Raw genomic sequence first — 806803 nt, forward strand, 5'->3', positions numbered from 1 at the left:
TGGCAGACTTGAAAACGCATTGGACCGGTTTTGCAGGATCGTGGCCTCCACTTTGGAAGACTACGGTCATCAGGTCGAACGTCAAACGGTGCTGGATGACTCACTGGCCCGCGTGGTGACCAGCCAGTACATGATCAAAATGACGCTGGCACCCTGGGGCAATGGTCGTGCTCATATCCACCGCAGCGCGACCTTGGATCAGGTGGCCGGGTTGAAACCCCGCCCCCGCCCGTCAGCGGCCAAAGAAGAAAACCGCATCGAATTCGTAATCACCCCTGTGGCACCGGGCGAAGAAGACCGCGAAGTTACAGAACTGATGCTGGTCGTCATGCTGTACCGGATGGTCGATGCATTGCCCGTCAAACAGATCGAATGGCTTGATCCCGCAACTGTTCTGAGCGTCGAACAGTTCCTCAGCGCCTTCACCAACATTTCGCCGCGCCGCGTGCGCAGCCGGCAAGAGATCATGGAGCCGGAAAGCCGGCGCTTTGCCTCGGTCGACGACACCGAACCTGGTCTGGCCATGCAATGCGAAGCAATCCTTGGCCGTTCGCCTTATGCGGGGCAGGAAGGCATCATTGAGCTGACCGATCAAGAGGCGCTTGCCCTTGCCTACCGCAAAGATCCACGCCCCGATGAACTGGCCGATGGTGAAGACCGGCCAAGCGATGTGCGCCGACTGGCAACCTGGGGCATGACCGGCATGATCGCCTTCCTGTCCGCGCCTGTCGCGGCCTCGGTCGTGGCCGTCAATCTGGCCCGTGGCGAAGACTTTCGGCTCAACACACAGGTTCTGTCCCTGACAGGATGCCTTGCCACGCTGCAAGGAACAGGAATGCTGGAAAGCGCGGTCGCCTACCTGCCGCTCTGATCCAAAGATTTATTGAGTGCACCCGGGCTGAAAAGCCAGGGCGTTAACAGCCCGGCCGTTGTTGGCCGGGTCGTCCCGTTTCAGACTTGCACCAAATCCGCGCGTGCCAGAACATAGGTGTGAATTGAAAACACCACCGCCCCCGTGTTGGGCAAACGCAGAACGGATTGCCGTTCGCTTCTCATGAAATCTGCTTTCGGCGCATCCGGAACGTCTCTGACGTCAGACGCACGGCGTGGCTGGAACAATTCGGCATCTGCATACCACAAAGCATTGAACCGCCACAGCGGACGACCGGCTTGAACCCCGTCGAATAACCTCTGCACCCGCGCCGCGATATTCGCGTCATAACTGTCGACAGGGTCATGGATCCCGATCAGGGGCCGCATGAATTTCTCGCTCAGTGTCCAGCTGGCCGGAAAACACAAAACGGCAGCCGTCAGCACATGTTCATCGCCGCGTTTCTGCAAAATGCAGAAATCTTCCTGGACCAGCCGGCCCAAAGTCCCCATCGGATCCGCACGATCAAGTCTCACCTCACCACCATCCGGGCGACGAACCGTGTTGCCAGAGTCGGGGTATGTGTGCGACATGACCAGATCCAGCAACTCCTCGGCGGCCTCTCGCGCGGTTTCGTCCGTGGCCAGAACCGCATCTCGGTGATCGCGCAACAGCGCGTCACGCCGCGCCATCTGCGCCCCGAAAGCGTCATCCCGGATCAGCCAATCTGACATCTCAAGCGGCTGGATGCCCGGCAAGGGTCGCGGAGAGAGCGGGTCATAAGGGATCGAGCGCTGCAAAATGTCAGTCATGCCTGCGCCTTACCAAAACCGGCTGGCCCTGTCGGCAAAAAAACGACATCACATCAGGTCGTTTCCGGAACGGCAACCTCAGAAATGCCCGGACAAACTGATCGCGTTAACTGACGGGAGGCTGACATGAACAACCATTTCCGGGACACCCGAAAAATCGACCCGACGCGCGGGGCGACATTGGGCGACGGAACCCCGAATGACAGCAACCGGATCGAAATCGGCCCGACCCGGTTGGCGTTTGGGGAATGGGCCGCCGCCGGACTGGAACTGCCCAACCTTCAGGCCATGCGAGAATACCGCTGGCAGCGACTGACTCAGCACATCATCGACCGCGACTTTGCCGGTTTGCTCATGTTCGACCCGCTCAACATCCGCTACGCGACCGATTCCACCAACATGCAGTTGTGGAACACCCACAATCCGTTTCGTGCAGTCCTGCTGTGCGCTGACGGCCATATGGTGATCTGGGATTACAAGAACGCTCCGTTCCTCAGTTCTTTCAACCCGCTGGTACGCGAGGTCCGAACCGGCGCCGATCTGTTCTATTTCGACCGGGGCGACAAGGTCGACATCGCAGCAGATGCGTTTTCGAACGAGGTCCGTGAATTGCTGGCCGAACATGCAGGCGGAAACACCCGGCTTGCCGTCGACAAGATCATGCTGCACGGCCTGCGCGCGCTGGAAGCGCAGGGCTTTGAGATCATGGAAGGCGAAGAAGTCACCGAAAAATCCCGGTCCGTCAAAGGCCCCGATGAAATCCTCGCGATGCGCTGCGCCTCGCATGCCTGCGAAGCGGCGATGTATGAAATGGAACATTTTGCCCGCAAAAACGTTCCCCTTGGCAACACCTCCGAGGATGATATCTGGGCGGTCCTGCACGCCGAAAACATCCGGCGCGGCGGTGAATGGATCGAAACGCGCCTGCTGTCTTCGGGCCAGCGCACCAACCCGTGGTTTCAGGAATGTGGGCCTCGAATCGTGCAAAACAACGAAATCGTTGCCTTTGACACTGATCTGGTCGGCTCTTACGGCATCTGCGTCGACATCTCGCGCACATGGTGGGTCGGCGATGAAAAACCGCGCGACGACATGGTCTATGCCATGCGCCACGCGCACGAACACATCATGACCAATATGGAGATGCTGCGCCCCGGCGTAACGATCCCCGAACTTACCGCCAATGCCCACAGACTGGATGACAAGTTTCAGGCCCAGAAATACGGCTGCCTGATGCATGGCGTCGGCCTGTGCGATGAATGGCCCCTTGTCACCTACCCTGACAAGGCCGTGCCGGGCGCCTTCGACTATGCGCTGGAACCCGGTATGGTCCTGTGCGTCGAGGCCGCAGTGGGCGAAGTCGGCGGTGACTTTTCGATCAAGCTTGAGGATCAGGTGCTGATCACCGAAGACGGCTATGAAAACCTGTCCAAATACCCGTTCGACCCGGCCCTTATGGGGACGGCATAAGCGAAACCGTCGCCAGCACGCCAAAATGGTCTGACCCCAGTCGTGGGCGACGCTGAGACGTGCCGCCGCCGGGTGCCAAAACGTGATCGATCAACAATGGCACACGCCTGATGATCAGGGTCGAACCATCGCTGACCGCAATCAGCGTTTTGCTCGCGCGTTGAACGCGGCCCACTGCACTGCTCCACGGCACCATGTTGAAGTCGCCCCCCAAAACTATGGGAGCGTCCAGCCCCTCAAGAATTGGCAAAAGACTCTCCAATTGATCACGCTGGCGATACGGCCACGGCCAATGCAAGTGAAGCGACACCAGCCACAACGGACCCTCCGGACCAACCACCTTGATCGCAGCCATACCGCGCCCCTGGCTGCAAATCGGATCAACATTGGCGGGCGGCAAGGACGTCAGAACCGCCGCCCCGCTTTTTTGTGAAAACGCACAATGAACCTGTGTCGGATAGCTGTCCTTCAACGCGTCCAAAATGGGCTCATTTGCAGTCGACACTTCCTGAAGTGTGACGATCTCGGCCCTGGCCACACGGATGTCTTCCGCCACGGTTTCTATTTGGGGATTCCGATACCACAGGTTCTTTTGATACACAGTGGTCTGGTGATCGGGAAATCTGAGCCCCGGCATGGCAAGGATCAAACCAATCCCCGAAAGTGCACTCAAGGGCACCGCCACCCCAGTCAGCCTCCACATCCAGCGCATCGGTACGATAGCAAACAAGATCAGCGTCACGACGGCCAAAGGCAGCCGAAACACGGCCAAAGAATCCCCAAGCGGATGCACCCGCCCCAGAAAACTGGCCACAAGAACGAGTAACGCAATCGCCGCCAGAACCTGCCCTGCTCTCACCATTCCGTGACCCTCCTGACACACAGCTATGATGGGCGCGGAACCCACCTTACCTTCCCAAAAGCGGACAGCCACAAGGAGCCTGCCATGCCGACAAAACGCCTGACCTTTCCCGGCCATGATGGCCAGATGCTGGCCGCACGACTGGATCTGCCCAGCGGTCCGCATCTTGCCACAGCCCTCTTCGCGCATTGCTTTACCTGTTCAAAGGACATTTTTGCAGCAAGGCGCATATCCGCGCGCTTGGCCGCAATGGGTGTCGCTGTTTTACGCTTTGACTTCACCGGTCTTGGGCATTCCGAGGGCGAATTTGCCAACACGACCTTTACTTCCAATGTCGGCGATCTGACCGCTGCAGCCCGGTATCTGGATGGCGAAGGCATGGCCCCGTCGCTTTTGATCGGGCATTCTCTGGGCGGGGCCGCCGTTTTGAAAGCGCGGGCCGATATCGCGTCGGTCCGCGCCGTCGTCACCCTGAATGCCCCCTTCGACCCCGGCCACGTGACCCACAATTTCGGCGCGGCGCTTGAAACCATTGCCGACACCGGCGAATCCGAGGTGTGCCTTGGCGGACGCCCCTTCCGCATCCGCAAATCCTTTGTCGATGACGTGTCCGCCGAAAACCTTGCCCCCGCTATCGCAAATCTTCATGCCGCCCTACTGGTCATGCACGCCCCCCGGGACGAAACCGTCAGCATCGACAACGCCTCGCAGATTTTCGTCGCCGCCAAACACCCCAAGAGCTTTGTCACGCTGGACGATGCCGATCACCTGATTTCGCGTGCAGAAGACGCCGAATACGCCGCCGATGTCATTGCGGCCTGGGTTGGGCGCTATGTCGATCTGCGCGCCCCGGCCCCTCCACCAGGTGCCCCCGAAGGCATCGTGCGCGTGACCGAGGCAGACGCCAACGGCTTCCTGCAAGACATTCAGGCGGGTCCCCATCATCACGCAATCGCGGACGAACCTGAATCCTATGGCGGCACAGATCGCGGCATGTCGCCCTATGGCTTTGTCGCCTCGGGCCTTGGCGCCTGCACGTCGATGACCATGCGCATGTATGCCCGGCGCAAGGGCTGGCCGGTCACGGGCATCCAGGTGGATGTGAGCCACAATAAGGTTCACGCGCAGGATGCAGGACCCGGCGGACAGGGCAAAATCGACCTCTTCACCCGCAAGATCCGGCTTGAGGGCAACCTGAGCGACGAACAGCGTCAGAAGCTATTGGAAATCGCCGATAAATGCCCCGTTCACCGCACATTGGAACACGGCGCAAAGGTCGAAACCGAGCTGGTATGACTGTCGCGCGCCCACGCCGATCGATGGCACAGGCGCGTGACATCAGACCTTAGCGTGGCCGCGGGCGATGGATCGGAGGCCGGGCAACCGGCGGACGCGCAATCGGATGTTCCGGGCGCGGCGGACGGTTGGTTGGCGGTGGAGGTGGGCGATACCCGGGGCGATCATGCCAATAGTAATCGTTCCACATCATCGAGTCATAATACACCGACCCGCCGGTCGACACTGCTGTCGGATCACAGGCGGAAACGGTCAGGGTCCCTCCGGCAAGGGCGGTGGCGAGGATAAATTTGCGCATGTTCATCATCATCCTACCCCCTATTCCGCTGCTCTGAACGATGCAAAAATGCTGTTCACATCCGCCACCAGATCCGGGTTCACCCCGTTCTCCAACACGGTAACACTGACCGCCATCCGCCCGTTCGGCAGATCAATCATGACAGCGGAAAACGACACCCCGCGACCGTTGCGCCGCCCCGTGCCCGACACTGATCGCGCCGACCGCCCGCCAATTGTCAGCGATTTGCTGCCAGACGCCGTGGCGTCCTGCACCAGATGCGGACCTATTTCGCGCAAGTAGTCTTCGGCCTCGGCAAAGTTGGACACGCCCAAGGGCGATACAAAGCCCATCCACACATGCGGCTCTGACGATGGCTCCAGCCCGATCACCCGAACGACCTCGCGCGATGCGTCATCTCCCGGTGCTGTCAGGTCGCGTGGGCCTCCGGCCCGTACGGTCCAGAAATCCGGCGCGCTCAGATGAAACAACGCCCGACTGCCTTCGGTATAGGTCACTGGCATGTCGGCATAGGCCACCCCGGTCGAGGCGCCCAGTGTCAGGGCCGCCGCAAAAAGCGCTGCCCCGGATCGAATAGGCATCTGCATGATTGCCCCTCCTGGAATTATCGTTGCCCCAACACTGCCGGGGGATCAGAGGCATGTAAAGCCAAGCAATCTGATAGCAACTGTCATTGCCTTTGCCCGCCCCCCGCACAGGCCGACCAGGCACAAAAAAACCCGGGGCACGAAGGCCCCGGGTTGATCTCATCTTAGTCTGAAATGGGTCAGTCGCGGGCGTTGCCCACCATTTTCCACAGCGCAGGCAACAACACAGCGGCCAGCGCCAGCTTGATCGCGTCACCCAGCAGGAACGGCGTCAGACCCCATTGCAGGATCGGCTTGTCCCAACCGTAAAGCGTGCCCAACCACAAAAGACCCGGCACATAGATCAGCGCATTGCCGATCACCAGCGCCAGCGCCATCTTGATCGGAGAGCGATCCCAACCGCGTGCAGCCAAAGCGCCCAGCGCGACCGTGGCCAGCACATAACCAACAAGGTAGCCGCCTGTGCCACCCATCATGTACTCCAGACCGAATTTTTCAGCTGACGACCCGGCGAACACATCAAAGCCCAGCGCACCGACCAGCATATAGCCAAAGATCGTTGCCAGCCCCAGACGCGTGCCATAAGCGGCCCCGATCGACAGCACGGCAAACGTGCCCATGGTGATCGGCACCGGCCACATCGGCACTTTGATCTTGGCCGCGATCGCCAGTGCGACAACGCCCAACAGCACCAAAGCAACCTGTTTTACGCGTAGTGCAGCACCCTGTTGCGGGCCCAGCACCTCTGCCAGAACGGGGGTCGTAACGGCTTGAGTCATGTTTTCTTCCTTTGGTTCGCCTGTTTCTCGATTGCCCGAATATCTGCCGCATATGCTGCAATGCCGCAAGCAAGTTTTGCGATTGCAGCATCCCTCCAAACAGGACCCGGCATTTTAACGGGTGAACGTCGTCACCATCAGGTAATCTTTGCGCGGTCCGGACACCCGCCAGCGGGCGTCCCACCGGGGCCACTGCGAAAAATCATACCGGCCTTCATACAGGTCGGGCGCACAGTGATGCGTATCCGCGCTAAACGGATCCTCCAGCCGGATGGCATGAAACGGCGTTCCGTCAGCAAACAGAACCTGCACCTGCTGCCCTACCCCGTGCCACAGGTACCGGCGTGTTCCGGTGATCGCGGTCTGGCCGGGCACATCCAGAACCAGTTCTTCGTCATAGATCAACCGGTCCGCCCCATCCGGCGTAAAACGCGCTGACCCAGCACCTGAAATGACCTGCCCGGCCGCCCGATCGCGGATCTGGCGTTGCACCTGCCATGTGCCCGAAAACGCATCCATCCTGTCAGGTCCTGTGACCATGTCGCTATCCTGCAGCTTAAAAAGCCGGTGGATGCGCCGGGCGTATCCCCATGTCAAGCCAGCCAGCCGCTTGAACCCGCGCGCGGAACCGGCAAGGGTGGCGACAAACAACGCAAAAGGCGACCCCATGCAGATCTCGGCAAACGGCATAAATCTGGAGGTTGAAACCCACGGCCCCGAAGACGGGATCCCGCTGATCCTGATCCGCGGTCTTGGAACGCAACTGGTCCACTGGCCCCAAGAGTTCATCGACGGGCTCGCCAATGCCGGGTTTCGTGTCGTCACCTTCGACAACCGCGATGTCGGCCTGTCCCAGCGCTGCCCCGCTCCCGGCGTCACCGGCATGGCCGAGGACATCATCGCTCAGGTGCAGAACGAACAAACCCCCAAAGCCGCCTATGCACTGGCCGATATGGCGTGCGATGTCACCGGCCTTATGGATGCGCTGAACATCCCGCGCGCCCATGTCTTCGGCATCTCGATGGGCGGCGCCATCACGCAGGTGCTCACCATCGATCACGCCGACCGGCTGCTGTCGGCTACCATCGTGATGACCGCTGCCGCTCTGGCCGACCCCTCCATCCTGACCCGCGTGCTGTCCTACCCAATGGACAAAGCCACCTATATCGAGGCATCACTTGCCGGCGACGCCGACTGGGGCAGCCCCGGCTACCCGGCATCCAAAGCCTTCCTGCGCGATCAGGCCGCCCGCGCCTGGGACCGTGGATATGATGCGACGGGCATCAACCGCCAACTGCTCGCGACCATGACGGCCCCGCCCCGCCGCGACGCATTGACCACAGTCGACCTGCCCTGCCTGGTCATCCACGGCATCGACGACACACTGATCCCGGTTGCCGCCGGGCGCGACATCGCCCAGCAAATCCCAAACTGCGAAATGCAACTGATCGAAGGCATGGGCCACGTCATCACGCCAGCCCTTGCCCCGGTGATCGTCGACCTGGTCACCGATTTCACCACCCGCCGGGGCAAGGCCTGATCCGGCTTCTTTCTTGTTTCCAATACCCCGGGGGGTGAATTGGCCACAGGCCAAGAGGGGGCAGCGCCCCCTGCCCGACCTTGCCGCCAGCCTGTCCCCGGTTTAAGAGACGCGCCAAACGTCCCCGGTAAAAAAGGTGCTGCCCGCATGATCCCCCGCTACGCCCGTCCCGACATGGTCGCCATCTGGTCCCCCGAAACCAAGTTCCGCATCTGGTACGAGATCGAGGCCCATGCCTGTGACGCGCAAGCCGCTCTCGGCGTGATCCCACAGGAAAACGCCGATGCGGTCTGGAAAGCCAAGGACGTCGACTTCGACGTTGCCCGCATTGATGAGATCGAAGCCGTCACCAAACACGACGTCATCGCCTTCCTGACCCACCTCGCCGAACATGTCGGCAGCGACGAGGCTCGCTTTGTGCATCAGGGCATGACCAGCTCGGACGTTCTGGATACCTGCCTGAACGTGCAACTGGTGCGCGCTGCGGATATCCTGCTGGCCGATATGGATAACCTGCTTGCGGCCCTGAAGAAACGCGCAATGGAACACAAGATGACCGTTCGGGTCGGCCGCAGCCACGGCATCCACGCCGAACCCACCACAATGGGTCTGACCTTTGCCCGTTTCTATGCCGAAATGGACCGCAACAAGGCCCGCCTGCAAGCGGCGCGCGAAGAGATCGCCACCGGCGCCATCTCCGGCGCAGTCGGCACCTTCGCCAATATCGACCCCAAAGTCGAAGAGCATGTGTGCGAAAAACTCGGCCTCACACCCGAACCGATCAGCACGCAAGTTATCCCGCGCGACCGTCACGCGATGTTCTTTGCCGTGCTCGGCGTTATTGCCTCGTCCATCGAAAACGTCGCCATCGAAATCCGCCACATGCAGCGCACCGAAGTTCTGGAAGGCGCTGAATTCTTCTCGATGGGTCAAAAGGGCTCATCCGCCATGCCGCACAAGAAAAACCCCGTCTTGACGGAAAACCTGACCGGTCTGGCCCGCCTTGTACGCATGACCGTGATCCCGGCGATGGAAAACGTGGCACTCTGGCACGAACGCGACATCTCGCACAGCTCGGTTGAACGCGGCATCGGTCCGGATGCAACCGTGACGCTGGACTTTGCCCTGAATCGCCTGACCGGCGTGGTCGACAAGATGCTGATCTTCCCGCAGAACATGCTGGACAACATGAACAAATACCCCGGTCTTGTGATGTCGCAGCGGGTTCTTCTGGCCTTGACCCAAGCTGGCGTCAGCCGTGAAGACGCTTATTCCATGGTCCAGCGCAACGCCCTGAAAGTCTGGGAAGACCGCGTTGATTTCCGCGAACTGCTTCTGGCCGATGAGGAAGTCGTCGCCGCCCTTGGCGAAGACCAGATCAACGCAAATTTCGACATGGACTACCACACCAAACACGTCGACACGATTTTCGCCCGCGTTTTTGGGGAATAATCGCCGAAGTCCGACAAGGGCTTGAACCTGTTGCAAAAAAATGTTGTCCTGAAATGAATGTCATTTCAGGGCTTTTCCATGCGACGCGCTAAATCCATTTTTCTCCACCTCATTTTGACCATTTCGGCCACCAGCGTTTGCGCCTCGGACCCGGAATATGGCACAGGGTCAAAAACGCTTCTCAAACCTGGCGCAGAAATTCCAGATAAGGTGATGCGAAACTTTTCTGGCCGGAAAACCGGTCGGTATTACTTTGGCGCACTGGCCATTAATCCAGCTACGCCGACAGATTTTTTTGCAACTGAAGGATTAAACTCCACACAAGCGGCAGCAGCCATCGCGAAAATCGGTTGTGAACTGAATTCGGGACATACCCAAACCTGTGAAGTCGTTGCCGTATCTGTCCCCCAGGACGCATCGGCAACGTTTACACAATCCATGTCGCTTTCCGCCGTCGAACCGATTTGTTAAGGGTTTTGGCAGGACCTGAGAAAGCCGAACAGACGTGGTCGCATCATTTTCAAAGGATGTGCCGCAGTTTTTATCAAGCCAGAAGGCGACTCGACGACGAAAACGGCTTCGAATCCAGGCCATCGGCTGTATGTCGCCCGAAACGATTTGTATTCGACTGTGATAACGTACGGGGCGAATGCGGCACATGTAAAAGAAATTGCGCTAAAGGGATGTACTGAATTGCATTCCTCTTTATTGAAGCGGTTGAACAGTGGCGCAATGGCTTGGAAAGATCCGGGAAAACGGGTTAGAAACCGGCGAGAACTTGAAGTGGAACAACGTGCCATTCTAACATATGTCGCAGCAAATCCCGCACGCGGAAAATGCCGGATCGTTTCGTCCGAAATCCTGCCGTAAAACAAATTCCACCATCACCTGTCTGCAGAATCGCTCCGAGGTAAACCTATGGGGTTTTCAGTCGGCAGCGCATGTAACGCCGTGATCATCTTGCAAGACCCGCCCGTCCGGCAGGCGTTTCTGACACCCCGTGGCCTTCGACCATTCCCCCGCTCAGTTTGGCTTCATGCCCGGAGCAGACCGATATCTTGGCGCAGCCTATCGACCGACGGTCATAGCTTCGTAAATCACGGCTTCTATCATGGAAGCCGTCAGTTCACGCGGGTTGGTGCCCGCGGCGCTGTCTTGCAATGCCTTTTCCGCGATCCGCGCGGCGCAGTCAGACGGCACACCAATATCGCCAAGTGTACGCGGGATACCGATCTGATCCAGAATTTCGCAAACCTGTCCATAAAAGCCGTCAAAAGACGTGTCGGACACCCCCATCGCCTGTGCCATCGGGGCGATCTTGTCCTTAATATCCGGTGCGTTGAACCTCAGAACCGACGGCAGCAGGACCGCATTGGTCAGCCCATGTTGCGTATCAAACTCGGCCCCGATCATGTGCGAGATCGCGTGCACCAGCCCAAGCCCCTTCAGGAACGCCACCCCGGCAAGGCAAGATCCTGTCAGCATCGCACCGCGCGCCTCAAGATCAGCGGGGGCTTCGACCGCAACCGGCAACCACCGTGTCACAAGTCGCAGCCCTTCCAGCGCAGCCCCATCACAAAACGGGTGAATGGACGGCACGCAATAGGCCTCAATCGCGTGCACCATGGCATCTGCTCCGGTCCATGCCGTCAGAGTCTTGGGCAATCCAACCGTGACCTCAGGATCCAGGATGGCAAAAGACGGCTTCAGCTCGGCGTGCCAGATGCACCATTTCATCTTGCGCGCCGTATCGGTGATCATCGCGGTGCTTTCGGTCTCAGCCCCGGTCCCTGCTGTCGTCGGGATGCAGATCAGCGGCGGGAATGCCGCCTGCCCGGTCATGTCAGGCGCTGCCCGTTCGTACTCGAAGTCCCAAAGGTCGATCTCATTGGTGGCCGTCAGGGCGATGGCCTTGCCGCCATCCATACCGCTGCCCCCGCCCATTGCGATGACCCCGTCGCAGCCCCCGGACCGGAACAGGGCGCGACCGGCGGCGATTTCGTCGTCACGCGGGTTTGGCGAAATCTCGGAATAAATCGCAGCCCGCAGCCCGGCCTGATCAAGACGCCGTTTCAGATCCGCCACAAACGGCAACCCTGCACTGCCCCGGTCAGTGACGATCAAAGGTCGGGCCATTCCGGCTTCCACGCAGAATTGGGCGATATCTTTCAGGCGACCGGGACCGTAGATGATCGGAACCGGAAAGCTCCATTCCATGTGATCAAGATAGGTCATGCGAAAAGCTCTCCGACGTCTGTTGCACCGCCAGACATAGCGCGCGGTGTTGCAACGGGAAAGCCACCAGCCCCGCATACCCATGCCCGGTGGCGGCAGGGTTTCGCCACCCTAGCCGGTTTTGTTTGGCGAATTCACACGATCGCGCTAAACTTTGATGACCTAGCGGCAAGACAGGAGGCTTCTCATGACGCTCAAGACCCTCGTTGCAGCCATGGCTCTGACCCTTATCCCCGTGGTCAGTTTCGCCATGTGCTCAGACCGCCAGCATCAGGCGCAATCCTGCGCCACCGGCACCGTCTGGGATGCGGACAAAGCGACCTGCATACCGCAGGCCAGCAGCTGACACCGCTCACCGGGACGTGAAGAAAGGCGATCCGATTTCGGGTCGTCTTTTCCAGTTTTGCGCTAGAGTCTCTATCAACCAAGATCACCACAGTATTCAGATAAAGGTATCCTTCATGCGTTTGCTTCTTGCCCTTCTCGTCGCAGCCCCCGGTCTGGCCTTTGCGGCCGGCGATGAAGACTCGACTCCACCAAAACCAACAGACACAACCAAAACCTGCCTGTTCGGGCGGGTCTGGGATGCCGAGAAGCAGAAATGCGTGAAGCCCGAAAAATCGTCGATGGACACGGACGGCCTGTATGATGCAGCCCGCGAACTGGCCTATGCCGGGCGCTATGAGGACGCACAGGGCGTCTTGCGGGTGATGCCCGACCAGAACGATGATCGCGTGCTGACCTATTGGGGGTTCACCCACCGCAAGCTTGGCAACCTGACGCTGGCCAACGCATTTTATGAACAGGCGATCAAGACCAACCCCGACAACATTCTGGCACGGTCTTATATGGGTCAGGGATATGTCGAAGAGGGTCGCACGGACATGGCCGTGGCCCAGTGGCGCGAAATCGTGGCGCGCGGCGGCACCGGCACATGGGCCGAAGAATCTCTGCGCAAGGCGATCAAGTCGGGCATGACATTCAGTTACTAGGTTTCAGTCTTTCTTTACGGCTGCCGGTCTAGGGTCCTTTGACGCCCCCTTTGGGCCCGAAAAGGACGGATCGAGCAGCCGAATGAAGGATGACGGAACACTGGCGCGACTGCCGCTGAGCGCTGACGCGGAACGCGGCACGCCGCCGATTGGCGACGTCCGCGTGCCCCGCGACCTTGAAGGCAGCGCCAAGGCGGCCATCATGGTGCGCCTGCTGCTGAACGAAGGCGCCGATATCCCGCTTGAAATGCTGCCGGATGACCTGCAAGCCCTATTGACTCAGCAGATGGGCAGCATGGGCCTTGTTGACCGGGTCACGCTTGACGCCGTGGTGCTCGAATTTGCCGAGGCGCTGGGGTCGGTCGGGCTGTCGTTTACCGGCGGGCTGGCCGGGGCGCTCAGCACGCTGGACGGCAAGATCAGCCCTCAGACCGCCGCCCGATTGCGCAAAGAAGCCGGCGTGCGCCAGGCAGGTGACCCCTGGATCCGGTTGCGGGCGCTGCCCCCGGACGAACTGGCAGAATTTGCACAGGCCGAAAGTATCGAGGTTGCCGCCGTGCTGCTGTCAAAGCTGGACACGGGAAAAGCCGCCGCATTGCTGGGCCTGCTGCCGGGTCCTTTGGCGCGCAAGATTGCTTATGCGGTCAGCCAGACAGGCGCCGTCACCCCCGAAGCTGTCGACCGGATTGGCCTGTCCCTCGCCGGGCAGCTTGACCAGCGCCCGATCCCGGCCTTTACGGCGGCCCCCAGCGAACGTGTTGGTGCCATCCTGAACCAGTCGTCTGCCGATACCCGCGACGATGTTCTGACTGCCTTGGATGAAGAAGATCAGGTTTTTGCCACATCCGTGCGCAAATCGATCTTCATCTTCTCCCATATCGCCGACCGGGTGGCGAAACAGGACGTGCCGAAAATCCTGCGTGAAGCCGATCCGGGCGACGTGGTCACAGCACTGGCCTTTGCCACCGACGGCGTCAACGCAGCCACCGCACAGTTCATCCTCGAAAACCTGTCATCCCGAATGGCCGACAACCTGCGCGAAGAAATTGGCGAGCGTGGCAAAGTCAGAAAGCGCGACGGCGAAGCCGCGATGTCCGCCATCGTGGCCGCAATTCGGGCTCTGGAACTGGCCGGAGATCTGACGCTGATCGTTCCCGAAGACCCCGAGGAAGACTGACCGACGGCGCTGTCGCCAATGGACACCCCCCGCAAACGCCCCTATCACCCGGGCATGACTCAGGCCATAATCCATTCGCACACCTCAATTTTGCAGGTCCCCAGATGAGCGCAGCAGCAGTGCTGGCACAGCGCAACCGGGCCATCGGGATGATGATTTCGGCGATCTTCTTCTTCACGCTGATGGATGTCAGCGTCAAAGCCCTCGCGCCTCAGACCGGCGTTCTGCCAGCCCTTTGGGCGCGCTATGCGGGCCAGATGCTGGTGGTCTTTGTGCTGGTCCTGCCGCGCCTGCGCAGCGTCACCCACACGAAATACCCGCGCTTGCAGATCCTTCGTTCAATCCTGCTGATGTGCGCGACCGGCTTTTTCTTCACCGGCCTCTCGCGCATCCCGCTCAGCGACGCCGCCGCATTGATGAGCGTAAACCCCGTCCTGATCACCCTTGGCGCGGCCCTGTTATTGGGCGAGCCCCTTGGCCCGCGCCGCATCGCCGGGATCGTCGTGGCGATGATCGGCGCGCTGATCGTCCTGCGCCCCGGCGCAGATGTGTTTTCGCCCTCCGCTTTGCTGCCTTTGGCCGCCGCCATCTGCTATTCCGGCTATGCGCTTCTGACCCGCAAGGTCGGCCCGGATGAAGATCCGTGGACGTCGCTGTTTTATACCGGGCTGGTCGGAACCGTATTGCTCAGCGCGATCGTGCCCTTTTACTGGCACCCCCCGACCGCGTTCGGCTGGCTTTTGATCGCCTGCATCGCCGTGTTTGGCACCATCGGGCAGATGTTCCTGATCCGCGCCTTCAGTTCCGGCGAAGCCGCGATGCTGGCTCCTTATGCCTATTGCGGCCTGATTTTCGCCGCGATCTGGGGCGCGACATTGTTCGGCGAAATTCCTGACGTCTGGACAATCTGCGGTGCCCTTGTGATCGCCAGTGCGGGCATCTATGTCTGGCATCGCGAAACCTATGGCCGCAGTTGAATCCACTTCATGCCCGTTGATCCTTCTACGTTATCCACCTTTGACCGTGTCGGGTACTTCCTGTCGAACGCGATCCTTCGGGGCGTGATCGGCGGCGCCTGCCTGCTGCCGTATCGCTGGCGTGTTCCGATGATCGGACGGCTGATCAGCACGCTGTCCCCTCTGATCGGCTGGAGCAAACGAATTAGCGACAACTTGCGGCTGGCCCGGCCAGATCTGTCCGAGGCTGAAATCAAAGCGCTTTGCCGGTCAGTGCCGGATAACGCCGGGCGGACCGTGATCGAGATCTATTCCGGTCAGGACTTTATCGACCGCGGCGTTCAGGCCCCAATCCGGGGCGACGGTCTAAAAGCCCTGGAAGAAGCCCGCGATGCCGGACGTCCGGTGATCCTGATCACCGCGCATTTCGGCAATTACGACGCCGCGCGAGCCAAGCTGTTCTCGCTCGGATTCGAGTTGGGCGGGCTCTACCGGCGCATGGCCAACCCGTATTTCAACGACCATTACGTGAGCAAGATTAAGCAACTGGGCGAACCCTTGTTCGAACAGGGGCGTCGCGGCATGACGCAGATGGTCCGCTACCTCCGGCGCGGCGGTATCATTGCGATCGTGGCTGACCTGCATGTTCATGGCGGCGAAGAACTGACGTTTTTCGGCCAGCCCGCCGTGACGTCGGTGTTGAACGCGGAACTGGCGCTGAAATACAACGCGGTGATCATCCCGATCTATGCAATCCGTCAACCTAACGGGCTGGATTTCGAAGTCGTGATGAACGCCCCAATCCCACACAGCGACCCGATCACCATGACCCAGGCGCTGAATGATGATCTTGAGGCCTTGGTGCGCGACCACATGGACCAATGGTTTTGGATTCACCGCCGCTGGAAGCCATGGTTTCACAAAGGCTTACAGCCCAAAGCTGAAGTCACTCAGGATTAATCCGCAACCGCCGCGCCAAGGATCGGACCATAATCAGCGCGCTGCACAAGAATCGCCGCCGGGCGGTCTCCGTCCAGGGCCACGGTGATTTCGGTCGCATCCTCAGGATCCCACTGACCCAGTACCGACCAGCCATCGACCACGTTGGCATAGCCCAGAACCCGCCCGGCGTTTTCGCCGCGTTTGACTTTGACCTCATGGTACGGGGTAAAGCGGACCAGATGAATATCAAACGTGCCGGTCAACGGCCCGCCAGCAGAGGCCACCCGGACCGTCAGATCGCCGCCCTCGCGCTCCAGATCGACGGTCAGGCTAGGTGCTTTTTTCGAATGCGCCGAAATCAGATCGGCCAGCTCCATGCCGTGGGCACCAACCACGTCCTCTTGCCCCATCACGATCATCTGCGGTGTATACACCATCTTGCGGCCCCCGACCCGGGCAAAACCCTTTTGGCGCACGGCATGGGACGGATCGGCAAACTTGTCCTTCCAGCCCAGATAATCCCAGTAATCAACATGCAGGGCCAGAGGCAGAACGTCGTCGCGCTGGGTCAGTTTTTTCAGCAAGGCGTCTGCCGGCGGGCAGGATGAGCACCCCTGCGAGGTGTAAAGTTCAACAACCACGGGCGAGGTCTGGGCCGCAACAGGTGCAGCGGCTAACGCGCATAGCATGGCAAAAAGCGCAAAAAATCGTTTCATGATGCGTAGGAGTCCTTTCCCGAGTGAAAGTGGTCTATCCTTTGCGCACTGCAATAACCAATCAAGCTTTGTTGAAACGCCGGTGATCAGAAGCTTGGCAGTAAATTGTGTGCAATGGTATACAAAATCGCCGCACCCCCGGTTTCCCCTATTGAAAGCAAGTCCCGCATGGGGCATCTAGCAGCCAGCGAATTCCCGATTTCCATGACTCTTTGAGGGAGGCCAGATATGCCCATCACAGTCGGACAGGACACCGCCAAGACACGCAAAACGCTTAGCGTGAATGGTCAGTCAATTTCCTATTACTCGATCCCCGCCGCCACCGAGGCCGGCTTGGGGGATTTCTCGAACCTGCCAGCCGCGCTGAAGGTGGTTCTTGAAAACATGCTGCGGTTCGAAGACGGCAAGACCGTCACAACCGACGACATCAAGGCCTTCGCCGAATGGGGCGTCAAGGGCGGTCAGAACCCGCGCGAGATCGCGTATCGCCCGGCCCGCGTGCTGATGCAGGACTTTACCGGCGTTCCCGCCGTTGTTGACCTTGCCGCCATGCGTGACGGGATTGTCGGCCTGAAAGGCTCGGCTTCCAAGATCAACCCGCTGGTCCCAGTTGACCTCGTCATCGACCACTCGGTCATGATCGACGAATTCGGCAACCCGCGTGCGTTCCAGATGAACGTCGACCGCGAATACGAACGCAACATGGAGCGTTATACCTTCCTCAAGTGGGGCCAGACCGCGTTTGACAACTTCCGCGTTGTGCCCCCCGGAACCGGTATCTGCCACCAGGTGAACCTGGAATACCTGTCGCAAACCGTCTGGACCGACACCGACCAGAACGGTGACATGGTCGCCTATCCCGACACGCTGGTCGGCACCGACAGCCACACCACCATGGTCAACGGCGCCGCCGTTCTGGGCTGGGGCGTCGGCGGCATCGAAGCCGAAGCCGCCATGCTGGGTCAGCCGATCTCGATGCTGATCCCCGAAGTCATCGGCTTCAAGCTGACCGGCGAAATGGTGGAAGGCACCACCGGAACCGACCTCGTGCTGAAAGTCGTTGAAATGCTGCGCGAAAAAGGCGTGGTCAGCAAATTTGTCGAATTCTACGGCGAAGGTCTCGATCATCTGCCCCTGGCAGACCGTGCCACCATCGCCAACATGGCCCCCGAATACGGCGCCACCTGCGGCTTCTTCCCGATCGATGCCGAAACCCTCCGTTACCTGGAAAACACCGGGCGCGACGAAGACCGGATTGCCCTGGTCGAAGCCTATGCCAAGGAAAACGGTTTCTGGCGCGACGCGGATTACGCACCGATCTATACCGACACGCTCGAACTCGACATGGGCACCATCGTTCCGGCGATCTCGGGCCCCAAGCGCCCGCAGGACTATGTCGCGCTGACCGAAGGCCAGAACGCCTTCCGCAAAGAGATGGAAGAAACCTTCAAGCGCCCGATGGGCAAAGAAGTCCCCGTCAAAGGCGAAGACTATACCATGGAGTCGGGCAAGGTCGTGATCGCCTCGATCACATCGTGCACCAACACCTCGAACCCCTATGTGATGATCGGTGCCGGCCTTGTGGCCCGCAAAGCCGCAGCATTGGGTCTGGACCGCAAGCCTTGGGTCAAAACCTCGCTGGCACCGGGTTCGCAGGTTGTGTCGGCCTATCTTGAAGCGGCGGATCTGCAAAAAGATCTCGACGCGATGGGCTTCAACCTTGTTGGTTATGGCTGCACCACCTGTATCGGCAACTCGGGTCCGATCCAGCCAGAAATCAGCGAAGCCATTGCCGAAGGCGATCTGGTTGCAACCTCGGTCCTGTCGGGCAACCGCAACTTCGAAGGCCGGATTTCGCCGGACGTGCGCGCCAACTATCTGGCCTCACCGCCGCTGGTCGTCGCCTATGCCATTGCCGGCACGCTCGACATCAATCTGGCAAGTGATCCGCTGGGTCAGGACAAGGACGGCAATGACGTCTACCTGAAAGACATCTGGCCGACCTCCAAGGAAGTCGCCGACTTGGTGCAGGAAACCGTCACCCGTGAAGCGTTCCTGTCAAAGTACGCGGACGTGTTCAAAGGCGACGAAAAGTGGCAGGGCGTCGAGGTTCCTCAGCAGGAAACCTATAACTGGCCCGCCACCTCGACCTACATCCAGAACCCGCCCTACTTCCAGAACATGGGCACCGAGCCGGGCACAATTTCGAATGTCGAAGGCGCCAAGGTTCTGCTGATGCTGGGTGACATGATCACCACCGACCACATCTCACCGGCCGGATCGTTCGCCTCGACCTCGCCCGCAGGGGAATACCTGCTCGAACGTCAGGTCTCTCCGCGCGAATTCAACTCCTACGGATCGCGCCGCGGCAACCACGAGATCATGATGCGCGGCACCTTCGCCAACATCCGCATCAAGAACGAGATGCTGGATGGCGTTGAAGGTGGCTATACCAAAGGCCCCGATGGCAAACAGACCAGCGTCTTTGACGCCGCGATGGCCTATCAGGAAGCGGGCACGCCGCTGGTCGTCTTTGGTGGCGAACAATACGGCGCGGGCTCGTCGCGTGACTGGGCGGCCAAGGGCACAGCCCTGCTGGGCGTCAAGGCCGTCATCGCCGAAAGCTTTGAGCGGATCCACCGGTCGAACCTGGTTGGCATGGGCGTCATCCCGTTCGAATTCACCGGTGGAGACACGCGCAAATCGCTGGGTCTGACCGGAGACGAAACCGTGTCGATCAGCGGTTTGGACAGCATCCAGCCGCTGCAGGAAGTGCCCTGCACGATCACCATGGGTGACGGCACCGTGAAAGAGATCACGCTGAAATGCCGGATCGATACCGCGATCGAGATCGAATACATCGAACACGGCGGCGTTCTGCATTACGTGCTACGCAACCTCGCAAAGTCGTAAATCACGGCACCGTTCAATCTGCAGAAGGCCCCGCCACTGGCGGGGCTTTTTGGTGCCACGCACAGAAAAAACCGCGCGCTGACGTCTTCGGAACCAACCTGAAAACAGACGACGGTTTTCGCCACGAAGCGTTGATTTGCAACTATTGCGAGTCGACGCATCCCAGAAAAGGTTAAAAAACCGTCAAGTTTCCCCAACGTCATCCACAAAATCACTCAAGATTTACGTTCAATCCTTTTGAAAAAGCGCGAACAGCGACTATTTCTCCTGAAGTTAAATTAATTTTGTCGACCCGGTTAGCTGCAGTCCTCGCTGACGGGTCACGGTGCTGTTAGGGGAGTTTTTCAGTGGCAACTTTTAGTTACATGTCGTCGATCGATTACGGTCAAAGCGGCAACAGCGACAACTACAAAGACGATACATCCGCGGCGAACGTGACCGGTTCCCTGACTGACGCCGACGGTGGCGCAACGTTTGACGTTGGCGATACATTCAACGAAATCGCAGGTACATTCTTCGGCAGCTACACTGACGGGGGCGGTAATGTTTACATGATCGTCCAAACCAGCCCAGAACCCGGCGGCGAATGGACAATCTACAGCCCGGTTGATGCTGCAACGACAACCTCAAACCTGCCGAACACGATCAATTCGGTGAACGACGTGAACACAGCTGGCTTGGCCTGTTTCCTGACCGGCGTGATGATCGCGACACCTGTCGGCGAGGTCGCTGTCGAAGATCTCAAGATTGGTGATGCTCTGCTGACCGCGTCCGGCGATGTTTCAAAGGTCCTGTGGATTGGCCGCAATACGGTTGCCACTCGCTTTGGCCCTGCCGAACGCCTGATGCCGGTCCGCTTCGCCGCCGGGTCGCTGGGTGATAGCCTGCCCCATACCGATCTCACCGTCACCGCCGACCACGCCATGCTGATCGACGGCGTGTTGTGCAACGCTGGCGCATTGGTCAACGACGTCACGATCACCCGCGTGCCCCCGTCTGACATGGGCGAGACGTTTACCGTCTACCACGTTGAGACCGAAGCGCACGAAATCATCCTCGCCAATGGCGCCCCGGCAGAAACCTTTATCGACAATGTCTCCCGCCGCGTGTTCGACAACTACGCTGAATACGACGCGCTCTATGGCGACACGCCCGAGATGGCCGAACTGCCCTACCCGCGCGCCATGAGCGCACGTCAGGTGCCAGCGCGACTGCGGGCAAAGCTGGCTGCGCAAAAAGCCGCCTGATCCAAGGCCACGACCGGCACCGTATGCCCGTTTTTGCAGCCCTAAACCGAAGGTGACGGTGCCAGACTGACACAAGCCTGGCACCGTTTCTTTTTGGACGACAAAATCATTGACCCAAACACGACAATCGTTAACGTTTCATTAATATCTTCTACAGGTTTTTTTGGAGACGAACGACATGGCAATTTACACAGCCAACATTGTGACTTACAGCCCCGGCGGGGCGCAGCTTTCAAATGCTGACGGTGCCGACTTCAACTCAAACAACAACACAGACGGAACCTGGGACACGGGCGACAGTCTGACCAATGTCGGACCCAATTCGACATTCCTCTTTCAAGGCACCGTTACCGATGGCGGCGTTGAATACCTTCAGTTTACCGATGGCACCGTCGTCAAGTTGTTGACGACTGATATCCCATCCGCGTCCTTCCCTGCCACTTACCAGGACGGGGACTTGGGGCCGGTCGACCCAGCCTCGGCTCCGACGTGCTTCCTGCCCGGTACGGAAATCGCCACCCCTGATGGGGTCGCATTGGTCGAAGATCTGAAAATCGGCGACCCTGTTCTGAATATGGACGGCGACGTTGTTCCTGTGAAATGGATCGGTCGTCAAACGGTGTCCACACGTTTCGGCGCCGCTGAACGCCTGATGCCCGTGCGCTTTGCCGCCGGGTCGCTGGGCAATGGCCTGCCACATTCCGATCTCACAGTCACCGCAGACCACGCGATGCTGATCGACGGCGTGTTGTGCAACGCCAGCGCATTGGTCAACGACGCCACGATCACACGGGTGCCCCTGTCTGAAATGGGCGACCGTTATACCGTCTACCACATCGAGACCCAGGCCCACGACATCGTCCTCGCCAATGGTGCGGCGGCCGAGACCTTTATCGACAACGTTTCCCGCCGGGTCTTCGACAATTACGCCGAATACGACGCACTCTATGGCGACACGCCCGAAATGACTGAACTGCCCTACCCCCGCGCCATGAGCGCGCGTCAGGTACCAGCACGACTGCGGGCAAAACTGGCGTCGCAAAAAGCGGCCTGATCCAAGACCCGCACAGACGAACAAAACGGCCCCGGTTGATCGACCGGGGCCTTTTTTTGTCGCCCCCCCGCCGACAGGCGCGCGGACCCGGATCTCCGCCAGCGAAACACCCGTCCCACATAACCGTCGATGTCCTCAGAACCGCCCACAGACCGAGAACATTGTTTTTGGTGCCACACTTCTTTGCACGTTGAAACAAGTGCTTGCCATGCAAAGGATTACACGCAAATATGCGAGAAACAGCATCTGCACGCGCTTAAGCAGACATGCGAATAACAAGTGAAAGCGGGCAGGCCAGTGTCTGAGAGCAAGCTGATTGACGGTGAAAACCCCGGCCCAGAACGCCTGCGACAGATGGGCGAGCTGACCTATCTTTTCTTTCGCTCTGGGCGGCACGACACCGTCCCGCTGAACAGGATGCGCCGCATCATTCAACCCCCCGTCGACCTGGACCAGGTGGTCATCTTTCGGGAAAAGGATACGCCGCGCTGCGCGATCACATGGGCGTTTTTCTCGGACGAGGCAGAACAAAAGTTCCTTGCCGGGCAAGCCATTGAACCCTCCGATTGGCGCTCGGGCCAGCGGATGTGGGTCATCGACATGGTATCGACCTTTCACAATCCGGCCGGATCAAAGGCCGCGCGCTGGTTTCTGAAAAACATCCCAAGTCATATCAAGGATCTGTGCTGGATCCGCGAAGGCACCACCGCCGCAAGCCGGCGGATCGTTGTGCTGAAAAGAAAAAACGCCCGCTGGGGCGTTGTTGAAACAAGACCACTCGAAGGAAAGTAAGATCTATGGGCAGCGGAATTACACTCTACAACGTGACCGGCGCGGACTCGACCTCAAGTAACGACACTTTGAATGCGGATGCCGGAGGATCTTTCACCTATAACGTCGACGTATCTGCGGGTGAAACCGTTACCCTCACCGGCAACTGGGACGACTTGTCATTCGGCCCAAGCTGGGATGGAGAATTTGGCTCCGACGGAAGCTATTCTGCCTCTGGAGCCCCGACTTGGGGGACCTTCTCGCTTGATCCCGCATCCGGCGCGATGAGCTTCTCTTTCACAGCAGCAGACCTTGCAGCAAATGGCGGAAACCAGACCCTGGACTTCACGGTCAGCGGGACCGACTCGAATGGGGACATTGACACCGACACCGTCAACATCGTGATCACCTGCTTTGCCAAAGGAACGCCGATTGCGGCGCCGCACGGCCCGGTCGCTGTTGAAAAGTTGCAGATCGGAGACCTGATCCTGACAGCCGCCGGTGACAGCCGCCTGGTGAAATGGGTCGGCCGCCAGACAGTCGCGACCCGCTTCGCCCCTGCCGAACGCCTGATGCCCGTGCGCTTTGCCGCCGGGTCTCTGGGCGCGGGCCTGCCCCACGCCGACCTCACCGTCACCGCCGACCACGCAATGCTGATCGATGGCGTCCTGTGCAACGCGTCTGCGCTGGTCAACGGCACCACGATCACCCGCGTCCCGCTGACCGAGATGGGCGACACATTCACCGTCTACCATATCGAGACCGAGGCCCACGAAATCATTCTCGCCAATGGTGCGCCCACCGAAACCTTCATCGACAACGTCTCGCGCCGGGTGTTCGACAACTTCGCCGAATACGACGCACTCTATGGCGACACGCCCGAGATGACCGAACTGCCCTACCCCCGCGCGATGAGCGCACGGCAGGTGCCCGGTCGTCTTCGTCGCATGATACAGGCGGCCTAAGCTCCAACGGGGCAGATCTCGGCAAACACGCAATCGGTTTGTGACGTTTACGCGGTCCCGGTCATCCGACCGGGCCCAGGCCAGCGCTTGCCGATCACATCAGAATTAACAATTCGTTAACTTTTTCGCTGACGGGCTGCCTCCTTATCTATAGGGTGCTGCAAGGCAATCACTGGTTGCTCATGTGTGTTTTTCGGAGACGGACTTATGGCAATTGGCGCAGGCGGCTTGGTTTTTGTTGGCTTCAATGCGGATGGCAACGACGGGTTTTCCCTGCTCGCCACCGAAGACATCGCGGCCGGTGAAGTCATCTACTTCACCGACAAGGAATACAGCAACGGCACCAGCAGCTTTAACACCGGCGAAGGCACCCTGACCTGGACCACGGGCGATGCGATCTCGGCCGGCACCGTCATCACATTTGACGATCTGGCAGTCACACAAACAGTCACGGCATCCGGCGTGGCCGATACAGGTACATTGGTCGAATCCGGGTCGTTTTCGATCGCGGCAGCGGACGAGGCGATCTACGCCTATCAGGGGACCGACGCCGCGACCCCGACCCAGTTCCTGTCCATGATACAGAACGAAACAGACGGGGGTGCCGGAGAGATTCCCACCGGCATGACCGCAAGCAACGGTTTGGTGTCGATTGACTTAGATGAAGACGTGATGATTTACACGGGCACCACCAGTTTTCCAGACGCCTCCACAGCCCTGACTGCCATCGGCAATTCCGCAAACTGGTCGACGCAGGACGGCAGTGGCGATCAAAGTTCTGATCTGACCTCGCCTGATTTTCCCGACGACGTTCCGACCTCATTCGCCCTGTGCTTCGCCAAGGGCACGCTTATTGCAACGCCCCGTGGGACAGCGGCGGTCGAAACACTGGCATCAGGCGATCCGATCCTCACCCAGGACGGCACCCAGGTGACGGTGAAATGGGTTGGCCGCCAGACAGTCGCGACCCGCTTCGCCCCTGCCGAACGCCTGATGCCCGTGCGCTTTGCCGCCGGGTCTCTGGGCGCGGGCCTGCCCCACGCCGACCTCACCGTCACCGCCGACCACGCTATGCTGATCGATGGCGTCCTGTGCAACGCGTCTGCGCTGGTCAACGGCACCACGATCACCCGCGTCCCGCTGGACGAGATGGGCGACACATTCACCGTCTACCATATCGAGACCGAGGCCCACGAAATCATCCTCGCCAACGGTGCGCCCACCGAAACCTTCATCGACAACGTCTCGCGCCGGGTGTTCGACAACTTCGCCGAATACGAAGCGCTCTATGGCGACACCCCCGAAATGACCGAACTGCCCTACCCCCGCGCGATGAGCGCACGGCAGGTGCCACAGCAAGTGCGAAGCGTTTTGAACGCCGATTGTGCGGCCTGATCCCGCACACGCCCCGCAACTCAAGTATAGTTTGGAGCCCCGGGCACAAATGAAGCAAGCCGGTGACGTGCTGCAAAATCCCACCAAGGGAGTGTGAATTCGCCATCTGAAAATCAGGGCGCGGATTTCCGATCAGATCGCAGCGTGGGCCAGCCTCGCCCGCGCTGCGATTTTGTTCTGAAACCACAGTTAACAAATTCAAGATAATTGTTGAAAACTAATATTCCTAGATTTAGAATCGCAGTCAGACCAACATCAATTGGTAATCCTTGGGGGCGGAAGACGAGCGGTTTGAGGGGGTTATCCATCCGGCAGATCTGAAATCAGCGCTTTTTGCCTTGGCAATTGGCACCTCTGCCGGTGTGCCTGACCGTCAGGGACGCAATTTTGCAAAAGATTACCCGGTCTGTGACCGGCAATTAATTGGTAACGGCGGGGCTGGATCAGACCAGCCTTAAGGCAGTCCGAAGTGGGAGACTAACATATGCCAACAGTTTCAACTTTGGGTTTCACAATATTGTTCTCGTTCGACTATTCCGTACAGGATGGTTCCGGCGGGCCAGCCAACTTTGGGGATCCCGGGTCAGTCATCGTTTGGACAAGCGCTAACCCAGATGATAGTTATTCCAGTACTTTTACCGAAGATGGCGATGGAAACCTGGAGGTTTCGACCGCAGGCGACAATTTCGATACTACAGCGACTTACACCGGGTACGCCGTCAACATAGGCGGCAACAACTATCCGGTTTTCAAAAGCGCCGGTAGCGAGCTTTTCATCCCCAGCCCGGCCGCCGGCCAGCCGGGGCAGTTCATACCCAGCACCGATTTTCCGTCCACGGGCACCAGCAACCCCTATACCGGGCAGATCAACAGTTTTCAGTTTTGCTTTCTTTCCGATACGGCGATCACGACCCGTTCCGGTGAGGTTGCGGTGCAGGATCTATCAATCGGCGACCTGATCTGCACCGCAGAGGGTCAAACCGTCCCCGTCAAATGGATCGGGCGCCAGACGGTGATGACCCACTTCGCCCCCGCCGAACGCCTGATGCCGGTGCGGTTCAAGGCCGGATCCCTAGGTGATGGCCTGCCGCATTCCGATCTGACCGTCACCGCCGACCACGCGATGCTGATCGATGGCGTCCTGTGTAACGCGTCTGCGCTGGTCAACGGCACCACGATCACCCGCGTGCCGCTGGACGAGATGGGCGACACATTCACCGTCTACCATATCGAGACCGAGGCCCACGAAATCATCCTCGCCAACGGTGCGCCTGCCGAAACCTTCATCGACAACGTCTCGCGCCGGGTGTTCGACAACTTCGCCGAATACGAAGCGCTCTATGGCGACACGCCCGAGATGACCGAACTGCCCTACCCCCGCGCGATGAGCGCGCGGCAGGTGCCGTCCCATCTGCGCAGCAAGCTGAGCCTCAACAGGGTCGCCTGACCGCCGAATGTCTTATGTGATCGATCCTCAGATCGCACAAGACAGCGCAAATCGACCCAGCCAACATGCAAAAGCCCGGGGCCAGAGTCCCGGGCTTTTTCTGTCACGGCCCAATGGCATCCGCTGGTACGATCCAGCCGGAGGTAAATGCAGCATCGTGCAAACAATGATCCGGTTCGCGATATCCTGCGTATCGAACCTGTAACAGATCGAGAACTGCAAAGCGTGAACCGGGGGCCGATCTTGCCCCGCGCCGGACATTCGAAAGGGAACATTATGGCTTTCAAACAATCACTTGCTGGCCTTTCCGCATTGGCATTCACAGCGCTGCCTGTATCGGCGGGGCACGAATCCCGATCAAGCGCGCTGCCGATCAAAGACGGGCTGTTCGAAGTCTTCGCCGAATACACTGACAATTCGATCTATTGGTGTGGTGCCGCAACCTATGCCATGGGCCAGCTTGACGCGACGACGACACAGCGTGTTTTTGTCTGGCAAACACTGTCGCCCGGCGTCGGCAAACCCGGCAAGAAGTCCGTCAAATTCGCCTTGAGCCCGCCCCCCGGAACAACACCTGGCAACAGCTACACCCCGAACGTAGACACCGTTGGACAATCGCTTTCGGTGTCGCAGGCAAAGCAGGCTTGCAACGAACTGACCGCCAGCGGATAGGCCGACATTTCTACGCGCCACACGTACCCAAGACCCGACCCCACACAGTATTCAGCCTATTTCTTGTGCGCCCCATCGCAAGTTGCCCACAAGATCACCGTTTGACAAACGACAAGCCCAACACTTAGATTTTTTGCAAGCTTTCAGACCCCTTTGTTTCGGGGGCCGCATTTGAAGGCGATTATTGCGGATTGACTGGCCATTTTTTCGGCAAACATCACTTTGAAGGAACAGAATTTGACCCTGGCTTTTGACCTCCCCAACATCGACCTTGATCCGGCAGACATTCTGAACGGCGGCAACCCAAACACCTATGTCTACCGCGTCGGTGACGCCGCAGTTTTGGCAGGCGGCGCCTATATCGGCGCGTTCAACGACGATGGTGAGGTCTTTACAGCCCGCAAATACGCGGATGACAGTGGACTTGGGTTGGGCAAGCTCGACACCTATCACGTGCACGACAACGGCGACGGCACGATGAATGTCTATTATCAGATCCGCGACGCCGACCCGCTCCCAACGCTGATCACCAACTGGGTCGTGACACTGGACGCCCAAACCGGGGAAGAGATCGCCCCCGCCAGCCAGATCACCACCGGGGCTTTTTCGCGCAACGATCAATCCATGATGGAAAAGGGCTTTGATCTGCCCAACGGGAACATTGCGCTTATTCAGGCCCATGCCACGTTCACCTCGGCGGTGCTGGTCATCGCGGACGCAGATGGCAATGTGATTGGCGAAAGCGCATCGGTGCTGGGGGCCAACGTTTTCGGGATCTACGGCATGTACGATCTGGCCGTTGTCGGCGACAATCTCGTGGTCACATGGCTTGACACCGATGCCGGGGCCGCGCGCGAAACCTTTGCGCAGGTCTTTGACATGACCGGCAACGCGATTGGCGGCCCCATCACGGTCAGTCAGGGCGTGTCGTCGGGCTTTGGCGTCCCGGCAGGTGTTCAGATCGAAACCCTGTCGGATGGCCGCTATGTCATCGTCTGGGTCGAAGCCATTGCAACCGGGTCGGACACCGATGGCACATCCACATGGTTCAGGATCTACAATCCTGACGGCTCGGTGTCGGTTGATGCCACGCTGGTCAACTCCAACACCGACGGCAATCAGGACACCCCGTTGCTGATCGCCACCGAAAGCGGCTTTATCGTCGGCTTCACCGCGTTCGAATTCAGCCCCACGTTCCGCCACGAAGGCCGGCTGGTGGAATACAACAATGACGGGGTCGTGCTGGACACGATGTCGACAGGGGCCTACCTGCCAAGCGCCAAGAACCTTGTGCGCACTGACAACAACACCGCCCTGCTGCTGACCTATGAGGTGCAGGAACTGATCCTGCCCGGCGATGACACGCCCCTGCCCGGCCAGCCCTCGGTGATCGACGGCACCCGGGCCGCCGAAGTTCTGAACGGTACCGACGGCGATGACATCATCACGGCACTTGGCGGGGCCGACACGATCAACGGCAATGACGGCAATGACACCATCGCCGGAGATCATGGCAACGACACGATCAATGGCGGCATTGGCGCGGATACGATTACGGGTGGCGCGGGTCTCGACACGATCAGCGGCGGGGCCGATGACGACACGATCAACGGCGGGGCCGGATCGGACGAAATCAACGGCAACAGCGGCCATGACATACTGGAAGGCGGCGGTGGCAACGACACCATGTCGGGCGGCACAGGCAACGACAACATGAGCGGCGGCTTCGGATCGGATGTGATGTCCGGCGATGGCGGTGACGACATCATGTTCGGCTGGGCCGGACACGACACGCTGAACGGTGGCAACGGCAACGACACCCTGAACGGCAACCGGGGCGGTGACACGCTCAGCGGTGACGCAGGCGATGACTCACTCAGTGGCGGCTCAGGCAACGACGACTTGTCGGGGGGCATCGGTGACGACATTCTGAACGGCGGCACCGGGCGCGACACCCTGCGCGGCGGCGATGACAACGATCTGGTCAAGGGCAATGACGGCAACGACTGGCTGGATGGCGAAGCGGGCAACGATATCCTGAACGGCGGCCTTGGTCTGGATGACTTCGTTTTCGCCGACGGCGCTGACCGCATTGTCGATTTCGAAGATAACGTCGACACGATCCATCTGGACAGCGCCCTGTGGGGCGGTGCAGCGCTCAGCATCAGCGATGTGCTGGATTATGCCACCGTCATCGACGGCGATACCGTGTTCGACTTCGGAAACGGCAATACCCTGACCATCGACAACCTGTCCGACAAGACCCTGCTGTCAAACGATCTGATGATCTTCTGACCAGCTAAGCGCCCGTCGCAACGCCGGGCGTTACTTGCGTGCTTCCTCGATGGCGGGCATCAGCCGATCCGCGATCACGCGCTGCGTGATCGGCCCGGCAAACCGCATCAGGATGGTGCCCTCGCCATCGATCACATAGGTCTCGGGCACGCCATACACGCCCCAGTCCAGCGCCATACGGCCCTTTTCATCGCGCCCCTGCGCGACATAAGGATCGCCCAGCTCGTTCAGAAAGGCATTGGCCTTGTTCAGATCGTCCTTGTAATTGATGCCATAGATGGGGATGCCGCCCTTGGCCAAGGCCTCAAGGTTTGGGTGCTCAACCCGGCAGGGCGCGCACCAGCTGGCCCAGTAGTTGACAAGTTTCACATTGCCATCGCGCAGGGTTTCATCCGAAAAACCGGCTTTGCCCGGGAACTCGGTCAACACCACCGGCGGGGCGGGCTGACCTTCGCGCGCCGATGGCAATGATTCAGGGTCGTCACGAAACATGCCAACAGCCGCCAGCATGACGAAAGCCCCGAACACCAGCGGCGGGATGACCATGAGGGGTGAGATCTTAGCCATTCTTGGACATCCGCTGTTCAACTTGTTTCATCTCTGCCCGCACCTTGCGACCGCGCCGCAAGGTCAAAACCACCAGAACCACGACCAGTACGATGGACGCCACATAAGCTGACAGCACCGTATCAGCGTATTTCCCAAGATCCGGCATCATGCCCCCACCCTTTCACGCGCCAACAGCGCCTTGATCCGTCGGGCGCGAATTTCGGTACCGGTCCGGTAAAACACCAGTGCGAAGAACAGCAACACAAACCCAGCGATACAGACCAGAAGCGGCTGGTAAAACACATCAGCGACGTTCTCTTCCTTGTCCAGACTAAGCGACGCCCCCTGATGCAGCCCCTGATTCCAGAAATTCACCGCATAACGGCTGAGCAGCGCAAAGACTGACCCGACCAGACATAGAACCGAGGTCAGATCCGCCGCCGTATCCGGGTTATCAATCGCTTCCCACAGCGCCACATAGCCAAGGTAGAACAGAAACAGGATCAGGAACGAGGTCAGGCGCGGATCCCACGCCCACCATGTGCCCCACATCGGTTGCCCCCAGATCGCCCCGGTGACCAGCGCGATCAGCGTGAACACGATGCCAACCGGAGCGGCGGCCCGTGCGGCCAAAGCGCTGACATGGTGGCGCCGGATCAGCCAGATCAGCGATGTCACCAGCATCATGAACCATGTGTTGATCGCCATCAGCGCCGCTGGCACATGGATATAGATGATCTTGACGGTCGATCCCTGACGATAATCGTCGGGTGTAAAGAAGAAGCCCCAGATCAGGCCCACAGCCAGACAGGCCAGTGCCGAGATCCAGAAAAACGGCAGCACACGTTCCGTCGTGCGCAGGAACTTAACCGGATTGGCGTATTCCCAAAAGGCATTCATATTCATCTGTTGCGCGGTCCCCAACGTCTGTCGTTACGCTCCCAGATGGCAGGCCCGGGGGCGGCTGGCATTGATCTGCCTTAAATGCACTCGGATTTCCAGCCCCGCGCGATCAAATCCTTGCGCAGGCCCCTATCGCAGGTTGACCCGCAACACGGCCGCGCTGGCAAACGGCAGCAACGCGATCACCGCCGCCGTGATCCCGCCCAGCATTAGCAGCGGAGTCATCGTTTCCATCCCGACAGCGCCCCGGCGCGCAACCTCGGCCCCAAAGATCAGTGTCGGCACATACAGCGGCAGCACCAGAAGCGACAGCAACAGCCCGCCGCGTTTCAGACCCACAGTCAGCGCGGCCCCAAAGGTACCAATCACGCTTAACGCAGGCGTGCCAACCGCAAGTGAAACGACCAGCCAGAAAAACCCCGGGATCGGCAGGTTCAGCAGAACCCCCAGCACAGGGGCCGCCAGCACCAGCGGCAACCCCGTGGTGATCCAATGCGCCAGCGCCTTGATGGTGACCAACGATTCCAGCGGCAATGGCGCGGTCGCCAGAAGGTCAAGCGACCCGTCCTCCCAATCCAGCGCCAGCAGGCGGTCCAGCGACAGCAGACAGGCCAGCAAGGCACCCAGCCACAACACACCGGGTGCAATGATTGAAAGCAGCGAAGATTCCGGACCCACGCTGAATGGCACCATCACGGTCACGATCAGGAAAAACGCCAACCCAAGGCCAAAGCCACCACCGGCCCGAAACGCCAGTCGCAGGTCTCTCATCAACAGCGCGATCACAGGAAATCCTCGTCAAAGCTGTCGACCGCCGAGGCCGTGGCCTTGAACGGGCCAACGTCCAGCACGGTCCCATCCAACCCCAGATCGATATGCGTCGCGATGATCGCACTGCCGCCCTGCCCCAAATGGGCACGAATGGCCGCGGCGAACATCGCCACGGCATTCACGTCCAGTGACACGGTGGGTTCGTCCAGAACCCAGATCGGGCGCCCGGTGACCAGAAGCCGCGACAGGCCCAGACGCCGCTTCTGCCCGGCACTCAGATTGCCGGCGTGACGGTCGGCCAGATCGGTCAACTCATACGTGTCCAGCGCCGGCTGGATGGTGTCGGTACCAAAGACGCTGGCCCAGAATTGCAGGTTTTCGGTGACTGTCAGCGTCGGCTTGATCCCGTCGGAATGCGCCGCATAGGCAATCTGATCTTCCGCCCCATCGATATCGCCGGACAGTTCAGGTTGCAGCCCCGCTAACGTGCGCAACAGCGTGGTCTTGCCGATCCCGTTCGGCCCACGCAGGATCAGCGCCTGCCCCGGCGCAACCGAGAACGACAGGTTCTGCAAGACAGGCACGCCGCCGCGTGAGATGGTAAGATTGGTGACGGTCAGGGTCATGGGTTTCGCTTATCCCATTGGCGACCCGCGCAAAAGGCGAGATTTGCCGCATGCGTGGTGCGGGTGGCCCGTGGCGGAGCGAGGGGCCAGCCCCTCGCGCTCCCCGGGATATTTGGAGCAAGAGGAAGCAGGGTCAGGTCACACGGGGATCAGGGCCGCGCCGATCCGGCGACCTTCAGAGAGCAGGACGTTGTAGGTGCGGCAGGCGGCGGGCGAGTTCATCACCTCGACACCCAGGCCCGCGGCCTCAAGCTGGGTTCTGAGCGTGGCAGGGATATGAGCGATCTCGGCCCCGGTGCCGATGAACAGCACATCGATTTTGCCTGCCAGGTCGAGCAGCAGCGCGGCGTCGTCATAGCCCGGCCAGAGCATGACCGACGTCGACGTGACCAGCAAGGCACCCTGATGCACCGTGCCTGCGATACGAAAGAAGCCGGGACCGTAGCCATCTATCGGCACCGCATCCGTATATGTCACTTCGTTCAGACGCATGTCCGTTCCTTTCTTCAGCCGCCCCAGACCGGCAATCCGGCGATGCCCGATGCCGCGATCAGCGCATAGGCGATCCAGCGGAAGATCCGTTCTCGTTCCGGATCAAATAACGCGGTGCCGGTCAGGTTGCCAGTCATATAGGGCACGATCAGCATTGCCCCAATCACCACGGTGTCCCATCTGAGCTGCGAACTGAGCGCCAGCAGTCCCAGCATCATCCAGTCATAGGCGAACAGGAAAGACGTCATGTTGGCGCGGATCACCTGTGCGGGATGCGGGCTGGCCATGTAGATGAAGATCACCGGAGGTCCGGGTATCCCCGCAACCCCGCCCAGAAACCCCGCAGCCGCGCCGGTACCGAACACCATCGGTGGGCGCAACTGACCGCTGTAACGCCAGCCCATCGCCAGACCGGTCAGCATGGTCAGCGACACCGCAGCAACGATGATCCGGAACAGGCCCGGGTCCAGCACCAACAGTGCAGCCAAACCAAGCGGCAAAGCCAGCGCCGTGCCCAGCACCAGCCGGGCCAGATCGCCCCTGTGCACATGCGGGATCACCTTTGGCATCATCGGCAGCGGCCCGATCAGCTCCATCACGATCATCGACGCGATGGCATCCACCGGATCCAGCACGCGGGCGGCCAATGGCAGGTAGACCATCGCAGCCCCGAACCCCACAAAACCGCGAACGGCGCCGGCCAGAAAGGCGGCGCCGCTCAGAATGGCGAAGTCTGTCGTGAACGGATCCATCCCCGTCAGACCGTATCAAACGGGGCAGACCCGGGATCAGGCATCCACGTTGGCAAACTGGTTCCCGGCGGTCTTGTCGGGTTTGGTCCAGTCCCGCGTGACGCCCAGATACAGCAGGATCGACGACGCCACGAAGACCGACGAATAAGTCCCCACGATCACGCCCCAGATCATCGCGAACACAAACCCCCGGATCACATCGCCGCCCAGCACGAACAGCGAAATCAACGCCAGCAAGGTGGTGACCGAGGTCATCACCGTCCGGCTGAGGGTTTCGTTGATGCTGAGGTTCATCACCTCGATCAGCGGGCGTTTCTTGTACTTGCGCAGGTTTTCACGGACCCGGTCAAAGACCACCACCGTATCGTTCAGCGAATAGCCGACAATGGTCAGCAACGCCGCAATAATGGCCAGATCGAACTTGATCTGAAGCTCTGAAAAGATGCCAATCGTCAGGATTACGTCGTGGACCAGCGCGACAACTGCGGCCAATGCGAACTGCCATTCAAACCGCAACCAGATATAGATCAGGACGGCGCCGATGGCCAAAGCAACCGCGATTACAGCTGTCTGGATCAACTCGCCCGAGACCTTGGGGCCCACGGATTCGACAGACACGAATTCGATATCCGGCACAGCGCCTTGCAAGGCCTGTTCAACGGCCAGCGTCATCTCGGAGGTGACGGCCTCATCGCCTTCCTGCGCCTGAATGCGGATCATCGCGACGTTTTCATCTTCGGCAAAGGTCGGGTCGAACACTTCGGTGATGGTGATATCGCCCAGCTCAAGCGGCGCAATCGCATCGCGATACACGCCAACATCGACCATTTCGGCGCTTTGCGTCCGGATCGTCGTGCCGCCGCGAAAGTCGATGCCATAGTTCAGGCCCTGCACCATGAACGATGCAAATCCGACGACCATCAGCAGGGCCGAAAGGCCCAGCCACAGCTTCCAGCGTTTGAAGAAATCGAACGAGGTTTCCTGGGGAACTAGTCTCAGCCGCATCTCATACCTCGATCGTTTTCGGACGGCGCCGTTCGAACCACATGACGATCATCAGGCGCGTGACGAAGATCGCAGTAAAGACAGAGGTCATGATGCCCAGACCCAGCGTGATCGCAAAGCCCCGCACCGGCCCCGAGCCCATGGCGAACAGGATCACGGCAGTGATGAAGGTGGTGATGTTCGCGTCCAGAATGGCGCTCAGCGCCTTTTCATAGCCCAGCTCAATGGCGCGACTGGGTCCGCGTGCGGTCTTCAGCTCTTCGCGGATACGTTCAAACACCAGCACGTTGGCGTCCACCGCCATACCCACCGTCAGTACGATCCCGGCAATACCCGGCAGGGTCAGCGTGCCGCCGATCATGCTGAGCAGGCCAAAGATCAGCGCGACGTTCAGGATCAGCGCAATGTTGGCAAAGATGCCGAACAATCCATAGCTCAGCGCCATGAAGACCAGCACCGCCGCGAAGGCGACCATGGTCGCGACCTTACCCGCGTCGATGCTGTCCTGCCCCAGTTCCGGGCCGATTGTGCGTTCCTCAAGGAAGGTCAGGCCGGCAGGCAAAGCGCCTGCGCGCAGCAGAACCGCCAGTTGAGTGCTTTCCTCGACACTGAAGCGGCCCGTGATGATACCCGACCCGCCCGGAATATGTGACTGGATCACCGGGGCGCTGATCACCTCGTCATCCAGCACGATGGCAAACGGGCTGCCCACGTTGTCACGCGTATAGTCCCCGAACTTGCGCGCGCCGGATGTGTTGAACCGGAAATTGACCGCAGGCCGCCCGTTTTGATCAAACGCGGGCTGCGCATCGACAAGTTCCTCACCGGTCACGACCGGCGCGGCTTCGATGATGTAATACTGTCCGGGCTCGTCAATCGACGGGACCAGCTTGTTGCCAATCCCGGCCGAGGCGTTCTGATCGCTCGTCCGGTTCACCACAGGGTTGAACGTCAGCTGGGCCGTGGTGCCGATGATGCTTTTCAATTCGGCCGCGCTGCCGATGCCCGGCACCTGAATCAGGATGCGGTCGATGCCCTGTTTCTGGATCGTCGGTTCGCGGGTGCCCACCTCATCAATCCGGCGGCGTACGATTTCCAGCGACTGGCGCACCGTGCGCTCATCCGATGCCAGCTTTTCGGCCTCGGACAAGGTCACCACGATGTCACTGCCATCCGCAGCAACGATGATGTCGTTCTGACCGGCTGCGGTCAGGCTGGTGACCGGTCGGGCCAGTCCCCGCACGACTTCCAAAGCCCGCGCCATGCCTTCGGGCTGGCTAATACGCACGCGAATCTCATCCGGTTCGGATGGTTGCAGGCGGATCGTCCCGATGGTGGCGCGTTCCGGACGCAGTGTGTCGCGAATCTCGGGCCACATGGCCTCCATCCGGTTGGCATAGACATCTTCGACCTGAACTTCGGCCAGCAGATGTGCCCCGCCGCGCAGATCAAGGCCAAGGTTCACCAGGGATGATGGCATCCAGCTGGGCCATTGCGCGGCCAGCGCCTGATTTTCAGGCGTGTCCGCGCCGATCTCGATGGCGGCGATCGCGTCGTTGCTTTGCTCGACGCGCGTATAGAACGCATTCGGCAGGGCCAGTATCAAACCGGCCACGCAGACGAGCCAGATCAGGACCCGTTTCCAGGAATCAATTTGCAGCATTGCCCTGCCTTTTGAGTAAGTTACAGAGCTTTATTGATTTGCCGGCTCGGTCTTGTTCATGACCTGAGTGATGGTCGCCTTGACCACACGCACCTTAACGCCCTCGGCAATCTCGACTTCGATTTCGCCGTCTTCCTTAACCTTGGTCACCTTGCCGATCAGACCACCCTGGGTCACGACCTGATCACCGCGACGCAGCGCTTCGACCATCGCCTGATGCTCTTTCACTTTCTTCTGCTGCGGGCGGATCAGCAGGAAATACATGATCGCGAAGATCAGGATAAGAGGAAGAAACTGGGCGATTGCACCACTATCCATGGAAGTGTCCTTTTCGTGTCTGTCGGCGGGCGATCCCCGCTGAAATTTGGCCGGAACCTAAGCGCTGCTTGGGGGGTTTGCAAGGCGCGTACCCCGCGCGGCAGGGCGTCTGTTCAAAAAGATCCGCCTTCCCGGCCAAACGGCACCAGATCACCGCACGCCAATCGGCAGGTGCTGCCGGAACGCTTCGGTTTCAGCCGGGTCCGCCTCCTGCCCCGTAAATCCCTTGATATACCCGTCCAGCCGCGCAAATCGCACGTCCATCGGCTCGCGCACATCCAGCGCGTGATACCCCAGTTGCATGTAATACAGGATCCGCGCCCGCACATCGGCGTCAGCCTCATCATACCCGTGGCGTACAAACATGGCCGTGACGGCCTCTAACCGCTTGCGATCAGCCGTATCGATCCGCTGACGCACCGACCCATCCCGCCGCGACCATTCCCGCACGGCAAAATCCAGACCGCGATCAAACAGGCTTGTGTCCAGAAAACACAGAAAGAAGTTCAGCACGCCGCCGGTAATCGTCTCCGTTGGTTTCACACACAACCGTTCTATCGTCGCTGTATTGCGATCTTCCCAGTCGTCCAGAAGCACCTCAAGCAAATGCTTGCGGCTCTTGAAATACCAATAAAAACTTGACCGCGACACGCCCAGCCGGTCGCCGATGGCCAAAACCTTGACCTCGGCAACGCCATCGCTGACCAGAATATCGCGAGCGACGTTCAGCCAGTCATCCCGCGTGACTTTGACATGGCCGACCAAAGGTTCCTTGTCCGGATCATCCCGGTGCAACACCGGGCGCGTGCGTTTGGCCATGTCAGCTCTCCGGTGCGGCACCGCCCCGTGCGGTGCCCTTTTCGATATAGCTGTTCAACGCCTCCAGCCGCGCCCCGTCAATATCGGGCCGTGCATCCGCCGCCAGAATGTCCTTCCAGATCTGCGTCGCACGCGCACTCGCTGTCAGACCGCCTTTTTCGGTCCAACTGCCAAAGTTCGACCAATCCGCGACCAGTGGTTCATAGAATTCGGTCTGATACCGCTCCATCGTATGGCCTGCGCCAAAGAAATGTCCGCCCGGCATAACCTCGGCCAGCGCATCCAACCCGATCTCGGCATCCTCGGCCGAGGTTGCAGCGCACATTTCCGCAACCATTTGAAGCACTTCCATGTCGGTGATCATCTTCTCGTATGACACGGTCAACCCGCCCTCAAGCCACCCGGCGGCGTGAATGACAACCGTTGCGCCCGCCATCAGACAGCCCCACAGCGCAAACTGCGTCTCATTTGCCGCCTGTACATCGTTGATATTAGACGCAGATCCCGATGCACAGCGCCACGGCAACCCGATAAGGCGCGCAAGCTGTCCGGCGGCCAGCGACGCCTTGAAATGTTCAGGCGTGCCAAATGCGGGCGCGCCCGATTTCATATCCACGTTCGACGTGAACGTCCCATAACACACGGGCGCACCCGGATTTACCAATTGTGTCAATGTGATGGCAGCCAAAGCTTCGGCGTGGGACAGGGTCATCGCCCCGGCCACGGTGATCGGTGCCATCGCGCCCATCAGGGTAAACGGAGTCACAATCGACACTTGCCCGGCCTTGGCAAAATCGATCAGCCCCTGCGCCATCGGAATGTCCAGCGTGCGCGGGCTGTTGGTGTTGATGATGGTATAGCAATGCGAATTCGCCGCAAAAGCATCGTCTGACAAGCCACGGAAATCACGCAACATTTCGAAGCTCTCGATCACCTGTGGCGTCCCGCGCGAATATACGAACGGCAGCTTGTCCGACAGGGTCAGTTGTGCGTCCATGGTAAAGTAATGGCGCAGGTTCGGGGGCACATCCTGCGGCTCGACCACGGGTGGCACCATGTGCAGCACGTCAAACGCTTGTGTCAGTTGCACAAACTCACGGTAGTCGCGCGCTGAACCGGGCCGGCGCCCACGCTCAAGATCTGTGGCATGTGGCGCACCTGCGCCGGGTTGAAACACCAGCGATCCCGGCTCCAGCACGATATCGCGATGCCGCGCCCCGGCCAGACAGGGGATCGATTTCGGAGCGGTCGCCAGCGCCGCTTCGACCATCTCGCGCCCGATATGCACCATCTCGGTCGCATCATCGACAATCGCCCCGCCCTGACGAAACACCTTGCGCGCCTCGGGCAGCAGCACCTTGACGCCCAGATCCTCCAGCACGCTCAGCGCAGCCTCGTGAATCGCCGCGATCCGATCGTCGGAAAACACGGGCATCTGCGGAAACGGATTGCGCAGATTGCGGTAATCCACCACACGCTTGGGCTCGGTGTCGGCAATACGTCCGCGCCGCCCTCCGCTGCGCCCGCTCCTCATCGTCGCATCGCTTTGCCGTCCGGGTCATAGGGCGACGGCGCGACAACCCTGGCCGGCCGTTCGATCCCCACAACATGCACCGACAGATCAGTGCCCTCAGCCGTCAGATCCGTGTTCACCATGGCCAGCGCATAAGATTTACCCAAGCTATGCCCGTACCCGCCCGAGGTGACAAACCCGACGCGTTCGCCGCCTTTCCAGACCGGCTCATACCCGCTCGCATCCGCATCCAGACTGTCGACTTCCAGCGTCACGATCTTTTGCGCCGGTCCGTTGCCATCGCGTTCTTTCAACGCCTCGGCCCATCCGACAAAATCGCCCTTGTCCCAGTCGATCCAGCGATCCATGCCGGTCATCCCCGGTGTATAAAGCTGCGTGAACTCCGCCGACCAGATACCATAACTTTTTTCCAGCCGCAGGCTGAGCAGCGCGTTAAAGCCAACCTCGCGCAGACCGAATTCAGCCCCCGCATCCAGTAACATCCGCCGCAGCGCCGCGTGATCGCCCATCCGGCAGTTGATCTCGAATCCCAACTCGCCCGTCACCGACATCCGCGCCACGCGCGCCCGGATCAGGCCAATATCGAACCGTCCACAGCCCATGAACGGCAACGCGCCCACCGGATCCGCGCTCAGCTTTTCGATCACCTTGCGGCTGTTGGGACCAGACAGCGAAAACCCGGCAACCTCTTCGCCCAGATCGCGCACCGTCACGCCCTCGTCCAGATGGTCGGCAAACCACCGCATGTGCCAGGACCGCAGATAATACGACCCCATGATCCACCAGGTGCCATCGCCCCAGTTGAACAGCGTCAGATCGCCCTTCAACCGCCCGGTTTCGCCCAGCGCCACAGCCAGCCTTGCCCGCCCCGGTTTGGGCAGCTTGGTGGCAAAGATCCGGTTCAGCCATGCCTCGGCCCCCGGCCCCGACACCTCATACCGTGAGAACCCGGTGATATCGAGCAGGCCCACGGTGTCCCGCACCGCCCGGCATTCCTCGGCGACAATCGGGAAGGCGTTCGACCGCTTGAGAGTCGGCGTTTCGACAAAATCCTCGGACGGCGCGAAATATAACGGCACCTCAAGATCCCAGCTTGTCCCCCACCGGCACCCGGCCGCCGTCATCGCGTCATGCGCTGGCGCCATTTTCAATGGCCGCCCCGCCGGAAGCTGTTCGTTCGGATAGGTCATCACAAACCGGCGCGAATAGAACTGCCCCGTCGTCTGTCGAATGTATTCGCGGTTTTCGGCAAACGACCCATAGCGCGCCACATCCATCGAATAGACATCCGCCTCGGGCTCACCATGGACCATCCATTCCGCCAACGATTTCCCCACGCCCCCGCCCTGCAGGAACCCGGCCATCACCGCGCAGGCCGACCAATAGCCCCGTTTGCCCGGCACCGGCCCGACCAGAGGGTTGCCATCGGGCGAGAACGTGAACGCCCCGTTGACCCAGGTCTTGACCCCGACGTTTTCCAGCGTCGGATACCGCTCATAGGCACAAACCAACTCCTGTTCGATCCGGTCGGTTTGTTCCTGAAACAGCTCCATCCCGTAATCCCACGGGGCGCCGTCCATGGCCCAATGTTCGTGATCGACCTCGTAAATCCCGACCAATAGTCCCTTCTGATCCTGCCGGGTATAGGTGAACCCTTCCAGATCGACGGTCATCGGCACCTCGAAATCAAGCTGCTCCAACGCGGGCACGGACTCGGTGACAAAGTAATGATGCTTCAGCGGCGATACCGGCAGTTCGATCCCCGCCATGCGGCCCAACTGCTTGGCCCACAGCCCCCCGGCATTCACCACATGCTCACAGGTGATCGTGCCTTTGTCGGTGATCACCTTCCAGCCATCCGCCGTCTGCTCCAAAGCTTCAACCTTGGTATGCTCGAAATACGACGCACCGCGTTTGCGCGCGGCCCCCGCATAGGCATGTACCGTACCTGTGGTGTCCAGATACCCCTCACGATCCGCCCACATGCCGCCCAAAATACCCTCGGTCGACATCAGCGGGTTCAACCGCCCCGCCTCTTGCGGGGTCACCAGCCGACAATCGTCAATGCCAATGGACTGAAACACCCGATACGCCGATTGCAGCCACTCCCAACGATCCGGAGTCCCCGCCAGCGTCAGCCCACCTGTCATGTGCAACCCGATATCCTGCCCGCTTTCGGCCTGAATTTCGCTCAGCAAGTCGATGGTATAGGCCTGCAACACCGCCATGTTGGGATCCGCGTTCAACGCGTGAAATCCCCCCGCCGCATGCCAGCTTGATCCCGCCGTCAGAACCGAGCGTTCCAGTAGACACACATCCGTCCAGCCCAGCTTGGCCAGGTGATACAGAACGGACGTACCAACCACGCCCCCACCGATGACGACAACCCGATAGTGTGAGTTCATTGCGGCCTCCCGAAACAGCATTCCCGGGCGACGTTAGGTGAGTCGTCAATTTCAGTCTAGACAATTGTGTCCAATACTTTCCGACACAACGTTTCCTCCAGACAGCAGACACTCAGATCAGATGGTTTCAACAGTCAGACCTGATCGTCCTGACACATGGCACGCGTCACCAGTCCGCTTTTCCGGGCCAACCGGTCCGCCTTGGCCAAATGCCGGGCTGACAGATCCGCGTCGCCAGACCGCGCGTACAATCGCGCCAGGGTCGCGTGAATGCGCGGCAAGAAATACACATCCCCCGTCGCGTCGGCCCGGGCAATCGCGATCTCGGCCGCGGCGACTCCAGCGGCAATCGCCCCGGCCGCCAGCAGGATCTCGGCCCTGACCCCGTACCAGTTCGCCAGTTGAACCCCAGCGTCCGTGGCCTCGAACACCGCAATGCCCTCATCCGCCGCCGCAATTCCTGCCTCAACCTGCCCCCTCTGGCCCAACGCCCAGCCCTGCATCACCAACCCGGTGCCCAACCAGAACGGGAAATCATGTTTGCGGCTGATTTCAACGGCCTTTTCGCCATACTCCAGACAGCCGGACACGTCCCGCTCGAAAAAGAAATACTCTGCACACAGCGCGTAATGGATCGCAGCCGCATAGGCGTTTTCATTTGCCAGGGCCAAGGTTTCGGACAGTTTCCAAAAGCCCCGCGCCTTGTCAGATCGTCCCAGCATCGCCGCAACCCAAGCCGCATAAGATGCACAGGCCACAGCCGAGTTCTGCGCCGGATAGGTCGAGGGGGCCGCGTTCCCTATCGCTGCCAGCCCGGCCTCCAGATATTGCAGAGATTCCTCAAGACGCCCCTTGTGCATCAGGACCTCGCCCATGCTCGAATTGGCCTGCAAGGTCAGCGCCGCGTCATCAACCTGCGCGGCCATCACCAACAGCTCCCGCGCATGATCCAGCGCATCATCCAGCTGCCCCGCAACCCAGGTGTGAATCCACAACCCCACCAAGGCCCGAACCTGCGATTTGAACGACCCGCCCGTCTGGCTCAGCTTCCTAGCCCGCCGGTACGTCGCCCCAACCTCTGCGGCCCCAAACCCGCTTAACACCGTCAACGCCGGGGCAAGCGCCAGTTGCAGCTTCAACTCGCGCGCCTCGGTCCAGATCGCATCGCCCTCCAAAAGCGCCAGCCCGTCGCGGGCAAATGCCACCGCTTCTTCCATGGCCGACCGGTGCAGCGCGGCATTGCTGGCATGGGTCCACAGGGTCACCGCCGTCTCGGTCTCTCCGGCCTCCTGAAAATGCCAGGCCAGCGTTTCGGGGCGTGGTGCGGAGGCGGTCTCCAGATACTGCGCGATCTTCAGATGCATCTGCCGCCGGTCCGCTGGCGCGATCATACGATACGCCGTGTCATGGATCAGCATATGCCGATAGGTGATGCCGCCCCCGTCAACCAGCACGAACCCCATTTGCACCAGACGGTCCAGATCTGCGTTCAGCGCATCGACGTCCAACCCCAGCAGATCCGCCAGCATGTTTGCTGACACCCCCGGCCCAGCCACCGCAATCACGAACAGGATCTGGCGCGACCGGTCATCCAACGCCCCGACCCGCACGGCAATGACCGCCTGCACCGTATCCGGCAGCTCTGTCCCCGGATCGGCACCCCCCTGCGCCGCCAAAGCCAGCTCTTCCAGAAAAAACGGATTGCCCGAGGCCCGACCAACCAGAGTGTCCGCCACCTGATCACTCAGATCCGACATCTCGCGCAGCAACGACAGGCTGTCGCCATGTCCCAGCGGCGACAGCGGCAAAACGGTCTCGGACAACGCCCGCCCTTCAACCGGGCGCGTTGTCAGCAGCAAGAACACCGGATGCCGGTCAATCTGGCGGATCAGGGCATCCAGATAGGCATGCGACGTGCTGTCGATCCAGTGAACGTCTTCAAACACGATCACCAGCGGTCCATCAGAACACGCCGCGAACACCAACCGGTCGATCACCTCGAACCGGCGGTGCTGGCGCTCATGGTCCGACAGATGGTCCAGCGCCGTTCCCGACTGCACCGCATCATCAAACAATTCGCTCAACAAGGCGGTGTCGATATCGTCCTTCGCGATCTGCAAGGCCCGCTCCGGATCAAGCGACAGACACAGGTCACGCACCGGGGCCAGCGTGGTGTTCGTGGTTCTGGGCAGGCATTGCAGCTTTCTCAGGCCAACACCGCGTTGCGCGGTCACCGCCAGAAACTCGGCCGTCAGACGCGATTTGCCGATCCCCGCAGGGCCCGACAACACAACCGCCTGCCCCTCGCCCCCTGTCAGCCGGTCCAGCCCACTGGTCAGAAACGCCATCTCGGCCTCGCGCCCGACAAATCGGGTTTGCCGTTTCAGCGGTCGCGCAGGTATCCCGGCGCGGCTTTGCGGAGCCGTCACAACCCGGTGCCCAAGCGGCGCGGGTACGGTGTCAACCTCATCCCCCAACTGCGCGCGCACCTCATCCGTGATCACAATGCTGCCGGGCGGGGCCTGACGCGACAGATCCGACGCCGCATGCTCGATCCCGCTTGGCAACACCCAGTCGGTCTCGGCCTCAGGATGCAGCACCGGGATCAACCCGGCGGCAATCCCGATCGAAACCGACGTTCCAGCCGCACGCAAATCATCCGCCTCGGGCGCAATCAGGATATCATCGCCACAACTCACTGCGCGCCGGGCGACATCCTCGAACAACAGATCGCGCCCGAACACCGCCGAGAACCCATCGATCATCATATGCATCAGCTGCCCGTGATCGGCCTCGATCCGGTCCCGCGCCATGGCCAGAAACGCATCCTTCGCCCCTGTCTGACCCTGATCCCCCTCAAACCGCACGAACAGCTTGGCAACCAGCCGCTGCTCTTGCAGAGGTTTCGCCTCAGCGTCCGATGGCCCCGGATCCTCCGCGCCGTCATGTTCAATCACCCCGACAAAGCGAAACCCAAGCCCGTGATGGGTTTTCACCAGAACATCCCCCTCCGCCCCATCGCGCAGCGCCTTGCGCACAAGGCTCATGGTGGTCTGCAACGCCGCTTCCGACACGTTGGGCGGCCAGAACGCGTCCAGCAATTCGGCCTTGGTCACCAACCGATCACGGCGTTCCACCAGAAAGATCAGAACATCAAAGGCCTTGGGTGAGACCGCAACAACCCTGCCCCGGTTGCGCAATTCGCGCATCTCCGGGTCCAGCTCAAATGCGTCGAACGAATAAACCATAGCCTGTCAACAATCCCGGCGCGTGCAAAACGCCCCACAAACCGGGTCGCCATCAGGGGATCACGCCGGGGCCGAGCATGGCAACTAAGCCTTTCGTTGACAAGCCAGCGCGCGCGGTGCGCCTGCATCACAATTTCGCGCGATTCAGATATCGGCCCGCAAAAGCGGGATACGGCAAGGCGGGACTGACTGGGAGAAGTGGCGCGGTTGACGGGGCTCGAACCCGCGACCCCCGGCGTGACAGGCCGGTACTCTAACCAGCTGAGCTACAACCGCGCGTGATGGGTTGATTAGGCAATGATCGCCCCCCCGTCAAGCGGGATCTCAGGGGTTGCTAAGGGAAAATTTGCAGGTCAACCTGCAGGTGTAAAACATGAGGGTCCCCGATGAGCGCCGAAGACGATTATGCAGAAGCCCAACGGCGCATTGCAGCGGCGAAAGACAGCGGCGCGACGGAACTGGACCTCAACGGGTTGGACGATCTGGAGCAGTTCCCGCCCGAGATTGCAGATCTGACGGGTTTGCAGATTTTACTGGCGTGGGGCACAAAAATCTCTGACCTCTCGCCCCTGCAAGGCCTCACCGCATTGCAGGGCCTTGACCTCAACAACACGCAGGTCTCGGACATCAGCCCCCTGCAAGGCCTCACTGCATTGCAGGTCCTTTCCCTCAGCAACACGCAGGTCTCGGACATCAGCCCCCTGCAAGGCCTCACCGCATTGCAGAGCCTTAACCTCAGCTTCACGCAGATCTCGGACATCAGCCCCCTGCAAGGCCTCACCGCAGTGCAGAGCCTTGGCCTCATCAACACGCAGATCTCGGACATCAGCCCCCTGCGAGGCCTCACCGCAGTGCAGACCCTTGGCCTCAACAGCACGCAGGTCTCGGACATCAGCCCCCTGCAAGGCCTCACTGCATTGCAGATCCTTTCCCTCAGCAGCACGCAGGTCTCGGACATCAGCCCCCTGCAAGGCCTCACCGCATTGCAGACCCTTGACTTCACCAGCACGCAGGTCTCGGACATCAGCCCCCTGCAAGGCCTAACCGCATTGCAGGACCTTTACCTCAGCAGAACGCAGATCGTCGATCTTCGTCCGCTTCGAGATCTGTCATTCGACATCCAGACCAAGCTCGGAGTTTCCGGCTTGCAGATCAAACGCTCAGTTTCTGGCTTGTCGTTCCAAGACACACCCGCCACCCGCGCAGACCCCGAACTGGCCCGTTTGTCGGAAATCAAAGAAGATAACAACCGCACACAACAAACCCTCGCCTATCTGCGCAGCCTCCCCGCCCCGCCTGCGCCATTGCCTTGGCAGGTACCCGATGTGGCGTTGGAAGATCGCTTGCCCGATCCACCTGCACCCGACGCGGTGCCGCGTATTCGCTGGACCGGGGATCAGATCGATGTCGACCACACCTTATTGTCCGAACAGGATATCACCGACCCGATCAAGCGGCGCATGTTCGACCGATTGCAAAAAACGCTTGAAGACCTCAAGCGCATCGGCAATCGCCACCCCGAGGTGGCTGGCCCCGCGCGCAGGCTGGGCGATGCCTGTGCAAACGGGTTTGAATCCGCAGACCTGCTTGATATTCATATCGAGGTCGCGACACTCACCGACATCGTGGCGTCCAACGATGCCCGCTCAGACGCTGAGCGGATCGACGAAGAAGACCTCGACATCATCCGCAAAACCACCCGGCTTGGCCCGCCTTTGACGCTTGGCAACCCGGATGTCGACCTGTTCGAACAACGCAACGCGGACTATGCCAATTTGCGGCGCCCCGAAACGGTGCCACATGCAGAACGTCTGGTGGCCGAAGCCTTGGACAAAGACGCGCCGATGACACCCCGTGCGCACGAACTCATTCAACGCGCAGCCAATGCCGATGACGAAAGTCGGCTCGCGAGCTACCGCAGCTCGCTGGTCAAAAACAACCTTCTGCGCGGGGTCGGTTTCGTCGCTGCTACTATGACAGCGGGATATCTTGGGCAGTTCGGCGTCGAAGGCGCAACTTGGTCGCTGGAGTTTTTTGTCGCGCACAAGGACGCAATCATAACCGTGGCGGCGAGCTGGGGAGATCAGGGGTATGTCTGGGCCGCCGACATGATTCAACGCTCGCAAGAGATCCTGAGGATCATCAAAAACCAACCGCCAAAAACATAGCGCCGCTTCCCAATCAAATTTCCGACCCGGCGGCACGCCGGGCAGCCCCCGACCGCCCCCGTCGAACCAATGGTTCGCCTGCGGCAAAACGGCGGGGGCTTCACCCCCACCCGCGGTCGGGGTCCGCCCTTCTCGAATTGAGGGAACCGTGCGCCGCAAATTGACAGGGCCACCGGGCGGGAACCCGGGGCGGAGAAACGATGTACAAAACGGATAAACCGCTTCAAACACCATGTACAAAACGGAAGAAAGTGGCGCGGTTGACGGGGCTCGAACCCGCGACCCCCGGCGTGACAGGCCGGTACTCTAACCAGCTGAGCTACAACCGCGCATCAACGCTCAGACCCTGAGCGTTGCGATGTGTTAGGCCCGCACCCGCGCAACGTCAAGCGGACTTTTCCCGGACCGGTCTGAAAAGTTCAGGCACCCCTCAATTCGCTACCCGATCCCGGACATCTGCAGGACTGGGCGACCCGAACCCAGGTAAACCCTGCAGGTCCGGGTCAATACTCGGCCCTTGACGCAACATCAGCAACGCCAGATAACACACGACAAAGCCTTATGTTTTCCGATCCGCGCCGGACCTCAGCCCCCGAGCAGACCTGGCAATGTCAGCGAGATCGCCGGGATAAACGTGATCATCATCAGCGCCACCAGGATCGCCAGATAGAACGGCCAGATTGTACGCATGGCTTTCTCCATCGGCAGTTGCCCGACGGCACATCCCACGAACAGACAAGACCCAACAGGCGGCGTACACAGACCCAAGCCCAGATTGACCAGCAGGATCATCCCGAACTGCAGCGGATCAATGCCTAAGCTATTGGCAACAGGCAAGAAAATCGGCGTGCAGATCAGGATCAGCGCGGCCATATCCATGATCATCCCCAACAGCAACAAGACCGCGTTGATCATCAGCAGGATCAGAATGGGGTTGTCCGTCAAACCCGTCAGCAGATCGACAGTCTTGCTGGGAACGCGATAGAACGTCAGCATATAGGCAAACGCGCCCGCACAAGCGATGAGGATCATCACCATCGATGTGGTGCGAACCGATTGTACAACGGCCGTCCGAAAATTCGTCCAAGTGATTGACCGATATACCAAAAGCGTCACGACAAAAGCGTAAAGCGCTCCAAATGCGCCGGATTCAGTGACGGTAAAGACGCCTGACAGAACGCCGCCAACAATGATGATGGCCGTCATGAGGCCCGGAATGGCTCCGGCAAAACTGATCGCAAGTGCGGTCCAGCCGGGAAAGGTCTCAGCCTTATACCCGCGTTTCACCGCGACAATATAGGCCGCCAGCGCAAGACAGGAGCACATCAGAATACCGGGCACGACACCTGCAAGGAAAAGCTTGGAAATCGACACAGCCCCGCCCGTCGCGAGCGCGAAAATGATCATGTTGTGACTAGGCGGAATGATGATCCCCGCAATGGACGATGTCACCGTCACGTTCACCGCATAATCGGCGTCATAACCCTTTTCTTTCATGACCGGGACAAGGATCGATCCCAAAGCCGAAATATCAGCAATGGCCGAGCCCGAAATGCCACCGAACAGCATAGAGGAGAATACGTTGACGATCCCCAGTCCGCCCCGCACGGCGCCAACGGCAGATTGCGCGAAGCGCACCAACCGCATTGCGATTCCACCTTGGAACATCAATTCGCCAGCGAAGATAAAGAACGGGATTGCCATCAGCGAAAATACGTTGATTCCCGAGACAATACGTTGAAACCCTATCAAAAGCGGCAGGCCTTCGTACCAAAAGGCAGCAAGCGAGGCGATCCCAAGCGCAAAGGCAACCGGTGTTCCGATCACCACACAAAGGGCGAAAACCCCCAGAAGAAGTGCAAGTCCCATCGTTACCCCTTATTCAATACTGTCTTGACGTTTGTCCCATCCAAGGAACAAACGAATGAGGTGGCCGGCAGAAAACAGAAAGATCAGTGCCCCGGATATCGTCATTGGCAGCGACCGCAGCCCTTCTGACCATTGGATCAACGGGATCAAAGTCTTCCATTTGAATATTGTCAGTTCAGCTCCGTACCAGAACATCATGCTGCCAAAGACGATCATAAGAACATCGGTCAGCACGACAAATCCGATCCGGACACGGTCCGGGACGATGTTACGAAACAATACCACGGATAGATGCGTGTTTTGGTGAATGCCGGCCGCGGCCCCAAAGAACGCAATGACCATTACGAGCAACAGAGAAACTTGTTCGACCCATGTGGGGGTGTCGTTCAAGACGTACCGGCCAAATACCAGCCACGCGAAGATGACCGTCATGACAACCAAGGCCACACCGGCCACCAGGAAGCAGATCCGCGAAATCAGATCAAGCACGGCGTCCATGCGGCGAATGAATGCTGGCGCTTCAGGCGTATCGCTCATAAGGGTTCCTCCAATGATAACAACGCCCGACATCCTTGTGCGGAGCCGGGCGCTCTTATTGTTTAGTTCAGGCTAGAAATCACTCGGTCGACTGAGCCAGTTCAACCAAGGCACGCATGTCCGGGTTGGCGGCAAGGTAATCGTCGTAGACCGACGCCATGGCGTTCTGGAACGGCGCCTTGTCAGCGATTTCGTTCACGGCGACGCCTGCAGCTTCAACATCTTTACGAGCTTGTTCAGACTGAACGGCCCACAGTTCACGCTGGTACAGAGCGGCCTCTTCGGCAGCGGCCCGTACTTCGGCCTGCAGTTCGGGCGACAACGCTTCGAACTTAGACGTGTTTACACAGATGCATTCCGGGATGATCAGGTGCTCGCTAAGTGAATAGTTGGTGGTCACTTCGTAATGGCCAACATTCTTGAACGACGGGAAATTGTTTTCCGCACCGTCAACAACACCGGTCTTCAGAGCCTGCTGAACTTCAGAGAAGGCCATCGGCGAAGGGTTTCCGCCCATGGCCGAGATCATCGCTGTGTACAGATCGTTGTTCATGACGCGGATCTTCAGACCTTCGACGTCCGCCGGGGTGTTGATCGGCTTCTGGCTATAGAAAGACCGTGCGCCTGCATCGACCCATGCCAGTGGCATAACGCCTGCATCAGCCATACCCTTTGCCATGATCGCGCCGGCTTCACCATCGAGCACCCGGAACATGTGGGGCACGCTTTTGAAGATGAATGGCAGCGAAACCAAATTGGCTTCTTTCACCATCGGACCAATTGGGCCCAGGTTGAAGTTGCCGACTTCAATGGCACCCAGGCGAACCTGCTCTAGCGCATCAGGCTGCGAGCCCAGAACGCCACCGTGGAACACTTCCACAGTGATTTCGCCATCGGTCTTGCTATCGACCAGCTCTGCAAAGCGATCCATCGCTGCAGTATTTGGGTGACCGTCATGGTGGATGTTCCACGCACGCCAGTTATCCGCTGTGGCCGCGCCTGCCAGCAGTGCCAGCGCCGCTGCTGCGCCAAGCAGCTTTCCTGTGAGTTTCATGTTCATGTTATCCTCCCTTGGTTGATGAACTATGGCCCCCCCCGAAGCGTCGGGGGAAACCACTTATGAAAACAGTACGCCCCCGTTGATGTCGACATTCGTACCGGTCATGAACGCCGCCTCGTCCGAGGCGAGATAGGCAACGAGGTTTGCGACATCTTCGGACGACCCTTCGCGCTTCAGCGGTGTTGCATTGGCAACGTTGCTGCGCACTTCGGGCTTGGTGAAGATGTTGTGAAAATCGGTGTCGATCATACCGGGGCAGATCGAATTCACGCGGATTTTCGGGCCAAGTTCTTTGGCAAGGCCGCGGGTCATCGTCATGACGGCGCCTTTGGACGCGGCATAAGCCACGGCACCCGGTCCGCCGCCATCACGCCCGGCCTGGCTTGCCAGACCGACAATCGATCCGCCATCGGCCATGTGCGGCAAAGTCGCACGAACAGCCAGCAGGAAAGACGTGGCATTCAGGTCCATGACCTTGTGCCAATGTTCCAGATCCAGCTCGGGCACCGGCTTGCGGGCGACCAAACCACCGGTGACGTGCACCAGAACGTCGATCTTGCCGCTGAACGCCTTGACGGTTGCATCGACCAATGCAGCGACGTCGGCTTCGGATGTCATGTCACCCTGCATGGCCAGCGCCTGGCCGCCCGCAGCAACGATTTCCTTCACCGCAGAGTCGGCGCCATCAGCCGAACTGTGATAGTTGATGGCAACCGAGGCCCCGGCCGCCGCCAGGCGCAGGGCGCTTGCCCGACCGATGTCACGCCCGCCACCGGTCACGATCGCGACCTTGCCAGCGAGCGTTTGGGCGACTTCCGGATTACTGTTGCGTTCGTTCATGTCGTGACCTTTGCAGTTTGTTTGGATGTTTTGGTGCGGCTAATCGGTTCAGCCGTATACGTCGGTCAGCTTGCTAGCTGATCTGGGCCGTGTATCTGTTTCTATCTTCGCGAGTCGCAGACCATACCGCGTCTCTCCCTCCCCCAAGCGAACACTGTGCCGATCCCTCGCATACCCAGCAGTTACCTGCCCTCTCGGGGCTGCCTTGGATCAACTTTTCTCATTAGGCGACTAGTATCCCAGATTTGTCAAGCTATGATCAAAGACTGCATCACATTTTGCCAGTCGACAATTTGGTGGCGCATTCGTGATTGTTTATAACAATGGCCATGCACACGAGAGGTCGTTGCGCTCGGCTCAATCGCAGAGTAAATGGCCAGAAAGGAACAGGTGCTGAATGCAGGAAAAAGCTGACGTATTTGAGCGACGTACGACTGCAGATGTGGTGTTTGACCAACTGTATGACGATATCGTTTCCTTGAAAATGTTGCCGGGCGCAAAACTGTCCGAGGCCGATATCGCCCGGCGATTTGGCGTCTCGCGGCAACCGGTCCGCGATGCGTTCAACCGTCTTGGCAACCTTGATCTGCTTTTGATTCGCCCACAAAGAGCAACCGAGATTCGCGGGTTTTCGATGGAGCGCGTTCAACATGCGCGATTCGTTCGTTTGGCGGTCGAGGTGGAAGTTGTGCGCCGGGCCTGCTCGGTCTGGGACGATGCAAGGGCCGATATACTGGACCGCAACCTGACAGAGCAGCAGAATGTGATTGATGCGGGCCAACCGGAAAAGTTTCACGGGCTGGACTATCAATTCCACAAGCTTATCAGCGAGTTGGGCGGCTATCCTCTGGCGTTTGAGACGATCCAGGAATGCAAGCAGAAGATTGACCGCCTGTGCGTGCTCAGCCTTGGGCGGGCCAGCGAAGCTGCGTTGCTTCTGGAAGATCACCGCGCTTTGGCCCACGCTTTGAAAGCCGGGAACACGGACGATGCAACAGCCATCATCCGACAACACCTGGGCCGGTTGGACGACACGATTACCGAAATCCACCAGAAGCATTCAGACTATTTCGAATAGCGCCGGATCGGATCGCCACAAAAGCCGATTCAGGCGCCCCATTTCGCCAGATAGGTTTCGACGATCTCGTCCAGCCGCGCTTTGCCAAAGTGCGGGTCGTGCCCGCCATGTACGACCTTGACCGGCAAATCGCGCACGCGGCGTAAGGTGGCGGCATAGTCAGTGACGCTGGTCGCCTGATCATCACAGATCAACGGACCATCATAGATCGCATCCGCGCCAAACAGTGTGCCGCTGTCATGATCAAACAGACCAACCTGCCCCGGAGAATGCCCGGGCAAGTGCAGCACTTCAGCCTGCCAATCCCCCAGATCGATCACGTCTCCGTCTTCCACCATGCCGGTTGGCGGCGCACCACGCAGGACATAGCTGTCGACGTCATACCCTGCCCAAGGCAGCGCATCGATCAGCAGCGGCCACAGGTCTTCGTACCCCGCCTTTCTGAACAGCGTTCGAAACGCTTCGGATATTCCGTCCGTACGCAGCGAATAGGACGTTGGGTTGGCGTGTTCCTGCGCTTCGATTGGATGAACCAGCCGCTGATCAAATTCGTGGACTGCCCCGATGTGATCCACGTGTGTATGCGTCGACAAGCAAATCAACGGACGTTCTGTGTCGGGGCGCAACGCATCAACATAGGGTCGCAACGGGGCAACCCCCATGCCGCTGTCAATCAAAAGGTCGGCATCGCGCCCAAGGACAAGATGCATATTGGCCGAGAAAATCGGATGAACCCGCGGTTCGGTGATCACCCAAAGTCGGGATCCGATTTGTCTGGACCGGTACCAGTCGGTATCGACTTTCAGGTTTTGGGTCGTTTTGAGTGCTGCCTTTGTAGCAGAGTTACGTTCACTTGTGTCACTAAAACCCTGAAAATGCTTATTCTTCGTCGCCCTTGTAATACCCGATCTGATCGCCTTCGGTGGTACATCCCAATCCGTTGAGCAGTCGATTTGAATAGTTGAAATAGGCGCAGACCTGATTGACCTCAAGGATTTCGCCGTCGTCGCATCCGGCGATCTTGAGCGCTTCGAAATCGGATTTGACCATTCTTCCCACGCTTGTCGTCAGCTTGCCCGCATAGCGCAGCAGCGCGAGCTCTTTGCCCTCGAATTCGTCTTCGGGTCTGTGGGCTTTCAGCGCTGTAAATATGCGGTCGCTGCGCGGCTGATCCCGCAGCAAGTTGCGCACGTTCATGAAATGATGGGTCAGGGAATAGGTGCAGTCGTTCAGAATAGACGTATAGCTGGCCACAACTTCGAGAAACCAGAATGGCAGCTGGTTGTCTTTGGAATGCAGCGCGGCCCTGTACAATGTCACGTGGCCATTCATCGTTTCGGGGCGCAGCGAATGGACTCGCATGACGGTATCAACCGTCCCGTGCGGTGTGCGGGATTTGTCCAACAGCTCTTTCAGTCTTGGACCGGCTTCGGCATCGTTGATCATCTTGATCCAGGCGGTCATGTCAGGCGTCCCTTTCCGGCGAGGTGTTTGTTTCGCCCGCGATTGTTCTTGCAACCCGATTACGAAACCGCATTGCACCTGCATCAAGGCCAAGGTTCAGATAACCGCCTTTGCGTTTGTCCATGCCAATTTGCACCTGTTCCAGCACGTCCTTGTCCTCTTGAAAGGCCATTTTGGCGCCTGCGAACATCTGGTCTGACAAGGCGGTGTCGGTGGCATGCATGTTGCGGTGCTGGAACCAGAAATACATCGACGACGTCGCATCAATTGGCGTGATGAAGTTATACGAGATGTTGACGAACGCGTTGGGCGACTGCGGCTTGCCGGACCCGCCTTCGCCCGCAGGCGTATACACCGACATGTTGATCGCCGTGGCCGGCAGCCTGCATTCATAATGCTGTTTACGATCACAGGTCGGGCCAAACGGCAGCATGTTTTCGTAATACGGCGGCGGCGGTTCAGCCAAGATCCAGCGCGAAACGATCACGCCGCCGTCGATCTCTTCGATGTCGAGCGGGCGATTGTCTGTGCCAGCCCCGGCAAAAGACGTCAGGTGAACCCAGGCGACATGGCTGGGATCCAGCAAGTTGTCGATGATATAAAGATAGTGACAGGTCATCGACACGGCCCCCTTGGGCGTCTTGCCCCATTCGGCATTATCGAAATTGGGAATGTCTATGATCTGCGCTGGATCCGCTTTGTCCTGATCCCCCATCCAAACCCACAAAAACCCCCACCGGTCGCTTGTCGGGTAAGATCGCACAGCGGCACGGCGCGGCGGGTTATCGAGTTGAGTTGGGGCAATCACGCATTCCCCGGTACAGTCGAACGTCAGACCGTGATAGCCGCAGACCACATGATCGCCCTCGATCGACCCGCGTGACAACGGCAACTTTCGATGTGGGCATGAGTCTTCAAGAACCACCGCCCTTCCCTTGGTATCACGATAGATCACGACCTCGTCTTCCAGCATCGTAAGGGCTGTCAGGGTGCGGCCAAAATCTTCGCTGCGGCCGGCAACATACCAACAGTTGCGGATATACCCGTCGGTCCCGGCCAGATCCGGGCGCATCACGTGGCCCCTTGTGTGAAGACGTCATAGGCCTTCAATGCCTTCGCGCTGAATGCATAAGACGGGCCGCCGCCCATGTAGGTTGCCATTGCCAGGGCTTCGCACATCTCGTCCCGCGTGGCCCCCAGCCGCACCAGAGACCGGACGTGAAAGCCGATGCAACTGTCGCAGCGGGTCGAGACGGCAATACCCAGGGCGATGAACTCTTTGTTTTTTTCGCTCAGTGCGCCGTCCGCCTTTGCCGCCTGCCCCATCTGGCCAAACCCTTTGACGGTCTGCGGCACCTCTTTCGAAAAGGTCGCCAGGTCGGCCTCGGTTTCGGCCATGAAGTTTTTCCAGTCCATCTTGGTCTCCTTATAGGCGCTCGTCAGATCCCATGCGGCGTTCCAGCCAGCGCACACCGGCACTGATCACCAGCACAAGGATCAGGTATTCGACGATGAGAAGTGAATAGATTTCCAGCGGTCTGTATTCGGTCACGACAAGTTCGTTGGCCCGGCGCGTCAGTTCCTGCATGCCGATCACGGAGGCAAAGGCACTCATCTTCACGATATAGATAAACTGGTTGGCCAATGGCGGTAGAATGCGGCGGATCGCTTGCGGCAGGATCACATAGCGCATGGTTTGCGCATAGTTCAGGCCAATGGTTTGTGCAGCTTCCTTCTGCCCCTTCGCGATGGACTGAATACCCGACCGATAGATTTCGGCGGTGAAGGCGCTGTCAGACACCGCCAGCGTGATGATTGCGCCCCAGAACGGATCAATCGGGATGTTCAGGCCCATGGATTTGAAGATGATCGGCAGCCCGTAGAACACCCAGAACAGCATCGGCAGCAACGGGATCGAGCGTATGAATTCGACATACACCCGGTTCACAATGCGCCATCCGCGTTTCGACGACTGGCCGGGCAAGGCCACGATCAACCCCAGAACGATGGAAATCGCCGCCGCGATAATCGAAATCAGGATGGTGTCGCCCATGCCCGAGATCAGGAACTTGATGTTGACCCAGCCGCTCTTGGTGGTGGGGTCAATGACATACCACCCCCAGGTTCCGGACGAACACCCGCCAAGCCCTAGCAGCAGCAGACACAAAAGACCGATAGATTTCATTTTCTGTCCCTAATGCTGCAGGATTTGACCAAGGAAGGTCCGGCACCGCTCGGACTTGGGCTGACTGAAGAACATGTCGGGCGCGGCGTGTTCGACGATTTCGCCTTCATCCATGAAGACAATCTTGTCAGCCACTTTGCGCGCGAAGCCCATTTCATGGGTCACAACCACCATCGTCATCCCGTCCAGCGCCAGTTCAACCATCACGTCCAGCACTTCCGAGATCATTTCGGGATCCAGCGCCGAGGTTGGTTCGTCGAACAACATCACCTTGGGTTCCATACACAGCGAACGCGCGATGGCGACCCGCTGTTGCTGCCCCCCCGAAAGCTGCCCGGGCATCTTGTCGGCTTGATCGGGAATGCGTACGCGCGCCAGGTAGTGGCGGGCTTTTTCCACGGCATCTGCCCGGCTTTGCCCCCGCGCTTTCATCGGACCCAAAATCAGGTTCTCTAACACGCTGAGGTGCGGAAAAAGATTGAACTGCTGGAACACCATACCGATCTCGCCCTGAATAGAGGCGATGGACTTGGGGTCATTTGTCAGTTCCCGCCCGTCCAGCCGGATCGTGCCCTTCTGGTGTTCTTCCAGCCGATTGATGCAGCGCACCACAGTCGATTTTCCTGAACCTGACGGCCCGCAGATCACGACCTTTTCACCGGTATCCACGGTCAGGTTGATGTTCTTGAGAACGTGAAATGAACCGAACCACTTGTTCACATCGACGAGTTCAATAGCTGTCTTGGACATCGTCTCACCGTCATTTTCACTATGGGTGGATATTTTTCCTGTTAGTTTATTTGAAATCCAGTCCCGTTCAAGCCACTATAACTCACAAGACAAAAAACCGGACATACCCAACAGGAGCGAAACATGAACAAGTTTTTCAACGCGGCGGCTGCCGCTGTTGTCGGGATTGCACTGGCTGGCGCTGCGCAGGCGCAGTCAGCCCTGAACGAGATCCTGAGCGACGGCGTTCTGAAGGTCGGAACCACCGGAGACTGGAACCCGATGAGCGTGCGCGACCCGGCGACCAACAGTTACAAAGGGTTCGACATCGACATCATGACCGAGCTTGCCAAGGATCTGGGCGTCGAGGTCGAATTCGTCCCCACCGATTGGAAGACCCTCGTGAATGGCGTGGTTGCAGGCCAGTACCATATCACCGGCTCTGCCTCAATCTCGCCGGCGCGGATGAAAGCCGCCGGTTTCTCCGAAAGCTATATCTCGGTCGAGATCTATCCGTTCACGGCCAAGGAAAACGCCGGCAAATTTGCCGATCATGACGCGATCAATCAACCTGGCGTGAAGGTGGCCACAACACTGGGTACCACATTCGAAAAGCTGGTTCGCGACTGGTATCCCAATGCCGACATCAAAGTCGTTGAGGCCCCGGCACGCGGCTATCAGGAAGTACTGGCCGGACGGGCAGACGTGTTTATCACCTCGAACATCGAAGGATCCACGCTGGAAGAAAAGTTCGGGGTCGCCCGTGTTGAAGGGGCCGAGGCCCGGTCGCCTTCGCCCATCGCGATGCTGTTGCCGCAGACTGACCAAGTCTGGATCAACTACGTGAACAACTGGGTCAAAGTTAAGCAAGCCAAAGGGTTCTTTGACGCCAACAAGGCCAAATGGGGCCTTTGATTTTCAAGACGAGCGGCAGGTTGCAAAGCTATCTGCCGCTCACCCCCCATCGGTTTCATTGTGGCAGGCCACAGAAATGAACGTGACCGTATCCGTCAGCAGATTGACCGCTCCATGTGGCGTGCTTGAATCATAGGACAGGCTGTCACCGGGCCCCAGATCAAACGTAGTATCTCCACACCGATACACCATCTGTCCAGCGACCACATGAATGAACTCGACCCCCTGATGTTGATACATCGGTCTTTTGGGCAACGGCTGTTCCAACGTCACAAGGTGGCTTTCCAACCCGAGATGGCTGGCTTTGGCACGGCCTATCATCTTGTAAACATGTCCAAACCCGTCGCCCAGCCGCTTGACGGTGATACCTTCGCCATCGGGAACGAAAGACACATCTGTACGACCAATTGTTTGCGCAAAAAAGCTGACAAGGGGCACCCCAATTCCGGCGGCCAAGGCCTCTAACGTTGCAAGGGATGCAGACACCTGTCCCCGCTCGATCTTGGAAATCATCGCGGCAGACACACCGGCCTTTTCGGACAGTTCTGCAAGGGTCAGATCCAGCAAACTGCGGTGCATCTTGACCGCAAGCCCAACGACAACATCCAGCGGCGGTGTCCCCTGATCTGGTTTTTTGACGCGTTCCATGAAACTAACTTAGTCACTTGCACCGGGTTGTGGAAGCAAGGCGGGTTAAAGGATGGATCAACGTGTTGCTAAGCTTGATGACATGGCGCGAAGTTGAGGCGCAGCTGTCGCGCGGCGTCTGCGCGCTGTTGCCAGTTGGTTCGATCGAGCAGCACGGCCCAATGGGATTGATCGGAACCGACGCGATCTGTGCCGCCGCCATTGCGGAAGCGGCGGCTGACAAGATCGGCGCCATTGTTGCACCCACGGTGTCTTACACGCCCGCGCCTTTCAACACGGCCTTTCCGGGAACCGTTTCGATCACGTCAAAGCTGATGACTGAGCTTGTGGAACAGATCTGCCGCGGGCTTTTGGATCAGGGTTTTCTTGGCGTGTTCATCGTGAACGGACACGGGGCCAACCTTGAGCCGATCAGACAGGCAGCAACCGCATTGCCCAACCGTGCGATACGCGTGCAAAGCTGGTGGAGCCCGGCAGCTGTCAGCCAAATGCGGCACGACCTCTACGGAGATTGGGAAGGCATGCACGCAACGCCGTCCGAAGTCGCAATCACGCAGGCCTTGCACGGAGCGCGCACTGCCGGGGACGCCGCGAAACCGCCCCAGAAACTGAGCCTGGATTTCATCCGGGCGCATAGCGGCGACAAACATGGCCCCCCCGACCAGCATCGCGCCGCGTTTCCCGATGGCCGGGTCGGATCGCATTCAGCTTTGGCCACACCGGAAGACGGAGCACGATTGTTAGAGGCAGCAGCGCAATCCATCGCGGATGAGTTCACGGCCTTTGAGGCAGAACGCCGGCGCGACCAAACCTAACGGGTGTCCGCCAGCCCGATGTTACGGTCGGGGTTTTCAAACACCTCAGCCGCGCAACGATACCTGTCCAGTATACCCGGCCCTTCCTCAAGCCGATCCGCCCGAAACCGCCCGTGATCCCACAGGCGGACACCGTCGATTTCAATGGTAGGGTCAAAGACATTCCACGAAATCTCACCGGGCGCATAAGCTCCACAGGTATGAAAATGCAGCACACGCGGATTGCCAAATGCCGCACCGCCCCATTGAAGATAATCCTGCTGCAATGCCCAGGGAAACCCGCACCCAGGGTGAATACCCGCATGCCAGGAGTGCACAAAATTCCTGTCAATTTCAAAAAGCGACGAGACCCGGTCGTAGTGCGCGTTTGCCTTTGCGGTGTCATGCGGGGCTCCTTCAAACCCGCTCAATCTACCGTTTTCAAAGATCGCAAAAACCTGGCCGTCAAATTCAACCGTGTACTTGTCATAGTAACGAGACCCGGTTCCTGTCAGAAAACCTCCCAATGCGACTTTCCCTGAAAACTCCGCCGCTGGTACGGGTGAGAAGACCGACATCGGAAACCGCCTTAATGTGGTGTCCACTGCAGACGCACCCTTCAGGTCGGATTTGCCTTCAAAAGCTGTCCCTGCCGGGCAGGTCACAGTAATCTGATCTGATCTGGCAATACATCGGTCAACTGCTGTTTTCAGCGCAACAAAAGCATCATAATGCGCGCTGGCGAAGGTCGACTGCAAAAGATGGGCGTTCAGGGTGTAACTGTTGATGATTGTGGTCCCCTGCGGCATTTCCGAAAACCTAAGCTGATCGCCCAGTCGCGCCAGAAAAACAACGATGTCGGCATCAATGATCCGCTTTGAAAGCTGTTGTGACATCGCCGGGCGATGTGGGTCAAACCCAACATCCAGCCGACTGACAGTCAGCCCCATCTTCGCCGCTTCGGCGGACACCAGATCGACAACCTTTTGATCGTAATAGCCATGGCTTTCAGGCTCAAAAGCCACCAGAAGATGCTGACCGGGTTGCGCCTTGCCGCAGTTTTGCAGCATATTTCGCACCCCGTCGCTCTGTATCGAATCTGTCATCTGAACTCACGCTATCGCAGACGCAGCTTTGCTTGAAATGATCCCATTGGATACAGTTTTTCGCTCAGCTTGGGCGAGGCTCAGGCTCCAGACTTCCTCGTGGGGTCGTTCCCGTGACCTGCCCCCCGATGCTCCCTCATTCATAAGGAGAGTTTGCGGGTCTGTGCACTGCTCCCCAACCTTGGACCGCCGGAAGCTGGGTTTTTCCGGCTCTTTCACGATGACGGGCTGGTGGCGCCATCGGGATAATGCATTGCAATCGGGACGTTGTATCAGATCGCGCTGTGGGGTCTGTCCTCGTTGTAGTGGCTACGCCAATCCTCAAGCTTTTCACGGGCATCCGCAAGGCTCATGAACCAGTGTGTGTTCAGGCATTCCGCCCTTAGCTTGCTGTTGAAAGCCTCGATGAAGCCTTTGTCGGTGGGCTTTCCCGGCCGTGAGAAGTCCAGTGTGACGTCATTGGCATAGGCCCAGAGATCAAGGTCGCGTGAGATAAATTCGCTGCCGTTATCGACTCGTATCGTCCTAGGATAGCCGATCTTCCCACAAACCCGTTCGAGCGTCTGCACGACATCCTCGCCACGATAGGAGAAACGTGGATCGGCCGCCGGACAGAGCCGGGAATGCGTGTCGACCACGGTCAGGATGCGGAGCTTCTTGCCAAGAGCGAGCTGGTCGTGGACGAAGTCCATCGCCCAGACATCGTTCGGTCCGACGGCTTCCTGACGATCCTCCCGCAGCTTTGCCTTTACCCGGCGCTTCGGGTGTTTATTCCTGAGTTGCAGGCCCAACTCGTTGTAAATCCTGCGGGTCTTCTTCATGTTGATCACCCATCCCTCCCGTCGCAGCAGAACGTGAACACGTCGATAGCCATAGCGCACACGCGTCTCTGCGATCTCCTTGATCCGTCTCTCGACGGCAGCCTGGTCCGTCCGCCGGGACTTGTAGTGGTAGGTGGACGTGTCTAAGCAGATGGCCCCACAGGCCTTCCGGATCGACACGCCCCAGTCGACGCACATCCCGGTCACTATTTCGCGCAAACGGCCAGGCTTCAGAGCTTTCGGCGAATGACGTCTTGAAGCATCTCACGGTCAAGCGTCAGGTCGGCCACGATCTTCTTCAGTCGCGTGTTCTCGTCCTCAAGCGCCTTCAGCCGGCGCATCTCGTCCGGCAGCAGCCCGCCATACTTTTTCTTCCAGTTGAAATACGTCGCCTGACTGATCCCCGCTTTGCGACAGATCTCCGCGACTGGCGTGCCTTGATCGCCTTGCTTCAGAATGAAGGCCTTCTGTGCCTCCGTGAACTTCGATGCTTTCATGCGATTCCGCTCCTCTCCCAGCCAGGAAAACTTAGCGGAAAACTCCAGCTTCAAACGATCCAGTTTTCAGGGGGCAGAGCACTTATGATACGGTCAAGTTTTTGGGAATATGGTGGGAACAAAAATCAGATGCATCACTAAAGCTATGATTTTGTAACCTATTTATTTATATTTGGTGCGGTCGAGAAGACTCGAACTTCCACGGGTGTTACCCCACAGCGACCTCAACGCTGCGCGTCTACCAATTCCGCCACGACCGCACGTGATCAGGTAGGTGTGGGGCGTATAGACGAGCGTTTCGTCGTTGTGAAGAGGCAATTGTCGGGATTTCCGGTTTCACGACGATCGAAAAACCAAAGGACCGGCACAGTGTGCCGGTCCTTCGTCTTGCAACAGATTTGCCCGTCCTCAGTCGAGGCTGAATGTCGGCAAGGCCGAGACCGCGCTGGGGGCCGGAATTGCCGCTTGCGGCGTACCGGTCAGACCCTGAGCAGCCGCTTTGATCAGGGACACACGTTCGGGCTGACCGGGGGCAAAGACGGGCTCAGCCCCTGTCTCCAATGCGCTGACAGCCATGGCGTACCAATCTTGTGCGCGCTCAGACGACTGTGCGACACCGAAACCCTGCGACAGATGATGGCCAATGAGTTCTGCATACGGCGTCTCGCCGATCCCGACCAGCACCAGGGCCGAGCCCAGCGCGACGTTCATCTTGTCCCGACGATAGCCCGAGAACAGGCAGATCTTGCCGGTCGTCGCCAATTGCTCCAGCGACATGTTCGAATTCAACGCAAATTTCTGGACGTTACCGCGCACGGACTGGCTGTCGGAACTGGTCAGGCTGCCCACGAACGGCTCCAACACGGGGCCAAACCCGTCGCACTGGGCATCGATCTGATCCTGTGAGGCGCCTTGTACCTTGGCGATCATGTTCTCCCCTGCCCCGATCGCATACGTGCGGGTCAGGCAGAATTGTTCGCCCAGTGCCAGTTCAGGGTCGGTCATGCTGGCCAAAGTGACATAGCCGCCATTGGTGTTGGTCAGCAGGCTGACCTTGCTGCACCGGCTTGCAAGCGAGGCCTGAGGAGCTTCGTCACCGGCCATGCTGAACACCGGCAGGCCTGCCGCAGGCTGTTCGGCAGCGGCCATGGTGGTCGGCGGATTGGCTTGCTGAGGTTGCACCGGAACCGGTTGGGCCGGAACCTGTGCCGCTGCCAGCTGAGTTTGTGGCGTTTCGTTCAAACGACAAACACTTTGATGGCATGAAAAGCTGGCCGTGGTCACGCCACGCGCCTGAAAGTCGCTGCGCTGATATCCTTGCGGCGTCGAGGTAAAGACCATCACTGAACAATGCGAGGCCCCGCACCAGAACGAACTGCCCGTCACAGATGTGTCCAGCACATAGTCGTTCTTGCCGTCGCCATTCATGTCCGCCAGCAACAGAAAGCCCGAGCGCTGCAGTAACTGTTCGGCACTGGGTTCGGAACTGTCGGCGATTTCGTCAATGGCCTGGCTGACCTCGGTCGGCAGGCCGCCATAATTGCTGGACGCCGTGCGGATACCGGCGGCTTCGTCGCGCCAGGTCAGCAACAGGCCGCGAACTCCACCCGGCCCTTGCATCGCCTTGATTACCTCGGGTCCACCGATCTGCGCCCGGTTCATAGAGGCAACCAGAAAGTCGCGTTCGTACTGGGTCAGCGTTCCTGTGGCCGGATAGCCCATGAACAGCTGATACTGCGAGGCCGCCGTTCGGGTGCGCCCGCCGATCACCCCATCGGGCGAACCTGCCGGAAAGCTGAAATAGTTCAGCGCGGTCTGCATCTCACGGTTTTGTTGCCGCTGCGCTGAGTACGTCGAAGAATAGCTTTTCTTCGAACTGTAGGTTTTCTTCTTGCTCTTGTTTGCGCCATGAACGATGGCGCCGCCAATAATGCCTCCGACAATCGCCGCTCCAAGGTTGTCCGCCCGTGCGGGTGCCCAGGCACCATTCGCAATCAGGACGGCGACGAATACCGTTTTAACTGACTTTGTAAACATTCTATCTGATCCCTATTAAGGTCCCGTAATGGAATCAGATTAACCGAATCTGCGTCAGGAAGTGAGTGAAAAAGTTCACATTCCCCGTGCATACATTGGTCAAAGGCTAGAAAATGGTGGAATGGATCATTTCGGATGGGCTGACAGGCTATGAAGATGCTGTGTCGTTCATGGAAGATCGCGCTGCGGCCATTGCGACCGGGGATGCCGATGAATGCATCTGGCTGGTCGAACACCCGCCGCTTTACACCGCCGGCACCAGCGCCAAGCCAACCGACCTTACAGATCCGGACCGGTTCCCGGTGTATGAGTCAAAGCGCGGCGGACAATATACCTATCATGGACCCGGTCAGCGGGTTGTGTATGTAATGCTGGACCTGAACCGACGCGGACGCGATGTGCGCCGGTTTGTCGAGATGCTGGAAAACTGGGTGATTGCCACGTTGGCCGAATTCAATCTGACCGGACACATCCGCGAAGGCCGCGTCGGTGTCTGGATCGAACGGGATGACAAGCCAATGACAGTCACCGGCAAGAAAGCCGAAGACAAAATTGCCGCCATCGGAATTCGGTTGCGCAAATGGGTCAGTTTCCACGGGATATCGATTAATGTGGAACCGGATCTCAGCCATTTTACCGGTATCGTACCCTGTGGTATCACCGAGTTTGGCGTGACCAGCCTTGTCGATCTCGGGCTTCCGGTAACCATGGAGGATCTGGATGTTGCCTTGCGCAAGACCTTTGAAACGCTGTTGGGTGACGTTTAACTCCGGTTACTGTTCGCCCGATAGATCGTCTATGGCAGCAAAGACAAGGTCCGGGCGTTCATAGAACAGCAACTGGCCGACACCCTCGGTTATCCTCAGGTCCACGCCCTTTCGCCCCTTCAGCCCCGCTTGCATGCGTTCAAACCGGTTCACATGGTCACCCGCGCCGTGCAGATATATCACCGGAGCGGCCTCGCCTGTGATCAATGGCCCCCAATCGCGCACTGTCCAATAGCTGTCCGAGGCGAACCCGACTGCCCCTTGCTTGACGGACATGCGATACCCCGACTGTAACCACGGGCCAAGTTCCAGGTGTCGGATTGTTGCCCTATCCATCGTATCGTCCGGGAACTGCGCATCAATAAAAGCGTCGATGTCTTCGCTGTCGATCATCGCGATTCCTGCGCGCAACACAGCTGGCAATAAGGCTGGCGTGAACCGTGCTGTATACGCCATGATCCGGACCCGTTTGGTCATCGAGGATATGTCAGACAGCCTGACAATGGGCACACCACTCGAGATCGCGACGGCCCCGGTTACCCTGTCCCGCAACCGATGCGCCAGAACATGCGCATAAATACCGCCTGCCAAATGCCCAACGATGATTGGACGATCAAGGTTTTCACGATCGATCAGCTCTGCGATTTGATCGGTCACCACATCCATGATGGTTTCGGGGCGCAGGACCGGATCGGATTGCCCAAACCCGGGTCGCATGGGCGCCAAAACCTCATACCCTCGTGCAACCAGCTGCGGCGACAGGTATTCAAGCACCGCGACTGCATCCAGCATCCCGTGCAAGAAAATGATAGGCGGACGGCCCGTTGCACGCCCGGCCCGAAACAACTGCACCCTGCGGCCATCCCGCGCGGCAAAGCTTTCGTCACGCAATGCGGTTTTACCGGCGCGATCACCGGTCCGGGCCTCTTCGTTGATCAAGAAGGCCACCAGACGGATCAGTTCCACCTGCCCCGGCGCCCCGGATTTGGACAGGATCGACTTAGATTGATTGCGAACAGTATGTTCGGATTTCCCCATCTCACCGGCAATTTCACGTAGGCTTTTACCCGTCATGAGATGGCGCACGATTTCGACCTCTGCAGGGGAAAGGCCAAAGGACTTTACCAGCATGTCGCCCGCCTGCGGGGACCACTGGAAGTCCAGCGGTTCGATCAGAAGCGCGTGTTCATCGCGATCCGCACCAGGTGCAGTGACAGCCCGAACGACAAGGTGCCGGGGGCTTCGACCCGTCGTGAGAACCGCAGGCGCCCGGGACGGCAGAGTTGCGGATTGAAGGTCGCGGATCAGGTCTGACAAGACCTGTTGCGAATGAGCCGTCAGGTTTGAGCGGATCTCATCCGCGTCTGTCAAATCTGCCAGCCATCCGCTGCAGGCCGGACTGCGTGCCGTCACTGTTCCGTCGGGACCAACGGCCAGCAATGGGGTTTGGGCCGCAGAAACCTGTTTGCGGATGCCGGGGATTGGGATCTTTCGTCCGACCTGTTCCAAAATCTGATAGGCACGGGCAAAATGCGCCTGCAATTCGGCGTCCCGGCCCGGGCTGTCGACATCCATGGCGTCTTCGAGGTGCATCAACCGATCGCCGTCCTGGTCAAACGGCGCATGAATCGAGCTTTCGATATGGTCCGCCCAGATGTCCAGAAACGAATCGAACAAGCTTGGGTTGATTACCGTCTCATAGACTGCCGCGATAACCCTTTCCCGCGTAGCGTCAAGCGAACGGGTGTTTGATGCTTCACCGTCTATATTGCGGCCCTCCGGCTATATACTGACTGCCTGGAACCGGACACAAACTTTGCGAAATTAACCTTTTGCGGCAAACTTAGCCCAAATGGGTCATGCGCCCCAGAAGCGACATCAGCCATATATCTCTTGCCGTTACGCAATTTCGTAATGGTATACAGTGGTTTCCCTCCCCAAAGGGCATGCCGCTTCCGTGAGTGGATTGACAGCCTTCTGTCGCCCCGGGAAATCCGGGGCGACAATTTCTTAATCTAAAAGGCTTTTGGGCGGTTACCAGCCCTCACGACCGAAACCCCCTATCCCTCTGCCAGTGCGGCGCAGATTTTTTCGGCGTTGGCCGCGATGACATCCGCGTCTTCCATTTTGCCCGGTGGACGCAGCTTGATACCGTCGTGACGCGGCAGGATATGGAAATGCAGGTGGAACACTTCCTGTCCGCCAACGGCTTCGTTGAACTGCTGGATCGTGACTCCTCCAGCATCAAAGGCGGCCATCGCGGCTTGCGATATCTTTTGCGTGGTTTTCATGCACGCCAGAAGCTGCTCGGGCGAGGCATCCAGCACATTGCGGCAAGGCGTTTTGGGGATAACCAGACAATGCCCATCGGCGCGCGGCATGATATCCATGAACACAAGCGTATCGTCGTCTTCATAAACTTGAGTCGACGGAATTTCGCCGCGCAGGATCTTGGCGAAGATGTTGTCGGGGTCGTAAGTCATATCGGGCATCCGTTCTTTCAGACTGTTGCCCGAGTTGTGGGCCAGCCGTCAGAAAGGGTCAAGCAACACCGGGTTCAATGCGGACGCGGAAATGCCGGGTTTTGACCGTTTTGTACTATCAAATTCGATGCAATGTTCCGTTTTGTACAAAACGCGATCCCGCAAAGGCCCCCTCTGACGACTTCGGATCGCCGAGGGTGAGGCCGCAAGCGAAAACAACAAAGAAGCGCCCGGATCAGTTGGCGATGCTCCAGAACATTTTGCGGTCTTCGATCTTGCGAGACGTCCGGACGACGTATCCAATAAGGTCTCGCTGGGCCTACCAGGCGGCTTCATAAATATTGAGTGCGTCAGCTTCGGTAAGCTCACGTGGATTGTTCACGAGCAGACGGGTTTGGTTCATCGCATCGCTTGCCAATCTGGGCAGGACGTCCCGGGGGATATCCATTTCGCGCAGGGTTTGTTGCAGGCCGCATCGTTTCGACAATGCTGCCATTGACTCGCAGAATGCCATGGCGCGCTCTTGTTCGTTTTCAATCCTCCCGAGTTCGGGGAACGCAAATGGTGCCATCCGAGCGTAGGGCTCTGGCGCGACTTCGGCGTTGAACCGCAACACATACGGCAGCACCAGTGCATTCGACAGGCCATGCGGCACATGGAAATGGCCGCCAAGTGGGTAAGCCAGGGCGTGCACCGCCGCGACAGGAGAATTTGCAAAGGCTTGCCCCGCCATCATGGACCCCAGCAACATGTCGGACCGCGCAGACAAATCCGCGCCGGTATGTACGGCGGTTTCAAGCGCGGCGCCCATCAACCTAAGCGCCTCGGTCGCGAGGTTTCGCGAAATTGGATTGTTGTTGGGGCTTGCGGAGGCGAAGGCCTCGATCGCGTGCACCATGGCGTCGATCCCGGTCGCCGCCGTGATATGGGGCGGCAGGCCAAGCGTCAATTCCGGGTCAAGCAGCGCGATGTCCGGCAAGATCACGGGGGAAACAACACCCATTTTTTCGCTTTCGCCGGTTGTGACAATCGAAATCGGAGTGACCTCGGACCCGGTGCCGGATGTCGTCGGAACCAGGATCAATGGCAGGCGCGGCGCTTTTGCGTTGCCGACGCCATAGGCATCCTTGAGGGTTTGATTGCCAGTGGCCAGCAGAGCCGCAAGTTTCGCAACATCAAGCGACGATCCCCCGCCAAGCCCGACAACGCCCTGTGCCCCGCTGTCAACGGCGGCATCTGCGCAAAACGTGACAACATTTTCTGGCGGGTCGGCTTTGACGTCCTGATACAAAGTGACCACGACCCCGGCGCTGTTTAACGCGGCCAGGGCGCGGTCGACGATGCCGGTTGCCATCATGCCGGGGTCTGTGACCAGCAGCACGCGCGTGCCAATTTCATTTTTGACGATGTCGCCAAGCTGATCCAGAAGCCCGGGGCCAAAACGAATGCTTGGTGAAGTGTTGAAATTAAATGGCGTCACAGTGGAATTCCTTGAAGATCATGACTCGAAGGCCCGGGTGGTCATTGTGAGGGGCGCGGTAGTCGTCAGCGCAGAACGAAGCAGTCAGATGCGGTCGGCTTCTTGAAGTCTTGGGTCTCAAATCAAAATTTGGGTCGGCACATTCTCTGGGGTGACTTCCATCGAAGATCTGGCTGCAAGCGTCATCTTGTAAGAAAGAATGCGGACAAGAAACCCCAAAACAAGCCCGTACTCATTAAGAATGCATGGTCATTGTGCAGGGGCCCGGGCCTTTGCCCGTTTCGCCGAACGCCTGATTTGACAGACCGAACAAGAGCCGACGGATAAGAAGACCCCTGCAAGTCTGGCCGATCACGCGGCGGTTAAGGGCTTGGCACGGGTTTTCACAGCGTCGATCACCAAGATCCGCACAGGACGAAGGTGCCGATTGAGCAGGCAAACGACGGCGCGGTTCAAGGAGGCGCGTCAATTTATCTTGATCCATATCAAATTCGACCATTGAAGCACCCCGCTCAGCATTCTAAAACTTGCATGAATTCGCGCGCGCTTCAGGCTTTTTGCGTGCGCCCCACGCAACAGGAGGCACCCAATGGCAGACGCAGCCATTCACGGGCACGAGCATGAAGACGAGCGCGGTTTCTTTACCCGTTGGTTCATGTCTACGAACCACAAGGATATCGGCATCCTTTATCTGGTCGTTTCGGCGATCGTAGGTCTGATTTCCGTTACTTTTACCGTATTTATGCGCTTGGAGCTAATGGATCCCGGCGTTCAGTACATGTGCCTCGAAGGCTTCCGCATGTTTGGCGGCGGTGGGGCTGAATGTACCCCCAACGGGCACCTTTGGAACGTTCTAATCACCTATCACGGCGTTCTGATGATGTTCTTCGTGGTGATTCCCGCGCTGTTCGGCGGATTCGGCAACTATTTCATGCCGCTGCAGATCGGCGCGCCGGATATGGCGTTCCCGCGGCTGAACAACCTGTCGTTCTGGCTGTATGTGGCCGGGACATCGCTGGGTGTGGCTTCGATGCTGAGCCCCGGTGGTAACGACCAGCTTGGATCGGGCGTCGGATGGGTTCTGTACCCGCCTCTGTCCACCACCGAGGGCGGCATGTCGATGGATCTGGCGATCTTCGCGGTGCACGTTTCGGGTGCCTCGTCGATCCTGGGTGCGATCAACATGATCACCACCTTCCTGAACATGCGTGCCCCCGGCATGACCCTGTTCAAGGTGCCGCTGTTCTCGTGGTCGATCTTTGTCACAGCCTGGCTGATCTTGCTGTCGCTGCCGGTTCTGGCGGGCGCCATCACCATGCTGCTGATGGATCGCAACTTTGGCTTTACGTTCTTTGATCCTGCCGGTGGCGGCGATCCGGTCCTGTACCAACACATCCTGTGGTTCTTTGGTCACCCCGAAGTGTACATCGTGATCCTGCCGGGCTTTGGTATCATCAGCCACGTGATCGCCACGTTCTCGCGCAAGCCGGTGTTCGGCTATCTGCCGATGGTCTGGGCGATCATTGCGATTGGCGCACTGGGCTTTGTCGTGTGGGCGCACCACATGTACACCGTCGGCATGTCGCTGAACCAACAGGCGTACTTCATGTTGGCAACGATGGTCATCGCGGTGCCGACAGGCGTCAAGATCTTCAGCTGGATTGCCACGATGTGGAGCGGTTCGCTTGAGTTCAAGGCACCTATGATGTTCGCACTGGGCTTCCTGGTTCTGTTCACCGTGGGTGGCGTGACCGGCATCGTTCTGTCGCAGACCGCCGTGGACCGGGCCTATCACGACACTTACTATGTCGTTGCGCACTTCCACTATGTGATGAGCCTGGGTGCCGTGTTCGCGATTTTCGCTGGCATCTACTTCTACTTCGGCAAGATGACGGGTCGCCAGTACAACGAGTTCTGGGCACACGTGCACTTCTGGACGTTCTTTATCGGCGCAAACCTGACCTTCTTCCCTCAGCACTTCCTGGGTCGTCAGGGCATGCCGCGTCGTTACATCGACTATCCGGAAGCCTTCGCATACTGGAACAAGGTTTCGTCCTATGGCGCCTTGCTGTCGTTTGCCTCGTTCCTGCTGTTCTTCGGTATCATGTTCCACGCCTTGCTGCGCGGCGCGAAAATCACCGAGAACAACTATTGGAACGAATACGCGGACACGCTGGAATGGACCCTGCCTTCGCCGCCGCCTGAGCACACGTTCGAGCAGCTGCCGAAGCAGGAAGACTGGGACAAGGGCCACGCACACTAAGCGGCCCCTGCAGATCGAAGAAAGGCCCCGCCATTGTGCGGGGCCTTTTTTTGGATGGCCTGCGTCACCTGCCCCGACAAGACGTCATTGTTTGATCAGCTGTGGTCCGGTCTGATCCTGCACAGGCAGGTTTTTGCCCGCCTGTGGTTTTTTCGCCCCGGTGACCTTTTTCTCAACTGGCCTCGGTACAGCGACGTGCTAAATACATGCGCGATATGCCATATGACTGGATCAAACCCGACACCCCTTCGGACACACGTGAGTTGCATGTGTGGCCGCACCAATCCCTTCCTCCCAAGGGTTTGGCCGTGGTCGTGATGAGTGTGTATTTGCTGATCACGATCCCGCTGTTCGGGCTTTTGGGATCTGTCGCATTCTGGGGCATCCTGCCTTTCGCCATGCTGGCGGTGGCCGGCATCTGGTATGCCCTGAATCGCAGCTATCATGATAGGCGGATCATGGAAGTGCTGACGCTGACCCATGACACGGCGCATCTTGTGCGTCGCAACCCGAATGGGGAAACCCAGGAATGGGACTGCAATCGGTACTGGGCCACGCCCGAGATGCACAAGAAAGGCGGCCCCGTTCCTTACTACGTTACGCTTAGAGGGGGTGGCCGCGAAGTCGAGATCGGCGCCTTCCTTTCCGAGGATGAGCGGATCGAACTATATGACGATCTGATCCGCGAGATACGCCCAAACGAGCCACGCGGTCCGACCACAGTTCCACGTTAGCCCGTCTTAACGGTTTCTGACGCTAATTCGCATCGGTATGGAATTTTGCGAGATTGCGGCACCAAAGTGCAGCAAAAGCAGTTGGTTTGCTTCGGAGCTAAAGAATCTGAGCACCGTTTCCAGGATCTTGACCGGTTCAATCTCTGCTATGGTCCTTGTGGCTTGCAGCCCGACAACTTCCCCACTTAACCGAACAAACGAACAAAATGCCCTTGCAATGGCCGCGCTGTCCTCCATGGGCACCGTTTGCGGGGTAAATGGCGCAGACGCGTTTCAAAACCGCTTCATCATATACGTGCAGGATGAAAAAGGCGTCACGGATGAGGGTGTGACCAGAATCAATGAAATTTTCGACAGAGCCAGTGTGTTTATGAAAGACGAGCTTTCCGACCCTGCCAAGAAAGCTGAGATATGCGAGAGCGATCGTGAAAAAATTTTTTAAAAGTCATTCAGGACGGCATCAATGGACAGTTCCTGACCTAGTTTGCCACTCTGAGTCATTGAACCAGACGTTTGGCAGTTCTTAGTCGCGCCAAAACCTCCTCGATCTTTCTAAAAGCGAGCGTTTCCACGCTAGAACACCCTAGACCGACGCCAGAAAAGCCTCCAACCCAACCTCTTGAATTCGCCGGGTATGGTCTTTTAGCAGCCAGCACCGCTGTTGGCACATAGCCGGGTCTTAACCATCAGACCGACTTATAGTGACTTGGCGCGGGAAATGTGCTGATGTTTGGAACAGCTTTCCAGAAGGATAATCAATGTTCCCCTCGTTCAGGGTGATCGCAGTCACCGCATCAACTGTCCTTGCCATTCCATGCTTTGCTGACCCCTCATTGGAGTGCAGCACCCAAGCCTCGAGCCAGGTTGAAATCGGCAATTGCATGACCAAAGCTGACGAAGGCACGCAAGCCGCATTGGCGCTGGCCTTGTCCTTTGCCAGGCAATCCGCTGAAAGCCTTGATGAAGTCACTGGCCGCCCTGAAGCCGCAAAAGCGCTGGACACGGCCCAGGACGCTTGGGCCGCGTATCGGGACGCACATTGTGAGTTTGTTGGCAAAACGTTTGGAGGAGGGTCAGGTACCGGCATCGCCATACTGGGGTGCAGGATCAGCCTGACCCGGGCGCGAACGGACGTTTTGATGCAATTGGCCAACTGATTTTGACCGGCAGATTCCACCGATCGCATGCGTTGACACTCAAAGGCGGGTGGTTGGCTATGGCGCGGTGTGCGTGCACAGCCGATCTTTGACCATCGGGCCGACTTTCCCGAAATCCATCTGGCCGTTGTACTGGCCTTTCAGCGCCGCCATGACCTTGCCCATGTCCCGAATCGATGACGCACCCGTGTCCGTCACCGCTTTGACGATGGCATTGTCGATTTCGCCTTCGTTCAGCTGCTTGGGCAGAAACTCTTCAATCACCTGAATCTCCTGAAGCTCGCGTTCGGCCAGATCCAGCCGCCCGCCCTCTTCATAGGCGCGGGCACTTTCCTGCCTTTGCTTGGTCATTTTCGAAAGGATCGCAAGGACTTCGGCGTCGTTCACACCAACATCCAGACCCTCGCCGCGGGCGGCGATATCCTTGTCTTTGATAGCGGCATTGATCAGGCGCAACGTCGAGAGACGAGTCGCTGCCTTTTCCTTCATTGCCTGTTTTAGAGCCGTGTTGACTCGTGTTCTCATATCCATCCGTTCATCCATCCCCATGGAAGCTCAGGTTCCCGACCTTATCGAAAGCGAAACCTTGGCACAAGCATTGCATTTCCATCTAAGTTATTGATAAATAACAATGTCCCAAAAAACACGCAGACTTGACCCCACGCACGCTTGCCCTTACCTATCCGACAATTTGTCCCACAGGAGAGTCGCGTCATGGCCCATAATGCCCCGTCCAAGCCCACAGCCTGCCTGGCGCTGGCAGATGGTACCGTGTTCTATGGCACTGGGTTCGGCGCCACCGGACAGACCGTTGCCGAGCTGTGTTTCAACACCGCGATGACCGGATATCAGGAGATCATGACGGATCCCTCGTATGCCGGGCAGATCGTCACGTTCACCTTCCCACATATCGGCAATGTCGGCGTCAACGCGGAGGATGATGAAACCGCCGATCCGGTGGCTGCGGGCATGGTCGTCAAGTGGGATCCGACAACACCCAGCAACTGGCGCAGCACAGAAACGCTGAAAGCCTGGCTGGAAAGCCGGGGCCGGATCGCCATTGGCGGCATCGACACACGTCGGCTGACCCGCGCAATCCGTCAGCAAGGTGCACCGCATGTGGCGCTGGCCCATGACCCCGAGGGGAACTTCGACATTGCGAAACTGGTGGCGGCAGCGCGCGGTTTTGCTGGCCTTGAAGGTATGGACCTGGCCAAAGACGTCACCTGTGCCCAGTCTTATCGCTGGGACGAGATGCGGTGGGCCTGGCCGGATGGCTACCCACGTCAGACAGCCCCCCAGCATAAGGTCGTTGCAATTGACTATGGCGCAAAGCGCAACATCCTGCGTTGCCTTGCCTCGGCAGGGTGCGACGTGACGGTTCTGCCGGCCTCAGCAACGGCGGAAGATGTGCTGGCGCATGATCCCGATGGTGTCTTTTTGTCGAACGGTCCCGGCGACCCTGCGGCCACCGGCGCATATGCGGTTCCCATGATCAAACAGATCCTGGATGACACCGACCTGCCGGTTTTTGGTATTTGTCTTGGACATCAAATGCTGGCGCTCGCCTTGGGTGCAAAAACCGTAAAAATGAATCACGGCCATCACGGTGCCAACCATCCGGTCAAGGATGTCGATACTGGCAAAGTCGAGATCACGTCGATGAACCATGGCTTTGCAGTTGATGCCCAGACCTTGCCCAATGGCGTTGTTGAAACGCATCGGTCGCTGTTTGACGGATCGAATTGCGGTATCCGCATGTCTGACCGCCCGGTCTGGTCGGTTCAGCACCACCCCGAAGCCAGCCCGGGCCCGCAAGACAGTTTTTATCTGTTTGAGCGGTTTGCTGATGCAATGGCGCACCGCAAAGCCCCTGCCTGAGTGCAATTCGTTTTACAGTTAACCGCCAGTTAACTGTAAAGGCTCAACTCTTTCGGGGCGTAACGGCCCCGGATACCCGAGATGAGCGATCAGAACCTTCGGCTGATTTCCCCTGACCTGGCGATTCAGCCCGCCTTGCCGCGACGGCCGTTGGGCCGTGTTCTGGTTGATAACGGAGAGATTTCGCAGGATCAGCTGATCAAGGCGCTTAAGCTGCAGAAACGTCAGCAGGCGTTGTTGGGAGAGATCCTGTGCGCGCAAGGCTGGAGCAACAGCAACGCCATTGATGTTGCCCTGGCCGAACAGCACGGATTGCAGAAAATCTCGCTTGCTGCTGACGCCCCGCAACCGGGCCTGATCGATCTGAAGCCGGTCAGTTTCTGGATCCAGCATGGCGTGCTTCCATGGGCGCGCATCAGTTCCGTTTTGATGATCGCGACGTCGCGGCCTGACCAATTCGACGCGGTCAAGGCTGCATTGGCAGGCAGCGCCGATGTGATCGTGCCGGTGCTGGCCGATGACACAGACATCGCGCGATGCACGGCCCGCCTGTTTCGCGATACTCTGGCGCAAGGCGCCAATACGCGGGTTCCGGAACGTTTCAGTTGCCGGACATGGACGCTGGAAAACCGCCTGCCGCTGGCCTTGGTTGCCTGCCTTGGGATCTTGCTGGCCATCCTCGCGCCGCTGTCCAGTCTAACGATTGCAACGGCTGCGGCCGTGTTGACGATGCTTTTGTTCACCGGACTCAAACTGGCCGGTTTGCTAGGGCATATGCTGGACAGTGTGTATCTGAATGCCCACGGATCGCCAAAGGTTGCCCAGACCGAGGTCAGGCTTCCGAAAGTCTCGATGCTGGTGCCGCTGTATCACGAACGCGAAATTGCCGGGGCGCTGGTCAACCGCCTGACCCGCCTGACCTATCCCAAAGAGCTGCTTGAGGTTCTGTTGGTGCTTGAGGAACATGACGACATCACCCGGCAGACGCTGTCAAAAACCGACCTGCCCCACTGGATGCGCGTCATCGAAGTTCCGGCGCATGGCGGGCTGACCACCAAACCAAGGGCGATGAATTATGCGCTGGATTTCTGCAAAGGCGAGATTGTCGGGGTCTGGGACGCCGAGGACGCCCCGGTGCCGGATCAGATCGAACGGGTGGTCCACCGGTTTGCGCAAGCCGGTGACACCGTTGCCTGCCTTCAGGGGATCCTGGATTTCTATAACCCGCGCACCAACTGGCGGGCGCGGTGTTTCACCATCGAGTATTCCAGCTGGTTTCGCATTGTGCTGCCCGGCATTGCCCGCCTGGGCCTTGTGGTTCCCCTTGGTGGCACGACGCTGTTTTTCAGACGCCGCACCCTGGTCAAACTGGGGGGATGGGACGCTCACAATGTCACCGAAGATGCCGATCTGGGGGTGCGTCTGTGCCGGGCCGGGTACCGGACCGAGCTGATCGACACGGTGACCTATGAAGAAGCCAACTGCCGCGCCTGGCCCTGGGTCAAACAGCGGTCACGGTGGTTGAAGGGGTTCATGGTGACCTATCTGGTGCACATGCGAAATCCGCTGCAATTGCTGCGCGATCTTGGGCCGTGGCGGTTTTTTGGCTTTCAGGCGTTCTTTTTGGGCACTCTGGGCCAGTTCCTGCTGGCCCCGTTGCTTTGGACGATGTGGCTGATGGCGTTCGGCGTGTGGCATCCGGTTCAGAGCGCGGTGCCCACAGGCCTGTTGTCGATTTCGGTCGGGCTGTTCGTGACTGTTGAAATTCTGTCGAACGCGATCGGAATGGCGGCCGTTTCGACCGCGCAACGTCGGTTCCTGATCCCATGGGTGCCAACGATGATGTTCTATCTGCCACTTGGGGTGCTGGCCGGGTACAAGGCATTGTATGAGCTGGTGTTTATCCCGTTCTACTGGGACAAGACCCAGCACGGGCAAGCTGAAGAAGACCCCTCCGTATCGTGATCAGTCGCGTGCGTCTGCATCCTGTTTCAGGCGCGTCATGAACGCGATTGAGATGTGGTCGCGCAACGCCTTGTCAGCTGCATCTTCATCACGCGCCGAGATGGCTGAAACGATCCCTGCATGTTCTTCCTGCGCAATCTCGCCCCGGCCCTGTGCGGCCAGAGAGGTTGTCGCCATCAAGGCCATTGTCCGGTGCACCAGATCCAGTTGCTGTACCAGATATCGGTTATGAGAGGCCAGATGGATCTGTTTGTGAAACCGGCGATTGGCCCGGCTAAGCGCCACCGGGTCACCGACCAGTGCGTTATCGTCGCGCACCATGCCGCGCAAAACTTCGACTTCTTCTTCGGTCGCGTGGCGCGCAGCAAGCCGGGCGGCAAGCCCTTCCAGTTCGCGCCGCACCACGTAGAGTTCGGCCATCTGGTTGTGATCCAACGTCGCCACAATCAGCGACCGGCCATCGCGCTCAAGTAAAGATTGCGTTTCAAGCCTTTGTAAAGCCTCACGAATTGGCGTGCGTGACATACCAAGTCGCTCGGCCAGTTCGCTTTCGACCAAACGATCGCCGGGCTTGTACACACCCACATCGATCGCTTCGAGGATCTGGGTATATGCGTCTTTGGACGGGGCTCTGGTCTGGCTCATTTTGTCTCAGCTTCTCTGGGTGTTCGGACATGTCTACAGTCGCGTGCCGTTTTCAATCAACCCTGCCATTGCCTTAAGACCCGGCGCGGCCTAATTGCAGGGTATGGTAAAAGATGCATTCGACCACGTGACTCACTGGGTGTTTGACCTCGACAATACCCTATACCCGCCCCGGGCGCGGCTGTTCGATCAGATCGAAGTGCGCATGACGCAATATGTCATGGACGCGCTTGGCGTGGGGCAGGATGAGGCTGACCGGCTGAGGAAACTCTATTGGGCGCAGTATGGAACGACGCTGGCCGGGCTGATGCGCGAACATGACGTTGATCCGGCACCATACCTGACCGATGTGCATGACATTTCGCTGGATCATCTTGAAAAGGACAGCGGTCTGGCCGCGCGGATTTCGGAACTGCCGGGCCAGCGGATCGTTTATACCAACGGCACCGCGCCCTATGCCGAACGGGTGCTGGAGGCCCGTGGGCTGTCCGGGCTGTTTGATGCGATTTACGGCGTGGAACATGCCAGATTTTTGCCCAAACCCGAACGTGGCGCGTTTGAAATCGTTTTTGAACGAGCCAGCGTGGACCCCGACCAGGCGGCAATGTTCGAAGACGATCCGCGCAATCTGCAGGTGCCCCATGACATGGGGATGAAGACCGTCCACGTTGCCCCCGAGCCGCATGAGGCCGACCACATTCACCATCACACCGACGATCTTTCTGCTTTCCTGCACCTGTTGACCTGAGCCGGGTCGGGATTGCGACAATTCCGAACCTATCATTCACACATTCAAATTTATAAATCTGATTCGAGCAACCCTTAACGGAGTTCAGACATGAGCCTGACCGAAAACGCCGAAGCCACCGCCACACCTGAAGACGACCACCACGAGGAAATCATCACCCTGCGCGGGTTGAAAATGATCTACGCCGCATTGGCACTGGTCGTTGTTCTTTGGGGGCTGGCAATTTACATCTGGGGCGTCCCGGGGCTTTACATCCCGGCGCTGTGCCTGGTCCCGGTCATTTATGGCCTGTTGATTTACATCGCCAAGGGCTGATCTGCGGCTGTCTGCCTCTTGGAACTGCCGGCACCCGGGTCTAGGTTGCCCGGCAGGAGGCAGACGCCATGACCACCCCTTGTTCCACTGATATCCTGATTTCGGGCGGCGGTATCGCCGGATTGACTGCAGCAGTCGCTTTCGCGACCGCCGGGTTTGACGTGATTTGTGTCGATCCGACTGCGCCAATCACCGAACGTGACGTTGACGGATCTGACCTGCGCACCACGGCTTTTTTACAGCCCGCTCAGGAGCTTCTGGAGCGCTGCGGATTGTGGAACAGGCTTGAGGCTTACGCCGCGCCGCTGCAAACCATGCGCATTGTGGATGCTGGTGGGGATTTGCCCGAACCGCGGATCGTTCGGGATTTCAACGCCGCCGACATCTCGGACAAACCGTTTGGCTGGAACCTGCCGAACTGGTTGTTGCGACGCGAAATGGTGGCGCGGCTGGCCGAGATGCCCAATGTCGATTTTCGCCCCGGCATCGGAACGCGATCTTTGTTCACACGCGACACCGGGGCCAAGGTCGGGCTAAGCGACGGCACGACCGTGCGGGCGCAGCTGGTCGTGGCTGCAGACGGGCGCAGTTCGCCGATGCGCGAAGCCGCCGGGATTGATGTTCACACGATGCGCTATGGCCAGAAGGCGTTGGCCTTTGCCGTAACCCACGCGATTGCCCACGACAATGTGTCGACCGAGATCCACCGCAGCGGCGGCCCCTTTACACTGGTGCCCCTGCCCGACCACGACGGCCAGCCGTCATCGGCGGTCGTCTGGATGGAACGTGGTCCGCGCGTGACCGAGTTGCTGGCGCTTGCCCCCGAGGATTTTGAGGCCGAAATGACAGAGCGGTCTTGCGGGTTGTTCGGGCCGCTGAAACTGGCATCGCGGCGAACCAGCTGGCCGATCATCAGCCAATCGGCGGACCATCTGGCGGGTCAGCGGATCGCATTGATTGCCGAAGCCGCCCATGTGGTGCCGCCAATCGGCGCGCAGGGGCTGAACATGTCGCTATCGGATTTGCGGTGTCTTCTGGATCTGGCCGAAGCGCGGCCCGAGGGCCTGGGCGATGCGCAGATGCTGGACAGCTATCACAAGGCGCGCATCCGGGATGTGAAACTGCGGGTGCAGGGCATCGATCTGCTGAATCGCGCATCAATGGTGCACGCGCGCCCGTTGCGGGATGCGCGGGCGATGGGGTTGAATGCGTTGTATTCACTGGCACCAGTGCGGCGCACCCTGATGCAAATGGGTCTGGGTGTGCGCTGACGTCCGGGACAGGACCAGATCAGGACCGGGGGGCCAGCCCCCCGGTCCCCCCGGGATATTTCGGGCAAGAGGAAAAGCTTAGAGAACCTGATCGGCCACCGATTTCAGGCGCGCAATCGTTGCATCGACATCATAAAGTTTGTCGAGGCCGAAGAGCCCCAGCCGAAAGGTGCTGAACCCGTCGGGTTCGTCGCATTGGAGCGGCACGCCTGCCGCGATCTGGGTCCCCAGTGCTGCGAATTTGCGCCCATTCTGGATGTCGGGATCATCCGTATAGCTGACCACCACCCCCGGCGCACCGAAGCCGTCTGCTGCGACGGAAACGATGCCTTTGTCGTTCAGCATGGCGCGTACACCGTTGCCGAGCGCCCATTGCGCGTCACGCAGTTTGTCAAATCCGTAGTCCCGGGTCTCAACCATGGTATCGCGGAAGGCCCGCAAGGCGTCTGTCGGCATCGTCGCATGATAAGCATGGCCACCGGCCTCATAGGCCTTCATGATGTCGCGCCATTTCTTGAGATCAAGGGCAAAGCTGTCGGAGGTCGTGTCTGCCAGCCGCTTCTCAGCCGCGTCTGACAGTATCACCAGCCCGGCTGAGGGTGACGCGCTCCAGCCCTTTTGCGGGGCCGAGATCAGGACATCGACACCGGTGGCTTTCATATCGACCCAGGCGCAGCCCGAGGCGATGCAGTCAAGCACCATCAGCGCCCCGACCCCATGCGCGGCGTCGGCCAGTGCCGTGACATAGTCATCGGGCAGGATCACCCCGGCCGAGGTTTCCACATGCGGGGCAAACACCACGCCGGGTTTTTGATCGCGGATCGCCGCCACGACCTCGTCAATCGGGGCGGGTGCGAACGGCGCTGGTTGGGAGTTGCCGGTCTGGCGGGCTTTCATCACTGTGGCCGAGGACGAGATACCGCCAGTTTCGACGATCTGGCTCCACCGGTAAGAGAACCAGCCATTGCGCACCACCAGCACGTCCTGGCCGCGGGCAAACTGACGCGCGACAGCCTCCATCGCAAAGGTGCCGCCGCCCGGCACCAGGGCGACGGCATCGGCGTTATAGACCGTGCGCAGCATGTCCGAGATATCGCGCATGACCTGCTGAAATGTGGCCGACATGTGATTTAGGGAGCGGTCGGTGAACACGACCGAGAATTCTTCCAATCCGTCAGGATCGATATCGTTGCGCAGGGCACACATGGCCGGCTCCTCTGTTTGAATGCGGTGTGCAATCTCTAACCTGCGGTCGAAGCCGAGGCAATCAAGAGGCACAGATCGGGCAACAGGCTTAGATCGGGCCGGGGCGGCGTTCTTCGCTGAGCAGGACATTGGATTCCATATCCCCCGCGCCGGGCAGGGTCATCAGCCGCCGTCTGAGAACGCGCTCAAAGTCGGCGAGGTCGCGAGCGACCACACGCAAGCGGAAATCATAAAGACCCAGCACGTGTTCGACGGTCTGTACTTCGGGGATGGCGCTGACGGCGCGTTCGAAGTCTTCTAGGCTGATGCGCCCTTTGCGGGCCAGTTTGACGCCCAGAAATACGGTCACGCCAAAACCCAGCGCCTCGGCATTCAGGCGCAGTTTGCGGCCCCGGATCACCCCGGCATTCTGCAATCGCCGAATTCGGCGCCAGGTGGCGGGTTGTGACAAGCCCAGATCGCGCCCCAATGCCCCGGCGCTTTGCGTGGCGTCCTGTGTCAGTGCGCGCAGCAGTGCGCGGTCTGTGTCATCGAGATCGATCATAGCGGCAGCCCTGTGTCTTCTTTGATCCGCGCGATATGCATCAGCGCTTCGATGTCGGCGATATGCGGCAGGGTCAGGATCCGATCCCGGTAAAGCCGCTGGTAGTGGCCCATGTCGCGGGCGATGACAGACAGGCGGACATCGACACGCCCCAGAAAGGTCTGAATTTCGACGACCTCGGGCACGTCACGCGCGGCGGCAATGAATTCGTCAAAAGCGCGGGGCTGTGTCTTGTCGAGCGTGAACCGCAAGGACACCTCGACTGCGTATCCAAGCACGGCCCAGTCAATCACCGCCTCTTGCCCTTCGATCACGCCAGACGATTCCATGCGGGCAATGCGGCGCGCACAGGTGGCAGAGCTGGTATCACACAGATCGGCCAGTTCCGCCGTCGTGAGCGTCGGATCTGCCTGAAGGTGCCTCAGGATGCGTCTGTCAGTTTCATCAAGCATGATTTCATCAGTTACTGCAAATATCCTGAATGCAAAACCCATAGATTGGCGTTTTTTATCGCTGGACACTCTGCACTTTGCATCCGAAACCACATAAACCACGTGCCAGACATATCTGGTAGGAGACACACCATGCGCGTTTATTATGATCGCGATTGCGACATCAACCTGATCAAGGACATGAAAGTGGCCATTCTGGGCTATGGCTCGCAAGGTCATGCCCATGCGCTGAACCTGCGCGACTCGGGCGCCAAGAATCTTGTCGTCGCCCTGCGCGAAGGATCAGCCTCGGCCAAGAAAGCCGAAGCTGAAGGCCTGCAGGTCATGGGCATTGCCGAAGCGGCGGCCTGGTGTGACCTGATCATGTTCACCATGCCCGACGAATTGCAGGCCGAGACCTATAAGAAATACGTGCATGACAACATCCGTGACGGCGCTGCAATTGCGTTTGCCCACGGTCTGAACGTGCATTTCGGCCTGATCGAAGCCAAGCCAGGCGTTGACGTGATCATGATGGCGCCCAAAGGCCCGGGTCACACCGTGCGTGGCGAATACACCAAAGGCGGCGGCGTGCCCTGCCTGGTGGCCGTTGACAATGATGCGACCGGCAAGGCGCTGGAAATCGGCCTGTCCTATTGCTCGGCCATCGGTGGCGGGCGTTCGGGCATTATTGAGACCAACTTCCGTGAAGAATGCGAAACCGACCTGTTCGGCGAACAGGCGGTTCTGTGTGGCGGTCTGGTCGAACTGATCCGGATGGGTTTCGAGACCCTGGTCGAAGCCGGTTACGCGCCGGAAATGGCTTATTTCGAATGCCTGCACGAAGTGAAGCTGATCGTCGACCTGATCTATGAAGGCGGCATCGCCAACATGAACTATTCGATTTCGAACACGGCTGAGTATGGCGAGTATGTGTCTGGTCCGCGCATCCTGCCATACGACGAAACCAAAGCCCGGATGAAAGCTGTTCTGAACGACATTCAATCCGGCAAATTCGTGCGCGATTTCATGCTGGAAAACGCTGTTGGTCAGCCTTCGTTCAAGGCGACTCGCCGTATCAACGACGAACACCAGATCGAAGCCACGGGCGAAACTCTGCGCGGCATGATGCCGTGGATTTCGGCTGGCAAGATGGTCGACAAAGCAAAGAACTGATCGCGCGGGTCTGACCCTTCGATCTGTATCGAAACGATTGCGATTGACCCCGGCCCTGCGCCGGGGTCTTTTGCGTTTTTGGAGGCCCCATGAACCAGACACCCGAGATAACGGCGAAAAGCTGGCTGATGGTTTGTGCCCTTGGGCTGATCTGGGGCGGCACGTTCATGGTGCAAAAACTGGCGCTTGGGCATTGGCCACCGTTCTGGGTTGCTGCCGGGCGGATCACCTTTGCGGCGTTGCTGACCACGGTTTTGTGGCAGGCGCGCGGTGGGCGGATGTTCACCGATGGTGACAAGGCCTGGCCGTTGCTGACGGTGGTATCGGTTCTGAGCGTCGCCATGCCGTTCATGTTTCTTGCGTGGGGGCAGCAATTTGTGACGTCCGGATTTACCGGGGTCAGCATGGCCGCTGTTGCGCTGTTTGTTTTGCCGCTGGCGCATTTCATGGTGCCCGGTGAACGGATGACACTTCGGCGCAGCCTTGGATTCCTGATCGGGTTCGCGGGCGTTCTGGTCCTGATCGGGCCCGGCGCTTTTGCGAGTTCAGGCAGCGCGATGGAACCTTATGGCAAGATGGCCTGTTTTGGGGCTGCGGCGTGTTATGCCGTATCCTCGATCATCATGCGTCGGTTGCCACCGCTTGATCCGGTTGGTCTGGCGGCCGCCACGTTGCTGATCGGCATGATGGTGGTTGTGCCTATGGCCTTGATCAATCACGGACTTCCGCCGGTTCCCAGTGTGGAAGGGGCGTTGCTGGTGATACTGCTGGGACTGGTGCCAACTGCCGGAGCCAACCTGTTGCGGGTTCTGGTGATCCGCAGTGCGGGCCCGGTGTTCATGAGCCTGACGAATTACCAGGTGCCGTTGTGGTCTGTTGCACTAGGCGTCATATTTCTGGGCGAACCGTTGTCATATTCGCTGCTTTGGGCAACCCTGTTGATCCTAGGCGGTGTCGGGCTTAGTCAATACGGCGCTTTGAAAAGGTTGTTTACCCGCTGACGGCGTCGGTCACGGCGTCGACAATCGAATCCACAGCTTTCTCAAGCAAAACAGCATCTTCGCATTCAGCCATGACACGGATCAACGGCTCGGTCCCTGATTTGCGGATCAACAATCGCCCCTGCCCGTTCAGCTGTGTTTCGGCGTCCGAGATCGCCGCCTGGACGGCCGGAATGTCCAGCGGCGTTTGTCCTTCGCCAAAGCGCACGTTCTTCAGCAGTTGCGGCACCGGGTCAAACTGTCGGGCCAAGACACTGGCGGGGTCGCCCGAGCGGACCATCTCGGCCAGGAAATGCAGCCCCGCCATCAACCCGTCGCCCGTGGTGGCGTAATCGGTCATAACGATATGGCCAGACTGCTCTCCGCCGAGGTTAAAGCCACCTTCGCGCATCCGCTCGACCACATAGCGATCGCCGACCGAGGTGCGTTCAAGCCGCAAACCGCGATCTTCCAGAAACCGTTCCAGCCCAAGATTGGACATTACGGTCGCGACCAGCGCGTTGCCGCTTAACAGACCGTCTTCTGCCCAACGTGCCGCCAGCAGCGCCATCAGCTGATCGCCGTCCGCCACCTGCCCGGCTTCGTCGATGATGATGACGCGGTCTGCGTCGCCATCCAGGCACACACCCACATCTGCGCCATGAGCCAAAACGGTTTCTGCCGCAACTTGCGGCTGGGTGGATCCACATCCCCGGTTAATGTTCTTGCCGTCCGGACTGACGCCGACCGGGATGACGTCGGCCCCGAGTTCCCACAGGATTTCCGGCGCGGTCCGGTGGGCCGCTCCGTTGGCGCAGTCGATGACCACCTTCAGCCCGTCCAGACGCAGATCGCGCGGCAGGGACGATTTCACACGTTCGCCATAGCGGAACCGCGCATCGTCGACCCGTTTGGCCCGCCCGATGTTGATGGCTTGGGCCGGTTGAACGCCGGCTTCGATCAGGGCCTCGATTTCCATTTCGGCCTGATCGGACAGCTTGAAACCGTCGGGACCAAAGAACTTGATGCCATTGTCTTCAGCCGGATTGTGGCTGGCTGAAATCATCACACCCAGATCCGCGCGCATCGACCGGGTCATCAGGCCCACAGCGGGTGTTGGAACCGGCCCCAGAAGCAGCACGTTCATTCCGGTCGACGTCAGACCGGCCGTCAGCGCGCTTTCGAACATGTACCCGGACAGGCGGGTGTCCTTGCCGATCACGACCCGGTGCACGCCTTTGGCATCGCGGCGAAAGTATCGCCCGACGGCCGCGCCAATGCGCAGCGCCATTTCCGCAGTCATCGGGTGCGTGTTTGCAGTACCCCGTACCCCATCGGTTCCGAACAGCTTGCGCATCTTGACCCTCGTTCTTGGCCCGGTCAGGGGCGTACGGCCTGCCACAGACGCAGTGCTTGCGCCGTTTCAGCCACATCATGTACCCGAAGGATTTGCACGCCTTGGGCCAGCCCCGCAAGCCCGACAGCGATGGAACCGGGCGCACGCGCATCGGCGCGCGGCTGTTCGCCGATCTTGCCGATAAAGCCTTTTCGCGACGCGCCCAGCAAAATCGCACAACCGAGCCCGTGAAACAGTGACAATCCCTGCAAAAGCGCAAGGTTGTGATCAAGGTTCTTGCCAAAACCGATGCCCGGATCCGTCACGATCCGTGAACGGGGGATACCAGCGTGCTCAAGCGCGATAATCTGGCGTTCCAGAAAATCGTACACATCCAGCAGGACGTTGTCGTAAACCGGGTCCTGTTGCATGGTCGCGGGATCACCCTGAGCGTGCATCACGCAGACCGGAACGTCCTGATCCGCGCACACACCGGCCAGATCCGAATCAAAGGTAAATCCGGACACGTCGTTCACCAGATCGGCCCCCACCGCCAGCGCGGCTTGTGCGACCGACGCCTTGCGGGTGTCGATCGAGATCGCAATGTCAGAGGTTTCGCGCAGGGCCGCGATGATCGGGGCGGTACGCGATATTTCTATGTCTTCCGGGATGAAATCAGCGCCGGGGCGCGTTGATTCCCCTCCGATGTCGATGATGGTCGCGCCGTGATCGACCATCTTCAGGGCGACAGACTGAGCGGTGTCCGGTGCATTGTGTTGGCCGCCGTCGGAGAAGCTGTCAGGCGTCACGTTCAGGATCCCCATGATCTGCGGTGTGTGCATGTCCAGCCCTGCGACCGGCTCTCGAGCATCACAAATCCGGGCCAGCACAGCGTCGGGGATGGCCGAAACCGGGACGATTTCAGGCGCTGATGTCCGGGTCAGACGTTCGGCATGGGTGAACCACAAGGCCGATCCCGCAATTGGAACAGCCCCGGCGGGTCTGGCCCTGCCGGTCTGGACCAAGGGCCGGAAGTACCCTGTCACAGCACGGCCTGCCCGGTTGGGGCAGATCGCAGCGGGACGTCAGCGTTTTCCGGCAGGTCGGCACCGATCACCAGCATGTCTTTTGCAGCAAAGGTCGCCGCGAACCATGCGGCCAGTGCGACGGCGTCCGAGGGGTGCGCCGACGGTCCATCGACCGCGTCCAGCACGATCTTGGAAGGCGCCCAGACGCAGATCTGACCGTTCTTGATGGCCCAGTCGAGTTCGGTTCGGGTACTGACCACGACACAGCGATGATCACGGGCGGCCAATAGCCAGGCGTTTTGTTCAATGGCCAGCAGATCAATCCGTCGCTGGGTCATCACATGTCCGGTCTGGACTGCGGGCTGGTCCGGTGCCCCCACACATAAGATCAACGGGCGGTCCGCTGCTTCAAGCTGATCAATCCAGCCGGTCAGGTGCGGCGCGGCGATCGCGTCATTGGACAGGTAGACAAGCCGGGGATGTGGACGTTCGTTTGCGTCGATATCCTGATGCGCGGCATCGCGTCCGCGTACAATTTCGACACCCAATGCCCCGGGGCCGCGATCAAGCTTTTCGATCCGAACGAAGGCCCGCACGGCCTGCGGTTCCATCAGGATGCGTTCGGCCACACGTTCCGCCAAAGTTTCCAGCAGGTTCAGACGCTCGGCCGACAATTCGTATGCAATCGCTTCGGTCACCCGATCATAGCTGAGGATACGGTCGACATCGTCGTCAATCGGCCCTTTCAGGGGCGTGACTTCGACGACAACATTAAAACAGATCCGTTGGGTGGTGCCCCGTTCGGCTTGAAATGCGCCGATTTCGACTTCGACAACGTGGTCGCGCAGCGAAATGCGGTCCAAAGGATGCGTCGGCGCGGTCGCGGCTGCCCGCTCGGAGGGGTGGGCAAATGCCAGTCGGATTTCAGAACTCATAGGCTCGGCCTTCGAAATGCGGTCAGAGCGCCCATTTTAGGGCGCGGAGCCGCGTCTAACAGCCTCAAAGACGTCACGCCAGTCACCGAATGCGGCGGGCGCCGAGCTTTGCTAGTCGTTGCTGGCCGTGCGATAGTTGTGACGATAAAACAGGTGGACGCCGATACTGGCTGTCTTGGTATAGACGCGTGCCCAGCTCGGCTTTACGGCCCGGGTATGATAATGGGTGGCCCCATCGGTCAGATCTCCGGCGGCCCCGTCAATAATTGCACGCGCCACTTTGGACACCCGTTCGTAGGCGCGCTTTTCGGACACAACTTCTTTGTGGCCATCGCATGTATAGGTGAACTGGCACTGGTATTTCTTGCCTGTTCCCTGATTGATAACGCCGCACAGCGTGTCGGGGAATCGCGCGCTTTCGACCCGGTTCATGATGACCTCGGCCACGGCGAACTGGCCCTTGACGGTTTCACCGCGCGCTTCGAAATACAGCGCCTCGGACAGACATTTCCAGTTGGTGTCGCCTGCCGGCTTTGGTTGTGCGTCCAGCCAGTCATAGGAAAAGCTCATCGGCACGGTCGGCGTCTTGAGCTTGCCCTTGGGCTGGGACGCGCTGAGCAGCGCCTTGAGCTGTTGCCCCGGCATCCGGTTCAGTGTCGACTGTTCACGCTTGAACAGGTTCTGCAAACCAGAATCCGCCGCAGCATTTTGCGAAACAAAAAGGGCCGCAAATACAGCGGCAGCAACCATAAAGCTCTTCATCTTTTTACCCTAGAAGCAAGGATCTACGCGAGACTCTCCCCAGAGGACGCAAAGCGCTCTTTAGAGCAAACAATCTGAAAGGTCCAGTTATCGGAAAATTGCAAGCGGTTTCTTGAGCATCGGGATGGCGGCACCTGCTTTGCGGCGTGCAACACGGTCACAAGATATGGGCTCAAACCGGTTTTCAGGCCCCGATCTTGTGTGCGATCGCCAATTGGGCTGCGGCAAGACGCGCCACCGGTACGCGGAAGGGTGAGCACGACACATAGTCAAATCCCGCATCGCGACAGAAGGCGATTGATTCGGGGTTTCCGCCATGCTCGCCACAGATCGACAAGGTGATATCCGGGTTGCTCTGGCGGCCCCGTTCGGCCCCCAGTTTCAGCAACTCGCCGACGCCTTCCGTATCCAGCACGTGGAACGGATCTTCGGGAAAGACCCCTTGGCGGACATAATCCGACATGAAACGCCCCGCATCGTCGCGCGACATACCATAGGTCATCTGTGTCAGGTCGTTGGTCCCAAAGCTGAGGAACGCCGCGTATTGCGCAATATCCGCAGCCCGCAAAGCTGCCCTTGGGGTTTCGACCATCACGCCCAGACGATAGTCGAATTCCGATCCGCGTTCGCTTCCTACGGCGGCGGCGACAGCGTCGATCCGCGCCTTGATCAACTCAACCTCGCGCTTTGCGCTGACCAGGGGGATCATGATTTCAGGCACCACCGGCTCTCCGGATTGGCTGGCATCCAGTGTCGCTTCGAAAATCGCGCGGGTCTGCATGTCATAGATCTCGGGCACGGTCACACCCAGACGCACGCCCCTGAGGCCCAGCATCGGGTTGTATTCGGCCATCTCATCGACGCGGCGCGTGACATCTGACACCGGGATGTCCAGCGCTTCGGCCAATTCACGTTGTCCGGTGCGGGTTGCGGGCAAAAACTCGTGCAAGGGTGGATCAAACAGGCGGATACAGACCGGTTGCCCTTCCATGATCCGAAACAGTTGCGTGAAATCTTCGCGCTGCATCGGGAGCAGACGCGCCAGCACCGCAGCCCGGCCCGAACTGGTCTCGGCAAAGATCATCTCGCGCATCACGGTCAGGCGGCCCGGATCAAAGAACATATGTTCGGTTCGGCACAAGCCGATCCCCTGAGCGTTGAAATTTCGGGCGGTCTGGGCGTCCGCAGGCGTGTCGGCATTGGCCCGGATACTGATATCGCGGGACTGATCTGCCCAGGCCATAAGCTCTTGGAAGGCATCGTCCTGCGCGGCTTCCAGCATCTCTGGCTCACCAACCAGCACCTGTCCGGAGCTTCCGTCGATGGTAATCACGTCACCTTCCCTGAACACCCGTCCATCGGGCGCCGTCAGCATCCGGGACCGTGTCTGGAACCGGATCGAGGACGCGCCAACGATACACGGCAAGCCCAATCCGCGCCCGATCACAGCCGCATGACTGGTGATACCGCCCTTTTCGGTCAGTACACCGACAGCGGCATGCATGCCCCGGACATCTTCGGGTGAGGTTTCGCGCCGGACCAGAATGCACGGCTCGCGGCGGGCTGCACTGGCCTGCGCTTCGGCGGCCGTGAAGACAATCCTTCCGGTCGCCGCCCCCGGGCTGGCCGCAATGCCGTGCGCGATCACATCGCGTTGCGCATGGGGCGCCACCTGCCGGTGCAACAATTCGCTGACCGAATGGGGATCGACACGCATCACGGCTTCTTCGGTCGGGATGATACCATCCTGCGCCAGTCGCACCGCGATGCGCACGGACGCCCGCGACCCGCGCGGCACGCGCACCCCATCCAGGATATGGACCTCGCCATTGTGGACCACAAACTCGACCTGCATTTCCTCGCGCAGTCGTTCGCGCATGATCGCGGCGTATTCCTTGAGCTTGGCAAAAGCCTCGGGCGCCGCCTCTTCCAGCGACGGGCCGCGCGGGTCTTTTTCCAGGTACAAGGCCTCGACCCCGACGCCCAATGCGTCGCGCCCCTGACTCTGGCTCAGATACCGCCCGGTGATCTGGGGCTGGCCGGTTTCAGGATTGATCAGTTGCAAGACACCCGACCCGCATTCGCCATGTCCCAACCCCGGCACCATCTCTTGCACCACAAGACCCAGGCCGGCATCCGCAGGCGCCCCTTTGGCCTGACGCAACAACCGGGCCGAGGTCCCTTCCCACGCCCGCGCCATTGACCTCAGAACACCCGCCAGTTGCTCACCCGGATCCTGAGGGAATGCTTCGTCGGTTTCGTCCTGATAGGCGCGCAGAACCGTTTCAAGCCCCTCGGCGCCCTGATCCGACAACAGATCGAACGCGTCCGGATCCAACCTGGCCACATGAATCGCATATGACTGGACAAACCGCAAATACAGCGCGGCCGCCGCTTTGCGGCCCATCGTCTGGCTCATCTCTTCATAGCGGGTGTCATTCATCCCGATATTCAGCACCGCACCGGGCCCGCCCCAGTCGGGATCTTCTGACGACGGTCGCACACATAACGTCGTGCCGGCTTCAAACTGGCCGACGATCGCCGCGACATCGGGCAATGTGCCTTCGGCGATGCGATGCACCGCATCAAAAGACAACGCCACGGTTTCCGGGACGGGAAGGTCCAGCCGGACCAGGCGTTGCAGGCATTTTGCCCGTCCGCCATGGGTGGCCGTGGCCACCGGGGCCGTTGGGGTGATCAGCGTCGTATTCGGGTTATTCTGCACTGCGGCACCCCTTTGATTGCGCCAGCAGCATAAACCTCTAAGGGCACGACGCAAGGGCCGCGTCAGCTGCGCCCCTGCTTCTTTCTTGTTTGAAATACCCCGGGGGACCGCCCCTCGGGCGGTGGGGGCAGCGCCCCCTGCCCCGGTTCAGCCCGAAATCTGGTTCAGATCGGCCACCTGCCCGCAAACAGCCCGGATCTGGCTCAGCAGATTCAAACGGTTGCGACGCACGGTTTCATTGTCAGTATTGACCTGAACTTCGTCAAAGAACGCATCCACCGGGGCGCGCAATGCAGCCATGGCGGCCATGGCGGCAGGAAAATCCTCATCCGCAAGAGCCGGGGCAATCGCGGCTTGCGCTGCATCCAGCGCCGCAAACAGCGCACGCTCGCTGTCGGTTTCCGCAAATTTCACATCCGCGCCATAGGAGTATTCGACACCATCCTTGTCCTCGGCCTGGGTCAGGATGTTGTTGGCGCGCTTGAAGCCCTGCAACAGGTTCTCGCCGTCTTCGGTGCCCAGCACCTCTTGCAACGCCTGCGCGCGTTTGACCAACAGGGTCAGATCATCATTTCCGGGCATTGCGATGCAGGCGTCGATGATATCGTGGCGCACGCCCTGATCACGCAGGAACACCTTGAGACGGTCATGAATGAATGCCAGCAAATCTTCTGACGCATCAGGCACTTTGGCTTCCAGATTAAGGAACGCCGCAACCGGCGAGTCGCCCATCTTGTTTTTCACGGCGCGAAATGCCGCACCAAAGACTCCGTGATCGGCGATTTCTTCCAGCAGATCATCAACGTGCCCATCCGGCAAATCGCCATCAATCATACCCTCGATTCGGACCAGTTGCCCATCAATGTAGCGGTCCAGCCGCAAGCGCAGGTTGTTGGTCAGGATCAGGCGGATCACGCCCAAAGCCGCGCGGCGCAAGGCAAAGGGGTCTTTCGATCCGGTCGGTTTTTCATCAATCGCCCAGAACCCGGTCAGCGTATCCAGCTTGTCCGCCAGGGCGACCGCGACCGACAGAGGTGCCACCGGCACATCATCAGACGGACCGAGCGGTGAATAGTGGTCTTCGGCAACAGCTGCCACAGCGGCATCCTGACCGGAGGCTTCGATATAGTACCGCCCCATCAGACCCTGCAGTTCGGGAAACTCATAGACCATCTCCGAGCTCAGATCGGCTTTGGCCAACCCGGCGGCCAGCCCGGCCTGATCGGCGTCGGCCCCCGCGGTCGGAGCAAGATCGCGCGCCAGTGCCGCGATACGGCGGATCCGGTCGCCTTGTGTCCCCAGCTTGTTGTGGAATGTCACGTTCTCCAGCGCCGCAGTCCAGATCGCGATATCGGATTTGGCGATGCGCAAGTCGTTCTCCCAGAAGAACTTTGCGTCCGACAGCCGCGCCGACAGCACCTTTTGGTTGCCGGCCAGAATCGTCGCCCCATTGTCTGCAGTCTCGCGATTGGCGACGGTGACAAAGCGTTCGATCCGACCCGTGCGCGGGTTGCGGACCGAGAAGAACTTTTGATGTTCTTTCATTGAGGTTTGCAGGACTTCCGGCGGCAGTTCGAGGAACTCGGCGCCAATTTCGCCCATCAGTACAACAGGCCATTCGACCAGCCCGGCAACCTCGGCCAGCAGCCCCTTGTCCTCGACGATTTCAAGGCCCGCCGCAAATGCCATGTTCGTGGCGTCCGCCCATATGTGGTCAGCGCGTTCTTGCGCTGACAGAACAACCCGGGCTTTTTTCAGCTTGGCTTCGTAATCCTCAAACCCGGTGACAGCGAACCGTCCCGGCGCCATAAAGCGATGGCCCTCGGTCGTGTCACCGGCCTTGATCCCGTCCACGTCCAACGCCACGACATTGGCGCCAGCCTCGTCACTGAGAAGGCACAGGATAGATTGCAACGGGCGGACCCAGCGGAGTGGTCCTGCCCCCCAGCGCATCGCTTTCGGCCAGGGGAAATTGCGGACTGTCGTTTCAAGCACCTCGGCCACGATGTCGGCTGCGGGTCGTCCGGGTTTCACCACGGTTGCGAAATAAACCGCCCCTTTTGGCGTCTCGCGTTCTTCCAGATCGTCGCGGGATACGCCGGCACCGCGCAAAAACCCGTCGATCGCCTTGTCGGGAGCACCGACCTTGGGGCCTTTGCGCTCTTCCTTCAGGGTTGGCGATTCGACCAGCAGGTCATGGACAACCAGCGTCAGACGGCGCGGCGTCGAAAAGGCTTCGGCACCGCCATAGGTCAACCCGGCCTCGACCAGACCATCAGTCATCTTCTTTTTCAGATCCTCGGCGGCACGCGTCTGCATGCGGGCGGGAATTTCCTCAGAGAAGAGCTCAATCAGCAGGTCGGGCATTCGAAGTCCTCAGAAGTTCACGATCATCTGAATGATGACCGCATTGGCAATGTCGACAAAGAAGGCGGATACAAGGGGGAGCACGACAAAGGCAATAGGCGACGGGCCATAGCGTTTGGTGACTGCCGTCATATTGGCGATGGCTGTGGGGGTCGCCCCAAGGGCAAACCCGCCGAATCCGGCCGCCAGAACCGCCGCCCGATATCCGCGCCCCATCACAGGGAACAGCACATAGATCACGAACAGGATGGTGAATACGGTCTGCGCCGTAAGGATCGCAACGATGGACAGGCCCAGATCGGCAATGGTCCAAAGCTGCAGGCTCATCAATGACATGGCCAGAAACGCGCCCAGCGCAAATTCGGAAATCATCGCCAGCGATGGGGTGCGTGTCACCGGCGGTGCGTTCGGCGCGATCCAGGCGCGCAGGTTGGCGATAACGATGCCCATGATCAGGCACGGCACGAACAAGGGCAGCTTCAACCCGGCGGCTTCGATGGCCTCATTCGCCACATAGCCCAGCACGATTGCGACGTTGAGGTGCATCAGCACCCGCATCACCGTGATATGGTCGATATTTGTGGCTTCCAGCCCATCCTGGTCGGACAGACCGACAGTGTTCCCCTCGCTTGGATGGTCAGGGGTCAGCCGGTTCTTTTCGACCAGCCGTTTGGCGATCGGACCGCCGATCAGGGCCGCAAGCACCAGACCCAGCGTCGCCACGGCAACGCCCAGTTCTGTGGTGCCTGTCATGGCGGTGGCGGTGGCAACCTCGGGGGCCCAGGCAATGGCCGTCCCGTGCCCGCCGATCAATGACGCCGATCCGAACAACACCCCGGCCTTGGCCGGATATCCAAACAATACCGCCCCGAAAACCCCTATCCCGTTCTGGACGATGATCGTGATCAATGTCAGAATAATTAGCAAAAACAGCGGTTTACCACCAGAAATTAAATCAGACAGCCGGGCATTCAACCCGATCCCGGCAAAGAAGATCACAAGGAAGAAATCCCGTGATTCCATGTCGAAGTTCAGTTCCATCCCGAACAACAGATAAAGAAGCAGGAGAATCAGAGCGGCAAGCAGGCCGCCCGTGACCGGTTCAGGGATATTGAACCTGCGCAGAACGTCGACACGCTGGTTAATCTGCGCTCCGGCCAGAAAGACAGCAAAGCCCAATGTGACGGAAATGAAGTCTGGCACAACAAAGGAAACGGGCATTCTGTTTAGATCCTGAAGACAAGTTTTCTATCTGTTTCAAGGCCGTGCCGGGCACTCTTCACCAACGACGGTCCCGTCATATTCCTTGTGGCCACATTCGTTCAGTTCGTGCCAGACCCAGCCGCGTCCATCGGCCCCGATCCCGACCACGCGGTCAACGCCGTAAAAGATGTTCTTTTCGCCCAGATACACCGTCAGCGCACCAGATTCGATGGCTTCCCCGATCGCTTCTGCATCAAAACACTCGAACCAACCCGGCGCGACCCGCGGTTCACCGGCTGGCTGTACGACGTATTTGGCTTTCAGTTCATCCGGGGTGAGCGAGGTTTCGAAACAGGCCCTATATCGGATCGGAGAACTGTCGGCATCAATGGCTTCGAACGCCGTGTACAGAATGGGTTCAGAGACCTGACTGTCCTGGCGCACCAACAGAACGTCCTGACCGGGAACGGATGTCACGTTGTAATAATACCCATAGACTTGCAGGTAATACATCCACCCGGCGGCCACCGCAGCGCAGACCACGATGACGATGGCAATGATCTTGCCGCTCATACGATACTCTCCCGGGCGGATTGCGCCCTTTCGTTTTGGCCTGGAACAGGACACAGTGGTCGCGATCTCCCAAGAAGAAGATAAGGATCATTCCATTGGATACGCATTTTGCGGTCACGTTTTTCGGCGCGCTGTTCGCGATTATGAACCCAATCACCAACTTGCCGGTCTTTTTGACGGTGACGGATGGGGCCACGCCCGCGCAACAGCGCCAGGTTGCGCTGAAAACCGCGCTTTATTGTACGATTATGGGCGCGCTGTTCGCGTTCGCCGGCCAGCAGGCTTTGAACTTTTTCGGCATCAGCGTCGACGATTTCCGATTGGCGGGCGGGCTGGTCGTTCTGCTGATCGGTCTGAACATGCTGCACGGCGAGAAAAGCAGTTCGCACCACGGGACTGACGAAGAAAAGGAAAGCTATCCCGCCGTCGATACTGTGGCGTTCTATCCTTTGACCTTTCCGATCCTGGTGGGTCCGGGCACGATCACCACGCTGATCCTGTTCGCTCACAAGATCAAGACACCGACGGATATGGCTGCCTACATTGGCGTTTTTGCAGGTATCATCGCGCTTTTGGTCCTGGTTTTCTGGAACGCGCCCACGTTGAGCAAGCACCTGACAAGCAGCATGCGCGTGATCATGAGCCGGCTGATGGGCATGATCCTGGCCGCCATCGCCATGGCAATGATCACCGATGGGTTGAAATCCTTGCTGCCTGGCCTCGCCTGACATCGTTGGCCTCCTGATCGGTATCTAGGTTGCGAAACCGCCTGCCTCGGTCTGTACGAACGCATCTGCGCATTGCTTGGACAATGCGCGGACGCGACCGATATAGGCCTGGCGTTCGGTCACCGAAATCACACCGCGCGCGTCAAGCAGGTTGAAGATGTGGCTGGCCTTGATGCACTGGTCATACGCCGGGTGCACCATGACAATGCGCTTGCCGGTTTTCGGATCCTCATAGGGATGTGACAGGATATCCGCGCATTCGGCCTCGGCCTCTTCAAAATGGCGCAGCAACACGTCCGTGTTGGCAATGTCGAAATTCCAGCGGCTGTATTCGGCCTCGGTCTGGGCAAAGACGTCGCCATAGCTGAGCGGGATCGGTGCTTGTGGATCATTGTAGGGCATGTCCATGACATGATCGACGCCAAGGACGTACATCGCCAGACGCTCAAGCCCATAGGTCAGTTCGCCTGACACCGGATGGCAGTCATGGCCGCCAACTTGCTGGAAATAGGTGAATTGGCTGACTTCCATACCATCGCACCAGACCTCCCACCCCAGTCCCCAGGCGCCCAACGTCGGGCTTTCCCAATCGTCTTCGACAAAGCGGATGTCGTGCAGCGTCATGTCGATCCCAATCGCGGCAAGCGATCCGAGATAGAGTTCCTGCAAATCGGGCGGGCTGGGTTTGATCAGGACCTGATACTGATAATAGTGCTGCAACCGGTTGGGGTTTTCGCCATAGCGCCCGTCGGTCGGGCGGCGCGAAGGTTGCACATAGGCAGCAGCCCAGGGTTTCGAGCCCAGCGACCGCAGCGTGGTGGCGGGGTGAAATGTCCCGGCGCCAACCTCCATATCATAGGGCTGCAGCACGGCGCAGCCCTTTGCGGCCCAATAGGTTTGAAGCCGCAAAATGATCTCCTGAAAGGACCGCGGAGCGCTGATCTGGTCGGTCATGGTCTGATCCCCTTTGCCCGCCGCCAAAGGCGACGCGAATGCGCGCCTTTCCTATGCCCCCCGCTGGTCAGGGTCAACGGCGCATCACAGGGAAGCGAGCCTATGAATTGCCCATAGCCAATGCCCCGCTATGTCGACTATGTAGAACAGTGAAATTGGATCTGAGGCCCGAGTATTGGAATGAAAAGACTGTTTGCAGCGGTATTGCTTATCTTCACCGTCTTTGCCCCCGCCGTTTCGGCCCAGCAGGCACCTCCCGATGTGGCCTGGGTGCAGATCGAAGCCCACCCCAGCCTGACCGTGGCGCAGAACCGCGCCCGCGACTATGCCGCGCAACTGGCCGATGTGAACGGGTTCTCTCTGGGTGGGAGCTGGTACGGCATCGTTCTGGGGCCCTATACACCGGATGATGCGCGCCGGGTCTTGCAGGTCTATCGGGCCGAACGGCAGATCCCCCGAGACAGTTTTCTGGTTCAGACCCGGCAATTGGGCCAGCAGTTCTGGCCAGTCGGCGCGGATATCCTGAACCGCGGCGCGGTGACGGCCCCGGTGCCTCAGCCCGAACCCGAGACGCAAGTTGAGGCACCGACGCCCGAACCTGCTGACGAAACACCATCGCAAGCCCGTCGCGGCGAGCAATTGTTGACCCGGGACGAACGCAAGGACCTTCAGATCGCGCTGCAAGCCGCCGGGTTCTATAACTCGACCATCGATGGCGCCTTTGGGCGGGGCACGCGCCGTTCGATGGCGGAATGGCAGATCAATAACCAGTTTGAGCCGACGGGCATTCTGACCACGCTTCAAAGGCAGACGTTGATGGATCAGTACAATGCCCCGCTGATCAGCGTCGGTATGCGCCGAAAGAATGACCTGAAAGCCGGGATTGGCATGGAAATGCCCGCCGACGTCGTGCGGTTTTCTCGATATGAGCCCCCGTTTGCCCACTATGATGCGGCCACAGATCTGGGCGCGCGGGTTCTTTTGATCAGCCAACCCGGTGATCAGCGCACATTGTTCGGCCTGTATGACATCATGCAAACGCTGAAGATCGTCCCCCTTGATGGGCCGCGCGAGCGGAGCAAGGATCGCTTTACGCTTGAGGGGCGTGGCAATGGCATTGTGTCCTATACCGAAGCACGCCTGACAAAGGGCGAAATCAAGGGGTTCACATTGGTCTGGCCTCAGGGCGATGAAGCCCGCCGGACCCGTGTGCTGGCCGCGATGAAGGCCAGCTTTGACCGGCTTGATGGCGTTCTTGATCCGGCCGAAGGCGGCGACCAGCCACAAAACATCGATCTGGTTTCGGGCCTGCAGGTGCGCAAACCGAAATTTTCGCGGTCGGGATTTTTTGTGGATAAACAAGGGACAGTCGTGACAGCAGTGTCGACCGTTTCGGGGTGTACCCGGATCACGCTGGACCACGAGTATGACGCCACTCTGGTTGCATCTGATCCCACATCGGGCCTTGCGATCCTGAAACCGAAACAGGCGCTGGCCCCGATTTCGGTGGCGGGCATGCGGATCGGAAAACCCGTGCTTCAGGCCAAGGTCGCCGTGGCAGGCTATTCCTATGGCGGTGTCTTGGGGGCAGCGACACTGACGTTCGGCACGGTGGCCGATGTCAAAGGCCTGCAAGGTGAGACCAACATATCGCGACTGGATCTGACCCCCTTGCCCGGTGATGCGGGTGGCCCGGTCATGGACGAACAGGGCGGCGTGCTTGGTATGCTGGCCCCTTCCCCGGAAAACGGGCAACGGCTGCCCGACGACGTCAGCTTTCTGACCGATGCGGATACGATCCGCGATGCGCTGAGGGCCGAGGGAGTGGAGATTCAGACCAGCTTTGCTGCCCGCACGCTTGCCCCGGATGATCTGAGCCGACTGGCCACCGGCATGACCGTTCTGGTCAGTTGCTGGGACTGAAGATCACCTGACGGGTCGCGCTTTCCGGGCGCGGCCTATTCCCCTTGCGGGCAAAATCGTTAGATTGGCGCGGCTGTCTTACCCGTTTCAGGAATCGCGATGCCCCGCTTCGAATACAAAGTTGTCCCTGCCCCGTCCAAAGGCCAGAAGGCCAAAGGCGTGAAGTCACAGGAGGGCCGCTTTGCGCGGGCCATCGAAACCACACTGAACGATCTGGCCGCAGACGGATGGGAATATGTCCGTGCGGAACTGCTGCCAAGCGATGAACGCAGTGGCCTGACCGGGTCAACCGTGAACTGGCGCAACGTGCTGGTGTTCCGCCGTCAGGTCGAAACCGACATTGATGTGCTTCAGCCCAGACCGGTTCTTGCCCCTGCGCCTTTCGATGAGCCGCCCACCTTCACAGCCGATCCGCCCTTGGAAGCTGTCGAGGATTCTCCACGCCTGTCACTGGTCACGGAGGAGCCAGAAGAAGAGTACGACGATTGGGAAGATGAGTCAGAACTGGAGTACGACCCGCCCGAAGACGAGCCGCGACGCTGAGCAACCAGCGATTATTCGCCGATGTCCAGCGACAGCGCGTGAATCTTCGCCACAAGCTCGGGGCCAAGCGCCGTATGCACGGCGCGGTGGCGCTGGATCCGGCTTTGCCCCTGAAAGGCCGAAGACCGGATCAGGACATTGAAATGGCTCTCTCCGCCCTCTTGATACCCGCCATGGCCGCGGTGGCTTTCGCTGTCGTCAACGACCTCAAGCCTTGTTGGCGAAAAAGCGGTCTCAAGTCGGCTTTGAATTTCGTCAGTTACGCGCATGTTGTCCAATTACGGCAAAAAAAATGCCGTCCCCCTCTTCTATCTGGCGACCCATAGACTAAACTCTGTCGTCCGAGTCGAGCAGGCGTTAGCAGAAAGGTCTGGGTAATGGCTAAATCAGATCCCTTCGGGTTTGACATGTCGGTGTCATCCGCAAAGAAAAAGAACCCTCGTGGGCGGCGCAGCATGTCTGGTGCGTCCGAGACATCTGTTCGGTTGTGCGATCACGAAGGATGTCAGGAACCGGGGAAATTCCGCGCGCCCAAAGCGCCCGACGTTCTGGATGATTTTTTCTGGTTCTGTCAGCAGCATGTGCGCGAGTACAATCAGACCTGGAATTTCTTCGACGGCACCACCGAGGCCGAGTTGAATGCCCAGCAAAGCAAAGACAAGGTCTGGGAACGCGAAACCAAGCCGATGGGCGATCCCGAGGCCCGCGCCTGGGCCCGTCTTGGCATCGAGGACCCGCATCAGGTTCTGGGCGGGAACGCCACACAGAACCCGGGCCGGGGTGTCACCACCGGACGCCGCCTGCCCCCGACCGAGCGCCGCGCTGTCGAGATTTTGGAAGCCAAGGATCATTGGTCAAAAGCCGACGTGCGCAAGTCGTACAAAAAGCTGATCAAGGTTCTGCACCCCGACATGAACGGCGGCGACCGCAGTCAGGAAGAACAGCTGCAAGAAGTCATGTGGGCCTGGGATCAGCTGAAAGACAGCCGCAACTTCAAATAGCCACCCCGGGTTTTTACCTGGGCTGGTCTGGTAAATCGACTCTAGGCGACGTCACGGGTCGATTTGGCGGTGTGCGTTGCCAGCATATCGGTCAATCCAAGAGCATCCAGATCCTGCGCGCCCGGGTTCAGGCCGGCCGGAAACACCACATCGGGCCCATCCGCCCGCGACAGCGTCAGCGTCTCTACCGTCAAGGCCTTGAGCTCTGCGGATTTATCCAGTCTTCCGTTCCACCCTCCGAGGAAATCATGGGGATTCCTTTCAAAATCCGGAGGGACGAAAACTGCGCTTAGGCTGGCAAACCCGTCGATATCACCCTTCTCTGTCTGATAATCCTCTGGAAAGGTTGTGTCATTCGTCGCCATACCCTGAACCTTGATCCCGTCGTGCCATGCCATTTTGTAAAACACCGGGCGCGGCTTGCCTTTTATCTTCGGATAATCGGCGTGAAAAAGGCCAATCGCGGTGTTTGCGTCCAGCCAGTGCTGCGTCGCGCCCTTCTTGGCATAGCTCGTCCGGGACAGGACCGAATTGAACGCGGAGCACAGGTTTTCCCGCGGCCTTGGTTTTTCGATTTTGTCCGGGGACTTGAGAAATTTGAATACTTTGCCGCCCTGATTTTGCTGTCCGAGCAACCCGGGTTTGTGATCGTTCAGGATGGTGTTTGATACAAACAGCATGTCCCGCGATGCGACGCCGTCCAGAGAAAAGGCGGCGTGAACGTTATAAAACCTGTTGTTGAAAACCCGCCAGTTCTGCGCTGCGGCTTCCGGTTCGATGGCATTGTCGCGCACAAAGGCAAAGCTGTTGTTGTAAATCGCGACATCGCAATTGCGCGACACCGACAGCCCGTTTTTTCCCCGTTTGAAACGGCCGTCACGCACATCCATCCGGATCACGTTGAACGCATGCGCCACGGCGCAGTTTCGAATTGTGACGCCCCCGTTGATGTCAAATGACCCGAACATCGCGCCGTTGAAAAAACTGGCGTCAAAATGGCCTCGCTGCGCCTTGACCTCGGGCCAGCTTACACGGCCCGACCACATGTCGTGGTCTGCATCCTGAACCCAGGTCAACGCATCCAGTGTAATCCGTTCGGTCGGGAGGTCAGTATGTTGTCGCGCATAGATAAAATACCGCCCTCCGACCGCATGACAATTCCGGATCATCACGTCAGTGCAGGACCGCATATAGATCGCCGTGGGCCAGGGATCTTCAAAGAACAAACCTTCCAGAACGATATGATTCGCCCGGATCAGCTTGAGCACCGCATGATCGCCGTCCAAGGGCTCCATACCGCTATGACGCCCGTGATCACGTGTGGTTCCGCCGCACAGCACCGACTGGCCCGAAGAAGCCCCCCGCAGCACAATAGGAGCCTTCGCCGTTCCGCTGACCGACAAGGTCGCCGGGATTGGAAAGCGGCCCGGCAGCAATTCTACGACATCACCGGGTCGGGCCTTGTTGATGGCCGTCTGCAAATCAAACGCCCATTCCGGGTTCTCAGAGGTTTGCCGACGAAAGACCTGAGTGCTGGGTGCGGCCAGAATATGTGCCATATCGAACGTCTCCAAAGTTAATTGCGGCTGACCCAGGTCGTGTAATCCTGATCCGCCCAATTTAAATGACGTAACGTTAAATGACGTCAACCCGCGTCACAAGTTTCAATTCAGTCCGGTTTAAACCTCTGCATCAGAAAACCACTTTGTGACGCAACAGCCTTGCGCGCTGCCCCTTGCCCTTCCCAGCGTAATGTTGCACCACGTGCGGGGTTCGGACCCCGACATGGGGCTAGGAAAAAGGACAGACGGCATGGTTGACGGCGCGATTGATGTAAACGCAAAACCCACCGAAGAGATTTCGGTTCGCGACGTGTTCGGAATCGACACCGACATGACGGTGAAAGGTTTTGCCGAAACCAGCGAGCGCGTGCCGGCGCTTGACCCGACCTATAAGTTCGATCCTGACACAACCCGCGCGATCCTTGCCGGGTTTTCCCATAACCGCCGCGTGATGATCCAAGGCTATCACGGCACAGGAAAATCCACGCACATCGAACAGGTCGCCGCACGGCTGAACTGGCCGACAGTGCGGGTTAACCTGGATAGCCATATCAGCCGGATCGATCTGATCGGCAAAGACGCGATCAAGTTGCGCGATGGCAAGCAGGTCACCGAATTTCACGAAGGTATTCTGCCCTGGGCGTTGCGCAATCCGACAGCGATTGTGTTTGACGAATACGACGCGGGCCGTGCCGATGTGATGTTCGTTATTCAGCGTGTGCTGGAGCATGACGGCAAGCTGACCTTGCTGGATCAGAACGAAATTATCACGCCGCACCCCTATTTCCGCCTGTTCGCAACCGCGAACACCGTCGGCCTGGGCGACACCACTGGTCTTTATCACGGTGTACAACAGATCAACCAGGCCCAGATGGACCGCTGGTCGCTGGTCGCGACGCTGAACTATCTGAGCCATGATGCGGAAACCATGATCGTTCTGTCGAAAGCACCGCATTACAACACCGAAAAGGGTCGCAAGACCGTTGCCCAGATGGTGACCGTCGCCGACCTGACCCGGACCGCCTTCATGAACGGTGATCTGTCGACCGTGATGAGCCCGCGGACCGTGATCAACTGGGCCCAGAACGCCGAGATCTTCCGCGATGTTGGATACGCCTTCCGCCTGTCGTTCCTGAACAAATGTGACGAGCTTGAGCGTCAGACCGTGGCCGAGTTCTATCAGCGCTGTTTTGATGAAGAACTGCCGGAAAGCGCAGCAAGCGCCAGCTTGGGCTAACCTTCCTGCGGGTTGTCCCGATTTGGCAGCCCAAAGGGGAGAAGACCATGCATATTGGCCTGATCGGCGGCATCGGCGTTGCCGCCACCATCGTGTACTACAAACGACTTACCGCCCGGATCGAAGAGCTGGGCGGTAAGGCCGATCTGACCATCGTCCATGCCGATGTTCATGAGCTGATCCGCAATAACCTGGCCGATGATCGCGAGGCGCAGGCGCAAGTCTATGCTGCGCTGATCGACAGGTTGAAGGCCGCGGGTGCCGATTGCGCAGCGATTACCTCTCTGGGCGGGCATTTCTGTTTCAATGAAACCGTGCCGCTGTCTTCCCTGCCCCTGATCTCGGCTGTGACTCCGCTGGACGATTTCTTTGCTGCCGAAGGCTTGGGAAAAGTCGGCCTGCTGGGCACCCGCGTTGTCATGCAAACGCGTCTGTACGGTCAGCTTGAACGCACCGAAGGCGTCGCACTGGATGACGAGATCGACGCGATTGGGCAAAGCTATCAGGATATGGCTGTTGCCGGTGTGTGCTCCCCCGACCAACGGGCGCTGTTTCTGGATGCAGGACGCCGCATGGTGGATGATCTTGGGGCCGATGCCGTGGTTCTGGCCGGTACCGATCTGAACCTTGCCTTTGACGGGCAAGATCCGGGATATCGCGTCGTTGATGCCTTGGATGTGCATGTGGACCTTCTGGCCAAGATTGCCACAGGGCGGTCGCCGGTTTGAAAACAGGCGCCTTGTCAGACGGATAAACCCGGCCATCCGATGCCAGCGACTTGAAAAAAACATTGGCGCTTAAGAATTATTCGCTAATGTCTACTTCATGGGCAGTTTGAAAACTATTTCTCTGGGCCTTGTCCTGATTTGCGGCCTGAACGGGCCGTCGCAGGCGGTCGACAGCGCCGACCCCACGACTCGCCTGCAGTTCTTTGCCAGTTGTGCCGGAAGGTTGTCGGCCTTGATGGAGCATCAATGGATGTTCGATGGCACGGCATCCGAGCACACGAAATCGCGGCGGGCCAATGTTCTGGAGATATTGCAGGCGATGATGCCGCCCGATGCCGGGCGATCGGTTCTGAACTGGCGGATCGACGCCAAAATGGCCCACGCCAGCCTGCTGACCCGCGCAACATTCAACGACAATGCGGCAGACGCGCAGCGCGCGGCGCAGGTTGCGACCCGCATGGTGGCTCAGTGTGACTCGGTTTTGCTGGGCTGATCGGACTGTCGCTGCCCAGATCGTTTCAATTTTCATGGTTTCTTAATCAGATCAGATGAACCTGCCTGACGAGGCATATGTTTTTCTGCATCAGAGCTGCGTTAACTTAAAGAGGATTCCAAGTCTGCAGGACAATCTGTGCCCCAAACGCTGATGGCGGGTGATACGGAAAACGGCTCGTCCCGTATCACTGTGCCGCGGCACTTGATCGCTGGTATCAAAAGCAACCAAGCGAGGCTCAAAACCGTCGCGTCAGCACGTCTGTTTCGCTTGCCTCTGCCCCTTGGAGCGTGATTTAACACGGCCCATGAACAAGCCCAACGATAACCCAGCCGATCCCTTCAAGAAGGCCCTCGCAGAGGCCACCAAAGTGATGGCTGACGACCCGGAACTTTCGGTCACCTACACGGTCGATCCCTCTGGGGTTTCTGGCGATGCAATGCGCCTGCCGCAAGTGTCGCGCCGGATGACCCGCGAAGAAGTTCTGCTGGCTCGTGGCACAGCCGACGCACTTGCGTTGCAGCGCAAGTATCACGACGACGGCATCCATGCGCGGTATGCGCCGCCCGGCGATCTGGCGCGGGACCTGTATGAAGCGATGGAAACAGCCCGGTGCGAGGCGATGGGCGCGCGCGACATGCCCGGCACGGCCAGCAATATCGACGTCAAAATCGCCAACGAAGCGATCCGGCGCGGGTATGACTCGTGCAAAGACACCGCCGATGCGCCGCTGCCCGTTGCGGCTGGCTATCTGATCCGCCATTTGGCCACCGGGCGCGATCTGCCCAAAGGGGCCTCCAACGTCATGGAACTGTGGCGCGGGTTCATCGAAGAACAGGCCGGCGGCACGCTGGAATCGCTGGACGACACGCTGTCCAACCAAACCGAGTTCGCCAAATTTGCCCGTCAGGTGATTTCAGATCTGGGGTATGGCGATCAACTGGGCGACGACCCCGATGCCCAGGACGAAGACCAGGACGATCAGGCCGAAGAAGACGCGGAAGAGCAGCAGGATCCCGATTCGACCGGACAGGATGATCAGGACGACAGCCAGGCCGAAGCCGACCCCGAGCAAAGCCAGGAAGATCAGCAGGATCAGTCCGAAGCCCAGGTCAGCATGGACGAACTTGCCGACGAAGAAATGTCGGAAGAAACCGAAATGCCGGATGGTGAGGCGCCGCTGGAACCGCCCTCGCCGCCCCCCGCTTCGGAAGCCGATCCCGACTATAAGGTGTATCTGAGCGATCACGACGAAGAAGTCGCCGCTGAGGATCTTGCCGAACCCGCCGAGCTGGAACGGTTGCGGGCCTACCTTGATCAGCAACTTGAGCCGCTGAAAGGCGCCGTGTCGCGACTGGCGAACAAATTGCAGCGCCGCCTGCAGGCGCAACAGAACCGCAGCTGGGAATTTGATCTGGAAGAAGGCACGCTTGATGCCGGACGTCTGGCCCGTGTTGTGGCGAACCCGACGACGCCGCTCAGCTTCAAGATCGAGAAAGACACCGAATTCCGCGACACCGTGGTGACCCTGCTTCTGGACAATTCCGGATCGATGCGCGGTCGCCCGATTTCCATCGCAGCGATCTGTGCCGACGTTCTGGCCCGGACGCTGGAACGCTGCAACGTGAAGGTCGAAATCCTTGGCTTTACCACCCGCGCCTGGAAGGGCGGTCAGGCCCGCGAGGCATGGCTGAACGAAGGTCGTCCGCAACAACCCGGGCGTCTGAACGACCTGCGCCACATCATCTATAAATCCGCCGATTCTCCGATGCGCCGGACCCGTCAGAACCTGGGCCTGATGATGAAGGAAGGGCTTCTGAAAGAGAACATCGATGGCGAAGCTCTGGAATGGGCACACCGTCGGATGGCGGGACGCCCCGAGGCCCGCAAGATCCTGATGGTGATCTCGGATGGGGCTCCGGTGGATGATTCCACGTTGTCAGTGAACCCGGCCAATTATCTGGAAAAGCACCTGCGCGATGTGATCGCCATGGTCGAGCGCCGCAAACAGGTTGAACTGTTGGCGATCGGCATCGGACATGACGTGACCCGGTATTATGACCGGGCCGTGACGATCACTGACGTTGAGCAGTTGGCGGGTGCGATCACTGAACAGCTGGCCGCCCTGTTCGACAGCGATCCCCGCGCCCGGGCCCGGGTGATGGGAATCCGCAGGGCCAGCTGACCGGCTGTGGGATCAGTCCTGTGGCGTGTGAAATCGCGCGCTATAGCAGTCGGAGAACAATCCCGTGACGTCCCTGACCTTGGCCCGATCCGGATCGTCAGGGTCCAGAATAATCTCCCAATATGTCAGGCCTATGAAGTGGCCTGACTTGTTGAACCCGTCGGTGGTCGCGCAGAAACGGTAAAGCTTCCCGCTGGTCTCGGGGCGCGAGATCTGCAGATTGACAGCCGATTTCGGGTTCCCGAACTTGTCTACCAGCGCGTCAACGGCCAGCGTTTCCGGTTTCGGTGGTTCATCGTCCGCCAGAACGACGGCGGGGACCGCCGCCAATACTGCCAGAACGGCCAGGCTAACACGCTTTATCTTTGTCACTGCTGTCCCCAAAATCGCTTTCATGTGTCGAAATAAATACAACGTTACACGTCGCTTCCGAGAATGCGAAGGGGCCACGCGCCTTTGCCAGCCGAGCGATGTATTCTCTTATTTCAGATAACATGTGACAGGCGCGAAATCTTGTCTTGAACCCAGCGCTCGAAGCGCTTCTTCTGTACTCCGTCGCAACACGCAGGAAAGACCGGACCATGTATCAATCCTTCGCGGTCACCGCACAGCCTGAACAAGGCCCCCCTCGTCTTTCCGCGCTTCGGGAGGAAATGACCCGTGAGGGTCTTGACGGATTTTTGATCCCTCGCGCGGACGCGCATCAAGGCGAATATGTTTCGCGCCACGATGAACGATTGTCCTGGCTGACAGGGTTTACCGGATCGGCCGGGTTCTGCGCCGCCTTGCAGAACATTGCTGGCGTGTTCATCGACGGTCGGTACCGCACGCAGGTCAAAGAACAGGTCGCCGAGGATTTCACACCGGTGCCCTGGCCGGATGTGAACCTTGCCGATTGGCTGAAAGACAACCTGAAGGCTGGAAAAGTCGGTTTTGACCCCTGGCTTCACACGGTTGCCGAAATCGACAAAGCATCCTTGGCGCTTGAGGGCACGGGGATATCCCTTGCGCGATGCGACAATCTTGTCGACCGGATCTGGGAAGACCAGCCCGCCCCACCGATGAACAAGGTCGTGGCACACCCCCTTGAGTTTGCAGGGGAAAGTGCCGGGTCAAAGATTGCGCGGCTTGCAACAGACTTGCAGGAGTCCGGGCAAACGGCCGCCATCATCACCTTGCCCGATTCAATCATGTGGTTGCTGAACATTCGCGGCACCGACATTGCGCATATCCCGGTGGCGCATGGATTTGCGATTTTGCATGCTGATGCCCGGGTCGATTTGTTCATGGCGGCAGAAAAACTGAAAGGGCTGGAAGACCATTTTGGCCCTGAAGTCGCGCTCAAAGACCCGGCGTCGTTTTTGAACCGGCTTTCCGATCTCGATGGTCCGGTCCGGATCAACAATGCGACCGTCCCGCAGAAAGTGGCCGATGTTCTGGCGGACAAGGCCGTTGACGGCGATGAACCCTGCGCGCTGCCCAAGGCCTGCAAAAACACCGCTGAAATCGAAGGCGCGGTGCAGGCGCATCTGCGCGACGGCGCGGCCATGGTCGATCTGTTGGCATGGCTGGACAATCAGACGCCCGGCTCCCTGACCGAGATTGATGTGGTCAAAAAACTGGAAACCTGCCGCCGCAAGGACAACGCGCTTCGCGACATCAGCTTTGAAACGATCTCGGGAACCGGTCCGCACGGCGCCATCATGCATTATCGCGTGACGGAAGAGACCAACGCAACGCTGGAAGACGGGCAGATCCTGGTTCTGGACAGCGGCGGACAATACCTGGATGGAACCACTGACATCACGCGGACCATCGGGATCGGCGATGTTGACGCCGAGAAGAAAGCCGCGTTCACGCGGGTCTTGCAGGGCATGATTGCCATGTCGCGCCTGCTTTGGCCGGTTGGCCTGGCGGGGCGTGACATTGAAGCGATCGGGCGCATGCCGTTGTGGCTGGCAGGGCAGGACTTTAATCATGGCCTCGGGCACGGGGTCGGCACCTATCTGAGCGTCCATGAAGGCCCACAACGTCTGAGCCGGGTCAGCGCCGTCCCCCTTGCTCCGGGTATGATCCTGTCGAATGAGCCCGGATATTATCGCGAAGGCGCGTTCGGCATCCGCATCGAAAACCTGATCGTTGTACAAGAGGCTCAGCCCCTGCCAACAAGCGATCCTGAACGGGCGTTTCTAAGCTGGCGGACGCTGACCTATGTCCCGATTGACCGCAATCTGATCCTGCCCGATATGCTGACGGCTGATGAGCGCGCCTGGCTGAACGCCTATCATGCGGACGTCGCGAAAAAGATCCGCCCCCGGGTGGGCAAGGCGGCTCAGGTGTGGTTGGATGCCGCGACAGCGCCGCTGTGACATCAGATTGTTACATCGGACGAACAAATACGGTCAGAACGTACACTGGGAAGGGTTGAAAATGGCAGATCATATCAGGATCCGCAAAGCACCGGGTGTCTGGTCGGTCCGCTCTGGCGGCGCTATTCTGGGCGAAACAAGCAACGCTCTGGAATTGACCGAAGGCGACCATGCGCCGGTGATCTATTTTCCGCGTGCGGATATCGCGATGGCGTTTCTGGATCGGGACGACAAGGTCACACATTGCCCACACAAGGGCGACGCCGTTTACTTTTCCATCGTGAACAAGTCTTCGACCGTCAAAAACGCGGTCTGGAGCTATGAAACACCCATGGATGACGTGAGCGCGATCAAGGATCACCTTGCGTTCTATGAGCGTGACGGAGTGACGGTCGAACAACTGTAAGACCAACATCCGGCGGTTAGGAGTGTTCTTCGGCCGCCGTTGCTGCAAGCGCGCGATTGTACGCTTTCAGCGCATCCACATGATAGAGCGCGCCCAACAGTTCGGGCGGATCTTCGGATTCGTTCTGCGCGACAACCGGCAGATATGCAATCTCGGCCCGATCAAAAATCAGCATGGCCGATTCCAGAGTGGCTGAAGCATCGATATGCAGCCCCTGCCCGATCAGCACGGCGCATTCGTCTTCGCTGGGGCCGCGCGGATCTCCCTTGGCCCGCATGACCGACCCGGCCTGTAGCATCGCCAGAAGATAAGCCTGCGGTCCGGCGGCCAGATGAATGTCGCGCCGCTCAAGCTGGGTCAAAAAGAACGACCGGTCGACAAGGCGTGACGCGATGGCTGTCGACAGGCTGACCGAAACCATAACCGCCAACCCGATCTGCCAGTCTCCGGTTAGTTCGAAAACGATCAGCGTCGTCGAGATTGGTGCGCCCAGCACAGCTGCTGCAACAGCGCCCATGCCCGCGAATGCATAAAGCGTGTGTGTGCCCGACACATTCGGCAACAGCCCCGTGGCAATGTACCCAAAGGCCAGCCCACTTAGTGCGCCAAGCATCAGTGCGGGTGAAAACACACCGCCGCCCATGCGTCCACCCATGGTGATCGCAACGGCCAGGGCCTTGATGATCGCAAAGACGATGACCTGCGACAGGATCAGATCGCCGCTGAGCGCACGGATCGTAGTCTCGTATCCGACGCCGATGATATGCGGGAACCAGATCGCAATGACGCCCAGCATCGCGCCTGACACAGCCGGGCGCAGCCAGCGCGGAAAGCCGACTTTTTCCTGCACGGCGGTTCCGATGTCTTCGGCCAGAAAGATCGATTTCATCAACACAACGGCGATCAACCCGCAGATCACGCCGAGCAACAAGAACGCAGGCAGTTCCACATAGAATTTCAGCGACCCCGGTGTGGTCAGCAAGAATTCAGTGACATTGCCATATTCCAACCGGCTGATCACCGTCCCCGCCACCGACGCAATAACGATCGGCGCGAAAGCGTGAACCGCAAAATGGCGTAGCACGACCTCAAGCGCGAACAGGGCTCCGGCAATGGGGGCGTTAAAGCTGACCGAAACTGCCGCTGCCACGGCACATCCCAGAAGATCACGCCCGGTAATCCCATCGGCATGGATGCGCTTGCAGACCCAGGTCGACACAACGCCCGCCATATGGACAACGGGGCCTTCCCGACCCGTGGAGCCGCCGGTGCTGAGCGTGATCAGCGACGCAAAGAGCGAAGCGATCCCTTCTTTGGTTTCGACGCGACCGTCATTCATCGCTGCGCCTTCTATCACGTCAGCGACCGATCGAACCCGGCCATCGTTGGTGAAATTGTGCAAAATCAACCCGACGATCAAACCGCCGCAGATCGGAATGATCAAAACCCAGTACCACGGCAAGCCTTGCGCAAAAGAATGCAAATACTGCACGTCTTCGGCACCATACACCCAGCTTTGCAACGCATTGATGCCCTTGCGAAAGAACAGCGCGCCAAACCCGGCGACGATACCAATTGCCAGGGCAATGAACCAGAACTGGATCTGGCTGGGACCCTGATGACGCAGAACGCGCCAACCGTCTTTTAGCGCGGTCAGGGCCTGCGTGACTTGCGAAATCAGAATGGAACGGTTTGGCTTGCCCATTGGCGGCTTTCGAAGGGGTCTTAACCCTGTGTAGGGCACTGAGCGCGTTCAGAAAAGCTTAGGTTTGCAGATTGAAGCGATTGTTTTCACAACCGCAAACGGGTCACTTGTCCAAAAGCGCGCCAGCTGCCGCGCGGGCTTCTTCGGTGATCGTGTCTCCGGCCAGCATCCGGGCAATTTCATCGACCCGTTCGGGCCCCTCCAGGGGCACCACAGTCGATAGGGTCACGTCGTCAGTAACCGATTTCTGAACCCGCCAGTGATACGCCCCACAGGCCGCCACTTGAGGCGAATGGGTGACGACCAGCACCTGCCCACCATCGGCCAATGCGGCCAAGCGGCGGCCCACGGCATCGGCCGTTGCACCGCCGACGCCGCGGTCGATCTCGTCAAAAATAATCGTCAGACCGCTGTCATCGCCGGTCAGGCACACCTTGAGCGCCAGCAGGAACCTGCTGAGTTCGCCGCCCGATGCGATCTTGTTCAAAGGGCCAGCAGGCGCACCCGGGTTCGTGGCGACGGTAAAGGCCACCGCATCGCGTCCGACCGCGCTTGGCTCAGCTTCGGTCACCATGGTTTCGAATACCGCACGCTCCATCTTGAGCGGGGCAAGTTCGCCCATGACAGCCTGATCCAGTCGCCCCGCCGCGTTGCGTCGCGCGGCACTGAGAACACTTGCAGCCTTGTCATAAGCGGCGTCAGCGGCGCTCAACTCATTACGGAGTCTATCCAGATCCGCGTCGCCCGCTTCGAGCGCGTTCAGTTTGGCGCGCAACGTGTCAGCATGTCCGGCCAGATCATCGGCCTGAACGCCATGCTTACGGGCCAGGGCGCGGATGGCGAACAACCGTTCTTCCGCGTTTTCAAGCTCGTTCGGATTGAAATCCAGCGTATTCAGGCACCGTTCGACCCCATCCTGAGCCTCGCCCAGTTCAACCATGGCCCGGGTTAACGCGGCAACAGGCGCGTCCAGTGCGTCACCTGCGTCGACGGTCACCCCTTCAAGCCAACGCATGGCGTCGCCCATGGCGCCCTCGGCCCCGTCCCCGCCCAGCAGCGTAAAGGCGCGCGCGACATCATCGCGGATTCGTTCGGCCCCTTGCATCGTTCTGCGGCGCACGTCCAGATCCGCATCCTCGCCCGGTTGCGGGTCAAGCTGATCCAGTTCGGCCACGGAATGACGCAGAAATTCTTCTTCGGCGCGGACCGCGTCCAACTGAGATTCGGACGTTTGAACGGCTTTGCGTGCAGCTGACATCGCGCGCCAGGCTGACCGGACGTCTTTGCCATCCAGCCCGGCAAATTCGTCCAGCATCGCCCGGTGCCCGCGCGGGTTCAGCAGACCGCGGTCATCATGTTGCCCGTGAAGCTCCACCAGCGTGTCGGACAAGGCCCGAAGAACCTCTCCGGAACAGCGACGGTCATTGACCCACGCAGTTTTGCGCCCTTCCGCCGTATTAACGCGCCGCAGAATCAGCTCATCCCCGGATGGCAAACCGGCGTCTTCCAACACCTGATGGGCCGGGTGATCGTCAGACAGGTCGAATTCGGCGATCACCTCGCCCTGTTTCGCCCCCTGACGCACCAACTCCGCACGGCCACGCCAGCCCAGAACAAAGCCCAGCGACTCAAGCAGGATGGATTTTCCGGCGCCGGTTTCCCCGGTCAAAACGTTCAATCCCGGCTGGAAGGCAAGTTCCAGCCGGTCAATGATCAACATGTCCCGGATATCAAGTGTACGTAGCATCCGACCTATCCGCCTGACGAACCGTCACCCGATCACAGCCATTGGCCCTTGATCGATTGGCGGTAAATCTGGCTGAGCCAGTTGTTGCCTTTGTCTTTGAGCTTCAAACCCTGAGACGTCAGCAGTTTATAGCTTTCATCGTACCATTCGGTGGATTGATAGTTGTACCCAAGAATCGCACCTGCGGTTTGCGCTTCGTCCACCAAACCAAGCGACAGATACGCTTCGACCAGACGGTGCAGCGCCTCGGGCGTGTGGGTCGTGGTCTGGAAATCCTCGACCACGACGCGGAATCGGTTGATCGCGGCGGTATAGTGCTGTCGGCGCAGGTAATACCGTCCGATTTCCATTTCCTTGGCAGCCAGATGATCAAAGGCCAGATCAAATTTCAGAATCGCAGACGTCGCGTATTCGCTGTCGGGATAGACCTCGATGACGGTGCGCAGCGATTGCAGGGCCTGAAACGTCAAACCCTGATCGCGGCCGACTTCGTCAATCTGGTCATAATAACTCAGCGCCAGAAGATACTGAGCGTAAGCGGCATCTTCATCCGTAGGATAGAAGTCGATGTAGCGTTGGGCAGCGGCGCGACTATCTTCATAGTCCTTGCCAGAGTGGAAGGAATACGCCTGCATGATCAGCGACCGTTTGGCCCAGGACGAATAGGGATACAGACGTTCGATTTCAGCGAAGTAATATGCCGCGTCTTCGGCCCGACCGTTGGCCAGCTCATATTCGCCGCGTTGGAAAATATGCTCGGGCGTATACCCCTCAAGGCTTGCGGTTCGGTCTGTTAGATTTCCGTTACACGCAGAAAGCGTTGCTGCAACTAGGCACGTTGCGATAATTTTCGCGACTGATCTTCTGCCGATCATGCTTGCCAACCCTCACCGTCGATAAAAGGCGTTCGCCCCCATTTGGAGCACGGTCTAGCACATTAATCTGGGGGGCAAAACGTCTTAAAAGCACGAACGACGTCGCAACTGGTCCACCCAGACAAAGACCGCTCAGGCGACCTTCGGAATTTCCGACCAGACCAGCCCCTGACCCGGCAGATGCGCAGTAGTTTCCGCATCGCACAAGATCGGGCGCACGGCCCCTGGTGTTTCAAACAAGGCGCGCAACAAGGCGTTGGTCATCGAATGACCGGCCTTGTCACCGATATAATGTCCCAACAGCGGACCACCGGCCAGGGCCAGATCCCCCAACGCGTCCAGCATCTTGTGACGGACCGCTTCATCCTGATGGCGGAAGCCGCCGGGTGTCAGGATTTCTTCACCGTCAACCACAACTGCGTTGTCCAGCGTGCCGCCAAGCGCCAAACCGGCTTCATGCATGGCTTCTACATCGGCGCGGCGGCAGAACGTCCGGCTATCACACAATTCCCGGGCGAAAGCCCCGTTGCGCATATCCAGCGTTTTTGTTTGCGATCCGATCGCCTTGTCTTCGAAATCGATGTGGAATTCGATTGTCAGCCGGTCAGATGGCAACAGGGTCGCTTTGGCACCGTTGGCTTCGACCGTCACGGGCTTCAGAACTTGATACGCCAGAACTGGGGCGTCCTGCTGGCGCACGCCGCGTGACATGATTCCACGCACGAATGGTGCCGCTGAACCGTCGAGAATAGGAACTTCGGGACCGTCGATTTCCACCAGCGCATTGTGTATGCCGCACCCGGCCAGTGCCGCCATGACATGCTCGACTGTGGACACCGATACACCAGAACCATTCACCAGGCGGGTACACAGTGCGGTTTGCTCGGCCGCGTCGTACATTGCCGGTATCATCGCATCGCCAAGCTCTATGTCGACGCGCTTGAACCAGATGCCATGGCCAGCAACTGCCGGACGCAAGACCAGTTTCGCAGGCTTGCCACTGTGCAAACCCACTCCTGTGAAGGTCACCGATGTCCTGAGCGTATTCTGCAAGGTAGGCCTCTAGCGATTGTTTCCGACCACCACGGGCCGTGTTGCATTTGAGGTAAAGGCAGACAGTCACAGTCTCAACTCAATCTTTGTAACTGTTTGAAACATCCCTGTAACAAAGCGGCAAAAGACCGCTAACAACCTTATAAGTCACTGTTCACAAACAGAAAGGCCGCCCTTCGGCGGCCTTTCGTTAAGCAATATTGTGAGCGTTTAGTTCGCTTGCCGGCGCAAGAAAGCCGGGATTTCGATGCGTTCCTGATCCGGATCCGCAGGTTGATGCGCCTGCGGGGCCGGCTCAGCCTGCTGAACCTGAGGCTGCTGACGCACGGGAGCGGCGGCAGGCGTATCAGGTGCGTGGCCGGTCATGCGGTCGATCAGACGGTTGAAACCGAAACGCCCTTTTTCACCAGCTGCCTGAGCGGCAGCAGGGTGTTCCTGCGCGGCTAGTGAGCGGGTGCCCGGCGCCGACGGAGCCTTTTGCGCTGCGGCCTGCAGACGGGTCAGTGTTTCAGGTGATGGCGTACCGGGAGCCGGGGCCCTAGGGGCAACAAATGTCTCAGCGGAGTCTTCCATCGTGTTCATCTGCGGTTCGAACACGGGAACTTCAGGACGATAGGCCGGCGGCGGCAGACCGTCGTCATCGACGACTTCATTCTGCGGTTCGCTGTCAAAGATGTCTTCGGCCATATCGTGCGCCGCGACTTCTTCGACGTCCATCTGTTCGAACAAGCTGGGCTCTTCAGCGGCATAGGCCACTTCCTGCGCGGCCGGAACATCTAGCGGCAGAGGATCAGCGGCGGCAACCGGCAGCGGCGTTTCTTCCTGAGAGACGCGCTGTTTCAACGGCTGACCCATCGGGCGGCGCGGCACTGGAATTTCCGTATGCACGTCTGTGGCATCGATGCCGGTGGCAACAACGCTGACGCGCATCATGCCCTGCATGTCTGTATCCAGAGTCGACCCAACGATGATGTTTGCTTCCGGGTCCACTTCTTCGCGGATCCGGTTTGCAGCTTCGTCCAGTTCGAAAAGGGTCAGGTCATGCGCACCGGTGATGTTAATCAGAACACCCTTGGCACCCTTCAGGCTGATTTCGTCCAGCAGCGGGTTGGCAATCGCCTTCTCAGCGGCCTGGATGGCGCGATCTTCGCCCTCGGCCTCTCCCGTGCCCATCATGGCTTTGCCCATCTCGTCCATCACGGCCCGTACGTCCGCGAAGTCGAGGTTGATAAGGCCCGGACGTACCATAAGGTCTGTCACACCTTTGACACCCTGATACAAAACATCGTCTGCCATCGAGAACGCTTCGGTAAACGTGGTCTTTTCGTTGGCAAGGCGGAACAGGTTCTGGTTGGGGATGATGATCAGTGTATCGACCACCTTCTGCAGCGCTTCAACGCCGTCCTCGGCCTGCTGCATGCGCTTGCCGCCTTCGAACTGAAACGGCTTGGTCACGACACCAACAGTCAGAACACCCAGTTCGCGCGCGGCCTGAGCGATGATCGGGGCGGCACCTGTTCCGGTCCCGCCGCCCATGCCAGCCGTGATGAAGCACATGTGCGCCCCTGCCAGATGGTCAACGATCTGTTCGATGCTTTCTTCGGCGGCTGCCGCGCCGACAGAGGCGCGGGCGCCAGCGCCCAGACCTTCGGTAACTTTCACACCCAGTTGAACGCGGTGTTCAGAATGGCTTTGCTGCAGTGCCTGAGCATCGGTATTGGCGACAACGAAATCAACGCCGTCAAGCCGCTTTTCGATCATGTTGTTGACCGCGTTGCCACCGGCCCCGCCCACGCCAAAAACTGTGATCCGCGGCTTCAATTCCTCCTGCCCGGGCATTGAAAGGTTCAATGTCATGTTCTGTCCGCCTGTGTTGTGAGCCCGCTGATACGGGACGTTTTTTACCTATCCACAGACAATCCTACCGTTCGAAACCGCGAACGTCACGCCAAAAACGCATGTTTTACACAAAATATGGCGAATTTCCTTAGGAAATCCGCGGTATTTCGCCGAAGCGGATAGATATAGCGGAAACTCAAACACTAGACACAACACATCAACTGCCCGCGCGCCAAGGCGACGGGAGATTTTGCGACTGAACCTATTGGGGCCTGCCCGACCCTCGTACGCCCGTTTTTCGAGCTTTTTCAACGCATAGCATGTCCGAGAAACCAAGTCACTACACGCGATGCACGCGCTATGCCCGAAGCAACGGGAAATCAACGGGTGTTGCACATGGGTCCTGCCGAGAGTTTCTGCAGACCTCGAAAAAACCGCGACCCAAAGGCCGCGGCTTCGATTGCTATTCAGATAATGCCCTGAATGTCAGACAAAGATCGTATCGACCGAATTATACTCATCAGCTGTAACGCCAGCCAGGGCAATGCTGCCACCATCCTCGATATCAATAACCACCCGATCCGGGCGATAGCTGACCTCATACGCCGCGCCATTCAGGTCGATCATATCGAGACCGATTTCAAAGTCCTGAATAACGTCGGTTCCATTGTTCAACGTGTCCAGAACAAAGACATCTGCGTATCCGTCGCCCCCCAGATCGCTGCCACCGCCACGCAGCCTGTCGCTGCCTTCCCCCAGCATCAACGTATCCGCATGCCAGCCGCCGATCAGAACGTCATTTGCTTCGCCACCGTCAATGCTATCTTCGCCAAAGCCGCCGTTGACGTAATCACGGCCCTCTTCGCCGAACAATTCATCGTTGCCGTCATTGCCATAGATCTCGTCTTGTCCGCTGCGGCCCAGAATATAGTCATCACCGCGCAACCCGCGCATGATGTTCGGACCGATGCATCCTTCGAGATAATCAAGACCCGCCCGATCAACGATCAGCACCGGGCATTCGACGTCGATCGTCACTGTGGCGGTGTCAGCCAGTTCGCCATCCCAGATTTCATAGGTGAATGTGTCTGTACCGACGAACCCGTACACCGGCACATAGTCGAACGTGCCATCCGGGTTCATCGTCACCGCACCAACAGTGGCGCTGTCATCGTACCCGGTGATGGACAAAACATCATCGACATCCGCATCGACATCATTTGCCAAAACATCGAGAGAGAACAAAGACCGGGAATAGACGACGCCGTAGTCGTCGTCGCGCGCATCCGGGCGGTCATTTTCATCGGTGTCTGCGACGGCTTCACCTGTGATATTGAAACCGACAAAGAAAATGTTGTCATCATTTGACGGGTTTTCAGTTTCGACAAAGATGCTGGTCGCCCCATTTGATAGAAACGGGTTGGCATCCACGCCATTGCCCTGCGCCAGATCATACAATTCGTCATCTGTAAAAGAATCTGCCGGCAATGCAAAAGGATCAACCGGGTTTTCCGGATCATCGCCAATTCCACCAGCCGTGATAAGGCCACCATTGGCGCCATATCCATCGTCAAACCCGCCAGCCGAACTGGTCAGAAGGCGACCATCGACTGATACCGTCGAATACTGGCTAACGCCCTGGTATCCAAAGCCGATGCCAAGCGACATCAACGCCTGGAAGCCTTCAACCGTCGTGTCGATTGCTTCGGGGAATGCGACGCTGAAATCATCGCCATCAGAATCCGAGAACCCGTCAGCCAGTACAATGGATTGCTCGGCTTCGTTATCGTTGCTGTAAACAACAACCAACTGGTATCCGTCCACCTCTGTCGCATTGGTGCTTATGTTGAATTCATACGGATCAACCCCACCTGCCCCAATGGCGGCCTGCACCTGTGCCGTGACATCTGTACGAAATGCGTCCAGATCGCCGTTCGAACCAAGATGGGTGAATTCAGCAGCGCCAATCGCCTCGCCATCGAAGAACACGCCGGCAGCCGTCGTGTTATAGCTGTAGCGGGATTGATACAGAAACGCGGCTTCAACCGTCGACCCTGCCGGAACAATCGCCTCGACAACGCCCCCGCCCGTTGCAGATCCGCCAACGGCATCAATCGACCAGTTGCCATTCCCAAAGTAAGAATAATTCACAGAAAGAGACATAATAGAACCTCGAATATGTTTTCAGCCAGTTGGCTGGTACAAAAAACAAAACACAGCAAGAAATCCCGCCCGAGCGGGCGATGAGTATTTCAGTCCTGGGATTTTTGCTGAGTACGGCGCGCTAAACGCTCAGGGTCTCAGAAATATAACTTCAAAAAAATTGAACATCAAAAAAATGACCGACACCCCGACCATGGTTAACGATGGATTAAAAGCTAGAATCTGAGATTCGATTCGTCAATTGCTGCGAACCCGGAATTCGGGTCTGCGACAACGCTTCCAACGACATGTCTGACGCGGGGCTTCTACCAGTTATCCCGGAACCACTTTACCGCGCGCTTCAAAGACCGCGCCGGATACCGATCAACTGGGATCTCGAAATCCCACCATTCGTCTTGTGGATGCGCGGCAAACAGGCTGAGCCCGACAGCTCCGGCAAAGCCCGGTCCGGTTGCCGACTGCGGCAAGCCATGAACCCGCAAAGGGCGGCCCAGGCGAACCTGATGACCAAGGATACGACTGGCCAGCCCGTCCAAACCCATGATCTGGCTTGATCCGCCCGTCAAAACGATCTGCTGACTCGGCAGGTGGTCAAACCCGGCCGCATCCAGACGCACACGAACTTCTTCAAGGATTTCTTCGACCCGGGGGCGCATGATGCCGATCAGCTCGGCCCGACTAACGGTGCGCCGATCATGTTCCCAATCGCCGGTTTCACCGCCGATATCAATCATGTCGCGATCATCGACACCGGTCGCGTGGACCCCGCCACAGAACGTCTTGATCCGCTCGGCATTGGCCATCGGCACGCCCAGCCCCATCGAAATGTCGCTGGTGATGTGGTCGCCGCCCATGCGCACGCAATCGGCATAGATCATATGTTTCTTCATGAAGATCGAAATCGACGTCGTGCCGCCCCCCATGTCGATACAGGCCGCGCCCAGTTCCTGTTCGTCTTCAACCAACGCCGAGATGCCCGAGACATAGGCCGATGATGCAATGCCAGCCAGTTCCAGATCGCACCGCTTGACGCAGTGCACAAGGTTCTGGATCGCCGCCGCATCCACAGTCATCATGTGCATGTCCGTCGACAGGGATTGGCCCAACTGACCACGTGGATCATTCAGACCCGATCGATTATCGAGCGAGAAATTCACCGGCTGGGCATGCAACACTTCGCGCCCTGCCCCGTATTCCGGCACATCACAGGCGGCCAGTACCCGGGCGATCTCGCTTTCGGTAACCACCTGACCTTCCAGTTCGACCTGCGCGTCCAGCCCATAGGACCGCGGATTGGCACCCGAGAAACAGGCGATCACGTGATCTACCCTGATATCAGCCATCTTTTGCGCGGCCTGCAAGGCGGTGCGCAAGGCGCGCTCGGTCTCTTGCATGGCCGTGACTTCGCCAAAGGTGATGCCCCGCGACCGGGTGGTTGCAGCACCGACAACCCGAAACCCGGTCTGCCCCGCCATAGAGCCAATCGAGTTATCCTCGCTCAGTTTGCCCGACCCGTCGAACCTGAGAACAAGGCACGCGATCTTGGAACTGCCAACATCCAGGATCGCCACGACCCCCCGCTGCATGGCCTGCTGTCGCATCTGCCGCATGGCCCGCTGTGACTGATAGAGGTCCGTCATCATCTACTGCCCGCTTCCGTTTATTTTTCTTATTTTCCACCAGTCTTCGACTGCGTTTTCGGTCATCCGGATTGTCGGACGTGCCTCGATGCGCAAATCGATAACAGCAACATCCCGCTCCAGCAGATCCTGTACTTCGTTCAACACCAGCACCCGCTCAAGCGCGCGAACCGGATCATCCGTCGGCAGCAGAATGCGCTGGTCGCGATCCAGAACCACATCCCAACGGCGATCGCCGATGCGCACCAGCCCCCGCAGACGTTCACCCAATGGGCGTGCAGCGGCCAGCAGGGCCAGCGCCTCGTCCACATGAAGGTTGGCGCCTTCACCCGCGATCAACGGCAAATCGGCACGTGCCGCCCGGGACGGCAAGCTGTCGACATGCGCCCCTGTCTCGTCCAGAATTTCCACACCGTCCCAGGTGCGCCAGACCACAACCGGCATCCGCTCGGTCACATCCACCTGCAGGATACCACCCGGACGGATCCGCACATTTGCAGATTTGACCGGATCAAGCCCGACGATGACATCACGCAGCCGTTCCAGATCCAGATCAAATGAACTGATCGGGAAATCGACTTCGATCACTTCGCGGATGTCTTCGGCCAGATTGCTGCCCGCCCCGTCGATGGCCATGATGTTGACCATAAACTCAGGGCGTTCCTGAATGCTGGACCGTGTTTCGGTCACGAACATACGCAACGCATCGCGCCGTTGTTCGCTTGCCAGAAAGGCGCTGGTCGCCATAGTCACGACGACAAAGGGAATGCCGATACGCAACGCCAGTCGGAACCCCGGTGTCAGCAGCCAACGCTGCGTCCGATACTTCCAGCGTGACGGCGCAGGATCCCGCGGCAGTTGCGGCGTCAGCGGCGGAGGGGTCACCGATTGCACGACGCGTCCTCCACCATCCAGGCGCACATCTGACCAAAGGTCACGCCTGCGGCTCCGGCCTGTTCCGGGACCAGCGATGTCGGCGTCATTCCGGGTTGCGTGTTGGTTTCCAGCAGGATCAGCCCGTCGGCACCGCGCGCTTCGTCCCAACGAAAATCGGTGCGGCTGACACCCTGACATCCCAGGGCCTGATGCGCCCGCAGCGCATAGTCGAGGCATAGGTCAAAAATGTCCTGCGGTATCTCGGCAGGGATCACATGGCGCGATCCTCCGGGTTTGTATTTTGCGTCATAATCGTACCAGCCATCCGTCAGAATGTCGGTCACGGTCAGCGCCCGGTCGCCCATCACTGTCGTGGTCATCTCGCGCCCGGGCGCGAACTGTTCAACCATGACGAATTCCGGCATGTCATCGGAAAGATTTGGTGTCCCGTTGGCGGCCTCATTGACCAGATAGACCCCAACGCTGGACCCTTCGTTGTTGGGCTTGACGACATAGGGCGGCGCCATCACATGGCCCGCCATCACGTCGGTCTTGCTACAGATGATACTTTCGACAACCGGCAAGCCCGCCGCTTTGAACGTCGCCTTGCTGCGCTGTTTGTCCATTGCCAGGGCCGAGGCCAGCACGCCGGAATGCGTGTACGGCAAGCCCAGCCATTCCAGCAAACCCTGCACACAGCCGTCTTCACCCCACCGCCCGTGGAGCGCGTTGAACACAACATCTGGAGAAATGCTTTTCAACTGTTCACAGAGGTCCGGCCCAGCATCCAACTCGACCACCTCAAATCCTTCGCCCCTCAGTGCGGCAGCGCATTCGCGCCCTGTACTCAGTGAAACCTCTCGTTCAGCCGAGGGGCCACCCAACAATACCACCACTTTTGGGGTCTTTCCGCTCGACTGACCCACGACACTTGCCTCAATGTCCCCGGGCTATTCAAGTAGCCCGTTGTTTTCGTTCGTACTCCTCTAAGTTACGCCCCGCTTATTTTGCCTGAGTGCAGGGTCGTTCAGGAGTTTTCACCGCCTTCCGGTTCACCGATGCGCATAATTTCCCAGTCTAGCGAAACACCACTTGTTTCGTAAACCTTTTTTCGCACGTCTTCGCCCAGTCCTTCCAAATCCGATGCCGATGCGCCACCGGTATTGATCAGGAAATTGGCATGCTTCTCGCTCATCTGCGCGCCGCCGCGCCGCGCGCCCTTCATCCCGGCGTCCTGAATTAGCTTCCAGGCCTTCAGGTCATGCACATCATCCGCCCGCCCGGTTGACGAAAACCCCGCCGGATTGCGAAAGGTCGATCCGGCACTTCGGTCCTTGGTGGGTTGGGTTTCATCGCGTTTCTTCAACTGAGCTTCCATGCGGGCATGCAAGTCATCCGGATCCCCTTTCGGCCCCCGCATCTTCACCTCGACCAACACAGTTCCCGCGTCCAGATCGCTCTGACGATACCGAAAGTTCAACTCATCAGGGCCCAGCGTCACTAAGGCTCCGGACCGCGTTACTGCGCGCGCCGAGACAAGAACATCCGCCGTGTAACTGCCGTAGCAGCCCGCATTCATACGCACGGCACCGCCAATGCTGCCCGGGATTGTACGTAGAAACGTGAGATCAATCCCGGCATCCGCCGCCCGCCTGGCCACATGCGCATCCAGTGCGGCGGCCCCGGCAATCACTGTGTCGCCCTCGATTGTGATTTCGTTGAACCCACGGCCCAACCGGATCACCACGGCCCGAAGCCCGCCGTCCCGAACAATCAGGTTTGATCCCACGCCCATCGGAAACACCGGAATGTCGGCACTCAATTCCTTCAGGAAAGCGGCCAGATCCTCGATATCCGTCGGCTGCACAAAAGCATCAGCAGGCCCGCCAACCCGCAACCAAGTCAGTTCTGACAACAGCTTTCCCCGGCTCACGCGCCCGCGCAGATCAGGCAATTCGATCCTTTTCAAATCCACGCGCCCTTCCCTTTCTTCTCTTTCAAAATACTCCGGGGGACGTCGGCCCCGCCGACGGGGGGCAGCGCCCCCTTCCCGACCCGACGATCAGCTTTCTCCGCGCCCAATTCCGCGCACCCAGCGCGACAGATAGACCACGGGCCAGCGCAGCACACTCATGCCCGCCAACAACACCAGAAGCCCGATCCACGGACCGTTTTCATACGTCACGAACCCTAAAAGCGGTATCCCGACGGCGATCAAGGCATAGGCGCGTCTCCAATGGTTGTCCTTGGACGGCGTCATCGCCAGAAGGTTGGCCACAACAGCCCAAAGGCACGCAAGTGTCAGCGATAGTGTCATCTGCCCGACTCCTCAATTCCACGCCATTTCCGCCAGAAATATGCCAGCGGTTTGCGAAACATCGACACGAACGCTGCAGCCGCAGCCACTGAAACGATCCAGCCAAAATCGATCCCCAACCAGACGATCAACACTGGCGCGGCTGCCAACAGGACAGTGCCCGGCAGATACTGCCGCGGCATTGGCAACATTGCGACACCGGTGGCGGCCAGAACCCAACATGCGGCGAATATGACAGACGTGCTCATAACTGCCCCTGTATTGCGACGGCCAAAGCGCCGGCGGCCAGAAGAAAACCAACCACTGGCACGGCCATCGGCACCTTGAATGGCGCCTCGGGAGCGCGTCTTTTCTGAACAATCAGCGCAAGGTTCACCAGAACAAAAACCCCAAGCAAGATTGATGATGTCAACTCGGCCAAGATCGCGAACGGGATAAACAGGGCCGCCAGAATGACCACCGCCCCAATCAGCAACGTCGCCAGAACCGGCGTGCCGAACCGGGGGCTGGCATGGCGGAACACGACCAGAGCCGGCGTGCGTTTTCCCAAACCGAACAACACCCGACTGGCCATGACGATTTGCGCCAGAACGCCGTTCAATGCGGCAAACACCGCGATACCGGACAAGAAATCCGCCGATCCGCCCCGCGACGTCGACCAGACCAGCGCCAGCGGGCTTGAGCTTTGGGACAAAGCCTCCAGCGGTACGGCGCGTACCGTAGCCAGCGTGACAAGGGCATAGATGAATGATGTCACCACCAGCGAAATCAGAATGGCCCGGGGCAGCGTGTATTCCGGGCGCTCAACTTCTTCGGCCATATTGACGATGTCTTCGAACCCGATAAAGGCAAAGAAGGCCAGTACTGCGGCCAGTCCGACACCCGACCAGACCATCGGCTGCGGCGCGACCCAATCCGCGGATGGGGTCGCTGACATGCCGGCCCAGATCACCAGCCCCAGACCGGCCAGTTCGATGGCGGTAAAGACAGCGGCCACAGCAAGGCTTTCCAAAGCGCCAAACACTGCAATCGCCGTCAGCACACCACCCAGCCCGAGTATGGCGAGCACCGGATTGATGTCGATGGCCGAGGTCAGGTATCCGACACCGCCACGCAACACCGCTCCTGCCGAGATTGTGCCAGCGGCAACCACCGCCAACCCGACAAGAAGTGCCAGGGCCTGATTGTTCAGCCCGACACCAACATAGGCCGCTTCACCAGCGGCCTCCGGCAGACGGGTGGAAAATTCTGAATAGCTTAAAGCCGTCGGGGCTGCGATCAGCCCGGCCAGAACAAACGACAAAGGCGCCCAGATACCAGCTTGCGCCGCAACCGCGCCGACCAGCACATAGATGCCAGCCCCGACCATGACGCCAACGCCATAGGCCGTCAAAAGGCCCAGTCCGATCCGGCGCTTCAGAGGTTCAGCCATGCTTCACCTCTTCCGCCCTGTCCCTCGGCACAGCAAAACCCACCAGATCAGCTGGCCGGGTTTTGATGTCATTGAGGGGGTAAGCCGTCATTCAATCCTCACTTAGACAGGCGGTCTGGCAGACCGTTGGCCCAGGCGCTGATCGTTCCGGCGCCAAGGCAGACAACCATGTCGCCCGGCCCGGCCTGTTCGCGCACCAGACGCTCCAGATCATCCTCGCTAACAATGGCGCGCGCATGACGATGACCATGGCGGATCAGCCCGGCAACCAGATCGTCGCGGCCCGCACCTTCGATCGGGTCTTCGCCTGCGGCATAGACTTCGGCAATGGCGACCACATCGGCGTCATTGAAACAGCTGCAAAAATCTTCGAACAGGCTGGACAGACGCGAATACCGATGCGGCTGGTGCACGGCAATCACGCGACCTTCGGTCGCCTGACGCGCGGCTTTCAGAACGGCGGCGATTTCGACCGGATGATGCCCGTAGTCGTCGATGATCGTCACGCCGTTGACTTCGCCAACTTTGGTAAAGCGACGGTTCACACCTGCAAAGGCGGCCAGCGCCTCGCGGATCTCGGCGCCTTTCATGCCCAGATGCCGGGCAACGGCGACAGCACTCAGCGCGTTCGACACGTTATGGTCGCCCGGCATCGGCAGCGAACAGCCCTCGATGACCATGTCTTCGGCCTGGAGGTGGATATCAAAATGCGCCACGCCTGCCTTGTAGGTCAGGTTCACCGCCCGCACATCGGCCTGGGCATTGAATCCATAGGTCACCACCCGGCGATCCGAGATGCGGCCAACCAGTGCCTGCACTTCGGGGTGGTCGGTGCAGCATACGGCCAGTCCGTAGAACGGGATGTTCGACACAAATTCATGGAACCCATCCCGCAGCGTATCGAAATCGCCCCAGTGCTCCATATGTTCGGGGTCGATATTGGTAACGATGGCAATGGTCGCGGGCAGCCGGTTAAAGGTGCCGTCGGATTCATCTGCCTCGACCACCATCCATTCGCCCAGACCCACCCGCGCGTTGGATCCATATGCGTGGATTATCCCGCCATTGATCACGGTCGGGTCAAAGTGACCGGCATCCAGCAGCGTGGCGACCATTGTGGTGGTCGTCGTTTTGCCATGTGTGCCCGCAACGGCGATGTTCGATTTCAGCCGCATCAGTTCGGCCAGCATTTCAGCCCGGCGCACGACGGGAAGCCCACGCAGACGCGCCTCGTCCAGTTCCGGGTTGCCCGGTTTGATCGCGGACGAGATCACGACGACTTCGGCGTCGACCAGATTTTCGGCCTTTTGACCTTCGAATATCCGCGCGCCCAACCCGGCCAGACGGTCGGTGATTTTCGACCGTTTCAGATCCGATCCCTGCACGACATACCCATGGTTCAACAGCACTTCGGCAATTCCTGACATGCCAATGCCGCCGATGCCGACAAAATGAATGGCGCCGACGTCGCCGGGCAGTTTGGTGACAGGGGTCATTGGTTTTCCTTCGCGGCCAACTCTTCAACAAGGGCGACCAGACGTTCGGTTGCGTCCGGCGCGCCGACAGATAACGCTGCGATAGCCATTTGCAGCGCAGCGTCGGGATTACTCAGAATTGCGGTGATTTGTTCGGTCAAAGCAGGCACGTCAAGCGCGCTTTCAGGGATCAGCACAGCCGCGCCGGCATCGACAAGACCGCGCGCGTTGGCACTCTGATGATCACCAGCAGCTGCGGCATAGGGGATCAGGATCGACGGACGGCCAATCACACTGAGATCGGCAATCGACGACGCCCCTGCCCGACTGATGACCAGCTGAGCCTCGGACATCCGCTTGGGAACGTCGTGAAAGAACGGCTCAACCTCGGCTGATATTCCGTTCTCGGCATAGTATTTCGCGACCCGTTCGCCATCTTCGTCACGCGCCTGATGGCTGACGCGGATGTTGCGCAGCATGTCCATCGGCAAACCCGCCAACGCAGGCGGAACGACATCGGACAGGATCCGCGCGCCCTGACTGCCGCCCATAACCAGAACCGACATCGGATAGTCGCCGGGCGGGATGTAGCCAGCACCTGCGCGTTCCAACACAGCCGCACGCACCGGGTTGCCAACATGCAGCCCATCGGCGCCTTCGGGCAATTCGGTCGGCCAGACCCCGCAGGCCACATGGGCCACGCGAGTTGCAAATTTTTGATTCACCCGACCCAGAATGCCGTTCTGTTCGTGGATCATGCGTGGCAGCTTCAGCAACGTTGCGGCGGCCAGCGCAGGGATAGACGGATAGCCGCCAAATCCGACGACCACTGCCGGGCGGTCACGCCGCATCTGAACCATGGCGCTCAGCACACCGGCGGCAATCTTCGGCCCGACAGCTGCCTTGGCCAGCAAACCACCCCGGGCAAATGTTGCGCTGGGGACTTCGACAATTTCAGTCGTATGCGGAAACCCGCCGGTATAGCGTGCCCCGCGTGCGTCGGTTGACAGTTTCACCCGCCAGCCACGGTTCAGCATCGCTTCGGCCAGCGCCTGTGCCGGGAACATATGGCCACCGGTGCCTCCGGCGGCGATCATCAGAAGAGGTTGAGTCATACAGAGCCTATGGACATAGAATTGCGCGGATCATTCAAGGGGTCGACGCGGCCATACCGCGCCGACGGACAACAGTCCACTATCCTCGCCCACCTAACAGGTCTGCAATCTCGCCCTGGGGCCGTGTCCGGGTAAAGGCCAGCAGCATCCCCACGGCAATGCCACCGGCGATCAGGGACGATCCGCCATAGCTGACAAACGGCAGGGTCATGCCCTTGGCAGGCAGCAACCGGACAGCAACGCCCATGTTGATCATGGCCTGCACGCCGAACATGCAGGCAAGCCCGGTGCCCGCCAGCCGGATAAACGGATCGCGTTCACGCATCAGACGCAACAACGAGCGTACAACGATCGAAGTGTACAAAAGAATGACGATCAGGACCAGGATAAGCCCGTATTCCTCGGCCGCAACCGCGATGATAAAGTCGGTATGCGCATCCGGAAGCGACCATTTTACCTGGCCTTCACCGACACCGACACCGAACAGGCCACCTTCCTGGATGGCGTTGGTGGCATAACCCATCTGCGTGGTCGGATCGACATCCGGGTTCAGAAACCCGTCAATGCGGCGCGCAAAATGCTCTGAGCTGGAATAGGCAATCGTCCCACCCAGCACGACCAGGCCAGCCATGCCCAAAAGCAGAACCATCGGTGCACCGGCCACGAAATACATCACACCCCAGCCGAACAGGACCAGACAGGCCTGCCCGAAATCGGGCTGCATCACCAGCATGCCGACGATCAGCGTACACAGGATAAAGGACCATGTGGTGCCGGGCGGGCCGTGGATCTGCTGGCTTGCCGCCATCATCCAGGCCGCGACGACCACGAAGCCGGGCTTCAGGAACTCTGAGGGCTGCACACTGGCAAACCCCAGGCTGTACCAACGCACGGCGCCCTTGCCGAAATCGGTGCCCAAAAAAGGAAGCAAAGCCATCGCGATGAAGGCAAAAATGAAGCCCAGAACTGCCAAACGACGCACCAGTGTCGGCGACATCATTGACGTCAGCAGCATCGCAAGAATAGCCGCCCCGCCAAAAATCGCCTGCCGTTCAACATAGTGGAACGGTGCAAATCCGTTCCGGGATGCCAGCGGAGGAGAGGCCGCAAGACCCAAAAGTAATCCGATAGCGAACAGGATCAGGACGCAGGTCATCGACCATTTGTCCAGGGTTCGCCACCATTTCGGTAAAATAGGTTCGCCGGCCCGCTTTGGGACCGCGCCATACACCATCTCTGTCATGGTTTGCCGCCGTTACTGCCTCAGGTTCGCCCCGTTTTCGGGGTCTATTCGCCAACTCTACCCTGAAAACTGCGTTCAGACCAGCCTCTTCCTCTTGCCATTTGCGTCAATCCGGGCCACCCGGCGGTTATGCAATACGACACGATCATTCTTGGCGCTGGAGCAGCTGGCATGATGTGCGCGGCCCATACGGGCGGGCGCACGCTGGTGATCGACCATGCCAAGGCCCCGGGAGAGAAGATCCGGATCTCGGGCGGGGGGCGATGCAACTTTACCAATTTGTATGCCGAACCGGCAAACTACCTGTCCCAAAACCCGCATTTCTGCAAATCTGCCATGGCGCGGTACACGCAATGGGATTTCATTGATCTGATCGGTCGCCATGGCATCGCCTGGCATGAAAAAACACTCGGGCAGCTGTTTTGCGACGGCTCGGCACGCCAGATTGTGTCCATGCTGATCGAGGAGCTGCAAAAAGCCGGCGCCGATCTGTGGCTGAATACATCACTCAGCGGATTGCGACATGCCGATGGCCAGTTTCATCTGGAGTTGGACCGCGAGGGGCAACGGGTGTCGTTGGCCTGCGCCAATCTGGTTCTGGCGTCAGGTGGAAAGTCCATTCCCAAGATGGGGGCAACCGGGCTGGCCTATGATATCGCGCGCCAATTCGGACTGCGGCTGACCGAGACCCGGCCCGCACTGGTACCTTTCACGTTTTCTGACGAACGGTTCAAACCGATGGCAGGTGTGTCCCTGCCCGCGCGGTTGTCAAACGACCGGGCCAGTTTCGATGAAGCGTTGCTGTTCACGCATCGCGGTCTTTCCGGTCCGGCTGTGTTGCAGATGTCATCTTACTGGCGCGAAGGTGAGGAGATCCGGGTGAACCTGGTTCCGGACATTTCCCTGTTCGAACTATTGCGCGACCAGAGACAAACATCGGGCGCAAAAGCGCTGACCACCGAACTGGCCCGCCATCTGCCAAGCCGCCTGGTCGACCATCTGGCACCTGAGCTGGGGATCACCGGCAACCTGGCCGATCAATCCGACACGGCATTGCGTCAGATCACGGACCGCCTTTCGGACTGGTCGCTGACCCCCTCGGGGACAGAAGGCTATCGCACCGCCGAAGTCACACTGGGCGGGATCGACACGGACGGGTTGTCGTCAAAAACCATGGAGGCTGCGTCTTTCCCCGGGCTTTTTGCGATCGGCGAAGCCGTGGATGTGACGGGGTGGCTGGGCGGGTACAATTTCCAATGGGCCTGGGCCTCGGGGCATGCAGCGGGACAGGCGATTGCACAGCGGGTCTGACCCCGCTTGAAATCTGTCTAAGCCTGGGACGGGCGTGGCCGGGGGCGCTGCCCCCTTTTGGCCTGTCAGGCCAATTCACCCCCGGGGTATTGGAGACAAGAAAGAAGCGATTTGATCCAAAGGAGCCGTTGCAGATCAGTTTTCCAAACAGGCACGAACCTGCGCGGCAAAATCCTCTCCGCGTTTTTCGAAACTGTCATATTGGTCAAAGCTGGCGGCGGCCGGGGCCAGAAGAACGGTATCACCCGGTTCGGCGTCTTCCAAGGCGCGCGCGACAGCGTTGGCCATCGACGTGCAAACCTCGGAATCGACATCCAGTTGCATTGCGAAATTGGCCGCTTCTCGTCCGATCACATAGGCTTTGGCGACGGCCCCGGTCTGTCCCGAAAGCGCCTGCAAGCCGCCTTCTTTTTCCAATCCTCCGCAGATCCAGCGGATCCGCTTGAAGGCAGACAGCGCTTTGAGCGCGCTGTCGACATTGGTTGCCTTGCTGTCGTTGACAACCACAACGCCGTTCGTCTCGGCGATGACCTGACTGCGATGCGGCAGGCCGGGGTAAGAGTGCATCGCGGCTTCGATCACCTTTGGTGCCAGACCCAGCGCGCGGCAGGCGGCGTAGGCCGCGCAGGCGTTCTGATGGTTATGCGCCCCCGGCAGGCTTTTGATCGCGCGCAGGTCAATCGACGCTGCCTGGCGGCCTTTGCGGTATTCCGACAGGAACCCCTTGCGCGCAAACACCTGCCAGCCAGGACCGGTCAGTTTGCGGGTGACCGAGACCCGGATAACCCGGTCATCTTCGGGGGCTTCGGCCAACTGTCCGGCCAGAAACTGACCCTCATCTTCGTCGACGCCGATGATGGCCCGATCTGGTCCGCCTTCGGCAAACAACCTGCGTTTGGCGGCGAAATACCCACCAAACCCTGCATGTCGATCCAGATGATCGGGTGACAGATTGGTAAACACCGCCACATCCGGGGTCAGCGCGCGCGCCAGATCGGTCTGATAGCTGGACAGTTCCAGTACAACAACGTCGCCATTCACCGCCGGATCAAGATCAAGCACACCCCGCCCGATATTACCGGCCAATTGCGCCGGACGCCCGGCCTCGGTCAGGATATGATGAATGAGGGCCGAGGTCGTCGACTTTCCGTTCGACCCGGTCACGGCAATCACACGCGGCAGCGTATCAAACTTGTCCCAGGCAGAGGTCGCAAAGGATCGGAAGAACAGCCCGATATCATTGTCAACCGGCACCCCCGCTTCCAAGGCCGCCGACACGACCGGATTTGGTGTCGGATAAAGATGCGGGATCCCGGGCGAAACGATCAGCGATGCGATCCCGTCAAATGCGCCGGGCAGTTTCAGGTCGCGACAGATGAAGCCCTCGGCCTCGGCTTTTGCCCGCGCGGCTGCGTTGTCATCCCAGCAAATCGCATCAGCCCCGCCTGCGCGCAACGCCCTTGCCGCAGCAAGCCCGGAGCGCCCCAGCCCCAGCACAGCCACGTGACACTCCTGAAAACCGCGAACTGGTATCATTCTGCTTATCCATCCCACTTGCAACAGGCGTCACCCTGTACCGTGGCCGCCGCCAAATGCAAGGGACGCCCGCGTGATCAGTCTCCTGACACGGCCCGGGTTTTCAGCTCACCACTGATCTCGACGACCCGGTGCGGGTAAGGGATTTCGATGCTGTTTTCCTTCAGGGCGTTCCAGATCAGGAACAGCATCTGAGAAGTATACTTGTAGCGTCCGTCATCGATCCCGTTCACCCAGAATTCGACCGCGAAATCCACACCACTGTCGCCGAACCCGCGCAGTTCGCAATCGGGTGGATAAGGCGCGGTCAAAACGTCTGGATGGGCGGCCACCGCCGCTTCGACGATTGCCGGGACCGTGTTGATATCGGTGTCATAGCTGACCGAAAAAGGGGCTTCATACCGGTTGGCGCTGCCGCTGTCGGAATAATTCACCACCCGCGTGGTGATAAAATCCTCGTTTGGAACGACAATCCAGCGCCCGTCAAAGGTCTCAAGAATGGCAGCCCGCGCCGTCATCTTCACAATTGTGCCGGCCTCGCCTCCGTCAAGTTCGACATAGTCGCCAACGGTCGCCTGCCCCTCGATCAACAGGATCACACCAGAGATGAAGTTGGACGCGATCTTTTGCAAGCCAAACCCCAGGCCGACGCCGATCGCACCACCCAACACCGCCAGAGTGCTCAGATTGATGCCCATGATGTTCATCAGCAACAAGAACGCGGCGCCAAAGATCATGAACTCGACCGCCTTGGTCGACAATTCGCGCAAGGATGGCCGCAACTCTTCCTGTTTCTGGATAAAATCAGCCGTTTGCCGGTTGGACCAGGACCCAAGCCAGAACAGGATCGACCCGGCGATGAGGCCGCGAATGATTGCCATGGCCGAGAATTCGATATTGCCAAGGCCGATCCGCAATTCGGTCAACTGAACCTGAACGACATCGAGCAATCCCAAAGCGTAAAGCGCCATAACCGGGATCAGAACGTATTTGCCAAGCAGCTTCAGGAACGAATCCTGAATAATCTCGTTCACAAGGATCCGAGCGGCGATGAACAAGAACACCCGCTTGCCAAAAGCGATGACAGCGCCAGATCCGAACATCGACAGAGTAACCTGCTCGCCGATCGCTGTGAACGCATAGGCCAACACCGGCAACAACAATGGCACGAAAGTCAAAACAAACCGCAGAACCGGGGAGAAGATCGAGGATGAGTCCGGCGCGGGTGTCAGCAAAGCCTCAATTTTCGGGCGCGCTTTTCGGCTGACCAGCACGGCGGCCACATAAGCTACGATCAGCAACCCGAACTGGGACCATGCTGCCGGGCTCAGCAACCAGGCCGAGGCAACCTGCCACCCGATCATGCCATATTCAACGACCTGCTGCCCGATATCCGGCAAGTCAGTGGCCCAGTCCGGCAAGGGCGGCGTGTCGGCAATCATCTCTGCAACTGTCGGTTCCTGTTGTTCCGGTTCCATGCGTACTCCGCCAAACTGTTCTTGCACTCAAGCCTGTTGCTTAGACAGGACCGGGCACAGGGATCAAGCGGCAATCGTGCCGCCCAAACGTATCACTATGCAAACAGCGCGTCCTGGAACCGAATATGAAGAGATGCCAGACGAGACAGGCACATCCGCGCGCGGCCTTGCCGCGCGCCTGGCCCAACAGGTGGCAGACGGGTGACAGCCCGCCGAACCTGGCGGGAGCCTTTGTGAACGACATTGTAGAAAATCTAGCGCGTGGGATGCTCAGACCGACCTGGTTCGTCGCTTCCGCATCCACCAGAACACTGCGGCCACGCCCAAGAAGATCCCGAAACAGGCCAGAAGGTGCCAATGCAGCCGCAAGTGTCCAAACATGGCCGTCACCGCCGATCCTGCCGCATACCCCAATCCAACGACAAGGTGCGCCCAGATCAAGACCCCGACAAGGTCCAAAGCCGCAAATCGCGCCCATCGGATGCCCGTGGTTCCCATGGTCAGGGCGCCCACGGTTTTCAAACCGTACAGGAACCGGAATCCGACAACCGCGAACGTCATGTTTCGATCCAGCAAACGATAGAACCGCTGAGCGGTTTCGCGGCCAAGGTTGCGCTGCACGAACGCGTTCTCTTTTGCTCGGCGTCCGATCAGGAAAATCGCATTGTCGACAAACGCGGCACCAAGCGAGATCGCCAGTGCGGCAGCCTCGAAAGAATAGACTTTCTTGTGCGCCAGCACGCCGCCCAGAAACGCAACGGCTTCGCCTTCCAGGGCAGCGCCCAGTGTCAGGCCCGGAAGGCCCAGTGTCTGGATCAGACTCTCCAGTGACACTGGACGGTCCTCCTCATCTGACCTTCAGGGTCGCAAGACCAATCATCGCCAGGATCAGTGAAATGATCCAGAAGCGGATCACAATGGTGGGCTCTGCCCAGCCCTTCTTCTCATAGTGGTGATGGATCGGGGCCATCAGAAACACCCGCTTTCCGGTGCGTTTGAAATACAGAACCTGAATGATAACTGACAACGCTTCGACAACAAACAGGCCGCCAACAATCGCAAGCACCAGCTCGTGCTTGGTCGCAACAGCGATGGCACCCAAAGCGCCGCCAAGCGCCAGTGACCCGGTATCGCCCATAAAGACCGCTGCGGGCGGGGCGTTGTACCACAAGAACCCCAATCCGCCGCCGAACAAAGCCGCCGTAAAGATCAAGATCTCGCCGGTGCCTGGTACATAGTGAACGTCGAGATATTCGGTAAAGTCGACCCGACCAACCGCATAGGCGATAACCCCAAGGGTCGATGCCGCGATCATCACAGGCATGATTGCCAGCCCGTCCAATCCGTCCGTCAGGTTCACGGCGTTGGCTGCACCGACGATCACACAGACTGAAAACGGGACGTAAAAGACGCCAAGATTGACCAATGTGTCCTTGAAGATCGGCATTGCCAGCTGGTTCTGCAGCGCCTCGGGATGATAGGCCGCCGCCCAGACGGCTGCAATCACGGCGATCAAGATGCCCAGGCCCAACCGCAGCTTACCCGGCACACCTTTAGTGTTCTGTTTCGACACTTTTGCATAATCGTCCAGAAAACCGATCAACGCAAAAGACAACGTCACAAACAACACCAGCCATACAAACGGATTATCAAGGCGTGCCCACAACAAGGTCGCCGTCACCAATGCCCCAACGATCAGCAATCCACCCATCGTCGGCGTGCCCGCTTTGGAAAAATGCCCTTCGGGGCCGTCATCGCGGATCGGCTGGCCCTTGCCCTGCTTTTTGCGCAACACGTTGATCAACGGGCGACCGAATATGAACCCGAACAAAAGCGCGGTCAGAAACGCTCCGCCTGCGCGGAAGGTAATATACCGGAAAAGGTTAAAGAAATCCCCGCCATCGGACAAGGCAGTCAACCAATAGAGCATTTCAGTGGCTCCTACTCATCATCTTGTGGCGGTCACGTCGGGCCGACTTGGCCCATTTTGCGGATGGCGTCAACGATCAAGGCCAATTTCATGCTCAGTGAGCCCTTTGCCAGCACAACATCGCCGACGCTCAACAGATCCGGAATCTGAGCCGCCAGTTCGGCACTGCTGTCTGCCCACACCCCACGTTTTTCATCCGGCAAACTCAGGTGAAGCGCCTGCATCAGCGGTCCGATGCAGTGCACCACATCGATATGTTCAAGCGCGGGAAGCCGCGCGATACCCGCATGTAAAGCTTCAGCTTGTGGGCCCAACTCTTTCATATCGCCCAAAAAAGCGATCCTGCGACCAGCAGGCGCCGCAGTCACGGACAGAACATCCAAAGCCGACGCCATGGAGGCCGGATTGGCATTATAGGAATCGTCCAGAAGGGTGATGTCTCCGCCCGGTACCACAATCGTTTCGAGCGCCCCCCGACCCTGATACGGCGTCCAGTTCGCAAGGCTATCCACAGCCTTCGGTCGATCCGCGCCAAGTGCAGTGACCGCAGCCAAAGCGCCAAGCCCGTTCATCGCGAAATGTCGTCCTGCGCTTTGGATGCAATAATTCAGGGCATCGGTGCCACTCGTTGCTTCAACCTGAATTGATCCTGCTTCAACTGAGATCTTCAATAGTTTGTAATCGTTTGATTTTTGCCCGAACCCTATGACAGATCCGCTTAGCGGTTCGGCGATGTCCGCCATCAGCTTGAACTCATCCAGATCGGCGTTCAGAATGGCGGTTCCGCCGGGTTCCAGCCCCTCGCAGATCGAAACTTTTTCGCGCGCGATTCCTTCGACGTTCTCGAAAGCCTCAAGATGGGCTGGCGCGACGATGGTAACCAAAGCAACATGCGGACGCGCCATGCGGGCCAGCGGAGCGATCTCTCCCGGGTGGTTCATACCGATCTCGATCACTGCATACTCAGTGTCACGCGGCATGCGCGCCAGGGTCAACGGCACCCCCCAATGGTTGTTGTAACTGGCTATGCTGGCATGGGTCCGGCCCTGATCACCCAGCATCCGTGCCAGCATTTCCTTGGTCGAGGTCTTTCCGACACTGCCGGTCACGGCAACGACACGGGCATCGGTGCGGGCCCGCGCGGCGCGCCCCAAAGCCTCCAAACCGGCTTGGACACCGTCGACGATCAACAACGGCGCATCCTGAGGCACACCTTTGGGCACGTGGCTGACCAACGCCGCGCCCGCGCCCTTGTCCAAAGCTTGTGCAACAAACTCATGGCCATCGCGGGCAGCCGTCAACGCAACAAACAGATCACCCGCCTGCAATGTCCGCGTATCGATGGAAACACCGGTTACGTTCCAATCTCCGCGCGCCTCACCGCCCGTGGCGGCAGCGGCTTCGGCTGCTGTCCAAAGTGTCATGCCAACCTCCCGTCAAGGGCGGCGACAGCAACGCTGGCTTGTTCGGTATCGTCAAACGGTAGAACATCGTCGCCGACGATCTGTCCGGTCTCATGTCCCTTGCCCGCGATCAGCAATGCATCCCCGGGGCCAAGCGCATCGACGCCGCGCAGGATCGCCTCGGCCCGGTCACCGACCTCCATCGCCTCGGGGGCGCCTTGCAGAACCGCAGCGCGGATCGCAGCCGGGTCTTCGCTGCGGGGGTTGTCATCGGTCACGATGACGATATCTGCGTTTTCCACTGCGGCCTGCCCCATCAACGGACGTTTCCCGGCGTCGCGATCCCCCCCGGCGCCGACAATGGCGATCAACCGCCCCATGACGTGCGGGCGCAGCGCCTTGCAGGCGGTCGCAACCGCATCCGGCGTATGGGCATAGTCCACAAAAACCGTGGCACCGTTGGCCCGCGTTGCAGCCAACTGCATCCGGCCCCGCACCGTGGTCAGGTTCGGCAGAGTTCGAAACACGTCCTCGGGGTTTTCGCCGCTGGCAATCGCCAGGCCGCAGGCCAATAGTACGTTTTCGGCCTGAAACCCCCCAATCAGGTCAAGCCGTGTCTGATAGGCCTGTCCCTCAAAGGAGAACCGCAAATCCTGCCCCGTCGCGTCAAAGCGTTGGGTCAACATGTTCAGATCACCCACCCCATGGCCGACCGTCAGAACCGTTTGCCCCCGCGCCGCAGCAATCGCGCGCATCTCGGCCCCACGTGGATCATCGATATTGATGACAGCCGTGCCGTCCTCGGGCAGGACGCGGCGAAACAGACCGGCTTTCGCGGAAAAGTAGGCCTCGAAACTATCGTGGTAGTCCAGATGATCTTGCGTGAAATTGGTAAACGCTGCCGCCTTCAGAACCACACCATCCAGCCGCCGTTGTTCAAGCCCGTGGCTGGACGCTTCCATCGCGGCGTGTGTAATCCCTGCGGCGGCAGCCGCCGCGAGTGTTCGGTGCAGTGTGATCGGCTCGGGCGTCGTGTGTTTCAGCGGGGCTGACCACGCACCTTCGACACCGGTTGTGCCGAGGTTGATCGCGCGATGCCCTAATTCCATCCAGATCTGCCGGGTAAAGGTCGAAACCGAGGTTTTGCCATTCGTCCCTGTCACCGCGACCATGACCGGCGGCTGTGCCCCGAACCAAAGCGCGGCGGTATAGGCCAGGGCCTGTCGCGGATCTTCCGCAATGACGACCGCTACATCAGATGCGGCAAGTTCCTGCGCCGCGATTTCTGCGCCCTCGGCATCTGTCAGAATCGCGGCTGCGCCCATGCGCAAGGCAAACTGAATGAACTCACCACCATGAACCCGCGTCCCCGGCATCGCGGCAAACAAAAATCCGTCTTTCACGTCGCGGCTGTCAACAGCAATACCGGTAATTTCAGGGTCTCGTCCGCTTAGTGCGGTCAGGGCCAGTTCGCTGAGTGCCCGTGCCTGTTCGCCCATGTGCCGCCGCCTTTTGGTGGTTCAGTTATTGACCAGCGTTATACCAGCGACCTGCCCGGGTTCAACGTCTGGACGCAGCCCCAACAGAGGCGCAACACGTCCGATCATTTCGGCAGCAACCGGAACAGCGGTCCAGCCAGCGGTGCGGCGTTCTTCGCGATAGGCCATCACCGATGGCTCATCCAATGTGACGATCAGGACATATTTGGGATCATGCGATGGAAAGATCGACGCGAAGGTGGCGATCACCTTGTCATCGTAATAGCCGCCGCGCGGTTTCGGTTTGTCGGCGGTGCCTGTTTTGCCCCCCACCGCATACCCCGGCACTTCGCCAAAGCTGGCGGTCCCGGTCTTGACCACCTTGCGCAGCATATGGCGCGCTGCATCCGCAGCTTGGCGCGACATCACCCGCGGGCCATATTGGGGTCCGGATTTTTTCAGGATAGTCGGGCTGACATAGTTTCCGCCATTGGCAATCGCCGCGTACCCGGCGGCCAAATGCATTGCCGTTGTCGAGATGCCGTGACCATATGAAATCGTCACGCTGCTCAGATCGGTCCAGCGTTCGGGCACCAGCGGCTGGCCACCAGATGCTTCGACGATCTCGACCGGGGTCGGGTCATACATACCCAACGATCCAAGAAACGCCTTCTGCCGTTTGGTTCCGATTTGCAGCGCCAGTCGTCCTGTACCCCGGTTCGAGCTTTTGACGATGATGTCGGAAACACTCAGCTTGCCATAGTTCTTATTTTGGAATTCACCGATCCTGTGGCCGCCGATCTTCATCGGCCCGGCCGTGTCGATAATCGTATCACGGTTCACCAGACCCAGATCCACAGCTTGCGCAGCCGCGAAAATCTTGAAAGTCGACCCCAGTTCGTAAACGCCCTGCACCGCCCGGTTGAACAGTGGGCTGACCGAAGGATCATCGCCTTCGGTTGGCGGACGCGGACGGTCATTGGGATCAAAATCCGGCAGGCTGACCATCGAGATGACTTCGCCGGTGTGCACATCCAGCAAGATCGATGTCGCGCCTTTGGCGTTCATCAGCTTCATGCCGCCCAAAAGCACACGTTCAGACGCGGCCTGAATGCTCAGATCCAGCGACAGCTCAAGCGGTTTGTTGCCATTTGCGGGATCGCGCAGGTAGTCGTCGAACTTCTTTTCGACACCTGCCACGCCGATCACTTCGGCAGATCGCACGCCTTCCTTGCCGAACCCTGCGCCGCCCAGAACATGGGCTGCGACCGGACCGTTCGGGTACAGCCGCATTTCGCGCGGGCCGAACAACAGGCCCGGATCGCCGATGTCATGCACGGCTTGCTTCTGTTCGGGACTGATCCGGCGTTTGACCCAGATGAATTTGCGCTTGCCGGTGAAATCCTTCAGCAATTCGGCCTCTTCCAGATCGGGGAAAATGGCGGCCAGGCCTTTTGCGGCGGCCTCGGCATCGACCATTTGAGGCGGCTGGGCATAAAGAGAGTGCGTTTCGAAGTTCGTGGCCAGAATCCGGCCATGGCGGTCGACGATATCAGCGCGTTGCGCCGCAATGGCTGCGCCATTGATCGTGGCAACGGGTTCGGCGGGTTCGGTGGTGGCCAAATGACCCATCCGGGCCCCAACCACCGTAAACGCACCAAAAAAGAAGACACCCAGAACCAACAGACGGCCCTCGGCACGGTTGCGCGCCTTGCCCTCCATCTCGACATGGCGTTTGCGGATGTTTTCGCGTTCGATCGCGTCCGGGTTTTCACCCTTGTCACGTGCCGGAAGAATACGGGCCAGAGGGCGCAGAGGGGTGCGGATCATGGGTTGCTCTCTTCTGACATGGTCGAGACATCCACAGGGTTTGTGATCGGTAGCAACTGTTCGTCGGGATAGCTGACTTCATCAATGCGACCGAACTGATCCGGGCGCAGCGGCAACAGACCCAAACGGTCGAAATTGATCTCGGACAGTTCCATCAAACGGTCGGGCCGGTTCAGATAGGCCCATTCAGCGCGCAGAACACTCAACCGAACCTGCGCCGCACCAATTTGACGATGCAGGTCTTTGGAGTCTTTCAGAACCTGTTGCGTGACATAGTTTTCCCGGTAGGCCCAGAACGCCATTCCAAAAACCGCAAGCGCAGTCAGAACATATACTATACTTCTCAACGCGTTACCTCCTTGAGTTGCGGCATGCCCAGGCTGCGGGCATCGACCTGCCCGGCAGGTGCATCGGTGCGCGCGGCCACCCTCAGGCGGGCGGATCGCGACCGGGGATTTTGCGCCAACTCATCGTCATCGGCACCCACGGCCTTGCGGGTGATCAAAGTGAACTGCGGCGGCTCTGCTTCGATCTCAGGCGCGTATCGGTTGGCGCGGCCAGTTTTGCCGGCGCGCGACTGCAAGAACCGTTTGACCATGCGATCCTCGATGGAATGAAAGGTCACAACGGCCAGCTTGCCGCCCGGTTTCAATGCGCGCTCGGCAGCCATCAGTCCCTGAAACAACTCTTCGTACTCGGCATTCACGGCAATACGCAGCGCCTGAAAGCTGCGGGTGGCCGGATGCGATTGCCCCGGCTTGGGGCGCGGCAGGCAGGATTCCACGACTCGGGCCAGTTGCAGTGTGGTTTCGATCGGTGCTTCGGCCCGCGTCCGAACAATCGCCTTGGCAATCCGGCGGCTGGCGCGTTCTTCGCCAAATGTGTACAGAATGTCTGCCAGAGCTGCTTCGGGCGCATTGTTCACGATGTCTGCCGCCGACAGCCCGGTTTGAGACATCCGCATGTCCAACGGTCCGTCCCGCATGAAAGAAAACCCGCGTTCGGCCCGGTCAAGCTGCATCGAGGACACGCCAAGATCCAGAACAACACCGTCCAGATCCTGCGCGTATTCGTCCATTTTCGAGAAAACGCCCAGTTGCATCACCAGCCGATCCCCATAGGCGGCCGCCCAGCCCTGTGCCATTTCAAAGGCCAGCGGGTCGCGATCAACGGCGATAACCTGATCGGCGCCCGCCTCAAGCAACCCCTTGGTATAGCCCCCTGCCCCAAAGGTGCCGTCCAACCAGACACCCGACACCGGGGCCACGGCCGCAAGCAACGGGCGCAACAATACGGGAATGTGCGAAGCGGGCGTGGAAGGCGCGTCGGCGTCACTCATGACCTTACCCGGCGCTATCATCATGAAGCCAACTCAACGGATCGAATTCGCCCTCGTCGTCATCATCCATGAAGGAGGCATCAATGTCAGCTTCTTTGGCGTCATAGACGTCTTTGTTCCAGATCTGGAAATACTCGCCCATACCCAACATCTGAATCAGGCCACCATCCTCACCCAGACCCAACTGGGCGCGGCGATCCTTGGGCATGACGATGCGACCATCCTTGTCGATCTCCATTTCCTGACTTTTCGACAGAAAGAAATGACTGATCGCCTTCTTTCTTTTCAGACCACGGGGCATTGCTTCGACCTGCGCCACGATCTCATCCATCGCCTTGGGCGTATAAGCCTCAAGATGATCTTTCAGATGTGATCCATAGACCAAATACATGCGGGTGGTTCGACCTGCGGGACGACTGGGATCATTTTCCTCAAGGACGCGGCGAAATTCGACCGGGATCGACATGCGACCCTTGCCGTCAATCTTCTGGCAAAATTCGCCCAGGAAGCTGGGTGATGCCACCGTCATGTCCTTTCCCGTCCCCACCAAGACCTGCCTTATAAAGGGAAAACGGCGGGTTGATCTGCTGCCACTGATCAACCCGCCGCCCTCGTCCCGCTGAGCGGGGGTGTCCAGTTGCGCGCGCCACCTGGGGGGATGTCTGCTTGCCCGCGCACCGGATCTCGTTTGTCTGATGAATTCGAGTTGCCTGTATGAAACCTGCTACTTTTCTTATCTTAGTTCGGGGTCTTTTTGCGCCCCTGTACTCGTCTTCATCCGATGAACAATGAATGCCATGGAATCTGATGGTACACAACAAAAAAATCATCGCTCAGCCTTACAGCAAGGTCAGATCCTGACTGAAATAGGAGCGAGAAATCTGAATTTTTCACAATGGAACACAACATATAGATTTTTTGTAGATCGCATACAGCCCATATGGACCACCCCACCAGAATCCAGAAAGTACCACAAGATTCAAAAAAAATTCCACCTACCCTGCAATCACCCCCTATATTCATGATTTGTTCTCATTTATCAAGAGAAAACCACCGAGATTCCATGAGACTCCAAGACGGTTCCACGAGATTCCAGAATGCGTCGGGCCATCCACGTCGCACCCGACACTCTCCCCGCCCAGTCATGACAGAAGAGCGTTATCAGGCGACCGATACACAGCGCACCACGCGGTAAGCTGGCGAGTCGCGGACAAGAAACACCAAGAGATCAAAGAGAAACGCTGCGTCTGGAATGCATATTTTACGAACTGTGGCATCATCGCCATGCCGATACTTCCATTCTGGGGGCACATTGCTGGCTTTGACCCCACCGAATTATGCCAAGTATCAAATTAAACAGGAAAAATCCGACCCGCTCGAATTTTGTGCAATCAATCTATGCACTTGCTGCATAGCAGCATTGACCGACGCACCCATTGTGCACTCGCAGCATTTCACTATTTTGATTGGCAAGCGAGGCCAAACAAACGGCCGCACACGAAGTAACAGGATACAGGCACATGGCTGCATCGACACATATCACTGCGCACCACGGTTCGGTCTTTGACCGCCTTCAGGCGGCGATTGACGGCTACAAGGTGTCTTTCGCGCGGTACCGGACCTTCCGGAACACGCTCAATGAAATGAGCTTGCTCAGCAATCGCGAACTGGCCGATCTGGGCCTGCATCGCTCTGAGCTACGCCGCGTCGCGCACCAGGCGGCATACGAGGCCAACTGACGGTCGTGGTAACGAAACAAAGGAATCAGGTCCTCTTCTCCTCCTCCCTTGAGGATCTGTTCTAAGCGGCGGCATCTTCCTCCTCCCTGATGTCGCCGCCCATAATACCGGTCTAAAGCCGGGCACGAACGCATCGGACTCCTCCTCCCTTTGTCCGGTGCTTACATGAGGCCGGTGACACCTTTCCTCCTCCCTGGTGTCACCGGTTTCAATTAACCGGCTTTTGGTCGGACACGAGATACACGGCGCGCGCTTCCTCCTCCCTGCGTTGCGTTTGTGGTAAGGCCAGCAGCACCTCTCCTCCTCCCTGGTGCTGCTGGCTTTCAGAAACACCCGGCACATGCCGGACCAGATTGCGCCGGGCGATTCTCCTCCTCCCTTCTCCTGGTGCGACACAAGAACGGCGGCACCCATCCTCCTCCCGGGTGCCGTCGTTTTTTTTTGTGTCTTGGGGATTGCATGATCTGACCTCACGCACCGACAAGCCCCCGCCCCTAGCAGCAAGACAGGACTTCGCCGCGGTGCTGATCGCGCGAGGTTACTTTGGATTTGTGGACGGGGTGGCCTTGGGATCAGCCAAGCGCACGGCCGAAACCGGTCGAAAGTCGCGCAGCTAAGAAAGCTGGCAACATACGACGCGTCACACCTTATCTGGTGAACGCTATACAACGGTATTTTTTTAAGAAAATCTGTCTGGAGCGGGCGGCGGGAATCGAACCCGCGTCATTAGCTTGGAAGGCTAAGGTCTTACCACTACACAACGCCCGCTCAACAGATTTATGTCCTATTTCATCGACCTTTTGACGTCAATACCGCCGCAGACAGTAAAGGCAAGAAAACCGAATTTCATCTTGTTGCTGCTCGCCCAACGATAGATGACGGGCGCTGAAACGCGGATGAAGCTTTGCCAAGTCCGTCAGTTGATTTCCGGTTCCGGCACTGGCGCACCAAAATCTGTGCGCAGAAAGTCAAAGTCGCACCCCTTGTCAGCCTGTTCGACATGTTGGGAATACATCCTGCCATATCCGCGCTCATAACGCGGCTCTGGTTCGCTCCAGGCGGTTTGACGCTCGGCCAGCTCGGCGTCGGACAGCCGCACATTCAGTCGACGATCCGGGATGTCGATTTCGATGATATCGCCGGTTTTGATCAGCGCGAGCGGACCACCGACGAAGGCCTCGGGCGCGACATGCAAGACGCACGCACCGTATGATGTGCCTGACATGCGCGCATCGTTCAGCCGGACCATATCCCGGTACCCTTGTTTCAACAGCGCCTTGGGCATCGGAATCATACCCCATTCAGGCATACCGGGGCCGCCCTTTGGTCCGGCATTGCGCAGAACCAAGACGTGGTCCGGGGTCATCGGGTAATCTTCGTCGTTGATGATCTCTTTCATCTCGGCATAGCTGTCAGCGACAATGGCCGGGCCCGCGTGTGTTTGGAATTTCGGGTCCATCGCAGCCGGTTTTATAACCGCCCCGTCCGGCGCAAGGTTGCCGCGCAGAACAGCAAGCGAACCCTCGTGATAGACCGGGTTCGACAGTGGGCGGATCACATCGTCGTTGAAATTCTGGGCGCTCTTGATGCCGTTTCCAAGGGGCAAACCGGTGACAGTGGTTGCGCTCAGGTCCAGCTTGTCGCCAAGCTCTTTCATCAAAGCAGGCAAGCCGCCGGCGTAATAGAAGTCTTCCATGAGATATTCGGTCCCGGACGGGCGGATGTTGGCAATCACGGGTGTTGTGCGTCCGATGGCGTCAAGATCTTCCAGCGTCAGAGGAACCCCCGCACGGCGCGCCATCGCGATCAGATGGATGACCGCGTTTGTTGAACAGCCTGTTGCCATGGCCACCGTCGCAGCGTTGCGGGTGCTTTGTGGTGTGATGATCCTGTCCGGGGTCAGATCCTCCCACACCATATCCACAATCCGCCGACCACATGCCGCTGCCATCCGTTTATGCGCTGCATCAGGGGCCGGAATCGAGGACGCTCCGGGAAGGGTCAGCCCAAAACCTTCGGCAATCGACATCATGGTACTGGCCGTGCCCATCGTCATGCAGGTGCCGTATGACCGCGCAATCCCGCCCTGCACGCCTTCCCATTGCTCTTTGCTGGCGTTTCCTGCGCGTCGTTCGTCCCAGTATTTCCAGACGTCGGTTCCAGACCCCAGTTTTTCGCCCGCGTAGTTGCCGCGCAACATGGCGCCGGCTGGCATGAAAATAAACGGCAGCCCCATGCTGACGGCCCCCATCACCAGAGCAGGAGTCGACTTGTCACACCCGCCCATCAGCACGACACCGTCTATTGGATGCGAGCGCAACGTTTCTTCGACCTCAAGCGCACCCATGTTGCGATAGAGCATTGAGGTTGGCTTCAGGAACTGCTCGGAAAAGGAATGCACCGGCATTTCGACAGGCATACCGCCCGATTGATAGACACCCTTTTTAACAAACTCGGCCCGATCTCTGAGATGATGGTGACACGGCGATAGATCGGACCATGTGTTGATGATCGCGATGACGGGCTTGCCCTCCCAGTCGGCACCATCCAGACCCATTTGCATGGCCCGGCTGCGATGCCCCATCGAACGCAGATCGTCCGGCGCAAACCAGCGGGCCGAACGGAGATCTTGGGGAGCTTTCGTCATTCGGAGTTCTCCTTGGAAAAAACATTTCCTGCACTGCCGCGTTCTTGGGAGTAGCGGTTTCAGCCTAAAGCAGGTTGCTCCGAATGGCGGCAAAAGGAAACAACTTTGGCATCAATTGTCACGAAGGGGATCTGTCGATGGTTTTCCGGTCAGCCGTCATGCGAGCTGATGGCATACTGCGACTTAGCCAACCACTCGGGGGACACTTCGACGCCCCAACCGGGGGCATCGGTCACTGTCGCATGTCCGTCGACGATCGCAAATGGATCGGTCACAAACAGCTTATCCTGCCATGGATAATAGTCGAGCCCCTCGATGGAAAACTCCAGGTATTTTCCTGCGTTGGGGATCGCGCGAAGCAGATGCATCGTAAACAAAGTGACCATCGATAGATTGGCGCAGTGCGGGGTGACCGGAATGCCCGCAGCTTGCGCCATCTTTGCCACGCGCAAGGTACGTGACATCCCGCCAAGGTAGCACACATCGGGCTGAATGATGTCCACAACCCGGCGATCAATCATGTCGCGCCAGCTGACCATCATGCAATCTTGTTCGCCCCCGGTGACATCAATGTCCAAGGCATCGGTCACCTGTTTGGTCTGGTCGAATTCCCAATAGGGACATGGCTCTTCAAAATGCGAAATCCCGTTGTCCTGTAAGATACGCCCAACTTCGATAGCGCGATCAGGTGAATAGCAGGAATTGGCATCGACAAGCAAAGCAACGTCGTCTCCCATCGCTTTGCGCATCGTCGGAATAATCTCTTCCGTTCGACCGGGCCATTCGTCGACGTCATGGCCAACTTCCGCGCCGATACGGAATTTGAACGCATCAAACCCCTTTTCATCCCGCAGGCGCACCAGCCGATCCGCTTCATCGTCTGGGGTTATGTCGCGCTTCATCGATGACCCATAGGCGCGAAATGTGCCGGGTGTTCCGCCGATCAGCGCACAAACCGGCTTGCCCTCGCGCTTGCCACCCATATCCCAAAGCGCGGTATCAACCCCTCCCATCGCGCGGCGCAGGTAAGACCCGGGAAACTTGTGTTCCCGGTCGCGGACCAGATCCAGAATTGCATCGATATCGCCTACGTCCTTGCCCAGCGCATAAGGCGCGACCTGGCGATGTATCACCTGCGCCGTTATGTCAGCATAATAGGGTGCCACCTGCCCCCACCCCTGCGCACCGTCTTCGGCTGTCACCCGGGTAAAACACACGAACTCGTCCGAAAATGTCTCGATAGATTTGATTTTCATATCTGTCTCCGGAGCCAAACTGAGGATCTGCGTGGGCATTGACGATACTGAAAATTGGACCATAAATAAGGTCCATTATGATGATTGTAGTGGTCCAATATATTCAAAGGACGCGATGAAAAAAACTGCGGGTGCCCTGTTGTCTTCGATCCGGATCGAACGCGGGTCAGACAAAAAAATCAGTGTTCAGCTTTATATGGCGATCCGCGAGATCATCCTGTCAGACGGTCTTGGGGCGGGCGACAGGTTGCCGGCCAGCAGAACCCTCGCCCGTGAAATCGGCGTGTCCCGCACAACTGTCATAGACGCAATCGACAGATTGATTGCCGAAGGCATGCTGGTGTCCAAGGTTGGTGCAGGAACCTTTGTCAGCGAAATTCTTGAGCATCAGAGGCCAGCAATTGTGCAGACCGCACAAACCGAAGCTGAGCGCGCAAAACCCCGATTATCGCACACCATAACGCACGCGTCCGAGTCATACGCCCAGCGCAGTTGGTTGCCGCACGAAACGCGGGCGTTTGTGACCGCCCTGCCCGCTTTGGATGCGTTTCCCAAAACGCACTGGGCGCGAATTTCGGCCCGGCATCTGCGTGGCGATACGGATGAGATCATGGGATATGGCGAGCCCCAAGGATACCACCGTCTGCGTCATGCCATTGCGGGCCACTTGAACGCCGTGCGCGGTATCAAATGTCGCCCCGAGCAAATCTTTGTCACGGGCGGCGCGCAGCAGGCCTTTTCGCTGATCGGCCGTGTTCTGCTGAACGCCGGTGACCGGGTTTGGTATGAAAACCCCGGTGCGGCCGGGGCAAGAAACGCGTTTGTCGCCTGCGGAGCCGTTCTGACCCCCGTACCAGTTGATCAGGACGGCATGAACATCGCGTGCGGATTGCGGCAAGCACCGCATTTTCGGCTGGCGTTTGTGACGCCGTCTCACCAACAGCCATTGGGTCACGTGATGTCCCTGACCCGGCGGCTTGAGTTGCTGGAAGCTGCAAATCAGGCGCAGGCCATCATTGTCGAAGATGATTATGACGGTGAATTTCACTTTGACGGGCGACCGCAGCCGCCGCTCAAAAGCATAGATACGCAGGATCGGGTCATCTATGTCGGGACGTTTTCGAAAACGCTGTTCCCATCTTTACGTCTGGGGTTCATGCTGGTTCCTGATAGTCTGGTCGGTGTCTTTGACAATGTGTTTGCGTCATGGATCAGCAGCCCGCCGACGTCGACCCAGGCCATTGTGGCGGACTTTATGGAAGAGGGCCAGTTTGCGACCCACATCCGGATGATGCGCCGCCTGTACCATGCCCGCTACAAGGTCTTGATGGAGGCCGGGGAAATGCTGCCCGACACCATCCGCCTGCAGGAAACAAACAGCGGCTTTCACACAACCGCCTATCTCGACTCAACAATTGACGAAACCGAAATTGCCGCCCAAGCTGACGCGCAGGGGGTGACTGTCGCCCCCTTGGGAAGGTATTGCCTAAGCCCGATTGCTCAAAAGGGGATCGTGCTTGGCTTTGGCAGCGCCAGCCCGGAAGACATCTGGGCAGGCATGACTGTTCTCAGCAACCTGCCTGCACTGGATAGAGGGTAGCCATCGGAAATTGGTCTGACAACAATTCGGTAATGGATATGCGATCCAGTCCAATGTCTTTCTACTGTTACAGGAAAAAGCATAATGAATCGGCGCAAACGCGCTGCAACACGGGAGAAATTCATGACACGAAATTTCAAGATTACCGGCCTTGTCGCCGCGATGATGCTGACGACAGCATCCTTCGCGCAGGCAGAAACGCTGCGCTTGTTGACCTGGGGATCCTACGCTCCGGAAGAACTGGTTCAGAAGTTCGAAGCGATGTACCCCGACATCAATGTCGAGGTGACGTTTTCCAACAACGAAGAAATGATTGCAAAGCTGCGCGCCACAGGTGGCGCCGGGTTTGATCTGGCTCAGCCCAGCCACGACCGCATTCACGCGGCCCAGCTGGAGTATGACATCTACAAGCCCATGGACCTGTCGATGATCGACACGTCTGTCATGGAAAGCTCGCACCTTGAGGGCGTGAAGGCGAACACCACCATTGATGGTGAAGTTTATGCCGTGCCGCACCAGTGGGGCACGTCGGGCCTGATGGCGAACAAGACGATGGCGCCCGACTTCAAAGGCTGGGGCGATCTTTGCGATCCGCAATATGCCGGAAAGACATCGATGCGCCTGAAGCGTACGATCCTTCTGGGCACTGCGTTCTCGATGGGCCATGACCCGTTTGCGGCTTATGCTGATCTGGACGAATACCAGTCGATACTTGATGAGGTGGCGGAAAAGCTGATCGCCTGTAAGGCCAACATCAAAGCCTATTGGAAGGGCGGCGATGATCTGTCAGCGATGATGCTGTCTGGCGAAATCGTTGCGTCTGAAACATGGGATTCGACCGCGTACAAATTGTATGGTCAGAACAAAGACATCGTGTTCGTGCCGCCAGAAACCGGCGCATTGGCATGGATCGATACGTTTGCCCTGCCGCGCAAGGGCAAAGCGGACGATGCAGCATATAAGTGGATCAACTTTGTGCTTCAGCCAGAAAATGTCACCATCATGTCCGGCAGCACCGGCGCGATTGCAGCTGTCAAGGGCGGGCTTGAACTGCTGCCCGAAGACAAGCGCAACGCTGTGACTGCGGCCTTTACTGCCGAGGATATCGCCAACCTCAAGTTCTTTGCCAACATCCCTCCGGGTGTGGAAGACATGGAAGGCAAGACGCTGGAGCGCATCAAAGCGGCGACCGGCGGCTAACCACCAATCTCAGGGGCGGCGCATTCGTCAGTGCGCCGCCCTTTTCCTGTCCTGACGGCTCCTTTTGGAATTGCGAATGACCAGCACCGACACACCTGATCTGGAATGCACAAATCTTTGCAAGGAATTCGGCAAGGTCCGTGCCGTTGACAACGTGTCATTCGAAATTCCCAAGGGATCTTTCTTTTCCATCCTCGGCCCGTCCGGGTGCGGCAAGACCACGCTGATGCGGATGATTGCAGGGTTTGAAGACCCGACATCGGGCAACATTGATATCAAGGGCAAATCGGTTCTGAACACGCCCCCCAACAAGCGCAACGTGAAGATGGTGTTTCAGCATCTCGCGCTTTTTCCGATGATGAACGTCTATGAAAACATCGCATACGGGCTGCGTTGCATCGGAATGGATAAGGCGCAGATCGACCAAAAGGTCCGGGACGTGCTGGACCGGATTGCGTTGCCAGACGTTGGCAACCGTGAGATTCATCAGTTGTCGGGCGGGCAAAAGCAGAGGATCGCGATTGCGCGGTGCATGGTCCTAGACCCCGATGTGCTTTTGCTGGACGAACCGTTGGGCGCGCTTGACCTGAAACTTCGCGAAGCCATGAAGATTGAGTTGAAGCTGCTTCAGCATCAGTTCAACACGACCTTCATCTACATCACCCATGATCAGTCCGAAGCGCTGGTGATGTCAGATCATGTGGCGATCATGAACGAAGGTCGTTTTGAACAGATCGGCAAACCAGAAGAGCTTTACCATGCGCCAAGGACCGCATTCGTCGCCGGGTTCGTCGGAGATTCAAACCGGTGGAGCGGCAAGGTCACCGGGTTGCAGGACGGGGTGGCAAAGGTAACGACAGATGCCGGGCTGACGATGCTGTGCCAAAAGCAAGACGGACGCGATGTGCGCGAAGGTCAAAGTGTAACTATCTATGTCCGGCCCGAGTTTATCACGGCGAGCCGATCCAAGGGTCAGGATACGCAGACCAGTGATCTGAACGCGATCCATGGCAAGGTTGACTCGGTCCTGTTTAACGGGGCCAACAGCCGCGTTCTGGTGCGCGGCCCTTCCGGAGAACTGATCGAGGCAGATGTTGTTGTCACCGGGTCGACAGATGATCTTCATGCCGGTGATGAGGTGAGGCTGAACTGGTCTGACCAGCAAACCATGTGTTTTGCCACATGACGGGTGGTGACGATGCAATCTGACATCCGGCGGCTGTCCTTGATCCTGCTGTTTGCGCCTTTCGCGCTATGGATCTTTTTGCTGATCGTCCTGCCTCACATCGGTATGATCGCTTTGTCCCTGAGAGAGAAAGTCGCGCCGCGTGTCTATGAGTTCGGCTTTGGTAACTATATCGATTTCATTCAGGAGCCGATCTATTGGAACACGCTGTTGCGCACCGGATCAATGTCCATTCTGGTGACGTTCCTTGCGCTGCTGATCGGGTTTCCGATTGCCTATTACATCGCCAAGATTGCCGGGCAGCGGTCCAAGGGCGCATTGTTCCTGCTGTGCCTTATCCCATTGTGGGTCAGTGACCTGATCCGCGCCTTTGGCTGGATCCTTTTGTTGCGGGAAACCGGCGTGGCGTCGACCTTTCTGCAATGGACAGGCGCCATCGATCAGCCGATCGAATTTCTATATAACGACATCACCGTGGTTGTTGGTCTGGTCTATACGGTCATCCTGTTCATGATTGTCCCGCTGGTGTCGACACTGGATGGCATGGACGATGCGATGGTCGAGGCAGGGTATAATCTGGGGGGCAGCGGATTCACCGTTCTGCGTCGCATCATCATCCCTTACGCTATGCCAGGTATCGTTTCGGGCTGCATCGTTGTCTTCATGCTGACAGCTGGCAGTTACCTGACGCCGATCCTGCTGGGCGGGAAGAACTCAAGCTGGTTCACAGAACAGATCTATGACCAGTTCATCACCCGCTTTAACTGGGAATCCGGGGCGGCGTTTGGTTTCCTGCTTCTCGCGTTCACATCCCTGGTTGTCTGGTTGGGGTTGCGGCTGACCGGTCAGACCTTGGCCAACACAGTGGCCAAAAGCTAGAAAGGGGGCGTCATGGCAAAATCAGCATCGAACAAAGCCTTCCTTCTTGGATACCGCTTGTACATCGTTGCCTTTTTCATCTTTCTGGCTGCCCCGCTTGTCGCGGCTGCCACCTTTGCGTTCAACGACAGCCTGTTTCCATCCCTTCCATGGCAGGGCTTCACGCTTGACTGGTTCTTCAATGACACCGAACCGAAACTGGGGATGTTCCATGATCGTCGTCTGTTGCGCGGCCTCTATTACTCGGCAATCATCGGGGTGATGGTCTCGGGACTGTCGGTCTTTGTCGGCACCACGAACGCTTTCCTGTTCGTGCGCGGGAATTTCCCGGCCAAGAACTTCTTTTATATCATTATGATCCTGCCTCTGGTCATCCCCGGCGTGATCCTTGGTATTTCCATTCTGGTGATGGCCAGCAACATTGCCAATGGGGTTGAAGACCGGTTCGATTATGAGCTTGAGTTCCTGCGACCCGGCATCTTGTTGGTCGTTTTGGGGCAGTTCTCATTTGTCACAACGATCACATCACTGGTGATCACCGCGCGGCTGAAAAAGTTCGACTATACGATGGAGGAAGCCGCGCTGAACCTTGGGGCCAGCCGAGCGCAGGTTCTACGGACTGTGACGTTGCCGTTTCTCAGGCCAGCGATGATTGCAGCGGGCATCGTAGCGTTTCTGGTCTCGTTCGAGAATTTCAATACGACGCTGTTTCTTGTCGGGTCCGAGTCACCTTTGACGATCACGATGTATGACCGGATGGCCAAGGTCGGCTCGACCCCGGTGCTGAATGCCGTGTCGTTCTTCCTGATCGTCGGGTCCGGCTTGCTTGCCCTGATTAGCGTTATTGTTCAGCGCAACGCTCCGGCAGACTGACCGGGGCGACATGACCCAGTATGATTTCATCATAGTTGGCGCAGGATCCGCGGGATGCGTGCTGGCAAACCGGTTAAGTGCGTCGGGAAAGTTCAAAGTGCTTTTGCTGGAAGCTGGCGGAAGCGATCTGAATTTCTGGATCTGGATGCCCATCGGCTATGGCAAGACGTTCTACAAACCCAGCGTCAACTGGATGTACGAAACCGAGCCCAATCCCGAACTGAACAACCGTGTTTCATACTGGCCGCGCGGCAAAGTCATGGGGGGATCCAGTTCGATCAACGCCATGGTGTATGTGCGGGGGCAACCGCAGGATTTCGACCAATGGCGTGACATGGGAAATCCGGGGTGGGGATGGTCTGAAGTGCTTCCCTACTTCAAGAAATCCGAATGCAATGATCGGGGCGCTGATGATTTTCGCGGCGGAAGCGGCCCGGTTCACGTCGCCACGCTGGACAAGTTTCTGCATCCGCTGTGCCAGACCTTCATCACCGCTGGCGAGCAGGTTCAGATCCCCCATAACCCTGACTTCAACGCAGGGTCGCAGGAAGGGATTGGCACCTATCAGAACACGGCCAAAGACGGCCTGCGCATGTCGACCGCGCGGGCCTATATTGGGCCAGCGTCTCGGCGCAAAAACCTGCGTGTCGAAAAGAACGCGCTGGCGACACGCATCCTGTTTGAAGATGGGCGCGCCGTGGGCGTCGCATATCGCCAGCGCGGCCAGGACAAACAGGCCTTTGCGTCCTGCGAAGTGATCGTGTCGTCCGGTGCGATCAATTCACCGCACCTGTTGCAGCTTTCCGGTATCGGCCCGGCAGCCCTATTGAAATCCAAAGGGATCGACGTCGTTTGCGACAGTCCCGGTGTCGGACAAAACCTGCAAGATCATCTGGGCCTTGATTTTCTGTATCGATCCCGAGTGCCCACGTTGAACGACCAATTGCATTCCTGGCGCGGGAAACTGTGGCAAGGGCTGCGCTATGTGCTGACGCGCGGCGGGCCATTATCTTTGGGCGTCAATCAGGGGGGCGGGTTTGTGCGATCCCGCCCCGGACTGTCCCGCCCCAACATGCAGCTTTTCTTTTCTCCGGTCAGTTACACCAAGGCGCCGCCCGGCAAACGCCCCCTGATGAATCCCGATCCGTTTTCAGGTTTCCTGCTTGGGATGCAGCCGATGCACCCGACAAGCCGCGGGCACCTGGCAATAAAGTCGGCAGACCCGTCGGTGCCACCAGAGATTCATCCCAACTACCTGTCGACCGATCTGGATAAACAGGAGATGATAGAAGGCTCAAAACTGCTTCGCAAACTGGCGGCTGCGCCCGCATTCGCAGATGTAATCGAAAGCGAAATTTCGCCCGGTATCGACGTGCAATCGGATGAAGCTTTTCTGGAGGATATCAGGCAACGTGTCGGCACAGTGTTTCACCCCATCGGCACATGCCACATGGGACCAGATGCCAGATCAGCCGTCGTAGATGCCGAGCTGCGTGTTCATGGGGTTGGCGGTTTGCGGGTTGTCGATGCTTCGGTCTTTCCAACGCTGACGTCCGGAAACACAAATGCGCCGGCAATCATGGTTGGCGAAAAAGGGGCTGACATGATCTTGTCCAGCTACGCGACGGGGACCTGATGGATATGTTCACAACGGACTTCAAGGAAACCCCATACTGGTGGGACCATGCCCCGCCCGAGCCAAAAGCCGATACCACGCTGCCAAAGCAGGTAGATGTCGCGATTGTCGGATCAGGCTATACTGGCCTGCACGCCGCCATTCAGACTGCAAAAGCAGGGCGTTCCACGCTTGTCATCGAAGCTGAAGCCGCCGGGTACGGTGCCAGCACACGCAACGGCGGTCAGGTGTCCACCTCGATCAAAGCGTCCCTGCCTCAGTTGACCAAAAAGTACGGCCCCCAGTTGGCGGCCGAAATACTGGGCGAAGGTCAGGCCTCGTTGACGTTCATCAAGCAGTTCATAGACGACGAAAAAGTTGACTGCGATTTTCAGGTTGTCGGGCGTTTTCACGGTGCGCATACACCAAAGCAGTATCAGCAGCTGGCCAATGGCCTTGGCGTCAATCGCGATGTCTTCTCGGATGACGCGTTTATCGTTCCTCGGTCAGATCAGCCCACGGAACTGGGAACAGAAGCGTACCATGGCGGTGTCGTCTTTCCGCATCACGCCAGCCTGCACCCTGCAAAATACCACAGAGGCTTGCTTGGAATCGCGCGCAACAACGGCGCGCAAATCGTAACCCATTGTCGCGTTCTGGATCTGGACCGTGATATCAGCGGGTTTCGCCTGAAAACCCAAATGGGCGAGGTGCGCGCCAAGCGCGTAATCCTTGCGACCAACGGCTATACCGGCCCGCTCAGCCCTTGGCAGCAACGCCGCATCATCCCGATTGGATCCTACATCATAGCGACCGAAGAACTGCCAAAAAGCGTGATGGACCGTCTGATGCCAACAGACCGCATTTTGTCTGACACCCGCAAGCTGGTGTATTATTATCGACCTTCGCCTGATCGCAAACGCATCCTGTTTGGCGGGCGGGTCTCATTGCAGGAAACTGACCCGTCGCGAACCGGCCCCAAACTGCATGCTGAGCTGGCGCGGCTGTTTCCCGAACTCGCTCAGACCAAGATCAGTCACAGCTGGTCGGGGTTTGTCGGATATACGTTCGATACGCTCATGCATGCCGGTAACGACGACGGTCTGTATTATGCGATGGGATATTGCGGGTCTGGCGTAGGGATGGCGAGCTATCTGGGAATGCGCATAGGCCAACAGGCAGCGGACAATCCGGCGGGTCTGACGGCGTTCAACAAGATCCCGTTTCCGACCCGGCCCCTTTATTTCGGAAATCCTTGGTTCCTGGCCCCATCTGTTCTTGCGTACCGCATCAGAGACCGGTTGGGAGTTTAGCGCGTTTTTGGAGCGTGCTGGGCGGACCATCTGACCAGCCCAAAGGAGTATACCTTGTTCGATAGCAACGCATGTGTGATCAATGCGAAAGACGCATCAGCCGAGGTAGCATGACCAACACACTGCATTCTCTCGACGACGTTGCGCAGGCCGTTCTGGCATCGCCCCGCACGGGACATCGACGTGTCGTGGCCTTGGCCGGGGCACCAGCCAGCGGCAAATCGACCCTTGCCAAAACGCTGGCCGGGATGTTGTGCGCAAAAGGATGCGCAACCCAGATCGTACCGATGGACGGTTTTCATCTGGACAACCAGATCTTAAGCGACCGGGGACTCCTGAACCGCAAAGGCGCGCCGGAGACATTTGATGCATTGGGGCTGGTTCACCTTGTATCGCGGCTTCAATCAAAGGCCGAGGTTTTTTATCCCACGTTCGACCGTGCCCGCGACATCGCATTGGCCGCTGCCGGCGTTGTCGATGCCAAATGTGATACGGTCATCGTCGAGGGAAACTATCTTCTCTATGATGCGCCGGTGTGGCGTGACTTGATGGGCCACTGGGATCTGTCGGTTTATCTGGACGTTCCCGAAGATACCTTGCGAGAACGACTGATCGCCCGTTGGCTGACACATGGGCTGTCACGGGATCAGGCCGAATTGCGTGCCGCTGAAAACGACCTGCCTAATGCCCGGTCCATATCTCAGCGCCGATTGCCGGCTGACATTATCCTTCGATCCGAAAGAACACTCTCTGATCGCTGAAGTCCCGACGCTTTTTCACAAACCGACAATCGACGCCACGAACCCCGATCAGTCTGAATACAACGCCTTCATCACCAGCCCCATAAACTCGGACACGGCGTCTTTTTCTATCCATCGAACAACCGCCACAAGATCAAGTGCGGGATCGACCCAGATCAGATTGGTTCCGACGCCCAGCCCAAAGAAACTGGTCGCGGATGCACCGGGAAACATTGCGGCGTCAGTGTTCAGCCACCACAGATACCCATACTGATTGTTCATGCCACAAGGGTTCCGGCAGGCTTTAACCCAGTCTTCGGACAGGATGCGGTTTCCGTTCCAGGTGCCATTGTTCATCATCAACTGCCCAACGCGCGCGTGATCCAGCGTGTTGATCCACAAACCGCCGCCCCAATGCGCACCACCCGACACCGATTGCATCCGCTTGCCGTCAACATCGATCCACGAGTTATCATAGCCATGCCATTCCCAAGTGTCTGATGCGCCGATGGGGTCCATGATGCGGTGTTTCAAAACCTCGGGCAGCGGTTGCTTGAACACCCGCAAAAGCGCCAGCGCCAACCGGTTCACCCGCACATCGTTGTATTCCCAATGGGAGCCCGGCGGACGCATGGTCCGCTGGACGCCTTTTTCGGCGCCGTTTCCATCGCCGATGACATTGCGGTTGTGATCAATCCAGTCCGGTTTGTCCCACAACGTCCCTTCCCATTCACTGGTCAATTGCAAAAGCTGGGCCCAGGTGATGTCTCGGTTCTGCTCGGACTCAAACCCGCCATCATCCACCAGAAGGCGGACTGGGTCATTGATGTCGGGGATCAGACCGTCGTCGACAGCGATCCCGGCGCATAACGCCAGATAGCTTTTGGATATGCTGAACGTCATATCGACCCGGTCGACATCGCCCCACGTTGTCACAATACGCCCGCCGCGCAGAATAACACCATTGGGTCCCTCACGGCTTTTGACAGGGCCAATCGTCTGGCCAATCGGCCAGGGTTCTTCGAAATGCCCTTCCCTTAACGCCGCGCCAATGTCGCGATCCATTTTTGACTCGTTCGCTATTGCGAATTGAACCGCTCGCTCCAAGCTGAGTTGATCAAACCCAGCGTCTTCAGGCGAGGACACGGGCCAGCCGGCCTTGCCAATCTCGTTTGTCATATCGCGGTCCTTTTGTTGCCCCATCGACGGAGGTTGCATGAAGCGCTGCACAGTCTTCAGACTAACGTCGTTTCGCCATGTCTTCGCAAACAATCTGCATGGCGGTGCCGGGCGCGTCCAGACTTGTCCGGACCAGACCCGTGACTTCGCAGCACATCAAAACTGACCTCACCACGGAAACCTTTGACGTTACGACAGAGACTTTGATGATCGTTGCGTTTGGGGCAAGACCCCCTACCCTGTCTAAATGCATTGCCGAGGCACGGCCCCTGGAAATGCGTGACCACCGTTTGCACCGGCTTACAAAGCAATGCGAACGGATTTGCACAAACCGGCAGAGGTGAACCATGAGCGACCTTCCAGAGACAATGACGGCAATCCTTCAGACCGGAGACGGGTATTCTGGCCGGTTCGACGGGCCGGAAATCACCGACGCAGCGGACTATCTGAAAACTGCAGAGATCCCGGTTCCGACGCCCGGCAAAGGTCAGGTTTTGATCCGCCTTCGGGCCGCGTCTGTGAACCCGTCGGATTTGCACTTTATCAAGGGCGAATACGGACAACCGCGGATCAAGGACACGCCCGCCGGGTTTGAAGGCTGCGGTGATGTGGTGGCGACCGGCCCCGGTGCCGAATGGCTGCAGGGCAATCGGGTGTCTTTCGTTGCCGGAGGGGTTGGGAGCTCGGGTGCGTGGGCCGACTATGCCCAGACAGATGCCAGCATGTGTATCCCGCTGCGTCCCGACGTCAGCGACGAAGACGGATCCGCGCAGATCGTCAACCCGCTGACGGCGATGGCGATGATCGACATCGCTGACAAGGCCGGGGAGGCTGTGGTCATTTCGGCAGCGACCAGCCAGCTGGGCAAACTGATGATCTCGCTTGCGCATGACAAGGGCCTTAAATCCATCGCTCTTGTGCGCCGCGCTGATGCTGTTGAGCCTCTGAAAGCCTTGGGCGCAGATGAGGTTCTGGTGACCACCGACGACGATGTCGTCGCGCAGTTCGCAGCTGCTTCCAAGGCATTGAAACCGATAGCCTTTCTGGATGCGGTATCGGATCAGCTAAGCGAACAACTTTTTGTGGCAATGCCGAACCGTGCACGTTGGATAAGCTATGGCAAGTTGGTGCCCGAGCTGCCGAAGCTGACGCAGATGGGACAGTTGATCTTTATGGGCAAGCAGATCGAAGGCTTCTGGCTAACCCGTTGGATGATGACCACTCCGCGTGAAGATCAGGCCGCCGTCATAGGTGAGGTGCAGGCCCGGTTTGCCGATGGCCGTTGGAAAACCGATGTCGCCGCGCGTCTGACGCTGGATCAGGTCGTGTCTGGCCTGGCCGACGCATTGAAGAAACCAGATGGCAAAGTCATCATCACGCCATGATCAAGACAGGGACAAAGGGGGGAAACGCATGACACATCAAACTCATTTTCGAACGTGCAATATCTGCGAGGCCATGTGTGGCCTGATTATAACGCATGACGAAACGCAGGTGATTTCGATCAAGCCGAACCCCGATGACCCACTGTCGCGCGGCCATATCTGTCCTAAGGCCGTCGCTCTGCAAGACTTCCGCAGCGACCCTGACCGCGTCACCAAACCCCTGTTGAAAGTCGATGGCGTTTTTACCGAAATCAGCTGGGACGAAGCCTTTGATATTGCCGCGTCCCGCCTGCGGGCAGTGCAAGAGGCACATGGGCGTGACGCGGTCGGCGTTTATCTGGGGAATCCGAACGCGCACAAGTTTGGCAACCTGCTGAACCTGCCTGCCCTGATGAAAGCCCTGGGCAGTTCGAACCGCTATTCTTCGGCCACAGCAGATCAGATTCCGCATCACGTCGCGTCGATCCACATGTTGGGGCATCCGATGCTTATGCCGATTCCGGACGTGGATCGTACAGATTTCATGCTCATCCTGGGCGGCAACCCACTTGTCTCAAACGGGTCGATGATGACAGCCCCCGGATTTGGTCGGCGCATGGACGAGATAAAAGCACGAGGTGGCAAGGTCGTGGTAATTGATCCGCGCCGCACCGAGACCGCTGAAAAGGCAAGCGCGCATTACTTCATTCAGCCCGAAGCAGACGCCGTATTGCTTCTGGCTATGATCCGCGAAGTTTTCGCCGCCGGGCTTGACCGGTTGGGACCGCTCGAAGGGCATGTAGAGGGTGTCGATACGCTCCGCGACGCTGTCCAGCCCTTTACACTGGACATGGCAGCCGCGACCACCGGGATCGACGCCAACGATATTCGCAGGCTGGCACATGATTTCGCCAGTTCACCGTCAGCGGTTTGCTATGCTCGCATGGGCGCTTCGACACAAAGCTTTGGTGGATTGTGTCAATGGGCCAGCTATGCCCTGAACCTTATCACCGGCAATTTCGATTCCGAAGGCGGGGCAATGTTTACCACCCCTGCGTTCGACTATGTTGGCATGACATCGCGCAAAGGCCGTGCGCGCACGTACCCTGAACGACGATCGCGGGTGTCCGGGCAGCCGCTTTACAACGGCGAATTCCCGGTCAGTGTGATGGCCGAAGAAATGGAAACCCCCGGGGACGGCCAGATCAAGGCGCTTTTGACCGTGGCTGGAAACCCGGTTCTGACCGCCCCGAACGGGCGTCGGATCGAAGCCGCGCTTGACGATCTGGATTTCATGATCAGCGTCGACATCCACATCAACGATACCACCCGCCACGCCGACATGATCCTGCCGGGAACGGTGGCCCTGGAAGAGGCGGTCTATGACATGGTGTTCCACAGCTTTGCCGTGCGCAACACCGCGACCTATGCCCGCCCGGTGTTCGACCCGCCCGAAGGTGTGATGCAGGAATGGGAACTGATTGCGCGCCTGACTGCCCGCCTTACGGGGGCGAACCAGATCGGGCCTTCTCCAGAACAGGTTCTGAACGCCATGCTGCCCGCAGGCTATCACCCGGATGTCACCGTCGAGGCGATGCTGGATGCAGGTACGGCGTTTGATTTGGGGCCGTTGGTGCCTAATCTGACAGAGCGGCTGGAAACGCATGATGGGCAAATTCAACTGGCTCCGCAGGTCTTTCTGGACGATCTGCCCCGTCTGATGACCCATGCCGACTCCCGCGACGCCCAGTATCCGTTTGCGATGATCGGGCGGCGACAGGTGCGCAGCCACAACAGCTGGACCCAGAACAGCCAACGGCTGGTCAAAGGACGCAACCGGTGCACGGTCGAGATCAACTTTGAAGATGCCAAGAAGCTGGGTATTTCTGACGGAGACGACGTGCAGATATCATCACATGTTGGGGTCGTCACCCTGCCAGCTGAAATCACATCAGCGATGGCACAGGGGGTGGTTTCAATCCCGCAAGGGTGGGGTCAAAGTGGCAAGACCATGCAAGTGGCTGCCGCTGGCAGGACCGTTTCGATCAACGATCTGACAGATGACAAACGGATTGACCCGGTTTCAGGCAACGCCGCTTTCAACGGGGTCCCCGTTCAAATCGAGCTGGCTTCCTGAAGCTCAGAGCAGCAGACAGAAAACGGGCCCGTTGAAAACACCATCCCGCAGCGGTCCCGCCTTTGTCTGTCAATACAGTGCGTTCAACACGTCAATGTATTGGTCTGCTCTTTCACGAGCAGTTTTGAAGGCCGCGTCTCTTAGGGCTTCGCTGTCTGTATCGTCCTTCGAAGACGCGATCACCTGAGATACGGAGTCCAGAAATGCCGTCGGCGTTTTGCACAAAACGACCTCATCCGGGTCGATCCCTGGCACGTCTGACGCGATAACCGGAAGGCCGTGCGCCCGGTACATCTGAATCTTGATCGGGTTCATGAATGACGACACGTCGTCCCGAACATGCGGCATCAATCCGGCGCGCGCATTCAACAGAAGTTCCGTCACCTGATGCTCAAGCAGAGGGCCCCAATACACAACGTTCTCACGCTCGGTCAGATCAGACAATTTCGACCCGACCCGCGTTGCAGTTCCCGCCAGATGCAAGGTCACGTCAGGATCCAGATCTGCAACCTCGGCCAACACTTTCCAGTCTATCCGATCATTCATGTTGCCTGAATAGACCAGATGACATCCCGGTGCTTTGGATGATCCGTTAAAATCGATTTGGTCGTTGCTGTACCAGTTCGGGATGATTGTCGAAAAAGGTTCTTCACAATGGGCGGGCGACAGGAAGCTTCCAGCTTTCAGAAACGCCAGAGTCTCGGGCGAATTCAGGACGATCCCTTTGGCCATCTTGAGCAACGCGTGATACTGCCCGCCCATCTTTAACCGTGACTTGCCGCTGGCCCAGGAAAACTGGTTGTCGACCACATCGACAACACAGCGATAGGCGGACAGGATTCCATAGATCTTTTCCAGACTGGGAACGATGGGGAAAAGTACAATCTTGGTGTTTTCGGGCAAGAACGCTTCGGACACCAGATAAGATGAGAATTCGCCCTTGATCACATGGCTGTTGGCAAAGCCCAGACCGTGGTGTTCGACGCCGAACCTGTCGATATAGGTTCGTGCCAGCTTCTGCTCGATCAGCGGTAAAATGATCTTGGCTTCATGCGAAAACCCTTGCGCGTTTTTTGCCATCGCAGCTTGATCATGGGCGTTATGCAATTCCAAAATCACGACACGGTGACCCGGATACCGGCTTTTGTACGACCGCGCCACCTGATCAATTCGGCGGCCATACAAACCAGAGTCGCTCTGTTTCCAGATCAACAACAGTGTCGGTTTGGCTTCCTTCGGCTTTGCCGGGGATTTTGCTTTTAACGCCCGCATCTCAAACGGAGGGGGCGACGCCACCTTTTCGGCTTTCTCGAAAACGTCATAAACACCTTCCAGCGTAAAGTCTCTGGGCAGAGACACCGAATCCTTGGTCTCGATGGCCGTCAACAGGGCCTCCGAAAACTTGTCAGCGGTGAAAAGGATCGCACCGGGGTAATTCCAAAGGTCAGCGACACTCGCGCTCATCGGTATTAGCGCCGGACGCCCGATAGCCAGCGCGTCCCCGATCTTTGACGAGATCTGATATCGGGTAATGTCACTGTCTTCTTCCAGCCCCGACGGAAACCCGGTGAGAATGACGTCAAATTCTTCCAGGTATTTCTGTAAATCATGCCCTGCGATGTTCTGCTTCACGATCACGCCAAGATCAGCCAGTTCATCAGCAAGAGAAACCGGCTGGAACATGCCATAGACGTGAAACTCGATCTCGCGTTTCAGATGCCATCCCGTGATCTTGATCGCACGCGCGGCTTCAACCATGCCTTTGTGCGGCCGGACTGTCCCGATGAACCCGATCTTTATGGTATCGGATTTGGTCTCCTTTGGGGCTGGGGTGCGCGCGGCGACCCGGGCGTGTCGGGCCAACCCGGCATCCAATTCATCTGCCAGCGACACACTTGCCGCTGTGTGTGCCGTGATTTTGGATTGCAGATACCGCGCCAATGAAACCGAGCTCTTGCCATATACCTTGTCGCCCCCAGACGAATTGGCAAAAAACACTTCGTTGTCATCATGATCCAGCACAAGCCGGGTGTCGGAATTGATCAGGTTGGCGGTCAGTTCAAAGGTCGGCTGGCGTGGCTTACACATCCAGACTGTCGGAAAGGACAAGTCCAAACGCGCCATCATGTCATAAGCTTCGTGGCGTCGACCCCATGGAATCATCAATCGTTTGAGATCGGCACCTTCCAATGGAGGCCAGATCTTGCCACCGAATTCATCGAACAGAAAGCTGACCAGAACAGCCGGGCGCTGCGTCTTGATGACTTGGTAAAGAACGTGAGCGCGCCCCAGCGGGTTATGCGCCCCATCCCAACACGTAACTGCAACACAGTCGGGCTGTTGCGAAATTTCCTTCGCCTCAAGTATCTGCAAGAGCAAATCATCATACCCGCAGCCCTGTGGCGCGATCTTCCTCAGAACAAAGCTGATTTTCTTTCCGTCAAATATGAAAAGCTCAATCACGTCGCCTTGTGTTACGCCCTGAGCCGAAAAGGCAAAGCCCATGTTCCCTGGCAAGCCAAGTGCATGATTGACGTCCGTGCGCGCCCGCTGCCACTCAATAAGCTCAGCGGGGCGTCCATTGACGAACAGAACCGGAAGGATATCTGCCTCAACACATGCGACCCAGCCGGAAATTTCTTTTGAAGAGACAGTGTCGATATTGCCCATGACGTAACTTGGGTCGGCAAAGGGCGTGTCAATGTGGTTCATATCCCGCATCTCCCCAAATGCTCGTGCTTCTTAGTATTGATGAACGTGCAAAGCAGATGAATTTTGCCAATCACACGTTGTTGTTGTGTTCCGATTGACGTCACAAGCTCGTTTTCTCTTTACAGTTCGATCGCCGCACCGAAGACGGTGCAGGCAAATCACAGCCATTCTGAGCGATAACAATGCCAGCCAGTTTTCTGTCGCCCAGCACTTCCGACATCACCCGCTGAAAAGATCCGTCATCAAGGCTACTGCCAAACACGAAGCGGCCCGTCGCGTCCTGTACGCAGACCGACCTCACATTCTCAAGTTCGGCGATTCGTCCGGCTTGTGCTGAGTCAACTTGATCCTGACCGCCAAAGATTTGGATGCGCGACGTGGTCGAATTTGCAATCAGATCGCCGAGATCACAAGTACTGCGGCTGAGCGTCCTGTTCGCCTTTCGAAACAGCAGGTACCGAGGCGAATACTTTGCCTCAAACGTATCGCCTACGGCAATTGCAGCCTCACGGCGATGCACCAATCCTTGTGTCTCCCGCTGGTGCACGGCAGATTCAAGCACACCAACGCTGTTGCCAGCGACAATATCGCTCTGTGGGGCGGCCTCCTGAGGCATCCAAAAAATTCACTTCATATATGGGCTAGTCGGGTTGTGACTACTGAGTAGACCTTAAGAAGTATCACCCATTAGTTGTGCCTTCAACTTATTTCATGAAGCCGTACAGTGTTCAGGGACAGGCCCTGCGAGTTACACACTTAGCTCTGCCAGAGGTTCAGTGCGACAGGAATTTCTTGCAAGGGGTGTTGCAACTTCGTGGTCTTTTTTGGCCATTTCCATCCGTTCCTGACCAACCCCACCCTCAAACGCCAACGTATCCGAATACTTAGGCGCATCCTGACAATACATTTGGAAAAAACAATGTATTCCATTTACTTGCGCCGTTTCACGTAAACTGTGAGTTTGGGCACGCAGAACATGGTTTTCACCTAAGATCACTGATACCTGCAGAAAAGATCGGCTCGTGACGAGGTATATCTAACTCGGAATAAGTTCGGATGCCCAAACGCAAACGATATTTGCAACTCCGATTATTTATACAAAGCCCCATCGTTTTTTTATACTGTTTTTCTGATCAAGTTAAACAAGCTCCAGACTCTTAAAATATCAACCTATGGGAGAGATCATAACCCACTCAGCTATCGTGATTTTCAGGTAAGCGCCGTTGAAAATGCTCACGGATTAAACGACCGGAACCTTGCTCATAAACCGGTTGCATTATCGCTTCCGCCAGGCCCCGAGATTAATTCGATCTTTATCGGATGCTTTCTGGCCGATGCTTATGCTGAACCGATTCAGACGCCGCTCCCGCCGTTTCACAAGAAACGGCTCGCACGGCGTCCAGTTTAGGCGTCAAAAAGGGGGGCGTGGCAGACTGTTTCACTACACGGCAGGGTTATGCGAAGCATGATCCCGAGCGGGGGGACGAAGGGCAGTATGCACACGAAGCTGCATACCGTCTGTGACGGTCAGGGCCGACCGCTCAGCCTTCTTATCACCGCTGGACACCCCTCTCTCGGCGATGCGCGCACCGCCTGCCCCAAGGTTTTCCTATCCGCAATCGCCCTGGCTGCAATCGTCATCTATTGGCTATGCGTCGTGAGCCAAAAGCTCAGAGACCGGTATCGATCATCCCGGTTGTGGCGTCATAAATCCACCCCCGGTCGCGGACCATGCGAAGGGGGTGTCCGCGAAGCCGCTGATACGATCGCGCGAGTTCTTTTAGCGCATACACAGCCTTGTCTTGCCCATCCGTGGTCGTGCCGCCGTGGATTTGGTGAAAGGTGGCTTCGCCCGCAATGCGGATCTGTTGCGTTCCGGGTAACTCCAGCGCACGGAAAAACATGTCAGGGTTTGCTGCCCCACCGCCGGTCTCGGTGAAAGCAGGATCGAACCCGCCAAGGGCACGCCAGTCGCCGGTTCGCAAAAACAGCGCATTTGACTCAAGCATCGGCCCGGCAACATCTTTCATTTCTGGCGATGCAATCGAAAAGAAATCTGTGGCAGGCGACGGCCAGCCTGCCTTTGTCAGAAGATCGTCTTCGACTTGAGCGCAATACCCGTCATGCACGCTGACGGCCTGACGGTTCGGGCCAAGCTGCCAGTTTGGCACTGCAATGACAGGATGCTCATGCAAACGCGAGGCGTTGTGCACCGCGCGCAGCAACCCGCCAGACGCCATGCGTGCCCCGTCGATCCAAGCCCCTGTCACCCGCCCTCGGGCCATCGACAATGCCTGGTTCATGGCAGCGACCGGAGACACAGATGGCTCTGAAACGGTCAAAATGCGCGGAACGGGATCCATCCGTGGGGCCTGTGGCACCTGATCCGACCCGTTGTCGACGACAATAATCTCATAATCAAGGTCGCCGATCCCTTGCTGAAATGCACGCGACAAAGACCAAAGCGTGCGCGGCACTTCTCGCGACATTTGCCAGCAAACCAGCGCAATGCTAAGGTCTGGTCGTGTCACGCTGTGGTTTCCACGCCGTGCTTTTCTGCAAATTGCGCGGCAAAACAAGCCATACTGGGGTCTTTATACGATTTGATCGGGTCGATGGCCTTCAGGCACTCTTCATCCCTTAAGCCCGCCATGACGACCGCTTCGTCACTGTCCAGCCCCAGGACATCAAAAGTCGCCTCTGCGTCAATCGTTGACGGTTTGTTATCCGGCACGGAAGCAATGTACTGAACCATCCAATCCTTGGCGCGATTTTCCATTCTTTGTACTCCTGCGACGTCGTCAGACACTTGTATACTTTGCGACCCAAGTTTCAATCTGTTGCGAAGGTTCCTGAATGGATAGCCCTGGCAGGGCGACTTAGGATGCTGCTGGCTGTCACGGATGGCCGATGTTAAGCCACGCTGCTTTTCCTGCCTGTTTTCCGGAAAGAACTGCGGGGGTCTGTTCGGGCACATCCGGGATCCCTGAGACCCGACATGGACTGGCAACTGGACGCTTCACACCCCCATTGAGTTACCTTTGGTCTTTGAACCGCTGTGACGGGTTTGATTGCAGGTTCCGGCATCCCAGCCACCATTTTATCCGCTTGATAAAAAGGCACCTACGGGCGACACACGTCTATACAGCCCGACGAATTCAGAAGGATCTGCCCCAATGAGCAAGCAACGCATTCTTGTGTTTGGTTTCTCCAACGTTGCCACGACCGCTGGTTTCTCGGTCCCTCTGATCGAACGGATGCAGACCTCGCACCCCGATGTCGAAATGGTACGCGTCGGGTTGGGAGCCTTGTTGCCGCATGTGGTCCCGCCCTATTTACGCGTGGCCAATGAGTTGCTTGGCCCGTTCACCGATGTGCTTCTTGAGATCACAAGCTCGGCTTACTCGCATTCTCGCATTGTCACTGAGGCGTCGGGAACAGAGTTGCTTTTGGATTGCATTCACGCTGTTGCCGAGATGGGCGCCCGCCCGTCCTTCATGCTGCACTACCGTAACCGGCAGGGCGCCGAACTGCTGGATTTCGAAGGGCTGACCCGAAAACTATGCGCCGAATACAACATTCCTCTTCTGGATCTGGCGGGCGCGATGGTTGCAGAAAAGGGCGTCGAATATATGAACGGGCTTCTCCGAGATGTCGCTCATACCGGCGAAGAAGGGTCGGCCCTGTTTGCCGAGCGGGGGCAAACCTTCCTGACCCAGATGTTGGAACAGGATCCTAAGCCAGACCTTGATCGCGTGCCGCTTCCCCAATGGCGACGCGAATGCATGGACTTCTCCGGCCTGATGGACCACATGCCCAAGGCCCAACTCGAATGTTCCAGCCTGAAACTACCCTATGCAGTGTTCTCAGAAAACAGCCGGGCGACCATCGATCTGGGCCAGAGCCATCGCGTCATGGCGCTACCGTTTCTGTTTCATCCAGGTGGCGGTCATGCGGACCTGAGCGTAGACGGCTCCGATCCGCTTCGGCTGACTTCAATCGACCCCGTTAGCTATTTCACCCGAATTGGCGCATTCGGATTTGATTTTTACAGAGGCCGTGAATTCAGAACGCTTGAAATTGGCCCCGTTTCAGATGCGCCCGATGTCAAACTGTTGCGGCGGGAAAAAACCAAACCGACTCTGAATTACATTGGTGCACCGATCATCATGCGCCCCACGGAGTAACCTCCGCGAGGCGCAGAAGTGTTATTTTTGCGGGTGCAACACCCAGGACTGTCGGCTGTCTTCAATTTCGAACCCGTGTTCCAGCGCGAACTCTTTGATGTTGCGCTGCATGACCATTTCACCGGTTTCATCCGGCCACAGCCAATCGTCACCACACAATACCGCGTCCGGGAACAAGCTGAGCGCCGTGTCCAGATCGTCTCGGTGCTTGAACGCATCGATATAGATCATTTCAAGCGGCACGTTCCGATCACTCAGGTATTTCAGGGCCTCGGGCGAATAGCGCCGCACCGGGATAAAGCGCTCTTTGTACAGCCGCAGATTGTTCATTGCGACGCTGAAATTGCCATACTTCCGGATCAGGTCCGCAATCCGCGTAACCTCGTCATCGGGAAGGTGCACGACGTGGCGCATCATATTGGCATCATTGGCCATCTGTTCGACGTAGTTGGCCCAGCTGTTTTCCCATGGGTCAACACCAATCAGGGTCAGGTCCGGCTTGCATTGCAACCAATGCAAAGCTGAGCCGCCCAGAAAACAGCCGACTTCAACCATCAGAGTGATGTCATTGTCATGAATGGCCTTAAAGATGATCTCGCGCCCACCATCGCCATTACAATCCAACGCCAGGTGAAAAGGAGCATGATCACCGTAAGGGAAATTGGGCCAAGGGTTATCGCGGCGCAGGTTGTCCAGACCGCTGATCAGCGACGGTTTGGTGCTTTCCTCTTCACTCTCGACAAGCGTCGTACGGGTCTGGTTTTCGCCCTGCTTTGCGACGGCCGCAGGCGCCGTAGCTTGCGCCGTCGACGTGCGTTGAACAGACGTTTCACGTTTCAGTTTTGCAGCCACTTCGACCGCAGGCGGCGTGCCGCCCTTGCGATAATGGAAAATGCTGTGGGACGAGATCCCACGCCACGCATCGGTCGGGATCACGGCGCTGCGCAACTCGTCACGGCTGAAAATCTCGGCCATTTCGACCAGATGTTTGTGATCGCCCCAAACATCGCGCAGCATTTCGGTCAGGCTTTCGGTTCCGAAAATACGCATGTGGTCTTCTTGCCCGAAACGCGTCTTGCGCTCGGCTTCGGTCAGATCGGGCGACAGATCTTCGGCGGTTGTCGTACCGCGGAACGGGACCGACAGGAAATGCAGACCACCCGGCGCCAGGATTCGATCCATTTCGCGCAAAACGGCCGATACATCACATGGCACGTGTTCCAAAACGTGCGAGTGCAGGATCAGATCATAGCTTTCGTCCGCAATATCCGCCAGATCCGTGCACAGATCCAGTTTGCGCACCGTCACGATCTTGCTTGCGTACCGCTCCGGGTCAAAATCCGTTGCATGATATTTGTCGCCGGACAATTCCTTGAACCGCCGCACCAGCCCCATTTCCGGGGCCAGATGCAGCACGCGAGCGCCTTCCTTGAAGCCACCCAGCTTTTCCAACAACATCCACATCATGCGGTTACGTTCGACGGCCCGACACGAACTGCAGCGGGCATTCACACGGCCGTTGAAATCTTCGAATTGATCGCTGCCACAGATCGGGCATTTAAGGTCGGGCAAAGCTGGCGGCGTATACGCCTGACGAACAGCTGCCGGTTCAGACGCAATACGGCGTTTGACGGGCGATCCGGTGATCTTGCGCATCACGAAAGTTGCATTGGTGTGACATGGCGGAACGGCACTGCTGCGCCGAATGATGGACAGCTTGCCGCCCAACCCTTCAATCATGTCAGTAACATTGGCACCATAGTCCGTGTAGACAAGACATTTCGATCCATCGCCCGAATTGTGATACCGCGCCGGTTTGATGTGCACTTCTTCACCGTTTTCCATCGCTACCCGGGCCGTGGATCGATCTGGAAAGGGAAAGTCGTTCGGGATTGAGAACAGGTGAATGCCACCGGGCTTCAGCACCCGAAGGGTTTCCTCAAACGCTGTGCGAATATCAAACAGATGCTCCATGACATCGCTGCTGATGATCAGATCAAAGCTGTCGTCCTCAAAGGTCAGCGCCGTCAGATCTTCGTTTTGCACGCCTTCCGGAGTCATTTCGCCCAGATCCATATCCGGCCAGAAATAAGATTGCGTATATTGCGGCAAACCTTTCAGATGCCGCACGAACGGCCCGCGCAGGGCTGGTTCGAAAATCGACACCTGATTCAGATAGCCGCCATTCGCCAGTTCCCTTAGCGATGTGGCTTGTCCCCGTCCAAATTCATCGATGATAATGCTGGCCTGATCCCGCCAGCGCAACGTGAACCGGCAACTCGGACACGCATAACTTTCCCGCAACGAACGCTCGTCTCCGCGCTCAAACGTTCCAGTATGTCCACAGATCGAGCATGTGGCTTCAATGATTGGACTGCTCACGGGATGCGCTTCCTATTTCAAATGCGACGATGCAATCAATGTTTGCCTGCCCGGTACACGATAGCTGCTCAGGGCAAAGCCACAACTGCTTGAACAGACCTAACCCAAGGCAGGATTGTAGCCAAGACAAGGATCTAAAAAGGTCGGCAATTTCTGTCGTTGGGACATTGTGATCGCCAGATGTCAGGACGCAACGATGTGGTTGTGGCGAATATGCAGATAGGAACGCCGACCCGTATCGGGTTCCGTTAAACGCAAAGGAGAGAGTGGTGGGTGATGAGAGGCTCGAACTCCCGACATCTTCGGTGTAAACGAAGCGCTCTACCAACTGAGCTAATCACCCGATCTGCGTCGATCTAAACAAGGTTGCGCGGACGTGCAAGAGGGTGTTGGCAGATTTTCTACACCTCAGACATTCCGGCGTTGCGGAACGGTGCCATCCGGGCCAATGCGTTCATATTCTCCACTCGACAGGCGATACAGAATCCCCTGCCCGCCCTCCAGCGCCGCAAAAGCAGACAATGGCAGATCCAGTGCCACACATCGCATCATGCGGCTGGTGATCCCATGGGTCACGATCACGGCCGGTCCGGACAGATCCGTCAAAAAACTGCGAACCCGCGACGCCAGATCCTTCAGGCTTTCGCCGCCCGGCGCCTGCCCGTACCAGGACATAGCAGACGGATCTTCGAACAGATGTGGGGCGGCTTCGTGGATTTCGCTGCGCATCCGCCCGGTCCAGTTCCCCATCTCGATCTCACGCAGACGCGCGTCGGTGACGATTTGCGTGTCATGCCCCTGCGCCGCAATTCGAGCCGTTTCAACCGCGCGGCCCTGCGGTGACGTAAACCAACCGTGCGAAGACGCGCCCTGCCCGGCAATCAGTGCATTCTGCGCCCGTGCCTGCGACCGCCCGGTTTCGGTCAAAGGGCTGTCCAACGCGCCTTGCATCCGGCCCAGACGGTTCCATTCAGTTTCGCCATGTCTGAGGATCAGCAGTTCTGGCAGGTCTATCATCTTGCGTTGCCTTATTGAAAATCCGTCAGGGGGGATTCTTGGAAAAGCAAGCCATACGACCTGCACGATACCCTTCCGACCTTGACCGAATATGTGCGTTAAGCCTGCTTTGTCCACTCTCATCGTGGCTATCTGCGTTAGGAGTTGGCGCCCGTTGACTGTGTCGCCTACCCGTTGCATTGGACGGCTGATTTGGCGCTGATAATACGGATTCAGAGTTTGTTCAGAGAATCAGCCCATCCTTAGCGCAAAGGATGGAGACGCCTTATGACAACCAAAACGGATTTGCTGCAGCGCTGGTATGATGAGGTCTGGGTACACGGCAACCTGGACGCAATCGACAAATTCTTTGTCCCCGACCTGGTCGCCACCGGGATCGTGCCCGAGATGCAGATGGGCCGCGATGACTTTCAGGATCTTGTGGTCGCATTTCGCGCCCACGTGGGCGAAATTGATGTCCGGCTCCCCAAAACCGTGGAACATGATGATTGGCTGGCCGCCTTTCTGCATGTGCATACCACCCGCGCCGACAATGGGGCCCCGATCGAAGTGACGGGGCAGGTCATGGCCCGGTTCGAAGGCGACCAGATCGTCGAAGCGTATAATCAGTTCGATTTCGTTTCCCTGTTTGAACAACTGGGCCAACTGCCCGAAGATACAATTCCGATCTGCATGACGGGTCAGCAGCTCGAATGGGCCTGACCCGGGGAGGTCTCACCGCTTGACCCCGCTCTTTGGCATGAGGTAAAAGCTGGTATGGGGTTCAAAAGCGAACGCCCCGTCAGGCTCAGGCCCAAGTTCGCGTTCTTTGTCGATACTTGTCGAAGGATGCACCATGGCCTCTCTAAATACCATTTCTCCGCCAAAACTGATGCGCCTGATCGGAACCGATCAAGCGCCCGTTCTAATCGATGTCCGAACCAGTTCTGACTCTGCGGAAAACCCTTTTCTGATTCCGACCGCGTTCCATTGTCCGCATGATCAGATTGCCGCGTTGGCTCCAGATCTTTCCGTTCAGACCGTGGTCATCATCTGTCATAAGGGACTGAAACTGAGCCACGGTTCTGCCGCTCTGTTGCGCGCCCGGGGCGTGTCCGCCATCTCCCTCGAAGGTGGCATGGTCAACTGGATTGACGCAGGCCTCCCCACAATTCCGGTTGCGGCGATTGCCGACGGCTGGACAGGCACACCGACCCGCTGGGTTACCCGCCACCGGCCAAAGATCGACAGGATCGCCTGCCCCTGGCTGATCCGGCGCTTTATCGATCCGAAGGCCGATTTTCTGTTTGTCCCCCCTTCCGAAGTTGCTGCAGTGGCCGATCGATTTGACGCCATTCCGTTCGACACGCCGGACGCCCCCTGGACGCATGACAAAGAGCTCTGCACATTCGATGCGATGCTGAAAGGGTTCGGGCTGAACACTCCTCCTTTGGATAAGATGGCGGCCGTCATTCGCGCAGCCGACACTGGCGACCTTGACGGCACGCCAGAAGCCGCCGGACTGCTGGCACTGTCTGTCGGATTGTCACGTGTCCACAAAGATGACCTGACACAGATGGAGGCCGGCTTCGTCCTCTATGACGCTCTCTATCGTTGGGCCCGGGATGGCGCAGGCGAAACCCACAGCTGGCCGGAGCATCACACCAAATGACCCCGACCTATTCTGAACTGTTCCGCGTCTTCGGGCGCATCGGGCTTTTGTCCTTTGGCGGGCCCGCCGCCCAGATCGCACTGATGCACCGGGAACTTGTGGAAGAACGCGACTGGCTAAACGAAGACGGGTTTCTGCGCGCATTATCACTGTGCATGCTTTTGCCGGGCCCCGAGGCCATGCAACTTGCGACCTATGCAGGGTGGCGGTTGCGCGGAACAGCCGGCGGACTGTTGGCCGGGGCGCTGTTCGTGGTGCCCGGCGCCTTGATCATTGCCCTTTTGGTTTGGCTCTACGCGATCTTTGGCGACCTGCCACTGGTGCAGGGCGCGTTTCTGGGCATCAAGGCGGCGGTGATCGTCATCGTTCTGCAAGCTTTGAAGAAAGTGTCGTCCAAAGCGCTCACCTCGCCATCAGCGTGGGTTCTGGCGGGGCTGGCCTTCTTGGCGATCTTCGCGCTGAACCTTCCTTTCCCATTGATCATTGCCGCAGCAGCATTGTGGGGTTGGCTCTCCGCGACAGAGACGGATGTCAAAGACGTTCCTCCGCCGCACAATGCGAGGCCCCTGCGCACGATCTTGGTCTGGGGAACGCTCTGGCTGGTGCCACTTGTGATGCTCAGCCTGACTGGGCAAACCCTGCTGGCTGATATCGGATGGTTCTTTGCAAAACTCGCAGTTGTAACCTTTGGCGGAGCCTATGCCGTGCTCGCCTACATGACGCAGACCGTCGTGGGCGATTATCAGTGGATGACGACGTCCCAGATGATTGATGCGCTAGGGTTGGCCGAAACCACGCCCGGGCCCCTGATTCTTGTGACCCAATTCGTCGCTATGCTGACCGGGTATCTGCAAAGCGGCCCCGGCATGGCAATCGCTGCGGGAATCGTTGCGCTTTGGGCCACGTTCACGCCCTGTTTTCTGTGGATATTTCTGGCCGGACCGTACCTTGAGCAAATCTCGTCCCGGCCGCGCCTGTCTGCAGCCCTCTCGGCCATCACGGCAGCTGTTGTCGGCGTCATCCTGAATTTGTCAGTCTGGTTCGCCCTGCATGTCTGGTTTTCGTCAGTTCGCGTCGTTGGCAGTGGTCCAGTCGCGATCCCGCTCCCGGATCTGTCGACGCTGGATGTGCGCGCCGCCATCCTGACACTTCTTGCTGCGGTGCTAATGTTGGGGCTGAAACAGGGAATGTCGATGACGCTTGCTGTCGGAGCAGGCGTTTCGACGATATGGACCCTGATATCCACATGAAAGCCGCGCGCACGCTCTTTTGTTTCCGGTCGAATCCCTTATGCTGACGGAAATAAATTGGGGATAAGCGATGTCAGAAGATATCGATTATGGAAGACTGATGCATCAGGCCATGCGTGGCCTGATCAAAACGGTTCTCACGGACGTTGCTGAACGCGGCCTGCCCGGGGCGCATCATTTCTTCATTACGTTCGATACGTTACATCCGGATGTACAGATCGCCGAATGGCTGTCTGAACGCTATCCTGGCGAAATGACGGTTGTGATGCAGCACTGGTTCGACAATCTTGATGTCGGCGATGACGGGTTTTCAATCACCCTGAATTTCGGCGACCAGCCCGAACCGATCTACATCCCATATGACGCGATCAAGACCTTCGTCGATCCGTCAGTTGAATTCGGCCTGCGATTCGAAGCTGCTGAAGACGACGAGGATGAGATTGAGCCCGAGGATCTGTTGGAGCCCGGCGATATCGAAGTCGAAGACGACGGCGAGCACAAAGGCGACGTCGTCTCGCTTGACAGTTTCCGCAAGTAACGGCGCTTATTGCTGTTTCAGAAACGTGTTCACGGAACGCTGCAGCGATCCGTTGCGCAGATTCGTGAACTTCAGCGTCAGCCCGCCCTCGGCCAGTGTTCGATCGAACTGCTGCAATTCGTAACCGCCAACGTCATCCACGAACAGCGAATAAACCGTCAGCGTATCGCCTTCGATTCGCCCCCACACAAAGGGTTCGCCCTTCATCGGGTCCAGTTGTACGGCATGGCCAAACACGTTGCGCTTCATTGCGGCGGCATAGATACCATCGCGGTCTGACGGGACAAATGAAATCGAATAGGATTTCTCTTTGATGCGCCCGTCCGGTTTGTGGGTGGCGGATGTCCAGTCAACGGTGAACCCTTCTTTGGTTTCGCTGATCGACACACTCATGTCGCGCTTTGAAGCATCGCCATCTGCCGATATGACCTCGGCGGATCCGACATAGTCGCCGACAAAGCGGGACACATCCGCCCACGCCGGTACAGACAGAACGGCGAACGCGCACAGCGCGGCACAAAGGAGCATCAGCTTTTGGGATATTGGAACGGCGCGTATCATCTGACTTTTCCTCGCTTTTCAGTTGGGTAAACCCAGCCCGCCGGATCATCTTACAAGCTCGCTGCCGCAGGGCAACGCCCACGGTAAACAAGATCGCGAAAACTTGCTTGCCATATCGGCGCTATATCTTTGCGCGTGGCGCGATTATGCTGCGCGCAACTGGCCAATTGCGCCTTGGGATCAGGGCCGCTAAACGGCATACGAAAGTATACGATACGGAGTTGACCCATGTCCGAGACCCGCACCGAAACCGACAGCTTCGGCCCTCTCGAAGTTCCTTCCGACAAGTACTGGGGCGCTCAGACCCAGCGTTCGATCATGAATTTCCCGATTGGCTGGGAAAAGCAGCCGATCGCCATCGTGCGTGCGCTTGGTGTGATCAAAAAAGCCTGCGCTATCGAAAACAAGGCCACCGGCAAGATGGACGCCCGGATCGCCGACGCCGTCATCCAGGCCGCTGGCGAGGTGATCGACGGCAAGTTCGACGACAATTTTCCGCTGGTCGTCTGGCAGACCGGATCGGGCACCCAGTCAAACATGAACTCGAACGAGGTCATCGCAAACCGCGCGATCGAGATCCTTGGCGGCGTAATCGGGTCCAAGGATCCGGTGCACCCCAACGATCACTGCAACATGGGCCAGTCCTCAAACGACACCTTCCCGACCGCCATGCACATCGCCACAGCGATGAGCGTGCGCGATGTGTTGTTGCCGGGTCTGACCAAACTGGCCGAAGGGCTTGAACAGAAGTCGGAAGAATTCAAAGATATCATCAAGATCGGCCGCACCCATACACAGGATGCGACGCCGCTGACTTTAGGTCAGGAATTCTCGGGCTATGCCCACATGATCCGTCAGGGCATCGCGCGCATTCAGGCGACCCTGCCGGGCATCTATGAGCTGGCGCAGGGCGGCACCGCCGTTGGCACCGGCCTGAACACGCAGAACGGTTGGGGCGAAGCCGTCGCGGCCCATATGGCTGACATCACCGGCCTGCCCTTTGTGACCGCGCCGAACAAGTTTGAAGCGCTTTCCGCCCATGATGCGATGGTCTTCACGTCGGGCGCTCTGACGACGGTTGCCGGGTCGATGTACAAGATCGCCAGCGACATTCGCCTGCTTGGATCTGGCCCACGTTCTGGCTTGGGTGAGCTTATTCTGCCCGAGAATGAACCCGGTTCGTCCATCATGCCGGGCAAGGTCAATCCAACTCAGGCCGAAGCAATGACCCAGGTCGCCGCCCATGTCATGGGCAACGACGCGGCCATCAAATTCGCAGGCTCGCAGGGGCATTTCGAACTGAACGTCTATAACCCAATGATGTCCTACAACCTGCTACAATCGATCCAGCTGCTGGGCGATGTCGCCGACAGCTTTACCGAACGTATGTTGCTGGGCATCGAAGCGAACGAGCCGCGCATCGAAAAGCTGATGCAGGAATCGCTAATGCTGGTCACCGCGCTGGCGCCGACCATCGGTTACGACAACGCCACCAAAGTCGCCAAAACCGCGCATAAGAACGGTACGACGTTGAAGGAAGAAGCGGTTGCTTTGGGCTTTGTTGACGAAGCCACCTTTGACGCAGTTGTTCGTCCTGAACAGATGATCGGGCCAAAAGACTGATGGCAGAACCGGTCAACCTGAACCGGTTCCGGAAACAACAAGCGCGGGCTGAGAAAAAGGCCCGCGCTGACGAAAATGCCGTAAAATTCGGACGAACGAAGGCCGAAAAAGACCTAAACCGCGCGCGCGCGGACAAGGCAGACCGGGACCATGACGGGCACAAGAACGAGCCATGAGCCGCCCGCGCAAACGATCTCTGACCCTGCACGGGCATCGCACATCAGTGTCATTGGAAGACGAATTCTGGGACGCTTTCCGCGAGATCGCAGCGCAGGACGGCCAAGCCATCAACGCATTGGCTGCAACAATTGACGAAGCGCGGGGAACCGAGATGGGGCTTGCGTCCGCCATTCGCCTATTCGTGCTGCGGCGCTTGCAGAAGCGTTAAGTACGCTTCCTCAATTTGACCCAGATGCCCGACTTGGCCCGCACGGTCAGGTGAGCGACCGGAACAGGCTCGCGCCCGTCAATTGGCTCAACACGGTAATTGCGTAACAGCATCGACAACAACAAAGGCCCCTCGACCATGGCAAACCCTGCCCCGGTGCAGACACGGGGGCCGGATGAGAACGGGATGTACGCCTCGCGCTGGCAAGTCCGGCCGTTTTCCGTTTGCCACCGATCCGGTTTGAACGCATCCGGGTCATCCCATAGCCGCTCGTGCCGGTGCAAATGCCAGGGGCTGAGCACCATTTGCGCGCCTTTCGGCACATCCCGGTCGCGGAACTTTTCGGGACAGGCAGCTTCGCGCACCATCATCGGGACAGGCGGATACAGCCGCAACGCTTCGCGAAACACATCGCGGCTAAGGCGCAGCTTTGACATGACGCTGAACGCCATCCCCGCATCCAACGCCACCGCCTCTTCAGCCACCCGCTCCTGCCAGTCAGGATAAATCGCCATCAGGTATAGGGTCCAGGCCAGTGCAGATGCACTGGTTTCGTGCCCGGCCAGAAAGAAGATCGCCACCTGATCGACCATTTCTTCGGTATCGAACAAATCGCCGGTCAGCGGATCCGGCGTTGTCATTATCTTGGTCGCAAGATCATCGGGGGCCGTTCCTGACTTGATCGCGGCCATCCGCTCGGCTGTCAGTTGCCCGATCAGGCTGCGGATTTCAGCGGCGTTTTCCTTTGTTCCCTTTGGGTAGAACCGCGGCATCCAGCGCGGCAACGGGATGAATGCGGCAAGGTTCAGGATCGGCTGCGCCCGTTGATAGGCCCGAAAACGCGAAAAGACGCGCGAGGCAACCTCGTGATCGATAGGGATCGAAAACAGCGTTCGAAAGATCACGTCAGCCGCAGCGTGGCTGGTGTGTTCTTCTATTTCAAGCGGTTTGTCAGTCATCGTTTGAAGTCGCGCGACCGCCGCTTCCGACGCCTGCCACATCGCGGGAAATGTATCTCTCAATCGCCCGCCCTCGAAGGCGGGGTCAATAATGCGGCGTTGGCGTTTCCAGGTTTCTCCGTTGGTCAGAAAGACCGAGTTGCCCAGAAGAGGTCTAAGTCCTTCACTGATCCGGCTTGATTTGGGGAAATCGTCCGGGCGGTCTTTCAAAACCGTCTGCACAAGGTTGGGTTGGTTCAGAAGAAACGACCGGAAAAACGGAGTCCTGAATTCGGCCATCCATGCCCGGTACAGCCGCGCTGGCTGTGCTGACAACAAATCCTGACGAAACAGTTTTAGGTATCGGCGCAATGAAACCTTGTCGGGCCGCGACGGCGGCTTTGGTGGAATCATGGCACCACCGACGTGTATTTTGACACCGGATCTTCCAGTCGCGATTTCGAGGGCTGACGATCCCGATATCGCGCTTTCAACGTGACCGGCCCGGCGGTGATCTGGAAGTAGTCGTAATCACCGGGCTGATCGAACGCGCAAAGATATTGGAAATGCAGCCGAAAAAACCGCCAGCGCAACTCGGCCCAACGGGCCGGTGACAAGGTTTGGGTGAAAGCTGCAGAAACCACCAGAGGCCACCGCTTGTCCTTGGGCGCAACACCCGAAACACCGACCGGATCACACAATGCAAACGCGCATCCATCGCCCGGAGCAGAAACGTCGACCCACGCCAGATCCTCGCGCGCAGACAGATACCGCAAGTCTGCCCTTAAGCGCTGCGCATCCGGCAGGAATGAAACCATCGGCACCACCTGCCCCAGCGACAAAAACCCAAGTGCGGGGCCACCAGTTGGGACACGTCCGGACCGGATCAGGTCGGCCAGAACCGACACCCCCAGATGGGCACCCGACGAATGCCCGACCACAAGCACTTCATCGACATCCGTTGCCAAGCTTTCGGAAATTTGATCTGAAAACTCGGCCAAACGCGCTTCCAATTCGGGCGGATTCGCGCCACGCGATTGTGCCGAATAGGCGTAGTCGTGCATCAGGTAATATGCGAAAAACTTGCCGTCCTTGCCACGAAACCAACGCAACAAGGCCAGTGCGGCTCCCACGCCCAGCCCCCAGCCGACGAGCCAGATTCCGGTCGATACCGCGCCAGTGAACTGGCCCGCCGCCGCAGTTCCGGCAAGGCCAACGCCCCACCCGATCAAAACCGCCAACCCCAGTTGCAGCATCAACATCCCCACGGGGTAAAGCGCGGCAATCACTGGCCCCTTGCGCAGCCGCATTAATCGCCAGAGTGTGCCGGTCGCGATGTAGGTCCACGCGGTGCGTGCGAGTTGCAGATAGGTCGCCGGGATGGTGTTCGACATGCTGTCCCGAACGATGTCGGACCAGACAAGAACTTCGATATCGGCGTCAACACTGGCTCCGTCGCACACCCCATGCACGTGCCAGCCATAGGGGCCTTTGGTAGTCTTTGGAGTCAGGTTGATGTCATAGCCCGAGATGCGCGCCTGATCAGCCCCTTCTTTGCGATACAATTCGCGATACCGCCGAGGATGAATAGGATCATAACCGGGGATATAGAACACCCGGCGTTTCCGCACGATTTGAGATGAGTGGCCTGACTGCTCTTCGACCATTTTGCCCTCTTGCCTTGCTTCCAGCATAGCCGGTCATTCGGGCGAGAGTAAGACCGTCACCCCAAGACCGCGAGACCGGGGAATGTTTCCAGCAACCACCACGAGAAGGTCGAAAACAGGCCTGTCACCAGCGCAACACCCACCAGCAAAAGCAGTGCTCCCATCACCTTTTCGATCAGCCCCATATGGCGTTTCAGCCGGTTCATCAGTCCCATCGACCGGTTCAGGAACATCGCGGCCAACAGGAAAGGAATTCCCAGCCCGGCGGCATACACACCCAACAACGCGGTTCCGCGCGCCACCGATGCCTCGGATGCGGCCAAAGACAAGATCGCCCCCAGTTGCGGGCCGATGCAAGGCGTCCAGCCAAAGGCGAAGGCCAACCCAAGAACATAAGCACCGAAAGCCGATCCGCCGCCGCTTTCAGCGTCCATCCGGGCCTCGCGATCCAACAGCGGGATACGAAAGACATTCAGGAAGTGCAGACCGAAGATGATCACGACACCACCAGAAATCTTGGCGAAAAGTTCTTGATTTTGCAGGAAGAACGCACCGAACGCAGATGCGGTGAACCCAAGGAACAAAAACACCGTCGACAAGCCAAGGACAAAGAACAACGCAGTGATCGTTGCCTTTCTGCGTGCGGCGGCTTCTCCTTGCATTTCGCCGATAGAAACGCCGCTCATATAGGCCAGATAGGGTGGCACGATGGGCAGAACGCAGGGCGACAGAAAGCTGACGATACCGGCTGCCAGCGCCACGAACATGGCGGGCAATAGACCCGCGTCGATGATGTCTATTCCGAACATGTCTTGGACATAAGCCATCGACCACACAAGGTCACGGGGCTATGCGGTCACATCCTTGTGGATCGGATGAAACATCGTTGCTCATTCTATCTGCAACACGCGAAGCAGATGCAAAAAGGCCCGGAACCTGGTCCGGGCCTTTTTATCATTTCGTTCGGGTCAACCGCCCAGAGACCACCATCCGCGCCGCTTGGGCTTTGGTGGTTCGGACGGAGCTACAGGCTCGGTCACGGTCACTGCGATTTCGGCTACGGGCTCTGCAGCGGTCGCGACAAGCTCTGGCTCGGCTGCAGGTTCCGGCGCGGCTTCAGCTTCTGCCGGTTGCGGCTCGGCTTCTACCGGCTCGACCTCGACCGCTTCCTGCGTCACCGGAGCCACTGGTTCAACCGGAGTCACATCTGACTGTGCTTCGGTCGGCTCGGCGGCAGCCTCAGCTGTGGCAACTTCTTCAATGGCCAGTTCAGCAGGCTCTTCAACCGGAACATCAGCGACTTCCACAGCGATTTCTGCGGGCTCTGCAGGTGGCTCAATCACCGAAGTGTCACTTGCGTCAGACACAACTTCCACCGCGTCGGTCACCGCATCTGCGGCTTCCGCATCAGTCGAAGCATCGCCATCGGTCGTCGCAGACCCAGCGGCTTCGCCGTCACCGTTTTGTGGGCTTGTGCTCGACTTGGGCTTGCGCCGCCGCCGCCGCCGCTTCCGCTTGGGCTTGGCTTCTTCGGTCGATGCAGCTTCAGCCTCTTCGGCTTCTTCGACAACGACCTGTTCTTCTTCCTCGGCGTCCACCTGCTCCATGATCGAGGTGTCGACCGACACGACCGGCGTTGTTACCTCAGGAACGGCACGGGTGGCCGTTTTGAACTTTTCAATGGTGAAGTCCGGACTGACCAGATGCACATCACCTTCGATCCGTACCGACAGACCATAGCGGCTTTCGATGTTGGCGATATGCTCGCGCTTTTGGTTCATCAGGAAGTTGGCGATGGAAACCGGGCAGCGCACCAGAACTTCGCGCGACCGGCCACGTACACCCTCTTCTTCGATCTGGCGCAGGATCGACAGCGCCATGTTATCATCCGACCGGATCAGACCTGTGCCATGGCAGGACGGGCACGGTTGGGTCGTCGCCTCGATCATGCCGGGGCGCAGACGCTGGCGGCTCATCTCCATCAGACCAAAGCCCGAGATGCGACCCACCTGGATCCGCGCCCGGTCGGTCTTGAGCTTGTCTTTCATGCGCTTTTCGACAGCAGCGTTGTTCTTACGCTCGTCCATGTCGATGAAATCGATCACAATCAGACCGGCCAGATCCCGCAGACGCAACTGGCGCGCCACTTCTTCTGCGGCCTCCAGGTTGGTCTTGGTCGCGGTGTCTTCGATCGAGCCTTCTTTGGTGGCACGGCCAGAGTTGACGTCAATCGCCACCAGCGCTTCGGTCACGCCGATCACGATATAGCCGCCGGATTTCAACTGAACCGTCGGGTTGAACATCGCCCCCAGATAGCTTTCGACCTGATAGCGCGCGAAGAGCGGCATCTGCTCTTCGTACTTCTTCACGTTTTTGGCGTGGGACGGCATGATCATCTTCATGAAGTCCTTGGCGATGCGATATCCGCGTTCGCCTTCGACCAGAACTTCGTCAATCTCGCGGCTATACAGATCGCGGATCGACCGTTTTATCAGGTCGCCTTCTTCATAGATCTTGGCCGGCGCAATCGATTTCAGCGTCAGTTCGCGGATTTGTTCCCACAGGCGCTTGAGGTAATCATAGTCGCGCTTGACCTCGGTCTTGGTGCGCTTGGCCCCTGCGGTTCTGATGATCAGACCGGCGCCTTGCGGCACTTCGATCTCGCCTGCGATTTCCTTCAGTTTCTTGCGGTCTGCTGCGTTGGTGATCTTGCGGGAAATACCACCGCCACGAGCAGTGTTCGGCATCAACACGCAATACCGTCCTGCCAGCGACAGATATGTGGTCAGCGCCGCGCCCTTGTTGCCACGCTCTTCCTTGACGACCTGCACAAGCAGGATCTGGCGGACTTTGATAACTTCCTGAATCTTGTAACGGCGCGGGCGCGGTTTGCGCGGCGGCCGGATATCTTCCTGATCGTCATCATCAGCGACAGATTCGATGCTTGAATCCTTTGACGCGGCATCGCTGCGCTTGGCCTGATCGTCACCCACATCTTCGTCGCCGGAATCGTCATCGGTTTCTTCTGCATCGGCATCCGCATCGGTTTCGCCGTTGTCCGCCTTAGCGGCCACTGCGTCGTCTTCACTGGCGTCATCTGCCGGGATCGCGTCCGCAGAGTCGTCTGCTGGTTCCTCGACGACGTCGTCGCCAGCAGCCTCAACGGCTTCGGTAACCGCGTCTTCGGCACCTTCGGCAACGTCAGTTTCGACAACCGGGGCGTCAGCTTCGATTGGTTCCTCGACAGGCGTGTCCTTGACGGTCTCCATCGGCGAAGACCCTTCGGGCACCTCCGCTTGCACGATGTCCTCGGGCTCGGACAGATCAATGGTTTCCATGCCTGAGATTTCGGTGATGACCTCTTTGGTCTCAACCGCATCTTTAGACTTTACATCAGCAGCCTGGGTCGACGACTTCGACGATCTGGACCGCGATTTGGACGATTTGGACCGTGATTTGGACGGTTTGCGGTCTTCGTCATCGTCACGCGCGCGCATCGCGTCAGCATAAGCGCGCTCTTCTTCCATCAGCGCCTCGCGGTCGGCGACAGGAATTTGGTAATAGTCCGGATGAATTTCCGAGAAGGCCAGGAAACCATGCCGGTTCCCACCATAGTCCACGAACGCCGCTTGCAGCGATGGTTCGACCCGCGTTACCTTTGCGAGATAGATGTTTCCGGCAAGCTGCCGTTTGTTTTCGGACTCAAAATCGAATTCCTCGACCTTGTTTCCGTCAACCACCACAACGCGGGTCTCTTCCGCGTGGGTGGCATCGATGAGCATTTTCTTTCCCATGAATCCTTGGTGCACAACCGCAATAACGCGCGACCAGGCGGACGCGCGCGTTTGGGGTGGTGTCTTGTCAGGGCGATATCTGACGTCGCGCGGCAGACCGCAGCCGAAAGGCCGCTTGTCTGTATGCTTTGATTATGCGCGCGCGCCATCGCGGTTCTTCTCCGACGCTGCGACCATTGCCGTACAGCGCCCGTTCAATGAGCCCGTAGCATTCAACTTGGAATGGCGGACCGTTCTTACAGACCCCCTTGCGAGGGCCTAATCAGCCTGTCCGGATTCGGGCCGGTCGATCCGTAACCTTTGTCTGGACAGCGAAACTTATGCGGATTGTACCAAAAGGCAGCTTAACCCGTCGTTACTACATAAATGGAGTTTAATGCGGATTACAATGCCAATTTGTGCGCGTGCGCGCACAGGGTGACCCTGCTGATGGGTCAGTGCGCGTAGGAAAACACAAAGCGCGCACCTTCTTTCCCCATGATTTCAAGCTTGCCGCGGTGTCCCTTCAGCCTCAACAGATGGCAAAACCGGCTCATCAAGCAAGGCATCAATAAACAGCGAAACAAATTGCCCCCGCGCATGGGTACCTGACTTTGCATAGATTCGACCAAGCTGAGCCCGAACTGTTCCCGCTGCTGTGCCACGCAGGTCCGCAATCTCGGGACTGTCAAAGCCCTTTAACGTCAGCAACGCCACCTCGCCTTCGGCAGGCGTAAGTTCCCACAAGGCGAAACGAGCGTTCAGAAGTTCGCCAAATGCACCCGAGGCCATTTGCAGGGCTGCTTCGGCCCGTCGCATGATTTGGATCGATCGCCACATCTCATACCCGCCCAATGCGACCCCAAGGATCAACGCCAGCGTGGCCGCCAGCTCAAACGCGGTGTGTCTGTCCAGCCCGACGGCCAGAAAATCCAATGTCACATCACCGAGGAAAAACCCGGCGCACACGGCTTGCAATGTGATGAACAAGGCAAGGATACCAAGACGCAAGACGCCGCGCCCTCTCAGGCGATGCGACGAACTGGCTCGTGTTTTGGCCGTGGGCTGCTCCACTCTGCGCCCGTCCCCCCATATACACATCTGCTTATCGCAATATTTAGACAGAAATGCCAATTGAGTCGCATCCGCAGCCCTGAACCAAGCGCAAAGAGGCCACCGATGCCGACCTTCACTGGTACGATCACCCCTGACATCCTGATAGGAACTGCTGGCGACGATCTGTTGCTGCCCTACGGGGTTGGGCTGGGAGATCCCGCCGACGTGATGTCGGGCCTTGACGGCAGCGACGTCTATGACCTGAGCGAGCCAATCGGCGAAGACCCTGTGCATCTTTATATCATCGACGACAATGGCACCGACGGTGCCATCGACAGAATCGAGAACGCAGGTGAGCTGATTCACTCGGCGTCACTTGGCTATCTGGGATTCACGACGGCTGTTCGCCATGGCGATGACCTGCGCATCATCACGCCCTATAAACCCTATCGTTTCCGCGACCCGTCCCAACCGTCTTATGACATCACGATCATCGATCATTTCGCCGATGAAGCCGTTGAATGGCTGGACGCTGGCGGCACCCTTTATCGCCTGCGGGATGGGCTGATCGGGACCAGGGACGCCGATCTTCTGGCCGGAACTGACGGTGACGACATTTTGATCGCTTTGGGCGGCGATGACTATGTCACGGCCAATGGCGGCGATGACAAAGTCAAGGCCGGGGCCGGCAACGACTATGCATTTGGTGGCGACGGCAATGATCAGGTGGACGGCCAGGCCGGTGACGATAGGGTTTATGGCGGTCTTGGAAACGATGATCTACGCGGCGGTATCGGTCAGGATTTCCTCTACGGCGAAGCCGGTAACGACACCCTGAGGGGTCAGGCCGGAAACGACTACATGTATGGTTATGACGGTCACGACCGCCTGTTTGGCGGCGCAGGTCAGGATCTGATGTCCGGTGGCGATGGCAATGACCGAATGTTCGGCGGCTTGGGCGGTGATACCTATCGCTATGGCTATGACATCGTAAATCTGGGAACCGATGCGCCTGCAGGGCACGACCGGATCTTCGACAATGGCGAACCCGCTACCTATTCGGAATTCGACCGGATCGAATTGTTCGGGTATTATGGCCCATCCGACGGCACCACGCCTGATGCCTACGCAAGGCTTAGCTTTGCCAAGGTCGGGCAGGACATGGTGCTGATGACCGACGCCGGGGCTGGGTCGATCACGGTGCAGAACCAGTTCGGCGCCGACAAGTTTTTTGTCGAAGAGCTGCATTTCAACGCCGGTTACTGGACCCCGCTGCAATTCAAGATCGTGGACGGGGCCAAAGACGACATTGGCGATGACCGAACGTACAGCAGTTGGGAAGGCGGCGAATGGAACGAGGTTCTGTTTGGAACCGATGGCGACGATCAGGTGTTCGGCAACTCTGGCACCAATTTCATCTGGCTGGGCGCAGGCGCCGATACGCTGATCTATAAAGAGGCCGATCCCGAGTCAGGATATGGCACAGGCGGTGGTGCCTGTAATGACATCGTTGAGGACTTCGATATCACCGAAGACGTCATGGACTTTTCTGAGCTCAACGGGGTGGACATGTCCGGGCTGATCATCGGCGAAAACGCCCGTGGCAACGCAACGGTTGCGTGGGATTCAGGGACCTGGGAAGTCTCGGATATCTATATCGAACTGCGGGGGGTCAGCGTGGCTGACCTCACGGCTGATCATTTCATATTCGGCTAACCAAAGCCGAACACGCGGGCGCGTCTTGCTGTCCCCCAACAGCTACCCCAATGCCCAATGCGCGTCCGCACGCACCGTTTGACTGTGCTCAAACGGGCAAGGCGGCCTCCGGTTCCAGGGGCCGCCTTGAACTTTCAGTGAAGGTAATCAGCGCGTTGCAGCCCGTACTTGGCCATTTTCTCGTTCAGAGTCCGGCGCGGCAGGCACAACTCATCCATCACACTTGCGATCGAGCCCTTATGACGGCGCATGGTGTTGTCGATCAACATCCGCTCAAACGCTTCGACGTATTCCTTCAGCGGCTTGCCTTCCGTAGTCATCACCGGCTGCATGTCTTCGTGATCCGACATCAATAGCGAGGCGATGGTCCCTGCCCCGCGCCGTGCCTGCAGCACGGCCCGTTCAGCGATATTGATCAGCTGGCGCACGTTACCCGGCCATGGTGCCTGCAACAATTGCGCAGCCTCCTGTGCCGACACTTTGGGCGCGTCACAGCCGTATTCTTCGGCGAACTGATCGCTGAACCGGGTGAACAGCGTCAAAATATCCTCGCCGCGTTGACGCAGAGGCGGCACCGTGATGCGCAACGCCGCCAACCGATAGAACAAATCGGGGCGCAACACGTCTTCACACGTCTTGCCCACTTCCTGCAGGTTCGAAATTGCGATGACCCGGGTTTCGGCAGGTGTTCCCTGCTCATTGATCACGGCCAGAAGTTTGGCCTGCAAGGTTTCACTGAGTGCATCAATGTCTTCCAGGATCAGCGTCCCGCCACGCGCTTCTTCAATGGCAGGCAATTGCGCATCTTCGGGCATCATCGGGCCAAACAGACGTTTTGACAGCGCGTCTTCTTCCAGCGCGGTACAACTGATCAGGACAAATTTCTTTCCCGCCCGGCTGCCGACCGCGTGCAAGGCATGGGCCACCAAAGTCTTGCCAGTGCCCGTTTCCCCATCGATCAACACGTGACCGTCGGCCTGCCCCAGATCAAGGATGTCTTCTTTCAGACGCTCCATCACAGGGCTGGACCCGATCAGCTTTTTCATCAGCTGAGTGCCATCGCTCAGCTCGCGGCGCAAAGCTCGGTTGTCCAGAGTCAGCCGTCGCGCGTTTGATGCACGCCTTGCCAGTTCGGACATCCGGTCAGGATTGAACGGCTTTTCCAGAAAGTCGAACGCGCCGACCCGCATTGCCTCGACGGCCATCGGCACATCGCCATGACCTGTGATCATGATCACCGGCAAGGCGCTGTCGCTGCCCATCAGCTTTTTCAGAAACTGCATGCCATCCATGCCGGGCATCTTGATATCCGAGATCACGATACCCGGATAATCCGGCCCCAGAACTTTCAGCGCATCTTCCGCACTTGGAAACGTTTCGGTGTCATACCCGGACAGGGCCAGCCACTGGCTTATGGATTGACGCATATCCTGTTCGTCATCGACGATTGCGATTTTCATGGCCTGCGCCATTAACACACCTCACTTATTCAGCGGCTTCAAGGCCGTCTTCCAGAATGGGCAGCTGCATTTCAAACACTGCCCCACCTTTCTGCCCGTTACGGGCGGTCAATCGCCCGCCCAGATCGGCCACGATACCGGACGAAATTGCCAGCCCCAGGCCGACACCATCCCCCGGTTGCTTGGTCGTATAAAACGGCTCGAACAAACTGTCGAAGTCTTCAATTCCGTTCCCATTGTCACGCACAGCCAAGGTTGCGGTTTCGCCAACCGCAAGAATAACCTCGATCTCAGGGTCGCTTACAGACTTGGTGGCGTCCAGCGCATTGCGCAAGAGGTTGATCATAACCTGCTCAATTCGCATGCGGTCGCCCATGACGTACACCGGTTGATCCGGCAGGATCTTGGCGATGCGCACATGGCGTTGGCGCAGCTGCGGTTCCATCATCGACAGACTGGATGCCAATGCATCACCGACATTGACCGGCGAAAACACATCGCTGCCCTTGCGTGCATAAGATTTCAGCTGCCGGGTAATGGCGCCCATACGTTCGATCAGATCATCGATCCGGCCAAAAGCCGACAAGGCCTCTTCCGGGCGATCACGCCGCAACAACAACCGCGCACCCGCCAGATAGGTTTTCATCGCGGCCAGAGGCTGGTTCAATTCATGGCTGACAGCGGCTGACATTTCGCCCAACGCGGCCAGTTTGGAGCTTTGCTCCAGCGTCTGTTCGGCCACCGCCAGATTTTCCTGCACCCGCTCGCGTTCCGCAATCTCACGCTGCAGACGGCTGTTAAGTTCGCGCAGTTCCGCCGACTCCCGTTGAAACAGCGCCATCCGCACGGCGGTCTTTCGGCTCAGGAAATAGAACGCCAGGGCCAGCAAAATCGCAAAACCCATGATCTCTAACGCCAGCACGGCGTTCACTTTTTCGCGGATCGAGGCATAGGTCGTATATGACGTCATCCGCCAGCCCCGGAACGGGATCCGGGTTTCCATCCGCATCACGGCTTCGCCTTGCAGATACGCATCGGCTGGCAATGTCGACCAGTCAGCGGTGGCGCGGATGGCCTTCTGGATCGCCCCCAGCGGCGTTTCGCGCTGCAATGCCTCTGCCTCGCTCAACCCTCGCCACCGGGTTTCGGTCGCCAGGATGATTGTCCCTGTCGTATCCGTGACCATCAGTGCATCGGATACTCCGGCCCAGGCCCGCTCAAATTTCTGCAGATCGACCTCGACCACGATCACACCCAGCACTTCGGACTGATCCGCCATTCGACGGGAATAGGTGAACCGATAGCCACTGGCTTCACGTGGAATAACCGAAAAAATTGTGGAGTTCGAACGGATTGCATCGACAAATGAAGGTTCGCTGCGATGGGCCTCGCCCAATCGGTTGCGGTCGGTGGCCGCCACGACTCGCCCGTCATGATCCAACAGCATAAGCGACGCTGCACCGATTTCTTCCACAAATGAAATCAGGCGCTGTGTCGACATGCTGAAATCGTTGGACTGCAGTGCCGAAATCAGCGTCGGATCGCGGGCCAGCAACTGAGGCACAATCGCATTGCGACGCAATTCGCTGACCAGATTGCCGCCATACAACGCCAAACGCAGCTCGGCACGGTTGCGCGTGCTTTCGGTGAACCGGTTGGTCAGCATCCTGTTGGTGACCCAGACCGTGGCCGCCGCAACCACGATCAATAAGACCAACGCCATGCGCGTGCGCCAGCCAATCGGGCCGGACCGGGGCTGCCGGGGTGCCGCAACAAGGGGATTAGGCTGAGCGTTCATCCCGACAAGTTACGCCCCCCGCCGTCCGGGCTCAAGTCAGGCAGGCGTCAACACGCCTGCCAATGCGCGGAAGAGCGCCGTCCCGTCGGTGCCACCATGGCCAAGATCCGCTGCCCTCTCGGGGTGCGGCATCATCCCCAGCACCCTACGGTTTTCCGACAGGATGCCCGCAATGTCGCCGACCGAACCGTTGGGATTGTCCTCATACGTGAACGCCACGCGGTCTTCGCCTTGCAGCATGGCCACCGTTTCGGCATCGGCGAAATAGTTGCCATCGTGGTGCGCAATCGGGATGCCGATTACATCCCCGGCGTTGTAGCCTTCAGTAAACGCACTGTTCGACGTCTCAACCTTCAACGGCACGGTTTTACAGATGTACTTCAACCCGGCATTGCGCAACAATGCTCCCGGCAGGATGCCTGTTTCCGTCAGCACCTGAAACCCGTTGCAAACGCCGATAGCATATCCGCCGCGCTTGGTGTGATCGACCACAGATTGACAAATTGGCGACTGCGCCGCGATTGCCCCGCATCTAAGATAGTCTCCAAAGGAAAACCCACCCGGCACACCAACGATATCGATATTCTCGGGCAGGCCTGTATCCTTATGCCAGACCATTGACACATCAAACCCCGCCTGTTCAAAGGCAACCGCCAGGTCGCGGTCGCAATTGGATCCCGGGAAAACAACAACAGCTGCACGCATGGTTCTTTGGCTCCTTCAGCTCAGGAAATCGGTAATGACGGCCACACCCGGAGGCGCGGGGCGATCAAAGGCCTGCAATTCGGCGCTCGCGCCGGACAACCCGATTGTGCGGGTCACCAGCGGGGTCAGATCCAGGTTTTGTGAGGTCAACAGGTTCAACAGCGACGGGTATCGCCAGGATGGCATCCCGCGCGTTCCGTAGACGGCCAGTTGGCCGGAATAGACACGATCCATCGGGATCGCCATGGTCGCGTGATCTCCGGCAGGCATCCCGACCTGCACCATCCGACCCAGTTTGCGCAGGCAGGACAAGGCGGTCACGGTCGTTGCTTCGACGCCCAACGCCTCAACAGCGACATCCGCGCCGCCGCCAGTGATTTCACGAACAGCTTCAGCAGCGTCCGTCTCAGCGGCATTTACCACTGCCGAGGCACCCAGCCGGGTCGCATAGTCCAGCTTGTCCTGCACCACATCGACAACAATCACGCGTGCGCCAAGGGCTCGGCCCAGCATCATCGCCGAGATACCGATACCGCCACCACCAATCACGGCCAGCCACTCACCGCCCTTAAGCTGCGCGCGACCGGTCAAAGCATGCCAGGCCGTCGTCACCCGACACCCCAAAGCCGCCGCAATCTCGGGCGACATGGTATCTGGCAAGGCGGTCAGGTTTGCATCCGCATACGGCACCTCGATGTATTCAGCAAATGCTCCGGCCACCGTGAACCCCGGAACAACCTGATCCGCACAAATCGTCTGGTTCCCGGCAGCACAATCGGCACAGTGCCCACAGGCCAGAATGAACGGTGCGATCACCCGGTCACCGGATTTCCAGAGCGCCACGGCGGACCCAACCTCAACCACTTCTCCGCAGAACTCATGCCCGGGAACATGTGGCAGAATCACGTAGGGGTCAGCTCCGGTCCAGGCATGCCAGTCCGACCGGCACACCCCGCAGGCCAGCACCTTCAAGACAACGCTGTTTGCCGCGCAATCCGGATCGGACACGTCCTGCACATCCAGCGGCGCGCGCCAATGGGTCAGTACCGCCGCTCTCATACGGGGTTTCCCTTGGATTGCCAGCGCCGCAGCAACACAGTCATCAATACCCCTGGCACCGCCAAAACAATTGAAATCACGGCAATCACGCCCGCCACCGCATAATTGTGCGGTCCCGGAAGCAACACATCCTGATCGGCACCCGGGATGTAGCGGATTTCGTGCTTCGATCCGATGTCGAAATTCCAATCCGGATGCGACATCCCGGTGCTTGCACCGGTTTCTCGCCCGTCCTGATCAACAAAGTCGAAAACCGGCGCATAATTTGTCTGACCACGGTCGAACGGCGTTTCGCCCTCCCAGGCATAGACCCGAACGACCTCGCCGATCGTAGACACGCTCACCAATCGCTCGTACTCGGCGATCAACGCCAGAAACGCAGCCGCAGCTGCAAATAAAACCGGAGTCACCCAGACCAGTACCCAGACCCGCCACGAAATCAGGCGTCGCCCGGTTTCGTCGATACGCAGGAAAAACCGCTGGCTGGCCAGACCCATCTCAGCCCATCTCGATCGCGTAGGATTCAATCACCGTATTGGCGAGCAGTTTTTCACACATCTCGGTCACGTCCGCCTCGGTCGCGCCTTCGGCCAGATCCAGGTCGATCACCTTGCCCTGGCGCACACCGGTCACACTGTCAAATCCCATGGCACCCAACGCGTGGCGCACCGCCTCACCCTGCGGATCCAGAACTCCGGTCTTCAGCATTACATGCACACGTGCCTTCATCATCCTCGCCCTTGTGTCCTCAGAAACAGCCTGCTGCTTCTTTCTTGTTCAAAATACCCAACTGCCTGACCCGCGCAACGGGCGCGCCGGTCAGTGAAGCTCAGTTGATCAGCGTCGGTTTCGTAACCTGAGAGGTCTTGGGCATCACGCCCAGACGCCGCGCAACTTCAGAGTACGCATCGGTCAGCGACCCCAGATCGCGCCGGAACACGTCCTTGTCCAGCTTTTGCCCGGTCTCAATATCCCACAACCGGCAACTGTCGGGGCTGATTTCATCCGCCACGATCAGACGCATGAAATCGCCTTCATAGATCCGTCCGATCTCGATCTTGAAATCGACCAGTCGGATACCGACCGCCAGCATCACGCCGGACAGGAAGTCGTTAACCCGCAGCGCGAGACTCAGAACATCGTCCATGTCCTGCTGGCTGGCCCAGCCAAAGGCTGCGATGTGTTCTTCGCTGACCAGCGGATCCCCCAAAGCATCATCCTTATAGCAATACTCCACGATCGGACGCGGCAATTGCGTGCCCTCTTCGATACCCAGTCGTTTCGACAGGGATCCGGCGGCATAGTTGCGCACAATGATCTCAAGCGGAATGATTTCACAGTTGCGCACCAGTTGTTCGCGCATGTTGATGCGCCGGATGAAATGCGTCGGCACTCCGATCTGGTTCAAACCGTTCATGAAGAACTCGCTCAGCAGGTTGTTCAGAACCCCCTTGCCTTCGATAACGTCCTTCTTTTCGGCGTTAAACGCAGTTGCGTCATCCTTGAAATACTGCACGATGGTGCCAGGCTCGGGGCCTTCATACAGGATCTTCGCCTTGCCTTCGTAGATTTTTTTGCGACGCGCCATGCAAAACCTTTCGGGAACGGGCCAGAGACTCAATCTCTCTGACGTGCCGCCGTCATAAGGCAAGGGCCGCAGTGTCGCAAGCAATGCGGTTCCCCTTGCGGTCGCGCGACGGGATTGTCATATCATGCGGCAGGAAAATTTCAGCAAGGGGCCATCCCATGTCAACGTTCGATGATCGCGAAAACGCGTTTGAAGCCAAATTTGCCCATGATGAGGAAATGCTGTTCAAGGCTCAGGCCCGCTGCAACAAGCTCCTTGGTCTTTGGGCCGCCGACCTGCAAGGCCTGACTGGCGACGACGCCGAAGCCTATGCCAAAACCGTCGTGATTGCCGATTTTGAAGAAGCCGGTCACGAAGACGTTGTGCGCAAAGTTGCCGGCGATCTGGACGGCAAGGCCAGCGCGGACGAAATTCGCGCCAAGATGGCCGAAATTCTGCCGCTTGCCAAAGAACAGATCATGAAAGAGGCAAGCTGACAGCCCCCATCATGGCCGCACGGCTCATGATGTTCATGAACAATTCGCGTTTGCGCTGGCGTCCGGTCCATGACAGACCGGGCGCCAGTTTCATATCTGCGCCCCTCGCGCGCGACATCGGACGGATCCCCTGACATGACCAACGCCTTCTCCGAAATGCTCGATACCAAGGACGTGATCTTGGCAGATGGGGCCACCGGCACCAACCTGTTCAACATGGGTCTGCAGTCTGGCGACGCGCCAGAGCTTTGGAACACCGACGAACCGGCCAAGATCACCGCGCTGTATCAGGGCTCTGTCGATGCAGGCAGTGATATGTTTCTGACCAACACGTTTGGCGGCACCGCATCGCGGCTGAAACTGCACAATGCTCAATCCCGGGTCCGCGAACTCAACCGCGTTGGCGCCGAAATCGGGCGCGATGTGGCCGACAAGGCCGGACGCAAGGTTGTTGTAGCGGGGTCGGTCGGACCCACAGGGGAAATTCTTGAACCTGTCGGGTCACTTACCCACGAGCTGGCAGTTGAAATGTTTCACGAACAAGCGGACGGCCTGAAAGAGGGCGGCGTTGACGTGCTGTGGCTCGAAACCATTTCGGCCCCGGAAGAATACCGTGCCGCTGCAGAAGCGTTTGCCCTAGCTGACATGCCATGGGCTGGCACCATGAGCTTTGACACGGCTGGCCGCACCATGATGGGGCTGACCTCGGCCGATATGGTGCAACTGGTCGAAAGCCTGCCCAATCCGCCACTGGCCTTCGGAGCAAACTGCGGCGTCGGTGCCTCTGATATCCTGCGTACGGTTCTGGGCTTTGTCGCGCAGGGCACCGAACGACCGATCATCTCGAAAGGCAATGCCGGGATCCCGAAGTATGTCGATGGTCACATCCACTATGACGGCACCCCCGAACTGATGGCCGAATACGCGGTTCTGGCCCGTGATGCGGGGGCCCGCATCGTTGGTGGATGTTGTGGCACGATGCCCGAACACCTGCGCATGATGCGCGACGCGCTGGACACCCGCCCGCGCGGCGATCGCCCGACGCTTGAACAGATCGTTGACAAGCTGGGCGCGTTCAGTTCGGCCTCGGACGGAACCGGCGAAGATACGGCAGAGCCCAGAGAACGCCGCGGACGTCGTCGTCGCGGTTAAGGCAGTGCCAGAAGATCGCGAATCTTCGCGGTCGGCACCCCCAGGTTCGACCCACCAAACTCTGGTAGGATGGCCGTGTTAACGGCCACTACCTCCCTCGCGCGATTAAGAACCGGCCCGCCGCTGCCGCCATGCGTTGTCTCTGCGTCATAGACAACCGTCGTCTCCGTCGCTTGCGCAACGATTCCCCGGCTGGACAGCGGAGAGATCAGCCCGGCATCCGATAACCGCTTGGCCACAGACCAGAAACTGGTCTCTCCCGCCTCTTCCAGTGCTTCCACAAACGCCGGTCCGGATTGGGCCAGCAACGACATCAGCCCGGTGGGGTATCCCATCACAATCACCTCTTCGCCCGGTTCAGGCAGAGATTGCGCCAGATCCAATCCCTCTGGCAGATCCCCCTGGGCGGTCAACAACGTCAAATCCGCATCCGGACTCACCCTCAGAACGCTGACGTTTAATGGTGCGACACGATCCGGAAAATAGGCCAGGAACCGGATCATCACAGGTTCCATTGCCCCCAATCCCATAGCCGCACCGGGGCTTAAGTCCCATGGCTGAGCGACATGCCGGTTGGTGATGATCACCCCTTCCCCGCGCAGCGCAAACCCGGTCCCGTTGAACTGCACTTCGGCAACCGGACCGGTCCCTTCGAGCGACAGATAGGGTTGCCCGTTCGGCAGATTGCGCGGGACACCGCCTTCATCAACCACCATGCGCAGCATCAAGCCGCTCTCGCGATGGCGCAGGCCATAGGCACCCTGCAAAAACGCTACCGCCGGGCGCGCTTCGCGGATGATCTGCGTTCCGGCGTCGGACAAGGCCTCAAGAGTATCCAGCCGTTCAGTCGTGTCTGTGACTTGTCGGCGCAGATCGGCGCGCAATGCAGCCAGGTCTCCGGGCCGGATCGCATCATCTCGTGCCTCGGCCAATGCAGATGCAACGGAGTCGATTTGCAGGGCTCCGCTTTCAATCGCAGCGCGCAGGCGGCGGTCGGTCTGATACTGGGCAAACACGGCGATTCCCAAAAGCACCAGCGCCGCCACAACCATTAGCCGGAACCACACCGTCGTTTCCAGAACCGACCGGCGCATGACATCCGTTGCAGCCCGCACCGTCCGGGACGGCACCGGTCGTCGGCTGGTTTTCATGTATGAAATCGCATCGCCAAGGATATCGCCCATCGACAGGGTCGGCCTGTGGCGTTCATCAAACACACGCAATCGCGAGATCGGTCCTTTATCCCCAAACTCGATCATATCTCCATGATGCAGTGGCGCTTGATCAATCAGGTGGCGATTGACCCAGATCGGGGCAGAATCGGCCGAGATTTCATACCCGGACCCAGCGCGCGTGATCCGGGCAACGCGGGTTGCGGCGTCAACATGTGTACCATCCGATGCGCATCGAAGCGCCCCATTCGGCAGAAGCCACAGCCCAACTTCTTCTCCGGTGACCCAAGAGAATGACCCGCGACTGGGGCCAGTCAGATGTTCCAGAACTGCGGCGGTGGTACTGATTTGCGCGTCTGCCATGCCCCATTGCGGCACGGCAGGCCCTTCACAGTCAAGTCAAACCGGCGTGGATCAGCGCCCTTCAAAACTGGCGGGGCGCTTTTGCAGAAACGCCATGACGCCTTCCTGAAAGTCACGTGATTTGCCGCATTCACCCTGCAAATGCGCCTCGATCTCAAGCTGTTCGGCCAAAGTGTGCGCATAAGTGTCGCGGATCGATTGCTTCACCCGCGTAAAGGCCTTGGTCGGTCCGGTTGCCAGATACTCGGCCCGCTTGCGCCACTGTGCTTCGAACGCATCATCTGCAACTGCTTCCCAGATCATGCCCCAGTCATCAGCCTGCCGGGCGGTGATACGGTCCGCGAATAATGACGCGCCCATCGCCTTGGCCATCCCCATCTGGCGCGGCATGAACCACGTACCACCTGCATCCGGGATCAGACCGATCCGGGTAAAGACCTGCAGGAAATAGGCGCTTTCCGTCGCGATTACGACATCAGCTGACAAGGCCAGATTGGCCCCAGCCCCGGCGGCCGGTCCGTTGACGGCCGCGATGGTCGGAACCGGGCAATTGGTGATGGTTTCAAGCATGGGCACGTATTCGTCGCGCAATACACGCTCAAGATCCGGCGATCCGCCAGCATCGCCCAGATCCTGCCCGGTGCAGAACGCGCGCCCCGCGCCGGTCATGACGACCGCCCGCGCCCGTGCCCCGGCATCGCGCATGGCATGGGTGATCTCGGCCCGCATCTGGGCGCTTAGCGCGTTCATCTTGTCGGGTCGGTTCAGCGTCAGAACCGCCAGACCGTCGGTGATGTCGAGTGTGATGGTTTGATAATCCATTCAAACCTCCCTGAATGAAAAGTTGCGCCAAGGGTGGCGCAATCTGATCACCGTGGAAAGCGCGACCGCGCGTCAGTCATCCAGAATGCGCTTTAACCGGTCCTGTTCTTCCTGCGTCAGGTCCGCCTCGGCCTTGCTTGGCGCACGCGAGCGGCCCCGCAAATACACCAGCCCCATGGTCCCGCCCAACAGCAACATGAGTGGCCCCGCGGCCCAAAGCAGCCAATTGGCCCCGGTGGTCGTCGGCTTTAGCAGAACGAATTCACCATATCGGTCGACCACGAATTCGATAACTTCGTCGTTGCTATCCCCGGCCACCAGCCGTTCGCGCACCAACAACCGCAGATCACGGGCAAGATCGGCGTTACTGTCGTCAATGCTTTCATTGCGGCAGACCAGACAGCGCAGCCCCTTGGACAGATCCCGCGCGCGTTCCTCAAGCGCGGGATCGGCCAGAACCTCGTCGGGCTGCACAGCCGCAGAAGGGATAGGCAGGGACAGTAAAAGGGCCGCCAATACAGCCAGGATCAGGCGTTTCATTCGGCGGGCACCCCGTTTTGGGCGGTCTTGCGCGCCCCGGCAGCGACACGGAACCGGCGGTCAGACAGGCTGAACACCCCGCCCAGTGCCATGATGATACAGCCGCCCCAAATCCAGTTGGCAAAAGGTTTGACATAGGTCCGCATGGCATAGCCGCCATCGGCTTGCGAATCCCCGATCACGACGTAAACGTCGCGCAGGAACCGATAATCGATCGCCGCCTCGGTCGTCGGCATACGCGACACCGGATACTGGCGTTTTTCCGGGTTCAGAACCGCCTGCTCGCTCCCGTTCCGGGCCAGTGTCACCCAGCCCATCGTCGAGAGATAATTTGGCCCCTCGACCTGTTCGACCTTATCCAGAGTTAGCGAAAAACTCCCAACCTCCCAGGTCTCACCAATCTGAACCACGCCGATATCCTCAAGCTCCCAAGCCATCAGCCCTGAAATCGCAAACATGGTGATACCCAGGCCGGAGTGCGCCAACGCTTTGCCCCAGTCGGCCCGTGGCAAGCGCAGCATCCGGCCAAACCGGTTCCCGCTGCGTCCGGTACGCGACCACAGATCGAAGATGGCACCGAACACCACCCACGACCCCAACAACAGGCCAATCGGGCCCAGAGCCGTCTTTTCGGTTTGCATCGCCCAGACCAAAGCCGCCAAAGCCACGGCCAACCCCAGCGCATAACGCAGCGACCAGATCACCTTACCCAGCTTGCCGCGTTTCCATGGCAGCATGGCCCCGATGGGCAAGATTGCGCCCAGAACCACCATAAACGGAGTGAACGCCGCATTGAAATACGGTGCCCCAACCGACAGCTTTCGGTCAAAGAACATCTCGGCCAGGATGGGCCACATTGTACCAAAGAACACCACGAATGCCGCGACAGCCAACAGGATGTTGTTGGCCAACAACGCGCTTTCCCGGCTGACCATACTGAACACACCGCGTGCTTCCATTGTGTTGGCGCGGGCGGCAAACAGCGTCAGCGCGCCCCCCGTAAACACAGCGAGGATGATCAGGATGAACACTCCCCGTTCGGGGTCGTTGGCAAAGGCATGGACCGACGTCAAAAGCCCCGAGCGTACGATAAACGTGCCAATCAGCGAAAACCCGAAGGCGAGGATGGCCAGAAGAATGGTCCAGCTTTTCAGTGCTTCGCGTTTTTCAACCACGATAGAAGAATGCAGCAATGCCGCCGCCAACAGCCATGGCATGAACGATGCGTTTTCGACCGGATCCCAGAACCAGAATCCTCCCCAGCCAAGTTCGTAATACGCCCACCACGACCCCAGCGCGATGCCGATGGTCAGAAAAATCCAGGCAGCCAGAGTCCAGGGCCGCACCCAACGGCCCCATGCCGCATCAACGCGGCCTTCGATCAGGGCGGCCACCGCAAAGGAAAATGCCATGCTCAACCCGACATAGCCGAGGTACAGAAACGGTGGATGAAAAGCGAGGCCCGGATCCTGCAGCAACGGGTTCAACCCCTGCCCGTCAAACGGCGGTGTCGCCAGTCGGTCGAACGGGTTGGACGTGAACAGAACGAAGGCAAAGAACGCCACGGCAATGGCCGATTGAACGGATAGAACCCGCGCCCGCAAGGTGGGTGGCAAGGCACTACCGAACCAGGCCGCCATAGCGCCGAACAGGGTTACAATCAGCACCCACAGCAACATCGACCCTTCGTGGTTTCCCCAGACACCGCTGATCTTGTACAACATCGGCTTCAGCGAATGGCTGTTTGATGTCACGATCCGCAGCGAGAAATCGGAATTGACAAAAGCCCACGTCAGCGTGGCGAAGGCAAAGGCCGTCAGAAAAAACTGCAACCCCGCCGCCGGTTCAGCCAGGGCCATCCATCCAGGCCAGCGTTTATGGGCACCAATCAGGGGCACCACCGTCTGAACGATGGCAACCATGAAGGCAAGGACGAGGGCGAAGTGGCCGAGTTCTGTAATCATGCCCGGAGGTATAGTCCGGCAGGCAAGCAGGGCCAATGCTTTTCGAACACCGCCCCCGTTCACATTGTCGCGGAGCTCAGGCCCTCAGCGCGCGCCAGTCAACCAGCGCCCGGTTCGCTTCAGGCTCAAGAACCGCAAGCGTCACCTGTGCATCCTCTCCTGCCTTGGCCGCCCCCGGACTATCGGCCCGCATCTCTTGCAATCGGGTGATATTGCTCATCACTTGCGGTACCCGCACCATGGTTTCGGCGATATCACGCTGAAATTGCTGATTTTTCACCTGATGACGCGCCCCGAAATAGAACGATACGATCACCCCCAACAGCCACCACAACGGCTCAGGCACCAACGCGATTCCCTGCATCCGTCCGGCAAACCACAGCGGGTTGACCATTGCTGCGCCGAACAGGCCCAGCGTTCCCAAGGCCAGCGCCGGGCGCGGCAGGCGATTGACCCCGTCCATGATGCGGTCAAACCCGCCTCGCTGTTGCAGGCCGTATTCCGCCGCGAACTGCGCCATGGTTGCCGTCTGCATGATCTGCGCCCGCTCGGCCCCGGCTTCGGCGTTCTCTCGAAACACTTCCGCCGTTTCACGGATCACGTTGCGACCGCCGCCGAACACCAGGCCGAAAAGCTCTGACATTATCCCCACGCCGCAATCCTCCGCTCAAACTGTTGCGGGCTCAGATGATACCGGGGCGACAGAAACGCCTCGGCCCGGTGAATCCAACCGCCCTTGCCGCCGGCCCGCGTGCGGACATATTTCCGGCTCGCAGGGCGTTTGTCGGCCAGTCGAAAGTAATAATTTCGCCGCGCCACCCCATAGGCATCCCTGAGCGACAAAGGATCAGGCGCAGCGGAATCTCGCGCCGCCTCAAGGCTCTGCGGCCCGATCACCCCGTCCACCACGACAGAATAGCCCATTTCGCGCAGCATGCGCTGCAGGATCTTCACGGCATTCGCGCCAGCATTAACGTACATGTCGAACAGCGATGGCTGCAAAGCTTCGGGCATTTCGGCGATCCTAGGGCGATCGTAATAATGCCGGACGAAGATATCGGTGGCCTGATCTCGGCTTAGTGCGCGCACATCCCGCACATCCACTACCCCGTCCCGCGTCAAGTCCAGTCCCAGACGACGCATGGTATGAATCGTCACGCCATAGTTCGTCGCCCCGCCCGGATCGTCCGGATCATTCACAAACCCGCCTTCGCGGGCCACGATGTCTTGTGCAATCTGCCGTACTGTCTGCATGCCAGACCTCCCGTTCCAGATCACAGAACAGTCCGGCATACAGGTTAAACCAGCGCAAAAGCAAAGGGCGCTGCAGGACCAACCCACGCAACGCCCCCGTTTCTTCTCTTGTCAATTACTCCCGCCGGAGGCCGCGCGCCAAAGGCGTGCGTCAGCTGTCGCCGGGTTCCTGGTACACGCCCTGTTCTTTCAGCGCGTCAACGACCTCTTTCGGCATATAGCTTTCATCATGTTTGGCAAGAATTTCAGAGGCTTCGAAGACTCCGTTCACATAGCGACCGGTGCCAATCATCCCTTGATTTTCACCAAACAGATCCGGCAGAACCCCGGTAAATTGCACCGGAATGCTCGCGCCGCCATCCGTCACCGCGAAGGTCACAGTTTCACCCTGCCCGCGGACCAGTGTACCTTCCTCAACCAAACCGCCCAACCGAAAGACTTCGGTCGGTTCGGGCGGTTCTTCGGCGATTTGGCTGGGCGCGCGGAAAAAATTGATTCCATCGCGCATGGCATACCCGATCAACGCAGTCGACACTGCAAGCGCAACGACGGCCACAAGGATAACCTGGATCCGGCGCTGTTTCTTAAGACCTTTCATGGCGTCCTCACGGAAATAGCGGGGCCATCATCAGCCCCTCGGTTTCGGACTCACCTAACATCAGATTGGCATTCTGCAAGGCCTGCCCGCTGGACCCTTTGGTTAGGTTGTCCAGCGCGGCGATGATGACGGCGCGCCCCTCGATCCGGTCGGCAGCCACACCGATATGGCAAAAGTTCGACCCGCGCACGTGATGCGTGCTGGGGGCTTCGCCAAATGGCAGCACCTCGATAAACGGTTCACCTGCATAGGCCGCGACCAGCGTGTCAAATACGACCTGTGGGTCACCCTGCACATAGACTGTCGCCAAAATACCCCGGTTCGCCGGGATCAGATGCGGTGTGAACTGCACCTTGACGGGACGTCCGGCCAGTTTGCTGAACTCCTGATCGAATTCCCCCAGATGCCGGTGCGTGCCACCAACCGCATAGGCATTATAGCCTTCGCTCAACTCGGCATGCAGCAGGTTTTCCTTCAGCGACCGTCCTGCCCCGGACACTGCGCATTTCAAATCGAGGATGATGTTATCCAGATCAATCACACCCTCCGATATCAGCGGACGCAAAGCAAATTGGCCTGTCGCCGCGTTGCACCCGGTGCCAGCGACCAGCCGGGCGGCCCGGATCTCATCACGATAAAACTCGGTCAGGCCATAGACTGCTTCGGCCTGAACATCGGTCGCCGAATGCGGGTTGCCGTACCAGTTTTCGTACTCGGCAGGATCGCGCAGCCGGAAATCTGCCGACAGATCAACGATCTTCAGATCAGATGGCAAGCCCGAGATCACTTCCTGACTTGTCTTATGCGGCAGCGCACAGAAACACAGATCAATGCCCGAGAAATCAATCTCGTCGATCTTGCACAGGATTGGCAGGTCCATGTGACGCAGATGTGGAAAGACCTGCGCCATGCTTTGACCGGCCTTACGATCCGCCGACAAGGCCTTGATTTCGATATTCGGATGCTGGGCGATCAACCGGACCAGTTCGGCGCCCGTGTATCCGCTTGCTCCCAAGATTGCGACTTTGTGAGTCATCTCAACGTACTTTCATCTTCAGAAGGTCAATATACAGGATCCCGGCGCGCGGCTTTGACCTTGGTCAAGCGGCACCTGAGGATCCACTGGCCCTGTCAGGCCGCAGTGAAACAGATTTCTCGTCGGAGAAACTGTGTTGCCCGGTCGCTGACCCGGCGCGGGTCGCCCGTGGTTAGGAAACCACCGTCACCCTCACCCAACATGTCAGGATGTCGGGTCAGATAGTCGGCTAGGCTCGCGGCTACAAGACTGCCCTGACTGTACACTTTCACGTCCGCGCCCAGCGCGTCCTGAAACTGTTTTTCCATCAACGGGTAATGCGTGCATCCTAAAATCGCGGCCTCGGGCTCTGGCATCTTGCGCCGCAGCGCATCCACATGTGACCGCACCATCGCCTCGGCCAGGATCATATCGCCATCTTCGATGGCATCCACCACGCCGCCACACGCTTGCGCTTCGACGTCCACACCGATGGCGCGAAACGCAAGTTCGCGCTGAAACGCCCGGCTGGCCACCGTTGCTGGCGTGGCAAACAGCGCAACATGTTTCACTTCGACTTCTCGCGGAGGAGAATTGTCGCCCCATTGCCGCTCGGTCATGGCTTCGATCAATGGGACGAACACGCCCAGCACCCGCTTGCCCGGCGGAACGCCAGCTTCCTGGATCCGCCTCAACGCTGCAGCGCTGGCTGTGTTGCAGGCCAAAATGACAAGGTTACAGCCCCGGTCCCACAGGGCTTCAACGGCCGCCTTGGTCAGAGCATAAATATCGTCGGCATCCCGCACCCCATAAGGCGCATGGGCACTATCGGCGTAATAGAGAAACTCGACATCCGGAAGGCGCTCGCGCGCGGCATCAAGAACGGTCAGACCGCCCAGGCCAGAATCAAAAATACCAACTGCCATGATTTGTCAGGCGCGATGCTTTTCCTCGAACTCAAAACCGTAGTCATAAGACTTCAACGGCGTCGGAGACAGCTCATACGTGGCTTTGCGCAGGAAATCCATCATCGCTTTGGAGTCTTTGGCCATCGGGTCCAGAATGTCGCGCCCGATCGGGTCGCCGACCACAGCACGTACAGGGGTATCGACACGTTTCTTGAATTCTTTGATCAACAGCCCCATCCGCAAGGTGCAATGCAGATGACTTGCGATCTGGAACAGACGCGACGTGTGCCCGTCAAAGAACAAGGGCACCACCGTGGCATTCGATTTGCCAACCATACGGGCCGTAAATCCACGCCACCCCGGGTCCATCGGGTGTGAGAACATCTTGGCCGAGGTGCTGACCGTTCCGCCCGGAAAGATCCCGATCGCTCCGCCGTTATCCAGATAGGTTAACGCTTGTTTACGGGTCTCAACGTTCTGGCGCACCGCCGCTTTGGTTTCATCGAACGAAATCGGCAGAATGATCCGGTTCAGATCTTCTGCCTTGCGGAATACCTGATTGGCCAGAATGCGGAAATCGCCACGTATCGTCGACAGGATGTGTCCCATCATCAGACCGTCCAGAATGCCATAAGGATGGTTTGCGATCAGGATCAGAGGCCCATCTTTTGGGATATTGTCTAGCGATCCGGCGATCACATCCAGCGTCAGCCCATACCGATCCACCATCACCGACCAGAAATCGCGACCCGCAGCCACTTCTTTCTCGTAACCGTCCGCGCGTTTGATCAGACGCAAACGCCCCGTGGTGTTTTCCATAAGACGGATCAGCGCCCGACCGCTTTTGCTGCTGGCCGAGTAGGCATACGAAATATCGCGGGCAATGTGGCTGCGCGACGGCATCTGACACTCCAAAGGTTCAATCACCCGCTAGATAGGGACAATTTCAGAGCTTGCATAGCCCGTGTGACAATCCCGTGAAAGGTCTACTCGGCGGCCTGTGACAGTGACGCCCCCTTGTCCCGCAGTGCGGCCAAAAGTTCTTCCCGGCGCTTTGCCGCCTTGGCTTCATTGGCCGCTTTCACTGGTCCAAACCCCCGGATTTCCAACGGTAGTCGCGCCAGCGCGAGGGCAGCGTCGCGGGTTTGATCGGTGACCTCGCTCAGAACAGTTTTCATGTCCTGTTCATATTGCTTGATCAGAGCACGCTCCATTTTGCGTTCTTCCGAATACCCGAATATGTCCAGCGGCGTGCCACGCAGCCCTTTCATGGTTTTCAACAGTTTCAGAGGTGTGGTCATCCACTCTCCAAATTCCCGCTTTTTCGGACGCCCGTCCGAGCCTTTGCCGCCAAGGATTGGCGGAGCCAGGTGATAGGTCATCCTGAACTCACCATCGAATTCAGCCGCCACCTTTTCACGGCTGGTCAGCAACAGTCGCGCGACCTCATATTCGTCCTTATAGGACAATAACTTATGGTATCCTTCGGCCACGGCTTCTTTCATGGCAGTGTCTTCGATCACGTCGACCATCTTACGATATCGCTTGGCCAAGCGACGCCCCTGATACGCAGTCAACTGATCGGCACGGAAGGAAATCCGGTCGTCCAGGGTTTTAGGCAAGGACACGACTTTGGGCTTTAGCAGGCGCGCTGCATCTTCCGGATATAGAACAGCCCAACGTCCGATTTCGAAGGCACGCAAATTGCGTTCGACCGCAGCTCCGTTCAACTCGATAGCCTGCTTGATCGCGTCATAGCTCAGCGGCAGCAAACCGCGCTGCCAAGCCCCGCCAAACACCATCATGTTGGAAAAGATCGAATCGCCCAGTGTCACGCGCGCCAGTTCTGATGCATCAAACAGGGACAGCCCTTCTTTCAGCCGCGCCTCAAGCGCCAGTGACAGACGGTCCGTCGGAATCGTGAATTCAGTATCGCGCGTGAAATCGCCGGTGATGATCTCGTGGCTGTTGACCACTCCACCAGTCTTTCCCGACCGCGTCAGTCCCAGAGTTTTGGCCCCTGCGCTCACCACCAGATCGCCGCCAATCAACGCATCGCATTCGCCTGTTGCCACGCGGATCGCGCTGATATCTTCGGGCGAGTCTGCAAGGCGACAATGGATATGCACCGCGCCGCCCTTTTGGGCCAGCCCCGCCATCTCCATCATGCCCGCGCCTTTTCCGTCGATCTGAGCGGCCTGCGCCATCACCGCACCGATGGTCACGACGCCTGTACCACCGACCCCTGTGACAACCACATTCCATGTGCCGTCAATCGTCGGCAAATCCGGTGTGGGCAAATCCGGCAGATCCAGCTCAGCCGTCGCTTCCTTGCGTATCTTGGCTCCTTCGACAGTCACAAAAGACGGGCAGAACCCTTTGACGCATGAAAAGTCCTTGTTGCACGACGACTGATCAATGGCCCGCTTGCGGCCCAGCTCCGTTTCCTTCGGCACAATCGACACACAGTTCGACTGCGCTCCGCAATCACCGCAGCCTTCACAAATGTCCGAGTTGATGAACACCCGCTTGTCCGGATCCGGGAACGTCCCGCGCTTACGGCGGCGGCGTTTTTCAGCAGCACAGGTCTGGATGTAGATGATCGCGGAAACTCCCGGAACCTCGCGCAATTCTTTCTGAACAAGATCCAGATCGGCGCGCTCAGCCCATCGAATACCCTTGGGGAACCCGTCTCGCGAAATCTCTTCCTTCTCGTCATACACAACGGCCAGGTTTTCGACCCCCATTGCGTCCAGCTCGCGCGCGATGCGATCCGCCGACAGTCCACCTTCATTGCCCTGTCCGCCGGTCATGGCAACCGCATCGTTGAACAAAATCTTGTAGGTCATATTGGTGCCAGCCGCCAAAGCCGCCCGGATCGCCTGAACGCCCGAATGGTTATAGGTGCCGTCTCCGAGGTTCTGGAACACATGCGGCGTGTTCGAAAACGGAGCTTCGCCAATCCAGTTGGCCCCTTCTCCGCCCATATGGGTATACCCAAGCGTGTCCCGGTCCATCCATTGCGCCATGAAGTGGCACCCGATCCCGGCATAGGCGCGGCTGCCATCGGGCACCTTAGTGCCCGTGTTGTGCGGACAGCCCGAGCAGAAGTACGGCAGGCGGGATGCAATTTCTTCGGCATTGTCATTGCGCCGCGCGTCGTTCAAAGCAGACAGCCCCGCCCGAATACCATCGGTTTCGCGACCTTCTTCGATCAGGATATTGCCCAATTTTTCGGCAATCATGATCGGATCCAGCGCCCAGCGCGTCGGGAACAATTCTTCCTGATGAACGGTGCCAGCACCGCCTTTGTACCAGCCATAAACCCGGCGGCCCCGCCGGTCGTCAAAGATGGCTTCCTTGATCTGCACTTCGATCAGCTTGCGCTTTTCTTCAACCACAACGATCAGGTCCAGCCCTTCGGCCCAGTCGTTGAAACCCTTCATGTCCAGCGGAAAGGTCTGCCCGACTTTGTAGGTGCTGATCCCCAGCCGCTCGGCCTCGGATTCATCAATGTTCAGCAGGCGCAGTGCGTGCTCCATGTCCAGCCAGTTCTTGCCCGCAGCCACAAGACCGATCTTGGCCCCCGGCTTGCCCCACACCCGACTGTCCATCTTGTTGGCATGCGAAAACGCTTCGGCGGCAAAGCGTTTGTGATCGATAAGACGTGCTTCCTGTTCGACCCGGTCATCGACCAGTCGAATGTTCAGCCCACCCTGCGGCATGTCAAACTGCGGAGCGACCAAAGTCATCCGATTGGGATCGCCATCGACGACCGAGGTCACCTCGATCGTGTCCTTCATCGTCTTCAGCCCGACCCAAAGCCCGGAAAACCGCGACAAAGCAAATGCATACACACCGTAGTCCAGAATTTCCTGCACACCCGCCGGGCTGACAATCGGCATATAGGCGTCCATCAGCGCCCATTCCGACTGATGCAAAACGGTCGAGCTTTCGCCGGTATGATCATCCCCCATCGCCATAACCACGCCACCCAGCGCGCTGGTGCCTGCCATATTGGCATGGCGAATCGCGTCGCCCGACCGATCAACCCCCGGCCCCTTGCCGTACCACAACCCAAAGACGCCGTCGTATTTGCCTTCGCCGCGCAGCTCGGCCTGTTGCGCGCCCCACAAGGCCGTCGCTGCGAGGTCTTCGTTCAGCCCGTACTGAAACACGACATCGCTTTCGGCCAGTTGTTTGGCAGCGCGGTTCATCTGCATGTCGACAGCACCCAACGGCGATCCGCGATATCCCGTCACAAGACCGGCTGTATTGTGCCCGGCCTGCTTGTCCCGCTCTTTTTGCATCAACATCAGACGCACAAGCGCCTGCGTGCCATTTAACAGAACCGGGCTTTTGGACAGATCTAAACGGTCATTCAGAGAAATCTTTTGCTGACTCATCGAACGCCTCCCAACGTTTGACTAGTGTGCATTACCTAAAGCAAATATAGGTCAGATATATTGACCTGTATACCTGTTTTTTGCGCTTTCCGCAAGGAAAGGCTAAAACATCCTCCAAAGCGCTGGGTTTTTGCCTTAGTGACGGCACATCTAAAACAAGAGACCAGCCATGGATTGGGACAAACTCAGAATTTTCCACGCGGTCGCGGATGCAGGCAGCCTTACCCATGCGGGAGACCGGCTGAATCTGTCGCAGTCCGCGGTCAGTCGCCAGATCCGCGCGCTTGAGGAATCGCTGAACAGCACGCTGTTTCACCGCCACGCCCGCGGCCTGATCCTGACCGAACAGGGCGAATTGCTGTTCGATGCTACGTCGTCCATGTCAAAAAGGCTCGACGCGGCCTCGGCCCGGATCCGTGATAGCGAAGAAGAGGTGTTTGGTGAGCTGAAGGTTACCACGACGTTCGGCTTCGGCACTCTTTGGCTGGCGCCGCGCCTTCCCAAACTTTATGAAAAATACCCCAACCTGAACATCGACCTGATGCTGGAAGAGCGCGTGCTGGACCTTCCCATGCGTGAAGCGGACATCGCCATCCGCATGAAAGAACCAAGCCAGGCCGACCTGATCCGCAAGCGTCTGATGACGGTTCAGATGCAACTATATGCATCACGAGAATACCTTGACCGCCTCGGCACGCCGCAGGAAATCGCGGATATCTCGGACCATCGTCTGATCTGCCAAAGCCCCAGTTCGGCGCAAGTCGGGGCCGGTGCTATGCTTGTGCAGCATCTGATGGCCCACAATCCGCAGTCGCTTCTGACCATCAACAACTATTTTGGGGTCCTTCAAGGCGTCCTGAACAACCTTGGAATCGGGGTTCTGCCCGATTACATCACCGAAGATTTCCCCCATCTGGTCCATGTGCTTCCCGAAACCGAGTCGGCCGAGGTCCCAGTGTTTCTTGCCTATCCGGAAGAATTGCGACACTCGCAAAGGATTTTTGCGTTCCGTGATTTCGTACAGGATGAGATTATTGCACATCGCAAGCACCTGAGAGAACTTGGAAAAATCTAAGCTATGCAAAAAGCGCATAACGGGAATGCTGCAGATGCGACATTTCGGTTCTTGATCGAACACAAAGTGACGCCTAAATGATCAATTGAAGGCGATGGCGCTTAGCAGTGCATCATCTTCATACCTCCCTGTTGGACTACGGCCGAGCTTAGGCTCGGCCTTTTTTTTTGCCTGCGCACTCCGACAACACGGCTCACGAAGTGCTTTTGAGTACAGACTGTACGCTTTGGGGTACCTTTCGTACTCAATTTACCAAGGCAATACCCTCAATTTGGCAGTGCAAAACCGTCATTCGATGATAACTTGAGCCCAAATTTGCAAAAAATATGGGATGACGGACAGAATAATGATGGCCCTATTAGTAAGACTTCTGGCGGTGTTTGGACTTTGCACTGCCCTGCTGAGCGCGCCCGCAATGGCGCAAGTTCCGATTTCCACCTCATCTGGAACCTCCGAAACGATGCCAGAGCTTCCGGATCCACTGACACCTGACGCCATCAACGCCATGGTCGCTCAGATGTCGGATGATCAGGTGCGCACGTTGTTGCTGGATCGGCTGGACGCTGTTGCCCAACAACAGGCCCAAGCGGCTGCGGCAGAACCCAGCGGGTTCGTAAAACTGCAGACCATCGGAACGAAGTTGGTTGCCTCCTGGGTGGATGCTTTCAAAAAACTACCGATGGTCTTTGTAAGCGAAGCCAAAGCCATCTCCAATTTTGCATCACAGTTCGGCGGGCCGGGCCTGTTGTCACTGTTCGGCTTTACCTTCCTTGCTTTGGCACTTGGGTTTGCCGCAGAACGAGGCGCAACCTATCTTACCCGCCAATGGCAAAAAGAACCGACCGGCGGGCATGACGACCTGTGGGGCGCTGCTCGTTTTCTGTTCTGGCGCTTCTGCCGCGAACTCCTTGGGTTGGTGGTCTTCTATATTGTCTTGATCACGATCGGGCGCCGTCTGCTTGATGTCGATCAACTGGCTTATGCTGGCCCGTTCGTTTTCTACCTGATCTGGGTTCCGCGTCTTGGCGCCGCCCTGTCCCGTTTCGTGCTTGCCCCGAACCGCGAAGACCTGCGTCTGGTCAATGTCAACGATAAATGGGCCAAGTATCTCTATCGCAACCTGATCGGCCTGTTTCTGTTGATTGGCTTCACCCTTTTCATTGTGAAGTTCAACGCACTCAGTGGTGTGTCGATGAGCGAAAGTCGCATCGGGTTCTGGCTGAACACGTCTATCCATATCTATATCGCCATCATCGCCTGGACCGCCCGCGAAGGACTGAGCGACATGATGCGTGGCACTGATCCGGATCGGACAGACTTTGATGAATGGATCGCCCGCGGGTATCCCTATTTCGCCGTCGGCGTGGCGGTCGTGGTGTGGTTCATCGTCGAAATCATCTCGGCAGTCCGCGATCCGCAGGTGTTGAGACTGTTGGGGGCAGGTGCCCACTTCACCACCATGTTCTGGCTGCTGATGGCCCCGGCCATCGACACTCTGATCCGGGGTCTGGTGCGTCACTTGCAGCCTCCTATCATCGGAGAAGGCCTTGTCGCCGAGGCTGCCTACAGATCGACCAAGCGCAGCTATATCAATATCGGGCGCGTGTTTGCCATTGGTATCGTCGTCATCCTGATCGCCAATGCCTGGAACTTCGACCTGCGCAATCTGGCGGCCGCTGGTGTCGGTGATCGCTTTGCCAGCAATGTAATCGAGTTCATCTGGCTCGCGGCAATCGGCTTTATCGTGTACGAGGTGATCGGCCTTTACATGAACCGCCGTCTGGCCCGGGAACAGACCTCGATCACGCAGTCCGATGATCAAGCTGCGGGCGAAGGTGGCGGTGCCGGAGGGTCGCGCCTTGCCACCGTCCTGCCATTGCTCCGGATCACAGCTCAGACCGCAGTCGTGGTCATCTTCGGCCTTCTGGCGATTGGTTCACTGGGGGTTGATATCACTCCGCTTCTGGCGGGCGCCGGTATTCTTGGTCTGGCGATTGGTTTCGGTGCGCAGAAGCTGGTGACTGACGTTGTGTCAGGCATCTTCTTTCTGGTCGATGATGCGTTCCGAGTGGGCGAATATGTCGAAGTGGACGGCGGCACCGCTGGCTCGGTCGAAAAAATCTCGATCCGCTCGATGCAACTGCGTCACCATCGCGGCCCGGTCCACACAATTCCCTATGGCGAGATTCCGAAACTCACCAATTACAGCCGCGACTGGGTGATCATGAAGCTGAAATTCACCGTGCCCTTCGATACTGACCCGAACAAGATCAAGAAGATCTTCAAAAAGATCGGTGCCGAGATGCAGTCGGATCCGTTGTACAAGGATGACTTTCTTGAACCGTTCAAAAGCCAAGGTGTTTTCGATTTCGACGATGTGGGCATGGTGATCCGCGGCAAGTTCATGGCAAAACCCGGCACCCAGTTCACGATCCGCAAAGAGATCTACAACCGTGTGAAATCTGAGTTCAATGCAGCCGGAATCGATTTTGCCCGCCGTGAGGTGCGCGTCGCAATGCCGGACATGGATGACGAACACCCGAACGATGCGGAAAAAGCGGCCCTCGCCGCAGCAGCGGCAGGTGCGGTGCAAGCCGAGATCCAGAAAAACCAGGAAAGCTGACGCCTGTCCTCCGGACCAGATTGAGCGACACCGTGACGCCAACGCTTGCAAACCTCTTCCCCCCGGCCCGCGCCATCGTGCGGGCCGGGGAAAACTTGCGCAGTTTGGCGTATCTGCTGACCACAATGATTGGCCTGACCCTGTGTCCGGCCCCCGGTCACTCACAAGCCCACACGAATATCGAAGATCAAGTCGAAGACCTGCGCCGCGTGAACGAAGACAGCGTCATCGGCTTCCGCAGAGGGTCTTTCGTATTGGCCCCGATCCCGTTTTCCAGCCCAATGATCGGGTCCGGCTTGGCCCTGGGTGGCGCATACCTGTTCAAAACCACGCCCGAGGCCAACACCTCGATGATCGGGGTTGGCGGATTGCGATCCGACAATGGAAGCCAGGCCTATGGGTTAATGTTCAACCTTGCTCTGGATGACAATCGTTGGCTGCTCAACAGCTTCATTGGCGAAGCCGACATTCACTATGATCTGTTTTTACCGGGAACCACCTCGAAAATTCCGATCCGACAGGATGGTGTACTGGGACGGATCAGCCTTGCCTATGGGGTAAGCTCTGACCTGTCGTTCGGAGGGCAGGTCCAGTATCTCAATACCAGCGTTAAACCCGAATTCGCCAACCTCCCCCCCTTGCCCCCTGCCCTGCAACCCGACCTCGGCCTTGAACTGCTGAAGCTGGGCTTTATCGCCAACTGGGACACACGCGATAACAGCGATTATCCAACATCGGGCTTCCATCTCGGATTCGAAGCCAATCAGGGCACGGTCCTTGGCGGATCCCGCGACTATTACACCTCAAGCGTTCTGTTCGACTACTACCGGTCCTTTGGTCCCAACAGCGTGCTCGCCGCCCGCACCGCCCTCTGCGCCACAGCCAACAGCACACCGTTCTTCGAAAAATGCTCGCTGGGCAGTACGGACAGCTTTCGCGGCTTCAACATGACCCAGTTTCTCGACACGCGATCAGTTTCGCTCCAACTAGAATTCCGCCAACGTTTGACTGATCGCTTCGGAGTCGTCGCCTTTGCCGGAACAGGTTTTGTGGGTCCGACAGTCGATCAGCTGACAACCGGTGGCGCACATAGCGCCGGCGGCCTGGGCCTGCGCTATCGCGTCTCAAAGAAATTTCCGGTCGACTTTTCGGTCGACTATGCACGCAATGATCTGGGCGACGGCCTTCTCTATATCTATGTCGGGCAACGTTTCTGACCCCGCGACTCCCCCAAAACCCGCTGCGAATCGACCTGGATTTCCCGGATATTTCGTCACACCCCGCGTTTGACGCAACATAATTTCCAAATTTCGCCACTCAGAGACAGAAATTTATGCCAATTCGCAGTTGACGACCCTTGCCACCAGCCATAATGTCCCCGCCAAGCATTAAGGAGCAGGTGACCATGATCACACTAGTCGTAATCGTAGGAACCACGCGCATGGGCCGGTAACGGTAAACCATATTTCGACCCATGCGCCTCCGAAGTTTCGGGGGCTTTTTTTATGCTGAAACGAACAGCGATGTCGCGGATGGAGCAATGCAGATGACACGTGAAATGACCGGAGCAAAAATGGTGGTTCAGGCCCTGAAGGATCAGGGTGTGGACACGGTATTCGGCTATCCCGGCGGCGCTGTCCTGCCGATTTATGATGAGATTTTCCTGCAAAACGACATTCGTCACATCCTGGTCCGTCACGAACAGGGCGCGGTTCATGCCGCCGAAGGTTATGCGCGGTCAACCGGCAAGCCCGGTGTGTGCCTTGTGACTTCGGGCCCCGGTGCCACGAATGCCGTAACCGGATTGACCGACGCACTGATGGATTCGATCCCGATCGTGGTTCTGACCGGACAGGTGCCGACCTTCATGATCGGCTCTGACGCATTTCAGGAAGCCGACACAGTTGGCATCACCCGGCCCTGCACCAAGCACAACTGGCTGGTGAAAGAAACCGACGCGCTGGCCGATACGATCCACGAAGCGTTTCATGTCGCGACAGCGGGCCGCCCGGGCCCTGTTCTGGTCGACATCCCCAAGGACGTGCAATTCGCCAATGGCACCTATACGCCGCCAAAACCGTCGACGTCGCATTACCAACCCATGGTCAAAGGCGATATGGAGGAGATTACCGAGCTGGTCGCGGCCATCGAAAATGCCAAGAAACCGGTTTTCTATACCGGCGGCGGCGTGATCAATTCCGGCCCTGCAGCCAGCCAGCTGTTGCGCGAGCTGGTGGAGGCCACCGGGTTCCCGATCACCTCGACCCTTATGGGGCTTGGTGCCTATCCGGCATCGGGCAAACACTGGCTTGGTATGCTGGGAATGCACGGTCTGTATGAGGCCAATCTGGCCATGCATGATTGTGATCTTATGATCTGCATCGGCGCACGGTTCGATGACCGCATCACGGGACGCATCGATGCATTCAGCCCGAACTCGATCAAAGCGCACATCGACATTGATCCCAGCTCGATCAACAAGGTGATCAAGGCTGACATTCCGATTGTCGGCGATGTGGGCCATGTTCTGGAAGACATCCTTAAGGTCTGGAAGTCACGCGGTCGCAAGACTGAAACCGAAGCTGTTGCAAGCTGGCGCCGTCAGGTCGACGACTGGCGCAAGGTGAATTGTCTGGCTTATGCCAACAGCGAGACGACCATCAAGCCGCAATATGCGCTGCAACGCCTTGAAGAACTGACCAAAAAGCACGACCGATACATCTGTACCGAAGTTGGCCAACATCAGATGTGGGCCGCCCAGTTCCTGAACTTTGAAGACCCCAACCGCTGGATGACCTCGGGCGGCCTTGGGACTATGGGCTATGGCTTCCCGGCATCAATCGGCGTTCAGCTGGCGCATCCCGACAGCCTTGTGATCAACGTGGCTGGCGAAGCCTCCTGGCTGATGAACATGCAGGAACTCGGCACCGCCGTGCAATTCCGCCTGCCCGTCAAGCAGTTCATCCTGAACAACGAACGCCTTGGCATGGTCCGCCAGTGGCAGGAGTTGCTGCATGGTGAACGCTATTCGCAAAGCTGGTCCGAAGCGTTGCCTGATTTCGTCAAGCTGGCCGAAGCTTTTGGGGCTAAGGGGATATATTGCGACAACCCGGCTGATCTGGACGATGCGATCATGGAAATGATCAACTATGACGGGCCGGTTCTGTTCGACTGTCTTGTCGAAAAGCATGAAAACTGCTTCCCGATGATCCCGTCCGGCAAAGCCCATAACGAAATGCTTCTGGGCGAAGCCGATACCCAAGGTGTAATCGATTCCAAAGGCTCGGTCCTGGTGTGACCTCAACAGTTTCAACGAAACTGTTGGTCCTGAAATTCAGAGGAAAGTGACAAACATGTCTGCCCTACACATCAAGAAAGGCACGTCCAAGCACTCGGCCTATAATCTGCGGCCCACCTTCTCGGACGTGTCCGAACGCCATACATTGGCTGTTCTGGTCGAAAACGAACCCGGCGTTCTGGCCCGCGTCATCGGCCTGTTTGCCGGACGCGGCTATAACATCGAAAGCCTGACGGTCGCCGAAGTCGATCACACTGGCCACCTCAGCCGAATCACAATCGTCACCAAGGGCACGCCTCAGGTGATCGAACAGATCAAAGCTCAGCTGGGCCGAATCGTCGTCGTTCACGAAGTTCACGATCTGACGGTCGAAGGGCCGTCGGTCGAACGCGAACTGGCGATCATGAAAATTGTGGGTCAGGGCGACAAACGCGTCGAGGCACTGCGTCTTGCGGATATCTTCCGGGCCAATGTCGTCGACAGCACGCTGAACAGCTTTGTGTTTGAAATCACCGGGGCGCCCGAAAAGATCGACGCATTCGCCGATCTCATGCGTCCTTTGGGTCTGGCCGAGATCGCCAGAACCGGCGTCGCCGCCCTGTTGCGCGGCGACTGATCGTTAGGCCTGATGCGCCGTCGCACCGTTTGTTATATGGTGCGACGCCTGCCCGGGCCGCCGGAACGGAACGATTTCGGCAGATTGCCGGGTTTGCGGTCTGATCGCGTCAGGAAGATTTTGTCCGTGTCCCGATTGCGGCAGGGCATTCGCGATTTCCGGAAACAGGCCTTCAGCAACAAGGCGCGGATTGTGCACATGGCGCATCTGCCGGTCCATGGTCATCTCGAACTGGACCCAGTCGCCGGCGTCCAGGGTAACCTGCTCTCCATCATCAGGCTGACGGTAAAACGCAAGATCACCATGGTCTTCACACCAGATTACGGCTTTTTGCTCTTGTGGGTCGCTCCAAAGTACTACGCCAAACATCATCCCGTCCCGTATTCCCAGTTCCTTAAAACTGTGAGCCAATTCACGTCATTCAGACATGGTTAATTAGGCGTCGCACTCTTGCTTTTTGTGTCCGAATCGATAGGGTTCTGATCTCATTTGGCGTCACTGTTGACGCTACATAGCAGCAGCAGTGAATACAAAAGACTGACATCCGGCCTTCGAGGTTCACCCAAGTTGGTCCAATAATATACAAAGAACAGACATGCGTGGCTCCAAAATGTCCAAAACCAACCGATCACCCGCTGAACTGCGCAACATGTTCGGAACAAATCTGCGCACCCTGTCCAGAAAATACCCCTCGGTCTCGGAGTTATCGCGGCAACTTGGCATCAACCGGACACAATTCAACCGCTACCTTTCGGGCGAAAGCTTTCCCCGGCCCGATGTACTTGAACGTATCTGTACCTTCTTCAAGGTCGATGCCAGAATCCTTCTGGACCCGGTAGAAGTACTGTCGCATGGCGGTCAGGTTCTGAACGGACCGTTTCTGGGCGATTTTCTTGGCGTCGGCGTCAAAAATGTCTCCGATCAAATGTTTCCAAGCGGCTTCTACCGTTTCACCCGCCGCAGTTTCATCAATGACACTCAGTTCGTCTCGGGGCTGGTCTTTGTGTTTCGCAAGTCTGGGCAGACCTATGTCCGCGGGTTCGAAGCAAAAGATGCCATGCGCCAGCAAAACCTGCCGGTCGATCCGACATCGCGCGAATTCCGAGGGTATGTGACCCAGCAGGAAGACGGCATTGCCATGCTGATCTCACGCCGAAAGGCGATGACCTGTTCTTTCAACTACCTGTCGCGCGTCGCCTCGTTCGAAAACAATTTCTGGGTCGGTTATGTCACCCGGACAGTCCGCGAAAGCCCGAGCGGTACACGCGCCACCCGCATGGTCTATGAGCATCTCGGCAATGACCGGAGCAAGGTGTTTTCCGCAGCACGCGGTGCCGGTTTCCAAACCGAAGACGACCTGATGCCCTTTCCACGGCGTCTGCTTCAAATCGACGACCCCTTCCGCTAATCCCGGGCCTTGGATGTCGCCTTGAGAAAACTGGTGTCGCCATGAGATAAGACAGGGCGGCGAATGCTCCTTCAGGATCAGCGCAGATCCAAGGAGAACCACGATGCCAATCCCCGACACCGATCTGTCTTTTGTCCGCCGCCCGATTGATCAGGCCAATGGTCTGCCCAATGCCCACTACACCGATCCATCGATATACGAGGAAGAGGCGCAGGCCCTTCTGGCGCGCAACTGGGCCGGGCTGGCCGTCTCGGCGGATGTGGCTGAACCCGGCGATGCGGTTCCGCTCAGCTTTGCTGGCATGCCCCTGCTTCTGGTGCGCGACCGAGAAGGTCAGGTGCGGGTGTTTCAAAACATATGTCGCCATCGCGGTATGATTCTGGTCGAAGAACCCCGCAAGATCGAAGGGGCCATTCGCTGCCCCTATCACAGCTGGTGTTATGGCACCGATGGCCGTCTTGTCAGCACGCCGCATGTGGGCGGACCCGGGCAGAACACCCATGACGGCATCGATCGCAGCCTTTTGGGACTGATCGAAGTGCGCAGCCATATCTGGTTCGGGGTCGTCTGGATCAACATCTCGGGTGACGCTGCCCCGTTTGAAGAGGCGCACGCCGATCTATTGGGTCGCTGGAAAGAGTTTGAAAAACCACTGTATCACGGTGGCGCCGACAGCGCGTTCCATCTGAGCGTCGATTGCAACTGGAAGCTCGCGGTCGAAAACTATTGTGAAAGCTATCACCTGCCGTGGGTCCACCCCGGATTGAACAGCTATTCCCGGTTGGAAGATCACTATCACATTGAAAAACCCGGGGCCTATTCTGGGCAGGGCACCCACGTGTACCGCCAGCTTAAAGGCGATGACGACGCAACATTTCCGGACTTCGAAGGACTCAGCGATAAGTGGGACACCGCTGCGGAATACATCGCGCTCTACCCCAACGTTTTGCTCGGCGTGCACCGCGATCACGCTTTTGCAATTCTGCTGACCCCGGAAGGCCCCGGGAAAACTGTCGAAAAGGTCCATCTGCTGTACCCAACCTCCGATACCGATGCAGAACTGCGCGCCCGCAACACGACGCAATGGCGTGACGTGTTCGAAGAAGACGTGTTTGTCGTCGAAGGCATGCAGCGCGGGCGGGCGGCCCCCGGGTTTGATGGCGGGCGGTTCTCTCCGGTCATGGACGGCCCGACTCACCTGTTTCACGACTGGGTCGCGGGCCAGGTCGAAACCCATCGCGCGATGGCCAAGGCCGCTGAATGAGCGACCTGAACAGCCGCCTGCTTGAAGCGCACGACCGCGGGGATACTGCGGCGCTCGTCACACTGTACATGCAGGCGGCGAACCAGGCCAAAGACCAGAACGCCGCCGGGTTTTTCATGACCCAAGCCTATGTCTTCGCCCTCGACACAAACGATGCGCGCCTGCAGGATCTGCGGAATTGGCTGGTGGCAAACGGGCGCGAAGCCTGAGCGTCAGCCCGGCTGCGCTTCCGCACCGGGAGCGGCCCCTTCAGATTTGATCAGCCGATACACATGCCAACTGGCATGCCCCAACAGCGGCAGAACCACGAGCAGCCCCAGAAAGAACGGCACCATTGCGGCAAACGTCGCAACTGCAATGAAAATCGCCCAGCCCAGCATCGGCAGCGGGTGCTGCAAGACATACTGAAAGCTGGTGATCATCGCGGTCACGAAATCCAGCTCACGATCCAGCAACAAAGGCATCGCCAGCACGGTGATCATGTACAGCAACAAGGCAAACGCTGCGCCAAGCGCGGAGCCGAACAGCAACATGATAACCCCGTTCAGAGACAGGAACACGTCGAACGAGCTTGAGATGTTTGTCATCGTTGCCAGCCCCAGAAACAGGGCAAAGATCATATGTCCGATAAAGAACCAGAACAGAAAGACAACGATGATGATGGCGCAAAGAGACGGCAACTGCCGACGCCCCTGATACCAGACCACGCCAACGATTTCACCAAACTTCAGGGGCTCACCAATATCCAGCCGGTGTGACACCTCATAAAGCCCGGTTGCCGCAAACGGCCCGATCAACGGAAAGCCGATGGCCGCCAGAACCAGCCAAAAGGTCGTACCGGTGCTCAGTGTCAGCCATGTCATTGCCCAACCGGCCAGCACATAAAACCCGGCGAAGACCAGTCCGTAAATCGGCGCCGCCATAAAGTCCTGCCACCCCAACCGCAACGCCTCGCGGATCGTATCCGCAGTGACGGGGCCAAGTTCGGGCACCCCATGTGCTTTATCCATATCCCTCGTTCTCCTCCCTTTTTGCCATCATGACATAGCAGGCCTTTTCTGTGGCCACTCTGTCGCGGCATGATACGCCGCCCCCATTTCCAACAGTGCCCTGTCCCTGCCCCGCCGTCCGAACATCTGGATGCCCATCGGCAATCCCGCCTGTCCGAAACCGGCAGGCGCACTCAGGCACGGCAACCCGATCAGGCTGACTGGCACCACGACTTCCATCCAACGGTGATAGGTATCCATCTGTCGCCCCGCGATCTCGGTTGGCCAGGCAATATCGCGCGAAAACGGCCAGACCTGTGCCGATGGCAGCACCAAGGCGTCATACCGGTCGAACAGGCTGGCCGCCCGCCGGTACCACTCTGAACGGATCACGCTGGCGCGATGCACGTCCATAGCGCTTAGCGCCAGCCCGCGCTCAATCTCCCAGATCGCCGTGTCTTTCAGCTTGTCACGCTGATCCAGCATGTCAGCATAGCCTGCCCCGACTTGCCAGGACCTCAGTGTAATCCAGCTATCCCACAGTCTTTCCGCCGGGAACGGCGGCGCTACGGAGTCGACGATGCATCCCAGATCCTCGAACACTTCCAAAGCCGTTTCGCAGGTCGCCAGAACCCCGTCTTCCATCGGGAACGCGCCGCCCCAATCGCCCAGCCACCCAATCCGCTTCCCGCGTGGGTCAGACACTGCCAAAGGCGACACGGCCCCAATATCCAGATTATGCGGCTGACGTGGATCAGGGCCCCCAATCACATCCAGCAGCAACGCAATGTCCTCGGGGCTGCGCGCCATAGGGCCAAGCGTGGCGAGTTGATGCAGAAACGTATCGCCTTCGGGATCAGTCGGCACCACGCCGAAACTGGGCCGGAAACCATAGACATTGTTCCACCCCGCCGGGTTGCGCAGCGATCCCATCATGTCGGACCCATCCGCCAGCGCGGTCATACCGGTCGCCAATGCCACCGCCGCTCCACCCGACGACCCGCCACAGGTCAACGTCGGCGCATAGGGATTTCCCGTTGCGCCATAGACCGGGTTGAACGTATGCGATCCCAGCCCGAATTCAGGCACGTTGGTCTTGCCAATAATGATCGCCCCCGCCGCACGTAACCGCGCCGCGATCAGGTCGTCCTTCTCGGGGATATGCTGGGCGTATAGGGGTGAACCATGGGTCGACACCACGCCCGCGACCTCGACCAGATCCTTGATCGCGATAGGAAGGCCATGCAGCGGCCCGACTGAATCGCGCGCATCGGCCGCCCGCGCCTCGGCCATCAGAACATCGCGTGGACGTTGTCCGACGATGGCATTCACCGACGGGTTGACCGTATCAATACGGTCCAGCGTCGCTTCCATCAGGTCCGTCGCCCGCACCTGCCCGGACGCAAGTTGCCGCGTCAGGTCGGTGGCGGATCGGTGTGTAAGAGTCATGAACCGTCTTTCCTCAGGCACTTGTGCAAGAGCCTAGGGCCTGCGTTTGCTCAAGAAAACCCACAGATGAAAGACATGTTTGAAATCAAAGAGATCAGCTTTGCCGTCAGAGGCGCCTCAACGCCCCTGTACAGATCAATCTCCCTGCGCGTCGGCGCGGCTTTTGCCCGCCACGTTCATCGCCAAAGTCGCCGCCATAAAACCATCCAGATCCCCGTCCAGAACGCCCTTGGTATCGGCGGTTTCAAAGTTGGTGCGCAGATCCTTGACCATCTGGTACGGCTGCAAGACATACGACCGGATCTGGTTGCCCCAACCCGCATCCCCCTTGGCTTCGTGCAGGGCATTGACCTCGGCGTTGCGACGGTCAAGCTCCAGCTGATACAGCCGCGATTTCAGCGCCTTCATGGCAATGTCGCGGTTCTGATGTTGCGATTTTTCCGAGCTGGTCACCACAATCCCGGTCGGATGGTGGGTGATCCGAACAGCCGAATCCGTCGTGTTCACGTGCTGCCCGCCCGCGCCAGACGACCGGTAGGTATCGATACGGATGTCGGCCGGGTTCACGTCGATCTCGATATTGTCATCGATCACCGGATAGGCCCCGACAGCTGCGAAAGACGTTTCACGCGTGCCTTTGCCAAACGGAGAAATCCGCACCAGCCGGTGCGTGCCGCTTTCGGACTTCAGCCAGCCATAGGCGTTGTGCCCCTTGATCTGATAGGTGGCCGATTTGATCCCCGCTTCGGTCCCGGGCTGCTCTTCCTGCAGTTCGACTTCGAAACCCCGGCTTTCGGCCCAACGGACATACATCCGCGCCAGCATCGACGCCCAGTCGCACGCTTCGGTCCCGCCAGCGCCAGACTTGATCTCAAGGAACGCGTCATTCGCATCTGTTTCGCCGTTCAACAGCGCCTCAAGTTCTTTCTTGGCAGCCACATCTTTCAACGCGGCCAGCGCCTCTTCGGCATCGGCGATGACTTCTTCGTCTTCTTCCATCTCGCCCAGTTCGATCAGTTCGACATTGTCGCTCAGATCCTGCTGGATTCCCGTATAGGTCGCCATCGCATCAACCAGCATCTGCCGGTCGCGCATCAGCTTTTGCGCCTTGGCCGGATCGTTCCAAAGGTCCGGGTCCTCGACCATCGCGTTGAATTCTTCGAGCCGGTGCGCCGCTGTATCGTAATCCATCCGCTGTGCCAGCAGCACGAGCGACTTTTCGATATCGGCCACGATGTTCTGCGTCTCGGCGCGCATGGGGCTTCCTGACTGTTAGAGAAACGTTGAATGCAGGTGATAAACCAGCCGTTGCGGCGCGGCAAGCAGTGGCGCTTTGAAAAGCGGTCAGGCTAACCGGGCAATCGCACGAATTTCCACCAACGCCCCGGGTCGCCGCAACCCGGCGACCTCGACCGCAGTCCAGGCCGGATAGGGATGGCTCAGAACCTCAAGCCGCACGGCATCAAAAACGTCGAAGTGGTCGTGTAGACCGACGTGATAGCTGGTCATTTCGACCACCGCGCCAAGATCCAAACCTGCCTCATCCAAAACCGCACCGATCTTTGCAAACGCGCGGCGGAACTGGGTGGCCGGGTCTTCTGGCACGCTGCCGTCAGCTAGGCTGCCCGTCATCCCCGTCAGAAACACGTGGTCACCCGAAATGATACCGGGTGACAGATTTAGCTGCGCCCCATTGCCCTGCAACGCTTTGGGGATGATCGGGGTGCCGCCCATACCTGTCAATACAGCCCGCCAGAGCTAACCGTGCCGAAGTTGGCCTTGGGGCCCACAACAGCCGTACCCCCGCTTGACGTTGTAACCTCACGCCCGCCGGATCCGACTTCTTCGAACAACGGCAGGTTCGATCCCATGGCAAAACCACCATCAAAAGAGCGACCAAAGACGGGTTCGTATCCGTCGCGGAAATATTCGGCCACAACGTTCTTGCCACTTGCATCATCCGAAAGGCGCGCGCCGGTATAGCGGTCGATCTTGATGAAATGTCCGCCCTCGGGCACTGCGAACGGTCCGCCGCCGTATTTTTTGACCGCCTTTTGCATGAATTCCTGGAACACCGGACCGCACATTGATGACCCATAAGCCCCTTTGCCCAGCGGACGCGGACGGTCATACCCGATATAGCAGCCCGCCACGATGTTGCTGGTGAACCCGATGAACCAGACATCGCGGGCTTCATTGGTTGTTCCGGTCTTTCCAGCGGTCGGTACCGGCAAGTTGATCGCCCCACTGGCTGTGCCCCGATCCACAACGCCCTTCATCATCGACGTCAGCTGATACGCCGTGATCGGATCCATCACTCGTGACCGGTTTGACACAATGCGCGGTGCCCTGTCGGGCGAAATCGCCGCCGAACTACAATCGACACAATCGCGTTCGTCATGGCGATAGATTGTGTGCCCGGTTCGGTCCTGAATCCGGTCGACCAGTGTCGGTTCAACCCGCTCGCCGCCATTGGCAAACATCGCATAGGCCGACACCATCTGGTAAAGCGTGGTTTCCTGCGACCCAAGCGAGTTCGCAAGATAAGCGCCCAGGTTTTCATAAACCCCGAACCGTTCCGCATACCCCGCCACGACGCTCATCCCGACCTCTTGTGCCAGACGGATCGTCATGAGGTTTCGCGACTGTTCGATCCCGGTGCGCAGCGGGGTCGGGCCATAAAACTTGTTGGACGAGTTCTTGGGCCGCCACAGGCCTTGCGGCGTGTCGATTTCAATCGGAGCATCTACGACGATGGTCGCCGGGCTGTACCCGCTGTCCAAGGCAGCGGCGTATACAAACGGTTTGAAGCTTGAGCCCGGCTGCCGTTGCGCCTGTGTCGCCCGGTTGAACACTGAATCCTGATACGAGAACCCGCCCTGCATGGCGATCACGCGGCCCGTGTTCACGTCCATCGCAACAAACCCGCCCTGCACCTTCGGCACCTGCCGCAAGGTCCAGCGAATAAACGACCCATCGTCGTCCTGGGTCATCCGTCGCACCAGCACCACGTCGCCCACTTCGACCAGATCGCCGGCAACCCGGGCTTTCTTGGCCAACGAACCGTCGCTTCTTTGCTTGCGCGCCCATTGAGCATCCTTGGCCGGGATCCAATGCCCGTCGGTATCCTCGGGTACGCTTTCAATACCGATCCGCGCGTCGTTCTTGCCAACCTCCAGCACCACCGCAGGATACCACTGGCCATTCAGGCGGACGTCCCTTGGCAACTGGATATCGGCCAGCGCTGCGCGCCACCCCTCTTCTGTGGCCAGCAAAACAGGATCAATCTGGGCGCGAACGCCGTGAAAAATGCCACGGCCACGGTCGTATTTTTCAAGCTGGCGTTGCAGGGCCGCTGCCGCTTCGACCTGCATTTGCTGGTCGATTGTCGCGCGAACGGTATAGCCGCCCGTGAAAAACGCATCCTCACCGTTTAGCCCGGTATATTTGTCAGACGAACTCAGCTGGCGGCGAATTTCGTCGGTAAAGTAGTCGCGCGACGGCAGGGCTGTGCGGAAGCTTTCGAAATCGCCGTTCTGGACCGACCGTAAAGGCAACGCGACCTCGTACTCATAGGTAGCCAGATCGATAAAGCCGTTTTCCTGCATTTCCTCCAGAACAAAATTCCGGCGCGACAGCAGCCGTTCTTTCCGGCGCACCGGGTGGAAATCTGACGGCGCCTTGGGCAGCGATGCCAGGAACGCAGCCTCATGCGGAGCAAGTTCACCCAAGGTTTTGTTGAAATAGGTCTGCGCCGCAGCCGTTACCCCGTACGAGTTCTGGCCCAGGAAGATCTCGTTCATGTAAAGCTCAAGGATCTGTTCCTTGTCGAGCGTCTGTTCCAGCCGCACGGCCAGAATGATCTCTTTGATCTTGCGCTCGGCCTTTCGATCGCCAGACAACAGGAAGTTCTTCATCACCTGCTGGGTAATCGTCGAAGCACCACGCACGTCCCGCCCGCGTGATTTGACGGCATCAATGGCTGCCGCTGCGATACCACGCAGATCGTACCCTTGGTGGGTGTAGAAATTCTTGTCTTCCGCTGAGATGAAGGCTTGCTTCACCATATCTGGAATCTCGGAGGCCGGTGTGAACAACCGGCGTTCACGGGCGAATTCGTCAATCAACTGACCTTCGCCGTTATAGATCCGGCTGATCGTCGGCGGTTTGTACTGGGCCAGCGATTCGTGGCTGGGCAGGTCGCGGCCATACATCCAGAAAACACCGCCAACGGTGATGACGAACATGGCAAGGCCAAGTGTGATCAGGGTGAAGATCGCCCCGAAGAATGATAAGATGAACCGGATCACTATGCTGCCTTTTTTCGCGCGCTACCACTATATAGGGGCGGCTCTGGCCACCGTCAAAGCGCACGGTGGCAGAACCCCGCCATTACACCGCGTCAGTCTGCTTTTGGCCGTCATGCCAAATCCTGATGATTCTGCAAAGCGTCCGTTGGGCTATTGCCGGATCAACGGGCGTTTGGCGGCATCCGCTTCGCGCCAATTCTGCAATCCGTTGCGTATGCCTTGGGCAATCGCCGCCCTCCATTCGGGGTTTTGCAGGTTCTTGAAGTCACGCGGAGACGACAAAAATCCGATCTCGATCAACACCGATGGAATGTCCGCGGCCTTGAGCACCGAAAACGCCGCAGACCGCATCGGACGACGGTTCATTGGGCCACCGGTGTTGGTCATGCCACCCACCAATGCCTTGGCCAGTGCTTCGGTCCGGGGCTGGGTTTCCTGCCGAGCAAGGTCCAGCAGAACACCGGTTACCTCGTCATCGGTCCCGCTCAGATCCATCCCCGACAACAGCTCCTCGCGGTCATGACGTTCAGCCAGTTTGGCACTCGCCACGTCCGACGCATCACGCGACAGCACATAGACGGTCGCACCGTGGGCCAATCCTTCTGACAAGGAATCCGCATGGATTGAGATAAACACCCCCGCTCCGGCCTGATAGGCCAGCGACACACGCCGCTCTAACGACACGAAATTATCCGTGTCGCGCGTCAGCACCACTTCAAACCCGTCTGACCGCAGCAACAGTTCGCGCAATTCGCGCGCGAAGGTCAGCATCATGTCTTTTTCAGCAATCTCGCCCTGCTCGGCCCCCGGATCAATGCCACCATGGCCCGGGTCCAGCACCACGACCAGCGGCGCCTCATCACCGCGCGCGACCGGGCGCTTTATCAAAGCCGGTTCGGGCAAATCCCAGCGCGGATCATACGGCGCGCCTGCATTGGCCGCAAACAGTTCGGGCGTTTCTGGTACCAGCGACACGCTCAGATGCGCGCCTCCGGTTACCTCATCGATATCCAGAGCGGCCGTTTCAACCTTCATCGGAGCGACCAGTTCCAGCACCATCCGCGACCAGCCGGGCACATAGGCCCCGAACTGTGCTTGCAAAACGCGCTCTGAACGATCCAGATCGTCCGCCTGCAGGCCGGTCCAGTCCACTTCCTGAAAGTCCAGAACCAGACGCGGCGGACCGTCCAGCATAAACAGGCGATACGGGATACCCTGGCTCAGACCCAGATCAATCTGCACATCTTCCCGGCCAGCATCTGTCACGCTGCTGTCGTCGGCGTCGATCCGCGCAAGACCGCTGAACTCCTGCGCCCAAACAGGCGGCACGGCGACAGCCCAAAGGGCGATGCACAAGGCAAGTATTCTGCTCATATCTCGATATCCGGCCGGGGTTGGGGCTCTTTTGCCGGGCAGGATACCCTGCCCGTCCCCGCTTGGGAACGGGCGATTTGTGACCTAACGGCGCGCCATGAAATCGGCGAGCCGCGCCAACCCCTCTTTGATATCCGACGTGGACCGGGCATAGGAAAACCGCAAAGTGCCGTGACCGCGTGCCGGATCGAAATCCAGCCCCGGTGTCACCGCGACGCCGGCCTTGTCCAATATCTCAGCCGCAAAAGCCCGGCTGTCATCGGTCAGATCCGACACATCCGCATAGACATAGAACGCCCCGTCAGGCGGCGCGATATTGGTGAACCCGGCCTTTGGCAAACCCTCAAGCATCAGCGCGCGGTTGTTGCGGTAGATCTCGATGTTGGCTTCAAGTTCTTTGGTGCATTCCATCGCGGCCAACGCCGCCACCTGGCTGGCATGCGGCGGACAGATAAACAGGTTCTGCGCCAGACGTTCGATCACCCGGACATGATCCTCGGGCACCACCATCCAACCGACACGCCACCCCGTCATCGAGAAGTACTTGGAGAATGAATTGATCACGTAACACTCATCGGTCAGTTCCAGCGCGCTGACTGCTTTCGCTTCATACTCCAACCCATGATAGATCTCGTCGCTGATGAAACTGGCCCCTTGCGCCTGCGCGGCCTTGATCAGCCCCCCCATCGCGGCGCGATCCAACATCGTTCCGCTCGGGTTCGCGGGCGAGGCCACCATCAGCCCGGCCAGATCCAGCCCGGCAAAATCTTCCGGTACCGGTTGCAACCGGTTTTCCGGCGCGGCAGGCAGGTCAACCGGCACCAGATCCAGTGATCGCAAAATCTGTCGATAGCTGGGATAGCCCGGCGCTCCGATCCCGACGCGGTCTCCGGTATCAAACAATGCAGTGAAGGCCAGAATGAATGCTCCCGAAGATCCGGAAGTCACCACCACCCGCTCAGGGTTCAGATCGACGCTGTACCAGTCTGCGTATAACTGCGCGATTCGACGGCGCAACGCAGGCAGCCCCAGTGCCACGGTGTACCCTAATGAGTCTTCGCGCAATGCCCCGGCAAGTGCATCGACCGCCCCCTTCGGTGCGCCGGTACCCGGCTGACCGACCTCCATATGGATGATCCGGCGGCCCGAATCCTCGGCCTTTCGGGCGGCTTCCATGACGTCCATCACAATGAAGGGATCGACCTGAGATCGGGTTGAGTTTCGCATGTGCTTCTCCCAAGGTGCGCGCATGGTGTTTGAACGCGTATCCCGACTGGCGTCAATCCCGGCGCTTGTGCTGGGTATGTTCCTATGGCTGGTCTCGGCCATTCCTTCGGCCGCCGTTACGCTGATCCGCGATGCCGATATCGAATATGGCCTGACCGAACTTGCCTTTCCAATCCTGCGCGCCGCCGGTCTCAGCCCGACGCGGGTGCGGATCATGGTGGTCAATGACAGCGCCTTCAACGCGTTCGTCGTCGATACTCAGACGATCTACCTGAACTACGGGCTGATCCAGAAGGTGACCAACGCAAGGATGCTGCAGGCCGTCATCGCGCATGAGGCCGCGCATATCGCCAATGGCCACCTGTCGCGCCGCATGCAAAACTTCCAAAGCGCACGCACCGTGGCCGGGATCGGTGCTCTGCTCGCACTGGCCGCTGCCGCTGCCGGTGGCGGAGAAGCAGCCGCTGCTGTCGGTGCAGGCATCAGCAACTCGGCCTATCGGTCTTTTCTAGCCCACACCCGGGCCGAAGAATCCTCCGCCGACCGATCTGCTGCCAGTTACCTGCGCAACTCCGGCATAGACCCGACGGGTCTTGTCGAACTGCATCAGGCCTTCGCCGGGCAAGAGCTTTTGAGCGTCTCCAACCAGGATCCCTATGCCCGCTCGCACCCACTCAGCCGCGACCGCATTCGCGCCGCCAAGGCCTATGTCGCGACCAACCGGTTTAACATCCCACTCGACCCAAATGCCGAATACTGGTTTTCGCGCCTGCGCGGAAAGCTCACCGCTTATACACGATCCCCGAAATGGACCTTTGCCCGCGCCGACGAGGAACCCAAACTGGACATTCGCCGCATGCGCGAGGCCGTGGCCTATCACCGGCTCAATCAACTGGGCAACGCATTGCGTTCCATAAATGCCGCATTGGCGGCGCGCCCGGACGACCCCTATTACTATGACCTCAAAGGTCAGATCCTGATGGAAAACCGGCAATGGTCCTCGGCCGTATCTGCCTATCAGACCGCCGCTGACCTGGCCCCCCGCGACAGCCTGATCCTGGCCGGTCTGGGCCGCGCGCAAGTTGCGGCCGGGCAGCGCAAGTCCGGGCTGGCCACGCTGGAAAAAGCCCGCCTGCGCGACTTTCGCAATCTGCGGCTGTTGCAGGATTTGTCCCTTGCCTATGCGCAGGACGGCCAAACTGGTATGGCCGCTCTGTCCACCGCTGAACGTTACGCTCTGCTCGGCAACCTCGAAGATGCCGGACTCCACGCAAGACGCGCCCTCGCCCAATTGCCGCGCGGATCTATTGCTGCGCAACGGGCCGAAGATGTGCTAATCGCTTCCGAGAAAATCGACAAAAGGAAAAAACGATGATCCGCTATGCCGCACCGGCCCTGACCGCGCTTGCCTTGATGGCAGCCCCGGTATCGGCCGCCGACCTGACAAACCTGTCCGATTCCGAACGCGCCGCGTTCCGTGACGAAATCCGCGCTTATCTGATGGACAACCCCGAGGTCATCATGGAGGCCGTCGGCCTGCTTGAGCAACGCGAGGCCGAGGCCGAAGCCCGCGCCGACCTGACCATGGTGTCTCAAAACAGTGCCGAGATCTTTGAGGACGGGTATTCCTGGGTCGGCGGGAACCCGGACGGCGATATCACACTGGTTGAATTTATGGACTATCGCTGTGGCTATTGCCGCAAGGCCGTTCCCGAAATCGAAAAGCTTCTGAAATCGGACGGCAACGTCCGCCTGATCATCAAAGAATTCCCGATCTTGGGCGAAGCGTCTATGTTGTCTTCGCGCTTTGCCATCGCGGTCAAACAGCTTGAGGGTGACGACGCTTACAAACAAGCTCATGACGCGCTGGTCGCGTTCAACGGTGAAATCACCGAGGTTGCCCTGCAACGGCTCGCCGAGGGGCTCGGATTGGATGCCAAAGCCGTGGTTGAACGTATGAACGCCCCCGAAGTGTCGCAGGAAATCATCCAGACCCGCGCGTTGGCCCAAAAGCTCAAGATCTCGGGCACGCCAACTTTCGTTCTCGAAGACGAACTGCTGCGTGGATTTGTGCCCGCCGATCAGATGGAGCTGATCGTGGCCGACAAACGCAGCAACAAAAGCTGATCCCAAAACGCAAGAAGGCCCCGGTCCCCCGGGGCCTTCTCCAACTCTCAATCCAAATCTTAGTTCAACGCAGCATCTGTGATGTCATGCGTCCACGCGCCTTCCGGCGTCTTTGAAATCACCGGATCCGACCCACCGGCCAGCAGCGTATCCACGGTCCGCTGGAAATCAGCCGGGTCAAGTGCCCCGTTCGATCCCGCCGTCAGCTTGGCAATCTCACCCATCATCCGCACCTGATGCGCTTCGGTCTGCGCACCGGTTGCATCATTGTCCAAAACGATGCCAGCAGCTTCATCCGGGTTCGCCTCGGCGTACTTCCAGCCCTTCATCGACGCGCGAACGAACTTGACCATCTTGTCTTTGAAGGCCGGGTCCGACAGGTTTTCTTCCAGCACATAGATACCGTCTTCCAACGTGGCGACACCCATGTCCTCGTACTTAAAGGTCACAAGCTCGTCTTCGCTGACGCCCGAATCCAGCACCTGACCATATTCGTTATAGGTCATGGTCGAAATGCAATCAGCCTGACGCTGCAGCAGAGGATCAACGTTAAAACCCTGCTTCAGAACCGTCACGCCATCTTCGCCGCCATCGGTCGAAATACCTTCCTGGCTCATCCAGCTCAGGAACGGGTACTCATTGCCAAAGAACCAGACCCCGATTGTCTTGCCCTTGAAATCCTGCGGACCCGTGATGCCTGTGTCTTTCCAGCAGGTCAGCATCAGGCCCGAGCTTTTGAATGGCTGGGCGATGTTGACCACCGGCAGACCCTTTTCGCGCGCCGCCAAAGCCGACGGCATCCAGTTCAGCATCGCATCCGCGCCGCCACCGGCCAGAACCTGTGGCGGGGCAATGTCCGGGCCGCCGGGCAGAATGGTCACGTCCAGCCCTTCTTCGTCGTAAAAGCCCTTGTCCAGCGCCACGTAATAACCCGCGAACTGCGCTTGGGTGACCCACTGCAACTGCAGCTTGACCTCTTCCGCCGCCAGCACCGGGCTTGCCGCCATGGCCATGGCCAGTGCCGTACCTGAGAACAGTTTCTTCATTGTCTTCACTCCTTGCTAAATGTCCGGCCCGTCCCCGGGCTCTTGTTGTCGTTATCCGCGTTGCGATGGATGCCAGAAGGTCACGCCCTTTTCGATCAACGCCATCACCCCATAAAACGCCGTTCCGGCCAAAGCCGCCACGACAATCTCGGCCCAGACCATGTCCAGCGCAAGCTGACCAACACTTGTCGAGATCCGAAATCCCATTCCCACCGTGGGAGAGCCGAAAAATTCCGCAACAATCGCCCCGATCAGGGCCAGCGTCGTCGAAATCTTCAACCCATTGAAAATGAAGGGCATCGCGGCTGGCAGACGCAGCTTGAAAAAGCTCTGCCAGTAAGATGCCGCATAGGTCTCCATCAGATCGCGCTGCATGGCTGTTGTCTCACGCAACCCCGCCACCGTGTTGATCAGCATCGGGAAAAACACCATAACCACGACCACCGCAGCCTTAGAATGCCAGTCAAACCCGAACCACATCACCAGAATCGGTGCGGTCCCCACGATCGGCAGCGCGGCGACAAAATTGCCCACCGGCAACAGACCGCGCCGCAGAAAATCGCTCCGGTCCACCGCGATCGCCATCAGAAACGCCGCACTGCACCCGATGAAATACCCACTCAAAGCACCCTTGACGAAAGTTTGCTGAAAGTCCTGCCACAGGATGCTGGTGCTTTGCGCAAACCGCGTCGCAATCAGGCTGGGCGCCGGCAGGATCACCAGCGGCACCTCCAACCCCCAGACCAACAGCTCCCAGACCAGCAATACCGTCACACCAAAAATCACCGGCACCAGCAGCTTCACGCCGCGTGTGTCCGCCGCGGGCCCATTGGCAAGCCGGACATTCATCCACCAGCCCAACACCCAGATCAGGAACGCCGCACCAACCAGCATCATCGCCGCGCCCCCGTCTTCCTTTTGCCCGAAATATCCCGGGGGAGCGCCGCAGGCGCGGGGGCAGCGCCCCTCAATCGAAACAGCCCCATCATGCCATCCCCATCCGCTTCAGCGTCACACGTTCGATCACGCCCAGAATGGCCACCAGACAGGCCGCCAAAATCGCCGCCGCAAACAGCGCCGACCAGATCTGTACCGTCTGACCGTAATAGCTGCCCGCTAGCAGCCGCGCACCCAGTCCCGAAACGGCCCCCGTCGGCAACTCACCAACAATGGCCCCAACCAACGACGCCGCGATCCCGATCTTCAGCGATGTGAACAGATATGGCATCGAAGCCGGCAACCGCAGCTTCCAGAACCCCTGCGCCTTCGATGCGCTATAGGTCCGCAAAAGATCCAGTTGCATCGCGTCCGGGCTGCGCAAGCCCTTCACCATGCCCACAACCACCGGGAAGAAACTCAGATAGGCCGAGATCACGGCCTTCGGGATAATCCCCTGCACCCCAATCGAATACAGAACCACGATAATCATCGGCGCCAGCGCGATGATCGGGATGGTCTGGCTGATGATCGCCCAGGGCATCACCGACATATCCATAACCCGGCTGTGTACGATCCCGATCGCCAGCAAGATCCCCAACCCGGTGCCAAACGCAAACCCCAGCAAGGTCGCGCTCAACGTGATCCAGCCGTGATAGATCAGCGACCGTTTCGAGGTCACTTTCTTCAAGACTGTGGTCTTCCACAACTCGACGGCCACCTGATGCGGCGCCGGCAATCTGGGTCGATCCTGCGACCAGACGTCTGAAATCTCTCCGGTATTCTGCAGCGCCAATGCCACGCCGCCCATCTCGCGCCGGGTCTTGGCGTCCTCGGGTATGACGACAACCCCGGCCCGCTCAGCCGACTGAACAGCTCCGTGGATGTTCATCGGCACGCAAACGGCGTACCAGATGGCCGTGATAATCGCCAAGACAACCAGAACCGGGAACACGATCCCGGTAACGCCGCTCGCCCATCGTGACGGCGTCGTATCGACGGGTTCAGTCATAAGAATGCCCCGCCCGCAGCCCTTCGCGCACGCGGTGCGCAACGTCCAGAAACGCCTGTGTATCGCGAATATCCAATGGCCGGTCCCTAGGCAGCGGGCTTTCGATTACATCTGTGATCCGACCCGGACGCGGGCTCATCACCACAATTTTGGTCGACAGATACACCGCCTCCGGGATCGAATGCGTCACGAAGGCGATGGTCTTTTCTGTCCGCGCCCATAGTTCCAGCAACTGCTCGTTCAGATGATCGCGCACGATTTCATCCAGCGCGCCAAACGGTTCGTCCATTAACAGGATATCGGCATCAAAGGCCAAAGCCCGCGCGATACTGGCCCGCTGTTGCATCCCGCCTGACAATTGCCAGGGATACTTGCCGCCAAAACCGTCCAGATCGACCAGTTTCAGAACTTCTTCAACACGCGTGTCCTGATCGGCGCGGGAATAGCCCATGATCTCAAGCGGCAGCTTGATATTGCGTGCAATCGTGCGCCAGGGGTACAAGCCCGCCGCCTGAAACACATACCCATAAGCCCGCTTGCGACGCGCCTCATCCGGAGTCATCCCGTTGACGGTAATTGTGCCAGCCGTGGGATGTTCCAGTGCTGCCATGACCCGCAGAAACGTGGTCTTGCCGCAGCCCGACGGGCCAATGAAACTGACGAAATCGCCCTTGTTGATGGTCAGGTTCACGTCCTTGAGCGCCTGCACCGGACCATCATTGGTCTCAAATGTCAGGTTCAGATCGCGGGCCTCGATAACAGGTGATGTATTCATACGGATCAGGTTGCTCCACCGTCTATTATTTTATTCTTGCCGGTGCCAAGGGCCACATGCCGATCCTGCAGCGCGTCGGCCCTTTCACCTTACACGCCTGTGGCAGGTATCCCCGTCCGCTCCACCGGACGCGGCGCGGTCAGTTCTTTCCACGATGACAGCGCCTTGTTCACAGTCGCATTCGGCGCCCGTTCCACGAACTTGCCATGGCCTTCCTGCGTGCGGATCTCACCGTCATACACAGCGACCTGTCCGCGCGTCAGGGTAAAGCGCGGCAGGCCCTTCACGGCGTTGCCTTCGAACACGTTATAGTCGATCGCCGATTGTTGACTGCTGGCCGAGATCGTCTTTTCCTTTTCGGGATCCCAGACCACGATATCCGCATCTGCCCCCACAAGAATGGCGCCCTTCTTCGGATAGCAGTTCAGAATTTTCGCTATGTTGGTTGAGGTTACGGCCACAAATTCATTCGGCGTCAACCGCCCCGTCGCGACCCCATGCGTCCACAACATCGGCATCCGGTCCTCAAGCCCCCCTGTGCCATTCGGGATTTTGGTAAAGTCGCCCACACCAAAGCGTTTTTGCTCGGTCGAGAACGCGCAATGATCTGTCGCCACGACGGACAGCGAGCCCGACTGCAACCCGGCCCAAAGCGAATCCTGATGTTTCTTGTTGCGGAACGGTGGCGACATCACACGTCGCGCGGCATGATCCCAGTCGGGGTTGAAATACTCGCTCTCATCCAGCGTCAGGTGCTGGATCAACGGCTCGCCCCAGACCCGCTTGCCCTGCATCCGCGCCCGTCGGATCGCCTCGTGACTTTCCTCACACGAGGTATGCACAACATACAAAGGCACGCCCGCCATATCCGCGATCATGATGGCGCGATTGGTCGCCTCGCCTTCAACCTGTGGCGGACGGGAATACGCGTGCGCTTCCGGACCGGTATTGCCCTCGGCCAGCAACTTGGCCGACAGCTCGGCGACAACATCGCCATTCTCGGCGTGCACCATCGCCGTCGCGCCCAATTCGGCCAGGCGTTGAAACGAGGCGTACATCTCGTCGTCATTGACCATCAGCGCGCCCTTATAGGCCATGAAATGCTTGAACGTGTTGATTCCGCGCTCATTTACGACCGTGGCCATGTCTTCAAACACCTGTTCGCCCCACCAGGTCACCGCCATGTGGAACGAATAATCGCAATTGGCCCGCGTCGATTTGTTGTCCCAGCGCTTCAGCGCTTCCAACAATCCTTCACCGGGGTTTGGCAGTGCAAAATCGACAACCATCGTGGTGCCCCCTGCCAGCCCGGCCCGCGTGCCGGACTCAAAATCGTCGGTCGAATACGTCCCCATGAACGGCATCTCAAGATGCGTATGCGGATCGATCCCGCCCGGCATGACAAAACACCCGGTGGCGTCCAGCACCTCATCGCCGCTCAGATCCGGCCCGATGGCCGCAATAACCCCGTTTTCGACCAGCACGTCAGCCTTATACGTCAGATCCGCGGTCACAACCGTACCGTTCTTGATCACTGTGGACATGTTCAAACTCCCCTTCTCGCAGTCACGACCGACCCCGGCCATGCGCAATCTATCCGACGCAAATCTGCGCCCCTTCCGAATTCCTCAACGGCGCGACCAGTTCCGGCATATCCGGCTCGATATGGGTAAAGTAACACCCCTCGCGCGTCAGGATGGTGTCACGCGGCAACCGAAACGAGGCCATGGCTTGCAGCACTGGGTCCGGCAGAGGATCCTTCGCCCGTTTGTACCCGTCCGGCACAGGTTCAAAATCCGGCCCCGCAAAGGTCGCTTCATCGCAGGCCACCAACACCGACAGCCCCAACACAGCTGCACTCAATCCGATCCGCGGCATTCCACCCCTCCGATACTCACTTCAGACCGACCCGAAACAGTCGATCGCCTTGCCATGCACGCCGATATCCAGCGGCCCGAAATCGCTTTCCACACAGAGCGAGAAATACCCGGCTGTCGGCATATAGATTACCCGGTAACATCCATCCCCCCGCGTCACTGACCAGCAGGTCTGAGTGATCCCGCCCGAGAAATTCACTGTCACTTGGCGCGGTTCGCGCAACTGCGTGCGAAACGCGTCGACCGTCATCCGGCCTGCGCGCGTCTCAACGGGATACGCCCGGATCTCATTATCGATCAACGCTTTGATATCCCCGGCTGTGGTTGGTTGCAGTTTGCTCATCTGTTGGCGGGCAGCGAAACCGCCCCTCTTCCTCTTGCCGAAAGTATCCCGGGGAGCTCGAGGGGCTGGCCCCTCGATCACTCCACGATTTCCGCAGTCTCAAGAACCGCATGCATCAACACATCCGCCCCCGCCGTCGCCCATTCTTTCGAGATGTCTTCGGCCTCGTTATGGCTCAACCCGTCCACGCAGGGGCACATGATCATCGCCGTCGGGGCCACATCATTGATCCAGCAGGCGTCATGCCCCGCCCCCGATATGATATCCATGTGGCTGTACCCAAGACGCTCAGACGCGCCCCGTACTGCCGATACACAGGCCTCATCAAACGCCGGCGGATCGAACTGGCCGACAATCTCGCAGGAAAATTCGGTCCCGATTGCTTCGCACAAACGCGGCGCCTGTGTCACGAACTCGGCAACCATGTCGTTCAGCTTGTCCAGAAGATGGGTGCGCATATCCACGGTGAACACGACCTTGCCCGGAATGATGTTACGCGAATTCGGATAGACATCGATATGTCCGATCGCACCCACCGCGTTGGGCTGATGTTTCATCGCGATTTCGTGCACCAGTTCGGTCACCAGCGCCAGACCCCGCCCCGCATTCTTGCGCATCGCCATCGGAGTCGATCCCGTGTGGCTTTCCTTTCCGGTCACCGTGCATTCAATCCAGCGCAGGCCCTGCCCGTGCGTGACAACGCCGATATCCTTGCCCTCGGCCTCCAGAATCGGGCCCTGCTCGATATGCAATTCGAACATCGCGTGCATTTTACGCGCGCCGACGGGTTCGTCACCTTCCCAGCCGATCCGCTTCAGCTCGTCACCAAATCGCTTGCCCTCGGCATCGACCCGGTCCTTGGCCCAGTCTTCGGTATGTTTGCCCGCGAATACGCCCGACGCCAGCATGGCCGGCGCAAATCGCGTGCCTTCTTCGTTGGTCCAGTTGACCAGCACGATCGGGTGCTTGGTCTTGACCCCCAGATCATTCATCGTGCGAAACGCTTCCAACCCGCCCAAAACGCCCAGAACACCATCATACTTGCCGCCGGTCGGCTGCGTATCCAGATGCGAGCCCATGTAAACCGGCAGCGCGTCCGGATCCTGCCCCGGGCGCATTGCGAACATATTACCCATGCTGTCCAATCCCATCGAACAGCCCGCGTCTCCACACCAAGTCTGAAACAGTGCCCGGCCCTTGGCATCATCGTCGGTCAGCGTTTGGCGGTTGTTGCCGCCCGCAATGCCTGGGCCAATCTGTGCCATCTCCATCAGGCTATCCCACAGCCTATCACCGTTGATTTTCAGATTTTGCGCAGGAGCAGCCATGTTTCACTTCCCTTTCGGCGCGCCAGATACCTGGCGTCATCTTTGATTTGACCATCTGGTCAAACTCACGCTAACACGGGTGAGGCACCAGTCAAGAAGTAGCGGCACGGCACTCGACGAAACCCCGACCTATATCCGGCCGGGGACCAAATTTCAGGCATATGACAACCGATCATAAGGACACCGCCCCATGCCCGACGACCGCGCGCCCACGCGAATCCAGAAACGCAACCGAGCCGCCATTCTGGAGGCTGCACTTGACGTGTTCTCGGCGCAAGGATTTCGTGGGGCAACCGTGGATCAGATTGCAAACGCTGCCGGGCTCAGCAAGCCCAACCTGCTCTACTATTTCCCTTCGAAAGAGGCCATGCACAACGCGCTTCTGTCGCGGCTTCTGGACACCTGGCTTGATCCATTGCGCGACCTCGACGCCGATGGAGACCCGCTTGAAGAACTGCTGGCCTACGTCCACCGCAAGCTGCAGATGAGTCGGGATTTCCCACGCGAAAGCCGTCTGTTCGCCAATGAGATTGTCCAGGGTGCTCCGCGCATTCACACCGCCCTGTCCACCGACCTCAAGCATCTGGTGGACGACAAAGCGGCTCTGATCCAGCACTGGATCGATCTGGGCCAAATTGCGCGTGTGCATCCGTATCATCTGATCTTTTCGATTTGGTCCCTGACTCAACATTATGCCGATTTCGACGTTCAGGTTCGGGCCGTTCTGGGATCGGAAGACCCTTTCGAAGGTGCGCCCGAGTTCATTGACGCCATGTATCGTCGGCTACTCGCCCCTTAAGGTCGCATTAACCCAAACGCATACATCCTGGTCGCATGAGAATGCTTCCTGACCCCACGCAAGCGACGCGATGGCTAGACCAGATGTTTGCAACCCAAGCAGCACAGCGTGGCGCGGTTGTGCGCCGCTCGCTCACCTGGGTCGACCGCGAAGTCGGCCATGACTGCTTTCAGGCCGAAGTGCGGCGACGGGGCTTTCACCTTATCCAAACTGCAGACCAATACATCGTCGTTTGTCACAACGGGCCGATCCGGATCCTGTTCTGAGAAAATTCGACGAATTTTCTCTACCGAGATTTTTCGTCGAAAAATCTCATTCGGCCGCGCGTGACATCGGGTTGTTTGGGTGCGACGTCCAGTTGGCATACTCTTCTACGACCACCCGGCCAGTGCGTGGATCGGTTTGGCCGATCTCCATCGGCTCCATCGAAATACAGCCTTCAACCGGGCAGACTTCGACACACAGGTTGCAGGCGACGCACTCGGCATCATTCACCTCAAACACTCTGCCCTCTTTCATCCAGATCGCCTGATGCGAGGTGTCTTCACATGCTGCGTAGCAACGGCCACATTTGATGCAAGCGTCCTGATCAATCTTCGCCTTGGCGACATAGTTAAGGTTCAGGTACTGCCAGTCGGTGACATTGGGCACCGCCATGCCGACGAAATCATCAATCGACGTATATCCCTTTTCGTCCATCCACTGGCTCAGACCTGAAATCATTTCTTGTACAATACGGAACCCATAGGTCATCGCGGCTGTACAAACCTGCACATTTCCGGCCCCCAGCGCCATAAACTCGGCCGCGTCACGCCATGTGGTGATCCCGCCAATGCCGCTGATAGGCAACCCATGGGTTTCAGCGTCCCGGGCAATTTCGGCCACCATGTTCATCGCGATCGGTTTCACCGCCGGCCCGCAATAACCACCATGCGATCCCTTGCCATCAATAGACGGCTCCGGACTGAAGCTGTCCAGGTTTACGGACGTGATGGAACTAATTGTATTTATGAGAGAAACCGCATCCGCGCCACCGTTCTTTGCGGCCCGTGCGGGATACCGTACATCGGTGATATTTGGCGTCAGCTTCACTATCACAGGGCGGTCGTAGTACTGTTTACACCACCGCGTAACCATCTCAATATATTCAGGAACCTGGCCAACAGCCGCCCCCATTCCGCGTTCACTCATCCCATGCGGGCAGCCGAAATTCAGCTCGATACCATCTGCATTGGTTTCGGCCACCCGCGGGAGGATCGCTTTCCACGATGCCTCATCACATGGCACCATGATCGAGGCAATCAGCGCTCGGTCCGGGTAATCCGCCTTGACCCGCGCCATTTCCTCAAGGTTGGTTTCCAACGGCCTGTCGGTGATCAACTCAATGTTGTTCAACCCTAAAAGCCGGCGATCAGCCCCATAGATCGCACCGTAGCGCGGGCCATTTACATTAACAACAGGCGGGCCTTCTGCGCCCAGTGTCTTCCAGACCACACCGCCCCATCCGGCTTCAAAAGCACGGCGGACGTTGTATTCCTTGTCGGTTGGTGGCGCAGAGGCCAGCCAGAACGGATTCGGGGATTTAATCCCCAAGAAATCAGACGTTAAATCAGCCATTTGCAAGGCCTCCCTGATGTATCGACGGACGTGCCGCCGGTATCGTTTTGGTATCCTCAGCTTGTCAGCTGTGCATGTATATCCATTGCGGCATCACGCCCTTCGGCCACGGCAGTTACGGTCAGATCATCCCCGCCGCTGGCACAATCCCCTCCGGCCCAAACCATGTCTTTGCTGGTGCGCCCGACTTCATTCACCGTGATTTTTCCGCCGTCCAGAGACAACCCGTCAGGTGCGCCCCGTAAGGTTTGGCCAATAGCTTTGAACACCTGATCGGCCGGTAGCTCTATGGTTTCTCCGGTACCCGTCACCTTTCCATCGATGACCGACGTGTATTCCAGTTCGACCGCACTGACTGCACCATCGCCTTTCAGCGCCACAGGCATAACGTTGAACATCAGCTTCACACCTTTCGCGGCAGCAAGATCCTGTTCGAACCCGCTGGCTGGCATGGCGTCACGACCCCGACGATAGGCGATGGTAACGTTCTCGGCCCCCAGAAGCTTGGACTGCACAGCGGCATCAACTGCGGTCATACCACCGCCAATGACCACGACATTGCGCCCGACAGGCAGTGTGGAAAGATCGCTTGATGATCGCAGTTCTTCAATGAAATCAACCGCGTCTCGCATTCCCTTCATGTCTTCCCCCTGCAGACGCAACGCATTGACACCGGCCAGACCGATTGAAAGGAATACCGCATCAAAGCCCGATGTCAGGTGATCCAGCGAAAGGTCCGGTCCCAGCGCCTTGCCGGTTTCAATGGTGATTCCGCCGATCTGCAACAACCACTCGATCTCGCGATCTGCGAAATTGTCGGTGGACTTGTACGCCGCAATCCCGAAATTATTCAGGCCGCCGGCCTTGGGCTTGGCTTCATGGATCACCACTTCATGTCCCAGCATCGCCAAACGATGCGCACAGGCAAGACCGGCAGGTCCTGCCCCCACAACCGCCACACGTTTGCCGGTTAGCGCGGCACGCTCGAACGGGTGCACACCGGCTGCCATCAGCGTGTCGGTGGCAAAGCGTTGCAAGCGCCCGATCTCAACCGGTTTGCCTTCGGATGTTTCGCGTACGCACACCTCTTCGCACAGGGTTTCGGTCGGACACACCCGTGCGCACATCCCGCCCAGAATGTTCTGTTCCAGAATTGTGCGCGCTGCGGCCTCAGGATTGCCGGTCTGGATTTCACGAATGAACATCGGGATATCGATGTCAGTCGGGCAGGCTGTGGTGCAGGGTGCATCATAGCAGAAATAGCAACGATCCGCAGCAACGGCGGCCTCGTGTGGGGCATAGGCCGGGTGAAGATCGCTGAAATTCGACGCCAGTTCTTCGGCATTCAGCCGCTGCGCCACGATCCCGGATGCCATCAGGCTGTTCGCCATCGGTGTCTCCCTGGTTGTCAGTTGTGCTGCATCCAGAGTGCCACAATCTAATTTTTTATCAATTGGTAAATTTTTGAAAGCCGCCGATTTATCCCGTTCGACTTGCCGGTTGCGCAAAAAAGGGGCACCCAGCCGAAACGCGCAGAACGCTTTGAACCCGGCTATTCGTCTAAGAATCAGCGGGTTATCAGGGCATCAGAACGGATGTGCGATCAAACAGGGCCATGTCGGTCCCAAGATCATCATAGGTCACATGCACTTCAATCGTTTCGACAGACCCAAGCGGGAATCGGACATAAGGCAAGCCATCTGTTTCGGTGATCGCGTTTGGCGAGGCCGTATTGACGTGGCAAGGCGGCAGCGGCCAAACCTGCGGCAGCCCCCCGTTCACGCCAACTTTCAGTTCTGCCAACCCACAGCGCCACGCGAACAAATGCGTCACATACAAAAGGTCCTGCCCGTCATATTCGCGCACGGCGACCCAGCTTGACTTGGTCGCCGACAGGATCGGGCGGACTTCGGTCGCCGTGGTAAATTTGCCCATCGGGGTTTGCGGTTCTGCGGCAAGGTGCGACGACACCGGAACCATAGCATCGGTGGCAATGAAACGGTCCCCGACGACCCCGGAGGACAACAGCGACACGAGCAAAATCTTTTCGAACATAAAAAAACTCCTTAACATCAGCATCTAATACGACTGTGGTGCAATTGCGGGGTTTTGGGAAACGACAGACGCACGTATAGTGCGCGCAACACAAGAGGCAGCAGTCAGAGACCAGTATGGCAAAGAAACCGGTCCAGAGCCAACCGTTCAATATCATGATCGTCGGACAGACCGGCCGTCTGATGTACGAAGCCGTGCTGTTTGCGGCGTCGCTGCGTCATACAAGCCCGGATTTCAAAGGGCGACTGTTCGTCGCCGTGCCCCAACCCGGGCGCAAGTGGACCTCTAATCCGTCGATCCGGAATCAAGACGTTCTGGCAGCGCTGGAGTGGTTGGGTGTCGAGATATTGCCGTTCGACAACAAAGTGTTCGGAGAAAAGTACCCCTATGGGAACAAAATCGAGGCGCTGCACGCATTGCCCGAAGGCGAACCCTTTGTGTTCTTTGACACCGATACTCTGATCACCGGCGACATCACGTCTGTTCCGTTCAACTTCGACCGCCCTTCGGCATCATTGCGGCGTGAAGGGACATGGCCACAGCCCACACTGTATGGGCCTGGTTTTACTGGTATCTGGAAATCGCTCTACAAACGGTTCGGGCTGGATTTTGAAAGCAGTCTGGATCGGAGCCAACCTGATGAATACTGGCGACGGTATTTGTACTTTAACGCTGGCTATTTCTACTATGCGTGCCCGCGCAAATTCGGGCACCGGTTTCAGGTTTATGCCACGTCGATCCTGAAGGATCCGCCGATTGAACTGGTCGGCCAAAGCCTGGACCCCTGGCTGGACCAGATCGTGCTGCCTCTGGTGATACACTCTTTCGGCGGTGGACGTGATGCGCTGCCCCCGGGGTATCTGGACGGGTCGATCAGCTGTCATTATCGGCTGTTCCCGCTGCTTTATGCGCGCGAGAGCGATCATGTGGTCGACATTCTTGAAGAGGTGACCACCCCGAACAAGATCAAGAAAGTTCTGAAGAATTATGACCCGATCAAACGGCTGGTCATTCAGGGCAAGGGCCACCGCGTGCGCGAAATGTTTGATCGCAACGACCTGCCCCGCAAGGAGCAGGCGCTCCGCAACAGGATCAAATCCGAAGGCTACTGGATGCGATAAGGGCCACCAGATTGCAGGCAGCCCATTATCGAGTGTAGATCATCGGGTTTAGGTCAGGCCGCGTCGGCAGCCGGTTTGTCCAGCAATGTGTACGACGTCAGCACCTCACCCTGAATCTGGGCACGCTGGATCTTTTTGTTGTCATCCCGTTTGCTGCGGGCACCGGCTGCGCGTTTGATCAGACGTCCGATCTGCTGGTTCAGCGATGCACTGATCCGGGCGGTCCGGCGTTCATTGTCTGGGTCCTGCGTCACCGCACGGGTATAGTTCTCAGCCGTTTCGGGTTCGTCCATCGCGCGCTTCATCACGTTCAGAATGAAATGTTCGTTAAAGTCTCCGGCGGTGTCCATCTCCTGCGCCAAAGCAACAATGCGGTTGATAAAAGCGCGGCGCGCCTGGATCCGGATAGACAATGGATTGTCCGCAGCGGCGGTCGCGACGACATGATCATCCACCAGCTTTTGCAGATAATGGGTCATATCCATCCCCGCCTCGCGGGCTTGTTCGGTCAGGAACATACGCACTTCGGGCTGAAGGCTGAAATTCACTGTCTGTGCACTTTCTGCGCGCTTCTTGCGACGCGCGCGTATCGCCGACGTGTCGGCCGAGAGAGCAGCTTCGGTATCGCTCTCTACCAGATCGGGGCTAGCTTCCATGATGGGGTCTCCTACTCACTAACGTACAAGTTGAGTATGATCGGAAATCGATACGCCGTCAACATACTCAATAAGTATGTGAGCAGTGAACATCCGAGGTCTGTTGTGTTGCCCCCCCCGATACCTTAGTCCTTTTGTCGAAAAGTTGACCCAGGGAGAGGAACATCATGTCAGACGGCCCCACATACGGATTCGACACGCTGCAGATCCACGCAGGCGCCCGGCCAGACCCGGCGACCGGAGCGCGCCAGACGCCGATCTATCAGACCACGGCCTATGTCTTTCGCGATGCGGATCACGCCGCCGCCTTGTTCAACCTGCAGGAAGTGGGGTTCATTTATTCGCGTCTGACCAACCCGACTGTGGCTGTTCTGCAAGAACGTATCGCGACGTTGGAAGGCGGCGTTGGCGCGGTTTGCTGTTCGTCCGGACACGCGGCTCAGATCATGGCGCTGTTCCCGCTGATGACACCCGGGTGCAACGTGGTCGCCTCGACCCGCCTCTACGGCGGCACGGTCACGCAGTTCAGCCAGACCATCAAACGGTTCGGTTGGTCAGCCACATTCGTTGACACCGACGATCTGGATGCTGTCGCCGCAGCAATTGACGAAAACACCCGCGCCGTGTTCTGCGAATCCATCGCCAACCCTGGTGGCTATGTCACAGATATCCGCGCGCTGGCGGATGTGGCCGACGCTGCGGGCATTCCGCTGATCGTCGACAACACCTCGGCCACGCCATACCTGTGCCGCCCGTTCGAACACGGTGCAAGTTTGGTGGTGCATTCGACCACAAAGTACCTGACAGGCAACGGCACAGTGACCGGCGGCGCAGTTGTGGATTCGGGCAAGTTCGACTGGTCCGCCAGCGACAAGTTTCCATCGCTCAGCGCACCCGAACCCGCCTATCACGGCCTTAAATTCCACGAGACCTTTGGCCCGCTGGCCTTCACGTTCCACGGCATCGCCATCGGCCTGCGTGACCTCGGCATGACGATGAACCCGCAGGCGGCACATTATACATTGATGGGCATCGAGACCCTGTCGCTGCGGATGCAACGCCATGTCGAGAACGCGGTCAAAGTCGCGTCCTGGCTGGAGGCTGATCCACGCGTCGATTTTGTGACCTATGCTGGGCTGCCGTCTTCGCCCTATGCCGAACGCGCGCAACGTTGCTATCCAAAGGGTGCGGGGGGTCTGTTCACCTTCGCTGTCAAAGGCGGATATGATGCTTGTGTGAAGCTGGTGAATGGGCTGGAAATATTCAGCCACGTGGCCAATCTTGGCGATGCGAGGTCATTGATCATCCATTCGGCATCAACCACGCACCGTCAGTTGACCGCCGAACAGCAGGAAGCTGCCGGGGCTGGCCCCAACATGGTTCGGGTATCGATTGGGATCGAAGACGCCGACGATCTGATCGCCGATCTGGACCAGGCCCTGACACAAGCCTGCGCCTGATCGCTTTTTGGAGGGCCCCGGAACACTCCGGGGCCACCCTCTTATCCCTCGATAGCAAACACCAACGTCACTGAGCTGCTGAGCGATACTTCACCAGCGGCAACCGGCACGCTGTCACTGGCCACACGCGCCATTTCAAGCATCTGACGCGGGCGACCACCGCCGTTTTCATTGATCGTCATCACATCGCCCAACCGGACACCGGCAGCCGTGGCAAGTTGTTCGGCCTTTGCGATTGCATTTTCGACAGCCAGTTTGCGCGCTTCAATGACCAGCGGTTCCGGATCCTGAACTGAGAACCGCAACCCATTGAATTCATTTGCACCATCCTGAATTACCGCATCCAAAACCCCGCCCAGAGAGGGCAAATCGCGCACCCGAACCGAAACCGTGTTGCTGGCGACAAAGCCTGTGATCTTGCGGACGCGGGCACCCGAATTGGTCTGGTTCGACCAGACCGGGTTCAACGACAAATTTTGGGTTTGCACGTCGCGCGGTTCGACCCCTAGCTTGGCCAACCGGTCCAACATTTTGGCCACAGAGTCCGAAGTGGCCTGCATTGCGTCGCCCGCCACAGGCCCTTCGTGCGTGACCCCCAAGGTGATCGTCGCCATGTCCGGGGCAGTTTCGACGTGGCCTTGGCCTGTTACTGTGATCCGGCGGGCGTTTTCGTCTGCAGATGCGGCTCCGACCAGAGCCAGAACCACCGCTGCAGCGGCAAGAATTTGATGTCGCACGAATTTTCTCCTCTTGATTGACGCTAACATGGGGACCCGGCTCGCAACTCGGCAAGATGCTGCCATGTGTTTTTCTTTTCCTCGGCGAAGTCCTGCTTTAAAGTCGTAGTGTGGGCCCCAGATGCCTGCGGGTTGGGATTGATGGTACTGCCAGAATATGAAGCCAGCATTTGCGCTTTCACTCTCGTTTGAGGGCATTTCTCTGTTGCATCGCGCCAGAGACGGGTGGCGTGCCGTAGGTGAGGTTCCGCTGGATGCGGAAGATCTGCCCGGCGCCCTGGCAGATCTGCGCGATAAGGCCAGCCGACTTGAACCCGGCGCGTGGCACAGCAAAATCATCATTCCAAATGACCAGATCCGGTATTTGAGCGTCGAGACCGGACCACTTCAGGGCGATGCCCGCAAAGGCCGGGTTGAGGCTGAGCTGGAAAATGCAACGCCGTATCCCCTGAGCGATCTGGTCTACGACTTGTCTGTCGAAGGTAATGTGACCCATGTAGCCGCCATCGCTCGCGAGACTCTGGACGAAGCCGAAGCCTTTGCCATCGAACATGCGTTCAATCCGGTCAGCTTTGTTGCGATACCCATAGGCCCTGAATTCATTGGCGAGCCACATTTCGGACAGTCGGCACATGCCGCGTCGCTGGATGGCATTGATCATGTCACGCCCGACGGCGATCCTGTCGCTGTTATCGGCCCTGCGCGGATACCGGAAAAGGCCCCTGTGCCAAGGCCCGAGCCTGAACCCCCAAAAGCCCCGGACCCCGAACCGCTGGCTGAGGTCGACGATCCAGACCCCGAACCTGCAGACCCCGTCCCCGGTTTTTCAAGCCGGCGCAGCAAACCGGGAACCGGCGCCCCGTCTTTGACGGGCGCAACCCGTGACGTACCGCCATCGCCCGGTCACCCCACGCCGCCACCGAATGCGCCGACTGATCCGCCAAAGCCAGAGATCTCGGTGGCCGCCCCTGCTCTGGACCTGCCGCCCGTACCAGACGACACCCCGGCCCCTGCTTCCAAGGGCAACTTTCTGAGCCGACGCAAAGCGGCCAAAGCAACGCCCGACCCTGACGAAGGCGCAACAACGCAGGCGTCCCCTGAACCTTTGCCGTTCAAAGCGGCAAATCAGGATGCGGCGGACCCTGAGACCGAAACCGAACGCATGACGGTTTTCGGCGCGCGTGAAAGCCAGAAAACCCGGGGCAAGCCGAGATACCTTGGTTTGATGCTGACCGTCGCGTTGCTGTTTTTCCTGGCCATCGTCGCGGCATGGGCTGCGATTTTCCTGGAAGACGGGGTAACCGGCCTGTTTCGTGGCACGCCCGAACCGACCGAGCTTGCCACTCGCCTGCCTGACCCAACACAGCCGTCGAACCAAGACGATGCAGTCCCGGTTGCGCCGCAACCTGCCAAATCAACTGCACCTGTGCCCGCAACTCCGCCCTTGGCCAGTACACCAGCGCCGCAAGCCCCCGAAACCGCCCGGACCACGTCACCTGAAGTGGACAGCGCGACTGCCGATCAGCGCCCGGAACAGGTCAGCGTCCCATCTCTACCGACATTGTCTGACACCGATACCGCCGTTTTGGACGCCCTGCGGCCTGATCTGGCAGGACAACCGGCGGATAACGAAACGTCGCAGCCCCTGACGCAGGCTGAGGCGGCAACTTCTGAGGCGCGCTATGCCGCGACCGGAATTTGGCCCAATGCACCGGTTGTTCCCGAAGCGCCGTACATTATCGATCTGAACGACGTCTATCTTGCCTCGATCGACAGGACTGATCTGTCTCAGGACGCGGTGGCACTACCGCCACAGTCGTTTTTAGAGACGGACGACCCTCTGAATTCAGTGACCTCGCCTGCGGCGGCTGGAACTGCGGCAGCCGTTAATCCGCGCGGGCTTGTCGAACCAACTCCGGAAGGCGCGATGACTCCGGATGGCGTCATCGTTTATCTTGGACGTCCCGATGTGGTTCCACCCCAGACTCCGGTTCGGTTTGAAACCACGCCAGAAACCAGCGATGTGCGCGAAGATTACCTTGCCGCGCTGCGCCCGCGCCTGCGGCCCGACGAACTGGTTGAACTGAACGAACGCGCCAATCTAGGCGGCAAGAGCCGGGATGAACTGGCGGGTCTGCGCCCGAAACTGCGTCCTAAAACTGCCAAGCAAATCGCCGAAGAAGATGAAACGCCTACGGCGCAGGCTGTCGTTGTGTCTCGGACGCCGAAAGCACGCCCCCGCAACTTCGCCGCCTTGGTCAAGAAGGCCAAACCAAGTCCGACTGTGGCCACAGCACCTTCGACAACAACAACTGCGGCGGCCGCAGCAAGTGCGGCCAGTACCGCAAACATAGACAACAGCAGCACTGGGTCCACCCGAACGGGTCGCACAGGCGGCAGCAATGTCAGCGGCGGCGCAGTCAAACCCGCAGCACCCTCCCCGGCTTCGGTGGCACGGCAAGCCACGCTGAAGAATTCGATCAACCTGCAGCGTCTGAACCTGATTGGCGTCTACGGCACGCCTTCGAACCGACGCGCCCTGATCCGCCTGCCCAGCGGGCGCTATAAGAAGGTCAAGGTTGGCGACCTTGTCGACGGTGGCCGTGTGATTGCCATCGGCGAAAGCGACCTGCGGTATGAAAAGGGCAGCCGCAGCATGACCCTGAAAATGCCAAGCGGCTGATCATCATCACGCGACGGGTTCGGGCGCTACGTGCGGTCCATCACCCCCGCTGCAACGAAACTCTAATTACCAACCATATCCAAGCCCGCGAGGCATAGCCTCGCCCTGCGCGCCAGCGCCTATAGATCGAATGCGCCGCAGGCGCTCCTTTGGATCACGCCCCCTTCCCAAAAAAACGGCGCTGGAAACTCCAGCGCCGCTTTCAGGTTCAGATTTGTTTCGATCAGTACGTCACGATCTCTGGCCCCATGAACGTGTTGGGCAGGAACGTGGACAGCCAAGGGATATACGTCACCATGATCAGGAACACGAACAACACGGCCAGAAACGGCAGGGCCGCACGAACAACGCTCATCATTGGCATGCCAGCCACGCCCGAGGTCACAAACAGGTTCAGACCCACGGGCGGTGTGATCATTCCGATCTCCATGTTCACCACCATGATGATGCCAAGATGGATCGGGTCGATACCCAGTTGAATGGCAATCGGGAAAACAAGCGGTGCGACGATAACCAAAAGCCCGGATGGTTCCATGAACTGACCGCCAATCAGCAGGATGACGTTCACGACAATCAGGAACATGATCGGACCAAACCCAGCCGACAGCATGGCATTGGCGATGGTCTGTGGCACCTGCTCATCGGTCAGCACATGCTTCAGGATCAGCGCATTGGCGATAACGAACAGCAACGTCACCGTCAGCTTGCCCGCCTCAAACAGCGTTTGCTTTGTGTCGGGATGGAAGAACGCCGTGATCAGAGTGTACGGTCGTTTCAAAAGCGACTTGTTTGGCGCATCGCCCTCGGTGGCAAGCGGCCCCATGTCCTTGTAGACAAAACTTGCGATCAGGAAAGCATAGACCGCAGCCACGGCGGCCGCTTCTGTCGGGGTGAAAATCCCGCCATAGATGCCGCCCAGAATGATCACGATCAGGAACAGCCCCCAACCCGCTTCGCGGCCCGAGGTCAGGATTTCGCCCCAACCGTTCCAGTCGCCTTTTGGCAGGTTCTTGACCTTGGCCATGACGTAGATGGTGACCATCAGCATAAGCCCCGCCATCAGACCGGGGATCACGCCCGCAAGGAACATCCGGCCCACCGACACTTCGACGGCTGCGGCATAGACCACCATTACAATCGACGGCGGGATCAGAATGCCCAGCGTGCCCGCGTTACAGATCACGCCAGCGGCAAATTCACGTGTATATCCAACCTGGCGCATGCCAGTGATCACGATAGACCCGATGGCAACCACAGTGGCGGGCGAAGACCCCGACAACGCGGCAAACAGCATACATGCAAACACGCCCGCAATGGCCAGTCCGCCGGGCAGATGCCCCACGCAAGCGATCGAAAACCGGATGATCCGGCGCGCCACGCCACCCGTGGTCATGAAAGACGAGGCGAGAATGAAGAATGGGATCGCCAGAAGGGTAAAATGCCCCTCAAACGCCTCGAACAAGGTTCCCGCAACCGACGCCAGAGAACTGTCGGAATAAATCAACAGGAAGATGGTAGAGCTGAGACCCAGCGACACCGCAATCGGAACCCCGATCAGCAGCAGGCCGATGACCATGCCAAAAAGAAAAACGACGTCCATCAGTCATGCGCCCCCTGCTGCGCGCGAACTTCTTCCAGTTCGTCTTCGACCTCGTGGCTGGCCACGATACGGTCGATCTGGTTGCGCGAGATCTGAATGGCGACCTGCACAAAACGGTAGACCAGTAGCAGCATCGACACCGGCAGCACCACATAGGGCACGACCTTGGGCAGTTTTTCGTAGGCTTCACCATAGTTGATGGCGTCTTCCAGCCATCGGAACAGGCCAACCATCGGCACATCCTGAACTTCGTAAAAGCTCTGGCTGCGGGCCTTCATGTCGAACCCAGTAGGAAACCAGCGCCCCGAGGTCGGCGGCAGATCTGCAAACACCGCCCAGTAGTCATACGCGCCCTTAAGCATCAGTAGCGAAAACGCCAAACAGCAAGCGACCGAGATAATCGCCAGAACCTTGCGTGGCCCCGGGGCCAGCATGTTCAGAATGGCGTCTACACCCAGATGCGCGTGTTTTTTGACTGCATAGGATGCGCCGAGAAGCACCAGCCAGGCGAACATGAACACGGTCAGCTCAAGCGCCCAAAGAATGTTGGAATTAAAGACGAAACGCGCAATCACATTTGCAAACGTGACTACGGTCATCAGACCCAGAAGGACCGCGATTATGGTCTCCTCGATCTGGTCGACGACCCCGGCAAAGCCGGATTGCGTGCCAGACATGGCTCTGCCCCCACGAATTCAGGTTTTATTGGAAAATGGCGGGCCCTCCCCAATGAGGCCCGCCAAAGTTGCGGCGCATATCTGTACGATATGCGCCGCAAAAGTACCGGTTTACATACCGGCGTTGATGGCTTGTGCGGCGTCGATCTTGTCCTGACCAACGTCACCGGCAAACTTATCCCAAACGGGCTTCATCGTGTCGACCCACTCCTGGCGCTGATCTGCGTCCAAGGTGCGGATCGTGCCGCCTGCCTCCAGGATCAGTTTCTTCGCGCCTTCGTTGACGGCAAAGGCCTCTTTGTTGCGAGCCTCGGTCACTTCAGACAGGATCGTGGTGAACTGGTCACGCACATCGGCGTCCAGGCTATCCAGCCAGTCGACACTGGTCACGACCAGATAGTCGATGATGCCGTGGTTAGTTTCAGTCACGCCGTCCTGCACTTCAAAGAACTTCTTTCCGTAAATGTTGGACCAGGTGTTTTCCTGACCGTCCACAACACCCTGCTGCAGCGCGCCATAGACTTCAGAAAAGGCCATTTTCTGAGGCGAGCCACCGATGGCTTCCATTTGGGCGACCAGAACGTCCGAGGACTGCACGCGGAACTTCAGTCCGTTTGCGTCGGTCGGAGAAATCAGCGGCTTGTTGGCCGACATCTGCTTCATGCCATTGTGCCAGAACGCCAGCCCCTGCAGGCCGCGGCGCTGCATGCTGTCCAGCATTGCCTGACCGTCAGCCGACGCCTGAAACGCATCGACGGCGTCAATGTTCTTGAACATGAACGGAAGGTCAAAAAGGCGGAACTGCTTGGTGAACTTTTCGAACTTCGACAGTGACGGTGCGGCCAATTGAACGTCGCCCTGAAGCATCGCTTCCAGCACTTTGTTGTCGTTGTATAGCGTGGAGTTCGGGAAGACCTCCATGCACATGGTGCCGTTCATTTCATCGTTCACACGCTGTTCCAGCAGCGACGCGGCAATCCCCTTCGGGTGCTTGTCGGTGTTGGTAACGTGCGCAAATTTGACGACGATTTCACCGTCGTCGCAGGCTGCAAATCCTGTTGTGGCGGTGACGGCAAGCGCCAGAGCAGTGGCGGCAGTGGTCAGGAATTTCATCGGTATCTCCTCCCGATTAGTGAGTGTCCCTTCGGGGCGGTAAAACCCCTCCGCATCAAGGGTCGATGCGTTGCGGGCAGTGAACCGAATCGAATCGTTTCGCTCAACGGTTTGTCACAATCGAATCAACTTTTGATAAATTTAAGCAAAATCAATAATATACAGAGCAACTCTCACAAAGAGTCTACGGACTGGAACCAGAGTGTGCGAAATTTCGCACAGTATCGAGAGCCGATTGTGCGGGATTCCGCACAATTCGTCAGCGACGGTAGTCCTCGGGGCGAATCCCATAGCGGGTCAGTTTGTCGTAGAACGTCTTGCGCGGCAGTTTCAGATCCTGCGCGGCAGCACTGGCCCGGCCGTTTTGCCGCCCCAGCGCCGCAACCAACAACGACCGCTCGACCTGTGCCATCTGCTCGGTCAGCCCCAGTCCGGCGGTCTTGCTTGCCTCTTCAGGCATCCCCAACACAAAGCGCATCGCCGCTGACATCAGTGATCTGGCATTTCCGGGCCAGTTCTGTGCCATCAGCGCGGCGGCGTGATCCGGCGACACCTGTGGCGCCGGTATCCCTGCCTGCTCGGCGGCCTGCGCCACGTAGTGGCGAAAGAGCACCGGGATATCCTGCGGCCGTTCGCTAAGCGACGGGATACGAACCCGCATGACGTCCAGCCGATAGAACAGGTCAGCATTGAACGACCCACGCGCAACACGTTCGGCCAGATCGACGGTCGAACCGGCGATCACCCGAACCCCGGCTCCCCGCTCCAACCGCTCCATCACCGCGTACTGAGTGGCTTCGGGCATGGCCGCGACTTCGTCCAGAAACAGCGAGCCGCCCGCTGCCAGCCCGCACACCGCATCAAACTCGGCAGCGTCCAGACTGGCCGACGGCCGCTTGACGAATGGACCACGTCCGACCGATGACATCAGATGGACGACTTCGGCCACTTTTGAGATTCCGACCCCTGGAGCCCCGATCACCAGAACTTCGGCCCCGGTTCCCGCAACGCTGCGCACCCGGGTGCGCAGTTCATCGGCCTGGGGCGAGGTTCCGAACAACATCCGCGCCGCCGGATCACCACTTTCGAGCTGCAGCTTCAACCGACGATTTTCAAGAACAAGCGCCCGGGTTTTCCCGGCGCGTTCGATCACAGCCAGCAAATCGCTGGCCGCACAGGGTTTTTCAAGGAAATCGAACGCACCTTGCCCCATTGCGCGTACCGCCATCGGTATGTCGCCTTCCCCGGTCAGCAAGATCACCGGAAGCTCCTTATCGATGCCTTGCGTGTAATCCAGCAGATGAAACCCATCCCGCCCCGGCATCCTGATATCCGAAACGATGACCCCGTCGAACTCAGGCGTGATGTGATCTTTGGCAACCACGAACGACCCAGCAGTGATTGTATCAAGATCCGCCAGTTCCAGCGTCTGCCCCAAGGCTTCGCGCACCGCCGCATCGTCGTCGACCAGAAGCACCTTGCAAGTCATGCAGCTTCTTCCCTCTGAAAGTATTCAAGTTCGACCGTGAACAAGGCGCCATTGCCACCTGTGTCCACACCCCGAATGTTGCCGCCAAAACTCTGGACCAGCCCATAGGAAATCGACAGGCCCAGCCCCATGCCTTCGGAACTGCCGACTGGCTTTGTCGAATAGAACGGCTCGAATATCTTTTCGGGGTATGCGATCCCCGGGCCGATATCGCGCACGGTGACGGTCAGACGATCCTCGGTATGAACCCTGATCTCGATCCGCTTTTCGGCCTGCCCGGTCATCGCATCAGCCGCATTGTTGATCAGGTTAACGAAGACCTGCACCAGCCTGACCTCTCCCCCCCACGCCATGACCGGCGCGCTCGGCGGAGCCCAGTCCAGCGCCACGCCTTCGCCCCGCAACCGCACTCCGGTCAGTTCGACCGCCGTGTTGATGACCTGAACCAGATCAACCTTGCTCATCGGTTCGCTTTCATTGCGGGCAAAGGCACGCAGATTTTTGATGATGCGCGCCGCACGCGCGGCAAGTTCAGCAATCCGGCCAAGGTTTTCCCGGGCCTTGTCGGTCTGGTCACGTTCCAGAAACGCCATACCATTGTCTGCAAACTGCCGAATTGCCATCAGGGGTTGGTTGAGCTCGTGGCTGATCCCAGCACTCATCTGGCCCAGCGCGCTAAGTTTTCCCGCCTGCACCAGATCGGCCTGCGCCTGTTTCAATGCCGCCTCGGCCTCTTCGCGTTCTGCCACTTCGCGACGCAACTGCGTGTTGGTGGCCGATAGCGCCTGCGTGCGCGCCTCAACCCGGCTTTCCAGAACTGCATTGGCCTGCGCCAACGCGCGCCGCCGTTCGGTGGCCATAAACAGCATCGCTCCAAACGCAAGACAGATCGCCGCCATGGCAGCGGCCTGCAACCCCGCAAGGCGACGGGCCGGGGCCACATCCAACAGTACTTCGCCTGTCATCCCGATGACCGGCAGATCGCGCACCATGTGCAAGGCCCGCCTTGGCAGATAAGGACCCCAATTCAGATCCCAGATTTCATGCCCACCAACCCGGCTGGATCGAAACGCCAGACGAGGTCCGTCAGGGACTTCCAGACCAACAGCCCCGGCAGGTCGCGACCAGAACAAGATCTCGGATCGGTTCGAAATAAAGACTTCGCCACGCGCATCCATGAAAAATACAGCCGGTGTGCTGCCGCGCCATGTCTGTTCGACGTCTTCGACATCGGCCACCATAATCACTGCGCCCCGTACGCGCCCGTCGACAGAAAAGGCAGGGGCCGCATAAAAATACGCCCGCCGTTCCTGCGGCCCGACCAGCCCGTGGCCAGCCCCAAGCGCGCCTTGCATCGCGCGCTGGAAATAGGGTTCAGCGCTCAGATTTGATCCGATCTCGCCCCGCGCCGCTGCCAGGATGTTTCCATCAGGCGCTACAAAGGCCACATCCAGCGCTCCGGTTTTGTCTGCAATTTCAAGCAGCAACGCCTGCGCCGCCATACGCCGCATGGGATAGGACAGTTCAGTCAATCCCGGATGATCAGCGGTCAGCACAGCAAGCTCCTGATAGACCTGCAGTTGCGTGCTGAGACGGTCACTGGCCAACGCCAGATCGGCTTCGGCCCGCTGGGCCAACTGGTCCAGTGCCTGCAGGTATCCGTATCGCCAGACTCCGGTTGCAAGCAGCGAGACAGCCAACAGAAAAGCAAGAATGATGTTACGGCGTGATAGGTTCATGACCGCCAACCTAACAAAGCAGGGCTTGCATTGACCAGACGCCCCGGCAACGCTGCGGCAGATGATGACACTGCACCAATCTCCAACCGATCCGGATTTCGTTCAGAACCCCTATCCAGTCTACGCCGCGGCGCGTGAACAAGGTGCTTTGCACTATTGGAGCGACTATGACATGCCTGCGGCGTTTGACCATGAAACTGTGCATGCCTTGTTGCGGGACCGCCGGTTTGGCCGCGAAATTCCCGCCGAACTGGCAGAACCCGGACCAGTGCATCTTGCCCCGTTTCTGGCGGTCGAGTCCAATTCGCTTCTGGATGCCGAGCCACCCCGTCACACGCGTTTGCGCGCTCTGGTCCTGCGGGCATTCACCTCCCGGGCCATTGGGGCGATGGCGCAGGATATCAAAGGTTTGTGCCATGGATTGATCGACGCTTTCCCCGATCAGGACTTTGATGTTCTTGAAACCTATTGCACCCGAATCCCGGTAATCACGATATGCCGTTTGTTGGGCGTGCCAGAAAACATGTCAGCCGAGTTATTGAATTGGTCTCACGCCATGGTCGCCATGTATCAGGCCAACCGAACCCGAGACACTGAAGAGGCGGCGGCGCGCGCTGCCACAGAATTCACTGTCTTCCTGCGCGATTACATCGACCACCGCCGTGCAGCCCCCCGCGATGATCTGATCACCCGGCTGATCGCCGCTGAAGAAGCCGGAGAGAAGTTGTCGACCGACGAATTGATCGGCACCTGTATCCTGTTGCTGAATGCCGGACACGAGGCGACGGTGCATAGTTTGGGAAATGGTATCAAAACCTTACTCGAAACCGGAAGCGGGCCAGAATGCCTTGCCCCGAACCGGATCGACGGAACTGTTGCAGAGATCCTGCGGTATGATCCGCCCCTGCATATGTTCACGCGCTATGCCTATGAAACTGTCACAGTTCACAATCACATGTTTCAGCGCGGAGATCAGGTGGCTTTGCTCCTTGGTGCCGCCAACCGCGATCCTGCCATCTGGACGCATCCAGACCGGTTCGACCCGTTCCGACCCGTTCTGACGAACACAAGTTTTGGCGGCGGATTACATTTCTGCGTTGGTGCCCCCTTGGCACGGCTTGAAATGCAGATCGCGTTGCCGATCCTGTTGCAGCGTTGCCCGCTCCTTCGCCTTGCAGAGCGGCCAATCTATGCAAACAGTTACCATTTCCACGGTCTGACGCAGTTGATAGTCCGTCGCTGACAGCGGGTTAGCCCATTGAGCGAAGTGGAGCGCGCGCCCTAATCCAAGGGTAATTGAAACAAGAAAGAAGCAAAAAGGCATTCTCTGCTTCTTTCTTGTTTCAAATACCCAAAGTCCTACGGATCCATTGGCAGCATCGTTGTGGACTTTATCTCTTCCATCGACAAAAGCGCCGTGACGTTGTGCACCCGCACCTCTGAGATCAGCGCCTGATAAAACGCGTCATAGGCGCGCGCGTTCTTGACCCGAACTTTCAGAATGTAATCGATATCGCCCGCCAAACGGTGGGCTTCCTGCACCTCGGGATGATCGCGCAATGCCTTCAGAAAGGCCGCCTGCCACTCAGCCTCGTGTTCCGAGGTTCGGATCAGGACAAAAAAAGTTGCCTCGAACCCCAACGCTTCCGCATCCAGGATCACGGTCTGCTGGCCGATCACACCGGCCTCGCGCAGCTTCTTGATGCGATTCCAGACCGGGGTCTTGGAACTGCCGACCCGACCGGCAATTTCGTCCAATGACTGGCTGGCATCCCTTTGAAGCTCTGCCAGGATTTTCCGATCCGTGGCGTCGATCCGTACGGACATTCCTTATTCTCCTTGTTTCGCGGACTACCGGTTCCATGCCCGCTGAACTTTGGAACGCACGTCCTTATTCACCGCAGCATATGGCGCATTACCGGGAATATTTCCTATATTTGAACTCAAGTCAAACCCGGACCGAACTCGATGGAGGAGCGCCCATGCCACGCCCATTTTCGCCCAAGGTCGTCACCGCAAACGATCTGTTGGAAGGTGATGTGATTTATCTCACCGCCGATGACAGCTGGACCCGTCGCCTGACACTGGCCGAGCTGATCACCGACGAAGCGCACGCGCAATTGCGCCTGTTGTTTGCTGAACAGCAGCGCGCTCAGGTTGTCGGTGCCTATCTGGCAGATATGGCAGACAGCCCAGATGGCCCCAGGCCAGTGCACTTCCGTGAAGATTTTCGCCGCACCGGACCGTCAAATTATGCCCATGGCAAGCAGGAAAGCCGCGCTCATGTATAAATATTCTGAATTTGACACCGCATTCCTTGCCGAGCGCAACGCCCAGTTTCGCGCCCAGGTCGAGCGCCGCATTGACGGCTCACTGACCGAGGATGAGTTCAAACCCCTTCGCCTGATGAACGGTGTCTATCTTCAACTGCATGCCTACATGCTGCGTGTGGCGATCCCCTATGGCACACTGAACTCTGCGCAAATGCGGCAGTTGGCGGTGCTGGCCGAGACATGGGACAAGGGCTATGGCCATTTCACCACGCGCCAGAACATCCAGTATAACTGGCCAAAACTGAATGACATTCCTGACATGCTGGATGCATTGGCCAAGGTTGGCCTGCATGCGATCCAGACTTCGGGCAACACCATTCGCAATGTGACGGCAGACCATTTTGCCGGTGCTGCCGCTGACGAAATCGCCGATCCGCGCCCCGTGGCGGAATTGATCCGGCAATGGTCAACGGACCATCCGGAATTTCAGTTTCTCGGGCGCAAGTTCAAGATCGCCATTACCGGCAGCGACAATGACCGCGCCGTGATCAAGGCGCATGACATCGGTTTGCAGATCGTTGAGCAGGGTGGCGAAGAAGGCGTGCGGGTCATTGTTGGCGGCGGTCTGGGCCGGACGCCTATGATTGGCAAAGTGCTACGTGATTTCCTGCCCAAGGCCGATCTGTTGCCGTATCTGGAGTCTGTTCTGTCCGTCTACAATCTGTTGGGCCGACGCGATAACAAATACAAGGCCCGGATCAAGATCACTGTGCATGAAAATGGCATCGACGACATCCGCAACCGGGTTGAACGCCAGTTTGCGCAGATCAAGCCGCTGTTTTCAGGCGTCGATCAGGATATTCTGGCCGGGATCGAGGAGGCGTTTGCCCCGCCTGCCCTGCGGCAGACTTCAGCGCGTGCATTCGAAGCCGCCTATACCAATGATCCGGTGTTTCGCAGCTGGGCGGATACCAATCTGACGCCCCATCGTGATCCAGGCCATGCCATCGTGACCATCAGCCTCAAAGCGCATGGCGCAACTCCGGGCGATGCCAGCGCCAGCCAGATGCGGGTGATGGCAGATCTGGCCGAACGGTACGCCTATGACGAACTGCGTATCAGTCACGAACAGAACGTTATCCTGCCGCATGTGGCCAAGGCCGATCTTCCGGCGCTGCACGCGGCGCTGAAAGAGGCTGAACTGGGCACGGCCAATGTGGGCCTGATCAGCGATATCATCGCCTGTCCCGGTATGGATTACTGCGCGCTGGCAACGGCCCGCTCGATCCCGATCGCACAAGAGATTGCGACCCGGTTTGATGAGTTGAAGCTGGAGCATGAGATTGGTGAGCTGAAAATCAAGATTTCAGGCTGCATCAACGCGTGCGGACATCACCATGTCGGTCACATCGGCATCCTTGGTCTGGATCGGGCTGGCGTTGAGAACTATCAGATCACGCTGGGCGGCGATGGCGGCACAGATGCCACCATTGGCGAACGCGCAGGTCCCGGGTTTTCGGCGGAAGAGATCGTTCCGGCCATCGAACGACTGGTCTATGCCTATCTCGATCTGCGTGACGGAGGCGATGAGCACTTCCTTCAGACCTATCGCCGGTTGGGGCTGGCTCCGTTCAAAGCCGCTCTTTACCCCGACCATCAGCGCGAAAAGGCGGCCTGATCCGATGTTGGATTCATCCGCCTTGGCAATAAAGGCTGACAGGCTGAACACCCGGTACAAGCATCACAGTGCAACCTCGGTCATGCAGGGTGCGTTGCAGGATGCGGGCAACATCGCGCTTGTGTCCAGCTTTGGGGCCGAATCGGTCGTGTTGCTGCATATGACAGCCGTGATCGACAAGATGACGCCGGTGATCTTCATCGACACCCAGATGCTGTTCACCGAAACCTTGGTCTATCAGACCGAGGTCTGTGAACGTCTGGGCCTGAAGAATGTCCACATCATCCAGGCTGCAGAACAGGATGTCGCACAGGAAGACCCCACTGGCGCACTACACCTGCGCGATACCGATGCCTGCTGTGCCTTGCGCAAGATCCGCCCGCTTGAAAATGCTCTGGCCGGATATGATGGCTGGATCACCGGGCGCAAGCGGTTCCAATCGGGCACCCGCGCCGCGCTCGACTTCTTTGAGGTTGAAGACCGCGCCCCCCGTCTGAAAGTGAACCCACTGGCCCACTGGGCGCCAGACGATGTGCGCGCCTACATGGAAGAAAACCGCCTGCCACGGCATCCGCTGGTGGCCAAAGGGTACCCCTCGATTGGGTGCTCCCCCTGCACATCCGCCGTCAGACCCGGCGAAGATCCCCGCGCCGGACGCTGGCGCGAACAGACAAAGGAAGAATGCGGCATTCATTTTGAGAATGGCAAATTCGTCCGCACAGGAGCATCAGCATGACCACAATCGTCACCGACGCGGGCTTTGGCCCCGACACCGAAACCGGAACATGGCTGGATCTGGCCTCGGACACGGACCCGGCAGGCTTGAGCTTCCAGTTGGACGGGGTGACCCAGATCCGGATCGCGTTTCCAAGCTTTGCCGATGGGCGCGGGTTTTCGATTGCCCGCCGGTTGCGCCTGATGGGCTTTGAGGGCCGCTTGCGGGCTCAAGGCCATGTTCTGGCCGACCAATATGCGATGGCGCGCCGCAGCGGCTTTGACGACATCGAAATCGACGATGACATGGCTGCTCGCCAACCCGAAGATCAGTGGCTGGCCCGTGCTGAGTGGCACGCGCACAACTACCAGGCGCGCCTGCGCGGATAGCCGAAATCCCCCGTCTGGGCCGCTCTGGCCCAACCGACTTGCCAGACGCAGTTGTATTTCCCTGCGTCTGGCCCCTTCACCTGACCTAAATCAAAGATTAATCAGAGGTACCGGTTTACCCAACCGGTCAATGAGCCCCGATGACAGAGATGACCCCCGTGACAGAAGCAACCGCCAAAAAGGCCCCCACCCTGCCCGATGCCCAGACCATCACACAGGTCAAACATTGGACAGACAATCTGTTTTCCTTCCGCGTAAGCCGTCCGCAATCTTTGCGTTTCCGGTCCGGCGAATTTGTCATGATCGGCCTGCTGGGCGACAATGGCAAACCGTTGCTGCGGGCGTATTCGATTGCGTCGCCGTCCTGGGATGAAGAACTGGAGTTCTATTCCATCAAGGTACAGGATGGTCCGCTGACCTCAAAGCTGCAGCACATCCAGCCGGGTGATGGCATTATCTTGCGTCCCAAGCCGGTTGGCACGCTGGTTCATGACGCGCTGCTGCCGGGGAAACGGATCTGGTTCTTTGCCACTGGAACCGGGTTTGCCCCCTTCGCGTCGCTTTTACGCGACCCTGAAACCTATGAGAAGTTCGACGAGGTCGTCATCACACATACCTGTCGGGATGTGGCCGAGCTGGAGTATGGCAAACAACTGATCGAAAATCTGAAGTCCGATGAACTGATGCAAGAGCTGATCGGGGAAGAGCACCTGAACAAAATCCGCTACTATCCGACGACCACCCGCGAAGAGAGCCTCAAGATGGGCCGCATCACCACCCTGCTGACCGATGGCACCGTGTTCAAGGATCTTGGAATTGCTCCGATCAACGTCGAAACTGATCGCGCAATGGTATGCGGGTCGCTAGCCTTCAACCTTGATATCAAGAAGATTCTCGAAGATTTCGGTCTTACCGAGGGCGCAAATTCTGACCCGCGCGAGTTCGTGATCGAAAAAGCGTTTGTCGGCTAGGTATCAGGCCCAGCCCAGAAGCAAAGAAAGCGCCCCAATTCGGGGCGCTTTCTTATGGTCGTATCAGTTGCCTGTGCCCAGGACCGAATTCGCAGCGTCAGTTGCCGCATCCGTGGCCGCGTCGGTTGCTGCATCAGTCACCGCCTGCGTTGCCGCGTCGGTTGCCGCATCAGTCACGGCCTGAGTGGCAGCATCCGTGGCCGCATCAGTCACAGCTTGTGTTGCCGCATCCGTGGCTGCGTCAGTCGCCGCATCTGTCACGGCTTGCGTTGCCGCATCGGTGGCTGCGTCGGTCGCCGCATCCGTCACGGCTTGCGTTGCCGCATCGGTGGCTGCGTCGGTTGCAGCATCCGTGGCTGCGTCGGTTGCCGCATCCGTCACCGCTTGCGTTGCAGCATCGGTGGCTGTGTCGGTTGCCGCATCAGTCACCGCTTGCGTGGCCGCGTCAGTTACGGATTCGGTTGCAGCATCCACAGCCGCGCTTGCAGCATTGCTGACGCTGTCTGCCACGGACTCGCCCGCAGTCAAAGCTTCTGTCGCAGCCTGCGTCGCAGCTTCGGCGGCTGCATCAACAGCTTCGCCTGCGGCTTCGACAGCCTGAGCAGCCGTGTCGGAGGCGCTCTCAACAGCGTCTGACGCGGACTCAGCCGCGCCTTCTACCACTTCTTTCGCTTCATCGACGGCCTCTGACGCAGCTTCAGTTGCCGCATCAACGGCGTCTTCGGCTGTTTCCACAGCCGCGTCTTTTACGGCTTCGGCTGCTTCGGTGGTTGCGTCCACGGCCGCTTCAACGGCTTCTTTCGCTTCTTCCTGGGCCGTTTCGGCCTCGCTTTGAGGCACGTCTGCCTGCTGCTGTGACGTGTACCAGACATATCCGCTTGCAGCTGCCGCCGCGATCACGATCAATACCAGGATATTTTTCATCTTTTTGGTTTCTCCGGAAAAATGCGCCGTATCAGCGCTGCCGATGCGGACATGAGGATTTGTAAGGCGCACCGCAAGGGGAAATCAGGTTGGGTTCTCTCCTTTGATCGCAGACATTCTTTCAAAACCGTGGGGATAGAAGAAAATGGCACCAAAACGTATAATCAGCACAACGCGGCGACAAATACTGAGCCCGACCTATCCGGCCTGAGGCAGCACAATCGATTCTGTCCAGCCTGTCCCCGGACGGCTCTCTCATGGCTTGATAATTCTGTCATCGATCCTGATGTTGGGCCTTGGTTGATGCCCGAAAGCCAGCATCCGACAAAAAACCGTCTTGCGGATGCTTTTTTGCCGGGGGAAACTTGACGGCTGCGCGTAACAGTTGCTTGAAACACACCCGTGCCCGGTCTACTGTCCGGGCTGAATTTTACGGCAATTATCAAAGGAATGATACAATAGCCCGCAGACCTCATAACGCACCGCCGCAACGTGATACCGGCCCCCGCGTAAACGAAAAGATCCGCTCAAACGAGATCCGCCTGATTGGTGCGGAAGGCGAGAACCTCGGAGTTGTGACTCCGCGCAGGGCCATGGAGCTCGCCGAAGAGGTTGGTCTGGATCTGGTCGAGATCTCGCCAAATGCGAACCCGCCCGTTTGTAAGATCATGGACTTCGGCAAGTTCAAATATGAACAGCAGAAGCGTGAGAGCGAAGCGCGCAAAAAGCAGAAGATCATCGAGGTCAAGGAAGTCAAATTCCGTCCGAACACCGACACGCATGACTATGAGGTCAAAATGCGGAACGTGTTTAAGTTCCTCGAAAACGGCGACAAGGTGAAAGTCACCCTGCGATTCCGCGGTCGTGAGATGGCGCACCAGAACCTGGGCCGTGAACTGCTGGAACGCGTCGCGGTAGACACTCAGGAAGTCGGCAAGGTCGAAAACATGCCGAAGATGGAGGGCCGTCAGATGATCATGATGATCGGCCCGCTTCCGCAGAAGTAAGTCGACTCGGCAACCACAACGATCCGACCGCCCCGACCTTAAAAAGGCCGGGGCGTTTTCGTTTTTGGGATACCCGGGTCGCGACCAAACGGCCAACGCGCCAATCGGCACGCATTTTACCGCCACTTAATCTCTTGCATCTAAAACCGCTGGCAGATCATCACAGGCGGAGCACGAGAATGCAGCAGAGAAACTCGGACCCTATCGATGCAGGTTCAAATTCCCAGACAAGTGACCAAGATTTCATTTCCAGCCTTCTATACACACTTGCTCTGGTGGAAAGTCCGACCGAAGAGGCATTCGACAAGTTCACACGTTTGGTGACAAGGGCGCTCGACGTCCCGGTCGCTCTCGTTTCTTTTGTTGAAGAAGAGCGGGACCGCCAAGTGTTCAAAAGCCAGATTGGTCTGGATCCGGCATGGGCTGAACTGGGCGAAACGCCGCTTTCACATTCCTTCTGCCAATATGTGAAACGAGACAATCGTCCTCTTATCATCGAAGACGCCCCGTCGGACTCGCGGGTTTGTGGAAACCTTGCCATCCCCGAACTCGGCGTACGGGCGTATCTCGGATTTCCTGTCCACGGTCCAAACGGGCGCCCTTTGGGTGCACTATGCGCCATCAATACAGTGTCACACCATTGGTGCACAGAAGATGTCTCAATCATGAAAGATCTGGCCTCTTGCGTCACGGATCAGATCAACCTTCGCGCAGCGTTGTGCCAGTCGCACGGGCTGGAAGAAAAACGCTTCGCAGGCTGCTTCCAATCCAGGTGAGAGCCTTGCCGCTTTTCAACGCCCTGCCCGATCACAAATTGATCCGCCTCAGCAAGGTCGCACCTGTGCCGCAAAACGGGACCACCAGATCCCTCTGACAGATCGTCCGTTTGGATAAAAACAGGGTCCGCTCGGGCAGCCCGGTCGTCTTGCAGTCCTGTCATTCGATGGGGGGATGAATGTCCAGTCTCCTCTCTCCGACGTATTTTTTCTTGACCCAGACATGTTCTGAGCGCGAACATGAGCAGGCGCGCGGCGTTTCCAAGACTTTTAAGCCCATTTTCTGAACACTTTTGTTGATCGCCGCCCGTTTCTGGGAGGAAAATCATGAACCTTAGACCCGATCCAACGTTCTATCCGTCCGCCAAAGATGCGGCTGCGGGCCCTGTCGAGACTTTGGCCTTTACCCTTTTGCTCAGCCCCGACGGGTCAAAACCTGACGGGCTTGCCGTGGTCGATGTCGACCCGACTTCTGCAGATTTTGGCAAAATCGTCAGCACATTATTCATGCCTTACAAAGGCGACGAGTTTCACCATTTTGGCTGGAACGCCTGTTCTTCGGCGCTGTCTCCGCTGACTGGCCACGCCTTTTTGGAACGCCGCTATCTGATCATTCCAGGCATTCGGTCGTCGCGAATCTATGTGATTGACGTGAAAGATCCGCGCGATCCGAAGATCCACAAGATCATCGAACCTGAAGAGGTTTTCGCCAAAACCGGGTATTCTCGTCCGCACACGATCCATTGCGGACCGGAAGGCATCTATGTCTCAACCCTTGGCGGAGGCGGCGTCGATGGAACGGACGGGCCTCCGGGTATCTTCATCCTTGATTGTGAAAGCTTCGAAATTCTGGGCCGCTATGAGATGGACCGGGGCGCGCAGGATAAGCACTATGATTTCTGGTGGAACCTGCCACGCGATTACATGATCAGTTCAGAATGGGGGCTACCGCCTCAATTCGAGAACGGCATCGTCGCCGAAGATCTGCTCAGTAACAAATATGGCCACAGCATTCATTTCTGGGACCTGCGCGGTCGCAAGGTTGTGCAGACCATCGATCTGGGCGCAAATCACCAGATGGCGCTGGAAATCCGCCCGGCACATGACCCTGCCAAACAGCATGGGTTCTGCGGTGTCGTGGTCGATACATCCAATCTTCAGGGTGCGATCTTTACCTGGTGGCAGAAAGACGACGGAACCTTCGAGGCCAAGAAAACCATCACCATCGACCCTCAACCGGCAGATGCCGACGACCTGCCCGATCTGTTGAAAGGCTTTGGCGCGACACCGCCGCTGGTGACCGACATTGATCTCAGCCTTGATGACCGCCATCTGTATGTCGCCTGTTGGGGAACCGGAGAAATGCATCAGTACGATGTGTCCGATCCCATGAATCCAAAACTATCAGGCAAGGTCGACATCGGTGGCATCGTCAAAAAAACCGCGCATCCGAACGGCAAGGCCTTTGGATACGGCCCGCAGATGGTCGAAATCAGTCGCGACAGCAAACGCGTCTATTGGACCAATTCGCTGTATTCGACGTGGGACGACCAGTTCTATCCCGGCGAACGCGGCGCGGCGATGGTTCTGGCCCATGTCGGCGAAGACGGCGGGCTGACGCTGGACGAAAACTTCTGGGTAGAATTCCCCGAGGGCTACCGCTCTCATCAGATCCGGCTGGAGGGCGGCGACTGTTCGACCGACAGCTTCTGCTATCCCAATGTCTGATCTGAAGTGCTCAGCGTGACAACTACGGCCGGCCTGTGGCTGGCCGTAGTCCTCAGTGGTCTCTACCACGGCATAAACCCCGGAATGGGTTGGCCGCTTGCTGTGTCGTCCGCCATGATGGAGCGCCGCGAAACGGCCTTGTTCAGGGCCCTCGGCGCATTGGCGATTGGCCATTTCGCGGCGATGCTTGTGATCCTGGTACCGTTTTCGCTGATGACAGCACTTGTTACCTATGAACGGCCCATCCGGATCGGAGGTGGCCTCCTTGTGGCAGGTCTGGGCGTGTACCTGTTGATCACCCGCCGTCACCCACGCTTTCTGTCGCGCATCCCGCCATCACAACTGGCGCTATGGTCTTTCCTTGTCGCAATCGTGCACGGCGCGGCATTGATGCTGGTGCCAATCTATCTAGGCCTCTGTGCCGCCGAAGACCTAGATTCGGGCCACCGTGCCGCCCAGGATCTGATGGCCCGCAACGCCACACTCCTTGGCGCGGTCGCCCTCACCCATACAGCCGCAATGATCGTTTCCGGGGGCACGCTGGCCTATGCAGTCCACCGCTGGCTTGGGCTAAGCTTTCTTCGCAAAACCTGGTTCGATCTGGAGGCCGTATGGGCCACCAGTCTTGTCATCGTCGGAGGATTGGGCATCGCCTCAGCCTTGTGACCGGATCGGTCAGGCCTTGGTTGCTGGCGTCCACGCCTTGGTGCTCATCTCAACCAGTTTTCCGGTTTCATCCGTATACCGGTCGATCGCGGTTTGAAAAAACTCGGCCTGAACCTTGTGCAACTCGCTCATGTCCTTGCAGTGCAACAACCTGTGCTGCAACTCTACATCCTTTTCGACCCGATCCGCAAAGAACTGAAGCACTTCGCTGCCCAGATCGCTCATCCGCTCGACCCAGTCGGTTCCCATCCAGTTCATCGATCCAAAGCCCATTTTCTGCAATTGGGCCATGGCGTCGGTTACAGCCTTGGTGGCGTCTTCAGTGGTCTTGGACGATTTCGTCATGTCAGTCTCCTTTTTTTCGTTTGTTGAAGAATAACACGCCCTGCGTCGCCCCACATTGACGCGGGTCAAAACGCAAAAAAGGCGCCCGGCTTTTGGGGGCGCCTTTTACTTGTCGTTTGATCAGTTTCAGCCTGCTGCGGTAACCGCCCGCTTGGTCATGACACCCACCAGATGTGCCCGGTATTCTTTGGTGCCGTGCAGATCGCCGATCATATTCGCCGGGGCGACTTTAAGGTCCATAAGCGCATCTGGCCGAAACTCCTTGTTCAGGGCCTCCTCAGCTTCGCTCCAGCGGAACACACCTTCTTCGGATGCGCCCGTGACCGCGACCCGAACGCCATCGGCGTATTTCGCAACGAACACGCCAACCAGCGCAAAACGCGATGCTGGCTGCAGGAACTTCTGATAGTTCGCCGCCTGCGGGATCGGGAACTTCACTGCGGTGATAATCTCACCTTCGTTCAGAGCCGTGGTGAACATGCCCTGGAAATAGTCATCCGCCGCGATCTCACGCGTGTTGGTGACGATGGTCGCGCCAGATGCCAATGCTGCCGACGGATAGCAGGCCGATGGATCGTTATTGGCCAGCGATCCTCCGATTGTACCACGGTTACGCACGGCCGGGTCACCGATATGGCTCGCCAGATCCGCCAGCGCCGGATAGGCACCAGCCTCGGCCGCAACGGTACCATGCGTGGTGCCGCCACCAATGGTCAGAACGCCGCCATCAGCGCTCACGCCCTTCATGTCGGCGATACCGCTCAGACTGACCAGCTTAGACGGGCTGGCCAGACGCTGCTTCATGGTCGGCAGCAAAGTCTGTCCGCCGCCCAGCGCCTGTGCATCTTCCTCACCCAGCGCCGATACGGCCTCGGCTACGGTCGAGGGTTTCACGAACTCGAAATTATACATCTCGTCTCTCCTCCAAAAGGTCCTGGCATTTTACCGTTTCCTCTTGCTCTAAATATCCCGGGGGGTCCGGGGGGCTGGCCCCCCGGCCCGTCCCTTAACCGTTCATCGCTGCCCAGACGCGCGACGGGCTCAGCGGCATGTCGATATGAGTGACATCCTTGCCAGCCGACTGCAACGCGTCGACCACGGCGTTCACGACCGCCGGGGGTGACCCGATTGCACCCGCCTCACCACAGCCTTTCACGCCCAACGGGTTGTGCGTACATGGCGTGACACAGGAATGATCCACCGAATAGAACGGTACATCATCGGCGCGCGGCATCGCGTAATCCATGTAGGACGCACTCAGCAACTGACCGTTCTCGTCATAGACCGCACCTTCCAGCAACGCCTGCCCGATACCCTGCGCAATGCCACCATGGACCTGCCCGGATACGATCATCGGATTGACGATGTTGCCAAAGTCATCCGCCGCGGCAAAGCTTTCGATGGTCACCTTTCCAGTGTCGGGGTCGACTTCGACTTCGCAGCAATAGGCGCCCGAAGGATAGGTGAAGTTCGCCGGATCATAGAACGCGGTTTCCTCCAAGCCCGGCTCGATGTCTTCAAGCGGATAGTTGTGCGGAACATACGCCGCAAGGCAGACATCGCCCCACGCCACCGACTTGTCGGTACCGGCCACGCTGAACGCGCCGTCCTTCAACTCGATATCGGCTTCCGAGGCTTCCATCAGGTGCGCCGCGATCTTGCGGGCCTTGTTGATGATCTTCTCGGTTGCGCGCACCATTGCCGATCCACCAACAGCCAGCGACCGCGAGCCATAGGTGCCCATGCCCATCGGAGTATTGGCTGTATCGCCATGAACGATCTCGACCATGCTTTCATCGATGCCGATCATTTCCGCGATCACCTGCGGGAACGAGGTTTCATGCCCCTGGCCGTGGCTGTGCGATCCGGTCATGACGACAAGCCCGCCGGTGGCGTTCACACGCACCGTGGCACTTTCATACAGACCGGCGCGCGCGCCCAACTGACCCACCAGGTTCGACGGCGCGATACCGCAGGCCTCGATATAGCAGTTCACACCCAGACCACGCAGCTTGCCGTTCTTTTCGCTTTCCGCACGTCGCGCAGCAAAGCCGGACAGGTCGGCAATCTCGGACAGCTTGTCCATGGTCGCGTTGTAATCACCGGTATCGTATTCCACGGCCACAGGCGTGGCATAGGGGAACTCGGTGATAAAGTTCTGGCGACGCAGCGCAATCGGATCAACACCCAATTCCCGCGCGGCTTTATCCACGACGCGTTCCAGCTGATACGTCGCTTCAGGGCGACCAGCACCGCGATAGGCGTCAACGGGAACGGTGTTGGTAAAGACCGCTTTCACGTTCACATAGATCAGCGGCGTCTTATAGTTGCCCGCCATCAGCGTGCCGTGCAGCCATGTCGGAACCGAAGGTGCAAACGTGGACAGATATGCGCCCATGTTGGCGTAGGTTTCGGTACGCAGAGCCGTAAAGTTATTGTCTGCGTCCAAAGCCAGTTCGATCTTGGTGACGTGATCGCGCCCATGTGCGTCCGAGATGAACGCCTCAGACCGCGATGACGTCCACTTGACCGGGCGATTGATCGCCTTGGCCGCGAAGGTACAGAACGCTTCTTCAGCATAGTGGAAAATCTTGGTGCCAAAACCGCCGCCCACGTCCGGGGCTACAACGCGCAGCTTGTGCTCTGGAATCCCCAGAACGAACGCGCCCATCAGCAGCCGGATCACATGCGGGTTCTGGCTGGTGGTATACAGCGTCGACTCACCGTTGTGACGGGCATAGTCGCCAACGGCCACACGCGGCTCCATCGGGTTCGCAACCAAACGGTTGTTCACCAGTTCCAGAGTGGTGACATGCGCGGCGTTGCTGAACGCCTCATCGACCGCACCTTTGTTTTCTTCAACAAAGCCCCAGTCATAACACAGGTTGCTGGTCAGATCGTCGTGGACCTTGGTGGCCCCTTCCTGAACAGCGGCCTTCATATCGATAACAGCCGGCAGCTCTTCCATATCGACTTCGATCGCTTCTGCCGCGTCCCGCGCCTGCTCGGGCGTATTTGCGACAACAGCAGCAATCGGGTCCCCAACATGGCGAACTTTGCCCTGGGCCAGAACCGGGTGTGCTGGCTCCTGCATGGGCTGACCGTGCTTGTCAGTCACTTGCCATCCGCAAGGGATGCTGCCAACGCCTTCGAAATCTGCACCGGTAAAGATGCGCACAACGCCGGGCATTGCAGCGGCAGCAGTTGAGTCGATCCCATTGATCTTTCCGTGCGCAACATCCGAGCGCAGGAAATGCACATAGGCCTGACCATTCAGGTTGATATCGTCGGTATAGTTGCCGACGCCGGTCAAAAACCGAACGTCTTCGCGCCGCTTCGGGCTGGCGCCAATGCCGTGGTCCTTGGGCATTTTGGTATTCCTCCCTTGGGTGGTGCGTGAAATCACGCACCCTTTATCTGGGTACTAAACAATGAGGCACACTGGGTGCCTGACGGTTCATCACTCGGCTGCGATTGCGCTGACGTCCTGTCCGGACGCGGCCATGATCGCTTTGACGATGTTGTGGTACCCGGTACAGCGGCAGATATTGCCTTCCAGATAAGCCCGGATTTCGGCTTCGCTGGGTGACGGGTTGTCTTTCAGCAAAGCAACCGCGCTCATCACCATGCCCGGTGTGCAAAACCCACACTGCAATCCGTGATGATCCTGAAACGCCTGCTGAACGGCATTCAGCGTACCATCCGCTGCGGCCTGACTTTCGATGGTCGCCACGTCGGCCCCATCAGCTTCGGCCGCCAGAATGGTGCACGATTTCACCGCATTCCCATCCACATGAACGACGCAAGCGCCGCACTGGCTGGTGTCACAACCAACATGTGTTCCTGTGAGTCCAAGATGTTCCCGCAGGAAAGTGGACAACAAGGTCCGGCCCTCGACGTCACCGCTGGCGGCCTGGCCGTTCACGGTCATTGAGACCTGTGTCATTAGCTCCTCCCGATTTATGCTTGCTTGACTTGACGAAAGTTAAACACGGGGGTCTGAACTTGAGAACCCAAAAAAACAAAGGCGATGGGCTACTTAGGTCGAAGATTCTCGCAAACCTCTGAGATTCATGGTGGGCGGAGTGCAAACGCTACGACCAAAGTAGGGCACACCGGGTTTTGACCCACGCCAAGGATTCGCAGGAAATGGCCGAGCTTCGAGACACGATTGCCCGGTGTTTCAGAATTTGGGGGGTGTTCCAGCGGCTCGGCGGGGCCGTCCGGCCCGTGGTTGCGGGCGGGTCGGGATTTCTTTTAGCAATCCGCCAACACCCATTCCGGATATGTCGTCGTCGGTGACGACGATTCCACAGGCAACGCGGGACAGGACCCAATCGGCCCCATTCAAAGCGGGTGAACGCGCGCACCCGGGAAGGCCGATCACCGGTCGATTTTCGATCTGCCCGAGGAACAAAAGATTACCCGGGTCCACCGGCATTCCGAACCGTGCCACCGACCCACCCGCCAGCCGGACCGACAAAGGCGCAACGTCGTCGGGGTCCATGGTGGCCGAGCCGGTCAAGATCATCGCGATCTCTCCACCGACGGCTTTGACCGCTTTCGCCAGGTCCTGCGGGTGGTGCGCAACGGTGCGGACGTCCGTCAGCTCCATGCCAAGCGCCTCGATCCGGCCGCGAATCGACCGGATGCCCTTGCTGTCATCCGGCCCACCGGGGATTTCCGTCACAACCAACCCTGCCGTTGCGAAGACTGGCTTTGCAAGGCGCACTGAATCAGGCGCAGCGGATTCGGCGGCAACCACATCCGCTTCGGGCACCGCAAAGCTTATCACCTTGATCGTGGCCACCATGCCGCCAAGGCCCATCTGCTGGTACGGCGGGACCGTCGCGATGGTAATCATCGGGTGGATACGGTTGAATCGCTCCAACGCCGCAACATCCAGCGTCACAACACCCGGCCCGTCAGCGACCAGATTGACCCGCCCCGTAAAGGGGTCAGTTACGCGCAGCCCGACAGCGGACGGGTCCGGCACCAGGGACGCAGCCAACCGACGTGCTGCTTCGTTTTCATGAACATCATTCGCATCCAGTCGCGCAGCAATGACTTGATCAACCCCCGCAGCAACAAGAGCTGCGACATGGTCAGACCCCAACGCGATGCCCTTGCGTAACCGCAGATCGCCCACGCTCAGCGAATGCGCCAGAATGCTGCCCTGCGCCGCATCAACCGGGACAGGTCCGAATTTCAAGGCGTAACCCCACGCAGGACTGCTGTCATCTGGGCCAATATCGCCACCGCGATTTCAGCAGGCCCCGCTGCACCGATGTTCAGGCCAATGGGGCCATGAATGCGCGCGATCTGCTTTTCGGTGAACTCGGCGGCCTCCATCCGGGCCTCGCGTTTCGCGTGGGTCCGGGTCGATCCCAGCGCACCAATGTAAAAGCAATCGGCTCGCAACGCGGCTTCCAGTGCCGGGTCGTCCAGTTTGGGATCGTGGGTCAGCAGCACCAGTGCAGTCCGGGCATCAAGCCCGAGTTTCTCGACCGCTTCATCCGGCCAGTCATGCAGGATGGTTTCGCCCGGAAACCGCGCGTCCGAGGCAAACGCCTCGCGCGGGTCGATGATGGCCGGGTCGTATCCGGCGATCTTTGCCATCGGAACCAACGCCTGCGCGATGTGCACCGCCCCGACGATGATCAGCCGCAAGGGTGGATTGTGAATTGCGACAAAGGTATCGCCATCCTCTTCGAACCCCGACTGGTCCCTGCGCATCCGGTCGGGATATGCGTCATGCAGCAGATGGCGCGTGCCGTCCCACAACCGGATTTCATAAGCCAGCGGAATGCGCTTGGCCCGGGCGTCGACCAGTTCGGCCAAAAGATCTTCGGGCATCGCTGTCCCGATCGGTTCCACCAAAATTCGGATCGTTCCACCACAGGCCAGACCCACGGCAAAAGCGTCGTCATCGCTGACGCCAAACTCAAGTATCCTGTGCTCTCCGGCCTCCAGGGCCTCAAGCGCTTCGACGATGACCGCGCCTTCGACGCAGCCGCCGGACACAGATCCTTCGATGCGCCCGTCACCGCCGATCACCAGTTGCGCCCCAACCCGACGGGGCGCGCTGCCCCAGGTTTCGACAACGGTTGCCAGGGCTGCGCCCAGCCCGTCGCGGTGCCAGGACAATGCGGTTTCGGGGATGTTGTCGAAACTGTCTTTCATGTCTTCTCCGTAATTCGGGTCAGGAAACAATTGTTCCGTGACGAACGAACGTCAACATATGCAATTTGAGGATCGCTCAGCAGGGTCTCTGCATAGGGCACCAGTTCAACCTGTGGCACGATCTTTCCGGTACCATACACGATCCGGTTTTCACTGTTGTATCCTTTAAGCAGATAATCAGGTGATGTTGTCAGGATCTCCGGTGCCCCCTGCCCCGCCCAGGCCGCACAATCGGCGCACAAAAAAATCGGGCCAGTTTCCGCATAGGGCTGAAGTTCGGGAAATGGGCGCGCGGCCAGAACCAGCATTGCCGCGCCTTCGGGAATATGGGCAAGGCAATACCGGCACGGAGTCGCGCCACCGCTTGATACGGCCTGTTCGGCTGGCTGACCGTTGGCATCCGGGCCACCAGTGCGAACCGACGTCACAAAATCTGTGTCGAAAGGGTAATACTTAAGGGTCATATCGGGCTCCTGTTCTGTATGTGAAACACGAAACCTGATACCCCCGTCATTCGAAACACATCGACCCGGATCCTGCGCATTGACGCGCGGCTCTGGTTGGTCCCGCCGACTGTTATTAAAGGGGCAGACACGGACGCCTCTCTCCCAGCGGGAGTATGACGCGCGTCAGGGGACACGTCTGCCCCCCGGAAAGTCGTATGGCGACCCGACAGGAACACGAAAAGGTCGGGCCGCCGACACAGGCACAGGGATGGCCCGCGACAGGAGGTGGGTTGCCTCCTATTCTTATTCTGCGGGCTGAGCCGCCGCAGGCTGTGACACCAGCCGTTCGGGCAAGGCAAAGGACACGGCGATGAACACCAGCCCCAGAACAATGCCAAGCACGTCGCCCGGAACAGCCATCAACCCGTCGTATTTCGCCCCGGGAACCGAACCCAAGGTCACTTTACCACCAGCTATGGCGTCAAGCATGCCGCTGGCCTTCCACGACGGATAGGTCACCATGTAAGCAGCCGCGCCAAGCAGACCGCCAGCAATAAAGAACAGTGCGTCCTTGCGCCCCGAGGCGGCAGCAACCACACCGGTGCCCGGACAATACCCTGCCAGGGCCCAGCCAGCGCCCAGCATCAGACCGCCAATAAAGACGCCGATATAGGCCGATTTCACAGACATGTGGCCAACATCAACAAGGCCCAGCATCTGACCACCGAACATCAACACAGACCCAAATCCGATCGCCAGCAGGATCGACTTGGCAAGGTTCAGATTGGTCAGGTTCAGCATCTTTCCGATGTAAGTCGGGTTCGAAGCACCGACCCGGTCAAGCACGGCCCCAAAGGCCACGCCGATTATGATCGCGAGAATGATAGAGGTCATGGCTTACGCCTCCTTCTTGAACAGCATCAATGAGACGGGAATGGCGGCGGCAAAGGCTCCGGCGGCAAAGATATAACCTGAAAGCGACGTCTGCATCATGCCCGACATCATATGCCCCGAGGTACACCCGCCCGCCAGCCGCGCACCGTACAACACGACGAATCCGCCCAGAAAGGCTACGGCATATCGCTTGACCGGACTGTCGCCAAAGTTGGCGCGCCACAAGGCCGGCATGGTGCGTTCGGCTCGATCCAGCCCGCCCCGGGCCACGACCGACAGGAACCCGCCAACAGCCATCGCCAAGACAAAGACAAAGCTGTAATTCAACGGGTTTGAGATGCTTTTGGCGTATTTGCCATTGGATTTCGCCAGATAGGCGTTGGTTGATGTGTACCCATCTTCGGTCTTTGTCACCAGATCCGGGTTAACGACATCGGCGACGATCCCATCCAGGATTACAAATTGCGTCGAAACGCCGATCGGCTTGACCAACAGCACGGCGGCGAAGAACACCAGCCCCAGCAACAGGCCGCCAGTTTTCCAGTTCAACGGCATGAGATTCCCTTTCGCAGGTTACATTCTGTTATTGGAATACATAACACATTCCTCTTCCGGAATGATTTAGATCAAAGAAGCATCCCCAAGACCGTTCATTCTGGACGTTCGTCTGTCTGTTACCTAACGTCAGAGAAGCGAACAGGGTCAGCGGCCCTACCTTTGCAACACAAGAAACAATCGATTCCCGAGAAGGAGATCAAATGAAAATCCGGACGATCCTTGGCGCAGCGCTGGTTGGCGCCATGTCTGCCACAACAGCTTTTGCAGATACGTTTTCCAACTACGGCAATGTCGAAGGCTGGAATGTCTTTATCGACCACGAAAAGAAATCCTGCCTGATCGAAAAGAAAGACGATTTTGACAACGTCGTTCAGATGGGTCTGACCACGGATCGCTCGATCGCCTATATCGGTGTGTTCACCAAGGCGAAAACCGGAATCAAGCGGGGCGAGAAAGAAGCCGTCGCCATTTTGCTGGGCGAACACATCTATGTCGGCGAAGCAACTGGTATGCGCGGCAATATCACCAAGGACTATTCCGGTGGATATGTGCTGACGAACGACCCGCAAGTTGTCGAAGACGTCGCGCAACAATATACGATGACCGTTTTCCCCGAAAAGGATTATGCGTTCACCGTCGATCTTGCCGGCACCAAGAAGGCCATCGAGATGGCCCAGGAATGCAACAAAAAACAGATGTAAGCCTGCCGGGCTAACATCCTGTTAACTGACCTCGGGCAGTGGCGTCGCTGCTGCCCGATTTGCCGTCAGACCAGCTCAGGCTTCAGGGGTGCCAAAACTGGTCAGATCAACAGATCATTCCGAAGACGCGCTTCTTGGGGGTCGGCAGGGTGAGGTTGAGATGGTACCGCCTTCCCGGTTTGAACGGGAGACCTCTGGATCCACAATCCAGCGCTCTAACCAACTGAGCTAAGGCGGCACTGGCGCTTCGTTTAGCTTTTGGGCATTCCGATTGCAAGGGCCAATAGACATAGAAATGCGCTCATGCATCAGCGGATCAAAGCGCGATTTCCCAGTGCTGTTCAATCACGTCGACGCCAAAGGAATGAGCCGGTTTGCTATCGATCAGTGTCCAGCCGGTTGCAGCGTACAGCGCACAGGCGGCACGATGGCTTTCGTGGGTCCAAAGCACCATCTTGGTGTACCCGGCCTCGCGCGCGAATCCCTTGCAGGTTTCCAAAAGCCGCTTGCCCAACCCCTTGCCCCGCGCCTCAGGCACCAGAAGAAACAAGCGCAGCTTGGCTGTCGTTTCATCTAAGGACACGCAAAAGATACTACCCAGACGTTGCCCGTTCTCGACCGCAATCCAGCCATGTTCGCGGTCCGGATCGTGGTCTGCAGTAAAATCATCCAGAATCTGCGCAACCAGATCCCCGAAACTGTCATCGAACCCTTCGTCCCGTGCGTACAAAGCCTTGTGCTGGGCCACCAGCCAAGGCGCATCTGTTGCTTCGAATCGTCTTAGAGTCACATCGCTCATGCCTCCATATGACACCCCCTGCCGCTTGCTTTTCAAGCCACTGTCGCATAGCAGGGGCGCTCAGCCATGGAGGTCGATATGACTATCAATACGGAACGCGATGTCGAAGCCAACCTGCAGATCGGTCCGACCGACAAAGGCATGGTGCGCCTGTTCATCGAGGCTGGTGGCGTCGAAGTCCCGATGGACTTTGACCCGGACGAAGCCGAGGAGATCGCGGAAGAGATCAGGGCCGCTGCCCAGGGTGCCCGGGCGATGCGTCGCTAAGCACGGCAGCCATTTCCGTTGGGTTATCCCAAGAAAAACTTTGCACGGCACGCACGGCTTTGCCACTCTTACGCCAATACGGCGGAGATCAGGATCTTTATCCCGACAAACCCGCCGTGCTGGCAAACAAGGGCGGATTCATGGTCTTTTCGATTCCCAAACACACGACGTCCCTTCTGGCGGCTGTTCTTGCATCAGTCTTCTACCTGCCGGCCGCGCAGGCAGACGGCGATCACACCCCGATCGGCGATGCGGTCAAAGACCTGCCGATCTTTGATGCGCACATCCATTACAAAGAACCGGCTTGGAAGCCCTATCCGGTGGAAAGCATCATCGAACTGATGGACAGAAACGGTGTCGCCATGGGGCTGGTATCGTCGACCCCCGATGAAGGCACCATAATGCTGTGGGAGTACGCGCCCAATCGCATCGTGCCCGAACTCAGACCCTATCACGGCAATGCAGGGTCATCGAACTGGGCAAAATCGCCAAAAATGGACGCATATCTTGAAAATCGGCTGAATGCCTATCCGCATGAAGGCATTGGCGAATTTCATATCCACAGGTTGGATTACAACGACGAACCTTTGTTCCGCGAAGTGATCAAGATGGCCAAAGATCGGGACATCTTCTTGCATGTGCATTCCGGGACCGAGCCGATCCGCTGGCTGTATTCTCTGGACCCGGACGTCAAGATCATCTGGGCGCATGCGGGTCTGGGAACACGCGCAAGCGCGGTCTATGACCTGATGTCTGATTTTCCGAACCTTGTCGCTGACACCTCTCTGCGTGAATACGATATCCTCGGATCCGGCGGTGGGCTTGATCCGACGTGGAAAAGCATCGTCATCGATTTTCAGGACAGGCTGATGGTGGGCAGCGACACCTGGGTCAACGGTCAGTGGGACGATTACGATGCTATCATAACGTCAAACCGTCGATGGTTATCGTACCTGCCACGCGATGTGGCCGAAAAGATCGCTTACAAGAATGCAGAGCGGTTGTTTAGCCGCAACATATCCATGGATTTGATCGGTAAGCGGTAAAGCCCCCAGGCAAACTCAGGATATGGTGACGCCGACGCCAGGGTCGCGCAAGGCTTGCAACCGCCGCGCTGCGTGGGTGGCGAATTTCTGAACCATCACCTTGCGCCGCGCCGGCGCAACCTTGTCTTCCGGTGCCATGCGAATGATCTCGGCATCATAGGGGTCGGCTATGATCAGCCCGGTTTCTTCAGGAAGCAGATCGGTCGGAAACTCCAGATCGACGGCCCAGAAATAACGGTCACACCACTCAAGATAGCCCTGCCATTTCGAATCCGCCTGGAAGTCGGCGCGACTGGATTTGCATTCGATCACCCATAACTCTCCCTTCGGTCCCAGTCCCATGACGTCCACCCGCAGTCCACGGGTGGGAACAAATTCTTCAACAGATACAAATCCATGGCTGCGCAGGTGCCGGGCGACACCGCGGGCCAAAAGCTGTCCGGGTTGCAAATCTAACATCACATCCAAAACGTGAACAATTCATGAACAAAAATCAAGGCCGATCTTTCGATTGACGTGATACCTTTTGGTGCCATATATATGTAGATACCAAAAGGTATCACTTTGAGGCCAACATGACCCTGCAACCCCAAGCCGCCTTTCGCGCCCTGTCCGATCCGACGCGACGCACCATCCTGACCTTGCTGGATGATCAGCCAATGACCATTGCGCAGGTTTCGGACCGGTTCGATATGACCCGCGCCGCAGTCAAGAAACATCTGACGATCCTGAAAGAAGGCGACCTGATCCGGGTCGAACCGCGCGGACGCGAGCGGATCAATTCACTGAACCCCGAAGGCATGCGTCCGGTGCGGGATTGGCTCAGTCATTTCGATCGGTTCTGGGATGACAAGCTCGACGCACTGAAACGCACAATCGAAACTGGAGAAGCTGACAATGACTGACACGACCATCCGAAAAACCGTCTTCCTCGCCGCAAGCAAGGCTCAGGTGTGGGCGTTTCTGACCCGCGCCGACAAACTTGGCAGCTGGTTCCATCCCGCTGACGAAGACCTGGCCGAGGGGCAGCCCTATACCCTGCGCAACGGGATCGACGGAGACCGCATGTGCTGGGGCACCGTCGAAGACATGCGTGCACCCGATTACATGAAATGGAGCTTTACCGTCGGTCCTATGGACGGCCATATGACAACCGTCGAGTGGCAACTGGACGACGCGCCGGGCGGCACCCGCCTCAGCCTGACCCACTCTGGTCTGCCTGCGACCGCCGAGGCCTATGGGCTTGTCCTTGCGCTTGATCACGGCTGGCACGGGTTTGTGTTTAACCTGTATGACCAGACACGCGCCGAGGCTGCCGGCGACTATTGCGCCACGATTGCCGTACCGGCCTCACCTGACGCCGCGCGGACCGCGATTCTGGCTGAAATGGACAAATGGTGGAGCGACCGGGTCGATCTGCGCGACGGCGGTGCAAAAATCACCTTCAACCAGAGCCATGTGGATTTCGACTTTGCCGAAGGTGACACGCCGTATGCCCTGAACTGGACCTGCCGCGACGCCAATATGATCATCGAAGATGTGCCGGACAGCACCGAATGGACTGGCACAAGGCTGTTGTGGCGCATCGCACCGCTAGGGTCCGGCAGTCGTGTCACACTGGTCCATGAGGGGTTGAACCCATCGCTTGAGTGTCTCGATGTCTGCACAAGGGGCTGGCAACTGTACTTCGAAGACAGCCTTCGAGCACATCTTTCGGGTGGAACCGCGTCGCCCCAAACGCACTAACCCTTGCAGGACCCGCTCATGCGCCCTATCTGGGGTGTTGGCGGGTTCTGCCCTTCTTGTGACAGGTAGCATTCCGGTGGCCTTAAGCATATCCGAGGGAGCTGGCTCTGTTCGGATCCTGGTCCGTTTACCTGGCGCCCACCTGTTAATACAGGTCCTCGGGAATCAAACCGCACGGTTGACTGGTGGTCCCGCCGCATACCCAACAACAACAAAGCCCCGGCACTTGTCCGGGGCTTTGTTGTATGTATCACACGTTTGGATTAGCGGCGCCGACCAGTCACATCCGGGCGTGCGTTGGCTTCGGCTTTGACCCGAACCGGGCGAAAATGGTCGACCACAGGCGTTCCGCGACGCGGCCCGCTGTCGTTTTCTTCGGCCATCGACATCACAGCCCAGGCAAATTGGACGCCTGCAAACACGATACCATGGGCAAACCACATGATACCCACGGCAAGAATGCCTGCATCCGAATGGGTTACCAAATGCCACAGGTTCATCACATTGAACCACAACAGCATCGCCACGAAGGCCGCAGCAATCGCGAAGCCGATAAGGACGTTCTTTATGTAAAGCTTGATGAGTTCTGGCATAACATATCTCCTACTTTGAATAGATAAGCGTGGGAGTGCCAAAGTCCAGCGCGGAATCGTACGAAACGCCCTGCGAAACGAACAATTCTCGCTCAACCCCCATACAAAAATTGTCGCAGGCGCATACCGGTGCTAGGGTCTGCCAAACGGAGGCGCGACATGGACCGACTGGGAAGGTTTTTCCTTAAACGCCCGTATCTTCTGGGTATTATGGTATTCGTCGCGATTGCGATGCTTCCGCTGGCATTATTCATGGATCTGCGCGACATCTCGGACCGCAACCTGCGACATCATGCAACTGACTTCTCGCGCGTTATGACCAGTGTGCGCAGTTACTATGCAAAGAACGTCGTTGGTCGGCTGATTGCCAATGGCGGCCAAGCACAGGCCTTGCACAACTATGCCGAGGTACCCGGCGCGATTCCCATCCCTGCCACGCTGTCCCTTGAACTGGGCGAAGCGATTGGAAAGGCTGAAGGTGAGTTGGAATATAGTTTCGTATCGGACTATCCGTTTGCCCACCGTCCTCCTCACAAGCTGGACGACTTTGAAATTGAAGCGTTGAACAGGTTCCGGGAGGGCGAAGACGCCGATTTCCTGATGCACACGTCTGGCAGCCTGTTTGACCGAAAGCTGACCCTTGCAATGCCTGTCGTCATGTCGGGCAACTGCGTGGGATGTCACAACTCCCACGCCGAAAGCACCAAAACCGACTGGCAGGTCGGCGATGTCCGCGGTCTGCAAACCGTGACCGTTCACCAACCCATCGTTCTGAACCTCGGCGCGTTTCGCTGGTTGCTGCTGTATCTGGCCGCAGCCGGGAGCTTTGGGTTGTTCTTTGCGCTTCTACAATTCCGGCTGGCGCGCAGTTTTGGCAAGATGAATGACGAACTGACAGCCAACAATGCCTTCCTGGCGGATGTGTCCCTCAAGATTTCGAAATACCTGTCACCGCAGGTCTATCGCTCGATCTTTTCGGGTGAAAAAGACGTGTCGATCTCGACCGAACGCAAAAAACTGACGGTATTTTTCTCGGATATCAAGGATTTCACATCGACCAGCGAAATCCTGCAACCCGAAGAACTGACCGGGCTTCTGAACGAATACTTCACCGAAATGAGCCGCATCGCCGAAAAACACGGCGCGACGATCGACAAGTTCATTGGTGACGCCATCGTGGCCTTTTTCGGCGATCCCGAAACAAAGGGCACCTCGGAAGATGCGCGGGCCTGTGTCCGAATGGCGTTGGAAATGCAGGCCCGACTGGCGGAACTTGAACTGGCATGGCGTGCCCGTGGGCTTGAACATCCCTTCCGCGCCCGGATGGGCATCAACACCGGCTATTGCAACGTCGGCAATTTTGGATCCGAAGATCGAATGGACTATACCATTATCGGCGCCGAAGCGAACCTGGCCGCCCGATTGGAAGGCATTGCCGAACCTGGTGGGATCGTGCTGAGCTATGAAACTTACGCTCACGTCCGCGACATGGTTGATGCCTCAGTGATGGATCCGGTTCGTTTCAAAGGGATCGCGCGCGACGTGGTGCCGTATCAGGTGGACGTTGCACGCCCCTCGTTCCAGGAAGAAAAAGTCACGTTGGATCTGACGTTGCTGGACGAAGCGACCCGCCAAAAGGTGCGCGATGCCTTGTCGGCGACGCTGCCCGGAAAACAAACTCAGGAAACCTGAGCCGGGTCAGAACGCCTCTGGTTTTGCCTCGTGGGCCATGTGATCAAGCACTGCATTGACAAACTTCGGCTCGCGCCCGTCAGGAAAGAACGCACGGGCAATGTCGACGAATTCTGAAATCACCACTTTGGGCGGTGTGTCGGATTGCGTCAGTTCAGCCCCCGCCGCGCGGAACAGGCCGCGCAATGTCGGGTCGATACGCGCAATTGGCCATTTGGCCACCAGCGCCCGGTCGGTCATCTGGTCAATCGGAGCCTGAAAATTCACCGCCGCATCAACCAGCTTGCGAAACAGCCCGACGTCGCCGTCGATCATTTCGTCACCCTCATAGGTCGCGCCAAAACGGTGCTCCAGAAACTCGGCCACGACAGCCTTGCTGGTCTGGTCCGACTGCTCCATCTGATACAAGGCCTGCACAGCGTAAAGCCGGGCGGCAGATTTCATTTTGCGTTTCTGGTTGCCCGAAACGGGCGCGTCCGAAGATGTCATGCGATGGTGGATCCGTCGTTGTCGCCAGCCAGCTGGATGGTTTCTGAAAGGGGTTTAAAGCCCACCCCTTTGGTCTGGCGGCCCCACTTACGGCTGAGCGCGATCAGATGCAAGGCCGCAGCCGCAGCACCAGCGCCTTTGTTCATCTCATCCGGGTTTGCCCGTGCCAGCGCCTGATCACGGTTTTCTACCGTCAGAATACCATTGCCGATGCACAGCCCTTGCAGGCCCAGCATCTGGATCGCCCGGCTAGAGTCATTGCATACGGTTTCATAATGCGTGGTCTCGCCCCGGATGACACACCCCAGCGCAACATACCCGTCGAAATTAGACAACCGTTCGGCGATCCCGATGGCAGTAGGAACCTCCAGCGCCCCGGGCACTTCGATCAGATCGAACGTGCCACCGGTGGCCTCGATCTCGGCCTGGGCACCGGCGATCATCATGTCTGCTATGTCGCGGTAAAACGGCGCCACAACGATCAGCAGCTTCACAGGCTGCGAAAAGACAGCGCGCGGCAGAGTGTATTCGGTGCTGGCCATACTCAGGTCTCCGAAAGAATTGGCTTGGTGCCGGTGATCGACAAGTCAAACGCATCCAGCCCGACATAGCGTGTCTGCGGATTATCCGTCAGCAGAACCAGTTCACGCAGGCCCAGCTTGGACAGGATCTGCGCGCCCAGCCCGGTCTGCTTGATCGTCCGCACACCTTCGTCGTCCGAAGCATAGAGCGCATTGTGCGGCTCACGGAACAGACACACGACGCCGCGCCCCTCGCTGGCAATCAGTTCCATCGCGCGGGGCAGTTCGCGCGCAGATTTCGGGCCAAGCCCCAAAACGTCAGACGCTTCATGCAAGGCATGCGTGCGGCACAAAACCGGCGCGGATCCCGAAATGTCGCCCTTGATCATAGCCACATGTTCAATGCCGTGGATCTGATCGGTGAACAGCCGCAGCTCCCACTCGCCTCCGAATTCAGAATGCACGGTCCGGCGTGAGGTTTCGACAACCAGATTGTCGTTGCGCGACCGATAGGCAATCAGATCGGAAATTGTCCCGATCTTCATGTCGTGCGTGCGTGCAAAGTCGATCAATTCGGGCAGGCGCGCCATGGTGCCATCTTCGCTCATGATCTCGCAGATCACAGCCGACGGGTTCAGCCCGGCCAACCGCGAGATATCAACCGACGCTTCGGTATGCCCGGCGCGGACCAGAACCCCACCCCGTTTCGCGCGCAGCGGGAAAATGTGACCCGGCGTGGCCAGCTGAGCCATGGTATTCTGTTCGTTGATTGCGGTCTTGACGGTCAGCGCCCGATCAGAGACCGAAATCCCGGTGCTCACGCCTTCCCGCGCTTCGATCGAAACGGTGAAGGGCGTTTCATGGCGCGACGAATTGTTCATCGCCATCATCGGCAACCCAAGACGGTCCACCCGATCAGCGGTCATCGGCAGGCAGATCAGACCCCGACCGTGGGTCGCCATGAAGTTGATCGCGGCAGCATCGGCAAATTCAGCCGGAATGATCAGATCACCTTCGTTCTCGCGATCCTCATGATCGACAAGAATGTACATCCGCCCCTGACGCGCGTCTTCTATGATCTCGTTGATCGGGCTGATCGCATCGCGCAAGTCGGTCTCGACCGGACCCGGGGTTTCAAAGCTCATTAGGTCGCCTTTCCTGAGAGCATGGTTGTTGCGCAGATAGACTAGGGATCGTGCGAATACCAGACCCGGCAGCCTGAACGTGACGTTCGAAACAAGCTCCACGCCCACCCGAAATGATCCCCGACCTCAGCCCACAACCCATCCGGTGACCACCTTCTGCCCTCATCCTCTTGCCACAAATATCCCGGGGGTGAATTGCTCCGCAGGAGCAAGAGGGGGCTGGCCCCCTACCCGTTCGCAATCAGACTCATCCAACTCACAAGGACTTGCCAAAACCGCCGCTCCCATGCCTAGCCTGTCTTCATCACCTGCCAGGAGAATATGCGAGCCATGCGCACTGCAAAAACCATCACGGCGGTCGAGGCTCACGCCGAAGGCGAACCGGGTCGGGTCATCTCCGGCGGGGTTGGACATATGCCGGGGCAGTCGGTGTTTGAAAAGATGCAGTGGATGCAGCAGAACGCAGACGACATCCGCAAGCTGATGCTGCGCGAACCACGTGGCTATCCCGCGCTGTGCTGCAATATCCTCGTCCCGCCCTGCGACCCGCGCGCGGATGCCGGGTTCATTATCATGGAGCAAACCGAATACCCGCCCATGTCAGGCAGCAACACGATCTGCGTTGTAACGGTATTGCTGGAAACCGGCATCCTGCCGATGGCCGAACCGGTCACCACCCTGACGCTGGAAGCGCCCGCCGGGCTGATCAAGGTGCGCGCCGATTGCAGGGATGGCAAGGTCACCCGCGTCACGTTCCGAAACGTCCCCGCTTTTGCGATGCATCTGGACAAGATCATCACCGTCCCCGGTCTGGGCGCTGTGACCGTAGATGTGGCTTGGGGTGGGATGTTTTTTGTTCTGGCCCGCGCAGACCAGTTGGGCGTCTCTCTTGATGGCAGCAACGGGGCCGAAATTGTGCGGGTATCCGAGGCTATTCGACACGCAGCAGCGACCCAACTGCCGGTGGCGCATCCTCTGAACCCGCACATCACCGGCCCAACCATCACCAATTTGTGGGGACCGGCCATCACTGAAGAAACCGATGGGCGCGGCGCGATCACCCTGTCTACAGGCCCGTTCGATCCGGGCCGTCCGCAACACGCCAAGGGAATTCTCGACCGTTCCCCTTGTGGCACAGGTACCTGCGCCAAGATGGCGGTGTTGCATGCAAAGGGGCAGCTGCCGGTCGGGCAGGACTACGTCAACGCCGGACCAATGGGCACAACCTTTACCGGGCGCATTGTCGAGGAAACCACAGTAGGGTCATACGCTGCCATCGTGCCGACCCTGTCGGGTCAGGGATGGGTTTACGGCACCAGCAACTGGACGCTGGATCCGACAGATCCGTTCAGCGACGGCTACACGATTGGTGACATCTGGGCCTGATCAACGCGCGCCAAAATAATCCTGTGCCGACAGGTATCCGCCAGCGCGCCCCGCGACCATCCAGTCCGATTCAAGCGGTGCATCGCCGATCACCAGGATCTGATTGCCGGTCAGGCTTTGCGAGCGGATGAACCCAGAGACGCGGTCTCGCATCTGGCTCCAGCTGTCGGTGAAACGCGGCGCGGCCTCGGCTGCATCCAGAACTTCGTTTTCCCGCAGAACCGCCCCGGGCGTGTTGGGGCGATGCACCAGCGTCAACTTGCGCGCACGCTTCACCGCCTTCAGCGCCAGATCGCGGGCGTCGGGCATCTTTGCGCCGTTGCCGATGATCTCAAGCGCGTTCGAACTGAACAAAAGCCCCAATATGTCCTGCCCACTGGCCTGACGGACTTTGGCATAGGTTTTATAGTCCATGCCCAGTTCAGTTGCGCGTTTCATACGCATCCGAACGATCATCAAGGGGATGGTATTGGGCATCAGCGCCTTTTGCGCCTGGCGCCATTGATACGCCCGCAAACGCTGCCCCGGTTCCATGCTGGGCCCATTGTTGTGACCGATGCCGCTCATCCTGAGACCTCGTTCAGCCGGGCGACGTAGCGGGCCAGCGTGTCGATCTCAAGGTTCACACCGTCTCCGACAGTCAAGTCGCCCCAGGTCGTGACTTCCTTTGTGTGCGGAATGACATTGATACCAAAGATCGCGCCTTGCACATCATTTACGGTCAGTGACGTACCATTCAACGCAACCGACCCTTTGGGCGCTATGAACCTGGCCAGTGCATCGGGGGCGCGAAATGTGATCCGTGTACTGTCACCGTCATCGGTCATGTCGATGACCTCGGCCACGCCATCGACGTGACCGGACACAATATGTCCGCCCAATTCGTCGCCCACGCGCAGCGCTCGTTCAAGGTTGACGCGCTTACCGACCTCCCAGCCGCTTACATTGGTTTTGGACACTGTTTCAGCGCTGATATCGACGTCGTACCAATCCTCGCCCAAGGCAACCACTGTCAGACATACGCCGTCACTTGCGATCGATGCACCGATATCAATCGATGAAGTATCGTACCCAGTTTGGATTCGCGCCCGAAGGTCGCCGGTTTTCTCCAGTTCGGTCACGGTGCCGATATCGGTGATGATGCCAGTAAACATGGGGCCGCCTTTCGATCCTTTTCAGCAAATGACCTAGCTTCGCAGATCCGTCACAGCAAGCCTTGCCTTGCGTCCGGGCCCCGCCAGAGACATAGTTTCGCCAGTTTGCTCTGATATGAACAGGACAGACGTATTCCGGCCTCCATGGGAGCATCATGGCTCAACCACTTAAAACTGCGCGGGTTTTCTTGTTTCTGCAAGGTCCCCACGGCCCGTTCTTCAGCTCGCTGGGTGCGATGCTGCGGAAAGCCGGGGCGCAGGTCTGGCGAGTCGGGTTCAATGCGGGGGATCGGGCCTTCTGGTTTCATCCTGACACCTATCTGCCTTATCGCGGCACCCATGCTGAATGGCCGGAAGCCATCGCACAGATGCTGGACGACCGTGGGGTGACTGACATCGTCCTGTATGGAGATACCCGCCCGATTCACGCCGACGCAGTCGCGGCCGCGAAGGCACGTGGGATTACCGTTCATGTGTTCGAAGAAGGCTATATGCGGCCTTACTGGATCACCTATGAACGCGGTGGAACCAACGGCAATTCCCGGCTGATGGACATGTCGATTGAGGACATGCAGTCCGCATTGGCGCTGTCGGATATGGAGGCCCCACTCCCCCCGGCGCATTGGGGCGACATGCGCCAGCACATGTTTTATGGCGCGCTCTATCATTGGTTTGTAATGTTCCGGAACGGGCAGTATCGCAATTTCAAACCGCACCGCAGCCTGACAGTCGCGAAAGAATTTCAGCTGTATTTACAGCGCCTTCTGTTGCTACCCGCCCATGCGATTGATCGCGGTCTTGCCACCTTGCGCATCCGGAACGGCGGCTTTCCATATCATCTGGCCTTGCTTCAGCTAGAGCATGACAGTTCGTTCCAGATGCATTCGCCATTTTCCACGATGACCGAGTTTCTGGAAAGAATCATGAAAGGGTTCGCCCGGGGCGCACCGCAGCATCATCACCTTGTAGTCAAGGCGCATCCCCTGGAAGACGGGCGTGTACCAGTCCGCAAAGACGTCAAACGTCTGGCGCGCCAAATGGGAATCAGTGACCGGGTGCATTACGTGCGCGGTGGCAAGCTGGCGCGGCTGCTGAACGATGCGCGCACCGCCGTCACCGTGAATTCGACCGCCGGGCAGCAGGTCCTTTGGCGCGGAATTCCGCTTAAGGTATTCGGACGTGCCGTTTATGCGAAACCTGAATTCGTTTCCAACCAATCCTTGCGCGAGTTTTTTGCTGGTGCCAGTCGTCCCGACAATAAGGCTTACAAGGATTATCGCCGGTATTTGCTTGAAACCAGCCAGGTTCCGGGCGGTTTTTATTCCATGCGCGGCCGCAGGCAATTGATGCGGCATGTCGTGGACATGATGCTGTCTCCGGAAGACCCATATGACGCTCTGAAATCAGGCACAGCGGCACCGAGGCAACAGTTGCGGGTTGTGACATAGACAACGTGCCTTGTGGCACTGGATATTTATACGGTATTTCGGTACTTTGATACAAAAGACAAGGCCGAACAATAAATGGTCGAGGAGACCGAGCAGTGAAATCCGTTACCATTCGATGGGCGAAACCCATTGCCATGTTGGCCTTGGTCGCTGTGGCGGCCTCGTGTTCGTTGCCGAAAGTCGGCCCAAACAAGAAAGAAATCTATGCCGGATCCGTGCAGCGGGAAGGTGATGCTTTTATTGTTGCCGTAAATGACCGTGTCACACGTGCGACCGCCGTGGTTCCCGCCTTAGGATTTTCAGACAACTTTCAGAATGCCGGTACATTGACCTCGGACACGATTCGGCCCGGTGACGTGCTGGGCCTGACGATCTGGGAAAACGTCGATGACGGGTTGTTGGCCGGAGAGGCTGCAAACTCGACAATCCTGGAAGAGGTTCAGGTCGACAGCGCCGGGTACATCTTTGTGCCATATGCCGGACGTGTCCGTGCGTCGGGCAATACGCCGGACCAGTTGCGCGAAGTTATCACCTCGCGCCTCGAAGAACAGACCCCTGACCCACAGGTCCAGGTACGCCGTGTCGCCGGGGACGGATCGACTGTTTCCTTAGTTGGCTCCATCGGGGCACAGGGTGTATACCCGATCGAACGTCCAACCCGCACCTTGTCAGCCATGCTGGCACAGGCCGGTGGCGTAACCATCGAACCCGATATCGCACAGATCACCGTAATACGCGGAAGCCAGCAAGGCCGGATCTGGTTCCAGGATCTTTTTGATCACCCTGGGCTGGATATTGCTTTGCGTGGCGGAGACCGCATTCTGGTCGAAGAAGACCGGCGCGCCTTTACAGCGCTTGGTGCAACCAGCACGCAATCGCGGGTTCCCTTCGAATCGCAAGATCTGTCGGCGCTTGAGGCCATTGCCCAGGTCGGCGGCCTGATATCAACCTCATCAGACCCAACCGGCGTCTTTGTATTCCGCAATGAACCTGCAGAAATCGCAGGTCAGGTGCTGGGCCGCACGGATCTCGAAGGGGCGCAGCGCATGGTCTATGTACTGAACCTGACGGAACCCAACGGTCTATTCGTGGCCCGCGACTTCGTCATTCGCGATGACGATACGGTCTATGTAACCGAAGCGCCTTATGCCCAGTGGAGTAAAGCGATCTCGCTGATCTCGGGCGGCCTGACCCCACTTGCCAACGTCGCCACACTCTCTGGCATCTAACTCATGTCCAGCTCGGATCAGAGCACAGCCGGGGGCCAACGCTCCCGGCTTTTTGTATACAACGGTGGGTTCATCACCCAACGCCGCGTGCGCCGCATTCTGGATCTTGCCGGATATGACGTGCGGTTGGGTTTGCCCGGCCCCGACGATCTGGTGGGCATATGGGGACAAAGCCCAACGTCCCATCGCGGGCTGTCTGTCGCCGAACGACGTGGCGTGTCAGTTTTGCGGGTCGAGGACACGTTTCTAAGATCCGTCCACCCGGGCCGGGCGGGCGACGCACCGCTGGGCCTGAATCTGGACCGATCCGGCGTGCATTTTGACGCTCAGACCCCATCCGATCTTGAACAGATGCTCGCCACGCACGCATTGGACGACCATGCATTGCTCAGCCGGGCCAAGGGCGCGATGGCGCGCCTGAAGGACCTTCATTTAAGCAAATACAACGCGTTCGATCCCAATGCTATTGTTCCTGACCCTGGATACGTACTGGTCATTGACCAGACGCAGGGTGATGCATCGGTCACGGCCAGCAAGGCTGACGCCGCACGGTTTCGCGAAATGCTGGTCTTCGCCCAGGAAGAGCACCCAGGCGCCCGCGTCATTATCAAAACCCATCCGGAAACTACCGCCGGGTTCAGACCGGGGTACTTCGGCGCCCAAGACGTCTCACACCGGGTTGAGCTGCTGGACACGCCGGTCAGCCCCTGGGCCCTGCTGGAAGGGGCCGTGGGCGTGTACACCGTATCGTCGCAACTGGGGTTCGAGGCCATTCTGGCAGGGCACAAACCCCGTGTCTTTGGCCAGCCTTTCTATGGTGGATGGGGCCTGACACAAGACGAAGACCCGACCCCAAGACGTCAACGCAAATTGACCCGGGCGCAGCTTTTCGCCGCCGCGATGATTCTTTACCCGCACTGGTACGATCCCTACCGCGACCGATTGTGCACGTTGGAAGACGCTATCGACACGCTGGAAGCGCAGGCCCGGGCCTGGCGCGAAGACCACCTTGGCTGGGCGGCCAGTGGCATGCGCCTGTGGAAACGAAAGCCCCTGCAGCAGTTCTATGGTCGCCAGAAACGTGTGACGTTCACTGACGAGCCGCCAACCGACGACCGCCGCTGGATGGTCTGGGCTGGCAAGGCCGGACCTGAACACGACGGCGCAGTTCGCGTCGAAGACGGGTTTCTCAGGTCGCGCGGACTGGGAGCGCAGCTGGTGCCGCCGCTGTCGCTGGTCACAGACGATACCGGGATCTATTACGATCCAACGCAGCCCAGCAGGTTGGAACATCTGATCACAACCCGCGAGACCTTGCGCGCCGACCAGCAGATCCGGGCTGAGCGGCTGCAAAAGCGCCTGATTGACGACGAACTGAGCAAGTACAACCTTGCAGGAGACCTTCCCAAGCTTCCGCAAGGCCATCGCATCCTTGTCCCCGGACAGGTCGAGGATGACGCATCGATCAGAACAGGCGCCGGTGCGATCAACACCAACCTTACCCTGTTGCAAGCTGTCCGCAGCGCGAAGCCTGATGCGGTGATCCTTTACAAGCCGCACCCCGACGTCGAAGCCGGATTACGGACTGGAGCAGTCGACACGCACGACCTTGCGGATGTGGTTTTGGACCATGTCGACCCCGCCGCCTTGCTTGGTCAGATTGACGAACTCTGGACAATGACCTCGCTCATGGGCTTCGAAGCGTTGTTGCGCGGGGTGAAGGTAACCACCCTGGGCGCACCATTCTATGCGGGCTGGGGGATGACCACCGATCTGGGATCAGTGCCGGAACAGCGTACAGCCAAGCCAACATTGCACGGGCTGATCCACGCCGCTCTGATCGATTATCCTCGGTACCGAGATCCCAAGACCGGCCTCCCCTGCCCGGTCGAAGTTGCTGTCGATCGGTTGGCCAGCGGACAGATCCCCTCCCCGGGCCTGGCCAATCGAAGCCTGTCCAAGCTACAGGGCCTGTTCGCGACCTATGCGTATCTCTGGCGTTAAACGCTGGTTCCGCGCCGCCAGCGATGCATCACATCGTCGCCAACACCGCGTGTTTCGACAAGGTCAAAACGCGGCGCTTCGTTCAGCCGGTTCAGGCCCAATGCACCGATGGCCGGCAGACCTTCCGCTCCGATGGCAAGCCCAGCGGTGAAAACAACAAGCTCATCCACAAGATCTTCGGCCAGCAGAGTTGACGCAAGCGCTCCGCCGCCTTCGCAGAAAACCCGGGTCAATCCGGCCTGCCCCAGTTGCTGCAGCATATCCGCAGCATCGATCTGGATTCCCTTCACAGCACATGGGATCAGCGTTGCTCCAAGCCCTTCCCAAGCCCTGATGCGTTCACTGTCAGCGCTGGATCCGTGACACAGCCACACAGGCACGTCATTGGCCGTGCGGGCAAGCTGGCTCATCAGTGGGAGATCCAGATGGCGCGACGCCACCACACGAACCGGCTGACGTGTTACGCCGATATCGCGCACCGTTAACGACGGATCATCCGCACGGGCAGTTCCTGCGCCGACCAGAACCGCATCATGGCGCGCGCGCAATGCATGCACGATGCGCCGCGCCTCGGGGCCTGTGATCCATTGACTGTGCCCGGTGGCCGTGGCGATCCGGCCGTCAAAGCTGCTGGCCAGTTTCAGCGTCACAAATGGCCGACCTTGTTCAGTCTTCAGAAAGAAACCCGCGTGATCCCGGGCTGCACGATCAGACAAAACCCCGGTCTCGACCCTGATCCCGGCCTGACGCAGCATTTCAAACCCCTGCCCAGACACCCGTGCATCGCTGTCCTGAAGCGGTGCAACCACCCGCGCAACGCGTGCATCGATCAGGGCCTGCGCGCAGGGGGGGGTTTCGCCGTGATGGGCGCAGGGTTCAAGCGTGACATAGGCCGTCGCCCCGGCCGCCAGTTCACCGGCTTGAGCCAGCGCTTCTGTCTCGGCATGGGGTCGCCCCCCGGGTCGCGTCCAGCCCCGCCCGACAATGCGGCCATCACGCACGATGACGCATCCCACGGCGGGGTTGGGCCAGACGTTACCCTGCCCCCGACGCCCCAAAGACAGCGCCAGTGACATATATCGGGTATCTGTGTCGCTCACTCTTCCGGCTGCGTATGCGGGCGCAGCTCATGGACAAAGTCTTCGAAATCGTCCGCCGCCTGGAAGTTTTTGTAAACGCTCGCAAATCGAACATAAGCCACGGTATCGATCCGTGCCAATGCTTCCATCACGATCTCGCCGATCTTTTTCGACGGGATATCCGTTTCACCCATGCTTTCAAGCCGTCGGACAATACCCGAGATCATCTGATCGATCCTTTCGGGATCAATCGGGCGTTTCTGCATCGAAATGCGGATTGAACGCTCCAGCTTGTCGCGGTCAAAGTCTTCGCGTTTGCCGTTGGTTTTTATCACAACCAGATCACGCAACTGAACGCGTTCATAAGTTGTGAACCGTCCACCACAGGCTGGACAAAACCGCCGCCTGCGGATGGCCACGTGGTCTTCGGCTGGGCGCGAGTCTTTTACCTGTGTATCAATATTTCCGCAAAACGGGCAGCGCATCAGCTGTTCCCCTCGTTGATTTCCGCCTCAAGTTGTGAGTGCTGCGACCCACTTATCAACAAGTATAGGCCAGCCGCTAGGATTTGGGTAGAGGGGAATTTTAACCGCAAGATACGGCGTCAACTTAGGCCAGATGTGCTGCCACGCGGCGCAGGTGGGGCGCGTTTCTGTGCTCAAACAAATAGATACCTTGCCATGTGCCCAGCACCGGGGCACCACCTGACACCGGAATGGACAGGCTGACCGGCATCATCGCTGCCTTGATATGGGCAGGCATGTCATCCGGGCCTTCATAAGTATGGCGCAGATAAGACATGGACGGATCCGAACTGGGCGGCACCAGCCGATGAAAGAACTCCGCCAGATCGGTTTGCACTTCGGGATCAGCGTTTTCCTGGATCAGCAGTGAACACGACGTGTGGCGTACGAAAAGTGTCAAAAGCCCCTGATCAACCGCGCACTCCTGAACCCAGCGCACGACATCCCTTGTGAAGTCGTACAGCCCTTGGCCCTTGGTCGAGATGGAGAATTCGGTTTGCATGACTCGGTTTTGACTGATGTACACGCTCCGGCAAGACCTAGGGGCGCAGGCGAAAACGCTCGCGTTCGATGTTGTCATAGCAATAATTCTGCGCAGACGCCGCGTTCATATTATCGCCGGCGCGTCTTACGGTCAGGCTAAGCTGTGTCGACGTGTCGGCCCCCTCAGGCGGTTGCAAGGCGAACTGAACCGCCTTCTTGCCCGGCCGGTTGACGCTTGGCCCCTCGGGCGCCCAGATATAGATGCGTTGAATTGCGGATGTTCCAAGTACCCGAATGGCAAAGTCGCCAATCCCGCACCAATAATCCCGCGCCCCGGTGCCGTATCCCACCTCGGCGACGACCTCGTAAACCCCTTCGGAAACGGGAAGCACTTCGTGCCGGTTCCATGCCCGCCATGCCAGCGCCATCTCCGGACCTGCTACAATAGCGGCGCAGGCAGCTAGTGCCACGTTGCGGATGGTGGATGTCATCGCCATTCTCCCCGTATCTTGCCAGATCCTATCAGAAACGAGATAGATTGTGTGATCTGCAATAATTCTGAGCCTGCGACACGCGCATATTATCGCCGATCCGCTTCATCGAAAGTGAATAACTGGACTCTGCCGCACCACTCGGCGGTACCGACAACGAGAACTGGATTGCTGTCTTACCCGACCGCGTCTGGCTGGGTCCGACCTCGCTCCACATATAGACGCGCTGAGTGGCTTTGGCTCTAAGTTGCACGGTCGCATAGTCGCCGGCCCCGCACCAGTAATCAGCAGCCCCCGAGCCAACCCGCCCGATCACTTCGAAAACCCCACCTTGCATCGGCACGACCTCCATCCGATTCAGCGCAATAAACGCAAGAACAGATCCCGGCAGGGACGCGACGACAAGCGCCAGACACAGTTTTCGCAACATATTAGTCCTTTGGTTGAAGCGCGTTACCAAACAGGTTGTTCTTCGCAAAAGCCGTTGGCCCGTTGAACCGACATATGGTCTCCGACCTTGAATGAATTCAGGCTATGCGATCCATCAATGGGTGTAACGCCGGCGGCGTTCGGATCAATTGTGAACTGGACAGCCGAACGTCGATTGGTGGTTTCGCTGGGTCCCATCCCGCGAGCGACATAAATTTCGGTTTGCCATGACGCATTCAACGCCCGTCGGGCGTATTCCGACGCTGCACACCAAAATATCATCCCGTTTCCGGAACTACGAGGCACGGCTTCGAACACGGCGCTGTTGACTTGATTGACCCGCACGCCGTTTCGGACGGTCAAGGCATCGGCAAATTGCGGTTGGGTCACGCCAAAGGCCAGAATGGCGCTGGCAAGAATGCGATTGGTCATGGGAAAGGCTTCCGTTGGGGTGTGAGCCAACTGTAACCCGCTCAATCCCACTCGGACAGGGCAATTCACGCTCTGTTTATCGTGCGAGACCCCGCGACAAGCGCGGGGTCTCTGCAAAGTCTGACGAATGTCGAACCGTTTACTGGTCCAGGAAGCTTCGCAGTTTGCGCGAGCGGCTGGGGTGCTTCAGCTTGCGCAACGCTTTTGCTTCGATCTGACGGATCCGTTCGCGGGTCACGCTGAACTGCTGACCAACCTCTTCCAAGGTATGGTCGGTGTTCATACCGATACCAAACCGCATCCTTAGCACGCGTTCTTCACGCGGCGTGAGCGAGGCCAGAACCCGGGTCGTGGTTTCTTTCAGGTTTTCCTGAATGGCGCTGTCCAGTGGCAGAACGGCGTTCTTGTCCTCGATGAAGTCACCAAGCTGCGAATCTTCTTCATCGCCGATAGGTGTTTCAAGCGAGATCGGTTCTTTGGCGATCTTCATCACCTTGCGAACCTTTTCGAGCGGCATCTGCAACTTTTCAGCCAGTTCTTCCGGCGTCGGTTCGCGACCAATTTCGTGCAACATCTGACGCCCGGTCCGGACCAGCTTGTTGATCGTCTCGATCATGTGAACCGGAATACGGATCGTGCGCGCCTGATCCGCGATGGACCGGGTGATAGCCTGACGGATCCACCACGTCGCATACGTCGAGAACTTGTACCCGCGACGGTATTCGAACTTGTCGACCGCCTTCATCAGGCCGATGTTGCCTTCCTGAATGAGGTCAAGGAACTGCAAACCACGGTTCGTGTATTTCTTGGCAATCGAAATCACCAGTCGCAGGTTTGCCTCGACCATCTCTTTCTTGGCCTGGCGGGCTTCTTTTTCGCCCTTCTGAACCTGCTGCACGATGCGGCGGAATTCCGGAATATCCAGACCAACGTACTGGCCGACTTGCGCCATTTCTGCGCGCAGTTCTTCCACTTTCGACGTCGAGCGTTCGATGAACATCTGCCAGCCGCGGCCCGGCTTGTCCGACATGTCAGACAACCAGTTCGGGTCCAGTTCACGTCCACGATAGGCGTCGACAAACTCACGACGGTTGATGCGGGCCTGGTCGGCCAGCTTCACCATGTTGCTGTCGATCTGCATGATCCGGCGGTTGATGCCGTACAACTGGTCGATCAAGGCTTCGATCCGGTTGTTATGCAGGTGAAGACCATTGACCAGTTCGACAATTTCCGAGCGCAGCGCCTGATAAGTCGCTTCGTCCTTTTTGCTGAATGACCCGTCTTCGTTCAGAGTTGCCGAAATCCGGCTGTCCTGCATTTCGGACAACATAGCGTAATCTGACGAAATCCGCTCCAGCGTGGTCAGAACCTGATCTTTCAGGGCCGCTTCCATCGCGGCAAGCGACATGTTCGCCTGTTCGTCTTCATCGTCATCATCGTCTTTGGCAATCGGGTTGCCGTCGGCATCCAATTCAGGGCTGTCGTCAGTCTTCTCGGCACTCTCCGGAGCGGCTACGGCGGTAACAACCGGTTCGTCGGCTTCACCCTCTTCATCCAACTGGTCGCCAAATGTGGTTTCCAGATCGATGACATCGCGCAAAAGAATGTCTTCGGACAGAAGTTCGTCGTGCCAGATCGTGATCGCCTGGAACGTCAGCGGGCTTTCGCACAACCCCAGGATCATGGTGTTGCGACCAGCTTCGATCCGCTTGGCGATGGCGATTTCGCCTTCGCGGCTCAACAGTTCAACGCTGCCCATTTCACGCAGGTACATCCGCACCGGATCGTCTGTACGATCCAGTTTCTCAGTCCCGGTGCTGGCCAGCGTGACTTCACGCGCTTCCTGCGTGGTCGCGACTTCGGTCGAGCCCTTGTTCTCTTCTTCCTCGGCCTCTTCGTCTTCGATGATGTTGATGCCCATTTCGGACAGCATCGACATCACGTCTTCGATTTGTTCGGACGAAACCTGATCAGGTGGAAGCACCTGATTCAGCTGGTCGTAGGTGATGTACCCCTTCTCGCGGGCCTCGGCGATCATCTTCTTGACGTTCGCCTGGCTCATATCGAGCGAGATTTCCTGATCCTGATCGTCGGATTTGCGGTCTTCGGTGTCCTTAGCGGCCATTCAGTGCTCCTGCAGGGGCTATGGGCGATTCGTTTCAAGCGAATCATTAGCGTGATCTGATGATTCGGCCACCCCGTTTACCCGTTTTTCCATACTCATTCTTTACCAAAACGCCCTAATCACCCGGCTTGGAGTATCCAATCTTCTCCAAAAGGGCGTCGAAAGCGCTGCGCTCGTCTCGATTGATTCGCGCTCCGTTGTCGCCAACATCGTATTCTGCCGTGTCTTCATGGCCGCTACGCATCGCTCGATTGCGCACTTCGGCGGCCTCACGAAGACGCCATGTCACCGCCTCGTCGGCGATGCCCGTCAGATCCTCTTCGGCTTCCTCGATTTCCTCACTCAGCCCGCGGCGCGCTTCAAGTTTCGCGAATTCTTCGGTCAGTGTCATCCTGGCCAAGTCTGTATCGCCTGGGTTGCGGACGCTGGGGCTGATGGCGACATGGCGAAGCGCATGCAGGTTTTCAAGAGGTTCGGCCCCCGCCTCTTCGCGAATTCTGAGAGTGAGTGTCTCGGGTGCATCATCCGCCAGCCGCATCAAAACGTCTCGCAGCATGGCATGGGTCGGGTCAGAGCAATTCATATCCTCGACCTCGTGCAGGAAGTCGGGCAACACATCCGGCGTGGCGATCAACGTGCACAGGATCACGGCCTCGCGCATGTGGGTTTCAACGTGATCCCCAACCGATACCAGCATTGAGGATTTAGTCCCCGACAACGGCGCGATAACGACACCACCGCCCCATGGTCGCGACTTATCAAACGGTTTGCGGGCTTTTTGAGGCTGTTGCGCTCTTTTCGGTCGAAACAGGTCCCATCGCAGGTTCTTGATCTCTTGCCCGTAATGGGACCGGATCGACGGATCGCGGATCAGCTTGATCTTTTCCCGCAACACCTTGTCCAGAGCGGCCTTGCGCTCGGGGCTGTCGAACACTTTGCCTTCGGTTTCGCGCTGCCACAGCAGCCGCGCCATCGGCAGAGCCTGATCCAGCACGCTCTGCACAGCCTCGGGCCCTTCAGCCCGGATCAGGTCGTCGGGGTCTTTCCCTTCGGGCATTATTGCAAAGCGCAGGGACTTCCCGGCCTCAAGCAACGGCAAAGCCAGATCGACCACCCGCATCGCCGCGCGCAATCCGGCGGTATCGCCATCCAGCGCAATGATCGGTTCGTCCGACACCCGCCACAGCAGTTGCAGGTGGTGCTCGGTAACAGCGGTACCCAACCCGGCCACCGAGGCGGTGAACCCCGCTTCGGACAGCGCGATGACATCCATGTACCCTTCCGCCACGATCAGAGGTTGACCCTTGCCAGCCGCCTCGCGCGCAGGACCGTGATTGTACAAAGTCCGGCCTTTATCGAACAATTCGGTCTCGGGCGAGTTCAGGTATTTGGCGTTCTCGTTGGGATCCATCGCGCGCCCACCAAAGGCGATACAGCGCCCCCGCGGATCGCGGATCGGGAACATGATGCGGTTGCGGAATGTGTCATAGGGTTTCCCGCCCGTCCGCGTCGATGGTTTGCCCAGACCGGCTGCAAGAATCAGCTCTTCCTCCACCCCCTTGCCGCGCAGGTGATCCCACAACCCTTGCCAGCCATCGGGGGCAAAGCCCAACTCCCACCGATCTACCGCCGCGCCATCCAGACCGCGCCGCACCAGATAGTCGCGTGCCGCGCCCCCTGCCCCGGTTTTAAGCTGCAGGCGGAAGAACTGCACCGCCTGTTCCATGACGTCGGCCAGTTCGGTTCTGCGGTCCGCCTTTTCCTGCGCTTTCGGATCGCGGGCCGGCATCGGCATCCCTGCCTCACGCGCCAGAATCTCGACCGCTTCCATGAAGCTGACGTTTTCCGTGTCTTTCACAAAGGAAATCGCGTCGCCCTTGGCGTGGCAGCCAAAGCAGTAATAATACCCTTTTCGGTCATCCACATGAAAAGAGGCGGTTTTTTCGTGATGAAACGGGCACGGCGCCCACATGTCGCCCTTGGCCTGATTGGATTTTCGCGTGTCCCACATGACTTTGCGGCCCACAACCTGAGACAGGCTGGAGCGGCTACGCAGGTCATCCAGAAATCCGGGGGGCAGAGACATGCTGTATTATGTGGTCTGGTTGCGGCGCGAGTCCAGTGCGCAAGCCGCGATCACTGTTGCAGGCAGAGTTCAGTCCAGGCCGCTGACAGGTCTTCTTCGCGAATGACTTTCATCTTCTGTTCATAGACCCAGGGCGCAATCAACGGGATCGCGTTGTTGTAGTTTTCAGGCCAGGTCGGATTGGTTGCAGCCAAGGCCTCGGGCACATTACGTTCCTTGACCTTGTCCAGCCGGGCTTGCTGAATCGCGGCAACAACCTGCGCCTGATATTCGCAACTTTGTTCCTTGGTTTCGGCAGCAAAGACAGGTGTGGCGAATATGGCGGCGGCAAGGGCAAGGCGGATCATGGGCAATAACTCCGGAATCAGTGACAAGCGTTGGCAGACTACCCGCGTGCGTCCACGGCGACCATGGCGGTTTTCAAATCATGTACCAAAGTTTTTGCCATAGACCGAAAAACCATGATCTGAAACGCGTTTTCGCCGACACGCGTGATCGAGGCGGTCATATGCCCAAGCTGGCTGCGCACCGTTTGCCCCAAACCAAAGACAGAGTGGCGCAAATCGACCGGTGCCAAACGCGCCAAGACGGATTCGGCTGCATCGCCGTCGAGACAGACAACCGCCCAGGCGTCAGTCTGATCCGTCAGAGCCGCATGTTTGACCAGCGCCGAATCCGGCGCAGGCCCAATCAGCAAAGCATGCGCGCGGCCAAACCAGATGGCCCGCACAGCATCATCGCCGTTAGAATTGTTTGGCCCGGGAAAACCCACGCCATGCGCCTTGGTCATGGCCTTGGACAGATCTTTTTCGGCCCCTTTCAAAGGAGACACTGACGTCAACGCAACCGGCACAACTTCGACCAGGGTTGCTTTTCCGATACTCAGGGGCAACAGCCCGTCACACGGTAATTTTGCAATCAGATCAGCCACGGGCGCGTCCTCCTGCTGGGTCAAAGAACACCGGATCCACCACTTCGCACAGCGTTTCAAGACCGCGCAAGTGATCGACCACCTTGATCACCTCGCCGTGGCGCTCAGGACCGTTCTTGAGAAAGGCGAGCGCCAAAGTGGACCCAACCGTGGGCGAATAACAGGCTGAGGTGAGATAGCCCTGTCCGTTCACCCGAACCGGCTCTGCATCCTTGTCGAACAAAAAGGCGCCCGGCATCAATTGCTTGATCGCTCCGACGGGTTTCAGTCCAACAAGCCGCTCGCGCTCCGGATCTTTCAACCCGGGTCTGTTTGACAGCGTCTGACCAATGCAATCCTTTTTCGCCGACACCATCCGCCCCAGCCCCAGATCAAAGGCCGTGATGCGCCCGTGCAATTCTGCATGGGTCAACAGCCCCTTCTCGATCCGCAGCACGTTCAGGGCTTCCATCCCATAAGGCCCGCCGCCCAGCGCCTCGGCCCGAGCGACCAATTCCCGGAACAAGGCAGCGCCGTATCGGGCAGGCACCGCCAGTTCGTAAGCGTGTTCGCCTGAGAACGAGATCCTGAACAAGCGCCCCTGCACGCCCATCAGATCAACCGATCCGCAGGCCATGAACGGCCAATCCTCACCCAACGGTGCCTCCAGCAAACCATTCAGCAAATCGCGCGACTTTGGTCCCGCAATTGCGAACTGCGCCCATTGTTCGGTGACCGAAATGAACGACACATCCAGTTCAGGACACAGCGTTTGATGTACAAAATCCAGATGCCGCATCACCTCGCCAGCGGCCGCCGTTGTAGTGGTCATCACAAAATGGGTTTCGCCCAACCGCGCCGTGGTACCGTCATCCATCACATAACCGTCTTCGCGCAGCATCAGACCATAGCGAACGCGGCCGACCTTCAGCGTCGAAAACATGTTGGTATAGACAAAATCCAAAAACGCTGCTGCGTCCGGCCCCTGAATGTCGATCTTGCCCAAGGTCGAAACATCACAGACCCCGACGTGTTCACGCACCAAACCAACCTCGCGATCACAGGATTGTCGCCAGGTTTTCTCGCCCGGTTTCGGGAAAAAGCTTGGGCGGTACCATAATCCGACCTCGACCATGGGCGCGCCACGTTCAACACTTGCTTTATGGCTTGTTGTATAGCGCTGTGGCGCGAACCCGTCCCCCTGCCCGCCAGCGCCCAGCGCCGCGATGGCGACCGGGCTATAAGGCGGGCGAAACGTGGTTGTCCCGGTTTCCGGAATACCGCGCCCGGTGGCATCGGCCAGCACCGCCAAAGCACCAACATTCGAGCTTTTGCCCTGATCGGTCGCCATGCCTTGCGTGGTGTATCGTTTCATGTGCTCGACCGAGCGGAAATTTTCGGTCGCTGCCTGTTTGACATCCTTCACCGTCACGTCGTTTTGAAAATCAAGCCATGCGCGGCCTTTTCCGGCCACGGCCCAGAGCGGCGCAATGCGATACGGCGCGTCATCCGCGTCGGGCAGCGCTGTATCAGGGGCCGTCAGGCCCAACTCGGCCAGTGCGATTTTGGCGGCATCGATGCCCTGCTGCAAACAGTCCGCAGTTGAGAACGCGCCGTTGCAAGCCCCTGCCGTCACCATCCCCGGCACAGCGCCGGGTTTGGGAACAAAGGCTGCGATTTCACGGTTCCACTCGGGGCGTCCGTTCATGTGGCACGTCAGATGTACTGTCGGATTCCACCCTCCCGACATGGCCAGACAATCCGTCCGAATCCGCTCTTCACCGCTAGCCGTGCGTACTGTGATCGCATCGATCCCCCTGGCGCCAGAGGCGTTACAGACTTGCCCCCCGCGCATCAGCTGAGCGCCGTCGAAGTTCGGCGCATCGTGGCGGCTGTCGATCAACGCGGCGACATGCACGCCCGCATCCAGCAGATCGCGGGCAGTGCGGTGGGCATCGTCGTTGTTGCCAAACACCGTCACGGCCTTGCCCGGGCTGACCCCCCATCGGTTGAGGTAGGCGCGCACGGCCCCTGCGGTCATGATGCCCGGGCGGTCGTTGTTGCGGAAGGCAACCGGACGCTCAATCGCACCGGCCGCCAGAACACAGCGCTTTGCGACGATGCGCCAGAAGCATTCCAGCGGCCCAGCCTTGTGTGGTTTATGATGACCGACCCGTTCCAGCGCCGCGTAGGTGCCCTGATCATAGACACCCACAACCGAGGTCCGAGTCATCAGGCGCACATTGTCCATTGCGCCCAGTTCGGTCAAAGCCTGCTCTGCCCAAAGATGCCCCTGTAAACCGTCGATCTCATAGGTCTCGGCCAGCAGCCGCCCGCCCATGCGAAAATCTTCGTCCGCGAGGATCACATCCGCCCCGGCGCGGGCCGCGATCAGTGCCGCCATCAAGCCAGTCGGCCCGGCCCCGATCACCAGAAGATCGCAAAAGGCAAAGGCCCGTTCATATTCGTCAGCACAGTTTTCACCGGACAAGCCGCCCAAACCGGCAGCCCGCCGAATCACAGGTTCGTACAGCTTTTCCCAGAAGGCCTTCGGCCACATGAATGTCTTGTAGTAGAACCCGGCCCCCAGAAACGGCGCGGCGAGGTTGTTGATCGCCATCGCGTCGAAGGCAAGCGATGGCCAACGGTTCTGGCTGTGTGCCTGTAGCCCCGCATGAATTTCCTGAACCGTGGCACGCACGTTCGGGTCTTTCTGCGCCCCCGAGCCGATCGTGACCAGCGCATTCGGCTCTTCGCTGCCTGCGCTCAGAACCCCACGCGGGCGATGGTATTTGAACGACCGCCCGACCAGCTTGACGTCATTCGCCAACAAGGCCGAGGCCAGCGTGTCGCCTTCAATCCCGTCATAACGTACGCCATCGAACGTGAACGGCACAGACCGGCCTGTGTTCAGAAGCCCCTTGCCAGCAACCCTCATGCCTTGGCCTCCGATGCCAGTTCCGCGCCAATGACTGCATGGGTGAGGGTATTACGCGTTACCACCAACCAGGCACCACAGCCGCCGTCGTGATACCAAAGCTCGCGCGTGTCCCCAGCCGGGTTTTCCCGCAGATAGACATAATCGTCCCAAGCGGCCTCCCCCGCGTCAGGGGCAGGCCGTTCCAACGCTGCGCCCTTATAGTAAAACTCGCGCCGGTCACGTTCGCCGCAGATGGGGCAGGGAAGTCTCATCGCCAGACCCTTTCTTTGAAAAACGCGTCGACGACGCGGTCGTGGTTAAGGCGGCGGATCCCCGCAGACATCCGGCTAGTGAAGGTTATGTTGTGCACCGGTGCCCTCCTCATCGATGACACCGTATCCGGTGCGGAACCGATCCAGTTGAAAGCCGGTGGCCTCGGGATGATACCGGTCTTGTGCGATCAGATGCGCGAAACAATTGCCCGAGGCCGGAACCGCCTTGAACCCACCGTAATTCCAGCCGCAATTCAGATACAGCCCGTCGATGTGTGTCTTGTCGATCACCGGCGAGCCATCGGGTGTCATATCCATAATCCCGCCCCAACTGCGCAGCACCTTGGCCTTGCCGATCATCGGCATCAGCGTCATGCCAGCCTCCATCACGTGTTCAACGATGGGCAGGTTCCCCCGCGCGGCATAAGACGCATACATGTCGATGTCGCCGCCAAAGACCAGCCCACCCTTGTCTGACTGGCTGATATAGAAATGCCCCATCCCGAACGAGATCACATGATCGATCACCGGTTTCAGCCCTTCTGTCACAAAGGCCTGCAACACGTGGCTTTCGACGGGCACACGCATTCCCGCCATCGCGGCCACCTGAGAGGAACGGCCAGCCACCACCATTGCCACTTTCCTGGCCCGGATCGCGCCGCGCGTAGTCTGCACGCCATTGACGACACCGCCTTCGATGTCGATCCCAGTGACTTCGCAGTTCTGCAACAGATCGACACCACGCTGATCGGCCCCACGGGCATAGCCCCAGGCCACAGCATCATGGCGCGCGGTGCCACCGCGCGGATGGTACAGCCCGCCATAGATCGGGAAGCGTCCGTTGTCGAAATCCAGATAGGGCAGGATCTTTTCGACGCCAGCGCGATCCAGCAGAACCGCGTCGTCACCCTGATTGATCATGGCATTGCCGCGCCGTGCAAAGGCATCGCGCTGACCATCGGAATGGAACAGGTTGATCAGCCCGCGCTGGGAATGCATCACATTGTAATTCAGGTCCTGTTCCAGCCCTTCCCACAATTTGAGGGAGTGAGAGTAGAATTCGGAATTGCCATCAAGGAAGTAATTGGCGCGCACAATCGTGGTGTTCCGCCCGACATTACCACCACCGATATAGCCTTTTTCCAACACCGCGATGTTGGTCAACCCGTGCTCTTTCGCAAGGTAATAGGCGGTCGACAGACCATGCCCGCCTCCGCCGATGATCACGACATCATATTCCGGCTTTGGATCGGGATCACGCCAATGGGGCGTCCAGCCTTTGTTGCCGGTCAACCCTTCCTTCAGTACCCGAAACCCGGAAAACCGCATGCCGTACTCCCTGTCGAACCGGTCAGATAAAACCAAGCCCTGCACCAAGTAGCAATGCCCCTCACGCAAACCAATCGGGTTTTCGACATGGGCAGGTCCGTGCGCGACCAATTCGCCCCCTGCCCCGCGTCACTTGGGAACTTGACCCTGCGCGTGCGCACGGCCATGAAGCACACCCAAAAGAACAGGACGCCGGGCCAAGGCCCCAATCGAAAGACCAAAGGACACCACATGGCCCGAAACAGTTCCGCCCCGACCGGCGCCCCGGGAGCAAGCGAAGAACGCGAAACCTCGCGCAAGGTCGGCATTTTGGCTTCGCTCTGGCCGTTCATGAAGCCCTATGGCCCGCTGGTGTTTGGCGCGATCATGGCGCTGATCCTGACATCCGGTTTATCGCTGACCTTGCCGCTGGCCGTACGCCGGGTGGTCGATAATTTTCGGACCGGCAGCAGTGAAATCCTTGATCAGTATTTTCTGGCGGCTCTGGCCATCGCCGGTTTGCTGGCTATTGGCACCGGGCTTCGCTATGCGCTGGTGACCAAGCTGGGCGAACGGGTTGTGGCTGACATCCGCATGGCTGTGTTCGACCGCGTGATCGGGATGAGCCCGCATTTCTTCGAAAAGATCATGACGGGAGAGGTCCTTAGCCGGATCACCACGGACACCACGCTTATCCAGTCGGTGGTGGGATCGTCTGCATCGATCGCCTTGCGCAACCTCCTGATCTTTGTTGGCGGGATGGTTCTGATGCTGCTGACGTCGGCCAAACTGACTGGCATGGTGCTTTTGATTGTGCCCGCCGTGATCGTTCCGATCCTTGTTCTGGGGCGTCGCCTGCGGGTGATCAGCCGGGAAAACCAGGATTGGATCGCGGCCTCTTCGGGCAACGCCGGCGAAGCCTTGAGCGCTGTTCAGACCGTTCAGGCCTTCACGGGTGAGACGGACAGCCGAGCGAAATTCGCCGAGCTGACCGAAACGTCCTATGACGTGTCGCGCAAGCGGATCCGCACACGGGCTTTCCTGACCGTGATCGTGATCTTCCTTGTGTTCTCCGGCATCGTCGGCGTTCTCTGGATCGGTGCAAACGACGTGCGCGCCGGCATTATGACCGAAGGCACACTTGTACAGTTTGTGATCTATTCCGTACTGGTTTCCGGCGCCGTCGCCGCCCTGTCCGAAATCTGGAGCGAGCTTCAGCGCGCCGCAGGCGCAACCGAGCGACTGGTCGAAATGCTGAACAGTATCGACAGCGTACAGGATCCTGACGCGCCGCAAATGCTGGCCCTGCCTGTTCGCGGTGAGATTGCATTTGACGATGTCACCTTCCACTATCCCTCGCGCCCTGAAACTGCGGCCCTGAACGGCATTTCTCTGAACGTTGCGCCCGGTGAGACCGTGGCCTTTGTCGGGCCGTCGGGGGCTGGCAAAACTACAATCATTCAGATGATCCTGCGGTTCTACGACCCCGAGACCGGACAGATCAGACTGGACGGTGTGCCGCTGACCAGTCTGGCCCGCGACGATTTCCGCAAGCATATCGCCCTGGTTCCACAGGACCCGATGATCTTTGCCAGTTCAGCCAAGGAAAACATTCGCTTTGGTCGCCCCACCGCCACTGATGCCGAAGTTGAGGCCGCCGCACAGGCCGCCGCCGCGCACGATTTCATTTCGGCGCTTCCGGATGGATATGACAGTTATCTGGGCGAACGTGGCGTGATGTTGTCCGGTGGTCAGAAACAGCGCATCGCCATCGCGCGCGCCATTCTGCGGGACGCGCCCGTCCTGCTGCTGGACGAGGCCACATCGGCACTGGACGCCGAAAGCGAACGCGCAGTGCAGCACGCCGTGGATCAGTTAAGCTCGGACCGCACAACCCTGATCGTTGCACACCGTTTGGCGACAGTGAAAAAAGCCGACCGGATCGTGGTGATGGAAGAGGGCCAGATTGTCGCTCAGGGCACCCATGACGAACTGGTTTCAGGCGGCGGTCTCTATGCCCGCCTTGCCCGACTGCAATTCACCGACGGTGTTTCACCACTGTAACGCTGCGGAAGCCAGCGCACACCCGACTGGCCGGGTTCACAAGTTGCGTGACGTCATGCGTTTCCGACATTAAATTTGCAGGCGCTTCGCCTTGCGCCGAAGCCGGTTTCCCACCATTTTGACCTGTAAGTTAGGTCCGGTTCGGTCATTTCCGACACCAGACATTCATGGGAGGAAACCACAGAATGGGCTTTGCAGGCTTGGCCGATCGCAACGCGATCGAAAACGAAATGCCATGGGAAGAGCGTGATCTTCCCAAGACGCTGTACAAAATGCTGTCGAACACGGCGGACAAGTTCCCCAACAACAAGGCGGTCAGTTATCAATTGCTGTCGGGCCCAACCGACAAGGTCGAAAGCTTTACCTGGTCTCAACTCAAGGACAAGGTCAGCCAAGCCGCCAACCTGTTCCGCTCGCTCGGGATCAAGGAAAACGATGTTGTCGCCTACGTTCTGCCCAATTGCAACGAAACGCTGATCACCCTGCTGGGCGGCGCCGTTGCCGGTATCGCCAACCCGATCAACCCGCTGCTTGAACCTGAACAGATTGCGTCCATCCTGCGCGAAACCAACGCCAAGGTTGTGGTCACCCTGAAACCGTTTCCGAAAACGGATGTGGCACAAAAAGTAGCCGAAGCTGTGCGTCACGCCCCGCATGTGAACACGGTTCTCGAAATCGACCTGAACCGCTATCTGACCCCGCCCAAATCCTGGATCGTTCCGCTTATCCGGCCAAAGATCGAGAACAAGGAAATGGTCGCGCATGCCGACTATCTGAGCTTTAACAAGGAGTTGAACAAGCAGCCCAAGACGCTGACGTTCGAAGACATTCAGGAAGACCGGGTTGCCTGCTATTTCCATACTGGCGGCACAACTGGCATGCCCAAGGTCGCACAGCACAAATATTCCGGCCTGATCTATAACGGCTGGCTGGGGCACACGCTGCTGTATACGGAAGAGGACAACATTATGTGTCCGCTGCCGTTGTTCCACGTGTTTGCCTGCCACGTCATTGTCATGGCCGCCATTTCTTCGGGCGCGCATGTGGTGTTCCCGACGCCGCAGGGCTATCGCGGCGAAGGTGTGTTCGACAACTTCTGGAAGCTGATCGAACGCTACAAGATCACATTTATCATAACAGTTCCCACCGCGATTTCTGCCAAGATGCAGGTGCCGGTCAATGCCGACATCAGCAGCGTCAAAACCGCGTTCTCGGGGTCTGCGCCGTTGCCGGTCGAATTGTTCAAACGGTTCGAAAAAGCCACCGGCGTCACAATCGTCGAAGGCTATGGTCTGACCGAGGCCACCTGTCTGGTGTCCTGCAACCCGGTGGATGGCGAGAAGAAGATCGGCTCGATCGGCATCACCTTCCCTTATACGGATGTCAAAATCCTTAAAGGGACACCGGATGGCCCACAGGAATGTGGCGTCGATGAAATCGGCGAGATCTGCATCTCGAACCCCGGTGTCTTTGCCGGCAACACCTATACCGAGGCAGAAAAGAACGTCGACCTCTACTATTTCGACAAGTATCTGCGCACCGGAGATCTGGGCCGCATCGATGGTGACAGCTATCTCTGGATCACCGGACGGGCCAAGGATCTGATCATTCGCGGCGGCCACAATATCGACCCTGCCGAAATCGAAGAGGCCCTGCTGGGTCACGAAGCGGTGGCCTTTTCAGGTGCCATCGGTCAGCCCGACGCCCATGCTGGCGAGGTGCCTTGCGCCTTTGTCGAGCTGGTCGGCGGCGCATCCGTCACCGAAGAAGAGCTGATGGAATACGCCCAGATCCATGTGCATGAACGTGCAGCCCGACCAAAGCACATCACGATCCTGGACGAGCTGCCCAAAACTGCCGTCGGCAAGGTATTCAAACCCGATCTGCGCAAGAACGCGATCACCCGCATCTATAATGGCGCGCTTGAAAAATCCGGTGTCCAGGCACGGGTTGCCGAGGTCGTCGACGACAAGAAGCGCGGGCTTGTCGCACGACTTGACCGCAATGGCGCGGATGAGCAGGATGTGGCCAAAGTTCTGGGGGCCTTCATTCGCCCCTGGGAATGGGCCGACTGAATGGAACGCGGTGAATGGACTATAAGACGCTGATCGACGACGACCTCCAGGCGTTCCTCCAACAGATGGAAGACCGCAACCCAGACGGGTCTTCAGACCTGTCCGTCGAAGAAAAACGACGTCTCTATGACGCCCAGTGCCGCGATTTCAGCCATGGATATCCCGATGGCGTTACCAGCGAAACCTTGGATGCGGACGGTGTACCCGTCCGCGTCTACCTGGCCGGGCACCCCACGCGGACCGTGCTCTTCTTTCATGGCGGCGGTTTTGTTTTTGGCGGGCTGGACAGCCATGACGACATCTGCGCCGAATTGTGCGCCCAGACCGGATATCGCATCGTCGCCGTCGATTATCGTCTGGCGCCCGAGCACCCTCACCCCGCCGCTTTCGATGACGGTTGGACCGCCGCGCAGTGGGCCGCGCGAACATTTTCCGACCCTGTGGTTCTGGTCGGGGACAGTGCGGGCGCCAATCTGGCCGCCGCCGTGGCCCATCACGCCCGTGGACAATTGAACTGCACCTGGGGTCAGGTCCTGATTTACCCGTGGTTGGGCGATGAAACCGACGCCGGATCCCGTGTTGAACACGCCAATGCGCCTATTCTGACCCGCAATGATCTGCTGGCCTTTCGCGATGCCCGCCTGACCGGTCCCGAACCGCAAAACGACCCGACATTTGCACCACTGCAGGACAGCGATTTTTCAGGCTTGCCGCGAACCGTGATTTTCAGTGCCGAATTTGACCCCTTAAGAGACGATGCCCGAGACTATTACGACCGACTGCAACACGCTGGCGTCCAAGTCCACTGGATCGACGAGCCGGGTCTGGTCCACGGCTATGTCCGCGCCCGGCACGCCGCGACGCGCGCCCGCGACAGCTTTGAACGCATTTCGGTCGCTATTGAAGCTTTAGGTCAGGATATCTGGCCCTGGGATTAACCCCTGAGCCGCTTTCTTTTTGTGAAAGAGACCCCGGGGCCCCTTCGCAGATATAGCCAGGCCACGTTACCACAAAAACGGCTCTGCTTTCATGGTTGACGGAATTTCCGCCCCCAGCCGCGACAGGATCGTCGGCGCAAGCTGCAGCTGATCAATCACGACATCCTCTGCCGGCCCCTTGGCTGGTCCGAAGTAATACAGCGCCGCCTCTTGCTGCAACGCGCCACGCCCACCGTGATGCCCGCGCTCGTCCTGACCGTGATCGGCGGTAACAATGACTTCGTAGCCCGCCGCCAGCCATTTTGGGATGAACGGCGCCAGCATCTCGTCCATTACAGCGCAGGCGTGATCCATCTGCTGACTTTCGTGAAAGAACCGATGGCCCATACTGTCCAGCGTACAGGTGTGCAGCATGCCATAGTTCAACCCGAACCGAAGGCACAGGTTTGTCAGCGAGCCAAACAGATCGACATCCGACGGGGTCATCTGATTGTCCAGACCATAGCCGGTCATGGTGTGAAACCGGCCGTGGTTGATCGTCCCGTTATCGGGTTCGTCATATTCAACATCGCGGACGAAATCGAAAGGGTGCCGGTTGAAAAACTGTGACCAAAAGGAATGCGCCACAGCACCTGTCACCCCCCCTGCCTTACTGACTTCGCTAAAGACATCCGGATGGCTCAGCCGAAAAACGTTCCCGTTGCCCGTGCAGCCGTGTTCTGCCGGGGCGACGCCGGTGTGGATCGACGCATAACAACTGGCCGAAATCGACGGCAGCACAGCCCTGACTTTCCAAACCCTCGCGTCACCGCTATCGACCCAGCCTTCCAGATTTCCAAACAACCGCCGCCAGTTGCGCCAGGGCACACCATCCAGAATAATCAGCAACAGCTTTCCGTCCATCGGCTCACTCCATTCAGTTCACGTCGAGAAGGCCGCCTGACCCGGCGGCTGTCAACCGCTTTCCGCCCCGACGCGTTTTCCGGCTCATAATGTCGCCCCTTACGCTATTGTGGGAAACGGGTTTGACTGACCCGGTAGGACCGTTTACTTCCTGATCGGACAGTTCCCAAACTTGTGGCGGGCCTTTTCGGCAACATGCAGATTATCTTCCACACCGGCGCCCACAGCACTGACGAAGAGCGGCTCATCAAGTGCTTGTTGCGTAACAAGGAAACGTTTTCCCCCAAAGGGGTTTCGGTTCCCGGACCCAGCAGATACCGGCAAATCCTGAAAGAGGCGCTGCAGGCCCTTGAAACCGGAAACCCGGCAGCTGACGCACGCGACATTCTGATCGACGAAATTCTTGACGATGAAGTTGCGGATCGGTTGGTTCTGTCGAATGCACATTTCTTCGGGTCGCAGCGCCATGCGTTGGATGGTGGCGTCATCTATCCACAAGCCGCGTCGCGGATTCAGCAGTTGCGACGCCTGTTTGATTTCGACCAGGTCGAAATGTTCATGGCCGTTCGAAATCCAGCCACGTTTTTGCCTGCCCTTTTGGAAAAAGCCTCCGGACGCAGAGTGCGAGAACTTCTGAGTTCTTTCGACCCCCGTGATCTGCGCTGGTCCAATACAATCATGCGGATCCGTGACGCAGCGCCTGACGTTCCGCTGACCATCTGGTGCAACGAAGATCTGCCGCTGATCTGGGGCCAGATCATCCGCGAAATGGCCGGACTTGAAATGGGCGACAAGATCGAAGGCAACTTTGACCTGCTCAACGAAATCATGACCAAAGAAGGCATCAAGCGGTTTCAGGCCTATATCCGGCAGCAGCCCGACATGAACGAAATGCAGTTGCGCCGCGTTATGGTGGCTTTCCTTGATAAGTTCGCCAAGGAAGATGTGATTGAGGAAGAGCTTGACCTGCCCGGCTGGACCGAAGAACTGGTCGATGACTTGACCGAAATCTATGACGAAGACGTCTTTCAAATTCAGCGGATTCCCGGGGTCAACTTCATCGCTCCGTGACGGGACTGGAAGAAAGTACCAATTGCCAGTGGACGCGACCCCGGTATAGTCCGGAACACCAACCATTCACGGGTCATGATGGTGCCTGTCTTCCGACTGTTTTCCCTTTTGGCTTTGACGGCCAGCCTGGCCTCAGTGGCCTTGGCTGACAATGTCACGGTGTTTGCCGCTGCCAGCCTGAAAAACGCGATGGATGATGTCGCGCAGGCCTATGAAGCGCAATCCGGTGATGATGTTGTGGTGTCCTTTGGCGGCAGTTCGGCGCTTGCCCGGCAAATCCAGCAAGGCGCACCGGCGGATCTGTTCATTTCAGCAAACCCCGGATGGATGGACGTGCTTGAAGAAGACGGGCTGATCGTGCCCGGCACGCGCCTTGATTTGTTGTCGAACACACTGGTCCTGATCGGATCTGACCCACGCGTACTGACCATTTCACCTGACCTTGATCTGGTAGCAGCCCTGAAAGGCGAGCGTCTGGCGATGGCATTGGTCGATGCGGTACCTGCCGGGATTTATGGCAAAGCGGCGCTGATCAGTCTGGGCATCTGGAGCGAACTTGCCCCACACATTGCGCAAACCGACAATGTAAGGGCTGCATTGCGACTGGTCGCTTTGGGCGAAGCCCCGTTGGGAATAGTCTACGCCACCGATGCACTGGCCGACCCCAATGTGTATATACTGGACAGCTTTCCCGCCAATAGCCATCCGCCGATCCGGTATCCTGTGGCTGTGGTGTCCGAAGGTAGACAAACAGCCAGCCGCCGCTTTCTTGACTATCTGACCTCTGACTCCGCCCGTGTGGTTTTTGACCGGTATGGGTTCGGCGCTGCGGGCATCCCTCAATGACCGGTTGGCTTGGCCCAGAAGAATGGCAGGCGGTTGGCCTGTCTCTTAAGGTTTCGCTGTGGGCCATTGCGCTAAGCCTGCCACCGGGCATCTTCATCGCCTATGCCTTGGCCCGGTGGGAGTTTCGGGGCAAGCAGGTGCTGAACATGCTGGTGCATCTGCCGCTGATCCTGCCCCCCGTCGTAACCGGTTACCTGTTGTTGTTGACATTCGGGCGGCGTGGGCCGCTGGGCGCGTGGCTTTACGAGACGTTCGATCTGGTCTTCGCCTTCCGTTGGACAGGCGCAGCATTGGCGGCTGCGATCATGGCCTTTCCGCTCATGGTGCGCGCAATCCGGCTGGCGATCGAAGCCGTAGATCCCAAGCTCGAACAGGCCGCCGCCACGCTAGGGGCGTCCCGGGTGCAGGTTTTCTCAACCGTCACCTTGCCATTGATCCTGCCGGGCGTCATCGCCGGGGCGGTTCTGGGGTTTGCCAAGGCGATGGGCGAATTCGGCGCCACTATTACCTTCGTGTCCAACATCCCGGGCCAGACCCAGACCCTGCCCTCGGCAATTTATACGTTCCTGCAGGTGCCCGGCGGTGAAACCGCAGCCCTGCGACTGGTGCTGGTGTCGGTCTTCGTGGCCATGACCGCATTGGCCCTGTCCGAAATCCTTGCGCGTCGGGCAGCAAAACGGGTGGCCGGGGGATGAGCCTGCATGTCGAAATTTCGCATCCGCTGGCTGATTTTACGCTGAACGTGGCGTTCGACGCCCCAACCGGCATCACCGCGCTTTACGGCCCATCGGGAACCGGAAAAACCACGGTCATCAATGCCGTGTCCGGGCTTTTGACTCCTCAGAAGGGCCATATCAGCCTGTCCGGCGAATCGCTGTATGACTCAGACTCCCGGATCAACTTGCCGGTCCACAAGCGGCACCTTGGCTATGTGTTTCAGGACGGTCGCCTGTTCCCGCATCTGTCGGTCAGACAAAACCTGACATATGGCCAACGGTATTCGCGTCCAAACGTCGAAAGCCCGTCATTGGACGACGTTGCCGACCTACTGGACATCACCGGCCTGCTTGGCCGCCGCCCCGGATCGCTGTCGGGCGGCGAAAAGCAGCGTGTCGCCATCGGTCGCGCTTTGTTGTCCCGCCCGCGTATGCTGCTGATGGACGAGCCGTTGGCCGCCCTGGATCCCGCCCGCAAGGAAGAAATCCTGCCCTATCTCGAAAAGATGCGCGATCACACCCGGATCCCGATCCTGTATGTCAGCCATTCCGTGGCCGAAGTCGCGCGGCTGGCTACATGGGTTGTTGTTTTGGAGAAAGGCAGGGTCGCAATGTCAGGACCTGCCGAAACCGTGCTGTCGGACCCGGCCATGGTGCATCAGCTTGGTCTGCGCGAGGCGGGCGCGGTCTTACCCGCCAGCATCATACGTCATCACGCCGACGGATTGACCGAATTGCAGGTCTCGGGCGGGTGCCTGTTCCTGCCCGAAATGGATCGCCCCGTGGGCCTGCAGACCCGTGTGCGGGTGCTGGCGCATGACATCATCCTGTCACGCGAAGCGCCTAAAGGGCTGTCAGCGCTAAATATTCTGTCCGGAGATATTACCGCAATCCGCGCCGGTGGCGGACCCGGTGTGATCATACAGATCAAATGCGGTGAGGATCACTTGCTGGCCCGTATCACCCGACGCTCAGCAGATGCCATGGCGCTGAAACCCGGTGACCACGTATATGCCGTGATCAAATCAGTATCGATTGCCCGCACCGATATCGGCACGGGCTAATCCCGGAATTTACGACATTCCAAGCGCTTCTTTGTACATTTCCAGCACCGCTTCTTCTTCGGCAATATCGTCCTTGTCCCGCTTGCGCAGGGCGATAACCTTGCGGATGACCTTGGTATCGTAACCACGCCCTTTGGCTTCGGCCATGACTTCTTTCTGCTGGTCGGCAAGGTCTCTCTTTTCCTGGTCCAGCCGCTCTAAACGCTCAATAAACTGGCGCAGTTCGCCGGCCGTTACGCGATAGTTGGCATCGATTTCGGATTCAGACATTCGGATCACTCCAGCAGGACAGCAAAAACAATGGACCTGCCGGATACCTGTGTTGCGGAGTCGCCGCAAGACGGGATTGGGTGCAGACCGGTCGCAACAGCGCTTGATCGCCAATCGATGTGCCCGTATCACCGCGATGTTCTGGTTCGGCGATGTGAGTCGTCGTGAAAAGGGAACGTGGTGAGGCGCGATGGTGCCAAGTCCGCGGCTGCCCCCGCAACTGTAGGCGGAGAGCGTGATCGGAAAATGCCACTGAGCCGCATGCGGTTTGGGAAGGCCCGATCAGGCGTTGACCCGTAAGTCAGGAGACCTGCCAGAGCAGATCACCTTCATCCGGCGCGGGGCGCGTCTGGTGGGCGGCATGGTTCCGTAGTGGTGACGTTTCACTCACCGTTTGCGGGAGCCAGCCAATGCGGCAGCTTTCCAAACAGATCCTGTACGACAAGGTCTGGAAAGGACCAAAGACATGAACCGCATGAACAGACTATTGATCAGCGCATCAACACTTGCGCTGACCACCGCCCCCGCCGCCTTTGCAGAAGACATCATCTGGCTGGATGCAATCACCGTTTCGGCGTCGAAATCGGGTGATCCTATCGAATTGGAGCGCACCGGCGCGACCGTTGAAGTGCTGGATCAGGAACAGATCGAACGCGCGCCCGAAACCACTGTCATCGATACTCTGTCGAAGCTGCCCGGTGTATCGTCCAGCAGCAATGGCGGTTTGGGGTCGTCGTCTACACTGCGAATTCGTGGACTTGACGGCAAATACATCAAGGTTCTGGTCGATGGTATCGATGTTACCGACCCAAGTTCGACCCAGATTCAATATAACTTCGGCGGGCTGACGACCACTGGTATCACCCGTCTCGAGCTTCTCAAAGGGTCCAGTTCGTCGCTCTACGGATCCAGCGCCGTTGCGGGTGTTGTCAGCATTGGGACATCGGCACAACCGGTCGAAAACGGCACCCAGATTTCCGGATTTGTCGAAGGCGGCACATTTGACACATGGCGCGGGGCTGCAACGATCGCGTCTCGCTCTGACCGTGGCGGGCTCAGCTTTACCATTGGGCGCGTGATCACTGATGGATTTTCGTCCCGGGCTGCAGGCGATGAACCAGACGGATACCAAGCAACACAGCTGAATTTCACCGCCGACTATGCCGTCACTGACGTCCTGACGTTTGGCGTTGCTGCCTTAGCGCTGGACAGCCAAGGTGATTTCGACGAGTTCGGCGGCGACGGTACTCCGCCCTTCGACGAATACAACACCACCGAAACCCGGGCTATTCGCGCCTATGCTGAATTGGATCTGGGGGCGTTCGACCATACGATCTCTGGCACATTCTTTAAGAATGATCGGGTAAGCAGCTCGAATGGATTCGATACGCCGTTTTTGGGGGAACGGCGCCGATTTGATTATTTGGGCACCTACGATCCATCCGACATCGTGACGTATTCCTTCGGTTTCGATTGGCAGAACGAAAGCTATGATTCCGGGGCGGACAATGGCGAGGTCGACACCGCAGGCGCTTTCGCTGAAATCCTTTATGCGCCGACAACCGATCTTGACCTGTCAGGGTCGCTGCGACTTGATGACCACGAGAACTTTGGCACCCACGTCACCGGACGTCTCGCAGCCGCCTATCGAGTGTCGGATCAGACCATTCTGCGCGCAGTTGCTGCCACTGGGTTCCGGGCACCGTCGCTGTACGAATTGCACAATAGCTTTTACGGCAATCAGAACCTTGATCCGGAAGAAAGCCTGAGCTTCGAGCTTGGTGCTGAACATCAGTTCGGCGGTGTTGGCTTTGTCAAGGCAACCGCTTTTTACACCGAAATCGACAATCTGATCCAGTTTGCATCACTTTTCGACAATATGGGCAACTGGATCGGCGGTCAGTATCAGCAGGTAACGGGAACTTCGGTCAGCAAAGGCATTGAATTGTCTGCTCAGTACGATTTCTCGGAAGAGTTCAGCTTGTACGGCAACTATACCTATACCGATGCCGAGGATGCCACTGGCGCCCGGTTGCTGCGGGTTCCAGGGCATGACGTTGTGGTCGGCCTGTCCACCCAGTTTGCTAACGGCCTGACCGGCGATCTGAACGTGCAATATATTGCCGACCGTCCAGACGAATTCGGAACAGTGATGGGGGATTACACCGTCGTGAACGCCGCATTGAATTTCGCTGTCACCGACACAGCAGCGGTGTACGTACGCGTCGAGAACCTGTTTGACGAAACGTACGAAACGTCGGCAGGCTACAACGCCTCGGGCCGTGCGCTCTTTGCAGGTCTGCGTGCGCGCTTCTAGGGTCATACCCCTTGTTGCTGCGCTGGTTCTGACCGGCGCAGCAGTTCTGGCCGATGCGCCGCAGCGGGTGGTATCGGTCAACCTTTGCACAGACCAACTGGGGTTGATGCTGGCGTCCCCCGGTCAGCTGATCTCGGTGTCAAAACTGGCGCACGACCCCGAAAGCTCGTCCATGGCGGATGCCGCGCAGTCTTTGCCGGTGAACGGGTCCGGCGCTGAAGAGGTTTTTCTGCTCAACCCCGATCTGGTGTTGGCAGGCACGTTCACAGCCGATGCCACCGTGCAAATGCTGCGCGATCTCGGCATCCGGGTCGAATTGTTCGCCCCCGCATCCTCCCTTGCAGATGTACCCGCACGGATCGCACAGATGGGCGTCGCCCTAGGACGCCAGTCTGAGGCGCGTGCGATGATAGACGCATTTAATGCAGAACTGGCTGAGCTGAGCAAAGCCCCGCCCCGCCGCCCCCGTGCGGCACTGTATTACGTCAACAGCTATACGATGGGTGACAGAACGCTGGCGGGCGACATTCTGCGCGCCGGCGGGTTTGATAATGTCGCATCCGAGGCGGGCATGACCTATGGCGGCACCTTGTTTCTGGAACAGTTGGTGATGCTGTCGCCCGAAGTGATCGTGCAGGGCCGCGATTATCCCGGTCAGGCCCGCGCCGAAGACAATCTTGAACATCCCGCCCTTGCCCGTCTGACCAACAGTCGGGTCGCCGGAACACTGACCGACCGCGACTGGATCTGCGGTACACCGATGGTTTTGAATGCGGTGCGCGAGATGCGCGACCTGCGCCTGTCGATGGAGCAGGACTGATGCGTCTGGGCCTGATCCTGGGAACGCTGGTATTTACGCTTTTCGTCGGGGCGCTGGTCAGCGGATATGCCAACGCCTCGTTCACCGAAAGCCTGCGGGCGCTGTTTGTCGACGACGGCACGCCGCTAACCGTAGTGATGCGCGATATCCGTCTGCCACGCGCCTTGCTGGCCGTGATGATCGGTGCCGCTTTGGGCATGTCAGGGGCGGCCATGCAGGGCTATCTGCGCAATCCGTTGGCCGAACCCGGGCTTATCGGCGTTTCGGGGGCTGCAGCCTTGGGGGCCGTTCTGGCGATCCAGACCGGGTTGAGTGCGTCCTTCGCATTGGCTCTGCCAATCTCGGCTCTGGCCATGTCGGTTCTGGGGGTGCTTTTGATCCTTGCGTTGGCCGGGCCGCGCGGGGCGTCAATCACACTGATCCTGGCTGGCATCGCGATCTCGGCCTTGGCCTCGGCGCTCACGTCGCTGGTGCTAAACTTATCGCCCAACCCGTTTGCTGCAGCCGATATTGTCTTTTGGATGATGGGGTCCTTGGCCGACCGGTCCTTTACCCATGTATGGCTGGCCCTGCCCTTTATGCTGGTGGGGTGGGGATTGCTGTTCAGCCTGGGGCGCGGCCTGAACGCGCTGACCCTTGGCGAAGATGCCGCCGAGGCGATGGGCATTCGTCTGCCCGCGATGCGTCTGCGTCTGATCCTTGGCGTTGCGGCCTGCGTTGGTGCGGCAACGGCTGTTGCAGGCGCGATTGGGTTCGTCGGGTTAGTCGTGCCACACCTGCTGCGTCCGCTTGTGGGCGCGCGACCATCAGCATTGCTGTGGGCCTCGGCCCTTGGCGGGGCCGCAATGGTCTTGGCGGCGGACATTGCCGTGCGCGAATTGCTGCCGGACCGGGATCTGAAACTTGGCGTCTTGATGGCTCTGGTCGGGGCACCGCTGTTCCTGCATCTGATCTTCAAAACCCGGAAGGAATTCGCATGACCCTTCTGTCGCTGTCAGATCTGAGCGTACGGCGCGGCGATTGCCCGGTGGTCGATCATGTGTCGTTTGATGTGCAGGCTGGTGAATGCATTGGCCTGATTGGCCCCAACGGAGCCGGCAAGACCACATTATTGCGGGCTGCACTGGGGTTGCTTGCGGCGGATGGCAAATCCTCACTCGCCGCCCTGCCCGCCCATGACCGCGCCCGCCAAGTCGCCTGGATGCCGCAAGCGCGCGAAATCGCTTGGCCTGTCAGCGTCGAAACATTGATCGCATTGGGCCGCATTCCGCATTTGCCGCGAGGGTCCAAGCTTCGGCATGAGGATCAGGTTGCCATTGATGCCGCGATCAATCGCATGGGCTTGGACGCCTATCGGCTCCGGACTGCAACGCAGTTGTCGGGGGGCGAACAGGCCCGCGTCCTGATTGCCCGGGCGTTGGCGCAGGATACACCGTTGCTGATCGCAGATGAACCAATTGCCGGACTGGATCCAGCCAACCAGATCGCGACCATGGATGTGTTTTCCGGCCTGGCCCGCGACGGGCACAGTGTGCTGGTCTCAATCCACGACCTGGGACTGGCCGCACGACATTGCACCCGGCTGTTGATGATCAACCGGGGTCGTTTGGTCGCCGACGGCCCCCCGGCGCAGGTGTTGACGCCAGAAAACGTCGAACAGGTCTTTGGCGTGTCAGCATTTTTTCAACACACGCCCGATGGCCCGGTGTTTCAGCCGATGACCGTTATCCAATGAAGCTGACGCTAGACTCCCCGTGGCTGGTCTGTGATCTGGGCGCGCCGCATCAGGTTCTCAGCTGGTCTATCACCCACCCCGGCTTTGTCACGGCTGACCGGATCGTCTGGCGTGAGGTGCGCAATGCCGACCTGTCACCGGATCTGAATGTCGAAACCTGGCTAACCGCCCAGTTGCAAAAGCGCGGACAGACAGATGCCGTCACACTTCTGACCTCGCGCACAATAGATGCGTTTGAAACAGCCGAGGCCGTCATCGATGGCCAACGAGCCTTCTGTGTGGCGACCACCGGCCTTAGCAATGCCGAGAGGATCGGCACCCGTCTTGACCGCAGCGGCAAGGACTGGGGTACGATCAACGTTGCCGTTCAAGTCTCAGCGGGGTTGTCACAAGCCGCACTGATCGAAACGCTGTCTGTTGCAACACAGGCCCGAACCACCGCCATAATTGATACCGGTTATGCCCTGCCGACTGGGGTCGCCACAGGCACTGGAACCGACTGCATCGCCGTCGCAGCCCCGACCGGGCACGAACCTTTTGCCGGGTTGCACACCGCCATCGGAGAAGCCGTCGGGCAAGCCGTTTACGCGGCCGTATATCAGGGTGCAAAAGTCTGGATGGAAAGCGTACGCCGCCCGGACTGCGACTGAGGCACCGCTTGCGCGTGAGACGTCTATCGGGTACCGCCTGCCCCGATCAACACGATTGCAGGTGCGCTATGTTCGACATCATGATCTGGGGCGGGGCCGCCCTGTCTCTTACCGGGCTTCTGGGGCTGGTCTGGAGCATCATCCGTGTCATGCGCGCCCGCCGGGCCAATTTAACGGATGAAGAGTTGCGCGCCGCAGTTCAATCGGTGCTGCCGCTGAACCTTGGCGCGCTGTTCTTGTCGGTGATCGGCCTGATGCTGGTGATCCTCGGGATCTTCCTCGGCTGATCAAAAGCCAGTCTTCAGACCGGCATATTGTCGAATCGCGCTTCGACAGCTTCATCGCTTAGCGACGCTTCCAGCCGTTTCAGACGCAACGGAGCGGTTTCGCCTTCGGCTGTCATTCGATTGAGAAGCTCGGAAAACTCGGGTTGAAGCGCAATCCTCTGCTCCATCGTGCAACCGGCAATCCGTTGCTCCAGTTCTTCGGCCTTGGTCAGGTTTTGTGATTTCATGTTATGGTGCCTCCCGTCACTTGTAGAACCTTGTCACGCGTGCGTAACGTTTCGAAGACTTTCCGCCGTTATCCCGGATTTACCCAACTGAGCGCACAGTGACTGCCGGATTAGTGGGCAGGTTCTGTTAATTTCGGGTTAATACTTGTCATATCCGCGCGGTCTGAGCCTTGACTCACATCAAGTACAGAAAACTCATTTGTCGCGCCCTTATCTCTTGCAACACATTCACAAAAAGATATATGTAAGTTGCACAACGAACGGAGTACCGCATGACACCCTTTGTAAAAGCATTTTTCGACGACGCCACGTTTACCGTGTCGTACGTCGTCCGCGAACCGCATGGAACAGCATGTGCGATCATCGACAGTGTTCTTGATTTTGATCACGCATCGGGCAGAACCAACACCGATTCCGCTGACAAGGTGATCGCTTATGTCAAAGCCGAAGGCCTGAATGTCGAATGGATCCTTGAAAGCCATGTCCACGCTGACCACCTGTCGGCAGCCCCCTATATCCAAGAACAGGTGGGCGGCAAAATCGGCATCGGTGACAACATCACAGTTGTGCAGGACACCTTTGGAAAAGTCTTTAACGAAGGCACTGAATTCCAGCGCGACGGCAGCCAGTTCGACCAATTGTTCAAAGAGGGCGACAGCTTTCACATTGGTCAGATGCGCGGCGACGTGCTGCACACGCCTGGCCACACACCGGCCTGCCTGACGTATGTCATCGGCGATGCTGCCTTCGTTGGTGACACGCTGTTCATGCCCGATTTCGGCACCGCACGCTGCGATTTCCCGGGTGGGTCGTCCGAGACCCTGTATCAGTCGATCCAGAAAATTCTGGCGTTGCCCGATGAAACCCGTGTTTTTGTCGGCCATGACTATAAGGCACCGGGCCGGGATGAATACGCTTGGGAAACCACAGTGGGCGAACAGAAGGCTCTGAACATCCACATCGGGTCGGGCAAATCCATCGATGAGTTCGTGCAGATGCGCGATGCCCGCGATGCGACCCTGGGCATGCCCCGGCTGATCCTGCCGTCGCTGCAAGTGAATATGCGTGCTGGCCAAATGCCGCCCGAGGATGATCAGGGCGATGTTTTCCTCAAGATCCCAGTCAACAAAATCTGACGGCTGGACGAAACGCGCGAGATACAAGGAACACGAAACATGCAAGCAGACTGGATCTGGGGCTTGGTCGGTGGGGTACTGATCGGGCTTGGAGGCGCCGTTTACCTGTTGGGGAACGGTCGTATCATGGGGGCGTCGGGCATCATTGGCGGCCTGATCGACGGGAGCGGTCGCGACACAGCGCGCGAGCGGCTCGTCTTTCTGGCGGGCGTGGTCATCATGCCGCTGATTCTATGGCCGATCTATAACGTCGATATCGACACCCACATGACCGATCAGTGGTGGGCGATCATAGCTGCGGGCCTGCTTGTCGGTGTCGGCACTCGTATTGCCAACGGCTGTACATCAGGCCACGGGGTTTGCGGGATTTCGCGCTTTTCACTGCGTGGGATGGTCGCCACCGTTTTTTACATTCTGGCTGGTGGCCTGATGCTGACTTTGTTCCGTCATGTATGGGGGCTGATCTGATGCAACGTACAATTCTTTCCCTGATCGCGGGTCTGCTGTTTGGCGGCGGTCTGTTCATCTCTGGCATGACCGACACCACGAAAGTGCAGGGCTGGCTGGATGTCTTTGGGAACTGGGATCCAACGCTGGCCTTTGTCATGGGGGGCGCGATCATCCCGATGTTCTTTGCCTGGCGTCTGACGGAAGGTCGCAAACCGCTGGTTGGCGGCGAGTTCCCGAAACCGCCCGCGCCCGAAGTTGACCGCCGCCTTGTGGTCGGTTCGGTCATGTTCGGTATGGGCTGGGGACTGGTCGGCCTGTGCCCGGGACCCGCCATTGCGTCGCTGACGTATAACGGCATCCACGGCGTCGGGTTCCTGATTGCCATGTTGGCTGGCATGGCATTTGCGCCAACCGTGCGGACGCGGCTGGACCGTATGGCCGAGGCGGCGTAAACAGGGGTCATGGATATCCGACACATCACCCCCGACTATGCGGTGTCGCCGCAGATTACCGCCGAAGACGCGCAGGCCATTGCCGACGCCGGATTCAAACTGGTGATCTGCAACCGCCCCGACGCTGAAGTGACACCCGATCTTGCCGAAGAGACGATCCGCGCGGCTGTCGAAGCCGCCGGATTGCGCTTCGAAGCCTTGCCGCTGACTCAAGAGACCATGACGCTCGACAACGCCGCCCGACACCGGGCGCTGATGGAAAGCGCCGAAGGCCCAGTGTTGGCCTATTGCCGGACGGGCACTCGGTGTTCAGTGGTCTGGGCACTGGGGCATGCCTCGATCCTGAGCCCTGATGACATCCTGTCAAAGACGAGCGCGGCCGGGTACCAGCTGGACCAATTGCGTCCCACCCTCACCCAGATCGCCGGTCAGTAAACGATCTTTCATCAGACAAGACGGCGACCCATTTGGGTCGCCGTTTTACGTTCCGCTCTCTACTTCCGACGCAGGGAAATCCTCTCCCGAGAAACCGGCGAGGCGCGAGATTTCGGATGCCAGATCTTGCGATGACCCCTCGATATCAAACTCTTGAGGGGTCGGCGTTTCAATCAATGCCGGGACGGGTGCCGGATCATCTGGCGCAGGATCGGTCGGCGGTTCCGGCAATTCCGGTCTTTGGACCGGTGATGATTGAAAACCTTCGCCATCGACTGTTTCCTGCTCCGGACCTTCCGCCGTTTCATTTGCGCGGACCGCGCGCATTCCGGCAAGTTGACCCAATCGGCAAATCGCGACAGTTTCCCCATTGATCGCGACCAGCTCTGTCTGGTCGAACCCGTTCCGTTGAATTGGGATCACGTCGCCGGGTTGCATGTCGGCAAGATCGCTCAGTGACAACCGCAGCCGGCATAGAACGGCCGTCAGGTCGGCCTGCGCGACGTCAAAGGCGCTCTCTAATCTGAGGCCTGCATGAGCACCGTCCTCTGGCTGATCTTCGGCATCGGCCTGCAATCTTTCGGGCAGGATGATTATCATCTGCCCTTGTGACGCGCCGCCACCCAGATCGACCGTCAGGTGAAACTGGCGGTACCATTCCGCGGAAAGGGACAACAGCAGATCCGCTGCCGCCGCGACCCTGGCACCGAATCGGAACCCTGCAAAGCAATGCCGGTCCACCGGGTTTTCTGTCAACGTCTCGATCTGGGCCAGCATCGCATCTATCAGCGGAGCCGTCATCGCAGCGTCGGTCGCCGTGAAACGGCGGTCAGCAACCGGGCCTTTCAGCACGCTGCCCATTGTCTGGTGCTGGATCACTGCGGTTACAAAAGCCGGGTCCAGGCATATTGCGCCGGGTTGATCGCCCGGGCCGTCCAGAAGGATGGCCAACCACCCATCGGTCAGACCTTCTGCCAGATCCCCCTGCCCCTGTCGCACCTGCCGCACACCGATTACCGCCAAAGACAGGGCCAGTTCGGCCTGCGCGGCGCGGGCCAACGCCATCCTCAGGCTGCGCAGTGTCGACCGGTCACTGTCCGGGTCCGCCCCCGAAGCAGCCACCAGCTTGCGCGCCAATATGGAAGGTCCGCTTGTATTCGGGTCGGTCATCGCCTTGGGCCTGCCAATCAGAGTTTCCCTCTGATCTAAGGCCTATTTGGTTACCATTGGATTGACAGGCCTGGCTTACTGGGCCGCCATTTCGTTTGCCAAAGGCAACGTCACACGAAACGCGCCGCCCGAAACCCCACCAAGATAGGTCACATCGCCGCCCAGCCGCTGCATGATCTCGCGGCAGATTGCCAGCCCCAGCCCCGCACCGCCCGCCTTTTCCGCGCTGACCCGAGCAAATTTTTCGAACACCAAAGACTGGGCTTCGGGCGGGATGCCGCTGCCATTGTCCACAAAATCAACCAAAAGCTGACCACCCATTTGATGAACCGTAATCACCAGTTCAGGGTCGGTCGCATCACAATACTTCTGAGCGTTGGCGATCAGATTGATGAACACCTGGGCCAACCGGTCAAGATCAGAGTAGAGGGCGATAGCCTCATTTGACTTGCGCCGATGCACGACCAAGGGCCGGTCCACCCCGGCCAAAGCCGGAGATACGGCGCGGTCCAGCACATCCGACAATGTCCCGCCGCGCATGTTCAGGCTGACCTGCCCGCTTTCCAGAACACTCAGATCAAGCAGGTCGTTCAATAGCCGGGTCAGACGCAAGGCTTCGTCATGGATGATCGTTGCATATCGGGTCTTTTCTTCGGGAGTCAGCGACTCGGCATCCCGCAGGATTTCGGAAAAGGCACGGATGGACGTCATGGGAGTGCGCAATTCGTGGCTGACCTGACTGAGAAAGGCGTCCTTTTGCAACGAGATCTGGGTCAGCTTTTCGTTTGCTTCGCGCAGTTGCCGAGCGGTTCTGGCCAGTTCGGCAGACTTTGCTTCAAGCTGGCTGGAATACTCCAGCAATTGCGCGCTTTCATCGGCCACAGCAAGAAGGTCTTCGACCGAAACCGACGACCCTCCGACGATCTGGCCGATCATCGCATGCGACGTCGCCGCACCGACGGTCCCTGAAAGTGCACGCTCAAGCCGGTCCAGAAACTGAGGGGTGGGTTCGGGCAGATGCCCGCCCCACGCACCTTGCAGTTCTGCCTCGCGGTGAAACAATTCCTGTGCTTCATGCGCCCCCAGGATACGCTGCGACATGATCATCAGGTCTTCGGCCTGCGCCACTGATCCGGTCCAGCCACGCGGGCTGGTCGAGTGATCAAAGACATTGACGAACTGCGCGCCCTGAAGCCGCTCAAGCGGGCTGGGAAACGTGTAAAGTGAGACCAGACAAAACGCAGCGGTGTTCAGCGACAGGCTCCACAAAACCGTATGCATGATCGGGTCCATGCCTTCGATACCGAACAACGCGTGCGGTCGCAGCCATTCAAGACCCAGAGGCCCGTGCATCATAACCGAAGCCGACAGAACCCCCGTCCCCATTCCCGGCAGCAAAGACGTATAAACCCACAGCGCGAACCCGACTGTCAGGCCGGCCAAAGCGCCGGTGCGGGTCGCGCCGCGCCAGAACAAACCACCAACCAACGCCGGGAGGATCTGGGAAATGCCCGCGAATGAGATCAAGCCGATCGACGCCAATGCGGTTCCGCCGCCCGACAGCCGATAGTAAAAGTACCCCAGCGCCATGATCGCCGCGATTGAGATCCGGCGCGCCAACAGGATGACGTGGCGCACATCGCCCGAGAACGACGCTGATCCAGACCGTGACGACAACCAGATTGGCATCACGATATGATTGGACACCATGGTCGACATCGCCATAGCCGCGACAATCACCATGGACGTGGCCGAAGAAAACCCGCCCAGAAACGCCAGCACGGCAAGCCCTTCGCGCCCCTGGCTCAGCGGAACAGTCAGAACGAACATGTCAGGATTGTCGGTCTGGTCCATCAGATCCAGACCGACCGCCGCAATCGGGACAACAAACAGGCTGATCAACAGCAGGTACAGCGGAAATGCCCACGCAGCCGTGCGCAGATGCCGTTCATCATCGTTTTCAACGACCATCACCTGAAACATGCGCGGCAGGCAGACAAACGCAGCGGCCGACAGGAACGTGATCATCATCCACCGCCCGCCGTCGACCTGCCATTCACCGATCCGCGACGTATCAATCCGAACCAACGTTTCCTGAACACCGCCGGCGATGCCCCAGACAACGAAGATGCCGACGGCGAGCAGCGCGACCAGTTTGACAACTGCCTCTAACGCGACGGCGGTCACGACACCGTGGTGGCGTTCGTTGGCGTCCAGATTGCGGGTTCCGAACAGGATCGCAAACACCGCAAGGCCGATCGCAACCCAGAACACCACACCATGTTCGCCATACTCGCCCATCGCATCGGAATCGACGAACACACCGAAGGACAGTGTAATCGATTGAAGTTGCAGCGCGATATACGGCGTGACGCCGATCACGGCCAGGATGGTCACACACACCGCCAGCAGGTTCGACTTGCCATAGCGCGAAGAAATCAGGTCAGCGATGGACGTGACGCGCTGACTGCGCCCGATCCGCACCAGTTTGCGCAAACCCCACCACCAGCCAATCATGACCAGCGTTGGCCCCAGATAGATGGTCAGATACTCAAGCCCCGACCGCGCGGCGTATCCAACGGCGCCATAAAACGTCCAGGCCGTGCAATATATCGACAGGGACAAGGTATAAACCAGCGGAGATCTCAGCCACGTGCTGCGCCCGGTGGCCGCAAGTCGATCGGCGATAAACGCCACGCCAAACAGCAGGATCACATAAGCCAGGCAAACCAGTATCAGGAGATTGAGAGTGGCCATCAGCCGTGATCCTGTGCGCGCCCCGCGTCGGGTGGCGGTTGATCACCGCGGATCCACCCTTGAGTTTTTTTTCCCATCCATGCGCTCGCCGCAATCAGACCAGCCCATGCAATGAACAGATAGATAGCCGCCCCAGATGTCTTGACCGGTTCAGTCAGGCTGGAGTTTCCAGACATCGGCCACAAAAGAGGGATAGCAAACAACCCGACCCCTAGCAGCGGCAGCAACCGGGCCGCGTCCATCAAACGGCGGCGGCGATAGGTCTGACGTTCCAGAAAAACCGGTGGAAGTCCGGATGTGCCACTATCGGGGTCTTCTGTGCTCATGACCTTGTCGCCTGAGCATGAAGATCGCGCACGGCGGTCAGCACCTCGGCATTCGAGAAGGGTTTGGTCATAAAGCGACTGACACCGGCCTTTTCGGCCATGTCACGGTCCCGGCTTTGACCGCGTGCCGTCAGCATAAGAACTGGCAAACCCTTGGTTTCATCAATATCGCGAAGATCGCGAAGCACATCCATACCGCTTTTTCCCGGCAACATGACATCTAGGATAACCAGATCAGGCTTGGCCGCCACGACAACTTCGACAGCATCCGCACCATCAGAATGCGCTTCGACCTGCCAGCCATCGCGGACCAGCAGAAATCGGATCGCCTCCACGATGTTAGGTTCGTCTTCAATCAGCAGAACGCGACGACTCATCCCCTGCTTTCCTCCACACCCACTTGGGTTCCCCGTCGCGCAACTTTATTTCTTTTCAAACGATTGTCCACGCAATATATCGCCCATCACATGCCATCACTCAGGATCGACGGCTCGCGTCGCGCGCCACAGGAATGGCGCGGGCAGACCCGACAACTGCTGCCCACGGGCTGAACATCCGACCCATCTTGATCAACCTCGGCCAATGGCAGGATCATCATGATCGAACGATAGACAGGATCCTGTTCGAATTCAGGCATTTGCTCTGGCCAGGCGACGGCGAAACAATCGAACTGAGCGGCGGTGCGACCCAGCTGAGACACCCGGCGTCGGATCGGCACCAAAGGCCGGTTCAACGCCGTGAACAGCGGCCAGAGCGGACAGGATTCACCGTGCCGGGGCAGCGCGAACCCGGCTACCGGTTTGCGAAACAGGATGCTGCCGGACGCATCGCAGACCACAAGGCCAACTTCCGCCCCAAGGGCCTGTTCCGCCATGAACGCCAGACGCCGAAACACGGCAGGAAGGTCGGCTTTGAACTGTCGCGCCAACTTGACCGGGGCGATCCCGCTTTCGGCGACTGCTGCCATGAAGGGCTGCAGCGGCATCGCCTTGGCGTCCGAGGCATAGATGCCCAGTTCGACCCGGGCAACCTGACGGGCCGCAATGGACGTCAGTTCGGGTGCTTCGCGGACGATCCGGTCCAGATCGGCCCCGCCCGCTTCGATCTCGGCAAAGTGGTGATCATGCGCCGCAAAGAAAGTTTCAGCTTCTTCCTGCGGCACACCGCGCGGATCATCACTGTTTTCACTTTCGTCCAGATATCGCACCAACGCCTTGGAGCTTTCCGCCAGGCGCAGGCTGTCCACGTTCAGATTGCGGTGAAACCGGTCGCGCCATTCAGGCTCCAACTCTCCGGTTTCGGCCAAAATGGACGCCGTCGACCGAATTGCAGCTGCTGTCGACAAAACCTCGTGTAAAGAACCCGCCAGATGGGGGTCATGGGTCAAACGGTCAGACAGTGTCTCGACCGTGCGTTCAAGCGATGCGATGCGCCGGTGCGACCACGCCTGCACTTCGGCCCAGCCTGGAAAGCGGCCGGCAAACTCGTCAGCCCGGTCTGTTTCGGCCAGAACGACACCGGCATCCGCCGCCGATTCCCGTAAGGTTGCGATCAGCGCGGCTTCGGCGCCTTCGGTCAGCATAGACGGCTCAACTTCCAGAACCTGAGCAATATCGACCAGTAGTTTGCCGCCGATTCTGCGCCGGTTATGTTCGATCAGGTTCAGGTACGAGGCCGAGATGCCAACTTGTCGCGCCAGATCCGCCTGCCGCAATCCGGCGATCGAGCGTCTTTCCCGTATACGACTACCGGTCAGCGTATCGCGTGGCATGACCTCTCCCGACTTTTTTAATGATTTATCAACGTGTTTCTGCGGTGCAACATAAGGTTCTTTACAAATCCCACATTCACCGTGTTGAATTATTTACAAAAATATTGTGATTTTCAAGGGACTTATTGCGCAATTTTCCACTACACGACCATAGTGGCTTTGCACAAACTGTGCCCGCGATCCATGGAATGAGGAGCCATGGACGTGTTTTACCCAAAGGGAGGATTTCATGTCCAAGACTGATGTCACACGTCGTGGCGTTCTGAAGACCGGAGCCATCGCTGGCGCCGGTGTCGCGCTGCCGACGATCTTCACCGCATCATCCGCTGCTGCTTACACCAATGAACCCACCGGCGCGTCCGTGACTCTGGGTTTCAACGTTCCGCAAACCGGCCCCTACGCTGACGAAGGCGCCGACGAACTGCGCGCCTACCAGCTGGCCGTCGAGCACCTGAACGGTGGCGGCGATGGCGGCATGATGAACACGTTCTCGTCCAAGGCCCTGAAAGGCAACGGCATTCTGGGCAAGAAAGTTGAGTTCGTCACAGGCGATACTCAGACCAAATCGGATGCTGCTCGCGCATCGGCCAAGTCGATGATCGAAAAAGACGGCGCGGTCATGATCACCGGCGGTTCGTCTTCGGGCGTTGCCATTGCTGTGCAGGGTCTCTGCCAGGAAGCCGGCGTTATCTTTATGGCGGGTCTGACCCATTCGAACGACACAACCGGCAAAGACAAGAAGGCGAACGGTTTCCGTCACTTCTTTAACGGTTACATGTCTGGTGCGGCGCTCGCGCCGGTGCTGAAGAACCTCTATGGCACCGACCGTAACGCATATCACCTGACTGCCGACTACACGTGGGGCTGGACTCAGGAAGAGTCGATCGCGGCCGCCACCGAAGCTCTCGGCTGGAACACCGTGAACAAGGTCCGCACGCCTCTGGCTGCGACTGACTTCTCGTCCTACATCGCTCCGGTCCTGAACTCGGGCGCCGACGTTCTGGTTCTGAACCACTACGGCGGAAACATGGTGAACTCGCTGACCAACGCGGTTCAGTTCGGCTTGCGCGACAAGGTCGTCAACGGCAAGAACTTCGAAATCGTTGTTCCGCTGTATTCACGCCTGATGGCGAAAGGTGCTGGTGCAAACGTGAAAGGTATTCACGGATCCACCAACTGGCACTGGTCGCTGCAGGACGATGCTTCCAAAGCGTTCGTCAAGTCGTTCGGCACCAAGTACGGCTTCCCGCCGTCGCAGGCTGCGCACACCGTTTACTGCCAGACCCTGCTGTATGCAGACGCGGCAGAGCGCGCGGGTACCTTCAACCCCTGCGGTATCGCAGAGGCGCTGGAAGGCTACGAATTCGAAGGTCTCGGCAATGGCCCGACCCTGTATCGTGCCGAAGATCACCAGTGCTTCAAAGACGTTCTGGTCGTGCGCGGGAAAGAAAACCCGACGTCCGAGTTTGACCTTCTTGAAGTTGTCGAAGTTACACCTGCCGCGCAGGTCACCTACGCACCGGATCACCCGATGTTCGCAGGCGGTCAGTTGGGTTCCTGTAACCCAGGCGCATAAGTCTTAGTTGCGCCTAGACCGGCTGCGCCCCCCGCGCAGCCGGTCACTTTTCTTCCGGAGTGCCGCACGGCACCGGATCGTCATCTTGACAGCATTTCCACAATGACCAACCCGAGGGTGGGGACCGATGGACGCAATCCTTTTGCAAATTCTTAACGGGCTCGACAAGGGCTCGGCCTATGCGCTGATCGCGCTGGGACTGACACTGATTTTCGGCACGCTGGGCGTGGTGAACTTTGCGCACGGCGCGTTGTTCATGATCGGCGCCTTTTGCGCCGTCACTCTGCAGCGGATCTTCAAGCTGAGCTTTGAAACACTCGACCCGACACAGAAGGACTTCCTGGGCAACCCGCTCAAGGTGAAAACGCCTTATGTCGAATCCTGGTTCGGCCCCGAAATGGGCGCTGCAATCATCGATTGGTCGGTTCCGCTCGCCATCCTGTTTTCGATCCCGATCATGCTGGCCATCGGCTACATCATGGAACGCGGCCTGATCAAACACTTCTACAAGCGCCCCCATGCCGACCAGATCCTGGTGACTTTCGGTCTGGCCATCGTGCTGCAAGAGATCATCAAGGCCGTCTATGGCGCCAACCCGATTCCGACGCCGGCACCCGAAGTGTTCCGCGGCTCGTTCGATTTCGGCGTCATGCTGGGCTTTGATCCGAACGCGATCATTTATCCATACTGGCGCATGGTCTACTTCGCCTTCGCCGCCGTGATTATCGGCGCTGTGTTTGCCTTCCTGCAGTTCACCACCTTCGGGATGGTTGTCCGCGCTGGCATGGCCGACCGCGAAACCGTCGGATTGCTGGGCATTAACATCGACCGTCGCTTTACCATCATGTTCGGCATTGCTGCCGCCGTGGCGGGGCTAGCGGGCGTGATGTATGCACCGATCAATTCACCCAATTATCATATGGGAATGGATTTCCTGGTGCTTAGCTTTGTTGTGGTCGTCGTCGGCGGCATGGGCTCGCTGCCCGGCGCTGTTCTGGCTGGCTTCATGCTGGGTATCCTCGAAGCCTTCGCATCCATGAACGAGGTCAAATCGATCCTTCCGGGCATCGACCAGATCATCATCTATCTCGTTGCAATTATCATCATTCTGACCCGTCCACGGGGCCTCATGGGCCGCAAGGGCGTGATGGAGGACTAGATCCATGCTTGGTCTGAACAAAAAAGACACAACACTCCTTTTGGTCGTCATGGCGCTCGCCCTGTTCGCGCCATTCATCCTGAACCCCTTCCCCGAAGGCTCGTCGTTGGCACAGATGTTCAACGCAGGGTATCCGGATCTGATGCAGCGTTTCGTGATCTACGGAATCCTCGTCATCGGCTTTAACATCCTGTTCGGCCTGACCGGTTATCTGTCTTTCGGTCACGCCGCCTTCCTTGGGATAGGGTCGTACTCGGCCGTTTGGGTGTTCAAGCTGATCGGCATGAACGTGATCCCTGCGATCCTGCTGTCGATGGTCATGGCTGGCATCTTTGCCCTGTTGATCGGGTACATCAGCCTGCGTCGCTCGGGCATCTATTTCTCGATCCTGACGCTCGCCTTTGCGCAGATGTCCTACAACCTTGCTTATTCGGTTCTGGGCAACCCGGCGTCGAACTACAACCTGACCAACGGTGAAACCGGTCTGCAACTGCTGCTGGATGACCCTAGGATTCTGGGCGTATCTTCGGTGGATGGCTCCCTGCCTGTGACCAGCTTCTTCGGGCTGGCCATGCGGGATAGTTACCAGCTGGAAATCGGGTCATGGCTGTTCACCTTCAATGTCGGCTACTACCTGTGTGCCATCATCATGTTGATCAGCTTTTACATCTCGATCCGGATCTTCCGGTCGCCGTTCGGCATGATGCTGCGCGCGGTGAAGTCGAACCAGCAGCGGATGAACTATACCGGTCTGAACACCAAGCCGTATCTGCTGGCCGCCTTTGTCATCTCGGGCATCTATGCTGGCCTTGCGGGAGGTCTGCTCAGCTCGATGGACCCTCTGGCCGGTGCCGAACGCATGCACTGGACCGCGTCAGGCGAAATCGTGATCATGGCGATCCTTGGCGGTGTCGGCACTCTGATCGGTCCGATCCTGGGTGCGGGTTTCAACGAGTACTTCAAGAACATCCTGTCCAAGATCAACGACGACGTTCTGCACGCCTGGCTGGCGTTCCTGCCCGACGGGCTCGAGAACTTCTTTGTCGGCATCATGCATTACTTCGTGGGCAAAGGCTGGCACCTGACTCTGGGTCTGTTGTTCATGCTCGTCATCATCTTCCTGCCGGGTGGACTTGTCGAAGGTGGTCAGCGTTTGATGAAGTGGTTCAGCCGCAAAGACAAAAACGCCACCGAAACCAAAACCACCCCTGCGGAATAAGGAGACAGAGTAATGGGTATCCTTGAAGTCAAAAACGTGGGGAAACGGTTCGGTGGCCTGCAAGCGCTGTCCGACGTGAACCTCAGCGTTAAGGAAAACTCGGTCCACGCGATCATAGGACCGAACGGCGCGGGCAAATCCACCCTGCTAAACTGTTTGGTGGGCAAGCTGATCCCCGACACCGGGTCCGTCATGTTCGACGGGCAATCGGTTCTGGGCCGCGCGCCTTACGAGATCAACCAGATGGGCATCAGCCGCGTGTTCCAGACGCCCGAGATCTTTGGTGATCTGACGGTGATGGAAAACATGCTGATCCCGATCTTCGCAAAGCGCGACGGGGCGTTCCGTATGCACGCCATCGAAGCGGTATCGAGCGAGACCGGGATCAACGAGCAAGCCGAGAAGATGCTGGAAGAGATGAACATGGTGGACAAACGGCACATGAACGCCGCCGCCCTGTCCCGTGGTGATAAACGGCGGCTCGAAATCGGCATGTGTCTGAGTCAGGAGCCGCGCTTGCTGCTTCTGGACGAACCCACAGCCGGCATGGCCCGGGCCGACACCAACAACACGATCGACCTGCTGAAACAGATCAGCGACGAACGTGACATCACCATCGCCATCATCGAGCATGACATGCACGTGGTGTTCAGCCTTGCCAACCGGATCACCGTTCTGGCGCAAGGCACACCGCTGGTCGAAGACGATCCGGAGAACATCCGTGGCAATCCCAAGGTGCGCGAAGCGTATCTGGGTGAATCGGCGTAAGGGAGAAAACAGATGAACGTCAAACCGGACTTTTCCAAAAACGCCAATCAGGCGACCACGGCTCCGGCCTTTCTGTCGGTCTGGGACATGCACGCGTATTATGGCGAAAGCTATATCGTGCAAGGCATCAGCTTTAACGTCCACGAAGGTGAAATCCTGGCGCTGCTGGGCCGCAACGGGGCGGGTAAAACCTCGACTCTGCGGGCCATTGCACGTCTGGATGATCCGCAGGTTTCGCACGGTGAGATCTGGCTGGATCACAAGCCCCTGCACAACATGAGCAGTTATGAGGCCGCAACTGTTGGCCTGGGCCTCGTGCCTGAAGACCGGCGCATCATCGCCGGTCTGACTGTCGAAGAGAACTTGCAGCTGGCGCAGATTGCTCCACCGATTGGTTGGTCGATTGAACGCCTTTACGAATTGTTCCCGCGTCTTGGTGAACGTCGCAAACAAGAAGGCATTACTCTTTCCGGCGGCGAGCAACAGATGCTGGCCATCGCCCGGGCGCTGGCGCGTGACATCAAAGTTCTGCTGCTGGACGAACCCTATGAAGGCCTGGCACCGGTGATCGTGGACGAGATTGAAAAGACTCTCATCCACATCAAGGAACAGGGTATGACAACTGTAATCGTTGAACAAAACGCGGTGCGGGCGCTTGAGCTGGCGGACCGTGCGGTGATCCTTGATACCGGTGGCATCGTGTTTGACGGCGCGGCGTCCGAGGTTCTTGAGAACGAGGAACTGCGCGCGGAATACCTTGCGATCTGACAAACTTCGTCCCGGACCTACAAACCGGGGTCGGCATGGAAAGGCCGGTGCATCTGCACCGGCCTTTTTCATGTCGGAATCCTGTGTCAGATAGGGGCTCCGAGTCGAGCCAATTGACCGTTTTGTACCACCCCACGAGGCCGCTTTTGCCGTTTTGTACATTCCTCCCCCCCGTCGTCATCCATTCAGCCGAATACGATCCGCTCAGGAACGATCTGTTCTTCAGCACGCGACGCGGTCAGGTGATGCAATGGGACATCGACACTCGTTCAGTGATCGCAACCTTTGACGTGGGCGGAACCCCGGGGCACATGACAATCTCGCCGGATGGCAGCACCCTGTACGTTGCGCAGGGCGACGTTTCCTACTTTGATGACGGCGGTGGAGGCTGGACGAATTACCGGTCGGGTCAGGTTGTCGAAACCATCGACATCGCCAGCGGATCCATCGCCCGGATCGAACAAGAAGTGACCGGCCATGAGGGCGGCAGCTACGATGTTGCGCTGACTGCGGATGGTATGCTGTTCTGGACCAGCGAGTTTGGCGGGTCAGGCTTGACGCCTCTGTCGTCGATGGACGCCGACACTGGCATCATTGCGACCGTTGAGTCCGATGCGATACCGACTGGTCTGAGGCAAGAGTCGCTGTTGATCGAATCCGAAGACAACGAATTTGTTCTGCTTATTGAACAAATGACCTCGAACACGGGCATGCACATCATCGAATCCGACAGTGGTGAGATTATTGCATCGGCCCAGTCGTATGATATTCCGATACTCGACGATACGATCATACGGAGCGTTGGCGACATCAGTTCGTCGGCACAAATGCTTGTCAGTATGGCAGTCGGCTTCCAGGTTTTTGATTTCGCATTTCGCCGGGTCGCCGACCTGTCGGCCTATGAAGCCGACGGGGTCGCGTTTTCAGTGGATGGCGCGCTGCTTTTTGCCTTTGATAAAGATGCTCAATTCCTGACCACGTTCGATACCCAGACCTGGGAGGTTGTTCGGGTCTATGACCTTGGTGCCTTGCCGCAGAATGCGGGCAACCGTTTGGCACAGCTGACAAATCTGGACACCGAAGGCTTTCTGGTTTTTGAAACCACACATGGCGGCATCGCTGTTCTGGATCTGGAAGCCCCCTATCAGACCAACAGTGCCAGTGCCGGGGACGACCGGTTCCTGGGCACCAGTGCCGCCGACCGGTTTCATGGGTTAGCTGGCGACGATGTGATCGATGGCAATGACGGGGACGATTTCCTGTTCGGAAATACCGGCCACGACCGACTTTATGGCGATGACGGTGACGATGAACTGATTGGCGCAAGTGGCAACGACTCGCTGTTCGGCGGCGAAGGGGCGGACCTGATTGTCGGCGGTAACGGGCAAGACGTCTTGTACGGCGGCGCGGGCGACGACCGGCTGCTGGACGGAGCAGGTGCGGATCAGTTGTTTGGCGGCGACGGGAGCGATCAATTCGTTCTTGCATTGGACGGTGCCGAGGATTGGATCAGCGGGTTCCAGCCCGGATCGGACATCATAGATCTGCGGTATTGGAACCTGACCCCACTGGACGCGTTCGAGATTACCTATGGCCCCGGTCAGACGGCAACCATCGAAAGCAAGGGCGAAGTCCTGCACATCCGTTTTGACCCAGGTTTTGGCCGAACGGAGCTGACAGAGGACGATTTCCTGTTCTGAAGGTGACAGGCTTGGCCAAGCGACCCGCCCCGGGGCGCAGTTGAAGTTTGCCGGGTCCAAGGTTCCCCATTGCGGCAGGCCTGCGGGGCGCATTAAATGCATGTATGAAAATCGCCGCGATCACGATGACCTATCGCGACTATTGGGCCTTGTCCCAATGGTATGCCCATTATGGCCGTCATCTGGGGCCTGAAAACCTGTTCATCATTGCCCATGGCGCAGACCCGCGCGTGCAAGAGCTGTGCCCGCGCGCCAGTGTGATCACCGTGCCACGTGACAAGCTGGACCGATTTGACCAGATGCGCAGTCAGTTGATGAACAATATCCGCGCCGGGTTGCTATCGCTTTATGACTGGGTGATCCAGACGGATGCCGACGAACTGATCTGCCTGGATCCGGATCAGCACGCCTCTTTCCCCGACCTGTTCGCGCAGCATAAGGCACCCGCCCTGTTTGCACTGGGTTTGAACGTTGCGGAAAACGCAGGCGACGCCGAGATCGCCAGCAACGCCCCTGCCCTGCCTGATCGACCCAGCGCAGTGTTCACCGGCCATTACAGCAAGGCCTGGGCCGCGTCAGCCCCGGTCAGTTTTGCGCGGCATGGGTTGGCTTTGGGCCCCCGCAAACTTAAACGCAAACCGATGGTTTTGCCGCGTGGCGTCTATCTGGCGCATCTCAAATTCGCCAGCATGGAGGCTTTGGAAACGGTCAATCAGGTCCGGCGGGATGTCACCCAGGAAGAAGCCCGCGGCCTGCCCGGAACCGCATGGAAAAAACCGGATCAAACCGCGCGCAATTTCTATATCAAGTTCGAAAAACTGGAAGAAAGGCCCTGGGACGAGGCCGAAGCCGACGCCTTTGGCAAGGTTGCGACAGACCCGGTCAGGGACACGTCCAAAGGTATTTTGCGGGCCAGAAGCCTCAGGTTCGATCACCGCACGCGTATCCCGGACCGCATCCGGAGCTTCTGAGATCGACACCCCGTCTGATCGCCCGTTTCATGCCCTTCTGTCGCACAAGCATTGCATCAAACCCGGATGGCACTACATTCTTAAAGAACGCCTGTTTTCGGAGTCTGTGATGAAGCGTGTTACCCTGGCCGCCTGCTGCCTGATCTTGCCAACATTTGTGGCCCCTGTTTTCGCTGAAACCACCACCGACGAGCAGGTCAGAAACTATGATGTCGCGCAAAACGCGCATGGGCAGAAAAATCCGAACCGAAAGAACAAAAAGAAGAAGAACGATGGCGTCAATGTCGGCGTCAGCAACAACGGCGTGTCGGTTGGCGTGCGCAACGACGGAACATCGGTGAGAATGGGCCCAAGCGGCCCAAGCGTTTCGACGCGTACCAATAGCGGTGTGCGCCTTTCGATCAGTGCAAACGGGCGGGTTGGTATCGGGTTCTGACCCGCTTTGACGCCCCTATTGTGCGGTCCAGCCTCCATCCACGGGAATTGACGTTCCGGTAACGTTGTGCGCGACGGGGCTGCACAGCCAACGCGCCAGCGCGCCGATCTCGGATGGATCCGACATGCGCAAGCTGGGTTGTTTTTCAGCTAACAGATCGGCAATGCCCGCATCGCGGTCGCCGTCGAACGCAGCTGCGCGCGCATCGACCTGAGGCTGAATGATCGCGGTTTCGGTCCACCCCGGACAGATGCAGTTCACGGTCACCCCGCCCTGCGCCTTCGTACCTTTGGCGGCATATTCCAGGGCCGCAACCCGGCTTAACCCCACCAGCCCGAATTTCGCCGCGACATAGGGCGCCTTTTGCTGTGACGCCACCAACCCGTGGACGCTGGCAATATTGATCACCCGGCCATAACCTCGCGCGGCCATGCCCGGCATTGCCGCCTGCATGGTGTGAAACGCGGCACTCAGATTGATGGCAAGGATCGCGTTCCACATGTCTGCGGGCATCTCGGCAAGCGGTGCGGTATGCTGAATGCCAGCATTGTTGACCAGAACATCGACTCCGCCCCAATCTTCGACCGCCTGCATCAGATCACCAATCGCGTCGGCACTGCGCAAGTCACCGGCAAAGAATTCGGCCTGCGGCGCGCCAATGCCGCGCAGATGTGCGCAGACCGCGTCGATCTGAGCGGCGTCAGCGATGCCGTGCACGGCAATCCGCGCTCCGGCTTTCGCCAGTTCTTCGGCGATGGCCAGACCGATACCCTGAACCGACCCGGTCACCAGCGCGGTTTTTCCAGTAAGATCCGTCATTTACCTTCCTCCAGAAAGCGGCGCAGTTCGGTTTTCAGGACTTTCCCGTAATTGTTCTTTGGCAACCCAGTTAAGAAAACGTAATCCTTCGGCCGTTTGAATCGCGCAATGTTTTCGATGCACAGCCGGTCCAGATCTTCGGACCCCACGTCGCCCACGATGAAGGCCACGACCTCTTCGCCCCACTCTGAATGCGGACGGCCGACAACCGACACTTCCCGCACGCCCGGATGTGTCAGAAGAATCTCTTCAACTTCGCGTGGATAGACGTTCGAGCCGCCCGTAATGATCATGTCCTTGGAGCGATCCCGCATGGTGATGAACCCATCTTCGTCCGCAAACCCCATATCCCCAGTCATCAGCCAGCCATCTACCAGCGTCTTTTTGGTCGCGGCCTCGTTTTGCCAATAGCCCGGCATGACCACATCGCCGCGCACCATGATTTCGCCGTGCTGCCCTGCGGCCAAAGGCGCGCAATCGGCGTCGCCAATCTGAACCTCGACCGGGGATTGCGCCCGCCCAACGCTGACAAGACGATCCTTCCAAAGTGGATGGCTGCGATCTGTCACCAGATCGCGCGGCAGCGCCGAAATACCCATCGGACATTCGCCCTGACCATAAATCTGAACGAAAACTGAGCCAAAGACCTCAACCGCTTCGACGATATCGGCCAGATACATCGGGCCGCCACCATAAACGATGGTCCGCAGCCCTTCACCGGTTGCACCTGTGGCTATGGCGGCTTCGCTCATTCGTTTGACCATGGTGGGCGCGGCGAACATCTGGACGTTGCCAAAGTGGCGGGCAAGATCAAAGATCTCGGCCGGATCAAAGCCACCCGACACCGGGCAGACATGGCGCGCGCCAACCAGAACATGCACCATGTTATAGATCCCGGCCCCATGGCTCATCGGGGCGGCATACAGAATTGCATCGTCACCGGTCGCGACATCCACATCGGTCTGATAGGCCAGCGACATCGCAACCAGCATCCGGTGCGTGATCATCACCCCCTTGGGCCGCCCGGTGGTGCCCGAGGTGTAAAACAGCCATGCCAGATCGGTCGGGTCGCGCGGGATTGGCGCGGGAATCGGGTCGGCCCTGTGATCTGTGGTTTCGACATCAATCACGCGGCAAGGGGCTTGCGCTGCACACACCGCATCCGCCAATTCCGTGGTCGCAAAGCACATCGCCGCGCCCGAGTTTTCCAGAATGAACACCGCCTCGCGGCCATGCAGCTTGGCATTGATCGGCACGGCCACAGCCCCGGCATACCAGATGCCGTATTGCATGATCAGGTAATCCGGGCAGTTCTTCATAAATATAGCGACCCGGTCACCGGGCTTTATACCCTGGTCGATCAGCCAACCGGCGACCTGCGCTGCCTGAGTGTGAAACCCGCTGTAATCGGCCACCAGATCCCGCCCCAGATACAATGCGGGGCGCGTCGGTGCGATCTGGGCCTGCCGGTGCAGCCAAAGCCCAAGGTTCATGCCTTCACCGGTTCAAGAATGCTGGCATAGTTCGCAACACCGGACCCGCCCATATTGAACACCAGCCCCAGTTCGGCGCCGGGGTGCTGCATGGCGTCGGCCTGCCCCAGCATTTGCCGCGCGATCAGCGTGTGCATCGACACGCCCGTCGCGCCCACCGGATGCCCCTTGGCCTTGAGCCCACCTGACAGGTTCACCGGCAACCGCCCGCCGGCGTGCACCACGCCGCCTTCCAGCAGGTCTGCCGCATGGCCGTGTGCCGCCAAGCCCATTGCCTCGTAAATCAACAACTCGGCAATCGTGAAACAATCATGCACTTCGGCCACGTCCAGATCACCGACGGTGATACCGGCCCGATCATACGCGGTATGAATGGCCCTGCGCGGGCCTTCAAAGGCCAGAAGATCGCGCTGAGACATCGGCATGATGTCGTTAACCTGCGCGACACCGCGCAGGCGCACGGCCTTGGCCATGTCAGGCACCAGATCATCCGACACCAACACCAGCGCCGCCGCCCCGTCTGAGACCAGCGAACAATCGGTTTTCTTCAGCGGGGCCGCGATCATCGGGTTGCGGTCAGACACTTGGGCACAAAAATCCTCATCCATGGGTTTTTGCAGCTGTGCCAGCGGGTTGTTCACCGAATTGCCGTGGTTTTTGGCGGCGATCCGGGCCAGGGCCTGCGTGTGGTCGCCGTATTTGTCAAAATAGGCTTGGGCGAATTGCGCAAACACCCCTGGAAAGGACAATCCCGCCTCGTCCTTTTGATAGGCCGCGTGCCCCAAAGCCGCCGTCACGTCCGGGTTCGACAGATGGGTCATCTTTTCAACCCCGATCACCAGAGCCACTTTGGCCTCACCCGCCAAAATCGCCTGACGCGCCGCAAATACGGCAGCCGACCCCGAGGCACAGGCGTTTTCCAGCCGCGTCGCTGGCTTGTACCTCAGCCCCGGGTCAATCCCCATGGCCAGTGAAGACGGGAAACCGTCGGCAACCATCCCGGCGTTGAAATGGCCCACCCAGATGCCGTCGACATCGGCACCGGTGATCCCCGCGTCCGCCAGCGGTTCGCTTCCGGCGGCGATAATCAGATCTTCAAGAGACTGGTTATCCAGCTTGCCGAACTTCGTGTGACCCCATCCCGTGATGCAGACCATGATGTATTCCTCCCCAGAACGTTGGCCCAAGGATAGGCCGCCCGAGGTGTGCTCTTCAATTCCGTAGAAATACCCGGCACTCTGCGCGGATGACTGACATTGCTTTTGAACACGCGCCCATCGGGCTTGCCGAATTGCAGAACCGCATCATCCAGCGCTGCAACCTGCAGTTCGCCGCGATCTTTGGCGGTGCCCCGTCGGATCACAAAAACCGTCCGCTGCGCGATTTCTATCCTTCGCAGGATGAATTCGACCGTATCGGGGCGCGTGGACAGGCCATCATGCGCCGGACCGGGGCATACAACGACGAACGCATCATGCAGCGCACGGATGGAGATCTGTTCTGGTGCCGGGTGCGTGGCCAGTCTCTGACGCCTGACGATCCGTTTGCGCATGGGATCTGGTCATTCGCCGATTTGTCCGACGACCGCCCCGTTGTGCATCTGACACCGCGCGAACGCGAAGTTGCGATTCTGACCTGCCGGGGCCTGTCCGCGAAAGAAATCGGGGCCGAGATCAACCTGTCCTATCGCACGATAGAAGCACATCGCGCCCGCATGATGGAAAAATTCGGGGCCCGCAAGTTGCCCGAATTGGTGGCGAAACTGACCGGAATGCCACTTTAACACCGCAGCCCTCGCAATTTAGGCTGGAATTCTTATGTTACCGCCATCCTGCAGTGCTTTTCAGTGGTCGGCCATTGGCCTATAAGCGCGCTCACAACATAACCCCGCGGCACCCTTCGGGACAGCCGTACCGGTCGAGGACGAGAGATGGACAAGAACAAGCACGACACGGATGTGGCATTTATCAAAGCACTGGCCGAGCTTCTTCGCGAAAATGACCTGACCGAGCTTCAGGTCAAACGGGACTATGACGAGCATGACAGCCTGAACGTCCGTGTGACGCGTACGCCGCCTGCTCAGGTCATGGCGGCGCCCGTTCAGGTCACCACCGCTGCCGCACCGGCCGCCGCTGCTGCGCCTGCCCCGTCTGCGCCAGCTGCTGGCCCGGCAACCGCCGAAGATCCTGCCACCCATCCCGGCGCGGTCACATCGCCCATGGTTGGAACCATCTACCTTCAGACCGAACCCGGCGCGCCGTCCTTCATCAAGGTCGGCTCGCAAGTCGAAGAAGGCGACACGCTTCTGATTGTCGAAGCGATGAAGACCATGAACCACATTCCCGCGCCCAAGGCGGGCATTATCAAACGGATCATGGTCGAAGATGGGGCCGCCGTCGAATTTGGCACGCCTCTGGTCATCATCGAGTAAGGATACCCCATGTTCGACAAGATCCTGATTGCCAACCGGGGCGAAATTGCCCTGCGCGTGGTACGGGCTGCGCGCGAGATGGGGATTGGCACGGTTGCCGTGCACTCCACCGCCGACAGCGATGCCATGCATGTCCGTATGGCCGACGAATCGGTCTGTATCGGCCCGCCTCCGGGGCCACAAAGCTATCTGTCGATCCCGGCCATCATTTCCGCCTGTGAAATCACCGGCGCGCAAGCGATCCATCCCGGGTATGGCTTTTTGTCCGAAAACGCGAATTTCGCACAGATCATCGAAGATCACGGGCTGACCTTTATCGGCCCCACTGCCGAACATATCCGTGTCATGGGTGACAAGATCACCGCCAAGGACACGATGAAAGACCTGGGCGTGCCGTGCGTTCCCGGATCGGCGGGCGGTGTTCCGGATCTTGAAACCGCGCGCGAGATTGGTGAGGACATCGGGTATCCGGTGATCATCAAAGCCACGGCGGGTGGCGGTGGTCGCGGCATGAAAGTCGCAAAAACCGCGGATGACATGGAACATGCCTTTATGACGGCCCGGGCCGAGGGCAAAGCCGCTTTTGGCAACGACGAAGTCTATATCGAAAAATACCTGACCACCCCGCGTCACATCGAAATTCAGGTGTTTGGCGACGGTCGTGGCAAAGCTGTGCATCTGGGCGAACGCGATTGCTCTTTGCAGAGACGCCATCAGAAAGTGTTCGAAGAGGCCCCCGGCCCCTGCATTTCTGCAGGGGAAAGGGCAAAAATAGGGCAGGTTTGCGCCAATGCCGTGGCGAAGATCAATTATATCGGCGCCGGTACGATAGAATTCCTGTACGAAAACGGCGAGTTCTATTTCATCGAGATGAACACCCGCCTGCAGGTTGAGCACCCGGTGACCGAAGGAATCTTTGGTGTCGATCTGGTGCGCGAACAGATCCTTGTGGCCGCTGGTGAACCGATGTCCTTTGAACAGGACGATCTGAAGATCAACGGCCACGCGATCGAAGTGCGTATCAACGCCGAAAAGCTGCCTTCGTTCACGCCGTGCCCCGGCAAGATCACGCATTTTCATGCGCCCGGCGGCTTGGGTGTTCGGATGGATTCGGCGCTGTATGACGGGTATTCGATCCCGCCCTATTATGACTCGCTGATCGGCAAACTGATCGTGCATGGCCGCGACCGAAACGAAGCGCTGGCCCGGCTGGATCGCGCGTTGGGTGAACTGATCGTTGACGGGGTCGACACCACGATCCCGTTGTTCAGTGCCTTGCTGCAGGAACCGGATGTGCTGAACGGCACCTACAACATCCACTGGCTTGAACACTGGCTTGAAACCAATCTGGGCACTCAATAGCCCCCTGTCGGAGCTGGCATGAGCCTGAGTCCGGAACTTTTGTTGCATGCCTATTCCATCGGGATCTTCCCGATGGCCGAGCACAGGAACGACCCCGAGGTTTTCTGGGTCGACCCGAAACGGCGCGGGATTTTTCCGCTGGACGGGTTTCGCATCTCTCGGTCATTGGCACGACGGATGCGGCGGGGCGGGTTCGAAGTCACGATTGACCGCGATTTTGCAGGTGTTCTGGATGCCTGCGCCGACCGGGCCGAAACCTGGATCAACGCCGAAATCCGCCAGCACTATCTTGATCTGCACGCCCTGAAACACGCGCATTCACTGGAAGTCTGGAACGGCCCTGACCTGATCGGCGGCGTCTATGGCGTTGTCGTGGGCGCGGCTTTCTTCGGCGAAAGCATGTTTTCACGCCAGACCGATGCGTCAAAGATCGCCTTGGCGTATCTGGTTGATCGCCTGCGCCAAGCGGGGTTCACGCTGTTTGACACGCAATTCCTGACCGCGCACCTTGCATCATTGGGCGCCGTCGAGATTTCGCGGGCTGAGTACCATCTGCGTCTTGAAGAGGCTGTGAACGGGTCCGCCGATTTCAGCGGTCCGCCGATCCCAAGCGCTCAGGACGTGATACAGCGCAACACCCAGACGTCATAGCGACTGTGGTCCAAGGCATTAAGCGCCGGCGATGCTGCAATCATCCAGCCTTCGAACACAGCCCCGGCTTCGCCGCGGTTCCAGATTGCGAGATAGGCATAGGCGTTGCCGGTCGGGTTGTCTGGCGGATAGCGGCAATCGGCCAACGATACATCCAGACCGAACACGATTTCGGTCGCGCCAGACATCACTTCAACGTCCACCGTCTCGCCGTTCACCTTGTCGAGGCCGCGCAAAATGGCCCCTGTCCCGGACACGGCCCGCTCTTGCGCAAAGGCGGCAGGCACGCTCCAGATCAGACAGGCCAGAACGAAGGCGCGGATCACTCTCCGTCTCCTCCGGACACGAACTTCAGCAACAATGAGATCAGGCTGACCGCACCCTGGGTGTCCAGAATCTCATCACCGGGCGCGAAATAAAACAGCGATCCACCGGGGACGATTTCGACAAAATTGCCGCCCAGCAACCCTTCGGACGCCACCACAATCGCGCTGTCGTCCGGGATCTCGACCTCATTTCGAACGTTCAGCGTTGTGTCAGCGCGATACGTCTCGGTGTTCAGCTCCATCCCCGTGACGGTTCCGATCTTGACGCCTGCAAGGCGAACATCGGTGCCAACGGACACGCCTTCCAGCGAGCGGAAAGACGCGTGCAGGTCATAGCCTGCCCCGCCACCGGAAAACCCGGTCGACTGCGCGGCATAAACGGCAAAGCCGATGGCTGCGGCGAAAACCGCGCCACCGACCAGAACTTCGGTCTTGTTGTGCGACATGTGCGGCGCTCTCTTATTCGGGGCTCCAGGCCTCGTAATCGCTGCGATCAGCCGGGGATGCCTGACGCAGTGAGCCGGCAGGCGCATAGGCCAAGGCAGTCCCCGTCAGGTTTTCCTGATGCGGCTTTTCCCACGCCTTGTGGGCCAGCGGGTCTTTTGACGGCGGTTCGTCCCAGGTGCGGTGCAGCCAGCCGTGCCAATCGGGGTCCACCCGGCTGGCCTCGACCTCACCATTGAACATCACCCAGCGTTTGCTGTCGTCGGCATTGCGATAAAACACATTGCCCTGATCGTCTTCACCGACCTTCACGCCCTTGCGCGCGGTAAAGATCTGAGTGTTCAGCGTCGATCCGTGCCACCAGGTCAAGGCACGCAGAAGAGTGTTCAGGGTTCCCATGGACGTCTCCGGCATTTCGTTACCGCAGATATGGACCAAAGCCGGGCCAAGGTCCAGAGGTCAGGGGCAGGCCAAACCGCCGCGCCTGCGCGGAACTATGCTGCGGTTGCCCAGTTCATATGTTTAAAGTCTTCGCGAAAGGCAAAGCGCTCCAGATGCTTGTCGATCACCATCCGCATCCTTGGCAAATCTTCGCCGGTTACCTTGATCGTCAGCGTCTGGCCGTCTGCCGTCATCTGGGCCGACCCGACAGGCAGTTCCAATGATCCGGTTTCAGGCGTGAATTCGACCGTAGCCTTGTGGCTGAAGTGCTTGCACAGCTGTTGCAGGTACTTGCTGGCGTTTGGCGTATCGAAAACGCCGGTGTCCGATTGATGAGTCTCTGACATGGGTAAATCCTGACTATTACTATCAGGCTTATATGTCAGCCCACCCCGCTCTGTGCAATTCATATTCCTGCACATCGGCTGTGCATCATGCCTTAGGCGCGAGTGCCGTCAATTCGATCTCGATCCGGTACTTGGGGTCGATCAACCCGCATTCAACCATTGTCGCGGCAGGTGGGTTGCCTTTGAACACTTCGCTCAAGACAGGCCAGCACGGCTCAAATTCGGCGGCATCTGGCAGGTAATAATTCACCCGAACCGCATGTTCGAACCCCGATCCGGCCTCGGCCAGGGCCTTACCGATCGTATCCAGCGCCGAGCGGCATTGGCTGACGACATCGTCCCCCTGCCCTACGGTCCCGGCCACATGCACGAATCCGCCCGCAACAACGGCGCGGCAATATCCGATTTTGGCTTCGAAATCGCCGCCAAAAGAAATACGTCTGATCATTTCTGGTCCCTCACATGCAAACGGCGCGGAAGACCCGCGCCGTTGTTTTGGTCAATAAGACTTTTGATTTACCCTGCCGTCGCTGGTTCTTTTTCAGCATCCGCATAGATCATCAGCGGCTGTGCGTCAGAATTGGCCGCCTCTTCGTTGACGACAACCTTTGTGACATTTTCCATACCCGGCAGATCGAACATCGTGTCCAGCAGGATGTCTTCCAGAATTGACCGCAGGCCCCGCGCACCGGTCTTGCGTTCGATCGCCCGACGGGCGATGGCGCGCATGGCGTCGTCGGTAAAGGACAGTTCGGTGTCTTCCAGTTCGAACAGGCGCTGGTACTGCTTGACCAAGGCGTTCTTGGGTCGGGTCAAAATCTCGACCAATGCGTCTTCGTCCAGATCTTCCAGCGTTGCCAGAACCGGCAAACGACCGACAAATTCCGGGATCAGGCCAAATTTCAACAGGTCTTCGGGTTCAAGATCTTTGAAGGTCTCGCCCACGCCCTGTTCATTTTCGTCCCGAACATCGGCCCCAAAGCCCATGGCCGAGCCCTTGCCGCGCTGTTTGATGATCTTGTCGAGACCCGCAAAGGCGCCGCCACAGATGAACAGGATATTCGTGGTATCGACCTGCAGGAATTCCTGTTGCGGATGCTTGCGGCCACCTTGCGGCGGTACGCTTGCAACGGTGCCTTCCATCAGCTTCAGCAATGCCTGCTGAACGCCCTCGCCCGACACGTCGCGCGTGATCGAAGGATTCTCTGACTTGCGGGTGATCTTGTCGACCTCATCGATATAGACGATGCCGCGCTGCGCACGTTCGACATTGTATTCAGAAGACTGGAGCAGCTTCAGGATGATGTTTTCCACATCCTCGCCCACATATCCGGCTTCGGTCAGCGTCGTCGCATCCGCCATCGTAAACGGCACATCCAGAATCCGCGCCAGCGTTTGTGCCAGCAGGGTCTTGCCGCACCCGGTCGGTCCGATCAGCAGGATGTTGGACTTTGCCAGTTCGATATCACTGCCCGCTTTCTGGGCGTGATCGAGGCGCTTGTAGTGGTTGTGAACCGCCACCGACAACACCCGCTTGGCCATCGCCTGACCGATCACGTAGTCGTCCAGAACCTCGCAGATATCCTTGGGCGTCGGTACGCCATCGGTCGATTTCAAACCGGCCGCTTTCGTTTCTTCGCGGATAATATCCATACACAGTTCAACGCATTCATCGCAGATGAACACGGTGGGCCCTGCAATCAGCTTGCGAACCTCGTGCTGGCTTTTCCCGCAAAAGCTGCAGTAGAGGGTGTTCTTGCTGTCACCGCCTGAGTTCGTTGCCATGGTCTACCTTTCGGCTTCGATTTCCGCGTTCCCCCAGAGCCCTGGGGTCGATTTCATTGCCAATCCCGACAGCTTAAGCCAGCCTCACGGGAGCGACAATGCCAAAACGTGTCCGCCCGTCCTAACCGGCGGACACCTGTCTATGATTGCCGCAATCAGCTTTCTTCGCTGCCGGACTTGCTGCGGCTGTCGACGATTTCATCGATATGGCCCCAGTCTTTGGCTTCTTCCGGCGACATGAAATTGTCGCGATCCAATGCCTTTTCGACGTTCTTTTTCGACTGGCCAGTATGCTTGACATAGATGTCATACAGCCGGTCTTTCAGTTTCTGTGTCTCGGCGGCGTGGATCATGATATCGCTCGCCTGGCCCTGATAGCCACCGCTGGGCTGGTGCACCATGATGCGGCTGTTGGGCAGCGAGAACCGCATGCCGTTTTCACCGCCAGCCAGCAAAACCGATCCCATCGAGGCCGCCTGACCAATCACCAAGGTCGAACACTTGGGCTTGATGTACTGCATAGTGTCATAGATCGACAGGCCCGAGGTCACAACGCCACCGGGGCTATTGATGTAGATCGAAATTTCCTTGGACGGGTTTTCGGCCTCAAGATGCAGCAGCTGAGCGACGATCAGATGGCTCATCCCATCATGGATCGGACCGTTGATGAAAATGATCCGCTCCTTCAACAGGCGCGAGAAGATATCATAGGCCCGTTCGCCGCGGCTGGTCTGCTCGACGACCATGGGAACGAGCGTATTGTTGTAGGTGTCGATGGGATCAAACATATGCGCCGCCTGCTCTGATGTAGGACCGGGACCATACCCGGGTCTGCGTTACGAGAGTCTTAGTGTCGCCTTTGGGGGGCTGCAAGGGGTGGGACGAAATCCGTTCCCGCAGATTTGCGATGGCAAAGGGCAGTGAATGAATTCTGACGTCGAAAAATGAGTATTTGGAAAAGAGAAGAAGATACGACTTTGTGCTGCATTGGCTGGGCAGTGGGGTTGTCAGATGCCTCGCCCGGTCAAAAAGCGCGGCGCGCGCCGCAATTGAGGCGCGCGCCGCTTGGAAGATTTAGCCAAACATGTCCGAGGTAATGCCGGCATACCAGCCGATGCTTTCCTCGTAAGTGGCCTGACGCAGCTCGGCGTTTTCGCCGGTCTTGCTGATGAACCCATCGACTTTGGCGATTTTCTCGTCAGTCGCCTCGTAGGTTGCGCCGACCTTGACGCCGTCATCCGTGTCGATCAACGACCAGCAAGTGTTCGAGAACTTGGCCGGGAACACTTTGGAGCCGGTCAGGGCGCCGCGCACGGCCATGGCCGCGACCTTGGCCTGACTGTTGGCCGAGAAGCCAGATTTGGGCATATCACCCTGCGCACAGGCGTCGCCCAGCACGTGGATGTTTTCGTCAATGCGCGACTGCATCGTGTGGCCCGAGACAGGCGCCCAGTTGCCGTCGGTGATTCCCGCCATCTCGCAGATACGGCCTGCTTTCATCGCCGGGATCACGTTGCAGACATCGACCTTGGTTTCTTCGCCGTCGATGGTCACGGTCATGGCGTCGGGATCGACCTGAACATTGTCGCCGCCGAAGTCTGCCCCGATCCAGTCGATCATGCCGTCATAGTGATTGCCCCAGCCTTCCTGGAACAGGGCCATCTTGGAAAACTTGGCCTTCGGATCCGCGATGATGATCTTGGCGGTCGGGTTCTTTTCCTTCAGCACATGAGCAACCATTGATACCCGCTCATAGGGGCCGGGCGGGCAGCGGAAGGGGTTCGGGGGGGCGACCATGCAAAAGGTGCCGCCCTGGGGCATTGATTCGATCTGTGCTTTCAGAAGCTCTGACTGAGATCCGGCCTTGTAAGCATGGGGCATCTTGTTCTGAGCACTGACGTCCCATCCCGGAACCGCGCCGTCGACAAAATCGATGCCGGGGCTCAGGATCAGGCGATCATAGGGCAGCGATCCACCGCCAGCCAAGGTCACTGTCTTGGCATCGCGGTCGATCCCCACGGCCCAGTCATGCACGACGTTTACGCCATAGTCGGCCGCCAGTTTACCATAGGTGTGGCCGATGCTGCTGAGTTCGCGGAACCCACCCATATAGAGATTCGAGAAGAAGCAGGTGTAATAGGTGCGCGTCGGTTCGATCAGCGTAACGTCAATTGCGCCCTTGCTGTCTTTGGCGATGTAACGCGCGGCTGTGGCTCCTCCTGCCCCGCCGCCGATCACCACCACTTTAGGGCGTCCATGCCCTGCGCCCATCACCATGGGCGCGCTTAAACTTGCGGCGACCCCGATGGACGTGCCCAGAAAAGTCCGTCTGTTGATAGTCATGTGGTTCCTCCCAATTCTTCGTAAAAAAGACGCGCCGGATTACTCCAACGCGCCAAAATATGCTGCCAGTGCAGCAATCTCTTCGTCCGACAGCCTGCCCGCCAGCATCTGCATCACCGGGTGGGGTCGGATTTTCTGCTTGTAAGCGTGCATGGCAAGCACGAAATCCTCGTCATACCAGCCAATAATTGCAGGTATCCCGTCATAATCGCCATCGACCTGATGACAGGTCGTACACTCGCTGGACAGGTATTCACCGTAATCCGGGTCCCCCACAATGGCGAGCGTTTCGGGCGTCAGAGAGACATCGACAGGCTTGGCCGTCGGTGCCGCTTCGGGGATGTCCTGCGGGCTATCAGAGAACTGTCTGAGATAGGCCAGAACATCGCCGCGATCTTTGGCCTCGGGCATCCCGGCAAACACCATGTTGGTGCCGCTGACCAGCGCCTTGGGATTGTTCAGATAGGCATCCAGATGTTCCAGATCCCAGACCATCCCGTCGCGCCGTGCGCGACGAATACCGTCCGAATATTCGAAATCTTCGAACACCGCGACCTTGCGGAAAAAGATCCCGTTCAGGACCGGGCCGACCTTATGGGCGGCGTCGGTGCCGACCTCGTGACATTCGCCGCAAACCTGGAAAAGTTCGGCGCCCCTGACGGGATCACCGATTTGTTCTACACCCTCTTCAGCGAAGGCCGCCCCTGTCAGGGCGACCCAGGCTGCGCATACTCCTCCCAGATAGCGCATGGGGTTACTGACCGAAGGATTTCAGATAGGTCAGAACCGCATCGATATCGGCTTCCTTCTTGAGGCCCGCAAACGACATCTTGGTCTTCTTCATGTATGCCTTTGGCTTGGTCAGGAATGCGGTGAGTTCTTCCTCGGTCCAGACCAAACCATCTTCGCCAGCTGCGGCCATCGGCTTGGAGTATTTGAAGCCTTCGACAGCACCCGCAGGCGCGCCCACGATACCATTCAGGACCGGCCCGGTCTTGTTCTTGGCTTTCTCACCAACCTGGTGGCAAGCCTTACACTTCTTAAAGACCTTCTCGCCCTTGGCGATCATTTCCGGATCCAGAGCGACAACCTCTTCCACCGGGGCTTCTTCAGCTACCGGTTCGGCCTCTTCCGTGGCGGCTTCGGCAACGACAGCTGTCTCAGCCACAGCGGCCGTATCGCGGTCGGCATCCGGCTTGGTGGCGTCCATCAGTTCCTGAACCTTGCGCGCCTTGGTTTCTTCGGGCGTAACGTCCAGAACCATGGCGCGCATGACGACCTCAGGCGTGCCTTCTTTGCAGTCTGCCATGCAGGGTTCGCGAACGAAATGCGCCTCGGAAGTCAATCGGTCATCGACGATGAACCCGCCCGCATTGGGCATCTCGACCTCAAGGAAGTTTTCATTCGAAAGTTCGAAATCATCATCCACAAGGTCGTTTGAATAGAGGATATAGGCCACGATGGCATATACCTCGTCATCGGTCAGCGTCTGTGCGTTTCCGAATGGCATTGACCGGCGGACATAGTCGAACGTCGTCGACAGGAACGGCCAGTACGATCCGACGGTTTTCAGCGGATCTTCGTGGTCCAGCGTGTCCATTCCCCCGGCCAGTTTTGGCCAGTTGTCGACACCTTCGGCAAAGTCACCGTGGCAGATTGCACAGTAGTCGGCAAACAGTTCTTCGCCGTCAAAGGCGTTGCCCGATCCAACCGGCAGCCCGGTGCCATCGGGGGATATGTCCAGATCCCATGCTGCGATTTCTTCCGGAAGGGCCGTTCGGCCCAACCCGAATTTTTCGGCGAAAGCAGGTGCGGCGCCCAGCGTCGCGGCCAGTGCTGATGTGATGATCAGATTACGATACTTCGACATTCTCGGCCTCTCCGTCCGACTTGATCCACCAAGTCTGAATGCAGTTGTTGTGATAGATCGAATTCAGGCCGCGCACGTCGCGCAATTCGGCCTTGGTCGGCTGCACATAGCCGGTGTCGTCCATCGCCCGTGATTGCAGCAGCATTTCTTCGCCGTCCCACGTCGTGTCGAGGTAGAACCGCGTCATTGCCATCTTTTCACCCGGAGCCGCGAGGCGTGCGGTTTCCCAGGTCTTGCCGCCATCTTTTGAAACGTCCACGCGGGTGATCGCACCCCGTCCCGACCATGCCAGACCGGTGATGACCAGCGGGCCATGACCATGCTTGATGGGGGATTGCGGGCTCGGCGATGTGACAACCGATTTGGCGTCCATTTCCCATGTCCACTTGCGGGCGGTGCCGTCTTCCAGAGTGTCGGTATATTTCGACGTCTCTTCGCGGGATTCGACGGCCTGATCGGTCACTTCGATGCGACGCAGCCATTTGACCCACATGTTGCCTTCCCAGCCCGGAACCACCAGACGCACGGGATAGCCATGTTCCTTGCGCAACGCTTCGCCGTTGGCCTTGAAGGCCACCAGCACATCGTCCAGCGCCTTTTCCATCGGGATCGAGCGGCCATTCGAGGACGCATCCGCGCCTTCGACATAGACCCACTTATCCTTAAGATCGCCGGCGGCATTAAGCCCGGCTTCTTCCAGCAGGGTCCGCAGCGGAATGCCGGAATATTCCATATTGTGAATCATGCCATGGGTGAACTGGGCACCGTTCAGCTGAGAACCGGCCCATTCCATGCCGGTGTTCGCGGCACATTCGCAGAAATACACACGGTTTTCGCGTGGGAACCTCTCCAGATCCTCATATGAGAACACCAGCGGATTATCGACCAGCCCGTTGATCATCAGGCGGTAGTCCTGCTTGCGCAGTTCGATTGCACCCGAATGATGGCGTTCGAATGCACAGCCCTGCGGCGTGATCGTACCATCCAGCGCGTGGATCGGTGTGAAGTTGATCGAGCTGATCGTGTCAGCCGTCAGCCATTCCACGTTGCGACGTACCACGTCGGATTCGTAATCGATCGGCAGGCCATAGGGCGTGGCATCGACACCGTCGCCGGTGCCAGATGCCCAATCCTGCACCTGTGTGATCAGCGGGTCGGGGCCCGCCGCCTTGGCTGTGGTGCCTGCCACCACACCTGCACCCACCGCAGCCGCTCCGGATAGGAACTGGCGGCGCGAGGGCGACTTTGCTTTGAAGCTGTCACTCATCTGGATTTGCCTCCTCGTGATATCGAAAGACAGTCAGACCGGGGCTTACGCGCCCACGACCTCGACCGAGTTGTTTGGGGTCAGGGACACGGTGCCCTGCTTGCGGATATGGTTTTCGACCACATCCCAGATCTGCGGGCCTTCGGTGCCTTCGTTGACCGAGGCCCAGCCGGCGACCACATAGGTCTTGGCCGGATCAATGGTTTCGCCTGTCTTCAGCAGGGTCATGTCCGAGATCCGTTCGCCCTGCGGCTTGTTGATGTCGATGCGATAGGCCATGCCGCCGGTGCGCACCATGTCACCGCCCTGCTGGTAATATGGATCCGGGTTGAAGATGTTGTCGGCCACATCCTCAAGGATCACCTTGATGAATTCGCCCGTCATTTCGGACCGGTATGCCTCGCCATAGGTCATCGAGGTCACATTCCAGATATCTTCGCGGGTGATGTCATCACCGGGCACAAGGCTTGGCCCCCAGCGCACGCCGGGCGACATAGCGATGTCAGCCTCACGTTCGCTGATCAGCGCGTCGCAGATCAGGTCATCCCATGTTCCGTTAAAGTTGCCACGACGATACAGCAGCGAATCTGTCTGCCCGATCACCTCGGCCAGTTGATCGGCATAAGGGGCGCGCTGTTCGTCGATCAGCTTGGTGATCATCGGGTCGGGCGCAATCACGTCGGAAAAGATCGGGATCAGCTTGTGCTTGATGCCCATCATCTGACCGTCGCGCACATCCAGATCGACACGCGATACGAACTTGCCGTTCGACCCCGACGCGATGATGTGGGTCTTGCCGACCAGAACCGGCTCGGGCAACGCATCGTGGGTGTGACCCGACAGGATCACATCGATGCCAGTGACGACGCTGGCCATCTTCTTGTCGACGTCAAAGCCGTTGTGGCTGAGCACGACAACGACATCGGCGCCCATGCCGCGGACCTCATCGACCATCGACTGCATGTTTTCATCGCGGATCCCGAATGAATACTCCGGGAACATCCAGCGCGGGTTGGCGATGGGCATATAGGGGAACGCCTGACCGATCACGGCGACCTTGGCGCCACCACGTTCAAAGAATTTGTAGGGCGGGAACAACTCGGTCGGTTCATCCCACTCGGCGTCAAAGATGTTCTGGCCAAGGGCGGCAAAGGGCAGATTTTCGACGATCTCGTTGACGCGCTCGGATCCCAGCGTGAATTCCCAGTGGAACGTCATCGCGTCGGGTTTCAGAGCGTTCATCACGTTGACCATGTCCTGGCCTTCGGTCTGATAGCAGGTATAGCTGCCGTGCCAAGTGTCGCCGCCGTCCAACAGCAGCGCATCTGGCCGGTCGGCGCGGATCGCATTGATCACGGTCGACACACGATCCAACCCGCCAACGCGGCCATAGGCCTGCGAGAGCGATGCGAAATCATCATAGGTCAGCGCATAGGCCGACGGGCTGCCATCGGCGATGCCATAGGCCTTGCGGAAGTCAGCTCCCGTGATGTGGGGCACATGCCCCTTGTTGGCCCCAACGCCAAGGTTGATTGACGGCTCGCGAAACAGGATTGGTTTCAGCTGGGCGTGAATGTCGGTGATGTGGATCAGGCTGATATTGCCGAACGTATCAAACTCCAGAAGCTGGTCCTGGCTCAGCGCTTGCTGGGCTGCCAAACGCGCCCAGTTGCCGAAACCAGATGCGCCGACCATTGCCGACGCTGCCATTGAAACCTGAAGGAAATCACGACGAGAGATCATGGATACAGCTTCCTGTTTAAACATGAGACATATTCGCATGTTTGAATTTCATTAAGACAAAACACCCCGCGCCTTGTTCAGACGCGGGGCATTTCTGTTTAGTTGCGGACTGACGGACCTTCGACCGACAGGCCATTGCCACGCGAGGTGACATAAAGCTCAAGCGCCACAAACTCGGGCGAGCCGGGCTTGTAGGTTTCCGCACGCGTATCACGCACGCAGCCTTTGAAACGGCTGTGGATGCCATTCAGCTTGGTGTTCTTCAGACGGTATGTCGGGAACCCGTTGACCTGACCCTGGCTCAGATGGTCTGCGCGGATCATGTTGCCATAGTTTTCTTCATGGCAGCTGGCACAGCTGAGATCCAGCTGACCGGTCCGGGCATAATACAGGTCTTTGCCCTGTTCCCAGGTCGACTGAGCCGGACCGTCGATGGCCACATTCACCGGAAGACCGCGCGACACGGCGGACAACAGCGCCTCCATATCAATCGCGGCGCCCGCATCGTATTTCCATGCGTCGGCACCCATGCGGTTTTCGCGGCAATCGTTCATCTGCATTTGCAGCGTGCGAACTTCACCAGCGGCTTCGTTCCACTTGGGATAGGTCGCCTTGACGCCCGCCATATCGTCGGCGGCCCCGTGACAATCGGCACAGGATTTGCCTTCAGTTCCGTCGGCCGTGTCCCAGGCAACCAAGGCCTTTTCGACAAACACCATACCCGGATTGTCGAAATCATCCATTTCCATTGCCTGAGTTTCGTCAGACCGGAAATGCCAACCGGACATGATTTCGTCCATCGCGTCCTGCAAATGCGCAGGCGCGGCGGTTTTTGTCACGATTTCGATATCTTCGTTGATGACCAGCGTGTCATCGTCCGGATCCGCGTGCGCTGCCAGTGGCAGCGTCAGCATTGCGGCAATTGCTGTGATCGCCTTGTAGTTCATTCTGCATCCTCCCTGTAAGTGGCTGCCCTGCCCCGTTGTTCCGGGGCAGAGCGCTGCCTGGGATCCATTCTGGATCAGGCGATCTTGATCGGTTTCGTTGTGTCGTAGACCGATCCGTCGTCATCGTACCAGGTGAACACGAAATCTCCGGCTTCGGGTACAGTGGCTTCGAACTGGAAATACGGATTGGTCGAAATCGCCGGTTCCATTGTGACGTCGACGACCGACTGGCCGTTGAACTCGCAGGTGAAGCGGTTGATGATCGAACGCGGAATGAGGTTTCCCTCTTTGTCCTTGCGCTGACCGCTTTCCATTTTGTGGCTGATCAGGGTCTTGATCGTGATCGCATCGCCAGCGGCGGCGGTTTTCGGGACCTTGACGCGGGGCTTAACACCAGATGCCATGATTAACTTTCCTTATCCTGAGGTGGGCAGACCAAGCAGCGCTTAGCCGCCGCAGCCACCAATGGTAACTTTCACGGTCGACGAGGCTTTGGCAAAGCTGCCATCCGCCATCTTGGCGATCGCGACAACGTCCTGCGTTCCGGCCAGACGAATCCGGGTCGACGCAGCCTGAGCAGCAGCCAACGGACCGAAGTTGAACGTGGCGACGCCCGGTGTCGGGTTGCCAGTGGCCAGCAGCATGATTGCAGTGGCGCCAGGTGCGCTGACTTCGACCGGAACAGTGTTGCCGTTTTCAGCAATTTCCGGGGCCGTCAGTTCAACACCGGTATCAGCCATGTCGGCTCCGCCAGTGAATTCTGCGATAGCGTCCTCGGCGGCAGCCGATACGCTGAACGGCAGAACGGTGAGAACCGCAGCGCCCAGGCCCAGAGCCAGGGTATCGCGACGTGAGAATTCCATTTCTCTCTCCTTTACGTTTCAGTTCACACGACCGATGCCGTGTGTTTACTCGTCTTTAAGCGTCATTAGAAAGGCGATGACGTCTTCGATTTCCTGCGCGGCCAGCAAAGGATCAAGATCGCCCTGCGCGGCTTTGCCGGTATATGCGTCACCCGGACGGTTGAACCCGTCGATCACGTAATACGCGGGCATAACCGTGTCTTCGAACATGACCTTGCTGTTCACCAGGATCGAGCGCAGCTCGGCTGCGGTCCAGCGATCACCAGCACCATCCAGCATGGGGCCGACTTCACCGTGGAACGGCGTGTCGCTCAGCGCGGTGATTTCGTGACAGGCGACACAGTTGCCGCGCGACTTGGCTGCCATGATCTCGGCACCGGAGGCCGGATCACCGGCCATACCGCTCAGAGAGACCTCGACGGCACCGTCTTCGTTGAACGCGACCTCACGCGGACCAACCTCGGCGGCCATGGCCGCCCCACCGGCCAATGCGACTGCGATTGTCAGAGATACAAGTTTCATAGTTCCTCCCGTTGGCTACCGCGCACGTTGGCGCGGCGTGCTATTCGTTGCATACCGTAGGACACCGGGACCAAGGTCGCAACAACAAATTCATTATTGTGAATTGATAGATTGTTTTGTCGCAGGCCGCTGAAAATTTCACAAGTTTCACAGCGACCTAGCGCCAGAGTCATACTGTTTCAGCGCGTATCGCCATCGTTTCGTTCCTGAATACGACGGGCATGATAGCGCTGAAAGTCCTCTTCGGACTGATCCAGATACCGCTCTTCCGCGACCCAGGTCAGCATGTCAAACGTGGTTCCAGGCGCAAATGCGCCCGGCATGACGGCGACGGCCTGCTGAGCAGCGGGTTTTGATTCGTCCATTTCGGGCGGCAGAAAAATCATGGTCGGCGTGAACAGAATGCCCCATTTCCGCGCGGCCTGCCGTTCGCTCAGTTCCTCACCATCGACATCGATCATTTCCGTCGACCCGTGCAGGTTCAGCTGCACCGGGTAATACACATCTTCCAGCATTTCGAGAACGCGGGGGTCGGTGAAGGTGTTTTCGTGCATGTCCCGGCAGTACAGGCAACCCCGCTGTTCGACGATCACCAGCAAACGCTTTCCTTCGGCCTTGGCCTCGGCATAGTCCTCTTGCAGATCTTTGAACGTGTCGCGGAACCATTCGGGCTTGTGCAGCCCGTCATCGCCCACTTCAACGGCTGCGGCTGGCAATGCCATCACACAGGCCACCGCGAATGCAATCAGCTTCTTCATCTCAGGTCCTCCCTTTCGAATCGTCGCGTTTCTGGTTTCAGTTTACCCTATGGTCGAAAACCACGGCACCCACCGGATCAGGGCGTCCGCAATCAGGTTAACACCGCCCGTCGCGATCAGGACGGCAAAGACGATCAGCATCACGCCCATGATCTTTTCGACCCAGGCAAAGATCGACCGATTGCGCTGCACCCAGGCCAGAAACGGCTTGGCAAACAAGGCGGCCACCACAAAAGGTGCGGTCATGCCGACACCGTACACCAACAGCAACAACGCGCCCCGCCAGATATCGCCCATACCGCTGGCCACCATCAGAATTGATGCAAGCGCAGGCCCGACGCAGGGCGTCCAGCCAAAGCCAAAGGCCAGCCCCATCAGGTAAGCGCCCAGAATGCTGCTGGCCTCGGCGCTGCTTTCCATGCGCGCCTCGCGGTACAGCAACGGCACCTTGATCACGCCGAGAAAATGCAGGCCAAACACCACAAGGATTGCGGCGGCCACATAGGACATTGGCTGCAGGTACTGTGTGAACATCTGGCCCAGCGCGGTGGCGCCCATGCCCAGCATCACGAAAATCGTGGTCACCCCCAGCGCGAAGAACACCGCCGAAATCAGCAACCGCCGCTGCGCCCCCGGCGCGATTTCGCCGTCCCCGCGCAATTCTGACATCGACAACCCGCCCATATACGACAGGTAGAATGGCACCATGGGCAGAATACACGGCGTAAAAAAGCTCAGCAAACCAGCAGCAAGCGCGCCAAGAAGGGAAATTTCCAGCATGATGGACCTTTCAGTCGCAAGACCTGACGTAAGAATCGATGACGCGGCTTGAGTTATTCACATATTCAAATTATGTTGTAGGACAACGACACGTCAACGGGTGTAACATGTCCGTCTGGAAAAATACGATCGCAGCGATCGGTGTTCTCTTGATCTCTTTGCCCGCCATGGCTGCTGAACTGGTCATGGTCGAGCAGGCTGGCTGTGCTTGGTGTGAACGCTGGAACGAAGAAATCGCACCAGCTTATCCCAAGACAAGCGAAGGTAAATTTGCCCCGCTGCGCCGCGTGAATCTGCGTCAGATCCCGGATGATCTGACCGTCGCCCGTCGCGTGACCTTTACGCCGACCTTCCTTCTGGTCGAAGACGGACAGGAAATCACCCGCATGGAAGGCTATCCGGGTGAAGATTTCTTTTGGCCGCTGCTGAGCAAAATGCTGACCGAACACACCGCCTATGTCGCGCCTGAAACCACGGGCGGATCATGAGGGCGCAGGGCGAAAAACAAGCGATATGTAACATTTTCGCCCAAAACTTAAGCAATTTCGCGTCAGAACGATGCGTTCAGGGTTGCTTTTTTTCAAATGACGTGCACGGAAGCTAACGCAACCGACGCACGGCTCAAGCAAAGACGATAAGGGCACACCAGATGCCCTGACAGGATGAGGACAAAGGACCAGCACATGGCACTTCCACAGTTTTCCTCGGATATGGCGACGGAAGAATTGGACAAGATGGTCGACAACGCGACCACGGCCTCCAACTTTCTGAAGGCGATCAGCCACGAAGGTCGGCTGATGATCCTGTGCCACCTCGTGACCGGCGAAAAATCCGTCACTGAACTGGAAGATCTGCTGTCGGCCCGACAAGCAGCTGTCTCGCAGCAATTGTCCCGGTTGCGACTGGAAGGTCTGGTTGTGCCCCGTCGGGACGGCAAGGCGATCTATTATCGTCTGGCCGACGAACGCCCCAGACGTATTCTTGAAGTGGTCTATGACCTCTTCTGCGGCGACGGCGACAGCAACGCCCCCTTGTAACTCTGTCTTCATTTAGCCAAGCTATCTGAACCAATCGCCGCGCAATTGGGGGAGATCGCGCATGCTGAACTGGCTTACAGACGGTCAGGCCGTGGCTGTGATCGGTCTTGCCGGAGGGATCCTCCTGGGTCTCGCCGCCCGTCTCGGTCGGTTCTGCACATTGGGCGCGATCGAAGATCTTCTGTACGGCGGCAGCGATACCCGGTTCCGGATGTGGATATTGGCCATTGGCACCGCCATCACGGGCAGCTTTGCCCTGATTGGTACGGGCCTGTTGGACCCGTCACAAACCTACTATCTTTCGATCCGCTGGATGCCGATGGCGTCCATCATTGGCGGGCTGATGTTTGGCTATGGCATGGCGCTGTCGGGCAACTGCGGCTATGGCGCGATTGCACGTCTGGGCGGCGGTGATCTCAGATCCTTTGTCATCGTGCTGGTGATGGGTGTGTCCACTTATGTCGTGCTCAGCGGGCCACTTGCCCCGATCCGCAACTTCTTTTTTGAACAGATCGACGTGACCTCGGATCTGCCGCCGGGACTCGCCCATCAGGCGGCGGCCATCACCGGCCTGCCCTTGTCTGCGATTGGTATCCCGATTGGCCTGCTGTTCTGTGTCGGTGCCCTAACCTCCTCTGACCTGCGCACTGATTACAAAGCGGTCTTCTGGTCGGTCGTCGTTGGCCTGGCCATCGTATCGGGCTGGGCCGGAACGCAATGGGTCGCGACCAACGGGTTCGATGCCCTGCAGGTCGTGTCACACAGCTATTCCGCCCCGGTTGGCGAAACCATTCTCTTTGCCATGACCGGAAGTTTGCGGCCCCTGTCCTTTGCCGTCGGATCGGTGACCGGCGTCTGGTTCGGGGCTTTCATCGGGTCGATGATGAAGGGCCATTTCCGCTGGGAAGCCTGCGAAGACCCGCGCGAATTACGCCGCCAGATTGTCGGCGCCAGCATCATGGGCGCGGGTGCGGTGATCGCCATGGGCTGTACGGTTGGTCAGGGCATGACCGCGTTCAGCGTGTTGGCGATCAGCGCCCCGGTGACCTTCCTTGCAATCTTTGCCGGTGCGGCGGTCGGCCTGCGTCAGTTGATCGAAGGCTTCAGCCCCGCCGAATAACCGCCTATTCCGTCACGCATTTTGCCATGGTGTTTCCCATCCCGGTCAGCAGGTTAGGGTAAAGCTCTGGTCCGGTGTCAAACCTGCTGCCCAACGGATCAAGCTCTAAGATCTGCATCTCTTGGCCTTCGGCTGCAGCAATTAGAAGACGTCCGTTGAACTGGGGTTCGATAAAGGCGCAATCGACACCTTTGTCTTGCAGGATGGTGCGCAATTCATCCAACCGGGCCGGGCTTGGATCGGCAGCATCGCTCAGTGTCACAGTGCCAGCCAGTGTCAGGTCGAATGTGACCTCAAAATACTGATACGCATCGTGAAAGGCTGCAAAAGGATAGCCCTTCATCGGGGCCAGCGTTTGCTGAAGGTCAACCACGATGCCTTCGATCCGCGCCTGTCCGGCAGCGGCATTGGCCATGTAAAGATCGGCATGTTCGGGATCGATCCGCGCAAGCTCACCTGCGATCACGGTTAACCACGCAACGGCATTGTCCGGATCAAGCCAGGCATGCGGGTCAGCCCCTTCATGGTCATGCGCGTCGTCGTGATCGTCATGCGTTTCTTCGTGATCGTTGTCGTGGTCATCATGCGCGTCATCGTCATGCTCATCGTCGTCATGCGCATCGTCGTTATGCCCTTCGCGATACGGCAACAAATGCGTCGCCTCCAGATCCAAAAGCTCGATCACAGCGGCCCGCCCCGCCAACGTATCAACAGGTTTTTCCATCCACGGCGTCAGCGCTTCGCCCATCCAGATCACCAGATCCGCGTTCTGAAGCGCACGCGCCTGCGATGGTCGCAATGCATAGCCATGCGGGTTTGCCCCCGGTTGAACGATCAGATCAGGCTCCCCCACTCCGGCCATCACTTGTGCGACCAACGAATGGACCGGCGCAATATCTGTGGCCACGCGCGGCGCGTCAGCCAACACAGGGGGGGCCGCAAAAGCAACCAGAGCCGGGATCAGGATTCTATGGACCATGTGTGCCTCTATCTGTTATAGTATAACATATCGTCGCGCTTGATACCGGGCATGTTACAATATATCAACACCCGACCTTCAGAAAATAGGCACCCCATGTCCACGATTGGTTTTGACACCCACGACCACGCTCATTGTATCACCGACGCGTTGCAGAACGCCGAGATGCGTTGCGCAGAGCAGAAGCTGCAGTTCACGCCCGTGCGACGCCGCGTGCTTGAGATCCTGCTTGAACGCCATCAGGCGTTGGGCGCCTATGACATCCTCGATGTGCTGGCACAAGACGGTTTGGGCTCGCAGCCGCCGGTGGTCTATCGCGCGCTTGATTTCCTTGTGCAGAACGGCTTGGCGCACCGGATCGAACGGATGAACGCCTATACAGCCTGCGCACATCCGGGCCATGATCATGTGCCTGCCTTCCTGGTCTGTCGCCTTTGCAAAGCCGTGGCCGAAGCCGAGACCGAGCTGATTCAAGGCCGTCTGGGCAGCGCCGCCAAGGCAACAGGGTTCACTATCGAAAAGATCGTTGTCGAGGCCGAAGGGGTGTGCCCCACCTGCGCGCAGCAAGCCGCATGAGCGCGCCGTTGATCTCAGTCCGCGATCTGACCCTCAAGATGAACGGGCGCGTGGTTCTGGAGCATGTCACAACCGACATCGCCCCAGACGAAATCGTCACCATCGTCGGGCCGAACGGGTCAGGCAAGTCCACCTTCCTGCGGGCGCTGATCGGTGCTGTCCCGCCGGCCAGTGGACATATCGAGCGGGCCAAAGGGTTGCGTATTGGATATGTTCCGCAAAAGCTGGCGATCGATGCCTCATTGCCGCTGACGGTCGAACGGTTCCTTGGTTTGCCCAAGCGTATCACCACGCGCAAAGCGGCCGACGCGTTAGAAAAAGCGGGAGTTCCGGACCTGCACGACCGCCAGATGAGCGCTCTGTCGGGAGGGCAGTTTCAGCGGGTTCTGCTGGCCCGCGCGCTTCTGGAAAACCCGCAGCTTTTGCTTTTGGACGAAGCCACACAAGGCCTTGATCAACCCGGAGCTGCGGCTTTTTACCAGCAAATTGAGGAGGTTCGCTCGGATATGGGGTGCGCGGTTGTCATGGTCAGCCATGACCTGCACGTCGTGATGGCTGCGTCGGATCGGGTGTTGTGTATGAACGGACATATCTGCTGCGCAGGTACGCCTGAAATCGTGGCGTCTGCTCCGGAATACCGCGCGCTTTTCGGGAGCGGAACCAAGGGCACCTTCGCTCTGTACCGGCACCAGCACAGCCATGATCACGAACACGACCACACTCACGAGCATTCGCACTGATGTTGGACGATTTCCTGATCCGCGCGGCTCTTGCAGGCCTTGGCGTTGCGCTGTGTGCGGCACCTTTGGGCTGCTTCGTGGTTTGGCGCCGCATGGCGTATTTTGGCGAGGCGACGGCCCATGCCTCGATCCTTGGCGTGGCGCTTGCCCTGTCCCTGTCGCTGCCCATTCTGCCAGCCGTTCTTGTCGCTGCCCTGATCATGGCGATGACCGTGTCAATCCTGACCGGGCGCGGCTATGCGATGGACACGGTACTGGGCGTGATGGCCCATACAGCCCTTGCGGCGGGCCTTGTCGCAGTTGCGCTTTTGTCTGATATCCGATTGGATTTAATGGGTTTTCTGTTTGGTGACATCCTGGCCGTATCACGCAGCGACCTGGCCGTGATCTGGGGCGGTGCAGCCGTGGTCCTGGGCCTGACGTGGTGGCGCTGGTCGGCGCTTTTGACGGCCACGTTAAACCCCGACCTGGCCCGCGCCAGTGGCATCGATCCACGGCGCGAGGAACTGGGCCTGACAGTGGCGTTAGCCATTGTCGTGGCGGTTGCGATCAAGGTGGTGGGCGTGCTGCTGATCGCAGCCCTTCTGGTGATCCCGGCGGCGGCGGCTCGGCCCCTGACCCGTACGCCTGAGGCGATGGCGATCTGGGCTGGTGTGCTGGGCGGATTGTCGGCTTTGGGAGGGTTGTGGGCGGCGTTCTGGCTGGATGCGCCGACGGGGCCAAGCATCGTTTGCACCGCCGCGCTGTTGTTCATCCTGACGACGCTGGGCGGGGCTTTGCGGCGGAATTGACCGTTTTGTACATAGGTTCAGGGGCGGTTTGGCGGTTTTGTACATCGCCAAACCGCCCGGATTTTACTTTTTCTTAACGAATTTCGTCAGGATCACGATGCGCTGACCGTCGACGCGTCCTTCGATGTGATCGGGGTTGTCGTGCACCAGCGAGATCCCCCGCACGGCGGTGCCGCGCTTGGCGGTAAAGCCCGCGCCTTTGACCGGCAGATCCTTGATCAACACCACGGTGTCGCCGACGTTCAGAACCACCCCGTTGCTGTCGCGATGATTACTGGTGGCGGCGACGTTATCGACCCAGGTCTGGGTGTCGTCATCCAGCCACAACTGCTCAGACAGATCCCGCGCCCAGCCTTGCGCGTCGAGCCGTTTCAACAACCGTGCGGCCAGCACCTGAACCGCTGGCGTATCAGACCACATCGCGGTGGCGAGGCACCGCATGTGCCCCGAGTCCAGATCGCCCGCGATCTGATCCGAACAGGGCGCGCAGATCGACACGCTGGCCGCCTCTGGCCCACCGTCAACAGGACAGGAGACAAGCGGCGCATCGGCGGAACACAGGGCGCAGGGCATGGGGGGAAAACTCCGAAGGGTCAGGTTGCTGCCGGGCTTAGCTGTGCGGGGTGTGGGGGACAAGGACAATGCAGCCCCGCGCCCGAGTGGGGTGAGGCCCGTCTTGGAAACTGTCCAGTGGACCGTTTCAGGGCCGAACGAGCGGAGCCCCGGGGGCGATAAGGTTAAGCGGACCCTCTGATCGGCAAACCGCGCCCGAACCGAGGGGTGGGCGAGAAGCGCCCGCCCCGTGGGGGCGGTTCGGGCGCTGCCCAATCGGAGATTGGGCATTTGCCGAACGTGGTGAGCGGGAATGCCCAAACTAGGCTTGTTTGCCAGCATTATTTCGCAAGAGCAAATCATTGATCCAATGCCGCTTCAATGACCAAAGCCGACGTGGTTACGGTCGGCACAGCAAGACAAAGAAAGGAAATGACGAAAAGAAAAACCGTAACCAAACGATACTGAAAGTACAAAAAATTTGCAGAAACGAAGTCTACGAAAAACACCTGCTTGGACCAATCGAACGCTCTATCTCGAAATATTGAAAGAAACACCATCTCTGCTGTAATACCACTTTCAAACATTCGCTCCATCGCTTCATCCGTAGTAACAAACCCATCACCCACAGGAATCGCATGCGGTGATGCGCGATAGAGCGAGCCATACGGCTCGGGTCCAGGAAGTGATACCGACTCATCCTGAAGATTTTCTAGTGGAATGGAACTGAGAATATCCGCGACAAGGTCGTGTAAAAAAAACGAAGGTTTTCCGGGAAAAGATGGATGCTGAATTGAGAAAAACGGACTTCGCGCCTCACCCGTATTCCGAGAAAGAAAATTGGAAACTACCTCGTCGAGTCTACTGGAGACCAAAGATCTTGACTTAACATCCTCCATCTCACTGACATATTCAGAAACTGAGGCGAACTTCCTAATAGGTTCCGGCGCAAGCCCATTAAACAACAACACTCCTAAACCCATAAACAAAAGCCCGAAATAAAGGAAGTACAGTCGGTAAGCATGTATATGCACCGCAATTGATGGCTCCAATACGTCGCCCGAGGGTAACGAGCTCTCAAAAAAGTTTACAAAATTCGGATTAAAAATAATTAAGTAGCCAACAAATGGAACAAGTATTGTAAGTCGCCCTAAGTTTGAACGTCCGATCGCTCCCAGAAGGCTCCAAGGAACTGCTTCGGATACCCTTTGCAGGAAGGATTGCCACCAGAAAATCAACTGTCCATTTTCAACGCAGAGATGAATGCTTCCTGAGGTATATCTACCTTCCCGAACTGGCGCATCTTTTTCTTACCCTTTTTCTGCTTGTCCAGCAGCTTGCGCTTGCGGGTGGCGTCTCCGCCGTAGCATTTGGCGGTCACGTCCTTGCGCATGGCCGACAGGGTCTCGCGAGCGATGACCTTGCCTCCGATGGCGGCCTGAATCGGGATCTTGAACATGTGGCGCGGGATCAGGTCCTTGAGCTTTTCGACCATGGCGCGGCCACGGGCCTCGGCGCGGTCACGGTGGACCATCATCGACAGGGCGTCGACAGGTTCGTCGTTCACCAGCACGGACATTTTGACGAGGTTATCCTCGCGATAGCCGGTCATCTGGTAATCGAAGGAGGCGTAACCCTTTGTTACCGATTTCAGGCGATCGTAGAAGTCAAAGACGACTTCGTTCAGCGGCAGGTCATAGACGGCCATGGCGCGCGATCCGGCATAGGTCAGGTCCATCTGCAGGCCGCGGCGGTCCTGGCAGAGTTTCAGGACGTCGCCAAGGTATTCGTCGGGGACAAGGATGGTGGCCTTGATGCGCGGCTCTTCCAGGTGGTCGACATGGGTCAGGTCGGGCATGTCGGCAGGGTTGTGCAGCTCGGTCATGGTGCCGTCGCGCATGTAGATGTGATAGACCACCGAGGGCGCGGTGGTGATCAGTTCGATATCGTATTCACGCTCGATCCGGTCGCGGATGACTTCGAGGTGGAGGAGGCCAAGGAAACCGCAGCGGAAGCCAAAGCCAAGCGCGGCTGAGGTTTCCATTTCGTAAGAGAAGGAGGCGTCGTTCAGGGCGAGCTTTTCGATGGCGTCGCGCAGGTCTTCGAATTCGGCGGAGTCGACGGGGAAGAGGCCGCAGAAGACGACGGGTTGCGCCGGTTTAAAGCCGGGCAGCGCGTCGGTGGTGCCTTTTTTCTCGTGCGTGATGGTGTCGCCGACGCGGGTGTCGCGGACCTGTTTGATCGACGCGGTGAGGAAGCCGATCTCGCCCGGGCCAAGTTCGTCGATGACCTGCATTTCGGGGCGGAAGACGCCGATGCGGTCGACGTGGTGGACCGAACCGTTGGACAGCATCTTGATGCGCTCGCCCTTTTTCAACACGCCGTCCATGATGCGGACCAGAACGATGACGCCAAGGTAGGAGTCGTACCAGCTGTCGACCAGCATCGCCTTGAGCGGCGCGTCGCGGGTGCCGGTGGGGGCGGGCAGTTCGTGAACGATGGCTTCCAGCGTTTCGTGGATGCCCTGCCCGGTTTTGGCGCTGACCTGAATGGCGCCCGAGGCATCGATGCCAATGACGTCTTCGATCTGTTCGGCGACGCGGTCACAGTCGGATGCGGGCAGGTCGATCTTGTTCAGGACGGGGACGATTTCGTGATCGGCTTCCATCGCGTGATAGACGTTGGCCAGCGTCTGCGCCTCGACCCCTTGGGAGCTGTCGACGACCAGAAGCGAGCCTTCGACCGCGCGCATGGAGCGGGAGACTTCGTAGGCGAAATCGACGTGGCCGGGGGTATCGATCAGGTTCAGCACGTAAGTCTCGCCATTATCGGCGGTATAATCGATGCGGACGGTGTTGGCCTTGATGGTAATGCCACGCTCGCGTTCGATATCCATGCTGTCCAGAAGCTGGGCCTGCATGTCACGTTCCTTGACCGTCCCCGTCTCTTGAATAAGCCGGTCGGCAAGGGTGGATTTGCCATGGTCGATATGGGCGACGATGGAGAAATTGCGGATGTGAGCGAGGTCTGTCATGGGTGGGATATGATGGGGTTTTGGGGCTTGGTCAATAGGGTCTGCATGTCTTGCGCCGGGGGCCGTGTTTCTGCAGGATGACGCGGGTTAGAGGCAGGGTGCATATGGTCGACGTAAACAACCAAGACGAGTTGAAGGAATGGCTGGAGGGCCTGCCCGCAAAAGCGCGCACCAGTTTTGCCGCGCGGGCGGCGTTGCGCAGCTTACCGGCCACCTTTGCGGTCAGGGATCAAAAATTCGAAAGCGTTGACACACAGGGCTTTGTTTTGGCTTGCCTGCGCGCCACGCTCATCTCGGGGGCTGCGGGCACATGGCCAGCCCCCGAGATGAGTGAGCAGATTCGCTCCGCCGCCGACTCCGCCGCCCGCTCCGCCGACTCCGCCGCCCTCTCCGCCGCCCTCTCCGCCGACTCCGCCGCCCGCTCCGCCGACTCCGCCGCCCGCTCCGCCCTCTCCGCCGCCCTCTCCGCCGCCCGCTCCGCCGACTCCGCCGACTCCGCCGCCTTCTCCGCCGCCTTCTCCGCCGCCCGCTCCGCCGACTCCGCCGCCCTCTCCGCCGCGCCTGAGGCCACGATGGCTCTGTTTGAAACGGCACTTTGGGCCGGCGATGTGCCAGCGGTTTTCCGGGACGCGGCGCAGGCTTTTTCAGACACTGCCCCCGGCACGCCCTGGGCGTTTTGGGCCGAGTGGTATCAGGGCATGCTGACCGGGAATCCGATGGATTGGGCGCTTCAGCGTGAGGTTGCGTTGATCCCGCCCGAGGACTGGGACCAAGGTCCGGAGCATATCGCAGGTGTTATCAGAGGCATAGAAGCCGCGTTTCTTGTTAAAAAGCTGCCTTTGGCAGAAACGCTGTCGGTCAACCCTGAAACCGGAATATTTCGGACCGAGGCGTCCCCACTGATAAACCCGACGTTTATTGGAGCGCTGATCGCGCGCGTCGATGATGCGTTGGAAGATTGCTTGCTGAGCAACAATGGGCTGCTGGGCCGGGATCGGGAAACCCGCGTCTTGCAGCGGGTTTCGACACGATTTGCCAATGACCCACAGCGGATCGAGATGGATTACACCTCGGTCGCGGTCAGCTTGCGGCGCAAGATCGCGCCGGATGGCGAACTGGCGGAAAGCGATGACAATCTGGCCTTGCTGGAGGCTGTGGAAGACGGGGTGAAAGGCATTCGCGCCAATCACCCTGATGTGGCAGCCAACAGGAATATGTTGGCGGCGCAGACGTTTCGGGATGCCGCGCCAAAAGAAAAGGCATTGCTGGAAGAGGCCATGCCAGTCCTGATCGAGATAAGCGAAGGTGTGTTGGCAGAAGACTTCGCCGCAGACATTCCCGCGCTTATCAACGATGCGCTTTTGCCGCTGCCTGATGGTGCGCCCCGATTACCCGGTGCTGATCCAGCGGTACGCACGTTCAATCGCGTTTCGAAAATGGCGCTTCTCTTCAAAAAGGGCGCTGAGGTGTTCGACAGTCCACAGGTCAAAACACTTCGGTTGGTTGGGCTTGCGGGAGGCGGCGCTGTTTTTTTTGGAAAACTTGTCGAACTCGGTCTGAGAATGTTCGGGGTTCTTTAAGGAACAAGGGCCGCGTCCGAGCCTGGGTGGGGGCGACGCGCCCTCCCGGGGCGAGGGTCGGGCGCGGACCGGCGGGGCCGGGCATGGCGGGTGTTGGTGGGTTTTCAACCTAAAGGCGTCAATGTCTGGTGCGTGCCAAGATGCGGCCCAAACTCTGCCCCATTCCACGGCGACACAGGGGGTTCCTTGTCTTGTCACCCTGCCCTTCTGTTTGGGCGGACCCTGTTACTCACATCAAAAGAAGAGGCACGCGCAATGCCCGATTACTCAGTCTTTGTTCTTGGAAAATCCGACATCACCGTGTCGAACGTCGATCTGGACGGGGTCAACCAGGGCAGTGGTGTGCATATGTTCGGGCAAACGGTCACTCTGAATGCGCCGAACTGGGACGAGATCCAGATTACCGATGACGATGCGAACTTTCAGGACAGCGACGGCAGTCAGCGTCTGAACGGGGCGCAGGCGATTGACGGAACCACCTATGCCTCGAACACGGTGGTCGAGGCGGAATATGCGATCACATTGTCGGATGGCACCAACACCTGGACAGCGATTGCGTTCAACGTGAACAACTCGTCCCCCGTTTACGGGACGATCGAAGGGCTGGCGTTTATCGGCGGACCCGGAGGATTTCCACCGGTGGGCGTGGAACTGACGGTGACGGCAACGTCCGAGGGGCCCAGCTTTGCCGCAGCCGCCTATGCGACGCCGGTCTGCTATGTGCACGGCACGATGATCCAGACGGATCGCGGGTTGCGAGTGGTCGAGGCGTTGCGCCCGGGCGATCGGGTCAAGACGGCGGATCACGGGTTTCAGACGGTGCGCTGGACCGGCGGTCGCGAGGTTCTGGGCGTCGGGCGATTCGCCCCTGTCGAGATTGCGGCCGGTGTGCTGGGGGCTGTGCGACCCCTGCGGGTGTCGCAGCAGCATCGCGTTTTGGTCACGGGCTATGTGCCCGAGTTGCTGTTCGGGTTGTCGGAAGTGTTTGTGCCAGCGATCCACATGGTGGATGGCGGGGCTGTGCGGCTGATGGCGGGGGCTGAGGTCAGCTATCACCATCTGATCCTGGATCAGCACGAGGTGATCTTTGCCGAAGGGGTCGCATCGGAAAGTATGTTCTATGATGTGACGGCGGCGCCTTTGCCCGATATGGGGGAGACGATCAGCATGGCCGAGTTCTTTGACCTTCCGCCGCTGGATCGCAAGGCCGCGCGGAAACTGGCGCGCCCTTGTTTGCGGCGCCATGAGGCAGCTTTGTTGATGGATGCGTTGCGGGAAGACCCGGATTGGGCGCGCCCGAACGAAGCCGTTGGATTGTTGCGCGCCTGAACCGGGTACACGCAGCGGTCGATACGGGCGCGTTTTTCCGCTATGGTTGAACTGTCAGGCGATTTCGCCTGCTACAGGAGAACACGCCATGGCACGGATACGCGCGGTTCAGGCACGGGTAATGGGGCAGGTTCAGGGTGTCGCCTATCGGGCGTGGACCCGCGGTACGGCTGAAACGCTGGGGCTGCGCGGCTGGGTGCGCAATGAGCCGAACGGGTCGGTATCGGCCTTGCTGATCGGGCCCCAAGACAAGATTGACGACATGATCGCACGCATGTGGGACGGCCCCGGCGCGGCCTCGGTTCGGGATGTGGAACGTCATCCGGAGACCGTGGTGGACGGATTTGAACCATTTGAAATCCATCGTTGACGTCGGGTTCACGGCGGATTGTCTCCAAATGTGAAACGCTTCCTTATTTCCGCCACATTCGCCGCCTAGCGTTTCCAAAGCCGAAACAACCGCACGATACAGATGCGGGGCGGCGAACGAGCAGTGAAATGACCGGACAGACCGGGACTCCAGGACAGGGGACGGGGCAGCGCCCCGGACCCTGTCGGCGGTTTTGGGCCAACTTTTTGGGCCGGGGCAACATATGATTGCCCGGGATTAAGAGGTTGGACATAGTGTAACCTGTCAAATGACGGGGGCATCAGACCCCCGGACGAAAGAACGAGGCAAATGAAATGAAAAATCTGCTGTCATTCGCATTGACTGCAACTGTGTTGGCGGCCCCGTTGTTGACGACGCCCGCGCCAGCGATGGCTGCGACCGGTGTGATCGAACGCGCCTGTCGTCAAAGTGATCGCTCGGCGGCGACGCCACAATTGTGCAGCTGTATCCAGAGCGTGGCCAATCAAAGCCTGAGTTTTTCTGAGCGCCGCAAGGTCGCCAAATGGTTCGACGACCCGCATCAGGCGCAAAAGGTGCGGATGTCGGATCGCGACAGCGATGAGGCGTTGTGGCTGCGCTATAAGGCGTTCGGAGAGAAGGCCCGCGCGACCTGTCAGTAAAGGTCATGCAAGACAGAATGGTCCGGGGTGCAGGTTTGCTCCCGGGCTTTTTCCGTGTGTCGATTGCGTGATGGGGGACTTGCGCGATCTTTGCCTGGGTCATTGCCAAGGCTGCCCGGCCCCCTTCCCCTTTCATTCTGGTTGACCAGGGCGCGGTCAGGGCTTTGATCCAGCCGGTTCTGGGTTGCCCGACGCAGGTATTTCGCACCTTTCCACGCTTGACCGATGGGCCTTGTAGTTTCATTAATCGTGAAACTACAAGGATCCACCTGATGCTTAGCAAAGGCGTGACATTGCGCGGTCTCGAAGTGTTCGAGGCTTTGGCCAATACCGGATCGGTCGCGCAGGCGGCGGCCATCACCGGCCTCAGCCAGCCAGCGGTCAGCCAGCAGTTGCGAAATCTCGAAAAAGCGCTGGGAATCGATCTGGTCGATCATGGCCGTCGGCCCATGACGGTCACCCCCGCCGGGCGCAGTTTTCTGATGCGAACCGAGGTGGTGCTGGCCGAACTGAGGCTGGCGCAAAGTGAGCTGACGGTGATGGATCTGAGCCATCTGACCACGCTGAGCATCGGGTTGATCGACGACTTTGACAACGACCTGACGCCCCGGCTGGTCACGATTCTGGCCGACAGCCTGACCCGTTGCCGGTTTCGGATGGTGACCCTGCCCAGCCACGAGATTTCCGAAGCGATGGAGGCCCGCCGCCTGCATATCGCGGTTGCCGCCAGCAGTGGCACGATGCGCGACAACATCATTGAATATCCGCTGGTGCGTGATCCGTTCATTCTTGTGGCGCCGCGCGGCGCGGTACATGACAGCAAGCAAATTCTGGACGATCTGACCGCCCTGCCGTTTCTGCGTTACGACCGCGACCAGTTGATCAGCCGTCAGATCGAAGCGCATTTGCTACGCCAGAAGCTGGTCTTTGAAGAGCGGTTTGAAATCGGGTCGCATCTGGCTTTGATGGCCATGGTTGCCCGTCGTCTGGGTTGGGCACTGACCACGCCGCTGGGCTATATGCGGGCCGGTCGGTTTCATGACGAGATTGACGCTTTTCCGATCCCGGTCCCGGCCTTTTCGCGGACCATCTCCCTGTTTGCGGCATCGGACTGGGCCGACCGGGTTCCGCGTGATGTGGCGCAAACCATGCGCCGGTTGGTTCAGGCGCAGGTCATCGACCCGGCCCTGACCCGCCTGCCCTGGCTATCGGGCCAGTTGCGGGTGATCGACGGATAAGAACCGGGTGCAACCGTAAGCCCGGGCTGACTAAATTTGGCTTTGCTTAATCTGCGCAGGATCAGCCCCGGCTGAGCGAGGCTTGAAGGCCGCGCGCGGCGGCTTCGATCAGGTCCAGCGCGCCATCGAAGTCGCGGGTATAATACGGGTCGGGCACATGATCGGCATCGCTGTCGCGGGCATAGTCGGTGAACAGATGCACGGGCGTGGCCGATCCGGGCGGGCGCAGGGTTTCGATCTGGTGCAGGTTGTCATCATCCATGGCGATGATCAGGTCGAACCGGTCGAAATCGGCGCGGATGAACTGGCGCGCCCTGAGGTCGCTCAGATCGATGCCCCGGGCGCGGGCGGCGTCCTGCATCGGGCCATAGGGCGGATCACCCACATGCCAGTCGGAGGTACCGGCGCTGTCGGTCACCGCATCTGGCATGCAGGCGCGAAAAACCCCTTCCGCAGCCGGAGAGCGGCAGATATTCCCAAGACAGACAAAGACGATGCGGGTGGTCATGGGGGTCTCCTGTGATCGATATTCGGTGGCGTTTGTAGGCGAGGATGGGCGAATGGAAAAGATTGTCATACTGACGGGGGCCGGAATTTCGGCGGAAAGCGGGCTGGGCACGTTTCGTGACGAAGGCGGGCTGTGGTCGCAACACCGGATCGAAGATGTGGCAACACCGGACGGGTTCGCGCGAAATCCTCAGCTGGTGCAGGAGTTTTACAACGCCCGCCGACAGCAGGCCGCAACGGCCAAGCCAAACCCGGCCCATGTGGCGCTGGCCCGCTTGCAGGCCGAATGGCCGGGTGAGGTGATCCTTGTGACGCAAAACGTGGATGCCCTGCACGAAAAGGGCGGTGCGCAGGATGTACTGCATATGCATGGCACGCTGGCCGGGGCTTTGTGTGCCGGGTGCGGGCATCGCTGGACTGCGCCCGACACAATGCGGGTGGGCGAACTCTGTCCGGCCTGTGGCGCTGGTGGTGGGCGGCCTGATGTGGTGTGGTTTGGCGAGATCCCGTATTTCATGGATCAGATCTATGCCCATCTGGGCGCGGCCGACCTGTTTGCGGCAATCGGCACGTCGGGAAATGTCTATCCGGCGGCGGGCTTTGTGCAAGAGGCCGCGATGGCGGGCGCGCATACGATTGAGTTGAACCTGGATCCGTCCGAAGTGGTGTCCAACTTTGCTGAAACCCGGTTTGGCCCGGCCTCAAAAACCGTGCCCGCCTGGGTCGACGAACTGCTTCGGCGGTGAACGAGACAGGGACGGCCCAACGGGCCGCCCCTACGCACGGACGACGGCCGCATCGCGGCCCGAGGACGGGCGTCAGTCGCCGGCAGACGGCGTGCCGTGCTGATGCTTCATCTGTCCGCCATGCATCGGTTTGCGTTCCAGATCGACGGGGATTTCGACCACGACGTCGCCAGCCTTTTCAAACGTCAGCGTCACGCTGATCAGGTCGCCCTGGTTGAACGGCTGATTTAGCCCCAGGAACATCACGTGATCGCCGCCCCGGGCCAGCGCATGCTCGCCACCTGCGGGCACGGGAAAGCCCTCTTCGACTTCCATCATCTTCATTACGCCGTTGGCGTCTTCCATATGCGTGTGCAGCTCGACCCGCTGGGCCACATCGGAACTGGCCGACACAAGGCGGTCATCTTCGGCACTGTGATTCATCAGAACCATAAAGGCCGCGCCCGAGGTCGACATCTTGGTCGAGGCGCGGGCATAGGGGTCATGGACCATGATGTCACCGGCAAAGGCGGGCATGGCGAGGGCAGCGGCAGCAACGGCTGCGAACAGAGTGGATTTCAGGGACATGTGATGTCTCCCTTTCCTTGCAGTATTGAATGATCTGAGGGTGTTAGAACGTCAGACCGGCAAGGGGGGACCGCGCGCCGCAGCCGTGATCTGCGGCGCACTGGCCGCACTGTGGGACAGGCAACAGATGTGCAGGCCGGTGCAGGTTGCAATCCGCTGCAGATCAACCTCTGGCGGGATCACCCCGCCAAGCAGATGCAGCGCACAATCGGGGCAGAAATGCGCCCGCCCAACCGGCTGGCCGTCTTCATCGACATAGATCGTGACAGGGCCGGTGCCGGTGCACAGTTCGACCTGCCCGGACGGGCCGGGCATGGTGCGGGCCATGGCCAGACTGTGGCTTGTCAGCCCCAGAATCAGGGCCAGAAACAGCGCGGTGAATGTGCGTAAGGTCCGAGTCATCTGATGCGTATCTATGCCCGGTCCGGCAGGAGTTTCAAGGGGCGCGGCCCGGGGTCGCAGGCGCCGCGCGCGGTCTATTCGATGGCCCGGTTGAAGGTCTCGGTCAGGCGTTTATTCAACCCGTGGTGCACGTCGATTGCATCGCCATAGTGCAGCTGCGCCAATGCGGCGATATCGTTATAGATCACCTGTACACGGCCCTCGGCGTCTTCATAGACCAGCAGTTTCTGGCAGAACGCATCCAGACCGATGCTGGGGAAATCTGCCATTGCGATGCCGCCGGGCGCAGGCCCGCCGAACAGCAGCAGGGTTGCACGCGGCAGATCGATTCCGACACGGCCAGCTTCGAAGGTGAAATCCACATCGCCGAACCAGATCGTGTCGCTTTGCGCGGACACGATGTCACGCAAGCCCGCGACCGTGTCATCAAAACCGCGCGCAGACGTCAATTCAAGGATACCGTAATCGCGGGCAAGTCCCCGTGTCGGGGCGGGCCGCGCGGTCACTCCGGCGGCGTCAAGCGTTTCAGCCAGAATGGCGTCGAAGGTGGCCAGCGCCACATCATCGCTTAATCCATGGCGGATCTTGAGAAACCTGGCATCGGTAAAGCTGGAGGCGACGGCCCCGCCTGTATCGAAGGTCAGCACCCGGAACGGCAAGTCCAGGCCGGCCCGGATGTTATCCGCCAGAATGCGGCTGTTCAGGGCCGGGTCGGAAAAGATCTGAACCCGCGCGGGCGGCATCGGTGATCCGGCCTCGGTGCCCAGTCGGGCGTGATCAATTGCGATCACGCGCTCCAGCCCTGCGTCTGCAATGGCGCGCCGGATCTGGTCATATGCCTGATCGACCCCGGCTTGCCTGTCTGCGGCTTTGGCTGGTGCCCCTGGCACGATGACCAACGCCAGTGCCAGTGCCAGCGCCATTCCTGTTAATTTGATGAACATGGTTTGCCCCCTCCCGACTGCGCGGTTTTTTTTCGCACGCTAGCATTGGTTTGGCAGCTTGGCAAAACCCGCGAGATGCCAGCGGTGGGAACAAACGCAAACACCCCCGTGCGAACCGCACGAGGGTGTCAAAAAGCAAAAAGCGCGTTAGGCTCAGGCCGAAGCGGCTTGGGCTTTTGCGATCTCTTTTTTGACTTTCAGAGCAGTCGATGACAGCTCTTCGTCCTTGGCTTTGGCCAGGAACGCGTCCAGACCGCCACGGTGATCTACCGAGCGCAGGGCCGAGGCCGAGATTTTCAGCTTGATGCCGCGCTTCAGTGCTTCGGACTGAAGGGTGACATCATTCAGGTTCGGCAGAAACCGCCGACGTGTTCTGTTTTTGGCGTGGCTGACATTGTTGCCAGTCATCGGGCCTTTTCCGGTCAGTTCGCAACGGCGCGACATGGGTACATCCTCGTCTAGGTCGTCAACAGGGTCGGCCCCTGCTAATGAGAAAAGGCGCCGCAATGGCAGCAGCGCCCGGAATTCGGTCTGGTGCTAATAGGCCGTCGCGAGTCGCCCGTCAAGTGATTCAGGCCCGTGTTTTTCGGCGATCCTGCCGGAAACCAATATGTAACGCGGTGCTGTTGTCTGTGGCGGGCCCTACAAGTGCTAGTCCTGCGCTATCAGTCTGGTGTTTCGCATGTCCAGCTTGCGGAAAGGATCGAGCAGAATTACGCCTGTCATCCGACACCGGGCGCGGCTTGGGGTGCTGAATGCGCGGTCTTGCGCGATCAGCTTGTCACCCGATGGGTCGAACAGCGTTGCCCGCAGATCCGCCCCGTCAAAAACCCTGTCGCCGGTGACTGTCACCCGCCCAGATAGTCGTCAAGCATGCGTTTGGCTGCGCGGTCGGGTGTATCCTGCCCGGAGGCCACGGCCTGACGCAGGCCATCCATCGCTTCGCGCGCCGGAGACTGGCGCAACCGGGCCAACAGGCCCTGGCGGACTTCTTCTTCGAACCAATAGACTGCCTGATCCCGGCGGCGTGAATCCCAGTGACCGTTTTCACGGCGCCATCGGGTGAGGGTCTGAATTTCGGTCCATGCCTCGGTCAGCCCGTGCTCTTGTATGGCCGACACCATCATCGCCTTGGGATAACCTTCGGGGTCTTGCGGGCGTTTGCGCAACAGGCGCAGCGCGCCTGCGTAATCGGCGCAGGTGCGGGTGGCGGCAGGTTTCAGATCGCCATCGGCCTTGTTCACAAGGATCAGGTCGGCCATTTCCATGATGCCACGTTTGACGCCCTGCAATTCGTCTCCGCCCGCCGGGGCCAGCAGCAGCAGGAACAGATCAGACATTTCGGACACAACAGTTTCGGACTGGCCGACGCCAACGGTTTCGATCAGCACCACGTCAAATCCGGCCGCTTCGCACAGGGCAATCGCCTCGCGGGTGCGCCGCGTGACACCGCCCAGATGGCTGCGGCTGGGAGACGGGCGGATGAATGCGTTGGGATCGCGGCTGAGCCGGTCCATCCGGGTCTTGTCACCCAGAATCGATCCGCCTGAGCGGGTCGAACTGGGATCGACCGCAAGCACGGCGACGCGCAGGCCCTGCGCTGTCAGGAACATCCCGAAGGCTTCGATAAAGGTCGATTTGCCCACACCGGGAGTCCCGGACAGGCCGATCCGCATCGCCTGGCGGTTGCTGTCTGCAAGGTATTCCAACAGGTCGCTTGCCTGTGCGCGGTGATCGGGCCGGGTGCTTTCGACAAGCGTGATGGCGCGCGCCAAGGCCCGCCGGTCGCCATTCAATATCTTGTCACCTAGACTTTGTACCTGCATGCTGACCCCATGTTCTGCGGCACGTCTTCATGCCGCGCCAAGCCTGAAATTGTCCACCCCGAACCCAAAAGGATTGTGTTCCCGTGTTTCGCCTGTGCCACGCTGTTTTTCTAGCCCTTCTGATCTTTGCCCTGCCCGCCCACGCCCAGCAGACCACTGGCAACTACACGGTGCGGGCGCTGGGGGTGAAGGTTGGTGACATGGTGATCAACGGCTCGGTGTCGGCGTCGGCCTATACCGTCTCGGCCCAGTTCGAAACGTCGGGCCTGGTCGGAGCGGTCAAAGGCGTTCGGTTTCTTCTATCCGCGACAGGCAAGCGCAAGGGCGCGCAGTTCTATCCAAAACAGTACCGCGAAGACATGAACACCGGCGAGCGCGAATCGAGAACGCAGCTGGCCTATTCCAACGGTATTGCCAGTGCCACCGGGAGCCAGATTGGGGACCCGGGTCCGTACTCGGTCACCGACGCGCAACAGAAAGGCGCGGTGGATCCGCTGACCGGATGGTTCATGGTGCTCAGGGACCAGCGCAGTGACGAGATCTGCAATCTTACACAAAAGATCTTTGACGGAGAGCGGCTGACACAGATCCAGCTGGGGAATCCACGTAGTGAAGGTAGCGTTGTCGTATGCAGCGGCGCATTCCAACGGATCGGAGGCTATGCCCCTGACGACCTGCGGTCAGGCAAAAGCTTTGGTCTTACCGTGACTTATGAGGCCACAGGCGATGTGATGCGGCTGACCAAGGTGCGGGCCGAAACGATCTATGGCCCCGCAACAATCGTGCGCCGCTAAGTCGCCGTTTAGACGTTGTCTGGACCTTGTCTGGACCTTGGCGCGGGCTTGGCGGATAAGGCACGCATGATCCAGAACCTGCCGATTGACGACGCCCTGCCCGATCTGATCGCGGCCCTGCGGGCAAAACGCCGCGCTGTGCTGCAAGCCCCGCCCGGCGCGGGCAAGACCACCCGGGTGCCGCTGGCCATGCTGCAGGCCGGTTTGACGGACGATCGCATCCTGATGCTGGAGCCCCGCCGTCTGGCGGCCCGCGCCGCCGCCGAGCGCATGGCCGAAACGCTGGGTGAGTCTACAGGTCAGACCGTCGGTTATCGCGTGCGGGGCGATGCAAAAGTGTCGAAGTTCACCCGGATCGAAGTCGTCACCGAAGGCATCCTGACCCGGATGCTGCAGTCAGATGCCGAGCTTCCAGGTATTGGCGCTGTGATCTTTGACGAATTCCACGAACGCTCGCTGAATGCGGATCTGGGGCTGACGCTGTGCCTTGAGGTGGCGGATGCCTTGCGCGACGATCTGATCCTGTTGGCGATGTCGGCAACGTTGGATGGCGGCCCGGTGGCTGATCTGATGCAGGCCCCGATAGTGACGTCCGAGGGGCGCAGCTTTCCAGTCGACACACGCTGGCTGGACGCGCCTCTGGGCCCGCAAGCGCGGCGCGGCGATGCGCTGGTTGATCTGGTGGTCCGGGCCGAGGCTGAAACCCGCGACACAGGCGGTGGCCTGCTGGTGTTTCTGCCGGGCGAAGGCGAAATCCGCCGCGCCGCAGGGGCCCTGGCCAAACGCCTGCCCGATACCTGTACGATTCGCCCGCTGTTCGGGGCGATGCCCTTTGCCGACCAGCGCGCGGCCATCCAACCACAGGCGCAGGGCCGCAAAGTGGTGCTGGCGACTTCGATCGCCGAAACCTCGCTCACCATTCAGGATGTCCGCGTCGTGGTGGATGCCGGTCAGGCGCGGCGGGCGCGGTTTAACCCGGGGTCGGGTATGTCGCGTCTGGTGACGGAACGGGTGACCCGGGCCGAAGCAACGCAACGCGCCGGTCGGGCTGGTCGTGTGGCAGCCGGTGTTTGCTATCGGCTTTGGACCAAAGGCGAAGACGGCGCGTTGATGGCTTTCCCTCCGGCCGAGATCGAAGCGGCGGACCTGACCGGTCTGGCGCTGGAACTGGCGCTGTGGGGCGCATCCACGGCGGATCTGCCGTTCCTGACGTCGCCGCCCGAGGGCGCGATGGCCGAGGCGCAGGCTTTGCTGCACATGCTGGGCGCGCTCGATGGTCAGGGGCACATCACGGCGCATGGCCGGGCGCTGGCCGCCCTGCCCCTGCATCCGCGTCTGGCCCATATGCTGGTGACAGCCGGCCCCGACGCGGCGCCACTGGCCGCCCTGCTGGCCGAACGCGATCCGCTGCGTGGCGCGCCGGTTGACTTGTCGCTCAGGCTCGAGGCAATCCGCGATCTGGCCCGCTTTACCCGGACCCGGCCCTGGCAGGTGAACCGCGGTGTGCTGGAGCGTATCCGGTCCGAAACCAGACGCTTGCGCGGCGGGGCGAAGACGCCCGGACACGGGCGGCTGAGCCCCGCCGCCACCGTGGCGCTGGCCTATCCGGACCGGATCGGGCAGCGCCGCAAAGGCGATGCGCCACGCTTTGTGTTGTCGGGGGGCAAAGGGGCTGTGCTGGATCTGTCCGATCCGCTGGCCAGCGCGCCCTACATCGTGGCACTGGACACGGACGGCAACCCGCGCGAGGCGCGGATCCGGATGGCCATGCAGATCAGCGAGCGTGAGATCCGCGACGAATTCGCGGATCAGATCACATGGGTCGAGACCTGCGCCTGGTCCAAACGCGACCGGCGCGTGGTGGCCCGCAAACAGGAACGGCTGGGCGCGATCACGCTGGACGATCAGATCTGGAAAGATGTGCCTACCGACGCCGTGGCCCGTGCCATGCTGGACGGCGTGCGCGATCTGGGTCTGCGGCTGGACGGCGCGGCAGCGCGGCTGGCCGCACGGGTCGAACTGGTGCGCGCAGATGGCGGGGATTTGCCGGATTTCTCAACTGCCGGGCTCATGGACACGCTGGAGGACTGGCTGCTGCCGATGCTCACTGGCGTACGCTCAGCCGAGGACTGGAAGAAATTCGATCTTCTGCCTGCGCTGAGGGCGGCGCTGAACTGGGAGCAGACACAACTGCTGGACCGCTCTGCGCCTGCGTCCTTTGTGTCGCCGCTGGGACGCAAAGTGCCGATCACCTATGGCACCGAAGGTCCCGAGATTTCGGTCCGCCTGCAGGAACTGTTCGGGGTCACACGACATCCCGCCAGCGGGGGTGTCCCGCTGAAAATCACTTTGCTGTCCCCGGCCCAGCGCCCGGTTCAGGTGACGCGGGATCTGCCTGGGTTCTGGGCTGGGTCCTACGCCGACGTGCGCAAGGATATGCGCGCGCAATACCCCAGACATCCCTGGCCCGAAGACCCGACCCAGGCCGATCCGACGTTGCGCGCCAAGCGGCGGAAATAACCGGTATCTGACATAAATCAAAGCGCACTGGCAGTGATCAGATTAGCCGGGCTTCATGTCTTATCTGTTGCTGATCCTGCATCTGTTCATTGGCGCCACATTGGCCGGCGTCGGCATCGTCGTCGTGCTTGTCATGGGTCTTGTGGGCGCGTGGCCTTTGATCGGGTCAGTGGTGGGCGGCTTTGTTCTCGCCTTTCCCATCGCAAAGATGGTGGAACGTGCAATGACGGGTGACTGATCCAGATCAAGGAAAAGTGCATCCTGGATAGATAATAGCTGTGTCAGGAACACTGTTCGGCCAACAATAGGTAGGCACATGCTACGTCTTGCTTTCATTCTTTATCTTTTCATCGGATCCACACTTGCCGGATCGGCCATGATCGCGGCGTTGGTGTCTGGGTTTGACACCACCCAGCCGATCATCCTCTCGGCGGCGATTGGCGCGCTGGTTGGTTTGCCCGTGTCGTGGTTCGTGGCGCAGGCACTGTATCGCGACGCGTGACCGCACGATTGGGCGAGTTGATACATATCAAAACAGGTTCTGAATTTCGAATGTAATCTCTTTCGGGCCAAGGCTGGCGTGCTGAGGACAGGCCAGCCTTCGGGTCACTGACCGAAAAGGGAGGTTCGGATATGAAACGGTTTTTGATTGGCGCACTTGCGCTATCTGTGATTGCCGGTTGCGACGACACAATACCCGGCGCAAGCAGCACATCAGCGGGCGGTCAGGCGGTCGCCATGGCCAGTGTACCTGCGGGCAAGTCGGTCATTCTGCTGTACCGCAAAAAGACCTTTGCGGGGTCGGCCAGTTATCAAACGGTTACCGTGGACGGTGTTCAGGTCGCCCTAGTGAGCGTTGGATCGGTGCACCAGGAGGTCGTGGCTCCGGGTCAGCGCATGGTTCAGGTTGAAACCACCCCTTCGATGCTGAACGTGGGACTGGCATTGGCGCTGCAGAGAAAGCCGACCATGGCAATCAACCTGAAATCGGGCGAGACCGCTTATCTGGAGCTTGGTGCCGACACGCTGGACGCCAGTCCAACGATTCGCAGGGTGGATGCGGCAACCGCCCGCGCCGACACCGCCGGTTTCGTGGCGGCCAAACCGATCTAGGTGTTGCCGGGTGTGTGCGTCGAACGAGTTCGTTTCAGGACCGAAGCGATGGCAGGCCAATGCCTGTCGCGCCAAAGCCGCCATCGGCGGCGACAATCTGGCCGGTGACATAGCTGGCCTCGTCACTGACAAGAAAGGCGATGACATTGGCGATCTCGGTCTCGTGCCCATAACGGTTGAGCGGAATCGCATCGTGATAGGCGGCGCGGATATCGGGCGTGTGCACCGCCATGGCCAGTTTGGTATCAACCGGCCCCGGCGCAACAGCGTTGACACGAATGCCCAGTTCGCCCAGTTCCGCCGCCTGTTGCAGCGTGAGATGCGCCAGTGCCGCCTTGGACGTGCCATAAGCCACGCGCAGGGTTGAGGCGCGCAGGCCCGAGATTGACGTGACATTGACCACCGCCCCGCCGCCATCGCGCGCCAGCATCGAGGTGAAGGCCTGAACCATCAGGAACGGCCCGTCGAGATTGGTCTCCATCACCAGCCGCCAGCGGTCGAGCGTGGTGTCACTGATCGGGCCGAAATCGGCGATCCCGGCGTTGTTGACCAGCGCGTCAAGCTGTCCGAAATGTTGTGAGACCTGATCCCAGGCGTCATCGATCTGGGCCGGGTCGGACACATCGGCAACGATGGGCATGCCGTCGCCCAGCTCTGTCACGGCGCGGGTCAGCTCGGCCTCGTCCCGATCCAGCAAGGCCACCCGCCAACCGCGATCCAGAAGGGTTTTGGCCGTGGCCAGGCCAATACCGCGTGCGGCGCCGGTGATGAGGGCGGATTTCATCGTGGATGTCATGGCGGGCCTCGCTTGGATCAGGCGGCTATTGTGCGCCCGGCTGACCCGGTCTTGTCAAGTGTGACAGCGCGCGCGTCGCTTGCAACGGGCGGATCTTGCTGCCACGTTTGGAGCGGAAGATTTGGGGGGAAGACATCTATGCGCGCGATTGTGATTGGGGCCGGGCCAGCAGGTCTGGCGGCGGCGGCGTGTCTAGTGCGTCAGGGGGTTGAGACCCGGATCCTGGAGCGGTCGGATGCCGTGGGATCGTCGTGGCGCAATCACTATGGACGGCTGCACCTGCATACGGCGCGCGGGCGGTCCGGGTTGCCACATCACCCGATGCCGGACCGGTACGGGCAGTATCCGTCGCGGACAGACATGATTGAATACCTTGAGGATTATGCGGCGCATTTCGGACTTGAGCCGCAGTTTGGCGTCAGCGTTGCGGCTGTGCGCCCGGCCGAGGCCGGGTGGGTTGTGCACCACAGTGGTGGAGAGGACCGGGCGGATGCCGTGGTCTTTGCCACCGGTCTGAACGGCACGCCGTTTCGCGCCGAGTTGCCCGGGATTGACGGATTTTCAGGTCGGGTTCTGCATTCGAGCGATTATGATGCACCGGATGACCTGACGCCGGGGCGGGTTCTGGTCGTGGGGTTTGGCAATTCCGGGGGCGAAATCGCGTTGGATCTGGCCGAAGCCGGGGCTGAGGTCACGCTGTCTGTACGCGGGCCCGTCAACATCCTGCCAAAAGAGATCTTTGGCCTGCCGATCACGTCAATGGGACTGTTGCGCAAGATATTCTCGTATCGCGTTGCCGATGCGATCACGGCGCCGGTACTGCGGGCCAAAATCGGGCGTCCCGAGGATTACGGGCTGCAAAGCGCCGGGAAAGGCCCCGCCGCCCAAGTGATCGAAGACGGGCGGATTCCGCTGATCGATATTGGGACGCTGGGGGCCATTCGGGATGGGAAGATCACGGTGCGGCCCGGCGTTGATCGGATTGATGGCGACACGGTGCATTTTGTCGATGGGGAAACAGGTGCATTTGATGCGATTCTGCTGGCCACCGGGTACCGGGTGGATCTGCGGGCGATGCTGCCCGACACGCCGCAGGTGCTGAGTGCGGCGGGCAAGCCGCTGGTATCAGGCGGCGAGAGCGGCGCGCCGGGGCTGTTCTTTTGTTCCTACAAGGCGTCTGCCGAAGGGCAGTTGCGCCAAAGCGGCATGGAAGCGGAAGAGATTGCCCGGCTGGTTGGGACACAGGGCGGGGTTTGACCGCCCTGCCCCGTTAGTGTGCAGATCAGACGCCGAGGCACCAGCGCATGATCGCCTTTTGCGCGTGCAGCCGGTTTTCGGCCTCGTCAAAGATCACCGAATGCGGGCCGTCCATGACCGCGCTTGTCGCCTCTTCTTCGCGGTGCGCGGGCAGGCAATGCATGAACAGCGCGTCCGGTTTGGCGTGGGACATCAGCTCTTCATTCACCTGATAGCCGCGCAGCATATTGTGGCGGCGTTCTTTCGAGGATTGGCTGTCATGCATCGAGACCCAGGTGTCAGCGACAATCAGATCCGCGCCCTCAACAGCCTTGAACGGATCGCGTTCGATGGCGATGGTTGAGCCCTTGTTGCGGGCAAAGCCGATATATTCGTCTTCCGGATCCAGCTGGGCCGGGCCGGTGAAGGTCAGATCAAAGCCGAACTGGCCCGCGGCATGCAGGAAGGACGAGCAGACATTGTTACCGTCGCCGGTCCAGACGACTTTTTTGCCGGTGATCAGGCCACGGTGTTCTTCGAAGGTCTGAATATCGGCCATGATCTGGCAGGGGTGCGTGCGGTCGGTCAGGCCATTGATCACCGGAACGTCGGCGTATTCGGCCATTTCATACAGCACGGCTTCGTCAAAGGTCCGGATCATGATCATGTCGACAAAGCGGCTGAGCACGCGGGCGGTGTCGGCGATGGTTTCGCCGTGGCCCAGTTGCATGTCCTTGCCGGACAGAACCATGGTTTCGCCGCCCATCTGGCGCACGCCGACGTCAAAGGACACGCGGGTTCGCGTCGAGGGTTTTTCGAAGATCAGCGCAACGATATGGCCAGCCAGCGGCTGGTCATCATCGCGCGTCCCCTTGGGGCGGCCTGCGCGGGCCTGTTTCATGTCGGCGGCGTGATCAATCATATGCCGCAGGTCGGTGGCGCTGGTGGTATGGATATCAAGAAAATGGTTCATGGTCGTCTTTTGATTTGGCCGAGGCCGGGGGCGCTGCCCCCGGACCCCCGGGATATTTCTGGCAAGAGGAAGATCAGGCGGAGGCGACCTGCGTCGCGGCTGCGTCAAGGCGGTCAAGCGCCATTGCGATCTCATCGTCGGAGATGGTGAGCGGCGGCAGCAGGCGGATGACATTGTCGGCGGCTGGAACCGTGACAACGAGATTGTCATAGCCCGCGTTGACGAGGTCGATATTGGTGGCCTTGCATTTCAGACCCAGCATCAGGCCGGTGCCGCGGACCTCTTCCAGGACATCCGGGTGGGCCGCAACGAGACCTTCCAGTTTTTGGCGTATCAGGGCGGATTTGCGGTTTACCTCGGCCAGGAAATCAGGGTCAGCCACGTGGTCGATCACGGCGCAGCCCACGGCGCAGCCCAGCGGGTTGCCGCCATAGGTCGAGCCATGGGTGCCGGCCGTCATGCCGCTGGCCGCGTCTTTGGTGGCAAGCACGGCGCCCAGCGGGAAGCCGCCACCGATGCCCTTGGCCACCATCATGATGTCCGGGGAGACGCCAGCCCATTCATGGGCGAACAGCTTGCCGGTCCGACCGACGCCGCACTGCACCTCGTCCAAAATCAGCAGGATGCCATGTTCATCACACAGGTCGCGCAGGCCCTTGAGGCACTGGTCGGGGAGCGGGCGGATCCCGCCTTCGCCCTGAATGGGTTCGATCAGGATGGCCCCGACCGTATCGGTGATCGCAGCGGTCAGCGCGTCGTGATCGCCCCATGGCAGATGCACGAAGCCGGGCAGCAGCGGGCCGAAGCCGGTGGTCATCTTTTCCGATCCGGCGGCGGCGATTCCCGCCGAGGACCGCCCGTGGAACGATCCCTCGAACGTGATGATGTCGGTCTTTTCCGGCTGGTCTTTGTCATACCAGTATTTGCGGGCCATCTTGACGGCAAGCTCGCAGGCTTCTGTCCCGGAGTTGGTGAAGAACACCGTGTCGGCAAAGGTCGCATCGACCAGCTTGTCGGCCAACGCCTGTTGCTGCGGGATGTGATACAGGTTGGACACGTGCCAGAGGTTCTGCGCCTGATCTGTCAGGGCTTGCACCAGAGCGGGATGGGCATGGCCCAGCGCGTTGACCGCGATGCCAGCGCCAAGATCCAGAAAGCGTCGGCCATCCGCTTCGATCAGCCAGGAGCCTTCGCCTTTGACAGGGGTCAGGGGCGCGCGGTTATAGGTCGGCAGAACGGATGCGATCATCGGATCATCCTTTTCAGGTACATGAGCCTCAGTGAGTGCCTCACTCGGGGCGGTTTCGTCAACGATTTGAGGTGGGACTGCGCCGATTTGTGGCGCAAAGATCAAACGGGGCCGTTACGCGGTGAAGCGTCGGCGTCGCAAATTGCGGATATGTGAGCGATTGATCATGCAGCGCGCATAGCGCAGCGGGACCGGTTTGGGAAGACCCTTATCCGGGTCTCGGGCTGATTTGAGGCTTGCGGGGGGCGCACAAAACGCCCAAGGGCTGAGGCATGTTTGAACCGAAAGTGCAAAATCCAGCCCTGGCGGCGGCGATGATCTTTGTCGCCACGGCGTTTATCGCCGGATCGACGCTGTTTGCCAAAACGCTGGGGACGGACACCTTCGGCCCGCCCCTGCATCCGTTGCAGGTATCGCATGGGCGGTTCGTGTTTGCGTTTCTGGGGTTTGCCAGTGTGGCGCTGGTGGTCCGGCCCGCTTTTGGCAAGATCCACTGGCGGCTGCATCTGGGGCGGACCACGGCGGGGTGGCTGGGCGTGACGCTGATGTTTGCATCGGTCACGTTCATTCCGATGGCAGATGCCACGGCGCTGAGTTTCATGAACCCGGTGTTTGCGATGATGCTGGCGATTCCCTTGCTGGGCGAGACTGTCGGGCGGGTGCGTTGGTCTGCGGCGATGATTGCGATGGTCGGGGCGCTGATCCTGCTGAGGCCCACTCCGGCCAGTTTTCAACCTGCGGCGTTGCTGGCGCTGGGGGCGGCGCTGGTGATGGGGCTGGAACTGATTTTCATCAAGAAGCTGTCCGGGCGAGAGCCTTTGTTTCAGGTGCTGCTGATCAACAACCTGATTGGAGTCTGCATTGCTTCGCTGGCCGTGTTGCCCGTATGGCAAGCGCCGACACTGGCGCAATGGGGCGCGCTGGCGGCGGTGGGCGCGTTGATGGCCTGCGCGCAGGTGTGTTTCGTCAATGGCATGGCGCGGGCGGATGCGAGTTTTGTTGCGCCATTCAGTTATGCGACCCTCGTGTTCGCGGCGCTGTATGATTTTCTGGTGTTCGGGGCGCGCCCGTCCTGGGTGTCGGTGCTGGGGGCTGCGATCATTTTGGCCGGGGCGCTGATGCTGGCCTTGCGCGAGGCGCGGTTGCGTTCATCGTCGTTGCGGTGAGTCGTGCCTTGTAACCCCGGGCAGAGTGATTAGAATAGAGCGCTGATACGGATAACGAGAGCGGCCGCATGGGGGGCCGCTTTTCAGCTTTGAAGGGGATCTTCATGTCCTGGACCGACGATCGCGTCGAACTGCTCAAAAAAATGTGGGGCGAAGGCCAGTCGGCCAGCCAGATCGCTAAGGAACTGGGCGGGGTGACCCGCAATGCGGTGATTGGCAAGGTGCACCGTCTGGGCCTGTCGAACCGCAGCACCGGCGCGACACCGGCAAAGGCCGAGCCCAAGGAAAAGCCGGCACCCGCCGCGCCCAAAGCCGAGGTCAAGCCCAAGCCCAAGCCGCAGCCCAAAACCGAACCGGCGCGCCCTGTGCCCGAGCCGAGCGCCGCCAGTGACGCCAAGCCGGCCATGCCGGCGCGCAAGCAGATCATCCCGGCCGGTCAGCCATTGCCGCCGCAGCCGTCTGCGAACGAGATCAGCCCCGAGGCATTGGCCAAGGTCAATGAGATCGAAAAGAAAGCCAAGAAGCTGACGCTGATGGAACTGACCGAACGGACTTGTAAATGGCCCGTGGGTGATCCGGCGACAGAAGATTTCTGGTTCTGCGGTCTGCCTGTGCAGGCTGGCAAACCCTATTGCGAGGCCCATGTCGGCGTCGCATTCCAGCCGATGAGCTCGCGTCGCGACCGTCGCCGGTAAAACCTTGCGCGCCGCGACTTGCGGCGCGTTTTTCCACTGGACCTGATGAGAATTTGACCATCCGTGGCAGGCGCTTTCCTGTGGCTGAAGAGCCTTGCTGCATTATGAAGCGCGGCAGCACGACGCCGCCTGTTCTGGCCGTGGTCCCCTCACAATCCCCGTATCATTGCAGTATTGCTTTTGCCCGACGCGATGCGTGGCCTGCAAAATAGTTAACAAAAGGTTAACGGAAACATTTATTCATTAACCAATTGAGCAATACCTTGTAATTAATTAGAAAATCACGCCGCTAAATCTGTTCAGTTACGTCCACGTCAAAAACGCATTTCCCAGAGGTGGAAAAAACTTGACGCAAAGACAACTGGAGGGCGAAGATGCCCTAGCCTTTCATCTAAAAGCACTGCGGACGGTATTGATCCGGCGGGCCGGGAGGCGATTTCAAGTTGGCGCACAAGCGCCCTGAGCAACAGGTTAGGAGACTGTTTCGATGGCGGAACCATATTTGGGTCAAATTTATCTGGTTGGTTACAATTTCGCGCAAAGGGGTTTTGCATTTTGCGATGGGCAACTGCTGCCGATATCGTCGAATTCGGCACTGTTTTCGCTGTTTGGGACGATGTATGGCGGTGACGGGCGCACCACATTCGGTTTGCCCGATCTGCGCGGTCGCACCCCAATTGGCCGCGGCGCTGGGCCCGGGCTGACTCCGCGCTCGATGGGCGAGCGTGGCGGTGCCGAGTATCATACCATGGTGACGCCCGAGATGCCGGCACATAATCACGCACCAGCGCTGCACGCCGAGCTGAATCCTGGGACCGAGTCCAATCCCACAGGAAACATGCTTGGATTGACGCAGATCTATGCGGCGGTCGATACCAATGCAGATGTGCAACTGTCGAGCAACGCCATCAGAAGCAACAATGTGGGCGGCAATATCTCTTTCAACCTCATGCAGCCTTTCCTTGTGCTGAACTATGAGGTTGCGCTTGTCGGGATTTTCCCATCGCGCAGCTGATCGTGTGGCCGCAAAGGAGACTATCATGACATCTGAGATCAAGATGAACAGACGGACTTATCTGACGGGTCAGGCGGTTGCGGTGGCTGCGGCGACAGTGGCTGCTCCGGCTGTGGCGTGCACCAAGGGACAGTCCGCAAAGTCGGCAGGCCGGGTCTATTGGAACAACGCGACGGCCGCTGATCTGGAACGATTTGTCGGCGACAGGTTCAAGGTTGCGTCAGAGGATGGCAGCGCAGCCGTGCTGCGCCTTGTCGCGGTCGAGCCGGTGCCCTTCGGGTCGGATGCGCCTGCGTCCCTGCCCCGCAGCGAAGGTGTGATTGCCGTATTTGACAGCCCGGACAAGGCCCCCATCGTGGCAGGCGGGCATCAGACCCGTCGGGTCAGGCACCCGGTGCTGGGGTCGGCGGACCTGTTTCTGGGACCAGTGCGCAAGCGGAATGGCGACGACGTGCTGGAAATTACCCTGACCTGAACGGGTAACCTTTTGAAAACAAGGCCTGCCTCGATCTTCGGGGCGGGCCTTACCTGTGTACACCCGAAAGGATAATGACGGATATGATGCCCAAACGCGGACAGATCGGATTTCGGATCATTCAGGACACGGACAAGGATTTTCTGTTCGATCTGTTTGCTTCGACCCGGGAATGGGAGTTCGAACACACGACCTGGACAGACGGGGACAAGGCGCATTTTCTGGAAGGCCAGTTCAAGTTACAGGACCTGCATTATGAACGGGCGTTCCCCACTGCGTTCCGGCGGATCATCCAGATGGATGGTGTCGACATCGGGCGGCTGTACCTGGACCGGCAGGACGACTGTTTGCGGATCATCGAATTCACCGTGACGCCCGAATGGCGTGGGCGGGGGATTGGCACGGATATTCTGCGCAGCCTGATGAACGAGGCGCATGGCGGCAAGGTGCCGGTGCGCCTGCACGTGGAAAAGACCAGTCCGGCGATCAACCTGTACCTGCGGCACGGGTTTCAGGCCACCGGCGAAGAGGCGCATCATTTTGCGATGGAATGGCAACCTGCGACGGGACCGCGCGAGATCTGAACGGTGATGGCGTCAGTTAAAGACGCTTTCATAGAGCATGCAATCGTGGTCGCGCCGAAAGGGAGACACATACAGCGTCATGGGGCCGGTCTGATCGTTTTCGATCACGTAGGTGCCGGGCCCTAGCTGAGGATCGCGCGGGCCTTCCCATGTCAGCGCAAAGGCCTTGCGCGGGGGATAGAACACACCGTCGATTTCAAGCGTGTTGTCGCGCACAGTGGAGCCGTGGAAGATCTTTACATTGTCCAGTCGGAAAGTGATGTCGCCTGCTTCGGACTGAACGTTAAAGTCCTGCGATACATATGGCGCAAAGGTTTCGTGCGTCGCCTTGATCATGTCAATTGCCATTGGACGTCTCTTACCTCACGCATTGGTTGTGTGAGATACGACATGGCCGCAGCAATCGGGTCAAGTCCTTTACATCTGAAAACTGAAATATCTGCGGGCTTTCGTTTGGGAACAAGCACTTGGGTTCAAATCGAAACCACCCGCCGCGATGAGTTTTTTGCAACCACGGGGAATAAAGTCTGGACTGGTTTCCGCAAACGCCTTAGCGTTAGCTCAAAATTACCAATCTTGGTACACGCAATTGGAAAATTCACGGTGTGACACGGATCGATGTCCGGGTCATTTGCCGTTTAAACAGGAGGTTTTATCATGCCAGCATATGTGGCACCATTCAGTTCCTATTATAACGGCGGGGGCATCGGAAGCTCGAATATCGGCGGGAACTGGGACAGCGGGACCATCACCGACAGCGGAGATGACAACTGGACCGTGGGTGAGGCTTTGACCGACACCAGTGGCTCGGGCATCTTTTTTAGCAACGGGGCAACCTATCAGGGCACGATCGAGGTCAATGGCACCGATTATCCGGTTGTTGAGGTGACCCTGACCGGCGCTTGGGTTGTGCTGTTCGACGATGCAACTGACCACGCCGCCGCGCCGGCAACCATGCCTGCCCCAGACACTTCGGCCTTTACCGCCTGCTTCATGGACGGCACGGGTATTGCCACAGCGGATGGAGAGGTCGCCGTTGAAGATCTGAAAATCGGCGACATGATCCTGGACCAGAATGGCGCAGAAATCGCTGTGAAATGGATCGGGACAAAGAACGTTCTGGCCTCGTTCCAGCCTGCGGAACGCCTGATGCCGGTGCGGTTTGCCGCCGGATCGCTGGGCGAAGGTGTGCCGTATCGCGACCTGACGGTCACGGCAGATCACGCGATGCTGGTGGACGGAGTCTTGTGTCAGGCCAGCGCGCTGGTCAACGGATCGTCGATCTATCGCGTTCCGCTGGACGAGATGGGACAGCGGTTCAAGGTCTACCATGTCGAAACCGAGGCACATGAGATCATCCTGGCCAATGGTGCGCCTGCCGAGACGTTCATCGACAATGTATCACGCCGGATGTTCGCCAACTTTGCCGAATACGAAGCCTTGTATGGTGAAGAGGCCGAAATGGAAGAACTGCCCCTGCCCCGCGCGATGAGCGCCCGGCAACTGCCCAGCGCGATCCGCGCCCGGTTGGGACTTTCCAAAGCGGCCTGATACGGTGCTTGCGTAACAATGCAATCAGCGCCCGGCCGATGTGCCGGGCGCTTTTTTTTAGGCCTGTGCCTTTAGGGCGGACACGACCCGCTCCAGTCTGGCCCCTGCGTCTTGCGCCAGATCTGCCAGTTCCGGCGCATCGGACAATCCGGCCCCGCCAAGCATGTCTTTTGCATCAGGGATGCGGACAAGAATGCCATCCCCTTCTTGCGAAACGGTCACGTTGCAAGGCAGCAGCAGCCCGATTTCGGGTACGGCGGAGACAGCCGTATGGGCGAGTTGCGGATTGCATGCGCCAAGGATCACATAGCGCGGGAATTCAACGTCCAGCTTGGCCTTGAACGTCAGATCCATATCAACCCGGGTGATCACACCGAACCCTTCTGCCGCCAGAGCCTCGGTCACGGTGATCAGCGCGTCATCAAAATCGCCGCTGAGAGAGATTGTGTCATGTTTCATGAAATTGCCCTTCCCGATCGCATGCGTCTTACAGCATCCTCACGGAAAGGGCTGATCCCGTCAACGTGCTCAGTTGCCGGTTGGGGCCGACGACGTGAAGTTGGGGATCGGGTTGGATGAGGCCGGTTTTGGATCGATGGCTGGCCAGTTGCCTTCGGCCAGATTGATGTTTCCGGGAATGTCTTCTTCCCAAAAACCAACGACGTTCTTGGTGATGTTCAGGTACAGTTTGTCATCGACGATGCGCCACAGGTTCGGGTTGCCTGGCACCTTGCCGCCCTTGCTGACGCCATAGGCGCAGTGACCATCGTATTGCGGGGCATAGTATTCGGGTTTTTCAACAAACGCGTCGCGGTTGGCTGCGCTCGAAAAGGCAAAGGTTGCGCCGTTATAGTCGGCCGTGAAGTCGGCGTTTCCCGGGACAGCGGCGGGTTGGGCCGTTCCAACAGCGCTTTGGTCAAGGCTGCGATAGGCAACCACGTCATAGCCCGAAACGGCATAGCTGGTGCCGTCTACAAATTGTTCTCCGGCAAAGGCTGGCAGGCCGAGGGTTGCTGCCGTGACCAGCGCAAGTGCAAAGCGTTTCATCGAAATTCTCCATTCGGGGCTTGAGGTCCGGCATCGTGCCGGGTCTGGGCAGAGAATATGCGAAAGTGGCGGGCTGCGAAGGGGGCCTCGCGGCTCTGTGAGGTGGGCGGAGAACACGTGATGATTTGGGGGGTAAATGTTTCAGCAGCAAGGGGCCTGTGGATCAGCGCACATAAGAGCGGTTGGAATCTTCGCAGGCTCTGGTTAACTCGGTCTGGTATACAATCCTGCGGGCCTGATTTGGCCACGCTCTATCGGAAAGCGCGAACATGACGAAACCCGACACGTACACTCCCCCGAACGTCTGGACCTGGGACAGCGAAAGCGGCGGGCGGTTTGCCAGCATCAACCGCCCCATTGCCGGAGCAACCCACGACAAAGAGCTTTCCGTAGGCAAGCATCCGTTCCAGTTGTATTCGCTGGCGACGCCAAATGGCGTGAAGGTCACCGTGATGCTGGAAGAGCTTCTGGAAAAGGGCATCAAGGACGCGGAATACGATGCCTGGCTGATCAACATCGGTGAAGGCGAACAGTTCGGCAGCGATTTTGTCGACATCAACCCGAACTCAAAGATCCCGGCGCTGATGGACCGGTCGGGCGACACGCCTGTTCGGGTGTTTGAATCCGGAGCGATCCTGCTGCATCTGGCCGAAAAGTTCGGTGAATTCCTGCCGTCCGACCCCGCGCTGCGCCCTGAGATGATGAGCTGGCTGTTCTGGCAGATGGGCAGCGCGCCGTATCTGGGCGGTGGGTTTGGTCATTTCTATGCGTACGCGCCGGAAAAGTGGGAATACCCGATCAACCGCTTTGCGATGGAGACCAAACGCCAGCTGGATGTTCTGGACCGGCAGCTTGCGGACAACCAGTTCATGACCGGTGCGGATTACACCATTGCCGATATGGCGATCTGGGCATGGTATGGCCAGTTGGTGCTGGGTCGCTTGTACAGTGCCGCCGAGTTCCTGGACGTGGAAAGCTATGAGAACGTGCAACGCTGGGCCAAAGAGATTGACGCCCGGCCTGCGGTCAGCCGCGGCCGTATGGTAAACCGCGCCTTTGGCGAATTGCACACGCAGCTGCGCGAACGTCACGATGCGTCGGATTTCGACACCCGGACACAGGACAAGCTGGAGCCTGAAGCCGAATCTTAGATTTCGGGTTCTATTAGGCTGTGAACGTCCGCCCGGTTTGGGCGGGCGTTTTTTTGTGGTCGGACTTTAGCGCAGGATGGGTGGTTTATCCGGGTTACTGCCGGGGGCCGTGTGCAGATCGATCTGAGGTGCGCTGGGTTGGGGCAGGTCGAACCGCAGGCCAGCCACGGCTAGTTTCGCGGCGACCGGGTCGGACGCCGAGAAGAACGCCACATCCATGGCCCCGGCTTCGATGCCTGAGAACGTCAATGCCTCGGACGCGGCTTTGGCCAGCGCGGCTTGGGCGCCATCGATGGCATCGACAAAAGCCAGCATGTGGCCCCTGCCCCCATCGTCATAGGTCACCCCCACCAGATAGGCCGAGGCCGCCAGACCGGTGGCAGTTGCAAGTTTCTGATCCAGCGCGGTGATCAGCACCTCGGGCAGCCCGGCAGGAGGCAGGACCTCGTCCACGCGGGCTTCGACCTCGTCCGGGGCGTTGCCAAGCGTGTCATGCAGCCATGCGATGGCCTCGGCGGGGATCAGGATCGAAGACGGCGCGACCTCAAGGTTCACGCCCAGCCCGACGCCTTGCCCGGCCAGCATTTGCGCCAGAACGCGACCCGAAAGCGCGGCATAGGGGGAAGGCTGACCCGTGAAAGCGGTCAGCCGGTCTTCGCGGTCAAACACCAGCACGAAGCGGCCATCTGCAACTTCGAACATCTCGGGCGAGATGTTTTCGTCGCGCGCCTCTTCGGTCAACAGCAGGAACAGTTCAGAGTCCGCGAGCCGTTCAAAGAATTTCAGCCGGGCGGCGTCGTCTTCGGTGGCAGTCTCCATCGCCGCGTGGGCGTGGTCGAGCGGGGTTTGGTCACTCATGTCAGTATCTCCTGCACCCTGTTGCGCAGCACCGGTAGCAGATCGGCGGCAAACCACGGGTTTTTCTTGAGCCAAGCGGTATTGCGCCACGACGGATGAGGCAAGGGGAAGACCTGCGGCGCATGATCCCGCCAGTTGGCCACGGTTTGGGTGACGGGGGCTTTGGTGCCCATGTGCCAGCGGTGGGCGTGGCTGCCGACCAGAACCGTCAGTTGCACATCGCCAAGTGCTGCCATCACCTGTTGGTGCCAGGTCTCGGCGCAGATTGGTGGTGGCGGCAGATCGGCCTTGCGGGCATCGTAACCGGGAAAGCAGAACGCCATCGGGATCACGGCGACTTTGTCACGATCATAAAACGTGGTTTCATCCATCCCCAGCCAGTCGCGCAGCCGATCGCCGGACGGGTCGGTGAACGGACGGCCCGAGGCATGCACCCGCGCCCCGGGCGCTTGCCCTGCGATCAGGATGCGCGCACCTGGGCGAAACCACACCACCGGACGCGGCTGGTGGCCTGTTGCAGTGGCGGCAAAGCGGTCAGCGCAGATCCGGCAGGCGCGGATCTGCGCGGTCAGGGCATCAGCCGTACTGCCCGTCGCGGGAGATGGGTTTTTGTGCGTCATGTCGGGAGACGGCTGTATCTGAATGCGGGCTTCGCCTCAATCGCCCTGACGGGATCGTTTCCGGATCAGGAACAGCCAAACCTGACTTTTTCCCCTCGCGCGGGCATCAAAGCCATGTCATGCAAGGGTTACCTGACCGGAAAGCGATGGAGTTTTGTTTCGCGCCACGACATAATATGGCCTAAATCCACTGTTAGACCGATGTAACACCTCTGTTAAGGAGGGGCAGGCAGAATATATGTCAGACCAGAGAATCGTGGTGATCAAGGTGCGGCGCGCTCGTACCGGAGTAAAAGATGCTTGAGTTCAGTAATGTCAGCAAGTCCTTCTGGACCGGAACGCAGCGAAAGGTGATCCTGGATCGCGTGTCGTTTCGTGTCGATCTGGGCCGGTCGCTGGGCATTCTGGCCCCGAACGGAACCGGCAAGACAACTTTGATCAACATGATGGCCGGGCTGGAAAAACCCGATGAGGGCGATATTCGCCGCGACTGCAAAATCTCGTTTCCGCTGGGGTTCATGGGCGGCGTGGTCACCCGGGTCTCGGCCATGGAAAACTGCCGCTATATTGCCAAGATCTATGGCATGGACCCCGATTACGTCGAATCCTTCTGCCGCTGGCTGTGTAATCTGGGTGAGTATTTCGATCAGCCACTGGGCACCTATTCATCAGGGATGCGGGCGCGGTTTTCGTTTGCGCTGATGCTGGCGCTGGACTTTGATATGTACCTGATCGATGAAGGTATGCCCGGCACCACCGATGTTGAATTCAACCGCAAGGCCGGGTCGATCCTTCAGGAACGTCTGGCCACGACCACCATCGTCATTGTGTCACATCAGGCGGCGACGTTGAAAAAATATGCCCGGTCAGCCGCTGTGCTGCACAATGGGCAACTGACTATGTTTGACACCTTGGAAGAAGCGAAGCAGCTGTATGACTACGAAACCCAAGGCTAAGAAATTCCGCATCCGCCGCAGCCCTGCAACGGGCGATCCGGCGATGGCGCAATCTGGTGCGGCCCCCGCATCGGCGGCAGCAGGATCCGCGCAGCCGCGCGTTGTGTCATCTGCCGCGCCGCAGCCTGAAGGCGCGCCAGTGCGCCCTTCTGCGCCGCCCCCGCCTGCCCAATCCCCCCAGGCTGCCGCTCAGGCCCAGCCTTCCGCTGCGCCCCGGCCAACCCAATCCGCACAGCCCGCCCAGCCTGCACAACCCGCGCCCGAACCTGCAGCGCCGCCGCAGCCCCTTGGCGTTGATGCGCAGATCGATGCGATCCGGCGCGAGGGTTTGACCGGACGCCAGTTGCGTATGGCCCGCCGGTTGGCGCAAAAGTACAAACTGCCCGCCACTTCGGATTTTGATGCCGTGCGCCTGTTGCGCGACCAGGGGGTCGATCCGTTCCAGAAATCCAACATGTTGGAGCTGGTGGTGCCGTCAGGCGGGGCCGAGCCCTATGAAGGCGCCCCGGATGCGTTTGCAAGCCTGCCCGCGACCGCATCTGGTTCTGGCAAGGTACAGCTGCCTCAGACGATACCCACGGGCCAGCAGACCCTGCCCTCGACTGACGTCAGCCCGACCCAGCGACGCGAACGCGAAATCGGTGACATCCAGCGCGATATCATGCGCCGCCGTCGCCGCAAGCTGGCCCTGCTGGCAACGCGACTGGCGTTTTTCGTGCTGATCCCGACAATTATTGTCGGCTGGTATTTCTATACCGTTGCCACGCCGATGTATTCGACCAAGTCCGAATTCCTGATCCTGAAGGCCGACAATGCCGGTGGTCAGGGTCTGGGCGGTCTGCTGAGCGGCACACAGTTTGCGACCAGTCAGGATTCGATCGCTGTGCAATCCTATCTGGCCTCGAAAGACGCCATGCTGCGTCTGGACGCAGATGAAGGGTTCAAGGCGCATTTCACACAAGACTGGATCGACCCGATTCAACGGCTTGGACCGGATCCGTCGAATGAAGAGGCATACAAGACCTATTCGAAAAACGTGAAGCTGGGGTACGACCCGACCGAAGGGGTGATCCGCATGGAAGTGATCGCCGCCGACCCGCAAGTCAGCGCCGATTTTTCCAACAGCCTGATCTCTTACGCCGAAGACAGGGTGAACCACCTGAGCGAACAGAAACGCACCGACCAGATGAAAGACGCGCTGGAAGGGTTTGACATGGCTCAGGGTGAACGCCGCAATGCCCAGACCGCTTTGGTCGAGCTGCAGCAACAGGGTGCGATTCTGGACCCCGAAGGCGTGATCACCACCCTGCGGTCGCAGATCAACAACATCGAAATACAATTGCAGGAAAAGCAGTTGGAACTGGCCGCCCTGATGGACAACCAGCGCCCGAACAAGGCCAAGGTTGCAGGCGCCGAGGGGGACATTGAGCGGTTCGAAGCCCTGCTGACAAAGCTGAACGAGAAAATGATCGATGCGTCAAAGGGCGAAAATTCGCTCGCACAGCTGACCGTGCGGATCCAGATGGCGCAGGCCGATCTGGCAACGCGTGACATGATGCTGCAATCGGCGTTGCAACAGGTTGAACAGACCCGGATGGAAGCCAACCGGCAGGTTCGGTATCTGACGACGTCGGTCGAACCCGTGGCAAGCCAGGATCCCAGCTATCCGCGCAAGTTCGAGAATACCGTTTTGGCATTTCTGGTGTTTTCCGGTATCTACCTCATGATCTCGCTTACTGCGTCGATCCTGAGAGAACAGGTAACATCGTAAGGTCCCCATGAAACATGTCCAAGTCGCTGATCTGACGATCGGCAATGACCGCCCGCTCACCGTGATCGCCGGCCCCTGTCAGCTGGAAAGCGCAGACCACGCCCAGATGATCGCGGGCCACATGAAAGAGGTGTGCGAAAAGGCCGGTGCGCAATACGTGTTCAAGGCGTCTTATGACAAGGCCAACCGAACATCGCTGGCCGGTAAACGCGGCATGGGCATTGATGGTGGGCTGAACGTGTTGAGCGATCTGCGCAAGACGATGGACGTTCCAGTGCTGACCGACGTGCACACCGAAGCGCAATGTGCCATCGCCGCCGAGGCGGTCGATATTCTGCAGATCCCGGCGTTTTTGTGCCGCCAGACAGATATGTTACTGGCAGCTGGACGAACAGGCGCCGCGATCAATGTGAAAAAGGGCCAGTTTTTGGCCCCATGGGAGATGCCCAATATCGTTGCCAAGATCGAAAGCACCGGTAACGAGCGGATCCTGCTGACAGAACGCGGAACCTCGTTCGGGTACAACACGCTGGTTGTAGATATGCGGTCTTTGCCGCAAATGGCGCAAAGCGGGTATCCGGTGGTCATGGATGCAACCCACTCGGTGCAACAACCGGGTGGTCAAGGTGGGTCGTCGGGCGGTCAACGTGAATTTGCGCCGGTCATGGCGCGTGCGGCCGTGGCTGTTGGCGTTGGCGCGGTGTTCATGGAAACCCACGAGGACCCTGACAATGCCCCCTGCGACGGGCCAAATATGATCTACCTGGATCAGATGGCGGCGCTGATTGAGACATTGATGCAGTTTGATGCCCTGGCCAAGGCCAACCCGATTCAGATCTGACCCCAAAGACCACGAGATTTTACATGATGAAACCTGCTGCCACGGTGACCCCGAACACCTGGGAATTTTTGCGCGACCCGATGATCAAACCCACCGGGTTTCGAGAGTATGACGCGCGCTGGAAGTACCCCGACGAGATCAATCTGCCCGGTATGACCGCGCTGGGTCTGGGTCTGGGCACCCAGATGTACAAACGCGGGGTCGAGCCGGTGATCGCGGTCGGCAACGACTATCGCGACTATTCGGTGGCCATCAAGAACGCGCTGGTGATCGGGCTGATGCAGGCCGGCATTCGCGTCAAGGATATCGGCCCCTGCATCACACCGATGGCCTATTTCAGCTCTTTCCATCTGGGTGTGCCGGGGGTGGCGATGGTCACGGCCTCGCATAATCCGAATGGCTGGACCGGGGTCAAGATGGGGTTCGAGATGCCACTGACCCATGGCCCGGACGAAATGTCCGAACTGCGCGACATCGTGTTGAACGGTCAGGGCGTTGCGCGTGACGGCGGTGGGTATGAAACCGTCGATGGCGTTTTCGAGGCCTATCTGGATGATCTGGTTGGCGATTTCCGGATGAGTCGCAAGCTGAAGGTGGTCTGTGCCACCGGAAACGGGACAGCCAGTGCGTTTGGCCCCGCCCTGTTCGAGCGTCTTGGGGTGGAATGCGTGCCGTCGCATAACGAGTTGGACTATACCTTTCCGCATTACAACCCGAACCCCGAAGCCATGGAAATGCTGCACGACATGTCGGACTCGGTGAAAGCGTCGGGCGCGGACTTTGCATTGGGGTTTGACGGCGACGGCGACCGGTGCGGCGTGGTCGATGACGAAGGCGAAGAGATTTTTGCCGATAAGGTCGGCGTGATCATGGCGCGGGATCTATCGAAAATCTATCCGGGCGCGACCTTTGTGGCGGACGTGAAATCAACCGGGTTGTTCGCCTCGGACCCGGAACTGATCGCCAATGGTGTCAAGGCCGACTATTGGAAGACCGGCCACAGCCACATGAAACGTCGTGTACACGCGTTGGGTGCGCTGGCGGGGTTCGAGAAATCGGGTCACTATTTCATGGCCGGGCCTTTGGGCCGTGGGTATGACGACGGGATGCGTGTGGCGGTCGAGATCTGCAAGCTGATGGACCGCAACCCGGACATGAAAATGTCCGACCTGCGCAAGGCGCTGCCCAAAACCTGGTCGACGCCAAGCATGTCGCCTTATGCATCTGACACTGAGAAGTACGGCATACTGGAGCGGTTGGTTGAAAAACTGGTGGCGAAGTTCGAAGCCGGTGAGCCCTTGGCCGGGCGGGCGATCAAAGAAATCGTGACCGTGAACGGCGCGCGGGTGATCCTGGACAACGGGTCATGGGGCTTGGTGCGCGCATCATCAAACACGCCGAACCTGGTGGTGGTTTGCGAAAGCTCGGACAGTGAAGCCGAGATGCGGGCGATCTTTGATGAGATCAACACAGTGATCCGGACCGAGCCGGGCGTGGGCGACTACGATCAGACCATCTGAGGCGGATGTCGCGTCCGTCACGATCTGTCAGTTTGATATAGGATCGGATCGTTCGCACGATCCGATCAAGGCGGGGGGCTCTGCCCCCCGCACCCCCCGGGATATTTGACGCAAGAGGAAACAGGGGAGATTGCCCCCTATTCCTTTGCGGCGTATAGGCGAGGTCATGACCAGTAATCCGCCAGATCTTCGCCCCGACCTTGCCCCGAAACCGCGCTTGGGAGAAACCCCACGACACGGCCAGCCAACCATCGGCATGGTGTCGCTGGGCTGTCCCAAAGCATTGGTCGACAGTGAACGGATCCTGACCCGGTTGCGGGCAGAAGGGTATGGCATTTCTCCGGAGTATTCGGGGGCAGATGCGGTGATCGTCAACACTTGTGGATTTCTGGACAGTGCCAAGGCGGAATCGCTGGATGCGATCGGCGAGGCGTTGACCGAGAACGGTAAGGTCATCGTGACCGGGTGTCTGGGGGCTGAACCGGATTACATCCGCGAGCATCATCCACGTATTCTGGCCGTGACTGGCCCTCATCAGTATGAACAGGTTCTGGACGCGGTGCACAGTGCGGTCCCCCCGGACCCCGATCCGTTTGTCGATTTGTTGCCGACCAGCAGCGTGAGCCTGACCCCGAGGCATTTCAGTTATCTAAAGATTTCCGAGGGTTGCAACCACAAGTGCAAGTTCTGCATCATCCCCGATATGCGCGGGAAACTGGCCTCGCGTCCGGCCCATGCGGTGCTGCGCGAGGCGGAAAAGCTGGTTGATGCGGGGGTGAAGGAACTGTTGGTCATCTCGCAGGATACCAGCGCCTATGGGCTGGATCGCAAGTATGATCTGAACCCCTGGAAACAGGGAGAGGTGCGCAGCCATATCACCGATCTGAGCCGGGAACTGGGGCAGTTGGGGGCTTGGGTTCGGCTGCATTATGTCTATCCCTATCCGCATGTGCGTGAGTTGATCCCGTTGATGGCAGACGCGGACAACGGCGTTTTGCCATATCTGGACATCCCCTTTCAGCATGCTCATCCTGACACACTGCGTCGGATGGCACGGCCGGCAGCGGCGGCAAGAACGCTGGACGAAATCGCCGCATGGCGGGCCACCTGCCCGGACATCACGCTGCGGTCGACCTTTATCGTTGGCTATCCCGGCGAAACTGAAAGCGAATTTCAGACCTTGCTGGATTGGGTGGACGAGGCGCAACTGGATCGGGTCGGGTGCTTCAAGTACGAGAACGTCGCTGGTGCGCGGTCAAACGACCTGCCGGATCATGTGGCCGAGGACATCAAGCAGGACCGGTGGGACCGCTTTATGGAGAAAGCGCAGGCGATTTCTGAAGCCAAGCTGGCGGCGAAGGTTGGGCAAACCCTGCAGGTTCTGGTGGATGAGGTCGATGATGAGGCCGCAACGTGCCGCACCATGGCAGACGCGCCCGAGATCGACGGGAACCTGTTCATTGACGAAGGGTTTGAAGATCTGAAACCCGGCGATCTGGTGACTGTAAAAGTCGACGAAGCCGGAGAGTATGATCTTTGGGGGCACCTTTTGCGATAATTTTCGCGAAATCCCCCCAATTTACTCGCCTGAAGTTTACAATACTCAATATTTGCACCCGAACCGGGGTCGATGACTATGCCGGGCGGTATAGTCGTTGCAACCGATTGAGCGCGCTTGCATTCGGGCAGTGAACCGGCGCTGCGTCAGGCGTGTCGGTCTGGGCCGAAAGCCAGATTTCGCAAAAGCCCGAGCAGCCGGATGCCCGACAGTTACTGACCAGATCGGTGAATTCGCCATCGGTCAGTTGCCCTTCAGCCATCGCTTCAGTGAAGTTGATCCCCATGACACGGGCGACCGACCGGGTCAGCCAGAAATGCCGCTGGAATTCGCCCTGTTCCTGTCCGTCCATATCATCCCCCCTTGTTATCGCGTGCCGCTGCTTTGGCCTTAAGTAAATCGAACCGTTCCCGGTTCAGGCATGTGCCCGGCGCGTGGTCTGCGTGGTCGTGTGTTTCCAGCCAGCCGTCGCATCGTCCGGCCCATTGGCACCGCCGACAGGTCTGGACCATGTCCGCCCAGTCTTCTTGCGCAAGGTCCCCGGCCCGCGCTGCGCCGACGAGGTCTGTATCGGTTGCCTTGGCCATCCGGCCAACTTGCCGAAAATGGGTCATCAGTTTGCCGAGAACCTTCATCATCTCAGCCTCTTACGGAGGTTTTTTCACGCAAGGTCGCCATCAGATCTGCGTTCCGGCAATACCCGGGCGTTGCGTCGGCCAAGGTGTCGCGCCGGTTCATCCAAGCATTGCAATGGACCGGATCCGAGCAAGCGGCGCAGCGCAGAACGGCGTCTGGTACGTCCGACGGCGACATCTGTCCGCGAAACAGCAGGTCTTCAAGATCCACGCCGATGGCTGTGGCCATTCGGTCCACCAGATCAGCATGGTGTTTCAGTTTTTCCTGACTTTGCATCTTGGGCCCTCTGAGATTGCCAACTGGCGTCAGGGTACCTCAGGACAGCCCGGCGGCCTTTGATGCAGGTCAACCAACGCCCGGGCCGGTCTGATCCAGATAGGCGCGGACCGCGTCCTGAACCCGGCGAAATCGGTCGCCGCCCAGTTTCTTGCCGCCATACCAGCGGGTTACGATGATCACGTGATCGTCCATTCCAGCGCGTTCCAGCATCCGCAGGATGACCATACCCGCGCCGCTTTCACCGTCATCGGCCTTAAGAGCACCGGTTGGGAGACGCGCAGCCCAGGTGTTGTGCGTGGCTTTGGCATAGGCGCGGTCGGATTTGAGATCGGCCAGAACCGCGTCGATTTCAGCCCGACTGGTGACATGAGCCCCGCTGACTGCATACCGCGAGCCCCGGTCGGTCAGGATCACCCCCAACCGCGTGAGGGCGGGTGGGGTCACTGGCGCAGGCCCATTTGCGCCGCGGTGCGCTGAACGATTTCCAAACGCTCGGCGTTGGGGGGATGCGTGCCCAGAAAGCGATCTCCGGGGTCAGGGATACGGGCGAAATACTGTGATCCTGCAATGGGGTTATAGCCTGCAGTTGCCGTGATGATTGTGCCAAGCTGATCGGCTTCAAGCTCAAATTCCTTGGAATAACTGCGCGCGCCAACCGCCTCGCCCAACTGCTGCGCGGCCTGAACGTCTGCAGCACTGCCGCCGGTCATCGCCGCGAGTCCGGCAAAAATGATCGCACCGGCTGCGGCGTTTTCAGCCTGCCGGGCCAGATGACCCCGAATGTGGTGCGCGGCTTCATGGCCAAGGACAAAGGCCAGTTCATCCGGATTGCGGGTGCTTGAGATCATCGATTCGGTGAAGGTGATCACCGGCCGACCGGATTCGTCTTCGCTTTGATAGGCGTTGGGCGCGGCGCGACGGTCGCCATCAATCCGGATCAGGAAATCGCAATTCGCGCCGGGCAAACGGCTGCGACATTCACGCTCGGCCACAGGTTCGACCCTGGCGACGACGTTGGTAAAGCTGGTGCGATTCATCGAAACGGAGGAGTTGCTTTGCGAGGGCGCGCTGACAGGTGTCTGAGTGGTCGTTGTAGATACGTCGCACGCGGCAAGCGCCAAAGTCGCCACCAACAGGGTCCAGCGCATGTTGTCTTGCCTCGTTTTTCCCGGATCGCACCGCAATTTAGCATATGCGGCGCTGGTCGCCAGCCCTGAATGGCATTGCTGCGGAATGCCGCTTGCAAAGCGGTCATGCCGACGGCAGTCTGACCTCATGTTTAGCATCGAACATGAATTTGACTCGACCGTCATCACACTGGTTGACGAAGGCGAAGCCCCCCTGCAGGAGGACATTACGATCAATTCGTTCGCTGAATGCGTGACGATTGAACAGTTCGACCCGCGGACAGATCAGGTTCACAAGATCACACTGTCGCCCGAAATGCTCCGCGATCTGGCGGCGGCTTTGGATCTGCCCGAAGGCGTGTATCAGCTGCGAGAGACAGTTGCGGGCGACTAACCCCTGAAAATGAACGTTTTTTCGCGCGACGTCTGACCGCGTAGCAGGGTGAGCCGCGATGCGGCAATTCCCATCGCCGCCGCCAGCAGCTTTTGCACGGCGGCGTTGGCCTTGCCGTTTTCCGGCGGCGTGGTGACCATGATGCGCAAGGTATCACCGTCGCGGATCAGACTGTCGCGTGATGCTTTTGGGGTCACGCGCACCGCGATTTCAGTGCCGGGCACAGCAAGATCGCTCAGGTCAGGAAGGTCTCGGAGTTTGGGTTTCGCCATGCCGCCAGACTGCCGCTTAAGGGCTGCAGGTTGCCATAGACAATTTCAGTTCAGGCGCGGATAGTCGCCGCGCAGCGACGATGGGAGACGGATCATGGCAACGGGCTTTTTCTGGGATGAAAAATGTTTCTGGCACAGCGGCGGGAACTATGCGTTCACCTTGCCGGTTGGAGGCCTTGTTCAACCCTTGGCGGCGGGCGGATTGCCGGAAAGCCCGGAAACCAAGCGGCGGTTGCGAACCTTGATGGAGGTGACCGGGCTGACCCGTGATTTGGATATGCGCAGTGCAGATATGGCCACCCGCGAAGATCTGCTGCGCGTGCATCCCGAAACCTATCTGGATGAATTCAAGCGGCTGTCCGACACAGGCGGGGGTGAATTAGGGCGGCGCACGCCGTTTGGTGCCGGTGGGTATGAGATTGCGGCCTTGTCGGCCGGTCTGGCAAAAGAGGCCGTGCGCGCGGTTCACGCCGGTGAGCTTGAGAACGCCTACGCGTTGTCCCGCCCGCCGGGGCATCACTGCTTGCCCGATTTTCCCAATGGCTTCTGCCTGTTGGCCAATATTGCCATCGCAATCGAAGCGGCGAAGACCGATCAGGGCCTTGGGCGTGTTGCGGTGCTGGATTGGGATGTGCATCACGGCAACGGGACCGAAGCGATTTACTATGGTCGTGATGATGTTCTGAGCATTTCGATCCATCAGGAAGGCAATTACCCTCTGGATTCGGGATTTATCGAAGATCGCGGGCGTGGCGCGGGCCTTGGGTATAATATGAACATCCCGCTGCCAGCCGGAGCCGGCCATACGGCGTATCTGGCCGTGCTGGACGAGATCGTGCTGCCCGCGTTGGAGCGGTATCAACCCGATATGATCATCGTCGCCTGCGGGTTTGATGCGTCGGCCATTGATCCGCTGGCGCGGATGCTGGCCACGGCCCAGACGTTTCGTGACATGACCTTGCGGATCAAGGACGCGGCCAGCCGGTTGTGTGACGGCAAACTGGTTCTGGTGCACGAGGGCGGGTATTCTGAAGTCTATGTGCCATTCTGTGGACACGCGACGCTGGAAGCCCTTTCTGGTAGCACCATCACCGCGCCTGATCCGATGGCCGAACCGCTCAAGATCCGCCAGCCGGGACCCCGGTTCGATGCCTTCCTGCGCGAGGTGATCGCGGATCAGGCTGACATCTTTGACGCTTTGCCCGAGGGGTAAAAGCAAATTCGCCCTTGAAACTCAGGCCCCGGGTGCTGAGATAGGGGGCAGGAAATGTAAACAGGATTCACATATGCCCGCGCCGAACTCCGCCGCCCTTGAATTTCTGCTGTCCCGCCGGTCGCGTCCGGCAAAGACGCTGGTGGGCCCCGGCCCCACGCGTCAGGATCTTGAACCTTTGCTGACGGCCGCTGCGCGCTCGCCTGATCATGGCAAGCTGGAGCCCTGGCGGTTCATCGTGATCGAAGGCGCTGCGTTCAAACGTTTGGGCGATCTGGCAGAAACCTGTGGTGCTGCGATTGGCAAAAGCCCTGAAGATATCGCCAAGGGCCGTGACCAGTTCGACAAGGGCATTCTGGCAGTTGCGGTGATCGAGGTTCAGAAACCGTCCGAGAAAATTCCCGCAATTGAGCAAACCTATGCCGCCGGAGGCGTATGCCTTGCCCTGTTGAACGCGGCGCTGGCGGCGGGTTGGGGCGCGAACTGGCTGTCTGGCTGGATCTCGCATGACCGGGGGTTTTGTGCAGACGGGCTGGGATTGGCAGATCACGAGCGGATTGCTGGTTTCATTCACATCGCCACCGAAGGTACCGTTCCGCCCGAACGCCCGCGCCCTGATCTGGCGCAGATCACGTCGTGGATCGACACATGATCATAAGGTCCTTCCTGCTGACGCTGGGCCAGATGGGTGATCCCCGGTTCCGAAAGGTGCTGTTTTTGGGGATCGGACTGACGCTGGCCTTGTTGATTGCCTGCTATGCCGGATTTTTGTGGCTGATCAATACTATGGTGGGCGAAGAGGCAATTGTGCCGGTGCTGGGCGAAGTCACCTGGCTGGACGATCTGCTGAGCGTGTCGTCGTTCTTGTTCATGATGGTGCTGTCGGTTTTCCTGATGGTTCCAGTTGCGTCGGCGATCACGTCGATGTTTCTGGATGAGGTGGCCCAAGCGGTTGAGGACAAGCATTATCCGCAATTGCCCGCTGTCCCCAGCCTGCCGTTCTGGGACAGCCTGCGCGATACCATCAATTTCCTGGGCGTGCTGATTGGCGCGAATGTTCTGGCGTTGATCCTGTATGCGTTCTTTACGCCGCTTGCCCCGTTCATCTTCTGGGCGTTGAATGGGTTTCTGCTGGGGCGGGAGTATTTCACGCTGGCCGCGATGCGCCGGCTGGGGCGTGCGCGGGCCAAAGAACTGCGCTCACAACATGCTGGTACAATCTGGCTGGCGGGCACATTGATGGCGGTCCCGCTGTCGGTGCCACTGCTGAACTTGATGATCCCAATTCTGGGGGCCGCCACGTTCACGCATATCTATCACGCCGTCGAGGGGCGCTGAGGCGCCCCTTACTGGATGGGTGGCAGGCTTTCGGTCCAGTCGAAACTACTGATCGGGATCACGCCCGAAATGATGATCCCCGCGATAATCGCCCACAGCACCGCCGCGACGCCAGTGGTGATCCACGCTTTTTTCTTGAGATAGTGATGCTCGGGCGAACTGGCATGGGTGCCGGGCACGACCTCGCCCACATCACCCTGCGTTCTCAACCGGATCGGCAGAGCAACTAAGAAGGTCATGAACCAGATGACCGCATAAAGTACCAAGCCTGAGGTGATTGACATCGGCCCGCCTTAAACCTGTTCCAGCTCGACTAGCGTGCCGTTGAAATCCTTGGGGTGCAGGAACAGCACAGGCTTGCCATGCGCGCCGATCTTGGGTTCGCCCGTGCCCAGAACGCGGGCCCCGGTTTCCAGCAGGTGATCACGGGCGGCGATGATATCGTCAACCTCGTAGCAGATATGGTGGATGCCGCCGGACGGGTTTTTATCAAGGAAACCCTTGATCGGGCTGTTTTCGCCCAGCGGATACAGCAGTTCGATCTTGGTGTTGGGCAGTTCGATGAACACCACGGTCACACCGTGATCGGGTTCGTCCTGTGGCGGGTTCACTTTGGCGCCCAGCGCCGAGCGGTACTGTTCGGACGCCGCTTCCAGATCCGGGACGGCGATGGCGACATGGTTCAGACGGCCGATCATGGCAACTCTCCTGCATCGAGCAAATGTTGCAGCGGTTATGGAGTTGATGCGGCGAAAGGACAAGTGCGCCAAACCGCGCCAGAGGTCAATTAACCGACTGTTAGCCACTGGCTTCTAGCCTTGGTGCAACAATCTGAAAGGAAACCCGACATGGACGATTCGGACCCATTTGCCGCCCCGCACCGGCAGGCAACCCCTACCCGGCCGCTTTTGGGCCTGACCATCCTTGTGGTTGAAGACAGCCGCTATGCTTGTGACGCGATGCGACTTTTGTGTCTGCGCAGCGGTGCGCGGATCCGGCGAGCCGACAGCCTGCGATCCGCGCGGCGGCATTTGCAGGTCTATCGCCCTTCGGTGATTGTCATTGATCTGGGTTTGCCGGACGGATCAGGGGCCGAACTGATCGAAGAACTGGCGCAAACCACGCCGCGGGTCAGCGTGATCCTGGGAACTTCCGGTGACGATTTTGCCGAAGGCGCTGCGATTGCCGCAGGTGCGGACGGTTTTCTGCCCAAGCCCGTGACATCGGTGGCTGTGTTCCAGTCTGCGATCCTGTCCCAGCTGCCCGCTGACCGGCAGCCCGGGGGACCGCGCGTGGTTCAGGACGAACAGATCTATCCCGACCCGCTGGCCTATCGCGATGACATGGCCCATGTGGCCGAAGTGCTGACCGAGCACACCGAAGACAAGGTTCTGGATTACGTGGCGCAGTTTCTGGGCGGGGTCGCGCGGAGTGCGCAGGACACCATCCTGGAACAGGCGGCCACAGATCTTGCGGATGCACGGGCCGAGGGCCGCCCGGTGACGTCAAACACCGCCCGCATCGCCGGGTTGGTGCAACAGCGCCTCCACGCACGAGAGGCGATTTGAAATGATCGAAACCTGTGTGATCGCAGTTCTGGCGCTGACCATTGCCTTGTATGTTCAGGCCCGCTGGGCAGCCCGGTCGATCCGGCGCAAGCGCGGGACGTCGGGCAACCTGGTTCGCAGCCTGACCTGACTGGCCATTCTGCTACAGCAACAAACCCGGGTTGCGGCCCAGATCGACACCGGGGAACACGTTGGCTTCGATCAGGCTGCGGTCAATCCCGGTCAACCCATGCATGATCCAGCCCGCCGCCGCGCGCACGTCACCGGTTGGCATCAGGTCACGCCGTTCGAACAGATCGGCTTCGGACAGGCCCGGCCATGTGCCATGCACCTTGCCACCATGCACCGCCCCACCAGCCAGAAGCATCGCGCCACCGGTGCCGTGATCCGTGCCGCCAGTACCGTTCTCACGCACGGTGCGGCCAAATTCGGTCATCGCGACAACGGCGGTCTTTCCCCAAATCTGGTCGCCAACGCCCGATTTCAGCGCCAGTATGGTATCAGACAGACGGCCCAACGCATCGCCGATGGTCTTGGATTGCCTGTTGTGCGAATCCCAGCCGTTCAGAGAGAACGAAGCGACTCGTGCCTCGGCCCGCAGTTGTTCAGCGGCAAATTCGGCGATCTTGAGATAGGATTTGTTACCCGTCCCGCGCGGCACCTGCATCTGCATGCTGCCACCGGCCATCATGCCGGTGTCTTCTTCCATCGCTGACATAATCATCTGCGGCTCTTGCCCGGACAGGATCAGCGCCTCGTCCAGCGCATCGCGAAACAGCGGGTCGTCCTGCATCAGCAGCCCGGCCAGACGCACAGCTTGCGGGCTCATCAGCAGGTCGGCATCCGGGGACCAGTCGGCAACCGGGGCCGAGCCCTGCAACACCTTCATCTCGCCTGCGCCCAGCGCATAGGCCGTCTTTTGTTCAACGCCAGGCAGGTTTTGCAGCATCCGGTTCAGCCATCCATCGCGGGAATCGCCCAGCGCGGCCGTTCCGGCCTCAAGCAGATCCTGCCCGTCGAAATGGCTGCGTTTGTGGCGGTACGGGGTCGATACAGCCTGAACAAAGCCAAGTTCGCCCGCGCGCCACAAGGGCATCAGCGGTTTCAGCTTGGGATGCAGCGCATAGAACCCATCGAGATCGACAGCGCCCGAGCCGGGGCCGCCGTTCAGCGATTTACGCAGGCCGGCGTAATTCGGGTCGCCGTAAGGCTGCACCACGTCCAGCCCGTCCATGCCACCACGCAGGATGATCACCACAAAGCGGGTATCCCAAGGGGCAGAAGCAAAGGTCACCGGCGTCAAAAGCGGACTGGCCGCAGCCGAACACCCGATGATTGCACTGCGGGCCAGAAAGGCGCGGCGGGACAAGGTTTTGGTCATCTCAGTCTCCTATCGACGCTGAAAGGCGGGGGAGGACAGAACAAGGCCGATCGCCTCGGCACGGGTTTCGGCGGCCCCGGCGGCAAAGCGCACCACGTGGCTGGCATAGGGGCCGAGAGCGGTATGAACAAAAGCTTCGGGATCTGGCAGGTCGGTGCCCAACAAACGCGGAACCGACATCGCCCAACGGATCCGCGCGGACAAGCCCTGGGGTGTAATCCAGGCCTCGTCCTCTTCGGGCCAGCCATTTGGCCCGAGCGGTTGCAACCAGGGTTGGCCCATGACTGAAAGCGGGTTGGTCAGGCGGAAGCGGGATTTTCTGAGCTCTTTTTCGAACAGCTGATCCCCCTCAATCGCCAGCGCGCGACAGGAAGAGGCGACAAAGTCGAAAGGTGGTTTAACGTTGGTAAGCTCCGGTGACCAGGCTGCGGGGTGCGTTAGCAAGATCTCGTACAGCTGCATCAAATCACCACCTGACCCAAGGAAACTGGCTGTCAGCTCTGCCACGAGATCCGGATCAGGTGTGTCGGTCGAAAAATGTACAGCCAGCTTTCGCGCAATGTGCGCAGCGGTAGAGGGATGCACAGCCAGGTCACGTAAAACGCTGTGAACATGTTCCAGTTTGGCCGGATCCCCACCATAGCTTTTGCCCAGCACGGTTTCGGAACCAGGTTCTGCCAACCAAGGTGCAAATTTGAACTGACTTCCCTGCTCAATCGTCAGCCCGGTAAACAGCATCGCCAGGGATCTGACATCGTTTTGGGTGTAGGGGCCATCCACACCGAGCGTGTGCAACTCTAACACTTCTCGCGCAAGGTTTTCGTTCAAGCCGGCATTGCGCCGCTTTTTATTCAGGACGACACTGCTGTTCGGACCCGCAGATACATTCTGGTCTAGATAATGTATCATCACTGGATGCGTCGTGACCGCGATCAAAAGGTCGGCAAAGGATCCGGTGATATGGGGGCGGACCGCTTCTTCGACATAGGGCTGGGTTGCCTGACGCATCACACCCGTCTTGCCGAGCGCGGTAAAATGATCTTTCCAAAACAAAGTCAGACGTTCGCGAAACCCGTCCGGAGTATGCCGCCACCGCGACAGGACCTGCCCGAACCAAACGGCCTGATCCAACCGCGATTGCTTTGCGATCGCCATAACCTGTTGCTGAAAATCGCTTTTTTCCGAAACGGTTTTGGCCTTGCGCCGTTTCATGCTGAAATCGAATGCGCGGCGCAAACGGTCTGAATAGACAGAATACTGTTCAACTGGATACCGCGTTGCCATCTGGTCCGGCCCGGCCAATCGTTTCAGCATGGCCTCGGGCGAGGTTGGGCTGGAGACATCGGGCGCAAGCCCGCAGCCGAAACGGATGTCAGCAAGCTCAGGAGAAAAACTCATGTGGATGCCCTCGGATTAATGAAATCGAACCAACTGTGTAAACGGCATTAGGATACCGCGGTGCGGCGGCGGCGTCATGGTCTTATACGTATGCGGGGCCGGTTTCCGTCGCAAAATCTGTTCCCCGCATAGCAAAAAGCCGCCGGTGGACCAGCGGCTTCGTGCTTCTGTCGACAAAAACGCGCGTTATTGATCTTGCGGGATCACGCGCAGGCCAAGCTCCATCATCTGATCGCTGGACGGATCGCTGGGGGCCGACATCATCAGATCTTCGGCACGCTGGTTCATCGGGAACATGATGACTTCGCGGATGTTGTGCTGATCGGCCAGCAGCATGACGATGCGGTCGATACCTGCCGCACAGCCCCCGTGTGGCGGCGCGCCATAGTGGAACGCGTTGAACAGCGCGCCAAAGCGGTTCTTGACTTCGTCCTCGCCGTAACCGGCCAGTTCAAAGGCCTTCAGCATGATTTCGGGCTTGTGGTTCCGGATCGCACCGGACACCAGTTCATAGCCGTTGCAGGCCAGGTCATACTGATAGCCCAGCACGTCCAGCGGGTTGCCGTTCAGTGCTTCCATGCCACCCTGCGGCATTGAAAACGGGTTATGTTCAAAGTCGATTGCGCCGGTTTCTTCGTCCTGTTCGTAGATCGGGAAATCGACGATCCAGGCGAACGCAAAGCGGTTTTTGTCGACCAGGCCCAGCTCTTCGCCGATGGCAGCGCGGGCACGGCCTGCGACGGCTTCAAACGCCTTGGGCTTGCCCCCCAGGAAGAACGCCGCATCGCCAATGCCAAGGCCCAGTTGCTGGCGGATCGCTTCGGTGCGTTCGGGACCGATGTTCTTGGCCAGCGGTCCGGCAGCTTCCATGCCGCCTTCGACTTCGCCGGATTTCAGTTTGGCCTGTGCCTCTTTCACCTTGATGCCCAGTTCCTGCGCGACCGAGTCAGCGGTTTTCTCGCGCCAGAAGATATAGCCCATGCCGGGCAGGCCCTCCTTTTGGGCAAAGGCGTTCATGCGGTCACAGAATTTGCGGCTGCCACCCGTCGGCGCTGGAATAGCGCGGATTTCGGTGCCGTCCTGTTCGAGCAGCTTGGCGAAGATGGCAAAACCCGAGCCTGCGAAGTGGTCAGACACGACCTGCATCTTGATCGGGTTGCGCAGGTCGGGTTTGTCGGTGCCATACCAAAGGGCGGCGTCCTTATAGCTGATCTGCTCCCACGTCTGATCAACCTTGCGGCCACCACCAAATTCTTCGAACACGCCCGCGATCACCGGCTGGATGGTGTCAAACACGTCCTGCTGGCTGACAAAGGACATCTCCATGTCGAGCTGGTAGAAATCGGTGGGCGAGCGGTCAGCGCGCGGATCTTCGTCGCGGAAACACGGTGCGATCTGGAAATACTTGTCAAACCCGCTGACCATGATCAGCTGTTTGAACTGCTGAGGGGCCTGCGGCAGGGCATAGAATTTGCCGGGATGCTGGCGCGAGGGCACCAGAAAATCACGCGCGCCTTCCGGGCTTGAGGCCGTGATGATCGGCGTCTGGTATTCGCGGAAATCCTGATCCCACATGCGCTTGCGGATCGATGTGACCACGTCTGAGCGCAGTTTCATGTTGTCCTGCATCGCTTCGCGGCGCAGGTCGAGGTATCGGTACCGCAGGCGGGTTTCTTCGGGGTATTCCTGATCGCCAAAGACGATCAGCGGCAATTCCTGCGCTTCGCCCAGCACTTCGATATCGCGCACGAACACTTCGATTTCGCCGGTGGGCAGCTTGGGGTTGATCAGGCTTTCATCCCGCGCCTTCACCTCGCCGTCGATACGGATGCACCATTCGCTGCGCACCTTTTCAACCTCGGCGAACACCGGGCTGTCAGGGTCGCAGATCAGCTGAGTGACGCCATAATGATCGCGCAGGTCGATAAAAAGCACCCCGCCGTGATCTCGGACCCGATGCACCCAGCCTGACAGGCGGACGGTGGTGCCGGTGTCAGCGGCGGTCAGTTCAGCGCAAGTATTGCTGCGATAGGCGTGCATGGATCATGTCCCTTCGGGCGTCCGGAAAACTCGCGCCGATACACCGTGCATAAGCGCGGAAGTCAAGGGGATGTGCCATGCGGGGTCTGGTAAGGTCATAGGAATTGACTTTTTGGCGGGCCCTGTTTCAATCTGCTCACGGTAAACATCAGGGATATCACTGCAACAGGTCGCGCCATGTGGAAGACGATTCTGGACAAGTTGATGACACAGCTTTTTGTGTCCGGGGAGATGACAGTCACCTTCCCCGATGATGAGATCAGGACCTACGGCGATGGCCGCGGGTTGGTTGGTGCGGTTCAAATTCATGACACAGCGACGATGCGGGACATCTGCCGCAATGTCGAATTGGGCTTTGGCGAAGGGTTCATGGAGGGGTCGGTAACAGTCGAGGGCAGCAGCCTCGAGGCTGTCATGCGGCTGGCTGTGCGCAACCTCCATCAGGGCGCGTTTCCAGCGTGGTTGAAAGCGGTCGAGGCGTTCCGGTACCGGCTGCGCAAAATCGCCATGTACAACACGGCCCAGACCGCGCGGCGCAATGTGGCGCATCATTATGATCTGTCGGATGATCTGTATCGTCTCTTTCTGGACAGCGACATGCAATACAGCTGTGCCTATTTCCGCGACCCGGACATGACCTTGGAGGACGCCCAGAGCGCCAAGAAGGCCCATATCGCCCGCAAGCTGAGGATCGAACCGGGGATGCGGGTTCTGGATATCGGGTGTGGCTGGGGCGGGATGGCGCTGACCCTGGCCGGAGAGTATGGCGCGCAGGTTACCGGGGTTACGTTGTCAGAAAACCAGTTGGCGACGGCACAGGCGCGGGCACAGGCCGCCGGGTTGGACACTCAGACCGATTTTCGGCTGCTGGATTACCGTGAGTTGGCCGAGCCTTTTGACCGGATCGTATCAGTTGGCATGCTGGAACACGTCGGGGTGCCACATTACGACACGTATTTTGGCAAGGTGGCCGAGCTTTTGACCCCAGATGGGGTCGCCCTGATCCACACAATCGGACGCAATGGCCCACCAACCACACAGGCACCCTGGTTGAACAAGTATATCTTTCCGGGCGGCTATGTGCCGTCAATCCAGGAACTGATCGTGCCGATTGCTAAGGCCCGTCTTTGGAACCTTGATATAGAAAGCTGGCGTTTACACTATGCCTATACGCTGCGGCATTGGCTGGAACGGTTCAACGCCCAGCTTGAGACCGTGCGGCAGATGTATGACGAGCGGTTCATCCGCATGTGGCAGTTCTATCTGGTGGCCTGCATCATGGTGTTCGAAGAACGCGACCAGACCGTGTTTCAGTTTCAGCTGGGCCACCAGCGCGATGCCGTGCCCCTGACGCGGGACTATCTGTACGCGCCCTAATCAGACCAAGCGATGTCGGAACGTGACTGGACACCCAGACCACCGGCACGCAGAACAGCCGGGAATCACTGCGACGGCGGATCCATAGCGAAATGGTCCTCGAAATTGCCCGGTTCCGGTCAGCCCGTGACGGCAAACCATCCTGCCCTGTCGCGGTTTCACACGGGATGTGTTAGCTGCGTCACAAGAATCGCGCGACCGGTACGCCCATTGGGCTGACCTGTCCGCAAACCCACTTGCACCTTTCCCGCTCATCCCTATAACGCAGGACAATTTGGGCGCTTGGGGGTGCCCGGTGACTCGCATATCAAAGGATAAAGGCCATGCCGAAAAGAACCGACATCCAGTCGATCATGATCATTGGTGCGGGTCCTATCGTTATCGGACAGGCCTGCGAGTTCGATTACTCCGGCGCTCAGGCGTGCAAGGCGCTGCGCGAAGAAGGATACCGGGTCATTCTGGTGAACTCGAACCCGGCGACGATCATGACAGACCCCGGTCTGGCGGACGCGACCTATATCGAACCAATCACCCCCGAAGTTGTCGCCAAGATCATCGAAAAAGAGCGGCCCGATGCGCTGCTGCCGACCATGGGCGGGCAAACCGGCCTGAACACGTCGCTGGCGCTGGAAGAGATGGGCGTGCTGGACAAGTTCGGTGTCGAGATGATCGGCGCCAAGCGGGATGCCATCGAAATGGCCGAAGACCGCAAGCTGTTCCGCGAAGCGATGGACCGGATCGGGCTGGAAAACCCCAAGGCAACGATTGTGACCGCGCCCAAGCGCGAGGACGGATCGACCGACCTGGATGCCGGTGTGCAAATGGCGCTGGACGAGCTGGAAGAGATTGGCTTGCCAGCCATCATCCGGCCTGCCTTTACGCTGGGCGGAACCGGCGGCGGCGTGGCCTATAACCGCGAGGATTATGTGCATTTCTGCCGGACCGGCATGGATGCGTCTCCGGTGAACCAGATCCTGATCGATGAGAGCCTGCTGGGCTGGAAAGAATTCGAGATGGAAGTGGTCCGCGACAAGGCGGATAACGCGATCATCGTCTGTGCCATCGAAAACGTCGATCCGATGGGCGTACACACCGGTGACTCGATCACCGTGGCCCCTGCCCTGACGCTGACCGACAAGGAATACCAGATCATGCGCAACGGCAGCATTGCCGTGCTGCGCGAAATCGGCGTCGAAACCGGCGGATCGAACGTGCAATGGGCGGTCAGCCCGCATGATGGCCGGATGATCGTGATCGAAATGAACCCGCGTGTGTCGCGGTCTTCGGCTTTGGCGTCAAAAGCCACCGGTTTCCCGATTGCCAAGATCGCCGCAAAGCTGGCCGTGGGCTACACGCTGGACGAGTTGGACAATGACATCACCAAGGTCACGCCAGCATCGTTCGAGCCGTCGATTGACTATGTCGTCACCAAGATCCCCAAGTTCGCGTTCGAGAAATTCCCCGGGTCCGAACCCTATCTGACCACCGCCATGAAGTCCGTGGGCGAAGCCATGTCGATTGGCCGGACAATCCACGAGTCGCTGCAAAAGGCGTTGGCTTCGATGGAATCCGGACTAACCGGGTTCAACGAAGTCGACATCCCCGGCGCGACGGATTCCATTTCTGGCAAGGCCGCTGTGATCAAGGCGATCAGCCAACAAACCCCCGACCGTTTGCGCACCATTGCGCAGGCGATGCGGCATGGATTGAGCGATGATGAAATCCACGGCGTCACCATGTTCGATCCCTGGTTCCTGGCCCGGATCCGCGAAATCGTCGAAGCGGAGGATGATGTCCGCAAGTCCGGGCTGCCAGTGACCGAAAGCGGATTGCGCGCGCTTAAGATGATGGGCTTTACCGATGCCCGTCTGGGCGAACTGACGGGTCGGGATGAGGCCAATGTGCGTCGCGCCCGTCTTAACCTTGGCGTGCAGGCTGTGTTCAAACGGATCGACACTTGCGCCGCCGAGTTCGAAGCCCAGACGCCCTACATGTACTCGACCTACGAAGCCCCGATGATGGGCGAAGTCGAATGCGAGGCGCGCCCCAGCGACCGGAAAAAGGTCGTCATTCTGGGCGGTGGTCCGAACCGGATCGGCCAGGGGATCGAGTTTGATTACTGCTGCTGTCACGCGTGTTTTGCGCTGACCGAAGCCGGGTATGAGACCATAATGGTCAACTGTAATCCCGAGACGGTCAGTACCGATTATGACACCTCGGACCGGCTGTATTTTGAACCGCTGACCTTTGAACACGTCATGGAGATCCTGACCAAGGAACAGGAAAACGGCACTTTGCACGGCGTTATCGTACAGTTTGGCGGTCAGACTCCGCTGAAGCTGGCCAATGCGCTTGAGGCTGAAGGTATTCCGATTTTGGGCACGACGCCCGACGCCATTGATCTAGCCGAAGACCGCGAGCGGTTCCAGAAGCTGGTGCAGGACCTGGGCCTGAAACAGCCCCACAACGGCATCGCATCGACCGACGATCAGGCGCTGAAGATCGCGCAGGATCTGGGCTTTCCGCTGGTGATCCGTCCGTCTTACGTTCTTGGGGGCCGCGCGATGGAAATCGTGCGGGATATGGCGCAACTGGAACGCTATATTTCCGAGGCTGTTGTGGTATCGGGCGACAGCCCGGTTCTGCTGGACAGCTATCTGGACGGCGCGGTCGAACTGGACGTGGATGCGATCTGTGACGGCACCGACGTGCATGTCGCGGGCATCATGCAGCACATCGAAGAAGCCGGTGTGCATTCCGGTGACAGCGCGTGTTCACTGCCGCCCTATTCGCTGTCTGACGACGTGATCGGGCGCATCAAGGATCAGACCTTTGCTTTGGCAAAGGCGCTCAATGTTGTCGGCCTGATGAACGTACAGTTCGCGATCAAGAACGATGAGATCTATCTGATCGAAGTGAATCCGCGTGCGTCGCGCACCGTGCCCTTTGTCGCCAAAGCAACGGATTCGGCGATTGCGTCGATCGCTGCGCGTGTGATGGCGGGCGAGCCGCTGTCGACCTTCCCGCAGCGTCCACCGTACAAAGAGGCCGATTATGACGCCGTGCTGCCGCTGGGCGACCCGATGACGCTGGTCGATCCGATGATGCCCTGGTTCTCGGTTAAGGAAGCTGTGCTGCCGTTTGCCCGTTTCCCCGGTGTCGACACCATTCTGGGCCCGGAAATGCGTTCAACCGGCGAAGTCATGGGTTGGGACCGCGATTTCCCGCGCGCCTTCCTAAAGGCGCAGATGGGGGCTGGCATGGTGTTGCCCTCCTCGGGCTGTGCGTTCATCTCGATCAAGGACGCCGACAAGACGCCCGATATGCTGGAGGCCGCGCAGACACTTGTATCGCTGGGCTTTACGCTGGTGGCAACGCGCGGCACTCAAAGCTGGCTGGCCGAACAGGGCGTGCCCTGCGACGTGGTCAACAAGGTCTATGAGGGCCGCCCGGACATCACCGACCTGATGAAAGACGGCAGCGTGCAGCTGGTGATGAACACCACCGAAGGCGCGCAGGCGGTCGACGATTCAAAGGGCATCCGGGCCGTCGCGCTCTATGACAAGATCCCGTATTTCACCACCGCCGCCGGATCGCATGCCGCAGCCCTGGCGATCAAGGCGCAGGCCGAAGGCGATGTAACCGTGAAGTCGCTTCAGGGGTAACACCAGCCTCGGCATTTGCAAAAAATGGCCCCCATTCGCTTCAAACGAATGGGGGTTTTGCATTTGTGCCGATGACCCAAGGCGGAGCGGTACGTCGAAAAGGGCTGTGCCCGTGACGCAGCACGATGCAGCTGCAGCGAAACGCAGACTTGACCGCGCTGCCCTACAGCGCGACGATCCCGCCCATCGAGCATAACAAAAAATGGAAAAAACCATGCGTATCTTTGTGACCCTGTCCGCTTTACTGGCCCTGAGCGCTTGTGGCGGCATCCCGCTGGTCCCGTTCATCTGACCCCCTGAAACCTGTAATTTGGCCGAAAACGAACCGGTCCCGGGGACGGTTTGACTTGACCTTTGCAGGCATCTGCGGCGACAACACCGCACCCGGAAGGAGTCTTACATGTACAAACCCGCGATTACAGGGACCGGTGTCTTCACCCCTGAACAGGTCATCACGAACGCCGAACTCGTCAAAGCGTTCAATGCCTATGCCGACAGGATGAATGCCGAAAACGCCGACGCCATCGCCGCGGGCGACATCAAACCGATGGAACATTCTTCGGAAGAGTTCATCTTTAAGGCATCCGGCATCGAACAACGGTTCGTTCTGGACAAAACGGGTGTTCTGGACCCTGACGTGATGCATCCTCTGTTGCGCCAGCGCAGCGACGATGAGCCCGGTGTGATGGCGGAAATGGCCGTGGACGCGGCGAAAAAGGCGCTGGCTCAGGCTGGCAAGACCGCCGCTGACGTCGATGCAGTGATCTGCGCGGCGTCGAACCTTGAACGCGCCTATCCCGCCGTTGCAATCGAGATCCAGCAGTTGCTGGGCATCGAAGGGTTTGCGTTTGACATGAATGTCGCCTGTTCGTCGGCAACGTTTGGCATTCAGGCGGCGGCTGATATGATCCGGTCGGGATCAATCCGCTCGGCGCTGGTTGTGAACCCCGAGATCTGTTCGGCGCATCTGGAATGGCGTGACCGGGATTGCCACTTTATCTTTGGTGACGTGGCCACCGCCACGCTGATCGAACGTGAAGAAGACGCAACCGGCCCGCATTTCGAAATCATCTCGACCCGCTGCGCCACCGAGTTTTCCAACAACATCCGCAACAACAACGGCTTCCTGCGCCGCTCGCGCCCTGACGGGGTGGCGGATCGCCGGGACATGCAGTTCATGCAGAATGGCCGCAAGGTGTTCAAAGAAGTGCTGCCAATGGTCAGCCAGCACATCGCGCAGCATATGGCCGATGAAAATGTCGAAAGCGACAATCTGAAGCGTGTGTGGCTGCATCAGGCCAACAAGACGATGAACGATTTCATCGGCAAAAAAGTTCTGGGACGGACGCCTGAACCGGGTGAGCAGCCCAATATCCTGCAAGATTATGCCAACACCTCCTCAGCCGGATCAATCATCGCGTTCTCACAGAACTCGGATGATCTGGAAGAGGGTGATGTAGGGCTGATCTGTTCGTTTGGGGCCGGGTATTCGGTTGGATCGGTGATCGTCAAGCGCCACGCCTGACCCGCGGGTCGGGCCGCCACTCAGACAGCTTGTCGCCGCGTAAAGGATTTGCGTTGAAGTCTGTCGGCAATTCGCCGATAGAAGCGCGGTTGATACCTGCAGCGCAAGTCATGACGCTGATCCGCAGATGCGGTTGTGCCCGCTCTCATGACCCAATGGCCCCCAGCGGGGCGGCAACTTGCGTCAGGACCCCATGACAGACGACCCCGTTTCGCGCGACACCGCAATCGTGGCCATTGATCCCCTGCCCGTCCGGCTTCTGAAGCGGACCGTTCTGGTGGTTTTGGGGCCGTTCTATTTTCTGTTCGTGGCCTTTGTCCCGCTGCTCTGCGCCCGGCGCAAAGGGTTTCGTGGCTGGTACTGGCGGCTTGTCAAACGGGCCTGTTCGCGGCTGTTGTGGCTGCTGAGCATCCGAGCCGAAATGTCGGACGCCGAAAAGCAAGCGTTGAGCGACGATACCGGCAGTATCATCGTGATCAACCATCGCAGCCATCTGGACGGGTTCACGTTGATGGATGTGGTTCCGGATGACAAATGGTTCACCTTCGCTGCCAAGAAAGAGCTGTGCGACGCCCCGCTGCTCAGCACCGGGTTCACCGGGGCCGGGTTGGTGGAAATCGACCGGTCCAGCGGCAAGGTCGCGTTGGAAACACTGACCAACGCAGTGCAAGAGATGCCGGATCGCCGGTCCGTTGTGTTGTTCCCGGAAGGGACACGGACAAAGACGGAAACACTGGGCCAGTTCAAGGCTGGCGCCGTACTGGTGGCACGCGAAACCGGGCGGGCGATCCGCCCGATTGTCATTCACGATTCCGATCAGTTGCTGCCGCGCGGCAAGTTCTTTCCGTTCAGCGGCACCATCCGGATCGAGGTCTTGCCGCCGTTTGTCTGTGATCTGGACAAGCCGGTTGACGAAGATGTGGACCGCTTGCGCAACGCCATGATGGCAGTGTTCGACAACGGATAGTGTCCACAGACTCTTTAGAGCTCAGACCTTGATCGAAACCCGTTTGTGGACGTCTTCGACCGATTCGACCCGTTCGGAATAGCGGTCGACAAGATAGTCTTTCTGCCCGCGCACGAGATAGGTGAACTTGACCAGTTCCTCCATCACGTCGACCACACGACGATAAAACGGGCCATCGGGAAGGCGGTCGCCTTTTTTGAATTCCAACCAGGCTTTCGGGATGCTGGACTGGTTCGGGATCGTCACCATGCGCATCCAGCGGCCCAGAATGCGCATCTGGTTTACCGCGTTGAACGACTGTGACCCACCCGAGACCTGAAGGACGGCCAGCGTCTTGCCCTGCGTCGTGCGGATGCCGCCTTTCAGCGACAGCGGCAGCCAGTCGATCTGCAGTTTCATGATGCCAGTCATCGCACCATGGCGTTCAGGGCTGGACCAGACCATGCCTTCGGACCAGACGGCCAGATCGCGCAGTTCCTGCACCTTGGGATGGTCCGCGTCGGCATCATCCGTGAGCGGGAGGCCCGACGGGTTGAAGATGCGGGTTTCGCAGCCAAAGGCCGTGAGAAGCCGGGCGCACTCTTCGGCGATTTTGCGCGAATAGCTAACGTCACGTAAAGACCCGTAGAGCAGCAGAATCCGAGGCGGATGGCCAGCTTTTCCGGGTCCGCTCAGGGCTGCAGAATCAATAACACGAAAAGCATCGGGGTGGATATTCGGCAGATCGCCGAAGTCGGGAAGGTCAGGCACCATCCACTTCCAGATGCAATTTCATGTCAATCAGAACCTGTTGCAACATCACGGTTTCGCGCAGCAGGCGCTTGGCCTCGTTCACGGTGATGACGTTGTCTTCTATGGCCTGCTGGTACTCGCTCATCAGCATGGCAAAGCGTTGGCTGAGCGCGATAACATCAGCGTTCACACCGCCAGTGTTGGGCGAATTAGGCACCCTATCATCATAAGAAAGCGTTATTTTCTTGAGTTCTGCCAGCGCACTGGTCACGTGCGGATAGCTGGACTCGGCTTCAAGCCTGGCGACGGCGTCGACCGGCATGAAGCGGTCTGCGTGTTCTGGATTGTCCGAGTAATAGCGACCCAGCGTAGCCTTTGACTTTCCGGTGATGCGACACGCGGCTTCGACGCCAACGTCTTTCACCAACGCTTCGGTGTGTTTCTTGAGATATGAACCGCTGTCGGTCATGTTTTATTCGCCTCAAAGTTCCAACGAGCCACGAAACAATGTGGGGAGGGGGAATGGCCCAAGTATTTTCCCATTAATGCCTTGTAATAGAAATGCAATACCTTTGCCATCCCTGACGGTTTTTAGGGGCAGTAAGAGTAGTGGGCGGTGTTCTCCACATGATTAAAGAGTAGGCGTGGATTCGACGTGTAATGGTCGGGTAGCGCCATGGTCATTCTTTGACCGAAAGGAAGTCGTCTTTGTCGGGGCTCTCCCGTCCATCCCCAAGGGTCGTTCCGTCCCGGATTTGAGCAACGACAGAGATGACTTCCAGTAACCGCTTCACCCGATTGGGTGGCGGTTTTTTGTCTTCCCCTCAGAGAGAATTGCCGACAGAGCGACCGGGTTGCTCACAGGACTGGCTGGGGTTAAATCACCGCCATGGCCAAGCTCTATTTCAACTATTCGACCATGAATGCCGGCAAGTCGACGGTGCTTTTGCAGGCGTCGCACAACTACCGCGAAAACGGGATGCAGACCTATCTTCTGACCGCACAGCTGGATGCTCGGGCCGGAACCGGACGGATCGCATCGCGAATCGGTATCGGGGCCGAGGCAGATACGTTTTCCCCGGGCGATGATTTGTTTGCAATGGTCAACCACCGTCTGACGCATGGCGATCTGGCTTGCGTGTTTGTGGACGAAGCCCAGTTTCTTGAACCCGAGCAGGTCTGGCAACTGGCCCGCATCGTCGATGATCTGGATATTCCGGTCATCTCTTACGGTCTGCGGGTCGATTTCCGGGGCCAGTTGTTTCCAGGCTCAGCTACGTTGCTGGCGCTTGCAGATGAGATGCGCGAAGTCCGCACCATCTGCCGCTGTGGGCGCAAAGCGACAATGGTGATCCGCATGGATGGAGATGGACAGGCGATCACCGAAGGCGCGCAGGTGCAGATCGGTGGAAATGAGACCTATGTTTCGCTGTGCCGTCGACATTGGCGCGAAGCCGTGGGCGAAACCCAGCCGGAACCGGTCGCAAAGAACGGTTGACCCAATCCGGCCATCGGTCTTTGGTAGACATAGTTCCGACCAAATCCCGGAGGCTGTCATGTTGTTTCGCCGTGTCGCATATCTGTTGTTCATCCTGTGCCTTGCAAGCCCTGCGGCTGCGCAACAGACACCCACCCGATTAGAAATCCGAAATCACCTTGAACACCAGATATCCGGGGCCGGACGCCTGCGGGTCTTTAATCTGGGCGTTATCGACTACAAAGCCTTTGGTGGCGCGACGGGCAAAGGCTGGATCAGCCTTGCCGGGTCGCTGGTATTGCAGGACCCCTTGTTCAAAAAATCTGACCAGCAAGATCTGGCACGTGAGCTGATCAGCAAAGGTGTGCCGCAGGCAAAGGTCGGCGTCGCGATTGCCGCCGCAGCGCGGGCGCATCGCAACGGCTTGATACCGGAGGAATACACGGTGGCCGTGCCCGCCGGTTACCGCGTGGCATTTCAGTCCGAACTGAAATTCACCAAGACAGCGCGCGGCTTTGATCTGACGGGCGGGATCGACCCGACCCTGCCCGGCGGAAAGCTGCGAAAAGCGCTGCCAGCGGCCGCTTTGGTTGTCCCGTCTCCGGCGTTTGACAGTTTCGCGCAGAACGCTGTGGCGCTGTACCGGCGCGATGTTCAGGCGACACAGGCCCGTGAACAGGCGATCAAGGCCCGCCAAACCGAGATCAACAGATTTCTGGCGGGACAAACCTTTGATGGGCTGACCCGAACCGACCGCGGTTGGGTTCCGGTCTATGAAATGAAATGTGCTGTGCCGTCGCCATGGCGGTTTGTCGACAAACCGGGTGAACGCGGGTTCTGGTCGCATACCGATTGTTCGGTCAGGTTCAACACCAAGGGTCGGCTTGCCAACCAGAGTTTCGAGTCCGGAGACCGCCGCCCGGTTCGCGTTTTCGTTCGGGTGTTCTTTGATGACGGCACCCTGAAAACCCGGGCCGTCGTCGCGCCGTTGACCGGGGGTCTTTATGTGCACTCGGAAAACTGGCTTGCATGGTCGGGACAGGGGTTCGGGCAAGACCGGCATCGGATTATCAAGGCGCAGCCCCGCAAAGTCAGCCCTGCGGCACCACAAAAGGCCGTTCCTCAGATACTATCGCTGGGCGCCTTCTATGAGCGGCACACGCAGAGCTTTTCAGGACAGCTGAAAGCCCTCGGCCAGCCGCCTTATTCGGCGTCGATTTCGCTGAACGTCATTGCCTCCAACGTGACTTACCCTGATCTGCAGTGTGGCGGGCGGTTGGCGCATGTCGAGACGCGCGGCGCAACGCATTATTTCCTTGAAACCCTGACTGTGGTCAAAGGCCGCTGCAGGGACGGCGGCATTGTTGCGCTGACCCCGTTATCCGATGGCACCATCGCCTATGCGCTGCAGCGCAAGATCGGTGGGCAGATCCTGTCGCAGGGTATTCTGTCGCGCCAATAGCCGTCAGTGCATGCGCCCGCCATCCGGAACCGGGCCGTCAGGCCCGACCAGAACGATTTCGCCGTCGTCATCCGGCAGGCCCAGCACCAGAATCTCGGACATGAACTTGCCAATCTGGCGGGGCGGGAAGTTGACGACAGCCATGACCTGCTTACCGATCAAGCCCTCGGGGGTGTAGTGTTTGGTGATCTGGGCCGAGGATTTGCGTTCACCAATGTCACCGCCGAAATCGACCCATAGTTTGATCGCGGGTTTGCGCGCTTCCGGGTACGGTTCGGCGCGGGTGATCGTGCCGACGCGGATATCGACCTTCATAAAGTCATCGAATGAGATCTCAGCCACGGGACAGTTCCTTTGATCGGTCGGTCGCGGCCTTGACGGCGCGACGCAGGAGGTTTGGGAAACCGGTATCTTCCTGCATCAGCACCTCAAGCGCGGCCTGTGTGGTGCCGTTGGGGCTGGTCACGTTGACGCGCAGCTGTGCAGGGTCTTCTGCCGCGGTCTCGGCCAATGCCCCTGCCCCGGCGACGGTCGCCTTGGCCAGTTGCATGGCAAGCGCGGCTGGCAGACCCTGCGCCTCGCCCGCTGCGGCCAATGTTTCGATCAGGTGAAACACGTAAGCCGGGCCGGACCCGCTGACGCCCGTCACGGCATCCATCTGCGTTTCAGAATCCAGGCGGACGGTCTGGCCGACGGCTGACAACAGCGCTTCGGCCGTGTTGAGTTCGTCCTCACCGACCTGCGCATTGCCGATCAGCGCCGTAATCCCGCGCCCGACAGCTGCAGGGGTGTTGGGCATTGCCCGAATAATCGTGCTGTTTGCGCCCAGCGCGGCCTCGTAGGCCGAGATGGGCGTGCCCGCCGCGACCGAGACGAACAGCGTATCGCTGTCAGCAAGCGGGCGCAGTGCCGGCAACGCTTCGGCCATCATCTGGGGTTTGACTGCGATCAGAACGATGGCCGGGGCTTCGGGCAATGGCGCATTGATGTTGACGCCCTGCGCCTTGAGCCAGTCCGAAGGGTACGGGTCAATCACCCAGACCGAGCCGGGGTTCAGCCCGCGATCCAACCATCCGGCCAGCATCGCCGAGCCCATCTTGCCGCAGCCCAGAAGCACCAGCCCCTGATCCGAGATCCGTGTCATGTCCATGAGCAGCCCCTCGCCTTTGTGTGGTTCAGGGCCCGGTTTTACGCGCGGCCATACGCCTCTGCAATGGCGACCTGCATCGCATCCTTGGGAGTGCGATCGGCCCAGACCAGCATCTGGATCGCCGGGTAATAGCGCTCAGCGCTGGTGACGGCTGTGTTGATCATCGTGTCGATCTGTTCCGGGCTGGCGGTCTGACCGCCGGTCAGAACCAGACCATAGCGATAAACCATCAACTTTTGTTCGGCCCAATAGGTAAAGGCACCGGCCCAGCACTGGTCGTTCATCGCGTTGACAAGTTCATACAGCTTGCCCAGCTTTTCTTCGGGCGGCTCCATTTCAAAGGTGCAGACCATACGCAGGGTTTCGTCATAGCCCGACCAGGCCAGAGTGATGGAATACGTGCGCCATTGTCCTTCGACGGCCATCGCGATTTGGTCGTCGCCGATGCGGTCGAAATCCCAATCGTGATGCTCGGCGATGTGCTCGACGATGTCGATGGGATGGATGTCTTCTTCCAGATACTGTTCGGAAAGGGCCATGGTGCCACCTCACTGGTCTTTAGCGGTTCGGGGCGAAGAGCGCCCCAAGCGCTAGGTGCCTGCTCTACAAACCGGGGCGATCCCCCGTGTTTATACTATATATGGTGCGTTGTGTCGCCGTGCTCTGGCAAGCCCTATTTTTGGGGATAACAGCAATAAGTTGTGGACAGAGCGCACAAACGGTCAAAATATTGTCATGTTCCGCATGCGCAGCCCGTGTCGCATTTTGCAGGCCCGCCCGCATTTGCGTGATTTCGTCAGCATCACGTCAGAAAACCGAAAGGCGCCTCCCGCATCCGGAAAGCGCCTTTTGACCTATCCGGTGCCCTGTTTGGCGTTATTCGCTATCGGCCAGTTTGGCTTCAAGCAATGTAATACGGGCTGTCATTTCAGCGTTTTCTTCGCGGGCTTTCTGGGCCATGGCGCGGACCGCGTCGAATTCTTCGCGGGTGACGAAATCACGATCTGCCAGCCAGCGGTCCAGCATGCCTTTCATCGCGGTCTCGGCCTCGTCCTTGGCGCCTTGCGCGACGCCCATGGCATTGGTCATCAGCTGAGAAATGTCGTCCAGCATCTTGTTCCGGGTTTGCATCTGTCATCTCCCTCTCAGAGTTGGACCTTATATGGGGATGGGAACGTCCGGTGGCAAGGTTGACTTCGCCCCGGTCGCAAAGGCATTGAGGCGCACATGAAAGCAGCCATTCCTTTCCCGAATTTTTCGCCCGAATTGTTCTCGATCTCGTTGTTCGGGATGGAGTTCGCTTTGCGCTGGTATGCGTTGGCCTATATCGCGGGCATCCTGATCGCCTGGCGGCTGGGTGTGGCTGCGGTAAAACGGCCTGCCTTGTGGCGTGACGACACGCCGCCGATGACGCCCAAACAGATCGAAGACTTGCTGACCTGGATCATCTTGGGTGTAATTTTGGGCGGGCGGCTTGGCTTCGTTCTGTTCTATCAGCCAGCCTATTACCTGCAGAATCCGGCCGAGATCCTGATGGTCTGGCAAGGCGGCATGGCATTTCACGGCGGATTGCTGGGCGTGATTGTGGCCAGTTGGCTTTATACACGTCAGCAAGGCATCTCGCGTCTGGGCGCGGCCGATCTGATCGCACATACGGTCGCGCCGGGGCTGATGCTGGGCCGGTTGGCAAATTTCATCAATGCCGAGCTGTGGGGGCGTGCCACGGATGCGCCCTGGGGCGTGATCTTTCCCGGCCCTTTCGCACAGCATTGTCCGGGTGTCGAAGGGCCGTGCGCGCGGCATCCCTCGCAACTGTACGAGGCGGGGCTTGAAGGGCTGTTGCTGGGCGCGTTGCTTCTGTGGATGGTGTACCGGCGGGGCGCGTTGAAACGGCCGGGACTGGTTCTGGGCACGTTCTTTGCCGGGTACGGGATCAGCCGCTTTATTGTCGAGTTTTTTCGCCAGCCCGATGCGCAGTTCGTCACACCGGGCAATCCGCTGGGGCTGGCATGGCATATGGGTGGCTATGGCCTGACCATGGGACAGATGCTATCGGTGCCAATGATCGCTTTGGGGGCGTTTTTCATCTGGCGCGCCATGCGGGCCGCTGCATGAGTTTGAAAGGCAAACTAATCGCCCGCATTCATCTGTCCGGGCCGATCACCGTTGGCGACTATATGACGGACTGCCTGCTCCATCCCGAGTTCGGGTATTACACGACCCGTGATCCGTTGGGCCAAGCCGGTGATTTCACCACCGCGCCCGAGATCAGCCAGATGTTTGGCGAGCTGATTGGCCTGTCGCTGGCACAGGCCTGGGTGGATCAGGGGCAACCTGCGAAATTCACGCTAGCTGAGTTGGGGCCCGGGCGCGGGACGCTGATGGCCGATCTGCTGCGCGCGACGCGGGGCGTTGCAGGGTTTCATGCCGCTATGGACCTATGCCTGATCGAAGCGTCACCGACCTTGCGCGACAAACAGGCCAAGGCCTTGGAGTCTTACACACCACGCTGGCTGGATGCGGTTTCCGATTTGCCAGATCAGCCGCTGTTTCTTGTCGCCAACGAGTTTTTCGACGCTTTGCCGATCCGCCAGTTCGTGCGCAAGGACGCCGGGTGGGCCGAACGGTTGATCGGGCTGGACGAGGGAAAGCTGCACTTCGGGCTTGGCAGCCCCGGCGCGCAGCCCGCGCTGGCGCATCGTCTGGATGATACCAGTGACGGCGATCTGGTTGAGCTCTGCGCCGCCGCTTTGACCGTGATCGACGTGATCGGCACCCGGATCGCCGCCCATGGCGGCGCGGCGCTGATCGTAGATTATGGCGACTGGCGGTCGTTGGGGGATACGCTCCAAGCGTTGACGGATCATGCGCCGGTCGACCCGCTGGAGACACCAGGGGCCGCCGATCTGACAGCCCATGTCGATTTCGAACCCCTGTGCCATGCGGCCCGTGCAGCGAATTGCGCGCATTCAAAGGTCACGCCTCAGGGCATGTTTCTGGAACGGTTGGGGATCACTCAGCGGGCGCAGGCATTGGCCCAGCCACTGAGCGGTGCGGCGCTAAACGATCTGATACAGGCACATCGCAGGTTGACGCACCCCGAGGAAATGGGAAACCTGTTCAAAGTGCTGGGTCTGTTCCCAGTACGCGGCACACCGCCCCCGGGACTGGATCCATGACACTGGAAATTCTGACCTCTGAACACCTGACCCCTGTGCGCCACGGGTTCTTTACCCGCAAAGGCGGCGCCTCTTCAGGCGTGTTTTCAGGGCTGAATTGCGGCAGTGGGTCGTCTGATCAAAGCGCGGCGGTCGAAATCAACCGCCAACGCGTGGCCGAAGCCATGGACGTCGAAAAGTCCGCGCTTGTCGGGGTGCATCAGGTGCATTCAGCGGACGTCGTCACAGTGACCCAAGCCACAAGCGAACGGCCAAAGGCCGACGCTTTGGTAACATCGACACCGGGCATCGCCCTGTCGATCCTGACCGCCGATTGCCAACCGGTGCTGTTTGCGGATCACGACGCCCAGGTGATCGGTGCCGCCCATGCCGGATGGCGCGGCGCGCTGGACGGTGTCTTGGAGGCCACGGTGGACGCGATGGAAGCGCTGGGGGCCGATCGTGCGAACGTCGTGGCGGTGATCGGCCCGTCGATCTCGCAACGCGCCTATGAGGTCGGGCCTGAGTTCTTTGAGACGTTCATGATGGAAGACCCGGACTATGCCCGGTTCTTTGCCGGGGGCGAAGGCGACCGGATGCAATTCGACCTTCCGGCGTTCGGCCTGCACCGGCTGCGTAGCACAGGTGTCGGCATCGCGGACTGGAACCGGCACTGCACCTATTTTGATGAAGACAGATTCTATTCGTACCGGCGCAGCACGCATGCGCGTGAAGCCGATTATGGACGTCTGATCTCTGCCATTCGGCTTTGACCGCAGGGCCACTGGGCTGGTCAGGGCGATTGCCCTTCGATTTCACACGCAGCTCCTGGGGTTTGGCGGGATGATTCCCGGTCTTTTGGACATCACCAGCTTTTAGGATCTGAAGCCGTTTGGCAGGTACAGTCATGGCGGCAAATCGGATCCGTTTTTTGGCGTTGACCGCGACGCCATCGCCACAATTGGTCCACTTCCGATCAGCAAGACGCCAATTCGCAACAGGGCCGTCCCTGAAACTGGCTTGAAATCAACCCATTCAGGCCATCTGACGCGATTCACAGTCAGGCCGCAAAAATGCCTAACACTGCCGAAAATCACCCCGCCCAAGCCAAACCGTTGCCGCATTGTGACGGGATATTGGGGTCAACCAGTTATACGGGAGCGTCAGTTATGAAATCCAATGCACGGTTCATCAAATCTGTCTTACAGACCGCAAAAACCTGCGATACGCAGATGCCGTGGAGCCGAAAGCCCCGTAAAACCGTTGGTTCTGCCGATGTGGTGCCGCGTCGCCAAACGGCCTGACGCCACCGGTTTTCGCGGAACGCCTTTCTGATCGCCTCCAAAGACCTGACCGATGGACGCTGCCAATTTGTCCCAAGTTAGGCACAAGTGGCCGTCCCGCCCGCAAACGTGGGCGGGACGGGCCCACGGAGAATCAGTTATCTGATGCGAAACAGCGTCACGAACGATCATTGCGGTCGTTTTTGGAAACAGAAATTGCCAACGCTGTGAATTGGTCCCGGCTTCAGGGTCAATCCAACGTTAGTTTTTGACAATTCCAATCAAATTCGCTCTTCCTACGGTCAGAACAGAAGACGCCAAATTAACAGTGTCGTTCTGTCGTTGTCGGTGGGGGCCGACGCAGATGCGACCCGATTCGAAAGGGCCGGTATACCTATGTCCACGATCCCCCACTCGCTAGCGCGGGCTGCGCAGAATGCCATCGACACCAGCGCGGTCCTGCACGATCCTGCGGCCCTGCGGGGACGCAACCGTCCTCAACTACGACGCTATGAAGTCAGCTCCCTTCTGCCGAATGGTCAGATTGCAGACACCCGCCACATCGCCCCGGCCTTGCCATTGTTCGAAGACGCGTTTTGCGCCTTCTCCCGTGGCACCATGATCAACACCGATCTGGGGCCAATGGCGATCGAGGACATTCTGCCGGGTGACAAGGTCATGACGCAGGACGGCACTCCTCAGCCGGTTGTGTGGAAAGGCAGCACAAATGTCGTGCCGCGTCGGGTTGATCCAACAGGCCGCAGCATACGTCTGACCCGCATCATGGCCGACAGCTTTGGCATGCAGCGCCCATTGTCCTACATCATGACAGGCCCGTCAGCGCGTCTTCTGAAAACCCCGGGACGGCTGCAATCGCTGGCAGGCGGAAAACCCATGCTGACCCCTGTGCAGGAGTTTCAGGACGGTACAAACGTCATCGACACGGCGCCACCGACTGCGGTGCAATTGTTCCACATCTGCCTGCCACGCCATGCGCTCATCAATGTCGCCGGTCTGGAGTTCGAAACCTATCATCCCGGCGTCAACGCGCTGCGCACGATGAGCCATGCGATGCGGTCGATCTATCTGGGGCTGTTCACGCATATCGACAAACTGACGGACTTTGGTCCGCAGATCTTCGCGCGCGCAGGCGAAGGCCAGATCGACGCAATCTAACGACAGATTGTGAGTGAGGGGTACAAGCCGTGGCGCGATCAGGCGCTGCGGCTTAGTCGTTCTTCCAACACCTCAAACGGCACGCCCGGGTCATCCTTGGCGCAGCGGATGACAAGCGAGGTCTTGACGCTCGACACATTGGGTGCGGTCAACAATTCTTCGGTCAGAAAGCTTTGAAAACTGCTGAGGTCAGGGGCCACGCATTTCAGCATGAAATCAACCTCGCCATTCAACATGTGGCATTCGCGGACCAGCGGCCAGCTACGGCAGCGTTCTTCGAATCGGCTGAGTTCTGCTTCGGCCTGACTGTCGAGCCCGACCATGGCGAACACCTGAACCTCGAACCCGAGTTCACGCGAGTCGACCTCGGCGTGGTAGCCCTTGATCAGCCCCGATTCTTCCAATGTGCGGACGCGGCGCAGACAGGGCGGGGCCGAAATCCCGACCCGTTTGGCCAGTTCGACATTGGTCATCCGCCCGTCAGCCTGCAGTTCCGACAGGATTTTTCTGTCGATCGGATCTAGACGTGTGGCGACCATGAACGCTCTCCCTCGTATTGCGTTTCTTATAGCAGCGACCGCAGCACGCGCAATAATATTTCGCTGCGGCGCAACAATGTATCCGTTCATGAAATCCGGACCGCCCGTTTCAAAGGCAGGCGATCAGGGGGTTTAAGCCGCCCTGCCCGGCAGCTATATGCAGGAGACCCCGGGCCATCCTGCCCGCCTGCTGCTGACAATTGTGGAAAAAACCATGTCCGAGACGCGTCACACCAAAGTTCTGATCATCGGATCCGGCCCGGCCGGATATACCGCTGGCGTCTATGCCGCCCGCGCCATGCTTGAGCCGATCCTGGTTCAGGGCATCGAACCCGGCGGACAGCTGACCACCACCACCGAGGTTGAAAACTACCCCGGCTTTACCGAAGTGCAGGGCCCTGACCTGATGATCAAGATGCAGGAACACGCATCCGCAATGGGCTGCGAGGTTATCGGCGATATCATCAGCGATCTGGACACGTCGACCCGGCCCTTCACGGCCAAGGGCGACAGCGGCACGATCTATACCGCCGATGCCGTCATTCTGGCGACCGGCGCGCGTGCAAAATGGCTGGGCCTGCCGTCGGAAGAAAAATTCAAGGGCTTCGGCGTCTCGGCCTGCGCCACCTGCGACGGGTTCTTTTATCGCGGGCAGGAAATCGTTGTGATCGGCGGCGGCAACACAGCCGTGGAAGAGGCGCTGTTTCTGACCAACTTCGCCTCGAAGGTCACTCTGATCCATCGCCGGGACGAGTTGCGCGCCGAAAAGATCCTGCAGGATCGTCTGTTCAAGAACCCAAAGATCGAACCGCTTTGGTTCCACCAGTTGGAAGAAGTTGTCGGCACCGATACCCCGCTGGGCGTCGAGGCCGTGAAGGTCAAAAACGTTAAAACCGGTGAGATTTCCGAGATCGCCTGTAAGGGTGTGTTCGTCGCCATCGGCCATTCGCCAGCGAACGAATTGGTGAAAGACGTGCTTGAGATGCACAATGGCGGCTATGTCGAGGTCAAACCGGGCACCACCGAAACCTCGATCCCGGGTATTTTCGCGGCTGGCGATTTGACGGATCACAAGTACCGTCAGGCCGTCACAAGTGCTGGCATGGGCTGCATGGCTGCTTTGGATGCCGAACGGTTCCTGGCCGAACAAGACTGATCCAGTTGATTTTTACGGGCGAACACCTGCTGATCTCGGCAGGTGTTTTCTTTTTGCAAGTAACGCCAGACCGGCAATCTGATGTCTCCCCTTCTGCAAACATCCACTGTGCAGTTCGGTTTCTTGACCTGAAGCACACTGCGCCTCACTGTCACGTGAAGCAATTTGGCGAGGCAGGCTGTGCACATACTCTGGCGGGGAAACTGGGTCACGCGACTGCGGATTGTGTCCGGATTGATCCTGTTTCTGTACGCTCTGTTTCATTTCCTGAATATCGGGTTGGGGTTGATTTCGCCTGACCTGATGGATCGGTTTCAGACCGCGCGGCAGATCATCACCCGCAGTTCGGTCGGGACGGCGGTTTTATATGGTGCCTTTCTGACCCATGCTGGGCTGGCGCTGTGGTCGCTGGCGATGCGGCGCACCCTGCGGATGCCGCTGCCCGAAGCGGTTCAGATGGTCCTTGGTCTGGCCATTCCGCTTTTGCTGATCGAACACATGACCCACACGCGCGGCGCGTATGAGGTGTTCGAGGTCAATGACCGGATGAGCTATATCATGCTGCTGATCTGGGGCTCGCTGGACGGGTGGTGGCAAAGCCTGCTGTTGCTGATCGTCTGGATCCATGGCTGCATAGGGTTGCACAAGTGGTTGAGCGTGCTGCCCAAATGGCAGGCGGCAACACACTGGCTGGCCGGGTTGGCGGTTCTGGTTCCCGCCTTCGCGCTGGCAGGCTTTTTGACCGAAGGCCGCCGCATCAAGCAGGCGTTCACCGACCCGGACCTGCAAGCCGCATATGCAGAGTACTTTAATTTTCCTGATGCCGAGACGTTCGCGACCCTGATCGGGATGGCGCAGCAAGGATTCTGGGTGTTCGTCATCCTGCTGGCGGCAGCGGCTTTGGTCTATGTAGGTCGGCGTCTGCTTGCACGCCGCAAGTCTGTGCGCATTCGCTATGTGGACGGACCCGAGGTCTTCGCACCCCGAGGATTGACCCTTCTTGAAATGTCGCGGACCGCCGGTGTGCCACATACTTCGCTATGTGGCGGCAAGGGCCGGTGCACCACCTGCCGGGTCGTGATCGAAGACGGCGAAAACCTGTTGCAGCCCCCGAACGAGGCCGAATTGCGCAGCCTGCGGGCGGTCAATGCCTCGCCAGGGACCCGGCTGGCCTGCCAAATCCGCCCCACGCATCCTGCGACCGTGTTCCGGGTTTTCTTGCCGGACGGCAAGCGCGGGCGCGCTCATGCCAGTCAGGGGCGTGAGCGTCGTTTGGCGATCCTGTTCGTCGATATGCGCGGGTTTACCGCGCGCACCACCGGGCAGCTGCCCTATGATGTCGTTTTCCTGCTGAACCGGTTCTTCGATGCGATCGTGCCGCCAATTGTTGGTGCCGGGGGCGACGTTGACAAATATCTCGGCGACGGTCTGCTGGCAGTGTTTGAAACGTCTGATGAACACAGCTCGGCCCAGGCCGGTCTGCACGCCGCAGTCGGAATCGGTCAGGCGCTGGCGGCCTTCAACGACCAGATGGCCGACGAAGGTATTGACCCGATCCGGATCGGGCTGGGCCTGCATATGGGGGAACTGGTTCTGGGCGAAATTGGCGCCGCCGGTCGCGCACCGCGCACCATTATCGGCGAAGCTGTAAATGCCGCCAGCCGGTTGGAAGGCAAAACCAAGGACCTCGGGGTCGAGTTGCTGGTTTCGCAAGAGGTTCTGACCTGCGCGGGCTATGACACGCAAATGTTTGATCTGATGACACTTGATCTGCGTGGCGTGCCCGATCCGATCACGGCCCTTGCGATGACCAAGGCGGCAGATCTGGAACAGGCCCTTGATGGGCTGCCAGCGGCCTCTTGAACCCCTGATACCAAGGCCCTGAAATGGCCGTTGAGACGGGTTATGATGGCATATCCGGCAAATTATCGCGTATTCTGCGCCAAAATGGCCGAAAAGGAAAATTTCTGATACCGGACGCTAGACTTTGACCCACGCATGGGTCTATGCGGCCCACGGACGAGTTGCTTTTGCTCGCGCGACACAAAGACAATCGAGAGATTTGAAATGACAATGCTTAGCAATCTGGCCCCGATCCCAGAGCTTTATGTTTCCCCCGACTCAGCACAGAAAATGAAACTCGAAGCCGCAGAGCTTAAGAGCCATGATCTGTCCCCGCGCCAGATCTGTGACCTTGAGTTGCTGATGAATGGTGGCTTCAACCCGCTCAAAGGTTTTCTGGGCGAAGCTGATTACAATGGTGTCGTCGACGACATGCGTTTGGCCGATGGCACGCTGTGGCCGATGCCAATCACCCTCGACGTCAGCAAAGAATTTGCCGAAGGCGTTGAAGTTGGCGAAGACATCGCCCTGCGCGATCAGGAAGGCGTGATCCTGGCCACCATGACGGTGACCGACAACTGGACGCCGGACAAGTCAAAAGAAGCCGAGAAGGTGTTTGGCGCCGATGACAGCGCGCACCCTGCCGTTAACTATCTGCACAACACGGCTGGCAAAGTGTATCTGGGTGGCCCCGTCACCGGTCTGCAGCCGCCGATCCATTATGATTTCCGCGCCCGTCGCGACACGCCGAACGAACTGCGCGCCTATTTCCGCAAGCTGGGCTGGCGCCGCATTGTGGCGTTCCAAACCCGGAACCCGCTGCACCGTGCCCACCAGGAACTGACGTTCCGCGCCGCGAAAGAAGCGCAGGCCAACCTGCTGATCCATCCCGTCGTTGGTCTGACCAAGCCGGGCGACGTCGACCACTTTACCCGCGTGCGCTGCTATGAGGCGGTTCTGGATAAATATCCGGCAGCCACCACCACAATGTCGCTGCTGAACCTGGCGATGCGTATGGCTGGTCCGCGCGAAGCTGTCTGGCACGGTCTGATCCGCGCCAACCACGGCTGTACCCATTTCATCGTTGGTCGTGACCATGCTGGCCCCGGCAAGAATTCCGCCGGTGACGATTTCTATGGCGCCTATGACGCGCAGGAACTGTATCGCAAGCACCAGGACGAAATCGGCTGCGAAATGGTCGACTTCAAGCACATGGTGTGGGTGCAGGAACGCGCTCAGTACGAAGCCATCGACGAGATCGAAGACAAGGATAAGATCACAATCCTGAACATCTCGGGCACCGAACTGCGTCGCCGTCTGTCCGAAGGTCTTGAGATTCCTGAATGGTTCTCGTTCCCCGAGGTCGTCAAGGAACTGCGCCGCACCAAACCGCCACGCAGCCAGCAGGGCTTTACCGTGTTCTTCACCGGTTTCTCGGGCTCGGGCAAATCGACCATTGCCAACGCGCTTATGGTCAAACTGATGGAAATGGGCGGTCGCCCGGTGACCCTGCTTGACGGCGATCTGGTTCGTAAGAACCTGTCGAGCGAGCTGGGCTTCTCGAAAGAGCACCGCGACCTCAACATCCGTCGCATCGGCTATGTGGCCAGCGAGATCACCAAAAATGGCGGCCTCGCCATCTGTGCCCCGATCGCACCGTATGCCACCACGCGCCGCGCGGTTCGTGAAGACATCGAAGCCTTTGGTGCCTTTGTCGAAGTACACGTCGCCACCTCGATCGAAGAATGCGAAAAGCGTGATCGCAAGGGTCTGTACAAGCTGGCCCGCGCTGGCAAGATCAAGGAATTCACAGGGATCTCCGACCCCTATGACGTTCCGGAAAACCCCGAACTGCGTCTGGAAACCGAAGGGACTGACGTGGACAACTGTGCACACCAGGTTCTGCTGAAACTGGAAAGCATGGGTCTGATCGGCCTGAGCTAAGGTTTTGATCTGACAGAATACAAACGGCCCGCCAGATTGGCGGGCCGTTTTGCGTTTCAAGACTTGGATTTCAGAGCTCTGAGCGGATCAGATCAGCAGCGCGTCTTTCAATATCGCAATAGGTTTCGATCGTTGGCTTGATGGCCTGCAGCCTGGGCAAGCGTGCGGCATACTCAGCCTCAGACATGGACAGGATCGCCTGTTGAATGTCGGCCTGGGAAGTGCAGCGAATAATCCCAGACGTGTCCATGAAGTCTTCCAGATTTGGACACCCCCAATAGATCGGCACTGTGTCGCACAACACGGCATCCACCAGCTTTTCGGAAAAATAGTTCCGCTCGGGCATGTTCTCGATCACAACCGAATAGCGATAGGGCGCAAGACCGTCCGATTTTTGCTCAAACGGTTTATAGCCGCGGCCCATGATATCGACCGGTTGCCCGGTTTGGGTGATCCAATCCACCACGGCGTGCCGCAGCTTGTGGCCGTCCGTGTCGCGCTTGGCCGACGCGATCAGCGAACACATCGACGTCTTGGTGGTATCAAGGTCACGCCATTCGGGAACCCAGGTCGTGCCCAGCGGGAACAGCCGAGCATTCGGCAGGCGATCAAGCAGGTCCTGATTGAAGGTCAAAATCCGGTGGAACCGGCGATATGTCCAGCGCAGCAACCAGTGATGCTTTGCATGAATGACCGCCGGTTCGCCCAGGATCAGAGATATCTTTGCACAGGTGCCACGACGTATTCGGTAATGCGTCGAGGTTTTGGGATAGATGATCAGGTGATCCGTCGGCTCAAGATCGCCCACAGTTTTGCCTTGAAGGCGGGCGGGCAAACCATGCGGGCAAGCAAGCGTGCTCAAAGGCGTCGCGGCAAGCGACGGGCCAAGGGCCATCCCATAGGCCAAGGCGACAATCGCCGGTTCTGACATCTGGACCTCGTTTTGGGTCACGGGGTGGCAGGCAGGTTGACGTTGCCGGACATCAGCACAAAACCCGTGCCTGCCACCTTGATACCCGTTATCGCATCGTTGGAGCCAACGCGGGTGACGCGGGCCTGCCCCGGACGCCCCAGCCAGTGCCCCTGCTCAGCGGTGAAACTGTCCTTGGCCATCAGATCATGGTGCCAGAGATAGGCCGCCATGGCCCCGGTGGCCGATCCGGTGAACGGATCTTCTGGCGGATTGGGTGCCGGCAGTAACAGTCGCGAAAACGTATCGCCCTGCCCCGTTGCCCCTGTCAGCGTCACAAGAAAGGGTTCCATAACGTCCATCGCATCCGGCCCCAACGAACCCACAAGAGCGTTCAGGACATCGTTGTTCAGTTCTGCACGGCGCAGCGCATCGTGATCGCGCAGAACCGTCACAATGAAAGGCAACCCTGTCGAGACGACTTGCGGCGGGGCGATGATGGCGTCGGGTTCAAGCCCATAAACGGCGGCCACCTGTGCCGGGTCTGCCAGCGCGCCAAACTTGGGCGCGACCTGCGTCATTTCAATCTGATCACCCGTGAGCGAGATCTTGACCAGACCAGCACCGGTTTCCAGCGTCATCTGATCGCCCGCGATTAGCCCCCGCGACCGCATTGCTTCCACAGTGGCAATCGTCGGGTGACCGGCAAACGGAATTTCGCGGCTGGCCAGAAAGTACCGAACGCGGATGTCGGCGACATCTGAAGGGCCGGTGAACGTGCATTCCACCAACGACGTTTCGCGGACAAACGCTGTGCTGGTCTCAACAGACAATCCAGCGCCATCATGAACAACTGCGCAGCCATTGCCGCCAAATGCCTTGTCGGTAAAGGCGTCGACCCAGTCGAACTGATAATTGGACATTGCGCACTCCGAACCACTGTTTCGCCGGACAAGTCTTGCCGTTTTCCCGGTCCGGGCGCAACCGAACCTGTGGCCCCCATTCCGGTGCCTGGACCAAATCTATCAACTTGATGCCACGCTGATGCCCCAATTCATTGTGAAGATATTGGAAACAATACCCAAACCGTGGCGAGCCGAGGAAAAATGGACTTCCTGTTTCAATTGCTGATCGACAGCGCCCTGAACATGTATGCCGCTTTGCGGTTTCTGGTCATGCCAGCCCTTGCCATTCTTGTCCTTGCCATCCTGTTTCGGCGAGACCACTGGATGTCGGACATGCGCCAGGTTGCCCGAGAATCTGAACTGTCCCTGAAGATCATCCTGTTTAACGCCGCCGTGTCGATGCCGTTGATTTCGATCGTCGTGACCGCCCTGTACGACTGGATCCACAGCAACGGGTTGATGCTGTTTTCGGTCGCGACGTGGGAGTCCCTGCCCGTTCCGCTGGTTCTGTTCTTCGCGCTGTTTTTTGGAGATTTCGTTGGCTATTGGCGTCACAGGCTGGAGCACACGCCGCTTTTGTGGCCAGCCCACGCCGTGCATCATTCTGATACGGAAGTGACCTGGCTGACCTCGGCGCGCTGGCATCCTATCAACCTGCTGACCGTGCACAGTTTGGCTGGCAGCGCGATGCTGATCATGGGATTCCCGGTCTGGGCGGTTTTGTTCAATTCAATGATGCGCGGTTACTATGGGTTCTTCATCCATGCCAATCTGCCCTGGACTTATGGCGTTTTGGGCAAATACATCGTGTCCCCGGCCATGCACCGTTGGCACCATTCGGCCGAGGAAAAGGCTTTTGACAAGAATTTTTCCGAATTCTTCTGCATCTTCGACCGCATGTTCGGAACCTATTACCTGCCCGGCCCCTGTGACGGTCCGTTGGGCGTCAGTGACGACATGCAGCCCACTTTGCGCAGCCAGATTGGGTTCGCGTTCTCGCCGCGTGCCTATCGCAAGATATTCTCGCGCAAACCGCAGCCACACGAAGAACCCGCCCTTTAAGCGCACCAAGCGCGGCATTTGAATGCCGCACTTGGCCGCCATGTTTAGTGGACGGCGACGGGTGTCATATCGTGTTGACGCGCCAATACAAAGGCCAGCTTGCGATCAACCACCAGCGCCAGCTGATTGCCGTCTGCATCGTGCACCGCGTACAGCTGTTCAAGGTCGCCAGCCCCTGCCCGCACTTCGTCCGGCAGATCGGCCACATCGACTGTTTTCACATAAACGATGCTGTTGCCTTCGGTGTTGAAATCAAAAGGTGTATGCATTGTCGTTACCCTTTCTTGATGTTGATAGTCTGAACAACGGTTTCGGGCCGTGATCGGGTCAGATCGACGTGAAGCAATCCGTTTTCCATGATCGCTTCGCCGACATCGACGCCATCGGCCAGCACGAACATGCGCTGGAACTGACGCCCGGCGATTCCGCGGTGCAGGAAAACCCGGTCTTCATCGTCATCGCTTTGACGGCCTCGGATCACCAGTTGGCGGTCTTCGACCGTGATCGACAGATCCCGTTCGGCAAACCCGGCCACAGCCAGTGTTATCCGATAGGAGAACTCCGACGTCTGTTCGATATTATACGGCGGATACCCTTCATTGCCCGACTTCGCCGAGCGTTCAAGAAGGCGTTCCAATTGCTCGAACCCCAGCATGTGGGGGTATGAGCCCAGGGTAAGTTTCGACACTCTCATACGTCCTTTATGTCAAAGCGACGGTCCTCGCGGCCCCATCAGGCAACCGCGTTGTTAAGAATATGGGAAGAATATGCAGATTTAACAAGGGCTAGGCGAAAACAACTTGGCAGAGTATCCTAGACACTAAACCAGAAGCTTCACGTTGAGTCGCCGCATGAACGCACCCACCGATATTTCGATGAAAACCGATGACGTTCTGACCGTCGAGCTTGAGGTATTTCGCCGCCAACACCGTGATCTGGACGAAGCGATTCACGCATTGGTCGACAAAGGCACTGCCGACCAGCTGACAGTTCGGCGCCTGAAAAAGCAAAAGCTGCGGCTTAAGGATCTGATATCGCTTATCGAAGACCGCCTGACCCCCGATATTATCGCCTGATTTCAGCGCTGTTCGGGCGGAATTTCACGAATTTTGGCGACATGAGCATCGATGTCATCCCGTGTGAATTTCGAATGGCGTCGGGTCTCGGATACCGGGTGGTTCTGAAGACCCAGCTTCAGTTCAGGCCGCCACGCCGTTTGCGGACGGATCGGGCGCGGAACAAAACCGCCGCCGCACGTCGGGCAAACATTGTGCAGCACGGTTTCAACGCAACTGGCGCAATAGGTGCATTCGTAAGAACAGATCCGCGCCGCATCCGAGTCGGGTGGCAGATCACAGTCGCAGAGTTCACAATTGGGGCGTAGCTGCAGCATTCACACCTCGGGCTCTGTCGATTCTCGTCGGATGGTTCACGGTTGCGCCGCGTTATGCAAGCCAGTTGAAAGCGCGGCGCAGATAGTCCTTAGCATTCTCGATTACTGGCGTGCCGTGCGCCATCAACACCTGTTCAGCAGGCCACGACCGGATCTGCGCCAGCCCTGTCTGCGCCGCGTCCTTATCGGTGAAGGCCAAGCGAAACTTGCGGGGCACTGCGGGCTCAACCTCGACCATCAGATCCAAGCGGGCGATCAGCGCGCGCCAGCCAGTGTGCCAGCCAGACGGGAATTGCTGCAACAGGTCGGTGAACAGTATTGTGCCGCTTGCGCGATGGAAAAACACGACCTCGGTGGTGATCTTGTTACCGCGCATGACCACCTGGTCGATCTCACCAGCCCAATCAGGTGGCGGCCTGTCGTCAAGATCGGCGTCAAAGGCGATGTCCTTGCGCTTTGCCCGCAATCCGGGTGGCGCAGACACAAGGGCCTCGGGAAAGGCGTTGACCCACTCAGGCAGAAACAAATGGTGCAACGAATTTGGCGCGACGATGTGACGGACTGGGCCAAGCGCCGTCACTTTGGTCTTAAGGTCATCGGTCAAAGCAACAGGTGACCAGACAAACAGCCCCCCATCCGCCAACCGTATCACGGCCATCCGGGTGGGATAGCGAAAGCCCAGTACGGTCACCACAGGCCCGTCTGCGATCCAGATATCTGTTCCGAATGGGTCAAGCATATGTCGCCACCTTGGTCAGCCGCAGTTGCCCTGTTCTATACAGAAAATTGGCACGGATTTCGCCCGAAAACCGCCCCTTGTACCCGGCGTTTGCAGCCAAATTCGACGCATTGCCCACCCCGATGATTCCGATATAGTGCGCGCTCTTTCCATCAAGGGGACAGGGCATGGCCGATATCGAAGTGGGCATCATCATGGGCAGTCAGTCGGACTGGCCAACGATGAAGGAAGCCGCGCACATACTGGACGAACTTGGCGTGCCTTACGAGACGCGTATTGTGTCGGCCCATCGCACACCCGACCGGCTTTGGGACTATGGCAAGACCGCTGCGCAGCGCGGACTGAAGGTGATCATTGCAGGCGCCGGCGGCGCTGCGCATTTGCCTGGCATGATGGCGTCCAAGACGCGCGTGCCGGTGATCGGTGTTCCGGTACAGACGCGGGCACTGTCCGGTGTCGATTCCCTCTATTCCATCGTGCAGATGCCCAAGGGGTTTCCCGTCGCCACCATGGCCATCGGATCTGCGGGTGCTGCCAATGCCGGTTTGATGGCAGCCGGTATTCTGGCCACCAGTGACGCGGCTTTGGCCGACCGTCTTGACGCGTGGCGCGACGCCCTGTCCGCCTCGATCCCCGAGGTGCCGCAAGATGACTGACCCCCTGACCTCTGGTTCTGTGATTGGTATTCTGGGCGGCGGTCAACTTGGCCGCATGCTGTCGGTCGCGGCGTCCCGGCTTGGTCTCAGGACCCACATTTATGAACCCGGTGAAAATCCCCCGGCGGGCCAGGTGGCCGATCAAGTAACGACAGCCGCCTATGATGACCGCGCAGCGCTTGAGGCGTTTGCCGCCTCGGTCGATGTCATTACCTATGAGTTTGAGAACATCCCCACTGACGCGCTGGATATTCTTGAGGCACATAAACCCATCCGTCCGGGCCGCGAAGCGCTGCGTATCAGTCAGGATCGTTTGACGGAAAAGGCCTTTCTGCAGGAACTGGGGCTCAAAACCGCGCCCTTTGCTGACATCCCCGATCAGGCCAGCCTTGACGCCGCACTGGACACCATCGGCGCGCCCGCAATCCTGAAAACGCGGCGGTTCGGGTATGACGGCAAGGGTCAGGCCCGCATCAAAGCGTTTCAGGACGCGCCAACGGCATTGGCCGACATGGCCGGGGCCCCGGCGATCCTGGAAGGGTTCGTTGAATTCACACATGAGGTGTCCGTCATCGCAGCGCGCGGCCCGACCGGCGATGTCGCCTGTTTCGATCCCGGCGAAAACGTACACCGCGATGGCATACTGCGCACCACGACCATCCCTGCCCGCCTCAGCGGTCCGCAACGCATGGACGCCGTGCTTCTCGCTGCAAATATCCTGAACGCGCTGGACTATGTCGGCGTGCTGGGGGTCGAGCTGTTCGTTACGCCCGCTGGCTTGATCGTCAACGAAATCGCGCCGCGCGTCCATAATTCCGGACACTGGACTCAGAATGGCTGCGCCGTGGATCAGTTCGAACAACATATCCGAGCGGTGGCAGGCTGGCCTTTGGGCGATGGCAAGCGGCATTCGGACGTGGTGATGGAAAACCTGATCGGCGACGATATGGACCGCGTGCCTGACCTAGCCCGCGAAACGAACACCGCCCTGCACCTGTACGGCAAAACCGAAACCAAACCCGGCCGTAAGATGGGCCACGTGAACCGCATGGTGAACACGTCGAGCTGAAAACGCAACTTCAGGCGGGATTCAGGTATCAGCCTGAGGATGTCGGATCCGATAACTGCAGGTTTGACTGGTGGCCCAACACTGTTAGCGTTTGTTTGATGATTTACGCGGGAAGGGTATCGCCATGATCGAAGTAATCGACACCAATACATCCGGCCAGCTTGAGGTGCGCATGAGCGGCACTGTCACGGCGGCAGATTATGACAACGTCCTGACCCCGGCACTGGCTGCAGCACTGGCTGACTCTGATACAGTACGCTTGCTGGTGTTGGTCGACGAAGACCTGACTTTTGACGCTGGCGCGGCCTGGGCCGATATGAAGCTTGGCCTGAATTATTGGCAGGGTTTTGATCGCGCCGCAGTATGTGTAAGCGGCGGGTGGATGGCCAGCGCCGTGCGCGCATTCGCACCACTCATGCCTTGCCCGATACAGGTGTTTGACTCTGGCCAAGCAGATGAGGCCCGACGCTGGCTGCGAGAGTCCCTGGGCGCGGCCCATCTCCGCGACTTGGGTGGCCCGGTGTTACAGATCGACCTGGTCGGCAAAGTGGGCCCCGAAGATTATGCCCGGTTGCAAGGCGATCTGGATGCGAAGCTTGCCGAACGGGACGGGTTCCGCCTGCTTATTGATGCGCGCGAATTTGATGGCTGGCACGGGTTGTCGGCCTTTCGGGCACATTTCTCGCTGGCCCACGACCACGCTCCATTGCTGGACAAGGCCGCCATCGTCGGCGACCGCGCCTGGCAGAAAATTGCCCAAAAAGTCGGCTCGCGTTTCGTGAACGCCGAGACCCGGTTTTTTGACGCCGCCGAGTTCGAACAGGCCAAATCCTGGTTAATGTCAGATCAGACTTAGGATCGATAGACCGGCTATCCCGGACGCCCGCCTGGGCGGCAAGACTGACGGTTAGGCGTTGTCCGGATTGGTTACGCCCTGACGTTCAGCAAACGGGCGGCTATGTCTCCGGTCATATAGCTGACGCGCCCACCCGACAGGGTGGCAGCGACGCGGTGGCTGGTTTGGTCGAGTATGACCAGATCGGCGCGCAACCCGGGCGTTAACCGCCCGCGATCTGTCAGGCCAAGGATGCGGGCCGGGCCGTCTGAGATCAGCTGCCAGGCCGCGCCCAGATCCAGCAATCCGGTTTGGGCCAGCATCAACGCGGCGCGGCGCAGGCTTGGGTAATGATAATCTGAGGCTAACGCGTCGCACAGCCCCATGGCGACCAGATCGATGGCGCTGGCGTTGCCCTTGTGGGACCCGCCGCGCACAAGGTTCGGTGCGCCCATGATGATCGCATCCCCGGCATCGCGCGCGGCCTCGGCGGCGTCTTGCGTTTCAGGAAATTCCGAGATCCGAACGCCCCGATCCCGCCATAAGGCCCGGTCGGTTGCGGATTGGTCGTCATGGCTGCCCAGTCGCACGCCTTGCGCGGTCAGGGTTTCACAAAGGGTATCAAGCGCAGCAGGAAGGGCCGGACCACGGCTGTGCAGATCCAGCAGCATCTCAAAATGTCGTTCCGGATTGCGACCGGCTTTCAACGCCTGTCCAGTCAGGCGCGGCGGTTTTCGACCTTCGGCCAACCGGTCATGCGGCAGGTGGTCGTTGAACACCAGATAGGACACATCCCAGTCGCGCAGCTTGCCCGGCAGAGCGGCATAATCGTCCAGAAGATGAGTCTCAAACCTAAGCTGGGCGCGCAGGTCAGTCACCACTTGCCCTTTCACAGCCGCGATGGCTGTCAGGATCTGGGCGGCGAAGTCAGGTCCGCGCACCCCACCCTCCCAACTCCAGAACTGGGCCATGACGCCAGTGGTCACCCCATTGGCGGCCAGCTCGGCCTCGGCTGCCATGATGCCTTCGTTCATCTGTTTCATTGCGCCCCGGCGCGGGGCCACGTGGCGTTCAAACCCGTCACCGTGCAGATCGACGATCCCTGGCAAAACCAGAAATCCGCTCAGATCGACCGTACGCCCAACAGGGGTATCGACAATCTGGCCATCTGCGATTGACAGGCTGGCGTCCTGCACCACGCCATCCGGCTGCAAAACTTTGGCCCCGGTCAGATCCATCTCAAGACAGGTCATCGCGACGGCTCGGATATGGGTTCGGTCGGGCAGGACTGACCAAGACAGAATTCATCAATGGTGCCCAGAACCGAGTCGAGCCATGAAATGTCAGGATCGAACGCCCCCGTTTCGATGAAATGCAGCGCCTGTGCGATCACGCGCGGGTTATTCATCATGTAAGTGTGGGTCACGGGCAGCACATAATGATCTGTCATGCCCTCAACCCGGGTGGACTCGACTGAAACCTTGCCATCATCCGGCCCTTCGATAATCGAGGAAAACACCGGGTTCAAAGAGTTTTCCCCCGCAATCACACCCAACGGGAAATCCACGGCAGGCAAGCGGCGCGGGATACTGTCAGGACCAGTGCCCAGTTGCATACCTGCCGGACCGTTGAGCAGGCCAAAGACCTCCCAATCGCCCATCTTGTCGACCAGTTCGCTGCCCTGATTGGGCGGGCCAAGCATAACGGTGCGGCCCAGATTGTCGGGCTTTTGGCCGCGCAGCCAGTGGCGCAACAGGATGCCCCCCATTGAATGCGTCACATAATGTACGGTTTGATCGCCGCATTCCGCATGCGCCTGAGGCAGGACTTCGGACGCCAATAAAGGGATCGGCAAATCAGTTGACCTATAGCCGGGGCGGACAACCTGATAGCCCTTGGACTGAAAGACGACCTCCATCAGAACAAAAGACGCTTCCGTTCGCGCAAGCCCGTGCAACAGCACAACGCAATCGGCGCGCGCCGCCATAGGCCACAAAAAAAGGAACAGGATCACCCCACGCATACCCGGCAGATAGGCATAAATCGCTTCTGCGAAAAGGTGTAATTCACGTGTTGTTACGTCTTGGCTGGTCTGACGGCGAAAGCGATGCCGCCAATGACAACCATCGATCCCAAAATCAGGGTTGAGTTCGGAGTTTCCCCCAACAACACGGCGCCTGCAGCCAGCGCGATAATCGGAACGCTCAGCATCACCGTGGCGGCTGTTCCGCCCGTCAGCGTCGGCAGGATGCGATACCAAAGCGCATAGCCCAGCCCCGAAGTTATCGCGCCAGAGATAACGGCCAGCAAAAGGCCGGTTCCGGACGCTGTCAGCGGTTCGCCCAGCACCAAAGGAACTGCGGCTGTAAAGGGCAGTGCCAGACAGAAGTTGGCGGCCGTCGCAGGCAGCGCTTCGGACTCGGTGCGCCCGATAACCGAATAGATGCCCCACCCAACCCCTGCTGCAAGCATCAGCACAGCTCCGGATAATGGGACAGCAGACATCTCGCCCGGCCACAGCACCCAGCACAGACCCAGAAAGGCAATCCCGGCCCCGGTCAATTGTCGACCCGATGGCGGCGACGGCAGGAAACAGGCGATGGTGAACATCGTAATCTGGGTGGCACCAAACAGGATCAGGGCCCCGGCCCCGGCATCCAGCGCGCGATAGGCCAAAGAAAACCCGATCATATAAAGCGCAAGTGATCCGGCCCCGCCCCAGCGTTTTAGGCAGGAAAACGACAGGTGTTTTTTCTGGATCAACACGAGGAGAACCAGCATGGCCGCCCCTGCGGCCACACGGACAACGGCAAACAGACCCGGTTCGATCGCGCCGCTGTCCACGGCCAATCGGTTCAAAATCGAATTTGCGGCAAAGGCGGTCATCGTGACCGCGATCAGAAGGACCTGTCTCATGGCCCTTCATCCCTCAATTTCCCGGAAAAGGAAATTGCCAATATTTTTGCAAGGGTTCCCCCGGGGCACCGCCCCGGAGGATCACGCCAGTTGGGCGTTAATACCGGGGAGTGCCCAGCATATCCTGCGGCAGCAGCCGCACCGCCATGGCCCCGACACCGCACAACAACAGCGCCAGAACGAATATCCAGCCAAGGATGGGCACCAACGATACAAGGCCAGCGGCAGCCGCGCCAACGGCGGCCCTGATCGCACGATCTACGGCCGTGGCGGGTTCATCCCAACCCGCGGCCGACAACAGGCCAACGCCCAGAGCATACGACCCGATCACGTATCCCAGCCAGGCGACTATAATGCTGATCAGGATCAGCGCCGGCGTCAGCAACATGCCAATCAGTGTCATCGCGGTCAGAATGCCGGACCCAATCAGCGCCGACTGAGCGACGAACCCGATCATCAGGGCGCGACCCGGTTTATCCAGAATACGCCGACGCATCGCGGCCATGGTTGCAGGGGCAGCCGCGGCGATAATCGCTGCGGTGGCGGCCACGATCATGACGCCAAAAATGAAACTGCCAATCGCATGGCGCCAGCTGAATACGCTTGGCCCATCTTTGTGATGCTTGTCCCAGTCCTCAGTCTTGTGGCGCTCGATGCGATCTTCTGAAGCAACCGAGGCCGGGACTTCGACGTCTCCCGTCTTGTCTTCGTAAACGATAACCTTGCCCGCGACGCTTGCGCCCTCGCCAAAGTCGATTTCATCAACCATCAGCGCCAGATCGCCCGCGATGGTTCCGGTGATCTTGACCTCTTCGCCCACGATCAACGCGTATCCGCCGACAGGTCCGGACAGCGTAATTTCGGATCCGGCCGCCCTAAGATCGCCGCCGATGGTCCCCGAAACGTTTAGATCCTGCCCGGCGATAGAAACATTGCCAGCAACATCGCCAGTGATGGTCACGTCCTGACCTGCCCCATAGACGTTTTCACCGACATTTCCAGACAGAGTGATCCGGCGCCCCGCCAGATGCGCTGTTCCATCAAGGTCAGCATCAACTGTTACACGTGCGCCTGCCGCGAACAGGTCATCGTGGCCTGCCTCGCTGACGGTGACAGTCGATCCAGCAACAAAGGCATCTTTGCCAATGACAAAGCGACCGCCTTCATCCTCTGCCTGGGCGGCGGTGCCCAGAACAAGGGCAAAAAGCACTCCAAATCCGATACGCATGAGTCCGATCTCCAAAAACAATGATCTTCGAAGATGATATACGGTTGCCAGTGCACCACAATATGACTTGATGAACCTGCGCCGGGTTTTGCCCGACACAAGCGCGTTATTCAGCCGATTATTATATCGTCCAGGAAAATGTTCAGGTCCGTGACACCGTTCACGGTAAGGGTATCACCGCCCCCAAAGTCAAAAACTGCGCGGTTGCCGACGATAGACCCAAATTCGTCTATAATCTCGGATGCCAGATAACCGGTCACACCAAGGGCGGCCCCATCCAGTACGATTTCGTCGCGGTTGTCGTCGAAACGTACAATGCGGTCGCGACCGGCATTGAAATGAAACTCGTCAGACCCAGCGCCGCCATTCAGGAAATCATTGCCGCCCCCGCCGATCAGCACGTCGTTGCCACCACCGCCATTGACGCGGTCATTGCCCAGGCCTCCGTCCACGGTGTCATTGCCACGATCGCCGTTCAGAACATCCCGGCTGCCTTCGCCGCGAATCTCGTCATGGCCATTGCCGCCTTCGATAACATCAGCGCCGCTGCGCCCGCGCAGGTCGTCATTACCGCCGCGCCCTTTGATGATATCGGCACCATTGGTGCCTTCGATGACATCGGCGCTGTCGGTTCCGATCAACTGCGATTCAAAGATCCGGAGAAAAACACCGTCGCCGTCGCCATCCTGATTGTACCCTTCCCAAACGACGGCGATCCGACCGTCTTCCAGAACGGTGACGTCAGCATCATCCTGATAAACACCAGTTCCGACGGTCGTATTGACCTGCACAGGGTCGCCCACCAGCTCTCCTTCAGCGTCAAACCGCTGCATATAGGTGTTTTCATTTCCAGCCATTTGTTCGTTGCCAGCAACATCCACGGTCACGGTCACGACGAACCCACCGTCAGGCAAAATCTCGACGCGCGGCTCATAGACGCTTGCACCTGGAACGCTTTGCGTGACCGGCGGGGCCAACGGCACACCGTTGGCATCATACATCTGACCGACCACTTCATTGCCGGAGTCAGTAGCGCTCCAGCCAACAACAACAAAGCGGCCATCCGGGAACGTCGCGACACTGAACGCGCCGTTGAACGCCACCCCGGAAAATAATTCAAATTCACCACCGATGGGGCGTCCGATTGGGGACAGGATCTGCCCGTGAGAAGTCCCGCCGACCCAATCGCCATTTACGTCATAAACCGGATTCTGCCATGTCACGATGACCCGCCCATCGGAAAACGTGTCCACCTGTGGCGCACGCTGGTCACCTACTGTTGTGGAGTTAATCCCGATTTCCGCCCCCAGCGGATTGCCGGCACTGTCATAGCGTTGTCCGCGAATCCCATGACCGTCGCCATCCGGGCCATCGCTGAACCACACCACAAGGAACCCGCCCGTGTTCAGAGCTGTGATTTCCGGCCAGTCCTGTTGGCCAGCGGCGAAACTGTTGACTTGAAACTGAGGCCCCGTCGGGGTTCCATCCGGCGCGAATACCCGTGCCATGATTTCAGTTTCAGGCAAGGAGCCGCCATAAGAATTCCAGGTAACAATCCAGGATCCGTCCGCCAGCACTTCGACCCGCGGATTAGACTGTGAGATTGTTGTTGTGGTGTTGACCCGGACGTTGCCACCAACCGTGTTGCCGTCGGAATCGTATACCTGCTGAAAGATGGTGTTACCGACGCCAAATGGGCCAAAGGATTCCCAAACGACGATAAAACCGCCATCCGGAAGGGCCGTGATGCGCGGGTCGTCCTGATTGTTTGCAGTAAACGAATTTACAAGAATCTCGCCAGTTTCAGGCACAAGTTCCGACATCAATAAGCTCCGCATAATACAATTTGGAAAAATAGGTTATCTGGTTCGGATCAGACCCAATACAGGCAAACCTGTCAACAGTATGGCTTTTGAAATGTCAAAGGTCGCCTCCTGCTCCATCCCGCAAACGGTTTCGCCGGCATCGCCGGACACCGTGATCCGGCGTCCCGCCAATTACAGGGCCAGCCAGAACGGCGTCGGCTGTCAAACACCCGACGCAAAGATGAAACTGCACCACTCTTTACCCGGTGCCTTCTTCAGCCTACCCGATGATCAGGTCGTCCACAAAAAGGCCAAGGTCCGCCACTCTGTTCACTGTCAGGATATTGCCCTCGCCGAAATCGAAAAGGGCGATATCCCCGACCATGGTCCCGAACGTGTCAATGACTTCTGAGGCAGAATACCCGACGATCCCCAACTCGGCACCATCCAGCACGATCCGGTCACGGTTGTCATCAAAACGGACAATACGGTCCTTACCGGACGAGAACCGGAATTCGTCCCAACCGCCCCCGCCATTCAGGATGTCATCGCCGATGCCACCATCCAGAGTATCGTCGCTGCGCCCTCCGATCAGATGATCGTCGCCGCCCCCGCCCAAAAGAACATCATTAAAGCCTAAGCCAAAAATCGTATCATCAAAATCGGTCCCGACCAGGTAATCCCATAAACCCGTCCCGTACATATCAGCGTTGTAGATGCGGGCATAAACATCCGTGTCGAAGTCCGAGAAGGTCAGTTGCTCCCGACCTTGCCAGGCGACAACGACATTGCCATCAGCCAGCACGGCAACATCTGAGTAGTTGCTGTCGAACCCGGACGCAGACTGAACATTGACCTGGTAAGGGTCGGCGAACTGCCGCCCGAATGCGTTGAACCGCACCAGGAACGTGTCTGTCTGTTCATCCGAAACACTCGTGTCTTCCAACAGAACCGAATAGGTCACCGCGTACCCCCCGTCAGGCAGTGCGGCAAGCTGCGCGTTATAGATGCCATCACCGACGTCGGGTTTGATAAACAGATCCTTTACAGGTTCACCTTCGTTCGAAAGCTTTTCAACGACAATCGATGACGACCGCCCGCCCAGGGGGCTGCCGTTTCCGACGACAAGAAACTCTCCTGACGGCAAGGCAACAACGTCAGTGACAAACCGCTGGCCATTGTCCGCGAACAGTTCAAATTCGTCCCCGATGGCCTGACCGTCTTCGGTAATGATCTGAGCGACCGCTTTGGTTTCTGTGATATGACCCGAACGAGCGATTTCGACAACCTCCATCCAGACCAAGGCGACATTGCCATCGCTTAACGTCGTGACAATCGCATTGTTCTTGCTCGTGGGGGACACGGTCTCAAACTCGATTTGCGGTCCAATTGGTCCATCCGCATCAGCCTTTTGCGCCCGCATTTCGGTTCCCCAGCCGGTTGGCCCTCCGACAACCTCCCATGCCACCAGGAAAGCGCCATCGGACACTGCAGTCACCGACGGGTCGGCGGGCTTGTCCAAGTCATCAAGGACGACGGTGATTTCGTCGCCTTTTCGCGTGCCATCCGCGTCAAAGACCTGCGCCAGAATGCTGTTTGCCTGCGGCCAGGCGTAAATATCGAAGTGCTGCCAGACGACGACCCAGGATCCGTCGTCCAGCAGTTCAACCTGCGGCTCCTTGTGAACCTGACCGGGTCCTGTTTCGGCATTGACCTGAATGTTCTCGCCCATTGGTGCGCCACTGGAATCATAGCGCTGCATCATGACGTATGCGGGACCGTAATCAGAGACATAGGTCGTCCAGACGACGACAAAACTGCCGTCTGACAGACCGATTGTTTTGGCTTCTTCCTGCTCGCCTCTTTGGATTGTGTTGACAGGAATTTCACCGGTTAGTGGAAAAAAATAGGCCATCGCAATCTCCAAATTAGCATCAGTTTTAAAAACAATTTGGGTCAATTATTGCATTCCAAAAGCGGAATTCAAAGACAATTTTCTGCAAACAAAAAAAGGAGGCCGAAAACGGCCTCCTTTCTCGGTCGAACCAATTGGTCCGGCGTGATTTACATCATGCCGCCCATGCCGCCCATGTCGGGCATGCCGCCAGCGGCACCGCCACCGTCTTTGGACGGCTTGTCGGCAACCATGGCTTCGGTGGTGATCAGCAGGCCAGCAACCGAGGCTGCATCTTCCAGAGCTGTACGAACCACTTTGGCCGGATCGATAACGCCGAACGCGAACATGTCACCATATTCTTCGGTCTGAGCGTTAAAGCCGAATGCAACGTCGTCGCTTTCGCGGACTTTGCCAGCAACCACGGCACCGTCAACACCGGCGTTTTCAGCGATCTGGCGCAACGGCGCTTCGATGGCTTTGCGCACGATTACGATACCGGCGTTCTGGTCAGAGTTTGCACCTTTTAGTTCAGCCAGTGCCTTACCAGCCTGAACCAGGGCAACACCGCCGCCTACAACGACACCTTCCTGAACAGCAGCACGAGTCGCGTTCAGAGCATCGTCGACACGGTCTTTGCGCTCTTTCACTTCGACTTCAGTCATGCCACCGACGCGGATCACGGCAACACCGCCGGCCAGTTTGGCAACACGTTCCTGCAGCTTCTCACGGTCGTAGTCGCTGGTGGTTTCTTCGATCTGGGTGCGGATCTGAGCAACGCGTGCTTCGATCTCGGCTTTTTCGCCAGCACCGTCGACGATGGTGGTTTCGTCTTTGGTGATTTCGATTTTCTTGGCCGAACCCAGCATGTCCATGGTGACGGACTCAAGCTTCATGCCCAGATCTTCCGAGATCACCTGACCGCCGGTCAGGATCGCGATGTCCTGCAACATGGCCTTGCGGCGATCACCGAAGCCCGGTGCCTTGACTGCTGCGATTTTCAGACCGCCGCGCAGTTTGTTGACCACGAGGGTCGCCAGCGCTTCGCCTTCAACATCTTCCGCAATGATCAGCAGTGGCTTTTGCGACTGGATCACCTGCTCGAGCAGCGGAACCATCGGCTGAAGCGACGACAGTTTCTTTTCGTGCAGCAGGATCATGCAGTCTTCCAGATCTGCAATCATCTTGTCAGCGTTGGTCACGAAGTAAGGGCTCAGATAGCCGCGGTCGAACTGCATGCCTTCGACGACATCGGTCTGGGTTTCCAGGCCTTTGTTCTCTTCGACGGTGATCACGCCTTCGTTGCCGACTTTCTGCATCGCACCGGCAATCTGCTCGCCGATTTCGACTTCGCCGTTCGACGAAATGGTGCCGACCTGAGCAACTTCAGCGCTGTCTTTGACTTCGCGCGCTGCGTCTTTGATGCCCTGAACAACCTTGGCGGTGGCCAGATCGATACCGCGCTTCAGATCCATCGGGTTCAGGCCAGCAGCAACCTGCTTGAGGCCTTCTTTGACGATGGCCTGCGCCAGAACGGTCGCAGTCGTGGTGCCGTCGCCGGCTTCGTCGTTGGTGCGGGAAGCAACTTCCTTCACCATCTGGGCGCCCATGTTTTCGAACTTGTCTTCCAGTTCGATTTCTTTGGCAACCGAAACTCCGTCTTTGGTGATGCGCGGTGCGCCGAACGACTTGTCCAGAACCACGTTACGGCCTTTGGGGCCCAGGGTCACTTTGACGGCGTCGGCAAGAATGTTCACGCCAGCCAGCATACGGTTGCGGGCATCGGTGTCGAATTTGACGTCCTTAGCAGCCATGTTTGTCTCTCCTCAGAGTATCTTAGTGGGATGAAAACGGTCAGGGATCAGAGAAGCCGGGTGGCTTACTCGATGATGCCCATGATGTCGCTTTCTTTCATCATCAGCAGTTCTTCGCCGTCAACGGTGACTTCGGTACCCGACCATTTGCCGAACAGGATCTTGTCGCCAGCCGATACGGCCATCTCGATCAGTTCGCCGCTGTCTTTGCGGGCGCCTTCACCACATGCGATCACTTCGCCTTCGCTGGGCTTTTCCTTTGCGCTTTCGGGGATAATCAACCCGCCAGCAGTTTTTTCGTCGCTTTCGGTACGACGAACCAGCACACGGTCATGAAGCGGTTTCAATGCCATCTTTGCAGCTCCTTAAGGCTCAAAGTTCGTTTGTCCTGACCCCGCCTCACGGGACGGGATCGTTATCACTCACCTTGGTCGAGTGACAACGACGCATAGCTAGGCATGGCAATGTTGCGAGTCAACAGGCCTGTTTGTATTTTTCGCAAATTCTAGGGCTGGTCAGGGGTCATACCCGAAACACTGAAAATCTTCGGCGTATCGGTCCTGCAGAAATCGTTTTTGCGGCACCGTCAAATCCTGCCGCCCTGGCCCGAACTTCGGCTTGGAAGCATTCTTATGCGGGACGTCTGGAATGGTGCCCAGCATGGTCTGCCAAAGGCCCGCCATTTCGACCGCCATCTGTTCCAGATGGACGATGTGGGGCACAAGGCTGCGCCCTTCACTGTCCTGAACATAGGTGACCTGCGGCACCAGATGGCGGGCGATATCCAGCTTTTCATCCTCGGGCGTCCAACGAATGAAATCATCAAAACCCACAGCCGGATCCCCCTTCCTTTTCCAGGATGCCGCGCGATAGCGGTATTCAGAGATCATCCGATCATAAGGATGGCGCACGATCGCAAACCGCGTAAAGGCGTCGAATTCGGCCTGGGTCACATGGCCCAGCGCAACGTATTCGGACGCATATAGATGCGCGAGCCGGGTTGGTCCGTTTTCCTTGTCCGGGTTGCGGCCCAAACCTAGCTGCCCACGATCCCGCCATGCCAGTCCGGCGTCCTTCAGAAAGACGGATTCGATGCTTTGCCCGCCAGTCTTGGGGATGTGAACGAACAGGGTTTTGCGGCTACGTGAAATCACAGGCTGGTCCGGCGCTCTGTTGGGCTCCGGCGACTGTGCGGCCGCCTGACGCGTTGGTCAACCATCGCCGGTCGCGCTTTCGTCTTCCCAGCTATAGGCCCAGTGTTGCAGCCCGGCTGTGCCTTGATCGGTCAACCCGTAGATCCCTTTGGACACCCGCTCGAACCACCCATAGTGATTGTCGGCCATCAGGCGGGTCGCATTGCCCACACCTGACGCTTTGGCCACATCCGACCCTTTCGACGGCCCGGCTTCGGCCAAATGCGCGGCACAGCGCAACGCGTCCTGACGATAGGCGGTGACAATACCGTGCCGGGTTGCCCCGCCTGCGTTCGGATCACCTGTTAGCCGGTCGAATTCGCGCAGCAGCCTGTTGGCACGCTTCTTGGATTTACGCGGCGCATACGGACCGGGATCACATTGCACTTCGACACGCTGATCCGTGCGGATCGTGATCAGCCCCAGCCCCAGCCTTCGGCACATGGCCGTGTTGTCTTTGAGCGCCCGGCGCGCCGTCTTGCCGGTCGGTTTCGGCACCGCAATATAAACCAGATCAGTCACCGATAGCCGGGTTATCGCCTGATGATAAAGGCTAAGCGAAAACCCGACTTTCAATTCGACTATCACCGGCGGCTCGTCACCGCGACAAGCGACGACATCAGCTGCGCCAACCTCGCCCTTGACGGTATACCCCTGCCGTTCGAACAACGCTTTGATAGGCGGATAGAGATCTTGTTCACGTGCCATGCCGTCATGCTAATCCCGGTCTGCGCCCGCGGCAATCGTATGCCCGGGGTTGTTCGCATAGGGCCATCCCCCTAACTGTTTCCCATGCAGAGTGGTGCAACGCGTTCATGATTCGACTGTTTTTGATAAGCCTTGTGCTTCTTTGCGCAACGGGTGCTTGGGCAGGATGCAGCGGGACGGACCTGCGCCAACGGCTGACCCCGCAATATGAGGCACGCCTGAAGACCGAAGTTGCCAAGGTCCCGTTCGCCTATGGCAACCACTGGATTGCAAAAAAGGGCAACCAGTCCATTCATGTCGTCGGCACCCAACATTTCGGCGATTCACGGATGCGGTCGGTCATGCGTATCTTGACCCCGGTGATCGCAAAGGCGGATGCGGTTCTGCTGGAAGTGACCAAGCGCCAGATGTCCACATTCTGGGAGGATATGCGCAAGGATCCTTCGGCCATCATGATCACCTCGGGCAAAACTATCGACGAGATGCTGTCGGCAGAAGACTGGCAACGCCTGCGGATCGCGCTTGCCGACACCGGGCTAAGCGATCAACAGGCCGCTCGGTTGCAGCCCTGGTTGCTGTCTTTTTATCTCAGCAGATCCGGCTGTGGTGGACGCGGGATTGGCCCCTCTGCCGGTCTGGATGATCGGATCGAACGGGCCGCAGCGCGCAACCGTGTCCCTGTCGGCGGACTTGAAAACACCGGGTCGGGGATGAAGATGCTGGCCCGACAGCCCATGCGCGACCAGTTGAAGCTGCTGCAGATGGATCTGCGCAGCAGCCTGAATTCAGACGATCAGATCGTCACACTATCCGCGGCCTATTTCGAAGAAGCGCTGGCCGAAGCCCGGATCGTTCAGGAATGGACCATGTACCGGGATCTGGATGTACCGCGCAACGAAGTGATCCGGCTGTTGCGCCAGTTCGATGCCCTGATACTGGACCGCCGCAACCGCGCCTGGATACCGGTCATTCAGCGCACCAAGGGCGACCTGCTGGTCGTCGCGGTGGGGGCGGCTCATCTGCCAGGTCGGGTGGGTGTTCTCAACCTGCTCAAGGCCCAGGGCTATACCTTGGAACGGGCTGCGTTCTGAGTGATGGCTCCGCACACGAACAGGAGGCACCACATGGCCCGATTGATTGCCGCTTTGACCGCATTGTTGCTGATGACCGTCTCAGTGCAGGCGGGCTGCAGCGGAACCGATCTGCGTGAGGCACTGTCAGAATCTGACCTGCAAGAGATCCGGGCCGTCGCCGACGCCACCCCGTTCGCTCAGGGCAATCATTGGATCGCCAAACGCGGTGGTCAGACGGTCCATCTGATCGGTACATTGCATTTGAATGACCCGCGCATGGCAGACATCGCCAAACGACTGGCCCCGGTGATCCGGCAGGCCGATCTGCTGCTGTTAGAGGTCAACCAGGACGCATTCGGCGATTTTATGAAGTCATCCGGCACCGACATGTCCGGTCTGTTGCTGACTTCGGGTCCAACTCTGATCGATGTGATGGGGGACGAGAAATGGCAAAAGTTCTCGATAGTACTGAAAGAAAATCAAATCCCGCCAATGATGGCTGCAAAAATGCGCCCGTGGCTGTTGGACCAGATGCTGTCCCTGCCCCCTTGCCTGCGCAAGGCAAAGGACGCGGTTCTGGGCATGGACAAACGTCTTGAACAGATCGCCATAGCCGCGGACGTGCCGGTGGCGTCGCTTGAAACCGTGGCAGAACTGCTGGACATCCTGAACAGCAGACCCCTGGAGCAACAGGTCGACGACTTGCTGACATCGATTGCGATGTACGGCAGCTCGATGGATATGCACGCGACGATGGCCGAAGGTTACTTTGATGAGGATGTTGTTTTCATCATGGAATTGGTGCGCCGCACCGCCGCGACGCTGTCGATTGGCGACCCGGACGACTGGGATGCGCGGTGGAACGCGTTCATCGCCGCGCTGCTGATCGAGCGGAACAACCGGTGGATGACGCGGATTCCCGCCTTTGATCAGCCCAATCTGGTGATCGCGGTCGGGGCCGCACATCTATCTGGGTCATCGGGCCTTTTGAACCAGCTTCAGGATCAGGGCTTTTTGCTGGAACGCGCGGCTTTCTGATCTCTGACGCACCCGAACCTCTGACGAAGGGTCGCAGGCACCACGCGCGCCCGTGACAAGCCCGGCTGCCATCCCTATAAGGCGGCAAATTCCCAACCTTCACAGGATTCTGCGCAATGACGATCCAGGTTCTTGGACATAAGTCCCCCGACACTGATTCCACCGGCTCCCCCCTGATCTGGGCCTGGTATCTGAACGAAATCAAAGGCACCGACGCCAAGGCCGTGCTGCTGGGCGAGCCCAACACCGAAGCTGCATTCGTGATCGAAAAATGGGGTTTTGATAAGCCCGAGATCATCAGCGGCGTCGAAGCTGGTGCTCCGGTTGTCATCGTCGACACCAACAACCCGGCCGAACTGCCCGATGCGATCAACGATGCCGACATCCTGGCGATCATCGATCACCACAAGCTGGTCGGCGGCCTGGAAACCAAGGGCCCGATCGACATCACCGTGCGTCCGTTGGCCTGCACCGCGACCATCATGTACGATCTGATGGGCGACGACGCCGACAAGATGCCCGACAACATTAAGGGCGCGATGCTCAGCTGTATCCTGTCCGACACGTTGGAGTTCCGCTCGCCGACCACCACCGACGTCGACAAGGCACTGGCCGCAAAGCTGGCCGCCGAACTGAACATCGACATGGGCGCCTATGCGTCGGAAATGTTCGAAGCCAAATCCGACATCTCGGCGTTCTCGGATGCCGAACTGATCCGGATGGATTCGAAAGAATACGAAGTCGATGGCACCAAGTTCCGCGTTTCGGTTCTGGAAACCACCGCACCGAAACTGGTTCTGGACCGCAAGGCCAGCATCATGACATCGTTCGCCGATGTCGCCAAGGAAGACGGCGTTGACGAAGTTCTGCTGTTCGTTGTCGACATCCTGAACGAAGAAGCCACGCTGTTTGTGCCTAACGATCTGGTAAAAGGCGTAGCTGAAAAAAGCTTTGGTGCCAGCGTCGACGGCGACGCGGTTGTGCTGCCCGGCATCATGTCACGCAAAAAGCAGATCATTCCGAATCTCAAAGTCTGAACGGACCAATTGATCTTCCAGTAATTTAATGGCTGGCGTCGGGTTTTCGACGCCAGCCATTTTCGTTTCAGACCGAGGTCTTTGACGCCTTTATGAGGCGCCCCTTCCTATTTGTCGTACCCATGACCCCCAACCGCGCCAGCAGGGCCACCGCCCTCGCCCAACCCGCTGTTGGAACTGGCCACGCCGCCGCCGGGGGTCGTGCCCATTTTGCCATGGGCACTGCGTGACATCGCGCCGTTCATTTCATCCTGACCGGGGGTTCCAACGCTTTTTGCCTGATTGCTGTCATGGTTCGCGGACACCACCGAGTCGTCACCGTCGGCCCAGGAATTGGCATGCGCTGCCATGGCCCGGCTGCTCGCTGTGGTCAGGATCAGACCCGTCATGCAAATCATCATGATCTTGTTCATTCTTAGTGTCTTTCTTGTTGTAGTTGCCTGTAGCACGAGACAGGTATTAAAACTGGAATGTATTGATAAGACCTAAAAATTCGCCACATTTTGATTTCGGCAATCCTCTGCCCATGCCTCAACGGCACCCTGCATTGTGCGGCACACGATTGTTCGTGGAAAACCGGGCAATGTCCTGCCATACACGCCCCGAAACGATCCCTTCTCAGGAGCCCCAAGATGACCCAAATCATCCCGTCCCTCGCCGAGGTTTCAGACCGCTATGACGCGTTGTTTGTCGACCTTTGGGGCTGTGTCCACAATGGCGTCACCGCTTACCCCGAGGCCGTGGCCGCGCTTGCCGCCTATCGCAAACGGGGCGGCACGGTGGTTCTGCTCACCAATTCACCCAAGCCGCGCGCGGGCGTGGCCAAACAGCTGCAGGGATTTGGCGTCCCTTCTGACGCCTATGACACCATCGCCACCTCGGGCGACTCGGCGCGCGCTGCCATGTTCAACGGGGCCGTTGGCCGCAAATTGTTCTTCATGGGCGAATGGGGTCGCGATGAAGAGTTCTTTCACCCGCTCACTGTCGTCGAAGATCCGGTCGACATCGAACTGGTCAAACTGGAAGACGCCGAAGGCATCGTCTGTTGCGGACCTTTTGATCCGATGGCGGACCCATCCGAAAACCGGCCACAGTTCCTCTATGCCAAGCAGAAAGGCCTGAAACTGCTCTGCGCCAATCCCGATATCGTGGTGGACCGTGGCGAGGTTCGGGAATGGTGTGCAGGGGCGCTGGCGCGCTTGTACACTGAGATGGGTGGAGAAAGCCTGTATTTCGGCAAGCCGCATCCGCCGATCTATGACCTTGCCCGCCGCCGTCTGGCAGCGCTTGGAAAGGACGTGCCCTCAAGCGCCATTCTGGCCATAGGCGACGGCGTGCACACCGACATCGCCGGATCGATGGGCGAAGACATTGATTCTCTGTTCATTTCGGGCGGTTTGGCCGCAGCCGACACAAAAACCGTGTTTCAGCCGGATCCGGACGCCCTAAATGCCTATCTTCAAACAGAAAAGTCTAATCCAACCTATACCATAGGCCAACTGCGCTAATCAAAATTTGGGGTTGATTTTCTGCGCATGCAAAGTAATAAAGTTACCCAACAGACGTATGGGTCAGCCCATATATTACTTAGCCGACAGGAAAGAGAGGGCGACATGTTGGATAATCTGCCTCGCGGAACGATCTGCATTGAAGATCTCGAAATGGGTATGACCCGTCATCTGCGCAAAGTGGTCACCGACGAAGACATCGAAATGTTCGCCAAGGTATCGACCGACCACAACCCGGTGCATCTGGACGACGATTATGCTGAACACACCATGTTTCGCGGCCGTATCGCGCATGGCATGCTGACCGCTGGCCTGATCTCGGCCGTGATCGGAGAACAGTTGCCGGGTCATGGTACGATCTATCTGGGTCAGTCGCTCAAGTTTCTGGCTCCGGTGCGCCCCGGCGATATGGTCTATGCCGAAGTGAAAGTGGCCGATATCGACATGTCCAAGCGCCGCGTGCTGCTGGATTGCCACTGTGCGGTTGATGGCAAAAAGGTCCTGATGGGTCAGGCCACCGTTCTGGCGCCAAGTAACAAGCTGGATTGACCAGGAAACCCGTCATATAACCTGCGTGTTATCATTCGGAGGCCATTTGGCCTTCGTTCTTTTATTGGAATAGGGGTTTTCATTATGATCGCATTTTCACGCAGTTTCGTTGTAACCACTTGTTTTGCCATTGCGGCGTCTGGCTCTCAGGCTATTGCCGCAAATTGCGGCAACCCAAATGACACTCGGGACAAGTGGCTTGCCGAATGGGTCGACTTTATTCCCTCAAAAGGGAAAACAACGTCTTTCGAGGGTAAGAGCTACAGCCAGAAAGAAGCAATCGACTGGGCATCCAAAGACATTGTGGATGTTTATGCCAGACGCGGCTCGGACCTGTCCAAAAGCCCGGCTGGTATGTCCGCGTATACTGTAATCAAACTTGGCGGAAACGACAGAAAGGCAAAGAAATCGTACGAAAAGACATACGGCGATGGCAGTTATGCAGATGCAGCCGCTTGTTGGCAACGATTTCAAGACTGAGTTCACCTTACCACTAACATGCTGAACCCAGCGGAACGGAAGGCTTGCACCCGGTTCCTTGGGGCGCTAACTGAGCCTCATGCGGATCATCCGGGACTATCAATTCGTAGAACCCCAGGATCGCGGCGCCAGCGCCGCGATTGGCAATTTTGACGGGGTGCATCTGGGTCACCAGTCGGTGATCCAGCTGGCCCGCGATGTGGCCCCCGACGCGCCCTTGGGTGTGATGACATTCGAGCCGCATCCGCGCGAATTCTTTGCGCCTAAATCGCCCCCCTTCCGCCTGATGCGACGTGACGCGCGCGCGCACCGTTTGGAAAAGCTGGGCGTGGACAAGCTGTATGAGCTGAACTTCAATGCGGCCCTTGCCGGTTTGACGCCCGAAGAGTTCGCCAAAAGCGTGATCGTCGACGGGCTGGGCCTGTCCCATGTGGTTGTCGGTGCGGATTTCTGTTTCGGCAAAGGCCGCAGCGGATCGGCCAAGGATCTGATCCGGTTCGGAGAGCAGATGGGCTTTGGTGTCACCATCGCGCCATTGTTGGAAGAATCCGAAAACGTGGTGTCATCAACAGCGATCCGCTCGGCTTTGAGCAACGGCCAGCCGCGCGACGCGGCGGCGATGCTGGGTCACTGGCACCGGATCGAAGGCAAAGTCATCGGCGGCGAACAACGCGGCCGTGAGCTGGGGTTTCCAACTGCAAACATGTCAATCGAAGGGCTGCATCCGCCGGTCTTCGGCGTCTATGCTGTTCTGGTCGACGTTCTGGATGGCCCCCACGCCGGAAGCTATGGTGGAGCCGCGTCGTTGGGCTTGCGACCCATGTTCAACGGCCAGATCCCGAACCTTGAAACCTTTATCTTCGATTTCTCGGGCGATCTTTATGGCGCGACCCTGTCGATTGCCTTGGTCGACTATCTGCGCCCCGAAATGAAGTTTGACGGGCTTGACGGTCTGATCAAACAGATGGATGCCGATTGCCTCCGCGCGCGTACGATTTTGGCCGCCGAATGAACGATCCAATTGAACGATCCGGCCTGAGCCCACGCTTTTGGCAAAACAAACCGCTGAAGCGTCTGAACCAGCAAGAATGGGAAGCCCTGTGTGACGGCTGCGGCAAATGCTGCCTGAACAAGCTGGAAGACGAAGACACCGGCGAAGTCGCCCTGACCCGCGTGGCCTGCCGTTTGCTGGACGATGAAAGCTGCCACTGCACACAATATGACATTCGGCATCAATTCGTGCCGGAATGCATCGTGCTGAAGCCTGACAACCTGGACAGCCATGCCTATTGGATGCCACGAACCTGCGCCTATCGGCTTCTCTGGGAAGGCAAGCCGCTTTACGATTGGCATCCGTTGATTTCCGGTACAGCCGAAAGTGTACACAATGCCGGCGTTTCCGTACGGGACCTGACCGTCAGTGAATTCGAAACGCCCGAAGAAGAATGGGAAGACCACATAATCGAGGAGCCGATCTGATGTTCTTTGCCTCTGACAATTCCGGTCCGGTGCATCCACAGGTGATGACCGCCGTCGCCGAAGCCAATACCGGTTACGCCTGGGCCTATGGGGCTGATCCTCAGATGGATGAAGTCCGCACCAAGATCCGCGAGATCTTTGAAGCCCCCGAAGCCGCCGTCTATCTGGTGGCAACCGGCACGGCGGCGAATTCGCTGGCGTTGGCGACATTGACCCAACCTTTTGACACTGTGTTCTGCTCGCCCGTCGCACACATCCACGAAGACGAGTGCAACGCGCCAGAGTTCTATTCGGGCGGGGCCAAGCTGACGCTGGTGCCGGGGGGCGACAAGATGACCCCGTCTGCCCTGCGCAAGACCATCGCCGCCGAAGAAACCCGCGGCGTGCACGGCCCGCAGCGCGGCCCGGTGTCGATCACGCAAGTGACCGAGCGTGGCTCGGTCTATTCATTGGACGAACTGGCGGCACTAACAGCCGTCGCCAAGAACTTTGATCTGCCGGTTCATCTGGATGGCGCGCGGTTTGCGAATGCGCTGGCGGCGCTTGGATGCACGCCTGCAGAAATGACCTGGAAACTGGGCGTTGATGTTGTGTCGTTCGGCGGCACCAAGAATGGCTGCATGGGCGTCGAGGCGGTGATCTTTTTTGATCCCAAACACGCGTGGGAATTCGAACTGCGTCGCAAACGCGGTGCGCATCTGTTTTCCAAGCACCGTTTCCTGTCCGCCCAGATGCAGGGGTATCTGAAAGATGGTCTGTGGCTGGAAACAGCCAAACAGGCCAACGCCCGCTGTGCCCGTCTGGTTGACGGTCTGGAAAAGGCGGGCGCTCGGTTCCTGACCACGCCGCAGGCCAACATGATCTTTACCGCCTTCCCGCGTCGGATCCATCAACGTCTGCACGATGCCGGAGCGGCCTATCACCTGTGGGACGGCACATTGGAGGGGGACGACCCCGAAGAGTTGCTGGCCGCGCGATTGGTCTGCGACTGGTCGATCACCGAAGATCAGATCGACCAATTCCTGAACCTGTTTCACGAAGACGACTAAACTCTAAAGGCTGGCGCGTTCGTAAAGGCTGCGCAGGTGCCCGGCTGTGTCGCGGGGATGCGTGATTGGCAGCATATGCCCTGCGCCATCTATCACGACGTTTTCAGCGTTCGGCAGGCGCCATTGCAGCCCATCGTTCACGGCTCCGATCACAGGATGTGATCTCCCGCCGCGCATCAACAGGCACGGCGCGGTTATGCGATCCAGCACACCGGGTTTCAGCAACCCCGCCAGATCGTCATAGATTGGAGCGCGGCAGGCCGGGACGAAACGAATGCTGCGGATCATCGACGCGCGCGAGGTTTCCGGCATATCGGCCCAGCGGGATTTGCCTTCGCTCCACATTCGGTTGAACACGCGGGCGGCGTGGGCGTCGTCCCCGGCTTCCAGTGCCAGCTGGAAAGGCGCGTTGTCGCGTTCATGCTGTTCTAGCAGATCCGGTGCGTCCTGCGCTGCAACCGCGAAGAATACCGGTTCGATCAGTGTCAGGCTGCGAATGCTGTCTGGATAAGCCGCTGCTAGACGCAGGGCGACGGTTGCACCAAAGGAATGACCAATCACATCCATAGGCCCGGTCAGAAACTGGGCAGCGATCTCGGTCATGCGGTCCTGAATATCGCCCTGACCATCCCAGTCAGGGCTGCGCCCGTGGGTCAACATGTCAAAGGCGATAAACGTCGCCTCTTTGTCCAGATGTCCGGAGACCCCGCGCCACGCGGCCGAATGCGCCAGCGAACAATGGATCGCAAGAACCGCACGCGGTCCCTGCCCCATTGTCCGCGAGAACACCTGCTGGGACAGCACGGGTTTGTCCATCAGGCTTTGATGTCGCTCAGGTAGTCGTCCAGATCGTCCATCCGATCTTGCCCCCAGAACCGTTCATCGCCATCGACGATATAGAACGGCGCACCGAACACGCCGCGTTCGGCGGCTTCTTCAAGGTTCGCCGCATAGGTTTCAGCACCCTCCAGCAACCCGCTGTCGGCCAGAGATGGATCAAACCCGGCCTCTTCCAGACAGGCCCGCACAATCGCATCTTCGGCGATATCTTTTTCGTCGGCCCAGACACAGCGGGTGATCGCATGCGCCAGCTTGCCCAGATCGCCGCCACCGGCGTTTTGCGCCGCTATAAAGGCATAGGCTGCGGGCGCGCCGTTTGTTGGCCAATGCGCCGGCTGAATATTCAGCGGCAGGCCGGTTTTCTTGGACTGACGGCGCAATTCCTGCGCGCGGTATTCCTGACGTGATGGATGACGATCTTTTGGCGGAGTGCCGCCGGTCCGCCCGAACAGCGCCACGATATCGACTGGTTTATACGCAATTGTTGCGCCGTGCTTGGCTGCAATATCTTCCAGCCGGGTTCCGCCCAGATAGGTATAGGGCGACAGTGTCGCAAAATAGTAGTCGATATGTGCCATGGGTGATTTCTCTCTCCGTCAACCTTTGCGGGACCGTAAGGCCGTGTTAAGCGGTGTCAACATCACGAATCTGTCATACCGACCTTGCTGATTGGGGATAACAGCATATGGCCCGACTTAACGAACCCAAGCTGATCGCTGGGAACGCAAATACTCCGCTTGCCGAATCGATTGCCCGCCGCATGACAATGCATCGCGGTATGGACGTCGGGCTGGTCGACGCCCGTGTCGAACGGTTCAACGATGGCGAAATCTTTGTCGAAGTTTTCGAAAACGTGCGCGGCGAGGACATGTTTGTCCTGCAATCCACGTCCAACCCGGCAAATGACAACCTGATGGAGCTGCTGATCATCTCAGACGCGTTGCGCCGGTCGTCCGCCCAGAGGATCACGGCGGTGATCCCCTATTTCGGTTATGCGCGTCAGGACCGTCGCACAAAGGCCCGCACACCGATTACGGCCAAGCTGGTGGCAAACATGCTGACCGGTTCCGGGATTGAACGGGTTTTGACCATGGACCTGCACGCGGCCCAGATTCAGGGGTTCTTCGACATACCCGTCGACAACCTTTATGCCTCACCGATCTTTGCGCTGGACGTGCGGACGAATTTCAAGGATCGGATGGACGACATCATGGTCGTGTCCCCCGATGTTGGCGGTGTGGCCCGGGCGCGGGAACTTGCCAAACGGATCGATTCTCCGTTGGCGATCGTTGATAAACGCCGCGAAAAACCCGGTGAAATCGCCGAGATGAACGTGATTGGTGATGTGACTGGCAAGATCTGCCTGATCGTCGATGACATTTGCGACACCGCCGGAACCTTGTGCAAGGCGGCCGAGGTTCTGCTGGAAAACGGCGCGTTGGAAGTGCATTCCTATATCAGCCACGGCGTACTCAGCGGCCCTGCCATCGAACGGGTGACCAATTCTGTGATGAAATCGCTGGTCATCACAGACACGATTCAACCGACCCCCGAAGTTTTGGCTGCTCCGAACATCCGGATCGTTCCAACCGCCCCGATCTTTGCGCAAGCGATCATGAATATCTGGAACGGCACATCGGTGTCGTCGCTGTTCGAAGACAAATCGCTGACGCCGATCTATGAGTCGCTGTACCACATGGATTGATCTTTGGATCTGTGACGTTCAAAAGGGCCGCCCGATGACTTCGTGGCGGCCTTTTTTTTGTGTCCCCGTCCCTGCCTAGTCAGGGATATCCCAGTCGTCGAAATTTTTGAGTTCACCGATCGCCATCCACGCGACCCTTATCCGGGCCACACGGCTATCCAGCCAGGTGCTGAATACGATATCGAACTGGGTTTTGGTGATGTTCTCGGCCACCAGCTCTGCGCGCAGGGCCGCACTGGTATCTACATCCCACATGGAAATGCTCACGTGCACTGAGGGTTCTGCACGAAAAGGTTGGTCGAACGTCACGGTCATCCGGCGTTCCCGGCTGCCTTCGCCGGTCCACATTTCCCCGCCGTCTTCGAAATCCGAAAACAGTGAAACGTCGCCTTGATCGATCCCGATACTTCGGTTCTGTAAAATCTTCATCTGGCTATTTTGTTGCCCGTTTTTCTTACCCTAGTCGGTATGGCGCTGGAAAAAAGGGGAAAATGAAAGGCCGGCCCGAACCCGGACCGGCCAATAATGTTCAAATCCGCAGAAAGACGGATCAGAGCGACATGTGATCGCCCAGGGCTTCCATGTCGGCCAGAAGCTTGGCCGCTTCATCCACGATAGACGGATGCTCGGACTTTTCCTTGGCAGCCTCGTGCGCCACGCGGGCGTCCGCGATCAGCTCGTCCAGATGTCCGCGGTTGACCTCGGTCACCGGGATGGCCTTTTCGGCCAGCACCGACATCGCCGATCCGCCGATTTCGGCGAACCCGCCGGTCACAACGTATTCGGTGGTGCCTTCAGGTCCTTCGACCTTCAGGATACCGGGCCGCAGCGTGGTGATGGTGGGGGCATGATCCGGCATTGCCGTCATGTCCCCGTCCGCGCCGGGAAGCTGGACCGCGCTGGCCTGAAGCGAAGCAAGGCTGCGCTCAGGGCTGACGAGATCGAATTGCATGGTGTCTGCCATGAGACCCCCCTTATGCCGCTTCTGCGGCCAGTTTCTCGGCTTTTGCGATCACGTCGTCGATGCCGCCAACCATGTAGAAGGCTGCTTCGGGCAGGTGATCGTATTCGCCAGCAACAACCGCTTTGAACGATTTGATCGTGTCTTCAAGCGGAACCTGAACACCGTCCGAGCCAGTGAACACTTTCGCAACGTCGAAAGGCTGCGACAGGAAGCGTTCGATCTTACGGGCACGGGCAACGGCCAGTTTGTCCTCTTCCGACAGTTCATCCATGCCAAGAATGGCGATGATGTCCTGAAGCGACTTGTAGCGCTGAAGAACCTGCTGCACGTCGGTGGCGACTTTGTAGTGTTCATCACCGATGATGAGCGGGTCCAGAAGACGCGAGGTCGAACCCAGCGGATCAACGGCGGGATAGATACCCTTTTCCGAAATCGCACGGTCCAGAACGGTGGTTGCGTCGAGGTGGGCAAACGATGTGGCCGGCGCGGGGTCGGTCAAGTCATCCGCAGGAACGTACACGGCCTGAACCGATGTAATCGAACCGTTTTTGGTCGACGAAATCCGTTCCTGCATCGCACCCATGTCGGTGGCCAGTGTCGGCTGATAGCCCACAGCCGAAGGAATACGACCCAGTAGAGCCGAAACCTCGGAACCGGCCTGTGTGAAGCGGAAAATGTTGTCGACGAAGAACAGAACGTCCGAACCCGTGTCGTCCCGGAACTGTTCCGCCAGGGTCAGACCCGACAGAGCAACCCGCATACGCGCACCCGGAGGCTCGTTCATCTGGCCGTAGACCAGAGCAATTTTCGACTCGGGCAGGTTATCGGGAACGATAACGCCGGATTCGATCATTTCGTGATAAAGGTCGTTGCCTTCACGGGTCCGCTCACCAACACCGGCGAACACGGACACACCCGAGTGCACCTTCGCGATGTTGTTGATCAGTTCCATGATCAGAACGGTTTTGCCAACGCCGGCACCGCCGAACAGACCAATTTTACCACCCTTGGTGTAGGGGGCCAGCAGGTCGATGACCTTGATACCTGTGGTCAGGATCTCGGTGGCTGTCGACTGTTCTTCGAACGCAGGTGCGTCGCCGTGAATGGGGCGCGTACCGGTTGCTTCGACGGGGCCTTTTTCGTCAACCGGCTCGCCGATGACGTTCAGGATGCGGCCCAGAGTGGGCGTACCAATTGGAACAGCGATAGGCGCGCCGGTGTCGGTCACTTCCTGACCGCGAACCAGACCTTCGCTTGCGTCCATCGCGATCGTGCGAACGGTGTTTTCACCTAAGTGCTGAGCAACTTCGAGTACCAGTGTTTTACCGTTGTTGTCAGTGGTCAGGGCGTTCAGGATTTGAGGCAGATCATCGCCGAACTGCACGTCCACAACGGCGCCGATCACCTGGGTGATTTTGCCTTTTGCGTTTGCCATGTTTCGTCTCCGGTTGTCTTTTACAGCGCCTCGGCGCCGGAAATAATTTCAATCAGCTCGTTGGTGATCACGGCCTGACGCGAGCGGTTATACTGAATGGTCAGCTTATCGATCATGTCGCCAGCATTGCGTGTCGCATTGTCCATCGAACTCATGCGGGCACCCTGTTCGGACGCGCCATTTTCCAGCAGAGCGCTGAAGATCGCGGTCGCGACGCCTTTGGGCAGCAGGTCGGCCAGAATGGCTTCTTCGCTGGGCTCGTAATCGTACAGAGCCGCACCAGCATCGTCCTCGGTCTGTTCGAACGAGGCCGGGATGATTTGCTGGGCCGTGGGCACCTGGGTGACGACATTGACGAACTTCGCATAGAAGATCGTCGCAACGTCGAAATCGCCCCCGTCAAAGCGGGACAGAACGTCTTTTGCGATGTCCTGGGCGGTGGCATAACCCATCACCTTGACTTCGCTCAGATCGACATGGCCGACAAAGCGGTCGCCATATTCCCGTTTCATCGAGTCGCGGCCTTTTTTGCCGACAGTCAGAATTTTGACTGTCTTGCCTTCGGCCCCCAGCCGGTCCGCGTGAGCGCGGGCCAGCTTGACGATGTTGGTGTTAAAGCCGCCACACAGGCCACGCTCAGAGGTCATGACGACCAAAAGCTGTACCTGATCGCTGCCCGTGCCACTCAGCAGTTTGGGGGCGCTGTCCGATCCACCGACCGAAGCGGCAAGCCCGGCCATAACGGCGTTGAACCGTTCGGCATAGGGGCGCGACTCTTCAGCAGCTTCCTGGGCACGGCGAAGTTTCGCCGCGGCCACCATCTGCATGGCTTTGGTGATCTTGCGGGTCGATTTGACCGACTCGATCCTGATTTTAAGGTCCTTAAGACTCGGCATTGCCTCGTCCCCCCTTAAGCGAAGTCAGCTGCGAATTCGTCCAGCGCGGCCTTGATCATGTCCTCGGCATCGCCTTTGATCTTGGGATCTTCTTTGGTGATGAAGTCCAGAAGTTCGGCGTGCTTGCTGCGCAGGTGCGCCAGCATGCCAGCCTCAAAGCGACCAACGTCTTTGACGTCAACCTTGTCGAGATAGCCTTTGGTACCAGCATAGATGACGCAAACGATTTCGGCGTTGGTCAGCGGCGAATACTGCGGCTGTTTCATCAGCTCGGTCAGACGCGCACCACGGTTCAGCAGCTGCTGAGTTGCGGCGTCAAGGTCAGAGCCGAACTGGGCAAAGGCCGCCATTTCGCGATACTGGGCCAGCGACAGTTTCACCGGACCGGCAACCGACTTCATCGAGTTGGTCTGAGCCGACGAACCCACACGCGAAACCGACAGACCGGTGTTCACAGCAGGACGGATGCCCTGATAGAACAGTTCGGTTTCCAGGAAGATCTGGCCGTCGGTGATCGAGATCACGTTGGTCGGAATAAACGCCGAAACGTCGCCACCCTGGGTTTCGATGACCGGCAGAGCCGTCAGCGAACCCGAGCCATAGTCTTCGTTCAGCTTGGCCGAACGTTCCAGCAGGCGCGAGTGGAGATAGAAGACGTCACCAGGATAAGCTTCACGTCCGGGCGGACGACGCAGCAGCAGCGACATCTGACGATATGCAACGGCCTGCTTGGACAAGTCATCATAGATGATCAGCGCGTGCTTGCCGCTGTCGCGGAAGTATTCTGCCATCGCGGTTGCGGCGTAAGGTGCCAGGAACTGCATTGGTGCAGGCTCGGACGCGGTTGCAGCCACGACGATCGAATAATCGATGGCGCCGCTTTCTTCCAGCTTCTTGACCAGCTGAGCAACGGTCGACCGCTTCTGGCCGATCGCCACGTAGACGCAGTAAAGCTTTTTGCTTTCGTCGTCTCCAGCGGCTTCGTTGTACACTTTCTGGTTCAGAATGGTGTCGAGCGCGATGGCGGTCTTACCGGTCTGGCGGTCACCAATGATCAGCTCTCGCTGGCCACGGCCAATCGGGATCATCGCGTCAACTGACTTGAGGCCCGTTGCCATCGGTTCGTGAACCGACTTACGCGGGATGATGCCCGGCGCTTTGACGTCGGCAACGCCGCGCTCGGTTGTTTCGATCGGGCCTTTGCCGTCGATCGGGTTACCCAGGCCGTCTACGACGCGACCCAGCAAAGCCGGACCGATCGGAACGTCCACGATGGAGTTGGTCCGCTTGACGGTGTCGCCTTCTTTAATGTCGCGGTCAGAGCCGAAGATCACGACACCGACGTTGTCGGCTTCCAGGTTCAGGGCCATGCCCATGATGCCACCCGGGAATTCGACCATTTCACCGGCCTGAACGTTGTCGAGGCCGTAGATACGGGCAATACCGTCACCCACGCTCAGCACGCGGCCGATTTCTGCCACTTCGGCATCTTGACCAAAGTTCTTGATCTGGTCCTTCAGGATTGCAGAAATCTCTGCAGCTTGGATACCCATTTATCCGACCTCTTTCATTACATTCTGGAGGGACGCGAGCTTCGAGCGGATCGACGTGTCGATCATTTTCGAACCCACTTTAACGACAAGACCGCCAATGAGGCTTTCATCGACGGCAGTATTCATGGTGACGGCTTTTCCGACGCGTTTGGTCAGGGTCTCGGCCAGCTTTTTCGATTGCGCATCGGTCAGCGGCTGAGCCGTGGTCACATCGGCAGTGATTTCGCCGCGCTCGTCTGCCAATTGGTCACGCAGGGCGCGCAGCAGGGCGGGAACAACGAACAGACGGCGTTTTTGCGCCATCAGAGCCAGCGCGTTTTGCATGACGCCGGCCAATTTCATTTTCTTGGCAACGGCTGAAATCGCGGCTTCCTGTTCGGCGCGCGACAGCAGCGGCGAAGAAATCACGCCCCGCAGGTCCGCGCTTTCATTCAGAGCCGCTTCAAGATCATTGATGCTGGTTTCAAGACCGCTGAGGTTCTTGCGTTCTTTCGCGATCTCAAAGATCGCGGCGGCATAGCGCTGAGCAATGCCTGCGGAAATCGAAGCTGGTTCGGACACGTCCACCCTTCCGACATTTTGGCCCCGGTTTGCCGCCATATTGCGACGCCCGGGGGCGTGAAGACGGCCCGCTTGAGTGCAAACCATCAAAATCAGCGTGGATGTAGCAGAGCCATCCCAACCCCGCAACATACTATAGCGGTAACGCCATTTGCACTAAATCGTTGTTTTTCAACACCTTACTAAAAGTGCGACCGTTTGCGCGTCTGGCCGGAGTTGAAAACTACAACAATTTTGCAGGTTTTCGCGATTCCTGCACGCGAAATTGTCCGGCAGCCCCTTGCTGTCGGCAGCCTCAAAACAGCGGATAGACGGGCACGCCAACCCGGGCATGGGGCGCCAAAATGACTTTGTGATCACAAATTGGCTCAGGCGGGCTTTGCGAATCCTTCCAAGACTTCGATGGGGCGTTTCGCACGGTCTTTCACAACCGTTCCGCTGGGCGGCAGAACCCGCTTGGATGCTTCGACAACGAACACGCCACCTGCCAGCACGGTCGGAAGCCTGCGGCCCATGCCTTCCAGAATCCCGCCGGACTTCAGCCAGAAGCGTTTGCGCGATGGCAGTCGGTACAGCGCCGCGCCGTGACGCTCTGGCAGGAACTGATGCTGTTTCAACTGGGCTTCAAGCTGACCCAACGTATACGGTCGACCATATCCGAACGGCGTCTGATCACTGCGCGACCACAGCCCGGCCCGGTTCGGCACGATAAACAGCGCCTTACCCCCCGGCCCCAACACGCGCCAGCATTCTTCCAGCAGCATCGACGGGCGTTCCGAGGTTTCAAGCCCGTGCATCACGATCAGCTTGTCGACACGCCCGGTATCAATCGGCCACAGGGTTTCTTCGGACAGGACCGACACATTGGGCAGGCCCGCAGGCCAGGGCATCACGCCCTGGGGGCCCGGCATCAACGCGATCGTCCGTCTGGCATCAGTCAGGTAAGGACGCAACAGCGGCACAGCAAAGCCAAAGCCGACCACGGTCTGACCATGCGCTTCCGGCCAAAGCCCCAACACTTTTTCCCGAATAGCCGCCTGAGCGGCCCGACCCAGGGTACTGCGGTAATAGAAATTGCGAAGGTCCTGCACATCAAGATGCATTGCGGGCGCCCGTTTCCTCGGTCAAGGTTGGGGACAGTCTATCAAGCAAAGGACAAAAGGCCATGCCTCTTGAGATCCTCACTATCCCGTGCCTCAGCGACAACTATGCTTTTCTGGCTCATGACCCTAACAGCGGCGAAACGGCCCTGGTCGATGCCCCCGAAGCCAAACCCATTCTGAATGCGCTGGCCGAACGCGGATGGAAGCTGAGCCAAGTGTTGCTGACACACCATCACTGGGATCATGTCGATGCCTTGGCCGAGATTTTGCAAACCCATCCCGCAAAAGTCGTTGGCGCCGCCGCAGACGCGCACCGTCTGCCGCCGCTGGACGTTCAGTTGAACGAAGGCGAAAGCGTCACTGTTGGTGGTGAGCCTGGCGTGGTCATTGACGTATCCGGTCATACGGTCGGTCATATCGCATTTCACTTTCCTGACAGCCACGCTGTGTTCACGGCCGATAGCCTGATGGCGCTGGGATGTGGGCGTTTGTTCGAAGGAACGCCTGCTCAAATGTGGGAGTCATTGTCAAAGCTTGCCGCGCTGCCTGCCGACACCATCGTGTATTCCGGGCATGAATACACACAGGCCAATGGGCGTTTTGCTGAAACCATCGAACCCGACAACCCGGACCTGCAAGCGCGGATTGCCGACATCGTGGAAAAACGTGCCGCCGGGCAACCCACAGTTCCGTCGTCGTTGGCGCTTGAGTTGGCAACAAACCCGTTCCTGCGGGCCGCAGAGCCGGGAATCCAGCACAGTATGGGGATGGACGGCGCCGACCCAGCTGCTGTATTTGCCGAGATCCGCGCCCGGAAAGACAGCTTCTGACGCCATCAATTCGCGCGCCCGCCGGGTAGAAACGCAGAATGTGACCAAAAAGTTAAAGAAAATACTTGAAGCCGGAGCGGTATCAACCAAACTCTAATATTATCAAGACATGGTTGGTACGGGGAACGGCCACAGATCGATCCCCAATATCTCGACCCAGACCAGAGGAGCACGCCTGTGCCTTCATTCTCGAGCACACTAGAACAAGCCATCCACGCCGCCCTTGCGCTGGCGAACGAACGGCGACACGAATTCGCAACGCTGGAGCATTTGCTGCTGTCGTTGCTGGACGAACCTGACGCATTGCAGGTCATGAAGGCCTGCAGTGTCGATACCGACGAATTGCGCGGGACATTGAATGAATTCATTGACGAGGATCTTTCGAACCTTGTCACAGACATCGACGGATCAGAGGCTGTTCCCACGGCTGCGTTCCAGCGCGTGATCCAGCGCGCTGCGATCCATGTTCAGTCTTCGGGTCGGACCGAAGTGACCGGCGCCAATGTGCTGGTCGCGATTTTCGCCGAACGCGAAAGCAATGCCGCCTATTTCCTGCAAGAGCAGGACATGACACGCTATGACGCGGTCAACTATATCGCGCATGGTGTTGCCAAAGACCCCGCCTATGGCGAATCCCGCCCGGTTCAGGGGTCGGACGATTCCGACGACGAAACGCATGGTACATCCGCCCCCGAGGCCGAGCAGAAAGAAAGCGCGCTGGCCAAGTATTGTGTCGATCTGAACGCCAAGTCGCGGGATGGCGATATCGATCCCCTGATCGGGCGCGACGAAGAGGTCGAGCGCTGCATTCAGGTGCTGTGCCGCCGCCGCAAGAACAACCCGCTTCTGGTGGGCGACCCAGGCGTTGGCAAAACCGCCATCGCCGAAGGTCTGGCACGCAAGATTGTCTCTGGTGAGACGCCGGAAATCCTGCGCAATGCAACGATCTATTCGCTCGACATGGGCGCCCTGCTTGCGGGCACCCGGTATCGTGGCGATTTCGAAGAGCGTCTCAAGGCCGTTGTGACCGAACTGGAAGAACACCCCGATGCGGTTCTGTTCATCGACGAAATCCACACCGTGATCGGTGCCGGTGCCACATCGGGCGGCGCTATGGATGCGTCAAACCTGCTCAAGCCTGCCCTTCAGGGCGGCAAGCTGCGCACCATGGGGTCGACCACGTACAAAGAGTTCCGTCAGCATTTCGAAAAAGACCGTGCCCTGTCGCGCCGGTTCCAGAAGATCGATGTGAACGAACCGTCAGTGGATGACACTGTAAAGATCCTCAGGGGTCTCAAGCCCTATTTCGAAGAGCACCACAGCGTCAAATACACCGCCGATGCGATCAAGACCGCCGTCGAGCTTTCGGCGCGCTATATCAATGACCGCAAACTGCCCGACAAGGCCATCGACGTCATCGACGAGGCCGGTGCGGCACAGCATCTTGTGGTCGAATCCAAGCGGCGCAAAACCATCGGCACCAAAGAGATCGAGGCCGTCGTGGCCAAGATCGCGCGGATTCCGCCCAAGAGCGTCAGCAAGGACGACGCCGAGGTTCTGAAAGACCTTGAAAAGTCGCTGAAACGTGTTGTGTTCGGTCAGAACGACGCCATCGACGCCCTGTCGAGCGCGATCAAGCTGGCCCGTGCAGGCCTGCGTGAACCTGAAAAGCCCATTGGCAACTATCTGTTTGCTGGCCCCACTGGCGTCGGCAAAACCGAAGTCGCCAAACAGCTTGCTGATATTCTGGGTGTGGAACTGCTGCGCTTTGACATGTCGGAATACATGGAGAAACACGCGGTCAGCCGTCTGATCGGTGCGCCTCCGGGCTATGTTGGCTTTGATCAGGGCGGCATGCTGACCGATGGCGTCGACCAGCATCCGCATTGCGTGCTGCTGCTTGACGAAATGGAAAAGGCGCACCCGGATGTCTATAACATCCTGCTTCAGGTCATGGATCATGGCGAACTGACCGACCACAACGGGCGCACTGTCAGCTTCCGCAACGTGGTTCTGATCATGACCTCGAACGCCGGGGCATCCGAACAGGCCAAAGCCGCCATCGGTTTTGGCCGCGACCGGCGCGAGGGCGAAGACACCGCTGCCATTGAGCGGACGTTCACGCCTGAATTCCGTAACCGTCTGGATGCGGTGATCTCGTTCGCTCCGCTGCCGAAAGAGGTTATTCTGCAGGTTGTCGAAAAGTTCGTGCTTCAGCTTGAAGCGCAACTGCTGGACCGTGGCGTTGCAATCGAACTGACCCGTCCGGCGGCAGAATGGCTGGCCAACCGGGGCTATGACGACAAGATGGGTGCGCGCCCTCTGGGTCGCGTGATCCAGGAGCACATCAAGAAGCCGCTGGCCGAAGAACTGTTGTTTGGCAAGCTTGCCAAAGGCGGCGTGGTCAAGGTTGCTGTCAAGAACGGCGAACTGGATCTCAGCATCGAAGGCCCGGCCAAGCCGCGCATCTCGGGCGACAAGCCGCCGCTCCTGACGGCCGAATGAAACAGACGGCAATTGCCGCAGTGTTGTCGCTCGCCGCTTATCCAGCGGCGGGCGAACTTGTTTTGGATCTGCCGATCGACTGTACCCCTGGTGAAAGCTGTTACGTGCAGCATTTCGTTGACCGCGATCCCAGCGCAGATGTGCAGGATTTCACCTGTGGCACGCTCAGCTATGACGGTCACAAAGGCACCGATTTTGCGCTGCCGACCCTGCAGGATATGGATCGCGGCGTCGATGTTCTGGCCGCCGCGCCCGGGATCGTCGCGGGCTTGCGGGATGGCATGGCCGACCGCATTTACCAACCGGGCGATGTTGAAGTCGATAACCGTGAATGCGGCAATGGCACCGTCATTCGACATGAAGACGGATGGGAAACCCAGTATTGCCACCTGAAATCCGGCTCGCTTCGGGTCGCTCAGGGCCAGCGGGTCGAATCTGGGACTGTTCTTGGTCAGGTGGGGCTCAGCGGTCAGACCCAGTTTCCGCATCTGCATTTGTCGGTACGGCACAACGGAACCGTTGTTGACCCGTATCAACCTGACATGTCGGTCGCTTGCGATACGCCGACGTCTGATCTGTGGGCGGACACACCTGAATACACGCCCGGCGGGGTGATCTATGCCGGTTTCTTTCCAGGGCTTCCCGAATACGACGCCATAAAGCAAGGCAGCGCGGCACAGACCACGCTGGAACCAGATGCGCCGGGACTGGTTCTGTTTGCCTTTGCGTATGGCGGGCAAAAAGGCGACGTGCTGACGCTTGAAATCGAAGGGCCGGATGGGGCGTTCCTGAACAAGGCGATCACGTTGGAAAAACCGCAGGCCCAGTTTTTTCGCGCCGCCGGAAAACGTCGAACCCAAGGGCCTTGGGCAGAAGGTACCTATTCCGGAACAGCCATTCTGACCCGCAAGGGGGCAGAGGTCAGTCGGCAATCCACCCGCATGACCATCAACTGATCCGCATTACTTTTCGGTCAACTTCAATTCGATCCGGCGGTTTTGCGCACGGGCCTCTGGCGTGTCGTCCGTATTGATCGGCTGGTACTCTCCGAAGCCATTGGCTGACAGCCGCGTTGGTGGGATGGCGAGGTCATTCACCATGTACCGAACCACGGCCAACGCCCGCGCCTGGCTGAGTTCCCAGTTATCCGCGAACTCTCCCGTCCCTGACAGCGGCACGTTGTCGGTATGGCCATCGACCCGAATGACCCAATCGATCTCGGACGGGATTTCACGCGCGATCCGACGCAGGATCAGCGCCACCTTGGCGATCTCGACTGCACCTTCGGTCGACAGATCAGCACTGCCCGGCTGGAACAAAACCTCGGATGAGAACACGAACCGGTCGCCGACAACCCGCACACCTTCCTGATCGCCCAAAACTTCGCGCAGACGCCCGAAAAACTCGGATTTGTAACGTTCCAGATCCTTGGCTTGCGCCTTCAAAGCTTCGGCTTCTTCGGCGCGGGCCACCGCCTCGGCCTCAAGACGTTTACGCTCTGCCTCTTCCAGAAGGCGACGTTTGCGTTCTTCGGACGCGGCCCGGGCCAAAGCCGAGTTCAGGTCTTGTCCAAGGTTCTGCAGTTGCACCTGCGCCGCCGAATCGCGGTCTTTATAGTCATCCAAAAGCGCCTGCAGACTGCCCAACTGCCCCCGCAAAGCCGCCACCTGCTGGTTCAGCAACGCGGTCTGGCGCTGCGCCTCGGTCGAGATCTCTTCCTGTTCGGACAGACTTTCACGCGCCTTGGCCAACAAAACGGCCCGTTGCTCAGCCAGGGTCAGCTGTTCAGCCGCAGCCGCATCGGCGGCCCGGCGTGCGGCCAGCGCGGCCATCAGGCGGCGGCGCAATTCGTCCTGTTCGGTTTCCTGGACCTGCGCTTGCTCCAGCTTTTCCAGCGCCGCCAGCAATCGACCCTCGACCGACGCGCGGTCTTCTTCGGTCTCGGCAACGTTTGAACGCGCCGCGGCCAACTCTGACTGCAACTGGCTCATCTGCGCCTCAAGCGACGCGATCCGGGCAGACGTATCTGCCCTGACCTGCGCAAGCTCTTCGTTCAGGGCCGATTGCGCGGTGTCGGCGTCAACACGCGAGCGTGCCAACTGGGCTTCCAAAGCCGCCTGCGCTGCATCCGCTTCAACCTGAGATTTGGTCAATTCATCCTGCAAGGATGCCTGAACCGAGGCCGCTTCCTGTTCCAAAAGGGCCAGACGCTCTTCGAACGTTCTTTGGATCTGCGCATTCTCGGCCTGCAGATGGGTCAGTTCGGCTTCGAATTCAGACCGGGTCTGCACATTGTTGGCGCGCTGCCGGGACAATTCCGTTTCAAGTGCGGCGCGATCCTCAGCAGACTTCGCCTCGGCTGCCCTCAGGCGGGCCTGCAGGTCAGCACGTTCGGCATCGGCATCGGCACGCGCTTGCGCCAGTTGGGTCTCAAGGGCTGTGCGGGTTGCAGCCTCTTTCTCTTGGGCAGCGATCAGTTCGGCCGACAGTGTTGACCGGGTTTGGTTGGTTTCGGCGCGCAACCGTCCAAGCTCGGCTTCCAGCGCCGAAACGGTTTGTGCGCTTTCCGCCTGCGTGACTTCCATCTGAGCCAGCACCCGGGTCAGGCGTTCGGCCAGTTCATCACGGGCCTGCGCCTGCGCATTGGCGGATTCAAGCTGTGCGACGGCATCGGCCAGCTTTGCGTTCAGATCCTCTTTGATGGTTTCGGCGGCGGCCAGCAGCGTCAGCGTATCCTCGGCATCCTGCCTTTGTTGTTCCAGCGCCAGTGTCATCGCCGTCAGTTCGGCATCCGCATCTTCAAGCCTGTCACGCAGGGCCTGTGCAGCGGCGGCTTCGACCAGCCGGGCGGCTTCTTCGCTATCCAGCTTTTGTTCAAGATCGGAAACCTGACTGCTGAGCGCTTCGCCCTTTTGTTCCAGATCCGCGATCAAAGCCTCAAGTGCTTCGCGTTGCGCTGCGGCCAGACGGGCGGATTCGGTCTGAGAATCAATTTCGTCCCGACTTTGCGCCAAAGCGAGGTTCAGCGCCTCTTGTTCAGACAGCAACTCAGTCTGCGCGGCTTCCAGATCGGCCTTGTCCGCTTCCAATGCAGCGATACTGTCGCGCGCCCGAGTCTGATCGGCCAGAAGGGTGGCGACCTGCGCCTCGAACCCGGTTATCTGGGTTTGCGCCTCGGCCAAGGCGGCGTCCTGCGCGTTCCGCTCGCTTGTCAGCGATGCGATCAGCGCCGATTGGCTGGCGAGCGTGTCGCGGGCGGCGTCCAGATCGGACTGGGTTTCATTCAGCGTCGTGTTGAGCGACCCCATCCGCGCTTCCAGCTGGTTGGATTTACGCTCTTCCATTCCCAAAGCACTGGCCAGCGCGCTGACCTCGGCGGCCAGTTCATCGAGCTGGCTTTCCTGTCCTGAGATCGTCTCGCGCAGCACGTATTGAACCACCATGAAAATGGTCAGAACGAACATCAACACCAGCAACAGGCCGGTCATCGCATCGACAAAACCCGGCCAGATCGCCCCTTGGAATCGTTGCCCGGTACGACGTGACAGGGGCACCGATCAGCCCCCCTGCTTGTCGTCGCGGCGTGGTTGCTGTTGGCGGGTGGCGCCGCCCGCCCGGCTGCGGCCCGGGGACCGCGCGCTTGAAACGGCCTTGGCCAGCAGTTCGATATCCTTGCGCAGCTCTGTCAGGCTTTCCTGACGCCCGGCCGAGATTTCTTCCAGAATACGCAACATCTGAACGTCGATCGAACGCAGGCGCATCCGACTTTCGGCATCCATGCCGCCAACTGCATCATGGGCCCGCATGGCTTCGATCAATGTCTCCTGCCCCACGGCAACCCGTTCCAAACTGGCTGATATTGCCTCGGACTGATCCTGACGGTCGTTCATGTCAGTGATCGCATCGACAAGGCGACCAAGCTTGGTGTCGACGGCCATGCGGCTTGCATCAGAATCCGCAAAGATCTGCTGCAGGGCATCCATCTGTTCGGACAGGCTTTCCAGCACGCCTGACATGACGTCAGATTCGGTGGAGCCTTCTTCGCCGGATGCAAATCCAAGGCGGGTAATCGACGACAGCCATTCTTCCAGTTCGCGATAGAACCGGTTCTGGCCATGTCCGGCAAACAGTTCCAGCAAGCCGACCAGCAGCGAACCGGTCAGGCCCAGCAACGAGGAGCCAAAGGCAACGCCCATACCGCCCAACTGTGCCTCAAGCCCGGTCATCAGACGGTTAAAGATTTCCTGCCCCTCTTCACCTTCCCGCGGGGCAAGGCTGCGGATGGTATCGACAACAGCCGGGACAGTTGTCGCGAGACCATAGAACGTACCCAAAAGGCCAAGGAAGATCAGCAGGTTGACGATATAGCGCGTGATTTCGCGTTCTTCGTCGATACGCTGCGCAACCGAATCAAGGATCGACCGCGTCGATGTCGCGCTGATCTGCATCCGGGCACCGCGCGCGCGCAAAAGCGACGCCAGAGGCGCCAGCAGTTGTGGCGCCCGATCACTCGGACTGGCCTCGCCAGCGGCAAAGCGTTCGATCCATCGAACAGATCCGATCAACTGATTGACCTGCCAGAAACAGGACAAAACGCCGATGACGAACACCGCAAAGATGAATCCATTCAGATACAGGTTCGCCATAAAGACCGGCAATACGCTGGGCATGGCGACAAATGCGCCAAACCCGGCCAGGCCGGAGGCGATCAGCATCAATACAATCTGGCGAACCGGTTGGGAAAACTGCGGCCGGTGTTCGCGCTCTCGCTGGGCCATTCGGCTGAGGTCCTGACTTTCTCTGCTCTGTGGTAAGTTTATAGAAAATATATACTTGACGCCAACGGTTTATGCCAAAAGACCACGCACCCGCCCCGCCAGCCAGTCCAGATCTGGGTCATGCAGGCCAATTTCGGTCAGATGTTGGGCTGTGTTGAATAAATACTCGGTGTTTGGTCCCCGTCCGCCCACGGCGGTCGAGATGATTTGCGCCTGTTCTTCCAGCTCCAGACCGCCACAATACTGCACATGGTCGGCGTCGATCACATATGTCACCGCCGTAACCCGTTCACCCGTGTGAAGGTCGATTTCCAGATCGCGTTCGACATAGGCCGACGAAATCAGCTCGCGTTCGCGCAGATAGTCCAGCGTCTGCGCCTCTTCACCCGCCGCAACAGCCAGCGCCAGTCCCTTGCAGTGGGTTCCGGGGGCCTCATCCAGCGCCAGCACAAGACCGGGCTGGTCTTCGGTTCCGCGGTGATGGATCGAGCGCATGCAGAACGACCGGTGATAATCCGGCAGTGTCGCAACCTGCTGCTGCGCCACATTGAAGCCGGGGTTCCACAAAAGCGACCCGTATCCGAACACCCACATCGTCATCTTGCTGGTCCTTGATGGTTTGCGCCTGTAAACACCAAAAGCAAAGCAGGCAAAAGGGGCGAGCGGATGATCCGACTGCTGAAAATCGTTATTGGGCTGGCCCTGGTCTGGTCGCTGTATTGGGCCATTGCCGCGTATGGGCTGCGCACAGGGGTCGCCACATGGTTCGACACGCAAGCCGCGCGCGGCTGGCAGGCGGATTACGCCGACTTGTCGACCGCAGGATATCCCCTGACCCACACCAACACGCTGACCAGCCCGGCCCTTGCCGATCCGGCCAACGGAACCGCATGGCAAGCCGATTGGCTGCGCCTGGAAAGCCCCGCAATATGGCCCGGGCGCCAGACCCTGAGCTTTGCCGATACACCGCAGCGGTTTTCCTATTTTGACCAGACGTCGATCCTCGAAGCCGAAGACATGCAGGCCGAGTTGCATCTGCACCCCGGCGTCGCCCTTGAGCTTGAGCGGATGACACTGACAGCCGGCGACTGGCTGGTGATCGATGACGGCGGCGAAGTTGTGGGCGCCAACAGCCTGACCCTGTCGATGGTGCAAACCGACCAACCGCAAACCTATGATTTTGACGCCGCTGCTGATCGATTTACGCCGGGCGACGGGTTGCGCCGCCTGACCCGGTCAATGGAATCTCTGCCGCGCAGTTTCGAGGCGCTGGAACTGCAGATGTCAGTGACTTTTGACCGCGTATGGGACCGCACCGCGCTGGAAGACAGTCGCCCGCAACCGCGGATCATCGGGGTGAAGCTGGCCGAAATGCATTGGGGGGCGCTGCGTCTGAAAGCGGCTGGCGATGTGACCGTGGACGAAGCTGGCATTCCAACCGGCATCATCGCCGTTCAGGCCGAAAACTGGCGTGAAATGCTGGCGATGGCGCAATCCGCAGGCGCGATCCCGGTTCAAGCCGTCGGACCCGCCGAACGGGTGCTCGGCATGCTGGCCAGCATGGGCGGAAACCCCAACACGTTGGATGTTCAGCTGAACTTTCGCGACGGGTTCATTGCACTTGGACCGCTGCCTTTGGGACCAGCGCCCCGGATCATCCTGCGATAACTGTTCGCGGGCCCAAGCGTCAGCGACAATACGACCCGCTGCGATAACTTGCTGTATCGAAATGGAAATGATCCCGATGATAGCGATCGGCTTCGGGGCCCAGAACGGTTCCAAACGGACCACAGGCACCTTTCCAGACTTTTTGCAGCAACCGCCGGGAGCTGCCACGTTTCCAGCCTTCAAGGACGGTGATGACTTCGCCGTCCATCATGGTAAAGGCGGAAATGTCGATCGCCTTGCCCTTGCCATGCTCGGATATGCGACCACCTTTTTGGTTGTTGCGCGTCCGGCAGATGTAATGTGCAGCCACTTTGATCTCAACGACCGGCCCACGTTGGCGGAAGGTCGGCTTGACCGTCTTTTCCATCCATTTGTTCAATGCTTCGGCTGTTTCGCAGGTCATCAGGGACTGCTGGCTTAGCGCGACACCCGAAACGGATTTGACCCGCACCGCATCCTGGGCCCCGCAGCCGCGGATCTTGCCGGGGATGTCACCGGCCTTTTCGCCCTGAATATCAATATTGCCGCAGACGGAGCCTTTTTTCTTTTTCCGCTTTCCGAACAGCACCTTCTGTTCAAGGCTTTTCGGGCGCGCGAACGGGAACGGCGAGGTATCGGGATATGCGAACTGTTCCTGAGGAGCTGCCACAAAGGAAACAGACGCCTTTACGGGACGGGTGTGTGGACGAACCACGTCATCCAAGCCATCCACATCCAGCCCGCCGCGCGCGACCGGACGCGTTGATTGTTCCGGAGCTGCTGCCAAGACGGGCAGCGCAATAAGTCCAGCCAGAAGGGCGGTGGAAAGACGTCTCATTTCGTCACCTGATGGGATCTGCCGAAATTGGGGGCATCGGTGTCTTGCCCGGCTTCGATAATGCTACGTCGGATTGCCCGCGTCCGGGTGAAATAGTCGTGCAGGTGATCGCCGTCACCGGTTCGGATCGCGCGTTGCAGAGCAAACAGTTCTTCGGTGAACCGGCCCAGGATTTCCAGCGTGGCATCTTTGTTGGTCAGGAATACATCGCGCCACATGGTCGGGTCACTGGCCGCGATCCGGGTGAAGTCCCGGAACCCGGCCGCCGAATACTTGATCACCTCGCTATCGGTTACACGACGCAGGTCGTCGGCCACACCAACCATCGTATAGGCAATCAGATGCGGCGCGTGGCTGGTCACGGCCAGCACCAGATCATGGTGATCGGCATCCATGGTTTCGACATTCGACCCCATTCCCTCCCACAGATGGCGCAGGCGTTCGACCGGTTCTTCGGGTGTCCCGTCGACCGGGACCAGAAGGCACCACCGGTTGTCAAAAAGCTCGGCAAAGCCGCTTTCGGGCCCCGAATGCTCGGTTCCGGCCAGCGGGTGGCCAGCGATGAAAAACACATTGTCCGGCAGATGTGGCGACACCGCTTCAATCACGTGGCGTTTGACCGACCCGACATCGGTGACCGTTGCACCGGGTTTCAGCATCGGGGCAATTTCTGCGGCCACAGCGCCCATAACGCCGACGGGAACGCATAACACCACCAGATCCGCACCTTCGACGGCTTCGGCAGCGCTGTCGCATACCCTGTCGCACAACCCGATGCGGCGGGCCGTGTCGCGGGTTTCTGCACTTCGGGCATATCCGGTCACTTCGCCGACAAGGCCACCGCGCTTCATCGCCCAGAACATTGACGATGCAATCAGACCCAGACCGATCAGGGCAACACGGTCATAAATCTGGCTCATGGGTTTTCTCTCCACCCGGTCAGGGCAGCGATGACCCGCCCGGTCTGACCCGCGTCGCCGACCGTAATCCGCAAGCCCTCGGGGAAACCATACCCGCCCACCCGGCGGACGATGATGCCATCGGCTTGCAAGGCGGCATCCGCCGACGCAGCTTCGGCCTCATCCGCGAACCGCGCCAGAACAAAGTTGGTCTGAGAGTCGTCACAGGCCACCCCGAGCTGGCGCAACGCCGCAGCCAGACGCGGACGTTGTTCCGCGTTCAAAGCACTACAACGGGTCAACCAATCATCATCCCGCGCCGCTGCTGCGCCAGCCGCAAGCTGGGCATTCGACAGGTTGAACGGCTGGCGGATGCGGTTCATCACATCAATCAGTTCCTGATCGCCATACCCCCACCCGATCCGCAGCCCGCCAAGACCATAGATCTTGGAAAAGGTCCGCGTCATCAGAACGTTATGACGCGCCCGGGCCAGATCGACCCCGCCGTCATAGCCGTCGGCATATTCGGTATAGGCCCCATCAATGACCAATATCACGTCAAAGGGAAGACCATCGGCCAGCCGCACCAGATCAGCGTCGGAAATCAGAGTGCCAGTCGGGTTGCCGGGATTGGTCAGCAGCACGATGCGCGTGCGTTCGTTAACGGCGGCAAGGATGGCATCGACATCCACGACACGTTCTTGTTCGGCCACACACACTGGCGTCGCCCCGGCCATCCGCGCCAGGATCGGATACATCGAAAACCCGTGTTCGGTATAGATAATCTCATCCCCCGGCCCCGCGTAAGCCTGAGTAACAAATTGCAGAACCTCGTCGCTGCCCACTCCACAAATGATCCGGTCGGGCTCAAGCCCCCAAGTTTTGCCAATCGCGGCGCGCAGATCTGCGTGATCAGTCGGCGGATAGAGATGCAGATCCGTCGCGCCCTGAAATGCGGCTAGCGCCTTCGGAGAAGGACCCAACGGGTTTTCGTTCGAGCTTAGCTTCAAAACCTCGCCCGCACCGTCCAGATACGACTTCCCGCCGACATACAACGCGATGTCCATGATGCCGGGCTGCGGGGTGATCTTTGTCATAACGAGGCTCCTTATCCGCCCCGTAATAACGGCCCCGCGACCCGAGGAAAAGCGACAAAGATCAAGCCGCTTGTGCTATGCGCATGACGGTGCCGGTTGACGGGTCAATCTGGTAATGGCGGGCGTGATCGCGCACCGTGTGGCTCAGCTGGTTAACGGCATCGACAATGCGGCGCACCGTCGTTTCATCCATCATGTAGCTAAAGTTCAGACGGACCCAACCGGGCTTTTCCGTCGTCTGACCCGACAAGATACTATCGCGCAGACGATCCGACGTTTCACGATCAATTCCCAGCAGTTTGTGGCCATACGGTCCCGCACAAGAACAGCCGCCACGCGCCTGTATCCCATAGATATCGCTCAGCATCCTTGTGACAAGCAGAGGATTGACTGGCTGACCGGCGGCGTCCCGCACCACAAACGAAAAAATCGGCAAGCGATGCGGGGCATCGTCGACACCTAACAGAGTCAAATGCGGATTGTCGGCCCAACCCTCTAGCGCGATGTCGTTATAGGTGGCCTCGCGTGAGGTAATAGTGCCCTGCCCGACAACGTCTTTGACGATAAACGCAAGTGCCGCGCGGATATCGCCGATCACATTGGGTGTCCCGGCTTCTTCCCGCGCTTCCAGACTGTCGGAATACTCATGGCCCCAGGGCGATACAAATGACACGGTGCCCCCGCCCGGCCAGCTGGGAGTTTGCGCCGTGGCCGCATCCCGGTTCACGATCAACACGCCCGACGCCCCCGGTCCGCCGGGGAACTTGTGCGGCGACACAACGATGGCATCTTTCTGCGCATCGGTTCCGCGCGCCATGTCCATCGGAAGATACGGACCTCCCCCCGCATAGTCCCAGACAGACAAAGCCCCGTGTGCCTTCAAAAGGCGGCTGACAGGATCAGGATCGGTGATGATGCCCGTGACGTTTGACGCCGCCGAAAAGCTGCCGATCAACAAGTCGGAGCTGGCGTGTTTGATCAGAGCGGCCTTCAAGGCGTCCAGATCCGGACCACCCTGCGGGCCCTCAGTGATCTCGACGACCTGCGCCCCACTTTCACGCCACGGCAACAAGTTCGAATGGTGTTCATAGGGGCCAACAAAAACAACCGCCTGATCGGCGCGGGGTATACCCAGCAAAGTGACCAGCCGGTTGAGACCCGCCGTGGCCCCCGACCCAGTGAAAATCACCGCATCCCCATGTCCGGCGCCAACAAGGCGGGCAATTTCGGCCCGCGCCGCGCGGCGCAGGCCCGTGACATGCGCCCCGCAAAAAGACGACTCGGTATGGCTGTTGGCATAAAACGGCAAAACCTCGGTCATCACGAACTCTTCGACCTGCCGCATCGCGCGCCCCGAGGCGACATAATCCGCATAGGTCAGCGGGACGTCGCCATACAAACCAGGAATCATCATACCCTCCCCAATCACGCCATCCTGCAGCGTTCCGGTGTGAGTGGCGGCTTCTATAGTGCTGCGGAAGTGTGAAAGGGGCATCGGCCAAGTCTCCTGTTGCACCAAGGAATATGCCTACTGCCACGGAAGGAAACTTACCCTTTCTTTAGCAAATTCTTCGAATTATTGTGTCATATGATCCAAGCAGGGGCCAAAATGGATAACATTGACACACGCATCCTGATCGAGCTGCAAAAAGACGCCAGCCTGTCTCAACGCGAGCTGGCCGAGCGGGTTGGATTATCTCAGAATGCCTGCTGGCGGCGTTTGAAGGTTCTTGGGGACAACGGCACGCTTTTGGGAACGACTGCAAAGATCGACCGGCGCAAGCTGGGGCTGGATCTGGTCGTGTTTGTCTTGCTGCGCACCCGGCACCATTCAGCGGACTGGCTGACGGCCTTTCGACGACACGTTCTGACGATCCCCGAAGTGGTGGATTTTCACCGGATCAGTGGTGAATACGATTACCAGTTGAAAGTGGTGACCGAAAACATGGAAAGCTATGACCGGGTCTATCAGCGGCTGATCGACGGTGTGGAACTGGACAGTGTGACATCGTTCTTCGCGATGGAGGCCATTGCGGAAGAGCGCCCCCTGCCGCTTTAACGCGGACGGATCAGCAGTGTCTGCAACGCCGTCGCAACTGGCCCGACCTCATCGCTGATGACCGCCTGCGACATGCCGATCCCGGTGGGTTGCCAATGCGACACGGCTTCAGAGGCAAGCCAGCCCCCCTTTGGGACACGATGCATGACAATTGTCAGATCGGGGTTCAGAAAGGTATAATCGTGCAGCGTCGCATTGGCCGAAATCCCGTTGCCACAATCGGCCAAAGGGCACAGCGCCTGAAACGGGCTGGGCTGTTCGCCGATCACAATCGGCAGCGCGCGCATCCAGGCGGTTTTTGGGCCCAACGCGCGTTTCTGGCCTTTCGGCAAAGCGGTTTCAACGTGGTCGCCAAATGTGGACAGCCCTTCCTTGAGCGGGGCCAGCAGATTGGGTTCAGGCACAGTATCCGCAAGGCACGGCGGCGTCACAGGTGCGGTTGGAAGAGCGCCAAAATCGCCTTGCGACAGATGCAGCGACGTTCCCGCGACGCAAGGCTTGCCGTCACCCCCGTAAATCGTGACCTGCGCGGCAGCCGTGTTGCGGCCTTCGCGCAGCACCTCGGCCTCGACCCGCAAACCGGTCATCGGAACCGGGCGCATCAGATCCAACGTCAGACGCACCAGCGCCTTGCCCTCACCGACGACCTGCTCAACAGCCCGCGCGGCCAGTCCGGCAACGGGGCCAGCATGGCAGTGAACCGGCGACCAGGCCCCCCGCACCGCATCGGTGCCGTCGAATGTGCCGTCTTCAACCTGAAGAAAGAAACCTGATATGTCGCTCATGCCCCGCCCTGCCTTGATGCGTCCTGCAACCAGACTAGGCACCGCGCCGCAATCGCCGCAACAGTTACGCCGGGGCACAAAAAAGGGCCGCGCCCAACAGGAACGGCCCCAATACTGTCGTGTCGAATGCCTTAGTTTTTCGCGTAGAATTCGACGACCAGGTTCGGTTCCATCACAACAGGGTAAGGCACATCGCCCAGACCTGGAGTGCGCACGAACGTGGCTTTCAATTTCGAGTGGTCGGCGTCGATGTAATCAGGAACATCACGTTCGGGCAGCTGAGTGGCTTCCAGAATGGCCGCCATCTGCTTGGACCGGTCGCGAACTTCAATCACGTCGCCTTCTTTGACGCGGTAAGACGCGATGTTCACTTTCTGACCGTTCACTTTGACGTGGCCGTGGTTCACGAACTGACGCGCAGCGAAGACGGTCGGAACGAACTTGGCGCGGTACACAACCGCGTCCAGGCGGCGCTCCAGCAGACCGATCAGGTTTTCACCGGTATCACCTTTGACACGCTCGGCTTCACCATAGATGCGGCGGAATTGCTTTTCGGTCAGATCGCCGTAATAGCCCTTCAGCTTTTGCTTTGCGCGCAGCTGGATGCCGAAATCGGACAGTTTGCCCTTACGGCGCTGACCGTGCTGGCCGGGGCCATATTCACGACGGTTGACCGGGGATTTCGGGCGACCCCAGATGTTTTCACCCATCCGGCGATCGAGTTTGTACTTGGCAGACGTGCGTTTGGTCACGGCTGATCTCCTTCGTTAGAACGAGGCCCGCAAAGGGCCACTATGAAGGGCGTTGTCCTCTTGGGTTACCCCATGACAGGAATCCCCTTGCGGGGGCCACCAACACCAATGAAGCCGCGCTTATAGCGGCGGGTCTGGTCGTGTCAACTGGTTTCGCAGGAAAGAGGCGACCGGGTCAGGCCGCCTCGTGTGCAAGGATCGCGGCTTCGGATTCCGACAGTGCCCGGCGGGCCATCTCACCATAAGCATAGGGGTTGTGCTCAAGCTCGGGCTTGCGGGCCAGAAGCCGCATTCTGTCGTCTTCTCTCAGGGTCGTGAAATCGGCGCTGGCCGGATGAAAGCTCTCGGTTTCGACCTTGTTTGCCCACAGGATCTGATGCGACGGCAGCAGCAGGTGCACATACGTCACTTCGCGGACGCGCAAATCCGTGGTCACGGTCGAGCCATTCACCAAATGCCGGGCCGCCACAAGAACCTCATCGGTGTTAAACAGATCGCGGGCAGCGCTGCCGCGCACCAGCATCCGGTGTTCGGGTGACACCAGCAGTTCCTGCTCGGGGCGTTCGATACCAAGCGCACCGGCGCGAATACGGACCGGCCGCAGATGCGGCATTACAAAGAACCGCGCGCCAGTCATCCGCCGCGCGCCGATCCATTCGATCGGCTGGGCGCCATTGTCACGCGTTTGAACCAGATCGCCTTCGCGCAGGTCCTGAACCTGACGCGCGCCGTTCGGCGTTTCTATCCAGGTGCCCGGGGTGAAACAGATCACCCCACCTTTTCCCAGACCGGATTGCGGCTGTTCGGCGATCCCCAGCGAATGCTGAACGACCCAGAGATCGGCGTTCTGCGGTGGCAGTTCGTCCAGGAACATCAACAAGGGTGGCGCGCCCGTTCCGGGCTCGATCACGGTGACGACAAAACTATGCGTTCCGTTGGTGACTATGAATGATTGATCCATCAGCGGCTCATCGATTTCGATGGCCCCTAAATCAGTTCTGTGCTGAACCGCTGCTCCGACAAGCTTGCGCACCTTGCGCGCTGCTCGTTTTCGAAGATCTGCCTCTCCATCCGCCAGATCCAGTTGCAAAACCTCGCTCGGGCCATCCACGCGCACGGCCTGACCGGCCCATGTCCACGTGGCGCCCACGGTGAGCATTTCCATCGACGGCTGTTGAAGGCCATCAATTTCGGTTTGCGACCAGGAAACGACGAACGTGCCCCTAAAGCCCGTCCTCATCTGTCCCGATACCTGCCTCAGTTATTGTTTTTTGTTTTCTTACTGTATGCACTAATTAGGATCACAGATAAAGCTTCATAGTTTCCGCCCCCTACAGATCGAAGCTAAAGTGTTGCATAAACTTTACTCAGACCCAGTTACTCATCTGGATCAATGCACTGAACTGTCCTTTTGACTGCCCGGCGCACTCAGCGCCTGGGCACGTTACCCCACGGAGCGCAGGCGCGTGTGTGCCCTGCCAACGATACTGATCATGCCAATGCACACCAAGTGACAGCGCGCCCGGATCAAGGCGGTCGCTTGGGTCGGCAGTCTTGAAAAAATCAGGTAAGGTGCCCTGCCCTTGGAGCCGAAACTCCTGCAGGTCGCCGAAGCGGCTTGGCGCGACGCCTGCCCGGTCGCAACCGGCAACGGAAACAACGTTCGTAAGAATGTTCCGGCACCCAAATGCACGCGATTGCGTCATCATCGACACATGAGACGGCGAACGGATATCGCCCGTCTGTGCTTCGATAGACGCGTGTGTCGCTGAGGATGCGACGACGGGGCATTGACTTAGCAACGTTACCACAAGCGTTGCTACGGCTTTGCGTAGCATTTTCGAGTTTCCTGCTCTCATGCCCCCCCGGGCACTTCACCTGTAAACGGCAAGAATCCGCCCGGCTAGTACCAGATAGGTACAAAACGCCGGTTTTGAGCACAGGATTCTCATAGTGTGACCGAAAAACTTCAGGTTTCCAGATTTAGACGGCCTAAGGCCTACTGGTTGAGCGATACAGCTTTTGGTTGTCGTGCAAAGTTGTCGGCTCCCCCCATGGGGCAGCCAAACACAAGCACCTATTCACCGGTCAGTGTCAGACCGGTGAAAAAGTGACCTTTGCGGATGCGTCTCAGATCCGAAACACCGGCTGGAGCAAACGGGGCAACCACGAGTTAAACTTCAGCGGAGCATCCGTGGCAGCCAGACAAATGCAAGGTACGTCGGGGCCTGCAGTGGGGATGTGATCCACCTCCTGATCGGCCACCTCTACGTCGCCAACCCCAAATTCACCGGCATCATCCGAGAAACTGCCTTGCAGGACCAATGTCAGCTCCAGCCCATTGTGGCTGTGATCGGGCACGGCCATGCCGGGTGGAATAAACAGCAATCTGGCACTGCCCTCGGGGCCAGCATCCAGAATGTCCTGACGGACCCCGCCGCCCAGCGGGCGCCAGCGCGGCGCCTTGCCTTTCAGGGCTTCGGCAATCGGTCCGGGATAAATCCCCTTCCGTGTAGGAGCCGAACGGGTTTCGAACGGCATGTCCAGAAGATCCATCAGATTTGACTTAAGATCTGCGGACACAGCGGTACTCGCCGTGTCTTCCAGAACCGCGCCACCAACGGCTTCATGTGCGGCAAGATCGGCCCGGCAGGCGTCACACATCGACACATGGGCAGCGACGACCATTTCATAGGCATAGGGCAACGTGCCGGCAGCATAGGCTGCAAGCAAAGCGTCGGGGATATGATGCGTAATTGTTTTCATGACTATCTGATATGCTTCAGTTCGTGGCGCAGCCGCTCAAGCCCCAGGCGGATCCTGGATTTGATTGTGCCAAGCGGTAGGCCGGTTTGTTGTTTGATCTCTTGATGGGTCAGTTCACCCAAGTAGGCTTTCTCAATCATTTCGCGCTGTTCCGGTTTCAGATTCCGGATCGCGTCTTTCAGACGGTCCGCCTCCTGCTGCAGACCAAGAACCTGCCCCGCGTCGGGTTCGGTTTCTTCTTCCATCTGCAGTTCTTCCGGCAAGGCGCGGTTTTCTTTGCGAATCTTGTCGATCTGCCGATTGCGCGCGATCTGATAGATCCAGCTTGAAACCTGCGCGCGCCCCGGATCGAACAGATCGGACTTGTTCCAGACCGTCAGCATGACCTCTTGAACAATCTCTTCTGCCTGACCCGACCCTGTCCCGGTCCGCATGATAAAGCCCTTCAATCGAGGGGCGAAATAATCGAACAAGGATGCAAAGGCTGCGCGGTCCCGGTTGTCCCGGACAGCGATCATCCAAATCGTTTGTTGCGAAATCTGCTTTTGAGGAGGCACGAATTTTCGAACTTTTTTTGTCACGGGCTGACCTTGCGGTACAAACTGTACAGCACGATCAGGGGCGCGAAGGGTGTCTGTTTCCATCAACATACCCAGTTTACGGCGATTGTAAAAAGTTGGATCAAAAATGATCTACAAATTCCGTCAGACCGTAGTCAGCATAACAAAACATTGGGGAGCAGTATGTCGTTTCAGGACCGCGGGCTTACACCGCAACGTATCGCGATCATTGGGGGCGGCATCTCGGGGATGGCCGCCGCTTACATGTTGTCACCGTATCATTCGGTGACTTTGTACGAATCCGCCCCTCGTTTGGGTGGTCATGCCCGCACGATCACCGCCGGGCTGAACGGTGATCAACCGGTCGACACCGGGTTCATCGTCTTTAACAAGGCCAACTATCCGCATTTGACCAAGATGTTCGACGATCTTGATGTACCGGTGATCGAAAGCGACATGAGCTTTGGTGCCAGCATTGATCAGGGCCGGATCGAATACGGCCTTCGTAACCTGAGCTCACTGTTCGCCCAGCGTCGCAACCTGTCGCGTCCGTCGTTCCTGCGGATGGTCAGCGACATCGTCCGTTTCAACGCGCGGGCGGAATCGGCGGCTGACGACGATACTGCAACCGTTGACGATCTTATGTCGGACCTGAAGCTGGGCAACTGGTTCCAGGATTATTACCTGACGCCACTGTGTGGGGCTATCTGGTCAACACCACCGGATCAGGTCCGCGCATTCCCGGCGCGGTCGCTGGTGCAGTTCTTTCGCAACCATGCCCTGCTCAGCCCGACCGGGCAGCACCAATGGTGGACGGTCAAAGGCGGCAGCGTTGAATATGTTCGCCGGTTGGAGCGTCACTTGCTGTCGCGCGGCGTTGTGATCCGCACAGGCACCCCGGTCAAAGCCGTGATGCGGGGCGATACATCGCACAGTGTGGCGCTGCAGGACGGCCCGGGAGGAGAGTTCGATCAGGTGATCTTTGCCTGCCACTCGGACGATGCGCTGCGGTTGCTCGACAGACCCACGCTTGCGGAAAACGCCGCGCTGGGGAACCTGACGTATCAGGACAACGAGATGATCCTGCACCGCGATATTTCACAGATGCCGCGCCGCAAACAGGTTTGGTCAAGCTGGGTGTATCAGGCCGACACAGGTCGTAAACAATCACGCATCGGCGTGACCTATTGGATGAACCGTTTGCAACGCATCCCTGAAAGCGACCCACTTTTTGTGACGCTCAACTCGGGTCGCGAAATTCCGCAAGAGTTGATCTATGATCAAACAGTATTCCGCCATCCGGTGTTTGACCATGCAGCGCTGAACGCCCAGCGCCAGTTGGCCGGGATCCAAGGGCAGAACAACACTTGGTTCGCCGGGGCGTATACGCGGTACGGATTTCACGAAGACGGGTTCCTGAGCGCAGTGCGCATTGCCAAGGCGATTGAGGGTCAGACTGTATGATTGGCCCCGAACATATTCCCGGCGTGACCACCCATGCGCGGCGTGGCGAGATCGGCAATGCCTTTCGCTATGGTGTCGATTTCGTCCTGATCGACCCGGATCGCGACGCCAGCCTGGCATTGTTTTCGCGCAATAAGATGAACCTGGCATCGGTTCACGATTGCGATCACGGAGGCCAGATCGGTGATGGCACCGGTGTCGCATGGGCGCGAATGGTCCTTGCTGAACGCGGATTGAAGGATGCGCAGATCAAATTACTGACGCAGCCAAGGTTCTTTGGCTACCAGTTCAACCCCGTCAGCTTCTGGCTGGCGTTTCGTGGCGCGGAACTTGCCGCTGTGATTGCCGAGGTGAACACCCCGTTCGGTGACCGGCACAACTATGTTTGCCACCGCGAAGGATTTGCGCCGATCCGCTCGCAAGACCAGATCACCGCCTGCAAGATGATGCACGTTTCGCCGTTTCAGGACGTTAGCGGGGAATACCGGTTCAATTTTGACATCCGCCCTGACCGGATCGGCATCAGGATCGCACATCTGGACGGCGATCAGGGCGTCATCGCCACCCTGTCCGGGCCGCGTCAGGCCCTGTCCAATGGCCGCCTGGTCTCTGCCTTCCTGCGCCGTCCCGCCGGGGCGATGCGCACCATCGCGCTGATCTACTGGCAAGCGCTGAAACTCAAACTGAAAGGGGCCCGATACCGGACCCGCCCCGAACCTGCAGCAACTGATATCACCTGAAACCCGCCGTCAGGAGTACACACCATGACGATTGCCATTTTACTGACCATAACCCTGATCGCCGCGATGATGTTTGCAATAGCGCGCCTTCGCTCGTTCGGCTCCGAACCCGCAACTGACTATTCTGACACATCGCCGCAAATCGATTTACGCCATCATCTGAGCGGTCCCTTGCTGTGCGAGGGCATGATTCATGGGCCCACCGGCAAACTGGCATCCCGGTTCACCGCCAAAATGCATGGGCACTGGGATGGCGCCAATGGCGTGCTCGAAGAAAACTTTACCTATGATTCCGGCAACACCCAATCGCGCGCATGGGCGTTGCGCATGGGCAATGACGGGCGCTTCACCGCAACGGCTGACGATGTGATTGGCGAAGCGACGGGTGAATTTTCCGGCGCAACGATCCGCATGTCTTACCGGTTGAGGTTGCCCAAAGACGCAGGTGGGCATGTGCTTTCGGTCACCGATTGGCTGTACCTGACCGATACAGGCGTGATTTTGAACCGGTCGGAAATGCGGAAATTCGGCGTGAAAGTTGCCGAACTTTTCGCTGTGATGCGCCCGAACCCGGCCTGATCGAACGCAGCCGAATGCGCTGAACATGCACTTAAACGCGTCGTCGGGATGAACCTCCCGGTCGCGATCTGGATGGACCAAGGGGTTTTGTTGATCTAACAATCAACAAAACCCTTTCTCTTTGCGAGAGTCCCAACAGCGAGGTTCATCATGAGATACCTAACGCCCGCCAGCTTCGAAGATGCGGTGGCGATGGCCACCGGCTCGGACGGCGTGATACGGTTTCTGGCCGGAGGCACCGATGTTCTGGTGCAGATGCGGGCAGATATTGTCACGCCAGACACGCTGATCGACGTCAAGAAAATCGACGGTGTCCACGACATTTCCCGCGCTGATGATGGCAGTTGGACCATCGGAGTCGCCAGCACCGGGGCCGAAATGACCGAACATGACGGTCTGGGCAAAGACTGGCCCGGTGTGGTCGAAGCGATGGATCTGATCGGATCGACCCAGGTGCAGGGCCGCGCAACCCTGACCGGGAATCTCTGCAATGCCTCCCCCGCTGCTGACAGCGTGCCTGCGATGATTGCAGCCGGTGCAACCGTCTCGGTGACCGGCCCGGACGGCACCCGAACCGTCGCCGTCGAAGACATCGCCACCGGCCCCGGCAAAACCTCATTGGCGCAGGGCGAATTGATTTCTTCTGTAAATCTTCCGGCGCGTGGCGCAGGGGGTGGTGACGCCTATCTGCGTTTTATTCCAAGAACCGAAATGGACATTGCCGTGGTCGGTTGCGCTGTAAACTTGCGCGTTGATGGCGATACGATCACCGAAGCCCGCGTGTCGCTGGGCGCCGTCGCCCCGACCGCCCTTCTGGTCACTGACGCGGCCACGGCCCTGATCGGGTCGACTTTGGATGACGCAGCACTTGACGCTCTGGCAGCAGCAGCCTCGGCCGCCTGCAACCCGATTGACGACAAACGCGGGACCATCGAATTCCGCACCAAGATCGCAGGTGTGCTGGCCAAGCGCGCCGCCAAGATCGCCTATGACCGCGCGAGGGCCCAGCAATGAGCAAGATCCACGTCACCACCAAAATCAACGGCGATACGGTCGAATTTCTCTGCGATCCGCGCGAAACCGTGCTGGACGTGTTGCGCGACCGCCTAGGCCTGACCGGTGCCAAAGAAGGTTGCGGCACCGGCGACTGCGGGGCCTGCTCGGTCACTCTGGACGGGCGACTGGTCTGTTCATGCCTCGTGCTGGGGGCCGAGGCCGATGGCAAGGAAATCGGAACAGTTGAAGGCATCGCGCAAGGCGAAGATCTGCATCCGCTGCAGGAAAAATTCATCGAATACGCCGCGCTTCAGTGCGGCATCTGCACACCGGGCATTCTGGTTGCGGCCAAGTCGTTGCTGGAAAAGAACCCCGACCCGACCGAAGAACAGGTACGCTATTGGCTGGCGGGCAATCTGTGCCGCTGTACCGGCTATGACAAAATCATTCGCGCCGTGATGGACACGGCCGCAGATCTGCGGGAGGCATCGTAATGGCCCTGGACGGAACCAAAGACACCGCATTTAAATATGTTGGCACAACGCCCGAACGCCCTGACGGGTTTGACAAGGTCACAGGACGCGCTCGGTTTGGCGCAGACATGATCGCACCCGGCATGTTGTTCGGCTCAATCGTGCGCAGCCCGCACGCCCATGCCCGCATCGTCAAGATCGACACTTCCAAGGCCGAAGCCCTGGACGGCGTGAAAGCCGTGGTGACCCGCGCCGATTTCTCGTCCGCGCTGGAATGCAAACCCGGCATGGATGGCGAAATCTGGAACACGCTTGAAAACGTCATGGCCGGGGAAAAGGCGCTGTATGACGGCCATGCGATTGCCGCCGTCGCCGCGACCTCGAACCTGATTGCGCGGGATGCGGCCAAGCTGATCGAGGTTGAATACGAAATCCTGCCGCATGTCACCGACGTCGATCTGGCCATGGCCGACGATGCCCCGGTGATCCGCGAAGGCGTCACAGACTATTCCGTGCCCAAAGGCATGCACCCCAACGTGGTCCGTTGCCACGATCAGGGGCACGGCGACGTCGAGGCCGGCTTTGCCGAGGCCGATCTGGTGATCGAAGATCACTTCACCACCGAAGCCACCCATCAGGGCTATATCGAACCCAATGCTTGCGTTGCGACGCTGGGCGCGGATGGCAAAGGCGAGGTCTGGTGCAGCACGCAAGGCCACTGGAACGTGCAAAAGGTCTGCGCCGCTCTGCTGGATCTGGAAACCAGCCAGCTGCGCGTCACCGCGTCGGAAATCGGTGGCGGATTTGGCGGCAAGACCACCGTGTTTGTCGAACCCGTCGCTTTGGCCCTGTCGCGCAAGGCCAACAAGCCGGTCAAAATGGTAATGACCCGCGCAGAAGTGTTTCGCGCCACGGGCCCCACCGCCTCGACGTCGATGGACGTCAAGATCGGCATGAAAAAGGACGGCACGATCACGGCCGCCAAAGGCGTATTCCGCCTGCAGGGCGGTGCCTTTCCCGGCGCCCCGTGTGAGTTTACCGCCATGTGCGCCTTTGCGCCTTACAACTTGGCGAACGTGCACCAGACCGGTTATGACGTGATGTCGAACCGCCCGAAACAGGCCGCCTATCGCGCCCCGGGTTCCCCCATGGCGGCTTTCGCGGTCGAATCGGTCATTGACGAACTGTGCAATCAACTGGGTCTTGATCCGATTGACGTGCGCCTGAAAAACGCCTCGCATGAAGGCACCCGTGCGTCGTACGGACCAAAGTTTGAGCGCATCGGGCTGGTCGAAACGCTGGAAGAAGCCAAAGCGCATCCGCATTATTCTGCCCCTCTCGCCGAAGGTCAGGGGCGCGGCGTGTCCTGCGGGTTCTGGTTCAACCATGGCGGCGAAACCTCGGTCTCGATGGCGATGTCCGAAGACGGTTCTGCTCAGATCATGGTCGGTACACCGGATATCGGCGGGTCGCGTGCCTCAATGGCGCTGATGGCCGCCGAAGTTCTTGGCATCCCCTACGACACCATTCGCTGCACCATCGCGGATACGGCATCGCTGGGCTATAACGAGATCAGCCATGGCAGCCGGGTAACCTATGCCAGCGGGCTTGCGGTGATCAAATCGGCCAATGCCATCGTCAAGGAATTGTGCCGCCGGGCCGCTGCCAAGTGGGACATCGACGCAGACGCGGTGATCTGGGAAGACGGATACGCCAAGCCGTCAGGCCCGAATGCGGGCGATTTTGAGCCTCTGCATATTGCCGAAATCACAGCCACGATGGGTGCCACAGGCGGCCCGATCAACGGCCACTTCGAAGCAACTCCGGAAGGCGCGGGTGTCAGCTTTGCCACCCACATCGTGGATGCCGAGGTCGACAAGGAAACCGGTGCAACCAAGGTTGTGCGGTATACAGTTGTGCAGGATGCCGGCAAGGCGATCCACCCCACATATGTCGAAGGCCAGTATCAGGGCGGTGCCGCGCAAGGCATCGGCTGGGCGCTGAACGAAGAATACATCTATGGCGAGGACGGTCGCCTGCAGAACGCCGGGTTCCTTGACTATCGTATTCCGGTCGCCAGCGATCTGCCGATGATCGACACGGTCATTGTCGAAGTGCCCAACCCCGGCCACCCGTTTGGTGTGCGCGGCGTCGGCGAGACGTCAATTTGCCCGCCGCTTGCGGCCATCGCCAACGCCGTTTCTGCCGCTGCCGGCGTGCGGATGCGCAACCTGCCGATGTCACCACCGCGGATTCTGGCCGCGCTGGACGCCAAGAGTGGTTGAGGTTCAGCTTTGGTCCGGCCTGCGCGCCCTTGTTGATGGCAAGTCCAGCGTGCAGGTCGAGGCGAAAACAGTTGGCGAGGTCCTGACGGGCCTCGTCAAAGCCTATCCGGCCCTACAGGGGCCGATTGATGCAGGCGTGTCCGTGGCCGTTGATGGGCGCATCATCGCCAGTGCATTGAATGAACCGGTACACCCCGACAGCGAAGTGGTTTTGATGCAACGCCTTAAGGGCGGCTGACAGACCTGGCAGGCCTTAAGCGGAAATTATCCGATCTTGCCTGCAAACGAGCGGCTTATGGCCATCCCATCCGTCGCACGAAAACGTGACCTGATCAGACTATGGTTCCCGGCAATAGTGCGGCCAAAGCCAATCTGTACCGGAGTTCCCATGTCTCGTTTTTTTGCCGCGCTGCTCAGCGCCTCGGTCCTTGTCTCCCCTGCCCTGTCCGCCCAAGAAATCAGCCCCCGCGAAGGGTGGGTTGTGATCGAAACCGACAGCAGGTTCATCGATCTGGTCAAATCCGTCATTGCCGCGACCAAAGCGAACGGAATGGGCGTTGTCACACAGGCCGGGCCGACCAAAGCCGCTGCTGGCCGGGGCATCACGATCCCGGGAAATCGGGTGATTGGTGTGTTCGACAATGACGTCGCCGTCAGAATGCTGGAACAATCCACCGCCGCGATGATCGAAGCGCCCGTGCGCTTTTATGTCACCGAGAACCCCGATGGCACGGCAACGCTCAGCTATAAAACCCCCAGCCATGTGTTTGCGCCATATGCAGATGACGGCACCGACGTCGCAGCCATCGCGCAAGAGCTGGATACAACCTTTGCCACCATCGCACAGGCAGCTACGGCGCAGTCACACTGACGTGAAGCCACTTGCGCTCGGCCCCGGTCACCGCTTTGACAGCGGCATCAATTGACCGGAGCCTGACTGATGCCTGAAACTGCTTTGCGCGCTGCAGATGTTCTGGCCCGCCGCCTGTATGCGGCTGGGTGCCGTCATGCCTTTGGCATGCCGGGCGGCGAGGTTCTGACCCTTGTCGATGCATTGGAACGCGCCGGTATCGCGTTTCATCTGACAAAGCATGAAAATGCTGCCGGGTTCATGGCCGAAGGGGTCCACCACCGGGACGGCGCACCGGGCATTCTGGTCGCCACACTTGGCCCCGGTGCGATGAACGGGGTCAACGTGATCGCCAACGCCTTGCAGGATCGGGTGCCGTTGATCGTCCTGACCGGCTGCGTCGATGAGGACGAGGCGCTAAGCTATACCCATCAGGTCATGGATCATGCCGCCGTATTTGCCCCCTTGACCAAGGGAAGCTGGCGTTTGACGCCGCAAGGAGCCGGGATCGTTGCGGACAAGGCCATTTCGGTCGCAATGTCACCAAGACAAGGGCCGGTCCACATCGACGTGCCGATCAGCGTCGCCGATGCCGAAGCGCCCGCCCCTGCCCCGCTGGTTCGCGCCAAACCCGCGACCGTCGTCCCGACCGGACCGGATCTGGCCACTGCGCGCGATGTGCTGGCCAAAGCCAAACGGCCCTTGGCGGTGATCGGTCTGGATGTTCTGGCGGATGGGTCTCAGCGGGTGCTGCAGGCCTTTGTCGAACATTTCGGCATTCCCTTCATCACCACCTACAAAGCCAAAGGCGTGATCACCGAGGATCATCCTTTGTGCCTGGGGGCGGCAGGTCTTTCGCCCTTGGCAGATCAGCATCTTCTGCCTTTGGTGCAGCAAGCCGATCTTGTGCTGGCCATCGGATATGACCCGATCGAAATGCGCCCCGGGTGGCGCAATGCCTGGGATCCGGCGCGGCAAACCGTGATCGATCTGTGCGCTGAACCCAATACCCACGACATGCACCATGCCACGCTGTCTTTTGTCGCCGACACCGGCGCGACTTTGGAAGCGCTGGCGCAAGGGCTGTCCGGCCAGCAGACGTGGCCTGGCAACGAAATCGCGCAGACACAGGCGGCGTTGACCGCCGCGTTCCCCGCAGACGAAGACTGGGGCCCAGCCGCCGTTATCGACGAAACACGTCAGGCCTTGCCCGACACCACGCTTGCCACGGCTGACAGCGGTGCCCATCGCATCCTGCTCAGCCAGATGTGGCACTGCAGCGAACCCAAAGGGCTGGTGCAATCCTCGGGCTTTTGCACGATGGGATGCGCCGCCCCATTGGCCATCGGGTTGAAACTGGTCGAACCAAACCGGCCCGTTGTCAGTTTCTCGGGCGACGCAGGCATGCTGATGGTCGCGGGGGATCTTGCCACCGCCGCCGAACTGAACACACCCGTGATCTTCGTGGTGTTCGTCGATGCCAGCCTTGCGCTTATCGAACTCAAACAACGGCAACGCCAGATGCCCAACCGGGGTGTCGATTTCGGACATCACGATTTCGCCGCCATCGGACGCGCCTTTGGCGGCAACGGCGTTACGGTTCGCAACCGGGCTGACCTGCGGGCCGCCTTGACCACCGCGATCAGCGCAGACCGTTTCACCGTTATCGCAGCAGAAATCGACAAAGGGGCTTATGATGGCCGGATCTAACGGAGCGCTGAACGGCGTCAAAATTCTGGACCTCTCGCGCATTCTGGCAGGGCCGACCTGTACCCAGCTTTTGGGCGATCTGGGGGCGTCGGTCATCAAGATCGAAAACCCGGTGACGCAAGGCGATGATACGCGCCAATGGGGACCGCCCTATGTCACCGATGCCGACGGAAACCCAAGTGATCTGAGCGCCTATTTCATGTGCGCCAACCGCAACAAGCGGTCTGTCGCGGTGGATATCACCACGGCTGAGGGTCAGGAAAAGATCAAATGGCTGGCCAGCCACGCCGACATCGTGATCGAGAATTTCAAGCCCGGTGGATTGGCCAAATACGGGTTGGGATATGACGCCTTGTCAAAGGATCTGCCGGGGCTCGTCTATTGTTCGATCTCGGGCTATGGCCAGACCGGACCGAACGCGTCCAAACCCGGCTATGACCTGATGGCACAGGGGTTTGGCGGCATCATGTCCCTGACAGGCGAACCCGATGGTCGCCCGATGAAGGTCGGAGTCGGCATCGCAGATGTCATGTGCGGCATGTACGCGACCGTTGGTATCCTTGCTGCCCTGCGCCACCGTGACCAGACCGGCGAAGGCCAGTACATCGACCTGTCGCTGGTTGATGCCCAGATCGCCTGGACCATCAACGAAGGCGTCAACTATATGATCTCGGGCGAGGTTCCGCAGCGGCGTGGCAACGCACACCCCAACATCGTTCCCTATGACACCTACGCCACCTCCGACGGTCATCTGGTCATCGCGGTGGGCAATGATTCCCAGTTTCGCCGGTTCTGCGACGCCCTCGGGCTGGGCGACATGCCCGACGATGCGCGTTTTGCAACAAACCCCGCCCGTCTGAGCAATCGCGTCGCATTGAACGACCGGCTGGTTCCCGCCTTGCATGCGCGAACCTCTGCCGAAGTGACCCGCGCGCTGGAAGCTGCAAAAATCCCGGTTGGGCCGGTCCAAACACTGGACCAGGTTTTCACCTCGGATCAGGTAGCGGCACGTGACATGCGCGTTGAAATGCAAGCTGATCCGGGCCCTGTCGAGCTGATTGGCAACCCGCTGAACCTGTCGCGCACTCCGGTTCAATACCGTCACGCGCCGCCCGTTTTCGGGGCCGATACCGATGACATATTAGGCAGTGACGATCCGTTCGGAACGGCTTGACCGGCGCAGTTTCGCGCAGCGATCAGCAAAGGTTCGCAACAATTCTCGCGGCTTAACACACGGCACTTCACCAATGCGTTAGGGGCGTCGATAGTTCCGGTGCAGCCCCGTACAGTCGATCCAACCACTTACACTCACGCCCACTTGTTACGATTGGACCTTCGCATGACCACAGACATATTCGGCACTGACGTCTCACTGACGACGCCTGCGAGCCTTGAGGACTGGAATGCGGTCATGTTGGGGTTCATGGCCCATTCTGAGGTTACGCCAAAACACCTCACCCGTTTGTTAGAGTCCGAGCCGGAATTCGCGATGGGGCACGCGATCAAGGGGCTGTTCTACATGCTGATGGGCCGGCGCGAACTGGTGGTCGTGGCAGAGACCGCGATGGCCGATGCTTTGGCCCATGCCGAAACCGCCTGCCCACGCGAGCGGATTTTCATCAAGGCACTTTCAGAATGGATGGACGGGCGTCCGACAGGCTCCATTCAGTGCCTTGAGACCGCTTTGAACGACAATGCGCAGGATACACTGGCGATGAAACTCAGCCAGGCGATCCGGTTCGTTCTGGGTGACGTCGCAGGCATGTTGGAGTCGGTCCAGCGGGTCTTGCCAGCTTACGCGCCCGATCATCCGGGGCGGGGTTATTTGCTGGGCTGCCATGCTTTTGCACTGGAAGAAAACGGCGACTATACAAAGGCCGAAATTGCCGGGCGTCAGGCGCTGTGGATGGCCCCGGACGATGCCTGGGGTCTGCATGCTGTGGCCCATGTTTATGACATGACCTGTGACGCGAAAGCCGGGCTTGACTGGCTGTCAGGCCGGGAAAACGCATGGGCGCATTGCAACAACTTCAAGTATCACGTCTGGTGGCACAAGGCGCTGATGCATCTGGACCTGGGTCAGGTCGATGAGGTTCTGGATCTGTATGATCGTCAGATCCGCGCTGACAAAACTGATGATTACCGGGATATTTCAAACGCGACTTCGCTGTTGATGCGGCTTGAACTGGACGGAGTACCAGTTGGCAACCGCTGGGAAGAACTGGCTGCGCTCAGCGCCAACCGAACGCAGGATGGCTGCCTGATCTTTGCCGATCTGCACTATCTTCTGGCCCTGAACGGCGGCGACCGGGCCGAAGACCGTTCGGCCCTGGTTCAGCGTATTCACCGCGATGCACAGACTAGCGGCTGCGATATGCGCGCCCGCATGGCCAATCCGGGCGAAGCGGCGTCGCTGGGTCTTGAGGCGTTTGGCGAAACCCGCTTTGACGAGGCATTTGCCTATCTCGCCCAGGCACGCGGCACCATGCAACTTGCCGGAGGCAGTCATGCCCAGCGCGATGTCTTTGAACGACTGACCATTGACGCTGGCCTGCGGGCCGGGCAACTGGACCGGGTCGAAATCATTCTGAATGAACGCCAGGCCCAACGCGGCGGGCGCGAGGATGGCTATGCCGTCGCGCGCCGCGATCTGATCGCGGCCGGGCGCGGCTCAGCCCATCGCGTTCCGGCGCAGTAAGGACCGCAATTCATGGCGTCAATTTCGCCCACGACCGACTTCGCCCCGTCCCGCGTGCACCATTCGGCGCCCGCGACAACACGCGATCCCCGGCTGGATTTCTATCGTGGCATCGCGATGTTCATCATCCTGATTGCACACATCCCACGCAACTATTGGGCCAGTTGGATCCCGGCCCGATTCGGATATTCCGACGCGACCGAAATCTTTGTCTTTTGCTCGGGCATGGCCTCGGCCATCGCCTTTGGAGGCTGTTTCCTGCGTCAGGGATGGGCGATGGGCAGCGCCCGGGTCGCGTTTCGCGTTTGGCAGGTCTATTGGGCCCATATCTGCCTGTTCTTCTTCGTCGCGATGAGCATGGCAGCCATAGATATCTTTGGCGGCTTCGAGAAAAGTTATGTCGCATCCCTGAACCTCAGCCATTTCTTCAATGACCCGATGCCGCAGATGGTTGGGCTGTTCACGCTCAGTTATGTGCCAAACTACTTCGACATCCTGCCGATGTATCTGGTGATCCTTGCGCTGATGCCGTTAATGATGGCGTTTATGCAAATCGGGTTCTGGGCTGCGGCTGCGGCCAGCATCGCGATCTGGGGCGTGGCTCAGATGGGATGGTTGGCGCTTCCGGCCGAGCCGTGGTCAGATCGGCAGTGGTTCTTCAACCCGTTCGGCTGGCAGCTTTTGTTTTTCACCGGATTTGCTTTCATGCGCGGCTGGATACCGGCACCACCCGTGTCGCGTGTCCTGATCTGGTCCAGCATCGCGTTTCTGGTTCTGTCAGCCCCCTTCGGATCGTGGAAAGTGTTCCTTTGGGTCGAGGCCGCCGCACCTGATCTGGCGTCGCTCATCCGCAAGGCCTGGCCGCTGACGTCCGAGTTGCGCGACAAGACCGAGTTTGCGTTCTTGCGCTACGTCCATTTTCTGGCGCTGGCCTATCTGGGCTGGGTTGCTGCAGGCACAGGCGGTGCGCGTCTGAAGGTGCTCGCAGACGGGGCGCGTGGGACTGGGGCGCAATCGTTGATGGCCGTGATCACCAAGGTCGGACAACAATCGCTTGCCGTGTTCGTCTTCTCGATGGCGATGGCACGTCTGATCGGCTTTGCGCTGGATCAGACCGGGCGCAGCGTTGGCACTGTGGCGCTCGCCAATCTGATCGGCTTTGCGATGATCATTAGCGTTGCTTATCTGGCGGGCTGGTTCAAATCGCAGCCTTGGAAAAGGAACCGGTCATGAAACTGACAAGACGATCCTTTCTGGCATCCACCGTCGCGATGGCCATGGTCCAGTCCGCAGGCGCGACCGGAACCGCCACGCCATTTTCCCACGAAACCGTCATCGCCAAAGCCCGTGACCTTGCCAGACATCGATACATGGCGCGCCCGACCGTGCCGCAGGACTGGCTGGACCTGAGCTACGAGCAGTACAAGTCAATCTGGTTCCGGCATGACCGCGCCCTTTGGTACAAGACCGAAACGCCGTACGAGGTCGATTTCTTTCATCCCGGTCTTTATTTCCCGCGCCCGGTTCAAATTTCCACGGTGTCTGACGGGATGGCTACACCGGTGCCCTTCACCCTTGGCAATTTCGACCGAACCGACAAAGTGCCCGAGCTGAGCACAGATGGCGAAATGGGCTTTTCGGGCTTCCGTCTGCGCACGGAACTGGACCAGCCCGGCACCAAGAACGAATTTGCCGTGTTTCAGGGCGCGAGCTATTTCCGCGCCATCGGCATCGGTGAGATCTACGGTCTTTCGGCACGTGGCCTTGCGCTGAAGACCGGCGACCCGATGGGCGAAGAGTTTCCCGATTTCGTACAGTTTTGGCTGGAAACTCCCCGATCTGTACAACGCAACATCATCGTGCACGCGTTGCTTGACAGCCCGTCGGTCTCAGGGGCCTATCGGTTTGACATCACCCCCGGACCGGCTTGCGTGATGGAGGTTCAGGCGACCCTGTTCCCCCGGACGGACATGCCCCATGTCGGTATCGGTCCGCTGACCAGCATGTTCCTCTATGACAGCACAGATCGTACGCGGTTCGATGATTTCCGTCCCGCTGTACATGATAGCGATGGCCTTTTGATCCGCAACGGCGCAGGCGAAACCCTGTGGCGACCGCTGGCCAACCCACGTGATTTGCAAATCTCGGCCTTCAGCGACGTCAATCCACGCGGTTTTGGTCTGATGCAACGGGCCCGCAAACTGTCTGATTTCGACGACCTTGAAGCGCTCTATCACCGCCGTCCCGGCCTTTGGGTAGAACCCAATGGCGACTGGGGTCGCGGGGCCGTGACGCTGGTCGAAATCCCCGCGGATCAAGAGATTTATGACAACATCGTCGCCTATTGGCGCCCTGCCGAACCTTACATCGCTGGCAGCCAGGTCGACCTGTCTTACCGTATGACATGGGGCGCAGAAGCGCCGATCACGGCCACCCTGCCCCGGATTGTCGACACGTCGTCTGGCGCCCGCGCCAAAGGCGGCCGGGTCGTGACGGTCGAATACGAACCCCACCCGATGCATGCCGCCGCCCCCGAGGACTATACGATCCACATCAGTTCACCCCAGGCCGAAACCAGCCCCGGAGTGTTGCAGCGCAACCCTGAAAACGGCGGGCTGCGGCTGGCCTTCAGCTTTGATCCGGGCGAACACGGCCTGGTCGAGCTGCGCGCGCAACTGCGCAAAGAGGGTGCGGCAGCGTCCGAGGTCTGGCTGTATCGGTGGACTGCATGACAAACGGCCTGTTCCTGATGCCGCCCGAACGGCCTCTACCCATGGCAGCGCAGGATTTCGGGCGCGATTTCGCGGACAAGGCCGCCCCCGGGGCACCGTCCCCGCACAGATTGCACCTGAAACGTCTGCTGGCGTTCAGCCCCGCCGTCGCAGCCACAACAGGCCTTGCCTGGATCATGCTGGGATGGTTCGGTGAAGGCGGCATCAGCTGGTTCGAAGGCACGCTTATTGCCCTGATTGCGTTCAATTTCTTCTGGATCAGTTTCACGGTCAGCACCGTGGTTCTGGGGCTTGCCTCGCTCGCGCGGCGTCCGGTCCCGTCCCCGCCCAAAAGACCGACACCTATGTCAGTGGCCCTGCTGATGCCTGTGTACAACGAAGTCCCATGGTACGTTCTGGGCAACGCAAGGTCGATGCTGGAAGAACTGCGCGCGCGCGGTGGGCGGCACAATTATTCGATGTTCATCCTGTCAGACACCCGCGACCCCGCCATCGCCGAACAGGAACGCGCCAGTGTCGAGGCGTTGCGCGCCTCCCTGTCACCGGGTCTGGATCTTCACTACCGCCGCCGCCCGATGAACACCGACCGAAAGGTTGGGAACATCGCCGATTGGATCACCCGGTGGGGCGATGGATATGATGCGATGCTGGTTCTGGATGCCGACAGCCTGATGACCGGTCGGGCCATCGTACGGCTGACAGATGCGCTTGCCGCCGATCCGGCCGCCGGACTGATCCAGAGCTTTCCACAGCTGATCGGCGCGCAGTCGGTTTTTGCCCGGATGCAGCAATTCGCCAACGGCGTTTATGGCGCGGCCCTGGCCGAAGGGCTTTCGCTGTGGTGTGGGCAAGATGGCAACTACTGGGGCCATAACGCGATCATTCGCACCGCCGCGTTCGCCAATTGTGCGGGGTTGCCAAGGCTGCGACGCTGGCGTGGCGATGACAAGCTGATCATGAGCCATGATTTTGTCGAAGCAGGCCTTTTGCGCCGGGCCGGTTGGGGCGTTCGATTTTTGCCCCGCATTCGCGGCAGTTACGAAGAAACGCCGCCGACACTGATCGACCATATCCAGCGCGACCGCCGCTGGTGTCAGGGTAATCTGCAACACCTGCGTCTGCTCAGCGCACGCGGATTTCGTTCAGTGTCGCGCTTTCACATGTTCCACGGTGCCATTGGCTATCTGATGTCGCCGATCTGGTTCGCGCTGTTGGTCATGTGGGCCCTGATCGGACGCGGTGAGGAAGCCAGCGTTCTGACTTATTTCAGCGAAACCAACCCGACAATGCCAACCTGGCCGCAAATGACGGACGCACGGCATGTGCTGATCATTGTGCTGATGTACGCCATGTTACTGGCCCCCAAGCTGCTGGGGGTCGCCGCCCTGCCGCTGAACGGGATACGGTTTTCTGAATTTGGCGGCGGTTGGCGATTTACGCTGTCGCTGGTGTCGGAAATCGCCTTGGCGGTTCTTTATGCGCCCATCCTGATGGTGCAGCAGATGATTGCTGTCTTCCGGACGGTTTTGGGCCTGCAGCGAGGCTGGGCGCCTCAGGCCCGCGATGGTGGCAGCTATGGATTGCGGACCCTGTTGATCTGCCACGCGCTGGAGACGGTCAGTGGATGGGCTCTGACAGCTGGAATCATGTTGGGGCTGGTATCGCCGTGGCTGTTGCCGATCACGGTTAGTCTGGCCCTGGCGGTGCCGCTGTCGGCGCTCAGCGGGCTTCGGGTCGGGTCACCTACTTTTCGTTGGATGGGCACGCGGGAAGATTACAGTGAACCAGCCATCACGCGGGCCGCGCGCCATTACAGGGCCGAGTTGAAAGCCCTGATCGACTGCAAGGGATCGGCCACACCCGCCGAGTGATTACGGCTCCAGCGCTTCGAACCAGTCCAGCACCATGTTTGTCCAGCCTTTCGGGATGCTGTGCCCACCAGGAAACAACGCCAGCTCCAGCGCACCGTCGCAGGCCCATGACCGGCGCCAGAATTCGCCGGTCACGTCAAAGGCATCGGGATCTTCATCAAGGCACTCATTTGTTTGGCGCCACAGTTCAAGCCCCGCCATGATATCGCCCTGCTGAAAGCGCCCATCCCGCAGGAAACGCCCTTCCAACGGCACCAGAGTGTCCTGCCAACCATGGGTCTGAAACAAGTTAACTGGTCCGGCGCAAGAGTCGGGTTGAGGTCGCCAGAAGCCGCCTGCAACCGGCGCGTAAGCTGAAAACGCGGCCGGATGACTGCAAGCCAGATAGGTGACCATAAACGCACCAGCCGAAAACCCGGCAAGCAGGACGTTGTCTGCACGGACGCCCAATCGGGTTTGCGCGTCTTCAACAACGGATTTCAGGAAATCGGCCTCGTCACGCCCTTCCCAATCGGGGAAGAAATTCCAAAGGCGTCCATTGCCCTCTCTGAACGTGCGCGATCCGGTCGGCGCGACAACCGCATATCCTCGGCTGGTCAGGCTTTGCATCAGGGCCAGATTCTTGGTGATCCGGCTTCCGTCACCACCGGCGCCATGCAGAAAGACAACCATCGGAGGCGCTTCGACCCCGTCGGGCATGACAGCGTGATACTCACCACCATCTATCTTGCACGGTGCAGGGTCACTGACACAGCCAGCTGCCGCTGGTCCCGCGCAGACCACGGCCAACCCGAAAAGCCACTTCATACCTGTTCTCCTGTCCAGGGGTTTACCGGCAGTCCGGTCGCCAGCCAGCCCGGCCCGGCCCCGGATCCCAGCATACCCTCGGGCACATCAATGATCGACGTAAATCCGGCGTCGGTAAGCCGACGGCTAAGACGGGCCGAGCGCACGCCGCGCGCGCAGATCAGCGCAATAGGTTGGTGCGTGTCGCCGCCTGACAGCCGGGACAGGGCATCCACAAAATCGTTGCGGCGCATATCAAGCGGCTGGGCGCCCTCGCCAACACCAGTCTGGCGCCACTCTTTCGGAGTTCGGATATCGATCAACAGGACAGAACCATCCAGGGCCACCGCGTGTGCATCAGATACGCTGAGCTTGCCACCCTGATAGTTCGGCGGAATGCGACGCCATATAAGAACTCCGGCAACTGCTCCGGCCCCAGCGATACCGATCAGCACAGATCGGCGCGAAAGACCGGTTGCACGGCCAGCCTGTGTTTCTTCCATCTGTCGATCCACCACATCATCGTTCAGACAATCCCTAACACAAGCCCATTGTGGGCCAAGGTCACGGATCCCGGACCACAGTCAACTTATCGTCACCGATCCTGCAGAATATTTGGGTAAATTGCCGCTATCCGCAGCTTTCCGCACCGGTTCTGCGAACAGGGTCTGGACAGTCGGGAAAAATCCCTTAGGCAAGATACACTTTTCTGGCTCACTGATACTGGAGAACTGCTGGTGTCCCTGTTCCTGATTGCGGCCCTGCCGTTTCTTGGCGCGATCCTTCCCGCGCTGTTGATCCGTGCCGGTCGCAACGCTTCGTCCTCAGCCGCTGGTGCGGTGTCCCTGCTCGCCTTTATCGGGCTGTTGCTGAACGCACCTGCCGTTTTGCGGGGCGAAGTCGTCACCGCGAAACTCACCTGGCTGCCGGGGATCGGCCTGAATGCCAACTTCATGCTCGACGGGCTGGGGCTGCTGTTCGCCGGGCTGATTCTGGGCATCGGCCTGCTGATCATCCTGTATGCGCGTTTCTATCTGTCCCGCGAAGATCCGATGGGGCAGTTCTATACCTATCTGCTGCTGTTTCAGGGCGCGATGGTGGGGATTGTCCTGAGCGACAACATCCTGCTTTTGCTGATCTTCTGGGAACTGACATCATTGTCGTCTTTCCTGCTGATCGGGTATTGGAAGCACCTGCCCGAAGGCCGTCAGGGCGCGAGAATGGCGCTGGCCGTGACCGGATCGGGCGGACTGGCCATGATTGCGGGGATGCTGATCCTTGGCAATATCGTCGGCAGTTATGATCTGAGCGTCATTTTGCAGAACAAAGCGCTGATTCAGTCATCGCCCTATTATGTTCCGGCGCTGATCCTGATCCTGATCGGTTGTTTTACCAAGTCAGCCCAGTTCCCGTTCCATTTCTGGCTGCCGCACGCGATGGCTGCTCCGACTCCGGTTTCGGCCTATCTGCACTCGGCCACCATGGTGAAAGCCGGGTTGTTCCTGATGGCCCGTATGTGGCCGGTTCTGGCCGGGACCGAGATCTGGTTTTATATCGTCGCCACCACCGGTCTTGTGACCATGCTGCTGGGCGCGATTATCGCCAATTTCAAAGACGATCTGAAAGGTCTGCTGGCGTTTTCGACCGTCAGCCATCTGGGTTTGATCACCATGCTTTTGGGCATCGGCACTCCAATTGCCGCCATGGCCGCCATATTTCACATCATCAACCACGCCACGTTCAAGGCGGCGTTGTTCATGAGCGCGGGTATCGTCGATCACGAAACCCATACCCGCGATATCAAGCGTTTGGGTGGCCTGCGCCACCTGATGCCGATCACTTTCACCATCGCCACCATTGCATCCCTGTCGATGGCCGGAATCCCACCGTTCAACGGCTTCCTGTCAAAGGAAATGATGCTGGAAGAAACGACTCACACATTGTGGGCCAATTCGCACTATCTGCTGCCGGTGATAGCCGTGCTGGCCGCTGTTTTTTCGGCTGGTTATTCGTTCCGCTATATCGCGCATGTGTTCCTTGGCCCGAAGCGAAGCGATTATCCCGCAACCCCACATGATCCGGGCCCGGGCCTGTGGTTGTCGCCCGCATTTCTGGTGGTTCTTGTTGTCCTGATCGGCCTGTTCCCCAACGCCATTGTCGGCCCGCTGGTCGAATCGGCGACCGCCGCTGTCGTGAACGATGCGCACCCGCCGCATTTCCACGCCAAATTGTGGCACGGCTTTACCCCGGCTTTGTACATGTCGATGGCTGCTATCGCCGGAGGCCTGCTGGTTCTGTACGCCCATGCCCGTCTTGAACGCGGCTGGCTGGCCGCACGGCGCCCCGAGGCAAAGCAGATTTTCGACTCTTTGATGGGCGCTGCGACCCGGACAAGCCGTGTTATCACTGACACGCTGCATGATGGCGCACTGACCCGGTACGCTGCGATCTTTGTGCTGTTTTCGCTAAGCCTTGCCGGTTACGCCTATTTCAGTGGCACCACTGTAACGCCAGCCCGTGGCACGACCGATGCATCAGCCCTGCCGATCCTTGCATGGGTCTGTCTTGTGGGGGCGACGCTTTGCGTTGTCTTCTTCCATCGCAACCGTTTGTTGTCGCTGGTGGTGATGGGGATCATTGGCCTGATCGTGTCGCTATCCTTCAACTATCTGTCCGCACCCGATCTGGCGCTGACCCAGATCTCGGTCGAAGTGGTGACGATCATCCTGTTGTTGCTGGCCCTGAACTTCATGCCACAGGAAACTCCGGTTGAAAGCACGACCGGGCGGCGGTTCCGCGACGCGGTTCTGGCGATTGGTGGCGGGGTTGGCGTAGCCGGTCTGGCCTATGCAATCATGACCAGCAATTCCGTCTTTCCGACGATCTCAGAATTCCACCTTGCGAATTCCTATAAAGGCGGCGGCGGCACCAATGTGGTCAACGTGATACTTGTTGACTTCCGGGGGTTTGATACGTTCGGCGAAATTATCGTTCTCGGCATTGCAGCGATTATCATCTACGCGATTACCGAGGCGATCCTGTCCAGCCGCGTTCGCGCCCGTTTGCTGAACCGAAAGCCAACGTTCCCGCAGGCTGGTGACGCGCACCCGCTTATGATGGTCGTCGCCACGCGTGTTATGATGCCGATCGCGTTGATGGTTGCCGCCTATATCTTCTTCCGGGGCCACAACATGCCCGGCGGCGGTTTTGTAGCCGGATTGATCGCCGCTATCGCTGTGATCATGCAATACATGGCTTCGGGCTTTGGCTGGGCGACTGAGCGTCAAAGGCTGCCCTATCACGGTATCATCGGGTCCGGCGTACTGATCGCCGCGATGACCGGCATGGGGGCCTGGTTCAACGGGATGCCGTTCCTGACCAGCGCCTTTGGGTACATCCACCTTGAGCCGCTGGAAGAGTTCGAATGGGCCACAGCCGCCCTGTTCGATCTGGGCGTGTTCCTGGCCGTTGTGGGCGCCGTGATGCTCGCACTGGAAAGCCTTGCGCGGTATGCATGGCAACCCGGTATCGCAAGCGAGCACCCGATGGACATCAACCCCGAACGCGACGACGCTCTGGACGAGCTGCAGGAGAGCTGACTTGGAAATTCTTGTTGCAACCGCAGTGGGCGTCCTGACAGCCTCGGGCATCTATCTGGTCCTGCGCCAGCGCACCTTCCCTGTGATCGTCGGGATTTCATTGCTGTCTTACGCGGTGAACGTTTTCTTGTTCGCGACCGGACGGCTTGTGATCAACGCGCCGCCAATTTTGAACAAGTATGAGGACGTGCCTTATACCGACCCGCTGCCGCAGGCGCTGGTGCTGACCGCCATCGTGATCTCCTTTGGGATGACGGCGGTGATCGTGATGATCGCGCTCAGTTCTTACCTGACCAACCGAGATGACCGGATCGACATGATCGACGACGCCGGAGAAGACGCATGAACCACTGGATTGTCGCCCCAATCGTGCTGCCGGCGGTCATCGCACCGTTCATTATCATGGTTATCCGCTATCATCTGGATCTGCAGCGGATTTTCTCGGTCGCGTCGATTGTTGCATTGAACATCATCGCGGTGGTCCTGCTGATGCAGGCCAGCACCGGTGAAATTCAGGTTTATGAACTTGGCGACTGGCCTGCACCGTTCGGCATTGTGCTGGTTCTGGACCGGCTTTCGGCGATGATGGTGCTTCTGACAACCCTGTTGTCGCTGGCGGTGGTTTTGTACGTCATAGGATCCGGATGGGATGCGCGCGGGCGGCATTTTCATGCCTTGTTGCAGTTCCAACTGATGGGTGTGTTGGGCGCGTTCCTGACTGGTGATGCCTTCAACCTGTTCGTCTTTTTCGAAGTGTTGCTGATCGCGTCCTACGGTCTGATGATCCATTCGGGCGGGGGCAAACGGCTGGCAGCCGGCGTACAATACGTGGTCTATAACCTGCTGGGCTCAACACTGTTTCTGTTCGCACTGGGCACACTGTATGCTGTGACCGGGACGCTCAACATGGCTGATCTGGCCGCGCGTGTGGCCGAATTGCCTGCCGATGACACGGCGCTTTTGCGCGTTGGTGCGGTTTTGCTGCTGCTGGTTTTTGCCATCAAGGCCGCCGTGCTTCCGCTGCATTTCTGGCTGCCCGCCAGCTATGCCAACGCGCCCTTGCCCGTGGCGGCTTTGTTCGCGATCATGACCAAGGTCGGGGCATACGCGATTTTGCGGTTCTATACGCAAGTCTTCGGCCCCGATGTGGCGGCAACCGAAGGGCTGGTGGGTGACTGGTTGCTTCCCGCTGCGATGCTGACACTGGCCGTTGGTGCCATCGGTATTCTTGGCGCGAAAGAGATCGGGCGTTTGATGGCATTCGGGGCTATCGCCTCGATGGGCACCTTGCTGATCGCGATTTCGCTGTTCACGCCGCAAGGCGCTGCCGCCGCGATGTATTACATGATCCATTCGACCCTGACGGCGGGGCTGATTTTTCTGATCGCAGACCTGATCATGGAACGGCGCGGTGGCGCAATTGTCCCGCATCGCCCGATGCCGCAGATCGGGCTGATCGCATCGCTGTACTTTGTGGCCGCGATTGCGCTGGCCGGGATGCCGCCGCTGTCAGGCTTTGTCGGCAAACTGCTGGTCATGGACGCGGCCCGCGACGCTGGCCTTGGTGACACCACCTGGGTCATCTGGGCTTTCATTCTGGTGTCGTCCCTGGTCACCATCGTCGGGCTGGCCCGGGCCGGTAGCATCCTGTTCTGGAAGTCCTATGACCCTGACTTTGTCAACGAACTCGAATCGGACGCACTGCCCAAGATCGACGAAGAAACCCGGATCGAGCCTGACCCGCTGGAAACAGCACCCGAACCGATGCCAGCGCTCAGCTTTGTCGCGGCCTTCGGTTTGCTGATCGGTCTGGTGCTGTTGACCGTCCTGTCTGGCCCGGTGCTGGACTATACAACCGCAACGGCGGACCAGATCTTTGACCGCGCCGCCTATCTTGAAACCGTGTTGAAGAGGCCGTGACGATGAAGCTGCTTGCCCGGATCTTCCCGCATCCTCATTTGACCATTCTGCTAACCGTCGTCTGGTTGCTTATGGTCAACAAGTTCTCGTTGAATTCTTTGGTGTTCGGCTTGTTCCTGGGCATCGTCATCCCGTTTCTCACACGTCCCTACTGGCCCGACCGCCCGCAACTGCTTAGCTGGCCGCGCGTTGTTGAATATGTGCTGGTGGTGCTGTGGGACATCGTTGTTGCGAACTTTATCGTCGCCCGGATCGTTCTGTTCAAACCTAACGCCAAACGCTCGCCCGGATGGGTTTGCGTGCCGATCGAATTGCGCGCACCCGAGGCGATTACCGTGCTGGCCGGGACCATTACCATGACCCCGGGCACCCTGACCGCCGACCTGTCGGACGAAGGGCACTGCCTTCTGATCCATTGCCTGGACGCGCCGGACCCGGCTGCTATCCGGGATGAAATCAAGCAACGATACGAGCGCCGCCTGAAGGAGATTTTCGAATGATCCTGACATACGCTATCTATTTCGCATTCGCCTGTTTCGGTGCCGGAATGCTGATGAACATGTGGGTCGTGATCACCGCCGAAGGCATCGGCGACCGGATCCTTGCACTTGACACAATGGTTATCAACACGATCGCCCTTATCGTGCTTTACGGCGTCAACATCGGCAGTGAGATCTTTTTCGAAGCCGCAATGATCATCGCCATGCTGGGCTTTGTGTCGACAGTGGCCTATGCGCGCTATCTGCTGCGCGGCAATATCATCGAGTGAGGATGCCATGGAACAGTATTTCGATATCCTGATCGCGTTCTTCCTGGTGGTTGCCGGCCTGTTTGGGTTTGTCGGGTCTTTCGGCCTGATCAAGCTGAACGATCAGATGTCACGGCTGCACGCGCCTACAAAGGCGACGACGCTGGGGGTTGGCGGTGTTTTGATCGCGTCGATCCTGCATTCGGCAGTCAGTGAACATCACCTGTCGCTGCACGAATTGCTGATTACCTTGTTCCTGTTTCTCACCGCTCCGATCACGGCGAACTTCATTGCCAAGGTCCATGTTCATCGGCACCAAACCCCCGAGACCCTGCCGCCAGCCGGTGAGGATTCGACCTGGGCCACGTTTATGACCGAAGACAAAGATGACGAGTCCTGAACCGGCCCACCGCCCCTAGCAGCCCAACCCCGAGGAGCACGTTTCGTGCATCAGACACCGCTTCCCCTGACCCGCGATCTGGTTCTTGTCGGTGGCGGGCACACGCACGCGCTTGTGCTGCGAAAGTGGGGCATGACGCCGTTGCCCGGCGCGCGCGTTACTGTGATCAACCCCGGCCCCACAGCACCCTATTCCGGGATGTTGCCGGGGTATGTCGCTGGCCACTATGACCGCGAGGCGCTGGACATTGATCTGATCCGGCTTGCCCGGTTCGCCGGTGCGCGGGTCATCGTTGGCGCTGCCGATGGCATCGATCTGACGGCCCGTGAAATCCATGTCCCGGGGCGACCGCCGGTTGCCTTCGACGTCTGTTCGATCAATGTCGGCATTACGTCTGACATGCCTGCCATCCCGGGATTTGCAGATCATGCAATTCCGGCCAAACCGCTTGGCCCTTTTGCCGAGCGATGGTCGGCGTATTTGCAGGGCGATGGCACCGCACAGGTCGCGGTGATTGGTGGTGGCGTTGCCGGGGCCGAATTGATCATGGCGATGGCATATGCCTTGCGCGCCAAGGGCCGCAAGGCGACCCTGACGCTGATCGACAATGCCACGGCGCTGAGTGCGATCGGAGAGAAAGCCGCTGCGGTCATACGCCGGACTTTCGATGATCTGGGGATCGACCTGCTGGAAAACGCATCGATCGATCGGATTGCCGCCGATCACATTCTGCTGGCCGATGGACGCTCTGTTCCGGCCGAATTCGTGACCGGGGCAGCCGGTGCACGCCCCTATGAGTGGATCGCCGATAGCGGGCTGGCATTGCAGGACGGGTTCATCAAAGTCGACCCGATGCTGCGCAGCAGTGATCCCGCCGTGTTCGCCGCCGGGGATTGCGCCCACCTGACCGCCTCACCCCGCCCAAAGGCCGGTGTTTTTGCCGTACGCGAGGCGCCGGTACTGTTCGACAACCTGTGCGCCACATTATCCGGCGACCCGCTTCGGACCTTCAAGCCGCAAAACGATTACCTGAAACTGATCTCGTTGGGCGGTAAGGCTGCACTGGGGGAACGGTTCGGCATGACGGTCTCGGGGCCGCTGATGTGGCGCTGGAAGGATCACATCGACCAGACGTTCATGAACCGGTTTCGGGATCTGCCGCAAATGGAGCTTCCCGAACTGCCGCCGATGCACGCCATAGGCGCGGATGTCGCGTTGGGCGACAAACTGTTGTGCGGTGGATGCGGGTCCAAGGTTGGGCGGAATGCCCTGCGCGGAGCTTTGAAACCGTTTTCGACCCTCAGCCGCGATGATGTTACCCCGCTGGCCGGTGATGACGCCGCTCTGCTGCACATGGGGGGCACGCGGCAAGTGCTGAGTTCAGACCACCTGCGGGCGGTGACCAACGATCCTGTGCTGATGACACGGATTGCCGCCGTCCATGCATTGGGCGACATTTGGGCGATGGGAGCAGAGCCGCAGGCGGCGACAGCCAACCTTATCCTGCCGCGCATGTCCCCTGCCCTGCAGGAGCGCACCCTGAGCGAGATCATGAGTGTCGCGACAGACGTCATGGCACAGGCCGGAGCCGACATCGTGGGTGGCCACACAACGCTGGGCGACGAACTGACCATCGGATTTGCCGTGACCGGTCTGTGTGACAATGACCCTATCACGTTAAACGGGGCAAAGCCGGGCGATGCGTTGATCCTGACCAAGCCACTGGGAAGCGGCGTGGTGATGGCAGCTGAAATGGCGGGGCTGGCGCGTGGAGACTGGGTGTCGTCGGCCTATGCCCACATGTGCCAGCCACAGGGCGAAGCCGCGCGTTTGCTGACAGGCGCCCAAGCGATGACAGATGTGACCGGGTTTGGGTTGGTCGGCCACTTGGTGGGCCTTTGCGAGGCCTCATCCGTCGGGGCTGAACTGGATCTGGCGGCCATTCCGGTGATGGAAGGTGCGCTGGAGCTTTCGGAAAAAGGCGTGCGATCCAGCCTGTTTGACGATAACGCGGCCATCGCTCCGGCCTTGCCGACCCACGGCAAGGCGGCGCTTTTGTTCGATCCACAGACATCGGGCGGGTTGCTGGCCGCCGTCGCGCCCGATCGGGCCGATACAATTGTTGCCGCATTGCGCGAAGCCGGGTATCCGGCCGCCCGCATCGGGTCACTTACCGAAACGCCGCTTCAGCTTTCTCTCACAGGTACTTGAGAGAGACGATCAACGACAGTTTCGATCTGCCCCGCAAGGGCATCAAGATCTGGCGCAGCCAGCCCGGTCGTCTGGATCTGCGCGGCAGAAACGGCCCCAATGGCGCGCCGCGACTTTTCATAAGACGGATCATAGTGCTGTTCCATCAGCGCGCGCGTCAGCCCCGCTTTGTCGCCCGCATCGATAAAGGCCATCCAGCCGTCCACCACGGCATGGCTGCGGTGCATCCTGAGCGGGTTGAGCTTTCTGCGTAACCTGTCGGCATCCGACAGGATGTCATCATAGGCCTGCACCAGATACCGTGTCCGGGCTTCTGTCGTGGCCATGATTTCGATCCGTGGTGCGACTTTCATCGACACCCACAGGCTGGGCGGAATGATCCGTTCACCGATTTTGCTGGATTCCGCTTCGACCACAACCGGGCGGGCCGGGTCCAGACCATTCAGCGCCACAGCCAGCGCCGATTCGAAGGCTTTCTGGCTGGGCTGCGGGTCGGCCATTCCGCCCAGCAGAGACCCACGATGAGCGGCCAGACCTTCAAGGTCCAGCACTTGCACACCCCGCTTTGCCAGCAAATGCAACACTTCAGTCTTGGCCGTGCCGGTATACCCGTCCAGCGCAATCAACCGATGTGGGAGAGGATCCGTATACAAAGCCTGGTTCACCAGACGACGATAGGTGCGATAGCCACCGTTGATGACATCCGATCGCCAGCCGATCTGCCCCAGCATCCAGCCGAAAGATCCTGAACGCTGTCCGCCGCGCCAACAATAGACCAGCGGTCGCCAGCCGCCTTCCTGATCGCGCAAAGCGGTTTCGATATGGTGTGCCGAGTTCCGAAACACCTTGGCGGCTCCGATCTTGCGGGCCAGGAACGGGCTTTCCTGCTTATAAATCGTTCCGACCTCGGCCCTCTCTGCATTGTCCAAAACCGGCAGGTTGATCGCGCCGGGAATGTGATCCTCGGCATACTCTGCCGGGCTGCGCACGTCGATCACCGTATCAAAGCCATGTGCAAGCAGTTCGGACAGAGTTTTGAATTCCTTAGTCATGCCCCGGGTCTTACAGCGCCAACCTGCCAAGGGAAAGGCGGGGGGTTGCCTGTGACATCGGGTTTGAGCAGGACGTGGCTTGCTGCCAGGGACAGGATTGCCCAGAATAGCGCGGCTTACAGCGAGGAAAGACACCTTCATGGATATCCACACCATGCCCGGCCACCTGATCCGGCGACTAAACCAGATCTCGGTCGCGTTGTTCATGGACCAGATGGAACAGGCCGGAGTGTCGTTGACCCCGGTCCAGTTTGCGGCCCTTAGTGCGATCCAGGAAAAACCCGGCATTGATCAGGCAACTGTCGCGGGCATGATTGCCTATGACCGTGCAACTCTTGGCAAAGTGATCGACCGGCTGGATGCCCGGGGGCTGGTCGCCCGAAGCAAGTCGCGCAAAGACCGCCGCTCCAAGGAACTGACCCTGACGTCGGAAGGTGCCGCACTTCTGAAAGAAGCGCTTCCATTCGTGAAAAAGGTCCAGCCCGCCATTCTGGCTGGTCTTAGCGACGCCGAGCGGGATGTGATCGTAGATCTGCTGCAAAAGACCACAAAGGCCGGAAATGACCACAGCCGGGCACCGTTGACGACCCCCGACCAGTGACGTCACCCATCGTCAAACGGTTCAATCAGTTCGGGTCCACTGGCGCGGTTCGAATTCACGCGCGGATCAACGCGGTGAAACGCCAGCACCCCCTGCGCCCCCGGATGCATCAAACGGGCCGCGCCCTTGCCCTGCTCCCCCAGCCATAGCGCCCAACTGTCGGGCTCAAGGATAAGCGGCATTCGATGATGAATGCCTTTCAGATCCTCATTGGCGGCCGTGGTAACAACCGCGCAAGTCGGTATCGCGTCATCTTTGCCCCATGACTGCCAAATCGCGGCAAAAGCAATTGGCGCCGTATCTTGTCGATAGATGTACCAGGGAAGGCGGGTGCCGTCTTCCGTCTTGGTCCACTCGTAGAACCCGCTTGCAACGACAATACAGCGCCGCTCGCGGCAGGCGGCGCGAAACGCCGGCTTTTCGGCAATCGTTTCGGCCCGGGCATTGATCAGAAGCGGTCCGTCGGTGGGGCTTTTGTACCAATGCGGCAAAAATCCCCACCGCATCGGGATCAGGCTGCGCCCAGTCTGGGTACCGCGAACGACATGCACTTGCGTGGTCGGGCACACGTTGAAGTTCGGCACAGTCGGCAGGTCGTTCGCGGGTTGTGCCGCGAACAGCTGCGCCATGGCGTCGTTGGGCAGCGTAATTGCAAAGCGTCCACACATTTTTTCGCCAGTTTATTCGTCGACCCGCGTTTAACTCTCAGATCCGCAAAACTTTGCAAGTCGCACTCGTTGAAACTCCGAAGGGCGAGGGTTTGTTTCAAAATCATGACATCACTCCACCCCATAATGCAGATACAAACCGACTTGCTCAACGGCAAGCCGAACACGGCCCTTAAAATGTCGCGGAAGTGGATGAAACGAGATCCTCGCAACCCACATTCTGTCTGGTCGAAAATGGAGATCTGGATCTTGGCGTACAGGTTTATGCCAAAACGCTGGTGCTGGACCCGGCAAATGCCGAAGCGCTCTTTCACCTTGCCGATCTGAAACCTGATCAGCGCACAGCCACTGCTGCGCATGACGCTTTGAAACGCCCCGGATTACACCTATCCGAGCGCGCCAACCGCGCTATGGCCGGGCATATGCCTTACGATAGGGATGCAGACTGGGCCCTGAACGCAGCAATCATACAGTATTTTCCGAATACCCAGAATTTACCCGATGGTCACGCAATCCCCCGGGGCCGATTTTGTTCTGGGTTTACCGCGTTCCGGAACGACCCTTGTCGAAACCATGCTCGGCCTTCATCCAACCGTCGAACCACTCGGAGAACTGGTCGCCGCTGGCCCGCTTTCTCTATCCGATCATCGAAACCCACCAGCCCTTTGACAGTTTTCAGGCAACTGCGTTTCGACACACCTATGCACAGGCTCTCCCACAGATATCGGGCGGCAATCGTGCCTATGTCGACAAAATGCCTGAAAACTATCGCCTGATCGGAATCCTGAAGCGATCTTTTCCGGAAAGCCGGATTATTTGCCTGCACCGTGATCCGCGCGATGTGGCGTTATCGATGTGGCGGGGGCATTTCGCGGGTTCGGCGCTGAGCTAGACCTATGACCTTGATGCCATGGCGCATCGGTTTATCCTGTTTGCCGGGTTGATGGCCTTCTGGCCTTTTCGGTTTCCGGGTCAGATCCTGGATGTCAGCTATGAAAGCCTGGCTGCCGCGCCCCAGCAGGAAAGTGCCAGAATCGCCCGGTACTGCGATCTGGACTGGCAGCCCCAGATGGCCCGCCCGGACCTCTCAGGCGCGCCGGGTCTCACCGCAAGCGCTGCGCAGGTTCGCCAGCCGGTGCACCGAAGATCAGTTGGCAAATGACAGCATCACGCTGATATGCTTGCGCCGTATCTTGATGGGTTGGATCTGGACCTTTGGACGGGACTGAACTGCCGTGTAATAGCCCTTGAATTCGGGCCGTATATCTTTCAATGCTCTGATATGAGTGTTCAGTCAGATTTTGAAACCGCTGCAACCCAGTTGCGCGAAGGTCGGGCCAAATCGGCGCTGAAAACCGCCAAAGCGGCAATAAAGCGACATAAATCGCATCCTGCTTTCCCGAACTTCGCAGGAATTGCGCTGTGCAGTCTAGATCAACACCGCGCTGCGATTCCTTTTTTTCAGAAGGCGTTGAAATTTGCGCCCGACTTTCACGACGCGCGCAAGAACCTTGCGCAGTCACTGGTGGTTCTGAACCAGTTCGAAACAGCGGCGCGGCTTCTGGAAGGTCTGGTCGGCAAGACCCCGAACGATTCTGGCGCGTGGTATCTTCTGGCGCTGGCAAGCTATGAGAATGGTATCAATGACCGTGCGCTTGAAGCGGCGGAACATGCCATCGAACTGGCACCCGGCTTCGCCCAGGCCTTCAATCTGCGCGGCCTGATCCTAGCCAGCCAGGGTCGGATCGTCGAGGCTTTGAATGATTTCCGCACGGCTATGAAATTGGCGCCCGACGATGTCGAAATCCTGCTCAACGCCAGTGAACCGCTGGCTGAACACATGCAGCATCAGGTCGCTCTGATCGCCCTTCAGCGTGCCGTGGCCATCGCGCCGGACAATACCAAGGCGCAGTACTGGCTGGCTTCGCAACACCTGTCACTGGGCGACACTGACGCGGCCCGCGACGGATTTCGCACCGTGCTGGACCTGCGGCCAGATCACGCCGGTGCGCTTGAGCGCCTAAGCGCCCTGCAGTCGGCAGACGATAACTCTGACCTGCTGCCGCAGATCCGCGCGGCAATGAAATCCCAACCCGCTAAAGGAACAGAACTCGCCCAGCTGAATTTTGCTGCAGGCAGGATCGAAGAGCAACTGGGGCATGACGACAAAGCAGTATCTGCGTGGGCCTCTGCGAACCGGGCTCTGTCAGTGCTCCACCCCTATGACGCCGATGAGGACAGCGCGCTAAACGACTCCCTGCTGGCCCGTTTCAACGGAACGCAGGTGCAAAATGCAACGATGCCTGACGGTCCGCGCCCGATCTATGTGCTGGGCCTGCCAAGGTCCGGGACGTCGCTAACCGAAGCGGTGCTAAACGCGAATTCCCATGTGGTGGGCCTGGGCGAACGCAGTGCTGCGTCAATCCTGATCTATCCCTTGGTGACAAAAGAGACACCGTTCGATGCAATGGCAATTGCCGATTTCATTCGTCAGGACAGTGCAATGTTGCCTGAGTTTCCAGAGGGCACCACGGCCTATGTCGACAAGATGCCCGAAAATTACCGCCTCACCGGTTTTCTTCTGGCGGCCTATCCCGAGACCACGGTCATCAACGTGCAACGGGATCCACGCGACATCGCGCTGTCGATGTGGAAGGCTGGCTTCAAGGGTCAGGCACTGGGCTATACCTACGACCTGAAAGCCATGGCGCACCGGTTCAACCTGTATGCAAAGTCAATGCAGCACTGGCACAAGACTTTTCCCGGGCGGATCATCGATCTGCGGTATGAAGACATGGTTCAGGACGTACACGCCGCCAGCCAGTTGCTGGCCACACACTGCGGGCTGGAGTGGGAACCGACCATGGCCCGCCCTGACCTGAACGCCGAGCAGGTCCTGACGATGAGCGCCAGTCAACTGCGTCAGCCGGTCCATACAAGATCCGTCGGGGGGTGGCAGCGGTACGAGGCGATGCTGCAACCCTTGATCGACGGGCTGGATCCGGCGCTGTGGCCTGAACTGGACAGCTAGACCATAGACCTGTGGCCAGTGTCCCTGCTATTTTTCCAACAGCAAGCGACCTGACTGATAAAAGCAACAACGTCCAATCTGCTGACTATCCAGACACGCCCTTGACCGGCCCGAATGGTCCATTGCAGACCATGCGCGCCCAACATCCCATCTTCGGGTTCAGACGCAGTCACCCGGCTCCGAGTTTGTCGGCTAAATGCCTTAACTCTTCGGCATCCCTGATCACGATCTTGCCGTAATAGGTTTCCAAAATACCCCGGCGTCTCATGTCGCGAAAAGCGCGCCGGACGATGGGAGCTGAAACCCCGGCGGCCAAAGCAAAGTCCAACTGCGAGATCGCAACCGAATTATCGGCGTCCAACCGGTCATTGTCGGCCATCCAGGCCAAGCGCCTCGCGACCAATTCAACACCGTCGCCCGTGACAATTTCGGCGATAACTTCCTGCATCTGACGCCTTAAAGCGTTGTCGTGCGCGATTATGTCGATGTAACGCCTTGGATCTGCATTCAGGAAATGCATCAATTCTCTTCTGGAAATACTCAGTAATTCTGACGGCTGACGCGCGATGGCGAACCCCATTGCGGGCTCGTTGGTGATAACGTCTGAAAAACTGTACCACTTGCTTTGCTGCCCGGACGGGAAAGCCAGTTCGTCATTGTTCGGGGCTAGAAGCTGAACATCGATCTGGCCCCGGATCAGCCCATGAACATGGGTTGGCGCCTTTCCACGTGGGTATAGGACTTGTCCGATTTCCAGTGCCTTTAATGCACCCAGTTCCAGAAATGCATCCTTAACAGCCAGGCTTCTGGTAGAGAGCCACCCAGACCCTCGCAAAATGTCATTTTGCTTTGCCGTCAGTTTTCCGGAATTTCCCATAACGGTCCTTCAAGCACACCCATCGCTTCATCGCCGACCCGATGACGAAGCACTCATTTTTTGAAGTTGCTCTGGTGATCAAGTCTAACGCAGCACCCCACTCTATCATCGTTCGTGAGGAGTTTTTCAGCGCCAACAATGATCCAGAAGGGCCTGCCCGGTCCAAATGCGCTGAGGTTGGATTTTGCCTGTCAAAAAACAAGAACAGAGAAACAAAATGACCACCCGTCGCAATTCCCTAAAATCCATTCCCAGTGTTGGAACGGCATTTGCCGTTTCTGCAAGTGTTCTACTGGACGACGCTGTCGCGCATGCACAAGACGTGGCGGCACCACTGGATGGCCATTTTCACCCCAAGGGCAAAGCACCGTCTGCGCATACCAAGGCGATCCTGAAAAAAGCACGCGCCCAACTGCCTTTTTCTGACACGCAGGATTTTGAGGAGCAGAAACGCGGCCTGATCGCCGAGATGCCCGAAAAACAGGTCATGGTGGATGCCGGGCATGTCGCCTGGGATAAGAAACGGTTCGACTTCCTGGATACCGACACGGATTTCGACGGCATTCATCCACCGCTCCAGCATATTTCCCGGCTGAACCAAAACTATGGGCTCTATGAGGTCAGACCGGGATTCTATCAGGTGCGTGGGTTTGATCTATCCGACATTTCATTTGTTCGGGGTGAAACCGGTTGGATCGCCATCGACCCTCTGATTTCCGCCGAACCGGCACGGGCCGCACTTGAGTTATTCCAGGAACATGTTGGCGAAGGCCGTCCGGTCACAGCCGTCATTTTCTCGCATTCACACACTGACCACTGGGGCGGCGTTCGTGGCGTTGTTGACGAGGCAGATGTACGCGCTGGCAAGGTCGAAATCATCGCACCACGCGACTTCATGGAGCAACGATCTCGGAAAACATTTATGCTGGTAACGCGATGAACCGGCGGCTGTTCTATCAGTATGGTCTGTTGTTGCCAGCCAACCCGCATGGGTTTGTGGGTCAGGGTCTTGGCCAGGGCGTCTCGGCTGGTCAGGTCGGCCTGATCGCCCCAACCCGCTTCATCGAAGATGACGTCGAAGACATCGTCGTCGATGGCGTTCGGATGATCTTTCAGAATACGCCGGGCACCGAAGCACCGTCGAACATGAACACCTATTTCCCTGAGACAAAAACGCTGTGGATGACTGAAAACGTGACCGCAACCCTGCACAACGTTTGTACACTGCGCGGCGCCCCTGTGCGTAATCCGTTACGGTGGGCGAAATACACCTCTCAAGCGCTGGTGTTGTACGGTTAGGAACCGGAGGTGATGTTCTATTCGCACCACTGGCCACGTTGGGGCAATGACCGCATCCAGCAAATTCTGCGTGACCAAAGGGATCTTTATGCGCATATGAACAATCAGGTTCTGCACTACGCGAACCAGGGCGTGACCATCAACCAGATCCACAACGTGTACGAATTGCCGGAAAGCCTGCAGAACGCCTGGCACACTCGTGGCTATCACGGCTCTCCCGAGCACAACAGTCGCGGTGTTATCCAACGTTATCTCGTTTTTTGAGACTGCAACCCGGCCACCCTTATCCCGCATTCTCAGGAAGATTCCGCACCACTTTATGTCGAGATGATGGGCGGGTCTGGCGCAATTATAACCAAGGCGCTGGAATTGCACGAAGCAGGTGATTACAAGTTGGCGAGTGAGATCTTGAATAAACTGGTCCATGCCGAGCCGAGGAACCAACCGGCCCGTGACCTGTTAGCAGATGTTTATGAACAGATCGGCTATCAGCAGGAAAACCCGGGGCTACGTAACTCGTTCCTGTCTGGCGCGTTCGAACTCCGGTCAGGTATTCCTGAAGGTGACAGTCCTGATTCATCCAGCCCTGACGTCATTCGGGCCATGTCGACAGAACTGTTCCTGAACTTCCTCGCCATCAAGATGGACGGGCGCAAGGTTGCGGGACACCAGTACAAGATCAATCTGAGCACAGCTGACAACGGTGAAAAGTTCCTGATCGAGTTGTCCAATTCGACACTGACCAACGTCGAGGGCTATCTGCACAATGATCCGGACCTGTCGATGACGATCAATCGCACAGACCTTGAAACCGTCATTGCAGGCGACAAAGACCTGGAAGCACAGTTCGCCGACGGTACCGCGACATTCGAGGGGGACATCGGCATTCTTGTTGTGTTGGCAGCTGCAATGGTTGACTTCGACCCATTGTTCGGAGTTCTGCCGTGCACCCGAGATCCGCAGCATACGGAACCGCATTCCGAAGCCATTCAGGCTGTGACAGGTTTGCCACCAATCGAATAACGCCGAATCTGACGTTTTGATAAAGTGCGCGGGCCTGTTGTGAGCCCGCGCTGACACCAAACGCAGATGCATTGGAAAGCACACGGCGCCGGCCAATGCCACCGAAACGGATTTAAGCTTCTATCATGACCAAACCCTGCCGACTGCCCGGCCTTATCTGCAAGCCGATGCCCGACCTCGTGTCAGGAGAGATCGGGCTAAACATTCAGGCGATCAGGCCCAGCTCCAGAGTTCAGACGGGGCCAAGACGGCCCCGCCCGGCGTGTTTACTTCTTGGTGATACGCCCATCAGTATAGGGCTGGTACGGTGATGCCGCTGCAAGATACTCAGCCGTGACATCGGCCAGATCCGGGCCAAAGTCATAGGCGTTCTTGTCCTCGCCCTTGAACATCTTGTACCCGTCGCCACCATTGCGGACATAATTGTTGGTTACGACCAGATAGGTTGTCGCCGGATCCATCGGAACAAAACCGTCTTCGCTGGCCACCTTGGCCTCAACAATCCGGCTGCCCGCTGGTTGCGCCGAGTCCCAGGTGAAGGTCATGCCTGCGATCTGCGGAAAACGACCTGCGCCCTCTTCAACCTGGCTGACGCCGTTTTCCAACGCCTCCAACAGGCCTGCGCCCGAGATTTCGAAGGTGGACAGCGTATTCTGGAACGGCAGTACGGTCAGGACTTCGCCCATGGTGACCTCGCCGCCATCGATACTGGCACGCAGCCCGCCCGAGTTCGCGATGGCGATGGTCACGCCCTGATCAGCCACCCGGTCCAACATGGCATCCGCCACGAGGTTGCCCATCGAACATTCTTCGGCCCGGCAAACATCCCGATCACCGATAATCGGCTGCGCTGCGGCGGCGACCACCTTGTTACGGATTTCTTCCAGTGGAGCGGCCATTTCGGCGATCCTGGCAACCGTGCCGTCGTCTTCGGACACGCTCGCATCCATGATCAGCGGTTCGCCCATCGCTTCGATGATTTCACCGGAATCATTGAAGGTGACGTTCAACTCACCCAGAAACTTGCCATAGGCATAGGCCTGCACGATCTGAACGCCATTCACGATAGTTGGGTATGGCCCCGCAGCCCGGTCGGACACGTTCGAAAGATACGTGTTCGAATGGCCGCCCACGATCACATCAACACCTGTGGTTTCGGCCGCAACACGCTGGTCAACGCCGTACCCGGAGTGGCTGAGCACAAAAATCTTGTTGACGCCCATGGCGGTCAGCTTGTCGACTTCGCCCTGGACGGCGGCAACCGGATCCGAGAACGAAATATTCGGACCGGGGCTGGCCAGTTCATCTGTGTTCTGTGGGGTCAGGCCGATCAGGCCCAGCTTTTCGCCGCCACGTTCAATAACTGTGGATTTTTGCAATACACCAGCCAGCTGAGGCTCAGCGCTGATATCCGCGTTCGACATCAGGATCGGAAAATCGATCGCATCCATGAAGCCGCGCAACACTTCGGGGCCGTCGTCGAATTCATGGTTGCCCACGGTCATCGCGTCATAGCCCATCTTGTTCATCATCTCGGCGGCCAGCTTGCCCTTGTAGTAGGTATAAAACAGCGAGCCCTGGAACTGATCTCCGCCATCGAACAGAACCGAATTGTTCGACCGCTTGCGTGCATCCGCAATGGCCGTGACCAGACGGGCCGAACCGCCGAAACACTTGCCTTCCTGATTGCTTTCCGCCGAACAGCCGCTGTCATATTTGCTGATCGGTTCGAACCGGGCGTGGAAGTCATTGGTGTGCAGAATCGTCAGCTTATAGTCGGCTGCGGCCATACCTGCGGTCATGCCAAGGGCTGCGACCGAAGTCAGGAATCGGGTTAACATGTGTAAACTCCCTACTGTTATTGTTGTCAGGATCGTGGCGCGCAATTTTGTCCCTGTCAAAGATTCCCCTACTTCCGCCTCGCCGGATCGTGCTTGAAATCAGGACGCGCACAAGGCATCACCACGTCATGCTGATCTATAAAATTTTCCGGGCGGACGAATGGGCCGCCTTGCAGAACGCTGGTGAAACACAAGGCGCGCCAATCGATGTCGCCGATGGGTTTGTCCATTTTTCCACGGCCACACAAGCTGCCGAAACTGCGGCCAAGCATTTCACGGGGCAAGATGGGCTGACGTTGTTGGCGGTCGAAACCGATGGTCTTGGCGATGATTTGAAATGGGAGGTATCGCGCGGCGATGCCCTGTTTCCGCATCTGTTCCGCACCTTGCGGATGACAGATGTGCTGTGGGCCAAGCCGATGCCGTTGGTCGACGGCACACATCAGTTTCCGGACGATATGGTATGACGTTTCTGGAACAGGTTGGTCTGGCCGTTCTGCACCGGATTGACCCGGAACAGGCCCATGATCTGTCGCATAAGGCGCTGCGCGCAGGTGTGCACCCCGGAATTGACCCGATCACCTCGCCTCGTCTTCAAACCACGCTGGCCGGGATCAAGCTGGCCAATCCGGTCGGGCTGGCCGCCGGGTTCGACAAGAATGCGACGTTGCTTGCCCCGCTGTCCCGCTGTGGATTTGGCTTTGTCGAAGTAGGCGCAGTCACCCCGCGCCCACAGCCCGGCAACCCCAAGCCACGGCTGTTCCGGCTGTCTGAAGATCGCGCTGCGATCAACCGGTTTGGCTTTAATAACGAAGGCATGAACGCTGCAGCGGGTCGGTTGTCAGCCCATGTGCGTACTGTTCCGGTCGGGCTGAACCTGGGGGCCAACAAGGACAGCGACGACCGTGCCAGCGACTTTGCCAAAGTACTGACCCGATGCGGCGCATCTTTGGATTTTGCCACCGTCAATGTGTCGTCGCCAAACACCGAAAAACTGCGCGATCTGCAAGGCAAAGAGGCACTTGGCGCTTTGCTGAGCGGTGTCATCACGGCCCGCGAGGCGCTTGAAAACCCGATCCCCGTGTTCCTGAAAATCGCCCCCGACCTGACCGACGACGAGTTGGCTGACATCGCAGCAGTTGCCCGCGAAACGGGCGTGGATGCGATCATCGCAACCAACACGACCCTGTCCCGCGACGGATTGCAAAGCCCGCACCGCGATGAAAAAGGCGGCCTGTCAGGCGTACCGTTATTCGAAAAATCGACCCGCGTTCTAGCCAAGCTGAGCGTTTTGACCGATGGGGCTATTCCCTTGGTCGGGGTGGGTGGCATTGAGTCGGCTGAACAGGCCTATGCCAAAATCTGCGCCGGGGCATCGGCGGTGCAACTTTATACTGCGCTGGTCTATCACGGCATGTCGTTGGTTCAGGAGATTGCAACAGGGCTGGACAGTCTGCTGACCCGCGACGGGTTTGCATCCGTTGCCGACGCCGTTGGCAGCAAACGGAGCGACTGGCTATGATCGAATACTGGCACAATCCGCGGTGTTCCAAATCCCGTGCCGGGCTGGCTTTGCTTGAAGACGCCGGAGCAGACCTGAATGTACGAAAATACCTTGAAGATGTACCATCTGTTGGTGATTTGAAAAGGGTTCAGCGCGCTCTTGGCGGCTTGCCCGTACTTCAGATGATGCGCACGGGCCAAAAGCGGTTCAAAGAGCTTGGGCTTGGAAAGACCGATACCGACGATGCCTTGCTGCAAGCCATGGCCGAAAACCCGATCCTGATCGAACGGCCCGTTGCCATCAAAGATGGTCGCGCCGTGATCGGGCGACCGCCGGAAAAAGTGCTGGACCTGATCTGATCCGTCAGGAGGCCTGAACCGTCGCCCGCTCAAGAGCCGGATATCTCACCCCAAGCGAAACACCCCGGGCGACGAACGAAAACAGCAAAGCGATCCACAATCCGTGGTTGCCATAACTCGGCACCAACACCAGCGCGACGGCCCCGAAGGCCAAGGCTGACAGGATCGACATGTTGCGCATGTCCCGCGTCCGGGTCGCCCCAATAAACACACCGTCCAGCATCCAGCTTGGCAAGCCCAGCAGTGGGACAAGCACCAGATAGGGCAGGAAGATACGTGCGGTGCTTTGCACGTCAGGGACCTTGGCCATCAAATCGACCAGATCAGCGCCAAAGAAAAACAACCCGGCACTCATCAGCACACAGCCAGCCAAGGACCAGACGGAACACAGCCAGATCCCGCGGCGCAACCGCGTTATGCTGGCCGCGCCCACAGCCTGCCCCACCAGTGTTTCCGCAGCAAATGCAAAGCCATCCAGCGCATAGGCAGCGGTTTCGATGAACTGCATCAGGATCTGGTTGGTGGCCAGCGTCACATCACCAAAGTCTGCACTGAGGAAGATGAAACTGACAAAGATCGACATTAACGCCAGCGACCGGATCAATATGTCGATGTTGACCTTCATCATCCGGGTCAGCCGAGCCCGGTCGAATATGCGGGGCCAGTCGTTCCATCCCTTGGTCCTGAACACGTCGCGGCAGAACCAAAGGCCCACAGCCAGACCTGACCATTCGGCAAGGAATGTTGCAAAGGCGACGCCAGGCACACCCCACCCCAAATGCAGAACGAACAGAAGGTCGAGCAGGATGTTCACCCCGTTCATCCACAGCTGCAGGGCAAAGACGGCCCGGGTCCGTTCCAATGCAATCAGCCAGCCGTTGATCCCGAACAATGCAATCGCCGCCGGTGCTGACCAGATGCGTATCGTCATGTAATCCCGGGCAAGGGTTTCGACTTCGGGCGAGGCTGGAGAGGCCCAGAACCCAAGCCAGAAGATCGGCAGCTGTAACAGGATCAACCCGACACCGCTGGCCACGCCAATCAGGATCGCCCGGGTCAGAAGTGCCGTGACCTCATCCCGATCACCTGCCCCATGGGCCTGACTGGTAAAGCCAGTCGTTCCCATCCGCAGAAATCCGAAGACCCAGTAAAACGTGGTAATGATGATGGCGCCGATGCCAACGGCCCCAATCGGCGCGGCCTGACCCAACTGGCCCACAACCCCGGTGTCGACCAGCCCCAGAATGGGAACGGTCGCGTTCGACAACACGATCGGCAGAGCAATGTTCAGAACGCGCCGATGCGTGATGTCGGACGCGTTAGCTGCCACCGTTGTCACTGGGGGACGGCATCAGAAAATGCCCGGTTGCCTGTGCATACAGCTTGTCGTGATGGTCCTGCCACGCCTCGACATGGACCGACGCATAGCGCCGCCCTGCCCGGCTGATCGTGGCACGGGCATACGCATCGCGTGGCAGACCCGACCGCAGGTAGTCGACGGTAAAGTCGATGGTCTTCGGCATCCTTGGCAGTTCGCCGTTGGCCATGGCCTCGGGATCCAGTGCGCCGGATTCGATCGCCGGAAAGTGGTGTGACCAACTTAGCGTGATGACCGAGGTCAGTTCCAGAAATGCCGCAGTCGCCCCGCCATGCAGGGCAGGCAGGAACGGGTTGCCGATCAGGTTCTCGTCAAAGTTCAGAATGCCGGTCAGCTCATCGCCGCGCCGGTCGAACGTGACACCCAGAAAGCGGGCATAAGGCACACCGCTGACAATGGCGCCCAGCGCGGCATCGCGCCGTTGTTTGACCACCTGAATGGGTTCGGGACGTTTCGCCATCAGAATTTCTTCTCCACGGTGAAGGCACCTGACGCCGTTGCGACAGGCCGGTCAGTGTCATCATCGACAGTCGTGGCCCGTACAAAGGCCACGTTGCGGGTCACATGATAGCATTCTGCCGTGGTCACGATGGTCTGGCCCGGCGTGGCTGCGCGCATATAGTCGATTCTCAAATCAATGGTGGCTGTCCCGCCAGGCGCTGCCGGATGGCTCATCACTGCTGCGCCGCAGCACGTATCCATCAGCGCTGACACAGCCCCGCCATGAATGACCCCTGTTTTGGGGTCGCCTATGAAGCGTTCGTCATAGGGCATGGAAATCACAGCACGACCGCCGCTGATGTCTTTCAACACCATGCCCAAGGCGCTTGCGTGCGGAATTGCCTCGATGAACTGCCGGGCTACGGCTACTTTGTCCATGTTCAGGCTCCTTGTCTGTCCGGGATCCTTTATGATCAGGCGTGATCGCAAAGAGCAAGCCCACCTGTTGCACTACTTGCTGCAAGCGCATAACGTTCGGCCATAAGGGAGACTGCCATATGACTGACGCCCGCCTGTCATTCAAAGAGATGTGCGCTGAGTTCGAAGTGACGCCGCGCACGCTCAGGTATTATGAGTATATTGAATTGCTGCAGCCTGACCGCGAAGGCCGGTCCCGATTTTACGGCGCCCGCGAAAGGGCCCGGATGATTCTGATCATGCGTGGGCGCAAATTCGGCTTCCAGCTTGAGGAAATCCGGCAGTGGTTGCTGATCTATGAAGAAGCAGGCACGCAGGCCCAGATCGATACATTCATCGAAATGGCTGACCGCCAGCTGAACGAATTGCACAACCAGCAGGCCCAGATCGAATCTGCCATCAAGGATCTGGTCCACTACCGGGACGAAGCCATGAAAGCGCGGGTCTGACCGGCCCTGCGCATCCAACCGCCGCCCCCTGAAGCCCTTGTTCCACCATTTCCTACTTGAAACACCCGCGCCTGAAACCAGTTTTCAGGTATAAGACGGGTATTTTCCCTGTGCCGCCACGTCGGATTTCTCTGATCCCACGTCACGAAGTGGTTTGACGTAACGTCCAACTTACGTAAACGTCAAGCAAGTGTTGTAAAGCGTGCGACCCAACCGCACCTCATGCGTACGACGACGCCGAAAAGAGGATGATATGACCGAAGAACGACAGATGACGATCCGCGAAATGTGTGACTCTTTCGATGTCACGCCGCGAACCCTGCGGTTCTATGAATCCAAAGAATTGCTGTTCCCGGAACGCGATGGCCAGAAGCGCCTGTATTCCAAGCGCGACCGCGCCCGTCTGAAACTGATCCTGCGCGGCAAGCGCTTTGGGTTCAGTCTGGAACAGATCCGGCAACTGCTGGACCTTTATCACATTGGCGACCAGCAGCACACGCAGCTGCAGCGCACCTATGACATTGCCTGTGACCGGCTGGCCGACATGGAACGCCAGCGCGAAGAACTGGATCAGGCGATCGACGAGCTGAAAGAACAGCTGGCATGGGGTGCCCAAGTGATCACCAATATGACCGAAACCCAGAAGGCGGCCAAATAAGCCGCTTCCTAAGACCCAATACCGCAGTTCAGGGAGTGAGACATGCCCACCTACACCGCACCGACCAAAGATATGCAGTTTATCCTGCACGACGTTCTGAAAATCGCCGACTCGGATGTCCCAGGCTATAGCGACCTGGAAAGCGACTTCACCGGCGCCGTTCTGGAAGAAGCCGGCAAGATCAGTTCCGAAGTTCTGCAGCCCCTGAACGCAATCGGCGACACAGAAGGCTGTACCTTTGAAAACGGCGTCGTCCGCACGCCAACCGGTTTCAAAGACGCCTTTGAACAGATGAAAGCCGGCGGCTGGACTGGTCTGGACATGCCCGAGCAGTACGGCGGACAGAATATGCCGTATGTTCTGGGCACCGCAGTGGGCGAGATGTTCTCGGCTGCCAACCAGGCGTTTGTAATGTATCAGGGCCTGACTCACGGTGCGGCCTCGGCGATCCTTGCCCATGGTACGGACGAGCAGAAAGACACCTACCTGCCAAAGATGGTGTCCTGTGAATGGACCGGCACCATGAACCTGACCGAGCCGCATTGCGGCACCGATCTGGGCATGATGCGCACCAAGGCTGAGCCGCAAGGCGACGGCAGCTATAAGATCTCGGGCCAGAAGATCTTTATCTCGTCCGGCGATCACGACATGGCCGACAACATTGTGCATCTGGTGCTCGCCAAGATTACCGGCGGCCCCGAAGGCATCAAAGGCGTATCCTTGTTCATCGTGCCAAAGTTCCACGTCAAAGAAGACGGCTCTTTGGGCGCCCGCAATGGCGTGTCGGTCGGCAAGATCGAAGAGAAGATGGGCATCCACGGAAACTCGACCTGCGTCATGGATTATGACGAGGCCACCGGCTACCTTCTGGGCGATGAGCACAAAGGCATGCGTGCCATGTTCACCATGATGAACGAAGCCCGTCTGGGCGTAGGCATGCAAGGCGTATCGCAAGCCGAAGCTGCGTATCAGAACGCTGTGGAATATGCCAAGGATCGCCTGCAGGGGCGCGACGTGACCGGTACCAAGAACCCCGACGGCCCGGCCGATCCGCTGATCGTGCACCCCGATATCCGCCGCAACCTGATGGACCAGAAGTCTTTCACAGAGGGCGCGCGCGCATTCCTTCTTTGGGGCGCAACCCTGATCGATCAGGCGCACCGTTCTGAAGACAAGGACGCCGATGGCCTGATCTCGCTGATGACCCCGGTCATCAAAGGCTTCCTGAGTGACGAAGGCTATGACATGACCGTGCAGGCTCAGCAGGTTTATGGCGGCCATGGTTATATCGAAGAATGGGGCATGTCGCAGTTCACGCGCGATGCTCGTATCGCGATGATCTATGAAGGTGCCAATGGCGTTCAGGCGCTCGACCTTGTTGGTCGCAAGCTGGCGCAGGACGGTGGCAAGCACGTGATGGCGTTCTTCGATCTGGTCAAGACCTTCTGCAAGGACAACGCCGAAGTCGACGGCATGGCCGAATTCGTGACGCCGCTGAAAACAGCCTCGAAGGACCTTCAGGGCGCAAGCATGTATTTCATGCAGAACGGTATGACCAATCCGAACAATGCGCTGGCCGGATCGTACGATTTCATGCACCTGTTCGGCCACGTGTGCCTGGGTTTGATGTGGGCCCGTATGGCCAAAGCCTCGCTTGAGGCGCTGGCAAATGGCACATCCGACAGGGCGTTCCATGAAACAAAGTTGACCACAGCCCGGTTCTATATGGCGCGCCGCCTACCAATGACGGCCACCCACCTGGCACGCATCAACACCGGTGCGGATACCATTATGGCGCTGGACGCGGCAAACTTCTGATACGGTACGGGCGGAGTTCAGGCTCCGCCCGACCCAGCCAGTCCGAGGAGAGGACATGCCCAAACGCTTTAAGCCGACCCGCCGGTTTCCGGTTGCCATGACTGAAGATGGCTATCGGCGGCTAAAATCCTTCGCCCGCGATGCCGGTCTGGATGAAGGGGAAGCGCTGTCGTTTCTGTTCGAGAACTTCAACAGCGTGATCAACGAGGAAAACCTGACCCACCGTTTGCGCCTGTTCAATTCGGAACTTGAGGCCCGTAAGCGGTAATCTGCAGACCTGCTGCGGGTTGGACTTGTGATTTCGACCTCTAGCGTAACCATCGATGCTGGATGCCTCCGGCGGGAGTATTTGGAAAGAGAAGATATCAAAAAAGGGGAATGCGCCCCACCGTTCAGATCTGATCTGTCTAGGACGCACTCAGTCCGGACGGCGGGGCGTCTCCTCTTGCGGTCATCGGCTCTCCAGCCTGTACCGCACCTGCAATCAAAGCGCGTTAAGGTTAATGCGCGGTTATTTCAGTGCAACTTTTTGTGCATCTTCTCTTTCCAAATACTCAAATACCGACATTGCCCAATGCGCCACGGGAGGACACTGGCATGACGATCAAACTGCATTGCTTTGGAGAAAGCGGGAATTCCTACAAGGCGGCTCTGGCGCTTGAGTTAAGCGGCCTGGACTGGGAGCCGGTGTTTGTCGATTTCTTCAAGGGTCAGGCCCGCACGCCAGAATATCGCGCCAACGTCAACGAAATGGGCGAAGCGCCGGTTTTGGTCCATGACGGTTTCAAAGTCAGCCAGTCTGGCTGCATCCAGGCTTATGTCACCGAGAAATCGGGCAAGTTCGGTGGCAAGACCCGTGAAGAAAATTATGAAATCCTGCGCTGGGTGCTGTGGGACAATCACAAGCTTTCCTCGCAAGCGGGCATGACCCGGTTTCTGATGAACTTCCTGCCTGAAGCACAGCGTAACGCAGATGTCATCGCGTTCGCGCAGGGCCGTTTGACGGCGGCATATCAAGTTCTTGAGAACCATCTCGAAGGCCGCGATTGGATCGTCGGTGACGGCGTGACCAACGCGGATCTGTCGTGCTGTGGTTACCTTTATTATCCCGAGCCTTTCGGTTTCGACCGTGCCGACTGGCCCAATATCGACGCCTGGCTGACCCGCTTGTCCGACCAGCCCGGCTGGAAACACCCCTATGACCTGATGCCCGGCAACCCGTCGGATCGTGCTTGAGGAGACTACCCATGACCGAAGCCTATATTTATGATGCGCTGCGCACCCCGCGCGGCAAAGGCCGCAAAGACGGCAGCCTGCACGAGGTGACCTCGCTGCGGCTGTCTGCGCTCACGCTGAACGCCATGAAGGAACGCAACAATCTTGAAGGCCACGCCGTCGAGGATGTGATCTGGGGCAACGTTACCCAGGTGATGGAACAGGGCGGCTGTCTGGCGCGCTCGGCCGTTCTGGCGTCTGATCTGGATGAATCCATTCCGGGGCTGGCGATCAACCGGTTCTGTGCGTCCGGTATGGAAGCCGTGAACCTGGCCGCGAACCAGGTCAAAGGTGGCGCAGGCGAAGCTTATATCGCTGGTGGCGTTGAGATGATGGGCCGTGTTGCGATGGGGTCCGATGGGGCCGCCATTGCGGTTGATCCAACGGTCGCCATGAAGACCTATTTCGTCCCACAGGGCATTTCGGCGGACATCATCGCCACAGAATACGGGTTCTCCCGCGCCGATGCCGACGCGTTGGCCGTCGAATCACAGCGCCGTGCCAAGGCCGCTTGGGATGACAACCGATTTGCCAAATCCGTCATCACCGTGACCGATCAGAACGGCTTGGCGATCCTGGACAAAGACGAATACATGCGCCCTCAAACGGACATGCAGTCGCTGGGGTCATTGAACCCTTCGTTCCAGATGATGGGCGAACAGATGCCCGGCTTTGATGCTGTGGCCCTGCTGAAGTATCCGCATCTGGAAAAGATCAACCACATTCACCACGCCGGTAATTCGTCCGGCATCGTGGACGGTGCCGCCGCCGTTTTGATCGGCAACAAGGAGTTTGGTGAAAAGCACGGTCTGAAACCACGCGCCCGCATCAAGGCCACGGCCAAGATCGGCACAGACCCCACCATCATGCTGACCGGCCCGGTTCCGGTGACCGAAAAGATCCTCGCCGACAATGGCATGACCATCGACGACATCGACCTGTTCGAAGTCAACGAAGCCTTCGCCTCGGTTGTGCTGCGCTTTATGCAGGCTTTCGATGTCGACAGCGACAAAGTCAACGTCAACGGCGGCTCGATCGCGATGGGTCACCCACTGGGCGCAACCGGCGCGATGATTATCGGCACATTGCTGGACGAACTGGAGCGGCAAGACAAACAAACCGGTCTGGCCACGTTGTGCATCGCATCCGGCATGGGTGCGGCCACAATCATCGAGCGCATGTGATCCGCAGGGAACAGGAAACAGAACAATGGCTGAATTTACGCTGACCAAAGACGCCGATGGCGTCGCACTTATCACCTGGGACGTACCGGGAAAGACCATGAACGTGATGTCGATCACCGGCCTGGCCGAGCTGAGCGACTGTATCGATGACGCGCTGGCCGATGATGCGGTCAAAGGCATTGTCATCACCTCGGGCAAGGACGGGTCGTTTGCTGGTGGCATGGATCTGAACTTGCTGGCCAAGATGAAGGAAGACGCCGGTGACAACCCGGCGCAGGGGCTGTTTGACGGCACCATGCAGATGCATGGGCTTCTTCGGAAGATCGAACTGGCCGGCATGGACCGCAAGACCAAGAAAGGTGGCAAGCCAATTGCAGCCGCCCTGCCCGGCACCGCCGCTGGTATTGGTCTGGAACTGCCGCTGGCCACGCACCGCATCTTTGTGAGCGACAACCCCAAGGCCAAATACGGCCTGCCCGAGATCCTTGTCGGGATCTTCCCCGGCGCAGGTGGCACAACCCGTCTGGTGCGCAAACTGGGCGCTATCGGGGCCTCTCCTTTCTTGCTGGAAGGCAAGATGGTTGATGCCAAGAAAGCCAAGGGCGCGGGCATCGTTGACGAAATCGCCGCCGATCCAGTTGCCGCTGCGCGCGACTGGGTGCTGAACGCGAAAGACGCCGATCTGGTGAAACCATGGGACGCCAAGGGCTACAAAATGCCCGGCGGTGCCCCTTATCACCCTGCAGGCTTCATGAACTTCGTTGGTGCCAGCGCTATGGTACACGGCAAAACCAAAGGTGCGTTCCCATCGCCCAAGGCCCTGCTGAGCGCCGTTTATGAAGGCGCATTGGTGGATTTCGACAACGCACTTAAGATCGAAGCCCGCTGGTTCACGCATGTTCTGATGAACCCGTCGTCGGGTGCGATGATCCGGTCGCTGTTCCTGAACAAGGAAGCGTTGGAAAAAGGCGCTGTGCGTCCCAAGGATGTCCCTGATCAGCGCGTCAAGAAGCTGGGCGTGCTGGGCGCTGGCATGATGGGCGCAGGTATCGCGCTGGTTTCGGCGCAGGCCGGTATGCAAGTTGTTCTGATCGACCGTGATCAGGAAGCGGCAGATCGCGGCAAGGCCTATACCGAGACGTATCTGGACAAGGGTATCAAGCGCGGCAAGGTCTCGGCGGACAAGAAAGACGCGATGCTGGGCCTGATCAACGCGACACCGGATCTGGAGCAGTTGAAAGACTGTGATCTGATCATCGAGGCCGTGTTCGAAGACCCTGCCGTGAAAGCCGAGATGACCAAAAAGGTCGAGGCGATCATCCCCGAAGACTGCATCTTTGCGTCCAACACTTCGACCTTGCCGATCACCGGTCTGGCCGAAGCGTCGGTGCGCCCCGAGCAGTTCATCGGCATCCACTTCTTTTCACCCGTCGAAAAGATGTTCCTGGTCGAGATCATCAAGGGCAAGGAAACTGGCCCGCGGGCGGTCGCCAAGGCTCTGGATTATGTCCGCCAGATCCGCAAGACCCCGATCGTCGTCAACGATGCGCGGTTCTTCTACTGCAACCGCTGCATCATTCCTTACGGCAACGAAGCCACTCGGATGGTGACCGAAGGTGTTGCGCCTGCTCTGATCGATCACGCCGCTCAGCAACTGGGCTTCCCTGTGGGACCGATCCAGTTGGGGGATGAAACCTCGATCGATCTGGCCACCAAGATCATGCGCGCGACCAAGGCGGCGATGGGCAACGCATACCCCGCCTCCGAGGCCGACGATCTGATCGTCTGGATGGAAGACAAGGGCCGTCTGGGCCGCAAGTCCAAGGCCGGTTACTTTGACTATGACGAAAAGGGCAAGCGTCTGGGATACTGGAAAGGCATCCACGACAAATACCCGCTGGCCGACGAGCAGCCCGATCTGATCGAAGTGCAGGAACGTCTGATGTTCGCTCAGGTGCTGGAAGCGGTTCGCGCGTTGGAAGAAGGCGTGCTGGAAGACATCCGCGAAGGCGATGTTGGCGCGGTTCTGGCCTGGGGCTTTGCGCCGTGGTCAGGTGGTCCGTTTGCCTGGCTCGACATCATCGGTGCCGAATACGCGGCGGCGCGGTGCGACGAGCTGACCGCGAAGTTCGGCGACCGTTTCGCCTGCCCGGCCCTGCTGCGCGACATGGCCGAGAAAGGCGAAACTTTCTACGAACGTTTCGATCCGGAAGCCAAAGCAGCCTAAATTTCGCAAAACTCTTTGCGAAACACAAAGAACCCCGGCGCAAATTGCGTCGGGGTTTTGCGTTTTTTTGGATGTCAGACCATTGTGCCTGGGCGTTCTCGGCTTTTCAGAACCGCAAAAATTTCTTCCGGGTGATAGGTCAACCCGGCGGGTTCAGCGTCATCCATGTGACAACTGACAAGGAACTTCGCGGCGCGCAGATTCAGAACCCGATACTCCGGATCACTCGATCTCACTCCGTCCAGCAGACTTCGGGGAGTCGGACAATGCGCCAGTAGCCCACCCTCGACATAGATTGCCTCGTCGTTGCGAAAGGCGAGCGTGGTCACGTTAATCTGTTCCCCCAGCGGGGCGAGGGTGATGCCGCGATGCCCCAGCAGGGCTTTGGCGGGCACAACGGCAAACGGATCGCCCATGTCATCCATGACAATGTCACTTTCCACCACAATGCCCTGATCCGGCATCAGCCACAGCGGGCGGCGGTTGCGCAACGCCCCCTCGGGAATCAAGACCGGACATTGATCGGTATGATGCAGGCGCGCAGGGACGTGTCGGATATCATGCTGGATATCAGCAATAGGCTGCATGCCATTGTCAAAGCTGAGAACCTTGTCACCGACATGAAGCTTCTCGACCGTCTGCCAGCCCAGGTTCGACACCACATGGGTCCCTGCGATGAACCCGGTCTGGCCAGTGATCAACACGCCATCCATAGATGTCGCGTCACCGCGCTCGAGCGGCTCATCCAAACCCATGGCCATCCTTGCCCATTCGAACACGTGCGTCATTCCTTACCCCAACGGTGCCAGTCTGTACCAGATTGATACCAAGGCCAGCGTTTACGATTCAAAAGGTAAGTTTGGGTCGATGCCGAGACGAAATTTTGTCATTGTCCACCACACAACCGCAATCCAGGTCGGTGAAGCAGGTTTTAGGAAAATTTGTCTACAATCCGCCCGGATCAAAGCAATATCCAAATTGCTGGATATCGTCTGCACACGCCTTGGCGACGGCCTCAGCCCCTGATTCCGAGTAATAGGTTCGGTAATCCCTTTCCCGCCCAGACGAATTGACATGCGGCAACTTCAGACGAAATCCGAGGTGATCAAACAGCGGCTGCGCGTCCTGATCGAACTGTTCGATCCGGATATAGGATGCACATTGTGCCCGCCCGCCCGAGCGCCGCATATACGACTCAGCCGGCGTTGCGCGAAAGCTGGCAAGTGTATTCGGGTGCGTGATGAACCCGTCGAACGCGTTATTCTTCGCCAGTTCGACAGCTGGATGATCAAACGACTGCTGTTTGAGCCAGTGATAATAGCTGACCGCCCGGTCCCACGGGTTGCGCACCAATGTAAAGGCGAACAGCCGGTCCAACTCGGAATCCGGCACAAGCCCTTCGATATCGGATAGGGTCGAATGCTTCCACAACCGGCCCCGCGCCTGATCCGCCAGCACCTTGCGCCGCCGTTTCAGCGCCTTGGGCGTGTCCCCCAGCATGATATCATCTTTCATCGCGCGCGCCTCAAGGGCCAGCGCCAGTGACGTCCCGCCTGTCTTGGGAATATGGATGAAAACGTAACCGCGCCCGGGGCTGAGGATCATGGCCTTACCCTATCGCATCCTCAACGGCTCGCAACGCCTGCACCATGCAATTTCGACTTGCTTAACCCACCAATCCGGCGCGACAACATAGAAGGGAAGATCAACAGGAGGATCCTATGGGGTGGATGTCGGATGAGACCGGTCTGGGCAAGACAGCGGCGAACTATGTTCCGCTGACGCCTTTGTCAGCCCTGCAACGCGCAGCACATGTTTTTGCCAATGAAATGGCAGTGATCTATGGCAAGCATCGCAAAACCTATGCCGAATACTTTGACCGCGTCACCCGACTGGCCAGCGCGCTGGCGGCAATGGGCGTCAAACCCGGTGATGTTGTTGCAACGCTGATCCCCAACCTGCCCGCTCAGGTCGAGGCGCATTTCGGTGTCCCCGCCTGTGGCGCTGTCCTCAACGCGATCAACACGCGGCTGGATGTCCACACCGTCGCCTATATCTTTACCCATGGTGAGGCCAAGGTCGCACTGGTCGACAGCCAGTTCATTTCACTCGCAGAAGAGGCCGTCGCGCAAATGGATGGTCCCGGCCCGATCCTAATCGAAGTGCCCGACGACGAAGCGGGGTTTCCGGCCAGCGGGCGACACGCGACGTACGAAGACGTGCTGGGCAATGCCCCGCATGATTTCGACTGGATCATGCCGCAGGATGAATGGGAAAGCATCGCGCTGAACTATACCTCTGGCACCACAGGGAAGCCCAAAGGCGTGGTGTATCACCACCGCGGGGCCTATCTGAATGCGATGGGTCAGGTGATCAGTTGGCGTATGGTCCTACGTCCGAGATACCTGAGCATCGTACCGCTGTTCCACTGCAACGGCTGGTGCCACGCCTGGATGATGCCGATGGTGGGCGGGACATTCATCTGTTGTCGCGACACCACCGCGCCTGCCATTTTCGACGCTATCGCGGACGAAGGTGCCACCCATTTCGGCGGTGCCCCCATCGTGCTGAACATGCTGGTTAACGCGCCTGACAGCGAACGACGCAGCTTTGATCAAACTGTCGAAGTTTTTACCGCCGGTGCGCCCCCCGCCCCGGCCACATTGGCCAAGATCGAACCAATGGGTTTCCACGTCACCCAGGTCTATGGCCTGACCGAGGTCTATGGACCGGCAACCGAATGCACCTGGGGTCCGCATTGGGAGCATCTGGAAGGTGATGATCGCGCCAAGATCAAGGCCCGTCAGGGCGTGGCAATGCCGATCTTCGAGCACATTACCGTGGTTGATGACGAAATGACCCAGATCACCATGGATGGCGAAACGCAGGGCGAAATCGTGATGCGTGGCAACGGAGTCATGAAGGGATATTTCAAGAACGTCGAAGCCACTGAAGAGGCCTTCAAGGGGGGCTATTTCCACAGCGGCGACATCGCGATCCAACACCCGGACGGCTATATGCAGATCACAGACCGGGCCAAGGACATCATCATATCGGGCGGCGAAAACGTCAGCTCGGTCGAAGTCGAAGCAACGTTGATGGAGCATCCTGACGTGTTGCTGGCGGCGGTTGTGGCCAAACCGGACGAGAAATGGGGCGAAGTGCCATGCGCGTTTGTGGAACTGAAACCGGACGCATCAGTTGACGAAGCCGGTCTGATCGCGTTTACCCGCGCAACCCTTGCTGGGTTCAAGACGCCCAAGAAGGTGGTGTTTCAGGAACTCCCGAAAACCTCGACCGGCAAGATCCAGAAATTCGCCCTGCGCGATCAGGCCAAAGGGCTTTGAAGGGGCACGCCACCCTTTTGCCGATGTGTATGAAGCTGTTTGCCGCCGGGTGGCGGGCCGTATAGGGTGACGAAAACAAGATACGGGCAGACACAGGCGCAATGACGGCCCTCAAAGAATATCAGCGGCTCGAAGCGACCGGGTTGTGGCGAGCAACTCCTGAAGATCAACGGCGCGAAGTGGTCGTGTCGATTGGCGACGCAACGCTGACCATTTCGGATCTGAACGACCGGGCGCTGACGCATTGGTCGCTGGCGGCGGTCATCCGTGTCGGTGACGATTTGCCTGCAGTGTACCACCCCGACGGCGACCCCGACGAAACCCTTGAGCTTGAAGACAGCGAAGCCGCGATGATCGACGCGATTGAACGGCTGCGTAATGCTATCGAACGCAGCCGTCCGCGCCCCGGTCGACTTCGTCTGTTTGCCAGCATCGGCATAACGGCAGTGGTTGTCCTGTTGGTCGTATTCTGGCTACCGGGGGCTTTATTGCGCCACACTGTGAGCGTCGTTCCGACGATCAAGCGAAATGAAATCGGCGACGCGGTTCTGGCCCGGATTGAGCGAGTGGCGGGCCGGGCCTGCAGCACGGGTGACACCGGCCCGATCCTCGAACGGCTGGCAATCCGCACGGGTATGCGCCAGTTGGTTGTGCTGGACACTGGCGTTCAAAGCACAGCGCTGTTGCCCGGCGGGATCGTATTGCTGAACAAGGCGCTGATCGAAGACCACGAAGACCCGGCTGTAGTTGCAGGATACGTCCTGGCCGAACGCGCCCGTGCGATGTCCGAAGATCCGTTGGTAGAGTTGCTGTCCTATAGCGGGCCTGCCGCAACGTTCCGTCTGCTCACCACGGGTTCACTGACGAAAGAGACGATTGATCGGTACGCCGAATGGATAACCCTGCGGCCGCGCCCGGCACCCATGGACGAAGACATTCTGGCCTCCTTTGCGCAGACCGGAATTTCCACGACGCCCTACGCCTATGCCGTCGATATCACCGGCGAAACCGTCTTTGGCCTGATTGAGGCTGATCCGATGGCCGGAAAACAGCAAATCCCGGTCATGCCTGACCGGGACTGGGTACTACTGCAAAGCATCTGCGGCGGTTAATCCAACTTATTTGTGATCGGCCGTATCAACAGACATGGACGGCGTCACAACCGGCGTCCCTGCGCTTGGAGCCGAACGGGTTGAAATGCGCCAAAAACCTGGCTCTTTCGCCTCGGCGGCGGACTTGGCCGTTGCCTCGGTTAGTGTGATCACGGGGCGCGTGCTCTCAAACGGAACAAGTGTTCGCGGCACGGTTTGGGTCCAGATCAGGTCAGACTGTGCGTCGCCCTGTGCATTGCGATAGGCCCGGTTCGGGTTCAAGCGATCATCTTCACGCTCAACCCTACGATACCCGCGCGGGACCATAATGCCGGTCTGGATCGAAGCGGCATTCGCCGTACGCTCGGCCCGATAAGGGTTAAGACGGTCATCCTGCCACACGGTGCGATAACCTGATGGAACAACGACATCGCGGGTGTTCTGGCGGTTCTCGTAAACGTGGCGCGGCACGATGCGCGTTTTCGGGTCGATCACCAGTGACGACGACTTGTCCCACCCCGAGCCATATGTGACCGGCGCTTCGGTTTGGGGACCACATCGTACGCCTTGCTTGTTGATGAACTGCTGGCTGAAGGTCGAAGCGTTGGAACATCCGCTGGCCGGCGCACTGGGTGCAGGGGCAACCGGCACCACCTTGGTTGTGGTGCGGGGCGCGGTGGTCACGGTTGGCGCCGTGGTCGTGGTCGGGCGCGCCGTTGTTGTCTTGGTCGTGGTGACAGTCCGCGGCTTGGCCGCAGCGACCGCAGCAGGGGCCGGCACCGGCTTCGGTGTGGCCTTGGGCGCTGCCGGAGCCGGAGTTGGGGCTTTGGTCGCGGTTTTGGTTGTTGGGGCAACTGTCTTGGCTTTGGCCGAAGATTTGGGCTGTTGCGAGGCCGGTAGCGTGATCTGCTCGACCGAGGCCGATTTTGCCGGTGCTGACGTCGAACCAGCCACGGCCGTCGGCTTGTATCCGCAGACTTGCTTGCGATCCCGGCTGACCCGCGGCACCCAAGTTGTGTTCCCATCTATGCCTGCGCGAATGTAGATGCAGCCACGACTATCGACATATTGTTTGCCGGAATAGGAGGACGGTGGAAATTCAGCCGGAGGCGACGCTTTGCGCAAGGACTGCGCATTTAGTGTCGTAAGCCCGACAGAGGTCGCCATAACCGCAACCGCAATAACTCTTGTAACTTTCATCCTTGCCCCCACAAGATTTGGTGTGAGAATGCAACAAAAGCGTAAATGAGTAAAGTGCCCTGTTCGGCTATTTCGTGCCAAACATGCGGTCTCCGGCGTCGCCGAGGCCGGGCAAAATATATCCCTTTTCATTCAACTGGCGATCAACCGCTGCAGTAACGATCGGCACATCAGGATGCGCTTCTTTCATCCGCGCGATTCCTTCCGGTGCGGCCAGCAAACACAGGAAACGGATATTGGTTGCACCTGCTTGCTTCACGAGATCAACCGCCGCCACTGAACTGTTGCCAGTGGCCAGCATCGGATCGACCAGGATCACCAGACGGTCGTTCATCCCGTCAGGAACTTTGAAGTAATATTGAACCGGTTTCAGCGTTTCTTCGTCGCGATACAGACCCACGAAACCGACCCGCGCCGACGGGATCAGTTCAAGTACACCGTCCAGCATCCCGTTGCCGGCCCTCAGGATCGACACCAACGCCAGTTTCTTACCCGCCAGGATCGGGGCATCCATCTCTTCCATCGGGGTTTCGATGGCCCGGGTGGTCAGTGGCATCTCGCGCGTGACCTCATAGGCCAGCAACTGCGTGATCTCGCGCAGCAATCGCCGAAAGCTTGCGGTCGAGCTGCCTTGATCCCGCATCAGGGTCAGCTTGTGCTGAACCAGCGGATGATCGACGACGGTCAGGTGGTCACTCATGGCTTCTCTCCCGAAATGTGCGGGCCCTTTCTAGGGTCAGACGTCACCGGGCCGCAAGGGCTCAGAGGAAACTTCGCCCCGGACCTTGCGATGAGACGCCCAGGTGTTGCGCAACCGAGGCTGCGACATCGGCAAACGCCACCTGCCCCAAGGCCCCTGCCCCGCATCCCGCGACCAGTACCGGCACCCGTTCCCGCGTGTGATCGGTGCCGCTCCAGCTGGGGTCGTTGCCATGGTCTGCGGTGAACAGCATCATATCGCCCGGACGTAAGCGGGCCAGAACCGGCCCGATGGCGGCATCAAACCATTCAAGCGCCCGCGCATAGCCGGCGATATCGCGGCGGTGGCCATACAGGCTGTCGAACTCGACAAAGTTGGCGAAGGTCAGGCTGCCGTCCTCAGCCGTATCGACAAGGTTCGACAGGTGCCCCATCAACGCGGCATCGCTGCCTTTGACGACCGTGTCGATCCCCTGCATCGAAAAGATATCGCCGATCTTGCCCACGGCATGCACCTTGCGCCCCGCATCCTGCACCCAGTTGGTCAACACTGGTTGGGGTGGCGTGATCGCAAAATCCTTGCGGTTGATGGTTCGTGTGAAACCGATGTCCACATCACCAACAAACGGGCGCGCAATCACGCGCCCGACCTTCATTGCGTGCAGCATCGGTGCCAGGTCCGCGCAAAGCTGCAACAACCGATCCAGCCCGAAAGCCTCTTCATGCGCGGCGATCTGAAACACGCTATCGGCAGAGGTATAACAGATCGGCCAACCCGTTCGCAGATGGTCGGCCCCCAGCCGCGCGATGATCTCGGTCCCCGACGCATGACAATTGCCCAGAATCCCATCGGTTCCTGCCGCCCGTGCGGCGGCTTGCGACACGTCTTCGGGAAAGGCCGGATATGCATCGGGAAAAAAAAACCAGTCCCATGGAACCGGTAACCCTGCGAGTTCCCAATGCCCTGACGGAGTGTCCTTGCCCGGCGATTGTTCGGTTGCGCCCCCCCACAGACCCGCTGGTTTGGCCTCCAGCCCCGGTGCGGCCTGCCCCGAGGCCAGTTCAGCCGCCGCGCCCAATCCCAGCGCATCGAGGTTGGGCATCTTCAAAGGTCCGCTGCGCCCGTCTTCTGCACGCCCGTCGGCGCAGGCCTCGGCAATATGGCCCAACGTGTTGGCACCCGTATCCGGCAGGTCGCGGTTGAAAAACTGATCCGCATCCGGTGCCCCGCCAATGCCAACGGAATCCAGAACCACAAGAAACGCACGCGCCATCAGCCCACCTTTTCCACAACCAAAGGCGGCGCGTTTCCTGGCGCGTCGCCGATCAGGATCGCCGCCCGCACGGCGGCCTCGGCCGCGCGCGCGGCGTCTTCGCGCGCCGCATGAATGACCGCCAAAGGCGCGCCTTTTTCGACCCGGGCGCCCAATCGGGCGACCCCCGACAGACCAACGGCCGGGTCCACGATATCGCTTTCAACCTGCCGCCCGCCGCCAAGCGCCACGACGGCAAGCCCCAGCGCCTCACCATCGATTCCGGCGACAAACCCGGCTTCCCGCGCGGTCACTTCGCGTATAACCGTGGCTTCCGGCAAAAACCTGAGCGGGTCATCGACAAAACCCAGCGGGCCACCGACCGCAGCGATCATCCGACCGAACCGGTCTGCGGCCCGGCCATCCGCAATCACCGCCCGCACATGATCGGCCCCGGCTTTGGCAGTGTCCGCAAGGCCTGCATCGGCCAGAACCACACCACCCAAAACCGCCGAAATCTCGGCCAACGGACCATCCGCTGTCCCGGTCAGAACCCGCATCACCTCAATCACCTCAAGTGCGTTGCCCAAGGCAGGGGCCAAAGGCTGGCTCATGTCGGAAATCACGGCGGAGGTTTTGCACCCGGCTGCATTCGCGGTATTACACAAGGCCTGCGCCAGGGCGCGCGCCTCATCAGGTGTCTTCATAAACGCGCCGCTGCCAGTCTTGACGTCCAGCACCAGCGCATCTGGTCGCGCTGCCAGCTTTTTTGACAGGATGGACGCTGTGATCAGATCCAGACTTTCCACCGTTCCAGTGACATCGCGGATCGCATAAAGGCGTTTGTCGGCTGGCGCGATCCGGGCTGACGCGCCTACAATCGCGCAGCCGGTCTTTTTCACCAATCGCTGCAACCGTTCGGTCGAGACGGATGTGGTCACACCGGGGATCGCTTCCAGTTTGTCCAGCGTTCCGCCCGTATGCCCCAGCCCGCGACCGGATATCATCGGCACATAGGCCCCGCATTCGGCCAGAGCGGGGGCCAGAATCAGCGACACACAATCGCCCACGCCTCCAGTTGAGTGCTTATCGACCACCGGGCCATCCAAATCCCAGGTCAGCACCTCGCCGCTGTCGCGCATTGCCAGCGTAAAGGCCGCACGGGCGCCGTCGCCCAGCCCGCCCATGCACACAGCCATCGCAAATGCGCCAGCCTGCGCATCGCTGACGGTCTGATCAGCCAACCCGTTTGCAAACCACCCGAGTTCTTCGGTTGTCGGTGCCTCGCCCCGGCGCAATTTGACGATGATCGACCGTGCATCCATGGCTGTCATGTGTCCACCATGTGATCTGCATTGAACGCACCTGGAAGCAGTTCGCCCAGTGACATCACCATTTCCGTGCCGCTTGCGGTTGCCATGGTGACCTTGACATCGCCCGCGCCAAATTCGGCCAGTTTCTGACGACAGCCGCCACATGGAGTCACCGGAACCGGCGACTGAGCCACGACATAAACCTCACTCAACTCGGTTTCGCCAGCCGCCACCATTGCAGCAATCGCGCCCGCCTCGGCGCAGGTGCCTTCGGGATAGGCAACGTTTTCGACATTGCAGCCCGCGTAAATCACGCCCGAAGCTGACCGGATCGCTGCGCCAACCTTGAAGTTTGAATATGGTGCATACGCGTTTTGCGCCACTGTCACCGCTGCCGATCTGAGATCACTCAAGTCCACACCCCATTCGTTTATTGGTTTTGAGCATCGTCCCAATCCCGCCGCGACGATGCAAGGGGGAACCTGCGACACCGTTTCTCAGAATCTTCGGTATCATCGAAATCAAATGTAGTTTAATGCTAAACTATATTTTGGAGGAGCGCCCGATGTCCAAAAATGAAACCCTGCGCCAAGCGGCGTTATTCTATCACGAACACCCAAAACCCGGTAAGCTTGAGATCCGCGCGACCAAGCCCATGGCCAACGGGCGCGACCTGTCGCGGGCCTATTCCCCTGGCGTCGCCGAGGCCTGCCTTGAGATCAAAGACAACCCGGCCAACGCAGCCCGCTATACCTCGCGGGCCAATCTGGTGGCCGTGGTGACGAACGGAACTGCGGTTCTAGGACTGGGCAACATCGGCGGGCTGGCCTCAAAACCGGTGATGGAGGGCAAGGCCGTTCTTTTCAAAAAATTCGCCAACATCGATTGTTTTGACATCGAACTGGATGAACCCGACCCGGAAAAGCTGGCCGATATTGTTTGCGCCATGGAACCGACCTTCGGCGCCATCAACCTGGAAGACATCAAAGCACCCGATTGTTTCATCGTCGAAAAGATATGCCGCGAGCGGATGAATATCCCGGTATTTCATGACGACCAGCATGGTACAGCCATCGTTGTCGGGGCGGCCGCCAAGAACGCGCTTCATGTTGTCGGCAAAGCTTTTGAAGACATCAAGATCGTCTCGACCGGTGGTGGCGCCGCTGGAATCGCTTGCCTGAACATGCTGCTGAAACTGGGCGTGCAGCGTAAAAACATCTGGCTGTGTGATATCCACGGGCTGGTTTATGAAGGCCGGGCCGAAGACATGAACCCCGAAAAGGCAGCCTTTGCCCAACCCAGCGACCTGCGCACATTGGATGACGTGATTGGCGGGGCCGACATGTTCCTGGGCCTGAGCGGGCCCAACGTGCTGAAGCCTGAAATGGTCGCAAAGATGACCAAGCAACCCATCATCTTTGCACTCGCCAACCCCAACCCTGAAATCCTTCCCGAACTGGCACGAGATGTCGCGCCCGACGCCGTGATCGCCACAGGGCGAAGCGATTTTCCTAATCAGGTCAACAACGTCCTGTGTTTCCCGTTCATCTTCCGCGGTGCACTTGACGTTGGCGCGACCGAGATCAACGATGAAATGCAACTGGCCTGCATCGATGGTATCGCCGAACTGGCCCGTGCCACAACCAGCGCCGAAGCAGCTGCGGCCTATAGCGGCGAACAGTTAACCTTTGGCGCAGACTACCTGATCCCCAAGCCGTTTGACCCCCGTCTGGTGGGCGTCGTGTCGTCCTCTGTGGCCAAGGCTGCAATGGATAGCGGTGTCGCCACCCGCCAGATCGACGACCTGGAAGCGTATAAAGAAAAACTTAACCAGACTGTATTCAAATCAGCTCTGCTGATGCGCCCTGTGTTCGATTCGGCGCGCGCGGCTTCGCGCCGGATCGTGTTCTGCGAAGGCGAAGATGAACGCGTTCTGCGCGCGGCTCAGGCCGTTCTGGAAGAAACCACCGAAACCCCGATCCTGATCGGTCGCCCCGACGTGGTCGAACAGCGCTGTGAACGGCTGGGCCTGAACATCCGCCCAGGCGATAATTTCGAACTGGTGAATCCGGAAAACGATCCGCGGTATTATGATTATTGGAGCAGCTATCATCAGGTGATGCAGCGCCGCGGCGTCACGCCGGATCTGGCCAAGGCCATCATGCGCACCAACACCACCGCGATCGGCGCGATCATGGTGTATCAGAACCATGCAGATTCTCTGATCTGCGGCACCTTCGGCGAATACCTCTGGCATTTGAACTATGTCAATCAGGTGCTGGGCACCGAAGACCTTCGCCCACATGGCGCGCTGTCGCTTATGATTCTGGAAGACGGCCCTCTGTTCATCGCGGATACGCAGGTGCACCAGTATCCCGCCCCCGAGAATCTGGCCGAAATCGCCATAGGAGCGGCCCGGCATGTGCGCCGCTTTGGACTGGAGCCCAAGATCGCCTTCTGTTCGAAATCCCAGTTCGGCAATCTGCAAGAAGGCTCGGGCAAGCGTTTGCGCGACGCCATCGCACTTCTGGACAGCGAGCCGCGCGATTTCGTGTACGAAGGCGAAATGAACGTCGATACCGCGCTGGACCCGGATTTGCGCCAGCGGATCTACCCCAACTCGCGCCTTCAGGGCGCCGCCAACGTGCTGGTGTTTGGTGAGGCGGACGCAGCCAGCGGCGTGCGAAACATCCTGAAACATCGGGCTGGTGGGCTGGAAGTCGGCCCAATCCTGATGGGTCTGGGCAACAAAGCCCATATCGTGTCGCCATCTATTACGGCGCGCGGTCTGCTAAACGTTGCGGCCATCGCAGGTACACCGGTGGCACAATACGGTTAGACTTAACCCGCCACAGCGCGAAAGGTCTGATCAAGGGTTGCGGCAAACGCATCGATATTAATCCGGGCTTCGGCCAGACCCCGGGCACGGCGGCGCATCTGCGCCGCTTCATCCGAAGCACCACAAACCGCTGAAACCGCGGCCCGCCAGCCGTTCGGGTCTCCTGGCGAGACCCAATAGCCAACGGCCTCAGTCTCAAGGTCGATCCCGATATAGGGATTTCTGGTCGCGATGACCGGCAAACCCGAGGCAAGCGCCTCGCTCACGGCGGTCAGCCCGATGGCGTTATTGCCGCGCGACTGATCCATCGCAATTGGCAGCACAAGCCCGTGAAATTCGGGCAGGATGCGGGCGAATTCGCGCCAGTCGATCCAGTCTGACCGGATATTAAGCCGCCCCGCCGCTTCGGGCGGCAGATCGACATCGATGGTCTTCCCGGCCCCCAGAATGGTCAGCCGCGCCTTGTCGAACGGAAAGCCATGGATCAGCGTATGGAAGTCCCGAAAGCTCTTGCCGACAGACACAAAATGCGGATCACCCGCAGGCACATCTGGCGCGCAGATATAATGCCGCAGGTCCACACCCCAGCGGATTTGGCCGAGACGTTCAGGGTCCATCCCAAGCTGGATGAAATCTGCCTCCATCGCGTCGCTCAGACATAGCAGTTTGTCTAATCCACCAACCAACGCGCGTGTCCACATCTTGTAGATCGCGCCGCTTGACCGGGGTGATTGATATCCCACGGCCACCACCGGCGTTTTCAACAACCCCATTGACCGCAGCGACGCCAGGCCGCTTACCGTCGGCTGATGGCCACAATAGATCACATCGAATTGGCTGGCTTGATCCAGAACGCGTTTTTGCAGGTCAAGATCGCCAAGAACACGGGTCTTGCGCGACAGCGATTTCAACGCTGCGCTACCCTCGTAGTCCAGATAGGTGACATCATGGCCCAACCGCTGCAGTTCCGGGCATCCCCACAGGTGTTGCGAGGGCGCGTTCTGCCCTTCGGCGTTCCATTCATCGGCAATGGATTTGATATCGTAATTATTGAACGCGAGAACGCGCATGATTTCCCCCGATTTGGCCCCGACTTGACGCTGATCTGACGTGATCCTCACCCAAGAGGATTGAAAACGCCAAGTAAAGCATCTGATTGGTTTGAGCGGTCTTTTGGGGCCCGTCCGGTGACAATGCCACTGCTCACGCCCCCATTGAGGCCATTTCAAATCAACATCGTAGTGTCACGCCAATCGATTCCCGGTCACACAGAAATTCGCAACTGCACTTGGTTAAACTTTGCAAACCTTAAAGCAGCGCGCGGAAAAGCTGCATAACCAGTTCGGATTTGCAAAACTTTGCAACGTAATCCCTGCAAGATATGCAAATTTCTTGCGATAATCTGACGCTGCGACAGCCATGTGACTTGCCGCGACACTTGTCGATCCCCTAACACATTCCTCAGCCTGTCCGGAGGAGAACGCAATGGCCTATAAAGACGTCTACGAAAGCTGGAAATCCGATCCTGAAGCCTTCTGGATGAAGGCTGCCGAGACCATCGACTGGGTCAAGCCGCCTAGCAAGGCGCTGTTCGACGACAACGCGCCGCTGTATGAATGGTTTGCGGATGCCAAAGTCAACACCTGCTGGAACGCAGTCGACCGCCATGTCGAAGCTGGTCGCGGAGATCAGACGGCCATCATCTATGACAGCCCGATCACCCACACCAAACGCGAAATCAGTTATTACGAGCTGCGCAATCGCGTCGCGATGCTGGCCGGTGCCCTGCGCGCTAAAGGGATCGAAAAGGGCGACCGGGTCATCATCTACATGCCGATGGTTCCAGAAGCCCTGGAAGCCATGCTGGCATGTGCCCGTCTTGGGGCTGTCCATTCGGTCGTGTTCGGCGGGTTTGCTGCGCATGAGCTGGCCGTTCGGATTGACGATGCCAAACCCAAAGCGATCATCGCGGCCTCTTGCGGGTTAGAGCCGGGCCGTGTGGTCCATTACAAGCCACTGCTTGACGGGGCCATTGACCACGCCACGCACAAGCCAGACTTTACTGTGATCCTTCAACGCGAACAGGAAGTTGCCCATTTGGAAGAGGGCCGTGATTTCAACTGGCACGGCTTCCAGTTCGGTGTTGAGCCAGCCGAATGTGTGCCCGTCGAAGGCAATCACCCCGCCTATATCCTTTATACCTCCGGCACCACAGGTCAGCCCAAAGGCGTCATTCGCCATACCGCGGGTCAGCTTGTCGCGCTGAACTGGACCATGAAGAACCTCTATAATGTCGACCCCGGAGATGTGTTCTGGGCCGCTTCGGACGTGGGTTGGGTCGTCGGTCATTCCTATATCTGCTACGCTCCGCTGATCCATGGCAACACCACAATCGTCTTCGAAGGCAAGCCCGTCGGCACCCCGGATGCCGGCACATTCTGGCGAGTGATTTCCGAACACAACGTCAAGTCGTTCTTTACGGCTCCAACCGCCTTCCGCGCCGTGAAACGCGAAGATCCGACCGGTGAGTTCGTCAAGAAATACGACCTGAGCTGCCTGAAACAGGTCTATCTGGCTGGTGAGCGTGCGGACCCTGACACCATCATCTGGGCGCAGAACCAGCTGGGCGTGCCGGTGATCGACCACTGGTGGCAGACCGAAACCGGCTGGGCGATCGCTGCGAACCCGATCGGGATCGAAGAATTGCCAACCAAGCTGGGCTCGCCCACCGTACCGATGCCGGGATACGATGTGACCATTCTGGACGATGCAGGTCACCCTGTCCCAGCTGGCACATTGGGCGCCATCGCCATCAAACTGCCGTTGCCGCCGGGAACCCTGCCCACGTTGTGGAATGCAGAAGACCGGTACCGGAAATCCTATCTCAACACCTTCCCCGGCTATTACGAAACCGGCGATGCGGGCATGATCGACGAAGACGGCTATGTCTATATCATGGCGCGCACCGATGACGTGATCAATGTCGCGGGCCATCGCCTGTCAACCGGTGGTATGGAGGAGGTTCTGGCGGGTCATGCTGACGTTGCCGAATGCGCCGTGATCGGTGTCAGCGATCAACTCAAAGGCCAGATGCCGGTGGGCTTTCTGTGCCTGAATGCGGGCGTTGACCGTGACCACGGCGATGTCGTCAAAGAGGTCGTGAAACTGGTCCGCGACCAGATCGGGCCGGTGGCTGCCTTCAAACTGGCCGTTGTGGTCGACCGCTTGCCCAAAACCCGTTCGGGCAAAATCCTGCGCGGCACCATGGTGTCGATTGCCGACAACAAAGAGTACAAGATGCCGGCAACGATTGATGATCCGGCGATCCTGGATGAAATCAAAGAGGCTCTGCAAACCCTCGGATACGCCAAGGGTTGACGATCTCAGGACGTTGAACTTCCAAATCGGGGCCGCAAATGCGGCCCCTTTTTTCTATCGCGCCGCCGCCATCGCCTCTTCGACCTGACCCAGCCGCTCTTTCCCAAAGAACATTTCACCATCGACAAAAATCGTTGGGATGCCGAACGCACCCCGCTTTACGGCCGTATCCGTATTCTCGGCCAGACGCGCCTTAACCTCAGGGGTTTGTGCGCGCTCCAGCAATGCTGCACCATCCATCCCGGTTGCATCCATGGCCGCAACAAAGACCTCTGGATCAGACATTTTCAACCCGGCCTCCCACATGGCGCGGTACCCGGCTTCGATGTAAGGCCCCAGAATGCCATCGATCTCGCAGGCCACTGCAGCCCGCATCATCAACAAGGTGTTGACCGGGAAATGCGGATTGAATTGAAACCGATCCAGATGATGCTTGCGGATAAAGCGTTGAAATTCGACCCGCTCATACTCCAGCTTTCCTTTGACATTTGAAAACGCCATCATCGGTGCCTGGTTCCCGGTCGCCTTGAAGATCCCCCCCAACAGGCAGGGGCGATAGGCTAGTTCGGCCTGATGTCGCTGACACAGGCGCGGCAGAACCTGATGCACCAGATACGCATTGGGGCTTGCGAAATCGAAAATGAACTCAACGTTTGCAGGCATCTTTTACACTCCTCACCAGGTTTCTTTCCATGGACGCAGATCCAATTCATGCGTCCAGGCACTGCGCGGCTGTTTGTGCAGCATCACGTAATTCGCGGCAATCGCGTCGGGGTTCAGAATGGCATCCTCGTCCCGTCGCCGATCCACATCCGGCACGTTATCGCGGATAAAATTGCTGTCGATGGCCCCGTCAATCACCACATGTGCCACATGGATATTCTTCGGCCCCAATTCGCGCGCCATGGATTGCGCCAGAGCCCGCGTGGCGTGCTTTGCACTGGCAAACGCCGCAAAACCCGAACTGCCCCGCATACTGGCCGTGGCCCCGGTGAACAGGATTGTGCCACGCCCACGCGGCAACATCCGGCGCGCGGCTTCGCGCCCAGTCAGGAACCCGGCAAATGTCGCCATTTCCCAAACCTTGCGGAACACACGCGCCGTTGTGTCGGTGATGGAAAACCGAACATTCGCGCCAATGTTGAACACTACCACCTCAATCGGGCCAACCTCGGCCTCGATCCGGTCAAACAGCGCAACCATCTCGTTCTCGTCCCGCGCATCCGCCGGGCAGGCTATCGCATCGCCACCACTGTTTCGGATCGACGTCGCCAGATCCTCAAGCTTGTCGGCGTGACGCGGCCGCCGCACCAGACAGGCCACAAGCCCCTCGCGCGCAAAAGCGCGCGCAATTGCGCCCCCGGTGTCGTCACCTGCACCGATTACCACACACGCCGGTTTATCCGTCATGAGGGCCACCTCCTCATTGGTTTCATTTGTAAACCATGACCGAATTGGTTTACATTTACAACCATTAAGGTAAGGACTGCATTATGACAGCCCGTCACACCCATACCTGCCCTGTGGCCGCCACGCTCAATGTGATCGGCGATCACTGGACCATGCTGATCCTGCGCGAAGCGTTCTACGGCGCCTGCAAATTCTCCGAAATTCAGCGCAACACTGGCATCGCCCGCAACCTGCTATCTGCGCGCCTGACCCATCTGGTCGGGGAAGGTGTGCTGGAAAAAACCTCGGGGTCCCGCCCCCTCTACCACCTCACCAAGCGCGGGCGCGCCCTGCGCCCGGTTCTTGTGGCGATGACACAATGGGGCAACGATCATCTTTACGGTGCTGGAAACGAACCGGTCGCTCTCCTCGACGCCGTATCCGGCGAAAAACTGGCCCCCGCCGTCTACCAGACCACGTCCGGCCAACCGGTCCGCCCCGAAGATATTCGCGCCCGCCCCGGCCCCGGTGCCTCTGACGCAACCCGGCGGCGTCTTGAGCGGGCCAAACAATGCTGAGACCGCCCATCTGCTTCTTTCTTGTTGAAAATACCCACTTGTCCAACGCCTGAACCATACGCAACAGGTGCGCGGTTCACCACATTCCCAGCGTCACGACTTCAGTTTCCCTTGCACTCCGTCGCGCCGGGACTACGCTGGCGAGCGGGAGTATGTTCACATGTCAAACACTGATCTCTGGCGCCTCAGCGCCACTGAAACAGCGGCGCAAGCCCGCGCAGGCGAAATCACTGCCGAGGCGTCTGTGTCTGCCGCTATCGCCCGGATGACCCAGGTCAATTCGGGTTTGAACGCCGTCGTCGAAGACCTGTCCGAACAAGCGCTCGACCGCGCCCGAACCCTGGACAAGGCGCGGGCCAACGGCACCACCTGCGGCCCACTGCACGGCGTTCCGATCACCATCAAGGTGAATGTTGACCAAATGGGCCATGCCACGACCAACGGCGTCACCGCACTCAAAGACATGATCGCCCCCGCAAACGCTCCGATCGTGGACAACCTGGAACAGGCCGGTGCGATTGTTATCGGTCGCACCAACACGCCAGAATTCTCGTTCCGCGCAGACACTGACAACCCGTTATACGGGCGTACCCGGAACCCCTGGGGCAAACATGTGTCCCCCGGCGGGTCATCGGGTGGAGCGGCTTCGGCCGTCATGTCCGGCATCGGCGCGCTGGCGCATGGCAACGACATCGGCGGGTCGCTGCGGTTTCCTGCCGCTGCAAATGGCGCGGTTACGGTCAAACCGGGGCTGGGTCGCGTGCCTGCGTGGAACCCAAGCCAGACGGCGGAACGCGGGATGCTGGCGCAATCGATGTCGGTTCAGGGTCTGATCACGCGATCTGCACAAGATTTGCACCTGTCGATGCCATCAGCCATCCGGCCAGACGCGCGCGACCCGTTTCATGTGCCACTTCCCTGGAACGGAGACGATCTGGCCGGACCAATCAAAGTCGGCTTCACCAAGGAAACCTATGAATTCGACCTCCACCCCGAGGTTTCCAAAGCGCTGGATACCGCGCGCGACGCCCTGTCGGATGCTGGCTATGATGTCGTAGATGTAGACCCGCCCGAACTGCGCGCGGCCGGAATGGACGGCTATCGTGCCTTGATGGGCGAGGTTCTGGCCCTTATGGGTCCGGGTATCCGCGAACAGGGCTCGGACACCATCAACGCCATCTTTGACGAATACTTCGAACAGTTCCCACCCTTTGAAGGCACCGAACTCCTCGCTGTGATGGCGCGGCGCAGCCACTATGCCCGGGTGTGGTCGCAGTTCCTGCAAGATTATCCACTGGTGTTGTGCCCGTTCATGCCGCAACCGTTTTTCCGGCCCGACCGCGATACCGAAGGCGCAGACGGTGTGCGCGAGGTTCTGGGATCTGCCCTCTGGTCCTATTCGATGAACTTCATGGGGCTTCCTGCCGCCAGTGTCCCGACTGTACTGGCTGAGTTGCCGCAAGGGCCGCAACCGATCAACGTCCAGATCGTGGCCCGCCGCTGGCGCGAAGATCTGGCCGTCGACGCCTGTGTCGCCATCGAAAACCGCGTCGGGCGCATGTGTGACCTGCTGTGGGACCGCATGGGTTAAAACATCTCAAAGACTAGAAGATCGCATATCTCAGGGAGGAAGAGGTCATGCAAATCACATCCGTCCTACGCCGCGCGGCGCAGGTCAATCCAACAGGGACCGCGACGATTTTTGCGGACCGCCAACAAAGCTGGACCACGCTTTTGGATCGCGTTGCCCGTCTGGCGGGGGCCTTGCAAAAGCTGGGCATGACAGAAGGCGACCGGGTCGCGTTGCTGTCGCTCAACTCAGACCGGTTTATCGAATACTTCTTTGCCACGGTCTGGGGCGGCGGCGCGATGATGCCGATGAACATCCGCTGGGCCCCTGCCGAATGCGTCTATGCGCTGAACGATGCCGGGGCAAAGATCTTGCTGGTGGACGATGCATTCCAAGCTGTCGGAGCCGAGATCAAGGCGCAGGTTCCCGGCCTTGAAACACTGGTGTTCTGCGGCGATGGCGAAACCCCCGACGGTATGTTGAATTACGAAGACATCCTTGCCGTCGCCGACCCGGTCCCGGATGCAGGTCGCTCTGGCGATGATCTGGCCGGGATCTTCTATACCGGTGGCACCACCGGATTTCCCAAAGGCGTGATGCTGTCGCACACCAACTTCTATGTCGGCGGCGTCGCCAACGCGCATGAGCTGATGATCCGCGACGGCACCATCTATCTGCACGCCGCACCGATGTTCCATATCGCAGACTTGCTCTGGTTCATGGCGATCACCTTCGTGGCAGGCACCCATGTGGCGATCCCGGCCTTCACCCCGGACGCAACCTTGCAAGCGGTCCAAGCCCACCGACCCAGCCATCTGTTGCTGGTACCGGTGATGCTGCAGATGGTGCTGCAGTCGCCCAAATTGGACGAAACCGATACGTCTTCGCTTGAACTGATCGCCTATGGCGCTTCGCCGATCACCGAAGGCGTATTGCGCGAGGCATTTGACCGGTTCCCCAATGTTGAGTTCCTGCAAGCCTTTGGCCAGACCGAGCTAAGCCCGGTGGCGACAATCCTGGCCCCTGACTATCACGTGTTCGAAGGGAAAAAGGCTGGCAAACTGCGCTCGGCCGGGCGCCCGACGCGGGTGTGCGAAATCATGATTGCCGATGATGACATGACCGAACTGCCACGCGGCGAGATTGGCAATATCTGCGTCAAAGGGCCGATATGCATGCTGGGCTACTGGAACAAACCGGAAGTCACGGCCGAAACGCTGCGCGATGGCTGGGTCATCACCGGCGATGCCGGATACATGGATGACGAAGGGTTCGTGTTCCTGATGGACCGGGTCAAGGACATGGTCATTTCGGGTGGCGAAAACGTGTATTCCGCCGAGGTCGAAAACGCCCTGTCGCAGCACCCAGCCGTGGCCACCAGCGCCGTGATCGGCATCCCGTCAGACCAATGGGGCGAAAGCGTTCACGCCATCGTCATTCTGCACCCTGAAGCCAAAGCAACACCCGAAGAGTTGATGGCCCACTGTCACACGGTGATCGCAGGTTACAAATGCCCTCGCAGTGTTGAATTTCGCACAGACCCGTTCCCGCTTTCAGGCGCGAACAAAGTGCTGAAAACCGAACTGCGCAAACCCTTTTGGGATGGCCGGGACAGACAAATCTCGTGACCAAATAAATCCGGGCGCAGGACCGAAATCCTGCGCCCGTTAGTTGATTTCAAAATACCTTCTTGAAATACTGACCGCCGCTTACTCAAGGCGTTGGCCTGCCGCTTAGCAGCTGAAATGAGATTGGCATATCTCGGTGGGGCTCTTATGTGAACAAGGTCACACTCATCTGATTTTCTTATAAAAAATCGCACCGCCCAGACTTTTTTGCGCGGCTCGTTTTACTGCATCACAGGGCTGAATCAAAAAAAACGGGCACGGATGAAACACCCGCGCCCGCCTGCGATCAACAACATAACTCGTCAAAAAAACGAAAACGGTCGCTCCGTAAACCGTCTATGTCGCTATCGGTAAATCCACACTAACCGGCCCGTAAGCCGCCGCTCTGTGATCCAGTTCACACTTCTTGAAGATAGTGAAAAACATGTCCGCACATGAGGCTGCCTTCAGGCAAACTGCTCTGAAATCAAGCGTTCTTCCAGCCCATGGCCCGGATCGAACAAAAGACGGTGCGAAATGGACGGTTCAGACCTGATTTCAACCCAGTCAATATTGTCGATCGATGTTGAATCGGCGTCTGCCATCACCGGGCGTTTCTCGGGCTCGATCACGTCGAACCGCACCATGGCCGTTTTCGGCAACAAGGCGCCGCGCCAACGCCTTGGTCGAAACGCGGCAATTGCGGTCAGCGCCAAGACATCGGACCCAATCGGAAGAATCGGACCGTGTGCGGAATAATTATAGGCAGTCGACCCGGCCGGAGTGGCCAACAAGGCCCCGTCGCAGACCAGTTCGGCCAACCGGACCCGGCCATCGACGGAAATCCGCAGCTTCGCCGCCTGCGGACCCGCACGCAACAAGGATACTTCGTTGATCGCCAATGCATCGTGACGCACGCCGTCCCGATCCATCGCCGTCATGGTCAAAGGATTGATAACTTCCTCTTCCGCGGCGTTCAGTCGGTCAACAAGATCAGATTCGCTGTATTCGTTCATCAAAAAGCCGATGGTACCGCGATTCATACCATAAACCGGCGCAGGCAAATCCTGGGTCCCGTGCAAGGTGCGCAGCATGAACCCGTCACCGCCCAAGGCAACGATCACATCCGCCTCGGCAGGTTCATAGTTTCCGTAACGCGTGATCAATGCAGTGCGGGCCGTCTGAGCGACCGGCGCTGAACTGGCCAAAAAGGCGATTTTCGATGCCACTGCAGCTACTTCCGGTCAAGACATTCGCAGCCTAAGGACTTAGCAGAGCGGCGCGGACCGGTCCATACCGGTCGCAGCGATACGCGTTACCGCCCGCTGCAGGCTTCTTGCGTGTGGCCGCTACCAGCGCTCGCAACGGTTCCAACAGAGGCCGCGAACAGACCGAAAAGCGCGGCGATCAAAATATGCTTCATTTTCGTCTCCTTTGCTCTGCAACAATCTTACTGACGCGCTGTCAAAGGGCAAATCACGTTTCTGATGGGTTTCACCGGGTTCTTATAAGCCTCACCCCGTTCCTCCAACGCCCGCCATTGCCGTGCTGCAGACCCGAATCTTCGCATTCCGGGCTTTTCCACAAGGTTCTGATCCTTTAGGAAGGCCGCCATTCCAACTCACACGAACGGAGCCCCCATGACCGCGCCCAACCGTGACAACGGCTTTTTCACCGAGTCTCTCGCATCGCGAGACCCTGAAATCTTTGGCGCGATCACGTCCGAGCTGGGCCGCCAGCGCGACGAGATCGAACTGATCGCATCGGAAAACATCGTCTCTGCCGCCGTGATGGAAGCGCAGGGATCTGTGATGACCAACAAATATGCCGAAGGCTATCCGGGCCGACGGTATTATGGCGGTTGCCAGTTTGTCGACATCGCAGAAAATCTGGCAATCGACCGGGCCAAACAACTGTTTGGCTGCGGTTTTGCCAACGTGCAGCCGAATTCGGGCTCACAAGCCAACCAGGGCGTGTTTCAGGCGCTGTTGCAGCCAGGCGACACGATCCTGGGCATGTCGCTGGATGCGGGCGGCCACCTGACTCATGGCGCCAAGCCGAACCAGTCGGGCAAATGGTTCAACGCCATTCAGTACGGTGTGCGCAAGCAGGATAACCGACTTGACTATGAGCAGGTTGAAGCGCTGGCGAAAGAGCATCAGCCCAAGATGATCATCGCCGGGGGCTCGGCCATTCCGCGCCAGATCGATTTTGCCCGCATGCGCGAAATCGCTGATATGGTCGGTGCCTATCTGCACGTAGACATGGCGCATTTTGCCGGTCTGGTGGCGGCGGGCGAACACCCTTCGCCGTTCCCGCACGCCCATGTGGCAACCACCACGACGCACAAGACCCTGCGCGGACCGCGCGGTGGCATGATCCTCACCAATGATGAGACGCTGGCGAAAAAGTTCAACTCGGCCATTTTCCCCGGCATTCAGGGCGGCCCGCTGATGCATGTGATCGCGGCCAAGGCCGTGGCCTTTGGCGAGGCGCTGGATCCGTCCTTCAAGGACTATACCAAGCAGGTCATCGTCAACGCGCAGGCGCTGAGCGATCAGTTGATCAAAGGCGGTCTGGATACCGTGACCCATGGCACCGACACCCATGTGGTTCTGGTCGATCTGCGCCCCAAGGGCGTTAAGGGCAACGGTACTGAAAAGGCACTGGGCCGCGCGCATATCACCTGCAACAAGAACGGCGTGCCGTTTGACCCGGAAAAACCGACCGTGACCAGTGGCATCCGTCTTGGATCACCGGCCGGAACCACCCGCGGGTTCGGAGAAGCCGAGTTCCGCCAGATCGCGGACTGGATCATCGAAGTTGTCGACGGATTGGCCGCCAATGGCGAAGACGGCAACGGTGCGGTTGAGGAAAAAGTGAAAGCCGAAGTCGCTGAAATGTGCGCCCGGTTCCCGATCTATCCGAATTCCTGAACCGTCTCTTTGTGAAAAACAATCGGTTGCTGACGTTGATCAGCAACCGATACTCCTGCCTGCTGCGCTTATCCTGCAACTTGCCAAATTAGGCCCAACCGCATTACTGCAGTTCTCAAGTGTCTGTGACTGAGGAGCTGTTCAAGTGAGTGCCGCCATGAATATTCTGGGCGTCGTACGAAACGGCGGCGAGTCTTTGCCCGCAACACTTGACGCAATCGAAGCTTTGCGCACGCACCTGCCAGCTAGCCGTGTCATCATCGCCACAAACGACAACAGCGATGGCACCGATGCTGTTCTCGCTGATTATTGCGCTCGGGCCGACAATGTGACCCTTCTGCGCCTTGATGGTGAAATGACCAACGTAGAAGAACGGGTCGAACGGATTACATTGGCCCGAAATGCGACGTTGTTCGCGCTTTTTGACGGCAGTGTTGTCCACCCTCTGACGCTGGTGCTTGATCTGGACGGACCAAATTCCGCTATGCCTGCAGAAGACGTTTTGAAATCGGCCGGGCGCGTTGACATCCAATGGGATGGGCTTTTTGCCAATCAGGAACGGGCTTACTACGATATCTATGCTCTACGCTGCCCGGGTTGGTGCGAAGAAGATGTTTGGCAAACAATCCACGCCGTACCCAAGCCGCTGTTTTTTCGTAAAAAGCGTCATGCCGCTCTGCTGGCCCGGTTGATCTATGATCGGCAGTTTCACATTCCTCGGAACACGCCGCCAATTCCGGTCGACAGCGCGTTTGGTGGGTTAGGGCTGTACAAAACCGAAGCCCTGCGCGGATTGCGCTATGCCGCGCGAGACGCAAACGGAAACCTTACTTGTGAACATGTGACCCTGCATCGCGCCATGCGAGACAGGGGAGCCAACCTGTTTATCGATCCCGCATTGCTGAACACGACGCAACATGAACATCTCGGTCCGAGCAGCGGCGCGCCGCTACCGGAAGCGCTGTTGAAGGAAACACTCTGATGACCACGCCACTGCCCTTTCCCACAGCTGTGTCTCCGATCACCCGAACAGAAGGTCGCCCGTTGTTTCAGCATCCGGTTCTTGGCCGCCATATGGCCAGTTATTACATGGATGACAGCATCGGGTACATCTGGGTTGACCAGCCGCATTGGCTGGATGAAGCCTATGGCGATGCAATTGCGCTGACCGACACCGGCATCCTGTCGCGCAACTTGACCAATATCCCGGCAATCGCTGCTGTTATGCGCCACAATGACATGGCAGAGGCCCGCGGGATCGACATTGGCGCGGGGTACGGGATTTTTGTACGTGGCATGCGCGATATCGGCCTCGATTTTTACTGGTCCGACGCTTACGCCGATAATTTGCTCGCCCGGGGGTTTGAAAGCGATGACGGGACCTATGACGTCGCCGTGGCTTTTGAAGTGCTGGAGCATCTGCCAAACCCGCTGGAATTCTTGCGGGAGAGCCGGGCGCAATATGGGTGGAACACCCTGTTCTTCTCGGCGACGTGTTTTGACGAAACCAATCTACCGGACCAGAGTTGGTGGTATTTCGCTTTTGAAACCGGCCAGCACATAAGCCTGTTTTCGCGGCGCTGCCTGCAATATATAGCCGCCGATCTGGGATTGCAGCTCATTCATTTGAATGGAGAGCTTTACGCGATGACAGATCAATCTGACCTGACCTGGCCATCTCGCTGGACCAGAGAGCGGCTGAAACGCAAGTACAAGAAAGCAACCTTGGCCGGCGTGGATTATGAAAAGATGAAAACCCGCGTTCTGGAAGATCAGTCACAGAACACCAGGTCCAAAAGCGACTAAACGTAGCCACGCCAGATCAGAACAATAATCAGCAATGTCGTCGCCAAAAGGAAGTTGAAGGCCAAGCCGCCCAACATCCCCAGCCACCAGCCCTTGCGGCGGTCCGATAAATCGATCGCGTTCAGGTGATCCTGCGCCCCGGTTGCAGCCTTGGTCAGCGCGGTCGCATCCAACGTGAAGCGCAGTCTGGGGTGAGTGGCGAACGTCTCGGCCTCGGCCAGTTCATTGATTTGCGACCGCACGCGGCGCGGCAGGCGGCTGCCCCGTTTGCGCAGGGCATCCTTCAGGGTCGCCCCGCCACCGCCGAGTTTCTGACGCATCAGCGCCCGCGTGGTTTCGATCTGGTCAGGAATCTGGTCGTGTTCGCTCAAGACGGGCCTCCGGTCGGCCTTGTCTAACGGCAGACAACGCGACGCTCAATAGCTCTGGTCCCTGCCCGCCCGTATCGGTATCATTTGGCCCATGCTGAACATCATCATCCACGGCGAACCGACCGACCAACCACCGCTTTTGATCGCGCACGGGCTTTTTGGGTCGGCCCGCAACTGGGGCGTGATCGCCAAACGGCTGTCAAATGAACGACAAGTTTTCGCCGTTGACATGCGCAATCATGGGCAGAGCCCCTGGCAGGACACACACAGTTACCCGGAACTGGCTGATGATCTGGCCGAAGTCATTGATAGCATGGGCGGCACCGCAGATGTGGTCGGACATTCCATGGGCGGCAAAGCGGCCATGGTTCTGGCACTGAAGCATGGTGACAAGATACGCCGACTGGTGGTCGCTGACATTGCGCCCGTGGCATACGCACATACTCAGCAGGACAATATCGACAAGATGAAGGCCGTGGATCTGACCGGCGTCACGCGCCGGTCCGAGGCCGAGGCACAACTGGCCGAACAGGATGTCGACCGGATGTTGCAAAGCTTTTTCACCCAGTCGCTGGATATTGCGCGGCAGCGTTGGCGGCTGAATCTGGATGCGTTGGCCGCAGAAATGGACAAGATCATCGGTTTCCCCGACACACACGGATCATGGGATGGACCAACGCTGTTTCTGACCGGCGCGGACTCGGATTATGTCCTGTCGGAACACCGCAACCTGATCCGCGCCCTGTTTCCCAAAGCGCGGTTTGCCAAGATCCCGGGCGCCGGGCACTGGCTGCACGCCGAGAAACCCCGCGAATTCGAATTGTCGGTCAGGGCGTTTCTAAACGCCTGATCACATACCCGGATCGACCGGTTCAATCATGCTGCCACCGGCGTTCTTCCAATCCTGCAGGCCGCCAACGTTATAGACTGCAGCATAGCCCATGTCCTTGAGCAGCTTACCTGCCAGCGCGGCCCGTCCGCCCGAGGCGCAATGCACGACGATGGGGCGGTCGAACTTTAACTGTGGATCATAAAACTGCGTGGTCGGATCGGCGCGAAACTCAAGCATGCCCCGCGAAATATGATGTGATTGCGCGGCGCGGCCAGCAGCCTGCAGTTCGGGGGCGTCCCGGATGTCCAGCAGCAGCGCGCCGTTGTCCACCATTTCACGCGCTTTCGCGCCATCGATCCGAGTGACGGCCGCATTAGCGGCTTCCATCATCTGTTGCAGGGTCAAAGCCATTGGTCTCTCCAGTTTGTTATTCAGCCGAAAGTGGTTGGGGCAAGCCTCCGGCGGCGTGTATCTTGCGTTCGACTATATGCCAGCATTTCGCCACCGCAATCTGCAGGTGCCCTGTGCAACCGTTCATCATGGCGAATAGGGCAAGGTCAGCGTCAGACTTGCGCCCTTGTCCACAGTGTTGATCACAAGCGATCCGCCGTGACGTTCTGCGACGGTGCGCGCGATCGCAAGCCCAAGGCCACTGCCGTCGGACGGTTCGACTTGCGAAAACCGACTGAAGGCCGCATCGCTTTGATCTGGGCGCAGCCCCTGCCCGTCATCGCGCACTGTGATTTCTGCGGTTGTCCCGGTCACTTCCAACTGAACCCAAATCGAAGACAGCGTTGCTCCGCCATGCTTCATGGCGTTGTCAATCAGGTTCTTAACGGCCTCGGCCACAAACACCTGGTCACCCGACACTTGAACCGGGTGATCCGGAGCGCAGAGCTCAAATTCCAACCCCTGTGACAAAACCACAGGACCAGCTTCAGAACAGACGTGATGAAGGACTACGTTCAAATCAAACACCTCAGGCGCTGCATTTGGCCCAGGCTGCTGAAGCCGATCCAGCGACAAAAGCTGGTTTGCCACCCGCGCCGAATTGCGCGCCGCTGTGATCAGTTCGCCGATGCGCTGATTGCGATCCTGATCTGTTTTGGCATCACGCAGCGCCTCGGCCATGGCCTGCACGGCGGCAGCGGGATTGCGCAATTGATGCGCCGCGTCCGAGATAAAGACCTGTTGCGCATCCCGGCTTGTTTCAAGTTGCCCAAACAATTGGTTAAGGGTTTTTACAATCCCCTGAACCTCATCCGGTACCGGACGTCGGATCCGGCTCAGATCATCTGGCGACCGGATCGAAATAGCGTCCTGCAGGTCGATCAATGGGCGCAGGCCCAGCGCAACCCCGAACCAGACCACCAATGCCAACGTGGCAAGCAAGGCCCCGATTAGGCCAGCCGCCCGCACCGCAAGTTGGGCGGCAAATGCGTCACGGTCGGAAAGCCTCTGCCACGCTGTCACGGTTGTGTCGCCAGTCAGGTTGCCAATGGTCACGCGTTCGGTCACCTGCAGCACCCGGACCGCATCGCCACGATAGATGGCTTCGTACAGATGTGGCGCGTAGAGGTTGGCGTTTTTGTCGCGAACAACGGCGGGTGGATAAGCGTATCCCGTCACATAAATTCCGCCCGGCCCGGTCACATGATAAAACACAGCGCCACCCGAGGCATCGCGGATCAGGTCGCTTGTCGACGGCAACAGCGCATCGCCACTGGAAATCGCAACGTCGCGTGAAATCGCCAAAGCGGCCGCCAGCAGGCTACGGTCAAACAGGTTTTCGGCGGTGTTCTGAGCGACCGAATATCGCCAGTATCCCAGCAACATCGCCATCAGGACCAGCGGCGACAAAATCAGGACGAACAATCGTAACCGCAGCGACGCCGACTGCATCAGGTCTGCACCTCAAGCATATATCCCAGCCCGCGCGCCGTTTTGATCGCCACACCATGGTCCGAAAGGCGTTTGCGCAATCGAGAGACATGCGGTTCGATTGCCGTGTCATCGACATCGGCGCCAACCCCATAGACATGGTCGGTGAGATGCGCTTTGGATACGATCCGACCACGACGTTCAAGCAGACACTCCAGAACCGCGAGTTCGCGCCGGGGTATGTCCAGCGCCGTGCTGCCCGCCAGAAGCTGCCGTGTGGTCCTGTCAAACTCCAACGCGCCGATGGCCTCACGAGCGCCGTAATCCAGGTTCTTTCGCCGCGACAGCGCCCGGATGCGGGCCTCAAGCTCGTCCATCTCGAACGGTTTTACCAGATAGTCATCAGCCCCCATATCCAGCCCCGCCACCCGGTCACTGGTTTCGGACCGTGCCGTCAGCAAGATCACCGGGGTACCGTCGCCCCGCGCCCGCATGGCTTGCAGAATGGTCAGGCCAGACTGCCCCGGCAGGTTGATATCCAGCACCACCAGATCCGCCCCGTCACGCGCCAGAAATGCATCTGCATCATCGCCATCATGCAGCACGTCAGCAGCATGCCCGCGATCGCGCAAGCGATATGCTATAGCATTGGCCAGAGTCTCGTTATCTTCGACGATTGCAATCCGCAATTTGGCTCCTGCACGGTTGGCGCAAGGTTGGCGCAAGGTTGGCCCGTCATGATCGCGACATCGGGAGGGGAATCAATCCCCGAATTAAATAAGCAGCATCGGCGGCGCTGGAGGCGCGGTCGTAGCTGTACGGTCTATAGGGAGGAACCAATGACCATGTCCAACTTCACTCGTCGTGCCGTCGTGGGGCTGATTGCCGCCGCAGGATTCGCAGCACCTGCTGCCGCCGAAGTCGATTTTACGGGTAAAACCATCGAATGGGTCATCCCGTTCTCGGAAACCGGTGGATCGGCCAAATGGGCGAACTTCTTTGCCCCGCTGCTCAGCGAAGCGCTGCCGGGCACACCGACCGTTGTCGTCAAGTTCATGCCGGGTGCCGGATCGACCAAAGGCGCCAACTGGTTCCAGAACGAGACACACGATGACGGCACGCTGTTGTTCGGATCGTCCGGCTCGACTCAGTTCCCCTACCTTCTGGGTGATCCACGCGTCCGCTATGAATACAATGACTGGAACCCGGTCATGGCATCGGGCACCGGCGGTGTGGCCTATCTGAACGCCGAAGACGGCGCCAAGTTCGATGGGTCGGCCAATGCGCTGAAAGACGTTGATTTCATCTATGGCTCGCAGGGCGCGACCCGTCTTGATCTGGTCCCGCTGCTGGCGTGGCAGATGCTGGGCATGAACGTCGAACCCGTCTTTGGCATCAAGGGCCGTGGCGATGGTCGTCTGATGTTCGAACGCGGCGAAGCCACGATCGATTATCAGACCTCGTCAGGTTACCTGAAAGGGTCGGCCGAGATGGTTGCTGCCGGTAACGCAGTTCCGATGATGACCTGGGGCTCGCTGGATGCGGACGGCAACATCGTGCGCGACCCGACATTCCCGGACATCGCGACCTTCAAGGAAGTCTGCGAAGCCACCGATGGCTGCGAAACCAGCGGCGAAGCATGGGACGCATGGAAAGCCTTCTTTGTGGCTGGCTTCCCGGTTCAGAAACTGGCCTTCCTGCCTGCAGGAACCCCGCAGGACGTGATCGATACCTATACCAAGGCCTTCGAAGACGTGGTGGCCCGCGCCGATTTCGCGGAAATCTCGTCCAAGCGCGTCGGCAAGTATTCGGTCTTTACCGGTGACGGCGCAAAAGCTGCTCTGGGCACTGCCACACAAGTGCCCGCCGAAGCCAAAGCCTATGTGATTGGCTGGCTTAAGGATGCTTACGGAGTTGAGCTTAAGTAAGCACTCTTCACTTGGCGGGCGACCTTGGGCCGCCCGCCCATTTTTACAAATGACATCTGCAAAGAAAGGCGGCTCCGATGGAGGCTTTCGCCACAGCCCTTCCCGCGCTCGCTGATGCGTGGGCTCTGATCCTGCAACCTATTGTGCTTGGTTATCTGGTGCTTGGGGTGGTGATGGGCCTGGCTGTTGGCGTATTTCCCGGCCTTGGCGGCATCGCCGGGCTGTCACTGTTGCTGCCTTTCATGTTCGGCATGGACCCGATCTTGGGTCTGGCGCTGATGATCGGCATGGTCGCGGTCGTCCCGACGTCTGACACCTTCGCATCTGTCCTGATGGGCATACCCGGCTCCTCGGCCTCTCAGGCCACTGTGCTGGACGGATTCCCGATGGCCAAAAAGGGACAGGCCGCAAGGGCGCTGTCAGCAGCCTTTGCGTCTTCGCTGTTCGGCGGGCTCGTCGGAGCCAGCTTTCTGACGGTCTTTATCCTTGTGGCGCGCCCCATCGTGTTGGCCTTCGGCCTGCCCGAAATGCTGATGATCACCGTCCTTGGCCTCAGCATGGTCGCGGTTCTGGCCGGACGCATCCCATTGAAAGGACTGGCTGCCGCCGGGCTTGGCATCATGATCGGCACCATCGGCGAGGCCGACGCGGGCGGATCGCTGCGGATGGCCAGCTATGACATTCCCTATCTCACGGACGGCCTGAAATTGGTCATCGTGGGCCTTGGCGTCTTTGCCATTCCCGAAATCGTGTCGCTGCTGCGTCAGGACCGGTCCATCGCCAAAGGTGCAAGCCTTGGGGCGGGCTGGCTGGACGGCGTTAAAGACTGGGCTGCCAATATCTGGCTATCAGTCCGGTGTTCCATCATCGGCGTCGTCGTCGGCGTGATCCCCGGACTTGGCGGGTCGGTCGTCGACTGGATCGCCTATGGCCATGCGGTGCAAACCACCAAGGACAAATCCAACTTCGGCAAAGGCGAAGTGCGCGGCGTGATCGGCCCGGAAAGCTCAAACAACGCCAAAGAAGGCGGCGGGCTGGTCCCCACCCTCTTGTTCGGTATCCCCGGTTCGGGCTCGATGGCGATCTTTATCGGGGCTGTAGCCCTGCTGGGCTCGGGCGACATCGAAGTCGGCCCCGGCATGCTCAAGAACAACCTCGACATCACGTATTCGATCGTCTGGCTGCTGGCGCTGGCCAACGTTGTCGGCACGGTTCTGTGCATCGCGGCGTCAGGCGGCATCGCCAAACTGACCACGATCCGCTTCACGTATCTTGCGCCGTTCCTGTTCATGCTGATCAGCTTTGCCGCCTTTCAGTCGGGCCAGAACTTCGAAGACCTGCTGGCCTTGTTCACCATCGGCCTGATCGGCATCTTCCTGCGTCGCTTCGACTGGTCGCGCCCGGCCTTCCTGATCGGGTTCGTGCTGTCCAACCCCGTCGAGAAATTCACCAACCAAGCGTTCCAGATCGCGTCGTTCCGCTTTCGCAAAAGCTTTGAAGAGGGCATGGATTACGTGTTCTCGCCCATCGTGATCGTCCTGATCATCATCACCGTCGTCTCGGTTGTTCTGGGCATTCGTCAGGCCAAAACCATCATGGCCGAGGGCGAAGTTCAGTCCGGCAGCAAGCGCGCGCCTGTGGTGTTCCTGCTGGTCATCGCAGGGTACCTGACCTTTGCACTGATCAACGCCAGCATGATCCCCGACTATAACATGACCGACAAGATCATTCCGTTGATCATCGGGGGCTTTGCTCTGGCCTGCTGCATGATCCTTCTGGTTCAGATGATGCGCCGCCCCGAGGGCGACAGCATATTTGCCGACAAAGAAGTCTCGGGCGAAGACGCCGATGCGCCCTATGGGCTGTGGAGCACACTGGCCTGGTTCGGAGGGCTCATCGCGGCCACATGGGTCGTCGGGTTCATCCTTGCACTGGTCGGCTTCCTGATTGCCTTCTTCCGGGTGCGCGCCGGGTCTAGCTGGGGCATGTCCCTGCTGCTGACGGCCTGTGGTATCGCCTTCATGTGCCTGATGGCAGGTGCCCTGAACCGCGACTTCCCACCGGGCCTGTTGCAGGGCGCTGTGGATCTTCCGTGGCCGCTGAAATGATACCCAAACAAATTCTCAACGACCCGTCCGCCATCCAACAGGATCTGACATGACCCAAACCGCCATTCCGTACATCTTCATGCGCGGCGGCACTTCGCGCGGGCCATACTTCCGGCGCGAGGATCTGCCTGAGAATCTTGAAACCCTGTCACACGTCCTGATCGCGGCAGTAGGCTCGGGCCATCCGCTGAACATCGACGGGATCGGCGGCGGCGCTGCGGTCACGACCAAGGTCGCGATGCTGTCTGAAAGCATGGATGATTGGTGCGACATCGACTATTTCTTCGCCCAGGTCTCGGTCGAAGATCAGCTTGTCGATTTCAAACCGACCTGTGGCAACATCCTGTCAGGCGTTGGCCCGGCGGCCATCGAATTGGGCCTGATCGCCCCGCAGGGCGACGTGACAGAAATTCGCATCCGCGCTGTGAACACCGGCGCACGCGTCATAGCCAAGGTTCAGACCCCGGGCGGACAGCTGACCTATGAAGGTGACACTGCCATCGCAGGCGCCCCCGGAACCGCCGCGCCGGTCCAGCTTAGCTTTATGGGGGTTGTGGGATCATCAACAGGAGCCTTCCTGCCCACCGGCAACCTGCGCGACACCGTGCAGGGGGTTGAGCTGACCTGCATGGACGTGGCCATGCCCGTCGTGATCGCCCGCGCGACAGATTTCGGGCTGACCGGGTATGAAAGCGCCGAAGACCTCGATGCCAACCGCGCCTTTTTCGACAAGATGGAAGCCGTCCGGCAAGAGGCGGGTCTGTTGATGGGGATGGGCGATGTTTCCAAATCAGTGACACCCAAATTCGGCCTGCTGGCCCCCGCGCAAAACGGCGGGACGATTTCAGCGCGGTATTTCATGCCATGGAAAACCCACCCCTCGATGGCGGTCACCGGCGCGCAGTGTCTTGCCTCCTGCGCCCTGACGCCCGGCAGCGTGGCCGATGGCTTGCTGTCGCGCCCCACCGAAAACCCGGCCAATGTGGTTCTGGAACACGCCTCGGGCACGATCGACGTGCTGGTCGACTATGCCACCGAAGATGGGTTTACCCTGAACGCGGCGGGGCTGGTCCGCACCGCGCGTAAACTGGCCGACGGGCATGTCTATGTTCCCGCAACGGTCTGGGCAGGATAGGAGATGTCATCATGAGCGTCCGTAATATCCTTGTTGCATTCAACGGAACCGAAAGCGCTGCAACCGCCCTGAAGTACGCGACCTCGCTGGCGGGTGATCGCGCGCATGTCACGGCGCTGCTGGCGCATTCGACCCACGAGGTCATCAACAGCCGGGCTGCGTGGGTCCCCGAAAAGGCCCGCGAAATCATCGCACAGGCCAATGCCGATATCCTCAGCGGCATCGAAGCCCGGTTTGAAACGTTGCGCAGAACGCTTGATCTGGGCGATCGGTTGCATTTCCGCCGCACAGCCGGGCGCGTCGACGCAGTCCTGTCCGAAACCGCCCGAAATTTTGACCTGCTTGTTGTCGGGCAGGATCAGTCCGAAGGCGTCAATGAACACGTCATCGTGCATCCCGACCGCATCGCGTTGTTAAGTGGCCGTCCGGTTCTGCTGGTTCCCCGCACCCACGACACCGCAGCCAGCCAAAGCCACGCCGTGATTGCCTGGGATGGCAGCAGGGCCGCCGCTCGGGCGCTGTCTGACAGCCTTGGCCTGCTTGAAGATCAGGGCCGGGTCACTGTGCTGACCATCGGGGATGAGACCACACCGCGCCCGGTGACCAACCTGATGGTACATCTGACCCGGCATGGCGTCTCTGCGACGCATGAACAGATCCCTGCCGACCCGGGCATCGCCCGCGCTCTGCTGGCTTATTGCCGCGATCAGAACCCCTGCCTGCTGGTGATGGGGGCCTATGAGCATTCCAAGTTTCGCGAAGACTTTCTGGGCGGCGTCACCGCCCGCGTGATGAAAGATACCCCGATCCCCGTGCTGCTGTCGCATTAGGGCAAGGCGGCGGTGTTCGGTGTTTGACAGAGGTAAGATCACAATTGTATACTACGGCATACAATAAGGGAAACGCCATGACCGACTCTTATGATGACTGCCTGACCATCGCCCATTCCGAACTTCGCCTTGCACGAAAAATCCTGCAGGACGAGATATCTGGTTACCCCACCCCGATCGCCGGATGTGATGCCCAGTTCAATCACCTTCTGGCACAACGCCGGCGCATCCTGTCAGCTTTGAGCGCGCTTCAGGAAGATGTGTTTGTCCCGACCCCGCGCCAGCCGCGCCCGGACGTCAGAGTTGAAAGCCGATGAAGGTCCATATTCTGGATGACTGGTTCGACACGCTGCGCGGCCTGCCTTGCTTCACCAAGCTTGCAGATCATGACGTGACGGTCTGGACGGACCATGTCGACAACATCGACCAACTTGCAAACCGCCTGTCGGATGCAGAGGCGTTGGTTTTGTTTCGCGAGCGCACCAAAGTAACCCGCGATTTGCTCGACCGGCTGCCCAACCTGAGACTGATCAGTCAGCGCAGCGTCTATCCGCATGTCGATGTGCCCGCCTGCACCGACAATAGCATCCTGCTCAGTTCCAACATGCATTCCGGAACGCCCTCCTATGCCGCCGCCGAACTGACCTGGGCGCTGATCATGATGGGCCTGCGCGATTTGCCTACCCAGATGGCCTCGGTCAAGGCAGGGCGCTGGCAAGCCGGGGTTGGCAAGACCCTGCGGGGTCGTCGACTGGGCCTCTATGGCTATGGCCGCATCGCCAAAACCGTGGCCGGATACGCGGATGCTTTTGGAATGGACGTCGTCTGGTGGTCGTCAGAACAAGGCCGGGCCCGCGCGCAGGCTGACGGGATGACCCTCGCACCGGATCGCGCGGCGTTTTTTGCCCAAAGCGATGCGGTCTCAGTCCACGTGCGCCTGAAACCGGAAACGCGCGGGATCATCACCACCACTGATCTGGCTGCCATGCAGCCCGGCGCGGTATTCGTAAACACCTCGCGTGCTGGCCTGATAGAATCAGGCGCATTGCTGAACGCATTGAATGCCGGACGCCCCGGCAAAGCCGCGATTGATGTGTTTGACAGCGAGCCGCTGACCGATCCCACCGACCCTCTGCTCAGCCATCCCAACCTGATCGCAACGCCCCACATCGGCTTTGTCACCGAAGACGAATTCGACCTTCAATTCGCGGACATCTTCGACCAGATCAACGCCTATGCAGACGGCGCGCCGATCCACATGATCAATCCTCAGGTCTGGGGCGCATAAACCGGGCGATCACCGGGGCACCGGTGATCACCAACACGATCCGGACCAGATGGTGCGCAATCACAAATCCCAGATCGGCCCCAGCGACAATGGCCAGAACCGTCATCTCGGCCTGACCGCCGGGCGCGAACGCCAGGAACGCTTCGACAGGTTGGGCAAGCCCCAACGCCGTGACCAGTTGCGCAAACATCGCAGCCAGAACAGCCAGCACCAGCATGAAGGCCAGCCCCGACACCACAACCTGCCGCAGTTCGCGCAGGGTGACACCGACATAATGCACGCCGATGCTGCTGCCGATGAAGAACTGCGCCGTCAGGATCGCTTCGGCAGGCGGGCGCGTGTGGATCAGCCCGCCCAGTGTCATCGCGGCGGCCACGATCATCGGCCCAAGGATCGACGCACCAAACAGACCGATCCGTTCGCCACCTTTCCAACCGACAATGGCCGCAACCACCATCAGCGCAAGTTCATGCAATGGAATGTCTGACGCCGGTTGCCCAATCGGATTGGTCAGCGCCGCACCGTACAGATAGGTCAGCACAAACGGCGCCACGATCACGATCACAAGCACACGGGTGGCATGGACCAGTGACAGGATTCGCGGATTGCCCCCGGCCTCCTGCCCGAAAATGATCATATCCTGCAAACCGCCAGGCATCGCTGCGTAATAGGATGTGACCAGATCAAACCCGCAGACCTTGTAGAAAAACGGAACGCCCACAATGCCAATCAGGATCACATACAGCGGCATCAGCGCCACCGATCCTGCCATCTGTGGCAATTGCCCCAGCACTTCGGGCGTGATCGACGTGCCCACTGCAACCCCAAGGATCGTTCGCGCCGCGACCGAGACCTGCCCGAAACTGCTCAGCTTGCCCCCACCCAGAGCGACCAGCAGACAGAATGCCATCGGGCCAAACAGAAACGGCAACGGCAAGCCCAACAGCCAAAACAGCCCTGCCCCGGCGGCTGCGGTGCAAAACGTCACGATTGTGGGTTTGGAAGGCCGGATCTGCATGAATTTCATCCCGGAACTGACGTGTTGACTATTTGTATCCATCTGTATACATCCGGACACAATAACGCAAGCAAGGATCGCCAGCCCCATTATGGAAGACGCTGTTCCACCCGACGGACTGCACGGAAATGCAGCATACGAAACCCTTCTGGGTGAAATCCGTGATGGCAAGCTGCTGCCCGGTGACCGGCTGCGTGAAACCGAACTGGCCGAACGGTTGGGCGTCAGCCGCACCCCAGTGCGCGAGGCGATTCGCCAACTGGAAGCCGACGGGCTGGTGATCCACGTGCCGCGTCAGGGCGCCACGATCCGCCGTCTTGATTATGCCGAGGTGATGGAACTGTACGAAATGCGAGCCGTTCTGGAAGGTACAGCCGCCCGTTTGGCCGCCCGCGCCGCTTCGGATATTGAAATCGCCGAACTTGTTGCGATCAACCGGGACCTAGCCGCCGCCGAAACGCCGGAAGAGGCCTTTCGCCTGAACCGGGTGTTCCACGCGGCATTGCTGGACGCCGCCAAGAATCGATTCCTGCGCAAATCCATGAGCGGTCTGCAAAAGGCGCTGATGATCCTCGGCCCAACCACGCTGGCCGAAACCGACCGGTTCGACAACGCCGTGCAGGAACACAACGCCATTCTTGATGCCCTGCAAAACCGCGACGGTCGCGAGGCCGAGCATCAGATGGGCGCGCATATCGAAGCTTCGCAGCGGGTGCGGATCCGATCTCTGCGCAGCACCGCATTTCCCCCCGACGAAACCTGAGGACGCGCCATGAACGATGCGACATCCTTGGCCACCTCGTATGATGTGGCCATCATCGGCGGCGGCAACGCGGCCCTGTGTGCGGCCATGACAGCGGCGGAAACGGGTGCCAGCGTGCTCATTCTGGAAACCGCTCCGAAACCCTATCGGGGTGGAAATTCCCGCCATACCCGCAACTTTCGCTGCATGCATTCCGGGCCTCTGGGCCCGCTGGTCGAGGATTACAGCGAAGACGAATACCTGGCCGACCTTATGAAAGTCACCGGCGGCAAAACCGATGAACATCTGGCCCGCCTTGCCATCCGCAGTTCGGAAGAGTGCCTGCCCTGGATGCAGGACCACGGTGTACATTTCCAGCCATCCCTGTCCGGCACCCTGTCGCTGGCCCGCACCAATGCATTCTTCATGGGGGGCGGAAAATCCCTTGTGAACGCCTATTATCGGACGGCTCAAAAGCTGGGCGTCGATGTTTTGTATGAGGCGCATGTCACGCATCTTGAACTGAACGACAACCACATCGATTGGATCGATTACACCCATGACAGGGCCGACCATCGGGTCACGGCAAAGTCAGTCATCGTCGCCTCGGGCGGGTTTCAGGCCGATACCGATTGGCTGACCCGCGCCTGGGGGCCAGCGGCGCAAAACTTCCTGATCCGCGGCACGCCCTATAATCGCGGCGTCGTATTGGCTGATCTGCTGGATCAGGACGTCGACAGCGTCGGAGATCCAACCCAATGCCACGCAGTGGCCATCGACGGGCGCGCACCGAAGTTCGACGGCGGCATCGTCACGCGGTTGGATTGCGTGCCGTTTTCGATCGTCGTCAACAAAAATGCCGAACGGTTCTATGACGAAGGCGAAGATGTCTGGCCCAAACGCTATGCGATCTGGGGCCGACTGGTCGCCGGGCAACCTGATCAGGTCGGATATGTCATTATCGACGCCAAATCACTGGACTTGTTCATGCCCTCAGTCTTTCCGCCCCTGAAGTCTGACACTTTGGAGGGGTTGGCCGCGGAAATGGGCCTGCCTGCAGACAAGCTGCGCACCACGGTCGATACGTTCAATGCGGCTTGCGGCGACACCTCAAAGTTCCACCCCACCGAACTGGACGGGGTCACCACAACCGGCCTTACCCCGGCCAAAACCAACTGGGCCCGCCCAATCACCGAACCGCCATTTTATGGCTATTCGCTGCGCACCGGCGTGACCTTTACCTATCTCGGGCTGAAGGTTGACGAAAACGCCCAGTGTTCCACACCCTCAGGACCCATCAAGAACCTCTGGGCTGCGGGCGAAACCATGGCCGGATCGATCCTTGGTCAGGGGTATCTTGCCGGGTTCGGGATGACCATCGGCACCGTCTTCGGACGCATCGCAGGCCGGGAGGCCGCCGCTTATGCAAATTGATCTGCTTCAGGAAGCCCGCCGTCAGGCCGAAATCTGCAACGCTTGCCGGTATTGCGAAGGCTATTGTTCGGTGTTTCCGTCGATGCACGCAGGCCGGGCCTTTTCGGATGGGGACCTGACCCAACTGGCCAACCTGTGTCACAACTGCCGGGGCTGTTACTATGCCTGCCAATATACCGCCCCGCATGAGTTCGATCTGAACCTGCCCAAGGCGTTGGCCGAGGTGCGCCGCGACAGTTGGGAAAGCTTTGCATGGCCGCAACCGCTGGCCCGCCGGTTCCACACCCATGGCGGCGCTATTGCACTGGCGCTGGTTATCGGCTTTGCCTTGCTGCTGTGGGCGATCCGCTCCATTGGGTCTGCGGGGGGCGACGGGTTCTATGCTGCCCTTTCGCACAACGCAATGGTCGCGATATTTTTGCCTGCGTTCCTGCTGCCGCTGATCAGCCTTGTGGTCGGCCTGCGCCGTTATTGGGCGACCGTCGATGGCCAGACTGTGCGCCTTGGCGATATCATGGCCGCGCTCAGCATGGCTGCCAAGATGAAAGACCTTGCTGCCGGGCATGGAGAAGGCTGCAATTTCGAGGATGAAGACCGGTTCACCCACGGCCGCCGCCATGTGCATCAGGCCATCATGTATGGGTTTCTGCTGTGCTTTGCCGCGACCAGTGCTGGCACCGTGATGCACTATGGCTTCGATATGCCAGCCCCTTACCCGCTTTGGTCGCTGCCCAAGCTGCTGGGTATTTCCGGCGGTCTGTTGCTGACGGTGGGCTGCGCCGGAATGGTCGCGCTGAAATTGAAATCCGACCCCGATCTTGGCGACGTCCACGCCTGGGGTGGAGAGATCGGGTTTATCCTGTTGCTGGGTTTCGTCGGCCTTAGCGGTCTGGTGTTGTACCTGCTGGGCAGCACCGCCCTGATGCCGCTGATGCTGGCTTTGCATCTGGGAGCAGTGCTGGCGTTCTTCCTGCTGACACCGTTCACCAAGATGGCGCACGGGTTCTATCGACTGACCGCCCTAATCCGGGATGCCCAGCGCAAGCGCAGCTGATCACCGCAGCCCGGCGGTGGCCTTTTGCATGGCGGTGATCAGGGCATCCCGCTTTGCTGACAGTTCCGCCGGTGTTTGACCCCGGGCTTCCTCGCCGACGCCTTCGATTAAGGTTCGGGTGATATCATCGTTCAAATACACCTGCCCCAGATCATCCCACCAGCCATTGAACGTGTCGGTGAAATGGTCACAAAAGGCTTCCAGCCCGCCATCGCCTGCGCCCAGATTGAACAGCATCGTCGGCCCCATCGCCGCCCAGCGCAGACCGGGACCGGCCCAGACCGCCTTGTCCACGTCTTCAACACTGGCCACACCGTCCACGACAAGGCTGATCGCCTCGCGCCAAAGTGCCGCCTGCAAGCGGTTCGCGACATGTCCGGCGACTTCCTTGTTGACCCGGATCGTAACCTTGCCGACCGTGTCATAGAACCGCTCTGCACCTTCTACGACGCCATCGGCGGTCCTGTCGTTGCCCATCACCTCAACCAGTGGGATCAGATGTGGCGGGTTGAACGGGTGGCCCAGCACGAACTGCGCCGGGTCTTGCCAGCCGCCCTGCATCTGGCCCAGCGTCAGCCCCGAGGCCGAGCTTGCCACAATCGCCCCGGACTCCAGAACCGGTTCTATTTCAGCAAAAGTGGCGTGCTTGATGGCAAGGCGTTCCGGCACGTTTTCCTGCACAAAACCGGCCCCGGCAACGGCCTCTGCTGCACTGGTGTGAAAACTTACAGCATCGGGCGTGCCATTCTGCGTCAACCCCAACTCGGTCAGCGTCGGCCAGGCCATTTCGACATAGTCACGCACTGACCGTTCGACACCGGGGGACGGATCGAACACCGCGACTGACCGCCCCGAGGCCAGAAACAAGGCTGTCCAACTGGCCCCGATCACCCCGCCGCCAAGGCAGGCTGTGTGTGCACATTCCATCAGAACAACCCCGGATTCAGCGGGGACGCAGCCGTCATGCCACCATCGACCGTAAACAACTGTCCAGTCGCAAAACCGGCCTCGTCAGATGCCAGCCAAACCGCCATGGCTGCGATGTCCCGGGGCTTTCCGAACCGGCGCACCGGGTGTCGGGCAATCGCGTCCGCGCGTGCCGCTTTGGGATCGCCGGCCAGGTCGAACGCCGCTTCAAGCATATTGGTATCGATCCAGCCCGGGCAAATGGCGTTGCATCGCACTTTGGGTCCGTGATCGACCGCAATTGACCGGGTCAACCCATGCACAAAGGCCTTGGACGCATTATACAGCGCCATCGAGGGGTCCGCCGCCTGCCCCGAAATCGACCCAATGTTGATGATTGAGGCACCCTGCGGCATGGCCGGAATAAAGGCACGGCAGATGTTGAACACGCCTTTGCAGTTCACATTCATCACCAGATCCCAATCGTCATCGGTCGACTCCACAACGCTCTTTTCAACCTGCACGCCTGCGTTGTTGACCAGAATGTCGGTCCCGCCGGCGATGTGTGCCACCGCCTCGACGGCTTTTGCATCGCTGACATCCAACCTGTGCCAGGTGACATGCTCCGCCAGATCTTTGGGCCGTTCTCCGCGCCCGCAGCCTGTCACCGCAGCCCCTTCGCGCGCAAAAGCATCGACGATCGCGCGACCAATGCCCTGACTGCCACCCGTGACGAATGCGCGTTTTCCAGCCAGCCGCATCAGTTTGCCCTTCGAATGTTCCGGGCATCTGATACACTAACTTGTATTCCAAATTCCTTGGTCATCCTGTTCTCTTCCTAAAACGCAACCTGATCGCCACCCTTCAGTCCAAGCCGCGTGCGCGCCTCGGCCGGGGTCGCGATTTCAAGCCCAAGGCTTTCGACAATCGTGCGGATCTTGGTCACCTGCTCAGCGCTCGATACGGCCTTTTTGCCCGGTCCAATGTACAGGCTGTCTTCCAGCCCGACCCGCACGTTACCGCCCAACAACGCACTTTGCGTGGTAAACGGCATCTGATGACGCCCCGCAGCCAGCACAGACCATTCATAGCCGTCGCCGAACAGGCGGTCGGCAACCTTGTGCATGTGCATCAGGTTGTCCAGGTCAGCCCCCGCGCCCCCCAGAATACCAAATACCAGTTGAACAAAGATCGGGCCCTCGATCCACCCCTGATCAAGAACCCAAGCCAGATTATAGAGGTGCCCCAAGTCATAGCACTCAAATTCAAACCGGGTGCCGTGGCCGTGGCCCAACTCCTTTATGCAATATTCGATGTCCGAGAACGTGTTGCGGAAGATGAAATCGCGGGTCATTTCCAGAAACTCCGGCTCCCAGTCGAACTTCCAGGTGTCGTATTTGTCCCTCATCGGGAAGGTGCCAAAATTCATCGACCCCATGTTCATGCTGGCCATTTCCGGGCTGGTCCGCACCGCTGCCCGCAAGCGTTCTTCGCGCGTCATGCCCAGTCCGCCGCCGGTCGATACATTCATGACCGCGTCGGTCGCCTGCTTGATCCTTGGCATGAACTCCATGAACAGATCCGGCGATGGATCCGGCTTGCCGGTTTCCGGGTCGCGCGCGTGCAAATGAATGATTGCCGCCCCGGCCTCGGCGGCCTCGATACTGGCCTGCGCGATTTCGTTGGGCGTGATCGGTAGGTGTTCTGACATTGTCGGGGTATGGATGCCGCCCGTTGGCGCACAGGTGATGATAACAGATTTCTGGTTGGTCATGACGGCTTCCTTACAATTTCATCTGCTGAACTTGCGCCGAAAGCCCGCCGTCGAGAACCCATAATTGTCCGCTGGCATAGCGCGCCTCGTCCGAGGCCAGCCAATTCACAAGGTTCGCGATATCCTCGGGCGTGCCATAGGTGCGCATCGGATGCACGTCGCGCACAGCCTGCTGCAAGTCATCAATGCTCTTGCCGCCGCCGCCCGATCCGTCGCCCGCAAAGAAGCTCTGGAGCATCGGTGTATCAATATACCCCGGGCAGATCGCGTTCACCCGGATGCCTTCGGGGCCATGATCGCAGGCCATCGCGCGCGTCAACGCATGCACCGCACCCTTGGTTGCACAATAGGCCGCCAGACCGGGGTCCGCGATAAACCCGTCGTAGCTTCCGAAATTGATCAGGCTGGCCGACGTGCCCAAGCCTGCGGCCTTGCGCAACAACGGCAGGGCATATTTCGATGTCAGGAAAGTTCCCGTGGTGTTGACGGCAAAAGACTTGTTCCACTCCTCCAGCGTCGTGTCTTCGATGGTTTTCTCAATCTCGATCCCAGCGGCGTTTACCAGGATGTTCAGCTTGCCACACTCGTCCCGAACCCGATCCATCGCCGCGACAACCTCGGCCTCGTCACTGACATCCATGCGCACGAACCGGCTGCCGTCCTCCTCATGGCGCGCCAAAGACCCGGCCTGGGACAAATCGGCGGAATACACGGTCGCGCCTTCGCGCAAGAAACGGGCCACTATCGCGCGACCAATGCCGCCGCGCCCACCAGTGACCAGCGCCACCTTGTTCTCAAGCATCATTGCCGTACTCCTTCGTCACAGCCGGAAACCGAAACACATGCGCGGCATCGGCGGGCGGATTATGATCCCGGCTTTCCCGACCCCATCCATCGCAGCATGCATCACGCGCGTCCCCACCGGCAATATCAACAAAAGGTGGCAACAGATCGACCAGGGACCCGGCGTTGCCCACCACACTCTGCCCTATGCCGGACCCACCCATGATGACCAAACTGTAAGGCCGCCTTGCGGACTTCATTGCTGCGCGACCTCGCTTGTCGCAGACCCAGTTTCTTCTCTTGGAAAATACTCCGGGGGTTTGGGGGCTGGCCCCCAATTACCGTCCAACCCGGGCATAAGCATCCAGCACCAGCCCGTGAAAATGATGCACCGCATGTTCCGACATGCCCGAGCCGCCCGGATCATTCACGATACGCCCACAGTCAAAGGCCGGTGTGCTCATGCCCTTCTGTACGCTTTCGACAATGGCGATGTCTTCGGTCTGCAGAACCTCGTCCAGATACCGGATCGACTCACGCTCCGCTTCGTCCGGGGTCGTGTCCTCAAGGAAGAAATCATAGGTTTCCAGCGTCCGGTCCGGCCCGACGGGAATGACATTCAGGATGATGATCGACGACCGCCCCGGGTAACGCATAATGCAGGTGGTCGGCCACAACCACCAAACCGCGTGGGTTTTCACGGTCGCGTTGGACACGTCATAGGCGCTGTTCGATCCTTTGCCAGCATCCGCCATGTGGCTGGAGTATACCCCGTGCGTGGTCACCTTATAGGTGTCCATATCGACCAGCGTGCAGAAATCCTTATGCGCTGTCGGGCAGTGATAGCACTCAAGGAAGTTATCGACGACATTCTTCCAGTTCGACTTGATGTCATAGGTCAGACGATGCGCAAACGTCAGGTCCGCGATATCCGGGGCCCAATGCTCGATCTCGGTGTTCAGATCACCCGACACTTCGACCAGCGCGGCCGCATTCGGGTCAAGGTTCACATAGACAAACCCGCAAAACTCTTCGACCTGCACTGCGTCAAGACAGATGTCATTCGGCTCGAACCCTTCCAAATTTTCTGTATGCGGCGCCCGCACCAGTTGCCCGTCCAGTTGATAAACCCATGCGTGATACGGGCACATGATCCGCGATGTATTGCCCTCACCACTTAGCAACTGGTGGGCGCGATGCTTGCAGACGTTGTAAAACGCCCGCAGAACACCCTGGCGATCCCGCACAATGACAATGGGCTGCCCGGCAATTTCGACGGTCACGTATGATCCGGCCTCCCGCAGCTTTTCGACATGGCATACCCATTGCCACGTTCTGGCGATGATGTGCTGCAGATCGACATCGTGCCACGCCGGATTTGTATAAGCCTCGGCCCGTAACGACAGTGAGCGCGAGGGGTTGTCATCATACCCCCTGGCGATTGCGGCGAACTGTTCCCGCGTCGGCATCCCAGTCATGACAAACCTCGTAACCTATGTGCAACCAGCCCTGTCCAGATCCCGGGCCTGCCAACAGGATTGCCCGAGACGCGCGCTGTGACCAATCTTTTTACGATAGCGAGCACATTTTTTTCACCATCACCCTCGTCCGATGACCAATCGATGCAACGGTCAGGCGCGACCGTCGGCATCTGCCACTGTCAGGTTCAGCTCAAACTTCACCACAGGGCGCTTGACTATGGACCACCTGGTGGCACAATCCCGACATGCTGAAAGAAAACCGATCGCTGGAACGCGGGCTTGTGGTGCTGGAAACGCTGGCCCGGCACAGCGCCATGTCGCTGACCGACATCCACCGGGCCACCGGCCTGCCCAAATCCACCCTGCGCCGCTTGCTGGCGACGATGGAAAAACGCCGCTTTGTGCGGCGCTCGCTGGCGGACAAACTCTATCGTGTTACCGTCAACCTGCCGGATATCTCTATCGAACCGGTGACACCCGGGGTCGCAGTGGTTGCCGATATCGCGCTGCCACATGTGCTGGCGTTGACCAACCGGATCGGCTGGCCATCCGACATTCACGTGATGGAAAGCAACTGGATGCGCATTGTGGAATCGACCCGCTCGGCCAGCCCGTTCAGCCTGTATCAAACCCAGATCGACCACAAAGTCGGCCTTTTCTATTCCGCCACTGGTCTGGTCTGCCTTGGAGAAATGGACGACGTAAAGGTACGCGCCCTGTTTGACGACCACACGATTGACCCGATCTATCAGGCCAGCTTTTTCGGCATCTCGTGGGACGATGTGCAATTGTATCTGGATCAGGTGCGCCGCCTTGGATATGGCCAGCGTTTCACCAAGACTGTGGTCCATGACAAACTGTCTGCCATCGCTTTGCCGCTCTATCGCAATAATGAGATCTGGGGCGCCGTGCCGCTGCTCTGGCCCAAGGTGTTCATGTCGGCAGAGGAGTTTGCCGACAAGTACCTGGATGACCTGACCGAGACAGTGGCGCAGATCCAGGCCGATATCGACCGGCATGACAAACAGGCGGGCTCAGGCGCAAAGGCCGCTTACAATCCCAGCTGATCCGCCATGGCCAAGGCTGACATGCCACCGTCAATCGTCAGGTCGTTTCCACGAATCCAATGGCTGTCTTTCGAGGCCAGAAACACGATCAGATCGGCCACTTCATCGGGCAACCCGGGGCGTCCGACCCGTGCGACATTCCTGGCCATTCGGTCGCCAAACGCGGCAGCGAAATCATCCAGAATCCCGGTACTGACCGCCGCCGGGCTGACCGAATTCATCCGCAATTCCAGCGGGATCAGGCGCTGCGTCTGGGCTATCCCCCACGCGATAACCGCTTCTTTCGACAGGTTATAAGCGCGGATATCGTTGATCTCTTGCGCAGTAAGGAACGCGTCCAGATCGTCGGGTGTTTCGACGTCAAACAGCGCTTTGACCTGATTGATATTCTCGCGCCACGCCACGCCCGCGCGCGACGCCGTATTCACGATCGCCCCGCCCTTGACCATCATAGGGATCATCGCATTGGTGAAACGCACAAGGCCAAGAAAGTTGACCGCCAGTACTTTGTGCGCCAGCCCGTCGCGGGGCGGCAGACCGGCATTGTTGATCAGGCAGTCAAACGGCCCAGAGACCTGAGCGACAGCTGCGTCAATCGACGCCGGATCAGACATATCAACCTTGATCCATTGATCAACGCCTGCAGGCTCGGCGATGTCAAAAGCGATGACCTCGTATCCGAGCTGTTTCAGTTTCTGAACGGTCATGGCCCCGATGCCGGTGGCCGCGCCGGTGATGGCTGCTCGCATGGACTTTCTCCGGTTCGCAACGGTGTTTCGATAATCAGGCAAAGGGCAAAACGCCCCCACTTCAGTCTCAGTCAGTCAGCACAGCGGCTTTGTGGCCCCGCCCCCGCAAGATCACGCATCCCGCGCCCCTGTTTCTGATTGGAGCCGACGCGCCTCCCACAGATAGGTGTTGCGCGCGGTGGCATTGATTTCGACATCCGCCAGCGCAATCATCGTATCCGCCTTCAAGGCTTGGGCGGGTTCGCCCAGCGCAATCAGATGATCACACAGTTCCAGCCGCCATTGCAGATCCACGGCTGTCTCAGCCGCGCGCATCAACGCCGCCTGACCGCCAGCCAGCTTGGCCATATGTTCGGCCCGCGCCACGGCCCCCAACCTACCCAGATTGGTGGGATTGCCGTCGTACCACCCAAGCGTGCCGGTCGCGAATGCACGCGCTGACCAGCTAAGCTTGCCATAAAATTCGCCCAGCCATGGTTTATCGGCCAACGCCTCGGGCAAAGAAATCGTGGCAGCGATATCATCCATCGACAGGCCCCGATCCATCGCATCGGCAGTGAATGTCATGACGTGCAAAATTGCCGCGCGGGTTGTCGTCAGCACCTCACGTACCATGGCCGCCCCCTGCACTGGCAACGTGTGGCCCGGCGCCAGAACCTCGGCCTCCATATCGGCCATCTGCCCAAGGCTTGCCGCCCAGGCTGCGAAATCACGATACGGCGTACCGCGAATGGCATAGAGGTTCGGAAACGCATGATACCAGTTGTCGCCGCCAAACAGCACCTTCTGATCCGGTAACCAGACCAGCATGTGGTCCTCGGTTTCACCAGGCGCCATGATCAGTCGTGCGGCCACCCCATCCAGATCGATATCGCAATCGGATGCGATCAGCCTGTTCGGCGGGATGTGCCCGGCCCCCAAACCCTGCATCGGGCGGTCACCCGGGCCGCAGCCCAGATTGATCCGGTCCTCTGGGCTTAACCCGATGGCGAACTGCGCCTGCGTGCGACGCCCTAAAGCCTTGTTCGGCGCAATCGCCCCTTGATCCACCGCCACAAGGTCGGAACTGAACCTGTCACTGGCAAGAACAGGCACGCCACCGTCAGGCGCAAACACCGTCGCGCCCGAGATATGATCGCGGTGGCTGTGGGTATAGATGATCCGTCCGACCGGTTTGTCCGTCAGCTTGCGAAATTCGGCCCGGATGTTTTCGGCGGCCTGGGTGCTTTCGGTCGTATCGATGATCGTGGCGCTGTCGCGCCCTTCGATCATATGCACGTTCGACGCGGCAAACCCGACCGCGCTCCAGATCCCCGGTGCAAGCTTGATCACGGATTTTGGGAACTGGGTGTTTTGATCGACAAGGGCAGCGTTGGGCATCAGGACTCCAAAAACGTCTTGGGCGCAGGGCCACGGTATTTTTCGGTCAATTCATCCGGAACTTCGGACCCATCGACAAGGAACGGCAGGATGCCTCGCCGCACTGACCGGCCCCGCATCGCCCGAATATCGTCTTCGGACTTCGTGACACGCTGCGACAATCGGCGGCCCCATTGCGCAAGGCAGTCATACAGCCGGTCAATCTCTGCCTGATGAGTATCGCCTTTGGCCAGATCGTGGAATTCGTTGGGGTCTTCCTGCAGATCGAACAACATCGGGCGCAGCCCGCCTTCGGCATGCATCAATTTGAACCGCCCGTCGAACACCATGAACAGCCGCGCATCACGCGGCTCGATCCCCAACTTCACCGCCTGCGGCGTCGCGGAATAGTCGTATTCGCTGATCACATAGTCCCGCCAATCGGGCGTTTCACCGCGCAGCCAGGGCATCAGGGACCGGCCTTCGAGGATGTGATCCGGCACCTTGCCGCCTGCGGCCTCGACAAAGGTCGAAGCCAGATCGATCGATTCCACCAAGGCGTCACAAGTCGTGCCCCGGGTCGTGTCAGCCTCGGATCGGGGATCATAGATGATCAAGGGGATCTTAACGCTGGGCTCGTGAAACAAGTCCTTTTCACCCAGCCAGTGATCCCCCAGATAATCGCCGTGATCCGAGGTCAGGACGATCATGGTGTTGTCCATGCGCCCCGAGGACTCAAGATAGTCCAGCAAAACACCTAGCTGGTCATCGCATTGCTTGATCAGCCCCATATAGGCCGGAATCACCTTTTGGCGCACCTCTTCCTGCTGGAACGCCTGCGCGATCTTGTTTTCCATATAAGCCCCGAAGACCGGCTGCGGATCTTCGCGCTCAACCGCATGTCGTACGGGCTGCGGCACATGATTGGGGCCATACATATCGTGATATGGCGCGGGCACGATATAGGGCCAATGCGGCTTGATGAAACTGACATGCGCGCACCAGGGATCGTCCGCCTGTTCGATGAATTCGATGGTTTTTTGCGTCAGCCACGGTGTTTCGCTGTCTTCCTCGCGGATGTTTGCCGGTTTATCGGCATTCTCAAACATCCACCCCGAGGCCATATCACCATCCGCATCGATCCCGGCATTTGCGAAATCGGCCCAGGGGTTCTCTGATGGGTACCCCTGGGACTTCAGATATTCATTATAGGGTGAGCGTTTTTCGTCATAGAACCCGTCCGGTCCATACCCCCACAACCCATCATCGCGGATCCAGGAATCAAATCCGCATTCGGCTTGTCGTGCACCGATCACGCTGTCCGGGCTGAGCCCCAGACGCGCCATCCCGTCGGCATCGGCCTTCATATGGGTCTTGCCCAGCAACCAACAGCTCATGCCTTCTCGGCGCAGATGGTCCCCTAACGTGTGCTCGCCCACTCGCAACGGAAACCCGTTCCACTGCGCGCCATGCGACGAGGTATAGCGCCCGGTATAAAAGCTCATCCGCGACGCGCCGCAGATCGGCGACTGGACGTAGGTGTTGCTAAACCGCACCCCCTTGGCCGCGACCCGGTCGAAATTCGGCGTGTGCAGATGCGGATGACCGGCGCAACTGAGGTAATCATAGCGCAATTGATCATACATGATGAACAGGATGTTCATCCGGTCGCCGGTCGGGCGCAGGTCGTTGGGCATTATTGGTCTCCTCTTGCGGCCAAGATTGCCACATCCAAGGCTGCAATCCAGACCAAACCGAAAAAATACCACCAGGTGGCACGCTTTGGGGTTCGTAAATGCCCCGGTGTCCAGATTAGGCCAGCCCTGACCGGGACGGTGACTTGCGAACAAATCTGTCGCGTGGCACTGAATCAGAGCCCATTTTTTATGAGGAACCCATGGCACAGGTCGACTTTGGTTTCTTGAACGATCTCATCGGCTTTCGGCTGAAACAAGCCCATGCGCGCTATGCCGGGGAAGCCGAAAAACGCATGAAAGATCTGGGGCTTTCGCCACAGCAGTTCTCTATTCTTGCCCTTGTCGCGCTGAATCCCGGGATCATCCAGTCGCGCCTGATGGACAGTCTCTATCTGTCGCGATCCACTTGTGGCGATATGGTCGACCAGTTGGTCCGCAACGGCCTGATGCGGCGGGAACCGATAGATCGACGCTCATTCGCACTAGGGCTGACAGACGAAGGAGAAACCCGGTTGTCCGCCGCCAAGACGCTGGTGTTCGACGGAACCACGCCCAGCAAAGCCAGGTTGACGGCGCAGGAACAGCAAGACCTGTTGCGGCTTCTCGCAAAACTGGCCGATCATTAGGCTTGGTGCCAATCTCGCCTGACCTGACGGGCCGCCAATTTCTTTGTTTTTTCTTTGGCCGCAGATAGGATAAGCGACATTCCAATCTCGACAGAACACCCAAAACCACAAACAAAGCTCATTTATTTCAATGTCATCCGGTTCGCCTTCCCCTCAGACCACCGCGACAAATGCCGCTCTTTTTGCGCAGATGTCCGACGCGACATTCATGATCGATACCCTGACCGGACTGCTGACGGCCCGCCCAACCGTGTTCTTTACCGATGAGGCCACGTTGCTAGACACACTGCCTTTTGCCGAGCGCCACCCGCTTAGCGCGGCAGAACTGGATGTATTTCCCTTCGACGCCCAGCGCGTGCTTCAGGCGGTGCGTTTGTTCCTTCAAACCGCCGGACATCCCGTCAATCTGGTTGTCGATATGTCCTGGGCGGTCGAAGCGATCCATGGCGGCAGCGCGCTGGAACGTTGGGGAGACATCACAGCGCAACTGTCTGACGCATACGACACCGGGCTCGTATCTCTGTATAATCGCGAACTTCTGATCGAAAACCAGATGCAGGCCGCGCTCACAGCACACAGACAGTTCCTTGCGCCGTCAGGTATCTATGAAAACCCATTCTGGTTGCCGCCAGAGCTGGCCAACCGCGCCTCGCTCGATGAACAGATGGCCTTTCTGCTGGGCCGCGCCGTACCGGACTATGCAGGGTTTGAATTCTTCGAGAAATCCGACCGGGGATATGCCCGTGGTGCCCAACCGGCATGGCTGGCCCAACCACGCCGCATACAGGCCACCCGCACCGCCGAAGACCCCTGGCACATCTATTGTTTCGGCCAGTTGCGTGTCTACAAATCCGGGCGCGAGCGGGTGAACTGGAACTTGCCGGGCGGCGCGCCGAACAAGACCCGGACCCTATTCGCCTATCTGCTGCAATCGGGCGAAAAGGGCGCACACGCCGACCGGATAGGCGAGCTTTTGTGGCCAGAAGGCAAATCCGAAAACGTCAAACGAGCCCGCCTGCATCATGCGGTGGCAATGCTCCGCAAGACGCTGGGCGGTAAGCAAACCGTGCTGCGGTCAGGCGAGTACTACCGGCTGAACGCCCCGGTTGGCAGCTGGACCGATATTTCCAGTTTTGAACAGGCCTGTCGCCGGGCATTGTCTCTGGCCAAACAGGGGCAGGACGACGAAGCGCTGAAAGTTTATCGCGCAGGCGCACAGCTTTACACCGGCGACCTGTTCGAAGATATCCCCGTCGAATACGTCCATTCCGAACTGGAAGACTGGTGCCTGCCACGCCGCCGATGGCTGAGCGAAATGGCCCAGAAACTGTATCGCGACATGTCGTTCGTGCTGCGCAGCCAGGGTCAGCTTGACGAAGCTTTGGAGCACGCGCAGCAGGCGCTGACACTGGACCCGGCCAGCGAAGACACCAACGCGGAAATCATGCGGATCTTCCATGCGCAGGGGCGGATCGAAGCCATCACACGGCAGTACCGCCAGTTCATCTCACTCACCGAAACATCTGGTGACCCGCAGGAGAACGCTTCGATCCACCGCCTGTATCGAAGCCTGATGTCTTAATTTTTTCCCGTGAACATAGACACTTAATAAGAGCCAAAGAAAAACCAAAGGCTACGGCGTAGAGTGATTCTCTGCCAACACCCTTGGCATTGGAGGAGGTAACGATGAACGCTTTGGACACCGTCCACGGGCCCGACGGGTATGACCCGTTCAATCTGGACGCACCGCACGCCCAGTGGGAAATGTTTCGCGAGGAACGTCCGGTGTTCTATCACGAACCCACCGATTACTGGATCGTGACCCGCTATGACGACATCAAATCTGTCTATGACGACTGGCACACGTTCTCGTCCGAAAACGCCCAGGCCCCGATCCGCCCCTTGGGCGCCGCTGCCAAGAAAATCATCAGCGAAGGCGGTTTCACCTCTGGCTTGTCGGCCCGGATGCCCCCCGAACACACCCGCATCCGCAAAATCGCGCAAACCGCCTTCGGCCCGCGCCGTTTCAAAGCCATCGAACCTAAGATCGAAAAGATCGTCGACGACGCCCTGAGCGCCATCGCCAACAAGGGCGAGCTTGATTTCTTTCGCGAGGTCGCGTTTCCCGTGCCCGCCCTCGTGCTGTTTACCCTGATGGGCATCCCGGACGAAGACGTGCCGCAGGTCAAGGATTGGGCCGCTAGCCGCGCCTTGCTGACCTGGGGCAACCTGAACGACGACGACCAGATCCCGCACGCAGAAAAGATGGTCGAATACTGGGCCTATTGCAGAAACCTGGTCGCCATGCGTCGCGCCGCGCCCGGTGATGATTTCCCCTCGGACCTGCTGAAAGCCCAATCCGAAGGGGCCGACATCAGCGACGAAGAAATCGCCGGCGTCATGTATTCGGTCCTGTTCGCCGGGCACGAAACCACGACAACCCTGATGGGCAACGCCGTGATCGAACTGATGAACAACCGCGACGCCTGGGATGCGCTGTGCGCCGACCCGACCAAGATCCGCGGCGCCACCGAAGAGATCCTGCGGTTCGCGCCCTCAATCGTTTCGTGGCGTCGCCGCGCCAAGGTCGACACAAGGATCGGCGACGTGGATATCCCCGAAGGATCGAACATTCTGGTCATTATGGGCTCGGGCAACCGCGACAAGACTGTGTTCGCGGATGGGGAACGCCTTGATATTGATCGTAAAAACGCCCGCACGCACCTCACATTCGGCTATGGCATCCATTTCTGCATCGGGTTTCAACTGGCAAAAATGGAATTCGGCATCATGCTGCGTGAACTGGTCACACGTTTTCCGAACATGACGCTGACTGACGGCGACAACATCGAATACCTGCGCAACATCTCGTTCCGGGTGCCGCTGAAGGTTCAGGTCAAGCTGGGGGCCACCACATGAGCACCGACTTCACTTTGCCCTTCGACCAGATCAGCCAGGCTGATTTTGCACGTGTTGGCGGCAAATGCGCCTCTCTGGGCGAAATGACTCAAGCCGGAGTTGCTGTCCCCCCGGGCTTTGCCGTGACCACCGATGCCTTTGCGGCAATGCTCGACCATCACGGTGTGCGTGCAGAAATCGAACGGCACATGACCGGGCTTGATCCCGACAACCTTGACCAGATCGACCGCGCCGCACAGGCCATCCAGATTCGTATCCGGTCGCATCATTTGCCCGCCACAGTCGAAGCGGCCATCCGCACGGCCTATGCCGGAATGGGCGATGACATGCCGGTTGCCGTGCGGTCCTCGGCCACCGCCGAAGATCTGCCAGACGCGTCATTCGCAGGGCAGCAGGATACCTATCTTTGGGTGCAGGGTGGCGATGATGTTGTCGAAAAGGTCCGTGATTGCTGGGCCTCGCTGTTCACCACCCGTGCCGTCGCGTACCGCGAGAAAAACAAGATCCCGCATATCGATGTATTGATGAGCGTTGGTGTTCAGAAAATGGTCAACGCCAGGGCCGCCGGGGTGGCGATGACGCTGGACCCGGGCACAGGCGACCGCACCCGGATCGTGATCGATTCATCCTGGGGTCTGGGCGAACTGGTCGTATCAGGTCTGGTCACGCCGGACAATTTTGTCGTTGAGAAGGTGCTGGAAGAAATCCTTGATCGCACAATTGCCGACAAGCACGTCGAACTGGTCGGGGATGCCGCTTTGGGCGAAGCGGTCGAACGCGACATCTGTTCTGACCGCCGCACTCAGCCAAGCCTGAGTGATGACGAGGTGATGGCCGTCGCCATGTTGGCCAAGCAGCTGGAAAAGCAGAACAAATGCCCACAAGATGTCGAGTGGGCCATCGATGCCGACCTGCCGCCGGGGGAAAACCTACTGGCCCTGCAAAGCCGCCCCGAAACCATCTGGTCGCAAAAGAAAAAGACCAAGCCCAAGACGGCCTATGCCACCGGCATGATGAGCATCGTGGGCACGCTCACCAATCCGATCAGCACCCGCAAGTAACAAACAAAAAATCGTTTCAGGGAGGAATTGAACGAATGGACGCCAAGACGCCGATGTTTCCAAGCGCATTCGATGTGAAAACGCCGCAAGGCGCCGAAGGGTGGGAAGACCTTTACCCCTATTACACCCGTTTTCAGGCCTCGCGCCGGGAAGAGGAAGACGGCAAATTCTGGTTTTGCAACAGCCAGCACTGGCCGAACCCGTTCCGGCCCTTCGACACGATCATGGTGGATTACGCCACCAAGTGTCTGGGACAGTACAACACCCGTCACCTGCTGGTTCCGCCCGCCAATGGCGTCGATTACCGCATCCTGAACGGCTATGTCTATTTCTCGCCGATCGGCGTCGCGCCCGAAGACATCGAAGCCCGCGTGCCCCAGTTCATGGAACGCGCCGGGCACTATTTCGGCAACTGGGACGACCTGTTGGTGAACTGGAAATCCAAGGTCCTTGCCGCCATCGCAGACCTCGACACGATTTCGTTCAAGGAACTGCCCGAAGTCGAAGACCTTGAGGTTGTCATCGGTGGTCTTGGACAGGACAGCACAACGCAGTTGTTCGAGCAGTACGACAAGGCCATCAACCTGTGTTACCGCCTCTGGCAGTATCATTTCGAATTCCTGAACCTTGGCTATGCCGCCTATCTCGACTTCTTCGGGTTCATGAAAGAACAGATCCCGTCGATCCCCGATCAGGCCATTGCCAAGATGGTACAGGGGGTCGACAGCGAATTGTTCCGCCCCGATGACGAACTCAAGAAGCTGGCGAAACTGGCCGTCGACCTAGATCTGGTCGACGCGGTGATGACCGGCTCTGTCGACGACGCGCTGGCTGCCGTCAGCGCTGCCCCCAATGGCGCTCAGTGGATCGCGGCATGGGAGGCCGCCAAGGACCCGTGGTTCAACTTCACCTCCGGCAACGGGTTCTATTCGACCGACAAGTACTGGATCGATCACCTCGATATCCCGATGAGCTATTTGCGCGACTACATCGGACGGGTGCAGTCGGGCGATGACATCATGCGGCCCACCGCCAAACTGATCGCTGAACGCGACCGGATCACCTCGGAATACCGCGAGATGATGGATGAAGAGGCGCAAGAGGTTTTTGACGGCAAGCTGGGCCTCAGCCGCACCGTGTTCCCCTATGTGGAAGATCACAACTTCTACATCGAACACTGGGCGCTTGGTGTGTTCTGGCGCAAGATGCGCGAACTGTCGGAACTGCTGTCAAAACAGGGCTTCTGGGCGGACAGTGACGACATGTTCTTCCTGTCACGCGGCGAAGTCCGCGAAGCGATCTGGGACTATTCGCAGGCCTGGGCCATCGGCACTGACATCCACGGCAGTCAGGTCTGGCCAGACGAAATCGCTCGCCGCCGCAAGATCCACTCGGCACTTGCAAAAGAACGCCCGCAACCGGCGCTCAACACACCGCCCGAAGTCATCACCGAACCCTTCACCATCATGCTCTGGGGAATCACCTCGGAAGCTGTCGAACGCTGGGTCGGTGCCGATGAAGACGGCGACGGGCTGAAAGGCATGGCTGCGTCCCCCGGTATCGCCGAAGGCGTGGCCCGCGTTCTCAGCAGCCCCGATCAGCTGAGCGAGCTGCAAAAGGGCGACATTTTGGTCACCCCGGTCACCGCCCCGTCCTGGGCCCCTGTCTTTGGCAAGATCAGCGCTGCGGTGACAGACATCGGCGGCATGATGAGTCACGCTGCCATTGTCTGTCGCGAATACGGGCTGCCAGCGGTCACCGGCACAGGCAACGCGGCGTCCAAGATCAAAACAGGCATGCGCCTGCGGGTCGATGGCAACACCGGCACCGTGACTGTTCTGGACTAAGCGCAAACATGGGGCGCCGGTCTGGCGCTCCCTTTCCTCAGGACAAGATCATGCTGCCCCCGACACCCGACCTGTCGCGCTATGATGACGTATGGCGCAAAGCTGAACCTTACATGCGGGCGCGCAAGAACGATGTGCATATCCCGCTGTCCTTCGGCTGGGCCCAGATGCTGCTGGATCACTATCCCGAGGCAAATCGCGACATCTGTTCGCTGGCTATCCTGTTGCATGACATCGGCTGGTACTCGATCGACAACGACACGATCATCAGCGAAGGCTTCCGGTCAGACAACTACCTGCAATCCGATGTCCGCTATCTTCACGAAACCGAAGGCGTGCGTCTGGGCACCGTTGTGCTGCGCGCCACCGGCTGGGGCGACGACATCATTACCGAGGTCTGTGAAATCATCGACGGCCATGACACCCGCCCCAACCCGCACCACCTGAACGACCGGATCGTGCGTGACGCTGACAAGCTGTGGCGGTTCTCGGTCACCGGCATCGCGGTCGCGTCGGACTGGTTCGGCAAAACACCGCACCAATACGCCGACCACCTTGGAACCGTCCTGACCAGGCTTGAAACCGACCATGGCCAGATGCTGGCGGAACGCGAACTTGCAGCCAGCCGCGCGGCCCTGATGCTGCATGTGATCTGACAGGAAACACCGCATGGAAATGTTCATCGACGGCGCATGGCGGCCCTCCCGATCCGGCGCGACGCAACCGGTCACCGATCCGACCACGGGCGTGGTTTTCGACACCGTCCCGGCAGGCGACGCGACGGACGCCGACGCCGCCATCTCATCAGCAGCCCGCGCCTTCGAAGACTGGCGCAAGATCCCCATGGTAGACCGCGCCCGTATTCAGAAAGCCTGCGCACAAGCACTGCGCGATCACGCCGACACCATCGGACGCGCCCTGACCCGCGAACTGGGCCGCCCCCTGCCCGCCTGCCTGCACGAAATCGCGCGCTCGGCCGATCTGCTGGATGTCTATGCCGAAGAAGGCCTGCGTCTGCGCTCTGAAATCCCCTTGGGCGGCGCTGCGGGGGAAAAGACCATCGTCACTCGCGACCCGCTGGGTGTCGTGATCGCGATCACCCCGTTCAATTACCCGATCAACCTGTTGATGTTCAAACTGGGCGCGGCCCTGATTGCGGGCTGCACGGTCGTGGCCAAGCCCGCCGAAGACACACCAACGTCGACCCTGCTTTTGGCTGACATCTTTCACAAAGCCGGCCTGCCAACGGGCTGCTTCAACGTGGTCACCGGGCGGGGGCGCGGCATCGGATCAGCGATGATTAATCACCCCACGCCACGTAAGATTGCCTTCACAGGCGGGACTGCGGCAGGCAAAGCTATTGCCGCCGCCGCCACCGGAACCATGAAACGTGTGACGCTTGAACTGGGCGGCCACTCGGCTGCCATTGTCTGTGCCGACGCGGATCTCGATAAGGCCACCGACGCGATCACCCGGCACGGCTTCGCCAATTCCGGCCAGTTCTGTTATCGCGTCAACCGGGTCTATGTCGAACGCCCGGTTTATGAGGCCTTTCTGACCAAGCTTGCCGCCAAGGCCAGCAAACTCACCCTCGCCCCGGCGGGCAGCACAGGCGACCTTGGTCCGCTGGTCAACCAAAAGATCTTTGCCAACAGCGAGGTCCAGACCGAAGATGCCCGCCAGAAAGGTGCCCGTATCCTGATCGGTGGCACTCGCAAAACCGGGCCGGGTTATGATGCCGGGTTCTACTTTCCGCCAACCCTGATTGCCGATGCCACGCATAACATGCTGGTCATGACCGAAGAAACCTTTGGCCCTCTTCTTGGCATCTGCCCAATCGAAACCGCGTTTGACGGGCTGCGTCACGCCAACACCAGCCGTTATGGGCTGGCCGGGTTCGTGTTCTGCCGCGATTTCGCCAAGGGCCTGACCCTGTGCGAAGGGATGGAGGTCGGGTCGGTCTGGCTGAACGACATCCAGAGATCCTCGCATTATGTCCCGTTCGGCGGCATGAAAGAAAGCGGGATTGGCCGAGAAAAGGGCCGCTATGGCGTTGAATCCTATCTTGAATATAAAACCATGTATCTCAGCTATGAGGTCCCGACATGATGGATGACGGTGTTTTTCTGCCCCGCGATCTGCCGCTCTGGCTCGACGCGAAACCCTACCTTGATGTGCGCAACAATGACGAACACACCATCGTCGCCTATGGGCTGGCCCGCGCCCTGCTGGCCGAAACGCCCGAGGCTGACGAAAGCGTGGTTCTTCCGGCGATTCTGTTGCATGACGTCGGCTGGAAACGGATCGACCCCGAGCTGCTGCTGCTGGCCATTGGCCGCAACCCGACCCGCAAGGATCTGGTGCGCGACCACGAGGTGCACGGGGTCGAAATCGCCCGCGAAATCCTTGAGAAACACCGCCCCAAAGGTGTGGATATCGACTCGGTTCTGGCCATCATCGACGGTCATGACACAACCAAACAGGCGCGTTCGATCAACGACGCCGTGATGAAGGATGCCGACAAGGGCTGGCGCGCAACCCCGCACGGGATGCGCACGATCTGCGGCTGGTATGACACCGATCTGGCCACGCATATCGAAACGCTGAGACAGGTTTCGAACCCCTACATGCTGACCCCTGCAGGCCGGGCCATCGCCGAAGGCATGTGCGCCGCCGTCACGGCCGAGCTTCAGATCGGGACCTATATGGGGGGCCCGTCGCATGACTGATCTGGGGTTGCAGGGCAAACGCGTGATCGTGACAGGCGCGGCAGGCGGACTGGGGCGCGCGTTCGCCACAAGTTTCGGCAGCGCCGGGGCCACAGTTCTGGCCGCAGACATCGATGACGCCGGGTTGGTCGAAACCGCACGGCTTGTCGAAACCGCAGGCGGCAAAGCGGTCAGTTCGGTTGTCGATGTGACCAGCGCTGCCAGTTGTCGGGCCCTTGCCGACCGTGCGCAAACGCAAATGGGCGGCGCTGACGTGCTGGTCAACAACGCGGCGATCTATGGCGGACTTGAGCGGCGCCCGTTTCAGGACATCGAAGAAGATGTCTGGGACAAGGTGATGGCGGTGAACGCCAAAGGCGTCTGGCAGATGACCCGCGCCATCGCCCCTTTGATGCGCGGATCGGGTGGCGCAATCATAAACATCGCCTCGGCCACCGTGTTCTCGGGCTCGCCCGAATGGATGCATTATGTCGCTTCTAAGGGGGCCGTTATCGCGATGAGCCGCGTGATGGCCAAGGAACTGGGCGGGGATCAGATCCGCGTCAATGTCATCGCGCCGGGGTTTACCCTGACCGATGCCAGCCTGGGCCTTATGGATGATGCCAAGAATTATGGCGCCAACCGTGCGGCCCTCAAACGCAATGCCGAAGCCGAGGATATCTGTGGCGCGGCCTTGTACCTTGCCTCGCCCCTGTCTGGTTTCGTGACCGGTCAAACACTGGTCGTGGATGGCGGCAAACAGTTCATCTGAGGCCGGATCAGAGCGCATCCAACGGATTGCCTCACCCGTTGCCCCCGTCATACTCCGCCCTGAGGTGCCGTGTTACCTTCGCCAATGTTGTTCCCAGCCGCCGCCCGAACCGGCACACCATCCACCATCATGGCGCTGTCAAATACACGCCAGGTCGCCCGGCTTGCATGTTTGGCGGCATAAAGCGCCATGTCAGCCTGATGGATCAAGTGTGCAGGCGTGCACTCTGGCCGCCTGCCCGATATCGCAATACCAATACTGGCCGACACCCTGCAGGTCTGCCCATCGAACGGAATCGGCTGTTTTATCCGTTCAATCAAACGTTTCGCTATCCGTTCGATCATCGCTTGATCGCGCACATTGTCGAACACGAGGATGAATTCGTCCCCCCCGGCGCGGGACACAGTGTCATTTTCACGGGTTTCTTCCACCATGATCTTGGCCACATGCTGCAAAACATGATCCCCCGCCGCGTGGCCCAGTGTGTCATTAACCAGCTTGAAATAATCCAGATCAAGGCTGAGCACCGCAAAATTGGCCCCGGCCCCGGCCAGACGTGTCAGAATATGATCCAGTGCCCGACGGTTCTTGAGCCCGGTCAGCGTATCGGTAAACGCCTGTTCTTCTGCCGCGATCATCGCGCCCCGCAGGCGTTTGTTGAGGGATCGGGACGCCTCCATCGCGGCCGATTTCGCTTCAACCAGATACAAAAGCTCGATCGCAAGATCGGTCGCGGCAAAATCGGCGCTGGTCAGCGCATAATCCTGCACCGCTTCCAGCAACGAGATCCCAAAAGACAGATTAACGACAAACCCCTGCGGGATCGGGACCAGAACCCCCTTGAGACTGGTCCGCGGGCTGTCGAGAAAGCTTAGCCTAAGCTTGGTGTGTCCCAGAGCAGCAAGATCCGCGTTGCTGGCAACCCGGCGCGGGCGCAGAACCTCGAACAGGTCCAGAAACAGGCGGCCTGCCATCGGCACCTTTGGGCGCAATTTCTGCAACGTCGCCCCAACCTGCCCGACCCGGCCATCCTTGTCCAACATCAGGTACATCGGACAAAGCCGGTCCAGAACGTCAGCGATATCGTTGCTGGATGTCATCCGGCCCGCGCCCCCAGGTCAAATTCCCGCCCAGCCGCAAACGCCGTTTCAATCAGCGTGATCGAGATATACTCGGTCGCGCCCCGGACACCGTCGTGATCCAGCATCACCAGGGCTCCGTAATCATCCGCCATCGCGCGCAGGATGCCCATCATCACAAAGCCAAATCCCGGCAGACCGGGTTGGCAGATCAACGTGTACGAGGCCACCGAATGGTCGACCAGCTCCATCGCTGGCAAGTGCAGATCCGATACGGCCAGCCGCGTCCTGTCCGGCAAATCATCCAGCGAATGCAGAAAATCGACATAGGTTTCGCCACCAAAGCGCAGCAGCCGCCGCAAGGGTTCCATCTGTGGGTGCGAAACCAGAAACGTCCCCATATCCTCAAGAACATCCGGCAACGGCCTGTCAAATTCCGACATCAGCGCGGTAATCAGATCAATGGTGTGCTGATCGTCATAAACCAGCATCGCTTCGAACTCGGAAAATCCAAGCCCGGCGGCGGTCGTCACCTGGTCCCAACGCACCACGCCATAGGTTTGGCAGACAAAGGACTGAATCGCCTTGTTGATCAGACCATGCATGACCCGTTCCCCGTTTTTCGGGACTCATCATGAATGCGGAAATCTTAACAAAGCCCCAACAGCGGGGGTCGCATGTGTGTTATTGCGCGGGCGTCAGTGTCATCCCGTCCAAAAACAAAGCATTTTGACCGCTTGGGCCAATGCTGAACGCGCCGTCCTGCACCTGTTGCAAGGCATCGGGGCCCGGCACCGGCCAGACATAGCCCACTGGATCGAACACTTCGCGAATCGTCGGGGCCGCTTCGCCGCGATGCATCAGGTGGCTCACATGTGCCGTTGACCTGTTCTCAAGGTAAAAGATCATCCCCTGTCCCGTGGTATCCGGCGTCGGCGCGAACGTCCCGCGCACCCAGACACACCCCGGTCGGCCATCAGGTAACGGGATATGGCACCCCGCCAGCCACCGGTCAGTCCAATAGGGCGGAACCTCGGCAAAATCCTTGGCGGTCAACGCGTCCATGCCCGGCGGCACTGGCATCAGCCGGACAAGCTCGGTCACGGCATCCCCCTGGCTGTCCAGCCCCAGCGCGTTTTCAAACCGGAACGTGTTGGGCGACACCCGCGCGAATTCGATCCGTCGCGCAAGTTCGCCCCGGCCTTCCTCGCGGGCCACGGCCTCCAGTTGTTCCAGACCGGCTTCACCGGCCCGGCCCCAACTGTGTGCCATTGCCCAAAGCGGCAGTTCATCCAGAACCGAGCGTCCGTCCAGATAGCGCGCAACCTGGCTGGTTGTCGAAATGCGAAACGCGTTCAGCACCGGTGTCATCCAGACAACGCAGCCTGCAATCACCACGATAGCCATCACCACGTTGACCTGCCGGATCCGCGCGCCCCATTGCGACGTACTCAAAACCGACCCGGCATAGCCCACCGCATAGGCCGCCAGAAACACCGCGACGCCCATCGCCACAAGCCGGTCCGGCGTCCAGCCATAGGTGCCGACCCGCACCCAGACCGCCCAAACCGCCAACCCCGCGAGCAAGGGCACAATGGCTGCCAAGGCCCGCGTCGCCATCCGCAAACCGGGCGTCGCCACGGCTTGCGTGTCGTCGCGGTCCAAGGCCGTACTGACCAGCGTGATCGCCACGATCGCAGCACTCATCAGCGTGGCACCAGCCGAAAACTCACCAAACAGATGCGACAACCCGCGAAACGGCAGCGCGATCAAAAAGATTCCGACCACCACCAAAACCGCCGGAACCAGCAGCCGCAACAGGCGCAGCACCAGAAACGGAGATATCGTATCGCGCAGCTCGTAAACCACCGACAGCGCCAACCCCAGGATTGCACCGCTCAAGGCATAGGCAACCCCGTCGGTTCGGATCAGGTCTTCGATGATCGTGACATCGACCAGTTGCAGCAAGCGGTCCGACAGAAACGCCAGGATCCAGAACAAACCGACGAACAACCACGCCACGCAGTACCGAAGAGCAATGGTCCACGCGGTTTCGAATAGGGCCGAATACTCAAGCAGATTGCGCCGATTACACAGCCAGACCGACAGGAATGGTGTGGCAAACAACACCAGGATAGACGCGATGGCAATCGTGGGCGGGTGATCCAGCAGATCGGTGGCCACCTCCATCCGCAGGGCGGCAACGCTGATCAGACCGGTGACCGGCCCCGCCAGCAACAATGCCCCAAGCACCGCTCGGGCCAACGGCACCGGACCCGCCAGCGCCAACCCGACGCCGCACCAGGTCGCGACAAAGGACACAAGCGCCAGATAGGCTGCGGGCGGGACGGTGGTCTGATCCCAGTTCTGGCCCAGCGCCCACAACGCCCAGGCAGCCCCGCCCCCCAGAACCGACAGAATGATCCGGTCTTTTACCAAGTGCATGGGTTGGCGTGTCATGGGCCCGCTCTTCGTGTTTCGTCCGTGTGCTCAACTTATCCCGCCTCAGGCCAAAGCACCATTGCGCGTCACCGCCGCACGCGAAACCGCGCCGGGCACAACCGGACCACATCAGACCTAAGGGTGCTTTGCCATTCCAGACTGTGCCGCTAAATGTGTCATCAGAACAGCACTCCCACGGAAAAGAAGCGCGGCACAAATGTATGACCCCAAAGGAAACGGCAAAGACAAAGCCGTTAATGCTGTTGAATTTGTCGAGGTCGAGCCACCAAGCCATTTGCGCGGAATCGTCCACCGGTTTCTTGAGCTGAAAACCGACGGTGCTCTGCCGGATGACTATCGGTTTCACGCCCTGCCCGATGCCTGCACCTACATCGTTTTTGACCAGCTCGACAGAACCATCGCAGGTGTATCCAAACTGCGGGCCGCGTCGGAAGAGTTCAATCTGGGCAAGACGTTCCACTTTGTGAACATCCGGTTTCTGCCGGGCGTCTGGCAGGGTCAGCACGAACCGATTGCCTACGGCATGCTGGACACGCCATATCAGGGCACCCTTCCGCTGCTCGACGTGAACCACGACCTGTCCAAACAAAGCTTTGCCGACAGCCAGTCGATTTTGTCAGACCTTGTCGAGCAGCTGATTGCGCAAAACCTGGTGGCAGTGAACCCGATCACCGAAAAGATTTTTCAGCATCTCGACGACATCCAGTCAGTGGCCGACATGGCCGATGTTTCAAACCTGTCTGCCCGCCAACTTCAGCGCACACTGAAACGAACGACCGGATTCGCCCCGCATGACTTTCTCAAGGTGCTGCGCCTGCAACAGGCGTTGAACGGCAACGACACATGGTCTTACGCCGATCAGTCCCATTTCATTCACTCGTTCCGCAATGCCACAGGGTATACGCCGGGAAAATACGCCCGAAAGTTCGATGTCTGAAATCTACAATACACACCATCTGCGGCTTGGTAGCTGATTGGCATAACGACAACACACAGGAGTTGACTATGACCAAGATGAACGCAGTCGGATGGTTTGACATCTACGTAGACGACCTGAACCGGGCCGTGGCCTTTTATGAAACCGTGCTGGGCGCCAAGCTTGAACCGATGGGAGATCCAACCGGTGAGTCCCAAATGATGAGCTTTCCTGCCGACATGAGCGCGTATGGCGCAGCCGGCGCTTTGACAAAGTCACCCTATGCGTCCGCGGGCGTTGGCGGCACGATCATCTACTTCATGGCCGAAGACTGCGCCACCGAAGAGGCACGCGTGGCCGAGGCTGGCGGAATGGTCATCCGGCCAAAGTTCTCAATCGGCGAATTCGGCTTTGTCACCTTGTGTCAGGACACCGAGGGCAACACGTTTGGCCTCAACTCACTGAAGTAGCGCCCTGAGAACCAGCCAAAGGCCAAAAGCGTCATATCTGACGGATAATCTGACTGCACGGGTGGCCCAACAGGTTGCCCGTGCAGCGTTTGACTTCAAAGGGATCCAGTGAACCCAAAAGAAGCCCCGTCTTGAGGGTCATACAAAGCCGGGCTGGATCAAAAAAACGCCGACCAAGCGTCATCCGTTGAAGAAATGGCCGCTTGCAGTCGGAACAAAAATGGCTACCCCATACAGTCAAGCGCACTCACTCTAAGCCAGTCATGACCCCGACCCAGCACGCCCCCACAGATCCGAAGCTGGCCGATATCCTCGACCTGATCCGTGACAGCTTTGCCTATATGGATGGGCGGATCGACCCGCCCTCATCCATGCACACCCTGACCCTCGAACGCCTCGCGCAGCAGGCTGCATCGGGTGAGGTCTGGTCGCTTGGCCCGCCACCCGTGGCCTGCATGATCCTGACACCACATCCCGGCGCCCTCTATCTGGGAAAAATGGCGATCGCCCCATCGCATCGTGGCATGGGGTTGGCCCGACAGCTGATCGACATCGCCAGATCCCGCGCCGCAGCATATGATCTGCCCCGTCTCGAACTGCAATCGCGCGTCGAGCTGACCGAAGTCCACACGCGCTTCGCCGCCCTTGGCTTCCGGCAAACCGGCACCACGACCCATGCCGGCTATGACTGGCCCACCTCAATCGTGATGCAGCTTGATCTCGACACAGACTGATCAGAAATCAGTCGGCGCGCCCCCCTCTTCCTTGCGGCGCGCGACAAACTCCGCCAACTCCTCGCGGATCGCCGCATCCATCGGCGGTTCCTCAAAGCTGTCGATGATCTTCTTGAAGATCAGATGCGCGCGTTCCGGCGTCCAGACCGCCCCGGCAGCCTCCCAGCCCTCATAGTTCTTCCAATCGCTCAGGAAAGGCTGGTAAAATGCTGTCGTGTACCGCTCCTGCGTGTGATCAATGCCAAAGAAATGCCCCTCATGGCCCACTTCGCGGATCGCATCCAACGCAATCTCATCCGGACCCGTGGCATAGGTCTCAGGCTCCATATACCGTTGGATCTGCTGCAGAATCTCGCAATCCATGATGAACTTCTCAGGGCTGGCGATCAGCCCGCCTTCCAGCCAACCCGCCGCGTGATAGACCATGTTGGTGCCCGACTGAACAGCCGCCCACAGGCTGTGCTCAGTCTCCCACATCGCCTGCCCGTCCGGCACGTTCGACGCACAAACCCCGCTGGACCGCATCGGCAAATCATAAAACCGCGCCATCTGCCCGGTCATCTGCGTCGCGCGCATGTATTCCGGCGTTCCAAAGGCCGGCGCGCCCGATTTCATGTCCACGTTCGATGTGAACGTTCCGATCACGCAAGGCGTGCCCGGCGCGACATACTGAAACAGCGCAATGGCACATAGCGCCTCGGCCAGAGACTGTGTCACCGCCCCCGCCATCGTCACCGGCGCCATCGCCCCGGCCAAGGTGAACGGCGACACCACTACCGCCTGCCCGCGCCGCGCCAGCCGCAAACAGCCATCGATCATCGGCTGGTCGTGTTTCAATGGCGAGGTCGAATTGATGTTGGTGTACATATGCGGACGGGCATCAAACTCCTCATGGCTCAGACCACCGGCGATGCGCACCATCTCCATCACGTCTTCGACCCGCTCTTTGCCCAGCGAATAGGCATGCATGACCTTGTCCGAAATCGTCAGCTTGTCATACAGAACATCCAGATGGCGCACGCTGGCATGGATATCGACTGGCTCCACCGGATACCCGCCCGCAAAATGGATACAGTTGAAATACTGCGTCAGCTTCAAAAGGTTCTGACACTGCTCGCGCGTCCCCGCCACCTTACGGCCAATCTCCATGTCCCAATAATTGGGCGGAGACGACACGTTCCCGAACAACAGCGTATTGCCTCCAACTTTCAACTGGCGGTCCGGATTGCGCGGCGTGATGGTAAACTCCGACGGGGCCTTGCCAACCATCTCCATGACAAAGTCGCGGTCCATCTTCACCACATCGCCCTCGACGATACAGCCAGCCCGCTTGAAGATACCCAGCGCCTCTTCGTTCAGAAAGGCCACCCCGATCTCTTCCAGGATCTGCATCGCGCCTTCATGCAGCGCTGCGATCCCCTCTTCCCCCAATGGCTCGGTCGGACGATCCACATTCTCGATCAGACGCCAGGGCATCTGCTCGATCACGGCTGGCCCTCGTCTGGCTGCGGCCCCGGCCCGGCCCCCGCCCCGCCGCTTGCGTCCTGCTGTGTCTGCCATCTGCGCCTCCTTCAATCTGCCCTTGCAGCAGGCCCGACACCCTCTCCCTCTTCCGCTTCATTCGCGACAGATTTCGTCGCTTTTGCCAACCGTCCCCCGCAGGGCAGCCCAAAACAGACCCCAAAGGCCGCTTTTTCCAGCTTCTTTCTTGTCTGAAATACCCCAGGAAGTGTGAGGGACAGCGTCCCTCATACCCATTAATCGCGTGCGCCGCAGGCGCGCCGTCAGATCCCGCCAGCGGTCAGAATCCCATCAAAACTGAAACCCTAACCCGCGATCCAGCCTTCGATATGGCCGATGTTGGGCAGCACATAATCCGCAAATGGTGCCAGTTCACCGGCTCCGGCCAACCCCGTCAGCACGCCAATTGTCACCATGCCCGCCGCGCGTCCGGCGATCAGATCGTGGGTGCTGTCTCCAACCATGGCCGCGCGGCCGGGCAGAACGTCCACCGCCTCGCAAAACGCCAGCAACGGCTCCGGTGCCGGCTTGGCTCCAAACCCGCTGTCATACCCGGCAACAAAAGCGAACCGATCCAGCACGCCCGCGCCCGTCAGTTGTGATGTGGCGCTGTATTCGCTGTCATTCGTCATGACGCCCAATGCGATCCCCCGGCCCGCCAGACCATCCAGAAACGCAGGCAAGGGCACGGCGGGCGACAGCGCCGCATCGGCCGAGTGCTGCTCCAGATATCGCTCGACCTGGGGTCCGGTCATGCCCGGCAGAACCAACGACATGCTATGTGCGATATCGCCGTTGGATTCCGCAATGGCCATGCTGGTAGGGCGAAACACAGCCGCGTCCAGATCGTAATCCAGCACCTCGGCCAAAGCCTCAGCAAGCCCCGTGTCGCCGCGCGCAAGGTCTGCAATCACCCGACCGGCCCACCCGTTCCAGGTCGCGCCGAAATCGAACAAGGTTCCGTCCTTGTCGAAAAGAATTGCATCCACCGGCATCCGCGTCCGCTCCTGTCAGTTGTCAGGTCCAGTGAACCTGTGCGCCCCCGGGCAACGCGGCGCGCGCCTGCATGGGGTGATCATAGGGAATGTCATGACCATCACAGAACGCGATGATCCAGGCATCGTCCATCAGCAGAAAATCCAGAACCGAGGCCAGAAACGCCGGATCACCGGCCTGCTCGCGGACCTCGTCACGCCCGGCGCCTGTCGCGCCCATGAACACCGGAAACAGATCTTCATTGCCGACCAGCCAGGCCAGCGCCTTCAGCGCAAGCGTTTCAGCGGCGTCTTGAGAATAGGACATGAGGCAGAACCAATGGGGGACCAGAGCGTCAGATAGACCGCTTTCCGGCCCCAAACGCAAGACCCATCGCACCCATGATTGCAGGCGAATTGCCGGGCTTCCAAGCCGTGTCGGCGAACAACGGCTGACACAAATCCGCCCGATCAGGATTCAGGCTTTGTTAACCACTCGGGTAGATTCTCGAAAGCAATCGAATTTGAGATGTCAGAGGATACCGCTGTGCAGGGAACTATCCTGATCATTGACGGAGTATCGACCAACCGGATCATGCTGAAGGTCCAGTTGTCGGCGGCCTGGTATCACGTTGTTCAGGCCGACCGGCTGGCCCAGATCCGTCCGCTGATCCGGCGCAGCCGCCCCGACCTGATCATCTCGGCGATGGACCTGCCCGATGGCAACGTAACTGACCTGCGCCGCCTGCTTGCCTCGGACCCCGCGCTCAGCCACATTCCGATCATCGCCGTCACAGCCCAAAACGACCGCCCCGCGCGGCTGCGCGCGTTGCAGGCGGATATAAACGATGTCCTCAGCCAGCCGATTGACGACCTGATGTTGCAGGCCCGGATCCGTCGGTTGCTGCGCACCCGGTCGCAACTGGACAAGCTGCAGCTTGATCACACCCCTGCCGCAGCACTTGGCATGGCCGAAACCACAACCGACTTCGTGCCCCGGCCCAAAACCCGGCGGGTCGCCCTGCTTACTCAGGTGCCGGCGACCGGGCCGGTCTGGCGATCCCGGCTGCAACCTCATCTGCCACACAAGATCGAATGCTATCCGATGCGCGATGTGCACGGGTTGATGCACCAGCCCACACCAGATGCCGTCATCCTGGAACTGCCGCACACCTCTGACGCCGCAGGATTGCGCCTGCTGGCCGATCTGCGCGCCCGCGGCACCACGCGTGACGCCATCGTCATCGCGGTCCCGAACCCCTCCAATGCGGCTCTGGCCGCCGAAGCCCTGGATCGCGGTGCCCATGATGCGCTGCCGCAGGGGTTCTGCGCCGAAGAACTGGCGCTGCGCCTCAGTGCCCACCTGCGCCGCAAGGCGGTTTCCGACCATATCCGGGATTCTCTGCGAACCGATCTGCAGGCCGCGATGCAGGATCCGATGACCGGGCTCTACAATCGCCGCTATGCGCTGCCCAAGCTGGGGCAGATGGCCCGTACCGCCGCCGAAGCCGGTCGGGACTTTGCCGTGATGATGATGGATCTGGACCATTTCAAACAGGTCAACGACCGCTTTGGTCACCTGTCAGGCGATGCCGTGCTGATCGAAACCGCGCACCGGATGCGGGCCATGCTGCACCCGTCGGCAATTGTCTCTCGGGTGGGGGGGGAAGAATTCCTGATTGGCCTGCCCGATGCCGGGGCCGATCTTGCGCTTGAAACCGCTGACCTTCTGTGTCGCCGGATCAACGACACCCCGTTTCATGTCCCCGGCGCGCGCGATCCAATCCATGTCACCACCAGCATCGGCATCGCCATCGGGCCAGATCACCGCTGCCCGGTTCAGGACATGGTCTCCGCGATGATCACCCGCGCCGACAGGGCGCTGTACATGGCCAAAACCGCCGGTCGAAATCAGGCCACCCTGTCCCACAAGGCGGCCTGAGCCACTGATACTCAGTCCCGGTCAGACCGTTTTGGCGGCTTGCCCTTAGGGGGTGCCATCATGGCACGATGCAACCGATCCGCATATTCCGCCCGCTCGTCGTCGCTCATCTTCACAACCCGGTCGAGCCACAGCTTGCCGACCGACCTTTGAAAGTCTTCGATCTGTTCGCCATGCTGATCCAGCAAGGCATCGACCCGCGCAGCGTCGAACGGAACCGACCGCAAAGCGTCTGCAAGGGCATCTGCATCCTGTCCACGACGCGCCGCCCGTTCTTCATGTGACCCGGTCGCCGCCTTGCGTAAAACGCGCCGGTCTTCCTTTGACAGTTCGCGGTACAGCACCGCCCCGATGGGCGGCGGGCGATGCCCGGCCTCGCGTTTGTCAGGCCGCAGAAAAGCCCCCGCCACCAATCCGGCCACGGCCAGATTCAGGGCAACCGATACACCGAACACGATCCGCAGCCAGGGGCGCAGGCGTGTCGGTTTCAGGTCGTTATCATCCGTCATCTTACTGATCCTCCGCCATCAGCGCCGACATGTCATACGAGTCGATCAGGTTGAGATCCGATTGTGTGCCGCTGACCAGAGCCAGCGGATCGGGCACAAAGTTGGGCGGAGCCACACCGATCCAGATGCCAGCCGCACAGGCCGCCGCAAGCCCCCCCATCGCAGGCCACCCACCAAGGGTTGCCAGCAGCTGCTGCCACAGACCCGGGACAGTCCCGCGCGCCGGTGTCGCTTCGACAGGGGCGCTCTGAACCTGCAGGGCATCTCGCAAAATTCGGTCAGTCAGATCAGCGCTCAGGGTATCGGTTTCCCGACGTGCCGCCGCGAAGAAGATGTCCAGATCATCCATGTTGTCGTTATCAGCCATCGTGATACCCCAATTCTTCACGCCGTCCGGCCAAAGCCGCCGCCAGCGCCCGCTTGCCCCGGGCCGTCAGACTTTCGACCGCCTCGACGCCAATTTCCATGATCCCCGCAATTTCGGGGTTCGATAGTTCTTCGATGTGACGCAGAACCACCGCTTGCCGCTGCCGGTCAGGCAGTTGCATCAGCGCGTCCTGCAACGCGTCGGACCTTGCTGCATCCTGTAGCTGATCCGGTGCCGATTTGGCAGGATCCGCAGGTTCGGGCACGTCGTCGATTCCGACCGACCCGCCGCGCTTGCGGCGTTTCAGATCCAGACACAGGTTCAGCGTGACCCGATACAGCCAGGTCGATACCTTGGCCTGTCCGGGTTGCCAGTCCGGTGCCATCTTCCACAGCCGCATCATCGCGTCCTGCGCGACGTCTTCGGCTTCAGCCCGGTCGCCCAGCACCCGCAGGGCGACCGAAAAGGTGCGTGGACCCAACCGTGTCGTCAGCTCACGCGCCGCCAGCTCATCGCCATTGGCGAAAAGCACAAGCAACGCATCGTCGCTTGGCGGCGCGTCCGCATCGGAAGACCCCGATGGCGGGCTCATGGCGGGGTTACCGCCATGGCCGCTGGTACGCGGCAGTGTATGTCCACCGTCAGCCACACCTTCAGTTCTGCTCGGACGAGTCCTTGTTTTCTTTCTTGTCCTTGCCATGACCCTTTCGGCCATGTTCTTTCATCTTCGCCTTGGCGGCATCGAATTCTTCTTTCGACACCCCGCCGCTGCCGTCCGTATCGATCCGACCGAACATCTTGTCACCGTGACGCGGTTTTGGCATCTCTTCTGCAGACAATGCCCCATCACCATCCTTGTCGAACTTTTCAAGCATCTTGGCGCTGCGGTCCTTGGCTTTCTGCTGACCATGGGCCTGCATTTCGTCGGCCGTCAGCTTGCCGTCACCATTGGTGTCCATTTCGGTGAACCGTCCGGCGCGATGGGCTTCCATCTCGGCCTGCGTCACTTGTCCGTCACCATCGGCGTCCAGTTGCTCGAAAGTCGCGCGCGGGCCGTGTTTGCCCGGTTTGGGAGTTTCGGCAAAGGCCGACGCTGCGGTCACTGTGATGGCCGCCAATGCGATGCCAGCGATAAATCCTGCGTGTTTCATGTCGATCCTCATTTTAACTCGTTACAACGCTCTGTGTTGGCGTTGATATATACCAAACGCAGCATGTCCGGGTTTCCGTCGCATTTTTTTTGCACCGGTTTCAATTGCACAAATCCAGGCAGACTTTGCGACAAGCCGACGCAACTGGTCATTGAGACCTTCCCTTTGGGCCAACGTATCCCCAGTTTCAGACAAAGCGCGAGATATGCATATGACCGATTCTGCGACCAACGCCCCCATCGATGACACCGACCGCCCGATGCGCCAATCGCTGTGGCGCGGCTGGCGGCGCAAATGCCCCTGCTGTGGCGAGGGCAAATTGCTGCACAGCTATCTCAAGGTGAACAACAGCTGCTCGGTGTGTGGCGAAGAATTTCATCACCACCGCGCCGATGATGGTCCGGCCTATCTGACCATTCTGATTGTCGGCCACCTGATGGCGCCGCTGCTGCATGTGACCTTTACGACCTTCCGTCCGGAACCGTTGACCCTGTTTACGATCTTTGCGGTTGGCTGCACCAGCTTGTCCCTCTACCTTCTGCCCAGGTTGAAGGGCGCCGTCGTTGCGTTCCAATGGGCACGCGAGATGCATGGGTTCGAAACTTCGGCCTGACCCCTTCGACCACGAAAGGGAGAGGCATGAGCATAGACAAGACAGCAATCCGTAACGCCGCAACGGTAATCGTCCTGCGCGACCGGATGACAAACCCCGCGATCCTGATGGGTCAGCGCGGGGCCAAGGCGGCATTCATGCCGAACAAGTTCGTGTTTCCGGGTGGCGCACTTGATCCGCAAGACGCTGACATCCCACTGGCAACCCCGCTGCCCTCGGTCTGCCATGACCGACTTGCCGAAAAAGCCCCTGATGGTATGCAAAACGCGTTGGCCGCCGCCGCCGTGCGCGAACTGTGGGAAGAAACCGGTCTGGTGCTGGGCGTTCCCGGCGACTGGGCTGGCGACGTGCCCGAAGATTGGCAGACCTTCGCGAAAACAGGCCACCTGCCTGCCGCCGAGGCCTTGCAGTTTGTGTTTCGCGCCCTGACCCCACCGGGCCGCCCGCGCCGGTTTGATGCGCGGTTCTTCCTTGTGGATGCCTCCGCAATTCAAGGCGACATCGACGATTTCACCCACGCCACCGACGAACTCTCGCACCTGCAATGGATTCCTCTGGCCGAAGCGCGCAGCTTTGATTTGCCCTTCATCACCGAAGTCGTCCTGGCCGAGGTCGAAGCCCGCGTAACCGACCTGTCACCACCCGACTCCGTGCCTTATTTCCTCAACAACGAAGAGGCGAGCCTGTTCCTGCGCTTGCGCGGCTATCCGATGCCCGACGTCTAAATCAGCAGCACCAAACCGACAATTGACGCCCCCAACAACGCGATCCCGGCCCCTTCCCGGGCCGAGATCCGTTCGCGAAAGAACAACACGGACGCGAACAGGCTCAGGATCAGCTCGACCTGTCCGATCGCCTTTACATAGGCCGCATTCTGCAGCGTGAAGGCCCAGAACCAGCAAAACGACCCGGCAAGACTGGCCAGCCCGACAAACACCGCCGTCCCGCGCGCGTCCCAGACCGCCCGCAACTCGGCCCGGTCACGCAAGATCAACCAGACCGCCATCGCGACCATCTGCATCGTCACGACACAACCCAACGTCACCGCCGCGCGCAAGGCCGGGGCATAGGCCATCAACTCCAAAGTCGCACCGCGGTACGTCACCGATGAGATCGAAAACAACAGCCCGGCGAAAACGCCCAAAATCGGCGCTTTACCGGTCAAATGCCGCCACCAAGACCCGGCGCTGCCCGGCGTCTTCGACAGCAGCAATACGGCAATCAACCCGACCAGAATGGCCCCCATCCCGGCCCGGCTGACCCCTTCGCCCAGCAGGATCAGACCAACCAGCACGGTCAGGATCACCTCGGTCTTCATGAACGCGATACCCACGGCAAAGTTGCGCTGCTTGAACAGCATCACAATGCAGATCGTCGCGATGATCTGCGTCGCCCCCCCGGCAATCGAATACGCCCAGAAGGCGGGTGTGAACCGAGGCAAAGGCGTCCCCGTCAGCGCAAAATACCCAATCAACCCGCTCACCAGAAACGGTGCAGAATAGGCAAACCGGGCAAAGGTCGCGCCAACTGCCGACAGCTTTACCGTGCTCAGCACTTTTTGCAGCATAAAGCGGACGGTTTGAAAGGCGGCAGCTGCCAGCGCGACGGGGATCCAGAGACTAATCATGTCCCCCTATGGCGCGTATCTACACCTCAGGCCAGAGCGGATGCGGCACCGGGTCTTTGGCTTTCAGGAAATACCGGCGAAAAACCTCACCGTAAGATCGAAACACATAGCCGTCATTGACCTCAAGATACCGCGCCTTGCCCGCCCGATACAGCGCGGGCAACTGATACCACGCCGCCCGCGGGTTCATATGATGCACCACATGCAGGTTGTTGTTGAGAAACAGAAACGCCAGCAGCCCCCGGTCTTCGATGATCACGGTCCGCCCGCGCACCTTTTCGTGCGCCTGATGTTCAAGAAACGTGCGGATCTTCAGGATGCCCAGCGCTACATAGGCCGATAACAGACAGGCCCAGACCGGCATCGGCGACACCGCCACCAGGCCCAGGACCGCGGCCACGCCTGGCAGATGCAGCGCCCAGGCCAACCAGACCGCCCGATCACCCTGCCGCGCCAACCGCCACTCATCCGACATGAACCGCACTTGCCCAATGGCCGGCCCCAGCACGATCCGCCCCAGCAGCGTGTTGTTCACCGCGTGCAAACGCTGTTGCCAAGGCGACAGACCGACCCAGATCGCCGGATCAAGGTAGTTGGTTTCAGGATCATCATAGGGATCAGTCAGGTTGGCGTCCTGATGGTGCGCCAGATGCAGATCGCGAAACCGGTTATACGGAATGGCCAGCGTCAGCGGTAACGCCATCAGCGCCTCGTTCAGCGGTTTTGAGCGAAATGGATGCCCGTGCAGCACCTCATGCGTCAGCGATGAATGCAACGCCGCCGTCACTGTGGCCAGCGCAAAACCCGCGAGACCACTCCATTCCGCGACCATGAACACCGCAAATGCCCACAGACCATAACAGCCCAAGATCAAAACAAATGTGCCCCATTCCGGCGGGGAGGCCGTCTGACGCAGCGGCTCAGACATTCCGGCCCCAGCTGACATTGGCCCAAACCCGCTCGTACACCAGATAAATCACCAGCCCGAGACCCGCATTGACCAGTGCCATGGCACCGCCAATGGCCACCGATCCGGTTGCAATCAATCCGACAAGGGCCATCATTGCCAGCCCGATCAGGTTCCAGATCACCGCTTTCACCACCGATCTTTGCCGCGTTTCCATTCTGCCTCCTGCTGTGCTGCTCACGTTTTTGTTACAGCCAACGACCCATGATCGACCATTCAGGATATGATTAACAAAACTCACATAATGTGATAAATATCACTACATGATAGAAATAATGGACAAACGCCTGCGCGCCGCCCGGTTTCGCGACCGCCTTGCACAGGCCATGCGCGACACCGACACCACTCAAAGCGCGCTGGCCCGCGCCACCGCCGTCGACCGGTCGACAATTTCGCAACTTCTGACCGATGACGGCGCGCGCCTGCCCAACGCCCATGTGGTCGGCGCCTGCGCCACTGCGCTTGGCGTCTCGGCTGACTGGCTGTTGGGATTGTCGGACCGACCTGAAAGCGCAGCCGACCTTCTGTCAGCAAGCCTGTCAGTCACCGAGGCCGCCCGCGCCCTCGTCGATGAACGAATCTTCGACTGGCACCGCGAGGCAGCAGGTTACAAAATCCGCCACGTCCCCGCCGCCCTGCCCGACATGCTGAAAACCCGCGCCCTGATGGAATGGGAATATACACCGCACCTGGGTCGCACCGCCGATCAGGCCATTGGTGCCTCCGAAGACCGGCTTGAATGGATGCGCAGCGCCCGATCCGACTATGAAATCGCCATGCCGCTTTATGAACTGCACAGCTTTGCCCATGGCGTCGGCTATTATCAGGACGTCCCACTCGACATCCGGCTGGAACAGCTCGACAGGTTCCACGACCTCACCGAACAACTCTATCCGCGCCTGAGGATCTATCTGTTTGACGCACGAAGGCTGTTTTCCTCGCCGCTCACGGTGTTCGGCCCGCTACTTTGCGTGCTCTATGTCGGCAGCAACTACCTCGCATTTCGCGACCTTGAACGGGTCGAGATTTTCACCAACCATTTCGACCGATTGGTGCGCGAAGCAGATCTTACCGCCCGCCACCTACCCACGCACCTGCGTCACCTGCGCGCCGCTATCGCCTGATCGCGCCTGCAGAATTGGGTATTTGAAACAAGAAAGAAGCCAAGACCCCCCGCCTGCTTCTTTCTTGTTTCAAATACCCTCGCCGAAGGCAGCCCGGCCACGCCGGGCATTTCCAAGCTCAGGGCTTAGGATCCGGGTTCTCGGTATGTCCATCGACGGCAATCACCTGCCCCGAGACCATCCGCGCCGCATCCGAAGCCAAGAACACGGCCATCGCGGCAATATCCTGGGCTTCGACAAAGGACCGCATCGACGTTCCAGAAGCATATCCTGAGTACACCTCGTCGCGGGTCATCCCCTTGGCCGCCGCCTCGCGCGCCAGAACGCCTTCCATCCGCGGCCCTTCCACGGCCCCCGGACAAATCGCATTGGCGCGGATGCCAAACGGCCCAAGCTCCATCGCCAGCGTCTTCATCAACCCGATCACGCCCCATTTTGCCGCAGCATAGGGCGACCGGTTCGGGTACCCGAACTGCCCGGCGGTGGACGAGGTCAGAACAATTGCCCCTGCACCCTGCGCCTTCATCATCGGAGCGGCCAGCTTGGCCGCCAGAAACGCGCCATCCAGATTGACCGCCGTGCAGGCGCGCCAGCCGTCCAGCGTCACTTCCTCGACAGGCGCCGTCGGTCCGGCTATCCCGGCGTTGGCGCACAGCACATCCAGCCCGCCCCACGCGGCCTCGATTGAACGGCCCAACTCAGCCATCCCGGCCTCGTCCGCGACATCGACGCAGGTCGTGTGCCACGTTGCTGGACAGGCCTTTAAGGCCCCGGCATCCACATCCGTCACCCAGACCTGCGTGCCGCCTTCGGCAAAGGCCTCGGCCTTGGCACGGCCAATTCCGGACGCCCCGGCCGTGATCAGGACCCGCGCGCTCATCCTGGCTTGCGGATCGCGTTGCCCGCCCCTTCAGGATAGGCCAGCCCGGCCTGGGCCGCGCCAATCCGCGCCATCGCCGTTTCAATCGCGTCGGACGGCGCACACGGTTTGCGCGTCTTCAGACTGACATGCAGCAGAAAATGCTCGCCCGTCGCAATCAGATTGCCGTCCTTGTACATTCGATGGAACAGGTGCAGCTTCTTGCCCTTGCCCAACAGCATCTGTGTACGCACTTCGATCCGGTCGCCCACAAGACATTCATCCAGATGCCGGATATGGCTTTCAGCGGTGAAGTAACTGCCGCCCTCAGGGTCCGAGATGTAATCCGCATCACAGCCGATCAGTTGCATGAACCGGTCAGTCGCGCGCGCAAACGCATCCAGATACCGCGACTCGGTCATGTGGCCATTGTAATCGGCCCAATCGATCGGCACGGCGGTCGACAACGTCAGGATCGGTTGCGCCAGATCACCAGCCGCGTCCAGCCCGTCGCCCAGCGGAGTCCCCGCCTTCAGGCGTGCGTCCTGAGCGTTCAGAACCGCCCCCGCGCCCCAGTCAAACGGCTTTAGCGCCCGCATCATGCCGACAAGGTTGTCATCGCGAATGCGCTCCAGTTCGCGGATCGAATGCTGCCCCGATTGCGCGTCCGACTGATCGGCGATCAGATCGACCAGCTCGTCGGTGAACTCGGGCACATCCATCAGCTTGGTCCAAGGCCATTTCAGCGCCGGGCCAAACTGGGCCATGAAATGGCGCATTCCGGCTTCGCCCCCGGCCACGCGATAGGTCTCGAACAGCCCCATCTGCGCCCAGCGAATGCCAAAGCCCATGCGGATCGCCTCGTCGATCTCTTCCGTCGTGGCCACGCCATCCTTGACCAGCCACAACGCCTCGCGCCACACCGCCTCAAGGAACCGGTCCGCAATATGCGCATCGATTTCCTTCTTCACGTGCAACGGGAACATGCCCAGACCCGACAGAGTGTCCTTGGCGCGCGCGATCAAATCGGCATCATTGGCCGCCGTCGTCACCAGTTCAATCAGCGGCAACAGATACACCGGGTTGAACGGATGCGTGACTACGATCTGACCGGGCCGCGCCGCGCCTTCCTGCAATTCGGACGGTTTGAACCCGCTGGTGGACGACCCGATGATCGCCCCTTCGTCACAGGCGGCCTGCAACCCGGCATACACTTTCAGCTTCAGATCCAGCCGTTCCGGCACGCTTTCCTGAACCCACGCAGCCCCGGCAACAGCTTCCGCCAGATCCGCATGAAAGGTCAAAGCCCCCTCTGCGGGCATCGGAGCATCCGCCAACCCAGGCAGGCTGTGGCGCGCATTGGCCAGCACTTCGTCGATCTTGCGCTCGGCTTCCGGGTCCGGGTCAAACACCCGTACATCCCAGCCATTCAGCAAAAACCGTGCGGCCCAGCCGCCCCCGATTACGCCGCCACCAATGATTGCCGCAACCTGTCGCGCCATACCTTGTCAGTCCTTTGTTTGCGGAACGCGATACAGCGCATCCGTGTCATACCCGTTGGCCCGCAGAACCGCCTGCGCTGCCTCGTATTCTGTGTCCGAAATCTGCGCGGCCCGGGCCAGGATCCACCCTGTTGTGCCCTCGGGGGCGCCGACCACAGCGACCGAATAATCCCCGGTCACATCCAGCACCCAATAATCGCCCCACAGAAATCCAAGCACCGACAACCCGGGCACAAATGTGACCTCAAGCTTGCCTGCCTCGACCGGGCGTGCCACGCCCTTGGCCTGTTTCACCGGCCCGTCCACCGCGCCTTTGCGGCAGGTGTTCAGAACATCGATCCGGCCATCACCGCGCGCCGAATATTCTGCCGTGACCGCCATGCAGTCTTTTTCAAACCGGTTCGGGAAGCGGGCAATCTCGTACCACTTGCCCAGATACTGCGTCAGGTCCAGCGTGGTATCGACGGTCATCGGGACAGTCGTATCCCGGTACCCCTCGGCCCCGGCAGAGGTGGCAGCAAAGATCGAGGCAATCGCAATCAGACGGCGCAACATATGAAGTCTCCTGAAGTGAACGGTTCTGATCCCTATACGGTCAAAACTGCCGCGCGGATCGGTCAGGCCGCTTTGGGCGCACGTTTGACCAGCCCCAGCTTGGCCCGCACCTCATCCGGTCCGATCACCCGGGCGCCCATGTTCTCGATGATCGTGACCGACCGTTCGACCAGCTGCGCATTGGTCGCCAGCACACCCTTGTCCAGCCACAGGTTGTCCTCCAGACCAACACGCACATGCCCGCCCGCCAGCACGGCAGCGGCAACATAAGCCATCTGGTCCCGGCCCAGCGAAAACGCGCTGAACGTCCAGTCGTCCGGCACGTTATTGACCATCGCCATGAAGGTGTTCAGGTCGTTCGGCGCCCCCCACGGAACCCCCATGCACAGCTGCACCAACGCGGGCGCATTCAGAACGCCGTCCTTGACCAGCTGCTTGGCGTACCAAAGATGGCCGGTGTCAAACGCCTCGATCTCGGGCTTCACACCCAGATGGGTCATCATCCGCCCCATCGCCGTCAGCATGCCGGGCGTGTTGGTCATCACGTAATCGGCTTCGGCAAAGTTCATCGTGCCGCAATCCAGCGTGCAGATCTCGGGCAGACATTGCGCAATATGTTCGACCCGCTCTGCCGCACCGATCATGTCGGTGCCGTCTTCGTTCACCGGAAACGGCGCTTCGGTCGGCCCGAATACGATGTCCCCGCCCATGCCCGCCGTCAGGTTCAGCACCACGTCGACCTCGGATTCGCGGACCCGGTCCGTCACTTCGCGATACAGCGCCAGATCGCGCGAGGGCACGCCGGTTTCAGGGTCGCGGACATGGCAATGCACTACCGCTGCCCCGGCCCGCGCCGCGTCAATCGCACTGTCCGCGATCTGCTGGGGCGAGCGCGGCACATGCGGGCTGCGATCCTGAGAGCTGCCCGAACCGGTCACGGCGCAGGTGATAAAAACCTCTTTGTTCATGGTCAGTGGCATGGAACCCTCCAATCTGATCTGGCCCGTATCATGACCGGGCTTGGCGATATCCACTTTACGTAATATGCTCCCAATTTGATGAAATACGCAAAAAATGCCCCTCCGCTGCGGGTCACCGTTCTGGTTCTGAATGGCGCCAACATGCTCAGCCTCGCCGCTGCAGTTGATCCGATGCGGGCCGCAAACCGGATGGCGAACCGCCCTTTGTTCACCTGGACCTACGCCACCGCCACGGGCGATCCATCCCGGCTGACCAGCGGCCTGCCTGTCCCGGGCGAGGCTCTGTCGCGCATAACGGCTTGCGATCTGCTCCTGATCATCGCCAGTTTCGAGCTTGAGCAACAAGATACCCCGGCCCTGCGCGCGGGCCTGCGCCGGATCGCGGCCTCGGGGGCTCGGATCGCCGGGTTCGACGGCGGCCCCTGGCTGATGGCGACGGCAGGCCTGCTGGATCGCCACAACGCCACGACCCATTGGGAAGACCTCGATCGGTTTGCCGCCCGGTTCCCAACCGTCAACGTGCTCCCCGACCGCTTTCATATCGACGGCGCCCGCCTGACCAGTGGCGGCGCGATGCCCGGGCTCGACATGATGCTGTCCCTGATCGCCACCGATTTCGGCCAGCCCCTCGCGACCCGTGTCGCCGGAGCCTTCATCCATGACAGCCCGCAAAACCCGATGCGCCAGCAAAGCCGCGCCGGAGGTCACCCCGGCCACAACGCGGTTACCGCCCGCGCCAGTGCGACCATGGAGCAATCGCTCGACGCCCCGCTGCCCCTGACCGAAATCGCGCGCCGCTCAGGCCAAAGCCCGCGCTCTCTGCAAACCCAGTTCCGCGACCGGCTGAACACCACGCCGCAAGCGCATTACCTGCACCTGCGCCTGACCGAAGCGATGCGCCTTGTCATCGACACCGACCAACCACTGCAGGACGTCGCGCTCGCCACCGGGTTCGCCTCACAATCCAGCTTCGCCCGCGCCTTCAAAGCCGCCCATGGCCGCTCTGCCCGCGACATCCGCCTCAAAGGCTTTGCCTGATCTTTTCCTCTTGCTGAAAATATCCCGGGGGTGAATTGGCCAATGGCCAAGAGGGGGCAGCGCCCCCTCCCGAACCCACGCCTTAATACGGCATCGGATGCGCCCGATGCGCGGTGTCGATCTCACGCAACACCTCGTCGCTCAGCACCACATTGACCGACTCCAGCGCATGGTCCAGCTGAACCATATGCGTCGCCCCGAAGATCGCCGACGCCATGAAAGGCCGCATCCGGCACCAGGCCAGCGCCATGTGCACCGGATCGATCCCGTGCCGCTTGGCAATATCCAGATAGGCCTGGGCAGCAGGCAAAACGCGATCCGTCATCCGTCCCCCCAGATCGCTGGACCCGCTGACAACTTTCGCCACGGCCAACCGTGATCCGTCCGGAACCGCCCCATCCTGGTACTTGCCAGTCAGCAACCCGGTCGCCAATGGCGAAAACGACAGCAACCCGACATCTTCATTGATGCTCAGCTCGGCCATATCCGTGTCATACAACCGGCACAGCAACGAATATTCATTCTGCACAGACGCCACACGCGGCCAGCCGTGCGTCTCGGCAATCCGCAACCACTGCGCCGTGCCCCAGGCACTTTCGTTCGACAGACCGAAATGGCGGATGTTGCCCTTGTCCACCTGCACCTGCAGCGCCTCAAGGCACGCTTCCATATTGGCCAGCGTCTCGTCACGGTTCTGCGCTGACGGATCATAGGTCCAGTTCTGACGGAACATATAACTGCCCCGGTTCGGCCAGTGAAACTGATACAGGTCGATGTAATCCGTCTGAAGCCGTGTCAGCGACGCCTCGATGGTCCCGGGGATCGATTCCGGCGTGATCGGCGCGCCGTCGCGGATATGGCCCAATCCGGCCCCCGAATGTTTGGTCGCCAGAATGTACTCGCCCCGCCGTCCCGGGTTGGCCGCATTCCAGGTCCCGATGATCTCTTCGGTGCGCCCGGTGGTCTCAGCCGATATAGGGTTCACGGGATACATTTCAGCCGTATCGACAATATTGATACCCGCCGCCAGCGCGACATTCATCTGGGCATGCCCGTCGGCTTCCGGGGTCTGGGTGCCAAACGTCATCGTTCCAAGACACAGCTCCGAGACAGTCAGGCCGGTACGGCCCAGAGGGTTCATCTTCATGCGCGGTTCCTTTCGTGTTTGGCGCAACCCTAGCGCGCCACCCGGCAGGGGCAATGCCCGACAACACCGCTCACCCCGAAAGACTCCAATTGAGAACATAAAGTGAACATTGTAACCTGCGACTATGGCGACTCACCTTCTCACCCGCACCGACCGGCGCGCCGGTCCGCACTTCGCGCTGCATGACCAGATCACGCTGGCACAGGGCCGGGTCCACGAGGCCTGCGGCCCCTCACGGCGCACCTTTGCCATGTGGCTGGCCGGGCGCATGACCGGCCCCGTGCTGTGGATCCTCCCCGATTGGGAATCCGATCAACTGAACCCCGACGGCATGCTGCCCTTTGTCGACCCGGCCCGGTTTCTCTTTGTCCACGCACGCCGCGCCGATGACCTGCTCTGGTGCACCGAAGAGGCATTGCGCGCCGGCCCCGTCCCGCTGGTGGTGGCCGACCTGCCCGGCCCCCCGGCCCTGACCCCGGTCCGGCGCATGCATCTGGCGGCCGAAACCGGCGCGACATCCGGCACGGCGCCACTGGGCCTGCTGCTGACCCCCGGCGACGGCGGCGCGCAGGGCATCGAAAGCCGCTGGCACATGGCCCCCGCACATCAGGGCCGCGCCCGCACCTGGCGGCTTGAGCGTCGCCGCGCCCGCACCCTGCCCCCCAAAAGCTGGGCCGCCACCCAAACCCGCCCCCGTGCGGGTCTTGAGCTGACCGACCTGTCCACCGGCCCCGCATGAAAACCCCATGAGGCCCCTTACCTTACCGCCCGCACTGCCCTATCGTCCGCGGTATGTATTTGATTTCCCGGCGACATGCCCTGCTGGCACTGTTGGCCGCCCCCATGACACCCGCCCTTGCGGCACCGGTTTCCTACCGGCTCGATACAAAAGCATCCAACGTCCAGTTCACCTTTTCCATCGCGGGCCTGATGCAAACCGGCACGATGCCCGTCAAATCGGCCCAAATCACCGTCGATCCGCTGCGCCTCGAAGACAGCCGTTTCCAGGTCGTCCTTGACGCCGCCTCGGCCAAAACATCGCTCGACATCGCCGCCCGCGCCATGGCCGGCCCCGAAATTCTGGATACCGATCGCTTCCCCAAAATCACCTTCGCCACAACCAGCGTGCAACTGGCCGCTGACAACCGCCTGTCCCTGGGCGCGACGATCCGGGGCAACCTCACCCTGCGCGGCATCACACACCCCGTGCAACTGAACGCCGAACTCTACCGCCCGCGCGACACGGCCCCCGATGACCTCAGCACCCTGTCAGCACGTCTCAGTGGCCAGATCAGCCGCAGCCGGTTCGGGGCCTCCGGATACGCCGACCTTGTTGCAGATGCGGTTGGCCTGGACATCACCGCAGTCGTCCATGCCGCAGGCTGATCAAAAACCCCAACGGCGACATCAGAACGTCGAAAAAACACAAGCCACCCATCCTGCCCCTGTCATTTTGGCCAAGCCATGCAGATGATAATTTCTTTCTCGGCCCTGTTCCTGTCAGTGGTGCTGCTGCAGCTCTCGTCAGGAGGCGTTGGCCCGCTTGACGCGCTGTCCGGTCTGGCGCTGCACTTCTCGACCGCCCAGATCGGTCTTCTGGGGTCTGCACATTTCCTTGGCTTCTTCATCGGCTGCTGGTGGGCACCCCGCCTGATGGGCAGCGTCGGCCACTCCCGCGCCTTTGCGGCGTTTACCGCCACAGGGGCCATCGGGCTGATGGCCCACATGCTGATCACCGACCCCTACGCCTGGGCCGCCATGCGGGTGGCCTCGGGCATGTGCGTCGCAGGCTGTTATACGGTGATCGAGGCGTGGTTGCAGGCCAAGGTCACCAATGAAAGCCGCGGCCGCACCATGGGCATCTACCGCGTTGTCGACATGAGCGGATCGCTGGTCGCGCAGCTGATGATCGGCGTCCTGACCCCCGCCAGCTATGTGTCTTACAACATTCTCGCCATGCTGTGCTGCGCCGCCCTGCTGCCACTGACACTGACCAAGGTCAAGCAACCCGAAACCCCGTCTGCCCCGCGCCTGCGCCCGATGATGCCGCTGCGCCGCTCGCCGCTGGCCGCCGCTGCCGTTGTAGTCGCCGCCCTGTCTTCTGCGTCGTTCCGGATGGTCGGCCCGATTTATGGGCAAGAGGTCGGGCTCACCGCCGGGCAAATCGGCTGGTTCCTGGCCTCTTTCGTCCTCGGTGGCGCGCTGGCGCAATATCCGGTCGGCTGGCTGGCCGACAAGTTCGACCGCCGCTGGGTGCTGATCTGGCTCTCGGCGGCAGCCATCGCCAGTTCGGCGCTCACCATAGTCGTGCAGGGATTTGGCACCAATATCGTCATGGCCAACGCGGTGATCTTCGGGCTGACCACGTTCCCGATCTATTCGGTCGCCGCCGCCCACGCCCATGATTTTACCGCCAACGAAGACCGGGTCGAACTGTCCGCCGCCTTGATGTTCTACTTCGCCCTTGGCGCCATCGCCGCGCCTTACGTGGCCTCGCGCCTGATCAGCGCCTATGGACCGCCCGCGATGTTCTGGATGATCGCACTTGCCCATCTTGTGCTGGTGGTCTTCGGCCTGACCCGGATGCGCGCCCGCCCGGCCCCCGAAGACCGCACCCGCTATATCTATGCCCCGCGCACATCCTTCGTGATTGGCCGCCTGACCGGCCGCCAGCGCGACCGGGACTGAGCCCTCCAGCGCTTACAGGATAAAGTCTGCCTCATTCAGACTGCTGATATTCAGCACCCTGATCCACATGTCCGAGGTGCCGTCACCATCAACGTCAACCCGCACTTCGCGGGCGCTGTTCCCGTCATCCGTGACCCGAACCTCGGCCTGACCTGATGCACTGAAAGCGCTGGACCCGATGAAATCCAGTGTCCCGGGCACCACGGCTTGCAAATCGATGACGTCTTCGCCCTGCACGAAGTCATAAATCCGGTCCGCGCGCGGCCCCACCCCCAGATCAGGACTGTCCGAGGCCCTCAGGAAACGGAACGTGTCACCCCCCGCCTCGCCCCTCATATTGTCCCCTCCGGCGCCGCTCACAAGCACATCATCGCCATCGCCGCCATTCATCTGATCACTGCCCGCGCCGCCAAACAGGATGTCATTGCCCTCGTCGCCGTTCAGCATGTCGTTACCAGACTGGCCGCGCAGCTGATCGTCACCGTCACCGCCGTTCAGAACATCTTCACCCGCGCCACCGCGCATCATGTCATTCCCATCGTCGCCGTTCAGCGTATCCACGCCGCCGCGCCCGATAAGGGTATTGTCACCGGCATTCCCGGCAATCGTGTTGTCAGCTGCATTGCCGAACCCGTTCAGATCCTCACTACCGCGCAACACCAGATTCTCGAAGTTATTGGCCAAGGTAAAAGACGCAAAGCTTTCAACCGTATCCAATCCTTCACTCGCGTTTTCGACCAGCGACAGCGCATCCGTGTCTACCACATATGTATCGTCCCCTGCGCCTCCCAGGACATCGCCATCGACCATACCCAGGCGCCCGTCGAAGACATCATTGTCACCGCCCATGAAGACATCTCCGATGATCAGGCCCGTATTGACCAGAGTGTCCGCGCCAAGCCCAAGGAACACGGCCCCCGACCCGCCCCCCATCAACGTACCGGAATTGTTCACAGACGTATTTGACGCATAATACGTGTAAAAAGCGACCTCACCGGCATAAATGGCATAATCGTGCCCAGACACAATTCCAGAGTTATTGATAAAAAAATCTGAATTCATCGAGTCATTATCCCGATCAACCATGAAAATCCCGGATTCTATGTAATCGTTATCTCCCGAGGTTGTCCCCAAAATATGCCCGCTGTTGTTGACCGTAGTATCATTTCCGTAAACGTACACGCCCCATGTTCCAATAATGGAACCGGCATTGTTCACGACATTTTCGCTTCCGCGCATCTGGATACCCTGAGAGCTTGCGCTGCCGATTTGCCCGTTGTGCCCGACACTCACCGACGAGTTTCCGCCAAGAAGGAACACGGCAATATGCACATCGGACCCGATTTCACCTTGCACAACCACCCGACTGTAGCCTTCGGTGCTGTAAACGGTCGCATTCGCACCCGTCGAAAAAATGCCACCCGTCTCGGCGACGTAAAGATTGGTACTCTCCACATCGAAATCGAATACGGTCGCCGCTTGAACTACAGTCGTTGTATAAATCGTCATCTGAGCATCTCCCCTTGGTCAGGGTAGCCCGGGCGGAGCACCCGGCCCCTGAAACGCTTCTTTCAACGCCCCCCGCGAAAGACACACGTCGACAAGGGCTTTAAAACAAGCAAGAGCTTTATATCAGATTTTCGGTATGTATCCAGAAAAACAAAACGTACACCCAAATTACACATTAATTAGGTGAAAAATAATATGCTTCCCAATTGCACTTTTTATGTTCAGGATCGGCTTTGTTGATGGCGTGGATGCCCCTCCCGACGGCATCCACGCCATCAACAAAGCCCCGACACCTATCAAATTGGTGGTCTGGACGGTGGCTGTTGAATCATCTGTCGTCCAGGGCAAAAATCTTGACGTTTATACAGTTCGACCAACACATCGCTTGCGTTAGCCCGTGGCCGTAATGATCAGTCATCGGACCAGCCGCAAAAGGTTAACGCAGGGAAGCGAACGACCAAAGGCTAAATCGGCAAGCTGACCGGTGCCAACTGAACCACACCTGAACGCTGGCAACCTATTGCCCCCCCTGTTAAAGACGCAGCGACACGAACCAAAGGCGCTGGATATGGCACGCATTCTCATCACCTCGGCTCTTCCCTACATCAATGGGATCAAGCATCTGGGCAATCTGGTCGGCAGTCAGCTTCCGGCCGATCTCTATGCCCGCTTCCAGCGCGGGCGCGGCAACGAGGTCCTGTTTCTCTGCGCGACGGATGAACACGGCACCCCTGCCGAGCTGGCCGCCGCCAAGGCCGGCAAGCCGGTCGCCGACTATTGCGCCGAACTGCATGACATTCAGGCCGGGATCGCGCGGCAATTCGGGCTCTCCTTTGACCATTTCGGACGGTCCTCAAGCCCGCAGAACCGTGACCTGACCCAGCATCTGGCCGCCAAACTGGCTGAAAACGGCCTGATCGAAGAAATCAGTGAACGGCAGGTTTACTCCAACGCCGATGGCCGCTTCCTGCCCGATCGCTATATCGAAGGCACCTGCCCAAACTGCGGGTATGACAAGGCGCGCGGCGATCAGTGCGAAAACTGCACCAAGCAGCTCGACCCGACCGACCTGATCGATCCGCGCTCGGCGATCTCGGGCTCCACTGACCTTGAGGTACGCGAGACCAAGCACCTGTACCTGCGCCAGTCGCTCCTGAAAGACGATCTTGACCAGTGGATCGACTCCAAGAAAGACTGGCCCATTCTCACCACCTCGATCGCCAAGAAATGGCTGCATGACGGCGACGGCCTGCAAGACCGCGGCATCACCCGCGATCTTGACTGGGGCATCCCGGTCAAGAAAGGCGACGAAGACTGGCCCGGAATGGAGGGCAAAGTCTTTTATGTCTGGTTTGACGCCCCCATCGAATACATCGCCTGCGCCAAGGAATGGGCCGACGCACATGGCAAACCCGACAGCGCATGGGAACGCTGGTGGCGCACCGACAAGGGCGCGGATGATGTGAAATACGTCCAGTTCATGGGCAAGGACAACGTCCCCTTCCACACGCTCAGCTTCCCCGCCACCATCCTTGGCAGCAAAGAGCCATGGAAGATGGTCGATCACCTGAAATCCTTTAACTACCTGAACTATGATGGCGGTCAGTTCTCGACCAGCCAGGGCCGGGGCGTGTTCCAGGATCAGGCGCTTGAGATCCTGTCGGCCGATTACTGGCGCTGGTGGCTGCTGTCCCATGTGCCCGAAAGCAGCGACAGCGAATTCACCTGGGAAAACTTCCAGCAATCGGTGAACAAGGATCTCGCCGACGTGCTGGGCAATTTTGTCAGCCGCATCACCAAATTCTGCCGCGCCAAGTTTGGCGAAGCCGTCCCCGACGGCGGCGAGTTTGGCCCCACGGAGCAGGCCGTGATCGACGACCTCACCACCCGCATCCGCGCCTATGAAGGGCATATGGACGCGATGGAGGTCCGCAAATCGGCGCAGGAACTACGCGCGATTTGGGTCATCGGCAACGAATACCTGCAAAGCGCCGCGCCGTGGTCGACCTTCAAGACCGACCCCGAACAGGCCGCAGCCCAGGTGCGTCTGGCCCTGAACCTGATCCGCATTTACGCCGTGCTCAGCGCCCCCTTCATCCCCGATGCCTCTGCCCGCATGTTGGAAGCGATGCAGACAGATGATGACAGCTGGCCCGACGATGTGGCCGCCGCCGTTACAGCCCTCGCACCCGGCCACGCGTTCACCGTGCCGGACGTTCTGTTTGCAAAAATCACGGATGAGCAGCGCGAAGATTGGCAGACACGGTTCTCAGGAACCCGCGACTGACGCGCAAATACACCGTCGGGGCCAATCGTGGCCCCGGCGCTTAGTCGATAATCGGTTGAGAGATCGTGTAGGTCGATTGGCTGACCTGAGGTGCCGTCGGTGCCATATGCCCAATATCGGAACACACCTGATAGTTACCCGCCGCGCAGGAATCCTTTTTCACCCACCAGGCGTCATCATACCCGCTTAGCGGATAAGGGTTGTTGCAGCCTGCGACCACAGCCCCCAAAGCAAACAAAATCAGTAACTTTTTCATGGCATCACCTTGCCGAAACGCGTTCATATATTGTGCGACAGTTTAGAGGTGAATCCAAAGAAAGAAAAACCGTTTAGCGGCGGACAGCCGATACCTGTGACAATGGCGTTTCCATATTCGTCACAATTCACTCGATTGCACCGAACTGTTGCCCGCATAAGCAGCAGCGTGTTCAGACTTGCCGGGCCGGTGCCGCACGATAGGTGAAATCGCCGACCTGCTCGGCAAGTGAGTCGGCCAGCAACTGTGTCACCACCCCATGCATCGGCGATTTGCGGCACACCGGATCGGTCGCCGCCGCATCCCCGGCCAACGCCATGGCCTGACACCGGCAGCCGCCAAAATCGATCTCCTTCCGCTCGCACCCGGCGCAAGGTTCGGGCAACCAGTCGGTGCCGCGATAGGCATTGAATGCCGCGCTGTCATACCAGATCTCCTTGAGCGACCGCGCGCGCACAGTCTCGAACTCCAGATGCGGGATGCTTTCGGCCGCATGACACGGCAACACCCGCCCATCCGGAACCACGTTCAGCCCCGCTGATCCCCAGCCGCCCATACAGGCCTTGGGGAAATCGGCATAATAATCGGGCGGCACGAAATCAAACGCCAGCACCCCACGCAACCGCACCTGTGCTTCGGCTACGATACGCTTGGCCGCCAAAGTCTGCTCACGCGTTGGCAACAGCATGCCCCGGTTTTTTGTCGCCCAGCCATGAAACTGCACACAGGCCACTTCCAGTCGCCGTGCCCCCAGGTCGACGGCCATCTCGATGGTCCGCTCCAGGTCGTCCAGATTATGGCGATGCATCACCGCGTTCAGTGTCAGCGGAATGCCACGTTCCTTGATCTCGGCGGCAACTTTCATCTTGCGGTCAAACCCGCCCTTGTACCCGCCGATCCAATCGGCCAGCGCAGCTGTCGTGCCCTGCATCGACAACTGGATATGATCCAGCCCCGCCGCCTCCAGCGCGTCCAGCCGTTTCGGGGTCAGCCCGATGCCACTGGTGATCAGGTTGGTATACAGCCCGGCCTGAACCGCCCCCGCCGTCAGGTCCACCAGATCCGGGCGCGAGGCCGGTTCTCCCCCCGACAAATGCAATTGCAGCACCCCCAGATCCGCCGCCTGGCGGAACACATCCAGCCAGGTGTCCGTATCCAGCTCGGCATCTTTGCCCAGCAATGCAACAGGGTTCGAACAATACGGGCACGCCAGTGGGCAGCGATGGGTCAGTTCGGCCAGCATAGCAATGGGCGGCGGCGCACTCATGGCTTCACCAACAGAAACACGCGGGCGCGCAGCCCCACCATGAACGTCTGCACATCGCCCTGGATCTGATCAACCGGCGCGTCATAGGTCGCGGCCAGGTCCGCCACGATCTCACCAAAGCTGGCCGCGCCAGTGACCCGGCTCAGGATCGCCTCGCCAATTGCATCCAGCGTCACTGCCTTTTCCGGGGCCAGCAGCACTGTCCCGCCCCTCACCCGATCTGTCGTCAACCGCACGCCGCGCGGCAGATACGGCACGTCTTCGGCGGCCAGATCCAGCGTCACAACAACCCCTCTCCGGGGTGCCAAGCCCCGGGCGGAATCCGCCCCGGTTCGACATAAGCTGCCGACAAGGCATCCAGCTGCGCCCACAACACGTTGGTTTTAAAGATCAACGCCGCGCAGGCCATGTCTTCTTTCTCGGGCGTATCCGCATGATCCAGCACCCATTGCAGGCCAAAGGCCACGTCCTTGGGGGCCTCTGTCAGTCGCTTGCGGAAATACGACAGGCTGTCGGTATTGGCAAAATCGTAATGCTCAAGCAGACCCTCGATCCGCCGCTCATGGATCTTGGGCGCGAACAATTCGGTCAGCGACGACGCCACCGCCTGCAGCATCGGCATATCCCGCACGTATCGGATATAGGCATCCACCGCGAATTGCGTCGCGGGCAAAACGCCCCGTCCGCTGGCCACATAATCCGGGTCCAGCCCCACCGCCTCGGCCAGTTTCAGCCAACGGCGCAGGCCTCCGCCTTCATCCACGCCACCATCATGATCTTCGATCCGCGAACGCCACTCCCGCCGCATCGCCGGGTCGCTGCATCGCGACAGAAACGCCGCGTCCTTCATCGGGATCGCCGCCTGATAGGCCCAGCGGTTGATCACCCAGGCCCGCACCTGATCGGGCGTGCAATCACCCCCATGCAGCTTGTGATGAAACGGATGCTTGTCGTGATACCGCTCGCCGCCAATGGCGCGCAACCGGGCTTCCAGCTCAGCAGAACTCATATCGCGATCTCCATCCCGTCGGCGGCCACGGTCCAGCCCTGCGCATAAACCTCGGCGCGCTCGCGACTGTCCGGCTGCCAGACCGGGTTCGTATTATTGATGTGAATAAAGGTCTTACCGGCCTCCAGATCAGCCAGCTGCGCGATTGATCCATCTGGCCCGCTGATCGGAATATGCCCCATCCGACGCCCGGTCTTGATCCCGGTGCCCGACCGGATCATCTCGTCATCGTCCCACAGCGTTCCGTCGAAAAACAGATGATCCGCATCCGCAATCTGCGCCTTCAGCTCGGGCGTCACCATTGCGCATCCGGGGATGTAATAGGCCACCTTGTTGCCATCGCTCAGCCGCACGCCGACGGTCTGTTCGCCCACCAGATCGGTCTGGACCACGTCGCCTTCCATGAACAGCGGCACTTTGCCCGGCACTGGAAACACCGTCGCCTGCATCCCGGGCTGCAATTCAAACGCCTGCCCGACCGAAATCGGCGACCGCGCGACTTTCTCGCGCGATACCGCATCAAAGATCCGGTTTTCGCCCAGCACATTCAATATCTCGCCCGTCGCAAACAACTCGAACGGAGTCTGTTCGCGCAGCGACAACAGCCCGGCGATATGATCGATATCGCCGTTGGTCAGCAGGACAGAATGGATGGGAGTATCGCGCAGCTCGCGCGGATGAAGCGCCGGAAGCGCCTGCACTTGCGCCCTTATATCGGGCGACGCATTCAGCACGCTCCACCGAACGCCATCGGCGGACACGGCCAAGGACGACTGGCCCGAGCTTGCAATTTTCCCGGCGCGTGCATCGGCGCAGTTGGGGCAACCACAGTTCCACTGCGGCAACCCGCCCCCGGCCGCAGCACCCAATACCAGAAACTTCATCTCGGGCCTGCCAGTTGTTCAGACGAATTCAGTAAATCAGTGCAGGTCGCGCTCGTACTCGCGGCCTTCGTCCTCTGCGGGAGAGTACATGTTGATCTCCATACCGCAGTTCACTTCTTTCAGTTTTGGTGCAGTCCAGGCCATATTTCATCCTCCGTCGGCTGGGTTTTCCTCGCAGTCACGCTAACGCGAACCTTTTCAAAACGAAATAGACCTTTGGTCGTAAGTCAGCCCCCGGCACATGCACGCCCGTCGATGTCACAGATCGGCGCGCCATCTCGTCTTTGTTTCGAAGCCGTCTCAAAGAGGACCCAAATGCAAAAACTGATCGTGATCGTGATCGGGGTGGGAGCGCTCCACATAATCAACGCCCTGTGGATGTGGCTATGGCCCGAAAACTGGTATCTCACCGTGCCCGGCGTCACCGCAACCGGGCCATTCAACATGCACTTTGTGCGCGATATCGCGTTGATTTTCCTGGTATCCGGCAGCGGGCTGATCTGGTCTGCCCTGCGCGGCCCGATCGCTCTGGGGCTCTGGGCCGCCATGTGGCCCTGCCTGCACGCGCTGTTTCACATCTGGATCTGGGCCGGGCGCGGCGCGCCGTTTGACTTTGTCGCCCTGTCAAACCTGCTGGGCATCCAGCTTCCGGCCTGGCTCGCCCTCATTTCCATCACCTTGCTTATCAAAAAGGACACTGACAGATGATTCGCACACTCCTGCACCGCAGCGCCACCTCGTTCGAAAACCGCTATGACTACGACGCTGGCTATATGCACCACGTGATCGACACCTCGACCAATGCCGGTCTGCGCCTTGCTGCCTTCCAGATGCTCAGCCAGTATCGTGGCCCGAAACACGGCCAAGCCGTCTGGGCAGGCACGCTGTTTGGCTCAACCCTAGACGGCGATTGCGGCCCCTGCGCCCAGCTTGTCGTCGATATGGCGGTCCAGGCCGGGGCAAATCCCGAAAAGCTGCGCCTGTGCGCCATCGGTCAAGCCGAACAGGCGGGTTCTCTTGGGCTTGGGTTCCGCTTTGCACAAGCCGCGATCCTGGACGCGCCCGAAGCTGACGACCTGCGGGCCCAGATTGACCAGAAGTTCGGCCCCCAGACCGTCATCGCCGCCGCGTTTGCCGCCGCCTCCGGGCGCATGTACCCTGTCCTGAAACGCAGCCTTGGCATGGGCAAGGCCTGCCAGCGTCTGCAATTCGCCGGGATCGACACGCCATTGCAAACGAGGGCCACATGACCGACAAAACCGCCCTGTTCGAATCCCAGCGCCCGGCCCTCACCGCCCTGTGCTATCGCATGCTGGGCGAGGTCGCCGCCGCCGAAGACGCCGTTCAGGACACGTGGCTGCGCTGGTCCCAGACCAGTGCAGACACGGTGCACAACCCGCACAGCTGGCTGCGCAAGGTCGCCACGAACATCGCCATTGACGCCCTGCGCTCGGCCCGGGCGCGGCGCGAAACCTATGTCGGCCCGTGGTTGCCAGAACCGCTGCTGCAATCCGACATCACCGCCGAAAGCCCGTTTGTGATGGCGCAGGAATGCGAACTCGCCCTGCTTTGGGCCATGGAACGCCTGACTGAAACCGAACGCGCTGCCTTTATCCTGCGCGAAGCCTTTGATGCCGGATACGCCGAGATCGCCGAAACCCTTGGCCGCTCCGAAGCCGCCTGCCGCCAACTGGTCAGCCGTGCCCACAAACACTTGCAAGCCGCCGGGCCCCGCTATGACGCCCCGCCGCAAGACGTCGCGGCCCTGATTGCCCGGTTCTCAGCCGCCATCGCCGCGCAGGATCATGCCGAAACCCTGTCGATCATGGCCCCTGACGCAATTGCCATCAGCGATGGCGGAGCCACCGTCCGCGCCGCCCGCCGCCCGCTGATCGGCCCGCTTGAAATCCTGCACGTCTATTCGTCGGTCCTGCAACGCAAAAGCAAACCGGATCTCACCCCCACATTCGTCGTCGCCAACGCCCAGCCCGCCCTTGCCCTGTCTAGGAACGGCAGACTCACAAACCTGCTGACCCTCGCCCTTGATGACGCCGGTCTGATCCGCTGGGTTTATACCATGCGGAACCCCGAAAAACTCACCCCGCACCGGTTTGCGACCATAGTCGAATAGGGCCGCAAAAACCGCCGCCCTACTCTGCGCGATATGCGTGTGATTGCCTCTTTCCTGTGCGGGATTCTGATGCTCGCCTGCCAGCTTACGGTGGCGGCGGCCGAACAGATGACCACCGAGCAAATGTCAGAATTTGTGATGCCGCCCTTTTCCATCGGTGAACAGCTGAATGACAAGGGCGTGCACCAACTTCTGAATTCCGGCGGCGCCGAGGCCGGCTATGTCTTTGAAACGCAACCCTTTGCACCGCTGCCAGGCTTTTCCGGCGCGCCGATCAACGCACTGGTCATCCTTGACCTTGAGGGGCGGTTTCTGGACGTCCGCCTGATCGAACACAACGAACCGATCTTTGTCTCGGGTCTGGGCCAGGCACCGTTTCACGCCTTCTTCGAACAATACCCCGGCCTCTCGATCTCGGATTCGATTGTTGTCGGCACGCCCTACGGCGGCGGCGGTTCCGGGTCTTCGCTGGTCTATCTGGATGGGGTAACCAAGGCGACGGCCTCGGTCCGCATTGCTCACGAATCCGTGATGGGCGCGGCCCTCGCGATTGCGCGCGAAAAGATGCAAGGCATCGCCACTCAGCCCCCGGCCTTCCCCGACCCCGACCATGACGAAACCCTCACCTGGTCCGATCTGATCGATCAGGGCCTGGTCGCCCACAAAGTCGTCACCAACGCCGAAGTTGACGCGATGTTCGCCGACACCCTGTGGGAGGACGACGACCCCGATGCCAAAGACGACCCCGACGCTCCATATCTTGATCTCTGGGTCGTCGACCTGGGCCCCAAATCCATCGCCCGGGCCGTCTTGTCTGATGACGGCTATGACGAGTTGCAGGAATTCCTGTCGATTTCGACCACGGACGAACCGATCCTCGTGGTAGAAACCGCCCGCCACGGGTTGGTCAGCCCCGAATTTGTCCGCAACACTTCGCCCGACTGGCTGTCTGCCGAACAGAACGGCCTGCCCATTGCCTTGCGCGACAGCGACCTGTTCGTCGAACTGAACGATGCCCTGCCCGACGCCCTGCATGACGGCACCATGCTGATCCTGCGCACAGACCGCCGCCTTGGCTTTGACCCGGCCAGCGAATGGACCCTCAATGTCGCCGCGATCCGCAAGCACGGCATGTTCCAGCCTGAAGCTGGGTCTGTCACCCTATCGCTCACCCACCAAACCGATGACCGCTTTTTCGCGCGCCCGGTCGTGGTGAAACCCGTCCCGCCCTGGGTCGACGCGCTGCGCAATCGCCAGACCGACCTGATCATTCTTGGCGTCTTCCTGATTGGCCTCACCGGCCTGTTGCTGACCCGGATGAACCCGCTGGCCGACGCCAAAGGCTTCACACCTGTGCGCCTTGCCATTCTTGCTTTTGTCACCGTCTTCATTGGCTGGTGGGGTCAAGGTCAGCTGTCCATCGTCACCCCTCTGGCCGTTCTGCGCACCGCAATGGATGGCGGCAGCTTCAGCTTCCTGCTTTACGATCCGTTCTCGCTGATGCTCTGGGGCTTCACGATCGTCGGCTTCGTGCTTTGGGGACGTGGCTATTTCTGCGGCTGGCTCTGCCCGTTCGGCGCGCTGCAGGAATTCATGCATCACATTGGCCGCAAACTGCGCCTGCCCAAAATCGAACCCTCTCCAGAGTGGGACAAACGCCTCAAGCTGTTCAAATATGTCCTTCTCGCCGGGCTGGTCGCCACCGTCTTCATCGCCCCCGACCGCGTCGACAAGGCGGCCGAGGTTGAACCCTTCAAAACCGCGATCACAACGTTTTTCATCCGCGAATGGTACTATGTCGCCTATGCGGCGGTCTGGCTGGTGATCGGCACCATGACGTTCAAGGGCTTCTGCCGCTATGTCTGCCCGCTTGGTGCGGTCATGGCCATCGGCGGCCTGGTCCGGGGCCGCGACTGGATCGAACGGCGCGCCGAATGCGGATCGCCCTGCCAGCTCTGCAAGGTCAAATGCAACTATGGCGCCATCAAGAAAACCGGTGAAATCCGGTACTCCGAATGCTTCCAATGCCTCGATTGCGTCACCATCCACAATGACACCACCCGCTGCGTGCCGCTGATCATCGCCGCCCGCAAACGCGGCCAGTCCACATTGGAGGCCGCTGAATGAGCCTGACCCGCCGCCGCTTCCTGACGCTCACCGCCGCCGCCGTGCTGGCCACGCCGGCCCGCGCCGAACCAATACGCTGGCAGGGCTATGCGATGGGGGCCGACTGCACGCTGACCCTGCACGCCCCACCCAAGCAGGCCGACGTCGCGATTCGCGCAATCCGCGACCTGCTCAGCGACATCGAACACCGTTTCAGCCTGTACGATGCGGCGTCTGAACTCTCGCGCCTGAACCAAAGCGGCGCCCTGACACCCCCCTCCCCCGACATGGCCAAGCTCCTGACCCTCGCAGGGCAGGTCCATACAGCCACCCAAGGCCGGTTCGACCCCACCGTCCAGCCGCTCTGGCACGCGTTGGCAACTGGGCACGATGCCACCAAAGCCCGCAAAGCCGTCGGCTGGACCCGGGTGCAAATTACGCCCGACCGGATCGCGCTCGGCCCCGGTCAGGCCCTCACCCTGAATGGCATCGCCCAGGGCTATGCCACAGATCTGGCCACCGACCGTCTGCACCAGCTCGGCCTGACTCGCGTCCTGATCAACCTTGGCGAATTCTCGGCCCTCGGCGGCCCGTTCCAGCTCGGCCTGTCCGATCCCGCGCGCGGCCTCTTTGCCACCCGCCCGCTGACCAATAGCGCCATCGCCACCTCCAGCCCCGGCGCGCTGCACCTCAGCGACACTGACAGCCATATCCTTGACCCGCTGGGTCATGGGGCGCTCTGGTCAACCATCACCGTCGAAGCAACCAGCGCCGCCCTTGCCGACGCGGCCTCCACCGCGTTTTGCCTGATGAGCAAACCTCAGATTGAAACCGCGATGCACGCCCTGCCCGGCCTCACCCGCGTCACTGGCCTGCCAAAACAGGGCCCGGCCCAGATCTTCACGATCTGACGTCCCTCATTCTTCTCTTTGACAAATACTCAAAACTCCGACCGCGCACCCAGGCACAGGTCTATCGCAGCTCAGGTGCCCGGTAACTCAGCCCATGGCTGTCAAAAATCGCCTCGATCCGCCCATCCTGCACAGCCGCAAAGATCGCGTCTTCCACCGAATACGCCAAAGGCCGATAGGCAAAATGCACCGCAGTCCCGACCGTCCATGACCCGACCGAAAAGCCCGGCAACGGCGGCGTATGCACGCCCACCCCATCGACCAGCCCGAATTCCAGTTGTGCCAATGGCCCCATTGCCGCCATGGTCTCGCCCGCCGCCAATCGGGCCATCGCCTCGCCGGTTGTCGAAAACCGGCTTACGTTGCCCCGCAGCTGACCGCCGGGAAACGACGACAAGTAAAAATCGGCAATCGAATCATTCTCGACGCCCACCGTGTCGAACCGAAAATAGGCCGGCACCGGCTTATCCTCCGGATACGCAGCCTCGTCATAAGCGATGGCAATTTCTTCAACGTGATAGGTACCGGTGAACACGACCTGCTCAACCCGACAGGCATATTCGCTGTCATAGGGCACATGCAGCAGCACATTCGCCACCGCCCCGCCCACCACCGGACCTTTCCAGATCCAGTTGCGCAGATCCGCATCCAGATTTTCGCCGGGCGTGACCAGCTTGAACCGCGCCTCGACCCCCAGATCCTCGGCAATCAGCCGCCCGATCTCGATATCGACACCTTTGACCTTGCCGCCCTCCTCCCAAGACCAGGGCGCAAAATCCTCATAGGCCGCAAAGGTCATGAACCCCTGCTCCTGAATCGTATCCAGATCCTGACCAACGACATCGCGTCCGGCATTCTGAGGTTTTGGCTGGGGCACATGATCGGCGCAGCGCGCCAGTGCGGGTGCTGATAACAAACACGCCGCAGCGAGGGAGAAGACAAATCTGGCCTGATTTCCGATCATGTGCCCCGGGTCCGCAGCTTCAGTGCGCCGCAGACAAACCAACGGTCAGCGCTTCGGCCGCCCCGTTGAAATCTGGCGTCTCACCTTCGATCAGGTTTGCCGCCCGGAATGCAACGCTGTCCGCCACGGGGGCGCCCGATCCGGTCTCGACCGCCTCGGCAACGCCGCGCAATTCGGCCAGCAAGGCCGCCGTGTCGCCATCCGCGCCGCCCGCCATCGCCTGCAACTGATCCCGGATCTCCAGCAGACGCGGCGTGGCATCGTCCAGCGCGCCGTCATCGGGGCGGGTTTCGATATAGGTCCGGATCGCCCAGGCGGCTTTCTGGCCCAGCAATTCGCCAAAGGCGGGCATCTTGGTGATGCCGTTCTGGGTATACCCCAGTTCAAACCGTTCCACATACCACTCGTCGCCATATTCTTCGGCTTCAAGGTATCGCAGATCCGGCGCAAGCCCGCCCGACACAACGCCCAATCCGTGGCAGCGTGCGCAATTCTGGTTGTACCCGCTGTCACCGATCTCGATGGCAGCTTTCCAGACATCCTCACCGGCATCGCGATAAGGGTTTTCCGTCAACCATTCTTCCCCCACATCGGGCAAAACGTCGGTATCGACGGGCTGTGGCGCAACGTCTCCGTGCGCCTGAACGAAAGTCGCTGCGGCGATCAGGCCCAGCGTGGCCAGAGGCAATCTGAACATGGCGTGTCCTCCATTTACCAGTGTTTCGGCGTTCTAGCCCGCCCTCGGGGTCTGATGATACGCGACTTTGGTTCAACTTCGACCCCACTCAGGGTACGACATTGGTACAATAGAAGGTGATTCCGACCTCCCTTTAAGGTTCAGGACCGGAACCGCATTTGATGGGAGGGGATGACCATGCGACAGATCTGGCAGATCTTTCTGGCCGTGCTGCTGGGCGCCCAGACGGCCGTTGCCGATATCGACGTTCCGATCATCTACCTCAAACAGGATCAGGACCGCCCGCCGATCCTCTCCAACCTCGACACGATCCCCGATAACCTCGGCATCGCCGGGGCGCAGCTTGGCCTTGCCGGCAACCTGACCACGGGCGGCTTTCTGGGCCACAGCTACACGCTCGATATCCGAACAGTCCCGATCGGCGGAGATCTGGTCGCCGCCGCCATCCAGGCCCTGTCTGACAGCCCGCTGCTGATTCTCGACACCCCCGCCGCCGACCTGCTGACCATCGCCGATCTGGCGCAAGCCAAAGACGCCCTGCTGTTCAACGTCGCCGCGCCCGCGCAAGCCCTGCGAAACACCGACTGTCGCGCCAATCTTCTGCATACCCTGCCCTCGCTCACCATGCGCGCCGATGCGCTGATGCAATTCATCCGCTTCAAACGCTGGGACAGCCTTGCGATGGTGACCGGTGCCCATCCCGGCGACATCGCTTTTGCAGAGGCCCTCAGATCCAGCGCCACCAAGTTCGGCCTCAAGATCGCAACCGAAAAATCCTGGATCTTCGACGCCGATATGCGCCGCAACGCCGCGCAAGAGGTCCCGCTGTTCACCCAGGATCTCGGCAAATACGACCTGCTGCTGATCGCCGACGAACTGCATGATTTCGGCCGCTACATCGCCTATAACACCTGGACCCCGCGCCCGGTTGCAGGCTCCGAAGGGCTGGTGCCCACCGCCTGGGCCCCCGTTGTCGAACAATGGGGCGCGGCGCAATTGCAGTCACGCTTTCACGACCAGTCAAACCGCACAATGCACGCCACCGACTATGCCGCATGGGCCGCCATCCGCACGCTGGGCGAGGCCGTGACCCGCACCAGCACCGCCGATCCGGTCACCCTGCGCAGCTTCATCCTGTCGGATAAATTCGAACTCGCCGGCTTCAAGGGCCGCCCGCTCAGCTACCGCACCTGGAACGGCCAGATGCGCCAGCCGATCCCGCTGGTCACCGCCCGCGCGCTGGTCGCACAAGCGCCGTTGCCCGGCTACCTGCACCAACGCACCGAACTCGACACGCTGGGCCTTGATGCCCCAGAAAGCGGATGCACCGCCTTCCAATGACACCGCCCTTGTTTCCTCTTGCGAAAAATATCCTCGGGGGGTCCGGGGGGCAGACAGCCCCCCGGCCTTGCCGCGCAGCCCTACGGAGCCTTGCCATGAAACCGCTTGCCACAGCCCTCATTCTGCTCGCCTCGCCGCTCACCGCGGCCGAGATCTGGGTGACCAATGAAAAAGATGACACCATCAGCGTGATCGACATCGACACGCTCGACGTCACCCGCACTATCCCGACCGGCGAACGCCCGCGCGGCATCACCTTCTCCAAGGATTTTTCCCGCGTCTACATCTGCGCCTCGAACAGCGACACGGTGCAGGTCATGGATCCGGAAACCGGCAAGATCCTGCACGACCTGCCGTCGGGCGAAGACCCCGAACAGTTCGTTCTGCACCCCAATGACCGCCACCTCTACATCGCCAACGAAGACGATGCTGTCACCACCGTGGTCGATACCGAAACCCGCAAGGTGATCGCGCAGATCAATGTCGGCATCGAACCCGAAGGCATGGCCGTCAGCCCCGATGGCAAGATCGCCATCACCACGTCCGAAACCACCAACATGGCGCATTGGATCGACACGGACACCCGCCAGATCGTCGCCAACACGCTGGTCGATGCCCGTCCCCGTCATGCCGAATTCACCGCCAACGGATCCGAACTTTGGGTCAGCTCCGAAATCGGCGGCACCATCACCGTCTTCGATGTCGCGACCCATGCCGAAAAAGCCAAGCTCGACTTCGCCGTCAAGGGCGTCCACCCTGATCGCGTGCAACCCGTCGGCTTCGAATTCACCGAAGACGAAAAAACCGCATTCGTCGCACTTGGCCCCTCGAACCACGTCGCCGTGGTCAACGCCGAAACCTACGAAGTCGAAGACTACATTCTCGTCGGCCGCCGCGTCTGGCACATGGCCTTCTCCCCCGACAAGTCGCTGCTGTTCACCACCAACGGTGTGTCCGGTGACGTGACCGTGATCGACGTCGCAAAACGGGAAGCAATCAAAACCATAAAAGTTGGCCGCTTCCCCTGGGGCGCCGCCTTTCGCCCCTGATTATTTTGGTACAAAACGAACAAGCCTCCTCTGAGGCGATGTACAAAACGGTCATTCGGGCCACCGCGTAGGCTGTCGTCGCCCCCCTCGCGCTCTGAGCGACGACACCCGAATGCCCCTTGCAGACGCTCTACCTAAGCTGAAATCCGGCAGTCCATACGGGCCCGGATTTACTGCATGGCATTATACGTCGCAAAGGGTGACCTTTATTACGACCATTCCACCAGTGATCCAAACCGACATGACTGATAGGATTGCGCGTCAGGAGGACAGGACACATGCTCAGATTCACCGTTCTACTCAGCTGCCTGATCGCAAGTTCCGCTTTGGCCGACGAAGACGACGATGACTTTGGCACGCTGAACCCCGATGAGATGAGCCTTGGCCGCGTGATGGAAAACATCCGTCGCGGTCAGACCGACATGTCGTCCTGTGCTGCCGGATACCTCATCACCAAAAGCGGACGGCACGGTCTGGCGCGTGAAGTGTTCGAAACCTGCGCCAATGACGGGTATTCCGGGGCGATGACCTGGATGAGTCAGCTTGATAACAACGGGTTGGGTGGCGAATACGATCCCGATGCGGCCGCCAACTGGGATCGCCGCGCGGCGGAAGCAGGTGATCCGGTTGGCAAGTTCAACTATGGGATTGACCTCATGCGCGGGCATGGAGTGGCCCAGGATGAGGCGCGCGGTCGGGCACTTGTTGACGAAGCAGCCGCCCACGGGTTGGTGATCGCACGCCGCTTGCAAGCCGCCGGATATGACCTGGATGAGGTCACGCCGGATGCCGATAACTGGAAATACGCCCCGTTGTTCTGAGCGCGCCCAGACCAAACCGACCAGAAAACCACCAGAATTACGACTAAAGGACAAGCTAAGTCGGGTGTTTTCTTGATCCGGGTCAAACCCCCTGCACCTGTACGCCCTAAAATGGGGGCGAACCAGTCAGGAGGACATCATGCGAAAGTTCATCCCCATCCTGAGCGTCGCGTTGGGCGCTTTGACCATGCCCGCCGTTGCCAGCGAAGCCACATTCGACAAGATCAAGATCCAAGCCGGAAGCCAGCTTTTTGAAGCTGAGTGTCGGCGCTGCCACGCCACCGATGCTGATCACGACAGCTATGGTCCGCCGCTGGAAAACATTGTTGGCCGCGCTGCTGGCAGCTATCCCGACTACGACTATTCGGTTGCGCTGGAAGCCTCGGGGATCGTCTGGACACCCGCCGCTTTGAGGGCCTGGATCGAAGACAATGCTGGTTTCATGCCCGGCACCAAGATGCGTCATGTCGGCATTACGGATCCGACGGTACAGGATTTCATTATCTCGTATCTGACGGCAATCACTACGCGCGACGGGGCGGCAATCTCTGACTAACGACCCTGCCGGAAGCCGCTGATAACGCTACGATTATCCGGCCTTGCCGACTGTCATCAGTCGATTACCACAACGGGCAGCCAATGGCTGTCCGGATCGGATTCGTGCAGATCGCCCTCGCTCAGAGGCCGCAGTTCGCCTGCTGGCGGAGGGGCTGACAGCAGGTTCATATCCATCTCATGCAGTTGGCCGACCAGACGATCTCCGTCGACCTCCAGCTTGTAATACACCCCGTTCCACATGTTGATGCCGTATTCGGTGGCGCCCTTCCAAAGGAACAGCAGATCATATTCCAGATCTGTCAAGTCGTCAGGCGTAACCACGCGGCGAATCTCATATGGGTAGGGTACATAGCACCAGTGTTTCTCGGGGCTTTCGAGACATTTGAAGGGCCGCATCGACAGAAAATGGTTGGCATAAACCGCGTCTTCGGCTGCAATTTCATAAGCGATGCCGCTATCTGTTGGCATAAACGAGACTGACCCTATGACTGTCCGGGTCCCTTGAGCATCCTCAAGCGCAATGGTGCGGTTGCCTTCCAGCGCGCCAGCCTGAGCCGACACAGCGCCGAGAATCGCAAGAATACAAAGACTTGATCGCATTACGGTCCTCCCTACGTGGGCCTGCCTTTGGTTCAATCGCAGGATTTGTCCCTGACAGCTTAAGTATAGCCCACCAAAATGACCTTACGACCTTTGTGCAATTTCGCTGCGCCCAGTCCGCTTCAATAATGCGTGTGCCAGTTGCAGAGCGCCGAGGCGTCGCTGCTGGCCGGAGGACAGATAGGGGAGGAACCCAATGAACCGGTTTATTATTGCCGTTGTCGCGGGTGTCATGACTGCGGGCGTTGCCCAGGCGGGTGTGACCGAAGACGATCTGAACAACGATCAGGCCAACACCAGCCAGGTTGTTACCAACGGGATGGGGCGGCATCTGCAGCGCTATAGTCCGCTCGACACCCTGAACAAGGACAACGTGCAGAACCTGTTTCCGGTCTGGGCGTTCTCGCTGGGTGGCGAAAAGCAGCGTGGCCAGGAAACCCAACCGCTGATCTATGACGGCGTGATGTACATCACCGGATCTTACAGCCGCGTTTATGCCATCGACCTGAAGACCGGCGAAGAGATCTGGCAGTACGACGCCCGTCTGCCCGAAGGTATTTTGCCGTGCTGTGACGTGGTCAACCGCGGCGGCGCCATCTATGGCGACAACTTCTATTTCGGAACACTGGATGCCCGCATCGTGGCGCTGGACCTGAAAACCGGCGATGTGAAGTGGCGCAAGAAAATCGCCGACTACAAAGCCGGCTATTCTTATACTGCTGCGCCGCTGATCGTGGACGGTCTGGTTATCACCGGAAACTCTGGTGGTGAATTCGGCATCGTTGGCGAAGTGCAGGCCCGCAACGCGGAAACCGGAGAACTGGTTTGGACCCGGCCCGTTATCGAAGGCCACATGGGCACGCTGAACGGCGAAGAAAGCACCATGACAGGTGAGCTGAACGCGACCTGGCCGGGCGATATGTGGAAAACCGGTGGCGGTGCGACATGGCTTGGCGGGTCTTATGACCACGACACCGACACTCTGGTCTTCGGAACCGGAAACCCGGCCCCCTGGAACAGCCACCTGCGTAATGCAGGCACGCCGACCGAGGGCAACGCGGGCGATAACCTATATGCAGCATCGCGTATCGGGATTGATCCGGCCTCGGGTGAAATCAAGTGGCACTTCCAGACCACGCCCCGCGAAGGCTGGGATTATGACGGTGTGAACGAAGTCGTCGCCTATACGGACCGGGACGGCAACAAGCGGTTCGCCACTGCAGATCGCAACGGGTTCTTCTATGTGCTCAACCGTGAAGACGGCAAGTTCGTCAGCGCCACGCCTTTTGTGAAAGACATCACATGGGCTTCGGGCATCGATGACACAGGTCGCCCGATCTTTATCGAAGACAACCGTCCTGGGAATCCTGCAGACGCGGCCGATGGCAAGAAAGGCTCCGTTGTGTTCTCTTCGCCCGGCTTCCTGGGCGGTAAGAACTGGATGCCGATGGCGTTCAGCCAAAACACCGGAAACTTCTATGTACCGTCCAACGAATGGGGCATGGATATCTGGAACGAGCCGATCACCTATAAGAAGGGCGCGGCCTATCTTGGGTCCGGCTTTACCATCAAGCCGAACTACGAAGACCACATCGGCAGCCTGAAGGCGATCGACCCGGATACGGGCGAGCTGAAGTGGGAGTTCAAGAACGAAGCCCCTCTGTGGGGTGGTGTGATGACCACCGCTGGTGGCCTTGTGTTCACCGGCACTCCAGAAGGCAAGTTCATCGCCTTTGACGACGAAACCGGCGAACAGCTTTGGTCTTTCCAGACCGGATCAGGCATCGTTGGCCAGCCGGTCACCTGGGAAATGGACGGCGAACAGTATGTCTCGATCATTTCGGGCTGGGGCGGCGCGGTTCCGCTTTGGGGCGGCGAAGTTGCCAAAAAGGTCAACTATCTGAACCAGGGTGGTACAGTTTGGACCTTCAAACTGCCAAAACAGCTGGCAGCAGCCAACTGATCCATCTTGGGATCTGAAACGCAAAGCGCGCCCTTTCGGGCGCGCTTTTTCCGTTATACGACCTTCTGCCTATTTGGTTGATTGACTGCAGATTGATAGGCTGACCCCATACAACGTAATGGATCGACCATGACCCACCGGGAAAGATCAAAGGCCCAGCACAATTTCACGACGGCGCTGATCGTGGATGATCACCCGCTGTTTTGCGATGCGCTGTCGATGACACTGCAAGCTGTTTCGGGGATCCGTCAGGTCACCACAGCAGACTGTATGAAATCCGCGCTTGAGGCGGTCGCTTCCGGGGCACAGCCGGATCTGATCGTCCTTGATCTGAACCTGCCCGATGTGAACGGGCTAAGCGGTCTGCTGCGCCTGCGCAACAGTTCGAAAGCGCCGATCATGGTGGTGTCATCGATGGCCGACAACCGCATCCTGAGTTCCGTCATTCATGCCGGAGCGTCCGGATTCGTCCCCAAGCACAGCCAGCGTGACGTGTTCAAAACGGCCATCGAAACGCTGACCAACGGTGAGCGTTTCATTCCGCCAGGCTATGTCCTGCTTAGCGATGCCAGGGCCGAGGAAGAACAGGATTCGGCCAGCCGCCTTGCGTCGCTGACCAATCAGCAGGCGCGCATTCTGCAGCTGATCTGCGAAGGCAAGCTGAACAAGCAGATCGCCTTTGATCTGTCGATCGCGGAAACCACGGTCAAGGCACATGTAACCGCCATTATGCGTAAGTTGGGCGTGCAAAGCCGCACGCAAGCCGTGCTGCTGGCCAAGGACACCAGCTTTTCAAACGTCTTGCACGACCGCGGCTGACCTGAATAGGATAGCCGACAACGTTGGGGGAGGAGGGACGATGGACCAAGTGCTTGGTCTGTCCGGTTCGCGTTCAGGCGCGGGCCAAATCGTGCGGTCGGCTTTTGCCGACTGCGAAGATGTGAATGCCATTGATCGTCTGGCAGGGATTCTGGTGCCCGAAGATCTGGCAATGGTGATCCTGTTCCTGTCGCCCAGTGCCAATGTCGATGCCCTGATTGCAGAAGCAAAACAACGCTTTGCACCAGTTCCGGTTGTGGGATGCACAACTGCGGGCGAAATCTCACCTGCCGGATATACGGAAGGTGAAATCGTCGCTGTCGGTTTGCCCAGTTCCAACTTTCTGGCGCAAACGATTCTGGTGCCCGATCTGGACGACTTTCAGGGGCAGTCTCTGATCGAATCCATGATCCGCGAACGCAACGTCATGGCGGCGGTTGAACCTGACTGGAAATCCGAATTCACGTTCCTGTTGATCGACGGGTTATCGACTCGCGAAGATGCGCTGACAGCCGAGCTGGCCATGGGGCTGGGTCCGGTGCCGCTGTTTGGAGGCTCGGCCGGAGATGGCGAAAATTTTGAATCCACCCGCATTCTGTATGATGGGCAGGCCCTTCCCAATGCTGCCGTTCTTATTCAGGTCCGCAGCAACTGCCCGATCAAGGTGTTCAACACCGATCATCTGATCCCGACCGAAGCCCGCATGGTTGTGACCAGCGCCGATCCAGCCCGCCGGGTTGTGCATGAAATAAACGCCGAACCAGCCGCCGGTGAATTCGCCCGCATCGTCGGCAAGAATCCCGACCAACTGGATACATTCACCTTCGCAGCACACCCCGTCGTGGTGCGGATCGGCGATCATCACCATGTCCGCGCTATCCAGCAGGTCGATGAAAACGGCGATCTGGTGTTTTTCTCGGCCATCGACGAAGGCGTGGTTCTGACCTTGGCCGAACCCGAGAACATGGTGATCCACCTGACCCGCGAGCTTGAGCGCCTGTCCGAAAAAGGCGCGCCGGATACCATTCTGGGCTGCGACTGTGTGCTCAGGCGAATCGAAGCCCAGCAAAAACAGATGACCGGAGACCTGTCGCGGCTGTTATCAAAGCACCGCGTTGTCGGTTTTTCGACCTATGGCGAACAGGTGAACACGATGCATGTCAATCACACGCTGACAGGCGTTGCGATTTATCCACCGGATACGCAAGGATAGGCCCATGTTAAATGGCCTGATTGACCCCAAAGACAGCCTTGAACGGCAAAACCAGAAGCTTCTGAAAATCACCGAGACGCTGATGCGTCGGGTGGAACAGGGCACGGATGCCTCGGGCGTGGCTTATGCCCAGTTCGAACGCGCCGTTCTGCTGGAAGAAGAGGTCCGGGCCCGCACCCGTGAACTTGAACGTGCGCTGGATCTGCTGAACATGTCGAACGCGCGGCTGGCCATGGCCAACGCAGAAACCGAAGCCGCGCGCGCCAACCTTGCCAACGCAATTGAGACCGTTCAGGAAGGGTTTGCCCTGTTCAATGCGCAGGACGAACTGGTGATGTGCAACAGCCGCTTTGGCAAGCACATGCGCGATGTCTATCACCTGTTCAAACCCGGGCTGACCTTTACCGAATACGTGCGTCTGATCAGCGAAAGCCCGTTTCTGTCGCTGCCTGACGGTCAGACCTCGGCCCAATGGGCCGCCCAGCGCATGGACCGACACAAAGACAGCCATGTTGTATTCAATGCAAGGATGGCGGGCAGCCGCTGGTTACAGGTCAGCGAACACCGGACACCGGATCGCGGCACCGTGGTGTTGCAGACAGATGTCACCGACATGGTCCGGCTGGAACGGCAGGAACGTGAAAAGCTGCTGGATGATCAGGCCCGGTTGGTGCGCGCCACTCTGGAACATCTGAATCAGGGCATCTGTATCTTTGACAGCCAGAACCGGCTGGCGGGCTGGAACCGCCGGGTGGGTGAATTGCTCTCGATCCCGCTGGGCCGGTTCTACATCGGAGCTTCGTTCGATGCGCTCTACGCCGCGCTTAGCCGGGTGGTCGAATTCAGCGATGCCGACACACCGGATCTGATCCAAAGCTGGGTGCGCGATCACAACCGCCGGATGCCATTGTCATTTGAGATCACACTCAGCGTCAACCGGACCATGACGGTCTTTGCCCAGCAGATGCCGGATGAGGGGTTCGTGATCAGCTTTACTGACGTCTCTGCAGAACGCTCGGCTGTGCGCGCGATTTCGGAAGTGAACGAAACCCTTGAGCGGCGTGTAATGGAACGCACGCTTGAGTTGGAAGACGCTCTTTCGGAAGCCGAGCGCGCCAATGCGTCAAAGTCGCGGTTCGTGGCTGCCGCCAGCCATGACCTGCTGCAACCGCTGTCTGCTGCCAAACTGTATGTCACATCGCTTGAGAACGATCTTGAATCGCCCGAAATGAAAGAGCGGGTGGCCAAAGCGAACAACGCGCTGGTCAGTGTCGAACACATCCTTGGCGCTTTGCTGGATATTTCGAAACTGGACTCCGGACGCGCGGCGGTTGATGAAACCGCTGTGTCGCTTGGAGAGATGTTGCTGCAATTATGTGACGAACTGGCGCCGATGGCCGCGCAAAAGGGTCTGTCGTTTCGTGCTGTTTCTACCGACGCGATGGTGCGCAGCGATGCTACTTACCTGAGGCGGATCCTGCAAAATCTGATTTCAAATGCGATCCGGTATACGGATCATGGCAAGGTGCTGGTCGGCGTGCGGCAGGGTCGCAAATCGGTTCGGGTCGAAGTCTGGGACACCGGCCCCGGCATCCCCGAGAACCAGCAGGAAAAAGTGTTCGACGAATTTCACCGGCTTAATGCCTCGGCCAGCCCTGCGGATGGCATGGGGCTGGGGTTGGCCATTGTCGAACGGGCGTGCCGGTTGCTGAAGCACCCGCTGCACCTGAACTCAACCGTGGCCAAAGGCACCCGGTTTACTGTTGAATTGCCCCGCATCGTGATGAAATCCGCTCAAGCCGCCGCGCCGCGACCACAGCCGTCGCGCAGTGGCAACCTTGAGCATCAGATCGTTCTGCTGATCGAAAACGACACCGAACTGCGGCACGCGATTGCCCTGACGCTGGAAAATTGGGGGCTCGACGTGTTCCCTTGCTCCAGCGAGGCCGAAGCCATGGCGCTTTTGCAAGAGGTCGACATCGCTCCCGACAGCATGGTGATCGATTTTCAACTGGATGACGGGCTGCTTGGAACAGACGCGATCGCCAATCTGCGCAGCCGGTTTGGCCCGATCCCGGCCTGCGTGATCACGGCGAACCGAACGCCGTCGGTGATCGATGCCTGCCGCCAGGTCGATGCGACGCTGCTTTACAAGCCTCTGGATCTGGCTCAACTCAGCAGTTTCTTGATACAGGCGACGCAGCGCTAGTCGCTATGTCAACACGGTCGAAATTGCGCTGGCCAAACGATCTGCGACCAGGGTTGCATCATCATCAGACATGATGAACGGCGGGGCCAACAGCACGTGGTCGCCGTGGCGGCCATCGCGCGTTCCGGGCATCGGATAACAGATCAGCCCCTGCGCCAAAGCTTCTTTCTTGATCTTGGCCGCGATAGCTCGCGACGGATCAAGCGGTGCCTTGGTTTCGCGGTCTTCGACCAATTCGACGCCCATGAACAGCCCCCGCCCCCGGATATCCCCGACATTCGGATGTTGACCCAGCGCCCGCCGCAAGGCAGCGTCCAGCTTAGGTTCCAAAGCGCGAACCCGCGCCGTCAGATCCCGGTCAACAATCTGGCTGACAACCGCAAGACCTGCCGCCGCAGCCACCGGGTGGCCAATATATGTGTGCCCGTGTTGGAAAAACCCGGATCCGTCGGCGATTGCCTGATAGATCTGATCTGAACACAGCATGGCACCGATAGGCTGGTACCCTGCGCCCAGCCCTTTGGCGATGGTCAGGATGTCGGGGCGAACGTTGTCAGCCTCGCACGCGAACAGATGGCCGGTTCGGCCCATGCCGCACATGACCTCATCCAGGATCAAAAGCACGCCGTAGGCATCACAAATCTCACGAGTACGGGTGTAATACCCTTCGACCGCTGTTACCGCGCCCAAGGTCGCGCCCACCACCGGTTCGGCGATAAAGGCCATCACGGTTTCCGGGCCCAGTTCAAGTATCCGGTCTTCCAGTTCTTGCGCCGCGCGTTGGCCATAGTCGAACAAGGTCTCACCCGCAGCGCGTTCTGCGTATTCATAGCAGGGGGCAATGTGGCTGACGTCGATCAGAAGCGGGTCGAATTGCTGCCGTCGCCACGCATTTCCGCCCGCCGCCAGAGCGCCCAGCGTGTTGCCATGATAGCTTTGCCGCCGCGCGATCAGGTGCCGCCGGTCAGGTTCTCCACGTTCAAGATGGTACTGGCGGGCCAGCTTGATCGCCGCCTCGACGGCCTCGGACCCACCTGAGACGAAGTAAACGCGGTCGATGCCCTCGGGGGCGTGATCGACCAGAAGATCGGCCAAAGCCTCGGCCGGTTCCGACGTGAAGAACCCGGTATGAGCAAAGGCCAGCTTGTCGACCTGATCCTTGATTGCCTGTTTCACTGTCTGGTCCGAATGCCCAAGGCATGACACCGCCGCGCCACCTGACCCATCGAAGTATCGCTTGCCGTCCGCGTCGATCAGATAGCATCCGTCACCTGACACAGCAGTGGGCAATGACGCGTGGCAGTGCCGGGGAAAAATGTGACTCATGACCCAGATCCCTTTTTGGTTTCCCGGCAGCATGCAGAAGCCAATGGGCTTTGTCACGCACTGGAAAAGACGCGCTCAGGTGTTTCCATCAAAGCAAGCGCAGTGCTGATTTTTGGTATACCAGCCGCCGTGAATTTCCTTAGAGTGTCGGCAGGTAGTGAAATTGAAGTAACGGACGTGACCATGACACATGACGCAGCCCTTGCCGGTTTGAAGACCCTTCTGGGCAACAGGCTGGTGACCTCGGACGCCGACAGGGCCCTGCATGGTCAGAACGAAACATGGTTTCCAAACACCCCCCCCGAAGCCGTCGCTTACCCTGAGACCACGCAAGAGGTCGCCCAGATCGTTGCGCTGTGCAACACGCATCGGTGCCCGGTAACGGCGTATGGCGCGGCAAGCTCGCTTGAGGGGCAACACCTTGCGGCACGCGGCGGGATCAGTCTGGACATGAACCGGATGAACCGGGTTCTGGACGTGCGGGCCGAAGATCTGAACGCCGTAGTGCAGCCCGGAATCACGCGGATTGCCCTGAACGAAGACCTTCGCACGACCGGCCTGTTCTTTCCGGTCGACCCCGGAGCGGATGCCTCGATCGGCGGCATGGCCGCGACCCGGGCCAGCGGAACGACAGCGGTTCGTTATGGCACGATGCGCGAAAATATTCTGGCGCTTGAGGCGGTGATGGCAGACGGGACGGTCATCCGCACCGGATCAGACGCGCGAAAGTCATCGACCGGCTATGACCTGACGCATCTTCTGATCGGGTCTGAAGGCACCTTGGGGATCATCACCGAACTCACGTTACGCCTGCAGGGTATCCCCGAGGCGATGTCGGCCGCGACCTGCCGCTTTGCCACTGTCGAAGACGCCGTGAATTGCGTGATCCTGACGATCCAGTCGGGTCTGCCGATGGCCCGGATCGAGCTTTTGGACGAAGTGATGGTGCGGGGGTTCAACCTTTACTCGGACGCGGGCCTGCCAGAGTTACCGCATCTGTTCCTTGAGTTTCACGGATCCCCCGCCGCTGTCGCGGAACAAGCTGAGGCCTTTGGTGACATCGCCGCCGATTTTGGGGCCGACGCCTTTCGCACTGCGACAACAACGGAAGACCGCAATGCGCTTTGGGCCATGCGTCACAATGCACATTACGCCAGCGGCGCGTTGGGCAAAGGCAAGCGGATCATGGCAACGGATGTCTGCGTGCCAATCTCGAAACTGGCCAAAGCCGTGACACAGGCGCAAAGCGATGCTCAGCGGCTGGGTTTGACCGCTCCTATCGTGGGGCACGTAGGCGATGGCAATTTCCATTGCGGGGTCAGCGTCGACCCAAATGATCCAGACGAAAAGGCGCGTGTCGAAACCTTCACCGGAGCTTTGGCCGAGACCGCCTTGCGTCTGGGGGGCACCGTCAGCGGCGAACACGGGATCGGGCTGGGCAAAATGAAATACATGACGGCAGAACATGGCCCCGCCCTGCCCATCATGCGTGCCATAAAAGCGGCGCTGGATCCCAATGACATTCTGAACCCGGGCAAAATGCTGCCGCCCGGAAATCAATAACGCAATCTCTAACAAGGAGAGTCTATCGTGAAAGTCCTGATCCTGGGCGCCGCTGGCGTCATCGGCCAGAAACTTGGCCAGACACTGGCCCAACGTGGTCACCTGCGCGGAGAAACGATTGACGCCATGGTGCTGGCGGATGTGGTTGCGGCCAAGCCCTTTGACGCCCCCTTCCCCTTAGAAAGCGTGGCCTGCGATATCTCGAACCCGGCATCGGTCGCGCAAGTGATCGGGGCGGATGTCGACGTCATCTATTTGCTGGCTGCTGTGGTGTCGTCGCACGCAGAAGAAGTTTTGGATGACGGGCTGAACATCAACATGATGGGCACTTTCCATGTGCTGCAACGCTGTCGGGAGCTTGAGACCGCGCCTGTGGTTGTGTTCTCTTCCTCGAACGCGGTTTACGGCGGCGAAGTGCCTGACCCGATCATAGACGAGACCTTCCTGAACCCGCAGACCTCGTACGGAACACAAAAGGCCATAGGAGAGTTGTTGCTGAACGATTTTTCGCGCCGTGGGCTGATTGACGGACGCGGCTTTCGGTTGCCGACAATCTCGGTCCGTCCGGGCAAACCAAACCGCGCGGCGTCGGGCTTCATGTCATCAATCCTGCGCGAACCGCTGAATGGACAGGAAGCGATCTGCCCGGTGTCCGAAGAGTTCAGCCATTATTATCTGTCACCGCGCAAATGCGTCGAAAACCTGATCAAGGGAACCGAAATTCCGGCTGAAGATCTGGGTGAAAACCGGTGTATGATCATGCCGGGCAAGCAATGGACGATCCGGCAGGTGATTGATGCAATGACGGCGGTGGTGGGGCCTGAACCCGCCAAGCTGATCAAATGGGAGTCCCAGCCCGAGATCGAGCGCATCGTAACGGGATGGCGTTTTGATTTCCAACCTCAGAAATCACTGAAACTGGGGTTGGAAGCGGATAACAGTTTTGAGGACAATATCCGATATTATATCGAGGATGATCAACCATTTGCCTGACCGGTGCAGGGGTGGTTCAACGCTGTTTTTGCGCGTTCAGCCAGCCTAGGCTGTCTTCGGTCGCCCCGTCTGGTTTGTATTCGGCCCCCAGCGGGTCAGTGTATCCCAGTTCGTCGAGGTGATCGAATACCGGCCCATAGTCCAGCGCGCCGTGATCCGGCGCGCCTCGGTCCGGGACAGCGGCGAATTGAATATGGCCAATAACCGGAAGCAGGTTTTCCACCTTGCCTAGCGCGTTCCCTTCGGTGCGTTCGACATGGTAGAAATCGAACATCAGCTTCAGGTTATTCCGTCCTGCCAAGGCGATAATACTGGCCGCCTGTTCGGTTGACGACAAGAAGTACCCCGGTGCGTCAAAGGGGTTGAGCGGTTCGATCAAGATTGCGATGCCATGTGGCGCGGCCAGATCGCAGGCGAACTGCAGGTTCGTCAGAAAGCACTGCTGCGCCGCGTCACCTGCAGCAACCCCGGCCATGACATGGATATTGTGTGCTCCAATAGCTGCTGCATATTCAACAGCTTGCCGGATCGCAGCCCGCGCCTGGGCTTCGAGATCCGGCACGGCGGACATACCATTGCCCGGAGCTTCCGGAGTCCCGCGCATGGTGTTGATCCCAAGCATCTGCAAACCCGTGTCCGCGAGCGCCGATCGGACCTCATCGATCGGCACGTCATAGGGCCAATGACATTCCACAGCGTCAAACCCCGCCCGCGCCGCCGCGCGAATTGCGTCAGGCAATGAATGCTCGGTCCAAAGGAACCCCAAATTTGCTGAAAATCGTGCCATTCCGCCGCGTCCTCCCTATTGGCGGACCTTACGTGCTGGACTTGCCAACGTGCAAGGCAGAGCCACCCCTGATTGGCAAATGCGCGATCTCATCTCTGCCTGGGTGAGCGTGAATTCGGTCTCAAAAACGACCGAAAGGAAATTAGCACACCTAATGATTGAACGTGCAGTTAAGCATTATAAATGCCTCGCCGCACTACTGCGACGAGGCTTTGATCAGCGACAGCCCGGATTAGCCCAGAGTTTTTTCAATCCTGTCCAGCGTTTCCATCGCGCTCAGCACATCGGCCACGTCCCCGTTCGGGGTGCGGCCCTCTTGAATGGCTGAGACGAATTCACGGTCGATCAGTTCGATCCCGTTATTCGACACGGCGACACCGCTCAGGTCGATCTGGTTTTCGTTTCCATCGTACAAATCGTCATATCGGGCAAGATAGGTTCCATTGTCGCAGATATAGCGGAAGAACGTACCGAACGGCCCGTCATTGTTGAACGACAGCGACAAGGTGCAGATCGCGCCATCAGGCGCTTTCAGGCCAATCGCCATATCCATGGCGATACCCAGATCGGGGTGCATCGGGCCTTGCAGGCCAAACGCCTCGACCGCTTTGCCACCTGTCTGGTACTGAAACAGGTCAACGGTGTGACACGCGTGGTGCCACAACAAATGATCGGTCCATGTCCGTGGTTCACCTTTGGCGTTGGTGTTGGTGCGGCGGAAGAAATAGGTCTGAACGTCCATCTGCTGGATTTTCAACTCACCCGCATCGACCTTGTTCTTGATCCACTGATGTGACGGGTTAAAGCGGCGCACCTGCCCGGCCATCGCGACCAGTCCGGTTTCCTTTTGCTTGGCAACGATAGCCTGACTGTCTGCCAAGGTATCCGCCATCGGGATCTCGATCAGAACGTGCTTACCGGCATCCATGCAGGCCAGCGCCTGATCAGCATGCATCTGCGTCGGCGTTGACAGGATGACTGCGTCAACATCGTCGCGTGCAATGCACTCTTCCAGCGTGGTGCCCGCATGGCCAATACCGCGCGCGGCGGCCAATGCTTCGATCTTGGCCTTGGTCGGCCCCATGACCGACGTCACTTCGACCTCATCAATATTGGCCAATGCATCCAGATGCTTAAGGCCAAAGGCGCCATATGCGCCGGCAACGCAAATTCTCACGTTTTCAGTTCCTTCCTAAGTCTGGTTTTCCAGAATGATATGTCCGACGGCAGTGTTCGAGGCAGGAACGTGATAATGGCGATGCACCTCGGTCACGTCCTCATCCAATGCGCCGCGCATGACCAGCCACATGACCATCTCGATCCCTTCGGACCCGGTTTCACGCAGATATTCCAAATGCTGGATCTGGCTGGCGGCTTTTGGATCTTCGGTCATAAGGTCCAGAAAGCGTTGATCCCAATCAGCATTGATCAGACCGGCACGTTTGTACTGTAACTGGTGGCTCATTCCGCCGGTGCCGAAAACCACCACGTTCAGATCTTCGGGATAGCTGTCGATGGCCCGGCGGATCGCCTTGCCCAACTGATAACAGCGGTTGCCCGTTGGGGCCGGATACTGCACCACATTGACCGCCAGCGGAATGACCAGCGTGGGCCATTCATCGTCAACACCGTGCTGCCCGAACATCACCGACATCGGGACAGTCAGGCCGTGGTCGACCTCCATCTCGTTCATGATGGTCAGGTCAAATTCGTCCAGAATGACGGATTGCGCAATGTGGCTGGCCAGCTTCTGATGGTTCTTGACCACCGGAACCGGACGCGGCCCCCAGCCTTCGTCGGCGGGTTTGAATTCAGCCGCGCAGCCCAGCGCGAAGGTCGGAATACAGGAGGCATCGAACGCAGTGCAGTGATCGTTATAGACCAGAAAAACCACGTCGGGCTTTTGTTCTTTCATCCACTCACGGGACTTCTTGAAGCCTTCGAAAACCGGCTGCCAATACGGCTGCTCGGTGATGCCGGTGTCCATGGCGACGCCGATGGCGGGCACATGACTGCACCCCACGCCTGCGGTAACTCGAGCCATTATTCGTTCTCCCATTCCGATTTATAACGGTTGCCGTCAATCGAACGGCCACCGTGCAGCATCATGTCCCGGTATTCGTCACGGCTGACGCCGGTCATCATCGCGGCAAGATCCTGAAACGTGATCCCGTCATTCGCCGCCAGCTTTGAGGTGTAATAGATATTGCCACCCAGCTGCAGCAGCTCGTTCCAGTCGCGGTCCAGCACGGCCTGTCGCTGTGCAGGTGTCATCGGGTACTTGTCCAGATACGATTCCTGATCGGCGTTGAACACGTCACGGTTCTTGCCCAGCCGCAGCGAGATGCAGAACTGGTTCAAATGGTACCCTTCCCGGGACCGATCCGCGTCGAACACGAAGGTGCCCGGGATATCATCATATTCCTTGCTTGGTCCGGTCATTTGGTCCTCCCAAAACCTCTGGAACGCTGGCGGTGTTTGCCGGACGGTCGCGACGACCCCGGCGGTGATCAAATGTACCGTACCGCTCTTGCCTGCACACTGCACGCGCAAGCGGCGCGTTTTCTGTGATTTGAAATAACAGAGAGTGTCAGGCAACCGAAATTCTTTGCCCAGCACGTGCATTTGTTTCTGTTATAGAACTGGCTCTCCGGAGCAAAAAAGTGGCGCTGAATTGGGGCCATGTTTTGATGTTAGCGAGCGTTTGCCCGGATCATGTCAAGGAACCGGGCCTGGGTCGGAGTAGGCTCCCACCCCTTGCGAAAGGTCAGACCAATCGGACGCGCACTGTCTTTCAGTTCGATTGGTAAAGGGGCGAGAGGGCCGTTTTCTTGCTCGACTTCAATCTGCCTGCGCGACATGATCGTCACATAGTCCCCGCGCATCATCAGGCCCCGAACCAAGATCAGCGAGCTTGTAACGATACGGACCGGCGTATCGGGAAGCTGAGGGATCTTGAGGCTTTCATACAGATAGGTTCCCGAAGGCGTCGGCCTGGGCGGAGCGATCCACGGATAGGCCAGTGTATCCTGCAAAGTCAGGTTCGATTGCCCGGCCAAAGGGTGCGAACGTGACGCGACCACGGACAAAGGATCATCAAACAGCGGTTCCTGGATGATGTCATCCGCTGGCGGCGGATCACGCAAGGCCCCGATCAGAAAGTCGAGCTCTCCAAACCGCAACTCGCGCAACAATGTCGAAAAGGTCCCGTCGATGCATTGGATCTGAACCTGACCTTCGGTTTCCAGCAAGACCTGATCAATCGCAGCAGGCAGGATTGCCGTACGTGACAATGGCATGGCCCCAACCGCAATCTGAGTCGAATCCCGGCCCAGGTGTTCGCCGACTTCGTAATACCCTTGCCGGATTTCGGCATTGGCCAACCGGACATAGTGGGCAAAGACCTCGGCCGAAAGCGTCAGCTCTACGCCACGACGAACGGGTTCGAAAAAGGTCAATCCAGACAGGCGTTCCAGATCTTTGGCAGCTCGATGCACGGCGGGTTGCGACACACCAAGCTCGCGCGCTGCATGGCTAAAGTTCCCGGTCCGGGCGACCGCCGTCAGGGCACGCAGCTGAACAGCTGTAGACAGGCGATGGAAATCCCGGCGGCCCGTGGCCCCTTGTTTTGGCGCACGTTTTCGCGCCATACGCTCGCCCTCTTTCAGGTAATTCAACGTACGCCCGACCCGTCGCAAAAAGATCTCTCCCACTTCCGTGGCGTACATTCCTTCTGGTTTGCGATCGAACAGTGGTGCTTCCAACGCCTGTTCCAGCTTGGCGACAGCCTGCGTGACAGCTGGTTGCGACAAGTGCACGAGATCTGCTGCCAAGTTGATGCGATGATGCGCTGCCACCTCGCGCACTGCATAAAGGTGTCTGACATTTGGAAAGCTAAAGTCCGAGCGCATCCGTTTCGTCCCTGCATCAAGATGCACCGTCTATAACATTATCCAATTGGCCGATCCAAGCTTCCAACTGGCACCCTGGCCCTTTGCCACATATAGTTTTGGCAACGAACAAGAACATCGGCGGCGCGCGCCAAACTAAGGAGACCGAATTGATGGATCCCGACTATCTGCCTTTTCACCCGAACCCGAAAACACCGGATTTCAAGGTACCTGAAGGCGCGGTTGACGCCCATTGCCATGTGTTCGGACCGGCGGATGTCTTTCCATACTCGCCCAAACGCAAATACACGCCCTGTGACGCGCCCAAAGCCAAGCTGTTTGAACTGCGCGATTACCTTGGTTTCTCGCGCAACGTGATCGTTCAGGCAAGCTGCCATGGTCCCGACAACAGCGCCATGGTTGACGCGTTGCGCACCGCCGGCGATCTGGCGCGCGGTGTGGCCGTTGTGTCGCCCGACGTCACGGATGAAGAATTGCAAGAGATGGACGATGCCGGTGTCCGGGCCGTTCGCTTCAATTTCGTGAAACGCCTTGTCGATGCAACGCCCAAAGAGGTGTTCATGGGCATTGCCGAACGTGTTGCAAAGCTCGGCTGGCACATCGTGGTGTACTTCGAAGCCCCTGATCTGGAAGATCTTGTCCCGTTTCTGGAAAGCCTGCCCACCACAATTGTCGTTGATCATATGGGGCGTCCCGATGTGACGGCAGGCGTCGATCACCCCGATTTCCAGAGGTTCATCAACCTGCTGATCCGCAACGACAATATCTGGACCAAAGTCAGCTGCCCCGAACGCCTGACTGTCGCCGGACCGCCGTATGACGACGTTGTGCCCTTTGCCCGCAAACTGGTTGAAACGTTTCCCGACCGGGTCCTGTGGGGCACCGACTGGCCGCACCCGAACATGAAGTCCCATGTGCCGGATGACGGCCTGCTGACCGACCAGATCCCCGGAATCGCGCGAACATCCGACTTGCAGCGCAAGCTGCTTATCGACAACCCGATGCGCCTTTACTGGGCGTAAGCGATCAGAAGGAACAGACCGATGGATCATCCCGGCTTCGACCATCACACCCACATCCCCGGCACGACGATCTTTGACGGCAAGATGGCCATGAAAGGCTATGCCCTGAACAAGATGTGCTATGCGTTCAACCGTCAGGACAACCGCGATGCCTTTGTGGCCGACGAGGAAGCGTTCATGGAAAAATATGGCCTGAACGACGCTCAGAAACAGGCGGTGCGTGACCGCAATATTCTCGGCATGATCGAAGAAGGCGGCAACATCTATTACCTCGCCAAATTCGCAGGGATCTTCAAATTGTCGGTGCAGGACGTCGGTGGGATGCAAACTGGGCGCTCCACCGAAGAATTTCAGGATTTCCTGCAAAGTCAGGCGTGAGGAGCGGATATCATGGCAAAAATACTTGGTGGCATCACTACGTCGCATATTCCCGCCGTTGGCAACGCAATCCAGAAAGAGCTGTATGATGATCCGTATTGGAAACCGTTCTTTGACGGGTATCCCAAGGTTCACGCCTGGATCAAAGCGAACAAGCCGGACTATGTGATCAACATCTATAACGATCACGGACTTGGGTTCTTTCTGGATCAAATGCCGACTTTCGCAATCGGTGCAGCGCATGAATACAAGAACGAAGACGAAGGCTGGGGCCTGCCAGCGCTCGATCCGTTTCCCGGTGCGCCGGAACTTAGCTGGCATATTATAGAATCCATGGTCGCGGATGAATTCGACATCACATCGTGCCAGGAACTGGCCGTCGATCACGGCTTTGTCGTGCCAATGCAATTGTTCTGGCCCGGTGCTCCGAACAATCCCGACATGCCACGCGCAGTCCCGATCAGCGCCAATACGGTGCAGCATCCAATCCCGACCCTGAAACGCGCACTCGATTTCGGCAAGGCGTTGGGCCGCGCACTGCGCTCGTTTCCGGAAGACGCCAGAATCGTTATCCTTGGTACCGGCGGTCTGTCCCATCAGCTTGATGGCGCACGGGCCGGATTCATCAACAAGGAATTCGATCAGTATTGCCTGGAAAACATCGTCTCAAACCCCGAAGAACTGACCAAGGTCACCCGGATGGAACTGGTCGAAAAGGCCGGGGCGCAAGGCACCGAATTTCTGATGTGGATGATGATGCGTGGCGCCTTGGGCGACAACGTGACCGAGATCACGCGGAACTACCATATCCCGATCTCGAACACGGCTGCTGGAACCCTGCTGTTGGAATGCGCCGCCTGACATGACACGCAATGGAGGATCCCGGCGCAAGCCGGGCCCCGACGGCGCCGAGGAGGGCCCATAAGGGCCTGACGAGGCGCCCCTTTCGCCCGTGACATTCCTGTCCAAAATCGCGAAACTTGGCCCGAATCCAAGGAGACCGCCGATGGACCGCCTGCCACATGTACTGTCCGAAATCGACGCAGCCAACGCCGACGACCCGCGCATCGACGACGGTCGCCCCGAAGCCCTGCTTTATGGCGAACGGATGAGTGCCGAAGTGGATCGGCTGTTCCCTGATGCGCCCGACACTTTGAAAATCGCCGCGCGCGGTCAGCATATCGAACGCTGGGTGCTTTTGCGAAAAGACTATCCCGAAGGCCGCGCCGGATACCTCCAATGGCGGCGCGATCTGGCGGCGCATCATGCAACCCGCGTGGGCGAGATCATGTCCGCTGGCCAGTACGATCAGGATGACATCGACACGGTCGGCACCATGATCCGCAAGGAAGGGATCAAACGAAACGACAACGTTCAAGCGCTGGAAGACGTCATCTGTTTCGTGTTTCTGAAATGGTATTTCGCCCCGTTTGCCGCCAAACATGCTCCGGAAAAGGTGCAGGATATCGTCGAAAAAACGGCTCGCAAGATGTCGCCCACTGCACGGGAACGGGTTCTGGACGAATTCGACCTTCCGGCTCCGCTAGCGAACGCCTTTCGGGGCTGAGGCTGGATATGCGGTCTGATTGCCCCACCTTCTGCGCGTAAGAAATTGATCCCGGACCGTTTTATGCATGCTTTGATCGTTGCCCATGGCCAGCCCTCGGCTCCGCCTGTCCCCGAGGCCGCCCTTGGCGCACTTGCTGCGCGCGTGCGCAACCACTTGCCCGGCTGGGTCGTAAAATCAGCGACAATGGCCACTCCCTATCTGTTGGAACAACGTGCCCGTGATTGTCCGGCTGGCACGCTTGTTTACCCGTTGTTCATGGCAGATGGCTGGTTCGTTCGAACCAAACTTCGCCGACGCTTGAACGGTTTTGCTGTGCAGTTTCTCGATCCCATGGGCCTGGATCCGGCCCTGCCAGCGCTGGCAGCCAATCTGGTTCAGGGCCACGCCGCGTCGCATGGTTGGGATATGGGGGAAACAACCCTGTTGCTGCCCGCCCATGGTTCGGCGCGCAGCGATCTGGCCGCCGATGCCACCCGCGCCTTTGCCCAAGCCCTGCAACCGCTATTGCCCGACACTCCGATCCGTCTTGGGTTTGTTGAACAGCCGCCGTCAATTGAAGACGCGGCACATGGCCTGTCAGAACAGGCCATCAGCCTGCCATTCTTTGCGGCCAAAGGCGGTCACGCTTTGGAAGATGTGCCGCAAGCCCTGGACGCCGCCGACTTCAAAGGCGTTCGACTGCCACCTCTGGGTCTTGCTTGCGGCATCCCTGCCCTGATTGCCAACGCGTTGCGTCGGGCCGTCTGACAGGCCTCACGCGCTAAGTGCGCTCGCCTCGCGGGCTAAAGCCTCGATCCCGGCCCAGTCGCCGCTTTGAACCATAGCCTTTGGAGCGACCCAACTGCCGCCCGCGCAGACGACGTTCGGCAGGCTCAGATAGTCCTTCGCATTCCCCGGATTGACGCCCCCGGTCGGACAGAAAGAAATCTGTGGCAAGGGCGACGCCAATGAGGCCAGAGCCGGAGCACCACCTGCAGCTTCGGCGGGGAAGAACTTGAGCATGGTATAGCCGCGCTCGAACAACCGCATCGCTTCGGTGGCCGAGGCTGCGCCAGCCAAAAGCGGAAGCCCTTCGGCTTCGCAGGCATCCAGAAGCCGGTCGGTCGCGCCGGGGGATACCCCGAACTGCGCCCCTGCGGCCTTGGCCTTGCGCACATCTTCAGGTGTCAGCAACGTGCCTGCGCCGACAACACCGCCGGGGACCTTCGCCATTTCAGCGATCACGTCCAATGCGGCCGGAGTGCGCAATGTCACTTCCAGTGCTGGCAAGCCACCGGCGACCAAGGCCTCGGCCAGTGGTCTGGCATGCGCTGCGTCTTCGACAACCAGGACCGGCACAATTGGTGCCAACTTGCAGATTTCCAGCGCTTTGATGCTGGCCTCATGCGGTGTGATCGACATCGGTTATCCCCCGAATACTGTGGCACCGGCATCCGCAGAGGACACCGCGCACCGGAATGTTGCAAAAAGTTCGCGTCCTGTCCCGAATGCACTGCTGGTCAGGTCAGCAACTGCCGGAGTACGCTCCAAAACGCCCTCTGTGAGGATCTCAAGATCACCGGTCTGTGCATCAACGCGCACGCGATCACCATCCTGAAGCTTGGAGATTGGACCGCCATCCAGTGCCTCGGGGCAGACGTGGATCGCCGCAGGCACCTTGCCTGACGCGCCCGACATGCGCCCGTCCGTAACCAGCGCCACTTTCATCCCCCGGCCCTGCAAAACGGACAAAACAGGGGTCAAACTGTGCAATTCCGGCATCCCGTTCGCCTTTGGCCCCTGGAAACGGACCACAAAAATCGTATCTTCTGTGAATTCACCCGCCTTGAACGCCGTCTTGATCTGGTCTTGATCGTCAAACACGCGCACCTTCGCCTCGATCACCTGATGTTCGGGCGCTACGGCAGACACTTTCATGACGGCAGTTCCCAGTGATCCGGTCAGCCGTTTCAGGCCACCTGTTGGCTGGAACGGATCTGAAGCCGGACGCAGGATTTTTTCGTTCAGGCTTGCACCGGCGCCGTCCTGCCAGGTCAACTTTCCATCGATCAACTTGGGTTCCTGTGTGTACAGCGCCAACCCGTCTCCGGCGATCGTAGACGTATCCGGATGCAAAAGCCCTTCGTCCAGCAGTGTGCCAATGGCATAGCCCAGGCCCCCGGCTGCGTGGAAATGGTTCACATCTGCAAGCCCGTTGGGATACACGCGGGCAATCAAAGGAGTAATATCCGAAATCTCGGAAAAATCCTCCCAATCCAGCAGGATACCGCCCGCTCGCGCCATCGCGACAAGGTGGATCAGCAGGTTGGTGGACCCGCCTGTGGCGTTCAGCCCGACGATGCCGTTTACAAAGGCCCGTTCGTCCAGAATTTCGCAGACCGGCCGATAATCGTTCCCCAGCGCCGACAGGGACAAGGCGCGTTTCGCACCTTCCTGCGTCAGGGCATCGCGCAGAGGCGTGCCCGGATTGACAAAGCTTGAGCCCGGAAGGTGCAGGCCCATGAACTCCATCAGCATCTGATTGGTGTTGGCAGTGCCGTAGAACGTACAGGTGCCGGGGCCATGGTAGGCAGCCATTTCCGCCGCCATCAAAGCATCGCGCCCGACTTCACCAGCAGCAAAGGCCTGACGCACTTTGGCTTTTTCATCATTCGACAAGCCGCTGGTCATTGGGCCTGCTGGCAGGAACACAGCCGGCAGGTGACCGAATGTCTGTGCGGCGATCACCAGTCCGGGCACAATCTTATCGCAAACGCCAAGGAATACAGCGGCGTCAAAAGTGTTGTGGCTGAGCGCGACGCCGGTCGCCATGGCGATGACATCGCGGGAAAACAGGCTCAACTCCATTCCTGCTTCGCCCTGGGTGACCCCATCGCACATCGCCGGTACCCCGCCCGCAACTTGCGCGGTTCCACCGGTTTCGCGTGCCGCAGCGCGGATCAGATCCGGGAAGCGTTCAAACGGCTGATGCGCCGACAGCATGTCGTTATAGGTGGTTATGATACCCAGATTGCCTGCTGTTCCGGTTGCCAGCGCCTGCTGATCGGTCCCGGCCCCGGCAAAGGCGTGCGCCTGCCCAGAACAGCTGAGATGCGCGCGCGCAGGCCCCTTGTCACGGGCAGCGGCCATACGCTCCAGATAGGCCGTGCGGCTGTCGCTGCTTCGGTCGATAATCCGGTCGGTGACGGTACGTATCGTGGTGTTCAGTGTCATGTCTCTAATCCTTCCCGGGCCACTCAGGCCCCGATCTGCCGCCAGCGCCGCCCGTCGCGATGCATCAGCATCAACGCGTCTTCCGGACCGGAACTGCCGGGATCATAGGGTGACGGATCCTGATGGGCGTCTTCCCAGGTTTTGATGATCGGATCAGCCCAGGCCCAGGCCGCTTCGACTTCGTCGCCGCGCATGAACAGGGTCTGATCGCCGCGGATCACATCCATCACCAGTCGTTCATAGGCATCCTGCGCGCGCGAGTCTTCGCCCAGCGCTTCGGCAAAGCTCATGTCCAGCGCGACCTCGGTCAGGCGCAAACCGCCCGGCCCCGGATCCTTGATCGTGGTGCGCAAGGTGATGCCCTCATCCGGTTGCAGACGGATCACCAAAGCGTTGCCGCGCAGACCACCCGCGTTCGGGAAAATCATGTGCGGCGGCTTGCGGAACACCACGACGATCTCGGACACCCGTTCGCGCAGACGTTTGCCGGTACGCAGATAAAATGGTGTACCGGCCCAGCGCCAGTTGCCGATTTCGACCTTCATCGCGATGAAGCTTTCGGTTTGGCTGTCGGGATTGCCCGCGTGATCTGTATAACTGCCGACGTCTCCTGCGGCCCGGTACTGACCGCGTGCGATGTCTTCCAGTGCCACCGGTTCAAGCGCCTCGATCACCTTGACCTTTTCGTCGCGCACCGCGTTTGGTGTAAATCTCGACGGCGGCTCCATCGCGGTCAGACACAACAGTTGAACAAGGTGGTTCTGCACCATGTCCCGCATCGCACCTGATTGATCGTAATACCCGCCGCGCCCTTCGACGCCGATGCTTTCTGCCACTGTGATCTGCACATGATCGATATGGGTCGAATTCCACAACGGTTCGTACAGCGAATTGGCAAAGCGCATGACCATCAGGTTCTGGACGGTTTCCTTACCCAGATAATGGTCGATGCGATAAATCTGGTGTTCTTCAAAATGGCTGCGCAATGCCTCATTCAAGGCATGGGCGCTGTCCAGATCATGACCGAACGGTTTTTCGACCACAATCCGGCTGTCAGGTGTGGCAAGACCGCCTTTATGCAGGCGGCTGGCTATTTCAGCGAACAGCGACGGGCTGACCGACAGATAAAACGCCCGCACAAAACCGTCACGCAGGAAACCGGCAAGATCGCTCCACCCCTCGTCGCCCGTCGCATTAACAGCCACGTAATCAACCCGCTTGAGGAACTCGGTAAGATCAACCTTGTCATACATCTCGGGCGAAACGAATTCTTCAATCGCTTCGCGGACCACCTTGCGGAATGCTATTGTGGTCAGATTTGTACGGGCCGTGCAGATGATGCGCGCATCATCCGGCATCTGCCCCACCTGAAACCTGTGCAGAAGCGCAGGCAGTATCTTGCGCCGGGCAAGATCACCCGTGGCTCCAAAAATGACCAGATCGAACGGGTCCACCGGAATGACGCGCGAGACCATGTTCCACTTACTCCCGTTTCAGCCCGAGCGGCCGGTTTGCTTACTTGGTTCTAGCATACCTGACGGCGCGGACATCTGTTGTCAGAATTTCCCTGTATGTTAGCGCTAACATATGTTGCAAATGCACACATAATGCAAGTGCAATCTTGGCAGAACCTGTTTTTGACCAATTCTGCATAAGAATTACAGAATTCTCTTTTTAATACAATGTCCTGTTTGTCGACCCTGATGCATGCGCGCCTCACTTCGCCTCAGGCGGCTGACCAAGAAACAGGAAACATCGCAAGCGCGTGCATTTCGCTGCAGTCATCCACCGCCTATTCCTGAACTGTGGATCAGTTTCTGAGAGAGTGGAGGAACGGACAGGCAACTGCGTTTACATGAGGATAAGTTATACTCCAATGTCGACATATGCCTAGTCCAACCGAGTGATTTCAAACCGACTATGCAAATCCTACGAAACAGAGCGCCCCGCCCGTGACCGCGATTGCTGTGCACTTCCCGCCTTAACACGTTGAAATTTTGAACTTTCCGCCGGATGGTTCATCCTTGCAGGCGCAACCACTCCATTACAGCCGGTCGCACCGATTGTTCGCCACGATGGCGGGCGTCGGTGATGATCTTTCGGACCTCTTGCAAATTTGACCGGCGCAGCAAGCTTTTTACCGGACCAATCGACGCGGGACGCATCGACAGGTTGCGGATGCCGATCGCGGCCAGACACAGGGCTTCAATCGGGCGACCTGCATCTTCGCCGCAGAAACTGACCGGTGTTCCCGAGATCTCGCACCGTTCAACAATGCGCTCTATCAGACTGAGAAAGCTCACATTCAGTGTATCATAGCGGCGTCGCACACGTTCGTTTTCGCGATCTGCTGCAAAGAAGAACTGCTTGAGGTCATTGCCCCCGATAGACAGGAACCCGACCTCGTCAAAAAACTTCTGGGGCGCAAAAGCCAGGGAAGGCGTTTCCAGCATCGCCCCCACTTCCAGCGAAGATGGCAACGCATGGCCCAGTTTGATTTCGCCTGCTATCGCTTTGTCGACCTCGGCGCGCGCGCTGCGGTATTCTTCAAACTGCGCAACGAACGGGAACATGATGGTCAATGGCCGTCCATTCGCGGCGCGCAGCAGGGCCTGAAGTTGCATCCGCAAAATGCCCGGCTTGTCCAATCCAACACGAATCGCACGCCAGCCCAGCGCCGGGTTGGGTTCGTCATTGGGTTTCATGTAAGGCAGAACCTTGTCCGATCCGATATCGAGCGTGCGGAACACAACCCGCTTGCCCTGCGCCGCGTCCAGAACGCGTGCATATGTGGCGACCAGTTCGGACCGCTTCGGCATCTTGTTGCGGATCAGGAACTGCAATTCAGTCCGAAACAAGCCGACGCCCTCAGCGCCAGAACTTTCAAGCGAGGGCAGGTCGGTCATCAGGCCGGCATTCATGTTCATCGACACGACTTCGCCATCCAGTGTCTCGGCCAACTTGTCACGGATGGACGTGTATCGCTCCTGCGCTTTCGCCTGCATCGCGATCTTGTCGCGGAAGGCCGAAACAACCTGATCATCAGGGCGCAGGTGAACCACGCCCTGATCGCCATCGACCATGATGTGATCGCCGTTCAGCGCTTCGGTTGTGATTTTTTCGGCATGCACCAGCAACGGAATTGCCAATGCTCGCGCCACAATGGCGGCGTGGCTGCCAACCGAGCCTTCTTCCAGCACAATGCCGCGCAGGCTCCGGCCATAATCGAGCAAATCGCCCGGACCGATGTTGCGCGCCACCAAAATCGGGTCGGGCGGCATATCCGCGCCGGTCTCCTTGCCCTGGCCAGTCAGGATGCGCAGCAAACGGTTCGACAGGTCATCCAGATCAGACAACCGTTCACGCAGATACGCATCAGTTACCTGAGACATCCGCGACCGGGCCTGATTTTGTTCTTTTTCGACAGAAGCTTCGGCGGAAAGCCCGCGCGAAATATCCTCTTCCATGCGTCGCATCCAGCCTTTGGAGTTGGCAAACATGCGATAGGCTTCAAGCACCTGTAGCTGCTCCTTGTCCCCATTCCGGGACATCTCAAGCATTTTGTCGACCCCGACGCGCAACTGTTCGACAGCTTCCTGAAGCCGTTCCAGTTCACGATGAGGGTCTTCGGCAATTGGGTTTGCGACGACGACGCGCGGTTCGTGCAACCAGATATGCCCCTCGGCCGCGCCTTCCTGTGCGGTCGACGCTTTGATCATCACAGATTGCTGGTGTAGCGGCGACAAGGCAGCGCCTTCGCCAACAAACGCTCCAAGTTCGGTCATTTCGGCGATGACCATTGCAACAACCTCAAGGCCATAGACTTCGTCTGCCGAGAACTTTCTGGCGTCCCGCGATTGCACGACGAGAACGCCAAGGCTATCGCCAAGGCGCTGGATCGGTATCCCAAGGAAGGACGAAAACCGTTCTTCTCCGGTTTCCACCATATAGCGAAAACCCCGCTCCGATGGGGCATCCGGCGTGTTGATGATGTTCCCGGTGCGCGCAACACGCCCAACCAGGCCTTCGCCCAGCCGCATTCGGGTTTTGTGAACCGCCTCGGGCTTAAGTCCTTCGGTGGCACATAGTTCCAATGTCTCTTCATCGCGGAACAGATAAACCGAGCAGACCTCGCTCTTCATGCTGTCGGCGATCAGATTGGTGATTTTGTCAAGACGGGTTTGCCCGGCATCACTGCCAGCCATAACCTCGCGAAGCCGCCCTAGCAGCTTGCGACTTTCGGTTTCCGTGCCGTCTGCCATAGGCTCCGTTCACATCAAGGTGTCAGGTCGCCTGTGCGCGGTGCTCAGGCTGCCTTGTCCAATTCGAACGCATCATGCAGCGCCTGCACGGCAAGTTCCATGTATTTCCGGTCAACCAGAACCGAAATTTTGATTTCGGACGTTGTGATGACCTTGATATTGATCCCCTCGTCCGAGAGAACCTTGAACATCTTGGCCGCAACGCCTGACTGGCTGCGCATGCCGATGCCCACTACAGACACCTTGCAAACAGCGGTATCCGCGACAACTTCGGCAAAATTCAGATCGCCATTTTCGCGGGTCTTGGCCAATGCGGCTTCGGCCCGGGCAACTTCGTTCGTCGGGCAAGAGAACGTCATGTCCGTCCGCCCCTCTTCCGAGATGTTCTGGACAATCATGTCAACATTCACGCCGGCTTCGCTCAGCGCCGTGAAAATGATTGCGGCGATGCCCGGACGGTCGGCGACCGACAAAAGTGTGACTTTGGCTTCGTCGCGGGAATAAGCGACGCCATTCACAGCATTGGATTCCATGATATCCTCCTCGGCACACACAAGCGTGCCCGCATTGTCAGATTGTTCCTCAAAGCTTGACAGCACGCGCAGCCGGACGCCATATCGCATGGCCAGTTCGACGGAACGGGTTTGCAGAACCTTGGCCCCCAAAGAAGCCAGTTCAAGCATCTCTTCGAAGGCGATCTTATCCAGCTTTCGGGCCTTTTCACAGATCCGCGGGTCGGTGGTATAGACCCCGTCGACATCCGTATAGATATCGCAGCGTTCCGCATCAAAGGCGGCGGCAAAGGCCACGGCAGTGGTGTCAGATCCACCACGGCCAAGCGTGGTGATCCGTCCTTCGGCGCTGATCCCCTGAAACCCGGCGACCACAGCGACCTTCATGCCTTCGGCAAATTTCTGGGTGATGTTGTCGGTCGGGATCTCTTCGATCCGGGCGGACGAATGCGCCGACGATGTCAAAAGTGGCACCTGCCAACCCTGCCAGCTGCGGGCCGCGACATCCATTTCCTGCAAGGTCAGCGCCATTAGTCCAGCTGTGACGTTTTCGCCTGACGACACAATCGCATCATATTCGCGCGCATCGAACAGCGGCGACGTCTCTTCGACCCAGCCGACAAGTTCGTTTGTCTTGCCGGACATAGCCGACACGATCACGATCACATCATAGCCTTTGGCCACTTCCACGCCGACCCGCTTGGCCGCACGACGGATGCGATCGAGATTGGCAACCGATGTGCCACCGAATTTCATTACCAGAACGGGCATCCGCGCATCCTTGTCTTCCTGATCGGCGCGGGTTTACGCGGGTTGCCGACCAAGGGCAAGCGGGACCGGGTGCCGCATCACACCCGGACCTGCGTCCGACACTTGAACGTCTCGCAAGGTAGATGGCCCGCGAAGGATCAGAACGGGTGGTCGCGCCCGTCCCAGGTTTCAAAACACCCGGTGCTGGAAATGTTGAGCGACTGAAAACGCGCCATCAGACCCTGAACCGCCTGGTCCACTGTGATTTCCGCCGTCGAGCCTCCCATGTCGGTCTGAACCCATCCCGGATGATAGATCCCCACCGGGATCCCTTCGGGCTTGAGTTCGGTCGCCAGGTTTCGGCCGATATTCAGCGCCGCCGCCTTTGACGCCCGATAAATATAGCTTCCGCCCGGCGCACGTGTATGCGACGCCATCTGCGAGGAAATAATCGCAATTTTGCCGGGGTCAGCGGCGCGCAGGTTGGGCAACAATGCCTGAACGGTCAGGAACACGCCTGTGACGTTCACGGCAAAGCTGTCGGCCCACATGTCCGCAGGATAGCCGCCGTCAAGCGCCTGCCCCTTGTCCAGATAAACCCCAGCATTGCATACCAGCAGATCGACAGGCCGCCCGTCCAGATAATCAGACAAGGTTTGCACGCCTTCCGGTTGGGTGACGTCCAGTTTGACAGCTTCCGATCCGTCCCGGGCAGTTCCAGTCACGTCGTGGCCAGCTGAACGATACCATTCAGCCAGAGTGTGACCGATCCCACGACCGGCGCCTGTTATTACAATATGCATAGGTTAGTTTATCTTTCGACTGGGCATGAAAGGGAGCGGCGCTACGGGAACGCCGTCTTCAAGTAGGGCGCGCGCTTCGTCGATCCGGGCTTCGCCATAAATCGAACGTTCCGGAGTATCGCCATCGTGCATCGCCCGGGCCTCTGCCGCGAAATCCTTGCCGACGTAGTCAGCATTTTCCTCGATCTTGCGACGAATCTCGGTGATGGCTTTTTCGGCTGGGGTGTCCGGGGTACTCAGCGTCCCTTGATCGGGTTCTGCCAGAGGTGTCGCGGCAACACGGGCTGGTCGCACGCGTGGCGTCATGATCGCTTTTTCGACGTCTGAATTGCCGCAGATCGAACAAGTAACCATGCCTGCACCATTCAGCTTGTCGAACGCCGATGCCGATTGAAACCAGCTGTCAAACTTGTGGCCGTCGGCGCATTTCAAAGCATATTGAATCATGGTCGGTTCGTTTCTCCGGATGTGCGAATAGATATCCGGTGTGGCCCCAAGATCAAGGGGGCGTGGCCATCAGCGTAGCTTGGTTGGGTCGAAGTTGCGCAGGATACCTGCCAGTTCAGGTTCCTGAACCCGGGCCGCCGCCTTTTTGGGTGAAAACCATTTCCGTCGCCGTTCGTCGCGTTCCGGAAACTGCGAGGCCAGACGTTTCACCGAGATCGGAAAAACCATGGCGACACAAGGCCGGGTTTTGCCCGAGTTCATTAACTTGTCGTAGGTGTAAAACCCAAGATTGCGATCAATCAACTTGCCTCGAACCCCCGCTTCTTCCCAGGCTTCCCGCGCGGCAGTTTCGGCAGGTGACAGCCCCGAGATCAGCCATCCTTTCGGCACGATCCAGCGCTGGGTCCCGCGTGAGGTTATCAACAAAACGCGCGTGCGATTGCCATCTGTACGATAACACAAGGCTGCGTACTGATTGATCGCCCCTGCATCTATCGCGGCGCGAATTCTGGATGGAAACTCCTTACCCATTGGCAGACAGCTATTCTCTTGACCTGTACATAAACTATACCGGGTTGCCCCGCGAAATCACATGACATTTTTCTAACAGATGCAACATATTGTATTACAAAGCGTGACTTACCTCAACATAGATGAAAATCGCGCCACATAGGGTGGGGCCAGAAATCAAGTCAAACGCTTGTTCATCTTGATTTCCAGCCGCTTGACCAGCGTGTCCATCGGCACGTCCGCATCAATCGCCAGCCGGCGCAAACCGAAATGCACATGTGCGATCTGCTGATAGTACTGAGCGTAGATCAGATTGATGCTTGCCCCGGCCACCGCCCCAAGAACGGGGACGGTTTGCGCTGCAAGTTTCTGCCCCAGCACGGCGGCAAGTCGTGGTGCGACGCTTGCGATCAGTTTTTGCATCGCGCCCCCGGAGAGCGTCAACCGCAATGAGATAAACGCCAGATCGGCCCCATCATCCACAGCCAGCGGGCCCGAGGCCGCAAACACGCGAATACAGTCAAACTGAACATTCTCGGCGGCAGGATCGAAGCCGTATTGCGTGGCAACCCCCTGAATAGAGCGCAGCAACATGGCGGTGGTGGCTGGCAGTTCGACAAAGGCAGCTGGCAAGCCTCCAAAACCGCCCGCCGCGCCCATCGCAGTGGTCGCAGCGGTGTTCACCCACTCGGCCTGATCTGGCAGAACCTTGCGCGAGCCCTGGGCCGTTTGCATCGCAGTCCTGAGCGCCAATTCGGTCGCACCGTCCAGACGCGAGCGGATCTCTTCCGGCAGCCGGTCAAGCAGACCTTCCGCTTTGCCGCCCAGCATGGTCAGAGCCTTGACACCGATACCGCTGGCGTCGCGATATCGTGACGCCAGCTTTTCCAGCTCGTCTTCGACATTCGGCGCATCAACGATCACGATGTCATCCATTAGCCTGTTCCCTGTGCCACCCAATTGGTTACGTAGTAAAGATCGGCACGCGACCGGACATTTTCAATCCCAGCGGGTCACAACCCCGGCTAGCCCCTGCCAGGCCCCCGGGACCAGTTCCGCCCCCAAAACCCGATTTGGGTTGGTTGGTGGTGGCATAATTACGTCTTCAATTCGATGGAATCCGAACCGGCTGTAATACGGCGCGTCCCCGACCAGAATGACACGGGTCCATCCCCGGTCGCGGGCAGCTTCCAGCCCACCCTGTATCAGCGCCGCACCCAGCCCTTCGCCCTGATGGGTCGGATGAACGGCCACCGGCCCTAACAGCAAGGCAGGCTGTGCGGCCACCCGAACCGGCCAGAACCGAATTGCACCGGCAATGGTGTCGCCGTCGTCACGAGCCACCAGACAAAGCTCGGACACGGGATCGGTTTCATCGCGCAACCTGTATGACGACAAGGCTTCGCGACCCGGCGCAAAACATAGGTCGAAAAGTGCCTCAACTGCCCACCGGTCGTCCCTGGTTTCCGATCCGAGTTCGATCACCTGTTTGCGTGCCTTTTCATCAAAGCTGGAAATCGCCCTAGCATGACGTTACGCCTTGGGCAAACAATCGGAGACATTGATGTTCTATCGCCCTGAAGATGGCCACGGCCTGCCGCACAATCCCTTCAACGCCCTGATCACACCGCGTCCCATCGGCTGGATATCGACTCGCAGCACCGATGGCGTCAACAACCTGGCGCCGTATTCGTTTTTCAACGGTGTGGCCTATGTGCCGCCGCAAGTGATGTTTTCCACGACCGGTGACAAGGCGGATCAGGATAACGGCAAGGACAGCCTGGCCAACATCCGTGAAACCGGTGAATTCTGCGTCAACGTCGTGGCCGCAGCCGCGCAGGATGCAATGAACGTGAGTTCTGCGACACTTCCGAAAGACGTCGACGAGTTTGCCCATGCAGGCCTGACGCCAATCGAGTGCGAAACGATCAAATGCGCCCGCGTGGCAGACGCACCTGCCGCGTTGGAGTGCCGGATGACCCAGATTGTCCGATTGGCGGGCGAAACCAACTATGTGGTCTTCGGCGAGGTTGTCGGTATTCACATGCGAGACGATTGCATTGTGAATGGCAAATTCGACGCGACCGTCTATCAGCCTTTGGCGCGTATGGGGTACCGCGACTACACCGTTGTCAAGGATACGTTCGAACTGATCCGACCAGACGAATAGCACGCATCGGAGCCGGTTCCTTTGACCTATTCGGCGCGCTACGACGTCCACTGTACGAAATTGGACCCAAGCATTGGGGCTCTGGCCATCGCGGAGCGACTGGAAGGCAACTATGTCTGGCTGATGCCAAGGAGCGATATTCTAATCGGCGACAGAGTCGATGAGGTCAAATTCGAAAAAGCACTGGTGCGGGAGCTTGATATCATCCGCGACTTCGATTTGGCGAAGACTATACTCTGGTCCCGATGACAGACCCGCTTCATTCTGTCGAAACCGCAGTCGGCGTGAACCCAGTGGCCCGATTGCTCACCAATCAACTTATGGGGGTGGACATCAACCTGTTCACCTCCACAAGTTTTCTGGCAGACCCATTAGTCCAAGGCATTTCCTGCCTTAGTGGCCGCCCAAAATTCCAGTTTTGACTGAATAGTCCACGGCCAGCGCATAGTCAGGGTCATCGTCGCTGTCGACCATCAGGTGACCGGCCTTTGTCAGCAGTTTGTGACAATCCCGGCTGAGATGGCGCAGCATCACTTTCTTGCCGGCGGCCTCGTATTTCAGTGCGACCGCTTCTATCGCTTGCAAGGCCGATTGATCCACAACGCGACTTTCAGCAAAATCTATGATCACGGTGTCCGGATCTTCCGCGACTTCGAACAATTCAGCAAACCCTTCGGATGATCCGAAGAACAGTGGCCCATTGATTTCATAAACCTTTGCGCCCTCTTCAGTCGCCGAGTCGCGGGTCACCGCGTGAATCCGCTTTGCGTTGTTCCACGCATAGGCCAGCGCAGAGACGATCACACCGACAACCACAGCCACGGCAAGATCTTCCATCACAGTCACGACGGTCACCAGAACGATCACAAAGGCATCGGTCAGCGGCACTTTACGCATGATGTTGAACGAGTTCCACGCGAACGTCCCGATCACCACCATGAACATCACACCAACGAGCGCGGCCAGCGGGATCACTTCGATTACCGGCGAGGCGACCAGAATGAACAGCAGCAGGAACATCGCGGCGGCAATTCCGGCCACACGGGTCCGCCCCCCCGACTTCACGTTGATCATTGACTGCCCGATCATCGCACAGCCGCCCATGCCGCCGAAAAAACCGGTGACAACGTTGGCCGTACCTTGTGCAATACATTCCTGGCTGGCCCCGCCGCGCTTGCCAGTCATTTCACCAACAAGGTTCAGGGTCAGCAGGCTTTCGATCAGACCAATTGCGGCCAGAATGACCGAATAGGGCAGGATAATCTCAAGCGTTTCCCAACTCAGCGGCACAACAGGGATATGAAATTTCGGCAAGCCACCCTGGATCGACGCCAGATCGCCAACGCGTGGCACATCAAGACCAAAGCCGATCACCAGCGCAGCCACGACCCCGATCCCGGCCAGCGGCGCGGGGATAACCCGCGTGATCTTGGGCATCACCCAGATCACGGCCATGGTCAAACCGACCAGCCCAAGCATCGTGTAGAGCTGCAAACCTGACAGCCATTCGCCACCCGACATGCCATGCCCGGTATTAACCATGGTGCCGGGCACCTTGAACTGGCCCATCTGGGCCAGGAAAATCACGATGGCCAGACCGTTTACAAAACCCAACATCACCGGGTGCGGTACCAGTCGGATGAACTTGCCCCATTGCATGATTCCGGCAATCACCTGCAGGATTCCCATAAGGACAACGGTTGCGAACAGATATTCGACACCGTGCTGCGCCACCAAAGCCACCATGACCACGGCCAACGCACCGGTCGCGCCCGAGATCATGCCTGGGCGTCCACCAATCAGCGCCGTGATCAGACCGACCATGAAGGCGGCATAGAGACCCACCAACGGGTGCACCCCCGCCACAAAGGCAAAGGCCACCGCTTCGGGCACCAGCGCCAAAGCCACCGTGAGCCCCGACAGCAGCTCGATCCGCACCCGCGACACACTGAAACCGTCATCGGGCATCCAGCGCAGGTCGGGCATGGCAATACGATTGGCAAACGAGGCCAGAAGGGCTCGGGGCATGGAATCAGTCCTGTTGGTGAGGGCGCGCAGCGGTGCCGCGTCTGTACCCGCTTGTCCAGTCCATATCTAGGGTAGCAAGTGGGATGCAGCCATGCATCCAGCGCAACCCTAGTTATCTGCAATGGTCTATCACACTTTCCAAACCGTCCCAATCCGCTACCGTGACAACAGCCGATCCGCAGGAGCCTTTGATGCCGTTGATCGCCCGCTGGCACGATATCGAAACCCATTACCCCGACGGGCTGACCCCGGCCGAAAAGCAGTTGGTGGCAGCCTGCAAGGCGGGCGGGGACCTTGGGGCTGGCACCTTTGGTGGGCGCGCTGGGTGTTCATCATCGCCGGCTGGCTGGTCACGGCACTGGGCGCGGCTGCGATCATCGGGTTGATCCGCCGGGAATAGGCGCGAATAGGCGCTTTTCAATCCGGGCCTCATCGCTAATCTGCGACACAGCACAACACCGGAGACACCATGACACAGACCAAACTCGCCGTGATCGGCGGATCGGGCATCTACGACATCGACGGGCTGGACGGCGCGGAGTGGGTCACGGTCAATACGCCCTGGGGCGATCCCAGCGATCAGATCCTGACCGGCACGCTGAACGGGGTACCGATGGCGTTTCTGCCCCGCCACGGGCGTGGGCATGTGCATTCGCCAACCGAAGTGCCGTATCGCGCCAATATCGACGCGTTGAAGCGGCTGGGTGTGACCGACATCATTTCGGTCTCAGCCTGCGGATCGTTCCGCGAAGACATGGCCCCGGGGCATTTCGTCATTGTCGATCAGTTCATTGACCGGACCTTTGCCCGCGAGAAAAGCTTTTTCGGGACCGGATGCGTGGCCCACGTAAGCGTGGCCTATCCCACCTGCCCGCGCTTGGGCGACGCTTGCGAAACCGCCGCGCGGGACGCAGGCATCACCGTGCATCGTGGCGGCACCTATCTGGCAATGGAAGGGCCGCAGTTTTCAACGCTGGCGGAATCGCAGATGTATCGCAATCACTGGGGCGCGGATGTGATCGGGATGACCAATATGCCCGAGGCAAAACTGGCCCGCGAGGCCGAGATTGATTACGCCTCGGTCGCGATGGTCACCGATTACGACAGCTGGCACCCGCATCACGGCGAGGTCGACGTGACCAAGATCATCGAGACGCTGATGGGCAATGCCGAACATGGCCGCCAGATGGTGACCCGCCTGCCCGCCCTGCTTGGCGCTGGCCGCGCGCCCTGCCCGCACGGCTGCGACCGGGCATTGGAGAATGCGATCCTGACCGCGCCAGACAAACGGGACCCAGCGGTTCTGGCGCGGCTGGATGCGGTCGCAGGGCGGGTGCTTTAGGTACTGCCCAGTGTACGTTCCAGATCGAACAGGCCCTGCTTGATTCGAGTCAGAAACCGGGTTCGTTTCAGCTCGAACAGATCAACCTGATCTGCGCGGCATCCCGCATCACAGTCAGACAAAACGAAAGGATCCGGTTTGAAAGTGACCATGAACGCGTCGGACATTTTTCCATCCGAATAGTATACGGTGTCGACAATATAAACCTCGTAATTCGGATTATTGACCCGCTCGACAAGAACTGGGATGCAAGCTGAATCGAATTCACCGCCAGCGAACTTGTTGTGTTGCTTATTAAGGCTCCATTTGCGCTCGACGGGTTTTGCGAGAACCACGCCCATAAAGCTGTTGTCGATTTCCCCGGCGAAATTGGCAATGGCCGCGTTGTAGCTTTCGCCTGCCAGGTTCCGTCCGTGAAACACCTCGACTTTGGGAGCCGCACGGCTCACGCCCTGCAGCACACAGCTGGCGGTAGGTTCGAAACGGCCGCCTCTCTTGTGAAATGCATAGGCCTTGCCCGGTTCCGGTTCGTGCACTTCATCGGCATCAACCGAATTGCTGTGCAGAAACAAGTCATGATTATCCGTGCAAAAAATGTTTTGTTTCACGAAAATGAATGTTGCCAGGCAAGCTATGGACCCGGCCAATAATATCTTGCTACGTTCCATTTTTATTCACCTTAATTAGGGCAGCACAGTGTCCCGCCGCAATTGAAGTATCCGGCCGGACACGCCGAAGCAGTATGGGTCATCAGGAAAAAGGCGAAAAACGCCAAAAGGAAATATTTCATATCAATTACTCCAATAATAATGAACTACAATACCATACTTTTTCACTTTTTTCACCCCTACTGCCACGCGCGCCCAAGCCCCTGCTGCTCAAAAGGAATTCTGCATGTGTGTCTCACTGGGGCATAAGGCAACGAAAAGGCGCAGGCCTCCTGATTCGCGCGGCTCGATGCCCTCCTTTTGCCCACTGTCCGGGCGGGTCGATGTGAGTTTTATCCCTGATGCACAGTCATTTGCCTTGCGAAACAAATGTCCAATCGGTTTACCTGTCCCAAGATTTCACGTTTTGAACATTGGACAACATGATGTCGATCGACCTTTGGCTTGCCTTCGTGGCCGCCTCGACCGCACTCTTGCTGATCCCAGGCCCAACTGTTCTGTTGGTCCTGAGCTATGCCCTCAGCAAAGGCCGCAGCGTGGCGGTTGCCAGTGCAGCAGGTGTAGCTATGGGCGATCTGATTGCCATGACCGCATCGCTGGCGGGGCTGGGTGCGCTGGTCGCCACCTCGGCCACGGTGTTCATGGCTCTGAAGTGGGTAGGCGCAGCTTATCTTGTCTGGCTGGGCGTCAAGCTGTGGCGCAGTGCGCCGTCGTCGGGGTTGCAGCATCTGGCCAGTTCCCGCAATGCCGGAGCTGGCAGGGTCTTTGGCCATACCGCCGCCGTGACCGCTCTGAACCCCAAATCGATCGCGTTCTTCATAGCTTTTGTGCCGCAATTCCTGCGACCCGAGGCGCCGCTGGTTCCGCAATTCGCCATCCTGATCGCAACTTTCGTCACACTGGCTGCCCTTAACGCGCTGGCTTATGCGCTGCTTGCCGACAAACTGCGCCGGTGGGTTGGGCAACCAAGGGTCATCACCGGGCTGACCCGGGCTGGCGGGGTCACTTTGATGGGAATGGGACTTGCCACCGCTCTCCTGCGGCGGCCTGCGTAAGACCGGCAGTTCAGCTGTCGCTGTTTTCCTTCATGAAACCGCGAATAAAGCGGCGAATTTCGCGCGCAGCGCTGGTATCAAGCTCTTTGCACAACTTGACGAACGCGTCCCGTTCGTCCTTGTCCAGCCTAAGGACCAGCTGGCTGTTTTTCTTGCCAATGGTCTTGCCGTCTTTTTTTGTCACGACGCGCGTCCCGTGTTTTCTTGAAAAACACGCCTAGTCAATGCATATACATAGCATAGGCGTTGTAGGTAAAAATGACAGTACCAACAAAAAGAAAGGAAAGGCAAATGAACCTCCTTGCCGCGCAGCACATTCTTGTTCAGGACCGCGCAGATTGGAACAAACCGCATCTGAGTTGGATCCCGAAAACCCTTTACCGCAGCTTTTTCAATACGCGGAAAAACCACTGATCCGGATGCCAACCTGCGGGGTCTCTCGCAGAATGACAATCGCCCCTTGCATGACCGGGGCACATCGTCCAAACCCCACCCGATCTTGTTAAAATCGGGGTGGCCCCATGAACCAGACCTTCCACGTTAAGGATTACATTCGCACGATCGTCGATTTCCCGCATGAAGGGATCATGTTCCGGGATGTCACCACCCTGTTTGCCGATCCGCGTGGATTTCGCATGGCGATCGACCAGATGCTACTGCCCTACGCTGGTGCAAGAATCGACAAGGTCGTTGGTCTTGAAGCACGCGGTTTCATCATGGGGGGCGCCATTGCTCATCAGTTGAGCGTCGGGTTTGTCCCGATCCGCAAAAAGGGCAAACTGCCCGGCACGACGATCTCACAGGATTACAAGCTGGAATACGGTGAGGCGATTGTCGAGATCCACGACGATGCCATCCAGCCCGGCGAAAAGATCCTTGTGGTCGATGACCTGCTGGCAACTGGCGGCACGGCAGCTGCCGGGATCAAGCTGATTGAACGGTTGGGCGGTGAGATCGTGTCATGCGCGTTCATCATCGACCTACCGGATCTGGGTGGTCGCAAGGTGTTGGAAGGCATGGGCATGGACGTGCATGCCTTATGTGCGTTTGAAGGCCTGTAGCAGCCCTCGCCGGGTCACAACCAAGTCAAAGACTGCGTAGAACAGCGCCGGGATTCATGATCCCAATCGGATCGAGTGCGGCCTTGATCGCACGCATCACCTCGACCCCGACAGGGTCACCATAGCGTTCAAGATCGGCGGTCTTAAGCCGCCCGACACCATGTTCGGCACTGACCGATCCATCCATCTCGTGAACCAGGTCGTACACCGCCTGTTTGACCACGTCCCGGCAGTTTGAATAGTCGGCCTTACTGCGCCCTTTGGCTGGGAACACGTTATAGTGCAGGTTGCCATCGCCAAGGTGGCCAAATGCATTCAGGCGAAATTCGCCGATCCTTGCCACGATTGCGTTTCCACGTTCCAGAAACTCCGGAATGCGGCTGATCGGGATCGAGATATCATGGCTCGACACCGCCCCAACACGCCGGTTGGCCTCGGGGATTTGTTCACGCACGTTCCAGAATTCAGTTCGTTGTGCCTCGGACTGGGCAATCAACCCATCGCTCACAAGACCCGCCTCAAACGCGGCTCCGAACAGCGTTTCCAAAGCTTCTGTAGGATCCAGCCCTTTGGCCAGTCCCAGTTCGATCAGAACGCACCATGTCGGAATCTCGGCATATGGCAGGCGCAGATCGGGTAGGACCTCGGCCAGAAAATGCATACCCTGACCATCGATCAGTTCAAAGGCACTGACGCCATCACCCAGGTGGTCACGGGCAAGCGACAGCAGGTCAAGCGCATCTGCTGGGCTTGGCACGGACAGAAGCGCGGTGCCGATGCCAGCCGGTTGTGGGAACAGTTTCAGCGACGCGGCCGTGATAATGCCCAACGTGCCCTCGGCGCCAATCAGCAGGTCTTTCAGATCATAGCCCAGATTGTTCTTGCGCAGGCGCGACAGCCCGTTCCAGATCCGCCCATCTGGCAGCACCGCCTCAAGCCCCAGACACAGATCACGGGTGTTGCCATACCGCAGCACGGCCGTACCGCCTGCATTGGTCGACAAATTGCCACCAATCCGCGCTGACCCTTCCGACGCCAAAGACAGCGGGAACAATCGGCCAGCATTTTCGGCAGCGGTCTGAATGTCAGCCAGAATTGCGCCGGCTTCCACGATCATCACGTTTTCCGCCGGATACAGGTTTCGGATCGCCTGCATGCGTTCCAACGAAATGATCAGCGGCGGGGGCCCGTCGGTCGCAATCTGCCCCCCTACCAAGCCGGTGCCGCCGCCATAAGGGACAACCGGGACGCGGGCCTCGTGTGCGGCGCGCATCAGGGTCGAGACCTCTTCGGTGCTGCGTGGGGCAGCAAGCACCCCGCACTGTCCCTGAAACAGGCCACGGGGCTCTTCCAGATATCTGGCCTCGACAGGGCGAAAAACATCCTCAGGAACGGAATCGCGCAAGCGCCGTGCAAAGGCTTCATCTGCAGGACAAAAGGTCATGGCACCATCCATGCCGTGCCCGTGGTCACGACGCAAGTCGGATCACTCAAGTTCGATAAGGTATCGCGGTTCCAGGACAACCACGGTTGGACGATCCGGCAGAGTGCGCAACGAGACTTCAAAGGATGACTCTCCGGGCCGTTCGATAGCGAACGTGCCTTCAATTCCCGACAGGAACGCCCCCAGCGAATAGCCGCTGAACCAATGCATCGGAATTACCACCGAGGATTTTAGCCTTTGCAGCACTTTAATCATGTCCGGCAGAGGCATGGTCGACCCGCCATCCACCGCCGCCATGACGACATCAAGTCGACCGAGCGCGGCGAACTGGGCATCGTTAGGTATGTGGTGCAGGTGCCCAAGATGGCCAATGCAAAGACCCGCCACTTCGAACACGAAGATCGAATTTCCGTTGGTTTCGATCCCTGCGAATTGCGACCTGATATCGGTCGACACATTGCGCACCAGCATCTCGCCAAGATCCAGGTGGTGGTCGATCCCTTCACCGAATGCCCCCCACCCTGGCAGCGCATGCGGAATCGCCGGGTCGGGAAAAGCCGTCCAATGGGTGTCATGCGCGTGGTTCATGGTGACCACGTCAGGAATCATATCGGCGGTCCCGATGAAGCCGGTGAAGTCCGTGACGGCGTTCAGCCCACCAGCGGTTTGGATCAGAAAGCTTGCATGGGCAATATAGCTGATCCTGACCGTGTATGCGTCCGGCAGCGGCGCGTTCCAAGATGCCTTGTGCAGATATTCGATCCCCGGCGCGGCATCGGCTATAGCGATGCAGTGACTGGGGCGGCGATCTTGCGCAGTGGCAGCGCCGGAAAAGGCCAAAAGACAAACCAGAAATGCTCGGAACATCGCGTACCCTCCGTTCAGGAAAGGGTAGCACAGCTGGGCGTCAGATCCAGTTTCAGATCAGCCCGCTTCGGACTTTCCGCGACGATCGCTGCGCAAACTGGCGTACAGCACATGTGTACGCCAGCGTCCGTTGATCTGAAGATAGGATTGCGCGACACCTTCATATTTGAAGCCACAGCTTTCCAGCAGCCCGCGCGATGCCGCGTTTTCCGGCAGGCACGCTGCCTCGATTCGGCTGAGATCCAGCCGCGTGAAGGCATAGTGGGTGATCGCAGCGGCAGCCTCGCGCATATAGCCTTTTCTGGCAAAATGCGCGCCTGTCCAATACCCCAAGGTGCCGGCCTGCGCCGGACCACGTCGGATGTTGTCCAGCGTGATCGCGCCCAGAAGCGTTTCGTCCTTGCGGCGGAACAGAAACAGCGGCACCGCCGATCCACCTGCGATCGACCTTTGGGCCCAATAGACACGGTTGGTAAAGGCCTTGCGGCTCAGGTGGTCAGGCGACCAGCTGGGTTCCCACGGTACGAGATAATCCATGCTTTGCCGCCGCAGCGCCGCCCAATCTCGAAAATCCGAATGCGTCGGCGGTCGTAGAGACAGCCGCTCGGTCTCGAGCTTGAGTTTCCGTTTGGCCAGCAGCATCAGGACAGCATCAGGCGGCACGCCTCTCCCGCAACTGGTCCAAAGTCGGTGCAGCCTCGATCGGGCCGTACAGCGCCAAAGCCGCCGGAGCCTGACTTGCCATATGTTGGGCGAACTCGCGCACATCTCCGGTTGTCACGGCATCGATCCGGGATATGGTTTCTTCCAGAGACGGGACCTTGTCCCAGATCTGAACCAGACGGGCCAGTCGCTCGGCTCGGTTCGATGGGCTTTCCAGCCCCATCAGCATCCCCGCCTTCATCTGAGCCCGCGCTCGCGCCACCTCTTCCGGGGACATGTCATGGGCGGCCCGCTTCATTTCGTCGATGGTAATGCCCGCCAGTTCGGCCACCTGCCCGGCACTTGTCCCGGCATAGATCGTTGTTGTGCCGGTATCGGCATAGGCACCGGTCTGGGCAAAGATCGTATAGCAAAGCCCGCGCATTTCGCGGATTTCCTGAAACAGGCGGCTCGACATGCCGCCGCCCAAAACGCTGGAATAGATCTGCGCCGTATAAATCGCATCGTCGCGGTAGCCGGGGCTTTCGAACGCCAAAGCAAAATGTGCCTGCTCCAGCTCCTTGTCCCGCCGCATTTCGCCGCCGGTAAACGTAGCAGGTTCTACCACGCCTTCAGCGCCCGGCTGCAGATGTCCAAACAGCTTTTCGGCCAGCTTTACCAACACATCATGATCAACCGCACCGGCGGCCGACAGGATCATCTGTCCGGGGTTGTAGTGTTCGCCAACAAACCCGGCCAAATCTTCGCGCGAAAACGCACTGACCCGTTCGGATGGACCCAGGATGGTGCGGCCCAATGGCTGATTGCGATAGCTTTCTTCCTGAAGCCAGTCGAAAATCACGTCATCGGGTGTATCATAAGCCTGACCGATTTCCTGCAGGATCACGCCGCGTTCGACTTCGATCTCGTTAGGATCGAAGATCGGGTTCAGCACGATGTCCGCGATCACGTCCAGAGCCAGCGGCACGTCGTTCTGCAAAACCCGTGCGTAATACGCCGTCACTTCGCGCGAGGTGTAGGCGTTGATATAGCCACCCACGTCTTCGATCGATTCGGCGATCTGCAAAGCGGTGCGCCGTTTCGTACCCTTGAACGCCATATGCTCCAAAAAATGGGCAATGCCGTTTTGTTCGATCCGCTCGTGACGGCCGCCGGCTGTCACCCAGATGCCAATCGAAGCGGATTGCAGGCCAGGCATATGTTCGGAAACGATACGAAACCCGTTGGAAAGTCGATCTTGCTGAACAGTCACGTAGCGATATGCCCTTTGATATGATCCTCGATGACGGCCAGATCGTTTGCGATCCGGGTCACCCGTTCTGACCTCTCATACAGATCCGACATGCGCGGGGGAAGAGGTGGATGTACGCCACTCGCTTCTTCGACTGCCGCCGGGAATTTTGCCGGATGCGCCGTGGCCAGTGTGACCATCGGAACCGACGCGTCGCGCGCCTGTTCGGCGATATGTACGCCAACCGCGGTGTGCGGGCAGATCAGTTCGGCACCAGTCGCCAGTGTCGTTCGGATCGTCGCCAGCGTTTCAGCTTCGGATGTGCAGCCTGAGTCGAAGGTTTCGCGCAACGCCTGCATAGCCCCTTGGCTGACATTGAACCCGCCAGATTTCAACTCATCCATCAGTTGCGACACGGCTGCGCCGTCCCGATCGTAGGCATAGAACAAAGCCCGCTCAAAGTTCGAGCTGACCTGTATGTCCATGGACGGGCTGATCGACGGAATTGTCTGGCCCTTGAAATACCCTTCTCCGTTCAGGCAACGGTGCAGGATGTCGTTCTGGTTGGTAGCAACCACCAGGCGGTCAATCGGCAGGCCCATTTGCTTGGCGATGTATCCGGCAAAGACGTCGCCGAAGTTCCCGGTCGGAACGGTAAAGCTGATCTTGCGGTACGGGGCGCCCAGCGACACAGCCGACGAGAAATAATAAACCACCTGCGCAAGGACACGGGCCCAGTTGATCGAGTTCACACCGGCAAGCTTCACGCCGTCGCGAAATTCGAAATCGTTGAACATGTCTTTGACCCGGGCCTGACAGTCGTCGAAATCGCCGTCCATCGCCAATGCGTGCACATTGGAATCCTGCGGCGTCGTCATCTGTCGGCGCTGCACTTCAGACACGCGACCATGCGGGTAGAGGATGAACACATCAACCGCTTCCAGCCCGCGGAAGGCGTCGATCGCTGCCGAGCCCGTATCGCCACTGGTGGCGCCAACGATGGTCACCCGGTCGCCACGGCGTTTGAGAGCCGCCTCAAACAGCTGACCGATCAGCTGCATGGCGAAATCCTTGAAGGCCAATGTCGGGCCGTGAAACAGCTCAAGCAGGAAATGGTTTGGGGCCAGTTGCACCAGCGGTGCGCGGGCGGCATGGTCGAAGCCGTCATAGGCGCGGGCGATGATCTCGCGGAACTCGTCATCCGCAAAGGTGTCGCCGATATAGGGCCGCATCACACGGAAAGCAGTTTCTTCATAGCTAAGTCCACCGAGGGCCGCGATGTCATCCGCGCTCATCACAGGGATCTCGGCGGGCACATACAGCCCCCCATCGCGGGCCAGTCCGGTCAGCATTGCCTCTTCAAAGGTCAACTCAGGCGCTTGGCCACGGGTGGAGATATATTTCATGAATTCTTGCCTCTGGCTTTGGCGCGGGTGCGCCACAGAAAGTAGATGCTCATCAAAGCCCAGACCAGCGCCAGGCCGTACCAGGTGACAGCGTATTGCAGGTGATCATTCGGAATGCCAGTCGTATCGACAGGAAGCGGAGTGACCCCGGAATCGGCGTCGGTTTTGGCTATGATCAGAATCGGGTCGGTTTTGAGCGCCTCGGCCAGCATGGCAACATCGCGCGCAAACCAGATGTTTCCAGCACGGTCGGGATCCGGTGTGTAGCTGTCGATTTCAATCGGCCAGTGCAGATTGCCAGCGACTTGCATCGCACCCAAAGCGCGATCTGTCGCCTTGTCTTCAGGCGCGATGAAACCCCGGTCGATCAGAATGCGTCGCCCATCCTTGGTTTTGAACGGAGCAATGACACGATACCCGGCCCCGACCTTTTTGAGCGACACCAGAACGTGGATTTCGCCCGGCAGCATTACACCATCCACAACCACCGAACGGTACTTGTCTTTGACCGGATCCGGATTGGCTGGCAGCGAAATCGGGGGCTGTGTGATCCGGGCTGTGATCTCGGCCAGAATGGCTTCTTTCTCAGCCAGACGACGAACCTGCCAGTTGCCAAGGCTGACGAGTACGGCAACTCCGGCAATGGAAATGATCAGCGCGAACAAAAGACGTTGCATGGGGCGCTCAGGCTCTGGAAATGGCAAAGGGCGCGCAGATCAATCCGCACGCCCTGTTTGATACGCTGTCTCTGCGGGTTTTCAACCGCAAACAGGTTTAGTGCATGCCTGCGGTGCCCCAAAGGTACACAGCAAAGAACAGGAACAGCCAGACAACGTCAACGAAGTGCCAGTACCAGGCCGCCATTTCGAACCCGACGTGATCGGTTTCCGTGAAATCGCCCTTCATCGCGCGGATCATGCAAATGATCAGAAATATCGTCCCGATCAGTACGTGAAATCCGTGGAACCCGGTGGCCATGAAGAAGTTGGAATAGAAGACATCGCCGCCAAATTCCCAGCCTTCATGCAGCAACAGTTCGCCATATTCATAGGCTTGGAACGCGGTAAAGAAGATTCCCAGAACGATGGCAATCGCCAGCCCCTGCACCAACGCCTTGCGGTCATTGTTGTGAACCAAGGCGTGGTGCGCCCAAGTTACAGCACAACCTGACAACAGCAGGATCAGAGTGTTTATCAGCGGCAAGTGGAACGGGTCAACGGCGTGTATCGTCGGCTGAACATACTCGGTCCCGCTGTATTCATACATCGGATACATCATGTGTTTGAAGAACGACCAGAACCAGGCGAAAAAGAACATCACTTCGGACATGATGAACAGGATAAAGCCATAGCGCAGGCCGATCTGCACGACCGGAGTATGGTCACCAACCTTGTTTTCAGTGACCGTCTCGGACCACCAGCCGAACATGGTGTAAAGGACAGCAACAAAGCCCGCCCAGAACATCAAGGATGTGACGCCGTGCATCCAAAGCACAGCTCCGAAAAGCATGAAGAACCCAGCCACGGCACCGATCAGGGGCCATAAGGAAGGGGGTAGGATGTGATAGTCATGATTTTTTGCGTGTGCCATTAAGTGTCCCTCACCTCGCGGCCTAGTTCAAGTTCCTGTCTGCCTTTTGATCAAGGGCGGCATAGCCCTCGGGCAGATCGATTTCGTAAAACGTGTACGACAACGTGATTGTGTGCACGTATTTTCCGTCGCGGTCCCGAACGATTTCGGGATCGACGAAGAATGTCACCGGCATCTGGACGCGTTCGCCCGGTGCCAGAACCTGCTCGGTAAAGCAAAAGCAGTCGATTTTTGAGAAAAATCCGCCAGCGGAATAAGGCGTAACATTGTAGCTGGCTTGCCCCGCTACGGGTCTGTCAGTCGGGTTGTAGGCTTCATAAAACGCCAGACCGGTTTCGCCAATCTTCAGCTCCATCTCGCGGACAACGGGCGTGAATTCCCAAGCAAAATCCCGTGCCTTGGAAGCATCGAAGCGGATCTTGATGGTCTGGTCCAGCACCTCATCGGCACCGGCTCCGGCGACATTGGTCACACCGCCAAAGCCCGTGACCCGGCAGAACCAGTCATAAAAAGGTACAGACGCCCAAGCGAGCGCGCCCATGACTGTCACAACGCCAACCAGTTGCAGAACGGTTTTCTTCTGCCCGGACATGGCCATCAGCTTTGCCCCTGCGCTTCAGGGGTCATCGAGAAGTCGCCGCTGGTCACCTTGGCGATCGTCAGACCGAACACGATTGCGATAAAGGCGGCCAGAACCAAGGCGACGCCCATGTTGCGGCTGAACCGGCGTTTGTGCAGTTCGTGGGTTGTGCGTTCAAAGCTCATCCCCAGCCTCCCAGCCCATAAGGCTTGAGCAGGGCTTCAACCAGAACAGCACCAAAATGCAGGAAGAGGTACAGCAACGACAGCTTAAAGAAGCCCCGTTCGACTGCGAAATTGTCGGCTTCAGAATCGGCCTCATCGCGGCGCCAGATACGGTAAGCTCCGCGGATGAACAAAAGGTTCAGCACCGCAGCTACCGCCAGATAGATCGGCCCACCAATGCCCGAGAACGCGGCGCCGACGGCAAAGACCGCCAAAATCACGGTATAAACCAGAATATGCGCCCGTGTGGCCTTGCGTCCATGCGTAACGGTCAGCATCGGCACACCCGCATCGTCATAGTCTGAACGCATGAACAGCGCCAAGGCCCAGAAATGCGGTGGGGTCCACAGAAAGGTCAGCGCAAACATCAGCCAGGGCTCAACGGCCATGGATCCGGTTGCAGCGATCCAGCCAATGACTGGCGGGAACGCCCCGGCAGCACCACCAATAACGATGTTCTGCGGCGTCAGGCGCTTGAGCCACATGGTGTAAACAACCACGTAGAAGAAGATAGTAAAGGCAAGAAAAGCCCCGGCAAATATGTTCGTGGCCAGCGCCAGCATCACGACGCTCAGACCAGACAGAGCGAGTCCCAGGTTCAGGGCTTCGCCCGGTTCAACTTTGCCCGCCGGGATCGGGCGGCTTTTGGTACGCTTCATCACCTGATCGATGTCAGCGTCCCACCACATGTTCAGCGCGCCAGACGCACCGCCACCGATTGCGATGAACAGAATGGCGCAAAAGCCAACCATCGGGTGAATAGAAACAGGCGCTGCAATCAGGCCGACAAGGGCTGTGAACACAACCAATGACATCACGCGCGGCTTCAGCAGGGCGAAATAGTCACCGAATTCGGCTTCGTCCTCTCGGAGGCTGGCATTGATGCTCGCGTCGCTCATCTCGGTTCCCTTGGATGAAAAGGCGCTTTCCAGCGCCCAAAGTACTCAGGTCTGTCAGGCGGGGTCAGCCCCCGCCCACAGGTATCTAGTTCGAAGCCACTTTGAAGGCCACTGGTGCGCCAGCGTATTCTTCAATCGCGCCTTCCAGCCAAGCATCATAGGCTTCTTGGCTTACGACCTTGACCGTGATCGGCATATACGCGTGGTCCTTGCCACACAGCTCCGAACACTGACCGAAATAGATGCCTTCTTTTTCAGCCTTGAACCACAGTTCGGCCAAGCGACCGGGAACCCCGTCCTGCTTTACGCCGAATGCCGGGATGGTCCAGGAATGGATCACATCGGCCGCAGTCACCTGCATCACGACGATCTTGTTAACCGGCACGACCACAGCAGTGTCGGTTGCCAGCAGATATTCGTCTTCAGCATAGCCATATTCAGCCAAATCTTCTTTTTCGAGCTTGAAGCTTTCAAAGCCAAACTCGTGATCGACATAATCATAACCCCAGTACCACTGGTATCCGGTGACCTTGATGGTGATGTCTGCTTCGGGAATTTCCTGCTGCTTGAACAGAACCGGCAGCGAAAAGGCACCGATGAACACCAGAATAACGATCGGAATAATCGTCCAGGCGATCTCGATCGGAGTGTTGTGCGTAAACGACGCCGGAGTCGGGTTGGCCCGACGGTTGTAGCGCAGCATCACGATTGCAATCAGCCCGATCACGAACAGGCAGATCACGGTGATGATCACCAGAATCAGATAATCCAGCGACTGCAGGTCCCGGGCCAGTTCGGTCGCAGCGGGCTGGAAGCCCCAGCCACCCGGCACCGGCTTGCCAATGGTTTCCAGGCCATCCTGCGCCATGGCTGGAAGGGCGGTTAGGCCAGCGAATAGGCCTGAAAGCGTCAAAGCGTTCTTCATATCTCGTCCTGATCGGTTGATCGCGTTAGTTCCTCGCACCGCTCCGAATCGCTCAATCATAGGTGATTCACGAAATCGGACGGGCCCCGTTGTCTTTGCCGTCGTTAGAAATCATATTCCGGGAACCAGATAAAGCCAAATGCTTGCGTCAAACGGACGCTTTTTTGATTTAGATCAACCCGACGAGGCCATAGCTCATGTCATCAGATCAATTCCGCCCCCTCGACACCGCGCTTCCCCGTGACGAGGCGTTGTCGCTTTTGCGCAAGGCGACGGCCGGAGCAGATGACGGTGAACTGTTTGTAGAACGCCGGAAATCCGAAGCGCTTGTGTTTGATGATGGCCGTTTGCGCACGGCCAGTTACGACGCGTCAGAAGGGTTTGGCCTGCGCGCGGTTCGGGGCGAAGTCGCCGGGTATGCGCATTCAACAGACTTGTCGATTCCCGCATTGTCCCGGGCCGCCGAAACCGCCCGGTTGGCCGTTGGCGATGGTGGCGGCACGCTCGCCGATGCTCCGCAGCCGACCAACCGCCACCTGTATTCTGATCAGGACCCGATCGACGGGGTGACTTTCCCGGTTAAAATAGAAACCCTGCGTGACATCGATGCCTTTGCTCGCGATCTGGATCCCCGCGTTGTACAGGTGTCGGCAACAATCGCCGCTTCGCTGCAAGAGGTCGAAATCCTGCGCCCCGATGGCATTCAGGTGCGCGATGTGCGCCCGATGACGCGGGTCAATGTCTCGGTCATTGTTGAACAGAACGGTCGCCGCGAAACCGGCACCGCCGGTGGTGGTGGGCGCGTCGGCCTTGATGGGTTGATTGATCCGGCCGACTGGCAAGCCAAGGCGCGCGAAGCGCTGCGGATCGCGATGGTCAACCTTGATGCGGTCCCTGCCCCGGCGGGCATCATGGAAGTTGCGCTTGGCCCCGGCTGGCCCGGAATTCTCCTGCACGAGGCTATCGGGCATGGGTTAGAGGGTGATTTCAACCGCAAAGGCGCGTCCGCTTTCGCCGGGTTGATGGGCCAACAGGTGGCAGCCAAAGGCGTAACCGTGCTGGATGACGGTACCATCCCGGACCGGCGCGGATCGATCACCGTCGATGACGAAGGCACCCCATCTGGCAAAAATGTCCTGATCGAAGACGGTATTCTTGTCGGGTACATGCAAGACCGCCAGAATGCCCGGCTGATGGGCGTCTCCCCAACCGGAAATGGACGGCGACAAAGCTATGCCCATGCCCCGATGCCGCGGATGACAAACACGTACATGCTGGGCGGCGAGTCCGACCCGGCCGATCTGGTGGCCGATATCAAGGATGGCATCTGGGCCGTCGGCTTTGGCGGCGGTCAGGTTGATATCACAAACGGCAAGTTCGTGTTTTCCTGCACCGAGGCCTATCGTGTCCAGAACGGCAAGATTGGCGCGCCGGTCAAGGGCGCGACGCTGATCGGAGACGGGCCGAACGCCCTCAAACACATCCGTGCACTCGGCAATGACATGGCGCTGGACCCCGGGATGGGCAATTGCGGCAAGGAAGGCCAGTGGGTGCCTGTCGGTGTCGGCCAACCAACGGTGCTGATGGATGGTCTGACAGTGGGTGGCTCGGCGGCCTGACGGCCTAACCTTCGACTGTGATTCGGCGGGCCGCAACGATCAGCCCGCCGATCACCAATAGCCCTGCGGCGACGTACCAGCCAAGGATCACACTGATCTCGGCATGTACCATCGTCCCCTGATCCGAAGTGACCCCGGACGCAAACAGCAGCGATGTGGCCAGCACCAGACGACCGACCAGGCTTTGCGTTGACAGGTATGTGGCGCGGGTTTCATCCCCCAGCAACGGCTGAAGCCGCGCGAGAATAAATGGCCCCGCCAACGAATTTGGCACCATCCGCAAAAGCAGAACCAGTACTGCGAAAATGCTGTCTGTCAGCGACAAAACAGCGATCAGGGCAATTTGGATGCCGAACGCAAGCAGCAGAATCGCAGGCAATCCGATCGCCTTGCGCAACTTGCGCGCAAACAGTGATACCCCGACCGATATCAGCATCATCACTGACGTGAGTGTGCCACTGACCAGCGGAGCTTCGGCCTCAAGCCCAACCGTCGCCAACGCCTGCAGGATGAAAGGTTGGCCAAACACAAACGGAATGTGGCTGAATGCATACATTGAAAAGCTCAGCACAAACATCCAGCGCACGACCGGCTGGTCGAACGCATGCAGAAGTGATCTGAATCGCATGCGTTCAGTCACCACCTGCCCGTTTTTCCCGGGCTCGTGAAACCCAATCGCGATGGCCAGCATCCCCGCCATGGCGAAGACTGTCGCCGCAAACGGCAATCGCGGATCGAACATGCCAAGCGCACCGCCCACCGCCGCTGAAACCGCGAAGGCCACGAACCCGAACCGCCAGGCTTTGACCTCTTCGGCTTCGACATCGGCGGACCGACCCGCGCGGTCAAGAGATTCAAACAGCAACGAACTGTCAGTGCCCGATACGAAAGCCTGACTGGCCCCCAGACACACCTGCGCCAGTGCGAAAACGGCAAATCCGTGCCCGAGCGTCAAAAGCGATGCCCCGGCAAGCCCGGTCAAACCGGCGAGGATCAGCGTCGGTCGACGCCCGACCCGGTCGGACAAATAGCCTGATGGCACCTCCAAAACGGTCGTCGATAAGTCAAAAATGGCGTACAAAAGGATGGCTTCGGCGGCAGACAGCGTGTTTTGAAAGAACAAAAACCAAACTGCTTGCCAGAACAACAGCGATTGAAACGCCTTGAACCAAGGATACAGTTGAACATTTCGCTCTGCCTGCCGGTGATCTATCCGGGCAACCATGGCTTTAGCTTTCCACTTGAATTCAAACCACTAATCCAACCGCGTGCAGTGTTTCATCCCGACAGCTTCATAGCCAAAGCGACCTGACCAGAGATGTTCCTGTCCACCACAATCGCGAAAAGTCGAAAAAAAGTCGCATGAATTTTGAATCGATTTACCCGTCGTTAACGCCGCACCCCCTAAACCGGTCTTGCAGCATGGCGGAGCATCGGATGACCGAAGACAACCTTTCTTCCAATCACCCCCCACTCCCACCCACCACGGAAGAAGACCGGTTTTCGTGGCTTCGCCTGCTGCGCTCACGCCGGGTCGGTGTGGCGACGTTCCACCGGCTTATGGCCGAACACGGCACCGCGCAGAAAGCGTTGGACGTGCTGCCCGAAGTGGCGCGCACCGCCGGAGTTAAGGGGTATGAAATCTGCCCCGCAGGCGTCATCGACGCCGAACTCAAGGCCGCAAAAGCCGCCAATGCGCGGCTTTTGTGCCTTGGGTCGGCGGAATACCCTAGGGCCTTAGCCGAAATCAGTGACGCGCCGCCCCTGCTTTGGGCGATTGGCGATACCAGCTTGTTGCAAAAACCGATGATCGCAATGGTCGGCGCCCGCAATGCATCGTCCTTGGGCACCCGCATGGCCCGCGCACTGGCTCAAGATCTGGGTGCGCAGGAGTTCGTAGTCGTGTCCGGCCTGGCCCGCGGTGTCGATGCGGCGGCGCATCTGGCCACCATACAGTCCGGCACCGTGGCCGTTATGGCAGGTGGTGTGGACGTGATTTATCCAGCCGAGAACACGCAGCTGGCGATAGACATTTGCCAACAAGGGCTGCGTCTGTCGGAACAGCCCATGGGGTTGACACCGCAAGCCAGACACTTCCCCCGTCGCAACCGGATCATCTCAGGATTGGCGCAAGCCGTTGTGGTGGTCGAGGCCGCCGCCAAGTCCGGCAGCCTGATCACTGCACGCGATGCCCTTGATCAGGGGCGCGAGGTTCTGGCTGTCCCGGGCCATCCGTTCGACGCCCGTGCATCGGGCTGCAACATGTTGATCCGGGATGGTGCCCAACTGGTCCGCAACGCCGAGGACGTAATTGCAGCACTCCCTGTTGTCGCCCGGCCGCGTCCAGTACAACCTGATTTGCTGAGCGACCTTCCCGCGCCAAAGCCCGAAAAGCGCAGCTTGCAAGACACCGCTGCCCTGCACTCTCAAATCCTGTCCCGGCTCGGTCCATCCCCCGTCGCCGAAGATCAACTGATCCGGGATCTGTCGGTTCCCGCTGGGCAAGTTGGACCGGCCCTTGTTGATCTGGAACTTGATGGAAAAATCAACCGGCAGTCCGGCGGCTTGCTGTCGCTGACCATTCAATCCGCCTGATCGCCGGGCAGTATAGGCGTCCGAAACAGGCACAGCTGTGCTCAAACGGCGCGGATTGACATTCCCCTCTTGCACCCCACATCTTGGCCCGCCATAGAGACGCCCGTGTCCGAGCCAAGAGGATTTCGTGTTAAATGCCTGTAGTCGTTGTAGAATCCCCGGCAAAAGCCAAAACTATCAATAAGTATCTCGGAGACAATTACACCGTCTTGGCGTCGTACGGGCATGTTCGTGACCTTCCGCCCAAGGATGGATCAGTCGATACGGACCATGATTTCGATATGAAATGGGAAATCGCCAGCGACAGCAAAAAGCATGTCAAGGCGATCGCCGATGCCCTGAAAGACGACAATGCCCTGATCCTCGCAACTGACCCCGACCGCGAGGGCGAAGCGATCAGTTGGCACCTTCAGGAAGCGCTGACCAAACGCAAATCGATCAAGAAAGACACCGACGTAAAGCGTGTGACGTTCAACGCGATCACCAAGGACGCGGTGACCAAAGCGATGCAGCACCCGCGTCAAGTCGACATGCCACTGGTCGAAGCCTATCTGGCCCGCCGAGCGCTGGACTACCTTGTCGGCTTCAACCTTAGCCCCGTACTCTGGCGAAAATTACCCGGCGCTAAATCCGCAGGTCGGGTGCAGTCGGTCTGTCTGCGTTTGATCGTCGAGCGCGAAATGGAAGTCGAATCTTTCAAACCGCGCGAGTACTGGAGCGTCAAGGTGATCCTGTCGACCCCGCGCGGTCAGGATTACGAAGCCCGCCTGACCCTTTTGGCCGGCAAGAAGCTCGACAAATACGATATCGAGAATGAAACACAGGCCGAAATCGCGGTTCAGGCGATTACCAGCCGTGACATGACCATTACCTCTGTCGAGGCCAAACCGGCCAGCCGCAATCCTTCGCCGCCATTCATGACTTCGACGTTGCAGCAGGAAGCCAGCCGCAAGTTCGGCATGGGCGCGCGCCAGACGATGAGCTCGGCTCAGAGATTGTACGAAGCGGGCTATATAACGTACATGCGGACCGACGGGATCGACATGGCCCCCGAAGCGGCCACAGCCGCCCGCGACGCGATCAAGGATCGGTTCGGACCCGAATATGTGCCAAGTGCGCCGCGCATGTACAAGAACAAGGCCAAGAATGCGCAGGAAGCGCATGAATGTATTCGCCCCACGGAAATGACCCGTGATGCCAAAGCGCTGAAGGTCACGGACGAAGATCAGCGCCGTCTGTACGATTTGATCTGGAAACGTACGATTGCGTGCCAGATGGAAAGCGCGCGGCTTGAGCGGACCACCGTCGAGATTGGCAGCCAGGATGGCCAGGTTGGCCTGCGCGCGAGCGGTCAGGTGATGCTGTTTGACGGCTTCATGCGCGTCTATGAAGAAGGCCGCGATGACGTCGTCGACGAAGATGACAAACGCCTGCCGCAGATCATGCAGGGCGAAAAAGCCGACAAGCGGACAATCACGCCCGAGCAGCATTTCACGCAACCGCCGCCGCGCTACACTGAAGCGACGCTGGTCAAGCGGATGGAAGAATTGGGCATTGGCCGGCCGTCGACTTATGCCTCGATCGTGACAACCATTCAGGATCGCGGGTACGTCCGTAAAGAAAAGAACCGGCTGTTCCCTGAAGACAAAGGCCGGTTGGTGATTGCCTTCCTGACGAATTATTTCCGTCGCTATGTGGGGTATGACTTCACCGCCGGGCTTGAAAACGAACTTGATCAGGTCAGCGCCGGAGAACAGGATTACAAGGACGTTCTGGGCAAGTTCTGGCGCGATTTCTCGGCCGCAATCGCCGAAACGGCCGATCTGCGGATCACCGAAGTTCTGGAAAAAATCAACGAAGTCCTTGAACCGCATCTGTTCCCACCGAACGAAGACGGTAGCGATCCGCGGTTGTGCCCAAATTGTGGTGTTGGGCGGTTGAGCATGCGCACGGCGCGGTCAGGTGGTGCTTTCATCGGGTGTTCAAGCTATCCTGAATGCCGATACACGCGCCCCTTCGGCCCGCCTGGCATGGAAGATCTGAACGGATCGGGCATTCCGCCCGAGGGCAAGCTGCTTGGCGAAGATGCGGGCGACAAGATTTATGCGTTCAAGGGACGGTTTGGCCCCTACGTTCAACGTGGTGAAGCCACCGAAGAGAACAAGAAGCCGCCGCGTCAGTCTATTCCGAAAGGCTGGGCACCAGAAGAGGTCGACCTGGAACAGGCGTTGAAACTGCTTAGCTTGCCGCGTCTGATCGGGGACCACCCCGAAGACGGCGTGCCGATCTGGGCCAATATCGGGCGCTACGGTCCCTACCTCAAACACGCTGACACAATTTCGAACCGGGGCGGCACCAATGCCAATCTTGAGTCCGTTGAGGACGTGTTCGAAATCGGCATGAACCGCGCGGTCGAGATCATCGCGGCCAAACCGAAACGCGGCAAGGCTGCGGCGGCGACACCTTTGCGCGAGTTGGGTGAACACCCCGATGAGGGCGGACCGGTGAACGTCATGAAGGGCAAGTACGGGCCTTATGTGAAATGGGGCAAGATCAATGCCACACTTCCCGACACGATTGAGGTGGATTCAGTAACGCTGGACCAGGCGGTTGAGTTGATCACTGAAAAGGCCGGCAAATCGGGTGCCAAACGCAAAAAGCCTGCAGCACGCAAGAAAAAGGCAGGGTAGCCTGCCCTTTTTTGGGTTTAGGTAGAAATACCTTACTCCACTAGGTTTGATTGACTTTGACCTGTCTGAGCGGCAAAACCCGATCAGCACCATGAAGTTGGGGAGAGTTCCATGAAAAAAGTTTACGCCAGTCCCGCCGAAGCACTCGACGGGCTGCTTCAGGATGGTTTGACGATCGCGGCTGGTGGCTTCGGCCTGTGCGGCATCCCCGAACTGCTGTTGCAAGCGATCAAGGAAAGCGGTGTCAAGGATCTGACCTTCGCCTCCAACAATGCGGGCGTTGATGATTTTGGCATCGGCATCCTGCTTCAGACCAAACAGGTCAGAAAAATGATCTCGTCCTATGTGGGCGAGAACGCCGAGTTCATGCGCCAATACCTGTCGGGCGAGCTTGAGCTTGAATTCACCCCACAAGGCACTTTGGCCGAACGCATGCGCGCTGCCGGTGCAGGTATCCCGGGTTTCTACACCAAGACCGGAGTCGGAACCGTGATTGCCGAGGGCAAAGAGCACAAAGACTTCAACGGGGAAACCTATATCCTTGAAGAAGGCATTTTTGCCGATATCAGCATCGTCAAAGCCTGGAAAGCCGATGCAACCGGCAATCTGGTGTTCCGCAAAACCGCGCGCAACTTCAACCTGCCCGCCGCAACCTGCGGCAAGGTCTGTGTGGCCGAAGTCGAAGAAATCGTTCCAACCGGGTCGCTTGATCCCGACTGCATCCACTTGCCCGGCATCTATGTAAACCGCCTGATTCAGGGCGATCATGAAAAGCGAATCGAACAGCGCACCACCCGGGCGGCCTGATATGGCGGCGGATTCCGACAAAGTGACATCGCCCTATCAGGGGCTTGAAAGCCGCGCGTTCTGGCGTTCGGGGGTGGCCGAAGCTGGCCGTTTCCCACCTGCTGATGTGTATCGCGCACGTTTTCCAATCACTCGGGATTTGCCGATTTTCACCGCAGGCAGTTGTTTTGCACAGCATGTTGGCAATGCCCTGCGATCCAGCGGGTTTCGCGTTCTCGACGCCGAACCCCTGCCCGCAGGGATGGCCGCACATTTTCGTCCGATGGCGCAAACTTATGGCTACGGCCTGTATTCTGCGCGCTACGGCAATATCTATACCGTGCGCCAGTTCCTGCAGCTGATCCGCGAAGCGCATGGAGAATTCCAGCCAGCCGACCCGATCTGGGAACGGGATGGCCGCTTTTTTGACGCGCTGCGCCCCGGGACCGAACCCAATGGGCTGGAAACGCCCGAGCTGGTGACCCGCGCCCGCGCCGGGCATCTGGCCGCCGTGCGTGACGCATTGGGTCAGGCCGGGTTGGTGGTGTTTACCCTGGGACTTACTGAAAGCTGGCAACATACCGAAAGCGGTACTGTCTATCCCACTGCGCCCGGCACGATTGCAGGCCAGATGGATGACGCCCGCTATTCCTTCATCAATTTCCGCGCGTCACAGATTCGCGAAGATTTCCTTGAGGTCCGCGACTATCTCAAGGCCATCAACCCCGACATCCGGTTTTTGCTGACCGTTTCTCCGGTTCCGCTGACCGCCACAGCCAGCGGCAATCATGTCCTGCCCGCGACGGTCTATTCCAAGGCCGTTTTGCGAACGGTCGCCGGAGAGTTGTACGAGGATTTTGAAGATATCGACTATTTCCCCTCGTTCGAAATCGTGGCGTCTCATGCCTCGGATGATGGGTTCTTTGCCGACAACCTTCGGTCTGTGACGACGCGTGGTGTACGACGCGTCATGCGGGCGTTTCTGGCGGCACATGGCGCAGGCCAAGACACCGCCGAAGAACGGGATGTTGCCGATTCTGACGGCACGGATGACGACGTGGTCTGTGAAGAGGCCCTGTTAGAGGCGTTCAGCACATGACCCGTTTCCTGGTCCTTGGCAGTTCGCATGTTGCCGCAATGAAACAGGCCGCGCCGCAATTCGTTGAACGGCACCCGGATATCGACCTGTCGTTTTTTGCGTCTGCCGCCCCGACCTTCCGCGTCGGGCGTGTGGGTCAGAAGGGGTTTTTCACACCAAAGTACCGCTCCAAAGGAGACCGGCAACTCGCGCGCCAGGTCAACGATGCACTAACTGTCGACCTGACCAGCTTTGACCAAATTCTGGTCTCGGGTTTCCGGTTCAGCATGGGTGACGTGGCCAAAGTCCTGCTGGATTTTGACATTGTCGAAGGTACGGACACGGGAAAGGCCCAGACCTGTTCGCTGGATTTTCTGCGCGCTATGATCGACCATCTTGTCGCCCGTGAGATGAAACTGATCACAGGTTGCCTGGGCGAAAACCGCAATTTCACCATCACCGACGCGCCCTATCCAGCCGAAACCATAGGTCAGCGATCCGAAGACTATGACCCTGCGAAATCGCTAGATGCGTTTATGAACCATCCGGATGCGCCAGGTCTGTTCGACTATTGGAAAGACCAGGTCGCCGCAGGCGTTACCGCCGCCGGCTATGGTTTCCTGCCGCAACCTGTGGAAACGGTGACCAAACCCTTCGCTACAGCCGGGCAGTTCACAGCCGCCGCCCCTCATATGAACGGGGAGCAGTTAAGTTGGACGGACCACCGCCACATGAACGCGGATTTCGGGCTGCACGTGCTTGAAGCCTTCACTGAAAAACACATGAACCCGACGCCCAAACCGGCGTGAACCGACAAATTTGAGGAGATCAATCATGGCTTGGGACCGCAACCAGATGGCCGAACGCGCCGCGCAGGAACTTCAAGACGGTTGGTATGTCAATCTTGGCATCGGCATCCCGACGCTGGTTTCGAACTATATCCCCGAAGGCGTCGAGGTGACGCTTCAGTCCGAAAACGGGATGCTGGGTATGGGGCCCTTCCCGATCGAAGGCGAAGAAGACGCCGATCTGATCAATGCGGGCAAGCAGACGATCACGGAACTACCGCAGACCGCCTATTTCGATAGCGCGACCTCGTTTGCGATGATCCGGGGCGGCAAAATCGCCATGGCGATTCTGGGTGCGATGGAAGTCGCCGAAAACGGAGACCTTGCGAACTGGATGATCCCGGGCAAGCTGGTCAAAGGTATGGGCGGTGCGATGGATCTGGTGGCCGGCGTTGGCCGCGTGGTTGTCGTGATGGATCATGCCAACAAGCATGGTGTATCCAAGGTTCTGAAGGAATGCACGCTGCCGTTGACCGGCAAAGCCGTCGTTGACCGGATCATAACCAATCTGGGTGTGCTAGACGTTGTTGAAGGTGGTCTGAAGATCGTTGAACTGGCCGACGGCGTATCGGACGCAGAGCTCCGCGCCGCCACCGAGGCGACGCTGGTCAACTAAGGCCCCCGATCAGGCCTTAGTTCATCGATGTAAAGACACAGCCGTCCGAGATTAGCTCGGGCGGCGTTGTGCACAAGCCCTTCGCCACCTGAAACGCCGCCAGCACCTTTGGTACATAGTCGCGCGTTTCCGCATAGGGTGGCACACCCTTGTGTTTGCGGACGGACCCTTCTCCGGCATTGTAGCCTGCCAGGACAAGGATCGGATCATTTCCGAACTCTCCCATCAGCCAGTTCAGATATTTCACACCACCGGCGATGTTGTCTTCGGCTTTCAGGCTGTCTGAGACTCCAAAGCGCGACGCCGTCGCCGGCATAAGCTGCATCAGCCCCTGCGCCCCCGCCGAACTGATCGCATCGGCACGCCCGGCAGATTCGACCGCGATTACCGCAAGTACCAGTGCTGGAGAGACTTCCGTGCCTATTGTCGAGCGGAGAATCGGGATGCCACGCGCTCTGGCGATGTCCTGAAGCGATTGCAGGCGCGGTGCTCCGACTTTGCCAGATCCGCTGAGTGCCAGCAGCGCCTGATCCAGACGCCCTGGGCCGGATGCGCTGAGATCGGGCGAGACTTTATCCCAGAACCACGCATGACGCCCCGTTGGTGTGGACGCCGATGGTGTGTCCCCGTCAGCTTTGGCCTTGGCTTTTGGCTTTGCTGGTGCGGCTTTTACGGTCTGTGACGGATCAATCTGAATCGTGATCCGCTTTTTGGTACCCGATTTGGGCGGTTTGACCCGTTTCGCCTGAAATTCAGGAAACGGGGCCGGTGTATCAGCCGGGGCCGGAGTCGCGCATACCAGCGCAAGCCCGCCCAAGCCTAATGCTAAGGAACGAAAAAACATGTGCTCGCCTCAAGGGTCTGTTTTTTTCGCTGACTGTTCTCTGAAATTGGTCTCTCTGACCAGTAAAACCGCCCGGACTTTGGCGATTTTGCCTCAATTGACTCCGTTTTGCATCGCATACAGAGTTACAGCGGCTTCGAAATTTGTAAAATTTTCATTTATAAACAGTATATTAACTGGAACTTCTCGAAAATAATTAAATTGGGCATAAATACCCGCTTTCGGCCCAAATGCTGCCATGCAGCGCTGGCTATATGTCGTCATACCACGACGGACACGGGCCATGTAGAGAGAGCTGGCTCATGAGGACGACGCGGTCAAGCTAAACAAAATCTTGTGATCCTTTGGAGGGACTACCATGCTTAACTTTATCAAAAACTTCCGCAACGACGAAGACGGCGCCGTAACAGTTGACTGGGTCGTGCTGACCGCAGCCGTCGTTGCCCTGGCCGGCGCAGCCTATACCGCCATCGAAGACGGTTCGTCGAACCTGACCGAGTCGACCGGCGAGTTCATCGAAGGCAAAGACCCGGCATAAGCTCAGTTCCAAGTTCTGAGATCATGAAGGCCGTGCCCCAAAAGGGGTGCGGCCTTTCTCGTTTTTGCCACGGTCAGCTGCACGAAAGCACTAAGACCATTCAGGCAACCGATACGGTAGTGAAAAGCACCTACTGACTGGCCTTGTGGATTCCAGTTTCGCGCCAGACAAGCAGCCTCATTTCAAACACATTCGCACCTACCCCAAGGGACGACAGCAAAGAATTTCAAACTTTTTTTTATTTTTTCAGATACTTAGCAACTTTCAACAACGGCAACCTTGAATTTCACTACTTTTCTACAAACACGCCCAATTGCTGCCCCAATCCAGCTGTTGAATAAGCCCATGCCAAGCTTGACCGGGCTCGAAAGAGAGAGCGGGTCCAACACGGGAAAGCGCGGACAAAACTTAAATCTGATCCTTTGGAGGGACAACCATGCTTAACTTCATCAAAAACTTCCGCAACGACGAAGACGGCGCCGTAACAGTTGACTGGGTCGTGCTGACCGCAGCCGTCGTTGCCCTGGCCGGCGCAGCTTATACCGCCATCGAAGACGGTTCGTCGAACCTGACCGAGTCGACCGGCGAGTTCATCGAAGGCAAAGACCCGGCGTAAGTCACGCAGACGGATCTGTATGATTTTGTCGAAGGGCCACGTCTTTTCCATAAGACGTGGCCCCTTGCCGTAACGAAGCTGCCTGCTTTAAGAGGTCACCATGTTTGATAAGTTGAAAAAATTCCGCCGCTCCGAAGATGGAGCTGTGACGGTTGACTGGGTCGTGCTGACCGCCGCCGTTGTTGCACTGGCCGGCGTAGCCATCGTGTCTCTGCAGAGCGCTTCGGGTGGCCTGGGGAACAACGTCGGAGACACCCTGACCAACACCCAAATCGACTGATTGTTCCGGGCTCCTGCCCGTTCAAAACACAGAGCAGCGCGACTCTGACACCCGGCCTCCCTGTTTTGGCCACAATCCGCGCATAAAAGTTAATCGGGTAAAGACATGATCCTGGAGAACCGGGGCACATCATCCCGCCTTATGCGGGACTAACAAAAGAAAGAGGTTCAGATATGCGCGCTGTATTCGGACTCGTATTGATCGTCGGGGTCGCCCTTGCAGGAGGGGCCGTGATGATGGCAAAGAATTACATTTCCGCCTATCAGAACGAACTGGCGAAGGAACGCGCCGCACGGGAAGCGATCGTGCCAACGACTACGGTATTCGTGGCCACACGGGCGCTGAAGTACGGCGAGACACTGAACAAAGACGACGTGCGCCAGGTCCGCTGGCCGGTCAACGCCATCCCGGAAGGCGCATTCGAAGAACTAGTCGCCCTGTTCCCGGAAGACGCCAAGAAAAACCGCGTTGTACTGCGCGCCATGGAGTTGGACGAAGCCGTCTTGGCCATCAAGGTCACCGAACCCGGCGAAGACGCTGGAATCACATCGCGACTGGAACGCGGCATGCGCGCATTTGCGATCAAGGTCGATGTGGCTTCGGGTGTGTCGGGCTTTTTGCGCCCCGGGGACAAGGTTGATGTCTACTGGACAGGCAACATGCGCACCGCAGTCGAGAACGGTCGGGGCGAAGTCACCCGTCTGATCCAGGCAAACATTCAGCTTATCGCCGTGGACCAAAGCGCTGGTGGCGATCTGGACCGCGCAACCATTGCCCGCACCGTAACCGTCGCCGCCTTGCCCGAGCAGGTCGCCGCCTTGGCCCAGGCTCAGACAACCGGGCGCCTGTCGCTGTCGCTGGTCGGGGCCGAAGATGACACCATCGCATCGGCCATCGAGGTTAACCAACGCTCCTTGCTGGGACTCAGCGAACTCGAGCTTGAGCCGGAAAAGATCGAAGAAAAAGTGTGCACCATTCGGACCCGCCGTGGTGCCGAAGTGATGGAGATCCCGATCCCCTGCACAAACTGACTCAATAATCATACGTGAAAAACCAAGATGAGAGCTGGCCAAAGGTCGGCTCTCATTTGTTGTATTGTTACTTATCCACATCACTTGCGTCCGGGAAACCATTGATTCTTGCAAAAAATCAGGAACTGACGCAGAGTGCTCTCAAGAGCGGGCATAAAGACCCGCTGGTGAGGCGTGATCGGAGAGGCAGGTCACATGCAATTGAATAGATTGATTAAGGTTGCCCTTTTGGGGCTTGGCCTGACGTGCACTTCCCTTGCGGGTACGTCCGCAATGGCAGACTCATTGCGCGTTGTGAAGAACGGCGTGGGGGCAACGCTGGAAGTTCCGATGAACCGGGCTGTGGTTGTGGAAAGCGACGAACCGTTCGCCGAACTCAGCATTGCGAATCCCAGCATCGCAGATATTTCGTCTCTGTCAGACCGAACCATTTATGTGCTCGGCAAATCGCCGGGTCTGACGACACTGACCCTGTTGGACGGCACCGGACGTCTGATCACCAACGTCAATGTCAAGGTCGCGGCGGACATCACCGAATTCAAAGAGCGTCTGCGCCAGATCCTTCCCAGAGAACAAATCGAGGTCCGTACCGCCAATGACGGGATCGTCTTGTCAGGTACGGTATCCAGCGCACAACGCCTTCAGCGGGCTCTGGATCTGGCTGAACGCTATGCCCCGGATCGGGTTTCGAACCTGATGGGGGTCGGCGGCGTTCAACAGGTCATGCTGAAAGTGCGCTTTGCAGAAATGCAGCGAACAGTGTCAAAATCGCTCAGTTCCTCCTTGGGTATCAACGGCGGAAGTAACGTCGGCGTTAACGGCGGTATCGGCACCCTGAACAACCAACCCGCGCTTTCCAACTCTTTGGCTGGCAACATCCCCGCCTCAAACGAGAACGTTGGCGCCATTCTGTTTGGGTTCAACGCGGGCTCGATGCAGGTCAACCTCCTGATCGAGGCGTTGGAGCAAAAAGGTGTCGTGCGCACTTTGGCGGAACCAAACTTGTCGGCTTTGTCGGGTCAGGAAGCAACGTTCCTGGCGGGCGGCGAATACCCTATTCCGGTAGCGCAGAGAGACGGGCTGTTCTCAATCGAATATAAACCCTTCGGGATCGAATTGAGGTTCATTCCTCGGGTGGTTGATGGCGACGTGATCAACCTTGAACTCGAAGCGGCGGTCTCGGCGATCGACAACGCGAACAGCGTGGTTTTGAACGGCTTCGAAGTTGACGCCTTCACTCGCCGGGAAACCACCACTACAGTCGAGATGCGTGATGGGGAAAGCTTTGCGATTGCGGGCCTGATCGAAGATCAATTCCTGGACAACGCGGCACAAATGCCCTGGATCGGCGACGTTCCGGTTCTTGGTGCCCTGTTCCGAAGCGCTGACTATCAACGCAGCCAGACAGAACTGGTCATTATCATTACCGCACATCTGGTCACGCCGACTCGGGGCGAGGCTTTGGCCCTGCCAACCGATCGGGTAAAGCCACCGCGCGAAAACGATCTGTTCCTGTTCGGGCGGCTCAGTTCGACTGATCGGCCATCACGTGGCGCTGCCAGCGAAGTGGCGAAACAGGATTTCAGCGGGTCTTACGGCTACGTAATGGACTGACCAGAGGAGCTCCGACATGAAAAATCTGATGATCATTGTGGGGCTTCCCCTTGTCATTGCCGGATGCGGTCAGACTGCGGGGCCGGTGCCGAATTCCTTCCTTCGTGAAGCTGGCCTTCAGGTCGACAGCGGTGCCTTTGGAAACGCCACCCTTAACAACTCCATGATTCAGAACGGCGAACAAAGCTATGCCGATGTGTTGGGCGAACGTTTCGCAAGCGAAGTTCCAACGACCATTAACTTTGCCTTTGACAGTGCCGTTCTGGACTCCACCGCTCAGCAAGTGCTGAAACAGCAGGCCACATGGATTCGTCAGTTCCCGGAAGTCAAGTTCCGTGTCTACGGCCATACCGACGCTGTCGGATCATCCAGCTATAACAAGAACCTTGGTCAGCGCCGTGCAAATGCCGCTGTTGCCTTTCTGTCGTCGCTGGGAATCAGCAAATCGCGGCTTGAGGCCGTTGTGTCATATGGTGAAACCCAGCCGTTGATTCAAACCGCCGACCGGGATCGTCGCAACCGTCGCACCGTGACCGAAGTTTCCGGATTTGTCGGTCGTCACCCGACGATCATCGATGGTAAATACGCGCAAATCGTTTATCGCGATTACCTCAAGAGTGCAGAGTCTGAAACGACCCTGACGCAGCGCGAAGAGGCCGCCTTCGGGACACAATAATCCCCGATGCCTTTCATCGTCTCCCATTACCCTACAATTGGGTTTTTTTAGCCCCATTCTTGCCCTGTTTGCCGCCGACATTGTTCTCAATGGGAGACGTGCGACCGAACCGAGTCGTACGCAGGCCTAGGTGTCGCGGCGGCTTTTGGAAAACCGTTGCAGCCGGCCTCCTAAAAAAAGGATGAAGGCAATGAGCAGCGGAATGTCGCAACCCGAACCAAACCCGATTGTGGCCTGTACTGTCAGCCGGGATGTGCAAAACTTCGACCTTCTGATCGAAGATATGGAAATGGCCCTTGGCGAAGCCTGGGGAGATCTGGGCTTTGCCGAAGCCTTGGCGTTCTTCAGTCAACCCGAGGCCGAAAGCCTTGAATTCATCGCTCTGGCGATGGATCACGAGGATGAAGAAAACCTTATTCTGATGGGTGAGATCATTACCCAGGCGAAAGCCAGCGGTATTGCTGTGATCCTGATCGCCGAAGACGTCACACCAGCATCTTTGCACCAGTTGCTGCGCAAGGGCGCGGACGAGTTTGTCCCCTACCCCTTGCCCGAGCAGGAACTGCAAATGGCAATTGACCGCCTAAGCACACCCGAAGTCGAACCGGCAACCGAAGCCCGGCCTTCGCCACAACTGAAAACGGGCCCGTCCCGAGAAGGCGCAGTCATCGTCGTGCATGGCTTGGCAGGTGGCAGTGGATCGACCACGATGGCCATCAACCTTGCGTGGGAACTGGCGTTGGTTGATGCGGATAACCCACCCAGCGTTTGCCTGATCGATCTGGATCTGCAAGGTGGATCGGTGTCGACGTATCTTGATCTTCCGCGGCGCGAATTCGTGCTCGAAATGATGACCGAAACCGAAACGATGGACGAAGACGTTTTTGGTCAGGCCCTGTTGGCGTTCGAAGACAAGCTGCAGGTGCTGACCGCCCCATCCGACATGGTGCCGCTGGACATCATCGACTCTGACGACGTGCAGCGTGTGATCGACATGGCCCGCAGCCATTTCGACTATGTCGTGATCGACATGCCAAAAACTCTGGTGCAGTGGTCCGAAACGGTTCTGAACGCCGCGCATGTGTATTTTGCAATGCTCGAACTCGACATGCGGTCGGCCCAGAATGCCTTGCGCCTGAAGCGGGCTTTGCAGTCAGAAGACCTGCCATTTGAAAAGCTGCGGTTCGCCCTGAACCGGGCTCCGAAGTTCACTGACCTTAGCGGTAAAAGCCGGGTCAAAAGGATGGGTGAATCTCTGGGCATTTCGATCGACCTGCAACTGCCCGATGGCGGCAAGCAGGTGACGCAAAGTGCGGATCATGGGCTTCCTTTGGCCAACTCGGCTGCCAAGAACCCATTGCGCAAAGAAATCGCCAAACTGGCAAGTTCGCTACACGAACTTGGCCGGAGCGACGCCGAAGCGGCTTAAAGACTGAAGGGGGCTTAATCACATGTTTTCGAAATATAAAAAGGCAGGCAACGCTGCAGTCAAGACGACTGCAAAAGTTGCAAATATTCCCGATGCCAAACCTGCGGCTGCGGCGGCTGTGTCCCCCAAGGCCGCAGCGTCATTGCGCAGGCCAATGGATAAAGGCGCAGCCAGACCGGCCCCGGCCGATAAGGAACGCAAGCGCAAGGAACGGTTGAGCGAAATCAAGCTGGAACTGCATCGCGCGCTTCTGGACAACCTGAATCTTGCAGCACTTGAGCACGCGAGTGAAGCCGACCTTCGCGGCGAAATCAGTGCGATTGCGCAAGAAATCCTGGAAGAGCGCGGCGTGGTCCTGAACCGGGAAGACCGCACGACGCTTAACAAAGAACTGTATGACGAGGTCACCGGCCTTGGCCCGCTTGAAACCTTGCTACAGGACGAAAGCGTCAACGACATTCTGGTCAATGGTCCGCAACAGATCTTTGTTGAACGCGCCGGTAAGCTGCAGCTGACCGACATCACGTTCAAAGATGAAAAGCACTTGTTGCGGATCATCGACAAGATCGTATCCGCCGTGGGTCGCCGCGTTGACGAATCCAACCCTTATGTGGATGCCCGCCTTGCTGACGGGTCACGTTTCAACGCCATGGTGCCCCCGGTTGCGGTAGATGGATCTCTTGTGTCCATTCGTAAGTTCAAAAAGGACAAGCTGGGCATCGATGACCTGGTCAGTTTCGGTGCCTTCTCGGAAGAGATGGCGGCCTATCTTCAGGCTGCCGTCGCCACACGCCTGAACGTCATCGTTTCGGGCGGTACGGGGTCAGGCAAAACCACAACGCTGAATGCGCTCTCGTCATTCATCGACGATGCCGAACGCATCCTGACGATCGAGGATACGGCGGAACTTCAATTGCAGCAGACGCATGTGGGCCGGATGGAAAGCCGCCCGCCAAACGTTGAAGGCAAGGGCGAAGTGTCGCCCCGGGACTGTCTGAAAAACGCCCTCCGGATGCGACCTGACCGCATCATCGTTGGCGAAACCCGTGGCGAAGAAGTCATCGACATGTTGCAGGCCATGAACACCGGCCACGACGGTTCGATGACCACGATCCACGCCAACAGCGCCCGCGATGGCGTCAGTCGTCTGGAAAACATGATCGCGATGGCCGGAATCGAGATGCCGCTCAAAGCGGTTCGGTCGCAGATCTCGTCCGCTGTGAACCTGATCGTTCAGGCCAGCCGCCTTCAGGACGGATCGCGCCGGATGACGTCGATCACCGAAATCACCGGGATGGAAGGCGATGTGATCTCGATGCAGGAAGTCTTTCGCTATCAGCGCGTCGGCCTGACGCCCGAAAACAAGATCATCGGCCACTTCACTGCTACTGGCGTGCGCAGCAACTATTCGGAACGGTTCCGGATGTGGGGCTACGACCTGCCCGCTTCAGTCTATGAGCCCAGCGTTATGGAGGGGGTGTAATGCAACTTAGTGCAGAACCAATTATTTATGGCCTGATCTTTGTCGGGATCATCGTGCTGGTCGAAGGCATTTACCTTGTCGCTTTTGGCAAATCGATCAGCCTGAACAACCGGGTTAACCGCCGGCTGGATATGCTCGACAAGGGCGGCAACCGGGAACAGGTGCTGGAGCAACTCCGCAAGGAAATGCAGCAGCATATGAAATCGACCTCGATTCCGCTGTACTCGCTTCTGGCGGAAAAGGCTCAAAAAGCTGCTATCGCCTTCACTCCACGCCAGTTGATCATGATCATGATCGGCGTATCCGTGTTTGCCTTCCTTGGCCTGACCATCGGTACGGATACGGCACCTGCCGTACGTGCCGTGGCATCAGTCGGCATCGGTGTCGGCGGCGTCTATTTCTGGATCAACAAGAAGGCCAACAAACGCATGGCCATGTTCGAAGAACAGCTTCCGGATTCGGTCGAATTGATGGTGCGCAGCCTGCGCGTCGGGCATCCGTTCTCCTCTGCAATCCAGATCGTTGCGAAAGAGGCTGAAGACCCGCTGGGAACCGAATTCGGCGTTATTGCCGACGAATGCGCCTATGGGCGTGATGTCGGAGAAGCCTTGAAGGACATGGCCGAACGGCTGGACATGCAGGATCTTCGCTTTCTTGCTGTGGCCGTGACCATTCAGCAGCAATCGGGCGGTAACCTGGCAGAAGTTCTGGCAGGTCTGGCCAAGGTGATCCGGGCCCGTTTCCGTCTGTTCCGCCGTGTGAAAGCGATCACCGCCGAAGCACAGTGGTCGGGCAAGTTCCTGTCGGGCTTCCCACTGTTCTGCATGGTCGCAATTCTGGCCAAGGACCCGCATTACTATGATGAAGTGATGGATCACCCCTATTTCATCCCGGCATGCTTCGTCGTTGGCATTCTGCTTGTCGTCAATCTTTTCGTGATGCGCACGCTCACCAATATCAAAGTCTAAGGATCTCCAATGGAATTCCTGTCTCAGATCAATACGTTCCTGACAGATCAGCTGGGTGAATTCGGCCCCCTAATCGTGGTCGGCGGGCTTGGCATGTTCATGGTTTTGCTGACCATTCCCTTGATGCTGAACCAGCCAGAGGATCCGCTGAAGAAACTCAAGCGTAACGCTCAGGAAGAAACTCTGGCCAAGCCAAAGAAAGAACGTTTGCGTCAGGCAGGCCGGAACGAACAGCTTGAACGGTTCAAATCGTTTCTCGAACCGCAGGACGCCGAAGAACTCTCTGCCGTCCAGCTCAAACTTCGTCAGGCCGGATATCACTCGAAAGATGCCGTACGCTTCTTCCACTTTGCACAACTGGCGCTTGCCATTCTGGGTTTGATTGTGGGCGTCGTGTATGTTTATGGGCTTGGCGCGGGCGAAGGCATGACACAGCAGCAAACAATGATGTATGTCGTCGGCCCGGGTGCCGCAGGATACATGTTGCCGAAATACTGGGTCACCCGCCGCGTCGAAGAGCGAAAAGAATCGATCACCAGCGGCTTTCCGGATTCTCTGGATATGATGCTGGTCTGCGTCGAAGCGGGTCAGTCTCTGGATCAGGCGATTGTGCGGGTCGCGAAGGAACTGCACGCCTCATTCCCGGCTCTGGCCGAGGAATACGAAATTGTCGCCTACGAGATGAAGGCCGGCAAGGAAAAGGAAAAAGTGTTGCGTGACATGGGCACCCGCTGCGGCGTTCCTGACGTGTCGTCCTTTGTGACCGTGCTGATCCAGTCGGCGGCGTTCGGTACATCCATTTCAGAAGCCTTGCGGGTTTATGCCGGGGAAATGCGCGACAAACGCGTCATGCGTGCCGAAGAGGCCGCAAACAAGTTGCCAACCAAAATGACGCTTGCCACAATGATGTTAACGGTTCCGCCGTTGCTGATTATCCTTGTCGGACCTTCGGCGATGGGCATCGCGAATCTGGGCAACATGAGCAAGTAACACAATGGCAGAATCGCGTGTGCGGTTGGGCGCACCGATCACAAAAATCTTAGCCGCCATCGTCGCTTTTGCGACGGTGGCGGCATGCGCTCCTGAGCCCCTCCCGGGGTTTGAGGATGACGTTTATGCGCCCGGCGTCGATCATCGCAAAGAGGCCGTGGATGGTATCGAGGTCGGCAATCGACTGATGGAGGTCGAGCAATACGAGCTTGCATTGGAAGCATTTACTCGCGCCGCGCTGGTCCACGGTATGACAACCGAAATCCTGACCGGGATCGGTACCGCGAACCTTGGATTGGGCCGTTTGGGGCAATCTGAAGAGAATTTGCGCCGCGCGGTCGCCGAGGCTCCCGAGTGGCCCGAAGCCTGGAACAACCTTGGCGTGGTCCTGATGGAACGGGGCAAAATCACCGAGGCGCAGCAGGTTTTTCAGAAGGCCTATGCGCTGGATAATGGCGAAAGTGACTCAATCCGCGAAAATCTGCGCGTGGCGCTATCAAAATCGGAAAACTCTGATAATAATAGTGAACAAAACGAAGACTATAAATTGGTCCAACGGGGTAGCGGCAATTTCGTGATCCGTAAGGTACCATGACCGAGGCAAGAGCAGTAAAGGACGCAAATAATGCGCCAAGTGTTTCTGATTCCGGCATGTCTGGTCTGCGCCATCGCGCTGTCCGCGTGCACCGAAGATGCTGATGCGACCGTAGAACGCGCGTTTCAGGACGTGAATGTCGTCGACGAAACCAACCTGAACGACGTCATGCTGACGGTTGCGGACCCGAACGAGGCTGTCGACTATTTCAGTCAGGCCGCCAAATCGGCCCCCGACCGAATCGACTTTCAACGCGGCCTCAGCACTTCTCTGGTACGTGCCAAACGCAATACCGAAGCGGCATCGGCCTGGGGCAAAGTTGTCGAGATGGAAGGCGCCTTGCCTGAAGACGAAGTCCACTATGCAGACGCTCTGATCCGTTCTGGCGACTGGGACAAGGCAGAGTCTGTTCTGGATGCGGTTGTGCCAACCCACGAAACATTCAAGCGGTACCGACTTGAAGCGATGGTGTCAGACGCCAATGAAGAGTGGAGCAACGCCGACAGCTTTTATGAAACCGCAGTTGGCCTGACCACGCGCCCGGCAGGCGTGATGAACAACTGGGGATACTCCAAGCTGACGCGCGGCGATTACTCTGGCGCCGAACGTCTGTTCGGGGACGCCATTCGCCAGGACAGCACTTTGTTTACTGCAAAGAACAACCTGATCCTGGCCCGTGGCGCTCAACGGAAATATTCACTTCCCGTTATCCCGATGAGTCAGTCCGAGAGGGCGCAGCTGTTGCACACCATGGCTTTGTCAGCGGTCAAGCAGGGTGATGTTGAAACTGGAAAGGGCCTGCTGCGCGAAGCAATCAACACGCATCCACAGCATTTCGAAGAAGCCGTCCGGTCACTTCGCGCGCTGGAGGCCGGTTGACGCCATGGCGCTGACCACGACCGAGGCGCTTTGGTTCCTGCCTTTTGTGCTGCCGATCTGCCTGTATGTCTGTTTCACCGACCTGAGCGAGATGCGAATCACCAATCAGGCGGTTATCGCGCTGGCCGTTGTTTTTCTGGTTGTCGGGCTGTTCGTCCTGCCCCTGCCCGTCTACGGTATGCGGCTTGTTCAGATGGTCGTGGTTCTGCTGATCGGCATTCTTCTGAATGCAGGCGGAGCGGTCGGGGCGGGCGATGCCAAATTCGCCGCCGCTGCTGCGCCGTTTATTGCGCCGGGTGATCTACGTTTGTTGATGGCGATCTTTGCCGCCAACCTTCTGGCAGCTTTCGTGACCCATCGCCTCGTGAAATACACGCCCCTCAGGCAATTGTCCCCTGGTTGGCAAAGCTGGGACAGGGGCTGGAAATTCCCAATGGGCTTGTCGCTTGGCGGGACGTTGGCGATCTACCTGTTGCTGGGCGTCTTTCAAAACGCAGTCATGCGCTGATCCCTGCCGCCAAGTCGCCATTCTGACGCCATATTGGCCGGGCAGTATGATGCGGTCAGAACGTGGCACCTTTTTTTGAGAGCATACCCATGAACATGCAACCCACATCCGTGCTGGCCCCACCAAATCCGCGCACCCTTGAAGACATGAAGCTTCCCATCGTGATGATGCGGGATATCCTTCTCAAGACAATTTTCCGCAAGAATGTCGAAATGGTCAGTGATTTGTCTCAGGCCCTGTGTCTGACGATTCCGGTTACCCAAGAACTTGTCGATATGGCCCGCGAACAGCGTCTGCTTGAGGCGACAGGAACGCTGAACGCCAACAACAGCAACGAAATGGGTTATCAGCTGACCGACGCCGGCAAATCCCGCGCGCTGGATGCCCTGTCGCAATCCGAATACTTCGGTGCCATGCCGGTCCCGCTTGAGGTCTATCGCGAACAGGTCAAACGCCAGTCGATCCGCAACATTCAGGTCAGCCGCGCACAGCTGACCACCGCGATGGGCCATTTGATCTTGCCGGACAGCCTGCTGGACCACCTTGGTCCGGCCGTCAGCGCAGGTAGGTCGATCCTGATGTATGGCCCGCCCGGCAACGGCAAATCTTCAATCTCAAACGGGGTCCGCGACGCGCTTGGCGACATGGTTTATGTCCCGCGCGCGATCGAATACTCTGGTCAGGTGATCACGGTTTACGATCCGATCGTACACAGCGCTTTGCCGATGGAGGTCGACAGCCCCAACTCACTGCGCCGAGGCAAACGTTTTGACGCCCGCTATGTCTGCTGCGAGCGACCGACCGTTGTGACCGGCGGTGAACTCAGCCTGTCGATGCTGGATCTGGTGTACAACCCAACAGCCCGCACCTACCAGGCACCGCTTCAGTTGAAGTCGACTGGCGGCATCTTCATTGTCGACGACCTTGGCCGTCAGGAAGAACCGCCACAGGCCTTGATCAACCGATGGATCGTTCCCCTGGAAGAAAGCAAAGACATTCTTGGCTTGCAATCGGGCGAAAAATTTGAGGTTCCGTTCGATACTCTGGTGATCTTTTCCACCAACTTCCACCCCAACGAAATCTTTGACCAGGCCGCGTTGCGCCGGATCTTTTTCAAGATCAAAATCGATGGTCCCAACCAGGAAAACTTCCTAAAGATCTTTGCCCTTGTTGCCCGCAAGAAGGGAATGCCGCTGAACGAAAAGGCATTGGTGCATCTGCTTAAGGTCAAATACCCTGAGATCGACAACGTCTATGCGAATTATCAGCCGGTGTTCTTGATTGATCAGATGATCGCGATTTGTGAGTTCGAAGGGATCCCCTATCAAATGACACCAGAGTTGATCGAACGCGCGTGGGCCAACATGTTCGTCAAGGACGAACACATCGTCAGATGATCGGAGTCGCTGGGTGCGGGCGAATGGGCGCCCCAATGCTGGCAGCTTTGCGAAAAGCCGGGTTCGATGCCCGTGGTTTCGACGTCCGCCGGATCAGCGATTTTGACAGCGCAGATTCGGCAATCTGTAGGGATGTGGATGAGTTTTCACAAAACTTAGACACTTTGATCACAGTAGTTCGCGATATTTCGCAAACTGATGAGGTTCTTTTTGGTACTCAAAACCTGATATCTGCAAAACACCTCAACCGGATCATCATCTGCTCCACCCTATCACCACGCTATGTCAAAGACCTGCGCAGCCGAATTTCTGCACATATCACGCTGATCGACGCCCCGATGTCCGGAGCCCAGATCGCCGCAGAAGAACGGCGTTTGTCCTTCATGCTGGGGGGCAGTGATCGCGATCTTGATGCCGCGCAGCCGTTGTTTTCCGCCATGGGTCAACATTTTCACCGCATGGGGCCTTACGGGTCGGGCATGCAGGCCAAAGTGCTGAACAACCTGCTCGCCGCATCGAACACAGCGATGACCCGTCTGGTGCTAGACTGGGCCGATGAGGCCGGATTGGACGAAACCGCATTGCTGGACCTGATCGCCACGTCGTCAGGCCAAAATTGGTTCGCCTCTGGGTTTGACACCATCGAATTTGCACGGGATGGCTGGGATCAGGACAACACGATTGGCATCCTTGTGAAAGACGTCGAAAGTGCGTTGGACGCCGCGCCGGACGATGCAGATACCAGCCTGCCCAGACAGGTGCAGTCCGCCATCCGCCAGTTGCGCCCCCGACGGACGTAACCGAATTTTGCCCTTAAAACGTCTGCCAGAGATTTCACACCGGATTCATCCACGCTAGTGTCAGGCCATGCTTGACCTCCCCGAACAGATCGCTGCGTGGTTCTCGTCCCGTGGCTGGTCGATCCACGCGCATCAGGCGGCCATGGTCACCCATGCTGACGACCCGGCCGTGTTGCTGATCGCCCCGACCGGGGGCGGCAAAACCATGGCCGGTTTTTTGCCAACGCTTGCCGATCTGACGAACACGCCACATGACGGGATGCACACGCTTTATGTCTCGCCGCTCAAAGCCTTGGCTGCAGACATCAAACGCAACCTGCGCACACCCGTGGATGAGATTGGACTGCCGATCCGCATCGAAGACCGCACCGGCGATACCTCGGCGACCCAGAAGAAACGCCAACGGGCCGATCCGCCCCATATCCTGCTCACCACGCCCGAAAGCCTGGCGTTGCTGACCTCATACGAAGACGCGCCCCGCATGTTTGCCGGGCTCAAACGCATCGTCGTCGATGAAATCCACGCTTTGGCCGAATCCAAACGCGGCGATCAACTGATGCTTGCCCTAGCGCGGCTGCAAACGCTCTGCCCCGATCTACGTCGGGTGGGCCTGTCGGCCACGGTCGAAGATCCGCAAGCGGTCGCCCGGTTACTGGCCCGCCACCCCGATCCCTGCACCATTCTTGAGGCTGATCCCGGCCCGGTGCCCGACATCGCCATGCTGACCACAAATGCCATGCCGCCCTGGTCCGGCGGTGGCGGCGCTTATGCCATTCCCGCTGTTTTGGAGCAGGTCAAACAACACAAGACCACCCTGATCTTTCACAACACCCGCGCACAGGCCGAAATTTTCTTTCACAATCTCTGGCTTGCCAATGACGACGCGCTGCCCATCGGCATCCATCACGGATCACTGGACCGGCAACAGCGCGAACGCGTAGAGCAGGCCATGGTGCGCGGACAACTGCGGGCCATCGTTTGCACCGGCAGCCTGGACCTGGGTATCGACTGGGGCGATGTCGATCTGGTGATCCAGATCGGCGCCCCCAAAAACGTGAAACGGCTGGTCCAGCGGATCGGACGGGCCAATCACAGATACAACGCGCCGTCAAAAGCGCTGCTGGTACCGGCCAACCGGTTCGAGGTTGTGGAATGCGTGGCGGCCTTGGAGGCCGTTCGCGAAAACGCTTTGGATGGCGACCCGCGCGGTCCCGGGCCCCTGGATGTCTTATGTCAGCACATCCTGATTGCGGCCTGTGCGGGGCCGTTCGATGCGAATTCACTTTATACGGAAATGGCCTCGGCTGGGCCGTATCGCGCGCTGACCCGTGCTGCGTTTGACGACTGCCTCGATTTCTGCGCCACGGGTGGCTATGCGCTGCGGGCCTATGACAAGTGGAAGCGTTTGATGCAGCGGCCCGACGGCTTGTGGCAATTGCGCGACCCGCGCAACGCGCAACGCATCCGGATGAACATCGGCACGATTCAGGACGCGGATCTTTTGAAAGTCCGGATGAAGCGCAGTCGCGGCGGAAAACCCCTAGGCGAGGTTGAAGAGGCCTTTGCGGCCTCACTGACCCCCGGCGATACCTTCCTGATTGGCGGGAAAATCGTACGATATGAGGGCCTGCGCGAAATGACAGTCGAGGTCAGCCGCGACAAGGGGCGAAAGCCCAAAGTCGCCGTGTTTTCCGGCACCAAGTTCGCGACTTCGACGCAGTTAAGCGCGCGCATTCTGGACATGTTTCTTCAGCCTGACTGGCCCACCCTGCCCCAGCACACCGCTGACTGGCTTCGGCTTCAGCGTCACCTGTCCCGTCTGCCCGCTCCGGGTCGGTTGCTGATCGAAAGCTTTCCCCATGACGGTCGCGAACACCTTTGCGTTTACGGGTTCGCCGGTCGCAACGCCCAACAGACGCTAGGGCTGTTGTTGACCAAACGTCTGGAAGAGATCGGGTTGAATCCGCTGGGTTTTGTGTCGACCGATTATGCCACGTTGATCTGGGGGCTGGACGCGCCCGACGATATCCGCCCGCTGTTCGACATTGAGGCGCTGCGCAACGGGTTGGACACTTGGCTGGCCGGAAACGCGGTGATGAAGCGCACCTTTCGGGCCAGCGCCACCATCGCGGGGCTGATTGAACGCAACATCCCGTCCTCCCAGAAGAAATCCGGGCGGCAGGCGATGTTTTCATCCGACATCCTTTATGACACCCTCAGCAAATACGACCCCGATCACCTGATGCTGAAAATCACCCGGCAAGAAGCATTGCGTGGTCTGGTTGATTTCGGGCGGATCGAAGAAATGATTGCCCGTGTCGGCGATAGAATCGATCATGTGCGACTTGAAAGGATATCCCCACTGGCAGCTCCACTGTTGCTAGAGGTGGGGAAGGTGCCAATCAAAGGCAGCGGCGAAGAACAGCTGTTGCAGGAAGAGGCCGACAGGCTGATGCAGGCCGCTGGCCTGGATCATTAGATACTGCAGTCCCCACACTTAAATTGTCTTGTTTTTGCTGGAATAATCGGCAACGAACGTATCATGAACAGACATGACTTCACTTTGGCAGGTGCCCCACTTGTGGCCCTAGGGTCAGGGGCGCTTTGGTGGCCCGGGCAATCTCTGCTGTGCGTGTCCGATCTGCATCTGGGAAAATCAGAACGGATCGCCCGGCGCAGCGGCACGCCGCTCCCCCCCTATGATACGCGGGACACGCTGACACGGCTTGGCGGAGATTTGGCGCAGACCAATGCCCGGGTGATCGTCTGCCTTGGCGACAGCTTTGACGACATCGCCGCTGCCGATGCGCTGCCAGAAGAGGAAAAACTGTGGATTGCCCGGCTGCAGGCCGGTCGACGCTGGGTCTGGATTGAAGGCAACCATGACCCGGGACCGGTCGAAATGGGCGGTACGCATCTGGCAGAACTGCCGGTCCCGCCCCTGACCTTTCGCCATATTGCCAAACCGGGCGCAAGTGGCGAGATCTCTGGGCACTACCATCCCAAAGCGACAATCCGGGCCCGGGGGCGGTCGATCACACGCAGCGCATTTCTGGCGGACCGGGATCGCGTCATTCTGCCGGCCTATGGCACGTATACGGGCGGTCTACGCAGCCACGACCAGATCCTAAGCACGCTGATGCGGCGCGAAGCGATTGCCATCCTGACAGGGCACAACATGCATGCGATCCCGATGCCCCGCTGACGCGGTCAGAGAAGACCTGCGGCCTCGACGTCGGGGCGATATTTTCGACTAACGGGGACCAGATCGCCATTGGTAATCTCCAGCCAGATCTTGCCAGCTTCTCGGCGAACCCCTGTCACTGCATGTGTGGCAACCCAATGAGATCTGTGGGTGCAAGACCCGGGGCACGGATCCATTTCGTTTACGGCATCGGCAAATCGCAGGCGGATCCGATACGTTCCACTTTCGGCCACGACATCGACGAAATGATCTTCGACCGTCAGGCGCAAAATCTGTCCGTCAAAGCCTTTGGGCAGACGCCGGATCAAACGCGGCTGTGTCTCAGACTGGTTATCCGCCAATTGTTCCGTCAGGCTCGCGTTTCGTTGCCCAATTAACCCGGCCACCATGCGCCGCGTAATACAGACGGCAATAGAAATGATGGCAACGTATTGCATGAATGTCAGATAAGTCGATGAAATCAGTGGCCTGCCATCAAATATGACAATTGCCGAAAAATACAGAACCGGTGTGAAAAACAGAACCATCAGAACGGACACCGCCGCATCTACAATAAAACCTTTCGCCGTTGGCATAAAATGCCAAACCACCCACATCGCCGAACGTGCCATCAATGTCGCTCCGACCACGACAATGCTCCAGAATATGGCGCGCAACTCAAAGGGGTACTGTAACGTGCCGAACGGAGCTGCATACGTGGCCAAAAATGAGCCCAACGCCCACCCCACGATTGTTATGCGTGTTATTGGAGGAACTGATGATTCAAACGAATTCGGAAGCATTAGCGTGAAAAATTCTTATACTATTAAACCGGCCGGAGGTTGATTTAACTGAATTTTTCCGGGAACGCCAAGTCCTTAAGTCATGTTTTGGACATTGCCACCCGATCACGTTATCGAGATCGCGACACATTGCCATCAGACAAGAGAAAAAGATGAACATCACCCACAGGATCGCCAAAAGCTTTGGTCAACAGTCCATGATGACGACTCTCGGGGCTGGAATCGATTTGGTCGAACCCGGGAAAGTTGTGCTGTCGGCGCCAATCCTGGAAAGCAGCCGGCAGCAACAGGGGGTCGCCCATGCGGCGCTGACCTTCGCGTTAGGGGATACGGCGGCCGGCTATGCCGCCCTGACCTGCATGCCTGAAGACGTCGAGGTGATGACCGCCGAAATCAAGATCAACCTGTTGGCGCCAGGGCGTGGTGAGCTTTTGCGGGCCACCGGCCGGGTGTTGAAACCCGGTCGGCGTCTGGTTGTCGTCTCAGCCGAAGTGCACGCGATTGAGGACGGTGCAGAAACCCTGATTGCTGTCATGCAGGGAACGATGGTGCCCGTCCCTGTATCGTCATAACCCAGTCAGGCCGTCAGCCCTTCGGGCTCGGCCAGCCCGTTGGCGCGGCAGCAGGCCGTCACTGTGTTGGCCAGAAGGCATGCAATGGTCATCGGACCAACGCCGCCCGGCACGGGCGTGATTGCCCCCGCGACCTCCACCGCGGTGTCGAAGTCGACATCGCCAACCAGACGTGTCTTGCCTTCGCCCTTCTCCGGCGCTGGAATCCGGTTGATTCCGACGTCAATGACAGTCGCCCCCGGCTTGATCCAGTCCCCCGGAACCATCTGCGGGCGGCCCACAGCCGCGATCACGATATCGGCGCGGCGAACCACGTCCGGCAAATCCTTGGTGCGCGAATGGGCAATTGTCACGGTACAGCTATCGCCCAACAGCAATTGCGCCATCGGCTTGCCGACAATGTTCGACCGGCCCACCACAACCGCGTCCAGTCCGCTGAGCGACCCATGATGCTCGCGCAACATCATAAGACAGCCCAGCGGCGTGCACGGTACCATCGATTTCTGCCCGGTGCCCAACAGGCCCACGTTCGAGATGTGAAACCCGTCCACGTCCTTGGCCGGATCGATCGAGTTGATGACAAGGTCTTCGTTCAGATGGGACGGTAGTGGCAATTGCACCAGAATTCCGTGTACAGCGGGATCGGCATTCAACTGCTCGATCAAAGCCAAAAGATCGGCCTCGGGTGTCTCAACATCCAGCTTGTGCTCATACGAGTTCATGCCGACTTCAACGGTTTGTTTGCCCTTGGACCGAACATAGACTTGGCTTGCCGGATCTTCACCGACCAGCACAACGGCCAGACCAGGGGTGATGCCGTTTTCGGTTTTCAGCCGTTCGACGTTCGCTGCAACCTGCGTGCGAATGCCTGCCGCAAAAGCCTTACCGTCCAAAATCGTTGCCGTCATCGTCAGCCCTTTCTGTGTTGCGCTTTTGCCCGCGCCTTCATTCTCCGGATGCGCCAGACAGCGACACCCTGTTTGCCTGTGCCTAAAGGCACAGGCGCGGCTGGCGCGGGCTCGATGCCCGCGCCAGCCGCCCGCGTTCAATCAGAACAGACCTTCGATCTGGCCTTGTTCATTCAGCATGATCGCTTCTGCCGACGGAACCCGCGGCAGACCTGGCATGGTCATGATCTCACCGCAGATCACCACGACAAACCCGGCTCCTGCCGACAACCGCACTTCGCGAACCGGGACCGAATGGCCTGTCGGTGCGCCGCGCAGGCTCGGGTCGGTTGAGAACGAGTATTGTGTCTTCGCCATACAGACCGGCAGGTGCCCATATCCGGCGTCTTCCCACTGGCGCAGTTGATCGCGGATCTTCTTGTCAGCTAGCACCTCGTCAGCCCGGTAAATCGACGTCGCGACCCGCTCGATCTTGTCGAACAGGGACATGTCGTCGTTATAAAGCGGCGCGAACTGCGACACACCCGCGTCGGCGATCTCGGCCACTCGGGTCGCCAGTTCCTTGGTGCCTTCCGAGCCCAACGCCCAGTGCTTACACAGGATCGCTTCGGACCCTTGGGTTTCGACATAAGCCTTCACAGCTTCCACTTCCGCATCCGTATCGGACACAAAGTGGTTGATCGCGACGACAACCGGCACACCAAACTGCTTGAGGTTGCCGATGTGGCGCCCCAGGTTGGCACACCCCGCGCCCACAGCCTCGACGTTTTCAGCGCCCAGATCAGCCTTGGCAACGCCGCCGTTCATCTTCATCGCCCGCACGGTCGCAACAAGTACCACACAATCCGGTGCCAGACCCGCCTTGCGGCATTTGATATTCATGAACTTCTCGGCGCCCAGGTCGGCTCCGAACCCGGCTTCGGTCACGACATAATCCGCGACTTTCAGCGCTGTTGTGGTCGCGATGACCGAGTTACAGCCATGTGCGATGTTCGCAAACGGACCGCCGTGTACAAAGGCAGGGTTGTTTTCCAGCGTCTGCACGATGTTGGGCTGCATCGCATCCTTCAGCAAAACCGTCATCGCGCCATCGGCTTTGATATCGCGTGCATAGATCGGCTTACGCTCGCGGGTATAGGCCACGATGATGTCGCCAAGACGCTTTTGCAAATCTTCGAGATCGGTAGACAGGCATAAGATCGCCATGACTTCAGATGCCACAGTAATGTCAAACCCGGTCTGACGCGGGAACCCGTTGGCGACGCCGCCCAGAGACGTGACGACATCGCGCAAGGCGCGATCGTTCATGTCCAGAACCCGGCGCCAGACGACGCGACGTTCGTCGATCTCAAGCGAGTTGCCCCAATAAATGTGATTGTCGATCATCGCCGACAGCAGGTTGTGCGCGCTGGTGATCGCGTGGAAGTCGCCGGTGAAGTGCAGGTTCATTTCTTCCATCGGAACGACCTGAGCGTACCCACCGCCCGCAGCGCCACCCTTCATGCCAAAGCATGGGCCCAGCGATGCTTCGCGGATACAAATGGCGGCCTTCTTGCCAATCGAGTTCAGACCATCGCCCAAACCAACGGTGGTCGTGGTCTTGCCCTCGCCTGCCGGTGTCGGGTTGATCGCGGTCACCAGGATCAGCTTGCCATTATCGTTGCCCTGAACCGAGTTGATGAACTCCTGGCTGACTTTGGCCTTGTCGTGGCCATAGGGCAAAAGGTCATCGGAACCGATACCCAGTTTCGCGCCGATTTCCTGAATTGGCTTCTTGTACGCTTCACGCGCGATTTCGATGTCGGATTTATAGCTCATGGTTACCCCCTTGGACCGGGCATCAAGCCCTTAACCTCTGATCGCCTATAGCGCACTGAACGCGGGCGGCAGTTCTGCGATTCCGACATTTTCTGCCTTGGTTGCGTCGGTTCGCGCCTAAGCGGTTTCTTTTCGGAAACGGGTGTCCGCCAAAGGCACGCAAAGCCGCGGATCGCCAGGGGGCGTTTTTGACGCTCTGCGTCAGTTTCGGCTGCGCGCCGCATCCAGATGTGTCCAGACGGGTTGGTCAGGAATATGAAGCTGCAAATCATCGCCAAGGTTGATGACACCTTCCCGCTCGACCCAGGCCGTCACACCGCGCCGGGATTTTGCTGCCGTCTTGAACAGCTTGCCCATGCCAGGCTCTGCGGCGTCGATCACCTTGGCTGGCAAAACACAGGGGCGGTTCTCCATATCTATGACCAGCGTTGCCCCCGAAGGCGCCTGAAGGCGCGAAGACGGTGGCACATGCGTAAAGTCCGGGATGCCTTCAATGACAAGGCTGGCCCCAACCCAGGTTGGATCGAAAAAGCCCAGACCCATCTCATCGCGGATCGCGGCCAGTTCTTCGGCTGACAGGACCGACAATTGACGCACATTCGCAATCTCGGTGTTTCTGGGGTGTTGCGACAATACCCTGCTGCACGACGGGCGCGTCAGCCCAGCATGCTCTTCGTTCGCAAGCCCTGCGAACGTCAATTCCATTGTCTCGACGGGCGCCGACGCCAAGGTCGCGTCACGGTCTTCAACGACACCCAAATATCTGATCGTGGCTTTGTAGTCGGTGGGACGCAGTGCGGGCATGATCAATCCTTTAGGCAGAAGTGCTCACATCTTATGGCAGCCAGATTGCGGATCAACAACGCGTGCTTTCAAAATTGCCGCCTCTGCTGCGGCTCGTGATGACGAAACGATACGAACAAACAGGCCCAAATGAAAACAGCCGGGCGTTAACCCGGCTGCTTACGTAAATGAATGATCCGATCAGGCCGTCGGTTCTGGTTCCATCCCGGCCTCTGGCGGGGATTTCTTCGGCTTGGTCTTTGGAATGGCCGTAACGCTGGGTGCGTTACCCTCATCCGGCTTGTCGCCATCATCATCGCCAGAATTAGGCGGCTCGCCTCGCATGACCCGCTTGATCTCGTCGCCGGTCAGCGTTTCGTATTCAAGCAGGCCCTGGGCCAGACGTTCCCATTCTTCGTTGTTGTCCTTGAGGATCTGCAACGCCTGATCATAACCACTCTGGATATAGCGTTTCACTTCTTCCTCGATCAGCTCTTTGGTGTGCGCCGACACCGAGAAACCAGCCGTATTGCCGCTATAGCCTTCGTGTGCTTCGGCATAGTCGATGTTGCCCACCTTGTCGGACATGCCCCAACGCATCACCATGGCGCGCGCCAGTTGGCTGGCCTGCATGATGTCGCCGGCAGGACCATTGGATACATGATCTTCGCCGTATTTGATCACCTCAGCAGCCTTACCCGCCATGGTCATCGCCAGCTTCTGTTCACATTCGTCCCGGTGGTAATTCAGACGATCCATTTCCGGCAGACTGACCACCATTCCCAATGCGCCACCGCGCGGGATGATCGTCGCCTTATAGACCGGATCGCATTCTGGCAGGTTCAGACCGACAACCGCATGACCGGCTTCGTGATAGGCGGTCTTTTCCTTCTGGTCCGCCGTCAACACCATACTGCGGCGTTCGGCGCCCATCATGACCTTGTCTTTGGCGTTCTCGAAATCTTCCATGGTCACGAAACGTCGACCAACACGGGCCGCCATCAATGCGGCCTCGTTCACGAGGTTTGCAAGATCAGCACCCGAAAATCCCGGTGTACCACGTGCAATGATGCGCAGATCGACATCAGGGCCCAGCGGAGTCTTGCGCGCGTGCACGCCCAGGATCTTTTCGCGGCCCTTGATATCAGGGTTGGCAACCGTCACCTGACGGTCGAACCGGCCCGGACGCAACAGTGCGGGGTCCAGAACGTCTTTCCGGTTGGTCGCGGCCAAGATGATGACGCCTTCGTTGGCTTCAAATCCGTCCATTTCCACCAGAAGTTGGTTCAGCGTCTGTTCGCGTTCATCGTTACCACCGCCATAACCTGCGCCACGATGGCGGCCCACGGCGTCGATCTCGTCAATGAAGACAATACATGGCGCGTTCTTCTTGGCCTGCTCGAACATGTCCCGGACGCGTGACGCACCGACACCAACGAACATTTCGACAAAGTCAGACCCCGAGATGGTGAAGAACGGAACACCGGCTTCCCCTGCGATGGCGCGCGCCAAAAGCGTTTTACCAGTTCCCGGAGGACCAACAAGCAGAGCGCCCTTGGGGATCTTGCCACCCAAGCGGCTGAATTTCTGCGGATTACGCAGGAATTCAACGATCTCTTCCAACTCTTCCTTGGCTTCGTCGATGCCGGCGACATCGTCAAACGTCACGCGACCGTGCTTTTCGGTCAGCATCTTGGCCTTGGACTTGCCAAAGCCCATCGCGCCGCCTTTGCCGCCACCCTGCATCCGGTTCATGAAATAAACCCAGACGCCAATCAGCAGCAGGAACGGCAGCAGTGTGATCAGGAACGACTGAAATCCTGACTGTTGTTGTTTTTCGGCGCGAACCGGGATGTTGTTCTCGATCAGCAGCTCAGTGACGCGCGCGTCTTCCGGCTTGATCGTCACATAGTCCTGACCGTCCGTTCCGAGGAACCGGATCTGTTCGCCGTCCAGCGTGGCTTGCTGGACTTCTTCATTCTGCACCGCAGTCACGAAATCAGAAAACGTGATTTCGCGGCTCTGCAATGTGCTGCCTGTTCCGCTGAACAGGTTGAACAAGGCCAGGATCAACAAAAACAATACGACCCAGAAGGCGATGTTACGTGCGTTGCCCAAGGAAATTCTCCCAAAGATGCCCGATCGCAGTTCGATCGGCTAGGCTACTAAAATAGAGATACTTCGCGCGGGTTCAATGCGATAAAGTTACTGCAAAGAACTCCTCGCCTCCTCCGACCAGTTCTGCGTGCCATCCAAGGCCGAATCCAGCCAACGGAGCGGCGACCAGATTGTCATTACTCCACACAGCCGGACTTACCTCCAGAACGATTCGCGGTAACCCGATGGAGGGATCAGGTTTGCACATCTTGACCCCGTCACGCCCCAATGCACGGATCTGATATTTATCTTGCCACGGCCCTGTCAGGATCCACCGATTGTCCCAAACCTCGGTTCCCGGCACACACAGATCACGCACCGCGTTATACTCTCGGCAGATCCAGATCTTACCTTGATGTGAAAATACGCGGCAGCCGGCCAAGGTCGCCCCCTGCCCGTGGCGCGTCTTATCCAGCAGATCCATCAGCGGTTGCCGTCGCGGCGGATACTGGGCTCCGCCGATCCATCCCAGCGCCCTGACCAGCAGCCTTCGGGCGATCTCTTCCGGCAGAATGCGGAACTTGCGCGGATCCATGACGACACACCCGCCATGAACCGTGGCAAGGTCGCGCGCCGCCAGAAAAGTGTACCAATCCAGTGCCTCACGCGCGCGCAGCATGTTCTGGGCCACGTCTGCAACACCCTGAACCGTGATTCCCAAGGGGGCCAGTTCTGCCATCACGCGCCGTGCACGGATACGGTCGAAGCGGTCATCCTCGTTGCTGGGGTCATCGATCCAGGACACGCCTTGTTGCGTCAGAAAGTCCCTCAATTCGTCACGCCCGCACCCCAGCAATGGGCGGATCAACGAGATCCCGTTTTCGGTGCGCACCGCAGACATGCCCGACAACCCATCGACGCCAGCCGACCTGCTAAGGCGCATCAAAACCGTTTCGGCCTGATCGTCAGCCGTGTGGCCCACCGCAAGAACGGCGATGTCGTTCGATTTTGCCCAATTTGTCAGCAGATCATACCGTGCCCGGCGGGCCTGATCCTGCAAGTTGCCCGTGCCGTCCCATTTCCCCCAGGTTAAAACCGTATGGGGCACGTTGAGTGACTGGCAAAATTCCGCCACGCCCGCGGCCTCGTCAGCCGCTTCGGGGCGTAACCCGTGATCCACGGTCGCGGCGTGAAGATCCACGCCTTCGAGCTGGCACAATTGTTTCAGCAGCACGAGCAACGCAACAGAATCACTTCCTCCCGATACAGCTACGCCCAGCCGTGTCGGCAAAGACGCCCGGAAATGTGCGCGAACGCGCGCCAGAAGATCGGTGTTATTCAGGGTCAACTACACCCCAGTTTTGACATTTCTTCGCGCGCACGGCTGACTGCGTCCGCAACCGGAAACCGTGCCCCGACTTCGCTGAGTGTCACGCACGCCTGACTGACCTGCCCCAGCTTACCCAGAGATGCCCCCAGTTCGAACAAGGCGTCCGGTGCTTCAGGTCCCGTTGAATCGGCTGTGAAGCTGGCCAGATAGGCGCGTGCAGCTTCGCGCGTGTCGCCCAGACCTTCCAATGCCATACCACGTGTCAGATGCGCCTTGGAGGCCAACGGGCTGCCGGGATAGTTCTGGTCGAACACGGCAAGAAGGTCCGCCGCCTTGCTATAATCGCCTGCTTCCAAAGCTGTGACCGCCGCGCTGTAGTCGGCCTGTTCTCCAACCGCCAGCTGCGTTTCTGAGCCCGCATTCGCTTGGGGTACAGACGGCGTGGAGGACGGGGTCGCTCCGCCAAGAGTAGACGTTTCGCCCAGTTTACTGACATCGCCGCCTTCCAGCTCGACCAGCCGGAACTCAAGATCGCCGATCCGGTTGGTCCCGTCAGACACGATGTTGTCAATCCGGTGTTCAAGCTGTTCGGTTTTCGACGTCAGGCCGACCAGTTCGTTTTCGATCGCTGACACCCGCTCCAGCACGCTGTTTCCCGAGAGGTTGGTTGAGGGCGCGCCTGTGGTGGACAGTTCGCGTTTGAGCTGTTGGATTTCGACATGCAGCACGGTCAGTTCCTGCCGGATATCTGCCAACGTCTGCGAATCCTGTGCCCAGGCGGGCACAGAAAGGCAGGCCCAGCCAATAAATACTCCAAATACAGCGCGCCGCATGGTCGATTACCCCGTCAGATCCGACGATAATACAGTAACTGCCCGTCGGTTCTTGGCATAGCAGTTTTCTTCGCTGCAGATTTCAAGCGGGCGTTCCTTACCATAGCTGACCACTTTCAGCCGGTCACCCGCAACCCCTTGCGAAATCATATATTCGCGGGCCGCATTGGCCCGACGCGCACCCAACGCCAGGTTGTATTCGCGTGTTCCCTGTTCGTCGGCATGACCTTCGATCACTGCCGAATAGGCCGGGTTGCTGGCCAGCCATCCAGCCTGAGCGGCCAATATCGACCGGGCTTCGTCTGTGAGGCTGGCTTGGTCGACCAGAAACAGAACGCGATCTCCGATGGACTGCTGGAAATACGCCGGTGATGCCTGATCGGACAACAGACCGCTGGTTGAGCCATTGATCGGTGCGTTCAGATCAACCGAATTGGAATCGTCTATGCCATTGTTGGTGCAGGCGGTGATTGTCATCAGCGCCAGCGCGGCGCTCGCCTTGATAAAATTGTTCATGCCTTCAGCCCCTGATTTTACTTTATTATTACATCTCTAATACCACGCCAGACGCTCCGGGGGAACGAATGGCGCAACGTCTTATTTCTGCAATGGAGACCACGACGGATCAGAAGCCCCATCTGGTGTGCGCACCGGGCGCAGGTTGCGCCCGGTAATGTCGACCGAATACAATGCCGAGCGTCCGCTGGCCCCTTTGGTTTCGCGTGTGAACATGATGACGCGCCCATTCGGAGCCCAGGTCGGCCCCTCGTCCAGGAAAGACGCGGTCAGCAGACGCTCTTCGCTGCCATCCGTGCGCATCACGCCGATGTGGAAGCGACCCTTGCTTTGCTTTGTAAACGCGATCAGATCGCCGCGCGGTGACCAGACCGGCGTACCATAGCGGCCCTGCCCGAAACTGATCCGCGTCGCGGCGCCGCCATCCGCCGACATGATGTACAATTGCTGCGTACCCGATCGGTCACTTTCAAAAACGATTTGCTTTCCGTCCGGTGAATAGCTTGGCCCGGTTTCGATCGACGGTGAACTGCTCAGCCGTTTGGTTTTGCCGCTTGAGACATCCATTGAATAGATGTCGGTATTGCCTCCCTCGGCCAGCGAAAACACCACCGTTTTGCCATCCGGAGCGAAACGCGGTGCAAAGCTCATCGTACCGTCCTGGCTTTCCAGCACCCGGCGTTTCACCTGCCCCACATCCAGCACATAGATCCGCGGAAACCCGGTTTCGTAACTGGTGTACAATACCCGGTCACCCGTCGGCGAAAACCGAGGTGCCAGAACGATGGCTGAACTGTCGGTCAGATACTGAACATTGGCCCCGTCATAATCCATGATCGCCAGCCGTTTGCGACGTTCGTTCTTGGGCCCGCTTTCCGATACAAAGACCACTCGACTGTCAAAATATCCGCTCTCGCCCGTGATACGGCTGTAAACAGCATCAGCCACTTTATGCGCCATCCGGCGCCAGCCATCAGTCGTGCCTACGAATTGCAGACCATTGCCCAGTTCCTTGCCGGCAAACACATCCCAGACCCGGAACCGCACCGTCAGTTTGTTGCCCGACACCGTAACACCGCCGGTGATCAGCGCCTGAGCGTTGATCGCTTTCCAGTCCGCGAACTGAACCGGGGCCGCAAAGTCCTGAACTTGTCCAATATGGGCGCTGGCCGGAATTTCCCGGAACAAGCCGGTGCCTGACAGATCCGCCGCGATCACGCGGGTCAATTGCTGCGCGGTTTCCGCAGCCGCTGCTGAGTCGGGCACGAAATCGGGCGCTGCATACGGCAACGGTTCGATCACACCTTCGGTGATTTCAATCCTCAACGGGCCGTCCTGGGCATGGGCCGCGCCCACCAGGGTGCCCACGGCGGTTACAAGGGCCAGAAGCAGGTTCAACAAGGGATTCGTCATCTGATCCGCATCCTCTCAGGATTGAATGTCATTTCGATCTCACGCCAGTGATCGTATTTTTCCTTTGGCAGGTCATAGCCGCTCGCACCGCAGCGAATGATCGCGCGCCGCGCTGTCTCGAACGCCTGCCTTGCCGCATCCTGGGTACCGCCGTCGCTCGAAATCATACGGATCGAGCTGACCACCGGTTTGCCATCCTGTGACATCTCGACCCCGACAACAACTGTCGTGGCCATCGCCGCCGATGACAGAGACCCGACATTCCAACACTTCGACACAGATACGCGCAACGCATCGGTTTCGCCCGATGTGAGCGGTGGCCCCGACGGTGCTGCCGGAGCGGGTTCCGACCCGCCCCCCAACAAAGCCTCGGCCAAGGCCGCATTTACCGCAGCCGTCGTATCGGGTGCCTCGTCAGTGGTGGCTTCAGCGGCTTGCGACGCCTCTTCCGTTGTCGGCGCATCCGCTTCGTTGGCCGCTTCCGTTACCTCTTCGGTATTGGCCGCCGTTTCAGTCGCTTCAGCGACTGGTCGCGTCGGTCTTGTCGGTCGCACAGGCGGACGAACCGACTGAACCGGCGCAAGAGCGGCGGTTTCGTCGGCTTCGGTCACGGTCTGATCGTTGGCCTCTTCCGGCGCAGTCGCGTCTTGTTGTTCCTGTGGGGTCTCGGCCCCCGCATCGGGCACTGCGGCAGGTGTTGTTTCCACATCCGGTGCCGTGTCCGGTGGCGGCAGGGCAACCGGTTCTGGAGCCACACGTTCAACAGGGCGCGGTTTGGGACGCGGGCTTTGCGTGATCAGCACTGCCTCAGGAACCGGCTCGGGGTCTGGCTGAGGATCGGGCTGAACAGGGGTCTCGGCGACCTCTGCCGGTGGTTCAGGTACAGAAGGAACAGGATCGGGCACCGGATCCGGCAAGGGATCAGGATCAGGCACAGGGGCCGGAGCAGCTTCGGGTTGGACTGGTTCGGGCGTTGGTTCAGGAACGGACGGGGTCTCTGGTACCGGATCAGGCGCAGGTTGACCCAAAGCAGCCGAGTCATCTGACACGTCAGGTGTTTGTGACACACCGGTCAACGCAGCATATTCTTCGGTCGTGATAACAGTCACTTCCTGTACCTCGAACGGCAGGGGTTCAGACTGAAACGCCCCGCCCAGAAACGCCCAGGCCAGAAGCCCGACATGGGCCACCGCCGAGATTTTGGTTCCGGTCTGCAACCCGCGTCACCCCGGCTGGTCCAGCGTCGGCCCGCCGGTATCAGTCACCAGACCCACATTGGAAAATCCGCCCGCGTTCAGCGCGCCCATCACTTGCATGACCTCGGCATAAGGGATCGCGCCGTCCGCCCGCAAGAATACACGGTCTGTGTCGCGTTCGGCAGCGATGGCGCGCAATTTGGGCACCAGTTCCCCGCGCGCAACTTCGGTCGTCTGTATTTGCACAACGCCGTCGGCGGTGATCGTCACCGTCAGGGGTTCCTCCTGATCGGTGGGCAGCGAATTGGCTGCTGTCTTGGGCAGCTCAACCGGCACGCCGACCGTCAACAAGGGGGCGGCAACCATAAAGATAATCAGCAACACCAGCATCACGTCGACAAACGGCGTGACATTGATCTCGGCCATTGGGCGCGACCGCGACCGTCCCCGGCCCCGCCTGCGACCGCCGCCATCTGATTGCTGAACTCCGGCTCCCATCGGTCAGCTATCCAACTGGCGCGACAGGATCGTCGCAAATTCGTCAGCAAACGCTTCGTATCCCGCGATGATGCGGTCACTGTCGGCGCTGAGCTTGTTGTAAAAGATCACCGCCGGGATAGCGGCCAGCAGGCCCAGACCGGTTGCCAAAAGGGCTTCGGCGATCCCCGGTGCGACAACGGCAAGGTTCGTGTTTTGCTGCTCAGCGATTTCAACAAAGGCATTCATGATGCCCCAAACCGTCCCGAACAGCCCGATAAAGGGGGCCGTCGAGCCGACCGTTGCCAGAACCGGCAGACCCTTTTGCAGCCGCTCGGCCTCTTTGTTGATCGCGACATCCATTGACCGGTCAATCCGCGCCTGCGCGCCTGCAATCAGCCCACCGTCATCACGATGCGACCGGCGCCATTCGGTCATCCCTGCAGCAAACACCTTTTCAGAACTGCCGCTTGGCTTGGGACCAAGCTGTTCAAACAAACCATCCAGCGGTTCACCCGACCAGAACGACTCGTCAAAGAGCGCCGCTTCGCGCCGGGCTGTCCGATACATAATCAGTTTCTGGAAAATGATGGCCCAGGCCCAGAAGGATGCGAATATCAGCATCCCCATGACCAGTTTTACAATCAGGGTCGCACGCGCAAACAGCGCCCACAGCGAGAAATCAATCTCCTGCGCCAAAGCGAGAGTTTCTGCTTCCATATGCCTGCTCTTTAGTGTCGGAGCCGTATTTTTTCGGCCTTTTCTGACGAGAACGTTAACGCAGATACCAACCGAAAGCCAATAATACCCTCGTGAACACCTGATTTATTTCAATAATGCGCGAATCTCTGCCGGAAGGCGCACGGGTTTCCCGTCTGCGTTCATGCACACAGCTGTCACGACGGCGCGAAAAATCTCGGTTTCACCGCGCCTTACCAACTGGTTCATAGTCAGGCGCACACCTGTCAGGTTGCTCATCTCGGTTTCAACTGTCAGTTCGTCTTCGAACTTTGCCGTGTTGATGTAATCCGCTTCGATGCGTCGGACGACCCAGACAATTCCGGCGTCACGCATCGCATTCTGATCATTCCCCAGTTGACGCACCCAGTCAGACCGGGCCCGTTCAATATAACGCAGATAGTTCGCGTGATAAACGATGCCGCCCATGTCGGTATCTTCATAATAGACGCGGATCGGATACGTATGGGTCATGTCATGTCCCTTCTGTGACAGGCCGACGCTTCGATCACTTGGCCATTTTCCCCGAAGCGCAGCGTTTCTGCCGCCAGAATACCCCGGTGGTTCAAATAAGTGATGACAGTCATCCCATGCCCTTCAAAAACATCCACCACACGAAAGTGCAGGTCCGGCTGCCGCTCCAGCGCCTGCGCCCAGTACGCGCGTAGTGCAGCATGGCCGTGCAATTCTCCGGAGCCGACCAGTGCCTTCGCCTTTGCCGAGCGAAAGGTGACTGCAGGGTCATAGTGGGCCATGATCCGGTCCAGATCGTGGCTGTTCCATGCAGCCCCCCACGCAACCGCAAATTGTTCTGCGTCCGTCACTGAACGTTTCCCATCCGCGCGAACAACCTAAGCGCGGTCGAACTGTCCTGGGACATGCAGGGCAAAACCGGATCATACGCCGCCCGGATCAGGTCGGCGATATCAGGTCGCAAAATAGTAGCATTCCCCGCCACGGCCAGCGGAGATTGCTGGCGGAAGGCGGTATCCGACCACAGCAAAATCGTTTGCACGACCTGACTCAAAGCCAGAGTCTCGGCGGGAACGGCAGACAGGCTGTCGTCCATCCGCAAAAATACAAACGCCGCTTTGATTGCTCCGGCGTCGTCAAACCGGAAAACCCGGTATTGGTTGGCATCTGCGCCTTGCAGGCGTCCAACCAGATCAGTCAGATCCGGGATCAGTCTGTCAAGATCCGGCACATCCAGCAATTCCGCCCAGTCCCGAAAGAAAAACACCATGCAGTTGCTGCCCAGTTCCGGGTCGGTTTCGCCCAGTTCATGCCCGGCCAACCGCACAACCGCCTCGAACGCGCCCTTGACCACAGACAAGGTCTGGTCCTCGACGCCGAAAACGATAGGCGCAATAGGGCGGCCCCAGCGGGCAAAAACAAACTCGCCTGTGCTTCGCGTGAACAGGGCTTCGATGGCGTCTGATGTAAGTGTGGTATCTGTCATGCCGCTCTCATAACAGCGGTCCCGGCCACAGGCCAGTGGTTCACAAAACCTGCGCGCGGGTCAGCCGAACAGGTCTTCCTGCCCCGGCATCTTTGGCGCTGCAAGGCCCAGATGCAACCACGCCTTACGCGCCAGCATACGGCCCCGTGGGGTTCGTTGAATCAATCCTTGCTGCAGCAGATAAGGCTCGATCACTTCTTCCAGCGCATCGCGACTTTCGCTCAGCGCCGCCGACAAGGTTTCGATCCCGACCGGTCCACCTGCATAGTTCTCGGCGATCAGCTTCAGGTACCGCCGGTCAGCTCCGTCCAGCCCCAGATCATCGACCCCCAGCCGGTTCAGCGCATTGTTCGCCAGATCACGGGTCACCGTCCCGTCACCAATGACAACCGCGAAATCCACAACCCGGCGCAAAAGGCGTCCAGCGATACGCGGCGTTCCCCGCGCGCGCTTGGCAATTTCGCGTGCGCCATCAGTATCCGCAGGCGCCCCCAGAAGGCGGGCATTGCGGGTGACAATCTCGTGCAGTTCTTCAACCGTATAGAACTGCAGCCGCGTCGGAATACCGAACCGGTCCCGCAAAGGAGTCGTCAGCAACCCCATCCGCGTCGTCGCGCCCACCAAGGTAAAGGGCTGAAGCTCAATCCGTACCGTCCGCGCGGCTGGCCCCTCACCGATCACCAGATCCAGTTCAAAATCCTCCAATGCCGGATACAGCACTTCCTCCACTGCCGGGTTCAGCCGGTGGATCTCGTCGATGAACAATACATCCCGCGCTTCCAGGTTGGTCAGGATTGCCGCCAGATCACCGGCCTTGGCCAACACCGGCCCAGAGGTCATGCGGAAATTCACCCCCAACTCCCGCGCCATAATTTGCGCCAAAGTGGTTTTGCCCAAACCGGGGGGGCCGTGAAACAGCGTGTGATCCATCGCTTCGCCGCGCATCCGGGCAGATTCGATGAAAATCTTCAGGTTGGCGCGGGCCTCGGCCTGGCCGATAAACTCGTCCAGGACCTGAGGGCGCAAAGCACGATCATTGTCCTCGGGCATCGGATCAGGGCGCAGGGTCGGATCGGCATCGATCATGTCTTAATCTTTCGGGGCCAAAAGCTTCAAAGCCGCGCGGATCAGGGTCGAGGTATCCGCCTCCGGGTCGTGCCCTGCCGCCTCTGCCACAGCCCCGGCAGCCTCGCCCGGCGCGTACCCCAGATTGCTCAGCGCCGACAACGCATCAGCTTGCGCCGCGCCCGACGATGGCGCGGCCGCGCGTTGGCGCGGCGCCGCAGGGGCGGCCTCGATGGCCGGCTCTGCGGCCCCCTCGGGCTCGATCACCATCGCATCCGTCGCGCCCATGGCCATGACGGCAGGCGCCTTGTCTTTCAGGTCCAGCACAACCCGCTGCGCGGTCTTTTGACCGACACCTTTGGCCGCCTTGACCGCATTCCAGTCGCCCAACGCGATCGCCCGGCTGACGCCATCCGGTCCCAGCGTTCCCAGTATTGCCAACGACACTTTGGCCCCGATCCCCTGCACCGAACATAAAAGCCGATGCCACTCCTTTTCGATCAGCGACGGAAACCCGTACAGCTGCATCAAATCCTCGCGGACCACCAGATCGGTGTACAGCGACATCGCCTCGCCGACACGCGGCAGGCCCGCCAGCGTCCGGTCCGAACAATAAACAATATATCCCACACCGCGCACATCGATCAGGATGTGATCAGTGGCACGGTATTCAAGCCGCCCGGACAGTTTCCCAATCATGTGCCCACCTCGCGCACTTTATATGGTGTCGCGGCACCATAAAACGCGTGACAGATCGCAATCGCCAAAGCGTCCGCCGCGTCTGGCCCCGCCGGATCGCATCCCGGCAACTGCAGCTTTACCATATGCAGGATCTGTCCCTTGTCCGCATGTCCCACGCCAACCACGGTCTTCTTGACCCGGTTCGGGGCGTATTCGCCAATCCTCAGACCGGCCTTTGCCGCTGTCAGCAAGGCCACCCCTCGCGCCTGACCCAACTTAAGCGTCCCGGCCCCGTCCTTGTTGACAAACGTCTGTTCGATTGCCGCTTCGTCCGGAGCGTACCGGTGCAACACGTCAGTCAACTGCTCGTGCAGCGACAACAGTCGCGCCGCCAAATCATCGCCCGAAGACTTGCAATGACCGTTCGCGATGTGGCTCATCCGGTTGCCGGTTGAGTCGATCACGCCCCATCCAAGGGTGCGAAGCCCCGGATCGATGCCTAAAATTCGCATTGTGCTGCCCGGCCCCGCCGAAATTGTTGCTTTTTTGATGCACTAGCACGAAACGCGAACACCGTCCATGTAAATTGCCCAATGCCAGGGCAAGGCCCAAAACCGACAACCATTTGTTCCATTGCCGACATCGCGGTTCGAAAACGACCCGCCAGTGTCGCGTCTGCTCCATGTTGAACACACGGAAATCGCCCCTTTTTGCAACACTATTTCAAACGACCCGACCCATGCACAAACTGCATAGGGACCATGCAGTTTGGACCCGTTGTGCGCAAAAAATACGCGCACTATGTGCCACTCAGCGAACAAGACAACGCGTAGAACTGAAACCTAAATCTAAAGGATACGGACATGGCTGCTTTTGACACCACCCGCACCACCTATGAATCGCACGGCCTGTTCGGTCGTATTGGCACCGTTTACTCCAACCTCGTCAGCACACTGGCCAGCTGGAACGATGCCCGCGTTACCCGCAAAGCTTTGTCGACCCTGTCGGATCGCGAACTGGACGACATCGGTCTGTCCCGTGGCGACATCGATCTGGTGATCGAGCGTAAAAGCGTCTTCTGAAAGACCATTCTGACGCCAAAGGCGCAGATCTAAAAACGCCGCAGAGGGGTCCCTCGTGCGGCGTTTTTCATGTCTGCAATCAGCGCATCACCTATTCTCGCCGGGCAACGCAGGACTCATGTGACGGGAAAGAATGAATCAGGGCAAATATGGTTTGATCTTTTCTGCTATGCCCAGCGCAACCGGATCCATCCCCATCAGCCAGGCGCCGGCCTGTTCAACGGCTGTTCCGCTCTGCAACCGTGTCAGCCGGTCTTCATACGTCCCGAAACCGACACTGGCGATCATCAGCCCCTTGAAGGCGATGAACGCGGCAACAAACAGCAAGATCGGCATCAGCGCGATGCGCCGTCTGGGACGGCGTGGCTTTGTCTCGATCAACCCGTCAGAACGCAACTTTACAAGATAGCCGCGTGCGATCGCATCATGCTTGCGCGACAACTGTCGGACGCGATGATCAAATTGTAGTTGCTCCCGTATCATGGCAGCCTCCGTATCCCGGCCCCCACCAAGAATTGTGTCAAAATCAGCTTGAAATGTGGCGAGATTGTGGCGCCGCGACCTCGGAACGTTAAATTAAGACTAAAATTGGGCGTTTCGGGCCAGCACCAAGGTTGTCCATTCACCAATCTCGTTACTTTGTACAAGATTGACCCCGGATCGTGCATAAACTTCGACAACCTCTGCGGCCTGCTCGTTCAAAATCCCGGACAGAATGGCGATTCCCCCGTCTTTCAGATGCGCAGCAACATCGGGAGCCAGCGCAATCAGCGGCCCTTTCAAAATGTTGGCAAAGATCAGATCGAAAGGCGCATTGGCCTTCAGATCTGGATGGTCAAACCCGGCGGCCTCGACACAGGCGACAGCTCCACCCATTCCGTTGGCCTTCAGGTTGGCCTCGGCCACGTCTACCGCCACCTGGTCAATGTCGCTGGCAATCATCGTGCCATCCCAGACCCGCGCGGCGGCCATCGCCAGCACGGCTGTGCCACAGCCGATATCCGCGACCTTGCTTGCCGTGAACCCGTCTTCGATCAAATGATCCAGCGCCTTCAGGCACCCCAGCGTCGTCCCGTGATGCCCGGTGCCAAACGCCATCGCGGCCTCGATCAGCAGCGGGATCTTACCGTCCGGGATCTTGTCGGCATCGTGGCTGCCATAGACAAAGAATCGTCCGGCCTCGACCGGCGCCAGTTCCCGCCGCACATGCGCGACCCAATCGGTTTCGGGCACTTCGGATACAACAAAGGGGTTGGCACCAAAGGCTGCCGCCAAAAGCGCCAAAGCGGCCTCGTCCGGGGCTTCGGTAAAGTAACTGCCGACTTCCCACAGCCCGGATCCGTCTTCCATTTCGAACACGCCAATCCCGGTCGGTTCTGGCACCAAACGCTCCATCGCGTCGCCTAGGGCTTCGGCGGGGGCTTTGCCGGTCAATGTGGTCAGGGCAGTGAATGTAGGCATTTAACGTCTCCGAAATCGGTCCGCATGGGCGTAGGAGCGTGGCGGCTCAAGGTCAAGCGGCGGCAAGGCCTGTCGTGCAAGCGACAGTACGAACCGCCAGCCCCACAACGCGGCCCCCACACCAACAATGATGGCAGCAACCGCTTGCGCATAGATGACGCCCTCGGCCTGATATATCCCTGCCAACCACAGCGCGATGGGCAGGGTCAGCACCCCGTCGCGCAACCAGTTAGTCAGGGTCGAGCGGGTCGGTTTGCCCAATGCATTGAAGGCGGCATTGGACACAAACAACCCGGCGGCAAACATGAACCCCCCGGCCCCAACATGTGTAAACGCCAGAACCACGCCAACCCCTGTTGGCCCCAACCCAAAGGACTGCGCGACCGAAGGCCCGACGGCTGCAAGGATTGTCCAGGTCACCACAGTATACAGCAGACCAAAGATCAGGGCATCGCGATAAGTCGTGCGCAGGCGATCATATTCCCGTGCGCCAAAGTTCTGGCCAAAGATCCCGCCAATGGCCCCGGCCAATGAAAAGATCCCGCCAAAGGCCACAACGGTCAAACGCCCCACCACGGCCCATCCGGCCATCGCATCATCGCCAAATTGCGACATCACCGTAGTCAGCAGATAGTTGCCCACCGGCGTGGCCAGCTGGGTCAGAATGGCAGGAACCGCGATGATCAGGTACGGACGCAGCGTTTCAGCAATATCGGCCAAACGCGGCACCGCAAGAATGTCATGGGTGCCAATCGCAAAGCGCAACGCCATACCCAGCATGATGAACCGCGACAGCACCAGCCCCAGCGCGGCTCCATCCAGCCCCATGGCCAGCCCATAGATCAGGAATGGATCAACAATCATGGTGATGCCGCCCGACGTGAGTGTGACAAACATCGACCGTTTGCCATCGCCAAGCGCGCGCAAGGATCCGTTTGCGATCATCGACACGGCCATGATCGGCAGCGACGGCACTGACATCATCAGGTAACGGGCCGCCAGATCAGCTGTTTCGCCCTCTGCGCCCGCAACGCGCAAAATATCATGCCTGAACCAGACGATCAGGGTCGCAACAATGGCCTGAACGACCGCCGCAATGATTGCCGCACTTGTCGCCTGTCGCCGCGCCTTTTCGCGATCCCCTTCGCCGATGCTGCGCGCGATCAATGCAGTCGAAGCAATCATCAACCCGATTCCAACCGAGACTGACAAGAACTGCACCGCGAATGAAAACCCGATCGACGCCATCAGGCGCGGATCGCCCAGAAGCGAGATCCAGAACAGGTTGGCCGCGTCAACGATGAATACAAAGGTAATCCCGACCGCGCCGGTCATGGTCATGCGGATTACATGACCCATGGTCGATCCGGTCAGGAAACGCCCCTTTTCAGCCATCCCGGACCATCGCGGTCATTCTGCCGGTGCCGGCGACGCAAAGCGGCGCAACACAGTTTCATTCCCCGGCTCAGGATGGCGCGGGATCAACAACGCCAACACAAGCGAGATTCCGGCCATTGCCGACGCCAATGCGAACACGGCGCCCGGCGAGACCAGCCAAAGGTATCCCAGCCCGGCCGGCAGAAACACGGCGGCGATGTGGTTGATCGTAAATGCAACGGCAGCGGTCGGGGCAATATCCTTCGGATCAGCTATCTTCTGAAAATAAGTCTTCAGCGCCAATGCCAGTGCAAAGAACAGATGATCGATGATGTACAGCGTTGCCGCCAGCACCACGCCCCACCCGAAATAATAGATCCCGCCATAGGCAAGGAACACGATCATCAGCCCGACATACTCGAACACCAGAGCATTACGCTCCCCAAATCTTCCCACAGCGCGCCCGACAAAAGGCGCGAACACCATATTGGCCACAAGCGTAATCAGATACAGTGATGCGATCTCATGCACATCATAGCCAAACCGTTCGACCATCATGAAGGCGGCAAAGACGACAAAGATCTGACGCCGGGCGCCCGACATGAACTGCAGTGCATAATACAGCCAGTAGCGGCGACGCAGGATCATCTTCTTGACCTGCACATGTTCGCCTTCGAACTGCGGATAGGCGAAATAGGCGAACACCGCCAAAACCACCGTCGCGCCGCCAGCCACCATATAGACGACATTATAGGTCAGACCGAATTGATTCCACAGCAGCACAATCAGCCCGTAGGCCAACAATGTGGCCGCCGACCCTGCCGCCAGAAGATACCCCAACACACGCGGAGCCCTGTCCTTGGGCAGCCATTGCAGTTGCAACGACTGGTTCACCGTTTCGTAATAATGAAACCCGATCGAACTGAGCATCGTGATCGTCAGGATTCCGCCCAGCGACGGAAACCACGCTGTCACCGCCGTGGCCACACCCAGCAAAACAAGGGACACCAACCCCAAAACCTGTTCGCGCATAAACATGATGATCGCGATCACGCCAACGGCAAAGAACCCCGGAATCTCACGCACAGTGTGCAGCCAGCCGATGTCGCTGCCGTCGAAATCGGCGACCTCGATGACGAAATTGTTCAAAAGCACTGACCAGGTCGCAAACGCGATCGGCATGGCCACAGCCATCAGGAACAACAAGGCTGTCGGACGGCGCCAAAGCGGCAGCGTACGTGCCTCGGACAGGGGGATAATGCGGGCCATACGCCGGTCATACGCTTGTTAAACGTTGTTGGCGAGGGCAAACAGCGGCCCGCACACCTGATCTGCATCAATGCAGACCGACGCCGCGAATCATATATCGCGATGCGTGAATGGATGGAGAGCGCTATGGATCTGGTTGGCATTGTCGAACGCATAGGAGAGTCTCCGACAGCAGCTTTGTTCGGTCTGATCACCGGCATCGTGTTCGGAATAGCCGCTCAACGGTCACGGTTTTGCCTGCGCGCCGCTACGGTCGAATTCGCGCGCGGCCAGATGGGCGACAAGGTCTCGGTCTGGTTGTTGACCTTTTCAACCGCGCTGGTCTGGGTGCAGGGCGCACAGCTTCTTGGGCTGATGGAAAGCGCGGATGCGCGCATGATGGCCGTTCCCGGCAGTTGGTCCGGCGCCGTGGTCGGCGGGTTGATGTTCGGGGCTGGCATGGTTCTGGCGCGCGGGTGTTCCGGGCGGCTTTTGGTGCTGGCCGCCACTGGCAACCTGCGGTCTGTCGTGTCCGGCCTGATCTTTGCCGTTGTGGCACAGATGAGCCTGTCTGGCATCCTGTCGCCCATGCGCGATGGCATCGCCTCCATGTGGATCACCGAAGGCGGGCGCAATATGGATCTGCTCGCCACGGTCGGCCTTCCTCAATACGCAGGTTTGATCCTTGGCCTGTCGATCGCGGTTCTTGCCCTGATCCTGTCAAAGCGAAATCAGATCGGCGCGTCACGACTGATCTTTGCCTCGGGCGTCGGGTTCGCAGTCGCGTTGGGCTGGGTCCTAACCTATTCCCTGTCGATGGTCGCTTTCGACCCGGTCCAGATCGAAAGCGCCACCTTCACCGGCCCGTCGGCGCATACATTGATGTTCTTTCTTGATCGAAACGCCATTCTTGAATTCGACGTGGGTCTTGTCCCCGGCGTGTTCATCGGTGCCATGATCGCCGCCAGCCTTGCCGGCGAGATGAAATTCCAAGCCTTCGACGGCCCGGTCACCATGCGCAAAGCCATGATTGGCGCCGCCCTGATGGGCTTTGGTGGCATGCTGGCCGGGGGGTGCGCCATCGGCGCGGGCGTAACTGGGGGATCGATCTTTGTCGGCACAGCATGGGCCGCGCTGTTCTTCATGTGGATCGGCGCCATGGTCACCGATTTCCTCGTCGATCAGCCCGGAGAAGCTGTGACAGCCTGACCACCTTGTCAGTCGTCACGCGCGCACTAGATAAATTAGCAGAAAAGTCGTGACCTTTCGTGCCGGTGGAGACCCGAATGACAAATGTAAAATCAATCGCCGCAGTGTGCCTGTCGCTTGCAGTATTCGTTCCCTCTGCAGCCCTGTCATGGCGCGCATGGAACCGGCACGAAGTTCTGCCTGTGTCAAACGGTGTTTACGAAGTGGTCAGTGAAGTCGGATATGGCACAGGGGCAACCGACTATTGGTGCGGTATCGGCGACTATGCCCAGCGCCAACTAAGGGCCGGGGCAACCCAGCGGATTTACATCTGGAAAGCCGTTGGCCCGTCCGTGAACAGGCCAGGCCGCAAAGCCGTCCAGTTCTCTCTCAGTGCACCGTCCGGCGCAAACACCTCACCCGGATACTCGGTCAGCGTAAAGCGCGTCGGAGATAACATGACGGTGTCCATGGCGCAAAACTATTGCCAGGATCAAAGAGTGGACAACCTGCGCTTTCAGAACGGTTGATCGTCAGTAAAAGCTCTGCGGGTCGATATCCACGGTCACCCGCAAATCGCCTTTCAGCCGCAGCGGCGCAATCCACTTTGCGACTGCGGCCTGAATCGGTGCCGCCTTTTCTGCTTTGATCAACAGGCGAACCCGATGGCGGCCGCGAATTCGGGCGATGGGCGCCGGTGCGGGGCCAAAAACCTGCGCACCGATCTGGCGCAACGGCCCATCATTGCGCGCCATCGCGTTGGCCAAATCAAACACCGCGCCCACATCGGGACCGGAGATCACGATCCCGGCCATGCGCCCAAAAGGTGGCACACCTGCAGCCTGCCTTTCAGCCGCTTCGGCCTTCCAGAACCCTTCTTCATCGCCAGACAGGATGGCGCGGATTACCGGATGGTCGGGCTGAAATGTCTGAAGCAGGGCCGTACCCGGCTTGTCGGCCCGCCCTGCCCGGCCCGCAACCTGGCGCATCAATTGGAAGGTCCGCTCGGCCGCGCGCAAATCGGATCCTTGCAGGCCCAGATCCGCATCGATCACCCCAACCAAAGTCAGCAAGGGAAAGTTATGTCCCTTTGCGACCAGTTGTGTGCCGATGATGATATCGGCTTCGCCATTTGCAATCTCAACGATCCGGGCCTTCAGCGCGCGTGCACTGCCATACAGATCCGAACTGAGCGCGGCGATACGCGCGTCGGGAAACAACGCTGTGGCCTCTTCCGCCATACGCTCGATCCCCGGCCCAACCGGGGCCAACTTGCCCTCGACACCACAAGACGGGCAGGCCTCGGGCATCGGTTTGGTTTCGCCGCACTGGTGGCACATCAACCTTTTAAGAAACCGATGCTCGACCATGCGCGCGTCGCAGTGATCACAGCCAATCTGTTGCCCGCAGGCCCGGCACAGCGTTACGGGCGCATACCCGCGTCGATTGATGAACAAAAGCGCTTGTTCGCCCTTGTCCATCCGGTCCTGAATGGCCCGCCTGAGCGTCGGTGAAATCCACGTCCCCGGCTGCAATTGTTCGGACCGCATGTCGATGGTTTTCATCTCTGGCAAGACAGCCGCGCCGAACCGGGCGGTCAGATCCAGCCGCTCATACTTCCCGGCTTCGGCATTGGCCCAGCTTTCCAGCGACGGTGTCGCACTGGCCAAAATCACCCGAGCCCCGCAGATTGAGGCGCGTAAAACTGCCATGTCGCGCGCGTTATAGGTAACACCATCCTCTTGCTTGTAAGAGGTGTCATGTTCTTCATCGACAATGATCAAGCCCAGATCGCGGTACGGCAGGAACAGGGCCGACCGCGCGCCAACCACCAGTTGCGTCCCCCCCTGTCCGACCATCCGCCAGATCCGTCGACGTTCGGTCATGGTCGCACCCGAATGCCACTCGGCCGGACGGGCGCCGAAACGGGCTTCGACACGGGTCAGAAATTCCGCTGTCAGCGCGATCTCGGGCAACAGCACGAGGGCCTGACGCCCCATGCGCAGGCATTCGGCCACCGCTTCAAGATACACCTCGGTTTTTCCGGACCCGGTCACGCCTTTCAGCAGCGTGGTGCCGTATTGCCCGCTGCGCAGATCGGCGCGCAGCCGGTCAGCGGCTTTCATTTGCTCATCGGTCAAGTCTTTGCCGGGACGATCCGGGTCCAAATACGGAAACGGCAGATCGCGGGGGCTGTCTTCCTCGCGGACCGCGCCCAGCTTGACCAGTCCCTTGACCACAGAAGACGACGCACCCGCCGTGTCGGCAAGCTCTTTCAGGGTGAAGGACAGCCCGCCGAATTCTTCCAGAACACCCAGTACACGCCGCCGCGCATCTGTCATCTTGCTGGGCTCTTCTTCGCCCATGCGATACACTTTTCGCATGGATTGCGGATCGCCCAGACCCGGCGCGCGGGTCGCAAGCCGCAAGATTGCAGGCATAGGTGTCAGGGTATAATCGGCGACGCGGGTCAGGAAGGTCTGCATCTCGGCGCGCATCGGCGCAACGTCCAGCACGCGCGACACAGACCGGATTTTCGAGCGGTCAAAATCGCCTCGGCCCGCCCCCCAGACCACGCCCAGTACCTTGCGCGGTCCCAGTGGCACCTCAACAAAAGCACCCAGAAAACAGCCGCCTTCAGGGGCACGATAATCCAGTGTCCGGTCAAGCGGCTGTGTGGTCAGAACTGCGACCAGATCGCCTTCGTCGAAATATCCGATCTCGGACACCAGAATTGCTCCCGCATAGAAATGTGCCTGTTTGCGCTAACGATTTGCCCTTTTTCGGGGCTTCCCGCACAGGTTCCTATGAGGTAAAGCGAACGGGACGCAAGGCCAACCCACCAAAGGACTGCCGCCATGAAATTCTTCGTAGACACCGCCGAGATCGATGCAATCGCCGAACTAAACGACCTTGGCATGGTTGACGGCGTAACCACCAACCCGTCATTGATCATGAAATCGGGCCGGGATATCCTGGAAGTCACCAAAGAGATCTGCGATCTCGTTGATGGTCCGGTTTCGGCCGAGGTTGTCGCCACCGAAGCCGACGCCATGATCGCCGAAGGCCGCAAACTGGCCGAGATTGCAGAGAACATCGCGGTGAAAGTGCCGCTGACATGGGACGGCCTGAAAACCTGCAAGGTGCTGTCCGGCGAAGGCCGTATGGTAAATGTCACCCTGTGCTTCTCGGCCAACCAAGCATTGATCGCCGCCAAAGCTGGCGCGACCTTCATCTCGCCCTTTATCGGTCGGTTGGACGACATCAATATCGACGGCATGGATCTGATAGAAGACATCCGCGTGATTTATGACAACTACGGTTTTGACACGCAGATCCTCGCAGCCTCGATCCGCACGGTGAACCACGTCACCGAATGCGCCCGTCTTGGTGCCGATGTGATGACCGCCCCTCCGGGCGTCATCAAATCTCTGGCGTCGCACCCCCTGACTGACAAAGGCCTGGCCGCCTTCCTGTCCGACTGGGCCAAGACTGGTCAGAAAATCCTGTAACGCAAAGGGGCTCCCGCGCCCCGATCCGCCCAGGCTTTGCCAGACCGGACCAGGGGCTTGAGCCCGGCAGCGCGCCGAACGGCGCGCTGCGGTCGGCGCTCGATAAAGATGTTTCTCGTTTGCCGCGCCCTTATCAACTATGTACATCCGCCCTGCACGCACCGCGTGCAGGGCCCGGCCCAACAGGCGTAGCCCGATCTCTGATCGGAGCCCGGCTGGCGGGAGCCCCTCGCCACCTGCACAACCGAGGGAAGAAAACTGCTCAACCCGGTATTTTGGGGGCAGAAATTGCCGTTTTACATGTTATAAAGCAGCCACAAAAGAACAGAGGCCTCAATGAGCAGCAGCCCAAAACTCGACGCCACGATGCGTCAGGCGATTATTGAAACACCGGATGTGATCCTGGATGACCAGGCGCTGATGCGGTCGCTGATCGCCGCGAACGAACGCGCCATGGGCGGCAATATCGTCGATTTGCGCGGTATCGCCATGGAGCGGCTCGAGGCCCGGCTTGACCGGCTGGAAGACACGCACCGTTCGGTGATCGCCGCCGCGTATGAAAACCTGTCCGGCACCAATCTGGTACATCGCGCCATCCTGCGCATGATGGACCCAATGGAGTTTGAGATCTTTTTGCGCGATCTTGGCGGTGAAGTGGCCGAGATTCTGCGCGTGGACGCCGTCACTCTTGTCCTTGAATCCGTTCAGAACGAAGGCGACCCTGCGGTTGCCCGTCTTGATGGTGTTCTGACCGTGGCTGAGCCCGGCTTTATCGACACCTATTTGACCGGAGGTCGCGGTGGTGAACCGCGCCAGGTCACACTGCGCCAGATCCAGACCGGTTCCCCGCGTATTTACGGACAAGCCGCTGGCTGGGTCCGGTCCGAAGCCTGCCTGAGGCTTGATTTCGGCAATGGCCGCCTTCCGGGCCTGCTGGTTCTGGGCGCCGAAGATCCGCACCAGTTCACACCGCAACACGGCACGGATCTCTTGTCTTTCTTTGCTGGCGTATTCGAACGCTCGATGCGCCACTGGCTGTCTTGAGCCTGGTCTCACCGGCCTGTCGCGATGCGCTCCAGACCTGGCTGGAGGGCCAGAAGGCGCTGTCTGATGCCTCTCAGAACACGATCATCGCCTATCGGGGCGACGTGGGTGAGTTTCTGAGTTTCATGACGCTGCACCACGGCCAGCCCCAAGGCCTTGGTGCGTTGCAAAAGATCTCGGTCAGCGACATGCGCGCGTGGATGGCGCAGCTGCGCGGCGAAGGGCTAAGTTCCCGATCCCTGGCCCGCAAGTTATCGGCTGTGAAAAGCTTCTACCGCTGGCTGGCCGAACGCGAAGGCTTTGAACCCACCGCCGTATTGTCGACCCGCGCGCCGAAGTTCCGCAACAAGCTACCCCGCCCATTGGCCCAGGATGCGGCCCGCGCCATGATCGACACGGTTGAACTGCAATCCGAAACCCCCTGGGTCGCTGTGCGCGACATGGCCGTCGTGACCTTGCTTTATGGCTGTGGATTGCGCATTTCCGAAGCCTTGGGCCTCAAGGGATCTGACGCCCCGCTTCCGAAAGTCCTGCGCATCATCGGCAAAGGCAACAAAGAACGCGTCGTACCGGTGCTGGATGCGGCCCGCGAAAGCGTCGACGCGTATCTGAAGCTCTGCCCGCATCCGCTGGAGGCCGACGGACCGTTGTTTCGCGGTGTCCGCGGTGGTGCCTTGAACGCCCGCCTGATCCAGGGCGCAATGCAACGGGCGCGGATGCAGCTGGGGCTGCCCGCCACCGCAACCCCGCACGCGATGCGTCATAGCTTCGCAACCCATTTGCTGGAAGCAGGCGGCGACTTGCGTGCCATTCAAGAGCTTTTGGGTCACAGCTCCCTCTCCACCACACAGGCCTATACGGCGGTCGATACCGCCCGCCTGATGGAGGTCTACAACAACGCCCACCCAAAGGCCTGAGCATTGGTTATTCCGGTCAAGACGGGTTTGCCATTGGGTGGGATATGCGGCATGACATGCCTATGACACCTCAGATCCGCGCGCTCTCAGTCCACCTGTTCACCGCGACCGGTGCCGTCTTCGCCATGCTGGCGATGCTGGCCGCCGCCGATGCGAACTGGAGCCTCATGTTCCTGTGGCTGGTCGTGGCCTTTATCGTCGATGGCATTGATGGCCCGCTGGCGCGCCGATACCACGTCAAACGGTATGCCGCCGAATTCGATGGTGTCCTGCTGGACATGATCATCGACTACATCACTTATGTCTTTATCCCGGCCTTTGCGTTGTTCAAATCCGGATTGATGGATGGCTGGACCGGTTGGGCGGCCATCATCGTGATCACTTTTGCAAGTGCGATGTATTTTGCCGACACGCGGATGAAAACAAAGGACAATTCCTTTTCAGGATTCCCCGGATGTTGGAACATGCTGGTCATCGTGATCTTTGCGCTTGAACCCAGTTTCTGGGTTTCTCTGACATTGGTCACGGCGCTGGCCATTGCCATGTTCCTGCCGTTGAAATTCGTTCACCCGGTACGGACAAAACGCTGGCGCTCGGTCACATTGCCGATGGCGCTGGCCTGGACGTTTTTTGCAGGCTGGGCAGCTTGGGTGGACTTCCATCCGGAAAGCTGGGCCCATTGGGGGCTGGTCGTGACCAGCATCTATCTGGTGTTTGCCGGGATCGCCCAGCAGGTGATCCCGGAACGCAAAGCCTGACGCCTAAAGAACGTCCTGAATGTCGTATTCCTTACCGTTGAAGTCAAAGACATCGCCGGCCTTCAAACCCGTCATCGCCTTATAGATCGGGCTTCCGGTCGAGATCCCCATGTAAGTCACCCCATCGACGTCAAAGCGGGTTGTCGAGACGGCAATGATGAAACTGCGGTCCTGAAACACCACCATGGCGCCGGGACGTACGGTATCTGTCAGCGAAAAATCGAGGTTTTCGATCACGTCAATCTTGGCGTGATGGGCTTGCACCGGGTGGTCGAATGCGGCGGCCAGATCGGCATTCTCGCGGGCACCGACCATATCGTCCTTGTCATGGACCTCACGGTCGTCCAGGCGAGATTCCTTCAGGAACGCCTCATAATGGGCCTGCGCGGCGGCCAGTTCGGCCTCTTCCAGCGACAGCATCTTGTCATGTACGGCTTTTTTCAGGGCGGCGCGGTCCTGCGTGCTCATCTGGTCTCGTCCTTGTTCTTTCAGGTTCCATAGGGTTATCCGCCGCGCCCCGGATTGCAATCGGTTTTCCCTAACGGCGGCCCGTCAGATCAGAAAACCCCCAGCGCCTTCATGACGTAGCAGAGCAACCTTGGTTTCAACGCCCCCCGCGCCAGAGAACCCGGTCAGCCCTTTGGCCCCCATCACGCGGTGGCAGGGAATGATCACTGGCACAGGATTGCCGCCACAGGCCTGACCTACCGCCTGCGCCGGATGCCCCAGCTCTTTCGCGATCTCACCATAGGTGCGCGTGTACCCGAACGGAATGGCCTGCATGACTTCGCAAACCGCTTGCTGAAACGGCGAGCCTTTGATCCGGATCGGAAGATCGAATTGCTCAAGCTGGCCGGCGTCATAGGCCCTCATCTGATCCGCTGCCTCTTGCAAAAGCGGCGTCACCGCGCCGTCAGGTCGATTGCCCCAATCCACCCGGACGATGGCCCCTTCTTCGTCCGAAATCGCCAAATCTCCGAACTGCGTATGTACTATTACTGTCGCCATGCAGGCATGCTGACGCGACCAGCCAGATCACGCAACCCGGTTCTTGCCGTTTTGTTTTTTCCGCAAGCGCCCGGACCCCGGGAAGGCGTCGATATCCTGGCCGTCCACCTGCCGCTAACGCGCATATAACGAAAAGTCGCGTTTTTGTGACACGGGGTTTGGTGATCTCAAACCGACCCGGCCCCGTAACCATCATACTTTGACACACGCGCCACGGGTCCAACGCCTTAGTGCCAATCGTCATTTGGCCAATACGATGAGGAGGAAATTGGCATGGAAAGCATTACCGGAACAGTTCTGAGTATAAGTGGTGCAAGCGGTTATGACAGCAACGGCGGAGATTTCGACATCCTGCGCGACTTGCTGATCACAGCGGACGCGATTGCAGAAACACCGTTTGCGGGCATTGGTCTGGTTGCGGCGCTGGATACAGTGCCGGACCTGACGGTATTCGCCCCGGCGGACAGCGCATTTATGGGGCTTGCAACGACGGTTGCCTCGGTCACTGGCAACATCGCCCCTTCCAGTGAAGCCGCAATCGTCCGGTTTCTGGCCGACACGCTGACACTTCTGGGTCAGGGCGACGCGTCGCAACTTTTGACGGACATCCTCACCTATCACGTCACCCCCGGCGTCTTCGAACTGGATGACGTTGTGATGCTGGGCGACGGTGCCGCAGTTCCGACGCTGCTGGGCGTCGATCTGGTCACCGACTTCGACACCATGCCAGCCAGCCTGATCGATGGTGACGGCGGATTGCCCAACCCGGGCATCATTGCCACGGATATCGGAGCAACCAACGGCGTGATCCACGTTCTGGACGGCGTTCTGTTGCCTGTTGCAGTCTCGTCGATCCTCACCGCCCCGGACACTGATTTCGTTATCGGAGCAAACAGCGCCGAGTCGATCAAGACCAAAGACGGCAATGACTTCATCAATGGCAAAGGCGGCAATGACGAAATCAAGGCCGGATACGGTGATGACGTCGCAATTGGCGGCGCTGGAAACGATTACATCGTAGGTGGGGCCGGAGCAGACGTTCTGATCGGCGGCGTAGGCCGCGACGATATCTTTGGCGGTCAGGACAATGACATGATCCAGGGCGGCGCTGGCAACGACCAGCTTTATGACAACACCGGTGACGACATTGTTGAAGGCGGCACAGGCAATGACCTGATCGTATCCGGCGGCGGCAACGATGTGTTTGTGTTCAACTCGGGTGACGGTAACGACCGCGTTGTGGGCTTCCGTGACGGCCACGACATGATCGACCTGTCAGGTTACGCTGGAATCGACAGCTTTGCTGACATTGCGGGTGACATCACATCGTCCGGTCTGCGCACGATGATTGATCTGGACGACGGCGACAGCATTATGCTTCTGGGCATCAACGGCAGCCAGCTGGACGCGTCCGACTTCATCTTCGCCTGATAGAAAACCATGAAACAGAAAACGCGCGGCCCTTTCGGGTCGCGCGTTTTGGTTTTGGCTAAACAGGACAGACGGGTTATGCCAACGCCTCGTCACAGCGTCCGCAGACACCCGGATGAGAATGACGTCCGACATCCGGCAGGATCTTCCAACACCGCTGGCACTTTTCGCCCTCGGCGCGTTCAAACACCACGCCGACCCCCTCGATTTCGGGCAAACGAAAGGCTTCGGCAGGCGCCGGGTCACCGGTCAGGCGCAAGCCCGACGTGATGCACATATCGTCCATGTCGAGGGTACGCAGCAACGCCAAAACCTCGGCATCTTCGACATGCACCACAGGGGCCGCTTCCAGACTGGATCCGATCACTTTGTCGGTACGCTGGATTTCCAGTGCCGCCGTCACCACCCGCCGCACACGGCGCACGCGGGCCACGGTCTCCATCAGATCAGCATCCAGCCACGTGGCAGGCGTATCGGGGAAGTCGACCAAATGGACCGAGTTTTCGTCCCCCGGATACCGCTCCAACCAGACTTCCTCCATGGTAAAGACCAAGATCGGGGCAAGCCACGTAGTCAGACGATGGAACAGGATGTCCAGCACCGTCCGCGCACTTTTGCGGCGCAAAGTATCGCCATCACAGTACAGAACGTCCTTGCGGATATCGAAATAGAAGGCTGACAGATCGACGGTGGCAAAGTTGAACACCGCACTGAACACGCCCTGAAAATCGAAGGTTGCATAGCCGTCGCGCACGACTTCATCCAGTTCGGCCACGCGACCCAGCACCCAACGCTCCAATGGCGGCATTTCTTCGGGCGCAACCACGTCGGCCTCGCTGAAATCATTCAGCGACCCCAGCATGAACCGCATCGTATTGCGCAGGCGGCGATAGCTGTCGGCAACCCCTTTCAGGATCTCCGGTCCGATCCGCTGGTCGGCCATGTAATCGGTCTGGGCCACCCAAAGACGCAGAATATCAGCCCCGTACTGCTTGATAACCGCCTCCGGCACGATGGTGTTGCCAAGCGATTTGGACATCTTGTTGCCCTTCTCGTCCAGCGTGAAACCATGTGTCACCACATTGCGATAGGGCGCGCGGCCCAAGGTTCCGCAAGCCTGCAGCATCGATGAATGGAACCACCCGCGGTGCTGATCGGTGCCCTCCATATAGACATCGGCAATACCGTCCGCAGTGCCGTCTTCCCGGTCACGCAGCACAAAGGCGTGGGTCGATCCGGAGTCAAACCACACGTCCAGCACGTCAAACACCTGCTCCCAGTCGTCTGCGTTGTAATCACTGCCAAGGAACCGCGCTTTCGCACCCTCCTCGTACCAACAATCCGCGCCTTCAGCCTCGAATGCCTCGGCAATACGCGCATTGACGGCGTCGTCGCGCAGCAAGAACGCAGGATCGGTCGGCAACAGACCCTTGCGGGTGAAGCACGTCAAAGGCACACCCCACGCCCGCTGGCGCGACAACACCCAGTCAGGCCGGGTTTCGATCATCGAATACAGACGATTGCGCCCTGTCTGCGGCGTGAACTTGACCAGTTGGTCGATCGAGGTCAAAGCCCGCTCGCGGATCGTATCACCATAGGTGCCTTGTCCGTCCGCGATATTGCGGTCGATGGCGGCAAACCATTGCGGCGTATTACGATAGATCACCGGCGCCTTTGAGCGCCACGAATGCGGGTAAGAATGCTTGATCTTGCCACGCGCCAGCAGCCCGCCAACTTCGATCAGTTTGTCGATGACCGCCTTGTTGGCATTGCCTTCGCCACCCTTACGGTTGAGGATATAGGTGCCGCCAAAGAACGGCAGATCCGCGCGGAACCCACCGTCATCCATGACATTATAGGTGATCACCTGCTCCAGCATGCCCAGATCACGGTAGAGTTCAAATTCCTCCATCCCGTGTGATGGGGCACAGTGGACAAACCCGGTGCCTTCGGTATCGGTGACAAAGTCAGCCGCACGGAAATCGCGGATATCATCCCATTCGCCATTGCCGCCTTCGGCCCCGGCCAGCGGGTGGGTCAGCTGGATCTTGGCCAGATCGTCCTGACTGACATCGCACAAACGACGATACATATCGTCATTTAGACGCGCGCGCCCCAAAACATCCGAAGCCAGATTATCAGCCAGAATATAACGCTCACCAATCCGGGCCCAGCATTCTTCGGGCCGACCTGTGATTTCATACAGCCCGTACGAGATCTCTTCGCCATACACGACCGCCTTGTTCGATGGCATGGTCCACGGCGTCGTGGTCCAGATCACGACATAAGCATCATCCAGTGTCGCGTCGCCGGTGTTTACGACCTTGAACTTCACCCAGACGGTAAAGCTCTCCTTGTCGTGATACTCGACCTCGGCTTCGGCCAACGCCGTCTGCTCGATGGGCGACCACATCACGGGTTTTGACCCCTGATACAGCGTGCCGTTCATCAGGAACTTCATGAATTCTTCGGCGATCACGCGCTCGGCGTGAAAATCCATGGTCAGATACGGATCTTCCCAATTGCCGGTGATACCCAGACGCTTGAATTCGTCGCGCTGGATATCGACCCAGCCATCAGCGAACTTCCGGCATTCTTGACGGAAATCGATGATCGGCACATCGTCCTTGTTCTTGCCCTTCTTGCGGTACTGTTCCTCGATCTTCCATTCGATGGGCAGACCGTGGCAATCCCAGCCGGGAACATAGCGTGCGTCATGCCCCATCATCTGGTGCGAGCGCACGATCATGTCCTTGATCGTCTTGTTCAGCGCATGACCGATATGCAGGTGCCCGTTGGCATAGGGCGGTCCGTCATGCAGCGTGAACGGCGTCCGGTCCTGTTTTTCCCGCAGGCGGTCATAGATGCCGATCTTTTCCCAACGCTCCAACCAGGCAGGTTCACGTTTCGGCAATCCGGCCCGCATCGGGAAGTCGGTCTTGGGCAGGTTCAGCGTGTCTTTGTATTCAGGCGTGTCGGCACACATATGTGGCGTCCTTCGAATGTCGTGTCGGGGAAAGGCTGCGGTCGGTGCGAGGGCTCAAACACCTTTGCCCGGCGTCTCATGTTTCAGAGCGCCGGGAGCGTAATTCGAATGATGATGAGGCACAGATGTCTCATGCGGCGCCTTATAGGCCCGGCTGGCCGCAGGGTAAAGCGGCAACGCCTCCCCAGTTGCAAGCAGATCAATTCGCTGTTCTTAATTCGCAACTTTTCAAAACCCGCTTAGCAATATTAAAAACAACACGAACTAAATCTTTGCGGGTAAAACGAAAAAATGAAAACTAAGATCTGGACTCCCCTAATAATCACTGCAGCCGCGCTTGCATCCTGTGACACTACGGAAAACGGAGATCCGCATCAATCGCGCGAGTCGTTTGAATTGTCAAAAGAAGTCGAGCTAACGAATAAGGGGAAAACCTATTCCAATATGGTCGCGTACCCCACAACCTTTACCATTTCGTCGCCGGACAACAACGACGCCAACGCGCGAAACACAAACCTGCCCTGCGCATTGTCCAGTGACACTTTTACGGCAACCATAACCACGCCCGCCAAGCTAAACTTGCCAACCTATGGACAAAGCACTCCGCCAGTCATGATCAAGTGCATTGACGGGGAGCGGGAAATTGAAAAAACCGTCAAAGTTACCAACCTGACTCAACTGTCTTATTCCGGTGAAACCGCCAGCGCTCTGCTTTTTACTGGAGTCGTCGGCATTGCGCTCACACAAGCGCAGGCCAGCCAACGCGATAAAACCAAAGATATTTACGGTTATCCACCGCAAGTTTCGCTACAATAGTGTCTTTCAAGACGACGTTTAGACACTGAACAACGTCCCGACAAAATAGGCGATCCCGGCTGCGACGCCTCCAATCAGGAAGGTTTCCAACCCGGATCGCCACCACGGGGCCAGTGACCAGCGGCTTTTGAATGCGCCTATGGCGAAAAAAACGGCCATGGTCATCCAGGCCGAAACAACAAAAGCGTTTGGCACCCCGAAAATGAACGGCAACAGCGGGACCATGCCCGCAATGAGAAAGGCAATGAACGTGGCGATGGCCGCCCGCATCGGGTGGGGATCGACACCGCCAAGCCCGTATTCCCCTTCCAGCATCAGTGCAATCCAGTTTTCCTTGTTCTTGATGATGTCGTCCGTCGCTTCCTCCAACACGCCGCCCGACAGGCCTTTTTGAGCGAGGATCTCGCGGACCTCCAGCCGTTCGCCATCGGGAAACTTGCGGATATGGCGCTCTTCGATAGCGCGGATGCGCTTGACGTTGTCGACTTCGGCCTTGGTGCCCGAGTAATTGCCCGCCGCCATTGAAAATCCGTCAGCCAGGACATTGGCAATGCCCAGCGCCACGATGATAAACGGTGACAACCCGGCCCCCGCGACACCTGCGACAATGGCAAAGGTGGTGACCGAGCCATCAATCGCGCCGTAAACCACATCGCGCAGAACCCCGCGGCCCGACGGGTCGCTGATGCGGTCCCGGATTGCTTCGGGTTCATGACTATGATCATGCATGGCGCGCTCCCTGGCTAGCTGATTGCCAGATTAGCGCTGATTAACGGCTGCGCCCTTGCGAAAGATCAAGAGAATGGCTTTTGCCAGATCATTTCCACCGGGGCGATCCGGTCTGCCCTGATGTTGGCGACCATGTTGCCGACTTTGGCCGCCGTATTTGCGCCCATCACCAGATGTAGCCCAAGCGGTGGAGGCCCAGCGGCCGCGGCCTGGCTGGCAGCCACACGCGCAAAGAAATCCTTCGCAAAATCTGTACGGTCGGTTTCCGAAATCGGCTGAAATCCGGCAGCGGTCAGTTCAGCTCGATACGCCCCCGGTGCCGAGATCGCGTTCTGATCCGGCGCGCTGGCCCATGGCAGCGGGTACTCAAGCGGTTCGTCGCTGGTCAGCATCACGTCATAGATCGCAAACCGCCCACCGGGGCGCAACACACGCCGGGTTTCGCTGATAAGTCGCGCCTTGTCGGCAATGTTCATACCGACATGGATCATATAGGCCGCGTCAAAGCTGGCGGCGTTGAACGGCAGATCCAGAATGCTGCCCTGTGTCAGCGTCACCTTGTCGCTCAACCCGGCCATTGCCGTCAGCGCTGTGCCTGTGTCGACAAACTCCGGTGTCAGATCGATGCCCGTCACCTGCGCCCCGGTGGCGTGGGCCGTAAATCGGGCGGGCCCACCCAAACCGCAGCCCAGATCGATCACCTTGCTGGCCGGGCCCAGATCAAGCGCCGCAATCAACGGCTCGGTGGCCAGACGCCCGCCGATGTGGAATTCGTCAACCGGGGCCAGCAGGTCGATCTCAAGCGGTTCGGTCGCGCCCAGCGCGGCCAGACCGGTACGGATGCGATCCAGAAGCCCCCCTTGGGAGTAATGCTCTTCCACCGATTGCGTTGCCATGTGCCTGCCCCTTGTTTGCGCCACGCAACCTAGCACAGACAGCAGGCCAGACCTAACGCGCAACCAGACCTGTCAGAGCGCGTTTTATGATCGACCGGATCGATGGCCTGTGGCGGGGCGAAAACGGCAGCGGGCGACAAACCTCCATCGCGGCGACACCCACCCGGGCGCTGAGCGCGCCGTTGACCAGACCTTCGCCAAACCGGCGCGACAGTTTGCTCAGGATCGATCCGCCAAGGATCGGTTCCAGCAGATCGTCGCCCACCGCAACGGCCCCAGTGGCCACAAGATGCGAAAACACAGCCCGCGTCAGCCGCCAACTGCCAATGGTGCCTGACCGCCCACCGTAAATCTCGGCCACCTTGCGGATCATCCGAAGGCTTGAGGTCAGCGCGGTTGCGACATCCGCCAATGCCAACGGCACCAGCGCGGTGACCGTCGCAACCTGCCGCGCCGCAGCTTCGACCTCGGCCCGGGCAGCGGCGTCCAGCGGAGCAAGCAATTCATCTTCGGCAAGCGCCAGAACGGCCGAGGCGTCGAATTGATCGTCCAGACGCTCTTTCAGCCGCTCGCGACCCCAGCGGGTTTCTTCGCGCCCCTGATACAGCGCCATCAGGCGGTCGGCGACAGCTTTGGCCTTGGCCAGATCTGCCTCGGCCAACGCCGTGTCCGCGGCGCGATGCAGACCATCGATGCGCCGCAAACGCCCAAGGGCTGCGATTTCACGCAAGGCGATCAGCAACAGAACCACCACAAACGCCGCGACAAGACCGGTCACCGCCCAGCCCAAAATCGGCGCGCGTTCCATCAGACGTGCGGCAAAATCCCAGGCCGCAACCGAAATCATGGCCCCCACAACCGCCCCGGCCAGCCCCCAGAACCACCGCGTCAGGCGCGACGGGCGGGCCGACGCGATTTTGGCCGCTGCTTGCATCGCGGCCCCATCGGGCGCCGGGACTGTCAAATCCGGAACCGGCGGCGCGTCAGCGACGTTCGGTGCCGGCGTGTCGCTTTTATCTTCAAGATCGAACAACATCGGGCCTTGGGTCATTTTTCGGCCTCCTCCTGCGTCCAGACATAAGTAATGTCGGGCAGGTTTTCTTCGTTGTCCGACCCGTCACCGCGTGCCTTTTCCACGAAACCCTGACGCAAATAGAACCGCTGAGCCCCTTCATTGGCCTCAAACGTGTGCAGTTCCAGCCGCTTGACCGCTTGCTTGGCTGCGTTCAGCAACTGCCGCCCGACGCCGCGCCGCCCGATGTCCGGCGACAGATACAGCGCAACAATTTCTTCCCCGTCACGGGCCAGAAACCCGGCGATCTGATCATCAACTTCGGCCACGGTCACCCAGCCGCGTTCGATCATCGTGCCGCAGAAGGCGATCGTTTCGGCCCCTGTGTAAAGATCCGGCATCCATTCGGTATCGCGCTGAAAATCGTACAGAATGTCCCCCAAACTGCCCGCATCCGTGGATCTTGCTGGTCGCACATTGGCCATCACAAACGATCCCCAATCAAAAACTGCGCGGCCCGGTCCAGCCGGATATGCGGCGGGCCAACCCCAGGGCTTAGCGTCAACTGCGCCGGAGCAAAGCGCATGACCTGATAATCGGCGTCCAACCAACTTGTCGCGCCCTCGCGTGCCGGCCCCAGCAATTGCGTCGGGTCCTCGGGCAGTTCACCGGGGTAAAACGCGGCGTCCTTGCCACTGTCCAGCAACCGCCCACGCACACAAGGCAGTTCGCGGCCATCATGACTGTGCATTTCTTCGGTGGTGGCCCGCAGGGCAGCCAGCGACAAGGCGGTGGTATCGGCCCCGGCAAATTGCGCCCGGTCGCGGGCATCCCGGATCAGCGCCTCCATGATCGCGGTCAGCCGGGGATGCTGCAGATGGTGTAGATGATCGGCCTTGGTTGCGGCAAACAGGATTTTCTCAACCCGCTTGCGCCCCAGAAGCTGGGACAGGAACGCATTGCGCCCGGGACGGAACGCCCCAAGAATTTCGGCCATGGCCCGGCGCAGATCTTCAACCGCTTGCGGGCCAGAATGGATCGCCCCCAAAGCGTCCACCAACACCACCTGCCGGTCAATGCGCGAGAAATGATCGCGAAAGAACGGATTCACCACCTTTGATTTATAGGCTTCGTACCGGCGCTCCATCTCACGATGGAGGCTGCCGCGACGCGACGATTCGACAAATGGGATCGGCGCAAAGGTCAACACGGGTGAGCCCGCCAGATCACCCGGCAACAGGAACCGTCCGGGCGTGCAGCGATAATACCCCTCTTTGCGCGCAATCTGCAGATAGGCCGTAAACCGTTTGGCCAGATCCTGCGCCAGCGGTTCGTCATGACGGGCGGTCGGATCAACGGCACGGGCGCGCTCAATATACCCTTGCGCGCTGGCCCGTTTGTCCAGCCAGGACAGGGTGTCGGACGCCCACTGATCATAAGTTTTATCCAGCAACGCCAGATCCAGCAGCCACTCACCGGGGTAATCGACAATATCCAGATGGATGGTACGCGGCCCCTGCAACCCTGCCAGCAACCCCGATGGACGGACCCGCAGCGACAGACGCAGCTCCGAAATCGCCCGTGTGCTGTCGGGCCATTCCGGCGTTTGCGAGGTCAGATTGCCATAGTGGGTTTCATAATCGAACCGCGCGATGGTGTCGTCTGGCTGTGGTTGCAGAAACGCGGCATCAATCCGCCCCTCGGGCACCGCTGCCAAACCCGGCATCCGCCCCCGATCCAGCAGGTTCGCGACCAGCGACGTAATGAACACGGTCTTGCCTGCCCGTGCAAGGCCAGTAACCCCCAGCCGGATGACAGGTTCAAAGAACGCTTCGGAAATTCGGTCGCCGACGCCTTCGGCGCTGCGCAAGATCCCGTCTGCCAGTGATGAAATGACCAATGCGCTGTCCTGCCCCGTTCGTTCCCGCCAAGATAAGCACAGTCTCAGCCCGCGCCAAGCAGGACTTGCCCAAACCGAACGTGCGTTGTAACAGCGCGCCATGCCGCGTTTTGCCCTGAAAGTCGAATACCATGGCGCCCCCTATGTCGGGTGGCAGCGCCAAAAAGACCACCCCTCGGTGCAGGGCGCGATTGAAGACGCCCTGTCGCGGCTGGAACCCGGGCCGCATAAAATTGCCGCCGCCGGGCGCACCGATGCGGGCGTGCATGGCCTTGGCCAGGTCGCGCATTGCGATCTGACCAAAAACTGGAATCCCTTCCGTCTGTCCGAGGCGCTGAACTATCACCTCAAACCCCAGCCCATCGCCATCGTGGGCTGCGCGCAGGTGGCCGCCGATTGGCACGCCCGGTTTTCCGCACTTGAACGGCACTATCTGTTCCGCATTTTGATGCGTCGCGCCCCCGCGACCCACGACAACGGGCTGGTCTGGCAAGTTGGTCATAACCTGGACGTCGCCGCGATGCAGGCGGGCGCAGACCTGTTGATCGGACACCACGATTTCACAACGTTCCGGTCAACGATCTGTCAGGCCGGCAGCCCGCTCAAAACACTGGACGAACTGCGCATCGAGCAGGTTGACGGCTTTACCGGCCCCGAAATCCATTTTCATGTCCGCGCCCGGTCGTTCCTGCACAATCAGGTGCGCAGCTTTGTCGGAACACTGGAACGCGTCGGCGCCGGATCGTGGTCACCAGAAGACGTGCAGACCGCGCTTGAAGCCCGAAGCCGCTCAGCCTGCGGTCCGGTTTGCCCACCGCACGGGCTGTATCTGGCCCACGTCGCCTATTCCGACAATCCGTTTCCTAAAGCGTCGTAACCGCCGGATCAGCGTCGTCATAAAGCCGGTCCAGCAACGCCTTGCGCCGAGTCAGAACACTGCGGAAATTCAGGTTCCCCTTGGCCGTGACCTCGCTATCGGCCATCGACGGCGGTTCTGACAGAACAATGGCGCGCGCAATCCGGTTGGCGCTACCGCTGATTTCTCGGTCGCGCTCGGCCAGACGACGATGAATTTCACCCAGCAACAGCTTGTCGTTCAATGCTCCGTCCTGTTCGCCCGTGCCAAATCCTTCAGCCTGCAACTGCGCCATGTTTGGGAAGATCATCACCCCGATCTGGTCGCGATCCGCCCCGGTTATGACCAGATCTGCGGCCAGAGGCGCAAGACACCCCAGCATATCCAGCCTGAGCTGCGCAGCACGCACCCATGTACCGGTCAACAGCTTGAAATCCTCAGATATTCTCCCGTCAAAGCGCATGCCCTTGTTCATGTCATCAGGATCGACAAACTTCATTGCGTCCCCCGTGATAAAGAACCCTTCATCATCAAACGCCTCGGCGGTCTTGTCCGGATTGCGGAAATACCCCGGCATGATGTTCGGCCCCTTTACCCGCACCTCGCACCGCTGGTCTGCATCCGGGATTAGCTTGATCGTGGCCCCTGGCACCGGCACACCGACAATGCCCGACCGATCCGCCGGTTCCTGCTGGATCAGCGTGGCAGGCGCGGTTTCAGTCAGGCCCCAGGACGATGTCATCAGGGGCACCTCGCCTTTGACTTCCATCGCCATGGCTTCCAGCCCACCCCAAACCTCTTGCGGCAGCGACGCTCCGGCGTAGAAAATCATGTCGAGATCCGTAAAGAACGTCTCGCGAAACGCGGGATCGGCGCGCATAGCCTCAAGCAGCATGGCAAAGCCGACGGGGACGTTGAAGCAAATGCTGCTCGACTTCATCGACAGGTTTTCGACCGTACGATCAAACAGACCCTTCACCGGCTTGCCATCATCAATATACAGAGACCCGCCATTGGCCAAAGCGAGATTGAAGTTATGCGACCCGCCAAAAACATGATTCCACGGCAGCCAGTCCACCAGAACGGGCGGGCGATCCTTCAGAAACGGCAGTGAATCGGTGATCATCGACTGGTTGGTGCAGAGCATCCGATGCGTCGTCAGCACGCCCTTGGGCGCCGAGGTCGACCCCGAGGTCATTAGGATCTTGGCGACCGTATCCGGCGTGACCGCATCAAACGCCGCATCTGCGGCGGGTCCGCCCGCACCGTTCAACAGCTCATCAAATGCTGTCACCCCCGCCCGGCCATGCGTGCGGCTGGCGACCACCTCGATCCCGTCCAATGCGTCCAGCGCAAGCGCCTCTCCATACTGATCCGCATCAACGACATAGGCCATCGCGGGCTGGATCAGCTCGATCGCGTGGCGCAGACGGCCATGCGCGCCGTGGATCAACGCATACTGCTCGGCCACCGGCACCGTCGGAATACCCGCATATTGCCCCGCCAAAGCCAGCAATCCGTGATCTATCCCATTGCCGGACATGATCAGGATCGGCGTATCGCCATTCAGCCCGCGCGCCAGCAGGGCACCGGCCAAATTGCGCACCTTCTGCAGCGCCGAGGCATAGCTTTCTTCACGCCATCCGGCCCCGCTACGTTCGGCCAGAAATACCCGCTCTGGCGTCTCATCGGCCCAGCGGCGCAACCAGTCGCCGGTGCGTGGCACAGACGGGCTTAGCTCATAAGCAGATTGCAACAGGATCGTACCGTCGGCGCGGTCTTCGCGCCGCACCGAATGTGGGCGGAAATTGGTGGTTCGTTTCATGTCTCGCTCCCCTCCGGATATTGCCGGATTCCTTCCATGACGCTGATCAGAACGTCTTTTGTCGCTTGGTCCAGGTCTCTGAACATCCGGGCTTCGTGCCCGCGCACGGCAGCCAGGGCTTGCCCGTGCAGCCGGTGTCCGGTCAACGTCGCGTTTAACGCATAGGCTCTGCGATCTGTCGGCACCCGGTTGCGTACGATCAGGTCGCGGCGCTCCAACTCATCAATAATGACCACAAGATTGGGACGCTCAACCGCCAGCGCATCGGCCAGCTGCGCCTGCCGCAACCCGGGGTTGTCGACGATCAGCGTCAACGTCGAAAACGTCACCATGCGCAGCTCAAAAGGCTTTAGCGTCCGGTTCACATCGGCCTGAATGACGTTGAACGCGCGTTTCATGTGATAGCCCGCAAATTCGCGCAGCGTCGCATCAGACACATGCGGGGCTTCGACCCTGTCGGGGTACACCTGAACTGGTTTTTTCATCGCCTCAACCGCTCCTTGTTTCGACCTTTGGATCAGAGGCGTACGCACTTGGATGGCCACGCCTGTCACAGCATGGCACCCACAGATTCGATACCTCCCTTAATAGTTATGTACTATAACCATATCGATACGGGAAGCCAAAAAACGGTAAGGCCAGCGTTCAAGCTGGCCTCAGGTTATTCAGGATCGGAGAGGGTCAGAGCGATCGGGTCCAGCCCGTCGATACCCCCGGTGATCTTGTCGCCGGGTTTGACCGGGCCAACCCCAGCAGGGGTTCCCGTCAGGATCAGATCACCGGGCTGCAAATGGTAGAACCTGGACAGATGCTCCACGATCTCGGGGCAACTCCACACCATCTCGCGCAGGGTCGCATCCTGACGGGTCTCACCGTTGACCTCTAGATGGATCCGCTGATCCGCTACCTCGCCAAAGTCAGCCGCCTTGGTCAGCGGTGACAAAACGGCCGAGTTTTCAACGTCTTTACCCAGATCCCAGGGGCGGCGGTTGTCCTTGCCATCCTGCTGACGGTCGCGCCGGGTCATGTCCAGACCACTGCAATAGCCATAGATCGCGTCGGCAGCCTCGGCTGTGCTTGCGCGGAACACCGGCTTGCCGATGGCAAAGCCCAATTCCATCTCATAGTGAAAGTTCTCGGTGCCCGGCGGAAATGGCACGGTCGATCCACTGGCCAGCGCATGGCGCGCGGCCTTGGTGAAATACCACGGAGCTTCGCGATCCACCTCGCCCCCCATTTCGGCAGCGTGCGCGACATAATTCCGCCCCACGCAGAACACACGGTTTACAGGATAGGCCGCCGTTTCGCCGTTTACAGGCAACCCAAAGACCGGGGCGGGATCAAACAGATACTGGGTCATTTCGCGCGTTCCTCATAGTAACCAAGTTTGTCCTGCAACGGACGGTCATGGATGCGCACGATATAGGCGTCATCCTCAGCTGTCAGAGTGATGTCAGAAAACACCGGCGCGGTGAAGGTATCCTTTGGACCGAAAGCCAGGCTTTCGCCATTGATCGTCGCGGTGCCCCGGCCCCGGATCACATGAAATGCCGCAGACGACGACCTGAGCGGCGGATTGTCGGTTGCCCCCGCTGCGATCCGCATCGCGGTAAAGCCCATCGTTGGCAGGATGTCCGACCCAGTTTCCGGGTTCACATAGTCCAGCTCCGCGACGCCGCCGTCCGTCCACGCCGCCATTTCGTTCAACGCCGCTTCGGTGCGCCCCCACGGATAGCGCATCATCGGATAGCGCCGTGTGCCAACGCCCAACTTGCGGCTGGGCGCCAGCCCCGAGGACAGATATTCAACCTGACTAGCATCGGGCCGGTTGCGCTGTGCCTGAAGCGGGCCTTCGGTGGCATAGGATCCTTCGAGATACACAAACACCGGCAGATCCAGAGCGTCCAGCCAGATCACCGGTTCGGTTCCCTCATGGCCATGGTCGTGCCATTCACCGCCGGGTGTCAGAACCAGATCGCCCTCTTCCATCGGCAGCTTTTCCCCGTCAACAACGGTATAGCCACCCTGCCCTTCGACAACGATCCGCACAGCCGACGGCGTGTGCACATGGGCGGGCGCGGTTTCGCCCGGCAGCAACAGTTGCAAGCCAAGATAGATCGAGGCTGTCGCCTGCATCGCCCCTGCCCCCCGCCCGGGATCAGACAGCACCAGAACCCGGCGCTCGGCCTTTTCAACCGGCGTCAGCTCACCGGCCCGGTGCAGCAGGGGGCGGATGGCGTCATAATTCCAATAGCCCGGCTGTGTCACCGGTTGCGGGGCACCGTGCGGCAACACGTTGCGCATCATCGGCCACAACGGAGCGACCCCGGCGGCTGTCATCTCGGCCCGATAATCTTCCGGCAGATCCTCAAGGGTTCCAAGTGTCTCAGCCATAGTGCCGTTCCTCCCATGCATACATGAGAAGCGTGCTTACTATTTGCCTGCAAGTCAATCCTCACCTCCCCACAGCCAGTGCAGACAGGTCAGCCCAGCAACGTCGCCATCCGGCGCAACGCCAGCTCATACCCTTGGGTCCCGAACCCGGCGATCACGCCATCGGCGCGCAAAGACACATAGGAATGATGACGGAAGCCCTCGCGCTGATGCACGTTCGAAATATGCACCTCCAGCACCGGCCCCTCAAACGTGTGCAACGCATCCAGAATAGCGACCGAGGTATGCGTATACGCCGCCGGATTGATGATGATCCCTGCGGCTTCGTCCCGCGCACGGTGGATCATATCGACAATCTCGCCCTCGTGGTTCGACTGAAACAACTGCGTCGCCAGACCAAGCTCTGATCCCAACGCCGCACAGCGCGCGGCCACGTCGTCAAGCGTGTCGTGGCCATAAATCTCGGGCTGGCGCCGCCCAAGAAGGTTCAGGTTGGGGCCGTTCAGGATGTGGATCGTCTTGCTCATGAGATTTCTTTGTCCGGCTGGGGCATCATCCCGCGCACCCTAGAAAGCCATGTAACCAATGGCAACAGCGGCACCGTTCATCCCAAGATCTCAGCCACCAACGCGCTGTCAGGGTCGCCCAGCCCTTCGACCACCGAAAAATGGTTGCGTCCCGGCTCATAGACATCGCGCACAGGTGCCCCTGCCTCTTGCCATGCTTCGGCAATCAATCGCGTCTGACGCAAAAATTCAGGCCTCTCGCCGGCACCCACCCAGAACGTCACCGGCACCTTTGCCCCCGGTCCGGCCACATAAGGGCTTTCGGCGGTGGCTTCCGCCTCGGTCAACCGCAACTCCTCATTCATCCGCGTTTGCACCAGCGGACGCAAATCGTGCACCCCGCTGATCGAAACCACTTTTTCCACCCGTCCGGCGACATCATCCGGCAACGCAGAGCTGGCGCACACCATCCGCGTCACCAGATGCCCGCCCGCCGAATGTCCCGCCAACCGCAGCGGCCCATCGACCTTCTTAGCCACGAACGCAATGGCCTGCGCCACGTCTTGCGTGATCTCGGAAATCCGCGCGTCCGGGGCCAATGTATAGCTCGGCATGGCCACCGCCCACCCCTGCGCCAAAGGCCCGGCAGCCAGATGAGACCAGAATGATTTATCGAACTTGTGCCAATACCCGCCATGTACAAACACGACGCATCCACGGGCCGTGCCGTCGGGCAAAAACAGATCCACCCGGTTTCGCGCCCCGGGTCCATAAGCCTGATCTAACTCGCACTGCGATGCCTGACGAAACGCGGCCGCCTGTGCCGCCCAGATCCCGGCCAGATCCTGTGACCCTGGCACATGTGCCCCGTTCTCAAAGGCCGCGTCCCAATCGATCAACCCGTCCGTCATGACATGTCTCCTCTTCTTCCCTGCAGCAAATCCCGAGCGCGCCGGGATGGCAAGTGATTGAAGGACACGCCATTGCGGTTATGCTGCGCGTAATCCCGGAGGAGATCCCATGTCGAAACCCTGTATCCTGTGCTGCGCCATCACCGGCAGCGTCCCGACCAAGGCAGACAACCCCGCTATCCCGATCACGGTCACCGAACAGATCGAAAGCAGCCACGCCGTGGTCGAGGCCGGCGCCAGCATCATCCACGCGCACGTGCGCAACGATGACGGCACGCCAAGTTCAGACCCCGACAAGTTTGCAGCCCTGCAAGAAGGGCTGCTGAAACACTGCCCCGGCGTGATCATCCAGTTCTCGACCGGCGGCAGATCAGGATCCGGGCGCGACCGGGGGGGCATGCTGCCCCTGCGCCCTGACATGGCGTCGCTGTCGGTAGGGTCGAACAACTTCCCGACCCGGGTCTATGAAAACGCACCGGATCTGATCGATTGGTTATCGGACGAAATGGTCAAATACGAAATCACCCCCGAAATCGAAGCCTTCGACCTGTCCCACATCCTGCACGCCATCAAGCGCAGCGAAGACGGGCGGCTGTTCGGCAAGCTGTATGTGCAGTTCGTCATGGGGGTGAAGAACGCGATGCCCTGCGACCGGTCGGTGTTCGATTTCTACGTCCACCTGATGCAAACCCGCGCGCCGCAGGCCGAATGGTGCGCCGCTGGCATCGGCGCCAACCAGATCGTTGTCAACGAATGGGCCATTGCAGCTGGCGGCCACACCCGCGCCGGGTTGGAAGACAACATGCGTCTTGACCGCGCCACCCTCGCCCCGTCAAACGCCGCACTCATCGCGCGCGCGGCTGACCTTTGTGCCAAATACGACCGTCCGGTGGCCACCACGGCCCAGGCCCGCGAGATCCTCGGCCTACGCCCCGCGACAGATATCGCCGCCTGAGCCCAAGACCGACAGCAGCGCGCGGCACGCGCGCTGCCACGCCCAACCGGTGCTGTCGCGTCAGCGCCAATACCGGGCGGGAGACCCCGCTAAACGTCGATCGAACGCGCGATCAATTCCTTCATGATCTCATTGGTGCCACCATAGATCATCTGCACGCGACTATCGGCATAAAGCCGGGCAATCGGGTATTCCATCATGTACCCATAGCCGCCGAACAGCTGCAGACACTCGTGCACGACCTCGTTCTGTGTCTCGGACCCCCAGTATTTCGCCATCGACGCCGTGGCCGCGTCCAGCTCACCCTTTTCCAGGCGCGCGATGCAATCGTTGACAAAACTGCGCAACAGCTCGGCCTTGGTCTTCATCTCGGCCAGCTTGAATCGCGTATTCTGGAAATCCATCACCCGCTGGCCAAACGCCTTGCGCTCCTGCGTATACGCCACCGTCTGGGCAATCGCGAAATCGATCACACCCAACGCCGTCAGGGCAATCAGAAGCCGCTCCCAGGGCAACTGTTTCATCAACTGATAAAACCCCTGCCCCTCTTCCGACCCCAGCAGGTTGGTCATCGGCACCTTGACGTCCTCAAAGAACAGCTCGGCCGTGTCATTGGCCTTCATGCCCAGCTTCTTCAGGTTGCGCCCGCGTCGGAACCCTTCGGCCCCGTCCGTTTCCAGCACGATCAAAGACGTGCCGCCTGCCCCGGCGGATTTATCGGTCTTGGCGACAACCACAATCAGATCAGCCGTGTGTCCATTGGTGATAAAGGTCTTCGATCCGTTCAGACGATAGACATTTCCGTCTTTCTCTGCCGTCGTGCGCACCGCCTGCAGATCCGACCCGGTACCCGGTTCGGTCATCGCAATCGCAGCCACCATCTCGCCCGAGATCAGCTTAGGCAGCCAGCGCTGCTTTTGTTCTTCCGTGGCAAAGGACGAAAAGTAATGCATCACGATCGACTGGATCGAGTACCCCCAGCCACTGTCGCCGCGCGCGCCTTGCTCATAGGCCGTGATCGCATCAAACCCGATGCCCCCGCCCGATCCGCCATAGGCGTCGTCAATGGCGCCACCCATGATCCCGGCCGCACCGGCCTTGTCCCAGATGTCGCGATCAACCAGACCCTGCTCGTTCCAGCGATCCAGGTTCGGCACCAGTTCATCGTCCAGAAACCGGCCGACCATATCGGCAAACATCCCGTGTTCTTCTTGCTTCCACGCGGCCGTGGGGGTGAACAGGCTCATGACGATCCTCCTTCGTTTAAATCTGATGCAAATGGTACGCGGCGCGCAAGCAAAGGCAAACCGCACAAGGTGCAGACAACGCAACGTCGCATTGCGCGAAACGTCCCGTCGGTTAGGTCACCCGGTGCCGAACCCCGGCGGCTGGCGGGGTTTCCGGCCCCCCGGCAAAACACTGAGCAATCGACGTCCACTGGGTCGCCACAGGCCCCGAAACGCTTAATTCCGTATCCGCAATATTGCGAGTCTGGGCCACGACCTGCGCGAATTCCACCGCTGATCCTTCGATCCGGTCCTCGCCCTCTTCACCAAAAGTCCAGACCGCACCGGACGGCGCAACCAGCGACAAAAACGGCATCTGATCCGGCACTTTCAGCCCATTGACCTTATAGGCCCAGCCAAAGGTATTAACTCCCAACACCACAATGTTGCGCACCCGGTCCTGTTCGGCCCGCTCGACACCCAGCAAATCAAACACCTCCTGCCCGTGTGCCCAGGTCTCCATCTGCCGCGCTGTGATGGACGAGCGCACTGACATCTCTGGCCCGGCCCATTGCACCCGTTGTTTCGGATCAAGCCCGGCCCAGCGCGCGCCCATGTCCGAATACAATGCCCGCCACGCTTCGCGCAGGTCAGCACCGCGCAGGGTTACATCGGCGTTCTCAACCGCGCGCATCCCGTGCTTTTGCATCTCGGGGAACATCGCACCGAATTTAGCCTTGAACCCGTCCGGGGCCTGCAAGGACAGATCCGCCATCTGGTTCCAGAAATGCAGATGCACCAGCACATCGTTCAACGTCCAGCCCTTAAACTGCGTCGGTCGGGTCCAATCCGCATCCGGCAGGTCGGCCAAAACCGCATATAGCGCGTCGCTTTCATCCAGAAAATCGCGTGCTTGTTCCATGATCACATGTCCTCTCCCAAACCGGCATTCATAATCAGCCCCGCTGGCACCCGGATCGGGTGCGACAATAATTGCTGCGCAAACGCCTTGGCTTGCGCATCATTGCGCAAGCTTGCGATACCACCCCCGCCCAAGGCCTGATGCAGCAACAGGTTCATCGACGCGGTTCCGGGCAAATAAAACCGCTCAACCGGCCCCTTCACCTCCGCCGCAAACACCTGCGCCACCGCCTCGGGCGTCAACGCGGCCCAAATCCACGGCAGATACGCGGGGTGACGCGCGATCACGCCGATATTGGCGCTATCCCCCTTGTCACCTGACCGCGCGCAAGCCAGTTCTTCCAGACAGCGCTCCACCAGATCCTGACCGGGTTGCGGGGCCTCTGGCGCTGACAATGGCGAAGCTTCGGCGCCCCTCAGCGCAACAGTCGCGGGCAAGTATCCAATATCCGCGCCGTCCAGAGTGACCCGGACATCCAGCTGATCCGCTTCGACCAGAAACGAAAACAAAGCCACAACCGGCGACGGTTTCGGACGTCCCGCACCAGTGAAGAAATGCAAACCCGGCGGAGTTGCCAGCGCCGTGCCAATCAACTCTTTCAGAAACAGACCAACGGCACGGGCATCATCATGCCGAACCGCCGCCTTGAACGAAATTTCTTCGTAGTCCCGCGTATCGGGACGGCCCCCGAACGCCTCAAAGCTGACTTCTCGATAATCGGGCACACCCATTTTTTCCAGCGTCGCCCGGGCCCGGTCCAACCCGGCCTGCGCAAAAGCCTCCGCCTTTGAGCGCGCGTTGCGTCCGTTGAACTGAAACACCATCCCGCCGCGAAACCCGTCCGCCCAGGTGGTCGATACCTTCAGATACCCCGACGCCGCCCGCCCCCTGGCCCCGCTCACCCGCACTCGGTCCGGGCCCACCTGACCCATTTCGACGTCCGAGAAATCGCAAATCACGTCCGGCAGGTGATAGGCACGCGGGTCGCCAATCTCGTAAAGCATCTGTTCGCAAACCGACGCCATATTGACGATACCGCTGGTCCCCTCAGGCTTGGTCAGGATCATCGAACCATCCGCCGAGACTTCGGCCACCGGATAGCCGATTTGCGCCAGATCGCCCGCCTGATCCCAATCGGTAAAGTTTCCGCCCGTGGACTGCGGCCCGCATTCCAGCAGATGACCTGCCAGTGATCCGGCGGACAGCAGATCGACATCGCCCGAAGACCAGCCAAAATGATGCATACAGGCGGCCAGCGTCAATGCGCTGTCCACGCAGCGCCCGGTGATCACAATGTCGGCACCTGCCTGCAACGCGGCAACAATCGGTGCGGCCCCGATATAGGCGTTCATCGACGCAATCTTGTCGCGTGGCGGCAAGACCGCACCCGAGAACATCTCGGTCCGGTCCGCGAACTCTTCGGCGCGCGGCAACAGATCATCACCTTCAACAACAGCAACCTTCAGTGCCAGCCCGGCCTTGGCGATTTGTGCGCGCAACGCGTCTGCGCAGGCCAGCGGATTTACACCCCCGGCATTTGACAGAACCTTGACGCCCTGTTCTGCAATCGCACTCAGGTTTGGACCCATTGCAGAAGTCACAAAGTCACTCGCAAACCCTGCCTGCGGGTCCTTCATCCGGGCACGAGCCAGGATCGACATGGTGATTTCGGCCAGATAGTCATAGACCAGCACGTCCAGCCCATCCACCTGCAACAGTTGCGCCGTGGCATGGGGCGATTCCCCCCAGAACCCGCTGGCCCCGCCGATTTTCAGATCCGCTGTCACAGTGCCGTCCTCCCGTACGTCCGATACCTCCGGACGTTACGGGCTTTCCAAACCCGGTCAAAGGCGCGGACACAGCGACGTTGCGGCACAGCCCTTCAGTCGGCCACAGCCGCCTCGATCCCGGCCACGCAAAACCGCACCAGCATATCCAGCCCGCCGGGGGCGTCGCCTTCGATGTCACCCAGCGCTCCGATCCGCCAGGCCGAGGTCAGCTGCGCCAGCATCGCCGCCACCGAATAGACAAACCCAGTCGCGATCCGTTCCGGATCTGCACCGGGCCGCAGAACTGCGATTTCAGCGATGAACTGGCGCGCGGTGGGGTCAAAACACTCTGCCGCAATATCACGCCAGCGCGGATCGGCCGACACCCAGGCCACCAACCGGGCATAGGCCAACCATTGCGGCCCACCGGTCTGTGCAACTGTGATGTAAGGTGCGATAAAACACTCGACCACGTCGTGAACGGTCAGATCACCGCCGGCTTTTCGCGCCGCCAAAGCATCCATCCGCAGCCCCGAAAGCTCGTCCGCGCGTCGCGCGACCGTCTGGTGAAACAGCTCTTCCTTGCCGCCGCCATGATGATGCACCAGCCCGGCCTGTGTCCCGGCGGCGCGGGCGATGTCACGAATCGAAGCGCCATCGAATCCCCGCTCGGCAAAGACCCGTTCGGCGGCATCAAGGATTCGCATTTTGGTCTCTAAAGACCGCTTGGACGGCGCCCTTTGACGTTGTTTTTCAACGGTATTCTTTTGTTCCATACAGGTATCTTGCCTTATTTTGTACAGTCGTTCAATATAATAATGGAAACGGGAGGACACATGACTGACACGCGCGACCAGTTTGCCCTGATCGGGGCTGGCCCGATGGGGCTGGCGATGGCCAAGGTTCTGAAGGAACAGGGCATCGCCTTTCAGGGCTTCGAATTGCATTCGGATGTCGGCGGGCTTTGGGACATTGATGGCCCGAAATCCACGATGTACGACACGGCGCATCTGATCTCATCCAAGCGGATGACAGAATTCGACGACTTCCCGATGAAGGACGACACCGCCGAATACCCTTCGCATCGCGAACTCAAAGGGTACTTCAAGGATTTCGCAAAAGCCTTCGACCTTTACGAGCAATATCGCTTCAACACCGAAGTAACCCGCGTCCAGCCACTGGGCGGCCCAGGTGACGGCTGGCAGGTCTGCTGGCGCGACGCAGATGGCGACCACGAGGCTGAATTCGCCGGTGTCATGATCGCCAACGGCACCCTGTCAGAACCCAACATGCCCGCCTTCCCCGGTCAATTCGATGGCGAACTGATCCATTCGTCCCAATACCGCAGCCCCAACCAGTTTGACGGCAAGCGCGTGCTGATCGTCGGCGCAGGCAATTCCGGCTGCGACATCGCCGTCGATGCGATCCATCACGGCACGTCCTGCGACCTGTCGATGCGGCGCGGCTATTACTTCGTGCCAAAATACGTCTTCGGCAAACCCGCCGACACGTTGGGCGGCGCGATCAAGCTGCCGATGTGGTTAAAGCGCAAGGTCGACGGGCTGATCCTCAGTTGGTTTGTCGGAAACCCGCAGAAATATGGCTTTCCCAAGCCCGACTACGCGTTGTACGAAAGCCACCCGGTAGTCAATTCGCTGGTGCTGTATCACGCCGGTCACGGCGATCTGAAGATCCGCGCCGATATCGAACGAATTGATGGAAAAACCGTACACTTCAAGGATGGCGCACACAGCGACTACGACATGATCCTCGCCGCCACCGGGTACAAGCTGCACTATCCATTCATCGACCGTGATCTGCTGAACTGGCAGGGCGACGCGCCGCATCTGTATCTGAACGCCATGCATCCAGACCGCGACGATCTGTTCGTTCTGGGCATGGTCGAAGCCAGCGGGCTGGGCTGGCAAGGCCGCCACGAACAGGCCGAAATGGTCGCGCGCTATATCAAAGGTCTGCAAAACGAAGCGCCGTCTGCGAAAGAGCTGCAACAGACCAAAGCAGCCGGATTTCACCGCGCCACAGGCGGCATGAACTATGTGAAACTTGCTCGGATGGCCTATTACGTCGACAAGGCAACCTACCGTAAAGCGGTCACCGACTGGATCAGAAAACTCTCGGCAGGAGCCAAGGCATGACCGGCATTGACGAGGTGATGATCAACTTCAGCCCCACCGCCATGCTGGTGCTGAATGCCATCCTTGCGGTGGTCATGTTTTCCATCGCGATTGACCTGAAGACCGAAGATTTCAAGGCCCTCGGCAAAGCCCCCAAGCCGCTGATTGTGGGTTTGTTTTCACAGTTCATCGTGCTTCCGATCCTGACCTATCTGATGGTTGTCGCCCTGCAACCACGGGCATCCATTGCTCTGGGCCTGATCCTGATCGCAGCTTGCCCGGGTGGCAATATCTCGAACTTCATCACCCACCGCGCGGGTGGAAACGCGGCTTTGTCCGTCTCGATGACTGCGGTCGCCACCGTTGGGGCAATCCTGCTGACCCCAATCAACATCGCGCTATGGGGCGGCCTGTATGGCCCAACCCGCGAGATCCTGAAACAGACCGCGATTGACCCGGTGTCAGTGGCCATCACCGTCGGGCTGATGCTAATCCTGCCGCTGATCCTTGGCATGACACTGAACGCAACGCGCCCGGACCTGACCCGCCGCATCCGGCGCCCGCTGCAAACGCTGGCGATGGCGATTTTCTTCGGCTTCGTCATTGTCGCACTGGCTGGAAACTGGACGTTCTTCCTAGCCTTCGCAGGCTCGGTCTTGGGTCTGGTCATCCTGCACAACGCGCTTGCACTTGGCGCCGGGTTCTCGGTCGCAACGCTGGCGGGGCTGTCGCCCTACAACCGCCGCGCTGTGACAATCGAAACCGGCATCCAGAATTCGGGTCTTGGGTTGGTATTGATCTTCGCCTTCTTCGGGGGTTTGGGCGGTATGGCCGTGGTCGCCGCGCTTTGGGGGATCTGGCATGCAATTTCCGGCATTGCGCTGGCCAGCGTCATGTCCCGGACCGAGGCCGCGCGATGACCCGGATCCTGATCACTGGCGCAGGCGGCATGGTGGGCCGCGCCCTTCTGAACGAACTGGCAGGTCATGACGTGATCGCCACCGACATCGCCCCTTTCGATCTGCCCGAGGGCATGCGTTTCGAACGGATGGACGTCACCAGCGACGATCCGGCCCGCCTGATCGCTGACCTCAAACCCGAAGTCATTGTGCATCTGGCGTCGATCGTCACACCGCCAAAGGGCACCGGGCGCGACTTTGCCTATCAGGTCGATGTCACCGGCACCCGCAACGTGCTGGACGCCGCGCTGGCCAATGGCGTGCGCCGATTGGTGGTGACCTCATCCGGGGCAGCCTATGGCTATCACCCGGACAATCCCGACTGGCTGACTGAATCCGACGCGATCCGGGGCAATGTCGAGTTTGCTTACTCCGACCACAAACGACAGGTCGAAGAGATGCTGGCGCAGGCCCGTCAGGACTCTGCAGAACTGGAACAGGTCGTGTTGAGGGTTGGCACCGTGCTGGGCGCTGGCACAGAAAACCAGATCACCGCCCTGTTCCGCAAACCCCGCCTGTTGGCGATCAAGGGCTGCGAAAGCCCGTTCGTGTTTATCTGGACCACCGATCTGGCCCGCATCCTGCACCGCGCGGCAACCGATGGCCCCGCCGGGATTTTTAACGTGGCCGGGGATGGCGCGATGGGGGTCACCGATCTGGCAGGCGTGCTGGACAAACCAATCCTGCGCCTGCCCGCGTGGTCGCTTAAGGCGGCATTGGCCATCGCCCACCCACTGGGCCTGTCTCAATACGGCCCCGAACAGGTGCGGTTTCTGCAATACCGTCCAGTTCTGGCCAACGATGCGCTGAAACGTGACTTCGGGTATACGCCCGAAATGACCAGCGCCGAGGTGTTCGACTTTTGGAAAACGCAGGCGGGCTTATGAAAACAGCTGTCATTTCAGGAGGCGCCGGAGGTCTGGGCCGTGCATTGGCAAAGGGGCTTCAGGCGCAGGGTTGGCGCACGGTATTGCTGGATCTCGATGTCAGTGGGCTGGACCAAACCGACCAACAGATGCCCATCGCCTGCGACCTGACCGACCCGAATCAGATGAGCGCCGCAGTCCGGCAGGTGTGGGAGACCTGCACGTCAGTCGATCTGGTGATTTATAACGCCGGAATCACACAGATTGGCGGGTTTGCCGATATGCCCGACGCCACCCATCGCAAAGTTTTCGAAATCAATTATTTCGCCGCCGTTGCCATGGCGCGGGCGTTCCTTGCGCCTGTGCGAGCGGCGAAGGGTGTACATCTTGCGATCTCGTCGGTGGCGGGGTTTTCGCCTTTGTACCACCGCACCGCCTATGCCGCGTCAAAACACGCGATGGAGGGGTTTTTCAAATCCCTGCGGTCCGAGGAAGCCCCTTTTGGCGTGCGGACTCTGATCGCCGCCCCCTCGTTTGTCGCCACAAACATCGGCAATGACGACCGCCAGCCTGACGGGATCGCCAGACCCGGATCGGCCACGGACGGGGTGGATTACATGACCCCCGACGACGCAGCGGCCGAGATCCTGAAAGGGCTGGCCCGCGACCGCGCGATGATCCCGGTGGGCCGGGTTGCGCGGCTGAGCTGGTGGATCAACCGGGTATCGCCTGCCTTGTTCCAGCGGTTGATGGAAAAGAACATCCGCGACACGAGCCGTCCTGCCCGATAAGCCGCACCGCGTGTCGCAAGCGGTGCGTTTGAGTATTTTCAAAGAGAAGAAAGCCAAAAAGGGAGGCACGCGCGGTCTGGGCCTGCGCCAAACTGTCTGGTTTTTATGACGCGTGACGCCTTGACCTTCCCCTGACTGGAACCCTTATCTGATCCGCATAAACTCAGAACGGGACCAAAGCGATGTCGGACGCGACAACGAGATTACAGATCAGCGGAATGGGGTGTGCGTCTTGCGTGGGCCGGGTCGACAAGGCGCTGCGCGCGGTGCCGGGGGTGCGTGAAGCATCAATCAATCTGGCTGCCGAAACGGCTGAAATCATCCATGACCAAACTGTGCTGCCCGGCGCGCTGACCGAGGCTTTGGCGCAGGCCGGGTATCCGGCTGTCACCGCTGACGCCGAGTTTGAGATCGAAGGGATGAGCTGTGCCTCATGTGTCGGGCGGGTCGAAAGGGCGCTCGCCAGTGGCGCAGGCGTGCTGTCGGCGCAGGTGAACCTGGCGACAGAGCGGGCCCGCGTCACCTATGCGGCAGGCGCGACGGACCCAGACGCCATTGCGGCGATAGCAACGCAGGCTGGCTATTCGGCGCAGGTGGTTGACGCCACCCTGCCCGATATGGCTGACCGCAAGGCCGACGAGATCCGGCATCTGGCGCGTGCGACCCTGATCGCTGCGGTGCTGGCATTGCCGGTCTTCCTGATCGAGATGGGCAGTCATATGATCCCGTCGCTGCATCATCTGATCGCGCGGACCATCGGAACCGAGACCAGCCATCTGATCCAGTTCGTTTTGACCACTGCTGTATTGGCCGGGCCGGGGCGCGTGTTTTACCTCAAGGGCTTCCCTGCCCTGTTTCGCGGTGCTCCGGACATGAATGCCCTGGTCGCGCTGGGGACGTCGGCGGCGTACGGGTATTCGGTGATTGCAACCTTTGCGCCCAAAGTGCTGCCGACCGGAACTGCAAACGTGTATTATGAAGCTGCGGCGGTGATTGTCGTTCTGATCCTGCTGGGACGTCTGTTGGAGGCCCGCGCAAAAGGGCGCACGGGGGCTGCGATTCGCAAGCTGGTCGGGCTCCAGCCCGCGACCGCCCTTCTTGATCGCGACGGGCAGACGGTGGAGCGCCCCATTGCCCAGATCCGCGTCGGGGAAACCGTGCATGTGCGCCCGGGTGAGCGTATCGCCGTGGATGGCGCAGTGCTGACCGGGGCGTCTTATGTGGATGAAAGCATGATCACCGGAGAACCGGTGCCGGTTGAAAAGACGCCCGGCGCCGAAGTGGTTGGCGGCACTGTCAACGGCACCGGCGCGCTGAGCCTGCAGGCGACACGGGTCGGCAGCGACACGGCATTGGCCCAGATCATCCGCATGGTGGAACAGGCGCAGGGCGCCAAACTGCCCATTCAGGGGCTGGTGGACCGGATTACCGGCTGGTTTGTTCCAGCGGTTCTTGCTGCCGCCATGCTGACCGTTCTGATCTGGCTGATGTTCGGCCCCGATCCGGCGCTGTCACTGGCGTTGGTCGCCGGTGTGTCGGTGCTGATCATCGCCTGCCCCTGTGCGATGGGTCTGGCGACGCCGACGTCGATCATGGTGGGAACCGGGCGCGCGGCAGAGCTGGGTGTTCTGTTTCGCAAAGGGGACGCCCTGCAACGCCTGCAGAGCGCCCGTGTTGTGGTGTTGGACAAGACCGGCACGTTGACGATGGGCAAGCCTGCACTGACGGATCTGGTCACCACTGAAGGCATTGACGCTGACGATCTGCTGCGGCTTTGCGCGTCGGCGGAAGCGCTGTCCGAACACCCCCTGGGACGGGCCATTGTCGACGCCGCACATCGCAAAGGACTGGACGCGCCCATTGCCGAGGATGTGCAGGCGCTGACCGGGATGGGGCTGCAGGCCAACGTGGAAGGCCGCCAGATCCTGATCGGGGCCGAGCGGTTGATGGACCGGGAACACATCCCGACAGGTGCCTTGACGGACGCGGCCCAAACCCTCAGCGCCAAGGGCCGCAGCCCGGTCTTTGTTGCGCTGGACGGCAAACTGGCCGGGCTGATCGCCATGTCTGACCCGATCAAACCGACGTCTCCGGCAGCGATCCGCGCGCTGAAGGCGCAGGGGCTTGGGGTCGCCATGGTCACAGGCGACGCCAAAGCCACAGCCGACGCCGTCGCGGCCGAGCTGGGCATCGACCATGTTGTGGCAGGCGTTTTGCCTGACGGCAAAGTGGCAGCACTTGAAACGCTCAGGGAGCAATACGGCCAACTGGCCTTTGTCGGCGACGGCATCAACGACGCCCCGGCCCTGGCGGCGGCAGATATCGGCATCGCCATCGGCACCGGGACGGATGTGGCGATTGAAGCTGCGGATGTGGTGCTGATGTCGGGGGATCTGCAAGGCGTGGTCACTGCCTTTGATCTGAGCCGCAGAACCATGCGCAACATCAAGCAGAACCTGTTCTGGGCTTTCGGGTATAACACGGTGCTGATCCCGGTGGCCGCCGGGGTGCTTTATCCCTTTGGCGGACCACTGTTGTCGCCCGCGCTCGCGGCAGGGGCGATGGCCCTGTCCAGCGTGTTCGTGCTGACCAATGCGCTGCGCTTGCGTCGGGTCCGCCCGGCGCTGACAAAGCCCGACACACCCTTGCAAAATACCGTAACCAAGGGCGCCCAGCCCTCGCTCGCCGGATAGGAGGTCCATATGAACATCGGGGATGTCTCAACCCGCTGCGGTCTGCCCGCGAAAACCATCCGTTATTACGAAGACATTGGGCTGGTCACGCCGGCGCGCGGTGAAAACGGGTACCGGTCGTTTCGCGAACAGGACCTGCACAAGCTGTCGTTTCTGGGACGGGCCCGCACGCTTGGCTTTACCATCGAAGACTGCCGGACCCTGATGGCGCTGTACGAAGATGAGACCCGCGCCAGCGCCGACGTCAAAAAGGTGGCACGCGATCACCTGCGCAAGATCGAAGACAAAATCGCCGATCTGGAAGCGATGCGCGATACGCTTACCCATCTGGTCGATGCCTGCGCCGGGGACAATCGCCCCGACTGCCCGATCCTGAAAGATCTGGGGCAGGATCTGGCTGGCTGAGACCGGCTTTGCATCCTGCAAAAAACCCGTCATGGTGCGCACCGGAACAGACGGGGCCCATCGCGCGCAGGAGGAGCCGGGCCCCGGCACCTGCAGCCCTCCGATCGCGAAAAGGAATTTCGAAATGGCAAAAGTTGCGTTTCTGGGCCTGGGAGTCATGGGCTATCCGATGGCGGGCCACCTGAAGGCCGCCGGGCATGATGTGTGTGTGTTCAACCGCACCGCCGCAAAGGCCGAAAAATGGGTCGAAGAACATGGTGGCAGCATGGGTGTCACACCTGCCGAAGCCGCCAAAGGCGCGGATTTCGTAATGTCCTGCGTCGGCAATGACGACGATCTGCGGGCTGTGTGTACTGGCCCCGACGGCGCGTTCGCAGGCATGGACAGCGGCACGATCTTTGTTGACCACACCACCGTGTCAGCCAAAGTCACAGCCGAGCTCTATGCGGTTGCGTCTGACAAGGGCATTGGCTTTGTCGACGCGCCTGTATCGGGTGGTCAGGCAGGGGCCGAGAACGGCGTATTGTCAATCATGTGTGGCGGCGATCAGGACAAATACGATGCCGCAGAACCCATCATGCAGGCCTATGGCCGGTCGATCAAACGGCTGGGCGACAGCGGTGCGGGGCAGTTGACCAAGATGGTCAACCAGATCTGCATCGCCGGTCTTGTGCAGGGCCTCAGTGAAGGCCTGCATTTTGCCGAAAAAGCCGGGCTGGATGGCAAGGCTGTGGTCGATGTGATCTCTGGCGGAGCTGCCGGATCGTGGCAGATGGCCAACCGCTATGAAACCATGCTGGACGATCGTTTCGAACACGGGTTCGCAGTAGACTGGATGCGCAAGGATCTGGGCATCTGTCTGGACACCAGCAACGACATCGGCGCCAGCCTGCCGGTGACGGCCTTGGTCGATCAATTCTATAAAGACGTCCAGAAGCAGGGGGGCGGGCGCTGGGATACCTCCAGCCTGATCCGCCGTCTTCGGGCTATGGGCTAAGCTGCAAACGGTGTCCCCCGCAGATTACCGGGGGACACCGGCGGTCTGCACCGCCAGCGCCCGATGCGGGTTTTTGTGTACTCTTGGTGAAATTTATTGCACAAAGGGAAAGAAACGTATCCGCCACGTCGTCAGCCCTGACGTTTTGCCAGCCCGCGATCCGCGCATTGGGATTGAAAATGAAAGATCAAACCACCGCCAAATGGCACTCAGCCTTTAGTGCCGGTTGCCCCATCCCAAAAGCCGCCGCGCGTCGGGTGGCGTAACGATGGGCAAGCAGGAACAGAAATTTGACGTCGCCGCCTCGGTTGCTTCACCCATCAAGGACCGTGTCGTCGAAATCTATGTCAGCAAGGGCTTTAACGGGCTTGAGTTGAATTCGGTGACCCATGTGCTGGCCACGGCCAACCTCGTGCTCAGGCGCGATGTGTTTTCGTGGCGCTTTTCGACAGACACGCCCGGGCTTGTCACTAGCGATCAGGGCACGCTTGTACGGGGCGAACCATCCGTCACCGATCATGGTCTGGCCGATATGATGGTCGTCATTGGCGGCAAAAACGCATCGTCCGGCAGTTGGCTGCGCCGTGCGCGCGTCATGCAGCGCAAAGCACGCACCGTTGTTCTGCTTTCGGACGCGGCCACCGGGTACATCAAGGCCACGCGCGATCCGGCCGGGCGGGTCACCACCCACTGGCGCGATGCGACGACGCTGTCCGAAACCGGATATCATCCGAACCTGACCACGCATCTGTCGGAAAACTCGGATGGTATCATCACCTCTGCGGGGGTCGGATCGACGATGGAGTTGATGGTCGGCCTGATCTCACCCCATCTGACCAACACGCAGGTGGCCGAACTGGGCAATCACCTGTTGCTGCAGACCATTCGCAAAAGCGACGCCGATCAACCCAAATGCATCGCCGACACCGAGGGACTGTTTGATGCCCGCCTGACCGAGGCGATCCGCGTGATGGAATCCACCGTGCACGAGCCGTTGTCGATGGACGATCTCACCACCCATATCGGTGTCTCGACGCGCCATCTTGAGCGGGTGTTTCGCGCCGTGTTCGATGACACGCCCGCCCGGTTCTACAAACGCCTCAGGGTGAAACGCGCGCGTGCCATGATCGAAGAATCCCTGCTGCCAATGATAGATGTTGCCGTCGCAACCGGCTTTGGATCGTGTTCGACCATGACCAAAGCGGTCAAGGACGAGTATGGCGTCACCCCATCCAAGATGCGCGACCGCAAGAAGATCTCGCTGCTGACCTATAACGGGCGGACCAACGCAAGGTAACCAATCGCGGCGAAAACAGCGACAATCCCAAACCATTGGCGCGGCGCCACGCCCTCTTTCAAAAAGACGGCGGCCAGAATGATCGTGAGAACACCAAAGGTTGACGCGGCGACCGATGCAAACTCGGGATAGGCCAGGGTCCCGGCAAGCATGACGGCCCCGATGGCCGTTGCATCAAGCACGCCCATAAACATCAGAACCGGCAGTTTCGAGCGATCCGGCAGAACCGGCGCACGCTGTATCAGCGCCAGCACCCCGACAATCGCGACCGCCCCAAAGCGCGCCGTGGCAATCGCCGACAACTCAGTGCCCTGCGTCATCGCAACCTGCCCAAGCGCAAACGAGGTGGCAAACCCGACCGCCGCAAGCCCGGACCAGATCAAGGCAGGCCCAACCGGCGCCGCCGTTTCATCATCGTCAGACATCAGGGCCACAAAGCCGACGCCGCCGACGATCACGATCACCGCCACCCACTGCAGGGCCGAGACCGACTGGCCGTTCAGCACGGCCCAGCCCACCGACAGGATGGGAAAGCTCGCGACCACAGGGGCAACCAACCGCACGGGCCCGATCGACAGCGCCTTGAAAAACGAAATGCCCGTGACCCCGATCGCCAGCCCGGACAGTATCGCGAAGAGCGCCGAATGGGACGACACCATGCCCCCATCAAAGAACACTGCAAGCCCGACCGTCATCAGGCAGCCGGTGGCCAGAACAGGAAACAGCGATGGGAAAACCCCCACCTTCTGCGTCACAAACCGTGCACAGGTGTCATGCACCCCCCAACTCAGGGCGGCAATCAGGCCCAGCGTCAGCGCACCCATTTTGAATTCTCTGTTGGATGGCCTCTATTTTTCATCTGACGCATCCCATTCCCTTGCGGCATTTCACGCGCGTTGTTATTCTCACAGTTAAATATTTATTCCGCTAGTGCAAAGTTTGTACAGTATGGGAGGCGACAGATGCTTGACGACCCCTATCCCAAGGTAAAGCCGGGCCCGCCGCGGCCCAGCCAGATCATTCAGCCGTCTGTCTTTTCGCTCCGCCCCGGAACCGAACGCTATGTGGTACAGGGCGCAGGTGCTGTTCTGATCCCGGTCGAAGCCGGTGATCAGATCACTGTCATCAATGACGAAGGCGGGCAGATCTGTGAAATCGTCAGCGCAGACCAACAACAGCGTGTTCAGGACGGCATCCTTGATCGCAAACCGCAGGCCCCGGCAGATGGGTTGCGCGCGCTGTTGACCGGTAACGATCAATCCCTGCGCGGCCTGCGCATGGGGCTGGATGCGCGCAACATTGATCTGGCACCTGCCCGCGCTGTCCGTCTGTTTGATCCGCAAACCCGCGCCAAGACGGAAGAGACCCTGCGTGTCGAACGCGACGGCGTGGTCATCATCGCAGCCCCCGGCGGCGCAATGGACGCCGAAGCGCAGGACACCACCACGCCTGTGACGGTCATGGTCAAACGCGCGACGATCAAATCCCACGTCAAATTCGAACTGCCCGACCCGCTGGCCGACCCACTGTCCGACATCCGCGTGCACACCCAGACCGCCGAAGCGTTTTTCGTGAAGGCCGGAGATTATATCCAGATCATCGATGTGGATGGCCGCCAATGCACGGATTTCGAATGCTTTTCGGCCCGCAAGCTGGACAAGGGCATCGAACACGCGCTGGACGTGACCACCACCCGCACCCTGATGGGGCACGCCTACCCGATGCCGGGACTGCACGCAAAATACTATGATCAGGAAATGCTGCCCCTTGTCGAAGTGGTTCAGGACACCTGCGGGCGCCATGACGCTTTTGCGCTGGCCTGCTCGGCCAAGTACTATGACGACATCGGGTATCCGGGCCATGTGAACTGTTCCGAAAACTTCAACGCAGCCTTGTCCGAATTTAACGTCACGGGCCGCCCGGGCTGGATGGCGATCAACTTCTTCTTCAACACCTTCCTTGATGACCACGGGGTGATGTATTCGGATGAACCCTGGTCACGTCCCGGCGACTATGTGCTGTTGCGCGCTCTGACAGACATCGTCTGTGTCTCATCCGCCTGCCCCGATGACACCACGGCGGCCAACGGCTGGAACCCCACCGACATCCACGTGCGCACCTACAGCGGCCACGAAACCTTTCAACGCAGCGTTGCCTATCGGCCCACCCCAAATGCGGACCCCAAAATGACCAAACAAACCGGCTTTCACGACTGCTTTGCCAAACACACCCGCAACTTTATCGAATACAACGGATACTGGCTGGCAAACTGCTATGCCGAGGCTGGCCCGATCGAAGAATACTGGGCCTGCCGCCAAAAGGCCGTGATTCTTGATCTGTCGCCCTTGCGGAAATTCGAGATCACTGGACCAGATGCCGAGGCATTGTGCCAATACGTCTTTACCCGCAACATGAAAACGCTGGCCGTGGGCGGCGTGGTCTATACGGCCATGTGCTATGAACACGGCGGCATGATCGACGATGGCACCGTGTTCCGCCTGGGCAAAGACAATTTCCGCTGGATCGGCGGCAACGATTACGGCGGGGACTGGATCAGGGAGCAGGCCGAAAAACTGGGCCTCAAGGTTCTGGTCCGCTCCTCGACAGATCAATTGCACAATGTGGCCGTTCAGGGCCCCGAAAGCCGCGATTTGCTGCGCAAGATCGTCTGGACCGCCCCGCATAATCCCGAATTCGATCAGCTTGGCTGGTTCCGTTTCACCCCCGCGCGCCTGAACAACGAATCCGGCACGCCCTTTGTGATTTCGCGCACCGGGTACACCGGTGAACTGGGTTATGAGGTCATGTGTCATCCCAAAGACGCCGCAGAACTCTTTGATGCGATCTGGGAGGCCGGACAGGATCATGGTCTGCGCCCAATGGGCCTTGAAGCGCTGGACATGGTACGGATCGAGGCCGGGCTGATCTTTGCAGGCTACGATTTTACCGACCAGACCGACCCGTTCGAGGCTGGCATCGGTTTTACCGTCCCGCTGAAATCGAAGCAGGATGACTTTATCGGCCGCGACGCCCTGATCCGACGTAAAGAGCACCCCAGCCGCAAACTGGTCGGACTGGACATCGACAGCAACGTTCCGGTCGATCACGGCGATTGCATCCATATCGGGCGCGCCCAGATCGGCGAAGTCACATCCTCCATGCGCTCACCGCTGCTGGGCAAAAATATTGCTCTGGCGCGAGTGGACGTGGCCCATGCTGACATTGGAACGAAACTCGAAATCGGCAAACTGGATGGCCACCAGAAACGTTTGCCCGCCGAAATCGTACCCTTCGCCCATTATGATCCGAAAAAGGAACGCCCACGCAGCTAAGGGTCAGGCGACGTCGCTGCGCGCCAGCTCAGCGCATAGCGGTCAGGTTCGCGATAAGCATGTCTCGCTTTTGGTCCATTTGCTCCTGGATCTTATGGGCCAGGTCCGCCTCCGGGCCACAGCAGATGACAGCGGCTTGCTTCAACTCGCGGTGCGTCCGGCTCGACGCGTCAAGCATCGCCCGCTGAACGATCTCCAAAATCGCTTCCTTCTCTGCGTCTGGCAGGTCGGAAAGGGCCGTATCCAGCTCTTGCGTCACGCGCGCGGTAAGCCTCTCAAGATTCATATTGTCGTCTCCAGTTCTCACCTGCTCGGTGTAGAAAGCGCAGGTGCCGCAGGTCAGTGTCTGCAGTTCTATCCTACCCGTGGAAAATCTCCAAATGCTTCGACTTTGTGCCCCGGATGTCCAGCATGAATTAGCCGCAAACCACGCGAAGCCACACAGGCGGGCAAGGCCGCCTTTCAAATTGTGTCTAAGGACTTTTTGCCGAAACAAACTGGGCAAAAAACCGGTAACTTGGGTCTTCTCAATCTTTGATCCGGCGTGAAACACAGACAGGGTATTCATGTTCCCGGCTACCCATCATTCGCCAATTACCCTCAACGAGAACGAGCAAATAGTCATGGCAATCAAGGGGCGTGTCCTACCTGGCTTGGCGGATGCCATTTGGATTATCTTTCTTTCCCTCGCGTTTTATTTCTTTCCGCTCCTAGCTCTTCACCGCTTTTTCAGGCCGGTGTCTTATCTGCTGACGATCGAAAGACTTCTTGTCGCCGAACCAAAAGGGGAAATCGACGCAATTTCCATCAACCAGATTGCCAAAACCAGAAGCACGAAAACCTCGTTAATGGTCTATGGAAACCGTCGTCGCCTCTGGTTGGCGCGGTTACCGGATGCCTGGTATTTCGAGACAGTGCTTTGGAAAGTCATCGACAAAGTCACAGTGCCCGAAACGTGAAACGTCGTTGAGGGGCAAGACCGGACATTGCTGCCCGGTCCCAGTTTACGCTTTAGTTCTGCAGATAGACCGCCATGCTGTCGTCCAGCGCATCTTTCCACGGTGTGTGGTGCAGCGGCGCCATGGTGCCGGTCATGACCGAAGCATAGCAATTGTCGCGGAAGGTCATGATTGATGCCTTCTTATGCCCCTTCCACATCTTGAACGCCTGACACGCGCCTTCGACATCAAAGGTCGGATAATCGGTCTCACCAATCAGTTCCTTGATATAGCCACCCTGATACCAAATCGCGCCATAGTCATCTTCAAGTTCGTCCTCACGGGCCACCCGTTCGACAACATCCGCTGCCATCTCGGCCTCGGACGGCAACGCAATCTTGCCCATGATCACATCCCGCGCCCACCATGCCTGAGCGTCGAACATGTTGAAGGTAAACCACTGATCCTGCATGCCCAGATAGAATACCGCAGGGTTATTGACCCAGGCGACGCCCTTGTACAGGTTCGCGGTGGCCAACCGGTTCGTTGACTTCAGCCGCAAGTCTTCGGCCATGAACGGGAAGTGATGCAGATAGCCGGTGCACAGGATAATCGCATCGACGTCCCGGGTGGTGCCATCCTTGAAATGCGCGGTGTTGCCGACGACTTTGGTCAGCAGCGGCACCTCAGACCAATTGTCAGGCCAGTCAAACCCCATCGCCGCCGTGCGGTGCGATACGGTGATCGATTTCGCGCCGTATTTCCAACATTGTGACCCGATATCTTCGGCAGAATAACTGGTACCAACGATCAGGATGTCCTGATCCTTGAACTCAAGCGCGTCGCGAAAATCATGGGCATGCAAAATCCGCCCCTTGAAGCTTTCGAAGCCTTCGAACTCGGGCACATTCGGCGTTGAAAAATGCCCCGAAGCGCAGATCACATAGTCGAATTCTTCGGTGTATTCGTGATCATTCGGCAGGTCCGTGACCGTGACGCTGAACACGTCGTTTTCGAACTCGACCCGGCGCACGACCGTTTCAAACCGGATCAGATCGCGCACATCCGCCTTGTCGACACGGCCCTGAATATAGTCAAACAGAACCGCCCTTGGTGGATAGGAAGCGATCTGTTTTCCAAAGTGTTCCTCGAACGTATAATCCGCGAATTCAAGACCTTCTTTGGGGCCGTTGGACCAAAGATAGCGATACATCGACCCGTGGACCGGCTCACCATATTTGTCCAACCCGGTGCGCCACGTATAGTTCCACAAGCCCCCCCAGTTGCTTTGCTTTTCAAAGCAAACGATTTCGGGAATCTCTTCTCCATTCTGCTTGGCCGACTGAAAGGCGCGCAGCTGAGCAAGGCCAGAAGGACCGGCTCCTATGATGGCGATACGTTTGGGCATTGTGCGACTCTCCTCGGACATTTGGCGTTGATCCAATTCGACCCAAATCGCCCCTGCAAGTCAACTATTTTGAACGATAGTAAAAATTTCACACGCCGCTTTTTGACGTGCTAGTATGGATTTCAGGCAGGCAGAGCCCCAAAAGGCAGCATAGGTAAAACATGACGAAACCACATTTCAGTTTTTGGATCATCGCAGGGCTGGGGCTTGTCTGGAACCTGATGGGGTGCCTGAATTTCATCGCGCAGATGAATGCTGAAACGGTCGATCAGATGCCGGAACTTTATCAACTGATCATCAAAACCCGCCCCACCTGGGCAACGGCCGCGTTTGGCGTCGCCGTATTCGCCGGGGCCACGGGATGCATCTTGGTCCTTCTCAGACGGAGGGCCGCCGTGCAGGTCCTGTTGGCATCAATGGTCGGCATCGTTCTGACAATGGCCCAGACCGTTTCCGTGGTCGGCGTCTCGCCCAGCACACTTCTGGCCGTTTTGATCGGAGGGGCGCTGTTGTGGTATTCTTCGATCGCCGCGCGGGCCGGGTGGCTAAACTAAAAAAACCGCGCCCGAACATCGGACGCGGTCTGAAACCTGCGGAGAAAAACAACTCAGATATCGAGCGTATTGTCCTTTTCCCACTGCGAGAAATGGGAAATGAAATCATCCCACTCCTGCATCTTCATCTTGACGTAAGACGTCGAAAACTCTTCGCCCATCGCGGCTTTCAACCCGGCATCCTTGTCGTATTCGCGCAGGGCATCCAGCATGTTCAGCGGCAGTTTAGGCGCATCGGTGATCGTGTGCCCTTCGGCATACATATCAATATCGTGGCGTGGTCCGGGGTCGGCTTTTGACCGGATGCCATCAAGGCCCGCCGCGATGATCACTGCCTGCAACAGATAGGGGTTCGTCGCCCCGTCCGGCAGCCGCAATTCGAACCGGCCCGGGCCCGGAACGCGTACCATATGCGTGCGGTTATTGCCCGTCCACGTCACGGTGTTGGGCGCCCAGGTTGCGCCGGACATCGTGCGCGGCGCGTTGATACGCTTATAGCTGTTGACCGTCGGGTTGGTGATCGCCGCCAGGGCGGATGCATGTTTCATGATGCCGCCAAGGAAATGACGGCCCTTTTCGGACAGGCCCAGTTCGGCCGTCTGGCTGCTGTTATTCGCCTCCATCGCAAACACGTTGGTTTCCGACGCCGCGCCCGGCGCATCCCAGACCGAGATGTGGGCATGGCAGCCGTTACCGGTCAGACCTTCGACCGGTTTCGGCATGAAGGTTGCACGGAACCCGTGTTTTTCAGCAACGCTTTTGGTCATGAACTTGAAGAACGAATGCTTGTCAGCCGTGCGCAGCACATCGTCGAAATCCCAGTTCATTTCGAACTGGCCATTCGCGTCCTCATGGTCGTTCTGATACGGGCCCCACCCCAGATCCAGCATGTAGTCGCAGATCTCGCGCACCACGTCATAGCGGCGCATCACGGCCTGCTGGTCATAGCAGGGCTTGGCGGCGGTGTCGTATTCGTCCGAAATCTGGCTGCCATCGGGCGTCATCAGGAAATATTCGGCCTCGATCCCGGTTTTGACATGCAGGCCTTCTTCGGCAGCTTCATCGATCAGGCGGCGCAGAACGTTGCGCGGTGCTTGCGCGACGTCTTCGCCTTCCATCACGCAGTTGCCGGCAACCCACGCCACTTCGGGCTTCCACGGAAGCTGGATCACCGATGACGGGTCCGGCACCGCCAGCATATCGGGATGCGCCGGGGTCATGTCCAGCCAGGTGGCAAACCCGGCAAACCCAGCCCCATCCGCCTGCATGTCGGCAATGGCCTGCGCGGGCACCAGTTTCGCGCGCTGGCCGCCAAACAGGTCGGTGAAGGAAATCATGAAGTATTTGACGCCATTCTCGGCTGCAAACTGTGCAAGATCGATGGTCATGTGTCTGTTCCTGTTGGGCTTGGTATGGTGAGGGCGCGTACCGTGCTGGCCGCGCCCTTATTATCAGATCAATAAGTTGTGCCGGGTTTGCCCGGGTACCAGTCGGTCCCGGCCAGCGGGATTTTCGCCATCGCCGCCGCCTCAAGCGTCAGCGCGCACAGATCTTCGGGTTCAAGATTGTGCAGGTGGTTCTTGCCGCACGCCCGCGCGATGGTCTGCGCTTCCAGCGTCATCACCTTGAGATAGTTGTTCAGACGCCGCCCGCCTTCGATGGGATCGAACCGTTTCATCAACTCCGGGTCCTGCGTGGTGATGCCCGCCGGATCCTGCCCTTCGTGCCAGTCGTCATAAGCGCCCGCTGTAGTGCCAAGCGCGTTATAGTCAGCCTCCCACTTGGGGTCATTGTCGCCCAGAGCGATCAGGGCTGCGGTGCCAATGGCCACCGCATCGGCGCCCATCGCCATCGCCTTGGCCACATCCGCGCCGTTGCGGATACCACCCGACACGATCAGCTGCACTTCACGGTGCATGTCCAGATCCTGAAGTGCGCGCACGGCTTCGCGGATACAGGCCAGAATCGGCTGGCCGACATGTTCGATGAACACGTCCTGCGTGGCCGCCGTACCGCCCTGCATACCATCCAGCACGACAACATCCGCGCCCGCCTTGACGGCCAAAGTGGTATCGAAATACGGCCGCGCGCCACCGACCTTGATATAGATCGGCTTTTCCCAGTTGGTGATTTCGCGCAACTCAAGGATCTTGATTTCCAGATCATCCGGGCCGGTCCAGTCCGGGTGGCGACAGGCCGAACGCTGATCGATGCCCTTGGGCAGGTTGCGCATTTCGGCAACGCGGTCACTGATCTTCTGCCCCAGCAGCATGCCGCCGCCGCCGGGCTTGGCGCCCTGCCCGACCACGATCTCGATCGCATCACAGCGGCGCAGATCATCAGGGTTCATGCCATAGCGCGACGGCAGATACTGATAGACCAGCTTGTTCGAATGCCCGCGCTCTTCTTCCGTCATGCCACCGTCGCCGGTGGTGGTCGACGTGCCGGCCATCGTGGCGCCACGCCCCAACGCTTCCTTTGCAGGACCGGACAACGCGCCAAAGGACATGCCAGCGATGGTTACGGGAATGTCCAATTCAATAGGCTTACTGGCGAACCGCGTACCCAGCGTCACCGAGGTCTCGCATTTTTCGCGATACCCTTCCAACGGATAGCGCGAGATCGACGCGCCCAAAAACAGCAGGTCGTCGAAATGCGGCACCTTGCGTTTGGCGCCGCCGCCGCGAATGTCATAAATACCCGTCGCCGCTGCGCGCCGGATTTCGGCGTTCACAGGGTTCGAGAATGTCGCCGATTGAATCGGCATCGTGCGCGGTGCGCCGGTGGTGTCGTCTTTCATCCCTGCGCCCTCAATATGCGTTGTCGATGTTGAAGTTGTACAATTTGCGCGCCGAACCGTACCGTTTGAACTCGGACGCCTTTGCATCGCACTGACCGCGTTCCAGCAGTTCTTCCAGGATCGCGATATGTTCGGGGCGCATCTCTTTTTCGATGCAATCGGCCCCCAACGATTTGACCGACCCGCGCACAAACAGGCGTGCTTCGTACAGTGAGTCGCCCAGCGCATCGCCTGCATCGCCGCAGACAACCAGATTGCCCGATTGCGCCATGAACGCCGACATGTGCCCAATGTTGCCGTGCACGATGATGTCGATGCCTTTCATCGAAATCCCGCAGCGCGACGATGCATTGCCCTTGATGACCAGTGTACCGCCATGACCGGTGGCCCCTGCGTATTGCGATGCATCGCCTTCGACCACGATCATACCCGACATCATGTTTTCAGCCGTTCCCGGCCCGACAGATCCATGCACATGCAAGGTCGCCTGCTTGTTCATGCCACCGCAATAATACCCGGTCGAGCCTTTGATATCGACCTCGATCGGGGCGTCCAGACCCACGGCAATGGCGTGGCTGCCCTTGGGGTTCACGATTTCCCAATGGGTTTGATTGGTGTCTGCCGACTGGGCATGCAGAGCGGAATTGAGCGCGCGCAGACCCTGCGCTTCCAAGTCAAATGTTTGCATTTATGCCGCTTTCTCTTGCGCGGTTGGGGCCGCATTGTGCGACCAGAAATAAACTGTGGCGGGCTCGGGCTCCCACACTTTGGCAGTCTCGATGCCGGGCAGGTTGACCAGAGCGCGGTACTCGGACCCGAATGCCACGTATTGATCGGTTTCGGCCATGACAGCCGGTTTGCAGGCGATAGGGTCGCGTACCACGCCAAAGCCATCCTTGGTGCCGACGACAAACGTAAAGAACCCGTCCAGATCATCCAGGCTTGAGGCCAGCGCCTCGCCCAGGGTCGATCCGGTCTGCATTTTCCACGTCAGATACGCAGCGCCAACTTCGGTGTCGTTTTCGGTTTCTATATGCACGCCCAGACGCCGCAATTTGCGCCGCAGCGAGTTATGATTGGACAGCGACCCGTTGTGCACCAGACACTGATCGATGCCGGTGTTGAACGGGTGCGCGCCCATGGTGGTCACAGCCGATTCTGTCGCCATGCGGGTGTGGCCAATGCCATGTGTCCCCGCCATTCCGCGAATATCGAACCGATCTGCCACATCTTTAGGCAATCCGACTTCTTTATAGATTTCCAGAGTTGACCCATGGCTCATCACCCGAACCGAGGGCCGGATTTCGGCAAGAACCTCGCGCGCAAGGGCCACCTGATCGGCCTGCAATGACACCACGGCGTGGGTGTCCTTGATGGTCATCGACACCTTGCCTTTGACCCGTTTGCGCAGGTCATTATCCAACTTGGCAAAGTCCGTTTCAGGGGTATCCGATTGAACGGTCAGCTTGGCGTTACCCTCTGTTTCCGCACCATAAATCGCGATGCCGGCGCTATCAGGGCCGCGATCAGTCATCGTGATCAGCATATCGGTCAACATGTTGCCCAATTGGGGTTCCAGTGACGTGTCTTTCAGAAAAAGTCCGACGATCCCGCACATGTCTACAGGTCCTCCCAAAAGTGATCGTTCATTCGACTCAAACGCTAGCACCATTAGATCAGACGCTCAACCATTGGGAAACTATTTTTCACTTCAGTTAAAAAAAGAGTCGCCAGACGAAAAAACACATGGTTCAATTTGGCCAGCGTCGCACAACGCGAACAGACGACGCATCACGTCACCAGACCAACACGGGGGTTCATCGTGGAAGAGCAAATCGCAGAGCTAACGGCCCAGATTGCCGCGCTCCAGGCAAAAAGTGGTACGACCAACACCATGTTTGCCGAGACATTCTATTATCTGACAATACCGCTGATGATCATCATTCACGCTGGGTTCCTTGCCTACGAGATGGGCGCCTCGCGGCTCAAGAACGTTCTCAGCTCGGGCGTCAAGAACATCCTCGCCTTCGCCTTCATGATCCCGACCTTCTACTTCTTCGGATGGTGGGTCTATTGGGGCTTCCCCACCGGATTGCCGGGCGCACCGGGGCCTGCTGGCATCTCGGGCGTTGAATATGCCAACGCGATTGCATGGGGCTGGGGCGAAAGCGCTCAGTACATGGGTCCGAACATTGCCGACCAGGCATCGGGTGTCTTCTTTGGCGCCTTTGCGCTGTTCGCTGCAACCACGGCCTCGATCATGTCGGGCGCCGTGATCGAACGTATCCAGACGGTGGGCTTCGTGATCCTTGCGGTCGTGCTAGGATCTTTTGCCTGGGTTGTCGCTGCCGCATGGGGCTGGCACGCAGACGGATGGCTGGTGACGCAATGGGGTGTTCATGACTTTGGCGCTGCTGGCCTTGTGCACGCCGTCGCCGGTTTCTTTGCCTTGGGTGTCCTGATCAACCTTGGACCCCGCATCGGCAAGTTCAACGCAGACGGAACCGCCAACCATATCGCGGGCCACAACATGCCTCTGACCGTGACCGGCCTGATGCTGATCATCGTAGGCTTCTGGGGCTTCCTCATGGCCTGTGTGATCGTACCGGGCGAAGCCTGGAGCTGGTTTGCCGACAAGCCGTCGACCATCTACGGCACCCCCATCACGTTGTCGGCGCTGTCGTTCAACATCCTTATGGGTATCTCCGGTGGTATCATCGGATCCTGGGTTCTGACGCGCGATCCGTTCTGGATGATGTCGGGCGCCCTTGCGGGTATCATCTCGACCGCGTCTGGTCTGGATATCTATTTCCCCGCGCTGGCCTTCATCATCGCCTTCTCGGCTGGCTTCATCCTCAAGCCTTGTGCCGACTGGTTGGAAAAACGCGGCATCGACGATGCCGTGGGCGCGGTGACCGTGCACGGAACCATTGGCCTGTACGGCGTGGTGATGCTGGGCATCTTTGCAACCGGTTATCCTGCCCTGCAGGGCGCAGCCGGCGAAGCGCCTACAATCAGCCTGATCGGTCAGATCGTTGGAGCCGTCGTCTTCTTCCTGCTGGGCTTCGTGCCCGGGTACGTTGTGTCGCTGCTGCTGAAAATGGCAGGCATGTTGCGCATCCCGGAAGGTGCGGAAATTGCTGGCATGGACATGGTGAAAGTCCCGGCTCGCGGCTATCCCGAAGGCATCCCCGCACCAGGCATCAACCTGGCGCCCGGCGAATAATCACACAGGAAAGGACAAGATCATGGGTTTTCCATATGACGAAGCAAGCTGGTCGGTTGTCGACGGTGCAATGTTCATGGGTTGGGGATCGGCGATGCCGGGGTTCTTTACCCTCATCGCAGCGCTGATCTGCCTCGCGGTTCTGGTCTTTGGCCAAAAGACCGAAGCTGCCAAGACCCGACAATTCGAAAAGTAATCGACGACACATCGACAAAGGGGCGGCCACTGGCCGCCCCTTTTGCATGCGAAACTTGCCCAACAGGAAAAAAAGTTGCACTACATTCTTGCTTTTTGGCCCGTGGTCGGGCTGAATAAGCGTCAACAAGACTCATAACGAACAGGGAAAATTGGCATGGCAATTTTATGGAGAAACTCCGCCCTCGCTGGCCGCCACGCCGAAATCGGCGGCGAGCTTGAGGACTGGAACGGCATGGGCACGGCGTGGTTTTACGACGACACACCCGAACGCGCCAAAGCCGATTACGAAGCGGTCCGCACCAAAGCCGGATTGATGGATGTGTCGGGTCTGAAAAAGGTCCACCTGACCGGCCCGGATGCGGCCTATGTCATCGACCGCGTGACCACCCGCAACGTCGAAAAGATCATGCCGGGGCGGTCGACCTATGCCTGTATTCTGAACACCGAAGGCAAGTTCATCGACGACTGCATCATCTATCGTCTGTCGGTGAACACATGGATGGTGGTGCATGGCACCGGTACCGGCATGGAACAACTGTCGATGGTTGCAGCCTCGAAAAACTGCGCTGTGGTGTTTGACGACGACATGCACGACATGTCGCTGCAGGGCCCTGTCGCCGTTGATTTCCTTGCCAAACACGTCGATGGCATTCGTGATCTGGCCTATTTCGGGATCCTGCAGACCAAGCTTTTCGGCTGCCCCGTCATGATCTCGCGCACCGGATACACCGGGGAACGCGGGTACGAGATTTTCTGCCAGCGCAAGCACGCCGTGCAACTGTGGGATCAGATCCTCAGCGAAGGTGCCAGCATGGGCATCCAGCCGGTTCAGTTTTCGACCCTCGATCTGCTGCGCACGGAAAGCTATCTGCTGTTCTATCCCGGCGATAACTCTGAAACCTATCCGTTCGAAGATGGCTCACCCGCTGGCGATACACTCTGGGAACTCGGGCTTGAGTTCACGGTCTCTCCCGGCAAGGTCGGCTTTATCGGGGCCGAGAACCATTATGCCTCGGAAGGTAAGGAACGGTTCAAGATCTACGGCGTCATGCTCGAAGGAACCACACCTGCGGACGAAGGCGCGGATCTGCTGCAAAACGGCGAGAAGGTCGGTGTTGTCACCTATGGCATGTATTCCGAGCTGAACGGCCACAATGTCGGGATCGCCCGTATGCCGGTCGACTGCGCCACACCCGGCACTGCCCTGACAGTGCGCAACGGTGACGGAACCGAGATCGCCGCAACCGCCGAAGAGATGCCGTTCTATGACAAAGACAAGTCAATCCGCATCGCAAAGGGCTAAAAGACAGGGGCGCAGGGTTTCACCTTGCGCCCTTTTCATGTGACGAGGACAGCCATGTCGAAATTCGAATTCCCGCCGTCGATCAAAAGTCGACCGGTTTATGGAACGCTAGAGGCCCGCCCCGGCAAGGGTCATCTGATGATCGCTGACGCAGACGGTGCCGAGGCGATCATGGACATCGCAACGCCCGATCTGATGGCACAGACCCACATCATCTATATTCCGCGCGGCACCGATTTTGCCGATAAGCTGCGCAGCCTGAACCCGGCGCAGTTCTACGAAGGCCCGACATATGCGGCCTCGGTCTCGCGAATCCGGCGGGTTTTGCAGGACGCGCATATGGGTTTGCAAGTGTATCTGGCCGGGACCGAAGGGTTGATGGGTCAGGCCCAGAACGAAGCCATGATGGCGGGCATCCCCCACACGGCCATTCAGACCGAACATCGCGGATCAACCGCGCGACGTATGCAATGCGTGCACTGCAAGGGCATCACCGAAGACGTCGAAACCGACCCGTTCGTGTGCAGCCATTGCGGGCTGAACCTGTTTGTGCGCGACCATTATTCGCGCCGTCTGGCCGCCTATCAGGGCGTCTGCATCGATGCCGAAGACCCGGGCAATGTCCCCGCACCGAAGGGGATCTACGAATGAGCGCGGCCCCCCAGAAAGCCAAACCCGGCGCCGAAAAGATCGCTGTCAACGTGACCGCCGTGGTCCCGCTGAACGATCTTGTCACCCGTTTTGAGTTTCAGCGCAGCGACGGTGATCTGTTCCCGCCGTTTTCCGGCGGCGCGCATACTGTTGTGACAATGGATGACAACGGTCGCCATCGGCTGAACCCTTATTCGCTGATGTCCGACCCGGCTGATCTCACGACTTATGCAATTTCGGTGCGCCGCGATGACGAAGGCCGGGGCGGGTCGCTGTTCATGCACCGCAACGTGTCGGTCGGCGACCGGATGACGATCACCTATCCGGTCAACCTGTTTTCGCTGGACCTGCGGGCGCGCAAGCATGTGTTTCTGGCCGGTGGGATCGGGATCACGCCATTCATGGCGATGATCGCCCAGCTTGAACACTCGAACGGCAATTGGGAGCTGCACTATGCCTGCCGCACCCCGGCGCTTGGCACCTATGTTGACGAATTGCGCTATAAATACCCCAACAAGGTTCACATCTATTACGACGATCAAAATCAGGCGATCCGTCTGGAAGACCTGCTTGATGGTCAACCGCTGGGCACGAACATATACGTCTGCGGGCCTAAAGGCATGATCGACTGGGTGCACGCCACCGCTTCGGCGGCCGGATGGCCGGATGCCAATGTCCATTCCGAAGAATTCCTGGCCCCGCAACCCGGTGAGCCGTTCGAAGTGCGGCTCTGTAAGTCAGACAAAACCATCACAGTAGGCGAACACGAAAGCCTGCTGGAAGCCATCGAACGGGCCGGAGTCGAAGCCCCGTTCCTGTGTCGCGGCGGGTCGTGCGGGCAGTGCGAAACCAATGTCGTGTCCCATGACGGAACATTCGTCCATCGGGACCACTGGCTGACCGAAGACCAACACGCCAGCGGCGAAAAAATCATGCCCTGCGTCAGCCGCTTTGCCGGCAAATCTCTGGAATTGGACAGATAAGATGACCATTCAGTTCAACGACGAAACCTTTCGCGACGATTATTCGTTCCACAACTCGGACTGGGCGATCAAACGCTTTCCGTTCCCGTTCCACGAAGACAGCTATATGTATGCCGTCAACATGGAGCAGCACCGCGGCGGGCCCGAAGGGTCTGTCTATGAAAAGCGGTTCGATGTGGATGAACATTACATATCTGAAATGCGTGACCGGGCGATGGTGCTGGCCGACGATCCGCTGCGTTGTCAGTCGCTGCCCCACATGACGCTGGCCGGTTGGGACCTGCTGGAACTGATCATGGTCTCCAAATCCGAAGATTACCCGGATCTGTTCGAACTGCATCGCGACGGCGACACATGGCGCTGGATCAACAAGCCGTTGGGCATTGATGACACGTTCACCTTCCTCGACGAAACCACCCTGCCCTATGGCCCGATGGAATACATCACCCGCCAGACGCAGGGCGATTTCTGCGTGCTGGATCAGCGTGACGGAAACCTGTGGATGGACGCGGGCACAGTCACGACCCAGGCCGACTGGAGCCTTGATTTCGACATCGGCATGAACTTTTTTGAATGGCATGCCCCGGTACCGCTTGCCCACGAAAAAGGGATCTTTGAACGCGCCCTGAAGTTCCTGCTAAACATCCAGCAAGGCGCCCCTGCGCGGCGCCTGAACTGGACGATGACAGTCAATCCGCTGCTCGACACCAGCCCGGAAAACTATCACAAATGGGGCGTTCAAAAGACGACGCTGACACCTGAAAACATCGGCGCGAAACAGCATTTGCGGGTCGAATTGCAAACCTTCTTCCGCCTGCCGCGTTCAAACGGTCTGGTGTTTCCGATCCGCTGCTATCTGTGCAGTTTTCAGGATCTGATGACGATGCCAAAATGGGGCCGCCGCCTGCACCGCGTGGTGCGCGATCTTCCCGTCGAACTGGCCACGTATAAGGGGTTCATCGACAACCGTCCGATGATGCTGGATTATCTGTCGCAGTTCGACGACGGGTTGCCGACGTCCCCCGGCATTTTCCCTGACTTCGACACAGAACCGGCGCTGCAGAAATAACCCTGCGCGCCGGGATCAGGCATTCTGCGGATAGCTGATAACCGAGATATAGCGCGCTGGCAGGATCACCAGTTTCTCAGGCCCATGGGGCGAATCTGCGTCAAAGAACAGCGTGTCACCGGGTTTCAGAGGATACACCTCGTCCCCGTGCCGGTAATCCACTTCACCTTCCAGCATATAGATCGTTTCGATCCCACCGTGCTGGAAGGTCGGGAACACGTCGGATTCTTCGGTCAGCGTGATCAGATAAGGTTCGACGATCACACCCGATGCATTGGCCCCGATGTGCCCCAACAGGTTGTACTGATGGTTCGCCCGGGTGCCTTCCCGATCAATCGAAACACCTTCGCCCGACTTCGTGTGCACGGCCTGACGGCTTTCTTCGAACCGTCGGAAAAAGCTGGTCAAAGGCACGGACAACGCATTCGCAAGTGTTTGCAGGGTCGTTAGAGACGGCGACGTGTTGCCGTTTTCGATCTTGGACAGCATCCCGATCGACAGCCCGGTGATCTGGGCCAGTTCGGCCACCGTTATCTCCTGCTGGCGGCGAAATGCCCGAACCTCGCGACCGATGGCAACCTCAAGGACTTTCTCACGCTCGCCATTGCGCGTGCTGTGTGGATCCTGGGTTAGTTTGCTGGCCATTTTGGCATCTATCTTATCAATGTTCACGATTGCAGCCTTCTATACACGTCAAGACCACGAAACAAATCGGTTCTTGGAACTGGTGCGACCAGCATAAGGCAACTTTCACCCTGAGAATATTATTTTTTCATCAGAGTAAAAACTTGGCGATCATGTCCCGCAGCGCACTAAGCTGCAGGTCGGGGAATCGCCCGGCAGGTGTCACATCTTCTTGAGCGGCCAGCACAGCCACTTGCTTCCGCAATCTTCAAAACCGCCTGAAATCTGAACACGCGACAAGAAACAGGTTTTTTGTGACACCGAAACATAAGCTTACCAGTGCCCGCTGGGCACTCATGCCAGACTCGGCTCCCCGGTTTTTCGGCCAAACACCACTCCGCAGCAGCACCCCTTCAAGAAAAAAACTTGATTGATAGGAAAATTATGCAAAACTGACTCACGTTAATAAATGGCAAGAATCCGGGATTCGAAGCCGGAGTGTCAATCAAAGCCATGCGAACCGAAAAAGCGGCAAAACGACCGCGTACCACTAGGGAGACTACAATGAACAAGTTTACGACCGCCCTCACGGCCGGCGTTCTGGCCTTTGCGCCTATGGCGCTTTTTGCCGAAGACAGCAGCGACCCGATCGTGATTCCGATCCACAACTGGTCGTCGCAGATCGTGATGAGCCACGTTGTCGGTCAGATCTTTGAATCGATGGGCAACAACGTCGAATTCGTCACCACCGACAGCCAGGCCGTGTACGAGTCGGTCCGCATGGGCGACGTCACGCTGGAACTGGAAGTCTGGGAAGGCGCCTTTGGCGCATCCTTCCGCGCCGCGCTGGAAAAGGGCGGGTTGCATGACGCAGGCGACCATGACGCGGTTACACGCGAAGACTGGTGGTACCCGATGTGGACCAAAGACGCCTGCCCCGGCCTGCCAAGCTGGGAAGCGTTGAATGACTGCGCGGCCGTATTTGCCACGGCAGAAACCGGTGACAAGGGCCGCTATCTGGATGGCCCCGTTGACTGGCTGAAGCACGGTCAGGAACGGGTCGAAGCATTGGGCATGGATTTCGTCGTGGTCAACGCCGGGTCCGCCGCTGCCCTTTGGGCTGAAATCGGCGCTGCCGAAGCCAACAAGACGCCCGTCGTCGTGTTCAACTGGACACCCAACTTTGCCGAAGCCGTCTGGCCCGGTGAATTTGTCGAATTCCCGAAATGGGAAGACGGCTGTGACAAAGACCCGGCTGTGGGCCCCAACAAGGACGCGCTGTATGACTGCGGCAACCCTGCGGACGGGTACCTCAAGAAAGCGGCGTGGGATGGCATGAAAGACAAATGGCCAGCCGCATACGACGTTCTGACCAAGATCTCGTTCACCAACCCGCAGATCGCCGAAATGGCCCGTCTGGTTGATGTCGAAGAGCTTGAGCCCGAAGAAGCGGCGGCCGAATGGCTGGAAGCAAACCCAACCGTCTGGCAGGGCTGGGCGTCTTAAGCCTACTCAAAACAGGTTATGACTTTCACCCGTCCGGGGCTAAACTCCGGGCGGGTGTTTTAAACACCGATACCAAAATCCGGTGAGGAAAGAGCAACATATGTCCGCCGACACTGTGATATCCTGCAAGAACGCCTGGAAGATCTTTGGCCCCGACCCCGAGGGGTATCTAAAGACCCTGCCTGCAGGGCACAGCTTTGATGACATCCGGGCCGATGGGTACATTGCAGGCGTCAAGGACGTGTCAATCGACGTGTCGCGCGGCGAAATGCTGGTGATCATGGGCCTGTCCGGCTCGGGCAAGTCGACACTTGTGCGCTGTTTTTCCCGCCTTCACGATATCACCGGCGGCACGATCACCGTCGAAGGACAGGACATCATGTCCCTGTCGGAAAAAGAACTGATCGAGCTGCGCCGCAACAAGATGGGCATGGTGTTTCAGTCCTTTGGACTGCTGCCGCACCGCTCGGTTCTGGATAACGTGGCTTTTCCGCTCGAGATGCGCGGTCAGGACAAACACGCCAGACGCGAACGCGCGCTTGAAGTGATCAAACTGGTCGGTCTTGAGGGGCGCGAAGATTACTTCCCCCGCGAACTGTCCGGTGGACAGCAGCAGCGTGTCGGCATCGCCCGATCACTGGCGATTGAACCTGATATCTGGTTTCTGGATGAGCCGTTTTCCGCACTCGACCCGCTGATCCGGCGCGAAATGCAGGATGAATTCCTGCGCCTGCAAGCGATGCTGGGCAAAACCATCGTGTTCATCACCCACGACTTTGACGAAGCGCTGCGTCTTGCCGACCGTATCGCAATCATGAAGGACGGCGCAGTCGAACAATGCGACACGCCTGATCAGATCGTGCTGAATCCCGCCACAGAATACGTGCGCAAATTCACCGAAGACATCGACAAAGCCCGCGTTGTGCACGCTGGCGTGTTGGCCACGTCATCCGACAACGGAACCGGTGATCCGGTAGACGCCAAAGCGTCCGTGCAGGATCTGGCCCGCCTGTTGGTTCAGGACACCCGTGCAATCATTCCCGTCGCAAGCGATGGGAAAATTGTCGGCGGAATGGATCGCGCCGCTGCCCTGGAAATCCTGCTGGAGGCCAGTTGATGGCGGATGTGGCAGGCAGCATCAAGAACGATACAGTCGGCCCCGCCCAATGGTCACGCGGTCGCGTGGCCTTGGCGCTTGTGGCCGTCGCGGTTTTCCTGACGCTTTTGCACTATGCGGGGCTTTTGCCGGACTGGCTGTTCCGCATACCCGAATCCATGATCCCGCCGTTCGCGGGCTGGCTGGATGCGATCTTTAACTTTGTAAAAGACGATCTTGGGCTTCTCAAACTGACCCGCACGCTGACCGAAGGGTTGGAATGGCTGCTGGACGTCACCGCCAACCTGATGTTCGGCAAACGCCGCTGGCCCCATATCGGCCCGATCCCATGGACAGCCGTGGCCGGTGTGGCCGCTGTCATCGGCTATTATCTGGGTGGCTGGCGCATGGCCGCTTTGGGCGCTGGTACATTCATCTGGACCGCGCTGATCGGCCAGTGGAAAATCGCCATGGAAACGATGTCGGTCCTGATGGTCGCGGCCCCTCTGGCGTTTTTCATCGGCCTGACGCTGGGCATCCTCGCCTGGAAATACACCTGGGTGAACCGAACGATCAAACCGGTCCTGTCGGTCCTGCAAACGTTGCCGTTCTTTACCTACCTGCTGCCTGCGGTGATCTTCTTCAAAGTCGGGCCCACCGCCGGGGCCGTTGCGACAACGATCTATGCGATCCCGCCGATGATCCTGATGACCACGCTGGGCTTGCAAAAAGTCTCGCCCGAGGTGGTCGAGGCCGGCAACATGAGCGGCTGTACCAAGTGGCAGTTGCTGCGCCATGTCTACCTGCCCTCGGCCCGGACCGAAATTCTGGTCGGCGTCAATCAGGTCATCATGCTGTGTCTGGCCATGGTCGTGTTGACCGCCTTTATCGGCATGCCCGGGCTTGGGGCCAAATTGCTGGCGATGATGGGCAGCTTCAAACTGGGCCGCTCGTTTGAAATCGGTGTGACCATTGTCCTGCTGGCCGTCATGCTGGACCGCATGTCCAAGGCGTGGGTGGTCAAACAGCCCGAACATTTCGAACGTGGCACACCGTGGTGGCGCAGGCATGCGATCCTGCTGACCGGTGTCGCGGTGTTTGTGTTCTTTTGCATCCTTGCACAGTTTGTTGACCTTGCCGCCGAGATCGGGCGCAAGCAGAACTTCAGCCAGGGCAAAGAGATCGACACGCTGATCAAGGGGTTTCTTGCTCTGGAACCGGTTCAGGCCACCACCGGAGCCATCCGCTATGTGCTGAACGTCTGGATCCTGAACCCGTTCCGCGACTTCCTGCTGTCAATCCCGACGCCCGCCTTCATCATGCTGATCGTGGCCTTTGCTCTCAGCCTGGGCGGCAAAAAGCCCGCGATCTACGGGGCGATCTTTTTCAGCCTCGTGGCGCTGTCGGGGTGGTGGGACCGCTCGGTAATCACACTGTATTCCGTCATCTCGGCCGTCTCGCTGGCCCTGCTGATCGGCGTTCCGCTTGGCATCGTCGCCGCGCGATCCGAAAAGTGGTCACAGCGCGTACTTCTGGCCTGCGACACCGCGCAGACCTTTCCCAGCTTCATCTACCTGATCCCGGCCATCATGCTGTTCGGCATCACCGCGACCTCGGTCGTGATGTCGATCCTGATCTTCGCGATGGTGCCCCTGATCCGCTACACGATCGAAGGCTTGCGGACCGTGCCGCCTGAAATGACCGAAGCCGCCGACATGTCCGGCGCGACCCGGATGCAAAAGCTGTGGAACGTGCAACTGCCGCTGGCCCTGCCGACAATGGCCGTGGGGTTCAATCAGGCCATCATGTTCGCGTTTTTCATGGTGATCATCGCCGCGTTCATTGGCACCCAGGATTTGGGGCAAGAACTGCAGCGCACCCTGGCTGGCACTGATCTGGGCAAGAACTTTGTGCTTGGCATCTGCGTGTCCCTGATGGCGCTGACCTTCGATCTGACGATCATGCAATGGGCGTCAGATCAGAAAAAGGCGCTGGGGTTGCCCGATTGATCCCCGATACGAAACCGGGCGGGCCGCCTATTTCGTCAGGATCAGCTTTCCGGCGCGGGTGATCCGCAGCGTGTACACCTGATCGCCCAGTTCGATCTGGGCAAGGTTGCCACCATTTGTCAGATCTTCGGCCCGATGGGCGGGAAGAACCGGTACCGCACTGGCGCTGTGTGGGGTTGGAACCTGAAGTGTCATGCCGCGGCCCCTTTCGCTGAAACGAATTGAGGGCACACAGGCTTAGCCTGAACCATTGGTCGCATGGGCGCATTTCCTTGTCTCAAATGTGTTTGCTGGCCCGATGCAAACGGGGTGGCTGGGATGAGTCTTAATCTGACTAATTTACTCATGTTTGTCAATCTCAGCCGCAACACCGGATGCGACCGCATACCATTTGAAATTCGCATGTATGAATGCGATGATGTTGCAAATCAGAATTCAAAGGAGATCCCGCAATGACGATTACCCGGCGGACCATCCTGCAGGGCGCGGGCGCAAGCCTTGCTTTGGCCGGACTTGGCGCGCGCAGCGCCTGGGCATCAACCGAACTCAACTTTGGCAACGCAAAGCTGCAAACCCTGTCGGACGGCCATCTCAGCCTGCCAGCCGATTTCATCTTTGGCCCAATGCCAAAAGACAAACTGGCCCCGATTCTTGAAACCTACAAGATCCCAGAAGGCGCGTTGACACCAGAATGCAACCTGACGCTGCTGCGCGATGGAGAGCGGGTCATTCTGTTCGACACTGGTGCGGGATCAACCTTTCAACCCTCAGCCGGCAAGCTGACCGAAGCCCTGGACGCCGCCGAAATCGCGCCCGAAGACGTGACCCATGTCGTGTTCACCCACGCCCATCCCGATCACATCTGGGGCGTGCTGGACGACTTTGATGACCCGTTTTTCTACGAAGCCGAACACATGATCGGCAAGGCCGAGTGGGACTACTGGTATGACCCGGCCACGGTCGACAGCATCGACAGTTCGCGCACCGCCTTTGCGGTCGGCGCCAAACGAAGGCTGGAAGCGTTGGAAGACGCGATTACGTTCTTCGACGACGGCGAAGAAGTCCTGCCCGGCATCATGGCGCATGGCACCTATGGTCACACACCCGGCCACATGGCTTTTGAACTGCGCTCGGGCAGTGAAAGCGTAATGGTTGTCGGCGACGCCATCGGCAATCACCATGTTGCCTTTGCGCGGCCTGACTGGAACTCAGGCTCGGATCAGGATCAGCCGATGGCGGCGGCGACGCGGGTCAAACTGCTGGATCAGATCGCCCATGACCAGATGCGCATGGTCGGCTTTCACCTGCCCGGTGGCGGCCTGGGTCGTGTCGAACGCGACGGCGACACCTATCGCTTTGTCTCCGAAGGCGCGTAACCTACACGCCTTCGGACTCAGCCTGCCGGGTTACCCGGCAGGTGCCATCAAGACGTCACCATAGGCCTCGCGCAGCTTGTTCTTCTGCACCTTTCCCGTGGCCCCCACGGGCAGCTCATCAACAAAGATGATCTTGTCGGGCATCTGCCAGCCAGCGACCTTTTCGTTGTAGAACGCGATCAGCTCTTCTTCGGACGGGGCCTGACCGGGCACCGGCACGGCAATCACCACCGGCCGCTCGGCCCATTTTTCATGCATGGCCGCGATGGCCGCCGCATTGGCGATACCGGGATGCGCGATGGCGATGTTTTCCAGTTCAACAGTCGAGATCCATTCGCCACCCGACTTGATGATGTCCTTGGACCGGTCACGAATGATCAGATAGCCATCGGCGTCAATCGACGCGACATCGCCAGTGTCGAACCAGCCATCATCGGTCAGCGCATCTTCGCCCTTGCCGTAATAGGTATCGATGATCCAATGCCCGCGAATATGCAATTCGCCCTGCGCCTCGCCGTCTTCGGGCAGCACTTCACCGTTTTCATCCACGATGCGCAGTTCAACCCCCCAGGGCGGACGCCCCTGCCCGCGCCGGATGACTTCTTTTTCCGCCTCGGTCATGTCCGAATGCTTCTGCAACAACTGGTTCAGCGACCCCAGCGGGCTGGTTTCTGTCATCCCCCAGGCGTGGACCAGATCGACACCGAAGTTATCGCGGAATTCGGGGATCATCGATGGCGGCAAGGCCGATCCACCGACCAGAGTGCGGGTCATGCTGGCCGCCTTTGATCCGGTCTCTTTCAGCGCATCCAGCAGCATCATCCAGATCGTCGGCACGCCCAGCGACATGGTCACGCGTTCTTCGTCGATCAGCTTGACCAGATGCGGGCCGGACAGATCCGGACCCGGCAATACGACGCGTGCACCAACCGCAGCGGCGGCATATGGCACTCCCCATGCATTGGCATGGAACATGGGCACAACAGGCAACAACGTGTCGGTGGCCGACAAGGCCAGCCCATCCACGGTATTGGCCCCCAACGTGTGCAATATGGTCGAGCGGTGCGTATACTCCACCCCCTTGGGATTGCCCGTGGTCCCGGACGTGTAACACAGCCCCGACGCGCGGGTTTCATCGATCTCGGGCCAGACATAGTCCGGATCACCGCCATCGGTCAGATCGTCATAGAACAGCAGCCCCTCTATCGCTTCGGCGGCGGCAGCATCAGGCGGCCCCATCAAAACGAAATGGTGCACGCTGCCCAGATGCGGCTTCAGCTTGGCCACCATCGGCGTGAACGTGGCATCAAAGAACAGCACCTCGTCTGCCGCATCATTGATGATGTATGTCATCTGCTCGGGCGTCAGGCGCGGGTTGATCGTATGGGTGACACGACCACTGCCCGCGCCGCCGAAATAGATCTCAAGATGGCGGCGGTTGTTCCAGGCCAGCGTGCCCAGCCGGGCCCCATCCGTTACCCCCAGCTTGTCCAGCCCCGAGGCCAGTTGCCGGGCCTTGGCGTCAATTCCGGCCCAGTTCGTGCGCGTTGTCGATCCGTCGGTTTCAACCGATACAACCTCGGTCGCGCCGTGATAGCGCGCCGCATGCGCCACCAGCGAGCTGACGTTCAGCTGCTTGTGCATCATCTTGCCACCCATGGGCGGTCTCCTCCCTTTCATTCCTGTTTCGCCGATGGTCCTCCACCGCGGCGATCCGGTCCTGTGTCTACAAGACGGCAGAAGGTTAATGTAGGCAAGACACCGTGTTGGGCAAGATGCGGGGGAAGCGGCACAATTTTGTCAGGACGAACAAAAAAACCCGGCCCTGTGACAGGCCGGGCGCAGTAACAGCCGTGAGTGGCTTTTTTGAAAGACAGACCGATTACTGAGTGACGGACAGACCCAGAAGACGCCAGACCTGCATGCCTCCGCGATAGTAATAGATGCGCTCGGCCGGGTATCCGGCTTCGATCATGCGGCGCGCCGCAGACGGAGATTGTCCGCACCACGGGCCATTGCAGAACAGTGCGACGGGCTTGGCGTTTTCACAGTCGAAGCCTTCGAAATCGACCTCGCACCCCAGTTCGTCCAGTCGGTCCTTGGCCTCGGTATAGGGGATGTTGATCGCCCCGGGAATCGTGCCGCCTTCGTAATTCGACACCACGCGGCTATCGACAACAATGGCGTCCGGGTCTTGCAGCATCGCAATCAGCTCAAGCTCGCCGATGGTGGTGACCCCGTCGGCGGGGGTCATCGGCTGAATGCAAAACGGTGGGCAGGCCCGCGATGTGCGCGCCCATTCACCGGTGACCTCGTTCGCGTTGTCCTGAATCCGCGAAATCGTTACCGGACCTTCCGCTGTTTCGACGATCGCCTCTTGCATATCGCGCCCGATCCCGACCGGGTCGGCCCATGCGGGCACGGCCAAAGCCAGCGCCAAAGCGCCCCAAACCGCCAGTTTCATATCCGGATCTCCCCTCAGCGAACCACGTGCACGGCACAGGCCGCATGGCGCACAACCTGCGCAGCAGTCGACCCCAGCAGCAGATCCTGCATGCCCGGACGATGCGACGCCACGATGATCAGATCCGGCTTGTTTTCCGTCGCCCAATCCAGAATCGACCGTCCGGAATGGCCTTCGATGACAACACCCTTGGCGTTGGGCAACTGTGCCGCCAATTCATCCAGCTGCGACTGAATAGCGGCGCGCGCTTCGCGCAGATAATCCGCGGGCATATAGGAAATCGCATAGCCGGGGATATGTTCGACCACATGCAGCAGGGTGACCTTGGCATTTGGCGTCGCCAGCAGTTCCGCCAGCTTTAGTGGCGCACTTGTGTCGCGCTCTGAATCGAACGCAATCGGGACGAGGATATTGTGATACATTTTGAAGTTCTCCTTCCAACCTGATCAATGATGTACTGTTCAGATATGTTTGACATTGATCCAAATCATACCCCGTCCGGCGGCATCAAAAGGCCCAAGGTCAAGTCCGGTCAGGCCCTGAACGTATCAACCACGTCGTACATCACCGGCTCAAAGCTTTTGCACAACCCGCTGATCTTGCGATTGCGTTCTCGCATTTCAGGCCTGCGCAGCATGGCCTGAAAATCTTCGCGCCGATCCCACTGTGAATAATTGGCAATCCGGGTCTGGGCATCATTCACATGCAATCCCGCCGCAATAAATCCGGGCTGTTTGGAAATGAAATCAGCATAGGCTGCCGTCAGCGCGTCCAGCAGATCCTGACAGGTGCCCGGAGTCATCTCGAACGTGGTAATTACGGTCTGAACGGTGTTCGATTTGGAAATGGTCGGCATTGGCTCCTCCTTGGTGGCTGAGCCGATGCTATCACAGGTTTTCCAATGTCGCCTGTACTTCGGCGACCAGCCGTTTCACTTCGTCATGTGCCGGACCTTTCGGAGCTTCCAGCGCCGCGCGCCCCTGCCCCAGCGTTTCGGCATAGACCACCCGGTTCGCCATCGGCACCTGGGCCACCTGCGCCTCCAGTTCGGCGGCTTTGCTGGCCACATCCGCCGCCAGTCGCGTTCCGGCCCGGTTGCGGGTCATCACGATCATCGCGGGTTTGCGTTCGCGGTCTGCCAGATACAGCACGGTTTCAACCGCCCACAGATCCAGATGAGAGGTCGCAACCGGCACCAGAACCAGATCCGAGGCCCTAAGTGCCGGTCTCAGATCACTATCTGCCTTGGGCGGCGTGTCGATGATGACAATGTCATGGGCATCGGCCAGCTTGCGCACCTCATAGGTCACCCCCCAGGCCGAGGCCGTGGAAAATTCGATATCCGGGGTGTCCATCGCCTCCATCCGCGTCATGAACCAGCGTCCGGCGCTGCCTTGCGGATCCGTATCCATCAGCGCGACCGACTTGCCCGCCTTGGCAAATCCCACGGCAAGATTGACCGCCAGCGTGGTCTTGCCCGATCCGCCCTTTTGCTGAGCAACTGTAATGACGTGTCCCAAGGCTTCTCCGATCCGCGCTGTCCTACGGACTAGACCTGTGCAAAAGCCCGCGTGCAAGGCGAAAAAAGGCCGCAACGCGCGCGGCCTGACGCACATAAAACCAACCTATCGCGGAAAAAACTGCCTGACCGCCCGCCAGAAAAACCTGAAAGACACGTCTCCAATTCGTGAAAACAGACAGTGGAATGATTTGAGGTCAATTGACACTATCCCAGCTTGGTTGACACAAGTTTCAATTCGTGATCCCTTTGATACAACAAAAAAATACCACAGGAAAACTCTCCGGGATAAGATCGAGAGTAAAACACACAATAATCTCACGTGTCAAAAAGTCACGCGGCTGCGCCCGCCTGACAGCTCAGCCCCCCTACATCAAAAACCCACTGACCAAAAGAAAACCATAGGTCATTGACAAGGAAGCCAGTCTTGCCAGCAATTTTCACAATTCCCCGCAACAGCAGCTATACGATTCTGGAGGCAATCGAAACGTTCAATAATGACCTCACCAACGAGTACATTTTGGTTTTCAACTCGAATGAGTTTACCGGCGGGGGAACTTTGGGTAATCAGTCAGTTCTCTTTTCATTTTTTGGCTCCGATCTGGACAATCAGCAGTTGGCCGGAGTGATTGACACATACACTTTTTCGATTGGCGGGCAACAAGTCGTTGAAATGAATGGCCTGAACATAACGTTGTACGCGCTTACGCTCGCATCTGTGTACGCGTCAGACGGAACCGACCCTGCCGCCGTCGAAAAACTTTTTCTCGACCGCGACTGGGAATTTCATCTCACCGATCAGAACGATATCGCAACGCAGGGAATGGCCTTCGGTCCCGGGAACACTTTCAATCCGATCGGAGACGACATTTTTTGGGGGTATGGCGGAAACGACAACCTTTTCGGTGGTGATGGCGACGACACGATGCATGGCGGTAACGGTGCCGACATTCTAAGTGGCGGCGACGGCGAAGATGAACTGAACGGGGACGATGGCGACGATACCTTGAATGGCGGCGACGGTGCTGACGAATTGTCTGGCAGCGACGGCAAGGATGAGCTTAACGGCGACGACGGCAACGACGAGTTGGACGGCGGCGACGGCAAGGACAAGCTGAACGGCGGGGGCGGTAATGACACTCTGATTGGTGGCGGCGATAATGAC

The 806803-nt window shown here is 59.0% G+C and carries 791 protein-coding genes, 6 tRNA genes, 2 pseudogenes and 1 riboswitch (1 of these 800 running past the window's edge); of the genes and pseudogenes, 368 read left to right on the forward strand and 431 right to left on the reverse strand.

Features of this window, described 5'->3' with window-relative positions:
• Nucleotides 1–871 carry the 3' portion of a hypothetical protein gene (locus FOY56_RS00295; RefSeq protein ID WP_146343790.1) on the forward strand. Its footprint begins 41 nt before the window's first position, so only the last 871 of its 912 coding nucleotides appear in the window; the start codon falls outside the window, past its left edge; the stop codon is at nt 869–871.
• Nucleotides 872–951: 80 nt separating this feature from the next.
• On the opposite strand, the gene FOY56_RS00300 is transcribed toward FOY56_RS00295, so the two are convergent.
• Complete coding sequence (locus FOY56_RS00300) at nt 952–1683, reverse strand: heme-dependent oxidative N-demethylase family protein (RefSeq protein WP_146343791.1); 732 nt, start codon at nt 1681–1683, stop codon at nt 952–954.
• Between the two features lie 126 nt (nt 1684–1809).
• Between FOY56_RS00300 and dddP the strand changes: the two genes are divergently transcribed.
• A complete protein-coding gene (gene dddP / locus FOY56_RS00305) occupies nt 1810–3153 on the forward strand; it encodes a dimethylsulfonioproprionate lyase DddP (RefSeq protein WP_146343792.1) in 1344 nt (447 codons plus the stop codon).
• Here the strand turns inward: dddP and FOY56_RS00310 are convergent.
• The gene (locus FOY56_RS00310; RefSeq protein WP_186766208.1) at nt 3137–4015 is read right to left on the reverse strand and encodes an endonuclease/exonuclease/phosphatase family protein; all 879 of its coding nucleotides are present in this window, start codon (nt 4013–4015) and stop codon (nt 3137–3139) included. The two genes, dddP and FOY56_RS00310, sit on opposite strands and share 17 nt — an antisense overlap.
• Before the next feature lie 84 nt (nt 4016–4099).
• On the opposite strand from FOY56_RS00310, the gene FOY56_RS00315 reads away from it, so the two are divergent.
• On the forward strand, nt 4100–5311 hold the full coding sequence (locus tag FOY56_RS00315; protein WP_146343794.1) for a bifunctional alpha/beta hydrolase/OsmC family protein: 1212 nt from the start codon (nt 4100–4102) through the stop codon (nt 5309–5311).
• Between the two features lie 49 nt (nt 5312–5360).
• Here the strand turns inward: FOY56_RS00315 and FOY56_RS00320 are convergent, their stop codons facing one another.
• The 4 genes from FOY56_RS00320 to FOY56_RS00335 form a co-directional block, all read right to left on the reverse strand.
• Nucleotides 5361–5609 carry a hypothetical protein gene (locus FOY56_RS00320; RefSeq protein WP_246139376.1) on the reverse strand — a complete coding sequence of 83 codons (249 nt, stop codon included), beginning with the start codon at nt 5607–5609 and terminating at the stop codon, nt 5361–5363.
• 20 nt (nt 5610–5629) lie between these two features.
• Nucleotides 5630–6196 carry a hypothetical protein gene (locus FOY56_RS00325; protein WP_246139377.1) on the reverse strand — a complete coding sequence of 189 codons (567 nt, stop codon included), beginning with the start codon at nt 6194–6196 and terminating at the stop codon, nt 5630–5632.
• A gap of 179 nt (nt 6197–6375) precedes the next feature.
• Complete coding sequence (locus FOY56_RS00330) at nt 6376–6975, reverse strand: biotin transporter BioY (RefSeq protein WP_146343796.1); 600 nt, start codon at nt 6973–6975, stop codon at nt 6376–6378.
• Nucleotides 6976–7089: 114 nt separating this feature from the next.
• Entirely contained in the window at nt 7090–7515 is a 426-nt protein-coding gene (locus FOY56_RS00335) for a DUF6314 family protein (protein WP_246139378.1), read from the reverse strand.
• 127 nt (nt 7516–7642) lie between these two features.
• On the opposite strand from FOY56_RS00335, the gene FOY56_RS00340 reads away from it, so the two are divergent.
• The 3 genes from FOY56_RS00340 (at nt 7643) to FOY56_RS00350 (ending at nt 10438) form a co-directional block, all read left to right on the forward strand.
• On the forward strand, nt 7643–8515 hold the full coding sequence (locus tag FOY56_RS00340) for an alpha/beta fold hydrolase (RefSeq protein ID WP_186766209.1): 873 nt from the start codon (nt 7643–7645) through the stop codon (nt 8513–8515).
• A 147-nt stretch (nt 8516–8662) separates the two neighbouring features.
• A complete protein-coding gene (gene purB / locus FOY56_RS00345; protein ID WP_146343799.1) occupies nt 8663–9967 on the forward strand; it encodes an adenylosuccinate lyase in 1305 nt (434 codons plus the stop codon).
• 78 nt (nt 9968–10045) lie between these two features.
• Entirely contained in the window at nt 10046–10438 is a 393-nt protein-coding gene (locus FOY56_RS00350; RefSeq protein ID WP_146343800.1) for a hypothetical protein, read from the forward strand.
• Nucleotides 10439–11035: 597 nt separating this feature from the next.
• Here FOY56_RS00350 and FOY56_RS00355 read toward each other — a convergent pair.
• A complete protein-coding gene (locus FOY56_RS00355; protein ID WP_146343801.1) occupies nt 11036–12202 on the reverse strand; it encodes an iron-containing alcohol dehydrogenase in 1167 nt (388 codons plus the stop codon).
• Nucleotides 12203–12389: 187 nt separating this feature from the next.
• Between FOY56_RS00355 and FOY56_RS00360 the strand changes: the two genes are divergently transcribed.
• The 5 genes from FOY56_RS00360 to FOY56_RS00380 all read left to right on the forward strand — a co-directional run bounded on the left by FOY56_RS00360 (nt 12390) and on the right by FOY56_RS00380 (nt 16287).
• Entirely contained in the window at nt 12390–12548 is a 159-nt protein-coding gene (locus FOY56_RS00360) for a carbohydrate-binding module family 14 protein (RefSeq protein ID WP_146343802.1), read from the forward strand.
• Between the two features lie 115 nt (nt 12549–12663).
• Nucleotides 12664–13194 (forward strand): tetratricopeptide repeat protein, encoded by a 531-nt coding sequence (locus FOY56_RS00365; RefSeq protein ID WP_186766210.1) that lies wholly within the window; start codon nt 12664–12666, stop codon nt 13192–13194.
• A gap of 82 nt (nt 13195–13276) precedes the next feature.
• Nucleotides 13277–14371: a flagellar motor switch protein FliG gene (locus tag FOY56_RS00370; RefSeq protein ID WP_146343803.1), complete on the forward strand. Its 1095-nt coding sequence runs from the start codon at nt 13277–13279 to the stop codon at nt 14369–14371.
• A 104-nt stretch (nt 14372–14475) separates the two neighbouring features.
• Nucleotides 14476–15348 carry a DMT family transporter gene (locus FOY56_RS00375; protein ID WP_222434949.1) on the forward strand — a complete coding sequence of 291 codons (873 nt, stop codon included), beginning with the start codon at nt 14476–14478 and terminating at the stop codon, nt 15346–15348.
• Nucleotides 15349–15357: 9 nt separating this feature from the next.
• Nucleotides 15358–16287, forward strand: coding sequence for a lysophospholipid acyltransferase family protein (locus FOY56_RS00380; protein WP_146343804.1), 930 nt, complete (start codon nt 15358–15360; stop codon nt 16285–16287).
• Here FOY56_RS00380 and FOY56_RS00385 read toward each other — a convergent pair.
• A complete protein-coding gene (locus FOY56_RS00385) occupies nt 16284–16985 on the reverse strand; it encodes a DUF1223 domain-containing protein (RefSeq protein ID WP_146343805.1) in 702 nt (233 codons plus the stop codon). The two genes, FOY56_RS00380 and FOY56_RS00385, sit on opposite strands and share 4 nt — an antisense overlap.
• 228 nt (nt 16986–17213) lie before the next feature.
• Here FOY56_RS00385 and acnA point away from each other — a divergent pair, with 228 nt between their 5' ends.
• The 9 genes from acnA to FOY56_RS00430 all read left to right on the forward strand — a co-directional run bounded on the left by acnA (nt 17214) and on the right by FOY56_RS00430 (nt 29744).
• Complete coding sequence (gene acnA / locus FOY56_RS00390; RefSeq protein WP_146343806.1) at nt 17214–19898, forward strand: aconitate hydratase AcnA; 2685 nt, start codon at nt 17214–17216, stop codon at nt 19896–19898.
• A gap of 347 nt (nt 19899–20245) precedes the next feature.
• On the forward strand, nt 20246–21145 hold the full coding sequence (locus FOY56_RS00395; RefSeq protein WP_146343807.1) for a Hint domain-containing protein: 900 nt from the start codon (nt 20246–20248) through the stop codon (nt 21143–21145).
• Between the two features lie 178 nt (nt 21146–21323).
• Entirely contained in the window at nt 21324–22199 is an 876-nt protein-coding gene (locus FOY56_RS00400; RefSeq protein ID WP_146343808.1) for a Hint domain-containing protein, read from the forward strand.
• 297 nt (nt 22200–22496) lie between these two features.
• Complete coding sequence (locus FOY56_RS00405) at nt 22497–22991, forward strand: toxin-activating lysine-acyltransferase (RefSeq protein ID WP_146343809.1); 495 nt, start codon at nt 22497–22499, stop codon at nt 22989–22991.
• 5 nt (nt 22992–22996) lie between these two features.
• Nucleotides 22997–23935 carry a Hint domain-containing protein gene (locus FOY56_RS00410; RefSeq protein WP_146343810.1) on the forward strand — a complete coding sequence of 313 codons (939 nt, stop codon included), beginning with the start codon at nt 22997–22999 and terminating at the stop codon, nt 23933–23935.
• A gap of 207 nt (nt 23936–24142) precedes the next feature.
• Nucleotides 24143–25330, forward strand: a complete 1188-nt coding sequence (locus FOY56_RS00415) for a Hint domain-containing protein (RefSeq protein WP_146343811.1) — start codon at nt 24143–24145, stop codon at nt 25328–25330.
• Between the two features lie 484 nt (nt 25331–25814).
• The gene (locus FOY56_RS00420) at nt 25815–26777 is read left to right on the forward strand and encodes a Hint domain-containing protein (RefSeq protein WP_146343812.1); all 963 of its coding nucleotides are present in this window, start codon (nt 25815–25817) and stop codon (nt 26775–26777) included.
• Nucleotides 26778–26924: 147 nt separating this feature from the next.
• Nucleotides 26925–27449: a hypothetical protein gene (locus FOY56_RS00425; RefSeq protein ID WP_146343813.1), complete on the forward strand. Its 525-nt coding sequence runs from the start codon at nt 26925–26927 to the stop codon at nt 27447–27449.
• A gap of 237 nt (nt 27450–27686) precedes the next feature.
• Nucleotides 27687–29744, forward strand: a complete 2058-nt coding sequence (locus FOY56_RS00430) for a calcium-binding protein (RefSeq protein ID WP_146343814.1) — start codon at nt 27687–27689, stop codon at nt 29742–29744.
• 30 nt (nt 29745–29774) lie between these two features.
• Here FOY56_RS00430 and FOY56_RS00435 read toward each other — a convergent pair whose 3' ends face one another.
• The 15 genes from FOY56_RS00435 to FOY56_RS00505 all read right to left on the reverse strand — a co-directional run bounded on the left by FOY56_RS00435 (nt 29775) and on the right by FOY56_RS00505 (nt 45105).
• On the reverse strand, nt 29775–30311 hold the full coding sequence (locus FOY56_RS00435) for a DsbE family thiol:disulfide interchange protein (RefSeq protein ID WP_146343815.1): 537 nt from the start codon (nt 30309–30311) through the stop codon (nt 29775–29777).
• On the reverse strand, nt 30304–30459 hold the full coding sequence (ccmD, locus tag FOY56_RS00440; protein WP_146344550.1) for a heme exporter protein CcmD: 156 nt from the start codon (nt 30457–30459) through the stop codon (nt 30304–30306). Before ccmD ends, FOY56_RS00435 begins: the two co-directional genes overlap by 8 nt.
• On the reverse strand, nt 30459–31199 hold the full coding sequence (locus FOY56_RS00445; protein WP_146343816.1) for a heme ABC transporter permease: 741 nt from the start codon (nt 31197–31199) through the stop codon (nt 30459–30461). Before FOY56_RS00445 ends, ccmD begins: the two co-directional genes overlap by 1 nt.
• Nucleotides 31200–31325: 126 nt before the next feature.
• Nucleotides 31326–31982: a heme exporter protein CcmB gene (ccmB, locus tag FOY56_RS00450; RefSeq protein WP_146343817.1), complete on the reverse strand. Its 657-nt coding sequence runs from the start codon at nt 31980–31982 to the stop codon at nt 31326–31328.
• Complete coding sequence (ccmA, locus tag FOY56_RS00455) at nt 31979–32593, reverse strand: heme ABC exporter ATP-binding protein CcmA (protein ID WP_146343818.1); 615 nt, start codon at nt 32591–32593, stop codon at nt 31979–31981. The genes ccmB and ccmA overlap by 4 nt, the downstream gene beginning before the upstream one ends.
• A 138-nt stretch (nt 32594–32731) precedes the next feature.
• Entirely contained in the window at nt 32732–33085 is a 354-nt protein-coding gene (locus FOY56_RS00460; protein WP_146343819.1) for an Mth938-like domain-containing protein, read from the reverse strand.
• Nucleotides 33086–33099: 14 nt separating this feature from the next.
• The gene (locus tag FOY56_RS00465; protein WP_146343820.1) at nt 33100–33837 is read right to left on the reverse strand and encodes a sulfite exporter TauE/SafE family protein; all 738 of its coding nucleotides are present in this window, start codon (nt 33835–33837) and stop codon (nt 33100–33102) included.
• Nucleotides 33838–33873: 36 nt separating this feature from the next.
• Entirely contained in the window at nt 33874–34842 is a 969-nt protein-coding gene (secF, locus tag FOY56_RS00470) for a protein translocase subunit SecF (protein ID WP_146343821.1), read from the reverse strand.
• Nucleotide 34843: 1 nt separating this feature from the next.
• The gene (gene secD, locus FOY56_RS00475; protein ID WP_146343822.1) at nt 34844–36505 is read right to left on the reverse strand and encodes a protein translocase subunit SecD; all 1662 of its coding nucleotides are present in this window, start codon (nt 36503–36505) and stop codon (nt 34844–34846) included.
• Nucleotides 36506–36535: 30 nt separating this feature from the next.
• A complete protein-coding gene (gene yajC / locus FOY56_RS00480) occupies nt 36536–36823 on the reverse strand; it encodes a preprotein translocase subunit YajC (protein ID WP_146343823.1) in 288 nt (95 codons plus the stop codon).
• A gap of 150 nt (nt 36824–36973) precedes the next feature.
• Nucleotides 36974–37642: a TetR/AcrR family transcriptional regulator gene (locus FOY56_RS00485; RefSeq protein WP_146343824.1), complete on the reverse strand. Its 669-nt coding sequence runs from the start codon at nt 37640–37642 to the stop codon at nt 36974–36976.
• A gap of 1 nt (nt 37643) precedes the next feature.
• Nucleotides 37644–39176 carry a trimethylamine methyltransferase family protein gene (locus FOY56_RS00490; protein ID WP_146343825.1) on the reverse strand — a complete coding sequence of 511 codons (1533 nt, stop codon included), beginning with the start codon at nt 39174–39176 and terminating at the stop codon, nt 37644–37646.
• Entirely contained in the window at nt 39173–41581 is a 2409-nt protein-coding gene (locus tag FOY56_RS00495) for a GcvT family protein (protein ID WP_146343826.1), read from the reverse strand. Before FOY56_RS00495 ends, FOY56_RS00490 begins: the two co-directional genes overlap by 4 nt.
• Nucleotides 41582–41715: 134 nt before the next feature.
• Nucleotides 41716–44829 (reverse strand): ATP-binding protein, encoded by a 3114-nt coding sequence (locus tag FOY56_RS00500; protein ID WP_146343827.1) that lies wholly within the window; start codon nt 44827–44829, stop codon nt 41716–41718.
• 199 nt (nt 44830–45028) lie between these two features.
• A tRNA-Asp gene (locus FOY56_RS00505) sits at nt 45029–45105 on the reverse strand.
• Between the two features lie 110 nt (nt 45106–45215).
• On the opposite strand from FOY56_RS00505, the gene FOY56_RS00510 reads away from it, so the two are divergent.
• Nucleotides 45216–46997, forward strand: a complete 1782-nt coding sequence (locus tag FOY56_RS00510) for a leucine-rich repeat domain-containing protein (RefSeq protein ID WP_146343828.1) — start codon at nt 45216–45218, stop codon at nt 46995–46997.
• A gap of 252 nt (nt 46998–47249) precedes the next feature.
• Here FOY56_RS00510 and FOY56_RS00515 read toward each other — a convergent pair.
• From FOY56_RS00515 to FOY56_RS00535, 5 genes are all read right to left on the reverse strand, one after another.
• Nucleotides 47250–47326: transfer RNA gene (locus FOY56_RS00515), tRNA-Asp, on the reverse strand.
• A 256-nt stretch (nt 47327–47582) separates the two neighbouring features.
• Nucleotides 47583–48866 (reverse strand): TRAP transporter large permease, encoded by a 1284-nt coding sequence (locus tag FOY56_RS00520; RefSeq protein ID WP_146343829.1) that lies wholly within the window; start codon nt 48864–48866, stop codon nt 47583–47585.
• A 9-nt stretch (nt 48867–48875) separates the two neighbouring features.
• A complete protein-coding gene (locus tag FOY56_RS00525) occupies nt 48876–49403 on the reverse strand; it encodes a TRAP transporter small permease (RefSeq protein ID WP_146343830.1) in 528 nt (175 codons plus the stop codon).
• 79 nt (nt 49404–49482) lie between these two features.
• Complete coding sequence (locus tag FOY56_RS00530; protein ID WP_186766211.1) at nt 49483–50463, reverse strand: TRAP transporter substrate-binding protein; 981 nt, start codon at nt 50461–50463, stop codon at nt 49483–49485.
• Nucleotides 50464–50520: 57 nt separating this feature from the next.
• Nucleotides 50521–51303, reverse strand: a complete 783-nt coding sequence (locus FOY56_RS00535; protein ID WP_146343831.1) for an SDR family NAD(P)-dependent oxidoreductase — start codon at nt 51301–51303, stop codon at nt 50521–50523.
• A gap of 397 nt (nt 51304–51700) precedes the next feature.
• On the opposite strand from FOY56_RS00535, the gene FOY56_RS00540 reads away from it, so the two are divergent.
• On the forward strand, nt 51701–52381 hold the full coding sequence (locus FOY56_RS00540) for a GntR family transcriptional regulator (protein ID WP_146343832.1): 681 nt from the start codon (nt 51701–51703) through the stop codon (nt 52379–52381).
• A 29-nt stretch (nt 52382–52410) separates the two neighbouring features.
• Here the strand turns inward: FOY56_RS00540 and FOY56_RS00545 are convergent, their stop codons facing one another.
• The 6 genes from FOY56_RS00545 to FOY56_RS00570 all read right to left on the reverse strand — a co-directional run bounded on the left by FOY56_RS00545 (nt 52411) and on the right by FOY56_RS00570 (nt 56780).
• Entirely contained in the window at nt 52411–53133 is a 723-nt protein-coding gene (locus tag FOY56_RS00545; protein WP_146343833.1) for an MBL fold metallo-hydrolase, read from the reverse strand.
• A gap of 127 nt (nt 53134–53260) precedes the next feature.
• Nucleotides 53261–53845 carry a carboxymuconolactone decarboxylase family protein gene (locus FOY56_RS00550; protein ID WP_146343834.1) on the reverse strand — a complete coding sequence of 195 codons (585 nt, stop codon included), beginning with the start codon at nt 53843–53845 and terminating at the stop codon, nt 53261–53263.
• 1 nt (nt 53846) lies between these two features.
• Nucleotides 53847–54917, reverse strand: a complete 1071-nt coding sequence (locus FOY56_RS00555) for an aromatic ring-hydroxylating dioxygenase subunit alpha (RefSeq protein ID WP_146343835.1) — start codon at nt 54915–54917, stop codon at nt 53847–53849.
• Nucleotides 54917–55261: a carboxymuconolactone decarboxylase family protein gene (locus FOY56_RS00560; protein WP_146343836.1), complete on the reverse strand. Its 345-nt coding sequence runs from the start codon at nt 55259–55261 to the stop codon at nt 54917–54919. The genes FOY56_RS00555 and FOY56_RS00560 overlap by 1 nt, the downstream gene beginning before the upstream one ends.
• A gap of 10 nt (nt 55262–55271) precedes the next feature.
• Nucleotides 55272–56030, reverse strand: a complete 759-nt coding sequence (locus FOY56_RS00565; protein WP_146343837.1) for an amino acid ABC transporter permease — start codon at nt 56028–56030, stop codon at nt 55272–55274.
• A 9-nt stretch (nt 56031–56039) separates the two neighbouring features.
• Nucleotides 56040–56780, reverse strand: coding sequence for an amino acid ABC transporter ATP-binding protein (locus FOY56_RS00570; protein WP_146343838.1), 741 nt, complete (start codon nt 56778–56780; stop codon nt 56040–56042).
• Between the two features lie 123 nt (nt 56781–56903).
• Between FOY56_RS00570 and FOY56_RS00575 the strand changes: the two genes are divergently transcribed.
• Entirely contained in the window at nt 56904–57674 is a 771-nt protein-coding gene (locus tag FOY56_RS00575) for a transporter substrate-binding domain-containing protein (RefSeq protein ID WP_146343839.1), read from the forward strand.
• A gap of 39 nt (nt 57675–57713) precedes the next feature.
• On the opposite strand, the gene FOY56_RS00580 is transcribed toward FOY56_RS00575, so the two are convergent.
• Entirely contained in the window at nt 57714–58322 is a 609-nt protein-coding gene (locus FOY56_RS00580; protein WP_146343840.1) for a helix-turn-helix domain-containing protein, read from the reverse strand.
• Nucleotides 58323–58384: 62 nt separating this feature from the next.
• Between FOY56_RS00580 and FOY56_RS00585 the strand changes: the two genes are divergently transcribed.
• Nucleotides 58385–59137: a creatininase family protein gene (locus FOY56_RS00585; RefSeq protein ID WP_146343841.1), complete on the forward strand. Its 753-nt coding sequence runs from the start codon at nt 58385–58387 to the stop codon at nt 59135–59137.
• Here FOY56_RS00585 and FOY56_RS00590 read toward each other — a convergent pair.
• From FOY56_RS00590 to FOY56_RS00605, 4 genes are all read right to left on the reverse strand, one after another.
• A complete protein-coding gene (locus tag FOY56_RS00590; RefSeq protein ID WP_146343842.1) occupies nt 59134–60222 on the reverse strand; it encodes a hypothetical protein in 1089 nt (362 codons plus the stop codon). The two genes, FOY56_RS00585 and FOY56_RS00590, sit on opposite strands and share 4 nt — an antisense overlap.
• Before the next feature lie 272 nt (nt 60223–60494).
• A protein-coding gene (locus FOY56_RS00595) for an IS3 family transposase (RefSeq protein WP_146343843.1) occupies nt 60495–61540 on the reverse strand; the annotation gives its coding sequence in 2 pieces (ribosomal slippage) (nt 60495–61279 and nt 61279–61540; 1047 coding nt in all).
• A gap of 173 nt (nt 61541–61713) precedes the next feature.
• Nucleotides 61714–61800: transfer RNA gene (locus FOY56_RS00600), tRNA-Leu, on the reverse strand.
• A gap of 148 nt (nt 61801–61948) precedes the next feature.
• Nucleotides 61949–63577 carry a peptidoglycan-binding domain-containing protein gene (locus tag FOY56_RS00605; RefSeq protein WP_146343844.1) on the reverse strand — a complete coding sequence of 543 codons (1629 nt, stop codon included), beginning with the start codon at nt 63575–63577 and terminating at the stop codon, nt 61949–61951.
• Between the two features lie 113 nt (nt 63578–63690).
• Between FOY56_RS00605 and lipB the strand changes: the two genes are divergently transcribed.
• On the forward strand, nt 63691–64344 hold the full coding sequence (lipB, locus tag FOY56_RS00610; RefSeq protein WP_146343845.1) for a lipoyl(octanoyl) transferase LipB: 654 nt from the start codon (nt 63691–63693) through the stop codon (nt 64342–64344).
• A 6-nt stretch (nt 64345–64350) separates the two neighbouring features.
• On the opposite strand, the gene FOY56_RS00615 is transcribed toward lipB, so the two are convergent.
• The 3 genes from FOY56_RS00615 to FOY56_RS00625 form a co-directional block, all read right to left on the reverse strand.
• Complete coding sequence (locus FOY56_RS00615; protein ID WP_146343846.1) at nt 64351–66021, reverse strand: bifunctional helix-turn-helix transcriptional regulator/alpha/beta hydrolase; 1671 nt, start codon at nt 66019–66021, stop codon at nt 64351–64353.
• Nucleotides 66022–66404: 383 nt separating this feature from the next.
• The gene (locus tag FOY56_RS00620) at nt 66405–66827 is read right to left on the reverse strand and encodes an HIT family protein (protein WP_146343847.1); all 423 of its coding nucleotides are present in this window, start codon (nt 66825–66827) and stop codon (nt 66405–66407) included.
• Between the two features lie 319 nt (nt 66828–67146).
• On the reverse strand, nt 67147–68307 hold the full coding sequence (locus tag FOY56_RS00625) for an iron-containing alcohol dehydrogenase (protein WP_146343848.1): 1161 nt from the start codon (nt 68305–68307) through the stop codon (nt 67147–67149).
• A gap of 589 nt (nt 68308–68896) precedes the next feature.
• Here FOY56_RS00625 and ctaD point away from each other — a divergent pair.
• The 4 genes from ctaD to FOY56_RS00645 all read left to right on the forward strand — a co-directional run bounded on the left by ctaD (nt 68897) and on the right by FOY56_RS00645 (nt 72461).
• The gene (gene ctaD / locus FOY56_RS00630) at nt 68897–70570 is read left to right on the forward strand and encodes a cytochrome c oxidase subunit I (protein ID WP_146343849.1); all 1674 of its coding nucleotides are present in this window, start codon (nt 68897–68899) and stop codon (nt 70568–70570) included.
• Between the two features lie 206 nt (nt 70571–70776).
• Complete coding sequence (locus FOY56_RS00635) at nt 70777–71304, forward strand: DUF2244 domain-containing protein (RefSeq protein WP_342779767.1); 528 nt, start codon at nt 70777–70779, stop codon at nt 71302–71304.
• A gap of 127 nt (nt 71305–71431) precedes the next feature.
• On the forward strand, nt 71432–71746 hold the full coding sequence (locus FOY56_RS00640; RefSeq protein ID WP_146343850.1) for a hypothetical protein: 315 nt from the start codon (nt 71432–71434) through the stop codon (nt 71744–71746).
• Between the two features lie 334 nt (nt 71747–72080).
• Nucleotides 72081–72461, forward strand: a complete 381-nt coding sequence (locus FOY56_RS00645; protein ID WP_281288792.1) for a lysozyme inhibitor LprI family protein — start codon at nt 72081–72083, stop codon at nt 72459–72461.
• Nucleotides 72462–72518: 57 nt separating this feature from the next.
• On the opposite strand, the gene FOY56_RS00650 is transcribed toward FOY56_RS00645, so the two are convergent.
• Complete coding sequence (locus tag FOY56_RS00650; RefSeq protein ID WP_146343852.1) at nt 72519–72992, reverse strand: GatB/YqeY domain-containing protein; 474 nt, start codon at nt 72990–72992, stop codon at nt 72519–72521.
• Between the two features lie 183 nt (nt 72993–73175).
• On the opposite strand from FOY56_RS00650, the gene carA reads away from it, so the two are divergent.
• Nucleotides 73176–74342 carry a glutamine-hydrolyzing carbamoyl-phosphate synthase small subunit gene (gene carA / locus FOY56_RS00655; RefSeq protein WP_146343853.1) on the forward strand — a complete coding sequence of 389 codons (1167 nt, stop codon included), beginning with the start codon at nt 73176–73178 and terminating at the stop codon, nt 74340–74342.
• An 81-nt stretch (nt 74343–74423) separates the two neighbouring features.
• Nucleotides 74424–76307: a glycosyltransferase gene (locus tag FOY56_RS00660; RefSeq protein ID WP_146343854.1), complete on the forward strand. Its 1884-nt coding sequence runs from the start codon at nt 74424–74426 to the stop codon at nt 76305–76307.
• On the opposite strand, the gene FOY56_RS00665 is transcribed toward FOY56_RS00660, so the two are convergent.
• Nucleotides 76308–76952 (reverse strand): GntR family transcriptional regulator, encoded by a 645-nt coding sequence (locus FOY56_RS00665; RefSeq protein ID WP_146343855.1) that lies wholly within the window; start codon nt 76950–76952, stop codon nt 76308–76310.
• Between the two features lie 103 nt (nt 76953–77055).
• Between FOY56_RS00665 and FOY56_RS00670 the strand changes: the two genes are divergently transcribed.
• The 3 genes from FOY56_RS00670 to FOY56_RS00680 all read left to right on the forward strand — a co-directional run bounded on the left by FOY56_RS00670 (nt 77056) and on the right by FOY56_RS00680 (nt 79286).
• Entirely contained in the window at nt 77056–77700 is a 645-nt protein-coding gene (locus FOY56_RS00670) for a pyrimidine 5'-nucleotidase (RefSeq protein WP_146343856.1), read from the forward strand.
• A 90-nt stretch (nt 77701–77790) separates the two neighbouring features.
• Nucleotides 77791–78015, forward strand: a complete 225-nt coding sequence (locus tag FOY56_RS00675; RefSeq protein WP_146343857.1) for a hypothetical protein — start codon at nt 77791–77793, stop codon at nt 78013–78015.
• A gap of 68 nt (nt 78016–78083) precedes the next feature.
• Nucleotides 78084–79286, forward strand: coding sequence for a UbiH/UbiF family hydroxylase (locus FOY56_RS00680; RefSeq protein ID WP_146343858.1), 1203 nt, complete (start codon nt 78084–78086; stop codon nt 79284–79286).
• A gap of 78 nt (nt 79287–79364) precedes the next feature.
• Here the strand turns inward: FOY56_RS00680 and FOY56_RS00685 are convergent, their stop codons facing one another.
• The 3 genes from FOY56_RS00685 to FOY56_RS00695 all read right to left on the reverse strand — a co-directional run bounded on the left by FOY56_RS00685 (nt 79365) and on the right by FOY56_RS00695 (nt 81488).
• Nucleotides 79365–80492 (reverse strand): aminotransferase class V-fold PLP-dependent enzyme, encoded by a 1128-nt coding sequence (locus FOY56_RS00685; protein ID WP_146343859.1) that lies wholly within the window; start codon nt 80490–80492, stop codon nt 79365–79367.
• Nucleotides 80493–80580: 88 nt separating this feature from the next.
• The gene (locus FOY56_RS00690) at nt 80581–81036 is read right to left on the reverse strand and encodes an Lrp/AsnC family transcriptional regulator (protein ID WP_146343860.1); all 456 of its coding nucleotides are present in this window, start codon (nt 81034–81036) and stop codon (nt 80581–80583) included.
• Entirely contained in the window at nt 81033–81488 is a 456-nt protein-coding gene (locus FOY56_RS00695; protein WP_146343861.1) for an Lrp/AsnC family transcriptional regulator, read from the reverse strand. The genes FOY56_RS00690 and FOY56_RS00695 overlap by 4 nt, the downstream gene beginning before the upstream one ends.
• 132 nt (nt 81489–81620) lie before the next feature.
• Between FOY56_RS00695 and ilvC the strand changes: the two genes are divergently transcribed.
• Together ilvC and FOY56_RS00705 are read left to right on the forward strand one after the other, a co-directional pair.
• The gene (gene ilvC / locus FOY56_RS00700; RefSeq protein ID WP_146343862.1) at nt 81621–82643 is read left to right on the forward strand and encodes a ketol-acid reductoisomerase; all 1023 of its coding nucleotides are present in this window, start codon (nt 81621–81623) and stop codon (nt 82641–82643) included.
• Nucleotides 82644–82732: 89 nt separating this feature from the next.
• Entirely contained in the window at nt 82733–83644 is a 912-nt protein-coding gene (locus tag FOY56_RS00705) for a DMT family transporter (protein WP_146343863.1), read from the forward strand.
• Here FOY56_RS00705 and glmM read toward each other — a convergent pair.
• The 8 genes from glmM to FOY56_RS00745 form a co-directional block, all read right to left on the reverse strand.
• Nucleotides 83634–84980 (reverse strand): phosphoglucosamine mutase, encoded by a 1347-nt coding sequence (gene glmM / locus FOY56_RS00710; protein WP_146343864.1) that lies wholly within the window; start codon nt 84978–84980, stop codon nt 83634–83636. The two genes, FOY56_RS00705 and glmM, sit on opposite strands and share 11 nt — an antisense overlap.
• A gap of 23 nt (nt 84981–85003) precedes the next feature.
• A complete protein-coding gene (gene folP / locus FOY56_RS00715; RefSeq protein ID WP_146343865.1) occupies nt 85004–86005 on the reverse strand; it encodes a dihydropteroate synthase in 1002 nt (333 codons plus the stop codon).
• Nucleotides 86002–86922: a dihydroneopterin aldolase gene (locus FOY56_RS00720; RefSeq protein WP_146343866.1), complete on the reverse strand. Its 921-nt coding sequence runs from the start codon at nt 86920–86922 to the stop codon at nt 86002–86004. The genes folP and FOY56_RS00720 overlap by 4 nt, the downstream gene beginning before the upstream one ends.
• Nucleotides 86923–87033: 111 nt before the next feature.
• The gene (locus FOY56_RS00725) at nt 87034–87684 is read right to left on the reverse strand and encodes a cell wall hydrolase (protein ID WP_146343867.1); all 651 of its coding nucleotides are present in this window, start codon (nt 87682–87684) and stop codon (nt 87034–87036) included.
• A 184-nt stretch (nt 87685–87868) separates the two neighbouring features.
• The gene (locus FOY56_RS00730) at nt 87869–90409 is read right to left on the reverse strand and encodes a putative PEP-binding protein (protein WP_146343868.1); all 2541 of its coding nucleotides are present in this window, start codon (nt 90407–90409) and stop codon (nt 87869–87871) included.
• Between the two features lie 147 nt (nt 90410–90556).
• Entirely contained in the window at nt 90557–92776 is a 2220-nt protein-coding gene (gene glyS, locus FOY56_RS00735) for a glycine--tRNA ligase subunit beta (RefSeq protein WP_146343869.1), read from the reverse strand.
• A 9-nt stretch (nt 92777–92785) separates the two neighbouring features.
• Nucleotides 92786–93997, reverse strand: coding sequence for a sodium/glutamate symporter (gene gltS, locus FOY56_RS00740; protein WP_146343870.1), 1212 nt, complete (start codon nt 93995–93997; stop codon nt 92786–92788).
• Between the two features lie 36 nt (nt 93998–94033).
• The gene (locus FOY56_RS00745; protein WP_146343871.1) at nt 94034–94552 is read right to left on the reverse strand and encodes a DUF6446 family protein; all 519 of its coding nucleotides are present in this window, start codon (nt 94550–94552) and stop codon (nt 94034–94036) included.
• 95 nt (nt 94553–94647) lie between these two features.
• Between FOY56_RS00745 and FOY56_RS00750 the strand changes: the two genes are divergently transcribed.
• The gene (locus tag FOY56_RS00750; RefSeq protein ID WP_146343872.1) at nt 94648–95280 is read left to right on the forward strand and encodes a MarC family protein; all 633 of its coding nucleotides are present in this window, start codon (nt 94648–94650) and stop codon (nt 95278–95280) included.
• A 24-nt stretch (nt 95281–95304) separates the two neighbouring features.
• On the opposite strand, the gene FOY56_RS00755 is transcribed toward FOY56_RS00750, so the two are convergent.
• Complete coding sequence (locus tag FOY56_RS00755; RefSeq protein ID WP_146343873.1) at nt 95305–96234, reverse strand: glycine--tRNA ligase subunit alpha; 930 nt, start codon at nt 96232–96234, stop codon at nt 95305–95307.
• 180 nt (nt 96235–96414) lie between these two features.
• Here FOY56_RS00755 and FOY56_RS00760 point away from each other — a divergent pair, with 180 nt between their 5' ends.
• The gene (locus FOY56_RS00760; RefSeq protein WP_146343874.1) at nt 96415–98157 is read left to right on the forward strand and encodes a serine protease; all 1743 of its coding nucleotides are present in this window, start codon (nt 96415–96417) and stop codon (nt 98155–98157) included.
• Between the two features lie 99 nt (nt 98158–98256).
• A complete protein-coding gene (locus FOY56_RS00765) occupies nt 98257–98700 on the forward strand; it encodes a DUF4177 domain-containing protein (RefSeq protein WP_146343875.1) in 444 nt (147 codons plus the stop codon).
• 11 nt (nt 98701–98711) lie between these two features.
• Here FOY56_RS00765 and FOY56_RS00770 read toward each other — a convergent pair whose 3' ends face one another.
• Nucleotides 98712–98969, reverse strand: coding sequence for a BolA family protein (locus tag FOY56_RS00770; protein ID WP_146343876.1), 258 nt, complete (start codon nt 98967–98969; stop codon nt 98712–98714).
• A 108-nt stretch (nt 98970–99077) separates the two neighbouring features.
• Between FOY56_RS00770 and FOY56_RS00775 the strand changes: the two genes are divergently transcribed.
• Nucleotides 99078–99701 (forward strand): DnaJ domain-containing protein, encoded by a 624-nt coding sequence (locus FOY56_RS00775; protein WP_146343877.1) that lies wholly within the window; start codon nt 99078–99080, stop codon nt 99699–99701.
• Nucleotides 99702–99742: 41 nt separating this feature from the next.
• On the opposite strand, the gene FOY56_RS00780 is transcribed toward FOY56_RS00775, so the two are convergent.
• Nucleotides 99743–101260, reverse strand: a complete 1518-nt coding sequence (locus FOY56_RS00780) for a right-handed parallel beta-helix repeat-containing protein (protein ID WP_146343878.1) — start codon at nt 101258–101260, stop codon at nt 99743–99745.
• 253 nt (nt 101261–101513) lie between these two features.
• On the opposite strand from FOY56_RS00780, the gene cobS reads away from it, so the two are divergent.
• From cobS to cobT, 4 genes are all read left to right on the forward strand, one after another.
• Nucleotides 101514–102500 carry a cobaltochelatase subunit CobS gene (gene cobS, locus FOY56_RS00785; RefSeq protein ID WP_146343879.1) on the forward strand — a complete coding sequence of 329 codons (987 nt, stop codon included), beginning with the start codon at nt 101514–101516 and terminating at the stop codon, nt 102498–102500.
• Nucleotides 102501–102547: 47 nt separating this feature from the next.
• Nucleotides 102548–103228: an aspartate/glutamate racemase family protein gene (locus tag FOY56_RS00790; protein ID WP_146343880.1), complete on the forward strand. Its 681-nt coding sequence runs from the start codon at nt 102548–102550 to the stop codon at nt 103226–103228.
• Between the two features lie 97 nt (nt 103229–103325).
• Nucleotides 103326–103721, forward strand: a complete 396-nt coding sequence (locus tag FOY56_RS00795; protein WP_146343881.1) for a hypothetical protein — start codon at nt 103326–103328, stop codon at nt 103719–103721.
• Nucleotides 103722–104028: 307 nt separating this feature from the next.
• Nucleotides 104029–105906, forward strand: coding sequence for a cobaltochelatase subunit CobT (cobT, locus tag FOY56_RS00800; protein ID WP_146343882.1), 1878 nt, complete (start codon nt 104029–104031; stop codon nt 105904–105906).
• Between the two features lie 12 nt (nt 105907–105918).
• Here the strand turns inward: cobT and FOY56_RS00805 are convergent, their stop codons facing one another.
• A complete protein-coding gene (locus FOY56_RS00805; protein WP_146343883.1) occupies nt 105919–106278 on the reverse strand; it encodes a hypothetical protein in 360 nt (119 codons plus the stop codon).
• Between the two features lie 209 nt (nt 106279–106487).
• Here FOY56_RS00805 and FOY56_RS00810 point away from each other — a divergent pair, with 209 nt between their 5' ends.
• The gene (locus FOY56_RS00810; protein WP_146343884.1) at nt 106488–108275 is read left to right on the forward strand and encodes an aminopeptidase P family protein; all 1788 of its coding nucleotides are present in this window, start codon (nt 106488–106490) and stop codon (nt 108273–108275) included.
• Between the two features lie 61 nt (nt 108276–108336).
• Nucleotides 108337–108681 (forward strand): DUF427 domain-containing protein, encoded by a 345-nt coding sequence (locus tag FOY56_RS00815; RefSeq protein ID WP_146343885.1) that lies wholly within the window; start codon nt 108337–108339, stop codon nt 108679–108681.
• 16 nt (nt 108682–108697) lie between these two features.
• On the opposite strand, the gene FOY56_RS00820 is transcribed toward FOY56_RS00815, so the two are convergent.
• The 16 genes from FOY56_RS00820 to ftsW all read right to left on the reverse strand — a co-directional run bounded on the left by FOY56_RS00820 (nt 108698) and on the right by ftsW (nt 128161).
• The gene (locus FOY56_RS00820; protein WP_146343886.1) at nt 108698–110386 is read right to left on the reverse strand and encodes a chloride channel protein; all 1689 of its coding nucleotides are present in this window, start codon (nt 110384–110386) and stop codon (nt 108698–108700) included.
• 103 nt (nt 110387–110489) lie between these two features.
• Complete coding sequence (gene recN / locus FOY56_RS00825; RefSeq protein ID WP_146343887.1) at nt 110490–112133, reverse strand: DNA repair protein RecN; 1644 nt, start codon at nt 112131–112133, stop codon at nt 110490–110492.
• 32 nt (nt 112134–112165) lie between these two features.
• Complete coding sequence (locus FOY56_RS00830) at nt 112166–113008, reverse strand: outer membrane protein assembly factor BamD (RefSeq protein WP_146343888.1); 843 nt, start codon at nt 113006–113008, stop codon at nt 112166–112168.
• Between the two features lie 132 nt (nt 113009–113140).
• Nucleotides 113141–114061 (reverse strand): UDP-3-O-acyl-N-acetylglucosamine deacetylase, encoded by a 921-nt coding sequence (gene lpxC, locus FOY56_RS00835; protein ID WP_146343889.1) that lies wholly within the window; start codon nt 114059–114061, stop codon nt 113141–113143.
• A 210-nt stretch (nt 114062–114271) separates the two neighbouring features.
• Complete coding sequence (gene ftsZ / locus FOY56_RS00840) at nt 114272–115918, reverse strand: cell division protein FtsZ (RefSeq protein WP_146343890.1); 1647 nt, start codon at nt 115916–115918, stop codon at nt 114272–114274.
• Nucleotides 115919–116386: 468 nt separating this feature from the next.
• Nucleotides 116387–118063, reverse strand: a complete 1677-nt coding sequence (locus FOY56_RS00845) for a calcium-binding protein (protein ID WP_146343891.1) — start codon at nt 118061–118063, stop codon at nt 116387–116389.
• Nucleotides 118064–118368: 305 nt separating this feature from the next.
• Nucleotides 118369–119703 carry a cell division protein FtsA gene (gene ftsA / locus FOY56_RS00850; RefSeq protein ID WP_146344553.1) on the reverse strand — a complete coding sequence of 445 codons (1335 nt, stop codon included), beginning with the start codon at nt 119701–119703 and terminating at the stop codon, nt 118369–118371.
• Nucleotides 119704–119706: 3 nt separating this feature from the next.
• The gene (locus FOY56_RS00855; protein WP_146343892.1) at nt 119707–120597 is read right to left on the reverse strand and encodes a cell division protein FtsQ/DivIB; all 891 of its coding nucleotides are present in this window, start codon (nt 120595–120597) and stop codon (nt 119707–119709) included.
• The gene (locus tag FOY56_RS00860; protein ID WP_425468343.1) at nt 120585–121475 is read right to left on the reverse strand and encodes a D-alanine--D-alanine ligase; all 891 of its coding nucleotides are present in this window, start codon (nt 121473–121475) and stop codon (nt 120585–120587) included. Before FOY56_RS00860 ends, FOY56_RS00855 begins: the two co-directional genes overlap by 13 nt.
• 131 nt (nt 121476–121606) lie before the next feature.
• Complete coding sequence (murB, locus tag FOY56_RS00865) at nt 121607–122554, reverse strand: UDP-N-acetylmuramate dehydrogenase (RefSeq protein ID WP_425468344.1); 948 nt, start codon at nt 122552–122554, stop codon at nt 121607–121609.
• A gap of 87 nt (nt 122555–122641) precedes the next feature.
• Nucleotides 122642–122896: a DUF2484 family protein gene (locus FOY56_RS00870; protein ID WP_146343894.1), complete on the reverse strand. Its 255-nt coding sequence runs from the start codon at nt 122894–122896 to the stop codon at nt 122642–122644.
• Nucleotides 122893–123144 (reverse strand): DUF2484 family protein, encoded by a 252-nt coding sequence (locus FOY56_RS00875; RefSeq protein WP_146343895.1) that lies wholly within the window; start codon nt 123142–123144, stop codon nt 122893–122895. The genes FOY56_RS00870 and FOY56_RS00875 overlap by 4 nt, the downstream gene beginning before the upstream one ends.
• Complete coding sequence (locus FOY56_RS00880; RefSeq protein ID WP_146343896.1) at nt 123141–124328, reverse strand: APC family permease; 1188 nt, start codon at nt 124326–124328, stop codon at nt 123141–123143. Before FOY56_RS00880 ends, FOY56_RS00875 begins: the two co-directional genes overlap by 4 nt.
• A gap of 98 nt (nt 124329–124426) precedes the next feature.
• On the reverse strand, nt 124427–125824 hold the full coding sequence (gene murC, locus FOY56_RS00885; protein WP_146343898.1) for a UDP-N-acetylmuramate--L-alanine ligase: 1398 nt from the start codon (nt 125822–125824) through the stop codon (nt 124427–124429).
• The gene (locus FOY56_RS00890) at nt 125821–126918 is read right to left on the reverse strand and encodes a UDP-N-acetylglucosamine--N-acetylmuramyl-(pentapeptide) pyrophosphoryl-undecaprenol N-acetylglucosamine transferase (protein ID WP_146343900.1); all 1098 of its coding nucleotides are present in this window, start codon (nt 126916–126918) and stop codon (nt 125821–125823) included. Before FOY56_RS00890 ends, murC begins: the two co-directional genes overlap by 4 nt.
• Nucleotides 126919–126997: 79 nt before the next feature.
• A complete protein-coding gene (ftsW, locus tag FOY56_RS00895) occupies nt 126998–128161 on the reverse strand; it encodes a putative lipid II flippase FtsW (protein ID WP_146343901.1) in 1164 nt (387 codons plus the stop codon).
• A gap of 129 nt (nt 128162–128290) precedes the next feature.
• Between ftsW and FOY56_RS00900 the strand changes: the two genes are divergently transcribed.
• The gene (locus FOY56_RS00900) at nt 128291–129472 is read left to right on the forward strand and encodes a BaiN/RdsA family NAD(P)/FAD-dependent oxidoreductase (protein WP_146343902.1); all 1182 of its coding nucleotides are present in this window, start codon (nt 128291–128293) and stop codon (nt 129470–129472) included.
• A gap of 135 nt (nt 129473–129607) precedes the next feature.
• Here the strand turns inward: FOY56_RS00900 and murD are convergent, their stop codons facing one another.
• The 10 genes from murD to FOY56_RS00950 form a co-directional block, all read right to left on the reverse strand.
• A complete protein-coding gene (gene murD, locus FOY56_RS00905; protein WP_146343903.1) occupies nt 129608–131008 on the reverse strand; it encodes a UDP-N-acetylmuramoyl-L-alanine--D-glutamate ligase in 1401 nt (466 codons plus the stop codon).
• A gap of 77 nt (nt 131009–131085) precedes the next feature.
• Nucleotides 131086–132372 carry a mechanosensitive ion channel family protein gene (locus FOY56_RS00910; RefSeq protein WP_246139405.1) on the reverse strand — a complete coding sequence of 429 codons (1287 nt, stop codon included), beginning with the start codon at nt 132370–132372 and terminating at the stop codon, nt 131086–131088.
• Nucleotides 132373–132756: 384 nt separating this feature from the next.
• Nucleotides 132757–133320, reverse strand: coding sequence for a DedA family protein (locus FOY56_RS00915; protein WP_146343904.1), 564 nt, complete (start codon nt 133318–133320; stop codon nt 132757–132759).
• 13 nt (nt 133321–133333) lie between these two features.
• The gene (mraY, locus tag FOY56_RS00920; protein ID WP_146343905.1) at nt 133334–134416 is read right to left on the reverse strand and encodes a phospho-N-acetylmuramoyl-pentapeptide-transferase; all 1083 of its coding nucleotides are present in this window, start codon (nt 134414–134416) and stop codon (nt 133334–133336) included.
• Nucleotides 134417–134448: 32 nt separating this feature from the next.
• Nucleotides 134449–135840: a UDP-N-acetylmuramoyl-tripeptide--D-alanyl-D-alanine ligase gene (locus FOY56_RS00925; RefSeq protein WP_146343906.1), complete on the reverse strand. Its 1392-nt coding sequence runs from the start codon at nt 135838–135840 to the stop codon at nt 134449–134451.
• Entirely contained in the window at nt 135837–137318 is a 1482-nt protein-coding gene (locus FOY56_RS00930) for a UDP-N-acetylmuramoyl-L-alanyl-D-glutamate--2,6-diaminopimelate ligase (protein WP_146343907.1), read from the reverse strand. The genes FOY56_RS00925 and FOY56_RS00930 overlap by 4 nt, the downstream gene beginning before the upstream one ends.
• Nucleotides 137319–137339: 21 nt before the next feature.
• Nucleotides 137340–139127, reverse strand: coding sequence for a peptidoglycan D,D-transpeptidase FtsI family protein (locus tag FOY56_RS00935; RefSeq protein ID WP_146343908.1), 1788 nt, complete (start codon nt 139125–139127; stop codon nt 137340–137342).
• Entirely contained in the window at nt 139124–139474 is a 351-nt protein-coding gene (gene ftsL, locus FOY56_RS00940; protein ID WP_186766212.1) for a cell division protein FtsL, read from the reverse strand. Before ftsL ends, FOY56_RS00935 begins: the two co-directional genes overlap by 4 nt.
• Nucleotides 139471–140466, reverse strand: a complete 996-nt coding sequence (rsmH, locus tag FOY56_RS00945; RefSeq protein ID WP_146343909.1) for a 16S rRNA (cytosine(1402)-N(4))-methyltransferase RsmH — start codon at nt 140464–140466, stop codon at nt 139471–139473. The genes ftsL and rsmH overlap by 4 nt, the downstream gene beginning before the upstream one ends.
• A gap of 4 nt (nt 140467–140470) precedes the next feature.
• Nucleotides 140471–140995 (reverse strand): division/cell wall cluster transcriptional repressor MraZ, encoded by a 525-nt coding sequence (locus FOY56_RS00950; RefSeq protein WP_146343910.1) that lies wholly within the window; start codon nt 140993–140995, stop codon nt 140471–140473.
• Nucleotides 140996–141986: 991 nt separating this feature from the next.
• On the opposite strand from FOY56_RS00950, the gene FOY56_RS00955 reads away from it, so the two are divergent.
• Nucleotides 141987–142205 carry a DUF1127 domain-containing protein gene (locus FOY56_RS00955; protein WP_146343911.1) on the forward strand — a complete coding sequence of 73 codons (219 nt, stop codon included), beginning with the start codon at nt 141987–141989 and terminating at the stop codon, nt 142203–142205.
• 694 nt (nt 142206–142899) lie between these two features.
• Here the strand turns inward: FOY56_RS00955 and FOY56_RS00960 are convergent.
• From FOY56_RS00960 to FOY56_RS00970, 3 genes are all read right to left on the reverse strand, one after another.
• Nucleotides 142900–142973, reverse strand: a tRNA-Gly gene (locus FOY56_RS00960).
• A gap of 148 nt (nt 142974–143121) precedes the next feature.
• On the reverse strand, nt 143122–144852 hold the full coding sequence (araD, locus tag FOY56_RS00965) for an L-arabinonate dehydratase (protein ID WP_146343912.1): 1731 nt from the start codon (nt 144850–144852) through the stop codon (nt 143122–143124).
• Nucleotides 144853–145001: 149 nt separating this feature from the next.
• Nucleotides 145002–146108 (reverse strand): mandelate racemase/muconate lactonizing enzyme family protein, encoded by a 1107-nt coding sequence (locus tag FOY56_RS00970; RefSeq protein ID WP_146343913.1) that lies wholly within the window; start codon nt 146106–146108, stop codon nt 145002–145004.
• Between the two features lie 115 nt (nt 146109–146223).
• Between FOY56_RS00970 and pdxR the strand changes: the two genes are divergently transcribed.
• The 8 genes from pdxR (at nt 146224) to FOY56_RS01010 (ending at nt 155535) form a co-directional block, all read left to right on the forward strand.
• Nucleotides 146224–147708: a MocR-like pyridoxine biosynthesis transcription factor PdxR gene (gene pdxR / locus FOY56_RS00975; RefSeq protein WP_146343914.1), complete on the forward strand. Its 1485-nt coding sequence runs from the start codon at nt 146224–146226 to the stop codon at nt 147706–147708.
• 123 nt (nt 147709–147831) lie between these two features.
• Nucleotides 147832–148908, forward strand: a complete 1077-nt coding sequence (locus FOY56_RS00980; protein ID WP_146343915.1) for an extracellular solute-binding protein — start codon at nt 147832–147834, stop codon at nt 148906–148908.
• A 76-nt stretch (nt 148909–148984) separates the two neighbouring features.
• On the forward strand, nt 148985–150094 hold the full coding sequence (locus tag FOY56_RS00985; protein WP_146343917.1) for an ABC transporter ATP-binding protein: 1110 nt from the start codon (nt 148985–148987) through the stop codon (nt 150092–150094).
• Nucleotides 150095–150106: 12 nt separating this feature from the next.
• Nucleotides 150107–150973: an ABC transporter permease gene (locus FOY56_RS00990; RefSeq protein WP_146343919.1), complete on the forward strand. Its 867-nt coding sequence runs from the start codon at nt 150107–150109 to the stop codon at nt 150971–150973.
• 12 nt (nt 150974–150985) lie between these two features.
• Nucleotides 150986–151846, forward strand: coding sequence for an ABC transporter permease (locus tag FOY56_RS00995; protein ID WP_146343921.1), 861 nt, complete (start codon nt 150986–150988; stop codon nt 151844–151846).
• 10 nt (nt 151847–151856) lie between these two features.
• The gene (locus FOY56_RS01000; protein WP_146343922.1) at nt 151857–153482 is read left to right on the forward strand and encodes a GMC family oxidoreductase; all 1626 of its coding nucleotides are present in this window, start codon (nt 151857–151859) and stop codon (nt 153480–153482) included.
• On the forward strand, nt 153482–154774 hold the full coding sequence (locus FOY56_RS01005) for an NAD(P)/FAD-dependent oxidoreductase (RefSeq protein ID WP_146343923.1): 1293 nt from the start codon (nt 153482–153484) through the stop codon (nt 154772–154774). The genes FOY56_RS01000 and FOY56_RS01005 overlap by 1 nt, the downstream gene beginning before the upstream one ends.
• Before the next feature lie 110 nt (nt 154775–154884).
• Nucleotides 154885–155535, forward strand: a complete 651-nt coding sequence (locus tag FOY56_RS01010) for a nucleoside/nucleotide kinase family protein (protein WP_146343924.1) — start codon at nt 154885–154887, stop codon at nt 155533–155535.
• Nucleotides 155536–155583: 48 nt separating this feature from the next.
• Here the strand turns inward: FOY56_RS01010 and FOY56_RS01015 are convergent, their stop codons facing one another.
• The gene (locus tag FOY56_RS01015; RefSeq protein WP_146343925.1) at nt 155584–156693 is read right to left on the reverse strand and encodes a serine hydrolase domain-containing protein; all 1110 of its coding nucleotides are present in this window, start codon (nt 156691–156693) and stop codon (nt 155584–155586) included.
• Nucleotides 156694–157040: 347 nt separating this feature from the next.
• On the opposite strand from FOY56_RS01015, the gene FOY56_RS01020 reads away from it, so the two are divergent.
• Both FOY56_RS01020 and FOY56_RS01025 read left to right on the forward strand, forming a co-directional pair.
• The gene (locus FOY56_RS01020; protein WP_146343926.1) at nt 157041–158078 is read left to right on the forward strand and encodes an alcohol dehydrogenase catalytic domain-containing protein; all 1038 of its coding nucleotides are present in this window, start codon (nt 157041–157043) and stop codon (nt 158076–158078) included.
• A 28-nt stretch (nt 158079–158106) separates the two neighbouring features.
• Nucleotides 158107–160194, forward strand: coding sequence for a molybdopterin-dependent oxidoreductase (locus tag FOY56_RS01025; protein ID WP_146343927.1), 2088 nt, complete (start codon nt 158107–158109; stop codon nt 160192–160194).
• 69 nt (nt 160195–160263) lie between these two features.
• Here FOY56_RS01025 and FOY56_RS01030 read toward each other — a convergent pair whose 3' ends face one another.
• The 4 genes from FOY56_RS01030 to FOY56_RS01050 form a co-directional block, all read right to left on the reverse strand.
• Entirely contained in the window at nt 160264–162906 is a 2643-nt protein-coding gene (locus tag FOY56_RS01030) for a glycosyltransferase (protein ID WP_186766213.1), read from the reverse strand.
• Nucleotides 162907–163006: 100 nt separating this feature from the next.
• The gene (locus FOY56_RS01035; protein ID WP_146343930.1) at nt 163007–163522 is read right to left on the reverse strand and encodes a hypothetical protein; all 516 of its coding nucleotides are present in this window, start codon (nt 163520–163522) and stop codon (nt 163007–163009) included.
• Nucleotides 163523–164576: 1054 nt separating this feature from the next.
• On the reverse strand, nt 164577–165437 hold the full coding sequence (locus FOY56_RS01045) for a glycosyltransferase family 2 protein (protein WP_146343931.1): 861 nt from the start codon (nt 165435–165437) through the stop codon (nt 164577–164579).
• Nucleotides 165434–165685, reverse strand: a complete 252-nt coding sequence (locus FOY56_RS01050; protein WP_146343932.1) for a hypothetical protein — start codon at nt 165683–165685, stop codon at nt 165434–165436. Before FOY56_RS01050 ends, FOY56_RS01045 begins: the two co-directional genes overlap by 4 nt.
• A 397-nt stretch (nt 165686–166082) precedes the next feature.
• On the opposite strand from FOY56_RS01050, the gene FOY56_RS01055 reads away from it, so the two are divergent.
• The gene (locus FOY56_RS01055; protein WP_146343933.1) at nt 166083–167093 is read left to right on the forward strand and encodes a hypothetical protein; all 1011 of its coding nucleotides are present in this window, start codon (nt 166083–166085) and stop codon (nt 167091–167093) included.
• 21 nt (nt 167094–167114) lie between these two features.
• Here the strand turns inward: FOY56_RS01055 and FOY56_RS01060 are convergent, their stop codons facing one another.
• The 3 genes from FOY56_RS01060 to FOY56_RS01070 all read right to left on the reverse strand — a co-directional run bounded on the left by FOY56_RS01060 (nt 167115) and on the right by FOY56_RS01070 (nt 170492).
• A complete protein-coding gene (locus FOY56_RS01060; RefSeq protein ID WP_246139381.1) occupies nt 167115–169475 on the reverse strand; it encodes a class I SAM-dependent methyltransferase in 2361 nt (786 codons plus the stop codon).
• 267 nt (nt 169476–169742) lie between these two features.
• Nucleotides 169743–169818 (reverse strand) — tRNA-Val (locus FOY56_RS01065).
• Nucleotides 169819–169883: 65 nt separating this feature from the next.
• A complete protein-coding gene (locus FOY56_RS01070; RefSeq protein WP_146343935.1) occupies nt 169884–170492 on the reverse strand; it encodes a histidine phosphatase family protein in 609 nt (202 codons plus the stop codon).
• Nucleotides 170493–170759: 267 nt separating this feature from the next.
• On the opposite strand from FOY56_RS01070, the gene FOY56_RS01075 reads away from it, so the two are divergent.
• The 4 genes from FOY56_RS01075 to FOY56_RS01090 all read left to right on the forward strand — a co-directional run bounded on the left by FOY56_RS01075 (nt 170760) and on the right by FOY56_RS01090 (nt 173931).
• On the forward strand, nt 170760–171194 hold the full coding sequence (locus FOY56_RS01075; protein WP_146343937.1) for an ester cyclase: 435 nt from the start codon (nt 170760–170762) through the stop codon (nt 171192–171194).
• 133 nt (nt 171195–171327) lie between these two features.
• Complete coding sequence (locus FOY56_RS01080) at nt 171328–172143, forward strand: chromate resistance protein ChrB domain-containing protein (RefSeq protein ID WP_146343939.1); 816 nt, start codon at nt 171328–171330, stop codon at nt 172141–172143.
• Nucleotides 172140–173393: a chromate efflux transporter gene (chrA, locus tag FOY56_RS01085; RefSeq protein ID WP_146343941.1), complete on the forward strand. Its 1254-nt coding sequence runs from the start codon at nt 172140–172142 to the stop codon at nt 173391–173393. Before FOY56_RS01080 ends, chrA begins: the two co-directional genes overlap by 4 nt.
• Nucleotides 173394–173463: 70 nt before the next feature.
• Nucleotides 173464–173931, forward strand: a complete 468-nt coding sequence (locus FOY56_RS01090) for an SspB family protein (RefSeq protein ID WP_146343942.1) — start codon at nt 173464–173466, stop codon at nt 173929–173931.
• A 6-nt stretch (nt 173932–173937) separates the two neighbouring features.
• Here FOY56_RS01090 and FOY56_RS01095 read toward each other — a convergent pair whose 3' ends face one another.
• Nucleotides 173938–174492 carry a hypothetical protein gene (locus tag FOY56_RS01095; RefSeq protein WP_146343944.1) on the reverse strand — a complete coding sequence of 185 codons (555 nt, stop codon included), beginning with the start codon at nt 174490–174492 and terminating at the stop codon, nt 173938–173940.
• Nucleotides 174493–174720: 228 nt separating this feature from the next.
• Between FOY56_RS01095 and fumC the strand changes: the two genes are divergently transcribed.
• Genes fumC through FOY56_RS01110 form a run of 3 tightly spaced genes read left to right on the forward strand, consistent with a single transcriptional unit; the run spans nt 174721 to nt 176503 of the window.
• Nucleotides 174721–176115 (forward strand): class II fumarate hydratase, encoded by a 1395-nt coding sequence (fumC, locus tag FOY56_RS01100; protein ID WP_146343946.1) that lies wholly within the window; start codon nt 174721–174723, stop codon nt 176113–176115.
• Nucleotides 176115–176291, forward strand: coding sequence for a DUF4169 family protein (locus tag FOY56_RS01105; RefSeq protein WP_146343948.1), 177 nt, complete (start codon nt 176115–176117; stop codon nt 176289–176291). Before fumC ends, FOY56_RS01105 begins: the two co-directional genes overlap by 1 nt.
• Nucleotides 176288–176503, forward strand: a complete 216-nt coding sequence (locus FOY56_RS01110) for a ribbon-helix-helix domain-containing protein (protein ID WP_146343950.1) — start codon at nt 176288–176290, stop codon at nt 176501–176503. Before FOY56_RS01105 ends, FOY56_RS01110 begins: the two co-directional genes overlap by 4 nt.
• On the opposite strand, the gene FOY56_RS01115 is transcribed toward FOY56_RS01110, so the two are convergent.
• The 5 genes from FOY56_RS01115 to FOY56_RS01135 form a co-directional block, all read right to left on the reverse strand.
• A complete protein-coding gene (locus tag FOY56_RS01115) occupies nt 176500–177855 on the reverse strand; it encodes a cytochrome P450 (protein WP_146343951.1) in 1356 nt (451 codons plus the stop codon). The two genes, FOY56_RS01110 and FOY56_RS01115, sit on opposite strands and share 4 nt — an antisense overlap.
• Entirely contained in the window at nt 177852–179108 is a 1257-nt protein-coding gene (locus FOY56_RS01120; RefSeq protein WP_146344558.1) for a hypothetical protein, read from the reverse strand. Before FOY56_RS01120 ends, FOY56_RS01115 begins: the two co-directional genes overlap by 4 nt.
• Nucleotides 179109–179164: 56 nt before the next feature.
• Nucleotides 179165–179917 (reverse strand): cytochrome c biogenesis CcdA family protein, encoded by a 753-nt coding sequence (locus FOY56_RS01125; protein ID WP_146344559.1) that lies wholly within the window; start codon nt 179915–179917, stop codon nt 179165–179167.
• Between the two features lie 159 nt (nt 179918–180076).
• Nucleotides 180077–182902 carry an Rne/Rng family ribonuclease gene (locus tag FOY56_RS01130; protein WP_146343952.1) on the reverse strand — a complete coding sequence of 942 codons (2826 nt, stop codon included), beginning with the start codon at nt 182900–182902 and terminating at the stop codon, nt 180077–180079.
• 483 nt (nt 182903–183385) lie between these two features.
• Nucleotides 183386–183955, reverse strand: a complete 570-nt coding sequence (locus tag FOY56_RS01135; RefSeq protein WP_186766214.1) for a helix-turn-helix transcriptional regulator — start codon at nt 183953–183955, stop codon at nt 183386–183388.
• 105 nt (nt 183956–184060) lie between these two features.
• Here FOY56_RS01135 and FOY56_RS01140 point away from each other — a divergent pair, with 105 nt between their 5' ends.
• Nucleotides 184061–185653, forward strand: a complete 1593-nt coding sequence (locus tag FOY56_RS01140) for a calcium-binding protein (protein ID WP_186766215.1) — start codon at nt 184061–184063, stop codon at nt 185651–185653.
• 134 nt (nt 185654–185787) lie between these two features.
• Here FOY56_RS01140 and FOY56_RS01145 read toward each other — a convergent pair whose 3' ends face one another.
• The 7 genes from FOY56_RS01145 to purC all read right to left on the reverse strand — a co-directional run bounded on the left by FOY56_RS01145 (nt 185788) and on the right by purC (nt 192263).
• Nucleotides 185788–187125, reverse strand: coding sequence for a sigma-54-dependent transcriptional regulator (locus FOY56_RS01145; protein ID WP_146343955.1), 1338 nt, complete (start codon nt 187123–187125; stop codon nt 185788–185790).
• Between the two features lie 13 nt (nt 187126–187138).
• A complete protein-coding gene (locus FOY56_RS01150) occupies nt 187139–188836 on the reverse strand; it encodes a sensor histidine kinase (protein WP_246139382.1) in 1698 nt (565 codons plus the stop codon).
• Between the two features lie 111 nt (nt 188837–188947).
• The gene (purQ, locus tag FOY56_RS01155) at nt 188948–189616 is read right to left on the reverse strand and encodes a phosphoribosylformylglycinamidine synthase subunit PurQ (protein WP_146343957.1); all 669 of its coding nucleotides are present in this window, start codon (nt 189614–189616) and stop codon (nt 188948–188950) included.
• A 15-nt stretch (nt 189617–189631) separates the two neighbouring features.
• Entirely contained in the window at nt 189632–190675 is a 1044-nt protein-coding gene (locus FOY56_RS01160) for an alcohol dehydrogenase catalytic domain-containing protein (protein WP_146343958.1), read from the reverse strand.
• A complete protein-coding gene (locus tag FOY56_RS01165) occupies nt 190672–191172 on the reverse strand; it encodes a hypothetical protein (RefSeq protein WP_146343959.1) in 501 nt (166 codons plus the stop codon). The genes FOY56_RS01160 and FOY56_RS01165 overlap by 4 nt, the downstream gene beginning before the upstream one ends.
• Before the next feature lies 1 nt (nt 191173).
• Nucleotides 191174–191404, reverse strand: coding sequence for a phosphoribosylformylglycinamidine synthase subunit PurS (gene purS, locus FOY56_RS01170; protein ID WP_146344560.1), 231 nt, complete (start codon nt 191402–191404; stop codon nt 191174–191176).
• Between the two features lie 100 nt (nt 191405–191504).
• Nucleotides 191505–192263 (reverse strand): phosphoribosylaminoimidazolesuccinocarboxamide synthase, encoded by a 759-nt coding sequence (gene purC / locus FOY56_RS01175; RefSeq protein WP_146343960.1) that lies wholly within the window; start codon nt 192261–192263, stop codon nt 191505–191507.
• A gap of 158 nt (nt 192264–192421) precedes the next feature.
• On the opposite strand from purC, the gene FOY56_RS01180 reads away from it, so the two are divergent.
• Entirely contained in the window at nt 192422–192739 is a 318-nt protein-coding gene (locus FOY56_RS01180; RefSeq protein ID WP_146343961.1) for a DUF1476 domain-containing protein, read from the forward strand.
• 135 nt (nt 192740–192874) lie between these two features.
• Nucleotides 192875–193891 (forward strand): betaine--homocysteine S-methyltransferase, encoded by a 1017-nt coding sequence (bmt, locus tag FOY56_RS01185; protein WP_146343962.1) that lies wholly within the window; start codon nt 192875–192877, stop codon nt 193889–193891.
• Here the strand turns inward: bmt and FOY56_RS01190 are convergent.
• The 11 genes from FOY56_RS01190 to FOY56_RS01240 all read right to left on the reverse strand — a co-directional run bounded on the left by FOY56_RS01190 (nt 193888) and on the right by FOY56_RS01240 (nt 206933).
• Nucleotides 193888–195426, reverse strand: a complete 1539-nt coding sequence (locus tag FOY56_RS01190) for a trypsin-like peptidase domain-containing protein (protein ID WP_146343963.1) — start codon at nt 195424–195426, stop codon at nt 193888–193890. The genes bmt and FOY56_RS01190 overlap by 4 nt on opposite strands.
• Before the next feature lie 51 nt (nt 195427–195477).
• A complete protein-coding gene (locus FOY56_RS01195; RefSeq protein ID WP_146343964.1) occupies nt 195478–196248 on the reverse strand; it encodes an enoyl-CoA hydratase-related protein in 771 nt (256 codons plus the stop codon).
• Between the two features lie 72 nt (nt 196249–196320).
• Nucleotides 196321–196788, reverse strand: coding sequence for a cytochrome c-type biogenesis protein (locus FOY56_RS01200; protein WP_146343965.1), 468 nt, complete (start codon nt 196786–196788; stop codon nt 196321–196323).
• Entirely contained in the window at nt 196785–198752 is a 1968-nt protein-coding gene (locus tag FOY56_RS01205; RefSeq protein WP_146343966.1) for a heme lyase CcmF/NrfE family subunit, read from the reverse strand. The genes FOY56_RS01200 and FOY56_RS01205 overlap by 4 nt, the downstream gene beginning before the upstream one ends.
• 76 nt (nt 198753–198828) lie before the next feature.
• Entirely contained in the window at nt 198829–199404 is a 576-nt protein-coding gene (locus FOY56_RS01210) for a holin family protein (RefSeq protein WP_146343967.1), read from the reverse strand.
• A complete protein-coding gene (locus tag FOY56_RS01215; RefSeq protein WP_146343968.1) occupies nt 199395–200006 on the reverse strand; it encodes a holin-associated N-acetylmuramidase in 612 nt (203 codons plus the stop codon). The genes FOY56_RS01210 and FOY56_RS01215 overlap by 10 nt, the downstream gene beginning before the upstream one ends.
• Before the next feature lie 151 nt (nt 200007–200157).
• Nucleotides 200158–200604: a cytochrome c maturation protein CcmE gene (ccmE, locus tag FOY56_RS01220; protein WP_146343969.1), complete on the reverse strand. Its 447-nt coding sequence runs from the start codon at nt 200602–200604 to the stop codon at nt 200158–200160.
• Nucleotides 200605–200611: 7 nt separating this feature from the next.
• Nucleotides 200612–201640: an N-acetyl-gamma-glutamyl-phosphate reductase gene (gene argC, locus FOY56_RS01225; protein ID WP_146343970.1), complete on the reverse strand. Its 1029-nt coding sequence runs from the start codon at nt 201638–201640 to the stop codon at nt 200612–200614.
• Between the two features lie 95 nt (nt 201641–201735).
• A complete protein-coding gene (locus FOY56_RS01230) occupies nt 201736–202545 on the reverse strand; it encodes a glutamate racemase (protein WP_146343971.1) in 810 nt (269 codons plus the stop codon).
• 6 nt (nt 202546–202551) lie between these two features.
• Complete coding sequence (locus tag FOY56_RS01235) at nt 202552–203430, reverse strand: lysophospholipid acyltransferase family protein (RefSeq protein ID WP_146343972.1); 879 nt, start codon at nt 203428–203430, stop codon at nt 202552–202554.
• Nucleotides 203431–203513: 83 nt separating this feature from the next.
• Nucleotides 203514–206933, reverse strand: coding sequence for an indolepyruvate ferredoxin oxidoreductase family protein (locus FOY56_RS01240; RefSeq protein ID WP_146343973.1), 3420 nt, complete (start codon nt 206931–206933; stop codon nt 203514–203516).
• Between the two features lie 169 nt (nt 206934–207102).
• Between FOY56_RS01240 and FOY56_RS01245 the strand changes: the two genes are divergently transcribed.
• The 5 genes from FOY56_RS01245 (at nt 207103) to ilvN (ending at nt 214545) form a co-directional block, all read left to right on the forward strand.
• Nucleotides 207103–208008, forward strand: a complete 906-nt coding sequence (locus tag FOY56_RS01245; RefSeq protein ID WP_146343974.1) for a LysR family transcriptional regulator — start codon at nt 207103–207105, stop codon at nt 208006–208008.
• A 460-nt stretch (nt 208009–208468) separates the two neighbouring features.
• Nucleotides 208469–210631: a mechanosensitive ion channel family protein gene (locus FOY56_RS01250; RefSeq protein WP_246139383.1), complete on the forward strand. Its 2163-nt coding sequence runs from the start codon at nt 208469–208471 to the stop codon at nt 210629–210631.
• Between the two features lie 32 nt (nt 210632–210663).
• Nucleotides 210664–211848, forward strand: coding sequence for a BamA/TamA family outer membrane protein (locus FOY56_RS01255; protein ID WP_222434950.1), 1185 nt, complete (start codon nt 210664–210666; stop codon nt 211846–211848).
• A gap of 329 nt (nt 211849–212177) precedes the next feature.
• On the forward strand, nt 212178–213929 hold the full coding sequence (locus FOY56_RS01260; RefSeq protein WP_146343977.1) for an acetolactate synthase 3 large subunit: 1752 nt from the start codon (nt 212178–212180) through the stop codon (nt 213927–213929).
• A gap of 55 nt (nt 213930–213984) precedes the next feature.
• Nucleotides 213985–214545 (forward strand): acetolactate synthase small subunit, encoded by a 561-nt coding sequence (gene ilvN, locus FOY56_RS01265; protein ID WP_146343978.1) that lies wholly within the window; start codon nt 213985–213987, stop codon nt 214543–214545.
• Nucleotides 214546–214548: 3 nt separating this feature from the next.
• On the opposite strand, the gene FOY56_RS01270 is transcribed toward ilvN, so the two are convergent.
• Nucleotides 214549–214914 carry a hypothetical protein gene (locus FOY56_RS01270; protein WP_146343979.1) on the reverse strand — a complete coding sequence of 122 codons (366 nt, stop codon included), beginning with the start codon at nt 214912–214914 and terminating at the stop codon, nt 214549–214551.
• A 226-nt stretch (nt 214915–215140) separates the two neighbouring features.
• Here FOY56_RS01270 and FOY56_RS01275 point away from each other — a divergent pair, with 226 nt between their 5' ends.
• From FOY56_RS01275 to FOY56_RS01285, 3 genes are all read left to right on the forward strand, one after another.
• Nucleotides 215141–215953 (forward strand): helix-turn-helix domain-containing protein, encoded by an 813-nt coding sequence (locus FOY56_RS01275; RefSeq protein ID WP_246139384.1) that lies wholly within the window; start codon nt 215141–215143, stop codon nt 215951–215953.
• 103 nt (nt 215954–216056) lie between these two features.
• The gene (locus FOY56_RS01280) at nt 216057–217217 is read left to right on the forward strand and encodes an aromatic ring-hydroxylating oxygenase subunit alpha (protein WP_146343980.1); all 1161 of its coding nucleotides are present in this window, start codon (nt 216057–216059) and stop codon (nt 217215–217217) included.
• Nucleotides 217214–217426: a hypothetical protein gene (locus FOY56_RS01285; protein ID WP_146343981.1), complete on the forward strand. Its 213-nt coding sequence runs from the start codon at nt 217214–217216 to the stop codon at nt 217424–217426. Before FOY56_RS01280 ends, FOY56_RS01285 begins: the two co-directional genes overlap by 4 nt.
• A 3-nt stretch (nt 217427–217429) precedes the next feature.
• Here FOY56_RS01285 and FOY56_RS01290 read toward each other — a convergent pair whose 3' ends face one another.
• The 7 genes from FOY56_RS01290 to FOY56_RS01320 form a co-directional block, all read right to left on the reverse strand.
• Nucleotides 217430–218227 carry a DUF2189 domain-containing protein gene (locus tag FOY56_RS01290; protein ID WP_146343982.1) on the reverse strand — a complete coding sequence of 266 codons (798 nt, stop codon included), beginning with the start codon at nt 218225–218227 and terminating at the stop codon, nt 217430–217432.
• Between the two features lie 27 nt (nt 218228–218254).
• Nucleotides 218255–219655 carry an amidase gene (locus tag FOY56_RS01295; protein WP_146343983.1) on the reverse strand — a complete coding sequence of 467 codons (1401 nt, stop codon included), beginning with the start codon at nt 219653–219655 and terminating at the stop codon, nt 218255–218257.
• A 135-nt stretch (nt 219656–219790) separates the two neighbouring features.
• Entirely contained in the window at nt 219791–220912 is a 1122-nt protein-coding gene (prfB, locus tag FOY56_RS01300) for a peptide chain release factor 2 (RefSeq protein WP_146343984.1), read from the reverse strand.
• An 87-nt stretch (nt 220913–220999) separates the two neighbouring features.
• The gene (locus tag FOY56_RS01305; protein ID WP_146344562.1) at nt 221000–221389 is read right to left on the reverse strand and encodes a RidA family protein; all 390 of its coding nucleotides are present in this window, start codon (nt 221387–221389) and stop codon (nt 221000–221002) included.
• A 5-nt stretch (nt 221390–221394) separates the two neighbouring features.
• On the reverse strand, nt 221395–223965 hold the full coding sequence (locus tag FOY56_RS01310) for a penicillin-binding protein 1A (protein WP_146343985.1): 2571 nt from the start codon (nt 223963–223965) through the stop codon (nt 221395–221397).
• A gap of 150 nt (nt 223966–224115) precedes the next feature.
• Nucleotides 224116–225339: an N-acetylmuramoyl-L-alanine amidase gene (locus FOY56_RS01315; RefSeq protein ID WP_146343986.1), complete on the reverse strand. Its 1224-nt coding sequence runs from the start codon at nt 225337–225339 to the stop codon at nt 224116–224118.
• Nucleotides 225340–225423: 84 nt separating this feature from the next.
• Complete coding sequence (locus tag FOY56_RS01320; RefSeq protein WP_146343987.1) at nt 225424–226566, reverse strand: pyridoxal phosphate-dependent aminotransferase; 1143 nt, start codon at nt 226564–226566, stop codon at nt 225424–225426.
• On the opposite strand from FOY56_RS01320, the gene FOY56_RS01325 reads away from it, so the two are divergent.
• Together FOY56_RS01325 and FOY56_RS01330 are read left to right on the forward strand one after the other, a co-directional pair.
• Nucleotides 226565–227941, forward strand: coding sequence for a M48 family metalloprotease (locus FOY56_RS01325; RefSeq protein ID WP_146343988.1), 1377 nt, complete (start codon nt 226565–226567; stop codon nt 227939–227941). The genes FOY56_RS01320 and FOY56_RS01325 overlap by 2 nt on opposite strands.
• Nucleotides 227938–228693, forward strand: coding sequence for a DsbA family protein (locus FOY56_RS01330; protein WP_146343989.1), 756 nt, complete (start codon nt 227938–227940; stop codon nt 228691–228693). The genes FOY56_RS01325 and FOY56_RS01330 overlap by 4 nt, the downstream gene beginning before the upstream one ends.
• 59 nt (nt 228694–228752) lie before the next feature.
• On the opposite strand, the gene FOY56_RS01335 is transcribed toward FOY56_RS01330, so the two are convergent.
• The 8 genes from FOY56_RS01335 to FOY56_RS01370 all read right to left on the reverse strand — a co-directional run bounded on the left by FOY56_RS01335 (nt 228753) and on the right by FOY56_RS01370 (nt 236010).
• A complete protein-coding gene (locus tag FOY56_RS01335; RefSeq protein WP_146343990.1) occupies nt 228753–229739 on the reverse strand; it encodes an ABC transporter substrate-binding protein in 987 nt (328 codons plus the stop codon).
• Between the two features lie 51 nt (nt 229740–229790).
• The gene (locus tag FOY56_RS01340; RefSeq protein WP_146343991.1) at nt 229791–230636 is read right to left on the reverse strand and encodes an ABC transporter permease; all 846 of its coding nucleotides are present in this window, start codon (nt 230634–230636) and stop codon (nt 229791–229793) included.
• 88 nt (nt 230637–230724) lie between these two features.
• Nucleotides 230725–231687, reverse strand: a complete 963-nt coding sequence (locus FOY56_RS01345) for an ABC transporter permease (RefSeq protein WP_146343992.1) — start codon at nt 231685–231687, stop codon at nt 230725–230727.
• Nucleotides 231680–232462, reverse strand: coding sequence for an ABC transporter ATP-binding protein (locus tag FOY56_RS01350; protein WP_146343993.1), 783 nt, complete (start codon nt 232460–232462; stop codon nt 231680–231682). The genes FOY56_RS01345 and FOY56_RS01350 overlap by 8 nt, the downstream gene beginning before the upstream one ends.
• Before the next feature lie 89 nt (nt 232463–232551).
• Entirely contained in the window at nt 232552–234006 is a 1455-nt protein-coding gene (gene hydA, locus FOY56_RS01355) for a dihydropyrimidinase (protein ID WP_146343994.1), read from the reverse strand.
• Nucleotides 234007–234055: 49 nt separating this feature from the next.
• Complete coding sequence (locus tag FOY56_RS01360) at nt 234056–234340, reverse strand: hypothetical protein (protein WP_146343995.1); 285 nt, start codon at nt 234338–234340, stop codon at nt 234056–234058.
• Nucleotides 234341–234361: 21 nt separating this feature from the next.
• Nucleotides 234362–234682, reverse strand: coding sequence for a hypothetical protein (locus FOY56_RS01365; protein WP_146343996.1), 321 nt, complete (start codon nt 234680–234682; stop codon nt 234362–234364).
• Nucleotides 234683–234759: 77 nt separating this feature from the next.
• Complete coding sequence (locus FOY56_RS01370) at nt 234760–236010, reverse strand: Zn-dependent hydrolase (RefSeq protein ID WP_146343997.1); 1251 nt, start codon at nt 236008–236010, stop codon at nt 234760–234762.
• Nucleotides 236011–236200: 190 nt separating this feature from the next.
• Here FOY56_RS01370 and FOY56_RS01375 point away from each other — a divergent pair, with 190 nt between their 5' ends.
• Both FOY56_RS01375 and FOY56_RS01380 read left to right on the forward strand, forming a co-directional pair.
• Nucleotides 236201–236809, forward strand: a complete 609-nt coding sequence (locus FOY56_RS01375; protein ID WP_146343998.1) for a TetR family transcriptional regulator C-terminal domain-containing protein — start codon at nt 236201–236203, stop codon at nt 236807–236809.
• A gap of 83 nt (nt 236810–236892) precedes the next feature.
• The gene (locus tag FOY56_RS01380) at nt 236893–237075 is read left to right on the forward strand and encodes an N-(5'-phosphoribosyl)anthranilate isomerase (RefSeq protein ID WP_246139385.1); all 183 of its coding nucleotides are present in this window, start codon (nt 236893–236895) and stop codon (nt 237073–237075) included.
• Nucleotides 237076–237121: 46 nt separating this feature from the next.
• Here the strand turns inward: FOY56_RS01380 and preA are convergent, their stop codons facing one another.
• The 3 genes from preA to FOY56_RS01395 form a co-directional block, all read right to left on the reverse strand.
• Nucleotides 237122–238426, reverse strand: a complete 1305-nt coding sequence (gene preA, locus FOY56_RS01385; RefSeq protein ID WP_146344000.1) for an NAD-dependent dihydropyrimidine dehydrogenase subunit PreA — start codon at nt 238424–238426, stop codon at nt 237122–237124.
• 56 nt (nt 238427–238482) lie between these two features.
• Nucleotides 238483–239817, reverse strand: coding sequence for an NAD(P)-dependent oxidoreductase (locus FOY56_RS01390; RefSeq protein ID WP_146344001.1), 1335 nt, complete (start codon nt 239815–239817; stop codon nt 238483–238485).
• 187 nt (nt 239818–240004) lie between these two features.
• Entirely contained in the window at nt 240005–240481 is a 477-nt protein-coding gene (locus FOY56_RS01395; RefSeq protein WP_246139386.1) for a hypothetical protein, read from the reverse strand.
• 116 nt (nt 240482–240597) lie between these two features.
• Between FOY56_RS01395 and FOY56_RS01400 the strand changes: the two genes are divergently transcribed.
• Nucleotides 240598–241602 (forward strand): GT-B fold glycosyltransferase domain-containing protein, encoded by a 1005-nt coding sequence (locus FOY56_RS01400; protein WP_146344002.1) that lies wholly within the window; start codon nt 240598–240600, stop codon nt 241600–241602.
• A gap of 53 nt (nt 241603–241655) precedes the next feature.
• On the opposite strand, the gene FOY56_RS01405 is transcribed toward FOY56_RS01400, so the two are convergent.
• Nucleotides 241656–242258, reverse strand: a complete 603-nt coding sequence (locus tag FOY56_RS01405; RefSeq protein WP_146344003.1) for a hypothetical protein — start codon at nt 242256–242258, stop codon at nt 241656–241658.
• A gap of 167 nt (nt 242259–242425) precedes the next feature.
• On the opposite strand from FOY56_RS01405, the gene FOY56_RS01410 reads away from it, so the two are divergent.
• Nucleotides 242426–243718: an O-acetylhomoserine aminocarboxypropyltransferase/cysteine synthase family protein gene (locus tag FOY56_RS01410; RefSeq protein ID WP_146344004.1), complete on the forward strand. Its 1293-nt coding sequence runs from the start codon at nt 242426–242428 to the stop codon at nt 243716–243718.
• A gap of 41 nt (nt 243719–243759) precedes the next feature.
• On the opposite strand, the gene FOY56_RS01415 is transcribed toward FOY56_RS01410, so the two are convergent.
• A complete protein-coding gene (locus FOY56_RS01415; protein ID WP_246139387.1) occupies nt 243760–244455 on the reverse strand; it encodes an SIMPL domain-containing protein in 696 nt (231 codons plus the stop codon).
• A 157-nt stretch (nt 244456–244612) separates the two neighbouring features.
• On the opposite strand from FOY56_RS01415, the gene FOY56_RS01420 reads away from it, so the two are divergent.
• Nucleotides 244613–247138 (forward strand): hypothetical protein, encoded by a 2526-nt coding sequence (locus tag FOY56_RS01420; RefSeq protein ID WP_146344006.1) that lies wholly within the window; start codon nt 244613–244615, stop codon nt 247136–247138.
• 223 nt (nt 247139–247361) lie between these two features.
• Here FOY56_RS01420 and FOY56_RS01425 read toward each other — a convergent pair whose 3' ends face one another.
• From FOY56_RS01425 to FOY56_RS01445, 5 genes are all read right to left on the reverse strand, one after another.
• Nucleotides 247362–248738, reverse strand: a complete 1377-nt coding sequence (locus tag FOY56_RS01425; protein WP_146344007.1) for a TRAP transporter large permease — start codon at nt 248736–248738, stop codon at nt 247362–247364.
• Complete coding sequence (locus FOY56_RS01430; protein ID WP_146344008.1) at nt 248738–249415, reverse strand: TRAP transporter small permease; 678 nt, start codon at nt 249413–249415, stop codon at nt 248738–248740. The genes FOY56_RS01425 and FOY56_RS01430 overlap by 1 nt, the downstream gene beginning before the upstream one ends.
• A 111-nt stretch (nt 249416–249526) precedes the next feature.
• On the reverse strand, nt 249527–250528 hold the full coding sequence (locus tag FOY56_RS01435) for a DctP family TRAP transporter solute-binding subunit (RefSeq protein WP_146344009.1): 1002 nt from the start codon (nt 250526–250528) through the stop codon (nt 249527–249529).
• 259 nt (nt 250529–250787) lie between these two features.
• A complete protein-coding gene (locus tag FOY56_RS01440) occupies nt 250788–252017 on the reverse strand; it encodes a sigma-54-dependent transcriptional regulator (RefSeq protein WP_146344010.1) in 1230 nt (409 codons plus the stop codon).
• Entirely contained in the window at nt 252014–253756 is a 1743-nt protein-coding gene (locus FOY56_RS01445) for a sensor histidine kinase (protein ID WP_146344011.1), read from the reverse strand. The genes FOY56_RS01440 and FOY56_RS01445 overlap by 4 nt, the downstream gene beginning before the upstream one ends.
• Before the next feature lie 61 nt (nt 253757–253817).
• On the opposite strand from FOY56_RS01445, the gene FOY56_RS01450 reads away from it, so the two are divergent.
• Nucleotides 253818–254999: a cytochrome P450 gene (locus FOY56_RS01450; protein WP_146344012.1), complete on the forward strand. Its 1182-nt coding sequence runs from the start codon at nt 253818–253820 to the stop codon at nt 254997–254999.
• 116 nt (nt 255000–255115) lie between these two features.
• Here the strand turns inward: FOY56_RS01450 and FOY56_RS01455 are convergent, their stop codons facing one another.
• Nucleotides 255116–255583, reverse strand: coding sequence for an Lrp/AsnC family transcriptional regulator (locus tag FOY56_RS01455; RefSeq protein ID WP_146344013.1), 468 nt, complete (start codon nt 255581–255583; stop codon nt 255116–255118).
• Between the two features lie 155 nt (nt 255584–255738).
• Here FOY56_RS01455 and FOY56_RS01460 point away from each other — a divergent pair, with 155 nt between their 5' ends.
• From FOY56_RS01460 to FOY56_RS01480, 5 genes are all read left to right on the forward strand, one after another.
• On the forward strand, nt 255739–256047 hold the full coding sequence (locus tag FOY56_RS01460; RefSeq protein WP_146344014.1) for a DUF2849 domain-containing protein: 309 nt from the start codon (nt 255739–255741) through the stop codon (nt 256045–256047).
• A complete protein-coding gene (locus FOY56_RS01465) occupies nt 256040–257707 on the forward strand; it encodes a nitrite/sulfite reductase (protein WP_146344015.1) in 1668 nt (555 codons plus the stop codon). The genes FOY56_RS01460 and FOY56_RS01465 overlap by 8 nt, the downstream gene beginning before the upstream one ends.
• A gap of 4 nt (nt 257708–257711) precedes the next feature.
• Nucleotides 257712–258443, forward strand: coding sequence for a phosphoadenylyl-sulfate reductase (locus FOY56_RS01470; RefSeq protein WP_146344016.1), 732 nt, complete (start codon nt 257712–257714; stop codon nt 258441–258443).
• A complete protein-coding gene (locus FOY56_RS01475) occupies nt 258440–258811 on the forward strand; it encodes a DUF934 domain-containing protein (protein ID WP_146344017.1) in 372 nt (123 codons plus the stop codon). The genes FOY56_RS01470 and FOY56_RS01475 overlap by 4 nt, the downstream gene beginning before the upstream one ends.
• Before the next feature lie 140 nt (nt 258812–258951).
• Nucleotides 258952–259782 carry a ferredoxin--NADP reductase gene (locus tag FOY56_RS01480; protein ID WP_146344018.1) on the forward strand — a complete coding sequence of 277 codons (831 nt, stop codon included), beginning with the start codon at nt 258952–258954 and terminating at the stop codon, nt 259780–259782.
• A 63-nt stretch (nt 259783–259845) separates the two neighbouring features.
• Here FOY56_RS01480 and FOY56_RS01485 read toward each other — a convergent pair whose 3' ends face one another.
• Nucleotides 259846–260706: a translation initiation factor 3 gene (locus FOY56_RS01485; protein WP_146344019.1), complete on the reverse strand. Its 861-nt coding sequence runs from the start codon at nt 260704–260706 to the stop codon at nt 259846–259848.
• A gap of 389 nt (nt 260707–261095) precedes the next feature.
• Between FOY56_RS01485 and infC the strand changes: the two genes are divergently transcribed.
• From infC to FOY56_RS01505, 4 genes are all read left to right on the forward strand, one after another.
• Nucleotides 261096–261713 carry a translation initiation factor IF-3 gene (gene infC, locus FOY56_RS01490; RefSeq protein WP_186766216.1) on the forward strand — a complete coding sequence of 206 codons (618 nt, stop codon included), beginning with the start codon at nt 261096–261098 and terminating at the stop codon, nt 261711–261713.
• 179 nt (nt 261714–261892) lie between these two features.
• Nucleotides 261893–262489, forward strand: a complete 597-nt coding sequence (locus FOY56_RS01495; protein ID WP_146344020.1) for a GAF domain-containing protein — start codon at nt 261893–261895, stop codon at nt 262487–262489.
• A 327-nt stretch (nt 262490–262816) separates the two neighbouring features.
• Entirely contained in the window at nt 262817–264217 is a 1401-nt protein-coding gene (locus FOY56_RS01500) for a selenium-binding protein SBP56-related protein (RefSeq protein ID WP_146344021.1), read from the forward strand.
• Between the two features lie 15 nt (nt 264218–264232).
• Nucleotides 264233–264883: a hypothetical protein gene (locus FOY56_RS01505; protein WP_222434951.1), complete on the forward strand. Its 651-nt coding sequence runs from the start codon at nt 264233–264235 to the stop codon at nt 264881–264883.
• Nucleotides 264884–264892: 9 nt separating this feature from the next.
• Here FOY56_RS01505 and FOY56_RS01510 read toward each other — a convergent pair whose 3' ends face one another.
• From FOY56_RS01510 to FOY56_RS01550, 9 genes are all read right to left on the reverse strand, one after another.
• On the reverse strand, nt 264893–265228 hold the full coding sequence (locus tag FOY56_RS01510; protein WP_146344023.1) for a phasin family protein: 336 nt from the start codon (nt 265226–265228) through the stop codon (nt 264893–264895).
• Nucleotides 265229–265354: 126 nt separating this feature from the next.
• The gene (locus FOY56_RS01515; RefSeq protein ID WP_146344024.1) at nt 265355–266140 is read right to left on the reverse strand and encodes an FAD binding domain-containing protein; all 786 of its coding nucleotides are present in this window, start codon (nt 266138–266140) and stop codon (nt 265355–265357) included.
• A 94-nt stretch (nt 266141–266234) separates the two neighbouring features.
• Nucleotides 266235–268598, reverse strand: coding sequence for a xanthine dehydrogenase family protein molybdopterin-binding subunit (locus FOY56_RS01520; protein WP_146344025.1), 2364 nt, complete (start codon nt 268596–268598; stop codon nt 266235–266237).
• Between the two features lie 90 nt (nt 268599–268688).
• A complete protein-coding gene (locus FOY56_RS01525) occupies nt 268689–269174 on the reverse strand; it encodes a (2Fe-2S)-binding protein (RefSeq protein WP_146344026.1) in 486 nt (161 codons plus the stop codon).
• 237 nt (nt 269175–269411) lie between these two features.
• Nucleotides 269412–270440, reverse strand: coding sequence for a molybdopterin-binding protein (locus FOY56_RS01530; RefSeq protein WP_146344027.1), 1029 nt, complete (start codon nt 270438–270440; stop codon nt 269412–269414).
• Complete coding sequence (locus FOY56_RS01535; protein WP_146344028.1) at nt 270437–271411, reverse strand: XdhC family protein; 975 nt, start codon at nt 271409–271411, stop codon at nt 270437–270439. Before FOY56_RS01535 ends, FOY56_RS01530 begins: the two co-directional genes overlap by 4 nt.
• Nucleotides 271408–271875 carry a DUF1203 domain-containing protein gene (locus FOY56_RS01540; RefSeq protein WP_146344029.1) on the reverse strand — a complete coding sequence of 156 codons (468 nt, stop codon included), beginning with the start codon at nt 271873–271875 and terminating at the stop codon, nt 271408–271410. Before FOY56_RS01540 ends, FOY56_RS01535 begins: the two co-directional genes overlap by 4 nt.
• A 285-nt stretch (nt 271876–272160) precedes the next feature.
• A complete protein-coding gene (locus tag FOY56_RS01545; protein ID WP_146344030.1) occupies nt 272161–272751 on the reverse strand; it encodes a DUF6691 family protein in 591 nt (196 codons plus the stop codon).
• A 3-nt stretch (nt 272752–272754) separates the two neighbouring features.
• Nucleotides 272755–273306 carry a YeeE/YedE thiosulfate transporter family protein gene (locus FOY56_RS01550; RefSeq protein ID WP_146344031.1) on the reverse strand — a complete coding sequence of 184 codons (552 nt, stop codon included), beginning with the start codon at nt 273304–273306 and terminating at the stop codon, nt 272755–272757.
• Between the two features lie 203 nt (nt 273307–273509).
• Here FOY56_RS01550 and FOY56_RS01555 point away from each other — a divergent pair, with 203 nt between their 5' ends.
• Nucleotides 273510–274010, forward strand: a complete 501-nt coding sequence (locus tag FOY56_RS01555) for a hypothetical protein (protein WP_146344032.1) — start codon at nt 273510–273512, stop codon at nt 274008–274010.
• A 161-nt stretch (nt 274011–274171) separates the two neighbouring features.
• Here the strand turns inward: FOY56_RS01555 and FOY56_RS01560 are convergent.
• A tRNA-His gene (locus FOY56_RS01560) sits at nt 274172–274248 on the reverse strand.
• Between the two features lie 78 nt (nt 274249–274326).
• Complete coding sequence (locus FOY56_RS01565; RefSeq protein ID WP_146344033.1) at nt 274327–274809, reverse strand: GNAT family N-acetyltransferase; 483 nt, start codon at nt 274807–274809, stop codon at nt 274327–274329.
• 78 nt (nt 274810–274887) lie between these two features.
• Here FOY56_RS01565 and FOY56_RS01570 point away from each other — a divergent pair, with 78 nt between their 5' ends.
• Together FOY56_RS01570 and FOY56_RS01575 are read left to right on the forward strand one after the other, a co-directional pair.
• A complete protein-coding gene (locus tag FOY56_RS01570) occupies nt 274888–275076 on the forward strand; it encodes a DUF6324 family protein (protein WP_146344034.1) in 189 nt (62 codons plus the stop codon).
• 140 nt (nt 275077–275216) lie between these two features.
• Entirely contained in the window at nt 275217–276122 is a 906-nt protein-coding gene (locus FOY56_RS01575; protein ID WP_146344565.1) for an amidohydrolase family protein, read from the forward strand.
• Between the two features lie 15 nt (nt 276123–276137).
• Here the strand turns inward: FOY56_RS01575 and FOY56_RS01580 are convergent, their stop codons facing one another.
• Entirely contained in the window at nt 276138–276581 is a 444-nt protein-coding gene (locus tag FOY56_RS01580; RefSeq protein ID WP_146344035.1) for an MmcB family DNA repair protein, read from the reverse strand.
• Between the two features lie 116 nt (nt 276582–276697).
• Here FOY56_RS01580 and FOY56_RS01585 point away from each other — a divergent pair, with 116 nt between their 5' ends.
• The gene (locus FOY56_RS01585) at nt 276698–277027 is read left to right on the forward strand and encodes an ArsR/SmtB family transcription factor (RefSeq protein WP_146344036.1); all 330 of its coding nucleotides are present in this window, start codon (nt 276698–276700) and stop codon (nt 277025–277027) included.
• Nucleotides 277020–277868, forward strand: a complete 849-nt coding sequence (locus FOY56_RS01590) for an SRPBCC family protein (RefSeq protein WP_146344037.1) — start codon at nt 277020–277022, stop codon at nt 277866–277868. Before FOY56_RS01585 ends, FOY56_RS01590 begins: the two co-directional genes overlap by 8 nt.
• A 263-nt stretch (nt 277869–278131) precedes the next feature.
• Here FOY56_RS01590 and FOY56_RS01595 read toward each other — a convergent pair whose 3' ends face one another.
• Entirely contained in the window at nt 278132–278461 is a 330-nt protein-coding gene (locus FOY56_RS01595; RefSeq protein ID WP_146344038.1) for a hypothetical protein, read from the reverse strand.
• Nucleotides 278462–278620: 159 nt separating this feature from the next.
• On the opposite strand from FOY56_RS01595, the gene FOY56_RS01600 reads away from it, so the two are divergent.
• Nucleotides 278621–280153 carry an adenylate/guanylate cyclase domain-containing protein gene (locus FOY56_RS01600; protein ID WP_146344039.1) on the forward strand — a complete coding sequence of 511 codons (1533 nt, stop codon included), beginning with the start codon at nt 278621–278623 and terminating at the stop codon, nt 280151–280153.
• A 6-nt stretch (nt 280154–280159) separates the two neighbouring features.
• Here the strand turns inward: FOY56_RS01600 and nusB are convergent, their stop codons facing one another.
• Genes nusB through ribB form a run of 3 tightly spaced genes read right to left on the reverse strand, consistent with a single transcriptional unit; the run spans nt 280160 to nt 282308 of the window.
• Complete coding sequence (gene nusB / locus FOY56_RS01605) at nt 280160–280642, reverse strand: transcription antitermination factor NusB (protein ID WP_146344040.1); 483 nt, start codon at nt 280640–280642, stop codon at nt 280160–280162.
• A complete protein-coding gene (locus FOY56_RS01610) occupies nt 280639–281184 on the reverse strand; it encodes a 6,7-dimethyl-8-ribityllumazine synthase (protein WP_146344041.1) in 546 nt (181 codons plus the stop codon). Before FOY56_RS01610 ends, nusB begins: the two co-directional genes overlap by 4 nt.
• A 2-nt stretch (nt 281185–281186) precedes the next feature.
• Nucleotides 281187–282308, reverse strand: coding sequence for a 3,4-dihydroxy-2-butanone-4-phosphate synthase (gene ribB / locus FOY56_RS01615; protein WP_146344042.1), 1122 nt, complete (start codon nt 282306–282308; stop codon nt 281187–281189).
• A 330-nt stretch (nt 282309–282638) separates the two neighbouring features.
• Between ribB and FOY56_RS01620 the strand changes: the two genes are divergently transcribed.
• Nucleotides 282639–283694: a proline racemase family protein gene (locus tag FOY56_RS01620; protein WP_146344043.1), complete on the forward strand. Its 1056-nt coding sequence runs from the start codon at nt 282639–282641 to the stop codon at nt 283692–283694.
• On the opposite strand, the gene FOY56_RS01625 is transcribed toward FOY56_RS01620, so the two are convergent.
• Both FOY56_RS01625 and FOY56_RS01630 read right to left on the reverse strand, forming a co-directional pair.
• The gene (locus tag FOY56_RS01625) at nt 283695–284261 is read right to left on the reverse strand and encodes a hypothetical protein (protein ID WP_146344044.1); all 567 of its coding nucleotides are present in this window, start codon (nt 284259–284261) and stop codon (nt 283695–283697) included.
• On the reverse strand, nt 284258–284848 hold the full coding sequence (locus tag FOY56_RS01630) for a riboflavin synthase (RefSeq protein WP_146344045.1): 591 nt from the start codon (nt 284846–284848) through the stop codon (nt 284258–284260). The genes FOY56_RS01625 and FOY56_RS01630 overlap by 4 nt, the downstream gene beginning before the upstream one ends.
• A 155-nt stretch (nt 284849–285003) precedes the next feature.
• On the opposite strand from FOY56_RS01630, the gene FOY56_RS01635 reads away from it, so the two are divergent.
• The 3 genes from FOY56_RS01635 to FOY56_RS01645 all read left to right on the forward strand — a co-directional run bounded on the left by FOY56_RS01635 (nt 285004) and on the right by FOY56_RS01645 (nt 289529).
• Complete coding sequence (locus FOY56_RS01635) at nt 285004–286296, forward strand: capsule polysaccharide biogenesis protein (protein ID WP_146344046.1); 1293 nt, start codon at nt 285004–285006, stop codon at nt 286294–286296.
• 134 nt (nt 286297–286430) lie between these two features.
• A complete protein-coding gene (locus tag FOY56_RS01640; RefSeq protein WP_425468353.1) occupies nt 286431–287525 on the forward strand; it encodes a polysaccharide biosynthesis/export family protein in 1095 nt (364 codons plus the stop codon).
• A 3-nt stretch (nt 287526–287528) separates the two neighbouring features.
• A complete protein-coding gene (locus FOY56_RS01645; protein WP_146344048.1) occupies nt 287529–289529 on the forward strand; it encodes a capsule polysaccharide biogenesis protein in 2001 nt (666 codons plus the stop codon).
• Here FOY56_RS01645 and ribD read toward each other — a convergent pair.
• From ribD to FOY56_RS01710, 13 genes are all read right to left on the reverse strand, one after another.
• The gene (gene ribD / locus FOY56_RS01650) at nt 289526–290629 is read right to left on the reverse strand and encodes a bifunctional diaminohydroxyphosphoribosylaminopyrimidine deaminase/5-amino-6-(5-phosphoribosylamino)uracil reductase RibD (protein WP_281288776.1); all 1104 of its coding nucleotides are present in this window, start codon (nt 290627–290629) and stop codon (nt 289526–289528) included. The two genes, FOY56_RS01645 and ribD, sit on opposite strands and share 4 nt — an antisense overlap.
• On the reverse strand, nt 290626–291093 hold the full coding sequence (gene nrdR / locus FOY56_RS01655; RefSeq protein ID WP_146344049.1) for a transcriptional regulator NrdR: 468 nt from the start codon (nt 291091–291093) through the stop codon (nt 290626–290628). Before nrdR ends, ribD begins: the two co-directional genes overlap by 4 nt.
• Nucleotides 291094–291217: 124 nt before the next feature.
• Nucleotides 291218–291634, reverse strand: coding sequence for a secondary thiamine-phosphate synthase enzyme YjbQ (locus tag FOY56_RS01660; protein ID WP_146344050.1), 417 nt, complete (start codon nt 291632–291634; stop codon nt 291218–291220).
• Between the two features lie 37 nt (nt 291635–291671).
• Nucleotides 291672–292106, reverse strand: a complete 435-nt coding sequence (locus FOY56_RS01665; RefSeq protein ID WP_146344051.1) for a hypothetical protein — start codon at nt 292104–292106, stop codon at nt 291672–291674.
• A 31-nt stretch (nt 292107–292137) separates the two neighbouring features.
• Nucleotides 292138–292536, reverse strand: a complete 399-nt coding sequence (locus FOY56_RS01670; RefSeq protein ID WP_146344052.1) for a hypothetical protein — start codon at nt 292534–292536, stop codon at nt 292138–292140.
• A 23-nt stretch (nt 292537–292559) separates the two neighbouring features.
• Nucleotides 292560–292967 carry a hypothetical protein gene (locus FOY56_RS01675; protein ID WP_146344053.1) on the reverse strand — a complete coding sequence of 136 codons (408 nt, stop codon included), beginning with the start codon at nt 292965–292967 and terminating at the stop codon, nt 292560–292562.
• A 139-nt stretch (nt 292968–293106) separates the two neighbouring features.
• Nucleotides 293107–295092 (reverse strand): RNA polymerase sigma factor RpoD, encoded by a 1986-nt coding sequence (rpoD, locus tag FOY56_RS01680; RefSeq protein WP_146344054.1) that lies wholly within the window; start codon nt 295090–295092, stop codon nt 293107–293109.
• A gap of 115 nt (nt 295093–295207) precedes the next feature.
• Nucleotides 295208–297178: a DNA primase gene (dnaG, locus tag FOY56_RS01685; RefSeq protein ID WP_146344055.1), complete on the reverse strand. Its 1971-nt coding sequence runs from the start codon at nt 297176–297178 to the stop codon at nt 295208–295210.
• 50 nt (nt 297179–297228) lie between these two features.
• Nucleotides 297229–297525, reverse strand: a complete 297-nt coding sequence (locus FOY56_RS01690) for a hypothetical protein (RefSeq protein WP_146344056.1) — start codon at nt 297523–297525, stop codon at nt 297229–297231.
• 38 nt (nt 297526–297563) lie between these two features.
• Nucleotides 297564–298109: a sarcosine oxidase subunit gamma gene (locus tag FOY56_RS01695; RefSeq protein WP_146344057.1), complete on the reverse strand. Its 546-nt coding sequence runs from the start codon at nt 298107–298109 to the stop codon at nt 297564–297566.
• The gene (locus FOY56_RS01700; RefSeq protein ID WP_146344058.1) at nt 298102–301026 is read right to left on the reverse strand and encodes a sarcosine oxidase subunit alpha family protein; all 2925 of its coding nucleotides are present in this window, start codon (nt 301024–301026) and stop codon (nt 298102–298104) included. Before FOY56_RS01700 ends, FOY56_RS01695 begins: the two co-directional genes overlap by 8 nt.
• Nucleotides 301023–301280: a sarcosine oxidase subunit delta gene (locus tag FOY56_RS01705; RefSeq protein WP_146344059.1), complete on the reverse strand. Its 258-nt coding sequence runs from the start codon at nt 301278–301280 to the stop codon at nt 301023–301025. Before FOY56_RS01705 ends, FOY56_RS01700 begins: the two co-directional genes overlap by 4 nt.
• Nucleotides 301281–301355: 75 nt before the next feature.
• Entirely contained in the window at nt 301356–302609 is a 1254-nt protein-coding gene (locus FOY56_RS01710; protein WP_146344567.1) for a sarcosine oxidase subunit beta family protein, read from the reverse strand.
• 231 nt (nt 302610–302840) lie between these two features.
• On the opposite strand from FOY56_RS01710, the gene FOY56_RS01715 reads away from it, so the two are divergent.
• From FOY56_RS01715 to FOY56_RS01725, 3 genes are all read left to right on the forward strand, one after another.
• Nucleotides 302841–304652: an ABC transporter transmembrane domain-containing protein gene (locus FOY56_RS01715; RefSeq protein WP_146344060.1), complete on the forward strand. Its 1812-nt coding sequence runs from the start codon at nt 302841–302843 to the stop codon at nt 304650–304652.
• A gap of 185 nt (nt 304653–304837) precedes the next feature.
• Nucleotides 304838–306727: an acyl-CoA synthetase gene (locus FOY56_RS01720; RefSeq protein ID WP_146344061.1), complete on the forward strand. Its 1890-nt coding sequence runs from the start codon at nt 304838–304840 to the stop codon at nt 306725–306727.
• A gap of 14 nt (nt 306728–306741) precedes the next feature.
• On the forward strand, nt 306742–307665 hold the full coding sequence (locus FOY56_RS01725; protein WP_146344062.1) for an alpha/beta hydrolase: 924 nt from the start codon (nt 306742–306744) through the stop codon (nt 307663–307665).
• A 66-nt stretch (nt 307666–307731) separates the two neighbouring features.
• On the opposite strand, the gene FOY56_RS01730 is transcribed toward FOY56_RS01725, so the two are convergent.
• A complete protein-coding gene (locus FOY56_RS01730; RefSeq protein WP_146344063.1) occupies nt 307732–308568 on the reverse strand; it encodes an alkaline phosphatase family protein in 837 nt (278 codons plus the stop codon).
• 195 nt (nt 308569–308763) lie between these two features.
• Between FOY56_RS01730 and FOY56_RS01735 the strand changes: the two genes are divergently transcribed.
• From FOY56_RS01735 to modC, 4 genes are all read left to right on the forward strand, one after another.
• The gene (locus FOY56_RS01735) at nt 308764–309639 is read left to right on the forward strand and encodes a hypothetical protein (protein WP_146344064.1); all 876 of its coding nucleotides are present in this window, start codon (nt 308764–308766) and stop codon (nt 309637–309639) included.
• 75 nt (nt 309640–309714) lie between these two features.
• Entirely contained in the window at nt 309715–310485 is a 771-nt protein-coding gene (gene modA, locus FOY56_RS01740) for a molybdate ABC transporter substrate-binding protein (protein ID WP_146344065.1), read from the forward strand.
• Nucleotides 310482–311180, forward strand: a complete 699-nt coding sequence (modB, locus tag FOY56_RS01745) for a molybdate ABC transporter permease subunit (RefSeq protein WP_146344066.1) — start codon at nt 310482–310484, stop codon at nt 311178–311180. Before modA ends, modB begins: the two co-directional genes overlap by 4 nt.
• Entirely contained in the window at nt 311177–312265 is a 1089-nt protein-coding gene (modC, locus tag FOY56_RS01750; protein ID WP_146344067.1) for a molybdenum ABC transporter ATP-binding protein, read from the forward strand. The genes modB and modC overlap by 4 nt, the downstream gene beginning before the upstream one ends.
• Before the next feature lie 9 nt (nt 312266–312274).
• On the opposite strand, the gene FOY56_RS01755 is transcribed toward modC, so the two are convergent.
• Nucleotides 312275–312535, reverse strand: a complete 261-nt coding sequence (locus FOY56_RS01755; RefSeq protein WP_146344068.1) for a DUF2312 domain-containing protein — start codon at nt 312533–312535, stop codon at nt 312275–312277.
• Between the two features lie 125 nt (nt 312536–312660).
• Nucleotides 312661–312867: riboswitch (cobalamin riboswitch) on the forward strand.
• Between the two features lie 134 nt (nt 312868–313001).
• Here FOY56_RS01755 and FOY56_RS01760 point away from each other — a divergent pair.
• The 6 genes from FOY56_RS01760 to FOY56_RS01785 all read left to right on the forward strand — a co-directional run bounded on the left by FOY56_RS01760 (nt 313002) and on the right by FOY56_RS01785 (nt 318344).
• A complete protein-coding gene (locus FOY56_RS01760; protein WP_146344069.1) occupies nt 313002–314852 on the forward strand; it encodes a TonB-dependent receptor plug domain-containing protein in 1851 nt (616 codons plus the stop codon).
• Nucleotides 314839–315672 carry an ABC transporter substrate-binding protein gene (locus FOY56_RS01765; RefSeq protein WP_146344070.1) on the forward strand — a complete coding sequence of 278 codons (834 nt, stop codon included), beginning with the start codon at nt 314839–314841 and terminating at the stop codon, nt 315670–315672. The genes FOY56_RS01760 and FOY56_RS01765 overlap by 14 nt, the downstream gene beginning before the upstream one ends.
• Nucleotides 315672–316652 (forward strand): FecCD family ABC transporter permease, encoded by a 981-nt coding sequence (locus FOY56_RS01770; RefSeq protein ID WP_146344071.1) that lies wholly within the window; start codon nt 315672–315674, stop codon nt 316650–316652. The genes FOY56_RS01765 and FOY56_RS01770 overlap by 1 nt, the downstream gene beginning before the upstream one ends.
• Complete coding sequence (locus FOY56_RS01775) at nt 316649–317407, forward strand: ABC transporter ATP-binding protein (protein ID WP_146344072.1); 759 nt, start codon at nt 316649–316651, stop codon at nt 317405–317407. Before FOY56_RS01770 ends, FOY56_RS01775 begins: the two co-directional genes overlap by 4 nt.
• Nucleotides 317404–318057, forward strand: coding sequence for an adenosylcobinamide amidohydrolase (locus FOY56_RS01780; protein ID WP_146344073.1), 654 nt, complete (start codon nt 317404–317406; stop codon nt 318055–318057). Before FOY56_RS01775 ends, FOY56_RS01780 begins: the two co-directional genes overlap by 4 nt.
• Nucleotides 318058–318125: 68 nt before the next feature.
• Nucleotides 318126–318344, forward strand: coding sequence for a hypothetical protein (locus FOY56_RS01785; RefSeq protein ID WP_146344074.1), 219 nt, complete (start codon nt 318126–318128; stop codon nt 318342–318344).
• Between the two features lie 14 nt (nt 318345–318358).
• Here the strand turns inward: FOY56_RS01785 and FOY56_RS01790 are convergent, their stop codons facing one another.
• A complete protein-coding gene (locus FOY56_RS01790) occupies nt 318359–318571 on the reverse strand; it encodes a hypothetical protein (RefSeq protein WP_146344075.1) in 213 nt (70 codons plus the stop codon).
• A 272-nt stretch (nt 318572–318843) separates the two neighbouring features.
• Between FOY56_RS01790 and FOY56_RS01795 the strand changes: the two genes are divergently transcribed.
• Genes FOY56_RS01795 through FOY56_RS01810 form a run of 4 tightly spaced genes read left to right on the forward strand, consistent with a single transcriptional unit; the run spans nt 318844 to nt 321044 of the window.
• Entirely contained in the window at nt 318844–319707 is an 864-nt protein-coding gene (locus FOY56_RS01795) for an MBL fold metallo-hydrolase (protein WP_146344076.1), read from the forward strand.
• 39 nt (nt 319708–319746) lie between these two features.
• Nucleotides 319747–320175 (forward strand): YeeE/YedE family protein, encoded by a 429-nt coding sequence (locus FOY56_RS01800; protein WP_146344077.1) that lies wholly within the window; start codon nt 319747–319749, stop codon nt 320173–320175.
• Nucleotides 320175–320609 (forward strand): DUF6691 family protein, encoded by a 435-nt coding sequence (locus FOY56_RS01805; protein ID WP_146344078.1) that lies wholly within the window; start codon nt 320175–320177, stop codon nt 320607–320609. Before FOY56_RS01800 ends, FOY56_RS01805 begins: the two co-directional genes overlap by 1 nt.
• A 9-nt stretch (nt 320610–320618) precedes the next feature.
• Nucleotides 320619–321044, forward strand: a complete 426-nt coding sequence (locus FOY56_RS01810; protein ID WP_146344079.1) for a protein tyrosine phosphatase family protein — start codon at nt 320619–320621, stop codon at nt 321042–321044.
• 45 nt (nt 321045–321089) lie between these two features.
• On the opposite strand, the gene FOY56_RS01815 is transcribed toward FOY56_RS01810, so the two are convergent.
• The 5 genes from FOY56_RS01815 to FOY56_RS01835 all read right to left on the reverse strand — a co-directional run bounded on the left by FOY56_RS01815 (nt 321090) and on the right by FOY56_RS01835 (nt 327068).
• Complete coding sequence (locus FOY56_RS01815; protein ID WP_146344080.1) at nt 321090–322214, reverse strand: FliM/FliN family flagellar motor switch protein; 1125 nt, start codon at nt 322212–322214, stop codon at nt 321090–321092.
• 75 nt (nt 322215–322289) lie between these two features.
• Complete coding sequence (locus tag FOY56_RS01820) at nt 322290–324971, reverse strand: ATP-binding protein (RefSeq protein ID WP_146344081.1); 2682 nt, start codon at nt 324969–324971, stop codon at nt 322290–322292.
• Nucleotides 324971–325297, reverse strand: coding sequence for a hypothetical protein (locus tag FOY56_RS01825; RefSeq protein ID WP_146344082.1), 327 nt, complete (start codon nt 325295–325297; stop codon nt 324971–324973). Before FOY56_RS01825 ends, FOY56_RS01820 begins: the two co-directional genes overlap by 1 nt.
• On the reverse strand, nt 325294–325674 hold the full coding sequence (locus tag FOY56_RS01830) for a response regulator transcription factor (RefSeq protein ID WP_146344083.1): 381 nt from the start codon (nt 325672–325674) through the stop codon (nt 325294–325296). Before FOY56_RS01830 ends, FOY56_RS01825 begins: the two co-directional genes overlap by 4 nt.
• Nucleotides 325675–325760: 86 nt before the next feature.
• A complete protein-coding gene (locus FOY56_RS01835) occupies nt 325761–327068 on the reverse strand; it encodes a short-chain fatty acyl-CoA regulator family protein (RefSeq protein WP_146344084.1) in 1308 nt (435 codons plus the stop codon).
• A 229-nt stretch (nt 327069–327297) separates the two neighbouring features.
• On the opposite strand from FOY56_RS01835, the gene FOY56_RS01840 reads away from it, so the two are divergent.
• The 8 genes from FOY56_RS01840 (at nt 327298) to FOY56_RS01875 (ending at nt 335665) form a co-directional block, all read left to right on the forward strand.
• Nucleotides 327298–328644 carry a substrate-binding protein gene (locus tag FOY56_RS01840; protein WP_146344085.1) on the forward strand — a complete coding sequence of 449 codons (1347 nt, stop codon included), beginning with the start codon at nt 327298–327300 and terminating at the stop codon, nt 328642–328644.
• Between the two features lie 127 nt (nt 328645–328771).
• Entirely contained in the window at nt 328772–329803 is a 1032-nt protein-coding gene (locus tag FOY56_RS01845; protein ID WP_146344086.1) for a branched-chain amino acid ABC transporter permease, read from the forward strand.
• Between the two features lie 4 nt (nt 329804–329807).
• A complete protein-coding gene (locus tag FOY56_RS01850; RefSeq protein WP_146344087.1) occupies nt 329808–331022 on the forward strand; it encodes a branched-chain amino acid ABC transporter permease in 1215 nt (404 codons plus the stop codon).
• 12 nt (nt 331023–331034) lie between these two features.
• Nucleotides 331035–331790, forward strand: coding sequence for an ABC transporter ATP-binding protein (locus tag FOY56_RS01855; RefSeq protein ID WP_146344088.1), 756 nt, complete (start codon nt 331035–331037; stop codon nt 331788–331790).
• 12 nt (nt 331791–331802) lie between these two features.
• The gene (locus FOY56_RS01860; RefSeq protein WP_146344089.1) at nt 331803–332558 is read left to right on the forward strand and encodes an ABC transporter ATP-binding protein; all 756 of its coding nucleotides are present in this window, start codon (nt 331803–331805) and stop codon (nt 332556–332558) included.
• 146 nt (nt 332559–332704) lie between these two features.
• Nucleotides 332705–334258 (forward strand): hypothetical protein, encoded by a 1554-nt coding sequence (locus tag FOY56_RS01865; protein ID WP_186766217.1) that lies wholly within the window; start codon nt 332705–332707, stop codon nt 334256–334258.
• A 104-nt stretch (nt 334259–334362) separates the two neighbouring features.
• Nucleotides 334363–335229, forward strand: a complete 867-nt coding sequence (locus FOY56_RS01870; RefSeq protein ID WP_146344091.1) for a glycosyltransferase family 2 protein — start codon at nt 334363–334365, stop codon at nt 335227–335229.
• 109 nt (nt 335230–335338) lie between these two features.
• Nucleotides 335339–335665 (forward strand): hypothetical protein, encoded by a 327-nt coding sequence (locus tag FOY56_RS01875; RefSeq protein ID WP_146344092.1) that lies wholly within the window; start codon nt 335339–335341, stop codon nt 335663–335665.
• A 15-nt stretch (nt 335666–335680) separates the two neighbouring features.
• On the opposite strand, the gene FOY56_RS01880 is transcribed toward FOY56_RS01875, so the two are convergent.
• Genes FOY56_RS01880 through FOY56_RS01890 form a run of 3 tightly spaced genes read right to left on the reverse strand, consistent with a single transcriptional unit; the run spans nt 335681 to nt 339134 of the window.
• Nucleotides 335681–336484 carry a 3-hydroxybutyrate dehydrogenase gene (locus tag FOY56_RS01880; RefSeq protein ID WP_146344093.1) on the reverse strand — a complete coding sequence of 268 codons (804 nt, stop codon included), beginning with the start codon at nt 336482–336484 and terminating at the stop codon, nt 335681–335683.
• Complete coding sequence (locus FOY56_RS01885) at nt 336481–337977, reverse strand: class I adenylate-forming enzyme family protein (protein ID WP_146344094.1); 1497 nt, start codon at nt 337975–337977, stop codon at nt 336481–336483. The genes FOY56_RS01880 and FOY56_RS01885 overlap by 4 nt, the downstream gene beginning before the upstream one ends.
• Nucleotides 337974–339134, reverse strand: coding sequence for an acetyl-CoA acetyltransferase (locus FOY56_RS01890; RefSeq protein ID WP_146344095.1), 1161 nt, complete (start codon nt 339132–339134; stop codon nt 337974–337976). The genes FOY56_RS01885 and FOY56_RS01890 overlap by 4 nt, the downstream gene beginning before the upstream one ends.
• A gap of 89 nt (nt 339135–339223) precedes the next feature.
• Between FOY56_RS01890 and FOY56_RS01895 the strand changes: the two genes are divergently transcribed.
• The 4 genes from FOY56_RS01895 (at nt 339224) to aat (ending at nt 342421) form a co-directional block, all read left to right on the forward strand.
• Complete coding sequence (locus FOY56_RS01895) at nt 339224–339760, forward strand: PAS and helix-turn-helix domain-containing protein (protein ID WP_146344096.1); 537 nt, start codon at nt 339224–339226, stop codon at nt 339758–339760.
• Between the two features lie 147 nt (nt 339761–339907).
• The gene (accB, locus tag FOY56_RS01900; protein ID WP_146344097.1) at nt 339908–340408 is read left to right on the forward strand and encodes an acetyl-CoA carboxylase biotin carboxyl carrier protein; all 501 of its coding nucleotides are present in this window, start codon (nt 339908–339910) and stop codon (nt 340406–340408) included.
• A gap of 9 nt (nt 340409–340417) precedes the next feature.
• The gene (gene accC, locus FOY56_RS01905) at nt 340418–341770 is read left to right on the forward strand and encodes an acetyl-CoA carboxylase biotin carboxylase subunit (protein ID WP_146344098.1); all 1353 of its coding nucleotides are present in this window, start codon (nt 340418–340420) and stop codon (nt 341768–341770) included.
• Nucleotides 341771–341788: 18 nt separating this feature from the next.
• Complete coding sequence (aat, locus tag FOY56_RS01910) at nt 341789–342421, forward strand: leucyl/phenylalanyl-tRNA--protein transferase (protein WP_146344099.1); 633 nt, start codon at nt 341789–341791, stop codon at nt 342419–342421.
• Here aat and FOY56_RS01915 read toward each other — a convergent pair.
• The 18 genes from FOY56_RS01915 to FOY56_RS02000 all read right to left on the reverse strand — a co-directional run bounded on the left by FOY56_RS01915 (nt 342385) and on the right by FOY56_RS02000 (nt 356857).
• Nucleotides 342385–342747 carry a DUF2155 domain-containing protein gene (locus FOY56_RS01915; RefSeq protein WP_146344100.1) on the reverse strand — a complete coding sequence of 121 codons (363 nt, stop codon included), beginning with the start codon at nt 342745–342747 and terminating at the stop codon, nt 342385–342387. The two genes, aat and FOY56_RS01915, sit on opposite strands and share 37 nt — an antisense overlap.
• A complete protein-coding gene (gene mlaD, locus FOY56_RS01920) occupies nt 342744–343193 on the reverse strand; it encodes an outer membrane lipid asymmetry maintenance protein MlaD (RefSeq protein WP_146344101.1) in 450 nt (149 codons plus the stop codon). The genes FOY56_RS01915 and mlaD overlap by 4 nt, the downstream gene beginning before the upstream one ends.
• A 13-nt stretch (nt 343194–343206) precedes the next feature.
• Nucleotides 343207–343590 (reverse strand): NADH:ubiquinone oxidoreductase subunit NDUFA12, encoded by a 384-nt coding sequence (locus FOY56_RS01925; RefSeq protein ID WP_146344102.1) that lies wholly within the window; start codon nt 343588–343590, stop codon nt 343207–343209.
• Between the two features lie 95 nt (nt 343591–343685).
• On the reverse strand, nt 343686–343979 hold the full coding sequence (locus tag FOY56_RS01930; protein WP_146344103.1) for a DUF2218 domain-containing protein: 294 nt from the start codon (nt 343977–343979) through the stop codon (nt 343686–343688).
• A gap of 85 nt (nt 343980–344064) precedes the next feature.
• The gene (locus FOY56_RS01935) at nt 344065–344427 is read right to left on the reverse strand and encodes a RidA family protein (protein ID WP_146344104.1); all 363 of its coding nucleotides are present in this window, start codon (nt 344425–344427) and stop codon (nt 344065–344067) included.
• A gap of 68 nt (nt 344428–344495) precedes the next feature.
• The gene (gene clpX, locus FOY56_RS01940) at nt 344496–345764 is read right to left on the reverse strand and encodes an ATP-dependent Clp protease ATP-binding subunit ClpX (RefSeq protein WP_146344105.1); all 1269 of its coding nucleotides are present in this window, start codon (nt 345762–345764) and stop codon (nt 344496–344498) included.
• A gap of 155 nt (nt 345765–345919) precedes the next feature.
• Nucleotides 345920–346552, reverse strand: a complete 633-nt coding sequence (locus FOY56_RS01945; protein WP_146344106.1) for an ATP-dependent Clp protease proteolytic subunit — start codon at nt 346550–346552, stop codon at nt 345920–345922.
• Nucleotides 346553–346838: 286 nt separating this feature from the next.
• Nucleotides 346839–348107 carry an NAD(P)/FAD-dependent oxidoreductase gene (locus tag FOY56_RS01950; RefSeq protein ID WP_146344107.1) on the reverse strand — a complete coding sequence of 423 codons (1269 nt, stop codon included), beginning with the start codon at nt 348105–348107 and terminating at the stop codon, nt 346839–346841.
• Nucleotides 348108–348146: 39 nt separating this feature from the next.
• Nucleotides 348147–348857, reverse strand: a complete 711-nt coding sequence (locus FOY56_RS01955; protein ID WP_146344108.1) for a c-type cytochrome — start codon at nt 348855–348857, stop codon at nt 348147–348149.
• Nucleotides 348858–348861: 4 nt separating this feature from the next.
• A complete protein-coding gene (locus FOY56_RS01960; protein ID WP_146344109.1) occupies nt 348862–349977 on the reverse strand; it encodes a c-type cytochrome in 1116 nt (371 codons plus the stop codon).
• Nucleotides 349961–351244, reverse strand: a complete 1284-nt coding sequence (gene soxC / locus FOY56_RS01965; RefSeq protein ID WP_146344110.1) for a sulfite dehydrogenase — start codon at nt 351242–351244, stop codon at nt 349961–349963. The genes FOY56_RS01960 and soxC overlap by 17 nt, the downstream gene beginning before the upstream one ends.
• Before the next feature lie 45 nt (nt 351245–351289).
• Complete coding sequence (soxB, locus tag FOY56_RS01970) at nt 351290–352987, reverse strand: thiosulfohydrolase SoxB (RefSeq protein WP_146344111.1); 1698 nt, start codon at nt 352985–352987, stop codon at nt 351290–351292.
• Between the two features lie 98 nt (nt 352988–353085).
• Nucleotides 353086–353934: a sulfur oxidation c-type cytochrome SoxA gene (gene soxA, locus FOY56_RS01975; RefSeq protein WP_146344112.1), complete on the reverse strand. Its 849-nt coding sequence runs from the start codon at nt 353932–353934 to the stop codon at nt 353086–353088.
• Nucleotides 353935–354008: 74 nt separating this feature from the next.
• Nucleotides 354009–354338, reverse strand: a complete 330-nt coding sequence (gene soxZ / locus FOY56_RS01980) for a thiosulfate oxidation carrier complex protein SoxZ (protein ID WP_146344113.1) — start codon at nt 354336–354338, stop codon at nt 354009–354011.
• A 42-nt stretch (nt 354339–354380) separates the two neighbouring features.
• Nucleotides 354381–354797 (reverse strand): thiosulfate oxidation carrier protein SoxY, encoded by a 417-nt coding sequence (gene soxY, locus FOY56_RS01985; protein ID WP_146344114.1) that lies wholly within the window; start codon nt 354795–354797, stop codon nt 354381–354383.
• A gap of 45 nt (nt 354798–354842) precedes the next feature.
• Complete coding sequence (soxX, locus tag FOY56_RS01990) at nt 354843–355319, reverse strand: sulfur oxidation c-type cytochrome SoxX (protein WP_146344115.1); 477 nt, start codon at nt 355317–355319, stop codon at nt 354843–354845.
• A 179-nt stretch (nt 355320–355498) separates the two neighbouring features.
• A complete protein-coding gene (locus FOY56_RS01995; RefSeq protein ID WP_146344116.1) occupies nt 355499–356077 on the reverse strand; it encodes a thioredoxin family protein in 579 nt (192 codons plus the stop codon).
• Nucleotides 356078–356119: 42 nt separating this feature from the next.
• On the reverse strand, nt 356120–356857 hold the full coding sequence (locus tag FOY56_RS02000; RefSeq protein ID WP_146344117.1) for a cytochrome c biogenesis CcdA family protein: 738 nt from the start codon (nt 356855–356857) through the stop codon (nt 356120–356122).
• A gap of 107 nt (nt 356858–356964) precedes the next feature.
• Here FOY56_RS02000 and FOY56_RS02005 point away from each other — a divergent pair, with 107 nt between their 5' ends.
• The 3 genes from FOY56_RS02005 (at nt 356965) to FOY56_RS02015 (ending at nt 359014) form a co-directional block, all read left to right on the forward strand.
• A complete protein-coding gene (locus FOY56_RS02005; protein ID WP_146344118.1) occupies nt 356965–357345 on the forward strand; it encodes a thioredoxin fold domain-containing protein in 381 nt (126 codons plus the stop codon).
• A 195-nt stretch (nt 357346–357540) separates the two neighbouring features.
• Nucleotides 357541–357894, forward strand: coding sequence for an ArsR/SmtB family transcription factor (locus tag FOY56_RS02010; RefSeq protein WP_146344119.1), 354 nt, complete (start codon nt 357541–357543; stop codon nt 357892–357894).
• 61 nt (nt 357895–357955) lie between these two features.
• Nucleotides 357956–359014, forward strand: coding sequence for a YeeE/YedE family protein (locus tag FOY56_RS02015; RefSeq protein ID WP_146344120.1), 1059 nt, complete (start codon nt 357956–357958; stop codon nt 359012–359014).
• Nucleotides 359015–359018: 4 nt separating this feature from the next.
• Here FOY56_RS02015 and FOY56_RS02020 read toward each other — a convergent pair whose 3' ends face one another.
• Nucleotides 359019–359993: a zinc ABC transporter substrate-binding protein gene (locus FOY56_RS02020; protein ID WP_146344121.1), complete on the reverse strand. Its 975-nt coding sequence runs from the start codon at nt 359991–359993 to the stop codon at nt 359019–359021.
• Nucleotides 359994–360089: 96 nt separating this feature from the next.
• On the opposite strand from FOY56_RS02020, the gene FOY56_RS02025 reads away from it, so the two are divergent.
• Genes FOY56_RS02025 through FOY56_RS02035 form a run of 3 tightly spaced genes read left to right on the forward strand, consistent with a single transcriptional unit; the run spans nt 360090 to nt 362100 of the window.
• On the forward strand, nt 360090–360569 hold the full coding sequence (locus FOY56_RS02025; RefSeq protein WP_146344122.1) for a Fur family transcriptional regulator: 480 nt from the start codon (nt 360090–360092) through the stop codon (nt 360567–360569).
• Nucleotides 360566–361309, forward strand: coding sequence for a metal ABC transporter ATP-binding protein (locus tag FOY56_RS02030; protein ID WP_146344123.1), 744 nt, complete (start codon nt 360566–360568; stop codon nt 361307–361309). Before FOY56_RS02025 ends, FOY56_RS02030 begins: the two co-directional genes overlap by 4 nt.
• Complete coding sequence (locus FOY56_RS02035; RefSeq protein WP_146344124.1) at nt 361309–362100, forward strand: metal ABC transporter permease; 792 nt, start codon at nt 361309–361311, stop codon at nt 362098–362100. Before FOY56_RS02030 ends, FOY56_RS02035 begins: the two co-directional genes overlap by 1 nt.
• A gap of 63 nt (nt 362101–362163) precedes the next feature.
• Here the strand turns inward: FOY56_RS02035 and FOY56_RS02040 are convergent, their stop codons facing one another.
• From FOY56_RS02040 to lepA, 3 genes are all read right to left on the reverse strand, one after another.
• The gene (locus FOY56_RS02040; protein WP_146344125.1) at nt 362164–362673 is read right to left on the reverse strand and encodes an alkylphosphonate utilization protein; all 510 of its coding nucleotides are present in this window, start codon (nt 362671–362673) and stop codon (nt 362164–362166) included.
• 338 nt (nt 362674–363011) lie between these two features.
• Complete coding sequence (locus FOY56_RS02045) at nt 363012–363890, reverse strand: hypothetical protein (RefSeq protein WP_146344126.1); 879 nt, start codon at nt 363888–363890, stop codon at nt 363012–363014.
• Complete coding sequence (gene lepA / locus FOY56_RS02050) at nt 363887–365686, reverse strand: translation elongation factor 4 (protein ID WP_146344127.1); 1800 nt, start codon at nt 365684–365686, stop codon at nt 363887–363889. The genes FOY56_RS02045 and lepA overlap by 4 nt, the downstream gene beginning before the upstream one ends.
• Nucleotides 365687–365790: 104 nt before the next feature.
• On the opposite strand from lepA, the gene FOY56_RS23845 reads away from it, so the two are divergent.
• The 5 genes from FOY56_RS23845 (at nt 365791) to FOY56_RS02080 (ending at nt 370844) form a co-directional block, all read left to right on the forward strand.
• Complete coding sequence (locus tag FOY56_RS23845; protein ID WP_246139388.1) at nt 365791–367266, forward strand: hypothetical protein; 1476 nt, start codon at nt 365791–365793, stop codon at nt 367264–367266.
• A gap of 255 nt (nt 367267–367521) precedes the next feature.
• Entirely contained in the window at nt 367522–368595 is a 1074-nt protein-coding gene (locus FOY56_RS02065) for a Hint domain-containing protein (RefSeq protein ID WP_146344128.1), read from the forward strand.
• A gap of 88 nt (nt 368596–368683) precedes the next feature.
• Nucleotides 368684–368965 carry an acylphosphatase gene (locus FOY56_RS02070; protein WP_146344129.1) on the forward strand — a complete coding sequence of 94 codons (282 nt, stop codon included), beginning with the start codon at nt 368684–368686 and terminating at the stop codon, nt 368963–368965.
• Between the two features lie 314 nt (nt 368966–369279).
• Complete coding sequence (locus FOY56_RS02075) at nt 369280–369606, forward strand: hypothetical protein (RefSeq protein WP_186766218.1); 327 nt, start codon at nt 369280–369282, stop codon at nt 369604–369606.
• 272 nt (nt 369607–369878) lie between these two features.
• Nucleotides 369879–370844 (forward strand): LysR family transcriptional regulator, encoded by a 966-nt coding sequence (locus tag FOY56_RS02080; protein ID WP_146344130.1) that lies wholly within the window; start codon nt 369879–369881, stop codon nt 370842–370844.
• Nucleotides 370845–370905: 61 nt separating this feature from the next.
• Here the strand turns inward: FOY56_RS02080 and FOY56_RS02085 are convergent, their stop codons facing one another.
• Nucleotides 370906–371352, reverse strand: coding sequence for a low molecular weight protein-tyrosine-phosphatase (locus FOY56_RS02085; RefSeq protein WP_146344131.1), 447 nt, complete (start codon nt 371350–371352; stop codon nt 370906–370908).
• Between the two features lie 52 nt (nt 371353–371404).
• Here FOY56_RS02085 and FOY56_RS02090 point away from each other — a divergent pair, with 52 nt between their 5' ends.
• Nucleotides 371405–372097: an NAD-dependent deacylase gene (locus tag FOY56_RS02090; RefSeq protein WP_146344132.1), complete on the forward strand. Its 693-nt coding sequence runs from the start codon at nt 371405–371407 to the stop codon at nt 372095–372097.
• Nucleotides 372098–372169: 72 nt separating this feature from the next.
• On the opposite strand, the gene FOY56_RS02095 is transcribed toward FOY56_RS02090, so the two are convergent.
• The 6 genes from FOY56_RS02095 to meaB all read right to left on the reverse strand — a co-directional run bounded on the left by FOY56_RS02095 (nt 372170) and on the right by meaB (nt 375836).
• Nucleotides 372170–372664 (reverse strand): copper chaperone PCu(A)C, encoded by a 495-nt coding sequence (locus FOY56_RS02095; protein WP_146344133.1) that lies wholly within the window; start codon nt 372662–372664, stop codon nt 372170–372172.
• Nucleotides 372665–372715: 51 nt separating this feature from the next.
• The gene (locus FOY56_RS02100; protein ID WP_146344134.1) at nt 372716–373066 is read right to left on the reverse strand and encodes a hypothetical protein; all 351 of its coding nucleotides are present in this window, start codon (nt 373064–373066) and stop codon (nt 372716–372718) included.
• A 74-nt stretch (nt 373067–373140) separates the two neighbouring features.
• Nucleotides 373141–374010 carry a DUF302 domain-containing protein gene (locus tag FOY56_RS02105; protein WP_246139389.1) on the reverse strand — a complete coding sequence of 290 codons (870 nt, stop codon included), beginning with the start codon at nt 374008–374010 and terminating at the stop codon, nt 373141–373143.
• 153 nt (nt 374011–374163) lie between these two features.
• Nucleotides 374164–374454: a 50S ribosomal protein L28 gene (gene rpmB / locus FOY56_RS02110; protein WP_146344135.1), complete on the reverse strand. Its 291-nt coding sequence runs from the start codon at nt 374452–374454 to the stop codon at nt 374164–374166.
• A 207-nt stretch (nt 374455–374661) separates the two neighbouring features.
• The gene (locus FOY56_RS02115; RefSeq protein ID WP_146344136.1) at nt 374662–374862 is read right to left on the reverse strand and encodes a hypothetical protein; all 201 of its coding nucleotides are present in this window, start codon (nt 374860–374862) and stop codon (nt 374662–374664) included.
• Nucleotides 374859–375836 (reverse strand): methylmalonyl Co-A mutase-associated GTPase MeaB, encoded by a 978-nt coding sequence (meaB, locus tag FOY56_RS02120; protein ID WP_146344137.1) that lies wholly within the window; start codon nt 375834–375836, stop codon nt 374859–374861. Before meaB ends, FOY56_RS02115 begins: the two co-directional genes overlap by 4 nt.
• 83 nt (nt 375837–375919) lie before the next feature.
• Between meaB and FOY56_RS02125 the strand changes: the two genes are divergently transcribed.
• From FOY56_RS02125 to FOY56_RS02145, 5 genes are all read left to right on the forward strand, one after another.
• On the forward strand, nt 375920–376630 hold the full coding sequence (locus FOY56_RS02125) for a DUF3108 domain-containing protein (RefSeq protein ID WP_146344138.1): 711 nt from the start codon (nt 375920–375922) through the stop codon (nt 376628–376630).
• Between the two features lie 69 nt (nt 376631–376699).
• A complete protein-coding gene (gene hrpB, locus FOY56_RS02130; RefSeq protein WP_425468354.1) occupies nt 376700–379150 on the forward strand; it encodes an ATP-dependent helicase HrpB in 2451 nt (816 codons plus the stop codon).
• A gap of 55 nt (nt 379151–379205) precedes the next feature.
• Nucleotides 379206–379388, forward strand: coding sequence for a CTP synthetase (locus tag FOY56_RS02135; RefSeq protein WP_146344140.1), 183 nt, complete (start codon nt 379206–379208; stop codon nt 379386–379388).
• Nucleotides 379389–379466: 78 nt separating this feature from the next.
• The gene (locus FOY56_RS02140; RefSeq protein WP_146344141.1) at nt 379467–379652 is read left to right on the forward strand and encodes a CTP synthetase; all 186 of its coding nucleotides are present in this window, start codon (nt 379467–379469) and stop codon (nt 379650–379652) included.
• 131 nt (nt 379653–379783) lie between these two features.
• Nucleotides 379784–380263 carry a hypothetical protein gene (locus FOY56_RS02145; protein WP_146344142.1) on the forward strand — a complete coding sequence of 160 codons (480 nt, stop codon included), beginning with the start codon at nt 379784–379786 and terminating at the stop codon, nt 380261–380263.
• Nucleotides 380264–380297: 34 nt separating this feature from the next.
• Here FOY56_RS02145 and FOY56_RS02150 read toward each other — a convergent pair whose 3' ends face one another.
• Nucleotides 380298–381047, reverse strand: a complete 750-nt coding sequence (locus FOY56_RS02150) for an SDR family NAD(P)-dependent oxidoreductase (RefSeq protein WP_146344143.1) — start codon at nt 381045–381047, stop codon at nt 380298–380300.
• 150 nt (nt 381048–381197) lie between these two features.
• Here FOY56_RS02150 and FOY56_RS02155 point away from each other — a divergent pair, with 150 nt between their 5' ends.
• Nucleotides 381198–382316: a flavin-containing monooxygenase gene (locus FOY56_RS02155; RefSeq protein WP_146344144.1), complete on the forward strand. Its 1119-nt coding sequence runs from the start codon at nt 381198–381200 to the stop codon at nt 382314–382316.
• A gap of 25 nt (nt 382317–382341) precedes the next feature.
• On the opposite strand, the gene argF is transcribed toward FOY56_RS02155, so the two are convergent.
• Nucleotides 382342–383268, reverse strand: a complete 927-nt coding sequence (argF, locus tag FOY56_RS02160; protein ID WP_146344145.1) for an ornithine carbamoyltransferase — start codon at nt 383266–383268, stop codon at nt 382342–382344.
• Nucleotides 383269–383341: 73 nt separating this feature from the next.
• Nucleotides 383342–384517, reverse strand: a complete 1176-nt coding sequence (locus FOY56_RS02165; protein ID WP_146344146.1) for an aspartate aminotransferase family protein — start codon at nt 384515–384517, stop codon at nt 383342–383344.
• Between the two features lie 272 nt (nt 384518–384789).
• Between FOY56_RS02165 and FOY56_RS02170 the strand changes: the two genes are divergently transcribed.
• From FOY56_RS02170 to FOY56_RS02190, 5 genes are all read left to right on the forward strand, one after another.
• Nucleotides 384790–385683 (forward strand): DMT family transporter, encoded by an 894-nt coding sequence (locus FOY56_RS02170; protein WP_146344147.1) that lies wholly within the window; start codon nt 384790–384792, stop codon nt 385681–385683.
• Nucleotides 385684–385787: 104 nt separating this feature from the next.
• Complete coding sequence (locus tag FOY56_RS02175) at nt 385788–386378, forward strand: GcrA family cell cycle regulator (RefSeq protein WP_146344148.1); 591 nt, start codon at nt 385788–385790, stop codon at nt 386376–386378.
• 487 nt (nt 386379–386865) lie between these two features.
• Entirely contained in the window at nt 386866–387393 is a 528-nt protein-coding gene (locus FOY56_RS02180) for a phage tail protein (RefSeq protein ID WP_146344149.1), read from the forward strand.
• A 25-nt stretch (nt 387394–387418) separates the two neighbouring features.
• Nucleotides 387419–387868 carry a DUF6916 family protein gene (locus FOY56_RS02185; RefSeq protein WP_146344150.1) on the forward strand — a complete coding sequence of 150 codons (450 nt, stop codon included), beginning with the start codon at nt 387419–387421 and terminating at the stop codon, nt 387866–387868.
• A gap of 74 nt (nt 387869–387942) precedes the next feature.
• On the forward strand, nt 387943–388452 hold the full coding sequence (locus tag FOY56_RS02190) for a GNAT family N-acetyltransferase (RefSeq protein WP_146344151.1): 510 nt from the start codon (nt 387943–387945) through the stop codon (nt 388450–388452).
• 12 nt (nt 388453–388464) lie between these two features.
• Here FOY56_RS02190 and FOY56_RS02195 read toward each other — a convergent pair whose 3' ends face one another.
• The gene (locus tag FOY56_RS02195) at nt 388465–388800 is read right to left on the reverse strand and encodes a DUF6916 family protein (protein WP_146344152.1); all 336 of its coding nucleotides are present in this window, start codon (nt 388798–388800) and stop codon (nt 388465–388467) included.
• Between the two features lie 42 nt (nt 388801–388842).
• Here FOY56_RS02195 and FOY56_RS02200 point away from each other — a divergent pair, with 42 nt between their 5' ends.
• Both FOY56_RS02200 and FOY56_RS02205 read left to right on the forward strand, forming a co-directional pair.
• Entirely contained in the window at nt 388843–389061 is a 219-nt protein-coding gene (locus FOY56_RS02200) for a hypothetical protein (RefSeq protein ID WP_146344153.1), read from the forward strand.
• Nucleotides 389062–389109: 48 nt separating this feature from the next.
• The gene (locus FOY56_RS02205) at nt 389110–390003 is read left to right on the forward strand and encodes a Hint domain-containing protein (RefSeq protein WP_146344154.1); all 894 of its coding nucleotides are present in this window, start codon (nt 389110–389112) and stop codon (nt 390001–390003) included.
• Between the two features lie 57 nt (nt 390004–390060).
• Here FOY56_RS02205 and FOY56_RS02210 read toward each other — a convergent pair whose 3' ends face one another.
• A complete protein-coding gene (locus tag FOY56_RS02210) occupies nt 390061–390462 on the reverse strand; it encodes a DUF302 domain-containing protein (RefSeq protein ID WP_146344155.1) in 402 nt (133 codons plus the stop codon).
• Nucleotides 390463–390531: 69 nt separating this feature from the next.
• The gene (locus tag FOY56_RS02215) at nt 390532–391050 is read right to left on the reverse strand and encodes a YHS domain-containing (seleno)protein (protein WP_146344156.1); all 519 of its coding nucleotides are present in this window, start codon (nt 391048–391050) and stop codon (nt 390532–390534) included.
• 269 nt (nt 391051–391319) lie between these two features.
• Here FOY56_RS02215 and yghU point away from each other — a divergent pair, with 269 nt between their 5' ends.
• Nucleotides 391320–392201 (forward strand): glutathione-dependent disulfide-bond oxidoreductase, encoded by an 882-nt coding sequence (gene yghU / locus FOY56_RS02220; protein ID WP_146344157.1) that lies wholly within the window; start codon nt 391320–391322, stop codon nt 392199–392201.
• A gap of 66 nt (nt 392202–392267) precedes the next feature.
• On the opposite strand, the gene FOY56_RS02225 is transcribed toward yghU, so the two are convergent.
• Together FOY56_RS02225 and FOY56_RS02230 are read right to left on the reverse strand one after the other, a co-directional pair.
• Nucleotides 392268–393059, reverse strand: a complete 792-nt coding sequence (locus tag FOY56_RS02225) for an SseB family protein (RefSeq protein WP_146344158.1) — start codon at nt 393057–393059, stop codon at nt 392268–392270.
• Nucleotides 393056–393679, reverse strand: coding sequence for a uracil-DNA glycosylase family protein (locus FOY56_RS02230; RefSeq protein ID WP_146344159.1), 624 nt, complete (start codon nt 393677–393679; stop codon nt 393056–393058). The genes FOY56_RS02225 and FOY56_RS02230 overlap by 4 nt, the downstream gene beginning before the upstream one ends.
• A gap of 296 nt (nt 393680–393975) precedes the next feature.
• On the opposite strand from FOY56_RS02230, the gene FOY56_RS02235 reads away from it, so the two are divergent.
• The 5 genes from FOY56_RS02235 (at nt 393976) to rimO (ending at nt 400325) form a co-directional block, all read left to right on the forward strand.
• Entirely contained in the window at nt 393976–394635 is a 660-nt protein-coding gene (locus FOY56_RS02235; protein ID WP_146344160.1) for an ABC transporter ATP-binding protein, read from the forward strand.
• A complete protein-coding gene (locus FOY56_RS02240; protein ID WP_146344161.1) occupies nt 394613–396406 on the forward strand; it encodes a KpsE/RkpR family capsule polysaccharide export protein in 1794 nt (597 codons plus the stop codon). Before FOY56_RS02235 ends, FOY56_RS02240 begins: the two co-directional genes overlap by 23 nt.
• Before the next feature lie 7 nt (nt 396407–396413).
• Entirely contained in the window at nt 396414–397247 is an 834-nt protein-coding gene (gene kdsA / locus FOY56_RS02245) for a 3-deoxy-8-phosphooctulonate synthase (protein ID WP_146344162.1), read from the forward strand.
• 23 nt (nt 397248–397270) lie between these two features.
• Nucleotides 397271–398767 carry a phosphomannomutase/phosphoglucomutase gene (locus FOY56_RS02250; protein ID WP_146344163.1) on the forward strand — a complete coding sequence of 499 codons (1497 nt, stop codon included), beginning with the start codon at nt 397271–397273 and terminating at the stop codon, nt 398765–398767.
• Nucleotides 398768–398933: 166 nt separating this feature from the next.
• Entirely contained in the window at nt 398934–400325 is a 1392-nt protein-coding gene (rimO, locus tag FOY56_RS02255; RefSeq protein WP_146344164.1) for a 30S ribosomal protein S12 methylthiotransferase RimO, read from the forward strand.
• Between the two features lie 76 nt (nt 400326–400401).
• On the opposite strand, the gene FOY56_RS02260 is transcribed toward rimO, so the two are convergent.
• The 5 genes from FOY56_RS02260 to FOY56_RS02280 all read right to left on the reverse strand — a co-directional run bounded on the left by FOY56_RS02260 (nt 400402) and on the right by FOY56_RS02280 (nt 402388).
• Nucleotides 400402–400677 carry a DUF6455 family protein gene (locus tag FOY56_RS02260; protein ID WP_146344165.1) on the reverse strand — a complete coding sequence of 92 codons (276 nt, stop codon included), beginning with the start codon at nt 400675–400677 and terminating at the stop codon, nt 400402–400404.
• Nucleotide 400678: 1 nt separating this feature from the next.
• Nucleotides 400679–400963, reverse strand: coding sequence for a DUF6455 family protein (locus FOY56_RS02265; protein WP_146344166.1), 285 nt, complete (start codon nt 400961–400963; stop codon nt 400679–400681).
• Between the two features lies 1 nt (nt 400964).
• Nucleotides 400965–401237, reverse strand: a complete 273-nt coding sequence (locus FOY56_RS02270) for a DUF6455 family protein (protein ID WP_146344167.1) — start codon at nt 401235–401237, stop codon at nt 400965–400967.
• 69 nt (nt 401238–401306) lie between these two features.
• Nucleotides 401307–401684, reverse strand: coding sequence for a YigZ family protein (locus tag FOY56_RS02275; protein WP_246139390.1), 378 nt, complete (start codon nt 401682–401684; stop codon nt 401307–401309).
• Nucleotides 401681–402388 carry a M48 family metallopeptidase gene (locus FOY56_RS02280; protein WP_146344168.1) on the reverse strand — a complete coding sequence of 236 codons (708 nt, stop codon included), beginning with the start codon at nt 402386–402388 and terminating at the stop codon, nt 401681–401683. The genes FOY56_RS02275 and FOY56_RS02280 overlap by 4 nt, the downstream gene beginning before the upstream one ends.
• A 127-nt stretch (nt 402389–402515) precedes the next feature.
• On the opposite strand from FOY56_RS02280, the gene FOY56_RS02285 reads away from it, so the two are divergent.
• The gene (locus FOY56_RS02285; protein ID WP_146344169.1) at nt 402516–402761 is read left to right on the forward strand and encodes a DUF8831 family protein; all 246 of its coding nucleotides are present in this window, start codon (nt 402516–402518) and stop codon (nt 402759–402761) included.
• On the opposite strand, the gene FOY56_RS02290 is transcribed toward FOY56_RS02285, so the two are convergent.
• Nucleotides 402758–403033, reverse strand: a complete 276-nt coding sequence (locus FOY56_RS02290; RefSeq protein WP_146344170.1) for a DUF167 domain-containing protein — start codon at nt 403031–403033, stop codon at nt 402758–402760. The genes FOY56_RS02285 and FOY56_RS02290 overlap by 4 nt on opposite strands.
• Before the next feature lie 94 nt (nt 403034–403127).
• On the opposite strand from FOY56_RS02290, the gene FOY56_RS02295 reads away from it, so the two are divergent.
• The 3 genes from FOY56_RS02295 to FOY56_RS02305 all read left to right on the forward strand — a co-directional run bounded on the left by FOY56_RS02295 (nt 403128) and on the right by FOY56_RS02305 (nt 405584).
• Entirely contained in the window at nt 403128–404246 is a 1119-nt protein-coding gene (locus FOY56_RS02295; protein WP_146344171.1) for a histone deacetylase-like amidohydrolase, read from the forward strand.
• 73 nt (nt 404247–404319) lie between these two features.
• On the forward strand, nt 404320–404898 hold the full coding sequence (locus FOY56_RS02300; RefSeq protein WP_146344172.1) for a nitroreductase family protein: 579 nt from the start codon (nt 404320–404322) through the stop codon (nt 404896–404898).
• The gene (locus tag FOY56_RS02305; protein WP_146344173.1) at nt 404895–405584 is read left to right on the forward strand and encodes an EI24 domain-containing protein; all 690 of its coding nucleotides are present in this window, start codon (nt 404895–404897) and stop codon (nt 405582–405584) included. Before FOY56_RS02300 ends, FOY56_RS02305 begins: the two co-directional genes overlap by 4 nt.
• Before the next feature lie 8 nt (nt 405585–405592).
• Here FOY56_RS02305 and FOY56_RS02310 read toward each other — a convergent pair whose 3' ends face one another.
• Both FOY56_RS02310 and mce read right to left on the reverse strand, forming a co-directional pair.
• Complete coding sequence (locus FOY56_RS02310) at nt 405593–405868, reverse strand: DUF1467 family protein (protein WP_146344174.1); 276 nt, start codon at nt 405866–405868, stop codon at nt 405593–405595.
• A gap of 9 nt (nt 405869–405877) precedes the next feature.
• Entirely contained in the window at nt 405878–406282 is a 405-nt protein-coding gene (gene mce / locus FOY56_RS02315) for a methylmalonyl-CoA epimerase (RefSeq protein WP_146344175.1), read from the reverse strand.
• 150 nt (nt 406283–406432) lie between these two features.
• Between mce and FOY56_RS02320 the strand changes: the two genes are divergently transcribed.
• Nucleotides 406433–407152: a response regulator gene (locus FOY56_RS02320; RefSeq protein WP_146344176.1), complete on the forward strand. Its 720-nt coding sequence runs from the start codon at nt 406433–406435 to the stop codon at nt 407150–407152.
• 1 nt (nt 407153) lies between these two features.
• The gene (locus FOY56_RS24035) at nt 407154–407282 is read left to right on the forward strand and encodes a hypothetical protein (protein WP_281288780.1); all 129 of its coding nucleotides are present in this window, start codon (nt 407154–407156) and stop codon (nt 407280–407282) included.
• 12 nt (nt 407283–407294) lie between these two features.
• On the opposite strand, the gene FOY56_RS02325 is transcribed toward FOY56_RS24035, so the two are convergent.
• The 3 genes from FOY56_RS02325 to aspS form a co-directional block, all read right to left on the reverse strand.
• The gene (locus FOY56_RS02325; protein ID WP_146344177.1) at nt 407295–408533 is read right to left on the reverse strand and encodes a DUF1501 domain-containing protein; all 1239 of its coding nucleotides are present in this window, start codon (nt 408531–408533) and stop codon (nt 407295–407297) included.
• A gap of 9 nt (nt 408534–408542) precedes the next feature.
• Nucleotides 408543–409931: a DUF1800 domain-containing protein gene (locus FOY56_RS02330; protein WP_146344178.1), complete on the reverse strand. Its 1389-nt coding sequence runs from the start codon at nt 409929–409931 to the stop codon at nt 408543–408545.
• 186 nt (nt 409932–410117) lie between these two features.
• A complete protein-coding gene (aspS, locus tag FOY56_RS02335; protein WP_146344179.1) occupies nt 410118–411971 on the reverse strand; it encodes an aspartate--tRNA ligase in 1854 nt (617 codons plus the stop codon).
• A gap of 204 nt (nt 411972–412175) precedes the next feature.
• Between aspS and FOY56_RS02340 the strand changes: the two genes are divergently transcribed.
• From FOY56_RS02340 to FOY56_RS02355, 4 genes are all read left to right on the forward strand, one after another.
• Nucleotides 412176–413348, forward strand: coding sequence for an SAM-dependent methyltransferase (locus FOY56_RS02340; protein ID WP_246139391.1), 1173 nt, complete (start codon nt 412176–412178; stop codon nt 413346–413348).
• Nucleotides 413349–413671: 323 nt separating this feature from the next.
• A complete protein-coding gene (gene carB / locus FOY56_RS02345) occupies nt 413672–417013 on the forward strand; it encodes a carbamoyl-phosphate synthase large subunit (protein WP_146344181.1) in 3342 nt (1113 codons plus the stop codon).
• Nucleotides 417014–417413: 400 nt separating this feature from the next.
• Nucleotides 417414–418538, forward strand: coding sequence for a beta-ketoacyl-ACP synthase III (locus tag FOY56_RS02350; protein ID WP_146344182.1), 1125 nt, complete (start codon nt 417414–417416; stop codon nt 418536–418538).
• A gap of 193 nt (nt 418539–418731) precedes the next feature.
• Nucleotides 418732–419505, forward strand: coding sequence for a lysophospholipid acyltransferase family protein (locus FOY56_RS02355; protein ID WP_146344183.1), 774 nt, complete (start codon nt 418732–418734; stop codon nt 419503–419505).
• 21 nt (nt 419506–419526) lie between these two features.
• Here the strand turns inward: FOY56_RS02355 and arsH are convergent, their stop codons facing one another.
• Nucleotides 419527–420255 carry an arsenical resistance protein ArsH gene (gene arsH / locus FOY56_RS02360; RefSeq protein WP_281288782.1) on the reverse strand — a complete coding sequence of 243 codons (729 nt, stop codon included), beginning with the start codon at nt 420253–420255 and terminating at the stop codon, nt 419527–419529.
• Nucleotides 420248–420706, reverse strand: a complete 459-nt coding sequence (locus FOY56_RS02365; protein WP_146344185.1) for a hypothetical protein — start codon at nt 420704–420706, stop codon at nt 420248–420250. Before FOY56_RS02365 ends, arsH begins: the two co-directional genes overlap by 8 nt.
• A gap of 420 nt (nt 420707–421126) precedes the next feature.
• Between FOY56_RS02365 and FOY56_RS02370 the strand changes: the two genes are divergently transcribed.
• Entirely contained in the window at nt 421127–421735 is a 609-nt protein-coding gene (locus FOY56_RS02370; RefSeq protein ID WP_146344186.1) for a thymidine kinase, read from the forward strand.
• A 58-nt stretch (nt 421736–421793) separates the two neighbouring features.
• Nucleotides 421794–423176 carry a hypothetical protein gene (locus tag FOY56_RS02375; RefSeq protein WP_146344187.1) on the forward strand — a complete coding sequence of 461 codons (1383 nt, stop codon included), beginning with the start codon at nt 421794–421796 and terminating at the stop codon, nt 423174–423176.
• A gap of 3 nt (nt 423177–423179) precedes the next feature.
• On the opposite strand, the gene FOY56_RS02380 is transcribed toward FOY56_RS02375, so the two are convergent.
• The 4 genes from FOY56_RS02380 to FOY56_RS02395 all read right to left on the reverse strand — a co-directional run bounded on the left by FOY56_RS02380 (nt 423180) and on the right by FOY56_RS02395 (nt 425457).
• On the reverse strand, nt 423180–423518 hold the full coding sequence (locus tag FOY56_RS02380) for a tRNA-binding protein (protein ID WP_146344188.1): 339 nt from the start codon (nt 423516–423518) through the stop codon (nt 423180–423182).
• Nucleotides 423511–424326 (reverse strand): pyrroline-5-carboxylate reductase, encoded by an 816-nt coding sequence (proC, locus tag FOY56_RS02385; RefSeq protein ID WP_146344189.1) that lies wholly within the window; start codon nt 424324–424326, stop codon nt 423511–423513. The genes FOY56_RS02380 and proC overlap by 8 nt, the downstream gene beginning before the upstream one ends.
• A gap of 38 nt (nt 424327–424364) precedes the next feature.
• Nucleotides 424365–424865, reverse strand: a complete 501-nt coding sequence (locus tag FOY56_RS02390; protein ID WP_146344190.1) for a type III secretion system chaperone family protein — start codon at nt 424863–424865, stop codon at nt 424365–424367.
• Between the two features lie 337 nt (nt 424866–425202).
• Nucleotides 425203–425457: an accessory factor UbiK family protein gene (locus FOY56_RS02395; RefSeq protein ID WP_146344191.1), complete on the reverse strand. Its 255-nt coding sequence runs from the start codon at nt 425455–425457 to the stop codon at nt 425203–425205.
• A 96-nt stretch (nt 425458–425553) separates the two neighbouring features.
• Between FOY56_RS02395 and lgt the strand changes: the two genes are divergently transcribed.
• The 4 genes from lgt (at nt 425554) to FOY56_RS02415 (ending at nt 429943) form a co-directional block, all read left to right on the forward strand.
• On the forward strand, nt 425554–426441 hold the full coding sequence (gene lgt / locus FOY56_RS02400) for a prolipoprotein diacylglyceryl transferase (RefSeq protein ID WP_146344192.1): 888 nt from the start codon (nt 425554–425556) through the stop codon (nt 426439–426441).
• On the forward strand, nt 426438–427505 hold the full coding sequence (locus tag FOY56_RS02405; protein WP_146344193.1) for a class I SAM-dependent methyltransferase: 1068 nt from the start codon (nt 426438–426440) through the stop codon (nt 427503–427505). The genes lgt and FOY56_RS02405 overlap by 4 nt, the downstream gene beginning before the upstream one ends.
• Nucleotides 427502–428257 (forward strand): peptidoglycan editing factor PgeF, encoded by a 756-nt coding sequence (gene pgeF, locus FOY56_RS02410; RefSeq protein WP_146344194.1) that lies wholly within the window; start codon nt 427502–427504, stop codon nt 428255–428257. Before FOY56_RS02405 ends, pgeF begins: the two co-directional genes overlap by 4 nt.
• A gap of 906 nt (nt 428258–429163) precedes the next feature.
• Complete coding sequence (locus tag FOY56_RS02415) at nt 429164–429943, forward strand: Hint domain-containing protein (RefSeq protein ID WP_146344195.1); 780 nt, start codon at nt 429164–429166, stop codon at nt 429941–429943.
• A gap of 38 nt (nt 429944–429981) precedes the next feature.
• Here FOY56_RS02415 and FOY56_RS02420 read toward each other — a convergent pair whose 3' ends face one another.
• Nucleotides 429982–430482, reverse strand: coding sequence for an Lrp/AsnC family transcriptional regulator (locus FOY56_RS02420; protein WP_146344196.1), 501 nt, complete (start codon nt 430480–430482; stop codon nt 429982–429984).
• A 214-nt stretch (nt 430483–430696) separates the two neighbouring features.
• On the opposite strand from FOY56_RS02420, the gene trxB reads away from it, so the two are divergent.
• From trxB to FOY56_RS02435, 3 genes are all read left to right on the forward strand, one after another.
• A complete protein-coding gene (gene trxB, locus FOY56_RS02425) occupies nt 430697–431638 on the forward strand; it encodes a thioredoxin-disulfide reductase (RefSeq protein ID WP_146344197.1) in 942 nt (313 codons plus the stop codon).
• A gap of 180 nt (nt 431639–431818) precedes the next feature.
• A complete protein-coding gene (locus FOY56_RS02430; protein ID WP_246139392.1) occupies nt 431819–433501 on the forward strand; it encodes an adenylate/guanylate cyclase domain-containing protein in 1683 nt (560 codons plus the stop codon).
• A 204-nt stretch (nt 433502–433705) separates the two neighbouring features.
• Entirely contained in the window at nt 433706–435424 is a 1719-nt protein-coding gene (locus FOY56_RS02435; protein WP_146344198.1) for a bifunctional sulfate adenylyltransferase/adenylylsulfate kinase, read from the forward strand.
• A 70-nt stretch (nt 435425–435494) separates the two neighbouring features.
• On the opposite strand, the gene FOY56_RS02440 is transcribed toward FOY56_RS02435, so the two are convergent.
• On the reverse strand, nt 435495–436355 hold the full coding sequence (locus tag FOY56_RS02440; protein WP_146344199.1) for a glycosyltransferase family 10 domain-containing protein: 861 nt from the start codon (nt 436353–436355) through the stop codon (nt 435495–435497).
• 17 nt (nt 436356–436372) lie between these two features.
• Nucleotides 436373–437257, reverse strand: a complete 885-nt coding sequence (locus FOY56_RS02445; RefSeq protein WP_146344200.1) for a PhzF family phenazine biosynthesis protein — start codon at nt 437255–437257, stop codon at nt 436373–436375.
• Between the two features lie 183 nt (nt 437258–437440).
• Here FOY56_RS02445 and FOY56_RS02450 point away from each other — a divergent pair, with 183 nt between their 5' ends.
• Complete coding sequence (locus FOY56_RS02450) at nt 437441–438301, forward strand: sterol desaturase family protein (protein WP_146344201.1); 861 nt, start codon at nt 437441–437443, stop codon at nt 438299–438301.
• A 44-nt stretch (nt 438302–438345) separates the two neighbouring features.
• Here FOY56_RS02450 and FOY56_RS02455 read toward each other — a convergent pair whose 3' ends face one another.
• Together FOY56_RS02455 and FOY56_RS02460 are read right to left on the reverse strand one after the other, a co-directional pair.
• Nucleotides 438346–438570, reverse strand: a complete 225-nt coding sequence (locus FOY56_RS02455) for a DUF1150 family protein (protein WP_146344202.1) — start codon at nt 438568–438570, stop codon at nt 438346–438348.
• Nucleotides 438571–438575: 5 nt separating this feature from the next.
• The gene (locus tag FOY56_RS02460) at nt 438576–438989 is read right to left on the reverse strand and encodes an Hsp20 family protein (RefSeq protein ID WP_146344203.1); all 414 of its coding nucleotides are present in this window, start codon (nt 438987–438989) and stop codon (nt 438576–438578) included.
• A 163-nt stretch (nt 438990–439152) separates the two neighbouring features.
• On the opposite strand from FOY56_RS02460, the gene FOY56_RS02465 reads away from it, so the two are divergent.
• Nucleotides 439153–439377 (forward strand): YdcH family protein, encoded by a 225-nt coding sequence (locus FOY56_RS02465; protein ID WP_146344204.1) that lies wholly within the window; start codon nt 439153–439155, stop codon nt 439375–439377.
• Nucleotides 439378–439379: 2 nt separating this feature from the next.
• Here FOY56_RS02465 and FOY56_RS02470 read toward each other — a convergent pair whose 3' ends face one another.
• Together FOY56_RS02470 and FOY56_RS02475 are read right to left on the reverse strand one after the other, a co-directional pair.
• Nucleotides 439380–439694 carry a DUF1272 domain-containing protein gene (locus tag FOY56_RS02470; RefSeq protein ID WP_146344205.1) on the reverse strand — a complete coding sequence of 105 codons (315 nt, stop codon included), beginning with the start codon at nt 439692–439694 and terminating at the stop codon, nt 439380–439382.
• A 52-nt stretch (nt 439695–439746) separates the two neighbouring features.
• A complete protein-coding gene (locus FOY56_RS02475; protein ID WP_146344206.1) occupies nt 439747–440433 on the reverse strand; it encodes a DUF4336 domain-containing protein in 687 nt (228 codons plus the stop codon).
• Nucleotides 440434–440600: 167 nt separating this feature from the next.
• Between FOY56_RS02475 and purE the strand changes: the two genes are divergently transcribed.
• The 3 genes from purE (at nt 440601) to FOY56_RS02490 (ending at nt 443014) form a co-directional block, all read left to right on the forward strand.
• Nucleotides 440601–441089: a 5-(carboxyamino)imidazole ribonucleotide mutase gene (gene purE, locus FOY56_RS02480; protein WP_146344207.1), complete on the forward strand. Its 489-nt coding sequence runs from the start codon at nt 440601–440603 to the stop codon at nt 441087–441089.
• Nucleotides 441082–442158, forward strand: coding sequence for a 5-(carboxyamino)imidazole ribonucleotide synthase (locus FOY56_RS02485; RefSeq protein WP_146344208.1), 1077 nt, complete (start codon nt 441082–441084; stop codon nt 442156–442158). The genes purE and FOY56_RS02485 overlap by 8 nt, the downstream gene beginning before the upstream one ends.
• A gap of 124 nt (nt 442159–442282) precedes the next feature.
• On the forward strand, nt 442283–443014 hold the full coding sequence (locus FOY56_RS02490; protein ID WP_246139393.1) for a SpoIIAA family protein: 732 nt from the start codon (nt 442283–442285) through the stop codon (nt 443012–443014).
• A 71-nt stretch (nt 443015–443085) separates the two neighbouring features.
• Here the strand turns inward: FOY56_RS02490 and FOY56_RS02495 are convergent, their stop codons facing one another.
• From FOY56_RS02495 to FOY56_RS02540, 10 genes are all read right to left on the reverse strand, one after another.
• Nucleotides 443086–444246 (reverse strand): alpha-D-ribose 1-methylphosphonate 5-triphosphate diphosphatase, encoded by a 1161-nt coding sequence (locus tag FOY56_RS02495; RefSeq protein ID WP_146344209.1) that lies wholly within the window; start codon nt 444244–444246, stop codon nt 443086–443088.
• On the reverse strand, nt 444243–445016 hold the full coding sequence (locus FOY56_RS02500) for a lipase family protein (RefSeq protein ID WP_146344210.1): 774 nt from the start codon (nt 445014–445016) through the stop codon (nt 444243–444245). Before FOY56_RS02500 ends, FOY56_RS02495 begins: the two co-directional genes overlap by 4 nt.
• Nucleotides 445017–445069: 53 nt before the next feature.
• Nucleotides 445070–445909, reverse strand: coding sequence for a DMT family transporter (locus FOY56_RS02505; RefSeq protein WP_146344211.1), 840 nt, complete (start codon nt 445907–445909; stop codon nt 445070–445072).
• Nucleotides 445910–446006: 97 nt separating this feature from the next.
• Nucleotides 446007–447137, reverse strand: coding sequence for a DUF8173 domain-containing protein (locus FOY56_RS02510; RefSeq protein WP_146344212.1), 1131 nt, complete (start codon nt 447135–447137; stop codon nt 446007–446009).
• A 110-nt stretch (nt 447138–447247) separates the two neighbouring features.
• Entirely contained in the window at nt 447248–448960 is a 1713-nt protein-coding gene (locus FOY56_RS24040) for a calcium-binding protein (RefSeq protein WP_281288783.1), read from the reverse strand.
• Between the two features lie 262 nt (nt 448961–449222).
• Nucleotides 449223–450857: a calcium-binding protein gene (locus FOY56_RS02520; RefSeq protein ID WP_146344214.1), complete on the reverse strand. Its 1635-nt coding sequence runs from the start codon at nt 450855–450857 to the stop codon at nt 449223–449225.
• Nucleotides 450858–451006: 149 nt separating this feature from the next.
• Nucleotides 451007–452650: a chaperonin GroEL gene (gene groL, locus FOY56_RS02525; protein WP_146344215.1), complete on the reverse strand. Its 1644-nt coding sequence runs from the start codon at nt 452648–452650 to the stop codon at nt 451007–451009.
• 65 nt (nt 452651–452715) lie between these two features.
• A complete protein-coding gene (locus FOY56_RS02530; protein ID WP_146344216.1) occupies nt 452716–453003 on the reverse strand; it encodes a co-chaperone GroES in 288 nt (95 codons plus the stop codon).
• Nucleotides 453004–453165: 162 nt separating this feature from the next.
• On the reverse strand, nt 453166–453804 hold the full coding sequence (locus FOY56_RS02535) for a sulfotransferase family 2 domain-containing protein (protein ID WP_146344217.1): 639 nt from the start codon (nt 453802–453804) through the stop codon (nt 453166–453168).
• A 57-nt stretch (nt 453805–453861) separates the two neighbouring features.
• Complete coding sequence (locus FOY56_RS02540) at nt 453862–454551, reverse strand: DUF2161 domain-containing phosphodiesterase (protein ID WP_146344218.1); 690 nt, start codon at nt 454549–454551, stop codon at nt 453862–453864.
• 107 nt (nt 454552–454658) lie between these two features.
• On the opposite strand from FOY56_RS02540, the gene FOY56_RS02545 reads away from it, so the two are divergent.
• The 3 genes from FOY56_RS02545 to FOY56_RS02555 all read left to right on the forward strand — a co-directional run bounded on the left by FOY56_RS02545 (nt 454659) and on the right by FOY56_RS02555 (nt 457699).
• Nucleotides 454659–455642: a TraB/GumN family protein gene (locus FOY56_RS02545; protein ID WP_146344219.1), complete on the forward strand. Its 984-nt coding sequence runs from the start codon at nt 454659–454661 to the stop codon at nt 455640–455642.
• Between the two features lie 33 nt (nt 455643–455675).
• Nucleotides 455676–456662, forward strand: a complete 987-nt coding sequence (locus FOY56_RS02550) for a TraB/GumN family protein (protein ID WP_186766219.1) — start codon at nt 455676–455678, stop codon at nt 456660–456662.
• Nucleotides 456663–456778: 116 nt separating this feature from the next.
• On the forward strand, nt 456779–457699 hold the full coding sequence (locus tag FOY56_RS02555; RefSeq protein ID WP_146344221.1) for a manganese-dependent inorganic pyrophosphatase: 921 nt from the start codon (nt 456779–456781) through the stop codon (nt 457697–457699).
• Between the two features lie 107 nt (nt 457700–457806).
• On the opposite strand, the gene FOY56_RS02560 is transcribed toward FOY56_RS02555, so the two are convergent.
• Complete coding sequence (locus FOY56_RS02560) at nt 457807–458112, reverse strand: hypothetical protein (RefSeq protein WP_146344222.1); 306 nt, start codon at nt 458110–458112, stop codon at nt 457807–457809.
• A gap of 219 nt (nt 458113–458331) precedes the next feature.
• On the opposite strand from FOY56_RS02560, the gene FOY56_RS02565 reads away from it, so the two are divergent.
• The 6 genes from FOY56_RS02565 (at nt 458332) to FOY56_RS02590 (ending at nt 462764) form a co-directional block, all read left to right on the forward strand.
• Nucleotides 458332–459207 (forward strand): TIGR01459 family HAD-type hydrolase, encoded by an 876-nt coding sequence (locus FOY56_RS02565; RefSeq protein ID WP_146344223.1) that lies wholly within the window; start codon nt 458332–458334, stop codon nt 459205–459207.
• Nucleotides 459208–459312: 105 nt separating this feature from the next.
• Nucleotides 459313–459756, forward strand: coding sequence for a MaoC family dehydratase (locus FOY56_RS02570; RefSeq protein WP_146344224.1), 444 nt, complete (start codon nt 459313–459315; stop codon nt 459754–459756).
• A gap of 84 nt (nt 459757–459840) precedes the next feature.
• Nucleotides 459841–460236, forward strand: a complete 396-nt coding sequence (locus FOY56_RS02575) for a hypothetical protein (protein WP_146344225.1) — start codon at nt 459841–459843, stop codon at nt 460234–460236.
• A 79-nt stretch (nt 460237–460315) separates the two neighbouring features.
• Nucleotides 460316–461248 (forward strand): bifunctional riboflavin kinase/FAD synthetase, encoded by a 933-nt coding sequence (locus FOY56_RS02580; RefSeq protein WP_146344226.1) that lies wholly within the window; start codon nt 460316–460318, stop codon nt 461246–461248.
• Entirely contained in the window at nt 461245–461715 is a 471-nt protein-coding gene (locus FOY56_RS02585) for a YcgN family cysteine cluster protein (protein ID WP_146344227.1), read from the forward strand. The genes FOY56_RS02580 and FOY56_RS02585 overlap by 4 nt, the downstream gene beginning before the upstream one ends.
• Nucleotides 461715–462764, forward strand: a complete 1050-nt coding sequence (locus FOY56_RS02590) for a threonine aldolase family protein (protein ID WP_146344228.1) — start codon at nt 461715–461717, stop codon at nt 462762–462764. The genes FOY56_RS02585 and FOY56_RS02590 overlap by 1 nt, the downstream gene beginning before the upstream one ends.
• Nucleotides 462765–462767: 3 nt before the next feature.
• On the opposite strand, the gene FOY56_RS02595 is transcribed toward FOY56_RS02590, so the two are convergent.
• Nucleotides 462768–463580 carry an alpha/beta fold hydrolase gene (locus FOY56_RS02595; RefSeq protein WP_146344229.1) on the reverse strand — a complete coding sequence of 271 codons (813 nt, stop codon included), beginning with the start codon at nt 463578–463580 and terminating at the stop codon, nt 462768–462770.
• The gene (locus tag FOY56_RS02600; protein ID WP_146344230.1) at nt 463580–464182 is read right to left on the reverse strand and encodes a 2-hydroxychromene-2-carboxylate isomerase; all 603 of its coding nucleotides are present in this window, start codon (nt 464180–464182) and stop codon (nt 463580–463582) included. The genes FOY56_RS02595 and FOY56_RS02600 overlap by 1 nt, the downstream gene beginning before the upstream one ends.
• Nucleotides 464183–464289: 107 nt before the next feature.
• Between FOY56_RS02600 and FOY56_RS02605 the strand changes: the two genes are divergently transcribed.
• Complete coding sequence (locus FOY56_RS02605; RefSeq protein WP_146344231.1) at nt 464290–465309, forward strand: ribose-phosphate pyrophosphokinase; 1020 nt, start codon at nt 464290–464292, stop codon at nt 465307–465309.
• Nucleotides 465310–465384: 75 nt separating this feature from the next.
• Here FOY56_RS02605 and FOY56_RS02610 read toward each other — a convergent pair whose 3' ends face one another.
• The 7 genes from FOY56_RS02610 to FOY56_RS02640 all read right to left on the reverse strand — a co-directional run bounded on the left by FOY56_RS02610 (nt 465385) and on the right by FOY56_RS02640 (nt 471821).
• The gene (locus tag FOY56_RS02610) at nt 465385–465738 is read right to left on the reverse strand and encodes an H-type lectin domain-containing protein (protein WP_146344232.1); all 354 of its coding nucleotides are present in this window, start codon (nt 465736–465738) and stop codon (nt 465385–465387) included.
• A 121-nt stretch (nt 465739–465859) separates the two neighbouring features.
• Entirely contained in the window at nt 465860–466273 is a 414-nt protein-coding gene (locus tag FOY56_RS02615; protein WP_146344233.1) for a F0F1 ATP synthase subunit epsilon, read from the reverse strand.
• 10 nt (nt 466274–466283) lie between these two features.
• Nucleotides 466284–467708, reverse strand: a complete 1425-nt coding sequence (gene atpD / locus FOY56_RS02620; RefSeq protein WP_146344234.1) for a F0F1 ATP synthase subunit beta — start codon at nt 467706–467708, stop codon at nt 466284–466286.
• Nucleotides 467709–467728: 20 nt separating this feature from the next.
• Nucleotides 467729–468604 carry a F0F1 ATP synthase subunit gamma gene (locus FOY56_RS02625; protein ID WP_146344235.1) on the reverse strand — a complete coding sequence of 292 codons (876 nt, stop codon included), beginning with the start codon at nt 468602–468604 and terminating at the stop codon, nt 467729–467731.
• Between the two features lie 14 nt (nt 468605–468618).
• Nucleotides 468619–470157, reverse strand: coding sequence for a F0F1 ATP synthase subunit alpha (gene atpA, locus FOY56_RS02630; RefSeq protein ID WP_146344236.1), 1539 nt, complete (start codon nt 470155–470157; stop codon nt 468619–468621).
• Nucleotides 470158–470718: a F0F1 ATP synthase subunit delta gene (locus tag FOY56_RS02635; protein WP_146344237.1), complete on the reverse strand. Its 561-nt coding sequence runs from the start codon at nt 470716–470718 to the stop codon at nt 470158–470160.
• A gap of 368 nt (nt 470719–471086) precedes the next feature.
• Complete coding sequence (locus tag FOY56_RS02640) at nt 471087–471821, reverse strand: methyltransferase domain-containing protein (protein ID WP_146344238.1); 735 nt, start codon at nt 471819–471821, stop codon at nt 471087–471089.
• 62 nt (nt 471822–471883) lie between these two features.
• Between FOY56_RS02640 and gloB the strand changes: the two genes are divergently transcribed.
• The 3 genes from gloB to FOY56_RS02655 all read left to right on the forward strand — a co-directional run bounded on the left by gloB (nt 471884) and on the right by FOY56_RS02655 (nt 476112).
• The gene (gene gloB / locus FOY56_RS02645) at nt 471884–472651 is read left to right on the forward strand and encodes a hydroxyacylglutathione hydrolase (RefSeq protein WP_146344239.1); all 768 of its coding nucleotides are present in this window, start codon (nt 471884–471886) and stop codon (nt 472649–472651) included.
• 177 nt (nt 472652–472828) lie between these two features.
• Complete coding sequence (gene clpA / locus FOY56_RS02650; RefSeq protein ID WP_146344240.1) at nt 472829–475156, forward strand: ATP-dependent Clp protease ATP-binding subunit ClpA; 2328 nt, start codon at nt 472829–472831, stop codon at nt 475154–475156.
• Nucleotides 475153–476112: a M23 family metallopeptidase gene (locus FOY56_RS02655; RefSeq protein WP_146344241.1), complete on the forward strand. Its 960-nt coding sequence runs from the start codon at nt 475153–475155 to the stop codon at nt 476110–476112. The genes clpA and FOY56_RS02655 overlap by 4 nt, the downstream gene beginning before the upstream one ends.
• Nucleotides 476113–476118: 6 nt before the next feature.
• Here FOY56_RS02655 and FOY56_RS02660 read toward each other — a convergent pair whose 3' ends face one another.
• The 3 genes from FOY56_RS02660 to FOY56_RS02670 all read right to left on the reverse strand — a co-directional run bounded on the left by FOY56_RS02660 (nt 476119) and on the right by FOY56_RS02670 (nt 480534).
• Nucleotides 476119–478710: a peptidoglycan -binding protein gene (locus tag FOY56_RS02660; RefSeq protein WP_146344242.1), complete on the reverse strand. Its 2592-nt coding sequence runs from the start codon at nt 478708–478710 to the stop codon at nt 476119–476121.
• A 3-nt stretch (nt 478711–478713) separates the two neighbouring features.
• Nucleotides 478714–479934, reverse strand: a complete 1221-nt coding sequence (locus FOY56_RS02665; protein WP_146344243.1) for a biopolymer transporter ExbB — start codon at nt 479932–479934, stop codon at nt 478714–478716.
• Between the two features lie 69 nt (nt 479935–480003).
• A complete protein-coding gene (locus FOY56_RS02670) occupies nt 480004–480534 on the reverse strand; it encodes a gamma-glutamylcyclotransferase (protein ID WP_146344244.1) in 531 nt (176 codons plus the stop codon).
• A 66-nt stretch (nt 480535–480600) separates the two neighbouring features.
• Here FOY56_RS02670 and FOY56_RS02675 point away from each other — a divergent pair, with 66 nt between their 5' ends.
• Nucleotides 480601–481602 carry a DUF2125 domain-containing protein gene (locus FOY56_RS02675; protein ID WP_186766220.1) on the forward strand — a complete coding sequence of 334 codons (1002 nt, stop codon included), beginning with the start codon at nt 480601–480603 and terminating at the stop codon, nt 481600–481602.
• Between the two features lie 19 nt (nt 481603–481621).
• Here FOY56_RS02675 and FOY56_RS02680 read toward each other — a convergent pair whose 3' ends face one another.
• From FOY56_RS02680 to FOY56_RS02695, 4 genes are all read right to left on the reverse strand, one after another.
• Nucleotides 481622–482419 (reverse strand): extensin-like domain-containing protein, encoded by a 798-nt coding sequence (locus FOY56_RS02680; RefSeq protein WP_146344245.1) that lies wholly within the window; start codon nt 482417–482419, stop codon nt 481622–481624.
• Nucleotides 482416–483339, reverse strand: a complete 924-nt coding sequence (locus tag FOY56_RS02685; RefSeq protein WP_146344246.1) for a prephenate/arogenate dehydrogenase family protein — start codon at nt 483337–483339, stop codon at nt 482416–482418. Before FOY56_RS02685 ends, FOY56_RS02680 begins: the two co-directional genes overlap by 4 nt.
• Nucleotides 483336–484415: a histidinol-phosphate transaminase gene (hisC, locus tag FOY56_RS02690; RefSeq protein WP_146344247.1), complete on the reverse strand. Its 1080-nt coding sequence runs from the start codon at nt 484413–484415 to the stop codon at nt 483336–483338. The genes FOY56_RS02685 and hisC overlap by 4 nt, the downstream gene beginning before the upstream one ends.
• Nucleotides 484416–484476: 61 nt before the next feature.
• On the reverse strand, nt 484477–485910 hold the full coding sequence (locus FOY56_RS02695; protein ID WP_146344248.1) for an aminotransferase class V-fold PLP-dependent enzyme: 1434 nt from the start codon (nt 485908–485910) through the stop codon (nt 484477–484479).
• Between the two features lie 114 nt (nt 485911–486024).
• Here FOY56_RS02695 and FOY56_RS02700 point away from each other — a divergent pair, with 114 nt between their 5' ends.
• Entirely contained in the window at nt 486025–486474 is a 450-nt protein-coding gene (locus FOY56_RS02700; protein ID WP_246139394.1) for an Lrp/AsnC family transcriptional regulator, read from the forward strand.
• On the opposite strand, the gene FOY56_RS02705 is transcribed toward FOY56_RS02700, so the two are convergent.
• The 5 genes from FOY56_RS02705 to FOY56_RS02725 all read right to left on the reverse strand — a co-directional run bounded on the left by FOY56_RS02705 (nt 486471) and on the right by FOY56_RS02725 (nt 491295).
• Nucleotides 486471–487259 carry a thioesterase family protein gene (locus tag FOY56_RS02705; protein ID WP_146344250.1) on the reverse strand — a complete coding sequence of 263 codons (789 nt, stop codon included), beginning with the start codon at nt 487257–487259 and terminating at the stop codon, nt 486471–486473. The genes FOY56_RS02700 and FOY56_RS02705 overlap by 4 nt on opposite strands.
• A gap of 131 nt (nt 487260–487390) precedes the next feature.
• Nucleotides 487391–488011 carry a 30S ribosomal protein S4 gene (gene rpsD, locus FOY56_RS02710; RefSeq protein ID WP_146344251.1) on the reverse strand — a complete coding sequence of 207 codons (621 nt, stop codon included), beginning with the start codon at nt 488009–488011 and terminating at the stop codon, nt 487391–487393.
• A gap of 175 nt (nt 488012–488186) precedes the next feature.
• Nucleotides 488187–489251, reverse strand: a complete 1065-nt coding sequence (locus FOY56_RS02715; protein ID WP_146344252.1) for a Hint domain-containing protein — start codon at nt 489249–489251, stop codon at nt 488187–488189.
• A gap of 890 nt (nt 489252–490141) precedes the next feature.
• Complete coding sequence (locus tag FOY56_RS02720) at nt 490142–490777, reverse strand: ChrR family anti-sigma-E factor (protein WP_146344253.1); 636 nt, start codon at nt 490775–490777, stop codon at nt 490142–490144.
• Nucleotides 490778–490779: 2 nt separating this feature from the next.
• Entirely contained in the window at nt 490780–491295 is a 516-nt protein-coding gene (locus FOY56_RS02725) for a sigma-70 family RNA polymerase sigma factor (RefSeq protein ID WP_146344254.1), read from the reverse strand.
• Between the two features lie 225 nt (nt 491296–491520).
• On the opposite strand from FOY56_RS02725, the gene FOY56_RS02730 reads away from it, so the two are divergent.
• The 14 genes from FOY56_RS02730 (at nt 491521) to mdoH (ending at nt 507735) form a co-directional block, all read left to right on the forward strand.
• Nucleotides 491521–492801, forward strand: coding sequence for an NAD(P)/FAD-dependent oxidoreductase (locus FOY56_RS02730; protein WP_146344255.1), 1281 nt, complete (start codon nt 491521–491523; stop codon nt 492799–492801).
• Nucleotides 492798–493541 (forward strand): DUF1365 domain-containing protein, encoded by a 744-nt coding sequence (locus FOY56_RS02735; protein ID WP_146344256.1) that lies wholly within the window; start codon nt 492798–492800, stop codon nt 493539–493541. Before FOY56_RS02730 ends, FOY56_RS02735 begins: the two co-directional genes overlap by 4 nt.
• A 24-nt stretch (nt 493542–493565) precedes the next feature.
• A complete protein-coding gene (locus tag FOY56_RS02740) occupies nt 493566–494120 on the forward strand; it encodes a DUF3833 domain-containing protein (protein ID WP_146344257.1) in 555 nt (184 codons plus the stop codon).
• Nucleotides 494121–494270: 150 nt separating this feature from the next.
• Nucleotides 494271–495134, forward strand: coding sequence for an FAD binding domain-containing protein (locus tag FOY56_RS02745; RefSeq protein ID WP_146344258.1), 864 nt, complete (start codon nt 494271–494273; stop codon nt 495132–495134).
• A complete protein-coding gene (locus FOY56_RS02750; protein ID WP_146344259.1) occupies nt 495131–495610 on the forward strand; it encodes a (2Fe-2S)-binding protein in 480 nt (159 codons plus the stop codon). Before FOY56_RS02745 ends, FOY56_RS02750 begins: the two co-directional genes overlap by 4 nt.
• Nucleotides 495610–497874, forward strand: coding sequence for a xanthine dehydrogenase family protein molybdopterin-binding subunit (locus FOY56_RS02755; protein WP_146344260.1), 2265 nt, complete (start codon nt 495610–495612; stop codon nt 497872–497874). Before FOY56_RS02750 ends, FOY56_RS02755 begins: the two co-directional genes overlap by 1 nt.
• Nucleotides 497867–498112, forward strand: a complete 246-nt coding sequence (locus FOY56_RS02760; RefSeq protein ID WP_146344261.1) for a MoaD/ThiS family protein — start codon at nt 497867–497869, stop codon at nt 498110–498112. Before FOY56_RS02755 ends, FOY56_RS02760 begins: the two co-directional genes overlap by 8 nt.
• A 150-nt stretch (nt 498113–498262) precedes the next feature.
• Nucleotides 498263–498745: a DUF302 domain-containing protein gene (locus FOY56_RS02765; protein WP_146344262.1), complete on the forward strand. Its 483-nt coding sequence runs from the start codon at nt 498263–498265 to the stop codon at nt 498743–498745.
• Nucleotides 498746–498814: 69 nt separating this feature from the next.
• On the forward strand, nt 498815–500434 hold the full coding sequence (locus FOY56_RS02770; protein WP_146344263.1) for a thiamine pyrophosphate-binding protein: 1620 nt from the start codon (nt 498815–498817) through the stop codon (nt 500432–500434).
• Complete coding sequence (locus FOY56_RS02775) at nt 500421–501608, forward strand: CaiB/BaiF CoA transferase family protein (RefSeq protein ID WP_146344264.1); 1188 nt, start codon at nt 500421–500423, stop codon at nt 501606–501608. The genes FOY56_RS02770 and FOY56_RS02775 overlap by 14 nt, the downstream gene beginning before the upstream one ends.
• A 165-nt stretch (nt 501609–501773) precedes the next feature.
• Nucleotides 501774–503132: a tetratricopeptide repeat protein gene (locus FOY56_RS02780; RefSeq protein WP_146344265.1), complete on the forward strand. Its 1359-nt coding sequence runs from the start codon at nt 501774–501776 to the stop codon at nt 503130–503132.
• A 12-nt stretch (nt 503133–503144) separates the two neighbouring features.
• Nucleotides 503145–504365, forward strand: a complete 1221-nt coding sequence (locus tag FOY56_RS02785; RefSeq protein WP_146344266.1) for an OpgC family protein — start codon at nt 503145–503147, stop codon at nt 504363–504365.
• Nucleotides 504362–505864 (forward strand): OpgD/OpgG family glucan biosynthesis protein, encoded by a 1503-nt coding sequence (locus FOY56_RS02790; RefSeq protein ID WP_146344267.1) that lies wholly within the window; start codon nt 504362–504364, stop codon nt 505862–505864. Before FOY56_RS02785 ends, FOY56_RS02790 begins: the two co-directional genes overlap by 4 nt.
• Nucleotides 505861–507735, forward strand: coding sequence for a glucans biosynthesis glucosyltransferase MdoH (mdoH, locus tag FOY56_RS02795; protein ID WP_146344268.1), 1875 nt, complete (start codon nt 505861–505863; stop codon nt 507733–507735). Before FOY56_RS02790 ends, mdoH begins: the two co-directional genes overlap by 4 nt.
• On the opposite strand, the gene FOY56_RS02800 is transcribed toward mdoH, so the two are convergent.
• Both FOY56_RS02800 and FOY56_RS02805 read right to left on the reverse strand, forming a co-directional pair.
• Nucleotides 507736–508542 carry a CE1 family esterase gene (locus FOY56_RS02800; RefSeq protein ID WP_146344269.1) on the reverse strand — a complete coding sequence of 269 codons (807 nt, stop codon included), beginning with the start codon at nt 508540–508542 and terminating at the stop codon, nt 507736–507738. It abuts the gene before it with no gap.
• Nucleotides 508539–509024 carry a rhodanese-like domain-containing protein gene (locus FOY56_RS02805; RefSeq protein ID WP_146344270.1) on the reverse strand — a complete coding sequence of 162 codons (486 nt, stop codon included), beginning with the start codon at nt 509022–509024 and terminating at the stop codon, nt 508539–508541. Before FOY56_RS02805 ends, FOY56_RS02800 begins: the two co-directional genes overlap by 4 nt.
• A 234-nt stretch (nt 509025–509258) precedes the next feature.
• Here FOY56_RS02805 and FOY56_RS02810 point away from each other — a divergent pair, with 234 nt between their 5' ends.
• Genes FOY56_RS02810 through FOY56_RS02840 form a run of 7 tightly spaced genes read left to right on the forward strand, consistent with a single transcriptional unit; the run spans nt 509259 to nt 517399 of the window.
• Nucleotides 509259–512120: a monovalent cation/H+ antiporter subunit A gene (locus tag FOY56_RS02810; protein ID WP_146344271.1), complete on the forward strand. Its 2862-nt coding sequence runs from the start codon at nt 509259–509261 to the stop codon at nt 512118–512120.
• Nucleotide 512121: 1 nt separating this feature from the next.
• Complete coding sequence (locus tag FOY56_RS02815; protein ID WP_146344272.1) at nt 512122–512466, forward strand: Na+/H+ antiporter subunit C; 345 nt, start codon at nt 512122–512124, stop codon at nt 512464–512466.
• Nucleotides 512463–514040 (forward strand): monovalent cation/H+ antiporter subunit D, encoded by a 1578-nt coding sequence (locus FOY56_RS02820; protein WP_146344273.1) that lies wholly within the window; start codon nt 512463–512465, stop codon nt 514038–514040. Before FOY56_RS02815 ends, FOY56_RS02820 begins: the two co-directional genes overlap by 4 nt.
• A 2-nt stretch (nt 514041–514042) precedes the next feature.
• Nucleotides 514043–514540 (forward strand): Na+/H+ antiporter subunit E, encoded by a 498-nt coding sequence (locus FOY56_RS02825; protein WP_146344274.1) that lies wholly within the window; start codon nt 514043–514045, stop codon nt 514538–514540.
• Nucleotides 514537–514809, forward strand: a complete 273-nt coding sequence (locus FOY56_RS02830; RefSeq protein ID WP_425468350.1) for a K+/H+ antiporter subunit F — start codon at nt 514537–514539, stop codon at nt 514807–514809. Before FOY56_RS02825 ends, FOY56_RS02830 begins: the two co-directional genes overlap by 4 nt.
• Before the next feature lie 7 nt (nt 514810–514816).
• Nucleotides 514817–515188 carry a Na+/H+ antiporter subunit G gene (locus FOY56_RS02835; RefSeq protein ID WP_146344275.1) on the forward strand — a complete coding sequence of 124 codons (372 nt, stop codon included), beginning with the start codon at nt 514817–514819 and terminating at the stop codon, nt 515186–515188.
• 45 nt (nt 515189–515233) lie between these two features.
• The gene (locus FOY56_RS02840; RefSeq protein ID WP_146344276.1) at nt 515234–517399 is read left to right on the forward strand and encodes a selenide, water dikinase SelD; all 2166 of its coding nucleotides are present in this window, start codon (nt 515234–515236) and stop codon (nt 517397–517399) included.
• On the opposite strand, the gene mnmH is transcribed toward FOY56_RS02840, so the two are convergent.
• Nucleotides 517375–518451 carry a tRNA 2-selenouridine(34) synthase MnmH gene (gene mnmH / locus FOY56_RS02845; RefSeq protein WP_146344277.1) on the reverse strand — a complete coding sequence of 359 codons (1077 nt, stop codon included), beginning with the start codon at nt 518449–518451 and terminating at the stop codon, nt 517375–517377. The genes FOY56_RS02840 and mnmH overlap by 25 nt on opposite strands.
• Nucleotides 518452–518590: 139 nt before the next feature.
• On the opposite strand from mnmH, the gene FOY56_RS02850 reads away from it, so the two are divergent.
• Nucleotides 518591–519052 carry a MarR family winged helix-turn-helix transcriptional regulator gene (locus tag FOY56_RS02850; protein WP_222434952.1) on the forward strand — a complete coding sequence of 154 codons (462 nt, stop codon included), beginning with the start codon at nt 518591–518593 and terminating at the stop codon, nt 519050–519052.
• 2 nt (nt 519053–519054) lie between these two features.
• Here the strand turns inward: FOY56_RS02850 and FOY56_RS02855 are convergent, their stop codons facing one another.
• Nucleotides 519055–519720 carry an SOS response-associated peptidase gene (locus tag FOY56_RS02855; protein ID WP_146344278.1) on the reverse strand — a complete coding sequence of 222 codons (666 nt, stop codon included), beginning with the start codon at nt 519718–519720 and terminating at the stop codon, nt 519055–519057.
• Nucleotides 519721–520293: 573 nt separating this feature from the next.
• On the opposite strand from FOY56_RS02855, the gene FOY56_RS24115 reads away from it, so the two are divergent.
• From FOY56_RS24115 to FOY56_RS02870, 3 genes and pseudogenes are all read left to right on the forward strand, one after another.
• Nucleotides 520294–520389, forward strand: a complete 96-nt coding sequence (locus FOY56_RS24115) for a hypothetical protein (RefSeq protein WP_425468355.1) — start codon at nt 520294–520296, stop codon at nt 520387–520389.
• Nucleotides 520367–520882 (forward strand): annotated as a pseudogene (locus FOY56_RS23860) (sulfotransferase family protein). Before FOY56_RS24115 ends, FOY56_RS23860 begins: the two are co-directional and overlap by 23 nt.
• 120 nt (nt 520883–521002) lie before the next feature.
• Nucleotides 521003–522751 carry a tetratricopeptide repeat-containing sulfotransferase family protein gene (locus FOY56_RS02870; RefSeq protein ID WP_186766222.1) on the forward strand — a complete coding sequence of 583 codons (1749 nt, stop codon included), beginning with the start codon at nt 521003–521005 and terminating at the stop codon, nt 522749–522751.
• 169 nt (nt 522752–522920) lie between these two features.
• On the opposite strand, the gene FOY56_RS02875 is transcribed toward FOY56_RS02870, so the two are convergent.
• Nucleotides 522921–523628 carry a Crp/Fnr family transcriptional regulator gene (locus FOY56_RS02875; RefSeq protein WP_146344281.1) on the reverse strand — a complete coding sequence of 236 codons (708 nt, stop codon included), beginning with the start codon at nt 523626–523628 and terminating at the stop codon, nt 522921–522923.
• Between the two features lie 217 nt (nt 523629–523845).
• Here FOY56_RS02875 and FOY56_RS24090 point away from each other — a divergent pair, with 217 nt between their 5' ends.
• From FOY56_RS24090 to FOY56_RS23875, 4 genes and pseudogenes are all read left to right on the forward strand, one after another.
• A complete protein-coding gene (locus FOY56_RS24090; protein WP_342779768.1) occupies nt 523846–524568 on the forward strand; it encodes an MBL fold metallo-hydrolase in 723 nt (240 codons plus the stop codon).
• Nucleotides 524565–524927 carry a hypothetical protein gene (locus FOY56_RS24095; RefSeq protein ID WP_342779769.1) on the forward strand — a complete coding sequence of 121 codons (363 nt, stop codon included), beginning with the start codon at nt 524565–524567 and terminating at the stop codon, nt 524925–524927. The genes FOY56_RS24090 and FOY56_RS24095 overlap by 4 nt, the downstream gene beginning before the upstream one ends.
• Nucleotides 524928–525023: 96 nt before the next feature.
• Nucleotides 525024–525419: pseudogene (locus FOY56_RS23870) on the forward strand (alkyl sulfatase dimerization domain-containing protein); the annotation flags it as partial.
• Between the two features lie 111 nt (nt 525420–525530).
• On the forward strand, nt 525531–525950 hold the full coding sequence (locus FOY56_RS23875; protein WP_246139409.1) for an alkyl sulfatase C-terminal domain-containing protein: 420 nt from the start codon (nt 525531–525533) through the stop codon (nt 525948–525950).
• Between the two features lie 266 nt (nt 525951–526216).
• Here the strand turns inward: FOY56_RS23875 and FOY56_RS02885 are convergent, their stop codons facing one another.
• Nucleotides 526217–527791, reverse strand: coding sequence for a bifunctional metallophosphatase/5'-nucleotidase (locus tag FOY56_RS02885; protein ID WP_146344282.1), 1575 nt, complete (start codon nt 527789–527791; stop codon nt 526217–526219).
• A gap of 128 nt (nt 527792–527919) precedes the next feature.
• On the opposite strand from FOY56_RS02885, the gene FOY56_RS02890 reads away from it, so the two are divergent.
• The 3 genes from FOY56_RS02890 to arsC are packed head-to-tail and all read left to right on the forward strand — an operon-like array spanning nt 527920 to nt 529654.
• Nucleotides 527920–528258, forward strand: a complete 339-nt coding sequence (locus FOY56_RS02890; protein WP_146344283.1) for a DUF952 domain-containing protein — start codon at nt 527920–527922, stop codon at nt 528256–528258.
• A complete protein-coding gene (locus tag FOY56_RS02895; protein WP_146344284.1) occupies nt 528255–529313 on the forward strand; it encodes a quinone-dependent dihydroorotate dehydrogenase in 1059 nt (352 codons plus the stop codon). Before FOY56_RS02890 ends, FOY56_RS02895 begins: the two co-directional genes overlap by 4 nt.
• Nucleotides 529310–529654 (forward strand): arsenate reductase (glutaredoxin), encoded by a 345-nt coding sequence (gene arsC, locus FOY56_RS02900; RefSeq protein ID WP_146344285.1) that lies wholly within the window; start codon nt 529310–529312, stop codon nt 529652–529654. The genes FOY56_RS02895 and arsC overlap by 4 nt, the downstream gene beginning before the upstream one ends.
• A gap of 4 nt (nt 529655–529658) precedes the next feature.
• On the opposite strand, the gene FOY56_RS02905 is transcribed toward arsC, so the two are convergent.
• From FOY56_RS02905 to FOY56_RS02915, 3 genes are read right to left on the reverse strand one after another with little or no spacing between them, the layout of a single operon-like run.
• Entirely contained in the window at nt 529659–530984 is a 1326-nt protein-coding gene (locus FOY56_RS02905; protein ID WP_146344286.1) for an MATE family efflux transporter, read from the reverse strand.
• Nucleotides 530974–531495, reverse strand: a complete 522-nt coding sequence (locus FOY56_RS02910; RefSeq protein WP_146344287.1) for a PaaI family thioesterase — start codon at nt 531493–531495, stop codon at nt 530974–530976. Before FOY56_RS02910 ends, FOY56_RS02905 begins: the two co-directional genes overlap by 11 nt.
• Nucleotides 531492–531911, reverse strand: a complete 420-nt coding sequence (locus FOY56_RS02915) for a PaaI family thioesterase (RefSeq protein ID WP_146344288.1) — start codon at nt 531909–531911, stop codon at nt 531492–531494. Before FOY56_RS02915 ends, FOY56_RS02910 begins: the two co-directional genes overlap by 4 nt.
• A gap of 119 nt (nt 531912–532030) precedes the next feature.
• Between FOY56_RS02915 and FOY56_RS02920 the strand changes: the two genes are divergently transcribed.
• The 7 genes from FOY56_RS02920 (at nt 532031) to FOY56_RS02950 (ending at nt 539561) form a co-directional block, all read left to right on the forward strand.
• The gene (locus FOY56_RS02920; RefSeq protein ID WP_146344289.1) at nt 532031–532399 is read left to right on the forward strand and encodes a MerR family transcriptional regulator; all 369 of its coding nucleotides are present in this window, start codon (nt 532031–532033) and stop codon (nt 532397–532399) included.
• A gap of 253 nt (nt 532400–532652) precedes the next feature.
• A complete protein-coding gene (locus tag FOY56_RS02925; RefSeq protein WP_146344290.1) occupies nt 532653–533057 on the forward strand; it encodes a MerR family transcriptional regulator in 405 nt (134 codons plus the stop codon).
• 42 nt (nt 533058–533099) lie between these two features.
• A complete protein-coding gene (locus FOY56_RS02930; protein WP_146344291.1) occupies nt 533100–534875 on the forward strand; it encodes an acyl-CoA dehydrogenase C-terminal domain-containing protein in 1776 nt (591 codons plus the stop codon).
• Nucleotides 534876–534930: 55 nt separating this feature from the next.
• Nucleotides 534931–535143 (forward strand): hypothetical protein, encoded by a 213-nt coding sequence (locus FOY56_RS02935; protein ID WP_146344292.1) that lies wholly within the window; start codon nt 534931–534933, stop codon nt 535141–535143.
• A gap of 329 nt (nt 535144–535472) precedes the next feature.
• Nucleotides 535473–536111: a glutathione S-transferase family protein gene (locus tag FOY56_RS02940; protein ID WP_146344293.1), complete on the forward strand. Its 639-nt coding sequence runs from the start codon at nt 535473–535475 to the stop codon at nt 536109–536111.
• A gap of 11 nt (nt 536112–536122) precedes the next feature.
• Entirely contained in the window at nt 536123–537334 is a 1212-nt protein-coding gene (locus FOY56_RS02945) for an acetyl-CoA C-acetyltransferase (RefSeq protein ID WP_146344294.1), read from the forward strand.
• 25 nt (nt 537335–537359) lie between these two features.
• Nucleotides 537360–539561, forward strand: a complete 2202-nt coding sequence (locus tag FOY56_RS02950) for a 3-hydroxyacyl-CoA dehydrogenase NAD-binding domain-containing protein (RefSeq protein ID WP_146344295.1) — start codon at nt 537360–537362, stop codon at nt 539559–539561.
• A gap of 74 nt (nt 539562–539635) precedes the next feature.
• Here FOY56_RS02950 and FOY56_RS02955 read toward each other — a convergent pair whose 3' ends face one another.
• A complete protein-coding gene (locus FOY56_RS02955) occupies nt 539636–540349 on the reverse strand; it encodes a Hint domain-containing protein (protein WP_146344296.1) in 714 nt (237 codons plus the stop codon).
• A gap of 157 nt (nt 540350–540506) precedes the next feature.
• Nucleotides 540507–541166 (reverse strand): sulfotransferase family 2 domain-containing protein, encoded by a 660-nt coding sequence (locus tag FOY56_RS02960; RefSeq protein ID WP_146344297.1) that lies wholly within the window; start codon nt 541164–541166, stop codon nt 540507–540509.
• 116 nt (nt 541167–541282) lie between these two features.
• On the opposite strand from FOY56_RS02960, the gene FOY56_RS02965 reads away from it, so the two are divergent.
• Together FOY56_RS02965 and FOY56_RS02970 are read left to right on the forward strand one after the other, a co-directional pair.
• Entirely contained in the window at nt 541283–542908 is a 1626-nt protein-coding gene (locus FOY56_RS02965) for an AMP-binding protein (protein ID WP_146344298.1), read from the forward strand.
• 101 nt (nt 542909–543009) lie between these two features.
• Entirely contained in the window at nt 543010–544020 is a 1011-nt protein-coding gene (locus tag FOY56_RS02970) for a hypothetical protein (protein WP_146344299.1), read from the forward strand.
• A 6-nt stretch (nt 544021–544026) separates the two neighbouring features.
• Here the strand turns inward: FOY56_RS02970 and FOY56_RS02975 are convergent, their stop codons facing one another.
• The 5 genes from FOY56_RS02975 to FOY56_RS02995 all read right to left on the reverse strand — a co-directional run bounded on the left by FOY56_RS02975 (nt 544027) and on the right by FOY56_RS02995 (nt 548877).
• Nucleotides 544027–545199, reverse strand: a complete 1173-nt coding sequence (locus FOY56_RS02975; protein ID WP_146344300.1) for an SPOR domain-containing protein — start codon at nt 545197–545199, stop codon at nt 544027–544029.
• A 67-nt stretch (nt 545200–545266) separates the two neighbouring features.
• A complete protein-coding gene (gene upp, locus FOY56_RS02980) occupies nt 545267–545899 on the reverse strand; it encodes a uracil phosphoribosyltransferase (protein ID WP_146344301.1) in 633 nt (210 codons plus the stop codon).
• Nucleotides 545900–545960: 61 nt separating this feature from the next.
• Entirely contained in the window at nt 545961–547172 is a 1212-nt protein-coding gene (locus tag FOY56_RS02985) for a phosphopentomutase (protein WP_146344302.1), read from the reverse strand.
• Nucleotides 547172–548476, reverse strand: coding sequence for a thymidine phosphorylase (locus FOY56_RS02990; RefSeq protein WP_146344578.1), 1305 nt, complete (start codon nt 548474–548476; stop codon nt 547172–547174). The genes FOY56_RS02985 and FOY56_RS02990 overlap by 1 nt, the downstream gene beginning before the upstream one ends.
• A 5-nt stretch (nt 548477–548481) precedes the next feature.
• Nucleotides 548482–548877 (reverse strand): cytidine deaminase, encoded by a 396-nt coding sequence (locus tag FOY56_RS02995; RefSeq protein ID WP_146344303.1) that lies wholly within the window; start codon nt 548875–548877, stop codon nt 548482–548484.
• Between the two features lie 152 nt (nt 548878–549029).
• On the opposite strand from FOY56_RS02995, the gene FOY56_RS03000 reads away from it, so the two are divergent.
• Complete coding sequence (locus FOY56_RS03000; RefSeq protein WP_146344304.1) at nt 549030–551303, forward strand: NADP-dependent malic enzyme; 2274 nt, start codon at nt 549030–549032, stop codon at nt 551301–551303.
• A gap of 2 nt (nt 551304–551305) precedes the next feature.
• Here the strand turns inward: FOY56_RS03000 and FOY56_RS03005 are convergent, their stop codons facing one another.
• The gene (locus FOY56_RS03005) at nt 551306–552373 is read right to left on the reverse strand and encodes a glycosyltransferase family 4 protein (RefSeq protein ID WP_146344305.1); all 1068 of its coding nucleotides are present in this window, start codon (nt 552371–552373) and stop codon (nt 551306–551308) included.
• A 415-nt stretch (nt 552374–552788) separates the two neighbouring features.
• On the opposite strand from FOY56_RS03005, the gene prpE reads away from it, so the two are divergent.
• On the forward strand, nt 552789–554681 hold the full coding sequence (gene prpE / locus FOY56_RS03010) for a propionate-CoA ligase PrpE (RefSeq protein WP_146344306.1): 1893 nt from the start codon (nt 552789–552791) through the stop codon (nt 554679–554681).
• Between the two features lie 54 nt (nt 554682–554735).
• Here the strand turns inward: prpE and FOY56_RS03015 are convergent, their stop codons facing one another.
• Entirely contained in the window at nt 554736–555344 is a 609-nt protein-coding gene (locus FOY56_RS03015; protein WP_146344307.1) for a 2-hydroxychromene-2-carboxylate isomerase, read from the reverse strand.
• A gap of 12 nt (nt 555345–555356) precedes the next feature.
• Nucleotides 555357–556091 carry an SDR family oxidoreductase gene (locus FOY56_RS03020; RefSeq protein WP_146344308.1) on the reverse strand — a complete coding sequence of 245 codons (735 nt, stop codon included), beginning with the start codon at nt 556089–556091 and terminating at the stop codon, nt 555357–555359.
• Nucleotides 556092–556174: 83 nt separating this feature from the next.
• On the opposite strand from FOY56_RS03020, the gene FOY56_RS03025 reads away from it, so the two are divergent.
• From FOY56_RS03025 to FOY56_RS03035, 3 genes are all read left to right on the forward strand, one after another.
• Entirely contained in the window at nt 556175–556648 is a 474-nt protein-coding gene (locus tag FOY56_RS03025) for a winged helix-turn-helix transcriptional regulator (RefSeq protein ID WP_146344309.1), read from the forward strand.
• A 160-nt stretch (nt 556649–556808) separates the two neighbouring features.
• Entirely contained in the window at nt 556809–558239 is a 1431-nt protein-coding gene (locus tag FOY56_RS03030) for an amidase family protein (RefSeq protein WP_146344310.1), read from the forward strand.
• Between the two features lie 47 nt (nt 558240–558286).
• Nucleotides 558287–559846: a long-chain-fatty-acid--CoA ligase gene (locus tag FOY56_RS03035; RefSeq protein ID WP_146344311.1), complete on the forward strand. Its 1560-nt coding sequence runs from the start codon at nt 558287–558289 to the stop codon at nt 559844–559846.
• A 446-nt stretch (nt 559847–560292) separates the two neighbouring features.
• Here FOY56_RS03035 and FOY56_RS03040 read toward each other — a convergent pair whose 3' ends face one another.
• Nucleotides 560293–561054, reverse strand: a complete 762-nt coding sequence (locus tag FOY56_RS03040; protein WP_146344312.1) for an NAD kinase — start codon at nt 561052–561054, stop codon at nt 560293–560295.
• Nucleotides 561055–561465: 411 nt separating this feature from the next.
• On the opposite strand from FOY56_RS03040, the gene glyA reads away from it, so the two are divergent.
• The 3 genes from glyA to FOY56_RS03055 all read left to right on the forward strand — a co-directional run bounded on the left by glyA (nt 561466) and on the right by FOY56_RS03055 (nt 564567).
• Nucleotides 561466–562761 (forward strand): serine hydroxymethyltransferase, encoded by a 1296-nt coding sequence (gene glyA, locus FOY56_RS03045; protein WP_146344313.1) that lies wholly within the window; start codon nt 561466–561468, stop codon nt 562759–562761.
• 145 nt (nt 562762–562906) lie between these two features.
• A complete protein-coding gene (locus FOY56_RS03050) occupies nt 562907–563743 on the forward strand; it encodes a glycosyltransferase family protein (RefSeq protein WP_146344314.1) in 837 nt (278 codons plus the stop codon).
• Nucleotides 563743–564567, forward strand: coding sequence for a class I SAM-dependent methyltransferase (locus FOY56_RS03055; RefSeq protein WP_146344315.1), 825 nt, complete (start codon nt 563743–563745; stop codon nt 564565–564567). The genes FOY56_RS03050 and FOY56_RS03055 overlap by 1 nt, the downstream gene beginning before the upstream one ends.
• Here FOY56_RS03055 and FOY56_RS03060 read toward each other — a convergent pair.
• A complete protein-coding gene (locus FOY56_RS03060) occupies nt 564564–564938 on the reverse strand; it encodes a hypothetical protein (protein ID WP_246139395.1) in 375 nt (124 codons plus the stop codon). The two genes, FOY56_RS03055 and FOY56_RS03060, sit on opposite strands and share 4 nt — an antisense overlap.
• Before the next feature lie 91 nt (nt 564939–565029).
• Between FOY56_RS03060 and FOY56_RS03065 the strand changes: the two genes are divergently transcribed.
• A complete protein-coding gene (locus FOY56_RS03065; protein ID WP_146344316.1) occupies nt 565030–565788 on the forward strand; it encodes an alpha/beta fold hydrolase in 759 nt (252 codons plus the stop codon).
• On the opposite strand, the gene FOY56_RS03070 is transcribed toward FOY56_RS03065, so the two are convergent.
• From FOY56_RS03070 to FOY56_RS03080, 3 genes are all read right to left on the reverse strand, one after another.
• The gene (locus FOY56_RS03070) at nt 565789–566181 is read right to left on the reverse strand and encodes a rhodanese-like domain-containing protein (protein ID WP_146344317.1); all 393 of its coding nucleotides are present in this window, start codon (nt 566179–566181) and stop codon (nt 565789–565791) included.
• 126 nt (nt 566182–566307) lie between these two features.
• The gene (locus FOY56_RS03075; protein WP_146344318.1) at nt 566308–567672 is read right to left on the reverse strand and encodes a sensor histidine kinase; all 1365 of its coding nucleotides are present in this window, start codon (nt 567670–567672) and stop codon (nt 566308–566310) included.
• On the reverse strand, nt 567672–568340 hold the full coding sequence (locus FOY56_RS03080) for a response regulator transcription factor (RefSeq protein WP_146344319.1): 669 nt from the start codon (nt 568338–568340) through the stop codon (nt 567672–567674). The genes FOY56_RS03075 and FOY56_RS03080 overlap by 1 nt, the downstream gene beginning before the upstream one ends.
• A 150-nt stretch (nt 568341–568490) precedes the next feature.
• Here FOY56_RS03080 and FOY56_RS03085 point away from each other — a divergent pair, with 150 nt between their 5' ends.
• The 6 genes from FOY56_RS03085 to FOY56_RS03110 all read left to right on the forward strand — a co-directional run bounded on the left by FOY56_RS03085 (nt 568491) and on the right by FOY56_RS03110 (nt 574940).
• Complete coding sequence (locus FOY56_RS03085; RefSeq protein WP_146344320.1) at nt 568491–569579, forward strand: type 2 periplasmic-binding domain-containing protein; 1089 nt, start codon at nt 568491–568493, stop codon at nt 569577–569579.
• 77 nt (nt 569580–569656) lie between these two features.
• The gene (locus FOY56_RS03090; RefSeq protein WP_146344321.1) at nt 569657–571687 is read left to right on the forward strand and encodes a tripartite tricarboxylate transporter permease; all 2031 of its coding nucleotides are present in this window, start codon (nt 569657–569659) and stop codon (nt 571685–571687) included.
• 49 nt (nt 571688–571736) lie between these two features.
• Nucleotides 571737–572822 (forward strand): 4-oxalomesaconate tautomerase, encoded by a 1086-nt coding sequence (locus FOY56_RS03095; RefSeq protein ID WP_146344322.1) that lies wholly within the window; start codon nt 571737–571739, stop codon nt 572820–572822.
• An 11-nt stretch (nt 572823–572833) separates the two neighbouring features.
• The gene (locus tag FOY56_RS03100) at nt 572834–573652 is read left to right on the forward strand and encodes a universal stress protein (protein WP_146344323.1); all 819 of its coding nucleotides are present in this window, start codon (nt 572834–572836) and stop codon (nt 573650–573652) included.
• Nucleotides 573653–573729: 77 nt separating this feature from the next.
• On the forward strand, nt 573730–573969 hold the full coding sequence (locus FOY56_RS03105; RefSeq protein ID WP_146344324.1) for a hypothetical protein: 240 nt from the start codon (nt 573730–573732) through the stop codon (nt 573967–573969).
• Nucleotides 573966–574940 carry a D-2-hydroxyacid dehydrogenase family protein gene (locus FOY56_RS03110; RefSeq protein WP_146344325.1) on the forward strand — a complete coding sequence of 325 codons (975 nt, stop codon included), beginning with the start codon at nt 573966–573968 and terminating at the stop codon, nt 574938–574940. Before FOY56_RS03105 ends, FOY56_RS03110 begins: the two co-directional genes overlap by 4 nt.
• On the opposite strand, the gene FOY56_RS03115 is transcribed toward FOY56_RS03110, so the two are convergent.
• A complete protein-coding gene (locus FOY56_RS03115; protein WP_146344326.1) occupies nt 574915–575958 on the reverse strand; it encodes an AbrB family transcriptional regulator in 1044 nt (347 codons plus the stop codon). The genes FOY56_RS03110 and FOY56_RS03115 overlap by 26 nt on opposite strands.
• A 91-nt stretch (nt 575959–576049) precedes the next feature.
• Between FOY56_RS03115 and FOY56_RS03120 the strand changes: the two genes are divergently transcribed.
• From FOY56_RS03120 to tcuB, 3 genes are read left to right on the forward strand one after another with little or no spacing between them, the layout of a single operon-like run.
• Complete coding sequence (locus tag FOY56_RS03120) at nt 576050–576721, forward strand: GntR family transcriptional regulator (RefSeq protein ID WP_146344327.1); 672 nt, start codon at nt 576050–576052, stop codon at nt 576719–576721.
• Between the two features lie 9 nt (nt 576722–576730).
• On the forward strand, nt 576731–578134 hold the full coding sequence (gene tcuA / locus FOY56_RS03125) for an FAD-dependent tricarballylate dehydrogenase TcuA (protein ID WP_186766224.1): 1404 nt from the start codon (nt 576731–576733) through the stop codon (nt 578132–578134).
• Nucleotides 578124–579188 carry a tricarballylate utilization 4Fe-4S protein TcuB gene (tcuB, locus tag FOY56_RS03130; protein ID WP_146344328.1) on the forward strand — a complete coding sequence of 355 codons (1065 nt, stop codon included), beginning with the start codon at nt 578124–578126 and terminating at the stop codon, nt 579186–579188. Before tcuA ends, tcuB begins: the two co-directional genes overlap by 11 nt.
• On the opposite strand, the gene FOY56_RS03135 is transcribed toward tcuB, so the two are convergent.
• The 5 genes from FOY56_RS03135 to FOY56_RS03155 all read right to left on the reverse strand — a co-directional run bounded on the left by FOY56_RS03135 (nt 579189) and on the right by FOY56_RS03155 (nt 584129).
• Complete coding sequence (locus FOY56_RS03135; RefSeq protein WP_146344329.1) at nt 579189–580115, reverse strand: 3-hydroxyacyl-CoA dehydrogenase NAD-binding domain-containing protein; 927 nt, start codon at nt 580113–580115, stop codon at nt 579189–579191.
• Nucleotides 580115–580855 carry an SDR family NAD(P)-dependent oxidoreductase gene (locus tag FOY56_RS03140; RefSeq protein ID WP_146344330.1) on the reverse strand — a complete coding sequence of 247 codons (741 nt, stop codon included), beginning with the start codon at nt 580853–580855 and terminating at the stop codon, nt 580115–580117. The genes FOY56_RS03135 and FOY56_RS03140 overlap by 1 nt, the downstream gene beginning before the upstream one ends.
• A gap of 77 nt (nt 580856–580932) precedes the next feature.
• Nucleotides 580933–581868 (reverse strand): 3,5-dioxohexanoate:acetyl-CoA acetone transferase, encoded by a 936-nt coding sequence (gene kce, locus FOY56_RS03145; protein ID WP_146344331.1) that lies wholly within the window; start codon nt 581866–581868, stop codon nt 580933–580935.
• A gap of 10 nt (nt 581869–581878) precedes the next feature.
• Complete coding sequence (locus tag FOY56_RS03150) at nt 581879–582673, reverse strand: SDR family NAD(P)-dependent oxidoreductase (RefSeq protein ID WP_146344332.1); 795 nt, start codon at nt 582671–582673, stop codon at nt 581879–581881.
• Nucleotides 582674–582989: 316 nt separating this feature from the next.
• Entirely contained in the window at nt 582990–584129 is a 1140-nt protein-coding gene (locus tag FOY56_RS03155) for an aromatic ring-hydroxylating oxygenase subunit alpha (RefSeq protein ID WP_146344333.1), read from the reverse strand.
• Between the two features lie 248 nt (nt 584130–584377).
• On the opposite strand from FOY56_RS03155, the gene FOY56_RS03160 reads away from it, so the two are divergent.
• Nucleotides 584378–585199 (forward strand): helix-turn-helix domain-containing protein, encoded by an 822-nt coding sequence (locus tag FOY56_RS03160; RefSeq protein WP_146344334.1) that lies wholly within the window; start codon nt 584378–584380, stop codon nt 585197–585199.
• Here the strand turns inward: FOY56_RS03160 and FOY56_RS03165 are convergent.
• From FOY56_RS03165 to FOY56_RS03175, 3 genes are all read right to left on the reverse strand, one after another.
• Nucleotides 585184–585948, reverse strand: coding sequence for an SDR family oxidoreductase (locus FOY56_RS03165; protein WP_146344335.1), 765 nt, complete (start codon nt 585946–585948; stop codon nt 585184–585186). The genes FOY56_RS03160 and FOY56_RS03165 overlap by 16 nt on opposite strands.
• 111 nt (nt 585949–586059) lie before the next feature.
• On the reverse strand, nt 586060–587328 hold the full coding sequence (locus FOY56_RS03170; RefSeq protein WP_146344336.1) for an alkyl/aryl-sulfatase: 1269 nt from the start codon (nt 587326–587328) through the stop codon (nt 586060–586062).
• The gene (locus FOY56_RS03175; protein ID WP_146344581.1) at nt 587328–588971 is read right to left on the reverse strand and encodes a sulfatase-like hydrolase/transferase; all 1644 of its coding nucleotides are present in this window, start codon (nt 588969–588971) and stop codon (nt 587328–587330) included. The genes FOY56_RS03170 and FOY56_RS03175 overlap by 1 nt, the downstream gene beginning before the upstream one ends.
• A 233-nt stretch (nt 588972–589204) precedes the next feature.
• Between FOY56_RS03175 and FOY56_RS03180 the strand changes: the two genes are divergently transcribed.
• The 9 genes from FOY56_RS03180 to FOY56_RS03220 all read left to right on the forward strand — a co-directional run bounded on the left by FOY56_RS03180 (nt 589205) and on the right by FOY56_RS03220 (nt 598937).
• Nucleotides 589205–589630: a MarR family winged helix-turn-helix transcriptional regulator gene (locus tag FOY56_RS03180; RefSeq protein WP_146344337.1), complete on the forward strand. Its 426-nt coding sequence runs from the start codon at nt 589205–589207 to the stop codon at nt 589628–589630.
• 208 nt (nt 589631–589838) lie between these two features.
• Nucleotides 589839–591212: an AfsR/SARP family transcriptional regulator gene (locus FOY56_RS03185; protein WP_186766225.1), complete on the forward strand. Its 1374-nt coding sequence runs from the start codon at nt 589839–589841 to the stop codon at nt 591210–591212.
• 104 nt (nt 591213–591316) lie between these two features.
• Nucleotides 591317–592549: a cytochrome P450 gene (locus FOY56_RS03190; RefSeq protein ID WP_146344339.1), complete on the forward strand. Its 1233-nt coding sequence runs from the start codon at nt 591317–591319 to the stop codon at nt 592547–592549.
• Nucleotides 592546–593610 (forward strand): PEP/pyruvate-binding domain-containing protein, encoded by a 1065-nt coding sequence (locus tag FOY56_RS03195; protein WP_146344340.1) that lies wholly within the window; start codon nt 592546–592548, stop codon nt 593608–593610. The genes FOY56_RS03190 and FOY56_RS03195 overlap by 4 nt, the downstream gene beginning before the upstream one ends.
• A gap of 35 nt (nt 593611–593645) precedes the next feature.
• A complete protein-coding gene (locus FOY56_RS03200) occupies nt 593646–595457 on the forward strand; it encodes a PEP-utilizing enzyme (RefSeq protein ID WP_146344341.1) in 1812 nt (603 codons plus the stop codon).
• A 50-nt stretch (nt 595458–595507) separates the two neighbouring features.
• Nucleotides 595508–596113 (forward strand): HD domain-containing protein, encoded by a 606-nt coding sequence (locus FOY56_RS03205; RefSeq protein ID WP_186766226.1) that lies wholly within the window; start codon nt 595508–595510, stop codon nt 596111–596113.
• A 13-nt stretch (nt 596114–596126) separates the two neighbouring features.
• A complete protein-coding gene (locus FOY56_RS03210) occupies nt 596127–597566 on the forward strand; it encodes an aldehyde dehydrogenase family protein (protein ID WP_186766227.1) in 1440 nt (479 codons plus the stop codon).
• Complete coding sequence (locus tag FOY56_RS03215; protein WP_146344342.1) at nt 597563–598186, forward strand: HD domain-containing protein; 624 nt, start codon at nt 597563–597565, stop codon at nt 598184–598186. Before FOY56_RS03210 ends, FOY56_RS03215 begins: the two co-directional genes overlap by 4 nt.
• On the forward strand, nt 598179–598937 hold the full coding sequence (locus tag FOY56_RS03220) for an SDR family NAD(P)-dependent oxidoreductase (protein ID WP_146344343.1): 759 nt from the start codon (nt 598179–598181) through the stop codon (nt 598935–598937). The genes FOY56_RS03215 and FOY56_RS03220 overlap by 8 nt, the downstream gene beginning before the upstream one ends.
• A gap of 47 nt (nt 598938–598984) precedes the next feature.
• Here FOY56_RS03220 and FOY56_RS03225 read toward each other — a convergent pair whose 3' ends face one another.
• From FOY56_RS03225 to FOY56_RS03235, 3 genes are all read right to left on the reverse strand, one after another.
• Complete coding sequence (locus FOY56_RS03225) at nt 598985–600037, reverse strand: GGDEF domain-containing protein (RefSeq protein ID WP_146344344.1); 1053 nt, start codon at nt 600035–600037, stop codon at nt 598985–598987.
• Nucleotides 600034–600621 carry a heme NO-binding domain-containing protein gene (locus FOY56_RS03230; protein ID WP_146344345.1) on the reverse strand — a complete coding sequence of 196 codons (588 nt, stop codon included), beginning with the start codon at nt 600619–600621 and terminating at the stop codon, nt 600034–600036. Before FOY56_RS03230 ends, FOY56_RS03225 begins: the two co-directional genes overlap by 4 nt.
• Before the next feature lie 79 nt (nt 600622–600700).
• Nucleotides 600701–602476: a DUF4153 domain-containing protein gene (locus tag FOY56_RS03235; RefSeq protein WP_146344346.1), complete on the reverse strand. Its 1776-nt coding sequence runs from the start codon at nt 602474–602476 to the stop codon at nt 600701–600703.
• 199 nt (nt 602477–602675) lie between these two features.
• Here FOY56_RS03235 and FOY56_RS03240 point away from each other — a divergent pair, with 199 nt between their 5' ends.
• The 3 genes from FOY56_RS03240 (at nt 602676) to FOY56_RS03250 (ending at nt 604599) form a co-directional block, all read left to right on the forward strand.
• Nucleotides 602676–603416, forward strand: a complete 741-nt coding sequence (locus FOY56_RS03240) for a helix-turn-helix domain-containing protein (protein ID WP_146344347.1) — start codon at nt 602676–602678, stop codon at nt 603414–603416.
• A 68-nt stretch (nt 603417–603484) separates the two neighbouring features.
• A complete protein-coding gene (locus FOY56_RS03245; protein WP_146344348.1) occupies nt 603485–603865 on the forward strand; it encodes a VOC family protein in 381 nt (126 codons plus the stop codon).
• 263 nt (nt 603866–604128) lie between these two features.
• Entirely contained in the window at nt 604129–604599 is a 471-nt protein-coding gene (locus FOY56_RS03250) for a GNAT family N-acetyltransferase (protein ID WP_146344349.1), read from the forward strand.
• Here the strand turns inward: FOY56_RS03250 and FOY56_RS03255 are convergent, their stop codons facing one another.
• The 3 genes from FOY56_RS03255 to FOY56_RS03265 form a co-directional block, all read right to left on the reverse strand.
• Nucleotides 604600–606159 carry a trimethylamine methyltransferase family protein gene (locus tag FOY56_RS03255; RefSeq protein ID WP_146344350.1) on the reverse strand — a complete coding sequence of 520 codons (1560 nt, stop codon included), beginning with the start codon at nt 606157–606159 and terminating at the stop codon, nt 604600–604602. It lies immediately after the preceding gene.
• A gap of 266 nt (nt 606160–606425) precedes the next feature.
• A complete protein-coding gene (locus FOY56_RS03260) occupies nt 606426–607115 on the reverse strand; it encodes an HAD family hydrolase (protein ID WP_146344351.1) in 690 nt (229 codons plus the stop codon).
• Nucleotides 607116–607137: 22 nt separating this feature from the next.
• Nucleotides 607138–607422: a DUF3572 domain-containing protein gene (locus FOY56_RS03265; protein ID WP_146344352.1), complete on the reverse strand. Its 285-nt coding sequence runs from the start codon at nt 607420–607422 to the stop codon at nt 607138–607140.
• Between the two features lie 219 nt (nt 607423–607641).
• Here FOY56_RS03265 and FOY56_RS03270 point away from each other — a divergent pair, with 219 nt between their 5' ends.
• A complete protein-coding gene (locus FOY56_RS03270; protein ID WP_146344353.1) occupies nt 607642–609036 on the forward strand; it encodes a diguanylate cyclase domain-containing protein in 1395 nt (464 codons plus the stop codon).
• A gap of 11 nt (nt 609037–609047) precedes the next feature.
• On the opposite strand, the gene FOY56_RS03275 is transcribed toward FOY56_RS03270, so the two are convergent.
• From FOY56_RS03275 to FOY56_RS03290, 4 genes are all read right to left on the reverse strand, one after another.
• A complete protein-coding gene (locus FOY56_RS03275) occupies nt 609048–609545 on the reverse strand; it encodes a periplasmic heavy metal sensor (protein WP_146344354.1) in 498 nt (165 codons plus the stop codon).
• A gap of 1 nt (nt 609546) precedes the next feature.
• Entirely contained in the window at nt 609547–609912 is a 366-nt protein-coding gene (locus FOY56_RS03280; RefSeq protein WP_146344355.1) for a hypothetical protein, read from the reverse strand.
• A complete protein-coding gene (locus tag FOY56_RS03285) occupies nt 609905–610504 on the reverse strand; it encodes an RNA polymerase sigma factor (RefSeq protein ID WP_146344356.1) in 600 nt (199 codons plus the stop codon). The genes FOY56_RS03280 and FOY56_RS03285 overlap by 8 nt, the downstream gene beginning before the upstream one ends.
• 61 nt (nt 610505–610565) lie before the next feature.
• Nucleotides 610566–611063, reverse strand: coding sequence for an EF-hand domain-containing protein (locus FOY56_RS03290; RefSeq protein ID WP_146344357.1), 498 nt, complete (start codon nt 611061–611063; stop codon nt 610566–610568).
• 211 nt (nt 611064–611274) lie between these two features.
• On the opposite strand from FOY56_RS03290, the gene FOY56_RS03295 reads away from it, so the two are divergent.
• Together FOY56_RS03295 and FOY56_RS03300 are read left to right on the forward strand one after the other, a co-directional pair.
• On the forward strand, nt 611275–611676 hold the full coding sequence (locus FOY56_RS03295) for a DUF983 domain-containing protein (protein WP_146344358.1): 402 nt from the start codon (nt 611275–611277) through the stop codon (nt 611674–611676).
• 26 nt (nt 611677–611702) lie between these two features.
• A complete protein-coding gene (locus FOY56_RS03300; protein WP_146344359.1) occupies nt 611703–612401 on the forward strand; it encodes an NUDIX hydrolase in 699 nt (232 codons plus the stop codon).
• Here FOY56_RS03300 and FOY56_RS03305 read toward each other — a convergent pair.
• Genes FOY56_RS03305 through FOY56_RS03315 form a run of 3 tightly spaced genes read right to left on the reverse strand, consistent with a single transcriptional unit; the run spans nt 612398 to nt 614427 of the window.
• A complete protein-coding gene (locus FOY56_RS03305; protein WP_146344584.1) occupies nt 612398–613300 on the reverse strand; it encodes an EamA family transporter in 903 nt (300 codons plus the stop codon). The two genes, FOY56_RS03300 and FOY56_RS03305, sit on opposite strands and share 4 nt — an antisense overlap.
• Nucleotides 613301–613322: 22 nt before the next feature.
• Nucleotides 613323–614231, reverse strand: coding sequence for a fatty acid desaturase (locus FOY56_RS03310; protein ID WP_146344360.1), 909 nt, complete (start codon nt 614229–614231; stop codon nt 613323–613325).
• The gene (locus FOY56_RS03315; protein WP_146344361.1) at nt 614224–614427 is read right to left on the reverse strand and encodes a DUF2061 domain-containing protein; all 204 of its coding nucleotides are present in this window, start codon (nt 614425–614427) and stop codon (nt 614224–614226) included. Before FOY56_RS03315 ends, FOY56_RS03310 begins: the two co-directional genes overlap by 8 nt.
• Before the next feature lie 106 nt (nt 614428–614533).
• Between FOY56_RS03315 and FOY56_RS03320 the strand changes: the two genes are divergently transcribed.
• Nucleotides 614534–615394, forward strand: a complete 861-nt coding sequence (locus tag FOY56_RS03320) for a helix-turn-helix domain-containing protein (RefSeq protein WP_146344362.1) — start codon at nt 614534–614536, stop codon at nt 615392–615394.
• A 118-nt stretch (nt 615395–615512) separates the two neighbouring features.
• On the opposite strand, the gene FOY56_RS03325 is transcribed toward FOY56_RS03320, so the two are convergent.
• The 4 genes from FOY56_RS03325 to bcoG form a co-directional block, all read right to left on the reverse strand.
• Entirely contained in the window at nt 615513–616274 is a 762-nt protein-coding gene (locus FOY56_RS03325) for an SDR family oxidoreductase (protein ID WP_146344363.1), read from the reverse strand.
• Nucleotides 616271–617755 carry a carnitine 3-dehydrogenase gene (locus tag FOY56_RS03330; protein ID WP_146344364.1) on the reverse strand — a complete coding sequence of 495 codons (1485 nt, stop codon included), beginning with the start codon at nt 617753–617755 and terminating at the stop codon, nt 616271–616273. Before FOY56_RS03330 ends, FOY56_RS03325 begins: the two co-directional genes overlap by 4 nt.
• 6 nt (nt 617756–617761) lie before the next feature.
• Entirely contained in the window at nt 617762–618310 is a 549-nt protein-coding gene (locus FOY56_RS03335) for a lipocalin family protein (RefSeq protein ID WP_146344365.1), read from the reverse strand.
• A gap of 62 nt (nt 618311–618372) precedes the next feature.
• Nucleotides 618373–619290, reverse strand: a complete 918-nt coding sequence (gene bcoG / locus FOY56_RS03340) for a 3-dehydrocarnitine:acetyl-CoA trimethylamine transferase BcoG (protein ID WP_146344366.1) — start codon at nt 619288–619290, stop codon at nt 618373–618375.
• A gap of 78 nt (nt 619291–619368) precedes the next feature.
• Here bcoG and FOY56_RS03345 point away from each other — a divergent pair, with 78 nt between their 5' ends.
• Nucleotides 619369–620328 (forward strand): GlxA family transcriptional regulator, encoded by a 960-nt coding sequence (locus FOY56_RS03345; RefSeq protein ID WP_146344367.1) that lies wholly within the window; start codon nt 619369–619371, stop codon nt 620326–620328.
• A gap of 82 nt (nt 620329–620410) precedes the next feature.
• Here the strand turns inward: FOY56_RS03345 and FOY56_RS03350 are convergent, their stop codons facing one another.
• Nucleotides 620411–621475 (reverse strand): aldo/keto reductase, encoded by a 1065-nt coding sequence (locus tag FOY56_RS03350; RefSeq protein ID WP_146344368.1) that lies wholly within the window; start codon nt 621473–621475, stop codon nt 620411–620413.
• A 124-nt stretch (nt 621476–621599) separates the two neighbouring features.
• On the opposite strand from FOY56_RS03350, the gene FOY56_RS03355 reads away from it, so the two are divergent.
• The 3 genes from FOY56_RS03355 to FOY56_RS03365 all read left to right on the forward strand — a co-directional run bounded on the left by FOY56_RS03355 (nt 621600) and on the right by FOY56_RS03365 (nt 624163).
• Complete coding sequence (locus tag FOY56_RS03355) at nt 621600–622214, forward strand: ImuA family protein (protein ID WP_146344369.1); 615 nt, start codon at nt 621600–621602, stop codon at nt 622212–622214.
• A 104-nt stretch (nt 622215–622318) separates the two neighbouring features.
• The gene (locus FOY56_RS03360) at nt 622319–622861 is read left to right on the forward strand and encodes a YceI family protein (RefSeq protein ID WP_246139396.1); all 543 of its coding nucleotides are present in this window, start codon (nt 622319–622321) and stop codon (nt 622859–622861) included.
• Between the two features lie 78 nt (nt 622862–622939).
• Nucleotides 622940–624163, forward strand: a complete 1224-nt coding sequence (locus FOY56_RS03365) for an MFS transporter (protein WP_146344371.1) — start codon at nt 622940–622942, stop codon at nt 624161–624163.
• Between the two features lie 12 nt (nt 624164–624175).
• Here the strand turns inward: FOY56_RS03365 and FOY56_RS03370 are convergent, their stop codons facing one another.
• A complete protein-coding gene (locus tag FOY56_RS03370) occupies nt 624176–625672 on the reverse strand; it encodes a calcium-binding protein (RefSeq protein ID WP_146344372.1) in 1497 nt (498 codons plus the stop codon).
• Between the two features lie 568 nt (nt 625673–626240).
• Between FOY56_RS03370 and metG the strand changes: the two genes are divergently transcribed.
• Complete coding sequence (gene metG, locus FOY56_RS03375; RefSeq protein WP_146344373.1) at nt 626241–627959, forward strand: methionine--tRNA ligase; 1719 nt, start codon at nt 626241–626243, stop codon at nt 627957–627959.
• A 40-nt stretch (nt 627960–627999) separates the two neighbouring features.
• Here the strand turns inward: metG and FOY56_RS03380 are convergent, their stop codons facing one another.
• The 6 genes from FOY56_RS03380 to pqqA form a co-directional block, all read right to left on the reverse strand.
• The gene (locus tag FOY56_RS03380; RefSeq protein WP_146344374.1) at nt 628000–628215 is read right to left on the reverse strand and encodes a hypothetical protein; all 216 of its coding nucleotides are present in this window, start codon (nt 628213–628215) and stop codon (nt 628000–628002) included.
• 172 nt (nt 628216–628387) lie between these two features.
• Nucleotides 628388–629482 carry a pyrroloquinoline quinone biosynthesis protein PqqE gene (pqqE, locus tag FOY56_RS03385; RefSeq protein ID WP_146344375.1) on the reverse strand — a complete coding sequence of 365 codons (1095 nt, stop codon included), beginning with the start codon at nt 629480–629482 and terminating at the stop codon, nt 628388–628390.
• Entirely contained in the window at nt 629479–629766 is a 288-nt protein-coding gene (gene pqqD, locus FOY56_RS03390; RefSeq protein WP_146344376.1) for a pyrroloquinoline quinone biosynthesis peptide chaperone PqqD, read from the reverse strand. Before pqqD ends, pqqE begins: the two co-directional genes overlap by 4 nt.
• A complete protein-coding gene (pqqC, locus tag FOY56_RS03395; protein WP_146344377.1) occupies nt 629763–630491 on the reverse strand; it encodes a pyrroloquinoline-quinone synthase PqqC in 729 nt (242 codons plus the stop codon). The genes pqqD and pqqC overlap by 4 nt, the downstream gene beginning before the upstream one ends.
• The gene (pqqB, locus tag FOY56_RS03400) at nt 630488–631375 is read right to left on the reverse strand and encodes a pyrroloquinoline quinone biosynthesis protein PqqB (RefSeq protein WP_146344378.1); all 888 of its coding nucleotides are present in this window, start codon (nt 631373–631375) and stop codon (nt 630488–630490) included. Before pqqB ends, pqqC begins: the two co-directional genes overlap by 4 nt.
• A 36-nt stretch (nt 631376–631411) precedes the next feature.
• Complete coding sequence (pqqA, locus tag FOY56_RS03405) at nt 631412–631519, reverse strand: pyrroloquinoline quinone precursor peptide PqqA (RefSeq protein ID WP_146344379.1); 108 nt, start codon at nt 631517–631519, stop codon at nt 631412–631414.
• A gap of 171 nt (nt 631520–631690) precedes the next feature.
• Between pqqA and FOY56_RS03410 the strand changes: the two genes are divergently transcribed.
• From FOY56_RS03410 to FOY56_RS03430, 5 genes are read left to right on the forward strand one after another with little or no spacing between them, the layout of a single operon-like run.
• Nucleotides 631691–632083 (forward strand): hypothetical protein, encoded by a 393-nt coding sequence (locus tag FOY56_RS03410; RefSeq protein WP_146344380.1) that lies wholly within the window; start codon nt 631691–631693, stop codon nt 632081–632083.
• Entirely contained in the window at nt 632080–632625 is a 546-nt protein-coding gene (locus tag FOY56_RS03415; RefSeq protein WP_186766228.1) for a hypothetical protein, read from the forward strand. Before FOY56_RS03410 ends, FOY56_RS03415 begins: the two co-directional genes overlap by 4 nt.
• Complete coding sequence (sigJ, locus tag FOY56_RS03420; RefSeq protein WP_146344381.1) at nt 632622–633506, forward strand: RNA polymerase sigma factor SigJ; 885 nt, start codon at nt 632622–632624, stop codon at nt 633504–633506. Before FOY56_RS03415 ends, sigJ begins: the two co-directional genes overlap by 4 nt.
• Before the next feature lie 33 nt (nt 633507–633539).
• Nucleotides 633540–635633: a 4Fe-4S binding protein gene (locus FOY56_RS03425; protein ID WP_425468351.1), complete on the forward strand. Its 2094-nt coding sequence runs from the start codon at nt 633540–633542 to the stop codon at nt 635631–635633.
• The gene (locus FOY56_RS03430) at nt 635630–636523 is read left to right on the forward strand and encodes an FAD:protein FMN transferase (RefSeq protein WP_146344382.1); all 894 of its coding nucleotides are present in this window, start codon (nt 635630–635632) and stop codon (nt 636521–636523) included. Before FOY56_RS03425 ends, FOY56_RS03430 begins: the two co-directional genes overlap by 4 nt.
• 61 nt (nt 636524–636584) lie before the next feature.
• Here FOY56_RS03430 and FOY56_RS03435 read toward each other — a convergent pair whose 3' ends face one another.
• Both FOY56_RS03435 and pedF read right to left on the reverse strand, forming a co-directional pair.
• On the reverse strand, nt 636585–637487 hold the full coding sequence (locus FOY56_RS03435) for a substrate-binding periplasmic protein (RefSeq protein WP_146344383.1): 903 nt from the start codon (nt 637485–637487) through the stop codon (nt 636585–636587).
• Nucleotides 637488–637506: 19 nt separating this feature from the next.
• Nucleotides 637507–638184, reverse strand: a complete 678-nt coding sequence (pedF, locus tag FOY56_RS03440; RefSeq protein WP_146344384.1) for a cytochrome c-550 PedF — start codon at nt 638182–638184, stop codon at nt 637507–637509.
• Nucleotides 638185–638361: 177 nt separating this feature from the next.
• Between pedF and pedA1 the strand changes: the two genes are divergently transcribed.
• From pedA1 to FOY56_RS03460, 4 genes are all read left to right on the forward strand, one after another.
• Nucleotides 638362–639525 (forward strand): lanthanide ABC transporter ABC transporter substrate-binding protein PedA1, encoded by a 1164-nt coding sequence (gene pedA1, locus FOY56_RS03445; protein WP_222434953.1) that lies wholly within the window; start codon nt 638362–638364, stop codon nt 639523–639525.
• Between the two features lie 95 nt (nt 639526–639620).
• A complete protein-coding gene (locus FOY56_RS03450) occupies nt 639621–640574 on the forward strand; it encodes a YVTN family beta-propeller repeat protein (RefSeq protein WP_146344386.1) in 954 nt (317 codons plus the stop codon).
• Between the two features lie 278 nt (nt 640575–640852).
• Nucleotides 640853–641395, forward strand: coding sequence for a tetratricopeptide repeat protein (locus FOY56_RS03455; protein ID WP_146344387.1), 543 nt, complete (start codon nt 640853–640855; stop codon nt 641393–641395).
• A 139-nt stretch (nt 641396–641534) separates the two neighbouring features.
• Nucleotides 641535–641951 carry a c-type cytochrome gene (locus FOY56_RS03460; RefSeq protein WP_146344388.1) on the forward strand — a complete coding sequence of 139 codons (417 nt, stop codon included), beginning with the start codon at nt 641535–641537 and terminating at the stop codon, nt 641949–641951.
• Nucleotides 641952–642007: 56 nt separating this feature from the next.
• Here the strand turns inward: FOY56_RS03460 and FOY56_RS03465 are convergent, their stop codons facing one another.
• Nucleotides 642008–642553 carry a hypothetical protein gene (locus FOY56_RS03465; RefSeq protein ID WP_146344389.1) on the reverse strand — a complete coding sequence of 182 codons (546 nt, stop codon included), beginning with the start codon at nt 642551–642553 and terminating at the stop codon, nt 642008–642010.
• 196 nt (nt 642554–642749) lie between these two features.
• On the opposite strand from FOY56_RS03465, the gene FOY56_RS03470 reads away from it, so the two are divergent.
• The 4 genes from FOY56_RS03470 to FOY56_RS03485 all read left to right on the forward strand — a co-directional run bounded on the left by FOY56_RS03470 (nt 642750) and on the right by FOY56_RS03485 (nt 648757).
• Nucleotides 642750–644516, forward strand: coding sequence for a PQQ-dependent methanol/ethanol family dehydrogenase (locus tag FOY56_RS03470; RefSeq protein WP_146344390.1), 1767 nt, complete (start codon nt 642750–642752; stop codon nt 644514–644516).
• Between the two features lie 129 nt (nt 644517–644645).
• Nucleotides 644646–645335, forward strand: a complete 690-nt coding sequence (locus FOY56_RS03475; RefSeq protein ID WP_146344391.1) for a response regulator — start codon at nt 644646–644648, stop codon at nt 645333–645335.
• A 40-nt stretch (nt 645336–645375) separates the two neighbouring features.
• Nucleotides 645376–646548 (forward strand): FIST N-terminal domain-containing protein, encoded by a 1173-nt coding sequence (locus FOY56_RS03480; RefSeq protein WP_146344392.1) that lies wholly within the window; start codon nt 645376–645378, stop codon nt 646546–646548.
• A gap of 4 nt (nt 646549–646552) precedes the next feature.
• Nucleotides 646553–648757 carry a hybrid sensor histidine kinase/response regulator gene (locus FOY56_RS03485; RefSeq protein ID WP_146344393.1) on the forward strand — a complete coding sequence of 735 codons (2205 nt, stop codon included), beginning with the start codon at nt 646553–646555 and terminating at the stop codon, nt 648755–648757.
• 3 nt (nt 648758–648760) lie between these two features.
• On the opposite strand, the gene FOY56_RS03490 is transcribed toward FOY56_RS03485, so the two are convergent.
• Nucleotides 648761–650083 (reverse strand): aspartate aminotransferase family protein, encoded by a 1323-nt coding sequence (locus tag FOY56_RS03490; RefSeq protein WP_146344394.1) that lies wholly within the window; start codon nt 650081–650083, stop codon nt 648761–648763.
• 183 nt (nt 650084–650266) lie between these two features.
• Between FOY56_RS03490 and FOY56_RS03495 the strand changes: the two genes are divergently transcribed.
• Together FOY56_RS03495 and denD are read left to right on the forward strand one after the other, a co-directional pair.
• Entirely contained in the window at nt 650267–651646 is a 1380-nt protein-coding gene (locus FOY56_RS03495; protein WP_146344395.1) for an FAD-binding oxidoreductase, read from the forward strand.
• A 27-nt stretch (nt 651647–651673) separates the two neighbouring features.
• Complete coding sequence (gene denD, locus FOY56_RS03500) at nt 651674–652639, forward strand: D-erythronate dehydrogenase (RefSeq protein ID WP_146344396.1); 966 nt, start codon at nt 651674–651676, stop codon at nt 652637–652639.
• A gap of 16 nt (nt 652640–652655) precedes the next feature.
• Here the strand turns inward: denD and FOY56_RS03505 are convergent, their stop codons facing one another.
• The 5 genes from FOY56_RS03505 to FOY56_RS03525 form a co-directional block, all read right to left on the reverse strand.
• Nucleotides 652656–653426, reverse strand: a complete 771-nt coding sequence (locus FOY56_RS03505) for a hydroxypyruvate isomerase family protein (RefSeq protein ID WP_146344397.1) — start codon at nt 653424–653426, stop codon at nt 652656–652658.
• A gap of 232 nt (nt 653427–653658) precedes the next feature.
• Complete coding sequence (locus FOY56_RS03510) at nt 653659–654603, reverse strand: Gfo/Idh/MocA family oxidoreductase (RefSeq protein ID WP_146344398.1); 945 nt, start codon at nt 654601–654603, stop codon at nt 653659–653661.
• 15 nt (nt 654604–654618) lie between these two features.
• The gene (locus FOY56_RS03515) at nt 654619–655470 is read right to left on the reverse strand and encodes a class III extradiol dioxygenase subunit beta (protein WP_146344399.1); all 852 of its coding nucleotides are present in this window, start codon (nt 655468–655470) and stop codon (nt 654619–654621) included.
• Nucleotides 655470–655868 carry a protocatechuate 4,5-dioxygenase subunit alpha gene (gene ligA, locus FOY56_RS03520; RefSeq protein ID WP_146344400.1) on the reverse strand — a complete coding sequence of 133 codons (399 nt, stop codon included), beginning with the start codon at nt 655866–655868 and terminating at the stop codon, nt 655470–655472. Before ligA ends, FOY56_RS03515 begins: the two co-directional genes overlap by 1 nt.
• Nucleotides 655869–656119: 251 nt before the next feature.
• Nucleotides 656120–657337, reverse strand: a complete 1218-nt coding sequence (locus FOY56_RS03525; protein WP_146344401.1) for a LysR family transcriptional regulator — start codon at nt 657335–657337, stop codon at nt 656120–656122.
• 152 nt (nt 657338–657489) lie between these two features.
• On the opposite strand from FOY56_RS03525, the gene FOY56_RS03530 reads away from it, so the two are divergent.
• From FOY56_RS03530 to FOY56_RS03550, 5 genes are all read left to right on the forward strand, one after another.
• Nucleotides 657490–658359 carry an amidohydrolase family protein gene (locus FOY56_RS03530; protein ID WP_146344402.1) on the forward strand — a complete coding sequence of 290 codons (870 nt, stop codon included), beginning with the start codon at nt 657490–657492 and terminating at the stop codon, nt 658357–658359.
• A gap of 21 nt (nt 658360–658380) precedes the next feature.
• Nucleotides 658381–658737 (forward strand): protocatechuate 4,5-dioxygenase subunit alpha, encoded by a 357-nt coding sequence (locus tag FOY56_RS03535; RefSeq protein ID WP_146344403.1) that lies wholly within the window; start codon nt 658381–658383, stop codon nt 658735–658737.
• A gap of 12 nt (nt 658738–658749) precedes the next feature.
• Nucleotides 658750–659598, forward strand: a complete 849-nt coding sequence (locus FOY56_RS03540) for a class III extradiol dioxygenase family protein (RefSeq protein WP_146344404.1) — start codon at nt 658750–658752, stop codon at nt 659596–659598.
• 145 nt (nt 659599–659743) lie between these two features.
• Nucleotides 659744–660304 (forward strand): DUF4202 domain-containing protein, encoded by a 561-nt coding sequence (locus FOY56_RS03545; protein ID WP_146344405.1) that lies wholly within the window; start codon nt 659744–659746, stop codon nt 660302–660304.
• 63 nt (nt 660305–660367) lie between these two features.
• The gene (locus FOY56_RS03550; RefSeq protein ID WP_146344406.1) at nt 660368–661054 is read left to right on the forward strand and encodes a CbiX/SirB N-terminal domain-containing protein; all 687 of its coding nucleotides are present in this window, start codon (nt 660368–660370) and stop codon (nt 661052–661054) included.
• Between the two features lie 6 nt (nt 661055–661060).
• Here the strand turns inward: FOY56_RS03550 and eda are convergent, their stop codons facing one another.
• The 10 genes from eda to FOY56_RS03600 all read right to left on the reverse strand — a co-directional run bounded on the left by eda (nt 661061) and on the right by FOY56_RS03600 (nt 672289).
• Nucleotides 661061–661708, reverse strand: coding sequence for a bifunctional 4-hydroxy-2-oxoglutarate aldolase/2-dehydro-3-deoxy-phosphogluconate aldolase (gene eda / locus FOY56_RS03555; RefSeq protein WP_146344407.1), 648 nt, complete (start codon nt 661706–661708; stop codon nt 661061–661063).
• Nucleotides 661709–661711: 3 nt separating this feature from the next.
• On the reverse strand, nt 661712–663520 hold the full coding sequence (gene edd / locus FOY56_RS03560) for a phosphogluconate dehydratase (protein ID WP_146344408.1): 1809 nt from the start codon (nt 663518–663520) through the stop codon (nt 661712–661714).
• A gap of 23 nt (nt 663521–663543) precedes the next feature.
• Nucleotides 663544–664995, reverse strand: coding sequence for a glucose-6-phosphate dehydrogenase (gene zwf, locus FOY56_RS03565; RefSeq protein ID WP_146344409.1), 1452 nt, complete (start codon nt 664993–664995; stop codon nt 663544–663546).
• A 543-nt stretch (nt 664996–665538) separates the two neighbouring features.
• The gene (ptsP, locus tag FOY56_RS03570) at nt 665539–667782 is read right to left on the reverse strand and encodes a phosphoenolpyruvate--protein phosphotransferase (RefSeq protein ID WP_146344410.1); all 2244 of its coding nucleotides are present in this window, start codon (nt 667780–667782) and stop codon (nt 665539–665541) included.
• A gap of 44 nt (nt 667783–667826) precedes the next feature.
• Nucleotides 667827–669065 (reverse strand): aspartate kinase, encoded by a 1239-nt coding sequence (locus FOY56_RS03575; RefSeq protein WP_146344411.1) that lies wholly within the window; start codon nt 669063–669065, stop codon nt 667827–667829.
• Between the two features lie 137 nt (nt 669066–669202).
• Entirely contained in the window at nt 669203–669847 is a 645-nt protein-coding gene (locus FOY56_RS03580) for an SDR family NAD(P)-dependent oxidoreductase (protein ID WP_146344412.1), read from the reverse strand.
• Between the two features lie 3 nt (nt 669848–669850).
• Nucleotides 669851–670294 (reverse strand): DUF1178 family protein, encoded by a 444-nt coding sequence (locus tag FOY56_RS03585; RefSeq protein WP_146344413.1) that lies wholly within the window; start codon nt 670292–670294, stop codon nt 669851–669853.
• 69 nt (nt 670295–670363) lie between these two features.
• Nucleotides 670364–670825, reverse strand: a complete 462-nt coding sequence (locus FOY56_RS03590) for an NUDIX hydrolase (protein ID WP_146344414.1) — start codon at nt 670823–670825, stop codon at nt 670364–670366.
• A gap of 156 nt (nt 670826–670981) precedes the next feature.
• The gene (locus tag FOY56_RS03595) at nt 670982–671740 is read right to left on the reverse strand and encodes an EcsC family protein (protein ID WP_146344415.1); all 759 of its coding nucleotides are present in this window, start codon (nt 671738–671740) and stop codon (nt 670982–670984) included.
• Nucleotides 671741–671803: 63 nt separating this feature from the next.
• On the reverse strand, nt 671804–672289 hold the full coding sequence (locus tag FOY56_RS03600; RefSeq protein WP_146344416.1) for a GNAT family N-acetyltransferase: 486 nt from the start codon (nt 672287–672289) through the stop codon (nt 671804–671806).
• Nucleotides 672290–672368: 79 nt separating this feature from the next.
• Here FOY56_RS03600 and FOY56_RS03605 point away from each other — a divergent pair, with 79 nt between their 5' ends.
• Both FOY56_RS03605 and FOY56_RS03610 read left to right on the forward strand, forming a co-directional pair.
• Nucleotides 672369–672974 (forward strand): flavin reductase family protein, encoded by a 606-nt coding sequence (locus FOY56_RS03605; protein ID WP_146344417.1) that lies wholly within the window; start codon nt 672369–672371, stop codon nt 672972–672974.
• Between the two features lie 21 nt (nt 672975–672995).
• Complete coding sequence (locus tag FOY56_RS03610) at nt 672996–673223, forward strand: hypothetical protein (protein ID WP_146344418.1); 228 nt, start codon at nt 672996–672998, stop codon at nt 673221–673223.
• Nucleotides 673224–673367: 144 nt separating this feature from the next.
• Here FOY56_RS03610 and FOY56_RS03615 read toward each other — a convergent pair whose 3' ends face one another.
• Nucleotides 673368–675002 (reverse strand): SulP family inorganic anion transporter, encoded by a 1635-nt coding sequence (locus tag FOY56_RS03615; RefSeq protein WP_146344419.1) that lies wholly within the window; start codon nt 675000–675002, stop codon nt 673368–673370.
• A gap of 191 nt (nt 675003–675193) precedes the next feature.
• Between FOY56_RS03615 and FOY56_RS03620 the strand changes: the two genes are divergently transcribed.
• Together FOY56_RS03620 and FOY56_RS03625 are read left to right on the forward strand one after the other, a co-directional pair.
• Nucleotides 675194–675388 (forward strand): hypothetical protein, encoded by a 195-nt coding sequence (locus FOY56_RS03620; RefSeq protein ID WP_146344420.1) that lies wholly within the window; start codon nt 675194–675196, stop codon nt 675386–675388.
• 83 nt (nt 675389–675471) lie between these two features.
• Nucleotides 675472–676344 carry an S-methyl-5'-thioadenosine phosphorylase gene (locus FOY56_RS03625; protein ID WP_146344421.1) on the forward strand — a complete coding sequence of 291 codons (873 nt, stop codon included), beginning with the start codon at nt 675472–675474 and terminating at the stop codon, nt 676342–676344.
• On the opposite strand, the gene FOY56_RS03630 is transcribed toward FOY56_RS03625, so the two are convergent.
• Complete coding sequence (locus FOY56_RS03630; RefSeq protein WP_146344422.1) at nt 676341–676916, reverse strand: hypothetical protein; 576 nt, start codon at nt 676914–676916, stop codon at nt 676341–676343. The genes FOY56_RS03625 and FOY56_RS03630 overlap by 4 nt on opposite strands.
• Before the next feature lie 521 nt (nt 676917–677437).
• On the opposite strand from FOY56_RS03630, the gene FOY56_RS03635 reads away from it, so the two are divergent.
• Nucleotides 677438–678067 (forward strand): LysE family translocator, encoded by a 630-nt coding sequence (locus tag FOY56_RS03635; RefSeq protein ID WP_146344423.1) that lies wholly within the window; start codon nt 677438–677440, stop codon nt 678065–678067.
• Nucleotides 678068–678077: 10 nt separating this feature from the next.
• On the opposite strand, the gene FOY56_RS23445 is transcribed toward FOY56_RS03635, so the two are convergent.
• The gene (locus FOY56_RS23445) at nt 678078–678251 is read right to left on the reverse strand and encodes a hypothetical protein (protein WP_186766229.1); all 174 of its coding nucleotides are present in this window, start codon (nt 678249–678251) and stop codon (nt 678078–678080) included.
• A 337-nt stretch (nt 678252–678588) separates the two neighbouring features.
• On the opposite strand from FOY56_RS23445, the gene FOY56_RS03640 reads away from it, so the two are divergent.
• Nucleotides 678589–679128 (forward strand): adenine phosphoribosyltransferase, encoded by a 540-nt coding sequence (locus FOY56_RS03640; protein ID WP_146344424.1) that lies wholly within the window; start codon nt 678589–678591, stop codon nt 679126–679128.
• A 25-nt stretch (nt 679129–679153) separates the two neighbouring features.
• Here FOY56_RS03640 and FOY56_RS03645 read toward each other — a convergent pair whose 3' ends face one another.
• The 11 genes from FOY56_RS03645 to coxB all read right to left on the reverse strand — a co-directional run bounded on the left by FOY56_RS03645 (nt 679154) and on the right by coxB (nt 688957).
• Nucleotides 679154–680572 carry an FAD-binding oxidoreductase gene (locus FOY56_RS03645; protein WP_146344425.1) on the reverse strand — a complete coding sequence of 473 codons (1419 nt, stop codon included), beginning with the start codon at nt 680570–680572 and terminating at the stop codon, nt 679154–679156.
• Between the two features lie 42 nt (nt 680573–680614).
• Nucleotides 680615–681439 carry an MBL fold metallo-hydrolase gene (locus FOY56_RS03650; RefSeq protein ID WP_146344426.1) on the reverse strand — a complete coding sequence of 275 codons (825 nt, stop codon included), beginning with the start codon at nt 681437–681439 and terminating at the stop codon, nt 680615–680617.
• Between the two features lie 57 nt (nt 681440–681496).
• On the reverse strand, nt 681497–682081 hold the full coding sequence (locus tag FOY56_RS03655; RefSeq protein WP_146344587.1) for a GNAT family N-acetyltransferase: 585 nt from the start codon (nt 682079–682081) through the stop codon (nt 681497–681499).
• 10 nt (nt 682082–682091) lie between these two features.
• Complete coding sequence (locus FOY56_RS03660; RefSeq protein ID WP_146344427.1) at nt 682092–683354, reverse strand: M16 family metallopeptidase; 1263 nt, start codon at nt 683352–683354, stop codon at nt 682092–682094.
• Nucleotides 683351–684739 carry a threonine synthase gene (thrC, locus tag FOY56_RS03665; protein WP_146344428.1) on the reverse strand — a complete coding sequence of 463 codons (1389 nt, stop codon included), beginning with the start codon at nt 684737–684739 and terminating at the stop codon, nt 683351–683353. Before thrC ends, FOY56_RS03660 begins: the two co-directional genes overlap by 4 nt.
• Entirely contained in the window at nt 684736–685416 is a 681-nt protein-coding gene (locus FOY56_RS03670; RefSeq protein WP_146344429.1) for an SURF1 family protein, read from the reverse strand. Before FOY56_RS03670 ends, thrC begins: the two co-directional genes overlap by 4 nt.
• Nucleotides 685417–685513: 97 nt before the next feature.
• Complete coding sequence (locus FOY56_RS03675) at nt 685514–686329, reverse strand: cytochrome c oxidase subunit 3 (protein WP_146344430.1); 816 nt, start codon at nt 686327–686329, stop codon at nt 685514–685516.
• Nucleotides 686330–686351: 22 nt separating this feature from the next.
• Nucleotides 686352–686927 (reverse strand): cytochrome c oxidase assembly protein, encoded by a 576-nt coding sequence (locus FOY56_RS03680; protein ID WP_146344431.1) that lies wholly within the window; start codon nt 686925–686927, stop codon nt 686352–686354.
• Complete coding sequence (locus FOY56_RS23450; RefSeq protein WP_186766230.1) at nt 686927–687094, reverse strand: cytochrome c oxidase system small membrane protein; 168 nt, start codon at nt 687092–687094, stop codon at nt 686927–686929. The genes FOY56_RS03680 and FOY56_RS23450 overlap by 1 nt, the downstream gene beginning before the upstream one ends.
• Nucleotides 687091–688032 (reverse strand): heme o synthase, encoded by a 942-nt coding sequence (gene cyoE, locus FOY56_RS03685; RefSeq protein WP_146344432.1) that lies wholly within the window; start codon nt 688030–688032, stop codon nt 687091–687093. The genes FOY56_RS23450 and cyoE overlap by 4 nt, the downstream gene beginning before the upstream one ends.
• An 85-nt stretch (nt 688033–688117) precedes the next feature.
• Complete coding sequence (gene coxB / locus FOY56_RS03690) at nt 688118–688957, reverse strand: cytochrome c oxidase subunit II (protein ID WP_146344433.1); 840 nt, start codon at nt 688955–688957, stop codon at nt 688118–688120.
• 197 nt (nt 688958–689154) lie between these two features.
• On the opposite strand from coxB, the gene tldD reads away from it, so the two are divergent.
• On the forward strand, nt 689155–690576 hold the full coding sequence (tldD, locus tag FOY56_RS03695) for a metalloprotease TldD (RefSeq protein ID WP_146344434.1): 1422 nt from the start codon (nt 689155–689157) through the stop codon (nt 690574–690576).
• A 4-nt stretch (nt 690577–690580) separates the two neighbouring features.
• On the opposite strand, the gene FOY56_RS03700 is transcribed toward tldD, so the two are convergent.
• Nucleotides 690581–691801: an MFS transporter gene (locus FOY56_RS03700; RefSeq protein ID WP_146344435.1), complete on the reverse strand. Its 1221-nt coding sequence runs from the start codon at nt 691799–691801 to the stop codon at nt 690581–690583.
• Nucleotides 691802–692013: 212 nt separating this feature from the next.
• On the opposite strand from FOY56_RS03700, the gene dprA reads away from it, so the two are divergent.
• From dprA to FOY56_RS03730, 6 genes are all read left to right on the forward strand, one after another.
• Nucleotides 692014–693171: a DNA-processing protein DprA gene (dprA, locus tag FOY56_RS03705; RefSeq protein WP_146344436.1), complete on the forward strand. Its 1158-nt coding sequence runs from the start codon at nt 692014–692016 to the stop codon at nt 693169–693171.
• 134 nt (nt 693172–693305) lie between these two features.
• Nucleotides 693306–695861, forward strand: coding sequence for a type I DNA topoisomerase (gene topA / locus FOY56_RS03710; RefSeq protein WP_146344437.1), 2556 nt, complete (start codon nt 693306–693308; stop codon nt 695859–695861).
• A gap of 111 nt (nt 695862–695972) precedes the next feature.
• On the forward strand, nt 695973–696668 hold the full coding sequence (locus FOY56_RS03715) for a CoA transferase subunit A (RefSeq protein WP_146344438.1): 696 nt from the start codon (nt 695973–695975) through the stop codon (nt 696666–696668).
• A 1-nt stretch (nt 696669) separates the two neighbouring features.
• On the forward strand, nt 696670–697746 hold the full coding sequence (locus tag FOY56_RS03720; RefSeq protein WP_146344439.1) for a GSCFA domain-containing protein: 1077 nt from the start codon (nt 696670–696672) through the stop codon (nt 697744–697746).
• The gene (locus FOY56_RS03725; protein ID WP_146344440.1) at nt 697743–698534 is read left to right on the forward strand and encodes a hypothetical protein; all 792 of its coding nucleotides are present in this window, start codon (nt 697743–697745) and stop codon (nt 698532–698534) included. The genes FOY56_RS03720 and FOY56_RS03725 overlap by 4 nt, the downstream gene beginning before the upstream one ends.
• A 25-nt stretch (nt 698535–698559) precedes the next feature.
• Entirely contained in the window at nt 698560–699189 is a 630-nt protein-coding gene (locus tag FOY56_RS03730) for a 3-oxoacid CoA-transferase subunit B (protein WP_146344441.1), read from the forward strand.
• Nucleotides 699190–699205: 16 nt separating this feature from the next.
• Here the strand turns inward: FOY56_RS03730 and FOY56_RS03735 are convergent, their stop codons facing one another.
• Entirely contained in the window at nt 699206–700033 is an 828-nt protein-coding gene (locus FOY56_RS03735; protein ID WP_146344442.1) for a lytic transglycosylase domain-containing protein, read from the reverse strand.
• A 358-nt stretch (nt 700034–700391) separates the two neighbouring features.
• Between FOY56_RS03735 and FOY56_RS03740 the strand changes: the two genes are divergently transcribed.
• The 17 genes from FOY56_RS03740 (at nt 700392) to pdeM (ending at nt 717042) form a co-directional block, all read left to right on the forward strand.
• Nucleotides 700392–700571 (forward strand): hypothetical protein, encoded by a 180-nt coding sequence (locus tag FOY56_RS03740; RefSeq protein ID WP_146344443.1) that lies wholly within the window; start codon nt 700392–700394, stop codon nt 700569–700571.
• Nucleotides 700572–701007: 436 nt separating this feature from the next.
• The gene (locus FOY56_RS03745) at nt 701008–701187 is read left to right on the forward strand and encodes a hypothetical protein (protein WP_146344443.1); all 180 of its coding nucleotides are present in this window, start codon (nt 701008–701010) and stop codon (nt 701185–701187) included.
• Between the two features lie 100 nt (nt 701188–701287).
• Complete coding sequence (locus FOY56_RS03750; protein ID WP_146344444.1) at nt 701288–701467, forward strand: hypothetical protein; 180 nt, start codon at nt 701288–701290, stop codon at nt 701465–701467.
• Between the two features lie 173 nt (nt 701468–701640).
• The gene (cpaB, locus tag FOY56_RS03755) at nt 701641–702498 is read left to right on the forward strand and encodes a Flp pilus assembly protein CpaB (protein ID WP_146344445.1); all 858 of its coding nucleotides are present in this window, start codon (nt 701641–701643) and stop codon (nt 702496–702498) included.
• Nucleotides 702499–702693: 195 nt separating this feature from the next.
• A complete protein-coding gene (locus FOY56_RS03760) occupies nt 702694–704112 on the forward strand; it encodes a type II and III secretion system protein family protein (protein ID WP_146344446.1) in 1419 nt (472 codons plus the stop codon).
• 16 nt (nt 704113–704128) lie between these two features.
• On the forward strand, nt 704129–704788 hold the full coding sequence (locus FOY56_RS03765) for an OmpA family protein (protein WP_146344447.1): 660 nt from the start codon (nt 704129–704131) through the stop codon (nt 704786–704788).
• Between the two features lie 190 nt (nt 704789–704978).
• On the forward strand, nt 704979–706217 hold the full coding sequence (locus tag FOY56_RS03770; RefSeq protein WP_146344448.1) for a CpaE/TadZ family protein: 1239 nt from the start codon (nt 704979–704981) through the stop codon (nt 706215–706217).
• A gap of 22 nt (nt 706218–706239) precedes the next feature.
• A complete protein-coding gene (locus tag FOY56_RS03775; protein ID WP_146344449.1) occupies nt 706240–707700 on the forward strand; it encodes a TadA family conjugal transfer-associated ATPase in 1461 nt (486 codons plus the stop codon).
• Nucleotides 707700–708668: a type II secretion system F family protein gene (locus tag FOY56_RS03780; RefSeq protein ID WP_146344450.1), complete on the forward strand. Its 969-nt coding sequence runs from the start codon at nt 707700–707702 to the stop codon at nt 708666–708668. The genes FOY56_RS03775 and FOY56_RS03780 overlap by 1 nt, the downstream gene beginning before the upstream one ends.
• A 9-nt stretch (nt 708669–708677) precedes the next feature.
• A complete protein-coding gene (locus FOY56_RS03785) occupies nt 708678–709658 on the forward strand; it encodes a type II secretion system F family protein (RefSeq protein WP_146344451.1) in 981 nt (326 codons plus the stop codon).
• 4 nt (nt 709659–709662) lie between these two features.
• Nucleotides 709663–710253: a tetratricopeptide repeat protein gene (locus tag FOY56_RS03790; protein WP_146344452.1), complete on the forward strand. Its 591-nt coding sequence runs from the start codon at nt 709663–709665 to the stop codon at nt 710251–710253.
• Between the two features lie 30 nt (nt 710254–710283).
• Nucleotides 710284–711132: a tetratricopeptide repeat protein gene (locus FOY56_RS03795; protein WP_146344453.1), complete on the forward strand. Its 849-nt coding sequence runs from the start codon at nt 710284–710286 to the stop codon at nt 711130–711132.
• Between the two features lie 4 nt (nt 711133–711136).
• Nucleotides 711137–711640 (forward strand): prepilin peptidase, encoded by a 504-nt coding sequence (locus tag FOY56_RS03800; RefSeq protein WP_146344454.1) that lies wholly within the window; start codon nt 711137–711139, stop codon nt 711638–711640.
• Nucleotides 711641–711729: 89 nt separating this feature from the next.
• The gene (locus tag FOY56_RS03805; RefSeq protein WP_146344455.1) at nt 711730–713037 is read left to right on the forward strand and encodes a DUF8689 domain-containing protein; all 1308 of its coding nucleotides are present in this window, start codon (nt 711730–711732) and stop codon (nt 713035–713037) included.
• Complete coding sequence (locus FOY56_RS03810) at nt 713034–713837, forward strand: NAD(P)-dependent oxidoreductase (RefSeq protein WP_146344456.1); 804 nt, start codon at nt 713034–713036, stop codon at nt 713835–713837. Before FOY56_RS03805 ends, FOY56_RS03810 begins: the two co-directional genes overlap by 4 nt.
• A gap of 67 nt (nt 713838–713904) precedes the next feature.
• Nucleotides 713905–716316, forward strand: a complete 2412-nt coding sequence (locus FOY56_RS03815; protein WP_146344457.1) for a ligase-associated DNA damage response DEXH box helicase — start codon at nt 713905–713907, stop codon at nt 716314–716316.
• A 63-nt stretch (nt 716317–716379) separates the two neighbouring features.
• Entirely contained in the window at nt 716380–717042 is a 663-nt protein-coding gene (pdeM, locus tag FOY56_RS03820; protein WP_146344458.1) for a ligase-associated DNA damage response endonuclease PdeM, read from the forward strand.
• A gap of 5 nt (nt 717043–717047) precedes the next feature.
• On the opposite strand, the gene FOY56_RS03825 is transcribed toward pdeM, so the two are convergent.
• The gene (locus FOY56_RS03825; RefSeq protein ID WP_146344459.1) at nt 717048–717824 is read right to left on the reverse strand and encodes a LytTR family DNA-binding domain-containing protein; all 777 of its coding nucleotides are present in this window, start codon (nt 717822–717824) and stop codon (nt 717048–717050) included.
• Nucleotides 717825–717976: 152 nt separating this feature from the next.
• Between FOY56_RS03825 and FOY56_RS03830 the strand changes: the two genes are divergently transcribed.
• Nucleotides 717977–718396, forward strand: a complete 420-nt coding sequence (locus tag FOY56_RS03830; protein WP_146344460.1) for a PaaI family thioesterase — start codon at nt 717977–717979, stop codon at nt 718394–718396.
• 5 nt (nt 718397–718401) lie between these two features.
• Here the strand turns inward: FOY56_RS03830 and folD are convergent, their stop codons facing one another.
• The 17 genes from folD to ruvC all read right to left on the reverse strand — a co-directional run bounded on the left by folD (nt 718402) and on the right by ruvC (nt 734222).
• Nucleotides 718402–719304: a bifunctional methylenetetrahydrofolate dehydrogenase/methenyltetrahydrofolate cyclohydrolase FolD gene (folD, locus tag FOY56_RS03835; protein WP_146344461.1), complete on the reverse strand. Its 903-nt coding sequence runs from the start codon at nt 719302–719304 to the stop codon at nt 718402–718404.
• Between the two features lie 141 nt (nt 719305–719445).
• Complete coding sequence (locus tag FOY56_RS03840) at nt 719446–721122, reverse strand: formate--tetrahydrofolate ligase (protein WP_146344462.1); 1677 nt, start codon at nt 721120–721122, stop codon at nt 719446–719448.
• A gap of 201 nt (nt 721123–721323) precedes the next feature.
• Nucleotides 721324–721926 carry an MOSC domain-containing protein gene (locus FOY56_RS03845; protein WP_146344463.1) on the reverse strand — a complete coding sequence of 201 codons (603 nt, stop codon included), beginning with the start codon at nt 721924–721926 and terminating at the stop codon, nt 721324–721326.
• Nucleotides 721927–722106: 180 nt separating this feature from the next.
• Nucleotides 722107–724023: an ATP-dependent zinc metalloprotease FtsH gene (gene ftsH, locus FOY56_RS03850; protein WP_146344464.1), complete on the reverse strand. Its 1917-nt coding sequence runs from the start codon at nt 724021–724023 to the stop codon at nt 722107–722109.
• Nucleotides 724024–724096: 73 nt separating this feature from the next.
• Nucleotides 724097–725350: a tRNA lysidine(34) synthetase TilS gene (tilS, locus tag FOY56_RS03855; RefSeq protein WP_146344465.1), complete on the reverse strand. Its 1254-nt coding sequence runs from the start codon at nt 725348–725350 to the stop codon at nt 724097–724099.
• A complete protein-coding gene (gene ybgF / locus FOY56_RS03860) occupies nt 725347–726165 on the reverse strand; it encodes a tol-pal system protein YbgF (protein ID WP_146344466.1) in 819 nt (272 codons plus the stop codon). The genes tilS and ybgF overlap by 4 nt, the downstream gene beginning before the upstream one ends.
• Nucleotides 726166–726171: 6 nt before the next feature.
• Complete coding sequence (pal, locus tag FOY56_RS03865; RefSeq protein WP_146344467.1) at nt 726172–726681, reverse strand: peptidoglycan-associated lipoprotein Pal; 510 nt, start codon at nt 726679–726681, stop codon at nt 726172–726174.
• Nucleotides 726682–726762: 81 nt separating this feature from the next.
• Nucleotides 726763–728094 (reverse strand): Tol-Pal system beta propeller repeat protein TolB, encoded by a 1332-nt coding sequence (gene tolB, locus FOY56_RS03870; RefSeq protein ID WP_146344468.1) that lies wholly within the window; start codon nt 728092–728094, stop codon nt 726763–726765.
• On the reverse strand, nt 728091–729311 hold the full coding sequence (tolA, locus tag FOY56_RS03875) for a cell envelope integrity protein TolA (RefSeq protein ID WP_146344469.1): 1221 nt from the start codon (nt 729309–729311) through the stop codon (nt 728091–728093). Before tolA ends, tolB begins: the two co-directional genes overlap by 4 nt.
• Nucleotides 729312–729317: 6 nt before the next feature.
• Entirely contained in the window at nt 729318–729788 is a 471-nt protein-coding gene (gene tolR / locus FOY56_RS03880; protein WP_146344470.1) for a protein TolR, read from the reverse strand.
• A 3-nt stretch (nt 729789–729791) separates the two neighbouring features.
• Entirely contained in the window at nt 729792–730487 is a 696-nt protein-coding gene (gene tolQ / locus FOY56_RS03885) for a protein TolQ (RefSeq protein WP_146344471.1), read from the reverse strand.
• A gap of 105 nt (nt 730488–730592) precedes the next feature.
• Complete coding sequence (ybgC, locus tag FOY56_RS03890) at nt 730593–730979, reverse strand: tol-pal system-associated acyl-CoA thioesterase (protein WP_146344472.1); 387 nt, start codon at nt 730977–730979, stop codon at nt 730593–730595.
• Complete coding sequence (locus tag FOY56_RS03895) at nt 730976–731329, reverse strand: nuclear transport factor 2 family protein (protein ID WP_246139399.1); 354 nt, start codon at nt 731327–731329, stop codon at nt 730976–730978. Before FOY56_RS03895 ends, ybgC begins: the two co-directional genes overlap by 4 nt.
• On the reverse strand, nt 731326–731964 hold the full coding sequence (locus FOY56_RS03900) for a hypothetical protein (protein ID WP_146344473.1): 639 nt from the start codon (nt 731962–731964) through the stop codon (nt 731326–731328). The genes FOY56_RS03895 and FOY56_RS03900 overlap by 4 nt, the downstream gene beginning before the upstream one ends.
• Before the next feature lie 60 nt (nt 731965–732024).
• On the reverse strand, nt 732025–733050 hold the full coding sequence (gene ruvB, locus FOY56_RS03905) for a Holliday junction branch migration DNA helicase RuvB (protein WP_146344474.1): 1026 nt from the start codon (nt 733048–733050) through the stop codon (nt 732025–732027).
• Between the two features lie 3 nt (nt 733051–733053).
• Nucleotides 733054–733728 (reverse strand): Holliday junction branch migration protein RuvA, encoded by a 675-nt coding sequence (gene ruvA / locus FOY56_RS03910; protein ID WP_146344475.1) that lies wholly within the window; start codon nt 733726–733728, stop codon nt 733054–733056.
• Nucleotides 733725–734222: a crossover junction endodeoxyribonuclease RuvC gene (gene ruvC, locus FOY56_RS03915; RefSeq protein ID WP_146344476.1), complete on the reverse strand. Its 498-nt coding sequence runs from the start codon at nt 734220–734222 to the stop codon at nt 733725–733727. The genes ruvA and ruvC overlap by 4 nt, the downstream gene beginning before the upstream one ends.
• Before the next feature lie 351 nt (nt 734223–734573).
• Between ruvC and FOY56_RS03920 the strand changes: the two genes are divergently transcribed.
• A complete protein-coding gene (locus FOY56_RS03920; protein WP_146344477.1) occupies nt 734574–734792 on the forward strand; it encodes a DUF1127 domain-containing protein in 219 nt (72 codons plus the stop codon).
• A gap of 138 nt (nt 734793–734930) precedes the next feature.
• Here FOY56_RS03920 and FOY56_RS03925 read toward each other — a convergent pair whose 3' ends face one another.
• The 4 genes from FOY56_RS03925 to FOY56_RS03940 all read right to left on the reverse strand — a co-directional run bounded on the left by FOY56_RS03925 (nt 734931) and on the right by FOY56_RS03940 (nt 738899).
• Nucleotides 734931–735275: a hypothetical protein gene (locus tag FOY56_RS03925; RefSeq protein ID WP_146344478.1), complete on the reverse strand. Its 345-nt coding sequence runs from the start codon at nt 735273–735275 to the stop codon at nt 734931–734933.
• 99 nt (nt 735276–735374) lie between these two features.
• Entirely contained in the window at nt 735375–736253 is an 879-nt protein-coding gene (locus tag FOY56_RS03930) for a 50S ribosomal protein L11 methyltransferase (protein ID WP_146344479.1), read from the reverse strand.
• Nucleotides 736254–737648, reverse strand: coding sequence for an MATE family efflux transporter (locus FOY56_RS03935; RefSeq protein WP_246139400.1), 1395 nt, complete (start codon nt 737646–737648; stop codon nt 736254–736256).
• Nucleotides 737649–737663: 15 nt separating this feature from the next.
• The gene (locus tag FOY56_RS03940; RefSeq protein ID WP_146344480.1) at nt 737664–738899 is read right to left on the reverse strand and encodes an MFS transporter; all 1236 of its coding nucleotides are present in this window, start codon (nt 738897–738899) and stop codon (nt 737664–737666) included.
• A 126-nt stretch (nt 738900–739025) separates the two neighbouring features.
• On the opposite strand from FOY56_RS03940, the gene FOY56_RS03945 reads away from it, so the two are divergent.
• Nucleotides 739026–740087 carry a YeeE/YedE family protein gene (locus FOY56_RS03945; RefSeq protein WP_146344481.1) on the forward strand — a complete coding sequence of 354 codons (1062 nt, stop codon included), beginning with the start codon at nt 739026–739028 and terminating at the stop codon, nt 740085–740087.
• A gap of 77 nt (nt 740088–740164) precedes the next feature.
• Nucleotides 740165–740596 (forward strand): hypothetical protein, encoded by a 432-nt coding sequence (locus tag FOY56_RS03950; protein ID WP_146344482.1) that lies wholly within the window; start codon nt 740165–740167, stop codon nt 740594–740596.
• A gap of 3 nt (nt 740597–740599) precedes the next feature.
• On the opposite strand, the gene FOY56_RS03955 is transcribed toward FOY56_RS03950, so the two are convergent.
• Nucleotides 740600–742795 carry a primosomal protein N' gene (locus FOY56_RS03955; protein WP_146344483.1) on the reverse strand — a complete coding sequence of 732 codons (2196 nt, stop codon included), beginning with the start codon at nt 742793–742795 and terminating at the stop codon, nt 740600–740602.
• A gap of 129 nt (nt 742796–742924) precedes the next feature.
• On the opposite strand from FOY56_RS03955, the gene fsa reads away from it, so the two are divergent.
• From fsa to FOY56_RS03975, 4 genes are all read left to right on the forward strand, one after another.
• Nucleotides 742925–743578 carry a fructose-6-phosphate aldolase gene (gene fsa / locus FOY56_RS03960; protein WP_146344484.1) on the forward strand — a complete coding sequence of 218 codons (654 nt, stop codon included), beginning with the start codon at nt 742925–742927 and terminating at the stop codon, nt 743576–743578.
• A gap of 336 nt (nt 743579–743914) precedes the next feature.
• A complete protein-coding gene (locus FOY56_RS03965) occupies nt 743915–744622 on the forward strand; it encodes a DUF484 family protein (RefSeq protein WP_146344485.1) in 708 nt (235 codons plus the stop codon).
• Nucleotides 744619–745539 carry a tyrosine recombinase XerC gene (locus FOY56_RS03970; protein ID WP_146344486.1) on the forward strand — a complete coding sequence of 307 codons (921 nt, stop codon included), beginning with the start codon at nt 744619–744621 and terminating at the stop codon, nt 745537–745539. Before FOY56_RS03965 ends, FOY56_RS03970 begins: the two co-directional genes overlap by 4 nt.
• A 62-nt stretch (nt 745540–745601) precedes the next feature.
• On the forward strand, nt 745602–746297 hold the full coding sequence (locus FOY56_RS03975) for a CDP-alcohol phosphatidyltransferase family protein (RefSeq protein ID WP_146344487.1): 696 nt from the start codon (nt 745602–745604) through the stop codon (nt 746295–746297).
• Nucleotides 746298–746300: 3 nt separating this feature from the next.
• Here the strand turns inward: FOY56_RS03975 and FOY56_RS03980 are convergent, their stop codons facing one another.
• On the reverse strand, nt 746301–746765 hold the full coding sequence (locus FOY56_RS03980) for a hypothetical protein (RefSeq protein ID WP_146344488.1): 465 nt from the start codon (nt 746763–746765) through the stop codon (nt 746301–746303).
• A gap of 84 nt (nt 746766–746849) precedes the next feature.
• Entirely contained in the window at nt 746850–747305 is a 456-nt protein-coding gene (locus tag FOY56_RS03985) for a methylated-DNA--[protein]-cysteine S-methyltransferase (protein ID WP_146344489.1), read from the reverse strand.
• A 273-nt stretch (nt 747306–747578) separates the two neighbouring features.
• On the opposite strand from FOY56_RS03985, the gene FOY56_RS03990 reads away from it, so the two are divergent.
• On the forward strand, nt 747579–748736 hold the full coding sequence (locus FOY56_RS03990) for a fasciclin domain-containing protein (protein ID WP_146344490.1): 1158 nt from the start codon (nt 747579–747581) through the stop codon (nt 748734–748736).
• A 76-nt stretch (nt 748737–748812) separates the two neighbouring features.
• Here the strand turns inward: FOY56_RS03990 and ileS are convergent, their stop codons facing one another.
• On the reverse strand, nt 748813–751722 hold the full coding sequence (gene ileS / locus FOY56_RS03995; RefSeq protein WP_146344491.1) for an isoleucine--tRNA ligase: 2910 nt from the start codon (nt 751720–751722) through the stop codon (nt 748813–748815).
• 291 nt (nt 751723–752013) lie between these two features.
• On the opposite strand from ileS, the gene FOY56_RS23455 reads away from it, so the two are divergent.
• Nucleotides 752014–752538, forward strand: coding sequence for a hypothetical protein (locus FOY56_RS23455; protein ID WP_186766231.1), 525 nt, complete (start codon nt 752014–752016; stop codon nt 752536–752538).
• Nucleotides 752539–752556: 18 nt separating this feature from the next.
• On the opposite strand, the gene FOY56_RS04005 is transcribed toward FOY56_RS23455, so the two are convergent.
• The 5 genes from FOY56_RS04005 to FOY56_RS04025 form a co-directional block, all read right to left on the reverse strand.
• The gene (locus FOY56_RS04005; protein ID WP_146344492.1) at nt 752557–753267 is read right to left on the reverse strand and encodes a VIT1/CCC1 transporter family protein; all 711 of its coding nucleotides are present in this window, start codon (nt 753265–753267) and stop codon (nt 752557–752559) included.
• A gap of 65 nt (nt 753268–753332) precedes the next feature.
• Nucleotides 753333–754163: a class I SAM-dependent methyltransferase gene (locus tag FOY56_RS04010; RefSeq protein WP_146344493.1), complete on the reverse strand. Its 831-nt coding sequence runs from the start codon at nt 754161–754163 to the stop codon at nt 753333–753335.
• Nucleotides 754164–754215: 52 nt separating this feature from the next.
• Entirely contained in the window at nt 754216–755214 is a 999-nt protein-coding gene (locus tag FOY56_RS04015; protein ID WP_146344494.1) for a YcjF family protein, read from the reverse strand.
• Nucleotides 755211–755660 carry a GNAT family N-acetyltransferase gene (locus FOY56_RS04020; protein ID WP_342779771.1) on the reverse strand — a complete coding sequence of 150 codons (450 nt, stop codon included), beginning with the start codon at nt 755658–755660 and terminating at the stop codon, nt 755211–755213. Before FOY56_RS04020 ends, FOY56_RS04015 begins: the two co-directional genes overlap by 4 nt.
• A complete protein-coding gene (locus FOY56_RS04025; RefSeq protein WP_146344496.1) occupies nt 755660–757075 on the reverse strand; it encodes a YcjX family GTP-binding protein in 1416 nt (471 codons plus the stop codon). The genes FOY56_RS04020 and FOY56_RS04025 overlap by 1 nt, the downstream gene beginning before the upstream one ends.
• A 100-nt stretch (nt 757076–757175) precedes the next feature.
• On the opposite strand from FOY56_RS04025, the gene truA reads away from it, so the two are divergent.
• Nucleotides 757176–757952 (forward strand): tRNA pseudouridine(38-40) synthase TruA, encoded by a 777-nt coding sequence (truA, locus tag FOY56_RS04030; RefSeq protein ID WP_146344497.1) that lies wholly within the window; start codon nt 757176–757178, stop codon nt 757950–757952.
• Here the strand turns inward: truA and FOY56_RS04035 are convergent.
• The 6 genes from FOY56_RS04035 to FOY56_RS04060 all read right to left on the reverse strand — a co-directional run bounded on the left by FOY56_RS04035 (nt 757939) and on the right by FOY56_RS04060 (nt 763567).
• The gene (locus FOY56_RS04035; protein WP_146344498.1) at nt 757939–759756 is read right to left on the reverse strand and encodes a feruloyl-CoA synthase; all 1818 of its coding nucleotides are present in this window, start codon (nt 759754–759756) and stop codon (nt 757939–757941) included. The genes truA and FOY56_RS04035 overlap by 14 nt on opposite strands.
• Nucleotides 759753–760241: a MarR family winged helix-turn-helix transcriptional regulator gene (locus FOY56_RS04040; RefSeq protein ID WP_146344499.1), complete on the reverse strand. Its 489-nt coding sequence runs from the start codon at nt 760239–760241 to the stop codon at nt 759753–759755. Before FOY56_RS04040 ends, FOY56_RS04035 begins: the two co-directional genes overlap by 4 nt.
• A 176-nt stretch (nt 760242–760417) precedes the next feature.
• Nucleotides 760418–761116 carry a fumarylacetoacetate hydrolase family protein gene (locus tag FOY56_RS04045; protein WP_146344500.1) on the reverse strand — a complete coding sequence of 233 codons (699 nt, stop codon included), beginning with the start codon at nt 761114–761116 and terminating at the stop codon, nt 760418–760420.
• On the reverse strand, nt 761113–762150 hold the full coding sequence (locus FOY56_RS04050; protein WP_146344501.1) for a cupin domain-containing protein: 1038 nt from the start codon (nt 762148–762150) through the stop codon (nt 761113–761115). Before FOY56_RS04050 ends, FOY56_RS04045 begins: the two co-directional genes overlap by 4 nt.
• Before the next feature lie 89 nt (nt 762151–762239).
• Nucleotides 762240–762677, reverse strand: coding sequence for a type II 3-dehydroquinate dehydratase (aroQ, locus tag FOY56_RS04055; RefSeq protein ID WP_146344502.1), 438 nt, complete (start codon nt 762675–762677; stop codon nt 762240–762242).
• A gap of 77 nt (nt 762678–762754) precedes the next feature.
• Nucleotides 762755–763567 (reverse strand): hormone-sensitive lipase, encoded by an 813-nt coding sequence (locus tag FOY56_RS04060; RefSeq protein ID WP_146344503.1) that lies wholly within the window; start codon nt 763565–763567, stop codon nt 762755–762757.
• Nucleotides 763568–763676: 109 nt separating this feature from the next.
• On the opposite strand from FOY56_RS04060, the gene FOY56_RS04065 reads away from it, so the two are divergent.
• Nucleotides 763677–764522, forward strand: coding sequence for a 3-oxoadipate:acetyl-CoA acetyltransferase (locus FOY56_RS04065; RefSeq protein WP_146344504.1), 846 nt, complete (start codon nt 763677–763679; stop codon nt 764520–764522).
• A gap of 89 nt (nt 764523–764611) precedes the next feature.
• Here the strand turns inward: FOY56_RS04065 and FOY56_RS04070 are convergent, their stop codons facing one another.
• The 4 genes from FOY56_RS04070 to FOY56_RS04085 form a co-directional block, all read right to left on the reverse strand.
• Nucleotides 764612–765769, reverse strand: a complete 1158-nt coding sequence (locus tag FOY56_RS04070) for an acyl-CoA dehydrogenase family protein (protein WP_146344505.1) — start codon at nt 765767–765769, stop codon at nt 764612–764614.
• 112 nt (nt 765770–765881) lie between these two features.
• The gene (locus tag FOY56_RS04075) at nt 765882–766670 is read right to left on the reverse strand and encodes a TIGR03084 family metal-binding protein (protein ID WP_146344506.1); all 789 of its coding nucleotides are present in this window, start codon (nt 766668–766670) and stop codon (nt 765882–765884) included.
• 2 nt (nt 766671–766672) lie between these two features.
• Entirely contained in the window at nt 766673–768457 is a 1785-nt protein-coding gene (locus FOY56_RS04080) for an acyclic terpene utilization AtuA family protein (RefSeq protein ID WP_146344507.1), read from the reverse strand.
• A 95-nt stretch (nt 768458–768552) separates the two neighbouring features.
• Nucleotides 768553–769146, reverse strand: a complete 594-nt coding sequence (locus FOY56_RS04085; protein ID WP_246139401.1) for a TetR/AcrR family transcriptional regulator — start codon at nt 769144–769146, stop codon at nt 768553–768555.
• A gap of 129 nt (nt 769147–769275) precedes the next feature.
• Here FOY56_RS04085 and FOY56_RS04090 point away from each other — a divergent pair, with 129 nt between their 5' ends.
• From FOY56_RS04090 to FOY56_RS04125, 8 genes are all read left to right on the forward strand, one after another.
• Nucleotides 769276–770595 carry a flavin-containing monooxygenase gene (locus FOY56_RS04090; protein ID WP_146344509.1) on the forward strand — a complete coding sequence of 440 codons (1320 nt, stop codon included), beginning with the start codon at nt 769276–769278 and terminating at the stop codon, nt 770593–770595.
• Nucleotides 770592–771494, forward strand: coding sequence for a bile acid:sodium symporter family protein (locus FOY56_RS04095; RefSeq protein ID WP_146344510.1), 903 nt, complete (start codon nt 770592–770594; stop codon nt 771492–771494). Before FOY56_RS04090 ends, FOY56_RS04095 begins: the two co-directional genes overlap by 4 nt.
• Nucleotides 771491–772420: an SDR family oxidoreductase gene (locus tag FOY56_RS04100; protein ID WP_146344511.1), complete on the forward strand. Its 930-nt coding sequence runs from the start codon at nt 771491–771493 to the stop codon at nt 772418–772420. The genes FOY56_RS04095 and FOY56_RS04100 overlap by 4 nt, the downstream gene beginning before the upstream one ends.
• Nucleotides 772417–773190, forward strand: coding sequence for an SDR family NAD(P)-dependent oxidoreductase (locus FOY56_RS04105; protein WP_146344512.1), 774 nt, complete (start codon nt 772417–772419; stop codon nt 773188–773190). The genes FOY56_RS04100 and FOY56_RS04105 overlap by 4 nt, the downstream gene beginning before the upstream one ends.
• A gap of 182 nt (nt 773191–773372) precedes the next feature.
• Nucleotides 773373–775883, forward strand: coding sequence for a heavy metal translocating P-type ATPase (locus FOY56_RS04110; protein ID WP_146344513.1), 2511 nt, complete (start codon nt 773373–773375; stop codon nt 775881–775883).
• A gap of 9 nt (nt 775884–775892) precedes the next feature.
• A complete protein-coding gene (gene cueR, locus FOY56_RS04115) occupies nt 775893–776288 on the forward strand; it encodes a Cu(I)-responsive transcriptional regulator (RefSeq protein WP_146344514.1) in 396 nt (131 codons plus the stop codon).
• A gap of 31 nt (nt 776289–776319) precedes the next feature.
• Nucleotides 776320–777285 (forward strand): NAD(P)-dependent oxidoreductase, encoded by a 966-nt coding sequence (locus FOY56_RS04120; RefSeq protein WP_281288791.1) that lies wholly within the window; start codon nt 776320–776322, stop codon nt 777283–777285.
• Between the two features lie 268 nt (nt 777286–777553).
• Nucleotides 777554–778582: a GlxA family transcriptional regulator gene (locus FOY56_RS04125; RefSeq protein ID WP_146344516.1), complete on the forward strand. Its 1029-nt coding sequence runs from the start codon at nt 777554–777556 to the stop codon at nt 778580–778582.
• On the opposite strand, the gene FOY56_RS04130 is transcribed toward FOY56_RS04125, so the two are convergent.
• Nucleotides 778555–779406 (reverse strand): DMT family transporter, encoded by an 852-nt coding sequence (locus FOY56_RS04130; protein ID WP_146344517.1) that lies wholly within the window; start codon nt 779404–779406, stop codon nt 778555–778557. The genes FOY56_RS04125 and FOY56_RS04130 overlap by 28 nt on opposite strands.
• A 138-nt stretch (nt 779407–779544) precedes the next feature.
• On the opposite strand from FOY56_RS04130, the gene FOY56_RS04135 reads away from it, so the two are divergent.
• On the forward strand, nt 779545–781914 hold the full coding sequence (locus FOY56_RS04135) for a trimethylamine N-oxide demethylase (RefSeq protein WP_146344518.1): 2370 nt from the start codon (nt 779545–779547) through the stop codon (nt 781912–781914).
• A 28-nt stretch (nt 781915–781942) separates the two neighbouring features.
• Here FOY56_RS04135 and FOY56_RS04140 read toward each other — a convergent pair whose 3' ends face one another.
• Nucleotides 781943–782482 carry a hypothetical protein gene (locus FOY56_RS04140; RefSeq protein WP_146344519.1) on the reverse strand — a complete coding sequence of 180 codons (540 nt, stop codon included), beginning with the start codon at nt 782480–782482 and terminating at the stop codon, nt 781943–781945.
• Here FOY56_RS04140 and FOY56_RS04145 point away from each other — a divergent pair.
• Complete coding sequence (locus FOY56_RS04145; protein WP_146344520.1) at nt 782481–782873, forward strand: hypothetical protein; 393 nt, start codon at nt 782481–782483, stop codon at nt 782871–782873. The genes FOY56_RS04140 and FOY56_RS04145 overlap by 2 nt on opposite strands.
• 52 nt (nt 782874–782925) lie before the next feature.
• Here FOY56_RS04145 and FOY56_RS04150 read toward each other — a convergent pair whose 3' ends face one another.
• Nucleotides 782926–784260, reverse strand: a complete 1335-nt coding sequence (locus tag FOY56_RS04150; protein WP_146344521.1) for a trimethylamine monooxygenase — start codon at nt 784258–784260, stop codon at nt 782926–782928.
• A gap of 161 nt (nt 784261–784421) precedes the next feature.
• Between FOY56_RS04150 and FOY56_RS04155 the strand changes: the two genes are divergently transcribed.
• Nucleotides 784422–784814, forward strand: a complete 393-nt coding sequence (locus FOY56_RS04155) for a hypothetical protein (protein ID WP_146344522.1) — start codon at nt 784422–784424, stop codon at nt 784812–784814.
• A 53-nt stretch (nt 784815–784867) separates the two neighbouring features.
• On the opposite strand, the gene glnT is transcribed toward FOY56_RS04155, so the two are convergent.
• From glnT to FOY56_RS04175, 4 genes are all read right to left on the reverse strand, one after another.
• Complete coding sequence (glnT, locus tag FOY56_RS04160) at nt 784868–786202, reverse strand: type III glutamate--ammonia ligase (RefSeq protein WP_146344523.1); 1335 nt, start codon at nt 786200–786202, stop codon at nt 784868–784870.
• A gap of 68 nt (nt 786203–786270) precedes the next feature.
• A complete protein-coding gene (locus FOY56_RS04165) occupies nt 786271–787614 on the reverse strand; it encodes an FMN-binding glutamate synthase family protein (protein WP_146344524.1) in 1344 nt (447 codons plus the stop codon).
• Nucleotides 787615–787624: 10 nt separating this feature from the next.
• A complete protein-coding gene (locus tag FOY56_RS04170; protein ID WP_146344525.1) occupies nt 787625–788302 on the reverse strand; it encodes a GltB/FmdC/FwdC-like GXGXG domain-containing protein in 678 nt (225 codons plus the stop codon).
• Complete coding sequence (locus tag FOY56_RS04175; RefSeq protein WP_146344526.1) at nt 788303–789232, reverse strand: class II glutamine amidotransferase; 930 nt, start codon at nt 789230–789232, stop codon at nt 788303–788305.
• A gap of 204 nt (nt 789233–789436) precedes the next feature.
• On the opposite strand from FOY56_RS04175, the gene FOY56_RS04180 reads away from it, so the two are divergent.
• The 6 genes from FOY56_RS04180 (at nt 789437) to FOY56_RS04200 (ending at nt 795044) form a co-directional block, all read left to right on the forward strand.
• A complete protein-coding gene (locus FOY56_RS04180; protein WP_146344527.1) occupies nt 789437–790840 on the forward strand; it encodes an ammonium transporter in 1404 nt (467 codons plus the stop codon).
• 22 nt (nt 790841–790862) lie between these two features.
• Nucleotides 790863–791036, forward strand: a complete 174-nt coding sequence (locus tag FOY56_RS23460) for a hypothetical protein (protein WP_186766232.1) — start codon at nt 790863–790865, stop codon at nt 791034–791036.
• Between the two features lie 156 nt (nt 791037–791192).
• A complete protein-coding gene (locus FOY56_RS04185) occupies nt 791193–792341 on the forward strand; it encodes an aminomethyl transferase family protein (protein ID WP_146344528.1) in 1149 nt (382 codons plus the stop codon).
• A gap of 54 nt (nt 792342–792395) precedes the next feature.
• The gene (gene dmmA / locus FOY56_RS04190; RefSeq protein WP_146344529.1) at nt 792396–792992 is read left to right on the forward strand and encodes a dimethylamine monooxygenase subunit DmmA; all 597 of its coding nucleotides are present in this window, start codon (nt 792396–792398) and stop codon (nt 792990–792992) included.
• Nucleotides 792989–793975: a PDR/VanB family oxidoreductase gene (locus FOY56_RS04195; protein ID WP_146344530.1), complete on the forward strand. Its 987-nt coding sequence runs from the start codon at nt 792989–792991 to the stop codon at nt 793973–793975. Before dmmA ends, FOY56_RS04195 begins: the two co-directional genes overlap by 4 nt.
• A gap of 1 nt (nt 793976) precedes the next feature.
• Entirely contained in the window at nt 793977–795044 is a 1068-nt protein-coding gene (locus FOY56_RS04200) for a heme-dependent oxidative N-demethylase family protein (protein ID WP_146344531.1), read from the forward strand.
• A gap of 15 nt (nt 795045–795059) precedes the next feature.
• On the opposite strand, the gene FOY56_RS04205 is transcribed toward FOY56_RS04200, so the two are convergent.
• Nucleotides 795060–795689: a helix-turn-helix domain-containing protein gene (locus FOY56_RS04205; protein ID WP_146344532.1), complete on the reverse strand. Its 630-nt coding sequence runs from the start codon at nt 795687–795689 to the stop codon at nt 795060–795062.
• A gap of 543 nt (nt 795690–796232) precedes the next feature.
• Here FOY56_RS04205 and FOY56_RS04210 point away from each other — a divergent pair.
• The 3 genes from FOY56_RS04210 to FOY56_RS04220 all read left to right on the forward strand — a co-directional run bounded on the left by FOY56_RS04210 (nt 796233) and on the right by FOY56_RS04220 (nt 800279).
• Nucleotides 796233–797174 carry an ABC transporter substrate-binding protein gene (locus FOY56_RS04210; RefSeq protein ID WP_146344533.1) on the forward strand — a complete coding sequence of 314 codons (942 nt, stop codon included), beginning with the start codon at nt 796233–796235 and terminating at the stop codon, nt 797172–797174.
• Between the two features lie 100 nt (nt 797175–797274).
• Entirely contained in the window at nt 797275–798291 is a 1017-nt protein-coding gene (locus FOY56_RS04215) for a quaternary amine ABC transporter ATP-binding protein (RefSeq protein ID WP_146344534.1), read from the forward strand.
• Nucleotides 798291–800279, forward strand: a complete 1989-nt coding sequence (locus FOY56_RS04220; RefSeq protein ID WP_146344535.1) for an ABC transporter permease — start codon at nt 798291–798293, stop codon at nt 800277–800279. Before FOY56_RS04215 ends, FOY56_RS04220 begins: the two co-directional genes overlap by 1 nt.
• A gap of 27 nt (nt 800280–800306) precedes the next feature.
• On the opposite strand, the gene hemP is transcribed toward FOY56_RS04220, so the two are convergent.
• The gene (gene hemP / locus FOY56_RS04225; protein WP_146344536.1) at nt 800307–800474 is read right to left on the reverse strand and encodes a hemin uptake protein HemP; all 168 of its coding nucleotides are present in this window, start codon (nt 800472–800474) and stop codon (nt 800307–800309) included.
• 257 nt (nt 800475–800731) lie between these two features.
• Here hemP and FOY56_RS04230 point away from each other — a divergent pair, with 257 nt between their 5' ends.
• A complete protein-coding gene (locus FOY56_RS04230) occupies nt 800732–801655 on the forward strand; it encodes an MBL fold metallo-hydrolase (RefSeq protein ID WP_146344537.1) in 924 nt (307 codons plus the stop codon).
• Between the two features lie 30 nt (nt 801656–801685).
• Here the strand turns inward: FOY56_RS04230 and FOY56_RS04235 are convergent, their stop codons facing one another.
• From FOY56_RS04235 to parA, 5 genes are all read right to left on the reverse strand, one after another.
• The gene (locus FOY56_RS04235) at nt 801686–803314 is read right to left on the reverse strand and encodes a long-chain fatty acid--CoA ligase (RefSeq protein WP_146344538.1); all 1629 of its coding nucleotides are present in this window, start codon (nt 803312–803314) and stop codon (nt 801686–801688) included.
• Between the two features lie 223 nt (nt 803315–803537).
• A complete protein-coding gene (locus FOY56_RS04240; protein WP_146344539.1) occupies nt 803538–804119 on the reverse strand; it encodes a rhodanese-like domain-containing protein in 582 nt (193 codons plus the stop codon).
• A 14-nt stretch (nt 804120–804133) separates the two neighbouring features.
• Complete coding sequence (locus FOY56_RS04245; protein WP_146344540.1) at nt 804134–804541, reverse strand: universal stress protein; 408 nt, start codon at nt 804539–804541, stop codon at nt 804134–804136.
• Between the two features lie 110 nt (nt 804542–804651).
• Nucleotides 804652–804975, reverse strand: a complete 324-nt coding sequence (locus FOY56_RS04250) for an antibiotic biosynthesis monooxygenase family protein (RefSeq protein WP_146344541.1) — start codon at nt 804973–804975, stop codon at nt 804652–804654.
• A 31-nt stretch (nt 804976–805006) separates the two neighbouring features.
• On the reverse strand, nt 805007–805639 hold the full coding sequence (parA, locus tag FOY56_RS04255) for a ParA family partition ATPase (protein ID WP_246139402.1): 633 nt from the start codon (nt 805637–805639) through the stop codon (nt 805007–805009).
• A 426-nt stretch (nt 805640–806065) separates the two neighbouring features.
• Between parA and FOY56_RS04260 the strand changes: the two genes are divergently transcribed.
• Nucleotides 806066–806803: calcium-binding protein (locus FOY56_RS04260; RefSeq protein WP_425468352.1), on the forward strand; the 738-nt coding region annotated here is incomplete at its 3' end.

The sequence above is a fragment of the Falsiphaeobacter marinintestinus genome (genome assembly GCF_007923355.1).
Lineage (GTDB): Bacteria > Pseudomonadota > Alphaproteobacteria > Rhodobacterales > Rhodobacteraceae > Phaeobacter_A > Phaeobacter_A marinintestinus.

Coding starts and splice junctions, on each gene's coding strand:
- FOY56_RS01510 (WP_146344023.1), bottom strand. CDS start 265,228: ATGACGAAATCGTCCAAGACCACTGAAGACGCCACCAAGGCTGTAACC.
- FOY56_RS02290 (WP_146344170.1), bottom strand. CDS start 403,033: ATGGCGAAACCCAAACTCCGAGACCTTCCTGACCTGAGCGATCTTGCT.
- FOY56_RS04125 (WP_146344516.1), top strand. CDS start 777,554: ATGGGCAAGCAGGAACAGAAATTTGACGTCGCCGCCTCGGTTGCTTCA.
- FOY56_RS01540 (WP_146344029.1), bottom strand. CDS start 271,875: ATGACCCTTAAGTATTACCCTTTCGACACAGATTTTGTGACGTCGGTT.
- FOY56_RS01520 (WP_146344025.1), bottom strand. CDS start 268,598: ATGCCCAAGGACCACGGCATTGGCGCCAGCCCGAAGCGGCGCGAAGAC.
- FOY56_RS03745 (WP_146344443.1), top strand. CDS start 701,008: ATGCTTAACTTCATCAAAAACTTCCGCAACGACGAAGACGGCGCCGTA.
- FOY56_RS01115 (WP_146343951.1), bottom strand. CDS start 177,855: ATGATTCCACCAAAGCCGCCGTCGCGGCCCGACAAGGTTTCATTGCGC.
- ftsW (WP_146343901.1), bottom strand. CDS start 128,161: ATGACAGAGATGGTGTATGGCGCGGTCCCAAAGCGGGCCGGCGAACCT.
- FOY56_RS02755 (WP_146344260.1), top strand. CDS start 495,610: ATGGCCCTGGACGGAACCAAAGACACCGCATTTAAATATGTTGGCACA.
- FOY56_RS04035 (WP_146344498.1), bottom strand. CDS start 759,756: ATGAAACGAACCACCAATTTCCGCCCACATTCGGTGCGGCGCGAAGAC.
- FOY56_RS00810 (WP_146343884.1), top strand. CDS start 106,488: ATGTATCAATCCTTCGCGGTCACCGCACAGCCTGAACAAGGCCCCCCT.
- FOY56_RS01845 (WP_146344086.1), top strand. CDS start 328,772: ATGGACGCAATCCTTTTGCAAATTCTTAACGGGCTCGACAAGGGCTCG.
- FOY56_RS02930 (WP_146344291.1), top strand. CDS start 533,100: ATGCCCACCTACACCGCACCGACCAAAGATATGCAGTTTATCCTGCAC.
- FOY56_RS03380 (WP_146344374.1), bottom strand. CDS start 628,215: ATGAAAAAGTTACTGATTTTGTTTGCTTTGGGGGCTGTGGTCGCAGGC.
- FOY56_RS00570 (WP_146343838.1), bottom strand. CDS start 56,780: ATGTCCAAGACAGCTATTGAACTCGTCGATGTGAACAAGTGGTTCGGT.
- FOY56_RS01370 (WP_146343997.1), bottom strand. CDS start 236,010: ATGGCTGCTCCTGCGCAAAATCTGAAAATCAACGGTGATAGGCTGTGG.
- FOY56_RS03515 (WP_146344399.1), bottom strand. CDS start 655,470: ATGGCTCGAGTTACCGCAGGCGTGGGGTGCAGTCATGTGCCCGCCATC.
- purS (WP_146344560.1), bottom strand. CDS start 191,404: ATGAAGGCACGTGTGCATGTAATGCTGAAGACCGGAGTTCTGGATCCG.
- FOY56_RS02350 (WP_146344182.1), top strand. CDS start 417,414: ATGTACAAACCCGCGATTACAGGGACCGGTGTCTTCACCCCTGAACAG.
- FOY56_RS02920 (WP_146344289.1), top strand. CDS start 532,031: ATGACTGACGCCCGCCTGTCATTCAAAGAGATGTGCGCTGAGTTCGAA.
- FOY56_RS01790 (WP_146344075.1), bottom strand. CDS start 318,571: ATGAAATCACAAAACCTGACCAAGGCCGAAGAACTGGAGCAACGGATT.
- FOY56_RS01475 (WP_146344017.1), top strand. CDS start 258,440: ATGACCACAATCGTCACCGACGCGGGCTTTGGCCCCGACACCGAAACC.
- FOY56_RS03725 (WP_146344440.1), top strand. CDS start 697,743: ATGACCCGTTTCCTGGTCCTTGGCAGTTCGCATGTTGCCGCAATGAAA.
- atpD (WP_146344234.1), bottom strand. CDS start 467,708: ATGGCAAACGCAAAAGGCAAAATCACCCAGGTGATCGGCGCCGTTGTG.
- FOY56_RS01270 (WP_146343979.1), bottom strand. CDS start 214,914: ATGTTTGGCGTAGTACTTTGGAGCGACCCACAAGAGCAAAAAGCCGTA.
- FOY56_RS02685 (WP_146344246.1), bottom strand. CDS start 483,339: ATGAGCCAGATTTATGACCGTGTTGCCCTGATCGGTCTGGGTCTGATT.
- ftsZ (WP_146343890.1), bottom strand. CDS start 115,918: ATGACATTGAACCTTTCAATGCCCGGGCAGGAGGAATTGAAGCCGCGG.
- mce (WP_146344175.1), bottom strand. CDS start 406,282: ATGATCGGCCGTCTGAACCATGTCGCCATCGCCGTCCCGGATCTGGAA.
- FOY56_RS03415 (WP_186766228.1), top strand. CDS start 632,080: ATGATTCGCACACTCCTGCACCGCAGCGCCACCTCGTTCGAAAACCGC.
- FOY56_RS01785 (WP_146344074.1), top strand. CDS start 318,126: ATGTTCGACATCATGATCTGGGGCGGGGCCGCCCTGTCTCTTACCGGG.
- FOY56_RS03410 (WP_146344380.1), top strand. CDS start 631,691: ATGCAAAAACTGATCGTGATCGTGATCGGGGTGGGAGCGCTCCACATA.
- FOY56_RS01420 (WP_146344006.1), top strand. CDS start 244,613: ATGAAGCCAGCATTTGCGCTTTCACTCTCGTTTGAGGGCATTTCTCTG.
- FOY56_RS02085 (WP_146344131.1), bottom strand. CDS start 371,352: ATGACCACCCGCATCGTCTTTGTCTGTCTTGGGAATATCTGCCGCTCT.
- FOY56_RS01235 (WP_146343972.1), bottom strand. CDS start 203,430: ATGCCGTCGCGCAGCCACATTGCCCGCGATATTTCGTATGCCTACTCG.
- FOY56_RS01125 (WP_146344559.1), bottom strand. CDS start 179,917: ATGTTCGGAATAGACATCATCGACGCGGGTCTATTGCCCGCCATGTTC.
- FOY56_RS04230 (WP_146344537.1), top strand. CDS start 800,732: ATGACGATTACCCGGCGGACCATCCTGCAGGGCGCGGGCGCAAGCCTT.
- FOY56_RS03240 (WP_146344347.1), top strand. CDS start 602,676: ATGTATGACCCCAAAGGAAACGGCAAAGACAAAGCCGTTAATGCTGTT.
- FOY56_RS03355 (WP_146344369.1), top strand. CDS start 621,600: ATGGCGACTCACCTTCTCACCCGCACCGACCGGCGCGCCGGTCCGCAC.
- FOY56_RS04010 (WP_146344493.1), bottom strand. CDS start 754,163: ATGGCAACGCAATCGGTGGAAGAGCATTACTCCCAAGGGGGGCTTCTG.
- FOY56_RS01315 (WP_146343986.1), bottom strand. CDS start 225,339: ATGAGCAGAATACTTGCCTTGTGCATCGCCCTTTGGGCTGTCGCCGTG.
- FOY56_RS04065 (WP_146344504.1), top strand. CDS start 763,677: ATGTCGAAACCCTGTATCCTGTGCTGCGCCATCACCGGCAGCGTCCCG.
- FOY56_RS01110 (WP_146343950.1), top strand. CDS start 176,288: ATGAGCCGCCCGCGCAAACGATCTCTGACCCTGCACGGGCATCGCACA.
- FOY56_RS03225 (WP_146344344.1), bottom strand. CDS start 600,037: ATGACATCCAGCAACGATATCGCTGACGTTCTGGACCGGCTTTGTCCG.
- FOY56_RS02775 (WP_146344264.1), top strand. CDS start 500,421: ATGGCCGGATCTAACGGAGCGCTGAACGGCGTCAAAATTCTGGACCTC.
- FOY56_RS01440 (WP_146344010.1), bottom strand. CDS start 252,017: ATGACTTGCAAGGTGCTTCTGGTCGACGACGATGCGGCGGTGCGCGAA.
- pdeM (WP_146344458.1), top strand. CDS start 716,380: ATGAACAGACATGACTTCACTTTGGCAGGTGCCCCACTTGTGGCCCTA.
- FOY56_RS02500 (WP_146344210.1), bottom strand. CDS start 445,016: ATGCGTGGGGTGATCCTGTTCCTTTTTTTGTGGCCTATGGCGGCGCGC.
- FOY56_RS03495 (WP_146344395.1), top strand. CDS start 650,267: ATGACACATGACGCAGCCCTTGCCGGTTTGAAGACCCTTCTGGGCAAC.
- aspS (WP_146344179.1), bottom strand. CDS start 411,971: ATGCACGCCTATCGCAGCAATACTTGCGCTGAACTGACCGCCGCTGAC.
- FOY56_RS02190 (WP_146344151.1), top strand. CDS start 387,943: ATGACGGATATGATGCCCAAACGCGGACAGATCGGATTTCGGATCATT.
- edd (WP_146344408.1), bottom strand. CDS start 663,520: ATGACACTGAACACCACGATACGTACCGTCACCGACCGGATTATCGAC.
- glnT (WP_146344523.1), bottom strand. CDS start 786,202: ATGACCATCGATCTTGCACAGTTTGCAGCCGAGAATGGCGTCAAATAC.
- FOY56_RS03235 (WP_146344346.1), bottom strand. CDS start 602,476: ATGACACGCCAACCCATGCACTTGGTAAAAGACCGGATCATTCTGTCG.
- fumC (WP_146343946.1), top strand. CDS start 174,721: ATGTCCGAGACCCGCACCGAAACCGACAGCTTCGGCCCTCTCGAAGTT.
- FOY56_RS01095 (WP_146343944.1), bottom strand. CDS start 174,492: ATGATACGCGCCGTTCCAATATCCCAAAAGCTGATGCTCCTTTGTGCC.
- FOY56_RS04175 (WP_146344526.1), bottom strand. CDS start 789,232: ATGTGCGGGATCGTCGGACTTTTTCTGAAAGACACGTCACTGGAACCC.
- chrA (WP_146343941.1), top strand. CDS start 172,140: ATGACCCCGACCTATTCTGAACTGTTCCGCGTCTTCGGGCGCATCGGG.
- FOY56_RS01130 (WP_146343952.1), bottom strand. CDS start 182,902: ATGGGAAAGAAAATGCTCATCGATGCCACCCACGCGGAAGAGACCCGC.
- FOY56_RS00880 (WP_146343896.1), bottom strand. CDS start 124,328: ATGGCTGAACCTCTGAAGCGCCGGATCGGACTGGGCCTTTTGACGGCC.
- FOY56_RS02780 (WP_146344265.1), top strand. CDS start 501,774: ATGACCACAGACATATTCGGCACTGACGTCTCACTGACGACGCCTGCG.
- FOY56_RS01815 (WP_146344080.1), bottom strand. CDS start 322,214: ATGACCGACCCGAATACAAGCGGACCTTCCATATTGGCGCGCAAGCTG.
- FOY56_RS00485 (WP_146343824.1), bottom strand. CDS start 37,642: ATGGCCAAACGCACGCGCCCGGTGTTGCACCGGGATGATCCGGACAAG.
- FOY56_RS00925 (WP_146343906.1), bottom strand. CDS start 135,840: ATGACACTTTGGACAGCAGCCGAAGCCGCTGCCGCCACGGGCGGTGAG.
- FOY56_RS03310 (WP_146344360.1), bottom strand. CDS start 614,231: ATGTCTGAGCCGCTGCGTCAGACGGCCTCCCCGCCGGAATGGGGCACA.
- FOY56_RS03655 (WP_146344587.1), bottom strand. CDS start 682,081: ATGCTGCTGGCCAAACGGAAACTCAAGCTCGAGACCGAGCGGCTGTCT.
- FOY56_RS03155 (WP_146344333.1), bottom strand. CDS start 584,129: ATGACTGGGATGCCGACGCGGGAACAGTTCGCCGCAATCGCCAGGGGG.
- ftsA (WP_146344553.1), bottom strand. CDS start 119,703: ATGACGGACCTCTATCAGTCACAGCGGGCCATGCGGCAGATGCGACAG.
- FOY56_RS02095 (WP_146344133.1), bottom strand. CDS start 372,664: ATGTCCCTGAAATCCACTCTGTTCGCAGCCGTTGCTGCCGCTGCCCTC.
- FOY56_RS02675 (WP_186766220.1), top strand. CDS start 480,601: ATGATCCGACTGCTGAAAATCGTTATTGGGCTGGCCCTGGTCTGGTCG.
- FOY56_RS03350 (WP_146344368.1), bottom strand. CDS start 621,475: ATGAAGATGAACCCTCTGGGCCGTACCGGCCTGACTGTCTCGGAGCTG.
- ptsP (WP_146344410.1), bottom strand. CDS start 667,782: ATGGCAGACGGCACGGAAACCGAAAGTCGCAAGCTGCTAGGGCGGCTT.
- FOY56_RS01450 (WP_146344012.1), top strand. CDS start 253,818: ATGATGACACTGCACCAATCTCCAACCGATCCGGATTTCGTTCAGAAC.
- FOY56_RS03985 (WP_146344489.1), bottom strand. CDS start 747,305: ATGGCGACAGTAATAGTACATACGCAGTTCGGAGATTTGGCGATTTCG.
- FOY56_RS02365 (WP_146344185.1), bottom strand. CDS start 420,706: ATGACCGACAGCGGTTCATATCTCAAGAAACACACCGAAGCGTTGGTG.
- clpX (WP_146344105.1), bottom strand. CDS start 345,764: ATGGCAACGAACTCAGGCGGTGACAGCAAGAACACCCTCTACTGCAGC.
- FOY56_RS01775 (WP_146344072.1), top strand. CDS start 316,649: ATGACCCTTCTGTCGCTGTCAGATCTGAGCGTACGGCGCGGCGATTGC.
- FOY56_RS02140 (WP_146344141.1), top strand. CDS start 379,467: ATGCTACGTCTTGCTTTCATTCTTTATCTTTTCATCGGATCCACACTT.
- FOY56_RS01770 (WP_146344071.1), top strand. CDS start 315,672: ATGCGTCTGGGCCTGATCCTGGGAACGCTGGTATTTACGCTTTTCGTC.
- FOY56_RS00400 (WP_146343808.1), top strand. CDS start 21,324: ATGGCAATTTACACAGCCAACATTGTGACTTACAGCCCCGGCGGGGCG.
- FOY56_RS01010 (WP_146343924.1), top strand. CDS start 154,885: ATGACCAACACACTGCATTCTCTCGACGACGTTGCGCAGGCCGTTCTG.
- ileS (WP_146344491.1), bottom strand. CDS start 751,722: ATGTGTGCCGACACGCCTGAATACAAAGACACGCTGAACCTGCCCAAG.
- FOY56_RS03285 (WP_146344356.1), bottom strand. CDS start 610,504: ATGAGCCCGCCATCGGGGTCTTCCGATGCGGACGCGCCGCCAAGCGAC.
- FOY56_RS01880 (WP_146344093.1), bottom strand. CDS start 336,484: ATGACGGATCTTACTGGAAAAACCGCGCTGGTGACCGGGTCGGTTCAG.
- FOY56_RS01860 (WP_146344089.1), top strand. CDS start 331,803: ATGAACGTCAAACCGGACTTTTCCAAAAACGCCAATCAGGCGACCACG.
- lipB (WP_146343845.1), top strand. CDS start 63,691: ATGGTGGAATGGATCATTTCGGATGGGCTGACAGGCTATGAAGATGCT.
- FOY56_RS00685 (WP_146343859.1), bottom strand. CDS start 80,492: ATGTGTGCCCTGCGCAACGATATCGATCCTGACGGATTGGAAGAATTC.
- FOY56_RS00410 (WP_146343810.1), top strand. CDS start 22,997: ATGGGCAGCGGAATTACACTCTACAACGTGACCGGCGCGGACTCGACC.
- FOY56_RS02000 (WP_146344117.1), bottom strand. CDS start 356,857: ATGCTGGAAATTTCCCTTCTTGGCGCGCTTGCTGCTGGTTTGCTGAGC.
- FOY56_RS00530 (WP_186766211.1), bottom strand. CDS start 50,463: ATGAACATGAAACTCACAGGAAAGCTGCTTGGCGCAGCAGCGGCGCTG.
- carA (WP_146343853.1), top strand. CDS start 73,176: ATGGCCCATAATGCCCCGTCCAAGCCCACAGCCTGCCTGGCGCTGGCA.
- FOY56_RS00460 (WP_146343819.1), bottom strand. CDS start 33,085: ATGCGTCTGAACGAAGTGACATATACGGATGCGGTGCCGATAGATGGC.
- FOY56_RS03535 (WP_146344403.1), top strand. CDS start 658,381: ATGGATCATCCCGGCTTCGACCATCACACCCACATCCCCGGCACGACG.
- FOY56_RS03625 (WP_146344421.1), top strand. CDS start 675,472: ATGACACAGACCAAACTCGCCGTGATCGGCGGATCGGGCATCTACGAC.
- FOY56_RS01640 (WP_425468353.1), top strand. CDS start 286,431: ATGTTGGCCTTGGTCGCTGTGGCGGCCTCGTGTTCGTTGCCGAAAGTC.
- FOY56_RS02065 (WP_146344128.1), top strand. CDS start 367,522: ATGCCCGATTACTCAGTCTTTGTTCTTGGAAAATCCGACATCACCGTG.
- FOY56_RS02885 (WP_146344282.1), bottom strand. CDS start 527,791: ATGTTAACCCGATTCCTGACTTCGGTCGCAGCCCTTGGCATGACCGCA.
- FOY56_RS03540 (WP_146344404.1), top strand. CDS start 658,750: ATGGCAAAAATACTTGGTGGCATCACTACGTCGCATATTCCCGCCGTT.
- FOY56_RS03295 (WP_146344358.1), top strand. CDS start 611,275: ATGACCGATTCTGCGACCAACGCCCCCATCGATGACACCGACCGCCCG.
- FOY56_RS00310 (WP_186766208.1), bottom strand. CDS start 4,015: ATGGTGAGAGCAGGGCAGGTTCTGGCGGCGATTGCGTTACTCGTTCTT.
- FOY56_RS03680 (WP_146344431.1), bottom strand. CDS start 686,927: ATGGCCATGTCCGGGCAGAAGAAAACCGTTCTGCAACTGGTTGGCGTT.
- lgt (WP_146344192.1), top strand. CDS start 425,554: ATGAAAGCAGCCATTCCTTTCCCGAATTTTTCGCCCGAATTGTTCTCG.
- cpaB (WP_146344445.1), top strand. CDS start 701,641: ATGCGCGCTGTATTCGGACTCGTATTGATCGTCGGGGTCGCCCTTGCA.
- truA (WP_146344497.1), top strand. CDS start 757,176: ATGCCGCGTTTTGCCCTGAAAGTCGAATACCATGGCGCCCCCTATGTC.
- pgeF (WP_146344194.1), top strand. CDS start 427,502: ATGACACTGGAAATTCTGACCTCTGAACACCTGACCCCTGTGCGCCAC.
- FOY56_RS00365 (WP_186766210.1), top strand. CDS start 12,664: ATGCGTTTGCTTCTTGCCCTTCTCGTCGCAGCCCCCGGTCTGGCCTTT.
- FOY56_RS03730 (WP_146344441.1), top strand. CDS start 698,560: ATGGCTTGGGACCGCAACCAGATGGCCGAACGCGCCGCGCAGGAACTT.
- FOY56_RS00380 (WP_146343804.1), top strand. CDS start 15,358: ATGCCCGTTGATCCTTCTACGTTATCCACCTTTGACCGTGTCGGGTAC.
- FOY56_RS00780 (WP_146343878.1), bottom strand. CDS start 101,260: ATGGCACATATTCTGGCCGCACCCAGCACTCAGGTCTTTCGTCGGCAA.
- mlaD (WP_146344101.1), bottom strand. CDS start 343,193: ATGTCGCACAACAAGACCGAAGTTCTGGTCGGTGGCGCGGTTTTCGCC.
- FOY56_RS02485 (WP_146344208.1), top strand. CDS start 441,082: ATGACTGACCCCCTGACCTCTGGTTCTGTGATTGGTATTCTGGGCGGC.
- FOY56_RS03100 (WP_146344323.1), top strand. CDS start 572,834: ATGAGCGTCCGTAATATCCTTGTTGCATTCAACGGAACCGAAAGCGCT.
- FOY56_RS01260 (WP_146343977.1), top strand. CDS start 212,178: ATGACACGTGAAATGACCGGAGCAAAAATGGTGGTTCAGGCCCTGAAG.
- FOY56_RS00815 (WP_146343885.1), top strand. CDS start 108,337: ATGGCAGATCATATCAGGATCCGCAAAGCACCGGGTGTCTGGTCGGTC.
- FOY56_RS02440 (WP_146344199.1), bottom strand. CDS start 436,355: ATGTCAGAACCGGCGATTGTCGCCTTGGCCTATGGGATGGCCCTTGGC.
- FOY56_RS02390 (WP_146344190.1), bottom strand. CDS start 424,865: ATGGCCCTTTCCGAACAGTATCTGGAAGAAGACATCCATCCCATCGAC.
- FOY56_RS02820 (WP_146344273.1), top strand. CDS start 512,463: ATGAACCACTGGATTGTCGCCCCAATCGTGCTGCCGGCGGTCATCGCA.
- FOY56_RS02210 (WP_146344155.1), bottom strand. CDS start 390,462: ATGAAACATGACACAATCTCTCTCAGCGGCGATTTTGATGACGCGCTG.
- FOY56_RS03990 (WP_146344490.1), top strand. CDS start 747,579: ATGGAAAGCATTACCGGAACAGTTCTGAGTATAAGTGGTGCAAGCGGT.
- nrdR (WP_146344049.1), bottom strand. CDS start 291,093: ATGCGCTGCCCGTTTTGCGGAAATATTGATACACAGGTAAAAGACTCG.
- FOY56_RS02475 (WP_146344206.1), bottom strand. CDS start 440,433: ATGCTTGACCCATTCGGAACAGATATCTGGATCGCAGACGGGCCTGTG.
- FOY56_RS01820 (WP_146344081.1), bottom strand. CDS start 324,971: ATGGCCACTCTCAATCTCCTGATACTGGTTTGCCTGGCTTATGTGATC.
- FOY56_RS01760 (WP_146344069.1), top strand. CDS start 313,002: ATGAACCGCATGAACAGACTATTGATCAGCGCATCAACACTTGCGCTG.
- FOY56_RS02970 (WP_146344299.1), top strand. CDS start 543,010: ATGACGGCCCTCAAAGAATATCAGCGGCTCGAAGCGACCGGGTTGTGG.
- kce (WP_146344331.1), bottom strand. CDS start 581,868: ATGACCAACCAGAAATCTGTTATCATCACCTGTGCGCCAACGGGCGGC.
- FOY56_RS03980 (WP_146344488.1), bottom strand. CDS start 746,765: ATGAGCACGCAGGACCGCGCCGCCCTGAAAAAAGCCGTACATGACAAG.
- FOY56_RS03275 (WP_146344354.1), bottom strand. CDS start 609,545: ATGACGGATGATAACGACCTGAAACCGACACGCCTGCGCCCCTGGCTG.
- FOY56_RS01720 (WP_146344061.1), top strand. CDS start 304,838: ATGGGCTTTGCAGGCTTGGCCGATCGCAACGCGATCGAAAACGAAATG.
- arsC (WP_146344285.1), top strand. CDS start 529,310: ATGATCGAATACTGGCACAATCCGCGGTGTTCCAAATCCCGTGCCGGG.
- yajC (WP_146343823.1), bottom strand. CDS start 36,823: ATGGATAGTGGTGCAATCGCCCAGTTTCTTCCTCTTATCCTGATCTTC.
- FOY56_RS03320 (WP_146344362.1), top strand. CDS start 614,534: ATGATAGAAATAATGGACAAACGCCTGCGCGCCGCCCGGTTTCGCGAC.
- FOY56_RS03035 (WP_146344311.1), top strand. CDS start 558,287: ATGCAAATCACATCCGTCCTACGCCGCGCGGCGCAGGTCAATCCAACA.
- FOY56_RS02990 (WP_146344578.1), bottom strand. CDS start 548,476: ATGGATGCACGGTCGATCATCGTCAAATTGCGCCGGGGCGAGGCACCG.
- glyS (WP_146343869.1), bottom strand. CDS start 92,776: ATGCCCGACCTGCTGATTGAGCTCTTCTCTGAGGAAATTCCCGCCCGC.
- FOY56_RS01830 (WP_146344083.1), bottom strand. CDS start 325,674: ATGAGTCGTCGCGTTCTGCTGATTGAAGACGAACCTAACATCGTGGAG.
- gloB (WP_146344239.1), top strand. CDS start 471,884: ATGCCTCTTGAGATCCTCACTATCCCGTGCCTCAGCGACAACTATGCT.
- FOY56_RS00465 (WP_146343820.1), bottom strand. CDS start 33,837: ATGGATCCGTTCACGACAGACTTCGCCATTCTGAGCGGCGCCGCCTTT.
- FOY56_RS01645 (WP_146344048.1), top strand. CDS start 287,529: ATGTCCAGCTCGGATCAGAGCACAGCCGGGGGCCAACGCTCCCGGCTT.
- FOY56_RS02925 (WP_146344290.1), top strand. CDS start 532,653: ATGACCGAAGAACGACAGATGACGATCCGCGAAATGTGTGACTCTTTC.
- FOY56_RS01780 (WP_146344073.1), top strand. CDS start 317,404: ATGAAGCTGACGCTAGACTCCCCGTGGCTGGTCTGTGATCTGGGCGCG.
- FOY56_RS04250 (WP_146344541.1), bottom strand. CDS start 804,975: ATGCCGACCATTTCCAAATCGAACACCGTTCAGACCGTAATTACCACG.
- FOY56_RS03070 (WP_146344317.1), bottom strand. CDS start 566,181: ATGGCTTTGACCCTGCAACAGATGATGGAAGCCGCTAATGCGGCCGTC.
- preA (WP_146344000.1), bottom strand. CDS start 238,426: ATGGCTGATTTAACGTCTGATTTCTTGGGGATTAAATCCCCGAATCCG.
- FOY56_RS02330 (WP_146344178.1), bottom strand. CDS start 409,931: ATGAGTTTTTCTCCTGAGCTTGCTGACATCCGTTTCGGCTGCGGGCTT.
- dmmA (WP_146344529.1), top strand. CDS start 792,396: ATGTCGAAATTCGAATTCCCGCCGTCGATCAAAAGTCGACCGGTTTAT.
- FOY56_RS00890 (WP_146343900.1), bottom strand. CDS start 126,918: ATGACTCAACCTCTTCTGATGATCGCCGCCGGAGGCACCGGTGGCCAT.
- FOY56_RS04155 (WP_146344522.1), top strand. CDS start 784,422: ATGACGAAACCACATTTCAGTTTTTGGATCATCGCAGGGCTGGGGCTT.
- FOY56_RS02265 (WP_146344166.1), bottom strand. CDS start 400,963: ATGATGAAGGTTCTCGGCAAACTGATGACCCATTTTCGGCAAGTTGGC.
- FOY56_RS01800 (WP_146344077.1), top strand. CDS start 319,747: ATGCAAGCAGACTGGATCTGGGGCTTGGTCGGTGGGGTACTGATCGGG.
- FOY56_RS03120 (WP_146344327.1), top strand. CDS start 576,050: ATGGAAGACGCTGTTCCACCCGACGGACTGCACGGAAATGCAGCATAC.
- FOY56_RS03065 (WP_146344316.1), top strand. CDS start 565,030: ATGCTGAACATCATCATCCACGGCGAACCGACCGACCAACCACCGCTT.
- FOY56_RS03640 (WP_146344424.1), top strand. CDS start 678,589: ATGAACCAGACCTTCCACGTTAAGGATTACATTCGCACGATCGTCGAT.
- FOY56_RS01935 (WP_146344104.1), bottom strand. CDS start 344,427: ATGATCAGACGTATTTCTTTTGGCGGCGATTTCGAAGCCAAAATCGGA.
- FOY56_RS04105 (WP_146344512.1), top strand. CDS start 772,417: ATGAAAACAGCTGTCATTTCAGGAGGCGCCGGAGGTCTGGGCCGTGCA.
- FOY56_RS02605 (WP_146344231.1), top strand. CDS start 464,290: ATGGCCCGACTTAACGAACCCAAGCTGATCGCTGGGAACGCAAATACT.
- FOY56_RS01305 (WP_146344562.1), bottom strand. CDS start 221,389: ATGGGCGGCACCCCGATCATCCCCAAAGCGTTGCAGGGCAATGGGGCG.
- zwf (WP_146344409.1), bottom strand. CDS start 664,995: ATGGTCTCGCGCGTCATTCCGGTGGACCCGTTCGATCTGGTCATTTTT.
- FOY56_RS04070 (WP_146344505.1), bottom strand. CDS start 765,769: ATGAGCCTGTTCACCCCCACGGCCGCGTGGAAGCAAGAAGAACACGGG.
- FOY56_RS03140 (WP_146344330.1), bottom strand. CDS start 580,855: ATGCGGCTGGCTGGAAAACGCGCATTCGTCACGGGTGGCAGTCAGGGC.
- FOY56_RS03090 (WP_146344321.1), top strand. CDS start 569,657: ATGGAGGCTTTCGCCACAGCCCTTCCCGCGCTCGCTGATGCGTGGGCT.
- FOY56_RS03525 (WP_146344401.1), bottom strand. CDS start 657,337: ATGCGCTCGGACTTTAGCTTTCCAAATGTCAGACACCTTTATGCAGTG.
- FOY56_RS03250 (WP_146344349.1), top strand. CDS start 604,129: ATGACCCCGACCCAGCACGCCCCCACAGATCCGAAGCTGGCCGATATC.
- FOY56_RS01700 (WP_146344058.1), bottom strand. CDS start 301,026: ATGAGGGTTGCTGGCAAGGGGCTTCTGAACACAGGCCGGTCTGTGCCG.
- FOY56_RS02005 (WP_146344118.1), top strand. CDS start 356,965: ATGTCCGTCTGGAAAAATACGATCGCAGCGATCGGTGTTCTCTTGATC.
- FOY56_RS02090 (WP_146344132.1), top strand. CDS start 371,405: ATGGAAAAGATTGTCATACTGACGGGGGCCGGAATTTCGGCGGAAAGC.
- folD (WP_146344461.1), bottom strand. CDS start 719,304: ATGACGGCAACGATTTTGGACGGTAAGGCTTTTGCGGCAGGCATTCGC.
- FOY56_RS01325 (WP_146343988.1), top strand. CDS start 226,565: ATGTGCTTCTCCCAAGGTGCGCGCATGGTGTTTGAACGCGTATCCCGA.
- FOY56_RS00705 (WP_146343863.1), top strand. CDS start 82,733: ATGAACCAGACACCCGAGATAACGGCGAAAAGCTGGCTGATGGTTTGT.
- FOY56_RS00605 (WP_146343844.1), bottom strand. CDS start 63,577: ATGTTTACAAAGTCAGTTAAAACGGTATTCGTCGCCGTCCTGATTGCG.
- FOY56_RS03370 (WP_146344372.1), bottom strand. CDS start 625,672: ATGACGATTTATACAACGACTGTAGTTCAAGCGGCGACCGTATTCGAT.
- FOY56_RS01090 (WP_146343942.1), top strand. CDS start 173,464: ATGTCAGAAGATATCGATTATGGAAGACTGATGCATCAGGCCATGCGT.
- rimO (WP_146344164.1), top strand. CDS start 398,934: ATGACCAGTAATCCGCCAGATCTTCGCCCCGACCTTGCCCCGAAACCG.
- FOY56_RS00870 (WP_146343894.1), bottom strand. CDS start 122,896: ATGACACTATCGCTGACACTTGCGTGCCTTTGGGCTGTTGTGGCCAAC.
- FOY56_RS01455 (WP_146344013.1), bottom strand. CDS start 255,583: ATGTCCGTACGGATCGACGCCACGGATCGGAAAATCCTGGCAGAGCTT.
- FOY56_RS02180 (WP_146344149.1), top strand. CDS start 386,866: ATGGCGGAACCATATTTGGGTCAAATTTATCTGGTTGGTTACAATTTC.
- FOY56_RS03180 (WP_146344337.1), top strand. CDS start 589,205: ATGGCACAGGTCGACTTTGGTTTCTTGAACGATCTCATCGGCTTTCGG.
- FOY56_RS02450 (WP_146344201.1), top strand. CDS start 437,441: ATGGACTTCCTGTTTCAATTGCTGATCGACAGCGCCCTGAACATGTAT.
- FOY56_RS02640 (WP_146344238.1), bottom strand. CDS start 471,821: ATGCATCTTGATGTGCAGGACCTTCGCAATTTCTATTACCGCAGTACC.
- FOY56_RS00755 (WP_146343873.1), bottom strand. CDS start 96,234: ATGACCGACCAGATCAGCGCTCCGCGGTCCTTTCAGGAGATCATTTTG.
- FOY56_RS02300 (WP_146344172.1), top strand. CDS start 404,320: ATGCCCGCGCCGAACTCCGCCGCCCTTGAATTTCTGCTGTCCCGCCGG.
- FOY56_RS03365 (WP_146344371.1), top strand. CDS start 622,940: ATGCAGATGATAATTTCTTTCTCGGCCCTGTTCCTGTCAGTGGTGCTG.
- FOY56_RS03740 (WP_146344443.1), top strand. CDS start 700,392: ATGCTTAACTTTATCAAAAACTTCCGCAACGACGAAGACGGCGCCGTA.
- FOY56_RS00385 (WP_146343805.1), bottom strand. CDS start 16,985: ATGAAACGATTTTTTGCGCTTTTTGCCATGCTATGCGCGTTAGCCGCT.
- FOY56_RS03455 (WP_146344387.1), top strand. CDS start 640,853: ATGCTCAGATTCACCGTTCTACTCAGCTGCCTGATCGCAAGTTCCGCT.
- FOY56_RS02870 (WP_186766222.1), top strand. CDS start 521,003: ATGAGTGTTCAGTCAGATTTTGAAACCGCTGCAACCCAGTTGCGCGAA.
- FOY56_RS01230 (WP_146343971.1), bottom strand. CDS start 202,545: ATGGCAGTTGGTATTTTTGATTCTGGCCTGGGCGGTCTGACCGTTCTT.
- FOY56_RS03215 (WP_146344342.1), top strand. CDS start 597,563: ATGATGGATGACGGTGTTTTTCTGCCCCGCGATCTGCCGCTCTGGCTC.
- FOY56_RS03490 (WP_146344394.1), bottom strand. CDS start 650,083: ATGAGTCACATTTTTCCCCGGCACTGCCACGCGTCATTGCCCACTGCT.
- rpmB (WP_146344135.1), bottom strand. CDS start 374,454: ATGTCGCGCCGTTGCGAACTGACCGGAAAAGGCCCGATGACTGGCAAC.
- FOY56_RS01460 (WP_146344014.1), top strand. CDS start 255,739: ATGCCACGCCCATTTTCGCCCAAGGTCGTCACCGCAAACGATCTGTTG.
- FOY56_RS04040 (WP_146344499.1), bottom strand. CDS start 760,241: ATGAAAAAACCAGTTCAGGTGTACCCCGACAGGGTCGAAGCCCCGCAT.
- FOY56_RS02565 (WP_146344223.1), top strand. CDS start 458,332: ATGACCCAAATCATCCCGTCCCTCGCCGAGGTTTCAGACCGCTATGAC.
- FOY56_RS00795 (WP_146343881.1), top strand. CDS start 103,326: ATGGGCAGTTTGAAAACTATTTCTCTGGGCCTTGTCCTGATTTGCGGC.
- FOY56_RS02195 (WP_146344152.1), bottom strand. CDS start 388,800: ATGGCAATTGACATGATCAAGGCGACGCACGAAACCTTTGCGCCATAT.
- FOY56_RS00425 (WP_146343813.1), top strand. CDS start 26,925: ATGCAGCATCGTGCAAACAATGATCCGGTTCGCGATATCCTGCGTATC.
- secD (WP_146343822.1), bottom strand. CDS start 36,505: ATGCTGCAAATTGATTCCTGGAAACGGGTCCTGATCTGGCTCGTCTGC.
- FOY56_RS01485 (WP_146344019.1), bottom strand. CDS start 260,706: ATGAAAAATATCCTGGTATTGATCGTGATCGCGGCGGCAGCTGCAAGC.
- FOY56_RS23460 (WP_186766232.1), top strand. CDS start 790,863: ATGGGTTTTCCATATGACGAAGCAAGCTGGTCGGTTGTCGACGGTGCA.
- argF (WP_146344145.1), bottom strand. CDS start 383,268: ATGAACCATTTTCTTGATATCCATACCACCAGCGCCACCGACCTGCGG.
- tldD (WP_146344434.1), top strand. CDS start 689,155: ATGTCATCAGATCAATTCCGCCCCCTCGACACCGCGCTTCCCCGTGAC.
- FOY56_RS03480 (WP_146344392.1), top strand. CDS start 645,376: ATGGACCAAGTGCTTGGTCTGTCCGGTTCGCGTTCAGGCGCGGGCCAA.
- FOY56_RS03195 (WP_146344340.1), top strand. CDS start 592,546: ATGAGCACCGACTTCACTTTGCCCTTCGACCAGATCAGCCAGGCTGAT.
- FOY56_RS03160 (WP_146344334.1), top strand. CDS start 584,378: ATGCTGAAAGAAAACCGATCGCTGGAACGCGGGCTTGTGGTGCTGGAA.
- FOY56_RS03935 (WP_246139400.1), bottom strand. CDS start 737,648: ATGGCTGAAAAGGGGCGTTTCCTGACCGGATCGACCATGGGTCATGTA.
- FOY56_RS03280 (WP_146344355.1), bottom strand. CDS start 609,912: ATGGCTGATAACGACAACATGGATGATCTGGACATCTTCTTCGCGGCG.
- FOY56_RS04095 (WP_146344510.1), top strand. CDS start 770,592: ATGACCGGCATTGACGAGGTGATGATCAACTTCAGCCCCACCGCCATG.
- FOY56_RS02610 (WP_146344232.1), bottom strand. CDS start 465,738: ATGAAGATTTTACAGAACCGAAGTATCGGGATCGATCAAGGCGACGTT.
- FOY56_RS02735 (WP_146344256.1), top strand. CDS start 492,798: ATGATTGGCCCCGAACATATTCCCGGCGTGACCACCCATGCGCGGCGT.
- FOY56_RS01840 (WP_146344085.1), top strand. CDS start 327,298: ATGTCCAAGACTGATGTCACACGTCGTGGCGTTCTGAAGACCGGAGCC.
- FOY56_RS01055 (WP_146343933.1), top strand. CDS start 166,083: ATGAGCAAGCAACGCATTCTTGTGTTTGGTTTCTCCAACGTTGCCACG.
- FOY56_RS01725 (WP_146344062.1), top strand. CDS start 306,742: ATGGACTATAAGACGCTGATCGACGACGACCTCCAGGCGTTCCTCCAA.
- FOY56_RS03575 (WP_146344411.1), bottom strand. CDS start 669,065: ATGCCCGTTCTGGTAATGAAATTCGGTGGCACATCGGTTGCCAATCTC.
- FOY56_RS03015 (WP_146344307.1), bottom strand. CDS start 555,344: ATGCCTGCAAACGTTGAGTTCATTTTCGATTTCGCAAGCCCCAATGCG.
- FOY56_RS01535 (WP_146344028.1), bottom strand. CDS start 271,411: ATGAAAGACAGTTTCGACAACATCCCCGAAACCGCATTGTCCTGGCAC.
- FOY56_RS01205 (WP_146343966.1), bottom strand. CDS start 198,752: ATGATTACAGAACTCGGCCACTTCGCCCTCGTCCTTGCCTTCATGGTT.
- FOY56_RS01425 (WP_146344007.1), bottom strand. CDS start 248,738: ATGGACGTCGTTTTTCTTTTTGGCATGGTCATCGGCCTGCTGCTGATC.
- meaB (WP_146344137.1), bottom strand. CDS start 375,836: ATGCAGGTACAAAGTCTAGGTGACAAGATATTGAATGGCGACCGGCGG.
- FOY56_RS01705 (WP_146344059.1), bottom strand. CDS start 301,280: ATGAGACTTCCCTGCCCCATCTGCGGCGAACGTGACCGGCGCGAGTTT.
- FOY56_RS01340 (WP_146343991.1), bottom strand. CDS start 230,636: ATGATGCTGGTTGGTGCGGCGTTCCTGATCTGGGTGTTGGGCTGGTGG.
- ctaD (WP_146343849.1), top strand. CDS start 68,897: ATGGCAGACGCAGCCATTCACGGGCACGAGCATGAAGACGAGCGCGGT.
- FOY56_RS02295 (WP_146344171.1), top strand. CDS start 403,128: ATGGCAACGGGCTTTTTCTGGGATGAAAAATGTTTCTGGCACAGCGGC.
- FOY56_RS01735 (WP_146344064.1), top strand. CDS start 308,764: ATGCAGATTATCTTCCACACCGGCGCCCACAGCACTGACGAAGAGCGG.
- hisC (WP_146344247.1), bottom strand. CDS start 484,415: ATGACAAAGATCACCCCGCAGCCCGGCATCATGGACATCGCGTTGTAT.
- FOY56_RS03845 (WP_146344463.1), bottom strand. CDS start 721,926: ATGCCCGCACTGCGTCCCACCGACTACAAAGCCACGATCAGATATTTG.
- FOY56_RS02520 (WP_146344214.1), bottom strand. CDS start 450,857: ATGGCCTATTTTTTTCCACTAACCGGTGAAATTCCTGTCAACACAATC.
- FOY56_RS00830 (WP_146343888.1), bottom strand. CDS start 113,008: ATGATCGGCAGAAGATCAGTCGCGAAAATTATCGCAACGTGCCTAGTT.
- FOY56_RS24115 (WP_425468355.1), top strand. CDS start 520,294: ATGCTCGGCCTTCATCCAACCGTCGAACCACTCGGAGAACTGGTCGCC.
- FOY56_RS00995 (WP_146343921.1), top strand. CDS start 150,986: ATGGCAAAATCAGCATCGAACAAAGCCTTCCTTCTTGGATACCGCTTG.
- FOY56_RS00575 (WP_146343839.1), top strand. CDS start 56,904: ATGAACAAGTTTTTCAACGCGGCGGCTGCCGCTGTTGTCGGGATTGCA.
- FOY56_RS03190 (WP_146344339.1), top strand. CDS start 591,317: ATGAACGCTTTGGACACCGTCCACGGGCCCGACGGGTATGACCCGTTC.
- FOY56_RS01870 (WP_146344091.1), top strand. CDS start 334,363: ATGAAAATCGCCGCGATCACGATGACCTATCGCGACTATTGGGCCTTG.
- FOY56_RS01715 (WP_146344060.1), top strand. CDS start 302,841: ATGGCCCGAAACAGTTCCGCCCCGACCGGCGCCCCGGGAGCAAGCGAA.
- FOY56_RS00955 (WP_146343911.1), top strand. CDS start 141,987: ATGGCTGCATCGACACATATCACTGCGCACCACGGTTCGGTCTTTGAC.
- FOY56_RS04085 (WP_246139401.1), bottom strand. CDS start 769,146: ATGCGAATCCTTGATGCCGCCGAACGGGTCTTTGCCGAGCGGGGATTC.
- FOY56_RS02415 (WP_146344195.1), top strand. CDS start 429,164: ATGTCCACGATCCCCCACTCGCTAGCGCGGGCTGCGCAGAATGCCATC.
- FOY56_RS02570 (WP_146344224.1), top strand. CDS start 459,313: ATGTTGGATAATCTGCCTCGCGGAACGATCTGCATTGAAGATCTCGAA.
- FOY56_RS03760 (WP_146344446.1), top strand. CDS start 702,694: ATGCAATTGAATAGATTGATTAAGGTTGCCCTTTTGGGGCTTGGCCTG.
- FOY56_RS02975 (WP_146344300.1), bottom strand. CDS start 545,199: ATGAAAGTTACAAGAGTTATTGCGGTTGCGGTTATGGCGACCTCTGTC.
- FOY56_RS02835 (WP_146344275.1), top strand. CDS start 514,817: ATGGAACAGTATTTCGATATCCTGATCGCGTTCTTCCTGGTGGTTGCC.
- FOY56_RS01405 (WP_146344003.1), bottom strand. CDS start 242,258: ATGGAAGCTAGCCCCGATCTGGTAGAGAGCGATACCGAAGCTGCTCTC.
- FOY56_RS03785 (WP_146344451.1), top strand. CDS start 708,678: ATGGAATTCCTGTCTCAGATCAATACGTTCCTGACAGATCAGCTGGGT.
- FOY56_RS02555 (WP_146344221.1), top strand. CDS start 456,779: ATGACGATCCAGGTTCTTGGACATAAGTCCCCCGACACTGATTCCACC.
- FOY56_RS03945 (WP_146344481.1), top strand. CDS start 739,026: ATGGATCTGGTTGGCATTGTCGAACGCATAGGAGAGTCTCCGACAGCA.
- FOY56_RS02945 (WP_146344294.1), top strand. CDS start 536,123: ATGACCGAAGCCTATATTTATGATGCGCTGCGCACCCCGCGCGGCAAA.
- FOY56_RS04215 (WP_146344534.1), top strand. CDS start 797,275: ATGTCCGCCGACACTGTGATATCCTGCAAGAACGCCTGGAAGATCTTT.
- ccmA (WP_146343818.1), bottom strand. CDS start 32,593: ATGACCCTGACCGTCACCAATCTTACCATCTCACGCGGCGGCGTGCCT.
- FOY56_RS00650 (WP_146343852.1), bottom strand. CDS start 72,992: ATGGATATGAGAACACGAGTCAACACGGCTCTAAAACAGGCAATGAAG.
- FOY56_RS02720 (WP_146344253.1), bottom strand. CDS start 490,777: ATGAAAACAATTACGCATCATATCCCCGACGCTTTGCTTGCAGCCTAT.
- FOY56_RS01570 (WP_146344034.1), top strand. CDS start 274,888: ATGACTATCAATACGGAACGCGATGTCGAAGCCAACCTGCAGATCGGT.
- FOY56_RS00930 (WP_146343907.1), bottom strand. CDS start 137,318: ATGGGCGAACAGGCACGGGCACTCAGCGAACTGGCCCTGACCGCACTA.
- FOY56_RS03465 (WP_146344389.1), bottom strand. CDS start 642,553: ATGCGATCAAGTCTTTGTATTCTTGCGATTCTCGGCGCTGTGTCGGCT.
- FOY56_RS02625 (WP_146344235.1), bottom strand. CDS start 468,604: ATGCCGAGTCTTAAGGACCTTAAAATCAGGATCGAGTCGGTCAAATCG.
- FOY56_RS02670 (WP_146344244.1), bottom strand. CDS start 480,534: ATGACGATGTGGGTGTTCGGATACGGGTCGCTTTTGTGGAACCCCGGC.
- FOY56_RS01350 (WP_146343993.1), bottom strand. CDS start 232,462: ATGAATACATCACCTGTTATCGAGGCCCGCGATCTGAACCTGACATTT.
- tcuB (WP_146344328.1), top strand. CDS start 578,124: ATGCAAATTGATCTGCTTCAGGAAGCCCGCCGTCAGGCCGAAATCTGC.
- FOY56_RS03650 (WP_146344426.1), bottom strand. CDS start 681,439: ATGTTCCGAGCATTTCTGGTTTGTCTTTTGGCCTTTTCCGGCGCTGCC.
- FOY56_RS03085 (WP_146344320.1), top strand. CDS start 568,491: ATGACCATGTCCAACTTCACTCGTCGTGCCGTCGTGGGGCTGATTGCC.
- FOY56_RS02185 (WP_146344150.1), top strand. CDS start 387,419: ATGACATCTGAGATCAAGATGAACAGACGGACTTATCTGACGGGTCAG.
- FOY56_RS03700 (WP_146344435.1), bottom strand. CDS start 691,801: ATGGTTGCCCGGATAGATCACCGGCAGGCAGAGCGAAATGTTCAACTG.
- FOY56_RS03900 (WP_146344473.1), bottom strand. CDS start 731,964: ATGACAGATACCACACTTACATCAGACGCCATCGAAGCCCTGTTCACG.
- modB (WP_146344066.1), top strand. CDS start 310,482: ATGACCGGTTGGCTTGGCCCAGAAGAATGGCAGGCGGTTGGCCTGTCT.
- FOY56_RS00520 (WP_146343829.1), bottom strand. CDS start 48,866: ATGGGACTTGCACTTCTTCTGGGGGTTTTCGCCCTTTGTGTGGTGATC.
- FOY56_RS04140 (WP_146344519.1), bottom strand. CDS start 782,482: ATGAATACCCTGTCTGTGTTTCACGCCGGATCAAAGATTGAGAAGACC.
- FOY56_RS03545 (WP_146344405.1), top strand. CDS start 659,744: ATGGACCGCCTGCCACATGTACTGTCCGAAATCGACGCAGCCAACGCC.
- FOY56_RS02175 (WP_146344148.1), top strand. CDS start 385,788: ATGTCCTGGACCGACGATCGCGTCGAACTGCTCAAAAAAATGTGGGGC.
- ribB (WP_146344042.1), bottom strand. CDS start 282,308: ATGAGCTTTGAAACCCCGGGTCCGGTCGAGACCGACTTGCGCGATGCG.
- pedF (WP_146344384.1), bottom strand. CDS start 638,184: ATGTTCAGATTGCCTCTGGCCACGCTGGGCCTGATCGCCGCAGCGACT.
- FOY56_RS01855 (WP_146344088.1), top strand. CDS start 331,035: ATGGGTATCCTTGAAGTCAAAAACGTGGGGAAACGGTTCGGTGGCCTG.
- FOY56_RS02915 (WP_146344288.1), bottom strand. CDS start 531,911: ATGGACAAAGTAGCCGTAGCCCGGCAGTTCATCGAGGCAATTCCGCAC.
- FOY56_RS02680 (WP_146344245.1), bottom strand. CDS start 482,419: ATGAGACGTCTTTCCACCGCCCTTCTGGCTGGACTTATTGCGCTGCCC.
- FOY56_RS00790 (WP_146343880.1), top strand. CDS start 102,548: ATGCATATTGGCCTGATCGGCGGCATCGGCGTTGCCGCCACCATCGTG.
- FOY56_RS02950 (WP_146344295.1), top strand. CDS start 537,360: ATGGCTGAATTTACGCTGACCAAAGACGCCGATGGCGTCGCACTTATC.
- FOY56_RS01445 (WP_146344011.1), bottom strand. CDS start 253,756: ATGAACCTATCACGCCGTAACATCATTCTTGCTTTTCTGTTGGCTGTC.
- purB (WP_146343799.1), top strand. CDS start 8,663: ATGATCCCCCGCTACGCCCGTCCCGACATGGTCGCCATCTGGTCCCCC.
- FOY56_RS01795 (WP_146344076.1), top strand. CDS start 318,844: ATGACACCCTTTGTAAAAGCATTTTTCGACGACGCCACGTTTACCGTG.
- FOY56_RS04170 (WP_146344525.1), bottom strand. CDS start 788,302: ATGCAAACATTTGACTTGGAAGCGCAGGGTCTGCGCGCGCTCAATTCC.
- FOY56_RS03210 (WP_186766227.1), top strand. CDS start 596,127: ATGGAAATGTTCATCGACGGCGCATGGCGGCCCTCCCGATCCGGCGCG.
- FOY56_RS03435 (WP_146344383.1), bottom strand. CDS start 637,487: ATGATCGGAAATCAGGCCAGATTTGTCTTCTCCCTCGCTGCGGCGTGT.
- FOY56_RS02585 (WP_146344227.1), top strand. CDS start 461,245: ATGAACGATCCAATTGAACGATCCGGCCTGAGCCCACGCTTTTGGCAA.
- FOY56_RS01495 (WP_146344020.1), top strand. CDS start 261,893: ATGCAGCAGAGAAACTCGGACCCTATCGATGCAGGTTCAAATTCCCAG.
- FOY56_RS03315 (WP_146344361.1), bottom strand. CDS start 614,427: ATGGAAACGCGGCAAAGATCGGTGGTGAAAGCGGTGATCTGGAACCTG.
- FOY56_RS02805 (WP_146344270.1), bottom strand. CDS start 509,024: ATGGAAGAAACACAGGCTGGCCGTGCAACCGGTCTTTCGCGCCGATCT.
- FOY56_RS04185 (WP_146344528.1), top strand. CDS start 791,193: ATGGCAATTTTATGGAGAAACTCCGCCCTCGCTGGCCGCCACGCCGAA.
- FOY56_RS02750 (WP_146344259.1), top strand. CDS start 495,131: ATGAGCAAGATCCACGTCACCACCAAAATCAACGGCGATACGGTCGAA.
- FOY56_RS01160 (WP_146343958.1), bottom strand. CDS start 190,675: ATGAGAGCGGCGGTACTGACCCATTGGCGCGCGCCGCTGGATGTGCAG.
- argC (WP_146343970.1), bottom strand. CDS start 201,640: ATGACTCACAAAGTCGCAATCTTGGGAGCAAGCGGATACACGGGCGCC.
- FOY56_RS02960 (WP_146344297.1), bottom strand. CDS start 541,166: ATGATCCTCAGCCCCGGGCGCGGTTACGTTTTCATCCATATTCCCAAG.
- FOY56_RS03135 (WP_146344329.1), bottom strand. CDS start 580,115: ATGGAATGTGCACACACAGCCTGCCTTGGCGGCGGGGTGATCGGGGCC.
- FOY56_RS01150 (WP_246139382.1), bottom strand. CDS start 188,836: ATGGCGTTGGTCTTATTGATCGTGGTTGCGGCGGCCACGGTCTGGGTC.
- FOY56_RS02260 (WP_146344165.1), bottom strand. CDS start 400,677: ATGGACGGACAGGAACAGGGCGAATTCCAGCGGCATTTCTGGCTGACC.
- soxA (WP_146344112.1), bottom strand. CDS start 353,934: ATGAACTACAAGGCGATCACAGCAATTGCCGCAATGCTGACGCTGCCA.
- FOY56_RS04200 (WP_146344531.1), top strand. CDS start 793,977: ATGACCATTCAGTTCAACGACGAAACCTTTCGCGACGATTATTCGTTC.
- FOY56_RS01180 (WP_146343961.1), top strand. CDS start 192,422: ATGTCAACGTTCGATGATCGCGAAAACGCGTTTGAAGCCAAATTTGCC.
- FOY56_RS01675 (WP_146344053.1), bottom strand. CDS start 292,967: ATGACCAATCGCATTCTTGCCAGCGCCATTCTGGCCTTTGGCGTGACC.
- ruvB (WP_146344474.1), bottom strand. CDS start 733,050: ATGATCGATGCCGATCCGACCCTGCGCCCTGATCCGATGCCCGAGGAC.
- FOY56_RS02235 (WP_146344160.1), top strand. CDS start 393,976: ATGCTTGAGTTCAGTAATGTCAGCAAGTCCTTCTGGACCGGAACGCAG.
- FOY56_RS01595 (WP_146344038.1), bottom strand. CDS start 278,461: ATGCCAGAACTCATCAAGCTTTACATAAAGAACGTCCTTATCGGCTTC.
- FOY56_RS00665 (WP_146343855.1), bottom strand. CDS start 76,952: ATGAGCCAGACCAGAGCCCCGTCCAAAGACGCATATACCCAGATCCTC.
- FOY56_RS00680 (WP_146343858.1), top strand. CDS start 78,084: ATGACCACCCCTTGTTCCACTGATATCCTGATTTCGGGCGGCGGTATC.
- soxX (WP_146344115.1), bottom strand. CDS start 355,319: ATGAAACTTGTATCTCTGACAATCGCAGTCGCATTGGCCGGTGGGGCG.
- FOY56_RS04135 (WP_146344518.1), top strand. CDS start 779,545: ATGCTTGACGACCCCTATCCCAAGGTAAAGCCGGGCCCGCCGCGGCCC.
- FOY56_RS02355 (WP_146344183.1), top strand. CDS start 418,732: ATGACAGACGACCCCGTTTCGCGCGACACCGCAATCGTGGCCATTGAT.
- FOY56_RS02940 (WP_146344293.1), top strand. CDS start 535,473: ATGACGATCAAACTGCATTGCTTTGGAGAAAGCGGGAATTCCTACAAG.
- FOY56_RS03110 (WP_146344325.1), top strand. CDS start 573,966: ATGAAGGTCCATATTCTGGATGACTGGTTCGACACGCTGCGCGGCCTG.
- FOY56_RS02375 (WP_146344187.1), top strand. CDS start 421,794: ATGTTGTTTCGCCGTGTCGCATATCTGTTGTTCATCCTGTGCCTTGCA.
- FOY56_RS02695 (WP_146344248.1), bottom strand. CDS start 485,910: ATGCCCCTTTCACACTTCCGCAGCACTATAGAAGCCGCCACTCACACC.
- FOY56_RS03000 (WP_146344304.1), top strand. CDS start 549,030: ATGTCCAAAAATGAAACCCTGCGCCAAGCGGCGTTATTCTATCACGAA.
- FOY56_RS23875 (WP_246139409.1), top strand. CDS start 525,531: ATGTCGACAGAACTGTTCCTGAACTTCCTCGCCATCAAGATGGACGGG.
- FOY56_RS03345 (WP_146344367.1), top strand. CDS start 619,369: ATGAAATACGCAAAAAATGCCCCTCCGCTGCGGGTCACCGTTCTGGTT.
- FOY56_RS04145 (WP_146344520.1), top strand. CDS start 782,481: ATGTTCCCGGCTACCCATCATTCGCCAATTACCCTCAACGAGAACGAG.
- tolB (WP_146344468.1), bottom strand. CDS start 728,094: ATGACGAATCCCTTGTTGAACCTGCTTCTGGCCCTTGTAACCGCCGTG.
- ruvA (WP_146344475.1), bottom strand. CDS start 733,728: ATGATTGGGAAACTGTCCGGGCGGCTTGAATACCGTGCCACTGATCAC.
- FOY56_RS01290 (WP_146343982.1), bottom strand. CDS start 218,227: ATGGATAAAGCACATGGGGTGCCCGAACTTGGCCCCGTCACTGCGGAT.
- glyA (WP_146344313.1), top strand. CDS start 561,466: ATGACCGCGCCCAACCGTGACAACGGCTTTTTCACCGAGTCTCTCGCA.
- FOY56_RS03185 (WP_186766225.1), top strand. CDS start 589,839: ATGATCGATACCCTGACCGGACTGCTGACGGCCCGCCCAACCGTGTTC.
- FOY56_RS02540 (WP_146344218.1), bottom strand. CDS start 454,551: ATGGCACGTGAACAAGATCTCTATCCGCCTATCAAAGCGTTGTTCGAA.
- FOY56_RS02405 (WP_146344193.1), top strand. CDS start 426,438: ATGAGTTTGAAAGGCAAACTAATCGCCCGCATTCATCTGTCCGGGCCG.
- FOY56_RS02725 (WP_146344254.1), bottom strand. CDS start 491,295: ATGATCGCTGTCCGGGACAACCGGGACCGCGCAGCCTTTGCATCCTTG.
- FOY56_RS02655 (WP_146344241.1), top strand. CDS start 475,153: ATGAAACAGACGGCAATTGCCGCAGTGTTGTCGCTCGCCGCTTATCCA.
- FOY56_RS24090 (WP_342779768.1), top strand. CDS start 523,846: ATGACCACCCGTCGCAATTCCCTAAAATCCATTCCCAGTGTTGGAACG.
- FOY56_RS01380 (WP_246139385.1), top strand. CDS start 236,893: ATGTTTGCAACCCAAGCAGCACAGCGTGGCGCGGTTGTGCGCCGCTCG.
- FOY56_RS03230 (WP_146344345.1), bottom strand. CDS start 600,621: ATGCATGGTCTGATCAACAAGGCGATTCAGTCCTTTGTCTGCCAAACC.
- cobT (WP_146343882.1), top strand. CDS start 104,029: ATGAACAAGCCCAACGATAACCCAGCCGATCCCTTCAAGAAGGCCCTC.
- FOY56_RS01015 (WP_146343925.1), bottom strand. CDS start 156,693: ATGACAAACGAGATTGGCAAGGCCGGCTGGCCCGTGTCCTCGCCTGAA.
- FOY56_RS00320 (WP_246139376.1), bottom strand. CDS start 5,609: ATGCGCAAATTTATCCTCGCCACCGCCCTTGCCGGAGGGACCCTGACC.
- FOY56_RS00565 (WP_146343837.1), bottom strand. CDS start 56,030: ATGAAATCTATCGGTCTTTTGTGTCTGCTGCTGCTAGGGCTTGGCGGG.
- FOY56_RS02075 (WP_186766218.1), top strand. CDS start 369,280: ATGAAAAATCTGCTGTCATTCGCATTGACTGCAACTGTGTTGGCGGCC.
- FOY56_RS02305 (WP_146344173.1), top strand. CDS start 404,895: ATGATCATAAGGTCCTTCCTGCTGACGCTGGGCCAGATGGGTGATCCC.
- FOY56_RS01585 (WP_146344036.1), top strand. CDS start 276,698: ATGACCCTGCAACCCCAAGCCGCCTTTCGCGCCCTGTCCGATCCGACG.
- FOY56_RS02855 (WP_146344278.1), bottom strand. CDS start 519,720: ATGTGTGGACGCTTTGCAATTACGCTGCCCAACGACGCCATGGCGCAG.
- FOY56_RS01020 (WP_146343926.1), top strand. CDS start 157,041: ATGAGCGACCTTCCAGAGACAATGACGGCAATCCTTCAGACCGGAGAC.
- FOY56_RS02015 (WP_146344120.1), top strand. CDS start 357,956: ATGCTGAACTGGCTTACAGACGGTCAGGCCGTGGCTGTGATCGGTCTT.
- hemP (WP_146344536.1), bottom strand. CDS start 800,474: ATGACACTTCAGGTTCCAACCCCACACAGCGCCAGTGCGGTACCGGTT.
- FOY56_RS02745 (WP_146344258.1), top strand. CDS start 494,271: ATGAGATACCTAACGCCCGCCAGCTTCGAAGATGCGGTGGCGATGGCC.
- FOY56_RS00495 (WP_146343826.1), bottom strand. CDS start 41,581: ATGAACTCACACTATCGGGTTGTCGTCATCGGTGGGGGCGTGGTTGGT.
- FOY56_RS01465 (WP_146344015.1), top strand. CDS start 256,040: ATGTATAAATATTCTGAATTTGACACCGCATTCCTTGCCGAGCGCAAC.
- FOY56_RS03260 (WP_146344351.1), bottom strand. CDS start 607,115: ATGCCGGTGGATGCAATTCTTTTCGACAAGGACGGAACCTTGTTCGAT.
- FOY56_RS01945 (WP_146344106.1), bottom strand. CDS start 346,552: ATGTTTGATCCCATCGACACCTACAACAATACGCTCGTTCCCATGGTC.
- FOY56_RS01670 (WP_146344052.1), bottom strand. CDS start 292,536: ATGTTGCGAAAACTGTGTCTGGCGCTTGTCGTCGCGTCCCTGCCGGGA.
- FOY56_RS00555 (WP_146343835.1), bottom strand. CDS start 54,917: ATGCGCCCGGATCTGGCCGGGACCGACGGGTATATCCGCAACTGTTGG.
- FOY56_RS03530 (WP_146344402.1), top strand. CDS start 657,490: ATGGATCCCGACTATCTGCCTTTTCACCCGAACCCGAAAACACCGGAT.
- FOY56_RS02550 (WP_186766219.1), top strand. CDS start 455,676: ATGGCCCGATTGATTGCCGCTTTGACCGCATTGTTGCTGATGACCGTC.
- FOY56_RS02730 (WP_146344255.1), top strand. CDS start 491,521: ATGTCGTTTCAGGACCGCGGGCTTACACCGCAACGTATCGCGATCATT.
- FOY56_RS01285 (WP_146343981.1), top strand. CDS start 217,214: ATGAGCGACCTGAACAGCCGCCTGCTTGAAGCGCACGACCGCGGGGAT.
- FOY56_RS00350 (WP_146343800.1), top strand. CDS start 10,046: ATGCGACGCGCTAAATCCATTTTTCTCCACCTCATTTTGACCATTTCG.
- FOY56_RS00820 (WP_146343886.1), bottom strand. CDS start 110,386: ATGGGCAAGCCAAACCGTTCCATTCTGATTTCGCAAGTCACGCAGGCC.
- FOY56_RS00900 (WP_146343902.1), top strand. CDS start 128,291: ATGCAATACGACACGATCATTCTTGGCGCTGGAGCAGCTGGCATGATG.
- FOY56_RS01330 (WP_146343989.1), top strand. CDS start 227,938: ATGATCCGCTATGCCGCACCGGCCCTGACCGCGCTTGCCTTGATGGCA.
- FOY56_RS02145 (WP_146344142.1), top strand. CDS start 379,784: ATGAAACGGTTTTTGATTGGCGCACTTGCGCTATCTGTGATTGCCGGT.
- FOY56_RS01105 (WP_146343948.1), top strand. CDS start 176,115: ATGGCAGAACCGGTCAACCTGAACCGGTTCCGGAAACAACAAGCGCGG.
- FOY56_RS00325 (WP_246139377.1), bottom strand. CDS start 6,196: ATGCAGATGCCTATTCGATCCGGGGCAGCGCTTTTTGCGGCGGCCCTG.
- FOY56_RS00300 (WP_146343791.1), bottom strand. CDS start 1,683: ATGACTGACATTTTGCAGCGCTCGATCCCTTATGACCCGCTCTCTCCG.
- FOY56_RS01140 (WP_186766215.1), top strand. CDS start 184,061: ATGCCGACCTTCACTGGTACGATCACCCCTGACATCCTGATAGGAACT.
- FOY56_RS00990 (WP_146343919.1), top strand. CDS start 150,107: ATGCAATCTGACATCCGGCGGCTGTCCTTGATCCTGCTGTTTGCGCCT.
- FOY56_RS01565 (WP_146344033.1), bottom strand. CDS start 274,809: ATGAGCGATGTGACTCTAAGACGATTCGAAGCAACAGATGCGCCTTGG.
- FOY56_RS02895 (WP_146344284.1), top strand. CDS start 528,255: ATGACGTTTCTGGAACAGGTTGGTCTGGCCGTTCTGCACCGGATTGAC.
- ccmE (WP_146343969.1), bottom strand. CDS start 200,604: ATGAAAGGTCTTAAGAAACAGCGCCGGATCCAGGTTATCCTTGTGGCC.
- FOY56_RS02715 (WP_146344252.1), bottom strand. CDS start 489,251: ATGAGGACGGGCTTTAGGGGCACGTTCGTCGTTTCCTGGTCGCAAACC.
- FOY56_RS00340 (WP_186766209.1), top strand. CDS start 7,643: ATGCAGATCTCGGCAAACGGCATAAATCTGGAGGTTGAAACCCACGGC.
- FOY56_RS01365 (WP_146343996.1), bottom strand. CDS start 234,682: ATGAGCAAACTGCAACCAACCACAGCCGGGGATATCAAAGCGTTGATC.
- FOY56_RS00670 (WP_146343856.1), top strand. CDS start 77,056: ATGGTAAAAGATGCATTCGACCACGTGACTCACTGGGTGTTTGACCTC.
- bcoG (WP_146344366.1), bottom strand. CDS start 619,290: ATGCCACTGACCATGAACAAAGAGGTTTTTATCACCTGCGCCGTGACC.
- FOY56_RS00775 (WP_146343877.1), top strand. CDS start 99,078: ATGGCTAAATCAGATCCCTTCGGGTTTGACATGTCGGTGTCATCCGCA.
- FOY56_RS03025 (WP_146344309.1), top strand. CDS start 556,175: ATGACAGCCCGTCACACCCATACCTGCCCTGTGGCCGCCACGCTCAAT.
- mraY (WP_146343905.1), bottom strand. CDS start 134,416: ATGCTCTATTGGTTGACTGCCTTGTCCGATGGCGGGGATTTCTTTAAC.
- FOY56_RS02420 (WP_146344196.1), bottom strand. CDS start 430,482: ATGGTCGCCACACGTCTAGATCCGATCGACAGAAAAATCCTGTCGGAA.
- kdsA (WP_146344162.1), top strand. CDS start 396,414: ATGAAACATGTCCAAGTCGCTGATCTGACGATCGGCAATGACCGCCCG.
- FOY56_RS04075 (WP_146344506.1), bottom strand. CDS start 766,670: ATGGAACAAGCACGCGATTTTCTGGATGAAAGCGACGCGCTATATGCG.
- FOY56_RS02285 (WP_146344169.1), top strand. CDS start 402,516: ATGTTTAGCATCGAACATGAATTTGACTCGACCGTCATCACACTGGTT.
- atpA (WP_146344236.1), bottom strand. CDS start 470,157: ATGGGTATCCAAGCTGCAGAGATTTCTGCAATCCTGAAGGACCAGATC.
- FOY56_RS03675 (WP_146344430.1), bottom strand. CDS start 686,329: ATGGCACACGCAAAAAATCATGACTATCACATCCTACCCCCTTCCTTA.
- FOY56_RS01500 (WP_146344021.1), top strand. CDS start 262,817: ATGAACCTTAGACCCGATCCAACGTTCTATCCGTCCGCCAAAGATGCG.
- FOY56_RS00500 (WP_146343827.1), bottom strand. CDS start 44,829: ATGGTTTATTCGTTCGACGCATTTGAGCTGGACCCGGAGATGCGCGAA.
- FOY56_RS03430 (WP_146344382.1), top strand. CDS start 635,630: ATGAGCCTGACCCGCCGCCGCTTCCTGACGCTCACCGCCGCCGCCGTG.
- proC (WP_146344189.1), bottom strand. CDS start 424,326: ATGGACATGACACGGATCTCGGATCAGGGGCTGGTGCTTCTGGGCTGC.
- FOY56_RS04100 (WP_146344511.1), top strand. CDS start 771,491: ATGACCCGGATCCTGATCACTGGCGCAGGCGGCATGGTGGGCCGCGCC.
- FOY56_RS01730 (WP_146344063.1), bottom strand. CDS start 308,568: ATGGACGGAAAGCTGTTGCTGATTATTCTGGATGGTGTGCCCTGGCGC.
- modC (WP_146344067.1), top strand. CDS start 311,177: ATGAGCCTGCATGTCGAAATTTCGCATCCGCTGGCTGATTTTACGCTG.
- FOY56_RS00760 (WP_146343874.1), top strand. CDS start 96,415: ATGAAAAGACTGTTTGCAGCGGTATTGCTTATCTTCACCGTCTTTGCC.
- FOY56_RS01515 (WP_146344024.1), bottom strand. CDS start 266,140: ATGTATAATTTCGAGTTCGTGAAACCCTCGACCGTAGCCGAGGCCGTA.
- FOY56_RS01120 (WP_146344558.1), bottom strand. CDS start 179,108: ATGGTCGAAGAGCAGTCAGGCCACTCATCTCAAATCGTGCGGAAACGC.
- FOY56_RS03075 (WP_146344318.1), bottom strand. CDS start 567,672: ATGCAGTCGGCGTCGCTGCGGTTACGATTGTTCGTCCTGATTTTGTCG.
- topA (WP_146344437.1), top strand. CDS start 693,306: ATGCCTGTAGTCGTTGTAGAATCCCCGGCAAAAGCCAAAACTATCAAT.
- FOY56_RS02325 (WP_146344177.1), bottom strand. CDS start 408,533: ATGACCAAAACCTTGTCCCGCCGCGCCTTTCTGGCCCGCAGTGCAATC.
- FOY56_RS02035 (WP_146344124.1), top strand. CDS start 361,309: ATGTTGGACGATTTCCTGATCCGCGCGGCTCTTGCAGGCCTTGGCGTT.
- pal (WP_146344467.1), bottom strand. CDS start 726,681: ATGAACAATTTTATCAAGGCGAGCGCCGCGCTGGCGCTGATGACAATC.
- FOY56_RS01295 (WP_146343983.1), bottom strand. CDS start 219,655: ATGACTCTTACACACCGATCCGCCACCGACCTGACGCGGCAACTTGCG.
- FOY56_RS01835 (WP_146344084.1), bottom strand. CDS start 327,068: ATGCCACGCGATACGCTGACCGGTAGTCGTATACGGGAAAGACGCTCG.
- FOY56_RS00635 (WP_342779767.1), top strand. CDS start 70,777: ATGCGCGATATGCCATATGACTGGATCAAACCCGACACCCCTTCGGAC.
- FOY56_RS02600 (WP_146344230.1), bottom strand. CDS start 464,182: ATGGCACATATCGACTACTATTTTGCGACACTGTCGCCCTATACCTAT.
- tolR (WP_146344470.1), bottom strand. CDS start 729,788: ATGGGAGCCGGAGTTCAGCAATCAGATGGCGGCGGTCGCAGGCGGGGC.
- FOY56_RS03795 (WP_146344453.1), top strand. CDS start 710,284: ATGCGCCAAGTGTTTCTGATTCCGGCATGTCTGGTCTGCGCCATCGCG.
- FOY56_RS03255 (WP_146344350.1), bottom strand. CDS start 606,159: ATGGCAGACACAGCAGGACGCAAGCGGCGGGGCGGGGGCCGGGCCGGG.
- ccmD (WP_146344550.1), bottom strand. CDS start 30,459: ATGCCGGATCTTGGGAAATACGCTGATACGGTGCTGTCAGCTTATGTG.
- FOY56_RS02465 (WP_146344204.1), top strand. CDS start 439,153: ATGAACGCACCCACCGATATTTCGATGAAAACCGATGACGTTCTGACC.
- FOY56_RS01005 (WP_146343923.1), top strand. CDS start 153,482: ATGGATATGTTCACAACGGACTTCAAGGAAACCCCATACTGGTGGGAC.
- accC (WP_146344098.1), top strand. CDS start 340,418: ATGTTCGACAAGATCCTGATTGCCAACCGGGGCGAAATTGCCCTGCGC.
- FOY56_RS00490 (WP_146343825.1), bottom strand. CDS start 39,176: ATGAGGAGCGGGCGCAGCGGAGGGCGGCGCGGACGTATTGCCGACACC.
- FOY56_RS02010 (WP_146344119.1), top strand. CDS start 357,541: ATGGCACTTCCACAGTTTTCCTCGGATATGGCGACGGAAGAATTGGAC.
- FOY56_RS01215 (WP_146343968.1), bottom strand. CDS start 200,006: ATGCAGACAGTACGGCAGATTGCACAAGACATCGTGGCCCGCGAAGGC.
- FOY56_RS00845 (WP_146343891.1), bottom strand. CDS start 118,063: ATGTCTCTTTCTGTGAATTATTCTTACTTTGGGAATGGCAACTGGTCG.
- FOY56_RS03550 (WP_146344406.1), top strand. CDS start 660,368: ATGCATGCTTTGATCGTTGCCCATGGCCAGCCCTCGGCTCCGCCTGTC.
- FOY56_RS03635 (WP_146344423.1), top strand. CDS start 677,438: ATGTCGATCGACCTTTGGCTTGCCTTCGTGGCCGCCTCGACCGCACTC.
- FOY56_RS03470 (WP_146344390.1), top strand. CDS start 642,750: ATGAACCGGTTTATTATTGCCGTTGTCGCGGGTGTCATGACTGCGGGC.
- metG (WP_146344373.1), top strand. CDS start 626,241: ATGGCACGCATTCTCATCACCTCGGCTCTTCCCTACATCAATGGGATC.
- soxY (WP_146344114.1), bottom strand. CDS start 354,797: ATGGAATTCTCACGTCGCGATACCCTGGCTCTGGGCCTGGGCGCTGCG.
- FOY56_RS02875 (WP_146344281.1), bottom strand. CDS start 523,628: ATGGGAAATTCCGGAAAACTGACGGCAAAGCAAAATGACATTTTGCGA.
- FOY56_RS02310 (WP_146344174.1), bottom strand. CDS start 405,868: ATGTCAATCACCTCAGGCTTGGTACTTTATGCGGTCATCTGGTTCATG.
- FOY56_RS04015 (WP_146344494.1), bottom strand. CDS start 755,214: ATGACCCAAGGCCCGATGTTGTTCGATCTTGAAGATAAAAGCGACACG.
- pqqC (WP_146344377.1), bottom strand. CDS start 630,491: ATGAGTTCTGCTGAGCTGGAAGCCCGGTTGCGCGCCATTGGCGGCGAG.
- FOY56_RS02240 (WP_146344161.1), top strand. CDS start 394,613: ATGACTACGAAACCCAAGGCTAAGAAATTCCGCATCCGCCGCAGCCCT.
- tolQ (WP_146344471.1), bottom strand. CDS start 730,487: ATGGAAGCAGAAACTCTCGCTTTGGCGCAGGAGATTGATTTCTCGCTG.
- FOY56_RS02985 (WP_146344302.1), bottom strand. CDS start 547,172: ATGGCGCGTGCGTTTCTTGTGGTTCTGGATTCCGTTGGCATTGGCGGG.
- FOY56_RS24040 (WP_281288783.1), bottom strand. CDS start 448,960: ATGTCGGAACTTGTGCCTGAAACTGGCGAGATTCTTGTAAATTCGTTT.
- FOY56_RS01280 (WP_146343980.1), top strand. CDS start 216,057: ATGCCAATCCCCGACACCGATCTGTCTTTTGTCCGCCGCCCGATTGAT.
- purC (WP_146343960.1), bottom strand. CDS start 192,263: ATGGCGCGTCGCAAAAAAATCTACGAAGGCAAGGCGAAGATCCTGTAT.
- FOY56_RS02545 (WP_146344219.1), top strand. CDS start 454,659: ATGATTCGACTGTTTTTGATAAGCCTTGTGCTTCTTTGCGCAACGGGT.
- FOY56_RS00980 (WP_146343915.1), top strand. CDS start 147,832: ATGACACGAAATTTCAAGATTACCGGCCTTGTCGCCGCGATGATGCTG.
- FOY56_RS03775 (WP_146344449.1), top strand. CDS start 706,240: ATGTTTTCGAAATATAAAAAGGCAGGCAACGCTGCAGTCAAGACGACT.
- FOY56_RS03505 (WP_146344397.1), bottom strand. CDS start 653,426: ATGGCACGATTTTCAGCAAATTTGGGGTTCCTTTGGACCGAGCATTCA.
- FOY56_RS02455 (WP_146344202.1), bottom strand. CDS start 438,570: ATGCATACACCTTTTGATTTCAACACCGAAGGCAACAGCATCGTTTAT.
- FOY56_RS01995 (WP_146344116.1), bottom strand. CDS start 356,077: ATGAAGAAGCTGATTGCATTCGCGGTGGCCTGTGTGATGGCATTGCCA.
- FOY56_RS03670 (WP_146344429.1), bottom strand. CDS start 685,416: ATGCAACGTCTTTTGTTCGCGCTGATCATTTCCATTGCCGGAGTTGCC.
- glmM (WP_146343864.1), bottom strand. CDS start 84,980: ATGCGCAAGCTGTTCGGAACCGATGGGGTACGGGGTACTGCAAACACG.
- FOY56_RS01710 (WP_146344567.1), bottom strand. CDS start 302,609: ATGCGGTTTTCCGGGTTTCGGGTACTGAAGGAAGGGTTGACCGGCAAC.
- FOY56_RS03805 (WP_146344455.1), top strand. CDS start 711,730: ATGAACATGCAACCCACATCCGTGCTGGCCCCACCAAATCCGCGCACC.
- FOY56_RS01390 (WP_146344001.1), bottom strand. CDS start 239,817: ATGGCGAACAGCCTGATGGCATCCGGGATCGTGGCGCAGCGGCTGAAT.
- FOY56_RS01395 (WP_246139386.1), bottom strand. CDS start 240,481: ATGTTCGAAAAGATTTTGCTCGTGTCGCTGTTGTCCTCCGGGGTCGTC.
- FOY56_RS03485 (WP_146344393.1), top strand. CDS start 646,553: ATGTTAAATGGCCTGATTGACCCCAAAGACAGCCTTGAACGGCAAAAC.
- FOY56_RS02040 (WP_146344125.1), bottom strand. CDS start 362,673: ATGCCCTGCGCCCTGTGTTCCGCCGATGCGCCGCTTGTCTCCTGTCCT.
- FOY56_RS00560 (WP_146343836.1), bottom strand. CDS start 55,261: ATGGACTGGAAAAACTTCATGGCCGAAACCGAGGCCGACCTGGCGACC.
- FOY56_RS01480 (WP_146344018.1), top strand. CDS start 258,952: ATGACAGAGATGACCCCCGTGACAGAAGCAACCGCCAAAAAGGCCCCC.
- FOY56_RS04210 (WP_146344533.1), top strand. CDS start 796,233: ATGAACAAGTTTACGACCGCCCTCACGGCCGGCGTTCTGGCCTTTGCG.
- FOY56_RS01075 (WP_146343937.1), top strand. CDS start 170,760: ATGACAACCAAAACGGATTTGCTGCAGCGCTGGTATGATGAGGTCTGG.
- FOY56_RS00420 (WP_146343812.1), top strand. CDS start 25,815: ATGCCAACAGTTTCAACTTTGGGTTTCACAATATTGTTCTCGTTCGAC.
- FOY56_RS01630 (WP_146344045.1), bottom strand. CDS start 284,848: ATGTTTACTGGCATCATCACCGATATCGGCACCGTGACCGAACTGGAG.
- FOY56_RS00315 (WP_146343794.1), top strand. CDS start 4,100: ATGCCGACAAAACGCCTGACCTTTCCCGGCCATGATGGCCAGATGCTG.
- FOY56_RS03620 (WP_146344420.1), top strand. CDS start 675,194: ATGCCGTTGATCGCCCGCTGGCACGATATCGAAACCCATTACCCCGAC.
- FOY56_RS01610 (WP_146344041.1), bottom strand. CDS start 281,184: ATGGCCAGCACCGAATACACTCTGCCGCGCGCTGTCTTTTCGCAGCCT.
- FOY56_RS00875 (WP_146343895.1), bottom strand. CDS start 123,144: ATGAGCACGTCTGTCATATTCGCCGCATGTTGGGTTCTGGCCGCCACC.
- FOY56_RS01895 (WP_146344096.1), top strand. CDS start 339,224: ATGACTGACATTGCTTTTGAACACGCGCCCATCGGGCTTGCCGAATTG.
- FOY56_RS02230 (WP_146344159.1), bottom strand. CDS start 393,679: ATGACGCACAAAAACCCATCTCCCGCGACGGGCAGTACGGCTGATGCC.
- FOY56_RS03425 (WP_425468351.1), top strand. CDS start 633,540: ATGCGTGTGATTGCCTCTTTCCTGTGCGGGATTCTGATGCTCGCCTGC.
- FOY56_RS01240 (WP_146343973.1), bottom strand. CDS start 206,933: ATGAGTCAGCAAAAGATTTCTCTGAATGACCGTTTAGATCTGTCCAAA.
- FOY56_RS02020 (WP_146344121.1), bottom strand. CDS start 359,993: ATGGTCCATAGAATCCTGATCCCGGCTCTGGTTGCTTTTGCGGCCCCC.
- FOY56_RS04150 (WP_146344521.1), bottom strand. CDS start 784,260: ATGCCCAAACGTATCGCCATCATAGGAGCCGGTCCTTCTGGCCTTGCT.
- FOY56_RS01080 (WP_146343939.1), top strand. CDS start 171,328: ATGGCCTCTCTAAATACCATTTCTCCGCCAAAACTGATGCGCCTGATC.
- prfB (WP_146343984.1), bottom strand. CDS start 220,912: ATGCGCGCCGAGACGCAGAACATCGTGGCCGATATCGAAAAGTCGCTC.
- recN (WP_146343887.1), bottom strand. CDS start 112,133: ATGCTACGTACACTTGATATCCGGGACATGTTGATCATTGACCGGCTG.
- FOY56_RS02850 (WP_222434952.1), top strand. CDS start 518,591: ATGGATATCCACACCATGCCCGGCCACCTGATCCGGCGACTAAACCAG.
- accB (WP_146344097.1), top strand. CDS start 339,908: ATGGACAAGAACAAGCACGACACGGATGTGGCATTTATCAAAGCACTG.
- FOY56_RS04195 (WP_146344530.1), top strand. CDS start 792,989: ATGAGCGCGGCCCCCCAGAAAGCCAAACCCGGCGCCGAAAAGATCGCT.
- FOY56_RS03115 (WP_146344326.1), bottom strand. CDS start 575,958: ATGCAGATCCGGCCTTCCAAACCCACAATCGTGACGTTTTGCACCGCA.
- FOY56_RS04165 (WP_146344524.1), bottom strand. CDS start 787,614: ATGAAAGACGACACCACCGGCGCACCGCGCACGATGCCGATTCAATCG.
- rpoD (WP_146344054.1), bottom strand. CDS start 295,092: ATGGCCGCTAAGGACACCGAAGACCGCAAATCCGACGATCAGGATCAG.
- FOY56_RS01590 (WP_146344037.1), top strand. CDS start 277,020: ATGACTGACACGACCATCCGAAAAACCGTCTTCCTCGCCGCAAGCAAG.
- FOY56_RS03965 (WP_146344485.1), top strand. CDS start 743,915: ATGAGCAGCAGCCCAAAACTCGACGCCACGATGCGTCAGGCGATTATT.
- FOY56_RS03595 (WP_146344415.1), bottom strand. CDS start 671,740: ATGGATGACATCGTGATCGTTGATGCGCCGAATGTCGAAGACGAGCTG.
- FOY56_RS01345 (WP_146343992.1), bottom strand. CDS start 231,687: ATGACTGAACCCGTCGATACGACGCCGTCACGATGGGCGAGCGGCGTT.
- dprA (WP_146344436.1), top strand. CDS start 692,014: ATGACCGAAGACAACCTTTCTTCCAATCACCCCCCACTCCCACCCACC.
- pqqE (WP_146344375.1), bottom strand. CDS start 629,482: ATGAGTGCGCCGCCGCCCATTGCTATGCTGGCCGAACTGACCCATCGC.
- ruvC (WP_146344476.1), bottom strand. CDS start 734,222: ATGCGAATTTTAGGCATCGATCCGGGGCTTCGCACCCTTGGATGGGGC.
- FOY56_RS02155 (WP_146344144.1), top strand. CDS start 381,198: ATGCGCGCGATTGTGATTGGGGCCGGGCCAGCAGGTCTGGCGGCGGCG.
- FOY56_RS03840 (WP_146344462.1), bottom strand. CDS start 721,122: ATGAGCTATAAATCCGACATCGAAATCGCGCGTGAAGCGTACAAGAAG.
- FOY56_RS00660 (WP_146343854.1), top strand. CDS start 74,424: ATGAGCGATCAGAACCTTCGGCTGATTTCCCCTGACCTGGCGATTCAG.
- FOY56_RS02080 (WP_146344130.1), top strand. CDS start 369,879: ATGCTTAGCAAAGGCGTGACATTGCGCGGTCTCGAAGTGTTCGAGGCT.
- FOY56_RS02790 (WP_146344267.1), top strand. CDS start 504,362: ATGAAACTGACAAGACGATCCTTTCTGGCATCCACCGTCGCGATGGCC.
- FOY56_RS01665 (WP_146344051.1), bottom strand. CDS start 292,106: ATGACATCCACCATCCGCAACGTGGCACTAGCTGCCTGCGCCGCTATT.
- FOY56_RS02700 (WP_246139394.1), top strand. CDS start 486,025: ATGGATAACATTGACACACGCATCCTGATCGAGCTGCAAAAAGACGCC.
- FOY56_RS03825 (WP_146344459.1), bottom strand. CDS start 717,824: ATGCTTCCGAATTCGTTTGAATCATCAGTTCCTCCAATAACACGCATA.
- FOY56_RS02705 (WP_146344250.1), bottom strand. CDS start 487,259: ATGAGCGACATATCAGGTTTCTTTCTTCAGGTTGAAGACGGCACATTC.
- FOY56_RS03005 (WP_146344305.1), bottom strand. CDS start 552,373: ATGCGCGTTCTCGCGTTCAATAATTACGATATCAAATCCATTGCCGAT.
- FOY56_RS02270 (WP_146344167.1), bottom strand. CDS start 401,237: ATGCAAAGTCAGGAAAAACTGAAACACCATGCTGATCTGGTGGACCGA.
- FOY56_RS01960 (WP_146344109.1), bottom strand. CDS start 349,977: ATGTCGAAGTATCGTAATCTGATCATCACATCAGCACTGGCCGCGACG.
- FOY56_RS04005 (WP_146344492.1), bottom strand. CDS start 753,267: ATGCATGATCATAGTCATGAACCCGAAGCAATCCGGGACCGCATCAGC.
- FOY56_RS00765 (WP_146343875.1), top strand. CDS start 98,257: ATGCCCCGCTTCGAATACAAAGTTGTCCCTGCCCCGTCCAAAGGCCAG.
- FOY56_RS00745 (WP_146343871.1), bottom strand. CDS start 94,552: ATGAGCGGCAAGATCATTGCCATCGTCATCGTGGTCTGCGCTGCGGTG.
- murC (WP_146343898.1), bottom strand. CDS start 125,824: ATGACCCCTGTCACCAAACTGCCCGGCGACGTCGGCGCCATTCATTTT.
- FOY56_RS01660 (WP_146344050.1), bottom strand. CDS start 291,634: ATGCAAACCGAATTCTCCATCTCGACCAAGGGCCAAGGGCTGTACGAC.
- FOY56_RS01950 (WP_146344107.1), bottom strand. CDS start 348,107: ATGACTATCAACAGACGGACTTTTCTGGGCACGTCCATCGGGGTCGCC.
- trxB (WP_146344197.1), top strand. CDS start 430,697: ATGTCCGAGACGCGTCACACCAAAGTTCTGATCATCGGATCCGGCCCG.
- araD (WP_146343912.1), bottom strand. CDS start 144,852: ATGACGAAAGCTCCCCAAGATCTCCGTTCGGCCCGCTGGTTTGCGCCG.
- FOY56_RS02135 (WP_146344140.1), top strand. CDS start 379,206: ATGTCTTATCTGTTGCTGATCCTGCATCTGTTCATTGGCGCCACATTG.
- FOY56_RS03245 (WP_146344348.1), top strand. CDS start 603,485: ATGACCAAGATGAACGCAGTCGGATGGTTTGACATCTACGTAGACGAC.
- FOY56_RS01030 (WP_186766213.1), bottom strand. CDS start 162,906: ATGAACCACATTGACACGCCCTTTGCCGACCCAAGTTACGTCATGGGC.
- FOY56_RS02595 (WP_146344229.1), bottom strand. CDS start 463,580: ATGGACAAACCCGTGCTGTCCCAGCAGGTGTTCTCGCGGACAATGGGG.
- pqqA (WP_146344379.1), bottom strand. CDS start 631,519: ATGGCCTGGACTGCACCAAAACTGAAAGAAGTGAACTGCGGTATGGAG.
- FOY56_RS03170 (WP_146344336.1), bottom strand. CDS start 587,328: ATGCCCAACGCTGCCCTTGTCGATCAAAACACCCAGTTCCCAAAATCC.
- FOY56_RS01545 (WP_146344030.1), bottom strand. CDS start 272,751: ATGACCTCTATCATTCTCGCGATCATAATCGGCGTGGCCTTTGGGGCC.
- yghU (WP_146344157.1), top strand. CDS start 391,320: ATGACGAAACCCGACACGTACACTCCCCCGAACGTCTGGACCTGGGAC.
- FOY56_RS02505 (WP_146344211.1), bottom strand. CDS start 445,909: ATGAGACAGGTCCTTCTGATCGCGGTCACGATGACCGCCTTTGCCGCA.
- FOY56_RS01375 (WP_146343998.1), top strand. CDS start 236,201: ATGCCCGACGACCGCGCGCCCACGCGAATCCAGAAACGCAACCGAGCC.
- FOY56_RS01875 (WP_146344092.1), top strand. CDS start 335,339: ATGAAGCGTGTTACCCTGGCCGCCTGCTGCCTGATCTTGCCAACATTT.
- FOY56_RS03975 (WP_146344487.1), top strand. CDS start 745,602: ATGACACCTCAGATCCGCGCGCTCTCAGTCCACCTGTTCACCGCGACC.
- ybgF (WP_146344466.1), bottom strand. CDS start 726,165: ATGCGGCGCGCTGTATTTGGAGTATTTATTGGCTGGGCCTGCCTTTCT.
- FOY56_RS01275 (WP_246139384.1), top strand. CDS start 215,141: ATGCGTGGCTCCAAAATGTCCAAAACCAACCGATCACCCGCTGAACTG.
- cobS (WP_146343879.1), top strand. CDS start 101,514: ATGGTTGACGGCGCGATTGATGTAAACGCAAAACCCACCGAAGAGATT.
- FOY56_RS03925 (WP_146344478.1), bottom strand. CDS start 735,275: ATGATACGGGAGCAACTACAATTTGATCATCGCGTCCGACAGTTGTCG.
- FOY56_RS00970 (WP_146343913.1), bottom strand. CDS start 146,108: ATGAAAATCAAATCTATCGAGACATTTTCGGACGAGTTCGTGTGTTTT.
- bmt (WP_146343962.1), top strand. CDS start 192,875: ATGACCAACGCCTTCTCCGAAATGCTCGATACCAAGGACGTGATCTTG.
- FOY56_RS03590 (WP_146344414.1), bottom strand. CDS start 670,825: ATGGGTAAGGAGTTTCCATCCAGAATTCGCGCCGCGATAGATGCAGGG.
- thrC (WP_146344428.1), bottom strand. CDS start 684,739: ATGAAATATATCTCCACCCGTGGCCAAGCGCCTGAGTTGACCTTTGAA.
- FOY56_RS00360 (WP_146343802.1), top strand. CDS start 12,390: ATGACGCTCAAGACCCTCGTTGCAGCCATGGCTCTGACCCTTATCCCC.
- pedA1 (WP_222434953.1), top strand. CDS start 638,362: ATGCGACAGATCTGGCAGATCTTTCTGGCCGTGCTGCTGGGCGCCCAG.
- FOY56_RS03930 (WP_146344479.1), bottom strand. CDS start 736,253: ATGCCTACATTCACTGCCCTGACCACATTGACCGGCAAAGCCCCCGCC.
- FOY56_RS02395 (WP_146344191.1), bottom strand. CDS start 425,457: ATGCAAACCCGGAACAAGATGCTGGACGACATTTCTCAGCTGATGACC.
- FOY56_RS23845 (WP_246139388.1), top strand. CDS start 365,791: ATGGTCGACGTAAACAACCAAGACGAGTTGAAGGAATGGCTGGAGGGC.
- FOY56_RS03335 (WP_146344365.1), bottom strand. CDS start 618,310: ATGTTGCGCCGTCTGATTGCGATTGCCTCGATCTTTGCTGCCACCTCT.
- FOY56_RS00590 (WP_146343842.1), bottom strand. CDS start 60,222: ATGACAGATTCGATACAGAGCGACGGGGTGCGAAATATGCTGCAAAAC.
- FOY56_RS03735 (WP_146344442.1), bottom strand. CDS start 700,033: ATGTTTTTTCGTTCCTTAGCATTAGGCTTGGGCGGGCTTGCGCTGGTA.
- FOY56_RS02470 (WP_146344205.1), bottom strand. CDS start 439,694: ATGCTGCAGCTACGCCCCAATTGTGAACTCTGCGACTGTGATCTGCCA.
- FOY56_RS01620 (WP_146344043.1), top strand. CDS start 282,639: ATGCGCACTGCAAAAACCATCACGGCGGTCGAGGCTCACGCCGAAGGC.
- FOY56_RS03290 (WP_146344357.1), bottom strand. CDS start 611,063: ATGAAACACGCAGGATTTATCGCTGGCATCGCATTGGCGGCCATCACA.
- FOY56_RS03020 (WP_146344308.1), bottom strand. CDS start 556,091: ATGACGGATAAACCGGCGTGTGTGGTAATCGGTGCAGGTGACGACACC.
- FOY56_RS02530 (WP_146344216.1), bottom strand. CDS start 453,003: ATGGCATTGAAACCGCTTCATGACCGTGTGCTGGTTCGTCGTACCGAA.
- FOY56_RS02435 (WP_146344198.1), top strand. CDS start 433,706: ATGACAATGCTTAGCAATCTGGCCCCGATCCCAGAGCTTTATGTTTCC.
- FOY56_RS02250 (WP_146344163.1), top strand. CDS start 397,271: ATGATGAAACCTGCTGCCACGGTGACCCCGAACACCTGGGAATTTTTG.
- FOY56_RS02340 (WP_246139391.1), top strand. CDS start 412,176: ATGACACAGCTTTTTGTGTCCGGGGAGATGACAGTCACCTTCCCCGAT.
- FOY56_RS04235 (WP_146344538.1), bottom strand. CDS start 803,314: ATGGGTGGCAAGATGATGCACAAGCAGCTGAACGTCAGCTCGCTGGTG.
- FOY56_RS01200 (WP_146343965.1), bottom strand. CDS start 196,788: ATGAAACGCCTGATCCTGGCTGTATTGGCGGCCCTTTTACTGTCCCTG.
- FOY56_RS04120 (WP_281288791.1), top strand. CDS start 776,320: ATGGTGCGCACCGGAACAGACGGGGCCCATCGCGCGCAGGAGGAGCCG.
- FOY56_RS03150 (WP_146344332.1), bottom strand. CDS start 582,673: ATGATGCTTGAGAACAAGGTGGCGCTGGTCACTGGTGGGCGCGGCGGC.
- FOY56_RS01755 (WP_146344068.1), bottom strand. CDS start 312,535: ATGTCTGAATCCGAAATCGATGCCAACTATCGCGTAACGGCCGGCGAA.
- FOY56_RS23450 (WP_186766230.1), bottom strand. CDS start 687,094: ATGAGCTTTGAACGCACAACCCACGAACTGCACAAACGCCGGTTCAGC.
- dddP (WP_146343792.1), top strand. CDS start 1,810: ATGAACAACCATTTCCGGGACACCCGAAAAATCGACCCGACGCGCGGG.
- FOY56_RS01435 (WP_146344009.1), bottom strand. CDS start 250,528: ATGAAATTCCTGACCACTGCCGCCACTGCTCTGGCGCTTGCCGTCACC.
- FOY56_RS01470 (WP_146344016.1), top strand. CDS start 257,712: ATGTTGGATTCATCCGCCTTGGCAATAAAGGCTGACAGGCTGAACACC.
- FOY56_RS01245 (WP_146343974.1), top strand. CDS start 207,103: ATGGATTGGGACAAACTCAGAATTTTCCACGCGGTCGCGGATGCAGGC.
- FOY56_RS02955 (WP_146344296.1), bottom strand. CDS start 540,349: ATGACGCACGTGTTCGAATGGGCAAGGATGGCCATGGGTTTGGATGAG.
- FOY56_RS01070 (WP_146343935.1), bottom strand. CDS start 170,492: ATGATAGACCTGCCAGAACTGCTGATCCTCAGACATGGCGAAACTGAA.
- FOY56_RS02225 (WP_146344158.1), bottom strand. CDS start 393,059: ATGAGTGACCAAACCCCGCTCGACCACGCCCACGCGGCGATGGAGACT.
- FOY56_RS04045 (WP_146344500.1), bottom strand. CDS start 761,116: ATGACCCAGTATCTGTTTGATCCCGCCCCGGTCTTTGGGTTGCCTGTA.
- FOY56_RS03790 (WP_146344452.1), top strand. CDS start 709,663: ATGGCAGAATCGCGTGTGCGGTTGGGCGCACCGATCACAAAAATCTTA.
- FOY56_RS03095 (WP_146344322.1), top strand. CDS start 571,737: ATGACCCAAACCGCCATTCCGTACATCTTCATGCGCGGCGGCACTTCG.
- FOY56_RS03750 (WP_146344444.1), top strand. CDS start 701,288: ATGTTTGATAAGTTGAAAAAATTCCGCCGCTCCGAAGATGGAGCTGTG.
- FOY56_RS03325 (WP_146344363.1), bottom strand. CDS start 616,274: ATGAGCGCGCGGGTCCTGATCACGGCCGGGGCGTCCGGAATTGGCCGT.
- FOY56_RS02800 (WP_146344269.1), bottom strand. CDS start 508,542: ATGAAGTGGCTTTTCGGGTTGGCCGTGGTCTGCGCGGGACCAGCGGCA.
- FOY56_RS02740 (WP_146344257.1), top strand. CDS start 493,566: ATGACGATTGCCATTTTACTGACCATAACCCTGATCGCCGCGATGATG.
- FOY56_RS03220 (WP_146344343.1), top strand. CDS start 598,179: ATGACTGATCTGGGGTTGCAGGGCAAACGCGTGATCGTGACAGGCGCG.
- FOY56_RS03030 (WP_146344310.1), top strand. CDS start 556,809: ATGTCAAACACTGATCTCTGGCGCCTCAGCGCCACTGAAACAGCGGCG.
- FOY56_RS03715 (WP_146344438.1), top strand. CDS start 695,973: ATGAAAAAAGTTTACGCCAGTCCCGCCGAAGCACTCGACGGGCTGCTT.
- FOY56_RS01635 (WP_146344046.1), top strand. CDS start 285,004: ATGGCTCAACCACTTAAAACTGCGCGGGTTTTCTTGTTTCTGCAAGGT.
- FOY56_RS00935 (WP_146343908.1), bottom strand. CDS start 139,127: ATGATCCGCACCCCTCTGCGCCCTCTGGCCCGTATTCTTCCGGCACGT.
- FOY56_RS01555 (WP_146344032.1), top strand. CDS start 273,510: ATGAAAATCCGGACGATCCTTGGCGCAGCGCTGGTTGGCGCCATGTCT.
- FOY56_RS01625 (WP_146344044.1), bottom strand. CDS start 284,261: ATGAGCGGCATCGGTCACAACAATGGGCCCAGCATGGAACCGGGGCAG.
- mnmH (WP_146344277.1), bottom strand. CDS start 518,451: ATGACTAAGGAATTCAAAACTCTGTCCGAACTGCTTGCACATGGCTTT.
- aroQ (WP_146344502.1), bottom strand. CDS start 762,677: ATGAGCAAGACGATCCACATCCTGAACGGCCCCAACCTGAACCTTCTT.
- upp (WP_146344301.1), bottom strand. CDS start 545,899: ATGAGTGACCACCTGACCGTCGTCGATCATCCGCTGGTTCAGCACAAG.
- pdxR (WP_146343914.1), top strand. CDS start 146,224: ATGAAAAAAACTGCGGGTGCCCTGTTGTCTTCGATCCGGATCGAACGC.
- FOY56_RS03615 (WP_146344419.1), bottom strand. CDS start 675,002: ATGCCCCGAGCCCTTCTGGCCTCGTTTGCCAATCGTATTGCCATGCCC.
- FOY56_RS00690 (WP_146343860.1), bottom strand. CDS start 81,036: ATGATCGATCTCGATGACACAGACCGCGCACTGCTGCGCGCACTGACA.
- FOY56_RS01025 (WP_146343927.1), top strand. CDS start 158,107: ATGACACATCAAACTCATTTTCGAACGTGCAATATCTGCGAGGCCATG.
- FOY56_RS02770 (WP_146344263.1), top strand. CDS start 498,815: ATGCCTGAAACTGCTTTGCGCGCTGCAGATGTTCTGGCCCGCCGCCTG.
- FOY56_RS04205 (WP_146344532.1), bottom strand. CDS start 795,689: ATGGCCAGCAAACTAACCCAGGATCCACACAGCACGCGCAATGGCGAG.
- FOY56_RS02590 (WP_146344228.1), top strand. CDS start 461,715: ATGTTCTTTGCCTCTGACAATTCCGGTCCGGTGCATCCACAGGTGATG.
- FOY56_RS01320 (WP_146343987.1), bottom strand. CDS start 226,566: ATGCGAAACTCAACCCGATCTCAGGTCGATCCCTTCATTGTGATGGAC.
- dnaG (WP_146344055.1), bottom strand. CDS start 297,178: ATGTCTCTGCCCCCCGGATTTCTGGATGACCTGCGTAGCCGCTCCAGC.
- FOY56_RS03605 (WP_146344417.1), top strand. CDS start 672,369: ATGTTCTATCGCCCTGAAGATGGCCACGGCCTGCCGCACAATCCCTTC.
- FOY56_RS00355 (WP_146343801.1), bottom strand. CDS start 12,202: ATGACCTATCTTGATCACATGGAATGGAGCTTTCCGGTTCCGATCATC.
- FOY56_RS03940 (WP_146344480.1), bottom strand. CDS start 738,899: ATGGCCCGCATTATCCCCCTGTCCGAGGCACGTACGCTGCCGCTTTGG.
- sigJ (WP_146344381.1), top strand. CDS start 632,622: ATGACCGACAAAACCGCCCTGTTCGAATCCCAGCGCCCGGCCCTCACC.
- FOY56_RS02890 (WP_146344283.1), top strand. CDS start 527,920: ATGCTGATCTATAAAATTTTCCGGGCGGACGAATGGGCCGCCTTGCAG.
- FOY56_RS03475 (WP_146344391.1), top strand. CDS start 644,646: ATGACCCACCGGGAAAGATCAAAGGCCCAGCACAATTTCACGACGGCG.
- FOY56_RS04220 (WP_146344535.1), top strand. CDS start 798,291: ATGGCGGATGTGGCAGGCAGCATCAAGAACGATACAGTCGGCCCCGCC.
- FOY56_RS00445 (WP_146343816.1), bottom strand. CDS start 31,199: ATGAATATGAATGCCTTTTGGGAATACGCCAATCCGGTTAAGTTCCTG.
- nusB (WP_146344040.1), bottom strand. CDS start 280,642: ATGACATCTTCGGACGCGCCCGTTTCGGGCAACCAGAAACGCAAAATG.
- FOY56_RS00525 (WP_146343830.1), bottom strand. CDS start 49,403: ATGAGCGATACGCCTGAAGCGCCAGCATTCATTCGCCGCATGGACGCC.
- FOY56_RS24035 (WP_281288780.1), top strand. CDS start 407,154: ATGATCGAAACCTGTGTGATCGCAGTTCTGGCGCTGACCATTGCCTTG.
- FOY56_RS04060 (WP_146344503.1), bottom strand. CDS start 763,567: ATGACGGACGGGTTGATCGATTGGGACGCGGCCTTTGAGAACGGGGCA.
- FOY56_RS04050 (WP_146344501.1), bottom strand. CDS start 762,150: ATGGCTGAGACACTTGGAACCCTTGAGGATCTGCCGGAAGATTATCGG.
- FOY56_RS00620 (WP_146343847.1), bottom strand. CDS start 66,827: ATGACTTACGACCCCGACAACATCTTCGCCAAGATCCTGCGCGGCGAA.
- FOY56_RS02215 (WP_146344156.1), bottom strand. CDS start 391,050: ATGAAACGCTTTGCACTTGCGCTGGTCACGGCAGCAACCCTCGGCCTG.
- FOY56_RS02025 (WP_146344122.1), top strand. CDS start 360,090: ATGTCCACGATTGGTTTTGACACCCACGACCACGCTCATTGTATCACC.
- FOY56_RS00550 (WP_146343834.1), bottom strand. CDS start 53,845: ATGACCGCCTGGATCAAGATGATCAACGATGCCGAAGCCGGTCCAAGA.
- FOY56_RS04090 (WP_146344509.1), top strand. CDS start 769,276: ATGACTGACACGCGCGACCAGTTTGCCCTGATCGGGGCTGGCCCGATG.
- fsa (WP_146344484.1), top strand. CDS start 742,925: ATGAAATTCTTCGTAGACACCGCCGAGATCGATGCAATCGCCGAACTA.
- FOY56_RS01805 (WP_146344078.1), top strand. CDS start 320,175: ATGCAACGTACAATTCTTTCCCTGATCGCGGGTCTGCTGTTTGGCGGC.
- FOY56_RS02510 (WP_146344212.1), bottom strand. CDS start 447,137: ATGCGTATCGGATTTGGAGTGCTTTTTGCCCTTGTTCTGGGCACCGCC.
- FOY56_RS23455 (WP_186766231.1), top strand. CDS start 752,014: ATGAAAACTAAGATCTGGACTCCCCTAATAATCACTGCAGCCGCGCTT.
- FOY56_RS01190 (WP_146343963.1), bottom strand. CDS start 195,426: ATGGCAGACGCGCAAATCAGTACCACCGCCGCAGTTCTGGAACATCTG.
- eda (WP_146344407.1), bottom strand. CDS start 661,708: ATGTCGATCACACCGCATGAGGCCAGCATCAAAGCGCTGGAAATCTGC.
- FOY56_RS02825 (WP_146344274.1), top strand. CDS start 514,043: ATGAAGCTGCTTGCCCGGATCTTCCCGCATCCTCATTTGACCATTCTG.
- FOY56_RS03585 (WP_146344413.1), bottom strand. CDS start 670,294: ATGATTCAATATGCTTTGAAATGCGCCGACGGCCACAAGTTTGACAGC.
- FOY56_RS03800 (WP_146344454.1), top strand. CDS start 711,137: ATGGCGCTGACCACGACCGAGGCGCTTTGGTTCCTGCCTTTTGTGCTG.
- FOY56_RS01195 (WP_146343964.1), bottom strand. CDS start 196,248: ATGGATTATCAAACCATCACACTCGACATCACCGACGGTCTGGCGGTT.
- FOY56_RS01925 (WP_146344102.1), bottom strand. CDS start 343,590: ATGGGAACCCTGAACACTCTTCTGCGTGCCTTGACCTGGTGGCACGGA.
- FOY56_RS04130 (WP_146344517.1), bottom strand. CDS start 779,406: ATGGGTGCGCTGACGCTGGGCCTGATTGCCGCCCTGAGTTGGGGGGTG.
- FOY56_RS01955 (WP_146344108.1), bottom strand. CDS start 348,857: ATGCGCTATCTGGGAGGAGTATGCGCAGCCTGGGTCGCCCTGACAGGG.
- FOY56_RS01335 (WP_146343990.1), bottom strand. CDS start 229,739: ATGAAGAAACTGTTCTCAGGTACGGCACTGGCCATGGCCATGGCGGCA.
- secF (WP_146343821.1), bottom strand. CDS start 34,842: ATGCGGCTGAGACTAGTTCCCCAGGAAACCTCGTTCGATTTCTTCAAA.
- FOY56_RS03830 (WP_146344460.1), top strand. CDS start 717,977: ATGAACATCACCCACAGGATCGCCAAAAGCTTTGGTCAACAGTCCATG.
- FOY56_RS00580 (WP_146343840.1), bottom strand. CDS start 58,322: ATGGAACGCGTCAAAAAACCAGATCAGGGGACACCGCCGCTGGATGTT.
- FOY56_RS01600 (WP_146344039.1), top strand. CDS start 278,621: ATGGACCGACTGGGAAGGTTTTTCCTTAAACGCCCGTATCTTCTGGGT.
- FOY56_RS01890 (WP_146344095.1), bottom strand. CDS start 339,134: ATGGTCTGCATCACGGGATGGGGTCACACGAAGTTCGGCAAGCTGGAT.
- FOY56_RS02200 (WP_146344153.1), top strand. CDS start 388,843: ATGGCCGCAGCAATCGGGTCAAGTCCTTTACATCTGAAAACTGAAATA.
- soxC (WP_146344110.1), bottom strand. CDS start 351,244: ATGAGTGACAGCTTCAAAGCAAAGTCGCCCTCGCGCCGCCAGTTCCTA.
- FOY56_RS03810 (WP_146344456.1), top strand. CDS start 713,034: ATGATCGGAGTCGCTGGGTGCGGGCGAATGGGCGCCCCAATGCTGGCA.
- FOY56_RS01430 (WP_146344008.1), bottom strand. CDS start 249,415: ATGTCTGGCACGCAATCCGGCTTTGCCGGGGTCGTCGACCAGATCGAG.
- FOY56_RS01000 (WP_146343922.1), top strand. CDS start 151,857: ATGACCCAGTATGATTTCATCATAGTTGGCGCAGGATCCGCGGGATGC.
- FOY56_RS03950 (WP_146344482.1), top strand. CDS start 740,165: ATGACAAATGTAAAATCAATCGCCGCAGTGTGCCTGTCGCTTGCAGTA.
- FOY56_RS01360 (WP_146343995.1), bottom strand. CDS start 234,340: ATGCCGCGGATCGGATTGAGTGCAGCTGTGTTGGGGCTGTCGGTGTTG.
- prpE (WP_146344306.1), top strand. CDS start 552,789: ATGGCCTATAAAGACGTCTACGAAAGCTGGAAATCCGATCCTGAAGCC.
- acnA (WP_146343806.1), top strand. CDS start 17,214: ATGCCCATCACAGTCGGACAGGACACCGCCAAGACACGCAAAACGCTT.
- FOY56_RS01580 (WP_146344035.1), bottom strand. CDS start 276,581: ATGTTAGATTTGCAACCCGGACAGCTTTTGGCCCGCGGTGTCGCCCGG.
- FOY56_RS00540 (WP_146343832.1), top strand. CDS start 51,701: ATGCAGGAAAAAGCTGACGTATTTGAGCGACGTACGACTGCAGATGTG.
- FOY56_RS01250 (WP_246139383.1), top strand. CDS start 208,469: ATGCCAGAGCTTCCGGATCCACTGACACCTGACGCCATCAACGCCATG.
- FOY56_RS03300 (WP_146344359.1), top strand. CDS start 611,703: ATGAGCATAGACAAGACAGCAATCCGTAACGCCGCAACGGTAATCGTC.
- FOY56_RS02170 (WP_146344147.1), top strand. CDS start 384,790: ATGTTTGAACCGAAAGTGCAAAATCCAGCCCTGGCGGCGGCGATGATC.
- FOY56_RS02765 (WP_146344262.1), top strand. CDS start 498,263: ATGTCTCGTTTTTTTGCCGCGCTGCTCAGCGCCTCGGTCCTTGTCTCC.
- soxZ (WP_146344113.1), bottom strand. CDS start 354,338: ATGGCATCTGGTGTTAAGCCCCGCGTCAAGGTCCCGAAAACCGCCGCC.
- purE (WP_146344207.1), top strand. CDS start 440,601: ATGGCCGATATCGAAGTGGGCATCATCATGGGCAGTCAGTCGGACTGG.
- ilvC (WP_146343862.1), top strand. CDS start 81,621: ATGCGCGTTTATTATGATCGCGATTGCGACATCAACCTGATCAAGGAC.
- FOY56_RS02100 (WP_146344134.1), bottom strand. CDS start 373,066: ATGACTCGGACCTTACGCACATTCACCGCGCTGTTTCTGGCCCTGATT.
- FOY56_RS02495 (WP_146344209.1), bottom strand. CDS start 444,246: ATGACCTGTCTTGAGATGGATCTGACCGGGGCCAAAGTTTTGCAGCCG.
- groL (WP_146344215.1), bottom strand. CDS start 452,650: ATGGCTGCTAAGGACGTCAAATTCGACACCGATGCCCGCAACCGTATG.
- FOY56_RS01850 (WP_146344087.1), top strand. CDS start 329,808: ATGCTTGGTCTGAACAAAAAAGACACAACACTCCTTTTGGTCGTCATG.
- FOY56_RS00770 (WP_146343876.1), bottom strand. CDS start 98,969: ATGCGCGTAACTGACGAAATTCAAAGCCGACTTGAGACCGCTTTTTCG.
- pqqB (WP_146344378.1), bottom strand. CDS start 631,375: ATGAAGTTTCTGGTATTGGGTGCTGCGGCCGGGGGCGGGTTGCCGCAG.
- FOY56_RS00985 (WP_146343917.1), top strand. CDS start 148,985: ATGACCAGCACCGACACACCTGATCTGGAATGCACAAATCTTTGCAAG.
- FOY56_RS03920 (WP_146344477.1), top strand. CDS start 734,574: ATGGCTGCTTTTGACACCACCCGCACCACCTATGAATCGCACGGCCTG.
- rsmH (WP_146343909.1), bottom strand. CDS start 140,466: ATGAGTGACGCCGACGCGCCTTCCACGCCCGCTTCGCACATTCCCGTA.
- FOY56_RS03105 (WP_146344324.1), top strand. CDS start 573,730: ATGACCGACTCTTATGATGACTGCCTGACCATCGCCCATTCCGAACTT.
- FOY56_RS00950 (WP_146343910.1), bottom strand. CDS start 140,995: ATGACGGTGGCATCACCCAGCTTCCTGGGCGAATTTTGCCAGAAGATT.
- hydA (WP_146343994.1), bottom strand. CDS start 234,006: ATGTCCACAGTGATCAAGAACGGTACGGTTGTGACCGCGGATCTGACG.
- FOY56_RS03765 (WP_146344447.1), top strand. CDS start 704,129: ATGAAAAATCTGATGATCATTGTGGGGCTTCCCCTTGTCATTGCCGGA.
- FOY56_RS02580 (WP_146344226.1), top strand. CDS start 460,316: ATGCGGATCATCCGGGACTATCAATTCGTAGAACCCCAGGATCGCGGC.
- modA (WP_146344065.1), top strand. CDS start 309,715: ATGATGGTGCCTGTCTTCCGACTGTTTTCCCTTTTGGCTTTGACGGCC.
- aat (WP_146344099.1), top strand. CDS start 341,789: ATGAGCCTGAGTCCGGAACTTTTGTTGCATGCCTATTCCATCGGGATC.
- FOY56_RS03205 (WP_186766226.1), top strand. CDS start 595,508: ATGCTGCCCCCGACACCCGACCTGTCGCGCTATGATGACGTATGGCGC.
- FOY56_RS03645 (WP_146344425.1), bottom strand. CDS start 680,572: ATGACCTTTTGTCCTGCAGATGAAGCCTTTGCACGGCGCTTGCGCGAT.
- FOY56_RS03175 (WP_146344581.1), bottom strand. CDS start 588,971: ATGAACATCCTGTTCATCATGTATGATCAATTGCGCTATGATTACCTC.
- FOY56_RS03815 (WP_146344457.1), top strand. CDS start 713,905: ATGCTTGACCTCCCCGAACAGATCGCTGCGTGGTTCTCGTCCCGTGGC.
- FOY56_RS00510 (WP_146343828.1), top strand. CDS start 45,216: ATGAGCGCCGAAGACGATTATGCAGAAGCCCAACGGCGCATTGCAGCG.
- FOY56_RS02070 (WP_146344129.1), top strand. CDS start 368,684: ATGGCACGGATACGCGCGGTTCAGGCACGGGTAATGGGGCAGGTTCAG.
- FOY56_RS02785 (WP_146344266.1), top strand. CDS start 503,145: ATGGCGTCAATTTCGCCCACGACCGACTTCGCCCCGTCCCGCGTGCAC.
- FOY56_RS03780 (WP_146344450.1), top strand. CDS start 707,700: ATGCAACTTAGTGCAGAACCAATTATTTATGGCCTGATCTTTGTCGGG.
- FOY56_RS00335 (WP_246139378.1), bottom strand. CDS start 7,515: ATGGTCACAGGACCTGACAGGATGGATGCGTTTTCGGGCACATGGCAG.
- FOY56_RS02280 (WP_146344168.1), bottom strand. CDS start 402,388: ATGCGCTGGACCCTGTTGGTGGCGACTTTGGCGCTTGCCGCGTGCGAC.
- cyoE (WP_146344432.1), bottom strand. CDS start 688,032: ATGAGCGACGCGAGCATCAATGCCAGCCTCCGAGAGGACGAAGCCGAA.
- FOY56_RS02665 (WP_146344243.1), bottom strand. CDS start 479,934: ATGGCCCAGCGAGAGCGCGAACACCGGCCGCAGTTTTCCCAACCGGTT.
- FOY56_RS03460 (WP_146344388.1), top strand. CDS start 641,535: ATGCGAAAGTTCATCCCCATCCTGAGCGTCGCGTTGGGCGCTTTGACC.
- FOY56_RS02165 (WP_146344146.1), bottom strand. CDS start 384,517: ATGATCGCATCCGTTCTGCCGACCTATAACCGCGCGCCCCTGACCCCT.
- FOY56_RS01690 (WP_146344056.1), bottom strand. CDS start 297,525: ATGATCCGCCTTGCCCTTGCCGCCGCCATATTCGCCACACCTGTCTTT.
- ligA (WP_146344400.1), bottom strand. CDS start 655,868: ATGACCGGACCAAGCAAGGAATATGATGATATCCCGGGCACCTTCGTG.
- FOY56_RS01400 (WP_146344002.1), top strand. CDS start 240,598: ATGGCAAAGAAACCGGTCCAGAGCCAACCGTTCAATATCATGATCGTC.
- FOY56_RS04020 (WP_342779771.1), bottom strand. CDS start 755,660: ATGGCCAATGTGCGACCAGCAAGATCCACGGATGCGGGCAGTTTGGGG.
- FOY56_RS04245 (WP_146344540.1), bottom strand. CDS start 804,541: ATGTATCACAATATCCTCGTCCCGATTGCGTTCGATTCAGAGCGCGAC.
- FOY56_RS03580 (WP_146344412.1), bottom strand. CDS start 669,847: ATGCATATTGTAATAACAGGCGCCGGTCGTGGGATCGGTCACACTCTG.
- FOY56_RS02205 (WP_146344154.1), top strand. CDS start 389,110: ATGCCAGCATATGTGGCACCATTCAGTTCCTATTATAACGGCGGGGGC.
- FOY56_RS01825 (WP_146344082.1), bottom strand. CDS start 325,297: ATGAGCACAGAAGACCCCGATAGTGGCACATCCGGACTTCCACCGGTT.
- FOY56_RS02615 (WP_146344233.1), bottom strand. CDS start 466,273: ATGGCAGACACCATGCAATTCGATCTCGTCAGCCCTGAGCGCAGCCTT.
- FOY56_RS01550 (WP_146344031.1), bottom strand. CDS start 273,306: ATGCCGTTGAACTGGAAAACTGGCGGCCTGTTGCTGGGGCTGGTGTTC.
- tcuA (WP_186766224.1), top strand. CDS start 576,731: ATGAACGATGCGACATCCTTGGCCACCTCGTATGATGTGGCCATCATC.
- FOY56_RS04240 (WP_146344539.1), bottom strand. CDS start 804,119: ATGAAACTGGCGGTTTGGGGCGCTTTGGCGCTGGCTTTGGCCGTGCCC.
- FOY56_RS03450 (WP_146344386.1), top strand. CDS start 639,621: ATGAAACCGCTTGCCACAGCCCTCATTCTGCTCGCCTCGCCGCTCACC.
- FOY56_RS00435 (WP_146343815.1), bottom strand. CDS start 30,311: ATGGCTAAGATCTCACCCCTCATGGTCATCCCGCCGCTGGTGTTCGGG.
- FOY56_RS03200 (WP_146344341.1), top strand. CDS start 593,646: ATGGACGCCAAGACGCCGATGTTTCCAAGCGCATTCGATGTGAAAACG.
- ybgC (WP_146344472.1), bottom strand. CDS start 730,979: ATGACCCATACGTATCCGATCCGCGTCTATTATGAAGATACCGACATG.
- FOY56_RS02965 (WP_146344298.1), top strand. CDS start 541,283: ATGGGGTGGATGTCGGATGAGACCGGTCTGGGCAAGACAGCGGCGAAC.
- FOY56_RS03720 (WP_146344439.1), top strand. CDS start 696,670: ATGGCGGCGGATTCCGACAAAGTGACATCGCCCTATCAGGGGCTTGAA.
- coxB (WP_146344433.1), bottom strand. CDS start 688,957: ATGAAGAACGCTTTGACGCTTTCAGGCCTATTCGCTGGCCTAACCGCC.
- FOY56_RS00415 (WP_146343811.1), top strand. CDS start 24,143: ATGGCAATTGGCGCAGGCGGCTTGGTTTTTGTTGGCTTCAATGCGGAT.
- FOY56_RS02575 (WP_146344225.1), top strand. CDS start 459,841: ATGATCGCATTTTCACGCAGTTTCGTTGTAACCACTTGTTTTGCCATT.
- FOY56_RS00695 (WP_146343861.1), bottom strand. CDS start 81,488: ATGCTTGATGAAACTGACAGACGCATCCTGAGGCACCTTCAGGCAGAT.
- FOY56_RS01575 (WP_146344565.1), top strand. CDS start 275,217: ATGGTCTTTTCGATTCCCAAACACACGACGTCCCTTCTGGCGGCTGTT.
- FOY56_RS00910 (WP_246139405.1), bottom strand. CDS start 132,372: ATGATCGGGTGGCAGGTTGCCTCGGCCTGGTTGCTGAGCCCGGCAGCA.
- FOY56_RS02560 (WP_146344222.1), bottom strand. CDS start 458,112: ATGAACAAGATCATGATGATTTGCATGACGGGTCTGATCCTGACCACA.
- FOY56_RS02370 (WP_146344186.1), top strand. CDS start 421,127: ATGGCCAAGCTCTATTTCAACTATTCGACCATGAATGCCGGCAAGTCG.
- gltS (WP_146343870.1), bottom strand. CDS start 93,997: ATGCCCGTTTCCTTTGTTGTGCCAGACTTCATTTCCGTCACATTGGGC.
- purQ (WP_146343957.1), bottom strand. CDS start 189,616: ATGCGTGCAGCTGTTGTTGTTTTCCCGGGATCCAATTGCGACCGCGAC.
- FOY56_RS02105 (WP_246139389.1), bottom strand. CDS start 374,010: ATGTTCATCAAATTAACAGGAATGGCGCTGGCACTGGCACTGGCGTTG.
- FOY56_RS00375 (WP_222434949.1), top strand. CDS start 14,476: ATGAGCGCAGCAGCAGTGCTGGCACAGCGCAACCGGGCCATCGGGATG.
- FOY56_RS02490 (WP_246139393.1), top strand. CDS start 442,283: ATGATCGAAGTAATCGACACCAATACATCCGGCCAGCTTGAGGTGCGC.
- FOY56_RS01410 (WP_146344004.1), top strand. CDS start 242,426: ATGTCAGACGGCCCCACATACGGATTCGACACGCTGCAGATCCACGCA.
- FOY56_RS01035 (WP_146343930.1), bottom strand. CDS start 163,522: ATGCCTCAGGAGGCCGCCCCACAGAGCGATATTGTCGCTGGCAACAGC.
- FOY56_RS03770 (WP_146344448.1), top strand. CDS start 704,979: ATGAGCAGCGGAATGTCGCAACCCGAACCAAACCCGATTGTGGCCTGT.
- FOY56_RS02445 (WP_146344200.1), bottom strand. CDS start 437,257: ATGTCCAATTATCAGTTCGACTGGGTCGACGCCTTTACCGACAAGGCA.
- FOY56_RS03265 (WP_146344352.1), bottom strand. CDS start 607,422: ATGTCCTATTCTCAAGACGCCGCTGAAACGCTTGCGCTGAAGGCGCTG.
- FOY56_RS03165 (WP_146344335.1), bottom strand. CDS start 585,948: ATGCGAGCAGCCATCACCGGCGCGGCCACCGGCATCGGGGCCATGACC.
- FOY56_RS03360 (WP_246139396.1), top strand. CDS start 622,319: ATGACACCCGCCCTTGCGGCACCGGTTTCCTACCGGCTCGATACAAAA.
- mdoH (WP_146344268.1), top strand. CDS start 505,861: ATGACAAACGGCCTGTTCCTGATGCCGCCCGAACGGCCTCTACCCATG.
- FOY56_RS03330 (WP_146344364.1), bottom strand. CDS start 617,755: ATGGCGCGACAGGTTGCGGCAATCATTGGTGGCGGCGTAATCGGGGGC.
- FOY56_RS01885 (WP_146344094.1), bottom strand. CDS start 337,977: ATGAACCTTGGGCTTTGGCTGCACCGGCAGGCCCAGATCGCACCGACG.
- FOY56_RS00725 (WP_146343867.1), bottom strand. CDS start 87,684: ATGAAGAGCTTTATGGTTGCTGCCGCTGTATTTGCGGCCCTTTTTGTT.
- lepA (WP_146344127.1), bottom strand. CDS start 365,686: ATGACAGACCTCGCTCACATCCGCAATTTCTCCATCGTCGCCCATATC.
- FOY56_RS02320 (WP_146344176.1), top strand. CDS start 406,433: ATGGACGATTCGGACCCATTTGCCGCCCCGCACCGGCAGGCAACCCCT.
- FOY56_RS02030 (WP_146344123.1), top strand. CDS start 360,566: ATGAGCGCGCCGTTGATCTCAGTCCGCGATCTGACCCTCAAGATGAAC.
- FOY56_RS03055 (WP_146344315.1), top strand. CDS start 563,743: ATGACCACGCCACTGCCCTTTCCCACAGCTGTGTCTCCGATCACCCGA.
- FOY56_RS02830 (WP_425468350.1), top strand. CDS start 514,537: ATGATCCTGACATACGCTATCTATTTCGCATTCGCCTGTTTCGGTGCC.
- cueR (WP_146344514.1), top strand. CDS start 775,893: ATGAACATCGGGGATGTCTCAACCCGCTGCGGTCTGCCCGCGAAAACC.
- ilvN (WP_146343978.1), top strand. CDS start 213,985: ATGTCTGCCCTACACATCAAGAAAGGCACGTCCAAGCACTCGGCCTAT.
- FOY56_RS24095 (WP_342779769.1), top strand. CDS start 524,565: ATGAACCGGCGGCTGTTCTATCAGTATGGTCTGTTGTTGCCAGCCAAC.
- FOY56_RS00330 (WP_146343796.1), bottom strand. CDS start 6,975: ATGACTCAAGCCGTTACGACCCCCGTTCTGGCAGAGGTGCTGGGCCCG.
- FOY56_RS01930 (WP_146344103.1), bottom strand. CDS start 343,979: ATGTCAGAGACTCATCAATCGGACACCGGCGTTTTCGATACGCCAAAC.
- FOY56_RS00675 (WP_146343857.1), top strand. CDS start 77,791: ATGAGCCTGACCGAAAACGCCGAAGCCACCGCCACACCTGAAGACGAC.
- FOY56_RS02935 (WP_146344292.1), top strand. CDS start 534,931: ATGCCCAAACGCTTTAAGCCGACCCGCCGGTTTCCGGTTGCCATGACT.
- soxB (WP_146344111.1), bottom strand. CDS start 352,987: ATGATCTCTCGTCGTGATTTCCTTCAGGTTTCAATGGCAGCGTCGGCA.
- FOY56_RS00370 (WP_146343803.1), top strand. CDS start 13,277: ATGAAGGATGACGGAACACTGGCGCGACTGCCGCTGAGCGCTGACGCG.
- FOY56_RS00720 (WP_146343866.1), bottom strand. CDS start 86,922: ATGAGTTCTGAAATCCGACTGGCATTTGCCCACCCCTCCGAGCGGGCA.
- FOY56_RS01525 (WP_146344026.1), bottom strand. CDS start 269,174: ATGACACAGGTCTCAATGACCGTGAACGGCCAGGCCGCCAGCGGTGAC.
- carB (WP_146344181.1), top strand. CDS start 413,672: ATGCCGAAAAGAACCGACATCCAGTCGATCATGATCATTGGTGCGGGT.
- FOY56_RS02150 (WP_146344143.1), bottom strand. CDS start 381,047: ATGAAATCCGCCCTCATCACCGGCGCCGCACGCGGTATTGGCCTGGCC.
- FOY56_RS04110 (WP_146344513.1), top strand. CDS start 773,373: ATGTCGGACGCGACAACGAGATTACAGATCAGCGGAATGGGGTGTGCG.
- FOY56_RS00535 (WP_146343831.1), bottom strand. CDS start 51,303: ATGAACGAACGCAACAGTAATCCGGAAGTCGCCCAAACGCTCGCTGGC.
- FOY56_RS01050 (WP_146343932.1), bottom strand. CDS start 165,685: ATGGAAAATCGCGCCAAGGATTGGATGGTTCAGTACATTGCTTCCGTG.
- FOY56_RS01145 (WP_146343955.1), bottom strand. CDS start 187,125: ATGGCGCAGGCCATGAAAATCGCAATCGTCGATGACGAACAGGATATG.
- FOY56_RS01810 (WP_146344079.1), top strand. CDS start 320,619: ATGGATATCCGACACATCACCCCCGACTATGCGGTGTCGCCGCAGATT.
- murD (WP_146343903.1), bottom strand. CDS start 131,008: ATGATACCAGTTCGCGGTTTTCAGGAGTGTCACGTGGCTGTGCTGGGG.
- FOY56_RS01165 (WP_146343959.1), bottom strand. CDS start 191,172: ATGGGTCTGGCCAGCCAGCGGTTTTTCCTGCGTATCGACGAAACCGGG.